This window comes from Tenacibaculum sp. Bg11-29 (assembly GCF_002836595.1).
Classification (GTDB): domain Bacteria; phylum Bacteroidota; class Bacteroidia; order Flavobacteriales; family Flavobacteriaceae; genus Polaribacter.
Genome location: NZ_PJBB01000003.1, coordinates 230685 through 1110000, shown reverse-complemented (window position 1 = coordinate 1110000; position 879316 = coordinate 230685). Strand labels below are relative to the sequence as shown.

At 30.0% G+C, this 879316-nt stretch carries 779 protein-coding genes, 10 tRNA genes and 5 pseudogenes (1 of these 794 running past the window's edge); 392 read left to right on the top strand and 402 right to left on the bottom strand.

Going from position 1 to position 879316, the window contains the following annotated elements:
* Positions 1–847: 847 nt before the first annotated feature.
* Both CXF68_RS04980 and CXF68_RS04975 read right to left on the bottom strand, forming a co-directional pair.
* Positions 848–919, bottom strand: a tRNA-Gln gene (locus CXF68_RS04980).
* A gap of 74 nt (positions 920–993) precedes the next feature.
* Positions 994–1065, bottom strand: a tRNA-Gln gene (locus CXF68_RS04975).
* Between the two features lie 180 nt (positions 1066–1245).
* On the opposite strand from CXF68_RS04975, the gene CXF68_RS04970 reads away from it, so the two are divergent.
* A complete protein-coding gene (locus tag CXF68_RS04970) occupies positions 1246–4365 on the top strand; it encodes a DUF2723 domain-containing protein (protein WP_101043256.1) in 3120 nt (1039 codons plus the stop codon).
* A 213-nt stretch (positions 4366–4578) separates the two neighbouring features.
* On the opposite strand, the gene CXF68_RS04965 is transcribed toward CXF68_RS04970, so the two are convergent.
* Positions 4579–4872, bottom strand: coding sequence for a co-chaperone YbbN (locus CXF68_RS04965; protein ID WP_101043255.1), 294 nt, complete (start codon positions 4870–4872; stop codon positions 4579–4581).
* A gap of 86 nt (positions 4873–4958) precedes the next feature.
* Positions 4959–6182, bottom strand: a complete 1224-nt coding sequence (locus CXF68_RS04960) for a metallophosphoesterase (RefSeq protein ID WP_101043254.1) — start codon at positions 6180–6182, stop codon at positions 4959–4961.
* 172 nt (positions 6183–6354) lie between these two features.
* Between CXF68_RS04960 and polA the strand changes: the two genes are divergently transcribed.
* Both polA and CXF68_RS04950 read left to right on the top strand, forming a co-directional pair.
* Positions 6355–9210 (top strand): DNA polymerase I, encoded by a 2856-nt coding sequence (gene polA, locus CXF68_RS04955; RefSeq protein ID WP_101043253.1) that lies wholly within the window; start codon positions 6355–6357, stop codon positions 9208–9210.
* A gap of 9 nt (positions 9211–9219) precedes the next feature.
* Positions 9220–9609 carry a hypothetical protein gene (locus tag CXF68_RS04950; RefSeq protein WP_101043252.1) on the top strand — a complete coding sequence of 130 codons (390 nt, stop codon included), beginning with the start codon at positions 9220–9222 and terminating at the stop codon, positions 9607–9609.
* 18 nt (positions 9610–9627) lie between these two features.
* On the opposite strand, the gene CXF68_RS04945 is transcribed toward CXF68_RS04950, so the two are convergent.
* Genes CXF68_RS04945 through CXF68_RS04935 form a run of 3 tightly spaced genes read right to left on the bottom strand, consistent with a single transcriptional unit; the run spans position 9628 to position 13432 of the window.
* Positions 9628–11040, bottom strand: a complete 1413-nt coding sequence (locus CXF68_RS04945) for a P-loop NTPase fold protein (RefSeq protein WP_101043251.1) — start codon at positions 11038–11040, stop codon at positions 9628–9630.
* 50 nt (positions 11041–11090) lie between these two features.
* Positions 11091–12686, bottom strand: coding sequence for an Ig-like domain-containing protein (locus CXF68_RS04940; RefSeq protein ID WP_232771610.1), 1596 nt, complete (start codon positions 12684–12686; stop codon positions 11091–11093).
* Positions 12687–12739: 53 nt separating this feature from the next.
* Positions 12740–13432 carry a ComF family protein gene (locus CXF68_RS04935; protein WP_101043249.1) on the bottom strand — a complete coding sequence of 231 codons (693 nt, stop codon included), beginning with the start codon at positions 13430–13432 and terminating at the stop codon, positions 12740–12742.
* Between the two features lie 53 nt (positions 13433–13485).
* Here CXF68_RS04935 and CXF68_RS04930 point away from each other — a divergent pair, with 53 nt between their 5' ends.
* The 5 genes from CXF68_RS04930 to CXF68_RS04910 all read left to right on the top strand — a co-directional run bounded on the left by CXF68_RS04930 (position 13486) and on the right by CXF68_RS04910 (position 17862).
* Entirely contained in the window at positions 13486–14082 is a 597-nt protein-coding gene (locus CXF68_RS04930; RefSeq protein ID WP_101043248.1) for a class I SAM-dependent methyltransferase, read from the top strand.
* Positions 14083–14089: 7 nt separating this feature from the next.
* The gene (locus tag CXF68_RS04925) at positions 14090–14950 is read left to right on the top strand and encodes a hypothetical protein (protein ID WP_101043247.1); all 861 of its coding nucleotides are present in this window, start codon (positions 14090–14092) and stop codon (positions 14948–14950) included.
* A 46-nt stretch (positions 14951–14996) separates the two neighbouring features.
* On the top strand, positions 14997–15896 hold the full coding sequence (locus CXF68_RS04920) for a hypothetical protein (RefSeq protein ID WP_101043246.1): 900 nt from the start codon (positions 14997–14999) through the stop codon (positions 15894–15896).
* A 103-nt stretch (positions 15897–15999) separates the two neighbouring features.
* The gene (locus CXF68_RS04915; RefSeq protein ID WP_101043245.1) at positions 16000–17541 is read left to right on the top strand and encodes a glycine--tRNA ligase; all 1542 of its coding nucleotides are present in this window, start codon (positions 16000–16002) and stop codon (positions 17539–17541) included.
* Positions 17542–17625: 84 nt separating this feature from the next.
* Positions 17626–17862 carry a hypothetical protein gene (locus CXF68_RS04910; RefSeq protein WP_101043244.1) on the top strand — a complete coding sequence of 79 codons (237 nt, stop codon included), beginning with the start codon at positions 17626–17628 and terminating at the stop codon, positions 17860–17862.
* Positions 17863–17911: 49 nt separating this feature from the next.
* Here CXF68_RS04910 and CXF68_RS04905 read toward each other — a convergent pair whose 3' ends face one another.
* Positions 17912–19555 (bottom strand): G-D-S-L family lipolytic protein, encoded by a 1644-nt coding sequence (locus CXF68_RS04905; protein WP_101047342.1) that lies wholly within the window; start codon positions 19553–19555, stop codon positions 17912–17914.
* A 10-nt stretch (positions 19556–19565) separates the two neighbouring features.
* Complete coding sequence (locus CXF68_RS04900) at positions 19566–22268, bottom strand: TonB-dependent receptor (RefSeq protein WP_369800461.1); 2703 nt, start codon at positions 22266–22268, stop codon at positions 19566–19568.
* A 190-nt stretch (positions 22269–22458) separates the two neighbouring features.
* Here CXF68_RS04900 and CXF68_RS04895 point away from each other — a divergent pair, with 190 nt between their 5' ends.
* The 3 genes from CXF68_RS04895 (at position 22459) to serS (ending at position 25236) form a co-directional block, all read left to right on the top strand.
* Positions 22459–23397, top strand: coding sequence for a bifunctional riboflavin kinase/FAD synthetase (locus tag CXF68_RS04895; protein WP_101043242.1), 939 nt, complete (start codon positions 22459–22461; stop codon positions 23395–23397).
* Positions 23398–23661: 264 nt separating this feature from the next.
* Positions 23662–23889 carry a helix-turn-helix domain-containing protein gene (locus CXF68_RS21175; RefSeq protein WP_101043241.1) on the top strand — a complete coding sequence of 76 codons (228 nt, stop codon included), beginning with the start codon at positions 23662–23664 and terminating at the stop codon, positions 23887–23889.
* A gap of 72 nt (positions 23890–23961) precedes the next feature.
* Positions 23962–25236, top strand: coding sequence for a serine--tRNA ligase (gene serS / locus CXF68_RS04885; RefSeq protein ID WP_101043240.1), 1275 nt, complete (start codon positions 23962–23964; stop codon positions 25234–25236).
* Positions 25237–25329: 93 nt separating this feature from the next.
* On the opposite strand, the gene CXF68_RS20785 is transcribed toward serS, so the two are convergent.
* Positions 25330–25473, bottom strand: coding sequence for a hypothetical protein (locus CXF68_RS20785; RefSeq protein WP_198553748.1), 144 nt, complete (start codon positions 25471–25473; stop codon positions 25330–25332).
* A gap of 122 nt (positions 25474–25595) precedes the next feature.
* Here CXF68_RS20785 and CXF68_RS04880 point away from each other — a divergent pair, with 122 nt between their 5' ends.
* The 4 genes from CXF68_RS04880 to mgtE all read left to right on the top strand — a co-directional run bounded on the left by CXF68_RS04880 (position 25596) and on the right by mgtE (position 30028).
* A complete protein-coding gene (locus CXF68_RS04880) occupies positions 25596–27371 on the top strand; it encodes a tetratricopeptide repeat protein (RefSeq protein ID WP_101043239.1) in 1776 nt (591 codons plus the stop codon).
* Between the two features lie 15 nt (positions 27372–27386).
* Positions 27387–27716, top strand: a complete 330-nt coding sequence (locus tag CXF68_RS04875; protein ID WP_101043238.1) for a DUF4286 family protein — start codon at positions 27387–27389, stop codon at positions 27714–27716.
* Between the two features lie 75 nt (positions 27717–27791).
* Entirely contained in the window at positions 27792–28595 is an 804-nt protein-coding gene (rsmA, locus tag CXF68_RS04870) for a 16S rRNA (adenine(1518)-N(6)/adenine(1519)-N(6))-dimethyltransferase RsmA (protein ID WP_101043237.1), read from the top strand.
* An 83-nt stretch (positions 28596–28678) separates the two neighbouring features.
* Positions 28679–30028 carry a magnesium transporter gene (mgtE, locus tag CXF68_RS04865; protein ID WP_101043236.1) on the top strand — a complete coding sequence of 450 codons (1350 nt, stop codon included), beginning with the start codon at positions 28679–28681 and terminating at the stop codon, positions 30026–30028.
* Here mgtE and CXF68_RS04860 read toward each other — a convergent pair.
* Together CXF68_RS04860 and CXF68_RS04855 are read right to left on the bottom strand one after the other, a co-directional pair.
* Positions 30025–30711, bottom strand: a complete 687-nt coding sequence (locus CXF68_RS04860; protein ID WP_101043235.1) for a LysE family translocator — start codon at positions 30709–30711, stop codon at positions 30025–30027. The genes mgtE and CXF68_RS04860 overlap by 4 nt on opposite strands.
* A 26-nt stretch (positions 30712–30737) precedes the next feature.
* Positions 30738–31787, bottom strand: coding sequence for a ferredoxin--NADP reductase (locus CXF68_RS04855; RefSeq protein WP_101043234.1), 1050 nt, complete (start codon positions 31785–31787; stop codon positions 30738–30740).
* A 150-nt stretch (positions 31788–31937) separates the two neighbouring features.
* Between CXF68_RS04855 and CXF68_RS04850 the strand changes: the two genes are divergently transcribed.
* Both CXF68_RS04850 and CXF68_RS04845 read left to right on the top strand, forming a co-directional pair.
* Positions 31938–32276 carry a PadR family transcriptional regulator gene (locus tag CXF68_RS04850; protein WP_101043233.1) on the top strand — a complete coding sequence of 113 codons (339 nt, stop codon included), beginning with the start codon at positions 31938–31940 and terminating at the stop codon, positions 32274–32276.
* A gap of 1 nt (position 32277) precedes the next feature.
* Positions 32278–32901 carry a hypothetical protein gene (locus tag CXF68_RS04845; protein ID WP_101043232.1) on the top strand — a complete coding sequence of 208 codons (624 nt, stop codon included), beginning with the start codon at positions 32278–32280 and terminating at the stop codon, positions 32899–32901.
* A gap of 21 nt (positions 32902–32922) precedes the next feature.
* Here the strand turns inward: CXF68_RS04845 and rsmI are convergent, their stop codons facing one another.
* Positions 32923–33594 (bottom strand): 16S rRNA (cytidine(1402)-2'-O)-methyltransferase, encoded by a 672-nt coding sequence (gene rsmI / locus CXF68_RS04840; RefSeq protein ID WP_101043231.1) that lies wholly within the window; start codon positions 33592–33594, stop codon positions 32923–32925.
* 38 nt (positions 33595–33632) lie between these two features.
* Between rsmI and dxs the strand changes: the two genes are divergently transcribed.
* Positions 33633–35411 carry a 1-deoxy-D-xylulose-5-phosphate synthase gene (gene dxs / locus CXF68_RS04835; protein WP_101043230.1) on the top strand — a complete coding sequence of 593 codons (1779 nt, stop codon included), beginning with the start codon at positions 33633–33635 and terminating at the stop codon, positions 35409–35411.
* A 40-nt stretch (positions 35412–35451) separates the two neighbouring features.
* Here dxs and CXF68_RS04830 read toward each other — a convergent pair whose 3' ends face one another.
* Positions 35452–38118: an Ig-like domain-containing protein gene (locus CXF68_RS04830; RefSeq protein ID WP_101043229.1), complete on the bottom strand. Its 2667-nt coding sequence runs from the start codon at positions 38116–38118 to the stop codon at positions 35452–35454.
* A 195-nt stretch (positions 38119–38313) separates the two neighbouring features.
* Between CXF68_RS04830 and CXF68_RS04825 the strand changes: the two genes are divergently transcribed.
* Positions 38314–39180, top strand: a complete 867-nt coding sequence (locus CXF68_RS04825) for a hypothetical protein (RefSeq protein ID WP_101043228.1) — start codon at positions 38314–38316, stop codon at positions 39178–39180.
* A gap of 87 nt (positions 39181–39267) precedes the next feature.
* Here the strand turns inward: CXF68_RS04825 and CXF68_RS04820 are convergent, their stop codons facing one another.
* From CXF68_RS04820 to CXF68_RS04680, 29 genes are all read right to left on the bottom strand, one after another.
* Positions 39268–39810, bottom strand: a complete 543-nt coding sequence (locus tag CXF68_RS04820) for an energy transducer TonB (protein ID WP_101043227.1) — start codon at positions 39808–39810, stop codon at positions 39268–39270.
* Positions 39811–39904: 94 nt separating this feature from the next.
* On the bottom strand, positions 39905–40765 hold the full coding sequence (atpG, locus tag CXF68_RS04815) for an ATP synthase F1 subunit gamma (protein ID WP_101043226.1): 861 nt from the start codon (positions 40763–40765) through the stop codon (positions 39905–39907).
* Between the two features lie 70 nt (positions 40766–40835).
* Positions 40836–42416: a F0F1 ATP synthase subunit alpha gene (atpA, locus tag CXF68_RS04810; protein WP_101043225.1), complete on the bottom strand. Its 1581-nt coding sequence runs from the start codon at positions 42414–42416 to the stop codon at positions 40836–40838.
* 21 nt (positions 42417–42437) lie between these two features.
* Positions 42438–42995 carry an ATP synthase F1 subunit delta gene (atpH, locus tag CXF68_RS04805; RefSeq protein ID WP_101043224.1) on the bottom strand — a complete coding sequence of 186 codons (558 nt, stop codon included), beginning with the start codon at positions 42993–42995 and terminating at the stop codon, positions 42438–42440.
* A gap of 8 nt (positions 42996–43003) precedes the next feature.
* Entirely contained in the window at positions 43004–43501 is a 498-nt protein-coding gene (locus CXF68_RS04800) for a F0F1 ATP synthase subunit B (protein WP_101043223.1), read from the bottom strand.
* A 91-nt stretch (positions 43502–43592) separates the two neighbouring features.
* Entirely contained in the window at positions 43593–43784 is a 192-nt protein-coding gene (locus CXF68_RS04795; RefSeq protein ID WP_064966800.1) for a hypothetical protein, read from the bottom strand.
* A 45-nt stretch (positions 43785–43829) separates the two neighbouring features.
* Positions 43830–44951 (bottom strand): F0F1 ATP synthase subunit A, encoded by a 1122-nt coding sequence (gene atpB, locus CXF68_RS04790; RefSeq protein WP_101043222.1) that lies wholly within the window; start codon positions 44949–44951, stop codon positions 43830–43832.
* 139 nt (positions 44952–45090) lie between these two features.
* Positions 45091–45471 carry a DUF6168 family protein gene (locus CXF68_RS04785; RefSeq protein ID WP_101043221.1) on the bottom strand — a complete coding sequence of 127 codons (381 nt, stop codon included), beginning with the start codon at positions 45469–45471 and terminating at the stop codon, positions 45091–45093.
* 2 nt (positions 45472–45473) lie between these two features.
* Positions 45474–45695, bottom strand: coding sequence for an AtpZ/AtpI family protein (locus tag CXF68_RS04780; RefSeq protein ID WP_101043220.1), 222 nt, complete (start codon positions 45693–45695; stop codon positions 45474–45476).
* Complete coding sequence (locus CXF68_RS04775; protein ID WP_101043219.1) at positions 45664–46071, bottom strand: polymer-forming cytoskeletal protein; 408 nt, start codon at positions 46069–46071, stop codon at positions 45664–45666. The genes CXF68_RS04780 and CXF68_RS04775 overlap by 32 nt, the downstream gene beginning before the upstream one ends.
* Before the next feature lie 19 nt (positions 46072–46090).
* Positions 46091–48319, bottom strand: a complete 2229-nt coding sequence (locus CXF68_RS04770; protein WP_101043218.1) for a tetratricopeptide repeat protein — start codon at positions 48317–48319, stop codon at positions 46091–46093.
* Between the two features lie 180 nt (positions 48320–48499).
* On the bottom strand, positions 48500–49195 hold the full coding sequence (locus tag CXF68_RS04765) for an ABC transporter ATP-binding protein (RefSeq protein WP_101043217.1): 696 nt from the start codon (positions 49193–49195) through the stop codon (positions 48500–48502).
* An 11-nt stretch (positions 49196–49206) separates the two neighbouring features.
* Positions 49207–50685: a DUF5687 family protein gene (locus CXF68_RS04760; protein ID WP_101043216.1), complete on the bottom strand. Its 1479-nt coding sequence runs from the start codon at positions 50683–50685 to the stop codon at positions 49207–49209.
* Positions 50686–50800: 115 nt separating this feature from the next.
* The gene (locus CXF68_RS04755; protein WP_101043215.1) at positions 50801–51301 is read right to left on the bottom strand and encodes a DUF1761 domain-containing protein; all 501 of its coding nucleotides are present in this window, start codon (positions 51299–51301) and stop codon (positions 50801–50803) included.
* A gap of 94 nt (positions 51302–51395) precedes the next feature.
* Positions 51396–52388 carry a DUF4837 family protein gene (locus tag CXF68_RS04750; RefSeq protein WP_101043214.1) on the bottom strand — a complete coding sequence of 331 codons (993 nt, stop codon included), beginning with the start codon at positions 52386–52388 and terminating at the stop codon, positions 51396–51398.
* A gap of 34 nt (positions 52389–52422) precedes the next feature.
* Positions 52423–53946, bottom strand: a complete 1524-nt coding sequence (locus tag CXF68_RS04745; protein ID WP_101043213.1) for a lytic transglycosylase domain-containing protein — start codon at positions 53944–53946, stop codon at positions 52423–52425.
* Positions 53947–53953: 7 nt separating this feature from the next.
* A complete protein-coding gene (locus CXF68_RS04740) occupies positions 53954–54715 on the bottom strand; it encodes an exodeoxyribonuclease III (protein WP_101043212.1) in 762 nt (253 codons plus the stop codon).
* Positions 54715–54945 carry a hypothetical protein gene (locus CXF68_RS04735; RefSeq protein ID WP_101043211.1) on the bottom strand — a complete coding sequence of 77 codons (231 nt, stop codon included), beginning with the start codon at positions 54943–54945 and terminating at the stop codon, positions 54715–54717. Before CXF68_RS04735 ends, CXF68_RS04740 begins: the two co-directional genes overlap by 1 nt.
* Positions 54946–55005: 60 nt before the next feature.
* Positions 55006–55662, bottom strand: a complete 657-nt coding sequence (locus tag CXF68_RS04730) for a CoA transferase subunit B (RefSeq protein ID WP_101043210.1) — start codon at positions 55660–55662, stop codon at positions 55006–55008.
* Between the two features lie 5 nt (positions 55663–55667).
* A complete protein-coding gene (locus CXF68_RS04725) occupies positions 55668–56369 on the bottom strand; it encodes a CoA transferase subunit A (protein WP_101043209.1) in 702 nt (233 codons plus the stop codon).
* Positions 56370–56395: 26 nt separating this feature from the next.
* Positions 56396–58672: a transglycosylase domain-containing protein gene (locus CXF68_RS04720; protein WP_101043208.1), complete on the bottom strand. Its 2277-nt coding sequence runs from the start codon at positions 58670–58672 to the stop codon at positions 56396–56398.
* The gene (locus CXF68_RS04715; RefSeq protein ID WP_101043207.1) at positions 58669–59160 is read right to left on the bottom strand and encodes a gliding motility lipoprotein GldH; all 492 of its coding nucleotides are present in this window, start codon (positions 59158–59160) and stop codon (positions 58669–58671) included. Before CXF68_RS04715 ends, CXF68_RS04720 begins: the two co-directional genes overlap by 4 nt.
* Positions 59147–60832, bottom strand: coding sequence for a regulatory iron-sulfur-containing complex subunit RicT (ricT, locus tag CXF68_RS04710; protein ID WP_101043206.1), 1686 nt, complete (start codon positions 60830–60832; stop codon positions 59147–59149). The genes CXF68_RS04715 and ricT overlap by 14 nt, the downstream gene beginning before the upstream one ends.
* 227 nt (positions 60833–61059) lie before the next feature.
* Complete coding sequence (locus tag CXF68_RS04705; protein WP_101043205.1) at positions 61060–62748, bottom strand: glutamine--tRNA ligase/YqeY domain fusion protein; 1689 nt, start codon at positions 62746–62748, stop codon at positions 61060–61062.
* A gap of 111 nt (positions 62749–62859) precedes the next feature.
* Complete coding sequence (locus CXF68_RS04700; protein WP_157821856.1) at positions 62860–63468, bottom strand: alpha/beta hydrolase; 609 nt, start codon at positions 63466–63468, stop codon at positions 62860–62862.
* A gap of 206 nt (positions 63469–63674) precedes the next feature.
* On the bottom strand, positions 63675–64532 hold the full coding sequence (locus CXF68_RS04695; RefSeq protein ID WP_101043203.1) for a hypothetical protein: 858 nt from the start codon (positions 64530–64532) through the stop codon (positions 63675–63677).
* A 25-nt stretch (positions 64533–64557) separates the two neighbouring features.
* On the bottom strand, positions 64558–65421 hold the full coding sequence (locus tag CXF68_RS04690) for a hypothetical protein (protein ID WP_101043202.1): 864 nt from the start codon (positions 65419–65421) through the stop codon (positions 64558–64560).
* 106 nt (positions 65422–65527) lie between these two features.
* Positions 65528–66577 (bottom strand): AraC family transcriptional regulator, encoded by a 1050-nt coding sequence (locus tag CXF68_RS04685; protein WP_101043201.1) that lies wholly within the window; start codon positions 66575–66577, stop codon positions 65528–65530.
* 106 nt (positions 66578–66683) lie between these two features.
* Positions 66684–67241 (bottom strand): YceI family protein, encoded by a 558-nt coding sequence (locus tag CXF68_RS04680; RefSeq protein WP_101043200.1) that lies wholly within the window; start codon positions 67239–67241, stop codon positions 66684–66686.
* 91 nt (positions 67242–67332) lie between these two features.
* Between CXF68_RS04680 and CXF68_RS04675 the strand changes: the two genes are divergently transcribed.
* Positions 67333–68151: a helix-turn-helix domain-containing protein gene (locus CXF68_RS04675; RefSeq protein WP_101043199.1), complete on the top strand. Its 819-nt coding sequence runs from the start codon at positions 67333–67335 to the stop codon at positions 68149–68151.
* 50 nt (positions 68152–68201) lie between these two features.
* On the opposite strand, the gene CXF68_RS04670 is transcribed toward CXF68_RS04675, so the two are convergent.
* The 4 genes from CXF68_RS04670 to CXF68_RS04655 all read right to left on the bottom strand — a co-directional run bounded on the left by CXF68_RS04670 (position 68202) and on the right by CXF68_RS04655 (position 73021).
* Complete coding sequence (locus CXF68_RS04670) at positions 68202–70052, bottom strand: M1 family metallopeptidase (protein ID WP_101043198.1); 1851 nt, start codon at positions 70050–70052, stop codon at positions 68202–68204.
* A 1-nt stretch (position 70053) separates the two neighbouring features.
* Positions 70054–70458 carry a hypothetical protein gene (locus CXF68_RS04665; protein WP_101043197.1) on the bottom strand — a complete coding sequence of 135 codons (405 nt, stop codon included), beginning with the start codon at positions 70456–70458 and terminating at the stop codon, positions 70054–70056.
* A gap of 66 nt (positions 70459–70524) precedes the next feature.
* Positions 70525–72165 carry a S8 family serine peptidase gene (locus tag CXF68_RS04660; RefSeq protein ID WP_101043196.1) on the bottom strand — a complete coding sequence of 547 codons (1641 nt, stop codon included), beginning with the start codon at positions 72163–72165 and terminating at the stop codon, positions 70525–70527.
* 10 nt (positions 72166–72175) lie between these two features.
* On the bottom strand, positions 72176–73021 hold the full coding sequence (locus CXF68_RS04655; RefSeq protein ID WP_101043195.1) for an MBL fold metallo-hydrolase: 846 nt from the start codon (positions 73019–73021) through the stop codon (positions 72176–72178).
* A 412-nt stretch (positions 73022–73433) separates the two neighbouring features.
* Here CXF68_RS04655 and CXF68_RS04650 point away from each other — a divergent pair, with 412 nt between their 5' ends.
* Both CXF68_RS04650 and CXF68_RS04645 read left to right on the top strand, forming a co-directional pair.
* Positions 73434–74723, top strand: a complete 1290-nt coding sequence (locus tag CXF68_RS04650; protein WP_157821855.1) for a hypothetical protein — start codon at positions 73434–73436, stop codon at positions 74721–74723.
* 274 nt (positions 74724–74997) lie between these two features.
* Positions 74998–75417 (top strand): type IV pilin protein, encoded by a 420-nt coding sequence (locus tag CXF68_RS04645; RefSeq protein ID WP_101043193.1) that lies wholly within the window; start codon positions 74998–75000, stop codon positions 75415–75417.
* A gap of 168 nt (positions 75418–75585) precedes the next feature.
* On the opposite strand, the gene CXF68_RS04640 is transcribed toward CXF68_RS04645, so the two are convergent.
* The 3 genes from CXF68_RS04640 to folB form a co-directional block, all read right to left on the bottom strand.
* On the bottom strand, positions 75586–76503 hold the full coding sequence (locus tag CXF68_RS04640; protein WP_101043192.1) for a hypothetical protein: 918 nt from the start codon (positions 76501–76503) through the stop codon (positions 75586–75588).
* A gap of 194 nt (positions 76504–76697) precedes the next feature.
* A tRNA-Cys gene (locus tag CXF68_RS04635) sits at positions 76698–76768 on the bottom strand.
* A 55-nt stretch (positions 76769–76823) separates the two neighbouring features.
* Positions 76824–77186 carry a dihydroneopterin aldolase gene (folB, locus tag CXF68_RS04630; protein WP_101043191.1) on the bottom strand — a complete coding sequence of 121 codons (363 nt, stop codon included), beginning with the start codon at positions 77184–77186 and terminating at the stop codon, positions 76824–76826.
* Positions 77187–77278: 92 nt separating this feature from the next.
* Here folB and ygiD point away from each other — a divergent pair, with 92 nt between their 5' ends.
* On the top strand, positions 77279–78097 hold the full coding sequence (ygiD, locus tag CXF68_RS04625; RefSeq protein ID WP_101047339.1) for a 4,5-DOPA dioxygenase extradiol: 819 nt from the start codon (positions 77279–77281) through the stop codon (positions 78095–78097).
* Positions 78098–78146: 49 nt separating this feature from the next.
* Here ygiD and CXF68_RS04620 read toward each other — a convergent pair whose 3' ends face one another.
* Complete coding sequence (locus CXF68_RS04620; RefSeq protein WP_101043190.1) at positions 78147–80960, bottom strand: sialidase family protein; 2814 nt, start codon at positions 80958–80960, stop codon at positions 78147–78149.
* A gap of 147 nt (positions 80961–81107) precedes the next feature.
* Between CXF68_RS04620 and CXF68_RS04615 the strand changes: the two genes are divergently transcribed.
* The 6 genes from CXF68_RS04615 (at position 81108) to CXF68_RS04590 (ending at position 86648) form a co-directional block, all read left to right on the top strand.
* On the top strand, positions 81108–81995 hold the full coding sequence (locus tag CXF68_RS04615) for a RimK family alpha-L-glutamate ligase (RefSeq protein WP_101043189.1): 888 nt from the start codon (positions 81108–81110) through the stop codon (positions 81993–81995).
* A complete protein-coding gene (locus tag CXF68_RS04610; RefSeq protein ID WP_101043188.1) occupies positions 81976–82941 on the top strand; it encodes a succinylglutamate desuccinylase/aspartoacylase family protein in 966 nt (321 codons plus the stop codon). Before CXF68_RS04615 ends, CXF68_RS04610 begins: the two co-directional genes overlap by 20 nt.
* A 74-nt stretch (positions 82942–83015) precedes the next feature.
* Positions 83016–83267, top strand: coding sequence for a hypothetical protein (locus CXF68_RS04605; RefSeq protein ID WP_101043187.1), 252 nt, complete (start codon positions 83016–83018; stop codon positions 83265–83267).
* 133 nt (positions 83268–83400) lie between these two features.
* On the top strand, positions 83401–84711 hold the full coding sequence (locus CXF68_RS04600) for a DEAD/DEAH box helicase (RefSeq protein WP_101043186.1): 1311 nt from the start codon (positions 83401–83403) through the stop codon (positions 84709–84711).
* 7 nt (positions 84712–84718) lie between these two features.
* Positions 84719–85288, top strand: a complete 570-nt coding sequence (locus CXF68_RS04595; RefSeq protein WP_101043185.1) for a Crp/Fnr family transcriptional regulator — start codon at positions 84719–84721, stop codon at positions 85286–85288.
* Between the two features lie 67 nt (positions 85289–85355).
* A complete protein-coding gene (locus CXF68_RS04590) occupies positions 85356–86648 on the top strand; it encodes an aminopeptidase P family protein (protein WP_101043184.1) in 1293 nt (430 codons plus the stop codon).
* A gap of 67 nt (positions 86649–86715) precedes the next feature.
* Here CXF68_RS04590 and CXF68_RS04585 read toward each other — a convergent pair whose 3' ends face one another.
* The 26 genes and pseudogenes from CXF68_RS04585 to CXF68_RS04465 all read right to left on the bottom strand — a co-directional run bounded on the left by CXF68_RS04585 (position 86716) and on the right by CXF68_RS04465 (position 110205).
* Complete coding sequence (locus tag CXF68_RS04585) at positions 86716–86925, bottom strand: helix-turn-helix transcriptional regulator (protein ID WP_101043183.1); 210 nt, start codon at positions 86923–86925, stop codon at positions 86716–86718.
* Between the two features lie 2 nt (positions 86926–86927).
* Entirely contained in the window at positions 86928–87470 is a 543-nt protein-coding gene (locus tag CXF68_RS04580) for a DUF2975 domain-containing protein (RefSeq protein WP_101043182.1), read from the bottom strand.
* Between the two features lie 62 nt (positions 87471–87532).
* A complete protein-coding gene (locus CXF68_RS04575; RefSeq protein WP_101043181.1) occupies positions 87533–88744 on the bottom strand; it encodes a retropepsin-like aspartic protease in 1212 nt (403 codons plus the stop codon).
* A 303-nt stretch (positions 88745–89047) separates the two neighbouring features.
* Positions 89048–89410: a cupredoxin domain-containing protein gene (locus tag CXF68_RS04570; RefSeq protein ID WP_028888311.1), complete on the bottom strand. Its 363-nt coding sequence runs from the start codon at positions 89408–89410 to the stop codon at positions 89048–89050.
* Between the two features lie 86 nt (positions 89411–89496).
* Positions 89497–90054, bottom strand: a complete 558-nt coding sequence (locus CXF68_RS04565) for a carboxymuconolactone decarboxylase family protein (protein WP_028888312.1) — start codon at positions 90052–90054, stop codon at positions 89497–89499.
* 476 nt (positions 90055–90530) lie between these two features.
* Entirely contained in the window at positions 90531–91379 is an 849-nt protein-coding gene (locus CXF68_RS04560) for a helix-turn-helix domain-containing protein (RefSeq protein ID WP_101043180.1), read from the bottom strand.
* Between the two features lie 210 nt (positions 91380–91589).
* Positions 91590–91805 (bottom strand): hypothetical protein, encoded by a 216-nt coding sequence (locus CXF68_RS04555; RefSeq protein WP_157821854.1) that lies wholly within the window; start codon positions 91803–91805, stop codon positions 91590–91592.
* Positions 91806–92100: 295 nt separating this feature from the next.
* On the bottom strand, positions 92101–92427 hold the full coding sequence (locus CXF68_RS04550) for a hypothetical protein (protein ID WP_101043178.1): 327 nt from the start codon (positions 92425–92427) through the stop codon (positions 92101–92103).
* Positions 92428–92537: 110 nt separating this feature from the next.
* Positions 92538–92777, bottom strand: a complete 240-nt coding sequence (locus CXF68_RS04545) for a hypothetical protein (protein WP_101043177.1) — start codon at positions 92775–92777, stop codon at positions 92538–92540.
* A gap of 118 nt (positions 92778–92895) precedes the next feature.
* A complete protein-coding gene (locus CXF68_RS04540) occupies positions 92896–93465 on the bottom strand; it encodes a hypothetical protein (RefSeq protein ID WP_157821853.1) in 570 nt (189 codons plus the stop codon).
* Between the two features lie 12 nt (positions 93466–93477).
* On the bottom strand, positions 93478–94611 hold the full coding sequence (locus tag CXF68_RS04535; protein ID WP_101043175.1) for a hypothetical protein: 1134 nt from the start codon (positions 94609–94611) through the stop codon (positions 93478–93480).
* 57 nt (positions 94612–94668) lie between these two features.
* Positions 94669–95220, bottom strand: coding sequence for a hypothetical protein (locus CXF68_RS04530; protein ID WP_101043174.1), 552 nt, complete (start codon positions 95218–95220; stop codon positions 94669–94671).
* Between the two features lie 120 nt (positions 95221–95340).
* Positions 95341–96114: a hypothetical protein gene (locus CXF68_RS04525; protein WP_101043173.1), complete on the bottom strand. Its 774-nt coding sequence runs from the start codon at positions 96112–96114 to the stop codon at positions 95341–95343.
* A gap of 14 nt (positions 96115–96128) precedes the next feature.
* On the bottom strand, positions 96129–96725 hold the full coding sequence (locus CXF68_RS04520; protein WP_101043172.1) for a hypothetical protein: 597 nt from the start codon (positions 96723–96725) through the stop codon (positions 96129–96131).
* A 156-nt stretch (positions 96726–96881) separates the two neighbouring features.
* Complete coding sequence (locus CXF68_RS04515; protein ID WP_101043171.1) at positions 96882–98417, bottom strand: hypothetical protein; 1536 nt, start codon at positions 98415–98417, stop codon at positions 96882–96884.
* An 87-nt stretch (positions 98418–98504) separates the two neighbouring features.
* Positions 98505–99167 carry a hypothetical protein gene (locus CXF68_RS04510; protein ID WP_101043170.1) on the bottom strand — a complete coding sequence of 221 codons (663 nt, stop codon included), beginning with the start codon at positions 99165–99167 and terminating at the stop codon, positions 98505–98507.
* Between the two features lie 106 nt (positions 99168–99273).
* Complete coding sequence (locus CXF68_RS04505; RefSeq protein ID WP_101043169.1) at positions 99274–100731, bottom strand: hypothetical protein; 1458 nt, start codon at positions 100729–100731, stop codon at positions 99274–99276.
* A gap of 71 nt (positions 100732–100802) precedes the next feature.
* Entirely contained in the window at positions 100803–101225 is a 423-nt protein-coding gene (locus CXF68_RS04500) for a phage holin family protein (RefSeq protein ID WP_101043168.1), read from the bottom strand.
* Positions 101218–101649, bottom strand: a complete 432-nt coding sequence (locus tag CXF68_RS04495; protein WP_101043167.1) for a TIGR02594 family protein — start codon at positions 101647–101649, stop codon at positions 101218–101220. The genes CXF68_RS04500 and CXF68_RS04495 overlap by 8 nt, the downstream gene beginning before the upstream one ends.
* 202 nt (positions 101650–101851) lie before the next feature.
* Complete coding sequence (locus CXF68_RS04490) at positions 101852–102262, bottom strand: hypothetical protein (RefSeq protein ID WP_101043166.1); 411 nt, start codon at positions 102260–102262, stop codon at positions 101852–101854.
* A 563-nt stretch (positions 102263–102825) separates the two neighbouring features.
* Positions 102826–103161, bottom strand: a pseudogene (locus tag CXF68_RS04485) (SMI1/KNR4 family protein); the annotation flags it as partial.
* A 46-nt stretch (positions 103162–103207) separates the two neighbouring features.
* A pseudogene (locus CXF68_RS21170) lies at positions 103208–103333 on the bottom strand (HNH endonuclease); the annotation flags it as partial.
* Positions 103334–103345: 12 nt separating this feature from the next.
* The gene (locus CXF68_RS20490) at positions 103346–103504 is read right to left on the bottom strand and encodes a hypothetical protein (protein ID WP_157821852.1); all 159 of its coding nucleotides are present in this window, start codon (positions 103502–103504) and stop codon (positions 103346–103348) included.
* A gap of 40 nt (positions 103505–103544) precedes the next feature.
* On the bottom strand, positions 103545–103871 hold the full coding sequence (locus CXF68_RS04475) for a hypothetical protein (RefSeq protein WP_101043163.1): 327 nt from the start codon (positions 103869–103871) through the stop codon (positions 103545–103547).
* Positions 103872–103875: 4 nt separating this feature from the next.
* Positions 103876–106410, bottom strand: coding sequence for a zincin-like metallopeptidase toxin domain-containing protein (locus CXF68_RS04470; RefSeq protein WP_101043162.1), 2535 nt, complete (start codon positions 106408–106410; stop codon positions 103876–103878).
* A 258-nt stretch (positions 106411–106668) separates the two neighbouring features.
* Positions 106669–110205 carry a hypothetical protein gene (locus CXF68_RS04465; protein ID WP_101043161.1) on the bottom strand — a complete coding sequence of 1179 codons (3537 nt, stop codon included), beginning with the start codon at positions 110203–110205 and terminating at the stop codon, positions 106669–106671.
* A 320-nt stretch (positions 110206–110525) separates the two neighbouring features.
* On the opposite strand from CXF68_RS04465, the gene CXF68_RS04460 reads away from it, so the two are divergent.
* The 12 genes from CXF68_RS04460 to CXF68_RS04405 all read left to right on the top strand — a co-directional run bounded on the left by CXF68_RS04460 (position 110526) and on the right by CXF68_RS04405 (position 124463).
* The gene (locus CXF68_RS04460; RefSeq protein WP_028888326.1) at positions 110526–111326 is read left to right on the top strand and encodes a LexA family transcriptional regulator; all 801 of its coding nucleotides are present in this window, start codon (positions 110526–110528) and stop codon (positions 111324–111326) included.
* Positions 111327–111333: 7 nt separating this feature from the next.
* Positions 111334–111954 (top strand): hypothetical protein, encoded by a 621-nt coding sequence (locus CXF68_RS04455; RefSeq protein WP_101043160.1) that lies wholly within the window; start codon positions 111334–111336, stop codon positions 111952–111954.
* A 377-nt stretch (positions 111955–112331) separates the two neighbouring features.
* Complete coding sequence (locus tag CXF68_RS04450; RefSeq protein WP_101043159.1) at positions 112332–112562, top strand: hypothetical protein; 231 nt, start codon at positions 112332–112334, stop codon at positions 112560–112562.
* 301 nt (positions 112563–112863) lie between these two features.
* Complete coding sequence (locus CXF68_RS04445) at positions 112864–113544, top strand: alpha/beta fold hydrolase (protein ID WP_101043158.1); 681 nt, start codon at positions 112864–112866, stop codon at positions 113542–113544.
* Positions 113545–113615: 71 nt separating this feature from the next.
* Positions 113616–114713: an AraC family transcriptional regulator gene (locus CXF68_RS04440; protein WP_232771609.1), complete on the top strand. Its 1098-nt coding sequence runs from the start codon at positions 113616–113618 to the stop codon at positions 114711–114713.
* 139 nt (positions 114714–114852) lie between these two features.
* Positions 114853–117189, top strand: a complete 2337-nt coding sequence (locus CXF68_RS04435) for a TonB-dependent receptor (RefSeq protein ID WP_101043156.1) — start codon at positions 114853–114855, stop codon at positions 117187–117189.
* 378 nt (positions 117190–117567) lie between these two features.
* The gene (locus CXF68_RS04430) at positions 117568–118260 is read left to right on the top strand and encodes a succinate dehydrogenase cytochrome b subunit (protein ID WP_101043155.1); all 693 of its coding nucleotides are present in this window, start codon (positions 117568–117570) and stop codon (positions 118258–118260) included.
* A 12-nt stretch (positions 118261–118272) separates the two neighbouring features.
* The gene (locus CXF68_RS04425) at positions 118273–120285 is read left to right on the top strand and encodes a fumarate reductase/succinate dehydrogenase flavoprotein subunit (protein ID WP_101043154.1); all 2013 of its coding nucleotides are present in this window, start codon (positions 118273–118275) and stop codon (positions 120283–120285) included.
* A gap of 9 nt (positions 120286–120294) precedes the next feature.
* Positions 120295–121041: a succinate dehydrogenase/fumarate reductase iron-sulfur subunit gene (locus tag CXF68_RS04420; RefSeq protein WP_028888333.1), complete on the top strand. Its 747-nt coding sequence runs from the start codon at positions 120295–120297 to the stop codon at positions 121039–121041.
* Between the two features lie 96 nt (positions 121042–121137).
* Positions 121138–122061 (top strand): M28 family peptidase, encoded by a 924-nt coding sequence (locus CXF68_RS04415; RefSeq protein WP_101043153.1) that lies wholly within the window; start codon positions 121138–121140, stop codon positions 122059–122061.
* A gap of 126 nt (positions 122062–122187) precedes the next feature.
* Positions 122188–123321, top strand: a complete 1134-nt coding sequence (locus CXF68_RS04410; RefSeq protein WP_101043152.1) for an SPFH domain-containing protein — start codon at positions 122188–122190, stop codon at positions 123319–123321.
* Positions 123322–123359: 38 nt separating this feature from the next.
* Positions 123360–124463, top strand: coding sequence for a DNA helicase PriA (locus tag CXF68_RS04405; protein WP_101043151.1), 1104 nt, complete (start codon positions 123360–123362; stop codon positions 124461–124463).
* Between the two features lie 57 nt (positions 124464–124520).
* On the opposite strand, the gene CXF68_RS04400 is transcribed toward CXF68_RS04405, so the two are convergent.
* The 3 genes from CXF68_RS04400 to CXF68_RS04390 form a co-directional block, all read right to left on the bottom strand.
* A complete protein-coding gene (locus CXF68_RS04400) occupies positions 124521–124883 on the bottom strand; it encodes a DUF1573 domain-containing protein (RefSeq protein WP_101043150.1) in 363 nt (120 codons plus the stop codon).
* Positions 124884–124990: 107 nt separating this feature from the next.
* Positions 124991–126475: a hypothetical protein gene (locus tag CXF68_RS04395; protein ID WP_101043149.1), complete on the bottom strand. Its 1485-nt coding sequence runs from the start codon at positions 126473–126475 to the stop codon at positions 124991–124993.
* Positions 126476–126623: 148 nt separating this feature from the next.
* Positions 126624–127511, bottom strand: a complete 888-nt coding sequence (locus CXF68_RS04390; protein ID WP_101043148.1) for a thioredoxin family protein — start codon at positions 127509–127511, stop codon at positions 126624–126626.
* 485 nt (positions 127512–127996) lie between these two features.
* Between CXF68_RS04390 and CXF68_RS04385 the strand changes: the two genes are divergently transcribed.
* Entirely contained in the window at positions 127997–128668 is a 672-nt protein-coding gene (locus CXF68_RS04385; RefSeq protein ID WP_232771608.1) for a sensor histidine kinase, read from the top strand.
* Between the two features lie 6 nt (positions 128669–128674).
* Complete coding sequence (locus CXF68_RS04380) at positions 128675–129361, top strand: LytTR family DNA-binding domain-containing protein (RefSeq protein ID WP_101047337.1); 687 nt, start codon at positions 128675–128677, stop codon at positions 129359–129361.
* 5 nt (positions 129362–129366) lie between these two features.
* Here the strand turns inward: CXF68_RS04380 and CXF68_RS04375 are convergent, their stop codons facing one another.
* Together CXF68_RS04375 and CXF68_RS04370 are read right to left on the bottom strand one after the other, a co-directional pair.
* Positions 129367–129984, bottom strand: coding sequence for an NAD(P)/FAD-dependent oxidoreductase (locus CXF68_RS04375; RefSeq protein ID WP_101043146.1), 618 nt, complete (start codon positions 129982–129984; stop codon positions 129367–129369).
* Complete coding sequence (locus CXF68_RS04370) at positions 129985–130569, bottom strand: MarC family protein (protein WP_101043145.1); 585 nt, start codon at positions 130567–130569, stop codon at positions 129985–129987.
* 109 nt (positions 130570–130678) lie between these two features.
* Between CXF68_RS04370 and CXF68_RS04365 the strand changes: the two genes are divergently transcribed.
* On the top strand, positions 130679–131248 hold the full coding sequence (locus CXF68_RS04365; protein ID WP_101043144.1) for a DUF3109 family protein: 570 nt from the start codon (positions 130679–130681) through the stop codon (positions 131246–131248).
* A 69-nt stretch (positions 131249–131317) separates the two neighbouring features.
* Here CXF68_RS04365 and CXF68_RS04360 read toward each other — a convergent pair whose 3' ends face one another.
* The 3 genes from CXF68_RS04360 to CXF68_RS04350 are packed head-to-tail and all read right to left on the bottom strand — an operon-like array spanning position 131318 to position 137091.
* A complete protein-coding gene (locus CXF68_RS04360) occupies positions 131318–132016 on the bottom strand; it encodes a hypothetical protein (protein ID WP_101043143.1) in 699 nt (232 codons plus the stop codon).
* On the bottom strand, positions 132016–135699 hold the full coding sequence (locus CXF68_RS20485) for a thrombospondin type 3 repeat-containing protein (protein WP_157821851.1): 3684 nt from the start codon (positions 135697–135699) through the stop codon (positions 132016–132018). Before CXF68_RS20485 ends, CXF68_RS04360 begins: the two co-directional genes overlap by 1 nt.
* Positions 135700–135753: 54 nt before the next feature.
* Positions 135754–137091 (bottom strand): deoxyguanosinetriphosphate triphosphohydrolase, encoded by a 1338-nt coding sequence (locus tag CXF68_RS04350; RefSeq protein ID WP_101043142.1) that lies wholly within the window; start codon positions 137089–137091, stop codon positions 135754–135756.
* Between the two features lie 234 nt (positions 137092–137325).
* On the opposite strand from CXF68_RS04350, the gene CXF68_RS04345 reads away from it, so the two are divergent.
* The gene (locus CXF68_RS04345) at positions 137326–137826 is read left to right on the top strand and encodes a Panacea domain-containing protein (RefSeq protein WP_101043141.1); all 501 of its coding nucleotides are present in this window, start codon (positions 137326–137328) and stop codon (positions 137824–137826) included.
* The gene (locus tag CXF68_RS04340) at positions 137819–138145 is read left to right on the top strand and encodes a hypothetical protein (protein WP_101043140.1); all 327 of its coding nucleotides are present in this window, start codon (positions 137819–137821) and stop codon (positions 138143–138145) included. The genes CXF68_RS04345 and CXF68_RS04340 overlap by 8 nt, the downstream gene beginning before the upstream one ends.
* 413 nt (positions 138146–138558) lie before the next feature.
* On the opposite strand, the gene CXF68_RS04335 is transcribed toward CXF68_RS04340, so the two are convergent.
* The 3 genes from CXF68_RS04335 to trxA (CXF68_RS04325) all read right to left on the bottom strand — a co-directional run bounded on the left by CXF68_RS04335 (position 138559) and on the right by trxA (CXF68_RS04325) (position 142762).
* Positions 138559–140961: a ribonucleoside-diphosphate reductase subunit alpha gene (locus CXF68_RS04335; RefSeq protein WP_101043139.1), complete on the bottom strand. Its 2403-nt coding sequence runs from the start codon at positions 140959–140961 to the stop codon at positions 138559–138561.
* A 176-nt stretch (positions 140962–141137) separates the two neighbouring features.
* Positions 141138–142109, bottom strand: coding sequence for a ribonucleotide-diphosphate reductase subunit beta (locus CXF68_RS04330; protein WP_101043138.1), 972 nt, complete (start codon positions 142107–142109; stop codon positions 141138–141140).
* Positions 142110–142402: 293 nt separating this feature from the next.
* Entirely contained in the window at positions 142403–142762 is a 360-nt protein-coding gene (trxA, locus tag CXF68_RS04325; RefSeq protein WP_101043137.1) for a thioredoxin, read from the bottom strand.
* A gap of 162 nt (positions 142763–142924) precedes the next feature.
* Here trxA (CXF68_RS04325) and CXF68_RS04320 point away from each other — a divergent pair, with 162 nt between their 5' ends.
* The 4 genes from CXF68_RS04320 (at position 142925) to CXF68_RS04305 (ending at position 149879) form a co-directional block, all read left to right on the top strand.
* Positions 142925–145081, top strand: coding sequence for a prolyl oligopeptidase family protein (locus tag CXF68_RS04320; protein ID WP_101043136.1), 2157 nt, complete (start codon positions 142925–142927; stop codon positions 145079–145081).
* A 65-nt stretch (positions 145082–145146) separates the two neighbouring features.
* Complete coding sequence (locus CXF68_RS04315; RefSeq protein WP_101043135.1) at positions 145147–147237, top strand: M13 family metallopeptidase; 2091 nt, start codon at positions 145147–145149, stop codon at positions 147235–147237.
* Positions 147238–147513: 276 nt separating this feature from the next.
* Entirely contained in the window at positions 147514–148596 is a 1083-nt protein-coding gene (locus tag CXF68_RS04310) for an aerolysin family beta-barrel pore-forming toxin (RefSeq protein WP_101043134.1), read from the top strand.
* A 350-nt stretch (positions 148597–148946) separates the two neighbouring features.
* Positions 148947–149879, top strand: coding sequence for an ABC transporter ATP-binding protein (locus CXF68_RS04305; protein ID WP_101043133.1), 933 nt, complete (start codon positions 148947–148949; stop codon positions 149877–149879).
* Between the two features lie 157 nt (positions 149880–150036).
* Here the strand turns inward: CXF68_RS04305 and CXF68_RS04300 are convergent, their stop codons facing one another.
* From CXF68_RS04300 to CXF68_RS04260, 9 genes are all read right to left on the bottom strand, one after another.
* On the bottom strand, positions 150037–150486 hold the full coding sequence (locus CXF68_RS04300) for a GreA/GreB family elongation factor (RefSeq protein ID WP_101043132.1): 450 nt from the start codon (positions 150484–150486) through the stop codon (positions 150037–150039).
* A complete protein-coding gene (locus tag CXF68_RS04295) occupies positions 150476–151042 on the bottom strand; it encodes a 4'-phosphopantetheinyl transferase superfamily protein (protein ID WP_101043131.1) in 567 nt (188 codons plus the stop codon). Before CXF68_RS04295 ends, CXF68_RS04300 begins: the two co-directional genes overlap by 11 nt.
* Entirely contained in the window at positions 151042–151293 is a 252-nt protein-coding gene (locus CXF68_RS04290; RefSeq protein WP_101047334.1) for an acyl carrier protein, read from the bottom strand. The genes CXF68_RS04295 and CXF68_RS04290 overlap by 1 nt, the downstream gene beginning before the upstream one ends.
* 1 nt (position 151294) lies before the next feature.
* A complete protein-coding gene (locus CXF68_RS04285) occupies positions 151295–152569 on the bottom strand; it encodes a beta-ketoacyl synthase (protein ID WP_101043130.1) in 1275 nt (424 codons plus the stop codon).
* A 1-nt stretch (position 152570) separates the two neighbouring features.
* Positions 152571–153011: a 3-hydroxyacyl-ACP dehydratase FabZ family protein gene (locus CXF68_RS04280; protein WP_101043129.1), complete on the bottom strand. Its 441-nt coding sequence runs from the start codon at positions 153009–153011 to the stop codon at positions 152571–152573.
* 9 nt (positions 153012–153020) lie between these two features.
* Positions 153021–154073, bottom strand: coding sequence for a type III polyketide synthase (locus CXF68_RS04275; RefSeq protein ID WP_101043128.1), 1053 nt, complete (start codon positions 154071–154073; stop codon positions 153021–153023).
* Positions 154074–154784, bottom strand: a complete 711-nt coding sequence (locus CXF68_RS04270; RefSeq protein WP_101043127.1) for a methyltransferase domain-containing protein — start codon at positions 154782–154784, stop codon at positions 154074–154076.
* Entirely contained in the window at positions 154784–155911 is a 1128-nt protein-coding gene (locus CXF68_RS04265) for an NAD(P)/FAD-dependent oxidoreductase (RefSeq protein WP_232771607.1), read from the bottom strand. Before CXF68_RS04265 ends, CXF68_RS04270 begins: the two co-directional genes overlap by 1 nt.
* A gap of 72 nt (positions 155912–155983) precedes the next feature.
* A complete protein-coding gene (locus CXF68_RS04260) occupies positions 155984–157093 on the bottom strand; it encodes an FAD-binding oxidoreductase (protein WP_101047332.1) in 1110 nt (369 codons plus the stop codon).
* Between the two features lie 77 nt (positions 157094–157170).
* Here CXF68_RS04260 and CXF68_RS04255 point away from each other — a divergent pair, with 77 nt between their 5' ends.
* The 5 genes from CXF68_RS04255 (at position 157171) to CXF68_RS04235 (ending at position 161224) form a co-directional block, all read left to right on the top strand.
* Positions 157171–157656, top strand: coding sequence for a hypothetical protein (locus CXF68_RS04255; protein WP_101043125.1), 486 nt, complete (start codon positions 157171–157173; stop codon positions 157654–157656).
* An 84-nt stretch (positions 157657–157740) separates the two neighbouring features.
* A complete protein-coding gene (locus tag CXF68_RS04250; RefSeq protein WP_101043124.1) occupies positions 157741–158655 on the top strand; it encodes a hypothetical protein in 915 nt (304 codons plus the stop codon).
* A gap of 130 nt (positions 158656–158785) precedes the next feature.
* The gene (locus tag CXF68_RS04245; protein ID WP_101043123.1) at positions 158786–159541 is read left to right on the top strand and encodes an SDR family NAD(P)-dependent oxidoreductase; all 756 of its coding nucleotides are present in this window, start codon (positions 158786–158788) and stop codon (positions 159539–159541) included.
* Positions 159542–159544: 3 nt separating this feature from the next.
* Positions 159545–160684, top strand: a complete 1140-nt coding sequence (locus tag CXF68_RS04240; RefSeq protein ID WP_101043122.1) for an ATP-binding protein — start codon at positions 159545–159547, stop codon at positions 160682–160684.
* A gap of 357 nt (positions 160685–161041) precedes the next feature.
* Positions 161042–161224 (top strand): hypothetical protein, encoded by a 183-nt coding sequence (locus CXF68_RS04235; RefSeq protein WP_101043121.1) that lies wholly within the window; start codon positions 161042–161044, stop codon positions 161222–161224.
* Positions 161225–161456: 232 nt separating this feature from the next.
* Here CXF68_RS04235 and CXF68_RS04230 read toward each other — a convergent pair whose 3' ends face one another.
* Positions 161457–163778, bottom strand: a complete 2322-nt coding sequence (locus tag CXF68_RS04230; RefSeq protein ID WP_101043120.1) for a GH92 family glycosyl hydrolase — start codon at positions 163776–163778, stop codon at positions 161457–161459.
* Between the two features lie 276 nt (positions 163779–164054).
* Between CXF68_RS04230 and CXF68_RS04225 the strand changes: the two genes are divergently transcribed.
* Entirely contained in the window at positions 164055–165914 is a 1860-nt protein-coding gene (locus tag CXF68_RS04225) for a radical SAM protein (RefSeq protein WP_101043119.1), read from the top strand.
* A gap of 15 nt (positions 165915–165929) precedes the next feature.
* On the opposite strand, the gene CXF68_RS04220 is transcribed toward CXF68_RS04225, so the two are convergent.
* From CXF68_RS04220 to CXF68_RS04200, 5 genes are all read right to left on the bottom strand, one after another.
* Positions 165930–166460 (bottom strand): hypothetical protein, encoded by a 531-nt coding sequence (locus tag CXF68_RS04220; RefSeq protein WP_101043118.1) that lies wholly within the window; start codon positions 166458–166460, stop codon positions 165930–165932.
* 55 nt (positions 166461–166515) lie between these two features.
* Positions 166516–167709, bottom strand: coding sequence for a DUF1501 domain-containing protein (locus CXF68_RS04215; protein ID WP_101043117.1), 1194 nt, complete (start codon positions 167707–167709; stop codon positions 166516–166518).
* 12 nt (positions 167710–167721) lie between these two features.
* Positions 167722–169095 carry a DUF1800 family protein gene (locus CXF68_RS04210; RefSeq protein WP_101043116.1) on the bottom strand — a complete coding sequence of 458 codons (1374 nt, stop codon included), beginning with the start codon at positions 169093–169095 and terminating at the stop codon, positions 167722–167724.
* 82 nt (positions 169096–169177) lie between these two features.
* Positions 169178–169900, bottom strand: a complete 723-nt coding sequence (locus tag CXF68_RS04205; RefSeq protein ID WP_101043115.1) for a hypothetical protein — start codon at positions 169898–169900, stop codon at positions 169178–169180.
* 4 nt (positions 169901–169904) lie between these two features.
* The gene (locus CXF68_RS04200; RefSeq protein WP_101043114.1) at positions 169905–170864 is read right to left on the bottom strand and encodes an OmpA family protein; all 960 of its coding nucleotides are present in this window, start codon (positions 170862–170864) and stop codon (positions 169905–169907) included.
* A gap of 184 nt (positions 170865–171048) precedes the next feature.
* Here CXF68_RS04200 and CXF68_RS04195 point away from each other — a divergent pair, with 184 nt between their 5' ends.
* The gene (locus CXF68_RS04195) at positions 171049–171429 is read left to right on the top strand and encodes an ankyrin repeat domain-containing protein (RefSeq protein ID WP_101043113.1); all 381 of its coding nucleotides are present in this window, start codon (positions 171049–171051) and stop codon (positions 171427–171429) included.
* 84 nt (positions 171430–171513) lie between these two features.
* Here the strand turns inward: CXF68_RS04195 and CXF68_RS04190 are convergent, their stop codons facing one another.
* On the bottom strand, positions 171514–173055 hold the full coding sequence (locus CXF68_RS04190; protein WP_101043112.1) for an aldehyde dehydrogenase family protein: 1542 nt from the start codon (positions 173053–173055) through the stop codon (positions 171514–171516).
* A 111-nt stretch (positions 173056–173166) separates the two neighbouring features.
* Between CXF68_RS04190 and CXF68_RS04185 the strand changes: the two genes are divergently transcribed.
* Complete coding sequence (locus tag CXF68_RS04185; protein WP_101043111.1) at positions 173167–174219, top strand: isoaspartyl peptidase/L-asparaginase family protein; 1053 nt, start codon at positions 173167–173169, stop codon at positions 174217–174219.
* Between the two features lie 37 nt (positions 174220–174256).
* Here CXF68_RS04185 and CXF68_RS04180 read toward each other — a convergent pair whose 3' ends face one another.
* From CXF68_RS04180 to CXF68_RS04165, 4 genes are read right to left on the bottom strand one after another with little or no spacing between them, the layout of a single operon-like run.
* Positions 174257–175615 carry an outer membrane beta-barrel protein gene (locus CXF68_RS04180; protein ID WP_101043110.1) on the bottom strand — a complete coding sequence of 453 codons (1359 nt, stop codon included), beginning with the start codon at positions 175613–175615 and terminating at the stop codon, positions 174257–174259.
* Positions 175616–175618: 3 nt separating this feature from the next.
* A complete protein-coding gene (locus CXF68_RS04175) occupies positions 175619–176119 on the bottom strand; it encodes an RNA polymerase sigma factor (RefSeq protein WP_369800458.1) in 501 nt (166 codons plus the stop codon).
* Between the two features lie 46 nt (positions 176120–176165).
* A complete protein-coding gene (locus tag CXF68_RS04170) occupies positions 176166–176570 on the bottom strand; it encodes a hypothetical protein (protein WP_232771606.1) in 405 nt (134 codons plus the stop codon).
* A 4-nt stretch (positions 176571–176574) separates the two neighbouring features.
* A complete protein-coding gene (locus CXF68_RS04165) occupies positions 176575–177258 on the bottom strand; it encodes a lipocalin family protein (RefSeq protein ID WP_101043108.1) in 684 nt (227 codons plus the stop codon).
* A gap of 129 nt (positions 177259–177387) precedes the next feature.
* Between CXF68_RS04165 and CXF68_RS04160 the strand changes: the two genes are divergently transcribed.
* From CXF68_RS04160 to CXF68_RS04125, 8 genes are all read left to right on the top strand, one after another.
* Complete coding sequence (locus CXF68_RS04160) at positions 177388–178362, top strand: acyl transferase (protein WP_101043107.1); 975 nt, start codon at positions 177388–177390, stop codon at positions 178360–178362.
* Between the two features lie 61 nt (positions 178363–178423).
* Entirely contained in the window at positions 178424–179047 is a 624-nt protein-coding gene (locus CXF68_RS04155) for a TetR/AcrR family transcriptional regulator (protein ID WP_101043106.1), read from the top strand.
* A 1-nt stretch (position 179048) separates the two neighbouring features.
* A complete protein-coding gene (locus CXF68_RS04150; RefSeq protein ID WP_101043105.1) occupies positions 179049–180335 on the top strand; it encodes a D-arabinono-1,4-lactone oxidase in 1287 nt (428 codons plus the stop codon).
* Positions 180336–180345: 10 nt separating this feature from the next.
* Positions 180346–181557 carry an alanine racemase gene (locus CXF68_RS04145; RefSeq protein WP_157821850.1) on the top strand — a complete coding sequence of 404 codons (1212 nt, stop codon included), beginning with the start codon at positions 180346–180348 and terminating at the stop codon, positions 181555–181557.
* A gap of 47 nt (positions 181558–181604) precedes the next feature.
* Positions 181605–182060 (top strand): YHS domain-containing (seleno)protein, encoded by a 456-nt coding sequence (locus CXF68_RS04140; protein WP_101047328.1) that lies wholly within the window; start codon positions 181605–181607, stop codon positions 182058–182060.
* Between the two features lie 3 nt (positions 182061–182063).
* Positions 182064–182498, top strand: a complete 435-nt coding sequence (locus tag CXF68_RS04135) for a YHS domain-containing (seleno)protein (RefSeq protein WP_101043103.1) — start codon at positions 182064–182066, stop codon at positions 182496–182498.
* Between the two features lie 103 nt (positions 182499–182601).
* Positions 182602–184248, top strand: coding sequence for a glycerol-3-phosphate dehydrogenase/oxidase (locus CXF68_RS04130; RefSeq protein ID WP_101043102.1), 1647 nt, complete (start codon positions 182602–182604; stop codon positions 184246–184248).
* A gap of 101 nt (positions 184249–184349) precedes the next feature.
* Positions 184350–184856, top strand: a complete 507-nt coding sequence (locus CXF68_RS04125; protein WP_157821849.1) for a hypothetical protein — start codon at positions 184350–184352, stop codon at positions 184854–184856.
* A gap of 604 nt (positions 184857–185460) precedes the next feature.
* On the opposite strand, the gene CXF68_RS04120 is transcribed toward CXF68_RS04125, so the two are convergent.
* The 4 genes from CXF68_RS04120 to CXF68_RS04105 all read right to left on the bottom strand — a co-directional run bounded on the left by CXF68_RS04120 (position 185461) and on the right by CXF68_RS04105 (position 191602).
* The gene (locus CXF68_RS04120; RefSeq protein WP_101043100.1) at positions 185461–188028 is read right to left on the bottom strand and encodes a T9SS type A sorting domain-containing protein; all 2568 of its coding nucleotides are present in this window, start codon (positions 188026–188028) and stop codon (positions 185461–185463) included.
* A 417-nt stretch (positions 188029–188445) separates the two neighbouring features.
* Entirely contained in the window at positions 188446–189714 is a 1269-nt protein-coding gene (locus tag CXF68_RS04115) for an MFS transporter (RefSeq protein ID WP_101043099.1), read from the bottom strand.
* Positions 189715–189721: 7 nt separating this feature from the next.
* Entirely contained in the window at positions 189722–190381 is a 660-nt protein-coding gene (locus CXF68_RS04110) for a hypothetical protein (protein WP_101043098.1), read from the bottom strand.
* Positions 190382–190606: 225 nt separating this feature from the next.
* Positions 190607–191602: an NAD(P)H-dependent glycerol-3-phosphate dehydrogenase gene (locus tag CXF68_RS04105; RefSeq protein WP_101043097.1), complete on the bottom strand. Its 996-nt coding sequence runs from the start codon at positions 191600–191602 to the stop codon at positions 190607–190609.
* 93 nt (positions 191603–191695) lie between these two features.
* Between CXF68_RS04105 and dut the strand changes: the two genes are divergently transcribed.
* Complete coding sequence (gene dut / locus CXF68_RS04100) at positions 191696–192127, top strand: dUTP diphosphatase (protein WP_028888123.1); 432 nt, start codon at positions 191696–191698, stop codon at positions 192125–192127.
* Here dut and CXF68_RS04095 read toward each other — a convergent pair.
* The 6 genes from CXF68_RS04095 to recA all read right to left on the bottom strand — a co-directional run bounded on the left by CXF68_RS04095 (position 192124) and on the right by recA (position 203133).
* Entirely contained in the window at positions 192124–192663 is a 540-nt protein-coding gene (locus tag CXF68_RS04095; protein ID WP_101043096.1) for a GNAT family N-acetyltransferase, read from the bottom strand. The genes dut and CXF68_RS04095 overlap by 4 nt on opposite strands.
* Positions 192664–192673: 10 nt before the next feature.
* Positions 192674–194353 (bottom strand): amidohydrolase, encoded by a 1680-nt coding sequence (locus CXF68_RS04090; RefSeq protein WP_198553747.1) that lies wholly within the window; start codon positions 194351–194353, stop codon positions 192674–192676.
* Positions 194354–194369: 16 nt separating this feature from the next.
* A complete protein-coding gene (locus tag CXF68_RS04085; protein ID WP_101043094.1) occupies positions 194370–195230 on the bottom strand; it encodes a GyrI-like domain-containing protein in 861 nt (286 codons plus the stop codon).
* Positions 195231–195323: 93 nt separating this feature from the next.
* On the bottom strand, positions 195324–196412 hold the full coding sequence (locus tag CXF68_RS04080) for an acyltransferase family protein (protein ID WP_101043093.1): 1089 nt from the start codon (positions 196410–196412) through the stop codon (positions 195324–195326).
* Positions 196413–196638: 226 nt separating this feature from the next.
* On the bottom strand, positions 196639–201915 hold the full coding sequence (locus CXF68_RS04075) for a GEVED domain-containing protein (protein ID WP_101043092.1): 5277 nt from the start codon (positions 201913–201915) through the stop codon (positions 196639–196641).
* 210 nt (positions 201916–202125) lie between these two features.
* The gene (gene recA, locus CXF68_RS04070; protein WP_101043091.1) at positions 202126–203133 is read right to left on the bottom strand and encodes a recombinase RecA; all 1008 of its coding nucleotides are present in this window, start codon (positions 203131–203133) and stop codon (positions 202126–202128) included.
* Between the two features lie 115 nt (positions 203134–203248).
* Here recA and CXF68_RS04065 point away from each other — a divergent pair, with 115 nt between their 5' ends.
* The 5 genes from CXF68_RS04065 (at position 203249) to CXF68_RS04045 (ending at position 208120) form a co-directional block, all read left to right on the top strand.
* Positions 203249–204040: an aldose 1-epimerase gene (locus CXF68_RS04065; RefSeq protein ID WP_101043090.1), complete on the top strand. Its 792-nt coding sequence runs from the start codon at positions 203249–203251 to the stop codon at positions 204038–204040.
* Positions 204041–204111: 71 nt separating this feature from the next.
* On the top strand, positions 204112–204510 hold the full coding sequence (locus CXF68_RS04060; protein ID WP_101043089.1) for a hypothetical protein: 399 nt from the start codon (positions 204112–204114) through the stop codon (positions 204508–204510).
* 111 nt (positions 204511–204621) lie between these two features.
* On the top strand, positions 204622–205464 hold the full coding sequence (locus CXF68_RS04055) for a hypothetical protein (RefSeq protein ID WP_101043088.1): 843 nt from the start codon (positions 204622–204624) through the stop codon (positions 205462–205464).
* 64 nt (positions 205465–205528) lie between these two features.
* Positions 205529–207547, top strand: a complete 2019-nt coding sequence (locus CXF68_RS04050; protein WP_101043087.1) for a TonB-dependent receptor — start codon at positions 205529–205531, stop codon at positions 207545–207547.
* Between the two features lie 3 nt (positions 207548–207550).
* Complete coding sequence (locus tag CXF68_RS04045) at positions 207551–208120, top strand: pseudouridine synthase (RefSeq protein WP_198553746.1); 570 nt, start codon at positions 207551–207553, stop codon at positions 208118–208120.
* 81 nt (positions 208121–208201) lie between these two features.
* Here the strand turns inward: CXF68_RS04045 and CXF68_RS20480 are convergent, their stop codons facing one another.
* Complete coding sequence (locus tag CXF68_RS20480; protein ID WP_157821848.1) at positions 208202–208348, bottom strand: hypothetical protein; 147 nt, start codon at positions 208346–208348, stop codon at positions 208202–208204.
* A 252-nt stretch (positions 208349–208600) separates the two neighbouring features.
* Here CXF68_RS20480 and CXF68_RS04040 point away from each other — a divergent pair, with 252 nt between their 5' ends.
* The gene (locus CXF68_RS04040) at positions 208601–209014 is read left to right on the top strand and encodes a transposase (RefSeq protein ID WP_101043086.1); all 414 of its coding nucleotides are present in this window, start codon (positions 208601–208603) and stop codon (positions 209012–209014) included.
* A gap of 281 nt (positions 209015–209295) precedes the next feature.
* On the opposite strand, the gene CXF68_RS04035 is transcribed toward CXF68_RS04040, so the two are convergent.
* The 6 genes from CXF68_RS04035 to CXF68_RS04015 all read right to left on the bottom strand — a co-directional run bounded on the left by CXF68_RS04035 (position 209296) and on the right by CXF68_RS04015 (position 213439).
* Positions 209296–209874, bottom strand: a complete 579-nt coding sequence (locus tag CXF68_RS04035; protein ID WP_101043085.1) for a TetR/AcrR family transcriptional regulator — start codon at positions 209872–209874, stop codon at positions 209296–209298.
* Between the two features lie 82 nt (positions 209875–209956).
* Positions 209957–210586, bottom strand: a complete 630-nt coding sequence (locus CXF68_RS04030; protein WP_369800550.1) for a flavodoxin family protein — start codon at positions 210584–210586, stop codon at positions 209957–209959.
* 121 nt (positions 210587–210707) lie between these two features.
* Entirely contained in the window at positions 210708–211154 is a 447-nt protein-coding gene (locus CXF68_RS04025; protein WP_101043083.1) for a GNAT family N-acetyltransferase, read from the bottom strand.
* Positions 211155–211192: 38 nt separating this feature from the next.
* Complete coding sequence (gene rpiB / locus CXF68_RS04020) at positions 211193–211627, bottom strand: ribose 5-phosphate isomerase B (protein ID WP_101043082.1); 435 nt, start codon at positions 211625–211627, stop codon at positions 211193–211195.
* A gap of 660 nt (positions 211628–212287) precedes the next feature.
* Complete coding sequence (locus CXF68_RS20780; RefSeq protein WP_169720514.1) at positions 212288–212455, bottom strand: hypothetical protein; 168 nt, start codon at positions 212453–212455, stop codon at positions 212288–212290.
* Between the two features lie 72 nt (positions 212456–212527).
* Complete coding sequence (locus CXF68_RS04015) at positions 212528–213439, bottom strand: diacylglycerol kinase family protein (protein WP_101043081.1); 912 nt, start codon at positions 213437–213439, stop codon at positions 212528–212530.
* 114 nt (positions 213440–213553) lie between these two features.
* On the opposite strand from CXF68_RS04015, the gene rnr reads away from it, so the two are divergent.
* The 3 genes from rnr to CXF68_RS04000 all read left to right on the top strand — a co-directional run bounded on the left by rnr (position 213554) and on the right by CXF68_RS04000 (position 216760).
* A complete protein-coding gene (rnr, locus tag CXF68_RS04010) occupies positions 213554–215770 on the top strand; it encodes a ribonuclease R (protein WP_101043080.1) in 2217 nt (738 codons plus the stop codon).
* A 90-nt stretch (positions 215771–215860) separates the two neighbouring features.
* Positions 215861–216538 (top strand): head GIN domain-containing protein, encoded by a 678-nt coding sequence (locus CXF68_RS04005; RefSeq protein ID WP_101043079.1) that lies wholly within the window; start codon positions 215861–215863, stop codon positions 216536–216538.
* Positions 216539–216571: 33 nt separating this feature from the next.
* Entirely contained in the window at positions 216572–216760 is a 189-nt protein-coding gene (locus CXF68_RS04000; RefSeq protein ID WP_101043078.1) for a twin-arginine translocase TatA/TatE family subunit, read from the top strand.
* Between the two features lie 60 nt (positions 216761–216820).
* On the opposite strand, the gene CXF68_RS03995 is transcribed toward CXF68_RS04000, so the two are convergent.
* Positions 216821–217138: a heavy metal-binding domain-containing protein gene (locus CXF68_RS03995; RefSeq protein WP_101043077.1), complete on the bottom strand. Its 318-nt coding sequence runs from the start codon at positions 217136–217138 to the stop codon at positions 216821–216823.
* A 3-nt stretch (positions 217139–217141) separates the two neighbouring features.
* Positions 217142–218068 carry an SPFH domain-containing protein gene (locus tag CXF68_RS03990; protein WP_101043076.1) on the bottom strand — a complete coding sequence of 309 codons (927 nt, stop codon included), beginning with the start codon at positions 218066–218068 and terminating at the stop codon, positions 217142–217144.
* A 128-nt stretch (positions 218069–218196) separates the two neighbouring features.
* Between CXF68_RS03990 and CXF68_RS03985 the strand changes: the two genes are divergently transcribed.
* Positions 218197–218595, top strand: a complete 399-nt coding sequence (locus CXF68_RS03985; RefSeq protein WP_101043075.1) for a DoxX family protein — start codon at positions 218197–218199, stop codon at positions 218593–218595.
* Positions 218596–218737: 142 nt separating this feature from the next.
* On the opposite strand, the gene CXF68_RS03980 is transcribed toward CXF68_RS03985, so the two are convergent.
* The 5 genes from CXF68_RS03980 to CXF68_RS03960 form a co-directional block, all read right to left on the bottom strand.
* The gene (locus tag CXF68_RS03980) at positions 218738–219622 is read right to left on the bottom strand and encodes a class I SAM-dependent methyltransferase (protein ID WP_101043074.1); all 885 of its coding nucleotides are present in this window, start codon (positions 219620–219622) and stop codon (positions 218738–218740) included.
* Positions 219623–219715: 93 nt separating this feature from the next.
* Entirely contained in the window at positions 219716–221593 is a 1878-nt protein-coding gene (gene mnmG, locus CXF68_RS03975) for a tRNA uridine-5-carboxymethylaminomethyl(34) synthesis enzyme MnmG (protein WP_101043073.1), read from the bottom strand.
* Positions 221594–221623: 30 nt separating this feature from the next.
* The gene (ybeY, locus tag CXF68_RS03970; protein ID WP_101043072.1) at positions 221624–222040 is read right to left on the bottom strand and encodes an rRNA maturation RNase YbeY; all 417 of its coding nucleotides are present in this window, start codon (positions 222038–222040) and stop codon (positions 221624–221626) included.
* Positions 222037–223491, bottom strand: a complete 1455-nt coding sequence (locus CXF68_RS03965) for a hypothetical protein (protein ID WP_101043071.1) — start codon at positions 223489–223491, stop codon at positions 222037–222039. Before CXF68_RS03965 ends, ybeY begins: the two co-directional genes overlap by 4 nt.
* A 32-nt stretch (positions 223492–223523) precedes the next feature.
* Positions 223524–226814: a DUF4175 family protein gene (locus CXF68_RS03960; protein WP_101043070.1), complete on the bottom strand. Its 3291-nt coding sequence runs from the start codon at positions 226812–226814 to the stop codon at positions 223524–223526.
* Positions 226815–226939: 125 nt separating this feature from the next.
* Between CXF68_RS03960 and CXF68_RS03955 the strand changes: the two genes are divergently transcribed.
* Positions 226940–227749: a hypothetical protein gene (locus CXF68_RS03955; RefSeq protein ID WP_101047324.1), complete on the top strand. Its 810-nt coding sequence runs from the start codon at positions 226940–226942 to the stop codon at positions 227747–227749.
* Positions 227750–228096: 347 nt separating this feature from the next.
* The gene (gene gltX / locus CXF68_RS03950) at positions 228097–229614 is read left to right on the top strand and encodes a glutamate--tRNA ligase (protein WP_101043069.1); all 1518 of its coding nucleotides are present in this window, start codon (positions 228097–228099) and stop codon (positions 229612–229614) included.
* A gap of 56 nt (positions 229615–229670) precedes the next feature.
* Here the strand turns inward: gltX and CXF68_RS03945 are convergent, their stop codons facing one another.
* Both CXF68_RS03945 and CXF68_RS03940 read right to left on the bottom strand, forming a co-directional pair.
* Entirely contained in the window at positions 229671–230261 is a 591-nt protein-coding gene (locus tag CXF68_RS03945) for an outer membrane beta-barrel protein (RefSeq protein ID WP_157821847.1), read from the bottom strand.
* 55 nt (positions 230262–230316) lie between these two features.
* On the bottom strand, positions 230317–230751 hold the full coding sequence (locus tag CXF68_RS03940; RefSeq protein ID WP_101043067.1) for a fructose 1,6-bisphosphatase: 435 nt from the start codon (positions 230749–230751) through the stop codon (positions 230317–230319).
* Between the two features lie 485 nt (positions 230752–231236).
* On the opposite strand from CXF68_RS03940, the gene CXF68_RS03935 reads away from it, so the two are divergent.
* On the top strand, positions 231237–232439 hold the full coding sequence (locus CXF68_RS03935) for an exonuclease SbcCD subunit D C-terminal domain-containing protein (RefSeq protein WP_101043066.1): 1203 nt from the start codon (positions 231237–231239) through the stop codon (positions 232437–232439).
* Between the two features lie 12 nt (positions 232440–232451).
* Positions 232452–236105: an AAA family ATPase gene (locus CXF68_RS03930; RefSeq protein ID WP_101043065.1), complete on the top strand. Its 3654-nt coding sequence runs from the start codon at positions 232452–232454 to the stop codon at positions 236103–236105.
* Between the two features lie 248 nt (positions 236106–236353).
* Here CXF68_RS03930 and CXF68_RS03925 read toward each other — a convergent pair whose 3' ends face one another.
* Positions 236354–237235, bottom strand: a complete 882-nt coding sequence (locus tag CXF68_RS03925; RefSeq protein WP_101043064.1) for a haloalkane dehalogenase — start codon at positions 237233–237235, stop codon at positions 236354–236356.
* Positions 237236–237394: 159 nt separating this feature from the next.
* Here CXF68_RS03925 and CXF68_RS03920 point away from each other — a divergent pair, with 159 nt between their 5' ends.
* A complete protein-coding gene (locus tag CXF68_RS03920) occupies positions 237395–238282 on the top strand; it encodes a LysR family transcriptional regulator (RefSeq protein WP_101043063.1) in 888 nt (295 codons plus the stop codon).
* Between the two features lie 176 nt (positions 238283–238458).
* Here CXF68_RS03920 and CXF68_RS03915 read toward each other — a convergent pair whose 3' ends face one another.
* Complete coding sequence (locus CXF68_RS03915; RefSeq protein WP_101043062.1) at positions 238459–240255, bottom strand: T9SS type A sorting domain-containing protein; 1797 nt, start codon at positions 240253–240255, stop codon at positions 238459–238461.
* Between the two features lie 582 nt (positions 240256–240837).
* Between CXF68_RS03915 and CXF68_RS03910 the strand changes: the two genes are divergently transcribed.
* From CXF68_RS03910 to CXF68_RS03860, 11 genes are all read left to right on the top strand, one after another.
* Complete coding sequence (locus CXF68_RS03910) at positions 240838–241482, top strand: hypothetical protein (protein ID WP_101043061.1); 645 nt, start codon at positions 240838–240840, stop codon at positions 241480–241482.
* Positions 241483–241495: 13 nt separating this feature from the next.
* On the top strand, positions 241496–241942 hold the full coding sequence (locus CXF68_RS03905; RefSeq protein ID WP_101043060.1) for a hypothetical protein: 447 nt from the start codon (positions 241496–241498) through the stop codon (positions 241940–241942).
* A gap of 167 nt (positions 241943–242109) precedes the next feature.
* On the top strand, positions 242110–242940 hold the full coding sequence (locus tag CXF68_RS03900; protein WP_101043059.1) for an AraC family transcriptional regulator: 831 nt from the start codon (positions 242110–242112) through the stop codon (positions 242938–242940).
* 219 nt (positions 242941–243159) lie between these two features.
* Positions 243160–243852 carry a DUF6624 domain-containing protein gene (locus tag CXF68_RS03895; protein ID WP_101043058.1) on the top strand — a complete coding sequence of 231 codons (693 nt, stop codon included), beginning with the start codon at positions 243160–243162 and terminating at the stop codon, positions 243850–243852.
* A gap of 121 nt (positions 243853–243973) precedes the next feature.
* Positions 243974–244459: an alpha/beta fold hydrolase gene (locus CXF68_RS03890; RefSeq protein ID WP_101043057.1), complete on the top strand. Its 486-nt coding sequence runs from the start codon at positions 243974–243976 to the stop codon at positions 244457–244459.
* Positions 244460–244871: 412 nt separating this feature from the next.
* Positions 244872–245447, top strand: a complete 576-nt coding sequence (locus CXF68_RS03885) for a hypothetical protein (protein WP_101043056.1) — start codon at positions 244872–244874, stop codon at positions 245445–245447.
* A 78-nt stretch (positions 245448–245525) separates the two neighbouring features.
* Positions 245526–246014 (top strand): DinB family protein, encoded by a 489-nt coding sequence (locus tag CXF68_RS03880; protein WP_101043055.1) that lies wholly within the window; start codon positions 245526–245528, stop codon positions 246012–246014.
* 154 nt (positions 246015–246168) lie between these two features.
* On the top strand, positions 246169–249504 hold the full coding sequence (gene mfd, locus CXF68_RS03875) for a transcription-repair coupling factor (RefSeq protein ID WP_101043054.1): 3336 nt from the start codon (positions 246169–246171) through the stop codon (positions 249502–249504).
* A 26-nt stretch (positions 249505–249530) separates the two neighbouring features.
* Positions 249531–250742, top strand: a complete 1212-nt coding sequence (locus CXF68_RS03870; protein ID WP_157821846.1) for a hypothetical protein — start codon at positions 249531–249533, stop codon at positions 250740–250742.
* Positions 250743–250809: 67 nt separating this feature from the next.
* Entirely contained in the window at positions 250810–251346 is a 537-nt protein-coding gene (locus CXF68_RS03865; RefSeq protein ID WP_101043052.1) for a metal-dependent hydrolase, read from the top strand.
* A gap of 2 nt (positions 251347–251348) precedes the next feature.
* Positions 251349–252209, top strand: a complete 861-nt coding sequence (locus tag CXF68_RS03860) for a DMT family transporter (RefSeq protein ID WP_101043051.1) — start codon at positions 251349–251351, stop codon at positions 252207–252209.
* Here CXF68_RS03860 and CXF68_RS03855 read toward each other — a convergent pair.
* Positions 252206–253294, bottom strand: coding sequence for a hypothetical protein (locus CXF68_RS03855; RefSeq protein WP_101043050.1), 1089 nt, complete (start codon positions 253292–253294; stop codon positions 252206–252208). The two genes, CXF68_RS03860 and CXF68_RS03855, sit on opposite strands and share 4 nt — an antisense overlap.
* A gap of 76 nt (positions 253295–253370) precedes the next feature.
* Between CXF68_RS03855 and CXF68_RS03850 the strand changes: the two genes are divergently transcribed.
* Positions 253371–254351: a hypothetical protein gene (locus tag CXF68_RS03850; RefSeq protein ID WP_101043049.1), complete on the top strand. Its 981-nt coding sequence runs from the start codon at positions 253371–253373 to the stop codon at positions 254349–254351.
* Here CXF68_RS03850 and dprA read toward each other — a convergent pair.
* Positions 254348–255451 (bottom strand): DNA-processing protein DprA, encoded by a 1104-nt coding sequence (dprA, locus tag CXF68_RS03845; protein WP_101043048.1) that lies wholly within the window; start codon positions 255449–255451, stop codon positions 254348–254350. The two genes, CXF68_RS03850 and dprA, sit on opposite strands and share 4 nt — an antisense overlap.
* Positions 255452–255507: 56 nt before the next feature.
* Here dprA and CXF68_RS03840 point away from each other — a divergent pair, with 56 nt between their 5' ends.
* Positions 255508–256446 (top strand): SPOR domain-containing protein, encoded by a 939-nt coding sequence (locus CXF68_RS03840; RefSeq protein WP_232771604.1) that lies wholly within the window; start codon positions 255508–255510, stop codon positions 256444–256446.
* A 61-nt stretch (positions 256447–256507) separates the two neighbouring features.
* Positions 256508–257020: an acyl-CoA thioesterase gene (locus CXF68_RS03835; protein WP_101043046.1), complete on the top strand. Its 513-nt coding sequence runs from the start codon at positions 256508–256510 to the stop codon at positions 257018–257020.
* Positions 257021–257027: 7 nt separating this feature from the next.
* On the opposite strand, the gene CXF68_RS03830 is transcribed toward CXF68_RS03835, so the two are convergent.
* From CXF68_RS03830 to CXF68_RS03805, 6 genes are read right to left on the bottom strand one after another with little or no spacing between them, the layout of a single operon-like run.
* Positions 257028–258062 (bottom strand): AI-2E family transporter, encoded by a 1035-nt coding sequence (locus CXF68_RS03830; RefSeq protein ID WP_101043045.1) that lies wholly within the window; start codon positions 258060–258062, stop codon positions 257028–257030.
* 9 nt (positions 258063–258071) lie between these two features.
* Complete coding sequence (locus CXF68_RS03825; protein WP_101043044.1) at positions 258072–259286, bottom strand: murein hydrolase activator EnvC; 1215 nt, start codon at positions 259284–259286, stop codon at positions 258072–258074.
* Positions 259286–260056, bottom strand: coding sequence for a DUF4292 domain-containing protein (locus CXF68_RS03820; RefSeq protein ID WP_101043043.1), 771 nt, complete (start codon positions 260054–260056; stop codon positions 259286–259288). Before CXF68_RS03820 ends, CXF68_RS03825 begins: the two co-directional genes overlap by 1 nt.
* A gap of 23 nt (positions 260057–260079) precedes the next feature.
* Positions 260080–260988, bottom strand: coding sequence for a lipopolysaccharide assembly protein LapB (locus tag CXF68_RS03815; protein WP_101043042.1), 909 nt, complete (start codon positions 260986–260988; stop codon positions 260080–260082).
* Between the two features lie 49 nt (positions 260989–261037).
* Positions 261038–262054 (bottom strand): sugar phosphate nucleotidyltransferase, encoded by a 1017-nt coding sequence (locus CXF68_RS03810; RefSeq protein WP_101043041.1) that lies wholly within the window; start codon positions 262052–262054, stop codon positions 261038–261040.
* Positions 262055–262110: 56 nt separating this feature from the next.
* Positions 262111–263772, bottom strand: coding sequence for an ABC transporter ATP-binding protein (locus tag CXF68_RS03805; RefSeq protein WP_101043040.1), 1662 nt, complete (start codon positions 263770–263772; stop codon positions 262111–262113).
* A gap of 294 nt (positions 263773–264066) precedes the next feature.
* On the opposite strand from CXF68_RS03805, the gene CXF68_RS03800 reads away from it, so the two are divergent.
* From CXF68_RS03800 to CXF68_RS03750, 11 genes are all read left to right on the top strand, one after another.
* Positions 264067–266763 carry a GEVED domain-containing protein gene (locus CXF68_RS03800; protein WP_101043039.1) on the top strand — a complete coding sequence of 899 codons (2697 nt, stop codon included), beginning with the start codon at positions 264067–264069 and terminating at the stop codon, positions 266761–266763.
* Between the two features lie 355 nt (positions 266764–267118).
* On the top strand, positions 267119–269116 hold the full coding sequence (locus CXF68_RS03795) for a GEVED domain-containing protein (RefSeq protein WP_101043038.1): 1998 nt from the start codon (positions 267119–267121) through the stop codon (positions 269114–269116).
* Positions 269117–269332: 216 nt separating this feature from the next.
* Complete coding sequence (locus CXF68_RS03790) at positions 269333–271999, top strand: S8 family serine peptidase (RefSeq protein ID WP_101043037.1); 2667 nt, start codon at positions 269333–269335, stop codon at positions 271997–271999.
* 208 nt (positions 272000–272207) lie between these two features.
* Positions 272208–275588: a GEVED domain-containing protein gene (locus CXF68_RS03785; RefSeq protein WP_101043036.1), complete on the top strand. Its 3381-nt coding sequence runs from the start codon at positions 272208–272210 to the stop codon at positions 275586–275588.
* A gap of 213 nt (positions 275589–275801) precedes the next feature.
* Positions 275802–279185, top strand: a complete 3384-nt coding sequence (locus CXF68_RS03780; protein WP_101043035.1) for a GEVED domain-containing protein — start codon at positions 275802–275804, stop codon at positions 279183–279185.
* A 213-nt stretch (positions 279186–279398) separates the two neighbouring features.
* Positions 279399–282860 (top strand): M4 family metallopeptidase, encoded by a 3462-nt coding sequence (locus tag CXF68_RS03775; RefSeq protein ID WP_101043034.1) that lies wholly within the window; start codon positions 279399–279401, stop codon positions 282858–282860.
* 208 nt (positions 282861–283068) lie between these two features.
* Positions 283069–283287: a hypothetical protein gene (locus tag CXF68_RS03770; protein WP_101043033.1), complete on the top strand. Its 219-nt coding sequence runs from the start codon at positions 283069–283071 to the stop codon at positions 283285–283287.
* A gap of 77 nt (positions 283288–283364) precedes the next feature.
* Entirely contained in the window at positions 283365–287615 is a 4251-nt protein-coding gene (locus tag CXF68_RS03765; RefSeq protein ID WP_101043032.1) for a GEVED domain-containing protein, read from the top strand.
* A gap of 237 nt (positions 287616–287852) precedes the next feature.
* On the top strand, positions 287853–288071 hold the full coding sequence (locus CXF68_RS03760) for a hypothetical protein (RefSeq protein ID WP_101043031.1): 219 nt from the start codon (positions 287853–287855) through the stop codon (positions 288069–288071).
* A 78-nt stretch (positions 288072–288149) separates the two neighbouring features.
* Positions 288150–291695, top strand: coding sequence for a GEVED domain-containing protein (locus tag CXF68_RS03755; RefSeq protein ID WP_101043030.1), 3546 nt, complete (start codon positions 288150–288152; stop codon positions 291693–291695).
* Positions 291696–291770: 75 nt separating this feature from the next.
* A complete protein-coding gene (locus tag CXF68_RS03750; RefSeq protein WP_101043029.1) occupies positions 291771–293633 on the top strand; it encodes an ABC-F family ATP-binding cassette domain-containing protein in 1863 nt (620 codons plus the stop codon).
* Positions 293634–293720: 87 nt separating this feature from the next.
* Here CXF68_RS03750 and CXF68_RS03745 read toward each other — a convergent pair whose 3' ends face one another.
* The 14 genes from CXF68_RS03745 to CXF68_RS03680 form a co-directional block, all read right to left on the bottom strand.
* Entirely contained in the window at positions 293721–294239 is a 519-nt protein-coding gene (locus tag CXF68_RS03745; protein WP_157821845.1) for a hypothetical protein, read from the bottom strand.
* A gap of 180 nt (positions 294240–294419) precedes the next feature.
* On the bottom strand, positions 294420–294950 hold the full coding sequence (locus CXF68_RS03740; RefSeq protein ID WP_101043027.1) for a hypothetical protein: 531 nt from the start codon (positions 294948–294950) through the stop codon (positions 294420–294422).
* Positions 294951–295103: 153 nt separating this feature from the next.
* Entirely contained in the window at positions 295104–295601 is a 498-nt protein-coding gene (locus tag CXF68_RS03735) for a hypothetical protein (protein ID WP_101043026.1), read from the bottom strand.
* Complete coding sequence (locus CXF68_RS03730) at positions 295580–296629, bottom strand: hypothetical protein (RefSeq protein WP_101043025.1); 1050 nt, start codon at positions 296627–296629, stop codon at positions 295580–295582. Before CXF68_RS03730 ends, CXF68_RS03735 begins: the two co-directional genes overlap by 22 nt.
* Before the next feature lie 44 nt (positions 296630–296673).
* Entirely contained in the window at positions 296674–297393 is a 720-nt protein-coding gene (locus CXF68_RS03725; protein ID WP_101043024.1) for a hypothetical protein, read from the bottom strand.
* Positions 297387–297914 carry a hypothetical protein gene (locus tag CXF68_RS03720; RefSeq protein ID WP_101043023.1) on the bottom strand — a complete coding sequence of 176 codons (528 nt, stop codon included), beginning with the start codon at positions 297912–297914 and terminating at the stop codon, positions 297387–297389. The genes CXF68_RS03725 and CXF68_RS03720 overlap by 7 nt, the downstream gene beginning before the upstream one ends.
* Entirely contained in the window at positions 297893–299008 is a 1116-nt protein-coding gene (locus CXF68_RS03715) for a hypothetical protein (protein WP_101043022.1), read from the bottom strand. The genes CXF68_RS03720 and CXF68_RS03715 overlap by 22 nt, the downstream gene beginning before the upstream one ends.
* A 110-nt stretch (positions 299009–299118) precedes the next feature.
* Positions 299119–299670 carry a hypothetical protein gene (locus CXF68_RS03710; RefSeq protein ID WP_101043021.1) on the bottom strand — a complete coding sequence of 184 codons (552 nt, stop codon included), beginning with the start codon at positions 299668–299670 and terminating at the stop codon, positions 299119–299121.
* Entirely contained in the window at positions 299649–300746 is a 1098-nt protein-coding gene (locus CXF68_RS03705) for a hypothetical protein (protein ID WP_101043020.1), read from the bottom strand. Before CXF68_RS03705 ends, CXF68_RS03710 begins: the two co-directional genes overlap by 22 nt.
* Before the next feature lie 44 nt (positions 300747–300790).
* The gene (locus CXF68_RS03700; RefSeq protein WP_101043019.1) at positions 300791–301342 is read right to left on the bottom strand and encodes a hypothetical protein; all 552 of its coding nucleotides are present in this window, start codon (positions 301340–301342) and stop codon (positions 300791–300793) included.
* A complete protein-coding gene (locus CXF68_RS03695) occupies positions 301321–302418 on the bottom strand; it encodes a hypothetical protein (RefSeq protein WP_101043018.1) in 1098 nt (365 codons plus the stop codon). The genes CXF68_RS03700 and CXF68_RS03695 overlap by 22 nt, the downstream gene beginning before the upstream one ends.
* 243 nt (positions 302419–302661) lie before the next feature.
* On the bottom strand, positions 302662–304392 hold the full coding sequence (locus tag CXF68_RS03690) for a hypothetical protein (protein ID WP_101043017.1): 1731 nt from the start codon (positions 304390–304392) through the stop codon (positions 302662–302664).
* On the bottom strand, positions 304389–305480 hold the full coding sequence (locus CXF68_RS03685; RefSeq protein WP_101043016.1) for a hypothetical protein: 1092 nt from the start codon (positions 305478–305480) through the stop codon (positions 304389–304391). The genes CXF68_RS03690 and CXF68_RS03685 overlap by 4 nt, the downstream gene beginning before the upstream one ends.
* 276 nt (positions 305481–305756) lie before the next feature.
* Entirely contained in the window at positions 305757–306473 is a 717-nt protein-coding gene (locus CXF68_RS03680; protein ID WP_101043015.1) for a 3'-5' exonuclease, read from the bottom strand.
* Between the two features lie 230 nt (positions 306474–306703).
* Between CXF68_RS03680 and CXF68_RS03675 the strand changes: the two genes are divergently transcribed.
* Positions 306704–307399 carry a response regulator transcription factor gene (locus tag CXF68_RS03675; RefSeq protein WP_101043014.1) on the top strand — a complete coding sequence of 232 codons (696 nt, stop codon included), beginning with the start codon at positions 306704–306706 and terminating at the stop codon, positions 307397–307399.
* 120 nt (positions 307400–307519) lie between these two features.
* Positions 307520–308563, top strand: coding sequence for a cell wall metabolism sensor histidine kinase WalK (locus tag CXF68_RS03670; protein ID WP_101043013.1), 1044 nt, complete (start codon positions 307520–307522; stop codon positions 308561–308563).
* A gap of 228 nt (positions 308564–308791) precedes the next feature.
* On the opposite strand, the gene purD is transcribed toward CXF68_RS03670, so the two are convergent.
* From purD to rnpA, 4 genes are all read right to left on the bottom strand, one after another.
* Positions 308792–310066 carry a phosphoribosylamine--glycine ligase gene (purD, locus tag CXF68_RS03665; RefSeq protein ID WP_101043012.1) on the bottom strand — a complete coding sequence of 425 codons (1275 nt, stop codon included), beginning with the start codon at positions 310064–310066 and terminating at the stop codon, positions 308792–308794.
* Positions 310067–310332: 266 nt separating this feature from the next.
* Positions 310333–312012: a hypothetical protein gene (locus CXF68_RS03660; RefSeq protein ID WP_101043011.1), complete on the bottom strand. Its 1680-nt coding sequence runs from the start codon at positions 312010–312012 to the stop codon at positions 310333–310335.
* A 45-nt stretch (positions 312013–312057) separates the two neighbouring features.
* Positions 312058–313683 (bottom strand): S41 family peptidase, encoded by a 1626-nt coding sequence (locus tag CXF68_RS03655; protein WP_101043010.1) that lies wholly within the window; start codon positions 313681–313683, stop codon positions 312058–312060.
* Positions 313673–314056, bottom strand: a complete 384-nt coding sequence (gene rnpA / locus CXF68_RS03650; protein WP_101043009.1) for a ribonuclease P protein component — start codon at positions 314054–314056, stop codon at positions 313673–313675. Before rnpA ends, CXF68_RS03655 begins: the two co-directional genes overlap by 11 nt.
* A gap of 140 nt (positions 314057–314196) precedes the next feature.
* Here rnpA and CXF68_RS03645 point away from each other — a divergent pair, with 140 nt between their 5' ends.
* Positions 314197–315375, top strand: a complete 1179-nt coding sequence (locus tag CXF68_RS03645; RefSeq protein ID WP_101043008.1) for an acyl-CoA dehydrogenase family protein — start codon at positions 314197–314199, stop codon at positions 315373–315375.
* Between the two features lie 772 nt (positions 315376–316147).
* Here the strand turns inward: CXF68_RS03645 and CXF68_RS21085 are convergent.
* The 14 genes and pseudogenes from CXF68_RS21085 to CXF68_RS03585 all read right to left on the bottom strand — a co-directional run bounded on the left by CXF68_RS21085 (position 316148) and on the right by CXF68_RS03585 (position 329381).
* On the bottom strand, positions 316148–316282 hold the full coding sequence (locus CXF68_RS21085) for a hypothetical protein (protein ID WP_255398707.1): 135 nt from the start codon (positions 316280–316282) through the stop codon (positions 316148–316150).
* 81 nt (positions 316283–316363) lie between these two features.
* Positions 316364–317797 carry an FAD-dependent oxidoreductase gene (locus tag CXF68_RS03640; RefSeq protein ID WP_101043007.1) on the bottom strand — a complete coding sequence of 478 codons (1434 nt, stop codon included), beginning with the start codon at positions 317795–317797 and terminating at the stop codon, positions 316364–316366.
* Position 317798: 1 nt separating this feature from the next.
* Entirely contained in the window at positions 317799–318470 is a 672-nt protein-coding gene (locus tag CXF68_RS03635) for a phosphoglycolate phosphatase (RefSeq protein ID WP_157821844.1), read from the bottom strand.
* A 235-nt stretch (positions 318471–318705) separates the two neighbouring features.
* Complete coding sequence (locus CXF68_RS03630) at positions 318706–319263, bottom strand: YbhB/YbcL family Raf kinase inhibitor-like protein (protein ID WP_101043005.1); 558 nt, start codon at positions 319261–319263, stop codon at positions 318706–318708.
* An 88-nt stretch (positions 319264–319351) separates the two neighbouring features.
* Positions 319352–320191 (bottom strand): AraC family transcriptional regulator, encoded by an 840-nt coding sequence (locus CXF68_RS03625; RefSeq protein WP_101043004.1) that lies wholly within the window; start codon positions 320189–320191, stop codon positions 319352–319354.
* Between the two features lie 81 nt (positions 320192–320272).
* Positions 320273–320815, bottom strand: a complete 543-nt coding sequence (locus CXF68_RS03620) for a pyridoxamine 5'-phosphate oxidase family protein (protein ID WP_101043003.1) — start codon at positions 320813–320815, stop codon at positions 320273–320275.
* Positions 320816–320821: 6 nt separating this feature from the next.
* A complete protein-coding gene (gene glpK, locus CXF68_RS03615; RefSeq protein WP_101043002.1) occupies positions 320822–322303 on the bottom strand; it encodes a glycerol kinase GlpK in 1482 nt (493 codons plus the stop codon).
* Positions 322304–324094: 1791 nt separating this feature from the next.
* The gene (locus CXF68_RS03610) at positions 324095–324772 is read right to left on the bottom strand and encodes a response regulator transcription factor (RefSeq protein ID WP_101043001.1); all 678 of its coding nucleotides are present in this window, start codon (positions 324770–324772) and stop codon (positions 324095–324097) included.
* Positions 324738–326708: a tetratricopeptide repeat-containing sensor histidine kinase gene (locus CXF68_RS03605; protein WP_101043000.1), complete on the bottom strand. Its 1971-nt coding sequence runs from the start codon at positions 326706–326708 to the stop codon at positions 324738–324740. The genes CXF68_RS03610 and CXF68_RS03605 overlap by 35 nt, the downstream gene beginning before the upstream one ends.
* 45 nt (positions 326709–326753) lie before the next feature.
* On the bottom strand, positions 326754–326912 hold the full coding sequence (locus tag CXF68_RS20475) for a hypothetical protein (protein ID WP_157821843.1): 159 nt from the start codon (positions 326910–326912) through the stop codon (positions 326754–326756).
* Positions 326913–327136: 224 nt separating this feature from the next.
* Positions 327137–327235, bottom strand: a pseudogene (locus tag CXF68_RS21165) (TrmH family RNA methyltransferase); the annotation flags it as partial.
* A gap of 165 nt (positions 327236–327400) precedes the next feature.
* Entirely contained in the window at positions 327401–327583 is a 183-nt protein-coding gene (locus CXF68_RS03595; RefSeq protein WP_101042999.1) for a hypothetical protein, read from the bottom strand.
* Positions 327584–328222: 639 nt separating this feature from the next.
* Positions 328223–328519 (bottom strand): GIY-YIG nuclease family protein, encoded by a 297-nt coding sequence (locus CXF68_RS03590; RefSeq protein ID WP_101042998.1) that lies wholly within the window; start codon positions 328517–328519, stop codon positions 328223–328225.
* Positions 328520–328850: 331 nt separating this feature from the next.
* Positions 328851–329381: an RNA methyltransferase gene (locus tag CXF68_RS03585; protein ID WP_101042997.1), complete on the bottom strand. Its 531-nt coding sequence runs from the start codon at positions 329379–329381 to the stop codon at positions 328851–328853.
* A gap of 234 nt (positions 329382–329615) precedes the next feature.
* Here CXF68_RS03585 and mutS point away from each other — a divergent pair, with 234 nt between their 5' ends.
* The 5 genes from mutS (at position 329616) to CXF68_RS03565 (ending at position 335139) form a co-directional block, all read left to right on the top strand.
* Positions 329616–332228 (top strand): DNA mismatch repair protein MutS, encoded by a 2613-nt coding sequence (gene mutS, locus CXF68_RS03580; RefSeq protein ID WP_101042996.1) that lies wholly within the window; start codon positions 329616–329618, stop codon positions 332226–332228.
* A 51-nt stretch (positions 332229–332279) separates the two neighbouring features.
* Positions 332280–333614, top strand: coding sequence for an MATE family efflux transporter (locus CXF68_RS03575; RefSeq protein ID WP_101042995.1), 1335 nt, complete (start codon positions 332280–332282; stop codon positions 333612–333614).
* 23 nt (positions 333615–333637) lie between these two features.
* Positions 333638–334405, top strand: a complete 768-nt coding sequence (locus tag CXF68_RS03570) for an enoyl-CoA hydratase/isomerase family protein (RefSeq protein ID WP_101042994.1) — start codon at positions 333638–333640, stop codon at positions 334403–334405.
* Between the two features lie 2 nt (positions 334406–334407).
* The gene (locus CXF68_RS20470) at positions 334408–334581 is read left to right on the top strand and encodes a hypothetical protein (protein WP_157821842.1); all 174 of its coding nucleotides are present in this window, start codon (positions 334408–334410) and stop codon (positions 334579–334581) included.
* Between the two features lie 108 nt (positions 334582–334689).
* Entirely contained in the window at positions 334690–335139 is a 450-nt protein-coding gene (locus tag CXF68_RS03565; protein ID WP_101042993.1) for a 6-carboxytetrahydropterin synthase, read from the top strand.
* A gap of 162 nt (positions 335140–335301) precedes the next feature.
* On the opposite strand, the gene pth is transcribed toward CXF68_RS03565, so the two are convergent.
* From pth to CXF68_RS03550, 3 genes are all read right to left on the bottom strand, one after another.
* Complete coding sequence (gene pth / locus CXF68_RS03560; RefSeq protein ID WP_101042992.1) at positions 335302–335868, bottom strand: aminoacyl-tRNA hydrolase; 567 nt, start codon at positions 335866–335868, stop codon at positions 335302–335304.
* 130 nt (positions 335869–335998) lie between these two features.
* Entirely contained in the window at positions 335999–336592 is a 594-nt protein-coding gene (locus tag CXF68_RS03555; RefSeq protein ID WP_101042991.1) for a 50S ribosomal protein L25/general stress protein Ctc, read from the bottom strand.
* A 26-nt stretch (positions 336593–336618) separates the two neighbouring features.
* Positions 336619–337560: a ribose-phosphate pyrophosphokinase gene (locus CXF68_RS03550; RefSeq protein WP_101042990.1), complete on the bottom strand. Its 942-nt coding sequence runs from the start codon at positions 337558–337560 to the stop codon at positions 336619–336621.
* Between the two features lie 123 nt (positions 337561–337683).
* On the opposite strand from CXF68_RS03550, the gene CXF68_RS03545 reads away from it, so the two are divergent.
* A tRNA-Leu gene (locus CXF68_RS03545) sits at positions 337684–337765 on the top strand.
* A gap of 337 nt (positions 337766–338102) precedes the next feature.
* On the top strand, positions 338103–340385 hold the full coding sequence (katG, locus tag CXF68_RS03540; RefSeq protein ID WP_101042989.1) for a catalase/peroxidase HPI: 2283 nt from the start codon (positions 338103–338105) through the stop codon (positions 340383–340385).
* 95 nt (positions 340386–340480) lie between these two features.
* Here the strand turns inward: katG and CXF68_RS03535 are convergent, their stop codons facing one another.
* The 5 genes from CXF68_RS03535 to CXF68_RS03515 form a co-directional block, all read right to left on the bottom strand.
* A complete protein-coding gene (locus tag CXF68_RS03535) occupies positions 340481–341593 on the bottom strand; it encodes an NTP transferase domain-containing protein (RefSeq protein ID WP_101042988.1) in 1113 nt (370 codons plus the stop codon).
* Positions 341594–341648: 55 nt separating this feature from the next.
* Entirely contained in the window at positions 341649–342122 is a 474-nt protein-coding gene (gene moaC / locus CXF68_RS03530) for a cyclic pyranopterin monophosphate synthase MoaC (RefSeq protein ID WP_101042987.1), read from the bottom strand.
* A 200-nt stretch (positions 342123–342322) separates the two neighbouring features.
* A complete protein-coding gene (locus CXF68_RS03525) occupies positions 342323–343561 on the bottom strand; it encodes a molybdopterin molybdotransferase MoeA (protein WP_101042986.1) in 1239 nt (412 codons plus the stop codon).
* A 278-nt stretch (positions 343562–343839) separates the two neighbouring features.
* Entirely contained in the window at positions 343840–344832 is a 993-nt protein-coding gene (gene moaA, locus CXF68_RS03520) for a GTP 3',8-cyclase MoaA (RefSeq protein ID WP_101042985.1), read from the bottom strand.
* A 69-nt stretch (positions 344833–344901) separates the two neighbouring features.
* Positions 344902–346671, bottom strand: a complete 1770-nt coding sequence (locus CXF68_RS03515; protein ID WP_101042984.1) for a hypothetical protein — start codon at positions 346669–346671, stop codon at positions 344902–344904.
* A 75-nt stretch (positions 346672–346746) separates the two neighbouring features.
* On the opposite strand from CXF68_RS03515, the gene uvrC reads away from it, so the two are divergent.
* The gene (gene uvrC, locus CXF68_RS03510) at positions 346747–348543 is read left to right on the top strand and encodes an excinuclease ABC subunit UvrC (protein WP_101042983.1); all 1797 of its coding nucleotides are present in this window, start codon (positions 346747–346749) and stop codon (positions 348541–348543) included.
* The gene (locus tag CXF68_RS03505; protein WP_101042982.1) at positions 348540–350729 is read left to right on the top strand and encodes a patatin-like phospholipase family protein; all 2190 of its coding nucleotides are present in this window, start codon (positions 348540–348542) and stop codon (positions 350727–350729) included. Before uvrC ends, CXF68_RS03505 begins: the two co-directional genes overlap by 4 nt.
* Before the next feature lie 57 nt (positions 350730–350786).
* On the opposite strand, the gene CXF68_RS03500 is transcribed toward CXF68_RS03505, so the two are convergent.
* The 6 genes from CXF68_RS03500 to CXF68_RS03475 all read right to left on the bottom strand — a co-directional run bounded on the left by CXF68_RS03500 (position 350787) and on the right by CXF68_RS03475 (position 359997).
* On the bottom strand, positions 350787–352325 hold the full coding sequence (locus CXF68_RS03500; protein ID WP_101042981.1) for an Rne/Rng family ribonuclease: 1539 nt from the start codon (positions 352323–352325) through the stop codon (positions 350787–350789).
* Between the two features lie 297 nt (positions 352326–352622).
* Positions 352623–352931 (bottom strand): HU family DNA-binding protein, encoded by a 309-nt coding sequence (locus CXF68_RS03495; RefSeq protein WP_304442567.1) that lies wholly within the window; start codon positions 352929–352931, stop codon positions 352623–352625.
* 118 nt (positions 352932–353049) lie between these two features.
* Positions 353050–354264: a DUF4302 domain-containing protein gene (locus CXF68_RS03490; RefSeq protein ID WP_101042980.1), complete on the bottom strand. Its 1215-nt coding sequence runs from the start codon at positions 354262–354264 to the stop codon at positions 353050–353052.
* A 10-nt stretch (positions 354265–354274) separates the two neighbouring features.
* A complete protein-coding gene (locus tag CXF68_RS03485; protein ID WP_101042979.1) occupies positions 354275–355126 on the bottom strand; it encodes a substrate import-associated zinc metallohydrolase lipoprotein in 852 nt (283 codons plus the stop codon).
* Between the two features lies 1 nt (position 355127).
* The gene (locus tag CXF68_RS03480) at positions 355128–356627 is read right to left on the bottom strand and encodes a RagB/SusD family nutrient uptake outer membrane protein (protein ID WP_101047322.1); all 1500 of its coding nucleotides are present in this window, start codon (positions 356625–356627) and stop codon (positions 355128–355130) included.
* A 19-nt stretch (positions 356628–356646) separates the two neighbouring features.
* A complete protein-coding gene (locus CXF68_RS03475; protein WP_101042978.1) occupies positions 356647–359997 on the bottom strand; it encodes a SusC/RagA family TonB-linked outer membrane protein in 3351 nt (1116 codons plus the stop codon).
* 230 nt (positions 359998–360227) lie between these two features.
* Between CXF68_RS03475 and mutY the strand changes: the two genes are divergently transcribed.
* The 5 genes from mutY to CXF68_RS03450 are packed head-to-tail and all read left to right on the top strand — an operon-like array spanning position 360228 to position 364166.
* The gene (gene mutY, locus CXF68_RS03470) at positions 360228–361265 is read left to right on the top strand and encodes an A/G-specific adenine glycosylase (RefSeq protein ID WP_101042977.1); all 1038 of its coding nucleotides are present in this window, start codon (positions 360228–360230) and stop codon (positions 361263–361265) included.
* A gap of 39 nt (positions 361266–361304) precedes the next feature.
* On the top strand, positions 361305–361736 hold the full coding sequence (locus CXF68_RS03465) for a single-stranded DNA-binding protein (RefSeq protein WP_101042976.1): 432 nt from the start codon (positions 361305–361307) through the stop codon (positions 361734–361736).
* A gap of 19 nt (positions 361737–361755) precedes the next feature.
* Positions 361756–363084: a gliding motility-associated protein GldE gene (gldE, locus tag CXF68_RS03460; protein ID WP_232771603.1), complete on the top strand. Its 1329-nt coding sequence runs from the start codon at positions 361756–361758 to the stop codon at positions 363082–363084.
* Positions 363077–363628, top strand: coding sequence for a gliding motility lipoprotein GldD (gldD, locus tag CXF68_RS03455; protein ID WP_101042974.1), 552 nt, complete (start codon positions 363077–363079; stop codon positions 363626–363628). The genes gldE and gldD overlap by 8 nt, the downstream gene beginning before the upstream one ends.
* A gap of 16 nt (positions 363629–363644) precedes the next feature.
* Positions 363645–364166 (top strand): hypothetical protein, encoded by a 522-nt coding sequence (locus tag CXF68_RS03450; protein WP_101042973.1) that lies wholly within the window; start codon positions 363645–363647, stop codon positions 364164–364166.
* Between the two features lie 8 nt (positions 364167–364174).
* Here CXF68_RS03450 and CXF68_RS03445 read toward each other — a convergent pair whose 3' ends face one another.
* Complete coding sequence (locus CXF68_RS03445; protein WP_101042972.1) at positions 364175–365191, bottom strand: heme A synthase; 1017 nt, start codon at positions 365189–365191, stop codon at positions 364175–364177.
* A gap of 85 nt (positions 365192–365276) precedes the next feature.
* Positions 365277–365765, bottom strand: a complete 489-nt coding sequence (locus tag CXF68_RS03440; RefSeq protein ID WP_101042971.1) for a cation transporter — start codon at positions 365763–365765, stop codon at positions 365277–365279.
* A 92-nt stretch (positions 365766–365857) separates the two neighbouring features.
* Here CXF68_RS03440 and CXF68_RS03435 point away from each other — a divergent pair, with 92 nt between their 5' ends.
* Positions 365858–366730, top strand: a complete 873-nt coding sequence (locus CXF68_RS03435; protein ID WP_101042970.1) for a DMT family transporter — start codon at positions 365858–365860, stop codon at positions 366728–366730.
* A 54-nt stretch (positions 366731–366784) separates the two neighbouring features.
* Here the strand turns inward: CXF68_RS03435 and CXF68_RS03430 are convergent, their stop codons facing one another.
* Complete coding sequence (locus CXF68_RS03430; protein ID WP_101042969.1) at positions 366785–368833, bottom strand: pitrilysin family protein; 2049 nt, start codon at positions 368831–368833, stop codon at positions 366785–366787.
* 22 nt (positions 368834–368855) lie between these two features.
* Positions 368856–370169: a pitrilysin family protein gene (locus tag CXF68_RS03425; RefSeq protein ID WP_101047321.1), complete on the bottom strand. Its 1314-nt coding sequence runs from the start codon at positions 370167–370169 to the stop codon at positions 368856–368858.
* Between the two features lie 194 nt (positions 370170–370363).
* Between CXF68_RS03425 and rplU the strand changes: the two genes are divergently transcribed.
* From rplU to CXF68_RS03405, 4 genes are all read left to right on the top strand, one after another.
* On the top strand, positions 370364–370849 hold the full coding sequence (gene rplU / locus CXF68_RS03420; protein ID WP_101042968.1) for a 50S ribosomal protein L21: 486 nt from the start codon (positions 370364–370366) through the stop codon (positions 370847–370849).
* 23 nt (positions 370850–370872) lie between these two features.
* Positions 370873–371133, top strand: coding sequence for a 50S ribosomal protein L27 (rpmA, locus tag CXF68_RS03415; protein WP_087521108.1), 261 nt, complete (start codon positions 370873–370875; stop codon positions 371131–371133).
* 484 nt (positions 371134–371617) lie between these two features.
* Positions 371618–372352 (top strand): LytTR family DNA-binding domain-containing protein, encoded by a 735-nt coding sequence (locus tag CXF68_RS03410; RefSeq protein WP_101042967.1) that lies wholly within the window; start codon positions 371618–371620, stop codon positions 372350–372352.
* A gap of 3 nt (positions 372353–372355) precedes the next feature.
* Positions 372356–374269, top strand: a complete 1914-nt coding sequence (locus CXF68_RS03405; RefSeq protein ID WP_101042966.1) for a tetratricopeptide repeat protein — start codon at positions 372356–372358, stop codon at positions 374267–374269.
* Here CXF68_RS03405 and dinB read toward each other — a convergent pair.
* From dinB to CXF68_RS03385, 4 genes are read right to left on the bottom strand one after another with little or no spacing between them, the layout of a single operon-like run.
* Complete coding sequence (gene dinB, locus CXF68_RS03400) at positions 374266–375348, bottom strand: DNA polymerase IV (RefSeq protein WP_101042965.1); 1083 nt, start codon at positions 375346–375348, stop codon at positions 374266–374268. The genes CXF68_RS03405 and dinB overlap by 4 nt on opposite strands.
* 52 nt (positions 375349–375400) lie before the next feature.
* The gene (locus CXF68_RS03395; protein ID WP_101042964.1) at positions 375401–375631 is read right to left on the bottom strand and encodes a ferredoxin; all 231 of its coding nucleotides are present in this window, start codon (positions 375629–375631) and stop codon (positions 375401–375403) included.
* Positions 375631–376878, bottom strand: coding sequence for a peptidase U32 family protein (locus CXF68_RS03390; RefSeq protein WP_101042963.1), 1248 nt, complete (start codon positions 376876–376878; stop codon positions 375631–375633). The genes CXF68_RS03395 and CXF68_RS03390 overlap by 1 nt, the downstream gene beginning before the upstream one ends.
* A 4-nt stretch (positions 376879–376882) precedes the next feature.
* A complete protein-coding gene (locus tag CXF68_RS03385) occupies positions 376883–377914 on the bottom strand; it encodes a rhodanese-related sulfurtransferase (protein ID WP_101042962.1) in 1032 nt (343 codons plus the stop codon).
* Positions 377915–378139: 225 nt separating this feature from the next.
* Here CXF68_RS03385 and CXF68_RS03380 point away from each other — a divergent pair, with 225 nt between their 5' ends.
* Positions 378140–379129, top strand: a complete 990-nt coding sequence (locus CXF68_RS03380; protein ID WP_101042961.1) for an aspartate-semialdehyde dehydrogenase — start codon at positions 378140–378142, stop codon at positions 379127–379129.
* Between the two features lie 76 nt (positions 379130–379205).
* A complete protein-coding gene (locus CXF68_RS03375) occupies positions 379206–379859 on the top strand; it encodes an HD domain-containing protein (RefSeq protein WP_101047319.1) in 654 nt (217 codons plus the stop codon).
* A 333-nt stretch (positions 379860–380192) separates the two neighbouring features.
* On the opposite strand, the gene CXF68_RS03370 is transcribed toward CXF68_RS03375, so the two are convergent.
* The 3 genes from CXF68_RS03370 to CXF68_RS03360 are packed head-to-tail and all read right to left on the bottom strand — an operon-like array spanning position 380193 to position 383603.
* Positions 380193–380975 carry an enoyl-CoA hydratase/isomerase family protein gene (locus tag CXF68_RS03370; RefSeq protein ID WP_101042960.1) on the bottom strand — a complete coding sequence of 261 codons (783 nt, stop codon included), beginning with the start codon at positions 380973–380975 and terminating at the stop codon, positions 380193–380195.
* A 4-nt stretch (positions 380976–380979) separates the two neighbouring features.
* Complete coding sequence (locus CXF68_RS03365) at positions 380980–382392, bottom strand: PAS domain-containing sensor histidine kinase (protein ID WP_101042959.1); 1413 nt, start codon at positions 382390–382392, stop codon at positions 380980–380982.
* A gap of 59 nt (positions 382393–382451) precedes the next feature.
* A complete protein-coding gene (locus CXF68_RS03360; protein ID WP_101042958.1) occupies positions 382452–383603 on the bottom strand; it encodes a DNA polymerase III subunit delta' in 1152 nt (383 codons plus the stop codon).
* Between the two features lie 122 nt (positions 383604–383725).
* Here CXF68_RS03360 and CXF68_RS03355 point away from each other — a divergent pair, with 122 nt between their 5' ends.
* The 3 genes from CXF68_RS03355 (at position 383726) to CXF68_RS03340 (ending at position 386777) form a co-directional block, all read left to right on the top strand.
* The gene (locus CXF68_RS03355) at positions 383726–383950 is read left to right on the top strand and encodes a FeoA family protein (protein WP_101042957.1); all 225 of its coding nucleotides are present in this window, start codon (positions 383726–383728) and stop codon (positions 383948–383950) included.
* Between the two features lie 3 nt (positions 383951–383953).
* Positions 383954–386059 (top strand): ferrous iron transport protein B, encoded by a 2106-nt coding sequence (gene feoB / locus CXF68_RS03350; protein ID WP_101042956.1) that lies wholly within the window; start codon positions 383954–383956, stop codon positions 386057–386059.
* Between the two features lie 214 nt (positions 386060–386273).
* On the top strand, positions 386274–386777 hold the full coding sequence (locus CXF68_RS03340) for a DUF3575 domain-containing protein (RefSeq protein WP_101042954.1): 504 nt from the start codon (positions 386274–386276) through the stop codon (positions 386775–386777).
* Positions 386778–386840: 63 nt separating this feature from the next.
* Here the strand turns inward: CXF68_RS03340 and brnQ are convergent, their stop codons facing one another.
* Entirely contained in the window at positions 386841–388133 is a 1293-nt protein-coding gene (brnQ, locus tag CXF68_RS03335; RefSeq protein WP_101042953.1) for a branched-chain amino acid transport system II carrier protein, read from the bottom strand.
* Between the two features lie 78 nt (positions 388134–388211).
* Between brnQ and CXF68_RS03330 the strand changes: the two genes are divergently transcribed.
* Complete coding sequence (locus CXF68_RS03330; protein ID WP_101042952.1) at positions 388212–388991, top strand: alpha/beta fold hydrolase; 780 nt, start codon at positions 388212–388214, stop codon at positions 388989–388991.
* Positions 388992–389027: 36 nt separating this feature from the next.
* Positions 389028–389681, top strand: coding sequence for a uracil phosphoribosyltransferase (gene upp / locus CXF68_RS03325; protein ID WP_101042951.1), 654 nt, complete (start codon positions 389028–389030; stop codon positions 389679–389681).
* 2 nt (positions 389682–389683) lie between these two features.
* Here the strand turns inward: upp and CXF68_RS03320 are convergent, their stop codons facing one another.
* Complete coding sequence (locus CXF68_RS03320; RefSeq protein ID WP_101042950.1) at positions 389684–390586, bottom strand: DUF6427 family protein; 903 nt, start codon at positions 390584–390586, stop codon at positions 389684–389686.
* A 42-nt stretch (positions 390587–390628) separates the two neighbouring features.
* On the opposite strand from CXF68_RS03320, the gene CXF68_RS03315 reads away from it, so the two are divergent.
* From CXF68_RS03315 to CXF68_RS03265, 11 genes are all read left to right on the top strand, one after another.
* Complete coding sequence (locus tag CXF68_RS03315) at positions 390629–390847, top strand: hypothetical protein (protein WP_101042949.1); 219 nt, start codon at positions 390629–390631, stop codon at positions 390845–390847.
* A gap of 12 nt (positions 390848–390859) precedes the next feature.
* Positions 390860–391531 carry a tRNA (guanosine(46)-N7)-methyltransferase TrmB gene (gene trmB / locus CXF68_RS03310; protein WP_101042948.1) on the top strand — a complete coding sequence of 224 codons (672 nt, stop codon included), beginning with the start codon at positions 390860–390862 and terminating at the stop codon, positions 391529–391531.
* A 680-nt stretch (positions 391532–392211) separates the two neighbouring features.
* Positions 392212–392904 carry a hypothetical protein gene (locus CXF68_RS03305; RefSeq protein WP_101042947.1) on the top strand — a complete coding sequence of 231 codons (693 nt, stop codon included), beginning with the start codon at positions 392212–392214 and terminating at the stop codon, positions 392902–392904.
* A 472-nt stretch (positions 392905–393376) separates the two neighbouring features.
* Positions 393377–393709, top strand: a complete 333-nt coding sequence (locus CXF68_RS03300; RefSeq protein ID WP_101042946.1) for an MGMT family protein — start codon at positions 393377–393379, stop codon at positions 393707–393709.
* 102 nt (positions 393710–393811) lie between these two features.
* Positions 393812–394942: an Mrp/NBP35 family ATP-binding protein gene (locus tag CXF68_RS03295; protein ID WP_101042945.1), complete on the top strand. Its 1131-nt coding sequence runs from the start codon at positions 393812–393814 to the stop codon at positions 394940–394942.
* A gap of 9 nt (positions 394943–394951) precedes the next feature.
* Positions 394952–395188 carry a NifU family protein gene (locus CXF68_RS03290; protein ID WP_101042944.1) on the top strand — a complete coding sequence of 79 codons (237 nt, stop codon included), beginning with the start codon at positions 394952–394954 and terminating at the stop codon, positions 395186–395188.
* 172 nt (positions 395189–395360) lie between these two features.
* On the top strand, positions 395361–396416 hold the full coding sequence (locus CXF68_RS03285) for an NAD(P)/FAD-dependent oxidoreductase (RefSeq protein ID WP_101042943.1): 1056 nt from the start codon (positions 395361–395363) through the stop codon (positions 396414–396416).
* Between the two features lie 27 nt (positions 396417–396443).
* A complete protein-coding gene (locus CXF68_RS03280) occupies positions 396444–396791 on the top strand; it encodes a hypothetical protein (RefSeq protein WP_101042942.1) in 348 nt (115 codons plus the stop codon).
* Positions 396792–396793: 2 nt separating this feature from the next.
* Positions 396794–397129, top strand: coding sequence for a 2Fe-2S iron-sulfur cluster-binding protein (locus tag CXF68_RS03275; RefSeq protein WP_101042941.1), 336 nt, complete (start codon positions 396794–396796; stop codon positions 397127–397129).
* A gap of 11 nt (positions 397130–397140) precedes the next feature.
* Complete coding sequence (locus CXF68_RS03270; protein ID WP_101042940.1) at positions 397141–397944, top strand: formate/nitrite transporter family protein; 804 nt, start codon at positions 397141–397143, stop codon at positions 397942–397944.
* 269 nt (positions 397945–398213) lie between these two features.
* Complete coding sequence (locus CXF68_RS03265; protein ID WP_369800454.1) at positions 398214–398378, top strand: hypothetical protein; 165 nt, start codon at positions 398214–398216, stop codon at positions 398376–398378.
* Here the strand turns inward: CXF68_RS03265 and CXF68_RS03260 are convergent.
* The 5 genes from CXF68_RS03260 to CXF68_RS03240 all read right to left on the bottom strand — a co-directional run bounded on the left by CXF68_RS03260 (position 398361) and on the right by CXF68_RS03240 (position 404793).
* On the bottom strand, positions 398361–398915 hold the full coding sequence (locus CXF68_RS03260; protein ID WP_101042939.1) for a flavodoxin: 555 nt from the start codon (positions 398913–398915) through the stop codon (positions 398361–398363). The genes CXF68_RS03265 and CXF68_RS03260 overlap by 18 nt on opposite strands.
* Before the next feature lie 2 nt (positions 398916–398917).
* Positions 398918–399583: a class I SAM-dependent methyltransferase gene (locus CXF68_RS03255; RefSeq protein WP_101042938.1), complete on the bottom strand. Its 666-nt coding sequence runs from the start codon at positions 399581–399583 to the stop codon at positions 398918–398920.
* Between the two features lie 15 nt (positions 399584–399598).
* A complete protein-coding gene (locus CXF68_RS03250) occupies positions 399599–401635 on the bottom strand; it encodes a PepSY domain-containing protein (protein ID WP_101042937.1) in 2037 nt (678 codons plus the stop codon).
* Positions 401635–401937 carry a hypothetical protein gene (locus tag CXF68_RS03245; RefSeq protein ID WP_101042936.1) on the bottom strand — a complete coding sequence of 101 codons (303 nt, stop codon included), beginning with the start codon at positions 401935–401937 and terminating at the stop codon, positions 401635–401637. The genes CXF68_RS03250 and CXF68_RS03245 overlap by 1 nt, the downstream gene beginning before the upstream one ends.
* Before the next feature lie 450 nt (positions 401938–402387).
* A complete protein-coding gene (locus CXF68_RS03240; protein WP_101042935.1) occupies positions 402388–404793 on the bottom strand; it encodes a TonB-dependent receptor in 2406 nt (801 codons plus the stop codon).
* 327 nt (positions 404794–405120) lie between these two features.
* Here CXF68_RS03240 and CXF68_RS03235 point away from each other — a divergent pair, with 327 nt between their 5' ends.
* The 12 genes from CXF68_RS03235 (at position 405121) to CXF68_RS03180 (ending at position 421931) form a co-directional block, all read left to right on the top strand.
* Positions 405121–407484 (top strand): TonB-dependent receptor plug domain-containing protein, encoded by a 2364-nt coding sequence (locus tag CXF68_RS03235; protein ID WP_101042934.1) that lies wholly within the window; start codon positions 405121–405123, stop codon positions 407482–407484.
* Positions 407485–407522: 38 nt separating this feature from the next.
* Entirely contained in the window at positions 407523–408740 is a 1218-nt protein-coding gene (locus tag CXF68_RS03230; RefSeq protein WP_101042933.1) for a DUF4374 domain-containing protein, read from the top strand.
* A 244-nt stretch (positions 408741–408984) separates the two neighbouring features.
* Positions 408985–410142 carry a homogentisate 1,2-dioxygenase gene (locus tag CXF68_RS03225; RefSeq protein WP_101042932.1) on the top strand — a complete coding sequence of 386 codons (1158 nt, stop codon included), beginning with the start codon at positions 408985–408987 and terminating at the stop codon, positions 410140–410142.
* Positions 410143–410197: 55 nt separating this feature from the next.
* Positions 410198–411358, top strand: coding sequence for a 4-hydroxyphenylpyruvate dioxygenase (gene hppD / locus CXF68_RS03220; protein WP_101042931.1), 1161 nt, complete (start codon positions 410198–410200; stop codon positions 411356–411358).
* 169 nt (positions 411359–411527) lie between these two features.
* A complete protein-coding gene (locus CXF68_RS03215; RefSeq protein ID WP_101042930.1) occupies positions 411528–412448 on the top strand; it encodes a tryptophan 2,3-dioxygenase family protein in 921 nt (306 codons plus the stop codon).
* 102 nt (positions 412449–412550) lie between these two features.
* The gene (locus CXF68_RS03210) at positions 412551–413324 is read left to right on the top strand and encodes a DUF3108 domain-containing protein (protein ID WP_101042929.1); all 774 of its coding nucleotides are present in this window, start codon (positions 412551–412553) and stop codon (positions 413322–413324) included.
* A 99-nt stretch (positions 413325–413423) separates the two neighbouring features.
* The gene (locus CXF68_RS03205; protein ID WP_101042928.1) at positions 413424–414689 is read left to right on the top strand and encodes a peptidoglycan DD-metalloendopeptidase family protein; all 1266 of its coding nucleotides are present in this window, start codon (positions 413424–413426) and stop codon (positions 414687–414689) included.
* Between the two features lie 20 nt (positions 414690–414709).
* Positions 414710–416278, top strand: a complete 1569-nt coding sequence (gene pgi / locus CXF68_RS03200; RefSeq protein ID WP_101042927.1) for a glucose-6-phosphate isomerase — start codon at positions 414710–414712, stop codon at positions 416276–416278.
* 137 nt (positions 416279–416415) lie between these two features.
* Positions 416416–419613 (top strand): TonB-dependent receptor domain-containing protein, encoded by a 3198-nt coding sequence (locus CXF68_RS03195; protein WP_101042926.1) that lies wholly within the window; start codon positions 416416–416418, stop codon positions 419611–419613.
* A 104-nt stretch (positions 419614–419717) separates the two neighbouring features.
* A complete protein-coding gene (locus CXF68_RS03190; RefSeq protein WP_101042925.1) occupies positions 419718–420125 on the top strand; it encodes a hypothetical protein in 408 nt (135 codons plus the stop codon).
* Positions 420126–420188: 63 nt separating this feature from the next.
* Entirely contained in the window at positions 420189–420917 is a 729-nt protein-coding gene (locus CXF68_RS03185) for a 1-acyl-sn-glycerol-3-phosphate acyltransferase (protein WP_101042924.1), read from the top strand.
* A 33-nt stretch (positions 420918–420950) separates the two neighbouring features.
* Positions 420951–421931 (top strand): acyl-ACP desaturase, encoded by a 981-nt coding sequence (locus CXF68_RS03180; protein WP_101042923.1) that lies wholly within the window; start codon positions 420951–420953, stop codon positions 421929–421931.
* Between the two features lie 88 nt (positions 421932–422019).
* Here CXF68_RS03180 and CXF68_RS03175 read toward each other — a convergent pair whose 3' ends face one another.
* Positions 422020–422805, bottom strand: coding sequence for an amidohydrolase (locus CXF68_RS03175; RefSeq protein ID WP_101042922.1), 786 nt, complete (start codon positions 422803–422805; stop codon positions 422020–422022).
* 74 nt (positions 422806–422879) lie between these two features.
* Between CXF68_RS03175 and CXF68_RS03170 the strand changes: the two genes are divergently transcribed.
* The gene (locus CXF68_RS03170; protein ID WP_101042921.1) at positions 422880–425636 is read left to right on the top strand and encodes a PD-(D/E)XK nuclease family protein; all 2757 of its coding nucleotides are present in this window, start codon (positions 422880–422882) and stop codon (positions 425634–425636) included.
* Between the two features lie 87 nt (positions 425637–425723).
* On the opposite strand, the gene CXF68_RS03165 is transcribed toward CXF68_RS03170, so the two are convergent.
* The 4 genes from CXF68_RS03165 to CXF68_RS03150 all read right to left on the bottom strand — a co-directional run bounded on the left by CXF68_RS03165 (position 425724) and on the right by CXF68_RS03150 (position 428508).
* Complete coding sequence (locus CXF68_RS03165; RefSeq protein ID WP_101042920.1) at positions 425724–426602, bottom strand: nuclear transport factor 2 family protein; 879 nt, start codon at positions 426600–426602, stop codon at positions 425724–425726.
* Between the two features lie 107 nt (positions 426603–426709).
* Positions 426710–427282, bottom strand: coding sequence for a Crp/Fnr family transcriptional regulator (locus tag CXF68_RS03160; protein WP_101042919.1), 573 nt, complete (start codon positions 427280–427282; stop codon positions 426710–426712).
* Between the two features lie 218 nt (positions 427283–427500).
* A complete protein-coding gene (locus tag CXF68_RS03155; RefSeq protein WP_101042918.1) occupies positions 427501–428034 on the bottom strand; it encodes a GNAT family N-acetyltransferase in 534 nt (177 codons plus the stop codon).
* A 51-nt stretch (positions 428035–428085) separates the two neighbouring features.
* The gene (locus CXF68_RS03150) at positions 428086–428508 is read right to left on the bottom strand and encodes a molybdenum cofactor biosynthesis protein MoaE (RefSeq protein ID WP_101042917.1); all 423 of its coding nucleotides are present in this window, start codon (positions 428506–428508) and stop codon (positions 428086–428088) included.
* 77 nt (positions 428509–428585) lie between these two features.
* On the opposite strand from CXF68_RS03150, the gene CXF68_RS03145 reads away from it, so the two are divergent.
* The 3 genes from CXF68_RS03145 to CXF68_RS03135 are packed head-to-tail and all read left to right on the top strand — an operon-like array spanning position 428586 to position 432415.
* The gene (locus CXF68_RS03145; protein ID WP_157821841.1) at positions 428586–430136 is read left to right on the top strand and encodes a hypothetical protein; all 1551 of its coding nucleotides are present in this window, start codon (positions 428586–428588) and stop codon (positions 430134–430136) included.
* Positions 430137–430145: 9 nt separating this feature from the next.
* A complete protein-coding gene (gene pgk, locus CXF68_RS03140) occupies positions 430146–431333 on the top strand; it encodes a phosphoglycerate kinase (protein WP_101042915.1) in 1188 nt (395 codons plus the stop codon).
* Between the two features lie 41 nt (positions 431334–431374).
* Positions 431375–432415 (top strand): NADP(H)-dependent aldo-keto reductase, encoded by a 1041-nt coding sequence (locus tag CXF68_RS03135; protein ID WP_101042914.1) that lies wholly within the window; start codon positions 431375–431377, stop codon positions 432413–432415.
* Between the two features lie 64 nt (positions 432416–432479).
* Here CXF68_RS03135 and CXF68_RS03130 read toward each other — a convergent pair whose 3' ends face one another.
* Positions 432480–432875, bottom strand: coding sequence for a hypothetical protein (locus CXF68_RS03130; protein WP_101042913.1), 396 nt, complete (start codon positions 432873–432875; stop codon positions 432480–432482).
* Between the two features lie 431 nt (positions 432876–433306).
* Here CXF68_RS03130 and CXF68_RS03125 point away from each other — a divergent pair, with 431 nt between their 5' ends.
* Entirely contained in the window at positions 433307–434200 is an 894-nt protein-coding gene (locus CXF68_RS03125) for an IS1595 family transposase (RefSeq protein ID WP_101042912.1), read from the top strand.
* 618 nt (positions 434201–434818) lie between these two features.
* Here the strand turns inward: CXF68_RS03125 and trpS are convergent.
* On the bottom strand, positions 434819–435787 hold the full coding sequence (gene trpS, locus CXF68_RS03120; protein ID WP_101042911.1) for a tryptophan--tRNA ligase: 969 nt from the start codon (positions 435785–435787) through the stop codon (positions 434819–434821).
* Between the two features lie 104 nt (positions 435788–435891).
* On the opposite strand from trpS, the gene CXF68_RS03115 reads away from it, so the two are divergent.
* Positions 435892–436683 carry a 1-acyl-sn-glycerol-3-phosphate acyltransferase gene (locus CXF68_RS03115; RefSeq protein ID WP_232771602.1) on the top strand — a complete coding sequence of 264 codons (792 nt, stop codon included), beginning with the start codon at positions 435892–435894 and terminating at the stop codon, positions 436681–436683.
* Positions 436655–437296: a hemolysin III family protein gene (locus CXF68_RS03110; RefSeq protein ID WP_101042910.1), complete on the top strand. Its 642-nt coding sequence runs from the start codon at positions 436655–436657 to the stop codon at positions 437294–437296. The genes CXF68_RS03115 and CXF68_RS03110 overlap by 29 nt, the downstream gene beginning before the upstream one ends.
* A gap of 2 nt (positions 437297–437298) precedes the next feature.
* On the opposite strand, the gene CXF68_RS03105 is transcribed toward CXF68_RS03110, so the two are convergent.
* Positions 437299–437769 carry a CYTH domain-containing protein gene (locus tag CXF68_RS03105; RefSeq protein WP_101042909.1) on the bottom strand — a complete coding sequence of 157 codons (471 nt, stop codon included), beginning with the start codon at positions 437767–437769 and terminating at the stop codon, positions 437299–437301.
* Positions 437770–437860: 91 nt separating this feature from the next.
* Between CXF68_RS03105 and recO the strand changes: the two genes are divergently transcribed.
* Genes recO through CXF68_RS03090 form a run of 3 tightly spaced genes read left to right on the top strand, consistent with a single transcriptional unit; the run spans position 437861 to position 441334 of the window.
* Positions 437861–438583 carry a DNA repair protein RecO gene (gene recO, locus CXF68_RS03100; protein ID WP_101042908.1) on the top strand — a complete coding sequence of 241 codons (723 nt, stop codon included), beginning with the start codon at positions 437861–437863 and terminating at the stop codon, positions 438581–438583.
* A gap of 3 nt (positions 438584–438586) precedes the next feature.
* Entirely contained in the window at positions 438587–441049 is a 2463-nt protein-coding gene (locus CXF68_RS03095; protein ID WP_101042907.1) for a TonB-dependent receptor domain-containing protein, read from the top strand.
* A gap of 12 nt (positions 441050–441061) precedes the next feature.
* A complete protein-coding gene (locus CXF68_RS03090; RefSeq protein ID WP_101042906.1) occupies positions 441062–441334 on the top strand; it encodes a DUF3817 domain-containing protein in 273 nt (90 codons plus the stop codon).
* A 109-nt stretch (positions 441335–441443) separates the two neighbouring features.
* Here CXF68_RS03090 and moaD read toward each other — a convergent pair whose 3' ends face one another.
* The 5 genes from moaD to CXF68_RS03065 all read right to left on the bottom strand — a co-directional run bounded on the left by moaD (position 441444) and on the right by CXF68_RS03065 (position 449002).
* Positions 441444–441686, bottom strand: a complete 243-nt coding sequence (gene moaD / locus CXF68_RS03085) for a molybdopterin converting factor subunit 1 (protein WP_101042905.1) — start codon at positions 441684–441686, stop codon at positions 441444–441446.
* Between the two features lie 9 nt (positions 441687–441695).
* Positions 441696–444161 carry a DUF5686 and carboxypeptidase regulatory-like domain-containing protein gene (locus tag CXF68_RS03080; RefSeq protein ID WP_101042904.1) on the bottom strand — a complete coding sequence of 822 codons (2466 nt, stop codon included), beginning with the start codon at positions 444159–444161 and terminating at the stop codon, positions 441696–441698.
* Positions 444162–444292: 131 nt separating this feature from the next.
* Entirely contained in the window at positions 444293–446887 is a 2595-nt protein-coding gene (locus CXF68_RS03075) for an AsmA-like C-terminal region-containing protein (RefSeq protein ID WP_101042902.1), read from the bottom strand.
* A gap of 333 nt (positions 446888–447220) precedes the next feature.
* The gene (locus CXF68_RS03070; RefSeq protein WP_101042900.1) at positions 447221–447844 is read right to left on the bottom strand and encodes a PAS domain-containing protein; all 624 of its coding nucleotides are present in this window, start codon (positions 447842–447844) and stop codon (positions 447221–447223) included.
* A 552-nt stretch (positions 447845–448396) separates the two neighbouring features.
* Complete coding sequence (locus CXF68_RS03065) at positions 448397–449002, bottom strand: PAS domain-containing protein (RefSeq protein WP_101042898.1); 606 nt, start codon at positions 449000–449002, stop codon at positions 448397–448399.
* Positions 449003–449139: 137 nt separating this feature from the next.
* Here CXF68_RS03065 and CXF68_RS03060 point away from each other — a divergent pair, with 137 nt between their 5' ends.
* From CXF68_RS03060 to CXF68_RS03025, 8 genes are all read left to right on the top strand, one after another.
* Positions 449140–451416 carry an NADP-dependent malic enzyme gene (locus CXF68_RS03060; protein WP_101042896.1) on the top strand — a complete coding sequence of 759 codons (2277 nt, stop codon included), beginning with the start codon at positions 449140–449142 and terminating at the stop codon, positions 451414–451416.
* 53 nt (positions 451417–451469) lie between these two features.
* Positions 451470–452051 carry a Holliday junction branch migration protein RuvA gene (gene ruvA, locus CXF68_RS03055; RefSeq protein WP_101042894.1) on the top strand — a complete coding sequence of 194 codons (582 nt, stop codon included), beginning with the start codon at positions 451470–451472 and terminating at the stop codon, positions 452049–452051.
* Positions 452052–452057: 6 nt separating this feature from the next.
* Positions 452058–459239 (top strand): cell surface protein SprA, encoded by a 7182-nt coding sequence (gene sprA, locus CXF68_RS03050; RefSeq protein WP_232771601.1) that lies wholly within the window; start codon positions 452058–452060, stop codon positions 459237–459239.
* A 33-nt stretch (positions 459240–459272) separates the two neighbouring features.
* The gene (gene gcvH, locus CXF68_RS03045) at positions 459273–459653 is read left to right on the top strand and encodes a glycine cleavage system protein GcvH (RefSeq protein ID WP_028889909.1); all 381 of its coding nucleotides are present in this window, start codon (positions 459273–459275) and stop codon (positions 459651–459653) included.
* Entirely contained in the window at positions 459625–459993 is a 369-nt protein-coding gene (locus CXF68_RS03040) for a VanZ family protein (protein ID WP_232771600.1), read from the top strand. Before gcvH ends, CXF68_RS03040 begins: the two co-directional genes overlap by 29 nt.
* A gap of 73 nt (positions 459994–460066) precedes the next feature.
* Positions 460067–460789 (top strand): energy transducer TonB, encoded by a 723-nt coding sequence (locus CXF68_RS03035; RefSeq protein WP_101042890.1) that lies wholly within the window; start codon positions 460067–460069, stop codon positions 460787–460789.
* 108 nt (positions 460790–460897) lie between these two features.
* Positions 460898–461638 carry an energy transducer TonB gene (locus CXF68_RS03030; protein WP_101042888.1) on the top strand — a complete coding sequence of 247 codons (741 nt, stop codon included), beginning with the start codon at positions 460898–460900 and terminating at the stop codon, positions 461636–461638.
* Between the two features lie 45 nt (positions 461639–461683).
* On the top strand, positions 461684–462265 hold the full coding sequence (locus CXF68_RS03025; RefSeq protein ID WP_101042887.1) for an acyltransferase: 582 nt from the start codon (positions 461684–461686) through the stop codon (positions 462263–462265).
* A gap of 75 nt (positions 462266–462340) precedes the next feature.
* Here CXF68_RS03025 and CXF68_RS03020 read toward each other — a convergent pair whose 3' ends face one another.
* From CXF68_RS03020 to CXF68_RS02995, 6 genes are read right to left on the bottom strand one after another with little or no spacing between them, the layout of a single operon-like run.
* Positions 462341–463732 (bottom strand): mannosyltransferase, encoded by a 1392-nt coding sequence (locus tag CXF68_RS03020; protein WP_101042885.1) that lies wholly within the window; start codon positions 463730–463732, stop codon positions 462341–462343.
* Complete coding sequence (locus CXF68_RS03015; protein ID WP_101042883.1) at positions 463732–465222, bottom strand: cellulose synthase family protein; 1491 nt, start codon at positions 465220–465222, stop codon at positions 463732–463734. The genes CXF68_RS03020 and CXF68_RS03015 overlap by 1 nt, the downstream gene beginning before the upstream one ends.
* Positions 465222–465914, bottom strand: a complete 693-nt coding sequence (locus CXF68_RS03010; protein WP_101042881.1) for a glycosyltransferase family 2 protein — start codon at positions 465912–465914, stop codon at positions 465222–465224. Before CXF68_RS03010 ends, CXF68_RS03015 begins: the two co-directional genes overlap by 1 nt.
* On the bottom strand, positions 465915–466391 hold the full coding sequence (locus CXF68_RS03005) for a toxin-antitoxin system YwqK family antitoxin (RefSeq protein ID WP_101042879.1): 477 nt from the start codon (positions 466389–466391) through the stop codon (positions 465915–465917).
* Positions 466381–467985: a 4Fe-4S dicluster domain-containing protein gene (locus tag CXF68_RS03000; RefSeq protein WP_101042877.1), complete on the bottom strand. Its 1605-nt coding sequence runs from the start codon at positions 467983–467985 to the stop codon at positions 466381–466383. The genes CXF68_RS03005 and CXF68_RS03000 overlap by 11 nt, the downstream gene beginning before the upstream one ends.
* A 4-nt stretch (positions 467986–467989) precedes the next feature.
* Entirely contained in the window at positions 467990–469333 is a 1344-nt protein-coding gene (locus CXF68_RS02995) for an NAD(P)/FAD-dependent oxidoreductase (RefSeq protein WP_101042875.1), read from the bottom strand.
* Between the two features lie 144 nt (positions 469334–469477).
* Between CXF68_RS02995 and CXF68_RS02990 the strand changes: the two genes are divergently transcribed.
* The 4 genes from CXF68_RS02990 to CXF68_RS02975 are packed head-to-tail and all read left to right on the top strand — an operon-like array spanning position 469478 to position 473376.
* Complete coding sequence (locus tag CXF68_RS02990) at positions 469478–470365, top strand: hypothetical protein (protein WP_101042873.1); 888 nt, start codon at positions 469478–469480, stop codon at positions 470363–470365.
* 20 nt (positions 470366–470385) lie between these two features.
* Positions 470386–471381: a glycoside hydrolase gene (locus CXF68_RS02985; RefSeq protein WP_101042871.1), complete on the top strand. Its 996-nt coding sequence runs from the start codon at positions 470386–470388 to the stop codon at positions 471379–471381.
* Positions 471371–472111, top strand: a complete 741-nt coding sequence (locus CXF68_RS02980; RefSeq protein ID WP_101042870.1) for a hypothetical protein — start codon at positions 471371–471373, stop codon at positions 472109–472111. Before CXF68_RS02985 ends, CXF68_RS02980 begins: the two co-directional genes overlap by 11 nt.
* On the top strand, positions 472111–473376 hold the full coding sequence (locus CXF68_RS02975) for an outer membrane protein assembly factor (protein ID WP_232771599.1): 1266 nt from the start codon (positions 472111–472113) through the stop codon (positions 473374–473376). Before CXF68_RS02980 ends, CXF68_RS02975 begins: the two co-directional genes overlap by 1 nt.
* 3 nt (positions 473377–473379) lie before the next feature.
* Here CXF68_RS02975 and CXF68_RS02970 read toward each other — a convergent pair whose 3' ends face one another.
* The 4 genes from CXF68_RS02970 to CXF68_RS21160 form a co-directional block, all read right to left on the bottom strand.
* On the bottom strand, positions 473380–474264 hold the full coding sequence (locus tag CXF68_RS02970; RefSeq protein ID WP_101042869.1) for a sterol desaturase family protein: 885 nt from the start codon (positions 474262–474264) through the stop codon (positions 473380–473382).
* 69 nt (positions 474265–474333) lie between these two features.
* Entirely contained in the window at positions 474334–475335 is a 1002-nt protein-coding gene (locus CXF68_RS02965) for an inorganic phosphate transporter (RefSeq protein ID WP_101042867.1), read from the bottom strand.
* A 123-nt stretch (positions 475336–475458) separates the two neighbouring features.
* A complete protein-coding gene (locus tag CXF68_RS02960; RefSeq protein ID WP_101042866.1) occupies positions 475459–476205 on the bottom strand; it encodes a uroporphyrinogen-III synthase in 747 nt (248 codons plus the stop codon).
* A 13-nt stretch (positions 476206–476218) separates the two neighbouring features.
* Positions 476219–476860: a DUF4271 domain-containing protein gene (locus CXF68_RS21160; protein ID WP_157821840.1), complete on the bottom strand. Its 642-nt coding sequence runs from the start codon at positions 476858–476860 to the stop codon at positions 476219–476221.
* 82 nt (positions 476861–476942) lie between these two features.
* Between CXF68_RS21160 and CXF68_RS02950 the strand changes: the two genes are divergently transcribed.
* From CXF68_RS02950 to CXF68_RS02940, 3 genes are read left to right on the top strand one after another with little or no spacing between them, the layout of a single operon-like run.
* Positions 476943–477665 carry a polyprenol monophosphomannose synthase gene (locus tag CXF68_RS02950; RefSeq protein WP_101042862.1) on the top strand — a complete coding sequence of 241 codons (723 nt, stop codon included), beginning with the start codon at positions 476943–476945 and terminating at the stop codon, positions 477663–477665.
* A gap of 2 nt (positions 477666–477667) precedes the next feature.
* Positions 477668–479005 carry a dihydroorotase gene (locus tag CXF68_RS02945; protein WP_101042861.1) on the top strand — a complete coding sequence of 446 codons (1338 nt, stop codon included), beginning with the start codon at positions 477668–477670 and terminating at the stop codon, positions 479003–479005.
* The gene (locus tag CXF68_RS02940; protein WP_101042859.1) at positions 479006–479494 is read left to right on the top strand and encodes a DUF4296 domain-containing protein; all 489 of its coding nucleotides are present in this window, start codon (positions 479006–479008) and stop codon (positions 479492–479494) included.
* On the opposite strand, the gene CXF68_RS02935 is transcribed toward CXF68_RS02940, so the two are convergent.
* Positions 479491–480492, bottom strand: coding sequence for an NAD-dependent epimerase/dehydratase family protein (locus CXF68_RS02935; protein WP_101042858.1), 1002 nt, complete (start codon positions 480490–480492; stop codon positions 479491–479493). The genes CXF68_RS02940 and CXF68_RS02935 overlap by 4 nt on opposite strands.
* A gap of 62 nt (positions 480493–480554) precedes the next feature.
* Here CXF68_RS02935 and tyrS point away from each other — a divergent pair, with 62 nt between their 5' ends.
* A complete protein-coding gene (gene tyrS / locus CXF68_RS02930; RefSeq protein ID WP_101042856.1) occupies positions 480555–481859 on the top strand; it encodes a tyrosine--tRNA ligase in 1305 nt (434 codons plus the stop codon).
* A 731-nt stretch (positions 481860–482590) separates the two neighbouring features.
* Here the strand turns inward: tyrS and CXF68_RS02925 are convergent.
* From CXF68_RS02925 to CXF68_RS02910, 3 genes are all read right to left on the bottom strand, one after another.
* The gene (locus CXF68_RS02925; RefSeq protein WP_101042854.1) at positions 482591–483055 is read right to left on the bottom strand and encodes a hypothetical protein; all 465 of its coding nucleotides are present in this window, start codon (positions 483053–483055) and stop codon (positions 482591–482593) included.
* 1 nt (position 483056) lies between these two features.
* Positions 483057–483341 carry a hypothetical protein gene (locus CXF68_RS02920; RefSeq protein ID WP_101042852.1) on the bottom strand — a complete coding sequence of 95 codons (285 nt, stop codon included), beginning with the start codon at positions 483339–483341 and terminating at the stop codon, positions 483057–483059.
* 738 nt (positions 483342–484079) lie between these two features.
* Positions 484080–485336 (bottom strand): hypothetical protein, encoded by a 1257-nt coding sequence (locus tag CXF68_RS02910; protein ID WP_101042850.1) that lies wholly within the window; start codon positions 485334–485336, stop codon positions 484080–484082.
* 270 nt (positions 485337–485606) lie between these two features.
* On the opposite strand from CXF68_RS02910, the gene CXF68_RS02905 reads away from it, so the two are divergent.
* The 9 genes from CXF68_RS02905 to CXF68_RS02865 all read left to right on the top strand — a co-directional run bounded on the left by CXF68_RS02905 (position 485607) and on the right by CXF68_RS02865 (position 497229).
* The gene (locus CXF68_RS02905; protein WP_101042849.1) at positions 485607–485924 is read left to right on the top strand and encodes a hypothetical protein; all 318 of its coding nucleotides are present in this window, start codon (positions 485607–485609) and stop codon (positions 485922–485924) included.
* A gap of 90 nt (positions 485925–486014) precedes the next feature.
* Positions 486015–488348 carry a TonB-dependent receptor gene (locus CXF68_RS02900; protein ID WP_101042848.1) on the top strand — a complete coding sequence of 778 codons (2334 nt, stop codon included), beginning with the start codon at positions 486015–486017 and terminating at the stop codon, positions 488346–488348.
* Positions 488349–488418: 70 nt separating this feature from the next.
* On the top strand, positions 488419–489657 hold the full coding sequence (locus CXF68_RS02895) for a PepSY domain-containing protein (RefSeq protein WP_101047310.1): 1239 nt from the start codon (positions 488419–488421) through the stop codon (positions 489655–489657).
* Between the two features lie 91 nt (positions 489658–489748).
* Complete coding sequence (locus CXF68_RS02890) at positions 489749–490291, top strand: DUF2911 domain-containing protein (RefSeq protein WP_101042847.1); 543 nt, start codon at positions 489749–489751, stop codon at positions 490289–490291.
* A 152-nt stretch (positions 490292–490443) separates the two neighbouring features.
* Positions 490444–493764 carry a class I tRNA ligase family protein gene (locus CXF68_RS02885; RefSeq protein ID WP_101042846.1) on the top strand — a complete coding sequence of 1107 codons (3321 nt, stop codon included), beginning with the start codon at positions 490444–490446 and terminating at the stop codon, positions 493762–493764.
* Between the two features lie 77 nt (positions 493765–493841).
* Complete coding sequence (locus tag CXF68_RS02880; protein ID WP_028889940.1) at positions 493842–494096, top strand: SemiSWEET family sugar transporter; 255 nt, start codon at positions 493842–493844, stop codon at positions 494094–494096.
* A 49-nt stretch (positions 494097–494145) separates the two neighbouring features.
* A complete protein-coding gene (locus CXF68_RS02875; protein WP_101042845.1) occupies positions 494146–495105 on the top strand; it encodes a hypothetical protein in 960 nt (319 codons plus the stop codon).
* A 57-nt stretch (positions 495106–495162) separates the two neighbouring features.
* Positions 495163–496341: a GNAT family N-acetyltransferase gene (locus tag CXF68_RS02870; protein WP_101042844.1), complete on the top strand. Its 1179-nt coding sequence runs from the start codon at positions 495163–495165 to the stop codon at positions 496339–496341.
* A gap of 21 nt (positions 496342–496362) precedes the next feature.
* Positions 496363–497229 carry an acyl-CoA thioesterase II gene (locus CXF68_RS02865; RefSeq protein WP_101042843.1) on the top strand — a complete coding sequence of 289 codons (867 nt, stop codon included), beginning with the start codon at positions 496363–496365 and terminating at the stop codon, positions 497227–497229.
* A gap of 232 nt (positions 497230–497461) precedes the next feature.
* On the opposite strand, the gene CXF68_RS02860 is transcribed toward CXF68_RS02865, so the two are convergent.
* The 3 genes from CXF68_RS02860 to CXF68_RS02850 all read right to left on the bottom strand — a co-directional run bounded on the left by CXF68_RS02860 (position 497462) and on the right by CXF68_RS02850 (position 502128).
* On the bottom strand, positions 497462–499711 hold the full coding sequence (locus tag CXF68_RS02860) for an inorganic phosphate transporter (RefSeq protein ID WP_101042842.1): 2250 nt from the start codon (positions 499709–499711) through the stop codon (positions 497462–497464).
* Between the two features lie 79 nt (positions 499712–499790).
* Positions 499791–500993 carry a porin gene (locus CXF68_RS02855; RefSeq protein WP_101042841.1) on the bottom strand — a complete coding sequence of 401 codons (1203 nt, stop codon included), beginning with the start codon at positions 500991–500993 and terminating at the stop codon, positions 499791–499793.
* A gap of 247 nt (positions 500994–501240) precedes the next feature.
* Positions 501241–502128 (bottom strand): metallophosphoesterase, encoded by an 888-nt coding sequence (locus tag CXF68_RS02850; RefSeq protein ID WP_101047308.1) that lies wholly within the window; start codon positions 502126–502128, stop codon positions 501241–501243.
* 305 nt (positions 502129–502433) lie between these two features.
* Between CXF68_RS02850 and CXF68_RS02845 the strand changes: the two genes are divergently transcribed.
* On the top strand, positions 502434–504506 hold the full coding sequence (locus CXF68_RS02845) for a M20/M25/M40 family metallo-hydrolase (protein WP_101042840.1): 2073 nt from the start codon (positions 502434–502436) through the stop codon (positions 504504–504506).
* 68 nt (positions 504507–504574) lie between these two features.
* Here the strand turns inward: CXF68_RS02845 and CXF68_RS02840 are convergent, their stop codons facing one another.
* Both CXF68_RS02840 and CXF68_RS02835 read right to left on the bottom strand, forming a co-directional pair.
* Positions 504575–506545, bottom strand: a complete 1971-nt coding sequence (locus CXF68_RS02840; RefSeq protein WP_101042839.1) for a DUF5689 domain-containing protein — start codon at positions 506543–506545, stop codon at positions 504575–504577.
* A 9-nt stretch (positions 506546–506554) separates the two neighbouring features.
* On the bottom strand, positions 506555–509338 hold the full coding sequence (locus CXF68_RS02835) for a carboxypeptidase-like regulatory domain-containing protein (RefSeq protein ID WP_101042838.1): 2784 nt from the start codon (positions 509336–509338) through the stop codon (positions 506555–506557).
* Between the two features lie 175 nt (positions 509339–509513).
* Here CXF68_RS02835 and CXF68_RS02830 point away from each other — a divergent pair, with 175 nt between their 5' ends.
* The 26 genes from CXF68_RS02830 to CXF68_RS02710 all read left to right on the top strand — a co-directional run bounded on the left by CXF68_RS02830 (position 509514) and on the right by CXF68_RS02710 (position 536278).
* Entirely contained in the window at positions 509514–510566 is a 1053-nt protein-coding gene (locus CXF68_RS02830; RefSeq protein WP_101042837.1) for an endonuclease, read from the top strand.
* A gap of 646 nt (positions 510567–511212) precedes the next feature.
* The gene (locus tag CXF68_RS02825) at positions 511213–511476 is read left to right on the top strand and encodes a hypothetical protein (protein ID WP_101042836.1); all 264 of its coding nucleotides are present in this window, start codon (positions 511213–511215) and stop codon (positions 511474–511476) included.
* Positions 511477–512146: 670 nt separating this feature from the next.
* Positions 512147–512545, top strand: a complete 399-nt coding sequence (gene tssD, locus CXF68_RS02820; protein WP_028889952.1) for a type VI secretion system tube protein TssD — start codon at positions 512147–512149, stop codon at positions 512543–512545.
* Between the two features lie 447 nt (positions 512546–512992).
* On the top strand, positions 512993–514804 hold the full coding sequence (locus CXF68_RS02815; protein ID WP_101042835.1) for a type VI secretion system Vgr family protein: 1812 nt from the start codon (positions 512993–512995) through the stop codon (positions 514802–514804).
* 2 nt (positions 514805–514806) lie between these two features.
* Positions 514807–514977, top strand: a complete 171-nt coding sequence (locus CXF68_RS20460; RefSeq protein WP_157821837.1) for a hypothetical protein — start codon at positions 514807–514809, stop codon at positions 514975–514977.
* Between the two features lie 2 nt (positions 514978–514979).
* Positions 514980–515897 carry a hypothetical protein gene (locus tag CXF68_RS02810; RefSeq protein ID WP_101042834.1) on the top strand — a complete coding sequence of 306 codons (918 nt, stop codon included), beginning with the start codon at positions 514980–514982 and terminating at the stop codon, positions 515895–515897.
* A 2-nt stretch (positions 515898–515899) separates the two neighbouring features.
* A complete protein-coding gene (locus tag CXF68_RS02805; protein ID WP_101042833.1) occupies positions 515900–516517 on the top strand; it encodes a hypothetical protein in 618 nt (205 codons plus the stop codon).
* A 2-nt stretch (positions 516518–516519) separates the two neighbouring features.
* A complete protein-coding gene (locus CXF68_RS02800; protein WP_101042832.1) occupies positions 516520–516807 on the top strand; it encodes a hypothetical protein in 288 nt (95 codons plus the stop codon).
* Positions 516785–517117, top strand: a complete 333-nt coding sequence (locus CXF68_RS02795; RefSeq protein WP_101042831.1) for a hypothetical protein — start codon at positions 516785–516787, stop codon at positions 517115–517117. Before CXF68_RS02800 ends, CXF68_RS02795 begins: the two co-directional genes overlap by 23 nt.
* Before the next feature lies 1 nt (position 517118).
* The gene (locus CXF68_RS02790) at positions 517119–517712 is read left to right on the top strand and encodes a hypothetical protein (protein ID WP_101042830.1); all 594 of its coding nucleotides are present in this window, start codon (positions 517119–517121) and stop codon (positions 517710–517712) included.
* A 1-nt stretch (position 517713) separates the two neighbouring features.
* On the top strand, positions 517714–518055 hold the full coding sequence (locus tag CXF68_RS02785) for a hypothetical protein (RefSeq protein ID WP_157821836.1): 342 nt from the start codon (positions 517714–517716) through the stop codon (positions 518053–518055).
* Positions 518046–518315 (top strand): hypothetical protein, encoded by a 270-nt coding sequence (locus CXF68_RS02780; RefSeq protein ID WP_198553744.1) that lies wholly within the window; start codon positions 518046–518048, stop codon positions 518313–518315. The genes CXF68_RS02785 and CXF68_RS02780 overlap by 10 nt, the downstream gene beginning before the upstream one ends.
* A 1-nt stretch (position 518316) precedes the next feature.
* Complete coding sequence (locus tag CXF68_RS02775) at positions 518317–518922, top strand: hypothetical protein (protein WP_101042827.1); 606 nt, start codon at positions 518317–518319, stop codon at positions 518920–518922.
* A gap of 2 nt (positions 518923–518924) precedes the next feature.
* Complete coding sequence (locus CXF68_RS02770) at positions 518925–519512, top strand: hypothetical protein (RefSeq protein ID WP_101042826.1); 588 nt, start codon at positions 518925–518927, stop codon at positions 519510–519512.
* Positions 519513–519575: 63 nt separating this feature from the next.
* Positions 519576–520655, top strand: coding sequence for a hypothetical protein (locus CXF68_RS02765; protein WP_101042825.1), 1080 nt, complete (start codon positions 519576–519578; stop codon positions 520653–520655).
* Positions 520656–520665: 10 nt separating this feature from the next.
* A complete protein-coding gene (locus tag CXF68_RS02760) occupies positions 520666–521148 on the top strand; it encodes a DUF4280 domain-containing protein (protein ID WP_101042824.1) in 483 nt (160 codons plus the stop codon).
* A 1-nt stretch (position 521149) separates the two neighbouring features.
* The gene (locus CXF68_RS02755) at positions 521150–523975 is read left to right on the top strand and encodes a hypothetical protein (RefSeq protein WP_101042823.1); all 2826 of its coding nucleotides are present in this window, start codon (positions 521150–521152) and stop codon (positions 523973–523975) included.
* Positions 523976–524061: 86 nt separating this feature from the next.
* On the top strand, positions 524062–525012 hold the full coding sequence (locus CXF68_RS02750) for a hypothetical protein (RefSeq protein ID WP_198553743.1): 951 nt from the start codon (positions 524062–524064) through the stop codon (positions 525010–525012).
* Positions 525013–525019: 7 nt separating this feature from the next.
* Positions 525020–526051, top strand: coding sequence for a hypothetical protein (locus CXF68_RS02745; protein ID WP_101042821.1), 1032 nt, complete (start codon positions 525020–525022; stop codon positions 526049–526051).
* A gap of 7 nt (positions 526052–526058) precedes the next feature.
* Positions 526059–527099, top strand: coding sequence for a hypothetical protein (locus CXF68_RS02740; RefSeq protein WP_101042820.1), 1041 nt, complete (start codon positions 526059–526061; stop codon positions 527097–527099).
* A gap of 7 nt (positions 527100–527106) precedes the next feature.
* Positions 527107–528129, top strand: coding sequence for a hypothetical protein (locus CXF68_RS02735; RefSeq protein WP_101042819.1), 1023 nt, complete (start codon positions 527107–527109; stop codon positions 528127–528129).
* Between the two features lie 146 nt (positions 528130–528275).
* On the top strand, positions 528276–528599 hold the full coding sequence (locus tag CXF68_RS02730) for a hypothetical protein (RefSeq protein WP_101042818.1): 324 nt from the start codon (positions 528276–528278) through the stop codon (positions 528597–528599).
* Positions 528600–528624: 25 nt separating this feature from the next.
* Positions 528625–528855 (top strand): hypothetical protein, encoded by a 231-nt coding sequence (locus tag CXF68_RS02725; RefSeq protein ID WP_101042817.1) that lies wholly within the window; start codon positions 528625–528627, stop codon positions 528853–528855.
* 27 nt (positions 528856–528882) lie between these two features.
* Positions 528883–529161 carry a hypothetical protein gene (locus CXF68_RS02720; protein ID WP_101042816.1) on the top strand — a complete coding sequence of 93 codons (279 nt, stop codon included), beginning with the start codon at positions 528883–528885 and terminating at the stop codon, positions 529159–529161.
* A gap of 80 nt (positions 529162–529241) precedes the next feature.
* Entirely contained in the window at positions 529242–530201 is a 960-nt protein-coding gene (locus CXF68_RS02715; RefSeq protein ID WP_157821835.1) for a hypothetical protein, read from the top strand.
* Between the two features lie 416 nt (positions 530202–530617).
* Positions 530618–536278, top strand: a complete 5661-nt coding sequence (locus CXF68_RS02710; RefSeq protein ID WP_101042814.1) for an endonuclease — start codon at positions 530618–530620, stop codon at positions 536276–536278.
* Between the two features lie 48 nt (positions 536279–536326).
* Here CXF68_RS02710 and CXF68_RS02705 read toward each other — a convergent pair whose 3' ends face one another.
* From CXF68_RS02705 to CXF68_RS02695, 3 genes are read right to left on the bottom strand one after another with little or no spacing between them, the layout of a single operon-like run.
* Entirely contained in the window at positions 536327–536671 is a 345-nt protein-coding gene (locus CXF68_RS02705) for a hypothetical protein (RefSeq protein ID WP_028889971.1), read from the bottom strand.
* A gap of 54 nt (positions 536672–536725) precedes the next feature.
* Complete coding sequence (gene recJ / locus CXF68_RS02700; RefSeq protein ID WP_101042813.1) at positions 536726–538414, bottom strand: single-stranded-DNA-specific exonuclease RecJ; 1689 nt, start codon at positions 538412–538414, stop codon at positions 536726–536728.
* A gap of 20 nt (positions 538415–538434) precedes the next feature.
* Positions 538435–538860: an OsmC family protein gene (locus tag CXF68_RS02695; protein WP_101042812.1), complete on the bottom strand. Its 426-nt coding sequence runs from the start codon at positions 538858–538860 to the stop codon at positions 538435–538437.
* 112 nt (positions 538861–538972) lie between these two features.
* On the opposite strand from CXF68_RS02695, the gene CXF68_RS02690 reads away from it, so the two are divergent.
* On the top strand, positions 538973–539563 hold the full coding sequence (locus CXF68_RS02690; protein ID WP_101042811.1) for a carboxymuconolactone decarboxylase family protein: 591 nt from the start codon (positions 538973–538975) through the stop codon (positions 539561–539563).
* A 194-nt stretch (positions 539564–539757) separates the two neighbouring features.
* Positions 539758–540756, top strand: coding sequence for a hypothetical protein (locus tag CXF68_RS02685; protein ID WP_101042810.1), 999 nt, complete (start codon positions 539758–539760; stop codon positions 540754–540756).
* Between the two features lie 38 nt (positions 540757–540794).
* Here the strand turns inward: CXF68_RS02685 and mscL are convergent, their stop codons facing one another.
* Genes mscL through CXF68_RS02670 form a run of 3 tightly spaced genes read right to left on the bottom strand, consistent with a single transcriptional unit; the run spans position 540795 to position 542953 of the window.
* Positions 540795–541196, bottom strand: a complete 402-nt coding sequence (gene mscL / locus CXF68_RS02680) for a large-conductance mechanosensitive channel protein MscL (protein ID WP_101047306.1) — start codon at positions 541194–541196, stop codon at positions 540795–540797.
* A 52-nt stretch (positions 541197–541248) separates the two neighbouring features.
* Positions 541249–542349 (bottom strand): alanine racemase, encoded by a 1101-nt coding sequence (alr, locus tag CXF68_RS02675; RefSeq protein ID WP_101042809.1) that lies wholly within the window; start codon positions 542347–542349, stop codon positions 541249–541251.
* Positions 542342–542953 (bottom strand): thymidine kinase, encoded by a 612-nt coding sequence (locus CXF68_RS02670; RefSeq protein WP_101042808.1) that lies wholly within the window; start codon positions 542951–542953, stop codon positions 542342–542344. The genes alr and CXF68_RS02670 overlap by 8 nt, the downstream gene beginning before the upstream one ends.
* Positions 542954–543055: 102 nt before the next feature.
* Between CXF68_RS02670 and CXF68_RS02665 the strand changes: the two genes are divergently transcribed.
* Positions 543056–543919 carry a hypothetical protein gene (locus CXF68_RS02665; protein WP_101042807.1) on the top strand — a complete coding sequence of 288 codons (864 nt, stop codon included), beginning with the start codon at positions 543056–543058 and terminating at the stop codon, positions 543917–543919.
* Positions 543920–544912, top strand: coding sequence for a glycosyltransferase family 4 protein (locus CXF68_RS02660; protein WP_101042806.1), 993 nt, complete (start codon positions 543920–543922; stop codon positions 544910–544912).
* A 122-nt stretch (positions 544913–545034) separates the two neighbouring features.
* Here the strand turns inward: CXF68_RS02660 and CXF68_RS02655 are convergent, their stop codons facing one another.
* Positions 545035–545862 (bottom strand): universal stress protein, encoded by an 828-nt coding sequence (locus CXF68_RS02655; protein ID WP_101042805.1) that lies wholly within the window; start codon positions 545860–545862, stop codon positions 545035–545037.
* A gap of 166 nt (positions 545863–546028) precedes the next feature.
* On the opposite strand from CXF68_RS02655, the gene rimP reads away from it, so the two are divergent.
* The 3 genes from rimP to infB all read left to right on the top strand — a co-directional run bounded on the left by rimP (position 546029) and on the right by infB (position 550749).
* Positions 546029–546490 carry a ribosome assembly cofactor RimP gene (rimP, locus tag CXF68_RS02650; RefSeq protein WP_101042804.1) on the top strand — a complete coding sequence of 154 codons (462 nt, stop codon included), beginning with the start codon at positions 546029–546031 and terminating at the stop codon, positions 546488–546490.
* A 12-nt stretch (positions 546491–546502) separates the two neighbouring features.
* Positions 546503–547759 (top strand): transcription termination factor NusA, encoded by a 1257-nt coding sequence (nusA, locus tag CXF68_RS02645; RefSeq protein WP_101042803.1) that lies wholly within the window; start codon positions 546503–546505, stop codon positions 547757–547759.
* A gap of 131 nt (positions 547760–547890) precedes the next feature.
* Entirely contained in the window at positions 547891–550749 is a 2859-nt protein-coding gene (infB, locus tag CXF68_RS02640) for a translation initiation factor IF-2 (RefSeq protein WP_101042802.1), read from the top strand.
* A gap of 376 nt (positions 550750–551125) precedes the next feature.
* Here the strand turns inward: infB and CXF68_RS02635 are convergent, their stop codons facing one another.
* The 4 genes from CXF68_RS02635 to CXF68_RS02620 form a co-directional block, all read right to left on the bottom strand.
* The gene (locus tag CXF68_RS02635; protein ID WP_101042801.1) at positions 551126–552202 is read right to left on the bottom strand and encodes a thrombospondin type 3 repeat-containing protein; all 1077 of its coding nucleotides are present in this window, start codon (positions 552200–552202) and stop codon (positions 551126–551128) included.
* A 139-nt stretch (positions 552203–552341) separates the two neighbouring features.
* On the bottom strand, positions 552342–554294 hold the full coding sequence (locus CXF68_RS02630) for a hypothetical protein (protein WP_101042800.1): 1953 nt from the start codon (positions 554292–554294) through the stop codon (positions 552342–552344).
* Positions 554295–554417: 123 nt separating this feature from the next.
* On the bottom strand, positions 554418–557165 hold the full coding sequence (locus CXF68_RS02625) for a TonB-dependent receptor (RefSeq protein ID WP_101042799.1): 2748 nt from the start codon (positions 557163–557165) through the stop codon (positions 554418–554420).
* Between the two features lie 207 nt (positions 557166–557372).
* Positions 557373–559706 carry a TonB-dependent receptor gene (locus tag CXF68_RS02620; protein ID WP_101042798.1) on the bottom strand — a complete coding sequence of 778 codons (2334 nt, stop codon included), beginning with the start codon at positions 559704–559706 and terminating at the stop codon, positions 557373–557375.
* A 102-nt stretch (positions 559707–559808) separates the two neighbouring features.
* On the opposite strand from CXF68_RS02620, the gene CXF68_RS02615 reads away from it, so the two are divergent.
* From CXF68_RS02615 to CXF68_RS02595, 5 genes are read left to right on the top strand one after another with little or no spacing between them, the layout of a single operon-like run.
* On the top strand, positions 559809–560465 hold the full coding sequence (locus tag CXF68_RS02615) for a metal-dependent transcriptional regulator (protein ID WP_101042797.1): 657 nt from the start codon (positions 559809–559811) through the stop codon (positions 560463–560465).
* Between the two features lies 1 nt (position 560466).
* Positions 560467–561378 (top strand): metal ABC transporter solute-binding protein, Zn/Mn family, encoded by a 912-nt coding sequence (locus tag CXF68_RS02610; protein WP_101042796.1) that lies wholly within the window; start codon positions 560467–560469, stop codon positions 561376–561378.
* A 1-nt stretch (position 561379) separates the two neighbouring features.
* A complete protein-coding gene (locus CXF68_RS02605; protein ID WP_101042795.1) occupies positions 561380–562117 on the top strand; it encodes a metal ABC transporter ATP-binding protein in 738 nt (245 codons plus the stop codon).
* A complete protein-coding gene (locus CXF68_RS02600) occupies positions 562117–563241 on the top strand; it encodes a metal ABC transporter permease (RefSeq protein WP_101042794.1) in 1125 nt (374 codons plus the stop codon). Before CXF68_RS02605 ends, CXF68_RS02600 begins: the two co-directional genes overlap by 1 nt.
* Positions 563234–564394 (top strand): metal ABC transporter permease, encoded by a 1161-nt coding sequence (locus tag CXF68_RS02595; protein WP_101042793.1) that lies wholly within the window; start codon positions 563234–563236, stop codon positions 564392–564394. Before CXF68_RS02600 ends, CXF68_RS02595 begins: the two co-directional genes overlap by 8 nt.
* Before the next feature lie 24 nt (positions 564395–564418).
* Here the strand turns inward: CXF68_RS02595 and CXF68_RS20945 are convergent.
* The 3 genes and pseudogenes from CXF68_RS20945 to CXF68_RS02580 form a co-directional block, all read right to left on the bottom strand.
* A pseudogene (locus tag CXF68_RS20945) lies at positions 564419–565169 on the bottom strand (IS1595 family transposase); the annotation flags it as partial.
* 113 nt (positions 565170–565282) lie between these two features.
* On the bottom strand, positions 565283–565582 hold the full coding sequence (locus tag CXF68_RS02585; RefSeq protein ID WP_101042791.1) for an isochorismatase family protein: 300 nt from the start codon (positions 565580–565582) through the stop codon (positions 565283–565285).
* 8 nt (positions 565583–565590) lie between these two features.
* Positions 565591–566547 carry a carbon-nitrogen hydrolase family protein gene (locus CXF68_RS02580; RefSeq protein ID WP_101042790.1) on the bottom strand — a complete coding sequence of 319 codons (957 nt, stop codon included), beginning with the start codon at positions 566545–566547 and terminating at the stop codon, positions 565591–565593.
* 228 nt (positions 566548–566775) lie between these two features.
* Here CXF68_RS02580 and CXF68_RS02575 point away from each other — a divergent pair, with 228 nt between their 5' ends.
* The 9 genes from CXF68_RS02575 to CXF68_RS02535 all read left to right on the top strand — a co-directional run bounded on the left by CXF68_RS02575 (position 566776) and on the right by CXF68_RS02535 (position 577825).
* Positions 566776–567465 carry a hypothetical protein gene (locus CXF68_RS02575; protein ID WP_101042789.1) on the top strand — a complete coding sequence of 230 codons (690 nt, stop codon included), beginning with the start codon at positions 566776–566778 and terminating at the stop codon, positions 567463–567465.
* Positions 567466–567488: 23 nt separating this feature from the next.
* Complete coding sequence (locus tag CXF68_RS02570; protein WP_101042788.1) at positions 567489–568595, top strand: helix-turn-helix domain-containing protein; 1107 nt, start codon at positions 567489–567491, stop codon at positions 568593–568595.
* A gap of 1 nt (position 568596) precedes the next feature.
* The gene (locus tag CXF68_RS02565; protein ID WP_101042787.1) at positions 568597–569436 is read left to right on the top strand and encodes a DUF2911 domain-containing protein; all 840 of its coding nucleotides are present in this window, start codon (positions 568597–568599) and stop codon (positions 569434–569436) included.
* 134 nt (positions 569437–569570) lie between these two features.
* Positions 569571–572693, top strand: a complete 3123-nt coding sequence (locus tag CXF68_RS02560) for an exodeoxyribonuclease V subunit beta (protein ID WP_101042786.1) — start codon at positions 569571–569573, stop codon at positions 572691–572693.
* A gap of 67 nt (positions 572694–572760) precedes the next feature.
* Positions 572761–573954: a glycine C-acetyltransferase gene (gene kbl, locus CXF68_RS02555; RefSeq protein ID WP_101042785.1), complete on the top strand. Its 1194-nt coding sequence runs from the start codon at positions 572761–572763 to the stop codon at positions 573952–573954.
* A 120-nt stretch (positions 573955–574074) separates the two neighbouring features.
* Positions 574075–575433 carry an OmpA family protein gene (locus CXF68_RS02550; RefSeq protein WP_101042784.1) on the top strand — a complete coding sequence of 453 codons (1359 nt, stop codon included), beginning with the start codon at positions 574075–574077 and terminating at the stop codon, positions 575431–575433.
* 175 nt (positions 575434–575608) lie between these two features.
* Entirely contained in the window at positions 575609–577120 is a 1512-nt protein-coding gene (atpD, locus tag CXF68_RS02545) for a F0F1 ATP synthase subunit beta (protein ID WP_101042783.1), read from the top strand.
* 39 nt (positions 577121–577159) lie between these two features.
* Positions 577160–577453 carry a F0F1 ATP synthase subunit epsilon gene (locus CXF68_RS02540; RefSeq protein WP_101042782.1) on the top strand — a complete coding sequence of 98 codons (294 nt, stop codon included), beginning with the start codon at positions 577160–577162 and terminating at the stop codon, positions 577451–577453.
* Positions 577454–577546: 93 nt separating this feature from the next.
* Complete coding sequence (locus tag CXF68_RS02535) at positions 577547–577825, top strand: twin-arginine translocase TatA/TatE family subunit (RefSeq protein ID WP_028890002.1); 279 nt, start codon at positions 577547–577549, stop codon at positions 577823–577825.
* Positions 577826–577828: 3 nt separating this feature from the next.
* Here CXF68_RS02535 and CXF68_RS02530 read toward each other — a convergent pair whose 3' ends face one another.
* From CXF68_RS02530 to CXF68_RS02510, 5 genes are all read right to left on the bottom strand, one after another.
* Positions 577829–578470 carry an O-methyltransferase gene (locus CXF68_RS02530; protein WP_101042781.1) on the bottom strand — a complete coding sequence of 214 codons (642 nt, stop codon included), beginning with the start codon at positions 578468–578470 and terminating at the stop codon, positions 577829–577831.
* Positions 578471–578560: 90 nt separating this feature from the next.
* Positions 578561–578821 carry a hypothetical protein gene (locus CXF68_RS02525; protein ID WP_101042780.1) on the bottom strand — a complete coding sequence of 87 codons (261 nt, stop codon included), beginning with the start codon at positions 578819–578821 and terminating at the stop codon, positions 578561–578563.
* Between the two features lie 6 nt (positions 578822–578827).
* A complete protein-coding gene (locus CXF68_RS02520) occupies positions 578828–579400 on the bottom strand; it encodes a sigma-70 family RNA polymerase sigma factor (RefSeq protein WP_101042779.1) in 573 nt (190 codons plus the stop codon).
* A 15-nt stretch (positions 579401–579415) separates the two neighbouring features.
* Positions 579416–580339 carry a PD40 domain-containing protein gene (locus CXF68_RS02515; protein ID WP_101042778.1) on the bottom strand — a complete coding sequence of 308 codons (924 nt, stop codon included), beginning with the start codon at positions 580337–580339 and terminating at the stop codon, positions 579416–579418.
* Positions 580340–580342: 3 nt separating this feature from the next.
* Positions 580343–580816, bottom strand: coding sequence for a nuclear transport factor 2 family protein (locus tag CXF68_RS02510; RefSeq protein WP_101042777.1), 474 nt, complete (start codon positions 580814–580816; stop codon positions 580343–580345).
* Positions 580817–580983: 167 nt separating this feature from the next.
* Between CXF68_RS02510 and panB the strand changes: the two genes are divergently transcribed.
* From panB to CXF68_RS02480, 6 genes are read left to right on the top strand one after another with little or no spacing between them, the layout of a single operon-like run.
* Positions 580984–581802 carry a 3-methyl-2-oxobutanoate hydroxymethyltransferase gene (gene panB / locus CXF68_RS02505; RefSeq protein WP_028890008.1) on the top strand — a complete coding sequence of 273 codons (819 nt, stop codon included), beginning with the start codon at positions 580984–580986 and terminating at the stop codon, positions 581800–581802.
* A 46-nt stretch (positions 581803–581848) separates the two neighbouring features.
* A complete protein-coding gene (locus CXF68_RS02500; RefSeq protein WP_101042776.1) occupies positions 581849–582826 on the top strand; it encodes a 2-hydroxyacid dehydrogenase in 978 nt (325 codons plus the stop codon).
* Positions 582827–582851: 25 nt separating this feature from the next.
* A complete protein-coding gene (locus tag CXF68_RS02495) occupies positions 582852–583310 on the top strand; it encodes a DUF1801 domain-containing protein (RefSeq protein WP_101042775.1) in 459 nt (152 codons plus the stop codon).
* Complete coding sequence (locus CXF68_RS02490; protein WP_101042774.1) at positions 583310–583702, top strand: VOC family protein; 393 nt, start codon at positions 583310–583312, stop codon at positions 583700–583702. Before CXF68_RS02495 ends, CXF68_RS02490 begins: the two co-directional genes overlap by 1 nt.
* A 33-nt stretch (positions 583703–583735) precedes the next feature.
* Complete coding sequence (locus tag CXF68_RS02485; RefSeq protein ID WP_101042773.1) at positions 583736–584017, top strand: TM2 domain-containing protein; 282 nt, start codon at positions 583736–583738, stop codon at positions 584015–584017.
* Between the two features lie 17 nt (positions 584018–584034).
* Positions 584035–584400 carry a hypothetical protein gene (locus tag CXF68_RS02480; protein ID WP_101042772.1) on the top strand — a complete coding sequence of 122 codons (366 nt, stop codon included), beginning with the start codon at positions 584035–584037 and terminating at the stop codon, positions 584398–584400.
* A gap of 54 nt (positions 584401–584454) precedes the next feature.
* On the opposite strand, the gene bioB is transcribed toward CXF68_RS02480, so the two are convergent.
* Positions 584455–585555 (bottom strand): biotin synthase BioB, encoded by a 1101-nt coding sequence (bioB, locus tag CXF68_RS02475; protein WP_101042771.1) that lies wholly within the window; start codon positions 585553–585555, stop codon positions 584455–584457.
* A gap of 226 nt (positions 585556–585781) precedes the next feature.
* Positions 585782–586924, bottom strand: coding sequence for a beta-ketoacyl synthase N-terminal-like domain-containing protein (locus CXF68_RS02470; RefSeq protein WP_101042770.1), 1143 nt, complete (start codon positions 586922–586924; stop codon positions 585782–585784).
* 85 nt (positions 586925–587009) lie between these two features.
* On the opposite strand from CXF68_RS02470, the gene CXF68_RS02465 reads away from it, so the two are divergent.
* Positions 587010–587459 (top strand): cytochrome c oxidase assembly factor Coa1 family protein, encoded by a 450-nt coding sequence (locus CXF68_RS02465; protein WP_101042769.1) that lies wholly within the window; start codon positions 587010–587012, stop codon positions 587457–587459.
* Here CXF68_RS02465 and bioA read toward each other — a convergent pair.
* From bioA to CXF68_RS02430, 7 genes are all read right to left on the bottom strand, one after another.
* Positions 587445–588710: an adenosylmethionine--8-amino-7-oxononanoate transaminase gene (gene bioA / locus CXF68_RS02460; protein WP_101047304.1), complete on the bottom strand. Its 1266-nt coding sequence runs from the start codon at positions 588708–588710 to the stop codon at positions 587445–587447. The two genes, CXF68_RS02465 and bioA, sit on opposite strands and share 15 nt — an antisense overlap.
* Before the next feature lie 45 nt (positions 588711–588755).
* On the bottom strand, positions 588756–589034 hold the full coding sequence (locus CXF68_RS02455; RefSeq protein WP_101042768.1) for a GIY-YIG nuclease family protein: 279 nt from the start codon (positions 589032–589034) through the stop codon (positions 588756–588758).
* Between the two features lie 137 nt (positions 589035–589171).
* Positions 589172–589780, bottom strand: coding sequence for a dethiobiotin synthase (gene bioD, locus CXF68_RS02450; RefSeq protein WP_101042767.1), 609 nt, complete (start codon positions 589778–589780; stop codon positions 589172–589174).
* Complete coding sequence (locus CXF68_RS02445) at positions 589777–590157, bottom strand: DUF2007 domain-containing protein (RefSeq protein WP_101042766.1); 381 nt, start codon at positions 590155–590157, stop codon at positions 589777–589779. Before CXF68_RS02445 ends, bioD begins: the two co-directional genes overlap by 4 nt.
* An 8-nt stretch (positions 590158–590165) precedes the next feature.
* Positions 590166–591290, bottom strand: coding sequence for a pyridoxal phosphate-dependent aminotransferase family protein (locus CXF68_RS02440; protein WP_101042765.1), 1125 nt, complete (start codon positions 591288–591290; stop codon positions 590166–590168).
* Between the two features lie 45 nt (positions 591291–591335).
* Positions 591336–591409: transfer RNA gene (locus tag CXF68_RS02435), tRNA-Asn, on the bottom strand.
* A 68-nt stretch (positions 591410–591477) separates the two neighbouring features.
* Positions 591478–591551: transfer RNA gene (locus CXF68_RS02430), tRNA-Asn, on the bottom strand.
* A gap of 270 nt (positions 591552–591821) precedes the next feature.
* On the opposite strand from CXF68_RS02430, the gene CXF68_RS02425 reads away from it, so the two are divergent.
* The 5 genes and pseudogenes from CXF68_RS02425 (at position 591822) to trxA (CXF68_RS02410) (ending at position 597444) form a co-directional block, all read left to right on the top strand.
* A complete protein-coding gene (locus CXF68_RS02425; RefSeq protein WP_101042764.1) occupies positions 591822–594548 on the top strand; it encodes a 2-oxoglutarate dehydrogenase E1 component in 2727 nt (908 codons plus the stop codon).
* A 162-nt stretch (positions 594549–594710) separates the two neighbouring features.
* Positions 594711–595925 carry a 2-oxoglutarate dehydrogenase complex dihydrolipoyllysine-residue succinyltransferase gene (gene odhB, locus CXF68_RS02420; RefSeq protein ID WP_101042763.1) on the top strand — a complete coding sequence of 405 codons (1215 nt, stop codon included), beginning with the start codon at positions 594711–594713 and terminating at the stop codon, positions 595923–595925.
* A 196-nt stretch (positions 595926–596121) separates the two neighbouring features.
* Positions 596122–596853 carry a hypothetical protein gene (locus CXF68_RS02415; RefSeq protein ID WP_232771598.1) on the top strand — a complete coding sequence of 244 codons (732 nt, stop codon included), beginning with the start codon at positions 596122–596124 and terminating at the stop codon, positions 596851–596853.
* 8 nt (positions 596854–596861) lie between these two features.
* Positions 596862–597119 (top strand): annotated as a pseudogene (locus CXF68_RS20940) (DUF3365 domain-containing protein); the annotation flags it as partial.
* Positions 597120–597147: 28 nt separating this feature from the next.
* Positions 597148–597444: a thioredoxin gene (trxA, locus tag CXF68_RS02410; protein WP_101042762.1), complete on the top strand. Its 297-nt coding sequence runs from the start codon at positions 597148–597150 to the stop codon at positions 597442–597444.
* A gap of 35 nt (positions 597445–597479) precedes the next feature.
* Here trxA (CXF68_RS02410) and nadB read toward each other — a convergent pair whose 3' ends face one another.
* Both nadB and nadA read right to left on the bottom strand, forming a co-directional pair.
* Entirely contained in the window at positions 597480–599063 is a 1584-nt protein-coding gene (nadB, locus tag CXF68_RS02405; protein WP_101042761.1) for an L-aspartate oxidase, read from the bottom strand.
* A 14-nt stretch (positions 599064–599077) separates the two neighbouring features.
* Positions 599078–600070, bottom strand: a complete 993-nt coding sequence (gene nadA, locus CXF68_RS02400) for a quinolinate synthase NadA (RefSeq protein ID WP_101042760.1) — start codon at positions 600068–600070, stop codon at positions 599078–599080.
* Positions 600071–600170: 100 nt separating this feature from the next.
* On the opposite strand from nadA, the gene CXF68_RS02395 reads away from it, so the two are divergent.
* Complete coding sequence (locus CXF68_RS02395; protein ID WP_101042759.1) at positions 600171–600758, top strand: methyltransferase domain-containing protein; 588 nt, start codon at positions 600171–600173, stop codon at positions 600756–600758.
* Between the two features lie 33 nt (positions 600759–600791).
* Here the strand turns inward: CXF68_RS02395 and CXF68_RS02390 are convergent, their stop codons facing one another.
* Positions 600792–601790: a metal-dependent hydrolase gene (locus tag CXF68_RS02390; protein ID WP_101042758.1), complete on the bottom strand. Its 999-nt coding sequence runs from the start codon at positions 601788–601790 to the stop codon at positions 600792–600794.
* Positions 601791–602002: 212 nt separating this feature from the next.
* Between CXF68_RS02390 and CXF68_RS02385 the strand changes: the two genes are divergently transcribed.
* The 8 genes from CXF68_RS02385 (at position 602003) to CXF68_RS02350 (ending at position 614091) form a co-directional block, all read left to right on the top strand.
* Positions 602003–603307, top strand: coding sequence for a TolC family protein (locus CXF68_RS02385; RefSeq protein WP_101042757.1), 1305 nt, complete (start codon positions 602003–602005; stop codon positions 603305–603307).
* A 101-nt stretch (positions 603308–603408) separates the two neighbouring features.
* Complete coding sequence (locus tag CXF68_RS02380; RefSeq protein WP_101042756.1) at positions 603409–604485, top strand: efflux RND transporter periplasmic adaptor subunit; 1077 nt, start codon at positions 603409–603411, stop codon at positions 604483–604485.
* Between the two features lie 141 nt (positions 604486–604626).
* A complete protein-coding gene (locus CXF68_RS02375; RefSeq protein ID WP_101042755.1) occupies positions 604627–607821 on the top strand; it encodes an efflux RND transporter permease subunit in 3195 nt (1064 codons plus the stop codon).
* 22 nt (positions 607822–607843) lie between these two features.
* On the top strand, positions 607844–608032 hold the full coding sequence (locus CXF68_RS02370) for a DUF2892 domain-containing protein (RefSeq protein WP_101042754.1): 189 nt from the start codon (positions 607844–607846) through the stop codon (positions 608030–608032).
* Between the two features lie 107 nt (positions 608033–608139).
* Positions 608140–609018 (top strand): AraC family transcriptional regulator, encoded by an 879-nt coding sequence (locus CXF68_RS02365; protein ID WP_101042753.1) that lies wholly within the window; start codon positions 608140–608142, stop codon positions 609016–609018.
* A 100-nt stretch (positions 609019–609118) separates the two neighbouring features.
* Positions 609119–610000, top strand: a complete 882-nt coding sequence (locus tag CXF68_RS02360; protein ID WP_101042752.1) for a nuclear transport factor 2 family protein — start codon at positions 609119–609121, stop codon at positions 609998–610000.
* Between the two features lie 151 nt (positions 610001–610151).
* Entirely contained in the window at positions 610152–611567 is a 1416-nt protein-coding gene (locus tag CXF68_RS02355) for a hypothetical protein (RefSeq protein WP_101042751.1), read from the top strand.
* Positions 611568–611682: 115 nt separating this feature from the next.
* The gene (locus CXF68_RS02350; protein ID WP_101042750.1) at positions 611683–614091 is read left to right on the top strand and encodes a helix-turn-helix domain-containing protein; all 2409 of its coding nucleotides are present in this window, start codon (positions 611683–611685) and stop codon (positions 614089–614091) included.
* An 85-nt stretch (positions 614092–614176) separates the two neighbouring features.
* Here CXF68_RS02350 and CXF68_RS02345 read toward each other — a convergent pair whose 3' ends face one another.
* Positions 614177–614887: a DUF547 domain-containing protein gene (locus CXF68_RS02345; RefSeq protein WP_101042749.1), complete on the bottom strand. Its 711-nt coding sequence runs from the start codon at positions 614885–614887 to the stop codon at positions 614177–614179.
* Between the two features lie 220 nt (positions 614888–615107).
* Between CXF68_RS02345 and CXF68_RS02340 the strand changes: the two genes are divergently transcribed.
* On the top strand, positions 615108–617624 hold the full coding sequence (locus CXF68_RS02340) for a trypsin-like peptidase domain-containing protein (protein ID WP_101042748.1): 2517 nt from the start codon (positions 615108–615110) through the stop codon (positions 617622–617624).
* A gap of 83 nt (positions 617625–617707) precedes the next feature.
* Here CXF68_RS02340 and sufD read toward each other — a convergent pair whose 3' ends face one another.
* The 9 genes from sufD to CXF68_RS02295 form a co-directional block, all read right to left on the bottom strand.
* Positions 617708–619021: a Fe-S cluster assembly protein SufD gene (gene sufD / locus CXF68_RS02335; protein WP_101042747.1), complete on the bottom strand. Its 1314-nt coding sequence runs from the start codon at positions 619019–619021 to the stop codon at positions 617708–617710.
* A gap of 6 nt (positions 619022–619027) precedes the next feature.
* On the bottom strand, positions 619028–619780 hold the full coding sequence (sufC, locus tag CXF68_RS02330; RefSeq protein ID WP_028890038.1) for a Fe-S cluster assembly ATPase SufC: 753 nt from the start codon (positions 619778–619780) through the stop codon (positions 619028–619030).
* 45 nt (positions 619781–619825) lie between these two features.
* On the bottom strand, positions 619826–620665 hold the full coding sequence (locus CXF68_RS02325) for an N-acyl homoserine lactonase family protein (RefSeq protein ID WP_101042746.1): 840 nt from the start codon (positions 620663–620665) through the stop codon (positions 619826–619828).
* Positions 620666–620682: 17 nt separating this feature from the next.
* On the bottom strand, positions 620683–622131 hold the full coding sequence (gene sufB, locus CXF68_RS02320) for a Fe-S cluster assembly protein SufB (RefSeq protein ID WP_101042745.1): 1449 nt from the start codon (positions 622129–622131) through the stop codon (positions 620683–620685).
* A 15-nt stretch (positions 622132–622146) separates the two neighbouring features.
* Positions 622147–622476 (bottom strand): iron-sulfur cluster assembly accessory protein, encoded by a 330-nt coding sequence (locus CXF68_RS02315; protein WP_101042744.1) that lies wholly within the window; start codon positions 622474–622476, stop codon positions 622147–622149.
* A 352-nt stretch (positions 622477–622828) separates the two neighbouring features.
* A complete protein-coding gene (locus CXF68_RS02310) occupies positions 622829–623839 on the bottom strand; it encodes a cytochrome-c peroxidase (protein WP_101047302.1) in 1011 nt (336 codons plus the stop codon).
* 48 nt (positions 623840–623887) lie between these two features.
* Entirely contained in the window at positions 623888–624661 is a 774-nt protein-coding gene (locus CXF68_RS02305) for an MbnP family protein (RefSeq protein ID WP_101042743.1), read from the bottom strand.
* A gap of 3 nt (positions 624662–624664) precedes the next feature.
* Positions 624665–625993, bottom strand: a complete 1329-nt coding sequence (locus CXF68_RS02300) for a hypothetical protein (protein ID WP_101042742.1) — start codon at positions 625991–625993, stop codon at positions 624665–624667.
* Positions 625994–627547 (bottom strand): choice-of-anchor B family protein, encoded by a 1554-nt coding sequence (locus tag CXF68_RS02295; protein ID WP_101042741.1) that lies wholly within the window; start codon positions 627545–627547, stop codon positions 625994–625996.
* A 242-nt stretch (positions 627548–627789) separates the two neighbouring features.
* On the opposite strand from CXF68_RS02295, the gene thiL reads away from it, so the two are divergent.
* The 15 genes from thiL (at position 627790) to CXF68_RS02220 (ending at position 641598) form a co-directional block, all read left to right on the top strand.
* Entirely contained in the window at positions 627790–628836 is a 1047-nt protein-coding gene (gene thiL / locus CXF68_RS02290) for a thiamine-phosphate kinase (RefSeq protein WP_101042740.1), read from the top strand.
* Positions 628837–628947: 111 nt separating this feature from the next.
* Entirely contained in the window at positions 628948–629760 is an 813-nt protein-coding gene (locus tag CXF68_RS02285; RefSeq protein WP_101042739.1) for a hypothetical protein, read from the top strand.
* 92 nt (positions 629761–629852) lie between these two features.
* A complete protein-coding gene (gene lysM / locus CXF68_RS02280) occupies positions 629853–630323 on the top strand; it encodes a peptidoglycan-binding protein LysM (RefSeq protein ID WP_101042738.1) in 471 nt (156 codons plus the stop codon).
* Between the two features lie 160 nt (positions 630324–630483).
* A complete protein-coding gene (locus CXF68_RS02275) occupies positions 630484–631380 on the top strand; it encodes a DMT family transporter (protein ID WP_101042737.1) in 897 nt (298 codons plus the stop codon).
* Between the two features lie 31 nt (positions 631381–631411).
* Positions 631412–632278 carry a YicC/YloC family endoribonuclease gene (locus CXF68_RS02270; RefSeq protein WP_232771597.1) on the top strand — a complete coding sequence of 289 codons (867 nt, stop codon included), beginning with the start codon at positions 631412–631414 and terminating at the stop codon, positions 632276–632278.
* Position 632279: 1 nt separating this feature from the next.
* Complete coding sequence (gene gmk, locus CXF68_RS02265) at positions 632280–632864, top strand: guanylate kinase (RefSeq protein WP_101042735.1); 585 nt, start codon at positions 632280–632282, stop codon at positions 632862–632864.
* 40 nt (positions 632865–632904) lie between these two features.
* Positions 632905–633489, top strand: a complete 585-nt coding sequence (gene nadD / locus CXF68_RS02260) for a nicotinate (nicotinamide) nucleotide adenylyltransferase (protein WP_101042734.1) — start codon at positions 632905–632907, stop codon at positions 633487–633489.
* 189 nt (positions 633490–633678) lie between these two features.
* On the top strand, positions 633679–634542 hold the full coding sequence (locus CXF68_RS02255) for a M23 family metallopeptidase (protein WP_101042733.1): 864 nt from the start codon (positions 633679–633681) through the stop codon (positions 634540–634542).
* A 76-nt stretch (positions 634543–634618) separates the two neighbouring features.
* The gene (locus tag CXF68_RS02250) at positions 634619–636112 is read left to right on the top strand and encodes a GH3 auxin-responsive promoter family protein (protein ID WP_101047300.1); all 1494 of its coding nucleotides are present in this window, start codon (positions 634619–634621) and stop codon (positions 636110–636112) included.
* Between the two features lie 369 nt (positions 636113–636481).
* Complete coding sequence (locus CXF68_RS02245; RefSeq protein WP_101042732.1) at positions 636482–636967, top strand: hypothetical protein; 486 nt, start codon at positions 636482–636484, stop codon at positions 636965–636967.
* On the top strand, positions 636960–638660 hold the full coding sequence (locus CXF68_RS02240) for a tetratricopeptide repeat-containing sensor histidine kinase (protein ID WP_101042731.1): 1701 nt from the start codon (positions 636960–636962) through the stop codon (positions 638658–638660). The genes CXF68_RS02245 and CXF68_RS02240 overlap by 8 nt, the downstream gene beginning before the upstream one ends.
* Positions 638661–638877: 217 nt before the next feature.
* Positions 638878–639117 (top strand): CopG family transcriptional regulator, encoded by a 240-nt coding sequence (locus tag CXF68_RS02235; RefSeq protein WP_101042730.1) that lies wholly within the window; start codon positions 638878–638880, stop codon positions 639115–639117.
* A complete protein-coding gene (locus CXF68_RS02230; protein ID WP_101042729.1) occupies positions 639110–639397 on the top strand; it encodes a type II toxin-antitoxin system RelE/ParE family toxin in 288 nt (95 codons plus the stop codon). Before CXF68_RS02235 ends, CXF68_RS02230 begins: the two co-directional genes overlap by 8 nt.
* A 362-nt stretch (positions 639398–639759) precedes the next feature.
* The gene (locus CXF68_RS02225) at positions 639760–640503 is read left to right on the top strand and encodes a LytTR family DNA-binding domain-containing protein (RefSeq protein ID WP_101042728.1); all 744 of its coding nucleotides are present in this window, start codon (positions 639760–639762) and stop codon (positions 640501–640503) included.
* 537 nt (positions 640504–641040) lie between these two features.
* Complete coding sequence (locus CXF68_RS02220) at positions 641041–641598, top strand: MOSC domain-containing protein (protein ID WP_101042727.1); 558 nt, start codon at positions 641041–641043, stop codon at positions 641596–641598.
* Between the two features lie 93 nt (positions 641599–641691).
* Here the strand turns inward: CXF68_RS02220 and CXF68_RS02215 are convergent, their stop codons facing one another.
* From CXF68_RS02215 to CXF68_RS02200, 4 genes are read right to left on the bottom strand one after another with little or no spacing between them, the layout of a single operon-like run.
* Positions 641692–643266, bottom strand: coding sequence for a S41 family peptidase (locus CXF68_RS02215; protein ID WP_101042726.1), 1575 nt, complete (start codon positions 643264–643266; stop codon positions 641692–641694).
* Positions 643253–643684, bottom strand: a complete 432-nt coding sequence (locus CXF68_RS02210) for a dCMP deaminase family protein (protein ID WP_101042725.1) — start codon at positions 643682–643684, stop codon at positions 643253–643255. The genes CXF68_RS02215 and CXF68_RS02210 overlap by 14 nt, the downstream gene beginning before the upstream one ends.
* Positions 643685–643741: 57 nt before the next feature.
* Positions 643742–644323, bottom strand: a complete 582-nt coding sequence (locus CXF68_RS02205; RefSeq protein ID WP_101042724.1) for a HupE/UreJ family protein — start codon at positions 644321–644323, stop codon at positions 643742–643744.
* 8 nt (positions 644324–644331) lie between these two features.
* Positions 644332–644793 carry an Lrp/AsnC ligand binding domain-containing protein gene (locus CXF68_RS02200; RefSeq protein ID WP_028890065.1) on the bottom strand — a complete coding sequence of 154 codons (462 nt, stop codon included), beginning with the start codon at positions 644791–644793 and terminating at the stop codon, positions 644332–644334.
* Between the two features lie 61 nt (positions 644794–644854).
* On the opposite strand from CXF68_RS02200, the gene CXF68_RS02195 reads away from it, so the two are divergent.
* Complete coding sequence (locus CXF68_RS02195; protein WP_101042723.1) at positions 644855–646111, top strand: Y-family DNA polymerase; 1257 nt, start codon at positions 644855–644857, stop codon at positions 646109–646111.
* A 3-nt stretch (positions 646112–646114) separates the two neighbouring features.
* On the top strand, positions 646115–646552 hold the full coding sequence (locus tag CXF68_RS02190) for a LexA family transcriptional regulator (protein WP_101042722.1): 438 nt from the start codon (positions 646115–646117) through the stop codon (positions 646550–646552).
* 50 nt (positions 646553–646602) lie between these two features.
* Here CXF68_RS02190 and CXF68_RS02185 read toward each other — a convergent pair whose 3' ends face one another.
* Positions 646603–647016: a BrxA/BrxB family bacilliredoxin gene (locus tag CXF68_RS02185; RefSeq protein ID WP_101042721.1), complete on the bottom strand. Its 414-nt coding sequence runs from the start codon at positions 647014–647016 to the stop codon at positions 646603–646605.
* Between the two features lie 120 nt (positions 647017–647136).
* Here CXF68_RS02185 and CXF68_RS02180 point away from each other — a divergent pair, with 120 nt between their 5' ends.
* The 7 genes from CXF68_RS02180 to CXF68_RS02150 all read left to right on the top strand — a co-directional run bounded on the left by CXF68_RS02180 (position 647137) and on the right by CXF68_RS02150 (position 655763).
* Positions 647137–647895: a TerB family tellurite resistance protein gene (locus CXF68_RS02180; protein ID WP_101042720.1), complete on the top strand. Its 759-nt coding sequence runs from the start codon at positions 647137–647139 to the stop codon at positions 647893–647895.
* A gap of 44 nt (positions 647896–647939) precedes the next feature.
* Positions 647940–649859, top strand: coding sequence for an OmpA family protein (locus CXF68_RS02175; RefSeq protein WP_101042719.1), 1920 nt, complete (start codon positions 647940–647942; stop codon positions 649857–649859).
* Positions 649860–649999: 140 nt separating this feature from the next.
* Positions 650000–653398 carry an isoleucine--tRNA ligase gene (gene ileS / locus CXF68_RS02170; protein WP_101042718.1) on the top strand — a complete coding sequence of 1133 codons (3399 nt, stop codon included), beginning with the start codon at positions 650000–650002 and terminating at the stop codon, positions 653396–653398.
* A 4-nt stretch (positions 653399–653402) separates the two neighbouring features.
* Positions 653403–653780, top strand: a complete 378-nt coding sequence (locus CXF68_RS02165) for a TraR/DksA C4-type zinc finger protein (protein WP_101042717.1) — start codon at positions 653403–653405, stop codon at positions 653778–653780.
* Positions 653758–654486: a hypothetical protein gene (locus CXF68_RS02160; protein WP_101042716.1), complete on the top strand. Its 729-nt coding sequence runs from the start codon at positions 653758–653760 to the stop codon at positions 654484–654486. Before CXF68_RS02165 ends, CXF68_RS02160 begins: the two co-directional genes overlap by 23 nt.
* Positions 654487–654528: 42 nt before the next feature.
* A complete protein-coding gene (locus CXF68_RS02155) occupies positions 654529–655107 on the top strand; it encodes a lipoprotein signal peptidase (protein WP_101042715.1) in 579 nt (192 codons plus the stop codon).
* A gap of 53 nt (positions 655108–655160) precedes the next feature.
* Positions 655161–655763, top strand: a complete 603-nt coding sequence (locus CXF68_RS02150) for a DUF4230 domain-containing protein (RefSeq protein ID WP_101042714.1) — start codon at positions 655161–655163, stop codon at positions 655761–655763.
* Here CXF68_RS02150 and CXF68_RS02145 read toward each other — a convergent pair.
* The 10 genes from CXF68_RS02145 to pdxA all read right to left on the bottom strand — a co-directional run bounded on the left by CXF68_RS02145 (position 655760) and on the right by pdxA (position 663929).
* Entirely contained in the window at positions 655760–656173 is a 414-nt protein-coding gene (locus CXF68_RS02145) for a DUF6691 family protein (protein ID WP_101042713.1), read from the bottom strand. The two genes, CXF68_RS02150 and CXF68_RS02145, sit on opposite strands and share 4 nt — an antisense overlap.
* 1 nt (position 656174) lies before the next feature.
* A complete protein-coding gene (locus CXF68_RS02140; RefSeq protein WP_101042712.1) occupies positions 656175–656735 on the bottom strand; it encodes a YeeE/YedE family protein in 561 nt (186 codons plus the stop codon).
* On the bottom strand, positions 656735–657973 hold the full coding sequence (locus tag CXF68_RS02135; RefSeq protein ID WP_101042711.1) for a 3-deoxy-D-manno-octulosonic acid transferase: 1239 nt from the start codon (positions 657971–657973) through the stop codon (positions 656735–656737). The genes CXF68_RS02140 and CXF68_RS02135 overlap by 1 nt, the downstream gene beginning before the upstream one ends.
* Before the next feature lie 91 nt (positions 657974–658064).
* Entirely contained in the window at positions 658065–658916 is an 852-nt protein-coding gene (locus CXF68_RS02130; protein ID WP_101042710.1) for a DUF2911 domain-containing protein, read from the bottom strand.
* Positions 658917–659020: 104 nt separating this feature from the next.
* Entirely contained in the window at positions 659021–660358 is a 1338-nt protein-coding gene (gene accC / locus CXF68_RS02125; RefSeq protein WP_101042709.1) for an acetyl-CoA carboxylase biotin carboxylase subunit, read from the bottom strand.
* A 70-nt stretch (positions 660359–660428) separates the two neighbouring features.
* On the bottom strand, positions 660429–660905 hold the full coding sequence (gene accB / locus CXF68_RS02120) for an acetyl-CoA carboxylase biotin carboxyl carrier protein (protein ID WP_101047298.1): 477 nt from the start codon (positions 660903–660905) through the stop codon (positions 660429–660431).
* A 26-nt stretch (positions 660906–660931) separates the two neighbouring features.
* Positions 660932–661927, bottom strand: a complete 996-nt coding sequence (locus tag CXF68_RS02115; RefSeq protein WP_101042708.1) for a beta-ketoacyl-ACP synthase III — start codon at positions 661925–661927, stop codon at positions 660932–660934.
* A gap of 151 nt (positions 661928–662078) precedes the next feature.
* Entirely contained in the window at positions 662079–662276 is a 198-nt protein-coding gene (gene rpmF, locus CXF68_RS02110; protein ID WP_101042707.1) for a 50S ribosomal protein L32, read from the bottom strand.
* Positions 662277–662284: 8 nt separating this feature from the next.
* The gene (locus tag CXF68_RS02105; protein ID WP_101042706.1) at positions 662285–662824 is read right to left on the bottom strand and encodes a DUF177 domain-containing protein; all 540 of its coding nucleotides are present in this window, start codon (positions 662822–662824) and stop codon (positions 662285–662287) included.
* Between the two features lie 70 nt (positions 662825–662894).
* Positions 662895–663929 carry a 4-hydroxythreonine-4-phosphate dehydrogenase PdxA gene (gene pdxA / locus CXF68_RS02100; protein WP_101042705.1) on the bottom strand — a complete coding sequence of 345 codons (1035 nt, stop codon included), beginning with the start codon at positions 663927–663929 and terminating at the stop codon, positions 662895–662897.
* A 61-nt stretch (positions 663930–663990) separates the two neighbouring features.
* Between pdxA and CXF68_RS02095 the strand changes: the two genes are divergently transcribed.
* The 13 genes from CXF68_RS02095 to CXF68_RS02035 all read left to right on the top strand — a co-directional run bounded on the left by CXF68_RS02095 (position 663991) and on the right by CXF68_RS02035 (position 679618).
* Complete coding sequence (locus CXF68_RS02095; RefSeq protein WP_101042704.1) at positions 663991–664578, top strand: riboflavin synthase; 588 nt, start codon at positions 663991–663993, stop codon at positions 664576–664578.
* Between the two features lie 219 nt (positions 664579–664797).
* Complete coding sequence (locus tag CXF68_RS02090; protein WP_157821834.1) at positions 664798–665442, top strand: hypothetical protein; 645 nt, start codon at positions 664798–664800, stop codon at positions 665440–665442.
* 859 nt (positions 665443–666301) lie between these two features.
* Positions 666302–667819, top strand: a complete 1518-nt coding sequence (locus CXF68_RS02085) for an aspartate aminotransferase family protein (RefSeq protein ID WP_101042702.1) — start codon at positions 666302–666304, stop codon at positions 667817–667819.
* On the top strand, positions 667819–669141 hold the full coding sequence (locus tag CXF68_RS02080) for a lysine N(6)-hydroxylase/L-ornithine N(5)-oxygenase family protein (RefSeq protein WP_198553742.1): 1323 nt from the start codon (positions 667819–667821) through the stop codon (positions 669139–669141). Before CXF68_RS02085 ends, CXF68_RS02080 begins: the two co-directional genes overlap by 1 nt.
* Positions 669142–669144: 3 nt before the next feature.
* Positions 669145–670320 carry an MFS transporter gene (locus CXF68_RS02075; RefSeq protein ID WP_232771596.1) on the top strand — a complete coding sequence of 392 codons (1176 nt, stop codon included), beginning with the start codon at positions 669145–669147 and terminating at the stop codon, positions 670318–670320.
* 6 nt (positions 670321–670326) lie between these two features.
* Complete coding sequence (locus CXF68_RS02070) at positions 670327–672744, top strand: GNAT family N-acetyltransferase (protein ID WP_101042699.1); 2418 nt, start codon at positions 670327–670329, stop codon at positions 672742–672744.
* 2 nt (positions 672745–672746) lie between these two features.
* Positions 672747–673337 (top strand): GNAT family N-acetyltransferase, encoded by a 591-nt coding sequence (locus CXF68_RS02065; RefSeq protein ID WP_101042698.1) that lies wholly within the window; start codon positions 672747–672749, stop codon positions 673335–673337.
* The gene (locus tag CXF68_RS02060; RefSeq protein WP_101042697.1) at positions 673327–675135 is read left to right on the top strand and encodes an IucA/IucC family siderophore biosynthesis protein; all 1809 of its coding nucleotides are present in this window, start codon (positions 673327–673329) and stop codon (positions 675133–675135) included. The genes CXF68_RS02065 and CXF68_RS02060 overlap by 11 nt, the downstream gene beginning before the upstream one ends.
* A gap of 10 nt (positions 675136–675145) precedes the next feature.
* Complete coding sequence (locus CXF68_RS02055; RefSeq protein WP_101042696.1) at positions 675146–675730, top strand: nitroreductase; 585 nt, start codon at positions 675146–675148, stop codon at positions 675728–675730.
* Positions 675731–675734: 4 nt separating this feature from the next.
* Complete coding sequence (locus CXF68_RS02050) at positions 675735–676841, top strand: heparan-alpha-glucosaminide N-acetyltransferase domain-containing protein (RefSeq protein ID WP_101042695.1); 1107 nt, start codon at positions 675735–675737, stop codon at positions 676839–676841.
* A 3-nt stretch (positions 676842–676844) separates the two neighbouring features.
* Positions 676845–677894, top strand: coding sequence for an alpha/beta hydrolase (locus CXF68_RS02045; RefSeq protein WP_101042694.1), 1050 nt, complete (start codon positions 676845–676847; stop codon positions 677892–677894).
* Positions 677878–678693 (top strand): crotonase/enoyl-CoA hydratase family protein, encoded by an 816-nt coding sequence (locus CXF68_RS02040; protein ID WP_101042693.1) that lies wholly within the window; start codon positions 677878–677880, stop codon positions 678691–678693. The genes CXF68_RS02045 and CXF68_RS02040 overlap by 17 nt, the downstream gene beginning before the upstream one ends.
* Before the next feature lie 19 nt (positions 678694–678712).
* On the top strand, positions 678713–679618 hold the full coding sequence (locus CXF68_RS02035) for a sterol desaturase family protein (protein ID WP_101042692.1): 906 nt from the start codon (positions 678713–678715) through the stop codon (positions 679616–679618).
* A 34-nt stretch (positions 679619–679652) separates the two neighbouring features.
* Here CXF68_RS02035 and CXF68_RS02030 read toward each other — a convergent pair whose 3' ends face one another.
* The 5 genes from CXF68_RS02030 to CXF68_RS02010 form a co-directional block, all read right to left on the bottom strand.
* The gene (locus tag CXF68_RS02030) at positions 679653–680618 is read right to left on the bottom strand and encodes an AraC family transcriptional regulator (RefSeq protein WP_101042691.1); all 966 of its coding nucleotides are present in this window, start codon (positions 680616–680618) and stop codon (positions 679653–679655) included.
* Positions 680619–681093: 475 nt separating this feature from the next.
* Complete coding sequence (locus CXF68_RS02025; RefSeq protein ID WP_198553741.1) at positions 681094–683697, bottom strand: M16 family metallopeptidase; 2604 nt, start codon at positions 683695–683697, stop codon at positions 681094–681096.
* Between the two features lie 169 nt (positions 683698–683866).
* The gene (locus CXF68_RS02020; protein WP_101042689.1) at positions 683867–685102 is read right to left on the bottom strand and encodes a DUF4929 family protein; all 1236 of its coding nucleotides are present in this window, start codon (positions 685100–685102) and stop codon (positions 683867–683869) included.
* A gap of 28 nt (positions 685103–685130) precedes the next feature.
* On the bottom strand, positions 685131–686489 hold the full coding sequence (locus CXF68_RS02015; RefSeq protein WP_101042688.1) for a RagB/SusD family nutrient uptake outer membrane protein: 1359 nt from the start codon (positions 686487–686489) through the stop codon (positions 685131–685133).
* Positions 686490–686507: 18 nt separating this feature from the next.
* On the bottom strand, positions 686508–689597 hold the full coding sequence (locus tag CXF68_RS02010) for a SusC/RagA family TonB-linked outer membrane protein (protein ID WP_101042687.1): 3090 nt from the start codon (positions 689595–689597) through the stop codon (positions 686508–686510).
* Positions 689598–690396: 799 nt separating this feature from the next.
* Between CXF68_RS02010 and CXF68_RS02005 the strand changes: the two genes are divergently transcribed.
* From CXF68_RS02005 to CXF68_RS20455, 10 genes are all read left to right on the top strand, one after another.
* Positions 690397–690478, top strand: a tRNA-Leu gene (locus CXF68_RS02005).
* A 56-nt stretch (positions 690479–690534) separates the two neighbouring features.
* Positions 690535–691815, top strand: a complete 1281-nt coding sequence (locus CXF68_RS02000) for a site-specific integrase (protein ID WP_101042686.1) — start codon at positions 690535–690537, stop codon at positions 691813–691815.
* A 254-nt stretch (positions 691816–692069) separates the two neighbouring features.
* Positions 692070–693137 carry a hypothetical protein gene (locus CXF68_RS01995; protein WP_101042685.1) on the top strand — a complete coding sequence of 356 codons (1068 nt, stop codon included), beginning with the start codon at positions 692070–692072 and terminating at the stop codon, positions 693135–693137.
* Between the two features lie 186 nt (positions 693138–693323).
* On the top strand, positions 693324–694637 hold the full coding sequence (locus CXF68_RS01990) for an ATP-binding protein (protein WP_101042684.1): 1314 nt from the start codon (positions 693324–693326) through the stop codon (positions 694635–694637).
* Between the two features lie 925 nt (positions 694638–695562).
* Positions 695563–695856: a hypothetical protein gene (locus tag CXF68_RS01985; RefSeq protein ID WP_101042683.1), complete on the top strand. Its 294-nt coding sequence runs from the start codon at positions 695563–695565 to the stop codon at positions 695854–695856.
* 102 nt (positions 695857–695958) lie between these two features.
* The gene (locus tag CXF68_RS01980) at positions 695959–697500 is read left to right on the top strand and encodes an N-6 DNA methylase (RefSeq protein ID WP_101042682.1); all 1542 of its coding nucleotides are present in this window, start codon (positions 695959–695961) and stop codon (positions 697498–697500) included.
* Positions 697501–697503: 3 nt separating this feature from the next.
* Positions 697504–698907 carry a restriction endonuclease subunit S gene (locus CXF68_RS01975; protein WP_101042681.1) on the top strand — a complete coding sequence of 468 codons (1404 nt, stop codon included), beginning with the start codon at positions 697504–697506 and terminating at the stop codon, positions 698905–698907.
* A complete protein-coding gene (locus tag CXF68_RS01970; protein WP_101042680.1) occupies positions 698888–700642 on the top strand; it encodes a restriction system-associated AAA family ATPase in 1755 nt (584 codons plus the stop codon). Before CXF68_RS01975 ends, CXF68_RS01970 begins: the two co-directional genes overlap by 20 nt.
* Positions 700626–701615 carry a hypothetical protein gene (locus CXF68_RS01965; RefSeq protein WP_101042679.1) on the top strand — a complete coding sequence of 330 codons (990 nt, stop codon included), beginning with the start codon at positions 700626–700628 and terminating at the stop codon, positions 701613–701615. The genes CXF68_RS01970 and CXF68_RS01965 overlap by 17 nt, the downstream gene beginning before the upstream one ends.
* Positions 701616–701961: 346 nt before the next feature.
* Complete coding sequence (locus CXF68_RS20455; protein ID WP_157821832.1) at positions 701962–702126, top strand: hypothetical protein; 165 nt, start codon at positions 701962–701964, stop codon at positions 702124–702126.
* Positions 702127–702400: 274 nt separating this feature from the next.
* Here the strand turns inward: CXF68_RS20455 and CXF68_RS01960 are convergent, their stop codons facing one another.
* From CXF68_RS01960 to CXF68_RS01940, 5 genes are all read right to left on the bottom strand, one after another.
* Positions 702401–702613: a hypothetical protein gene (locus tag CXF68_RS01960; RefSeq protein ID WP_101042678.1), complete on the bottom strand. Its 213-nt coding sequence runs from the start codon at positions 702611–702613 to the stop codon at positions 702401–702403.
* 5 nt (positions 702614–702618) lie between these two features.
* On the bottom strand, positions 702619–703341 hold the full coding sequence (locus CXF68_RS01955) for a hypothetical protein (protein ID WP_101042677.1): 723 nt from the start codon (positions 703339–703341) through the stop codon (positions 702619–702621).
* 1 nt (position 703342) lies between these two features.
* Positions 703343–704470 (bottom strand): hypothetical protein, encoded by a 1128-nt coding sequence (locus CXF68_RS01950; protein ID WP_101042676.1) that lies wholly within the window; start codon positions 704468–704470, stop codon positions 703343–703345.
* A 352-nt stretch (positions 704471–704822) separates the two neighbouring features.
* Complete coding sequence (locus CXF68_RS01945; protein ID WP_101042675.1) at positions 704823–705032, bottom strand: hypothetical protein; 210 nt, start codon at positions 705030–705032, stop codon at positions 704823–704825.
* 36 nt (positions 705033–705068) lie between these two features.
* Positions 705069–705497, bottom strand: a complete 429-nt coding sequence (locus CXF68_RS01940; RefSeq protein ID WP_101042674.1) for a hypothetical protein — start codon at positions 705495–705497, stop codon at positions 705069–705071.
* 164 nt (positions 705498–705661) lie between these two features.
* Here CXF68_RS01940 and CXF68_RS20450 point away from each other — a divergent pair, with 164 nt between their 5' ends.
* On the top strand, positions 705662–705826 hold the full coding sequence (locus tag CXF68_RS20450) for a hypothetical protein (protein ID WP_157821831.1): 165 nt from the start codon (positions 705662–705664) through the stop codon (positions 705824–705826).
* Between the two features lie 597 nt (positions 705827–706423).
* On the opposite strand, the gene CXF68_RS01935 is transcribed toward CXF68_RS20450, so the two are convergent.
* From CXF68_RS01935 to CXF68_RS01895, 9 genes are all read right to left on the bottom strand, one after another.
* On the bottom strand, positions 706424–706633 hold the full coding sequence (locus CXF68_RS01935) for a hypothetical protein (RefSeq protein WP_101042673.1): 210 nt from the start codon (positions 706631–706633) through the stop codon (positions 706424–706426).
* A 5-nt stretch (positions 706634–706638) separates the two neighbouring features.
* Positions 706639–706848 carry a hypothetical protein gene (locus tag CXF68_RS01930; protein WP_101042672.1) on the bottom strand — a complete coding sequence of 70 codons (210 nt, stop codon included), beginning with the start codon at positions 706846–706848 and terminating at the stop codon, positions 706639–706641.
* Between the two features lie 36 nt (positions 706849–706884).
* Positions 706885–708027 carry a hypothetical protein gene (locus CXF68_RS01925; protein WP_101042671.1) on the bottom strand — a complete coding sequence of 381 codons (1143 nt, stop codon included), beginning with the start codon at positions 708025–708027 and terminating at the stop codon, positions 706885–706887.
* A gap of 7 nt (positions 708028–708034) precedes the next feature.
* The gene (locus CXF68_RS01920) at positions 708035–708622 is read right to left on the bottom strand and encodes a hypothetical protein (RefSeq protein WP_101042670.1); all 588 of its coding nucleotides are present in this window, start codon (positions 708620–708622) and stop codon (positions 708035–708037) included.
* A gap of 27 nt (positions 708623–708649) precedes the next feature.
* The gene (locus CXF68_RS01915) at positions 708650–708988 is read right to left on the bottom strand and encodes a hypothetical protein (RefSeq protein WP_101042669.1); all 339 of its coding nucleotides are present in this window, start codon (positions 708986–708988) and stop codon (positions 708650–708652) included.
* 2 nt (positions 708989–708990) lie between these two features.
* Positions 708991–709302, bottom strand: a complete 312-nt coding sequence (locus tag CXF68_RS01910; protein ID WP_101042668.1) for a hypothetical protein — start codon at positions 709300–709302, stop codon at positions 708991–708993.
* 13 nt (positions 709303–709315) lie between these two features.
* The gene (locus CXF68_RS01905; RefSeq protein WP_198553740.1) at positions 709316–711208 is read right to left on the bottom strand and encodes a hypothetical protein; all 1893 of its coding nucleotides are present in this window, start codon (positions 711206–711208) and stop codon (positions 709316–709318) included.
* 108 nt (positions 711209–711316) lie between these two features.
* The gene (locus tag CXF68_RS01900; RefSeq protein ID WP_101042666.1) at positions 711317–711625 is read right to left on the bottom strand and encodes a hypothetical protein; all 309 of its coding nucleotides are present in this window, start codon (positions 711623–711625) and stop codon (positions 711317–711319) included.
* Between the two features lie 201 nt (positions 711626–711826).
* Entirely contained in the window at positions 711827–712222 is a 396-nt protein-coding gene (locus CXF68_RS01895; RefSeq protein ID WP_101042665.1) for a hypothetical protein, read from the bottom strand.
* A gap of 142 nt (positions 712223–712364) precedes the next feature.
* Between CXF68_RS01895 and CXF68_RS01890 the strand changes: the two genes are divergently transcribed.
* Positions 712365–712808, top strand: a complete 444-nt coding sequence (locus CXF68_RS01890; protein ID WP_101042664.1) for a hypothetical protein — start codon at positions 712365–712367, stop codon at positions 712806–712808.
* Here CXF68_RS01890 and CXF68_RS01885 read toward each other — a convergent pair.
* The 12 genes from CXF68_RS01885 to CXF68_RS01835 form a co-directional block, all read right to left on the bottom strand.
* Positions 712805–713029: a hypothetical protein gene (locus tag CXF68_RS01885; protein WP_101042663.1), complete on the bottom strand. Its 225-nt coding sequence runs from the start codon at positions 713027–713029 to the stop codon at positions 712805–712807. The two genes, CXF68_RS01890 and CXF68_RS01885, sit on opposite strands and share 4 nt — an antisense overlap.
* 17 nt (positions 713030–713046) lie before the next feature.
* Complete coding sequence (locus CXF68_RS01880) at positions 713047–713661, bottom strand: hypothetical protein (RefSeq protein WP_101042662.1); 615 nt, start codon at positions 713659–713661, stop codon at positions 713047–713049.
* Complete coding sequence (locus CXF68_RS21080) at positions 713642–713770, bottom strand: hypothetical protein (protein ID WP_255398596.1); 129 nt, start codon at positions 713768–713770, stop codon at positions 713642–713644. Before CXF68_RS21080 ends, CXF68_RS01880 begins: the two co-directional genes overlap by 20 nt.
* 481 nt (positions 713771–714251) lie before the next feature.
* Positions 714252–714905: a hypothetical protein gene (locus tag CXF68_RS01875; RefSeq protein WP_101042661.1), complete on the bottom strand. Its 654-nt coding sequence runs from the start codon at positions 714903–714905 to the stop codon at positions 714252–714254.
* A 196-nt stretch (positions 714906–715101) separates the two neighbouring features.
* A complete protein-coding gene (locus CXF68_RS01870) occupies positions 715102–715821 on the bottom strand; it encodes a DUF2071 domain-containing protein (RefSeq protein ID WP_101042660.1) in 720 nt (239 codons plus the stop codon).
* Positions 715808–716134 (bottom strand): hypothetical protein, encoded by a 327-nt coding sequence (locus CXF68_RS01865; RefSeq protein ID WP_101042659.1) that lies wholly within the window; start codon positions 716132–716134, stop codon positions 715808–715810. The genes CXF68_RS01870 and CXF68_RS01865 overlap by 14 nt, the downstream gene beginning before the upstream one ends.
* 149 nt (positions 716135–716283) lie before the next feature.
* Complete coding sequence (locus tag CXF68_RS01860) at positions 716284–716970, bottom strand: hypothetical protein (RefSeq protein ID WP_101042658.1); 687 nt, start codon at positions 716968–716970, stop codon at positions 716284–716286.
* Positions 716971–717018: 48 nt separating this feature from the next.
* Positions 717019–717417: a hypothetical protein gene (locus tag CXF68_RS01855; protein ID WP_101042657.1), complete on the bottom strand. Its 399-nt coding sequence runs from the start codon at positions 717415–717417 to the stop codon at positions 717019–717021.
* A gap of 274 nt (positions 717418–717691) precedes the next feature.
* Positions 717692–718459 carry a DUF2310 family Zn-ribbon-containing protein gene (locus tag CXF68_RS01850; protein ID WP_101042656.1) on the bottom strand — a complete coding sequence of 256 codons (768 nt, stop codon included), beginning with the start codon at positions 718457–718459 and terminating at the stop codon, positions 717692–717694.
* Between the two features lie 354 nt (positions 718460–718813).
* On the bottom strand, positions 718814–720274 hold the full coding sequence (locus CXF68_RS01845) for a phage integrase SAM-like domain-containing protein (RefSeq protein WP_101042655.1): 1461 nt from the start codon (positions 720272–720274) through the stop codon (positions 718814–718816).
* A gap of 241 nt (positions 720275–720515) precedes the next feature.
* Positions 720516–720589: transfer RNA gene (locus CXF68_RS01840), tRNA-Ile, on the bottom strand.
* A 51-nt stretch (positions 720590–720640) separates the two neighbouring features.
* A complete protein-coding gene (locus CXF68_RS01835) occupies positions 720641–721612 on the bottom strand; it encodes a polyprenyl synthetase family protein (protein ID WP_101042654.1) in 972 nt (323 codons plus the stop codon).
* A 125-nt stretch (positions 721613–721737) separates the two neighbouring features.
* Here CXF68_RS01835 and CXF68_RS01830 point away from each other — a divergent pair, with 125 nt between their 5' ends.
* The 4 genes from CXF68_RS01830 (at position 721738) to CXF68_RS01815 (ending at position 728491) form a co-directional block, all read left to right on the top strand.
* A complete protein-coding gene (locus CXF68_RS01830; RefSeq protein WP_101042653.1) occupies positions 721738–722349 on the top strand; it encodes a TetR/AcrR family transcriptional regulator in 612 nt (203 codons plus the stop codon).
* Positions 722350–722354: 5 nt separating this feature from the next.
* Complete coding sequence (locus CXF68_RS01825; RefSeq protein WP_101042652.1) at positions 722355–723704, top strand: TolC family protein; 1350 nt, start codon at positions 722355–722357, stop codon at positions 723702–723704.
* Between the two features lie 13 nt (positions 723705–723717).
* Positions 723718–724935, top strand: coding sequence for an efflux RND transporter periplasmic adaptor subunit (locus CXF68_RS01820; RefSeq protein WP_101042651.1), 1218 nt, complete (start codon positions 723718–723720; stop codon positions 724933–724935).
* Between the two features lie 85 nt (positions 724936–725020).
* Positions 725021–728491, top strand: a complete 3471-nt coding sequence (locus tag CXF68_RS01815; protein ID WP_101042650.1) for an efflux RND transporter permease subunit — start codon at positions 725021–725023, stop codon at positions 728489–728491.
* 139 nt (positions 728492–728630) lie between these two features.
* Here CXF68_RS01815 and CXF68_RS01810 read toward each other — a convergent pair whose 3' ends face one another.
* Positions 728631–730958 carry a TonB-dependent receptor domain-containing protein gene (locus CXF68_RS01810; RefSeq protein ID WP_101042649.1) on the bottom strand — a complete coding sequence of 776 codons (2328 nt, stop codon included), beginning with the start codon at positions 730956–730958 and terminating at the stop codon, positions 728631–728633.
* Positions 730959–731167: 209 nt separating this feature from the next.
* Between CXF68_RS01810 and CXF68_RS01805 the strand changes: the two genes are divergently transcribed.
* Genes CXF68_RS01805 through CXF68_RS01795 form a run of 3 tightly spaced genes read left to right on the top strand, consistent with a single transcriptional unit; the run spans position 731168 to position 733447 of the window.
* Entirely contained in the window at positions 731168–732241 is a 1074-nt protein-coding gene (locus tag CXF68_RS01805) for a sensor histidine kinase (RefSeq protein ID WP_232771595.1), read from the top strand.
* A 3-nt stretch (positions 732242–732244) separates the two neighbouring features.
* Positions 732245–732958 carry a LytTR family DNA-binding domain-containing protein gene (locus tag CXF68_RS01800; protein WP_101042648.1) on the top strand — a complete coding sequence of 238 codons (714 nt, stop codon included), beginning with the start codon at positions 732245–732247 and terminating at the stop codon, positions 732956–732958.
* Positions 732959–732976: 18 nt separating this feature from the next.
* Complete coding sequence (locus CXF68_RS01795; protein WP_101042647.1) at positions 732977–733447, top strand: regulatory protein RecX; 471 nt, start codon at positions 732977–732979, stop codon at positions 733445–733447.
* Here the strand turns inward: CXF68_RS01795 and CXF68_RS01790 are convergent.
* A complete protein-coding gene (locus CXF68_RS01790) occupies positions 733434–733958 on the bottom strand; it encodes a hypothetical protein (RefSeq protein ID WP_157821830.1) in 525 nt (174 codons plus the stop codon). The genes CXF68_RS01795 and CXF68_RS01790 overlap by 14 nt on opposite strands.
* Positions 733959–734139: 181 nt before the next feature.
* Between CXF68_RS01790 and CXF68_RS01785 the strand changes: the two genes are divergently transcribed.
* The 3 genes from CXF68_RS01785 (at position 734140) to CXF68_RS01775 (ending at position 736384) form a co-directional block, all read left to right on the top strand.
* Positions 734140–735087 (top strand): NAD-dependent epimerase/dehydratase family protein, encoded by a 948-nt coding sequence (locus CXF68_RS01785; RefSeq protein WP_101042645.1) that lies wholly within the window; start codon positions 734140–734142, stop codon positions 735085–735087.
* Between the two features lie 116 nt (positions 735088–735203).
* On the top strand, positions 735204–735794 hold the full coding sequence (locus CXF68_RS01780; protein ID WP_101042644.1) for a thioredoxin family protein: 591 nt from the start codon (positions 735204–735206) through the stop codon (positions 735792–735794).
* Between the two features lie 89 nt (positions 735795–735883).
* Complete coding sequence (locus tag CXF68_RS01775) at positions 735884–736384, top strand: ABC transporter ATPase (protein ID WP_101042643.1); 501 nt, start codon at positions 735884–735886, stop codon at positions 736382–736384.
* On the opposite strand, the gene CXF68_RS01770 is transcribed toward CXF68_RS01775, so the two are convergent.
* From CXF68_RS01770 to CXF68_RS01725, 10 genes are all read right to left on the bottom strand, one after another.
* Positions 736358–736891 carry a hypothetical protein gene (locus CXF68_RS01770; protein WP_101042642.1) on the bottom strand — a complete coding sequence of 178 codons (534 nt, stop codon included), beginning with the start codon at positions 736889–736891 and terminating at the stop codon, positions 736358–736360. The two genes, CXF68_RS01775 and CXF68_RS01770, sit on opposite strands and share 27 nt — an antisense overlap.
* A 31-nt stretch (positions 736892–736922) precedes the next feature.
* Positions 736923–737618, bottom strand: coding sequence for a tRNA pseudouridine(55) synthase TruB (gene truB / locus CXF68_RS01765; RefSeq protein ID WP_101042641.1), 696 nt, complete (start codon positions 737616–737618; stop codon positions 736923–736925).
* Position 737619: 1 nt separating this feature from the next.
* A complete protein-coding gene (locus tag CXF68_RS01760; protein WP_101042640.1) occupies positions 737620–738414 on the bottom strand; it encodes an undecaprenyl-diphosphate phosphatase in 795 nt (264 codons plus the stop codon).
* Positions 738415–738416: 2 nt separating this feature from the next.
* Positions 738417–738659, bottom strand: coding sequence for a DUF3098 domain-containing protein (locus CXF68_RS01755; protein ID WP_101042639.1), 243 nt, complete (start codon positions 738657–738659; stop codon positions 738417–738419).
* A gap of 7 nt (positions 738660–738666) precedes the next feature.
* Positions 738667–739545 (bottom strand): ABC transporter permease, encoded by an 879-nt coding sequence (locus tag CXF68_RS01750; protein ID WP_101042638.1) that lies wholly within the window; start codon positions 739543–739545, stop codon positions 738667–738669.
* Positions 739546–739608: 63 nt separating this feature from the next.
* Complete coding sequence (gene mce / locus CXF68_RS01745; RefSeq protein WP_101042637.1) at positions 739609–740010, bottom strand: methylmalonyl-CoA epimerase; 402 nt, start codon at positions 740008–740010, stop codon at positions 739609–739611.
* Positions 740011–740045: 35 nt separating this feature from the next.
* The gene (locus CXF68_RS01740; protein WP_101042636.1) at positions 740046–740591 is read right to left on the bottom strand and encodes a hypothetical protein; all 546 of its coding nucleotides are present in this window, start codon (positions 740589–740591) and stop codon (positions 740046–740048) included.
* Positions 740591–741295 (bottom strand): hypothetical protein, encoded by a 705-nt coding sequence (locus tag CXF68_RS01735; protein ID WP_101042635.1) that lies wholly within the window; start codon positions 741293–741295, stop codon positions 740591–740593. The genes CXF68_RS01740 and CXF68_RS01735 overlap by 1 nt, the downstream gene beginning before the upstream one ends.
* A 3-nt stretch (positions 741296–741298) precedes the next feature.
* Positions 741299–741856: a DUF2589 domain-containing protein gene (locus CXF68_RS01730; protein ID WP_101042634.1), complete on the bottom strand. Its 558-nt coding sequence runs from the start codon at positions 741854–741856 to the stop codon at positions 741299–741301.
* Positions 741857–741867: 11 nt separating this feature from the next.
* Entirely contained in the window at positions 741868–743049 is a 1182-nt protein-coding gene (locus CXF68_RS01725) for a DUF2589 domain-containing protein (protein ID WP_101042633.1), read from the bottom strand.
* Positions 743050–743742: 693 nt separating this feature from the next.
* Between CXF68_RS01725 and CXF68_RS01720 the strand changes: the two genes are divergently transcribed.
* From CXF68_RS01720 to CXF68_RS01690, 7 genes are all read left to right on the top strand, one after another.
* Positions 743743–744366, top strand: a complete 624-nt coding sequence (locus CXF68_RS01720) for a hypothetical protein (RefSeq protein WP_101042632.1) — start codon at positions 743743–743745, stop codon at positions 744364–744366.
* Positions 744367–744604: 238 nt separating this feature from the next.
* On the top strand, positions 744605–745279 hold the full coding sequence (locus tag CXF68_RS01715; protein ID WP_157821829.1) for a hypothetical protein: 675 nt from the start codon (positions 744605–744607) through the stop codon (positions 745277–745279).
* 6 nt (positions 745280–745285) lie between these two features.
* Positions 745286–745903 (top strand): hypothetical protein, encoded by a 618-nt coding sequence (locus CXF68_RS01710; protein ID WP_101042630.1) that lies wholly within the window; start codon positions 745286–745288, stop codon positions 745901–745903.
* Positions 745879–746631, top strand: coding sequence for a sensor histidine kinase (locus CXF68_RS01705; RefSeq protein ID WP_101042629.1), 753 nt, complete (start codon positions 745879–745881; stop codon positions 746629–746631). The genes CXF68_RS01710 and CXF68_RS01705 overlap by 25 nt, the downstream gene beginning before the upstream one ends.
* A 36-nt stretch (positions 746632–746667) precedes the next feature.
* Entirely contained in the window at positions 746668–747312 is a 645-nt protein-coding gene (locus CXF68_RS01700) for a response regulator transcription factor (protein ID WP_101042628.1), read from the top strand.
* Positions 747313–747332: 20 nt separating this feature from the next.
* Positions 747333–747728: a 30S ribosome-binding factor RbfA gene (rbfA, locus tag CXF68_RS01695; RefSeq protein ID WP_028888400.1), complete on the top strand. Its 396-nt coding sequence runs from the start codon at positions 747333–747335 to the stop codon at positions 747726–747728.
* A gap of 41 nt (positions 747729–747769) precedes the next feature.
* Positions 747770–748972: an ABC transporter permease gene (locus tag CXF68_RS01690; protein WP_101042627.1), complete on the top strand. Its 1203-nt coding sequence runs from the start codon at positions 747770–747772 to the stop codon at positions 748970–748972.
* Positions 748973–748974: 2 nt separating this feature from the next.
* Here CXF68_RS01690 and dusB read toward each other — a convergent pair whose 3' ends face one another.
* The 3 genes from dusB to CXF68_RS01675 all read right to left on the bottom strand — a co-directional run bounded on the left by dusB (position 748975) and on the right by CXF68_RS01675 (position 751657).
* Entirely contained in the window at positions 748975–749976 is a 1002-nt protein-coding gene (gene dusB, locus CXF68_RS01685; RefSeq protein WP_101042626.1) for a tRNA dihydrouridine synthase DusB, read from the bottom strand.
* A gap of 642 nt (positions 749977–750618) precedes the next feature.
* On the bottom strand, positions 750619–751179 hold the full coding sequence (locus CXF68_RS01680; RefSeq protein WP_101042625.1) for an NADPH-dependent FMN reductase: 561 nt from the start codon (positions 751177–751179) through the stop codon (positions 750619–750621).
* Complete coding sequence (locus CXF68_RS01675) at positions 751172–751657, bottom strand: tetratricopeptide repeat protein (RefSeq protein ID WP_101042624.1); 486 nt, start codon at positions 751655–751657, stop codon at positions 751172–751174. Before CXF68_RS01675 ends, CXF68_RS01680 begins: the two co-directional genes overlap by 8 nt.
* 182 nt (positions 751658–751839) lie before the next feature.
* Between CXF68_RS01675 and lepA the strand changes: the two genes are divergently transcribed.
* Positions 751840–753636 carry a translation elongation factor 4 gene (gene lepA / locus CXF68_RS01670; RefSeq protein WP_101042623.1) on the top strand — a complete coding sequence of 599 codons (1797 nt, stop codon included), beginning with the start codon at positions 751840–751842 and terminating at the stop codon, positions 753634–753636.
* Between the two features lie 62 nt (positions 753637–753698).
* Here the strand turns inward: lepA and CXF68_RS01665 are convergent, their stop codons facing one another.
* The 5 genes from CXF68_RS01665 to CXF68_RS01645 all read right to left on the bottom strand — a co-directional run bounded on the left by CXF68_RS01665 (position 753699) and on the right by CXF68_RS01645 (position 759671).
* A complete protein-coding gene (locus tag CXF68_RS01665) occupies positions 753699–754463 on the bottom strand; it encodes a LytTR family DNA-binding domain-containing protein (RefSeq protein ID WP_157821828.1) in 765 nt (254 codons plus the stop codon).
* Between the two features lie 4 nt (positions 754464–754467).
* Complete coding sequence (locus tag CXF68_RS01660; RefSeq protein WP_101042621.1) at positions 754468–755481, bottom strand: sensor histidine kinase; 1014 nt, start codon at positions 755479–755481, stop codon at positions 754468–754470.
* 114 nt (positions 755482–755595) lie between these two features.
* Positions 755596–756363 (bottom strand): CPBP family intramembrane glutamic endopeptidase, encoded by a 768-nt coding sequence (locus CXF68_RS01655; protein WP_101042620.1) that lies wholly within the window; start codon positions 756361–756363, stop codon positions 755596–755598.
* A gap of 8 nt (positions 756364–756371) precedes the next feature.
* The gene (locus CXF68_RS01650; protein WP_101042619.1) at positions 756372–758744 is read right to left on the bottom strand and encodes an outer membrane beta-barrel protein; all 2373 of its coding nucleotides are present in this window, start codon (positions 758742–758744) and stop codon (positions 756372–756374) included.
* 228 nt (positions 758745–758972) lie between these two features.
* Positions 758973–759671 (bottom strand): zinc metallopeptidase, encoded by a 699-nt coding sequence (locus CXF68_RS01645; protein ID WP_101042618.1) that lies wholly within the window; start codon positions 759669–759671, stop codon positions 758973–758975.
* Between the two features lie 96 nt (positions 759672–759767).
* Between CXF68_RS01645 and CXF68_RS01640 the strand changes: the two genes are divergently transcribed.
* The 6 genes from CXF68_RS01640 to CXF68_RS01615 all read left to right on the top strand — a co-directional run bounded on the left by CXF68_RS01640 (position 759768) and on the right by CXF68_RS01615 (position 764085).
* Positions 759768–760799, top strand: a complete 1032-nt coding sequence (locus tag CXF68_RS01640; protein ID WP_101042617.1) for an asparaginase — start codon at positions 759768–759770, stop codon at positions 760797–760799.
* 240 nt (positions 760800–761039) lie between these two features.
* Positions 761040–761759 carry a MotA/TolQ/ExbB proton channel family protein gene (locus CXF68_RS01635; RefSeq protein ID WP_101042616.1) on the top strand — a complete coding sequence of 240 codons (720 nt, stop codon included), beginning with the start codon at positions 761040–761042 and terminating at the stop codon, positions 761757–761759.
* Positions 761760–761767: 8 nt separating this feature from the next.
* Positions 761768–762205 carry a hypothetical protein gene (locus CXF68_RS01630; RefSeq protein WP_101042615.1) on the top strand — a complete coding sequence of 146 codons (438 nt, stop codon included), beginning with the start codon at positions 761768–761770 and terminating at the stop codon, positions 762203–762205.
* A 6-nt stretch (positions 762206–762211) separates the two neighbouring features.
* Positions 762212–762838, top strand: a complete 627-nt coding sequence (locus CXF68_RS01625; protein ID WP_101042614.1) for a biopolymer transporter ExbD — start codon at positions 762212–762214, stop codon at positions 762836–762838.
* Positions 762839–762856: 18 nt separating this feature from the next.
* Positions 762857–763327 (top strand): biopolymer transporter ExbD, encoded by a 471-nt coding sequence (locus CXF68_RS01620; RefSeq protein WP_101042613.1) that lies wholly within the window; start codon positions 762857–762859, stop codon positions 763325–763327.
* 89 nt (positions 763328–763416) lie between these two features.
* Positions 763417–764085: a porin family protein gene (locus CXF68_RS01615; protein ID WP_101042612.1), complete on the top strand. Its 669-nt coding sequence runs from the start codon at positions 763417–763419 to the stop codon at positions 764083–764085.
* Here the strand turns inward: CXF68_RS01615 and CXF68_RS01610 are convergent.
* The 11 genes from CXF68_RS01610 to CXF68_RS01560 all read right to left on the bottom strand — a co-directional run bounded on the left by CXF68_RS01610 (position 764080) and on the right by CXF68_RS01560 (position 775586).
* Complete coding sequence (locus CXF68_RS01610; RefSeq protein ID WP_101042611.1) at positions 764080–764679, bottom strand: hypothetical protein; 600 nt, start codon at positions 764677–764679, stop codon at positions 764080–764082. The genes CXF68_RS01615 and CXF68_RS01610 overlap by 6 nt on opposite strands.
* Positions 764679–766139: an RNA polymerase factor sigma-54 gene (gene rpoN / locus CXF68_RS01605; RefSeq protein WP_101042610.1), complete on the bottom strand. Its 1461-nt coding sequence runs from the start codon at positions 766137–766139 to the stop codon at positions 764679–764681. The genes CXF68_RS01610 and rpoN overlap by 1 nt, the downstream gene beginning before the upstream one ends.
* An 84-nt stretch (positions 766140–766223) precedes the next feature.
* On the bottom strand, positions 766224–767657 hold the full coding sequence (gene asnS, locus CXF68_RS01600) for an asparagine--tRNA ligase (protein WP_101042609.1): 1434 nt from the start codon (positions 767655–767657) through the stop codon (positions 766224–766226).
* A gap of 78 nt (positions 767658–767735) precedes the next feature.
* The gene (locus tag CXF68_RS01595; RefSeq protein WP_101042608.1) at positions 767736–770099 is read right to left on the bottom strand and encodes an RND family transporter; all 2364 of its coding nucleotides are present in this window, start codon (positions 770097–770099) and stop codon (positions 767736–767738) included.
* Positions 770100–770197: 98 nt separating this feature from the next.
* Positions 770198–770752 (bottom strand): ribosome recycling factor, encoded by a 555-nt coding sequence (frr, locus tag CXF68_RS01590; protein WP_101042607.1) that lies wholly within the window; start codon positions 770750–770752, stop codon positions 770198–770200.
* 48 nt (positions 770753–770800) lie between these two features.
* Entirely contained in the window at positions 770801–771511 is a 711-nt protein-coding gene (pyrH, locus tag CXF68_RS01585) for a UMP kinase (protein WP_101042606.1), read from the bottom strand.
* Positions 771512–771622: 111 nt separating this feature from the next.
* Complete coding sequence (gene tsf, locus CXF68_RS01580; protein WP_101042605.1) at positions 771623–772591, bottom strand: translation elongation factor Ts; 969 nt, start codon at positions 772589–772591, stop codon at positions 771623–771625.
* Positions 772592–772672: 81 nt separating this feature from the next.
* Positions 772673–773503 (bottom strand): 30S ribosomal protein S2, encoded by an 831-nt coding sequence (gene rpsB, locus CXF68_RS01575; protein ID WP_101042604.1) that lies wholly within the window; start codon positions 773501–773503, stop codon positions 772673–772675.
* Between the two features lie 154 nt (positions 773504–773657).
* Positions 773658–774044, bottom strand: coding sequence for a 30S ribosomal protein S9 (rpsI, locus tag CXF68_RS01570; protein ID WP_028888420.1), 387 nt, complete (start codon positions 774042–774044; stop codon positions 773658–773660).
* A complete protein-coding gene (gene rplM, locus CXF68_RS01565; protein ID WP_028888421.1) occupies positions 774044–774499 on the bottom strand; it encodes a 50S ribosomal protein L13 in 456 nt (151 codons plus the stop codon). Before rplM ends, rpsI begins: the two co-directional genes overlap by 1 nt.
* Positions 774500–774737: 238 nt before the next feature.
* Positions 774738–775586, bottom strand: coding sequence for a flagellar motor protein MotB (locus tag CXF68_RS01560; protein ID WP_101042603.1), 849 nt, complete (start codon positions 775584–775586; stop codon positions 774738–774740).
* A 120-nt stretch (positions 775587–775706) separates the two neighbouring features.
* On the opposite strand from CXF68_RS01560, the gene CXF68_RS01555 reads away from it, so the two are divergent.
* Positions 775707–776681: an FAD:protein FMN transferase gene (locus CXF68_RS01555; RefSeq protein WP_101042602.1), complete on the top strand. Its 975-nt coding sequence runs from the start codon at positions 775707–775709 to the stop codon at positions 776679–776681.
* Here CXF68_RS01555 and CXF68_RS01550 read toward each other — a convergent pair.
* The 6 genes from CXF68_RS01550 to CXF68_RS01525 all read right to left on the bottom strand — a co-directional run bounded on the left by CXF68_RS01550 (position 776678) and on the right by CXF68_RS01525 (position 782169).
* The gene (locus tag CXF68_RS01550) at positions 776678–777448 is read right to left on the bottom strand and encodes a class I SAM-dependent methyltransferase (RefSeq protein WP_101042601.1); all 771 of its coding nucleotides are present in this window, start codon (positions 777446–777448) and stop codon (positions 776678–776680) included. The genes CXF68_RS01555 and CXF68_RS01550 overlap by 4 nt on opposite strands.
* A gap of 13 nt (positions 777449–777461) precedes the next feature.
* On the bottom strand, positions 777462–777851 hold the full coding sequence (locus tag CXF68_RS01545) for a GxxExxY protein (RefSeq protein ID WP_101042600.1): 390 nt from the start codon (positions 777849–777851) through the stop codon (positions 777462–777464).
* An 11-nt stretch (positions 777852–777862) separates the two neighbouring features.
* The gene (map, locus tag CXF68_RS01540; protein ID WP_101042599.1) at positions 777863–778666 is read right to left on the bottom strand and encodes a type I methionyl aminopeptidase; all 804 of its coding nucleotides are present in this window, start codon (positions 778664–778666) and stop codon (positions 777863–777865) included.
* A gap of 29 nt (positions 778667–778695) precedes the next feature.
* Positions 778696–779229 (bottom strand): thioredoxin family protein, encoded by a 534-nt coding sequence (locus tag CXF68_RS01535; protein ID WP_101042598.1) that lies wholly within the window; start codon positions 779227–779229, stop codon positions 778696–778698.
* Positions 779230–779235: 6 nt separating this feature from the next.
* Entirely contained in the window at positions 779236–780753 is a 1518-nt protein-coding gene (gene gpmI / locus CXF68_RS01530) for a 2,3-bisphosphoglycerate-independent phosphoglycerate mutase (protein ID WP_101042597.1), read from the bottom strand.
* A gap of 642 nt (positions 780754–781395) precedes the next feature.
* Complete coding sequence (locus CXF68_RS01525; protein WP_101042596.1) at positions 781396–782169, bottom strand: M48 family metalloprotease; 774 nt, start codon at positions 782167–782169, stop codon at positions 781396–781398.
* A 116-nt stretch (positions 782170–782285) separates the two neighbouring features.
* Here CXF68_RS01525 and CXF68_RS01520 point away from each other — a divergent pair, with 116 nt between their 5' ends.
* Both CXF68_RS01520 and CXF68_RS01515 read left to right on the top strand, forming a co-directional pair.
* Positions 782286–784031: an aromatic amino acid hydroxylase gene (locus tag CXF68_RS01520; protein ID WP_101042595.1), complete on the top strand. Its 1746-nt coding sequence runs from the start codon at positions 782286–782288 to the stop codon at positions 784029–784031.
* Between the two features lie 44 nt (positions 784032–784075).
* Positions 784076–784357 (top strand): rhodanese-like domain-containing protein, encoded by a 282-nt coding sequence (locus CXF68_RS01515; protein WP_101047294.1) that lies wholly within the window; start codon positions 784076–784078, stop codon positions 784355–784357.
* Between the two features lie 9 nt (positions 784358–784366).
* On the opposite strand, the gene CXF68_RS01510 is transcribed toward CXF68_RS01515, so the two are convergent.
* Positions 784367–785317, bottom strand: coding sequence for a GSCFA domain-containing protein (locus CXF68_RS01510; protein ID WP_101042594.1), 951 nt, complete (start codon positions 785315–785317; stop codon positions 784367–784369).
* Between the two features lie 111 nt (positions 785318–785428).
* On the opposite strand from CXF68_RS01510, the gene CXF68_RS01505 reads away from it, so the two are divergent.
* The 17 genes from CXF68_RS01505 (at position 785429) to CXF68_RS01425 (ending at position 798802) form a co-directional block, all read left to right on the top strand.
* Positions 785429–786322: a MerR family transcriptional regulator gene (locus CXF68_RS01505; RefSeq protein ID WP_101042593.1), complete on the top strand. Its 894-nt coding sequence runs from the start codon at positions 785429–785431 to the stop codon at positions 786320–786322.
* Between the two features lie 139 nt (positions 786323–786461).
* Positions 786462–787928, top strand: coding sequence for an NAD(P)/FAD-dependent oxidoreductase (locus CXF68_RS01500; RefSeq protein WP_101042592.1), 1467 nt, complete (start codon positions 786462–786464; stop codon positions 787926–787928).
* Position 787929: 1 nt separating this feature from the next.
* On the top strand, positions 787930–788775 hold the full coding sequence (locus CXF68_RS01495; protein ID WP_101042591.1) for a squalene/phytoene synthase family protein: 846 nt from the start codon (positions 787930–787932) through the stop codon (positions 788773–788775).
* A 2-nt stretch (positions 788776–788777) separates the two neighbouring features.
* Positions 788778–789212, top strand: a complete 435-nt coding sequence (locus tag CXF68_RS01490; protein WP_101042590.1) for a hypothetical protein — start codon at positions 788778–788780, stop codon at positions 789210–789212.
* Complete coding sequence (locus tag CXF68_RS01485; protein WP_198553739.1) at positions 789209–789664, top strand: sterol desaturase family protein; 456 nt, start codon at positions 789209–789211, stop codon at positions 789662–789664. Before CXF68_RS01490 ends, CXF68_RS01485 begins: the two co-directional genes overlap by 4 nt.
* Positions 789661–790362, top strand: coding sequence for a lycopene cyclase domain-containing protein (locus tag CXF68_RS01480; protein WP_101042589.1), 702 nt, complete (start codon positions 789661–789663; stop codon positions 790360–790362). Before CXF68_RS01485 ends, CXF68_RS01480 begins: the two co-directional genes overlap by 4 nt.
* Complete coding sequence (locus tag CXF68_RS01475; protein ID WP_101042588.1) at positions 790349–790822, top strand: TspO/MBR family protein; 474 nt, start codon at positions 790349–790351, stop codon at positions 790820–790822. Before CXF68_RS01480 ends, CXF68_RS01475 begins: the two co-directional genes overlap by 14 nt.
* 4 nt (positions 790823–790826) lie before the next feature.
* A complete protein-coding gene (locus tag CXF68_RS01470; protein ID WP_101047292.1) occupies positions 790827–791480 on the top strand; it encodes a TetR family transcriptional regulator C-terminal domain-containing protein in 654 nt (217 codons plus the stop codon).
* Positions 791477–792787, top strand: a complete 1311-nt coding sequence (locus tag CXF68_RS01465; protein WP_101042587.1) for an AarF/ABC1/UbiB kinase family protein — start codon at positions 791477–791479, stop codon at positions 792785–792787. The genes CXF68_RS01470 and CXF68_RS01465 overlap by 4 nt, the downstream gene beginning before the upstream one ends.
* Positions 792787–793398, top strand: a complete 612-nt coding sequence (locus CXF68_RS01460) for a flavin reductase family protein (RefSeq protein WP_101042586.1) — start codon at positions 792787–792789, stop codon at positions 793396–793398. Before CXF68_RS01465 ends, CXF68_RS01460 begins: the two co-directional genes overlap by 1 nt.
* Positions 793399–794817: an SDR family oxidoreductase gene (locus CXF68_RS01455; RefSeq protein WP_101042585.1), complete on the top strand. Its 1419-nt coding sequence runs from the start codon at positions 793399–793401 to the stop codon at positions 794815–794817.
* A 35-nt stretch (positions 794818–794852) separates the two neighbouring features.
* On the top strand, positions 794853–795119 hold the full coding sequence (locus CXF68_RS01450) for a TIGR03643 family protein (RefSeq protein WP_101042584.1): 267 nt from the start codon (positions 794853–794855) through the stop codon (positions 795117–795119).
* A gap of 36 nt (positions 795120–795155) precedes the next feature.
* Positions 795156–795833: an SDR family NAD(P)-dependent oxidoreductase gene (locus CXF68_RS01445; RefSeq protein WP_101042583.1), complete on the top strand. Its 678-nt coding sequence runs from the start codon at positions 795156–795158 to the stop codon at positions 795831–795833.
* A gap of 10 nt (positions 795834–795843) precedes the next feature.
* Positions 795844–796368: a CIA30 family protein gene (locus tag CXF68_RS01440; protein WP_232771594.1), complete on the top strand. Its 525-nt coding sequence runs from the start codon at positions 795844–795846 to the stop codon at positions 796366–796368.
* Between the two features lie 156 nt (positions 796369–796524).
* The gene (locus CXF68_RS01435) at positions 796525–797040 is read left to right on the top strand and encodes a glutathione peroxidase (protein WP_232771694.1); all 516 of its coding nucleotides are present in this window, start codon (positions 796525–796527) and stop codon (positions 797038–797040) included.
* Positions 797041–797526 carry an SRPBCC family protein gene (locus tag CXF68_RS01430; protein WP_101042580.1) on the top strand — a complete coding sequence of 162 codons (486 nt, stop codon included), beginning with the start codon at positions 797041–797043 and terminating at the stop codon, positions 797524–797526.
* Positions 797516–798802, top strand: a complete 1287-nt coding sequence (locus CXF68_RS01425) for a deoxyribodipyrimidine photo-lyase (RefSeq protein WP_101042579.1) — start codon at positions 797516–797518, stop codon at positions 798800–798802. Before CXF68_RS01430 ends, CXF68_RS01425 begins: the two co-directional genes overlap by 11 nt.
* A 55-nt stretch (positions 798803–798857) precedes the next feature.
* On the opposite strand, the gene alaS is transcribed toward CXF68_RS01425, so the two are convergent.
* A complete protein-coding gene (gene alaS, locus CXF68_RS01420; protein WP_101042578.1) occupies positions 798858–801485 on the bottom strand; it encodes an alanine--tRNA ligase in 2628 nt (875 codons plus the stop codon).
* Between the two features lie 151 nt (positions 801486–801636).
* On the opposite strand from alaS, the gene CXF68_RS01415 reads away from it, so the two are divergent.
* Genes CXF68_RS01415 through CXF68_RS01395 form a run of 5 tightly spaced genes read left to right on the top strand, consistent with a single transcriptional unit; the run spans position 801637 to position 804817 of the window.
* Positions 801637–802605, top strand: coding sequence for a M23 family metallopeptidase (locus CXF68_RS01415; RefSeq protein WP_101042577.1), 969 nt, complete (start codon positions 801637–801639; stop codon positions 802603–802605).
* Positions 802606–802623: 18 nt separating this feature from the next.
* On the top strand, positions 802624–802953 hold the full coding sequence (locus tag CXF68_RS01410) for a MerR family transcriptional regulator (RefSeq protein WP_101042576.1): 330 nt from the start codon (positions 802624–802626) through the stop codon (positions 802951–802953).
* Between the two features lie 15 nt (positions 802954–802968).
* Positions 802969–803562 carry a LemA family protein gene (locus tag CXF68_RS01405; protein ID WP_101042575.1) on the top strand — a complete coding sequence of 198 codons (594 nt, stop codon included), beginning with the start codon at positions 802969–802971 and terminating at the stop codon, positions 803560–803562.
* 2 nt (positions 803563–803564) lie between these two features.
* Positions 803565–804002, top strand: coding sequence for a TPM domain-containing protein (locus CXF68_RS01400; protein WP_101042574.1), 438 nt, complete (start codon positions 803565–803567; stop codon positions 804000–804002).
* Positions 803999–804817, top strand: a complete 819-nt coding sequence (locus CXF68_RS01395) for a YgcG family protein (RefSeq protein WP_101042573.1) — start codon at positions 803999–804001, stop codon at positions 804815–804817. The genes CXF68_RS01400 and CXF68_RS01395 overlap by 4 nt, the downstream gene beginning before the upstream one ends.
* Positions 804818–804920: 103 nt before the next feature.
* Here the strand turns inward: CXF68_RS01395 and CXF68_RS01390 are convergent, their stop codons facing one another.
* A complete protein-coding gene (locus tag CXF68_RS01390) occupies positions 804921–806036 on the bottom strand; it encodes a serine hydrolase (protein ID WP_101042572.1) in 1116 nt (371 codons plus the stop codon).
* A gap of 188 nt (positions 806037–806224) precedes the next feature.
* On the opposite strand from CXF68_RS01390, the gene CXF68_RS01385 reads away from it, so the two are divergent.
* Positions 806225–807076 (top strand): hypothetical protein, encoded by an 852-nt coding sequence (locus CXF68_RS01385; RefSeq protein ID WP_232771593.1) that lies wholly within the window; start codon positions 806225–806227, stop codon positions 807074–807076.
* Here the strand turns inward: CXF68_RS01385 and CXF68_RS01380 are convergent.
* A complete protein-coding gene (locus CXF68_RS01380) occupies positions 807073–807885 on the bottom strand; it encodes a hypothetical protein (RefSeq protein ID WP_101042571.1) in 813 nt (270 codons plus the stop codon). The genes CXF68_RS01385 and CXF68_RS01380 overlap by 4 nt on opposite strands.
* Positions 807886–808119: 234 nt before the next feature.
* On the opposite strand from CXF68_RS01380, the gene CXF68_RS01375 reads away from it, so the two are divergent.
* The 7 genes from CXF68_RS01375 to CXF68_RS01345 all read left to right on the top strand — a co-directional run bounded on the left by CXF68_RS01375 (position 808120) and on the right by CXF68_RS01345 (position 815880).
* On the top strand, positions 808120–809970 hold the full coding sequence (locus CXF68_RS01375) for a tetratricopeptide repeat protein (RefSeq protein ID WP_101042570.1): 1851 nt from the start codon (positions 808120–808122) through the stop codon (positions 809968–809970).
* The gene (locus CXF68_RS01370) at positions 809971–810726 is read left to right on the top strand and encodes a LytTR family DNA-binding domain-containing protein (RefSeq protein WP_101042569.1); all 756 of its coding nucleotides are present in this window, start codon (positions 809971–809973) and stop codon (positions 810724–810726) included.
* Positions 810727–810808: 82 nt separating this feature from the next.
* Positions 810809–811219 (top strand): hypothetical protein, encoded by a 411-nt coding sequence (locus CXF68_RS01365; protein WP_101042568.1) that lies wholly within the window; start codon positions 810809–810811, stop codon positions 811217–811219.
* A 52-nt stretch (positions 811220–811271) separates the two neighbouring features.
* Positions 811272–811607: a hypothetical protein gene (locus CXF68_RS01360; protein WP_101042567.1), complete on the top strand. Its 336-nt coding sequence runs from the start codon at positions 811272–811274 to the stop codon at positions 811605–811607.
* 129 nt (positions 811608–811736) lie between these two features.
* A complete protein-coding gene (locus CXF68_RS01355; protein ID WP_101042566.1) occupies positions 811737–812381 on the top strand; it encodes a hypothetical protein in 645 nt (214 codons plus the stop codon).
* 117 nt (positions 812382–812498) lie between these two features.
* Positions 812499–814337, top strand: a complete 1839-nt coding sequence (locus CXF68_RS01350; RefSeq protein ID WP_101042565.1) for a leucine-rich repeat domain-containing protein — start codon at positions 812499–812501, stop codon at positions 814335–814337.
* Positions 814338–814383: 46 nt separating this feature from the next.
* On the top strand, positions 814384–815880 hold the full coding sequence (locus CXF68_RS01345; RefSeq protein WP_101042564.1) for a M48 family metallopeptidase: 1497 nt from the start codon (positions 814384–814386) through the stop codon (positions 815878–815880).
* Positions 815881–815929: 49 nt separating this feature from the next.
* Here CXF68_RS01345 and CXF68_RS01340 read toward each other — a convergent pair whose 3' ends face one another.
* The 12 genes from CXF68_RS01340 to msrB form a co-directional block, all read right to left on the bottom strand.
* The gene (locus CXF68_RS01340; RefSeq protein WP_101042563.1) at positions 815930–816316 is read right to left on the bottom strand and encodes a DUF423 domain-containing protein; all 387 of its coding nucleotides are present in this window, start codon (positions 816314–816316) and stop codon (positions 815930–815932) included.
* A gap of 4 nt (positions 816317–816320) precedes the next feature.
* On the bottom strand, positions 816321–819977 hold the full coding sequence (locus CXF68_RS01335; protein ID WP_101042562.1) for a metallophosphoesterase: 3657 nt from the start codon (positions 819975–819977) through the stop codon (positions 816321–816323).
* Positions 819978–820039: 62 nt separating this feature from the next.
* Positions 820040–820624: an NTP transferase domain-containing protein gene (locus tag CXF68_RS01330; protein WP_101042561.1), complete on the bottom strand. Its 585-nt coding sequence runs from the start codon at positions 820622–820624 to the stop codon at positions 820040–820042.
* Positions 820625–820719: 95 nt separating this feature from the next.
* Complete coding sequence (locus CXF68_RS01325; protein WP_101042560.1) at positions 820720–821739, bottom strand: XdhC family protein; 1020 nt, start codon at positions 821737–821739, stop codon at positions 820720–820722.
* Positions 821740–821777: 38 nt separating this feature from the next.
* Complete coding sequence (locus CXF68_RS01320) at positions 821778–823343, bottom strand: YdiU family protein (RefSeq protein WP_101042559.1); 1566 nt, start codon at positions 823341–823343, stop codon at positions 821778–821780.
* 24 nt (positions 823344–823367) lie between these two features.
* Positions 823368–823634: a hypothetical protein gene (locus CXF68_RS01315; protein WP_101042558.1), complete on the bottom strand. Its 267-nt coding sequence runs from the start codon at positions 823632–823634 to the stop codon at positions 823368–823370.
* Positions 823635–823645: 11 nt separating this feature from the next.
* Positions 823646–824866 carry a bifunctional alpha/beta hydrolase/OsmC family protein gene (locus CXF68_RS01310; protein ID WP_101042557.1) on the bottom strand — a complete coding sequence of 407 codons (1221 nt, stop codon included), beginning with the start codon at positions 824864–824866 and terminating at the stop codon, positions 823646–823648.
* Positions 824867–824868: 2 nt separating this feature from the next.
* Positions 824869–825384, bottom strand: a complete 516-nt coding sequence (locus CXF68_RS01305; protein ID WP_101042556.1) for a peptide-methionine (S)-S-oxide reductase — start codon at positions 825382–825384, stop codon at positions 824869–824871.
* Complete coding sequence (locus CXF68_RS01300; RefSeq protein WP_101042555.1) at positions 825363–825617, bottom strand: NrdH-redoxin; 255 nt, start codon at positions 825615–825617, stop codon at positions 825363–825365. Before CXF68_RS01300 ends, CXF68_RS01305 begins: the two co-directional genes overlap by 22 nt.
* Before the next feature lie 25 nt (positions 825618–825642).
* A complete protein-coding gene (locus CXF68_RS01295) occupies positions 825643–827049 on the bottom strand; it encodes an FAD-dependent oxidoreductase (protein ID WP_101042554.1) in 1407 nt (468 codons plus the stop codon).
* Between the two features lie 64 nt (positions 827050–827113).
* Positions 827114–827653 carry a peptide-methionine (S)-S-oxide reductase MsrA gene (gene msrA / locus CXF68_RS01290; RefSeq protein WP_198553738.1) on the bottom strand — a complete coding sequence of 180 codons (540 nt, stop codon included), beginning with the start codon at positions 827651–827653 and terminating at the stop codon, positions 827114–827116.
* Positions 827643–828104, bottom strand: a complete 462-nt coding sequence (gene msrB, locus CXF68_RS01285) for a peptide-methionine (R)-S-oxide reductase MsrB (protein ID WP_101042553.1) — start codon at positions 828102–828104, stop codon at positions 827643–827645. Before msrB ends, msrA begins: the two co-directional genes overlap by 11 nt.
* Before the next feature lie 191 nt (positions 828105–828295).
* Between msrB and CXF68_RS01280 the strand changes: the two genes are divergently transcribed.
* Positions 828296–829501 carry a Pycsar system effector family protein gene (locus CXF68_RS01280; RefSeq protein WP_101042552.1) on the top strand — a complete coding sequence of 402 codons (1206 nt, stop codon included), beginning with the start codon at positions 828296–828298 and terminating at the stop codon, positions 829499–829501.
* A 37-nt stretch (positions 829502–829538) separates the two neighbouring features.
* Here CXF68_RS01280 and CXF68_RS01275 read toward each other — a convergent pair whose 3' ends face one another.
* The 3 genes from CXF68_RS01275 to der form a co-directional block, all read right to left on the bottom strand.
* Positions 829539–831926, bottom strand: a complete 2388-nt coding sequence (locus CXF68_RS01275; protein ID WP_101042551.1) for a GAF domain-containing protein — start codon at positions 831924–831926, stop codon at positions 829539–829541.
* 137 nt (positions 831927–832063) lie between these two features.
* Positions 832064–834835: an outer membrane beta-barrel protein gene (locus CXF68_RS01270; protein WP_101047284.1), complete on the bottom strand. Its 2772-nt coding sequence runs from the start codon at positions 834833–834835 to the stop codon at positions 832064–832066.
* An 83-nt stretch (positions 834836–834918) separates the two neighbouring features.
* A complete protein-coding gene (der, locus tag CXF68_RS01265) occupies positions 834919–836223 on the bottom strand; it encodes a ribosome biogenesis GTPase Der (protein WP_101042550.1) in 1305 nt (434 codons plus the stop codon).
* Between the two features lie 105 nt (positions 836224–836328).
* On the opposite strand from der, the gene CXF68_RS01260 reads away from it, so the two are divergent.
* Positions 836329–836835 (top strand): GTP-binding protein, encoded by a 507-nt coding sequence (locus CXF68_RS01260; protein ID WP_101042549.1) that lies wholly within the window; start codon positions 836329–836331, stop codon positions 836833–836835.
* Here the strand turns inward: CXF68_RS01260 and era are convergent.
* On the bottom strand, positions 836832–837713 hold the full coding sequence (era, locus tag CXF68_RS01255; protein ID WP_101042548.1) for a GTPase Era: 882 nt from the start codon (positions 837711–837713) through the stop codon (positions 836832–836834). The genes CXF68_RS01260 and era overlap by 4 nt on opposite strands.
* A 138-nt stretch (positions 837714–837851) precedes the next feature.
* Between era and CXF68_RS01250 the strand changes: the two genes are divergently transcribed.
* The 9 genes from CXF68_RS01250 (at position 837852) to CXF68_RS01210 (ending at position 846188) form a co-directional block, all read left to right on the top strand.
* Positions 837852–837924, top strand: a tRNA-Met gene (locus CXF68_RS01250).
* A 272-nt stretch (positions 837925–838196) separates the two neighbouring features.
* On the top strand, positions 838197–839009 hold the full coding sequence (locus CXF68_RS01245) for a hypothetical protein (protein WP_101042547.1): 813 nt from the start codon (positions 838197–838199) through the stop codon (positions 839007–839009).
* Between the two features lie 82 nt (positions 839010–839091).
* The gene (locus CXF68_RS01240) at positions 839092–839628 is read left to right on the top strand and encodes a hypothetical protein (RefSeq protein WP_101042546.1); all 537 of its coding nucleotides are present in this window, start codon (positions 839092–839094) and stop codon (positions 839626–839628) included.
* Positions 839604–840350 carry a sensor histidine kinase gene (locus CXF68_RS01235; RefSeq protein WP_101042545.1) on the top strand — a complete coding sequence of 249 codons (747 nt, stop codon included), beginning with the start codon at positions 839604–839606 and terminating at the stop codon, positions 840348–840350. The genes CXF68_RS01240 and CXF68_RS01235 overlap by 25 nt, the downstream gene beginning before the upstream one ends.
* 9 nt (positions 840351–840359) lie before the next feature.
* On the top strand, positions 840360–841049 hold the full coding sequence (locus CXF68_RS01230; RefSeq protein WP_101042544.1) for a response regulator transcription factor: 690 nt from the start codon (positions 840360–840362) through the stop codon (positions 841047–841049).
* 253 nt (positions 841050–841302) lie between these two features.
* Positions 841303–842976: a hypothetical protein gene (locus CXF68_RS01225; protein WP_101042543.1), complete on the top strand. Its 1674-nt coding sequence runs from the start codon at positions 841303–841305 to the stop codon at positions 842974–842976.
* Between the two features lie 360 nt (positions 842977–843336).
* A complete protein-coding gene (locus tag CXF68_RS01220; RefSeq protein ID WP_101042542.1) occupies positions 843337–844056 on the top strand; it encodes a hypothetical protein in 720 nt (239 codons plus the stop codon).
* Between the two features lie 14 nt (positions 844057–844070).
* On the top strand, positions 844071–845039 hold the full coding sequence (locus CXF68_RS01215; RefSeq protein ID WP_101042541.1) for a hypothetical protein: 969 nt from the start codon (positions 844071–844073) through the stop codon (positions 845037–845039).
* Between the two features lie 12 nt (positions 845040–845051).
* Complete coding sequence (locus CXF68_RS01210; RefSeq protein WP_101042540.1) at positions 845052–846188, top strand: linear amide C-N hydrolase; 1137 nt, start codon at positions 845052–845054, stop codon at positions 846186–846188.
* Between the two features lie 97 nt (positions 846189–846285).
* On the opposite strand, the gene CXF68_RS01205 is transcribed toward CXF68_RS01210, so the two are convergent.
* On the bottom strand, positions 846286–847392 hold the full coding sequence (locus CXF68_RS01205; RefSeq protein ID WP_101042539.1) for a DNA alkylation repair protein: 1107 nt from the start codon (positions 847390–847392) through the stop codon (positions 846286–846288).
* 334 nt (positions 847393–847726) lie between these two features.
* Between CXF68_RS01205 and CXF68_RS01200 the strand changes: the two genes are divergently transcribed.
* The 9 genes from CXF68_RS01200 (at position 847727) to CXF68_RS01155 (ending at position 857518) form a co-directional block, all read left to right on the top strand.
* Positions 847727–848146: a helix-turn-helix domain-containing protein gene (locus CXF68_RS01200; protein ID WP_101042538.1), complete on the top strand. Its 420-nt coding sequence runs from the start codon at positions 847727–847729 to the stop codon at positions 848144–848146.
* 109 nt (positions 848147–848255) lie between these two features.
* On the top strand, positions 848256–849503 hold the full coding sequence (locus tag CXF68_RS01195; RefSeq protein ID WP_101042537.1) for a hypothetical protein: 1248 nt from the start codon (positions 848256–848258) through the stop codon (positions 849501–849503).
* Between the two features lie 11 nt (positions 849504–849514).
* Entirely contained in the window at positions 849515–849775 is a 261-nt protein-coding gene (locus CXF68_RS01190) for a DUF4212 domain-containing protein (RefSeq protein ID WP_101042536.1), read from the top strand.
* A 27-nt stretch (positions 849776–849802) separates the two neighbouring features.
* Entirely contained in the window at positions 849803–851509 is a 1707-nt protein-coding gene (locus CXF68_RS01185; protein ID WP_101042535.1) for a sodium:solute symporter family protein, read from the top strand.
* A 349-nt stretch (positions 851510–851858) separates the two neighbouring features.
* Complete coding sequence (locus tag CXF68_RS01175) at positions 851859–854549, top strand: sensor histidine kinase (protein WP_101042533.1); 2691 nt, start codon at positions 851859–851861, stop codon at positions 854547–854549.
* Positions 854550–854564: 15 nt separating this feature from the next.
* Positions 854565–854930, top strand: a complete 366-nt coding sequence (locus CXF68_RS01170) for a response regulator transcription factor (RefSeq protein WP_028890270.1) — start codon at positions 854565–854567, stop codon at positions 854928–854930.
* A gap of 74 nt (positions 854931–855004) precedes the next feature.
* On the top strand, positions 855005–855223 hold the full coding sequence (locus tag CXF68_RS20930; protein ID WP_101042532.1) for a hypothetical protein: 219 nt from the start codon (positions 855005–855007) through the stop codon (positions 855221–855223).
* A 173-nt stretch (positions 855224–855396) separates the two neighbouring features.
* Positions 855397–857304, top strand: a complete 1908-nt coding sequence (acs, locus tag CXF68_RS01160; RefSeq protein ID WP_101042531.1) for an acetate--CoA ligase — start codon at positions 855397–855399, stop codon at positions 857302–857304.
* Between the two features lie 141 nt (positions 857305–857445).
* Positions 857446–857518, top strand: a tRNA-Met gene (locus CXF68_RS01155).
* Positions 857519–858106: 588 nt separating this feature from the next.
* Here the strand turns inward: CXF68_RS01155 and CXF68_RS21155 are convergent.
* From CXF68_RS21155 to CXF68_RS01115, 8 genes are all read right to left on the bottom strand, one after another.
* Positions 858107–858334: a tetratricopeptide repeat-containing protein gene (locus CXF68_RS21155; protein ID WP_369800549.1), complete on the bottom strand. Its 228-nt coding sequence runs from the start codon at positions 858332–858334 to the stop codon at positions 858107–858109.
* Positions 858335–858581: 247 nt separating this feature from the next.
* Positions 858582–859382: a DNA/RNA non-specific endonuclease gene (locus CXF68_RS01145; RefSeq protein ID WP_101042529.1), complete on the bottom strand. Its 801-nt coding sequence runs from the start codon at positions 859380–859382 to the stop codon at positions 858582–858584.
* Positions 859382–859825 carry a thioesterase family protein gene (locus CXF68_RS01140; protein ID WP_028890266.1) on the bottom strand — a complete coding sequence of 148 codons (444 nt, stop codon included), beginning with the start codon at positions 859823–859825 and terminating at the stop codon, positions 859382–859384. Before CXF68_RS01140 ends, CXF68_RS01145 begins: the two co-directional genes overlap by 1 nt.
* An 87-nt stretch (positions 859826–859912) precedes the next feature.
* The gene (locus tag CXF68_RS01135) at positions 859913–860977 is read right to left on the bottom strand and encodes a PepSY domain-containing protein (protein ID WP_101042528.1); all 1065 of its coding nucleotides are present in this window, start codon (positions 860975–860977) and stop codon (positions 859913–859915) included.
* Between the two features lie 86 nt (positions 860978–861063).
* Positions 861064–863454 (bottom strand): TonB-dependent receptor, encoded by a 2391-nt coding sequence (locus CXF68_RS01130; protein WP_101042527.1) that lies wholly within the window; start codon positions 863452–863454, stop codon positions 861064–861066.
* Positions 863455–863635: 181 nt separating this feature from the next.
* Positions 863636–864715: an ABC transporter permease gene (locus CXF68_RS01125; protein ID WP_101047282.1), complete on the bottom strand. Its 1080-nt coding sequence runs from the start codon at positions 864713–864715 to the stop codon at positions 863636–863638.
* A 6-nt stretch (positions 864716–864721) separates the two neighbouring features.
* Positions 864722–865972 (bottom strand): mechanosensitive ion channel family protein, encoded by a 1251-nt coding sequence (locus tag CXF68_RS01120; RefSeq protein ID WP_101042526.1) that lies wholly within the window; start codon positions 865970–865972, stop codon positions 864722–864724.
* A gap of 8 nt (positions 865973–865980) precedes the next feature.
* Complete coding sequence (locus CXF68_RS01115; protein ID WP_101042525.1) at positions 865981–866676, bottom strand: queuosine precursor transporter; 696 nt, start codon at positions 866674–866676, stop codon at positions 865981–865983.
* A 156-nt stretch (positions 866677–866832) separates the two neighbouring features.
* On the opposite strand from CXF68_RS01115, the gene fabD reads away from it, so the two are divergent.
* Positions 866833–867720 (top strand): ACP S-malonyltransferase, encoded by an 888-nt coding sequence (gene fabD, locus CXF68_RS01110; RefSeq protein WP_101042524.1) that lies wholly within the window; start codon positions 866833–866835, stop codon positions 867718–867720.
* Positions 867721–867867: 147 nt separating this feature from the next.
* On the opposite strand, the gene lpdA is transcribed toward fabD, so the two are convergent.
* Entirely contained in the window at positions 867868–869268 is a 1401-nt protein-coding gene (lpdA, locus tag CXF68_RS01105) for a dihydrolipoyl dehydrogenase (RefSeq protein ID WP_101042523.1), read from the bottom strand.
* A 174-nt stretch (positions 869269–869442) separates the two neighbouring features.
* On the opposite strand from lpdA, the gene CXF68_RS01100 reads away from it, so the two are divergent.
* Positions 869443–870678 carry a glycosyltransferase gene (locus tag CXF68_RS01100; protein WP_101042522.1) on the top strand — a complete coding sequence of 412 codons (1236 nt, stop codon included), beginning with the start codon at positions 869443–869445 and terminating at the stop codon, positions 870676–870678.
* Between the two features lie 134 nt (positions 870679–870812).
* Here the strand turns inward: CXF68_RS01100 and CXF68_RS01095 are convergent, their stop codons facing one another.
* The 8 genes from CXF68_RS01095 to CXF68_RS01060 all read right to left on the bottom strand — a co-directional run.
* Complete coding sequence (locus CXF68_RS01095) at positions 870813–871832, bottom strand: M12 family metallopeptidase (RefSeq protein WP_232771592.1); 1020 nt, start codon at positions 871830–871832, stop codon at positions 870813–870815.
* 544 nt (positions 871833–872376) lie between these two features.
* A complete protein-coding gene (locus CXF68_RS01090; protein WP_101042521.1) occupies positions 872377–873132 on the bottom strand; it encodes a hypothetical protein in 756 nt (251 codons plus the stop codon).
* A 230-nt stretch (positions 873133–873362) separates the two neighbouring features.
* Positions 873363–874790: a DUF3526 domain-containing protein gene (locus tag CXF68_RS01085; protein WP_101042520.1), complete on the bottom strand. Its 1428-nt coding sequence runs from the start codon at positions 874788–874790 to the stop codon at positions 873363–873365.
* A 2-nt stretch (positions 874791–874792) separates the two neighbouring features.
* A complete protein-coding gene (locus tag CXF68_RS01080; RefSeq protein ID WP_101042519.1) occupies positions 874793–876196 on the bottom strand; it encodes a DUF3526 domain-containing protein in 1404 nt (467 codons plus the stop codon).
* Complete coding sequence (locus CXF68_RS01075; protein WP_101042518.1) at positions 876193–876909, bottom strand: ABC transporter ATP-binding protein; 717 nt, start codon at positions 876907–876909, stop codon at positions 876193–876195. The genes CXF68_RS01080 and CXF68_RS01075 overlap by 4 nt, the downstream gene beginning before the upstream one ends.
* Positions 876910–877019: 110 nt before the next feature.
* Positions 877020–877772, bottom strand: a complete 753-nt coding sequence (locus CXF68_RS01070) for a TonB-dependent receptor plug domain-containing protein (RefSeq protein ID WP_101042517.1) — start codon at positions 877770–877772, stop codon at positions 877020–877022.
* Positions 877773–877944: 172 nt separating this feature from the next.
* Positions 877945–878280, bottom strand: coding sequence for a hypothetical protein (locus tag CXF68_RS01065; RefSeq protein ID WP_101042516.1), 336 nt, complete (start codon positions 878278–878280; stop codon positions 877945–877947).
* 188 nt (positions 878281–878468) lie between these two features.
* On the bottom strand, positions 878469–879316 hold the 3' end of the coding sequence (locus CXF68_RS01060; RefSeq protein WP_101042515.1) for a M3 family metallopeptidase. 1171 nt of this gene lie beyond the right edge of the window; only the last 848 of its 2019 coding nucleotides appear in the window; its start codon lies beyond the right edge, outside the window; its stop codon occupies positions 878469–878471.

The following is an 879316-nucleotide window of genomic DNA, read 5'->3' as shown; positions in this document are numbered from 1 at the left end:
TATTACCCACCTTAAGGACACATAACAAAACCGCAATCGATGAACCCTCTTTATTTAAAGCAGAAAACAAACCCTTCCTACACTCATCAAATCCTGATCTTAGATTTTCACAACTGCAAAGCACACATCTTTACATTAACGGAATATTAATTTTTGGATGCTTTTTTGATACCACTTACACGAACACCTCACTCCTTATGCACCTACAATAAAGAAACTACTCAACAGTCATACTCAAAAAAATAAACTCGACTATCTTAAAACACCCTACTCCAAACATAATAAATTCAAAAAACTAAGACAATAACAAATACCGACTCTTAAAACAAAACACTACATGCTAAAATAACATAAAGCTAAACAGCTTATAACATAAAAAAACTAGCAGTTTAAAAACACCAATCCGATTAATTTAGATAGCAGGTCTTTATAAAAACAGTATTGTTTATATAATATGATTTTAAAAGGATATATAACTAACTTCTTCATTTTCGCAAATCATTGATACTTCATACAAATTAAACTAAATTCTCTACGAAGTTAAATTAACCAGTAGCAATGTGATCTTGACAGAAAAATTAATAAATTAAAAGTGAATGTCATCAAAATATACTGTAGTAAATATATTAATCACTACTTCTTAGCTAATAAAACAAAAAACTTTACATAGTGAAATACAAATACTTTAAATAAAATTTCAAACAAATGAAAATATCGCCTCCTTTTATCTAGAGACCTAGGTATTCTCACGGCATCTTAAAAACACAAACTCTTAGCTCACATCAAGTTTTTTTTAAAACTTAAACAATAAAAAAGCTTCAAAATCTAACGATTGAGAAGCTTTTTGTTGGCCTACAAGGACTCGAACCTTGAATGTCGGTACCAAAAACCGGTGTGTTACCAATTACACCATAGGCCAATAAGTTATTAAATTTACAAAAACATCTAATTATGCTTTTATAGAAATCCTTACATTGTTATGTAATGATTAAGTTGGCCTACAAGGACTCGAACCTTGAATGTCGGTACCAAAAACCGGTGTGTTACCAATTACACCATAGGCCAATAACTTATTGCGGGTGCAAATATAATATAAAGTTTTATTTTGACAAATTTTTTATGCCTTTTTTCATTTAACACAAATTTACATCGTCTATTGCTTAGTTAAATAACTCAAATTTATATTTTTGCTTTCTTAAAAACACACTAGTTATTAGTACATTCGCAACAACTTTATAAAAAACTATGAACGAATTTAACTACAAAAAATGGAATACAATTTTAGGATGGTTTTCATTTGCCGTGGCATTAATCACCTACACTCTAACACTAGAACCAACTGTTAGTTCTTGGGACTGTGGAGAATACATATCTACTGCTGTAAAATTAGAAGTTGGTCACCCACCTGGTGCCCCTCTTTTTCAAATGCTTGGTGCCTTCTTTGCAATGTTCAGTAATGATCCTAGTCAATGGGCAAAAATGGTAAACTTTATGTCTGGCTTAGCTAGTGCTTTTACTATTTTATTTATGTTTTGGACTATTACCAATTTAGCTAAAAAAATGGCTATTAAAAATGGTAAGTTCAGTAAAAATGAAGCTATTGCGGTTTTAGGTAGTGGTTTAGTTGGTTCACTAGCATACACATTTTCTGATAGTTTTTGGTTTAGTGCCGTAGAAGGTGAAGTATATGCAATGTCATCTTTTTTAATGGCATTACTATTTTGGCTAGGTTTAAGATGGGAAAGTGAAATCAACACGCCCAGAGGTAACAAATGGTTAGTGTTAATTAGTTTTGTAGTAGGACTTTCGTTTGGAGTACACATATTATCATTATTAGTTATTCCTTCAATCGTATTACTATATTTCTTCAAAACTTATAAAAACATAACTTTAAAAACAACAGCGGTAGCAACCTTAATTTCAATATTTGTTTTAGCATTTGTTTTTAAATTTTTATTTCCTTTTACACTTAAGTTTTTTAGTGTTTCTGAACTTTTTTTCATCAATCAAATAGGACTACCATATAATACAGGAACTATAATTTCTGGTTTGGTATTGATCGCTTTGTTCTATTTCGGATTAAACTACACTCGTAAAAAAAACTTAGTAATGACAAACACACTCGTTTTGTCAGTATTATTTATTATGATTGGTTTTTCTTCTTGGTTAATGCTACCTATTCGTGCAAATGCAGATACTGTTATAAACGAAAACAACCCATCAAGTGCACGTGAACTATTAGCATACTATAATCGTGAGCAGTATGGTGATGCTAATGTATTTTATGACAAATACTATTCAGTTTCTTATGACAGAGAACAAGATGCTAGCCAACCATTTAAAGATGATAAGCCAAAGTACGAGAAGAAAGATGGTAAATATATTATTGTAAATAAATACAAAAACATAATACCAAACTACTCTAGTAAACATAAAGGATTTATTCCTCGTATGGTGAATCCTGCTTCAGAAAAGCACTACAAAGCTATTGCAGGAATTCCTGCCCGTAGTAAAAGACGACCAACGTTTTTAGAAAATATGAAATTCATGATTGATTACCAATTTGGATATATGTATGGTCGTTATTTTATGTGGAATTTTGTTGGCCGTCAAAATGATGTTCAAGGACATTTAGATATTGAGAACGGTAACTGGTTAAGCGGAATTGATTTTATTGACGAAATGCGTTTAGGATCTCAACAAAGCTTACCTGATGATATTAAAAACAACAAAGGTCGTAATAAATATTTCTTTTTACCTTTAATACTAGGTCTGCTAGGTTTATTTTATCAATCTAAAAAAGATAAGAAGAATTTATATACCCTTGCATTGTTCTTTGCTTTTACAGGTTTTGCTATTATTTTTTACACAAACCCTAAACCTTTTGAACCTAGAGAGCGTGACTATGCGGTTGTTGGTTCTTTTTATGTATTTGCAATTTGGATAGGTTTTGGAGTATTCGCATTATATGATTACCTAAAAGACTATGCAAACAAAAGAACTGTAGCTATTGCCGTGTCAGTAGTTTCATTAATAACCGTACCCATATTAATGGGTGTTCAAAATTGGGATGACCACGATAGAGATGACCGTTACATTTCTCAATTAAACGCCCAAACCTATTTAGAAAGTTGTGACCCAAATGCCATAATTTTTACTATTGGAGATAATGACACTTTTCCGCTTTGGTACATGCAACAAGTAGAAGGTATACGAAGAGACATTAAGATTGTAAATACAAGCCTTTTTCAAACTGACTGGTATATTGACCAGATGAAAAAGAAAACATATGAAGCTGATCCTATTCCGTCACAACTAACACATGATCAATATAAATACGGAACCTTAGATTTAGCATATCACATTCCTCATCCAAGATTTAAAGATTCTATTATTTCTATTAAAAATTTTATGAGATGGATTGAGAGCAGCAACGATGCAACTTATTATATTGACGAAGAGAACGATGTTAGAGAAAAGTTTTACCCAACAAATAGAATTCGAATTCCTGTTAATAAAGAAAATGTTTTAAAAACAGGATTAGTAGCAGAGAAAGATACTGGTAAAATTTTAGATTATATAGACATTACTGTTGACCAACAAGGATTGGCTAAAAACAGAATTTTAATGCTCGATATTTTAAATAATTTCGAATGGAAACGCCCTATTTATTTTACTGGGGGTGCCAATGCTGATGAAGAATATATTTGGCTAAAAGACTATTTACAGCTAGATGGAATGTCTTATAAACTAGTACCGATTAAAACTTCAAACAAAGGAAAATCGATGTTTGACATGGGACGTATTGATACTAAGAAAATGTATGACAATGTTAAAAAATGGGATTGGAAAACCATAAATAATGGTAAAATTTATTTAGACGAACAAAGTAAGCGCAACGCTATATCTATTCGTAATAATTTAATGCGTTTATCTGAAGAGTTTTTAAAGGAAGGTGATTCTGTAAACGCTAAAGATGTTTTAGATTTATCTCTTTACAAAATGCCTATTAGAGATTTTGATCATTATAGTATTTCTTTAGGCTACCCAGAATTATATTATCGCATGGGTGATATCGATAAAGCACACGAAACTGTAGAAACACTAATCGATATTTTTCAACAAAAACTAAAATACTACAGCACTTTTAATGATTCTGATTTAATTCTTGATAATTTAGAAACAAGCTTATACATGTACCAAAACATAATTCAACAAGTTACAAAGTATGATAACGATACGGAGTATGGTAAAAAAGCCTTTGAGGAATATGTAAATCATGCTCGTTTATTTAAACACTTAATGTCTGATGAAGAACAACTCCCACAACAGCCTCATCAACAACTAGACACAATTAAGCCTTAGTTTTAATAGTTATAAATTAAAAACCCACATAAGTTCTAGTAATCTACTACTAAAACTTATGTGGGTTTTTCTATATCTTACATTCAAAAACGGAATAATCCTATGAAATAAAAAATAAGTGGACTGAAAAAAATTAATTCTATAACACTAATACTTAATTATCTTTAGCTATCAATTCTAAAACAAAAGAAAACTAATGATTAGGTGAATATTTTAAACATATTGCTGTACTAAACCAATTAAGGTATTAGCATCTTGCTCTCCAGTTTGACGCCATTTCATCTCACCTCCTTTATAAATGATAAATGTTGGATTTCCTTTAACACGCAAAGCACCAGCTAAAATTTCATTCTTTTTAATATCAATTTTAATTACTTTCGCTTTATCTCCTAAAGCAGCCGCAACATCACGTAGTGTATCTAAACTAGGCTCAAACTCGTTCCAGTCTGAATAAAAATCAATTAGAACAGGTTTATTAGTACTTATTATTTCACCAAACTTTGTCATATTTATGTGGTTTTCTATATATAAAACTTCCCAAAAATACTATTTTTTTTTCAAATAGATATTAACACTTACTTAACATTAAAAAATCAAACCTTTTTTAACTCAATTACAGTAATCTCTGGCCAAATACCTACCCTCCCTGGAAACGCATGATAACCGAACCCTCTGTTAACATTAATATACCTACCAAACTCCTCATACAAGCCTGCCCATTGTTTGTACACATATTGTGATGGACTCCACTTAAACCACCCTGGTATTTCAATTCCAAATTGCAATCCATGAGTATGACCACTTAATGTTAGTTGATAATTAAAATCATCTTCTTTAATCTTATATTCCCAATGACTTGGATCATGACTCATTAACACCTTAAAATCATCTTTATGAACTCCTTCTGAAGCTTTATTAAGGTCTCCTTTCTTATTAAATCCTTTTCCCCAATTTTCTACACCAACCAAAGCTATTTTTTGACCATCTTTTTCTATATATCTATTCTCATTTAACAATAAATCGAAACCTATTTTAGGATGCAATTCTTTTATTGCTTTAAAATTAGCTTCTTTATCTTGGTCGTTTTTCCATTTTGAATAATCTCCATAATCGTGGTTACCAAGAATAGAATATTTCCCAACTGGAGCGTCTAATTTTTTAAATACATCAATCCAATCATCCATTTCATGTGCAAAATTATTTACAAGATCACCTGTAAATAAAATCATATCTGATTTTTGTTTATTTATTAAATCAACACCATATTCTATTTCTTCTTTATCAGTAAAACTTCCTGAATGTATATCGGTAACTTGTGTAATTGTAAATCCATCAAAAGCTGCTGGTAAATCTTTAAAAGACAACTGATATTTTATTACTTTATAATTATACTTCCCTTTAAAAATACCATAAAGAATACTTGCAAAAGGTATTGCAGCAATACCCAAAGCTAATTTTGCAACGAAGCTTCTTCTACCTGGTAAAGGTTTTGTTTCTGTTGATGACAAATAAGAAAAGCCCTTTTGAAGCCATCTTACCACATCCTCTCCGAACATAATTAACAAAATAAATAACTTGGGAAGCAATACTATTAAAAGCATCCCGAAGGCCCATTGAAACTGCCTTGTTTGCCCTGAACTCCTATCTGAAGAAAGTACTACATAAAAAAAATTAACATACGGTATTACACCTGCAAGTAACCATCCGTAGCGAATAAATTTATTTTTTGTTACCGTTTTTATTGCCTGAAAAGCATACGCCTCAAATACAATAATAAGCAATGAAATAATTATAATTGTTACCAACCAACGAGACATATGTATTTTTTTAAAAGTCAGACAAAGATAGGTTGATTATTGAAAATCAATTTTTAACATCTTGTTAAAGTTTCGTAGCTTTACACACGAAGTTAACCTCGATATTTTAATGAGTTAATTTCATAAAAAAAATATTTATAATTAACTTATTTTAATAAGATTAACATATAGAATGGCAGACCAAAAAAGACTTTTTCTACTAGATGCTTTCGCTTTAATTTTTAGAGGATATTACGCTTTTATCAAAAATCCGAGAATTAATTCAAAAGGAATGGATGTTTCCGCAATTTTGGGTTTCACAAATTCATTATTAGATGTTATAAAACGTGAACGTCCTGATCATTTAGCCGTTTGTTTTGATCGAGGTGGATCTGTTGCTAGAAAAGATGCTTTTCCTGAATATAAAGCGAACAGACAAGAAACGCCAGAAGCAATTAAAATTGCGGTTCCGTATATCGAAGAAATTTTAAAAGCAATGAATATTCCTGCTATTATAAAAACAGGATATGAAGCTGATGATATTATTGGAACTTTAGCTAAAAAAGCAGAAAAGGAAGGTTATAAAACTTTTATGGTAACTCCTGATAAGGATTTTGCCCAGTTAGTTTCTGAAAACATTTTTATGTACCGACCACGTTTTGGTGGTGGTTATGAAACTTGGGGGATACCTGAAGTACAAGAGAAGTTTGGCGTAGAAAGGCCTGAACAGGTTATTGATTTTTTAGGAATGATGGGAGATGCTGTGGATAATATTCCTGGATTACCTGGTGTTGGAGAAAAAACTGCAAAGAAATTTTTAGCCCAATATGGTTCTATGGAGAATCTGCTAGCAAACACCGCGGATTTAAAAGGAAAAATGAAAGAAAAAGTAGAGGCAAATGCTGAACTTGGAATTTTATCAAAAGAATTAGCTACTATAATGCTTGATGTTCCTGTTGAGTTTAATCAAGAAGACTTTGAAATGTGCCAACCAAATGTTGAAGCTACCAAAGAGATTTTTGCTGAATTGGAGTTTCGTCGTTTAATTGACAATTTCTTAAAAACATTTGGAGCTACGACAGAAGTAAAAGTAGAAAAAAATGATACTTCGGGTGCCACAGAAAAACCTACAATTAAACCAAAACCAACTTCTGATTCTAGTACTGTAGGACAGTTTGATCTATTCGCCGCTCCAGGAACTGGAACAATTACAGAAAAAGAGATTATTTCAGGATTTAAAACTATAGAAAACACCAAACATTTTTATCAACATATAAATTCACCTTTATCTCGAAAGTTATTATTAAAAAAATTAATGCAACAGAAATCTGTTTGTTTTGATACGGAAACGACAGGTTTAAAAGCTTTAGAGGTTGAATTAATCGGGGTTTCTTTTTCTTGGGAAATAGGTAAAGGATATTATGTCTCTTTTCCAGAAGATCAAGAAGAGGCTAAAACTATTTTAGAAGAATTTCGTGAATTTTTTGAAACACCAACAATTGAAAAAATTGGTCATAATTTAAAATATGATATTAAAGTTTTATCAAATTATAATATGTCTGTAAAGGGTAAGTTATTTGATACCATGATTGCGCATTATTTGATAAACCCAGATATGCGTCACGGAATGGATGTTTTAGCTGAAACCTATTTAAATTACCAACCAGTTGCTATAACTGAATTGATTGGTAAAAAAGGTAAAAATCAACTTTCTATGAGGAGTGTTGATATTGCGAAACAAACGGAATATGCCGTTGAAGATGCAGATATCACATTGCAATTGAAAGAACATTTCACAAAAGAATTAGAGAGCGGAAATGTTACCAAATTATTTAATGAAATTGAAACTCCGTTAGTAGCTGTTTTAACTGCTATGGAAATTGAAGGTATTAACTTAAATGTACCTTTCTTAAAAGAACTTTCTGTTGATTTAGTTAGCGATATTGAACGTTTAGAAAAAAATATTTACGAACAAGCTGGTGAAGAATTTAATATTGCTTCTCCAAAACAATTAGGTATTGTTTTGTTTGAAAATATGAAATTGGTTGAAAAGCCTAAGAAAACGAAAACAGGTCAATATTCAACTGCCGAAGATGTACTTTCATTTTTAGCAAAAGATCATCAAATTATTAGAGATATTCAAGAGTATCGTCAATATAAAAAACTACAAAGCACTTATGTAGATGCTTTACCAAATGAAGTAAATACTAAAACAGGACGTGTTCACACTGCATACGCACAAGCAGTTGCTGCTACCGGAAGATTAAGTTCTAACAACCCGAATTTACAGAATATCCCTATTCGTACAAAACGAGGTCAGGAAGTTAGAAAAGCGTTTATTCCTCGTGATGAAAATCATGTATTGTTGGCTGCCGATTATTCTCAAATAGAATTGCGAATTATAGCAGCACTAAGTAATGAAGAAACAATGATTGAGGCTTTTAAAAACGGTGAAGACATTCACGCTTCTACCGCTGCAAAAGTTTTCGATGTTCCTTTAAATGAAGTTACTCGCGAACAACGTAGTAATGCAAAAACAGTGAATTTTGGTATTGTTTATGGGGTTTCTGCCTTTGGGTTAAGTAATCAAACAGATTTATCTCGTAAAGAAGCAAAAGCGTTGATTGACACGTATTATGAAACGTACCCCAAGTTACGTAGCTACATGGCAGCACAAGTAGATTTTGCTCGTGAAAATGGTTATGTAGAAACTGTTTTAAATAGACGTAGGTATTTAAAAAACATTAATTCACAAAATGCAATTGTTCGTGGCGCTGCCGAAAGAAATGCCGTAAATGCACCAATTCAAGGTAGTGCTGCTGATATTATAAAACTAGCAATGATTAATATTTATAATCGATTTGAAACAGAAGGCTTTAAATCAAAAATGTTATTGCAAGTACATGATGAATTGGTTTTTGACGCTCACAAAGACGAACTAGAAATTATTAAGCCTATTATTAAACAAGAAATGGAAAATGCTTTTAAAATGGCTGTTCCATTAGATGTAGAAATGGGAATTGGACAAAACTGGCTAGAAGCACATTAATAAGAAAAAATGGAATTAGATTATATAGAAAATGTAAATGGTTTTGATGAAAATGTAGTGAGATTATACAATTTTGATAAAACTGAAGCTGTTAAGTTTAGAAATTTAATTAAAGAAACAATTATTCAAAAAAAGCAAAAGTTAGATTTAGCTGAAATTGATTTTATTGAAGCCCGTAATTGTAATTTAATTTTTGGCTTATTTAAATCTGATGAAGGAATATTAACGAAAGATAATGAAACCTTTTTCTGTATTCTTACTTTAGATGGATTTACAAATATGTTGAAACTTATAGAACCATATTGTAATAAGGATACTAGAAGTTACCAGTATTTATATGATATTGATAATCCAACAGAATTGTTATTCTGCCCGAGCGCTACTAAGTATGATGAATAAAAAATGATTGCTAATTTATTAAATTAAGTTAGCAATCATTTTTTTGTAATCTAACAAAGTGTATTCTGACTTTGAATTATCGTTTAATAAGTTTTCATTCTTAAATACAAATAGTGTAAAATAATACTCGTAACTTTTGTTTAAGACATTAAAATCTTCTAAATAACTATCTATTCTATTAAAAGCAAGAGATTTCATATTGTCCACTTTAATCGGCGAAAAAGTGTAAATTACATCCTTAAGTTTATTAATAGTTAGACTACTAATTTTAAAATTAATTAATCTTTCATCTATATGGTTAAAAATACTAGCAGATGCGATTTTAAGCTCATTATCTGATGTGTAATTTTTCCTTAAAGATTCATTATAATTTACTCTTTTAGCACTAAAATTAAATAATAATTTATAATTCTCTGGCTCAAATTCGTTTAAAATCAATAAGTATAACGTCAAATAAGTTTCAAATAAAGTTCCTGAATTATTATGAATAATATTTGGTAGTTTCAAACTAGCTGAAGTATTACTTTCTTTTAATCTTTTTATAATTAAATATTTATTAAGAATCTTCTTTATTCTTCTTGGGTTTTGAAAGTGAATGTCCTTAAAGAAATTACTTATTGAATCACCTAATTCTTTATCGTTTACCTTTTCATTTTCATCAAAATACTGTTTAACAAGCTTTGAAACATCTAGACTTTGTGGCATTGAAAAAGAAATATCAAATACTTTTTCTAAATATTCATTAGCCTTAACAACTTCTCCGTATTTTGTTTTTACTGCCTCTGTAACTGCTTTTTTATCAACACCACAGAAGAAAATTGTTTTTTTACCAAAAGTAAAGAATAATTTAATTGCTGATAATAAATTCAATACGTTTTCGGGCTCGCACCTATCTAAATCATCAATAAAAATAATATTATACTTTGGAGCTTTTTCTCCTTTAGTAATTTGAGTCTCCCAATTAATAAAATCACGACTAAACTGTTCTTTTAACTCAAAAAAAGTTTGCTCATCAAGATGATTAAGCATCGTTGACATATTAAAATTAGCTACTGGTGTTTTAAAAGTTACTGACTTTGCAAAACCTTCTAATAACTTACTTCCATTTTTAAGAAAACTATCAACATCAGTATCTGATTTTTTAGCCAAGAACTCTAAAAGTGAATTCGCTAAATTAGCATCACTTTCAAACTGCCAAGCCTCAAAGAAAAAAGTATTAAAAGAACCTCTCAATTTTTTTTCAAGATATTTCATTAAAGTACTTTTACCACTTCCCCAATCTCCATATATCGAAAAAAACTTTATTTCAGAAAACTCGTGTTTATGTCCTAGAAAAAAAGACTTTATTAAATTTCCTTTTTCTATAATCCCTATATAATCATTTTCTTGAGTTAGGTCTTCAATAGGTAAATTTGATAAAATTTTTGACATGGCTTTTTTTATAAAACTATAAAAAATAAACCATTATCTGCCTTATAAATTTACTTAATAATAAAATCTTCATTCATCTCCCAATTAGCTCTTAGTTCAAAATTTTTCTCGAAATAAATTACTTGCTCTGGTTGTTTTCTTAATAGAAAATTTCCAGTATCCCAAGTATGATTATTATTTTCATCAATAATTGCCCTAACAGTGTATTCTTTTGGCTCCAATAAATTAAATGCTATTTTCTTAGACGATAAAACATATTTAGTTTCAATAACTTTATCTTTATCTAAAAGTTCAACTATTACAGGATGTTTTGTTGCTTTCTTTATATCTAAAATAATACTACCATAATCTTCAATTGTTAGTGTTTTAAATTGATACGCTAAAGTATCGTTTGTAGTTTCATATAAATCATTAATTCCTTTTGGAAGAACATCAAATTTATAATTCATCTTAGGCGTTTTCTTAAACAAAACAGCTAACTTGTTTATAGATTGTTTTTCTACCTTGAAATCAACCATTAACGTATCTTTATCAACTAAAGAGAATTTAGAAGTATCAATTGAAACAATTGGGTTATTACTTTCTAAAAATAAAGTATCATTTAAATGTAACGTTCTACTTACATTCGATGACATACTTAAAGAGTCTATCTTCTTTTTTCGTAAACGAACTGTAACTGTATCTATAAAATTAGTATTGGTTACAATAAAACGCAAAGAATCTTTTTCTACAGGAGAATGCCAATAATTAAGGGTGTCTTTTTCTTTTTCGAATTCGTAAAATGACTTAAAACTTTCAGGAACTTCAGATAATAGCTTAACCTTCATACTTTCTTTTTCTCCCTCAAAACCAAACTGAATCTTTCCTTTTACAACTTCTTTTCCTCTTTTAAATTTATAAGGCTGTAGTTCTTTAAAAAGACGAATTGGGTTTAATACTAATGTATCTTTTGGCAAGTAAATAGTATCCGTTATAAAACCCAAATTATCTGATTTGCTATTAAAAAGGTAATTCTTTGATTCTTCTTTTAAAGCCAACAACAAATATTTACCTTCCCGTAAATTCGTAAATTCAAAATTAGTAGAATCTAGAGTACTAGTAACATAATTAGGTTTTTGTTTGTAAATAATAGAATCATTATAAGTACTATCTAATCGATACAATAAAACTCCTATGCTTTTTAATTTTTTTTTATCAAATGCGTTTGCAACCGAACCTTTTATCTTTAAAGAATCGATAAAGTTTCCTGTTGAAAAAACGTATTTAAAACTCTCTAATTTATTATTCTCATTATTATCTTGTACTGCATTTCCAAAATTAAATGTATAAGTAGTATTTGTTTTTAAAGTATCTAGAATCTTTATATTAATATACTTACTAGGCGTACCTTGAGGTGTTATTATTGGTGGGTATTTTAACGGTGGAGAAACTACTAACTGTTTTGTTAAATCTTTTAAAACAATATACTCATCAAATTGAATTTTAATGTTTTTTTTATCAAAATGAATTGTTTCATGTGGTGGTTTTGCCACCATCATAATTGGTGCATCCTCATCTTTAGGACCTCCTTCAGGTCTTCCTTTTCGAGCACAACTTATAATAATTACAAACACTAAAACTACTGAAAATAATAACTTATTTCTCACAAATTGATTGTTTAAATCGAACACCAAAAGTAATAAAATAACACTAACAAAAATCATCCTTTTTTAGTATATGCAATCGTAGCAATACTTATGGTAATATTTTTTGTTTTTAATAATTCTGTACAACAAGCAACTAAAGTTGCTCCCGTGGTTATTACATCATCAATTAGCAAAATATGTTTATTCTCAAAGACCTCAAAATCCACTAAATTAAATGTTGTTTTATTATCTGAAAACCGATCAAAGCGATGCTTAAATGTTTGTGTTTTAACTGTAGTTGATTTTATTAAAACTTCAGGCTTGTATTCAATATTCAAAATAGCACTTAATGTATTTCCAAATTTCGTAAGCTGGTTATACCCTCTTTTTTTTAATTTGTTTTTATGCAGCGGCACCGGAACTATATAATCTATATCTTTAAAAACACCTGACTCTTTTAATTTCTCTCCAAACCAACTTCCTAAAAATTCACCTATTTTTTCTTGATCTTTGTATTTTAATTCATGAATTATTTTTTGGGTAATACTGTGTTTTTGATAATACAAAAAGGATCGTAGATTTTTTACCAAAATTTTTCCATAAAAAACTGACATTAATGTAACATTTGTATACTCATTGTCGTCTATAATAGGTAACTCATTACAACAAAATGTACATATATAATTTTCGCTTTGTAATAATGAAGCTTTACAATTTACACATAAATTTGGGTAAAATAAATAGAATATATCTTTTAAATATTGCATCTTTACACGCCTTTTTAATCATAAATATACAAAAAACATAAATAAACATTATTTTGAGTAAAAAATTTAATTTTTTTAAAGAAGCTATAAAAAACTACAAAACATCTGGTACTGTTGCTCCTAGCTCTAAATTCTTAGCTAATAAAATGCTTAGAGAAATTAATTTTTTAGACGCAAAAGTTATTGTGGAATTAGGCCCTGGAAATGGCGCAATAACTAATAGTATTTTAAATAATATTCAACCCAACACAATTCTTATTTGTTTTGAAATTAACGATGCTTTTTATAAAGAATTAAAAAAAATAAAACACCCTCAGTTAATTGTTCTAAAAGCATCTGCTGAAACCATGCTTAAGGAAATTAAAAAACTAGGATATAGTGAAGCTAGCTATATCGTTTCTAGCTTACCTTTAACCATTATTCCTAAAGAAATATCTCACAAGATCTTATCAGAAAGTTATAAAATTCTCAAAAATAAAGGCTTATTTATTCAATATCAATACAGTTTAACTTATTACAAAAAATTAAAAGGGGTTTTTGGAAAAGATATAAAGTTAAGTTTTGAACCTCTTAACTTCCCTCCAGCCTTTATTTACAACTGTATAAAAAATAGTATATTAGCCGCAAGTAAACCAAACTGTTCATCATAACCCCAATATGATTACAATCAGAGAATTAAAAAACAATAGTTTTATTGCCTTTTTACTTACATTAATAATAGTCGTTGGGATATTATCTTATCAGAATGCTTGTGATTACCATCAATTAAAAGGGGTATTTGAGCTTGAAAAAAAAGAATTAGAGTCTGAGCTAAATATTGTTATTAAGAATTATGAAGATGCTACTTATAATAATGATAATCTTTCATTAAAAATAAGAGATAAACTTCAAGAAATAATAAAACTTAGAGATACTATTAATGACTTAACTGATACTGATTACGGTTTGTTTCGTTTTTATAGAAAACGAATCTCATATTTATCTAAGCAAAACAAGGCCCTTTTTAACCATATTGATTCTTTAAAAGCGGTAAACAATCAACTACTAACAAAAAATGATAGTGTAAAAAAGGTTTTAGTTCAAAAAGAAACACAAAATATAAGGTTAAAAGAAAAAATTGCTATTGCTGAGATTATCGAAATCTCTGCGATAAAAGTAAAAGCAATGAAAAAAAGAAGAAGTGGTAAACATACCTCTACTTCAAGATCTAGTAAAACAGATGCCTTTAAAATAGAATTTGATTTATTAGAAAACAATATTGTTAGCTCAGGGTTTAAATCCATTTACATTCAAATTGTTAACAATAACAAAGTGCTTAAACCCGCGAAAAAAGTTAAATTAAAAAACAAAGAAAAAATACTTTGTAACGATATAATGAAAGCAAATTACAATAATAAAATTTTATCTGTAATCTCATTTATTAATGTAAATAGAGACATTATAAATAAAGGTTCTTATAAAATCAATATTTTTGTTGAAGGTCATTATATTAGCAATACTATTATAGAGCTTAAATAATGAATTAAAAGACTACATTATAAACTTCAATTAACCCCCCATTATTATGAATCCTAAAAAAAGAAAAAGTTTACTAATTATAATCCTCTTACTATTAACATTATTCTTATCATTATACTCGTTTCAAAAATCCAATCAATATGATGATCTTCAAAAAGTATTTCAAGAAGAAAAAGCTGATTTAGAACAAGAATTAGATGAAATCATTAAAGATTATACAGATGTTATTGTTAGAAAAAAACGTCTTTCTAAAAGGTTAAGAACCGAACTTGTTAAAATGAACAACCTTCGTGATTCAATTAAAAGTCTACCTGCTGGTAATTATAACTTAATTAGAAAATACAGGAAAAAAATTACCAGTTTAGAGCGTGAAAACAGAAAGTTGTTTATCAGAGTAGATTCACTTAATACTGCCAATCAAGTATTAGCGCAAGAAAATATAATAACAAACGAAATCTTACATCAAAAAGAAACAATTAATACTTCTTTAACTGAAAAAAATGAAAAGTTAGAAGAAATCAAAAAAACTCTTGAGACTAAAGTTGCTATTGGTGGCATTATTAAAACAAGTCCTGTTATAGTAGTCGCGATGAAAGAGCGTAGTAGTGGTAAATTAACTTCAACCTCTAGGTCAAACAGAACTGATGCTTTTAAGATAAACTTTGATTTATTACAAAACCTAGTTGCCAATGCAGGAGAGAAATCAGTTTACATTCAAATTATCGATGAAAACGAAAAAGTTATTGCTCCTAAAGGTGTTACAAAATTAAAAGATGGAGGTAAAATTCAATATACCGATTCGATAGAAGTCAACTATAATAATGATAAACTTAGTCTTGTTTCTCTTATTCTAGTAAATAGAGATGATATTAATAAAGGTAAATATACCATAAGTGCTTTTGTAGACGGTGTGTATTCTGGCGCTACTACTGTAAAATTAAAGTAATTAATATTTAATATTTTTTATAAAAAGTGAAAAATCAAACAAATTTTTCACTTTTTTTCTTTTAGAATAGTATTAGTTTAAATCCTTATTTTATTTTTGCAACATGGCAAAACAAGAAGATCACTTTAAAAAAGTATTATCACACGCAAAAGAATATGGTTATGTATTTCAATCATCTGAAATTTATGACGGCTTAAGTGCGGTATACGACTATGCTCAAAACGGAGTTGAGTTAAAGAAAAACATTAGAGATTATTGGTGGAAAGCAATGGTGCAAATGCACGAGAACATTGTTGGAATAGATGCATCTATTTTAATGCATCCTACAACTTGGAAAGCTTCTGGTCACGTAGATGCCTTTAACGACCCTTTAATTGACAATAAGGATTCTAAAAAACGATACAGAGCTGATGTTTTAGTAGAAGATTTTAGAGAGAAAATTTTAGATAAAATTAAAAAAGATATTACCAAAGCAAAAAAACGTTTTGGAGATTCTTTTAATGAAGATGAGTTTACTGCTACAAATCCTAATGTATTGCGTCGTCAAAAACAGATGGATGAAATTACTCTTGAACTAACAAGAGTTCAAGAAGAAAGTGATTTAGAAGGTTTCAGACAATTAATTATAGATTTAGGAATTGTTTGCCCAGTTTCTGGCTCTAAAAACTGGACAGAAGTAAAACAATTTAACTTAATGTTTGGTACACAAATTGGTGCATCAGCAGAAAACTCTACTCAAGTATATTTACGCCCAGAAACAGCACAAGGAATATTTGTAAATTTCTTAAACGTGCAGAAAACCGGTAGAATGAAAATTCCTTTCGGAATTGCACAAACTGGTAAAGCTTTTCGTAATGAAATTGTTGCACGTCAGTTTATTTTTAGAATGCGTGAATTTGAACAAATGGAAATGCAATTTTTTGTAAAACCTGGAACTCAAAAAGAATGGTACGATCAGTGGAAAGAAACTCGTATGAAATGGCATTTATCATTAGGTATGGGTGCTGATAATTATCGTTTTCATGATCATGATAAATTAGCCCATTATGCTGATGCTGCTGCTGATATTGAATTTAATTTTCCTTTCGGATTTAAAGAATTAGAAGGAATTCATTCACGTACTGATTTTGACTTAAAAGCACACGAGAAACATTCTGGTAAGAAATTACAATATTTCGATCACGAAGAAAATAAAAGTTACACACCTTACGTTGTCGAAACTTCTATTGGCTTAGATAGAATGTTCTTAGCTGTATTTTCAAACTCTTTACAAGAAGAAGAATTAGAAAACGGAACTACAAGAACAGTATTAAAATTACCAGCTGTATTAGCTCCTTTTAAAGCCGCTGTTTTACCATTAGTTAAAAAAGATGGATTACCAGAAGTAGCACGCAAAATTTTAGAAGAATTAAAATGGGATTTCAATGTTTTTTATGATGAAAAAGATGCTGTAGGTAAACGTTATAGAAGACAAGATGCTAATGGTACTCCTTTTTGTATTACTGTGGATCACGACACTTTAAAAGACAATACTGTTACAATTCGTCATAGAGATACAATGGAACAAAAACGTGTCTTAATTTCTGAATTAAGCAATATTATAAAACAAGAAGTAGAAGTAAAGAATTGGTTACAAAAAATGTAAACATATTATTTTATAGAAAATAAAAATCCTATCATTATTTTACATGATAGGATTTTTTACTTTTACATCATTAAACATAACAGAATGAAAACAGTGCTAAAAATATTATTTATCATCTTTATAGTATGGATGATTATTGGAGTATATTTTTTAAATATCGAACACCCTAATGCCCAAGTAATAATGGGACTAGGTGTTTTATTTATGGCATTTATATTAATGCCAATCTTTATTTATTATAGATATAAAGATAATAAGTATAAAAAATATATTATCAATGATAAAAAAATAAAAGACTGGATTGACAATAGTAAAGAATAAAAAAAGGCTTCATTAAATGAAGCCTTTTTTTATTGAAAATAGTTGTTTTTTACTGTAAAGTAGGTGAATAATTTGTTGGATAATCATTTGCTTTTGCTAAACCATCTTTAGCTTCTGCAAAATTAGATCCATACGTTTTATCAATAGCTTCTAGCATTTTGTTAGCCATTAAAGCATACCCTCTACCTGTTAAATGAATTCCATCTAAACCAACTAAACCTCCAGTAACTAAACTAGTTGTTAAATTATAAGTATCATAATTAAGACCAGTTGTTGACGCTTCTTGTAAAATAGCATTAAAATCTACAAAAGCTAAACCTTTAGCATCTGCAACATTTTTAATAGTAACATTGTAAGCATCTGTTGCTATTTTAACCTTGCTAGATTCATCTTCAGTTAACACCCATTTATCTTCTAATGGTAAAGAAACTCCTTCAGCAGAAAACATTCCTGCTAATTGCTGAGGCAATCCTTGTGCCATTAAAGACTGTACTGATGCTGTATTTACCTTACCAATAATACGGCTACTCGGTAAAACCAATAAATCTTTTGCTGTAGCTTGTCTCGCTTGTCCATAATATGAACCTAATAATCCTGCTACTTTTTGTAAAGTAGTAGCGTCAGTAGGTAAACCAAAATTTGCAACAAAAGGAGGGAAAGTAGGACTTGCCAACAATGCTCCAACTATTTGCGCAGTTTTATCATCTAAAGCTTCATCTTTAATAATTACTGGATTCGCTGCATCAGTAACAAAGACAATTGCACGTTCTGGTACTCCAATAGCTGTAAACACACCGTTAATTGCTCCAAACACACTATTTAAAGTAGGTATTTGCGCTCCGAAATCTGGATCAGACGGGTCTAATGGCGCATGAGGTACTGTTGTAAAATAAGGAAGTGATGTTATATATGGTAAATTAGCAACAACACCTTTAGCTCCACCTGCTGTTAAAGCATCTACTGTTCCTGAAAAAGCTGCGGCAAAAACATTAGGGTCGGTTATATCTGCAGGACCATAGGTAGTTGGATCAACATTTCCTTTTTGATCAGCTCCAACACCTCCAGCGGCAGAATAAGTTAAAACATCATTCCCTCCTATTTCTGATAAAGAAAAGAATGTTGGCGTTTGCGCCATTACATCTTCTAAAACACTAGCCATTGGTGACGAAGCCATTCTAATAAAGTAAGGATTAGCATTTGGAAGTCCAGCTAATGCTCCATAACCTTTCACTCCTAAATGGTAGCTTTTTAAACCAGGAATCCCCATGTTACTAAAAACACCTGTTTGAATACTACTTATTTCTGTAGTTGGCGTAGCTGATAATCTTGTAGGTCCTGAACCATTGAAGTAAAACCTAGGCTCTCCTTTCACATCGCCTCCGATAGTAAAACCACCAATATTATCATTCATTAAAGGTTGTGTGAAAGTACCTCCATTTACCATTGCAAATTTCTTAGCCAACGTATTTGGAAAAGAGTTCTCTTGAGCAGCCTTAAATAAAGCTCCGTCTGTAAAACCAGCTGTAAAAGAAGCTCCTACAGCAACATATTTAGAAAAGTCTGCACTCCCTACCTCTAAAGCAATAGTATTTTCCGCTTCTCCTGGTATTTCTGGTAAAGTATTATCTACATCACAGGCTACGAAACCTAAAAACACTGCAGATAAAAATGTATATTTTAATGTATTTTTCATTTTTGTTTTTTTAGTTGTTAATTGTCCAAGATAAATAATACATAGAACCAATTGCTCCTACACCTGGTGCACTTAAATACTCTTTTCCTGTTAAGTTAGACCCTCCTAATTTAAATACTGACTTTATAGAAGGTACACTATAATTTACTTGCGCATCTAAAACAGTTCTTTCATCAACATTTCCTTCTAAGAAGGTAGATTGCCAATAAAATTCTGTTTGCCAACGAGCACTTACATTAAAGCCAAAGTTTTTAAATAAGTTAGAATGACCAAACTGCATTTTCACTTTGTGTTCTGGAGTATTAAACCCAGCTTCAAAATCAAGATCAGAAGCTTGGTCAAATTCAAATTTAGACCATGTATAGTTTAACCCTACGTTATATCCTTTAAATATTTTTGTACTTAACCCTAAACCAACACCGTAAGAATCAACATCAACAGAAGAATTTGTTTTCACACTAAATGTTCTTACTAAATCTCTATTTGTTAAATTACCAACAGTTACAGGTGTATTAGAATCAACTAAAACAACAACATCTTTATTAGAAATAAAGTTAGAATACATATTGTAATATGTACTAAAATCAACCGTTAATTTATTTTCTCCTAAAGGCAACGCTCCACGATAACCTATTTCAACAGACATAACCTCCTCTGGTTTAACTAATGCAGTTTTAACCAATGTTGGTGTTCCTAAACCTATTGAACTCTTAGAATACCCTCTATTAAGCACATCAGTTCCTGTTAAAGTAAAAGTCCCTGTAGTTGTTACAGCTGGTGCAGAAAAACGATTGATATTATCAGGAGCAGTTCCCATAATAAATCCAGCTCCTGTAGCTAAACCAATATATTGATCTTGCGTAGTTGGATTTCTAAACCCTGTTTGAAAAGATGCTCTAAAGTTATGATTTTTAGTTTCTCCAGCTGCATATGCAAGAGATAATCTAGGTGTAAAATTACCTTTAAAGTTATCTGACTTATCATAACGTACAGAACCTGTAAATTTTAAACGGTCGTCTAACATTTTCTTTTGAAGCTGTGAATAAATTCCATACTCTCCATATTCAATTGGTCCACTAGCATCTGTATAAATTGTTCCAAAAGAGTTTAACTTATATTGTCTGTAAGAACCACCTACTTGTACTTCAGCCCAATCAATATAATCACGTAAGTTTAAATTAGCATCAGCATGGTAATAACTAGTTTGATCTTTAAATTTTGATCCTGTTAATAAATCTGGATCATTAGTTACTTCATTGAATAGTGAAGTAAAAGCTGCAGTTCCAGGTATAGCTCTACCAGTATCTGCTACAGCTCTAGCTGCTGCATGATTTGATGCTGGCACATTAGGAAATGCCCCTAAGTAAGCTGCGGCATATTGCCCAAACCAATCTGTATTAGATTTCCATTTACTATTAATCCCAATAGCAGCAAAACGAGTATCATAAGAATTACCTGCGTCTTCACCAGCATAATATCCTCTTACGAAGAAATTTTTACCTTTAACCTCTAATTTATGCTGCTCCATATAGAAGTTTGCTAAATTATAACGGTTTTGACCTTGATAAATCGTATTACCTGTACCATACTTAGAATTCCAGATGATTTCAACTCTATCGTTTCCTAATGGACGGTAATGAATTGACCCATTAAATTTAACACTTTTTGCTTCGTTAGTCATTAGTTCTTGATCTGTGTAACCAGTTCTACTAACATTACCAATCGCTCCACCTAAATTTACTGAAACTTCATCTCCATAAACATTAGCTCCATCATAATTTGGATCACTCTGTCTTGTTCCTGGAATATACCCTTCTCCAATACCTTTCGTATTTCTATAATCTGTTGCATGCCATTCTTCACCTTTTAAATAAGAAAAAGTTGCTTTTACAGCAAATTTATCATCAAAAACATGTGCCATTCTAATATTAGCGTCATAATAATTATTATTTCCCGCTGCTTCTTGGCTAGTAACACCTCCTTTTAAACCAACACTAATACCCTGGCTATCAAATGGATTTTTACTTGTCATTAACATAATACCATTAAATGCATTAGCTCCATATAAAGCTGATGCTGCACCAGGTAAAATTTCAACACTTTTTACATCTGCTTCAGATATTCCTAATAAATTACCAATCGCAAAGTTTAAAGCTGGTGATGCATTATCCATACCGTCTACTAACTGAACAAATCGTTCGTTACCAAAAGTTGCAAAACCACGAGTGTTTACTGTTTTAAAAGTTAATCCTCCTGAATTAACATCTACGCCTTTTAAATTCTCCAATCCATCATAATAAGATGCAGAAGCAGTATTTTTTATAGCTCTAGAGTCAAAACGTTCAATTGTAACAGGTGATTCCATTACTCGTTCTGGGGTTCTTGATGCTGAAATTACAACCTCATCTAAAGACGTTGCATTTTCTGTTAAAGCGACTTCAATAACTTGATTATTTTTAGTTATTTCAATGTTTTTTGATTGATACCCTAAAGAGGAAACCTCTATTGTGAAAGGCGGTGTATCTGTCACTTTCATTGTAAATTTTCCGTCAAAATTAGTAGATGTTCCTACTGCCTTTCTTAAAACCTTAATGTTTGCTCCCGGAAGCGGGCCTCCTAGAGATGCGTCGTTGACTGTACCCGATATGGTCGTCTGAGCAACCATAGTGAATGTACCAAACAGTACAAGCGCAATAAGTAATAGTTTTTTCATCATAATCTATAAATAAGTTGTTAACTGTATCGCAAAATACGATTTTTTTTTATTTGTAAAAATTTATATTTTATCATAATCTCACTATAGACAGGTTCTTTTTGTTAAATTAATCTTTTTGTAACTTTATTTAACAAACATTATCTATCATCTATTACAAATTGTATTTTTGTCAAAATTTTTTTTCATCTTGAAAATCTTTAATTCTATTTTCGATTTTAAACCCACTCAAAAAACAATAGTTACTATTGGTACTTTTGATGGCGTACATATTGGACATCAAAAAATTATTAAAGAATTAATTGATGAAGCTAGATCTTCTAATAAAAAATCTGTTTTATTAACTTTCTTTCCTCACCCAAGAATGGTGTTGCAAAAAGACACATCTATAAAACTAATAAATACAATAGATGAGCGTGCAAAACATCTTAACAACTTAGGGCTAGATTATTTAATTATCCACCCTTTTAGTAAAGAATTCTCAAGACTTACTGCTTTAGATTTTGTTCGAAATATTTTGGTTAATCAACTAAATACCTCAAAATTAATTATTGGATATGATCATCATTTCGGTAAAAATAGAGAAGGAAATATCGAGCAATTAACTGAATACTCTCATTTATATGATTTTACTGTAGAAGAAATTCCTGCACAAGATATTGACGATGTTTCTGTAAGTTCTACCAAAATAAGAAAAAAACTTGCTGACGGTAAATTAAAAACAGCTAATAATTATTTAGGTTATAATTTCTCACTAACAGGCAAAGTAGTTAAAGGAAAACAGCTTGGTAGTAAAATTGGGTTTCCTACAGCAAATATTAATATTAAAGAAGATTATAAATTAACGCCAAAAACTGGTGCTTATATCGTAAAATCTATCATCGATAATACAAACGTTTTTGGAATGATGAATATAGGAAATCGACCTACTGTTAACGGAATTAATGAAACAATAGAGGTTCATTTTTTTGACTTTAACGTCGATTTATATAATCAGAATATTACTATAGAATTACTTTACTTTTTAAGAGATGAGCAAAAATTTGATTCTATAAATGATTTAATTACACAACTAAAAAAGGATAAAGAAACTTCTATTAAATTCTTGAAAAGTTACACCAAAGCCTAATTAAAAATTTAGTTAACTCCCCCCAGATATTAGTAAATACCTTAAAACGGCTTTTGGTTGTAACTCATCTATTTATTGATAAATTACAGTTACTTAAAAGCATAATTAAAAGTTTAGTTAACTCCCCCCGGACATAAATAAATTTTTTAAAAACAACTTTCATCTGCAACTTATCGATGCCAAAGTTAATTTTTTTATTTTACTCATAATTACCTATTTGTCATTATGTTTTAATATGTTTTTTAGAATTTGTCGTGAAAAAAAATGATTCTATCTAAATATGAAATAACTCTAAAAAAAATAGCTCTTTGTCTAAAAATATTACGTGATGAATACAACATTACTTTGAATGATTTTTATATTGACACAGGAATTCATTTAGCGAGAATTGAGCAGGGAAAAACAAATGTGACCGTATTTACACTTCAAAAAATATGTGACTATTTTAATATAACTATGTTAGATTTTTTTATCAGGCTTGAACAAATTTAATACTAGTACTAACAATACATTGTTTAAGTCTATTGCTTCTTCTATCTTTGCTATTCTTAAAAAATTAAAAAGATGTTACAGGTTCAGTTTATTAGAGACAACAAACAAACTGTTTTAGATGGATTAGCAAAACGTAATTTTGCAAATGCTGAAACAATTATTAATGAAATATTAGCTTCTGATGAAGCTCGAAGAGCTACACAAGCTTCTTTAGATACTGTTAAAGCTGAATCTAATACAATATCCAAAGAAATTGGTAGTCTTTTTAAATCTGGTGAAGTTCAAAAAGCAAACTTACTGAAAGAAAAAACAGGTCAGTTAAAAATTCAAGATAAAGAATTAACAGAAAAATTAAACGAATTAGCGACTAAATTACAGAATTTATTATACCAAATTCCGAATGTACCTCACGCTTCTGTAAAAGCGGGGAAAAGTGAAGAAGATAATGAGAAAATTTTTAGTGAAGGAACAATTCCTGACTTAGGAGAAAATGCGTTACCTCATTGGGAATTAGCTAAGAAATACGATATTATTGATTTTGAATTAGGCACTAAAATTGCTGGGGCTGGTTTTCCTGTTTATAAAGGAAAGGGGGCTCGTTTACAACGTGCTTTGATCAATTATTTTTTAGATAAAAACACCGCTGCTGGTTATAAAGAAGTTCAGGTTCCTCATTTAGTAAATGAAGCTTCTGGAATTGCAACTGGTCAATTACCAGATAAAGAAGGGCAAATGTATCATTCAACAGTAGATGATTTATATTTAATTCCTACAGGAGAAGTCCCAATTACTAATATTCATAGAAATGATTTAGTAAAAGAAAATGATTTACCCATTAAATATACTGGTTACACTCCTTGTTTTAGGAGAGAAGCTGGTAGTTATGGTGCACACGTTCGTGGATTAAATCGTTTACATCAATTTGATAAAGTAGAAATTGTTCGTATCGAACATCCTGATAATTCTTACCATGCTTTAAGCGGAATGGTAGAGCATATTAAAGATATTTTACGTGATTTAAAATTACCTTATCGTATTTTACGTTTATGTGGTGGTGATACTGGGTTTACCTCTGCGCTAACTTTTGATTTCGAATTGTATTCTACAGCACAAGAACGTTGGTTAGAAATTAGTTCTGCTTCAAATTTTGAAACATACCAAGCCAATCGTTTAAAATTACGTTTTAAAAACAAAGAAGGTAAAAGTCAATTAGTACACACTTTAAATGGAAGTTCTTTAGCTTTACCAAGAGTTTTGGCTGGGATTTTAGAAAACTACCAAACTGCAGATGGAATTAAAATTCCTGATGCATTAGTTCCTTATTGTGGGTTCGATATGATAAAATAATTACTCTTTATAAAAATATAAAACCCCAAGTTTTAATTAAAAAACTTGGAGTTTTTATTTAATCCCCCTTCAAAAACGGACTAATTTTATATTTTAGTTGGCAACTACTGCAACCATTAATCTTTTATATTTATTCATTTCTAATAATGCTTCAAAATATTGAGTTATCTGTCCTCTCTTCATAAACTCATTTGCATTTATCTTTGCCACCTGGTATTGTTTGTTAAAGTTCTTCATCGTATAAATTGTTTAGTCTTGTTATTAGTTAAGACAAAATTCATGCCAAAATGTTACAGGGTTTTCAAAAAAAGAAGTCCTTTTAACACAGCTTTAACAATTTTGTTCTGTATTTTTGATTGATGAAAAAAACATTTCTTCTTTTTAATTTACTGATTTTTAGTTCATTTTGTTACTCTCAGCAAAATAAATTTCTAATAGCTGAAAGTTATTTTAAAAATAATCAATATGAAAAAGCAATACAACTTTATAAAAAACTACACGATAAAAGTCCGTATAACAACACTTATTTAAAAAAACTAATAACTTGTTATCAAGAAACCGAACAGTTTTTGACTGCTGATAATCTTTTGTCAAAAAAAATAAAAGAGAAACCTACCTTAACTTATCTAAACGTTATAAGAGGTTTTAATTTCGAACGTCAAGAAAACAATGTTGAAGCTAATAGATATTATAACATTGCACTAAAATCAATAGAAGAAAAAAATAGTTACGGTAATGTTATTGCACGTCTTTTTAAAAATTACAATAAATTAGATTTTGCAATTGATGCCTACACAAAAATAATGGTTAATAACCCGAAAGCTAATTACGGATTTCAACTCGCACAAATTCATGGTGAAAAAGGTGATTTTTCTAAAATGTTTGAATCGTATGTTAATTTGGTTGACAAAAATGTAAATTATCTTAACAACGTAAAACGCTACACCAGTAAATATATTAATGATAATGCAGAGAATGAAAATAATATTTTATTTAAAAAAGCATTACTACGAAAATCAATTAGTAATCCCAAAAACATTTGGAACAATTTACTTTCATGGTTATTTATTAAACAAAAACAATATTCAAAAGCACTCGTTCAACGCAAGGCATTATTAGCTAGAGACATTAATAAATTAGGTGAAATTAATGAATTGGGTAAAATTGCATTAGAAAATGAAAACTATATAATAGCTAAAGAGTGTTTTGATTTAGTCATCGAAAAAACAAATTACCCAAGTGATAAATTTAATGCTATAAACAGTAATTTAAAAATAGCTATTAAAACCAAACAAGATAATATAGATAATCAATTTAAGCAGATTTTTAATAAATACGGAATCAATAAAAATACTTTTCGTACTCAAATCGAATATGCTAATTATTTAACTTTTACAAAAAACACTCCTGAAAAAGCTGTCTTAATTTTAGAAAAAGCAATGACTTTTGCTAATTCTAGATATACAAAAGCAATGGTAAAACTTAAACTTGGCGAAGTTTTAGTATATACAGGTAATTTTAACAAAGCACTAATTTATTTTTCACAGGTACAAACCAAATTTAAAAATCACTTTTTAGGACAAGAAGCTCGCTTTAAAGTAGCGCAAACTTCTTATTTTAAAAATGATTTTAAATGGGCTAAAGCACAATTAAAAATACTAAAAGGCTCTGCAACACAGTTAATTGCTAACGATGCTGCAAACTTGTTTTTAACAATTTCAGACAATGAACCAAAAGACAGCATTTCATCTGGGTTAAAAGAATATGCTAAAGCAGATTTATTAGCTTTTCAAAATAAAAATAAAAAAGCGCTTGCTCTTTTAACAACTATCATTACAAAATACAAAGGACAGCCTATTGAAGACGAAGCGCTATTTAAACAAGCAAAACTTTTTGTAAAAGAAGAAAAATATGATAATGCTATTTCTGCTTATAATAAAATAATAGCTTTAGATAAAAAAGGAATATATGTTGATGATGTATATTATCAATTAGCCGAATTATATAATACAAAATTAAATAACCCAGAAAATGCAAAAGAATACTATCAAAAGATTATTTTTGACCACGCTTCTAGCATCTACTTAGTTGATGCTCGCAAGAAGTATAGAAAACTAAGAGGGGATACAATATAATTAAGAAAATTAGCAATGTATATTTACAATATAACAATAAATATTGATGAAAGCGTGCATGAAGAGTGGTTAACTTGGATAAAAAATCACATTCCTGATGTTTTAGCTACTGGACGTTTTTTAAGTGCAAAATTAACACAAGTTTTAGTTGAAGAAGAAATGGGAGGAGCAACCTACTCTATTCAATATACAGCTAAGACACGTGAAGATTTAGATGATTATTATAAATACGATGCAGATAAGCTACGTACTGATGGTTTAAAAAAATTTGGCGATAAAATGTTAGCTTTTCGTACCGAGTTACAAATTGTAAATGAATTTTTTCCTACTGTAGCTAGTAACTAGAATAAAGAACCTAATTTATTAAGCACAAGACACTTTTTTAGCTCTTGCTCTTAATAAATTCTATCTGAAGAAAACATGACCGTAAGAGCAAAAAAACATTTAGGACAACATTTTTTAAACGATGAAGACATTGCTAAAAAAATAGCCGATTCATTAACAGGAAATGGTTATGATAATGTATTAGAAATTGGTCCTGGAATGGGAGTTTTAACTAAATATTTGTTAGAGAAAAAGCCTAAAGTTACGGTAATGGAGATCGATTATGATTCAGTTGCCTATTTAAAAGATACTTTTCCATTAGAACATATTAAGTTAGATACTACCTCTAAAAATTTTGAAATCATTGAGGGTGATTTTTTAAAGAAAGATTTAACGGATGTTTTCAAAGAAAAACAAGTAGCTATTATTGGTAATTTCCCCTATAACATTTCTACTCAAATTGTGTTTAAAGCAATTGAAAACAGAGAGTTTGTTCCTGAATTTGCAGGAATGTTTCAGAAAGAAGTAGCTAAAAGGATTGCAGAAAAAGAAGGAAGTAAAGTGTACGGAATTATGTCTGTATTAACCCAAGCTTTTTACGATGTAGAATATTTATTTACGGTACCTCCTACTGTTTTTAATCCACCCCCAAAAGTCGATTCTGGAGTTATTAGATTAATCAGAAAAGAAAATCATACATTACCTGTTGATGAAAAATTATTCTTTAGAGTCGTAAAAACTTCATTTAATCAACGAAGAAAAATGTTACGTTCTAGTTTAAAATCCTTCAATCTTTCTGATTCTCTAAGAGAAGATCCTATATTTACAATGCGCCCCGAACAATTATCGGTTCAGAAATTTATTGAATTGACAAAAAAAATAGCCAAAGACATTACCTAAAGGCTATTTAAAGTAAAGTGTAGTATTTTTAAATTAAACATTAAAAATATTTAAATCTCGATTATCGAGTAAAATTACAAAAGATGGCATTTGAAATCACCCAAGAACTTCTTGATAAAGTAACCAAGTACATCGGTGCTAAAAAAGACAAAGCTCTTAATGAGTTCTTTAACGAAATGCACCATGCCGATATTGCTGAAATTTTAGACGAATTGCCGTTTGAAGAAGCTGTATATATTATTCGCTTATTAGATAGTGAAACTACAGCAGAAGTGCTGATGGATGTTGATGATGATGTTCTTGAAAAAATATTAAAACAATTAACAGCAAAAGAAATTGCTGAAGAAATTGATGAACTTGATACCGATGATGCTGCCGATGTAATTTCTGGGCTTCCTGAGAAAAGGAAGAAAGCAGTAATGCAAGAAATTGTAGATGAAGAGCATGCCAAAGAAATTGTAGAATTATTACGTTATGATGACGATTCTGCTGGTGGGCTAATGGCAAAGGAACTGGTAAAAGTTAATGAAAATTGGTCAATTCCACGTTGTGTAAAAGAAATGCGAACTCAAGCAGAAGAAGTTACACGAGTACACTCTATATATGTAATTGATGATAGCGGAAAGCTAAAAGGTCGTTTGTCTTTAAAAGATCTATTAATGGCATCTACAAAGGCAACAATTGCCGAAGTATATATACCCAAAGTAGATTTTGTAAACGTAACAGATGAGGCTGAAGACGTTGCTAATATTATGCGTAAATACGATTTAGAAGCAATTCCGGTTGTTAATGAATTAGGTGTTTTAGTAGGTAGAATTACTATTGATGATATTGTTGACGTAATTAAAGAAGAAGCTGATAAAGATTACCAATTAGCTGCTGGTATTACACAAGATGTTGAAGCAGATGATACTATTTGGGAATTAACACGCGCACGATTACCTTGGTTATTCCTAGGGTTAATTGGTGGAGTTGGTGCCGCTAGAATTATGGGTTTTTTTGACGATGCTATTGCTGAGAACGCAATTCTTTTTATGTTTACTCCTTTAATTGCTGCAATGGCTGGTAATGTAGGAGTACAGTCATCTGCTATTATTGTACAAGGTTTAGCTAATGATGATGTAAAAGGTAGTATAACTGATAGATTATTAAAAGAAGTGTCCTTAGCAATGATTAATGGACTTGCTTTATCTATATTACTTTTCTTCTATGTTTTTATAGCTGAACAAGATATACATGTAGCTAGTGCTATTTCAATATCGCTTTTTGTAGTAATTATTGTTGCAGGTTTAATAGGTACTTTTATTCCATTATTTTTAAACAAACGAGGTATAGATCCTGCAATTGCAACAGGTCCCTTTATAACTACAAGTAATGATATTTTTGGTATACTAATTTATTTTTGGATTGCTAAAGTTATTATTGGATTTTAATCAATTTGCTCAATTTTAACCTTATCTAATAAGTTATCAATATCTTCTTTAGGTATAAAGCTTTTTAGCATTATTAACGCTCCAAAAACAATTAATAAAACCCCCATTCCTCGTTTTATCCTATAAATAACTAAAGGTGTCAATTTACTTTTTAGTTGCTTCGCTAATAATATCTTACCTAAATCAGTAAGCGCATACCCAAAAAGAATTGTTGCAAAATACCAAAATATAGAAGTAGGGTTCATATCTAATGTTGGACCAACAACTAAAATTACTCCCAACCAAGTTGCTAAAACACCAACATTAATAAAGTTTAACGCAAACCCCTTAAATAATAGCTTCAAATAATTATTACTCTCCATTATTTTAACATCAGGAACTGCCTCTCCCTCTTTCTTATTATTCTTATCTAAAAAGGTTATCAAGCCATATACAATAAGAATAAGCCCTCCTACCAAAAACAACCGAGGATCATCTTTAATTTTCTCTAATAAACTTCTACTTCCGTAATAAGCTATTAACATAAAAGAAATATCTCCTAAAATTACACCAACATCAAAAGCAATTGCTGCACGTGCCCCTTTTAAAATACTTGTTTTAATAAGCATAAAAAACACAGGCCCTATCATAAAAGACATAACAAAGCCTATAAAAAAAGCATTCTTTAAATCGTAAAAATCCATTATTTAATAAGGTATATTTTTAACTACTAAACATCGTCGAAATCGAGTACTACTTTTGGTGTTGTTGGATGTGCCATACAAGTTAAAATAAAGCCTTCTTCTATTTCTTCATCTGATAAAATAGAATTCTTAGACATTACAGCTTTACCTTCGGTAACTTTTGCAATACAACTACTACAAACTCCTCCTTGACAAGAATATGGTGCATCTAATTTATTACGTAAAGAAGCAGACAAAAGTGTATCTGTTTTTTCCATTGAAAAAGTCGTTTCTTCATCATCTAATAAAACAGTAATTTCCGATTTTCCATCAGGATAATTTATTGGAATTTCTTTTTCTGTAGAACTTGCAGTAAACAACTCAAAATGAACATTCTCTTTAGCTATTCCGTTTTCTTGTAAAGTTTCAGACACCAAGTTAATCATTTGTTCTGGTCCACATAAATATGCTTGATCAAAAGAAATATCTTTATGAATTTTTTTCATAAAATAATTAACGTGATTTTCATCTATTCTTCCTAGTTTACTATCGCTCCTAACCTCTTTACTAAAAATATAATGTAAATTAAATTGGGTAGGGTATTTCTCTGCTAAAGTGTTTAATTCAGTATAAAAAATAGTGCTCTCTGCTTTTTTATTACCAAAAACTAACGTAAAAGTTGATGATGGCTCGTTTTCTAGCACAGCTTTTATCATTGATAAAACAGGTGTAATTCCACTACCTGCAGCAAATGCTATATAATTTTTATCTTCTAACGGTTCAAGTATAAACTTCCCCTCTGGTTCAGAAACTTCTAAAACCGTATTTTCTTCTAGTTTAGTTGTTGCGTATGTTGAAAACACTCCTTTTTCAACAGCTTTAACGGCAACTTTAATTTGATTACTGTTTGGTGAAGCACATATAGAATATGCTCTTCTAACCTCTTTATTATTTAAAGTTGTTTTAATAGTAATGTATTGTCCTGCTATAAAAGTATATACTTTTTTTAATTCTGCAGGAACCGTAAATAATATAGATACAGCATCAGTTGTTTCTTTTATTATTTTTTCAATATTTAATTTATGAAATGTAGACATTTATTCGGTTTAGAACCACAAAAATAAGAAATCATAAGGGAACCATTTGTTACAGTAAGCATAAAATAATACATAAGATTATTATACATAAGAAAATTATGTATATTTGTATACCTAAGTTTTTTAGGTATAAAGCAAAAGTTTGTTCTTATGGGAAATCAAAAATTATATAAAGGTTCTTTACAAACTATCATTTTAAAGCTATTAGCACAAAATGATAAAATGTATGGTTATGAAATTACTCTAAAAGTAAAAGAATTAACCAAAGGGGAATTAAAAATTACCGAAGGGGCTTTGTATCCTGCCTTACATAAATTGGAAGCTGAAGGTTTGTTAGATGTAGAGGTTGCTAAAGTTGGTAATCGTTTGCGTAAATATTACAAGTTAACCGAAATCGGCACGAAAGAAACCGCTAACAGGTTAGCCGAAATGCAAGAGTTTTTAAAAACAATGCAGCAATTAGTGAATCCTAAATTTAGTTTAGAATAAGATGGAATTAACGAAAGAACAAATACAAAGAGTGGATAAATATTTAGATGTAAAAGGTGTAAAATTTATCGATTTTAGAATTGAGATATTTGATCATATTATCTCTCAAATAGAACAACAATTAGTAATAGGAAATGCTGATTTTAAAACTGCTTTTGATCAAGTAACCAGTGAATGGAATAAACAACTGGATGAAACAAGTAGTTGGATTTTTGGGTTCGTATATCCTGCCCCTAAGGTTGTAATTAATCGAGCCAAGAAAATTTTTATTCCTTATTTTATTATTTCTTTTTTAATAATATTCCTATCCATTCTTTTTAAGAAAATAATAATTAATGATATAATGGGATATTTTACTTTTTTCTTAACAATAATATTTCTACTCATTTCCATATTTTACACTCTTAAAATATGGAAATCGAAAGAAAAAACGGTCTATAATTTCATTATAAAAACACAAATTTTAAATTTTTCTATAGTGCCTATAATTATAATTGACTTTTCTATTAATGATTTTTTTAACGTAAGTATTTTACTTTATATGGGTGTATTTACTTATTATTCTAGGCGATTCTACAAAAAGCATCAACAAGAAAAAAAGAAATATTCTTTATTAATGAATTAATTTACTCTAAAACTTATTTCACTATTTTTTACCATCAACAATAATAACAATTTCGCCTTTAGCGGGTTTCTCTGTATAATATGATAACACTTCTGTTACTGTTCCTCGTTTGGTTTCTTCAAACAATTTTGTCAATTCTCTAGAAACTGATATTTGTCTGTCTTCTCCAAAATACTCACCAAAATGAGTTAAGGTTTTTAATAATTTATGGGGGCTTTCATAAAAAATCATGGTGCGCGTTTCTTCTGCTAAAAAAGTTAAACGCGTTTGCCTTCCCTTTTTCACAGGTAAAAATCCTTCGAAAACAAACTTATCATTTGGTAAACCAGAATTTACTAAGGCAGGTACAAAGGCAGTTGCTCCAGGCAAACAATCAACCTCAATATTATGTTGCACACAAGCTCTTGTTAATAAAAAACCAGGGTCGGAAATTGCAGGTGTTCCAGCATCAGAAATTAATGCACAAGTTTCCCCATTTTTCAACCTATTTAAAACACCATCTACAGATTTATGCTCATTATGCATATGATGACTGTACATTTGTGTACTAATTTCAAAATGTTTTAATAATTTTCCGCTTGTACGCGTATCTTCTGCTAAAATAAAATCAACTTCTTTTAAGATTCTAAGTGCTCTTAAGGTAATATCTTCTAAATTTCCAATAGGTGTAGGCACCAAATACAATTTACTCATACAGCAAAGCTACAACAAAGTTTTAGTACATTTGCGCTATGCCAAAAAAGCTGTTAAATAATATTAACCTACCTTCTGATCTCAGAAAATTATCTACTAATAATTTACCATTAGTTGCTAAAGAGTTACGCGAGTTTATTATTGATATAATAGCTACAAAAGAAGGTCATTTAGGTGCTAGTTTAGGGGTTATAGAACTTACTATTGCTTTGCATTATCTATTTGATACTCCAAATGATCAATTAGTTTGGGATGTAGGCCACCAGGCTTATGGACATAAAATCTTAACAGGAAGAAAAGATCTTTTTCATACCAATCGCCAATTAGATGGTATTTCGGGTTTCCCTAAACGAAGCGAAAGTGAATACGATACTTTTGGTGTTGGACATTCGTCAACTTCAATTTCTGCTGCCTTAGGAATGGCTATTGCTTCGAAATTACAAGGGAGTAATAAACATCATATTGCAATTATTGGTGATGCTTCTATTGCAAGCGGAATGGCTTTTGAAGCTTTAAATCATGCTGGTGATACCAACGCAAACTTATTAGTAATTTTAAATGATAATGCAATAGGTATTGATCCTTCAGTTGGAGCATTAAAAGATTACTTAACAAGAATTAAATCAATACGATCAGATATTGAACAGCATAATATTTTTGAAGGTTTAAACTTTGATTATTCTGGTCCAATAGATGGGCACAATTTCGAAGAACTTTTATCAGAGTTAGAACGTTTAAAACAAGTTAAAGGCCCTAAATTTTTACATATAATTACGACTAAAGGTAAAGGATTAAGGCAAGCGGAACAAGATCAAGTAAAATACCATGCCCCAGGTAAATTTGATAAAATATCTGGAGATGTATTACCAAAAGCAGTAAGTAAATTTACCAAATTTCAAGATGTCTTTGGCAAAACCATTGTTGAACTAGCTCAAAAAAACAATAAAATAGTAGGTATTACACCTGCAATGCTAACCGGTAGTTCTTTAAAGTTAATGTTAGATGAATTTCCTGAGCGTACTTTTGATGTAGGTATTGCCGAGCAACACGCTGTTACATTAGCTGCTGGTATGGCTACACAAGGGATTATTCCTTTTTGTAATATTTACTCTACATTTTTACAGCGTTCTTTCGATCAAATAATACACGATGTTGCCTTACAAAATTTACCCGTTATCTTTTGTTTAGACAGAGCTGGTTTGGTTGGTGAAGATGGTGCTACACATCATGGAGTATTCGATTTAGCATACTTACGTTGCATACCCAATTTAATTGTTTTTGCTCCGCGTAACGAAATAGAATTACGTAATAGTATGTACACTGCTCAGTTAGGTTTAAAAAAACCGATAGCTATTCGTTACCCTAGAGGAAAAGGTAAATTAGAAGATTGGCAACTTCCTTTTGAAAAAATAGAAATTGGTAAAGGAACGTGTTTAAAGAAAGGTACTCAAATTGCAATATTATCTATTGGAACAATTGCTAATAATGTAATAGATGCTATAAACAACCTTAAAAATAATACCGATGTTGCTCATTATGATATGCGCTTTGTAAAACCTTTAGACAAGGAGCTATTAAATGTAATTTTCAATTCTTTTGATAAAATAATCACAATAGAAGACGGAACAATAGTAGGTGGTTTTGGAACTGCTATTTTAGAATATGCTGCTGAAGATAATTATAAAGGAACTATTAATATTTTAGGGGTTCCTGATAACTTTATTCATCACGGAACTGTTAAAGAACTTCAATTTCAATGTGGAATTGACATGCAAAGTATTTTAGAAAAAATTATTAAAATAAAAACGGATTACTAATTAAGTAACCCGTTTTTTTAATCTTTCTCTTTTATTAAAATTATTCCTTAATTATCTTTTTAGATAATTTCATTTCTCCCAAATTATTATATATTCTAATAATATGAATTGAATTTTCTGGTAATTTAGAAATATTTATTGATTTATTAAAAATAGGCGCTTCAAGTATAATATTACCTGACAGATCTAATATTTTTGCTGTCCATAAAGCAGTATTATCTTTTATTCCATTAACAAATAAAATATCAGATGCAGGGTTTGGATAAATACTTATATCAGATGCTAAAGACATTTCTTTTTCTCTAGCAGGAGTATTATTCAAGCAAATTTGTTTTGTTTCTGAGCTAGTAAAAGTTCCTCCTGATGCCATTATTATACTATTGTTTTTTGTTATTTTATAAGAACCACTTCCATAACTACAGCAAATTCCATCTCCATAAGCATCATTAATAGTAAAATCATAACATCCCACAGGTAAACATTTTGATACTGAAACAGATTCCCCATTAGCTTGGGTATAATTATTTCCACTTAATACAATATCTCCAGTACTATTTTTTAACGACCATGAAGTTTCTTTTGAATATTTATCAAATACAATAGTTACAGTTACATCTTCACAAGTTCCTCCACCTCCTCCTGAGTCAGCTGTTGTATAAGAAATAACTAATTTAGGAGCTTTTGTACTACTTCCTTCGTATGATTCTGCTGTACGTTCTCCTGTTCCTGAGATATAAAACATCATTGAATTATTAGTATTCCAACTCGATTTATTAACAATATGTTGTACTAATGTTTTTAAATCTGGTGTTCTTTCCCCTGTTCCTGAAGCACCTATTGTATTCCATGAACTAGGCCCCCAATTAACTGATTGATTATAATAACTTCTTGAAGTAATGCTAGAATTTTGAGTTGTTATATTTTGGGCATTTGATGAATCTTCAACTTTAATTGCAAGTGAGGTACTACCTGAGTTCTTTTCGTCTACCGTAAATTGAATATAAGCATTAGTTATAGTAGCACTTTTAGGTATGTTTAAATTTCTAAACAATAAACCAACATGTTGGTTTCCCTTGCTAGAACCATCATATACTAATTCTAAATCTGTACTATTCAAATACATTTTACCTGATGATTGATATTGTTCAGCATCATCATTACCACTACTAATTATTGATGTTATTGTTTTTGAAATTGCTCCTACAAAAACTGATACTTCTTCTGAAGCTTTTTCATTTCCTTCATTATCTATCGCTATTGCTTTTAAGGTATATGACTGATTATTATTACTAGGCGTCCAATTTGTAGAATAAGGCAAACTTGTATCCGTGTTAACTAAAGCATTATTTACATAAAATTTCACATTAGTTATAGTTCCATCACTATCAGTTGCAGCAGCTGTTATTGTCATTGGTATATTAACTGTATGACTAGATCCATTTGCTGGAGCAGTAATTGCAACCTCTGGATAACTTACATTCGTACTTGTAATAGTTACCACACTACCGTTAGATGGATTCCAGATATCTAAGCTAGAAGGAATAGTAAAAGGATTATCATTAGAAACAGATCCTACGCTATTAGCATTATCAACTTTAATTGTTCTAATTTCAATTTTAGACTCTTCAACAAAAACCCATTTAAACTGATTAAAAGTACTATTATTCCTTGTCCAATTTTTACCATCATTTGAAGAACGTAAAGGAGCACCCCAGCAGCCTTCTCCTACATAAATGGTTCCGTTTGCATCATCTCTTGTAAAGCCTTCATCACAGCCACTACCACTTGAGCAAGGTTTTACTGGCCATGTTGTTTTTACCGTATGCGAATCTGATTCAAAAACTAAATTCACCCCTTTATTATAAAATAATTGAGACCAATTTGAGTATTCATCATTTCCTTCAGATTTTGAAGATACATGAGGTCGCATAGGTTTATGATATTGAGCAGACTTCCATATTGATGTATTTGAATTTAAACTTTGATTTAACCAAGAGTATTGATTACCTCCTGCAGAAATCTCAGAGTTTAACGTGTAAATAGTATATAGGTTATTCCCAAATGTAACATCATAATAAACATTAGTTGATGGCACATTAAATAAATTATAAATACTATTATTTGATCTTTCGTGATTTCCCCTTGCAGGAACTATTGGAAACATTCTTCCGTCGGTAGCAATTGTATTTTGCCAATCGTTAAACCAATTTATCCATTCTGAATTTGAATCTCCATTTGTCATATCACCTCCAAAAAAAACAGCTGTAGGTTTTAATTTAGCAACTAATGAATTGGCATTATTTCTTGTTGATCTATTGTTTCTAGAATCTCCACCTGCAATAAACGACATCTTTTCATTAACACTTGGAGCCGTCTTAAACCAATAACGATTACTGGTACCTTCGCTATCTTTAATAACAAAGTAATAATTTGTGTTTGGTGTTAAACCAGTAAGTTTAGTAAATCTATTATTCATTCCTTTATAAGAAACTGAACGATCTACAATTTTTGAACTTGGATAACTTGACCAAGTCGTTCCAAAATCTGTTGTTCCATAGTATACTATTGGGTTTGATCCAGAAATTTGATTCCAACCAATCGTTATAGTTGTAGCTGGGTTATCTGTAATTATTAGTCGATACTTATCATTAGACGCATAACTAGTAAGAGCTACAAAAAGTAGCAGTTTTAAAAAGTAAATTTTCATTTTTGAGGGACTTTAATTGTTTGTTAAAATTTTAAATACAAATGTATTTTCTTTTATAAATATAATATAACTAAAAAAAAACATTATTATTATAATAAACTAAAATACAATATGTTAACTGTAAATGTGTTATTATTTAACCTATATTTAATAACAATAAAAGTCTCTTTTTTATATTTGTTAAAAATCTTTTTTATGAATCGAATTACCCTTCTCAATTTTTTAAAAATTAGTTCTTTTTTTATCTTCTTTGGTAGAGCATACCAACATTTATTCTGGGATGCTCCTTATAGGAGTTTATTTTGGGATCAACAGCTCTTAGAACCCATAGTTAATTTTTTTTTTAATACTTCTTGGCATGAATACGCAACCAATTTAAATACTGACCATGCTATTCAATTTTTAACCAGGAGTATTGGTGTATTGTATACATTTTGTGCCATAATTTCACTTACAATTAATAAACATTCAAAAAAATGGGAATATATTGTATTAAAGATTGGAGCAGTAAGTATGATATTATTAGCTTTAATTATTACTAAAGAAAAGTTCTATCACTTAATTATGTTTTTTGAGCATACAATTCAGTTTGGAGTACCGATTGTATTACTATATTATTTAAAAAATGAAAATACTGCTCTTCTAATTTTTAATGTAAAAATTTTTATTGCTTTGGCTTTTATTTGTCATGGAATGTATGCTGTTGCTATTTTTTACCCCTTACCTGGCAATTTTGTAACGATGACATTAAATATACTTCCAGTAACAGAAACAACTGCTAAGAATCTTTTATTTATAGCAGGTATTTTAGATTTCATTATTGCAATAACTCTTTTTGTTCCTAAAATTTCCAAAATTGCTTTAATATATGCAAGTTTTTGGGGGTTTATAACTGCTTTTGCTAGGATTGTAAGTGGATTAAGTTATGATGTATCATTTAGTATTTTACATCAATACATGTATTTAGTAATTTTTAGATTACCACACGGACTTATTCCTTTATTAGTTTACATGTATATATCAAAAAGAAATGCAGGAAAATCTATAACAGTTATAGTTTAAAATATACTTTAGTATTAAATATTAATAAAAAAGCGAACTATAAACAGTTCGCTTTTTTTAAAATAATCTTTATTCAATAATTTATAGTTACTCTACATTAAATGTTATAGGTAAAGTATAACCAACCTTAACGGGTATCCCCCTATGTTTACCTGGTTTCATTTTAGGGAGCAACTTAACAATTCTAATAGCTTCCTCTTTTAATTTTGGATGGGGCGCTCTAGTATTAATACTCTCGACAATACCATCTCTTCCAATTTTGAATACTACATAAAGTCTTTTTCTTCCAGAAGAAAGGTCACCTGAAGTACATTGTTCTTCTTTCTTACCTGTCTTTTTATTTATAACAATTTCTTTTTCTAAACATTTAACCAAATCAATATCAAAATGCTTCTGAACATGTTTAGTTATCATTGAGTTAAAACATTTTTTTCTTTCATTATTTGTACTTAAACCATCGCAATTAGGGTGAATAGGAGCTTCTTCTATAAGAGCAAAAGGTACATCAGATATTACTTCTTCACTCTCAATTTCAACTTCTTCAATCTCAATTTCAACTTCTTCAATTTCTTCTTGAGAGTAAGCAAAAAAGCTAGATAATAATAATAATACTAGTAATAAATTTTTCATAGTTTTTTAATTTTATGCCGTAAATATAAGTTTTTATATCAAAAAAAAAGCGAATCATTACTGATTCGCTTTTTTTATAACATAAATTATTTTCTTAGTTTTTCAATGCCTCTGCACCACCAACAATTTCTAGAATTTCATTTGTAATTGCTGCCTGACGTGCTTTGTTATATGTTAATAATAACTCATCACGTAGTTCAGTTGCATTATCAGTTGCCTTATGCATTGCAGTCATACGAGCACCATGTTCTGAGGCATAAGAATCGCGAATTGCTTTGTATAATTGTGTTTTTAATGATTTAGGGATTAACGCTAAAACAATTTCCTCTTTTGAAGGTTCAAAAACATAATCTGAACTAATACTTTCGTTACTTTCAATTGGCTCAATTGGTAAAAATTGCTCTAATTGAGGTAATTGCGTTGCAGCGTTTTTAAATTGATTGTAAACAAGTTCTATCTTATCGTAGGCACCAGTTACATATAAATTCATTAAATTATCTGCAATTTCTGCTACATTATCAAAAGTTAAATCATCAAAAATATCATTTCTATTTTCGATAACATTGTGTTCTTTTGATAAAACATCATCTCCTTTTTTACCTATCGTAAACAAATCAACAGTAACTCCATTGTATTTCTCATCGATAGCTTTTATTGTTCTTTTAACAATAGAAGAGTTAAAGCCACCACATAAACCTCTGTTAGAAGTAATTGTAACCAATAATACCTTTTTTACTTCTCTTTGTGTTGAATATTCTCCACTAGCATCACTATCTAAAGTGGCGCTTAAGCTTTGTAATAATTCAGTAAGCTTAGATGAATACGGACGCATTGCTGTAATTGCATCTTGAGCTTTCTTCAACTTTGCAGCCGATACCATTTTCATGGCAGAGGTAATCTGCATTGTTGATTTTATAGAAGTAATTCTGTTACGTATTTCTTTTAAGTTCGCCATACGAATTGGATTGATTATTAAATATTAAGTATTGAAAATAATTTTCAATACTTAATATTAAAGTCTATTGTTAAGCTGAAAATTTAGCTGAAATTTCTTTTGCAGCTGCTGTTAAAGTATCTGTTACTTCTTCAGTTAATTTACCTGCTTTTAAAGTATCTAGAGTATCTCTATGCTTAGCATTTAAATAATCTATATAATCTCTTTCAAATTCTTTTACCTTGTTAACTGGTACTTCTTTTAACAAGTTTTTAGAACCTGCATAAATGATTGAAATTTGATCTTCTACTGTATAAGGATCGTTCTGTGCTTGCTTTAAAATTTCAACATTACGTTGACCTTTAGAAATCACATTCATTGTAGCAGCATCTAAATCTGAACCAAACTTAGCAAACGCTTCTAATTCACGATATTGTGCTTGATCTAATTTTAAAGTACCTGATACTTTTTTCATTGCTTTAATCTGAGCGTTACCACCAACACGAGATACAGAAATACCTACGTTAATTGCTGGACGAACACCAGAGTTAAATAAATCTCCATCTAAGAAAATTTGTCCATCTGTAATCGAAATTACGTTTGTTGGAATATATGCTGAAACGTCTCCTGCTTGTGTTTCAATAATTGGCAATGCAGTTAAAGAACCTCCACCCTTTACAATTCCTCTTAAAGAATCTGGTAAATCATTCATTTCACTAGCAATTTTATCATCATTGATTAATTTTGCAGCACGTTCTAATAATCTTGAGTGTAAATAAAATACATCTCCAGGATATGCCTCACGTCCCGGTGGTCTTCTTAATAATAAAGAAATCTCACGGTAAGCAACAGCTTGTTTTGATAAATCATCAAATACAATTAAAGCTGGTCTACCAGTGTCTCTGAAAAATTCTCCAATTGCTGCTCCAGCAAACGGTGCATATACTTGCATTGCTGCAGGATCAGATGCATTAGCTGCTACAATTGTAGTATAAGCCATTGCTCCTTTATCTTCTAACATGTTAGCAATAGCAGCTACTGTAGAAGCTTTCTGACCAATTGCAACATATATACAATAAACTGGTTTCCCAGCATCATAAAATTCTTTTTGATTTAAAATGGTATCAATAGCAACTGTTGATTTACCAGTTTGACGGTCACCAATAATCAACTCACGTTGACCACGACCTACAGGAATCATTGCATCAATAGATTTAATACCAGTTTGCATTGGCTCAGTTACAGGCTCACGATAAATAACACCTGGAGCTCTACGCTCTAAAGGCATTTCGTAAGTTGTTCCTTCAATAGGACCTTTACCATCAATAGGTTGACCTAATGTGTTAACAACACGTCCAACAATACCTTCTCCAGCTCTTAAAGAAGCAATTCTTTCTGTACGTTTTACAGTAGATCCTTCTCTTACACTTGTTGAAGCTCCTAATAATACAACACCTGCATTATCATCTTCTAAGTTTAATACGATACCTTCTAATCCGTTGTCGAATTCTACTAATTCACCGTATTCTACATTAGACAAACCATAAACACGAGCAATACCATCACCTACTTGTAATACAGTACCTACTTCGTTTAACGTTGCTTTCGCTTCGAAATTTGTTAATTGTTCCTTTAAAATTGCTGAAACTTCAGCTGGTTTAATTGCTGCCATCTTATTTCTTTTGATGTATAATTAAATTTGAGGAATATAATGACTATTGTCAAATTCTCTTCTTAGTTGACTCAGTTGATTAGAGATACTTGCATCATATTGCACATCTCCAACACGTAAAATAAATCCTCCTAAAATAGTTGGATTTACTATATTTTCTATACCTGCGCTATTTCCTGTAATTTCTACAATCTTAGCCTGTATTTTATCTTCTAGTTCTTTTGTTAAAGCTACTGCTGTAGTAACTTTAGCAACCTGTATATTTTTATCGTAATCGTAAATTATAGAGTATTGCCTAGCAATAACTTCTAATATCATCATACGTTTATTTTCTTCTAATAAGTTAAATAAACCTTTTATGATAGTATCTACTTTTTCTCCAAAAAGTGCATTTAAAACCTTACGTTTATCTGCTGCTTTAACTACAGGACTTTTAAGCATTCTTTTTAAGTCACTACTTCCTGCAATAGTACCTGCAATAAACTTCATGTTATCGTTTACTAAAGAATCGTTATTTGTTTCTTTAGCTAGGTTTAATATTGCTTTTGCGTAACGTAATGCTGGTCTTGCTCCTTTCATCTACTTAATTAGTTTAAAGTAACTTCTTTTAACATTCCTTCAACAAGCTTTAATTGCTCATCGCTAGATGTTAATTCTTTTCTTACTAATTGTTGTGCTATATCTATTGATAAATCAGCTACGCTTTTCTTTAACTCAGCAATTGCAGATTGTTGCTCTTGCTTTATTGTTGCTTTAGCATTTTCTATCATAAGAGAAGTTTGCTTTTGTGCTTCTTCTTTAGCTTCAGCAAGAATATTTTCTTTAATATCACGAGCATCTTTCATCATTGCATCTCTTTCTTCTCGTGCTTCTTTTAATAATCTATCATTATCAGCTTGTAAATTTTGCATTTCTTTACGAGCATTCTCAGCTTGATCTAATGCATTTTGAATACCTTCTTCTCTCTCATTTAAAGCAGATAGAATAGGCTTCCAAGCAAATTTCATCATTAAAAAAATCAAGATTAATAAGATAAAAGCTTGCATTGCAAACAACCCTATTGAAAAATCATTAAAAATTTCCATATTACTTAATTTTGTGTTTTTTTTTATTGTTTAATAAAACACTTCTGCAACCAACCGTTGCAGAAAGTGTTTCTTTTAACTTCCTGGATTATTATCCTAAAAGTAAAGCACCGAATGCTAAACCTTCTAATAATGCTCCAATAATAATCATTGCAGTTTGGATTTTCCCAGCTGCTTCAGGTTGACGAGCAATAGCTTCCATTGCGCTACCACCAATTTTTCCTAATCCTAATCCTCCTCCGATTACGATTAAACCTGCTCCTATTAAATTAAGACCTGTCATAATAATTGATTTATATTAAATTAAACAAAATTTTATTCTACTTTTCTAATGATGCTCATGCTCTTCAACAGCCATACCAATAAACAATGACGATAACATTGTAAATATATAAGCTTGTAAGAACGCTACTAAAACTTCAATCAATGTCAAAAACAATGTTAAGAAAACAGAAATACCTGTAGCACCTGCTGTTCCAAATTTTGCTTTTAATGTTATCATTAAAGCTGCAATACCCATTACTACGGCATGCCCAGCTGTAATGTTCGCAAATAAACGAACAAATAATGAAAATGGTTTTGTTAGCATACCTAATACTTCAATAGGTGCTAAAACAAACTTCATTAACACTGGTACACCTGGCATCCAAAAAATGTGCTTCCAATAATCTTTATTCCCTGAAAACTGAACTATAATAAAGGTAAACAATGCTAAACATACTGTTACGGCTAATTGACCTGTAACATTAAATCCTAACGGAGTTAACCCTAGTAAATTAGACACCCAGATAAAAAAGAAAACGGTTAACAAGAACCCCATAAATTTACGGTAATGTTTCTCTCCTATATTTGGTCTTGCAATTTCATCTCTAACATATAAAACTAAAGGCTCCAATACTCTTGCAAAACCTGTTGGAATTGCACCTTTCTTATACCCTTTAGCTAATGATCTAAAGCCAAAAATCATTAACAAACCTACTAACAACATTCCAAACACACTCTTTGTAATAGAAAAATCTAATAACTTATGTGCCTTTATCGGATGATGCTCTTCATCAAAAGAAACTGAAGTAGTTCCTTCTTCTAATTCGTAAATTTTACTATGTACTTTAGCTAATTTAACACCTCCTGCGTCTACAACAACATGGCCATCATCATTGTGATGAAATGCTGAAGACATAAAGGTCTTTAACCCTTTACTTGTCCAAACAATCACTGGCAAGGGAAAACCAATATGCTTTCTCTCATTTGCATCATTTGTATATGAAAACAAAGAGAAATCATGCGAATCTGCTAAGTGATGCTTTTTATAAGCTTCTATTTCTTCTTTTGTGTTTATACGACCTCCATCTTGTGAAATCGGATCTCCTCCATCAGCAAAAACTGAAAAAGAAGTAAAAACTATTGTAAGTAATGTTAAAAACTTGATAGATTTTTTTGCTATCATCATATCTTTAATTTGAATATACGATTAAGGTCTGTAAATTTCCGTGCAAAGGTACATATTGTAATTAAAACTACAAACCGTTTTTGACCTTAGTTTTTTGATAATTTATCATCAAGCTAAAATAGTCAATAAAAAAAGTGAACTACTTGCTATTCAACAACTTTGAAACAGCTATTGCTTCTGTTATTAAAAAAATAAATAATGGAATTACCAAGGATACTCTTTGAGATTTTGCAAGTTCATCACCTGCAAATACAGAGTCTTGAAAAATTAAGACAAAAAAACCAATTTTTAAAAGCATCAAAGCTAAATAACCATAGCCCGCTTCATTGGGTAATTTGCTAGCAATAAGTTCTAGTATTACATATACTAAAGCTGTTGCGATTACATGAAATAGATATACAAAAAACAAAGAAAAAGGTAGTATAACATCTCTTATACTTAAAAAAAAATTGTGTGAAGTATAACTCACTGCGAATAGTAAAACTAAAGCTGTGATAAAATACAAAATGCGTTTAATCATTATTACTTGGATATTTTTGAAACTTGACGAATTACAGAAAACATTGCTAAAAAAACTGCTGTAAGTGTACATATTTTAGAATACAACTCTACATCATTTGGAAACTTATAATCTAACCATTCGCCTAGTAAATTACCAAGATAAATGGTTAAGCCCATTTGAAAAGCAATACTAGTAAACCGAAAGTATTTATTAAGCGGTTTTTTCTTTGCCTTTTTGCTCATTATTTTTCATTTCTTTTACGGCTCCTTTCATTGAACAAGTTGCATTAAATGAAGCACCTGGCTCTACTGAAAGCTTACCTATAATAACATCTCCATTAATATTTGCTGAAGTTTTTACAGTTAATGTATTTGAAACTATTAATTCTCCAGAGAATTTACCTTCAATATCGGCATTTGTACACTCTACCTTACCTTTAATAAATCCTGTTTCTCCAATAATAACCCTACCATTGGTTTTAATGGTTCCTTCTAAAGTTCCGTCAATTCTAAAATCACCTTCTGAAATAATCTCTCCAGAGATCTGTGTGTTTTTACCTACTATATTTCTTTCTGAAACTTTATTCTCATTTGTTTTCTTACTTTCTTTACTAAACATATTTAGGGGAATTTGGGTTTTACTTCTTTAACTGTGCTAATATTTCTTTCGCCTTTACACCTTCTTCTTTATTTGCATAACCAATTGCAACGAATTCTAATGCTTTTTTATAGAGATCTCTACTTTTGTACTTCCCTATAGACAGAGCCTTTAAAAGTGCAAATTTAGGGATTAATTTCGAATTACTTGAAGCGATTGAAAAACTGTCTATCTCACGTACAGTTTCTTCAAACTTATTTTTTTTATATAAATAATAAACTTCTTTATATTTATTCAAAACGACATCTTCTTTTTTCGCTGTTGTTAATTTTTTAGTAGGGTTTACTATTACTTGAGCAAAAGTAGTTTCCGGGTACTTATTTAAAATAAGATTCTTATATTTTTTTGACTTCTCAACATTATTCACATCAGTATATATTTGATATAAATGATAGCTTATTGACAGCTCTAAATCTGTATTTAATTGCTCTTTTTGAAAACGCTCTAAATTTTTAATTGCAAGACTCGTATTTTTGAACTGCTCTTTATAAATTAAGCCTAATTGATATAAAGCGTCATTACGTGTTTTAGTTAATTTAGTTATTACATTTTTATCTGTTGGTATTTCATCTAAATACGTACTTAACTCATATCGTTTGTTTACAACAGGCTCTGTAGATTCTTCTACAATATCGTTGCTTATACTTGTCGATTTATCTGATAATCTCCAATTATCTTCTAAAGGACGCGTACCCCATGTTTTTTGAAAATCAGCTTTACCAAAACCTAAGGCTTGGGTATTATAAAAATACCATTTCCCTTTGTTACTTTTATTGTTTATTGATGTTCCACCACCAAAAGAACTTCCAAAATTTTGAGCATTTAATAACAACTGTTGTTTTTCTTCATCTTCTTTCTTTATCTTCTCTATGTAATTTTCAAAGAACAATGTTCGTTCATCGACATTCATAGCAACTAATTTAAGAATGCTATCATTATCTTTAACAAGATCTTCATACTTTCTTAGAGTAGTTAACCCTCTGTTTTTTCTTCTAACCCTTCTAATTCTTTTCTCTTGATCAAACTCTTTTGAAGTCGCTTGTAAAACACTATCGTAATATGAACCTGCCAATAAATATGCTTCTTTATCAAATGCAATATTACCTAACCGTTCATAAGCATATGTTTTTTGATAATTATTATTATTTTTCGCTTGTAATGATTTCTTAAAATACCCAATAGCTTTGTCTGTATTGTTTCTTCCTACTTCTAAAACTCCTGCTTGATAATATAAAGCGTTTAAAAACTTACGATTATCCGAATTTCTAATTAGCTTTTTTAGTTTAGCTAATACGACTATAGATGCTGAATCGTTTTCAGTATTTTTAGCCATTTCAATATTTGCTCGAATACGGTATTTATAAGGCGCTTTTTTAGTACTTGCTAATTTATTAAATACTACTCTTGCAGAATCTCTGTAATTTAACTCGCTATAGATTTGCCCTAAGACAAACATATTACGTGCAGACTGTTCTTTATTCTTAAATATTTTTGACGCTGCTGTTAAATGTGCTATTACTTTTTGAATCGTATCTGTTTTTTGATACGCCATTGCCATTGCAGTGTGAGCTTGTTCTCTTATTACGTCAGGTAGTTCTTCTTCGTTTTCTTCAACTTCCAACAAAAACTTTAAAGATTCTATTGCTAGTTTTTCATTATCTAAACGAATATTCGTTTTTGCTCTCCAAATTTTTGTCTCATTAATTAAACTTGCATTGGGATAATTTGCTATGATATAGTTAAAAGATTCTATTGCAGGAATAAAACGTTGTGTATAATATCTCGATTTTCCTAGTAATAAATAAGCATCGTCAATTTGGCGATTTTTCTCATATCCATTCACATTCATTGAATGTTTTTGAATTGCTTTTACCGCTTTTTCTTCCGCTTTATCAAATAATGTTAAAACTTCAACCTCCTCTTCTTCTTCATCGTTAAAACCAGTACCAGGTTGTATTGCAGATAATACTATCTCTTTTTCATCAAAAGTAATTGGTTCTAATTGTAAGCGCTTCCAAAAGTTATCTTTATGTTTGTTTTCAACCTCTTCTAAACCCTTTAAATATGCTTGCTCTCCATTAAAAAGTATGTTATACTTTGTAGTTAGTGCATGAAAATTTCGATTTAAAAAAGCATCTTTTTTTACGCTACATGAATACACAATAGCTAAAAGAAGATTGAAAACTAAGAATTTAGATAGTTTTTTCATATAGTTATGCTTTTACTGTACAACAGTAATATTAATAAGTTTATTGTACGTAAAAGCGTAAAAATAGCAATAAAAAGATAATTTTTAGGCACCTTATAAGATTTAAAATATGTCTAGGCTATTAAAAAACACATTTACTCTTGCCTTTAACTTTTTTTTAGCCTGTATAATTTATTATATTTAAACAGAAAAATAGCTTTCTAATTCTTTTAAAGTTTCTGGTGAAGTATTAATATCTTTTACCAAATTACCTTTATCTAAGACAACTATTCGTTCACAAACATCAGTTACATGGCTTAAATCATGACTAGAGATTAATATTGTAACTTCTTTATTATCTGTTAAAGATTTCAACATATTTTTTAATCTAATTTGAGTTGTTGGATCTAAATTAGCAAAGGGTTCGTCTAAAATTATTACTTGTGGGTTTCCCATCATTGCAGCTACAATTCCTGCTTTTTTTTGATTTCCTTTACTTAGATCTCGTAAGTACTTTTTCTTTCCTAAAATCTCATCATTAAAAAATTCTTTAAACTTACTTACAAACGCTTTTACATCGGCTTTATTCATCCCTCGTAAATCACCAATAAATTCAAAATATTCTTGAGGTGTTAAATATCCTATTAAAAAAGATTCATCAATAAAAGAGCCCGTAAAGGTTTTCCAATCTTCACTTTTATTTACTACAATTTTGTTATTTACTATTTCACCAGTAGTCGGACGGATTAAGTCTAATAAAATATTAAAATATGTTGTTTTACCTGCTCCATTATTCCCTACCAAACCAAAACTTTGTCCTTTTGGAATTTCTAGACTTTCAATATTTAAAACTTGAGAGGCTCCGTATTTTTTTGTAAGATTTATTGTTTGTATCATAATTTCTTGTATTAATTTTCTTGATCAAATGCGTTAATCATAGCATATTTTTTGGCTACATAAGTTTTTGTAATTGCTTTCATTAATTTTTCATGAAGTACAATACCTGTTAATCCTAAAACGATTAAAACTGTAATTGCTACTTCAAAATTTACCAACCAATTTACGAATGCAAATAATGCCATAGGAACTACCATTAGCGGGATACCTATTAACCACTGAACTGCTCCTGTTCCTTGATAATTAAAAGCTGCTTTTTGATCTAAATTTATTTTTTTTCGATTAAACGAACCTCCATACATAATTACATGTGAGTTTACACCAATATTGTAAATAGCAGCTGCAAAATGTGCTACTAAAATTTTCCACCCGAAATACACATAAGGTATTCCTAAAACAAACAAGATTATTACACTAATGGCCATTAAGGTGAACTTAGATTTTAAATAACGTTCATATTTAAAATTCTGACTCATTAGCATTTTGTAATAACCACTATCCCAAGCAGGAATAAATTGACCAAAATTAATTAAGAATGCTCCTGTTGAAAATATACCTATAAACGCAAAAAAGAATTCTTTATCGGCATATTCTGGCTGAGGGTAAAAGAATAAACCATATAGAAGACCTATCACTAAAATTGGCAAGGTTGATTTTGATCGTTTATTTCTCATTAATAACTTTAAATCTAACTGCATAAATGGTGCAATATCACCAAACCTATTTGTCCAAGCCAAATCTGTAGGCTTTGCTTCTTCTATTTTTGTATCTACAGCACTATCAACATATAATTTATTTTTTAAAATAATGTAATTGTAATAATATAGAATTATTAGAATTGCTATTAGTACAAGTATTAATACTGGGTTTTTAGTAATTGCTAAAATTCCATTAGATACTAACTCTGAAAAAGAAACCAGTTGAAAATAATCTAATGCAAAAATACTTCCTGAAATAGCTATTAAGGGTAAAAACGACAGATCAGTTTTTGCTGTCAAATTTTCAATAATAAAATTTAAAAAATTTACTATTAATACAATTATCATTAATGAAACTACCCAAACAACTGTTTCTGTAATATCATAGCCTTCTAATACTAAATTGACACCAAAAGGGATAATAGCAAAAAGCGGTAAAAAATTAAAAAAAGATATTGCTGATTTACCTAAAACATAATTTACAATTTTACTTCTTTTAATAGGTAATGTTAATAATGGTTTTACTGTTATAATTGGTAATTTCTGAAGGAAAAAACGCATTATTAAATCTCCTAAAACCCAAAAGAATAAAAAACTATTTACTATTAAAAAAGGGTCTTGGTCTGGAAATATCTTCTGAACTCCTTTAAATAAAAAGAACCCGATGAGTAACATGTATGCTAACATAATTAATCCAAAAAAACCTAAAAGAATTTTAATTCCAATGCTTTTTTGCCAATAAGAAGATCGAAAATATTGTTTCCATTCTAAATTAAAAAAATGTGTAATCATTTGGTTAGTTATTAATTGATTGTTTATAAGTATGTTTCGTTAACTATTTGTTACATAAAAAAAGCATCAATTTTAAAAATTGATGCTTTTTACATATTGTATATACATTTGTTACTTACACCCATTGACAAATTACACCTCCCATTAAAGCTAGTGTTACAACCCAATATCCTACATTGATTGCAACATATTTAAAGCTTTTTCTTTCAAATAAAGATTTTGTTCCTATAATTGGCAATACAAAAAACAAACCCGTTATAACTCCATGTAATGCTCCGTGTTTAAAAGTTCTAAAACGGTCACCAAAATTACTCATAAACTCTTGAAAATACGTAAATCCTTTTCCAGATCCATTCATAAATTCTGGTTCGCCTGCTAAAGTTTGATAAACTCCAAATTGATGTATCACTAAAAACTGCATAAAAAAAGCAATTAATAAACTAAATACAAAACTAAGCCCAAAGATTAGTAACATATTGCCACCTTCTAGATCTTTCTTAGTAAAATTCATTTCTTTCATCCATTTGTCTTGAAATAACATAGGGCCATACCAAAGAAATCCCATAATCATAGGAATAAAAGCTGCACCTAAAAGTGCTAAATAGTTTGTTTCCATTATAAAAAGTTTATAGTTAATCTACTCAAATATAACGAAAAAGCATCAACTAAAAAGTTGATGCTTATAAGTAAACTCATAATTAAGGTTACAATTAATTTATTTTCATTGATTTTGCAATGGCCTCTAATTCAAAAAGAAAATCACGTTTATTAACAGATGGTGCGTATGTAAATCCTTCAAAAATTACTAATCGATTATTCTTTTTATCGATTATAGTATAATTGATAAAAGGACCTGCCATAAAATCGTTTTTAACTTCCCATTTACCTCTTGTTTCGTAAGCTTTTTTACCATCAATTTCAGCATCAAAAGTAAATGGTGTATATGCCTGTTCTGTAATCATATACATTCCTTCTTTACTACCAGGTATATACTTTTTACCTATTGTATCACGTACAGCTGTAATATTATCCGCAATTTTATTTTCATCTTCTAATGGGATACTATATATTAAAATATTGTTAGTACCATCTCCTCTAGCGATACCACTTTTTAAATGCTGACGAAACCAAATAAATTCACCTGTATCTTCAACTAATCTATATCTTTTTGGAATATCTAATGTTAATCCTATGCTTTTAATTGTTTTAAATTTAGTTTCATCTATACGGTCTTTTTTAAAGAGACGTTGTGTAAACCTAATATCCTCATCCTTAAACAATTTAATAATTTCTTTTCCTCTTTTGTTTAAAATTTTTAATAAGCCCGCTTCATCTTTAGCTGTAGCATGAACTATAATTTGAGGTGTCGCATATCTATTTTTCTGTACAGTAATTCCTTCTTTTACACCTCTTTTAAGAATTAAAACAGCTTTTCCATGTCGCATAAAACTACTAAAACCAACTGGGTCTACCTGACTTACTGACAATAAGGTTTCTGGTTGTGGTAAACCAACTTGATGCTCACCAAATACAGTACGTATTGCATCTCCTATTTTACCATCCCAATCTGCTCCTTTGGTTACCACCATTATTCTATTGGTATTCCCATTAGACGTAGGTAAAGTATAACTGTCTTTATCATCACCAGTTTTACATGATATTACAAAGAATACCAAAACAAGTATGGTTGCTATTTTCCTCATGTTTTTTATTTTTTTATAATGTTTAGTAGTATTTTTAGCCTTTAAAAATTTTAAGCTTCATTCCTGGCTTTAGACTTTTTACACTCCAAATATTGTTCCATTTTTTTATTTGCTCTATAGAAACTGACGGGTATTTCTTAGAGATTGTCCATAACGAATCTCCATTTTGCACAACATAAACCTCATGCTTTCCTGTTGGAAGTTTATATTTCTTTTTAGGCGCTTTCTTTGTCTTAACCATTCTTTTAGGATAAATACTTAAACGTTGTCCTATTTTTAAACGGTGACTTCTCATACCGTTCCAACGTTTTATATCGCTAACTCTTACCCCAAACTTATTAGCTATTTTACCTAAATAATCACCACTACGCACTTTATAGCGTGTACGCCTATCCATCTCAAAATACTTTGGTAATGGTTTCTCTCTTTTGTTATCATCTTCATTAGCTAAAAAATAGATATCCTTCTCTTTATCAAGAAACTCTATCATGCTTCTTCGAGGCAATCTAACTGCGTAATTTTTATCTTTTACATACGGAATAACATCTAGCTTATACGATGGATTTAAGAATGAAATTAACTCAGCGTCAATCTTCGTTTTTTCTGATATTTGATCGAAGCTAATTGTTCTTTTTATTTGAACAGTATCAGTTTCAAAATGAAAAATATTTGGTGCTTTAGGATAAATTCCATGTTCTTCTGCATGCTCAAAAATATACATTGTTGCATAAAACGCTGGTACGTATCCTGCAGTTTCACGAGGTAAATACGGACGAATATTCCAGTAATTTCGGTAACCTCCTGATCGTTTTATTGCTTTTGAAACATTCCCTGGTCCTGAGTTATAAGCAGCTAAGGCTAAGTCCCAATCCCCAAAAATTTTATATAATCTACTCAAATATTTACAAGCAGCTATTGTTGCTTTTACAGGATCTTGACGCTCATCAACATACGAATTAACTTTTAAGTTAAATTGAATTCCTGTACCATACATAAACTGCCATAATCCAGTTGCTCCTACTCTCGATTTAGCAGCTGGTCGTAAAGCCGACTCTACAATCGCTAAATATTTCATTTCTAACGGAACATCAAATTGATCTAAATACTGCTCAAACATCGGAAAATAATACTGTGCTCTTGCCATTAAAGCAGGGTAGTATTTTTTACGATATTTTAAATAACTATTTATTACTTTTTCTAATGCAGGGTTATATGCTAAATGAAATGGTGTTTTTAAGTTTAATTCATTTAATCGTTTTTTTAATAAATCGGTAGAGAGTATTGTTGTTGTATTACCAATAATATCTTTATCACTAATTACATATTGAATACTATCAAAAAGCGATGAATTAAATTTTTCTTCAATTAATAAACTATCAATAATTTTTAAATCAGTATCAGAAAACAATTCCGCTACTTTTTTTGGTTTAATAGCGTCTTTTACTATTAAACTTGAATCGATAGCTATTGTTCTATTTTCTTTCTTTACAGAAATACTATCTGTTGTTTGCTGAGCGAAAAAAGAGGTCGTAAAAAGTAGTAATAGTAAGTATCTCATTTTTTATTTATAAGTCTAATTCAACAACAATTGGGCAATGATCTGAATGTTTTGCTTCGGTTAAAATATATGCTCTCGCAATTTTACGCTGTAATGGTTCAGAAACCATTGCGTAATCTAAACGCCATCCTTTATTATTTGCTCTAGAGTTTGCTCGATAACTCCACCAAGAATATTCTTGTCTTTCTGGATTTAAGAATCGAAAACTATCAGTAAATCCACTTTCAATAAACTTAGTAAGCCATTCTCGTTCTTCTGGCAAAAAACCAGATACTCCTTTCATTTTTGGATTATGAATATCTATTGCTTCATGACAAATATTATAATCTCCACAAATAACTAAATTCGGAATCGTTTTTTTTAACTCAGCTGCATATGCTAAGATCTCATCCATATAATTAAACTTATAATCTAACCTAGTAGCGTTTGTACCTGATGGTAAATACATACTCATTACAGAGACTTCATCAAAATCTACACGAAGGTTTCTACCTTCAAAATCCATCGATTCAATTCCTGTTCCATATTCAATATGTTTAGGCTCTTCTTTACAAAAAATAGCTACTGATGAGTATCCCTTTTTTTGTGCTGAAAACCAATAATGGTAAGGATAACCTGCATTTTCAAACTCCGTTACATCTAACTGTTCTTTATGTGCTTTGGTTTCTTGAATACAAATCACATCTGGATTAGCAGATTTTAACCAATCTATAAATCCTTTTTTTAAAGCGGCTCTTATTCCGTTTACGTTGTATGAGATTATTTTCATTAATCTAGAAATATTGGTTTTTTAAAAAAAATCCACGTTAATTGCTTCTTTTCTCCTGATTCTGTTTGAATTATTTTTTTTCTTGGTGATAAAAAATATCCTAAAGCAATTGCTACTGCTATTCGAACCCAATCTGGCTCTACATGGAATACTCTATCTAGAACTAACAAGAAAAATACTGTTAAAATAGGGTAAATAATTCTATGAATTTTCTTTATTATTTGTAACATTTAATATAAAAAATGATATTAGAAATACTAACGCGTGATATATTTTTTAAAAAAAATATCTTAAATGTTCATTTCAGGAATCTCTCCATTTACAATTAAAGTTCCTTCGGTTGCTGATTGAATCTCTTCAACAGAAACTCCTGGAGCTCTTTCTAATAAATGAAAAGCACTATCTTTTACTTCTAACACAGCTAAATTAGTAACTACTTTAGTTACACAACCAACACCTGTTAATGGCAAAGAACATTTTTTTAGTATTTTAGATTCACCACGTTTATTCGTATGCATCATTGCAACAATAATATTGTCGGCAGATGCCACTAAATCCATTGCTCCTCCCATTCCTTTTACCATTTTCCCTGGAATCTTCCAATTGGCAATATCACCGTTTTGTGCAACTTCCATTGCTCCTAAAACTGTTAATTGAACGTGTTTACCACGTATCATAGAAAAACTTGTAGCAGAATCAAAAATAGATCCTCCATCTAAAACAGTAACTGTTTGTTTTCCTGCGTTTATTAAATCAGCATCTTCAGTTCCTTCTACAGGAAATGGCCCCATACCTAACAACCCGTTTTCTGATTGAAATTCAACTTCAATTCCTTCAGGTATATAATTTGCTACTAACGTAGGAATTCCAATTCCCAAGTTAACGTACCATCTATCTTGTAATTCTTTAGCAATTCTCTGTGCTATTTGTTGTTTTGTTAATGCCATTTTGATTACGATTTAGCTGTTACAGTTCGTTGCTCTATTCTCTTCTCATATTTATCTCCTTGAAAAATACGTTGAACAAAAATACCTGGAATATGTATTTGATTCGGATCTAATGTTCCTGCTGGAACTAATTCTTCAACTTCTGCAACTGTAATCGTTGCTGCACCACACATATTTGGATTAAAATTACGTGCAGTTCCTTTAAATATTAAATTTCCTGCAGTATCTCCTTTCCATGCTTTTACAAATGAATAGTCTGCTTTAAAAGCTGATTCTAACACATACATTTTCCCATCAAACTCACGTGTTTCTTTTCCTTCTGCAACTTCTGTCCCGTAACCGGCTGGTGTATAAAATGCTGGAAAACCCGCTTGTGCTGCTCTACACTTTTCAGCTAAGGTACCTTGTGGTGTTAATTCTACCTCTAATTCTCCAGAAAGCATTTGACGCTCAAATTCATCATTCTCTCCAACATAAGAAGAAATCATTTTTTTAATTTGACGATTTTGTAATAATAAACCTAAACCAAAATCATCTACTCCAGCATTATTAGAAATACAAGTAACTTCCTTTACTTCTATTTTTACTAATTCTGCAATAGCATTTTCTGGTATTCCACACAAACCGAAACCACCTAACATCAAAGTCATGCCGTCTTTTACACCAGCAACTGCTTCCTGTACGTTATTTACTTTTTTATTTATCATTATCGTTGTTTGTTTAAAAAAATTACTTAAAAATCTGTATCTCCTTCTCCACCATCTTCAGTTTTTTCAACTTCGTTACAGTTAATTTTTATAGAAAGTTTTCCTGAAGGTTTTTCAAAATCTTTCTTACTTATATTTAAGCTTTCATCAGCATAACATTTTTGCATAAACAATGCCCATGTTGGTAATGACATTGATGCTCCTTGCCCTTTACCAATTCCTGCAAAGTGTGTTGCTCTGTCTTCACCACCTGTCCAAACTCCTGTTGCTAAATTAGGTACAATTCCCATAAACCAACCGTCTGATTGATTTTGTGTTGTTCCTGTTTTTCCTGCAATAGGGTTTGTAAATTTATAGGGGTGACCTGTAATATAATCTGCTTTTTTCCATTGTGTACGTAAACGCACACCAGAACCACCAGTTGTTACTCCTTTTAACAAATCTAATACTACATAAGCAGATTCCTCACTTAAAACCTCTTTAGTTTCAGGTACAAATTCTTCTAAAACAGTTCCGTTTTTATCTTCTATTCGAGTAATCATCATCGGACTAACGCGTAAACCTTTATTTGCAAAAGTTGAATAGGCACTTACCATTTCTATTAATGATAAATCGACTGCACCTAAGGCAATAGATGGGTTTGCTTCAATTGTTGATTTTATTCCCGCAGATCTAGCTAAACGTGCCACATTTATTGGTGATACTTTATCTATTAATTGTGCAGTTATTACATTAACAGAGTTTGCTAATGCTGCTTTTAAGGTTAACTCTTTACCGTATTTATTATCTGCATTTTTAGGAGTCCAATCTTTTGGCATTCCATATTTTTCTTTCGGAATTGTATACAAAACATTCGGCAATTTATCACAAGGTGACATTTTTAACTGGTTAATTGCCGTTGCATATACAAAAGGTTTAAATGTAGATCCTACTTGACGTTTTTGCTGTTCTACCGCATCGTATTTAAAATATTTATGACTAATACCTCCTACCCAAGCTTTAATATGACCTGTTTGAGGCTCTATAGAAACTAATCCTGATCGTAAAAAGTGTTTATAATAACGTATAGAATCATAAGGTGTCATAACGGTATCTATTTCTCCTTTCCAAGAAAAAACACGCATATCTATATCTGTATTAAACGATTTTTCAATTTCTTCTTCACTTTTCCCTGCCGATTTTAAACGTTTGTAACGATCCGAATTTCGTTTTCCACGTTTCATAATTCCAGTAATTGATCTTTTATTTATGTTATAAAAAGGAGCATTTTTATTTCTCTTTTGTTCTTTAAAGAAAAAAGATTGAAGATTTGCCATATGTTCTCTACTTGCTTCTTCTGCATACCTTTGCATACGAGAATCAATAGTAACATGTATTTTTAATCCATCTTTATAAATATTATAAAATTCTCCGTTATCCTTTGGGTTTTCTTTTGCCCATTTTTTTAACCGTTGTTTTAAATTTTCTCTAAAGTATGTTGCTAATCCATCACTATGACTCTCTGGTGTAAAGCTAATTTTTAAAGGTAGTTTTTGTAACGAATCTTTTTCTTTTTGTGTTATAATATCGTTTTTTGCCATTTGAGCAAACACCACATTTCTACGCTGTAATGATTTCTTTTTAGATCGCTCTCTATAAGGGTTATATTGTCTCGGATTTTTTAACATCGCTACTAAAATAGCCGATTCTTGCATATCTAAATCTTTAGGCTCTTTACCAAAGTAAATACGTGCGGCAGAACGAATACCTGTTGCATTAAAAAGAAAACCTTGTGTATTTAAATACATCGTTGCTATTTCTTCTTTAGTATATTGACGCTCTAATTTCACTGCAACTACCCATTCTTTTAATTTTTGAGTAAGTCTTTTAATTTTATTACTTGCACCTCCTTTATTAAATAAATTTTTTGCTAATTGTTGTGTAATTGTACTCGCACCTCCTTCTGTTCCTAATTTTGAAACTGCTCTCGCCAAACCTCTAAAATCGATACCTGAATGCTCATAAAAACGTTCATCTTCTGTAGCAACTAAGGCTTTTATTAAGTTTTTAGGTAAATCTTTATATTGAATTGGTGTTCTATTGGATTTTACGTAATACTTACCTAATGTTTTTCCGTCAGATGAAATAACTTCCGTAGCCAAATCACTTTTAGGGTTTTCCAATTCTTCAAAAGAAGGTAATTCTCCAAATATTCCCCAAGAGGCTAATAAAAACAATAAGCAGATAAGAGAAAAACCTCCTAAAATAATGCTCCAAAACCATTTGATATATTTACTAAAATCGTTTATCTTTTTCTTTGTCATTTTTGTATTTTTTCAATTCTAAATCCTACATGAGAAATACCTTCAAGTTCTTCAATTCCGTCCACACTACCATTTTTCCTCATGGCCTGTCGAATTTTTAAGGTATAATTTCCTTTTTTCGGAAATGTTATATTTTCTTTATAAAAAAGCTTATTTTCTTTAACATCAGTAATTCCTTTCCCCAAAAACTTACCTGTAACATCAGTCATGTTATACTCTAAGGTATCAACAATAGTTTGACCGTCTGGAAAATTCATTTGAGTTATTAAAAACAAATTACTATAATTATAATTTTTATTATTTCTAAGATTTATAAAAAGGTTTTTCTTTTTTATAGAATCTTTTATTGGAAAAGTAAATGTAACTGTATTGTTCTTATTCCATGAGCTTTTAGGTAACGCAATATATTCATCATATATTCTACCAGAATCGCATGAAGTAATCACAAAAACAGTTAAAAAAAACATAAATATACTATTCCTTCTCATTTTTTGTATCCTTGGAGTTATCTGTATTCGGTTTTTTTCTTCGTTGATTGTTATTCTTTTTTTTGGGGCTACTTGTTTGTTTATCTTGAGACTGTGCATTGTTCTCTTTTACTTCTTTTTGAGGTTTAGCCTTATTTACTCTAGGGTTCGGTCTAGGTTTTAGCTTCCTATTCTCAACGGTTTTAGTCTCAGGGGTTTTATTTATCTCTTTATTCTGAGGCTTTCTAACTGGTTTCGCTTCTGAAGGTTGATTTCCTTCTTTTTTATTTACTGGCTTTCTTTGAGGCTTTCTAACTGGTTTCGCTTCTGAAGACAGACCTCCTTCTTTTTTATTTACTGGCTTTCTTTGAGGCTTTCTAATTGGTTTCGCTTCTGAAGATTGACTTCCTTCTTTTTCATTTACCGGTTTTCTTTGAGGCTTTCTAACAACAGTTTTAGAGCCCTCTTTTTTATCAACTGGCTTTCTTTGAGGTTTTCTATTTGGTTTTGCTTCTGAAGATTTATTTTCTTCTTTTTTATTTACTGGTTTTCTAGATTTTCTTCTATCATTATTGCGTGATTTTTTTGGTGCATCAAAACGAGTTAAACTATCTTGACCTACAACGTTTTCAAAGTCAACTACTGGTTCTAGTGTTACTTCTAATTCTAGTTCATATTCATCTAACGGTAAAGCTAATTCGTTGTTTTTATTCAATTCAATAATTTCTTGAACTTGCTCTAATGATATACGAAACCACTTAAAACTTTCTTCTTTATAAGTATACCAAAGTATCTTTTTAAAGATGTCCATTTTCACAAAAACAGCATCTCCTTTTTCTGTTTTAAGTATTTTATCTTGTTTAGGAAAACTTTGTAGTGCATCTAAATAAGTATCTAGTTCAAAATTTAAACAACATTTTAATTTACCACATTGTCCTGCTAGTTTTAGAGGATTTAATGATAACTGCTGATAACGTGCCGCTGCAGTATTTACTTTTCTAAAATCTGTTAACCAAGTAGAACAACACAGTTCTCTACCGCATGAACCAACACCTCCTAAACGAGCTGCTTCTTGTCGCATACCTACTTGTTTCATCTCTACACGAATAGAAAAAGTTCCAGCTAAATCTCTAATTAACTGACGAAAATCTACGCGTTCATCGGCTGTATAATAAAAAGTAGCTTTTGTACCATCTCCTTGATACTCGACATCAGAAAGTTTCATTTTTAGTTCTAATCGACTAATAATTTCTCTTCCTTTTCGTTGAGTTTCTTGTTCTTTATCTCTGGCTGCATGCCAAATATCAATATCTTTTTGAGTGGCTTTTCTGTAAATTTTATTTACATCTTCACTGTCTGCTGTTACTTTTCGTTTCTTCATTTGAACTTTTACAAGTTCTCCTGCTAATGCAACAATACCTATATCATGCCCCGAAGAACCTTCGACAGCAACTACGTCTCCCATAGAAATGGTTAACTTTTCGGTGTTTCTATAAAAATGTTTTCGTCCGTTTTTAAATCGAACTTCAAAAATATTAAATGGTGCTTCACCCGTAGGTAAAGTCATATTCGATAACCAATCAAAAACGGCAAGTTTATTTCCACTTCCACAGGTACCTGATGCACAATTCCCATTGCTTTTGCATCCTCCAGGAACCCCGTCTTTGCTAGTTGAACAACTGTTACAACTCATAAAATAGTATATTTTTTAAAATATTTTTTAAATCTGAATTATCCCAGTATCAAAAAATATTTTTTATTATTGATTTTCAGCTAGATAAACTTTTTCATCATAGCTTTCCTTAATCAGTAAAGATACATATTCTATCGAAAATGAAAAATGGATTTTTGTTATAAAAAAACACCTCATAATTTGTAAAATTATGAGGTGTTAAAATTAAAGTTTTAATTCTTTTTTAGTTAGCTCTTTTTTGCCCAGTTATCTCTTAATCCAACTGTTTTATTGAATACAAGATTTTCTGACGTAGAGTCATCATCAACATTAAAATACCCTAAACGTTGAAACTGAAATTGCTCGCCAATTTTTGCTGTTTGTAAACTTGGTTCAACAAAAGCAGTAATTTTTTCTAAAGAATTTGGATTTACAAATTCCATATAATCTTTGTCTTTATGAGAATCTGGTGCTTCATCTAAAAACAATCTGTCATATGCTCTTACTTCAGCTTTTACAGCATGCTTTACAGAAACCCAATGCAACGTTCCTTTTACTTTACGCTTACTCTCTTCTGTATCGCTTCCCGATTTTGTTAACGGATCGTATGTACAATGAATTACAGTTATTTCTCCGTTTTCGTCTTTTTCACAACTCGTTGCTGTAATAAAGTAAGCATTTTTTAAACGAACTTCTTTTCCTAATTTTAAACGGAAGAATTTTTTATTTGCTTCTTCTCTAAAATCTTCACGTTCGATATAAATTTCTCTTGAAAACGGAACTATTCTTGTGCCAGAATTTTCGTCTTCAGGATTATTTTCAGCAATAAGAATTTCTTCTCTATCTTCAGGATAATTATCAATAATTACTTTAACAGGATCTAAAACTCCCATTACTCTATTCGCAGTTTTATTTAAATCTTCACGAATCTTAAATTCCAATAAAGAAACATCAATAATGTTTTCTCTTTTAGAAACTCCTACTGTTTCAATAAAATTACGGATTGAAGCTGGTGTATAACCACGTCTTCTTAATCCTGATATTGTTGGCATTCTCGGATCATCCCATCCATTTACAATTCCTTCTTCAACCAAGGTTAACAACTTACGCTTACTCATAATAGTATAGCTTAAGTTTAAACGAGAAAACTCGCGTTGTTTTGGTGGATTCGGATATGTTGCTCTACTGTATTCGAATACATTATCACGAAACCAGTTATATAATTCTCTGTGAGGTTTAAATTCTAATGAACATAAAGAGTGTGAAATTTGTTCTAAATAATCACTTTCACCATGCGTCCAGTCATACATCGGATAAATAACCCAGTCGTTTCCTGTTCTGTGATGTGTCTTCTTTAAGATACGATACATTAATGGATCACGCAATAACATGTTTGGTGATTCCATATCTATTTTAGCACGTAAAACATGAGTTCCTTCCTCAAATTCATCAGCTTTCATTTGGCTAAACAAATCTAAGTTTTCTTCAACAGATCTATTTCTAAAAGGGCTATTTATACCTACTTGCGTTGGTGTTCCTTTTTGAGCACGCATTTCTTCAGAAGATTGACTATCTACATACGCTTTACCATCTTTTATTAATAAAACAGCCCAGTCATATAATTGTTGAAAATAATCAGACGAATACAATTCTTTTTCCCATTTATAACCCAACCAAGTAACATCTTTTTTTATCGCATCTACATATTCTTGCTCTTCTTTAGCAGGATTTGTATCATCAAAACGCAAGTTTACTGGAGCGTTGTATTTTTGCCCTAAACCAAAGCTAATTCCAATAGCTTTTGTATGACCGATATGTAAATATCCGTTAGGCTCTGGAGGAAAACGAAAACGTAAATTTTCTTGTGGCATTCCGTTTGCCAAATCTTCTTCAATTATTTGTTCTAAAAAATTAAGCGATTTTGTTTCTTCTGACATCTTCTGTTGAAATTGAAATGCAAAATTACGCAAAAATGTTGAAGTGATTTCTATATAAAAAGAAACCCTTTCAAAATAAGTGAAAGGGTTTTATAAGCTTTTCAATTCCTTTTACGATTTCAACATTTTATAAGTTGCGATTTCTTTTTCAGTCATCCAATGTATATCGCTTGCTGCTGCCGCATTTATTGTAAAGTAATAAAAAGCTTTCGCATCTACATCTGTAAATCCAATAGATTTATAGTAATTTATGTATGGTAAATGATTCGCGTGCCCTACAGGAAAATCTGTCGCAGTTGATCCATCTCCAGCCCAAGAATGCACTCCTATTTTTGTACTGCTATCTCTAGTTCGTTTTTTTCCTGCCAAGAAAAAATCAACTCCTCCAGAAGCTATTGAAGCGTTATCTAATAAGTGAATCTCAATATTTAAATCGTACACTCTTTTAGATACTAATAAGTTAATGGTATCGTCAGTTGAACCATCACATTGTTTGATGTTTATTTTAGTAACCGCTGGGTACGCAACATATAATTTATTGAAATCTATTAATGACGAACTACCAATAGTTCCATTCATTTCGACAACAGTTTTATCATTTGTAATCTTAAAAATTCCAAAAGCAGTTTTTTGGCTTTTAGCTATAGGTGTATCATTATTACCACAATTGGTAAAGACCATAATAAAAGATAATGCGATTAATTTTACTATTGTGTTCATCTTTGTTTTCATTTTAAATTCGTTTAAATTATAATAAATGAAAAAGCACATACTCATGTAATAACTTTTTCAAGAAATTACCGAAGTATGTGCTTCTAGCACAATGTTAAAAACTATATTTCCAATTTCTTCTCCAGTGATGAAATATAGTTCGTTGTTTAGTTAAAACAAGTAATTTTATAATTGCCCTACCAAAAGTATGAGAATTATCTTTTATAAGTTCCATCTGGTAAAATTGTTGGAAACTTATATTTAGAATCTGTTAGCAAACTATAAATAGCTTTATCTGTAGCTTCTATCTTAGCTTTAGTATTTAATTTCCATTCTTGCTGAATTTCATTTAATCTATTTGTTTGCGCACCTAATATCGAGCTCATTGTCCAATATATATACTCGGTTGCTTGACAATCGTATGTACAAGTAGTATCGTTATAACTGTACCAAGCACTTGTCGGGTACGAACTAGGAATTGTTGTAAAGTTACCTCCCCGAGCAATATCCATAGCATTGCTTAATGAAGTACCTGCATTTTCTCCAAAAATTGTTGGGTACGCTTTTGCATAACCGGCATGTGTAATAATATGCCATACTTCTTCAATGGCTGCGTCGTACCTTCCTGTATGTCCGTTTGTATGCCAAACAGGAACTGTTTCATCATTTCCTAAATCCTGCCCTAATCTTCCAGAAGGTGGATTAGAGGGCATGTCAGATTGCGATTTCCACAGAAATAAGAATGCTTTATTTTCAATCATCTTATCGACAACCAATTTATTATCTATTATGCCGTCTTCATTATTATCTAAATATTGCGCCATTAAATTAGCTGCATGTAATAATTTTGCGTCTTCTACTTTTTTCGCGGCATAAATATCTATTCCAAAAACTATTACTTTCCTATTAAAATTGGTTAACCCTGTATCAGTATTGGCAACGATTTTAAAATTAGGGTCGTTTCCTTGTGTTACATTATTTGTTAATATAACATCGTCGTTTTTTGAACATGAAGCACATCCAAAAGTGACGATTAAAGTAATTAACGCACTTAAATTTACTAATTTTTTCATGATTTTAGTTTTTAATATTAAGGAATTATTTAATTTTAGTTCCTATTACGTGAGCATATGAAGGGATAATTTTCATAGGAACCCCCTTATTCTTCATAAATTTTAATGCTTTCTCCTGATGCATATTTAATTTATTAGCATGTCCAGCAAAGTTGATAGCCCAAATTTGATGTATGTATTCATTTACAGCGGTTACTTTATCGTAATTACCATTTTCTTCTGCGTTTTGCACAGAAATATCATATGTTTTTTCAGTAATATCATCGTCCATATATTTTCTTAAAGCTCCCCCTGTTGAAAAGGCAAACTCTTTATCTACTCTGCTAAAGGCTTCTGTAACGGTATGAAATACTTCTTCCCAAAGGGCATTAAAATCGAGAGGTCTCCAAGTAGAAGAATACAGTTTATTAACACTCCAACCTTTACCATTGTATTTTTTTATGTATGGCCAATTATCAGTTTGCATACTCATACCATAAAGACCTTTACCAGTAACCTCGCTTGCGGCCGATATTTTATCCACCATAATTAAAGGCCCTGAAACAAAAAGCATTGTTTTTGACAATCGCTTATTTAATTCTTTTTTATCATCATCGATAATTCCATTATTATCTTGATCTAAAAAGTTACTAAACAAACGAACACTGTCCTCAAAAACATCTTTACCTGTGGTACCAGAAGTAGTTTCGTTTGAGGAAGGTTTTTTTGCGCTTCCTACAATATAAAAACCATTAATTGAATGTACATAATCGGCGTTTGCTTTTAAGTACGCTTCTAAAGTGCTTGATGAGGTGTTATCTCCGTTTGTAATAATTTCATCATTGCTAGAACAGTTAACTAAAGAAACCATTAGCAAGATTGCAGGTAATAATTTAAGGGTGGTATTCATGATAATCTATAAATTTTAAATTCGTTTTATTTTTACTGTACAAATAGATAACAGCAAATAAACGACCAACCTTATTAAATATTAAGCTATAAGAGTCCGACTTCGCTTATTCGGACTTCTTTAATTGATTTTGATACTGTTTAGGAGTGATGCCTTCTACATTTTTAAAGGCTGTGTAAAATGTAGACTTTGAAGAGAAACCTGCCTCTTCAGCCAAACCTAACAGAGATAACTGTTTTGCTTTTGGAGAGAGTAATAGGTTTTTAAATTCATCAACACGAAATTGATTGATAAAATGATAAAAATTGTTATTGGTATGTTTATTTATCAACCTTGAAAGTTCTTTTTCTTTTAACTCTAATTGACTTGCTAAAAATTTTAGGTTAACACCAGTAATTGAAAAGAGTTTTTCTTGTTGAATTTTCAACATAATTTTATTGAATTCACCTTCCGTTTCTGACACATTCTCAACAGTTTCAACTATTGTTTCTTCATCTAAAAACAAGGACAACTTAAACATTTCTGATTGCGAGAACCCGTTATAACCAATCCAATAAATCATGAAAAAAGTAAGGATATTTGAAGCCATCGCAAAAAACTGTGGAAGTTCTTCATTTTGAACCCCAACAATATCTTCAAGAATCCAAAGGGTATGAAAAAACAAAAAGATATAGACGATCATTTTAATCCAAGACAGTGTTTTATTTTCTATATCTGAATAAAAATCGCCTATTTTCTCTTGATGTCGTTTTACCATCTTCAAGATAAAAATTAGCAAAGAAATATTAAAAACATATTCAATATATTCTAAATACACTGTTTCTGAAACTCCTAGGTTTAAAAAAGTTCCAGGAAGAAATAACAAGCAATAAAACCATGAGAATTTTCTATTTAATGTTTTATTGATATATAGCACCAAAAAAGGAATCGTAAATAAACTTGATTGGAAAACACTAAATATCCCTCCTTCAACAGACTGTATAAAAGATTCAAAAACCTCAACGGATAATGACCATAGAAAAAGCCCTAAAAAAATATTTGCTTTTTTGTTATCAGATTTTGATGTTATAAAAAGTAATCCCAACATAAAGGCAGTAGCTATTGACAATACATCTAGTATCGTTAATAAATTAAAATCTACTACTACTTGTTCCATTTTTTAAAAATACAATCATTAAATAAAAAAAAGGCAAAAAACCATATAAGTTTTCTGCCTTTATAAAAGTGTATTAATATTTTTTTAACTACAAAATTAAAAGAATCTATTGTTGATTCATTTCAACGTTAATTGTAACATTTACTTCTTTTCCTACGGGATTCATTCCTTTTCCTACATTAAAATCTTCTCTCTTTATTACCGAAGTTAATTTTAAACCTGCTTTCTTTTTTCCACTTTTTGTATCAATTACCCCATTCAATTTACCTTTAAAGACTACTTCTTTAGTAATTCCTTTAATAGTAATATTTCCAGTAGTTTCAAACTCTTTTCCTTCTAAACTTTTAAAAGACGCACTCTTAAATACAATATTTGCATGTTTTGCAACATCAAAAAAGTCTGCAGATTTTAAATGATTATCTCTTCCTGATTGATTTGTATTTATTGTTGCAGCATCTATTACAACTTCAAAACTAGGTGTTTCAAATTTTTCGTTTGTAGTAGCCGTAATATCAAATTTCCCGAAATTTCCTGTTACCTCAGAAATCATAAAATGAGATACTGAAAATGTAATTGAAGAATGCGCATTGTCTACTTTCCAAGTATTTTGAGCAGTTACATTTAATGTTATTGATATAATAAGTCCTAGAATTAATTTTTTCATTATTTTTAAATTTTAATTATGGTGCAAAAATATAATTCATTGCATCTTTAAGGCTTATTAAAAACAGCAAAAAACTTATGAATTTACGCCAATGAACATTCCTATTCATAATTTAGAAGCTTCTTATAATATTAACATTGAACCTATTTCTTATAATAATGGATATGATTTTAATACTATTCATAAACATAATTATTTTGAGATTTTGTTTTTTGAAAAAGGAGGTGGTTATCAGCTAATAGATTTTGATAATATACCTATAAAAAATAATAGCTGTTATATTGTAAAACCTAAACAAGTGCATTTAATAAAAAGATTTACTGAAGCTGATGGTTTATTAATTCAGTTTACTAATGAAATGCTTTTTACTAATACTTTTTCTTTGTTAAAAAACTATTCAAAATCTTCTATTATTTATGAAAATGACTTAAATTTAACTAAAGAATTTTTTATTTTATTAAATCGTATTCTTAATATTCAAAGAAGTAAATCGGAATATTTTAAGGAAAAATCAATTCACTTACTTTCTACTCTTTTATATTCATTAGAAGAAAACATTAAAGACCAAGACAAAGAAAAAAATATTGTTACTAAAAAGGCAGCCAAGTTTATTGATTTAGCAGATGAGTTTATTACTCATAAAAGTATTAATGAATACGCTAAACTATTAAACATATCAAGTAAAAAATTAACACAAATTATAAAAAAAGAGTTGAACACAACCCCCTTAAAACATATACATGATGTTTTAATTCTTAATATTAAACGTGATTTAGCGTTTAAAGAATTGAGTTATAAAGAAATTGCTTATAATTATAATTTCGATAGCCCTTCTAACTTTAGTCTTTTTGTAAAAAAACAAACAGGACTAACCCCGTCAGAACTTCAAAAAAAGTTATTAACTCAATAAAAAAAGGTTGAGAAAAATTCTCAACCTTTTTTTAATACTGTTTAGTTTATTTATTCCTGAATAAAACTATTGTTCTTTTGGTTAATATCTGCCATTAACTTAGACGGATCTATTTCTACTGATCTTACAGTTTTTGATGATGTAAATGTATATGTAGGGTGTGCAAATGTCCAATCTTCAATAATTGTTGCTTTTGTTGGTTTTTCTCCACGCATCATACGTAAAGGAATATTAAATGCTTCTTTTGAACCATCTGTATAAACCACTGCAATATCTATAGGCATTGGCATTTGCCCTATTCTTTCTAATGTAATTTCTTTTCCATTTACAGATTTTACTCCGTAATCAATTGTATGTGTAGTTTGAGTCCACTCGTTTAAATACCAGTCTAAATGAATACCTGAAACTTTCTCAGCCGTACGTTTTATATCATTCGGAGCTGGATGCTTAAATGAAAAGTCTGTAAAGTACTTTTTTAACGTTTTTGCTACATTTTCTTTTCCTATAATATATTCTAATTGCGATAAGAATATATTTCCTTTTGAGTAACTCGCAATACTATAAGCCGTATTAGTATGAAACCTATCTGCATGTGTAGACAAAGGCTCTTCTAACTTACTTGTTACAACATAATTATAACCTCTGTAAGAACCTGAATGCGGATTTTCTTTATTTCTACCTGAAATTTCATTTTCTGCTTTGTTAGAAATATAAGTTGTAAATCCTTCATCCATCCAAGAGTGCTTACTTTCATTGGTTGCTAATAAAAACTGAAACCATGTATGTGCCATTTCATGTGCTGTAACACCAAATAAGCTTCCAAATTTACGTTTACCCGTAATTAAAGTACACATTGCATACTCCATACCACCATCTCCTCCTTGTATAACAGAATATTGTTTATAAGGATATTGCCCAATATACTTGCTAAAATAAGTCATTAACTCAGCTGTTTTAGGTTGTACTTTCTTCCAATTTTCTTTATAAAAATCACTTAATGTATTCTTGTATAAAAAGTGTAAATCGATACCATTATCCATCTTAAATGTATCATGAATATATTCAGGATCTGCTGCCCATGTAAAATCATGTACGTTTGGTGCTTTAAATTTCCATGTTAGTTTTTTTCCTGATGGAATATTTAATGCTGCTGTTTTATCTTCATATCCATGACCCACTTCTTGTGGGTTTTGAACATAACCACTACCACCAACAACATAGTTTTTATCAATATGAAGTGTTACGTTAAAATCACCCCAAACTCCGTGAAATTCACGCCCTAAATATGGTGGTGTATGCCATCCTTCAAAATCATATTCAGCCATTTTAGGATACCATTGTGCCATAGACAATGCAACTCCTTCTTTATTGTTTCTTCCTGAACGACGAATTTGTGTTGGTACTTGCGCATCGAAAATCATATCGAAAGTTACGCTTTCTCCCGGCTGGATTGCCTCATTTAAAGTAACTTCTAAAATCGTACCTACTGTTTCATATTTAACAGCTGATCCGTTTTGTTTTAATGAGCCTACTTTAATAAATCCTATTTCAGATGGTGATAACTTACTAATTCTATCTCCAACTCTTTTATCTGGGTCTTTTATATTTCTCGAACGGATATCCATTTGAGAGTTTGGCTGAAACGCATTGAAGTATAAATGATAAAACACCTTGTTTAATACATCTGGTGAATTATTTGTGTATACTAACTTTTGTATTCCTTTATATTGATATGTTTTTACGTTCATATCAATATCCATTGTATAATCAACGTGTTGTTGCCAATAATTTTGACTTGCTGATTTTTTTACTGGTACTTTAACTCCATGGTTGTTTGTTGCGTTTGTAGATGCACAAGAAATAACCGACAATAATGAAAGTCCTAAAATTATTTTTTTCATTTTAAATTGTTTTAATTCCTATTGAGGTTAGTGTATTTTTTAAGTTGTTTAATTCGTTTTCGTTTTTCAATATAGAAAAACTTCGCTTTTTTCCGTTAACTAATTTTAAAAAAGTACGATCTCTACCAAATACCTTCTCTGTTTCTACTCCTTTTATTTTAGATAGTTGATAGGTCGTTTTCCAAGATCTTTTTAACAAGTAAAAAAACATTACAGCTATTGATATTATAGCTAGTAATATCATAAATACAAAAAGGATTTCATTTTTATAATAACTCATAGAAAACAACTGAACACTCATATTAAGTATATTAACTACCATTAACACCATAATTAACCAAGAATGTGTTGGCACATCGTCTTTTATGGTTATTTGTTGTTTTTCCTTATTAAACTCTAACTGCATAGGTTCTATTTACAACAAAAAAAGAGCATCAAATAATGCTCTTTTTTTGTTTTCTATATTACTTTTTTATTTTTTACCGTTTACCATTCTGTCAGCCATTCTAACTGCATTGTAAGCGTTTACAACACGACCCGATACTGATAAGTCTGCAAAAGGAACTAATTCCGCTGGCTTTCCATATCTTTCTCCTGTACCTGGTTTGTTTACTTGTAAATTTATCTTAGTTCCAGAATTCATTAAAATATGCTTTACTTGACTTGCTGATAATTCTGGGTAATAAGAGCGAACTAAAGCTGCTACACCTGCCGCAGAAGGTGCTGCCATTGAAGTACCACTAAATTTTTTATACTCACCATCTGGTGTTGTTGAATGTACTTTAACTCCAGGAGCAAACACATCTACATTTATTTTACCATAATTAGAAAAAGCAGCTGGTAATTCTTCAGTATACTTTGCGCTCATGGCTCCTAATGTTAATACATTATCAGAAACTTCATTTACTAAGTCTGGTGCATCATTAGGGAATGTTTTTTCTACATCAATATTCTTTCCATCATTACCTGCCGCATTTACAATTAACACATCTTTAGAAGCTGCATATTTTAAAGCTGCATAAACCCATTCTTTATTTGGTGAAAAAGCTTTACCAAAACTAGTATTAATTACTTTAGCTCCGTTATCAACAGCGTAACGAATACCTAAAGCTACATCTTTATCATATTCATCTCCGTCAGATACTGAACGTACTGCCATCATTTTTACATTATTGGCAACACCATTCATTCCTTTGTCATTATTACGCGTTGCACCAATAATACCAGAAACGTGAGAACCGTGTGCTTCTCCTTTTTTAGAGTGTCCTATGTTTCCATCTCCCGAACCTGGTTTATCATTAATATCATAAGCATTATCACCTACAACTGTACGATAATCAGTTTTTAAATTGTCACCAGAAATAGTCGCATCAGCTTTCTTAACTTCTCCTTTTAAAGCTTTTGAGACAGCAGATAAAGTAAGTCCATTTCTCTTTGCAAACTCTGCTGTATTAATTGCTTTTTTTAATTTTTCATCTGTAGTATTAATAGCATCAATTTCTTTAACTGTATAATCTGCTTTTCCAAAATACTTATTAAAAACTGCATCTGCCTTCGTTACTCCACCTAACATTTGTTCGTAGCGTTCTTTCGTCTTTTTTGCTGCTGCTACTTTTTTAGCTTGATATGCTTTTACTTCTGCTAAAGTTTTAGCATCAGCAACTGATGGATTCATTAAAATACGTTCGTATTCTAAGTGTTCTTTATATGATTTCCCTAAAAAGTTCCATCCATTAATATCATCAACATACCCATTTTTATCATCGTCAATTCCGTTACCTGCAATTTCTTTTGTGTTTACCCAAGCAACATCAACTAAATCTTCGTGCTTTAAATCAGAACCAGAATCTACAACTCCAACAATAACTGTTGTGCTTTTCTTTCCTTTTAAGAAATCATATGCTTTATTAACACTCATTCCAGGAATTGTGTCAGTCGCCAAATCTAAATGTTGCCAGTTATCTTTTTCGTAATCTGTTAACTCAGCTTTCTTTGCTGAAATACTTACCACAGTATTACTACCTGTTGGCACTGCTATTCTACCTACTGATGAACAACCTACTAATGTAGAAATTGCAATTGCTGAGTAAAATAATGGTTTCAAAACTCTCATAATGTTTATCTTAATTAAATATATCTGTAAATTTATAACTCTCTTTTAAACGCACTCCTTTTTCTGTGTGCTTTACAGTAATTAACTCGTTATAAGCATCGTGCTCTAAAAACAAGTAAAAATCATTATCTGCTGCTTCGTTTAAAAAAATTCTTTTTTCTTCTAAGGTAAGTAATGGTCTTGTATCATAGCCCATTACATAAGGTAAAGGTATGTGACCTGCTGTTGGTAATAAGTCGGCCATAAAAACAATTGTTTTCCCTTGGTAATTAATTTTAGGTAACATTTGTTTTTCTGTATGCCCATCCATAAGCAACACATCAAAACCTACTTGATTTTGGATGTTTTTATCAATAAAATTTAACTGTCCGTTTTCTTTTATTGGTTGTATATTTTCTTTTAAAAATGAAGCTTTTTCTCGAGCATTAGGGGCTACAGCCCAATTCCAATGATTTTCATTACTCCAAACTTTTGCATTTTTAAAAGCAGGCATATACCCTGTTTTATCCTTGTTCCATTTAATTACACCTCCACAATGATCAAAGTGCAAATGTGTTAAAAAAACATCGGTAATATCATCTCTATGAAAACCATATTTAGCTAGCGAAGTATCTAATGAAAAATCACCAAACATATAATAATATCCAAAGAATTTATCTGATTGCTTATTCCCGACTCCTGTATCTATTAACGTAAGTTTATCTCCTTCTTCAATAAGCATACAGCGCATGCCCATTGAAATCATATTTTTATCGTCTGCTGGGTTTGTTTTTTGCCAAATACTTTTTGGAACTACGCCAAACATAGCACCACCATCTAATTTAAAATTTCCTGTTTCTATTGGATAAATTTGCATACCTACAAAGATGCAGATTTTTAACGAAACTTTTTGTTAATAAAAACAAAAAAGCAGCTCAAAAAACAGATACGTTTTTGTATAAATTCATGCATGTTACTCTAATCGCACTCTTAATCTGTGAAATCTAAAATAAACTTATTTTAGTATTATTATTTTATTACTGTCTCTGTTTCTGTTTCAATTAAAAGAAAGGACACTCACAGAGTTAGATTAAATTCATACATCAAATTATAAACATATTTCCTTCTATATTCTTCTTTTTTATAATTATACTACCTCTACAGTATTATGTACTTATCCAGAAGATACTTTTGAATTTGTTACTAGAAAATAATTAAATATTCTAAACACTATTTTTTTGATTGTTTCTAAAAAGAATATTTTCGCACGTTAAAAAAGCTATGAAAAAATGTATAAACGAAGTTATCATCCACTCGTAATTGTGATGTATACAAGTGGAATGCTAGACGATAAACAACTCGCTCAAATACCCAAAACTACCCGATACAATTGGAATCAATTTGCACATGATAATTATTACGGAAATGATTGGGCTACCGATTACATAGAACAATTCGATACTATTAAAGATGTATTTGCTTCTAAGTTTTTGTTTAAATCTTTACGATTTTTAACAGAGACGAGAAAAGGTTATTTACATATGTTAGGTAAGCTTGCACACAATAAAAAGCTACTAAAATTACATGCTTCCAAAATTATTAGTTCTGTTGAACATCTAGCTTCTCTATCTAAAATTTCTGTAGTTACTGCTTGCAAATATTACGGTGTTTCTAAAGATTGGTATTACACCGAGAAAAGAAAATTGACTTGCGCTATTAGTCCTTTCCAAAAATGCTATAAACAACATCCAAATCAATTAACAGTTAATGAAGTAGTGGCTATTGAAAACTTAGTCAGCGATACTAGTCACTTCGGAAAGTCTAAAACTACCTTGTATTATCATGCGCTTATTAATAATCTAGTTACTTGTGGTAAATCTACCTTTTTTAAATATGCCTCGGCTTTAGGATATAAAAAGCCAAAACGTTTTAAACGGCCGATTAAAAAAGGGTTTAGGGCTACTAGAATTTTTGAATGGTTGCATGTGGATATTACCAATGTGTCTACGATAGAGAGTGGAATTCAAAAAGTAGCCTTCGTAAAAGATAACTTTTCGAAAGCTATTTTACATTATAGCGCTACCGATGGAAAAGCGGGAAGTAATTTTATTAAAAATCTGTTCTTAGAAACGTTCGACAAGCATCAATTACTTAACAAAGAGAATCCTATTAATATTTTGTCAGATGGTGGAAGTGAGAATAAAGGAGAACTTTTAACTTGGGTTCAAAATATACAAGCACCTCCATTAGTTACCAAAATTACTGCCCAAACAAAAGACTTTCCTTTTTCTAATTCGATGTCAGAAAGTACGCATAGTATTTATAAAACGGAATTCATGCGAGGAAAATATTCTTTGAACACAGAAACACACTTACAAGATTTAGAACGTTTTGTCGCCTATTATAATTACGAAAGATACCCCACTGAATTGTATGGCTATACAACTATGGAAATTATAGAAGGAAAAATTCCTGATAAAGATAGATTCAAAGAACAAATTTTAGTAGCAAGAAAAAGTAGAGTGGAAGTGAACCAGCAGTTTAACGATTGTAGCACTACCATATCTTGTAAATCATAAAGAAAAAGCTGTCATTACGAATGTAACGCAGTGAAATGAAGTAATCTTCTTGTTTAAAAAACTGTATTTTTTTAGTTCGATCGTTTTCAATAAAAAAAAGGAATATTCGCATATTGAATATTCCTTTCTTTATTTTTTTGATTTCTTAAAGCCTTACTATTATTGAAAAACTCTAATATTGGAACCCTTTTGTCGTGGTTTTAAATAGAGAGTGCGAGGTGGTAAAAGTAGCATTTTTTTTTACTTTTGAAATCTAAATAGGTTATGAAAACAAATGATTAAAACAGATAAAATTTTATTTAAAAAGATAAACGCCTTTAACCTTCAAGAACTTTTAGTTGTTCTTATGATTATTGGTATCTTAATATTACTTGCTTTACCTAATTTAATGCCCCTTATTTCTAAAGCAAAAAGTATTGAAGCTCAAACAAATCTTACGCAACTATACAATATGCAAAGAAGCTATTTTTTTATGCATTCTAAATATTCTAATGACTTAAGCACAATTGATTTTGTAGTTCCAAAGAAAGTTAACGAAGGCGGTCGTTCTAATTACTCTTATCAAGTAATAGAAGCTACTAATAGTTCATTTAAAGCTAAAGCAACTGCTATTACTGATTTTGATGGTGATGGGATTTTAAATACTTGGCAAATTGACCAAGATCAAAACTTAAAAGAATTGGTTAAGGATTAACTATTTTCAGGCTCCTTCCGTTTATAAATCTCAAAAAAAAATCTAAAGCTTCATCATGCGAAAAATCTAGTTCTATCTCGGTCACTATATTTTATTTCCTCAAAAAAGTCGTCAAATAAAAACGTGATAAAGAATAGGCGATTGCACTAATTTTATATTAATAAAGCCTTAACGATAAATTTGCCATTTTCCATCTTTGCGCCCGATCATTCTGCTAAAGTTTATACGACCCTGTTTATCTTTTAGATTGGTGCGAAACAGACTAGAGCCGTCTTCACGTAGTAGCTCGTAAAGCCTACCATTAGCAACAGGTTTAGCGTGGAAAACAATATCCTTAATATCATCCCATTTCCATTTTTCATCAATTGTAATGCCGGTGAAGTCATCCCTAATCTCCTTACTTCTCACCTCCAAGGTAACCTCAGTATCTAATTTTGACTCATCCATATGCAATGGTAGTAGTGCTTCGACCATTACTTTGGTATCTCCTTCCTTTAAGGATTTATAATAAGATTTAGCAAATTTAAGAGCTTCTTCATGGCTGGTATTATCAGTCACTATATCTGCGGTCAACCACTCCCATTCAGGCCGATTAGCTGATAGTTCGACTGTTCCTGTTACTGTTTTTCCTTTTTTAGCTCTCAATACCAAAAGCGTTTCACCTCCCCTGCCATCTACCCAATCACCAACTTTATAAGCGACTATGCGTGTTATAACAGCCCCCTCTTTCCCTGTTGGGATAATAGAAAGCGTATTGGTTCCTGATAATAAATTTATTTCAATAAGAACACTTTTTACGTCAGAACCCGCTTTTAAGTATATGATTGGAATATCATTAACTCGTATTTCCGCATCTGTTCCTTCCGCTTCACCTTCAACATAAATTTTCTTAATTATTGACATAGGGTTTTCCTCTGCAATTGAAATGTTTGTGTAACTTTCGGTATCTATCCCTTCAGGTTCTACATGAATTTTCTGAACTTTTGATATGCTTTTTCCCTTTGCATTTGAAATATTTGTACAACTAGTAATAGTTAACAATACCAAACATAGCCAGAAAGTAGTCATGGTGATGTTTTTTTTCATTGGATTACATTTTTACTATTTAACAACAAGGGCTTAGGACATTTTCATAACCATATTTTAATAGCTCTTGCAAAAAACAATTTACTTCTAAAAATGGTATAATGCTATTTATTTTTCTTAAATAATTTATTTGCAGATAGCTATTTTCTAAAAAATAAAAACCGTTATAAATCAATTGACTTATAACGGTTTTGAGGTGTCTAGCGGATTCGAACCGCTGTACATGGTTTTGCAAACCATTGCCTAGCCACTCGGCCAAGACACCCTTTGGTAATAAAGACTGCAAATTTACATCTTTTATCCTTTAATGCAAGTTTTTTTTAACTTTTACGCACTTCTTTTAAAACAATTACCACTTCAGCCACATTACCTCCTATCGGTGGATTAATTTTTGAAACGCTAACTTCCACCTCTTCAATTAATTGTATTTCTTTAAATACTCTATCTAAAATACGTTGCGCAACATGCTCTAATAATTTAGATCGAATTGCCATTTCTTCTTTAATAATATGATTTAAATGAACATAGTCAACAGTATCAACTAGTTCATCTGTTTTTGCTGATTTTTGTAAATCTGCTTTCACTTCTATATCAATTCGATATTCTGAGCCAATTTTAGCTTCTTCTTCTAAACATCCGTGATTTGTATATAACCGGATGTTGTTTACACGTATAATTCCCATATTTGCAAAGATATATTGTATTTTAATAAAAAAATATTTTGGATAGAAAAAAATTCTTACAATTAGCAGGTTTATCATCAGTATCAATGGCAATGGCACCGCTTTCAAATATTGAAAATATGATGAATGTTTTTGAAAACACACCCAAAATGCCCGTTCTATTCTTAGGCCATGGTACACCTATGAATGCTATTGAAGAAAATGAATATACTTTAGGATTTAAAAAAATAGCTAAAACATTACCAAAACCAAATGCTATAATTTGTGTTTCGGCTCACTGGTTAACAAAAGGAACAAAAATTACAGCTATGGAAAACCCAAGGACAATACATGATTTTGGTGGTTTTCCTCAGGAATTACACGATGTAAATTATCCTGCAAAAGGGAATAATGAATTAGCAAAAGAAACACAGAAATTATTTTTACCTAATAATAAAATAGAATTAGATCATGAATGGGGATTAGACCACGGAACTTGGTCGGTAATAAAGCATTTGTACCCTAAAGCAGATATTCCGGTTTTACAATTAAGTATTGATTATTATAAATCTCCCGAATACCATTTTGAACTAAGTAAAAAACTAGCTAAACTACGTTATAAAGGAGTTTTAATTATTGGTAGTGGAAATATTGTTCATAACATTGGTAAAATGGATACCAACACAGCCAAACATGATTTTGGCAATGAAGCTAGAGAAATTGTTAATAAATTGATTTTAGATGAAAACTTTAAACCTTTATTAAATTATAAAAAATTAGGAAAAGCAGTACAGCTAGCAATTCCTACTCCAGATCATTATTTTCCTTTAATTTATTCTCTAGGCTTAAAAGATAAAACTGACAAAATTGAGTTGTTTAACGACTCTTTACAAAACCCAAGAATTAGTATGACATCTTTAAAAATAGATTAATCAACAAAAACTCCATTTAAATTAAATGGAGTCTTTATTAAAAGCCTGCTTATTTTATTTCAAATACTTGTTTTTTATTATTTATTTCAACGGTATACTTCCCTTTAGGTAAATAATACGTATCATTTTTAGCTTTTTTAATTGTTGTATTTTCATTTTTCTTACGAAACTCTTTTAATCCTTTATTGGAAAAAGAAGCGTCAAAAACAGCTTCATTAAAACCTTTTTCAGCTTTCGTTTTTATAGCATTTACCAAAATTTCATCTGAATAAATATGTATTGTAACTTCTTCATTTTTGTTTACATAAAACGGAATAACAACTTTAGGTGTATTCGCTTTTAACCATTTACTCCAAGAACTTCCCCAAAAATCACTTTTGCTAATATTTTTGATAGAAAATAACGCTTCTTCATTATTAAATTCTTGTAACGGAGCTACATTTGCCTTATACAAACTACGCCCATGAGTCGCTACTATTAAGTGTTTTGCTGTAGGTTGAATTACTAAATCATGAACCGCTACATTAGGTAGTTCTTTTTTAAACGGTTGCCAGTTTTTTCCTTTATCTAAAGAAGTATACAATCCGTTATCGGTTCCTACATATAATATAGTTTCTTTTTTAGGGTCTTCTTTAATTACATTTACTGGAGATGCAGGAATGTTATTGCTAATATTTTGCCATGTTTTACCATAATCATCAGATTTGTATATATAAGTAGTAAAATCATCAAATCTATATCCGTTTAAAGTAACATATACCGTCTCTTTTTTATGTTTTGAAGCAATTACACGAGTTACCCATAGATTTTGCGGTAATGTACTAGAAATATTCTCCCAGCTACCACCTCCGTTTTTAGAAACATGTATCAAACCATCATCAGATCCCACATAAAGTAATCCAAATTGAAACGGGCTTTCAGAAATTGTTGTTAGCGTACCGTAAGCAACATTCCCTTTTTTTCCTCCTTTGGTTAAATCATTAGAAATAGCTTCCCAAGTATCACCTCTATCTAAAGATCTATGTAATTTATTTCCTCCTAAGTATAAAATATCTTGATTATGTTTTGATAACTGAATTGGTGTTTGCCAGTTAAAACGATATGGTGTTTCTCCTAATGTATGTTTTGGTTGAATGTATTTTTGGCTTCCTGTTTCTCTATCAATTCGGTAATAATTACCAAACTGATAACCTGTATACACAATGTTCGGATTTCTATCATCAACAGCAACTTGCATTCCGTCTCCTCCCATTAAACTTTCATACGGATTTTTACCTGTTTGTTTCCAACGTTTATTAATTTTCGCATTGTTATTTGCTACCCAAACCCCATTATCTTGTAAACCTCCATACACTTTATAATTCTTCTGATTATCAGCATACACTGTGTAAAACTGACCAACAGCCGGTTGATTTGCTTTTACCCAACTTTCTCCATCATCGTAAGAAATATTTAATCCTCCATCATTTCCTTCTATTAAATGTCCTTTCTTTTTAGGGTTTACCCATAATGCTTGATGATCGGCATGCACATTTTCTTTACTAATAGATGTAAAAGTTTTCCCACCATCTTTCGATTTTAAAACAGGAACACCCAATACATAAATTCCGTTTTCATCTTGCGGATCAACTCTAATTTCACCAAAATAATAACCATAAGAATAATACAAATCATCTAAGTAATCTTCATGTGTTTTTTTCCAACTTCCCCCACCATTCGTTGTTTTAAAAACCTCAGCTCCAACAACAGGTGTATCAAATAATAAAGTGTTTGCGTTTTCTAAATACTTAGCTAAATCAGCTGGTTTAACAGAACCTGCACGCACCATTTGTTTTACATTTTCAGCACGATACTTTTCTTGAAAACCATTCATTTTTAAATAGGTATTCAGCTTTTTATCTTTTAATTTCAAAAAATCTGAAATCTGCATTGTTTTAAAATCACCTTTAGTCAATGCATTAGAAGTTACTTTTTTCTTTTCATCTTTTCTTCTAAATTGACTATCATGAAAAGCATATACTGTATTTTCATTAAAAACGGCTAAACCAATTCTACCAACGCTTTTGCCGTTAGGAAATCCATTATTCTCTGAAATTTTAATCCAAGAATTACCTGCATCTGTAGATTTATAAATTGCAGAATTCTCTCCATCTCCTTTAAAATTCCACGCTGTACGATCTCGTTGCCATGCTGCTGCATACAACACATTAAAATTATCAGGTGCTGGTTGCACATCTATAATACCTGTATTATCATTAACAAACAAGGTTTTATTCCATGTTTTGCCACCATCGGCTGTCTTAAAAATTCCTCTTTCTGTATTTGAAGAATATAAGTGACCAATAACTCCAATAACAACCTCATCTGGGTTTTTAGGGTTGATTAAAATTCTACCAATATGATGAGAATCGGTTAACCCAACATTCACCCAAGTTTTACCTTTATCTGTCGATTTTAAAATTCCAATACCTGCATACGACGAACGAGAAGAATTGTTTTCTCCTGTACCCACCCATATTGTTCCACTCTTCCAATCTACAGCAATATCACCTACATTCTGTGTCGGAGAATTATCTAAAACTGGTATAAATGTTGTTCCATTGTTATTCGTATACCACAACCCTCCAGAAGCATATCCTACATAAAATTCGGTAGTATTTTCTGGATTTACATCTATATCAACTACACGACCACTCATTACAGTCGGCCCTATATTCTCAAAAGAAATATTTTTAACTAACGATGTTTTTATTAATGCTTCTTTTTGTAATAATGCTTCTTCAATTTTCTTAGGCGAAGTAGCTTGTTGTGCTATTAAAGCATATGGTAAAAATGCTATAAAAACTTTAGTAATCGTTTTCATTTTGTTTGGTTTAGAACCGATGAAATTACTTGATGTATATTTAATATCAAAAAAATTAACAAAACATTAGTTTTATTAACCTTTAAAAAATGGCTTTTTTGCTGCAAAAAAAATGTTAGCTTTGTGTAATCTGAACAACTAAATTTTATGAATATTTTTATTCTTTCTGTTAGCGACCAAATATATTCTACTCAAAGAATATACAAAGAAGCCAATCGCCGTGGGCATAAAATTAGAATTATTAATCATTTAAAATGTGCTATAAAACTAACAAACGGGAAATCAAAAATAATTTATAATGGCGATAATATTATTGACATTCCTGATGTTATTATTCCAAGAATTGGAGCTTCTGCCACTCGCCATGGGGCTGCTGTTGTTAAAGAATTTGAAATGAACGGAGTATATACAACAGCTAGTTCTTCGGGAATTTTACAATCACAGAATAAAGCTTGTACTTTACAAATAATGAATCGAAAAAACATTCCAATTCCTGACACTCTTTTTTCGGTAAACCCAGAAAATATTAGTGAACAGATAGATTTGCTAGGAGGTGCTCCCATTATAATAAAACTACAAGAAGGTACTCACGGTTCGGGAGTTATTTTAGCTGAAAGTAAAAAGTCAGCAAAATCAATTATCGATACTATGTACAATACAAATACTAGTGTTTTATTACAAGAATTTATCAAGGAAAGTAATAGTGAAGATGTTCGAGCTTTTGTGGTCGGTAATAAAGTCGTTTCATCTATGAAACGAAAGGGCTCAGATGATGATTTTCGTTCGAATATACACCAAGGTGGTAGTGGATTTAAAATTGATTTATCTCCTGAAGAAATAAAAATAGCGATAAATGCTGCACAATACTTAAACTTACCAATAACAGGAGTTGACTTAGTTCGCTCTAAAAGAGGCTCTTTGTTAATTGAAGTTAATTCAACCCCTGGTTTGCAAGGAATAGAAGCATACACAAAAGATAATATTGCTAAATCTATTATTAAATTTTTAGAAGAAAATGTTCGAACAAGAGTTTAAAAACAAAATCGTAGAAATACGCGGGCAAAAAATTGGTTTGGGCGAATCTAAATTAATTAAAATCCCTGTAGATAGATTACCCACTGGTACGCTTATTGAAATTCCAGTATATATTTTTAATGGAGATGAACTTGGTCCTACAGTTTTACTACAAGGAGGTCTACATGGTGATGAAGTAAACAGTGTTGAACTTGTTCGCAGGCTTTTGATAGATAAAACGTATAAAATTCATAGAGGCTGTGTTATTGTAGTTCCTTTATTAAATGTTTTTGGGTTTTTAAGTTTATCTCGTAACATGCACGGTAAAGATGTAAACCGAAGCTTCCCAGGTTCTAAAAATGGTTCATTAGCAAGTCGAATGGCATATTATTTAATGAAAGAACTTGTAAAAAATGTTGATTTTGCTATTGATTTTCATACTGGCGGTGCGCAACGAAATAATTTCCCTCAAATAAGATATACCCCTGAAGATAATCGAGGGTTTGAACTCGCTAAATTATTTAATGCACCATTATTTTTTGGATCTAAGCTTATTCCGAAATCTTTTAGAAACCAATGTTATAAAAACAATATCCCTGTGATTGTATATGAGGGAGGAGAATCATTACGATTAGATGAAAATGCTATTCAACAGGGAATAGATGGAACTTTACGTATTTTAAGGTATTTTAAGATGATTCATAAAGATGTTAAAATTCATCAAAACTCAACATCCATTCAACTTTATAAACGAAAATGGATTCGTGCTAAAGTTGCTGGTTTATTTAACCCTAAAGTTAAAAACGGAGCAAACGTTAAAAAAGGAGAGATCTTAGGTCACATTATGGATACTTACGGTGAAACAAATTTTGCTGTAAAAGCTCCTACTGATGGTTATATTATCTCAAAAAACAATTTCCCTGTCGTAAATATGGGAGACGCTTTATTTCACTTCGGAAAAACATAACCACTTGATTTAATTTGCTTTATAAATTAATTTTACCTTTCTTTAGAATCAATTAACCTATTAAAAACAAAATTATGGAATTAATTATTAGTTTATTAAGTGGTGCCGTTGGTGGTAATATTGCTGGTGCCTTACTAAAGAAGTTTTCAATGGGCACGCTTTGGAATTCTGTTATAGGAATTTTAGGTGGTGGTCTTGGGGCTCAATTACTAGGCATGTTAGGTATTGATATTAGTGGTATTATTGGTAACATTGCTGGTAGTGGTGTTGGAGGTGGTGTTTTAATGGTTATTATTGGGCTTATTAAAAGCGCAATAAAAAAATAAAAATTAAATATTAAATTAATAAGACGTCTGATAATAGACGTCTTATTTCATTTAAGGTGCTTCCTAATAAAATAGCAGTACCTTTGCAGGTTCAAAGAGATACTTATTTTAGAGTGTTTCTAAAATAATATATATGACATTTAAATCTTTAGGATTATCTGATGCTTTATTAAAAGCGATCAAAGAAAAAGGATACGATACTCCATCTCCAATACAAGCAAAAGCAATTCCACATATTTTAGCAGGAAAAGATGTATTAGCTTCAGCACAAACTGGTACCGGGAAAACTGCAGGTTTTACATTACCTGTTTTACAACGATTAGCAGAATCGAAACACCCAAAATATCGCCCTGTAAGAGCATTGGTTTTAACGCCAACAAGAGAATTAGCTGCTCAGGTTTACGATAACGTAAGAGAATACAGTACTTATTTAGATATAAGATCTACCGTAGTTTTTGGTGGTGTAAAAGCAGCCAGTCAAATAAAAACTTTAAGACAAGGAGTAGATATATTAGTTGCCACTCCTGGTAGATTATTAGATTTACACGATCAAAAAGCAGTTTCTTTTAATCGAATAGAAGTACTTATTTTAGATGAAGCTGATAGAATGCTAGACATGGGTTTTGTGAGAGATATTAACAAAATCATTAGTTTTATGCCTGCAAAGCGTCAGAATTTAATGTTTTCTGCTACGTTTTCACAAGAAATAAAAAGATTAGCTGGAGGAATTTTAAGAGACCCTGTTTCTGTAGAAGCCGAACCTGAAAACTCAACAGCAGAGAAAGTTTCTCAAAAAGCATACGCTGTAGATAAAGGTAAAAAAACTGAGGTTGTCATCAATTTAATTAAAGACGGTAACTGGAGTCAGGTTTTAATCTTTACAAGAACAAAACATGGCGCCAATAAGTTAACTGAAAAATTGGTAAAAGCAGGTATTTCTGCTGCTGCAATTCATGGAAATAAAAGTCAAGGTGCTCGAACAAAAGCATTGGCTAATTTTAAAAGCAATACGAATAGAGTTTTAGTAGCTACTGATATTGCTGCTCGTGGTATTGACATTCCATTATTACCGCACGTTATAAATTTTGAGTTACCAAATGTACCAGAAGATTATGTACATAGAATTGGTAGAACTGGTAGAGCTGGTGCAAAGGGAGAAGCTATTTCTTTAGTTTGTAGCGAAGAAACGGAATACCAAAAAGAAATAGAAAAAATACTAAAGCAAAAATTAAAGACCGAAGTTATTGAAGGGTACGAACCTAAAGATACTGCTGGTCCTAAAAGAGCTGCAACCCAAAAGAAAAAATCTGGAGGAGGAAAGAAAAAAGGAGTAGGTGCTTCACATAGAGGGGCATCTGAGGGAAATAAAAAACCAAAGAGAGAACGTCCTAGCGATCCTTCAAGAAGAAGTGACGGGGCTCCAAAAAAAAATAGAAGAAGATAAATTATAAGTGAATTTTTCTAATTACATAGAAAACATAATAGAATCTCAGGAGTTTGATAGTCAAATTTCTGAGATTTTTAGTTTCTTTAAACCATTACAATTAACAAAAAACAATTTTCTGGTTGAAAAAGGAAAAATTTGTGAATACTTCTGTTTTATCGAAAACGGTGTTTTACAACATTCCATTGAAGTATCCGAAGAAGAAAGAACAACCTATTTAGCCTTAAAAAACTCTTGTACAGCTGCTTTAAAAAGCTACCTACAAAAAACACCATCACGTAAAAGCATTAAAGCTTTAAGCAACTGCAATTTACAAGTAATTTTGGTAGCAGATTTTAAACATCTATTAAAAACCAATAAAGTATTTCAACAATTTTATTATACTTTAATTGAAAAGCAAATATTTTTAATTGATGATTACAGAATAGATCTACTAACACTAACGCCAGAAGATCGTTACAAAAAATTACTACTTAACGAACCTAACTTATTAGGAGAGGTTCCACTACGTTACCTAGCTTCTTTTTTAGGGATTTCTACCAGACATATGAGTAGAATTCGTAAAAACATAAAATAGTGCCAAATGGCTACACAATTAAAGAGATGTTTTTTTTATTTTTGAGAACATTTTAATTGTTAGCTTTATGAAATACAACCCAATAAATCGAGACTTATTTATAAAAAATCGTAAAAACTTTATGGCGAAGATGAAGCCAAACAGTTTAGCTATTTTTAACTCTAATGACGTATATCCAGTAAGTGCAGATAGCGCACTACCTTTTGAACAACATCGTGATATATTTTTCTTAAGCGGTGCAGACCAAGAAGAAAGCATTTTAATATTATTTCCTAATTGCCCAAAAGAAAATTTACGTGAAGTATTATTTTTACGTGAAACAAACGAACATATTGCTGTTTGGGAAGGTGAAAAACTAACCAAAGAAAAAGCATTAGCAACTAGCGGAATAAAAACTGTTTTCTGGTTACAAGATTTAGAAAAAGTATTAGCCGAAATGATGGCACTTGCCGAAACTGTTTACATAAATACCAATGAACATTATCGTGCTTCTGTTGAAACAGAAACTCGTGAAGCTCGTTTTACAAAGTGGTTATTAAACAAATATCCTGCACATTCAGTTGCTAAAAGTAATCCTATTTTACAGCGCTTACGTTCACTAAAAAATCCAATAGAATTAGATTTATTACAACAAGCCTGTGATATTACTGAAAAAGGATTTAGACGTGTATTAGATTTTGTAAAACCTGGTGTTTGGGAATATGAAATTGAAGCTGAATTTATTCATGAATTTATTAGAAATCGTTCTAAAAAATTCGCTTATACACCTATTATTGCTTCAGGTAACAACGCAAATGTTTTACATTATATTGAAAACAACCAACAATGTAAAGCTGGTGAATTAATATTAATGGATGTTGGTGCTGAGTACGCTAATTATTCTTCAGACATGACACGTACAATACCTGTTTCTGGTCGTTTTTCTGACAGACAAAAAGCAGTGTACAACGCGGTAAATCGTGTAAAAAACGATGCCACAAAATTATTAGTTCCGGGAACTATCTGGGCTGATTATCATCTTGAAGTTGGTAAATTAATGACCTCTGAATTATTAGGCCTAGGTTTATTAGACAAAGCAGACGTACAGAATGAAGATAAAGACTGGCCAGCATATAAAAAATACTTTATGCACGGTACTTCGCACCATATGGGCTTAGACACGCATGATTACGGATTGTTACACCAACCTATGGAAGCGAATATGGTATTTACTGTAGAGCCGGGTATTTATATCCCTAACGAAGGTTTTGGTATTCGTTTAGAAGATGATGTGGTTATTCAAGAAAAAGGAGATCCTTTTAACTTAATGCGTAACATACCTATTGATGCAGATGAAATTGAAGATATTATGAATCCTTAGATTTTTAATATAAACAACAAAACATTAGATTTTTAAAAACCAATAGAAAACTATTGGTTTTTAAAAATCAATTATTCTTTTTATATTCTAAAATATCTGCAGGTTGACATTCTAAAACCGCACAAATAGCTTCTAACGTAGAAAAACGAATGGCTTTAGCTTTACCTGATTTTAAAATAGATAAATTAGCTGCCGTAATACCAATCTCTTCAGCCAAATCTTTACTTCTCATCTTTCGCTTAGCAAGTATTACATCTAAATTTACAATTATAGGCATAACTAAATGGTTAAATTATTTTCTTCTTGTAATCTTCTTCCTTTCTTAAAAAGATCAATATATAAATAAATTAAAAGCGCTACACAAGAATGAATAAAAATGAAAAAGTATTCTTCTTCAAAACTAACTTTCTCTTTTTTTGTCCAACCAATTACAATAATACCAATATTTAAAATTATTGGAATAAAATTTAGTTTAAAGAATATTTTAAGTTTATTTAATGACTTTGCATTAAACAACTCATTATCGATGAAAATTCTAAAAAAATCTTTTAGAACATAAAAATATATTGAATAAAACAACAGCCAGAGCCACATAAAAACAATCGTATATGAAAACTGGTACTTAATTATCCCGTTTACAATCGGAATTTTAATTTTAGCATTAAAATCATCTACATCATTCTCTATGATATCAACATAAGGAACGTCAAGAATTCCATGCTTTTCAACTAAAGATAAAATCGAAAATAAAAGTACAAATACAAAAAAAAAGGTAAATAAGTAAAAAAAGGTTTTAGCACAGATGTAAATAATTTTTTTCATGATACTTTATGTTTTCTAGACCGCATAAACATATTAAATAAACTTAGTAAATCAATATACATTTACAATAATTTTACTTTTTCTAAATCAAACTCTAACTCTTCTCCATCTCTCAATACTTTTATCTTTATTTTATTAATTTTTAAATTTTTTAAAAGCCCCATTTGAAAAATTTCACACCATTGACTATCACTTACGTAGGAATAATCTTTATTATTTATACTTAATATTTGATCTCTATATTTTAAAATCTTTGAAGCCTTAATATTATCGTACAAATAATCAATATATAGTTTGTTCTTTTCAAATGTAGATTTAAATCCAAAAGTTATTATGTTACCTTTATCTTTATTACGTTGTTTAATCATTTTAAACTTTTTTGTTTTCCAGTTGAAAATAACCCTATAGTTCTTAAGAAAACCCAATCCAATATTAGTATTTTCATCCTCTACACTCACAATAGCGTTATTTATAAAATAGTCTCCTATTCTAAATTTATTAATTCTAGCTAAATATGAATTTCTCTTTTCTATACTTCTTCCAAAAGCTCCAAAACCTGAACCTCCTGAACCTTTAATATATTTTTTAATTCTTTTTGATTCTTTTTGTTCTTTGAAAACCTTGTATCTCAATTTAGTACAACCTGGATTACCTAAGTCTATTACATTGTTTAAGACTCTTTCTTCATTTACTTTTGTAATAATTGATACTTGATACGCATCGCCAACAAATATTTTTGATTCAGAATAATTAGAGGGTATATTTAAAGTTTTTTCGTTATCAGTAATGGTTATCATTTTATTTTGAAAATCAAAATCCCAAACAGCATGCCTCATTAAATTAGAACCTATTAGCCCATCTACTTCTAAACAAGCTAAATCTCCTTTTTTAAGATCCAATATAGAACCTATTGTTCCTTTAAAGTTTATTCCTCCAATGGCTATGTCATCTAATTTCACATATGCTAAGCTTGTTGATTTTTCATTAATATCAGATATCTTAGAAGAACCAATAGTAACAACCTTTAATTTTTCCGCTAATTCATTAGAAATAATATTAGTAGCGCCTGTATCTAAAATAAAATCATATATTTCTCCTTTAATTGTTGCTTTTATAAGAATATGTCCTGTTTTAGTATATTCAAATGGAAAAGTTACCTTATAATTTTTCTGAGCAACTTCACCTACTTTAAGAATCTTTCTTATTTTTGCTCCAGCACAACTGCTTAATACTATTAATAAAAATACTAAGTACAATACTTTTTTAAATTTCATGTTTTTATTTTAAATATTTCTACAAATGTATTTTAATATTATTGAAAAACGATAATTAATTGTTTTTTTAAGATAATTTTATGATTTAATATAACATTACAATTCAGTAAGTTCTGTGTAAAATAAAAAAGAAATATTAGGTTTACACATAAGAAATACGGGTATATTAAAGAACATGAGGAAACGTATTTGAAGTATTATTCAATAATAAAATATCATTTAGATTCAGGTGCAAAGCACATTATAACAATAAAAATCCCGCAAAATTGCGGGATTTTCTTTTACTATAAGTTAAATAAAAAATTATTCAACAGTTAAAGTATATTGAGGAGTTGGATTTAAAGGGCAAAAATATACATATTCACCTTTCTTTAAAGTTACTTTTTTAGAAGTAGACTTCGAATTATTTTTAACTACAGAAGTTACATATGCATTTTTAATGTGGTTTTCTGCTTCTACTTTTCCTTTAGGAGCTAATACAAAACCTACATCATGACCTACTTCTTTATTAGAAATTTCAAAGATATATGTTCCTTCACTTAAAGTTAATCCTTTTTGAGTAAACTCACCTTTTGTTTGTTCTAAAGATACTGTTTTTGCTTCTTGTGCGTTTGCTTGAAAACTAACACTTAATACTAATACTAAAATTGCGATAATACGTTTCATTTTATTGGATATTATAATTAAAAAATTTATTTAAAGAATGAACTTTTACTGTAGCTTTCTGCTATAAATAATTGTTCAAATTTTTATTAAGAATTTACAGTAAACTTCCCTGCTTCTACTTTTGGAAAGTCAACCTCAGTTTTTGCAATATGATTTACATAGTTTGTTAATGTGTTAGAAACTACATTTAAAACAATTTCTAAGATGTCACTATCATTATATCCTGCTACTTTTGCTGCTGCAATTTCATCAGAACTTATATTACCTCTATTTTTAGTAATGCTTTGTGCTAAGTTTAAACCTGCTTGTACCTTTTCATCAGCTGCCAAACCTTGTCTGTTTTGTTCTGTTTCAGCATCTGTTAAGCCATTCATTTTACCTATTGCTGTATGTGCAGATAAGCAGTAATCACATTCGTTCTCTTCAGCAATTGCTAATGCTAGTTGTTCTCTAAACTTATTAGAAAAATTTCCGCTTGCAGTTAAATCACCTAAACTTAAGTAGGTTTGTAATGTAGCTGGTGAATTACCAAATACTTTTATTAGGTTAGGTATAAAACCTAATTTGTTTTGTACAGCATCAAATAATTCTTTTGATTTCCCTGTAGTCGTTTCTGGATTTAATGTTTTAATTCTAGTACTCATATTTTTATGTTTTAATATTATTATTTAGATTCTTCACAATTACACATTTCTCTATCAGGAAATTGTTCGTCATACTCTTGATAACCCCAACAGTTAGGACATTGATTATTTTGTGTTGCTTTCATCTTTTTTGCATTTTATTTAACCGAAAAACTAATGGTTAAAAATTCTAGTACAAAGATGCGATGAGAATAGGGTTTTAAAATTGGACAAAAGTTCCTTAAGCTTGGACTTAAACCATTTCTAACTTAAAACAACTGTAATAAAGTGATTATTTTACAGTAATTTCAAACAAAAACTGGTATTAATAATAAAATGATTTCTTAACCTATGTAAACAAATTAGTTAAAGAGTAGTTTTATCTTTGCAGTATTATTACACATAACATATCCCCATATGTTATTCCCCCTTAATAATATACCCCCTTATACTCGTAGCCCTTTGTGTGTTACGAGTTTTTTTTGCTCTTAAAAGAATTAGAGCTCTCTTTGTTCTTTTTGAAATTGTTTTGGTGAATGCCCTGTTGCTTTCGTAAAAAAGCGAGAAAAGTAAGCAGGATCATTAAACCCTAAATCAAACGCAATATATTTTATAGTTTTTGTAGAATACAGTAGCCTACGTTTGGCTTCAATTATAATTCTATTTTTAATAAAATCACTCGGACTTTTAACGCCTATTTTATTAAAGTGCTTTGTTAATGACTTGGGTGAAATTCCTAAACGACCTGCATAATCAGTAACACTGTGTAGTTTTTTAAAGTTTAACTCTACTAACAAACTAAAATCTTTAAATAGCTTCGTTTCAACAGCTTCTTTTACAACGTGGTGTTCTTTTTTTATACGAACTGCATGTATAATAAACTGTTTTAAATAGGCTTGTAACATATCATATTGCGCAGTTTCTGTATTTTCGAATTCATCTACTAAGCTTTCAATTATAAAACTTAGTTTCTGAATATCTTTTTCACATGGTTTTACAAATGGAGTTTCATAGATATTATTGAACAAAATTCCGTTACAAGCAACCTCAGCATCATGCGCTTGTATGCAATAAAAATCTTGTACAAAGCTTAATTGATATGCTTCTTTAATTTTTTCTGAGTCTACAGAAAAAATTTGCCCTGGTGATAAAAAAAACAAGACTCCGCCATTAAATGAATAGCTTTCAAAATCGATATGATAAGTTCCCTTACCTTCTTTTATCCAAAAAATTTTATAAGTATCTATTTGTTCTGGCTTATTTACTACGCATGCTTTTTCGAACTGTACGGTTTGCAATGAAAAAACATCTTGGTATTTATAGGTTTTTATATCTTGAATAGCCATTTCTTACATAGTTTTATTCTTAGTCGAAAAAATTAAAATTACTGACATAAAAAACATTAGACATTTTAATAATAAGTTAATCAGTTTGATGCAAATAAAGCATCTAACTTAAAAAGAGTTATCAATAATTGACAACTCTTCTTAAAATATTTTATCAAGTTATTTTAACTTACCTTCTTCTTATAATTTTAGGTTCTATCTAATAAATATTTACTCAAAATCTTCTAATTTAATAATAAATTCTTTTTTGTTGTACTTATCTAAAGTGAATAAGAGATCATCGTAATATACCTTGAAATATTCATAGAACTCCTCATTGGTATAACCATATCGTTCATGTTCTAAATCATAATTATCGAATAATGCATTGAAATCATAATTTGGATGTGCTAAAATCCATTCAAATACTTCTTTTTGTTCGTTCACAATATCCAACTTTGCATTAGAAACGTCAACAGAATCAATTTCTTTATAAAAATCTTTTACTTATCTATATTTTCTAATCTCTATTATTGTATTACCTCCAAGACCTTTCAAGGGAATTCGACTACTTAAATTTGGGGTATCTTTTAGTTGTTTGATATATTTTAATCCCATCGTTATTTCTTTTTTGTAGCAATTTAAATGTTTTAAGCAAATATACTCCCATAGATAATTCTAATGACTAAAAATGGCACTTACTATTAGCAAGCTCCTTTTACAGTTTTATAAAATATTTTAATTATTTATAATCATATCTATCTTCAGCAGGGTACCAATACAGGTCTAAGCTTGGTTCCAATGACCCATTTTTATACTTTTTTAAGGTGTTTTCAAGGTTTAAGGTTCCAAGAGAAACAACTCTTCCTGTTGTGTTTTCAACTAAAAAAGGACCTCCTCCAGCTAATGATTTATTTGGGTTACCCAAAAAACATTCTTTGGTATTATAATAATAAATATTACCATATTCCTTTTTTATATAATCATCATATAATTTAAGTTCCAATTCGCTTTTTAATTTAGTTAAATAACGTTCTGCTATTTCTAGCATTTCTTTATCTGTTAACATTCTATTATTTTTATTTAATCCGATGGCGCGGATTTGCAATCCGTGAAATAAACACACCTTTTTTTTAAATATAATTTTTTAAGAACCATATTTTTAGCACTATTTCCCTTCTAATAATTTTCTATATCTTCAGGTTCTATAATGCTATCATCAACATATATATAAGTATCTTCTTCATATTGCTGTATATATTCTTTTGTAGAATGAGCTGTACCAAACTGAATAATTCTACCTGTTTCTTTTTCTACCAAAAAAGGAGCATTCCCTAGGATAGCATAATCATCATTTTTTGTTTCGTAATGTTTTTTACTACCATATATATATTTCCATAAGGCTTTTTTATAGTCCATTCTTCAAGGGAAATCACAGGGATATTCGATGATTTCTCTTTCTTTTTTAATAATCTGTCAGCGATATTTCGCATTTGTTTATCAGTTAACATGCTTTAAATTATCATTTTAGAATGTTTTAATAATACGCTTTCCATTTATCTGGATTAGTTCTTAAAATAAATTTTTTAGAAGTAATTTCTATTTCAGAGATAGGAGAATCTTCTACAGTAAAAATTATAGATTCAGATGATTCTTTTTTTGAAAATACTTTACCTTTTAAAGTTTTTTCTATTGTATCATTTAAATCTTGTGATTCAGTAAATACTAATTCTAATTCTTGTAAATACCTTGTGTTCGTTTTTTCATAATCATCCTTAAAAATACGTAGTATCAAATGCTCAATATCTTTACGCTTCATCTCTTCTTTGGGCATATAAAAATCATTCATACCTAAATAATCTGGATATTCAGTATCTATAATAGGAGTTTTTATTTCATAAAAACACCCTCCATAAAACTTATATTGAGCATATTTTTCCTTGTAGCCGAGTATAATTAATTGAACTGCCTTGTTCAATTCACACTCTTTCATTTTTTTGTTAAATGAACTTACAATTTGCTTGTACTGCTCCTCTTTAGGATCTACTCCGTCTAAAACCAACTTTCGTTGATAGTACAAAAAGTCTAAATTTATATATGTATTCATTGCTGTTATTTTTTAATTAATATAATTAGTATATGTTATTTTGTCTTTTATTAAATCAAATATTTCATTAAACACTTTGGCATCTATTCTACTTGTATTTCCTACAGAAATACTATAAGCAAATTTATATTTTTCCTCTATAGATTTTATTTGTAAATCTAACTTAACTAGTTCTCTTTCATAATTTATAAACTTAATATTATTTCCATCAGTTATATTACCGTTTTTAATACTAAAAACACCTCCGCTTGGACCAACAGCTCTTAGTTCTACTAGCCTATTACTCATAAAAAACTTAAGATCTTCAATACTTAAGCCCGTTCCTAAAGGGTGATTATGTGTAACAATACAATTTTCAATATTATTTAAAATATAATCTGGCCATATAATTTCCCCTTCTAAATTAGAAGTATGCTGTGCTTCAAACTTAGTTCTTTTATTATAGACACCACCCCATTCATTCTCTTCTAATTTAAATTGATTCTCAAATTTTTTAATTTTATATGGGGCTTTATCTAAAGTTTTTGAAACTTGTTTAGACAATCTTGAACTGTAATCTCCAACATTCTCTGCTAATTCATTTATTTCTTTGAGAGATCTTCTCTTAACAGCCACGTCAATCTCTCCTTTTTTAACTAAATCATCTAAGTTTTTCTCAAATTTAGGATTTCCTAAAAGCTCTCTTGCAGTAGTTTTGAGTTTTCCTTTTAAAAACACCGAAACTTCACCAGTCAACGCTATCATTTCTAGATAAAAAAGGTATTTAGAAATACTTTTCCCTAGCTCGGTATCATCAATACTAGTGAGTTTTAACAAAGTATTTACGGCTCCTGAACTTACTTCAATTACACCAGCTACTGCCTTTGTTGCTGCAATTGCTGTAGTTACTTGTTTGGTTTTATAAAGTAAGGTTTTTCCGTTTTTAAGGAGTTTTACTAAACGCCCTACTTTTATCAGATTACCAACACCTGATACAGTAGTTAGTATATCAACTCCATATTCTACACCTGTCAATACATTTTCCCAAAAAGCTTTTTGTTCATTTGCATATAACAAGAATGCAGGTAGCTTTGTAAAACGAACGCCTTCTTTTTGGTCTTTGTCTTTTAATAGAAATGCAGGGTTTTTACCATTCTGTAATATCAATGGCGAAAACGGATGGTAGCTATATTGGTGTTTTTCTTGCTTTTCTACTATTATTTTTTAATCGCCATCTTCTCTTTCTATCGTTTTTTCTTCAAATTCACCTGTTTTTATATTAACAGAAATATCTATTAGAGGTTGGTCGCCCTTCCAGTTTATGGTTGCATTATCAGAATGAAACCCTAAAATTTTCTTAGATTGATATGCTAAAATTACAGGGGATTTATCAGTAATAGCTATTAATTTATTGGTTTTGGGATCAATATTCGCATACGAGCTCTTTTTCCAGATACTCCAAATAAAATAGACATAGGTTTGAAAATGTTCTCCATCTAAACCATCAATTAGCTTGTATAAAAGTATTTTTTTATCTGCTCTTCTAATTAATAAGTTTTTAATAAAAAGATCGTTTATTTCTTTACTTCCAATGTCTTTCTCTTCTAGTACTTTTAAGCCATCTATGGTTTTTGTTTTTTGCTTATATGTGTACCTAAAATAAAGTATTCGTAATGTTTTTATAATTAAATCTTCATCATTAATACTTAAATAATTACGTACATATCCTTTAGATAAATCTTCCAGTAAACTCCAAAGAGAATCAATATTAAACACATAATATAACGGTTGCGCTAAATGATATACAATAGCTGCTTTATTATGTAACTTACTATTATTATAGGCAGGTGCTATTTTTTCAATTAGTTTAATTAAAAATAAATTACGCCATTTAGATTAGTAATCTGTATATTCATTGTAATAGTTAAAGATTGTTTCGTTTAAAAACTGCAATACTGTAGTAATGTTTTTACAATAAATACGCAGCCCTATAAATGGGTAATCTTCTTCCGTTGGGGCTATACCTCTTATTTCATTACTATCTTTTTTATAATAATACGATAAGCAATAGCTAAAGCCACTTCCAAATGATTTTGAAATAACAGGAAATCTATGAATCAAGTTACTTTTAGTGTTCGCAACTACTTTAATCGTATCTGCTATTGAATTTCCGTATACACTTGTATACTTATAAGGAACAACAGGGTAGCTTTTTAAATAGGAAAAAGTACTTGCTTGGAAAGCGGCATAGTTACTCAAACTATTTAAGGTTGCCATTTGAATAGAAGCAACTAAAGTATCCTCTTGATTTACATAAAATTCATAACCATCACTATATAACTTATCTGGAATAATTATTTCTGTAATGTAATTTTCTATCTCTTGCTCAGCATATAAATCTAGGTTTTTATCATAAGTAATCGGCCTGTAAAAAACACCTGTGGAATACTCTCGTTTTACAAAAGCTCTATTATCCTTATCTAAATATAGTTTTTGTGGAACATCAACTCTTTTATATTGCAATCCAAAATCTTGAAAACTTATTGTTTCTTCTTTAAAAGTAGGTTCTTGTGTTATTTTTTTAATCAGTATTTCTTGATTAGTTTTACTATTTGAATCACCAACTTTTAAATAACTAATTAAATCTTCTATTGTTGTTAATGTTATCATTTCTTTTTCTTTTTTTAATCAAACAATCGCCATCCTATTCCTATATTATGTGTAAGTTGTTTATTTGCAAGGTTTACTCCATAACTCGCAAACCACTTTCCTTTTCGGTTGTATTGTACCCCAAAGGTTAGGTTATCGAATGTTTGAGTATTGCCACCAACCTCAGAGAACAGATATAGTCCGCTACGATACGTTTTAGGATGTTCAATTGTTTTAGTAATGGTAATTTCTCTAGGTACTTTCAATTTATAGGCTAATTGGCTACCTAGTAATTTCCCTTTTACCAAATTGTAACTATAAATTTCTACATCGGTATTATTTAGAGTATCTCGGTATATTTTGGCTGCTATAAAATTTGTGGTATCTTTTATAAAAAGGGTGTCTTTTACTATCTTAGTTACATCGTTTTTATGAACATATACTTTTTTATATTTTACTGTTTGTATTTTTAATGTATCTATTTTAGTTTGCCAGATAGTATCTTTTATGATCGTGATTTTAGGTTTTTCAATCGCTGTTTTATTTGTTCTTTTTGAAAATAGATTGATACATAAAAGCACTATAATGACACCCAATAGAAATCTATCGGTTTTATTATTTAAAAAATTCATGTTGTTTTCTAGGTTTAAAAAGTGTTTGTCATTCCAAAAATGTGGTAAACAAGTATAGAACCTCATCAGAATGACAAAAAAAACACTAAGTATTAAAGGGGAAAATAGGGACTAAAAACTATTGTTAAGGGTTAGATTTTGACTTTAGTTTTAAGTTTATGGTGTATAAACATTTGTTATATATGACACTGAAACCCTTATAGTTCCATTGGTAAACGAAATGTTTTGTATCTGAATATCTCTATCTAAATAAGCGAAAATCAATCCTCCAGCTCCAACACTTTGACAACATATAAGTTTCTCTAACTCTTCTAAAGTCAAACTAGAATTTGAAAATGCCCCAATACTTCCACTAGCATTTACCAATGTTGAAAAAGGTAAAGAACTTATTTTAAAAGCACTAGAAATCAAACCATTAACCCCAGATAAAGTAATATCTAGTTTAACTAAGTTACCTATTCTTACATACCTCGAGTAAGAATTAGAAAAAGTATAACCAGAAACGACAGGTGTAAAAACCCCTTCTTCATAGAAGTTTGCTTTAATTAAACCCGCATTTTCTGCATTTGCTATTGGTAATATCGCATCTTCTCCTGTACTAGAAACAATGGTTCTTGTATTTGCATTGTAAGACAAATCTGTATTTAACTCTTTCGAATTAGGTAATAATTCATCACCTTTTATAGTTTTTTGCACACTAAACGTTCCTTTTACAAGAGGTGCATAACTAATATTATTATATAGCTCATTTCCAAAATTATCTACAACAGAGTTACTTAAAGGAGTTAGTATTACTTTATTTACAATAATTTTAACCTTACTATTGAAATCATCAATTGATTTTTCATTTGAAACATAATTAACAGCTAAATGCGTACGGCCTTCTATTGTAAATTTACCTACATTAACTGTTAAATCTTTTATCGTATTCGATAACATAGTTGATTTTAGAAAATTCGTAGTAAGAGTATTGTTATCTGCATTACCTGACACTCTAAATTTAGTTATAATGTTAATAGGACTATTATTTTGGGTATGAATAATCACATCTAAAATAATCTCAACCTGTCCATAATTCACTCTAGGAAACAATATGACTGGTTCATTTTTAACTGCTAAATTATAATTAGAAAAAATACTATTTTTTGGTATTATTGAAATCGTTTTAGTAGAATTTTTACTGCCATCGTTTCCAAAATAAGCCTCATACCTTATATCTTCTTTTAATTCAGAGTTTATTATAGGTCTATTAGGGTTCGCGTTGTCAATAGAAATATTTATTCCTGCTTCATATTGAATCGCTGCCCCCTTTAAACTATTTAAATCTAAAGTAAACGTTGAATTATCATCGCGTGTAAAAATTGCCAATCCATTTTCATCTACCCTACCACTAACCAATCTTGATAAATTAGTATCATCAACATATGATGTTAAATCAATTTCTTTAACTACTTCCCCGTCTTTTAATAATGACAGTTTATTCGCAACAATATCTGATAAGCTATATACTGGCTCTTTTTTTTCTGAAGCCACACTCACTTCCCCTGTTTCATCAATTACAAACCTTCTGTTTGCTTCTCCTTCGGGTTGTTTACTGTCTACATAACTATCAATTAAATCAGCATATTGTTGTTGTGTTGGCTTATCACCAGTTTCGAAATGTTTTTTTAATGTTTCTTTATTTTGTTTCATATTTGTTCTCTTTTATCTGTTTTTAAATTATTTTTTTTGATAAAAAAGAGGCGCTAAAAACTATTGCTAGCGACTAAACTTTTTGTCTTATTTAACTTTAATTACGGAGTAAAAAACAGTTATTTTAGCTGTTAAATTCCCTCCTGTTCCTGTTACCTTTGATTTTATAGTTAAAGGTTTATTGAAGGTATTAATTGAAAGATCACTACTTGTTGGTTTTCTTATTGCTATTTTCCTATCTACTTTACTTATATCCATAAACGCACTTTGCCCTGTATAATGCTCAGCGTTAATATCAGTTTCAAAAATTGGTTCTGTAGAAACCCCTAAATATGAAGAAGTTATACTTACATCAAAAACGATTTTATGTATTGATAGTAAAGTATTTTCTCCCTGTGCAGGTATTAATTCGTAAATACTTGCTGTATTTAAATCAGCTATTGTAAGTGTTTTAGTTATTTTTAAAATAGGTTTATCAATAAAACTTGTTAAATCAATTTCTTCTTTAATAACTCCGTTTTTTAATAATGCTAATTTTTTTTCTAATGTTCCAGACAAAGTGTATTCTGATATTTCTTGTCCTGAAGCTACATTCACTTCACCTGTTTCATCAATTACAAACCTTCGGTTAGGTTCTCCTTCTGGTTGCTTATTATCAATGTAGCTGTCAATTAAATCAGTATACTGCTCTTGTGTTGGTTTATCGCCTGTTTCGAAGTGTTTTTTTAATGTTTCTTTGTTTTGTTTCATGTTTGTTCTTTTTTATCTGTTTTTAATTATTTTTTTGATAAAAAAGAGACGCTAAAAACTAGATGCTAGCGTCTAAACTTTTTGTTTTATTAATAAGGCTGTATTTTTATATAATTTGGGTCGTTACAATGTTTCCTGAGTTATCAATACTAACTCTATAATCTTTTGCTCCATCTGGTGTTTTAAGTATTACACCCTTACCTGCATTTGTACTAATATAATCACCTGTTGTGGTCACCTCTATTATGTTATCATCTCCTAAAACTACTTGATTAGATTTAGTAGGTTTTGAATTAGCCCCTAAAGAAGTTGAGTTATTATACACAAATTGCGATACTATTTTATACACTCCTGCTCCATTTTGAAATCCTCCACCTATTAAACTATCTAAAGTGTTTTCATCTATGACCTTAAACTTGAATACTTTTTCTCCTTTAGGAATAATAGGAGGAGGAGTGTTTCCTACTAGTACTTTCAATTTAAGATTAACATGTTCCCCAACAGCTCCATAACCATGTGCAGTACAAATAATTCTATTTGACACATTAAAAACAGCACTCGCACTTTTTTCCTTAGAAACATCCTCATCAAAATTAGCATAAGAGTTAAAACCTAATGAAGAGTTATTTTCACCTTCATTATTTATCATACCTCCACTACCAACTGAACTTGCTTTATCACCTCCATTAAGAATTAAATTCTCAAATCCATGTCCAGAAGAATCATTCGAAGTATTTACCCTTAAAGAAGTATGGCCATTGGCTGTATTATTATTTCCTTTATTTAACTCTAAAGAATTAGAACCATAACCATTGTTTCTATCACCTTCATTACCACTCATTACATACCTACCAAATCCATTATTATTAGAGCCTTTAGAGTTTCTTAAAGAACCTGTACCCATTCCATTACTGTTAGACCCGTCGTTATTTAATAGGCTATCATAACCAATTCCATTATTATCTCCTCCCTTATTATTCCTAAGAGAATTATTACCAACTCCATTAGATCTTATAGCTTCATTATTTTGTAAAGAGTTTCTCCCAAAAGCGGTGTCATCATTACCTATATTATTTTGTAACGCATCTTCTCCAAAACCATACGATTTAGGATTAAAAACCAAAATAGGGGCGCTTGAATGAGGACTTTGCTCTTGAGTTCTGAATAATGGTTTTCCATCATTACCTTTTAAGTATAACCTGTGAACCGCTTTATTTGGTATCGTTTCTGTTTTACCTAACTGAATTAAATTATTACCTAAGTTAACATCACTTATGGCTCCTATATATGGTACAAATGAGCCACCACCACCTGTAGAATTGATAATAGGTTGTAAGGGATCTGAATTATCAATAGTAATGTTAATTCCTTCTTTATATTCTGGAATCTGCAATCCTTTAACCACTATTACTTCACCCATTTCATCAATTACAAACCTACGATTCGCTTCTCCTTCTGGTTGTTTACTATCTACATAGCTATCAATTAAATCTGAGTACTGCTCTTGTGTTGGTTTATCACCTGTTTCAAAGTATTTTTTTAATGTTTCTTTGTTTTGTTTCATGTTTGTTCTTTTTATCTGTTTTAATTATTAATTTTTGATAAAAAGAGGCGCTAAAAACTAGATGCTAGCGACTAAACTTTTTCTTTCTTTTTTTGTTTTTTGGATAATGGTTCTAAAGTACTTTGCAAACCTGTTTGTTTCAACAAATTATGCAATGCTTTAAAAGGGTTTACTCCATAAATTTTATTATAATTCTCTAAAATTGATTTAATTTCAGTAACAGCAATAAAGCCTGCTATTATTTTTAAAAACGGCACTTCGTTTACAATGTGTTTTTCTAAAAAGTAAGCAGATATAATTACTAGGTTATATATAAAAAACTTAGAAACCGTATGTCCAAATCGTATGCTACGAATAGGAAAATTATTTTTAATTGCTGCATACGACCCTGTAATAAAATCAACTATTATTAGTAATACCATGGTAGTTAACACTCCATTTAAAGGCGACAATAAAGCTAAAAGCCAAAAAATGAGATGTGAAAATTTATCCATTCTTTTTTAATTTTCTAAAATCTAACACTCTTTTTTTAGGGTATGCTTTTATACTTACACTATCTCCTTGATTACCTCCTAGCAAATACACATATCGATTGGTTTCTTTAACTAAAAAACCTACATGCCCTTTCCAACTATTTGGATGATCTCTCCATAACACGACTAAATCTCCTTGTTCTGGAGCCATAGTAGAGGTACCTACTGTTAACCAGCTACGTGCTGTTAACTTGTTTGAATTTTCATAACCTGCTTGTTTTGCTACCCAATTTACAAAGGCGCTACACCAAGCGGTTTCGTCTTTAAATTTTGATCGATCATACCCTAACGATACAAAGTAATTTATAATTTGTGGATGATCTTTAGCTCCTTTTACTTCTTTTACTCCGTATTGCGATAACGCTGTTGACATTAAACTATTCATACATTTTTTTGTTTTTTTATGTTAATGCTAGCAGATAAAAACTATTAAATTTTAGATTCTTTTTCTTTCTCTCCTTAACTGGATATAGCTTAATCTCATTTTTTAGTCTCTGCGTAACATTAAAGGTTAATAAATAATAAACTATTAGAAAAGCAAGACAAATATACAACATATTACAAGTCAAAACAAAACAAATTACATTTTATTTTGTAAAATGTTTATAATAGTTGTTTTCACCAAACAATACCAGTCCGTTTTTAACCGAATGGGTATTTAAAAAAGTGCTCTTTAAGGTATCGAACTGCATTTTAAAAGCTTGCTTGTAAGCACATATCTTAAAACACATTCCGTCACCTTCTATTGCAATGCCCAACTTTCTTTGTAAACCCTCCTTTTCCCCTTTATCAATACACTCATTAGCAACAACAAGCAAGTTAAACTCCTTTAACACACCTTGTATGTGAGTGAAAAATGTTATCTGAAACACCTCATTTTCGAAATTTTCTTCTGAGAATTCTCCATTTACAAAGGACATAGATCCAGACAGGCTAATCGTATTTTGTATTCTTGTTATTTTAAACAATCGTTCATAGTCTATCTTTGTAATTTCCATAGTTTTTCCATACAAAATACAAACATATGTTTTAAATACTTATATGATTTTGTTAAAATAAGAATTCGTTGATTTTTCACTAGAATCTGTAAGTAAAAACATAGTTTTAGATAGTTAAAACCTTCTTTAACAAAGAAAAATCGCCTAGAAAATTAATTCTAGACGGTTTTTCCCATAAATATTTAATTATAAAGTTACAATTCCTTAAAATCAGTTACCATAATAAGCTTCTCTTGCTTCTTGAACTTCATTTTTAAAACCATTAATATCTGGCGAGAATTTTTCTAATAACTCTTCTAAACAATTAATAAAATCTTTACTTTATAATTCATAAGACACTTTTTAAAATGTTGAACTTATCCATTATACAGATAAAAGGTATAACTCTTTAAGAACAGTAATGGTTGTTTCTGAATTTTTGAATAATAATTTCTCAATCTCATCAAAAAAAAAACCATCTTCATAGGGTCATTTACATGGGTTTTTTTCCATGTATTTCACATCTTTTTTAATTGTTTTTGTTAACTCATTCATTTTCTTTAATTTTTAGAAGATTTAAATCACTAATAATCGTTATTTAAAGAAAGTCCATCTAAAAATTCTTCAAAAGAATTTGCAAGAAACTCAGGTCCTATACCCCCCATATCCATAGGTAAATAATAAACCTTACCATAACTAACTCCTTCATTTAAATCCATACATATTTGATTTCCTCCTGGATCATACGCAAAAGGAAGGTAGCCAACAGGTAGAAAATCCTTTAAAGATTTAATCTGATTTCCTAATGTTATTCTTCCATTTTTAATTGGATTAAAATGAGCTATAGTTACCCCTTTAAAATATTCTTTTTCAGGAGCACCTCCATTAAACATCAACATATGTTTTTTATATGTTTCAGGTAAACTTAACTTTTGATTTTCTCTTTGGTCAAATAAAAATTATTCATTATAAATATTTTGTTAATGGAATTGAAAATACTGATTGTCCTGCCGAGCCAAAATGCTTGTAGGTTGCCTCATGAGCCTCCCTACGAACCAATTGCATTGTACACATTAAACCTTCATCTAAATCATCTAGGTGATGTCAAGTATACTCTTCCAATATAGCTTTTCTTTTTTTACTATCTGTTATACCCCTTTTTTGAAAAGGCTTCTCTGAAAAAGCTCTGGCTACCTTAACAGACTCATCAATCCATCCTTTTAAAACACCTAGGTGCTTTGGAGATATTTTTTCTAAAAACAAAAGGTAGTAATTTTGAAAACTATCATTAACCTGTTTTAAATCACCTGCTTAGTTCTGAATGATAATATTCATCCTTACTTTCATTATAAGAAAGTAAAAAATTACTTTTTTTCCAAGAAACAAACGTTACCAATTGATCTTCGTCATTTACAACCACCATAGGAGTAACCTCTCCATTTCTCCAATCGTCTTTAGTAAAATTGAAACTTACTAACCAATGATTATAATCATAAGGTGGTGTTTTTTCAAAAACACGTCCTTTTTCAATTTTAAATTCTTCCCAATGACCAATATCTTTCAACGCTTTTCTTGCTAATGCAACAGCCTCTTCTTCTGTTAAATAAACTTCTTCTAAACTTAGTTCCATAATATTATTTTTTATATCTTATATTTTTATAATAAGGTTTTTCAAGTAATTCTTCCATTTCTTGTATTCTATTCCATGTTCCTATTTCACCCCTAGCTGTTTTTTTATAATAAAAATAAGAGTCAACTAACTCTTCCTCAGTCCATTTATTTTTAGTTTTCCAAATTTTATTCCAAACACTTTCTTCATGTTTCCAGTTAGAAGTTTGGTAAAACTTTTTAGTTCCTAAACGCTTCAAATCTTCTAAATGCCAGAGTTCATGTTGCCAAGTAAGCTCAGTAACCTCCTTTCTAAAGAAAAGTGTCGGGGGAGGTCCTTGCTTAAAACTACCTAAAACTTTACGAGCATTCCAATCTTTGAGTTTTTTTACATTAGTAGTCTCATCAACAAAACGAACTTCTAAATTGAAGTTTTTATATTTTTGTAAAAGTTTTTTAATTCTCTTTTTTAAAACTCTTTCAGAAAGCAAAATTCCCCCGTCAAAATCATTAAATTTCCTTCTTTCTAAAACCTCATCCAAATGTTGTTGAACTTTCTTTTTAGCATTTCCACCACTTTTACTAATATCATCAATTTTATTTAGAAAGCCTTCAATGGCAGTTTTACTTCCTTCAAAAATAGTTTTATCAGCTTGTTTTATAGCATATATTACTCCATCCGCTCCTTGTACTAAAACTTTTCCTGTTTCAGGATCTAACTTCTGTACAATCACAACTCCTAAATCAAATAATAATTCTAAAACAGCCTCAAAACCTTTAAATAATTGATTAGCTACCTTAATCAATTTATCAACAAACTCATCAATCCATCCTTTTAAAGTATTTAAATGTTTTGGCAGGTTTTTAATAAGCTCTTTTAGTTTTTGAATTATCGTTAAAAACGTATTAACCGTTACCGTAGCTGTTTTAGCTACTGTTCTGGCAGCCATATTCAGCAATTCTTTATACGATTTAAATACTGCTTTTACCCCTTTTGCGATAGTACCTGTACCACCCGTAGCAAAAAACATTACCACTTCAGAAGCTATAAAACCAACTAAAAACCCTAGATAATATCCTATAGCACCCGGATCTATTGTTATTTTTGCATTTGACGCTTTTGTAAACAACCCTAGCAATAACTTTGCTGTTGCTATTGGCATACTTATTAAAAATTGCCCTAATGCTTTTAAGTTTTCTACCGTAAAAACGCTCGCTACTAAATCTAATAAATTTTCAAAACCTTCTGCTAATAAGCGTAGGTAATGCCCTGGTTTTTCAAAGAACTTTCCTGCTTGAACGACACCATTTAAAACATCGATTAAGATAGCTAAAATATCAAAAAAAGATTTAAAAAAATCGATAATACTATTAATAAGCCCCACAAGTAAACCGTTAATAAAATCGTAGTTGTTTTGCAAATGTTCTTTCACTCCATCTAAAAAATCTTTAACCACACTAGGAATGTATTGAAGCAACTTGGTAATATAATCAACCTTAAAAGGCATCAACTCTTTAAACAACCAATGCTTATTAAAACGCTCTGCAAACGAAGCAACAACTCCTTCTAACGGAGTTACATAGGTTTTGTATATTGAATTTGCTATTTTTTCGGATGAAAAACTTTCGTTAATTTTAAGCTTTGGTAATAACGGATCGTACTTTGGGTTTTCTTTCCCTTCTATTTCAGTTTTCCAATAATTATCACCCAGCTTTAATTTTCCAATTTCTTCTCCTGTACTTTTTAAGAATTTTGATGAATTACTAAAAGTCACATCAGCTCCCCAACGTACCATTCTTCCCCCAGTAGCCAACACCAAATAAAAATTACTTTCCTTGGTTTTTTTTAGCTCCTGCTCTATCATTTTACTTAACTTATTCGCAATAATATCCACACCATACGCTCTGGCAATTTCCGCAATGTGAATTCTATTCGTTTCTAAAAGTGTATTTACATTTTTTCCTTTTTTTATTCTAAATACGGTACCAAATAAATTACTTCCCGAGCTACGCTCTATAAAAATAACTACCTCGTGTGCACCTACTTTTTTAACAGCTTCATAAGCTTGCAAAAGCTGTGCTCCGTCTTCAGAAATAAACACCGTTACAAAAGCATCATATTCGACACTCTTTACATCTCTAGGTAATGGTGATGGATTTGCATTTACAATTACCTCTTCTAAATCAATACTATTATCAAGCTGTATATAAAACTTCTCGTTAATTTTGTAATACGGTAATGTTCCGTTTTGAAAATCAGCTATATTCTCTTGAATAAAAGCGAAGTTATCATCATTTTCCTCGTATTGAAGCTTACTTACTTCTCCATAAGGCGGATTGTTTTCTAGAAAAAAATCACCGTATTCACCAGATAATCTACTATTAAAATGAAGCAACCACTTATCTGGACTCTTCACTCCTTTTTCTATTTCAACATATACACTAGAACTTGGTACTGTTGTTTCTTTTATTTTATTTTGCTGAACATCTGAAAACACCACCAAATCTTTAAAATTGGTTTTATGTTTAAAATGCTTGGATCCATATTCATGAGCATGCATATTTTTTGTTTTTATTAATTATTAAAAAACAAACCACACCCAACCCTCCTCGCTACAAAGAGAAGAAGGAATTAATAACTACTATAAGTTTTGCTATTTTTTTACAGGTGGGCTTGCGATTGCTTGTACAGAAAAGGCTATCTAAAAGATTCTCATTTTTAATGAAATAAAGCAGTTTTTAAAATCTTAAAATTACTTAAATCACACCTCTTTCTTAATGACGTTTACTGATTCTATTTTAGACAACCTCTTATACACTTATGTTACATTGTTGTTTTTACCAACAATATCAAAATCAACACCGTCGGGTGATGTTTTTACAGAATCAAACATACCTCCTTCTCCACAATCTGGATTACATGGTAAACCTCCTTCATTCAAAGCAACAGAATCTGCTTGCAAAACAGTTAAAGAAGTAGGCACACGAGTTTCCCAAACACCTTCTACCTCACCTTCAATCGTTTGCATTTCCTCAGCAACAGAAACATATAAATCATCATCGGTATCGGTAACCATACCTTGTCCGTTCCAAATTTCACCAGTTTTCATATACCAATTTACTGACTCTTCAAAGCCAGGACGTACTGGTACCACACTACGAGCCATACCACTTTGTAAAAAGGCTTGAAAAATAGGGTCATTACCTTCGTTATATTCAAAATTTGCATCCCAATTATCATCAGCTCCATAAAAATACGGATAGAATGTATAGGCCATAATTTCCCAATCAAACGCTTGCTCAAAGAATTTTACAGCTTTAGCATGCTCATCAAACTCTGAAGACCTAGCCACATACCTATGATCAATATTACCACCATCTTCTTGATAATTATTCCGAGAAACCTCAACGCTATGTGCTTTAGCTATTAAATCAATCGCAATACGTTTTAATTCACGTTTTTCAATACCACGATTAATTTGAGAGCTTAATTCCTTTTTCTTTTCACTAGGTTCTTTTCCTATGTTTTGATTTACAATAAACTCATTATATTCCTGTAAACGCTCATTATAAGCATCCATAATCGCTTTATAGGTTTCGTTTTGCCATTGTTCGTATACCTCTTCAGTTCTTTCACAATGAATTGTCACATTAAAATTACCCGAATGTATCTCCCAAGTATGATATGAAAACGGCACTGAATCTATATATCTATCTGAAAAATCATAATGACCCCCACTAACAGAGTTATTCCCTACAACTCTCCTTAGCTCATCTCCTAACCCTATAGATAAATTGGTATTCCTATTCGTTTTTTGAGTTATAGACCAATATACTGTCCCTCTTGTCGCCGAATAACCTTTAGGTACTTTTATCTCATCTGAAGAATAACCTGAAGCATTATACTTCCCATCATCTTTCTTAAATGCCTTACCTATTTTTACACTACTCTCAATTGGTGCTTTAACACCCGCACTATATATAGATCCAATTCTTTGGTAATTATTTTCATTTAAATCTCTCGCATTTTTCACCCCAATCACTAACTTACTAGGATGAATTGGCTCTTTAGGAATAATCAACCCAACATTTGTCTTTTTATCTTCATCATCATTTTTCAAATATGATTCGATAAAAAACTTAGCTGGCTCTGGCAAAGAAAATTCATACATTAAACGCTTACCGTAATTAATTAACTTATTTTTATAAATCTTATCAACCCAACGATATACCCCCGTAACATGCTTATCACCTTTTCTATTATCAAAACCATGGGTATTATTTTCTTCAAATTCTTTTAAAACCCTAGAAGTTCGCTTTGTACTTACTTTTTGCACCACACGCTCTAAAGCTCGCTCTGTAACCTCTTGCGCATAGGTTTGCGCTTCTAAATTAGAATTTGAAGCTGAATTAGATGATGATGAATTAAAATTTGCACCAGCACTAAACTTAACACCAATACCTCCACTAACACTTGCATTCGCTCCAAAACTAGTTGCATTATCACTACTTACAATAGACGATGTTTCGCTTTGCAACTCATTACGCTCAGTAGAACTAGTATCAGTTAAATTTTCAACCTCCTTTTCTGAACTTTTCTCTGTTGTTTGTTCAGCAGATGTTAAATTTCTTGTAGAACGTTCTTTATACTCACGCGCCATAATATTTTCGATATGCGACACTTCACCTGGCACATAACAACACACCTCTTGCTCTACACGTCTAAAATCTGCAATTCCTAATTGCGATATACCATATAAAACACCATCTCCCGCATCTTCTAAAATATCACCTGTAAGAATATCACCACCTGTACTCGCAGCACCTTCACTAGCCACAACTTTTGTAGCAACACCAGAATAATTACTCATAAACCCACGACCTTCAATAGACCTTGAATTATCTAATACATCTACAAATAATGCTGTATTAAATTCTAACTTTACACCATTACTTAATGTTAACTTCCCTGAAAAAACACGCATTCCCGAAGTCAAGTTTTCTCCATCGGAAAAAAAACTTAGGTTTACTAAATTACTTGAACCTGTAAACACCCTAACCTCAGTACCAGAAGCGACTAACGTTCCATCTGTTTTTTTCAACTCATAAGTGACATCTGTAACAGACGCATTAGCATACCCAGCATTTAAACTCATAGACATAGCACTCTTGTTCCCTATTCTAAAAGGCATTACCATACCTGTAAAAGAATACAATTGCCCCCCTTTCATCGGGTCTACAATTATTTTTGCTCCCGCTATAGCTACTTTTTTAACATCTTGTGGAGTTTTTTGATACACTAACTGATATTCCTTCTTTACCCTACTATTCAAAGCCGTTTTTACCTCTGAAAAAGTATCATACACCTTCAGCTCATCAGAATTTAACAATTCTAATGTTTTTACTGAAAAAGCAGCTCCATCGCTCTTAACAAGCTCTGCCTCTTTTTCAAATTCAAATTTTGGTAATTGTAATTCTGGATACGTTTTTGACTGCTTCTGAAAACCTGTTTTTGAATCTACTATTGTCTGTATTTCTGGCACCGCGTCTTGCTGAATTTGATCTATAGTCGTTTCATAAATCTTTAACGCTGCATCGTATCGTAATTTTTCTGCTTTTTTGTAAGCAACTTCTACCTGCGCTAATTCTTTTAACGATGCTTCTTTCTGCCTAATTCTGTCTTTAGCCAACGCTACTTCTAAATTGGCCTGCATATAATTTGATGCTTCTAAAGAAGGCTTTGCAACAGTTGTTTTTGACTGTTGTTGCGTAGAAATAATTATCTCTTTAGGAATAATAACACTCGCATTAGCTCTACGCACAAATTCTTTTTCATTTTCATCTGTAAACACAATTTCCCCACCCTGTTCCGAAGAAAAACTACCTCTAAAAGCAATAAAAACTTTTAAAAATTGATTCGTGATTAATAATTGAATTAATCGCTCTCGAACTGATATTGATTCTTTATGTATTGTTTGGTAAAATAAATTATTCCAAATAACAAGCTCTTCTTCTAAACTAAGTACGTTAGCACCAAATAAATTAGCTTCTATACTGGCATAAGATAAATACGATTTATTACGCATTAACCAACCAGTAAACTCATACAAATGTTTATGCTCGTTTCTAATTCCTTTCCTACCTGCTACTGGAGTAAAGTCTACATTATAAGCACCTTTTAAAGCTGCTTTTCTTGCCGAGACCGTTGTCATCCCCTTAACAGACGCAAGCGCCTTGTTGTTTAAATTTTGCCCTTCCGGAAAAGAAACAAACCCTATTTCCTTGTCTTCAATTAATTGCGGACTACGTAATGTTACAAACCTAAATAGGTTTGACTTGATTGGTTTTTTACTCATTTTTTTAAAATTTTAATTAATTTTTAATCAAGCTCAAAAAGAGCCCTGTTTAGTTGCTTTTCTAACAGTTCTTTTTTCTTGATGTGGATTTTATTCAAAAGAATGTTTGAATAAACGAGTATAGATTTCAAAAAAGTGAAGAAAATCAAGTTGAAATCTTAAAAAACAATCGCTAAAACTACACAAATGTTTGATTTTTAAAGTTTTTACGTATATTTGCGATTAATTACATTGCAAATATAACACATTTTACAAAAACAACAAAACAAAAGTTTGATTTATTTTGTAAATTGTTTAACTTATTTTGAAATATAGCAGATATGGAGATCTCAGAAAAAATAACAACAATTAGAGACACTTTTAATTTAAATAATTTTTCTTTTTCAAAACGAATTGGCGTTACAGGAACCACTGTAGACAGCATAATTAATGGGAGACCACAGGCAGACGGAAGTAGAAAAAAGACCAAACCAGGGTATGATGTACTTACGGCTATTATCAATGAATTTAATATTAATCCTGATTATTTATTCGGAAAAAGTGAAGTAATGCTAACTTCTGACGTAAAAAATAATCCAACATATTCTGGAGTCCCACAAGTTGTTGCAGTAAATAACACAGGGAATGAAAATATAATATACGTACCTATACAAGCTAGAGCTGGTTATTTAACTGGCTATGGAGATTCAAATTACATAGAACAGCTACCATCTTTTAACATGCCCCACTTAAACAATGGTACTTTTCGCTGTTTTGAAGTACAAGGAAACTCTATGGTACGCACTTTTTTTGATGGTGATCTTGTTTTTGGTAAATACGTAGAAAGCCTTAGCGACATAAAAGATGGTCGTGTATACATTATTGTTACTAAAAATGATGGGATAGTACTAAAACGTGTGATTAATAGAATTAAAGAAAGAGGCAAACTTATTTTAAAAAGTGACAACAAAGATGGTAATTACCCTATGTACACTATAAATGCTGAGGAAATTATGGAAGTTTGGTATGTTACCATGTTCGCTTCTAAACAAATGCCTGAACCTGTTGACGTTTATGATAGATTACATGATTTAGAGAGTAAACTAGTAGAATTACAAGAACAAGTTAATAATAAAAACTAGTGCTTACATGTTAAAAAAACTTGTGCTCTTATTTATCCTCATAAGTACTTCGTCCTTTTCTCAATCTAATTGGCAAAAATTTAAAAAACTATCTCCTTCTAAAAGAATGTGGGTATTGTTCCATCCTTTTAAAGCGGAAAAAGCACAAATTATTTCGAAAGAAGCTTATAGAGTTGCCGACTCTATTAAAAACTCACCTTTATTAGATGGTGATGCTTCTGGCGGTCAAGTAGATGCTTTTCGTCATGCTTTTTGGATAGCTAGTCTAAGACAAGAAATAGGTAAAAATGCTGCACGTTCTTTAGGTAAAGCACACGAGAAGGAAAACTACAGAACCTACAAAAAAAACAAATTGGAAGATGGCACTATTCCTGATAAAATAGCCACAACTATGGATTTATTTAACAATGAAATTGGTCTTTCTTTAAGTAAAAATAACACTAAATCGTCTAAAATCGGCTTAATTTACAAGGTTATAAATGCTATTCATTCAGGAAAATTAAAAGTAATTAAAAAAGACAATAACGGTAATTTCTTAACCTGCAAGAATACATCTATCTCACAAGAGTCTTTAAAAGGAAAATGGAAAAATAATAAATGTTTAGTGAATTCTAATTATAAAAAATAGCTGCAAAAAGTATATTTTATTTCTTGCATTACGTGAACAGTTGATCTATGATAACCTGTGTTTTCAAAGTTAAAAAAACACATTTCCTATTTATATTAAACGGGTTACTCCTTATTAATAAAATCAAATAGTTATTACATTTTAAATCATTATCAATATAAAGAGGCTAGTTAGGAGTATTTAATCTGCTTTTTTCTTAATTTTTAGTTTATGCACTCCTCATCTAGTAATAGGTAAGTTTTAAAACAAAGAATACATCTAAGTTGTTCAGTTATAAGTAATATATTTCGAGAGTACTTTAACGAATAGACTCTACTACTTGACTGTAAAACATAATATTTTCACTATATTTAGTAGAATATTAAAATTTAAAATTTATGACAACTGCACTTGAAACCGATAAAACCACCACCAGATTAGAGATACGATATAAAAAACTTATTGAAAAATCTTCTAATTTTAAACCAATAAATAGAGACATCAGTAATTTAGCTTTATCTAAAGCAACACGCTTACTAGGGCGTATAAATAAAATAAAGCTAGGTATTAGTACTACGCTCAGAATTTCTGGTTCTTCGCTGAAATTATTAGCTAGTAATTTCAACTAATTGAGGCATTCTTAGTCATTAAATCAATAATAATTCGTCCACAATAAATTAAATTTAAATTATAATCTACTACCGAATTAAAAAGTTCTAAATAGGTTATTTACCATAATTATTTTTAATTATATATACCGTGGTGGTTGGCTGCTTGAATGAATTTCCTAAACTAATGAAATAACAAATATGTTACGTTATTTTTGTCTTCATAGTCGAAACTCCATAAAAACTAGTTGTTTTAATTAGTTTAATCTGTTGTTTTTTGTTTAATTGTAAATTTTAAAGATAATAAGAATTCAAATTTATAATGAGAAAGGTCTATTTTATTTCAGGAACCATGTGTACAATTGATTTATGGCAATTTGTTTTCCCTAACTTAAAAAACATCGCACCTATTCATATTGATATTACTTCGGCAACCTCTTTTGATGAAATAAATAACATTATCCATGCTAAAATTAAAGAACCCGCTATAATTGTCGGATTTTCTTTAGGAGGATTTTCTGCATTAAACTTTGCGGTTCATTATCCTGAAAGAATAAAAAAACTAGTAATTATTGCTGCAAATGTTAACGGATTAAATGAAAAGGAGATTCAATTACGAAAAAGTACTATTGATTTTTTAGAAACACACACGTATAAAGGAATCTCAAAACAAAGAATTCAAAAATTTTTACATCCCAGAAATTATAAAAATGAAGCAATTATATCTGTTATAAAAAAAATGGATACCGATTTAGGAAAACCTGTTTTAATTCGTCAATTAAAAGCCACCTCTTCTAGACTAAACATAGCTAAACAAGTTTCTGAATTACATATACCTATAGTATTTATTGCCGCTGAAAATGATCTATTCGCTTCAGCTACAATTTTAAAAGAATTCACCAACAAAACACATAAAGGAAAGTATCTTTTTGTTAAAAACTGTGGTCATATGATTCCTTTAGAAAAACCAAAAGAGCTTGCCACTTTGCTAAGTTTAATTTGATTTTCAATTTTTTTCTAATAACTTCGTTATTGCTTACATAAACCACAGAACATAGCTAACAAAAGATATTAATGAGCGGAATAAATTCATTCATACTAATTATTATATACGGCGCTCTAATTTTGCTTTCATTTCTATTAATCATAAACCCATTAAAAGTTAATAAAAAAGCAAATTTATGGTTTGGTGTATTTCTTTTTTTATGGTCTACTTTTTGGCTTGAGGAAATATTTATTCTAACAAACTTTAACATACTTAACGACACCCCATTAATACCGCTTCGACTCTTTCAGTTTTTAACACCTTTGGTCTTTTATTTTAGTATCGAATATTATTCAAATCCTGATTTTAAATTCAAAAAAAAAGAACTCATATACACAATCTTACCTTTAACATTCCTTATTGGTTTAATTATTCAAGATTATGACAAACACAACACCTTAATACCTTCTTTATTAAGTGCACTTATTATTATTCAAGCACTATATTTTACCATATACTCTTACATAAAGATTCAACATCACAAAAAAAGTATTCGCTTATTCTCCTCTAACACAAACGAAGTTGATCTTAAATGGATAGAGTATATTATTATTGCTATATTTTTACTTAGTATTTTTATTGGGATTTACAATTTAGTATTTGATGGCGAATATTTGAATTTAATGGCAAATATTGTATCGATACTAATTATATTTTTTGTTGCTTCAAACACACTTAAACAAAAAGAAATTTTTCTTTTAAATGAAAAAGAAAGAAATCTTATTATTAAAACAGAACAACAACCCACACCTAAAAAGAGGAAAATTATTTCAGATGAAAATTTAGCACTTACCAAATCTAAACTTATTGATGTTATGGAAAATAAAAAACCTTATCTCGATACAGAATTAACGCTGGTAAGCTTAGCTAAATTAATAGAAATTACCCCTCATCAACTTTCATATGTAATTAACGTAGGCTTCAACGAAAATTTCTTTTGGTTCGTTAATAGATACAGAGTACAAAGAGTAAAAGAATTGCTTTTAAACAAAGACTACAACCATATATCTATTCTTGGTATTGCATATGAATCTGGTTTCAACTCTAAAACTTCATTCAATACTACCTTTAAAAAAATTAGCACTCAAACACCTTCTGAATTCAAAAAAACTAGTTCTTCTTTATAAACACACACCATAAACAAACAACAAACACTTTAAAAACAAACGCTTGAGCCTTATTTAAAATTGGTTCGATTAGATAACTCAGAACATAAAAAACTAACAGTCGTACTAATTTTGTAACTCACATAAATTACGACTCAGAATGCATAAGTATATTCCAGTGCCCTTCTTTTTGTTTTTATCGTTTATTTTAAACGCCCAAAGTTTAACACAAAAGATTAAAGGAAAAGTAGTAGACACCTCCTCTCAACAACCAATTCCAGGTGTGTCAATAATAATTCTTAATACAAATCCATCCATAGGAGTTGTTTCTGATTTTGACGGAGCCTTTACGATTAAAAACGTACCTATTGGTCGATATGATTTAGAAATATCTCACATAGGTTATGAAGCAATCATAAAACCTGAAGTTGTTGTTACATCATCTAAAGAGGTTATATTGTCAATTGGGCTTACTGAAAACGCATACTCATTAGATGAGGTAGTTCTAAAACCTAGAGTTGCTAAAGAAAAACCAATTAACAAAATGGCAACGGTTAGTGCTCGAATGCTAAGTGTTGAAGAAGCAAATAGATACGCAGGAGGCTTTGATGACCCTGCTCGTTTAGCTTCCTCTTTTCCTGGTGTTTCTAGTAGTGTTGGTAATAACGCTATTGTGATAAGAGGTAATGCTCCAAAATTTTTACAATGGAAAATTGAAGGAGTAGAAATACCAAACCCTAATCATTTTGCAAACCTAGGTGTTTTTGGTGGTGGTGGACTAACAGCTTTAAGTAGTAATTTATTAGCCAATTCAGATTTTTACACAGGTGCTTTTCCTGCAGAATACAATAATGCACTGTCTGGTGTTTTTGATATTAGAATGCGAAAAGGTAATAATTCAAAACATGAACACAGTATAGAGGTTGGTGCTATTGGAATCGATTTTGCATCAGAAGGTCCTTTATCAAAAAAAAACAATTCTTCTTACTTAGTAAATTACAGATATTCTACATTAGCATTAATGTCATCGTTACTACCAGAAGATGCTAAGGGAACAAACTACCAAGATTTGTCTTTTAAATTAAATTTTCACACCAAAAAATCTGGTAAATTTTCTATTTGGGGAATTGGTCTACTAGATAAATCGGGAAGTTCACCAAAAACTAAAGTAAATGAACGTAACTATTATACAGATATTGAAAAACAAAAAGCAAAACAATACATGGGTGCGTTTGGAATAAATCATAAAATGATATTCAAAAATTTAGCCTATCTAAGTACTACTTTAGCAGTCTCTACAAATGGGTTAGACTTAAAAACGGATAGACTTGGAGACTCCTCAATATTACAACCAAAAAACAAAATAGATAATAGTAATTATAATATTACTTTTAAATCTTTCCTTAATAAAAAATTTAGCTCTAAACACACAAACAAAACAGGTGTCACCATAAGAGGTTTAGGTTATAATATCGATTTAAAAGAAGCTGAAGGTGGCACGAATAATCTAAAAACCATAGTTTCAGAAAATGGGTTTACCTCTTTAGTCTCTGCATACACAAACTCTTCTTTTTCCTTAAAAAATTGGAAAATAAACATAGGTGTAAATACTCAATTATTTACATTAAATAATAATTTTACAGTAGAACCTCGCCTTGGTTTAAGTTATCAATTAAACGAAAACAACAAATTAAGTTTTGGTTATGGCTTGCATAGTAGAATTGAAGCCTTGAATATTTATTTTGCCAATACAACAAACTCAACATCATTACAAGCTAACAGAGGTTTAGATTTTTCAAAAGCACATCATTTTGTGTTAGCATATGATTGGAACATTACAGAAAAGTTACATTTAAAAATCGAACCATATTATCAACACCTCTATAACATTCCTATTATTAAGAATAGTACTACTTCACTTTTAAACTTACAAAGCGATTGGTTTATTAATGATGCTTACATTAATTCAGGAAAAGGGAAGAATTACGGACTAGATTTAACATTAGAACAATATATTAATAATGGTTTTTATTATTTAATTTCTGGTTCTGTTTTTAATTCTAAATATAAAACAGATTCTGAAAAATGGTACAATACTCGTTACAATAAAAACTACTTATTTAATGTTTTGGTTGGTAAAGAGTTTAGAATTGGAAAGCATAAACAAAATTTACTTGGTGTAAATTTTAAATTAAGTTATCAAGGTGGTGATAGACATTCTATTATTGATCATGCTGCTTCTTTAGATAAAAAAGATGCTATTTACAATGAAACTACACCATTTACTGAACAAACTAGAGCTGGATTCATATCACACTTTACAGTTAATTATGAATGGTACAAAAAGAAAACAACACAAAAACTGTCGCTAAAGATTCTTAACGCAACAAACTTTAAAGAATACCAAGGACATCGTTATCATCTAAAAAACAATAAAGTAGAAGAACATAGAGAAGCTTTATTGATTCCAAACATTAGTTATAAAATATCATTCTAAAGTCTTTTTAAAAAATAACTTTTGTTGTAATTTAACATCTCCACTATTAAACATCAACAAAAGTTACTTTATCGTAGATTACAAAAAACAGTATTGATTTACTCTTTCCTTTCAAAATATTACTATTAAAGAAAGATAAAATTATAACTATAATTAATGCAAAAATCAGATTCAACTCAAAATTTGAGCTCGGTAGTGATTCTAATTTTTATTAATTTTGCGTCTCATGCGACACATCATTAAGTAACAAAAAAGCACTTAAAGCCACACCTCCCTATTTAAACCCATTCTAAATATTTAATAAAAAAATTCCTAAAGTTTGTGCAACTACCTCGTACCGCTTAAATTTGTATTATTATACTTTAATAAACAAAAAAAATAATGGGATTATTAAAATCTTCTATTGGAAGAAAATTTGCCATGGCACTTTCGGCGTTCTTCTTGATGTTCTTCTTATTACAACATTTTGCAATAAACATCACCTCAATTTTTCCAGACAATGGAGCAACGTTTAACAAGTTATCTCATTTTATGGGAACCAATCCGTTAATACAATACGTTATGCAACCTGTCTTAATTTTTGGTGTAGTTTTTCACTTTGTAATGGGATTCGTCTTAGAATTAAAAAACAAAAGTGCGCAAAAAATAAGCTATGCTAAAAACAACGGAGCAGCAAATTCTACTTGGATGAGTAGAAATATGATTTGGTCTGGTGCAGCAATTTTAGCTTTCGTAGTATTACACTTTATCGATTTTTGGTTTCCAGAAATCAACACCAAATTTATTCAGGGTGATATGTCTGGTCTTATTGACCCTAATGTAGCTGATAGCGGACTTAGATATTACGAAGAATTACAACACAAGTTTGTTAACCCTATTAGAGTAATTGCTTATATAATAGCATTTGTATTTTTAGCATTACACTTATTACACGGGTTTACTTCGGCTTTCCAATCAGTTGGAGCAAACAATAAATACACTAAAGGATTGAAAACATTCTGTAAGATTTATGCAATTGGGTTACCAGTTGGATTTATCATTATTGCATTATTTCACCATTTCAATCATTAATACGAAACAAGTATGGCTTTAGATTCAAAAGTACCAAAAGGTCCAATTAAAGATAAATGGACAGATTATAAAAATCATATTGATTTAGTAAATCCTGCCAACAAACGTAACATTGATGTTATTGTAGTTGGTACAGGTTTAGCGGGTGGTTCTGCTTCAGCAACTTTAGCTGAATTAGGCTATAACGTTAAAGCATTTGCTTATCAAGATTCTCCTCGTAGAGCACACTCAATTGCAGCACAAGGAGGAATTAATGCAGCAAAAAACTATCAAGGTGATGGTGATTCTTTTTACCGATTATTTTATGATACTGTAAAAGGTGGAGATTACCGTTCACGTGAAGCAAACGTACATCGTTTAGCTGAGGTTTCTGCAAATATTATTGATCAATGTGTAGCACAAGGAGTTCCTTTTGCACGTGATTATGGTGGTTTATTAGACAATCGTTCATTTGGTGGAGTTTTAGTTTCTAGAACTTTTTATGCGAAAGGACAAACAGGTCAACAATTATTATTAGGTGCATATTCTGCTATGAACCGTCAAATTGCTCGTGGTAAGATTGAAATGTTCAATCGTCATGAAATGTTAGATGTTGTAAAAGTAGATGGGAAAGCTCGTGGAATTATTGCTCGTAATTTAATTACTGGTGAAATTGAACGTCACTCTGCACACGCCGTTGTAATTGCTTCTGGTGGATACGGAAATGTATATTTCTTATCAACCAACGCAATGGGTTCAAACGCAACTGCAGCTTGGAAAATTCATAAAAAAGGAGCATATTTCGCAAACCCTTGTTATACACAAATTCACCCAACTTGTATTCCTCGTTCAGGAGATTACCAGTCTAAGTTAACGTTAATGTCAGAATCATTACGTAACGATGGTCGTATTTGGGTACCAAAAAATATGGAGGATGTGATGGCAATTCGTGAAGGTCGTAAAAAACCAACTGAATTAACTGAAGATCAAAGAGATTATTACTTAGAAAGAAGATATCCTGCATTTGGTAACTTAGTACCTCGTGATGTTGCCTCTCGTGCAGCAAAAGAGCGTTGTGATGCTGGTTATGGAGTAAATGCAACTGGAGAAGCTGTTTACTTAGATTTTAAATCTGCGATTAGTCGTTACGGTACAGAACAAGCAAAAATTCAGAACATATCAAACCCTTCTGAAACAAAGGTGTATGACTTAGGACAAGCTATCGTTGAAGAAAAATACGGTAACTTATTCCAAATGTATGAGAAAATTGTGGATGACAATCCATATGAAACTCCAATGATGATTTATCCTGCAACACACTACACAATGGGTGGTGTTTGGGTTGATTATAACTTAATGACAACAGTTGATGGGTTGTACTGTATTGGTGAAGCAAACTTCTCTGATCATGGTGCCAACCGTTTAGGAGCTTCTGCTTTAATGCAAGGTTTAGCTGATGGATATTTTGTATTACCTTATACTATTGGAGATTATTTATCTAACGATATTCGTACAGGAAAAATACCTACTGATACTAAAGAATTTGATGAAGCAGAAAAAGAAGTTACAGAACGCATTAATTTCTTCATTAATAACAAAGGAGAACATTCTGTAGATTTTTACCATAAGAAATTAGGTAAGATCATGTGGGAAAAATGTGGAATGGCTCGTAACGAACAAGGTTTAAAAGAAGCAATGGCTGAAATTAAGGCCTTACGTGAGGATTTCTGGAAAAACGTAACTGTACCTGGTGATGCAAACGAAATGAATCCTGAATTAGAAAAAGCTGGAAGAGTAGCAGATTTCTTAGAGTTAGGAGAATTATTTGCAAAGGACGCATTAGATAGAAACGAATCTTGTGGAGGTCACTTTAGAGAAGAATCTGTTGAGTTAGATGGATTACAAAAAGGAGAAGCAAAACGTAATGATAAAGATTATGCATATGTTTCGGCTTGGGAGTATAAAGGAGAACCTGCAGATGCAGTTTTACATAAAGAAGAATTAGAGTTTAACGATATTGAATTGAAACAACGTTCATATAAATAAGAAAGTATTATGAATCTTACTTTAAAAGTTTGGCGTCAAAAAAACGCAAGTGATAAAGGAAAAATGGTCGATTACCAAGTAGCCGACATTTCTGAGCATATGTCTTTCTTAGAAATGATGGATGTGCTTAACGAGCAAATAATTAATTTAGGTGATGAGCCTGTTGCTTTTGATCATGACTGTCGTGAAGGAATTTGCGGTATGTGTTCAATGTATATTAATGGTGAAGCTCACGGACCTGATAGAGGTGTAACAACATGTCAATTGCACATGCGTTCATTTAAAGATGGTGATACAATTACAATTGAGCCATTTAGAGCAGCTGCATTTCCTGTGATTAAAGATTTAGTTGTTGATAGAACTTCTTTTGAAAGAATTCAACAATCTGGTGGATATATTTCTGTAAATACTTCAGGAAATACGCAAGACGCGAACTCAATTCCTATTTCTAAAGAAGCAGCAGATAAAGCAATGGATGCTGCAACTTGTATTGGTTGTGGTGCTTGTGTAGCTACTTGTAAAAATTCATCGGCAATGTTATTTGTAGGAGCTAAAGTGAGTCAATACGCTTTATTACCTCAAGGACAAGTTGAAGCTACAGATCGTGTATTAAACATGGTAGCTCAAATGGATGCTGAAGGTTTTGGTAACTGTACAAATACAGGAGCTTGTGAAGTTGAATGCCCGAAAGGAATTTCATTAGAAAACATTGCTCGTATGAATACTGAGTTTATGAAAGCTAGTTTAAAAGGATAAAAATTGATTTAATAAATCAATTTCTTAAATAAAAAAACCTAGGCAAAATGCTTAGGTTTTTTTATTTAATTTAGCCTTAAATTTATTTAGTTACATATGAAGACATTACCTTTTTTAATTATAGTTATTTTAAGTGCATTTGTAATTTCTTGTAAATCAGAAACAGAAAAGACTGCACCTCTTGTATATGAGTTTACAACAAATTTAATATTAGATGATATTAAAAAATTATCATCTGATGAGTTTGAAGGTAGAAAGACATCAACTTTAGGAGCAACAAAAGCTAGAGATTATATAAAAGAACGCTTTAAGAAATTGAATGTAACACCACTTCTTGAAAACTTCGAACAACCTTTCTCTTTTATTGAAGGCACAAAAACCTATAGTGCTGTTAACATTTTAGGTCTAATTAAAGGTACAGAACATACAGATAAATACGTTGTGTTATCTGCTCATTACGATCATTTAGGAATCATAGATGGAAAAACTTTTAATGGTGCTGATGATAATGCTTCTGGTGTTGCTGCCTTATTTGCATTTGCTGAATATTTTAAAAGTCACCCTCCAAAACACAATGTTATATTGGCATCTTTTGATGCTGAAGAGTTAGGTTTAAAAGGAGCTTACCATTTTGCAGATAATTCGATAATTGATTTAAATAAAATTGTCTTGAATTTAAATTTTGATATGATCTCGAGAAGTGATAATAAAGAACTATATGCTGTAGGAACTCGATATTCTCAACCCCTTAAAGAAACGATATCTTCTTTTAATAATGTAGGTGAGGTTAATTTAGTTATAGGTCATGAAGGTTTGGATAACTTAGATGATTGGACAAGTTCTAGCGACCATGCTGCATTTTACAAAAAAAATATTCCATTTGTATATTTTGGTGTACCAGATCACAAGGATTATCATAAATCTACTGATGTTTATGAAAGTATAGATCAACAATTTACAATAGATGCTATTCAAACATTATTAACCGTTTTTACACAACTAGATGCTAAGAAATTGTAATATTAAAATCTATTAATCATTATTAAAAAACTCAAGCGATGGCTTGAGTTTTTTGTTTGTTAAACTTGTAACAAAAAGTAGATTAAGATTACTTATATTGTATGAGTAATCAGTAAAAAAAATAAAATGGGAATTTTCGATGAAATAAAAAAGAAACTAAGTCACGAATTTATTGATATAATAGAGTGGTTAGATAATTCGAATGATACAATAGTTCATCGTTTTGAGCGCTATCAAAATGAAATTAAAAATGATGCGAAATTAATTGTTAGAGAAGGGCAAGTTGGCGTTTTTATAAATGAAGGACAACTAGCCGATGTTTTTATGCCAGGAACTTACACATTAAACACACAAAACCTTCCTGTTTTATCTACTTTAAAAGGTTGGAAATATGGCTTTAACAGCCCGTTTAAAGCTGAGGTTTATTTTGTTAGTTCTCGTATGTTTACTGATGAAAAATGGGGAACTAAAAATCCAATTACATTAAACGATGATCGTTTTGGATTTGTTGAAATAAGAGCCTTTGGTACGTACGCTTTCAAAATAAAAGATGCAGGTAAATTTATCACTGATATTGTAGGTACTGATAGTCATTTCACAAATTTTGAAATTAATGAACATTTAAAGAGTTTAATATCTACACGTTTTACTGATACTATTGGAGAAGCTAATTTACCTATTGAATTATATGCTGCGAATACAACTGAATTATCTGAAACTTGCTTAGAGGTAATGATGCCTGAATTTAGTTCGGTAGGAATTTCATTAGAAAAATTCTATATCGAAAATGTTTCAATGCCAGAGGAACTTAAAAAAGAGATTTTTGAATATAGTAGACTTAATAAAATAGATTTAGATAAGTTAACTAAATTTAAAGCAGCTAAGGCCATGGAAGTAGCTGCGGCTAATGAATCTGGTGCTGCTGGTGCTGGTATAGGAATGGGAATGGGGTTTGCGATGGCACAACAAATGGGAACATTATTCAACCAACAAACACAATCAACTACAACTAGCCAACCAGTATCTACAGGATCAGCACCTCCTCCTTTACCAAATCAAGTACCGTATTTTTACGCAGTCAATGGGCAACAAACTGGACCTGTTAATCAACAAGCTTTAAAAAACTTATTTACAAATGGCACTATTAACACAGATACCTTAGTTTGGAAACAAGGAATGGTTAATTGGGCTAGTTTAAAAAGTGTACCTGAATTACAAAATTTATTAGGTTCTGTACCTCCACCATTACCAAATAATTAAAGTCTTACCTGTTTATTATAAGGTAGGTGTTAACATCAATGAATCAAGAAACAATACAACATTCTGAACAAAAAAAAGCATGTGTTAATTGCGGTGCTGAACTATTATATAAGCCAGGTTCTTCTGAAATTAAATGTAATTATTGCGGTTACGAAGAAGCGATACAAGAAACATATTCTGTATTTGAAGAACTAGAATTGTACCCATATTTAAAAAAAATGGGAGCACAATCTCATACTGAAAAAATAAGTATGCTGCATTGTAAATCTTGTGGAGCAAATCAGCATGTTGAAGAAAATTACAAATCTTTACACTGTGTGTACTGTAGCGAAACATTAGTTGTAGAAGATGCTTATGAAGAAGAATGGATTTTACCAGGTGCTGTACTTCCTTTTCAATTAACACATAAACAATCTCATGAAATTTTTAGAAAATGGGTGAAAAGTTTATGGTTTGCTCCTAATAAACTTCAGAAAGCTTCTTTAGATCCTCAGAAAACAAAAGGTTTATATATACCTTTTTGGACTTTTGATGCTGATATTTTTGCAAATTATACAGGCAAACGAGGAGATTATTATTACGTTACCGAAAATTATAATACTATTGAAAATGGGGAGAATGTTAGAAAAAATAAGCAAGTGAGAAAAACTAAATGGACTTCTACTTCTGGTTCAATAACTGGTTTTATTGACGATACACTCATTAATGCTTCTAAAAAAAGAAATAAAACATTACCTTCTAAAATTACCAATTGGAATTTAAACTCTTTGCAAACTTTTAACTCTAAGTATTTAGCTGGTTTTGTAACTGAAAAGTATACTTTACCTTTAAAAGATGGTCATTTAAAATCAAAAGAAAAAGCTCATAAAATTGCAACTGATTGGGCTTGCAAAGATATTGGCGGCGATACTCAATCTGTGAGTAGTTTAGACTTAAATATTTCTAAGGAAACTTTTAAACATATATTATTACCTGTTTATATTTCTCATTATGTTTATAATAATAAGAAATACCATTTTTACATAAATGGTCAAACAGCTACAATATCAGGTAAAAGACCTTATTCTTTTTGGAAAATATTCTTTTTAGTATTATTTATACTACTAACTATTACAATAATTGTAATAGTAATTAAGGAGTAAAAAAATACTTAAATCAGAAAACCGAATAGCTAACAACTCGGTTTTCTGATTTATTATTTACTCATTCACAAACCCTTTTATTTTTAATGCTTTTCTTTTTGCTTTAGCATTTGAAATTACAGTAAACATTTTTGAAAATCCTCCTACGATATTCGTATTATAAGAAACTTCTATCTTCCCTTTATTACCAGGCATAATTGGTTTTTCTGGTTTCTTTGGAACAGCACAACCGCAAGTAGATACAACTTGTTTAATTATTAAAGGTGCATCACCAACATTTGTGAATTCAAATACTCGTTTCTTTTCTGATCCTTTATCTATTTTTCCGTAATCTATAGATGCTGTTTCGAATTTGAATTCTTGAGCATTTACCGCAACTGCCATAAAAAATATAGTAGCTAATGTTAAAATTATTTTCATGTATTCTGGTTTTAATTAGTAAATCATTTTTATTTTGGAAAAACTTTAAAATATTTTATACGTAGGTTTTAAATCGAAAAATTCTAATATTACAATCAATTTAAAGCTTACTTTATTGATTTTTCTAAATCTTGAAAAGGTATAATTGTTTTTACTTTATGACTTTCTACTGGCCAAGATTGAATTATAGTTTTTACATTCAGTTTTAATTCTTTAATACTATTGTATAGTCCTCTTTGTCTAGCGTTTGCTTTACCTATACTCCCTTCTTTTGGAATCCAACAAAGGTCATCTTGAAACAATAGTTTTTCTTTTGGAAAATAGTAAATCAAATAGTCTTTTGTATGTTCAGACTTTGCTCCTATAAAGTAAATATTCAGTTGGTTTTCCTTCCCAATTATAAAACTATCTTGTATCGTTTTTGTTTTTAATTTTTTGGGTTCAAATTGTAAACTATCTGGTTGAATAGTATGTGGTGCTTTGGCTATATACTCAACATATTCTTTACTAATATTAGTACATAAAACTGTTGCTTCTTTGTGTACAAAAGCTCGTATTCCACCTAAATAATGAGGATGATGATGCCCAAAAACAAAATATTTTATTGGTTTTAAAGGAGCTATTTTTTTTACTTCTGAAATAATAAGTTCTCCATTTTTACTGTTTAGGGGTGCTTCAGCAACTAACATAAAATCTTCAAACTCAACAACCATAATCTTGTCTTCAGTATGCACTAAGTTTATGAAATAAATGAAATCATTGAATTTTTCTGTTTTTACTTTAATTTTGCCATTTTTCTTTGAAGCAATAAGTTTATAGTTATCAGGTTTATCTAGCAATTGTATTTTATCAGCTGTTGTATTTAATCGAAAAATTTCTACTTTATCAACTACTTTCCCATTAATTTTTTTAATCTCAATTTTACTTGGATAGCTTAATGTTTTACTTTTTTTATAAGATAAATATAAATAAGACGTAATCACATCTCCATACAATTCATCGTAAGTTAAGTATGTAATTTTATCAATTAAATTTGTTGATTTATTGATAAATAATTTAACAGGAATCTTACCTATGTTTATTGAATAAACATTGTTTATAACACCTGTATTTATATCTAATTTATTGCTGTTTTCAACAAAATGATTAAGTAAATAAACTGGAGTGTATCGTGCTGATTTAATTAATTGTTTTAAATATATATCATTAGTAATTGAACTTAATTCTTTGTTTCCATAATCTAAATGTAATAGCGTATTCTTAGAATATTCAATTTTAGAATAATATTTTGCTTTGCTGTTTATTGTTAATGTATCTAGTTTTAAAAAACGATTTTGATTAACCCATATATTTCCAATTATTGAATATTTTGTTTTTTCCCATGGCTCAAAATTATGTCCAAGCTTATTTAACTCTTCCTTGAAAAAAAAGGTAATAAGATTTTTATCTGTGGTATCTGCTTGCTTATTCCAACAACTTTGAAGTTGAGTCGTTTTTGAGCAAGATTGAATTACTACTAACAAAACAGCAATAACTAAGAGGTGTTTTGTTTGCTTTATTAACAACACACAATAATTGTTCTTGTTTTTCATATATTCTATTTAATAATTTTCATGAAAGGATTACAGCTTCCTTTAGATTAAAAAGGAAAATGCCTAACAACCTAAACAGTACTACTTCTTTTACTAGTTAACTACTCTTATAAATTTACGTTTTACTAAAAAACATAGAATACATATATTAAATCATCTCTTTTTTTATTTTTCCTATCATCTCTAAAGCGTTTTTATCATTCGGCTTTAATTGTAAAACTTTATCATAATTAATTAATGATTGATTGTAATTTTTTATTGTGTAATACGCTTCTCCTAAACTATCAAAAACATTGTATTTATATGGGTACATTTTAGTATTCAATTCAAAAACAAAAAAAGCTTTACTAATATTCTTAGATCTAAGTAATTTATACCCAAAAGTATTAAGCTCTCTACTTCCTTTTGTAAATTCAACTAACGAGGCAATAAGTTCTTTTTCATTTTTCTTTAATTCATCTAGCGTCTTATCAATCATTAATTTATTTAAATGTTCTGCAACGACATATTGTGGAGTATATTTTTTACCATTAGTGATTGTAAGTAAATCACGTTCAAAATCTTGCTTTGGGTACTCAACAATTCTACCAACTTCTTTATTGTTTTTATAAAAAATAAAAGTCGGAACTCTGTGAATATTTAATCCTTTTTCTTCACCGTTTGGTGATGCTTTATATGCTTCCGGTTTTCTATCTACAGCAATCATTTCTAATTGATCTTTATCAAAATTGGCTTGATCAATTACTTTATAAAATTTGGGAAGTTCTCTTTTGCTATCTCCACACCAACTACCATAAAAAGCTTTAATTGAATAGTTTTTAAGTGAGGTTTTTAATTTATTAACTATTTTATCATTTGTAATATACGCTTCATAATTTTTATGGAACCAAGTAAAACCCTGTATATCAAAAGCTTTTTTATCAGTTTTACCTAATAACATCAATTTACCTTTACTACTTTTAGTTGTTTTATTAATATCTTGTCCTACAACTAAATTGCTGATTAAAAAAAGTAGAATTGTTATTGTTATCTTCATGTGTTTTTATGTTTTTTACTCAAATCTATATCCTTTATGTTCTATAAAAAAAACAAACGGATATACATCAAAGAAAGCTATATTAACTACAATTAATTATTAAAAACAGTAGTACATACTTGCCAAATAACCTTTGGTACTTATTATTTTGTTAAACCATCAAATTTTAGTTACTTTCAATAACCATGATTAAACTAAATAGAAAACATAGCGCTCAGGTGTTAATTCACGTCCTCTTTTGGATCTTATTTGTATTTGTATCGCTATTTGTTTTTACACGCTATTATTGGGCTGAAAATCCATTTTTACAGTATTTTTTCATTCTTGTTCTTATCGTTTATACAAACAATCAGATTCTACTGCCTTTTTTTGTAAAAAAGAGATGGTATGTGCTTTATAGTTTCGTTTTTTTATTGATGTCATTTTTAGCAACACAATTATATTGCAATGTTTTTGCGCGCTGCGGATGTTCAATTATGAAATGTTTGAGTGATTATCTTTGGCAAACATTAACTCCGCTATTGTTTTTTTCTTTTATATGGATGCTTTTTAGATATATTGATACAGCAGAAGAGGTAGAAAAAATACAACAAGAAAGAACAGAAATGGAATTGAAATTTTTGAAATCACAGATAAACCCACATGTTTTATTTAACAACTTAAACACTATTTATTCATATTCAATTGAAAAACCAGGTAAAGCGCCTGATTTAATTTTAAGATTATCAGATAATCTAAAACATGTTTTATATGAAAGCAATTCTGAAAAGGTAAGTTTGTCTAAAGAAATTCAGTTTATAGATAATTATATTGCTTTTCATAAAATTAGAACTGAAGGGCTTAAGCAAATTAACTATCAAACCTCAACAGATAAAGAACATTATAAAATAGCTCCTTTATTACTGATTACTATTATAGAAAATGCTTTTAAGCACAGTACTATTAACAGTGTTATTGATATAAATATTAGCGTGAAAGAAAATATATTGACCTGTATTTGTAAAAATAATTATAATGAAAAAACAGTAAAAAGCCCGAATGCTATTGGTTTAAAAAACCTTAAAAAACGATTGGATTTATTATATAAGAACAAATATGAATTAGTTACTGATAAAACTACTGTTTTTAAAGTATCACTATCTTTAAATTTACTATAAATGCTTATGACTTGTATTATTATAGAAGATGAACTTCCTGCACAAAACATTATAAAAAACTACATTCGAAAGATTCCTGATCTTAACTTGGTAAATACTTTTCAAACTGCAATTAGTGCAAATACTTTTTTAAAAGACAATACAATAGATACCATTTTTTTAGACATTAATTTACCTGATATTTCTGGGTTAGATTTTATAAAAACAATAAAAAACCCACCTAAAATAGTTATTACAACTGCCTACCCTGATTATGCTGTTACTAGTTTTGAATTAGACACTATTGTTGATTATCTTGTAAAACCTTTTTCTTTTGATCGTTTTTTAAAAGCCATCGCTAAAGTTGAAAAGCAATTAAACACTAAACCTTCGATAGAAAAAGAAGTTCTTTTTATAAATGTAGATAAGACTATACACAAACTGTATGTAGAAGATCTTTTATATTTAGAATCTGATAGAAATTATGTTACGTTTTATACTATTGATAAAAAACTAACAATTATTGATTCTTTAAAAAACTGGAAAGATACTTTAGACGAAAGTAAATTCATACAAATACACAAATCATATATTATAAATAAAAAAAAAATAGTAAAGTTCACAGGTACAAACTTGTTTATTAACAATGAGAAATTACCTATCGGAAGAACTTTTAAAAAAGTGCTATTGGCTAATTTAAAAACTAACCAATAGTATTATTATTTATTCACTGTAATTTTATCATGTACTTTCGTTGAAATATTAGCATTCCATTCTGTTAATATATCGGTAGCTACACTTGCTCCGCTACCTGCAGCTATTGCAAATTGGCTACGCCAACCGGCTAAAGTTCCGCAAACATATAAGCCTTTTTTAATTAAGTGATTAAAGTTACGCAGCTGAATTCTATCTTTCATAGCATTTGCTCTCATATGTGGCTCTATATATTGTTCTAATCCTGCTATTTCAAATGGCTTCGCATAATTTAATGCTATAACAACTGATTTACTATAATACTCTTCCTTGTTTGTAATTATTTTATACCCATTCTCATTATCAAAAACAGCTACAACCTTTTCATTTTCTATTTGAGATACACTAGGATATTGACTTTTTAATTGTTCTTTTCCTTCAATTAAAATATCCTTACCTAATGTTCCTTCAGGTAATCCTAAAACATTATTAAACAAAGCACTTTCTAGATGAGAAGCTCGTTGGTGAATTAAAATGCCTATTTTTTTATTTTTAGCGTATTCTTTCTTATGTGCAGAACCTAAGACTAATGCGCATTGCATGCCCGAAACACCACCACCGATAATTAAAACGTCAAAAATCATTTATGCTAATAATACTTTTATATTCTCTGCAAATAATCTTACAGCAATAGCTAATAATATAACACCAAATATTTTTCTAATTATTTTAATACCATTATTACCAATAAATTTTTCAATTTTGGGAGATGTTTTTAACACAATGTAGATAACTAGTACGTTTAACAAAACTGCAACAATTATATTTGATATATGAAATTCTGCACGCAAAGATAAAAGTGTTGTTAAACTCCCCGGCCCTGCAATTAATGGAAAAGCAAGCGGAAAAACTGTTGCCGTTAACGTTTCTTCATCATCGTCATCTTTATATAAAGTAATTCCTAAAATCATTTCTAAGGCAATAAAAAATAAAATAAATGCACCTGCAACTGCAAAAGAATGTACATCAACACCAATTAAACCCAATAACTGTTTACCAACAAATAAAAATAAAATCATTATAAAACCCGCAATAACCGATGCTTTTTCTGATTGTATGTGCCCAACTTTTTTACGCAGGTCAATAATAATAGGGATGTTTCCAATAATATCAATTACCGCAAACAATACCATAAAGGCAGTTAAAATTTCTTTGAAGTTAAAATCCATAATATTTTGTTTTTCGTGTGCAAAATTATATAAGTAATGTCACAATCTAGTATTTTTGCATTTAAATTTTATGTGAAGTTATCGTAAACTTCCAACTTAAACTATTTTTATGTTTCAATTAGGAAAAACTATTGTATCTGAAGACCTTATAGATAAAGATTTTGTTTGTAACCTATCTGCCTGTAAAGGTGCTTGTTGTATTGATGGAGATGCTGGTGCGCCATTAGACAAAGAAGAAACTAAGATATTAGAAGACATATATCCTAAAATAAAGCCATTTCTTCGCAAAGAGGGTATTGCTGCTATTGAAAAACAGGGTACGTGGGTTACAAGTGACTTTGGAGAACTAGAAACTCCTTTAATTGACGGTGCTGATTGTGCTTATGTTATTTTTGATGAAAAACAAACTGCTTTATGCGCTATTGAAGAAGCATACAACCAAGGAGTAGTTGATTGGAAAAAACCTGTTTCTTGCCATTTATACCCTGTTAGGGTTAAAGAATACAGTGAGTTTTCTGCTGTTAATTATGATAAATGGGAAATTTGTGATGATGCTTGTTCTTTAGGGAAAGAACTGCAAGTACCTGTTTACAAATTTGTAAAACAAGCACTGGTTAGAAAGTTTGGACAAAATTGGTATGATGAATTAGAGATACTCGTTGAAAAACGAAAAAAATAATTTATATATTAAAAACAAAAACGACGCTAAATAGCGTCGTTTTTGTTTACTTTACAAGTACATAGTATTTTAATTAACACTAAAACTCCAAACTTGCCCTATCGATTTTGCTCCTGAATTATCAATAGTATTAATTTTCCAGTAATATGTTTTTCCACTTTCTACAGTAACATTTTTTTCTAAAACAGCTACATCGTCTTCTAATAAAGTCAAATCTGTTGTTTCTCCAAAGTATACTTCATAGTTTAATACATCATTTGTATTAGAATCTGCTCCTTTCCATTTTAAATCTACAGATACAGTTCCTGCGACTAATGAAACTTCATTTTCTGGACTTACTATTTCTGCTGTAAATGGAGCTGTATTTGTTTCTCCTGTTCCTTTTGTATAAAAAGCATTTACTAAAGATGCCTCGCCTAATTCATCTTTACTGTCAATAGCTGTTACCCTCCAATAATAGGCAACTCCTTTACTTAAAGTAATAGCTTTTTTTGAGGTGCTAGCCGTTTCCGTATTTGTGATATTAGCCATTTCTCTGGTATCAGAAAATTCTATTTTATAACTAACTTTATCATTATTAGCATCTGTAGCATCACTCCAATCAAAAGAAATTGTATTATCAATACATAATAAATTTTGAGTAGGATATACTAGATCTACTTTTGTTGGTGCTTCATTAACAATTTTAAGGTTTTTAATACTTCCACCACCACAAGAAAGAAAGAAAAAAAGTGAAAATAATGCTATTGATTTTATAATTTTTCTCATTATTTTAATATTTTAAAAGTATTCCTATTATCAGTTCCTATTTTTAATATGTAAATCCCGGAATTAAAGCCTCTAAACGGAATAGATAACTCATTTCCTTGCTTTTGAATTGTTTTTTGTAAAACAAGTTTCCCGCTAACATCAAAAACTTTTATACCTACATTAGAATTGATGTCTGAAGGCACTAGTAAATCAATAGTATTACCTACTGGATTTCTTTTTAAGAAGATATTACCTATCATTTTCTTAAATACTCCTTCACAACTTTTGGCTGTTTTAACTTCTAAAACTCCACTTTTAGCTATCTTAACGTTAAACGTAGATTCATTGAATGTATTTATTAAACTTCCATTTAAATAAACATTATATGGTGCTGTTCCTGAATTTACATTAATTGTATAATCTTTAGATTGTTGATTCTTGGCAACTTTTAATGATACAGTACTCGCTTTTTTAATATTTATTTCAAAACATTGCGTATAATTCTTATCATTAACCTTAATACAAATCTCGTAAGAAGCTGGTTTTAAATTTTCAAAAGTTAATGATGCTGTCGTTAATTGTTTTACTTCATCTTTTTCATCACCTTTTAAGGTTACGATATAACTTACAAACGTTTCTTTTATGTTTACTGTTATTTTCCCATCATTCTCACCTACACAGGTTTCTGATATAGTTTGAATAGAAATATTATCTACTGTTAAATAACTAGAATCACAAATATCTCCTATTCCGTTTCCATTAGTATCTTTCTGATCTGGATTTTTAACATCAATACAATTATCTACATTATCCATAATACCATCGCCGTCAGTATCCTGACAAGCATCGCCTACACCATTACCATCACTATCTTTCTGATCTGCATTTGATGTTGTTAAACAGTTGTCAATAGAATCTATAACGCCATCATTATCGCCATCTTGACAAACATCACCAACGCCATCGCCATCAGTATCTTTTTGATCTGCGTTTGATACTCTAGGACAATTATCTTTATCATCCATAATACCATCTCCATCAGTATCTTGACAAACATCACCAACTCCATTATCATCTCTATCTTTCTGATCTGGATTTATTTTATTTACACAATTGTCATTAATATCTAAAACACCATCGCCATCAGTATCTTGGCAAACATCTCCTATTCCATTACCATCAACATCTGCTTGATCTGCATTAACTGTCGTTGGACAGTTATCTGTATCATTATTAACTCCATCTCCATCTGCGTCTTCTGATAAATTTAAAAAACTACCTGAAAAGATTCCTCTACCATAAGTTGCGGCAAATACGACATTATCATCTCTTAAATCTAAATCTAAAACAGGTACATTACTCATACCATTGTCTGATCGTTTCCATGTTGGTGAACTAGTATTAAAGTTACTTGTTTTCCAAACACCTAAATCAGTACCAATGATTATTTCATTTTCATCATAAGGGTTTTGTATAATTGATTTAACAGGAATATCTGGTAAATCTCCTTCTTTATTTACCCAAGTAACCCCTTCATCACTAGAGTACCAAACACTTACGACTCCATAATTATGCATCGTAACGAAAATTTGATTTTCATTTTTTCCAAATTCTATATCAGAAATAGAACCAATAAAACTAGGTCCTGTAATTTCAGACCAAGATTCTGCATTAGTATTCGCATTTTCTACTTTTAATAACTTCCCATTTTTTAATCCTAAATAAAGCTTACTAGATGTTGTCGTATATGGTGAAATTTTTAAGGTAGATGGCGCACTATTCATTAACGCATTTGTTAAATTTTTTTTTGCTATTGTACCTAACAGACTTGAATATCTTTTTACTATATAATTGCCTCCACTAGAGTAATTTGAATATAAAATATTTAAATTAGAGTCAAGCTCTTCTTGATTAATAAAATCTCCATTAGAAGTTCCTTCCTCATTAACCTCTATTGCACTGTTAGTAGCATAATTATAAATACTTACCGATTGATTATATACGTAATTAGTTATGTAGTACTTATCTGTTCCATCAGTATCAAAAAAACTTGCAGCACCATCACCACCACTAGCTCTTATCGAACTATTAATACCAGTTGTAGCTTCTCGTATTAATTGAGTACCGTTATCTTGTGCACCTGCTATAAAGTATTCAGCGCCATTAAATGCTGTTGTTGGCGCAACACCTACAGTATAAAATTGTAATGTATTATAGTTTTTATTTCTTGCTGAAATATTTGTTCCTGAATTATTTGTAAAATAAACACCTCCGTCATTACTAAAAACCATTCTGTTTGATGATGCAAATGCCAATCCGTGTTGATCTGCATGTACATTTTGAAAACCAAACCCTCCGTACCAATGTGATAATTGATTCCAATTAGCACCTCCATCAGTAGTTTTAAATAAATCAATTCCACCAACATATAAGGTATTCTCATTATTCGGATCTATTCTTAGTAATAAATCATAAAATGCTTGCCCTCTTGTAAAATCGGAAGCCGCAATATTAGCATCAGCATCATTTGGTAATGATAAGGTAGTAACATTTGTAAAATCATCTTCTGTTTTAAACATTTTTACTGGTGCTCCTGATGTACGTGTCTGCGCTAAAACATATACCATATTTGGACTTGTTGGCGACACTGCTATTTCAGTTCTTACTCCATCTGTTATTGTATAAACTTTATTAAATGTAGTACCATTTGTAGATTTAAAGATAACTCCACCTCCATCATAAAATGTAGCACTTCTTGTTGTACTCAAATAAATAGAATTATCAGAAGCTATTTCTAAATCATTAGGTTCATGTTCATTACCTGCAGCTGTTTTAGGTATATTTAGTTGAGAAAAATTAATTCCGTCAACTGATCTATAAACACCAAAACTATCACCTCCTAAAGAAACACCTCCTATATATCCTGATTCTCCTGCCGCGATATATACTTCTGATTTCCCCGAATTATTTCTAACTATTAAATCATTAATATGCTGTATTCCTGACACAATAGTACTATTTGTTGTGCCATTTTCAGTGGCACCTCCAAAAATTTTTGCCCATGTATTTCCTCCATCAACAGTTTTCCAAAGCCCATCTCCATTTGCATCTCCGTTTACATACGACTCACCAGTACCAACATAAAATATTTTAGAATTATTTGGGTCAACAGCAATACAAGAAACTGCTAAGTTTTCTGGAATACCTACACGAACCCATTTATTTGAAGGGTCAGATATTTTTGTATTTTTCCATAAACCACCACTTACACCTCCTGCAAATACAGTTTCGTTAGTAGTATCATTAGGGTCAAAAATTAATGCTCTTGTTCTTCCTCCTACATTATCAGGTCCTCTTTCTACCCAATTATTGTCTACTTCTCCTGGTGCTCTTTTACTTCCTTTACTTCTATTTAACTTTTTTTGAAGTTTTAAAATATTTTCTTGGTGAGTTCTTCCTGTAGTTGGATTTATTTCACTTAAATATTTTTGTTCAAAAAATGCATTTGGTGGTAAACCTTGTGCTTTTCTTTCTTTTTTAGGAAGTTTTCCTATCTTTTGAAATGGATGATTTTTTAAGAATTCAATATGTTGACTTCTTAATTTATTAACATCAGTATTTTTAGTATCTATCACTTTAAAGATACCTCCAACTATAACTAATGGTATAAGTAAGCCAAAAAAAAATGTTTTTTTATTCATAGTAAAATTATATATACTGCTAAACAGTTAAAAACATAAATTATTATATTTCAATTAAGTAATATTCCCTGTCAATTTTTTATGAAATCTTATTGCGAAACCATCTGATAAACCTGATACATAACTACAAATTTGCATCACCCTATCATACAATTCTTCTTTTTCTTGTTGATATTCTTTAGGTAGTAAGTTTAATACTAAGCTATCATAATTAGATTGTGTTCCTGTAAACTTATTATTTAGCGCAGTAACAAAAACATCTAATAGATCGGCAATAATCTTATAGCCCGCTACTTCTTTTTCAACAACATCTTTACTACGATATATTTTTTCTACACTAATTTTAATTATATCGTTTATTTGCGCTTCATATTTACATTTGTCTAATAATGATTTTTCGAAACTCCCGTTTAAAATACTTTCTTCATTTTCTAAAAAAATAGCAACTGCCTCATTAATTAATACACCTATTGCCAAGGCTCTTAAGTAACTTATACGGTCTTTTTTATATTTAAGTGAGTGGTATTTTTTACTATCAATGGTGTTTTTCACTAACTTAATCATATATTCTAAAGCATAATCTTCGTCAATTAAACCAAGATTAATTCCATCTTCAAAATCGATAATTGTGTAACAAATATCATCAGCAGCTTCTACCAAATATGCTAATGGATGACGGTAATATGAAATTCCATCACCTTCTTTTTTTTGCAAGCCTAAATCATTTGCGACATCTAAAAAAGATGCTTTCTCCGATTGAAAAAAACCATACTTTTTATCAACAATATGCTTTGTTGGTTTCTTTGGTAATGATTCTTTAGGGTACTTCATAAACGCACCTAAAGTTGCATATGATAAACGCAAACCTCCATCTGCCCCTTGATTACTCTCTGTTAAAATTTTAAAACCGTTTGCATTTCCTTCAAAATCTATTAAATCTTGGTATTCTATTTCGGAAAGCTGTTCTTTATACTTAAGTCCGTTACCTGTTTTAAAATATTCCCCTATTGCTTTTTCTCCTGAATGCCCAAAAGGAGGATTTCCAATATCATGTGTTACCGCTGCTGTTGCCACAATAGCTCCGAAATCATTAAAGGTATACCCTAATTCTTTAAGGTTTGGATGTCGTTCTAACAACTCTTTACCAACTCTTCTACCCAACGTTCTACCTACAACCGACACTTCTAAACTATGTGTTAATCTGGTATGTACAAAATCAGTTTTAGAAAGTGGAATTACCTGTGTTTTATCTTGAAGGCTACGAAAAGCCGATGAAAATATAATTCTATCAAAATCTACCTCAAACCCTAAACGAGTTTCATCTTGTTTTATACGTTCTCGTTTTTGTGTATCTCCAAATCGTTTTAACGATAATAATTGCTCCCAGTTCATTCTATTACTATAAGTTTCGTCGAAAATACTAAAAAAGAAAAGTTTATAACCAATCTTGTTTTATTAATTCGTCGTTCCGAGGCGAAAATTCATAAATTACTGAATTTTAAATAGTTGTTTTTTACACAATATTGTGTAAAAGAACCGTTTAATCATTGTATTATTATGTATTTTTGTGTATATTAATTCTTTCTAGAAGAATAAGTATTTATTTTTATTACAAATTAAGTAATTATGGGAACAACCAGTTCAGTTGTTAATGAGTTTATAAAACTTGCAAAAAAAACGGATTACAAACTTACCAACATGAAGTTGATAAAGTTAATGTATATATCGCAAGGGCTTTCTTTGTCTTTATTAGAGCGCCCATTATTTGAAAATGATACTATTGAGGCATGGAAATTTGGCCCAGTAATACCGAGTGTGTATCATGAATTTAAACATTTTAAATCGAGTCCTATTACAACGAATTCGGTAATGTTAGATGATGACAATTGGCAACATCTTTCTGAACCTACCTTAAGTAATGAGGAGGATAAGAAAATTGTATTATTAACATGGCAACTATACCGAGATATTTCGGCAAAAGATTTAGTAGATTTAACGCACATGGCAGGAACTCCGTGGAGTTTAACTTATAGACCAGGTCATAATAGAGTTATTAACAACAACCTTATAAAAAGGTATTATGATAGATTTATTATGAACTTAGATAAACAACTAAAGAGTGCGTAATAAATTAGACGAATTATTAGAAGAATCTAAGAATCTTCATGTTGATACCACTAAAAAGATAGATAAAAACACTGCTTTAACCGAACAAGAGGTTTATGACAGAGTACAAGATCGATATGAACGAAAAAAGTATGCTTTTAGAACTTACCTTTTTTTATGTGGATTTACGAGTATAATATTATTAATAATTATATTATCTGGCTTTTCTAAAGTAACTAGTTTTAATTTAAACGATAGTGTTTTAATAGCTTTAATTACCTCTTCATTAGCAACTATTGTTGGTATTTTCATACTAGTTATGCGCTATTTATTTAAATAAAATTACCTCACTCTGAATTTATTTTAGAATCACAGGTTTTTATTTTTTTACTAAAACTCTTTAAAAGAAAAGTAATAAGATTCGTAATCACTCACCGTATGCACACGAGCATCTCTTTTTAATAAAAGTGATGAGTAGTGTTTTCTGAATTTTTATAACCTTTCCTTTAATAAAGAGTCCACACTAAAGGGAATAGTATTCTAAATTTTTATTTTTAACGTATAGTAGTCACCACAATATTAACACGAAAAACAGATTCTCACAATACCCAATACCCCTAAATATTTCATAGGAGTATCCCTAATAAAATAGGTGTAACCCTATTTTCATTAACATTCCTTTAACAAAAAAGAGAAGCTTTTCAGCTTCTCTTTTTATATTTTAATTCTTTTTATTCGTAATAACGATTTGATTTAAGAACCACACATTAAGCAATCATCATCTGGTGCTCCGTTTTTAGAAGCATCAACCATTGCCTTAAATTCTTCAGCATTCATTGGTTTTTCTTCTTCGATCACCACTTCTGCTTTCTTTTCTATATTTAATGTAAACTGTTTCGCGTTTACAGCAGATTTTGTACGTAAATAATACATTCCTGTTTTTAAACCTGATTTCCACCCATAGAAATGCATAGATGTTAACTTTGCATAATCAGGGTCTTTCATAAATAAGTTTAAAGACTGAGATTGATCGATAAAGTATCCTCTATGGCGTGCCATATCGATAATATCTTTCATACTCATTTCCCAAACTGTTTTATATAAGTCTTTTAATTCTTGTGGAATAATATCAATATGTTGAATAGATCCGTTTGCACGCATAATATCTTCTTTCATACTGTTATCCCATAAATTCAACTCTACTAAGTCTTCTAATAAGTGTTTGTTTACAACAATAAACTCACCAGATAATACTCTACGTGTATAAATGTTAGAGGTATATGGCTCAAAAGCTTCATTGTTTCCTAAAATTTGAGACGTTGATGCGGTTGGCATTGGTGCAACCAATAAAGAATTACGAACTCCATGTTCCATTACTTGTGTACGTAAAGAATTCCAGTCCCAACGACCACTTAATTCTTCTTCTTTAACACCCCACATGTTGTGTTGAAACTCTCCTTGAGACATTGGTGAACCTTTAAATGTTGAATATGGCTCTTTTGCTTTTGCCATTTCCATTGATGAGGTTACAGATGCAAAGTATAAGGTTTCAAAAATTTCTTGATTTAACTTCTTAGCAGCATCAGATGTAAAAGGCATACGTAACATAATAAATGCATCTGCCAATCCTTGAATACCTAACCCTACTGGGCGATGACGAACATTAGAGTTTTCTGCTTCTACAACTGGATAGTAATTTCTATCAATTACAGTATCTAAGTTTCTAATTACTTTTTTGGTTACTTTAAATAATTCATTGTGGTCAAAAAACTTACTTCCGTTTTCATCTTCACCAACAAACATTGGTATTGCTATTGATGCTAAATTACATACAGCTACTTCATCTTTAGCAGTATACTCCATAATTTCAGTACATAAATTTGAAGAACGAATAGTTCCTAAATTCTTCTGATTTGATTTACGGTTAGCAGCATCTTTATATAACATGTACGGTGTACCTGTTTCAATTTGAGATTCTAAGATTTTCTCCCATAACTCACGCGCTTTAATCGTTTTTCTACCTTTTCCTGCAGCTTCATAACTGGTGTATAAACGCTCAAAATCTTCACCATAAGTGTCAAATAAATTCGGGCACTCATGTGGGCACATCAACGTCCATTCAGCATCTTGTTGTACACGCTCCATAAATAAATCAGAAATCCACATTGCGTAAAACAAATCACGCGCTCTCATTTCTTCTTTACCATGATTTTTCTTTAATTCAAGAAAATCAAAAATATCGGCATGCCATGGTTCTAAATACATTGCGAAAGAACCTTTACGTTTTCCTCCTCCTTGATCTACATAACGTGCAGTATCATTAAATACCTTTAACATTGGCACAATACCATTTGATGTTCCGTTTGTACCAGCAATATAACTTCCTGTTGCACGAATATTATGTAAAGACAAACCAATACCTCCTGCAGATTGTGAAATCTTAGCCGTTTGTTTTAATGTATCGTAAATACCTTCAATACTATCATCTTGCATTTGCAATAAGAAACAAGACGACATTTGTGGTTTCGGTGTACCTGCATTAAATAATGTTGGCGTTGCATGTGTAAAATATTTTTTACTCATTAGCTCGTATGTAGCGATTGCCTCGTCAATATCTTCTTTGTGAATACCTATAGATACACGCATTAACATGTGTTGCGGACGCTCTACAATATTACCGTTTAACTTTAATAAATAAGAACGTTCTAATGTTTTAAAACCAAAATAATCATAATTAAAATCACGATTATAGATAATAGTAGAATCTAATTTATCAGCATTTTTCATGATAATATCATATACATCATCTGCTAATAAAGGTGATTCTTTTTCTGTACGTGGATTTACATATTTATATAAATCAACCATTGTTTCAGAAAATGACTTTTTGGTGTTTTTATGTAAGTTAGATACGGCTATTCTTGCTGCTAATTTAGCATAATCAGGGTGTGCTGTAGTCATTGTTGCTGCTACCTCTGCTGCTAAATTATCTAATTCAGAAGTAGTTACTCCATCATATAAACCTTCAATAACACGCATTGCAACTTTTACAGGATCAACAATTTTATTTAATCCATAACACATCTTTTTAACCCTTGCTGTGATCTTATCGAACATCACAGGCTCTTTTCTACCATCTCTTTTTGCTACATACATATTATTACTATTGGTTTTTAATTTGGTTAACAGAGTCACTAAAGCATTACACTTATTGTGATTCACATATGTTAAAATAATTTTGTTTCTTTTTGAAACGATTATTGACACTAAAGCACAAATATGCTTTAGCTAATTTTACCGCATGTAGGGGAAAGCAGTACTTTTTTTATTTTTTAAAAATCAGCATCAAAGCTAATATCTCCTGTACCTCCTGATGATACTCCCGCCTTTTGATACTCAGAAACTCTTTTTTCAAAGAAATTTGTTTTTCCTTCAAGTGAAATCATTTCCATAAAATCAAACGGGTTCGTAGATTTATATTCTTTATCACAACCAAATTCTAATAATAATCTATCGGTTACGTATTCTAAATATTGTGTCATTAACTTGGCATTCATACCAATTAAACTTACAGGTAAAGATTCTGTAATAAATTCTCTTTCAATGGTAAGTGCATCAATAATAATTTCACGAATACGATCTTTAGGCACTTTATTTATAATGTGATGGTTATGTAAATGAACTGCAAAGTCACAGTGCATTCCTTCATCACGAGAAATTAACTCATTAGAAAAAGCTAACCCAGGCAATAATCCTCTTTTCTTTAACCAGAAAATAGAACAAAACGAACCTGAGAAGAAAATACCTTCTACTGCTGCAAAGGCTATTAATCGTTCTGCAAACGAATCTGAATCGATCCACTTTAAGGCCCAATCTGCTTTCTTTTTAATTGCAGGAAAAACCTCAATAGCTTTAAACAACCTATCTTTTTCTACATCATCTTTTACATAGGTATCTATTAATAAAGAATAGGTTTCTGAATGAATGTTTTCCATCATTATTTGAAAACCATAAAAGAATTTCGCTTCAGAATATTGAACTTCATTTACAAAATTTTCAGCTAAATTTTCATTAACAATACCATCAGATGCAGCAAAAAAAGCTAAAATATGCTTAATAAAATAACGCTCATCATCAGTTAACTTAGTATTCCAATCTATTATATCTACCGATAAATCAATTTCTTCGGCAGTCCAAATACATGCTTGTTGTTTTTTATACCATTCCCATAAATCATCATGTTGAATTGGAAAAATTACAAATCTATCTTTGTTTTCTTGTAAAATCGGTTCGATGGCAGCCATTATTATTTTGTGCTAAATTTTGTTTATTATTTTGTTTTCTTAGGGGTTAACAAAGATTCAAAAATTTGCTAAAAACTGAAAGCCTTACTTATTCACAAATCCCTTGAAGTTTTCAACAAATTGAAAAAAAAATAAAAAAAGCGTCATTTTCGAAAAATAATAAACCCCTAATAAACAACATCTTAAAAACTAAAAATAAGCTTGAGTAGTGATAATCACAGAGTTTCTTATTTTAGTTTTTTTGCGTAAAAAAAGTGACACTTTTGTATCACTTGTAAAAATTGGTTTAAATGTTATTTTTCAACTTTTAAAACATCTTTAATAATTTGTTCAATTTGTTTTTGTGGTAATGCACCATTTGCCATTTGAGGTTGCTCACCTACTTTACAAAATAACATTGAAGGAATACTACGAACTCCGAAGGCAGCTGATAATTCTTGCTCTGCCTCAGTATCTACTTTATAGATATCTATTTTCCCTTCATACTCCTCACTTAATTTTTCTAAAACCGGAGCTAATGCTTTACACGGCCCACACCAATCTGCATAGAAATCAATCAACGCAGGTTTATCTCCTTCGAACTTCCATTCTTTATTTACTTCAAAATTAAATACTTTTTCTAAAAAAGTTGCTTTAGTTAAATTTTCTGTCATTTTATTTTTTATTATTTACTTGAAAATTTTTCAAGTATAAAAGTAGTCGTTTTTCTTTATTAAAGATTACACTAACGACTACTTAGTGTTAAATTCATCTTAAAAAAAGGATTCTCATTCATTTTTCTTATAACTTTGAAAGAATTAACTAATTCTTACATTATGAAAAAAATCCTTTTTTCAATTCTTTTTACAAGTACCATTTTAGTCTCTTGTAAAAAAGAAGCGCAAATTAAAAAAAATATAACTGTGAATTACCCTGAAACTTCTAAAACCCCTGTTGTAGAGGACTATTTTGGAACAAAAATAACCGATAATTACCGTTGGTTAGAAGATGATAAAAGTCCAGAAACTGAAAACTGGGTGAAAGCTGAAAATGAAGTTACTTTTGACTATTTAAGTAAAATTCCATATCGTGAACAATTAAAAAGCCGCTTATCAGAATTATGGAACTATGAAAAAATAGGTACTCCATTTAAAGAAGGTGACTATACTTATTTTAATAAAAATAACGGGTTGCAAAATCAATATGTTTTGTATCGAAAAGATAAAGAAGGTAAAGAAGAAGTTTTTTTAGATCCTAATACTTTTTCTGAAGATGCAACTACATCTCTTGGCGGTATTAATTTTACAAAAGATGGTAAAATTGTAGCATACTCTATCTCTGAAGGTGGAAGTGATTGGAGAAAGATTATTGTTATGAATACACAAGATAAAGAAATTATTGGCGATACTTTAATTGATGTAAAATTTTCTGGAATTTCTTGGAAAGGAAACGAGGGCTTTTACTATTCTAGTTATGATAAACCTGAAGGAAGTGAACTTTCTGCAAAAACAGATCAACACAAATTGTATTATCATAAATTAGGAACAAAGCAAAGTGATGATGCTATTATTTTCGGTGCAACTCCTGAAGAAAAAAACAGATACGTTGGTGGTTCTTTAACTGAAGATGACAAATATTTAATTATATCAGCTTCTACTTCAACATCAGGAAATAAGTTATTTTTAAAAGACTTAACAAAACCTAACAGTAAATTAGTTACTGTTATAGATAACTACGATAGTGATACTTACGTAATTGATAATCGTAATGATAAATTATACTTAGTTACTAACCTAAACGCTCCTAACAAAAAAATTGTTACTGTAGATGCTAAAAATCCAACTTCAGAAAACTGGAAGGATTTTATTGCTGAAACTGAAAATGTATTATCACCATCAACTGGTGCTGGATATTTCTTTACAGAATACATGGTAGATGCTGTTTCTAAAGTTTTACAATATGATTTTGATGGAAAATTAATTCGTGAAGTAAAATTACCTGGAGTAGGTTCTTCTGGTGGTTTTGGAGGAAAAACAACAGCTAAAGAACTTTACTTTTCTTTTACCAATTACAACACACCTAGTTCGTCTTATAAATTCAATCCAAGAGACGGAACATATGCTATTTATTGGAAACCTGCTATTTCTTTTAATTCTGACGATTACGAAAGTAAACAAGTGTTTTACGCTTCTAAAGACGGCACAAAAGTTCCGATGATTATCACCTATAAAAAGGGATTAGAATTAAATGGTAAAAACCCAACAATTTTATATGGTTACGGAGGATTTAATGTTTCACTAACTCCATCATTTAGCATTGCAAATGCTGTTTGGATGGAACAAGGTGGTGTATACGCTGTACCTAATTTACGTGGTGGTGGTGAATACGGTAAAAAATGGCATGATGCAGGAACTCAATTAAAAAAACAAAATGTATTTGATGATTTTATTGCAGCTGCTGAATATTTAATCAAAGAAAACTATACTACATCTAATTATTTAGCTGTTCGTGGTGGCTCTAACGGTGGTTTATTAGTAGGTGCAACAATGACACAACGACCAGATTTAATGAAGGTAGCTTTACCTGCTGTTGGAGTATTAGATATGTTACGTTATCATACTTTTACTGCTGGTGCTGGTTGGGCATATGATTATGGAACCGCAGAACAAAGCAAAGAAATGTTCAATTATTTAAAAGGATATTCTCCTGTACATAACGTTAAAAATGTAGCATACCCAGCAACAATGGTTACTACTGGTGATCATGATGATCGTGTAGTACCTGCACATAGTTTTAAATTTGCGGCTGAACTACAAGAAAAACAACAAGGAGAAAATCCTGTATTAATTCGTATCGAAACAAATGCGGGGCATGGAGCTGGAACACCTGTCGCTAAAACCATAGAGCAATATGCTGATATATTTGGGTTTACATTATATAATATGGGTTTCGATCAATTACCAAATCCACCAAAATCGAAAATTAAGAGTTAAAGTGTAACATTTTACTTAAAAAACACTCTTATTATATTACTAGTCATTAAATAAAACCATAAACAATGAAAACCTTTCATAAAATGTTGTTTACCACTGCTGTTGCATCTTTAGCAATTGCTTCGTGTAAAACAGAGAAAAAAGCAACACCAAAACCTGAAGAAAAAGTTCAGGGAATTATTTTAGAAAACATGGATACTTCTGTAAAACCTACAGATGATTTTTTTAGGCATGTAAACGGAACTTGGATGGATAAAACCGAGATTCCTGCAGACAGAACTTCTTGGGGTGGTTTTGGTGAACTTCGTAAAAAAACTGATGATGACGTTTTAATAATCTTAAATAAAGCTATTGAAGAAGGTAACTTTCCTAAAGTAAAAGACGCTAAAGGAAATGAAATAGATTCAGATCAAGAAAAAGCAGTAAACTATTACGAAAGTATTATGGATACTGTTTCGCGTAATAAGCAAGGTACTGCTCCAATTAAACCTTACTTAGCCAAGGTTAATGATATAAAAACAAAAGAAGATATTGAAACATATTTAACGAATATGGCACCTTATGGTGGTGGTGGTTTTTATGGCTTTGGTGTTTACAATGACTTAAAAAACAGTAGTATGAATGCTGGTTATTTAGGTGGTGGTAGTCTTGGTTTATCTAGAGATTATTATGTTGACGAGAAAGTAAAAGATAAACTTGAAAAGTACCAAGAGTTTATTGCTAAAATGTTAATGAAGTTTGGTGATGATGAGGTTAATGCTAAGAAAAATGCTGCAACTATTGTAGCTTTTGAAGCAAGTTTAGCAAAACCAATGATGACCAAAGAAGAGCGAAGAGATACTCGTAAAATGTATAACCCAATGACAGTTGCTGAACTTCAAAAATTAGCACCAGCAATTAACTGGGACGCACATTTAAAAGGTATTGGTGTTAACAATGTTGAAAAAATAATTGTTACCGACCCTGGTTATTTTGAAGCAATGAGTAAAATTTTTAAAGCTAGTTCTGTTGATGATATCAAACTAGTATTACGTTGGAATACGATTAATAACTCATTAGGTTATTTAAGTACCGATTTAGAAACTGCAAATTGGGAATTTTACAGCAAAACTATGCGTGGTGCTAAACAGCAACGAGCAAGAGATGAGCGCGCTTTAGGAAACTTAAACGGTGCCATTGGTGAAGCTTTAGGTAAATTATATGTAGATGCTAAGTTTCCGCCAGAAGCGAAAGCAAAAGCTGAAGAAATGATCGACAACGTAATGTTAGGTTTCGAAAAGCGTATTGCACAATTACCTTGGATGAGTGAAGAAACTAAAGAAAAAGCGTTAACTAAACTACACAAGTTAACAGTTAAAATCGCGTATCCAGATAAATGGAAAGATTATTCTGAACTACAAGTAAAAGGCTTAAAAAATGGGGGAACTTATTTTGAAAACGCAATAAACGTTACCAAATGGAACTATAATAAAAACATGGCTAAATTAGGTAAGAAAGTTGACAGAACTGAATGGGGAATGTCTCCACAAACTGTAAACGCATATTTTAACCCAGTAAATAACGAAATCGTTTTTCCAGCAGCAATCTTACAACCTCCTTTTTATAATTACAAAGCTGATGAGGCTGTAAATTATGGTGGTATTGGTGCTGTTATTGGTCATGAGATTTCTCATAGTTTTGATGATTCAGGTGCTCGTTTTGATGGTGATGGAAATTTAAAAAACTGGTGGACTGAAGATGATTCTAAAAAGTTTAAAACTATTGGTGATAAATTAGTAAAACAATACAGTGATATTATTGCGATTGATAGTATGCATTTAAACGGTGAATATACTTTAGGTGAAAACATTGGAGATTTAGGTGGTGTACAAGCTGCTTACGAAGGTTTACAGATTTACTTAAACAAAAATGGAAACCCTGGTGAAATAGATGGCTATACTGCTAACCAACGTTTTTTCCTTTCTTGGGGAACTATTTGGAGAACTAAAATGCGTGATGAGGCTTTAAAAAACTTAATCATGACAAACACCCATGCTCCTGGTCAATACAGAGCCTATATGCCTCTTAAAAATGTAGATGCATTTTATGATGCATTTAAGGTTAAAGAAGGTGATAAAATGTACTTAAAACCAGAAGAAAGAGTACGAATCTGGTAAAATTAAAATAGTTTTTAGCATGATTCTCTTTTCAGGAAATTATTCTTAAAAAATTAAAAACCGACACAAATGTGTCGGTTTTTTTATGTTGTAGGAATAAACTTATGATTGAAAAATAATTTTTAATTTTTAAATTAAATTAAAACATACTATAATGTATTAAAAAACAGTAACTTACACACGATAAAAATAATTTATTAATGTGTTAACTATTATCTACAAACTAAATTATTGTACAAAAAACGTAATTAATAATTAATTTAACCCCCCTTCAAAATGAAACTAAAAACTAACAAAAATTTAAGAATTAAAAAGAAAATAATAAGAATAAAGATTACGGCATTAACACTGCTAGTTTTTATAGGGTATTCATGTGAAAATGATGAAAGAATATTAGAATCGAGTGAAAATATTGAGTTTCATCAAACCAAACTAACAGAAAAAGAAGCCAAAAAAGCTCTTGAAGAAATGGCACTTAGTAATGATTGGACCATTATTAAAGAAGGTAAAAATAATGAAGAAATATTTGAAAGAAATATTAATAATCAATTAGAACTTCCAGGATCTAAAGCAATGAATCTTGCAGAATTAAGAGGTTTAGGTCTAACAAACAATGAATTAATTCAAGAAACAAGAAGGTGGTCTCAGTCTAGTTGGGGTGTTCATTCTGTATGGTACGAACCTTATGCTATTTTCTTTGATGGAGAAGACGCTTTAAATAATACACATGGGTACTCTCCAATATATGCAACTAGTGGTTCTAATCGACTTTTCTTACATCTTGAGGAACCAGTAGTAACCCTAAGAAACCATGTACCAAAACAAAAAGATGTACATGAATTTGTTGTGACAAATTTAGGAAATACTTCAGACACTGCTACGTACACCTATTCTTATGAAGAGGGAATGCAACAAGAAGTAAGTGTTTCTGTAGGTGTTTCTGTAGGTTTTGAAGGAACTGTAAAAGTTCCATTATTAGCAGAAGCTAAATTTTCCGTTGGTGTTGAGATTAACTCCGGGTATACAAATACAAAAAATACTCTTGAAACAATTTCAGCTCAATATACTGCACAATTACCTCCAAGGTCTAAAAGAATTATTAGAATCATTACAGATATGACTTCTATAGATGCGACCTATCATATTCCTTACAGAGTTAAAGGTGACTATGAGGCTTATTATTATTATAATTTATCGGAAACAAATGCTCCTTTCGGAGAATTAAATAGAAACCTTCTTAATGTTAGAGATCTTAATAAATACTTAGAAAATAAAGGAAGTATTGGGAGCATAAGCTATTTAAGAAAATCAAACATACAAGTCATAGCTAGTGACCCAATCAAACTAGAATCAAATTAAAATATAAAGCAACAAGCTTTATTAAGCCCTAAATAGGCTTATGTTAACTCTAAAAGTGTTTAGTGTCTCAATAAATTATAGTTTATTGAGACACTACCTTTTTATAAAATGTTATATTTATCAACATATAAATCACGCTGTTTAAAACCCTATTAAACAAAGATTCACAATCATTATAAAATAAGTTAGCAATGAAATATCTCATAAAAATTAACCTTTTACCTACAAGATATCTCCATCATCTATTTCGAAGTTACATCAATTAAAATATTCAACTATAACTATTTCTTATTATAAAAATTTAAAGTTCTTATTGTATTTAATCATTTTTCTCAACTACTTTTGCAAGAATGTTAAAAGTAAATAATATATCATTCTCATACCTTTCGAAAGAAAAAACACTACAAAATATAAATTTCACCTTACAAAAAGGAGAGCATTTATGTATTATGGGAGAAAGTGGTTGCGGAAAATCTACGCTATTAAAAGCCATTTATGGGCTATTAGATTTAAATGAAGGAACGTTATTTTGGAATGACTTTCAAATTTTAGGCCCTGCTCATTACTTAGTGCCTGGAATGGATTTTTTTAAATATGTTGCTCAAGATTTCGATTTAATGCCTTTTACTTCAGTAAGTGAAAATATTAAAAAATTCTTATCTCGGTTTTACCCCGAAGAAGCACAAAAAAGAACAACAGAATTACTAGAGGTGATTGAAATGACCACTTTCGCGAATGAAAAGGTTAAAAATTTAAGTGGAGGACAAAAACAACGTGTTGCCATTGCTCGTGCTTTAGCAAAAGAGCCTGAATTGTTATTACTAGACGAACCTTTTAGCCAGATAGATAATTTTAAAAAAAATTCATTACGTAGAAACTTATTCACTTATTTAAAAAAGAAAAAAATTGCTTGTATCGTAGCGACTCATGATGGTGGTGATGCGCTTTCATTTGCCGATAAAATGATTGTTATTAAAAATAACCAGGTAATTGCGGAGGATACTCCCGAGAATTTATATAAAAACCTGAAAGAAAAATACATTGCTGCTTTATTTGATGATGTAAATGAAATTATAATAAACAGAGTGCCAGTATTACTATATCCACATCAAATAAAAATTGTTCAAAATTCTAATGAAAAAGCACTTGTTAAAAATAGTTATTTTAAAGGTTATTATTGGCTGATTGAAGTTAAGTATAATAATCAATTAATTTTTTTAAAACACGCATTTACTCTTAAGTCAGAAGAAATAGTTTCATTAAAATTTAATAAAACTATTTAAATACTCATCTCTTTTTCACTCACAAACTACTTTTCTCTAAAAAAAAAGCACTTCTATCTAAAATGATAAAAGTGCTTTATATGTCTTCCTCTTCATGAAGGGCATAACAATCTTCTAGTTATTAAACAGTTATTCGGTATTACACCCTACTTTTTAATTAAAAAATTTCTTTTATTGTTTGTTTTGTCGTGTTAAAAACAAAAGTATCTCCTTCTTTTTTACCTAATAATATCCTTCCTATTGGCGAAGAAACTGAAATCGCAAAGTAGTTTTCATTATTAACAATTAATTGTCCTGCACTGATACTTAAAAAAAATGACGCTTTTGTTGTTTTTATAACACATCCTAAATGCGCAACTTCAGAACTTCCTTTTAAATTAATTTTAGAAAGAGTTTCTTTCATCTTTACAACTCCATTAATTTGTTGCCCCGCTTTTTCCATTTCCAATTGTAACATTGCACGTCCTGTTTCATGTTTATCTCCTGCTGAACTTTTGGTTTCAGACTGTAACGCTTTTTGATTTGATGAAATTATTTCTTCAATCGTTTGTAAACGATTGTTTACATAAGTAATACATTGTTTATATAACTCTTCTTTAATATTCATTTTCTAAAATAAATGCAAACGCTCCGTAATTTCCATGATGAGAAATTGAACAAGAACTTGTTAATAATTTTTCTTTATAATAAAAAGATGGAGCACCAATAGATGATTTCCTTTTTTCTATTTTTTTAATTGAAATTCCTGATTCATCTGCAAGTCTTCTTTTAAGGTCACTATCTAATGAAATAGGTGAAACAATTGCTGAAAAAAAATTTACTTCTTTTGGGGTTTCTTTTGCTATTGAGTGCACATAAAATCTATTAAAAAAGGTAGTTGTATAAAACGTTTTATCTTGATAAAACACAGTTCCTAAACAATCTTCTGTTAATATACATTCAAATTTCTGTGGAGCAAAAAATCTTTTTTTTTCTTGTTGCGTATACGCTTTGTAAGCCGCTTCTTTCATGCTCCAAAACAACCACACTTTTAAAAATGGGTCTTCCGATTTTAAAACTTCTTCTTGCTCCTTACATGTAAACTGTTTTTCTAAAAAGCCTTTCCTTTGCCAATTGCTTTCTATTCTTGCTAACTGTAAATCAATAATATCATTACCAATCATTATGCTGATTCCTTTTCTTTTATAATAGCTACAACTGCTTTTACAGATAACATTTTCTCCATAGAATCATTATCAATTTCTATATTAAATTCATCTTCTACATCTAATACGATGTCTACCAAATTTGCAGAATTTATTTCTAAGTCATTAATAAAATCTGTGTCTTCAGTTATATTTTTATAAGCCTCTTCATTTTGTACATATGGCTTTACAATACTTGTTAACTTTAAAATAATTTCTTCTTCGTTCATTTTATTTTGAATATTTTTTGAATATAACACATGCGTTCACATCACCAAAACCAAAACTTGCTTTTGCTAAAATGTTTATGTCTTTATGAATCAATTTCGTTGGAATTTTATCTACAGAAATTAATTTAGAAATATCAGGATGTATGTCTTCACAATTAATATTTGGAAATATAAACTGTTCTTTAATCTGTAAAATCGAAGCAACAGATTCAATAGCACCTGAGGCAGCCAAACAATGTCCAACCATAGATTTTAATGAATTTATTTGAGGAAAATCATCTCCTTTTCTATTCAATGCTTTCGTCCAATTTTCTATTTCTAAACCATCTTTGGATGTTGCTGTTAAATGCCCGTTTAAAACATCTATTTCTTCTGATGAAATTTTTGAATCTAATAAAGCATCGGTAATACATTTTTGAACAGCCTCTGCATTTGGAGCTGTTAAAGTACCACCGTTTCTTTGCCCTCCAGAATTAATATTTCCGCCTAAAACTTCAGCATAAATAGTAGTTTTTCTTTCTAAAGCACTTTCTAAAGACTCTAAAACGATGGCTCCTGCTCCACTTCCTGGCACAAAACCAGATGCAGTTTCACTCATTGGTCTCGAACCTTTTTCTGGAGTTTCATTATGTTTATAAGACATTACTCGCATTGCATCAAAACCTCCCCAAGTATACAGACTACTATCACTAGAACTACCCACTAGCATCCGTTTTGCTTTTCCTGATTTTATTCGCTCAAAACCTAACAACAAAGCTTCCGTACCTGTTGTACAAGCAGACGAATTTGTGGTTACTTGATTCCCCAAACCCAAAATCCCGCCTAAATACGCCGAAACTCCACTTGCCATTGTTTGTACTACAGATGTACTTCCTAATCGTTTTACTTTTTGATCATCAATTTTATAAATTGCTTCTCTAAATTTTTCTATCCCAGAGGTTCCTGTTCCAAAGATTAGCCCAGAATTATAATCTAAACTTGAATTTTCATCTACAGAAAAACCTGCATCTTTCCAGGCATCAATCCCTGCCATACAACCATATAAAATAGAAGTACTATTAAACCCTCGAAGTTGTAAAGGTGTTAGATATTCTAATTTTTTTTCTTCAGAAACTGCTGGAATTCCACCAATGCAACACGAAAAACCTTTGTCTTTTAAATTCTGATGAAATGTAATTCCTGAAGTTCCTAACTTTATCGCGTCAGTAAACTCTTGCAAACCTACTCCGTTTGGTGCAACAATTCCTAAACCTGTAATTACAACTCTATTCTTCATTTTATTTTACTATTACCATTCCAGAGATTGTTCCTCTACAAACCAATTCATTTTTCTCATTCATCATTTTTACAGCACATTTTAATTTATTAAACCTAAAATATAATGTCTCTGAAATTACCATAACTTTTTCGTTTGGTAAAACAGGTAAATAAAAATCAATTTTATTTGACGTTAATGCTATTTGTGGTTTTTTTTCTGATGAAATTTCATTTTTCAGTAAATAAATCCCCAAGCAAACAACACCAATTTGTGCCATTGCTTCTGTTAAAATAACTCCTGGCGTAATCGGGTTTTCTTTAAAATGGCCTTCATAAAAAAATTCCTTTTCTTTGAATTTATAACTTCCTTTAACTCCTTTTTCTGAAATTTCGGTAAGCTCATCAACAAACAAGAAAGGTGTTTTATATGGAAGATGTTTTATGATTTCTGTATAATTCATATTTACTTTTTACCACTCTAATAAAATACGTTGTGCAGAAAAACCTGGCCCAAAGCTTAACATTAAACCTCTTTCTCCTTTTGCGGGGTTTCTATCCATAAATCGCTCTAAAACATATAGAACTGTTGCGCTAGACATATTACCATACAAGCGTAAAACTTCTTTTGTATCATCTATGTTTTTCCCTAAATCCCCAAACAAATTCTCAACTGTTTGTACGATTTTTTTACCTCCGGGATGAAATATTAAGTGGTTTACATCTTCAATTGTTAAGTTATTTCTTTCTAAAAAAGGATGGACTATTCCAGGAAAATGATCTGAAATTTTTTGAGGAACCTCCTTGTCTAGAATCATTTGTAAACCAGTATTGACTAATTTAAACCCCATCATACTTGTAGCATCGTAAAAATGATACATTGCTTCGTCTATAATTTTTGGTCCTTTATCTTCTTCGTAAGAAGATAAAATAACTGTAGATGCTCCATCTCCAAAAATAGCAGCGCTTACAATATTCGTCATCGAATAATCGTTTAATTGAAATGTTGCTGTTGGTGCTTCAACAGCAACTACAGCCGCTCTTTTATTTGGGTTCGCTTTTAAGAAGTTTTTTGCATAAATAATTCCAGAGACTCCTGCTGCACATCCCATTTCTGTAACAGGTAAACGAACAATATCTTGCTTCATTTGCAACGAATTAATTAAATAAGCATCTATTGAAGGAATCATAATCCCTGTACAACTTACCGTAATTATATAATCAATATCTGTTGCTTTTAAATTTGCTTTTTCTAAAGATTTTTTAAGTGATTTTTCTGCTAACTGTACAACTTCTCTTGTATAAATATCATTCTTTTCTTCAAAAGAAGTTGCTATAAAAACTTCTTCAGGATCCATAATTGAATAACGTTTATCTACTGCAGCTCCTTCAAAAAGTTTAATTACTTTTCTCTGAAAACGAGTATCTTGATCTTTCATCCATAATTTTACAAACGGAATAATATCTTTTGTTTCTCTATAATATTTTGGAAGTTGTTTTGCAACTGCTGTTATTTTTACTGCCATTTATTTCTGAATTATCCATTGAAAACGAAATGCCCATTTCCATGAAATTTGTGGTGTTACATTTAATTTTTGAGAGATTTTAATTAAATCTATTCTTTTAAATCCTCTTAAAACAGAAATTAATCCATCATTAATAATCATTTTGTTTTTGATAAAAATAGATAATAACATAAATAAGTAGTAGGCTAATTTGTGCCTATGTAAATCATTTACAACAATACCTATTTTCACCTGTTTTAAGGTATCTTTTAAAAAAGAAACTAATTGATCTTCTTTAAAATGGTGGAAGAATAAGGTTGCCATAACCACATCAATTTTTCTATTTTTAAAATCATCAGAGAATATATCCTCGGTTTTGAATGTTAATTCTGGGTAATTTTTAGATAATTCATTTGCATATTCAATAGCCGTTGTATTTGCATCTACGCCAATCAACTTCATTTTATATCCGTTTTTTCTTCCGTATTTGGCAACATCTCGTAAAATATCTCCATGACCACAACCAATATCTACAATGCTTATTTCTTGTTCTTTGGGGTGGTTTCTTAATATCTTTTTTAATGAATTTACGGTTACCAAATTACCACCTAACCACCGGTTTATATATTCTAACTTATCTAAAGTATCACGTAACAAATCGCCACCAATAGAGAAATCATCCATCATTTCTTCTTTATCTGTTCTATTTTTTGTGCTGATAAAAAAATCCATTATATTTTCATTGGTTTACCATGGGTTAGTTTGATGATTATTGGCAATAAAAAAGGTAGTTTCTTTAAAAATTGAAGTAAAACTGCTGCAATTTTATCATTCCGAAATAGCATTGCAATGAAATGCCCAATTTTTAAACGAAAGCTAAATCTTTTATTCCACTCTATAATATATTCCTTTTCGAGTTCTTTTCTCGTTTCAATTGTACCATTTAAGTAGTTTAAAATCAATTTAGACGCTATTTGTGCAGACTGAATTGCCATACTCATTCCGTTTCCACAAAGTGGATGAATCATTCCCGCAGAATCACCACACATAATTATATGGTTTTCTACAGGTTTTTTAGTTTCAAATGAAACTTGGCTAATAGTTAAAGGTTTATCGAAAAGAGTCTCAGAGTTATTAAATATCTCTTTCAAATATTCATTTTTAAAAACTACCTGTTCTTGAAAATCATCAATATTTTTATACTTTTTAAAGGATGAAAAATTCGTGATATAACACAAATTAATTACATTATTTTCAACTTTAGAAACACCACAATAACCACCTTTAAAATTATGCAGCGCAACTAAATCTTCTTGGAAATTTCCTTTCACATGAATTTTAACTCCTAAATAAGGTGCTTTTTTTTGAATAAAATCACGTTTCATTTTTATATCTAATAAAGAACGTTTTCCGAAAGCACCTATTGTAATTTCAGAACTATACCTTTTATTTTCTTTCGTTTTTATATGAAAAACACCTTCAATAAAATTTATATCTACAACTGAATCTTGTAAAATTACAACACCATTTTCTTTCGCTTTTTCTGATAAAATAAAATCTAAATTATATCGTGAAATTCCAAATCCACCTAAAGGTAGTCTTGCTGAAATTAGCTTATTTTTAATTGTTGATAGTTTAAAATTTTTAATTTTTACAGCACCAAAATCAAACGGATTTATTTCTAAAAACTTTAAATAAGGTAATACTTCATTCGAAATATATTCTCCACAAACTTTATGTTTTGGGTATTCATTTTTTTCAATCAATAAAACTTTCTTATCAAATTTAGATAAATGAATTCCGTTACACAAACCTGCTAAACCTCCGCCAATAATAATTGCATCAAATTCTTTATTCATCTTTATTATTGTCATCTTACCAAGAATCTTTCTTCTTCGCTTAAGGTAAACTAAAATTAAGAAATAATTTTACTAAATTATTAATTCTGCTAATTCTTTACCTACCAAACTACCTATTGCAACCCCCATACCGCCTAAACGAACACCACAAAACACATTATTTGATAATTGTTTTACAATTGCTTTTTTCTGGCTTCCAACTCCCATAATACCACTCCATCTATGATCAATTTCAAAATCAGTATTAGGTAAAATTGTGTTTTTTAAAATTTCTTCTAATTTATTTTGAACTAAGGCTGTTTCCCCAAACTCTGATGTCTCCTCGGTTTTAAAATCTAAATTTCTACCACCTCCAAATAAAATTCTATTATCAATATTTCTAAAATAATAATATCCTTTATCTAAATGGAAAGTACCTTTTATCTGTAAGTTTTTAATCGGCTTTGTAATCAATACTTGAGCTCTTGCTGGCTGTACATTTTCATTAAGTAATTCGTTTGCAAATCCATTTGTTGCAATGCATAATTTTTTGGTTGAAAATTCTATTTTATTTGTTTTAATTACAACCTTTTCATTGCTTTCTAAATAACTATCTACTAAGATATTATTAATGATTTTTATTCCTAAAGATTGCGTTAATTCCAGTAAATTTGCTGCCATTTTACCTGTATCAATCTGACCTTCAAACTGATTTGTAATATAACTTTGGTGTATCTTTTTAAATTTAAAAAAATTAGCATCAACTTTAAAAACATCTTCTTTAAATAAAGGTTTTAAAAGTTTATTAACATCTTCTTTTTGAGACAAACACTCTTCATAAAAAACTGAATCTTGAAATAATTCATATCCTTTATTTTGTTGATAATTAATATTTTTATCTCCTACTATTTTTCTTAGTAATTGTAAACCTTTCCATCGCTTTTCTACTAAGTTATAAACTTCCTCTTCGGTGTGTGTTTTTAAATCATCAATCAATTCAGATAGACTACCAAAACATGCAAATCCAGCATTTTTAGTACTCGCACCTTGTGGTAACACTCCTTTTTCTAAAATTACTATTTTAGCCTTTGGATGTGCTTTTTTTAATGCTAAAGCACAATTTAAACCTACAATTCCGCTACCAACAATTGTAAAATCAACATCAGTAAACCATTCTTTTAACTCCCAATAACTGTAATTCAACATCATAAAAAACTAACTATATTTGTAAACTGGCACATTGCTTGAATATCTAAAATTAAACAATTTAAAGTAAACTTATGAAACTATTCGGAATCTTAATTTTTGCCCTTAGCTTTACCCAGTGTGCAAGCATTAAACTAGAAACGACTCCTCCTTTTACTATAAAGTCTGCTTCTTACACACATATTACAGGTGGTTTACCTGGTAATAGTAGCCTTAATTTAATGATTGAATTTTCTACAAATGAAATAGTTGACTTTCAAAATGTTTACTTTCAAAACAGAATAGTTACGGCTGTAGTTGAAGAAAAACAAAATAAAAAGTACATTGCTGCTCGTTATAAAACCTCAACGGATAACAATAAAGCTGATTTAGTTTTAAATGCAGATCCCAAAAAAGAATACGGGAATGAAGCCAAGAAACAAGAAAAATTCCCTTTTGACTTAAAAGAAAATGAAGCTATCGTTTCTTATAAACTAGATACTAAAACTCTTTACTATAAAGTAGAAGGTATAAAAAAAGAAAGAAAAATTTTTATGCCCTCTTCAAAACCTCAAAACTAACAAAAAACACCTTTTTATAAGGTGTTTTTTGTTTTTGGCACGTATTTTGAAAACTATATATGTATAACCATAAAATAACAGCTTATGAAACGTCTAAAATTACTATTCTTATTTATTACCGCAAGTATAACGTTAACATCGTGTGTGGTTCAGAATGAAAATGATTTTTCATTAAACGAATATGTATCGAGTTATGATTTATGGTATATTGATTATCATAGAACTGAAGGTTCAGGTGAAGTTCCTTTTTTATCTAAAGCGTTTACCGTTTCTTTTTTAAACGGAACCATGTATGCTAATAACAATATTACTGATATAGGAAAAACAGGAAATGGTTTAGGAATTGCTGTTGGTAATTATGGCACAAACCAAACAGTTTTAGAAACTGATCATGATCTTAATGGTAATTATAATTTTGAAGTGATTCAATTAAGTAATAATGAAATTAGAATAGATGATTTATCTCAAAATGTAAGCTATTATTTAATCGGATATCAAACAAATAGTTTTGATTATGATAAATTATTTTATGAAAACATAGAATACTTTTTACAAGAATATGTTGCTTGGGAAAAAACCAATGAAATAGATGGTACTCCAAATCCTTTTGATGAAGAACATTTTTTACAGTTTACACCTGAGAATGATGTAACATTTCGTTCATCTCATGACGCTTTTGGCACGAATATTGACTACCTGAATTGGGAATATATAGGTGGTTATGAAATAGCAAATATTTCAGGTTATAACGATTTAAAATTTTTAACACTTAATTATGATGGTGGAGATACTGAAGAGTTTGAATTAAGCGTTATAAATGATGGAAAGATTAAACTCTTTCATATAAGCTCTGAAACAATGTACACTTTTTCTGGTAGAGGATTTGTACAATATTTAAAAGCTAAAAATAAAAAAATTACAAAAACTACTGTAAGGAATAACGGTAGAAAACGTACTAAAATACAACGTAAAACCGTTGATAGAAAATATTTAAAATAAAGTTTGGTTAGTTGATTTTTGGTTGGAGTAGTTACCAACTAAAAGATACCGCTCTAGAAGTAGAGCGGTTTTTCTTTTTTATAATATTTGCTTAACGTAAAATATTTTACCTTTATAGAAAAAAATAAAAATGCAACAAACCGCTTTAATTACTGGAGCAACTTCGGGTATTGGTAAAGAAACCGCTCGTATTTTTGCTAAAAACAACATTAACCTTATTATTTGTGGAAGGCGCACCGAAAAACTACAAGCTCTTCAACAAGAGCTATCAGCCTTAACAAAAGTACATACATTACAATTTGATGTTCGTTATAAAGAACAAGTACAAGAGGCTATTGACAGCTTACCTGATGCGTTTAAACATATTGATATTCTTATTAATAATGCTGGTAATGCACATGGCTTAAGTAGTATTCAAGAAGGAAGTATTGATGATTGGGATGCAATGATTGATGGAAACGTAAAAGGTTTATTGTATGTTTCGAAAGCAATCATACCTCAAATGGTTGATAGAAACAACGGATTTATTCTTAATATTGGATCTATTGCAGGTAAAGACGTGTATCCTAATGGAAATGTGTATTGCGCCTCAAAGTTTGCTGTAAACGCTTTAAATAAAGGAATGCGTATTGATTTAAACAAACACAATATTAGAGTTTCTGCTATTCATCCAGGATTGGTAGAAACCGAATTTTCAGATGTTCGTTTTAAAGGAGATACAGATAAAGCAAAAACCGTATACCAAGGTTATAAAGCATTACAACCTGAGGATATTGCTGATATTATTTACTTTGTTATTAGCAGACCATATCATGTAAATATTGAAGATTTAGTTGTTTATCCTACTGCACAAGCCACAGCAACGATATTAAATAAAAATATATAACCTGTGATTAACAAACGGCTTTTAATTAAAAACCTACTTTCTCATAATAATGAAAATAGTTTTTATGATAAAAAACAAAAGCTATCCTTAAATTCAAAAGAAGGAAAGGCTAAGTTTATAAAACACGTTTGTGCCTTATCTAACTCAAACCCTAATAATAATTCATATATTATTATTGGGGTTGAAGATGAAGAAAATAAAATCCTAGGAGTTGATTTTTACGATGATAGTAAAATTCAGAATTTAATAAACGCTTACTTAAATAATCCTCCAAAAATTGAATATGAAAATGTTCCTTTCCCCCGTTTACCTCGTCATAAAGTAATAGGTTTGGTTACTATTTATCCGAATAATCAAATTACATCACTTTTAAAAAACACTTGGAAATACTGTAAAAACACTATTTTTTTTCGCAGAGGAAGTAATTCAATGCCCTCTGAAGGTAATTTTACCTTAAATGATGTAAATACTACTATTGTAGCTGCAATTGAAAAAAATGCTAGCAATAATATAAAACTAACCCTCGATGGAGTTTTTGATTTTATCAATAATCACAAACCTGAGTACAATCCAAAATACAAAGTATTTAACGAACAATTTGTATTGTGTTGGGCTGGAAAAAAGAAACTAATTAACAAGGAAATATTTTATACTAGAGTAGATATTGAATTGATAAATGAACAGGTTCGTTTATTTTTTTCTGCTTTAGATGATGTGCAAATTACCTATAACGAACAATCGTTTATAATTACCGAATACATTGTTTTAGGTATTGACGAAAGCAAAAAACATTATCCGTTAGAAAAAACAATTATTCATTTTAAAGGTAATGGAAAACACGATATTGTTACCGAATTTTTGTTTGAAGCACCTATATACAACTCTACTATTTTAAATCATATTTACGATAATAACAATCGTATTATTACCAAAATATTGAATAATAAAACACTTTCAACAACTGAGAGTGAAAATGTTTACAAGCTACCTACCTTCTATTTAATATGTTATTTAAACGGATTTTTAGAAGCTCCTCAACAACTAAAAAAAGCAAAAAATTATATTAAAGGTTTAGAAGACAAAACTACTTATATAAAATACAAGGAAGCAATGCGTGTATTACGCAAAGTTAGATATAGTTAAAAGTATAAGGATAATCTAGAGGAAATCGTATTTAAACTAACTTCGATAGTTTTTATTGAATCTTTGGAAATCTTATATGCACATCAAACTTAGTTCCCTCATAATTAATAATTAAATAACTCTTTTTTTAGTTTCAATTCATTTGAGAACAATACCTATGTCACCATTACATTACGTAAAATACTGCTAGGTTCAATTTATAGTTATTAGCAGTATAAATTTTTACTTAAAAAAACCATAACAACTTGATTAATAACATATTATTAATTATATTTGAAAGAATTCTTTCGCGAGGGAATAGACAAAAACCTTGAGTGTCTTTAAAATATTCAGGGATTAATCAATTGAATTATTATTATGAAAAAACAAATTTTAAACCTTGGAAAAAGGTTAAACAAAAAAGATCAACAAGAAATTAAAGGAGGAAGAATATTTTTTAATTGTGCCGACTTTTGCAGAAGTAGTTGGAGGGATAGAAATTATTACATACAACATCAATTAGAGCAATATGGTATAGATTGGTCTCATTGTTCTTGTTAATATTGAGAACATAATACAGTAACATACATTGATGATAGTCAGTATTTTTAAAATATTGACTATCATTTTTATTTATCACAATCATATAAATAAACCTCTCGGTTTTTAGTAGCCAGATAACTACACTTATTTTAATAAACGTATACTAATTACCCATTCTAAAACCTTAACATAAAAAACAACACCTTGTGAGTGTTGTTTTTTTAACCATTTGTAAAAATAATTTCATTTATTACTCTTTACTCATTTCAAAAACGATTTCTCCACCATTTACAATAGCATCATGAGAAAGTACATTGTTGATTATTTTCTTACCATTTACTTTTATACTTTTTACAAATACATTTTCTTTACTTTGGTTTTTAGCTGTAATTTTTAAAGTTTTACCGTTTTCTAAATAAATTGTAGCCTCTTTAATATTGGGGCTTCCTATTGCATAATATGGCGACCCTGGCGTTACAGGATAAAATCCTAAACTACTAAATATGTACCAAGCACTCATTTGACCTGCATCATCATTACCACACAAACCATCAACAGTATCTCCATACATAGTATCCATTATCATACGTACTCTTTGCTGCGTTTTTTTAGGATGCCCTGTCCAATTATATAAATACGGAATGTGATGACCTGGCTCGTTACCATGAACATAATTTCCTATAATTCCATCACGAGTAATATCTTCATGATTTGCTATGTATTTATCAGCTATTTCAGTCGTAAATAATTCATCTAGTTGATTACTAAATTTTTCTTTACCACCCATCATTTCAATCATTTTATCAATGTTTTGAGGAACATATAATCCATAATTCCATGCATTTCCTTCAATAAAACCTTGCCCATGAGTATCCATTGGGTCAAAGTTTTTTCTAAAAGTACCATCAGATAATTTAGGACGCATAAATCCAATTGTTGGGTCATAAACATTTTTATAATATTCAGCTCTTGTTAAATACTCTTTTTCTACGTCAGTCTTTCCAACCTTTTTTGCAATTTGAGCAATACACCAATCATTGTATGCATATTCTAGTGTTTTTGATACGGAAGAGTGGCTTTTATCTTCCGGAACATATTTATAATCTATATAATCTCCAATACCATCAAAATATCGAACAGTAGCTGTATTTGTTGATGCTTTAAGTGCATGATTTACATCAAAATCTCCCACGTTTTTTACTAATGCATCTGCAATAACTGAAGTTGCATGATACCCAATCATACACCAGTTTTCATTAGAATAATGACTCCATATTGGTAACATGTTATGCACACTTTGATCATGATGTGCTAACATCGATTTTATCATGTCATTGTTTCGCTTTGGTTGCGTTATATTATATAATGGGTGAAGCGCTCTGTAAGTATCCCAAAGAGAAAATATGGTATAATTAGTAAAACCTTTTGAAGTGTATATATTTTGATCTAGTCCTCGGTATTTCCCATCAACATCTTCATACAAAATAGGTGATAAATTAGTGTGGTATAAAGCCGTATAAAAAGTAGTCTTCTCTTTTTCAGTAATCGTTTCTACATCAATTTTTCCTAACTCCTTATTCCATTTATCTTTTGTTTCTTCTTTTGTTTTGTCAAAATTCCAATGCGGAATTTCTTCTTTTAAATTGTTTAAAGCACCATTGGTACTTACTGGAGATAATGCAAATTTTATGTTCACTTTTTCACCTTCTTCAGTATCAAAATTAAAATAGGCTCTTATATCTTTTCCTGCCATTTCAGGAAAATTTTCATTTTGTTTAAAACGTCTATAAAAACCATCATACGTTTCTTTATTGTATTTTTTATGACCATAACTTTTAAATGGTTTAGAAAACTGCATTGCGAAAAACACTTTTTTTGTTCTTGCCCACCCTTTTGTTTGTCTATAACCAGTTATTAAACTATCATTTTCAACACGAATAAATGTCCATACATTTTTATTATCATGATGGTATATATTATAAACTAAATCTAAAATAATATGAGAGTCGTTAGATTTAGGAAATGTATATTGATGAAAACCTACACGTTCACTAGCTGTTAATTCAGCCTTTATATTGTAACTATCTAAATTAACATTGTAATAACCAGGAGACGCTTTTTCTGTATCGTGTGAAAATGTTGAATAAAACCCTTTGGTATTCTCTTTCGTTTTTAAAGGTTCTAAAATTAATTTCCCCGTAGTTGGCATTACTAAAAAATCACCTAAATCGGCATGTCCTGTTCCACTAAAATTAGTGTGAGCAAAACCTATAATTGTTGAATCTTTGTATTGGTAACCCGCACAATATTCATACGTTTTACTATTATAACTACCGTCTTTATTAAACATAACTTCAAAATTAGTTTGCGGACTTAATTGTACCATTCCAAAAGGAGCTGTTGCTCCAGGAAATACATGTCCCATTTTACTAGTTCCAATTAAAGGATTTACATGTTTTGTAAAATCTTTTTTATGTTCTTGTTCTACTACACTTTCTTTTAACTTTTGTTTACAGCTTACCATAAATAAACACAAACTAAAGATCACTAAAAACGATAAATATTTTTTCATATTATTAACTAAAACAGGTTTAAAGTGCTAATAAAGCAAAATAAAAACAAAAAACCACCTTAAAAATGCTATAAAATCAATAAAACACAAAAAACAACATTTTATTTATAATTGTTATATTTTAAACAAAACAGTAAAAAAACTAATGATAAGAGAAGTATTAAATATGTTTAAACCATCATAAGACACACTATTCTATTAACACTTCAATAGTTTTAGTAAATCAACTAGAAGGTACTGTCTTAAAAAGTATCTTTGTACCTTATTTATATTTTTATGGCTATAAACACGCTTTTAATAACACCTCCTTTTACTCAATTAAATACAGCATATCCTGCAACTGCATATATTAAAGGTTTTTTAGATTCTAAAAATGTAAAAGCAACGCAGATGGATTTAAGTATCGAGTTGTTTACCGCAGTGTTTACCAAAGAATTTATAAATGCTATTTTTAAACAAGCTGAAATGCTTGGTAATAGTGATTTTCCATTGGTTTATAAACAAAAGGAAGAATATATAAATAAAGTAGATTCTGTAATGAACTATTTACGTGTGCAAGAAGTTACTGCTGCGTATCAGATGGTACATAAAGATTATTTACCGCACGGTCATAGGCGTATTAAACTAAATAAAGATTTAACTACCGAATTCGGAAAATTAGGAATTTTAGACAAAGCCAAACATATTGCTACACTGTTTGTAGAAGAATTAGGTGATTTTATAAATGCCAATGTTGATGAGTTTTTTTCTTTTACACGCTATGCAGAACAATTAGGAAGATCAGCTTCTAGTTTCGATACTATTGATGAGTTTTTGCAATATGAAACTACCTTAATAGAAGATGAAATGTTGTATTTGTTAGATGAAAAATTACAACAAGACACGTACGATTTAATTTGTTTTACAGTTCCTTTTCCTGGTAATTTATTTTCAGCCTTACGATGTGCTCAGTTTATAAAAAAACAATATCCTGGTATAAAAACAGCTATGGGTGGTGGTTATTGTAATACGGAGTTAAGACGTTTATCTGATCCTCGAATTTTCGAATTTGTAGATTTTATTACCTTAGATGATGGTGAAGGACCTTTATTAAAAATTACTGAATTTTTAAGCGGTAAAGTAAACGAAGATTCTTTAGAAAGAACTTTCATTTGTAAAAATAACAAGGTCGTTTATGCTGATAAAATACCAAACACCATATTTCATCATAAAAACTTGCCTGCTCCTAGTTATCTAGGACTTCCAACAAATAAATATTTATCTTTTTTAGATGTAATGAACCCGATGCACAGAATGTGGTCTGATGGTAAATGGAATAAACTAACCATTTCTCATGGATGCTATTGGAAACAGTGTTCTTTTTGTGATGTTACTTTAGATTATATAGGAAACTATCAAAATACAACAGCAGATGATTTAGTTAATAAAATTGAAAAAATAATATCAGAAACTGGTATTACGGGTTTTCATTTTGTTGATGAAGCTGCACCACCTAAAATGCTAAGAGCTTTAGCTAATAAGTTACTAGAAAGAAAGGTTTATATTACTTGGTGGACTAACATTCGATTCGAAAAAACATTTACGCCTGAACTTTGTTCTTTGTTATCAAAATCGGGTTGTATTGCTGTTACTGGTGGTTTAGAAGTTGCTTCAGATAGGTTATTAGTTAAAATGAAAAAAGGTGTAGATATTGGTCAAGTTGCTAGAGTTACGAAAGCTTTTTCTGATGAAAACATTATGGTACATGCCTATTTAATGTTTGGTTTTCCTACTGAAACAGCGCAAGAAACAATTGATTCTTTAGAAGTTGTTCGTCAGTTATTTCAAAACAATTGTATTCAATCTGCTTTTTGGCATATGTTTGCCTGTACTAGTCATAGCCCCGTTGGTAAAAACCCTGATGAATTTGAAATTAACATTACAGGGCCAGAATTTAAAGGTTTTGCTGAAAATGATTTGTATCACGAAGATCCCACAGGAGCTGAACATCATTTATATAGCGAAGGGTTAAATACCGCTTTAAACAATTACTTAAATTATAAAGGTTTTGAAATACCTTTACATAAATACTTCGATTTTAAAATACCAAAAACTACCCAACAAATTAATTTAATAGAACAGTTTTTAACCGTATAAATTATTGCTGAATTTTTATTTACCAAAAGTTCCACGAGCTTTTAATACTCCGTTTTTCTTTTCAGTGAAAAGGTTTTCTATACTTTCTCCTTTCAAACCTTTCCATGTCTTCTTTTTTGTCCTTTTTACTGGGTCGAATTGATATTTTTGATGATAGTAATTATATTTTTCTTTATTTAAAGATATATACAGAAGTACATTTTCATAATTTTCAAACCCAGGTCTACCATAATGATCATAAACTAGAAATTCAATTGTATCTGTTTTTAAATCATTAAATACATTTTGCACTACTTTGTATTTAGCTAAAAATCCATGATCCATAACATATGTTTTCCTAATTATAGTATCACCAGTTATTGAATCAATTACTTTTTTTTTATTGTTTTTGTTTGGGTCAAATTCTTTCACTGATATTTTTTCTCCTATAAATACCTTTAGGTTTATAGATTCATCAGTTAATTTAAACTCCGAAGCCTTTTTTATATCAATAGATTTACATCCAATAATAATAAAAAACCCTATAATAAAATACTTAAAACTCATCTTCAAATTGCTTTACAACAATAGCGAAGTTATCAAAAAAAGGTAAGAACAAGTTTTACACAAAATTAAGCTTAGAAAATTGCTTGTTTAATATTTGAGCATCATCAACTTTAAGCCATTTATCTAATAGTGTTGCATAAATTTCTCTAAAATCAATTTCGTGCTTTAAATCACCATTAGTATCTAAATTTTGTAAGTCTGGTAAATCATTATACACTCCTTGTTTTTTTAGGTTTTTACCTATTACAAAAACATTGTTTGCTGTACCATGATCGGTACCATTTGCTGCGTTTTGTTGTACTCTACGACCAAATTCAGAAAAAGTGATAATCAATGTATCTTCAAGAGTATTGTTTTTCTCTAAATCATTAACAAAAACCTCCATACTATCAGCATACAGTTCTAATAAGCGTGCTTGTTTATTCTTTTGATTTACATGAGTATCAAATCCGCTTAATGCAGCATAATACACTTGAGTTTCTAATCCCGAATTTATAAACTCTCCAATCGTTTTTAATTGTTTTCCAAATACATTTTTAGGGTACTTTGCTTTAGAGGTAGTTGTTTTTCTTTTCTCGTAAATATGTTTTGCAGATGATTTTGCATCAATCATTGTATTATATAAATAACCTAAGTTGTGTTCACTTAAATGAGCATCGTTGTAATGATTTAAAACATCATTAAAAAATGGTTGTTTTAACGACTCATAAAATAATTTAGGGTTCGTTACTGCTAATCCATTTTGAAGCTCTCCTTTTAGCATTAAAGACAAACTCTCGTCTACTTCTATTGCTTTATAAGGCTTCGATTTTGTTTGATCTAAAAAACGACCGACCCAACCACTTTGTAGATATTCATTACTATCACTTGCTGTTTGCCAAATATCTGTTGATCTAAAATGTGAGCGATTCGGATTTGGATATCCTACATTGTTAATAATGCTTACATAGCCTTTATCATACAATTTTTGTAGCGGAGCCAAACTTGCATGTAAACCAACCTCATCATTTAATTGTAATAACTTATTCTTCGGAATTGCAATTCCGTTTCTTTTTTGATAATAAATATCATTTCTAAAAGGAACAACCGTATTTAAACCATCATTACCACCTTTTAATTGAATAATTACAATTTTTTTATTGCTAAATAATTGCTGAGTATTTTGTTCAAAGGCTTTTACAAACTGCGGAACAAAAAATAATCCTCCAGATGCCAATGATGTTCTTTTTATAAAATTTCTTCTATCCATTTATTTTACTTTTTAACATAATTGATATTCTGGTAACGATAATAATTGCACACAAAAATCTCTTTTTGAAACAAACTCGCTATTCTCTAGTAATTCTAAAGTTCCTTTATTTATAGGACTCGTAATAACCTGATCAATTAATTCTTTATTAGTTCTTGTTGGATAATTATTTTCAAAAACATTCCAATCTGCTGCTACTTTTATAAATATTTTTCTTCTTAATTTTTTCTCACTAAAATCTTTTACATCTTCTTCTAATCCTCCTTTGTCGGAATAGGTAATTTCTGCATTATTTAACAATACAGATGCTAGTCGTAATCGAGTAACAATAGTATTACTATCAATCCATGTCCTCCCTCCTTTCCACCCAGCAACATTTGGTGGATTTAATAATACTTGCCCTAATAATTTTTGAATAAATAAACTTTGTTTATTTTTTTCTATTGAAAACGGAACTACAGTATTCATTCCTACTAGGAATTCGATTGGTGATTTTATTTTCACACCTATATTTTCTTCAGCATAAAACCAATCTGAACTCAATACAAAATACATTAATTCTTCAATATTATAGTTTGAATAAAACTTCGAAACCATTTCATTTACATGATTAGAATTAATTGTGTTATTCACAAAATAACGATATACTTTTTCACATATAAAACGAGCACATTGCTTTTGTTTTAAAATTATATCAATAATATCATCACCTTCAAAATATCCTGTCTGATCTAAAAAAGTTTTCTCTCCATTATCATGTTGTTTCTTTCTAAATTTAAACTCCCCATAAAAATTATGATTGTATCCTGTAAATGCTCTCGCACTTTCTTTAATATCTTTTTCTGTATAATTTCCTTGTCCAAGAGTAAACAGCTCCATCAATTCACGTGCAAAATTTTCATTCGGACTTTTCTTTCTATTTTGCTTATTATTTAAATACTTTAACATTGCTGGTTCTTTAGCAATAGCTTTTGTGAATGTTTTAAAACTTCCTAATGAATGTGATCGCAATAAGTTATTATATCGTTGAAAAAAACGAATATCTTTATCTTTACAAACAAAAACGTTTGCCCAAAAAAGGGTCATTTTTTCACGCAATAATTCCGAAGGGTTATACAGTCTTTCTAACCAAGCTTTGTTTAAAGCTAATATTTTTTCTTTACTTATTTTCGTTAGCTCTCTTCGTCTCTTTTTATTTTTAAAATCTTCTTTTGTTAGATTTAAAGCAAAAGAGATATCAATAGTAACAGGTGTCACTTTTTTTGACTCTTGAAAAAGAGAATCAATAATTTGTTTTTGAGACTTACCTATCAGTTTTTTAAGTTGAAAAGGAGTAATTCCAAAACCAATACGGTTATATAAATGTTGAATCTGTTTTGTATTCATACTAATTGGACTTAGAAAATATTAAAAGGTTTAAAAAAAGAACCCTCGCAATTGCGAGGGTTTATATTAAAAAAATAAATTACTATTTTCCTCCGTCTAATTCATCTTGCCATTTTAATAATTCTTCCCATTTACCTTCGTAAGCTAATTTAGCTTGTTTTGGCCATGTATTTGGTTTATGAATTCGATAACGATCTCCTCCGCTATTTAATACTTCTTGGCATTTTTCTATTGAAGCCTCACCTAAATCTTTCCATGTTTTAATATCAAAAGTGTGAAATAAGCCTTCAATTTTTGGCCCGATTCCTTCCACAATCTTCAAGTCATTCTCTTTAATTTTTTTACCAAATACCGCTTTTGCTAATGTAGCTTCAAAAGGAATTAGCATTGGTGATTCTGTAAAAGATGATGCTACATTTGTGATACTTGAAACATCAGCCGCCTTACTTGTAAAACTTGATTTTGCTAATAATAAATCAGACTCTAAGTTTAATTTACTCTTGTTACATGTATTTAAATCAGCTTCTAAAGCTAATTTTGTCTTATGACAAGCTCCTAAATCTGCTTCTAAGTTTAATTTATTCTTATTACATGTATTTAGGTCGGTCTCTAAAGCAGACCTTTTCTTACCACATTCTTCTAAAGATTCTTCTAAGCTCGTTACTTTGTTGCTCCATATATCTAACTCTTCTTTATTTTTCTCTCTTCCGAAAAGTCTTCCTAATAAATATCCTAATATTGCACAAATAACTCCAACTAATAATGGAATTAACCAACATGGTATATGCATTGCTAATAAATTCATAATTTTATTTTTTTGATTTAGTTATTGTTACTACAATTCTTCTGTTTTTTACTCTTCCTTCTTTGGTTGCATTATTAGCAATTGGTTGGTTTTGACCTTTTGAAGAAGTTTCTATATTCTCTTTTAAAATACCATTTTGTACCAAATAGTCTTTCACAAAATCTGCTCGTTTTTGACCAAGATTCATATTGTTTTCAGAATTACCAGTATTATCTGTATGTCCTATTACTTGAACAATCATTCCTAGTTTATCAATACAACTAGAAATACTTGTAAATTTTTCACGTTGTTCTTTTGATAAATTAATATGAGCTTTACCAGAATCAAAATAAAGTTTTAAAGGATTCTCTTTAATTGTTTCACAAATTTCTTTAAACTCTTTATCTTTTAAAGTAGCCTCATCTGTTCTTGTAAAAATATCGAACGATAAAGGCCCTAAGAAGTCCTTATTTTTATCAGAAACAATATCATCTTTTAATCCACCAAAGGTGTTAATTACTTTAGATGATATTCCTTTAGTTGTCATGTAGTTTTTTACAGAATTAGCTCTTGCTAAACCTAAATTTGGAAATGCTGAATTATTTGTTTCATTACTGGTATAATACCCTGTAATATTAAAACGTTTGTTTCCATTTGCATCTAAATACTCTTTAATATTTAAAATACCATTGTTTAAATTTTCTGAAACAGTATTATTAATAACAAAGTTAGATTCGTTAAAATTAAAGCTCTCATCAATTGAAAATTTAAAATCTCCATTAGCATCGTTAATGCTGAATGGAATAAAAGTTGGTTTTTTTACTTTAGGTTTTGCAACATTATCTTGGGATGCTTCTTTACTTGTTTTATTTACATCACAGCTTTGTTTTTCACAACAAACACTACAACATAAATACCAATACAAAAGGCTACCAACAACAATCGTTAACAAGATACCTAATAAATAAGTTGATTTTTTACTCATTTTATAGTTATTTAAGTTACTGATTGTGAATTTATTAAAAATTTATTAAATATTATAATTTAATACGTTAAGAACATTTTAAGAAAAATTCTTAAATATATGTTAACTCTTTAATTTTATTGAAACATTTTTTTTTTATAAGCGTCTCTTAAGTATAAACCTAATCTTTTAAAAAACATATACCATGAAAACAATTGTATTTACCATATTAGCGATCACATTATCTTTCGGAACGATTACTGCTTCAGAATTGAACAAATCAAATATTAAAACTTCTATTGAATACCCAAATATTAATACCTTTTGTAAGTTAATTGTTGCAGGTAATTATGACGCTGTAAAAATGTTGATTGAAAACGGGACAAATATTAATAAAAAATCTACAGGCTTAACTCCCTTAATGTTTGCTGCAAGGTATAATAAAGTAGAAATTGTTAAATTATTAATTAAAAAAGGTGCTAAATTAAAAGTAAAATCTACAAGAGGTTATACTGCTCTTAATTATGCAAAAATGTCTAAAGCAAATGAAGCTTATAAGCTTTTATTAAATGCTCTAGATAAATAATTTCAGAAAATATAGTTATTTGAATTAAAAAAGGCTTCACAAATTGTGAAGCCTTTTCAATATAATTAAATGTTAATTATCAACTTATAAATCGAATTTTATTCCTTGTGCTAAAGGCAATTCATCAGAATAATTTACCGTATTTGTTTGTCTTCTCATGTAAACTTTCCAAGCATCAGACCCAGACTCACGTCCACCACCTGTTTCTTTTTCACCTCCAAAAGCACCACCAATTTCAGCACCAGAAGTTCCGATGTTTACATTTGCAATACCACAATCAGAACCAGCGTATGATAAGAACTTTTCAGCTTCTTTCAGTTCATTGGTCATAATTGCAGAAGATAAACCTTGAGCAACACCATTTTGTTTCTCAATAGCATTTTCTACTTCTCCTGAATATTTCATTAAATATAAAATCGGAGCAAAAGTTTCATGTTGAACAATTTCAAAATGATTTTCAGCTTCAATAATAGCTGGTTTAACGTAACATCCACTTTCGTATCCTTTACCTGTTAAAACACCACCTTCAACTAATACGTTTCCTCCTTCAGCTTTTGCTTTTTCAATAGCAGCTAAATACGTGTTTACAGAATCGTGATCAATTAACGGCCCAATATGATTTGTTTCATCTAAAGGATTACCTATTGTTAATTGCCCATAAGCACCAACAATTGCATCTCTTACTTTATCATAAACAGATTCGTGAATAATTAATCTTCTTGTAGAGGTACAACGTTGTCCACAAGTTCCTACAGCTCCAAATACAGCTCCAGGAACAACCACTTTTAAATCAGCAGTTGGTGTAATAATAATTGCATTATTTCCTCCTAATTCTAATAAAGATTTTCCGAAACGTCCTGCAACAGTTGCACCAACAATTCTTCCCATTCTTGTAGAACCTGTAGCAGATACTAAAGGGACACGAGTATCAGTCGTCATCATTTCTCCTACTTTGTAATCTCCATTAATAATACTAGAAATTCCTTCTGGTAAATTATTTTGTTTTAAAACATCTGCTATGATATTCTGACAAGCAATAGAACATAAAGGTGCTTTTTCAGAACCTTTCCAAACACATACATCACCACAAATCCAAGCTAGAGCTGTATTCCAAGCCCAAACAGCAACAGGAAAGTTAAATGCAGATATAATACCAACAACACCAATTGGGTGCCATTGCTCTCTCATTACGTGTCCTGGACGCTCAGATGGAATTGTTTGACCATTTAATTGTCTTGATAATCCAACAGCAAAATCACAGATATCAATCATTTCTTGAACTTCTCCGTAACCTTCTTGTAAAGATTTACCCATTTCATAAGAAACTAACTTTCCTAATGGCTCTTTTAAATCTCTTAACTTATTACCAAACTGACGAACAATTTCTCCTCTTTGTGGAGCTGGCATATCTCTAAAACTTAAAAAAGCTTTAGTTGCCGTATCCATTACCTTATCATAATCTTCTCTTGTAGTTGCTTTTACTTTTCCTATTAACTTTCCATCAACAGGAGAGTAACTTTCGATAAGTTCTCCATTAGAAAAATTGTTAGAACCTGTAGAAGTTCCATCATTTATATCTTTTACTCCTAATTGAGCTAAAGCTTCTTTAATTCCAAAATCTGCCATTTTGTTGTTCCGTTTAAGTTGTTTAAATTCGAGGAACGAATTTACAAATAAATTTACATATATTTAAATTTAACAAAAACAATACTTATTGTTTAATTTCAAACACTTGTTATGAGGGGAATACTATTTATTACTTCTATTTTATTAATTTCTTTAGGATGCAAAACAGAAGAGATATCAATAAAAAAAGAAGGTACTAAGAAGGTAAACGATTTTGCTATTATAATTCATGGTGGTGCGGGAACTATTTTAAAGAAAAACATGTCTGATGAAAAAGAAACTGCATACAAGACCAAACTAAAAGAGGCTATAAAAACAGGTTATGTTATTCTTAAAGATGGAGGAACAAGTCAGGAAGCAGTAATGAGAACTATTCAAATTATGGAAGAGTCTCCACTATTTAACGCTGGTAAAGGAGCTGTTTTTACACATGAAGAAACGAACGAATTAGATGCTTCTTTTATGGATGGAAAAACTTTAAATGCTGGTGCTGTTGCAGGAGTGAAGAGCGTAAAAAGCCCAATAGAATTAGCAATAAAAATTATGACCGATTCAGATCATGTTATGCTTTCTGGAAAAGGTGCTGCAAGTTTTGCAGAAGAAAAAGGGTTAGAAATTGTTGATCCCAGTTACTTTTATACAGAAAAACGTTTTAAATCTCTTCAGAGAATAAAAGATAAAAATAAAACAGCATTAGATCACGACGATAAAAAGGCAGCTTTTTATGATACTGATATTAAAAATGCAAAATTCGGAACAGTGGGTTGTGTAGCTTTAGATAAAAACGGAAACATTTCTGCTGGAACTTCTACTGGTGGAATGACAAATAAACGTTGGGGCAGAATTGGTGATTCACCTGTTATTGGTTCTGGTACTTATGCAAACAATAAAACTTGTGGTGTTTCTTCTACTGGTTGGGGTGAGTATTTTATTAGGGGACAAGTAGCTTATGATATTTCTGCACAAATGGAATATCAACAAAAAACATTAAAAAACGCAACAAAAGATGTTATTCAAAACAAACTTACTGCGCTTGGTGGTACTGGTGGTGTTGTGGCTTTAGATAAAAACGGAAACATGTCTTTTGAGTTTAATACCGCAGGAATGTACAGAGCATCAATGAATGACAAAGGAGACTTGGTTGTAAAGATTTATAAAGAGTAAGTTTTTTACAAACCTATTAAAAAGATTCATTACTCATTTAAAACTTATAGTTAATACCTGTATAAATACCTACAAAATATGGTTTAAATCCATTTTGGTTTTTATTAAATGTATTTAATTGACTTTTAAACATTGGGTTTAAATTTAAAGACCACTTCTTATCAAATTGATAATTAAAATTAACCCCTACATTTCCACTAAAATTAATATTATTTAAATTATTTGCTTTTCCAATTTTAGTAAAGTTATTCGCTTTTAAATTTATTGAGTTTTTATTTAAAAAAAGTGAACTAAAACCTGCAACTAATTCTGTTTTAAAGTTTCTGTTTTCTAATACATTATATTTTATTTCTACCGGAATTTCTATGTAGCCATATACTTGAGATAAATTGGCATTTTGTCTTACTGTATTTAATGACAAATTCTCTAAAGAAGAATCTTCTAGAGAGTAAGTGTCTCCTGAATTAAGTGCAATAGTAGAACTACTAGAACTTGTTGTATTTATAGTAATTTGACTATTAGAAAACTGCATTTCTTGTAAATGAATACCAGATTGAATTGTCCATTTATTATCTAACTGATAACCAACTTGTATACCATAAGAATAAGAATTATTTCCTCTTGTAGAGTTTCCTAAATTTTTATTAATTGGAGAAGCATTAGAAAAAGAATTAGAATTTAAAACAGCTACAACTGGTGAAATTTTCCATAGTTTTTTATTGCTCTTTTTTTCTTCTTTCTTACTATTATTCATAACAACTAAAATATCTTTCTTAAGATATTTCTTTTTAGCTTTATTCTTATCAATTAAAACTGGATTTTCAGCTAAATCAGAAGGCTTTTTTGTTTTTATTAAAACATCCTTTTGAGCAATTTCAATTTTAGAATTAATAATTTCTATATTCTCTTTTGTATTATTATTTGTTACATATTTTTTTTCTCGGATACCTTTTACTATTTTATTTTTAGTTTTATTTGATCCATTCTGTTGGGGTTTATCTGCTATTAAAAATAAGGTTTCTTTTGTCTTTTCTTTTCGTACGTTTTTCTTTTCTTTAGAAACCTTTGTTGCTTTTGTTACTATTATTTCTGGTTGCTTTTTATTAAAAGGATCTTTAGTTTTTGTGGGGCTTAAATCTGGAATATTTATTTCTGGGTTTGCAATAATAATTGGTGTATTATTATTCTTATTTACAGAGTTATTAGGAAAAGAAAATAATAAAATTCCTAAAACTAAAACAGCAGATATTCCTCCAGAAAACCACCACATTGGTAATACTCTTCGTTTTCTTTTTTTTAAGTCAGACTCAATATTATTCCAAACTCTTTTTGGTGGAATTACCTCTAAATTTTTTAATTTTTCAGTAAATAATCTATCTATATCTCTATTTTCCATCAGTTATGCTTTTTGTTCTTTTTGTTGATGAATTTCTAATTTGTTTTTTAAAATTTTTCTACCTCTAGATAAATTAGATTTAGATGTGTTCTCTGAAATTTTTAAAAGATTTGAAATTTCTTTATGAGAATAATTATCTAATACATATAGATTAAAAATTAAACGATACCTGTCTGGTAATTGTTGAATAAAAGATAATAGAACATCAATACTAAATATTTCATTTTCTAAATAAACTTCTTCAATTTCGTCGTTTTCAGGTACTTCTTTTACAATTTCTAAAGGTGCTTTTTCTCTATATTTTTGAAGTGCTGTATTAATAGCAATACGTTTTAACCAACCTTCAAAAGAGCCTTTATTTTTATATTGTTTTATTTTACTAAAAATCGTTAAAAAACTATCTTGTAAAGTATCTTCCGCGTCTTGATAATTTCTAGAATACTTAAGACAAAGCGGAAAAAGTTTATCAGCAAATAGCTGATAAACTTCAGATTGTGCTGCCAACTTTTGCTGGCAGCATCCTTTTATGAGTTTTTCTAATTTGATAGTATTAATTTACTGGAATTACAATTTCTTCAAAAATATTTTTCCCATCAGTATCTTTTCCTTTATAAAATTTAAAAAGATAATCTTCTTTCTGTAATGCATTAACAATTAATTTGTATTCTTTTTGGGTTATAACTTCTGAACAAGCATTATCTAAATTTACAATTGCTCTAACCGCAACAGTTCTTGTTGTGTCTTTATAATCGTATAAAACGTCATTAAAACGATAACAACTATTAGGTAATGTATATTTTATAAAAATAGTGTCTTTTACACCGTATGTAAAATTATTAGGCGCTGATACTTCATCTATTTTAATAAATTCATACTTGTAATTTGGTAAATCATCATTATTTAAACATGATGATAATAAAATTATACTAATTAATAATACTGTTATTTTTTTCATAATTTTAATATTTAAGAGTTGGATAATTATTTTCACATACTACTGAAATTGGTTTTTTAATAATGCTACAATCTGAAACAATACCAAATTCTTTGTTAAACTCATTTTCTGCTTTTGTATAAGCTGTTATTTTTTTTAAAAATAATACAGTATCTATGTTTTTTGAATAAGTTATGTAACCTTTAAAACCACCACATGCTTTTGCGCCATATCCAGCAAAACTCCAATCAAGTGAATTCGAACAAGTTTCTTTATTAGACATCTCTTCAATTTCATTAAAAAGATTCATTAGTTTTTTATGTGCAATTTCTTGCGTTGTTAATTCTCTCTTAATAACTAAAGTTGTTTCTGTTATAGAAATAACCCTCCATTTATAACTATTATTCCCTTTAGTAATAGTAATAAAGTTATTTTCTAATTGATAACTCCCTTCTATATTAAAATATGATAATGGAGGTGTGCCACACCAACCAGAAGTTTTTTCTTTATAATCTCCATTTGTTTTAAATGAAACCCCGTAATCGTTCTCAGGTAAAGAGCTGCTTCTAGAAAATGATGTTTTACCATCTTTATAACTTACATCAGTCCAGCTACCAATTAATAAGTTATCTGGATTTTCAATGATTTCATTGTTTTTTTCGCAAGAAACTAATGCTATTATAAAAATTAAAATGATTATTTTTCTCATAGTTCAGTTATTTATTTTAGGTTTTCAATAATTTAACTTTAAATCAAACTCAAAAATTTGAGTTCTTTTATTACAAGATGTAAAAAGATATAAAAGGTTGCGTCTATTAATCTTATTTTTGTAAAATATATGGAAGACACTATTTTTAATATTCAAAATACAGAAGAATTTACCCAAGCAGCTTTACATGTTTTTAAACATCAGTTTACAAACAATAAAGTGTACCGTTCTTTTTGTGATTTGTTATATATTCATCCATCAGATGTAAAAACAATTGAGCAAATTCCTTTTTTACCAATTCAGTTTTTTAAAACAAAAGAGATACTTTCATCTACTGATAAAATTAAAGAAACGTTTTCTAGTTCTGGGACTACCGGAAGTACAACCAGTAAACATCATGTTACCGATTTATCGTGGTATGAGACTAGTTATTTAAAAGGTTTTGATTATTTCTACGGAAACATACAAGAATATGTAGTTTTAGCTTTGTTACCAAATTATTTAGACCGTAAAGGATCTTCATTGGTATATATGGTTGATGATTTAATTAAAAAATCTAAACAATCTGAAAGTGGTTTTTACCTCAATAATTTAGATGAATTAGCCAAAAAACTCATCGAATTAGATAAAAAAGGTCAAAAAATATTACTTATTGGCGTTTCTTTTGCTTTATTAGATTTAATTGAACAGCAAAAATTTAACCTTAAAAACACCATTATTATGGAAACAGGTGGAATGAAAGGGAGAAGAAAAGAGCTTATAAGAAACGAATTACATCAAATTTTAGGAGAAGGATTTGGTGTTCAAAAAATTCACTCAGAATATGGAATGACCGAATTGCTAAGTCAAGGTTATTCTAAAGGAAACGGCGTTTTTAATTGTCCGCCTTGGATGAAAATTTTAACCCGAGATACTGAAGATGCACTAACAATTTTACCAAAAGAAAAATCAGGTGGAATTAATGTTATCGACTTAGCTAATTATAATTCTTGTAGTTTTATTGCAACCCAAGATTTAGGAAAAGTATACACAAATAATAGCTTTGAAGTTATTGGTCGCTTTGATAATTCTGATATTCGTGGATGTAATTTAATGGTTTTATAAAAAACAAACCAAACAGTCTGTTTTATTTTTTTTCTTATCTTTAAAGAAATTACAAAACGAAATGGCTAAACAGGGTAAAGAAAAAATTATTACAACTGCTTTTACTTTATTTTTAAATAAAGGGTATCAAAAAACCAGTTTAAATGATATTATCTTAGCTACCAACTCATCAAAAGGTGCTATTTACCACCATTTTAAAAATAAACATGCTATTTATTTAGCTGCTTTAGATGAGTACTTTTTTAAACTTTACGACAATATTCTTATTGATGATTCAACATTATCATTGCAAAAAAGAATAAAAAATAGGTATACATTTTTTGTTGATTTAATTGATTTTGTTGAAAAATCTGGAGGAGATCTTTTATTCCCTATTCGACGTTATTTTTTATTTCAATTAGAAAGTGAAAGTGATGATATTATTAGAACAAAGATTCTTGAAACGCTACATGAATACCATATAGAAATAGAAAATATTATTCATACTTCTATAAAAAGCAAAGAAATTAAAATATCGCTTTCTGCATCTGTAATTGCACAACAATTAATTAGTATGATTGAGGGTATTGCTATTCATCACTCTACTTTAGAAAAAAATAGTAAACTTTTTTTACTTCAAAAATACGATGAAATTATTCTCCCGTATATAAGCTTATTAACAAACCAAAATCATACGAATTTATAATATGAAAAACTGGGCAGAAAATGTACAATGGAATCCTTCAGAAATTGCGTATCCATCTACAGAAATAGAAATTCAACAACTGATTTTAAAAGCTGTGAATTCTAATAAGAAAATACGAACAATCGGTACTGGTCATTCTTTTACTCCATTAAGCCAAACAAGTCATATTTTAGTTAGTTTAGATAAGTATCAAGGACTATTATCAACAAATAAAGAGAAATGTCAAGCAACAGTTAAAGGAGGTACAAAATTAAAATTATTGGGAGAATTGCTATTCATTGAAGGCTTAGCTATGGAGAATTTAGGAGATATTGATTCTCAATCTATCGCTGGAGCCATTAGTACAGGTACACATGGTACAGGTACTAGCTTTGGTTCGATAAGTACACAAGTTATTGAATTAAAATTTATTAATGGTAAAGGTGAAATTGTAAAATGTTCAACTACTAAAAATGAACAACTATTTAAAGCTGCTAGCCTTTCTTTAGGATGTTTAGGTATTATTACTGAAATAACCATACAATGTGTGCCTTCATATAAGTTAACTTTACAAAATGGCAGAGAAAACATACATGATGTATTAGCTACTTTAGATCAACGTAATAAAGAAAACAGAAATTTTGAATTTTTTTGGATACCTTATACAGACACAGCCTGGACAAAAACAACAAATATTATAGAGAATACAGCACCAGATAAAGATAATTTTTTTAATTATTGGACTGAATTCTTCTTAGAAAACCACATATTTAAACTCGCCTGTGAATTTGCCCGATATTTTCCTTCACAAAATGAAACCGTTGCTAAAATAACAGCTGCAAACATTAGTACAATTAAAAAAGTATACTATAGTCATAAAATATTTGCGACACCTCGCATTGTAAAATTTCGTGAAATGGAATACAACGTACCATCTGAAACATATAAAGATGTATTTAAAGATGTTAAGAATTTAGTAAACAAAAAAAAGTTTGATATTCATTTTCCTATTGAAAATAGATGGGTAAAAGGGGATGATCTTTTATTAAGTCCTGCATATAAAAGAGATTCAACCTACATTGCCTGCCATGTATATAATAAAAAAGAATACAAGTCTTATTTTACTGCCTTAGAAGAAATTTTTAGAGCCTATGATGGAAGACCACATTGGGGGAAAATGAATACTCTTAAAACGAATGATATATCTACAATGTATCCTGAGTTTACTACATTTATAAAATTAAGAAAAGAAAATGACCCTAATGGAGTTTTTATCAACCCATATCTTAAAAAGTTATTTAATATTTAAAAGATTGGTAATGAAAAAAATAACAGATGAAACATATTTTAAAGCACTCAACTTAAGTTTAAAAAACTATAAGAGAGCCATACCATGCTTATTAATAGATTTAAATCGATTAGATACTAATATTAATACTTTAAAAGCAACACTGCCTACTGCTATTAATTTTAGATTAGTTGTAAAATCACTGCCTTCATATAACTTGATAGATTATATTTTAAAAAAGACAAATACACATAAATTAATGGTGTTTCATCAGCCTTTTTTAACAGATTTAACATCAAAACTAAATGAAAAACATGATGTTTTAATAGGAAAGCCCATGCCAATTAAAACTGCTGAATATTACTATAATAATTTACCAAAAAATAGCACCGGTTTTAATCCTTATCAACAAATACAATGGTTAGTAGATTCTGAACAACGGATACAAGAATATGTTGATTTAGCCAAAAAACTAAATCAAAAATTGCATTTAAATATTGAAATTGACGTTGGTTTACACCGTGGAGGATTTATGACTCTTAACGCACTAAGAAACGCGTTATCAATTATGACATTAGATAGTCAATACATTGAATTTAGTGGATTAATGGGCTATGATCCACATGTGGTAAAATTACCTTATATTATTCGTTCAAAAGAGAAAGCTTTACAATTGGCAAATACTTTTTATCAAGAATGTAAAGATCTTATTAAAAAAGAATTTTCTTCATTGTGGTCAAGTACATTAACTTTTAACGGAGCAGGAAGTCCTACATTAAACTTACATACATCCAATAATTCTCCTTTAAATGATATTTCTGTTGGATCATGTTTAGTAAAACCAACTTCTTTTAATATCCCTTCATTAAAAAAATATCAACCAGCATGTTATATAGCAACACCTGTTTTAAAAAAGTTTAAAGGAACAACACTTCCTGCTTTAGAAAAATTTAAAAACTTATTAAGTCTTATAAACTCTAAAAATAAAATTTCTTTTTTTATTTATGGAGGGTATTGGAAAGCTGATTATTGCTACCCCTTTAACATAAAAGAGAATGGTTTATTTGGCGCATCAACCAATCAAACAATGATTAATACTACTAAAAAAAGCATATTAGAAATAGATGATTTTGTATTTTTACAACCTCAACAAAGTGAATTTGTTTTTCTTCAATTCGGTGAATTATTACCTATTAGAAAAAATAGTATTCAACAGCCTTGGCAATTATTAAAAAACAACTAATTGTAATTATTTTATATTTTCATCGACTATCTTTAAAATTAAAAACAATGAAACAAATACTAACCTATATTTTATTACTATTTTCTACTATTCTCCTTGCTCAAAAAACAGATTATAATACCAAAAATGGATACGTTGCCGAAGGTTTTGATGTTGTTTCATATTTTGTAGATAAAAAACCTTTAGAAGGAAAAAAGAAATTACAAATTATACATGATGGTGCAAAATTTAAATTTTCTTCTGAAAAAAACTTACAACTATTTAAAGCAAACCCAGTAAAATATATTCCTCAATATGGTGGATATTGTGCCTATGCAATTGCCGCTAAAAAAACTAAAATGTATATAGATGCTGAAGCTTATGAAATAAGAGATGGTAAACTATATTTATTTTATAACTCTTGGTTTTCAAGTGCTTTAGAAGTTTGGAAAGAAGGAGATACTAAAAAATTACAAACTCAAGGAGATAATAATTGGGAAGTATTAAAACATAAAAAACAGTAATTTATGAAAAAACTTTTAATATTATTATTGTTGTTTTCAATAAACATTTTTTCTCAAGAATATAATGTTAAAAAAGGAGCAATAGCTAACGGTTACGATGTAGTTGCATATTTTTCTAACAAAGCTGTAAAAGGGAATAAGAAAATTAAAGCAACCTATGATGGAGTCTCTTTTCTATTCTTTTCACAAGAGAATTTAGGTTTATTTAAAAAAGATCCTAAAAAATACATTCCTAAATATGGTGGGTTTTGTGCATACGCTATTGGTAAAACTAGTGAAAGAGTATCTATTAACCCAAAAACTTTTCAAATAAATAATGGTGAATTATACTTGTTTTACAATTCTTGGGGAAACAATACATTACAACTTTGGCAGCAAGAAGGTGCTAAAGAGCTACAAAATAAAGCTAACAAAAATTGGAAAGAAATAAATCAATAATTGGTTTTATTTCTTTCGGAGGTAATTAAAAAAAAGAGCTGAATAACTTCAGCTCTTTTTTTATGCTTTATTTACTTATTTTTGTTAGATAAAAAAGTAAACTATGAACAACTTTTCATTTTTCAATAGAAAAAACATTCAAAAAGAATTACAACAAACAGAATTTGATATTCTAATTATTGGAGGTGGAATTACCGGAGCAGGTATTGCATTAGATGCAGCTTCTAGAGGAATGAAAGTTGCTTTAATTGAAAAGAATGATTTTGCCTCTGGTACTTCAAGTAAATCAACAAAATTAATTCATGGTGGTTTACGTTATTTAAAGCAATTTGATTTTTGGTTGGTTAAAGAGGTAGGTACCGAACGTGCTATTGTTCATAAAATAGCTCCGCATTTAGTAATTCCTGAAAAAATGATTTTACCATTAATTGATGGCGGAACTTATGGCTCTTGGTTAACTTCTATTGGATTAAAAATATACGATGTTTTAGCTTCTGTTGAAGGTGATGATAAACGTAAAATGCTAGATAAAGAGGAAGCACTTGAAAAAGAACCTCTTTTACCAGAAAACATTTTAAGAGGTGCTGGTTATTATGCTGAATATCGTACCGATGATGCTCGTTTAACTATTGAAGTATTAAAAACAGCAAGTCAATACAATGCACAAATACTTAATTATACAAAAGCTAACGAGTTTATTTATAAAAATAAGCGAGTCGTAGGAGCAAAAGTTACTGATAGCTTTACTAATGAAAACTATAATATTAAAGCAAAATATGTAGTAAACGCTGCAGGGCCTTGGGTAGATGAATTGCGCCAAATAAATAATTCAAAAATTGGTAAAAGACTTCATTTAACCAAAGGTGTACATTTAGTAGTACCTCATGAAAAATTACCTGTAAAACAATCTGTATATTTTGATGTTCCTGATGGACGTATGATGTTTGCTATTCCTCGTGGAAAAGTAACTTATTTTGGTACCACCGATACTAATTTTCAGAAAGATAAAAATACCGTAGAAACTAGTATTGTAGATGTTGCTTACTTGGTTGAAGCAGTTAATAATATGTTTCCAGATATTAATTTAACAATAGCTGATATTCAATCTTCTTGGGCTGGTTTACGTCCGTTAATTCATGAAGAAGGAAAATCTGCTTCAGAGTTATCACGTAAAGATGAAATTTTTGTTTCTGACAGTAAATTAATTTCTATTGCTGGTGGTAAATTAACTGGCTATCGTAAAATGGCTGAACGTATTGTTGACTTGGTTGCTAAGAAGATGATTCGTCGATTTGAAGTTGAATTTGACCCTATACAAACTGAAGATATTATATTGGCTGGTGGCCCGTTTCAAAATTATAAATCTGTAGACTTATATATAAATCAAGTTTATAAAAACTTAAAGAATCAAGGGTTCACAAAAACAGATGCTGCTTATTTAGTACATAACTACGGAAAACAAACTGATATTGTATTAGACAAATTTGATGAGATTAAAGAAAAAAACATAGAATTACGTTTATTAAAAGCTGAAATTTGGTTTACTATTCAATATGAAATGACATGCACACCAACAGATTTTTTTATGAGGCGTACAGGTCGTTTATTTTTTGATAAACCAAGTGTAGACACTTATAAAAATGAAGTTTTAAAAGAATTTATAAACTACTTTGATTGGAGCAAAGAAATTGCTCAAAAACATGAAGAAGAATTAAATGTTAAAATGAATTTAGCAACTACTTTTATGTAGCTGTTTTTGGCATAGTAATTGAATATGAAAAAAGAATTATATCTTTGATCTTAAGTTAAAAATCCCCTTAACCAATAATATTGGTTTTAAAAAGTACTGAAATGAAACAAAAAATTATCATTGTATTCCTTATATTATCTAGCTTTATAGCTAAAAGTCAAACAAGTAACATTCTAACTTCGTCAGATTTTGATGCTATTAAAATAAACACTACTTCGTTAAAAGACCTTAAAAAAACGAAGGGAAAACAACCTGCTGTTGAAGCTTTATTAGGTGCTGTTACTTCATATACTGTTGATGAAAATGAGAGCTATTATTATTTTACTTTTAAAGGTCTTAAAATAGATTTTTCTACGCTAGGTAAAAGCAAACCATATGTAGAATCTTTTGAAGTAAATACTAATGAATCTACTTTTTCTATAAAAAATACTACTGTTACTATTGGTGATGATATTAGTAAATTAGGAACTGTTGTTTTTAGTGTTGGAAGAAATGGTTCTAAAAGTATTTTATTTACCGTTTGTGAAGATTGTGATAGCTTTGTAAATATTGAATTTGATCAAACAACAAACATTATTACTAAGATTAGCTATATGGATATGTCTTAAAAACAAACCTTAGTAAAATAAAAAACCCAATAAGATTATAATCTTATTGGGTTTTTTTAGTGCAAAATTTAATAAAATTCTTATTTAAAGAAACAAGTACATTCTTTTTAACCTTTGATGTTTTATACTTTATTTAAAATTTTGGAGCAAGTAAGATGTTTTAATTGATAAAATGATTCCTATAAAAAGGAATCGCTAATTTTATAAAAAAAGTAAAATAGTGTGTATACATATCTTACTGAACTAAACATTATAAAAGTAAAAACTTAGCCGTTTGCTAGATGTTATCGCTATATATGATAAGAATATTGTTAGAACTACTATAATGGAAATTCTAAGCGTTCTAATACATTAAAAATAAGATAATATCCCTAAAAAAATTAACCAAAAACTCCGTATAAAATTGTTGTAAAAGACTTTTCCTTTTATTGGCTGTATAGTTTATTTCCAATTTAACAGGTTATAATAATATCTCTATAAAAAGCTTAAGAATATTTAAAAAAGACATTTCTCATAATTCCTTTTTTATAAACATTATAATAAAAAATCCAGTAAAGATAGCTTCACTGGATTAATTTAATTGCTAATATTAAATAGCTCTATTTTAAAGTTTTATAAACTGAGTTACCTGTTCTCCTTTGTTTGTGATAATTTTCATAAAATAATTATTTGGATACAAATAACTTACATCCATAGTTCTAGTAGTTCCTAAATAATAACCTACTAAATTTCCACCAATATCATATATTGTAATGTAACTAATTTGAATACTTTCATCTAACACTGTTAGATTTAATATTCCCGTTGTTGGGTTAGGTGATAAAGTGAAATAGTCAGAGAATTTAGGTTCTTCTATTACTTCTTTTTTTACCGTTACAATTTCATCTTCTGTAATTACCGGGGCATTAAAATCAAAATAAATAGCAGCACTATTTACAATTTTATCACCTTCTACTAAAGTAGTTTTACTTTTTATTTTAAATACTACATAACCATCATTATTTGCATCATCAAAAGGAAGATTTATATTATTAAATGTAAATTCTACTTCATTACCATTAGTGATTGTTGTTGAATATGAATGGCTAGACTTTAATGGTATTAAAGATTCAATATCTAATTTAATTGTATCAATAACATCTTTAACACGAATGTTTACTGCCTCTGCGGTTCCTTTGTTTTCAAAACGGATTAAATAGTGTAAATAACTACCTACATTATCAGGTTTTAAAATATTTCCTTCTAAACACGTTTTATCATTAGGGTCATAAGATCCTACTAGTGTTTGTGCTAACTCCATTACATTATTATCAGGTGTTTCATCTGTTGCTCCTGTTGCAGTTGCCGTGTAATTTAAAATATCTCCATTATTTAATGCTGGTGAATCTGTAGGCGTATTTAGTATAAAAGTCATAGGAATTTCTACCGTTTGTAATGGTAATAAATTAGTAAAGTTCCAAGTCAATTTACCATCTGTGTTACTATTTGCAGTAGGTGTTGAACTGACATAGTTTAATACATCTTTTTGATAATCTACAGTAATATTACCAGACTGTGTAATGTTACCTATATTTTTATATACGAGTACATAAGTAGCATTAAAACCAGGTCTCGCTCTACTTACTGGTACGATACTTATTTCTAAGTCATTAAAATTACCTAAAGGTTGTATACAATAATCTGTAATTACCGTATTCAACTGCGCTGGAAGATTTATTGGAGATGGAATAATTGGTGTTGAAAAGGTATAATAATTAGGGTTTTGTAAAGCAGGTCCTATAAAATATGTATCATCAGCTAAAAGTAAGTTATATTCCCCTTGTTCATTTGGGTATACAAAAATAGGTGGTGCACCTGTTAGCGAAATTGCAGAGAGTTTTAATCCTCCTGTAAAAGGAAGGTCTTGACTATCACATCCATCTTTGTTTTCATCATAAGTTACAGTACCTTGAATAAGACTACCACAATCAGTCGAAAGAGTAACGTCTGTTTGATTAGCTTTTACTAATAACTCATTAATAGAGCTTAAATATATTTGATCAACGCAAATAAATTCTAATTGAGAGCAATATGATAAATTCACTTTTAAAATTTCCTCACCTGAAACTGTTTTATATTCTAAAGGTTGTCCTGTCATAAAAACAGTTTTTAAATTAGAGCAACCTCGAAATTCTAAATTAGTTAACGAACAAGACCTTACATCCAGTGTAGTAATCTTACTAGAATTTATGGAAAGATCAGTTAAATTAATATTATTAGATAAATCTACCTTAGTTAGAGCAATGCTACCAGATAGTTTTAAATTTGTTAAATTAATATTTTTAGATAAATCAAAATCTGTTAAAAGATTATTTACCAGTGATAAGTTTATTAAATTAATATTTTTAGATATATTGAGTTCAGTAAAATTATTACTTCCCAACTTCAAATCTGTTAAATTAATATTATTGGATAAATCAAGATCTGTTAAAGCATTAACATTCAGTTCTAATTTTATTAAATTAATATTATTGGATATATCAAGATTTTTCAAGTTATTAAATCTCAACTGCAGATTCGTTAAATTAATATTATTTGATAAATCAATACCTGTTAAAGCATTATAATTCAAGTGTAAAAGTCCTAAATTAGGGCTCTCAGGTAAATTTATTTGAGTTAAATTATTGTTATCCAAGAATAAAGACCCTATTTTAATATTTTTAGATAAATTAATATTTGTTAGACTATTAGAATTCAAGTACAAATATGTTAAATTAACATTATTTAATAAATTAAGTTCAGTTAGAGTATTAACACCTACATGTAAATATGTTAAATCAATATTATTTGATACATCAAGCTCTGTTAGATTATTAGAATTAAGTTTTAAATATGTTAAATTAGAATTATTAGAAACATCTACTGATGTTAATTGATTGTAATCCGCATTTAATACTTGTAAATTCACAAACTTTTCTATTTCTATCAAATTGCTTATGTTTTGACGGGACAACTTTAAATATGTTACAACTTCTGCCTCTTCAATACTTATTTCACCATTCTCATCAGTATCAATTACAGGGTTATGAGTTAAAAGTGCATTTTTGAAATTGGAATCTATAAAGTTGATATTTTGTGCATTTCCAATAGTAAAGTAACCTATTAGTAAGGTTACTAATAATAGTTTTTTCATATATTTTTTATTTTTTAGTTAATGCCATTAATGTTATTTTGATTACATTTTAACATTGTTGACTCAACAAAATTATATGATAATATTCAGTAGTACAATACCCAATACCCCTAAACAGAAATAGGGTTAACCCTATTTCTGTTAACTTTTTTTTAACTTTTTAAATTTTTAAATTATAAATTGTTGCGTTTATTACTTGAGCCCAACTTTATTAAAAGAAGAATAAAATTTATAAAAAAGATACTGCCTTTATAATATCTTTTTTTATTTAAAATTTTAACCCTATAAAAACATAAAAAAGCCAATTAAGGCTTTTAAAATAATATTTCTAGAATATTCTTTGTCGTATAAAAATGGCAGGATATATAAATTAGTTCTAATACATACTAGTCTATCAAATATATTTTATTTAAATCATTATTCCATATTTTCCTGTTCTTCTAAATCCTTTGTTAAATCTAATTTTCTTAACGTAGGATTTATAATTCCTGTCGTTACTACTGTTATTAAGGTCATCGTTCCTCCAAAAACAACAGCTACTACTGGCCCCATTAATTTAGCTGCTAAACCACTTTCAAAAGCTCCTAATTCGTTAGAAGAACCTACAAACATAGAATTTACTGACCCTACTCTACCACGCATATGATCAGGAGTTTCTAATTGTAAAATTGTTTGACGAATAACCATCGAAATTCCATCAGCTGCACCACTTATAAATAAAGCTAAGATACTTACCCAAAAGATTGAAGAAAGGCCAAAACCAATAATACTTAATCCAAACACAAAGACAGAAACTAACATTTTTATTCCTGTTTTTTTATTAATAGGAATATATGTTGTTATAAACATTGTAACTATACTTCCCATAGAAATTGATGCATTTAAAATTCCAAAGCCTTCTGAACCTACTTTTAAAACATCTTGTGCAAATACTGATAAAATTGCAACTGTACCTCCAAATAAAACAGCAATCATATCTAAAGTTAAAACACCTAAAATAACCTTGTTTTTAAAAACAAATTCAAGACCTGCTTTTAAACTCTGTATCATTGGTTCCCCAAGTTTTTTATTTAGAATAGGTTTTTTACTTATTAAAAAAGTGAAAGCTAAAGAAAGCATAACTAAAACAAAAACTAAACAAAGAGTCACATCAACTCCAATCAAACTTATTAAAAAACCTCCTGAAAGAGCCCCAGATACAGATGCTGTTTTCCACGTACTTGTACTCCATGTTGCTGCATTCTGATAAATATTTTTAGGTACTAATAAAGCTACTAAAGAAAATATTGTTGGTCCAAAAAAAGAGCGTAAAAATCCACCAAAAAATACTAATGCATAAATTGCATATAATATTGAATTTGTGGACCAATTTACGAGTACATTTTCTGTTGTTAATAAAAAAAGTCCTAAGCTAATTAATGAAAAAGCAGCTGTACAAATAGCTAATAAATTCCTTTTTTCTTTCTGGTCTACAATATGACCAGCAAATAATGCCATAGTAAAAGCTGGAATAATTTCCATCAAACCTATAATACCAATTGATAAAGGATCTTTTGTAATTGAATATACTTGCCATTCAATTACAATAAATTGCATAGACCATCCAAAAACCAATAAAAATCGCACTAAAAGGAATATATTAAACTCTTTAATTCTTAATGAAGCATACGGATCTTTCTTTTCCATTTTTCTGCTAATTCAGTTTTAAATCCATTAAAATGGCAAAGGTTTCGTTTACATCTTCTTCTTTAACGACAATTGTCATTTCATGTGTGGTAGATATTACTTCTTGTACAGCAATATTTGCCCAAGCAAACTGCTTTAAAATAAAATAATATACACCTGATTGTTCTAAGTTATCTTTAGGAAGCTTAATTGTTATTGATGCTAAGTCATTTACATTATTTATTAATGTTTCTTTCTTAAAAATTTCTTCAACAAATGGCTGTAAGTTTTTACTAGTAACAATGTTTGTTTCAAAAATCCCTTGAGAAACTGTTAAAAAATAATCATTACTATCTGCCGATTTACTTAAAATTTTGGCAATCTCTTTTAATAAAGAAGAGGTATTTTTAAAAGTAAAATCACATAAATCTGAACGTACAATTACATCTCCTAAATCAAGCGCTAATTTTTTAATATTCTTACGTATTCTTAACTCATTTGCAGGAGATAATCTGTTAATTGCCATCATAACTGCACCTACTTTTACTTCTTTTTTAAGTAATTTAGATACTTCTGGTAATACAATTCTTGCTAAAGATGATACGTTTATTAATTTTTCATTTAAAGCTTCTTCAATGAAAGGTGTTTTTCTAATGGTGATTTCAACAGCTTCTTGAATTGTTTTCATTTTGTTTGATTTTAAACAAATTTAATAAAAATATAACTAACAGTAAAATTATTCTACTTTTATAAATAAGTATATATTTCACAAAAACTATTGTTAATCAAAAAATTAAATTAAATTTGCTACTATTGTATTACAAATACAAAACCTACACAACACAATTTTTAGAAGCAATTGGTGAGCGGACTTCTTTTTATTAAGAAGGGTTATTTGTACAAATGCAGACAACTAATCTAATCTATTTGTTAACTTTAAAAACTCATCTTTTGCTTCTTTTTTGCCGTATAATACGTTGTATACAGCTTCAATAATAGGAGTTTTCGCTCCGTTTTTTTGATTAATTTCATAAGCACTCTTAGTCGCATAATATCCTTCGGCAACCATACTCATTTCCATTTGCGCAGATTTTACAGTATATCCTTTACCTATCATGTTTCCAAACATTCTATTTCTACTAAAAGTTGAATATCCGGTTACTAATAAATCTCCTAAATAAGCTGAATTATTAATATTACGCTTCATTTTATGCACCTTTTTAATAAAACGTTTCATTTCACGAATACCATTACTCATTAATACTGCTTGAAAATTATCTCCATATCCTAAACCATGAGCTATACCTGCAGCGATCGCATAAATATTTTTTAACATAGCTGCATATTCAGTACCAATAATATCATCAGAAATTTTGGTTTTAATATAGCGCCCCGCAATATATTCGCTTAATATTTTTGCTTTTTCTTCATCCTGGCAAGCTAATGTTAAATATGATAAGCGTTCCATTGCTACTTCCTCAGCATGACATGGACCTGTAATTACACCAATATTTTCATACGGAATGTTAAATTTTTCATGAAAATGCTCTCCAACGATTAGCCCTGTTTCAGGTACAATTCCTTTAATCGCTGAAAAAATAATTTTATCTTTTAACGAGGCTGTTAATTTTTTTAATTCGGTATTTACAAAAGCAGAAGGAATTGCAAAAATAAGTACATCATAATTTTTAACAATATAATTCATATCGTCAGACAGATTTAATTGATCTGGGTGTAATTCTGCTGAACTTAAATAACTAGGGTTATGCTTATTACGTTTTATATGTTCTATAGCATATACACTTCGCATATACCAACCAATGTTTTCAAGATTTTCAGATAACATCTTTACAATGGCTGTAGCCCAACTTCCTCCTCCTAAAACAGCTATTTTAATTTGCTTGCTCATATTGTTGTTTATTTAATATGCTAAATTAATAAATCTATATCCTTCTTCTAAAAGTTAAGCGTATTATATTTGAATTTTGAAAAACTGAATAATATGAACGTACAAATAATAAACAAATCAAAACATCAAACTCCTGCATATGAAACACAAGGTTCTGCAGGAATGGATTTACGTGCTAATATTGAAGAAGCAATTACTTTAAAACCTTTAGAAAGAGCTATTATAAAAACTGGTTTATTCATAGCCTTACCTATTGGTTTTGAAGCACAAGTAAGACCAAGAAGTGGGTTGGCTGCTAAAAAAGGAGTTACCGTATTAAATGCTCCTGGTACTGTAGATGCTGATTATCGTGGTGAAATTGGTGTTATTTTGGTGAATTTATCAAATGAAAATTTTGTAGTTAATGATGGTGAACGTATTGCACAATTAGTAATTGCAAAACACGAACGTGTAAACTGGCAAGAAGTAACTATTCTTGATGAGACTGAACGTGGTGCAGGTGGTTTTGGTAGTACTGGGGTTTAAATTAATTTTTTATAAAGTTGACTCATTTTTCTGACTTTATCATGTAATAATTCAAAGTCTAAAAAACAATGTGAATGATATTTAAAACCTAATTTTTTATAAAATTCGAAAGCTTGTGGTTGCTCATCCATTGCATCTAACCAAATAAGTTCATATTGTTTTTTTAGGGCTTCTTTTTCTAGCCAACTTATTAATTCTTTACCTATTCCGTTTCCTTGTGTTTTTGAATGCAAGTAAACTCTATGTAGTTTTACACACTTTTTATCACTAAAACCACTTAATTTTTTATCCCAAAGAATTCTAAAATTACCTATTATTTCATTTTTAAACACTACAAAATAATATTTTGCATTTTCTTCTAAAAGCTCTTTAATTATATTTTCTTTTGAATATTGAGTGTTTACATACCAATTTCCAGCATCTTTCCAAAAATGACTGTAAGCAGCCGGATAAACGTCTTCCATTATTTTAAAAAGAACTTTCGAATCAGTACTAAGAATTTCTTTTAATTGTATATTTTCTGATATATTTATCAATGTTATTTTTTTAAATTTCTTTCCCGTTAAAAATAGTCAAAATAACTTTAGTCTTATTAATTTGACTTGATGGAATTGTAAAAATATCATTGTCTAGCACTATAAAATCTGCTAATTTACCAACTTCTAATGAACCTACTTTATCTTCTTGCCTCATAACATATGCACCATTAATTGTGTATGCTTTAATTGCTTCTTCTAATGAAATATTTTGAGGTATTCTTGTTATTGAATTTTGAATTCCTACAAACGGATTTAGTGTGCTAACATTCCAATCACTACTTAAAGTTAGTCTTGCACCTGCATCTTTTAATGATTTTATTGGAACTTGATTATCTGCTAAAGCACTACCTAATAAATGGTCGTTATCATGCCAATATTGAGGTTGTGTAAATTCACCTGTTACTTGAGCGTCTGCAGTTACATTTAATTGTTTAAAACGATTAATATCTGCTGATGTAACCATTTCAACATGCGTTAAACGGTGTCTTCCTTTTGATGTTCCGCTTTGTTCAATTGCATTTAAAGATTCTGTAACACCTCTATTACCAATTGCATGAATATGAAAATCAAATCCAACTGATTCTAATTCTTTTATATAAGTTGCTATTCTGGTTTCAGTAAAATAGTTCAATCCATTATTCGTTGGCTCATTAAAATAATTTTCATGATAATTAGAATGTAATGCCGCTGTTGTGTTATGTGTAATTCCGTCTGAATACAATTTAATTTGATTAATCTTTAATAAGCTATTTTCATCGTTAGAAAACAATGCTTTTAAAGCTGAAATTTGTGATACATCATCTGCTGTAGGATACGCCCATAAACCTAGATTAAAACGCGCTGTTAATTTATTATTATCTGCTAAATTTTTCCAAGTTTTATGTTGATCTCTTTTCCAATAAGTTCTTGCATCAGAAACCGATGTAATTCCATGTTTTGCTAACTCTGGTAATACATATTCAACCATTCCATTATATTCTCCATTACTATCATTTAAAGCATCTACTGCTTGTTGAAAAACTACATCGCCCGCATTATCAATTAAAATACCATTTAATTTACCGTTATCTTTCATGATAATTCCTCCTTGAGGATTTGGTGTGGTTATACTAATCCCTGCTAATTCTAATGCTTTAGAATTTAACCACATAGAGTGTGATGTTTGCTCCATAATAATTACAGGACGATTTGAAACAGCTTCATCAATAATTTCTAAAGGATTTTTTTGTGCTTCTAAAAGTGTGTTTATTGAATGACCAAAACCTATAATCCATGCTACATTTGGATTATCATTTGCTGCTTTTTTTATCGTTGATATATAATTTTCTGCATTTGTTTCATTTTCATTTAATACAAATCTTGTTGTTGTAGAACCTACTTCCATTGGATGCATATGAACATCATGAAAACCAGGTAATACCACTTTTCCTTTTAAATCTATTTTATCTGCAGCAGCTTCTACTCTTTTATCAGCTTCAATATTTGAACCAACAAAAACAATTTTATTTTTATCAACAATTATTGCTTCAGCCCAAGGCTGTTTATCATTAACTGTAAAAATTTTACCATTGAAGTACATTTTTTGAGTACTCTTTGTTACTGTAGGAACAATAGAGTTAATATCTTCTTTATTTGTACAAGATTTTGTGGTTAAAATCAAGCTAAATATTAGTGCTAATATTTTCATTTTCTTCATTTTAATGTCAATTTTTTAAAGGTACATAAATTTCTGTTTCATACTCATTTTCGTCATTCGTATGGCTTTCATGTTTTATATAGAACTCTAAAAAAGGTTTTTCAGAAACCTCTTTTCCAGAAGTAAAAATCCAATTACTAAATATTTTATCATAGGTTTTACTAATAGATCTATAATCACCTATATGTATAAAAACAGCATATTTTTGACTTGGGATTATTTTCGTTTTAAACTTTTTACTTGGTATTTTAATAACTTCATCTATTATAATACAAGCATCGTAATTATAGCTTATTTTTTCAGAAATAATAGGTTCATCCCAAATTATACCAAAAGAAATTGCTTCATCTATATTGATATTTACAGCCGCAGATTCAGTTAATAAACGATTCCATATTTCATTAATTTGATTATTATAATAATCTCCTTTATAAGTTTTATATAATACTTTTTTAGATTTTAATTCTATAATTCTATTTTCAAAAAAAGGCATAATTGTATGTTGTTTACTATTCTTTTTTTGTAGTATCTCTTCTTTTTTATTTCTGTAAATAGCAGGTGAAATACCATAATGTTTTTTAAATGCTTTACTAAAAGATTGTACATCAGAATAGCCTACTTTATCGGCAATCTGCTTAATTTCGTCTTTAGTAAATAATAACATTTTTGCACTATTTTCTACTTTTACTCTTATTACATAAGCACCTATAGTTTCTGCATAATTAGCTTTAAAAATACGTTGTAAATTTCTATATGAAAAATTAGATAACTCTTCTAAATCTTCTATTAAAATTTTTTGATAGTATTTGGTTCTTAGATAGGAAACTACTTGTTGTAAACGGTTTATATAATGTTCTTTTGTTTCCATGCAACAAATATAAAATGAAGTTTAAAGGTAGTATTTGTCTCAAATTGACAAAATAGATTAAAAAATCTATCGTTTTTCAACAGGTTTTAATTTTTAAACTTTAATAAAAATTTTCTTTTTAAACATTAAATATCCTAAACTTACATAAAATAGAACTACTGTTAAACCATATAATAAAGAAGATAAATTATCAGGTAAAAAGGAATATACAAAAATATTTTTGTACACATAATTATGTAAATTAGTGTCTCCTATTTTTGTTAAATACATTATTATTGATGTAAGACTGGATAAAAAATAAATAGTAATTGCATTCATACCAACGTATTTAAAAATATTTCCAAATTGTAATTTTTTAATATCCTTTAAATAATAGATTATTGCCAATATTAAAGTTGCCCAACCACTTGTTGCTAATACAAAACTACTACTCCAAATAGCTTTATTTATAGGAAACCAAACATTTAAAGTATAACCTAAAGCTAATAATATAATTGCTGCTAAAAAAAGTTGCTTAATTGTTTTAAGTTCATCTAATAATTTACCAATTAATATACCAGACAAACAAGTAACTAAAGATGGTAATGTGCTAAATAAACCTTCAGGATCATAATCTGGTTTCCACATATGTTTTCCTAAAATATTTAAATCTATATAATTAGCCCAGTTGTTTGGTGCTCTATTAAAAGTTGGCAATGTACCGTCTGAGAATGGAAGAAAACCTAAAATTAATGCATAACTAATTAATATTGTAGCACTAATTGCTAGAATAGTTTTCCAATTATAATTAAGATATAAAATTGATGATATAAAAAATACAATTCCTATTCTTTGTAAGACTCCTGTAATTCTAAGAGTTTCAAATTCTCTTATAAAAGGAAAATATGGTAAGAAAGTATTTAAAAATAAACCTAATCCTATTAACTTTAAACTTCGTACTGCTATTTTTTTATAAATAATTATTCCTTTTTTTTTATTTTTATATGAAAAATAAATTGAGATACCTACTATAAATAAAAAGAAAGGAAATACTAAATCTGTAGGTGTTAATCCATGCCATTCTGCATGCAATAAAGGTGTATAAACAGAGTTCCATGTACCAGGAGTATTTACCAAAATCATAGCAACAATGGTAAACCCTCTTAATAAATCTACAGATTCAATTCTTTTTTTTTTAATCATAATTAACTTTAATTAAACCTTTCTATTTGTTAAGCATATATAATTTAGAAGGTTTAGTAAAAGTATCAAAAAAATTATTATTCTATATAACTGAAATTCAGTAATTAAAACAAAAAACATCTTATTACAACCAATTTTAATAAAATTGTTTTGTCGTAAATTTATTAAAAAAAAAAGCGATTGAAATTTCAACCGCTTTTTATAATATATATTTTACATGTATACTTTATTTTTTTATAAACATTTTATATTCTATTTTCTTTCCATTTAATATCTGTAAAATATAAGTTCCACTTTGTAAATCTTCTAAATTAAATCTAATTTTTTGATTATTAATATTTGTTTTTTCTTTAATCTTCTTACCTGTAATATCTACTATTTGAATGATAATATTCGAATTTTTAATTACAGTATTTTTACTGAAAGTAACCATCAATTCACTACTAACCGGGTTAGGATATATTGTAGTTTCATCTAACTTTACATTAAAAGTATTAAATTTTGCCTGAGTACTAGAGTTTATACTTACAGTATAATCTTCTACTTCACCATCTCCAACACTACCACATGAATTTGGAGCTGTATCATATTTCATAGATACTCGCATTCTTGTATTTCCTGATTTTGCAGTTGTTGGTACTACTATTGATCCTGTTACTACTGTTGTTGAAGAGGATCCAGCATCAAAAGCTACCTCATCAGTTCCAAAAGTACCATCTTGATTATAATCTATCCAAACTTTAAAATACTCTTTATAAACAGTACCTGAATGTCCAGATGTTAAGGTTATATCAGTTGTTGACCCACCTGTTAACGTCATTGTTTTTGAAGTAAAATCTGAATACTTTTTAGCATCTGAATTATTTATAAAACTACCCACTTTTACTCCTGAAATCCATTCGTATTGTACGCGTGTTCCTGCTGATTCACAATAGGTAATAGGATTTGGATTTGTTGACTCTGAAATATTTACAGTATAATCTTCTACTTCTCCATCTCCAACACTACCACACGGATTCGGAGCAGTATTATATTTCATAGATACTCGCATTCTTGTATTTCCTGCTTTTGCGGTTGTTGGTACTTCTATTGTTCCTGTCACTGCTGTTGTTGAAGAGGATCCAGCATCAAAAGCTACCTCATCAGTTCCAAAAGTACCATCTTGATTATAATCTATCCAAACTTTAAAATACTCTTTATAAACAGTACCTGAATGTCCAGATGTTAAGGTTATATCAGTTGTTGACCCACCTGCTAACGTTATTGTTTTTGAAGTAAAATCTGAATACTTTTTAGCATCTGAATTATTTATAAAACTACCCACTTTTACTCCTGAAATCCATTCGTATTGTACACGTGTTCCTGCTGATTCACAATACATAATATTAGAGCCTTTATTTACTGTAATATATCCTTCTTTTATCTCAGTATTATTACCACCTAAATTACTAGCTGTTAATGTTACTTTAAATATACCTTCTGAATTATATTTAATTGAAGGATTTTGTTCTGTTGATGTAGCTGGTATACCTCCTTCAAAAGACCATGACCATCCTGTAGGACTATTCGTAGAACTATCAGTAAAAACAATCATTGTTCCTGCTGTAATTATAGTTGAATTTGCTTCAAAACTGGCTACTGGAGCTTGTACAGTTGTTCCTGTAAGGTTAACTGTATAATCTTCAATATCTGCTTCAACTATTTCACCACATCTTGGTCTATCATTATTATCGTATGAATAATAACGGATAACTCTCATTAAAGATGTTCCGTTTGAATAAATTTTAGGAACTGTTATATTTCCATTTAATACCATATCAGGAGTATCTGAAGCTACTGCTCTTCTTTCATAAGCAATTTCATTATCAGAAAATTCATTGTTTCTATTCCAATCAATCCAAACAACTAAATTAGTTCCTGCTTCACTTGTTGCATTTGTAATTTGTTGATATGTTGTTAATTCTATAGGATATGTTTGTCCTTGCACAAGACTTGTAGACAGACTAGTGAAATCACCATATCCGGTTCCTCCTTTTTCAGTTATATTATTAATATCACCAAAAACAACTTTAGTTACATCGTTTCTTCTTGGATAAGTACCTCTTCTTGAAACTTCACAATATGCTGTTGGATGTGGATTAACTTTTAATAATTTTTCTATACTCTGTGAAACAGTTCCTTTTTTAACTGTTAATTTCACTTTAAAATTTCCTACATTTTCGTAATAGATACTTGGCGGTGTTTTGCCATTAAATGTAGCTGGAATTCCTCCTTCAAATTCCCAGTTCCATGAATCTGGTTCTCTAGTAGAAGCATCTGTTACTACCAATAATTCTTTTGCAGAAATACTTGTTGGCATTTCAAATTTAGCTACTGGATATATTGGATTTAAATTTGAAATATTAATTGTATAATCTTCAACTTCACCATGTAAAAAGAAATCACAAGGAGATGGTTTAGGGTTATCTGATTCTGTTTCATTTTTCATTGTTATTCGTAACGTATATGTTCCATTTACATTTGGTAACGTTACTTCACCTCCATAGTCAGTACCAGCAGGGTAAGGGTTTGACATATGAATTTGTTCTCCATTATCTTCAAAATCTTTATCTCCATTTAAATCAATCCAAATTCCAAGAATGTTAGTACCAGATGTTTTTATTCCATCATCTTTTATAGAAAAACTATTTGCTCCAGGACGAACTTTTATCATTTTACTTCTGAAATTAGTATAGTTTAGAGGAAAATCAGACTTTTGAGAAAACTGTTCAAAATTAAAAGTTCCTATAGCACTAGAAGAATCATCATACTTCTCATTAATATTTGCAGCTGCATAACAATAATCGTTAGGTATTTGACCTACTGTAATAGCTTCATTAGGTTTTTTATTATAAGCTATAGCTAGTAACCTAGCTTCAAATCCGTTTGGTTTAGATTCAAATTTCATCCAACCATAATGTAATCTTCCAGCTCTATCTCTAAAACGTAACCCTGTATATGTTACTTTTCCGTTATGAGGAACATTCGTTCCTGATAATTTTGGAGCATTATTAACTCCATATCCGGTAGATACAAAACTACTTGATGCATTTACTTGTGTTCCAACACTTAGTGAAATAGGATGTAGCGTAGTAGCATCCATTGTAAATCCTTTTCCTCTACCATTTAATACTACAAATTCTCCACTGCCAGAATTATCAGTATAATGACTTATAGAATACCTTGAATTATCACCAAAATCAAAATCTGTATCAATATATATCCATCTATTATTATTACTACTATTTATCCACGGAGTTAAATTTTCAGTACTTATATAAGTGATATCATAAGGATCAAAAAATCGAACTTGTAAATCAAAGTTTGTTTTATTACTAGGTACAACACTAAATGCAGCATCTTTAAATTTTAATTTTGCTAATGTACCATCACCGGTAACATGGCTACTAGCAGTACCTTGTAATTTTAATTTACCTAATTTATTATTTATTTTCTGAATAGTTGCCGTTAAACCAAGTGGTAAATTATCTACCGTAAAATGTATTCCACTTGCTAAATTTTGAGATGTAAAGCTTGCTGTTCCTTCTAAAATAATATCTATTTCTTCAGAAAATGTACCGTTATTAATTTCATCTTCAAAAAATACTGGTTTAGATAATGCTACAAATGGTTTATCTGTTATACCTGCTTTTACTGATGCTTCAGGATTTTTATGTGAATAAAAATCTATAAATCGAGCTATTTTACCGTCTGAAGACACTTCAATTCTTGCCCATCCATAAAAATATTTACCGGGAAAAGATTCTCTTTCAATTCTCATACCTACAAAACCTCTTTTACCTCTCCAAGCTTGATAAGTATTATCTGACAAAAGTCTATCTCTATCATCATGATTCCAATTTAAATTAGGTCCAATTGTAGTACCTTCTTCAATTAGCAAAACTTGTTTACTAGCATTTACAGCTACATGTTTTGCACCAGCATCGAACCCAATCATTAATTTATTATCATCAACAGAAAGTTCATATCTAGGTCTTTGTTGACCTTTGGTTATTCCAAAACCAACAAAATTATTTCCATCTATAGCAACTTGTCTTAATTCGTTAAAAGTTAAATATGTACTTTCATAAGCATTATTATATTCTACACGTAAATTTGGTCGGCTATATCCTTTAATATTTGTAGCGTTAAAACCTGAAAAAGCTGCGTTATTAAATGTTATTTTTAAGTTTCTTATATTATTAACCTTTGTATGATTAGTTGCATTTCCTGATAAACGTATAACCGCCTCAGTATTGCTACTACTTACTACTTGCACACTTAAACCTAAAGGTAGATTTTCAACAGTATAGCTATTACTAGGTAATGTACCAATGTTTGAAAATTTTGGTCCATTAACTAATCTAATTTTTACGTCTCTTCCTCCACCTATAGCTCCGTTATTTTCAAAACTTTCTGTAAATGTGGTAAAATCATAATATAACTCTGGCCCATTAGGGTTTTGAGAAAATACTTGAGCATGATTATTTGTTTGCCATAAAGGTTTTCTTGAAGAAAATTCTAAAGCAGCTTGCATACGCTGTACTTGTCCCCTTGTAAACATTCTATAACAATCAGAATAATCCATAAAATTCTCTGAATTTGGAATACCTGCTCCAGCACATTTTTCTTGTGTAACTACACAATCTAAACTAACTGTAGTAGCAGGAGTATCATCTACATTATCGCCTGTACCTGAGCATCCTCCTTCAAAAGTATGAGCTAAATTTAAATAGTGTCCAAATTCATGAGTTAGTATTCTTCTAAAGTTTTCATCACTATTAGTTCCTAAATATCTTCCATTAAAAACTGCTCTTGCTACATTTCTATCAGACTGATCTTTATTTGGATACCAAGCTACTCCTGATCTATTAAGTTTACCATCCTTTTTTAAATCTAAAAGAATGTAAACATTAAAATATTTATAATTATCCCAAGCAAACTTAGCTATTTCATCATCATAAATATTGTCTGCTCCAAAACCAGCTCTATTAGTATAATAGTTTATTCCTGTTGTTGGGTTTCCGTTTGGATCTACTTGAGCTAAACGAAACTCAACATCTAATGTAGTTCTAAGGTTTTTAAACCTGTTAGATACATCATTAAAATCATTATTAAGTCCGTTAAAATCTTCATTCGTTTTCTTTAATGCTTCTTTAACCAAAGCATCATCAACTTTTTTACCAACAAAGTCAGTTCCAAAAACATGAAATACTATAGGTATTACATATTTTGATGCTTTACTTGCTGTTCCATTTTTAAATTGTTCTTTTCTTTTTTTTATAATTTTTTTAGTTAATTCCTCAAGTTTATCAGCTTCTATTTTTGCTTTATTATTTTGTGAAAAATAATTTTGTCTTGATGGTGTTTCACAACGAATGGGTATATCACTGTTTTCTTGGCAATACATAGGAAGTGATAATAATCCTATAAACAATAAGATAATTTTTGTTAGTTTTTTCATCTTTGAAGGGTTTTATTAATAGTTAATTTCCAACAATTTAACATTAACTTTACATAAATAATAAGTATAGGTAATATAATACCACTATATGATAATAAATCAATAAAAAAAGTATAAAATCATTAAAAAAACCAACAAAAAAAAGCTGTAGAAATTATTCTACAGCTTTAATAATAATATATTTAGAACTTTTAATATGTATATATTTACTTACTCTTGCTCTTCAATAGCAGCTTTAATTTTACCTTCTAATTCTTCTGCTAATTCTGGATTATCTTTAATTAAGCTTTTAACAGCATCTCTACCCTGACCTAATTTAGTATCTCCATAACTAAACCATGAACCACTTTTCTTTATAATTCCGTATTCAACACCAATATCTAAAATTTCACCAACTTTAGAGATTCCTTTTCCATACATAATATCAAATTCTGCAATTTGAAAAGGAGGTGCGACTTTATTTTTTACTACTTTAACTTTAGTACTGTTACCAATAACTCTATCACCATCTTTAATTTGTGTTCTACGACGAATATCTAAACGAACAGATGCATAAAATTTTAATGCATTACCACCAGTTGTAGTTTCTGGGTTACCAAACATAACTCCAATTTTTTCACGTAACTGGTTAATAAAAATAACTGTACATTTTGTTTTACTAATAGTACCTGTTAATTTACGTAATGCTTGAGACATTAAACGGGCATGTAATCCCATTTTAGAATCTCCCATTTCTCCTTCAATCTCAGATTTTGGTGTTAACGCTGCAACTGAATCAATTACAACAATATCTACCGCGCCTGAACGGATTAAATTATCAGCAATTTCTAATGCTTGCTCACCATGATCTGGTTGAGAAATAATTAAATTATCTGTATCTATTCCTAAGTTTTCTGCATAAAAACGGTCAAAAGCGTGTTCTGCATCAATAAAAGCTGCAATACCACCTGCTTTTTGAGCTTCGGCAATAGCGTGTAATGTTAAAGTTGTTTTACCTGATGATTCTGGTCCATAAATTTCAATAACTCTTCCACGAGGATATCCACCTACTCCTAAAGCTAAATCTAACCCTAAAGATCCTGATGAAATAGCTTCAATATCTTCAACTTTACTATCTCCTAACTTCATTACTGCTCCTTTTCCGTAAGTTTTATCTAACTTATCTAGAGTAAGTTGAAGCGCTTTTAATTTCGCTTCTTTTTCTTTATCTGCTGCCATAAATCGTGCTAATTATATTAAAAATAAGAGTCGCTAAGTTATAAAAAACTATGCTTATTTTACTATCTTTTTAAGCTACATTTTGTATTATTGTTTGGTTTAAAATTTTAAATATATGAGTGCTACTATTCTTTTAAAAACGATACATAGTTCGGCAACTATTAATAAGGGAGAAGTTATTAGTTTTATTGCTAATAATGAAGAGGTTATACATTCTAAAAATGCACCTGGTTGGAACGCTTCAGATATAGAAATGTTTCCTGTTATTGGACCTACTAAGTTTAATAATTATAGTATTGATACCAAAAATGGTATTGGCAAACAAGACCAACACGGTTTATTACGAGAACTTACTTACAAACTTATTTCTAGTGATACCACCACTGTTATTTTTGAAAAAAAATATGTAAAAAATACCCTTGTAAAAAACACTAAGTTCCCTGAAAAATCTACTCAAGAAAATTTATATTGGCCTTATGATTTTGTTTTTAGAAAAATTATTTCTCTTAAAAATTCATCTTTAAAAATTGATTTTGAAATTAATAGTGAAAAAGGAATGCCTTATATGTTAGGATATCATCCTAGTTTTAAACTTTCAGGTTCAGGAACCGAAATTGTAAAAACTAAAGAAAAAGAAATTACTTTAAATGATATTCTAAATGTAGGTTCAGCTGCATATAAAGTTTTAAATTCCGATGAAATTCTTCTGATTAAAAATGATTCATCAAATATAAAAATTACAACTAAAAATTTTAATAATTTTATGTTGTGGACAGAAGTTAATAATATGGTTTGTTTAGAACCTATAACTCAATATCCTTTGTTAGAAACTCAAAATTATTCAGAGAAAAACATGAGAATAAGTTCAGGTAAAGAATTATTTTCTTGTAAGATTGAACTACTTTAATTTTTATTTTTTCTTGTAGAATATGACTAAAATCATCTTTTTAACAATGATTTGTGTTGTATTTTTGCTAAGTGAAGTTTCGACTTACATATAAGGTATCTGCTTTTATTTTAGCAATGGTATTAGTATCCTATACTATTTACCAAATATCTGTTGTAGCATATTATATTTCATATCAAGATTATATAATAAAAGAATTATGTGTTCAAAAAGAAAATCAACAGGGTTGTAATGGAAAATGTTATTTAATGAAAAAGCTTACTAATGAAGCTTCAGATAATAATGCTAACACTCCTCCTAAAAATGATAAAAAATTAATAGAAAATTTTGTTTTCTTATTAGCTAAAAATACGCTTGTTAGTTTTAAATGCGTTTCTGATTTAGACATTAAAAAAATAGGCTATAAACAAAAATTTAAAGACTCTTTCTTTTTAGAAAAAGAAACACCACCCCCAAAATACTTCATTTAATTATATCGAATATTTAAGTAATAAATAAATTTATTACAGCTTTTTTATACGTTTTATTGGTTAAAATTACACCAATACTTCGTGATGTACCTAATATTTAATAAAATAAAAATGAAAACTTTAATATATATATTACCAATAATAATTGCCTTATTCATTTCATCTTGTTCTAGTAATGATGATAATTTAATTTTAGATGAAACAACGGCATTAAACCAAATACAAACACTTTCTAATACCGATCATGATGTAGAAATTTTTTCTACTAAAAATAAATTAGAACAAGGATATAACAATATATACTTAAGAATAAAAGACAAAACAACTGGTGATTATATAAAAAATGCAAATTTAACATGGAAACCAATGATGCATATGACAAATAAAATGCATTCTTGTCCTAAATCTACAATACAAAAAACAGAAGGAAAAGAAACTTTATATAATGGATATATTATTTTTCAAATGGCAGAAAATGCAACCGAAAAATGGGATTTAACAATTGATTATACGGTTAATACTATTTCATATACTGTAAATGATAAAATTACTGTTCCTGCTTCTTCAAAGAAAAAAGTTACTGTTTTTATGGATAGTGATAATACAAAGTATGTATTAGCTTTAATAAATCCTGATACACCAAAAGTCGGTTTAAATGATTTTAAAATTGGAGTATATAAAATGGAAACTATGATGTCTTTTCCTATTGTAGAAAATTATATGATTAAACAAGATCCAAGAATGCCGAGCATGGGAAATCATAGTTCACCAAACAACACTAATTTAGAATACAATACTACATCTAAAATGTATGAGGGTGACTTATCTTTTACAATGACAGGTTATTGGAAATTAAATTTAATGTTATATAACAATACAAACACCTTAATTAAAGGGGAAGAAGTTACAGATACTAATGATAGTAGTAGCTTATTTTTAGAGATTGAATTTTAAATATAATTAAAGCCTAGAATAAATATTTATTCTAGGCTTTATATTTTTTATAAACTATTTAGTTATGAAAAAAATTAAATTCCTTATAGCTTTCTTAACTGTATTTCAAACGATTTATTCTCAAGAAGAAAGCATTAAACAAGATACTTTAGAAACTCATAATTTTTTAAAAGAAATTATTATTATAAGTAAAAAAAGAAAAGATGTTGATAATAAAAAGTACATAAAACCATTATCTTCCTTAGATCAATTTTTAGAAGAATCTTCTAAAATTAATATGATTAAAAGAGGTAATTATGCATGGGAACCAACAATTAATAACATGATTTCTGATAGAATTAGTGTTACTATAGATGGAATGCAAATTTTTGGCGCTTGTACTGATAAAATGGATCCTATTACTTCTTATGTAGATATTTCAAATTTAGAAAAAGTTGCCATTTTTTCTGGACAACATGGAAATGAAAACGGGCAAACCATTGGTGGTGCTATTGATTTAAAATTAGATAAAAATAATTTTACATCTGTTGGTAGTAAATTAGTTACCGGATTTGATCTTGGTTATGAAAGTAATTCGAACACAAAAATTATTGGTATAGAAGCAAATTACAACGATAAAAAATTATTTTTAAATACCGATTTTATAAAAAGAACTGCTGGAAATTATTTTGATGGAAATAATAATGAAGTACTATTTTCTCAATACAATAAATATAATTTTTCAGCAATAACTGGTTATAAATTATCATCCACTAAAAAAATTGGAGCAACACTTATTTATGATGAGGCTACTGATGTTGGATATCCTGCTTTACCAATGGATGTTTCTTTAGCCAAGGCTATTATTGGTTCTATAAATTATGAGTATTCTAATGAAAAAAAGTTTATTAATGATTTAGAAACTAAAATTTATGCAAATGCTATTACTCATATAATGGATGATACTAAAAGACCAAATGTTGCTATTCATATGGATATGCCTGGTTGGAGTGATACTTATGGGTTTTACACTAAAATTAAAGCTAAAAAAAATAACCATTCTTTTTTAGCTAACTTTAATGGTTATTATAATAAATCGTTGGCAGAAATGACAATGTATCCTCCTAACAGTACAGAAAAATTAATGTTTATGCTTACTTGGCCAGACGTAAGAACTTTGTATTCTGGAATCTATTTAGAAGACAAAATTTTTATAAATAAAACTACTTCAGCTCAATTTAGTGCAAGAATAGGTTTTCAGAATAATAATATAGCAAGTGATTTTGGTTTAGGAAGTTTACAAATTTTTTATCCAAATTTAAAAGCTTCAAAAAATAGGTTTTTACCAAGTATTTCTGCTCAAATAACACATAAAAAGGAGTCATTTACTTATACTTCTTCTATTGGTTATGGCGAAAGAGCACCTTCAGTAAGTGAAGGTTATGGTAATTTTTTATTTAATAGTTTCGATAATTTTGATTACATCGGAAACCCAAATTTAAAAAATGAGAAGTCATTAGAATTCAATGCTAAAATAGCCTATAATAAAAATAAATTTAAATTTATTTTTGATAACTCTCTATTTTATATTTCAGATTATATTATTGGTAAAATAAATACTAATTATACACCAATGGTTATTGGTGCAGATGGTGTTAAAGTTTACAGTTCATTAGATAATATACTACAATTTAATACTTCTTTAAATACTACTTATAAGTTTAATTCAAACTTTACTTTAAACGGATCTGTTGGTTATAATTATGGTAAAGAAATTAATGGTGAAAATTTACCATTAATTTCTCCTATTTCGTACAAAGCAAACCTCGTTTACACAAAAGGGTTCTTTAATTCTAAAATTGAAGTAGTTGGAGCAGGAACGCAAAATAATTTTTCTAAAATTTATGGTGAAGATAAAACGAAGGAATACACAATTATGAACCTAGATGCTGGATATAAGTTTTATATAAACAACGATAATATTATTTTAAAAACTGGAGTAGAAAATGTTTTTAATACCTATTATTCAACCTATTCTGATTGGAAAAATATCCCTAGAATGGGACGAAATATTTTTGTTAATTTGTCGTACATTTTAAAATAGTACATGGAAAATCACAAACACTTTATAATTCATAAGCCTTATGGTTTTTTATCTCAGTTTATTAACAATCAAACTAAGAGAAAGAAAAAATTATTAGGTGAATTATATAGTTTTCCTGAGGGAACAATGGCTATAGGTCGTTTAGATGTTACTTCTGAAGGATTATTGTTATTAACAACTGATGGTAAGGTAAGCGCGCAAGTGCGTAGTAAAAAAGTAGAAAAAGAATACTACGTACAAGTAGATGGTGTTATTACTCAAGAAGCTGTAGAAAAACTAAAAGAAGGTGTAGAAATTGGGTTTGATGGTAAAAAATATATGACTTTACCAGGGAAATCTTTTTTAATAGAAGATCCTAAATTTCCGTTACAAAACCAAAAAATTCGTGATGATCGTCATGGACCAACAAGTTGGGTTTCAATAATTATTAGAGAAGGAAAATTTAGACAGGTTCGCAAAATGACTGCTGCTGTTGGTTTTCCTACACTTCGCTTAGTTAGAGTTCGTATTGGTGATATTCTTTTAAATAATATGAAACCTGGAGAAGTTATTGAGGTTGGAGAATTGGTCTAATTTTTAATATTAATTGATAATGAAAACATAATAAATACAAATTTAACACCACTTAAAAATAGTATTTATTTATTGGATATATTAGAGTCGTCTACTCGATTGAGCAATGCTTAATTTAACTTTTTTTAAATGTAATTCATCATTCATAATAATATAAGAACCTCCTCTAATATTTATAGCTGAATATTTTTCAATATACATATGTACTTTTTCATCTACAAAGTTCATATCTATTTTTCCGTTTTTACTTTCAAAATTCCAAGTTTAAAAGAACTTCTATTGGTTTATACATTTGTGTCCATTTTGAGGCTTTTCTTTTAAAATTATTTTTTTGTGCTAGTTCAAAATTCGTAGTATATCCAATATAAAATTTTCCTTCTTCTAAACTTAAAGCAAAAATAATATAGTTTTATTTCATCTACTTTTACTCTTAAGAAGTGATTGTGAGATTGTAAATTCTTTATAGTTTCATATTCTCCAATGTTACACCAATATCCACCTCTAACTTATTTCCAACCTTTCTCTTTTATCTCAGCAGCAACGATTGTTGACGAGACTTTGGGTTTTGAATCAATGGTTAATGCAAAACAGTTGTCGAGTTATGCAGGCTATGATATTATATTAAGGGAGTCTGGTAATTTTAAAGGAAAAACAAGAATCAGTAAAAGGGGAAATAGTCATATCAGAGCTACTTTACATATGCCTTCAATGACCTGTGTTCGCTGTAATCCTACTTTAAAAAAATTTTACAATAGATTAAAACCAAGGAAAGCGAAACCATTGGTAGCTTTAGTAGCTGTACAGCGAAAACTTTTAATATTAATATTTACCTTATGGAAGAATGAAGAAAATTATGATACTGAATTTGAAAATAAAAAGCAGCAAAAAGCATAAAACTCTTGCTGCACAGGGTAATAATTTGATGAATCAACTTATTTCCTAAAATTTTAAATAAAAAATTTATTTTTTAACACAGTACCTATGGTTAGTATGGGAATTTAAAGTAGTAAACTTTCGATTAAGCACTTATCCAAAACTTTTTATTTTGTTTTATCTTTTTATTTTTAAAGCCAAATCAAAAGATTTGAAGGACTTTATAAAAATACACTAAACTTTGGGTTAAGCACCTAAACCTGTATTAACTATAACCATTGTTATGTGTTGGCACTATATCTTCAATATGATTTTAAAATTAAAGAAACAATATCTTGTAATTCATCTTTGTTTGCTCCAGATCTCAACATTACTCTAAAACCTAAAATATTGTTATAAACAAAACTAGACATTTTTTGAGCTTCTATCTCTATCGATAAACGTCCATTATCTTGAGATCTTTTAATTAGTTCTGTAATAGCTTCTTTAATTTTATCATTATTTTCATTGATAATATTTGAAATTTCAGAACTATTACAAGAAAATTCAATAGAAGAATTTACAATAAAGCAGCCTTTTTTTTTTGAATCTTCTAAACTTTGTTTTATTATTTTATTAAACACTAAATTTATTACGAATTTAAAATCATTTCCAGAATTCAAAAAATCGATTAAATCCGTGCTTTGTGTTTGTGTATATCGTTTTAGAGATTTGATGTAGAGTGTTTTTTTGTCATCAAAGGTATCATATAAACTAGATCTACTTATTCCTAGTTCTTTAACTAAATCTTGAGCAGAAGTAGCTACATAACCTTTATGCCAAAAAAGATTCATTGCTTTATCTAAGATCTCTATTTCATCAAATTCTTTTAACCTAGCCATATCTAAAAGGTGCTTTATAAAATAATTAATTTATAAAGTTAATCCAAATACGGAACAATTGTTCCGTATTTGGATAGTTTTTTTACTCTTTCCCGTATTTAAATTGCAAAGCAGCAGTAGTAACACGAGCCCCCAAGTGTTCTCCTGTTTTAAGGTCAGAATTTGAAGGAGCCAATTCAGGCCCTAGATCAGCATCTGATTGAGCAGCAGCTCCAAGCCAATAACCATTTCTATTCAAATCATTTTCAGAGCCTGTTGTTGAATTATTTGCTGGAGGTAAACCTAAATTTATCCAATGCATACCATGTTGAGCTGCAAATACAGTAAATTGTAATAGTACATTTAATTTATCTCCAGCTCTTGATGCTGAATTTGTAAATCCCGCAGCAAGTTTATCTTTCCAAACAAAACCTTTGTAAAAAACGTTTTTAGAAGTAGCATCCATAAACTCTTTAAATTGTGCAGATGCAGAGCCCATATATGTTGGAGAACCAAAAATAATGGCATCAGCTAATGCCAACTCATTCCATTTTGTTTGAGCTTCTTTTACGTCATAAAATAAATAGCTTGAAAATTTATTTTGATTTACTCCTCTTAAAACTGCTTCAGCTAATTTTTTTGTATGCCCATAACCACTGTGAAAAATAATAGCAATTGTTACTTGTTTGTTACTCATAAGTCTTTTTGTATATGTTAATAATACAAATGTAATATAATTACGGAATGATTGTTCCGTAATTATATGTAAAAATATTTATTTTAAATCAGGGTAGATAATGTCATTTTTAAATAGGATTTATTTATGGTTTTAATCAACCTATTTTAGAAGTATATTATTCGCTTACACATAACATCTTAATATGTTTAATACCATCCTCTAAATACTCTTCTCCAACTTTTACAAACCCATGAGATTCATAAAATTTTTGTAAATAAGTTTGTGCAGAAATCGTTATTTTATTTTCGTTATAGTTATTAACAATTGCTTGTATAGAAGCTTTTATTAAATCATGACCATAACCATACTTACGCTCTGTATCTTTAACTACAACCCTACCAATACTAGGTGTATTAAAATATTGTCCACTATTAAATAAACGTGTATAAGCTATAATTTTATCTTCCTTAATACCTATAACGTGTAATGCTTTGTTATCTTTTCCATCAAGATCTTGATATACACAATCTTGTTCCACAACAAAAACTTCAGAACGTAATTGAAGAATCTCATACAATTCTGAAGTTGTTAATTCTTTAAAATTTTTTATTAAAAATTTCATTTAAATAATTTTATTAAAAATACTTTATAAAAAACTTATTAGCAATTACATGCTATTTTATTTACTCTATCAGCATGTCTTCCACCTTCGAACTCTGTAGTTAAAAATAATTTTACAAAACCTAAAGCTTGTTGTAATGATACAAATCTTGCAGGGATCGTTAAAATATTAGCATTATTGTGTTGACGTGTTAATGCTACTAACTCATTATTCCAACATAAAGCTGCACGTACACCTTGGTGTTTATTTGCAGTCATTTGTGCACCATTACCACTACCACATAAAATAATACCCATTTCTGCTTGTTCAGTTTCTACTGCTTCTGCTGTTGGATGAATAGCATCAGGATAATCCATACTATTTGAATCATTAGTTCCAAAATTAATTACTTTATGACCTAATTCTTCTAATAACTTTATAATTTCAAATTTATATTCGGTACCTGCATGGTCGTTTCCGATGGAAATTGTCATAATTTGTTGATTTTAATTTAGTTGTCTACTACAAAAATACAGTTATTCACGGTTATCAACAGTAATTAACAATGCTTTTTTTAGTATTCTTAATAAACTACTAAATATAAAGTACTTAAGTAGTATTAGTTAATTGTTAAGAAGTAATAGTATATTTTAAAAAGTTTATTTGATTATTTCATTTTTTTTAACAATACAGCGAGTAGTATGACATACGCAACTTTTTTTATGAGTTTCTAACAAACATTTATCAACATAAAATTAACCTCTTCTTTACAATGAAAATAAAATTAACTATTAATATTTTTTAGTTTACATCTGTTTATAACTATTGTTAATAACTCTATTTTATAGTTGATTTTAAACATGTTATTTATATAATAAGATGTTTATTTTATTTAATAAGTGATATGACCAAAATTTAAATCATTTATTTATACTACATATTAACACACTATAATAACAATCATTTCTTTTTTTAAATTTTAAAAATCTTTTATATATATATTATATATGTTAATAACATCTAATTTTAAAAAATAGAAAATTTTAGAAATTAAGAATCTATAGTAGAAACAACTTAAAAGAATAAAATTCTTAATTTTAAGTATATAAAACTAATGATGTTGATAAATAAGAATAAAACGTAATAAGGTGCTGTTATACTGTCTTATTACTTGTTTTAATAAGATTTAAGGTGTCTTTAGCTTTTACAAGCTCTGTAGGTGCTTTTTTATTTAAAGTAGTATTAATACTTACTACAGTTACAATAATACCTGTAATAAATATGAATATAAATAAAGCAATTATTTTACGTAAGTTTTTCATAAGCTACGACTTCTTATATAAAGACGATACCTATTTATAAATGTTACAGTTTTGTTAAAATTATTTTATTTTTTATGAAATTACAAATTGTAGTGCCTTATGAATGATTGAGGCTGTTACCTTTCCTTTTCCTATTAATTCACCGTCGGCCTGTATAAATGGTTCATTTTTAGTGCACATAGGAGTTACTAACAAAGTAGTTGTAGTAAAGGTTTCTACTTTGTTATGTTTTGTTATTAAACCATTATATAATTTTTTAATATTTACAATTAAATTTAAAAGAGTTAAATTTTTAGCAACTGTAATATCAAAAAAACCATCATTAGAATGTTTGTAATCAGTTAATTGCATACCACCTGCCGAGTATTTACAAATACCAAACAAAGTCATTAAACATTTTGTTTTTATTGATTTATTATCAACTTCAATAGTAAATTTTGTTTTTTTATATAAAAATAAACCAGCAATTCCACTTAAAAGGTAGGCTATTGCGCCAAATCGTTTTAGTTTATTTAACTTATTAACAACATATCCATCATAACCTATACCAGCTACATTATTAAAAAAAGTAGCGGTATTACTTAATTGTAAATGCCCTATATCTTGAAAAATAGTCTTCTTTTTTTTAATTAAATTTACTGCATTATTTATGTTATTTGGTATGTCATAAGTCTTAATCCAATCGTTTCCTGTACCTAAAGGAATCACTCCAACTGTAATATTAGAAGATTTTACATATCTTTGCGTCATAATTCCGTTAACTACATGATGTAGTGTACCGTCTCCACCAACGGAAATTATATTTCTATAACCTTGTTGAATAGCAGTGTGTACCAATTCAATCTCGTGTTTAGAATACGCTGTAAAAGCATAAGAAAAATCGATATTTTTTTCGTTTAATAACTGCTCAATTTCTTTCCATTTTTTAGAAAGTTTTTTATTTCCTGAAACAGGATTAGCAATTATAAACCAAGAATGTATCATAAATATTAAAGTAAAGTATTGCCAAAATACAAAATAGATTGATAACATTTATTTAATAAAGATTAGCATGTATTTATTTGTAAATTGGTAACATTAAAATAAGAAGAAAGATTAATGACAAGAAAGAAAAAAATCTACAAAAAAAAAGGAAAAGTAATTAGAGACTTAACTTTAAAGATTTTCAAAATATTAAAAGAAGATAGTTCAAAGACCTATAATCATAAACAAATTTCAGCTAAAATGGGAATTTCTGATACAGACGGAAAAACTCAAGTACTTAAAAAATTAGTTGAATTACATGAAACAAAAAAAATTAAAGAAGTAGATAGAGGTAAGTACCAAATTAACGAAGACCGTAAATATCATATTGGAACGTTAGATTTAACATCTAACGGAAATGGATATTTTATGTCTGATGACTTTGAGAAAGATATTTTTATTCCATCAATAAATTTAGGAAAAGGTTTACATCAAGATACTGTTAAGGCATTTGTTTATAAAAAACGAAGATCTAGTAAATTAGAAGCTGAAGTAGTAGAAATTATTGAGCGTAAAAAAACTGAGTTTGTTGGTGTTTTACAAATGAATAAAACTTTTGGTTTTGTAATTCCAGATAGTCAAAAAATGTCTGCTGATTTATTTGTTTCTCAAAACAAATTAAACGGAGCAGAAGATGGAGACAAAGTGGTTGTACAAATGACCGACTGGCCAGAAAATTCTAAAAACCCGTTTGGAAAAATTACACAAGTTTTAGGTAAACCAGGAGACCATGAAACGGAGATTCATTCTATTTTATTAGAATATGGATTGCCATATGAATTTGCAGAAGAGATTGAAAAAGAAGCTGAAAATTTACCTATTGAAATTACTGAAACAGAAATAGGAAAACGTCGTGATATGCGTAAAGATTTAACTTTTACGATAGATCCTAAAGACGCAAAAGATTTTGATGATGCTTTGTCATTTACTAAATTAGAAAATGGTAATTATGAAATAGGAATTCATATTGCAGATGTATCACATTATTTACAACCAAAAACTATTTTAGATGATGAAGCTTATGATAGAGCAACATCAGTTTATTTAGTTGATAGAGTTGTACCAATGTTACCTGAAATGTTAAGTAACGGAGTTTGTTCTTTACGACCACATGAAGAAAAACTAACCTTTTCTGCAGTTTTTGAGATGAATGAAAAAACACAGATTGTAAATCAATGGTTTGGTAGAACAGTAACGTATTCAGATCAGCGTTTTGCATATGAAGAAGCACAAGCAATCATTGAAAACTGTAAATTATCTGATAGCATCGAACCGTACACTATGCCGCTTGATATATCAATAATTGATAAAGAATATGAAGTAACACCAGAAATTGTAGAAGCTACCTTAAAACTAGATGAATTAGCTAAAAAACTACGTAAAAAACGTATGAAAGCTGGTGCAATATCATTTGATAGAGTTGAAGTGAAGTTTGATTTAGATGAAAAGGCAAATCCTGTAGGAGTTTTCTTTAAAGAATCTAAAGATGCTAATAAACTAATAGAAGAGTTTATGTTGTTAGCAAACAGAAAAGTAGCTGAATTTATTGGCTTTTCTAAAGGAAAAGAAACAAAAAATACATTTATATACCGTACTCATGATGAACCAAATATAGATAAATTGGCTTCATTACAAAATATTATAAATAAATTCGGATATAAAATTAATACTGAAACAAAAGAAAAAACATCACAATCTTTAAATAAATTATTAGCTGATGTTCAAGGTAAAGGTGAAGCTAATATGGTGGAAACTTTAGCTATACGTTCTATGAGTAAAGCCGCTTATACTACTCAAAATATTGGGCATTATGGTTTAGCTTTCGATTATTATTCTCATTTTACATCACCAATACGTAGATATCCTGATGTAATGACGCATCGTTTATTACAACATTATTTAGATGGAGGAACTTCTCCTAAATCAGATGAATATGAGGTAAAATGTAAGCATTCTTCTCAAATGGAAGAAATGGCTGCAAAAGCGGAGCGATCTAGCATAAAGTATATGCAAATTAAATACATGAAAGATCATCAAGATGAGGAATTTGAGGGTGTAATTTCTGGTGTAACTGAATGGGGTATTTATGTTGAAATTTCTTCAAACAAATGTGAAGGAATGGTTAGAATTAGAGATATAAAAGATGATTATTATATTTTTGATGAGAAACAATATGCTATCGTAGGACAATCATCAAATAATATAATACAGTTAGGTGATAAAGTTGTTGTAAAGGTAAAAAATACCGATTTAGAGCGTAAACATTTAGATTTTCATTTAATATCTCACTAATTTATTTTAATTGTAACAATAAATTTTAATATTTGTCTTTATAGTACTGGTATAATTATTGGTTATATTAAGTAACTAACAAATTTTATTATGAAAAAAATAGTATTTTTAAGTTTGTTTCTGATGACAATGTTAGCATCAGCACAAACAATAATTACAAAGAAATTAGGAGAATTTACCACCATTAAAGTATTTAATGGTATTAATTTAGAATTAGTTAAATCGACTGAGAATAAAATTATTATTACTGGACAAAAAGCAGAAAAAGTAACTGTAAAAAATAAAAATAACACCTTAAAAGTAGCTTTAAAATTTCCTGAAACAACAGCAGATGGTAAAGTAAGAGTAACGGTTTATTATGAATCAATACTACAAGTAATTGATGCTAATGAAGGAGCTACTGTAACAGGTAAAGGAATAGTACAGCCTCAAGTTGAAATAAAAGCCCAAGAAGGCGCTTTTATTAATATGGTGGTTAATGTTAAGCATTTAAAAGTTAAAAGTACTTCAGGGGCTGTTATTAAGCTTTCAGGTTCTACTAAAAACCAAACTGTTGAAGCTAATTTAGGAGGAATGTATCATGGGTACAAATTAAAGGTTAGTGATTTAAATTATGTACGTGCTGGTTCAGGATCTAAAGTAGAAGTGCAATCAGGTGAAACATTAGATGCTAAAGTTTCTTTTGGAGGATCTATTTTTTATAAAGGAACTCCTGAAGTTTTTAAAGACAAAAAAGTAATCGGAGGTGTAATAGAACAAAGAAGTTAATTTTGTATATTTGCTTTGTAAAATTTAATTAAAATGATTTCACTTACTATATTTTTAGGAATGATTGGACCTTGGCAAATAGCCATCGTAGTTGCATTAGTATTATTAATGTTTGGAGGTAAAAAAATTCCAGAATTAATGAAAGGTTTAGGTACAGGTATCAAAGAATTTAAAGATGCTACCAAAATCGAAGATGAAGAAAATACTGAAGATAAAAAGTAATTATATATCTTCTTACCATATAAAAAAAGCCGAAACTAATTAGTTTCGGCTTTTTTATGTTTAAAATTTAATTGCTGTACCGGAGGCGGTTACCATTAGCATCCCTCCACTTGGTCCAACAGTTTCATAATCTAAATCAACACCAACAATAGCATCAGCACCTAAAGAAGCTGCTCTTTCTTGCATTTCTCTTAAAGATGTCTCTTTAGCCTCACGTAAAACCTTTTCATAAGAAGCAGAACGACCACCAACAATATCTCTAATTCCTGCAAAGAAATCTTTAATAAAATTTGCTCCAATAATTGTTTCACCAGTAACAATACCTAAATACGCTGTTGCTGGTTTATTCTCTATTGTTGGGGTTGTTGATATTATCATAGTTTATGATTCTTTTTTATTTGCATTAACTTCTTTCATACTCTCCCCTATTTGATTTGTTGCAGCGAAGCTAGCAACCATATCATTTAGCATAGAACTTGCCGCATTTGGGTTATTAGGTAGTAAAATTAAGTTACTATTTGTATCTGCTCCAATAGATTGTAATGTATCGTAATGTTGTGTAATTACTATTAAGGCAGAAGCTTCTTGTGAGTTAATTCCTGCTTTATTTAATACTTCTACTGATTCTTCTAAACCACGAGCAATTTCACGACGCTGATCTGCAATACCTTTACCTTGTAAACGCTTACTCTCTGCTTCTGCTTTTGCTCTCTCAACGATTAAAATACGTTGTGCATCTCCTTCATATTGCGCAGCAGTTTTTTCTCTATCTGCAGCGTTAATTCTATTCATTGCTTCTTTTACTTGCGCATCAGGATCAATATCTGTTACCAATGTCTTTATGATGTCATAACCATAAGTCATCATTGCTTCATTCAATTCAGATTTTACTGCAATAGCAATATCATCCTTTTTTAAGAAAACATCATCCAATATCATTTTAGGTACTTCAGCACGTACAACATCAAATACATAAGATGTAATTTGATCATGAGGATAATCTAATTTGTAAAAAGAATCATACACTTTTTCTCTTATTACTTTGTATTGTACAGATACTTTTAGTTTAACAAATACATTATCTAGGGTTTTAGTTTCAATAATTACATCTAACTGTTGAATTTTTAAACTTAATTTTCCAGAAATCTTATCAACTACAGGAATTTTAAAATGTAACCCTGATTGACGAATACTGTGAAATTTTCCAAATCGCTCTATAATAGCTGCAGTTTGTTGTTTAACTGTAAAAAATGATGTTAACAAAATGATTAATCCAATAAATATAATCGGATAATAATAAATAGGCATAGTTTTATTTTTTTTTAATTAGTATGATTGTAAAGATACATATTTTTACGATCTATTTATTTGACGCATATTTTATAAAATGTTACATTTTTTTACTATAAAAGTTATATTTGCTAAAAATCAACTATATGGAACTTATTCAAAAACATGCAACAGAACTTTTAATTCTACTTTTTTTAATTATAACCTTTTTACAATCGGGTATTGATAAAGTTACAGATTGGAATGGTAATGTATCTTTTATAAAAGAACATTTTAAAAATTCACCTTTTAAAAATATGGCACCTCTTTTGCTAGTTGTTATTTTAGTGATGGAATTACTTTCAGGTGCTTTTATGTTTATAGGTATTTTTAATTTAGTTACTTTAGGAAATGGAGCATTAGCTTTATTAGGAATTCAAATTGCAGCTTTATCTTTAATATTTCTTTTAATAGGACAACGCTTAGCTAAAGATTATGCAGGTGCAATGACCTTAGCAGTTTACTTTTTAATTACAATTTTTGGTATGTTTTTATTAAATAAATAAATTTTATTATTTTTATGTTTAATATAAAAATAAACTATATAAAAACCTCTTAAATATTACATTTAAGAGGTTTTTATATTTTTTTAGATATAGTTTACCTTTATATGTGTTATATATGTTTAAAAGTGTCTTAAAATCGTTTTTAATCGTTTTTAATAATATATATTAACGATGAATACTCACCATCTCTTTTTGCTTTTATATTAGATCTTAAACCAGTTATAAAAGCATGTAATGGTCTTGATTTATTTGTTTTATATTTTTCTGATAATAATGATACATAAAAAGAATCAAACTTCATTGGTAATGTTTTTTCAACTTTCATTTCAATAGAAGAGAACAATTTTTTTATTGAATTTTTTGAAAAATGCCATAGATGTCTTGGTACATCATAAGCAGCCCAAAACTCTTTATAATGTTTTGCATCATAACTTTTAAAGTTAGGAACCGCTATAATTAAAACACCATTTGGTTTTAATAATTTTTTTAATTGATTTATATATTCAATTAAATTTGGAATATGTTCTAGTACGTGCCAAAGAGATATTATATCAAACTGCTTACCTTCGTATTCCTTAATATCACTTTTTAAATCAATATTTTTTTCAATTGAAAAATTTCTAGCTTTTTCTGAAGGCTCTACCCCGTTAATTACCCAATTATTTTTTTTGCAAATTTTTAAAAAATCACCAGTACCAGCACCAACATCTAAAATTGTTTTTTCTTCTGTGTTAAAAGAATTAATTAATTTTAATTTTTGGTTAAGTGTGTAATTTTTTACTAATTGATATATTCTGTCAAAAATTGTTTTTTTACTATCTGTATGAGAAATGTAAGCTTCACTTAAATAGTAGTTTTCTAAATTTACGGGTACTGGTGAAGTTACAAGCATATCATACTCTTTGTTATACATTGTTTCATAACTTTCATTAGAAACTGTATGATCAATACAATTTAAATGCGGAGTAAGATTTACATAAAGCTCTTTTTCTCTATCCAATTTATTTCCTTTTTTATAATGTTCCATGTGGAACATTATTTATGTTCAATGCAATATTACGTAAAAAGAAAAAAACGTTCGGCATAGAACGTTTTTTCTTTTTATAAACTTAGTTATTTATTACCTTCCCATATAAACTAAAAGTATAGAAATATCACTTGGTGATACTCCACTTATTCTGCTTGCTTGTGATATTGAAGAAGGTTGAATTTTATGTAACTTTTCTCTTGCTTCAATAGATAAAGAATGTACTTTATCATAATCGAAGTTTGATGGAATAACTACATTTTCTAACCTATTTAATTTATCTGCATTGTTTTTTTCTTTATCAATATACCCAGAATACTTTAAATGAATTTCTGCTTGTTCTATAACATCATCTTTCATTTCGTTTTCTTTAATATAATTATGAAGCTTTTCAATACTATTAAAATCACTTAAATTTAATTGTGGTCGTGTTGCTATCTTTATTAATTTCATTGTTTGATTAACAAGAGATAATCCTTTTGATTCTAATATTTTATTTATTTCTTCTTTCTTTACACTTAGGTTTGTAATAAAATGAATCAATTTATCAGTCTTCTCTTTCTTCTCTATTACTCTTTCTAATCTATCATCAGATGCTAAACCCAATTTATGTCCTAATGGAGTTAATCTTAAATCTGCATTATCTTGTCTTAGTAGTGTTCTGTATTCAGCACGAGAAGTAAACATTCTATATGGTTCTTCTGTTCCCTTAGTAATTAAGTCATCAATTAAAACACCAATATAAGCTTCACTTCTTTTTAAAATAAATGGTTCTTTGTTTTGAGTTTTTAATGCTGCATTTACACCTGCCATTAAACCTTGTGCAGCTGCTTCTTCATAACCAGTAGTCCCGTTAATTTGTCCTGCAAAGAATAAATTTTCAACTAATTTAGTTTCTAAATTGTGTTTTAATTGTGTCGGTTGAAAAAAGTCATATTCTATAGCGTAACCAAATCGTAAAAATTTTACATTCTCAAAACCTGGAATCAATCGTATTGCTTTGTCTTGTATATCTTCAGGCATTGAAGTAGAAAAACCATTTACATATATTTCTACGGTAGTCCATCCTTCAGGTTCTACAAAAACTTGGTGACGGTCTTTATCTGCAAAGCGATCTATTTTATCTTCTACTGAAGGACAATAACGAGGACCTGTTGATTTAATTCTACCATTAAACATTGGTGAACGATCAAAGCCTTCGCGAAGTATATCATGCACCTGAGGATTGGTATGAGTTAAATAACAAGAACGCTGTTTTGTTAATTTTTTTGTAGTTGGTAAATAAGAAAATTTCTCAGGATTTTCATCTCCAGGTTGCTCAGTCATTTTAGAAAAATCTAATGATCTTGCATCTACTCTTGGAGGAGTTCCTGTCTTCATTCTTCCTGACTCAAAACCTTTAGCAACCAAATCTTCTGTTATTCCTGTAGAAGCTCCTTCTCCTGCTCTACCACCTCCAAATGTTTTTTCACCAATATGAATCAATCCATTTAAAAAAGTACCGGCAGTAATAATTACTGTTTTAGCTTTTATTTCTAAACCTAATGCTGTCTTTACTCCAGCAATTCTATCGCCATCAAAAATTAATCCGTTAACAGAGTCTTGATAAAAATCTAGATTATCTGTTTGTTCTAACATTGTTCTCCAACACTCTGCAAATTGCATTCTATCAGATTGCGCTCTTGGGCTCCACATAGCAGGTCCTTTCGATTTGTTTAGCATTTTAAACTGAATAGCTGTCTTGTCAGTTACGATAGCACTATAACCACCTAATGCATCAATTTCACGAACTATTTGACCTTTAGCAATACCACCCATTGCAGGATTACAGCTCATTTGAGCAATGTTCTGAAGATTCATTGTTATAAGTAAAGTGTGTGCGCCCATGTTTGCACTTGCTGCTGCTGCCTCACTACCAGCGTGCCCACCTCCTACTACAATTACATCGTATGTTGTGTTAAATAAACTCATAATTTTTATTCTGTTCCACGTGGAACTGTTTTAGTTCTTGTTTAAAAGTTTTAAAGAATCATTTTCTTTAGAACGCATAATTTCTTTTTCTTCATCGGTTTTATCTTTGTATTTCATGTAATGTAAAACACCATGAATAATAACACGATGCAATTCATCTTCAAATAAAACATTAAATTTTTTTGCGTTTTCTTTTACTCTTTCTATTGAAATAAAAATGTCTCCTCCAATAAGTTTACCTAAAGTGTAATCAAAACTAATGATATCTGTTAGTGTATCATGTTGTAAAAATTCAACATTCATTTTATGTAAATAAGTATCATCACAAAATATATAGTTGATCTCCCCTAGTTCAAAACCATCTCTTTCAATACAGTTTTGAATCCATTTATTTGTACCTTCTTCATCTTCTAATTTAAACTCGGTTTCGTAATTAAATATAATCATTTTAACTTATTTGTCATTATTGTAAAAGCATTTAAGTTACGAGAGTAACCTATATATCTAAAGCTATCTTTTAAAAAGCAGCTTGATTCTTTTTTAAGATCTGTGATCTTTTCTAATTGATCAATATATTTTTGTTTATCTACTTCTTTATAAATAGTATCTTCATTAGTGTCTAATAAATCATAATTTTTATTTAAAACTACTTCGAAATATCTCTTTCCTTTTTTAATTAAATAGTTTTCAAAATGAAAATCATTTGGTTGAACAGGACCAAAACCTCTAGGTGTACTAAAGTTAACTTGATTCATCATTGTTTGGTGGTGTATCATAAAATGATGATGATGCCACCACCAATTATAGTTATAAGAGTAAGTTTTATTTACATAATCAACTCTAATTTTTAGATTATTATTCTTTGTTTTATTTACTGTTATAGTAGCATTGTGTTTTACTTTATTTGCTTTCTTTAAGAAATTTTCTATTCCATCAAAATTTTCATTTCCTTTAATAAAAGGATCTAAATTATTATCTATGGAGATTTCTTTAAGTACTTTTTTAGTGTTAATATCTGATATTTTTATAGATCCATTTTTCTTAGTCATGGCAAGTTGAAAAAGCTTTCTGTCAGAAAAATATGAAGTAGCTTTGTTAAATTTTATATCAGAAGAACTTTTGAAAGAAAAAAATTCTGGCTCAGTGTTAGTTTTTAAATCAAATTTTAAAAACTGAGTAACACTTTTCTTTTTATTATTTAGTGAAAAACCTGCAATATTTACATTCAAAGGCTCATATCCTTCTTTAGTAAAATAAAGAATATTGTCTTTGTAGTATAATTTAACTTGTTGTGTAGATCCATTAGCTACAAACTCATCAGTTTTAATAGTACTTATATTTTGATTTTTAAAGAAGTCTTTATAAGAACTATCGTTTTTTAATTCAAAAGAAAAATATTTTTCTTTATCATTTCCATCATATTTGTTAATTGAAATTTTGTTATCTGTTTTATAAAGCAAAAGAGAACTACTTTTGTTTCTTATAACTGCTGAGAAATCTTCGTGATTTACAGGAGTACTTTCAGTTACTTTTTTGGTAATAAGATTAATGTTTACTTTCTTTAAAAGATGTTTTTTTTTTTCTTTATATGAAAGAAGAAGTGTTAATATATTGTTCTTTTCATGAAAAGAAATAGTGCTTAATTCTTTATTATTTTCAAACGGATTAATTTCAGTAATTTCCTTTCCGTTGAACAAAAAAGGATGAATCGTATACATCTTGTTTTGTTTGTTTTTAGAGAAGATTAAATGAAACGATTCGTTATCATTTAAATCGCCAGAAAAAGTTTTTTCTGTTTTAAAGTGCTTAGGAAGTTTAATTATGTTGTTAGTAATAGTATTAGCAAAACTAGTTGCAATAAATAGTAATACGAATGAAAAATTAATAAATAACTTCATTTAGGTAGTTTAAAGTATTTAAATAAATAAGATTAATCTTTATTAGGAAGGCTAAAATACTCTTGAACCTTCTTTTTAAAATTTTGGCGCAAAGGTAATGATTGCCTGTTTAATATCTCAGTTTGATTATAAAACAACTTTTTAAATTTTAATGCTTTTGCAGATTCGCTATTATATTCTTGTAGGTTGGTGTTAGATTTTCGTTGTTTATCACGATTTTGTTCTAAGGCAGCTTTATCTAATTTTAGTAATTCATAGTTTAATTGTTGCATTTTATTAATGTTTTTTTGATTAAAACCATTTTCTAAAATTTCATTTTCTAGCTGTTCCATTTTCTTTAAAGCTTGCTTAGCTTTACCGTTTTTAGTACCACCTGCTTTAATAGCATCTTCTAATTGTTGCCTTAATTCTGATTGTTGTTTGTATATTTCATATAATTCACCATTAATATCACCGCCTTGTTTTCCAGTTTTACCTTCTTTCTCTCCTTTCTTTTTTCCGTCCTTTCCTTCTTTAGGTTTACCTTTATTATTCTTTTGCATACCTTCCTTCATTTTTTTCGTAAGCTCGTTTTGCTTTTTTATAATATCTGGTAAGCTAAATGATTTTCCTTTACCCTTTCCTTTTCCGTTACCAGGTTTCGGGTTTTGCATAGCATCTAATGTGTTACTAAGCATGTCTGCTAATGTATTTGCAGCGGTCATTATGTAACGCTGATTAGAAACACCACTTTGAAATTTATTATCTGCAAAGTTTTCTAAAGATTGATCTAAATTATAATGAGCTAATGATAGTTGATCTTGTATTTTAGATGATATTTTAGGAACTTTAATAGATAATACAAATAAGCTATCATCAATATGTTCGAAGTAAGTTTTAAGTTGATGTTGTTTTTGTAAAACCTTTCCGAAATTTGGGTGTGATGAATTACTAGCTGAAAATTTATGCATTAGGGCTTCTTGATCAAAAGAAAAAACAAGTAAGTTATCTAATATTTGACGCATACCTTCTATGTTTTCTTCTTCCATGTTAGCGCTCATTTCTTGCATAGATTTTTTCATTTTCTGGCTCATCTCTTGCATTTTCTTAGCAGCCTTCTTTTGGTTCTCTTTAGCGGGTGATTGTTTTTTGTTGTTTAAGTTCTCTTCAGCTTTGTTAAGTTGTTTCTCAGCTTCTTTAGCTAAATCATCTAAAGAAGGTAAATCCATTGGGTTTTTTAATTCTTTGTTATCTTTTTTAACTTCATTCAGCTCTTCTCTAGCTTTATTAAACTCTTCTTTTATTTTCTCCTGCTCTCCTTTCTTTGTTTCTTTTTTACTTAACTCTTCCTGTTTTTTACTTAACTCATTTAAATTGTCAGCCAATTTTTGTACTTTTTGTTCAATATAAAAACGCTTAGTCATTTCTAATATGCGTTCTAAACTCTTTTCTTGTTGTTTATTTTGTTCAGCTAATTCTTTAGTTTTCTTAATTAAATCTTCTCTGTTTAATTTTTCTGTAAGTTTTTTAAGTTCATTTAATAGTTTTTGCTGTTTTTCTAGTTTTTTAAGCTCTTTAATTCGCTCTTTTAAATGTTCTTTTTTTTCTTGTAAACTTTGGTTCTCTTCTTTTTTCTCAGAAAAATTCTTCTGTAAATTTTCTGTTTGACGTTGCATCATTTGTTTATATTGATCCTGACGCTTTATTAAGTTTTTAATTTTTTTCTGATCATTCCAGTTAACCTTCTTTTTATTCTGAAGTTCAAACTGAATTTTTTCTAATTCTTTTTTACTTTGTTGTTGTTTACTTAATGAGTTTTCTAAATTTTGAATATGATTACGTTGTTCTTGTAAAAGCTCTTTATCTATTTCATTTGTTGTTTTTTGTCGGTAAGAAAACTTTTGACTCAATGCTCTCTTATTACCATTTACGGCATCGTTATCGAACACTTGAAAATACATTTCATAGTCAATTCCTTTCTCTAAGTTTAAGCCTTTTGGAAATTCATAAAAGAAATTCTGAATTGTATTTTTATTAATCTTGATATTTTTAAAAGAAGTTTTTTGAGTATTTTTTTTATCGTAATAAACTAATTCCATTTTTTTGAAACCATAATCATCAGAAATTTGACCTACGAATTGTGCATTACCTCGTGAAATACTGTCAATATTAGATTTTACTGTTATTATAGGATGCTCATCTTTAATAACAGTAATGGTAAACTGTAATTGTTCGTAATCTTTAAGGTTTTCATTAGTTGTGGTAATTTTATAATTGACAGCTTGTTTAATTTGTTTCTTAAATATAAAAACGCCTGTTTCTTCTTGTGTAAAATTTGTTCTTTTTTTGTTTTCTATGTAACTAACAGTATCAGTTTCAGAAGTTTTTACAAGCCATTGTACAATTGTTCCTTGTGGAACATTTAGGTTTCCTGTGTTTTCAATTATTTCATTTTTCTTTTTAATATACCATGGGTATTTTAATTTTAATGAAATATTTTGAATTGTAGGTGTGTTAATAGTAGTAATTTTAAATACTTGAGATTCTATAGTGTTTGCACTTACATAAAAACTAAGAGCTTCCTGTATGTCAATAAAAGTATAAGAAAATAAGCCGTTTCCTTCGTTTGTTAAAAAATACTGTTGGCTATTAAAATGAACTTTTGCTTCGTTAGGAATAACCTCACCTGTTGTTTGAATATAAACAGTAATATCCTTTCCTTTAATTACCTTTAAATCGTTTGAAGTTAAATTAAAATAAAAAGGAGCAGGTGCTTTATAAGCGATAGAATGATTTACAACACGATTAAAGCTATCAGATAATTTATTACTTGTACCCGTTAAAAAAGTTAACCCCAAAATAAAAAGGGGTATTATAGTATATTTAAGATATTTTGTATTGCTGGTAAAATCAATAGCCTTGGTAAAAGAAATGGGTTGAATTTCTTTTGATTTTTGCTTGATACTAGCTAATAGTAATTCAGATTGCTCGCTGTTTTTCTTTAATTGAAGTATATTTAAAAGTTTGTCTTGTACTTCAGGAAAATGATTTCCTATAATTTTAGAAGCTTCTTCAAAAGAAATACCTTTTTGTAATCCTATAATTTTAAAAATGGGAAAACAAATAAAGCGTAAAAATAAAAATGCTTCAACAATAATAAATAACCAAAATAATAAGGTTCTAGCTGTGGGTTTAAGCCATAAAAAATGCTCTATAAATAAGGTAAAGAATAGGTATATTAAACCTAAGGAAATAAATAAAATACTTCCTTTTATTAACTCACTTGTATAGTATTTTCTACTAAACTGCTGTAATTTTTGTTCTATAGTGTTCAAAATCGTCATATCAATCTATAAAAGTACTATTTTTATAATGAAGTTTTTGTTAAAGATTTTTGTAAGTATTTATTATTTTAGACTACTAAATGTATGAACTTTCATACAAACCTCAATTATTCAATATTATTCAAATGAAAAAAATATCTATTTTATTACTCTTGTTTTCTTTTAATCTTTTAGCACAAAGCCCTTGGGTAAAAGAAAAAGGAAAATCATACCTTCAATTATCATACACAAGTATTGCTAATTATGATAAATTATTTGCTAAAACAGAAAAAGAATTACCAAACAAAGTATCCGATAATACGATACAATTTTATGGAGAATATGGTTTAACAGATAAAACTACTTTATTAGTAAACCTTCCATTTAAAATGACAACTTTAAATACGGCTATTAGTGGCTCGGTAAATAATAATTCATTAGGAAACATTCAGATAGGTGTAAAACATAATTTTTCTAATAATAAATGGTTACTAACAGGTCAATTAAATATAGAAGCTAATACTAGTAGCTATAAAGCTAATTCAGGTTTAAGAACTGGTTACGATGCTTGGAGTTTTACTCCTTTATTTATTGCAGGTAGAGGTTTTGATAGATGGTACATACAAGCATTTACAGGTTTTGATATTCGTACAAATAAGTACAGTAGTAATTATAAGTTAGGAGGTGAAGTAGGTTATAAAACATTAGATTGGTTATGGATTGCTGGTTTCTTAGATGGTGTAGCATCTTTAAATAATGGAGATATTGCATTACCTAGCGAAAACTTAGCTACAGGATTGTATGTAAATAACCAAGGTTATGCAGGTTTCGGATTAAAATTTATAGGAGAAATTAATAATAATTTTGGAGCAAATATAGCTTTAGGAGGTGCTTTTACAGGGAATAATGTAGCAAAAGCGCCAGCAATTAGTTTTGGAGTGTATCATAAGTTTTAAATGAATGTGAAATTTTATGGTTTAAACGTAATTATTTTATGGGAAAATAATAACTAAGATGTTTTATATTAAATAAATTAGTGCATTATTAATTTATAAAAATTTAATTATGTTAAAGAATGTTTTAAATTTAGGTTCTGTATTAAAAAAATCACAACAAAAAAAAATTAACGGAAATGGAGGGTGTGAACCTCTTATACCTTGTCATTTAGATTCTGAATACGATAGATCTTTGTGCAAGTGCGTACGAACTTTTCCTTCTTAATGGAATTTATTTAAAGCGAGCTACGGCTCGCTTTTTTTATGGGTAGATTAAAACTATCTTTGCGTCTTCAAATTAACAAAAAATGACTGAGAACGTAAGAGTACGCTTTGCTCCTAGCCCAACAGGACCTTTACATATTGGAGGTGTAAGAACTGCTTTATTCAACTATTTATTCGCTAAAAAACATAACGGAACTTTTGTGTTACGTATCGAAGATACCGACCAAACACGTTATGTTGCCAATGCAGAGCAATATATAATTGATGCTTTAAAATGGTGTAACATTCCTTTTGATGAAGGACCAGGGAATAATGAAAAATTCGGACCTTACCGTCAGTCAGAACGAAAAGAATTATATAAAACATATGCTACTGAATTAATTGATAAAGATTGGGCATATTATGCATTTGATACTACTGAAGAGTTAGATGCACATCGAAAAAATCACGAAGAAAATGGTAAAACATTTACTTATAACTGGCATAATCGCGAAAAATTAAATAGTTCATTAGCACTTTCAGCTGATGAAGTTAAAGCTAAATTGGCAGCAGGTGATAAATATGTTGTTCGTTTTAAAACACCACAAGACGAAACTTTAATACTTGAAGATGAAATTCGTGGTAAAATTAAAATTGACACCAATGTATTAGATGATAAAGTATTGTTTAAGTCAGACGGAATGCCAACATATCACTTAGCTAATATTGTTGATGATCATTTAATGGAGATTTCACATGTTATTCGTGGTGAAGAATGGTTGCCTTCTCTCCCACTTCATGTATTACTTTATCGCGCCTTTGATTGGGAATCTCCAAAATTTGCACACTTACCTTTAATTCTAAAGCCAGTTGGAAAAGGAAAATTAAGTAAACGTGATGGTGATAAATTAGGATTTCCTGTATTTCCTTTAGAATATACAAACGAGAAATCTGGAGATGTATCAAGAGGTTATAAAGAAGATGGTTACTTTAACGATGCATTTATAAATATGTTAGCCTTATTAGGTTGGAATCCTGGTACAGAACAAGAAATATTTTCATTAGAAGAATTGGTTGATGCTTTCGATTTAAGTAGAGTTAGTAAGTCGGGCGCTAAATTTAGCCCAGACAAAACAAACTGGTTTAATCAACAATATTTACAGCAAAAAACAAATGAAGAGTTAACAACATTGTATACTCCTATTCTTTCAGAAAAAGGAATTACTACTGATGTAGAGTATACAACAAAAGTAGTTTCATTAATAAAGGAGCGTGCTACATTTGTTGCTGATTTTTGGGAATTATCTAGTTTTTTCTTTGTAAATCCAACAGAATATGATGAAAAAGCAGCTAAAAAGCAATGGAAAGACACTACTGGTGCGTTAATGGAAGAATTAACAACGGTAATTTCTAAAATTGAAGATTTCACAATAGAAAATACTCAAATTGATATTAAAGGTTGGATTACGGCTAAAGAAATAGGTTTTGGTAAAGTTATGCAACCACTACGTTTAAGTTTAGTAGGTAAATTAGCAGGGCCAGATTTGTTTGATATTATGACAATGATTGGTAAAGAAAATACAATAGCGCGTATTAAAAACGCAATAAAAAAACTATCATAAAAACTAAAAACGCCGCTTTATAAAAGCGGCGTTTTTTATTATTTAGAATGCTCTTCTTAAAATTGATTATAGTAACAAGAAGAAGAAGTTTTTCCTTTAATACCTCCATTAGAATTATTCCAATCTAATTTAAATACAACACTTAAAGTTCCTTGAATATGAGAGCGCATACTTTCATAATTTTCAAGAGAATGTTTGTAGTATACCTGAGGGTTAATACCTATTTTATCATTTAACCAATAAATACCACCAGCACCAATGTTTATAGTAGGTGTCATTTTTAGTTCAGAATCTACAATACTACCTCCAGCAAATACGTATGGAGCAAATTTTTCAAATACTGCGTTAAAATTATAACGTAATGATCCATCCATAGAAAAATAATTAGCAGAATTACTAATAACACCAATATCATTAATTGTATTAAATGACATCGCTCCGTTTATAGATAAACGCTCACCAATAGGCATCGTTAAATTAACTACTGGGGTTTGAAAAAGATATGCATCACCAATAAAGGCAGCATCACTTTTACTAAATTTTGTAACTCCCATACCAATACCTATTTGCCATGAGTCGTTTAAATTTTGTGAAAACAAGTTCATAGAAAAGCAAAGTACAGTAATAAGTAAGATTCTATTTTTCATAAATTTCGAGGGATTTATTATAATATAACTTGTTAAATGCTAATTTAGTGTAAATTTAAATGGCATTTACTTTTTTAATAGCAGCTGTAAAATCATCTAAATCGTTATTATTCATAACTAAGTGAATTGCTTCGTCACAAACTTTTTCAACATTATCTGTTGGAAATTGTAATGCAACTGCTGTTTTTTGCATAAGTGTTATTTGCTCTTTATCTACATGGTCATCAGCAAAAACCATTTTTGTTAAAAGGTATAAACGTTCAATACGTTCATCATAACTTACAGGAGGATTTACAGGATATTTTTCAGGATTCTTTAAAATCGCTACATATTCAGTTTCATCAATATTTAATCTTTTTGCGGCTCTATCTAATAATTTTTGTTCACCTGCTTCAATAACATTATCAGTTTTTGCAATTTTTACAACACTAGCAAAGTGTCCTATTTCTTGTTTGTGTTTTCCGGTAGAATATAAATCTGATATCGACATTTTTTATGTTTTTATAATTAAAATTACGTATTCAATATTAAGAGACAAAGATTAAAAAAAAGTCACGATAAACCTTTTACTAAAGTTAAGAAATTTATTGAAAAACTAAACATAATTTTTTCTTATAGTTTTGTCTTTAATAATAATAATTTCTAATTGAAAAGCGAGCTAAAAAAGCTGATTTAAGACGTTTTAAAAAAACGGATTACACAATAGTTGCTGTACTATATTTATAGTGTAAAATAGTGTTTAAAATTAGTATTTACTCTAAATAATGAAAGGAATATGAAATTTATATTGCTACAAAAAATAAAAAGTATTTTTAATTGTTTTTCTTTTAATAATACTTTATGTTAACAACATAAAAACTAACATTCGCCTATTTTTTTGAATGCCTAAATAATTCTTTTATAGCTACATCTTAAAAGATCGTAGTTTTACTTCCTTAAATTTGTAAGCTTCTACAAAGTAAAAACAAATATTAAATGAGAATACTTCATACTGCCGATTGGCATTTAGGTCATAGATTACATGAACAATCACAATTAGAAGAACAAATGTTGTTTTTAGGTTGGATTGAAAATTATATTATTGATCAAAAAATTGATGTGTTGTTAATTTCAGGAGACGTATTTGATTCTGGTTCTCCATCGAATCAAAGTTTAGAAATGTATTATAGCTTTTTAGTAAAGTTACAAACAACTACCTGTAAATCTATTATTATTACAGGAGGAAATCACGATTCGCCAGGTACTTTAAATGCACCTAAATATTTATTAGACGCATTGGCAATAAAAGTTGTTGGAAAAGCAACAGAAAATATTGAAGACGAAGTTTTTGAAATTGAGATAAACGGAGAAAAAGTAATTATAGGAGCAGTCCCCTATTTGCGTGATGGAGATATTAGGCGTGCCGTAGCCGGAGAATCTTTTGAAGAACTTACTGATAAATACAAAACAGCGTTGATAAACCATTATAAATTGGTTGAAACGCAAAGTAAATTAATAAATACAAGCAATGCACCAGTTATTGCAATGGGACATTTATTTGCTACAGGGGGTTCTATTTCAGACAGTGAACAAAATATTTATGTAGGTACTTTAGGGCATATAGGAGCGGGAGATTTTCCTGCTTATTTTAATTATATAGCTTTGGGTCATTTACATAGGCCGCAAATAATTGGTGGAAATGAAAAGGTAAGATATTCAGGATCTCCAAATATTTTAAGTTTTAGCGAAATTAGTTACGAAAAAAAAGTACTTGTTTTAACTATAGAAAATAATAAAATAAGTGATGTTAAAGACGTTATAATTCCTCGTTTTAGAGAGTTTTATAGTATTTCAGGAACTATGACAGCATGTATTCAAGAATTTTCAAATATTGTTTCGAATTCGCATGAATTAACCCCTTGGGTAGAAATTATTTTAAATGAAGAGAATACGATAAATACTGAAGATTTAAAAAAGGAAGCCGAAGAACAAGTGTTCGAAATATTAAAAATATCCTTAAAAAATCAACGAAAAACAGTAGGAATTGAGGAGTTATTAAAAAACACAAAATCAATTAAAGAGTTATTACCTACTGAAGTTTTTACGCTAAAATGTAAAGAAATGGGGTTCGATTTAGAGAATAGCCCCGAAGTTTGGGATGCTTTTAATGAAGTATTACAGTCTGTTAAAAATCAATAATTAACTATTGATATGAAAATATTAAAAATAGAATTACAAAATATAAACTCCTTAAAATCTGATACACCCATTGTAATCGATTTTGAAAATGAGCAATTTATAGATGTTGGTTTATATGCGATTACAGGGTCTACCGGAGCAGGGAAAACAACTATTTTAGATGCCATTACCATTGCATTATATCATAATGTACCTCGTTTTAATGGTACAAAAGGTGCGTTGATTGATGTGGTAAGTCACAATGCAACCGATGCGTTTAGTAGGGTTACTTTCGAAAATAATAATTTTATTTATGAAGTTTTCTGGGGAATTAGAATTGCTGATAAATCTGGAAAAAAATATAAAAATGCTAAGGAAGAAGTAAGTTTAAAAAACTTAACTACTGACTCTATTTTAGCGACTCAAAAACGAAATTTAATTACTGAAGTTAGTAAGGTTACTCAATTAGATTACAATCAGTTTTTACGATCTGTACTATTAGCTCAGGGTGATTTTGCATCATTTTTATCAGCAAAAGGGCCAGATAAAGGAAAGCTACTAGAGCAAATTACTGGTGAACAGATTTATAAAAAAATTGGTCAAGGAATTTTAGAAAGAAAATCTAAAGAAGATACTAAGTTAAAAGAAATTCAAGCTAAAATTAATGCTGATGATATTTTAACAGAAGAAAATAAAACAGAATTAACACAAAAAGATGAAGCGCTTAATGCAAACATCATTAACATAGAAAAAGAAATTACAACTCATACGACTATTGTTAATTGGTATGTTAAGTATCAGAAAATAATAGAAGAATCAGAAAAATTAGACCTAGATTCAAAAGGAATTGATGCCTTTATAGAAAAACATAAAACGGAACTAGCCTTGCTTGCTTTAAATGATGAAGCAGCACCTTTTGAAGAACTAATGCTAAGTTTTAATAGAAATGAGAAAAATACCCTAGAAAAAGAAGCTCAGTTAACAATAATAACTGCACAATTAGCAGCACTCACGCCTAAAATTGAAAATTCAAAGAAATTATTTAAAAAGCAAACAATAGCATTAGAAAATACAGATAAAGAGTTTACTGATTGGTTGCCTAAATTCGATTTAATAACAAGATTAGATGGTCAGTTAAAAAATGAAGCTGAAAATAATCAAAAGTCAATTGAAAAATTAAATACAGCAACACTTCAATTAGATACGTTGCAAAAAGATAAGAACATTATAGTTACAAATTTAAAAACAACTGTAGCAACGATTAAAACTGACGAAGCATTCATATTAAAAAATAAATTTTTAACGAATGTTGAAGCTGAATTTTCCAATTGGACCACTAGCTTAATTATTTTAAAAGGAAATAAAGAAACACTAGATAAAAATAGCGTACTGGTTAATCAGAAGAACAAAGAAGTAGCAGAAACTACCTTGTTTTTAAAAGATAAGAAAGTGTTATTAGCTAAAAAAAATGCTGAAATTGAAAAAATTGATAAAGAAATTTCACTTGTAACGGCACAGTTATCTAAAAACAATATCGCTGATTTATTAGCAATTCAAAAGAAGCTTTCTTTATTAGAATTAGATTGGAAACAGTTTAAAAACTACGGGGAAGAAATTGCAAAATTACAGAAGGAACTTACCGAGAAAGAGATTCAGAAAAAATTTGAATTAACGGAATTAGAAGTTTTTAAGAAACAGCTAATAACTATTAAAAAACAAATTGTTGCTCAAGAAATTTCAGTTATAGATGCTGAAAAAATATTGAATTTAGAAAAAAGCATTGCTAAATACGAAGCCGATCGTAAAAACCTAAAAAAAGGAGAACCTTGTGGTTTATGTGGCTCAGAAGAACATCCATTTACAGAAAATCTTGTGTCAGGAGGTATTTCAGAGTCAGAAAAAACGGTTATCGACAGAAAAGAGCACTTAAAAAAACTTGAGGATTCTAAATCAGTATTAGAAAAAAATGAGGTAAAGCTAAGTACTACGATTACTAGTTTAACTCCTCAAATAAATACAATTACTGATGTTTTAAAAACACTTAGATTAAAAGCGACAACGTTAAATATTAATTGTGAATTAACAAATGCTGCTAAGGTTGAAATTGAATTAACTACTGTGTCTGAGAAAATAAAAGCAGTAGAAAAAAGTTTAAAAATAGCACAAGAATTACAAAATACTAAAGATATATTATCGAAGAGCATCGATTTACAAAACGAAGCTATAAACACTTTAAAAACTTCGATTGCTACGCTTACAGAGAAAATTAAAAATACGAATTCGGAAATTGATACTACTCAAAAATCGATTGACAGTTTAACAGCTATTTGCACAACTTTAGAAGAAAATTTACAAATAAGCTTAGGTAAATTTAAGTACCAACTACCAACTGCTAGGAATACAAATCAGTTTTTAACAGCTATTGAACAAGCTATAAACCAATACAATACTGCACAGAAAAATTTAGATGCATTAAAAACCGAACATAAAGTTTTAAATACAACTTTAGTTAATATTGAAAAGCAACTAGAAGCACAGGTTAACACTAAAAATGAGTATTTAAAAATTATAGAAACAAGTAAAATAACCACTACCCTATTAAAAACGGAACGTATTGGTGTTTTACCACTTGATAAAACAGTAGAAAGTAAAAGAGATAGTTTACAGTTATTTCGTAAACAATTGCTCGAAAAAGTAGAAGCAAGTAAAACAGCCCTACAAAAATTATTAGATGCTAAAACTGAAAAAGAAACGCTAAAACTGAAAAACAATGAAGAACAAAAGGCTTTATTGGCTGAAACTAGCAACCTAAACATTACTTTTAAGGCTGAGGTAGATAATACTGGTTTTAACACGAAAGAAGCTGTTAAAAATGCGCTATTGGCAAAGGAGCTTAAAGTAAAGTACACAAAAAATAAAGAACGAATAACAGAGAATCAACTAAAATTAAAAACTTTAAAAGAAGCTAATCTAAAATCCAAAGAAGTTTTACAAGAGGCTAAAAATTTTGACAGTACAGAAACCGAAAATAAGATTTCGTTAGAAAAGGTAACAATAGAGCACAAAACTTGTTTAACAGAAAAGGGAAAAATTGTTGAGGCTTTTAGAAAAGACCAAGAAATAAGAGACCGTAATAAAGAAGTTTATAAAAAAATTGATGCGCAAGCAAAAGTTTGTAGTGTTTGGAAAGAGTTATTCAAAATTATTGGGAATTCAAAAGATGCCTTTAACGTATACGTACAGCGTTTAACTTTAAAACACTTGTTAGACCTTGCAAATGTGCATTTATACAAGTTAAACAAGCGCTATTCACTAAAAATGGAAGAGTCTTACAAACCTAAAGAAGAGCTTAATTTTAATTTGATAGATCATTACCAAACCGACCAAGCACGACTGGTAGATACCTCAAGTGGTGGCGAAAAGTTTATTATTAGTTTAGCCTTGGCACTAGGATTGTCTGACTTAGCAAGTAAAAATGTAAAAATAGATTCTTTATTTATTGATGAAGGTTTCGGAACTTTAGATAGTAATACGTTAGAAACAGTTATTACTACGCTAGAAACCCTACAAACGCAAGGAAAAATGATTGGAATTATATCGCATGTAGAAAATTTAAAAGAGCGTATTCCTACTCAAATACAAATTACTAAAAAAAGCAACGGAGTAAGTGTCGTTAATGTTGTTTAAATATTAGCATTGATGTTTGGCAGGGAAAATAGTTATAATAATTTTATAGAGTCTTTAAATAATGAAAGAGCATAAGTTTCTTTGTTATTGATATTTATTAAACTATTAAAAACACTTAAATGTATTATTATCAATAAAATAAGAGTTAAAACCTGTCATAGAGAACTTATGTAGGCATGAAATTATGATATAAATCCCGTAAAAAGCTAATTACGGGATATTTCAATAATTAAGGAATTAATGAAAACTTAATCTTCGAGTTTTAATATAAATTCTTTTATTTTTTTACCAATTAATTCTGGGTTGTCTTCTTGAATAAAGTGAACCCCCTTACCAATATTAATAGGTTCTAAATTTGGTATATTTTCAATAATCCAATTTCTAACTGGTTCTGGCATAAAAGCGCCAGGTTCAGCATAGAAAAATAATTTAGGTAATTTCGAGTTCTGTAAAACTTCTCTATAGTTCTTTACTATTGAAGCTGTTAATTCAGGTTTCCCATTTAAAGGTACTTGTGAAATAAATTTCCATATTGGCTTTCTACTTTCTACTGATTGAAACGGAATTCTATACCCTTCTAACTCTTCTTCTGTTAAATCTCTTGACACCCAAGTTGGTAAAACATCATTTAAAAATATGTTATCTTCTACTACAATTTTATAACCTTCGGGACCACGTAATTTATTAAAAAAATCAATATTTTCTTTAGGAAAGAATGTACCAATATCTTGAATTATACCTTCCATAAATACAATTGCTTTGACATTATCTTGATGGTTTGCAAAATAATTAAAGCCTATTCCAGAGCCCCAATCGTGCAAAATTAAAGTAATATTTTTAAGACCCATTTTTTCAATTAATTTTTCTACATAAGTATATTGTTCCATATAGGTATAATCAATAGCAGGCTTATCTGATTTTCCCATTCCTATTAAATCAGGAACAATTATATGATGTCCAATTCCCTGAACATAAGGTGTAATGTTTCGCCATAAAAAACTGTTTGCTGGATTTCCGTGTAGAAAAAGTATTGGATCACCTTTTTCTTCTTTACCATACTCAAGTACATGCATTTTACTGTCATATACTTCATAATAGTTTGAGACTGTGTTTTGATTATTCTGTACCATAGTTTCTGCGTTAAAGATTATTATTAAAAATAATACAGGTAATTAAATCGTTAATATATTTCATATTAGTTCTTGCATTATTTTAAGGTTCAAAGATAAAATTCTTGTATGCATGAGAAAAATGAATTAATTTTATCATTTACATAAATTTATTTAATAATGGATGTTTCTTTGCGTAACTTAAAACTTGTGAATGTCATTGTAAAAGAAGGCTCGGTAACGAAAGCCTCTGAAAAATTGTATCTTTCTCAACCAGCATTAAGTCATCAGTTAAAAAAGCTAGAAGAAGAAATTGGTTTAAAAGTATTTAATCGATTAAACAAAAAACTAGTACTTACTGATGTTGGTCAAATACTATATTCTAATTCAGAAAAAATTTTGGCCTCCATAAGTCTTCTTAATTCTGAATTGGAAGAAATAAAAAAAGGAAAGAAAAAGAGAATTAGATTGACAACCGAGTGTTATACATGTTATCATTGGTTGCCAAGAGTAGTTCAAGAGTTTAGAAAAGACAACCCAGCTATAAATGTTCAGATTAATATCGAGGCTACAAAAGAACCATTACAATCTCTTTTAGAGGGTAAAATTGATTTAGCGATTGTAAGTAATACATCAAATCATCCTTCAATAAATTTTGAACCTTTAATAACAGATGAAATGGTAGTCATTTTATCTAAAGACAATGCACTGAATGGTGAAAAAAAAATTAATTTAAACGACTTAATCAATCAAAATTTAATTTTATATGATATTCCCGAAAGTAAAAATTATGTTCTTACTAATATTTTACATAATAATATTGGACTTGTAGATTCTATTCAGAAAGTACAATTAACCGAAGCTATTATAGAATTGGTAAGTGCAAATTTGGGAATTTCGATAATGGCAAAATGGGCTGCTGAATCTTTCTTGAAAAACAAAAATTTAAAGATGATTTCATTAGATTCAAGTTTAGGAAAAAGAAATTGGTATGTTGCTAGTTTAAATAAAATTTCTAAAACTGAAAATTCATTTATTAACGAAATAAAAAAAGATTTTAAGAAATAAGAAATAGAACGAAGCCTGATCCTTTGATGGGGCTATTTTTTTAGTGCAATTTATAGGCAAACTTTCTCAGTAAAAAGAATAGTGTTCTTTATTACTGAGAAAATTTAAGAGAGCGCCTATACTGAGACTGTTGTAAAAGAAGAGTCTAAGTTTTATATATTCAGATTAAAAATCAATTATTTTTTTATAATTTTAAAACTTTTAGAATGGTTTTTATAGGCTATAGTAGCTATATACAAACCAGAAGAGAGATTGTTAGTGTTAGTGCTATATATTCCATTATTTCCAATCATAATAGCATCTGTTATTAATTGTCCGTTTATGGTATAAATTTTAATTGAAAGCTTATGAGTAGGGTTAATTCCTTTAGTTTTGATATTTATTGAGTTCGTAATTATAGTATTGTTTAACTTTATGTCAAAAAGAAATTCTTTAGGAGTATTTAATTCTTTAATTTTATTATTTGTGATAGTACCAACCGTAAACCCTGAAATTATATTTCTAGTGAAATCAAGATGTTTACTGTTGATGTATATAGTATAAACACCTTCTTTAAAGAGGGATGTGTCAAGTGTAAAATTTTTTGTTTTTTGATGGTGCCTAAACGATTCTGAGTAAATTTCTTCTTCAGCAGTATTACCTAGTAAATCAGAAGTTTTGGTAATAGTAGCTGTTACTTCAATATCATCAGTATTTGCATTAGAATCTAGAAAAGATACTTTTAAGATGTTTTCATCTTTTTTAACCTCATAAACCATTTTTGGTCCATTGGATTGATGAGCATAGGCAACAAATTTTGAATTACTCTTTAAAACACTTGAATTTGATGTTTTAAGAGTGTAATTACTCACATAATCAGCTACAGAATTCATTTTGCTATGCTTTCTTCTTTGTGGAAGTAACCTACCTTTTGTAGACTTTAAATGGAAGTCGGAATATGAGTTTTCATGAAATATTTGTAAATCAATATTTGTATTGCCTTTATCTGCTATAACCTTGTCATAATCATTTTCGGAATTAATAATTTGATAATCACTTGTAGTTTTAGTGTAATTAATTAATTCAAAAGTCTTTTTTGTCGTAGTCTTTTTTAATGCACTTTCATCTAAGTAAGGTTTTATATGTTTCCATACATATTGCCCTAATGCAATGTCAACATGATCTAAATAAGCTTCGTTTTTTTTAAATGCATAAATTCCATTGGGTCTAAGCGTACTTTTATATGAAGATACCCCGTCATTTACACCCTGATGTAAATATAAAACGCTACCACTAGCAAACATTAATGGAGCTAAAAGTGTATGACCTCTAGCAAAACCAGACCCACCAAGAATAATAAATTTTGAAGGTTCATTATTTACATGGTTGTCAAAATATGGACGTACAACATCTCTGCAATAGTATGTTGTTGAAGTAGCACCTCCTTCGTTTAAACCTGTTTTTTTCCACAACCAATTTAGCCACCATTGTTGTGATATATCAGCTAAATACGTACCCCAATATGGTGTTCCTAAAGCAAAAACCTTTTTAACTTTATTATATTTTTTATGTGTGTACATTGCAACCTCAGAGGCTTTTCCTCCGTTACTATGCGCAATAATGTATACATCATTTACATTATATTTATTCGTTACAGTATCAATAGATTCGGCTAATAATTTTCCGTTAGCCCACATACCTTCTCCTCTTGTTGTAGCAACAAAAACAACTTGATAGCCTTCATTATAAGCTTCTTGATAAAATGTGTTATTTGTAAAAAAAAGCTGATTAAGGTCAATATACCCATGGTTAAATAAAATAACTTTGCCATTAAAATTATCAGGCTTAGCTCCATAATGAATAGTTGATTTTAGGAGTGGTCCAATAAATAAGGAACTAAGATTATCTGGTTTTGGGAGTTGTTTTTCAACAAAACCTTGTGAAAAAAGGGTTAAAGATGTAAAAAGAATGCATAAAGTTTTAATTAATTTCATTTTAGAAGGGTTTGATTAATTAAATATATGTAAAAAATTAACAAAAAAAAGGTGTTATTGCTAAATAAAATCTTTTTAATTTGTGATTTTTTTATTTTAAGTGTTTACTAGCTTACCATCGAAGCAGCCTATTTAATTACTTCATAATATATAATCTGACCATAAAAAACACGAGCTAAATCTTAAACGAATGCGCTATATTCCCTCTAATGGCGGTCGTTTACAGTATAATGGCTAGTGCTATTATTTACGAGTATCGTAAACGATTTTTTATACACTAAAAAGGAGATTGTTTTACACATATTTCCATCCAAACATAAAATTCTTAGATTATTCTATTAAATTTGAAATGTAAAAAACTAAGGTTATTAGTAACAAGATAAAATTGTTGGAAAAGAAAAGCTAAAAATTAAAATGAATAAAAAGAAGAAAGTAAATTATTGGGCAATATTAATTGTATTAGTACTAGTTATGTTGGCTTTTGGCTATTTTTTTGAATTAGGAGAATTGTTAGGAAAAGCGATTGCAAATTAACTAGAAAGAAGCTGAATAAGTTATTGTCTATAAAAAAATTAGCAACCTATGAAGAATTTAATAAGCTATTTACTATTTGCGGTACTTTTAGTTTCATGCGGCAAGCCAAGTAGTAAAAAGGAATCAGTTATAACAAAAGTTGTAAAAGAAAACGTTTTAATTGATAAATTGAAGCATAAAAAAAATACAACTACTGTTATTTCAACCAAAGTAACAATATTATCGGTAAGAGAAGAACTTATTATGCCAAGTGATTATTTAACAACGGCTATGACGGTTAAAACTATTAAAAATGACACTCTAGTCTTTTTAGATATGAATGGATTTGAAAAGTTTGTAGGTAAGGATATCTCTATAAAATACAAGCTAAAACTAGGAGAGAAATTATTAGTCTGCTTCAATTGTAATTCATTTTCTGAAAAGGTAGCAAATTATGATATTACAACATTTACCTCCGAAGTAAAATTTAAAAAATTACGACTTAAAAAATACATACAAGATGCGTATATTGACATTGCTTCAACCTTTGTAATGAATACAGAAAACGGAAGTACAGTAAAGTTTTTGAGTAACAATAATGAGTTAGCTTCTGACAGTATTAAAATGGCAAGTTCATTTTTTAACTACGGAATTGTAACTACGTATTATCCAGAATTACAAAACCGAAAAGAATTAGAAGAATTATTAAAATAAAAAACACAAGAATATGAAAAATAGAATTTATTTAAAAGAATACGCTTATGTAAGTTTAATATTCATATTACTAATTTGTGTTTCATGTAACTCTAAAAAAAGTAAACTAAAATCAATGGAAGGTGTATGGGAACTAAGCGAGTTTTATCATCTTGCAAATGATGATACCCTAAGAGTTGATACTACTAAGGTGCAGCATAAATTTTATTTAGACGGTCGTGTAATTTGGAATACCGACCCTGCAAAAGATGGTTCTGAGTGGCATGGATATGGCACCTATACTTATAAAAATGATACGATTACAGAAATACTCACCTCTATGTCGAAAACAATGAAGAGTACTGTTAATAAATATATTATTCCTATAGAGCGAGGTAATAAATGGTATAAGCAAGTAAATACTTACAAGAAAAATGATACTATTTATAAAAATATAGAAGTCTATAAAAAATTAAATTAAAGAGTATCAAATTGTTTTAATACAAACTAAGCATTGAAATATATGATGACGGATATAAAGAAACTAAGAAATTAAAATAGGCATAAAAAGGTTTTGTATTTAACCGAAAAGCATTTTTTTTACCCATGTAGAAGATCATTGCTATTGATATAAATCACACCGATGAAATGGAAATTAAAACATATAACCCAAAGCATCCTGTTCTTAAAAAGTATATTGAGTATTATTATAAAACAGTATTAGAGGACCATTCTTTTTTTGCATACCCACATTATAATTTACCAGTGTCTATAATTAGTAAAGCAGAATCTAAGGTTATTAATAATAAAGTGGTAGTAAGTCAAAAGAGTAAGAGTAATCTACAATCTTTTACTTATAATAAGTTTGCGAAGCCTATTCACATTGAGTTAAATGGAAAATGTAACGTTTTTTGTTTGGTTTTTAAACCTTATGGTTTAGTTCAGTTTTTACCTAATAGTATAAATTTAAATAGTCAGAAAAATATTCTTATTATAAATTTATTTGATAACTTATTAGAATATTCACCAAATTTTTCGGAGCTAAATATTAATGATAAAATAAATAAAATAGAGAGCTATTTACTGTCTATATTTCAAGAAAAAGAAGACTCAGAAATTGTAATTAAAGCAATATCGATCATTAAAAAACAAGATAAATTATCTATAAAAGAAATTGCAGAGTTGTGCAACTGTCATCAAAAGAAACTATACCGTTTGTTTAATAAGTTATGTGGTGATAGCCCTATGGTTTTTAAAAAAATAATTCAATTCAGAAAAGCCTTAGAGAAAATTAAAGTTACAAATTCAAGTTTTAAACTAACAAATGTTGCTTTAGATTCTAATTACTATGATCAATCTGCATTTAATAATGCATTTAAAAAACTTACAGGAGAAAAACCAAGTCAGTTTTTTAAAGAAACAGAAATCTATACACCAGAAAACATATATTTTAAAGAGGTTAAAAAAGTTAATGTCTGAAAATTACAATTTTTAATGCTTTTTGTTTTTCACTTTTGTAAGATAAAAAAACAAAAGTAATTTACTTCTTATTGTTAATATGTATCCTTAAAACTCTCAATTAAAGAAGTGTAACCTTTATTTAAAAATTTAGAAAAAGGAAACGTAATATAATGAGAATTCTAGCGGAGAAAATATGAACATTGAAAATGACTCTACAGAAGTAAAAAACAAAAAAATATGAATAAAATAGTTAGAATATTATTGACTGTAACAATTTTGGTTTCATGCAAATCAAAATATAAGAAAAATGAAGCTATGGCACTTGAAAATATAGAAACAAATAAAGAAATTTCTATATTAATAGATAGCCTATATAAGGTTGATCAAAGAATTCAATTACAAATGATGGATGCTTCTAAAAATGGTGAGAGAGAAAAAGTGAAAAAACTGGAGTTAGAAGAAACGGAAATTTTTAAGAGGCATATACCAATCTTGAAAAAGATATATAATAAAGTTGGGTACCCAACAATAGTAGTAGTTGGAGAAGAAATATCTAATAAATTTTTTATGTTGGTACAACACTCCGATTTTGATGTAAACTTTCAAGAAAAAATGTTAAAGAAGATCTTCGAAGAAGTTAAAAAAGGAAATGTTAGTATAAAAAATTTCGCATATTTAACTGATAGAGTACAGCTTGCACAAGAGAAGTCACAAATTTATGGGACACAGGTAAAGTTTAATACTGAACTTGGACAAATATTTCCTAAAAACCTTATAGATAGTTTAAATGTAAACATAAGAAGAAAGGAGGTTGGATTAGAACCGATTGAAGAATATTTGAACTTACTTTTAAAAATGCACTTTCAAGTGAATAAAGCACACTATGATAAAATAGGAATAAAAGAGCCCAAATTATATGAAATGGAGTAAATTTATAACGAATAAGTACAGTTCCGAAAGAAAATAGTAAGCATAATTTTTTGCCAGATTATTATTCCGCTTTTAGGCTTTAAAATTTACCAATAGTATTTATAATAGTAAAATTGAGAGAATGAAAGAAAATAGTGAATTAACTACTCTTATTGAAAGTTCAATAGAACACAAGACCTTACCAATGGGAGGTTATAAAATTCATTATTATGTATCAGGTAAACAAGATGCTGATTTAATTATTTTTCTGCATCCTGCATTTTCCGATCATAGAGCATTTGACCAACAAATTGATTTTTTCTCAAAAAAACATAAAGTAATTACGATTGGTTTATTGGAGCATGGTTTGTCAAAATCCAAAAAATCCAAAGATAAAATAGATGTTTCTTCAAATCATATTAAAAAAATTCTAGAAATTGAAACAGTAAATAAAGCTCATTTTGTAGGAGTCTCAATGGGATCTTTGATTGCTCAATACTTTGCACTTAACCATGCTGAAAAAATAAAATCCTTAACGGTATTAGGTGGGTATGATATAATTAAGGAGAATAAAGAGGTGGTAAAAGCCCAAAGAGCTGTTAATATTGCTTTGTGTTCCGAGCTTTAACATCAATAAACCCTTTAGAAAAAAGGTAGCAGAAATGACTTGTATATCTGAAAGAGGACAAGCGTTATGTTTTATGAAACCGAAAGTTATTATGAAAGAAAATCATTTATGGTAATGCAAGGGCTTCAGAACGTAATGAAACAGAGAGAGAGAACATTACTCTGCGGTATCGAACTTTAATCCTAACAGGAGAATACTGTATTGAATTAGCGAAGAAAATAGCAAAAGAATGGCATGCTTGTTTAAAAAACAGCGAGTATTATACGATTGATAATTTAGGGCATTGTGCTAACATTGATAAATCATTAGTATTTAATAAGTTGGTAACTGAATTTATAAACAAAAATAACTAAGTTTAACACCTCGTAAAAGTGCATTTTCACTAAACGGTAGTAGTATTGAAATAAAAAACATGAATTTTCTTACAAATTTTTTCATAGCGATAGATCAACTAGGGAATGTAATTGCTGGGGGTAATCCTGATAATACAATATCATCACGAGTTGGGTATTATACAGAAAGATATTATGAATCAGCAAAGATTCCTTTAAGATGGCGAACATTCAGAAATATTATAAACTTTAGTTTTTATCCAATAGATGGTAAAAATCATTGTAAAGAAGCCTATTTTAATGATGCAGGTGAAGAATTTGATGAAGGTACTAGTGATATAGCAGTATCAATTTTAGCCGTATTCATAATAGTTAGTTGTATTTTTATAATAATTTTATTTTATGGTTTATACGTATTAGGCATTGTATCTCCGAAAGATATTGATAGAACAGCAAACATAAAGCAACGACTACAGATTGCTGAAGCTAAATTAAAAGGAGTGTATTCAGAATTAAATGAACACCATATACAAGTTGATGAAGAATTAGATGAAATAATTGAAGAAACAGAAGTCACATTAAAAGAAATTTCTAAAAAAATTGAAGGAATATTAAAGTTAAAATATCGTTTAGACCACTATAAAGAAAAAAAATAATATCAATTGCTATGCGTTTTGATATATAACTTAAAAACGTTTACTTTAATACCTCAGTATCATTAAACAAAAAAAAGAATGAAAACGATAAAAAATCAAATTCTTCTAGCAAAAGAAAAAACATTAAAATTAATTACTGATATTCCTGTTGAAAAATGGTTCGTAACACCTAATGTTATAGAATCAAATTTAAATTGGCAAATAGGTCATATTATTTTAGCGAATTACTTGCATGGAATTGCATCAATATCAGGAGCAAATGAAGAGTTTAAAAACAAAGTAAATGTAGTTGATTATATTAAATTTTACGGTCCAAAATCAAACCCAAATAACTTTAAAAGTGAAAAACCATCAAGCGAAGAGTTATTAGAAATTTATGATTTAACATTCGTTTTAATTTTAAAAGGGCTTAAAAATTTAAGAGCAAAAGACTTGCAAAAAGAAACAGCAGTGCCAAATCCTGCAGTAAAAATAAAGTATGACGCGTTATTATGGTTATCGCAACACCAAAGTTGGCATAACGGACAAATAGCAATGCTAAAAAGAGTACTTACAACTTATCAATAAAATAGCGTCTAGAGAAAATTTAAAACCTTTTTTAATATTCAGTTTTTTGAATAAAAAGAACAAAAAAATTAGAGAAGCTAATATTAAATTAGCTTTATAATAAAGGTTAAAAACCAAAAAATAATACTCGTATATTTGCGTAAATTTTTTTAGGTTGAGTAAGCAAACTATTGTAAATCATTACCAACAATCGGGTAACGTAAACCAGATTGTAAGTGAACTTCAACAAGAACAACACCATTTTCAAATAACGAATTTGGTTGGTTCTTCGTTGTCTTTTGTTATTTCTGAAAGTTTTAAAAAAGCTGACAAACCCTTTTTGTTAATTTTTAATGATAAGGAAGAAGCTGCGTATTATTTAAACGATTTAGAACAGTTATTAAGTGATAAAAATGTATTGTTTTATCCAGGTTCTTACCGAAGACCTTACCAGATAGATGAAACTGATAACGCCAATGTATTGTTACGATCTGAAGTTTTAAATCGTATTAATTCAAGAAAGAAACCAGCTATAATTGTTACCTACCCTACTGCCCTATTTGAAAAAGTAGTTACCAAAAAAGAATTAGAAAAGAACACGCTAAAAATTACGGTTGGTGAAAATGTATCTCCAGATTTTATAAACGAAGTATTATTTGAATATAATTTTAATCGTGTAGACTTTGTTACCGAACCAGGTGAGTTTTCTGTTCGTGGTGGAATTATAGATGTATTTTCATTTTCAAACGATGAACCATATCGTATGGAATTTTTTGGTGATGAGGTAGATAGTATTCGAACCTTTGATGTAGAGACACAGCTTTCTCGAGAAAAACAGCAAAAAGTAAGCATCATGCCTAATGTAGAAAACAAAACGCTACAAGAAAATAGAGAAAGCTTTTTAAAATATATTTCATCAAAAACAACAATTTTCGTAAAAAATACGCAGATTCTTACTGAGAATTTAGATAAGTTTTTTAGAAAGGCTGAACTTTCGTTTAACGAATTATCTACTGAAGTTAAGCATTCCAAACCAACAGAATTATTTTGTGATGGTACTTTAATTAAAAAAGAATTACAAGAGTTTACCTTAGTAAAAATGTCTGCACGAGCGGAGTCGAGTGGTCTTTCGGAAATAGTTTTTAATACCCATCCACAGCCTTCTTTTAATAAAAAATTTGAATTATTAATTCAGAATTTTAACGAATTTTCAGCAAAAGGATTTATTAATTATATTTTCTGTTCTAACGATAAACAAGCACAACGTTTTCATGATATTTTTGATGATAACGAGCAAGACGTTTCCTATGAAACAATTGTATTTCCATTATATCAAGGGTTTGTAGATTTAGAAAATAAGATTGTTTGTTATACCGATCATCAAATATTTGAACGTTATTATAAATTTCGCTTAAAAAACGGATATGAGAAAAAGCAGTCCATTACATTACAAGAACTAACAAAGTTAGAAATTGGTGATTATGTAACACATATCGATCACGGAATTGGAAAGTTTGCAGGATTGCAAAAGATTGATGTAGAAGGAAAGAAACAAGAAGCTATTAAACTTATTTATGGCGATCGTGACATTTTATATGTTAGCATTCACTCATTACATAAAATATCTAAGTTTAATGGTAAAGATGGTAAACCACCTAAAATATATAAATTAGGCTCAGATGCTTGGAAGAAAGTAAAACAGAAAACCAAAGCAAGAGTTAAGCATATTGCTTTTAATTTAATTCAACTTTACGCAAAACGAAAATTACAAAAAGGATATGCCTTCGGACCCGATACGCACATGCAGCACGAGTTAGAAGCAAGTTTTATATATGAAGATACACCAGATCAGTTTTCATCAACCCAAGATGTAAAAGTTGATATGGAAAAACCACAACCGATGGATCGTTTGGTGTGTGGAGACGTTGGTTTCGGTAAAACAGAAGTTGCTATTCGTGCAGCTTTTAAAGCAGTTGATAATGGAAAACAAGTAGCTGTTTTAGTACCAACAACTATTTTAGCATTTCAGCACTTTAAAACCTTCACAGAGCGCTTAAAAGACTTTCCGGTTACAATAGATTACCTAAACCGTTTTAGAACTACAAAACAGCGTAATGCCGTTTTAGAAGGTGTTTCTGATGGAAGTGTTGATATTGTAATAGGAACACATCAATTAACTAATAAAAAATTACAGTTTAAAGATTTAGGATTGTTAGTTATTGATGAAGAGCAAAAATTTGGAGTTGCTGTAAAAGACAAACTAAAAACCATTAAAGAAAATGTTGATACACTAACGTTAACGGCAACGCCTATACCAAGAACGTTACAGTTTAGTTTAATGGCAGCACGTGATTTATCGGTTATAAAAACAGCGCCACCAAATCGTCATCCTATTGAGACCAATGTAATTCGTTTTGGTGAAGAAATTATTCGGGATGCTATTTCGTATGAAATTTCCCGTGGAGGTCAAGTGTTTTTTATTCATAATAGAATAGAAAATATTAAAGAAGTAGCAGGTTTATTACAGCGTTTAGTACCAAGTGCTAAAGTGGGCATAGGTCATGGGCAAATGGAGGGTAAAAAGCTAGAGGATTTAATGCTCGCTTTTATGAATGGTGAATTTGATGTATTGGTATCAACAACCATTATTGAAAGCGGATTAGATGTACCTAATGCCAATACTATTTTTATAAACAATGCTAATAACTTCGGATTATCTGACTTGCACCAAATGCGTGGTCGTGTAGGACGTTCTAATAAAAAAGCTTTTTGTTATTTTATTACGCCAGCATTTCATATGATGACTGATGATGCTCGTAAACGTATTGAAGCGTTAGTATTATTTTCTGAATTAGGAAGCGGATTAAATATAGCCATGAAAGATTTGGAAATTCGTGGTGCTGGAGATTTATTAGGAGGTGAACAAAGCGGATTTATTAACGATATTGGGTTTGATGCTTATCAAAAAATACTTGAAGAAGCGATTGAAGAACTAAAAGAAAACGAGTTTAAAGACCTGTATCCAGTTGATGAAAACATACCGAAGGAATATGTAAAAGAGGTACAAATTGATACTGATTTTGAAATTCTATTTCCTGATGATTATGTAAATTCGGTAACAGAGCGATTGAGTTTGTATAATAAATTAGGTAGTTTAACCAAAGAAGAAGAGTTGGTTGAATTTGAGAACCAAATTACCGATCGCTTTGGAGAATACCCAACACAAGTTCAAGATTTATTAGATAGTGTTCGTATTAAATGGTTTGCAAAAGAATTAGGTTTAGAAAAAATTATTTTAAAACAAAAGCGTATGATTGGATACTTTGTATCTGATCAACAAAGTGGTTTTTATCAAACAGAAGGATTTACAAAAATGTTAAAGTACGTGCAGCATAATTCAAAAAGCTGTGTAATGAAAGAGAAGAAAACCAAAAATGGATTACGTCTATTAATTACTTTTATTAGAATTGATAGTGTAAATACAGCTTTAAAAGTATTGCAAAAAATATAGATTGTAATTCATACCTTAAAATAATTATGAAAAAGATAAAGAAAAAAGAATATAATTGCCCTAATTGTGCCCATCGAATGAGGATTCCTAAGTACAAAAAAATACACTTTCACTGTACAAGATGTGGCAAAACTATTGAGTATAATGGTAAATTTTCACACCCAAAGTATTATTTATTAATAGCTGCTTCCGTCCTTTTAGTTGTTTATTTGTTTTTTGTTAGAGATTATTTAACTTATCAAAATGTTAAAGAGTTAAAAACTTCAGAATCTTGTATTAGTTATTATGAAAATTATCCTAATGGTTTTTACACCGAAGATGTTAAATTTATAGAGCTCGATATTACAAGAGATATAAATTTAATCAGAGCATTTTTAAACAAATATAGAATTAGTTCATATACTGAAGAGGTAAGGTTTATAGAACTTGATGTTGCTAAAGATATAGAATTAGTAAGAGTGTTTTTAAAAGAATATCCAAAAAGTAATAAGAAAGAAGAGGTTCTAAAAATTAATAACGATTTGTGGGATTTTGAAATAAAAAACTATGATGAAAAGATTAAAACTAAAAAAGGCCTAGATCCAAAAGCAGTTGTTTTTTTTAAGAAACTTTTAATACACATGAAAAAGTTAAACTTATCAACTATATCATTAAGTTTATCAGGAGATGTAGATGTAAAAAATTATAGAGAATATAAACCAGGTATTATAAAAATATTAGACGAGATAACCTTTAGTCATGCTGGTAGAAATGTTTCTGATAATATTGTAGACATTAAAAAAAATTATTCACAAGGTAATATAAGAGGTTATGAAAGTATTGTAAGTGGAGCTATAGAAAATGGTTTTGAAAACATATTAAGCCATAATTTTATAAAAATAAATACTAGATATGACTATAAACACCCAATACGAATAAACATAGATTACGAAATTAAAAATCAAGAAAAACCTTTTTATAAAGGAGATGAACATGTTCCTGTTATTTGGACATACAATACTACAGAACCTAAAAACAAATTCATTTCTTTTTTAATAGGTGTTGCTATTAATTATAAATTTAATATAACATTACCCGATGATGAGAGTTTAAGTTTTGAGCACAAAACGAACGCTCTTGATAATATTAGTAATATTAGATCTATTGAAGAGGGTTATATGCGAATGACTGCACAAAATTTTAACAATTATGGTGCACAATTATTAACCAAATTCGGTTTATTAGATAGTGAAAAATAAATATTAGGGAAGTAACTTGAAAATGGAATACAAATTATTTTATTTCCTCAATAATTAGAAATAAAAAATGGCATCAATATTTGGACATGCATTAGCTGCTTTTGCATTAGGAAAAGGTTTTTCTAAAACAATTGTAAATTGGAAATTTATTTTACTAGGTATTATTTGTGCGATATTACCAGATGCAGATGTAATTGGTTTCAGTTTCGGAATTAAATATGAAAGTTTTTGGGGACATCGTGGTTTTTCTCATTCATTACTTTTTGCTTTAATTTTAGGTGTTTTAATTACAGTAATTTTTTACAGGAAGATCTTAGCTACAAAAAAAGGCTTGTTGCTCATATGCTATTTTACATTATGCACAGCATCTCATGCAATTTTAGATGCATTAACAACAGGAGGTTTAGGGGTTGCTTTTTTCTCACCTTTCGATACCACACGTTATTTTTTTCCATGGAGACCTATTAAAGTTTCTCCTATTGGAGTTGAACGTTTTTTTAGCGAAAGAGGGATCAACGTATTGTTAAGTGAGTTAATTTGGATAGGAATTCCGAGTATATTTTACATATTTGTTACAATGTATTTTAAAAGAAAGAAAAAATAACAATGCAAAGCAATCATATTAAAAATTTATCAGGCTTATTATTAGCTACTTTTTTTATTAGTACTTCGGGAGTTTTAGGTAAATATATAGCCATGCCATCAGAGGTTATTATTTGGTTTCGATCTGTATTCGCAATGGTGTTTTTATATGTTTTTTGTAGATTAAAAAAAGTTGATTTAAAAATAAAATCGAATAAACATATTGTTCCGTTTATTATTAGCGGAATTTTTATGGCAATTCATTGGGTTACCTATTTTTATGCACTTAAGCGCTCTAATGTTGCTATAGGAATGTTATCGTTATATACATTTCCGGTAATGATTGCTTTTTTAGAACCTTTATTTTTAAAAATAAAATTCAATCCTATGTATATTGTTTTAGGATGTATGGTTTTGTTAGGAGTTTATATTTTAGCTCCTGAGTTTAATTTAGAAAGCGCTAATGTTCAAGGAATTTTATTTGGCTTATTCTCTGCTTTATGTTATTCGATTAGAATTTTAATTTTAAAACAATATGTAGCGCAATATGATGGTGGAATGCTTATGTTTTATCAAACATTAATTATTACAATTTGTTTGCTTCCTGTATTGTTTATTATGGATGTTTCTGGCTTTGAAAGTCAATACCCGTATGTATTGTTGTTGGCGTTGTTAACAACAGCAATAGGCCATAGTTTAATGGTTCATTCATTACAGTTTTTCTCAGTATCTACAGCAAGTATTATAAGTAGTGTTCAACCAATATTTGGTATTGTTCTAGCGTTTATTTTTTTAAATGAAATACCTACATGGAATACTTTTGTAGGTGGAAGTTTAATTTTAGCAACGGTAATTATTGAGAGCATTAGAAGTAAGAAAAATTAATATATTTTTTGCTGTTGTTGTATAATGCTTTTCATACTTACATCTTCGTAATTTCTCAAAACAAAAGATAATGCACTATGTAGTATCTCTCCCATCCCATCACTATCTCTAAAGTTAATATCTCCTGTAAATTCAAAAATTTCAGCTTTTAATTGTTTAATTTTTTCGGGAGTTGAAATATTATCAGATTTCATTGCGGTAAGTAAACGATTTAATCGTGAACGTGACCCTAAAATTCGTTTAGAGACTATTGATCGTTCTTCTAACTTATATTGTTCTATCGATTCTGAAGTAAGTTTACTGCTAACAAGCTGTACCATTTTTAAATTTTCTTTAAAAAATTGCGGATAATAAACTTTAAACTTTCCTTCAAAACATTGTTGGTCAAAATCTATAGGTCTAATCTTATACACTACATTTTCAAAATCATGTGTAGGTATAATCACATAATTATACGAACGCATATCACCTAGTAAACGAATCATACAACGTTCATTAAACTTTACGAACTCTTTAGCTATTTGTGCTTTTTCAACATCTAAGCAATCATCTAAATAATCTTTAATGAATATATCGCCAGGAATACCTGAAATATGTTCTTCTATCAAGGTGTTTTTATATACAAGAAAATTTAAGTTATAAGGTGATAAAATGTCTTCTAACTCTAAACCATATATACGAGAAGAATCAGTTTTCTTAACATAAAAATAGGTGTAATTGTCATTTAAAATATTACGAACCTTTATTCTAAAAGGCTGAGAGTTTCCGAAGGTACAAAAGTCAATAGCATCAATATTTAAATGTTTAATACTAGCATCTGAACCATTTGAATATAAAATGTTATATACTTTCTTTAAGCTTAAATCTATTTCTTCTTGTTCAAATTCATTATAATAAACACGTACCCATAAGGTATCATTATCATGTTTATCAAAAACCGATACAGCTCCTTGAAAACGTAATAAGTCGTCATAAAAAATAGGTATTTGAATAGTTCTACTGTGCCTTTTTAAATAAAAAGAAAGCTTTTTATTTACAGGAAAAGCAGGTTTTTTTTGAGACATTAATTTTTCTTCTGAAGACATCTATAAACTTTTTGTATGAAAGCTAATTTAATTTATTTGGAATAATTTTTGTTAATTATTTAAGAAAATTACTGCTATGAATAATTTTAAGTTGACAATTCCAAAACCATGTAATGAAAGTTGGGATAAAATGACACCTAATGAAAAGGGTAAATTTTGTAAGCTATGCGCAAAAACCGTAGTAGATTTTACAACAAAATCTACTAGTCAAATTAAAGATTATCTTATTGAAAATAAAGGCAAACGCGTTTGTGGGCATTTCTATAAAAAACAGTTAGATAGTATTGTAATTCAATTACCAGAAACTACTTTTAATCAATCTTTATCATTTCAAAAAATATTTTTATTAGCTTTAATTTTTGCTATGGGAACTACATTGTTTAGTTGTACAACAAATACTGGTAAAGTTCAAAAAATTGATAAAGTTGAAATTATTGATTCTATTATAATAATAGAAGATATTACAGATATTGAATTAGATGGGTTTGTTATACCAGTTTTAAAGAAAGATTCTGTGAAAAAAGAACTTAAAATTCCACCACTACCTTCTGTAGAAGGTATTACGGTAATAGAAACAGTATTAGAAGAGCCTTTTAATATTGATACAATTATTGAAGTTCCTGAAATGGAAGTTATTGAACCTGAAGATGTCATTAGAGGAGGCATTCGTGATAATTCTGATCTTGAATACGAAAGTATAAAGACTTTTTTTTATTCAAGAGAAGTTAATTACCCTCCAATCTTCTTACAAGATGAAAATTTGCCAAAAGAAAACTTAATAAATGTTTTTGATAAGAGAATAAAACAATTTTTAAAAGATAATTATGATAGCAAGATTCATGAAAGTTTAAGTTTATTAAAAGGAGCTAAAAAGTTATATGTTCGTATATCTATAAATGCTAGAGGAATGATTTCAAAAGTAGAAGTAAGAGCACCTCATGAAAAAATAAAAACACATGTAAAAGATGTTTTAAAAAAATTACCACAATTATTACCCGCCACAAAAGATGGAAAAAAGGTAAGTGTAATGCATGTGTTTTCTATAGTTTTAGATTAAACCTCAAATAATTTTCCAGGTAAAGGTTTTATAACACCTTTAAGTTCCATTTTAAGTAATAAAGAAGACAGTTTATACACTGGGATGTCGCATTTAAACGCGATAATATCTAACAACTGTTTTCCATTTTTGACTAAATAATCATAAACCTTTTGTTCAGTATTGGTTAGGGTAACAAACAATTCCTTTTGTATTACGGTAGGTTTTTTAGAAGCTTGTAAGTCCCAATTAAGCATTTTTACAATGTCGTCAGATGAGGTTAATAAATGTGCCTGATTATTTTTAATAATAGTATTACAGCCTTTGCTATAAGTATCATTGGTTCTTCCTGGCACAGCAAAAACATCACGATTATAAGAATTCGCAATATCGGCAGTTACCAATGAACCTCCTTTTTCTGCAGATTCAATAATAATTGTAGCTTTAGATAAACCAGCAACAATACGATTCCGTTTTAAAAAATTTTCACGAAGTGGTTGTTCTTCATGCCAAAATTCAGTGATAAATCCACCATTTTTTGTTATCTCAGTACAATACTTTTTATGTGTTTTTGGGTACATTTGTTCTAATCCGTGCGCTAATACGGCAATGGTTTGTAAATTATTTTTAATAGCTGTTTTATGAGCACAAATATCTACTCCGTATGCAAAACCGCTTACAATTATTGGATTGTATTTAGATAAGTCTTCAATAAGCTGATTACAAAAATCACGACCATAAGAAGTTATTTTTCTAGTACCAACTATTGATATAATTTTTTGATTGTTGAGGTTTATATTTCCGTCATTAAAAAATAAGATAGGAGCATCAATACAATGCTTTAAATTATACGGATAATCAGCATCTAAAAAATAAGAAAATTCTATATTATTTTTGTCTATATAATTTAGCTCCTCCTCTGCTCTATTTATATTTTTTGTATCAAATAAATGTTTTAGCGTATGAGTACCAATTCCATTTATTTTTTGCAGCGCACTAGCTTTTTCTCTAAATACTTGTTCTACGCTACCAGTGGCATTAATTAACTTTTTTGCTAAAAAATCACCGATGTTTTTAGTAGCTTGTAATCGTAGAATAGCTAGTTTTTTTTCATTTTTCATGTGGCAATAATTTGATTATCAATATACAAAAAAACTGTTGATAAGATTTCAAAGTAATGAGCATATTAATTCATAAAAAAACTATATTTGTTACTATGACATTAGCCAATTATATAAACGATTTATTGTACAGATACGAATGCGTAATTGTTCCTGGTTTTGGAGGTTTTGTAACCAATAAAATAGGTGCTAAAATGAATAGTGACACACATACATTTTACCCACCAAAAAAACAAATTACTTTTAATTCGTATTTACATCACAACGATGGTTTATTGGCTAATTATATTGCATCGAGTAAAAACATTTCTTTTGAAAAAGCAACTGCTTTTATTGCAAATGAAGTTATAGAATGGAAGAGTGATTTAGAAACTATATCAATTAAAGTCGCGTCTTTGGGAAGCCTATCTTTAAATGAAGCAAAACAAGTTGTTTTTCAGCCAAATAGTACAAGTAATTTCTTAACAACATCTTTTGGGTTAGCAGAAGTTGAAAGCCCAACTGTAAAAAGGATTACACAAGAAGTTAAAGTATTACCTATAGGAGTTCAAGAAAAAGAAAATAATATACCTGTATTTTTTAAATACGCAGCTACAGCAGCCGTGTTGGTAGGAATAGCTTACGCTGGATGGAATGGTTTTCAAAACCAATCTCAAAAACAATTTTTAGCAGATCAAGAAAATACTGTAGCTAAAAAAATACAATCTGCAACTTTTGTTATTGATAACCCATTACCAACAATTAATTTAAATATTACTAAAACTGAAGGTCAAAAGTTTCATATTATAGCAGGTGCTTTTCAGGAAGTTATAAATGCTGAGAAAAAATTGACAGAGTTACAAGACTTAGGTTATGATGCTGAAATTTTAGGGGAAAACGATTTTGGTTTAACTCAAGTAACGTTTACAAGTTTCACTTCTAAAGAAGAAGCGCGTAAAGAACTAGCAGATATTCAGGAAAATGTTAACAAAGATGCTTGGTTATTGATTAAATAATCACATTTTACAAGACTTATTTTTTAGCTTTATGTATATATTTGCATCAAAGATATAATTGATGAGAGCTAAGACACCTAAAGAATCATTAACAGTACTTACTGACCTTGTTTTACCAGGAGAAACAAATTATTTAGACAATCTTTTCGGAGGAGAATTACTAGCTCGTATGGATAGAGCTTGTAGTATTGCGGCACGTCGCCATTCTAGACGAATTGTTGTTACTGCATCTGTTAATCATGTTGCTTTTACAAAATCAGTTCCAGTTGGAAGTGTTGTTACCTTAGAAGCAAAGGTTTCAAGAGCGTTTAAATCATCAATGGAGGTGTATGTTGATGTTTGGATAGAAGACCGTCAATCAGGTGAAAAAACAATGGTAAATGAAGGTATTTATACATTCGTAGCTGTTGATGAAACAGGTAAACCAGTTCCTATAGCACAGATTACTCCAGAAACAGAATTAGAGAAGAAACGTTATGATGCAGCTTTGCGTAGAAAACAATTAAGTTTAGTTTTAGCAGGTAAATTAGACCCTAAAGAAGCTAAAGAGTTAAAAGCATTGTTCTTAAGTTAAAAGGATCTTAAACCTTGTCTATATCACCATTTTCAGATAAAAAGATGGCAACTGATTTTGTTTTTTCAAATTGAGAAAAGATAATAATCATAATTACAGTAATAGGTACACTTAAAATCATGCCTGTAACACCCCATATTTTACCCCAAACAGCTAGGGACAATATGGTTACTAGCGGACTTAGATTTAGAGATTTACCAAATAATTTAGGTTCAATAATGTTACCAACAATTACTTGAACAGAACCTACAGCTGTTAAAACTATTAAAAACGGCGTGAATTCACCAAACTGTATTAAGCTAAAAATAGCAGGAAAAACGGTTGCGATTAATGAACCAATTGTTGGTATGTAGTTTAATAAAAAAATTAAAAAAGCCCAAAAGGGAGCACTATCTACACCAACTATAAGTAAAACAATATAACTTAAAATACCAGTAAGTAAGCTTACATAAGTCTTTAAACGAAGATAATTAGAGATAGAAAACTCTATTTTTGATAACATAGATTGCATGCTAGCATAGCTATTTTCTTTGCCTTCAAATATTTTAATAAGTTTATTTTTAAAGCTACTTTCTTCTAAAAATATAAATAAAGCATAAATAATAATCATAAAAGTGTCACCTAATAAACTACTAATTCCGTTAGCAATATCTCCCAAAACAGAACCATAGTCAAAATCTCCTATAACCGATTTTATCGATTTAATAATATCAATATGAAAATAGGAATCTAAACTTTTAATAATAGCGCCAATATTAGGTTCATATTTTGAATATGAAGTAGATAAATCAGTAATACTATTAGTAATAATTTCAGAAATAAATCCAAAACCCAAAACAATTAAAGTAAAAACAAAAAGATTACTCAACCAATAAGGAATGATTTTTTTAGCAAAGGGCATTTTGTAGATGGTTTTACGTATTTCACGTGTTAAAAACCAAAAAATTAATGCAAAAATAAAAGGAATTAAAATCCCTTTACCAATAACCAATGCGGTTATTATTGCGACAATAGTTATAATGAAATTTGCAGCGTTTTTCATTCACTTAAATTAATTAGTACGTATCCATTTTGCAGGGTTTAATTTTGCGGTATTTTTAAATAAAACAAAAAGCAATTTTGTTTTACCAGAAACTTTATCAGTGAACACCTTCCCTACTTTATCACCAGTTTTTAGAATAGCACCTTTTTTTACATATACATTTTCGAGATTATTATATGCCGAAATATAATTACCGTGTTGTATTAATACCGATTTTTTACCTCCAGACTGTGATTGTAAAGCTAGTACTTTTCCATTAAAAATACATTTAGCATCAGTATTCGATTTAGTAACAATATGCAAGCCAGGGCTATTAATTTTAATTCCTGAAAATGTTGGATGAGGTTGTACACCGTACCTTCTAGTAATAATTCCCTTTACAGGCCAAGGTAAACGACCTTTGTTTTGTTCGAAACTAGCTAATAATTTTTTTTCAGCAGCATTTAAAACAAAGCCAGAAGATGCTTTCTTAGTTGTTTTTTTACCTTTATTAGCCTTTGCAATAACAGCCCTAATAAGTTTATCAATACGTGCAGTTATTCGTTTATCTTCTTTTATCTTTTTTTGTAAATCTCGTTTATATTTTTTTTCTTGTTTTTTTATTTTAGAAACTAAACTTTCTTGATTTTTCTTATCAGATTCTATTTCTTTTTTTTGAGACTTCTCATCAGAAATTAAACTTTCTTTAGATTTTCTCTTTTGAATTAATGAATCATTAAATTTTTTAATTTCAGTAGATTTTACAATGATATTCTCTCCTTGTTTTTTTCTGTAATCATTGTATTGCTGCATGTATTTTAAACGCTTATACGCTTGGTAAAAGCTTTCAGAAGAGAGTAAAAACAATGTTTTACTTTGTTGAGATCTATTCTTATTGGTTTTTACAACCATATCAGAATAGTCTTTTTTTAGTTTTTTTAATTCACTATTGTTCTTTTCAAGCTGTTGCTCATTTGCTTGTATTTCTTTTGATAATTGCTTCGTTTCTAATCTAATCGTTTCAATTAAACGCTCTCTTGCACTAATTTTTTGACTTAGATCTTTTAAGTCATCTAAAGCATTCCCTTTTTCTTTTTTTGCCTTAAATAATAAGTTATTAATCTGCTTAATTTCATTTTTAATTTTTTTATGTTTTTTTTCTAATTTTTTTCTTTCTTGACCAAATGAAGAAAAACCAACTAGAACCAGCAATAAAAACGAGATATAAAAAACAATTTTTTTCATTATAATTTAATTTCTTTATAACCGTTAGGCATTTTAAAATCAACGTTCAATTTTGTGTTAAATTCAACAGAACGTGTGGTTATATCAATATTTGTAAATTTTTTATTTTGTTTAGCATTTATATTAATTCTTTGAGGAAATAAAACTCCTTTTTTACTTGAATATTTTCCGTATGATATATCTAAACGTTGATTTTTTATTGAATTTACAATAGATTGTTTATTAAGTTTATAATGAAGAGGATTTACGTAAAAAAAGATATTAAATAAATCTGATTGTTTTTTAGGAGAAAGTTGATATGACTTATTAGAAATAGCTACTTCTTGTCGTTGAGATCTTACATTAAGTAAAGATTGACCTAATAACATATTTTGTAATTGTTGAAAATTAATATCGGTTCCTAATAATTTCTTCAACATAGTAAAATCTCCATCAAAATAATTTTTATAAAGAGACGAATAAAATTGAACTTTTGTTGGTGTAATTTTAGCTTTAAAAAGTGTAATAAATTTGGTTCCTTTTAACCAAATAACTTCATCTTTTTTAATTTTCATTCGTACTGAAAACCCTACTTTTTCTTTAGTATCCTTGTAGTTTACTTTTAAACGAGCATCAATATTTTTTTCATTAAAATTAGAAGAAATATGTTTTTTAGCTACCCTTCTGGCAGACATTTCTTTAATTACTGTTGTGTTATTAGATGCAATTTTTCTTGATTTACATGAAGAAAAACTAAGAGACAATATAATAAGTAATGTAAAGTATTTCATAAAGTATGTATAGGGTAAGGAAATTATTTTAGAATTTTGGAAGCTTTATCTTTAAAGAGTTTTGCTCTTCGAGCATCGTGTAAACCTTTGTAAGAGACTGCTATTTCTAAATAAAATTTTGCTTCGATTTTGTTATTATCTATTACAAAATCAATGCCATTTTGCAAAGTCTGTAAAGCTTTACTGTATTGCCCATTTTTGTTAAGTGCTTTACCATTCATTAAATAAACAAAAGGTTGCGCAGGAAACAAAGTTAAGCCTTCTTCACTGTATTTTAATAACGTTCTATAGCTTCTTCTTATTGTCAGTTCTTTTAACAAGCGTTGTAAATTTTTATAACTTTTTTCTTTTTCAAAGATTGCTCTAAAATCGGTACTTACTGCTTTTACGGCAAAACTTGTAACTTTAGGCTGCGGTTTGTTTATTCTTTCTTGAAGTAAACGTAATCTAGAATTTAATAATTTAGCTTCTTCTAATTCAGATAGAACTCTTTTAGCTCCATCAACATCCCTATTCTGTAAATGTAAAAAAACCAAAGCTTGTTTTTTCTTTGGGTATTTTTTTGCAATTTTTTCTTGAACGATTATAGCTTTACTAAAATCGGCTGTGCGTTTTAAAACAGCAACTTTGTGTTCTAATAGCCATAAGTTGTTTGTATCTTGTTTTAACGCTAAATCAATGTATTCTAGAGATTCTACTCTCCTATTTAGTTTTAAATAATTTTTAGCAAGTTCAAAGAATACTGATATATCATTTGGCTTTATTTCATTACAGTCTTCTAAGTATTCAATTGCTTTTTTATAATTTAAAATTGCTTTTTGTGAGAGTGCATTAAAAAAAAATTCTTGAAACTTTATGTTGCTCTCTTCACTAAGGTCTAAAGAGGTAGATACCCTGTCTTGTGAGTAGATTAAAAGAGAATTAAGAATCAAAAAAAAAGATACTAATATCTTAATTTTTGATTCCTGCCTCTTTTTTTTATTATGTAAGATCTGTATAATCACCTATACTTACTGATGTATGATTAGCATTGTATTTTGCATGATTACCAATCATTGCGTTATCTAACTTTGCGTTAGATATATGAACATTTGTTTGTATTAAAGAGTTTACAATTGTTGAGTTTTCAACAATACTATTTTTCCCAATTGAAACATAAGGTCCTATTTTAGTGTTTTTTAAAACTACGTTTTTTCCAACATAACAAGGTTGAATAATTTCTGAGTTTTCTAATGTAACGTCACTAGCAACTAAATTGTTACCATCAGCTTGCTCAAAACCCAAAACTTGTTTGTTAGTATCAACAGTTGGATCTTTTTTACCACAATCCATCCAAGCATCAACTTTACCAGGAATAAATTTAGCACCTTGTTGCTTTAAAGATTCTAAAACCTCAGTTAATTGAAATTCACCAGAAGGTCTTATATCATAATCTATTAAATGCTTTATTTCTTCACGAAGTTTATCACCATCTTTAAAGTAATAAATACCGATAATTGCTAAATCTGAAATAAACTCTTTTGGCTTTTCAATGAAATCAGTAATAATTCCATCATTTAACTTTACAACACCAAAAGCACTAGGGTCCTCAACTTGTTTTACCCAAATAGCACCATCAGCATTTGTATCTAAAGTAAAATCAGCTTTAAATAAAGTATCTGCAAAAGCAACTACGCATGATCCTGTTAATGATTCTTTAGCACAGTAAATAGCATGTGCGGTTCCTAAAGCTTCTTCTTGAACAAATACAGATCCTTTCGCACCTAAACTTTTAGCGATTTTCATTAATTTATCTTTAGTATCTGCAGGAAAACCTTTAGCAGCAGTACCAATTATAAATGCAATTTCTTCTATAGGCTGGTTTACAACAGAAGTAATATCTTCAACTAAACGTTGTACGATTGGCTTACCAGCTATTACTGTTAATGGTTTTGGGGTAGTTAAAGTATGAGGCCTTAAACGAGACCCAATTCCTGCCATTGGAACTATAATTTTCATATTTTTCTTTTCGTTTTTAACGCTGCAATATACCATTAATAAAGCATTGAAAAAAGTTACAAGCCTTTAGGTATTGCCGCTATTAATGTTTTGGTATAATTTGTCTTCGGGTTATTGTAAATTTCATCGGCATCAGCAATTTCTTCTATTTTACCTTTATTCATTACAACTAATTGATCGGCCATGTATTTTACGACAGATAAATCATGAGAAATAAAAATGTAGGTAAAGTTAAATTCTGTTTTTAATTGGTTTAATAAATTTAATACTTGTGCTTGTATAGATACATCTAAAGCAGAAACAGATTCATCACAAATAATCAATTTTGGTTGCAAGGCAACAGTACGGGCAATACCAATTCTTTGTCTCTGTCCACCAGAAAACTCATGAGGATACCTATAAAAATGTTCTTTTTCTAAACCTACTTTTTCTAATAGGTTAAAAACATATTCTTTTCGGTCTTTTAAAGAGTTCAATATATTGTGAACTTTCATTGGTTCGAGAATAGCGTTACCAACGGTAATTCTTGGATTTAGTGAAGAAAAAGGATCTTGAAATATAATTTGAATCTCTTTTCGTAATTTTTTAAATGAATATTTTTTAAGTTTTAGAATGTCAACTCCTTTATAAATTATTTGCCCTGAAGTTGCTTTTTCTAACTGTAAAATAGTTCTACTTAAGGTTGTTTTTCCACAGCCACTCTCTCCTACCAAACCTAAAGTTTCTCCTTCATAAATTTTAAAAGAGACATTATTTACTGCTTTTACAATCGTAGATTTAGAAAACCAAGAAGCATTAGAAATAAAATTTTTATGTAAATTCTTAATTTCTAATAATGGTGTTTTATTATAAATTTTCTGATGAAATTGTTTACGTTCTTCATTTGTATATAAACAAGTATTTACAGAATCGTTAATGAAATTAGTTACAGTTGGTAATACTTTAAAACGTTTTTCGGTGTTGGGTCTCGAATTAATTAGAGCTTTTGTATAGTTTTCTTTTGGATTAAGAAATAGCTCATTTGTTTCACCTTGTTCAATAACTTTACCTTTATGCATAACTATTACTTTGTCTGCAATTTCAGATACTAGAGCTAAATCATGAGATATAAAAATTATTCCCATTTTATACTCGTCTTGTAATTCCTTTAATAGAGATATAATTTCTTTCTGAACAGTTACATCTAATGCTGTTGTAGGTTCATCAGCAATTAAAAGCTGTGGCTTACAAGCAATAGCCATTGCAATCATAACCCGTTGTTTTTGGCCACCACTTATTTGATGAGGATACGAATTGTAAATATCAGTTGGTCTAGGAAGTTTTACTTTATTAAATAGAGAAAGTACTTCTTCTTTTATTTCGTTTTTAGATAATAGAGTATGCTGTTGTAAAATTTCAGCAACTTGAATTCCGCAAGTTAAAGTAGGGTTTAATGAACTCATGGGTTCCTGAAAAATCATAGCGATTTTACTTCCTCTGATTTTTTGAAACTCATTTTCATTATAATTTAACAAATTTTGTTGTTTAAACAAAATTTCACCTTTTATCGTGGCAAATTTTGGAAGTAGTCCCAAAATGGCTAATGAAGTTATTGATTTTCCGCTTCCACTTTCCCCTACGATACCTAATATTTCTGTTTGTTCTATACTAAAAGAAACATTTTGTATAACAGAGGGTGATTTTTTAAAACTTATTTCTAAATTTTTAATTTGAAGCATTTGCGTAAAATTTCAATAAAAATACGATTAATATTTTTTAATCCTTTTTATAAAACAGTTCTAATTGTAATTAATTGATTAATAACTTAGTAGAGTTTAGTTCGTTTTGTTAGGTTTATAACGGGTTTGTTAAATATTGAATTATCAAAAATGTATGCTTATTGTGTTTTTAGGTATTGTTATTTATATTTTTTTGTATATTTGATGCTTATTTAATAATAAATTAAGAGTTTTTAACTTAATACGTCAATTGTATTTTTTATTAAATAGTTAACCTTTATAAACCCTTCAAAAATGAAACACAAAATTACATTAGCATTTCTATGCTTAATTTTTATTGGCGCAACTTTTGCGCAAGAAAGAAATTGTCATTCGATGAATAATCTCGAATACAGGGAATCAAAAGATCCTTCTTTAAAACAAAGAATGGAACAAATAGAAAGTTTTACTCAAAGAAAAATTCAAGAAAGAAAAAACTATCAAGGTAAAGTAAATGGACAAATTATTACTATTCCTGTAGTAGTACATGTTATTTATAAAAATTCACAAGAAAACATTAGTCTAGCACAAATTCAGTCACAGATTGATGTTTTAAATGAAGATTATAGAAGAACAAATGCAGATGCAGATAATACATGGTCTCAGGCAACTGATAGTCAAATTGAGTTTAAATTAGCAACTATAGATGCTAATGGAAACCCGACAACAGGTATTACAAGAAAATCTTCAAATAAAACTTCTTGGGGTACGAATGATGCAATGAAAAAATCTTCTCAAGGAGGAGTTAATCCATGGGATGCATCTCAATATTTAAACATGTGGGTTTGTAATATTGGAGGAGGTATTTTAGGATACGCTCAGTTTCCGGGAGGTAGTGCATCAACTGATGGTGTTGTAATGAGTCCTCAATATTTTGGAAGTGCAGATAAAGGGTCCGGATTTTACTTGTCAGCTCCTTTTGATAAAGGAAGAACAGCAACTCATGAAGTTGGTCATTTTTTAAATTTACGCCACATTTGGGGTGATGGAGGTTGTGGTGTAGATGACTTTGTATCAGATACTCCAGAATCAGACGCATCTAATGGAGGTTGTAAAACAACTCATGTGTCTTGTGGTACAGTAGATATGGTACAAAATTATATGGATTATTCAGATGATGCATGTATGAACTTATTTACAGTAGGTCAAAAAAGTAGAATGCGTACTGTTTTAGAATCTGGAGGTTCTCGTAGAGCTTTAGCATTGTCTGATAAATTTGGTACACCAGTAGTTTGTAATGCAACTGTACCAACAGGAGTTTCAACAACAGGAGTAACAGCAACAGGAGCTTCGGTAAAATGGTCAGCAGTTTCAGGAGCAACTTACGATGTAAGATATAAAGCAGTTTCAACTTCATCTTGGTCAACAAGTGCAGTTTCAACAACAACAAAAGCTTTAAGTGGGTTATCAGCATCAACAGCATACGAAGTACAAGTACGAAGTAAATGTTCATCAGGAAATTCTTCTTATAGTGCATCTGTAAACTTTACTACGCCAGCGGTAACTATAAGCTACTGTACTTCAAAAGGAGCAAGTGTAAATGATGAGTACATTCAAAAAGTAGTTTTAGGAACAATAAGTAATACGTCAACAGGAGCAAGTGGATATTCAGATTACACTTCAATTTCTACTGATTTAACAAAAGGGGATTCAAACACAATAACAATTACGCCAAAATGGACAGGAACAGTTTATAGTGAAGGGTATGGAGTTTGGATTGATTATAACCAAGATGGAGATTTTTCAGATGCAGGCGAAACAGTTTGGACAAAAGCAAAATCAAAAACAACGCCAGTAAGTGGAACATTCACAGTACCATCTTCAGCAGTAAGTGGAGCAACAAGAATGCGTGTGGTATTAAAATATAATGCAACACCAACAGCCTGTGAAGCATCTATTCAGTACGGAGAGGTAGAAGATTATACAGTTGTAATAGGGTCATCACAAGCAGATACTACTGCGCCAAGTGCGCCAAGTAGTGCTTCAGCATCAAGCGTAACACAAATTAGCTTAACATTAAGCTGGTCAGCTTCTACAGATAATGTAGCAGTAACAGAATATGATGTTTACCAAGGAGCAACAAAAATTGGGTCTACGGCTAATACTACAATGAATGTTACAGGATTAACAGCTGCAACAGGTTATGCTTTTTCAGTAAAAGCAAAAGATGCTGTTGGAAATGTATCATTGTCAAGTAATACAGTAAATGTAACAACTTTATCAAACGCAGTTTCTTATTGTGCATCAAAAGGAAGTAGAGTTACTTATGAATGGATTGATTATGTAGCATTCGGAGGAATGACCAATACAACAGTAGCTAATGGAGGATATGGAGATTTCACTTCAAAAGTAGCTACGGTAGCATTAGGAAGTACCAATCAATTAGTTTTAAGTGCAGGGTTTTCAGGAACAGCATATAACGAGCACTTTACAGTTTGGATTGATTACAACCAAGATGGAGATTTTACAGATGCAGGAGAGCAAGTTACTACAGGTAACTCATCAAGTGCAACAAATAGAATAACAGATATTGTAATTCCATCAACAGCAACTTTAGGACAAACAAGAATGCGTGTTTCAATGAAATACAATGCAGCAGCAACTTCTTGTGAAGCTAATTTAGGAGATGGAGAAGTAGAAGATTATACTGTTAATATTGCAGCAACAGCTGTAAATACAAGAACAACAATTGTATCGGGAGAAACTATTAAAAATCAAAACAGTATAGCTTTAATGGCATATCCTAACCCATCAGTAGATTTTGTACAAGTTAAGTTGGCATCTAAATCAACTAAGATGACGTATAAGATTGTAAATGTAACTGGAAGTGTTGTGCAGTCTGGTCATTTAGGTTCTTCAAGTATAAATGTATCTAAATTAAATACAGGAATGTATATTTTAGAAGTTAACGATGGTCAAAAAGTATTGACAACTAAGCTTTTAAAGAAGTAGGTTTATTAAATAGATCTGTTTTTTTAAGAAGCCCTAGAGACTAATCTCTAGGGCTTCTTTATGTATATGAGTAAGTCATAAATTTTTAATCATTTAAAAGGTGAAAGTTTGAGATCTTTAATTAAATATATTCTAGAATTATATTAGGTAAAAATTAATATAAAATATCGGTTTAGAGAGTGTAGGGTCAAGTAATTGATTCAAGATAAGTTTTATGAAAAAAGAGATAAAAAAAAGCTGTTTAAAAAAATTAATATAAAACAGTTTTAAGTGTATTTATTGAACTAGTTCAATTTTTTTAAGGTAAAACAATTGTTTTTTTGCATTAAATTTTTAACTTAAAACCCTTCTAATAATGAAACAAAAGATTACTTTGTTATTAATGTGCTTCTTTTTTGCAGGAGCTATTTATGCCCAACAAAAAAGAACTTGCCACACAATGGAAGATCTGGGAAATAGAAAAAGACAAGATCCTACATTACAAAAACGAATGGATGAAATTGAAAGATTCACCCAAAGAAAAATAAAAGAGAATAGAAATACTAAAAGAAAAATTTCTGGATCAATTATAACAATTCCAGTAGTAGTACATGTATTGTACACTAACTCTACAAATAATATTAGAGATGCTCAAATTCTTTCTCAAATTGATGTTTTAAATAAAGATTTTAGAAGAAAAAACACTGATAAAACTAATAAATGGTCACAAGGAGCTGATATTCAAATTGAGTTTGCAATGGCGAAAATTGATCCTAATGGGAATTCAACTACAGCAATTACTAGAAAATTAGTTAGTAGTTCAGATTGGGGAACTAAGTTTAAAGTAAATAATGCTATGAAAAGTTCTGCTACTGGAGGAGTAAACCCATGGAATACTTCTGAATATTTAAATATGTGGATTGTTCCTAAGATGACTTCTACTGGTCCTAAAGGAGATGGAAGTACTTTAGGATTTGCTCAGTTTCCAGGTGGAGCAGCAGCAACTGATGGTTTAGTGATGATTCATGATGCTTTTGGTTCTACAGGTACACTTAATCCTTCTTTTAATTTAGGAAGAACGACTACACACGAAATAGGACATTATTTAAATTTACGTCACATATGGGGAGATGGACCATGTGGTTATGATGATTTTGTATCAGATACACCAGAATCTGATGAAGCTAATTATGGATGTAGTACAGGGCATGTCTCTTGTGGTTCTGAAGATATGGTTCAAAATTATATGGATTATTCAGATGATGCATGTATGAACTTATTTACATTAGGACAAAAAAATAGAATGCGTGCTGTGTTAGAAGCAGGTGGTTCTAGACGTAGCTTAGCTTTATCTGATAAGTTTAGTAATGGGAGTGTTTTTAATGCAGCAGTACCAACAGGAATTTCAATAAGTGGAGTTTCTGCAACAGAAGCAATAGTAAGCTGGACAGCAGTTTCAGAAGCAACTTACGATGTTAGATACCGTAAAGTAGGAGCTAGTTCGTGGGTAACTAATTCGTCATCAGCTACATCTGTAACATTAAGTGGGTTATCTGCTTCTACACAATACCAAGTTCAAGTTCGTAATAAGTATTCATCAGGGAATTCAAACTATAGCTCTTCGGTAAACGTAACAACCTTATCAAACGCAGTTTCTTATTGTGCATCAAAAGGAAGTAGAGTTACTTACGAGTGGATTGATTATGTAGCATTCGGAGGAATGACTAATACAACAGCAGCAAATGGAGGATATGGAGATTTCACTTCAAAAGTAGCTACGGTAGCATTAGGAAGTGCTAATCAACTAGTTTTAAGTGCAGGATTTTCAGGAACGGCATATAACGAGCACTTTACAGTTTGGATTGATTATAACCAAGATGGAGATTTTACAGATGCAGGAGAGCAAATTGCTACAGGTAACTCATCAAGTGCAACAAATAGAATAACAGATATTGTAATTCCATCAACAGCAACTTTAGGACAAACAAGAATGCGTGTTTCAATGAAATACAACGCAGCATCAACTTCTTGTGAAGCTAATTTAGGAGATGGAGAAGTAGAAGATTATACTGTTAATATTGCAGCAACAGCTGTAAATACAAGAACAACAATTGTATCGGGAGAAACTATTAAAAATCAAAACAGTATAGCTTTAATGGCATATCCTAACCCATCAGTAGATTTTGTACAAGTTAAGTTGGCATCTAAATCAACTAAGATGACGTATAAGATTGTAAATGTAACTGGAAGTGTTGTGCAGTCTGGTCATTTAGGTTCTTCAAGTATAAATGTATCTAAATTAAATACAGGAATGTATATTTTAGAAGTTAACGATGGTCAAAAAGTATTGACAACTAAGCTTTTAAAGAAGTAGTAAGTTAAGAAATAAATTATTTTTTTAAAACCCAATAATCCCAGTATCTGACTGGGTTTGTTGGGTGTTTTTTTTATTGTAAAGTTACTAATTAGGTTATTTAATTAAGAATTTCTTGTTTTTTGTATGTATTTGCATAATAATTGATAAAACATTGCGTTATTTTCAATTAAATATTAGTTAATCAATAAATTAACTAATTTATACTCTTCAAAAATGAAAAACAAGTATTTAAAAAGTCTTGTATTGGCAAGTATTGTCTTAGGATTAAATATCCAAACACAAGCTCAAGACAAAAGAGAAGTAGCGCAAATTCGTAGTAAATACAATTTAACTAAACTTCAAGAAATTAAAGGAAATTTTCAAAAAATTACCAAAACAGAAAAAGAGCAAGCTATACGAATAGCTAAACAGAAAGGATGGAAAACGAAGTTTACTACCAAAGATGGGCGTATGCTTGAATTACAAAGAGTGGTAAATGGAAAACCAATTTATTACACAACATTTAATGTAGCCGCAGCAAAATCTACTAGAACAAATCATTTAAATTCTGGAGGTTCTTTAGGTTTAAATTTAATGGGACAAGGTATGACTGCTCACGTTTGGGATGGTGGTTTGGCAAGAACTACGCACCAGGAATATGATGGTGCAGGAGGAAATAACCGTTTTTCTATTGGTGATGGTACTACAGATAAACATTTCCATGCAGCTCACGTTGCTGGAACTATAATATCTTCAGGTGTAAAAGCAAATGCGAAAGGTATGGCACCTCACTCTAAAGCCGTTGGTTATGATTGGAATAACGATAAAGCTGAAGCTACAACAGCAGCTTCTAATGGTATGTTGATTTCTAATCATTCGTATGGTTATGCAATTAGAGATAAACAAGGTAAGGTGCTAGTGTCTCAACATTATTTCGGTGGGTATATAGATGATTCTCGTGGATGGGATGAGATAATGTTTAATGCGCCAAATTATTTAATGGTGGTTGCTGCAGGTAACGATGGTAACGATAATACAGCAAATAACAACCCAACAGGGGGTTCAGGTTTCGACAAGTTAACAGGGCATTCTGTTTCAAAAAACAATTTAGTAGTTGCAAATGCGCAAGATGCTAATGTTGATGCGAGTGGAAACTTAGTTTCTGTATCTATTAATAGTTCAAGTAGTCAAGGGCCAACTGATGATTTTAGAATAAAACCAGATATTACAGGTAATGGTACTGGAGTATATTCTACTTATGAAAGTAGTGATACGGCTTATAAATCAATTTCGGGTACCTCAATGGCATCACCAAATGTTGCAGGATCTTTAATTTTATTACAACAACATCATAAAAATTTAAATAGTGGTAGTTTTATGAAAGCAGCTACCTTAAAAGGATTGGCGCTACATACGGCAGACGACGCGGGAGCATCTGGACCAGATGCTGTTTTTGGTTGGGGATTAATGCATACTAAAAGAGCTGCAGAAGCAATTACAAATAAAGGAAATCAATCTAAAATTGAAGAGTTAACATTAACATCAGGTCAAACATATACAATTACTGTTGATTCTGACGAAACAAGTCCGTTATTAGCTTCTATTTCTTGGACGGATAGACCAGGGGTATCGGTTACAACAGTAAATTCTACAACACCAGTATTGGTAAATGATTTAGATATAAGAGTATCTAAATCAGGAACAACATTTTTACCATATGAATTAACAGGAGTAACAACAAGTACAAAAAGAGATAATAATGTGGATCCTTTTGAAAGAGTTGATATAGCCAATGCTTCAGGAACATATACTATTACAGTAACACACAAAGGAAGTTTAACGGGAGGAAGTCAAAATTACAGTTTAATTGTAACGGGTTTAACAGGTTTAACAGGTACACCAGTAGTTTGTAATGCAACTGTACCAACAGGAGTTTCAACAACAAGTGTAACAGCAACAGGAGCTTCGGTAAATTGGTCAGCAGTTTCAGGAGCAACCTATGATGTAAGATATAAAGCAGTTTCAGCTTCATCTTGGTCAACAAGTGCAGTTTCAACAACAACAAAAGCTTTAAGCGGATTATCAGGATCAACAGCATACGAAGTACAAGTACGAAGTAAATGTTCATCAGGAAATTCTTCTTATAGTGCATCTGTAAACTTTACTACGCCAGCCCTAACTATTAGCTACTGTACTTCAAAAGGAAGTAAAGTTACTTATGAATGGATTGATTATGTAGCATTCGGAGGAATGACCAATACAACAGCAGCAAATGGAGGATATGGAGATTTCACTTCAAAAGTAGCAACGGTATCATTAGGAAGTACCAATCAATTAGTTTTAAGTGCAGGGTTTTCAAATACAGCATATAACGAGCACTTTTCAGTTTGGATTGATTATAACAGAGATGGAGATTTTACAGATGCAGGTGAACAAGTTGCTATAGGTAATTCATCAAGTGCAGCAAATAGAATTGCAGATGTTGTTATTCCATCAAATGCAACTTTAGGACAAACAAGAATGCGTGTTTCAATGAAGTACAATGCAGCAGCAACTTCTTGTGAAAGCTTTGAAGAAGGAGAAGTAGAAGACTATACTGTTAACATAACAGCAGCAGCGGTAAATGCAATAACAACAGCAGTATCAGGAGAAACTATTAAAAGTCAAGAAAGCATAGACTTAGTGGCGTATCCAAATCCATCAGTAGATTTTATACAAGTTAAGTTGGCATCTCAGTCAACTAAGATGACTTATAAGATTGTAAATGTAATTGGAAGTATTGTACAGTCAGGTTATTTAGATTCTTATAGTATAAATGTATCTAATTTAAATATAGGAATGTATGTTTTAGAAGTTAATGACGGTCAAAAAGTATTGAAAACCAAGTTGTTAAAAAATTAATACAGATAAATAAATTGTTTTTAAACTCGTTAATCTCAGTGTGCTACTGGGTTTAACGAGTTTTTTTATGATAAATACATTAATTTGAATTATTTGTTGCTAATTTATTGATTTTTAGCTATATTAGAGAGGTATATAATAAGGTAAGTGTGTTTTTTTTACGAAAAACATATTATTGTTATGATTAACTAACTTAACTCCCTCCAGAATGAAATACAAGTATTTAAAAAGTCTTGTACTAGCAAGTGTTATTTGGGGATCAAACTTTCAAACACAAGCTCAAGACAAAAGAGAAGTAGCGCAAATTCGTAGTAACTACAACTTAACTAAACTTCAACAAATTAAAGGAAACTTTGAAAGAGTTACCAAAACAGAAAAAGAACAAGCTGTAAAAATAGCTAAAAAGAAAGGTTGGAAAACTAAATTTACAACGAAAGAAGGTAGTTTAGTAGAATTACAAAGAGTTGTAAATGGAAAACCTATTTATTACACTACTTTTAATGTTGCAGCGGCAAAATCTACAAGAACAAATCATTTAAATTTAGGAGGATCATTAGGATTAAACTTAATGGGGCAAGGTATGACGGCTCACGTTTGGGATGGAGGTTTGGCAAGAACTACGCATCAGGAATATGATGGAACGGGAGGGAATAATCGTTTTTCTATTGGAGACGGTACAACAGTTAAACATTATCATTCAGCTCACGTAACGGGTACTATCATGTCTTCAGGTGTTGATGCTAATGCAAAAGGGATGGCTCCACACGGAAAAGCCGTTGGTTATGATTGGAATAATGATAAAACTGAGGCTACAACAGCAGCAGCAAACGGAATGTTAATCTCAAATCATTCGTATGGTTATGCAACTAGAAATCAACAAGGTCAGGTACAATTGCCTCAACATTATTTTGGAGGGTATATAGATCAGTCTAGAGCATGGGATGAGATTTTATTTAATGCACCAAATTTTTTAATGGTAGTTGCCGCAGGAAATGATGGAAATGATAATACGGCAAATACAAATCCAACAGGAGGTTTAGGTTTCGATAAGTTAACGGGGCATTCTGTTTCAAAAAACAATTTAGTAGTTGCAAACGCTCAAGATGCCAATATAGATGCAAGTGGAAACTTAGTATCTGTTTCTATTGCAGGAAGTAGTAGTGAAGGGCCAACAGATGATTTTCGTATCAAGCCAGATATTACAGGTAATGGTTCGGGAGTATATTCTACCTATGCAAGTAGTGATACGGCTTATAATTCAATTACGGGTACCTCAATGGCATCACCAAATGTTGCAGGATCTTTAATTTTATTACAACAACATCATAAAAACTTAAATAATGGTAGTTTTATGAAGGCAGCTACCCTAAAAGGACTGGCGTTACATACTGCTGATGATGCAGGAGTATCTGGACCAGATGCTGTTTTTGGTTGGGGATTAATGCATACAAAAAGAGCTGCGGAAGCAATTACAAGTAAAGGAAATCAATCTAAAATTGAAGAGTTAACATTAATATCAGGTCAAACATATACAATTACAGTTGATTCTGACGGAACAAGCCCTTTATTAGCTTCTATTTCTTGGACGGATAGGCCAGGGATATCGGTTACAACAGTAAATTCTACGACACCAGTATTAGTAAATGATTTAGATGTAAGAGTATCTAAATCAGGGACAACATTTTTACCATATGAATTAACAGGAGCAACAACAAATACAAAAAGAGATAATAATGTAGATCCTTTTGAAAGAGTTGATGTAGCCAATGCTTCAGGAACGTATACTATTACAGTAACACACAAAGGAAGTTTAACGGGAGGAAGTCAAAATTACAGTTTAATTGTAACAGGTTTAACAAGTACACCAGTAGTTTGTAATGCAACTGTACCAACAGATGTTTTAACAGCAGGTGTAACAGCAACAGCAGCTTTGGTAAATTGGTCAGTAGTTTCAGGAGCAACCTATGATGTAAGATATAAAGCAGTTTCAGCTTCATCTTGGTCAACGAGTACAGTTTCAGCAACAACAAAAACTTTAAGTGGGTTATCAGCATCAACAGTATACGAAATACAAGTACGAAGTAAATGTTCATCAGAAAATTCTTCTTATAGTGCATCTGTAAACTTTACTACCCCAGCCGTATCTATAAGCTACTGTACTTCAAAAGGAGCAAGCGTAAATGATGAGTACATTCAAAAAGTAGTTTTAGGAACAATAAGTAATACATCATCAGGAGGAAGTGGATATTCAGATTACACTTCAATTTCTACTGATTTAACAAAAGGGAATTCAAACACGATTACAATTACCCCAAAATGGACAGGAACAGTTTATAGTGAAGGGTATGGAGTTTGGATAGATTATAACCAAGATGGGGATTTTTCAGATGCGGGCGAAACAATTTGGACGAAGTCAAAATCAAAAACAACGCCAGTAAGTGGAGCATTTACAGTACCATCTTCAGCATTGAGTGGAGCAACAAGAATGCGTGTGGTATTAAAATATAATGCAACACCAACAGCATGTGAAGCACTTTTTTCTTATGGAGAGGTAGAAGATTATACAGTTGTAATAGGATCATCACAGGCAGATACTACTGTACCAAGTGCACCAAGTAATGCCTCAGCATCAAGTGTAACAGAAACTACCTTAACATTAAATTGGTCAGCTTCTACAGATAATGTAGCAGTAACAGAATATGATGTTTACCAAGGAGCAACAAAAATAGGATCTACAGCTAATACTACAACGAATATTACGGGATTAACAGCAGCAACAGGGTATACTTTTTCAGTAAAAGCAAAAGATGCAGCAGGAAATGTATCATCGTCAAGTAATGCGGTAAATGTAACAACCTTATCAAACGCAGTTTCTTATTGTACATCAAGAGGAACAAGAGTTACTTATGAATGGATTGATTATGTAGCATTCGGAGGAATGACCAGTACAACAGTAGCAAATGATGGGTATGGAGATTTTACCTCAAAAGTTGCAGTAGTAGTATTGGGAAGTACCAATCAATTAGTTTTAAGTGCAGGATTTTCAGGGGGGGCTTACAACGAGTACTTTACAGTTTGGATTGATTATAACCAAGACGGAGATTTTACAGATGCAGGTGAACAAGTTACTACAGGTAACTCATTAAGTGCAACAAATAGAATAACAGATATTGTGATTCCGTCAGATGCGACCATAGGGCAAACAAGAATGCGTGTTTCAATGAAGTACAATGCGGCAGCAACTTCTTGTGAAAGCTTTGGAGATGGAGAGGTAGAAGATTATACGGTTATTATAGCAGCAGCAGCAGTAAATGCAATGCCAACGGTTGTACCGGGAGAAAATATTGATAGTCAAGAAAATTTTGACTTAATAGTATATCCTAACCCATCAGTAGATTTTATACAAGTTAAATTTGCATCTCAGTCAGCTAATATGACTTATAAGATTGTAAATGTAGTCGGAAGTATTGTGCAATCTGGTCATTTAGGTTCTTCTAGTATAAATGTATCTAATTTAAATACAGGAATATATATATTAGAAGTTAATGACGGTCAAAAGGTATTGACAACTAGGCTTTTAAAGAAGTGAAAAGTTAAAAAATAAATTATTTTTTTAAAATCCAATAAACTCAGTATCTAACTGGGTTTATTGGGTGTTTTTTTTTATTGTAAAATCACTGATTAGGTAGTTTAATTATGAATTTCTTATTTTTTATCTATATTTGAGCGGTAAATGATAAAATATTAATATTTTATTTAATGAAAATCGTTTATTTAAATTAACTAATTATAGCCTTCAAAAATGAAAAACAAGTATTTTAAAAGTCTTGTACTGGCAAGTGTTGTCTTAGGATTAAACTTTCAAACACAAGCTCAAGACAAAAGAGAAGTAGCGCAAATTCGTAGTAAATACAATTTGACTAAACTTCAAGAAATTAAAGGAAACTTTCAAAAAATTACCAAAACAGAAAAAGAACAAGCTATGCGAATAGCTAAACAGAAAGGTTGGGAAACGAAGTTTACTACCAAAGATGGGCGTATGCTTGAATTACAAAGAGTGGTAAATGGAAAACCAATTTATTACACAACCTTTAATGTAGCTGCTGCAAAATCAACTAGAACAAATCACTTGAATTCTGGAGGTTCTTTAGGCTTAAATTTAATGGGACAAGGTATGACTGCTCACGTTTGGGATGGAGGTTTAGCAAGAACTACACACCAAGAGTATGATGGAGCGGGGGGAAATAACCGTTTTTCTATTGGTGATGGTACTACAGCTAAACATTTCCATGCAGCTCACGTTGCAGGAACGATAATCTCTTCAGGTGTAAAAGCAAATGCGAAAGGGATGGCACCTCATTCTAAAGCAGTTGGCTATGATTGGAATAACGATAAAACTGAAGCTACAACAGCAGCCTCTAATGGTATGTTAATTTCTAATCATTCGTATGGTTATGCAGCTAGAAATCAACAAGGTCAGGTACAATTGCCTCAACATTATTTTGGAGGATATATAACAGAGTCTCGTGCATGGGATGAGATAATGTTTAATGCGCCAAATTATTTAATGGTGGTTGCTGCAGGTAACGATGGTAACGATAATACAGCAAATAACAACCCAACAGGAGGTTCAGGTTTCGACAAGTTAACAGGGCATTCTGTTTCAAAAAACAATTTAGTAGTTGCAAATGCGCAAGATGCTAATGTTGATGCTAGTGGGAATTTAGTTTCTGTATCTATTAATAGTTCAAGTAGTGAAGGGCCAACAGATGATTTTAGAATAAAACCAGATATTACAGGTAATGGTACTGGAGTATATTCTACTTATGAAAGTAGTGATACGGCTTATAATTCAATTACGGGTACCTCAATGGCATCACCAAATGTTGCAGGATCTTTAATTTTATTACAACAACATCATAAAAATTTAAATAGTGGTAGTTTTATGAAAGCAGCTACCTTAAAAGGATTAGCGTTACATACGGCAGATGATGCAGGAGTATCTGGACCAGACGCTGTTTTTGGTTGGGGATTATTGCATACAAAAAGAGCTGCAGAAGCAATTACAAATAAAGGAAATCAATCTAAAATTGAAGAGTTAACATTAACATCAGGTCAAACATATACAATTACTGTTGATTCTGACGGAACAAATCCGTTATTAGCTTCTATTTCTTGGACAGACAGACCTGGTGCAGCAAACACAACAGTAAATTCTACGACACCAGTATTGGTAAATGATTTAGATATAAGAGTATCTAAATCAGGAACAACATTTTTACCATATGAATTAACAGGAGCAACAACCAATACAAAAAGAGATAATAATGTAGATCCTTTTGAAAGAGTTGATGTAGCCAATGCTTCAGGAACGTATACTATTACAGTAACACACAAAGGAAGTTTAACAGGCGGAAGTCAAAATTACAGCTTAATTGTAACAGGTTTAACAGGTACAGCAGTAGTTTGTAATGCAACTGTACCAACAGGAGTTTCAACAACAAGTGTAACAGCAACAGGAGCTTCGGTAAACTGGTCAGCAGTTTCAGGAGCAACCTATGATGTAAGATATAAAGCGGTTTCAGCTTCATCTTGGTTAACAAGTGCAGTTTCAACAACAACAAAAGCTTTAAGTGGTTTATCAGCAGCAACACAATACGAAGTACAAGTACGAAGTAAATGTTCATCAGGAAATTCTTCTTATAGTGCATCTGTAAATTTTACTACGCCAGCCGTATCTATAAGCTACTGTACTTCAAAAGGAGCCAGCGTAAATGATGAATACATTCAAAAAGTAGTTTTAGGAACAATAAGTAATACATCAACAGGTGGAAATGGATATTCAGATTACACTTCAATTTCTACTGATTTAACAAAAGGGGATTCAAACACAATAACAATTACGCCAAAATGGACAGGAACAGTTTATAGTGAAGGGTATGGAGTTTGGATTGATTATAACCAAGATGGAGATTTTTCAGATGCAGGCGAAACAGTTTGGACAAAAGCAAAATCAAAAACAACGCCAGTAAGTGGAACATTCACAGTACCATCTTCAGCAGTAAGTGGAGCAACAAGAATGCGTGTGGTATTAAAGTATGATGCAACACCAACAGCCTGTGAAGCATCTATTCAGTACGGAGAGGTAGAAGATTATACAGTTGTAATAGGGTCATCACAAGCAGATACTACTGCGCCAAGTGCGCCAAGTAGTGCTTCAGCATCAAGCGTAACACAAACTAGCTTAACATTAAGCTGGTCAGCTTCTACAGATAATGTAGCAGTAACAGAATATGATGTTTATCAAGGGGCAACAAAAATAGGATCTACGGCTAATACTACAATGAATGTTACAGGATTAACAGCTGCAACAGGCTATACTTTTTCAGTAAAAGCAAAAGATGCAGCAGGAAATGTATCATCGTCAAGTAATACAGTAAATGTAACAACCTTATCAAACGCAGTTTCTTATTGTGCATCAAAAGGGAGTAGAGTTACTTACGAGTGGATTGATTATGTAGCATTCGGAGGAATGACCAATACAACAGCAGCAAACGGAGGATATGGAGATTTCACCTCAAAAGTAGCTACGGTAGCATTAGGAAGTACCAATCAATTAGTTTTAAGTGCAGGGTTTTCAGGAACAGCATATAACGAGCACTTTACAGTTTGGATTGATTACAACCAAGATGGAGATTTTACAGATGCAGGTGAGCAAATTGCTACAGGTAACTCATCAAGTGCAACAAATAGAATAACAGATATTGTGATTCCATCAAATGGAACTTTAGGACAAACAAGAATGCGTGTTTCAATGAAATACAATGCAGCAGCAACTTCTTGTGAAGCTAATTTAGGAGATGGAGAAGTAGAAGATTATACGGTTAACATAACAGCGGCAACTGTAAATACAATAACAACAGCAATATCAGGAGAAACCATTAAAAGTCAAAAAAGCATAGACTTAGTGGCGTATCCAAATCCATCAGTAGATTTTATACAAGTTAAGTTGGCATCTCAGTCAACAAAAATGACTTATAAGATTGTAAATGTAATCGGAAGTATTGTGCAATCTGGTCATTTAGGTTCTTCTAGTATAAATGTATCTAATTTAAACACAGGAATGTATGTTTTAGAAGTTAATGATGGTCAAAAAGTATTGACAACTAAGCTTTTAAAGAAGTAGTAAGTTAAAAAATAAATTATTTTTTTAAAACTCGCTAACCCCAGTAATTTACTGAGTTTAGCGAGTATTTTTTTTGCGGAAAATATACTGATTGCGTATATTGATTATGAATTCCTTATTTTTTTATTATATTTGCGTTGTAAATGATAAAATATTAATATTTTTTTAATAAAAATATCATTTATCATAATTAACTAATTAAACCCTTCAAAAATGAAACACAAGTACTTTAAAAAAGTCGTGTTGTCATCTATTTTACTTGCAGGAGCTCTTACAGTGAGCGCACAAGAAAGTAGAGGACTGAAACACATTGAATTTAACAAAACTTCAAGAACCTCTTTACAAAGAGCACCAGAATTAATTCGAGAAAAGTTGAAATTATCAGTAAATGATAATCTACAAAAAATCAAAACTCAAACTGATGATTTAGGTTTCACTCACGAAAAATTCCAACAAAAATTTAAAGGAGTAAAAGTTGAATTTGGAACTTATACAGCGCATGCAAAAAATAGTATATTAAAAACTATGGACGGTGAGTTGTATGATGTTGGTAAAGTAAATGTTATACCAAGGTTATCTAAACAAGCAGCTTTTAGAAAAGCAATAGCTCACACAGGAGCTCAAAAGTACCTTTGGGAGCTTCCGAAAGAAGCAAAAAATTTAGGAAACTATAAAAAACCAGAAGGAGAGCTATTAATTCTTCCGAGAGAAGTTATAGGAACAAAAACAGCAAGATTAGCATATAAATTTGATATTTATACTGTAAAACCTCTAAGTAGAGGAGATTTGTATATAGATGCTCATACTGGTGAGGCTTTGTTTTTTAATGCTATAATTAAGCATTTAGATGAGCATGCACATTCTTCTAAAAATTTGGGAGCAGTTAGTGATTTAACAGCAAAATTTACAGAAGCTCTTGCTGTTGGTAATGCAGCTACGAGATATAGTGGTAACAGATCTATAACAACTAGAATTGTAGGTAGTAATTATGTATTAAGAGATAACACTAGAGGTGGTGGAGTTAATACTTATAATAGTGGAGGTCAATCGAGTTACCCAACGACAAATTTTACAGATTCAGATAACAATTGGACTGCAGCTGAATTTCACAATTCAGCAAAAGATGATGCAGCTTTAGATGCACATTGGGGTGCTGAAATGACTTATGATTATTTTCAAACGAAACACAATCGAAATAGTTATGATGGATCAGGAGCAGCAATAAACAGTTATGTTCATTATGGTGCTAGTTATGATAATGCATTCTGGAATGGATCTGTAATGACTTATGGTGATGGATCATCAAACGGAAGTGAAGGAAACGGGTCTTTCGATGCTTTAACTTCTATTGATGTTGCAGCTCATGAAATAGGTCATGCTATTTGTTCTAATACAGCAAACTTAGCATACCAAAGAGAGTCAGGAGGATTGAATGAAGGATTTTCTGATGTTTGGGCAGCTGTTGTTGAGCACTTCGCTAAAGGAAACGGAAATGATTTAGCCCCAGATGCATCTGTATGGTTAATTGGAGATGAAATAGATAGACGTAGTGGTTCTTCAGCTTTACGTTCTATGAGTAATCCTAAGGATAGAAACCAACCAGATACGTATGGGGGTACAAATTGGAAAGAACCTAATTGTGGTACTCCAACGAGAGCTAATGATTATTGTGGGGTACATACAAACTCAGGAGTCTTAAATCATTGGTTTTATTTATTAACAGTAGGTGGTTCTGGAACTAATGATATGAATAATGCATTTAATGTTGCTGCAATCGGAATGATAAAATCAGCTAAAATTACTTACCGTTTAGAGGCTAACTATTTATCAGCTAATTCTACTTATGCAAATGCAAGAACAGGAGCTATTACAGCAGCTGAAGATTTATATGGAGCAAACAGTAATGAGGTAAAATCTGTTACAAATGCATGGCATGCAGTAGGAGTTGGAGCAGCGTATGTAGAAACTTGTGCTTTAGCAGCACCAGCTAACTTTTCTGGGTCTAGTATAAATGATAATGGATTTACTTTAACATGGTCAGCAGTTTCTGGAGCAACTTCTTATGAAGTAACAGCAAATGGAGTAACAAGTACAGTAAACGGAACATCTAAGGTGATTGCCGGTTTAACAGCGGGTACAGCTTATGCTTGTACAGTCAGTGCTACTTGTACATCAGGTGGTAACGGAAATGTTTCTAATGTATCAGTTACAACAACAGGTACAACTCCTATAAGCTACTGTACTTCAAAAGGAGCCAGCGTAAATGATGAATACATTCAAAAAGTAGTTTTAGGAACAATAAGTAATACATCAACAGGTGGAAATGGATATTCAGATTACACTTCAATTTCTACTGATTTAACAAAAGGGGATTCAAACACAATAACAATTACGCCAAAATGGACAGGAACAGTTTATAGTGAAGGGTATGGAGTTTGGATTGATTATAACCAAGATGGAGATTTTTCAGATGCAGGCGAAACAGTTTGGACAAAAGCAAAATCAAAAACAACGCCAGTAAGTGGAACATTCACAGTACCATCTTCAGCAGTAAGTGGAGCAACAAGAATGCGTGTGGTATTAAAGTATGATGCAACACCAACAGCCTGTGAAGCATCTATTCAGTACGGAGAGGTAGAAGATTATACAGTTGTAATAGGGTCATCACAAGCAGATACTACTGCGCCAAGTGCGCCAAGTAGTGCTTCAGCATCAAGCGTAACACAAATTAGCTTAACATTAAGCTGGTCAGCTTCTACAGATAATGTAGCAGTAACAGAATATGATGTTTACCAAGGAGCAACAAAAATTGGGTCTACGGCTAATACTACAATGAATGTTACAGGATTAACAGCTGCAACAGGTTATGCTTTTTCAGTAAAAGCAAAAGATGCTGTTGGAAATGTATCATTGTCAAGTAATACAGTAAATGTAACAACTTTATCAAACGCAGTTTCTTATTGTGCATCAAAAGGAAGTAGAGTTACTTATGAATGGATTGATTATGTAGCATTCGGAGGAATGACCAATACAACAGTAGCTAATGGAGGATATGGAGATTTCACTTCAAAAGTAGCTACGGTAGCATTAGGAAGTACCAATCAATTAGTTTTAAGTGCAGGGTTTTCAGGAACAGCATATAACGAGCACTTTACAGTTTGGATTGATTACAACCAAGATGGAGATTTTACAGATGCAGGTGAGCAGATTACTACAGGTAACTCATCAAGTGCAACAAATAGAATAACAGATGTTGTTATTCCATCAACAGCAACTTTAGGACAAACAAGAATGCGCGTTTCAATGAAATACAATGCAGCAGCAACTTCTTGTGAAGCTAATTTAGGAGATGGAGAAGTAGAAGATTATACGGTTAACATAACAGCAGCAACTGTAAATACAATAACAACAGCAATATCAGGAGAAACCATTAAAAGTCAAAAAAGCATAGATTTAATGGCATATCCAAATCCATCAGTAGATTTTATACAAGTTAAGTTGGCGTCTCAGTCAACAAAAATGACTTATAAGATTGTAAATGTAATCGGAAGCATTGTGCAATCTGGTCATTTAGATTCTTCTAGTATAAACGTATCTAATTTAAATACAGGAATGTATATTTTAGAAGTTAACGATGGTCAAAAAGTATTGACAACTAAGCTTTTAAAGAAGTGAAAATAAAAAAATAAATTATTTTTTTAAAACTCGCTAACCCCAGTAATTTACTGGGTTTAACGAGTTTTTTTTATGGAAAAAATCAATGGTCTTGTTTTTTTTAATTATGAATTTCTTGTTTTTTGCATATATTCGCATCATAAATGATAAAATATTGGCATTATTTTTAATGAAATATCATTTAATTAACTAACTTATACCCTTCGAAATGAAAAAAAAGTACTTAAAAAATTTTGTATTGGCAAGTGTTGTCTTAGGATTAAATATCCAAACACAAGCTCAAGACAAAAATGAAGTAGCGCAAATTTGTAGTCGATACAATTTTACGAAACTTCAGGAAACTAAAGGAAACTTAAATATAGGAGTGTATATCTTAGAAGTTAACGACGGTGAAAAAGTATTTACTATTAAGTTGTTAAAAAAATAAGAATCTATTTACTAATTAATAAATAGTAGGATGAGAAAAAGTTTCTCATCCTATGTTTATTTTAATACACCCTTTACATGAATAAAAGAATAAAATTATTAGCAGGTGGTTTATCCATTGCTTTAATCTCAGTTGTTGGATCTGGTTATTTATCAGATTATACAGGTTCTAAAAAAATAGAAGAACAACGAAAAAAGCATGCTGAATTTTTAAAAAACAGCCCTTACAAAGAATCTCTTACTTGGGATAAGAAAACAAGAAAACTAAAAGGTTTACCACCAAATAGATATTTTGAACAAATGTGGGAATTGTCAATTGACCCTGCAACAGGAAGGTTAGATGACGGAAAAATAACAAAAGTTCGTGAAGATTTAATAAATAAAAGAATCAGTAGAAGAAGTCCTGGAGAAGAAGGTAATTCTTGGGTAGAAAGAGGGCCGAATAATATTGGTGGTCGTACAAGAGTAATTTTATTTGACCCTAATGATGCAACAAATAACATTGTATATGCAGGTGGTGTAAGTGGTGGATTATGGAGAAACACAAATATAAGTAATGCCAATTCAGAATGGGCACGAGTAGAAGGTGTACCAGGAAACTTATCAGTAACATCTATTTCTGTAGACCCAAGAAATTCGAATACTTGGTATATTGGAACAGGTGAACAATACACTGCAGGAGATGTAGTTGGTAGTGGTGTTTATGTAAGTACTAATGGAGGTACAACATGGAATTCTTTAACAATTGCACCAGCAGGAGGAGGAGATATAACTCATAATGCAAGTAATATATTTCTTTCAGGAATTCATTTTGTAAATGATATTGTTGCTTGGGATAACGGAGCATCAACTGAACTATATGTTGCTGTTGGAGCTCATGTTTATGGAGATGCAGCAAGTCCTAAAAATTGGTTAGGATTACAGTCAGCAGGATTGTATCGTTCTACAGATGCTGGACTAACTTGGAGTAGAATTGAAACTGCAAGTATGAGACATACTTTTAGCGGAAACAATTATTATTACATACCTAATGATTTAGAAGTAAGTGCTAATAATACTCTTTGGATGGGAACAATTAAGTCTTCTTTACCTTCTGACAACGGAGGAGGTAGGCTATTTAGTTCTACTAATGGGGCTACTTGGACAGAAGCAGCAGCTTCTCCATTAACAGAATCTAATAGAGTTGAAATTGAACCATCTGCTACAAACGGTAATAAATTATACGTTTTAGCACAAGGAACAACTGAAGCAACACCTGTACGTATTTTTAAAACTACAAACGGATTTACTTCTGTAACAACATCTAGTCTTCCTAATGATGCAGATACTGGAATTGCTGCTAACGATTTTTGTCGTGGACAAGCATTTTATGATTTAGTAATTGAAGCAGATCCATCAAATGATGATGTATTATATGTTGGAGGTATTGATTTATTTAAATCTACTAACGGAGCCTCTTCTTGGTCGCAATTATCACACTGGTATGGAGGATTTGGACAAGCAAATAATGTACATGCAGATCAGCACTCTATTGCTTTTGGTAATAACTCATCTTCAAAAATTTTATTTGGAAATGATGGAGGTGTATATTATTCAGGTAATTCAGGGACAGCTATTTCTTCAAGAAATAGAGGGTATAATGTAACTCAGTTTGTAAAAGCAGCTATTGGCCCTGATGGAGCAGGAGATGTCTCAGGTATTTTTACTGCAGGAGCTCAAGATAATGGTACGCAAGGATTTAGAAATGCAGTTGCAGGAATTAACAGTTCTACAGAAGTATCTGGAGGTGATGGTTTTTATACTTTTATAGATAAAGATGGTGAGTATATGATTGCAACTTATGTAAACAATGTAATACATCGTTTTAACTTGCCTTGGAATGGAGTAAGTAAAATGCAAGGAGGATCAACTAGTTTATTAAATGATCAAGCTTCGGGAGATTTTGTAAACCCAATGGATTATGATAGTGATGCAAATCGTTTATTAACTAATGCATCTACTAGTACTGCTAAATCTATAAAAAGTATTAATGTTGCTGCTAATACAAAAGGAAACATAACAAATGCTTTATTAACGGCAAAACCAACAGCTTTTAGAGCCTCTCCTTTTGCAAATAACACATGGTATGTTGGTTTAGCTAATGGAAATTTAGTGAAGTTAACAGGTGTTACAAATTCAAGTGCTACTTGGACAGATGTTGTAACTCCATTTGTAGGATCTATTTCTTCAGTACGATATGGAGCAACAGCAAATGATATTTTTGTAACCATTCATAATTATGGTGTAACAAGTGTTTGGGCAACTTCAGATGCAGGTGCTAACTGGGTAAATAAAGAAGGAAATTTACCAAATATACCTGTAAGAGACTTTTTACAGAACCCATTAAGTAGAAACGAAGCAATTGTTGCAACTCAATTAGGTGTTTGGTCTACATCAAACTTTAATGCAGCAACCCCAACTTGGTCACAAGCATATAATGGTATGAGTGATGTTAGTGTTACTTCTTTTGATTATTGGAATGTTAACGGAGATCATACTCAGAATAAAATTATAGCTTCTACATATGGTCGTGGAGTTTTTACAGGTGAATTTACAGCAAATGTAGTTGCAGATACTGAGGCACCAACAGCAGCCGCTAGCTTAGCGGCTTCAAGTATTACAGCTTCATCTTTAACTTTAAATTGGACAGCAGCTTCAGATAATGTAGCAGTTACTGGGTATGATGTGTATCAAGGAACTACTAAATTAGGAACTGCTACAGGAACTTCATATAATGTTACAGGTTTAACAGCAAGTACAGCATATACTTTTTCAGTAAAAGCAAAAGATGCTGCAGGTAATGTATCATCAGCAAGTAATATAGCAAATGTAACTACACCAGTAGTAACTATTAGCTATTGTACTTCAAAAGGAGCAAGTGTAAATGACGAATATATTCAAAAAGTAGTTTTAGGAACTATAAGTAATACATCAACAGGTGGAAATGGATATTCAGATTACACTTCGGTTTCTACTGATTTAACAAAAGGAGCATCAAATACGATTACAATTACCCCAAAATGGACAGGAACAGTTTATAGTGAAGGGTATGGAGTTTGGATTGATTATAACCAAGATGGAGATTTTTCAGATGCAGGTGAAACTGTTTGGACAAAAGCAAAATCAAAAACAACGCCAGTAAATGGAGCATTCACAGTACCATCTTCAGCAGTAAGTGGAGCAACAAGAATGCGTGTGGTATTAAAGTATGATGCAACACCAACAGCCTGTGAAGCATCTATTCAGTACGGAGAGGTAGAAGATTATACAGTTGTAATAGGGTCATCACAAGCAGATACTACTGCGCCAAGTGCGCCAAGTAGTGCTTCAGCAACAAGTGTAGCTCAAACTACATTAACATTAAACTGGTCAACATCTACAGATAATGTAGCTGTAACAGAGTATGATGTTTATCAAGGGGCAACAAAATTAGGTTCTACAGCAAATACTACAATGAATGTTACAGGGTTAACTGCTGCAACAGGTTATACTTTTTCAGTAAAAGCAAAAGATGCTGCAGGAAATGTATCATCGTCAAGTAATACTATAAACGCAACAACTTTAGCTGTTCCAGTTTCTTATTGTGCATCAAAAGGAAGTAGAGTTACTTATGAATGGATTGATTATGTAGCATTCGGAGGAATGACCAATACAACAGCAGCAAATGGAGGATATGGAGATTTCACTTCAAAAGTAGCAACGGTAGCATTAGGAAGTACCAATCAATTAGTTTTAAGTGCAGGGTTTTCAAATACAGCTTATAACGAGCACTTTACAGTTTGGATTGATTATAACAAAGATGGAGATTTTACAGATGCAGGTGAGCAGGTTACTACAGGTAACTCATCAAGTGCAACAAATAGAATAACAGATGTTGTTATTCCATCAAATGCAACTTTAGGACAAACAAGAATGCGTGTTTCAATGAAGTACAATGCAGCAGCAACTTCTTGTGAAAGCTTTGGAGATGGTGAAGTAGAAGACTATACTGTTAACATAATAGCAACACCAGTAGTTGCTGTAGCAGCTGTGTCAGGAGAAACTATTAAAAGTCAAGAAAGTTTAGACTTAAAAGCATATCCTAACCCATCTGTAGATTTTGTACAAGTTAAGTTAGCATCTAAGTCAGCTAATATGTCTTATAAAATCGTAAATGTAATTGGAAGTGTTGTACAATCTGGTCATTTAGATTCTTCTAGTATAAGCGTATCTAGTTTAAAAACAGGAGTATACATTTTAGAAGTTAACGATGGTCAAAAAGTATTGACAATGAAACTTTTAAAGAAGTAAAAATAAAAAAATAAATTATTTTTTTAAAACTCGCTAACCCCAGTAATTTACTGGGTTTAACGAGTTTTTTTTTATGGAAAAATCATTGGTCTTGTTTTTTTTAATTATGAATTTCTTGTTTTTTGTGTGTATTCGTATAATAAGTGATAAAATATTGCGTTATTTTCAATGAAATATTGCATTATTTTCAATGAAATATCAATAAATCAATTAATTAACTAATTTATACCCTTCGAAATGAAAAACAAGTATTTGAAAAGTTTTGTATTGGCAAGTGTTGTCTTAGGATTAAATATCCAAACACAAGCTCAAGACAAAAATGAAGTAGCGCAAATTTGTAGTCGATACAATTTTACGAAACTTCAGGAGACTAAAGGAAACTTAAATATAGGAGTGTATATCTTAGAAGTTAACGACGGTGAAAAAGTATTTACTATTAAGTTGTTAAAAAAATAAGAATCTAATTACTAATTAATGAATAGTAGGATAAGAAAAAGTTTCTCATCCTATTGTTTATTTTAATACACCCTTTATATGAATAAAAGAATAAAATTATTAGCAGGAGGTTTGTCCATTGCTTTAATCTCAGTTGTTGGATCTGGTTATTTATCAGATTATACAGGTTCTAAAAAAATAGAAGAACAACGAAAAAAGCACGCTGAATTTTTAAAAAACAGCCCTTACAAAGAATCTCTTACTTGGGATAAGAAAACAAGAAAACTAAAAGGTTTACCACCAAATAGATATTTTGAACAAATGTGGGAATTGTCAATTGACCCTGCAACAGGAAGGTTAGATGACGGAAAAATAACAAAAGTTCGTGAAGATTTAATAAATAAAAGAATCAGTAGAAGAAGTCCTGGAGAAGAAGGTAATTCTTGGGTAGAAAGAGGGCCGAATAATATTGGTGGTCGTACAAGAGTAATTTTATTTGACCCTAATGATGCAACAAATAACATTGTATATGCAGGTGGTGTAAGTGGTGGATTATGGAGAAACACAAATATAAGTAATGCCAATTCAGAATGGGCACGAGTAGAAGGTGTACCAGGAAACTTATCAGTAACATCTATTTCTGTAGACCCAAGAAATTCGAATACTTGGTATATTGGAACAGGTGAACAATACACTGCAGGAGATGTAGTTGGTAGTGGTGTTTATGTAAGTACTAATGCGGGTACAACATGGAATTCTTTAATAATTCCACCAGCAGGAGGAGGAGATATAACTTATAATGAAAGTAATATATTTCTTTCAGGAATTCATTTTGTAAATGATATTGTTGCTTGGGATAACGGAGCATCAACTGAACTATATGTTGCTGTTGGAGCTCATCAGTATGGAGATGCAGCAAGTCCTAAAAATTGGTTAGGATTACAGTCAGCAGGATTGTATCGTTCTACAGATGCTGGACTAACTTGGAGTAGAATTGAAACTGCAAGTATGAGACATACTTCAGGTGAAAAAAATTATTATTACATACCTAATGATTTAGAAGTAAGTGCTAATAATACTCTTTGGATGGGAACAATTAAGTCTTCCTTACCTTCTGATAACGGAGGAGGTAGGCTATTTAGTTCTACTAATGGGGCTACTTGGACAGAAGCAGCAGCTTCTCCATTAGTAGATTCAAATAGAGTTGAATTAGAAGTTTCTGGAACTGATGGTAATAAAATTTATGCACTAACACAAGGTGTAGCAAGAAATGCTGCTAATGTAGTAATTAACCCTGTTCATATTTATAAGACAACGAATGCATTTGCGACTGTAAATGAAAAAGCATTACCAAATGATGCAGATACTGGAATTGCTGCGAATGATTTTTGTCGTGGACAAGCGTTTTATGATTTAGTAATTGAAGCAGATCCATCAAATGACGATGTATTATATGTTGGGGGTATTGATTTATTTAAATCTACTAACGGAGCTTCTTCTTGGTCGCAATTATCACACTGGTATGGAGGATTTGGACAAGCAAATAATGTACATGCAGATCAGCACTCTATTGCTTTTGGTAATAACTCATCTTCAAAAATTTTATTTGGAAATGATGGAGGTGTATATTATTCAGGTAATTCAGGGACAGCTATTTCTTCAAGAAATAGAGGGTATAATGTAACTCAGTTTGTAAAAGCAGCTATTGGCCCTGATGGAGCAGGAGATGTCTCAGGTATTTTTACTGCAGGAGCTCAAGATAATGGTACGCAAGGATTTAGAAATGCAGTTGCAGGAATTAACAGTTCTACAGAAGTATCTGGAGGTGATGGTTTTTATACTTTTATAGATAAAGATGGTGAGTATATGATTGCAACTTATGTAAACAATGTAATACATCGTTTTAACTTGCCTTGGAATGGAGTAAGTAAAATGCAAGGAGGATCAACTAGTTTATTAAATGATCAAGCTTCGGGAGATTTTGTAAACCCAATGGATTATGATAGTGATGCAAATCGTTTATTAACTAATGCATCTACTAGTACTGCTAAATCTATAAAAAGTATTAATGTTGCTGCTAATACAAAAGGAAACATAACAAATGCTTTATTAACGGCAAAACCAACAGCTTTTAGAGCCTCTCCTTTTGCAAATAACACATGGTATGTTGGTTTAGCTAATGGAAATTTAGTGAAGTTAACAGGTGTTACAAATTCAAGTGCTACTTGGACAGATGTTGTAACTCCATTTGTAGGATCTATTTCTTCAGTACGATATGGAGCAACAGCAAATGATATTTTTGTAACCATTCATAATTATGGTGTAACAAGTGTTTGGGCAACTTCAGATGCAGGTGCTAACTGGGTAAATAAAGAAGGAAATTTACCAAATATACCTGTAAGAGACTTTTTACAGAACCCATTAAGTAGAAACGAAGCAATTGTTGCAACTCAATTAGGTGTTTGGTCTACATCAAACTTTAATGCAGCAACCCCAACTTGGTCACAAGCATATAATGGTATGAGTGATGTTAGTGTTACTTCTTTTGATTATTGGAATGTTAACGGAGATCATACTCAGAATAAAATTATAGCTTCTACATATGGTCGTGGAGTTTTTACAGGTGAATTTACAGCAAATGTAGTTGCAGATACTGAGGCACCAACAGCAGCCGCTAGCTTAGCGGCTTCAAGTATTACAGCTTCATCTTTAACTTTAAATTGGACAGCAGCTTCAGATAATGTAGCAGTTACTGGGTATGATGTGTATCAAGGAACTACTAAATTAGGAACTGCTACAGGAACTTCATATAATGTTACAGGATTAACAGCTGCAACAGCATATACTTTTTCAGTAAAAACAAAAGGTGCTGTAGGAAATGTATCACCGTCAAGTAATACTATAAATGTAACAACTTTAGCTGTTCCAGTTTCTTATTGTGCATCAAAAGGAAGTAGAGTTACTTATGAATGGATTGATTATGTATCATTCGGAGGAATGACCAATACAACAGCAGCTAATGGAGGATATGGAGATTTCACTTCAAAAGTAGCTACGGTAGCATTAGGAAGTACCAATCAATTAGTTTTAAGTGCAGGGTTTTCAGGAACAGCTTATAACGAGCACTTTACCGTTTGGATTGATTATAACAAAGATGGAGATTTTACAGATGCAGGTGAGCAGATTACTACAGGTAACTCATCAAGTGCAACAAATAGAATAACAGATGTTGTTATTCCATCAAATGCAACTTTAGGACAAACAAGAATGCGTGTTTCAATGAAGTACAATGCAGCAGCAACTTCTTGTGAAAGCTTTGAAGAAGGAGAAGTAGAAGACTATACTGTTAACATAATAGCAACACCAGTAGTTGCTGTAGCAGCTGTGTCAGGAGAAACTATTAAAAGTCAAGAAAGTTTAGACTTAAAAGCATATCCAAATCCATCAGTAGATTTTATACAAGTTAAGTTGGCATCTCAGTCAACAAAAATGACGTATAAGATTGTAAATGTAATCGGAAGCATTGTGCAATCTGGTCATTTAGATTCTTCTAGTATAAACGTATCTAGTTTAAAAACAGGAGTGTACATTTTAGAAGTTAACGATGGTCAAAAGCGATTAACAACTAAATTGATGAAAAAATAATAAGACTTTCTTATTAAATAAATAAAACCCGAGCATTTGCTCGGGTTTTTTGTTTCTTTGCATAAAATTTAGAATATGAACTACCTATCGGTTGAAGGCATAGCAAAAGCATACGGAGAAAAAGTATTGTTTGATGATATTTCTTTCGGAATTAATAAAGATCAAAAAATAGCTTTTGTTGCTAAAAATGGTAGTGGTAAAACTTCTATTTTAAATATTGTAGCAGGTTTAGATGAAGCAGATTCTGGGCAAGTTGTTAGCCGAAAGGATATTGATATCGCTTACTTATCTCAAGCAGATAATTTAAACCCTGATTTAACGATTGAAGAAACTATTTTTTCTACCGACAATAAGATTTTATCAGTAATAAAACAATATGATAAAGCAGTAGAAAACCCTGACAATGCAGATGCGTTTCAAGAAGCTTTTGAGCAAATGGAACAGTACAATGCGTGGGATTTTGAAACGCAATACAAGCAAATTTTATCGAAGTTAAAGTTAGATAACCTAAAATTAAAAGTAGGAAAGCTTTCTGGTGGGCAAAAGAAACGTTTAGCATTGGCTATCGTATTGATTAAAAAGCCAGATTTATTAATTTTAGATGAGCCTACCAATCATTTAGATTTAGAAATGATTGAATGGTTAGAAGCATTTTTTGCCAAAGAAAAAATAACCTTATTTATGGTTACGCACGACCGTTATTTCTTAGAACGCGTGTGTAATGAAATTATAGAGTTAGACGAAGGAAAACTATATAAATACAAAGGTAATTACTCATATTACCTACAAAATAAAGAAGAACGTTTAGCACTTGAAGCTACCAATTTAGGGAAGGCTAAAAGTTTGTTTAAAAAAGAATTAGATTGGATGCGTCGCCAACCAAAGGCACGTACTACAAAATCTAAATCTCGTATTGAAGATTTTAATCAAATTAAAGATAAAGCGCACCAGCGACGTAACGAGCATGAAGTGCAGTTAGAAATTAACATGGAGCGTTTAGGAAGCAAAATTTTGGAGCTTCATAAAATGAAAAAATCGTTTGATGACAAAGTAATTTTAGATGGCTTTGATTATGTTTTTAAACGCGGAGAACGTATTGGTATTATTGGTAAAAACGGTACAGGTAAATCGTCTTTCTTAAATATGTTAACTGGAGGTATCGAATTAGATGGCGGAAAAGTAACAGTTGGTGAAACAGTAAAATTTGGATATTACACCCAAAACGGAATTGAAATAAAACCTGGGCAAAAAGTAATTGAAGTAGTTAAAGAATTCGGAGAATACATTCCGTTATCAAAAGGGCGAAAAATATCTGCAAGTCAATTATTAGAACGCTTTCTTTTTGATAAAAAAAAGCAATACGATTTTGTAGAAAAATTAAGTGGAGGAGAACAAAAGCGACTGTATTTATGTGCGGTGTTAATTCAGAATCCTAACTTTTTAATATTAGATGAGCCTACCAACGATTTAGATGTTGTAACGCTAAATGTATTAGAAAACTTCTTATTAGATTATCCTGGTAACTTAATGGTGGTTTCTCACGACCGTTACTTTATGGATAAAATTGTAGATAACTTATTTGTGTTTAGAGGTGAAGGGCAAATTGATAATTTTCCTGGTAATTACTCTGATTTTAGAGCGTATGAAGATTCTAAGGTAAAAGAAGCAAGAGAAGTAAAGAAAGAGGTTGTAAAGCCTGTTAAAAAAGCGAAGAAGGTAGCGTTAAACTTTGATGAAAAACGTGAATGGGGCTTATTAGAAAAAGATATTGAAAGACTTCAAAAAAAGAAACAATTAATTGAAGGGAAATTTAATAAAGGTGAATTTTCTCCTGAAGAAATTAATAATAAATCAATAGAACTACAAGAAACAATTGATAGTTTAGAAACCAAAGAAGAACGTTGGTTAGAACTTTCTATGAAAATAGAAGGAGAGTAACATTGTTTTCCTAGTTGTGTAAAGTAAATAAACTAAGTTGTTGATTATGAGTTTTTAGTTTGTGTATTTTTGTAAAGCTGGCTATAATTATTCTTTAATTTCAATTAAAGGATCTGGGTTCTTAAATTCAGGTAAGCCAGTATTTTGAACATAGCTAGACTCTATAGATCCCATACACTCTTTACCACTTATTTTGTCTATAAAATAGCGCCCAAAGGCTACTTCGTTATCTACATATATGCTATACATGTCGGCTGCTTCAATAATGCTATTATTAAAGCCAAATCGAGGTAGACCAAACGCTTCTATTACAAAATTAATTTTTTCTTGGTCTTTGGGTGTAGGAACGTAAAATTTATCAAAACCCCAAATATCAAAAGGAGAGATATTTTTGTTGGTGAGATTAATTTCCATGTCATAATTTAAATTTTCACCTTTTTTACTAAGAGGCGTAAACCTAATAATTCGTCTGTACTTAACAATTGTTTTTTTAGTGTTTGCCCAAGCTGTGATTTCGTATATTTTAGGGTTAAAAATAAATTCTGGATATTTTAAAGCTATCAATTTATTAGCTTCATTTATCAATTTATTTTTCTTTAAAATCATTATTTTTTTAGATTTAATACCTCTGTTTTTTGTATGATAGTAAGTTGAACAGCTTGTAAAAGAGCAGAAAATTAAACTAATTATTAAAATATTTATCCATCTCATTCTTCTATACATTTATATTCAAAATCTAAAAGCTTCTTTTTTCAGTCTCAAATGTAGTACTTCTTTATAAAATGTTTACCAATCAGTTATTTGTTTTAATCCCTTTATTTTTTCAGGAATGTAAGCTCTTAAAACTTCTTGTTCTTGTTTGTTGGTTCCTTTAATAAACAAAGTATCATTTCTAATAAAGCCTTCATCTTTAGAGTACCATCCGCCCTCTTTGTGTTTTACATGAAAGAATTCCATTTCTATTTTGTTGTTATTTGATATAAGATAATATCCAACATAGCCAGGGTTGTTTAATTTATTAATATCTGTTTTATTTTTAATATCAATACTACTTCGATAACAACGACCATTTTTAAAAAACTTTATATACGAAAGGCTATTATATTCTTCGTTGGTTCCAAAAGTTAATGTGTCATTAGAAAAATAGAGGTTTTCAGAATTAATTAAATCATTTTTTTTAAGTTGTTTAACGTGTTTACTTAATGTAAATTTTTTATTTTTAGGACGATAACCTCCGTTCGAATGATGATAATAATTTAGGCAACTTGTAAAACAGTATGAGATTAAACCCATTACTAAAATTTTATTCCACCCCATCCTTCTATGCTTTTATGTTCATATTCAAATCTAAAATCTTTTATTGTTCTATAAATAAAATTTTGCAACCAAGCATCACCAATAACATCTATAACCATTTTGTTGATTAACAACGAATTTATGAAGAGGCTTTGTTAAGTTTCTTCAAGAGGTTTACCAGTCAGGCGTTCCTGTTAAACCTTCTACTTTAATTTTTTTATAACCAACAATACTATCTCCTATAACTTTTAATTCACCTTTATGATAGCTTCCGCAATCGTGAGGAGTTACCATAAATTGTTCTAAAATTATTTGGTTATTTTTTATTTGATAATAACCAACATTAGCTCGTTTGAGGTTATTATAATCTTTTAATCTATTACTGTTATTTTTAGTCGGCCCATCCATAAATTGCCCATTTTCAAAAAAACGAAGAAAAGAATAAATAATTTGAAGTTTTTCTTTCTTTGTTTTTACACTTTTAATATAGATAGAATCAATTTTTGTAAAAATTGTATTCTTAGATAATCGTTTATTTAAGATTAAGTTGGGTTTGACTTTAGCTAGTTTAAACTTGTTTTTTTTAGGTCTGTTACTACCGTATTTAGGTGTACAGCAACTTGTTAAAATAAAAAAAGTACAACTATAGATTAAAATTTTATTCCACCCCATCCTTGTATGTCTTTATGTTCATATTCAAATTTAAAGTCTTTTATGTTTTTATGTATGAAATTTTGTAACCAAGCATCACCAACTACATCAATCGTTGCATTATAACCATTTTGTTGGTTAAAACGAATATAAGTAGAGGCTTTATTTAGCCATTTCTGAGAATCTGTTTGTCGGTGATAATCTAATGAAGAGTCAATATCATTTTTTCTATTATATGCTCGTAAGAAATCATCATCATTCTTTCTGTTTTTTACAGTTTTTTTATTTTTAACTCTACGATAATCCCCTGAAAAATCTTGAAACCCAACTTCAATTAAAGGAGTAACAATTGTTAAACCGCCAGTCCAACCCATATCGGTTCCTCCACCAAAATAAGCACGTTTTGTATCGTTATTTGAACTCACATTTACATTTCCTAAGCGAAAACCAATCATTCCCTCTCGTTGTAATTTATCTAAAGAAAACTGATTGTCGTGTAAGGCAGAATTCCAAGTAAATAATTGACCATATCTAAATGAATTCTCAAAATTATTTAACATAGGAATCGGTGAGTTGTAATTTAAGCTGTACGATTGTAAAGGCGTACCATGTCCGCCACCAACAATAACATTTGCCGCAGCAGTTACATCTACTACCATATTACTTTTATCTACGCCAACGCCTAATCCGCTATTATATGCCGATACATGAAAAGATGTATTTGCCGCAAAATTACCATATCGTTGTCCATAACCAATGTTTAAATTGGCTTTGAACCGTACTTTATAGGCTAATTGAATTTGAAGTCCGAAAGTAACTTTAAACCCACTTCCTGGCGGATCTATATTACCGCAACAGCCGTTTTTATCTTTTGTTATAAAACTTTGACTGTAGCCTCGCATACTTTGCTCTACTCTTTGTTTTAAATCTGTTTCAGCCCATAACTTGGCATCTCCCACAGTATCTTTAAAGTCGAATATACTTGATGTTATAGCGGCTTCTAAATCTGTTTCTATTCCTTGAAAATTAAAAAGTGAATGGTTTGTCATATTTTGCAATTTTTTTAACAAACTAGCATAGTGTTAAACGGAATTTACCAATCAGGCGTTCCTATTAAACCGTCTACTTTTTTTCGAATATATATTCTACAGTTTTTTTTATTTGGTTTAGGAAACTCTTTGTTTTTAAATGAATCATAAAATAAAAATAAGCTATCATTTCTTATGTAGCCTTCTCTTTTATGATAAGAACCTCCTTCTGCTTTTTTTACACTATAATAGTCAATTATTATATTTTTTTTATTTTCAATCTTGTAGTAGCCAATTAATAATGAATTGTTTACATTGTTTAGCTTTTTTAGGTTGATGTTATCAGTATAAGGTTCCAAGTTTTCTAAATAATGTCCGTTAGAAAAGAAACGAATAATACTATTATCTATATCTGTTTTTGTTCCATAACTTACCTTTGTAATATTTACATATATAGAATTAACATCTATTAAATCATCTTTTATTAGTTTATATGGAGGTTTAGATAACTTAAATTTTGAATTTTTAGGTCTGTATCCTCCTTTTTCGTTTATATAATAATTTTTACAACTGCTAAATAAAATTATTGAAATAACTAAAATTTTATTCCACCCCATCCTTCTATGTTCATATTCAAATCTAAAATCCTTTATTGTTCGATGGATAAAATTTTGCAACCAAGCATCACCAATAACATCAATCGTTGCATTATAACCATTTTGTTGATTAAAACGAATGTAAGTAGATGCTTTATTTAGTTTTTTTGATATAAAAACGTTTACCAATCAGTGATTTTTTTCAATCCTTTTATTTTTTTTGATGAATAAAACTTAATTTCCTTCTTATTTAATTTATGGTTGGGATTTATTGGATACAACGTATCATTTTTGATATAAAGAGTATCTTTTATATATTCTCCTTTTTCTCTATACTTTACAAAAAAATATTCAAACTCAATTAATTTATTTTTTATTGTATAATAGCCAATAAATACAGGTTTGTTAAGTTTATTCAGGTTCGTAATATCTTTAACGTCAATAGCACTTTTATAGAATCTTCCATTGCTAAAAAAACGATAATAAAATAAATCATTGTAATTACCATTTCCATATTTTAGGGTGTCATTTGAAAAGTATAGGACATCTGTTTTTAATCCATTATTTGGAGTTATTTTATAAGGTTTAGCTTGTAAATAGAATTTTGATTTTTTAGGTCGATAACCACCATCTGGATGGTGATAATAATTTAAGCAACTTGAAAAACAGCAAGAAATTAGACTAATAATTAAAATTTTTTTCCAAACCATCCTTCTATTTTTTTATGCTCGTATTCAAATCTAAAATCTTTTATTGTTCTATGAATAAAATTTTGCAACCAAGCATCACCAATAATATCAATAGTTGCATTATAACCATTTTGTTGATTAAAACGAATATAAGTAGAGGCTTTGTTTAGTTTTTTTTGTGAAGATGTTTGATTATGATATTTATTAAAGGTTAATTCTTTCAATCGCTTTTCTAGTTCAAATATTTTTTCTCTTTTTCTATCTTTGGATAAATGGTTATTTTTTTTTGTCACTCTAATTTCGTCTAAAATAATTTCTCTTCTTTGTTCTTCTATTATATTTTCTCCTTTTTTAGCTTTTTTTAAAAAATTCCCTGAAAAATCTTGAAAACCAACTTCAATTAAAGGAGTAACAATTGTTAAACCGCCAGTCCAGCCCATATCGGTTCCTCCACCAAAATAAGCACGTTTTGTATCGTTATTTGAACTCACATTTACATTTCCTAGACGAAAACCAATCATCCCTTCTCGTTGTAATTTATCTAAAGAAAACTGATTGTCGTGTAAGGCAGAATTCCAAGTAAATAATTGACCATATCTAAATGAATTCTCAAAATTATTTAACATAGGAATCGGTGAGTTGTAATTTAAGCTGTACGATTGTAAAGGCGTACCATGTCCGCCACCAACAATAACATTTGCCGCAGCAGTTACATCTACTACCATATTACTTTTATCTACGTCAACGCCTAATCCGCTATTATATGCCGATACATGAAAAGATGTATTTGCCGCAAAATTACCATATCGTTGCCCATAACCTATGTTTAAATTGGCTTTAAACCGTACTTTATAGGCTAATTGAATTTGGAGACCAAAAGTAACTTTAAACCCACTTCCTGGCGGATCTATATTACCGCAACAGCCGTTTTTATCTTTTGTTATAAAACTTTGACTGTAGCCTCGCATACTTTGCTCTACTCTTTGTTTTAAATCTGTTTCAGCCCATAACTTGGCATCTCCCACAGTATCTTTAAAGTCGAATATACTCGATGTTATGGCAGTTTCTAAATCTGTTTCTATTCCTTGAAAATTAAAAATTGAATGGTTTGTCATATTTTGCAATTTTTTTAACAAACTAGCATAATATTAGTTATGCACTGAATTTAGTAAATTATTAAAATATTTTCTATCCAATCCATCTATGTTTTTGAGTTAAAAAACGTTTACCAATTTGGTGTTCCTGCTAAACCTTTTATTTTTTTTATTTTATAAACAATTTTATTTTTTTTATTTTGGGAAATAAAATCTAAATTCTTTTTTTCATCAGTTATATAAAGGCTGTCGTTTCTTATGATACCATAAGTTTTTTTATAATAACCTCCTTCATGTTTTTTTACAGAATAGGTTTCTATAGTTACTTCATTGAAGTTTTCAACTTTATAATATCCAACTAAAACTCCTGAATTATAAAAATCATTCATTCTATCTAGGTTAAGTTTACCTGAATATAACTCAGAAGTACCTTCAATACATCTTCCGTTTGAAAAAAATCGAATAAAATACTTCCCTTTGGTTATGGATGTTGATTCATGATTGTATATATAAATTGAGTTTGTGTCTATTAAATCTTCTTTTTTTAATTTATAAGGAAATCTACCAAACTCAAATTTATTTTTTTTAGGCCTAACACTTCCATTTTTTGTATGATAATAATTTAAACAACTTATAAAACAGCAAGATATTAAGCTGATAATTAAAATTTTATTCCACCCCATCCTTCTATATTGTTATGTTCGTATTCAAATCTGAAATCTTTTATTGTTCGGTGAATTGCGTTTTGTAGCCACGCAGCACCAATTACATCAATCGTTGCATTATAACCGTTTTGTTGATTAAAACGAATATAAGTAGAGGCTTTGTTTAAGTTTTTTTGGTAAGTTGTTTGATTATGGTATTTATCATAGGTTAGTTTTTTTAAATCTTCTTCCAGTTTTTTTATCTTTTCTTTTTTTATTTCTTTCTCTAAATTAGGGTTTCTTTTTATTGTTTTAATCTCATTGTCTATTTCCTCTTTTTTTCGCTCTTCTATCGCTTTTTGTTGATAATCCCCTGAGAAATCTTGAAAGCCAACTTCTATCAGAGGAGTAACAATTGAAATACCCCCCGTCCAACCTCTATCTCCTTTATCTCCAAAATAAGCTCGTTTTGTATCGTTATTTGAACTCACATTTACATTTCCTAGGCGAAAACCAATCATTCCCTCTCGTTGTAATTTATCTAAAGAAAACTGATTGTCGTGCAAGGCAGAATTCCAAGTAAATAATTGACCATATCTAAATGAATTCTCAAAATTATTTAACATAGGAATCGGTGAGTTGTAATTTAAGCTGTACGATTGTAAAGGCGTACCATGTCCGCCACCAACAATAACATTTGCCGCAGCAGTTACATCTACTACCATATTACTTTTATCTACGTCAACGCCTAATCCGCTATTATATGCCGATACATGAAAAGATGTATTTGCCGCAAAATTACCATATCGTTGCCCATAACCTATGTTTAAATTGGCTTTAAACCGTACTTTATAGGCTAATTGAATTTGGAGACCAAAAGTAACTTTAAACCCACTTCCTGGCGGATCTATATTACCGCAACAGCCGTTTTTATCTTTTGTTATAAAACTTTGACTGTAGCCTCGCATACTTTGCTCTACTCTTTGTTTTAAATCTGTTTCAGCCCATAACTTGGCATCTCCCATACTGTCTTTAAAGTCGAATATACTCGATGTTATAGCAGCTTCTAAATCTGTTTCTATTCCTTGAAAATTAAAAAGTGAATGGTTTGTCATATTTTGCAATTTTTTTAACAAACTAGCATAATGTCAGACGGCATTTACCAATCAGTCGTTTGTTTTAAACCTTCTATTTTCTCACCAATATAAATTATACAATTCTCTTTATTTGGTTTTGGAAATCCATTTTTTTCAAATGAACTTTCAATAGAATTAAAGAAAAGAAAAACACTATCTTTTTTTATATACCCATAACTTTTAGAATAATACCCAACATTACCTCTTGCACCTCCTAGGTTAACATTAAAGGTTTCAATTTCAATTTTGTTGTCATTTAATTTAAAATAGCCAATTTCTCCATATTTATTAAAATTATTAATAGTTGTTAGTTTTAATTTTTCATTATCTAACTCATTTCTTCCTTCAAAGAAACGTCCATTAGAGAAAAAACGGAGATATGATATTCTATTTTTACCTTTATTTATATATACATAACTTGTATTAACTAAGTCCTTTTTTTTAAGTTGATAAGGAGTACTTGCTAACTTAAATTTTGATTTTTTAGGTCTATACTCTCCGTTATCATTCACATAATAATTTTTACAACTACATAGTAAAATAGTTGATATAACTAAAATTTTTTTCCACCCCATCCTTCTATGTTTTTATACTCATATTCAAATTTAAAATCTTTTATAGTTTTATGTATAAAGTTTTGTAACCAAGCATCACCAATAACATCAATAGTAGCGTTATAACCATTTTGTTGATTAAAACGAATATAAGTAGAGGCTTTATTAAGTCTTTTTTGATAGTCTGTTTGTTTATGAAATTTACCTCTTGTTAACTTTATTAAATCATCTTCTAATTTATCTAATTCTATTTTTTTTATAGGTTTAGTTTTGTTGGAGTTTTTAATGCTTTTTATTTTTTTAAGAATATCTATTCTTTTATTTTCTTGTTCAATACCTTTTTTTAAAAAATCCCCCGAAAAATCTTGAAACCCAACTTCAATTAAAGGAGTAACAATTGTTAAACCACCAGTCCAACCCATATCGGTTCCTCCACCAAGATAAGCACGTTTTGTATCGTTATTTGAACTCACATTTACATTTCCTAGACGAAAACCAATCATTCCCTCTCGTTGTAATTTATTTAAAGAAAATTGATTGTCGTGTAAGGCAGAATTCCACGTAAATAATTGACCATATCTAAATGAATTCTCAAAATTATTTAACATAGGAATCGGTGAGTTGTAATTTAAGCTGTACGATTGTAAAGGCGTACCATGTCCGCCACCAACAATAACATTTGCCGCAGCAGTTACATCTACTACCATATTACTTTTATCTACGCCAACGCCTAATCCGCTATTATATGCCGATACATGAAAAGATGTATTTGCAGCAAAATTACCATACCGTTGTCCATAACCAATGTTTAAATTGGCTTTAAACCGTACTTTATAGGCTAATTGAATTTGAAGCCCGAAAGTAACTTTAAACCCACTTCCTGGCGGATCTATATTACCACAACAGCCGTTTTTATCTTTTGTTATAAAACTTTGACTGTAGCCTCGCATGCTTTGCTCTACTCTTTCTTTTAAATCTGTTTCAGCCCATAACTTGGCATCTCCCACAGTATCTTTAAAGTCGAATATACTCGATGTTATAGCAGCTTCTAAATCCGCTTCTATTCCTTGAAAATTAAAAAGTGAATGGTTTGTCATATTTTGCAATTTTTTTAACAAACTAGCATAGTGTTAGTTACATTGTTTATGCATTAAATTTAATAAATTATTCTATCCGTTTTACATTTTTTTAATAATTGTTTTTGGTAATGAATTAATAGATAAATGTTGGTTTGTATTTTCTTTAAAATTAGAAGGGAACAGGGGGTGTTTTTCGTTTGTCAAAGGCTTGTCATTCAGTCTTTAAATCCGGGCTATGCTATAAGGTGTAGCTGTAGTATTTTATATTGTTTCCATAATTTCGTATGTTTCAGAGATTAATTTGGACTGAGAATTGTCATTTTCAGCTAGTAGTGCTTTTTCTTCTGTTCCATCTCCTATGCAAATCATATGAGCATTATCTTTAAAAATTTCATTCTTATATTGTTCTATGTGTGAATCAATATTTTTATCATCTGCGATTGATAAAATTGTTTGTGTGTCTTTAGGAAAATTGGAGTTTATAAAATTCAATATCTTTTCTTTATTACCACCTTCAATATCTTCTTTAAATATACTGTCTAAAATAAAAGGTAATCTATGTATTCCTTTAGTTTTCGTTAAGAGTTCATTAAAAGCAAAATGATAACTTAATATTGCTAAATGTAATTGAACACCTTGAAAAGGAAAGCTTGAAATTTCATATAATTTATTAAATCTATCTTCTTCTAAATTTGGTATTCCTAAATTAATATTATTTTTAAAGTAAGCCGATTTAAAAATGTGATTCTTTTTTTCCCTTGCAAAATAAATATCTTTTTCAGTTTTGTATTCTTTTAATTTTAATTTTAACTTGTCGATTTCTAATTTTAATGTTCCAATTTGTTTAATCAAATTATCATAAAGTTGAATATTTGCTTTGTTTTCAATCCAGTTTTCTAGAGTTATTTTGTTTTCTGAATATTTATTAAATGTACTATATTCTTTGTTTATTTCTTTTTGAGATTTCTCTATTTTCTTATTTATTGAATTTACTTTAGATTGAGAATTTTTTATTTTTTCTTTCAGTTCACTTTGTAATGAAATAGTATCATTCTCTTCTTGGAAAAATTCATAAATTTCTTCAATGTTTTCTGGTAATATTTGTGAGCAAGTAGGGCAAGAATCTTCTCCAGGAAATTGATTTTTATGATTTCTCTTTACTTTAGAAACAACTGAAAGTCTTTGATTATAAAAAGTTAATTTATTAGATTCATTAACATAATCTTTTTCTAAAGTAATTAAATCACTTTTATTATTTGATAAAGATATTATTAATTCATTTGCTTTACCAGCAAGAGAATCGTTTATTATTTGAGAAACTTCTAATTCTTGATTTTCCTGTTCTACATCAGAAAAGAATTTCATTTGTTGTTGTAAGCTTCTTAATTCATTTTCAATTTTTCTTTTTTCTTCTCTATCAATTACATTTTCTATACCTAAGTAATAATCTAAAAAATCTTCTTTGAAGTTTTTGTAAAAAGTTAAATTACTAAATGACTTCCTCAAATATACCCAGCCTACATCTTGAGAAACATAATAAGGTAAAAACAATGTTTCCATTGGTGCTTCAGAAATTCCACTATTTGATTCTAAAAGTAGGTTGAAGTCAAATAAGCTATTAAAATATTTTTTTAATTTTATATGCTCAGCAGATTGGTCGCTACCAATACCATTAAAACGTATTACTTTAGAATTGGGATCTTTTACAATTAGGGTTTCGTCTTGACGAATGAAAGTAAATTTTAATTTTTCATTGTTTTTTGTGATTACACAATCTAATCTAACAAAAATTTCCTCTGTTAATATTTCAGAAAGTTTGATTTTATTATCATTTATGCCAAACGCATAAAGAATGAGTTGAATTAATGTGCTTTTACCAGCTGTATTTTTCCCATATATAACATTTAATTTATTATCAAATGTTGTGTAGAAATATCTATCATTCAATTCACTGTATACTAAAATATTTTGTATTTCTAATTTTACGCTCATATTGTGCTTTTAATTTCTATAAAACCAGCAGACACAACTGCTTTTAATTGTAAATCTCTCAAAGTTGTAGTTTTTGTTTTATTAAATTCGATATAAAACTCTAAAATACAATCTCCTTCATCATAATGTTTTCCGAAAATTGATTTGTTATTTTCTATGAAATCGAAAATCTTTTTATGTTCGCTTTCATTTAAGTCTTTAAATTTATCAAAACTGTTTAGGTAATGTAATTCAAATTGAGTTCTATCAAGAAAAGTTATTTTTAAAGCTTTACAAATCTCTTTTTCTTTTTCTCTCCAAAAATCATAAGCAAGTTTTCTTTTAGTAAGTAAATTAAATACTTTATTAATTTCCTTAGATTCTATTCTTTTTGTTTTATCACTTAAAAGAGCAATACCCCCTTGATTAAATTTAGATTCAATACTTTTTAGATAAAAAAGTAAAGTATCAATAGCAGCTTTGTGGTCTTCTATATCATTTCCGAAAATAACTTTTGACTTACCATATAATTGCTCAATTTGATTTCTTGAAGTTCTTGTTAAATCGACAAATTTTAAAGAAAGTGTTTTTATATTAATTTTGTCAATTTTTGAGAAAGTAACATTTTTATTGCCTTTTAAGATTTTATTTTTAATATTAACATCTATGTCTGAATATTTAACATCAGATTTTGTTTCATTAATAGTTTCTGTATATGTTACTTTTTTTATTTTATCACTTTTTAATTCAATAGTATTATTTGTTGCAAAATAATTGGTCTGTGAAAACGAAGTAGATTTAGGTATTGGGTCATCTAAAATAGTTTGACTTACTTCTGTTATTTTTTTTAATATTTCAAGTAATTTATTTAACGACCATTTGTTTGTAGCTTTTTTAGCTTGAAATGTTTCAATTTCTTCGAGTAAATTATTTTTATCAATGTATCCAAATACAATGTCTTCTAAATGCTCTAAGATAATAAAGTACTTTTTATCTTTTATTGTTTGATAGTTATCTAAAAGTAAATATAAAGTGCAGTGTTTCTGGAACTCCATTCCTACATTGTTATGAACACCTGAGTTGACTGATATATCTGTGTTTTTTGTCATCTAGTTTGAATGTTTCTTTTATTACAGATAGCTTGTTTATATCAGTAAATAAGGAGTAGTTATACTCCTGATTATAGGGGCAATAAAGCCCCTTTTTAACCCCGTTCTCTAACACACCAAATCTAACCAACCCCAATCACACTCCTTTACGGGTATCCGTTAAGAAAGTATATATCATTAATATTTTAAAAATAAAAGAATAGGGGACTATTACTTTAGTGATTTTTCGAAATAAATGTAATAAATATATCTAATTGTACCAAAGGGAATTACAAATTATATCGTAACAATGTTTTTTGGATCTAATATCGGTTTGTTTAAAAAACGGAGCACCAATTGCGCTACAGCTACAGTATCTCGCTCGCAATATTCAACAATGCGCGGTAAGTTTTTTTCTTTATAATATACGTTGGCTACTTCGCTACCATCAATATCTTGTTTGGGTGAAGGAATATTTAAGATAGAGGTTAACAAACGTAAAGAAGTATAGTGTTTGTAATCGCCAAACTTCCATAACTCTAAAGTATCTAAATGTGGAACTTCCCAAGGCTTTTTCCCAAATAAATCTAACTTTTTAGGTAAGTTTATTCGGTTAATAATCATTCTACGGGCTATGTACGGAAAATCGAATTCCTTACCGTTATGCGCGCACAATAAATGTTTGTTTTGGTTAAAATGAGTATCGAGTAATTTTTTAAAGTCTGTTAAGATACTAGCTTCATCATCACCAAAAAAAGAAGTAATTCGTAATTGCTTTTCTCCTTTTATATCAATAAAATAACCAACCGAAATACAAATTATTTTTCCGAACTCTGCCCAAATACCAGCACGATGATAAAACGCTTCGGCAGTAGCTTCCTCCTTTCGTTGGTATTCTGTTTTTAAAGCGTATAATTCTTGTTTTTCTTCCGATAAATCGGCAAACAATTCCACCTCAGGAACAGTTTCAATGTCTAAAAATAAAATGTTTTGGATGTTTATTTTATGCAGCATTTTTTCTTTTTGTAGCGATAAACAGTACTTTTATAGGTAACTATTTTTATCGCAATTTTTTTTTATAAAGGTACAAAACCTTACTTAAAAAAATAATTACCTTTTATATTTACCTACTTTCGAATTTAAGCGAAGGTTTATGAATGATTAAATGAATGTTAAGTTAAAAGGTAGCGTGCAGGGTTTGTAATATTATAGTTACTTTTGGGTAACACAATATAAAATGACCTATGAACACGAATGATGTTAAAATTTTACTAGTTGATGATGAGCCTGATATTTTAGAAATAGTAGGATATAATTTAAAATCAGAAGGCTATCAAGTTTTTACAGCTAATAACGGTGCTGAAGCAGTAGCAAAGGCAAAAAAAGTAAGTCCGCATTTAATATTGTTAGATATTATGATGCCTGAAATGGATGGTATTGAAGCATGTGAAAAAATTAGAAACATTAAATCTTTAGAAGATGTAATTATTTCTTTTTTAACTGCAAGAGGTGAAGATTATTCGCAAGTTGCAGGTTTTGATGCAGGTGCAGACGATTATATTACCAAGCCAGTAAAGCCAAAAGTATTGGTAAGCAAGGTAAAATCTTTATTAAGACGTTTAAAAACGGATGAAAGTGTTGATGGTACTACCAAGGTTGGCGACATTGTTATAAATAGAGATGAGTATGTGGTATTTAAAGGAACAAAAAAAATAGCATTGCCAAGAAAAGAATTCGAATTACTATCATTATTAACTTCTAAGCCAGGAAAGGTATTTAAAAGAGAGGTAATTTTAGATAGTGTTTGGGGCAATGAAGTAGTAGTTGGCGGCCGTACAATTGATGTGCATATTCGTAAGCTTCGCGAAAAAATTGGAGACGACTTTTTTAAAACCGTTAAAGGTGTTGGATATAAGTTTGTTTTAGAATCTGAAAAATAATAGTTTAAAAATAGTTACGTACTGTTTTAGATAACTTTATGCATAAAAACCATAATTATCTAAAACAGTATTTTAAATTTAGGTTGCCTAGTACTTCACTTTTAAAATCTTATTTTTATAATGAAAAAAATAAAAAAAACATACCGATACGCATTGTGGTCGGCATTATATTCTACCTCAATATCTGTGGTAATTGCCTTATTATCGTACTTTCTTTTAATTAACTTATTAGGTATAGGAGCTGTTATTGTTTTTGGTATTGTAATGTTTGTTATTTCGTTTTTAATTATTCAATATAGAGCGGAGCATTTTATTTATCAAAGAGTAAAAAAACTATATGAAGACATTTCTATTTTAGATGTTAATGATTTAGAAAGAAAAGATGTAACAACTGATGCTAAAGCATTAACGGAAAGTGTACAAAAATACGTAGAAGAAAGAAGTAAGGAGATAGCAGTATTAACACAACGAGATTCTTTTAGAAGAGATTTTTTAGGAAATGTAGCACACGAATTAAAAACACCGTTGTTTACAGTACAAGGTTATATTTTAACTTTAATAGAAGGAGCTGCAGAAGATAAAGAGATACGTACAAAGTATTTAGGAAGAGCCAATAAAGGTGTAGAGCGATTAACTTCAATTATTAAAGACTTAGATATGATTGCTAAGTTAGAAACTGAGGGGATGAAAATGAATATTGAAACCTTTAATATTCTAGAAGTTGTTCAAAACGTTTTTGATTTATTTGAAATGAAAGCTAAAAAACGAAACATAACATTAATGTTTGATAGTCTTTACGAATTTCCTCGCTTTGTAAAAGGTGATGTAGAGCGTATAGAGCAGGTTTTAATCAATTTAATTGTAAATTCTATAAAGTATGGTAAGGTAGATGGTGTAACTACGGTAAGCATCGAAAACTACAACTCAAATAAGTTTCTTATTAAGATAAGCGATAATGGTGAAGGAATTAAAGAAGAGCATACTTCTCGTTTATTCGAACGATTTTATAGGGTAGACCAAAGTCGATCTCGCGAACAAGGAGGTTCTGGTTTAGGATTATCTATTGTAAAGCATATTATAGAGGCGCATAACGAAACTATTTTACTAAAAAGTGAGTTTGGTAAGGGTTCTGAATTTTCATTTACTTTAGACAAAGCAATGTAGCAGAAAGGAACGTTTTTTAATTAGAAGTAATCATTTGTTTATTAATTAAAGATTCTTTCACTTCGTTAGGAATGATGAGGTTTTTAAGAATAACGTTATTACGAGAATTTTTCATTCGAAGTAATCTTTTGTTTCTTCGTTAAGAACACTTTTATATTGTTTTGAATGACGCAGCCAAATTTATAGCAAAAAAAAGGAGTTGATAAAATCAACTCCTTTTTTTTTAATTTATACCAAATCGAATCCGATATCTTTTCGATAATTCATTCCTTCAAAAGAAATCTTATCAATACTATTATATGATTTTTTAAGTGCCTCTTCAATAGAATCACCAAAAGAAGTAACCGCCATTACTCTACCTCCGTTAGAAACTACTTTACCATCTTTTTCTGTTGTTCCTGCATGAAAAACAATAGAATCTGTAACAGTATTAAAACCAGTAATCTCTTTTCCTTTTTCGTATGCTTCAGGATATCCGCCAGCAACTAACATTACCGTTGTAGCAGTTTGAGAAGTAACTTCGTATGATTTTTCACCTAAAGTTTGATTAGCAACACCTTCAAATAAATCTACTAAATCAGATTGTATTCTTGGTAAAACAACCTCAGTTTCTGGATCTCCCATACGAACATTGTATTCTACAACAGATGGGTTTCCGTTATCGTTCATTAATCCAATAAAAATAAAACCACGATAATCAATACCGTCTTTTTGTAAACCATCAATAGTTGGTTTTACCACAAGTTCTTCTACTTTTTGTAAGTAATCATCAGTAGCAAAAGGAACAGGAGAAATAGCACCCATTCCACCAGTATTTAAACCAGCATCACCTTCACCAATACGTTTGTAATCTTTAGCAGAAGGTAAAATTTTATAATTTTTTCCGTCGGTTAAAACGAACACAGAAAGTTCAATACCCTTTAAAAACTCTTCAATAACTACAGTAGATGAAGCGTCTCCAAATTTTTGATTAGCAAGCATTTCTTCTAACTCAGCCTTAGCTTCTTCTAACTCAGTTAAAATTAAAACACCTTTTCCGCCTGCTAAACCATCAGCTTTTAAAACGTATGGAGGTGCTAAAGTTTCTAAGAAAGTTTTTCCTTCAGCTAAAGTATCCGATGTAAATGATTGATATTTTGCAGTTGGTATGTTATGCTTTATCATAAACTGCTTCGAAAAATCTTTACTTCCCTCTAATAAAGCGCCGTCTTTTTTAGGGCCTATTACAGGAATGTTTTTTAATTCGCTATCAGCTAAAAAGAAATCATGAATACCACCTACTAAAGGTGCTTCAGGGCCTACAACGACCATGTTAATTTCTTGTTGTAAAACAACCTCTTTTACTTGCGCAAAATTTGTTGGGTTAATAGCAATGTTTGTAGCTACAGAACTAGTACCTGCATTACCAGGAGCAACAAATAACTTATTTATTTTGTTACTTTCAGAAAGTTTTTTTGCAAAAGCGTGCTCTCTACCGCCAGATCCTAAAATTAGAATATTCATTGTTGTTGTATTGTTGTGTTGTGAGTGCAAATATAAAGTAAGAAAAAAGGCTATTTGCATAAAATATGATTGAAAATTGCATAATTTTCACAAATTAGGTGCTCCGTTATACTATTTGTTAATGATTGTTTGTGTGCAGCTTATACAAGTATTCTTTACTGAAAAAAATACCTCGACGCAGAATGCGTCGAGGTATTATGTACTTTTTTTCATAAATTTATAACGCAAATGCAGGTGATTAAGCCTGTTAGGTTGCCGCCCTGCGACTAAAATATTTGCTCTAGTATTTTTTGTGTAATTGCATAGGTGGGGGTTACACCACTCATTCCTAATCCACCTGATGCTAAAGTAGCTCCTGTTTCTAAAGGGTTATCAGAGGCATAATAAGCATATCGTACTTTAATATCTTCTCGTACATTTCCTCTAATTTTAGAATTCGCTTGAATTGCTTTTTGGTAATGCGCTCCCTCCATTTCTAAACCAATAACATTCCAAGTAGAATCATGGAAGAATTTTAGTAAATCTTTATTTTGTAAAGAAGTTCCTAGTACACTAACCATAGCTCCATCAAAAGATTGAACACCAAAGCCTTCTAAATCTTCTTTTGCTAATTCATTTTTAAACGGATAATTATCTGCAGTACCTTCAAAAATATGTGAAGAAGGAATCATAATGTCTCCTTTTCCACCCTCTAAAATACCAGCTTTTCCCATTATAGAAACAGAAACAACATCTAAATGAGTTGTTTTCTTAGCTGTTTTGTATGGTTTTAGTAATTCGTCCATAGTTTCATATGCTTGCTCTCCAAAAGCATAATCCATTACTATAATTACAGGCTTCTCTCCTACTGAATTCACTTTTTTAAATGAAGTAGTATCAAAATCTATTTTTTCAGTATCAATAATCTGAACATTAATATTTGTACCAGAAGTATCTTTTAGGTAAATCAACCCGTTTTCTGAAGCATGGTTTTTAACTGCTTTTTGTAAAGGTTGGCTGTTGGCATTACTTAATACTTCAAAAAGTTCAAAGCCTTTGTGCTTTTTAACTTCTTTCGGTAATGCATTTTGCCCGTAAATACTATTCATAACACTGTGCATATTCGCACTAATAATATGAATAGGACGTTCTATTAAACCATTATCTATAAGGTTTTTCTTAATGTTGTTAGCCCAAATTTCACCGTAAAAATGATGCCCAATTTCTTCTATTAAAACAGAACTAAATTTTATTGAACGTTTTTCTTCATTTACAGTTTCGTTTATAGCAAGTTTACCTAACCAATATATTAAATGAAAAAACCTGTTTGGTTTTTCTTCAGAAGCAAACGTATTATATGCATCATATACCTCGTCGTAAGTTCTTCCTAAAATATTACCAAGATGTACAACTACCACATCTTTTTCTTCGTCGGTAAGTGTTTTGTTGTATATAACAATATCTTCTAAATGAAGCCACTCTCTAATAAAACCCTCTCCGTTTTCAATAAGAACACGATCTTTAATTTTATGAGACTCTATAAATAAAAAAGTAAGGTGCGTAAGAATATCATAAATTTCAGAACGACCACGTGTAATTTCAATATTCATTTGATCCTTGTCAATACGGTAACAATTTCTTCTTCTTTTTGGAGGAACAATTGTTTTGAATTTTGAATTTCGGTAACCTTCATCAGCAGTTAAGTTAATGAATTGACATTCTTCAATACCTTCAGGAAGTCGTTCAATAATATAAACTAAACCGTTTAATTCGGTTTTGTTCTCTGCGATTGACCCATAAATTTCTGGTCTTAATTGTAATAATGATTTACGTAATGTTTCTCCAGAAATACCCATTGGTTTATAAAAACCACGACTAAATAAGTGTCGCATAGAAATATATAATTTTTCTATAGCATTGGTAGATTCTTGGGCTCTGGTACGTTCTTTATGATTGGGTTTTGACATATCTATTTTTTATAAACTTAAAATATACAAATTTTGTTATTGATGTTACTTAGTTAAAATAGCGGTATACTTTTTTTGATTATTAAGTAAATTTACAGCTTTATTAATGGTTTCATCGTTTTGAAGTTGATGTTTAAACATCCCTTCTTTGTACACGTATCTTTTTACAATTTCGTTTTGTATTTTTTTAGATAAAAGATCTTCGTTGCTAGCTATTTTCTGAACTTTAGACTTTTTTAATTTTTGAAGAATTACATTGTATTCTTTTGAAATATTTGTGTTGTTATTTACTGATTTATATGCTTTTTTAAATAACTTTTCTTCTTTAGTTACAAAAGCAGTGTCTTTATTTAATAAGTAGTTTTCAAATTTTTTAAAATCAGCAGATTTAAAAAGATAACCATCAGTGACTAGTTCTTTATTTTTATTCGTAAAATCTGTTACGAAATTAAAGATAGTTCTCGATTTTAATAACTTTTTTGTTTCGATTGTTTTTTTAGAAAAATTCATTTTTACATCAGGAGTTACTCCACCGCCATCATAAACTGTTCGTCCGTTTTTCGTAGTAAATAAATTCACTGTTCCGTCAGAAAACTTTGGAACTTCCCCTGTTTTAGGATCTCTATTATCATAATCTAATTCCTGAATACATCGACCACTTGGAGTATAGTATTTAGAAATAGTTATTTTCATTTGAGTACCATAGTTTAGATTAAAATAACGTTGTACCAAACCTTTACCAAAAGAACGTTCACCCATAACAACTGCACGATCATAATCTTGTAAAGCACCAGAGACAATTTCAGAAGCTGATGCCGAGCGACCATTTATTAAAACAACTACTGGTATTTCAGCATCTAAAGGGTCATTCTTTGTATTGTAAGTTCTGGTATTTTTTTTAATTTTCCCTCGTGTATCAACAACTTTTAATCCTTTCGGAATAAATAGGTTGGTAATATTTACTGCGTCATATAACGAGCCACCAGGATTGCTACGTAAATCGAAAACTAGTTTTTTCATTCCTTTACCTTTTAATTCCTTAAAAGCTTTAGAAACTTGTTGTGTTGCTTTTTGACTTGTAAATTTTGTTAAAATAATATAACCAGTGTCAGCATTAATCATGTCATAAAAAGGCACCGGATTCACAATTATCTTATCTAGTTTTAGATCGGCTTTTTGAGAAACCCCATTTCTGTTAAGGGTTAAAGAAATTTTCTTATTAGGTGTTCCTTTAACCATTTGTGAATATTGACTTTTCTCAAAATCTAATAATTTTTGATCATTTACATGTGTAATAATATCGCCAGCTTTTAAACCAGCCTTATCAGCTGGAAAACCTTTGTAAACTTCAGAAATAACAATACCTTGTTTTGTGTATAAGGTTGAAATACCAATGCCTCCATACTCTCCTTCACGACGAATACGCGCATCTTCTACATCTTGTTCGTTAAAAAAATTAGTATAAGGGTCTAAGTTTTTAAGCGTGTTTTTAATAGCTTTGTCTGTTAAATCTCCAGGATTAATTTCATCAATATAATTAATGTTTAACTCCTTAAATAAGTTGTTGTAAATTTCTATTTGTTTAGCAATTTCAAAAAAACGAGATTGAAAAGAAAATAAAATTGAAATAACAATTAAGGAACCAAAAAAAAGTGCTTTTTTATTTTTCATTTTCGGTGGTTTCTGCTATAAAAAGTGTTAATAATTGCTTCATTTTACGCGCTAAATCGGCGTAGTTCCATTCATCTCTTGCAATATATGAAATCATAAAGACATGAGGGGTGTTTACCGCATCGTAAACAATATGCTTTTCTTTCCGGTAAGTTTCTCGCATTAAGCGTTTTATTCTGTTTCGATCAACAGCACTTTTAAAATTTCTTTTTGGAACTGAAACTCCAACTTGAACAGGGAATCTAGAAGTGTGTTCTGTTTGAATATATACCATTCGAAATGGAAAAACTTTTATAGATTTTCCTTCTTCATACAGTTTGCCTATTAACTTTTTGCTTTTTAAGCGCTCTTGTTGTCCTAACGTAAATCTCATGTATTACAAACATACATAAATGGATACTAAAAACCATTTTTTTGAGTATTTTTGAAGGAATACTTTTAAATATAACCACGATAAGTAATTTATCAATCATCAACACATATAAAGTCAGTAATTAATTTTAAAATAAACTTATGAAACCCGATTTATTTCAAGCTCCTGATTATTACCAAACTGATGATTTGTTAACAGATGAACATAAACTTGTGCGCGATACGGCTCGTGAATGGGTTAAGAAAAATATATCTCCAATTATTGAAGATGCAGCACAAGAGGCTAAATTTCCAATGCAATTAATACCTGGTTTAGCTGAGGTTGGTGCTTTTGGTTCTTATATTCCGCAAAATTATGGTGGTGCAGGGTTAGATCAAATTTCTTATGGACTAATTATGCAAGAGTTAGAGCGTGGCGATAGCGGAATTAGATCTACAGCTTCGGTACAATCTTCGTTAGTAATGGGGCCTATTTATAATTATGGTAACGAAGCGCAACGGAAAAAATATTTACCAAAATTAGCTTCTGGTGAATGGATGGGAAGTTTTGGCTTAACTGAGCCAAATCATGGAAGTAATCCATCAGGTATGGAAACCAAGTTTAAAGATATGGGTGACCATTATGTATTAAATGGTGCAAAAATGTGGATTTCTAATGCTCCGATTTGTGATGTTGCTGTGGTGTGGGCGAAAAATGAAGAAGGTCGTATTCATGGATTAATTGTAGAAAGAGGTATGGAGGGTTTTTCTACTCCAGAAACACATAATAAATGGTCATTAAGAGCATCAATTACAGGTGAGCTTATTTTTGATAATGTAAAAGTGCCTAAAGAAAATTTATTACCTAACAAATCAGGATTAGGAGCACCTTTATTGTGTTTAGATGCTGCTCGTTATGGTATTGCTTGGGGCGTTATTGGTGCTGCGATGGATTGTTACGATACAGCTTTACGTTATGCTAAAGAACGTATGCAATTTGGTAAACCGATTGGTCAATTTCAGTTGCAACAAAAAAAGTTAGCAGAAATGATCACAGAAATTACAAAAGCACAATTATTAACATGGAGGTTAGGTGTTTTGAAAAATGAAGAACGTGCAACTTCTGCACAGATATCAATGGCAAAACGTAATAATGTTGATATGGCGATAAAAATAGCTAGAGAAGCAAGGCAAATTTTAGGCGCTATGGGTATTTCAGGGGAATATTCTATAATGAGGCATTCCATGAATTTAGAAAGTGTAATTACTTATGAAGGAACGCACGATGTTCATTTATTAATTACAGGATTAGATATTACGGGTTTAAACGCTTTTAAATAAGAAAAGGACTCAAAATGTCAACCCCCCAGTATCTAAGATGAGCCTTTTCAAAAATAATCTTAGTACTTTTATTAAGTAACGGTGATGTTTAAGGTTTTGGTATATAGGTCTATTTATTTTACCTAAATAGTAATAAATAAAGAAGAAGGACTCAAAATGTCAACCCCCAGTATCTAAGATGAGCCTTTTCAAAAATAATCTTAGTACTTTTATTAAGTAACGGTGATGTTTAAGGTTTTGGTATATAGGTCTATTTATTTTACCTAAATAGTAATAAATAAAGAAGAAGTACTCAAAATGTCAACCCCCCAGTATCTAAGATGAGCTCCTTCAAAAATTACTTTTAGTCAAAATTTTTTAAATAAAAAAAACTACTTAAGTTATTATTTTACAAATATATAATTTGTTTTAATATTATGAATTAGTTGGTTAAATGGTTTTAATTTGACTAATACTTCAAATATAACTTAATGTGTCTGTTAATAATATGATTTTTATCATTTCATTGAGGCTAATGTGTAATGTTTTTTTGTCAAAAATTTCATTAAGTACAGCGTAATATATACTGAATTATAAAGAAGGTAGAGGTGAAGTGTAAAGGATATTCAATGAATATCGAAACTTAATTATCTATACAAATATTTTGTATTAGTTACTAATTTCGGTTTACAGAATAAATATAAATAAGAAGAAGTGCTCTAGAGTTAAACCACCAACACATAAAAAGAGCACTTCTTCTAAATCAACTATTAAAAACTATATATGTAAATTACTACTGTTTTTTCTTACCACTATTTATAAGAATTAAAAGTGTAGCAACTAATCCTAAGCAAACAAATCCAAAAATGGCTATCATAATAGTTCCATTTGTCCAAGAAACTAGAGGTAAATTAACCAGTTGTATCATATTATCTAATTTTATTTCAAAAGTAGTAGTATGTATTTATTTAAAATATGATTTTTATCAGTGTTTTTAAAAATAGTATAATTATTTTCTCTCAATAACCAATCGAGATAGTGCTTCTGGATAACCACGTTGAATAGCTAGTTCACTCGCCAATTTATCAATTTCATGCTTTGAAACACTATCTAATAATGAATTTCGATTTAAGCTTTTAGGAATTAAAGGAATAATTTTTTCTTCCTGAATTTTATGTGTTATTTTATTTGCAACAGTTAAGGCAGATGAAGCCTTAATAATTTCGCTTCTTGCATATGTTTTATAAGGAAAACTAACTTCACCAACTCTTAAATTTGGATTATCGCCATGAATTTGCTGTGCTCCGTAAAATGGAATTCCACCAGTCGTTGCAGATTTAAATGTGGGAACAAATTTAGTAACCAGTTTAATAGCATTTTCAGTTCTTGTTTCTATTTCATCTTTTTTCCAACCATGATCTAATTTTTGATTAATAGCATCATTAAATTCAGGTTGTGGTTCATTACTTTTAGATTGTATCAATCCATTTTTGAATAAGGTAATATGCTCTGTCATTCCATGAATTTGATAATAGTCTTCACAATAAGGAGTAAGCTGTACCATTCCATTTGGTGTTCCACGTTCACCATGAAAAATAAGTTCTGGAATTAAACCTGAAATGGGCTGCCATTTAGAAACATAAGCAGCTTTAAATTCAATTAAGCGTTTTGCATTTAAATGTAAAAAATTATCAAGTTTTCCTGTTTTAAACCCACAGGAATTTACTAAATATTTTACTTTATATACTGTGTCTTTAGTCGTTATTTCCCAGTTATAATCTAAGTTTTTATTTCGAACATCTTTAATATTCGTAACATTGGTATTTGTTTTTAGATTACATTTCTCAGTTTTATTTAGAGCTAATTGAGCTTGAGCTCCTAGCCTAAAAAGATTCCATCCATATTCTTGAACTAAGTATACAGGCGTTTTTAATTTTTTGTGATCAATTAACTTAACAGTATTAGACATCCACTCATCAGGTGAATTAGGATGTTTAACAGTTGGTTGTTCCGCTAAAACAATTAAATCGTCTTTAGTGTATTTTTTATAATAATCTTTTGGAGCACCAAGAATTTCATTAGAAGAGTCTTCTTTTATTAATTTGGTGTAATACTCAACTAACATTTTAAGGCGCTTCTCAATTTTATTTACTTCGTATTTTTCTGATGTAGGAACGCTAATAAAAGTAGGTCTTTCGTCAATAGATTGCGGAAATAATCGCGCCATATCTATTGATTGTTTCATGAGTGTTTTACATTCCTCATCAGAGATATCAGGATATAAATTTCCACCCGCATGTAAATGGCAGAAAGGAGGACCATTTACAACACTTTTTTCTTGTTCGAATAGAATATTGTCAACCCCATATTTGGCTAATTCTAATGCTATAACAACGCCAGAAACTCCACCTCCTATAATACCGACATTGTAAATTTTACTCATATTAAAAAAGCGCTTGTAAATCACTGAAACTATCGACGACTATGGTAGGATTATAGTTAGAAATGTTTTCGTTGTAGTTGTATCCGTAACTCACACCGATACTCTCCATACTAGCATTTTGTGCTGCAAGAATATCATTTTTAGAATCACCAACCATAATACTTTTTTCAATAGTCGTATTCATTTCGTTGGCTAAGTGAAAAAGTGGCATAGCATTAGGTTTTTTCTCTGAAAGAGAATCTTCTCCAACCCAACATTTAAAAAAATGTTTAATTGACAATTTATCTAAAATGGGTTCAACAAAATCAAAAGGTTTATTAGTACAAATCACCATTTTATATCCTTTTTCATTTAGATAGTTTAATGTTTCTAAAACACCAGCATACATATATGTTTCATCACAAGTAACTTCTTTGTAAGCTGAAAAATAAATTTCGAAAGCTTCATCTAAAAGTTCTTTCGAGATTTCTTCATCTTTTATTGAATATTCTAGTGCCCTTTTTACCAAAGGTTTTGCACCATTGCCAATAAAGGGAGTAACTTGTTTTACAGTTAATGATGATAAATTGTAATGAGATAACATTTTATTTATAGCCAATGTTAAATCTGGAATGCTATTAATAAGCGTTCCATCAAAGTCGAATATGATAAGTTCTTTGTCTTTAAAATCCACAATACCTAATTTGGGGCAAAGATGCGGAAGTTTTAATAAAATTGCACCTATTTATAATAATGTTGAAAAACAATATGTTCTAAATAAATAGTTTTTTTGAGTTTCGCTTACGGTTTGTATAGGAGCATTAGGAGATTAAAACGCACTTGCTTTTTAGTGGGCAACACACTTAATTAAATATAAAGCGGTTTGAGTGTACGCTCAAACCGTTTTATATTTAGATGTCTTAAGTTAACTATTTCTTATCTCTCTGATAATATGTTACGATACTAGCCTTAGCTAATGTGTTATTCCATAAGTAATATCCAACTACAGCAGGATTAGTACTTTTATTTAATCCAAGTTTGCCTGTTTTTAATGCGTAAACTGTAATTATATATTGATGTAAACCGTGCCCTTTTGGAGGGCAAGGTCCACCATAACCATTCACTCCATAGTCTGTAACGCTTTGAATAATTCCTTCAGGTGTTAGATTTAGCTTTGTGTTTCCAGCGCCAGATATTAATTCATTAGTGCTTACTGGAATATCAAAGACTACCCAGTGCCACCATCCACTTCCAGTTGGTGCGTCAGGGTCATACATAGTTACTGCAAAGCTTTTAGTTCCTTCAGGTGCATTTTTCCAAGATAATTGTGGAGATTGATTTTCTCCAGTACAACCAAACCCGTTAAATTCTGCGTTAATAGTAGCTTCTCCACCCAAATCATTGCTAGACAAGGTAAACGTATTTTGGCCAAAGACTGTGCTTGATAAGGTGATTAGTAACCCTATTATAAAATTTGATTTTCTCATAATGTTTGTTTTTTCGTTAGAGAACAAAATTATAAGAGATACTAGTAAATTTTGTGTTTGATACAGCTCAAAAAGTGTTGATAAAAGTTCAATTTGATTGATGCTGTTTTGGGGTAACCCCGAATTTCAGCTTAAAAGCCTGAATGAAACTTGATAAATTTTCATATCCAATTTCCTCATAGATATCAGATGGTCTTTTTGATTTGTTTTTTAGTAAGAAGGCAGAATGTTCAAGTCTTTTCTTTCGAAACCATTTACTTGGTGAGTTTTGAAAGTGTTTTTCGAATTCTCTTTTGAATGTTGATACACTCATATTTGATAGAAAAGAAAGTTCTTTTATTGTTAGTTTATTTAATTGATTACTCTCTATTGTTTGAATAAACCTTTGACTTTGGTTGTCACTATTGTTAATTATGGAATATAAAAAACTGACTCCTTTAAATTCAATGAGATATAACATTATTTCCTCAAACTTAGCGTCTAAAATGTTTTTTTGAATAGGTGATGAAAGTTTAGAAATTCCTAAAAGACTATCCACAAATGTTTTTATAAATGAATCATAAGTAAATAAATACGTAGAATACAGTTTCCTTGAGTCAGTTGGGCTAAGTTCAAACTTCCTTATGAATTTTAAAACGTCTTCATTAGAAAAAAAGAATAGAATACTTCTGTAATAACCTGCAACGTTAGAGAGCTTTTCAGTCATTAAACAATGTCCAGATTTCATCAATAGGAATTGAGAATTATCTATTGCAAAGGAAGAGTTATCAAAAAAAACTTCTTTTGTTCCTTCTTGAAGAAAACTAAAAGTGTTTTTGTTTAGTAAGATTTGTTGCTTAGAGATTTCTTTAGCGCTTTCATAATCATAAACAGAGATAGAGAGAGATGAATTGAAATTTAGTTCATCCGGTAATGTAATTACTTTCATTGAGTTTTAATTTTATCTAACTTTAATAATATAATTATGTTTCAATGATTTATATAAAGGTTTAGTAAAATCAAACCAAACTTATTCTTTAAGTTTAGTATCTAACCCATCAATACTAGTTCTGTTTTTATCTTCCCAGTATTGTTTAACACCACTCTCACCTATTTCGTCAATCCAATCTAATAATTGATTGCGTTCTTCTTTGTACTCGTAAAAAGGTATCGACATTCCACAAGAATTTTGTGTGCTTTCAATGGTTACATCAAATATTTGTCGTGTTCCTGCTAATTTTGGAAATTGTGATATTAAGTCGTCCCATTCAGGGTCGTTTGGTAAAATCTCTTTTGCTTTTCCGTATAAGCGTAAAATGTTAGGAGCTCCTTCAAAAGCACAAAACATAATTGTTATTCTGTTATCATCTAATAAATGAGCTGAGGTTTCATTACCACTGCCAGTAAGGCTTAACCAAGCAATACGATTTTGGTTTAATACACGAAAAGTATCCATTCCTTTAGGAGATAAACTTATACGTCCGTTTTTAGGTGCTGTTGCTACAAAAAACATTTTTTGAGCTTCTATAAATTTTTGAATCCTTGATGTAATTTTATTGTTAAACTTTCCCATAATTTTTTAATCTATCCAATTTTTAGTTCGTTCAACAGCTTTTTGCCATTTTTTATATAATTTATCTCTTTTTTCTTCAGGAAATGAAGGAGAAAATGTATTGTTAATTTTTCGTTTATTTAAGATGTCTTCTTGTTTCCACAACCCTACGTTTATACCTGCTAAATAAGCAACGCCCATAATGGTGGTTTCAATAACCTCAGGCCTTTCTACTTTTGTATTTAAAATATCTGATTGAAATTGCATTAAATAATCATTAGCACAAGCGCCTCCATCTACTTTTAATGAAGTTAGTTCAACTTCGCTATCTTTTTGCATTACATCTAATATGTCTTTAGTTTGATAGGCGAGTGAATCTAAAGTGGCTTTTATTAAATGATTTTTACCAGTATCACGAGTTAATCCGAAAACAGCACCACGAGCATACATGTCCCAATAAGGAGCACCCAAACCTGCAAAAGCAGGAACAACATATACCGGATTTTCATCTTTTATGCTTTTTGCTAAAGTTTCACTTTCTTCAGCGTTGTTTATAATTTGTAACCCGTCTCGTAACCACTGAATTGCCGATCCTGCAATAAATACACTTCCTTCTAAGGCATAATATATTTTGTTATCAATTCCCCAAGCGATTGTTGTTAATAATCCATTTTTAGAATATTCAAGGTTCTCACCAGTGTTCATTAACATAAAACAACCTGTGCCGTAGGTGTTTTTTGCATCTCCTTTATTAAAACAGGCTTGCCCAAAAAGTGCTGCTTGTTGATCTCCAGCGATTCCTGTTATCGGAATTTGATGCCCTTCTAGTTCATAATCTCCAAAGTAATGAGACGAAGGTTTTACTTCTGGTAACATTGAAATAGGGATGTTTAATTCTTTTAATAGTTTTTTATCCCAACAAAGTTTTTTAATATCATATAACATGGTACGAGAAGCATTACTGTAATCAGTTGCATGAACTTTACCGTTGGTTAAATGCCATAGCAACCAGGTATCTATAGTACCGAATAATAAATTTCCTTTGTCAGCTTCTAATCTTGCTCCTTCAATATTATTTAAAATCCAATTTATTTTAGTTGCTGAAAAATAACTATCTATTACTAAACCTGTAGTTTTACGAACATGGTTTTCTAGCCCTTTTTCTTTTAATTGTTCACAAATATTAGCTGTTCGTTTGTCTTGCCAAACAATAGCATTGTATATAGGCTCTCCTGTTTTTTTATGCCAGATAACAGTCGTTTCTCTTTGATTTGTTATACCAATACCAGCAATTTCTGAAGGGTGAATATTTGCCTGGTTTATTGTTTTTTTAAGTGTAGAAAGTTGCGTAGTTAAAATATCGTTAGCATTGTGTTCAACCCAACCAGATTGAGGGAAAATTTGGGTAAACTCTTGCTGATTCATCGCAATTATTTCTTGTGATTCGTTAATAATTACCGAGCGAGAACTTGTAGTACCTTGATCTAATGCAACAATATATTTTGCCATTTAATATAGAATGTAAAAATTAAACAGCAATTTACAATTTAAAGTTAGGGTAATAAAAAACCTTCTTGATAATTTTATCAAGAAGGTTTTAAACCTTTTGTTAAGTAACTACTATTAGTGTTTTAAAGCGTAACCAGCTCCCTTACCTAATTCTGATAATGCTGATAAAACTCCGTTTAAAATACTTGCAGTTTTTTTTAGTAAAAAAATCCCCATTTTTTTAAATATTTAATTAATCCCCTTATTTTTTGTTCAAAAGAACACTGTAAAGGTATTGTAAAAGAATAGTTTTAAAAAGGGGATTACCGCAAAAAAACATGTGGATTTACGCATAACTTGCTGTTTTTTAGTTTTTTAAATAAAAAAAACCTTCTAGAAATGTCTAGAAGGTTAATTTTCCCCTTAAATATCATTTTCGTTATACCCTTCATATCTTCGAAACTTGATGTTACAAATGTATAATAGATTTTTTGTTCTAAAAAGGGGATAACCGCAAAAAAACATGTGGATTTATGCAAAACTTGATATTATTTAGGTTTTTAAATAAAAAAACCTTCTAGAAATGTCTAGAAGGTTAATTTTCCCTTTAAATATCATTTTCGTTATATCCCCATACCTTCGAAAACTTGATGCTACAAATGTATAATAGACTTTTTGTTTTAAAAAGGGGATAACCGCAAAAAAGAGTGTGGATTACCGTATAATATATTGTTTGTTAGTTTTTAAATAAAAAACCTTCTAGAAGTATCTAGAAGGTTGATTTTCCCTTAAATATCATTTTCGTTATATCCCCATATTTTCGAAACTTGATGTTACAAATGTATAATAGACTTTTTGTTTTAAAAAGGGGATAACCGCAAAAAAGAGTGTGGATTACCGTATAATATATTGGTTGTTAGTTTTTAAATAAAAAAACCTTCTAGAAGTATCTAGAAGGTTGATTTTCCCTTAAATATCATTTTCGTTATATCCCCATATTTTCGAAACTTGATGTTACAAATGTATAATAGACCTTTTGTTTTAAAAAGGGGATAACCGCAAAAAAAAAGTGTGGATTACCGTATAATATATTGTTTGTTAGTTTTTAAATAAAAAAACCTTCTAGAAGTATCTAGAAGGTTGATTTTCCCTTAAATATCATTTTCGTTATATCCCCATATTTTCGAAACTTGATGTTACAAATATATAATAGACCTTTTGTTTTAAAAAGGGGATAACCGCAAAAAAAAGTGTGGATTACCGTATAATATATTGTTTGTTAGTTTTTAAATAAAAAAACCTTCTAGAAGTATCTAGAAGGTTGATTTTCCCTTAAATATCATTTTCGTTATATCCCCATATCTTCGAAACTTGATGTTGCAAATATATAATAGACCTTTTGTTTTAAAAAGGGGATAACCGCAAAAAAAAGTGTGGATTACCGCATAATGTATTGTTTATTAGTTTTTAAATAAAAAAAACCTTCTAGAAATATCTAGAAGGTTAATTTTTCCCTTAAATATCATTTTTCGTTATATCCCCATATCTTCGAAAACTTGATGCTGCAAATCTATAATAGAGTTTTTGTTTAAAAAAAGGGATTACCGCAAAAAAAACGTGTGGTTTTCTGTATCTTAATAAAAGGTTCATAAAGTAAATAAACCTTCCAGAATTAACTGAAAGGTTTATTTTAATTTTTCTTTTTTTTTAGAATTTCCCCAGAATGGTTTAACATTCTTAGGCAAAGATATAGCTAGGTTTTCGGTTGGGAAAAGGGATAACCGCAAAAAAACGTGTGGTTTTCCGCAAAAATTAATCTAAAATACCTAACTCCTTGGCCTTTAGAACTAAATCGGTATTGTTATGTGCTTGTAAATCGGTACGAAGTTTTGCAAGTTTACCTTCTATAGATCGTACCTTAACTAAAGTGCCATCTGCTTTTTTAATAAAACCTTCTAAGTTGTTTATTTTAGCATGTTTAGGTAGTTCCTTTAATATCTGAATAGCAATATCATCCATTTGAATTTCTACCAAAGCTCTTTTTAAAAGCTTTTGATGTATTTTATGAGTGTAATATACTTCACCCTTTAGCATCTTTTGTATTGCAAACGTTAATTCGTCTGTATTACAATTTCCTTTTAAAATATAAGCAGAAGGGTTTAAATTGTGTATAACATTAAACACACGGTTGGTTTCTGAATGACCAGTAATTACGCCTGTTTTAATATTAATTCCCTCTTGTTGAATTGCTTTTATTAAAGCTTCACCACCGTCTAAAATTACATTACCATCATTATTATCGAAACTTAAATCAGTAAAAAGAATATGAAATGGCGTGTCGGCAAGGTTTGATTTTATTTTTGAGAGTGCTTCATCACAAGAATTTACTGTTTCTATGTGTAAATTATCAATATCTTTCAAATACGAAAGAATACCTTCAAGAATTAACTGATGGTCATCGACTAATAGTATTTTTGTTTGTCCAGGCATTTAAGGGGATTTGAATACTGGTTTTGGTTCCGTTACCTACCTCACTTTTAATATCTAAAGAGCCGCTTAGCTCCTCAACACGTTCTTGCAGGTTCTGTAAACCAATTCCTTTTTTACTAATATTAGCGTCGAAACCGATGCCATTATCTGTAATGCTCAAAAGTACATAATTTTTCTGTATAGCAAAATCGATGACTATTTTACTAGCTTTAGCGTGTTTTTTACAGTTTTGTATACTCTCACGAGTGCTTAAATATAATAATCGTTTAATTGAATCATTTATAGTAATCCAATTATATTCTTGTAAACCACTTACTTTTATTCTAAAATCGAGTTCAAAATAATCACTCACTAAATTAATTATTTGATCTCTAAAAGAAACTTTATCAAAACTAATACTACTTAATTGATGTGATAGGTTACGAACATTCTCTTTAACAGCATCCAATTTTTTGGCTTCTTCTAATAAATTCGATTTCTCTAATTTTTGATGTAATAAGCGTAGGTCTCCGGCTACTTCATCATGTAGTGATTTAGCAATCTGTTGGCGTTCATGCTCTCTAGCCGCTATTCTTTCTAACTGCGCTCGGTATAATAATTTTTTTCTTCTAAAAAAGAAAAAAAGAACACTTACCCCAAATAATAATAAACCACTTGCAGCTGCCAGCCATCCAATAGTTTGTTGTTGTTTATGGTAAACTATTTCTACTTGTTTCTTTTCATTTTCAGATTTTAAAACAACGTTCTCTTTTTCTTTTTTATCAGTTTCGTATCTAATTTTAGCAAACTGATTTTTTAATTGCCGTTCTTTATCAAACAGGCTATCATTAAGTTTAATGTATTGTTGTAAATATTTTTTTGATTGCTCTCCTGTTGTTAATTCTGAAAGGTTTTCTAAAGCTTCTAGCCAGCGTTTATTATTATTTGTTTGCTTGGCATATTTTAGTGCCTGGCTAGAATGGTGTTTCGCTTTTTGTATTTGATTTAAATCTTTGTAGTAATTTGAAATGTTAATATGGGTAGTACTAATACTATTGAGACTATTTAATTGCTTTCTTATATTTAATACTTCATTATACTGTTTTAAAACATCTGCTTTTTTACCTAATTTATAATCACTATAGGCTAAACTCTCTAATAATAGGGTATATTGAAAAGGATGTTTTTCTTTAATATTATTAAAAGCCAATCCTTTTTTAAAATATGAAATAGCTTTTTTATATTTGTTTTCATTCTGGTGTAAAAGTCCTAGGTTATTAATTATATATAAATACTCTATATCATTATTATTTATTCTATTGTTTTTAAGAGCTTTTGTGTAATACTTAAGAGCTTCTTTTTTTTGATTTAATTCTTCAGAAACTAAACCTAAAACATTGTAAGCCCTTTCTAAATAAATATTTGATTGAATAGGCTCCAAATACTGTAATGCTTCTATAGAGCTAATTTCTGCTCCTAAATAATCTTTTGATTTTTTTTGTAAAAGAGCAATACTTAATAAACGGCGACCAACGGCTAAGGAGTCTTTTAGTTGTTTAGAAATGTTTTTAGATTGATGATAATAAAAAAAAGTACTATCAATGTTTAATAATTTTTTTTGCTCTAATGCTTTAAAATGCAAGTGTTTTGCTAATAAAGTAGAATCCTTGGTTTTTAAAAAGAGTTTGTTGAGGTTTTTATTGGCAAAAACAAGATCTTTTGTTAAGTTATTATAAAAAGAATGAAGACCTAATTCAATATTTGTTTTTCTTATTAAAGAATCAATATTAGATTGACTAGCAAAAAAAACAGCTTTTTTAAGAAAAGGAATTTTTTTTGCCCCGTAAAGATTATCCGCTTTTTTTAAAAAAAAGGAAACAGAGTCTATTTTTTCAGTTTGTGAAAAAGAAAATTGAATAAAAAAGAGAGAATAAAAAAAGAGAAAATATTTAAGCATAAAATAAAAAACACCCTGTATTTAAACAAGGTGTTATAAATAAATTTATTTACCATCGCCTCCTTGGCTACCACCATCACCTCCACCAGTAGTAGGGTCATCATTACCAGTATCTGGCGTAATTGGATCTAGGTTAATTGGTTCAGGATTGTTTGGTTCAGGAGTTGATGACATTTCCACTTTTTGTAATTTTTTGTATTCCATAGTTAATAGATTTTTAATTAAAATTTTTAGTGGGGGAGTTAATTTAGATCCCTAAATTAAAGGGTTTATTGGAGAACAACAAAAAAAATGCTAATTTTTACATTAATTTATTATTAGTTTAAAGTAGTAGTTTTTTATTTTCATTAGTAAATCGTAAAAAAAATATTTTCTTTATAGTTCTAAATGAATAAGTTGCTTGGTTCATTTTCACCTCAAATAGTTACTTACGAAGTAATTTTATTAAATAAATCCCAAAGCACGATTCCACAACTTACGGATATATTTAGAGAGTGTTTGGTGCCTAGTAGAGGTATTTTAATACAGTAATGGGAGTGTTATAATGTTTGCATTTTTATTTTTGCTATAAAATAAGAGTAAGATGCTATATTTATAATATAACTTAGGGTATGTAATTTAAAGTTTTTTTATAAATTTAAAGGCATCATACTATGATGCCTTTAAATTTATAAATAATAGATAACTCATTTCTAATGACCGCCAGTTATTAAGCCATCGCCACCATTATTACCATCACCACCACCACCAGTAGTAGGAGTGGTAGTAAAACCATCACCTCCTTGACCACCTCCTTGACCACCTCCAGTAGTACCACCAGTAATTGTTACTTGTTTTTCTTTTTTAATTTCGAATTGCTTTAAATTTTCTAACATAATAATTTGGGTTTTAAATGAAGTATAAATTAATACTAAAATAATCGAAAAAACAAATGTTATTGTGTTTTTTATTTGTCATTGCGAAGAATGGAGCAATCTGTTGGTTATGTGTTCTAAATGTTGGAGATTACTTCGTCGTTCCTTCTTGTAATGACGTGCAGTGTTAATTTTGTTGTTATAGTTTTAATCTTTTCGTCATTGCGAGGCACGAAGCAATCTGTTTGTTATTGAGTTCTGAAGATAGAGATTACTTCGTTCGTGCCTCTCTCGTAATGACGAGCAGTGTTATTTTTGTTATTTTAATCGTTCCGTCATTGCGAGGCACGAAGCAATCTATTGGTTATGTGTTCTAAATGTTGGAGATTACTTCGTTCGTACCTCTCTTGTAATGACGTGCAGTGTTATTTTTGTTGTTACGATTTTAATCTTTCCGTCATTGCGAGGCACGAAGCAATCTGTTTATTATGAGTTCTAAATGTTAGAGATTACTTCGTCGTTCCTTCTTGTAATGACGTGCAGTGTTAATTTTGTTGTTATAGTTTTAATCTTTTCGTCATTGCGAGGCACGAAGCAATCTGTTTGTTATTGAGTTCTGAAGATAGAGATTACTTCGTTCGTACCTCTCTCGTAATGACGTTAGAAATTAAATAGCCAATCTTTGGATAAATCTAGCCAATCAGAATTTTCTTTATTAATTAAATTTTCTTTCTTTTTCCTATTACCTGATTTTAATTTTTTTTCTCTGGTAATAGCATCGGTGATAGAAGTAAACGCTTCATAATATACCAATTTATTACAGTTGTATTTGTACGTGAAACCTTTATGTTTATCAGTTTTATGTTCGTAAATTCTTTTTATTAAGTTTGATGTTACCCCAATATAAATAACAGTATTGTTTTTATTCGTTAAGAAGTATATGCAAGGGTTTTTCATGCTTTACAATTTACGTTATTATAAAATGTAAAACAATTTTTTAAAAGTTGTAAGTTCCGATTGTAGAGATTACTTCGTTCCTCCTCGTAATGACGTGCAGTGTTATTTTTTTTACAATTTTAACTTTTCCGTCATTGCGAAGAATAAAGCAATCTGTTTGTTATTGAGTTCTAAATGTTAGAGATTACTTCGTCGTCCCTTCTCGTAATGACGAGCAGTGTTAGTTTTGTTATTTTAATCGTTCCGTCATTGCGACTAGCAGGAAGCAATCTTTGTGTTTTGAGTTCCTAATTAGTAGATTACTTTATTCATTCTTTCTCGTAATGATGCGCTATGAAGTAATTTTATTAAATAAATCCCAAAGCACGATTCCACAACTTACTGATATATTTAAAGAGTGTTTGGTACCTAGCTGAGGTATTTCAATACAAAAGTCGGCAGCAGAAACCACTTCTTGTTGTACTCCCTTTACTTCATTACCCATTACAACTGCATATTTCTGGTCAGGTTCTGGAGTGAAATTATTTAGCATAGTGCTATTCTCAGCTTGTTCGATAGCCAAAATTTTAACGTTATCTTTTTTTAGTTTTTCAACCAAATCAATTGTGTTTTCAACATGTTCCCAAGCAACAGATTCGGTAGCGCCTAAAGCTGTTTTATGAATTTCTTTGTTAGGCGGAGTTGCTGTAATTCCGCAGAGATATATTTTTTCAATTAAAAAAGCATCAGAAGTTCTAAAAACAGACCCCACATTATTTAAACTACGAATGTTATCTAGGACTACAATAATGGGCGTTTTTTTGGTTTGCTTAAACTTGTTAACTGTAATTCTACCTAACTCATTATTTTTTAGTTTTCTCATGTAACCTATATTATAATTTTATTTCGTCATTGCGACCAAAGGAAAGCAATCTTTTGCTACTGAGTCCGAATCGAGAGATTACTTCGTCATTCTTTCTCGTAATTACCTACGTTTTTTAATAACTATTCAAATTCTGAATTAAAGTAATCATGATGTCAAATAATTAAATAGAATTATATAACAACAATAACGCTTTTCATATCTTCGCAAAACTAATTGAAAAAATCTTAAAAATTGGCAAAAACAAAGGCAAAAAAGGTAACGCCACTAATGCAACAATACAACGGAATTAAAGTTAAATATCCGGATGCAATGTTGCTCTTTAGGGTAGGTGATTTTTATGAAACCTTTGGTGAAGATGCTGTAAAAGCATCTAAGATTTTAGGAATTGTTTTAACAAAAAGAGGTGCTGGTAGCGAAAGCGAAACTGCTCTGGCAGGTTTTCCGCACCATTCGTTAAACACGTATTTACCTAAGTTAGTAAAGTCTGGTTTACGAGTTGCTATTTGCGATCAGTTAGAAGATCCTAAAATGACAAAAACCATTGTAAAACGTGGTGTTACCGAATTGGTTACTCCTGGTGTTGCTTTAAATGATGAAGTTTTACAATCGAAGTCGAACAATTTTTTAGCAGCAGTACATTTTGGTAAAAAAATAGTTGGAGTTTCGTTTTTAGATGTTTCTACAGGAGAGTTTTTAATTGCCCAAGGAAACGAAGAATATATAGATAAACTTTTGCAAAACTTTTCGCCAAGTGAAGTTTTAGTAGAAAAGCAGCATAAACAACGTTTTTTAGAATTATTCACGAATCGTTTTCATACATTTTATTTAGAAGATTGGGTTTTTCAAAAAGAATATGGTAGTGAATTACTAAGTAATCATTTTAAGGTTAAGAACTTAAAAGGGTTTGGAGTTGAAGAACTTGAACAAGGTATTGTTGCGGGTGGAGCAGCGATGTATTATTTATCAGAAACACAGCATAATAAAATAGAGCACATACAATCAATAAGCAGAATTGCTGAAGATAATTATGTATGGATGGATCGCTTTACGGTTAAAAACTTAGAATTATATGGCGGGAATTCTGTAAACTCTGTGTCTTTATTAAATGTTATTGATAAAACAATTTCTCCTATGGGAGGACGATTATTAAAACGTTGGTTAGCTTTACCTTTAAAAGATTTAGAGCAAATACAACAACGTCATGAATTGGTGAAATTTTTAATAGATAATGATGCTTTTTTCGAAACAGTTATTTATCAGTTAAAACAAATTTCTGATATTGAGCGATTAATTTCGAAAGTAGCAACTAGCAAGGTTTCTCCGCGAGAAGTAGTGTTGTTAAAGAACTCATTAAAAGCAATTCTTCCAATAAAAGAAGCTGCTGAAAAAAGTGAAAATAAAACAGTAAAAGAAATAGGAAAACAATTACACGATTGTAAACTATTAATTGATAAAATTATCGAAACTGTTTTAGAAGAAGCTCCTGTAAATATTAATAAAGGAAATGCTATTGCAGCTGGAGTTTCTACTGAGTTAGATGAACTAAGAAATATTTCTAATTCAGGAAAAGAATATTTAGATAACATGTTGGCTCGTGAAATTGAGCTAACAGGAATATCAAGTTTAAAAATTGCCTTTAACAATGTATTTGGTTATTATATTGAGGTTAGAAATAGATATAAAGACAGCGTTCCTGAAGAGTGGATTCGTAAACAAACATTAGTAAATGCGGAGCGTTATATTACGGAAGAACTTAAAGAATATGAGGCCAAAATTTTAGGAGCCGAAGAGAAAATTCAGCAGTTAGAAACGGAAATTTTCGCAAAATTAGTGCAGTTTATTATCGGTTTTGTAAAACCAGTGCAACAGAATGCTCAAAATGTTGCCAAGATAGATGTATTATTATCGTTTGCACAATTAGCAATGGATAACAATTATGTGCGTCCGATAATGGATGATAGTACAGATATAGAAATTAAAAATGGACGTCATCCAGTAATAGAAAAGCAATTACCAATTGGCGAAGAATATATAGCAAACGATGTTGTTTTAAATCGTAATCAGCAACAAATCATTATGATTACAGGCCCCAATATGTCGGGTAAATCAGCAATTTTGCGTCAAACAGCTTTAATTGTTCTATTAGCACAAATGGGAAGTTACATCCCTGCGCAGAATGCAAGAATTGGTATTGTAGATAAAATTTTTACAAGAGTAGGTGCGAGTGATAATATTTCGATGGGAGAATCTACTTTTATGGTAGAAATGAATGAAACAGCTTCTATTTTAAATAACATTTCAGAACGTAGTTTGGTGTTATTAGATGAAATTGGTCGTGGTACTTCTACTTATGATGGTATTTCTATTGCTTGGGCTATTGCTGAATATTTACACGAGCATCCATCAAAAGGAAAAACATTATTTGCAACGCATTATCATGAGTTAAATGAAATGACAACTACATTTAAGCGAATTAAAAATTTTAATGTATCTGTAAAAGAATTAAAAGACAGTATTATTTTCTTGCGTAAGTTGGTTGCCGGTGGAAGTAATCATAGTTTTGGTATTCATGTAGCAAAATTAGCAGGAATGCCGAATATGGTAATTCATAGAGCACAGAAAATTTTAAAACAATTAGAAAAGAATAATACTCATAAAGAGGTTAAGGAAGTTTTAAAAGAAACACAGCATGAAGAAATGCAAATGAGCTTTTTTCAATTAGATGATCCTTTGTTAGAAGATATTAAAGAAGAAATTTTAGCCACAAATATTGATACACTTACACCTATTGAAGCTTTAATGAAGTTGAATGAAATTAAGCGAATGTTGGTGAAGAAGAAATGATTATTGTTAATAATTTTCGATACCTAATCGAGTTATTATAAAGCTTGTTATATGTTACAAGATATAAGTTTTAAAAGAATTAATAAATTAGCTTTCCCTGCTTTAATCGCAGGAGTTGCAGAGCCTTTATTGTCTACTACAGATTTAGCGATTGTAGGTAATGTAAATGTAAATGCCACTGAAAGTATTGCTGCAATTGGTATTGTTGGCGCTTTTTTGTCGATGCTTATTTGGGTATTCGGGCAAACACGTAGTGGAATTTCATCTATTGTTTCTCAATATATAGGTGCTAATAAATTAGATGAGGTTAAAAATTTACCGGCTCAAGCTATTGTAATCGTATTAATAACGAGTTTGTTTATTTTAGGAATTAGTTATCCGTTTACAAAAGAAATATTTCAATTTTATAATGCTTCTGGTACTATTTTAGAATATTCGATTGAGTATTATAAAATACGTGTTTTTGGTTTTCCGTTTACACTATTTGTAATCGCAGTTTTTGGTACGTTTAGAGGGTTGCAAAACACTATGTATCCAATGTTAATCGCCATTATCGGTACTGTTATAAATATCTTATTAGATATTGTTTTAGTATATGGTGTTGAAGGGTATATACCAGCAATGAATATTAAAGGAGCTGCTTATGCCAGTGTAATTGCACAAATTATTATGGCTATTGTAGCAGGGTATTTATTATTAACTAAAACACAAATATCATTAAAATTTACTTTGCCTTTTAATAAAGAGATTCCAAGGTTTATAACTATGATTTTAAACTTATTTGTTCGTACCATCGCTTTAAATACAGCATTATATTTTGCAACTTCTTATGCGGCCTCTTACGGTAAAGAATACATAGCCGCCTATATAATAGGGTTTAATTTATGGTTGATGGGGGCTTTTATGATTGACGGGTATTCATCTGCAGGAAATATATTGTCTGGTAAGTTATTAGGAGCAAAATCATATACAACTTTAGTAAAACTAGCAAACAACTTAATTATTTATGGACTCGCTTTTGGAGCGGTTCTAGCGCTTTTCGGATTTTTGTTTTATGATTATATAGGAAGCGTATTTATAAAGGAACAACAAGTTTTGGAAGAGTTTTATGCTACTTTTTGGATTATTCTTGTAATGCAGCCTATTTGTTCCATTGTCTTTATTTATGATGGAATGTTTAAAGGAATGGGAGAAATGAAATATTTACGAAATGTATTATTGTTATCTACAGCATTCGTATTTATTCCAGTTCTATTAATCTTGGATTCTTTGGGTTATAAGTTATATGCGATTTGGATTGCTTTTTTTGCATGGATAATAGCTAGGGGGGTTCCTTTAATTCTTAAATTTAGAAATACGTTTTTATCTCGTTCTCAAAAAGAGTAATTTTGAAAATAAAATAAGTAACAATGACTACAACCAGAGAAAACGGAAGTTTATATACTCACATTGATAATAATATTGCGATAGTTGAATTTGGGCATCCAGCAAGTAATTCATTTCCGAGTGAATTGCTAAGACGTTTAGCGAATGAATTTGATACGCTATCAAATAATGATGATGTAGCTATTGTTGTGTTAAAATCGGAAGGTGATCGTGCTTTTTGTGCGGGAGCTTCTTTTGATGAGTTAGTAGCAATTGATACTTTAGAGGAGGGGAAACAATTTTTTGCTGGTTTTGCAAATGTAATTAATGCAATGCGTTGTTGTTCTAAATTGATTGTTGGTCGCGTGCAAGGTAAAACTGTTGGCGGAGGCGTTGGTTTAGCGGCTGCTTGTGATTATGTTTTAGCAACAGAGCATGCTTCTATTAAGCTTTCTGAGTTTACTATAGGTATCGGTCCATTTGTAATTGCACCTGCGGTAGAACGTAAAATAGGTGTTAGTGGTTTAGCAGAATTAACACTAGATGCTACTAGTTGGAAAAATGCGTATTGGGCAAAAGAGAAAGGTTTATATGCACGTGTTTTTGAGTCTATTGGCGATTTAGATAAAGAATTAGCTATTTTTACAGAGAAATTAGCATCGTATAATACAGAAGCATTATCTGAAATGAAAAAAGTGTTGTGGAAAGATACTGAGCACTGGCAAGAGTTATTGGCAGAGAGAGCAGAAATATCAGGTAAATTAGTATTGTCTGACGCTACTAAAAAGGCACTAGCAAGGTTTAAAAAATAAATATGTTTTTAATTCAAGATATAAAAGATACTCAAAGTTATAAGGCAGGGTATGAAGTAGGGAAATGGATATATCATAATCCGACACTATCTGTTCTTATAGGAGTTGTTCTTTCTGTAGGTTTCGTTTGGTTATTAACAAAAATTGTAAAACAAATTCGTACTTTCGGCGAATAATAAGATATAAATTATGGGAGGAGATTATTTATTTGCCATTTTAGCAGCAGGAGTAGCAATAGTGTATTTTTATAATAAATATAGAAGTAATAAAAAATTTAAAAGATAGTGAGCAATATTAGAATTACAAAGCAATTTTCTTTTGAAACAGGTCATGCCTTATATGGATATGACGGAAAATGTAAAAATGTTCATGGTCATAGTTACAAGCTTTCTGTAACTGTTATAGGACAACCGATTGCAGATGCATCAAATGTGAAATTTGGGATGGTTATTGATTTTACAGACCTCAAAAAGGTTGTAAAAGAGGAAATTGTTGATGTTTTTGATCATGCAACAGTTTTTAACAAAAACACGCCACATGTTGAGTTAGCTAAGGAACTAAAAGATAGAGGACATCATGTTATTTTAGTAGATTATCAGCCAACTAGTGAGATGATGGTAATTGATTTTGTAGAAAAAATTAAGAATAGACTTCCTAAAAACATTAAGCTTCAGGCAATTAAATTACAAGAAACAGATTCTAGTTTTGCAGAATGGTTTGCTTCTGATAATTAAATAATATTGAATATTTTTAAATTAATTTGTAACATATAGTCAAGCTTATGTACTTATTAGTATAAATTATATAATTATGAAAGATCTATTTAAAATATTTGTAAATTTTTATAAATGTGAAATAAGAACGTTTAATAAAATATTGGGAATTAAATAAATCGATTACTTCCCATTAAAATCGTTCATTGTATTGGCCATTCCAGCTGTAATAAAAGAAGTAATTACTTTAACTGATGTTGGAATGCGCTCAATCATTTCACTTTCTTCATTTTTACTCCATTCTCCTAATACATAATCTACTTGGCGACCTCTACCATAATCGGCACCAACACCAAAACGAAAACGCGGGTATGCACCTGTATTAAATTTATCCTGAATATCTTTCAATCCGTTATGTCCACCTGAACTTCCCTTAGGTTTTATGCGTAGTTTACCAAAATCAATATTTAAATCATCTGTAATTACTAACAAGTTTTCTACTTGAATATTTTCTTGTTGCATCCAATACATAACAGCCTTTCCGCTTAAATTCATATAGGTGCTAGGTTTTAAAACAATTACAGTTTTTCCTTTAATTTTTAATTTGGCAACATCTCCTAGTTTTTCAGTTGTAAAACTAGCATCATGCTCTTTTACAAAAGCATCTACTAGTTTAAACCCTATATTATGGCGTGTGTTATCATATTTTTCGCCAATATTACCTAGTCCTACAATTAAAAATTTTTTCATAAATTCTTCTTTTATGTTGTTTTAAAACCAAATCTTAAAAAAATAAGATGCAAATTCTTAATTTTTTAAAAATAGTAAAATAAAAAAGCGTTACAAAATGTAACGCTTTTATAAATTATGTGTGCAAATATTATTCTGCAACAGCTTCAGTAGCTTCTTCAGTTTCCTCTTCTTCAGTAGCATTACGAGAAGTTCTTACTTGAACAACAACAGTATTGTCTGGGTGTAAAAATGTATAGTCATCATTAAATAAAGATGATATAGATAATTTACCTCCAATTTTTAAATCTGAAATATCTGCAGTTAAAAAATCTGGTAAATTAGCTGGTAATGCTTTTACTTTTAATTTACGATTAGTAAAACGTAAAGCACCTCCATTTAAAACACCAGGAGAAGTTCCTGTTAATTTTACTGGAATATTCATTGTCACTGCTTTGTTATCAAATATCTGATAAAAATCTACGTGTATAACTCTATCTGTTACTGGGTGAAATTGTATGTCTTGTAAAACAGCGCTATATTTTTTACCATCGATTTCAATCGAAGCAGTAAATACGTTAGGAGTAAATACTAAAGGCTTGAACGATTTTTCTTCTGCTGAAAAGTGAACAGGCTTGTCTCCTCCGTATAATACGCAAGGAACCTTTCCAGCATTACGTAAGGCTTTAGTTGCTTTTTTACCTACGCTTTCTCTTTGTGATCCGTTGATTGTAATTGATTTCATTACTTCTTTTATTTATTAAAATTTATTTACATTAAAAATTGTCCGCTAATAGATGTATTATCATGCACTTTATGCATTACATCAGCGAATAAAGTGGCGCAAGTTACTACTTTTATTTTAGAAACACTCTTTTTCAAAGGAATTGTATCTGAAACAATTAGTTCCGTTAATTGCGAATTTTGAATTCTTTCATATGCATTACCAGAAAGTATTGGGTGTGTACAAATTGCACGTACACTTAAGGCACCTCTCTCTATCATTAAATCGGCAGCTTTGGTAAGAGTTCCTCCTGTGTCAATCATATCATCAACAAGAATTACATTTTTACCTTTTACATCACCAATTAATTCCATATGAGAAATGATATTGGCTTTTTCACGTTGTTTATAACAAATTACAACATCACTTTCTAAATATTTAGAATAAGCATATGCTCTTTTTGATCCTCCCATATCAGGAGAAGCAATAGTAAGGTTGTTTAACTGTAGATTTTTTACATATGGTAGAAAAACAGTAGAGGCAAATAAATGATCTACCGGCTTTTCAAAGAAACCTTGAATTTGGTCAGCATGTAAATCCATGGTCATAATTCTAGTTGCTCCTGCTTCTTCTAGTAATTTAGCCACTAATTTAGCACCAATAGCTACACGTGGTTTATCTTTTCTGTCTTGACGTGCCCATCCGAAATAAGGCATTACAGCTGTAATATGTCTAGCAGATGCACGTTTTGCAGCGTCACACATTAATAACATTTCCATTAAATTATCTGCTGATGGAAATGTTGAGCCAACAAGAAATATTCTTCTTCCTCGTATAGATTCTTCAAACGCTGGTTGAAATTCACCATCGCTAAAATGCGTTGTTTTTACATTACCAAGTTCTACACCGTATTCTTTAGCAATTTTTTCTGCTAATTCGATACTTTGGGAACAAGTAAAAATCTTTGGGCTTAATTGATCTGTAGCCATTTGTAAAAAAGGTATTTATAGTTAGTGTTGTTGAAAGGGCAAAAGTAAAACTATTTTAAGAGTTTAAAACTTATTTTAATCGAATTAATTAAAATATTTTATATTTTTGCAAACCTAAATAATGCTCGAGTGGTGGAATTGGTAGACACGTTGGATTCAAAATCCAATGTCGCAAGACGTGCGGGTTCGATTCCCGCCTCGAGTACAAGAAAAGCTTCAACAACTGGTTGAAGCTTTTTTATTATAGTTTAATCTTAATACATACCAATAAATTTATTGGAGAATATTCCAGACTTATAAAGAGTATCATTTTTGAACTATCTTGTAGCAACTCTAAATTTGGAATGCAATTTTTTACTTTACAATTGCAAAGAATAAAAAGTCTTTCTAAGATGTAGTTTGTTAATTTTTGTAATTCATGCTTTTTCTTTGATATCAAAAGAATATTCAAAACATACAACTATAAGTTATTTCTATCAAAAATTATTAAATCATTTATTTATCTTATTTAAGTTTGTAGCATAACTTAATCTATTTAAAAAATGAAGAAATTATATTTAGCAGTAGCAGCAGTAAGCTCTTTGCTTTTTTCTTGTAATAGTGAAAAAAATCACATTGAAGGAAAAGAAAAAGGAAAGTGTCCGTTTGGTTTTGACAAGGGGCATAAAAAAGAACAAATTTCACAAACTAAATCTAATAAAGATTGGTGGCCAAACAAACTTGACCTAGATGTTCTAGCGCAAAATTCAGCATTGTCAAATCCAATGAAAAAAGACTTTAATTATGCTGATGAGTTCAATAAGTTAGATTATGCAGAATTAAAGAAAGATCTTATAAAGTTAATGACTGAATCTCAGGATTGGTGGCCAGCTGATTATGGTCATTATGGGCCGTTATTTATTCGAATGGCTTGGCACAGTTCAGGAACCTATCGTACGGGAGATGGTAGAGGAGGAACACGTATGGGGTTACAGCGTTTCGCGCCACAGAATAGTTGGCCAGACAATGGAAATTTAGATAAGGCAAGAAGGTTATTATGGCCTATAAAACAAAAATATGGTAAAAAGATTTCTTGGGCTGATTTAATTATTTTAACTGGAAATGTTGCCATTGAATCAATGGGGTTAAAAACCATTGGTTTTGCAGGAGGAAGAGAAGATGTGTGGGAGCCTCAAAAAGATATTTACTGGGGGTCTGAAGCAGGATGGTTAGAGAGTAGACGATTAGATAAAGAGGGTAAATTAGATTTAGAAGTTGAAAATCCTTTAGCTGCTGTACAAATGGGGTTAATTTATGTAAATCCTGAAGGGCCAAACGGGAAACCAGATCCAGTAGCTTCTGCAAAAAATATACGTATATCTTTTGCTAGAATGGGTATGAATGACGAAGAAACTGTAGCTTTAATAGCAGGTGGACATACTTTTGGGAAAACTCATGGGGCAGGTCCAGCAGAAAATGTAGGGGCATCTCCGGAAGCAGCAGGTATTGAAGAACAGGGATTAGGTTGGAAAAGCAGTTACAAATCTGGTAAAGGAAAAGATGCTATTACATCAGGTTTAGAGGTGGTTTGGACACCTACACCAACAAGATGGAGTCATGCTTTTTTAAATACATTATTTGATAATGAATGGGAATTAACTAAAAGTCCTGCTGGTGCTCATCAATGGGCAGCAAAGGGTGTAGGGGAAGTTTTTCCTGATGCTTTTGATAAAAATAAAAGGCATAGACCAACGATGTTAACTTCTGATTTAGCATTAAAATTTGATCCTGATTATAAAAAGGCATGCCAAAAATTCTTAGACAATCCATTGTCTTTTGATGAAGCATTTGCAAAAGCTTGGTTTAAGCTTACGCATAGAGATATGGGACCAAAATCAACATATTTAGGTTCAGCATTTCCACAAGAAAACTTTATTTGGCAAGATCCAATTCCAACACAAAAGGATAAGTCAATTACTAAAACGAATATTCAAACACTAAAAAAAGAAATTCTTAATTCTGGAGTTCCTCATAATCAGTTGGTAGAAACAGCATGGGCATCAGCATCATCTTATAGAGGTTCTGACAGAAGAGGAGGAGCCAATGGAGCACGTATTCGTTTAGAACCACAAATTAATTGGGAAAGTAATAACCCAACTCAATTAAAAAAAGTATTAGCTATTTATGAAGCAATTCAATTTAAATTCAATAATACTTCTAAAGATGTAAAGGTTTCTATTGCAGATTTAATTGTTTTAGGAGGTTCAGCAGTAGTTGAAGAGGCAGCTAAAAAAGCAGGTTTTTCAATAGAAGTACCTTTTACCCCAGGAAGAATGGATGCAACACAAGCGCAAACAGATGTTGCTTCGTTTGCTGTTTTGGAGCCAATGGCAGATGGATTTAGAAATTATCAAAAGAAAAAATATACACTTACAACTGAAGAGTTATTAGTAGATAAAGCGCAATTATTAACTCTAACTGCTCCAGAAATGACAGTTTTGGTTGGAGGGATGCGTGCATTAAATGTAAGTTATAATGCTTCAAACAAAGGTGTTCTTACTTTAAATTCAGGTGTTTTAACAAACGATTTCTTTGTGAACCTTTTAGATATGAATACTTATTGGACTCCCATTTCTGAAGATAAAATGGAGTTAGAAGGTAAAGATAGAAAAACGAATGCAGTTAAGTGGGTAGCTACAAGAGCTGATTTAATTTTTGGTTCTAATTCTGAATTAAGAGGTTTAGCTGAGGTGTATGCAAGTGATGATGCAAAAGAAAAGTTTGTAACTGACTTCGTTAGTGCTTGGGTTAAGGTTATGAATTTAGATAGATTTGATTTAAAATAGAAGATTAGTTAGTGTTTAATACCTATATCACATTAAAAATTTTATTGTGATATAGGTTAATTATTTATATTAGTTAGAAGTACATCTTAGTAGTCTTATGTATTCTTTTGAATCTCTTTTGAGGCAATTTCAAATTCTTCTGGAGTGTTAATGTTTCTGATAAAATCATCATCAATTTCTACAATTTTAACATCAGAATTAATTAACATTTTACGAGGGCAAGAATAGCCTTGTGCTAAATATTGTAATAATTTTCCGTAAGCCTTAGGTTCGTATATGGTAATTAGTGGCTCTGGAAACTCTTTTTCTTTTCCTTTAATAGTCGTTGCTATTTTACTAGGGTCTCTATTTTCTAATAAAAGTTTAATAATTTCTTCATTAACAAAAGGAATATCTGTAGCCATGACTAACCATGCAGTATTAGGGTTTTGTTGAAAAGCAGAACAAATTCCGCCAAATGGCCCTAAGTTTAAAAAAACATCATGAATTTCATTATCTTTTTCTGAGGGCTGCTGAATAGAAAAAAAAGTAGGTAATGAACATTTTTCTAATAGCTCTTTTACATGCTCTTTTTGAGTTTTACCAAAATAATTTAATTCGGCTTTGTCAGTTCCCATTCGGGTGCTTTTACCACCAATTAACACTAAACCATTTATAGGCGCAATATGTTCTTGAATTAAACTTTTTATGTGATTTGTAATTTTTTCAATTTGATCGATAGTATAAGAAGTTATGTTTTTAATGTTAGGGAATTTTTCTATTAAGCAATCAAAATATGGAGTGTCTTTATTTAATTTTATGATGAACTGAATATTGGTTAATTGCTCTAAACGTTTTTTTACTGAAGCTTCTTTTTCATCATCTAAAATTAAAATTTGTTTATCACCTTGGTAATGATTTCCATTAATAAAAACGAAATCGTGATTGTAAAATTGTAATCGCTGTTCGTATTTATTTATAGATGAATTTGTGTTTATTTGAAGATTTCCTTTATGATGAAAGGTGTACGTAGAGAAAGTGTTTTTCGGAACATCTTTAGCGTGTGAAGCATCAAAATATCCAAGGTTATAATTCGATAATTTATTAGAAACGGTAGTGACTAAATCAGCTATAATACCACATTTTGTTCCTAAAATAGCCACTTCGTTAGGTGCAAAATTATCGCTGTGTTTTTTTGAAATATTTGTATGTTTTTGATGTTTTTTCATTTTGCCTTTTTTTAGTAGTTGTAGTATCTGAAATTACCTTGTTTGGGTAGGGAGGTTAGATTTTAATATCTGACTTACCTCCAGTTTTCTCTACTAATTTAACGTCTTTAATTATCATTTTTTGACTGATAGCTTTGCACATATCATAAATTGTTAAACATGTTGCAGATGCACCTGTTAAAGCTTCCATTTCAACACCAGTTTTCCCTTCGATAGTAACTTCACAAAAAACTTCTATATGTTCGTTGTTAATGATGTTTATATCAATGTCTACCCCGTTAATTAATAAAGGGTGACACATTGGAATAATATCTGATGTCTTTTTTACAGCTTGAATACCAGCAATAATAGCAGTTTGAAAAACGGGGCCTTTTTTAGTAATTAAATCTTCATTCTTAAAGTGAGAAATAATTTCTGAACCTAAAAACATGGTTGCTTTTGCAATAGCAGTTCGTTTCGTGATTTTTTTATCAGAAACATTAACCATTTTAGGTTGATTTTTTTCGTTTATGTGTGTGAAATTGTTCATTTAATTTTTATATCAAGTGAGTTAAAAATAAATTTTGATAGAATACGAGTTCTCAATACACTTTTATTTCCATTTCAATAAAACCACTCGAACTGACAAGTTGTATTATGATACTGAATTGTTATTTCAATTTAATATGATATTGTCACATCGAGTGAATTTGATGCCCGATATGAAAATCAAATTAATATCGAAATATGTTATTTATATCTAATTACAGGAAAAACAGCTCCTGATTTAAATTCAATTTGTTCGGTTTTGGGAATTTCTATAAATCCATCTGCTTCTACTAAGCTAGCCAAGTCTCCTGAGCCATTTCCTTTTATTGGAGTTGCTGTTAAATGTCCAAAACGATAACTTAATTTCACTTGTAAAAAGTATGTTAAATTGGGCTTAAATACAATGTCACTAGCTAAAATAGCAGTTTCTTCATGTTGTTTTATATTTACAGATTTATAATACCAAGCATAGAAATAAACTAAGCAGTTTACAAAAGTAGAAACTGGGTTACCGGGGAAAGCAAAGACAATTGCCTTATTATTTCCTTTATCCTGATAAACATCCTGTCCACTCATATTTAAAGCATCTGAGATGCCGAACCAGAATGGTTTGCCTGGACGTTGTGCTACTTTATGAAACAGTTTCTCTACATCCAGTTCAGCTAATACTTCGGGCAAAAAATCAAATTTTCCTTTACTTACAGCTCCGCTAAATAACAGTACATCATATTCTTGTAAATAGCTTGCTATCTTTTCTTTTAGAACAGTTTTATTATCAGTTATGTGGGCAGTTTCTGAAGGAATGTTTAATTTACCTAATAATGAAACTAGCGTGTATACATTAGATCTTCTAATCTGAAAATCTAAAGGAATTTCGTTTACATCTACGAGTTCATCACCAGTAGATACAATCATTACCTTAGGTTGTTTTGCTACTTTTATTGTTGATTTTCCTACAGTAGCAATCACTCCTATTTCTGCAGGAGAAATAACGATATTCTCTTTAATTAAAAGATCACCTTGTTGTTTGTCTTTTCCTTTTGTATGAATATTCTGCTTGTCATTAATGCTATTAACAGTAATAGTTGCAATTCCATTTTTTATAGTAACGTCTTCATATCTAATTACGGTATCACAATTATTTGGTAATACAGCACCTGTCATTACTTCAATGCAATTTTCTGAACTTTGCATAGATAATTGCTTGCTTCCTGCAGGTTGAATTCCTTCAATATTAAAACTTTGTTGCCCGTTTTTAAAACGGATGTAGTTAATTGCAATTCCGTCCATTGCAACACGATTGAAAGGGGGAAAATCTCTATCGGCAACAATAGTTTCTTTTAAAACGCGTCCGACAGATTCCATAAACGGAATTTGCTCAATTCCGAAATCTAAAGTGTTTTGTAGTATTATATTTTTTGCTTCTTGTACTATTGTCATTTTATATAATATAAAAGGTAATTTACCCCATAGAAAAGAATGTATGTTATCCCTAGAAAAGAAATAACCCAAGAGTATTTTTTTGTTTGCTTAATATTGTATGATATTAGATATAACCCTATGGTTATAAGAGCTAATAGAAACATAAATAGTATGTAGTAAAAGATTCTAAAATGTGGGAAAAACAAAAATATAAAAGATGATATTATTGATGCTAAGATGATAGCACTTATATTAAACCTTTTGTTTTGTAGTTGTTTCATTATAAATTATAATATTTACCCGCCAATAGTACTCATACTTTCAGAAACACTTCCTTTTTTACGATTTGCTTCTGCTATAAAACCGTTTTCAGGTTTTTCTTTTGTGAGCGATAAAAAAAGCTCTTTTAAATCATCATTACTTGCTCCGTTACGAATAAAGTCGCGCAAGTTAAAAACGCCATCATCAAACAAACAGTTTTTAAAAGTACCTGTTGAGGTAACTCTAATTCGATTACAATCGTTACAAATAGTACGTGTAAATGCAGGGATAATACCTACAGTTCCTTGATGGTTTTCTATTGAAAAATTACGTGAAGTAGATGATTTTTCTGAGATTATATTTTCTACGGTGTATTTAGATTTTATTTCTTCTATAATCTTGTTGTAATTCCAGTTTTCTTTAATTTCTCGTTGTCCTTTTCCGTTAAAAGGCATTTCTTCAATAAAACGAACAGCAATATTTTTATCTTTTGTTAAACCAACAAAATTATTAATTTCATTGGTGTTAAAACCAGATTGCACGACAACATTTAGCTTTAAATTCAATGAGCTTTGTTCTAGTAATTCAAAAGTTTTATATACTTCGGTAAATACATCTCGACGTGTAATCTCAGCAAATTTATCAGCATGTAAACTATCAATACTTAAATTGATGTTTTTAACTTTTTCTAGCTTTTCGAGCGTTTGTATATGTTTAGAAACTAATGCTCCGTTTGTGGTAATATTAATCTCCTCTAACAAATCGTTATAAGACAACATTTCTAAAAACGACATAAAATCTTTACGAGCAAAAGGCTCACCACCTGTTAAGCGAACTTTGTTAACCCCCAACTCGGTAAGTACACGAATAAGACGGTACATTTCTTTGTAGGTGAGCAATTCTTTTCTAGGAACAATATCAATACCATGAGCAGGCATACAATACTGGCAACGAAGGTTACAGCGATCTGTTACAGCTAGTCGAACATAGCTGATTTGTCTACCAAAATTATCAATAAGTTTACTCATATAACAAAGATACGGTTTAATGATTCAACTATTTCCTGCCATTTATCATAGTTTACTAGAAATAAACACCTAAATAATTTCCATTTTTTGTAGTAAAAAGGAAGCATTCATGTTTTTACAAACTCCATTTTTCATTTTATAATCAAAATGCAATTCATCATCTATAATTTCGGCATCAAAATAATAATTTTTAATAGTCGAATATTCTTTCGCTAAATCACATAAACTTACATCGTGCGTAGCAATAATTCCTGTAGATTTTGATTTATTGAGCTTTTCAACGAATTTTTTTGAACCAATTGCTTTATCCTTGCTATTTGTTCCTTTTAAAATTTCATCTAAAATGATAAAATAATTCTCTGTTTTAATTTCGTTTACTATAAATTTTAAACGTTTTAATTCAGCATAAAAATACGATTCATCATCACTTAACGAATCAGAAGTTCGCATACTAGTAATTAGTTTTGTAGGATTGTATATTGCTTTTTCAGCACAAATTGGCAAGCCAGTATTAGACATTACAATCGCTAATGAAACAGCTCTTAAAAAAGTACTCTTCCCAGCCATATTTGCTCCTGTAACGATAAAAAAATGTTCATTATCTATTATAAAATCATTATCTATTCTTTTTGTAGCATCTAATAAAGGGTGTCCTAGGTTTACAGCATTTAAAACTGCTTTTTCTTTAGTTATAGTAGGGAAAATATATGCTGGTTTATTGAAAACGAAATTTGCTAAGGAATTTTGTGCATCGAAATAAGAAACAACACTAAACCATTCTTCTACAGTGTTTTTGTAAGTTGAAATCCATTTTTCTATTTTAATAGCACTGCGAATATCCCAAAGAAAAAGTCCGTTACCAAATATCATAATAATCATATTATTTCGTTGGTCGAAAGCATCTAGGTTTTTAGAAAATTCTTGAAATATGGTAGATGCTTTTTTGTTTTCTTGTTCAATTTTTTTCTGTTTGTTTTTTAATGTTGAATTTGTGAATTCTTCATTTTCTATTTGGGCTAATAATTGATAATATTGATTAAATGTTTCTTTAGCTCTAGTTGTTTCTGTAGCTAATTCTTGTGTGTTTTTAATATAAAATGCGGTAATAGATAAGCCGATAAAAAAACAGATTAATACAACTGAGAAAGGAATAATACTAAAACTAAGTAAACCAATTAAAGCAAGTGATGTTACTGAAAAAACATACGAAAATAGTATTAAAAAAGGAGGTAGTTTTTGTTGATAAGAATGCACCCAATTTACAATAACCGGTATTGATGTTTTTGTTTGTATTAAACTAGCAACAGCAGTAAAATGTTGACGCCATTTTGCTTTTAAAGCCAGTTCTTTTACAACTTCTTGTCTTTCTTCTATAGCATGAATATCGTTGCTTGTTAAAGTACTAGCTAATAATTTTTTTCCTTCGCTTGTAGCAGTTCTGTTTGTATATTGAAAGAATGAACCGATACCAAACAAATCTATATCATTACTAAAATAATGTTCTGGGTTTATAAACTCTTTTCCATCATCTAAATGTGTGTATCTTCCCTCTAAAACATCAACTTCAGTTTTATTAATAGTCAGTTTAGCATCCGTAAGTCTTTTTTGTTGTTGTAATTGGGTGTGTTTTATTATTAAATAAACAAAAAAGATTATTAAAATAAAACTAATACCAAAAAATAAATTAGCTTTTGTAATAGCCAGGTAAATTGAAAATGAAATACCTAAAAATGTTAAAAGACGTAAAATACTCGTTGTTCTTAATTGTTTTTTAAGACTAAATAATTCACTATTTAAGTTGTTTATTTCTTCTTTATAAAAAGGAAAAGGTTGTTGCATTGTGTAGTAAATAAATATTCTTGTAAATGTACATATAGCAATTGAACTATCTGTATAAAATTGTATTTTCGTTGTATGCCAACATCATTAGAACTTCAAATAAAAACCTTACCTAATTTACCCGGAGTTTATCAATATTTTGATAAGGAAGATGTAATTATTTATGTAGGTAAAGCTAAAAATTTAAAGAAGCGAGTTTCGTCCTATTTTACAAAAACTCATGAGAATGGAAAAACGAGAATTTTAGTAAAAAAAATTGTTCGTATTGAGCATGTAGTTGTTGATACAGAAACGGATGCTTTGTTACTTGAAAACAACTTAATTAAGAAATACAAACCGCGTTATAATGTTTTATTAAAAGATGATAAATCATACCCGTGGATATGCATAAAAAAAGAACGTTTTCCACGTGTGTTTTCTACCCGAAGAGTTATTAAAGATGGCTCGGAATATTTTGGTCCCTACACCAATATGAAAACGGTACATGCGCTTTTGGGTTTAATAAAAGAACTGTATCCGCTACGAACATGTACATACGATTTAAGTCAGCAAAAAATTGATGCTGATAAATATAAAGTCTGTTTAGAATACCATTTAGGTAATTGTAAAGGGCCTTGTGAAGGATACCAGCACGAAGATAATTATCAAGATGAGATTCGAGCGATTAGAAGTATTATTAAGGGAAACTTTAAAGAAAGTTTAGAGAAATTACAAAATATAATGCTCGATTTTGCTTCTCAAATGAAATTTGAAGAAGCACAAAAAATTAAAGATAAATTAGCGTCGTTACAAAATTATCAAGCAAAATCAACAATTGTAAACCCGTCAATAAACAATGTAGATGTGTTTTCTATTATTTCTGATGATACTCATGGTTACGCTAATTTTTTTAAAGTAATGAATGGATCAATAGTACAATCATATACGACAGAAATAAAAAAGAAATTAGAAGAGACAGATAAGCAATTATTAGAGTTGTTTATTGTAGAAACACGTAATCGATTTAATTCATTATCAAGAGAAGTATATGTTCCTTTTAAAGTGAATTTAGGAGAAAGCATTAAAGTTACAATTCCTAAATTGGGTGATAAAAAAAGGATTGTTGATTTATCAGAACGTAATGCGAAGTATTACCGTATGGAGCAATTTAAACAAATTAAAATTGTTGATCCAGAGCGTCATGTAAAACGAATTATGAGCCAAATGCAAAAAGATTTGCGTTTGCATGAAGAGCCTCGCCATATTGAATGTTTTGATAATTCAAATATTCAAGGAACGCATCCTGTGGCAGCTTGTGTAGTTTTTAAAGACGGTAAACCTAGTAAAAAAGAGTATCGTCATTACAATATTAAAACGGTAGAAGGACCAGATGATTTTGCCTCTATGGAAGAGGTTGTTTTTCGTCGCTACAAACGATTGTTAGAAGAAAAAGAACCATTGCCTCAGTTAATTGTAATTGATGGAGGAAAAGGGCAATTGTCGTCGGCGTTAAAAAGTTTGGATGTTTTAGGTTTGCGAGGAAAGATTGCGATTATTGGTATTGCTAAACGTTTAGAAGAAATTTATTACCCAGGAGACTCAATTCCTTTATACTTAGATAAAAAATCAGAGAGTTTAAAAATAATTCAATTTTTACGTAACGAAGCACACCGATTTGGAATTACCTTTCATAGAAATAAGCGAAGTAAAAGTGCTATTCAGTCAGAATTAGAACAGATTCCTGATATTGGAAATCAGACAATAACTAATCTATTGCGTAAGTTTAAATCTGCTAAACGAGTTAAAGAGGCTACCTTTGATGAGTTAAAAGAAATAGTGGGGCTCTCAAGAGCTCAAAAGATACACAAATTTTATCAAAAAGAAAAAGAATGAAAAAGTTGTTAATTATATTGTTTTTTCCAGTGATTATATTAGCACAAAGTCAACCAAAAGTTGGACTTGTTCTAAGCGGGGGGGGCGCTAAAGGTTTTGCACACATAGGTATATTAAAAGAATTAGAAAAAGCTGGAGTTCAGGTTGATTATGTAGGCGGTACTAGTATGGGGGCTATTGTTGGTGGATTGTATGCATCAGGGTATTCTGCGGGTCAAATTGAAAATATAATTAGAAAAGTTGATTTTAAAAATCTGATGATCGATAAAGTATCTAGAAATCAACGACCTTTTTTTAGTAAGGAACATGGTGAAAAATATGCATTTACTTTACCTATAAAAAAGGGAGAATTGGGATTGCCTTTAGGTTTATCAAAGGGGCAAAATGTATTGAATTTTTTAACAGAATTATTAGCTCCTGTTGATGAGGTTCGAGACTTCACGAAGCTTCCAATCCCTTTTTATTGTGTTGCTACAGATATTGAAACCGGTAAGGAAGTTGTCTTGGAAAAAGGATCATTACCTTTGGCATTAAGAGCTAGTGCAGCTTTTCCTTCATTATTAAATCCTGTTGAAATTGATGGAAAACTATTGGTCGACGGAGGTGTTGTCAATAATTTTCCGGTAGACATCATGAGGGAAAAAAAGATGGACTTAATAATTGGTGTAAGTGTTCAGGGTCAGTTATTAAAAAGAGAAGAATTGTCTTCTATAGCTTCTTTATTATTGCAAATCGTTAATTTTCAGATGTATAAAAAATCAGATGAACAAATTCGTTTGTTAAATTTTTATATTCGCCCTGATATAATTGAGTATAGTGTAATATCTTTTGATAAAAAAGATGAAATTATACAAGAGGGAATAAAAGCAGCTAAGCCTTTTAGAATAGTATTTGATAGTATTGCTAAGCTTCAAATAAACAAAAAGAAACCTCAAGTGTTAAACTTAAGAAAGGGGAGGTTTTTAGTCGATAGAATCATTATTAAAGGAAATAAAAATTATACAGATAATTATATCTTAGGTAAGTTACAATTACGTGAAGGAGATAGTGTGTCTTATAAAGACATTTCTAAAAAAATAAATACACTAACAGCTACAAAAAACTTTAGAAGGATAGATTATCATTTTATGAAGTCATTTGAAGGAAAAAAACTTGAGTTAATTGTAAAAGAAGAATCAATAAAATCTTATGTAAGGTTCGGTTTGCATTATGACCTATTATACAAGTCAGGTGTATTATTAAATTATAATCATAAAAAAATAATAACTCAAAATGATGAATTATCTTTTGATGTTGCGATAGGTGATAGAATTCGATATGACTTTCAGTATTTTATAGATCACGGAATAAAGCCTAGTTACGGTTTTAGGTCTCGATATAATTCTTTTAAAAGCGAATTTTTATTCGATAGTAATCTTATTAATATAAAATATAATGATTTTACGAATTCTTTATATTTAAAAACAACATTTGATAAAAAATTTGCATTAGGGATAGGTGTGGAGCATAAAACGTTACATGCGTCTTCAGAAAATATTCTAACGAATGGAGTTGAGACCTTTTTTGATAAGAGTAATTATTTAAATATTTATTCTTTTTTAAAATTAGATACTTATGATAAAAAAATGTTTCCTACAAAAGGATTTTATGCAAATTTGGATTTTAAATGGTTCATGTGGTCAGATAGAAATAATAAATTATCTAAATTAGCTCAAATGAGTGAGCCTTTTCAGCAATTTTCCCAAGTAAAAGGTACCATAGGATTTGCAAGTACTTTTTATAAAAAATTAACTCTTCAGTATACTGGAGAAGCGGGTTATACCTTAGGTAAAAAATTATCAGAAATGTTTGATTATCGTTTGGGGGGATATAATAAAAATTACATTAATAATTTTACTTCTTTTTATGGCTACGATACAGGTAGCTTAAATAATCAATCTTATTTAAAGTTAGAAATTAATTTAAGATATCAATTTTTAGAGAAGCAATATGCAACATTTATTGCTAATTATGCTAGGGTAGAAGAGAACGTTTTTACGGTAGATAATTTATTTGATAATATTAAATCTGGGTATGCCTTAGGTTATGGAATGGAAAGTTTTTTAGGACCGATAGAGCTAAAATATTCCTGGTCTCCAAATCATAATAAAAAATATTGGCTATTTAATTTAGGTTTTTGGTTTTAGAACATAAAAAAAACCCGTTTCTATTGAAACGGGTTTTTATTTCATAATAAGATTGCCTTACTTACTATTCTTTTTTAAAAAGAATTTATACTGTAGGTATTGATAAGCATCTCTAGGTAATATTTTAATCCACTTTTTGTGTTGTACAAACCATTTAAAACGAATAGAATTTACACCTTTTGTTAAATAAGCAGCTATAAAAGGATGTACATTTAATGTAATTTCTTTATAATTTTTACCGCTATTAATTAGGCGTTCGAGTTCAACTTCTATTTTGTCGATTAAAACAATAGGAGCTTCAACTTCTCCATTCTTATTCGGATTTGGTTCACGTGTTTTTATTTCTAACTCAGGTCGTACACGTTGTCTTGTAATCTGTACTAAACCAAACTTACTCGGAGGTAATATTTTATGTTTTGTACGATCTAAAGACATTGCATCTTTTAAATGTTGATATAATTTCTGTCTGTTTTCAGTTGTTTTCATATCAATAAAATCAACAACAATAATCCCACCCATATCACGCAGTTGTAACTGACGCGCTACTTCAGTAGCAGAAATTAAGTTAACTTCTAAAGCAGTTTCTTCTTGGCTTAAAGCCTTATTAGAGCGATTACCACTGTTAACATCAATAACATGTAAAGCTTCGGTGTGTTCAATAACTAAATACGCACCTTTGCTCATAGAAACTGTTTTACCAAACGATGTTTTTATCTGACGTTCGATACCAAATTTCTCGAAAATTGGAGTATCAGAGTTATGTAGTTTTACAATACTTTCCTTTTCAGGGTATATTTCTTGTAAATACTCTTTAATTTCAATCATTAAAGTTTCATCATTGGTTACAATACTTGTAAAAGAATCGTTCATTACATCTCTTAAAATAGAAGATGCTCTGTTTAACTCACTTAATATTTTTGTTGGAGTATTTTGATTTGCAATACTATTGCACATTTTCTCCCAACGTTCAAGTGAATTTTGTAAATCTTTATCTAGTTCTGCTACCTTCTTGTTTTGGGCAACAGTACGTAAAATAAGTCCAAACCCTTTTGGTTTGATACTTTTTGCTAATTTTTTTAAACGTTCTTTTTCTTTTGGATCTGCTATTTTTTGAGATACAGATACTCTGTTAGAAAAAGGAACTAAAACTAAAAACCTACCAGCTATTGATAGTTCCGAACTGATTCTCGGTCCTTTGGTAGAAATTGGTTCTTTTACAATTTGTACTAATAAATTTTGACCTGATTTTAGTACGTTGTTAATACTTCCGTCTTTATTGATGTCGTTTTCAGAGCGAAAGTTTTTTAAAGTGAATTCTTTATAATTACCTGTGCTTACCTTCTTAATGAATTTATTTAAAGACTGTACTTGTGGCCCTAAGTCGTGGTAATGTAAAAAACCATCTTTAGGATATCCAACATTTACAAAAGCGGCATTTAAACCAGTCATTACTTTTCCTATTTTGGCTAGAAAAATATCTCCGACTGAGAACTTGTTGTCGCTTGTTTCTTTGTTTAATTCAATAAGTCTACCATCTCTTAGTAGGGCGAAATCAATATCAGAAGAATTTGAACGAATTATTAATTCTGTTTTCATTCTGAATATAGTTTTGTGCCTACGTAAAATTTTACGAAGACGGATTAAAATTTGTAAACAGGTATTTTGTATACCGGTTTTAAGGTGTTAAAACCTTAATGTCAATGAACTTAATTGGCTATAGAAGCAATGAAAAAGTAAGCGTTAGCTTACTTTTTCTTATGACGATTTGCTCTTGCTCTTTTCTTTCTTTTGTGTGTAGAGATTTTAGCTCTCTTTCTTTTTTTACCGCTTGGCATAATTTGAAATGTTTTGTAAAACCTTTATTATAAAGGTTTCTGATTAATACTTTTTTAATTACTTTACAGCTACTTTGGTCTTAACACCTTCAGTAAATACTTTTGATGGTTTAAAAGCAGGTATGTTGTGAGCAGGTATTTTAATAGTCGTATTTTTTGAAATATTTCTACCTGTTTTTTCTGCTCTTGTTTTAATAATAAAACTACCGAAACCTCTTAAATATACATTGTCTCCACTCTCTAACGCATCTTTTACCTCGTCCATAAAGGCTTCAACAGTCGCTAATACATCCATTTTTTCAATTCCGCTCTTATCTGAAATTTTAGATACAATATCTGCTTTTGTCATTCTATATGTATTTTGAATTTAATTTTTGAAATGAGGCTGCAAATATAAGATAATTATATATAACCCAAAAGGTTAAAATATAAAAAACCGAGATTTATTAAATCTCGGTTTTTTTATTTTTATTTTTATAATAATATTAAGGAACTAGTATAAACCAAAAATTAGGATCACTATCACTTGTAAGCCTTGTAACTGTTGGTGTTAATAACTCTACTTTATAAGGTGCTTTAGTAACAATAAGATCAACCATAGGGTTTAAATGGCCTACAAATTGCCAATTAAGACCTGGTGACAATTTAGATACACCTAACAAATCAGGGCTTCCTAAAATTCCAGAGAAAAAGATTCCATGTCTTGCTACGAATGGACCTAAACCATACTGAATGTTAGAGTCTCCTAAAGAAATAATAGTAGATAATGGAAATTGAGGAAATATTGTTTGATGTACTGCATTTACTTGGTTATAAGAATCAATAAAAGATTGAGAAGCAAAAACAGGGTCAACTAGAGTTCTTAAAGCTACAGTAAGATCAAAAGGTAACTTTATGAATTCAATTTCAAAATTACCATCCAATGATACTAGTTTACTTTTATCATCACTTAAAATGAACTCTCTATATAAGGTTCCTTCTACATCAATAGCAGGTGAAATAGTTACACCAAGAGGTGTAAATCCTACTCCAAATCCACTTGTTGAGGTATTGGTATCAGTATTTGATGCGAATCTTCTAATATTCGAATATGAAAAATTACTTACTTCATTACCTATTTTATAAGCTAAATGAGAGCTAGGAAAGCTTTCCCATATGTCTTTATGGGTAGGTATATTAGACCAATCATTTGCATCCGCTTTGGTAAATCTTAATTCTATGAAATCTCTATTCGTTCTAAAAATTATATCATCACCTTCTGTACCGTAATATAAGAATTCAAAACTTCCTTTATATCCTTGACCTCTTAGGTCAGTATCAGGAGAGTTATTTGAATCTGACAATTCGTGAATTTTATTTTTAGTTGTAAAAGATAATTTTAGTGTAGCACCTATTTGAAGTGCCCATTGACTAGATGTAACATTATCATTGCCTCCAAAATCAGAAGCCATTTCGACGATTTGATTATCTGTAAATTTAAATAAATAGGAGTACCCTCCTAGTTGAGTATCATCAGTAAAATAGGTGGCTTTCCATCCATCAGTAGATGATTTTAATAAATCTTGAAGTTCTTTTGCTTGTTTTTCTAAACGAACAGCAGGTACATCATTAAAGAGAAGTTCAGTTTCGTTGTCATCACATGACTGTAGTGTTAGCAATAATATTATTGCTAAAAAACTATTTTTAATTAATTGTTTCATTTTTAATTTTTTAATTTAAAACTTTTAAAACATTTTCAGCAGCAACTCTTTGCAATTCGTAGATATCAAGATTAAATTCTGATTTAAAATAGTTAGCTACGATTACTTCTTTTGCTCTAATATCAGCTTTTCCTTGAGGGCTAGATATAGCATCAATAATGTTGTTGTAAGCAACACTGTCATTTGATAACATTGCTGTTACCATTTCAGCAAAGTCTTCTACTTCATTAGACCTTGCATAAGCACTTATAAAACCTAATTCTCTAGAATCAGCAATAGATTCATTAAACCATTGAGCTGTGTAGCCAGAAGGAGTGATTGTTTTGTAAGCTTGCTCATCAAAAGGGACTGTTTGATTTATTATATGACAGTATTCGTGTTGTATTGTTGCAACAAAACGGGTTAAACTAGCTCTGTCTTTTAGATCTACCAAATCAGTGTTAAAAAAAGTAATTCTTTTTCCACCTTCGGCTAAACCTAATGTTATAGTACCTGACTGGTTTAAATTAATACCACCTACCATTAAAATTTCTCTAGGAGCTATTTTTTTAACGAAATCACTACCAGCTACTTCATTATAAGTATCAAGCCATATTGTTTTTATGGCTTCCATAGCTGGTAAAATATTTTCTAAAGTAGGAGGGTATAAATATCTATTATAATCTACTCTACTATTATTCCAATTATATAATACCTCTATATTGTATGGAGTAGTGTAATTATCTCTCAACCATATATCTGTTGAGTTAAGAAAAGGTGTTGAGGTGTCTATATCACTACCTTCTATTAGCGCTTCTTTTGTATTACAAGACTGTAGTACAATTAATAAAACTAAAGTTATAAATATCTGTGTTTTTCTCATTTTATCTAGGGTTAGGTGAAACTCCAAAATTTTGTGCTGTTTGAGGAATTTGTAATTCTTTTCTATTATCTTTTTTAGCTAAAACAATAGGAGAATCATTAAATATGTGGGTTACTTCTAATTGATACCTTTTTACATCAAACCATCTTAATCCTTCATGATAATACTCTCTTCTTCTATATTCAGCTATTCCTTTTATAAATGAAGATTGCTTATCTGTAAGTGTATAAAAAGGAGTGTATTCATCAGCAATTACAGGATAAATAGTAGTTAGTATATCTTCAGTTAGAAGATCTGTTAAAGGATCATGACCTGACGTTTTTTTACTTAAAAAAGTATTTAAATCGTTTAAAGAGCTAGCGTAATTTCCCATCATAGCATAAGCTTCTGCTCTGTTTAATAAAACTTCATCTTTATCAAATAAAACGATACCAAGAAAAGGTTGTCCAATACCAGCGCTTTGATTCGTTATTTTAAAGTACTCTTCATATTTAGGTAAGTTAAACACTTGGTCGTTTCCAAAAACACCGTATGCCCAACCTTTTCCAAAAGGGTTACCTGAACCACCGAAGAACAATTGATTTGCTTTAGAGTTACTAAGTCCAAAACGTGAACCAGCAAATTTTCTTGCCCATAAAGAAGATGTTGATCCAATTAATAAATTAGTCGCTTCAAGAGCACTTGCGTAATTTCTTTGATTTTGACTATAGGTTAAGTTACCGTTAGCAATCATATCCCTAATCTCAGAAGATGGGTTTGAAATTACTTTGTTAGCATGTTCAATAGCCTTTGCCCAATCACCTTTGTATAGAAAAAATCTAGCAGCAAAAGCATTTGCAGCATCTTTTGTGAAATGAAATTTTGGCTCCTCATAAGTATTTTCTAAAGATACTAGACCTAGTAATAAATCATTTTCTATTAAGTTATATACTTCTTCAATAGAGTTTCTCTTGTATTCTTTAATTAAATTAGTTTCAGGCTCTAAAACGTAAGGAATACCTAAATCTGATGACGCTGTAGCTGGATCATAAGGTTTAGCCCAAAAGTTTACTAGCATAAAATGTGCATAAGCTCTAGCTATTCTAGCTTCAGCCATTTGTGCTCTTAAATCTAAACTACCATTAAGAATTGCTTCTGGATTTGATGCTAAAAGCTCATTACTTGAAGCTAATGCCTGATTTGCTTGCGATATAGCTTTGTAGCAGTTATTCCAGTAGGCAGCAGGTGTATCTCTATTATCTGAGTTTGTGTCTAGCCATTGATACATTTCAAGATCAATTTGATCACCTCCAGTGATCACTTTTTCACTTACATTATCAGACATTAGTTCTGCCATTAACTGGTAATTTCCTGCTGGATATGCACCAATTAATAAAGATGATATTTTTTCTTTAGAATCAATCAATGTCCTATTGTCGGGTTGTTCTGATAAATAATCACTACAACTTAAAAAAGAAAAAGTTAGTGATAAAAAAAGAAATTTTATTTTATTTTTTAACATAATTACTTGTTTTTTATTATTATATACCAATATTTAAAGAAAAAGTATACTGTCTTCTTATAGGAAGAGCTACACCACCAGTATTATAAAATTCAGGATCCTGTCCGTTTAATCTAGAGTCAGAATACAATAAAAATAAGTTTGTTCCTTGAAATTTAACGTTAAAACTTGATAAACCTAATTTATCTGTTACATCTTTACCAAATGTATATCCTAAAGAGATGTTTTTCATTCTAACAAAATCTCCATCAGCTACTCTTACCGTAGAGTAGTTATAAGCATTGTAAAGTCTGCTTAATGAGCTTCTAAATGGGTCTCCTTCATTTGAATCAAATCCTGTAATTACAGGGATGTTTGTAAAGTTTTCATCTCCAGGTAGTACCCATCTGTTTTTTATGTCTTTAGAAAAAACGTTTGTATCAGAGTAGTTATTCGAATATAAAGGGTTTAATCTTATTTTATTACCTCCGGCACCAGTTATTAAAACGTTTAAGTTCCAATTCTTATAAGAGAAGTTGTTTGAAATTCCAGCAGAAATATTAGGGTCAACCGATCCTTCATAAACTAAGAAATCAGTAATGTTTTCTGTTTCTTGAAAATCAGGACCTCCGCTAGTATTGTTATTAGTTGGTAATTTAAAAGTAGGATATCCTTGGCTGTCTAACCCATTAAAATCAAATGAGAACATTGCGTTTATTGGATATCCTTCTATGTTACCACCAGTACCGTCAATTAAATCGAAAACAATTGGACGATTTTGTAATTTCGTAATTTCTTGATCGTAATAAGAGAAATTGAAAGAACTTGACCATGTAAAGTTATCTGTAACAATGTTTTTTGTGTTTAAACTAAGTTCCAAACCTTTTACTTTTACATCAGCATTATTTCCTTGTTTTATAAATTCTCCACCAATTCCTGAAGTTCTTACAAAGTCAATGTTGTCAAAAATATCTCTTGAATATACATCAGCAGATAAAGTAACTCTATTATTCATAAAACCTACATCTAGTCCTAGGTTAAGTTCATATTGCTTTTCCCATGTTAATTCTGAATTTTGTAATTCAGTTATATTCAAATAACTTTCTCTGTCTCCAGGTAATAATCTATCAGTTATTTGACTACGAAATATTGCAGCAGCATTAGTTGCAGAACCAGGTGTTGCAACAAGACCATATGATGATCTTAAACTTAAATTACTGATAGTATTTGAGTTTGCTAAGAAATCCTCTTCGCTAACATTCCATTTTGCACTAACAGACCCTGTAGGTAGCCATCTAGAACTTGAGCTTTTACCTTGTCTATTTGATCCATCATATCTTCCTGTTAAAGAAAATATATATTTACTATCATAACCATATGATGCTTTTCCAAAAAAAGCTACAGTTCTTTCTCTTTCTTGAGAGATATTAAAGTAATTCCCTCCTTCAGATATTAGTTTATCTAAGATTCTAGAATCAGTAAAAGGAACATATCCGTTGTCAAATTGTAAACCATAACCTGTAAAGCTATTTCTTTCCCTGTCTACATATCTCATTTCTTGACCTAATAAAACATTTAAGTTGTGTTTGTCATTAAATGTATCATTATAAGAAAAACTATTTCTTAAATAAAATGTTGTTAAGTAATTATCATTTTTGGTGTAAATACCTCCTTCTGGAAGTACAGGTACAGGGATTGCATCAGGATTGTTAGGGTCTTGATATAAAAAAATGTTAGCATCTCTTACAATAGTAGTCTCATTAGAGTTGTAAGCCTTTACAACATTAGATCTTTCTTTAACGTTATGTTCTCTAGTACTGTTTACATATCTAGCAGCAGCATTAAAATCATATGTTATTTTATCAGAAAACTTATAAGAAGCATCTATTTGAAACTTTATATCTCTTAAATTAAGGTCTATAGAGTTGTTTTTAGTTTCTTCTAAAATATTAAAATCAGCCCAGTTGTTTCTGTAATACTCTAAATTACCATTATTATCTCTAGGTCTTAAAGTTCTTGAAGTGTTTAAGGCGTAGCTAAAAGGGTTGATGTCAAAATTTCTAGAAGAACTTCCTGTAAAATTATCTGTTTGTCTTTCGAAAGTACCAGGTGCTTTTTGTTTTCTTATAGAAGCATTAGATGATAGTGTAACGTTAAGTTTATCAGAAAGGTAAAATGTATTCTTTACATTAAATGTTAATCTACTTACTTTTTCAGCAATAGACCATCCTGGATCTGAAAAGAAACTTAATGAAGAATAGAAAGCGTTATTCTTTCCACCACCACTTAAACTTAAAGAATGATTTTGAGTTAACGATTGTCTAAATAGTTGTTTAAACCAATTCGTGTTTGCCGATTCATATTGTTGTAAAAAACGATTTTTAGCTTCAGGAGTATTCTCTAATAAAAATTTCCCTGTAGCTTCGTCATAAGTATTTATCCTGTCAGCCATTATATAGTAGATTCCACCATATCTAGCTTGAGCAATACTTGGTAATTCTAAAGCACCTTTAGCTTCTAGTTCTTTTAAAACACTTAAGTTTTCTTTAGAGTCTAATATGTCGTATTGCGAGTAACTAGGTATGTCTCTAACAGTTTGTTCTAAAGAATAAGATATTTTCATAGGACTTTCTTTTCGTCCTGATTTAGTTGTAATTACAACTACTCCATTTCTAGCTCTTGCTCCATAAAGAGAAGTTGCTGAAGCATCTTTTAAAATATCAATTTTTTTAATATCATTAGCATTAATTCCAGCAATAGATGAGCTGATTAATGTTTCTGCATTACCTGATGCTAATTGATCTAGATTTGTTTCAACGATATCTTCTTGTACAACACCATCAATTACATAGAGTGGGCTGTTATTACCAAAGATAGAAGAAGACCCTCTAATCGTAATTTTTGGAGCGGCACCAAATGTTCCAGAAATATTTTGAATATTTACCCCTGCTGCTTTACCTTCTAGCATACGAGAAATATCCGTGATTCCATCAATCTTCAAATCAGCAAAACCAACAGAAACAGCGGAACCTGTAAAAGCTTTTTTATTAATTTTATCGTAACCTGTAGCTACGACTTCTACTTCATTAAGGATGTTCATATCCTCAATCATTGTGATGTTAATAGAAGTATTAGAGGTGATCACTTTTTCGGTAGTTGCCATTCCTACAAAGCTAAAAGATAGTACGTCGTTTAGTTTTGCTTTAATGGAGAACTTTCCATCAAAATCAGTTTCGGTACCTCTAGTACTACCTTTAATTAAAACTGTAACTCCAGGTAAAGGTCCTGCTTTATCTGAGACTACACCTGTGATAGTCAGATTTTCCTGCCCATAAGTGAGTTGGAAAGCTAAAATAAAAAACAGTATAAGTGTTTTTGTAATTTTGTGCATAAAATTAAATATTTGAATTAGTATTTGTAAATTCCCGCTTTTATCTAGCAGCAATAGGGTTTTTACTGAAATTCTTGCTGATTATGATATCATATTAACAGTTTTAAGCTTGTTTACCCTACCTTAAATCTTAATTTTTATTAAAATTTAATTTATTTGCTAATAAAATGGGGTGGTTGATGAGTAATTAATGATAGGAAATATAGAAACATAAAATTTTTATAATATTTATGAACGAGCAGCTTTTAACATGGTATTTTAACAATAAAAGGGATTTGCCTTGGCGTAAAACTAAGGATCCGTATTTTGTTTGGTTGAGCGAAATTATGCTTCAGCAAACGAGAGTTGCACAAGGTTTACCTTATTTTTTAACGTTTACAAGAACGTTTGAAACTGTATTCGATTTGGCAAAAGCTGAAGAGAGTAAAGTGCTTAAACTATGGCAAGGATTAGGATATTATTCAAGAGCCAGGAATTTACATTTTACAGCAAAGTATATTGCGAATGAGCTTAATGGAGTTTTTCCAAAGAATTATAAAGAATTATTGAAGTTAAAAGGAGTAGGAGATTATACAGCTTCTGCGATAGCATCAATTTGTTATGATGAGCCAGTTGCTGTTGTTGATGGTAATGTATATAGGGTTTTGTCTCGTTATTTTGGAATTAGCACTCCAATTAATTCAGCAAAAGGAATAAAAGAATTTAAAGAGTTGGCGCAAACATTAATTGATGAATCTCAACCAGGCACCTATAATCAGGCTATTATGGATTTTGGTGCATTACAATGTAAGCCTCAGAATCCGTTATGCGATTGTTGTCCATTATCTAATAGTTGTATTGCTTTAGAAAAAAAACAAGTTAAAGAGCTTCCTGTAAAAGAGAAAAAAATTAAAATTAAAAAAAGATATTTTAATTTTTTAGTTACAGTTACAGCGAATAATAAAACAATTATTGAAGAAAGAGAAGGAAAAGGAATTTGGCAAGGCTTATATCAATTTCCACTTATAGAAACTCAAGAGTCAATTTCTGAAATAGATTTGGTTTCTAATGAGCAGTTTTCTTTACTTTTCCCTGAAGAAACATTAGTGTCGTTATTTAATGCAAAAGAGATAGTTCATAAGCTTTCACATCAACATTTGTTTACAAAATTTTGGGTTGTAAAAATTGAAAATGTACAAAAGAAAACTGTTTCTTGGGATGTAATTAAGGAGTTTCCAGTACCAGTATTAATAGATAATTTTTTAAACGATTTTTTAAACAAGAGATAGTAAAATTTGTATATTTGATTTTACACAAATATGTAAACTATGGCGGGAACAATAAATAAAGTTATTTTAATAGGTCATTTAGGTGATGAATTAAAAATGCATTATTTTGAAGGAGGTAACTCAGTTGGTCGTTTTCCTTTAGCTACTAACGAAACATATACCAATCGCCAAACAGGAGAAAAAATAACGAATGTAGAGTGGCATAATATTGTGGTGCGTAATAAATTAGCTGAAATTTGTGAAAAATATTTAACAAAAGGAGATAAAGTTTATTGTGAGGGCCGTATAAAAACACGTCAATATGAGGTAGATGGGCAAAAACGATATGCAACAGAAATTCAGGTGCAAGAGATGACTTTTTTATCAACAAAAAAGGATCCTAATAATACACCATCTAATATTAATCCTATTGAAAAAAATACCGAAACATTTAATATTACTCCTCAAAAAGAAGATGATTTACCATTTTAGTTTATTTAAAATTTAACAATTGGATACAGACCCCAACTCCTTGTTTTTAGCGTTACCAAACATTGATTTATTGACTATGGTCAATAGTTTAGTGTTACTTTTTTTATTAGTTTTATCTGCTTTAGTTTCTGGAGCTGAAGTAGCTTTTTTTTCTATTTCAAAAACCCAGCTAGATGCTCTTTCATCTTCATCAAAAGAAGAAAATACGGTTGTAAAACTCCTTAAAAACCCTAAAAAACTACTAGGTACAATTTTAATAACAAATAACTTTATTAATATTCTTATTGTATTGCTTTTTTCTAGTATTGGAAAAGTGTTATTTTCTGGACTAGATTATCAGTTAGATTTATACCTGTTTAAGGTATCTGTACTTTTTTTAATTGAAATTGTATTAATCACTTTTTTAATTTTATTATTCGGAGAGGTATTACCAAAAGTATATGCAACAAGAAAATCGATGCTGTTTGCTAGCTTTATGGCAAAGCCTATAAAAGCTTTAAGTTTTTTTTTAACACCTTTAAGTACACCGCTTATAAGATTAACTAGTGTAGTTGAAAATAAGCTAGGAAATAAAAACAATAATCTTTCAGTAGAACGCTTATCGCAAGCCTTAGAATTAACTTCTAGTGGAGCAACTACAAAAGAAGAACAAAAAATTTTAGAAGGAATTGTAAGTTTTGGAAATACAGAAACTGTACAAATTATGAAGCCAAGAACGGATGTTTGTGCTATTGCAGATGATACATCATACGAGGAGGTTTTAAAAATAATTTTAAAAAACGGATATTCAAGAATTCCTGTGTATCACGAAAATGTAGACAATATTAGAGGTGTTTTATATGCAAAAGATTTATTGGCTTATTTAAACGAAAAGAATTTTAAATGGCAAAAATTGCTACGAGAAGCCTTTTTTGTTCCTGAAAATAAAAAATTAGACGACTTGTTAAGTGAATTTCAAGAAATGAAAAAACACCTAGCAATTGTTGTTGACGAATATGGTGGGACTAGTGGAATTGTAACTTTAGAAGATGTTATAGAGGAGATTGTGGGTGATATAAATGATGAATTTGATGATGATGATTTAACGTATTCTAAGATTGATGAGAATAACTATATTTTTGAAGGAAAGATTACTATTAGAGACTTTTGTCGAGTATTAGATGATGATGAGGAAGAGAAATTTGAAGAAGCAAAAGGAGAGAGTGAAACCTTAGCAGGTTTTATTTTAGAAGTATTTGGTAAGTTTCCTAAAAAAGGAGAGAAAATAAACTTTAGTATTTATACGTTTACTATTGAAGCGTTAGATAAAAAGCGTATAAAACAAGTAAAAACAACAAGGAATGCGTAAATTTTTATTATTGATATCGGTAGTGTTATTAATAAGTTGTGGTGAGGATGTTTTACCAAAGCCTAGAGGGTATTTAAGTTTAGAATATCCTGAGTTGGGTTATAATAAATTAAATAAAAGTAGACCTTATCGTTTTGATGTATCAAAAAATGCTGCGATTAAAAGTTTACCAAAAAATTGGTTAAAAATTCAATATCCAGAGCTAAAAGCATCTGTTCATATTACATATCGACCAATCAATAACAACTTACGAGAGTTGTTAATTGAAGCAGAAAAACTAGTATTGGAACACACCGTTAAAGCAGATAATATTTCTTGGAGGGATTATGCTGATACTGATAAAAAGGTGTACGGGAAAATGTGTGAAATTTCGGGTAATGCCGCTTCACAAATACAGTTTCATGTTACTGATAGTACAAAACACTTTTTAAAAGGTTCACTGTTTTTTTATACCAAACCTAATTACGACTCTATTTTACCAGCTGTTGAATATATTAAGAAAGATATGATTCAAATGCTAGAAACCTTGGAATGGGAACGGTAAATTTAAATAAAGAGAGGTGAAAAAATATTTAGTAATATTATTATTTATTACATCAATTTGTCTTTCACAAGAAGGTGAGAGATTTAAAATAGGTGTAAAAGTTGCCAACTTAGATAAGGCAGAGAACTATAAAGTTCCTAAATCAATTTTATTTGAGTTTAATGGGAGCGCTCATTTAATAAATTATTATTTAGATTTAACAAAAAAAATAAAAAAGCAATTTAAAAAAGAAAGAATTAAAACGAAGTTTAATTACAATCTTTCAGATTTCAATCCTTTAAAAGCAGATATGAATTCCATTCCAAAAAAGAAATTTAATTTTAAAGATTTTGATGTTGTTTGTCAATACAATATCAATAATTTTAAAGGATGGGATGATCATTTATTCAGATATAGAAAACAAAATTATAAAGCGGATCTTATTCTTCAAAAAGAAAATGAAGTGCTTTTAAAAATGACAATTGATATAAATACTTATTATACAATATCTACACAAAATAAAAATATATCTAAAATTATTTTAGATAATATTAAATAGAGCAGATTTTAAACCTTTCTACTTTGCAACCATAAATAAAATTGCAATCCAAATAAAATTGCTCCAGAGAGTAAATGTATTGCTTGAGTTCCTAAAGGGAATTCGGCATAATACATTAAAATACCTGTAACGGTTTCTAGTGAAATCAAGAAAACAATCCAATTTATTAATTTGTAACCTAAACCTTTAATCTGATTTAAGTAAAATATGCCTAAGTTTACAAGTACAATTGCAATAGTAAATGAACGGTGAAAGTAGAATTTAAAATTAGGATTCATTAAACTGTAGTGTTTGTTATCGAAACCAAAAAGTTTTACCTGTTCATCAATAAACTGTCGAACTTGAGTTCCTAAAGCAATTTGAATGAGTGAAAAAACTGCAGAAATAATTACTAATTTGCTAAGTAAAGAGTTATGCTTATAAGTTGTTTTTTTACGATCAGAAACAATAAATAGTAACCACAATAACAAGGCAACAATTACCAAGCCAGCTACCATATGAATAGTGATAATGGTTGGTTTTAAATTCGTATCAACAACTGTTTTTCCTAACCAAGCTTCAAAAAGCATTAAAAAGAAAGCTCCGAATGATAATAATGTGATTAGCTTTTTCTCTCTCCAAAATTTAGTAGAAACAAAAACTAGAAACAAAAACGGAATTCCAGCTAAAGCAGATGATAACCTATTGATATATTCTGTCCAGGTATGCAATTTATTGAATTTTGCATAACTGTGCTTCGTGTATGTTGTCCAGTTATTATTATTAAATTCATTTGTGGTTTTTATATCGTTTTCAGCAACAAATAATTTCTCATTTTTAACAATAATCATTCCTTCTTCATAATCCGTATTCGGTAGCCAAGTAATTTGCTCTTCAGAGGTTGGGGGAATATAATACCCAAAACACTTTGGCCAATCAGGACATCCCATTCCAGAACCTGTCATACGAACTACTGAGCCTGCTAAAAAAATAAGATACACAGAAATTAAACTGATTTTTACTATGAGCGGAAAGTGTTTTTTCATCAGAAGAAAAGTTTTTACAAAGATAAGATAAACACATAAAAAAAGCTCCTCAAATGAGGAGCTTGATTTTTATTTTAAAAATAAATTATGCTTTAGTTGTTTCAGCACAACACTCTTTTTTACAATCTGTAGCACAAGCTTTTTCGTCAGTTTTTCCTTTTTTACAAGCTGCTTTCTTTTTGCAAGCTTCTTTTTCGGCATCAGTTTTTGCTGTACATGCCTTTTTACTTGTTTCAGAAGCTTTATACATGTCACCACTACCAATTCCTTCAACAAAAGCAATTAAATCAGTTTTATTCGTAATGTTACTGTCATATTTTACGGTAGCAATACTATCATTAAATACAACTTTAGCATCTAGAACTCCTTCTTTTTTTGATAAATCAGAAGCTATCTTCTTAGCACAACCTATTTCACAAGTCATTCCTGAAATGTTTAAAGAAAGTTCTTTTGTGTTAGCAGCAACTTCAGTTTTTTGTTCTTTATTAACATCTTCTTTCTTTGCTTCATTTTTACATCCAACTGCTAAAAAACTAACAAGGGCTAAGGCTAATACTATTTTTTGAATTTTCATCATTTTAGATTATTGGGTTATCAGGCAAATTTATCAATAAAATTGAGTTTATAGATATAAATACACGAATTTTGTGCTTAATTGAATTGAAAATGAGTAGTCAACAGCGTAAATGGTTGTATTTAATAATACTTTCACTAGTTTGGGGAAGTTCTTTTATTTTAATAAAAAAAGCATTAGTTGGGTTAACACCTATTCAATTAGGAGCTTTGAGAATATTAATTACAGCGGTCTTTTTATTATTGATAGGTTTTAAGAGTCTTAAAAAAATTCAAAAAAAACATTGGCTTTATATCTTATATACTGCCTTATTAGGAACTTTTTTTCCAGCTTTTATGTTTGCTTTTGCAATTAACGGAATAGATAGTTCTATCTCAGCTATTTTAAGTTCGTTAACTCCTTTTAATACTTTTATTTTGGGAGCTTTAATTTTTGGTTTTACTTTCAAAAAGAAACAATTTATTGGGATTTTAGTTGGGTTGATTGGAACGCTAATTTTAATTTTAAAAGGAGCAGAATTAAACCCTAACCAAAATTATTGGTATGCTCTTTTAGTTGTTTTTTCATCAATAGGTTATGCTTTTAATGTAAATATTATTAAAAAGTATCTATATGACTTAGATGCGTTAGCAATAACAACAGGTAACTTTTTATTGTTAATTATCCCTGCCTCATTAGTTTTGTTGTATTCAGGATTTTTCTCAACGTTTGAGGTAAACGATCAAACCACTACAGCTTTGGGTTATATTACTGTTTTATCTGTTGTTGGTACAGGAATAGCAAAAGTATTGTTTAATAAAATGGTGCACTTATCGTCTCCTATTTTTGCTTCATCTGTAACTTATTTAATTCCTATTGTAGCTGTTATGTGGGGGCTGATTGATGGAGAGAGATTAAGTATTATTCAACTGTTTGCTGGTGGTATTATTCTATTAGGAGTTTGGTTGGTAAATAAAGTAAAATAAAAAAGAGCCAAAACTTTAGTTTTGACTCTCGTAATTATTCTAAAGTTTTTCTATTTACTGGAAATCAGTAGCAGAAACACCTTCGTTAATTTTTATTTCTTTTACCTCAAAGTTCATTTTCATAGGTCCCATAGACCTAACCATTAAATAAGGAAACTTAACTCCGTTTATTTCTTTGTAATCAGAGAATTCTACAGGGTCTTTAACTTCTCCTTGTGGTCCTTTTACTGTTGAAACTTCTTTAAGTTTTAAGCCCGATTTCATATCATAAAAAATTTCTTTTTTATCAAGCTTAATTACGTATGCTTTTTTACCATTAATTGGCTCTATTCTATCTAAAGTTCCTTTACGATAAGCTTCATCAGAAAAAAGAGAAATGTTTTTCTTTGCCGCTTCTAATTCTTTTCCGGCTAATTCTTTCTTTTGTCCACGAGCTTCTTGATACCCCTTCGTTCCATCAAAAATAATTTTTTGCATAACATTACCCCCCATAGAAATAATTATTGAAGATTTATTAGGAGTAGCACTTTTTTGAACTAAGTTTAACTGCATTCCTTGAACTTTAGCTTCTGAACTTATCTTTATAGATTTTACAGCAGCAATTTTATCTTTACCTCCAATTGCATTAAAATAGTTGTCAACTACAGTTGAGGCTGTTACCCCTTCAGGAATAGGTAGTGACATTGCAGGTTTAGAAGTAGCATTTCCTTCCTTATCAAAATAATTAATTACGTAGTCAGCATTTTTTTCTAAATTCTTTAATACATCAATTCCTTTACCAGTAATTATGATACGAGCTTTATCAGCTTTAAAATATTTAATTGCTGCGTTTTGAACATCGTCTAGAGTTACAGCATTAATGTTTTTTAAATAGTTTTCATAAAAATTTGTAGGCAAATTATAACGTGCAATATTTAAAGCGTAACGTGCAGCTGTTGCAGGTTTTTGAACCTCCATTACAAAGCTTCCAACATATTTTGCTTTTGCGTTTTTTAATTCTTCAGCAGTTGCTTTTTTGTAACGAATTTTATTGATTTCTTTTTGTATTTCTACTACAGAACTATCAGTAACTACATTACGAACACTTGCAGTTGCTCTAAAAGTTGCTGCATGTTTATTTTGTCTAACACTAGAGTATGAGCCATAGGTGTACCCTTTGTCTTCACGTAAATTCATAAATAAACGAGCAGTACCACCGCCACCTAAAATGCTGTTTGCTAATATGGCTGCGTAATAATCTTTATCGCCTAATTTTAAATCAATGTTGTTTGCAACTACAATTTCTGATTGAACTGCATTTGACATGTTAATAAAGTTAATCTCTGTAGTACTTACGTTTTCTGGTTTTGCAAAAGCAAGTGCAGGAACATTTCCTTTTTTCCAGTCACCAAATAACTTAGTCACCATTTTTTTAGTTTCTGACGGATTAATATCTCCAACAATTACTAAATAGGCATTATTTGGTTTGTAATAAGTGTTAAAGTTATTTTGCACATCTGTTAATGTAATGTTACCAACAGTTGCTTTGGTTGTAAATTCTCCAAAAGGATGATCTTTACCATAAATTAAAGCACTTTCTACTCTTCTAGCGATAGCTGTTACACTTTTCTCGTTAGATTTTAATCCATCTAATGTAACTTTTACTTCTTTATCGAATTCTTCTTGAGTGAATTGAGAATTTTTAACCCCATCAGCCATTAAGCCTAATACTTCTGGAAAGTATTTTTTTAATGATCTTGCAGAAGCGCCAGAGCTATAAAAATTAACATTTGCTCCAAGATAATCTACTTTTTCATTAAATTCATCTTTTGTAATATTAGCTGTTCCTCTTCCCAGTAAGCTTCCCATCATATCAGAAAGACCTGTTTTGTTACCTTCAATAACTGGTATATTTTCAATTGATAAACTTGCAGATGCTCTAGGTAATTTATGGTTTTCAACCATAATTACCTGTAAACCGTTCGGTAAAGTAAATTTCTCTACTTTTCCTAACTGTACTTTTGGCGCTGGTCCTGGTTTGGGTTGTACGCTTCTATCTATTTGTGCAGTTGTAGCAAAAGACATTGCTAAAATTGCGATAAGTGATACTATTTTTGTTTTCATAATATATTATATGTCTTTTAACTTATTTCTTTTTTGGTAAATATTCTAAAACTAATCGTTGATTAGGATTTAAGAATTTTTTTGCAGCAGTTTTAATCTCTTCACGAGTAATAGAGCGGTAAATATTAATTTCAGTATTTATTAAATTAGTATCTCCATACAATACATTGTAGCGAGCTAAAGAGTTTGCAATTCCTTCTACACTCGAATTAGAGTTTACAAAATTGTTTTCGAACTTGTTTTGTAATTTCTGATATGCTTTTTCTGAAATTAAATTAGTTTGAAGTTTTACTATTTCTTCATCAATTTCTTTTGTTAAGTCAGCTAAAGATGTTTTTCCTAAGGGAAGACCATAAACAATATATGTTCCGTAATCTTCTTGGCTTAAGTTAATAGCGCCAGCTTGTAAGGCCATTTTCTTTTGATCTACTAATTTTTTGTATAAAACAGAACTTTTTCCATCACTTAAATAAGTTGAAATCATATCTAAAACTCTTGCTTCTCTTGTTTTCATAGAAGGAGTTCTGTATGCATTAATTACAGCAGGAATTTGGATGTTAGCATCATATGCTTTTGCATTTATTTGCTGAGTAATAGGATCCTCTTTTATTACTGTTCTTTTAATATCTGCACCTCTTGGAATTGATCCAAAATAATCTTGCACCATTTTTTTTGTGGTAGCTATATCAATATCACCAGCAACAACTAAAGTTGCGTTATTAGGTACATAGAATTTTTTATTGAAAGCTAAAAATTCTGCTAAGGTAGCATCGTCTAAATGTTTCATTTTTCCGATAGTCGTTCCTTTATAAGGGTGTTTCTTGAAAATATTCTTTTTAACATTTTCTAAAAAACTACCATAAGGTTGATTATCTACACGTAATCTTTTCTCCTCTTTAACTACTTCGTTTTGCGTATCAACACCTCCTTGGTTAATTACAGGATGTAATAAACGTTCAGATTCCATCCATAAACCTAATTCTAAGTTGTTTGAGGGGAATACTTCGTAATAATACGTTCTGTCATCAGTAGTATTGGCATTGTTTTTTCCTCCGTTAGAAGAAACAATTTTAAACCACTCTCCTTTTTTAATGTTTTTTGTACCCTCAAATAATAAATGCTCAAAAAAGTGAGCCATACCTGTTCTGTCTGGTTGCTCGTCTTTCGCGCCAACATGGTACATTACTGCTGTTGTTACTACAGGTGCAGATTTGTCTTGATGTAAAATTACATGCATTCCGTTGTTTAAATCGTACTCTTCAAACTCAACTTTTTGTGCATTCGCTGAAAAGCCAATAAACAAAGCAGTAGCAAGAGTTGTAATACTTTTTTTCATTGATAAATTTTTAATTTTAACTGATAATTGGTGTATAGGACGTGAAGTTAAGTAGTTTGTTACATTTTTTATTTTTTTTCTTGAATAGTAGTAATTTTCTGAGTTATAGGTTGTTTGTTGGTTTAAACAAACGTATATTTGCACCCGCATTTTCATGAAGAAGGTGTGTTTAAGTATAACGCAAAACAAAAAGTATGTACGCAATCGTAGAGATAGCAGGGCAGCAATTTAAAGTAGCAAAAGACCAAAAGGTATACGTACACCGTTTACAAGAGGCAGAAGGATCAGAAGTAATTTTTGATAACGTAATGCTAATTGAAGACAAAGGAAACGTATCTATTGGCGCCCCAGCTATAACAGGTGCAGGAGTAACTGCAAAGGTATTACGTCACTTAAAAGGTGATAAAGTAATCGTTTTCAAGAAGAAAAGAAGAAAAGGTTACAAAAAGAAAAATGGACACAGACAGTATTTAACTGAGATTCAAATCGAAGGTATTTCTGCATCAGGTGTTAAAAAAACAGCAGCTAAAAAAGTAGCTCCTAAGACTGAGGTAAAATCAGAAGCTAAGGATTTAAGTTCTATGACTGTTGCTGAATTAAAAGCTTTAGCTAAAGAATCTGGTGTTACTGGGTATACTTCTTTAAAGAAAGCTGAATTAATTGAAGCGTTAAGCAAATAATTTAACTTTAAAAACTTACAGAGATGGCTCATAAAAAAGGTGTCGGTAGTTCGAAGAATGGTAGAGAATCAGAATCGAAACGACTAGGAGTAAAGATTTTTGGAGGACAAGCTGCAATTGCAGGTAATATAATTGTTCGTCAAAGAGGAACAACTCACAACCCAGGTGAAAATGTTTACATGGGTAAAGATCATACTTTACATGCTAAAGTTGATGGTGTAGTTGAGTTTAGAAAGAAAAGAAATAATAGATCATATGTTTCTATTACTCCTTTCGAAGCTTAATAAAATTTTTTATTAAAGTAAAAGCTTAAACAATTTATTGTTTAAGCTTTTTTTTATGCCTTTAAATTAATAAACATTAAAGGGTAGTAAGTGGTTTTTAAGTATTGTGTATTGGTGTTTGTAGGGGGAGCAATTTGTAGTGTTTAAGCACCTAACGTTAAGTCTTTTTTTGTAAAGAACTAGAGTTTGTATTCTGAATTTATTATAAAATAAAAAAGCATTACTAAAAGTAATGCTTTTTTTAATATCATTATTGAATAATTCCCCAATTTATCAATATGATTCCCCTTGTGTATTATACTGCAAATATGCATCTAAAATATATTTTATTGAGCTACTTATGTGTAAACAGTATGGAATTATGTATAAATGGTTCTTGTTTTCTTCTTTTAGGTTAATTTAAGGTTACTATAGTGTTTGAAATGGGTTTTTTAGATTTTAATTTTAAATTAATATCAGTTATATTTGATATAAATCGAACTTTATGTTAAAAGCTGTAATCGTAGATGATGAACCAAAAGCCATACAGGGTCTGTCTTGGGAATTATCTAATTTTAATAATGATTTAGAAATCATAAAAACATTTACAGTAGCTGAAGAGGCTATTAAGTACATTAATGAGAATTCTATTGATTGTCTTTTTTTAGATATTGAGATGCCAACAATGGATGGTTTTCAGTTGCTTGAAAAGTTAGAAAAAAAAGATTTTGCTGTGGTTATTACTACAGCTTATAATGAATACGCTATAAAGGCGTTAAAAAGCGAAGCGATTGACTACCTTTTAAAACCTATTGATTCTGACGATTTAGAAGAAACGCTTGATAGAGTTAAAAATCATTATATTAAAAATAATAATAATGAGAAGTTTGAAAAAATACTATCAAATTTTAACGAGAAGTTTAATAGGAAGAAAATAACTATAAATACAGATGGTAAACTTGTTTTTTTAGAACAATCGGAAATTTTATTTGTAGAGTCTGATGGTAATTATTGTTCAATACACATTGTTAATAACAAAAAAATTGTTGTAACAAAAAAACTTAAGGAGATAAATCAATTACTGCCCGAAGATCATTTTTTTAGAATTCACAATTCATTTATTATTAACTTAAATAAAATTAAAGAGTTTTTAAAATCAGATGGTTATGTTGTTTTAGAAGATAATCATAAAATACCTGTTTCGCGCCAACGGAAATCAGATTTCTTAGAAAAATTTTAAAAAATGAAAACTTTCTTAATAGCAATTGTTTTTTGTATAATTACAAGCACCTGTTTTTCACAAAAGAGTGTTGATAGTTTAATTATAAATGTAGTAGAAAATAAAGAACTTGATTATTATAAACTTCAAAAGTATTTTAAAAAAATTGAATTTACAGATAAACAAATAAATTTACTATTAGTTAATAGTAAAAAGAATGAGTATTATTTAGGGGAAGTTTTTGCTAAAAATTTACAAGGGAGATTATTAAGGAAATCTAAAGAATATGACACCGCTGTAGATCTTTACAGAGCTGCATTAGCGCTTTCAATTAAGACAAAGAGTAAAGAAGCAGAAGTTGTAACATTAAACCAATTAGGGATTGTTTATCAGCGACAAGATAAAATTAGAACAGCATTAAACTATCACCAGTCAGCTTTAAGTGTTATATCTAAAATAGAAAACCCTAGTGATTCTTTTAAAATCAGTAAAATCATTTCGATTAATAGTTTAGGTAATATTTATTTAAGCTTAAAACAATATGAAAGAGCTTTAAATAAGTTTAATGAAGCAATTGCAATACAATTAGAGTTAAATCATGTTAAAGGATTGGCTATAAATAATCAAAATATTGGGTTTGCTTATAAAAATATTGGGTATTTGGATTTAGCCTTAGGTAGTTACCATAAAGCGTTAAGGTATAATACCGTAAATAAAGATGAATTAGGAAAAGTAATTTGCCATAACAATATTTCTGATATTTTAATAAAAAAAGGGAGTTATAATGAGGCTTATAAATCCATTATAAAAGCAGTTAACATTGCAGAAAAAATAAAAGGTAATTATTATTTATCTGAGTCATATAACACTTTAGGACTGGTTTTTTTAAAATTGAATAAGTTAGAGGAGTCTCAAAATTATTTGGAAAAATCACTCGAAATAGGGCTAGAAAAGAATATTTCATTAAGCTTGGGTAAGTCGTATAGTTATATGTCTGAATTATATATAAAAACGAAAGATTATAATAAAGCTTTAACATTTTATAAAAAATCTATTGAAATAGAAAAAAAAGCATTTACAAATAAGAATATTCGTTATGTAAATAGCCTTATTAGTATATATGATACTGAAGTTATTAGTAATAAAATAAAAAATTTAGCAAGAGAAAATGAAATAGCTAAATTAAAGTTAACAAGAAATCGTAATATTTTAATCATTGCGTTGATTTCAATTGCTTTATTTGGAGTGTTATTATATTCAGTTTATAGGCAACGTTTATTAAAAAATGAGAAACAAATCTTGCTTTTAGAACAGGAAGCTTTAAGAATTCAGATGAACCCACATTTTGTGTTTAATGCGTTGAATTCTATTAAATTATATATTATTAATAATGAACAAAAAAATGCCGTCCATTATTTGAATAAATTTTCTAAGCTAATCCGAAACATATTAGAGTCTACTACTGTAAAGGAGGTGACTCTAGCAGAGGAACTTAAAACAATGAACTTGTACATGAGTATTGAAAATATTCGTTTTTCAAATGAAATAAGTTATAAAGAAATTTTAGATGAAAATTTGAGTTCAGAGACAATAAAAGTGCCTCCGTTAATTTTACAACCTTTTTTAGAGAATTCTATTTGGCATGGATTGTCTTCAAAGAAAGGAGAAAAAAGAGTTCAATTATCTGTTAATAAAGTTTCAGATGAATTTATTCAGATTAATATAGAAGATAACGGTATAGGACGTAAACAAGCTTTTATAATTAAAAGCAATAAGTCGTTAAATAGAAAGTCTATAGGTATTGATTTAACTAAAGAAAGATTAAAGAATTTTTCTACGCAGTATCAAAATAATTATTCATTAGTTTATACCGATTTAGTTGGTGAAAGCGGTAATGTAGAAGGAACAAGAGTATCTTTAAAAATACCAATAATTTAAAATTTAAATTTTAATTGTACCCAAATTGGCTCTTTTTTTTCGGTATCTAAATTGCTAAAAGATATACCTAGAAGTCTAACGGAGTTTTTTAATGACTCCTGAAATAAGAGGTCTTTTATAATTGGATAAAACGCCTCTTTTTCTTGAATATAATGGTTGATCGTTTTGCTTCTGGTTTGTTGTGTAAAATCACTATACTTTATTTTTAAAGTAATCGTTTTTCCTTTTGTATTAGATTTTTTCATTCTTTGCTCAAGTTCATTGGCAATCCCATCAAGACGTTCTAACATGAAAATTTCAGATGATAAATTTTCATTAAAAGTAGTTTCAGCTGCAATTGATTTTCTAACACGATTTGGTTTTACTTTGCTGTTATGAACCCCTCTTACAATATTGTAATAATGCAAACCCGATTTACCGAATAAAAGAGAGAGTTCATTTAGTGTTTTTTTCTTTAAGTCTAATCCTATAAAAATACCTAAATTGTGCATTTTAGCAGCAGTAACTTTTCCGACACCATAAAATTTATTTACAGATAATTGTTCTAAAAAAGGTATTACTTCGTCAGGGTTTATCGTTTTCTGACCATTAGGCTTATTAATGTCAGAAGCAATTTTAGCAACAAATTTATTTATTGATATTCCTGCGGACGCTCTTAATTCTAATTCATCCCATATACGTTGGCGAATTTCTTGTGCAATTATACTAGCAGATAAATTACTTTTTTTGTTTTCGGTAACATCTAAGTATGCTTCATCTAAAGAAAGTGGTTCAACTAAATCGGTATAATCATAAAATATAGCTCTGATTTTAGAGGATATTTCTTTGTAACGGTGAAATCTAGGGGGAACAAAAATTAAATGTGGACATTTTTGTTTTGCCAATGCTCCACTCATTGCCGATTTGACACCAAATTTACGAGCTTCGTAGCTAGCAGCAGAAACTACACCACGTATTTCATTACCACCAACAGCAAGAGGTCTGTTTCTTAACTTAGGATTATCTAATTGCTCTACCGAGGCATAAAAGGCGTCCATATCAACATGAATAATTTTTCGATAAGGCGGTTTTAGTTCCATTGGTTAAAAATAAAAAAAAGCGCTCTAAGAGAGTGCTTTTTAAAGTAGTAAATTATAATTTTTTTACTTCAATTATTTTAACAGGACAAGCCTTTTTTGCTTCGAATGAAGTTTCAAAAATAGTATCATCGTGTGTTTTTATGGTAAAAAAACCTTTTTTTTCAGTAGCATGTAGTAAAACTGATTTTCCGTCTTTTTTAGACATTTGAAATTGAGCAGGTGCTACTTCAACACAGTAATTACAACCAATACATTTGTTTCTTTGTAGGGTAATTACAATCATTAATTTTTAGAAAATTCTGTTTTTACAATTTTATATAATTTATCTGAAGGACGAATTTTGAAATCCAATTTCATGGTAACTTCATCTCCTTTCGATGCTATTTGGGTTTCTTTGTCGTTTACAAACATACTTTTTAGCTCCATTTCTTTAGCTCCTGTTGTTGGGCCTGTAATTAAAATAGTATCACCAATAGTTAAGTCGTACGCTTCAATTTTAAACTCGCCAATTTCTGCCTTAGAAAAATAATGAATACCTTTACCTAAGTACACTTTTTTCTGTGTAGCATGTGAGCCTGGTTCTTTACTCCATTCACCTAGTTTTTGCCCTAAGTAATATCCGTTCCAAAAACCACGATTATAAACCTTTTCGAGTTCTAGCATCCAAGAAATTACTTTTTCTTTATCGTAGGTTCCGTTAGCTAAACTGTCAATGGCATCTCTATAACATTTAATTACTTTAGCGACATATTCTGGAGCACGACCTCTTCCTTCAATTTTTAAAACTTTAATACCTGCATTAGCAAGTTGATCTAAAAAATTAATAGTACATAAATCTTTAGGAGACATTATATACTCATTGTCTAATTCCATTTCAAAACCAGATTCTTGATCGATTACCGTATATTTTTTACGACAATTTTGTTTACAAGCACCACGATTTGCAGATGAATTATGTGAATGTAAACTCATGTAACATTTACCTGAAACAGCCATACATAAAGCACCGTGACCAAAAATTTCGACTTCTAATAACCGTCCAGAAGGTCCTTTTATTTCTTCTTTTTCGATTTGCTCAGTAATCTTTTTTACTTGACGCAAGCTTAATTCTCTACTTAATACAATTGTATCAGCAAACATTGCATAAAACTTTGCTGTTTCAATATTCGTAATGTTAATTTGAGTAGAAATATGAACTTCTACTCCCTCTGCTCGAGCTATAGAAATAACAGCTTGATCCATTGCTATTACTGCAGTAATATTAGCTTGCTTTGCTTTTTTTATTAAGGTTTTTACAATTGATAAGTCATGATCGTATACAATTGTATTTAAGGTTAAGTAAGTACGAACGTTTTTTTCTTTACATCTATGATAAATTTCGTCTAAATCATCCAAAGTAAAGTTAACAGTTGCTCTCGCTCGCATGTTTAATTGTTCGACGCCAAAATATATAGAATCACAACCATTATCTAAAGCCGCCTGTAATGATTCAAAATTGCCAGCTGGCGCCATTAGTTCAATCTTCTGCATGTGCTTATTTTTTAAACTTTAATGCTTCAGATCTTCCTTTTTTAAAAATCTTGTTGCTATTCCCTTTGCCTCTACGTAGCTCTTTTTGCTCTTCAAAAGGCAATGCAGCTATTTCCTTGCATTCATTAGAACAACAGGTATTCATTTTTTCAGAACAAGAGTTACATTGAATAAATAAAAGGTGACAAGCTTGATTATCACAATTTACGTGATCATCACAAGGCCCGCCACATTGATGGCAGTTAGAGACTACATCGTCGGTAATTCGTTCTGCTCTTCGGTGATCGAAAACAAAATTTTTACCAATAAATTTATTTTCAACATCTTCAGATTTTACTTGGCGAGTATATTCTATAATCCCTCCTTCTAACTGAAAGACATTTTTAAAGCCTTTATGTTTATAGTAAGCAGAGGCCTTTTCGCAACGAATTCCGCCAGTGCAATACATTAATAAGTTTTTATCTTCTTTATTATCCTTTAAGTCTTCCTCAATAATGTCTAAAGAATCACGAAATGTGTCTACATCAGGTGTTACAGCTCCATCAAAATGACCAATTTCGCTTTCATAATGATTACGCATATCTACACAGATTGTATTTGGATCTGCTAACATATCGTTGAATTCCTTTGCATTTAAATGAATTCCTTTATTGGTAACATCAAATGTGTCATCATTTAAGCCATCAGCAACAATTTTGTTACGAACTTTTACTTTTAATTTTAAAAATGATTTGTTGTCTTGCTCAATAGCAACATTTAAACGAATGTCTTTTAAAAAAGAAATTGCATCTAGTTGTTCTTTTAGTTTTAAAAAAATTTCTGCGGGTACAGATATTTGAGCATTGATTCCTTCATGTGAAACATAGGTGCGCCCTAAGACTTCTAAAGCGTCCCATTCTAGGAATAATTTATTTCTAAATAAAGTTGGGTTTTCTATCTTGAAATATTGATAGAATGAAATTGTTAAACGATCCTTTCCGGCTTCGTCAATTAGTGCAGCGCGTTCTTTTGCGCTTAACTTGTTGTACAGTTGCATGCTATACTTTTTTTAAGTTATACAAAATGTTACGATTTTATCTGAAAATCGATGCAAATGTACTGATTTTTTGAGGTTTAATGTTTAAAACAATACTTTTTGCTTTAATTTGATGATTTTTTAAATTTTAGTTAAATTTTTAAAAAAAAGGGATGCAACCAATTCTTTTTTTTAAATCTTTGTGATAGTTAAATAAATATTTTCACATTATAAAATAAATAAAAAATGAGAGTAGCAATCGTTGGAGCTACCGGAATGGTAGGTAATGTAATGTTACAAGTATTAGCGGAACGTAATTTTTCTATAACAGAGTTGATTCCTGTTGCATCAGAGCGTTCAGTTGGAAAACAAATTGAATTTAAAGGAGCAAATTATACTATTGTAGGTTTAGAAACAGCAGTTTCTATGAAGCCAGATATTGCTTTGTTTTCTGCAGGTGGTGAAACTTCATTAGAATGGGCGCCAAAATTTGCTGAAGTTGGTACTACGGTAATAGATAATTCATCTGCATGGAGAATGGATTCAACTAAGAAATTAGTGGTTCCAGAAATTAATGGAAATGTTTTAACTAAAGAAGATAAAATTATAGCGAACCCAAATTGTTCTACAATTCAATTAGTAATGGCATTAGGTCCGTTACATGATGAATATAAAATGAAACGGGTCGTAATTTCAACTTATCAGTCGGTTTCAGGAACAGGTATTAAAGCTGTTCAGCAATTAGATAACGAAGAAGCTGGAGTTGAGGGGGAAATGGTATATCCTCATCCAATAGGAAGAAACGCTTTGCCACATTGTGATGTCTTTTTAGAAAATGGATATACAAAAGAAGAAATGAAATTGGTAAAAGAGCCAAAGAAAATCTTAGGTGATGATTCTTTTTCTGTAACAGCTACAGCTGTTAGAATACCTACAGCAGGTGGGCATTCAGAAGCTGTAAATGTTCAATTTGAAAACGATTTTGATTTAAATAAAGTACGCGAGTTATTAGGTAAAACAGATGGCGTTATTGTACAAGATAATGTACAAGAGAATGTATATCCTATGCCAATTTTAGCACATAATAAAGATGAAGTTTTTGTAGGTAGAATTAGAAGGGATGAATCTCAACCAAATACTTTAAATATGTGGATTGTTGCTGATAATTTACGTAAAGGAGCAGCAACAAATACAATACAAATTGCTGAGTATTTAGTTGCTAACAATTTGATTTAAAGATTTATTAGAATTACTAAACTATAGTAATTAAATCCTGTGTTAATTGGCACAGGATTTTTATTTTTGAAGAATGATGAATAAAGAGCAGATAGTAAATAATACGAAGGTGTTTGTAAAAGAAACATTAAAAGGAGCAGAAGGAGGTCATGATTACTTTCATATAGAAAGAGTATATAAAAATGCGATGTTAATTGCTAAGAATGAAAAAGTAGATGATTTTGTTGTAGCTTTAGGAGCGTTGTTACATGACATAGCAGATAGTAAGTTTTATGAAGGAGACGAAACTATTGGTCCAAAAAAAGCACGTTTCTTTTTAGAAGAAGAAGGTGTTAGTGAGGTTGTTATTGTTCATGTTGAAAATGTTATTAAAAATATATCTTTTAAAGGTGGGAATTTTAAACAAAATTTTAAATCACTTGAGTTAGATGTAATTCAGGATGCAGATAGATTAGATGCTATTGGAGCAATTGGAATTGCACGTTGTTTTAATTACGGAGGGTTTAAAAATAGAGAATTATACAATCCTGATATTCCTCCAAAATTGAATATGACCAAGGAGGAATATAAAAATTCTACAGCTCCTACTTTAAATCATTTTTATGAAAAACTGTTATTATTAAAAGATAAATTTAATACTAATACAGGAAAAGAGCTCGCAAAACAACGACATGAATTTATGGAAGATTTTGTAAGTAAATTCCTTGATGAGTACAATGGGGTTAATTAATTGTTTTTCTGATGATTATGTAATTTTATCTTTTTTTTTAAAAATATTCTCAATAAAACTTAGTATTTGTTGAGTTTTAATGATATATTGTACTTGTTAATAATCCCCTTATTAATTAAATTCCCCTAAATCTTTTAAAAATAGCACTATATGTAAATATGGTGCTGTTTTTGTTTATAAGGTTGGTTTTTATTAAGCTTTTTCTTGGTGTATTGAAGCGTTGTTAACCAAGGTATTTTATTTTGAGCAAATAGAAAAAGCAAACCCAAAACTTATAAGTTTTGGGTTTGCTTTTTTCTAAATAGGAATTTACTTTATAAGATGAACTTAGTATTAAGCTCCTGGGAAATTTGGCTTTCTTTTTTCTAAAAAAGCAGTTGTCCCTTCTTTAAAGTCTTCAGTACCAAAACAATCGCCAAATTCAACTATTTCAGTTTCATAACCATTTATACCATCTTTAAAGTTATCGTTTATTGCTCTTATTGCTGCGCTAATTGCAACAGAAGAGTTACGCATTATTTTACTAGTTAGTTTTTCAGCTAATGGTAACAATTCTTCTTGAGTTACTACGTGATTTACTAAGCCACATTGTTTGGCATCATCTGCAGAAATCATACCTGCTGTCATAATCAACTCCATCGCTTTACCTTTACCTACAAGTTGTGGTAAACGTTGTGTACCACCATAACCAGGAATTACACCTAAAGAAACTTCTGGTAGTCCCATTTTAGCATTTTCTGAAGCAATTCTAAAATGGCAAGCCATTGCTAGTTCTAATCCACCACCTAAAGCAAAACCATTTATTGCGGCAACAACTGGAGTTGATAAATTTTCTATTAGATCAAATAAAGATTCTTGACCTAATTTGGCTAATTTCCCGCCTTCTTCTATAGTGAAATTTGCAAATTCAGAGATGTCTGCCCCAGCAACAAAGGCTTTTTCTCCGCTTCCAGTGATAATGATTGCATTTACGTTTTCATCATCTTCTAGTGTTTCAAAAGCTGTACCTAATTCTTTAATTGTAGCGCTATTTAATGCGTTAAGTTTTTTTGGTCTGTTAATTGTAATTATTGATAACCCGTTAGTAGTATCAACTAAAATGTTTTCGAAATTCATCTGATTAAGTTTTTGGTAAAATTACAGTAAAGACAGTTCCAATCCCTTCAGTTGAAGTAAAGTTGATAGAACCATCATAAGCCTCAATTATGTTTTTTATCATTGGTAAACCTAATCCCATACCACTTGTTTTAGTAGTGAATTTAGGTTCAAAAATTAATTCTTTATTTTCATTTTGAATACCCTTTCCATTATCAGAAACGATAATTTTTACATTATTCCCTCCAGAAGTTACTTTTACTTCAATTCTTGGATTTTGTTCGTTTTCTTTAATTGCTTGAGTTGCATTTTTAACGAGATTAGTTACAATTCTAATTAATTGAGTTTTATCTAAATTAGCAAATAACTCAGTTTCTTTAGGAATGTAATGTATGTATTCTTCAGTAAAAATATCTAGTGAATGTTTTACAATATCAACAACATCTAACTTTTCTCGACGTTGATTTGGCATTTTTGCAAAATTTGAAAAAGCAGAAGCAATAGAATCCATTACATCGATTTGCTGAATAAGAGTTTCGCTGTATTCCGACATCTTTTCTCTAATGTTTGGGTCTTCAGGATTAAATCTTCTATGAAAACTTTGTACCGAAAGACGCATTGGTGTTAGTGGGTTTTTAATTTCATGAGCAACTTGTTTTGCCATTTCCCTCCAAGCTTGTTCACGTTCACTCTGAGCTAGCTTTACAGCACTTTCTTCTAGTTGATCAATCATATTATTATAAGAGCTAACCAAAGAGTTTATTTCTGAACTAGCAGAATTTAATGTTATTTTTTCATTTCGTTTGTTTAAATGGGTCTCTTTAATTTTTTCAGAAATTGTTTGAATAGATCGAGTAATGTAGCTAGATAAAAAGTAAGCTAATGAAATAGCAATTATAAACATAAGTAAGTAAACAAGAAGTAAGCTTGATATAAACTCACGTAATTCTTGTTTTTGTTCTTCGTTATCTTGTGCTATTTGTAATTCTAAAACTCCAATTCTTTTAAAACGAGTATCGTTTATATAGGTATATGATGATTGGTATGTGATTCCTTTGTCAGTTCTAGTTTTTAGAATTTTATGATTTGAATTATTTGCAAGTTCTGTTACGGTGGCAGCGGTTAAATTAATACCTTCTTTTTTGTCAAAATTGTATGGAATAGATGATTTTAAAAGTTGCCCGTCCATACCATACATAGATACGGTAAGTTTATGAACATAAGCAATGTCATATATACGGTCCTGAAAAATCTTAGATAGATTATCTGTAGTAACCGGATAGGTAGTTTTACGTTTTAATTCTATTTCTATATCATGTTTTGTGGCGCTTTCTTTTCTGTTGAAACGTTGTATATTGTATTCATCAGTTTGTTCACCATATTGAAGAATGGTAACACTCACGATTAAAATAGATGCCAATAATACAAGTAGTATCATTGATAAGAAAATTCTAATTCGTAACGATATGTTGTTAATGTTTAGCAATATTTTAGGTTTTATGATTTAACTTTTTCTTCTTTACTGTGTAAAAGGCGCGTTAATTTAATTGATAAATCTAATAAAATTATTTTAGCATTTCCGTTTCGTTCAATATGATACTGAGCATCACTTACTTCTTTTTCAATAGTTAAGATATTTGTGCTATGTATAAAAGGGGCAAATTTTGATAGTTGAAAACTAGCTGACTTTGTTTCCAAAAAAACTAAATCAGGAGCACCATAATTTAATAATAGCGCTTGTCTAAAAAACTGTAAACAATATTGTAAAAATTGCTTTTGTGTTTCACGACCAGATTTAGCAATAGCTTCAGACCAATTAATTAAATCTTGAATAACAGCTGCATTTCCTTTAGCTTTAAAAGCCGCACGAATCCATGTAATAAACCACTCTTCAAAAATTAAATCGTTTGAATTGTTATTTAAGATATGAAGTGCTTTATTGTAATTTCCTTCAGATTGGTGTGCTATTTTAGCAGCCTCATTTTCTGATATTTTTTCGTTTTTAACTAAAGCATTGGTAATATCAGTATCTCCTAAAGAAGGTAGGTATAATGCTTGACAACGAGATTTTATGGTGTTTATAATCTGTTCTTCATCTTCCGTAATTAATAAAAAAATAGTTTTACTTGGCGGTTCTTCAATTAATTTTAATAATTTATTAGAAGCAGCAATGTTCATTTTTTCAGCCATCCAAATAATCATAACCTTAAAACCTCCTTCGTAAGATTTTAATTGTAGTTTTTTAACAATGTCTTGAGCTTCATCTACTCCAATTTGACCTTGTTTATTTTCTACACCAATATGTTGAGACCAGTTAAATAAACTACCATAAGGTTGTTCTTCTATAAAGCGTCTCCAGTCGTTTAAAAACAAATTACTAACAGGGTGTTTTTTTACGGAATCATTGGTCGTAACAGGAAAAGCAAAATGCAAATCTGGGTGCTGTAATTTAGCACACTTTATGTTACACGCTTCGCTGTTGTTTGATGTACTACATAATAAATGTTGGGCATAAGCAATAGCCATAGGTAATGTACCACTACCTTCTTTGCCAACAAAAAGTTGTGCATGTGGTATTCGGTTATTTTCCGCCGATTGAAGTAAATGTTTTTTTATATGGTCTTGTCCTATGATTTGATCGAAAGTCATGCAACAAATATAAGATTTCAAATACAGAGAACAACAAATATAAGAAACTAGAGATTATTAGGGTTCTATTGTTTAGAATGGTTCTATTTTAGTATCTTTGCAAGCCAATTTATACATGTCATTTGAACTCAATAGCAACTTTACATATCGGAGAGCGAGGTATTATATCAGAAGAAAGTTTAGATATAATACCATTAAAATTATTAGAAATGGGGTGTTTGCCAGGAACAGAAGTCGAGTTGTTACAGCTTGCTCCTTTTAAAGATCCTATGTATATATGTGTAAATGGAAGTCATTTAGCAATAAGAAAAGAAACTGCCTGTCAAATTGTAATTACCAAAATATAACTGATGAATAAGCGTATTAAAGTAGCTTTAATTGGTAACCCAAATACTGGAAAAACATCATTATTTAATCAATTAACAGGTTTAAGTCAAAAGGTTGGTAATTACCCAGGAGTAACCGTCGATAAAAAAGAAGGAGTTTGTAAGTTGCCAAATAATAAATCAGCCATTATAACTGATTTACCTGGTACGTATAGTATAAACCCAACTTCAATAGATGAAAGTATTGTTTTAAAAACGTTATTAAATTCTAAAAAGGATGAGCAACCTGATGTAATTGTTATAGTTGCTGATGTAGAGAATTTGAAACGGAATTTATTACTATTTTCTCAAATTCAAGATTTAGAAATACCTATGATTTTAGCCATAAATATGGCAGATCAATTGAGGCGTAAAGGAATTTCTATTGATATTGAGAGTTTAGAAACAGAGTTACAAACAAAAGTAGTTTTAATTTCTGCTAGAAATAATGAAGGGATTGCAAATTTAAAAGAAGAAATTACTCATTATAAGGCATTAAAAAAGTATTCTAATTTTAAAGAAATTTCGAATAAAATTGATGCTGAGTATTTTAATGAATTATCAAAAAAGAACGCTAATTTTTCGTCATACGAATTATGGATGATGCTTACCAAGAAAGATACATCAATGCTTTCTGAATATGAGAAAAATAAATTTCAAGTATTTGAAGAAGATGATTCTAAGCAAAAAAAATATCAACATAAAGAAACAATTTATCGGTACCAAAAAATCAATTCAATTTTAAAAAAAACATATAAAATTGATGCTTCTAAAGGAACAGGTTTACGATCTAACTTAGATAAAGTTTTTACACATAAAATATTTGGCTACGTTATTTTCTTTGGACTATTATTGTTGATTTTTCAATCAGTTTTTGATTGGGCATCTACCCCAATGGATTTGATAGATGGTTTATTTGTCGACATTGCAGAATTTACAAAAGCGAATTTGCCAAAAGGAATGTTTACCGATTTATTAACTGAAGGAATTATTCCCGGAATTGGAGGCGTTATTATTTTTATTCCGCAGATAGCAATTTTGTTTTTCTTCATTGCCGTTCTTGAAGAAACGGGTTATATGAGTAGAGTTGTGTTTTTGATGGATAAAATTATGCGACGTTTTGGTATGAGTGGGAAAAGTGTAATTCCGTTAATTTCAGGAACTGCATGTTCTATTCCTGCAATAATGGCAACACGAACCATTTCTAGTTGGAAAGAACGTTTAATAACAATTTTGGTTGTGCCCTTTACAACCTGTTCTGCACGTTTACCAGTATATGCTATTTTAATAGCCTTAATAATTCCAGACACAAAAATATTCGGACTTTTAAGCTTGCAAGGATTTACTTTACTAGGATTATACGTTCTTGGTTTTGGAGCGGCAATTATAGGAGCCTATATCTTACATAAAACACTAAAAATTAAAAATACTTCATTTTTTGTGATGGAAATGCCTAATTACAAGCTTCCGTCAGCTAAAAATGTATTTTTAGATGTATTAGAGAAAACAAAAGCTTTTGTTTTTGGGGCAGGAAAAATAATCTTATCAATATCAATTGTATTGTGGTTTTTAGCATCAAACGGACCTTCATCATTTGAAAATGCAGAAAAAAACGTAATTGAGAATATTGTAAATCAACAATTACCAAAAGCAGAGTTATCACAAAAAATAGCATCAGCAAAATTAGAAAACTCTTATATAGGAATCGCAGGAAAAGCAATAGAACCAGTAGTGAAACCATTAGGGTATGATTGGAAAATTGGAATAGGATTGATAGCATCATTTGCAGCAAGAGAAGTGTTTATAGGTACTTTAGCTACAATTTATAGTGTTGAGAATGATGATGAAGATATCTCAACGATTAAAGAAAAAATGGCTTCAGAGATAAACTTAGAAACTGGAGAAAAACGGTTTAATTTTGCTACTGGAATGTCTTTACTCTTGTTTTATGCTTTTGCTATGCAATGTATGGCTACTTTGGCCATCGTAAAAAGAGAAACCAAAAGCTGGAAATGGCCAATTGCACAATTAGTAGGTATGGGAGCATTAGCATATTTATCTGCTTTTATAGCATATCAAATTTTACGTTAATGCAAGAAGTAATTACATATATAGCAGTCGGTTTAGCGGTGCTTTTTTTAATAAAGAAATTTTTTATTAAAAGCAGCAAAAGTAAAGGCTGTGATACTGACTGCAATTGTTCTTAATAAAATAGTTAGAATTATAAAATGTTTTACAATTAATGTATTTTTGTGGTATTATAATTGATAATTAATTCAAATTATAATTGATTTAAAATTTAAATATGAAAAAAATATTTTTGATAGCTGTGCTTTTTATCAGCTCATTTACACAAGCCCAACAAGAGGTAAAAGTTGATATTTTAGATGCACTAGCATTTAAAACATTAGAACTTTCTTATGAATATTATACAAGTAGTCGTTCATCAGTAGGTGTATCAGCATTATTTAATTTTGAAAAAAGATCAGCAGATTTTAAATACAATGAAAAACGAATGATTACTCCATATTTCCGTCATTATTTTACAGATAGTAGTAATTGGAATTATTTTGGAGAAGTATTCTTAGGTATTAATACAGGAGAAAATGAAGTTGAGGTTGCAGGAAGTATGGTTAAGCAATATAAAGAGTATACAGATGGTGCTTTAGGTATAGCTATAGGTTCTAAATATATATCTTCAGGAGGTTTTGTTGTTGATGTTTATGCTGGTTTAGGAAGAAATATGTTTACTTCTGAATCTCGTTCAGTTGTGCCAAGAGTTGGTATTAACTTAGGATATAGGTTTTAATCACAGAAGTATATTTAAGGGAGTAATTTTTAGAAGTTCTCATTAAAAACGAAAAAGCTTGCTTTATGCAAGTTTTTTCGTTTTTATAACATTAGCTATGATGAAACTTAAGATTGCAGGTAGTACCCAACCTAAATTTTGGTTTGCTAACGGAATAATGTTTTTAATAGGAATTAAGTGTTCTTTGTTGATAATAAAGCCTAGGAAATCAGGAACACTAAAAATAAAGGTAACCAAAACAACAACTTTAAAAACAATTGAAGAGGCTAAGTTTTTAGGCGCTATGTTTAGCAAAATTAAGGCTATTGTTATAGGGTAAATAAACATTAATATCGGTAATGCAATTATAATGATAGAATGAAAATTTAATTGCCCAACTAAAACACCTACCAAGCACCCAATAAGAGCTGTAATTATATATGCTTTTTGAGAATTTTTAAACAATCCTTTAAAATAATCAGCAGTTCCTGTAATTATTCCAATAGCAGTTGTAAAACATGCTAAAGCAATAAGTGTACTTAGAAAAACATTACCAATATTCCCTAATGTTGCTATACTAATTCCTTGTAGTAAATTTGCTCTTTGCATGTCACTACTTAAAGTACCGTCAACTAATATTTCTGAACCATAAAAAGCACCTACAGAAATTAAACCTGCATAAATTACGAAAAGACCAGAACCAGCAATAAATCCAGCTTTTTTAATTAATTCTTTTTTATCAGTGAATGAAGTATAGCCTTTTAAATTTAAAGAAATAATAATTACACCACCAACAACTACAGCTCCAATGGCGTCAAAAGTTTGGTAACCTTCTAGTATACCACTAACAATAGGTGTTTTAAAAATGCTAGGGTTCATAACCATTTCACTAGAAAATAAACCTATACCAATAACTAATACTAAAATTATAACCATTAAAGGTGTTAGATATTTACCAAGAAGGTTTAAAACTTTAGATCTGTTTAAAACAAAAATTAAAACCAATGTAAAGTATACACAACTTGTTATTAAGGGACTTGTACCAAAAAATGGATGAATCGCAATTTCATGTGTTGCAGATGCTGTTCTTGGTGAGGGAATTGTGATCGATATTATATAAATAATTATACAGTATAATAAACTAAACGTTGGTGATACTTTTTTTCCAAGATCATACAACGTTCCCTGTAGTTTTGCATGTGCTAAAATTCCTAGAATAGGAATTATAACTGCGGTAATCATAAAACCAAGCGTTACCCAAATCCAATTGTCTCCTGCATTATAGCCTAAAAGAGGAGGTAAGAGTAAATTACCCGCACCAAAGAAGAGTGAAAACAATGCGAAACTGGTAACAAGTATTTCTTTTGTTTTATTCATGTTTTCGATATTAATAAAAGGTTGGTTAATCTTATTTTTTTTAGAAAAATACTAGCGAAAGATACATATTTTTGCAATATGAAAGACTTCATCATTTATAAAAATAGTAAAGTAGCTTATTCAGATATTGGAAAGGGCAACGCTATTGTTTTACTTCATGGTTTTCTTGAGAATTCTAGCATGTGGAATGAAATTTCAGAAGAGTTATCAAAAAAAAATCGTGTAATTTGTGTAGATCTATTAGGTCATGGAAAGACCAATTGTATTGGTTACTTACATACAATGAATGATATGGCTGAAGCTGTTAAAGAGGTTTTAAAATCATTACGGCTTAGAAAGTTTTTTGTTGTAGGGCATTCAATGGGAGGATATGTATCTTTGGCATTAGCGGAGAAATATTCAATAAATATAAAAGGGTTATGTTTATTGAATTCAACTACTCAAGCAGATACAACTGAGCGTAAAGAGTTACGACTAAGAGCATGTAAAATGGCACAAACGAATTATGATAATTTAGTGAAATTATCTATTTCTAATTTGTTTACTATTAAAACCAGGGAGCAATTTAGCTTTGAATTAGCGGAGATTAAAAAAGAAGCTTTAAAAACATCTATTCAAGGGTATATCGGAGCAACAAAAGGGATGATGTTAAGAGAAAATAAGGAAGCTGTTTTAGAATCTATAGATAAAAGGTTGATAATTACAGGTAAAAATGATCCTTTGTTAAAATATCAATCAATTTTAGAAGAATCTGAAAGAACAAATACTCCTTTAATTAAACTTCCAAATGGGCATATGAGTCATATTGAAAATAGAGATGAATTAATAGACTGTTTAAAGAAATTTATTAAACGCTAAATATTTTTGTTTCTTTGTAATACCAAAAATTTAAATATGAAAATTAATCACTTAGCAAAAGAGAAATCTATTTTAAATAAATTTTTAGCTGAAATAAGAAATGTACATGTTCAAAAAGATTCTATGCGTTTTCGTAGGAATATTGAGAGAATAGGTGAGATTTTAGGATATGAATTAAGTAAAAATTTATCTTTTGAAAATAAAGTGATTGAAACTCCTTTAGGGATTAAAGATACAGAACTTCCTGTTAACGATGTTATTTTGTGCTCAATTCTTAGAGCTGGGTTACCTTTACATAACGGATTGTTAAATTATTTTGATGATGCAGAAAATGCATTTATATCTGCCTATCGTCATCATCCAAATAACGATGAAGAGTTTGAAATAGTTGTTGAGTATTTCGCTTCCCCTTCAATAGATGGCAAAACATTATTGCTAGTAGATCCAATGTTAGCTACAGGTCGTTCATTAGTAGCTGTTTATGATGCTATTAAAAAATATGGAACTCCTAAAGAAATTAAAATAGTATCGGTTATCGGTTCTACTGAAGGTGTTGAGTATATAACAAAATTTTTTCCTGAAAATACAGATTTGTGGATTGCTGATATAGATAATAAGCTTAGTGATAAAGGCTATATAGTTCCTGGTTTAGGAGATGCAGGAGATTTAGCTTTTGGTACGAAAATGTAACATTACATAAAGTTTGTTGCTATAGAGCAAATTAAGAATACTATTAAAATTATATCTGCAAACCATTTTTTTTGAAAAAATTCTAAACCATTTGCTAATACAATTGCGGTAGGAAAAAAGAGGAATAATAATTCACTTCCTGTTTTGTCATTGATTAAAAGTATAACTGATGAAGAAATTATTAGTTGTATAACAATTAAGATCCAATTTTTTCTAAAGGTATTAAGTATTGCTAATACTTTCGGGGTTTTTAAAAAGATGGTGAATAGTACAAAGACACCTATAAATACTATTGGAAATAAATAATTAGTATTTAAGTATAAGTATATATCATAAGAAAAATTCCAGTTAAAAAGAGTATAAAATAATGCTGTGTTTTCATACCAAAAACAATATGTAAAAAACAAAAAAACTACACTCCCAAATCCAATTATTGGAATTAATATGGTTTGGTATGTAAGGTGTTGGTGTAAATATATTGAAATGTATAATAATACAGCAAATAGTGCTGTATAAGGCTCTATTAAAAAAGAAACTCCTAGCCATAGTCCTCCATCAAACAACTTATGAAAGGTTTTCTTTTGAGATTGTAAGCTGTATACTTTGCGTAAAAAAAGCAATACTGTTAAAGATGCATAAAAATTGTTGTTGATATTTATAGTATCTGGAAAAAACCCAAGTAATATTATAAAAAATAAAAAAGCAAAAGAGTTATCAAAGGTTAATTTGTTTTTTGCAATAATAAAATTAAAAACAGCAAAAAGCACAATAAACCAAAGTAATTCTTTGAGAGTATTAAGAGATAATTCTTTAAAAAATAGCCCTAAAGAAAAGTAAATTAAAAACAGTGCAAAGAGCACTATGAAATTAACAGGTTTAGATTTACCGAAAAAATTGGCTAACATGGTTTCTTTTTATACTTTTGCAAACGTAAAGATAATCAAGTTATGTTAGGATTAAATATTTTTAGATTAATTGGAGATTTTTTTGAATTTATATTACAACCATTTAAATGGTTGCGATTAGAAGTTGCAAAAGGAGACTTAGGATGGTGGACTTCAAACGCTGTAAACTGGTTATTTGTATTAGTCTTAATAGTATTATTTGCTTACTGGATGTGGCAATCAGCTACTTTCTTAAAAAAAGGAACTGAAGATAAAGCTTAATTTACAGAAACATTGGGAAGCAAAAACAAATTAAAACGTTTCAAAGAAAATGAAACGTTTGCTAATGTACTACAACCAACAAGGGAGGAAGTAGTCGGAGAGTTTTCTTTAAAAGGAAAATGGAATACTTTTTTTAAAAACGACAATCCTATTGTTTTAGAACTGGGCTGTGGTAAAGGTGAGTATACAATCGCGTTAGCTGAAAAAAATCCAAACAAAAATTTTATTGGTATAGATATTAAAGGTGCCCGCTTTTGGCGAGGTGCAAAAACTGCTATTGAAAACAATATGCAAAATGTTGCCTTTATAAGAACACAAATAGAACTGGTGGATTATATTTTTGCAGAAAATGAAGTAGATGAAATTTGGATTACCTTTCCAGACCCACAAATAAAATATCAACGTACAAAGCATAGAATGACAAATACCGCATTCTTAAAGCGATATCATCATGTTTTGAAAGAAGAAGGTATAATGAATCTAAAAACCGATAGTGAGTTTATGCACGGTTATACGTTAGGTTTAATACATGGTGAAGGTCACGAAATTATACACGCGAATCATAATGTGTATAAGAATGAAGGAGCACCAGAAGAAGTAACTTCAACCCAGACTTTTTACGAAAAACAGTATTTAGAAGTAGGAAAACCAATTACTTATATCCGTTTTAAATTGAATTACTAACTTTATTTTGTTAACAGGAGCTAATTATTTCAAATTAGCTATGTTAATTAGAGTCTCGTTTTACAGTTTTTTTGCATTCTAAAAATATGTTAGATGTATTTATAAGTTGTAAATCGAGTTTATTTCTTTAAAAGAGAATTGGACTTTGTTATAATAGCCTACGAAGTTCTTATTAAATATTACATTATAGTAAAAATTTCTATTAACTTATCTTCATGTAGTTCTTCTTTTAAGCTTTGATGTTTTTGATAATAATATGTTTTGTTAAATACATATTATATCGATTTAGTAATACAAGTGTCTTTTTATCAAAGTGGTAGTGTTTTTTATGTTGTAGTAAAGTGTCTATAATAGTAAGAAGGTCAAAAATAGATTTTATGTTAAATTTCTTAAGTTACTTTGGTAGTTTGCATTTATAGTGAATAACATTTTTACTTTCTTTGTTAAAAATGAATGATACAGTTGATAAATAAAATATTGATTAAATGTTTTAAAGTGTTGTTTTTTAATGTTTTATTTTTTGTAAAGCTACTACTTTATAATAAAATAATTGGACTATGATTTTATTAAATTAAATCACCCTATATTTGTTTAGATTAAATAAAAATAATAAATAGTTTTAACTATTCATTATATGATAATCTTAGTTTAATGTAAATAATTATAAATACCCCCGAAAAATGAAAATTAGTTTAAAATTTAGTAAAAAAACAATCGCAGTATTGTCTTGTATGACTTTATTCTTAGCATCTTGTAGTGAAGATGAAATTCAAATTAAAGATGTAGAGTCACAAATTGAGCAATCTGGAGCCAAAATAAATTGTTTTGGTAATTCAGATTTACATATGCGAGGACCCCGCTTTGTTGGTTTTGCAACGCCGGCTAACACAATGGATATTAAATATTTTATTGATCCGAAGATGCCTCAAGAATGGGTTAAAGCGATTAGAGAGGCTAGTTCAATTTGGACAAACGCAACAGGATCGATAAATATGTCACAAACTTTATCTAGGAGAAATGCAACTGTTAATTATAATTATAAAGCAGAACCTGCTAGGTATGAAAAATCTCCTGCCGGAGCTGATTTTCCTGATGCAAATGGTAATTTTGGTGTTAAAATTGATATAAACTCAAATTATGTCCCAGACGCAGTGCAAAATTCAAGTGCTGCTCCTGTACTTACAGCAAAACTTAGAACATATGTCACTGTTCATGAGCTTGGCCATAATTTCGGATACTCACATGGTAATCACTTAAGCTTTATGCCTGCTCGTTTTACAACTGATGAAGAAAAATGGGCTGGTATGACCAGGTCGGATATTGATTTAATTAGATCTCGTTTTCCTAATAGGGATATTATAGATCCTAGATAACCTACTTAATTAAAAAAAGCTACTCTAGAGTAGCTTTTTTTAATTACTTATGATTTTGTTCAGTTCATTTCTTTTATCTTTATATATAGATTGTATCTATAAAATAACTAAAAATTACTTAACAATTTATTGTTAGAGCTTGTTTGAGAGCTTTATTTCATTTTTTTTACCAGTAAAACTTTCTGAAGTTGTAGAGTGATTTCCAATATTTAACTAATAGAGAGAAATAAATAAAATATATTAGGGCTTTCTTTATCATCTACAAACATGTTTCTAATTCCATTTTTTACAGTTGCACAGTTATCTTCTATAGTGTATAATTATACAATTTTGAGGTTTATGTATACTTTTTTGTGTTTTTGAGTAGCTATGTTCTTTTAATCCAAAAGATAGACATGGAATTTAATTTATTGATTGGAATAATTAAGGAGTATTCTCAGTTTATTTGGTTATAAAATTATATTTTTAGTCGATGGAAAAAAAATCTGATAATTTTTTCGAAAAAGTTTACGAAATAGCAAGACTAATCCCGTACGGAAGAGTAACTAGTTACGGTGCAATTGCAACATATTTAGGAGCTGCTCGGTCTGCACGAATGGTAGGTTGGGCAATGAATAATTCTAGTGCAAAAGAAGTTCCAGCACATAGAGTTGTTAATAGAATAGGTTTACTTACTGGAAAGCAACATTTTGACGGAACAAATTTAATGCAACAACTATTAGAAAGTGAAGGCATAGTTGTTGTAAATAACCAAATTCAAAATTTCGAAACAATTTTTTGGAACCCAACTAAAGAATTACAATAACTTACTCTTATTGTTTTATAAATTTTCACAATCTAAACACTTTATTTTCTGCGCCCTAAAACGTATCTTTGTATCTTACAATTAATTTAATTAAACACTCTAATGAGTTTTAAAAAACAAGATATATACAAGGCGTTAGAAACTATTACTGCACCTGGAGAAGGTAAAAGTTTAGTTGAAAACGAAAACATAAAAAATGTTGTTGCTTTCGGAGAAGAAGTAATCGTTGATATAACTATTTCAAATCCTACTTTACAAGCTAAAAAGAAAGTAGAAGTTGAAATAGCAAAAGCGATTCACCAACACGTTGATGAAAAAATTGATGTAAAAGTGAATGTGAAGGTAGAGGTTAAGGAGAAAGAAAATTCAAATGAAATAAAAGGTAAAAAAATCCCTAATATTCAAAATATTATAGCAATAGCTTCAGGAAAAGGAGGGGTAGGGAAATCTACAATTACCTCTAATATGGCAGTTTCTTTAGCTAAAATGGGTTTTAAAGTAGGTGTTTTAGATGCCGATGTTTACGGGCCATCTCAACATTTAATGTTTGACGTAGAAAAAGAAAAACCGTTAGCTGTAAAAGTAGATGGGCGTTCTAAAATGAAACCTGTTGAAAGTTATGGAGTGAAATTATTGTCTTTAGGTTTTTTTACAGATCCAAACCAAGCAGTAATTTGGCGTGGACCAATGGCTTCGAAAGCATTAAACCAGTTAATTTTTGATGCAGATTGGGGTGAATTAGATTTCTTGTTAATTGATTTGCCACCAGGAACAGGAGATATACATTTATCGATAGTACAAGCAGTTCCTATTAGTGGAGCAGTCGTTGTAAGTACACCACAAAATATTGCACTAGCAGATGCTAAAAAAGGAGTAGCAATGTTTAAACAAGAAAGTATTAATGTACCTGTATTAGGTATCGTAGAAAACATGGCGTACTTTACTCCTGAAGAATTACCAGAGAATAAATATTATATTTTTGGTAAAGGAGGGGCTAAGGATTTAGCAAAAGATATTGACACAAGTTTTTTAGGTGAAATACCATTAGTACAAAGTATTCGTGAAGCAGGAGATGTAGGACATCCAGTAGCTTTACAAGAAAATACACCTTTAGAAGAAGCTTTTAAAGATGTAACTAAAAAAATGGTTTCACAGTTATTAAAAAGAAATGCAAATTTACCTGCAACCGAAGTAGTTCGTATTACTACAATGAGTGGTTGTAGTACTAAATAACCAAAGATTATGACAACAACAGAAGTAAAGAATAAAGTAGAAGAGGCATTAGAAGAAATTCGCCCTTTTTTAATTAGTGACGGAGGCAATATTAAACTATTATCTATTGAAAAGAATACGGTAAAAGTTCAGTTAGAAGGTGCTTGTAGTGGTTGTTCAGTAAATCAAATGACATTAAAAAACGGTGTTGAAGCAACTATAAAAAAATATGTTCCGCATATAGAAGAAGTAATTAATATTGGGTAACTGATAAAAATCAGTTTTTAAACAATAGGAACTTATTATTTTTGGGCGTTAGAGTACTTTTTTAAAACGATTATAAAAAGAATTTATATAAGTCGCTCAGTTATTAATTCATAATTTTTCAAAAAAAGACCTCACAATTTTAAAAAAATTGTGAGGTCTAAAAACATAAAAAATGATACAAACTGATATATTAATTATAGGAGCAGGTCCAACAGGTTTGTTTACTGTATTTGAAGCTGGATTATTAAAGTTACGTTGCCATTTAATTGATGCTTTGCCACAACAAGGAGGGCAATGTTCAGAAATATATCCTAAAAAACCTATTTACGACATACCAGCTTATCCTGAAATATTAGCAGGAGATTTAACTGATAAATTAATGGAACAAATTAAACAATTTGAACCAGGATTTACCTTAGGTGAACGAGCTGAAACAATTGAAAAACAAGAAAACGGTAGTTTTATTGTAACTACCAATAAAGGAACAAAACACCAAGCGCCTATTGTTGCAATAGCAGGAGGTTTAGGTAGTTTTGAGCCACGTAAACCACCAATTCCTAGTATTGCAAATTATGAAGATAAGGGGGTTGAGTACATGATAAAAGAACCAGAGTTATACAGAGATAAAGACGTAGTAATTGCTGGAGGTGGAGATTCTGCTTTAGATTGGTCTATTTTCTTAACGGATATTGCAAAGTCTGTAACTTTAGTGCATCGTAGAAATGAATTTAGAGGTGCATTAGATTCTGTGGATAAAGTTCAAGAATTAAAAGACGCAGGGAAAATTAATTTAATTACACCAGCTGAGGTTAAAGGAATTGTTGGAGACACTAAAGTTGAAGGTGTTTTAATAGCACAAAAAGATAAAGAAATATTCACTTTAAAATGCGATCATCTTATTCCTCTTTTTGGTTTATCACCAAAATTAGGTCCTATAGGTAATTGGGGATTAGAGATTGAAAAAAATGCTATTAAAGTAAATAATGCTTTAGATTATCAAACGAATATTCCAGGGATTTATGCTATCGGAGATGTAAATACATATCCAGGGAAGTTAAAGTTAATTTTATGCGGATTTCACGAAGCTACATTAATGTGTCAAAGTGCATTTCAACGAATTTATCCGGATAAAAAATACGTAATGAAATACACAACTGTTGGAGGTGTAGATGGTTTTGACGGAACTAGAAAAGAAGCTCCGAAAGCTGTTGTTAAGAAGATTGAGTAATTATTTTTTTAGATATAAAATAAAACTATGATACGTTTATTGCAATTCAATTGTCTTGGAGGATTACCTATAACAGAAAGAGGCTTAAATGATTCAGAATTTTTAACTTTCGTCATAGTTTCTATTTTAATGCTTTACTCTTTATCTTTTTTTTGGAAAATAATTCCTAAGAGAAGCATAAAAAATTTACATAAGGATAATTCTATTTACCAATCAAAAGATATTCTTTTACAAGAGTATAAGGTTCAAGCAGAATATATACCTGTAGGGAAGACTACTTCAGTTTGGGTAAAAACCATTGTTTATATTTTAGTTTTACTAGTAGCTACTACTCCTTTATTTGAGTTTTTTGGAATGCAATCGATATACCTATAATGATGGATAATCAAGATATAACTATAAAAATAACAGATAGAGAAGGCGTAACGCATGAAGTTATTGCACCTACAGATATGGCTATGAACTTAATGGAAGTTGTTCGTTCGTACGAATTAGCACCAGAAGGAACTATTGGTATTTGTGGAGGAATGGCAATGTGTGCTTCTTGCCAATGTTACGTGAAATCTGACCATGAGTTACCCGAAATGACTGATGATGAAGACGCTATGCTAGCAGAGGCATTTGATGTACAAGAGAATAGTCGATTGGGCTGTCAGTTACAAATAAAACCAGAAATGGATGGTTTAGAAGTTGAATTAGCTCCTGAAAGTTAAAAAAATAAATTATGTCTGTAGCTTATGCTCCTGAAGAAATAGTAAAAGAAGCACTAAATTCAAGTGTAAAAAAAGTTAAAAAATCGTTTTTAACTAGTTTCTTATTAGGTGTTTTGGCAGGCGCGTTTATTGGTTTAGGAGCTTTGTTTTATACAATCGTAAAATCAGACCCTACTTATAGTTTTGCTACAAAACAAATTTTTGGTGGTTTTGTGTTTTCACTTGGACTTATACTGGTTGTTGTAGCAGGAGCTGAACTTTTTACTGGTAATAATCTAATTGCTATTGCTTGGGCAGAAGGAAAAGTTTCCTATAAACAAATGATTAGAAACTGGGGTATTGTTTTTATTAGTAATATGCTAGGCGCTGTTAGTTTAGCAGTTATGGTTTATTTTTCTGGACATTTAGATATGAATAATGGAGAAATAGCTAAAATGTATATAAAAATGGCTGATGCTAAATGTGCATTACCTTTCTTTACTGCTTTTTTTAAAGGGCTTTTATGTAATATTTTGGTTTGTTTAGGGGTTTGGATGGCTATGGGAGGAAAAACACTAACAGATAAAGTTTTAGTAATTGTTTTTCCAATTACACTTTTTGTTGCAGCAGGTTTTGAACATAGTATAGCAAATTTATTTATAATACCACTTGGGTTAATGCTTCAAGAATTTTCAACGGTTGAAGTTAGTACAAATGCTTTAAGTTTATCAGGAATGGTTTCTAATATAATTCCAGTTTTACTTGGTAATATTATTGGAGGTAGTGTTTTAGTAGGTCTAATGTATCATTTTATTTTTTTAAGAAATAAAAGATAATAATAGTTCTTTCTTAATTCATTTAAACCAATTCATTGACCCTGAGTTTAATTACGGCTGGTAATCTCCATCTAAATCTAAGCCATAAAAGAATTTTTTATACTCTATTTTAGCTTTTGAAGCTGTATAATGATAATCACTAGTAGGCCATCATGATGTATAACCAGAAAAGAAGCTCCGAGAACTATTGTTAAGAAGATAGACTATAACCATTAAAATAACAGGCCGAGAAGACGTAACACATGAGGTTGTTGCTTCCCGATAGAACTATGAACCTAATGGAGGTTGTTCGTTGCTACGAATTAGCGCCAGAAGGAACTATTGGTATTTATAACGGAATTGTAATGTGTACTTCTTGTCAATATTACGTGAAATCTGATCATGAGTTACCAGAAATGGATGGCTTAGAAATTGAATTAGCTCTCGAGAGCTAATTCAACTAATTCAAATGAAATGTTTTTATATTCTTCTTGTAAAATGGCTAACCAGTTCTTAAGACGATCAGTAGTTAACTCAGGTTCATTGTCTTCATCAATGGCTAAACCATAAAATAGCTTTTGATCTATTATTTCAGCTTTAGATTCTGTATAATCATAACCACTAGTAGGCCATTTTCCTACAATTTTTCCACCATTTTCTAATACTACTTCAGCAAGCATACCTACACCATCTATAAAATATTCACCATAACCATATTGATCGCCTAAACCAAAAATAGCCACTGTTTTGTTTGTGAAATCTATAGTTTTAAATTCATCAAAATAACTTTCCCAATCACTTTGTAAATCACCATCATACCAAGTTGATAACCCTAAAATTAAAAAATCAAACCTTTGAAAATCTGAAGAATCTACATTTGTAACTTCAATAACTTCAACTTCACTTGTATTCCACTCATCAACAATAGTATGAGTAACCTCTTCTGTCATGCCGGTATCTGAACCGTAAATCAAACCTATTTTATTGTTCATATTTATTGTTTTAATATAATTAAAGTGTATTTTCTATTTACATAATCCCCTATTTTACTTTCTATACTTTCAGATTTATGTATTGTATTAACTATTTTAAGTGTATTTTTTTTCAATAATGAGTTTATATCATCATTAGTATACAAGTTAAATTTTGTGTTTACAAAAGGAAGCGTTTGCATAAATTCTTTTTCAGCAAAAGTAATAATACAGATTCCTTCTTTTTTTAATACTCTTGATATTTCAGCTAAGAATGCTGTTGGTTTTTTCCAAAAATATAGTGTATTTACAGTGAAAATTTTATCTATAGAATTGTTTTCAAAAGGGAGTTTTTCTCCATCGTATAATTCAAAAGATATGTTCTTTGAATCTTGTTGTTTGTTGAGCTGTAATAGTGCCTCTTGCTGCATCGTTTTAGAAACTTCTAAGCCAATGTAGTAAATGTTACTTGCTTTGTTTAATACATACTCTAAGTGCCCACAATTTCCATGACCAATTTCTAAAATAACATCATTATTAGAAATATTTAAAGCATCAATAGAAGCCTTAGTCATAGTAATATTAGTTAAATTCATAGAAGTTGCTATTTCTATTCCTTTAGTACCAGTAGGGCAACTTAATTGATCTTCAATTTCCTTTAAATGTGCTGTTGTAAGTTCTTTTTTCATGAGATTAAAGGAGTATTAAGCAGTTTCTTTTCTCCAAATATTAATGTTTTTAATCAAGAAGACATTTGCTATTACAAGTAATAATAATATTAATATTTCAGAAATATTTGATGCTTCATATATTACAGCAGTAATAATATGATACACATTAAATAATCCTAAAATTATTGCCCAAACAAATGATGTTAGTATGAACCATTTTTTAGAAACCTCAAGGGTTAATAAACCAAAAGTTAGCGCTAGACCTTCCATTAAAATACGCCATTGATGTGCCCAGAAAGGTGTTTCTCCTGTTGAGCCTTCTATAAGAACAGATTCGTTAAAAAATACTGTTGCTAGGCCATATATGTGATGAAAAATAAATCCGATGGCGATAAATATCCATAAAAGTGAAATTTTTGTTCTCATTGGTATCGTGTTTTTTATTAGTGAAATGTTATTGTTTAAATTTTCTTTTAAAGCAGTTAAGTTTTTGTAATCTATTGGTGCTTTACTAAAAGCACTTTGGTTTTTAATGGTAGGTTTTGTTTTAATGTAAAATAGTAATGAAAATGATGCAATACCAATCCATAGTAAATCAATAAAAAGAATTTCATATTGTTGATTAAAGTAGGTAGTCCAAATCCAATTACCAGAAACTACACCATTACTAACAGGAATAAGAAAACCGAAAATAGCACCAAGTAGCAATGATGCTTTATTGGTATAATAATTATCTCTTTTAAACCTGAAGTATAAAATAAATAGTAACCATGTAATAAAGTAAAAATAATAGATGGAGGTTTGTTTATCTATAAAGTAACCGTTGGCAAATTTTACAAATAAAAATGCGAGAGCGGTTACTGGTAGCATAGATAAACAAATAGAAAGGTAAATATGTCCAACTTTAGCAGTATATAAACGTTGACGCAAAGTCATGCTTTTTTTATTACGTGATTCAATCCATATGAGAACACCTGTAATTATTACAAAACATGTAATTAGTGATAAAATTAGGTATATAATTTTCATAAAAGTACCACCATAATCTCCAAAATGTAAACGGGTTAAAAGCCGTTGTGTATCTTCATTATAATTTAAAGTATATGGATCTTTTATAACCGCTACTTTATTAGAATAAACGTCATAAGCTATTCGTCCTAAACCAACAAAACGTTTATGATCTTCTAACTCTCCAGTAATTACGTATTTCATGTTAACACCTCCGTAATTTTTTATATTTGCTTTGGTGACATGAAAGTTGTCCCACTCGTTTTGGGTTTTTTTTACAAAAGAATTAAAACTAGGGATTTTTTCATTTGATGTAGCCACCCATTCATAACTCTTGCGGGCAGGACGTAAATTTTCTAATAATTTAGTTTGATTACCGTTGTATAAAAAATTTGCGGGAAGCAATACTAATACACTAAGAGCAAAATAAGCCCCAGTGACTGCAAAAATAAATTGAAAAGGTAGCCCTATAATACCAAGTGCAGTATGAGCATTTGTCCATACTTTTTGTAAAATTGTTTTCGGATTAAAAGTATAAAATTTTGGAATAATTTTTTTCCAATGAACAATAACACCTGTAACTATTGCAAATAGGAAAAAGAAAGAGACGAGCCCTGCTAAATAAACACCTATGACAGGGAATTGTTGAAAAAAGTGCAGGCGAAATAAAAACTCTCCTAAACTATATTGTTCTATATAAGATTTTGTTTTTGTAGACTTTATATCGGCATAGAAGTAATTTGCAGTTTTTCCCTTTTCTGTGGCTAAGGTATCTTTACTAGCGGTCATATTTATAAATATATGATCGCTTTTTTCCTCAAAAGTTATTCGTAAATCTCTACCAGTTAATTCATGTTTTTCATCTAAAGAAGATAAAATGTTGTCGTAATTTATATCTTTTCTTTCGGTATGACTAATTGATTTACCTTCTTCCCAAAATTGAATTTCTTGCTTAAATAATGCGAAAGCACCGGCGAAGAAGATTATATATAAGGCTACGCTAATAACAATTCCACTAACAGTATGTGTATTAAAAAATACATTGTAATTTCTCTTACTCATTATATAAATGGATTGTTTTGGTTTCCGAAATAATATGCTGTGTACAATAGCAAAGAAATAAGTAAATATAGTGCCCAAACTTTCCATCCATTTTTAAACAGATATGGTATGATTAAGAGTACACACCAAAGTATAAAAAGAGTAAAAATAGATGAGATTATAACTTCCTTATGCATAGGAATCCATAGCGCCAATACCATGTGAAATAAAGCACTTATGATGTAGCCACCAAGAATTCCAGCAGAAATTTTAGCAAATTGTTGCCAAGGAGATTTTGTTAGATATTTAGTATTTGCAGGCATATTTATGGTATTAACAATTCTAATAGAATACTTATTGTAAAAAAGAGTATTACAATTTTATAATTAATTACTTTTAAAGGGTTAAAAAGAATAATTAAGCTTAGTGTTATTGATAAAAAGAATAGATTTATAAGTATACCTGTAGTTATACCGTGTAATAGCGTACTTGAAAAAAAAGAGAGTGCAATTATTAAAATCCCAACGATTTTAATTTTTTTGATGTTTTTTTGCATCAATTTTTCTACGATACCGTTATTTAATATCGCCTCTCTAGAGGTGTTTAATAACAGGAGAACGCTTATAAAATTTAGGAGTATTATAATTGTATTCATCTTTATTTATTAATCTAGTTTTTTTAAAATAGCATAACTCAAGGCTTTACAACATTGAGTTATGCGGGTATTCAACAAACTAACAATTCAAATTACAATAGGAACAAAATTTATAAGATTAGAACTTATAAGTAAGCGTTCCTAAGAATGCTCTCGGAGCTTGTATGTTTACAGTACTCCATCCTTTATAATATTCTTTATCTGTTAAATTGTTTCCTTTTACACTAATTCTAAATTTATCAACTTCATAATAAACTGAAGCATTAAAAATTGAGTATGCTGGTAAGATAAAGTCACCAGCTGATGGGTAACCAACCATAGTGTTATAATCACTAGCACCGTTAACACCAAAACCTAAACCGAAGTTTTTAGCAATTCCATCTTGAAATTTATAATCTGCCCAAAAGTTATAAGATGTTTCTGGTCCTGCTTCAGCCAAACGAACACCTATTAAATCAGGTCTAGATACAGTTTTTGTTACTTTTGAATCATTGTAACTAAAACCACCTCTTAAGTTTAATCCATTAATTGGATTTGCATTAATTTCCAACTCAAAACCTTTACTTTTTACAGTTCCGTCTTGTATTTTACTAGCACCAAACCCCATTACTTTATCTTTTACAGTAATATCGTAGTAACTTAAAGAAGCTTCAAGTTTATTATTAAATAAATTTGTTTTTACACCAAATTCTATTTGGTTTGCTTGTTCCAAATCGTATGATTGTATCTTCGTTTGCCCTGTTGGGTTTGCAATGTCAACTGGTACTCTCTCTGGATTTACATAAGAAAATCCGTTTTGATAATTTGCAAAAACTGACAATTGATTTAATATTGGTTGATAAACAACCCCAAATTTAGGCGATAATGTTGATTTTGTATATGCTTTATCATCATCAGAAACGTCGTTTGCATCACCTTTATATTGAAATCTATCATAACGAACACCAGCCATAACAGATAATTCAGGTAAAATATTTATTACATCAGAAACATATCCGCTAAAAATATTTTGATTAAGATCAGAATTTGTTCTTGGTGAATTTGCTAAAACTGTTTCTAAATTTGCACGATTGGTAGGTAAATTTGCAAAACCAAAATTTGCAGGTACAGGTATAAGTTGACCTTGTGGATTTGTAACGTTAATTCTGCTAAAGCCAGAACCATTGTCTTGGATTTGTAATTTTAAATAATCTACACCAACAACAATTCTGTTTCTCATAGTACCTAATTTAAAATCTCCTGTGAAGTTCTGTTGTATATCTAAAGTATTGGTTTCTGCATCTGTTTTTTGAGCAAATAAACCAAATAAATTATCTTGAAGATTGTATAAATAAGTATAATGACCTTTTGATTTTGTATTACCTCCAGCAATTATTGTTTGAGATGACCAATTATCAGAAATTTTATAAGCAATTTCACCTCTATAATTTTGAGTAGGATTTTTAATTGAAATATCGTTATTTGTTAACGATTTACTTGTGTCATAATTTAATTCATCTAAATTATTAAAAGTTAATGGAGCTCTATTTAAAAACAAGAAAGGTTGATTTGTTTGATCAGTAGATGATAACTCGTAATTAAAGTTTAATGTTAACCTGTTGTTTATTTTATAAGAAATAGATGGAGCTAAGAATAAAGATTTTCTAAAACCAGCATCTTGAAAGCTATCTTGTGTTTGATATCCTGCATTAAAACGTAAAGATATATCTTCATTATCTTCAAGATTGGTGTTAACATCTACAGTTAATTTTTTAAAACCAAAAGAACCACCAGCAACAGTAATGTTTCCACCAGTACCTTTGTAAGGTTTTTTAGTAACAATATTAATTAAACCACCATAAGAAGTTACTGTACTACCAAATAAAGTTGCTGAAGGGCCTTTAATAACTTCAATTCTTTCTACATTATCAGGATTAACAAAACCGTTTGTAATTCCAGGAACTCCATTTACTAATTGAGGTTGAATAGAGAATCCACGAATTGAATAATAACCAGCACCATCACCACTTCTTCCTGTTGATGACCATAACTGTTCGACACCTGTTGTATTTTTTAAAGCCTCTTCAAAACTAACTACAGATTGTGATATTAATAATTGATTTGTAACTGTACTATATACCTGAGCATTTTCAATATTCTTTAAAGGTAATTTTGCTACATAAGCAGATTTTTTTCTCGAAAATTTGTTCTTTCTGTTCGTATCAACTATTATTTCATTTAATAACTCATTTCCCTCATAAAGTGTAATGGAAAGGTTTTTTTCATTAGGATTTATATTGATGTTTTTTGTCTTAAATCCAATGTAAGAAATAATTAATGTTTGTTGGTTTTTAGTGCCATTCTGAATAGTGAATTGACCATTAATATCTGTTTGTGTACCGTTATCTGTGCCTTTAATAAGTACATTAACACCAATTAATGGATTGTTGTTGTTGTCAGTTACAACACCATTAATGGATTTTTTTTGAGCTATTGAATTTGCCGCTATCAAGGACAATAAAATAGCTATTATTACTTTTTTCATTTATTTTATTTAGATTTAATAATATTTAAAAGGCAAAAGTATTTAGTTGTTGTTGATTTTCAAAATTTATTTAGATTAATTTTAAATAAAATTTATAATATTTGAATTATAGGATAGTTAGCCTTTTGTGGATTATGTTTTTATATGAGCTTATCTGTGTATAATGTTTAATTAATGGTGATTTATTTTGATTTTAATTCATTTGTGTGCTTTTTTTGTTGATTTTTTTTAATTATTTTAAAAAAAATGGAAACGCAACTGACTAAGGATAATATTATTATATTTTTGTAATTATATTTATTGAATCTAAATAAGTAAAATTAAAAAATGAAATATATAATAATTTTCTTGATGTATTTTTTGCAAATAGCAACGTTAAATGCTCAAAATGATAGAATATCAGGTTGTGTTTATAATGAATTTAATGAACAGTTAGAAAATGCACATGTAACTATTCTATATCAAAATATAACTATTGCTGCTGGAAATAAAGGTTGTTTTGAATTATCATTTCCTAATTTAAATAGTTTTACGTTAAAAATACAATATATAGGGTATAAGCCTTTTTATAAAAAATTTACAAAAGCTTCTAAAAAGATAAACCTCTCTTTTTATTTAAAAGAGAACGATAGTACTTTAGATGAAATTATAATTCAAGGAAAATCTAAAGCCGAAAAAATAAGAGATCAAGCATATGCGGTAAATGTTATAGAAACGGAAGTGTTTAAAAATACGGCAACAAATATAAGTCAGGTTTTAAATAAAGTACCTGGTATTATTATTAGAGAAGAAGGAGGTTTGGGATCTGATTTTAATCTTTCTTTAAACGGGCTTTCTGGAAAGCAGATAAAAACATTTATTGATGGTATTCCTATGAGTTATTTTGGACGATCATTAACCTTAAATAATTTTCCGTCTAATATTATAGAATCTATAGAGGTTTATAAAGGAGTAGTGCCTATTTATTTGTCTTCAGATGCCTTAGGAGGAGCAATTAATATTCAAACAAAAAAGCAAACAAATAATTATTTAGATGCTTCATATTCAATAGGGTCATTTAATACACATAAAGCTTCGTTAAATACTCAATACTATGATAAGAATAGTGGGTTTACAGCGCGATTAAAATCATTTTATAATTATTCCGATAACGATTATGTAATAGATATAATTATACCAGGTGAAGGGGGTAAAATAACCGATGAAACCACTAAAGTAAAAAGATTTCATAATGCATATACCTCAAAAATGGGACAACTAGAGGTTGGTATTACAAATAAAAAGTATGCTGATGAATTACTGGTAGGTATTTTGTTTTCTGATAATTATAAAGAAATACAGCATACAAGACTACCTGGGAAAATAATAAACCCCTTTGGAGAAGTATTTGAAAAAAATAAAAGTAGAATTAGTACTTTAAAATATGCTAAGAAAGGGGTTTTTAAAAACCTTGATGTTCGTTCTTTTTTAGCTCTTGTAGATAACGAACGCAGATATGAAGATAAAAGTAATCATAGGTATTTTTGGAATGGAGAAATTAAATATGATGATCATATGGCTACGGGGGAGCAAAATAGAAAAACAGAATTAACACTAAATCAAGAAAATATATTAGTAAATTTTAATGTACAATACCAACTTCCAAAAGACCAAATTGTAGCTGTAAATTTTTCTACAGACTATTTTAAAATGGAAGGTAATGATCCTTTGCATCCTAGAAATAATACGCAATTTGGAACGCCAAGTAGGGTTGACAAAAAAGTAACGGGATTATCATATTCATTTAATCTTTTTGATGAAAAATTAAAAGGAATTTTATTCGGAAAAAGATATAATTACAATATCAATTCTCTAGTAACTGATTTTTCAGGAAGCTTAAAAGAATATAAAAATATAGCTTCTAATTTTACAGGTTACGGAGGTGCGCTAACGTATTTGTTTACAAAAAACACACAAATAAAAACTTCTTTTGAAAACGCGATTCGCTTTCCAGAAAACTTGGAAATTTTAGGAAACGGAATGGCTATTTTAACCAATATTAATTTAAAACCAGAAACGAGTACTAATATTAACCTTGGTTTTAGAACAAATCAATATTTAGGCGATAAACATAAAATTCATTTTGAAACCAATACCTTTTTAAGAAGCTCTAAAAACTTTATTTATTTACGTCCAGAATTAATTTTTCAAGTAAATGATAATTTAGAAAAAGTGTTAACAAAAGGTATAGAGGGAGAGCTTCAGTATACTTTTAATGATGCGTATAGTATTGGTGTAAGCGCAACATACTTAGATATTAGGGATAAAAATAAATTTGCAGGAAATTCAACACGACTTAATCCGTTCTTGGACGCCCGAATACCTAACACCCCTTATTTATTCGGTAATTTAAAGCTAAACTACAATACTACAAATGTATTTAGGAAAGATGATAGGCTTTCTGTAACATCATTTCAAAATTACATCCACGGCTATTCTTTGTTTTTTGCGGAAATAGGAAATGAAGATCAAAAATTAATAAAAAATCAATTAGCACAAAATATTGAAGCTGTTTATTCTTTTAAAAATGGAACCTATAATCTTTCCATAGCAGCAAATAACATTTTTAATGCAAATATTACAGATAATTATAACCTTCAAAAACCAGGAAGAAATTTCAGTTTAAAATTAAGGTACTACTTATCAAAATAAATAAATTAATAAAACCAGTAAATAAATAAAAGGGAATTATGAGACAATCAATTTTAGCAATAGGGTTACTATTTACGATGAGCTTTTTTAGCTCTTGTAGTGATGATACTCCAGTAAATACAACAGTAAAAAAAACAAAATTAGCAGTTGCTGTTCAAGTAGGTGAAAAAACGGAAACTACCAATGTAGTTTTAGGAGTAGAAAACTTTATGGAGTCAGTAATATCACCAATTAATAATGGTATTCAGCAAGATGGCAAGAGAAACTATTACTTTGTAAATAATACTATTATTAGTTCAGGGTATAAAACCACCAATTGTGTAGGGTACGATTTTCAAGATGGAAAACTTACAAAGAAGGGTGAATTCGCCTTTCCAGCTTCTTTCGATTTATTAGGAAAAGGAGATGATAAAACAATGATTGCTGTTGAAAGTCCTAGGGCTGGTTTTGAAAATAGAACTATTTTTTTAGTAGATACAGACGATTTAGTAATTACTAAAACAGTAGCAACAAAAATAGATGAAAGACAAGATGAAAATTTAATGTCTTGGCCTACTGGTATTGCGGTAAAAGGAGGTAAATTATTTTTGTCTTACTATTTAACGAGTGCTGAGGGAGATAAGTGGAAAACGCCAAATTCTAATGAAGCAAGAATAGCTGTATATAGTTACCCTGAATTAGTTTTTGAGAAGCTAATAAAAGATACCCGTGGATCTGATATTGGTTTTTATGGAAATTATAACGGATTAGTAAAAGATGAAAATAATAATATTTATACAGCATCTACCTCTTCTTCTGCTTGTGGTTTTGATCCTGCACCAGTAAATAAATCATCAATTCTAAGAATTAAAAGTGGTGATACAGATTTTGATACAGACTATTATTTCGATTTTGAAACTGCTTCAGGAGGAAACAAAATTAACTTTTTGCATTATGTAGGAAAGAACAAGGCAGTTGTAAGAATGATCACCGATGATTCGAAAAAATGGGATGCATTTGCTCCAATGGGTGAAACACCTATCTGTAAAATTGCTATTGTAGATTTAGAGACTAAAACCGTAACAGAAGTTGTTGGTATTCCATTACACGGTGGTCAGTGGGCTACACCTGCTTTAAATCATAACGGAAAAGTGTATATGAATATAAGTGATAAAAATGGCGCTTATATTTATGAAATTGATGTGAATACAGCAACAGCTAAAAAAAGTATACAAGTTAATGCAGCTGTAGTAAAGGGGATTTTTGCGATCAACTAATTAGCTTATTTTATTTTTTTTGAAGAGACATCTTAAGGTATAATACTTTAAGATGTCTTTTCGTGTTTAAATTGTTTTTAAAATTTGGTATATTTGTAAGGAGACAATAAAAAAACAGATAAATATGCATTGGCAAGATCTTTTAGCTCATTTAAAATATATGATAAAACGTAAACCAGAATAGCTGTTTTGTGTAATAATCGAAGAGTTTAAAAAGATTTTAGTTTAATTAAATCATTTAAATATGCCATTTTATCATAAATTAGGAGAAATTCCACCAAAACGTCATACGCAGTTTCGTAAAAAAGACGGAAGCTTATACTACGAACAACTTTTTGGAACCGTTGGATTTGACGGAATGTCGACAAACAGTTATCACGAGCAAAGACCAACACAGGTTAAAGAAATAAGAAATCAGTACAGTGTTGCACCGAAAGTAGCAAAAGAAAATAATATTCAATCATATAGATTAAGAGGGTTTCAAGTAGTTCCAGAGGATGACTATTTAGAAAGTCGAAAAATTGTATTAACAAATTCAGATTGCCATATTGCTTTAGCGGCTCCAAGAAAATCTACAACAGAATATTTTTATAAGAATACAGATTCTGATGAAATGATTTTTGTTCATAAAGGAACAGGAAAACTTAGAACAATTTATGGGAATTTAGATTTTAAATATGGAGATTATCTAATTATTCCAAGAGGGATTATTTATAAAATAGATTTCGATACGGAAGATAATCGTTTATTTATTGTAGAATCTCATTCGCCAATTTATACACCAAAACAATATAGAAATTGGTTTGGACAATTGTTAGAACATTCACCATATTGTGAGCGAGATATCCGTCGTCCTTATGAATTAGAAACTAATAATAAAAAAGGAGAATTCATTATAAAAGTAAAAAAGAAAGATGAAATTTTTGATATGGTATATGCAACACATCCTTTTGATGTAGTTGGGTATGATGGGTTTAATTATCCGTATGCTTTGTCAATTCATGATTTCGAACCTATTACAGGTAGAATTCATTTACCACCTCCAATTCATCAAACTTTTGAAACAAATGCTTTTGTAATTTGCTCATTTGTACCTAGGCTGTATGATTATCACCCAGATTCAATACCAGCTCCTTATAACCATAGTAATATAGATGCCGATGAGGTTTTGTATTATGTAGATGGGGATTTTATGAGTAGAAATGATGTTGAAGCAGGCCATATCTCCTTGCATCCAGCCGGAATACCACATGGTCCCCACCCAGGAGCAGCTGAAAGAAGTATTGGTAAAACAAAAACAGAAGAATTGGCTGTAATGGTTGATACTTTTAAACCTTTAATGGTTACAGAAGAAGCAATGAAAATTGCAGACGAAGATTATTTTAAATCTTGGTTAGGGTAATTAAATAGAAATAATATACCTGTTAACGCAGGGAAAAAATATAAACATCACAAAGATGGCAAAAGAAGTAAAGTCAGTAGATTACGGTTTAGAGAAAATATTTGAAGGAGCACAAGATTTTCTTCCGTTATTAGGAACAGATTATGTAGAGTTTTATGTGGGTAATGCAAAACAAGCGGCTCATTTTTATAAAACTGCTTTTGGTTTTCAATCATTAGCTTATAAAGGATTAGAAACAGGATCTAGAGATTCTGTAAGTTATGTTTTAAAACAAGATAAAATCCGTTTAGTATTAACAACACCATTAAATAGTAAATCGCCAATTAACGATCATATTGTAAAACATGGTGATGGTGTAAAAGTAGTTGCTCTTTGGGTTGATGATGCAAGAAGTGCTTACGAAGAAACAACAAAACGTGGGGCTAAATCATATTTAGAACCAACTGTTGAAACAGATGAGCATGGTGAAATTGTAAAAGCAGGAATTTACACTTATGGTGAAACAGTACATATGTTTATTGAACGTAAAAACTATAAAGGAACATTTATGCCTGGTTTTCAAAAATGGGAATCTGACTATAATCCAACTTCAGTTGGTTTAAAGTACATAGACCACATGGTTGGTAACGTTGGTTGGAATCAAATGGATGTTTGGGTAAAATGGTATGAAGACGTAATGGGGTTCGAAAATTTTTTATCATTTGATGATAAGCAAATTCATACAGAGTATTCTGCATTAATGAGTAAGGTTATGTCTAACGGAAATGGTCGTATTAAATTTCCAATTAACGAACCTGCAAAAGCTGCAAAAAAATCACAAATTGAAGAATATTTAGACTTCTATGAAGGTTCTGGAGTACAACATATTGCTGTTGCAACTGATGATATTATTAAAACAGTAAGTGAGTTAAAAGCACGTGGAGTAGAATTTTTACCACCACCACCACAGTCGTATTACGATATGATTCCTGAAAGATTAGGTGAGCATAGAGATATGATGAAAGAAGATATAAATGAGCTTCAGAAATTATCAATTATGATTGATGCAGATGAAGAAGGGTATTTATTGCAAATTTTCACAAAGCCTGTTGAAGATAGACCCACTTTATTCTTTGAAATTATTCAAAGAATGGGCGCTCGTGGGTTTGGAGCTGGGAATTTTAAGGCATTATTCGAGTCAATCGAAAGAGAGCAGGCGAATAGAGGAACACTATAACCTAATATATTAGATAAAAGAACCAAGAGAGAAGATGTGAAATCTGTAATCTTGGTTCTCTTTTTATTTTAAAAAATGAATCAGAATTTTAAGAATATAAAATCCCCTTTCTCATAAAATTTATTTTACATCAAAATAAAGGTGAATTTTAAATTTAAAAAGTATAAAAATGAGTAAGGAAGATATTTTAAAAGCATTAGAAGAAAAATACGATAAATTAGGAGTCCCTTTGAATACAATGTTAGAGGGGTTGCTTCATAGTACGCCAATAACTTATTGGGATTATATTCAAACAGATGCGTTATTGGGATTGCAAATTCCTAGAACAACAGAAAAAGATGAAATGGTGTTTATCATGTATCATCAAGTAAATGAACTATTATTTAAAATGGTTTTATGGGAAATAGATCAAATTTCTCTTTCTAAAGAAGCAATAACTGCAGAGAAATTTTCTAAACACTTAATGAGAATTAGTCGATATTTTGATATGTTATGTAGTTCCTTTGATGTGATGGGGGAAGGTATGGATGTAGAGCAATATCTAAAATTTAGAAATACACTAGCTCCTGCAAGTGGTTTTCAAAGTGCTCAATATCGAAAAATAGAATTTGCATCAACAGAGTTAATTAATTTAATAGATGTTAGATATAGAGATACTATAGATAGAGATTCGTCTTTAAAAAATGCATTTAACCATTTGTATTGGCAAGCTGCTGGTAAAGATCATAAAACTGGTAAGAAATCTACTTTAATCAATCTATTTGAAGAAAAGTATATGGGTGATTTTATTGATTTTATGGAGGATTATAATGAGTGTAATCTTTCTAAGAAATTTCAAGAATTACCTAAAGAATTTCAAGAAAACGAAGAGCTAATAGCTGCAATGCGTCATTATGATTATACAGTAAATGTAAAATGGGTACTAGCACATTATGATGCTGCTGGAAAATATTTAGGTGGTGGTGATAAAGATTTAGAAGCTACTGGTGGAAGTAATTGGCGTAAATATATGCATCCAAAGTATCAAAGAAGAATCTTCTTTCCGTATTTATGGAACGAAGAAGAACTTAAAAATTGGGGTACATTTTAATTTTAGCTAATAAAAAATATAAAGCTGTTTGATTTTAATATCAAGCAGCTTTTTTTAGTTTGGAACAATAATTGTTTAATTTTTTTCATAAGTTTGAACATCATGAAGAAAAAGATACTATTTATTACACTATTATTTATTACCATAATTGCTTTTGGTCAAAAAAAAACAACTGTATTTAAAGGAGGTGAATGGCTTAAGTTTAAAATGAGTTATAGCGGGTTTTTAAAAGCAGGGAATGCTACTTTATCGTTAAAAGAAGAAAATTTAAAAGGAAAAAAAGTATTGCACGCTACAGGAAAGGGCTGGACTACAGGAATGATTAAATGGTTTTTTAAGGTAAAAGATGATTATCAATCTTATTTTGATATAGAAACAGGAAAGCCATATTTATTTAAAAGAAAAATAAATGAAGGAGGTTATAAAAAAAATAGACATATAACTTTTGATCAAGAGAATAATACAGCATATGTTCAAGATTTTATAAAAAAGAAAGAGAATACTATTTCAGTAACTGGCCCACAAGATATGATTTCTACATTCTATTTTTTAAGAAGTTATAATACAAAGGGAATGAAAAAGGGGGAGGAAATAAAGGTAAATATGTTTTTTGATAATAAAAGTTATCCTTTTAGATTGCGTTTTTTAGGTAACGAAATATTAAAAACAAAATTCGGAAAAATAAAAACTCAAAAATTTAGACCATTAGTTCAGTCCGGTAGAGTTTTTAAAGCAAAAGAAAGTGTAACTGTATGGATTACTGCTGATGATAATAAAATACCAATAAAAATGAAAGCATCTTTAGCTGTCGGTTCTCTTCGGGCAGATTTAGAAGCATATAAGGGGTTGGCAAATCCATTTGAAGTAATTTTTTAATATAATAATTTAATAAGTTGTTTACTTATTGTTAAAGTGTAATAAGGAATAGTTTTTATTTGTACTTTTGCAAGTAAACTCAATTTTAAATAATTTTTTTTGAAAAAATATATTCTCTTACTTTTTATTTTTTGTGCTTTTTTATCATGTAAAAAAGAAAAAAAAGAAGAAATAAAGACTCCTGTAAAGATAGAAAAACCAAAGCCTATTTATGCTTTTGGATTTAATCTAGATAATTATAACGTAATAAATGATACTATTAAAAATGGTGAAAGTTTTGGCGTTATTTTAGATAGATACCATGTGGGATATCCAAAAATAAATAAAATAGCAACAGTAATTAAAGATACTTTTGATGTAAGACGAATTAGATCGGGAAAGGCATTTACTATTTTAACATCAAGAGATTCTCTTGAAAAACCTCAAGTTTTTATTTATAAACATAACAAGGTAAATGCGACAATAATTAATTTCAAAGATTCTGTTATATTATCATATAAGTTTAAGAAAAAAATTAAAATAATAGAAAAAGAAATTACAGGACAAATTTTTTCAAACTTATCAGTTACAATGGATAGTTTAAATCTTAGTGCTTCATTAACAAATACTGTAGCTGATATTTATGCATGGACACTTGATTTTTATCGATTACAAAAAGGAGATAAATTTAAATTAATTTATGAAGAGAAATTTATTAATGATACTGTTTTTGTTGGCTATGGAGAAGTGAAAGCGGCGGTTTTTAATCATAAAGGAGAAGACTTATATGCTTATAAATTTGTAGGTGATTCTATTAAGAATATTCCAGAATTTTATAATGAAAAAGGAGATATGCTGAGAAGGGCATTTTTAAAATCGCCAATTAAATTTCAATACCGTATATCATCACGTTATAATTTAAGAAGGAAAATTGCATTATATGGAAGAGTTCGACCTCATAGAGGAACAGATTTTGCTGCAAAGTATGGAACTCCAATAATGACGACAGCTAGTGGTACAGTTGTCGAAGCTGCAAGAAAAGGAGGTAATGGAAATTATGTAAAAGTAATGCATAATGGTACATACACTACTCAGTATTTACATATGAAACGAAGAAATGTTAGAGTAGGAGATTATGTAAAACAAGGAGATATTATAGGTTGGGTAGGTATGACAGGAAATACAAGCGGACCACATGTGTGTTATCGTTTTTGGAAATATGGGAAACAAGTAGATCCTTTTAGAGAAAAACTGCCATCAGCAGAACCGTTAGATTCTTTGGTTAAACCAGCGTATTTTAAATTTATAAAACCATTAAAAGTACGATTAGACAGTATAAAATTAGCTATAAAGGATACTGTTTCTGCTCCTTTAAATAAAAAATAAATATTAGCAATACATTAACTATGCCGTTACAAAACATTAATCCAACCCAAACGAAGGCCTGGGAAGAATTAACTGATCATTTTAGTAAAGCAAAAGAATATAATTTAAAAGATCTTTTCCGTAAAGATAAAAACAGAAAAGAACAATTCTCTATTAAGATAGATGAACTAAGTGTTGATTTTTCAAAAAACCTTATTACACAAGAAACAATTGATTTATTGATTTCTTTGGCTAATCAAACGGAGTTAAAAGATGCTATTGATAAGTATTTTTCAGGAGATAAAATTAATGAAACAGAAGACAGAGCTGTTTTACATACGGCTTTGAGAAGTAATTCGGAAACTCCTGTTTTAATTGAAGGTAAAGATGTGAAGCCTCAAGTGCAAACAGCTTTAAGGAAGATGAAAAGCTTTAGTAATAAGGTTATTTCAGGGAAATGGAAAGGGTTTACAGGTAAGGTAATTACAGATGTTGTTAATATAGGAGTAGGAGGGTCTGATCTAGGACCAAGTATGGTTGTTGAATCTTTACAGTTTTATAGAAATAAGTTAAAATCACACTTTGTCTCTAATATAGATGGAGATCATGTAGTAGAAATATTAAATAAGCTAAATCCAGAAACTACATTATTTGTAATTGTTTCTAAGTCATTCACTACAGACGAAACATTAACGAATGCTAATACTATTAGAGATTGGTTCTTAAATTCAGCAACAATTTTTGATGTTGCTAAACATTTTGTCGCTGTGTCTTCTAATATGGAAGAAGCGACAAGTTTTGGAATAGATAAAAAAAATATCTTTCCAATGTGGAATTGGGTTGGTGGTAGATTTTCTTTATGGTCATCTGTAGGGCTGTCTATTTGTTTATCTATAGGTTATGATAATTTTAAGCAGTTATTAAATGGAGCTGAAAAAATGGATAATCATTTTCGAGAGACCCCTTTTGATAAAAATATACCAGTAATACAAGGATTACTAAGTATTTGGTATAATAACTTTTTTAAAAGTGAAACAGAAGCCGTTTTACCGTATAGTGAATACCTAGCAAAAATACCTGCCTATTTACAGCAATCAGTTATGGAAAGTAATGGTAAAGGAGTTGATAGAAATGGAAACGAAGTAGATTACCAAACAGGAGGGATTATTTGGGGAGCGACTGGCGCAAATATGCAGCATGCTTTTATGCAGTTAATACATCAAGGAACAAAATTAATTCCAACAGATTTTATTGGGTTTAAAGAATCATTACATGGTTTAACAGAACATCATAAAAAATTAATGGCTAATTATTATGCTCAAATGGAAGCTTTAGCTTGTGGTAAAACAAAAGAAGAAATTCATTTAGAGTTAAAGCTTGAAAACAGATTAGACGAAATAAATCAATTATTACCGTACAAAATATTTAAAGGAAACCGTCCTAGTACTTCATTTCTATTTAATAAATTGACTCCAAAAACTTTTGGAATGTTAATATCTACTTACGAACATAAAATTTTTACACAAGGAGTTATATGGAATATATTTTCCTTTGACCAGTTTGGTGTTGAGTTAGGTAAGGAAATCGCAAGGAAAATGTTAAATAACTAGTCTTTTTGTTTTTTTTACTCCCGTTATGAAGGGTTTGTTTGTTAAATAGGTGTTAAAAACCTTAACATTAACTTAATATTAGCAGCATAGAAAAGTAAGACCTTTGCTACTGCATTTAATAACAAATAGATTTAATAATGAGAAATTTTAAAAATGTTTTACTGGCAGCATTGTTCTTTGTAACGGCTACAGTTTTAGGACAAGGGGTTACAACTTCGTCAATGCGAGGTAAGATTACAGATAATCTTAATGAGCCTTTACCAGGAGCTAATGTATTAGTAGTTCACGTACCTTCAGGTACAAAATATGGTGCATCAACAAACTTTGATGGTCTTTATAGGATATCTAACATGAGAATTGGTGGGCCTTATAAAGTTACAATTTCGTTTGTAGGATATGCAAATTCTGTAAAAGAAGGATTGTATTTAAACTTAGGTGTTACTGAAACAGTAAGCGTTAAGTTACAAGAAAATGCTAATGTTTTAGAAGAGGTTATAATTAGTACTTCGTCTAATACTAAAGACGGTTCTGAAACAAAAGTATCTAGAAAACAAATAGCTTCATTGCCAACACTTTCTAGATCTATAGCTGATTTTGCAAGGTTAACACCTCAAGCTCAAATTAGCGGAGATAATCAAATTTCAATAGCAGGTCAAAATAATAGGTATAACGCTATTTATTTAGATGGTGCTGTAAGTAACGATGTTTTTGGTCTATCTAGCTCAGGAACTAATGGAGGTCAAACGGGTGTAAGCCCAATTTCATTAGATGCTATCGATCAATTTCAAATTAATATAGCTCCTTTTGATGTAAAACAATCAGGTTTTGCAGGAGGTTCAATTAATGCAATTACAAAATCAGGAACGAATAAAACACAAGCATCAGCTTATTCTTTTTTTAGAAATGAAAAATTAGCAGGAAAAACACCTGTGGATGTTGCTGGTAGTAATGAAAGAATAAAATTACCAGAATTTACAGCTTTAACTTATGGAGCTAGGATAGGTGGAGCAATAAAAGAAGATAAATTATTTTATTTTGTTAATTATGAAAAACAAGATAACGAAACTCCAAGAACTTTTTTTGTTGATAATTACACTGGTGATTCAGACGCTACAGCTTTAAGTAACTTATCACAATTCATAGCAAATGAATATGGTTATAATGTAGGAGGATATGAAAATGCTATTTCATCTTTAAAAAGTGATAAATTAATTGCTAAGTTAGATTGGAATATTAATGATAATCATAAGTTGTCATTAAAGCACTCTTATGTAAAAGGTGTGAGTAATAGAGCGAATTCATCATCTACAAGAAGTATTAATTTTTCTAACGGAAATCAAGTATTTGAATCTACAACAAATACTTCTACACTGGAATTAAATTCTACGTTCGGAAGTAAATATTCTAATAATTTAGTTGTTGGATATACAAAGGTTAAAGATGATAGAGGTTTTAACGGTAACCCTTTTCCTAATGTAAGAATTAGAGATGGTAGAGGACGTGTTTCTTTTGGTTCTGAGGCCTTTTCTACAGCTAACTTATTAGAATCTGAAGTGTTAACTCTTACAGATAATTTTGATATTTTTGCAGGAGCTCATAAAGTAACAATTGGTACTCACAATGAGTTTTCATCAATGAATAATGTTTTCTTTGGAAGAAATTTTGGTTACTATGAGTTTGCTAATGTAAATGATTTCTTAACAAAACAAAATGCCATTAGATATCGTTTAGGTTACTCTTTAATTGGAGGGAATGGTGATACGTCAGAAGGATCTGCTAAATTTAATGCATATCAGTTTGGTATTTACTTTCAAGATGAGGTAACGGTTTCTGACAAGTTTAAAGTAACTGCAGGTTTGCGTTTTGATGTTCCTTTTTGGGAAAATGGAAGAAATAATCCAGATTTTAATACAAGAACTATTGGCTTATTAAAAGCGGCAGGAAAAGATTTAAAAGGAGCTAGAGTAGGTAAGGGGATAGACTCTAAAATGCATATTTCACCTAGAGTAGGTTTTGCATGGGATGTTAAAGGAGATAGAAGTACTAAGATTAGAGGTGGATTCGGTATATTCACATCTAGAGTTCCTTTAGTTTGGCCAGGAGGAGCATATAATAATAACGGGGTAACTTCTGGTAATATTGATATAAGAGGAGCAGGTAATACGCCAGTATTTAACCCAGATGTTAATAGTCAATTTCAAGACCCAGTAGCAGGTTCTGGAGCAATTGCTGGTTCAGTTGATTTATTTGCAGCTAATTTTATGTTACCTCAAGTTTTTAAAGTGAACTTAGCGATTGATCAAAAATTACCAGCCAACTTTAATATTTCTGCAGATTTTATTTGGAATGATAATATTAAAGCAATAAAATATGAAAATCTTAATTTAGAAGGTCCACAGTTTTCTACCACTGAAGCAGGAAGTAGACCAAATTATGAATATAAGAGAGTTGATAATAATTATCAAGGAATATATTTAGCTTCAAATACAGGTGAAGGTAGTTCTTGGAATTTTGCAACAACATTAAGTAAAAATTATTATTCAAATTTTCTAGACATAAGAGCACAAGCATCTTATTCTTACGGTGATTCAGATGTAGTTAATGATCCAACATCTTCTCAAAATAGTTCTCAATGGTCTAGAGTTGAAAATATTAACGGAGCAAATAATTTAGGTTTGTCTAGGTCTGATTTTGCACAAGGACATAGAGTGTTGTCTAATGCTTCTATTGATTTAAAATGGAATGCTTCAAATAAAACAACTTTAGGATTGTTTTATGATGCAGGTCAAGGTAATGTGTTTAGTTATGTTTATAACGATAGAGGAGCTTTAGCGGGTGATTCAGGGGATTCTAATTCTCTAGTTTTTGTACCAGCCAATGCTAGTCAAATTAATTTAGTTGACGAAGGATCTTTTACAGCTGCTCAACAATGGACAGCTTTAAATAGTTTTATTGAAAGTAATGATTATTTAAGAAGTAGAAGAGGTAAGTTTACGGAAAGAAATGGCGATAGGTCTAAATGGAGCCATGTGGTAGATTTAAAATTTGCTCATGAATTTAAATTAAAAGGAAAGAAGAATTCTCATGCTATAGAATTAACTGCTGATATTTTTAACTTTACTAATTTATTAAACAAAAATTGGGGTAAGAGATATTATTCGGGAAGTTTTAATGCTGTACAATTGGTTAAATTTGAAGGGTTTGAGTCTGATGGTACTACACCAGAATACTCTTATGACCCATCAGCAGAAGGGTCTTTAAATAGGTCTGATGATAGCGGGTCAAATTCTTCTAGATGGCAAATGCAAATAGGTATTAGATATAAATTTAACTAATAAATTTATAAGAGTAGTATTTCAAAACCACCTCAAACGAGGTGGTTTTTTTATGCATAAAATTTAGTAAGTTTGTAACAAACAAAACTAACAGACAAATAATAATGAAAACATTACACTCTTATTGGGCATATATAGTTTTAGTAGTATTAATTTTTACTGTTGTAAATGCAATTATTGGTTTACTACAGAAAAAAGAATTCACTCATAAAGAATTTCGTTTAGGCTTATTTACGTTAATAACAACTCACATTCAATTATTAATAGGTTTCTTAGTTTATTTCGTTGGAGGATTTCAAAGTGGATTAGGTGATATGAAAGATTCAGGAGTTAGATTACTTGCTTTAGAACACCCTTTAATGATGATAATAGCAATCGTTTTAATAACAATTGGATGGTCTAAGCATAAAAAACAAGTAAAAAGTGAAACGAAGTTTAAAACCTTTGCAATTTTTTATGGACTAGCATTAGTGCTAATATTATCAAGAATTCCTTGGAGTAATTGGTTTTAATTTAAAAATATAGTCCCGCTTTCGCGGGATTTTTTATTTTTGCTTACTATTAAAAATATAATAATGAAATTTTTAAGTTATATAGTATCATCAGTATTTGCATTAGTATTTTTTTTACTGCTAATAATATTTCATCCTCTACAATGGTTGGGGTTGAAATTATTTGGTCAAAATGGGCATCAAAATGTTGTAAATATTATGAATTGGTTTTTAATTAAATCATTATTAATTTTAGGGATTCGTGTTCAAGTAGAAAATGAACAAGATTTACCTGAAGACACTACGTTAATATTTGTGTCAAATCATCAGAGTACTTTCGATATCTCACCAATTATTTGGCATTTTAGAAAGCATCACCCTAAGTTTGTATCTAAGAAAGAACTAGCAAAAGGAATACCAAGTATTTCTTTTAATTTAAGGCATGGTGGGGCTGCTTTAATAGATAGAAAAGATGCAAGGCAGGCATTAACAGAATTGGCAAGTTTTTCTAAAAAAATAAAAAAGAATAAATGGTCTGCAGCTATTTTTCCAGAAGGAACAAGAAGTAGAACCGGTAAACCGAAATCATTTTCGGTAAATGGCTTAAAAATGATAGCTAAATACAATCCAGAGGCATATGTTGTTCCGTTAACAATTAATAATTCTTGGAAAGTGTTTAAATATGGTAAATTTCCATTAGGCCTTGGTAGTCCAATAAAAATAAAAACACACGCACCAATAAAAGTAGATAGTTTACCGTTTAATGAGTTGATAGCTAGTGTAGAAAAGACAGTTAAAGAATCAATTTTATAATTAGAACAAAAGATAATTAATATACTAAATATTATGTCAATACAAAATATCCGAAAGGAAGTTATGAAAACTCTCGAAAAGAATATCGATAGTTTCGTAGATAAGTTTTTAATACCAGCAGAGAAAATTTGGCAGCCAACCGATTTTTTACCAAACTCACAAAAAGATACTTTTATTACAGAAGTTGAAGAGATTAGAGAGTTGTCTAAAGAATTAGATGATGATTTTTGGGTGGTATTAGTTGGGGATACAATTACTGAAGAAGCATTACCAACGTATGAATCGTGGTTGTTAGATTTAGATGGAATTACACAACATCCAGATAATGGTTGGGCAAAATGGATACGTGCTTGGACAGCAGAAGAAAACCGTCATGGAGATGTATTAAATAAGTATTTATATCTTTCAGGAAGAGTAAACATGCGTGAAGTAGAAATTACAACACAACATTTAATTACTGATGGGTTTGATATTGGTACAGCTAGTGATCCGTATAAAAACTTTGTGTATACGAGTTTTCAAGAATTAGCAACGTATGTTTCACATTTAAATGTTGCAAAAATTGCAAAGAAAAAAGGACACAAAGCATTAGCAAAAATGTCTAGAATTATCGCAGGAGATGAAATGCGTCATCACCAAGCATATACCGAATTTGTTAAGCAAATATTTAAGATTGATCCTAGCGAAATGATGTTAGCTTTTCAATATATGATGAAACATAAAATAGTAATGCCTGCAATGCACTTAAGAGAGTCTTTTGGAGCGAAAGGTAGTTTGTTTGATGATTTCTCTACAGTAGCTCAAAGAGTTGGTGTATACACAGGTTTTGATTACGTTGATATCATAAAAAAGCTAAATATTGCTTGGGAAATTGATAAAATTACAAATTTAAGCCCAGAAGCCGAGAAAGCTCGTGATTATTTAATGAAATTACCAGATAGAATGTATCGAATTACAGAACGTATCACAGTTCCTGATACTAAATTCGAATTTAAATGGATGATTCCATCATAAAATATAATTAAGTAACGTCATTGCGAATAAAATGAAGCAATCTGTGTATAGACTATTTCATCATATATTTATCGTAATGACGTTATCTTTATTGAAAAGTAAAAAGATCTCTATCTTCTAAAAAACCAAATTTGGTACGCACCTTATTTTGGTTTTCTTTATCTAATTCAATAATTAAAGAAATTTCTTGCCCATTATCATTTTTTTCTAAACAATTTCCTAATACATCATATGCAACAGAATTTCCGTTGTATTCATATCCGTTAGCATCAGTTCCTACCCTATTTACCCCAATAGTGTAACTCATGTTTTCTATAGCACGCGATTTTAACAATGAATTCCACGCTTCAACTCTTGGTGTAGGCCAGCTAGCTACATATAAAAGTAAATCGTAATTGTCTGTATTTCTAGCCCACGTAGGGAAGCGTAAATCATAACAAATTAAAGGAGAAATTTTCCAGCCTTTATAATTAATTAAAATGCGTTTATTACCAGGTGAGAATGTTTTATGTTCATTAGCGAGCGTAAATAAATGCTTTTTATCATAAAAATCAATTTTACCACATGGGTGTACAAAGAGTAACCGATTAAAGTAGTTACCATTTTCTGTAATAATGATACTTCCTGTAATTGCACTCTTTTTTTTTGCGGCTAACTGTTGTATCCAAGCTATAGTCTTACCACCCATTGTTTCTGCTAAATTACTTACTTGCATGGTAAAACCTGTAGTAAACATTTCAGGTAAAATTATCAAATCAATGTCAGAACCAAGCTTATTTATTTTAACTTCAAAATTCTTTCTGTTTTCTGTAGGGTTTTCCCAAACTAAATCAGATTGAATAAGTGCTACTTTAAGTTTATTATTAGTTTTCATAATTAAGAAATGAAATTGTTATTCATATCAAAAATAAGATAAAATTTGTATTTTGGGTTAATTAAAACATAGCTATGAACTCGTTTATCTCTGAGACTTTAGATACTATTTTACAAACAACTAAAACATTTGAAAATGTTGTATTTATCCTACCATCTCAAAGAGCAGGAGTGTTTGTGAAACAAGAATTTAAAAATAAAATTTTAGCAGGTTTTTTACCTCAGGTTCTTAATATTGGAGATTTTGTTGAAGAAATTTCTGAAATTAATAAAGCAGATGCAGTACAATTACTATTCCATTTTTATACTATATATAAAGAAGTAGAAGAGAGACCAGATACGTTTGATGTTTTTTCTTCATGGGCTTTTACTGTTTTACAAGATTTTAATGAAATAGATCAACATTTAATTAATCCAAGAGATATTTTTGTGTACTTACGAGATATTCATCGTTTACAAAAATGGTCGGTAAAAGGAACGTTTAAAGAAACGGAATTAATGAAAGATCATTTTTATTTTATGGAGAAATTAGAGCAGTTTTATACAGTTTTTTATCAATTTTTGATTAAAAATAAAATTGGATATCAAGGTGTTTTATATCGGGAAGCAACTAAAAAAGTTGAAGATTTTATCAGTAGAAATAAAGCAAAAAAATATTACTTTATAGGATTCAATGCTTTAAATACAGCGGAAGAATTGCTGTTTCAAGAATTTTTGTCAGCAGGAAATGCTGAAGTTTTTTGGGATATCGATAAAACGTTTTATGAAGGAAATCATCAAGCTGGTAGTTTTCTTAGGAAGTATAAAAAGCAATGGAAATATTATGAAAAAAACTCAATTGAAACGATAAAAGATTATTTTTCTGAATTTAAGAATATTCAGGTAATAGGAGCATCAAAAAACATTACGCAAATAAAACATGCAGGAGAGATTTTATCAAAATTATCGAATCAGAATAATACAGCATTGGTGTTGGCAGATGAAACATTGTTACCTATAACGTTGAATTCACTACCAAAGAATGTAGAAGCAATAAATATTACCATGGGATATCCTTTAAAAGATATTCCTACAACGAGTTTAGTCTTGGCGATTTTTCAATTATTCAATAATCAAGAAAAATTAAAAAAACAAGAAGCAAATCAGTTTTACCATAAAGATGTTGTTCGGTTTTTAAAAGATGCATCGATATATAAATTATTACAAATAGATGATGCTAATAATGTCGCAGAGACTATTTCAAAAGTTATTGTTAAAGAGAATAATACATTTGTTAGTCAAGAATACATTAATGTGTTTATTTCTCCTTTAGAAGTAGGATTAAAAGATATTATTAGCGCTGTTTTTAACCCATTTTCTACGATATCTGAATTTTTATCGAGAATATTACAGTTAATTGATGTTTTAAAAGACAATGCAAACGATTTAGAAAAGGAGTATTTGTTTCGTTTTTATACTGCGTTTACACAATTACAAAACTTACATATTGAGTTTAATTATGTACAGGATTTAAAAACATTATATCAGTTTTTTAGACAGTTAATACAATCTGAAAGTTTATCGTTTCAAGGAGAACCGTTACAAGGTTTACAGTTAATGGGAGTATTAGAAACACGTATGTTAGATTTTGAAAACGTGATTATAACATCGGTAAATGAAGGAGTATTACCCGCAAGTAGTCAACAAAATACTTTTATTCCGTTTGATGTAAAAATAGCCTTTGGTTTACCGACTTATAAAGAAAAAGATGCACTTTTTTCATATCACTTTTTTAGATTGTTACAAAGAGCTAAGAATATTTTTATATTATATAATACTGAGCACGATGTTTTTGGAAGCGGAGAAAAAAGTCGTTTTGTTACGCAGTTAGAAATGATGCGAAATGATATTGCAGAAAAGATAATTGGCCCTAAAGTAGTAACATCATCAACTAAGTTAAAAGAGATTCAGAAAGACGAGAAGGTTTTAGAACGCTTACAAAAATTAGCTAAAAAAGGAATTTCACCATCGGCATTAACTAATTACCTATATAACCCAATTGCATTTTATAAACAAAAAGTTTTAAAAATAAATGAATTTGAAAATGTAGAAGAAACGGTAGCAGCAAATACAATGGGTACTGTTGTTCATGATACTTTAGAAGCATTGTATAAACCATTTATAGGTAGGTTTTTATTGGTAGATGATGTTATGAAAATGCAGCAAAAAACAAAAGAATTAATAATTTTTTATTTTTCAGAACATTTTAAAAACGGAGATATTTCTACAGGAAAAAACAGATTGGTTTTTGAAGTGGCAAACCGTTTTGTAGAAAATTTTTTAGCGAACGAAAAACAATTGTTAAAAGATGAGAATAATAAATTAAAAATTATTGGAACAGAACAAAATTTAGCTACTGAAATTACTGTTGATGGAATTGATTTTCCTATAAAAATACACGGACAAGTAGATAGAATAGATGAATTAAATGGGGTAACTAGAATTATAGATTATAAAACAGGAATGGTTGATGCTAATAAATTGAAGGTGGTTGATTTTACAAGCATTCGAGATTTAAAACATCACAAAGCTATTCAAGTAATGTTATATGCTTTTTTATATACTCAAAACAATAAATTTGATTTTTCTAATAATTTAGAAGCTGGAATTATTTCATTTAAAAACTTGAAAAATGGGTTTTTAAAAATGAATTTTTCTTCTAATTACCGAACTCCAGATAATGAAGTAACTGAAGAGAAGTTAACTGAGTTTATGGATGAAATAAAAGAGTTTTTAAAAGAGTTATATAATCCAGAAATCGATTTTATTGAACCTGCAAATTTGCCTTATTAGTTATGATAGTATTGATAAAGTATGGCTTCTGAAGATAGATAATAAGTGTAAACCTACCCGAAATACCTCAGGGTAGGTTTGGAAGGGTTATTTATTTGGGTATTCAAATGGATTATTGTTATTTAATGATTGTCCTGTCATTGTTTGAATAACATCCCAATGCTCTATAATCATTCCGTTATCATCAAATCTAAATATATCAACCACACCTGAAATAGCGTTTTCTTTTGCATCTAAATCTTCTACTTTGGAGTGTATTACCACCATATCACCTTGAGCTATCACTTTGGCAATTATGGTCTTTGATTGATAGTTAATACTTTTTAAAAATTTTAATAAATCGATTAAGCCTGATTTTTTATCAGTCGCAGTTGGATTATGCTGTATGTAGTCATCGACAACAAAGTTTTCAACTGCAGATAAATCATCCAAATTATCGAAGGTTTTTAAAACTGCAATAGCTCTTTCTTTGTTCTGGGTTAAGTTCTTCTTAGTATTAATATTAGTATCTGGACCAGCATGCATTGTGTTATTATTTTTCACTTCACTTGGTGGAGACTGGTCTTGATCCCAATGCTCTACTAACTTACCATTTTCAATACGCCAGATGTCAACATAAATATACTGTTCTGAGCCTACTGTCCATAAAGAATGTAATGCAGCATAGTCGTTTTCACCAACTACTCTTAAGATTTCTATTTTATTCTTACTATCAGCATTAGCTTGTAGCTCTTCTTTTAAGGGCGTAACTCCGTCAGCGTAAGCAGGGGCATGTTGTATATATGTATTACCAATATATTTGTTGAATTTAGTCATGTTTTTTTCAACAATAACTTCCTGATAAAAGCCTCTGGCAATTTCTGCAGAAGTTAATTCGTTAGAGACATCATCATCATCATTTTGATTACAACTAGCAAAAAATATAATAGTTGCTACTACAAGTAAGGTGTTTAAAAAATACTTCATTCTTAAATTTTTATAAATTAGAGAGCAAAGGTAAAATCTGTAAAATCGATAAACATTGAACTAGTACAATAAATTGAATAGATGTACTTTTTTAATACTTACGTAAATTATTTTACTATTTTTCTTCGGATTTTACTTAAAAATTCGTGAGATATACCTAGATAAGATGCTATTTGAATATTCGTAAGTCGCTCGGAAATTTGAGGATATTTGGTTATAAATTCAAGATATCGCTGATCTGCAGTAGTACTAATATTTCTTATCATTCGTTGTTCTAATGCGACATTAGATTTTTGGGTCATGATCCGGAACATTTTTTCAATTTCAGGTATTTCTTGGTAAGCTTTATTCTTGTTTTCTGTATTTATGATTAAAACTTCGCTGTCTTCAAGAGCTTGAATCGTAAGTTTGGCTGGAGTTTTGTCCAAAAAACTGTTCAAGTCTGTTACCCACCAATTTCTTATGGCGAAGTATGAAGTATGTTCATTACCTTTTTCATCAACTGTATATAGCCTGAAACAACCTTTGGTAACAAAGCCTTCAAATTCACATACATTACCCTGCTTTAGTAAAAAGTTTTTTTTCTTTATTGAAGTCAAATTAAAAAGGCAAAGGAATTTGTTTAAGTCTTCATCTGAGATGTTTACTAGTTTTTTTACGTACTGAGCTAATAAATCCATATGTTTACGGGGGCTATATGATAATTATTGAAAAAAATAATATATTTAATAATAATTGAATCGTCATACTAAAGCATGATGAGAATGAATTGATACTGGTATTTTTTTTAATGATACTAACCATTTTAGCAAAAACTATACTAGGAAAACTATCTTTCATGTGATAAAGAGGTAAACTTTATCAAAAGGACTTATGAAATGTGTTGATATTTGTTTTTTTATATATCCATATAAACAACAACCCAAGTTTGATTGTTAAAATTATAACGAACTAATTCTTTAAAACCAATAGCTTTATGAGCTTTTATTGAACGAGTATTTAAGGTATCTATTTTAGTAATTATACAATCATGTTTAGATTTAAAAGTATCTTTCATTTTTGTATACAAACCTCTAAAAATGCCTTTACCTCTATAATTTTTATCAATGCAAACCTGTCCCATAATAATATAATTACTATTAGATTTAATAGATATATCTATTTCAGTAAACATAGGAGTTAGCACAGGAATTTCTCCTCTAAATTTTTTAGACATAGATAAAGCATATCCAATAACATTATCGTTATGTGTAGCAATACTATGTGAATGTAATTCATGCATATTTCTTAACATAGCTAAATCGTGTTGAACCGTAACAAAACCCTGTTCCTTTTTATCAATTTCAGTTAAATTAATAGGAGTGTTTTTAGCTTGTAAGGCCAATATTTGTTTTAACTCTAAAAGGGTTTCAGTCGTTTTAAATTCAATCATAATTTCACATTTTTGTTAAAAGATAACGAATAGCGTAGTATTATAGTATTTTTATGGATGTGCATTTACCCAAACCTCACCATCTTCAAAATATTCTTTTTTCCAAATAGGAACAGTTTCCTTTAAGGTGTCGATAGCATATTGACAAGCATCAAAAGCTGCTTTTCTGTGAGGTGAAGAAACAGTAATAATTACAGGAATATCTTTTATTTGTAATAACCCTTCAGCATGATGAATCGCAATTTTTTTAATGCTAAATTTATCTAAAGCTAGGTTTGCTATTTTTTGCATTTCTTTAATAGCCATTGGTTTGTAGGTAGAGAAATCTAATTGTGTAACGTTTTTATTTTGAGTTGCATCTCTAACTGTACCAACAAAAATAGAAATTCCTCCACAAGCAGCATCCACTACAAAATCATAACATTCTTGTAAGTCTAGTTTTTCAGATGTTACTTTTATAGATGTATTATCCATTATTTAATAGAATAAAATTAATTGTATTGCTAAAATATAGTATTTTCGGCAACAAAATTTATTACGATACTATTTCTATGAAAAAAGCTATTTTATTCCTTTTTATTATCTTTTGTAGTAAACAAATTCAATCTCAAGAAGCTTTAATCAATTTTAAATTACATAAAAGTGAAGTTTTTAAAGAGAAAAAAGAAAGTGTTTTAAAAACGATATTTAAAGATAATTCTAATCAATTATTTATTTTAAGAACTTTCAATAATGAGAAAAGTCTATCAATAGATATTTTTGATAAGGATTTAAAACAGATAAACTCATTTGAGCATAAAATTGAAAAAAGACATAGAGTTGCTGGAGGTTTTTTAAATGACAATATTATAGGGTTTATTGAATATTATAGAAACAAAAAAGAAAAGAAAATAGAAGCGTATTTATATACTTCAATTAAAGATGTACTTGAGTTTTCTAAAAAAAAAATATTTGAGGTTACAACAGATAGGTATCCTTCTTTTTTTGAATCATTATTTTCGGGAGCAAGATTAGATAGAGATTTTGAAGGAAATATTTCATTTTCTAAATCAGGAAAATATAATGTTTTTAATATCGATTCTTCTGATAAAAAAACTGAACATCACAGTATTTTAGTTTTTGATGAAAATTTTAATAAACTTTGGGATGAAGAATTTGAATTACCATATGAAGATAAAAGGTTTAAACTTCAGGATGTAATAGTTTCTGATAGTGGAGAAGTATTCGTTTTAGGGAAGTTTTACCCGAAGAAAAGGAAGAAAAAGAAAAAAGGAGGTAATTATCACTATGAGCTGTTTAAGATTACTGAGAACAATGTTTCATCAACAAAAATGTTAGTTGAAAATCATTTTGTAGCAACCTTAGAATTAGATTTTACCCCAGAAGATAAATTAAGTTGTATCGGTTTTTATTCAAACAGGAATGAAAACAGGTATAAAGGAGTTTGTTCTTTTGTTATAGATCCAGAAAGTATAAAAGTGGAAAGCTCTAATTTTTCTCCATTTACAGAACAGTTTTTAACTGATAAATACGGTAAATCAAAAGATAAAGAGTTGCGAAATATTAAGTTTAAAAATATTTCGTTTCCAGATGATGGAGGTATTATTATAACAGCCGAAGAGTTTTTTATTACAACTACTTATGTACATAATAACTACGGAGGTTACACTAAAATATCTTATAATTTTGATGATATAATTACTTTGAAATTAAATGATGAAGGAAAATTATTATGGGCAAGAAATATAAATAAAGCTCAAACATCAGGTTATTTTTCAGACCCTTTAATGTCATTTGGTACAGCTCAATATAAAAACAGTGAGTATTTAATCTTAAATGCCCACAAAAAAATGGGGGAACTATCAGGTGGAAGAATAAAGTTTAGAGAGAGTTTTTTATGGAAAGCAACTAAGAAAAATACAAACTTATATATTGTTAAATTTGATGAGGACGGAAACTATCTATATAAAACGATTTTGTCTAATAAAGAGGAAGAAACACCATTTAATTGTAGATATATTGAACAAGTTTCTGAGAATGAATTAATTTTATATGGTCAAAGAAAAAAGAAGAGACAATTTTTAAAAATAACAATCAACTAAATTTAAGTAATGAAAACACTTAACGATTTTAATTTCGAAAACAAAAAAGCATTAATTCGTGTAGACTTTAATGTGCCTTTAAATGATAAATTTGAAGTAACAGACACAACAAGGATTCAAGCAGCAAAATCAACTATTATAAAAATTTTAGAAGATGGAGGTAGTTGTGTGTTAATGTCACATTTAGGACGACCTAAAGGGAAAGAAGATCAGTTTTCATTGCGCCATATCATTGCAAAAGTATCTGATGTAATAGGAGTGCAAGTTAAGTTTGTTGATGATTGTATTGGAAATGAAGCAACAGAAGCGGTGGCTAATTTAAAAAGTGGAGAAATTTTATTGCTAGAAAATTTACGTTTTCATTCAGAAGAGAAATCCGGAGATATTGCTTTTGCTGAACAATTATCTAAATTAGGTGATATATATGTAAACGATGCTTTTGGTACTGCACACAGAGCGCATGCATCTACGGCTGTTATTGCACAGTTTTTTACAGAAAATAAATGCTTTGGAAATTTATTAGCTACTGAAATAGAAAGTATTAATAAGGTTTTAAATGATTCTGAAAAACCAGTAACTGCAATTTTAGGAGGCGCAAAAGTATCATCTAAAATTGGAGTGATAGAAAATATTATAGAAAAAGTAGATCATATTATCGTTGGTGGAGGGATGACCTTTACTTTTATTAAGGCTTTAGGCGGGACCATCGGAAACTCGTTAGTAGAAGATGATAAGCTAGAATTAGCATTATCAATTTTAAAACTAGCAAAAGAGAAAAACACAGAAATTCATTTACCAGTTGACGCTATTATTGCTGATGCTTTTTCGAATGATGCAAATACACAAACGATAGATACTGCTAAAATTCCTAATGGATGGATGGGGCTTGATTGTGGACCAGAAACTTCTATGAAATTTGCAGAAGTAATTGCAAAATCTAAAACTATTTTATGGAACGGACCTTTAGGTGTTTTTGAACTAGAAAACTTTGCAACAGGTACTATTGAGCTTGGAAATGCAATCTCTAAAGCAACCGAAAATGGTGCATTCTCTTTAGTTGGAGGAGGAGACTCTGTAGCAGCAGTAAAGCAATTTGGTTTTGGAGATAAAGTAAGTTACGTTTCTACAGGTGGTGGAGCGATGTTAGAAATGTTAGAAGGAAAAACATTACCAGGAATTGAAGCTATTTTAAAGTAATCTGCCATTTCGAGCGCAGTCGAGAAATATTTATTAATAAAATGAAATACACAAAATTACCAAATACAGACATAAAGGTTTCTAAAATTTGTTTAGGAACAATGACATGGGGAAATCAGAACACAGAAGCTGATGGACACGAACAAATGGATTATGCTTTAGAACAAGGGGTAAATTTTTGGGATACGGCTGAATTGTATTCAGTTCCTGCAACTCCTGAAACATACGGAGCAACAGAGAAAATTATAGGTTCTTGGTTTAAAAAAACCGGAAATCGTGATAAAGTTGTATTAGCAAGTAAAATTGCTGGTGGTGGCGATTATACAAAACACATCCGCACAGGCGGGTTTACAAAGCAAAATATTATAGATGCGGTTGAAGGAAGTTTAAGTCGCTTACAAACTGATTATATTGATTTGTATCAATTACATTGGCCATCTCGAGGAGTGAATTGTTTTGGGGTACGTGATTATCCGTATCAAACAGCAACTAAAGAAGCTGAAAACCATTTAGAGATTTTAGAAACAATGAATCAATTAGTAAAACAAGGAAAGATAAAACACGTTGGTTTATCTAACGAAACTCCTTGGGGAACTATGAAATATTTACAAACGGCTAAACAGCATAACTTGCCAATAATGAGCACTATTCAAAATTCATATTCATTAATTCATAGAGGTTATGAAGTTGGTATGAGTGAAGTTTCTATGAGAGAGAATATTGGCTTGCTAGCATACTCTCCATTAGCACAAGGTGTTTTGTCTGGAAAGTATTTAGATGGAAAAACTCCTGAAGGAGCACGAGGAACGTTGTTTCCAAGGTTTATAGCTCGCTATATGTCAGAAAGTTCTTTAAAAGCGGTTTCTGAATATTTGAAAATAGCAGAGAAACATGGTTTAACGCTATCTGAGTTATCATTGGCCTATATTAATCAGTTACCATTTGTAACTAGTAATATTATTGGTGCAACAAAAATGAGTCAGTTAAAAGAGAATATTAACTCTATTAATATTGAGTTATCAGATGAAGTTTTAAAGAAAATAGAAGCTGTACATAACTTAATTCCAAATCCTGCGCCTTAAATAAGTCTTTAGTTTTCAGTTGACAGTATAAAAAACCGAAGTAAATTTCACTTCGGTTTTTTTATTAGAATAAGGTATATCCAAATACCAAGTTGTAGGAGTTGTATGTTGAAGTTAAAGAGGTGGTGGCTAATACCTGTTTGGACTGATATTTAATCTCTAAACTATAGCTTTTGTATTTGTAGCCTAAGCTAAAAAAATAGTTAATAGATGAGCTCGCATCTAAATTTTCTAATTTAGATCCATTAATAACATTTGATTTAATAGATGTATTTAGAAAAAGATCATAAACAAAGGAACCTGTTACAAATATTTTTGTTTTATTACTTAGAAAAAAGTTATGTCTTAGTCCAATAGGTATTTCAATAGAGTTGTAATTCAGATTATGATTGATGATTTTTTCTCCACCAATTAAACTTTTGTATTTTGTAGATTGGTTACTATTGTATTTTTGATACATAGCTCCAAAAACTAATCCCCATTTATTATTATTAAATGGTAAAGTGTATTCGCTTTCTATACCAAACCTTATTCCTGAGTTATTAAATTCAACATTCCTTATATTAGTCTTACCTGGAGTGTTTCCTTCAAGTTTAAAGTTACTGTGATGTGATCCAAATTTTAAAGTTATATTAATAGGTTTTTTATTTTGAATTAATCTATTGGTTTTTTTTAAACTATTACCATTATAATTTATAAAAAAACGAATTAATGAGTTTTTATTATACTTTAATTTTTGAATGTTTTTTAAGTTTGTTTTTTTAGAAGGTAAAGTTTGTAATAACTGTTGTTTATATCTTTTATTTACACCAATTTGATGATTGTTTAATTTAAATTATAGAGGTCAGTATATAAGTTCATATCTTTAAAGTCAACGAATATAATGTTATTATGAATATTTTTAAAGGCCAAAACCTTCTAGAGTTTGCTGATCGGTTCAAAACTAATGAAGATTGCAAGGAATATTTGGCAGATATTAAATGGAAAAATTGTTTTCAATGTGTTAAATGTGGTCATAAAAAGGCTCAAATAAGAAAGGATTTCTCACGTACTTGCAATATTTGTTCTCATCAGGAATCTGCAACGTCAAACACACTTTTCCACAAAGTTAAATTTGGAGTTAGAAAAGCTTTTTTCATTGTTTTTGAAATGAGTACAAGTACAAAAAGTCTTTCTGCAAGCTATGTTTCAGTTCGTTTTAGTGTCACAGAAAAGACAGCACGTTTATTTATGCTTAAAATTAGAGAGGCTATGAAAAGTAGTGGAAATAATCCTATGACTGGGATTGTTCATGTTGATGAGTTTGTTCTAGGTGGTCGTGAAAAAGATAAAGTGGGCAGAAGTTATAAAGCAAAGAAAAAGAAGGCTATAACTGCTGTTGAGCTAACTGAAGATGGAAAAGTAAAAAGAATGTATGCAATGAGAATCGAAGATTTTTCAGCTACTTCTTTACAATATATTTTCGTGAATCATATCAGTCGAGAAGCTAAAGTGATAACTGATAAATGGAGAGGCTACAGACCTATTGCTAAAGCCTATGATATTACCCAAATTGAAAGTAATGGAGGTATGAACTTTAAAGCTCTTCATACAATGATTCATCAAGTGAAATCTTGGATAAGAACAACTTACTCTTGGGTAAGTGACTTTAACATAAACAGATATTTTAATGAATTTTGTTTCAGAATTAATCGCTCACAAAGCAAAGAAACAATATTCAATAACTTAATAAGAAAAATGGTTGAAAAGGGTAAAGTACATCACGAACAAATTATATGTAGATAACTACTGACCTCTATTAAATTTTTTATAAATTAATTGAGTAGTTTGAATCTTATCAGTAGAGTAGAAAAATCTAATAATATTGTTGTTTTTAAAAATGTATAAGTTAGCATTTCCTTGAACAAGTAATTTAAGAAATAAAGTTTCAGTTTTAAAAACAGGGTATCTATTAATAGAGAGGCTATTTAAATTTTTACTTGATCGATCAATTTCTATATTACTTCTTATATATTTTGAATTATTATTTACGCCAAATTCTTTAACGAATTTGATGAAGTTTGTATTCTCTTTAGCAGTATTATTTAGTTTGTAAACAAAATTTGTAGGATTATTTTTCCAATCAATATTTTTTATTAAGCATTCTGTCCGTTTTCCTGAATTATCAATAAAATATCCTTTTTCAAAAGTAATTTGAGCATAGGAGTTTAAGGTTGTAATAAAGATTGCAATGTAAAGTAGTTTCTTTTTTATTAGTCTTCAAATTTTGAACAAATATATATAACAAAACCCAAAGTAAATCTACTTTGGGTTTTGTTATATATATTTGTTGAATTACTTTAAGGAGGAAGTAGTTTTAAATTGATCATTCTCAATTTATCATGATTATTTAAAGAACTGAAATTAATATCCAATTTTAGTTCTCACTCTTTTTAATACATCTTTAGCTACAACGCGTGCTTTTCCTGCTCCGATAGCTAAAGCTTCATCAATCTCATTATGGTTTTCCATATAATGATTGTACTTAGCGCGAACATCAGTGAATTTTTCAAGAATAAGTTCATATAAAGCTTGTTTTGCATGACCATATCCGTAATTTCCGCCTTCATAATTAGCTCTCATTTCTAAAATTTGCTCATCTGAAGCTAATAATTTGTAGAGAGCAAATACATTATCAGTATCAGGATTTTTAGGATCTTCAAGACCTAAGCTATCCGTTTGAATACCCATAATTTGTTTTCTTAATTTCTTTTCAGGTAAAAAAATATCAATAAAATTATTTCTTGATTTACTCATTTTTTCTCCATCAGTACCTGGAACTAACTTTGTGTTTTCGTTAATTTTTGCTTGAGGTAAAATTAAAGTATCTCCAATAATATTGTTCATTCTACTAGCAACATCACGCGTCATTTCAAGATGTTGTAATTGATCTTTCCCTACGGGAACAATTTCGGCGTCATATAATAAAATATCAGCTGCCATTAACATTGGGTATGTAAATAACCCAGAGTTCACATCAGCTAAACGATCAGACTTATCTTTAAACCCATGTGCAAGTGTTAAACGTTGATATGGAAAGTAACAGCTTAAATACCAGCTTAATTCTGCTACTTGAGGAATATCACTTTGACGATAAAAAACAGTTTTATTAATGTCAATTCCACATGCAAGCCAAGTAGCAGCAACACTATAGGTATTTTCTCTTAATTTATTACCCTCTTTAATTTGTGTTAAAGAATGCATATCGGCAATAAAAATAAAAGCTTCATTTTTAGAGTCATTAGCCATCTCAATAGCAGGTAAAATAGCTCCTAATAAATTACCTAAGTGTGGAGTTCCTGTACTTTGTACTCCTGTCAATATTCTAGACATATATCTGTTTTGAAAAATTATGTAAGCAATGCTTACTACTACTTAATTGTAGCAAAAATAAGCTTAAAATTGTTCAAACAAAAGAAATTACTACATTCGCATTTATGAAATATTTACTTTTCCCTTTTCGATTAATTTGGAGAATTTGGTTCTACTTGCTCATGATTATTTCGATAATTGTAATGTCTCCTTTTATATTGGTGCTTTTATCTGATGAAAAATATTACGGTGCTTTCTGGAAATTAATGAGAGTCTGGGCGTTTTTCTTAATCTATGCAATGGGTTTTAGATTAAAATTTGAAAGAGAGCAAGAGCTTGATCCTGAAAAAAGTTATGTGTTTATAGCAAATCATGCTTCTTTATTAGATCCTTGGATGATGATTGCATCAAGTAAAAACCCTATTTTATTTGTAGGAAAAAAAGAATTAGTAAAATTACCACTGTTTGGCTTTTTTTATAAGAAAGCTGTTATTATGGTTGATAGGAAAGACCCTAAGAGTAGAAGAAGAGTATATACTCGTATAAAAAAACGATTAGATGAAGGTTTAAGTATTGCTATTTTCCCTGAAGGCTTAGTGCCTAATGAAAATGTAGTTTTAGCACCTTTTAATAATGGAGCTTTTAGCTTATCTATACAGTACCAAATGCCAATTGTACCACAATTATACTTTGATGGAAAACGATTGTTTTCTTGGGACTTTTTTAAAGGAAATCCAGGAGTATTTAGGATTAAACAATGTAAATTTATTGAAACAGACAATTTAACAAAAGATAGCAAAAATGCGTTAAAAAAACAAGCTTTTGATTTGCTATACAATGAATTATCTAATGATAAGTTGTATATTAAAGATACAAATAGACCAAATAATGAGCGAGAATTTAAATCACCGTTATAGTAATACAGAAGAAAAGTTAAATATTCTAACTCATGGGTTTGGATTACTGTTAGCTATAATCGCGCTACCTTTTTTAATTTTAAAATCATTAACGTATCCAGAATTTTGGCAATCGATTAGTTTCGTTATATATTTATTAAGTTTAATTGTTTTGTATGCAGCATCAACTTTTTATCATGCGGCTAAAAGACCAAAACTTAGAAGAAGGCTTAATATTTTTGATCATGCTGCTATTTATATTTTAATAGCAGGGAGCTATACTCCCTTTTGTTTAGTTGTGTTACCAGAGCAAACAGGATGGTATATGTTTGTTTTTGTCTGGTTATTCGCGTTAACAGGAGTTATATTAAAATTGTTTTTTACAGGAAGATTTGATAAATTATCAACAGCATTGTATTTAATAATGGGATGGCAAGTTGTTTTTTTAATAAAACCATTAATGAATAACCTATCATATGATGGCCTATTTTATTTGATAGCTGGAGGCGTTTTTTATACTGTAGGAGCTATTTTATACTCGATAAAAAAAATACCTTATAATCATGCTATTTTTCATGTTTTTGTGCTATTAGGAAGTTTTAGCCACTTTTGGGCAATATATAAATATGTGTAATTTTACCATTTAGAAAAAGGAAGCTTACTTAAATTAGAATTATAGTATTCAACAATTCCAGTTACTTCCTTACCTAACCAATTAGGTGTCGTAAAATTTTCATTCTCATCTTCCAGTTCTATCTCAGCTACAATTAAGCCTGTATTTTCTCCTATAAATTCATCTACTTCAAAAGTGTGATTGTTTTCTTTTACTAAGTATCTGTATTTTTCAATAATCCCCTCTTCACATAAATTAAATAAATCTTGTGCTTCTTTTAGGTCAATTTCCTTTTCCCACTCAAACCTAGTAGTTCCGCTTTTATTTGAAGCACCTTTAATTGTTAAAAAGCCAGCATTGTCTTTTATTCGAACTCTTACAACACGTTCTTTTTTAGAATTTAAGAAACCTTGTTTTATGTAACTTTTTTTATAAGCTAGTTGTTTGTAATCGGTAGAAGTTACTAGAAATTTTCGTTCTATTTCAAAAGTCATAAGAAGTTGTATCAAATTTTTACGAATGTATCATTTTTGTTGTTATTATTAAATACCTTTGAAGCTAATAATTATTTAAAAACTTAATTTAATGGCATTAATTACAACAAAAGCAATTGTTATTAGTGTTCTTAAATATGGTGATACAAGTTTAATTGTAAAATGTTTTACTTTAGAAGATGGTATTCGTTCTTATATGATAAGGGGGGTGTTAAAATCAAGAAAAGGAAAATTAAAAACGGCCTATTTTCAACCACTAACACAGTTGGTTATTGAGGCAAAGCATAACAATAAAAACACACTAAACTCTATAAGAGAAGCACATGTTATTCACCCATATGAAAATGTTTATACCTCAGTTGTAAAACAATCAATTGTTTTGTTTTTGTCGGAAATACTTTCAAGTATTATTAAAGAAGAAGAAAAAAACGAGGTATTATATGAATATATTGAAACAGGTTTAATCTGGTTAGATACTCATGATAATATTGCTAATTTTCATTTACTTTTTTTATTGAATTTATCTAAGTTTTTAGGTTTTTATCCAGATGTATCTGAATCTTATAAAACAGCCTTTAATTTGCTAGAAGGAAGATTTATGGATGCTGAATATGAGAAATTGTCGGTAACAGGAAATAAATTAATTTTATTTAAGAAGTTGTTAGGCATAAATTTTGATGTGTTAGATTCAGTTTCGTACAATAAAAACGAAAGACAAGTGATTCTTAGAGTTATAATTCGATATTTTGAATTACATTTGGAGGGCTTTAGAAAGCCAAAATCATTAGATATTTTAGAAACCGTGTTTAGTTGATATATGAAGCAAATTGTAACTGCATTTTTTTTACTGATAATTACTACTGTTTTTTCACAAAATCTTACCATAATTGATGCTGAAACAGGCAAGTCAATTGAAGGGGTTGCTGTGTATAATAAAAATAAAACAGTATCAGCAATAAGTAATATTGATGGACTAGTAAGTGCTTCAAATTTTAAGAGTCACGAAATTCTTGTTTTTTCACATGTTGCTTACGCTGAATTTCAAGAAAAAAAAATAAACTTAAAGCAAAATAACTATAAAATTTTCTTATCTAAACATTCTGAACAATTAGATGAGGTTGTTGTTTCTGTTTTTAAAAATAAAGAGAAAACAAATAGAATTGCAGAACAAATAGCTGTAGTTTCATTAAGAGATATTCAAAAAATATCACCACAAACCTCTGCTGATTTATTAGCAAGTATTCCTGGAATAAAAGTGCAAAAATCACAGTTTGGAGGAGGGAGTCCTGTACTTAGAGGTATGGAAAGTAACCGTGTTTTATTAGTGGTTGATGGTGTTAGAATGAATAATGCAATTTATAGAAAAGGCCATTTACAAAGTTCAATAACAGTTAGTCCCAATTTATTAGAAAGAACAGAGGTTATTTTTGGACCGTCATCTGTTATTTATGGTTCTGATGCTCTTGGAGGAGTGATTCATTATTATACAAAAACACCAAAGTTATCAGATAAGAATAAAATTAAAGGAAGTAGTTTTTTACGTTACAGTTCTGTAAACAATGAAATAACCAATACTGTTTCTGCTGAGCTTCAATTTAAAAAATGGGCATCGTTTACAAGTGTATCTCATAGTAATTTTGGAGATTTAAAAATGGGAGAAAATCGATCTCACGGTTTTAAAGATTGGGGTAAAGTATTTTCTTATTCGGATAATTTAAATGGAAATTATAGTGAAACCCCATTAGTAAATAATGACGTTGATTTACAAAGAAATACTGGGTTTAGTCAAACAGATGTTCTTCAAAAATTATTTATTCCATTATCAAAAAGAACAGATTTAAAACTTAATATTCAATACTCAACATCATCTGATGTGCCTCGTTTTGATAAGTTAATGGAATTGAAGTCAGGAAATTTAAAGTTTGCTGAATGGTATTATGGTCCACAAAATCGATTTTTAATTTCATCTCAACTAGAAATAAACCCAAATAAAAAGTGGTTAAAGGAAGGGGTTTTTACAGTGGCATATCAAAATGTTTCAGAAAGCCGTATTCAAAGAAAATTTGGAAGTTTAGAAAGGTCTCATAGAGAGGAAACAGTTGATGTATATAGTATAAATGGTGATTTTACAGTACCCTTAGCTAGAAAGCGTAATTTAGGATACGGTTTTGAAGTTGCTTATAATGATGTGAAATCAAATTCTTATGGTAAAACATTAAGAGTGAAAAATAATGAAGTTGTTGGATTTGATGATGATTTCACAGTTCAATCTCGATATCCTGATGGAGGAAGTAGCTATTTTAGTTCTGCAATGTATTTAGATTATAGACAAGATATATCTTCTAATTCAACCTTAAATACAGGAATTCGATTAACTAATACGCAATTAGAAGCTAAATGGATTGATGAAACTTTTATAGAGTTACCTAGTAACGATATAAATTTAAACAATATTGCTGTAACAGCAACTATTGGTTATGTGTACAAACCAGTTAAGAATTTGCAACTAAATGCAGTGTTATCATCAGGGTTTCGATCACCAAATATTGATGATGTTGGTAAAGTAAGAGAGAAAAATGGTAAGGTAACTGTACCAAATATTACTTTAAAACCAGAACATGCATATAATGCAGAAATAGGAGTGCAAAAGTATTTTAACAATCGGAAATTTAGAATAGGTGCCAATGTATATTACACGCTGTTAAATAATTATATTTATCGTGAAGCTTTTCAGTTAAGCGGAGATAATACTGTCATGTATGATGGTGAAGAGGGTGATATTGTTGCTAATGTAAACAAAGGGACAGCATATATTACTGGAGTAACAATAAACTACCAAGGTAAATTATTAAAAAACTGGAGTACTTCAGGTTTTTTAACCTATACAAAAGGAAAAGCACACGATACAAATTTACCAATGTCTTCTATTCCTCCTTTATTTGGACGTTTTGAGTTAAATTATTCTAACAAAAAATTTGAGGGCGGAGCTAATTTAGTATTTAATGCTAAAAAAAATATTACAGATTATAATTTAGACGAAGGTATAGATAATCATACTCAAACTCCAATTGTAAACGAGAATGCAACAGAAGACGTTGATAAGTATTTTGGTACACCAAGTTGGATAACTGTTGGTTTGTTTGCTAAATATACTGTAAACTCTAATGTTTCAATACACACACAGTTTGCTAATTTATTTGATAAGCATTATAAAGAATTTGCCTCTGGTGTTTCTGCTCCAGGACGTAATATTTCAGTATCATTGGTAACTAATTTTTAGAAAAAAACAGATATGATTAATATATTTAAAATAGTAAGTTTATTAGAAGGAGTTTCTTATTTGTTATTACTTTTTATAGCAACACCTATTAAGTATTTACAAGGTAATCCAGAATATGTAAAAATGTTAGGAATGCCTCACGGATTGTTATTTGTAGCCTATATAATTATTGCAATTATGTTAAAGTTTGAATTGAATTGGGGTGGTAAAACCTTCGGGATTGTTTGCTTGTTATCTATTCTTCCTTTCGGAACTTTCTTTGTTGGAAAGTATTTAAAAGAATAATATCATCCCAACAAAAAAACGTAGAGTAATCTTTTATTTACAGTAAATATTATTTGAAAGTTCTGTCTTAGAGATTATTCTATGCTTCGTTATTAAGTAAATTAAAATACTATCCACCACTAACAGGCGGAATAATAGCAATTACATCATTATTTTGAATAACAGTTTCATCAGTAGCATAGCTTTCATTAATAGCGATAGCATATGCGCTCATTTTTTCTAATTTTGGATGTTGTTCTTTAAGTAGTTCTTTAAAAGAAGTAACAGTACAATTAATAGGAAGCGCAATCTCTAAAGAAGAACTTCCAATCAAATCTGTAGCAATACCAAAAAGTAATACGTTTATATTCATAAATCAAAATTACAATTTAATTCCAAATAGTACGCGGTTTTCATTTTTTCCATTAAAATTAGAACGAGCAAAATCAACACGTAAAAAACGCCATTTTCCAAAGCCAATATTATCTAAACCAACCGCAAATTCAGAATATGGTTTGCTATCTGCTGTAAATAAACCTTTAGCACTGGTAATTAAATGAAAGTTTAGTTTATTAAGTAATGGTATTTTGCTTAATAGTGCTCCTTTAAAGTTGTATTCTCCGTGTAATTCACCATACTTATCATTAGTACTTAATTGATAATAGGGTAACATGTAGAAATTGTTTAAGTAATTGTCTTTAGGAGCTATTAGTAAGCGATTCCCATTAAAATGAGCATGATCTATGAACGGAATGTCTTTCTTCTCTAAAAACAGTCCTCCTTTGGCTTTGTATTTAAATTCTCCCCAATTATTTAAGGATACCTTTTGAGTTAATTGTGAAAATATAACATCTGAATTCCATTGCGAATTACTTGAACCGAAGTTCTTTTTATAACCAACAAATAAAGATGGGTATTTGTTGGTCGTTACATTAAATTTTCGATTAGGATATGATATATATTTTTGTCCGAAATTAATATTTGCACCCATAGTAAGCGACCACATTTTGTGTGCTGTAAATGAAGAAGTGAAATTGGTAGGCTCTTTAGGATTGTTTGAAGTATAATTAATATCGTTTTTAGGAAACATTACATAATCTGTTGTATTAAATAATGGTTTTCTGTAAGCATATTCTAATCCAGAGAACATACGAACACCGTTTGTTACCTCTTTTGAAAAATCAATTTTAGCAAATGTTTTCTCATAAATTTTCATGTAATTTCTTTCAAATAAAACAGAACTTATAGTGTTCCAAAATCTAGAAATAGGTTGTTTTGCGTTAAATTGAGAAGTGGTAATACCTCCAGAAATATTTAAAATTGGTTTTGTGGTATTGTTCCATTTATAAGAGAAAGACCCTGTTGACCTTAATTTTTTATCAGAAAGACCATAATTAAATTTTGTACCAAAACTAAAACGCTTTCCTTTTTTATTTAATAATTTGTAATAATTTAATCCTATAGAAGAGTTCCAACCCTGTACAGTATTGAAGTTTAAACCAATAACGGGAGAAGAAAAACTAACACCCCATTTATTATAAGTGTCATTATAAGAATACCCAGAAAGAACGTCTAAAAGTTTAAACTTATTTTGTTTTGTGTCGATAGAATCTAAATATTTTTTAGATTTTCTTATTGTTTTAATACTATCTTTTAATTTATAATCAGAAGCTTCTTCAGAAGTTAAAGAAACAGAACGAATTTTATTCCAGTATAAACTATCTTTTTCAGTAGCGTTTTCTGCAAAAGATAATATTTCACTTCCAAAATATTTATCAGTAAAGTTTGGTGTGAAATTGTAATTTGAATAAGACGCAGAAAAACGACCATTAAAATTAAAACCAAACATACCTGCTTTAAAATCGATAGTTTGAGTAACAGGAACCCATGCTTTATTTAAAGGTGAATAATTATAATTTTGTTTAATATGTAAAGAATCTACCATTGGCATACTTACTTGTGCTCCTGTTACAACAACATCGGTGCCGTAAATTGCCCAATCATCTTCAACGATATAGATAAACCCATTAAAAACACGATCGTTTTTTCTTTTAGGAAGTAATTTTATTTTACTAATTAACCTTCCGTTTTTATCATAAAAAGTTCCTGCTAGTTTGTATTTGTAATAACTAAATGCGCCATTAGAAATAGGAGAAATCATCTGTGCATCAGCAAGTTTAAAAGAATTTTCGTAAAAATTGAAATTTACTTTATCAGCTTGATTAAAACTGATTCCGTTATCACGACCAGAAACTTTTGAAGCAACAATATGTTCTTTAAAGTTCTTTGGTTTTTTTTGAAATGAAATTTTAGAGATGGTTTCAGAAAGATATACAATTCCACTTCTTGTAGAGTCTAAACCACCACCCATATCATTAATTTCTTTCCCTAAGAATTTCTTAGGGAAATCCTTAACTTTATATAATCCACGAGAATAAAAATCAGCTTTATATCGAGCAAATCTATCTGTATTCTTGCCTTTATTAGCAATTACATTTCTAATAATTTTGTTTGCTGGGTTTTCTTTGGATGAAATTAGAACTTCATCTAAAGCAACCTCTTCTTCGTAAAGGTTAATGTTTAATACGAAAGGAAAAGAATTAATATCAACAGTTTTCTTTACGGTTTTATAGCCTAATATTTGATATACTAACGTATGCTCCCCCTTTTTTTTAACAACTAATTCATAATCTCCGTTATTATTTGTTGTGGTACCAGTAATAGATCCTTCTAAATAAACACTAACAAAAGATAAGGGCTTGTTAGCAATGTTATTTACTTTTCCTTTAATTTGGGAAAAAGAAATAGCATTAAATATTAAAAATAGCAGCGTAATTTTTTTTTTCATAATTAGTTTTATTTTTCAAGGACAAACATAAATGAACAAGCTTAATGTGTTTGTTTATAAGTTGTTAAATATATTATAATGAAAGCTTAAATTATAAGACTATAAAAAAGACTAATACGTTGCCTGTGAATTTAATTGCCTCCTTTTTTATTCTTCTTTTTACCAAATAGACCACCTAAAACATCTGTTACTTTTTTTACTGTTTTGTCAGTTTTATTTGCCGAGGTTTTGGTTGTGTCTTTCTTTTTATTACCTAACAAACTTCCTAGCGTGTTATTAATAAGGTTGTTTTTTTGTTGTTGAATTAATTTTTGACTTAGTTTTGAAACAGACGAAGATAAATCAGTTTTTACTGAAGGGTTTTTCATGTTTCCTGTAATATTTGCCGTGATTGGCACTGTAATATCTTGGTCTTTAGAACTTAGTTTAGAAAGTAAACCCTTAGCTTCATTACCTAAGTATTTAGCAGGTACATCTAAGGTTACGTTGTAATTCATGTTTTGATCAAAACTATGATTTCCGCCAATGTTAATACCGATGTCTTTATATTTAAAATTAAAAGGTTTTACAGCTACTTGCCCTTTGTCAAAAGAAAGATGTGTTTTAATGTCAGATAAGTCTAATTCACTTAGATTAATAAACGATAGCTTGTCGTCTAATAAACTTAAAGCTTTCGTGTTTTTTGGATTTATTTTAGTACTTAAAAGCTCCGCCAATGCTTTACCTGAAAGTGAAGTTAAATTAGGTGTGAAATCTTTATTTAAATAACCAGATAAATTAATGTTAGAATTTAATTTTCCATTCATTGCTGCTGCAATTGGACTTATTGATTTTAGTAAGTCTAAGCCATTAAAAGATTGAGAAATGTCAAATGATTTTATACCCAAATCCATATTAAAAGATGGTGTTTTTTGTTGCGTGTTTACTTCACCATTTAAAGAGATTTCTCCTTTAAACATATTTGCATTTACATTTTTTAATATAGCTTTTTCATCTTTTAAATATAAAACACCTTTTACATTTTTTAAAGTTAAGTTGTCGTAATAAACAGTTTTTACATCAGCTAAAACCTTACAGTCTAAAAAAGCGGGAATTTTTAATGACTCGGTAGGTTTTTCTGTTTTAATTGTTTCATTGTTATCTTTTTCAGAAACAATATTCTCTTGCATAAAATCACTTACATAAAAATTATTCGAATTTACTTTAAAGTTTCCTTGTAGTTTTTTGTTAGAAAGTAAAAAACCTAGTAAATTTTGAATTTTACCGCTAGCATTTAAATCACTTTTTCCTGTATTTGCATCAAATTTTGTTAATGTAACCGTTGTTGGAGTGAAATCTACTTTAGTGTGTTTTATATTAATAGGATTAACAATATCTTTAGAAGAAAAAATAAAATCATTTACTTCAATATTACCTTTGTTTTTAATGCGACTTATGGTATTGTTCTGTATGGCTTTAATATCAAATTTAGTATGTAAATTAGCTTTTAAAATTCCTTGTAACTCATTCTCTAAATCAACAGGATATGCTTTGTTTATATTAGCTAAATTTAAGGTTCCGTTTATCTTTGCGTTAATGCTAGGATTGGTTGTTATATTGTAAACGCTTCCGTTTCCAGAAAAAACATCTTCATCAATCTTAAAAGATAATCCATTAATGTTTACGAAAGTTTGATTAACATATCCAGAAGTGTTTTTTAATTGTGCATCAATATTAATAGCACGAACACTTTTTGGTAAATCAGGATATTTAAAAGAGGCGTTAGTTGATTTAAGTCTGATATCTAAAAGTGGAATAGTGTTATTGGTAACTAACCCTTTAATAGTTCCTGAAACGCTAAAATCACCAGAAGTTTTTACATTTTTTATACTCTTGGTATATGTTTCAGGTATTAAACCTAAAAAGTTTTTAAAATCTGATGAAGGAGTTTTAAAGCTAATATCTATATCTTGATTAGTGTCATTAATTTTAACGTATCCATTAAATATTAGAGGTAACTTATTAAGTTTTGCTTCGTTTTTTAAAAAAGAAAACTTTTTATTTACCAAATCCATTCCTAAAATAGCATCTAATTCTATTTTTTGATTTCTTGCATACGAAGTACTATCCATTTCTAGAGAAACCAACGTAGAAGTTTTTGTGTTTAACTCAGAGTTTGATTGAGAAAAATCTCCGCTACCACTATGATTAAATTCAGATAATAGGAGATTTATTTTTGCTTTTTTATCATAATATTTTATACGAGCATTATTTATCTCATAAGAATTTATGGAAAGGCCAAAGTTAGACGGGGTGTCATTTATATTCTCAGTTTTTATATCAGAGGGTTTAGCTATGTCGTAATTGGCAATTCCAACTTCATTTACTAAAATAGTAAGATCAGCATTGTCAATTGAAAAAGATTGAATATTTAGCTGCTCGGTTGAGTTTTTAAATAATTCGGTAAGCCTTAATTCTAAGTTAATTTCTTTAGTATATAATAATGTATCACCTTTAAAAGGTTTACCATTAATAATAGAAACATTAGAAAGTTGTAATGAAGCATTTGGGAAATCTCTTAGTAAGCTAAGATTTGCGTCTGTAAAATCTAATTGAGCAGTAATGTTATTATTAACTGTTTTCTTTACAAGTGTAATAAGTTTATCTTGAAATAAAAATGGAGTTAAAATTAGTAGAACCAATAATGTAATAAATATGGTTAATATTATTTTATATATTTTCTTCATAGATAAGGGATTAAAGTTTACTTTATTAAAGTGCAAAGTTCAGAAATTATTTGTTAAGTAAATTATAAATTATACTATTTGATGGTTTTTATCTCTTAAAAAGTTTTCTTAAGAATAAAAAGAAGATTTTTTTTAAGTAAATACTTTAAAGTTAACTTGTTATTTACTAATTAACAATGGCATTGATGTTTAAGGTATGTGTTTGAATTTGCAGTCTCATTCAACTAATGAGCTATTTGTGAGGAGTGAATTTTTTATGTGTAATACCAGTTTGGATAAAAATAATTTATTAAAAATAAAAAGGAGACTATTAATAGCCTCCTTTTTATTTTTTTATAAAAAATCACCAAAGAAAAACCAATTCAAGCTTTTTTTGATTTTCCCTTTTTCATTGTGCGATTTTATTTGTTCTTCTTTTTCGCTTTTTATAGATTCTTCTGTAAATAAATCAACAACAAAATCATCGTAATTTTTACCTATTTCCTCTTTTAAATATGCACCGAAATATAATTCACTTGCTGTTTCTCCTTTTATGTTTTCAATATCTAAAAGTGTTTTGTATAGTGGTGCTATTTTTTTAATAACACTATCTGGTACTGCTTTTCTCCGACCGGTAAACCCGATAGTTTTACCTTTTTCATCTTTGTCGATGGTGAAATCGGTAATAACCCAATAATACCTACCACTACGAGTAAGGTTTTTGACTATCGCATGAAAATTATTTCCTTTTTTTAAATTTTGCCATAAAGTTTTAAAAATTATTTTTGGCATATCGGGATGCCTAATGATGTTGTGAGCTTCACCAATCAATTCAATTTTATTATACTCAGAGACTTTTTCGAAAGCATCATTCATGTATAATATAGTTCCATTAGCATCGGTTTTACTTATGATTATTTGGGTTTTGTCCCAGTTAATTTCTTCATCAATAACTTTGGTTGGCCTGAGGGTATTCATAATTATAATAATTTGTATTTAGTCTAAACAAAAATAATAAAATAAAATAAGTAATCTCTAATTAATAAAGGATTACTGGTTATAAGAGCATCATATTTATATGATTAAACAAATAATTTAATATTTCTTTAAATTTTGATGCTCTTTTTTCAAAATAGGTATTAAAATAGAATAAACTTACTTTCCTTTTTAATGAGATGAAATGTAATATTTTTTTAGATTATACTATTTTGTATTGCCTTTTACACTTGCTGTATTTAGCCCTGTTTTCACTTTCATTTTTGTGAATAGTGAAATAAGCTACTATTTAGTAATACAAACTCTTAGGTAAAAGACTTTAACAACTGCATGTAGTTTTGCTGTTTTTAAAACTTTTTCTTTATATGCGTTTTACTAATGATGGTTTGAATTTTATTTCTTCATTAATAAATCTAGCAAAGGGTAAGCTATTCATATATTATTACTGTTTTATTTAAGTAATAATAAAAGTGAAGAACTAAACCTTTGGTTTGTTAAAGAATAATTTTTAATTTATAGCGTGTTTTTTATGGGTTATAGAAAGTCACCAAAGAAAAACCAGTTTAGTCCTTTTTTAATTTTACTTTCTTCTTCAGGTTTTTGTTCATTTTTTAAAGATTCTTCTTTAAATAAATCAACAACAAAATCATTATAGTTTTTACCTACTTCTTCTTTTAGATAACCTTCAAAATATAGTTCACTTACCTTTTCCCCTTTTAATTTTTCAATTTCTAGAAGTGTTTTATATAAAGGCTCAATTTTATCAATTACGCTTTTTGGGACAGATTTTCTACGAGCAGTATACCCTGTGATTTTCCCATCTTTATTTTTATCAATTGTAAAATCTGTAATAACCCAATAGTATTTACCTGTTTTAGTTAAGTTTTTTACAATAGCATGATAGTTTTCTCCTTTTTTTAAAGAATCCCACAAAGATTTAAAAGCAACTTTAGGCATATCTGGGTGCCTAATAATATTGTGTGGTTCACCGATTAAATCAATGGCGTTGTATTCGCAAGCTTCTACAAAGGTGTTGTTTGCGTAGAGTATGGTTCCGTAAGTGTCTGTTTTACTAACAATTGTTTGGGTTTTGTCCCATTTAGACTCTTCGTTAACTACTTGTTTGTTTTGGGGGGTCATAGTTTTGTTTTTTGGTTATAATAAATACAAAAGTATAAGAAAATAAAAAAAGCAAACATGACTTTAGTCATGTTTTAGACTTTTAACTAAATAACAAAAACGTATATTTGTGAGTTCAAACAAACAACAACGAACCTATGAGTGATTCTAGAAAAAGGCGTGAAGCTTTACTATATCATGCAAAACCGAAACCAGGAAAAATAGCAGTAGTACCTACTAAAAAATATACAACACAGCACGATTTGTCGTTAGCTTACTCTCCTGGAGTAGCAGCACCTTGTTTAGAGATAGCAAAAGATAAAAATAATGTTTATAAATATACTGCAAAAGGAAATTTAGTCGCAGTTATTTCTAACGGAACGGCTGTTTTAGGTTTAGGAGATATTGGGCCAGAGGCCTCTAAACCTGTTATGGAAGGGAAGGGGTTGTTGTTTAAAATCTTTGCAGATATTGATGTTTTCGATATTGAAGTAGATGCTACTGATGTAGATAAGTTTGTAGAAACAGTTAAAGCAATTGCACCAACTTTTGGAGGTATTAATTTAGAAGATATTAAAGCACCAGAAGCTTTTGAAATAGAAAGAAGATTAAAAGAGGAGTTAGATATTCCAGTAATGCATGACGATCAGCATGGTACTGCTATAATTTCTGCGGCTGCTTTAAAAAACGCCATTGAGATCATTGAAAAAGATATTTCTACTGTTAATATTGTAGTGAATGGAGCAGGAGCTGCTGCAATTTCTTGTACGCGTTTGTATTTAAAGCTAGGCGTTAAGAGAGAGAATGTAGTGATGTGTGATAGCAAAGGCGTTATTAGAAAAGATAGAGGTAATTTAACGTCACAAAAAGCCGAATTTGCAACCGATAAAGATGTAAATACTCTAGAAGAAGCAATGCATAATGCAGATGTTTTTATAGGTTTATCTAAAGGGAATGTAGTAACACCAGAGATGTTATTATCTATGTCTAAAGATCCTATTGTTTTTGCAATGGCTAATCCAGACCCTGAGATAGAATATCAATTAGCAGTTGATACTCGTGATGATATTATCATGGCAACAGGTAGATCAGATCATCCTAATCAAGTAAATAATGTACTTGGATTTCCATTTATTTTTAGAGGTGCTTTAGATGTTAGAGCAACAAAGATTAATGAAGAAATGAAAATGGCTGCTGTACATGCTTTAGCCGATTTAGCAAAAAAATCGGTTCCAGAGCAAGTAAATATAGTATACGATGAGGTAAGTCTTTCATTCGGTAGAGAGTATATTATACCGAAACCATTTGATCCAAGATTAATATATGAAATTCCTCCAGCGATTGCGAAAGCAGCAATGGATTCTGGTATAGCGAAAGAACCAATTACTGATTGGGATAAATATCGTGAAGAATTAATGGATCGATCAGGAACAGGAAGTAAGGAAATACGTTTGTTACATAATAGAGCAAAGAAAGATCCAAAACGTGTAGTTTTTGCTGAAGCAGATCATTTAGATGTGTTAAAAGCAGCACAACGTGTTCATGATGAAAAAATTGGAATTCCAATTTTATTAGGAAGGAAAGATGTTATTCTAGAGTTAAAAGAAGAATTAGGTTTTGATGCAGAGGTTGTTATCATCGATCCTAAAACTGATGAAGAAACAGATAGGAGAAACAGATACGCAGAAACTTTTTGGAAAACAAGACAACGTAAAGGTATTTCTTTTTTAGAAGCTCAAAAATGGATGCGTGAGCGTAATTACTTTGCAGCAATGATGGTAAATACTGGTGAGGCTGATGCTTTAATTACGGGGTATTCTAGATCATACCCTTCTGTAGTAAAACCAATGTTAGAATTAATTGAGAAAGACAAAGGAGTTACTAGAGTGGCAGCAACAAATATGATGCTTACTAAGCAAGGGCCTATGTTTTTGGCTGATACTACTATTAATATAAATCCTACAGCTAAAGATTTAGCAAAGATTAGTCAATTAACATCATCACTTGCAAAAATGTTTGGTATGAAACCACATATTGCAATGTTAGGTTTTTCAAATTTTGGTTCATCAAAAGCCGAAAGTTCAGTGAAAATAAGAGAAGCAGTATCTTATATACATCGTTATCACCCAAATGTAATTGTTGATGGTGAGTTACAAGCAGATTTTGCTTTAAACCCAGAGTTATTAGCAAAAGAATTCCCTTTTTCTAAACTAAATGGTAAAAGAGCAAATATCTTGATCTTTCCAAATTTAGAATCAGCAAACATAACTTATAAGTTAATGAAACAAGTTGATGGAGTAGAATCTATAGGGCCTATCTTGTTGGGGATGAGCAAGCCAGTTCATATTTTACAATTAGGTGCAAGTGTAGATGAAATGGTTAATATGGCCGCTGTAGCGGTTGTAGATGCTCAAAATAAGTTAAGAAAAAAATAAGATTTTTAATAGATAATAAATTGTTTACTTTAGTCAACTTGAAAATCAATTGAATGATAACACAGCTTAAAGGAAAACTTGTAGAGAAAAATCCTACATATGCAGTAATTGATTGTAATGGAGTAGGGTACTTATTACATATTTCATTAAATACATATTCGGCATTACCAGACAATGAAAATGTATTGGTTTATACGCATTTATCTATTCGTGAAGATGCGCATACTTTATTTGGCTTTTCTAGTAAAGTTGAAAGAGAAATATTTAGATTACTTACTTCCGTTTCTGGTGTAGGTCCAAGTATTGCAAGAACAATGTTATCATCAATGACATCAGAAGAAGTACAGCAAGCTATTGCTTCAGAAAATGTTAAAGAAATACAATCTGTTAAAGGAATCGGAGCAAAAACAGCACAACGTGTTATTGTTGATTTGAAAGATAAGGTTTTAAAAATCTTTGATTTAGATGAAGTTTCTGTGACACAAAACAATACAAATAAAGAAGAAGCGTTATCTGCATTAGAGGTTCTAGGCTTTGCGCGAAAACAAGTAGATAAGGTTGTAGGAAATATTTTAAAAGAAACACCTAAAGCTAGTGTCGAACAGCTAATAAAACAGGCGTTAAAAAATTTATAAAAAAGTTTGAAAAAGACAATTATTAATAGATTACTTACAACACTTGCTTTATTGTTAAGTGTTGTTTCGTTTTCACAAAGCACTTCGGGAAATAGTAAAGGAGCAGTAAAAAAAGATACTGTTATACCTCTTAAATATAATTTTAGTAATACTCAGAAAGGAAGTCTTTTTTTAAGTAATCCGTCTGAAAAAATTATAACGTACGATAAAGCAATAAATAAATTTGTTTTGGTAGAGAAAATAGGTAATTACCACATTGGTACTCCTATTTATTTTACTCCGGAAGAATATAAGACGTATCGATTAAAGAATGATGTAAAAACTTATTTTAAAGAAAAAATTGATGCAACAAATTCTAAGAAAAAAGGAACTAAAAAAGCAAGAAAAAATTTACTGCCAAAATATTATGTAAACTCTAAGTTTTTTGAATCTATTTTTGGTGGAAACACCGTTGATGTAAATCCTACTGGACAAGTAAATATAAAATTAGGAGGAATTTATCAGAAAAATGAAAATCCTCAAATTTCTATTGAAAATCAAAGTAGTTTTACGTTTGATTTCGACCAACAAATAAGTGCCAGTTTACAAGCAAAAGTAGGGAAAAGGTTAAAAGTAACAACAAATTACGATACCCAATCTACATTCGATTTTCAGAACATCATTAAACTAGAATATACACCAACAGATGATGATATTATAAGAAACATTGAGGCAGGTAACATTAGTATGCCAATTAAAAACTCATTAATTAATGGAGCGCAGGCATTGTTTGGTGTAAAAACAGAATTGCAATTTGGTAAAACATATATAACAGCAGCATTTTCACAACAAAACTCACAGTCTAAAACAGTTGTTTCTGAAGGAGGAGCTACAATTGAACCTTTTGAGTTAAGAGCTTCTGATTACGATAATGATAGACACTTTTTTTTAGGACAATATTTTAGAGAGAATTATAAAAAAGCGCTTGCAAACTACCCATTAGTAAGTAGTTCTATAAATATTACAAGAGTAGAAGTTTGGATTACAAATAGAAATCAAAATGTAACAGATTATCGTAGTATTGTTGGTCTTGCCGATTTAGGAGAATCTAGTGATGCTAATGAGGTGAATTCTGCAGAAATTAATGCAATTCCTGGAGCAATTTCAGTAGGATCTAAAATATTACCCTATAACGGAGTTAATAATTTAAACCCATTATTAAGTACTATATCAGGAGGTATTAGAGATGTTGCTACAATAGATAATGCTATTACATCTTTAGGAATTACTCCAAAACAAGGGTTTAATTATTCGTATTTACAAAATGCGCGTAAGTTGCAGCCTAATGAATTTAGAATGCACCCTCAATTAGGTTTTGTTTCTTTGAACAGACGATTGAATGATGGTGAGGTTTTGGCAGTTGCCTATGAATATACGGTTGTTGGTACTTCAAACGGAGAGACAGTATTTAAAGTAGGAGAATTTTCTAATGATATTGTTGCGCCAGGTAATTTAGTAGTAAAATTATTACGTAGTGAAATTTTAAATACGGTACGACCAGGTACATCTACAACTACAAGTCTTGGAGAAGCATTTCCTACTTGGCGGTTAATGATGAAAAATGTATATGCATTAGGTGCTTTTCCTCTACAACGAGAAGGTTTTCGATTTGAATTATTATACCGTGATGATGAAACAGGAACTTTACAAAATACTTTACAAAAAGCTTTAACTTCAGGGATTAGAGATAAGCCATTATTACGTATTTTAAATTTAGATAAACTAGATCAAAGTCAGTACACAGTTCCTAACGGAGATGGTTTTTTTGATTATGTAGATGGAATAACAGTTAACTCAGAGAGGGGATATGTACTGTTTCCTGAACCAGAGCCATTTGGAGATGATTTAAAAGGAGAACTTACTGATGCTGTAGATCAAGAAAAATATTTATTCGAAGAATTATATTTAACAACGAAAATTCAAGCAAAAAATGAATATCAGAATAAAGATAAATTCTTTTTAAAAGGATATTTTAAATCAGAATCAAGTAGAGGTATATCGTTAGGAGGCTTTAATATACCTAGAGGTTCTGTTAAAGTTACAGCTGGAGGACGACAATTGGTTGAAGGAGTTGATTATGTAGTAGATTATCAGTTAGGAAGAGTACAAATTTTAGACCCAGGATTAGAAGCTTCTGGAATTCCAATAAATGCAACAACAGAAAGTAATACTTTATTTAGCCAACAAAGAAAAACATTTATTGGTATTGATGTAGAACATCGTTTTTCAGATAAATTTATTTTAGGAGGAACCTATTTAAATGTAAGTGAAAAACCGATTACACCAAAAGTTAATTTTGGAGGAGAGCCTATAGATAATACGATGTTAGGTTTAAATTTAGATTATTCAGCAGAAGTACCATATTTAACAAAATTGGCAAATAGATTACCATTTGTAGAAACAGATGCACCTTCAAATGTATCCGTTAGAGCAGATATGGCATATTTATTACCAGGATCGCCTAGTGGAATTAATGTAGATGGAACTGCAACATCATATTTAGATGATTTTGAAGCATCCCAAATACCAATTAACTTAAATTCACCACAACAATGGTTTTTAGCAAGTACGCCCGAATCACAAGGTTTCGATGGTGGTACAGGTGATTTATCATATAATTATAAAAGAGGTAAAATTGCATGGTATAATGTAGACCAGTTGTTTTATGGTAGTGGTAATAGACCTAGTAATATTGATGAAACGGAATTATCAAGAGATGAGGTTCGTCAAATTCGATATAATGAGTTATTTCCAAATACCGATTTAGATATTACACAACAGAATTTAGTACGGACGCTAGATTTAGCATACTATCCAGCTGAAAAAGGCCCGTATAATTATAATGCGAATGCTAGTTCTGTAACTCCTGAAGAGCGTTGGGGAGGAATTATGCGACCATTAACAACGAATAATTTTGAGCAAGCCAATGTAGAATATATTCAATTTTGGTTAATGGATCCTTACGAAAATCATTCTATTAATCAAGCAGAAGGAATGCCTGTTGGAGTGAATGCTAAAGACCCAAGTAATCAAGTAGGGAAGTTATTTATTAATTTAGGTAATGTTTCTGAAGATATTTTAAAAGATGGAAGAAAGCAGTATGAAAATGGATTACCTATTGATGGAAATAAAATTGACGGAACAAATGTAAATGCCACAGCTTGGGGTAATATACCAATTAACCCATCAATATTATATGCTTTCGATTCAAGTAATGAAGCTAGAGAAAACCAAGATATTGGTTTAGATGGTTTATCAGATGAAGAAGAAAAAATTAAATACCCAGCATTTGCTTCATCAGAAGATCCTGCAGGAGATAATTTTCAATATTTTAGAGGAGGTGCAATAGAAGCATCAAGTCCATCAGTTTTATCGCGTTATAAAAATTTTAATGGTACACAAGGGAACTCGCCAACAGCAAGTCAATCAGGTGAATCATATCCAACCTCTTCAACTGCATATCCAGATACTGAAGATATTAATAAGGATCAAACAATGAATCCTGTTAATAGTTATTTCGAATACGAAGTTTCATTAAATAAGAGTGATTTACAACTTGGGCAAAATCATATTATCGATATAAAAACAGAACAAGTTACATTAGTAGACGGAACCTCAAGAAATGCTACTTGGTATCAGTTTAGAATTCCTGTTAGAAATGGAGCTAACGCAATTAATGGAATTACAGATTTTAATAGTATCCGTTTTATACGAATGTTTCTTTCACAATTTAAAATGCCAGTAGTTTTACGATTTGGTGAGTTAGAGTTAGTGAGAGGAGATTGGCGTAGATATACAAAGACATTTCCAAATGTAGGGGTTCCTGTTAGTTTGGATAATGCAGAACTTAATAAGTTTGAAGTTGGGGTTGTTAGTATCGAGCAAAATTCAGATAAATATCAGCTTCCTCCAGGAATTGAAAGAGAACAGTTACAAGGTACAAACAGAATTCAGCGACAGAATGAGCAATCAGTAACTTTAAAAGTAACTGATTTACCAGCAGATGAACAAAGAACTATTTATAAAAATATAAGTATAGATATGCGTAGGTATAAGAATTTACGTATGTTTTTACATGCCGAAGCACCTACGAGTTCTACTACACAAAATGATGAAACAGTAGCGGTTGTTCGTTTAGGTACTGATTTAAATGATAATTACTACGAAATTCATAAACCATTAAAATTATCTCCTTCTAATGGATCTACTACACCAACAGGTGTTTGGCCAACGGAAAATAATTTGGTAGTCCCTTTACAAGAGCTAGCAAATTTAAAAATTGAAAGACCAACAGGAGCAGGAACAAGCATTACAGATATATTTTCAGGAACAAGTTCCAACGGGTTGAAAATTTATGTAAAAGGAAATCCAACATTGGCACAAATAAGAACAGTAATGTTAGGTGTTAAAAATACATCAACTGGATCAAAAAATATTGAAGTTTGGTTTAATGAATTGCGTGCCGTAGGTTTTGATAATAAAGGGGGGTGGGCTGCCGTTTTAAATGCGGATGCAAACCTTGCAGATGTAATGGATGTTTCTTTAGCAGGTAGAATGTCTACCATTGGTTTTGGTAATGTAGAAGATCGAGTACAACAAAGAAGTATTGAAGAAATAAAACAATATAGTGTTGCTACGAATATTCAATTAGGTAAAATGATGCCTAAAAAATGGGGTATGCAAGTGCCTATGAGTTATAGTTATGGAGAAGAATTTAGAGATCCTAAATATGACCCACAGTTTCAGGATATAGCATTAGAAGATGCTTTAGATAAAAACCCAAACAGTAAAAATGCACAAGATTATACACGTAGAAAAAGTATAAGTTTTATAAACGTAAAAAAGAATAAAAACCCAGAAAGTAAGAAGAAACCTAAATTTTACGATGTAGAAAATCTATCAGTTTCTTATGCACATAATGAAGAGTTTCATAAAGATTATAATATTGAAAAGTTTGAGAATAAAAATGTAATGGCAGGAGCTAGTTATAGTTTTAGCTTTAAGCCTTTTGTTATCGAACCCTTTAAAAAGTCGAAAAAACTTAAGGGTAAATTTTATAAATTTATAAAAGATTTAAACTTTAATCCTGTACCTAAAACAATAGCACTTAATTCTAAGATTAATAGAAATTATAACTCGCAACAATCAAGAAATTTAATTGTTGATCCTGTTAATCCGTTACCAGCACAACCAGAGCTAATTCAACGTAGATTTATGTTTAATTGGGATTATACTATTGGTTTTGATTTAACAAAATCGTTACAATTAAACTTTAATGCTACGAATAATTATATTTATGATGGTTTTGGAGCTGACGAAGATTTAGAAATTTATGATCAGTTTTTTAATATCGGTAGACCAGATAACTATAACCAAAAATTAAATGCAACTTATAAATTGCCAATTAATAAGTTACCTTATTTAAGCTTTATAAATGCTGATTATGGGTATACTGCAGATTTTAATTGGAAATCAGGATCACAAAGTGTCATTGAAAATACAGATGCAAGTACAGGAGAAGTTACCGTTATTGATTTTCAGGAAGTTGTTGGTAACATGGTTCAGAATGCAAATACACATAATTTAAATACAAACATTGACTTTGGACGTTTTTATAAGACTTTACGACTTGATAAATTATTATTAAAAGGAGCTAGAAAAAAACCAACGAAAAAAGGAGCGGCAACATTAGGAGCACAAGTAGCTGCAAAAAAGCCAAAATTAAAAAAGAATGCTTCTTTTGCACACAAAGTAATGAAAGGGATGTATGATGTGCTAACCTCAGTAAAAAGAGCAAAAATTAGTTACTCTCAAAACAATGGAACTTTATTAGAAGGATATAAACCATCGGTAGGCTTCTTGGGAAGAAATAATTATGGAGGAGGCTCTGCACCTACGCTAGGGTTTGTATTTGGAAGTCAAACAGATATTTTAAATACAGCTATTGAAAATGGATGGTTGGTAACAAGAACAAGTCAAACAGACGATAAACAACCTTATTATAATAAGAATTATGGAAAAACAAGATATAAAAAGCTAGATTATAATATTGCTGTTAAACCATTTAAGAGCTTAACAATTAATTTAAGAGGTAATAGAATTCAAACAAGTAATCTAAACCAACAACTAGATGTAATTTCTGATGGAAGTGGAGGTTTTCATCAAGACCCAAATATAAAAGCATTTGAAACAGGTAATTATAGTATTAGTCACTTTATGTTAGGTACTATTTTTACAGATAGTGAAGTTTTATACCAAAACTTTTTACAAAACAGAAGTATAGTAGCTGATAGGTTGGCGACTTCATTAGGAGTAGCTAATACCCCAACATCAGGATATCAAACTTCAGGACAACAAGCTATGTTACCTGCATTTATAGCTGCATATTCAGGAAAGAATGCAAATTCGGTAAGCACAGGTATTTTTAAAAACATTCCAATCCCAAATTGGACATTACGTTATAATGGTTTTATGAAATTTAAGTGGTTTAAAAAGAATTTTTCAGCATTTACACTGTCCCATGGCTATAAGTCATCTTATACAATAGGTAATTATACTAATAATTTGCAATATGGCGGAGTTGACTCAAATTCACCAATATCTGTAGGAAATCCACCAAAGACAAATAATTCTGGGAATTATCAATCAGAACTATTACTTTCGTCGGCAACTTTAATTGATGAGTTTTCTCCATTGGTAAAAGTTGATTTTAGAATGAAAAGTTCATTTTCTTTTAAAGGTGAAATAAGGCGAGATAGAAGTTTAACATTAAACTTTAATAATAATACCTTAACAGATATAAAAGGAACAGAATATGTTGTAGGATTTGGATATAAAATTAAAGATGTTAAATTTGTAACCCGATTTACAGGAAAAAAAGAAACCTTAAAAGGAGACATTAATCTAAGAGCAGATATTTCTTTAAGAGATAATCTAACTTTAATAAGAAGTGTTGATGAACAAAATAGTCAAATAACAGGAGGAGAGAAATTATTCGGGTTTAAATTGATCGCCGATTATAATTTAAGTAGTAATTTAACAGCATCGTTTTATTATAATCATCAAACGTTTCAATATGCTGTTTCAACAACTTTTCCAAGACAATCAATTAATGCAGGTATTAATTTAATATATAACCTAGGAAATTAAAACAAACAAATTAAAATTAAATAAAATAGTACAATGAACATTCCATCAGAATTAAAATATACAAAAGACCACGAGTGGGTAAAGATCGAAGAAGGTGTTGCTACAATTGGTATTACTGATTTTGCACAAGGTGAGTTAGGTGACATCGTGTATGTAGATGTTGATACTTTAGATGATACTTTAGATATTGAAGAGGTTTTCGGATCAGTAGAAGCGGTTAAAACTGTTTCAGATCTTTTTATGCCTTTATCAGGAGAAGTAGTTGAATTTAATGAAGCATTAGAAGATGAACCAGAATTAGTAAATTCTGATCCTTATGGTAATGGTTGGATGATAAAAATTAAATTATCTGATGATTCACAAACTGCAGATTTATTAAGTGCTGATGCGTATCAAGAACTTATTAAAGGATAATATAAAAATTAAAGCAATTGCAATACTAATTACCATCAGTATTGCAATTCTTAGTTTAATAAAGATAGGTTCTCAACCAATTCAAATAAAAAATTTAGATAAATATGAGCATGCTCTTGCTTATTTTGTTTTAAGTTTTTTTTGGTTATTAGTCTTTAGAACAACAAAAATCAATAAACTTATTGTTGTGTTTTGTTGTTTTTTTTACGGCATAATTATTGAGACTCTTCAAGTTACAGCAACATCATATCGATCTGGAGATATTTTAGATATTGCAGCAAATACGACGGGTATTTTAATAGCTTATATCATTTACTTTCTTTTTTTAAGAAAAATGTAGTTATTTAAAGGATTAGCTTGTAAAAGTTAAAATAATTTAATTAAATTAGCGAACTATTATAAAAACATTTAGGATGGAAATTAAGAAAAATCCAAAATCAAACTTAGAGAATTATAGTAAACTGTTTATGCAGTTAGGTTTGGTTTTAGCTTTATTTGTAACATATATTGCAATAGAAAATAAAACATATGATAAAACATATGGAGATTTAGGTTCTGCTAACATGGCTTCAGAAATTGAAGAAGAAACAATTGAACTTCAAATTGAACCACCAAAGCCGAAACCAAATACACCACCACCACCAGCTCCTGAAAAGATTGAGATTGTTGAGGATGAAAAAGAAGTTGAAGAGACAGTTATAGAAACTACTGAAACTGATGAATCTGAAGCTGTAGAAGTTGAAGAAATTGTTGAGGTTGAGGAAGAAGAAGAAATGGTTGAAGATGTACCTTTTTCAATTATTGAAGAAGTACCTATTTTCCCTGGATGTAAAGGAACAAAAGCACAAAAGAAAGCTTGTTTAAATAAAAAGTTACAAAAGCACGTACAACGTTATTTTGATGCTGAACTGGCAAATGAATTAGGTTTAGCTCCAGGTAAGAAAAGAATCTATGTTCAATTTAAAATTGACAAAGATGGATCTATTACGAATGTAAATGCAAGAGCACCTCACCCGAGATTAAAAAAAGAGGCAATGCGTGTAGCTAGAAAGATACCAAAAATGAAACCAGGTAGACAAAGAGGTAGAGCTGTAAGAGTTGGTTATACTTTACCTATTACTTTTAATGTTGAGTAATAAATAACTACAATATAAAATATAAAAAAAGCAATCCTATTTAGGGTTGCTTTTTTTATTGGCACACTTCTTGTCTTTAACATAGTATTAACATTAAAATTAATAACTATGAAATCACAAAAAAAGAATCCTAGAAAACAATTAGAAAAATTTTCATCAATTTTTACCCAATTAGGTTTAGTACTTGTATTATTTATTGTTTTTGTTTCGCTTGAACATGAAACTGAAAAAACAGCACAATTTTATGATGATTCAGGTAGAGAAATAGAAACTGTTTTTGACTTTTCACCAGATATTATCATTGAAAAAGTTAAAACAGACGTAAAGAAACCAATAAAAAGGGAACCAGTTAAAATTTTTGTTCTTCCAGTAATTGAAAAAAAACCAGAAACGACTCCAGCGCCTGTAATTGATTTACGAATTAATGAAGCACCAACAATTACAACTGGGGAGAAGAAAGAAACACCAAAATCTATTAAACCAATAGAAGGACCAGTATCTATAAATAACGTTCAAAATAGACCCGTTTTTAAAGGATGTGAAGGATTATCAGAAGAAGATAATAGAAAATGTTTTGAGAAAAAAATTAAAAAACATGTACAAAGGTATTTCGATGCTGAAATTGCGCAAGATTTAGGGTTAAGATCGGGTAAGTATAAAATTTTCACACAATTTATAATAAATAAATCAGGAGTAATATCTGATGTGAAAATAAGAGCACCTCATAAAAGGTTAACAAAAGAAACCAATAAAGTGGTAAGCAAAATACCCAAATTTATACCAGGTAAGCAGAATAACAAACCTGTAAAAGTTAAATATACTTTGCCAATTACTTTTAAAGTAGAATAAATTTAAAAACTCAACTATTTAAGTTGAGTTTTTTATTTTTGTTTTATGGATACACAAAAACTTTTTTTTGCACACGAAACAACAGTAATTGATGATGATTGTACTATTGGTTTAGGTACTAAGATTTGGCACTTTAGCCATGTAATGCCTAATTGTACTATAGGAAATAATTGTACTATAGGTCAAAATGTAGTTATTTCACCTAAAGTGGTTTTGGGTAATAATGTTAAAGTTCAGAATAATGTATCTATTTACACTGGTGTTATTTGTGATGATGATGTTTTTTTAGGGCCATCAATGGTCTTTACGAACGTTATAAATCCAAGAAGTGCCATAAAAAGACAAGATCAATATTTAAAAACAATTGTTAAAAAAGGAGCAAGTATAGGTGCTAATGCAACAATTGTGTGTGGTAATGAGATTGGAGAATACGCATTTGTTGGTGCGGGAGCAGTAGTTACTAAAGAAGTGCTACCGTATGCATTAGTAGTTGGTAACCCTTCGAAACAAATAGGTTGGGTTAGTGAATATGGTCACCGTTTAAATTTTGATAAAAATGGAGAGGCAATTTGTATTGAAAGTAACGATAAATATATGATTACAAATAATAAGGTTTCTAAAGTCTAAGTTTACAATCTTTTTATTTTGAAAGAAAGAAAAGATTCTCTATATTTGGAATGTGGTTGCAAAACCACTTCTTTTTCATAGCAATTTTTCCCATTCAATTTTTTGAATGGGTTTTTTTATGAATAATTCCCATATTAGAAAGCTATACACGATACTATATTCTAATATGATAAACCATAAGTTCTCTTTCCAGGGTTGGTTTGAATACGCTTGATAACTTAAAATCACAACCAAACTCCAAATTATAGGAAATCGATATTTAGTAAAAACAGATAAAATTAGTAGTGTAGCAATATACCATGGATGCATTGTTGAACTTGTAAAGTAGTAAAAAGATAAGCCAAACAACATGGCTGTTATTAGTTGTATTGAAGACCTGTTCTTTCTGAAAAAAGTAATAACTATTAAAAAAACAATGGTTATGAGAGGTGTTATTTTACCGATTATAGCTATCTCATTATAACCTCTAAATAAATAGCCAATTTCTCTAGCTACATAATAAAAGCTAGCATTAAATTCGAAATTTTTAAACCAAAGACCAACAGAATTAATATAATTTGAGACTAATCGTGTAGAGTAAAAAGGTGAAAATAAAAAGATAATAGTTATAAAGATAATTATATAAAAACTTACAAGTTTTGTTGTTCTTAATTTTAATGAATAACTATTAGCTGAATCTTTTAAATCATTTTTTATAAACCATTGAAAAAATAAAGGCAAAAAAAGTAAAGGAATTAATTTTACAGAAATAGAACAAGCTAATAAAATCGCTGACCAAATCCATTTTTTTTGTTGTAATTTATACAAACACCAAACAAAGAAGAATAGCATTACAGGTTCGAAATGCAAATTACCAGTCATTTCTATAATAATAAAAGGATTTAAGGCGTAAAAAAATATATTATAAACAGGTAACCTCAATTTTTCTAAAAGTTTCTTACCGAAGTAAAGAATACCAACATCGGCCAAGATGATAATAACTCTCATTGTTATTACATTCCCAATAATACTTTTGTTCGAAAAAATGGCTGCTATTAAGAAGCACAACTGATTTAAAGGAGGGTAATTGGTGAAATGACTTCCATTCATTTGCCCCATTCCTTCATATAATTCCCTAGCTTGTGGTATAGGTAAGTTGTTTTGCTCTATAAAGGTTTCAGGTAAAGATAAATATGGATTAAGACCTTCTAAAATCATTCTTCCGTCCCAAATAAAACGATAAAAATCTTGTGATAAATTTGGAATAGAAAAAAGAAAAACCAGTCTAAACAATACACTAATACTTGCTAAAAAATAAAAATCATCTTTTTTGTATTGATATAAAAAATAAGACGTGGTAAATAATCCAATCCACAAAAAAAGCAATTTATAAAATGCTGTACGTTCCAAAAAATAGGCGAAAACAAAATAAAGTAATATACTAACTAAGGCTAGTGTAATAGAACTGTGTTTTCTTGAAAAAGACATTAGGCTTTTGAAAAAATAGATTTAAAAAATACATACCCAAATCCAATAAAAAGCATTAAATGAAATGGAAATAAACCAAAATCACCTCCTTGATCACCTACAATAAATGCGCTATACATACCAAAAGCAAAATATATAGCTAAAAGTCCTTCAATGATAACATGTAAAGAAATGTTTTTGCTAATATATTTATTGTTTTTCCAACCATCTTTAATTGTTGTAATATTAAACTTAGGAGTGCGAACAAATTCACTTTTTTTACCAAAATGACCTTCTAAAACAGCAATTGAATTATGTAAAGAAAATCCCATTGCGATAGAAAAGAAAGTGAAAAATACGCCTATATAACTAAAGAAGTTTTTAATTCCACCACCATAAGTCTTTTTATACATATGCCAGTAACAAATAAAGAAAATTAAAGAGCTAATTACAAAAAAGCTCATCATATAAAAATAAGGCTTTAAATGTGCATATTCATTTTTGATATACAACATAGGGATACTTAATACGCCAACTAAAAAGACATTTAAAAACATTGAGCTATTTAATAAATGTAATAAACCGTGAATTTTAGATTTAAAAGATAAGTTTTTACTAGAAACTACTCTTTTTGCCATTTTTTGAAAATTTTCAGCACCACCTTTATTCCATCGAAATTGCTGAGAACGCGCAGCGCTAATAACTACTGGTAACTCTGCAGGGGTTTCAACGTCTTCTAAATACTTGAATTTCCAATTTTTTAACTGAGCTCTATAACTTAAATCTAAATCTTCGGTAAGTGTGTCTCCTTCCCAATTTCCTGCATCATAAATACATTCCTTACGCCATAAACCAGCTGTTCCATTAAAGTTAATAAAATGACCTTTACTGTTTCGACCAACTTGTTCTAATGTAAAATGAGCGTCTAATGCAAATGCTTGAATTTTAGTTAAAGTTGAATAATTTCTGTTGATATGTCCCCAACGAGTTTGTACAACTCCAATTTCTGGATCTTTAAAATATGGAACGGTTTTTAATAACCAATCTTCTTGAGGTAAAAAATCAGCATCAAAAATAGCAATAAATTCTCCTTTGGCTATTTTTAAACCTTCTTTTAAAGCACCAGCTTTAAAACCTTGACGATTTTCTCTACAAATATGCGTGATATCCAATCCTGTTTTTTGAAGTTCCTTTATGTGTTTATTTGTAGATATTACTGATTCATCTGTAGAGTCATCTAAAACCTGAATTTGAAGTTTTTCTCTAGGGTATTCAAGCTTTACAATATTATTTAATAAACGATCCATTACATAAAGTTCATTAAATACAGGAAGTTGAATGGTTATATATGGAACTTCTTTAGGGTTAGATAAGTCAAATTTAATTGAATTGTCTTTTTGTTTTCGAGCTTTTAAATAATTAAAGAGTAAATTTAATTGTGCTAAAGCGTACATGAAAATAAGCACTAAAGATATAGTGTAAATCGTAATTATAATATATTGTAAAGCCATTATTTAAAGCTGTATTTAAATATCCAAGTTAATATTTTAATGCCGGCAAATATACTACCTTTTACGGTTCCTGAAACTTTTGATACACCAATTCTGTTTCGGTATTTCATAGGGATCTCTATATATGAAAACTTCTGTTTCAAAGCTTTTAATTGCATTTCCACAGTCCAACCGTACGTTTTATCTTCCATATTAAGGGCTAATAATTTGTCATATTTTATAGCTCTAAAAGGACCTAAATCAGTGAATTTAGCGCCAAAAAAGAGGGTCATTAAGAAAGTTGCGAGCCAGTTTCCGAATATTTGTTGCGGAGTCATAGCGCCTTGTTCTCTTAATTCTTTTACACGGCTACCAATTACAAAGTCGATGTTATCATTTATAATAGGGGTAACCAATTCGGTTAACTGTTCTGGATAATCAGAATAATCACCATCTAAAAATACCACAATATTTGGTTTTTCTTTAAGAGAAGCAATATATTCCATTCCTTTTAAACAAGCATAGCCGTATCCTTTTCTAGGTTCTTTTAATACAGTTGCTCCTGCATTTTTTGCGTTTTTTTCTGTGGCATCAGTAGAATTGTTACTAATAACAATTATTTCATTAACAATTAATGGAATATCGTTAATTACATTAGCTATTGAATCTTGCTCATTATAAGCAGGAATTATTACTTTAATTGATTGATTCATTTATCTTAAATCGGACAGGCTATTTTCTTTTTTAAAAGAAGCTAAATCTGTCCATTCTTTTATTTTTTTTCCTTGTTGATATTTTTCAGCTTTAACCAATTTTTGTTGATTGTAACGTAAACAATACCCGTTTTTCTTATTGTTCTTTAACTGGCACTTATGATATACATATCCTTCGTTATTATAAAACAACCACCATTTATTTTTTTTCCCATCAACGAAATGGCCTTCTTTTTCTAGAGTTCCGTTTTTGCGGTAAAAATACCAATATTTTATTGAGAGATTCTTTTTATAGTTGCCTTCTTTTTTTAATTGACCATTTCTGTAATAAAATTTCCAATAATCAGTTTTTAGCTCACCTTCTAGCCAACCTTCTGTTTTTAAACTATTGTTTTCATAATATTCTTTTTGATATCTTTTTTGTGAGGAAACCACAAAGGATATAAAAAACAGAAATAAAAGTAGCCTATTTCTCATTTACTAGCTCCATTAAATTAACATCATTTCCTAATAATACATCTGTAGGGTTTATTCTTCCTTTTTCAGGCCCGTTTTCTAATTTTAAAACCCCCCTTGGACACACTGCTGAACAAATACCACAACCAACACAACTAGAACGTACAATATTTTCTCCTTTTTGTGCATATGAACGTACATCGATACCTTGTTCACAATACGTAGAACAATTTCCACAAGAAATACATTGACCTCCATTAGTTGTTATTCTAAATCGAGATTTAAAACGTTGTACAAATCCCATGTATGCAGCTAACGGACATCCAAAACGACACCAAACTCTATTTCCTAAGATTGGATAAAAACCTGTACCAATAACACCAGAAAAAATTGAACCAATGAAGAAACCATAAGACGTTTGTATATCATAAGCAGAAATACCGAAGGCAATTTCTTTCCAACTTTCTATTTCTGCAAAATAGGTATATAATGTTAAAGCTGTCATTCCTAGTGCGAAAACTAATACTCCATGAATTAACCAACGTTCAACTTTCCAAGAAAATAAAGACTTACTTGATAATTGTCTGTATGGATCTCCTAATGTTTCAGCTAATCCACCACAACCACAAACCCAAGAACAATACCATCTTTTTCCGTAGAAATATACCATTACAGGTACAATAACCAAGGTTAATAAAATACCCCAAACTAACATGAATATTCCCATGTTTCCACTAGCTAATAGATTGTTAATATTCCAATCGAAAAAGAAAGAATAGTTTAATGGAAATGCATTTTTAAAATCGAACCAAGGTTGATTAAAGGCTACTAATATTTCTGGAATTACAAAGGCGAATGCTATTTGAAAAAATAAAACAACCGCTGTTCTAAGAATTTGATAATTGTTATGACGGTATTTAATAAACATTCTTATTGCAAAAACACTCATTACCGAACAATACATGAATCCATATAAAAACCATTGACTAGATTCATTACCGCTCATTCCTTTGCTAATTGGATTTACCGATAAAATTGGATTTACTAAATAGTTTGGAAAGAAGTATAAGAACATATAAAATCCAACAAAAAAGATAAATGCAAAAATCCCTAAATAACCTCTATTAGTAGCAGAATGTTGAAAGATCCCATTGTTTTTTATACCTGCGGGACCTAATAATTTATAATCAGAAGCAAATGCGATTGATCCTCCTAAAATAGCCAATCCGAAAGTTAATAAGAAAAATAACCATTGATTTTGTTGAGGCCAACCAGTTACAGAAGCTCTTGTTAACGGGTAAATAAAATCTTTAGAAGTTTTATTCCATTTTAAGTAAATAATTTTATCCCAAGCAATTTCTTTTTGACTTTTATGAAACTCATTTGAAGCTTTTACTATTTCAACAATTTTACTTGATAATTCAAAAGCGCTTAATTCTTTATTTACAATTTCTGATTGTGCTTTCTCTATGAAAAATTCACTTTTTACTTTTTGTTTAGTCCAAGTATTAAAAGTTTCTTGAGAAACATTATTTGTACCTATAAATATGCTTGCTGTAAAAATAGCAAATCCAATAAAGCATATTGTTAAACCTATGTTTTTAATTGTTTTCATTTTATTATGCTTTATTAAAAATTCGTTTCCAACTTTTCTTTTTTAACTGAATCGTTGTGTTGTTTTCTTTGTTGAATTTCGATACAATTTCTTTCTCGTGAAGTTTAAAAAATTCAGGATCAAAATTAGCATCAGCCAAATGTTCTAAAACGTATTCTACAGAACGTTTCTCTGTTAGAATTTTATCAAAAAACTCATGACGCATTCTAATTCCGAAGTTATTTATACCGATAAACTCATGAGTGTTTTTGTCATAATTAATGTGAATACACTTTTTACCACTTTCGTGTTCCCAATAAAAACGAGCTTCGTTTTCTTTAGGTTGTGCCCATACCCAACCGTAGGTTTGATATTCTATATCCATAAATTTAGCAGAGTTAAACCAATGCCCAGGTTTATATGCTGTTTTATTGCCGCAAATAGTTTGCGCTAATGTTTCGCCCATCATTCTACCTGTGTACCAAACTGCCTCTATCGGACGGCGTTGATCAATAGGTTCGTGCTGTTCTGCACAATCACCAATTGCATAAATATCTTTAATATTAGTCTCCAGGAAATGATTAACTTTTACACCTCTTCCTAACTCGATACCAGACTCTTTTACAAAATTAACATTAGGAGAAACTCCAGCGGTTAATCCAACAACATTACACTTAATTTCTTCACCAGTTTCAGCAATAATAATTGATTTTACTTGTCCGTTTTCATCAGATTTAATTTCTTTTAAATTAGCTCCTAATCGTAAATCAATATGATTATTTAAAATTTCTTTATTAATCATTGCTGATTCTTGAGCAGGCAGAACACCATTCCAAAAACTCTTTTCACGTACTAAAAAAGTAACAGGAATATTTCTGCTATGTAACATTTCAGCAAGTTCAATTCCTATTAAACCACCACCAATAATTACAGCTCGTTTACATACTTTATTGTTAGGAGCGTATTTTTCAAGGTTTTCTAAATCTTGTTTATGATACATGCCCATAACTCCGTTTAAATCTTGCCCTGGCCAACCAAATTTATTAGGTTTAGACCCTGTAGCAATTATTAATTTATCAAAAGAAAATTTTTCACCGTTGCTAAATTCAAGCTCTTTACTAGAAGTGTTTATGTTGATAACAAAACCTTTTTTAAGTTCAATGTTGTTTTTTTTCCAAAACCAAGGTTCATAAGGTTGCGTATGTTCAAATTTCATGTGTCCCATATACACATACATTAAAGCAGTTCTAGAAAAGAAGTAATCAGTTTCTGTAGATATTATCGTTATTCTTTTGTCAGAGAGTTTACGAATATGTCTTGCGGCTGTAACACCAGAAATTCCATTACCAATAATAACAACGTGTTCCATAATAATTGATTTGCAAGTTAGGTCGTTGTTAAAGTTAAGAACTTAATAGTGTAAATAAATTTAGAATGAATTTAAATAAGAAAAAGGCTTGTAAGCTACTGAAAAACAAAACGTCTTAATTTATTCAATTATAAAAAAGTAATAATGAAAACTAGAATTATATATATTATAACCACAGTGGCTTTATTTAGTTTTTCTCAAGGATTTGCTCAAGAAGAGAAAAAAGAAGAAAAAAGTAATATTCAAACATATACACCATCTAAACTATTAAATAAAGGGCAGTGGGATATTAAATTTTTTAATGGTTTGTATACGCAGACAAAATCTACTGGAGAAAATAATAGCAAATCGAGTAAAATTGCTAGACAAAACTTTTTTACATCTACTGTAGAAGTTTTTACAGGAGTTTCTGATAATGCTAGATTTAATGTAGGTGCTATTGTTGAATTTCGTTCTAATACGTTTGGTGGTAGACAAGTGCTTTCAGTATTTAGTTTAGATGATACAAATACGGATAGAAAAGGAATTAGCTCTATAGCCCCATCGGTTAAAATTCAACCTTTTGAAAGCATAGGAAACTTTTCTTTTCAAACATCACTACATATACCTTTATTAAAAAAAGGTGATGAAAATAACAATCCAAATGGTTTTTTAGATCAAACAGCTTGGTCTTTACAAAATAGATTTTTCTATGATTATACTTTTGAAAGTGGAGATTGGCAACTATTTACAGAGTTAAATACAGAATATGGTTTTGGAGACGATAAAAGTTTTGCAAATAATACTTTTTTAGTAGCTCCAGGAGTATTTATGAGTTACTTTCCTTCTGATAAATCTACTGTTTTAGGGTTCGTACAACATTCACAACGTTTTGGGGATTTTGAACAGAATAATACATCTCTTGGTTTTGGAGGTAAATATCAACTTACAAGTGTTTTAAACTTAGAAGTTTTATATAGTAATATTGTGAGAGGATATAATTTTCAGGGTTTAGGTAGTACTTATAGTATAGGGGTACGTGCATTATTTTAAAAAACAGTAATTTAGGAGTTATGAAAATAGTAAGACTCCTTTTAATGTGCCTTATATGTTTGTCTTGTAAAAGCCAAACAAAAAAGATGAACGGAATTAGTTTTGTGGCTTCTCCAGAAAAAATAAACCATAAACATATTTCTCCTATTTTAAAGGTGTCAGCCAACTATGTTGCGTTGATGCCTTTTGGCTTTATCAAAGATTTATCTTCTCCTAAAATAATTCATAATACCAACAGGCAATGGTTTGGTGAAACTGAAAAGGGAATTGTTCAATATGGCAAAGAGTTTACTAAAAGTAATATTAAACTGATGATTAAGCCTCAAATATGGGTTTGGAAAGGAGAATTTACTGGAGATATTAAAATGGAGTCTGAAAAAGACTGGAAAATATTAGAAGATTCGTATTCAGAATTCATTTTAACTTATGCTAAAACAGCACAAGAATTAAAAGCTGCTGTTTTTTGTATTGGTACAGAGCTAGAGAATTTTGTAATTAATAGACCTCTTTTTTGGCAAGCCTTAGTTAAGAAAATAAGAGCTATTTATAAGGGTAAACTAACGTACGCTGCGAACTGGGATGAATACAAAAGAGTTCCTTTTTGGGGGCAATTAGATTATATTGGTATTGATGCTTATTTTCCTTTAAGTACTAAAAAATCACCATCGAAAGAAGAGTTTGAAGAAGGATGGTTGGTTCATAAAAAAGAAATTCAAAGAGTTCGAAAAAAAGTAAATAAACCAGTTTTGTTTACAGAGTATGGTTACAGAAGTGTTGATTTTACGGGTAAAGAACCTTGGGATTCAAATAAGGTAATTGAGCAGGTGAATTTAGAAGCTCAAAAAAATGCAACAGAGGCTATTTATAATCAATTTTGGAAAGAAGATTGGTTCGCTGGAGGTTTTTTATGGAAATGGTTTCATAAACACAATGAAGTAGGAGGGGAAAATAATAATAGGTTTACACCTCAGAATAAGCCTGCTGAAAGATTACTAAAACAATTGTATGGGAAATAAAATAGGTTACATCATAATTTCTTGCTTTTTTTTATGGAGTTGTACAGAAACATCACCTGTTAACATATTTACAAACTTACAAGAGTTAATAAATAGTAAAATAGGATTAGATAAAGGTGAGGTTATTGCTTGCGCAGCAAGTGATAAATTAAACGATAATAAAACATATATTTTTTATTACCCAATACCATCAGCAAAAAATATTCAATATTTTGAAACAGAAAGTGTAAATGTTAATAAAGATGATTACTCGCTTTATAAATTAGTTGAATTAGAAAAAGAAGGTGTTTTTAATGGTTATTTAGAAAGATTTGTAAGAGAAAGTACAAAAGAAGTTTGGTGTATTGTTACTTACGAAGTAAGTGGGGAGTTTTATAAATCGAACTCTATTCGATTAAAACATCAATCTATTCCAACGGAATGGACAAACAATGTAATTGTTGATAAATCAGTAAGTTTAAAACCTAAATTTACTTGGGCTGATGGTCTTGTTAAAGAGAATGTTATTTATTTTCAGGTAATTACTGATTTCGAAAATAATCTGCTGTCAGGAACTTACACTTATGATGAATGGTTTCAATATTACAATCTTTCAAATGTTGTTTTAAACATAACTAGAGAATCACCACCAGATTTAATAAGAGGGAATGATTATGGTTTTACAATGATGGGAGTAAGTGAAGATAATTGGGTTAATTTAGTTTTACAGAAAACAATTAAAGTGGAATAATGAAAAAGAAATTTGCATTTTTAGTATTAACTACTTGTTTCAGTTTTTATATGTTTTCTCAAGAGAACATAATTCTTGATTTGAAGATAAAAGGAATTAAAAAAACTAAAACATCACTTATTAAAAAAATAATAGAGACTAAAAAAAATACATCTTTAGATTCTATTTTATTATTTGAAGATATTGTTCGTTTAAAGCGATTGCCAGCAATATCTCACGCTTATTTTCAAGTGTTTCATGTTTATGAAAATAAATACAATGTATATATTAATATTGAAGAGAATTTTACGTTAATTCCAGAGTTTAATATTTGGACTACTACAAATAAAAAAACAGCTTATAAGGTAGGGGTTTCGGATTATAACTTTCTAGGAGAGAATATTACTTTTGGAGGTTTTTATCAGAACAACGGGTTTAATTCTTATGGTATAAATTTCAGAGCTCCAACACTGTTCTCTAGTAGGTGGGGGTTAGCTTTACATCATCAAAAATGGGTAAGTGAAGAACCTTTATATTTCGATGAAAGAACAGCAAATTATAAATATCAAAACATTTCTTATGAAGCTCTTGCCTTATATCAAGTGAGTTTTAAAAATAACCTTCAATTTGGAATTAATTATTTTAAAGAAAAATATGATTATTTAACTGGAAGTACAGATCCAAGTATTCCTGTGAAACTAGATGTAAAAAAATGGTTACTTAAAACAGTTTATACTTACGATAATTTAAATTACTATTACCAATATATAAGTGGCTTTAAAAATCAGTTTTATGGCCAATATGTAATTTCTGAAAATGAGTATCAAGAAGATTTTTTAATCGCTTGGAATGATTTTTTTTATTATAAGAGAGTTGGAGAAAAAGGAAATTGGGCTAATAGATTACGTATTGGATTATCATCAAATATAAAAAGTCCTTTTGCTCCTTTCGCACTAGATAATAATGTGAACTTAAGGGGGGTTGGTATTTTAGTGGATAGAGGTACTGGTAGTATTGTTTGGAATACTGAATATAGATATACACTGTATGAGAATAATTGGTTTGTTATGCAAGGAAACTCATTTGTTGATGCGGGTTCTTGGAGAAACCCAGGGGGAAGCCTTAGTGATTTTATTAAAGGTGAAAATATTCAAGTATACTCAGGAATTGGATTACGGTTTATCAATAAAAAAATATTCAATGCCGTATTTAGAATTGATTATGGACATGGTTTAACCAAAAATTCATCTAAAGGATTGGTTTTTGGAATAGGGCAATACTTTTAAATGTTACTTCGAGTTTAAAGGGTATATTTCTTGATTAAGAAAACCTTTAGGAAACTGTTCATCTCCAGTAAAGCCAATTTCAATATTGCGTCCACTATGGGGAATGTAATTTGTTTTAAATATATAATCCCAAATACTTAAAGTAATCCCGAAATTAACACCTTTTCTTCGTTCTATAGGTAATTCTTTTGCATGATGCCAAATATGCATTTTAGGATTGTTTAAAATGTATTTTAAAAAACCATAATCCCAATTAATATTCGCGTGATTTAAATGACCAATAGTAATATTAAAAAAGTGAACTAAAGCAATGTCTTTTGCTGTAAATCCGCCTATAATAGCTAATGGAATATACTTCATAGAATTATATAATACTGGTTCCATCCAATGATAACGTAAATGTGCAGCAAATCCCATTTCTTTTACTGAATGATGTACTTTGTGAAAGTTCCATAAAAAATCATATCTGTGTAAAAGGGTGTGTGTAAACCATTGTACAAAATCAATAATAACAAGAAATACAAGAAGACGTACCCAAAGAGGAAATTCGTTAATGTTGAATAATTGAAAACTTTCAATAGAAAGTCCAATAAAACCTAAAAGATCATTAAATATTTGAGCTGCAGAATTAGATAAAGCAATAAGAATAATGAGGTTTAATAAAAAGAAATTAAAAAACATATAAAAACCATCTAACCAAAAATCCTTTCTAAATATGGATTGGTTTTTACGCCAAGGAAAAACTATCTCTAAGCCCCAAACAAACAAAGAAATAATAATTAAACCATAAAAATAATTCTCCCAATTTAATTCCATTAAAACAGATTGTTTTATGTAATTCCAATAGTTGGAATAAGAGCTTTTTATGATATCTAAGTATTTGTTCATTAGATTAAAGAATGTTTGCTTGGGTATAAAAATAACAAAATAAAGATAGTTAAGATTTTTTTATTTAAGTTAAACAGATACAATTATAGATAAGATTTTAAAAATAATAGCACTCATAATTGCTGCTATAGGTAGTGTAAGTACCCAAGATAAAATAATTTTACCTATTACCTTATAATTCGCTTTTTTAGTAACAGTTCCAATTCCAAAAAGAGAACCAACAGAAACATGAGTTGTAGAAACAGGTAAGCCATGTATGCTTGCTGTGGTTACTAATAAACCTGTAATCATGTTTGCGGTAAATCCTTGTCCAGAATTCATTTGGGTGATTTTTTTACTCATCGTTTCACCTACTTTTTTTGCATTTAATAATCCTCCTAAAGCCATGATAATAGCAACAGAAATCATACTCCATTTAACATCAATTGTATTAATTATGATTAATAAACCTACAATTTTAGGGGTGTCGTTTAATCCTCTAGCAAAACTTACAACTCCAGAGCTGATATAATGTAAAAAATCTAGAATTTTGGTGGTGCTAATTCCGAATAAGGTAGGCTTGTCTTTATTTAAAGAAGGTATTTTTTTTCGTGAAAACTTGAAAAATAAATAGGTGATTAAGCTTAAAATAGCGGCCATAAGTGGGCTAACAATTAAAGGAATTAAAAAAGTATTACCAAGTTTGTGAAAATTAAAACTTGAACCAACTGCCATAATACCTGCTCCAAATAAGGCTCCAACTAAACTATGAGTAGTAGAAATAGGCATTCCTATTTTAGTTGCAGAAAAAACGGTTATAGCAGCACCTAGAGCGATTGCAATTGCAAAAATTGGAGTTTGTATTAATTCATCAGGAACTAAACCTTTTCCTGAAAAATTTTTAACTAATTCTTCCGCTAAAAAAATAGCAGCAATAGATCCTGAAAGAGTTGTGATTGTAGCCCAGTTAATTGCTTTTTTATAATTGGTAGTTCCAGAGCCGAATAAAGTAGCAACACCTTTAAAATTATCATTAGCACCATTACTATAAGCTAAAAAACAAGCGGCAATAAAAAGAAGTATTAATATCATTTAATTAGAATTTTTAATATTACAGTTTTGACGAATAGCTTTGCTTATACTTACTAATTTTAACAAAAAAAACCGTCAAAATATTTTTTGACGGTTTTGTGTATGTGTTAAAAAGTAAATGAATTATTTCTTGTTGAGGTCTTTTATATATTTGTCTAAAGCCATTGTCATTGATGGTGTTTCAGGTGTTGGAGCAGCAATGTCTACACGTAAACCTCTGTCTTTTACCGCTTTTATAGTTGAGTTTCCGAAAACAGCTATTTTTGTTTCATTCTGTTTAAAATTAGGGAAATTTTTAAATAAACTATCAATTCCTGAAGGGCTAAAAAAGACTAGAACATCGTAAAAAACATTTTCTAAATCAGATAAATCACTTACTACTGTTTTGTATAAATTCGCACGTTTCCAGTCTACGCCTAATTTGTCTAATTCGCTAGGTATTAATGCTTTTAATTTGTCAGACGATGGTAGTAAAAATTTTTCGTCTTTGTGTTTTTTAATTAATTTAATTAAATCAGGAAAAGTTCTGCTTCCAACATAAATCTTTCGTTTTCTATATACTACATATTTCTGTAAATAGTAAGCTACAGCTTCCGATTGACAAAAGTATTTCATAGAATCAGGAACTGTAAAACGCATTTCTTCAGCAATTCTGAAAAAATGATCTACAGCATTTCTGCTTGTTAAGATAATTGCAGTATAGTTGTTTAAGTCAATTTTTTGAGTTCTAACTTCCTTTCCGTCGATACCTTCGACATGAATAAAAGAACGGAAATCAATTTTTACTTTTTGTTTTTCGGCTAAATCAAAATAAGGTGAAGTTTCCGTCTTAGGAGCAGGTTGAGAGACTAAAATAGTTTTTACTTTCATGTATTTATTCCCTTTACGTAGTAGTTATTATTTTATAAGCAATTAATAGCGGGGCTATTTCGAGGGTGCAAAAGTACAAAATAAAATAAAACAACTTGAGTATAACTATTTTTTTGTTATTAATTAAAATTAAAAACAGTCTGAAAATAAATAAGATAAAGAAAATAATAATTAAAAATAAACTGTTATTAAATGCGTATTGATATATAATAATAAAAGGGAATAGCCATAAACTAAGGCTGTTTAGATATCCCGATTTTGTAACTAAAAAATATTTTGTAGCTAAAGAAAGTCCTAAAATATTAGATAAAAAATAATCTAATAGATGTCTAACAATAAAATATGTGGTTAGTATTGATAATAACACAAGAAAATTAAAAAAATTGTGTTCCTGTTTTTCTGAATAAATAATTAAAAACAAAAACAGCGATATTGTTATGGATGAAAAAGTGAATAATAGTAAATTAAAAAAAGAATAAAAGGGTGTATTGTCTTGTGTTTTTTTCTGGAAAAAACCAGAGATAAAAAAAGCAATTGTATATCCTAGTAATTGATTTGGTTTAATTAACTTCATTATAACAAGTAAAACGATAGCAAATAAAATTACTAAAGTAATCCAGTTATTATGAGTTATAATGCGTTCAGTAGCTTGCAATCGTATTTGTTTTATGCTTTTTATTTAACACAAAATTAGTGATAATTTAGTGTATATTTGCCTAGATTTAGATGAAAATTAGATGAAGTCAGATGCTTTAGTTATAATCCCTACATATAACGAAAAAGAAAATATAGAAGCGATAATACGTGCAACTTTCAGTCAAGAAAAAGAGTTTGATATTTTAGTTGTAGATGATAATTCTCCTGATGGAACGGCTAATATTGTTAATAAACTTCAAAAAGAATACCCTAATAAACTTTATATTGAAAAAAGAATAGGTAAAAACGGATTAGGAAGTGCTTATATTCATGGGTTTAAATGGGCGATAAATAAAGGTTACGACTTTATTATTGAAATGGATGCTGATTTTTCGCATAACCCAACTGATTTAATCAAATTATATAACGCTTGTGCCAGTAATGAAGCCGATGTTTCAATTGGTTCACGTTATTCTGTTGGAGTAAATGTCGTAAATTGGCCAATGTATAGAGTATTATTATCTTATTTTGCATCTAAATATGTGCGATTTATTACGCGTTTACCAATAAGCGATACAACAGCTGGTTTTGTATGTTGGAAAAGAGAGGTTTTAGAAACAATAAAACTTGATAAAATAAAATTTATAGGATATGCTTTTCAAATAGAAATGAAGTATAAAGCATGGAAACATAAATTTAAAATTAAAGAAATATCAGTTATTTTTACAGATAGAACTTTAGGGGAGTCAAAAATGAGTGGAGGTATTATATCCGAAGCTTTATTTGGTGTTATAAAAATGAGATTAAAAGGTTTACCAAAATAATTATGAAGTCATATTTAATTAAAAATGCGAACGTCGTTAATGAAAATAAAGTTTTTAAAAGCGATGTTTTAATTGAAGGGAATTATATTAAGAAAATTTCAAGTGAAATTAATACAGTTTCAGATGTAGAGATTATTGATGCAAAAGGAAAGTATTTAATTCCAGGGATGATTGACGATCAGGTGCACTTTCGTGAGCCAGGATTAACTCATAAAGCAAACATCGCAACTGAAAGTAAAGCCGCTATTGCAGGAGGAATTACATCATTCATTGAAATGCCTAATACGGTTCCTCAAGCTACTACACAAAAATTACTGGAAGATAAATTTGAAGTTGCTTCAAAAACATCATACGCTAACTATTCATTTATGTTTGGTGGTACGAATGATAATTTAGAAGAATTACTTAAAACAAACCCTGAAAATGTAGCAGGAATTAAATTGTTTTTAGGTTCATCTACAGGAAACATGTTGGTAGATAATGAAGAGGTTTTAGAAAAAATATTCTCATCAACAGATATGTTAATCTCTGTACATTGTGAAGATGAGGTAACTATTAGAAAAAATACAGAAGAGTATAAAGAAAAATACGGAGATGATATTCCATTAAAATATCACCCAATTATTAGAAGTGAAGAGGCTTGTTATTTATCGTCATCTAAAGCAATTGAATTAGCAAAGAAAACAGGAGCAAGATTACACGTATTTCATTTATCAACTGAAAAAGAAACACATCTGTTTAGAAATGATATTCCTTTAGAGGAAAAGAAAATTACAGCAGAAGTGTGTATACATCATTTATGGTTTACAGATAAAGATTACGATAAAAAAGGAACACACATTAAGTGGAACCCAGCTGTAAAATCTCAAAAAGATAAAGATGGTTTGTGGAAAGCTTTATTAGATGACAGAATTGATGTGATAGCTACTGATCATGCACCTCATACTTTAGAGGAAAAAGACAATGTGTATACCAAAGCGCCAAGTGGAGGTCCATTGGTACAACATGCTGTAACTGCTCTTTTTGAAAAAGTAAAAGAAGGTGTTTTACCAATTGAAAAAGCGGTAGAAAAAATGTGTCATAACCCTGCAAAACTATTTAGAGTAGAAAAAAGAGGGTTTATTAAAGAAGGTTTTTATGCTGATGTAGTGTTAATAGATACTAATAAAAATTGGACTGTTACCAAAGAAAATATTTTATACAAATGTGGATGGTCTCCTTTTGAAGGGGTAGAGTTTTCAAGTAAAATTACACATACTTTTGTTAATGGAAACTTAATGTATGCGAACGGTATTTTTGATGAAGAAACAAAAGGGAAAAGATTAGAATTTAAAAGATAAATGAAATATTTTTATTACATATTTTTTTGTTTATTTCTGTTTTCTTGCACGAGCAATACTATATATAAACAACCTAAGAATCTAATTCCAAAAGATTCTATGGTTGCTTTATTAACAGATATGTACATTGCTTCATCAGCAAATGGAAAAAAGGACAAGCTTTTAAAAAGGGAGAAGAATTATACCATTTTGGTCTATGAAAAGTATAAAATAGATACCACACGATTCGATATAAGTAATAAGTATTACACCTCTAAAATAGAAGAGTATACTGAAATACTTGAAAAAGTAAGCTCAAATATTGATTCTCTTAGCAATATTATTAAAAAAGAACGATCAATATATGATTCAATACATGGTGGTAAGAAAAGAATTATGAATGATTCTACTATCGATCCAAGAGAAATGGAATATGATGATATGCCTCAAATGTTGATGGAAAAAAATTCAAAATTATTAAAAGGAAGAAAACTAAATATTAAAAACTAGGATTTAAAATCTCTACAGATTGTAGCACACAATTTAGCTATTGATTCAAACTCAAAACCTAATTGGTTTTTAATTTTTATTGAAGAATAATGAGATATATTATGAGAAGACCTTGCTGAGTTTTTAGTTAACAGCGGCTCTTTGTTTGTAATTATTGTAAATAACCAATCAACCCTCCAAGTAATAGCCGTAATTATTTTACCTACTTTTATGGAGGGTCTTTTTTTATTAAAAGTATCTGCAATTGAAAATAAAACATCTTTGAAAGATTTATTTTCAGAAACTAAAACAAAACGTTCGTTTTTAATGTTAGATTTCATTAATAAAATTATTGCTTTAACGACATCATGTACTCCTACAAAACCAGTAATCCCCTCAGTATAAAACTTTAAACCACTATTTATTTGTGTAAATAATTTTCCTGAGTTTTCGTTCCAAAAACCACTACCTAAAATTACTCCAGGATTAACAATAATAACGTTTAATCCTTCTTGACTACCTCTCCAGACTTCCATTTCAGCACCATATTTTGTAATAGAATATCCGTTATGATTATCATTTTCAGACCATTCATTTCCTTCATCAACTGGTTTTCCATTTATAGAGTTTCCAATGGCGGCAATAGAACTTACAAAACAAAATTTATTAATTTTATTTTCAATAGAAAAATTAATAATGTTTGCGGTACCATCAATATTTACCTGACGCATTTTCCTGTAATCCTTTGGAGCAAAAGAAACCAATGCTGCACAATGATAAACTTCTGTTACTTTTTTAAATACAGGTTCTAATGAAGGAATATCAGTGATATCTGCTTGTACCCATTCAATTTTAGAAAAATGTTCTTGAACATTTTCAGTATAATATGAAAATATTTTTCTTACATTTTCTCTTTTTTTATCAGTTCTGTAAATAGCACGAATCATATCATTTTTTTGAGTTAAATGATATAATAAATGTGCCCCTACTAATCCTGTTCCGCCTGTAACTAAAATCATATAACGAAAATAGAATTTTTTCAACGATAAATGTATCTTTGTTTCTTTTAAAACTCATAAAAATGACCAAAAATTTAGTAGAAGAATTACGTTGGCGTGGAATGATTCACGACATGATGCCAGGAACTGAAGAACAATTACAAAAAGAAATGACTGCGGCATATATTGGTTTTGATCCAACCTCTGATTCATTACATATTGGAAGTTTGGTGCCGATTATATTACTTGTACATCTTGAAAGAGCAGGCCATAAACCTTTAGCTTTAGTAGGTGGAGCAACAGGAATGATTGGTGATCCTTCAGGGAAATCTGATGAACGTAATTTATTAAATGAAGAAGCATTAGCTAAAAATGTAGATGGAATTAAACGAACTTTAGCTCGTTTTTTAAATTTTGATAGCGATAAAGCCAATGCACCTTTATTAGTTAATAACTATGACTGGATGAAAGATTTTTCATTCATAGAGTTTGCAAGAGATGTAGGTAAACGTATAACAGTTAATTACATGATGGCTAAAGATTCTGTGAAAAAACGTATTACAGGAGATTCTAATAGCGGAATGAGTTTTACTGAGTTTACTTATCAATTAATTCAAGGATATGATTTTTACCATTTATATAAAAACCACAATTGTCTATTACAGATGGGAGGTTCTGATCAGTGGGGAAATATAACTACAGGTACAGAATTGGTTCGTAGAATGAATGTAGGATTAGAGGCAAAAGCGTATGCAATGACTTGTCCTTTGATTACAAAAGCAGATGGGTCAAAGTTTGGGAAATCTGAAGGAGGAAATATTTGGTTAGATGCAGATAAAACATCAGTATACAAATTTTACCAATTTTGGTTAAATACATCAGATGAAGATGCTGAAAAGTATATTAAGATTTTTACTTTTTTAGATAAAAATGAAATAAACTTGTTAATAGAAGCGCATAAAGAAGCTCCTCACCAAAGAGTACTTCAAAGAAAGTTAGCTGAAGAGGTAACAACACTTGTTCACTCTAAAGAAGAACTAGAAAAAGCAGTAGCAGCTTCTAATATTTTATTTGGAAAATCTACATCAGAAGATTTAAAAAGTTTAGACGAACAAACGTTTTTAGATGTTTTTGATGGAGTACCGCAAGCAGAAGTTTCTAAAGCTGATATTTCAGAAGGATTATCAATGATAGATGCCTTATCAGGAAAAACAAGCTTTTTAAAATCTAATGGAGATGCTAAGCGAGCTTTAAAAGAAAACGCTGTTTCTGTAAATAAAGTAAAAGTAAAAGAAGATTTTGCAATTACAGCAGAAGATTTAATTGCAGATAAATATGTGTTATTACAACGTGGAAAAAAGAGTTATTTCTTATTAAAAGTAGCTTAGTTAAGAAGCTATTTTAATATCAAAAGTTAAAGGGCATCGCTTACAGTTGATGCCTTTTTTTTGGTATTTATTACAACACTTATTTTTTGGTTTTATACAGTTTGAAGAGCAGATAGAAGAACATGCTATCTCTCGCTGTAATGTAACAAGTGGTGTAATTTTTTTATTTTCAGTGTAGAATACAATCATAACCTATATAAATTCGATGCAAATATACGTCTTTATTTAGAATAAATTAAAATAATATTTATTCGATTTTTTTTGTATATGATTGCTATGTTGCGACCTGTTGCTCCGTTTGTAGAGTATGTAATAAATTACGACTATATATCAAAAGTATTATGTATCAGTAAAGACAAACCAAAGCTTCGATGTAACGGTAAATATTACTTTATGTAAAAGACAATAAATTTATATAAGTTTAACTAGCAATTATTGGAAAGTAATTAATAAAAAACAAATATTACAACCTTTTTTATTTAGAGGTTATCCTTTTGAAAAAAGAAGTTAAATAATCAAAATTAAGTTTTTATTGGATAATACTTATTTAAAATTTCTTTATACCTAAAAAAAGGATGATATTTTAATTCATCAGTTACATACAATTCATAACTTTTATTAAACTTAAAAAAAGAACCTTCCACCTCTAATTTCTCGATATCATTAAACTCTACCATGTAACATTTATACCCATTAAATTCCCTTAATACTATCTTTAGATTCCTTAATTTCTAAATTAAATATATCTCCTTTGTAAAATATTTACATCCTAAATCAAACCAATTTTGTTCTTTCATTACAAATATTGGCAAAACATCTATAACCTCTCCTTTATATCCTATTCCTATAAAATCAGCAGGAGCTTCCTCATTATTATTTTTTTTTTGATAAACTAGGCTCATATCTATGACATATCCTTCTTTTACATTAAATATAGATGATAATACATGACCTCTAATATCTCCATCAGGCTCTAAATAATTTAATAAAGCTAATGTTTCATAAACTGAAGATAAAAACTTACCGTTTTCATTATCTTCAGGATATAAAGGCAGATTGTGCATTTTTGAAATACGTTGAAAGGCTAATTTAGCTTGCTTTCGATCATTTTCTTCTATGTTTTGAATTTCAACTAAAGTATCAAACAACATTTTATCTGTGTCAATCCAATTTTGCACTAAATTTTCTTCTTCCATTTTAATAAATAATATTGACTCGATCTAATTCACTAACCTCTGTAAATTCCATTCCTGTAAAACCATTTTCTTCTATGTCATTTTTTAATCTCTCTGACACAAAACATCCTCCTGGAGGAGCATTAAAAAACCTAAACATATCTTCGTTTGTTTTACTTAAATCTAAAATAACATTTTTATGAAGTAACATATATTCATCTCCTAATGATTCTTTTTGAAAAATAGACTCCTTATAGTCTTTCACAAAAACAGGTTTTTGAACACTTGAATTATCCCAATCACCCATTTTTTTAGAATAGAATTCACTTTTATAGAAATCTATATACTTATCTTGTTTTGTATCATTTAAAAGAAATAAATTATATTTTTCTATTAATTCCTTTTTATTATACCAGGTATTTATTTTCCAATTTTGATGATTTCCAATATTGTAGTTTTTTAAAAAAAGTTAATAAAATATCATCAATAACTAAAAAAAGGTATGAATGTATAAAGGCAACATCTAAAAAAGAAACTTGTTTTGTTTTTTTTACAAGATTAGGTTCTGGAAGTTTAAAATCAAAATCTATTTTACCTTCCCAAGGTATAAAATCTTGTTGTATATCTCCATGATAACCTTCTTCACTTTGAGGTTTTTTCCCGATTTATTTTCTATTTCGACTTGATATTAAATTATAATATTTCATTAATTAGGAAATGTTATTAGATTAGCTATTTGTCCAGAATTTAAGTTTGGATTGTTTTTAATTACGGTTCTTATGTGATTTTCCAAACCAGAAATGAAGCTATATGCTTCATCAACATAGGGATTTGAGTCAAGGCTATTAAGAATTTGTTTTATTATTATAAGTTTATTTTTAATGTAATATTCACTCTTTTTTTTGCGAAAAATAATACAAAACCTTAAAAGGGATACCCGAAATAAAAAATGTGATTTACCGCAAAAAAAGTTAAAACACCTGTAGTAAAAATGACTATTCCTAAAAAAAATAATAAATAGCTTGATTCTCTTTTTATATTTTAATTAAAATTTATCTAAAGCTATATAAGCTGTTTTTATACTCGGTATTTCATTTTTAAGAGAAGTCCACGCAAAATATACTTTATTTCCAATACATTCCATTTGAGGAAAACCGGATTTTCGAGAAGTGCTTATTTCGCTAATAATTACAGGATTTGATTTATTACCTGATTTGGTAACCTTTACAGCTTTTAAAAAAGTTTTATCTTCTGATATTGCTATCCAAGAAACTATGGCAGTTTCAGAATTTATTAACTCAATATCTACTCGCCCTAAATTTTCTCCGCTATTAATTATAATTGGGCTTAAGAAATTAGCACCTCCATCTTCAGAGAAAATTACCTTTACTTCAGGTTTATCATTTACAGCAGTATACCATGCAACAGCTACATTATTTTCTTTAGCATCAACTTTAGGGCCATTAACTGGGCAGCCTTTTATTAACCATTGATCATTGTAAATAGGTTGAGGTGCAATCCATTTACCATTAACATATCTTGTAATAGCAATATCTCTAATTTCATTATCAGTTCTGTCGCGATACAAAATAATAGGTCCGTTTTTTGTGATAGCGGCAGTAGTTTGGCAACAGCTACATGTTTTTGTATCTAAAAGAGTGCTGTTTGTTACTATTCCTTCTAGTGAAACTTCTGCCGACCTTAAGGTCATTGCACCAGAATGACCAGTATGATTACTGTTTATTTTTGGAGCGTTTGAACCCGTATTTCTACCATCTAACCAGGTTAAGAAAAAACCAGTATTGTAAGGTAGCGTACTAACAAAACCATGCTCTGTTTTAGTATTGTCATTATGTAAAGTTAAATTTGTTGTCCATTTTTCCTTTCCTTTAGTAAGTAGATTTAACCTAATGTCGTACGAAAAAGTTTCTTTCGATGATTTTTTTAAAAAATGAGTAAGAAAATTACCGTTGTTACTAGTTATTGAAGGGAAATCAGCCCAGTTTACAAACCAGTCTTTACCTTTTATTATTTCTTTAGACGCTTCCCATTTTCCGTCGTTAAGTTGTGTGTAATTAAGTTGAGTTATTGAATCATTTACTTTTTTTACCCACGATAAAGTTAAAACGCCTTCTTTGGTAGTATGCAAAATAGGTAAAGAAGTTTCTTGGTTATTTGTAAAAGGTATCAAATTAGTAACCTTTCTCTCTTTTATTAAAAGAGTCTCTTTCTTTTTTTTAGAATTGCATCCAGTTAAAAAATAAATTAATAGTAGTACGATGTAGTATTTATTACTTTTCATTTATTGATGTTGTTTGAAGCGAGTTTTTAGAATGTTTCTAGTGTCAAAAATAATAAATTTAACAGCGGTTGCTATTAAAAATAACATGGATTATTCGATTAACAGCCTCTCAATTTTTAAGCTTTTAAACTTGTCTATTTCTAAAGAAAAAGAGAGTTGTAATTGATTAAAAAAAATACTTAAACTACCTTTGCGCTTTCAATGATTTAAAAATCAGTTTTGTTACAGAAGTTAAGCATATATACATTTGTTTTATTATACACGATTGCTATGCTGCGTCCTGTTGCTCCGTTTGTTGAATATGCAATAAATTACGATTATATATCAAAAGTATTATGTATTAATAAAGACAAGCCAGCACTTCAATGTAATGGTAAATGTCAATTAATGCAAAAGCTAGAAAAACAACAAGATGATGATTTTAAATCATTACGAATTGTTGGAGAAGACTATCCAATAGGTTTTGTAGAATTAGTATCTGTAAAAAGAAAAAACATACTATTAAAAACAATTTTAAAGTTATATTCTTACAAACAAAACTATTTTTTTCTATTTTCTAAAAGAGTATTTCACCCTCCCATCATTTAAGTTTTACATACAGTTTATTAAAAAAAGCATACACATTCGTTAATTTATTAATGTGTGTTTTAACAATGCACGTATTTAAAATTTAAAAAAATGTTCAAATTACATTATATACTATTGATAACATTTTTAATGTTATCAATAAAAGGCTACTCACAAACTATATTTAAAGGGAAAGTAGTAGGCATTAAAAACAAACCAGTTGTTGGAGCTGCAATTATCTCAACAGCAAATAAAAAGAAAGGAGTTGGTACTGATTTTGAAGGTAACTTTATAATTAAATTAAAAAATTCAAGAGTACAGATAACAAGTGTTGGTTATAAAACGAAAACGATTAAACTTATTAATGATTTTAATGAAATCGTATTAGAAGAAGATGAGTATAGCTTAGATGAAATTATTGTTTCAGCAAGTAGGGAGTCGCAGAAACGAACAGAGGTTCCTGGAGCTATTGGTATTGTTACTTCAAAAGATATTGAAGAAACAAAAGCCTTTGGAGTTGATCAATTAGTAAATCAAGTTCCGGGAGTATATATGAGTTCATCAATGGCAGTAAGTAACGAGCAGCATATGATGGCTATTCGTACACCAATAGCAACTAAAGCATTATTTCTATATTTAGAAGATGGTTTGCCAATTAGACCTGTAGCAGTATTTAATCATAATGCGCTTTTAGAAATGAATAGTACCTCATTTGGTAGAGTTGAAGTTTTAAAAGGACCAGCGTCGAGTATTTATGGTAGCGAAGCAATTGGTGGTAGTATAAATTTTATTACCCAAAAGCCAAGAAAAGAATTTGGAGGATCATTTGGTATAGAAGGAAACTCCTTAGGATTACAAAAAATTGAAGCAGAGGTTTCAATAACTGCATTAGATAAATACGGATTTTATGTAGGGGTACATAAAGTACGTCGTGTAAACGGATTAATTGAACATTCAGATTATGAGAAATTTGCAATTACTTTTAAGAATGTAAATGATTTTAGTGAATCTTTACAATGGACAAATACGGTGTCGTTTATAGATTTTCGATCTGATATGGGGTCAAGTTCTTTATCAGAAGAAAATTACTTAGCAGGTAAATATGAAAGTAACCATACATTCGCAGAAAGAGAAGCAAGATCACTACGCTTTCGATCTACATTAGATAAAGTTTGGAATGATAATAATAAAACCTCATTCAATTTCATTTATCGTAATAATGAAATGAATCAAATTCCATCATATCGAATATCTACAAGAAGTGAATTTGGTGAAATTAATTCCAATAAATTTAAAAGTGTTGTAGGTTTAATTCAACATAAAATAGATTTCAATTTAGCTGATGCATCATTAATTGTAGGGGGGACTATAGATTATTCTCCACAAGAATATTATGCAAAACAAATTAGCGTTACGTACGATGCTACCACCAAAAAGTTTATTGATTATGACCTAACTAACAATTATAAAATGTTTTATGATGCTGATATATTAAACTATGCAAGTTATGCACAATTTGAAATATCACCTGTTAATAATGTAAAGTTTACTGCTGCTATTCGCTATGATGGTTTTAGTTATGATTATGATAACAAAGATGAAGGAGCTTCTGGAGTTGAAGACCAAAAAGTTACTTACAATAATTTTGCTCCAAAAATTGGGTTAAATTATAATCTTAACAAGAGGTCAGGTATATATGCTAATTATTCAAAAGGATTTACACCACCTCAAATAGGTTCATTATTTAGAAATAGTGGTTTAAATGGTGATTTGTATGAATTAAAACCAGCAAAATTTAATAACTTTGAGATTGGAGCCTATGCAACTTTAAATTCAAACATTAAGTTAGATCTTGCTATTTATCGTTTAGATGGTAAAAATCGTTTTGTTACAACTTCTGACGATGCAGGGAATTATTTATCTCAAAATGCAGGGGAAACACGCTCACAAGGTGTTGAGTTAGGGTTTAACTGGAAAATAACTGATAATTTAGAATTTGATTACAATGGTAGTTATGCAAGTCATAAATACATAACTTTTACTGAAGCTGCTAAAGATAGAAAGACAGGAACTTATTTTACCATAGATCGTTCTAATACCGCAATGCCAATTGCACCAAAATATATTGCTTCAACATCTTTAAAATACAAACCCATAACTAATTTATTAGTAACCTTACAGCACGAACAATTAGGTGAATATAATTCAAGTTTTGAAGGAGCTGCTAAAGTAAATGGTCAATCAGGGCAAACTACGGTATATGATGGTCATCATCTTATTAATTTAAAAGCAAGTTATACTTATGGGAATTTTGAAATTTGGGCACAAGGCTTAAATTTATTTGATAAATTATATTCAACAAGGGCTTCATATCGCTATGGTTCTGTTAAATATAGTGTAGGAGCTCCTGTTTCTTTTTATGGAGGAATTAAATACAATTTTTAATAATTAATTTATTCTAGAAATTCTCAATGATACAAAATGTTAAGTGTTATTGGGAATTCAATCTCAAACAATGAAAAAAGATAAAAAATTAAATCAATGGTTTTGGAAATGGCATTTTATTGCAGGAATCATTTCATTACCTTTTGTATTAGTACTTTCTATAACGGGAGCAATTTATTTATTTAAACCAGATGTAGAAAAAGAAGCAATAGCTAATATCCAGAATATAGAAAGTACTCAGGCTATAACGGTTTCTTATGAAAAGCAATATGCAAATGCAAAGGAGTATTTAAAAAAGAAGCCGAATACATTAATTCTAAATAATGAGGTTGCAAAAAGTAATGAATTTATTTCAGGAAGGTTTGGTGGTAAAAAAAGTGTTTTTGTAAACAAATATACAGGTAAAGTTTCTGGAAGTTTCAGTGCTAAAAATACTTGGATGTATACTGTTCGAAAACTCCATGGAGAATTATTAGGAGGTAAAGTAGGTACAAAAATCGTAGAACTAATTGCTAGTTGGATGGTTGTTTTAATTTTAACAGGACTGTATATTTGGTGGCCTTTTTCTAAAGGAATAAGGGGAGTTTTTATTATTCGATTTAAAGAAGGAAGAAGAACTTTGTATAGAGATTTGCATGCTGTAACAGGTTTTTGGATATCTATTTTATTGTTAATTATTTTGGCTGGGGGGTTTCCTTGGACAGATGTTTTTGGAAGTAATTTTAAATGGGTACAAAAAGTAACCAATACAGGATACCCTAAAACATGGAATGGACGCGATTTAACTTCTGTGTTAAAAGAAAAAAGAATTACGATTGAAGAGATGGTTTTGATTGCTAAGCAACAAAACTTACCAGGAGTAATCAGTTTAGGTTTTCCAAAGTCAGCAAAAAGTACTTTTAGTATTTCTAACCAAACATTTCCTTTAGATGCCCAAAAAATGTTGCATTTTGATCAGTATTCAGGTAAACTAGTTAAAGAACACACTTGGAATGATGTTGGTTTCTTAATGAGAGGACGTATGTGGGTTATGGCATTTCATCAAGGAGAATTTGGAGCTTGGAATTGGTGGCTAATGTTTGGCATAGCAATTGCTTTAACTGCCATGAGTTTAGCAGCTATAATATCTTTTTTTCATAGAAAACAAAAAGGAAGTTGGGGAGTACCAAAGGTTTCAACTAAATTTAAATTAACAAAAAATAATATAATACTAATTATAGGGCTTTCAATCTTGTTTCCTATGTTTGGCTTTAGTGTAATTTTGATCTTTTTATATGAGAAGTTCCGTGTTTTAAAATGGAATAATTAAGATAAATTTCACATAATTTTAAGAGAAAAGATTGTAAGTTTACTGCTTCAAAAAGACTAACGATAAGTATAAATAAACTAAAATACATAGTATGAAAAAATCAATAGTATCAATTTTTATATTTACAATTGCACTTGTGTTTACAAATAAAGCAGTTGCACAAAAATTTGAAGGATTAGATAAAAGTCCAATGGATGCAGCAGCATACCCAAGTAGCTATAGAGTTTCAGATAAATTGGTAAAAGTGGTTTATAGTCGTCCACAACTAAAAGGAAGAAAAATTTCTAAATTAGCACCAAATGAAAAAGTTTGGAGAACAGGAGCTAATGAGGCAGCTGAAATTACTTTTTACAAAGATGTTAATTTTGGAGGGAAAGATGTAAAGGCGGGAACATATACGTTATTTACAATACCAGGAGATAAAGAATGGACAGTGATTTTAAGTACCGCTAAAAATGTTTGGGGATCTTATTTTTATAATGAAACTGAAGATGTTGCTAGAGTAGCAGGTAAAGTTTCTAAATCGGAAAAATTAGTTGAAGCTTTTTCAATTGCTTTTGATGGAGAAGATAACAATGCAAATATGTACTTTGGTTGGGGTAAAACGATAGTGTCAATACCTGTAAAAGGATAAAAAATAAATTCTTTTAAAGAATAAAAATATATATTTTCATTAAAAATCGCAAACATTTGTTTGCGATTTTTTTATGCTTTTATTTTAAAAAGAGATCTGTTTTATTGTTCCATACAATAACCGTAAATTTGCAGCTTCTTAAAAGAAATACAATGCAATACAATCATCAAGAGATAGAAAAGAAATGGCAACAGTTTTGGGCAGATAACCAAACATTTAAAGCCAGTAATGAATCGGAGAAACCTAAATATTATGTGTTAGATATGTTTCCTTATCCATCAGGAGCAGGACTACATGTAGGGCATCCATTAGGTTATATTGCATCTGATATTTATGCACGTTACAAGCGTCATAAAGGCTTTAATGTATTGCATCCGCAAGGATATGATTCTTTTGGATTACCAGCAGAACAATATGCAATTCAAACAGGGCAACACCCAGCTATAACAACTGAAACAAACATAAAAACATACCGTCGTCAATTAGATACTATCGGATTTTCTTTCGACTGGTCTCGTGAGGTTCGTACTTCTAGTCCAGAATATTATAAATGGACGCAATGGATTTTTATTCAATTATTTAACTCTTGGTATAATAAAGATACTGATAAGGCAGAAGATGTTTCTACGTTAATTTCAGTTTTTGAAACAGCAGGAAATACAACGATAAATGCAGTTTCAGACGAAGATATTACTGTTTTTACGGCAGATGAATGGAAAGGATTCTCTTCAGAAAAACAACAAGAAATATTATTGCAATATCGTTTAACCTATTTATCTGATACCGAAGTTAACTGGTGTCCTGAACTAGGAACTGTATTAGCAAATGATGAAATAATAAACGGTGTTTCAGAACGTGGAGGACATCCAGTAGTACGAAAAAAAATGACCCAATGGTCTATGCGAATTTCAGCATATTCACAGCGCTTGTTAGACGGTTTACAAAATATCGATTGGCCGCAGCCTTTAAAAGATAGTCAAACAAATTGGATTGGTCGCTCACAAGGAGCAATGGTAACTTTTAAAGTTGATGCTTTAGAGGCACCAGAAAGTGGTGTGAAATTATCGTACAAAGAATTAGAAGCATTAAAAGAAATGCGTTTAAATCTTTCTAAAGCTGAAGAAGTTCTTTGGAATGAATTAAAAAATAAAAAAGGAGCAGCAAAATTTAGAAAAAAATATACCATTGGTACATTTTTAGTAGATTATGTATGTTTAGCAAAAAATATAATTGTTGAGTTTTCTGGTAAAGAAGACGAAGCAGCAAGAACTTCTTATTTTACAAGTGAAGGATTTAATATCGTTCGTTTTACTAATGAAGAAGTTATTGAAAACGTTTTAGGAGTTGTCTCAAAAATAAATAATACGATACAATTTGCAAAACCTGTTGAAAAAACAACAGTTGAGGTAATTGAAACAGCCATTCAAAACGATTATAAAATAGACGTTTTTACAACAAGACCAGATACTATTTATGGTGTATCGTTTATGACGTTGGCACCAGAGCATGAATTGGTGTCACGAATCGTGACTGATAAACAAAAGAAAGCTGTTTATGCTTATATTAAAGCAACGGCAAAACGTTCTGAAAGAGAAAGAATGGCAGATGTAAAAACGATCTCAGGGGTTTTTACAGGAGCGTATGCTTTACACCCATTTACAGGTAAACAAGTGCCAATTTGGATTGGTGATTATGTTTTAGCAAATTATGGAACAGGAGCAGTTATGGCAGTTCCTTGTGGAGATCAACGTGATTATGATTTTGCAAAGAACTTCGAATTAGCTATTCCAAATATTTTTGAAAATGTAGATATTTCTGAAGCTGCACATGCAGATAAAGAAGGAACAAAAATTGCAAACTCTGATTTCTTAGATGGTTTATCGTATAAAAAAGCGATGAAATTGGCTATTTATGAAATGGAAAAACAAGGCTTTGGTTTTGGGAAAATAAACTATCGTTTACGTGATGCCGTATTTAGTCGTCAACGTTATTGGGGAGAACCTTTTCCTGTTTATTATAAAGACGGAATGCCTCAAATGATTGATGCAAAATATTTGCCAATTGTACTACCAGAAGTAGAAAAGTATTTACCTACTGAAGACGGGAAACCACCGTTAGGAAACGCAATTGAGTGGGCTTGGGATATTGAGAAAAATGAAGTAGTAAATAATAGTTTAATTAACAATAAAACTGTTTTTAATTTAGAACTAAATACAATGCCAGGTTGGGCAGGAAGTTCTTGGTATTTTAACCGTTATATGGATGCTACGAATACTGGTGAATTTGTAAGCAAAGAAGCTGCTGATTACTGGAAAGAAGTAGATTTATATATTGGAGGTTCAGAACATGCAACAGGACATTTATTATATGCTCGTTTTTGGCAAAAATTCTTATTTGATAAAGGAATTGTTCCTGTTGATGAATTTGCAAAAAAACTGATTAACCAAGGAATGATTTTAGGAACTTCTGCACTTGTGTATGAAGCAATGTTTGAAGGTAAAAAGAATAACCTGTATATTTCTGCTGATTATTTTCAAGGAGAAAATCAAATAACAGAAACTGAGAAAGACGATAAATTATGGTCTCGATTAGATAAGAAATTACAAGAGGCAGGTCTTACTGAAGAAAATGAAGAGACTTTATCTTATAGACCTATTCATATTGATGTAAGTACACTTGAAGGTGATACTGTAATTAATATAGATAAGTTAAAAGATTGGAGAGACGAATTTAAAAAGGCAGAGTTTGTTTTTGGAAGAAATAATGAGTTTTCTTGCTACCGTGAAGTTGAAAAAATGTCTAAACGTTGGTTTAATGTTGTTAATCCAGATGATATTTGTGAAGAATTTGGTGCAGATGCATTGCGTTTATTTGAAATGTTTTTAGGGCCTTTAGAACAAACGAAGCCTTGGAAAACTTCTGGTATTTCAGGAGTATATTCATTCTTGAAAAAACTTTGGAAATTATATATTGGTGAAGAAGGTGTTATTGTAACGGAAGAAGAACCAACTAAAGAAGAATTAAAAGTTTTACATAAAACAATTAAAAAAGTAGAAGAAGATATTGAGAATTTCTCATTCAATACTTCAGTTTCTACTTTTATGATTGCTGTAAACGAATTAAATGCTTTAAAATGTAATAAGCGTGCTATTTTAGAACCATTATTAGCTTTAATTTCACCTTATGCTCCTCATATAGCAGAAGAGTTATGGAGTAGATTGGGACATACAGAATCAATTTCAACAATTGAATTTCCTAAATTCGAAGCATCTCATTTAGTAGAAAGCTCTAAAAATTACCCTGTTTCATTTAACGGTAAAATGCGTTTTACTTTAGAGTTATCATTAGATTTATCGAAAGAAGAAATCGAAAAAATTGTAATGGCAGACGAAAGAACGCAGGCTCAATTAGGAGATATAACACCTAAAAAAATAATTATCGTTCCTGGAAAAATTATTAATATTGTAGGATAAAAGATAAAGTTAATTATAAAAAAGAAGACTTTTTAAAATTTTAAAAAGTCTTCTTTTTTTGTTTAAAATAATTCATTATGGATTTTTATGAAACATTAGGTTTGTTAGCAGCTACATTAACAACGGCTTCATTTTTACCACAAGTTTACAAAACATGGAAAACAAAGTCTACTGAAGGATTATCTTTAGTAATGTACTCCGTATTTTTTGTAGGTATTGTATTGTGGTTAATTTATGGAATTCATTTAAAGAGTTTACCAATGATTTTAGCAAATGGTATAACGGCTGTATCCTCACTATTTTTAGTGATAATGAAACTTAAATATAAGTAAGTAATTTTAAGATGTTTTCAATATAATTATAAATTATTAAAGATAAAGAATGAGTAAGATATCATTAAAAAGCTCTTGGCTTTTTTTATTAATACCTATCGGAATTATATATTTTGTAGTTGTACCAGAACTTGAAGCAAAATATAAAGGGTATAACAATAATCAAGTTACACTTCAAAAAGATATTCAAACATTAGATTCTTTAAAGCAATTAAATACGTTAACACGTAGTGGTGAACATTTGATTAAAAAATTAGGAATTACGGTGCCTATTCATAAAAAGGTTTATGGAAAAGAGAAGTTTTTGTTTTATAAAACAGGAGGTATGTTACTTGTTTTAGTGTTTATGGGAATAGGTATGGTTACAACAAGTTACCTTTCTAATAAGAAAAAAACAGTTCCTAAAAATAAACAAGTAGATTTTACTTTTGAAGATCCTGATAATGACTTAATTGGTAAACAAACATCCTGGGATGCCTTAGAAAGTTCTGGTAGTAATTTTGCTAGTGAAGTATACAAAAAAACAGTACAAGGTTATAAAATAACAGCGAGTTCATTTACAAAAGTATTTGCATGGAGTTTTTTCTTAATAGGATTAAACTATGTAGCAATTTCGTTTTATGAATATTATCAAACTTATGATATTCCACTTACTTTTATGAAAGGAGGGAAATTGTTTTTTACTTCAGGAGGCCCATTTTTATTAGTTGGAATCTTATTACTTTTTATGTTTTCTCCAAAAGTGTTTATAAACACTTTAAAAAGAAAAATTATTGTTGATGGTAAAATCATACCTTTTAATGAAGTTTATTCATTACAAGTATTAGAAAAGTTTACTGAAGGAGGAAGTTCATCTGGAAGTTATTTTTCGTACGAGTTAAATTTAATTACGAGTAAAGGAACTAGACATAATTTATTAAATCACGGAGATAAAACATATATATTAAGTGATATGATGAAAATTAGTAAGTTATTAAAAGTACCTGTTTGGAACAAAGGAGTGGCTTAATAGTGATTAAATAAACTTTTAGTAATTTACACTTCAAATAGAAGAGAGTCTGTGAATATGTTATTGTGTAGTAAACATTCTTTAAATGTTCGGTATTTTTATAATATTAATGAAATTTCAAATGATATTTGGAAGGAATTAGATTGTGAAAGTAACAGGTATTTTCATAGAAAATATTTAGAAGCATTACAACTAAATAATTCGAGCATAAAATTTGCTTACATAGTTTTATTGAATGAAAATAATTCACCCGTAGCTTTGGCAACTATTCAAATAGTAGATTTTTATTTAGATAGTGTTCAGAACGATATGCAATCTGTTGTAGAATGGGTGAAATGTATGGGGAGAAAATTAGGTCTTATACCGCCAGAAAACGTTTTTAAGATACTTACCTGTGGAAATACTTTTGTAAGTGGTGAGCACGGAGTTTTTATAAAAGACAATCAAGATAAAAATACAATTATTAGAAGTATAGCTAAAGCTGTTGTTGATTTTGAGAATTTAAGTGCTAAAAATTCTGCTGATGTTTTTATGTTTAAAGATTTCGAAAATATATCAGAGTTTACAACATCATTACATGATGAAGGTTATAATTCGTTTAATGTAGATCCTAATATGGTTTTACATTTAGAACCTAATTGGAGCAGCTTAGATGATTATTTAACAGCATTAAAAACAAAATTTAGAGTAAAGGCAAGAAAAGCATTTAAACTAAGTGAGTTGTTAAAAACAGAAGATGTTACAGCTGGAAGGCTTTCTGAGTTGTTTCCAGAAATGACTTCACTTTATAAAACCGTATCGACTAAAGCTAGTTTTAATTTAGGTGACTTTAATTTAAAAACCTACAAAACGTTAAAGGAAAACTTAGGAGATAATTATATTTTAAAAGTCTATTGGTTAGAAGATAAATTAGTAGGTTTTTTATCAGGAGTTTTTAATCAAGAATCATTAGATGCCCATTTTGTAGGGATAGATTATGTAAATAATAGACAGTACGCTATATATCAGCGTATATTATATGACTATATATCTTTAGGTATAGCAAAGAAAGTAAAGACAATAAATTTTGGAAGAACAGCTAGTGAAATTAAAAGCTCGGTAGGTGCAGTTCCACAAGATTTAACTATTTATTTACGTCATAAAAAAACGATTCCAAACCGTATCTTAAGTTTATTTTTAAATAGAATTCAGCCTTCAGAATTTACGCAAAGGCATCCATTTAAATTAAAGGACTAAGAGAAAAAGTTAATTATAAAAATGAAAAACACACAAGAATTATTAAATATTCTAACATTAGAAGATATTGGAGATAATAACTATAACGGAATTAGTAAAGATATTGGAAGCCCAAGTGTTTTTGGAGGGCAAGTTTTAGCACAATCGTTAAATGCAGCTTATAGAACTGTTTCAGAGAAGCGAACATTACACTCATTACATTCTTACTTTTTAGAAGCTGGAGATTTAGATTTACCAATAACATACAATGTGCAAATTATTCGTGACGGTGGTAGTTTTTCTACTCGTCGAGTAACAGCATTTCAAAAAGATAAAACAATTTTTATATTGGCTTGTTCTTTTCATAAGAAAGAGAAAGGATACGAGCATCAAATGCCTATAAAAAAAGATATAAAACAACCTGAAGAATTATTTAGTTGGACAGATATGTTAAATCAGTTTGGCGACTTTTTACCTAAAAAACTAAAATATTTTTTAAGTATCGAACGTCCAATAGATTTTAAACCTGTTCAGGTTGTAAACCCTATGGATGCAAAAGATTTACCACCAGTTGTTGATGTATGGTTTAAGATAAAAGGAGATGTTGTTAATTTAACATTGGCTCAGAAGCAACAAATCTTAACTTATATTTCAGACTACAATATTTTAACAGCCTGTTTAAACCCAAATGCAAGTGTTGCTAATTTTGGAAATACACAAATGGCAAGTTTAGATCACTCAATGTGGTTTTATCGTGATTTTGATTTTAGTGATTGGCTGTTGTTTTCAATAGAAAGTCCTAGTGCTTTTGGAGCGCGTGGATTTGCTTGTGGTAATATTTATACTAGAGAAGGTGTATTAGTAGCGTCAGTGGCTCAAGAAGGTTTAATGAGAGCAATTAAAAAGTAATTTAGATTATTATACCAGTTCTAATTTAAAATAACCGTAATAAATCGCCCTTTTTTCCTTTCTATTTCAGAATAAAAAGAAACCATAGTCAAGGCTATTCTTTAGTTTTGTTATTCATATAAAGAAAAAAATCATCATTTTATTTAACAGTGATTTCAAACAAGAACTGGTATTAGTAACAAAAAAAACCGAGTGAATTTCACTCGGTTTTTTGTTTTTATAAAAATAATCTTTATACGTTTTTACTACTTATATGAAATTCTTCATAAGTTTCTAATAAGCTCATAAGAGCAGAAACTAAATCTTGAGTTTCGAGTAAAACACTAAAGTATAATGTCGTGTTTTTAGGACTTGTTTCGTCTGTTCTAATACGAGCTACTTGCTTTTCTATAGAATCAGAAACATCTTTTAATAACTCTTTCTTTTCATTAATAATGTGTGTTAAGTTATTGAAACTTCTGTTCTCGAAAGTAACACTAATATCATCTAATAGCTTAGAAAGTGTATTGTCAATATGTTTTAAATCTTTTAACTGACCTTTCTTTAAATTCTTATGATTGTTATTTACATGTTTAAAACTTGCTCTAGAAATATAACTAATAGATTGTGCAACATCTTGTAAGTAACCTAAAACTAAAATGTAAAATCTACTAGCTTGTACTGAGGTATCATCTAATGATTTAATAAAGTAGAATACTCCGTCTTTTAAACCATCAATTTCATCATTTAACTTACCTACGTGTTTATCTGTTTTACGTAGTTTATTTAAATCGTGATTTGCTAAGTCATTTACAACGCTTGTATATAATTTATTTACACGTGTTGCAACTTCAGCAATATGATCAGCACTTTCTTCAATTACTCCATTTATGGTAATTAATTCAGCTCTTTCAAAGTGCATTTGTTTTTTAACTTCTTTCGATTTTTTTCTATGTATTAATGTGTTTCTTCCTATTAAAAGAGCTACTACTAATAATAAAACAGGAATCATAACCGTACTAAAGCTAATTAAATAAGCTACTATTGCTGCTGCTAAAAATGCAGTTAAAGCGGTTAAAAACCATCCACCAATAACATTAATTACACCAGCAACTCTATAAACTGCACTTTCACGTCCCCAAGCTCTATCAGCTAAAGAAGTACCCATAGCAACCATAAAAGTTACATAAGTTGTAGACAATGGTAGTTTCATAGATGTTGCAATTGATATTAAAATACCAGCAACAATTAAGTTTACAGCTGCTCTTACTAAATCAAAAGCAGGCATTTCATACGTTTTGTCTTTAGGTAATTCAATTACTGGTTTTTGAAACTTAGAATCTACAAAAGCTAATGTTTTTGCAGGGAAAACTTTACGAATACCAATATTAACTGCCATTGCTGCTCTTACAACAATTCTAGATAACGGATTTGGTTGAAATTTTTCATGCCCTTCACCTTGTCTAGATAAATCAATACCAGTTTTAATTACGTTTTGAGCTTTACTAGAAGTCCATAATGTAATAACCATAATAGCACCTGCTAATAAAAGTAAATAAACATTAGAAGGTACTTTCTTAGCTAAGATTCCCATAGAAAAAGCATCAGCTGAAACACCAGAAACACTCCAAGCTTCATACGAATTCCACGCTGCAATTGGTACACCAACAAAGTTTACCAAATCGTTACCCGAAAATGCCATTGCTAAAGAGAATGTTCCTACTCCAATAATTAATTTTAAAACATTTACTTTAAAGAAGCTAATTAATGCTTGAGAAATTAAACTCCAAACAACAAAACTTCCAGCAATAATTAATAATGTATTCCCTTCAATTAAGTGCTTAATATCTTTATAAAAAGGAGTTCCTTTCATTCCTTTTATAATAATAAAATAAGTAATTGCAGTAATTGCAAAACCACCAAATAAAGCATTGATATATGTGGCTCTTTTTTCGAAATTGAAAGAGTATATTAATCTAGATATAAACTGAACAATAGCACCTACAGAAAAGGCAACTACAACAGAGAGTAGTATTCCGTTTATAATTTCAATTGCTTTTTTATGATTGATATAATTCCAAATATCTGAAATTGATTGCGTATCACTAGAAGAAATTTTAATTAAAGAAATACATACTGCAGCTCCTAATAATTCGAATACAATAGATACCGTAGTTGAAGTAGGCATACCTAATGAATTAAAGATATCTAATAATAAAATATCAGTAATCATCACCGCCATAAATATGAACATAATGTCTTGAAACATAAACATATTCGGGTTGAAAATACCTTTTCGAGCTACTTCCATCATACCACTAGATGTAATGGCACCGAAGAACACACCTACACTAGCAATTATCATAATGTTTCTAACCTTAATAGCTTTAGAACCAATTGCTGAATTTAAGAAATTAACAGCATCGTTACTAACACCTACAACTAAGTCAACAACAGCTAAAATAGCTAAAGCGACAAGCATTAAAATATATGGATCTCCCATTTTTACTTTTTTTGTTTTTTTACAAATCTACAAACACTACCATTGTGTGTATGTTAGGTTTATGTTATGTTATTGTTTCTTAAAAATGAATATCTACCTGTAAGCGGCACATTAACTGGTTTGTTTTATCAGCTAAATCTAAATAACTCACATCGGTTTGTACTTTTAATTTGTGTCCTGCAATGTATTTTGATACCCCTAATGTATATTGGTTTTCTGCTCCTTTTCCTGTTATAATTTTATCTAAGTTAATATTAGTATAACGACCAGAAAGTTCCCAGTTTTTTGAAAACAAGTAGCCAGTTTGTAGGTTTAATCCGCTACCTACTTGTACGATGTCTCCAGTAACAGTACCATCTGAATTTTTTGCAATAGGGTCTTTAGCATCTCTGTATGCATATTCTCCCATAAAAGAGAACCCTTTATATTTAAACATTGCATCAATAAAAAGCGTAGAAATATTTGTTCGATAGAAACCAACATCATTTTTCATGTAAGAACCTTGGTTACTTCTGTTTTTAACAGCGTTGTTATTAAAATCATAACTAGTACCAATAGCTAATTTTGGAGATGCTTCTCTTTTTAAATCACTCCCTTTATAATCTCCTTTACTTTTAAAGTTACCAAAAGGTAAAAAATCTAAACGAGCTGTGTATTGGTGTCCTCCAAGGTTTCCTGTAGTAACATTTCGCCCTTCTCCTTGCGCAATTGATAAAGCTTCACGCACAATAAAATTATCAGATATATTAAAATGATGTCTTAATTGAATTCCCATATCTCTATCAATATTAAACCTTTTGTTTAATAAAGAACGATCTACCATTTGAAGATTAGCAGAAGAAACTACACGTTCTCTATTTCCTGGTAATTTTGTTTGTCCCATCCATAATTCGAAGTTTTTATGAAAATTCCATTTTAAAACGGCATCTAAAATATATCTAGGTGCATTATTAGTAAATTCTGAAGCACCACCAATATCTCTATTAGTTAGTCCTAATTCCATTTTATATTTTAATTTTGGAGAAAAAGCAAAACCATTAAATTTTAATCTCGCTCTTCTTACTAAGAAAGAAGAAGAAGGGTTTGATAATCCGTCAGCATTAGAGTCCCATTGTGCGATTGTTAAAAATTGCATTCTTGCTCCAATTTTCATAGACCAAGTACTATCTTTTCCTATTAGATTAAATAACCCTTTTCCAAATTTAGGCGCATTTGTTTGTTGTGCATGTGCATACGATAACACAAACATACTTACACAAGTAAGTGCTGTTTTAAAATTCATTAGTGTTGTTTATTAGTTTTTGTCGCTGCAAATAACTAATACTAATGTTAATTTATTGTTAATAGGGTATTAAATAAAAAAACTGCCTTGGCCAAAGGCAGTTAGCCTGATAAAAAAGTCGACAAAAACTAATATTTACCTAATGACTTTATTTCTTAAATAAGAAGTTTCAAAAGTAGTGCTTCATTCTTATCTTAATATTAAGTGTGATTTAACAAACCGTTATCTATTGGGGTTAGGTGAAAAATTAATCGATATATTCTGAAATGTTTTTAGAAGTTTCTAAAACAGTTCTTTTTATTTGCATAGTACCATTCTCATTGGTAATCACATGCCATTTAATAAGAGTAATTTGGTTGTTTTCTATTTCAAGACCTGTTATGCAACGTGGATGCACACAACTACCATCATTAAAATGTGGAAGCTCGTTTGGGGCAGGAAAACGTGGGCGGTGCGTGTGACCAGTAATAATCATTTGATTATTGTTTTTTTTTATCCACTCTTCAAGACGGCTTTCAACTTTTATATGTCCTTTAAAATTTTGAGCAGGACTTGTAGGGTCTTTTATACCTACTAATTGTAATGGTCTCCATAAAATTTGTACTAAAAACCTACTTAATTTCCAAAAGGTGTAGTTAAACCAATCAGCTTGATGACCATGTAATAAAAAAATAGATCTTCCGTTTTTTTGTTCCAATTTAATAGCTTCAGAAAAAGAAATATTTATCATTAATTCTTTTTCTTTACCATCAGTAACATCATAGTAATAATTTAAGTTTTTCTTTACTTTTTTAGGATTTTTATAATCCATATCATGATTTCCCCAAATTAAATGTAGTCGGTTTTTTTCGTGAAACTTTTTTAAAAGTAAAAAAACATCCTTGTTTGCATTAAATATGTTTACAAATTTATTTTCCCAGAGTTCATCACCATCACCTAATTCAATATAAGTAAAGTCTTTTTGTAAATATTGAGATAAGGCATGATGAAATATTTTTCTATTATGAGAAAAATCATCAGCAAAACTATTATCACCTCTATGGCAATCTGAAAATAGAATGTATTTAGATTCCTTAGATAATTCTAATTTTTTGGCATTTAAAAAGGCGTTTGTTATTCGATTATTAGATGACATTTGCTTTTGTAAATATTTAGAATATAAATATGCATATTTTTTTCTAAACACTTTAATAACGTGTAAAATAAATATATGATATTTTGAAAAATTTATTTTAAGGAGCAATTGATAATTTTTTATCCTAAAAAGTCTTGACCTCACTAAGCTTAATGGTAAAGAGCAACGTTTCTATTTATAATTAGTTGCCGGTTTTTAATTTATTTATTTTTAATCATTCATTTTAAGTAACTTACGCTCTGTAATATGGATAGTCCAATGTTGCAAATTATTTTAATAAAAATTAATTTTAGAACCCTTCAAAAATGAAAAAAAAGTATTTATTAGTCCCGTTATTGTTTTTGTGTGCTATTGCACCAAATGTTTTTAGTCAAGAAAAAATGTTTTATGCTACACTAGAAACTGCGGATGCTTTAAGTTTAAAAGCAAAAGCATCAAAAGAAATCAAGATTATTTCTTCCCAAAATGGTTTTAGTGCAGTAAAGTTAAGTAATAAAGCTGCTGAAAAGCTACATCATATGGTCTTAACACATGGTCCTGGTTTTATTTATGAAGCATCAGAAAAAGATGCTCTTAAAACAATTAAACAATTACAAAACCGAAATAGCAATCAAAAAAGAGCTAGTTACAGTATTTCAGAAGATCAACTAGTAAATCAAGGTATTAATTTGGTTAATAACACGAATATAGCAAACCATATTAAGGAGCTCGAAAATTATGGAACTAGGTATCATACTACCCAAAAGGCAAGACAGTCAGTTCTTGATTTAAAACAAAAATGGGAAAGTATGAAAGGAAGTAGAACAGATGTTTCTGTTAGAATAGTTGAGCATAATAGTACTTCAATGCCATCTGTTATAATGACTATTCAAGGAAGTGAAACACCTAATGAATATGTTATAATTGGTGGACATATAGATTCTATAAGTCCTGAAAATGAAACAAATGCACCAGGTGCAGATGATAATGCATCAGGAATAGCGACTATTACTGAAGTTGCAAGAGTGCTTTTTGAAATGAATTATAAACCTCAAAAAACGATTGAATTTATGGCTTACGCTGCAGAAGAAGTTGGGTTAAGAGGATCTAAGGAAATTGCTCAAGATTATAAAAATAGAAATATAAATGTTTTATCTTATTTACAGTTTGATATGACTAATTATAAAGGTTCACCTAAAGATGTTTACATTTCTGATGACAGTTATAATAGTAGTGCATTGAATGGTTTTTTAGCTCAGTTAATGGATCATTATAATTCATCAGGAACAAATAAATTCACCTATGATTATACGCGATGTAATTACGGATGTTCAGATCACTATAGTTGGGCGCAACAGGGATATGACGCAGCTTTTCCTTTCGAAGCTTCTTTTAATGATTCTAATCCATATATTCATACCGTAAATGATACTTTTAGCCGTTCTGTTACAGCTAATGCAACACATGCAGCTAAGTTTGCTAAATTAGGAATTGAATATTTAATTGAGATAGCAAAAAAAGAGGGAGCTGTTACTCCTGTTGTTTATTGTGATTTAAAGGGAGGAAATGTTAATGATGAATATATTCAAAATGTTACACTAGGTACAATTAATAATAATTCAGGAACAGTGAATGGGTATCAAGATTTTACTAATTTATCTACCAGTTTAAATAAAGGAACTTCTTATGCATTAACGATAACACCAAAATGGACAGGTAGTAAATATAATGAGGGATATGCTGTTTGGATAGATTATAATCAAGATTCTGATTTTAATGATCCAGGAGAACAAGTTTGGACCAAAACACCTTCGAAAACGAGTCCTGTAAGTGCTTCTTTTGTTATTCCTGCAACTTCAAAATTAGGGAAAACAAGAATGAGAATTGCTATGAGTTATAATGCAGTTCCTACTTCTTGTGGTACTTTTGAATATGGTGAAGTAGAGGATTATTCTGTGATTATATCAGAAGGAAGTGCTGATGGTATTTGTGACGGTGTAGCAGCATATGATGCTTCTAAGAATTATCAGGTAGGTGAAAAAGTCGTGTATTCTAATACTTTATATGAAAGAGAAAATGCTGGTTGGAATAAAATAGGAAGTTGTACTAGTGCTAATTTGTCTAGGAATAATTTTATTAAAAAATTGGTAAATGATAAAAACGTACTATTTTCTAGTCCTAATCCTGTAGTAGGAGATAAATTTACAGTTAAAGTTTATAATGAATTGTGGCAGCATAGAGATATTTATATTTATAATGTGAACGGAAGTTTAGTAAAAGAAGTAAAAATGTCTTCTGATACGAACAATATTGATGTTTCTAATATAAAAACAGGTGTTTATTTTATTACGTTAGAAAAAACAGGAAAAAAGTATACTCAGCAGTTTATTAAAGAATAATGCCAGTTATTCTAAATTAGAAAAAAACCCCAAGCTTTTAAAGTTTGGGGTTTGTTTTGTTAAATAAATTATTTTTTACCAACAGAAGAGAAATCATCTTTGTCTTTTACTTCCCATTCAGAATTCGAAGCATTTGTACCAGCACTTTTGTACCAATCTTTAGTGCCTTTAGTGATTATTGTTTTTCTAATTAAAGTATGGTCTTTAGTAGCGTTATCGGTATCTGCAACTTTCCAACCAAACCCTGGATCTTCACCAATTGTTCCAATAACATCTATTATTACGTCGTTTTTTATAAGCGAAATAGCATCATCACCATTAAAAATAGCTAGAGATGATGAAAGATCACCTTCATTTTTAATATGACTATTGGCACTAGAATTATAGATAACAATTACTTCTCCGTTTGTTAAATATGTATTGGTTAGGGTGTTTAACTCTAGCTCTTTGGTGGCTACTGAAGAGCCGTTACGGTATAGTTGTAATTTATAGTTGGCTAAATTTATAGTAGTACCAGTGCCGTTATAAATTTCAATATATTTATTATTACTAGATCCTTCTGCGTATTCTGAGAAGTATAAATCGGTACTAGATTCCGAACCATCTCCAACAGAGGTACAAGTATAAGTTTCGGTAAAGTTTATATCTGTTTTATTTCTAATGTGTATTTGAACTCCGTTAAAATTAGTCATGACTCCTGTAATAACCCCTTTTTTATCACTCACTAGATTATTAGCAAACGAGGCATCTGTTTTTGCAGGAATAATTTTTAATTCGTTAGTGCAATTTGAGGTTAATGTGTTTTCTGATGCGTAATTTTTTGTTAAGTCTTTAAATTGAACGTTTTCAATTTTAACTAATTTACTTTCATAGTTTCCTGATAATGCTTGTTCAATTGTTATTAATTCGGGAACAGGTAAGGAGCCAGTTGTTTTATTTATAATATTTGAAGAAGTTAGGTTCAATTGTAGTACTCCATTATTTTCAGTTAAATTTAATCCACCTACAGCAATTTCTATTTCATCACCTAAGTTTAAATTATGAATGTCACTGAAAAACAAGGAAATTCCAGCTGTTTTATCTTGAGCAAAAGCTTCTTTATTGGTTATGTTTTTTTCGCTTAAATCAGAGGTAACAACTACTTTTATTTTTGAGTTTTGATTGATTTTTGTTTCGACTCCCGTAAATAAGGATTTTATATCAGCTAGCGAAGCTTCAGTAGGATTATTAAAACAACCATATTCTTCATTAAAATCAATATCATTCGTATTTCTAATAGTTAAATATTTTTTATCATCGAGCATATTAAAAACACCAGTAATACTTCCTTTTTTATCTGGAATAAACAATGATTTAAAAGATGTAAAAACACTATTTGTAAGAATTAATTTTTCGGAAGTATTACATGAGATAATCGACCTGTTAATCACATATTCTGAGCTACTGTTTGGAGTTGCATATTGTAATCCTTTTATTTCAGATTGAACATTGTTTACTTTAATAAGTGTATTTGTGTGCTTTTCATTTAATTCTGAAATATCCAATAGTGTCGGTGTTACGTCACTAATTTCAGAAGACCTATCTATAAAATAAACATAATCATTTACACTTATTCTCTCTATTCCGTTCCCAAAAGTATTTTTACTTCCTATTTGATAATTACCATGAGTTTTATTTAAAAATAACCCTTTTAAGTTGATGAAAATTTTTCTACCTATAGCATATCTTGCACTTAAATTTGTGTCGTTTATTTTTATTTCAACACCAATCGTTGGGTCTGTGGGGGTATCTTGAATGAAAATTGATTTATAAAAATTACCATCTTTATCACTCGAAATTACATACCCAGAAGTTGTAGTTTCTTCCTCAAATGTTACAAGATTACCTTGGTGTAAGTTAGCGATATCACTCAATGATTTAAAATTTACATACTCTTTGTCTTCTCCTAAAGTAGGAATTGAGAAGTCTTCATTGTTTATGCAAGAGCAAAGAATAATAAAAAATAGTCCAATAGGTTTAAAAATGTTTTTTGTTTTCATGCTGTTTTTTTAAAATCTATAATTTATATTTAAGAAGTAGGTTGCGCCTCTACCGTACCAGTATTTAGTTCCGAAATTGGGAGTTCCATTTACTTTATCTTTACTTTCTAATTTGTAGTTCGCAGTTCTTCCTTGTTCGTAGCCTCCTGTTTTATATTTTTCATTAAGTATGTTATTTAAACTCGCAAAGAATCCGATGTATTTGCCTTTACCAATGTTCCAAGTTTTCCCTCCAATAGCATTTAAGGTAAAATAGGCGTCAAATTTTTCTTGTGAAAGTAGTTTTCTTGCTAATGCAGGATTAAAATTTGGAAAAAATTGACTGTCATCAGAAACAAAAGAAGTAGTTCTTTTTATTATTGAAGGAGATACGTAGATGTTATCTAAATAATTAAGTGTCATTCCTATAAACCAATAGTTAGGATCTCTGTACTCGAAACCGAAAGAATAAGCTGTTTGAGGACCTGAAGCAATCCTGTAATTTTTTAGGTTAGCCCTTCCGTAATCTTTAATTCCGCTATCATTAAAGCCAGCATTACTAGATTTTGTGCTAATCTCAGAAGCTAATGTTACTGTAGGATTATTGCTATAGGTGTATTGCCCGATATTGGCAGCTGCTTTTAATTTAAAGCTAGATAATACTTGTGCTTCAATACCTATTTCTGTTCCAAAATGTTTTTTATTTATTCCTGTTGTTATTTCCTGAACAAAAAGATTATCAGCCCCAGTAAAGTAAAAAGCAATATTAGTTGCATCTTTAATTGTTGTGTAGTATCCTGATAATTTTGCGGTAATAAAGGGTGTTCTTACAATATAGCTAGCATCTAAAGATGTAATTTTTTCATTATTTAAACTACTCACCTCCGCAACAGTTAAGTTATTGAATCTTGAATTTACAAATGAGTTTCGTATAGATGGAACTTTACTAATGTATCCCCCGTTAAAATCTAGTAAATGACGACCCGAAATTTTATAAGTGAAACCTGTTTTGACTCCGTAACCAAAGTGATTTATTTTTTTAGATTTACCAAAAGAGTTTGGTATTGTGGCGTTTGTTGAGCTTCCTGGGTAGATACCATTTTTATATAAACCTTCTCTTTGGTGTGAGGTGTTATTAATAGCACTAGCAATATAAAAATCTATTTTATTGTATTTAAATTGTAATTGAGTAAAGCCACCATAAACTTGCGACATTAGTTTGTAATTGTACTTAAATTTATCGCCTTTTTTTACCACTCGATTAGGGTTTAGTAAGTCGTTTTGAAGATTATCATTACCAATATCTCCAAATTTATTAATGTCTAAATACCCGCTTGCACCAAATAAATCTAATACATTGGCAAAGTTTTCAGAATTTATTTTTTTATATTTTAAGTTACCACTTAACGTAATGTTGTCGGTTAATTCAGCATTTAAATTCGTAGTTACTGTTATGAGTTTAGCATCGTTACGATCTTCATAAAGAGCAAACAAAGCATTGTTATTCGTGTTTTTATTTCCAATATATAAATCAAGCCAATTCAACTGTCCATCATTTTTAAAATTTACGAACGATTTATAGGCATTTGCATGATCTGAGCCATAAGAGTTATTTAAAAAATAATTAGGTAGTTTTCTGTAATAAGTAGGGCTTGGATCGTTACCTCCATTAAAATCAATTCGACTATTACCTGTTTCTCCAAATTGATATGCAATTCCTGTATTTAAAGATGTTTTGTTATTTAATTTCCAATAGTGGTTTAGCATAAAAATCGGCTCATTAATTCTTTTAATTCGAGCATTTCTAATTTTTCCGTTTTGATAGCCCCAATAAGGATTGTATGCTGTTCCTTTTAAATTAAAAACTTCTTGTGTGTTCGCAGCAGATTTACCTCTGCTATTTTTAGCTTGAATGGCTGTGAAGTTTAAACTATGTTTTTTGTTAATTTGTTTTTCTAAAGAAGCAAAAATTGAATAAGCATTGTATGAAGTTCCTTCAGTAAAACCTTCGTTAGCGTGTCTTTTACTTGCCGATACGGTAAATGCCCAGCTATTTTTTAGTAAGCCCGAGCTGTATTTAGCCATTAAACGATGTGAATAGCTTCTATTTGAAGAAGCGTAAGAAATACTAGCACTTTTTTTATAATAAGAAGCACGAGTATTAATGTTTGTAACTCCTAAAACACCACCGAAAGAATAACTAGATGGAGATAATCCGCTGCTAAAATCTTGATTTCTTAATACACTATTTAAGCCACCCCAATTGCTCCACTGCGGGCGACCGTTATAGTGTTTATTCATTTCAATACCATTAATAAGAACCTTTGCGTTTTCAGAACCTAAGCCTTTTATACTGTAAAAAGAAGCACTCCATTCATAAGTAGCAGCACGTAAATAGGTATCTTTTGATGATTGTAGCAAACCGGTAATATTATCAGCAATGCTAGAGTCATCATTTAGTTCATCATCTGTAAGGGTTATTGTACTTAAATCTATATCATTAGAAGCATCTTTATATATTGAGATAATTCCTAAATCTACAAGACCTTCCGTTATTTGAATAGGAATGTTTTGAGTTTTAAACCCTTTTAAGGAGATTATAATAACCAATTCTCTCTTAGGTAAATTGTTTAGCGTAAAAGCACCATTAAAATTAGTTAAGCTAGTAAAATTTATTTCTTTTACACTTATTAAAACACCTTGTAAAGGTTTATCAGAATCGCTATTTATTACAATTCCTTTTATAGCATTTTGTGCGCTTAAATTTAAAAAACTTAAACACGTTAATAGTATTGTTACGGTAAAGATCCTCATAAACACTTATTTATAGTTTGTTTATTGGTCTTAATTCACCGTGAAAAGAAAATAAAAGGAGGGAAGTAAAAATAATAAATATTAATTTAAATAATAACTTTTTTTTATATTAAATTCTAGGTAAATTGTTGGTTGTTATGTATATGGTGTTTTTTTGTCATGTAAAATTTATGAAATGAGAAAGATATTAGGAATGTTTGTTATACTTATAGTGCTATTTTTAGGAAAGGTAACAGCACAAAAACAATATAAAATAAGAACGATAGGTTTTTATAATCTAGAGAACCTTTTTGATACTATAAATGATTTAGAAAAAAACGATGAAGCAAGCCCTATAATGGAAATTAAAGGCGATCGAGAAAAAATTTATTGGGATAAAATAGATAAACTAGGGCAGGTTATTTTACAGCTAGGAGCAGATAAAACAAATACGAGTCCTGCAATTCTTGGGGTTGCTGAGGTAGAAAATGAAAAAGTACTTGAAGATTTAGTAAACTCTAAAAACCTTAAGGATAAAAATTACGGAATTATTCATTTTGATTCCCCTGATAAACGTGGTATTGACGTTGCTTTATTGTATCAGAAAAAATATTTTAAACCAATACATTTTGAGGTTTTTAACCCTAATATATACAAGGAAAATAGAAAAGTATATACGCGTGATATTTTATGGGTTTCAGGATATTTAGATGAAGAATTAATTCATGTACTTGTAAATCATTGGCCTTCTAGAAGAGGTGGAGAAGCAAAAAGTAGTGTGTTGCGAGAAAAAGCAGCTTACAAAGTAACCCAAATAATAGCAAAAATTAAGAAGAACGATATAGCTCCGAAAGTGTTTGTTATTGGCGATTTTAATGATGATCCTATTAATGCAAGTTTTAAAAAGGTATTAAAAACAAAAGAAAAGAAGCGAGATGTTAAAGAAGGAGATCTTTATAACCCATATGAAAACATGTTTCGTCGTGGTTTTAGTACCTTAGGATATAGAGATAATATTAATTTGTTTGATCAGATTGTAATAACATCTGCATTATTAGATAAAGGAGAAAAAGATTTTTCTTCTTATAAAATGTTTAAATCGGGTGTTTTTAATAAAAGATTTTTAACTGAAAAGAAAGGGCGTTTTAAAGGGTACCCTTTTCGAAGTTTTTCTTACGGAAAATATACTGGTGGTTATAGCGACCATTACCCTGTGTATATGTATATAATTAGGGAGAATAAAAACTAAAAAAGGTATAAAACTGACTCTCTTTTTTAACGTGAGTTCGATAGTAAATTGTATCGATACGTATACTTAAAAAGTGAAAAATGTGAGGTCGATCGTAGTCGAGACTTCCTCATTATAATCTAAATGCTCTTGAAGCTTTGTTTGCTACTTTTAATAAAAAAAAGCCATTATGTTTTAATTAGTACTGTTTATGAAAAAGGTTTTTCTATAATTTTTGTACACCGAAAATTATAGTAAAAAAAGTGAGTGTACAGGGCTGTACACTGAGAAAAAATAAAAAGTAAATGGGTGTACATGTTTGTGCACTTGTTTAATTTAAAAAATATAGCAGTGTACATTAATAGACTTTAAAAAAATAAAAACAAAAAAAAATTGAATTATGCTAACAGCTATAAGAACATGTTTTAAGATTACTAATATTTCATTAGCAAATTATACAGGAGCCTCGTAGGATACGTTAAAATCGCTATCTTCAAATCGAAGATCGTACAACAATGCCCTATTTAATAAACTGCTAACAATATACAAAGCACTTGCCTTACAAACACCTATAGCAGCATTAGCACATGCGTTAAACTTTATAAAGAACGAAGAAGAAGTAGCGTTACCTAAATTAATACAATTATTAAAAAAAGCAGAAAAAAAATTGCATAGAAAACATGCCTCGCTACAATTATTACAAGAAAAAAGAGCCAATTGGTTGCGTGGTATACATGCGTGTTTAGAACTATTACAAAAAGAGGATTTAACAAGTAATGATACAAAATGGATTAATTTGCGTAAAAAACATTTAGAACTACAATTAGCCGATAGTTCACTTTTTAAAATAGCAGCACTACAAACGGCGATATCCGCTTTAAATACAGAAATTACTAGTTTACATAATTTTATTAAAGAGTTTCAGAGATGAGTAGATAGATATGTGTTTTTAAAATGAATTTTAGACGAACTATGTTAGGTCGAGCATTACTGAAATCAAATGGTACTTTGATTGAAAGTAGCAAACGAAGTTTACGATACCTATTCACCATAGTTTAAAAGTTCTCGACTGCGCTCGAACAGACAAGTAATTTACTTATTATATACTAGAGATTAACACATCAGGCATAGTATACAATACGTAATTACCTACGAACCTCTAAAGAGTTTAATAATAGTACTTCATAATTTTAGTTATTACAAAGAAGTATTATTAAACATAATATGTATTGTGTTATCTTTTGGTTGTTAGAATTTTAATTTTTTAAAGAGCAGCTATTTAATGTCATTTTCACACGAATTTGTTTTTTATTTTAAAAATAAGTATATACATTTACATCTCAAATTTGACAATTTGTAATTTTATAATTGCTATGTAAAATAAACTGTCATACTTGTATTTATATAGGCAACTACAGCCTGTATTATACTATAAAAGTATCGTTATTGGGGATCTCCTGGTAGCGCATGTTTCTTTTTTTAGCTTATTATATAATTGCCTATTGTTATAGGAGAGTTCGTTTTATGTTTGCATAATACTAGTTACGCTATGCATAAAGCAAAAGAAAATTTTAAAAAATAATAATTTAAAAAACAAAATTATGGGATCGTTTAGAGCATCGCTAGAATTAGGAGGAAAAGAATTTGACGTATTAGCAACAGAATACTCTTTTAGTAGAGATACTGATAAGAAAGGTAAAATTGCATCTAATGTTTACGGAGGTAGAATTAATATTACAATAGAATCTACCGCAGATTCATCAGTAATCGAAGCGATGTTAAATAGCCAATTTAAAGCTATTGAAGGAAAAATTGTATTTAAGAAATCTGAAGAAGATTCGAAAATGAAAGAAGTTGAATTTAAGAATGCGTACATCGTATACTATAAAGAAAACTTACATGTAAACGGAGACGTACCAATGACTATTAATTTTACTGTTTCGGCAGAACAAATGACTATTGGTAATGCAGCTATCGATAATCGTTGGCCAGTAGCATAAGTACAAATTAATAAAGAGCAAACCTATAAGGTTTGCTCTTTTACTACTTATACATTATTATTTATAAAGGTGCTTTTGCTATAAGCACCAGTTTTAAAAAAGAAAAAAAAGTAATAGTATACGAATACAATAGTGGTAACAATTGTGAGGCATAATTTATTTCAGTATCGAATGCATATTAAGACTATTTTGATGTGTAAATTAAAATAGTATATAATATTTGTAAACAAATGATACTGTTTGGTGAGTTGATTGTTATATTGAATTTTTTCATTTTTAAGCTACAAATTAAAGCTTTTTTAGTATGTGAATTCGAATGTTATACAATATATGTAAACAAATGATGTTATTTAGTAAAGTAACTGTTATGTTAAAATTATTTTCAGCAGCACACACAGTTTAATAGCTGTTTAGGATGCTACTATTTCGTAAAAAAAAAAGAGCAATATGAAACCAATAACGATTATAAATATAGACGGAGAAACGCTCTATAATTTTGAAAAAGTAACCCTTAACCAAGCCATAAACAACCACCATACTTTTAGTTTGGTAGTAGATTATGATACCGTTGAAACCGTTGGTTCTTATACCCTCGACGACTCAAAAGAATGGTTAGGAAAATCAATTGTAATAAACTTTAACGACACCGATTTTTTAGGCGTAATAACCAATGTAAAACTACAACACAGCAATGGTTTTGAAGGTAAATTACTTGTTAGCGGATATTCTAAAACCATTTTATTAGAAAACGGTGCACACATGCATTCTTGGCTGCATAAAAGTTTAGATACCATTGTAAACGATACCGTTAGAGCAGCAGGCTTAACCGCCAAAATAAACCCTGTATTTAAAACTCCAATTACCTACCAAGCACAATACAAAGAAAATCACTTTCAATTTATACAGCGATTGGCAAAACAATACAACGAATGGTTGTATTACGATGGTATACAATTGGTTTTTGGTAAGCCAACCTTAGCAGCGGCAATAACCGTAGAATATGGTGCAGATATGGATACCCTTAATATTGCTATAGAAGCAATAGCAAGTACTGCTGCTAATTTTTCATACAATGCATTACATAATGTTAGAGATGAATCAAAATCAAGAGGACGTGTAGAAGGCTTAAACGAATTGGGTAGTTATGCTTTTGATGTATCTAAAGAATTATATTCAATCAATACTCAAGAAGATTTACAAACCAAAGCAGCAAATAAAAGTGAGATAGATACCTTTGTACATAACCAGCAAGGAAGTAAAATGGCAACTGCCAATGTGCTAAGTGCTACCAGTACCAAACAAGGTTTAACCGTAGGTACTATTATAAAAGTAACAGGCGCCCAACGAGGGCTTGATGCTTTTGAAGTTAAAAACTATGGTGAATATATTATCACCAAAATAACCCATACCGCTACAGGATCAAGTGAATATCGTAATAGTTTTGAAGCAATATCATCGGGTACAGCTATTTTACCAGTGCCAGAAGTTGCTTTACCAGAAGCTACTACACAATTAGCTACCGTATTATCAAACGAAGACCCAAAACAAAAAGGGCGTGTAGAAGTACAGTTTCAATGGCAAAAACACGAACTAAAAACAAGTTGGATACGTGTAATGACACCAGATGCAGGTAGTAGTGATCACCATGCACAAAACCGAGGGCATGTTTTTATACCCGAAAAAGGTGATCAAGTAATGGTAGGGTTTCGTTTTAACAACCCAAACCAACCTTTTGTAATGGGAAGTTTATTTCATGGTAATAATGGGGCTGGTGGTAAAGATCAGAATAATTACAAGAGTATTATTACTAAAAGCGGGCATATTTTAGAGTTTAATGATACCAATAAAGCAGAGAGTATAAAAATTACAGATAAAAAAGGAAATCAAATTTTTATAGATACTGCTGGAGAAACAATAACTATTAACGCCTTAAAAGATATTAATATTAATGCAGGTGAAAACCTAAATATTACTGCAGGAAAAAATATTAATGTAAATGCAGGAGACAATATAACAGAAAATGTAGGTAAAAATATTACAACAAATGCAGGAGGAAATATTGCTGTTTCTGCAACAGGTAATATAGAAGAAACTTCTGATAATAGAACTGAGTTGGTTGATAAAAATTTTAAAAGAAATGCCACGGCTTCAAACGAAATAGCAGGTAAAGTGAGCATGTTTAGCCAAAAAGAAAACATGACTTTACAAAGTGGTAAAACCGTAGAATTTAACAGTGTAGAAAAATCTAATATGTTTTAAATATGGCAATTACAAAGCAAGCAAAAAATATAACTATTACGGTTAATAACCACTACGAATTAGTGGTGGGTGAAATATTAGAAAAAGTAGCAGATGTAATAAATATTGAAGCGACTAATGAAAATATAACATTGGCATCAAACAAAAAAATACTAACAAAAGGAAATAAATAACAATGAGCAGTATAAAATTTGGTACCTATACACCACCAAAAAAAGAAGACCTTTTAAGTGGTAATGAAGTTATACAGCCAGTTAAAGCACAACATAAGTTTACGAGCTGTTATGTAACAGATATGAACTTGCACGATGGTAAATGTGCGGTTACTGTGGTAGTTTTGTACGATTTAAAACGCTATTACAAAAAACAAAATGGTAGGGTTTCAGAAGAAGAGAAATCGTATCGTGTGTTAGATGTTGTAGCAGTAGCTTTAGATGGTAATGGCGTGCCACGTGCTGGTTGGCACGAAAAACAACTTTTTGAAGAAGCACTTGTAAAACATTATAAAGAAGGCGAAAAAATGAGTGTGGTAGATTCGCTATTAGGCACCAGTATAACATTAGAAGCTAAAAAAGTAAGCATGTTGCCTGCAATTATTACAAAGCAAGATAAACCCATACTAGCTAGTAAGCAAAAAGCCAACCATGAAAATTTAGTAGATAATTTTTTAAACCAGCATACATTATTTTTTGGTGCTAATAAAAAAATTGAGTTAGACGATGCCTTTGTTACTACTGTAAAAGAAATAGGTAAATTTACAAGAGAAAGCGATATTACGGTACCTTATGCTATTATGAATAAAAAAATGCAAGATTTTGATACTATTCGAAGCGCATTTGGGTTAATATCATTTGTACTGCCGCTTGGTGCTGCTTATAAAATGTCGCAAGGGTTAATAGCTCTTTTAGGAGATGTTATTAGTGCCTCTTCTTTAGCCTTACCCGCCTCAGATTTATATGATTTACGAGGCCCCGTAAAAGTTTCTAACGAAACAACGCAAATTTATTTTGATAAGGATACGGAAAGTGGAAATAAAGTTTATAAGCCAAAAGGAAATTTAGATATAAAAGATGTAATTGAAAAATACCATTAAAAATGAAAAAAATACTGTTTTTACTATTGGCTATATGCATACTTGGTTGTGTTAGCTACCCAAAAGAGCCACCTTATTTAGTAGGCAAAGAAGGTTTTACAATGAAGCATATTAAAAAGGTAGCTCCTTATAGGCATTCTAGTAATGTACCTAGAAAAAATGGATATTCGCTGTACAATATACCTTCTAAAATAAATAATCTAATAGAAAGAGAAAAGTGGGATATCATTGAAGAAAAATATAAAGCAGAACTATTTTATGTTATGAATAAGAAAGGGAATGATATATATATATATAGGAATATTATAAAGTGGCATGCGAATAAAGAAAAAAAAATATTGCCCTTAGCTTATTTATTTAAGTTGTTAAAAGCAGAAGGTATTGCCAAAGAAGATTATACGGTATTGGCAAATGTAGCATCAAAAAAATTAAATACAAGGCATGTATTATTGCTCTATAAAGGGGTAAAGCACGATATAATATTAATGCCTGATGCAACTGTTATAACTTCTTACCCAAAAGAACAACAACCTTATTGGGAAAGCCAAGGGCAATTTATGACGGATACTTCTAAAGAAATTATAGATAAATGGATTGAGGAAAATCGTCATAACTATTAAAAATGAAAAAAACACTGTTTTTACTACTCACAACAAGTATACTTAGTTGTACTGGCTACCCAGAAGAACCACCATATTTGATAGGGGAAGAAGGATTTACAATGGAGTATGTTAAAAAGGCGACTCCTTATAGGCATTCTAGTAACGTACCAAGAGAAAATGGGTATTCGCTGTACAATATGCCTTCTAAAATATATAGAAAACAATGGGATATTATTGAAAAAAAATATAAAGCGGACTTATTTTATTTCATAAATAAAGAAGGAGGTGATATATATATATATATATAGGCGTATTGAAAAATGGCATGGAAATAAAGAAAAAAAAGTATTGCCCATAGCTTATTTATTTAAGTTGTTAAAAGCAGAAGGTGTTGCCAAAGAAGATTGCACCATAATTAGGCAGAATGTGTGGAAAGAAATGCAGATAAGATATGTGTTATTGCTTTACAAAGGTGTAAAGCACCTAGTAAGCTTAGGAGATACTTATATAAGGGTTTTTTCATACCCAAAAGTACAGCAACCTTATTGGGAAAGCCAAGGGCAATTTATGATGGATACTCCTAAAGAATTTGTAGATAAATGGCATGAAGCGCATTAAAATGAAAAAAATACTGTTTTTACTATTAGCAATAAGCATGCTTAGGTGTGCTAGTTACCCAGAAGAGCCACCTTATTTAGTTGGTGAAGAAGATTTTACAATAGAAAAAGTTGAAAAAGAAGCTCCTTATAAAAATCCTAATGATTCATCAGTAGAAAATGATTATGCTATGTATAATTTACCTTCTGAAATATACAGAAAACAATGGGATATTATTCAAGAAAAATATAAAGCACAACTATTTTACATTATAAATAAAAAAGGCAACGATATATATATATATAGGCGTATTACAAAATGGCACACAAATAAAGAAAAAAAAATATTGCCCATAGCTTATTTATTTAAGTTGTTAAAAGCAGAGGGTGTTGCCAAAGAAGATTATACGGTATTGGCAAATGTAGCATCAAAAAAATTAAATATAAGGCATGTATTATTGCTCTATAAAGGGGTAAAACATAATATACGGTTAATGCCTAATACCGTTGATATTAAATCTTACCCCAAAGCGCAGCAAACTTATTGGGAAAGCCAAGGAAAATTTATGATGGATACTCCTCAAGAAATTAGAGATAAATGGCATGAAGCGCATTAAAATGAAAAAAATACTGTTTTTACTACTCACAACAAGTATACTTAGTTGTGTTAGCTACCCAGAAGAACCACCTTATTTAATAGGCGAAGAAGGTTTTACAATGAAGCATATTAAAAAGGTAGCTCCTTATAGGCATTCTAGTAATGTACCTAGAAAAAATGGATATTCGCTGTACAATATACCTTCTAAAGTAAGTAATCTAATAGAAAGTGAAAAGTGGGATATTATTGAAGAAAAATATAAAGCGGACTTATTTTATTTTATAAATAAAGAAGGAGGTGATATATATATAGGCGTATTGAAAAATGGCATGGAAATAAAGAAAAAAAAGTATTGCCCATAGCTTATTTATTTAAGTTGTTAAAAGCAGAAGGTGTTGCCAAAGAAGATTGCACCATAATTAGGCAGAATGTGTGGAAAGAAATGCAGATAAGATATGTGTTATTGCTTTACAAAGGTGTAAAGCACCTAGTAAGCTTAGGAGATACTTATATAAGGGTTTTTTCATACCCAAAAGTACAGCAACCTTATTGGGAAAGCCAAGGGCAATTTATGATGGATACTCCTAAAGAATTTGTAGATAAATGGCATGAAGCGCATTAAAATGAAAAAAATACTGTTTTTACTATTGGCAATAAGCATGCTTGGGTGTGCTAGCTACCCAGAAGAGCCACCTTATTTAGTAGGCGAAGAAGGTTTTACAATGAAGCATATTAAAAAGGTAGCTCCTTATAAAAACCCTAATGATTTATCAGTAGAAAATAATTATGCAGTGTATAATTTACCTTCTGAAATTTTTAGAAAAGAATGGGACATTATTGAAAAAAAATATAAAGCACAATTATTTTATATTATAAATAAAAAAGGAAGCGATATATATGTATATAGGAGTATTACAAAATGGCACACAAATAAAGAAAAAAAAATATTGCCCATAGCTTATTTATTTAAGTTGCTAAAAGCAGAGGGTGTTGCCAAAGAAGATTATACGGTATTGGCAAATGTAGCATCAAAAAAATTAAATATAAGGCATGTATTATTGCTCTATAAAGGGGTAAAACACGGTATACGGTTAATGCCTAATACCGTTGATATTACTTCTTACCCGAAAGTGCAGCAGCCTTATTGGGAAACTCAAGGGCAATTTATGATGGATACCCCTAAAGAAATTAGAGATAAATGGATTGAGGAAAATCGTCATAACTATTAAAAATGAAAAAAATACTGTTTTTACTATTCACAACAAGCATACTTAGTTGTGCTAGCTACCCCGAAGAACCACCATATTTGATAGGGGAAGAAGATTTTACAATGGAAAAAGTAAAAAAAGAGGCTCCTTATAGACATTCTAATGATGTACCTAGAAAAAATGGATATTCCTTATATAATTTACCTTCTAAAATATATAGAAAAGAATGGGATATTATAGAAAAAAAATATAAAGCAGATTTGTTTTATATGATTAATAAAAAAGATAGTGATATATATAGAAATATTACAAAATGGCATGCGAATAAAGAAAAAAAAGTGTTGCCCATAACCTATTTATTTAAGTTGTTAAAAGCAGAAGGTGTTAATCAAAAAGATTGCACGGTAGTTAGGCAGAATGTGTGGAAAGAAATGCAGATAAGATATGTGTTATTACTTTATAAAGGCGTAAAACACCAAGTAACTTTAGGAGATACTTATATGAAGGTTAAATCTTACCCTGAGATACAGCAACCTTATTGGGAAAGCCAAGGGAAATTTATGATGGATACTCCTCTAGAAATTGAAGATAAATGGCATGAAGCGCATTAAAAACTATATGAATTAAAAAAAGAAGAGCTTTAAATAAAATAAATATGAAAAGAATAATAACAAATGAATCTTTCAGATACTAAATTAGTATATAAAATTTATATTTTAAAGGAAAATGAAACCTTAGAAATAGTAGCAGCAAAATTTGGTTTGCAAATAAATGCTATCCGTACATTTCATAACAAACACGCAAGTTTAACCAACCGTATACCATATGCAGGAGCTATACCTAGTTATGTTTTAGAGCTTTTTTTACCTTACGCAGTAACTAATAAAGGCAATGAAAATTTACATATTACAAAAGAAAAACCAATACAATTAGCTAGTCAGAATCATTTGTTGTGTGATTTTACAGTACTTAACCATAGGTATGGTGTTGTAATTAATTTAGTTACAAAAAAAGAAAAGAAAAGATTTCACTACACTACTGGCATAGAATGCACCGATGAGTTTGAATATGTATATGACCTTGTACTATCTAAAAGCAACGTATATTTAGATTATAAAGAGCCTAATATGCTTGCCGAAAATTTAGCAGAAGCCTTAGGAAAACCATTATACCCTATAGCTGTAAAAGCTTATAGAAGCGGTCAGTTTTCTGGAGTATTTAACCAGCCTGAAGTTTTTAAACGTTGGCAAAAAGTAAAAGCAAAAACACAACGTTATTTTAAATCACCCATTGCGGCGCAGCAAATTAAAAATGTAGATAGTGCTTATAAAAACCGTATTGCCATAGAGAAGGCCATAAAAAGAGACTTCTTTTTTAAACTTTATTTTTCGGGACTTTATAATGTTTATTTCTCTAAATTAGAAATAAAAAACACAATTAAAGTGCCCTTATATCCTTTTATAGATGGTATACAATACCAAATAAAACAATCAATAAACCCTTATTTAAATGCAAATAATAACATTGTTGTGTATCAAAAAGGTACGGTAAGCGATCTTCGATCTAGTAAAGATATTGAAGAAAACAAAGATACTCCTTATTACAAATCTACGCCATTAGAAGGCGAATTAGATATTACCTATGAACTTTGTAATACCACACATGTTATTAAAAGTATTGTAGGAAGTATTACGTTACTTGTAAATAAAAAACTAGATAAAAAAATAACGATAGAAGCCTATCATTTAACCTAATCATATTGCTATGAGTGAAAAACATTTAGTATGCCATGAAGCAGCTTGCAAATGCATGCAAGGAACTGCGCCCGATAAGTTATTAGTAAGCACACAAAGTAAGCACTATATAAACGATAGTAGCATGAGTAATAAATTACTAGCTACGAATAAAGAAATTGGGCAACCGTTTGAAAAAAATACTTTTGGTAGTTGTAAACTACAACCCACTCCATCGGGCTATAAACCATGCCAGCCCATTATTACAGAATGGACAGGTTTTTACGAAGACGTTGCATTAGATGAAAATGGAGGAAACCCGTTATTAGAAGATAGTATGGCAACTTGCGCTATTGCAGGATCTCCATGTGTAGAGATTACAGATCACGGGCAAATAGCCGAAGTAACACAACAAAATATAGAGAATACTGATGAAGATACATTGGCACAATTAAATCCGTTAACGCCTATGACTAATAAAGTTGAAACTAAAATAGAATTTAAAGCCAACTAATATGTATCTAGAAGCCAAGATAAATAATACTATAATAGAAGATAATGATGTTATAAATGCACATATTCATAAAACAACAACTTTAGAGTTTGAGGTAAAGAATATTAGTGTAAGTTTTTTCTTACGAAAAGAAAAAATAAAAGATTTTTATTGGGAAATTTCACACAATAGTAAGCGTGTAGATGTTAACGATTATACCGGAGGTAAAAAAGCACAACTAAAAGTGTTAAAATCACATGCGGGTACGAAAGAAAAACCTTCAATAATACATATTAATGTTTTTAAAAATATAAATGGAAAAAGTATCGGTAACAGCGTTATAAACCTAAGTTCCGACCCTAAAATAATAGCGAGTGAATGGAAGTTTACTAGGTGTCGTAATTTGCAACCTGTACCAATTTTTATAGACCAAGAAGGATTATATGATATTGAAGTTGTTGTAAAAATATTTGATAAAGAAAATACCGAAACTGCCATAAAAGTATTTCCTTCAATTTTACTAAATAGAGAGACAGAAATGGTAGAATGGTTCGCTGAAAATTTAACAGAAATAACTAAAAAATATTTTTACACCGTAAGTTATAAAGATAGTAGCGAACAAGAAGTAGTAGTTTTCGATGGCGAAAAAGAAGGTATGTTACTTACTGTATCTCCACTTAAAAAAAATGATGCAAATATAATATACCCTGTAAACCTTACGCCTATAACAGTATATAACGAAGAATATTTTACCCAAGCATACGAACCTTGTAAGTATACTAAGATTGAGGTAACAATTGGAAATGAATCACCAGTTACAATATTCGATGAAGAACAAACGGTAAGTAAGCTGTCTGATAAATTAAAGAAATTGGTTTTATGCGGAGGCATTTCAAGAACAATTAAAATAGAATTAGCAAACTTAAAAACAGATGAATGTAGATTAAGCTTAGAAGGAAAAGAAGAAACACATCAATCTACTATTTTTGACATTACAGAATTAGATAAATTTAAGATAGAATATAGCCCAAAAGAACAAATTAAAGAGCAATTAGAAATTAACTTAGTATATCCTTACCAAGATATTGATGATCTTTGGAAGTTTTTATTACAGTACAATCATATTACATTACCACTACGTACTATTCCTATAAATTTACCAATAGAAACATGTAGGTATTCTAAATATATAAAATTTGGGTTACTTCCAGATGTATCTTGGGCGTTTCATTTTCAATGGGGTAATCCAAGAGAACACCTTTCAGAAGAAGCAAAATGTAGTCTTGAACAACAATACGGAGCAACCGTAGTTGAAAACCTGCAAGGAAATAAATTGTTTTATGAAGAGAATAAAGTTGCTCTTTATGATAAAGGGCTTGCCGCTGAAATAGATGCTATTATTAATTGGATAAATGAGTTAAACCCTTATGTGAAAAGTGTAATAGATATACTATTTGGTAGTGAGTTTGTTAGAAATATTATGTTTGGTTATATAAAAGGGGCATCATTAGATTTTAAAGTGGGGTTGCATGCTTTTTACAACTATGATGATGAAGGAAAGAATCCACTAAGTTTAAGTTATACCGACGAATATCCTTCGGTTGCTAAAAGCGTAGTAGGTGCTGCTGTTGCTGTAAACCTACTAGTAGATATCGCATTATTGTTTTTAACACGAGGTAAAAACTTACCCGTATTATTAGCAAAAGCTCAAAAAGTATATAAATTTACTCGACGCTTAACAGGTAAAGTTTTAAATGTAAATACCTATAAACAGGAAGATAAAGGGCTAAAAATAATACCACCACAGTTAGCTTATGCAAATGGTGTAGGGTATAAAAAACAAGAAGACGGCTCTATAAGCGTTATACAAGAATACATACTTACAGCAGCCCCATTGTTTGCAATTAGTGATATAAAAAAATGGGATATAGGTATATATATATCAGAAGTTGTAGGTATAAAAGGTTTTTTTGATAAATTTCATAAAACAGTTGGTACACTGCAAGATATAAAACATTATGGAGGTAAAATAAAAGGGAAATTAAAACCTAATAAAGCTCTAAAAGGGAAAACGACAATAGGTTTAGATTCTTTAAGAGATATTAGAGAGGGGGCTTATAAAATTGAAAATGAAATTGAAGATACTATTAGTGGTTTTGTAGAAAAACATTTTGGAGCAAAAGCAGAAATGCTTGTTGCTTTTGAAGGCTTTTATGATGCCCATATCGCACTAAAAACCAATATAAGTACACAAAAATTTAACCTCTTTGATGGTGTAAGTCATTATTTAGATAAAAGTGAAGTAACCTTTGGAAAAAAACAAGGGATAGATGGTATTATAAAAATTGATGCCACTTTAAAAAAGGAGATGAAGTTTAGTAAGATGAACAAATATATTCCTGATTTTTTACAAGATTGGACAGGGCAAGAGTTTGCCGATGTAAGTGTAGATGCTAAATTAGATGGTTCTATAAAAGGCTCTCTTTATTTTGAGCGAACCTTTACCTATAGCCCCGTAACAGCTAGTGTAGCCGCGCTAGAAGCGCTGGTAGATACCAGCGGTGTTGCTCATTTATTAGAAAAAGAAAAACAATCAATTACCAAAAATTTAAGTAATAAAGGCATTATTAAAATGCCACATTATCGTGATAATTATATATTTACAGGCTTAATTGGAGAATTAACTGTAATTATTGAAACTAAGGTTGATAAAAGAAAAGGTTGGGGGAAGAAAATCTCAAATGGAAAGGATGCTAAAGGTAAAGACAAGCCTGTAGTGATGACATTTATACCTCCTTATGTTATTCCAGGAGAGTTAACCCCTGTATTTGAAGAACCAAAAAAATAATAGATAATAAAATGAGTTTTAAAAACATTTTTTCATTATTAGTATATGCAACTGTTATAACAAGTTGTGCCCAAAATAAAAAAACTATGCAAATTAAAGAAATAACAGCAAATAATATTATAGAAAAAATACAAGAGCAAGTAAAAGGTTATCCTCAAGAGCCGATGTACTTGCTTCGCATCAACCAAGAATATTGTACTTACGAAGTACTCGTGAATGATTTTCCTGTATATGAAAATTATGATTTAGGGGTAAGTGCAACGGGAACAAAGATAAATAGAGCCATTTTAAAAAGTGGAGAACAAACGGTTACATTACGTATGTACCCAATAGGCAATTTAGAACAAGAAGCTTACGGTGATGAGATGCCATACTATAAAACGCTTAAAGGGGGTAGTTCTATGCGTATAGAAGTTATAAAAGTACCCGATTGGAAAAATTACGACATAGCAGCAGAAGAAATTATAAAAGTAGTAACAACCGAAGGGTTTGATACCAACAAGTTTCCTGGAGCAGGCTTGCCTTATTATGAGTTTACATTCCCCTTTATAGCAGAGGTGCCTTACGAAAATGAAGGTTGGAGCAATGGCGTAGATTTGCGCAAAGTAGATACCACTATTTTAAGAAAAAAAATATGGAGTTATTTTAAATCGGAGCAAAAAATACTTGAAAATAAAGATGTAGATTCTGATGCTAAAGCTTATTTTAATCTATTTGCTAGGGAAGCTAAATCTGAATATTGGGATAAAGAAAAGACAGAAAGAGTATGTAATGAACGATTAGATATTACTAAAATAAAAGATAAAGAATTTCAACCCTTTAAAAATTATGAATTAGTTTTTTATGGAGAGGGTAAAATAGCGACTTTTAAGCATAGTAGTGGTTTAGATATAGATTCACGGTTAAGAGGAACGTCTGCATTATATTTTCTATACGATGATCAAAGTATGGCTTACTTCCCTGGATTATATCTTTATATGGATAAAGACAAGTATAATGATAAAGAAGAAGAGCTACAATTAGAAATGATAAAGTAGAGAGATAATGTTAAAAGAAATTTTTATATATGGTTGTTTTTTTGTTGTTAGTTTAGGTTGTGCTCAAAATAATAAAAATACCACTCAAGAATCTATAACAATAAACAATGTAGCAGATAAAATGTGGGAAGATATGCCCAAATACGCTGTACAACCTATGTATTTACTTCGTATTAATCAAGAATATTGTACTTACGAAGTACTTGTAAATGATTATCCTGTATATAAAAACTACGATTTAGGCGTGAATGCAACGGGAACAAAGATAAATAGAGCCATTTTAAAAAGTGGTGAACAAACCGTAACATTACGTATGTACCCAATAGGCAATTTAGAACAAGAAGCTTACGGTGATGAGATGCCGTATTATAAAACGCTTAAAGGGGGCAGTTCTATGCGTATAGAAGTTATAAAAATACCCGATTGGAAAAATTACGACATAGCGGGGGAAGAAATTATAAAAGTAGTAACTACGGATGGTTTTGATACCAATAAATTTCCTGGCGCAGGCTTGCCCTATTATGAGTTTACATTTTCCTTTACAGCAGAAGTGCCTTACGAAAATGAAGGGTGGAATAATGGTATCGATTTACGTAAAATAGATAGTACTATTTTAAAGAAAAAAATATGGAATTATTTTAAAATGTACCAAAAGATACATGAAGAAAAAAATAAGGATAATAAATCTCAAAAGCATTTTGAACAGTTATCAAGAGAAGCAAAATCTGAATATTGGAAAAAAGAAAAAATAGAGAGTGTATGTAGTGAAATGTTATATTCTGTATCATTAGAAAATAAAAATTTTCAGCCTTTAAAAGATTATAAGTTAGTGTTTTATGGAGGAGGTAAAATAGCGACCTTTAAACATAGTAGCTTATTAGGTACTGACTCTAGGTTAAGAGGAGAATCTGCTTTGTATTTTTTATATAAAAATGAAAGTGATAGGCTAAAAGGACGCTTTTTAAGTCTCTATTTATATATGGATAAAGACAAATACAATGGCAAAGAAGAAGAGCTACAATTAGAAATGATAAAGTAGAGAGATAATGTTAAAAGAAATTTTTATATATGGTTGTTTTTTTGTGGTTAGTTTAGGTTGTGCTCAAAATAAAAAATCTATGCAAACTAAGGAAATAACTACTGATAATTTCATTCAACGAATGAAAGAAGAAGTTAAATTGTACGACAACCAACCTATGTACTTACTTCGTATCAATCAAGAATATTGTACTTATGAAGTACTAATAAATGATTTTCCCGTATATAAAAATTACGATTTAGGGGTAAATGCCACGGGAATAAAGATAAATAAAGCCATCTTAAAAAGTGGTGAGCAAACCGTAACATTACGCATGTACCCTATAGGTAATTTAGAACAAGAAGCTTACGGTGATGAGATGCCGTATTATAAAACGCTTAAAGGGGGCAGTTCTATGCGTATAGAAGTTATAAAAATACCCGATTGGAAAAATTACGACATAGCAGCAGAAGAAATTATAAAAGTAGTAACAACAGAAGGGTTTGATACCAATAAATTTCCTGGCGCAGGCTTGCCCTATTATGAGTTTACATTCTCCTTTACAGCAGAGGTGCCTTACGAAAATGAAGGTTGGAGCAATGGTGTCGATTTACGTAAAGTAGATACTACCATTTTAAGAAAAAAAATATGGAATTATTTTAAAATGTATCAAAAGGTATATGAAGATAAAGATAGTGATAAATTCTTTCAAATAAACTTTAATAATACCGTTAGAGAGGTAACAGCTAATTATTTTGCGCATCGTTCTCATGACGGAGATAAAATTTTTGATGAACTTAAAGAGCAATATTTAAAAAAATTAATGATAAAAGAGAAAGAATTTCAGCCCTTAAAAGATTATGAATTAGCCTTTTATGGAGGGGGGAGAATAGTGACTTTTAAACACAGTAGTCATTTAAATATAGACTCACGACTAAGAGGAAGGTCAGCATTGTACTTTTTATATGATGACCAAAGTAGAGTGTATTTCCCAGGGATATATCTTTATACGGATAAAGACACCTACAATGGCAAAGAAGAAGACCTACAATTAGAAATAATAAAGTAGAGAGATAATGTTAAAAGAAATTTTTATATATGGTTGTTTTTTTGTGGTTAGTTTAGGTTGTGCTCAAAATAATAAAAACACCACTCAAGAATCAATAACGATAAACAATGTAGCAGATAAAATGTGGGAAGATATGCCCAAATACGCTGTACAACCTATGTATTTACTTCGTATAAACCAAGAATATTGTACTTACGAAGTACTTGTGAATGATTTTCCTGTATATAAAAATTACGATTTAGGGGTAAATGCCACGGGAACAAAGATAAATAGAGCTATTTTAAATAGTGGAGAGCAAACAGTTACATTACGTATGTACCCTATAGGTAATTTAGAACAAGAAGCTTATGGTGATGAGATGCCGTATTATAAAACGCTTAAAGGGGGGAGTTCTATGCGTATAGAAGTTATAAAAATACCCGATTGGAAAAATTACGACATAGCGGGGGAAGAAATTATAAAAGTAGTAACAACCGAAGGGTTTGATACCAACAAATTCCCTGGAGCAGGTTTACCTTATTACGAGTTTACATTCTCCTTTACAGCAGAAGTACCTTACGAAAATGAAGGTTGGAGTAATGGTGTCGATTTACGTAAAGTGGATACTACTATTTTAATAAAAAAAATATGGAACTATTTTAAATCGGAGCAAAAAGTACTTGAAAATAAAGATGTAGATTCTGATGCTAAAGCTTATTTTAATTTATTTGCTAGGGAAGCTAAATCTGAATATTGGGATAAAATAAAGGTAGAAAGAGTCTGTAATGAATTATTTAAATTTAATAAAATAGCAGGTAAAGAATTTCAGCCTTTAAAAAATTATGAATTAGTCTTTTATGGAGGAGGGAAAATAGCAACTTTTAAGCATAGTAGTGGTTTAGATATAGATTCACGATTAAGAGGAAGGTCAGCATTGTACTTTTTATATGATGACCAAAGTAGAGTGTATTTCCCAGGGATATATCTTTATATGGATAAAGACAAGTATAATGATAAAGAAGAAGAGCTACAATTAGAAATGATAAAGTAGAGAGATAATGTTAAAAGAAATTTTTATATATGGTTGTTTTTTTGTGGTTAGTTTAGGTTGTGCTCAAAATAAAAAAACTATGCAAATACAACAGGATTTTAATTTAGAGCATTGCAAAGCAAGTAAAACAGTATCCAAGAGAACCGATGTATTATGTACGTATTAACCAACTAAATTGTATTTATGAAGTTTTGGTAAATGATAAGTTAGTAGACAAAAACTACAGTTTGGCACAATATGCTTCGGCTACTAAAATTAACAGCGCTATTTTAAAATCTGGTACACAAACGGTAACCTACAGACTATACCCCATAGGCGATTTAATAAAAGAAGAATATGGTGAAGGTAACACAATTACTACCTTATTAGATAATACAGAAATTAGTATTGACGTAATACATGTAAACGATATTAACACCTACGAAAGTATTACCGAAGATGAAAAATCAGTGCTAAAACACTATAAGTAAAAAAAATCCTGATACAGGAAAGTTTGTGGGTACAGGTTTACCTTATTATGAATACACCTTTACTTTTAATGCTACAATACCTTACGAAATAGAGGGTTGGACAAATGCCATAGATTTACGTAAACTAGACCAGAAAAAGTTAGAAAGCGCTGTAATTTATGAGTATAAAAAAATTCAAAAATTATATAAAAATAATGAAGTAGATAAAATAATGAATATGGAGTACCATTCTTTAGTAAGATTGGCTGTTACATAATATAGAGACAAACAGTATATTACAGAAATGTATGAAGAGTTAGAAAAATTTAAAGAAGATGAAGATAAAGAATTTTATCCCATAAAAGATTATAAAATACAATTTTATGGAAATGGTAAAACAGTAGGTTTGCTTCATCCTACAGCTTTTAGCCATCCTAATTTAGAGAATTGGATGCGAGGTAAATCAGCTTCTAAATATAAAGTAGATGGTGAATGGTATGGAGCAAATTTTGCACCTATTTATTTATCCATTACTAAAGACAAACATAAAAAAGGGGAGTTTAATTTTGAGTATGCACGATAATATGAGAGCTTGGGTAGGTATTTTGTATTTGTGTTTTGTTTTTGAGTAGCTGTGCTCAAAACAAAATACAAAAAATAGATATGAAACTTTTAACCAAAGAAGAACTAATAGACAGCATTGCTAAGCAAGTAAAACACTACCCAAAAGACCCCATGTATTATCTACGTATTAACCAACTAAATTGTATTTATGAGGTTTTGGTAAATGATGAAGTTGTTGATGAGAATTATAGTTTGGCACAATATGCTTCGGCTACTGAAATTAACAAGGCTATTTTAAAACCTGGTACACAAACCGTCACCTACATGCTATACCCCATAGGCGATTTAATAAAAGAAGAATATGGTGAAGGTAAAACAATTACCACCTTATTAGATAATACAGAAATTAGTATTGACGTAATACGTGTAAACGATGTTAATACCTACGAAAGTATTACAGAAGATGAAAAACTAGTACTAAAACACCATAGTAAAAAAAATACTGATACAGGAAAATTTGCGGGTACAGGTTTACCTTATTATGAATACAGCTTTACTTTTGAAGCTAAAGTACCTTATGAAATTGAAGGTTCAGTAAATGCCATAGATTTACGTAAACTAGACCAGGAAAAATTAGAAAGCGCTGTAGTCTATCAGTATAAAAAAGTTCAAAAACTATATAAAGCAAAAGATGTTGCTTCCCTTTTAGATATGGAGTATTACAATTTTGTAAGGTTAGCAGTTACTGAGTACAGAGATAAACAATATATTAAAGAGATGGTGGATCAAATATATGTACCTATACTTATAGAGGATAAAAATTTTCAACCACTTAAGAATTATAAAGTATCTTATCAAGGAAATGGACGTATTATTAATTTAGAGCATCCTATTTTTACATTAGATGATTCTATAGATAAGCGTTTATATGGGAAACCTGCTTTTTGGTTTTTATTTAAAAAGAATAATAAGACAAGGGTAATGTTTAGAAGTATTCTTTTATCCATTCCCGAAGACAAGCATAAAAAAGGGGAGTTTAATTTTGGGTATGCACGATAATATGAGATACAATTTTTTTTTTTCAAGTGGTACTGTTTTTTCATCCGAATTATGTTCCGTTAACCAATGCTGAAAACTCTAACATAATAATTGTTATTATTATGATGCCACGCTGTTTGGTAAATTGGCTTTTTATTGTTGCTTTTTTTATGGGGACGATAGAAAGAATTGAATGAAGATGGCTCTAAGAGTGTATACTTAATTATTTATTTCCTTGAAAAAAAAGATGCTTTAAAAATTACTCTCCCGAAGTTTTTCTTACGGAAAATATAGCGATCATTACCCTGTGTATATGTATTTAATTAGGGAGGATAAATAAACTCTTGCAGAAATTATGCATGCATAACAATTAATTAACAAACCAATTTAGATAAGTACTTATCTTTGTGAGATTAACCTTCTAACTTAATTTTACAATGGATTATCATTATTTAAAAAAACAACTACTTTTTATTGTTTTTTTCTCATTTGCGTTAGTAAATGTATCAGCTCAGGTTCCGACTTATTATAATGGAACAAATATTACAAACACAGGGCAACAATTAAAAACAAATTTAGCTTTACTCATTCAGCAAGGAACAACAGGGTCATATACTCCTGGTGTATGGAATGCATTAAAACAAACAGATTTAGATCCTAATAACGCAAATAATGTGTTATTAATTTATGGGTATAACGACACTGATGGAGATTCTAAAACTGATAGAACAAGGAGTAAAAACAACAACGGAGGTAACTCCGGAACGGATTGGAACAGAGAACATACGTATCCAAAATCTTTAGGTAGCCCTAATTTAGGAACTTCAGGGCCGGGATCAGATATTCATCACTTAAGATCTTCAGATGTTAGTATGAACTCAAACAGAGGAAGCAGGCCTTTTATAGATGTACTTGGCGGAGGTAACGCTAGAGCATTTAATAATGGATGGTATCCTGGAGATGAATGGAAAGGAGATGTTGCACGTATGATGATGTATATGTATTTGCGTTATGAAAATCGATGTAAATTAACAACAGTAGGTGCTGGGGCAACTACTTTTAATGCGGAAATTCCAGATATTTTCTTAGAGTGGAATGTGCAAGATCCTGTTTCTCAATATGAAATTAATAGAAATGTGATTGTTGAGGGAATTCAAGGAAATAGAAATCCTTTTATAGATAATCCTGCTTTTGCTACTGCTATTTGGGGAGGGCCTCAAGCTGAAGATAGATTTAATAATACTAATCCAGACAACGAAGCTCCTTCTGTACCAACTAATTTGGTTGCCTCAGTAGTTGATAGTACGAGTATAACACTTTCTTGGGATGCTTCGACAGATAATATAGGAGTAATAGCGTATCAAATATTTCAGGATGGAATTCAAATTGCAGCAGTTGCCACTACGAATTATAATGTTAGTGGATTAGCAGCAAATACTACCTATAGTTTTAGTGTAAAAGCTATTGATGCTTCTAGTAATACCTCATTAAGTAGTAATACTGTTACAGCAACAACTTTACCAGGTGTTATAACACCACCTAATACAGGAGATTATATAGTTTTTCAAGGTTTCGAAGCGAATGATTCGTGGGGTTACACAGCTTCACCAGTAACATGTAATGATAACGGAAATGATGTTTGGGATGTGGTAACTAGTGTAGGATCTATAACTACTCCAAAAACAGCTACAAGTTTTTTTGGAGTTAGAGATTTAGATGGGAATTGTGGAACATCAACAGGAGGTTCTCTTTCTTTTGATGCAATAGATGTTTCTAATTTCGAAGATGTACAATTATCATTTTCTGTAAATGTAGTAGGTTATGATGTTGCTAATGGAGATACGATTGGATATCAAGTTGTGTTAGATGGGCAAACGCAGGCTGAAGAAGTGATTACTGTAGGAAGTTCGTACACAACAACAGGTTGGGAAACGATTAATGTAGCGATACCAAATACGGTAAATTCTGTAAGTTTTGTTGTTAATGTGAAACAAAATGGAGGTAGTGATTATGCTGGTTTTGATGATGTAAGTTTATCAGGTACTGCAATTTCGACAACTCCTACTATTATAATAAATGAATTAGATGCAGATACTTCAGGTGCAGATACACAAGAATTCGTAGAGTTATATGATGGAGGACAAGGAAATACATCGTTAGACGGATTGGTATTAGTTTTTTATAACGGATCAAATAATTTAAGTTATAGAACAATTGATTTATCAGGTCAAACAACCAAGGCAACAGGTTACTTTGTGATAGGTAATCAAGATGTACCAAATGTAAATTTAGTAATACCAAACAATGGCTTACAAAACGGAGCAGATGCTGTGGCGTTATATTCAGGAATTTTATCAGATTTTCCTAATGGAAGTTCAGTAACAATAGATAATTTAATTGATGCTGTTGTTTATGATACAAATGATGGTGATGATGCAGAATTACTGATTTTATTAAATTCAGGAGAACCACAATTGAATGAAGATGAATTAGGAGAAAAAGATACACATTCATTACAACGTGGTCCAAATGGAGCAGGAGAAGCAAGAAATACAAGCTCATATACACAATCATTACCAACACCAGGAGCAGAAAATGGAGTAGTAATTGTTGTACCTCCACCAGTTGATACAGGAGATTTTATTGCTTTTCAAGGTTTTGAAGGTGATGATTCATGGAATTATACAGTTTCACCAGTAGTTTGTAATGATGGAGGGAACGATGTTTGGGATGTAGTAACAAGTGTAGGATCTATAAGTGCCGCTAAAACAGATACAAACTTTTTTGGAGTTAGAGATTTAGATGGGAATTGTGGAACATCAGCAGGAGGTTCTCTTTCTTTTGAAACTATAGATGTTACTGGTTTTGAAAATGTACAATTGTCATTTTCGTTAAATGTGGTAGGATACGATGTTGCTAATGGAGACACTATTGGTTATCAAATGATTTTTGATGGACAAACTCAAAGTGAAGAAATTATTACGGTTGGTAGCCCATTTTCAACAACAGGTTGGGAGGCTATTAATATAGCAGTTCCGGATACAGTAAGCACTGTTGGCTTTCTTGTTAATGTAAAACAAAATGGAGGAAGTGATTATGCAGGTTTCGATGATGTAAGTTTATCAGGTACTGCTATTTCAAGTAGTTCGACTATAGTAATAAATGAATTAGATGCAGATACTTCAGGAACAGATACGCAAGAATTCGTAGAGTTATTTGATGGAGGAACAGGAAATACTTCGTTAGATGGATTGGTATTAGTTTTTTATAATGGGTCAAATAATTCAAGCTATAATACAATTGATTTATCAGGTCAAACAACCAATGCGGCAGGATATTTTGTAATTGGTAATCAAGATGTACCAAATGTAAATTTAGTAGTACCAAACAATGCATTACAAAACGGAGCAGATGCTGTAGCATTATATCAAGGGAGCGTTACTGATTTTCCTAATAGTACTTCGGTAACAACAACGAATTTAGTAGACGCCGTTGTTTATGGAACAAATGATGCTGATGATGCAGAATTATTAGTTTTACTAAATACAGGAGAGCCTCAATTAAATGAAGATGCACAAGGGACTAAAAATATTCATTCATTACAGCGTTCACCAAATGGAGCAGGAGGAGCAAGAAATACAAGCTCATTTACACAGTTATTACCAACTCCTGGAGCCAAAAATGCAGATGTAGTTACTGCGCCTACTTCACCAACAACAATAGCAGAGGCTAGAAATAAAGTAGACGGTGAAAAAGTATTTATAACAGGAGTTTTAACAGTTGCAGATGAGTTTAGAGGATCTGCTTATATTCAAGATACTACTGGAGCAATTGCTATTTTTGATGAACAAGTTTATGGTGAGAATATTTTTAAAATAGGAGATTCAATCACAGTAAAAGGAACTAGAAGTTCGTTTAAAGATCAAATTCAAATAAGTCAAGTAACTGAGGTTATTAACAATGGAGTTCCAAATAATCCGATAGAAGCTAAGGTTGTTACATTAAATGAACTGGTTAATTATCCAAGTCAATTAGTTAAGGTTCTAAATCCAATTTTTCCAAAAGCAGGAGATATTTTATTTGGTAATTCAAATTACAATTTAACTGATACAAGCGGTAGTGGACAAGTACGTATAGATTTAGATGTAACGGATATTGTTGGTTTGGGTCAGCCAGAAACGTGTAACGAAATTGTAGGGGTAGTAAGTAGATTTTTAAATTTCTATTCATTATTACCAAGACAAAGAAGCGACATGTCTTGTGCTACTACTTATGTGCCACCAACTTTTCCAGTGAATGATATTCCTAAAGAAAATACATTAGATATTGTTACTTGGAATATAGAATGGTTTGGAGATGAAGAAAATTCACCTGCTGCAGGGAATCCAAACTCAGATCAAATTCAAAAAGAAAGCGTAAAAGCAGCGTTAAATAAATTAGATGCAGATGTAATTGCGGTTCAAGAAATTGTAGATGTACAATTGTTTGATGAATTATTAAAGGAATTACCAGCATACGATTATGTACTTTCTGATGCGATTTCTCGACCAAATTCAACAGATGGTATAAGCCAAAAAGTAGGTTTTATTTATAGAAAGGCTACAGTAAATGTTAAGAAAACAGAAGCATTGTTAAGATCTATTCACCCATTATATAATGGAGGAGATGATTCCGCTTTGGCAGATTATCCTAATAGCGATAAAACAAGATTTTATGCAAGTGGAAGACTACCTTTTTTAATGACTGCTGATGTTACTATTAATGGTGAAACAGAAGCGTATAGTTTTGTAGCATTACATGCGAGAGCAAATAATAGTGGAGATGCGCAGAACAGGTATAACATGCGTAAATACGATGTTGAGGTTTTAAAAGATTCTTTAGATACTAGATTTTCAAATACAAACTTAGTATTGTTAGGAGATTATAATGATGATGTAGATGAAACAGTAGTGGCTGATCTAGTTACAGATGCTACTTCTACATACGATGTTTATATAAAAGATACAGTAAACTATTCTATTGTTACAGAATCTTTAACAAATAACGGATTTAGATCTTTTGTGTTTAGAGAAAATATGATAGACCATATTGCGATTTCTAATGAATTAGATGACAATTATTTGACAAATTCTGAAAGAGTACATTATGAGTTTTATAATAATACGTATTCTCGTACAACATCAGATCATTTTCCAGTATCTATACGTTTGCAATTAAAAGAGTTAACATTAGATGTTGCAGTTACTAATGTGAATTGTAATGGAGCTAATGATGGTTCAGCTATAGTTTCTGCAGTTAATGGAGTATTACCTTATATGTATGTTTGGAGTAATGGATCTGAAACAACAACAGCAACAGGTTTAGCCGCGGGTACTTATACAGTAACGGTAACGGATGCAGTAGGTACATCAATAACTCAAGATTTTATTATTGAAGAGCCAGTAGAAATGGAAGTTTCTGTATCAGAAGATGCAATCGTATATAAAGGGTACAGAAAGCAAGCTTGTGCTAAATTAGAAGTACTTTCAATATCAGGTGGCGCTGCTCCTTATTCTTATGAATGGGATAATGGAGAAATAACAGATCGTATTACTGTGTGTCCAAAAGAAAACACAACTTATAGTGTTACAATTACAGATGTAAATGGTTGTAGTGTTTCTAAGGAAATTACAGTAGAAGTAATAAATGTTTCATGCGGTAGTTACTTCGGGTTTAAGAAAGTTAAAATATGTTTTAGAGGAAGAGTAAAATGTATTCCAGAATTTTTAGTAAAACATTTCTTAAGAAAAGGAGCAGTGTTAGGTACTTGTGATGGTGGAGCTATAAATACGCCAGCTATTACTAGAATGAGATTATATCCTAATCCTTTATTTAGAAATGCATTAACAATAAGTGTTGATGCTAACGATGATTCAGTAGTAGAAATTTCAATATATAGTATATATGGAGGCCGTAAAGTGTTTTCAACTAACGAAAGAGTTGTTAAAGGCAATAATACCTTTAAATATAGTTTAGGTAATTTAAGAAGAGGTGTTTATTATGTTAAGACATTTATTGACGGAAAACGACAACGTGTAAAAGTTCTTGTTAAACATTAATATACTTACATAAAGGTTATAAAAAACGCTCTGGAAACAGGGCGTTTTTTAATTTCTACATAAATCATCTAAATAGCTATTCATTCGAATTTGAAATAAAGTTCCTTTAAGTAAATCATCTATTTGACCGAGTTCAATTTTAGAAACAGCCATACTTACTTTCTCAGATGGAGTTTGTAATAAGATAGATTTACAATTATCTCCTTTTATACAAGTAGCACAATTTTTTTGATTCTTAGAATCCAATACTTTTTCAGAAAATTCTTCTATTTCATTTATAGTTAAATGAAAACCAGTATCACGAAATATTAATTGAATTAAATGAGTGTTAGCGTCTCTCCAGTGAAAGGAAATGCCAATTTGATTGTCGTATATTTTAATTATATTTTCCATAATATGTTTTTACGGAAACAAATATATAATTTATTTAGACTAATTCTAAATAAATTATTTTAAATCTTTTAGAAGTAACTGAATGGAAGTGTTTCCGTTCCATGTATTTTCATCTAGTGCATATACAATATCAAAATCATTTTGAACAGCAGGTAGCTTGTTGCCTAAATTAAACCCAATAGCATTATAAGTTCGCTTATCCGACCCGTAAATAATATTTAGTTTTAAATGTGTTTTATCTGCACCAACTTGTTTTCCATAACCATTATCTCTTACAGAAGTGGTTGAAAAAGCAGGTTTCATATTCTGAGGACCAAAAGGAGCCATTTGTTGTAGAATTCTATAAAACTTTGGCGTAATTTCAGATAAATCTAACTCCGCATCAATATTAATTTCAGGAATTAATAAATCCTTGTTTATAGTGGAAGCAACAACTTCTTCAAATTTATTTTTAAACCCCTCATATTGCTCTGGTAATAATGTTAAACCAGCTGCATATTTATGACCACCAAACTGCTCAATAAAATCAGTACATTGTTCTAGGGCGTTATACACATCAAAACCTTTTACTGAACGAGCAGAAGCAGCAAGTTTATCGCCACTTTTAGTAAAAACTAATGTAGGTCTGTAATACGTTTCAATTAATCTAGAAGCTACAATTCCGATAACGCCTTTATGCCAACTCTCATCAAAAACAACTGAGGTGAATTTTTCAGTTTCCTCGTTATTTTCAATTTGAAGTAATGCCTCTTGTGTAATTTTTTTATCGAGTTCCTTTCTGTCAGAGTTAAATTTTTCTATGGATGAAGCAAACTCAACAGCCGAATCAAAATCCATTTCAGTTAATAACTCAACAGCATAATTACCATGTTTCATTCTACCGGCAGCGTTTATCCGCGGAGCGATAATAAAAACAACATCAGTAATTGTTAATACTTTTTTATCTAGTTGATGAATTATTGCTTTAATACCATTTCTGGGTTGCGAGTTAATTATTTGCAATCCCCAATAAGCTAAAGTTCTGTTTTCGCCTGTCATTGGTACAATATCTGCAGCAATTGCGGTAGCTACTAAATCTAAATAACCTACTAAATCATCTATAGTCTGATTTCTTTTAGATGCTAGTGCCTGAATTAATTTAAAACCAACACCACAACCACACAATTCATCGTACGGATAATTACAATCTATCTGTTTCGGATTTAAAACGGCTACAGCTTTCGGAATTTCAGCACCAGGTTTGTGGTGATCACAAATAATAAAGTTAATATTTTTTTCTGAAGCATAAGCAACCTTATCAATTGCCTTAATTCCGCAATCTAAAGCTATAATTAAAGAAAATCCATTGTCTTGCGCAAAATCAATTCCCATATACGAAACACCGTAACCTTCGGCGTACCTATCAGGAATATATGTCGCTATGCTATTCGGATGAATTGTTTTTAAATAAGACGACATTAAAGAAACAGCGGTTGTTCCGTCAACATCATAATCACCAAAAACTAAAATATTTTCGTTGTTGGCAATTGCACTTTCAATTCGCTGAACAGCAATATCCATATCCTTCATTAAAAACGGATCATGTAGGTCTTCTAAAGACGGACGAAAAAACTGCTTTGCTTTATCAAAACTATCTATATTACGTTGTACAAGAATTTTAGCCAATGTTTTTTCAATAGCTAATTCTTTAGCTAATTGATTTACTTTTATAGAATCTGGTTCTTGCTTTAAAGTCCAACGCATGTAGTTAGTTTCTGTATATTTTATTTATTATGAAAATGATTGGTTGTCTTTACTTCAGCAAATTTTCTAAACATCTCCATAACACCACAATATTTATCTACTGATAATTGTACAGCCTTGTTAATTTTATCTTCATTTAGAGCTGTTCCATAAAAATGATAATCAACAAATACTTTATCGTAATACTTAGGATGTTCTTCTGTTAATTCACCCGTAATTTCTATTTTAAAATCATCAATAGAAACGCGCATTTTTTCTAATAAAGGAATAACATCTACTCCAGAGCAACCAGCTAAGGCAGATAACATCATGGCTTTCGGTCTTAAACCATTACCATTCCCTCCATTTTCTTCACCTACATCTATAAATGTTTTGTGACCGCTTGGGTTATCGGTTTCGAATTGCATATTTTCTTTCCAAACGGTTGTAACTGTATGTGATGCCATAATTTAATTATTTTTTTGTTTCTTGCGTAAGCGAATTTAATAAAGAGTCAACATAATTTGTTGAAACTTTACACAAACTTACTGTAAAAATTTATTAATAAAAATAGAATATATGCCATTAGTAACACCATTATCAGCAGAGCATGATAAAGAAACCAAAGAATTAGCAGAGTTTTTTAATGAAACACTTGGGTTCTGCCCAAATTCTGTTTTAACAATGCAGCGTCGTCCTGCCATTTCAAAAGCTTTTATAAATTTAAATAAAGCAGTGATGGCAAATGAAGGAAAGGTAACTTCTGCTTTAAAAAGAATGATTGCTTGGGTTTCGAGTAATGCTACTGGTTGTAGATATTGCCAAGCACATGCTATTAGAGCTGCTGAACGTTACGGTGCAGAACAAGAGCAGCTAGACAATATTTGGGAGTATAAGACACATGTTGCTTTTTCGGATGCTGAGCGTGCTGCGTTAGACTTTTCATTAGCAGCTTCTATGGTACCGAACATGGTTGATGATAAAATAAAGACTGAATTGTACAAGTATTGGGATGAAGGAGAAATTGTAGAGATGTTGGGGGTTATCTCTCTGTTTGGCTATTTAAATAGATGGAATGATTCTATGGGAACTTCTATTGAAGATGGAGCCGTAGAAAGTGGAGATCAATATTTAGGGAAGCATGGTTGGGAAAAAGGAAAACATGTTTAATAAAAAAATCATAATTAACAGTAAAATAAAAGCCTTCTCTTTGAGAAGGCTTTTTTATTTAAATAGATAATCCCCCAATTATCTATAAAAAAATAGATTCTAGCGTAAATTAAATAAAATTATGTTAAATTTAAGTTGTGAAAAACGCAAAAAAATAAATTTCTTATTGCAATTTTTAATTAATAAAAATAATTATGAAGTTAAAAGGAAGCGTACTTTTTAGCAAGATAAAGAAGAGTCTCCCTAAGAATGTTCTTTTTGTAGAGGAAATTTCTGATGTATTAGATATTAGTTCTGATGCCGCATATAGGAGAATAAAAGGGAAAACATTACTTACATTTGAAGAAGGAATCGAATTAGCTAAATTTTATAATATTTCACTTAACGAATTATATGAGTTGAAATCTGATAATTTTTTAATGGTTAGAAACAATTCTTATGAAAGTACTGTAAATAGCCTTGTTCAGTTTTATAAAGATTTTTCTTCTTATACTAAAACTTTTTTTAAATATAAAGACGTAACTGTTATATATTCAGCAAAAGATATTCCTCTTTATCATTTTAGCACAGATAGTTTGTATTGGAAATTTAGAATTTATGTGTTGTTTAATTTTTTATATAAAGATGATAAAGATCGAGTGAGTTTTAAAGACTTTAAACTTAAAACGTCGTTAGTAGAAGTTGTTGATGAATTTAAAAGTAATTTTAAAAAAACTAATATTATTGATCTTTGGGAGGATACAACAATTAACAGTTCTTTGTATCAAGTTTTTTATTTTTTTAAAACTAAATTAATTCAAAAAGAAGAGGCAATTCAATTGTGTGAAGATATTCTTAATGTGGTTAATGAAATTGAAAAATCTACAGCGAATAGTTATTTTAATACTGAAAATAAAGGAGGGTTTGAATTGTATTACAGTAAGCTTTTAAATTTAAATCACACTATTTTTTATAAAACAAAAGGAAGGAAAGCATTGTTAGTTCCATATGGTTCACTTTCCCATATGAAAATTGAAGATGAAACTGTTTGTAATGACGTAGATTTGTTTTTGAAAAGACAGCTTAAGTTTTCGGAAAAAATATCAGGAGATACAAATGAAGTAAATAGAAAACTTTTTTTCACAAGTATGTATGAGAAAATAAAAGAATTAAAAGTAGAGATAAAATCTAGAACAATGATGTCTTTTAAATAAAGGCCCCAAGATTTTTTAAATCGAGGGGCTTTTTGATGTTATTTTTTAAGTAAATCTCTAATCTCAGCTAATAATTCTTCTTGACTTGGTCCTTTTGGAGCTTCAGGAGCAGGTTCTTCTTTTTTCTTTAAAGCATTAACACCCTTTACAACCATAAACATTACAAAGGCAACGATAATGAAATCGATAATGTTAGTTAAAAATTCACCATATAAAATAGCTACTTCACCTGTTATCTTTCCAGCCTTATCAGCGATCCCCTGTTTTGCTATGTATTTTAAATCTTTGAAGTTTGCATTAAATAACAAACCTATTAAAGGTGATATAATTCCAGCTGTAAAAGAAGTTACTACTTGTTTAAAAGCAGCTCCCATAACGAAACCTACAGCAATGTCGACTAAATTACCTTTCATTGCAAACTCTTTAAATTCTTTAAGCATTCCCATGATTTTTGTTTTTAATAGTTAATTGAGTTGAAAATATATAAAAAAATTAGCGCTTTACCAATCTTTTTACGCGTTGTGATATTGCTGTAAGTATTTCATACGGAATTGTTTCGCATTTATGAGCAATGTAATCTATGTGTTGTTGGTGGTTAAAAACAATAACTTCATCTCCTTCTTTACAATCAATTTTTGTAACATCAACCATAATCATATCCATACAAACATTACCAATAATAGGAACAGCTTGTTTATTTATAACTACAAACCCTTGTTCGTTTCCTAGTTTTCGTGAAATTCCATCAGCATGACCAATAGGAATAGTGGCGCTACGAGTAACCTTATTTGCAACAAATTCTCTGTTGTAGCCAACGGTTTCACCGGGTTGAATTATATGTATTTGTGAAATAATAGATTTTAAAGTATGTGTGTTTTTTAATTGAGCTGTTTCTTCTGGATTATTTCCAAAACCATACAAGCCAATACCTATACGAACCATATCGAACTGAGCTTGCGGATAATTTATAACACCAGAAGTGTTTAAAATATGAAGCATTGGTTCGTAGCCTAAATATTCATAAAATTGTTTTACGATATAAGCAAAATTATTTATTTGCCCAATTGTAAATTCTTGTTCATTAGGATCTTCACTGGCAGCTAAATGAGAAAAAATAGATTCAACTTTTATGTTATTAGATTTTTTAACAGCAGTAATAATGTTAGGAACATCGGTATGCCAAAAACCTAATCTGTTTAAACCTGTATTAAATTTAATATGAACTGGGTAATTCATTAAAGGTTTTTCATCGGCTAACTGAATAAAAGCATCAAAAATTTTAAAATTATAGAGGTTCGGTTCTAACCTATGCTTTACAATTTCTTTTAAGTTTTGAATTTGAGGGTGTAAAACTAAAATAGGAGTTTTAATACCTGCTTCACGTAAAATTACGCCTTCATTTGAATAAGCTACCGCAAAATAATCAACTTTATCTTGAAGTAATTTAGCAATTTCTACAGATTCACTACCATAACCAAAAGCTTTAACAACCGCTAGTATCTTAGTGTTCGGATTTAGCTTTTGCTTAAAGTAAGTAAGGTTGTGTTCTACTGCTTTTGCATCAATTTCTAAAATAGTGACATGATTATTCATCAGGTAAATTTTCTTTTTGTTTGTTCTGTTCTTTCATTGCTTTATAATACGCAGCTCTACTTAAAGGCTCGTACTCTTGGGTTTCACCGAGTAAAACCAAATCCTCATTTAATGCTTTTCTATAGCTAAAATGTGCCAAGTTTCCAGTATGTGTACAAACAGCGTGCACTTTTGTTACGTATTCAGCAGTTGCCATTAATGCTGGCATAGGACCAAAAGGATTTCCTTTAAAATCCATGTCTAAGCCTGCTACAATAACACGAATACCTCTGTTTGCTAAGTCATTACAAACAGCAACAATACCTTCATCAAAAAATTGTGCTTCATCAATACCTATAACGTCAACATTGTTGGCTAGTAGGCGAATGTTTGAAGAAGAAGGAACTGGTGTTGATCTAATTCTATTTGCATTATGAGATACAACTTCATCATCATCATAACGAGTATCTACTGCTGGTTTAAAAATTTCAACGCGTTGTTTTGCAAATTGTGCACGTTTAAGTCTGCGAATTAACTCTTCGGTTTTACCCGAGAACATTGAGCCGCATATTACTTCGATCCAACCAAATTGTTCTGTGTGGTTTACTGTATTTTCAAGAAACATTTTGTAATTTTAAGCACTAGATTATTGATTTTTATATTACTTTCGAGTAAGCAACAAAATTATTAAAATTTAACAGAAAAAAATAAAATCAAAGAACAACTTATGCACAAAAAACTAGCATCAGATTTAACCAGTTTAGCACACAGTATTTTAAAAATGAAAAAGAAAGATGATGTGTTTGAGTTAAAGCAAAAAGCCTATGAAGTTTATGAGAAACTTTCAGTTTTAGCATATGTAGAAGAGTACATTAATAATACGCCAAATCCTTCGAAAACAAAAACAGCATTATTAGAAGATGTTTTGTTGGCAGAAGAAAATAGAATAGAGAAAGCTACGGTTGAGGTGGCTTTAGCAAAAGAAAACAAAGTTGTTCATTATTTAAAAGAAGAAGAGTTTGTAGAAGAAGAACTTGTGGACGAAAAGGTTGTAGAAGCTGAAGAAATTATAGCGATTAAAGAAATTGTAGAGGTAGAGGAAGTTGTAAGCGTACAAGACATTACGGAAAAAAAGGAAGAAGGAAGTATAGTAACAAAAAATGTAGATGAGATTTTAGAACAGCCTTTTGATGAACTTGAAGATATATTATTTAAAGAGGCTAGCAATGTAAAGAATGATGTAGGAGATGTAGGAGAGAGAAAAACACAAACCCTAGAAGAGGAATTACAGGATACGATTTCTGTAGATGTAATGGCGGATTTATTTAAGAAAGTAGATTCAAAATCATTAAATGATCGTTTACAGAATACTATACAAATTGGCTTAAATGATAGAATAGCTTTTGTTAAGCACTTGTTTGATAATAATCAGAATGATTTTAATAGAGTGATTTCTCAATTAAATACGTTTAAAACAGAAAAAGAAGCAAGAAGTTTTATTAATAAAATGGTAAAACCAGATTATGATTGGTCTGATACGGAAGCGTACGAAACTAGGTTGTTTGAAATTATAGAAAGAAGATTTACTTAAATGAATACTGACCTAATAGTTATACATACTCATTTTCATAAAAGAAGAACAGGAGTTACAAGGAGTATTGAAAATGTGATTCCAGACTTGAAGAAATTATGTAACACATATATTTATGGTTACGGTATAGAAGGTGATAAGTTAAAGAAATCAGGATTAAAAGAAATACTCTTTTCAAACAAGAAAGTCGTAGTTCATTGTCACCGAAACAATGAAATTATGAAAATATTGTGGTATCGTTTTTTAGGAGCAAAATTTAAGTTAGTGTCAACGAGACATGCAGAGAGTGATCCTTCAGGTTTAACAAGGTTTTTGTTGAGGTATTCAGATGAGGTTGTTACATTAACAAAGTCGATGCATGAAAAACTTGGTATTAAAAACACAAAAGTATCTCATGGGGTTAATACCGAAGTGTTTGCTCCATGTGAAGATGTTCAGTTAAAAGATGTATCACAAAAAAATATAATTCTTTGTGCAGGAAGAGTTCGAAAAGCAAAAGGGCAAAAGATTATGCTTGAGTCGCTATGCGAAGAGTTAAGGGTGTGTAAGAATTGGGCTATAGTTATTGTAGGTAAAGTAGATAAGCCTGTTTTTTTAGATGAATTAAAGGAAATTGTTAAAAAAAATAAAGTAGAAAGTCAGGTTTATTTTATTGATGAAACACTGAATATAATTTCTTATTATCAAGCAGCAAAAATTTCAATTGTACCTTCTTATACAGAAGGCTTTTCTTTAGTGTGTGCAGAAGCAATGTCTTGCGGTAACACGGTAATTGCAACAAAAAACGTAGGTGTTCATTCTGAAATGATATCTCATGGGAAAAACGGATACTTGTTTGAAGCAGGAAATACCGAAAATTTAAAAAGTTTGGTTTTAGGAATGATTAAAGAAGAATCACCCAAATTTGAAATAGAGGCAAGAGAAGAAATTATTCAAAATTGGAGTGTTAAAAAAGAAGCGAAGGAGTTATTGGCCGTTTATAGAGGGGGGTAATAAGGAAATGTTTTTGGTGTTTAGGGGAAGGTTAAGTTTTTTGTTCTATAAATAAAAAATGGGGGGACTTTTCATTTTTTGGATAAAACATATAATGTTGTGGTTTTATTTATAGTTAAAATTTATACTTTAAAAGTAAGTACAGGTTTCAAAACATTTTTTGATAAATCTAAAGAGACACTCCCATTAAAAAAACGAGATAAACCACTTCTACCGTGGGTTGCCAATGAAACAATATCAATATCGTTATCGTTAGAAAAATTTAATATTCCATTTTGTATTGATTTATCGTTGTATACTTTTATAGTGTAATTAGTTAAATTGTATTTTTCAACGAAAGCATTTATTTTGTTTTTAGAATCATTGGTGTTTTCAAATTTATCAGGTGTGTTTATTTTTAATAAGTAAATTTTACTTTTAAATTTAGATGCGAAATCTATAAATCCTTCAAGTGCTTTTGCTTCATCATTTTCAAAAGTAGACGCAAAAACTAGTTTTTTTAATTTAAAATTATCACTATCTCTTTTAGAAATAATTACAGGTATTTCAGAGTTTCTAACAATTTTTTCGGTGTTAGACCCAATTATAATTTCATCTAAAGCGGTTTGTCCTTTAGATCCCATAATAATTAAATCAGCACCAATTTTTTTAGAATAATCTCTGATGCCTTCGTAAGGATTTTGAAAGCGTATAGCGTGATATACGTTGTCTATTTTAGGAAAATAGGTATTTTTATATTCGATAATTTGGTCTTTAATTTTTCTAATATATAACATGCTTTCAGGTATGCTAATGTTTGCGCCAGATGCCATGTCAGAAAATCCACTAGGTAGTTCAATCATGTGAATTAGGTGTATTTCACTATCAGTTTTCCGCGCTATTTTAGAAGCAATCTTTGATGCGTATTTAGAATACTTTGAGAAGTCAATAGGGAGTAATATTTTTTTCATAATATTAAGATTTAAAGGTTAATACTTGCTTCAAGTTACGATTTTTTTTCTGAATTAGAAAACTGAAAGACACTTGTGTGTTAATGAATAACTTACTATATTTGCAGCAAATTTATTAATCAGAATAGATACAGGGGACGGAAGTCCCCTCTTTTTATACATTAGGATGAATCAAGAAACCGTAAAAGAATTATTAGAAGAAGCCTTACAAGAGAATCAATCATTGTATTTAATTGATTTGCAGTTTTTGGCTAATAGTAAGATAAAAGTAATTGTTGATGGTGATCAAGGGGTTCCGTTAAATGAATGTATTCGTATTAGTAGAAAAATAGAGAATAATTTAGATAGAGAAGAAGATGATTTTTCTTTAGAAGTAACGACACCAGATATTGCACATCCGCTTACGGTTAAGCGTCAGTATAAAAAGAATGTTAAAAGAATTCTAAAAGTTAAAACAGCGACTGAAGAATTTGAAGGGACATTAATCGAAGCTGCAGAGGAGAATATTACTCTGTATTGGAAAGCAAGAGAACCTAAGCCAATAGGTAAAGGAAAGCATACGGTAGAAAAAACAATAGTTTTACCATATGAAGATATTAAGGAAGCAAAAGTGAAGATCATATTTTAATAAGAGAATGAAATGGAAAATATTGCGTTAATTGAGTCATTTTCAGAGTTTAAAGATAATAAAAGTATAGATAGAGTAACTCTAATGGCTATATTAGAAGAAGTATTTCGTGCAGCATTAAAACGTAGGTTTGGATCTGATGAAAACTTTGATATAATTATTAACCCAGATAAGGGAGATTTAGAGATTTGGAGAAACCGTATTGTAGTTGCAGATGGTTTTTCTGAAGATGATAACGAAGAAATAGAACTTGCTGAAGCAAAAAGAATTGAGCCAGATTTTGAAATCGGTGAAGATGTATCAGAAGAAGTAAAGTTAATAGATTTAGGGAGACGTGCAATTTTAGCATTGCGCCAAAATTTAATAGCTAAGATTCATGAACATGATAGTACAAATATCTTTAAACAATTTAAAGAATTAGAAGGTAGTATTTATAGTGCAGAAGTACATCATATTCGTCATAATGCAGTAATTTTGTTAGATGATGAAGGAAATGAAATTGTTTTACCTAAAAGTGAGCAAATTCGTTCAGATTTTTTTAGAAAAGGAGATTCAGTTCGTGGGGTTATAAAATCAGTAGAATTAAGAGGTAATAAACCTGCTATTATTTTGTCAAGAACGTCACCAGATTTCTTAGTGAAATTATTCGAACAAGAAATTCCTGAAGTATTTGATGGCTTAATAACGATTGAGCGCGTTGCAAGAATACCAGGAGATAAGGCAAAAGTAGCGGTAGATTCTTATGATGATAGGATTGATCCAGTAGGAGCTTGTGTTGGTGTAAAAGGATCTCGTATTCACGGTATTGTTCGTGAATTAGGAAACGAAAATATTGATGTAATCAATTTTACAAAAAACGAACCGTTATTTGTAGCAAGAGCATTAAGTCCAGCAAAAGTTACTTCGGTAGATATTAAGCTTTACGATGAAGAAAAAAATGGAAAGAAAGGACGTGTAAGCGTTTTATTAAAACCAGAAGAGGTATCAAAGGCAATTGGACGTTCAGGAGTTAATATTAGATTAGCAAGTGAATTAACAGGATATGAAATTGATGTTCAACGTGAAGGTCTTGAAGAAGAGGATGTTGAGTTAACAGAGTTTTCTGATGAAATTGAAGCTTGGGTAATTGCTGAGTTCAAAAAAATAGGTTTAGAAACAGCAAAGAGTGTTCTTGAAAAAGATGTTTCGATGTTAGTGCAAAGAACCGATTTAGAAGAAGAGACAATTTTAGATGTTCAACGAGTTTTAAGAGAAGAATTCGAAGAGTAATAAAAGAATAAGGAAGTCAGTCTCCTGCAAAATTGATGATAATCAATACAAAATCTGATACACAAAGAAAAAAAACATAACTATACTAAACTATAAAGTGTGTTTTTTGAATATAAAGTATAAAATAATTTATGGCTGAAGGCAACAAATTAAGACTCAATAAAGTATTAAGAGAATTAAACATTTCTTTAGATAGAGCTGTAGAACACTTGGCTAAAAACGGTCATGAAATAGAAGCTCGTCCTACTACTAAAATTTCTGATAAAGAATATCAAATATTATTTGATGGGTTTCAAACAGATAAATCTAAGAAGATAGCCTCTAAGGAAGTAAGCGAAGAAAAGCGTAAGGAAAAAGAGACTAATCGTCAACGTGTTGAAGAAGAGCAGGAAAAGAAGAGATTAGAAGACGACGCTAAGAAGCAAGAAGTTTTAAAAGCTAAAGCTAAAAAGTTAGCCTTTAAAACTGTAGGTAAAATTGATGTGAAAACTGGTAAAGCAGTTGAAGAGAAAAAAGAGCCTGCGAAAGAACCTATAAAAGAAGAGGTAAAAGTGGTGGTAGAAGCCCCTAAAAAAGAAGTAACTGTTCAAGAAACCAAAAAAGTTGAAGAACCAACTGTTAAGGTAGAAAAGAAAGAGGTTAAGAAAGAACCTGTTAAAGTTGAAAAACCTACAATAGTGAAAACTGAAGCCCCTAAAAAGGTGGAGTTAAAAGAAACTAAAAAGGTTGTAGATACAAAAGTTGAGGAGGTAAAAGCTGAAAAACCAGTTGAAATTACTCCAGAAAATGCAGAGAAACTTAAAACTCAGTATAAAAAACTTGATGGTCCAAAAATTACAGGTCAAAAAATTGACTTAAAGCAATTTGAAAGACCTAAGAAGAAGAAACCTGACTCGAAGAATGACGCCGATAAAAAGAAGCGTAAAAGAATAAGTAAGCCAGGAACAGCTAAACCTGGATCTACTGCTAGACCACCGGCAAGAGGTGGAGCAAGAAGTGGTCCAAACAGAGGTGGCGGAGTAGGTCGTCCAGGAGGAAGAGGAAGACCAGGTCAAAGATCAGCAACACCTGTTAAAAAGGAGGAACCAACAGAAGCAGAAGTACAAAAACAAGTACGTGAAACTTTAGAGAGACTTCAAGGTAAATCTAAAAGAGGTAAAGGAGCAAAATATCGTAGAAATAAAAGAGATGCTCACAGAGAACATACAGAAGCTGAATTAGAAGCTCAAGCATTAGATAACAAAATCTTAAAAGTAACTGAGTTTGTTACTGTAAGTGAAGTTGCTACAATGATGGATGTTCCTGTAACAAATATTATTTCTTCATGTATGATGCTTGGAATGATGGTAACAATGAATCAGCGTTTAGATGCAGAAACATTAGTTATTGTTGCAGAAGAATTTAATCATAAAGTTGAATTCGTTGGAGCTGAAGTTGAAGAATCTATTGAAGAAGTAGTTGATAAACCAGAAGATTTAATAACACGTGCACCAATTATTACGGTAATGGGTCACGTAGATCATGGTAAAACATCATTATTAGATTATATTAGAAAAGCAAATGTAATTGATGGAGAAAGCGGAGGAATTACACAACATATTGGTGCATATTCTGTAAACGTTGGAGATCAACAAATAGCATTTTTAGATACACCAGGTCACGAAGCCTTTACAGCAATGCGTGCACGTGGAGCTCAAGTAACAGATTTAGTAATTATTGTAGCAGCAGCAGATGATGATGTAATGCCACAAACAAAAGAGGCTATTTCTCATGCTCAGGCAGCAGGAGTACCAATTATTTTTGCTATCAACAAGATTGATAAACCAAATGCAAATCCAGATAATGTAAAAACGCAATTATCTCAGATGAATTTGTTAATTGAAGAATGGGGTGGAAACATTCAATCTCAAGATATCTCAGCAAAAATAGGAACAGGAGTTCCTGAATTATTAGAAAAAGTTTTATTAGAAGCTGAAATTTTAGAATTAAAAGCAAATCCTAATAAAAATGCTACTGGTGCAGTTGTTGAAGCATCATTAGATAAAGGTAGAGGATATGTATCTACAATCTTGGTTCAAGCAGGAACTTTAAAAATTGGAGATTACTTGTTAGCAGGTAAGCACAGTGGTAAGGTAAGAGCAATGTTTGATGATCAAGGAAATAATTTAAAAGAAGCTGGACCATCAACGCCAGTATCAATCTTAGGATTAGATGGAGCGCCACAAGCAGGTGATAAGTTTAATGTATTTGAAGATGAGCGTGAAGCGAAACAAATTGCAGCTAAACGTTCTCAATTACAACGTGAGCAATCTGTAAGAACTCAAAAAACATTAACATTAGCAGAAATTGGACGTCGTATTGCGTTAGGAGATTTCAAAGAACTAAACATTATCTTAAAAGGAGATGTAGATGGTTCTGTAGAAGCCTTAACAGATTCATTCCAGAAATTATCTACTGAAGAAATTCAAGTAAATATTTTACATAAAGGAGTTGGAGCAATTACAGAATCTGATGTGTTATTAGCAACTGCTTCTGATGCCATTATTGTTGGGTTTAACGTACGACCGCAAGGTAATGCTCGTGTAGTAGCAGATAGAGAAGAAGTTGATATTAGAACTTACTCAATTATCTACGACGCTATTAACGACCTTAAAGATGCAATGGAAGGGATGTTGTCTCCAGACATGAAAGAAGAAATTCTTGGTAATGTTGAAATTAGAGAAGTTTATAAAATCTCTAAAGTTGGTAACATTGCAGGATGTATGGTAATGAGTGGTAAGATTACAAGAGATTCTAAAATCCGTATTATTAGAGATGGAATAGTTGTTCATGATGGCGTATTAACTGCATTAAAACGTTTCAAAGATGATGTTAAAGAAGTAACAAAAGGATATGATTGTGGTGTTCAAATAAAAGGATACAATGATATTGCCGAAGGAGATGTAATTGAAGCTTATACTGAAATAGCAGTTAAGAAAAAGCTTAAATAAAGAGTAAAAACTATATAATTCATAAAAAGACACCTTATTTAAGGTGTCTTTTTTTATGGATTTTAATGTTATTTAAAGAGTATAATTTATATCCACGAAAAATATATATGTTTTTTAAATTATGTTGTATTTAAAGTCTCTTATTTTTATAGAATGTTTTGTTAAGTATAATAAGAATGCTAGTCTAATTCACAAATTAAACAACGGTAAGTTTACTAATTATTTAAAGGTAGTAGAAGAGTAGCGTCCATATTGTAAGTGATGTATTCTAAGTTTTGGGGTGTAAAATTACCTAAACATCTATAAGTAATAAAATTTATTATTGAACTTAATATTTTTAGTCATAAAAAGCCAATTTTAATTCAACTTTTTTTATTTAATTTAGTTTATAAATTTGAGATTTTTTACCATCTTTATTTATAAAATATAGTCCTTTATTTAGCCCTTTTATTAATAAAAATTCTTCTTCTTTATTGTTAATTATTGTTTTATTAACCAAATTACCATTGGTGTCATTTATGATTAGAGTAATGGGGTTTCTAGAAGATGAATAGCTAACACTTGCATGTGCTTTGTTGTTGGTTTCATTAGATTCGTCAGTGTTATTGTAATAATCAACATCAGTATGAATGTAATTAAAGGAAGGTAAACTATAACCAAGATAATTATCCCAAATATACAATTCTACACAATACTCTTTTGTTTCATTAGGGGCTATGGTAACTGTTCCCGCAGATGGAGCTGGAAGGTTCGCAATTATACTTGAAGCTAAAAGACTTACTCCATTTGATAAAACAAAGGAAACATTGTTTAAATTACCAGTATTATTACCTATATTTTTAACTGTAACGCAGAATTTATGGTTTTGATTACTTCTTAGATTTAAATAACTAGATGTATTTGTACTTGTCGTAACACCTCCTGCGTTTATAGAAATAGCAGTAACTTTAAAATCTGGTTTACCTTGTGGTATGGGACATCCATTATTAGATGATGGGCCTGCTTGATTGGGGCAATTATCGCAAACATTCCCTATAGAGTCGTTATCCGAATTTAATTGATTTGAATTGGATGTGCTTGGGCAATTGTCTTGGTCATCAGATACTCCATCATTATCTCTATCACAAACTACAGTATTTAGTAAAGTAAATCTATTATCAAAATAAGAATCTCTATCTCTAAAACTAGAGTTTTTCTTTATAATATAATAATAGCGAAATTCACCATCTTCATCCAATTTATAAAGTTTATTGACTTGTAAAGGACTTTTGGATTCTGACAATACATTAAAACGTCCTCTTCTTCCACTATTAATTACATTACCAGAACATAATAATGCTTGAGCTTCTGTCAAACTCTGACCTAAATTCCTTGTTTCATAACCTGTTTCTAGTAATTGACTATTAACACTAAGTGAATAAAAAACAATAAAGAATAGTAATATTTTTTTCATAATTTAATTTTAAAGATTACTATAACAATTTAGTATAAATGATATGAGATGAAGTAATTTAAAAGTAATGAAAATGTAAAAGTAAAGAGCACAAAAAAACCGAGCATATAGCTCGGTTTTTATATAAAGTTTTATTTAATTATAAACCTGCAGTTTTCCATGACCAAGTTGAAACATCAACTTTAGTACCTGTCTTATAATCTGCAGTATTTGAAGCATCAGCTCCGTCTATTTGAACATTAACTAATGGGCCATCATCTTTCATGTCGATATTTTTACTATATCCTTCTAACCATATGTTCGTAATAGTAGCACCAGATTGTTTCTTAAATTGTAATCCAGTACCTCCTACGGTAGAAATAGCTGTTAAGTTTTCAAATTTTGGATTACCGTTTGCTTTATCTCCTTCGAAAGCAGTAGAAAACCCATCTTTAGTATGAGAAATGTACGTGTTTTTTATTGTACCATTCCAACCTTCAGTCCAATCCACTGAATCATCTTCGTTGTTTTCTAAGTATAAGTTCATCGCAGAAACAGTTCCACCGAAAAACTCAACTCCGTCATCTGCACCATCAATAACGGCAATATTTTCAACTGTTGTTCCAGAACCTACAGAGTAAAAAGAAACTCCGTTATATTGAGATTCAGTATTAATTTGAGCACCAGTTCCTTTAATAACTAAATACTTAATAGTACCAGAGTTGTCATCATCTTTAGTACCACCATATTTAAATCCACCAACTTCAGCAGTTACGTCAACTCCTGCAGAAGTAGTTGCTTTACCACAAATAGTTAAACCTCCCCAGTCACCAGCTTTAGCATTAGCAGAGCTCATTACTACAGGAGCATCAGCAGTACCATTAATGTTAATTTTACCACCTTGTAAAACAGCTATATATACGTCAGTCCCTTTTGCATCAACAATAATTTTAGTTCCAGCTTCTATATTTAAAGTAGCTCCGTTTTGAACGATATATGATCCAGTTAAATTATAGATGTTATTTGCAGTTAATGTTACATTTCCAGTTACGTTCCCTTCTAAAGGTGTAATGTTTATTACTTCACCGTTGATAAAAGACCAAGAAGATATATCAACTTTAGTACCAGACATGTATTGTTTACTAGCTTCTCCTACAGCACCATCAATGATTACGTTAGCTAAAGGACCTGCATCTTTCATATCGATATTCTTGTCATACCCTTCTATGAATAAATTTGTAATAGTCGCACCAGATTGCTTTTTAAATTGTAATGCAGTACCACCAACAATTGACTTAGCAGTTAAATTAATTAATTTTGGGTTACCATTTAATTTATCTCCTTCTACAACAGTAGAAAAACCAGCTTTAGTATTAATAACATAAGAGTTTTCAACTGTTCCATTCCATCCTTCTGTCCAATCGATAGCATCATCTTCTAAGTTTTCTAAGTAGATGTTTTTAGCAGATACTGTACCTCCAAAAAATTCTAATCCGTCGTCAGCACCATCAAAAACAGCAATGTTTTCAACAATAGTTCCAGATCCTACAGCGTAGAATGAAACTCCGTTGTATTGAGATTCAGTATTGATTTGAGCACCAGTACCTTTAATTACTAAGTTCTTAATAACACCTGAGTTATCGGTATCATCAGTACCTCCATAGATAAATCCACCAACTTCAGCAGTAACATTAGTACCTGCAGTTGTAGTTGCTTTACCACAAATAGTTAATCCACCCCAATCTCCAGGTTCACCTTCGCTAGAACTCATAACAACTGGGTTTGTATTGGTACCATTAATATTAATTTTACCACCTTGTAAAACCGCGATATAAACATCAGTACCTTTTGCATCAGCAACGATACTTGTACCAGCAGGAATTGTTAAAGTAGCTCCTTCTTTAATTATAAAAGAACTAGTTAATGAGTAAGATTTATTTGATAAAGTGAAATTCTCAGTAAGTTCACCACTCATAATACCATTTTGTAATTTTTCTACCACATTTGAAACATCAGGAGGCAAAATACTTGGGTCATCACTACTACAACCTGTAAAAGTTAAAGCTGCAACAGATAAAGCTGCTATACTTAATAATTTAAATGATTTTTTCATCTTTGAATTCTTTATTTATTTTTTGTTTAACAAATTAACGATCCTTATTTCTCTTTTCTTTTAATTAAAGATTAACTGATCGTTACTTAAAATGACTAATGTTAATTTAAAGTTTTGTGTGTTTTAAAAGGTGTAGTTTAAGCTTAATGTAACCTGTCTTCCTTTTTTATAAGATGATACTGTTTCGTTAGTTTGAATTAAAGTATTTAAATCACGAACCAATTGTGTTTGATTTATAGCAGGGTTTAATAAGTTTTTTCCAACAAGTTTAACGGTAAAGCCTTTAAATAATTGTTTACTTGCTACAAAATCAAGTGTTATAAATCCTTTTTCAATAATTTCATCATTATAAAGAGTTGTACTGTTTGTAAAATCTTCTGGAGACCCTAAAGCATAAATTTTATCTGAAGCGTAATTACCAGTTAAGGTTGCAGAAAATTCATGCTCTTTATTATTAGCATAACTTAAAGAACCATTAGCTATAAAATCAGAAGCTCCTTGTAATTCAGATTCTTTTTTTCCTTTGTATTGATACTTGGCATCTAAATCTTGATTAAACCACATTTTTGTTAAGTTGGCAGTAGCGCTTAACATAGTTTGATCATCTTCATTTTTTAATAAGTTTAATCTGCTTTCAAGTTCAAAACCTAAAATATCAGCTTGCTCACCGGTATTGAAAAATTTAAAGTAACCTGATGAACCTTGATCTTGAGTTAAATTTATAGGATTGTTAATTTGTTTGTAAAAAGCAGTTGCAGAGAATAGCTCGTTTCTGCTAGGAAAAAATTCCCATTTTAAATCAATATTATAAATATCTGATTTTTCTAAATCTTCATTACCTCCAATAACACGACCCGTTGGTGAAACATATTCGAAAGGTGATAATTCTTTAAATTCAGGTAATGTTTGTGTTACACTTGAAGCAAAACGAATAAAATTATTCTCGTTAAGTTCATATTTCAAGTTAACACTAGGGTATAAACTTTCGTATACTTTATTAGTAGCTCCATATCTACCAGGGCGATTTGCTACATTCCATGACATATCTATTTCATCTCTTTCAAAACGTAAACCAATATTACCAGATAGTTTGTTGTCAAATTTAAAGTCGAAATTAGTATATGCAGCTAATACCGATAATTCTCCTTGGTATAAATCAGCTTGTGGGTTTCTTAGCGTTAAACCACCATTTGTACCTTGTTGTAAAGTTTGTGATATTTCATCAATAGAAGGTGCTGTAAAACCTTTTGCACGAAACCCAATGAATAATGAACTGAAAGTTCTTTCTTTTTTACGATAATTTAAACCGTAATTTAATTTATAAGGTTTTACCTCATAATCATCGACTGAAGACCCTAAAGCCCATTGGTTTTCTATAAAAGCATTGTATTCAATATCTTCTATTTTTTGAGAAGATTTTCTTTGCTGAAAGTCACCAACATGTGAAAACTGGATTAATGGACTTGAATTAATATTTAAAATATTTACCTCATTTCTAATACGATTAGGTTCCTCTGCTAAAACAAAATTGTAAGCAGCTGCCCAATTTAATTTGTTGTTTTCTTTCCAGTTATGCTCTCCCATTAACTGATTTACAACCATTGTTGTTTGTCTAAAGTTTTGGTCTCTAACAAAAGCTCCTGTTTCTTGTGGATCTTGATCAAATACATACCCTTCACCATTTCTACCTTGTTCATATAAACCATCTTCACCTGTGTTAACAAATAAAGTATTGTACTTTAATTTATTGTTTTGATTTAATTTCAGATCAATTCTAATGTAACCAGTACTGTTTGTTCTTGTTATGAAGTTTTCAACATCAGAAAATGAATTATTTAAGACATTTGATCTGTATGCTTTAAAGAAACCGTTTCTATATTCTGATGATTTAGAGTGAGAAATTGACGTTAAAATTTTCCAATCTTTGTTAAGGAAATTAAATTTTTTAGCTCCTGATAATGATATTCCATAGTTTATAGGCCTATCTGCATTTTTAGTATCCCATCCTTGTAGCGTCATTAAATTTTGAAGAGCATATTTTTTTTTATGAAACCCAAAAGTTACATCATTACTTACTATTGATTGTTTAAAATTATCGACTTTTAGAGCATTTGTATTTGCTCCTCCATTAATACTTATAGAAACCAGATCTTTTGTGTATTCTTTTGAAGCAATATCAACATTACCAGATCCTTGATCGACATAACTTGAAGTTGAATATGTTTTGCTGATACCTACGTTTTGAATAATATTGGTATTGAACAAACTTAAATTAACGTTCTTATTACTTACATCATCAGAAGGAATAGGTAAGCCATTCATTGTTGTAGATAAATATCGATCACCTAAACCACGAATATAAATATCGCCAGAACCTTCACTTTTAGCGACTCCAGATATTTTTGTAGTTGCAGAACCTGCATCACTAACACCTTTTTTAGAAAGTTCTTGAGCTCCTATACTTTCAACAATTACAGATGCTTTTTTTTGTTGTAATAATAATGCAGATTCTTTTTCTCTACTAACAGTTACTTTAATTTCAATTTCATCTAGTGAAACACCTTCGTTAGCACCTAGCTCTTGATTGATAATTAAAGGTTGATTTAATTTAACATCAATTTGTTTTTCTATAGTTTGATATCCTATAAAGCTAAAAACAATAGTTTGTTTGCCTATAGGTACGTTGATAGTGTATTTACCATCCATATCTGTCGTTCCTCCAATTGACGTTCCTTTTATAAAAACATTAGCAAAAGGTAATGCTTCTCCATTCATCTCTTTATCTGTAAGTGTACCTGATACAGTTCCTTTGTTTTGCGAAAAAGCAAAATGACAAAGACTTAAAAGAGTAATAATTATTAATTTTTTCATTCTAGATAACTTGATTTCTTAATTACACTGCAAATCTGATGCTAGATTGTAAATCTAATGTTACATGTAAATTATGGTTGTTTTATTAGAATGTTTCTAGAATGTTAATTGATGTACGTAATGTTATGAGAGTATTAATTTTGCATTACGCAAAAAAGGAGCGTCTATTTAGACGCTCCTTTTGAAATTATTTATGTTAAAAAAAAATTAAAAACTTGTAAATTTAATTCCTAAAACAAAGGTTCTAGGATTAGCAGGGCCGTAAATAAAATTACTGTCACGCTCTTTACCAATATCAAATTTAGTTTGATAATTGTCAAAAACATTTTTAACGCCAGCAGAAAGTTCAATATTAGTATGTAAGTTTTCTACTTCGAAAGTATAAGTACTATTAATTCCGAAGTTAAAAAAAGAAGGAGATTTGAAATACTCATCTTTAAGTAAGTTTTTATTAGAAGCTAAGTGTAATACATCCATTTTACCAGTATACACTAAATTTAAAGCAGTTTTAAATTTTTGATTTGGTGTATAGGTAGCTGTAGCATATCCATAGGTACTAGGAGTACGTAAGAATTCTTTTTTAGGGTCAAGTGCATCAGAATTGTTCACAGCGGTATTAAATTTACTTGATTGATGCGTTAAACCTGCATCTAATTGAATAATACCGTCATAATTTAAGCGAGTTTCTAGCGTAATTCCTTTTACAATAGCTCCGTCACCATTTCTTTTTTCAAAAACTTCACCAAACTGATCTTCACCTATTGATTCTAAATAAAAAGCATCTTTTAGATTAGTGTGAAAGCTCTCAATTGTAAATCCATAAATGTAATGTTCTGTAGGCATGTCATAGTTAAATGAAACTGTATAGCTGTTAGAACGTTCTCTTTTTAAATCATCAGCTAGTTGAACTCTAGAAACTCCACCACCAGCAAAAGCAATATGTAAATCAGCATCAAAGGCTTGAGGAGCTCTAAAACCAGTACCCCAAGTTGCTCTTAATTGTGCTTTTTCAAAGGGTTTAAATAAAAGTGAAGCACGTGGACTTGCAACATTGTTGGTAATTAATTTTCGAGTTCCATCTTTTTTTAAGGCATCTAACTTGTGGTGGTCATAACGAACACCAGCAAGTAAATTCCATTTTTCATTAATTTCCCAATCACTTTGAAAAAAGAATCCATAGTTTTTTGTTGTTTGATCTACGAAATACTCATATGCTTTAATTTCATCATAAACATCATCTTGAACAAATTCTCCACCAAGAGTTAATACATTATTTCCTTTAAAGAAATTATTTAGCTTATGGTTAAACTGAAGTCCACCTTGAAAAGTGGTCGTTTCAGAATTTCCATAAGGTGGTTTTGCTAAATGCGCTGTGTCTTCAGGACTTCCTATATCAGGCCTAATTCCTGTATAGTGTTCTCTTCCTGTGTATTGTGATGATAAATAAGTGATTAATGAACTTTTATCTTCATTAAAGTTAATTTGATAATCAATATTACCAACATACACATCGTGCGTACGTTCTTCAGATTGTAAAGCGAAGTGTGGAGCGTTTTTAATCATTTCTCCACCATAACGATATTCATTCATTTTACTAAAATTAATTTCTAGCTTTTGATTTTCAGTAGGCAAGAAAAACATATTTGTTCCAAAAGAATTGTTCTTTAATTTTGGAAGTTCAGAAAAATTGTCTCCGTTATGATCATAAATAGTACGAGCTCTATTGTTAATAAAAAATGAAATTCCAGCATTTTTTTCTTCGTTAACAACGGTTGCGTTACCTGCAATAATTTGATCGGCAGCTCCTTTAAGGTTTTGGTAGGTGTACCCAATACTATAGTTGCTTTTTTTAGGGATATTGGTAATTACATTAACAGTACCACCAATAGCGCTAGAACCATAAAGAGCAGATCCACCACCACGAACAACTTCAATACGGTCTATCATATTCGTAGGTATTTGTTCTAAACCATATAGGCCTGTTAATGGGCTAAAAATAGGGCGACCATTAATTAATATTTGAGAATAACCACCAGCTAAGCCATTCATACGTAATTGTGTGTAATTACAGGTTTGACAATCGGTTTCTACACGTAAACCTGTTTGAAATTTTAAACCTTCTGATAAATTACAAGCTTGCACGTTAGCCAAAGTTTGACTGTTAATTACATTTACAATTACGGGGTTTTGGGTTCTGCGTCTATCAGTTCTTGTTCCTGTTACGGTAATCTGATCAAGAAGCTCTGCGTGTTCTGTTAAAGAGAAAATAAGTATGTTTTCTTCAGATTCAGAAATTTTTATGTGTTTTTTTTCTGAAATATAACCAGTAAAAGAAGCAGTGATAGTTGCTTTTTTCAGTTTAAGACCTTCAATTATGAATTTTCCGTTTTCATTAGCTGTAGTTCCTTTTTTACTATTTTTAATGCTAATGTTTGCAAAAGGTAGTACTTCTCCTTTCGAATCGGTTATTTTTCCTGTAATAGTTTGACTATGTAATGTTGTCGATATACATAAAATTGCTATCGCAATAAATACTCTCATCTTATTTTATTTTTTCGCAAATATAAAATAATATTTAGACAAGGCTAAAAATATGTTTATGTAAAACAATATTTATATATTTGTGTATCTAAAAAAAATAAAGTGTTTAGTCAGTCAGAAGAAAATTACATAAAAGCTATTTATCATTTAGATGCTGTTTCTGAAAAAGGAATCAGTACAAACGCTATTGCAAAAAAAATAGTAACAAAGGCATCATCTGTTACAGATATGATTAAAAAACTGTCTGATAAAAAAGTAGTAATTTATAAAAAATACCAAGGAGTTACTTTAACAGAGTTTGGTAGAAAAACAGCAGCTAACATTATTCGTAAACATCGTTTATGGGAAGTTTTTTTAGTAGAGAACTTAAATTTTTCTTGGGATGAAGTTCATGAAGTTGCTGAGCAATTAGAACATATTAAATCTCCAAAACTAATAGATGAGTTAGATGCTTTTTTAGGGTACCCTAAAAGAGATCCACATGGAGATCCTATTCCTGATAAGGATGGGAATTTACAACAAATAGAAAAAAGTTTATTATCTACCTTAAGTAAAGGTGAACAAGGTGTTTGTGTTGGTGTAGATGATAGTTCTTCAGAATTTTTGCGCTTTTTAGATAAGCAAGGTGTTAAATTGGGACAAAATATTGAAGTGATAGATATAGAATCTTTTGATGGATCTTTTCAAGTAAATATTAATGAGAAAGAGATTACAATATCTAACAAAGTAGCAAATAATATATACATACAAAAAAATTAAAATGAAAAAACTAATAGTACTATTTGTAATTTTATTAGTAACAAGCTGTGGTAAAAAAGCAAAAAAGTTAAACGGAAAATTAAATGTAGTTACCACAACTACTATGATTACCGATTTGGTAAAGAATATTGGAGGAGATAAATTAGAGGTAAAAGGTTTAATGGGGGCTGGTGTTGATCCGCATTTATATAAAGCAAGCGAAGGTGATGTTTCAAAATTATTTAATGCAGACGTAGTTATATACAATGGATTACATTTAGAAGGTAAGCTTGAAAATGTATTCGAAAAAATGGAGTATCAAAATAAAAAAACAATTGTAGCCTCTAATGCAATTGATAAAAATTATTTAATAAGCTCAGAATTATTTGCTTCAAATTACGATCCTCATATTTGGTTTGATCTTAATAATTGGACAAAAATAACATCGTATGTTGCTGGTGAACTAGCAAAAATTGATGCTAAAAATGCTGATTTTTACAAAAACAATGCTAAAACATACTTAGATAAGTTAAGTGTATTGAATACACAAGTTGGAGATAAAATAAATGAATTATCAGTAGAAAAAAGAATTTTGGTAACAGCACATGATGCATTTAATTACTTCGGAAGACAACATAAATTTAACGTAGTTGGTTTACAGGGATTATCTACAGCAACTGAAGCGGGTGTTCAAGATGTTCAAAAATTAGCGAAGTTTATTATTGAAAATGAAGTGAAAGCAATTTTTGTAGAAAGTTCAGTTCCAAAACGAACTATTGAAGCTTTACAGGAAGCAGTAAAGTCGAAAGGACAAGAAGTTGTAATTGGCGGAACATTATATTCTGATGCATTAGGAAGTGCAGGAACCGAAGAAGGAACTTATATAGGAATGTATAAAGCAAATGTTAGTACAATTGTTAACGCATTAAAATAATATGGAAACAAAATACGCAGTAACAATTGATGATTTAACGGTAGCATATAATTACAAACCGGTACTTTGGGATATTGATTTAGCAATTCCAGAAGGAGTTTTAATGGCTATTGTTGGTCCTAATGGAGCAGGGAAATCTACCTTAATAAAATCTATTTTAGGAATCATAAAGCCAATTGCGGGAAGCATTTCGATATATGGAAAACCATATGATAAGCAACGGAAGTTAGTAGCTTATGTTCCTCAGAAAGGAAGTGTAGATTGGGATTTCCCTACTACAGCTTTAGATGTAGTTATGATGGGAACTTACGGAAGTTTGGGTTGGATAAAACGACCAGGAAGCTCGCAGAGAAAAACAGCATTAGAAGCACTTGAAAAAGTTGGAATGTTAGCATTTAAGAGTAGGCAAATTTCTCAACTTTCAGGCGGGCAACAACAACGAGTATTTTTGGCAAGAGCCTTGGCACAAAATGCATCTATCTATTTTATGGATGAACCTTTTCAAGGAGTTGATGCTACTACAGAAATAACAATTATTAATATTTTAAAAGAATTACGCAAAGCAGGTAAAACGGTAATTGTTGTACATCATGATTTACAAACGGTTCCTGAATACTTCGATTGGGTAACTTTTTTAAATGTGAAAAAGATAGCAACAGGACCTGTTAAAGAAATTTTTAACGATGATAATTTAACGAAAACTTACGGAATTAATTATAAAGTAAGCGTACAGCAATAATGGATTTACAAGAATACTTTAAACTCGTTTTTTCAGATTATACACTTCGAACGATTACAATCGGAACCGCTATTTTGGGTGCTATTTGTGGTATGTTAGGTAGTTTTGCTGTATTAAGGAAACAAAGTTTATTAGGTGATGCAATTTCACACGCATCGCTACCGGGAATTGCAATCGCATTTTTAATTACAGGAACAAAAGATACCAATGTTTTATTGTTAGGAGCATTGATAAGTGGACTAATCGGAGCTTTTTGGATACGAGGAATTGTAAAAAACACACATTTAAAAACAGATACAGCTTTAGGGCTTATTCTTTCTGTTTTCTTCGGATTCGGAATGTTACTTTTAACGTTTATTCAGAAAATGCCAAATGCAAATCAATCAGGATTAGATAAGTTTTTATTTGGTCAAGCAGCTACATTATTAATTAAAGATGTATGGTTTATGGCTATAGTAACAGCTATTTGTTTAGCCGTATTGTTACTTTTTTGGAAAGAATTTAAACTTTTGTTATTTGATGCAGATTATGCAAAAACGTTAGGGTTTAATATAAAATTTATAGATGCTTTAATTACAAGTTTTATTGTGCTAGCAATTGTATTGGGTTTACAAACAGTGGGCGTTGTTTTAATGAGTGCAATGTTATTGGCACCAGCGGCTGCGGCAAGACAATGGACAAATAGTTTGAGTACTATGGTAGTTTTGGCTGCGGTATTCGGATCACTTTCTGGTGTTATTGGTACGGGTATTAGTGCAAGTCAATCTAATTTATCTACAGGGCCCGTAATTGTTTTAGTAGCAGCTGTGTTTGTGTTGTTCTCATTTATTTTTTCACCTTCAAGAGGATTACTTTTTCGTCAAATACGTTTTTTAAAAAATCGAAGAGACTTACAACTACACAAAACATTGTCTTTTATGTTCGATCTTGTTAAGACACACCAAGATAAATCACATCCGCATGCGGTAAAAATATTGAATAATTTTCAAGGATATACAAGAGGTACCTTAAAAAAATTAGAAGAGAAAGAGTATATAAAAGTACAAGGTAGAATGTGGTCGATGACAGAAGAAGGATATCTGTTTGCAGGTAATTTATACAATCAACATATAGAAAATGAGTAGTGCTCAAATAGAAATACAATTAATAGCGAGTTTGGTAGCTATAGCTTGTGCAATACCAGGAGTGTTTTTGGTGTTGCGAAAAATGGCGTTAATTAGTGATGCAATTAGTCATTCGATTTTACCAGGTTTGGTAATAGGTTTTTTTATTACGCATGATTTAAATTCACCATTATTAATTTTAATGGGAGCATTATCCGGAATTTTAACCGTTATATTAGTTGAGTATATTCAAAAAACCAAATTAGTAAAAGAAGATACCGCAATTGGTTTAGTATTTCCTGCGTTGTTTAGTATAGGAGTGCTTTTAATAGCTAAAAACGCAAATGATGTTCATTTAGATGTTGATGCTGTTTTGTTAGGTGAGTTAGCATTTGCTCCGTTTGATAGACTGTTGATTAATGGAATAGATATTGGACCAAAATCATTATGGATTATCGGAACAATTTTACTTATTACTTTAAGTCTCTTAGTTGCTTTCTTTAAAGAGTTAAAAGTAAGTACATTCGATGCTGGTTTAGCAACTGCATTAGGCTTTTCTCCAGTAGTAATTCATTACGGATTAATGAGTGTTGCATCAATAACAACAGTAGGAGCGTTTGATGCTGTTGGAGCAATTTTAGTAGTTGCGTTAATGATAGCACCTGCTGCTACGGCTTATTTATTAACTAATGATTTAAATAAAATGCTAATTTTTTCAGTTGCTTTTGGTGTGTTTTCAGCTATTTCAGGCTATTGGGTAGCACATTGGTTAGATGCTTCTATTTCAGGTTCAATGATTTCAGTGCTTGGATTTGTATTCTTTTTAGTGTATTTGTTCGCACCTAATAGAGGTTTATTTTCTGTTCTTTATCGTAATAAGCAACAACAAAAAGAAGTACAATTGCTTACTTTTTTATTACACTTAAATAATCATCAAGAAGAAAACGAAAGACACATTAATCATTTAAACGAACATATTAACTGGCATAAAGTTAAAGCAAAATCTATTGTAGAATTAGCAGAGAAAAATAATATGATTATTGTTGAAAATGAAATCATATCGCTCACTCAAAAAGGAAAAACTTTTACAGAAAAGGCAATAGATTACATTATTACAAATGACGATTCGGAGATAGAATCAATGAAAAAAGACTTCTTTTTGTTTAGAGGTTAGAGTTCTTTGTTAAGTTTAGAGGTGGTTGAAAGATTTATTGATATTAAAATCACTCACCCAAGAATATGTAGTTTTTATACCAGATTTCACTTAATTAATCATGGTATGTAGGGCTTTAAAATTCATTCCTCCATTACTGTCGATTTGTTTGATATCAAAAGCCTTAGCAATAGGCCTGTATCTTCTCCATTTATCCGTTATTACTTTTGCCTCACGACTGACATAGTTAATAAATATATGTTATAAGGGTCTAGCAGAAAAGTCTTTAATTCTTCTAACTTTGCCATCACCTGTTAACTCAATAGCCATTATCGCTTTCTTAGTATTATCGCTTCTTCCAATCTTATCTTTCTCTCGTCCTGCTAAAACAAATTCATCAACATGAACAATCTCATCCATAGGATTATTACCACTATTTTCCATTGCTTCTCGAACTTTGTGCATAAATAATCTGGCTGTTTTTTCAGTAACACCAAAACGAAGACCAGCATAACTCGCTGATAAGCTTTCTGTATTAGTACTCATCTCAAAAAAAAACTTTACGAACTCCAAGCTTAACCTTCTGAAAAAGGGTATTGGCTGTTGCCGACTCTTGATGAGAGCAAATATTAAAAGTCCTAGAGAAATCTTTCCTAATCTGTGATTTTTTATAAACACATTTCAGACATTCAAAACTTTTATCTCATTTTATTTCTACCAAATATTTTTTACAGTCTAGATCCGTTTTGAAACGATCAGTGAACTCTAGAAGGTTTTGTCCTTTAAAAATACCCATAATATACCCGTATTTATTATGCTTTAAGATATGAATTTAAATACTGACCTCTAAAATTAAATTATATTCAACACTTCTTCATTTAAACTAGCTAAGGTAGTTTGGTGAATAATTTATGCAGGAAATACTTTTTTATTAATTTCAATTCTATCAAAAGTAGCTGTGGCATCTGCAAAAATAATAGTATCGAGGCCTAAACTTCCAGCCATTCTTGTAGTGGTAGATATACAATGATTGGTGGTAAGACCAACAATAACTAATTTGTGAATATTATTTAATTGCTGTTCTAAGTCGGTACCAATAAAACTACTATTTACTTCTTTTATAAGTAGAGGCTCGTTATTTGTAGGCTTCGTAAAACCTTCTTGTAGGTCGATTAATAGTAGCGCTGTATTTTGGTTTCTTAGTTTCATTATAATTTTTAATTACCGTTAATAATTTCAATAACAGATTGGCGTTCTTTATTTAAAGTAAGTTTAGTTATATCGGGTCTAGAATAATGACCAGAGGGATCAAAATTATGACGTTCTTCTAATATTTTCTGAAAATCTATCGTAGTAATAATTAAATCTTCTTTCCCTGTAACAGGCGGAATAATCCATTCACCATCAGGTCCTGCAATACAAGAACCCCCATTGGCTAATACTTGTGGAGCATTTTTAATAATTTCTTCATAATTAGGAGTGTCTTTAGGGAAATCATCAATAGTCATATAGCCACTTACAGAAACAACAAACGATCTTGCCTCTTTAGCTATAAATTTAGTAATATCTATAGTATTTCTTTCAGCTCCAGGCCAAACAGCAATGTGTAGGTTTTCACCTTGAGCATATAAAGCAGTTCTAGGTAAAGGCATCCAGTTTTCCCAACAATTTAATCCGCCAACAGTAAATTGTTTTAATGAATGTACTTCTAATCCGTTACCATCACCAGGAGACCAACTTAATCGTTCTTCATAAGTAGGTTGTAATTTTCTGTGAACAGATTTTATTTCACCATTTAGATCAATGTATACTAAAGAACAATACAAACTATGTCCACCACGGTTTTTAGCTCTTTCTATAATGCCTATGTAAATGGCAATTTTATGTTCTTTAGCTAGTGCACATATTTCATCTAATTCTCCAGCTTCAATTTGAATGGCATTTTTAATATAATGTGCGTGAATTTCTTTTTGTACTTGAGATTCAAATTCGGCTGCATTAGTTATAGATAACCAAAACGGATAACCAGGTAAAAAACTTTCACCAAAAATGACTAATTCACATCCTTCTTTGGCTGCTTTTATAATATAAGATTTTGTTTTTTCAATAGTAAGTGCTTTGTTTAACCAAACTGGTGAAATTTGAGCCATTCCTATTTTTAAAGTGTTTTCCATCTTAATTATGTTTTAGTATTTAAGTCTTTAACGAAGATATATAAAATCAATGAACAGAATTTGTTAATTCATAAAAGAGGAGTTTAATATCTCAGGTTGATAATTATTGTGAAATAATACAACAAAAGTAAGAATGTCTATGTACAAGTACGGTATGTGTACTTCAATACCCTTTGTTTTACGAGTAATATAGTATTGTTTTGTATTTGTATTTAAAAACAATATTTTATGAGAAAATTATTTATTAAGTCATTATTATTATTTCTTAGTGTAAGTGCCTTAGGACAAAGTAAAACAAAGTCGTTTGATTTTAAAAAAGGAGAAGTATTAGATGTTCTATTAATTTCTACATTTCCTAATGTTGGAACATTATTTGAGAAATATAAAAAAACAGCTTTTCCTGTAGCTTTTAAATATACATATCAACCACAACCTGGATTTGCAATAAAAAAACTGGTATTAGGAAATCATTTACCAGTTAGTTTGGTTATTGGAAAATGGAAAAGTAAAAAAAAGAGAGAAGGTTTTTTAGATAATATAGTGAGTGAAGTACCCGATTTTCATGAACAAAGAAAAGCTCTTTTTAGTTATTTTGAACTTACATATTATGAAATGCCCAAAGATATTAGTTTCTCTGTAAATAGTGATCGTTACAATGTGGCGAGTGCATTATGGGGAAAGGACAAAACAAGCCTTACAAAGTTTTATAACCAATGGGAAAATAAAATAAAAAAGCACGGAGGGAAATTAATTATTAAACTTACCAATGGAAAATCACCAATGGGGTATTATTATAATGCAGATGTTTTTTGTATCATTGAATGGAACAGTAAAGAAGCCTTTGATGTTTTTATTAAAAAACACCCTTTATCAAGTTATAAAGCTTTAAAGAATGTACATCAATTTGTAATAAAGTAACTTGTTTCCGTAAAATATAATACATGCAAGAAATTCTAAATCAATTAGTTTATTTTGGTTTTTTACAAAGCCTTTTTTTAATATCAATATATATGTTTTCTCTAAAAAAAAGAGCAAGTGTTAATGGGTTTATGATTGCTTTTGTATGTGTTATTACAATAGGTTTACTAGGTAAAACTTTATATAATGCGAATATTTGGGGTAAGAATTTTAGATTGATAGCATTATCTGAATTTTCAGCGTTACTTTTTGGACCTACAATATATCTTTTTATACGTTCAGTATTAAATAGAACAAAGTTCTCAAAATCAGATTTGATACATTATATTCCGGGAGTATCTTATTCTGTATTTATTCTAGTGTATTTTATGATTCCAGAAGATTCAGTTATTATCGATAGAGTTAAAACGGGAGAATTACAGAGAGTAATTTATGCTTGTCATGCAGTAGGTTTAGTTGTGAATATACTATACTGGTGGTTAGGTTACAAGGTTTATAAAGATTTTTGTGATATGATAAAGAATGAGGTTTCTTACGTGCCACATACCCGTTTTTTAGTCACTTTCTTGTACGTAACAGGTTTTTGTTTGCTAATATGGGTAATCCTTTTTCTAACAAGTTTTTTTGGTTTCTCTATGTTAGAAAGAAATGCACGTCCTTATATCTGGATTATTTTAAGTTTTATAATTCTATTTATAAACTATTATGTGATTGTTTCTCCAAAGGTTTTAAGTTTTATTCCAGAGATGTCTTTAAAGAAATACACGCAATCTAAGCTAAGTTTAGATGATTTAGAAAGGTTAAAACAAGAACTAGATAAATTGATGTTAGATAAAAAGCCATATTTAAATAATAAATTATTAAAAACAGAATTAGCGCAAATGTTAGGAGTTAATAATCCAGAATTAGCTAGACTACTTAATGAAAACATAGGAATGAACTTTTTTGAATATGTGAATTACTATCGCATTAAAGAGTTTGTAAATTTAGCAAGTACAAAAAAAGCAAAACAACTTACTTTTTTTGGCTTAGCTCAAGAAGCAGGTTTTAATTCTAAAACAACATTTAATAAATCATTTAAAAAATTAATGGGAGTTTCTCCTACGACTTATTTTAATCAAAATACATAAAATGAAAACACTATATATAACCATTGTTTTACTATTTTCTTATATAATAGTATATCCTCAACTAAAAATACCAAGTCTTAGTTCTTCTTCGGAAGTAAAACAAAAGGTAGGGCTTACAGAAATTACAATTGAATATTCAAGACCAAGTAGAAGAGGACGTATTATTTTTGGAGAATCAGGCTTGTTACCAAATAAAGAAGTATGGAGAACAGGAGCTAATTCAGCAACAAAAATCATTTTTTCAAAAGCTGTATTTATTAAAGGCAATGTGCTGGGAAAAGGGATATATACTATTTTGAGTTTTCCAAATGATAAAATATGGAAAATGAAATGGTATAGATATACCGATTCAGATTGGAATTTTTATAAAGATAAAAAACCTGTTTTTGAAATTGAACTTCCGGTAATAAAAATGAACTCTAAAGTAGAAACATTTGAAATACATTTTCAAGATGTAACTTTAAATAGTACTGATATTGTTTTAGAATGGGAACAAACCAAAATTAAAGTACCTGTAAGAGTAAAAGAAAATGAGGAGATCTTGAAATCGATAGATAGAGTTTTATATGGACCAAGTAGTTTTGATTTCTATCAAGCGGCATTGTATCTTCATGAAACGAAAACAAATTTGAATAAGGCACTAATGTATATTCAAAAAGTAACTAAATCTAAAGAAGCATTGTTTTTTCAAGTAACAAGAGAAGCAATGATTCTTAAAGATTTAGGAAAAAACAAAGAAGCTGTAAAGGTAGCTAAAAGAGCATTGTTGTTGTCTGAAAAAGCAAAAAACAATGATTTTGTTCGGTTGAATGAGAATGTCATTAGTGCGTTAGAAAAGTAATTTTAATATTTAGGAATATCAGATAGTTAATGGTTTTCTGTATTTATCTATGTAAGGTTAAGTTTTTACCTTAATTTTAAATAAATCACCTTTAGTTTTTTGTTTAAAAGAATTACTTTGCATAAAATATCTAAGTGGGAAATCAATCTAAATTTCAAGTATATAATGCATCTGCAGGTAGTGGGAAAACTTTCACACTTGTAAAAGAGTATTTAAAAGTATTATTGAATTCTGATGATATTTTTACTTTCCAGAAGATATTAGCAATTACTTTTACGAATAAGGCTGCTGGAGAAATGAAAGAGCGTGTGTTAGAGAACTTGCAAGGGTTTTCTGAAGGAAAAGAAAATGATTTATTTCAAATTATTAGTAATGAAATTCAAGTAGATAAAGCTACTATTAAGCACAGAAGTAAGCAAATCATAGATGCTGTTTTGCAAAATTACTCAGCTTTTTCTATTACAACTATTGATAGTTTTACGCATAAAATTATTAAAAGTTTTGCGTATGACTTGGGATTGTCGCTTAATTTTGAAGTAGAAATGGATGCAGTTTCTCTCTTAAATGAAGCTGTTGATGTATTAATTTCTAAAATTGGTACAGATAAAGATCTAACAAAATTATTAATAGACTTTTCTTTAGATAAAGCTGATGATGATAAATCATGGGATATTTCTCGTGAGTTAAATGAATTTTCTAGAATTTTATTAAATGAAGATGATACAAAACATTTTAGAGGACTAGCTGATAAAAGATTAGTCGAGTTTACTGATTTAAAAAGTAAGTTATCTAAACATCAAAAAGAAATTAAAATCCGATTTATAGAAATTGGTAATGATGGTTTACAGATTATAGAGGTAGCGCAGATTGGTCATAAAGATTTTTATAGATCTATGTTTCCAAATCATTTTTTAGCATTAGCTAACAACCCTGAAAAAGCAAAGTTTTTTGAAGATTCGAAACTACGTGAGCGTGTTGAAGAGAATAATTTTTATGCAAAATCAAAATCGGACGCTATAAAAAACGCTATTGAAGCTGTTTTACCTGATTTATTGAACTTATATAGAGAATCTGAAAGGCTGTATCAGCAATTCTTAATGAATAAGTTGGCATTAAAAAGTATTATTCCTTTAGCTGTTTTAAATCACATAAATTTAGAATTAACACGTATAAAAGAAGATAATAACATTCGGTTAAACGCTGAATTCAATCAATTAATTTCTGATAATATAAAAGATCAGCCAGCGCCGTTTATTTATGAACGAATAGGGCAACGATTTATGCATTACTTTATTGATGAAATGCAAGACACATCAGTATTACAATGGAAAAACATAATTCCGTTAATAGATAATGCACTAGCGCAAGAAAATAGTAATTTATTGTTAGTAGGAGATGGAAAGCAAGCTATTTATCGTTGGCGTGGTGGAAAAGCAGAACAGTTTATTTCATTAGGATCAGCTGTAGATAACCCGTTTCATGTTCCGAAAGAAATAAAAACATTAGAAACCAACTACAGAAGTTATACGGAGGTTATAGATTTTAATAATCAGTTTTTTCAACACATTTCCAATTTTCTTCAAAATGAAAATTATAGACAATTGTTTATAGAAGGGAACAAGCAGTTAAAAACAGTTAAAGAGGGTGGATTTGTTTCGCTGTCTTTTTTAGATAAGGAAGATGAAAAAGAAAATGAGGCTTTAAAATACCCGAAAAAAATTTTAGAAACGATTAGGAGTTTAGAAAAAGATTTTTCTTTAAACGAAATATGCATTTTGGTGCGTAAGAAAAAAGACGGAATTTCGGTTGCCAATTATTTATCTGAAAACGGAATAAATATTATTTCATCAGAAACATTATTATTACAAAATAGCGCTAAGGTTAATTTTATTGTTGATGTTTTACAAGTTATTCAACATAGTAATGATAAAGAAACTTTATTAGAGGTACTGTATTTTTTGCATGAGCATTTGAAGTTAAAAACTGATAAGCATTTATTTATATCGGAAATTATTCATCAGCCTAACGAGATTGTTTTTAAAGAATTAATAAAATATAAATTATTTTTTGACTTGTCTACTTTTCATCAATTACCATTTTATGAGAAAGCAGAAGAAATTATTAGAAGCTTTAAATTAATTGACTCTTCTGACGCTTATGTGCAGTTTTTTTTAGATGTTGTTTTAGAACAACAACGAAAAGGAACAAGTATTCAAGAATTTTTAGATTTTTGGGAAGTTAAAAAAGCAAATTTAAGTATTGTAGCCCCCGAAAGTGGTAATGCAGTTCAAGTAATGACAATTCATAAGTCTAAAGGGTTAGAATTTCCTGTGGTTATTTTTCCGTATGATTTAGAGATTTATCGACAAGTAAATCCAAAAATTTGGCTAAATCAGCTGCCTGAGAGTTTCGAAGGTTTTAAAGAACTATTGGTTCCGTTTAATAAAGATTTGAAATCGATAAGTAATCGAAGTTCAGAAATATATGATCATCAGCGTGAAGAATTGGAATTAGATAATTTTAACCTTCTATATGTGGCATTAACGCGTTCGGTTGAACAATTACATGTTATTACTGAATATAAAATTTCGGCAAAGGGAGAGGAGAATACTAATTTTTATTCAGGAATTTTTATCAACTATTTAAAGGAAAAAGGCCTTTGGAGTAATGATGAATTGGAATATTCTTTTGGTAATCGATCTAGAGTTAGTAAACAAAAAATAAATACTTCTATCGCAGAGACCCAGGAAGAGTTTATAACAACACCTTGGCAAGAACATAATATTCATATGTTAGCAAGTGCATCTAAACTTTGGAACAATGAACAAGGTAAGGCTATTGAGTTTGGAAATTTGATTCATGAAATGATGGCTAAAATCATTACAAAGAATGATGTAGAAACAATAGTAAATAAATATGAACAAGAAGGAGTTATTAATAAAGAGCAAGCAAAGACTATTTATATAGATATTAATAAAATAGTAAATCATATAGAATTACAAAATTATTATTCAAAAAATGTAACGATATATAATGAACGTGAAATTGTAGATGTTGATAATCAGATTATGATTCCTGATAGGTTAGTTTTTGATAATGAAGAGGTTACTATTATTGACTATAAGACAGGGAAACCATCAAATAGTTATCACCAGCAATTATTGCGATATGAAAGAGTTTTAAAATCGATGAATTTTAAAGTTGTTAAAAAACTACTTATATATATTAATGAAGAAATTTTGGTTGAAGAAGTTTAACAACTAACTTTGACTTTTTAAATATAAATGTTAGACCAAGCGTAGTCGAGGTATAAAAGATAATAATATGTACGGAAAAATAAAAGAACAATTACAAAAAGAAATTCAGGAAATAAAAGATGCTGGATTGTATAAATCTGAAAGAATTATTACATCATCACAAGATGCAGCAATAAAAATATCAACAGGTGAAGAGGTAATTAACTTTTGTGCTAATAATTATTTAGGATTGTCAAACCATCCAGAAGTAATTCAAGCAGCAAAAGATGTTATGGATACACATGGTTTCGGAATGTCGTCTGTACGTTTTATTTGCGGTACGCAAGATATTCACAAACAATTAGAAGAAAAGATAGCTGAGTTTTATACAACTGAAGATACTATTTTGTACGCAGCAGCTTTTGATGCAAATGGTGGTGTTTTCGAACCATTATTAACAAAAGAAGATGCAATTATTTCTGATAGTTTAAATCACGCCTCTATCATTGACGGGGTTCGTTTGTGTAAAGCAGCTCGTTATCGTTATAATAATAATGACATGAGTTCTTTAGAAGAACAATTAATAGAAGCGAGTAAACAAGGTCATCGTTTTAAAATTATTGTTACTGATGGGGTTTTCTCTATGGATGGTATTGTAGCAAAACTAGATGAAATTTGTGATTTAGCAGATAAATACGATGCTTTAGTAATGGTTGATGAATGTCATGCAGCCGGATTCATTGGTAAAACAGGTCGTGGTACTGTTGAGTTAAAAAACGTAATGGATCGTGTTGATATTGTAACAGGTACTTTAGGAAAAGCACTTGGAGGTGCAATGGGAGGCTATACAACGGGGAAAAAAGAAATTATTGAAATTTTACGTCAACGTTCTCGCCCGTATTTATTTTCAAACTCATTAGCACCAGCAATTGTAGGGGCATCGTTAAAAGTATTTGACTTATTATCAAATGATACCTCATTACGAGATAAATTAGAATGGAATACGAATTACTTCCGTACAGAGATGGAAAAAGCTGGTTTTGACTTGGTAGGTGCAGACGCAGCTATTGTTCCAGTTATGTTATATGATGCAAAACTATCTCAAAACATGGCTAATAAGTTATTAGAAGAGGGAATCTATGTAATAGGTTTTTTCTTTCCAGTGGTGCCAAAAGATAAAGCAAGAATTCGTGTGCAACTGTCAGCAGCACATGAAAAAGAACATTTAGATAAAGCGATTGCAGCCTTTACAAAAGTAGGTAAAGAGTTAAATGTGATTTAAATATATTAATCGAAAACTTGCATTTATTGTAAGTTTTTGTAGATTTGCTTTTGTAAATAAGTTTTTACAACTTACATTTGCGGTATATATAAACGAACTTTTTAATTTAAAATTTTTATAATGAAACAAATCAAAATAGCTGTGATAGCTTTGTTTACGTTCGCTACTTTAGGGACAGTAAACGCACAGGATTCAGATAACCCATGGGCGGTTGGATTTGGAGTTAACGCTGTTGACGTTAGAATTCCTTCTGAATTTGGAGATTATGCAAAGGATTATATCGGTACTAGTGACTGGAATGTTTTACCTTCTATTTCAAGAATAACTGTAGATAGATATTTAAACGATGGTTTTTCTTTACAATTAGCTGGTTCTTTAAATAAAATTGAAACTTTTAGAACAGAAAATGATAGCGATGAGCTTTACTGGGCAATTGATGCTAACGTAAAGTACGACTTAAATAACTTATTCGGAGAAACTTCATGGTTTGATCCTTATGTATATTTAGGGGGTGGTTACACTTCTTTAGCTGATCAAGGTGAAGGAATGTTAAACGCAGGTTTTGGATTCAACACTTGGTTTAATGATAACTTAGGATTAAACTTCCAATCAGGAGGGAAAAAAGAATTTGGTGATAAAGTACAAGATCACTTTCAGCACTCAATTGGTTTAGTATTTCAATTTGGAGGTACTGATACTGATGGTGATGGTATTTTTGATAAAGATGATGCTTGTCCAGAAGTTGCTGGTTTAAAAGAATTCAACGGTTGTCCTGATACTGATAATGATGGTATTAAAGATGCTGATGATGCTTGTCCTGAGGTTGCTGGTTTAGCTGCTTTAAACGGATGTCCTGATACTGATGGAGATGCTATTGCTGATAAAGATGATGCTTGTCCTACTGTAAAAGGAACAAAAGCTAACAACGGATGTCCTGATACTGATGGAGACGGTGTAGTTGATAGTAAAGATAAGTGTCCTGCTGTTGCTGGTCCTTCTGAAAATGGAGGTTGCCCTTGGCCAGATACTGATGGAGATAGTGTTTTAGATAAAGACGATAAATGTCCTAAAGTTGCAGGTGTTGCTTCTAACAACGGATGTCCAGAAGTAGTAATTACTAAAGCTGCTGAGAAAAAATTAAATGACTTCGCAAGAGCTATTTATTTTAACTCAGGAAGAACAACTTTTAAAGCTGGTGTTACTGATAACTTAAACAGAATTGCTGCTATTATGAAAGAATATCCTAAAGCTAACTTTAGTGTTCAAGGACATACAGATAGCCAAGGTAGAGCTGCTAACAATAAAAAATTATCTGAAAGAAGAGCTAAGGCTGTTTTAGATTATTTAGCTACTAAAGCTAGTGTTGCAGGATCAAGATTAACTTCTGCTGGATTTGGTGAAGACTATCCAATTGCAAATAACAAAACTAGAGCGGGTAGAGCTCAAAACAGACGTGTTGAGATTAAATTAGTAAAATAATTTATTCAAACATAATATTTAAAGCCTCGCATTTGCGAGGCTTTTTTTTGTGCAATATTTTTAATAAAAATAGTATGAAAGACTTTTTAAATTCCGTTAAAAAAATTACCTTTGCGCCTTTCAAAAGGAGCTAACGCTCACATAGCAAATTAAATAACTTTAATTACATATAGTAATGTCTACAATAACAGGTAAAGTTTCTCAAATTATTGGTCCAGTTATCGATGTTGAGTTCAATATAGAAAATGCTGAATTACCAAGAATTTACGATTCATTAGAAATTAAAAAAGCTGATGGTTCTATTCTAGTTTTAGAAGTTCAACAACATATAGGTGAAGATACGGTTCGTACTATTTCTATGGATGCAACTGATGGTTTAAGTAGAGGTACAGAAGTTATCGCTACTGGTAATCCAATTCAAATGCCAATAGGGAATGATATTTATGGTCGTTTATTCAACGTTACAGGTGATGCTATTGATGGATTAGGAAATTTACCAAAAACTGGAGATTCAGGTTTGTCAATTCACCGTCAAGCACCAAAATTTGAAGATTTATCAGTTTCGACTGAAGTTTTATTTACTGGGATTAAAGTAATTGATTTAATTGAACCTTATGCAAAAGGAGGTAAAATTGGATTGTTTGGTGGAGCCGGAGTTGGTAAAACTGTATTAATTCAAGAGTTAATTAACAACATTGCAAAAGGACATGGTGGTTTATCTGTCTTTGCAGGTGTAGGTGAAAGAACTCGTGAAGGAAACGATTTATTAAGAGAGATGTTAGAGTCAGGAATTATCAAGTATGGTGATGACTTTATGCACTCTATGGAAGAAGGAGGATGGGATTTATCTAAAGTAGATAAGCCAGGTATGAGAGGATCAAAAGCTACTTTCGTATTCGGACAAATGAATGAGCCACCTGGAGCACGTGCACGTGTTGCATTATCTGGTTTAACAATTGCTGAGTATTTCCGTGATGGGGCAGGAGAAGCGCAAGGAAAAGATGTGCTGTTTTTCGTAGATAATATCTTCCGTTTTACACAAGCAGGTTCTGAAGTATCGGCGTTATTAGGTCGTATGCCATCGGCAGTAGGATATCAGCCAACATTAGCTACAGAAATGGGAGCAATGCAAGAACGTATTACTTCTACTAAAAAAGGATCTATTACCTCTGTACAAGCAGTTTATGTGCCTGCAGATGATTTAACAGATCCAGCACCAGCTACTACATTTGCGCATTTAGATGCAACTACGGTATTATCTCGTAAAATTGCCGAATTAGGTATTTATCCTGCTGTAGATCCATTAGATTCTACTTCAAGAATTTTATCTGCTGAAGTATTAGGAGATGAACATTATAATACAGCAACAAGAGTAAAAGAAATTTTACAAAGATATAAAGAGTTACAAGATATTATTGCCATTTTAGGTATGGAAGAATTATCTGAAGAAGATAAATTAGTAGTACACAGAGCACGTCGTGTACAACGTTTCTTATCTCAACCTTTCCACGTTGCTGAGCAATTTACAGGTATTCCAGGATGTTTAGTAGACATTAAAGATACTATTAAAGGGTTTAACATGATTATGGATGGGGAATTAGATAAATATCCTGAAGCTGCATTTAACTTAAAAGGATCAATTCAAGAAGCAATTGATGCTGGAGAAAAAATGTTAACTGAAGCATAGTTAAAATAATAATTAACAATAATTAATTCTGTTTAAATTATGTTTTTAGAAATTGTAACTCCAGAAGCTATTTTATTTTCATCGGAAGTAGATTCTGTAACTGTACCAGGTATTAACGGAGAGTTTCAAATGTTAAATAATCACGTGTCAATCGTGTCTATTTTAACTAAGGGAGCTGTAAAAATACATGTACATACACAAAATCATTTAGTTTTTGATGATTTACACGGTAGTATTGGAAGTTTACCAGAAGATGATAAAGTCTTAACTTTACCTATAAAATCTGGAACTTTAGAAATGAAAGGTAATAAAGTAATAATCTTAGCAGATTAATTATTTTAGAATTTATATAAAAGCCAAACTTTAAGTTTGGCTTTTTTTGTTTTATAAAGAGTTTAACTATTGATTTTAATTATATTTGCATTGATGAATGGAATATTTTTATTTATAGGTGGTCCTGAGATTTTTATAATCTTACTAATAGTTGTTATGTTATTTGGTGCGGATAAAATTCCTGAAATAGCTAGAGGGCTAGGAAAAGGTATGCGTCAAATTAAAGATGCCACTAACGATATTAAAAAAGAAATTAACGATAGTGCTAAAAATCAAGGCATTGATGCTGATTTTGTAAGGGATATAAAAAAAGAAGTTACAAAAGTTAAAGATAATATTGACGATTTTACAGGGCCTATAAAAAGAAAATAGTTATTACTTCACTCTACTAATTGTTAAGCCGTCTCTTATTGGTAATAAAACTGTTTCTAAGCGATTATCTTCATTTAGCTTTCTATTATACTCTAAAAGAATTTTAGTGTCAATATCCTTTGGATTTAATTCCTCTACCACTTTTCCACTCCAAAGCACATTGTCTGATAAAATAACTCCACCAGTATTCATTTTTCCAATAATCAAGTCAAAATAATTTAAGTAATTAGATTTGTCTGCATCAATAAAAACTAAATCAAATTTTTGATTAATCTTCGGAATGATTTCTATAGCATTTCCAATATATTGTTTAATTTGATTCATGTAATCAGATTTCTTAAAATACTTAGACTGTAGCTCTTCTAACTCTTCATTTTTATCAATAGTATATAGTATACCATCTTTAGATAATCCTTCAGCTAAAGATAAAGCAGAATAGCCAGTATAAGTACCAATCTCTAAAATTGATTTAGGTTGAATTAATTTTGAAATCATTGATAAGACTCTACCTTGAAAAGCACCGCTTAACATTCTAGGGTTTAAAACTTTTTGCCAAGTTTCTTTGGTTAATTCTTGTAATATTTTAGGCTCTTGTTGAGAATGATTAACAACATAGGTGTCAATTTTTTCAGGAAGAAAATGCATAGTTTTAAATTTAATTCAAAGATATATAAAAACGGAATCTATTATAAAATAAATTCCGCTTCAATTTAATCTAACAAAAAATAGAACTTATTAATTAAGTTGATTTAATTGCTCTTTTAGAATATCTTTATCATTTTGAGATAAGCACTTTGTTTCACTTTTACAATTAGAAGCTTTCATTTTAAAAATAGTTGACATTTTGCGGTTTTGTTTTGTATACAAAGCACAAATTTTGCAAGTTAATAAATGCAAGTTAAGTTGTATTTTCTCATAAAATGAGGCCTCATTATATTGTGCTTTATCACAAATAGTAGTTGCTTCATCACAAGTTATTTTAAATTTCTTAAACATTATTTCTTACTTATTAAACCAGTTTTTTTCCATACAATTTCTTAGCTGAGTTCTAGCCCTATGAATGATAACCCATAGGTTTGACGGAGTGATATTTAATTCCTTACAAATTTCTTCAGTTTCAAACTCTTGAATAGTCTTCATTCTAAAAACCATAGCATATTTTTCAGGTAAATGATCAATACATTCATCTAGTTGAGATTTTAATTCATTGTTCTCAATGCTTTTTTCAGCTGTATTGTCCCAAGATTGCGGAACTCGCTCTTCAATCCAATTACCTTTATCTTCACCGTTGTCATAAAAATTCATTCTAACTTCGGCTTGTCCTTTTTTAGAATTTATTTTTCGATAATGATCAATTACTTTTCTTTTTAAAATTGATACTAACCAAGTTCTTTCGGTTGATTTTCCCTGAAAGTTTTTTGCAGATTTAAGCCCTGCAAAAAATGTTTCTTGAACTAAGTCCTTAGCTATATTAGAATCATTTACACGTGATACCGCATAATTAAATAAATAATCAGCGTAATCATCTACCCATTTATTTGGAGATAATGTGTTGGATTTGTCAGTCTGGTTCATTACCCCAAATATAAGTTATTTTTTATTTAATGAGACTTTATATATTCTACTTAATCCATTAGGATTAGTATTAATGTAATTAATAATTTCTTTTAGTTTTTTTCTTTTTTTTAAACTTTTTGGAATAGCACTTTTACTACTAGTGAAGTAAAGATTATTACTTGAAATGTCAACAAACGGACAATAATCTAATTTTTTAGTATTAATACTTTTTGCTAAATGTTCAGCAGGTAACCATTTATCCTCTTTACTCTTTTTACTAATATATAAATCCCCACGACCTAAATCATCTTTTCTTCCGTAAGAGGTAAATACTATAAAGCTTTCATCAGGAGCAACAAAGGCATTAAATTCATATTTTTCTGAATTTATACTCTTACTTAAAGAAGTTGGTTTTGTGTATGAATTGTTAACAAGTCGACTAACATATATATCTTCTTTGCCTTTCGTATTCTCATAAGAAGCTGTAAAATATAAATCACCTTTACTTGTTACTGAAGGGTAAAATTCATCAGCAGATGTATTAATTACCGAGCCAATGTTCTTTGGTTCTGACCAATCATCAATTAATGATTTTCTTGTTACATACCATATATCCATGTCTTTTTTTATTTCAGAAGAATTATTATTTAGCCTGTTAGAAGCAAAAAATAATTTTAAACCATCAGGAGATAAAAATGGTTCTAAATCTTTGTATTCCCCAGAAAAAGATGCAGCTTTTGGTGCCGTCCATTTGCCTTTTATTTTTTTTGAAAACGCAATAAAAGAATATTCTTTTACATAACTTTCTACTGTAAAATAAAATTCATCATTATTTTTGTTTAAAGAAAAGTCTCTAACATTAGGTAGCCCATTAAATAAGTCAGGTAGAAACATTTTAGGTTCTTGAGCAAAAATTAATTGAGTTAATAAAAAGATAAAAAGAAAATATTTTTTCATGTTTTAGTTTTTTTGAATATTGCAATTTTCTTTACGTCTCATATCTATCAAATAAATTATTTCCCACTTTCCGTTATTATTAAATAACTGAAATGAGTTTGCACCGCAATGACTTAACTTGCCATTAAGATAGAATTCATAAGGTGTCCAAACAGAAGCTAAATTACCGTTAATCTTAATGTCCCACGAGACTAATTTTTCTAAATAAGTGTTTTCAGGTTTTTTATTAGCAATTCCTATTAATATTTTTTTTTTAGAATCAGTAATCAATTTTTTTTTTCCGCCCTTATTAGTAAAAGTTGTCTGTATTTTAATCGTAGTATGTAAAGTTGAACTAACAATTGTACTATCACCTTTATGAAGTCCGTCAAAAAAAGTTTCAATAGTTTTTTTTACAGCAATTTGTTCATTATTTGTCTGTGCATTTACAACTGTTGTAAGGATAAAAAGGATTAGTAACGTAATTATTTTAGGCATAGAATTTGGTTTTAAACTGTGAAGCTATTAAAAAATAAAGCGATCAGTATATAATTAACAGAAGATTAACGGCTTTTACGAATGGAGATAATAAGACTGGAAGTTTAAGTTAAGGTAAAATTCAATCGATTAATTATGTATTTTTACAAAATAGAAAACATTAAATAATGTCAGTAGCAAAAAAACAATATAAAAGAATAACAACGAAGTCATTAGTAGAAATGAAAGCAAATGGAGAGAAAATTTCTATGCTTACTGCTTATGATTATACGATGGCAAAGATTGTAGATGGAGCAGGTATTGATGTAATTTTAGTAGGAGATTCAGCATCAAATGTAATGGCAGGTCACGAAACTACGTTACCTATTACACTTGATCAAATGATATACCATGCAAGTTCTGTAATAAGAGCTATTGAACGTTGTTTAGTAGTGGTAGATTTACCTTTCGGTACCTATCAAGGAAATTCTAAAAATGCATTAGATTCTGCAATTAGAATAATGAAAGAATCTGGTGGACATGCGGTAAAGTTAGAAGGAGGTAGTGAAATAGGAGAGTCTGTATCTAGAATACTAACAGCAGGTATTCCTGTAATGGGACATTTAGGGTTAACACCACAATCTATTTACAAATTCGGAACATATACTGTTAGAGCAAAAGAGGAAGAAGAAGCTGAAAAGTTATTAGAAGATGCATTGCTTTTACAAGAACTTGGATGTTTTGCTTTGGTACTCGAAAAAGTACCAGCAGCATTAGCAAAGAGAGTAGCAGAAAGTTTAACAATACCCGTTATTGGAATTGGAGCAGGTGCAGGAGTAGACGGACAAGTGTTGGTTACACACGATATGATAGGAATGACGCATGAATTTAACCCTCGTTTTTTACGTAGGTATTTAGATTTATATTCTGAAATGACTGGAGCTTTTGAAAATTATATAGCTGATGTAAAATCGAAAGACTTTCCTAACGAAAAAGAACAATATTAATTACACAAGTCTTCTGAAAAGAAGGCTTTTTTTATTAAAAAAAATAATGAAAATACTTCATCTAGATTCAAACCATTCGTTACTTTTAAAACAACTAAATGATTTAGGTTTTACAAATGAAGAAGATTATAACTCTTCGAAAATAGAAATAGAAGCTAAAATTCATCAATACGATGGAATAATTATTCGTAGTAGATTTTCTGTAAATAAACAATTTTTAGACAAAGCAACCAATCTTAAATTTATTGGTAGAGTTGGCGCTGGTTTAGAAAATATTGATTGTGAATATGCTAAAGAAAAAGGAATATATTTAATCTCGGCTCCAGAAGGAAATAGAAATGCAGTTGGAGAGCATACATTAGGTATGATTTTATCTCTTTTTAACAAACTAAATAAAGCAGATGAAGAGGTTAGAAACGGTAAATGGTTACGTGAAGAAAATCGAGGAATTGAATTAGAAGGCAAAACTGTGGGGTTAATTGGCTACGGTAATATGGGGAAGTCTTTTGCCAAAAAGCTTCGTGGTTTTGATGTAGAAGTTCTATGTTATGATATTAAGCCAAATGTTGGTGATGAAAATTGTAAACAAGTTTCATTAGAAGAGTTACAGAAAAAAGCGACTGTTTTGAGCTTGCATACACCACAAACAGCATTAACTATAAAAATGGTAAATGCTGATTTTATTAATGCTTTTTCTAATCCTTTTTGGTTTATTAATACAGCACGAGGAAAATCCGTTATTACCTCTGACTTAGTAAATGCTTTAACATCTGGTAAAATATTAGGAGCTGGTTTAGATGTATTGGAATACGAAAAAAAATCTTTTGAAAACTTATTTCAGAAGAATACAATATCTAATTTTTCATCTCAAGCGGAGTCGAGAGACGAGATGTCAGGAGCTTTTAAATATTTAATAGAATCTGAAAATGTATTATTATCACCTCATGTTGCCGGTTGGACAATTGAGAGTAAAGAAAAACTAGCACAAACAATTGTGAATAAAATTAAAGAAAATTTTTGTTAACTTGTAAGTCTCTAAATCGTTTGAAATGCAATACGAGGCTAACACACCTGATGATTATATTGCTAAAGTTCCAAAAGTACGACAAGCAATTATGCAAAAACTACGTAAAACAATAAAAAATAATCTTCCTAAAGAGTTTGAAGAAGGAATGAATTATAAAATGATTGGGTATTATGTACCACACTCAATATACCCTATGGGATATCACTGTGATGCAAGCTTACCTCTACCATTTATGAATATTGCTTCACAGAAAAATTCAATCAATTTGTATCATAGCGGAATTTACGCTAAAAAAGAACTTTTTGATTGGTTTGTAGCTCAATATCCAAAATATTCTAAACGTAAATTAGATATGGGAAAAAGTTGCATTCGATTTAAGAAAATTGAAGAAATTCCGTTAGATTTAATAGCTGAATTATGTAAAAAAATGACAGTAAAACAATGGATCGATATTTACGAAGCTAGTATTAAAAGAAAGTAATGAAAAAAAAAGGTAAAGTACTAGGTATTGGAGGTGTTTTCTTTAAAACTAACGACCCGTCAGAAACAAAAGATTGGTATAAAAACAATTTAGGTTTTAATACTGATGATTGGGGGTGTACCTTTTGGTGGAAAGACAATGAAGATAAAAAAGCATCAACACAATGGAGTCCTTTTGCAAAAGACACGAAACATTTTGAACCTTCTAAAAAAGACTTTATGTTTAATTATCGTGTAGAAAATTTAGCAGAGCTATTAGAAGAACTTAAAGAGAAGGGAATTACTGTGTTAGACAAGTTAGAAGAGTATGATTATGGGAAATTTGGATGGATTATTGATTTAGATGGAAATAAAATTGAATTGTGGGAGCCAAAAGACGAAGCTTTTTTATAAATTTAGCACAAACTAATTATTAAAAACAAAAGAATGGATGTAATTGATGAAAATGGAACAGCAGTTCCAAATCAAGAAAGTAAAAAAGTATTAGCAGGTGTTTTAGCTATTGTTTTAGGGGCGCTAGGTATTCATAAATTTATACTAGGGTATACTAAAGAAGGGGTTATTATGTTATTAGTGACAGTTTTAACTTGTGGTTTTGGAGGTATGGTTACGAGTATTATTGGTTTAGTTGAAGGTATTATTTACTTAACAAAATCAGATGAAGAATTTATAGAGACCTATCAAGTGAACCAAAAAGGTTGGTTCTAGTCTAAAAGCATGTTATAATGGAAGAAGGTAAGAAAGATTTAAATGAAAGTTTAGATAAAGCTAAAGAAGTTATGGATAACATAACAGAAAAGGTTTCAGAATTAGCTGGTAGAGCTAGTGAGCATATTGTTGATGCTGTTGAAGATGTCAAAACTACAGTTAGTGAAATCGTATCAGACGAGTCTATTCAGAATGTAAAGGAAAATGCGAATGAATTTGCAGGTGAAGCTAAAGAAGTTTTAGAAGATATAGCAGAGAAAACTTCAGAATTAGTAGGTGAAGCGAGTGAGCATATTGTCGATTTTGCTGAAGACGCTCAAGAAGAAATGAAAGAGACAACAACAAAAACAAAAAACTTCTTCCAACGTTTATTTAGAAAATAAAAAAAACCGTTTAAGAATTAATTCTTAAACGGTTTTTTAAAAAACGTATATTTTTTATTGTTTTCGTAAAACTAAAGCTTCTTGCTTTTTTTCTTCATTACGATCAATTTTGTGTTCAGGTCTAGTCCATTTAGGTTTCTCACCTAAGTTTTCAAAAGCAGAATCTTCCGCTTCTACAGTTTGGGGTTGTACCTTTTTCGTAAATGGTTTTTGTGGATTTAAACCTAATAATTTAAACATTTTCATGTCTTCATTAACATCAGGATTTGGAGTTGTTAATAATTTATCTCCAGCAAAAATAGAGTTAGCACCAGCAAAGAAACACATCGCTTGTCCTTCTCTACTCATTTGAGTTCTACCAGCCGATAAACGAACTTGCGTTTCAGGTAAAACAATACGTGTAGTAGCTACCATACGAACCATATCCCAAATTTCAACAGGCTTTTCATCTTCTAAAGGAGTTCCTTCAACAGCAACTAAAGCGTTAATTGGTGTAGATTCTGGTTGAGGGTTTAAAGTTGATAAAGCAACTAACATACCAGCTCTATCCTCTGAATTTTCTCCCATTCCAATAATACCACCAGAACAAACAGTTACGTTTGTTTTTCTCACATTATCAATAGTATCTAATCGATCTTGATAACCACGTGTAGAAATTACTTTTTTATAATACTCTTCAGATGAATCTAAGTTGTGATTGTAAGCATACAAACCAGCTTCAGCTAAACGTTGCGCTTGATTTTCAGTAACCATACCTAAAGTACAGCAAACCTCCATATCAAGCTTATTAATAGTTCTCACCATATCTAAAACTTGGTCAAACTCTGGCCCATCTTTAACATTTCTCCAAGCAGCACCCATACATACACGAGAACTTCCACTAGATTTAGCTCTTAAAGCTTGCGCTTTTACTTGACGTACAGACATCAAATCGTTTCCTTCAACATCAGTATGATAACGAGCAGCCTGTGGGCAATACCCGCAATCTTCAGAACATCCACCAGTTTTTATAGATAATAAAGTAGAGACCTGTACTACATTAGGATCATGGCTTTTTCGATGAATAGTTGCAGCCTCATATAAAAGCTCCATTAAAGGTTTATTATATATCTCAAGAACTTCTTCTTTCGTCCAGTTATGTCTTACTTCACTCATAAATTCAAAGTTGTTTGTGGTGTCAAAAATAAAAAAACTAATTGGCTTTCTATTTGTTTTTAGAAGCTATTTCCTGCTTTTACTACTCGCTTTTTTTAAGAAAAATAAAAAAGAGCTCAAACAAACCGCTCAATCAGGGCTAAACACTTTTGCAAATTAACTATTAATTCTAAATATATATTTTGCTTAAAATAAAAAACCTGATTTAATTTTTTCTTACTATATGTTATTTCGTTACTAAAACAGAAACAGCATTTCCTCCAAAACCAACGGCATTTACTAATACTTTAGTTATTCTTTTAGGATGTATTTGTTTCTCTGCAAACGGAACTTCTATTGCTTTTTGATGTTGTAACATTAATACAGCCAATTCTAAACTAAGTAGTCCAGAAGTACCAAAAGTATGTCCTACCTTCCATTTATTAGTTGTTAAAAAAGGAATTTTATCATTAAATACTTTATGAATAGCGTTAATTTCCGATGAATCTCCTTTTATAGTTCCTGGAGCGTGCATAACAATAGCATCAATATCATCTATAGAAATACCATTTAAAGCCATTTTCATAGATTTCTGAAAACACTCTGCATTTGCAGTAACCGATGTATTGTGTTTTAGTACTTCAGTAGCATATCCAACACCATTAATAAATGCAACGGCATTTTTTTGGATCCCTTTTTCTAAACAAAAAACAGCAGCAGCCTCTCCTAAAACCATGGTGTTTTTCTTCTTTTCTAAATCGAAAGCTTTACAAGGATACTCGTCAGTTTCTTTTGAGTACACTTTTAAAGCCTGCATTTGAGCAATCGTAAAATCGGTTAAAGAAGCTTCACTAGCACCAATCATAAACTTTTCTGACATACCAGATTGTAACCAAGCAACACCGTTTAACAATGAGTGTAAACCAGTAGAGCAAGTAATAGAATGAGAAATTTCAGGGCCGTTTGATTGTAAATCATGTGCAATCCACGAAGAAATGTTCCCCAAAGTTGTTGTTGGAGAACTTAATGTTGATGATTTACCAGTTTCTAAAAACTCTTTATGATACTTTTCAAATAAAGAAGTAGCACCACGAGAAGAACCAATATTAATTCCAAAATTATCTTCTGATTTCCAATCAGTACTGTCAATTGCTTTTCTAGCAACTAGTATTGTATATAAAACAGAATCATCTAAGTTTTTATATTTAGGGTCTGAATTTTTTATTTTTTCAATACTAAGTTTGTCATCACTTGTCAATTGCCCTGTCCAAACATTTTCTTTTAAAGTTAAGAAATGTTCAGTACTTAAGTAATTTTTCCAAATTTGTTCAGAACTACTTCCTAAAGCAGAAACTGAAGCAAAAGATGTAATAGAAATAGGTTCTTTCAACACTTTAAAGTTTTTACAAAAATAAAGGTAAAATCAAGTATTACGAAATAAATAAATATTTATATTGTAAGAAAATTGAAAAGTAATGAGTGAGCAAGAACAAAAAAGTTGGTTTAGTAGAAATTGGGGTTGGGTTGTACCTGTGGGAGGCTGCGGATGTGGTTGTCTCGGACTTATTTTATTATTTGTTTTTGGCATTGGAGCCACAATTTTTGGAGTTTCAGAAATGATGACGAACTCTGTACCTGTAGGATATGCTATAGAACAAGCTTCTAAAAATGAAAAAGTAATTCAATTTTTAGGTGAACCAATAGAAAGTTATGGTATTCCTTCAGGTAATATATCATTAGATAATGATGATGGAAATGTTGATTTCTCAATTTCAATAAAAGGTCCGAAAGGTAAAGGGACTTTAATTGTTAGCGGAATTAGAGTAGATGGAGAATGGGCTTATGAAGATTTATATGTTCGTATTAAAGAAACCCAAGAAGAAATAAACTTATTAGTTAATGAAAAGGTTTTAGAAAATATCTAAAACCTTTTCAATAGTTGCATAAACTTTTTTTAACTGCTCTTTTGTGATTACATACGGAGGTTGAATGTAAATAGTATTTCCTAACGGACGTAAAAATACTCCGTCATTCATAAAGTGTTTTAGTAATTGGTCACGTAAAGTACCATAACGACCAGCATTAGTTTTTAAATCTATGGCTAAAATTACTCCTTTAGAACGTGTACTAGCTACTTTAGGATGGTTTTTAATACGCTCCTCAAATGTTTTATGAGAAGTCGTAATAAACTGTATACTGTTCTGAATTTCTTTAGTTTGCAATAACTCTATACTAGCTAAAGCAGCACTACAAGCTATAGGGTTTGCTGAGTAAGTATGACAATGAAAAAAACCTTTAGCAATATCAGTACTTAAAAAAGTACTGTAAATTTCTTCAGTACAAGAAGTGATAGCCATTGGTACTAATCCACCAGTTAAAGCCTTACTTAGGCAAATAATATCAGGTTTTGTAGTAATTTCATCAGAAGCAAAATTGTTTCCTGTCTTACCAAAACCGGTCATTACTTCATCAGCAATTGTTAAAATAGCGTTCTCTTTACAGAATTTTAAAACCTCATTTAAATCTGTAGCCTCATGAATCTTCATTCCAGCAGCCCCTTGCACTAGAGGTTCGTAAATAAACCCTGCAATTTTGTTTTCAGTAACTATTTCTTTTAGTTGGTTTAAGATAGCTTCATTATTTGTTCCATTGGGGATAGGAATACGCTTAATATCCATTAGGAAATCTTCAAACGGGCCATTATATGCTGATAATCCAGAAACAGACATAGCCCCAAAAGTATCTCCATGAAAACCATCTTCAAAAGCAATAAACGTTTTTCGTTTTTCGCCTTTATTAAAATAATATTGTAATGCCATTTTAATGGCTGCTTCTACCGCTGTTGAACCATTATCATTAAAGAAAATTCTGTTTTGATTTTTAGGAAGAATTTTAATTAATTCTTCAGATAATTTTACGGCAGGTTCATGTGTAAAATCACTAAACATTATTTGATCTAATGTTTGCATTTGTTTGTAAACACGGCTGGTAATAAAATCGTTGCAATGCCCAAACATACAAGTGTACCATGACGAAATAGCATCGATATATTCATTGCCACTTTCATCTGTTAAAATGCATCCTTTTGCTTTTACAATACCTAAGCTATCTGGGTGTGTTTGATGTTGTTTTAAAGGATGCCAAAGGTGTTTTTTATCTCTTTCTTGTAATGTCATAAATTCTGTCATGCTGAATTTATTTCAGCATCGCATTAAAAATAGTTAATAATCTAAAGTCTTTAAAGTTGGATTTAATTTTTTGATTAAATTAATTTTCCATTCTTTGTGCCAATTTTTTAATTGTTTTTCCCGAGAAATAGCTTGATTTATATCTGTGAATTCTTCAAAATAAATTAAATCAGTAACATTATATTTTTTTGTAAATTTAGATGCTTTACCTTCCTTATGTTCAATTAATCTTTTTGATAGGTTAGCTGTCACTCCAATATAAAATGTAGTTCTGTATTTATTCGTCAAGATATAAGTATAGCTATGCTTCATAAGATTATGCGACCCTGAAACAAGTTCAGGGTGACGTTATAATTTATCTATAAAGATAGTTGAAATTCATGTTTCCGTCATGCTGAATTTATTTCAGTATCACATTATGAGATTTCGAAAACAAACTCAAAATAACGTTATAATTTCTCTTTAAAAAGTTCAGCATATTCTCTAATTACATTTTTATCAAAATAAGGTTCTTCGTCAATTCTACCTATAACAGAAACATTTGTCATTTTTGTGATAATTTCTTCAGTGGTTTTGTGTTCTTCTCCAGAGAAAATGATAGCAACGTCGAAGCCTTTTTCTTTTAATAAATTTACGGTTAATAAAGTGTGGTTTATACTACCTAAATAATGTCGAGAGACTACAATTACTTTGTAATCTGGTTTGATAATATCTAAAATTGTTTCAGAATTATTTAAAGGGACTAATAACCCACCAGCACCTTCAATTACTAAATTATTTTTGGTTTTTGGCTCGGTGATTTTAGATAAGTCAATAATTACTTTATCAATTTCTGCAGCTGCATGAGGACTCATAGGTGTTTTTAATGCATATGAATTCGGGTGAATTACAGTATTTGAATTAGAAATTAATTGTTTTATTTTATGAGAATCAGAATTTTCTAGTTCTCCGGCTTGTATTGGTTTCCAGTAATCAGCCTCTAAAGATTCGGTTATAATTGCCGATGCTATAGTTTTTCCTACTTCTGTAGAAATTCCTGTGATAAAATATTTTTTCATTTAAAGATTGTTTTACAATCGTTACAAACTAATTTTCTGCTTTCAAAAAAAGGAAATAACATGTAGAAAATACTTTTGCGTTGAGGTGGAGCAACTAATATTCTTGTAGAATTACATTTTTTACAATGTATAGATTCTCCACTATCATCTTTTTCATATGCTCTTACTTCATTGTATATCTCTAATGCTTTTTCTAAATCATCATTATGTACTAGCAATTTTACACCGCCTATTGCTTGACTTATCAAAGGATCAGAGTCAATAGTCTTTTCATCCATTAATAAAGTTCTAATAGCATCTGATTCTAACCTAGATTTTATTACGTGAGCTTCAGTAGAATATTCGAAAACTGTTAGAATAGTATAATTATGGCGCATTATGTTTTTTAAACAAATGTAGCAAGGTTCTCTAAAACACTCGTAATTTCTTTAAAAGAATTATAAGAATGTAAACAAAAACGTAATCTTTCTTCTTCTTTCCTTACTGTAGGAGATAAAATAGGTTTTACATCGAATCCTTTTTTCTTCAATTGATTCGCAATTTTTTTTACTTTTTCGTTACCAGGAATTACACAGCAATGAATAGCTGAATTACTTTTTATAAAATTAAGTTGTAGTCTATTAATTTCTTGTTTAAAAAATGAGATATTCTTTTTAAGTAGCTTTTCAGATTTGCTTTCTGAAAGCTCCAAATACGCAAATTTAATAGTAGCTAAAGAATGAGGTGAAAGACCTGTAGTGTAAATAAAACTTCTAGAGAAATTAATTAGATACTGCTTTAGTTCGTCAGTTCCTAAAATGGTAGCTCCATGGCAGCCAAGTGCTTTTCCAAATGTGATAATTTGAGCAAAAACAGCTTTTTCTAAATTAAATTCCTGAACCAATCCTTTATTAAAAACACCAATGGCATGTGCTTCATCTACGATTAAGAAAGCTTTGTGTTTTTTTGCGATTAATGATATTGCTATTAAATCAGGAGAATCACCATCCATAGAAAAAACAGATTCTGTAACTATATATATATCAGAATTGCTATTTTTAATTTGTTTTAGAATTTTATTCTCTAGGTCTTCTGTGTTATTGTGCTGAAATTTAAAAGATTTAGCATTTGATAGTTGAATGCCATCACGAATAGAAGCATGAATAAATTCATCATATAAAATAACATCACCTCGTTGGGGTACTGAAGAGAAAAAGCCAATATTAGCATCGTAGCCAGAATTGAATATTAAAGCAGCTTCAGAATTATGAAACTGACATAATTCTTTTTCTATATTATTGTATAGGTTATGGTTTCCAGATAAAAGTCTTGAACCTGTTGCTCCGTTTTGTTTAAAATTGTTTTCTGTTAGATATTGGTGGCTTCTATTAAAAATTATTTCAGATTTAGCGAAGCCTAGATAATCGTTGGAAGAAAAATCTATTAAAGCGGTTTTTTGTCCAAGTGCTCTTAAAGATTGGTTTTCTTTACGATGTTGTAGTTTTTTTTTGAGTTTTCTTGAAAGTTGCATTGTGTAAAAATAAAAAAGACTTACGAATATGTAAGTCTTTTTTTGCTCCTCCTTTAGGACTCGAACCTAAGACCCTCTGATTAACAGTCAGATGCTCTAACCAACTGAGCTAAGGAGGAATGTTCATATAGAACAAATATGTATGTTGTAGAAATTATCGGCTTCTACGTTGCCTTTGTCTATTTTGCTCCTCCTTTAGGACTCGAACCTAAGACCCTCTGATTAACAGTCAGATGCTCTAACCAACTGAGCTAAGGAGGAATTTAAAGCGGACTTGCTTTAAAAGCGAGTGCAAATTTAAGGGCTTTTTTTGTATCTACAAATTTTTTTTGATAAAAAAATGAATATTTTTTTTTATTGATTGATTTTTAGGTGTTTATGGTTATTGAGTGAATGTTTGTAAAAGCGTTACGTTGGTCTTGTTCTAGTAATTTAAAGAAGCAAATTAAGCGTGAAAAAAAGTTTTATTTTTAGTAAAAGTTGTATTTTTGTCACCATTATTCTTATTGATAGAAAAGCATAGTAAAATATATGGACAAATTTTCGTTCTTAAACGCAGCACATACCGGATTTATAAGTGATTTGTACGAACAATATCAAAAAAATCCAGATGCAATAGAACCAAGTTGGAGAAGTTTTTTTCAAGGATACGATTTAGCAAATGAAAATTATTCGTTGACAGATGAAGAAGTTTCTGTTGAAATTCCTGAAGAAGTACGCAAAGAATTTTTAGTAATAGATTTAATAAACGGGTATCGAACAAGAGGACATCTTTTTACAAAGACGAATCCTGTGCGTGAGCGTAGAAAATATAAACCAACGCTAGATATAGATAACTTCGGTTTATCTAATAAAGATTTATCTACAGTATTTAATGCGGGTGAAATTTTAGGGATGGGTGCTAGCTCATTATCTGAAATAATAATACACCTTGAGTTAATTTATTGTGATAGTATTGGTATTGAGTACATGTATGTACGAAATCCTGAGGAGTTAAAATGGTGGCAAAGCCGTTTGAATATAAAAGCTAAACAATTGAATTTCGATGTTGAAGCAAAAAAATATATTCTTACAAAATTAAATCAAGCAGCTACCTTCGAAAGTTTTTTACAAACGAAATACGTTGGTCAAAAACGTTTTTCTATTGAAGGAGGAGAAACATTAATTCCAGGAATAAGTGTTGCACTTCGCGATGCCGCTGAGAAATATGGAGTTGAAGAATGTGTTTTAGGAATGGCACACCGTGGTCGTTTAAATACCTTGGTAAATATCTTTAAAAAACCTGTTCGCGACTTATTTAGTGAGTTTGAAGGAAAAGATTTTGAAGATCAAGATATTGATGGAGATGTAAAGTATCACTTAGGATTAACATTAAGTAAAGCATACAAGGGCGGACAAAAAATGAAGATGAACTTGGTTCCAAACCCATCTCATTTAGAAACTGTTGATGCAGTTGCTGAAGGAATTGTTCGTGCCAAAGTAGATTTAGATTATAATGGTGATAATGGTAAAATTTTACCAATATTAGTACATGGTGATGCTGCAATTGCAGGGCAAGGTATTGTATATGAAATTGCTCAGATGATGACCTTAAGTGGTTATAAAACTGGTGGAACTATTCATGTAGTAGTGAATAATCAAGTAGGTTTTACAACGAACTATTTTGATGCACGTTCAAGTACTTATTGTACAGATGTAGCTAAAGTAACATTGTCTCCAGTTTTACATGTTAATGCAGATGATGCAGAGGCAGTTTGCTATGCAATGGAAATGGCCGTTGAATATCGAATGAAATTCAAAAAAGACATTTATATTGATTTATTAGGATATCGTAAATATGGGCATAACGAAGGTGATGAACCTCGTTTTACACAACCAAAATTATATAAAGCAATTTCTAAGCACAAAAATGCAAAAGAAATTTATACTGAAAAATTAATAAAAGAAGGAAGTATTTCTGCTGATTTTGTAAAAGAAATTACAGATGAGTTTAAAGCTCATTTAGAAGCTGAGTTTTTAGAATCTAAAAAGAAAACAACTTCTAAGATTCAAGAATTCATGCCAGAAGTTTGGAATGGGTTTGTACGTAAGCAATTACAAGATATGTTGCAGCCAATAGATACTACATATTCGGTTGAAGCATTAAAAAATATAGCAAAAGTAATTTCTAATACTCCAGAAGGACATAAGTTCGTTCGTAAAGCAGAACGTATTTTAAAAGGCCGTGAAAAAATGGTCTTTGAAGAAAATGCTTTAGATTGGGGAACAGCAGAAAATTTAGCATACGGAACATTACTAGAAGAAGGATTTAATATTCGTATTTCTGGAGAAGATGTAGAAAGAGGAACGTTTTCTCACCGTCATGCTATTATGCGAGATGAAGAAACTTTAGAGCGTGTTAATTTATTAAACACAAATGCTAAGAATAAAGGAGAAATGACAATTTTTAATTCTCATTTGTCTGAATACGGTGTTTTAGGCTTTGATTATGGATATGCTATGGCAGCTCCAAACACATTAACAATTTGGGAAGCACAGTTTGGTGATTTTGCTAATGGTGCACAAATTGTATTTGATCAATATATTTCTTCAGCAGAATCTAAATGGAAATTACAGAACGGGTTAGTAATGTTATTACCTCATGGATATGAAGGTCAAGGACCAGAACATTCATCAGGGAGAATAGAGCGTTTTTTACAATCATCAGCAATTGATAACTGGACAATAGCAAACTGTTCTACTCCATCAAATATATATCACATTTTACGTCGTCAGATGAAACGTGATTTTAGAAAACCTTTAGTTATTTTTACTCCAAAGAGTTTATTGCGTTTACCAAAAGCAGTAAATACTATTGAAGAGTTAGCTAATGGAAGCTTCCAAGAAGTAATTGATGATACTATTGATACTTCTAAAGTAAAGAAAATGGTATTCTGTACAGGTAAATTTTATTATGATTTATTAGCAGAACGTGAGCAGTTAGAAAGAGAAGATGTAGCTTTAGTTAGAATAGAACAATTATTCCCGCTACATAATGATCAGATAAAAGAAATAATGGATAAGTATCCGAATGTAGAACGTTATGTTTGGGCACAAGAAGAGCCTAAGAATATGGGGTCTTGGAGTTATATGTTAGAACGCTTTGAATTAGCGAAGTTAGAATGTGCATCGAGAGATTATCATTCGGCACCAGCAGCAGGTTCAAGTGCTAGATATAAACGTCGTCACCAAAAAGTATTAGATAAGGTTTTCGATTAATAAAAAGTAAGAGTATGCGTTAGGTGTTATAGTTAAATCATTTTATTATTTGTTCGAGTAAGTTTTATAGAATAAAAATAAGTTAAAGATTTAGTCTAAAATTCAACCCGATAGGGAAACGTGAATTAAGAAAGAAAGTATTTCAGAATAAAAATAAAAAACATGAGTGTTTTAGAAATGAAAGTTCCTTCTCCGGGGGAATCAATTACAGAAGTAGAAATAGCAAGTTGGTTAGTTGAAGATGGTGATTATGTTGAAAAAGATCAGCCAATTGCCGAAGTAGATTCTGACAAAGCAACGCTAGAGTTACCTGCGGAAGAAAGTGGAATTATTACTTTAAAAGCAGAAGAAGGTGATGCTGTTGAGGTTGGTGCAGTAGTTTGTCTTATTGACATGAGTGCTGAAAAACCAGCTGGTGGATCTTCTACTGAAACAAAAACAACAGAAGCTCCGAAAGTAGAAGCTCCTAAAAAAGAAGAAGCAAAAGCTGCAACCTATGCAACTGGTACTGCTTCTCCTGCTGCTAAGAAAGTTTTAGCAGAAAAAGGAATGGATGCTGCATCTGTAAAAGGAACTGGTAAAGATGGACGTGTAACTAAAGAAGATGCTGTTAAAGCTGTTCCTTCTATGGGTACACAACCAGCAAATGGCTCTCGTAGTACTGTGCGTAAGAAAATGTCTATGTTACGTAGAAAAGTAGCACAACGTTTAGTTGCAGTAAAAAGCGAAACAGCAATGTTAACTACATTTAATGAAGTTAATATGCAGCCAATTTTCGATTTACGTAAAGAGTATAAAGAAGATTTTAAAGCAAAGCATGGTGTTGGATTAGGATTTATGTCTTTTTTCACTTTAGCAGTTGTTAGAGCTTTAGAATTATACCCTGATGTAAACTCTATGATTGATGGAGATTACCAAATTAAAAATGAATTTCAAGATATTTCTATTGCAGTTTCTGGTCCTAAAGGATTAATGGTTCCTGTAATTAGAAATGCTGAAGATTTATCTTTTAGAGGAGTTGAAAGCGAAGTAAAGCGTTTAGCTTTACGTGCAAGAGATGGACAAATTACTGTTGATGAAATGACTGGAGGAACATTTACTATTACAAATGGTGGTGTATTTGGTTCTATGTTATCAACTCCAATTTTAAACCCTCCACAAAGTGGAATTTTAGGAATGCATAATATCGTAAACAGACCAATGGCTGTTAATGGTGAAGTTGTAATTCAACCAATTATGTATGTAGCATTATCTTATGATCACAGAGTTATTGATGGTCGTGAATCAGTTGGATTCTTAGTTGCTGTTAAAGAAGCATTAGAAAACCCTGTTGAGTTATTAATGAACAATGATATTAAGAAAACATTAGAAATGTAATTTTAATTACTTTTTCTATAAAATATAAATCCTGTACATTTTGTGCAGGATTTTTTGTTTAGAAGAATTTTTTGGTTTGTTAATTCTTAACTATACTTTAAAGTGTCTGCTAGTACTTATGAATATTAAAGTTTGTGTATTGTAACATAGGTTACTTTTTATGAGCTAAACAGGCTTTATTTTTGTAATAAAAAAGATGAAGCCATTCGCATTACTATTAATGATTGTTTTTATATTTAGTTGTAAAAACTCTAAAAATAAATTATTGTCTAAAGATAAAACGGTTTTAGATAGAAAAGAAAAAGAACATCCTGGTAAAAAGTTAATGGAAACAAATTGCTATGTATGTCATAATCCTACAGCTACAAGCGAAGATAGAATTGCACCTCCTATGGTTGCTATAAAAAAACACTATATAAAAAATAATACAACTAAAGAAGAGTTTATAAACTCAATGCAAAATTGGATTGAAAACCCTACTAAAGAGAATGTTAAAATGTTTGAAGCAGTAAAACGTTTTGGATTAATGCCAAAACAAACTTTTCCTGATGAAACTATAAAGGTGATTTCTGATTATATGTTTGATAATGAGATTAAACAGCCATCATGGTTTGAAAATCATTATAATAAAGAAAAAGGTAAAAGAAGTGGAGTCGTAAATAAAGAAGGCAAACAAAAGGAAAGAGAGCGTAATAGCTTTAATAACCTACCATATAATGAAAGAGGACTAAAGTATGCACTAACGACCAAATCTGTTTTAGGAAAAAATTTAATGAGTACAATTCAAAAAGAAGGAACTTTAGCTGCTTTAAATTTTTGTAATGAAAGAGCATATCCGTTAACAGACAGTATGTCTATTATTCATAAGGCAACAATAAAAGAGTTTCTGATAAACCTAGAAACTATAGTAATACAGCTAATGAAGTAGAAAAAGGGTATATCGCTGTTTTTAAAAACGATATTAAAAATAGGAGCGAATCTAAAGCAATTGTTGTAGAATCTGGTGAGAGTGTAGAATTTTACTACCCGATTAAAACGAACTCTATGTGTTTACAATGTCATGGTAAACCAGTTTCAGATATAAAAACCAATACTTTAACTCAAATTAAAAACTTGTATCCGAAAGATAAAGCTATAGGTTATAAAGAGAATGAAGTGAGAGGAATATGGAGTATAAAATTTAATAAAAAATAAAAAATAAAAAATAAAAATTTTCTTAGGCATGAGCAATTTTTCAAAAATAATTAATCAAGATAAACCAGTTTTAGTAGATTTTTTTGCAGAATGGTGTGGGCCATGTAAAATGATGAATCCAATTTTAAAAGAAGTAAAAGAGTCTTTAGAAGATAAAGTTTCAATTATTAAAATTGATGTTGATAAAAACCAATCTTTAGCTGCAAAATATCAAGTTAGAGGGGTACCAACATTAGTTTTATACAAATCAGGTAAACAAGTTTGGAGACAATCAGGAGTAGTACAAAAAAAAGAGTTGGTTTCTATTATAAATAGTTTTTCTTAATTATTTATAGCCATAAAAGAGGTGCGTCATTAATTTTAACTACAATCTAAACTATAAAAACCACCACAATTTTTTGTTCTTTTTTTAGAAAATTGGGTAATTAAATAAGCGGTAGTAATTAGATTTCTTAATTCACATAAATCAACAGAAAGTTCAGAATAATCGTACAAACGTTTATTATCTTCATAGAGAGCACGTAACCTTTTTTCAGCACGTTCTAAACGTTCGTTAGAACGAACAATACCAACATAATTAGTCATTATTGTTTTTACTTCGTTTCTATCATGTGTAATTAAAATTTTTTCCATGTTTTTAATTACGCCATTATCATTCCATTCAGGTATGTTTTTAGGTGTCTTGGTACTGTTATATTTTTTAGAGATGTTTAAAAAAGCCTTATGAGCGTATACAATACCTTCTAGTAAAGAATTAGATGCTAATCTATTTCCACCATGCAAACCTGTTTTTGTAACCTCACCAATAGCATATAGCTTCTTTATAGATGTCTTGGCTTTTTTATTAACATTAACACCACCACAAATATAATGAGAAGCAGGAACAACAGGAATAAAGTCTTTTTCAACATTTATATTTAAAGAAGCACACTTATCTGTAATATTAGGGAAGTGTTCTTTAAATTTCTCTATGTCAAGATTAGTGCAATCTAAATATACATGGGGACTACCGCTCTTTTTTAATTCGTTATCTATGGCTCTGGCAACAATATCTCTAGAAGCTAGTTCTTCTCGTTCATCATATTTATGCATAAAATAATTTCCATTGAAATCTCTTAGCTTAGCACCAAAACCTCTAACAGCTTCAGAGATTAAAAAGGCTGGATATTCACCGGGGTTGTATAAAGCTGTTGGGTGAAACTGAATAAATTCCATATCCGAAATTTCAGCTTTTGCTCTATAGGCAATACCAATACCATCACCAGTGGCAACAGTTGGGTTTGTCGTTGTTTCGTAAACTTGACCATTACCTCCAGAGGCTAAAATCGTAAATTTACTTACAAAGGTTTTAACTTTAGATTCTTTAATATTTAAAACATAAGCGCCAAAACATGAGATTTTTCCATTTCGTTTTGTTTTTTTATTTTTTACTTGATGCTCAGTAATTAAGTCAATTGCGTAATGATGTGTTAAAAAATCTATATTTGGTAAAGCATTAACCTGTGCTAATAGCGCTCTTTCTATTTCTGCACCAGTAATATCTGTATGATGTAAAACTCTATTTTGTGAATGACCTCCTTCACGACCTAAATCATACTCTTTGTTTTCGTTTCTGTCAAATTTTGTACCCCAATCAATTAATTCCTGTAACCTACCAGGAGCATCTTCAATAACCATTTTTACAACCTCCTTGTCACATAAACCATCTCCAGCAATTAGAGTATCATTTATATGTTGCTCAAAACTATCTACCGTTTTGTCATAAACAGTTGCAATTCCACCTTGTGCATATTTAGTGTTAGATTCGCTCTGTTCATCTTTTGTAACAATGGTAATTTTTGCATCTTTAAACTTCGTAGCCGTTTTTAGAGCAAAGGTTAATCCTGATATTCCAGAACCAATAACGAGGAAATCAGTTGTAATTACTTTTTTATCTGACAGCATCTTTTAAATTCTTATTAAGAAAGCGCTAGCATTCTTTCAATTGGTAAAATTGCTTTTTTAGCTAATTCTTTATCAACTTCAATGTTCGGTAATTCGTGTTTTAAACATAAATACAGTTTTTTCATTGTATTCAATTTCATATAAGCACACTCACTACAAGCACATGTATTATCATCTTTTGCTGGAGCAGGGATAATTATTTTATCTGGATTTTCTTGCATCATTTGAAAGAGAATACCAGCTTCAGTAGCAACAATAAATTTTTCTTTTTTGCTATTTCTAACATGATTTAACAAGCCAGAAGTAGATCCAATATATTTGGCAACTTTAAGCATGTGAGCTTCCGACTCTGGATGTGCAATTAATTCTGCATCTGGATGATCTTTGTAAAGGTCAATCAATTTCTCCATAGAAAAAGCTTCATGAACCATACAGGCTCCATCCCAAAGAAGCATATCTCTACCTGTTTCCTTATTTAAATAATCTCCTAAATTTCTATCAGGAGCAAAAATTAACGGCTGATCTTCAGGAAAAGAATCTATTATTTTTCTAGCATTAGATGAAGTACAAACAATATCACTCAATGCTTTGATGTCTGCAGAACAGTTAATGTATGTAACTACCTTATGATTTGGGTGTTTCTTTTTGAAATCAGCGAATTTTTCTGGCGGACATGAATCTGCCAAAGAGCAACCTGCTAAGAGGTCGGGTAATAATACTTTTTTATTTGGGTTTAATATTTTTGCAGTTTCTGCCATAAAATGAACTCCAGCAAAAACAATCATATCAGCTTTTGTTTCAGCAGCTTTTTGAGCCAAAGCTAAACTATCGCCTACGAAATCTGCAATTTCTTGAATTTCATCTATTTGGTAGTAATGTGCAAGTATAACTGCATTCTTTTCTTTTTTCAATTTTAAAATCTCCTCAACATAATTAATGTTTGGTGTATCGATATCTAAAAAACCTCTTTTATCAAGATTTTTTTTTGCAGCAACTAAAGTTTCCATAAAAAATGTTTAATTTTAAACTATGGTACAAATATAGGTTCTATTTTGTTCCTAGGGAAATGATTAATGTCATGCTATTTTCGATTATAACTAAGAAAAAATGAATTTGTCTAAAGATTTTTGGGAGAATAAATATAAAGCTAATAAAACAGGTTGGGATTTAGGAGAAATTTCACCGCCTTTAAAAGGTTATTTTGATCAGTTAGAAAATAAAGAATTGAAAATATTAATCCCTGGAGGAGGTAATTCCTATGAAGCAGAGTATCTTTTTAATAAGGGATTTAAGAATGTTTCTGTTGTCGATTTATCTAAATCAGCATTAGAGAATATAAAAAAAAGAGTTCCAAGTTTTCCCCAAAAGCAATTAATTCTAGGCGATTTTTTTGATTTAGAGATGACATTTGACTTGGTAATTGAACAAACTTTTTTCTGTGCATTAAGCCCCAGTTTGAGAAATAAATATGCCGAAAAAATGTATGATATACTAAACGAAAACGGAAAATTAGTGGGACTTCTTTTTAATGCTAAATTAAATGAAGATCATCCACCTTTTGGAGGGGATAAAGAAGAGTATAGAGGGTGTTTTGAACCGTATTTTACTTTTAATATTTTTGAAAACTGTTATAATTCATACCATAACAGGCAAGAAATGGAACTGTTTATCAAATTTATAAAACGTAAACATTAAGTTGTTTAACTAGATTTTAGATTAAAAGGTAATTTAATTACCTTTTAAACGAACCCATAAATCAGACACTAATTTTTTAGCATCACGTTTATCTTTTGGTTCTTCGGTGAATGTTACATTTCCAACATCGTCTACCGTTATTTTATATTTAAAAACAAAATTTTCAGCTTTTGGCTTAACACTTAAAAGGCCAAATCTTAAATCGTTAAAATAAAGCAACCCATCTTTTTTATTGATGGTAAACCAACCTTCGGAAATTGAAATCATACGCTTAACACTTTTGTTTTCAGTAAGATTCCCTAATAAATTATGATTCTTTGGGTATTTTGTGAAAGAGATGGGTTGCGTATCAAAAAATGAATAATTACCCAATAAAAAAGAATCTTCAGTTTGTACGTTGGCACTCCAAAGGATGGTGTTTAAAGGTGAAGGTCTCGTGTCTATTTCTGAGTAAGTAATATTTTGAGTTTTTAAAGCTGTTTCAAATTGATTAAAGGCTATCCATTTTAAGAGAAGTGTAAGTACTAAGTATGATGAACTTACTATTAGTCCCATTTTATTATAAAAACGACGTTTCTCAGAAGTACGTTTTTGTGTCATTGCAAAAATTAAAAACACTAAAAAAGGCAATGTATAAAGAGGGTCAATTACAAATATGTTTTTAAAAGCTAATCGGATGTCAAAAGGCCAAAACAATTGAGTTCCCCAAGTAGTATGCGCGTCTAAAATAGGATGTGTTACAAATGACAAGAAAAATAGTAATGTCCAATTTTTAAAATCTTTATACTTTTCGTAACGTGAAACAATCCAGGCGAGAATGGGTGCGAAAAGTACTGAAAACACAATAGAATGAGTAAATCCTCTATGTATATAAAGTGCCGTTACTTTGTCTGTGAAAAATGAAGCAAGAACATCTAAATCGGGAATAGTACCAGCAATTGCTCCATACAGCATTGCTTTATTTCCAATTTTTTTACCTAAAATGGCTTCGCCAACGGCGGCGCCTAATACAATTTGAGTTAATGAATCCATATGTTTCACAAAAATAAACGAAGCAGGTTAAATAAAGTATAGAAGTTCAGCTAAGTTTTTTATTAAACTTTATGGCAATGGGGTTCCTTTATTTTTGAATTATAAGATTTTATTCAAAGAGTCTTTATAGAAAGCAAATCAGATGGTAACAAATGTTACTAACAATTATTTATTATGCAGCTAAGTTTGCAGTAACTTAATGAAACTGTAGCATGAATAATAAAGTATTAATACTGTTTTTTATATTATTTACTCTTTTTGCAAAAGCACAAGAGGTAATAGTTATTACTAAAGAAGATGTTATATCTAAAGTAAAAGAGAATAACGACGCTATTAAAATGTCTCAACAAGATTTTTTAGTAGCAAAAGCAGATTTTAACCAAACAAATGCGGTGTTTTTACCAAATATTACAGCAAGTCATACAGGTATTTCAACTACAAACCCGTTAATGACATTTGGTTCTAAATTGAATCAAGAAATTTTAACACAAAATGATTTTAATCCAACTTTGTTAAATAATCCTGAAAGAACTCAAAATTTTGCAACAAAATTAGAAATTCAACAACCATTAATAAATTTAGATGGCCTTTATCAAAGAAAAGCTGCCAAATCTAAAATGGAAGCAATGTCTTTAAAAACTCAGCGCACGAAAGATTATTTGTTATTAGAGGTAGAGAAATCATACATGCAGTTACAACTCGCATATAAAGCAGTTAGTGTGTTAGAGAAAGCTTTAGAAACTACAATGATTAATAAAGAAATGGCTGATAATCGTTATGAACAAGGTTTTTTACAACGTACAGATGTTTTAAATATTGAAGTACGAGTAACAGAGGTTAAAAATCAGTTACAGGTGGCAAAAAGTAATGTGCAAAATGCATCGAATTATATTTCTTTTTTAATGAACGATAAGAGTTATGTGGTGTATGAACCTACTGAGCGTTTATTAGTGGCTAGTTTTAATATTGATGAAAGAGTTATTTCAGAAAATAGAGCAGATATAAAGGCAATGCAATTAGCTTTAAAAGGATATGAGGCAATGAATAAGGCTGATAAAATGGCTTTTTTACCACGTTTAAACGCATTTGGAAGTTATGAAATGTATGATAATAAAATATTTCAAGGAAGTGCAAATGGTTATTTAATTGGTGCACAATTAAGTTGGGATATTTTTAAAGGGGCAAAACGTTTTGGAAAAATACAAAAGAGTAAAGCTGAATTAGAGAAATCTAAGTTAGCATACAATCAATATGTGTCTAAAAGTAATTTGGAGCTAAATAAAGTAAAACGCCAATTAGTAGATGCTAAAAATAAATTAACATTAACAGCTTTAGCGGTTGAGCAGTCTAAAGAGTCTTTAAGAATTAGAAAAAACAGGTTTAAAGAAGGTTTAGAAAAAACAGCTGATTTGTTACTCGCAGAAACACAGTTTTTGCAAAAAGAGTTAGCGTATAACCAAACTATTTTCGAATACAATTTTACACAAGTGTATTTAGATTTTTTAGCTAAAGAATGAAAATAATTGCCAGTAAGCAGTTGCAGTTCTTAGTAAAATAACCTTAAAAAAAATGTCTGGTTGAGCGCAGTCGAAACCTAAAATTATAAATAAACTATAAAATGAAAAATATATATACAATTCTAATTTTATCTGTTGCATTAACATTTGCAAATTGTGGTAAAGAGCATAAAAAAGAAGCTGTAGATAATTCTCCACCGATTAAAGTTCAAGTGAGTAAGATTACTGAAAGTAATAATGGTCAATTTTTATCAGTAAGTGGAAAAATACAAGCTGTTAATAGTGCTAATTTAAGTACTAGAATGATGGGATACGTTAAAAAAGTACACGTAAATGTTGGTGATAAGGTTAAAAAGGGGCAGTTGTTAGTTTCTATTAATAATACTGATTTACAGGCTAAAAAAGGACAGGTAAATGCAGGGATTTCACAAGCTAAAACTGCTTTTAATAATGCTGAAAAGAATTACAATCGTTTTAAAAATTTATTTGAAAGTACAAGTGTTACTCAGAAAGAAATGGATGATATGACGGCTAACTACGAAATGGCAAAAGCGAGTTTAGAAGCTGCAAATCAACAAAAAAACGAAATTAACGCACAGTTTGCCTATTCGAATATTAAAGCTCCTTTTACTGGTGTAATTACAAGTAAGAATATCGAATCTGGAGACATGGCAAGCCCAGGAATACCTTTAATTAGTTTAGAAAAACCGAAAGATTTTGAAGTAATAGCAATGGTTCCTGAAACAGAAATTTCACAAATTAAAAATGGAGTAGCAGTTACTGTTTTAGTAAAATCGATTGCTAAAACAGTTAAAGGTAAAGTTAGTGAGGTAAGTACTTCAGCTAAAAATACTGGTGGTCAATATTTAGTGAAAATAGCACTAGAAAAAACGAATGTAAATATTTTATCAGGTATGTTTTCTACAGTTCAGTTTCCTGTAGAAAGAAAAGTAAAATCAGCATTGGTGTTAATTCCTAAAGAAGCAATTGTGAAAAAAGGTCAATTATCAGGTATTTATACGGTAAGTCAAAGTAATACCGCTTTGTTACGTTGGTTACGTTTAGGGAGAACTTATGGTCATCAAGTTGAGGTTTTATCAGGTTTAAATTCTGATGAATCATATATCGTTTCAGCAGAAGGAAAATTATTTAATGGAGTAAAAGTTACAGTTCAATAACTAAAAATTCGCGTTAGGGATAGTAGTGAAAATCCTTTTTATGTCAGTTCGAGTGAATTTGCCTAAGCAAATTTGTATTGAGAACAGCTTAAAAAGATTGAAACGGATAGCCTGTTAAAGCGCCCAAAAAAATATAAAAAAATGAAAGAAGGTTTAGCTGGAAAAATCGCAAAAGTCTTTATTGGTTCTAAGCTTACAGTGCTTTTAATGATCGTTTTTATGGTTATTGGAGTGTACAGTTCGTTTTTAATACCAAGAGAAGAAGAACCACAGATTGATGTGCCAATGGCAGATATTTTTGTTGGATATCCAGGTGCGAGTCCTACAGAAGTAGAGTCTAGAGTTGTAAAGCCTTTAGAGAAATTAATTTCGAACATTAAAGGTGTAGAATATGTGTATTCTACTTCGATGAACGAAAAAGCAATGGTTATTGTACAGTTTTATGTGGGCGAAGACATTGAGCGTTCGTTTGTAAAATTGTATAATGAAATTAATAAACATATGGATCAAATGCCAAAAGGTGTTACGTTTCCATTAGTGAAAACACGTGCAATTGATGATGTGCCAATGTTGGGGTTAACCTTGTGGAGTGAAAGTTATGACGATTTTCAGTTGAATCAAATGGCGCAAGAATTAGAAACTGAAATTAAGAAGATAAATGACGTTTCTATTACACATAAAATTGGAGGAAGAAATCGTCAGTTAAGAGTAGTTTTAGACAAGGATAAATTGGCTGCAAGCGGATTAGATTTCTTATCAGTTTCAGAAATGATAAAAGCCAATAACACCCAGTTAAGATCGGGAAGTTTTGATAAAAACGATACGGAGTTTTTAATAAACGCAGGTAAGTTTTTAGCATCAGTTGCTGATGTTGAGAATTTGGTAGTTGGAGTACAACAAGAGCAACCAATTTATTTAAAACAAATTGCTACAATTGTTGATGGACCAGAAATACCACAAAATTATGTGTCTTTAGGTTTTGGGAAAGGAAGTGTAAAATCATCAGATTACAAATCGGAATATCCAGCAGTAACTGTTTCTGTAGCTAAAAGAAAAGGGGCAGATGCAATGAAAATAGCAGAGTTGATTTTAGCGAAAGTAACGCATTTACGTGCTACTTTAATTCCTGATGATGTACATGTAGAAGTTACCCGAAATTACGGAGAAACGGCGGCACATAAAGTATCTGAATTATTATTACACCTTATTGGTTCTATCATTGCGGTTACTCTAGTAGTAATGTTGGCAATGGGTTGGCGTGGTGGCTTAGTAGTGTTTTTATCGGTGCCAATTACGTTTGCTTTAACATTGTTAAGTTACTACATGTTAGATTATACGTTAAACCGAATTACACTTTTTGCCTTGGTTTTTGTAACAGGTATTGTGGTGGATGATTCAATTATTATTGCCGAAAATATGCATCGACATTTTAAAATGAAACGTTTGCCCTTTAAACAAGCTGCTTTATATGCGATTAATGAGGTTGGTAATCCAACAATTTTAGCAACATTTACGGTAATAGCATCTGTTTTACCAATGGCTTTTGTATCGGGTTTAATGGGACCTTATATGGCACCAATGCCAATTGGAGCATCAATTGCAATGATTTTATCATTATTTGTAGCTTTAACAATTACACCTTATTTAGGATATATTTTCTTGCGCGAAAAAGATAAAAAAGGAGGTGTAGAAAAAGTTGAAAAACCATTAGAAGAAACATTTATTTACAGGGTTTATAATAAGTTTGAAAGACCTTTATTAGAAAATAAAACAAAAAGATGGGTGTTTTTAGGAGGAACATTTGTTGTTTTAATGGCAACGATGGTGTTGTTTTTTACAAAATCGGTAGCGGTAAAAATGTTGCCTTTTGATAATAAAAACGAGTTTCAAGTAGTAATTGATATGCCAGAAGGCACAACTTTAGAACGTACAGCGGTTGTAACGCAGGAAATTGCTCAGTATTTAGCAACAAGACAAGAAGTGGTGAATTACCAAAATTATATTGGTACTTCTGCTCCGATAACTTTTAACGGATTGGTTCGTCATTACGATTTACGTGGTGGATCTAATATGGCAGATATTCAAGTGAATTTGGTAGATAAAGGGAAACGTGAAATTCAAAGCCATGGGATTGCAAAATTACTACGCCCTGAAATGCAAAAAATTGCAGCAAAATACAATGCAAATGTAAAATTGGTTGAGGTACCACCAGGACCACCGGTTTTATCAACAATTGTTGCAGAGGTTTATGGGCCTGATTATAACGAGCAAATTAAAATAGCGAATAGCGTTCAAAATATTTTAAAAAACACAGCAGATGTTGTGGATATTGATTGGATGGTTGAAGATGATCAAACTGAATATCAATTTGAAATAAACAAAGAGAAGGCAATGTTGTATGGAGTTGCGCCACAACAAATTGCATATACCATGAATATGGCATTATCTAACAGCCCGATTACGAGTTTGTATGATGAAAATGCTGTAGATCAAGTCGGATTGGTACTGAGTTTAGATGAAAAAGAAAAATCTACCATTTCTGATATTTCACAATTAAAAATAAAATCGAAACATGGTAACATGGTTTCTATTGGTGATTTAGTTGATATTACTGAAACTGTAAGCGCAAAAAGTATTTTCCGTAAAAATCAGAAACGTGTGGTGTATGTAATGGCTGATATGGCAGGTGAATTAGAGAGTCCAGCCTACGCAATTTTAGGAATGGAAGAGAAATTAAAAGAAATTAAACTTCCTGAAGGTTATAAATTGAACGAAATGTATTTAGGTCAACCTGATTTTGAAGATGATTATACCGTTAAATGGGATGGTGAATGGCAAATTACACTAGAAGTTTTTAGAGATTTAGGAATCGCTTTTTTAGGAGCAATTATCTTAATTTATATCTTAATTGTTGGTTGGTTTCAAAATTTTAAAGCACCAATTGTAATGATGGTTGCAATACCATTATCGTTAATAGGTATCATTTTAGGGCACTGGATTATGGGCGCATTTTTTACAGCAACTTCATTTATAGGTATGATTGCCTTAGCAGGAATTATGGTGCGGAACTCTGTTTTATTAATAGATTTTATCAATTTACGATTAGCCGAAGGAATTCCGTTAAAACAAGCGGCAATTGAAGCAGGGGCAGTACGTACAACGCCTATTTTATTAACTGCTGGAACTGTTGTAATTGGAGCGTTTGTAATATTATTTGATCCGATTTTTCAAGGATTGGCAATTTCGTTAATGGGCGGAACTATTGTGTCAACTGTATTAACATTATTGGTTGTGCCATTAGTGTATTATATGATTGAAAAGAAGAATTATAAATAGTGTTGATTAAAAACTAAATAAGATGTTAAATAAATATTTTAGAATTATCGTTGGTTCTTTTGTTTTAATAAGTGTAGTATTAACGGTTTATGTAAATCCTAATTGGATATGGTTTACCGTGTTTATTGGCTTGAATTTAATTCAGTCAGCATTTACAAAATGGTGTTTGTTAGAGACCATTTTGATGAAAGTGTTTAAGATTCAGAAATAGATTCCCTTTGAAAAATCAAGTTGTTTTAACAAAGAACTTGATTTTTCCTTTATTATCTACTATCTTTCACTTAGCTATAAATAACATTGCTTACTGTCGTTTACCATATGAGTAAAGAAATACCTCACTTACTATTTGAATCTAAATCTTCTGAAATAAAAGGAATAGAAATAATTACTTTAGAGAATTTAGAAAGTAAAAAAGATATTTTTGATCATTTACCAGAAAGAGCGCATCAATTAGAATTTTATCAACTAGCTTTTTATACAAATGGAAAAACTGAACATTTAGTCGATTTTGTATGGCATACAGTAGAAAGTAATGCTATTATCTATGTCTCCAAAGGACAAGTGAATGCTTTTAAATTTAATAAAGGTGTAAAAGGGTATCTACTTCTTTTTACTGAAGAGTACTTTAAGAACCAGCTTGCTAATATTCCTCAAAATACAGCCATTAGATTATTAACTCCTCAACTTTTTTCTCCAAAAGTTCAAGTTCCTGAAGCTTCTAATATCCTAACGTATATTCAACTTTTTTTTAATGAGTTTTACAAGGTATCTGAAAACTTTAATAAAAAGCACATTATAGATTCTTTATTTAATATCATCTTTTCTAAGCTTGAAGAAATTAAAAAAAATCAAACAGACTATATTAAGGAGTCCGAAAAATTTAAACTCTTTTTAAGTTTTCAAACCTTTTTAAAAAATGATTTTGTATTCAATAAAAATGCGGATTATTACGCTGAGAAATTAAATATTACCTACAAGCATTTAAATGTAGTTTGTAAAGAAATAATTAATAAAACCGCAAAACAATATATAGATGAGTTTGTAATTTTAGAAGCTAAAAGAAATTTAATAAATTCTAGCATTAAAAGTACAGAGTTAGCTTATTTAATGGGTTTTGAAGAATCAACTAATTTTGTGAAATATTTCAAAAAACATACAGGATTTACCCCAAATACTTTTAAAAATAATAATATTTAGGTTTTTAGGTTCGATATTTACCATTTTATTCGTCAGATTTACCTATCGTACGTTTTCCTTTCCTCTTAATTTTGTCCTATCATTTAAAATTAAATATAGGATGAAAAAAGCAATCATTATTGTGTTGAGCATCGCAGCTTTTACAAGCTGTAATTCAATTCAAAAAAAAGCAACAATAAAAGGAAATAAATTAAAGAAAGAATCTAAAATGGAAAATTTAAAAACAATTGCACAAGAAGCACAAGAGGCTTTTTTTAAAGAGTATAGCTCAGAAGGAATTAAAAAATATTTTACAACTGATTATATTCAACATAATCCTCATGTGCCAACAGGAATAGCACCAGTATTGGGGTTTCTTCCTGTCTTAAAAAAAGCAAATACAACTTATACTACGCATAGAATTTTACAAGATGGTGAATTTATTATTTTACATAATTCATATCATAATGCTGAAGCTTTAGGAGGTAAAGAGGTAGTGGCGTTTGATGTTTGGAGAATGCAAGATGGTAAAGCTGCTGAACATTGGGATAATATAACGACTAAAGTTGAGCAAACAGCTAGTGGACGTTCTCAAGTTGATGGTGTTACTGATATTACTGATGTAAATAAAACAGCTGCAAATAAAGAAATTGTAAAAAACTTTGTAAACGATGTGTTGTTTGGTAAAGCACCTGAAAAAATTACAAACTATGTAAGTACTGAAGAGTATCATCAGCATAACCCTATGGTTAAAGACGGTTTGGATGGTTTAGGGGAAGCAATTGCGTATTTAACATCACAAAATAATATGTTTAATTATCAAAAACTGCATAAAGTATTAGGTGAGGGTAATTTCGTTTTAACTATGAGTGAAGGTGAATGGAACGGAAAACCACAAGCATTTTATGACTTATTTAGATTAAAAGACAATAAAATAGTCGAACACTGGGATGTAATTCAAGAAATTCCTGCTGAAATGGCGCATACAAATGGAAAGTTTTAATTTTAGATTTTCAATTTAATTAAAGTATAAATCCTACACATTTTGTGTAGGATTTTTTGTGAAATATTTTAGATTGTTTGGCTAGTATTATATTTAATTATAATAGGAGATAATCTTATCTTGGCTACAAGTTGAAATAAAGATAGTCTAAATGGAAGAAATAAATGAAATACGATTTTTAGAATTACTTACTTCTGCAGAAAGTACTGAATATACAAATTTTTTAATAAATTTCGAAAATTATACAATCATAAACTTGAATGAGATTACTACTTCTAATAAATTTATAAACTGTAATTTTATAGGAGAAAGAGTTGCTTTTATGAACTCGGATTCTTTAAAAATAAATGAATTGACTCAAGTTTTTTATTTTGATGATTGTGAATTTGAAAATGAAATTTGTTTTGTTAATTGTTATTTGAAAGATATTAAATTTTTAAATATTTCAAAACCAATTAAAGAAGTATACTTATCACCAAAAAAACTAGGCAGTTTTACTTTTGAATGTGCTCAGAATTTGAAACAAAAAATATTAATCGATATTAAAATACATAATATTGAAAGTATTAATCATTTAAAATTATCACATTTAAAATCGACAGGAGATTTAATGATTGATGGATGTAATATAAATATATTAGAAATTAATGATTGCGCATTTAATCAAATAGATATTATCCATAGCAAATTTTCAAAAGAATTTCTCTTCACTTCAAATATTATTGAAACCAGTTACATTCAATATAATGAATTTGAAAAATCCAACTTTTCTTCAACTAATTTTGGAATATATGCAAAATTTAGATTTAATGAATTTAAAGGAGTTACATTATTTAAACAATTAAAAAATGAGAGCCAGACAAAATTAAAGCTTGTAAATTGTAATTTTTATAAATATACAAATTTTAATAATTCTAACCTTTATGAATTACATATTGGCGATTCAAATTTTCAAGAATTAACTTCTTTTCAAGAGTTAGAACTTAATTCAATTTTTTTAGATAGAACAATATTTGAGAAAATTGTTTTCTTTGATGATATTGTGATTCATAAATTTAATGAATGCAATAAAAGAACCTTAAGAAATATTAAACAGCAATTGTTACGGGCAGATAATAAAATAGATTACGATAATTTTCGTGCTCATGAACTAAACTCTTTCAAAGAAGAATTAAAAAATAAACTAAAATCAAAATCTAATATTAATCGTCAGAAACTTTGTAGAGACTTAACAATTTTAAGGATTAATTCTTTCTTTTCCAATAACGGCACAGATTGGGTTAAAGCTACTCAAAGAACTATGTTTGTGGCTGTGTTATTTTATTCTATATTTTATGGGATACACAATCACTCTAGAGAAATAGAGTTGTTTAGTATGTCTAGTTTTAATGAATATATGATTGGTTTATTTCGGTATTTTCTATTGACAGACTTTCATAACCCTTTAATAAGTAACCGAGAATATTTAATTAGTTTTTGGGAATGGATTCCTTTTGTTTTTGGAAAAATATTGATTGGAATTGGTATTTACCATGTTTTAGTTTCATTTAGAAAGTTTAGGAAATAAAATTATTAATATCAGTTATAAAAAATCATATCGATCACTCTCAATTTTAGCAACATATTATGCTAAAAAAACTACTTTTACATTTATTAGTGAAAAATTGTAGTAGCCTTTTGTGATGATAGAAAATAAAGAATTAGACCTTGCCATTCAGTTTATAGAAAAAACAGATAGAAACCTTTTTATTACGGGGAAAGCAGGTACCGGAAAAACTACTTTCTTACATAAAATAAAAAATGAATCGCTGAAAAGATTGGTTATTGTAGCACCAACAGGTGTTGCTGCAATTAATGCAAAAGGAGTTACGATTCATTCTTTTTTTCAAATGCCATTTGGACCTATTTTACCAAATCAAATTGCAAATACATCTAACCAACAACGAAAATTTGGTAAAGCAAAAATTGACATTATTAGGTCTTTAGATCTTGTAATTATTGATGAAATTAGTATGGTTAGAGCTGATTTATTAGATGGTATAGATCAGGTTTTAAGAAGGTATAAAGATAAAAGCAAAGTTTTTGGTGGAGCGCAAGTTTTAATGATTGGAGATTTGCAACAATTATCACCAGTTGTGAGACCTAATGAATGGAGCTTGTTACAAGAACATTATAAATCGGTATATTTTTTTAGTAGTAGAGCATTTCAAGAATCGAATACGGTAAGTATCGAGTTAAAGAAAATTTACAGACAGGATAATGAAGAGTTTATCGAAATTTTAAATGAAATTAGAAACGATTCTTTATCTGAAAAGTCCGCTGCAATTTTAAATAAAAGATATAATCCAGATTTTGAGCCACAAAAAAACGATGGGTACATTACACTAACAACTCACAATAAAAGAGCGGATGCAATTAATACGCTAGAATTAGAAAAACTAAAAAGAAAGAGTAGCTTTTTTAAAGCGGAAGTATCTGGTAAATTTAATGAAAACGCCTATCCCAATAGTGATAAGTTAGAGTTAAAAGTTGGTGCTCAGGTAATGTTTATTAAAAACGATAGCTCACCTGAAAAAAGATATTTTAACGGAAAAATTGGTAAAATAACATTGATTGATGATGATGTTATTTATGTGAAATGTCCGAATGATGATGATGAGATTGAAACCAAAAAAGAGATTTGGGAGAATATTAATTATTCGATTGATGAAGAATCGAAAGACATTAAAGAAGAGGTTACAGGTTCTTTTACCCAAATTCCATTACGATTAGCATGGGCAATTACGATTCATAAAAGTCAGGGTTTAACCTTCGAAAAAGCTATTATTGATGCGGAAGCTTCTTTTGCGCACGGGCAAACGTACGTTGCTTTAAGTAGATGTACTTCTTTAGAAGGTATTGTTTTAAAAACTCAGATTAGAAACAGTTCAATTATAAATGATAGAACGGTTGATTCTTTTAATAAGAATGTACATGAAAATGTTCCTGATGAAACAGTTTTAAGTGAATCAGAAAAAAAATATCAGCTTAATTTAATATCAGAATTATTTGATTTTAGAGCTTTTTTATACCCAACAACAAGAGCTATTGATATATATTATAAGAACCAAACGAGTTTAAATGGTGTTATGATAAACCATTTAGAAACGATTAAAGATAACGGGATTATTCCTTTATTAAAAATTGCTAATGGGTTTAAAATTCAATTGCAACAACTCTCTGAAGATGATATTCTAGCTGAAAATAGTGATGCTATCAATGAACGGTTTATAAAAGCTATTGATTATTTTATTAAACAAACTGAAGAATTTATTAAAAAACCTCTAAATGGAATTTCATTTTCTACAGATAATAAAGCAGTTCAAAAAGATTTAGAGAAACAAATTTACACGCTGCAAGATTTATTATCTATAAAACTATTTTGTTTTCTTAAATTAAAGGATGGTTTTCAAGTTGAAGACTATTTACAGGTTAGAGCAAATGCTGTTTTACAAAATGTAGAAAAGCCTAAGAAAAAGAAAATTACATCTTCTAGAGATCCTATTTTGGCACTAAGTTTACGTGAATTACGAGACGAAATTTCGAAAAAGGAGGGGATTCCACATTTTCAAATATTTACCCAAAAAACGTTATATGCTATTTGTGATACGTTACCGAAAACAGCTAAAGAGTTATTGAAAGTTGATGGAATGGGGAAAATTAGGGTTCAGAAATATGGAGGTGTAATTTTAGACGCAGTAACTAGCTATTGTAAAAAACAAGGGATTAAACAGCAGCAAAAAGAAAAACCAAAAGAAGATAAAATACCAACAAGACAAGTAAGTTTTAAGCTTTTTAAAGAAGGTTTGTCTGCTAAAGAAATTGCAAGCAAAAGAGGATTAACGGTAAATACCATCGAAAGTCACTTGGCTAGTTTTATCACTGAAGGAGATATTGATGTACTTGAAATTATTCCTTTAAAAAAGTATACTAAAATGGTTAAATCTATTGAAAGTGTAGAGTTTAAAAGCCTAACAGATTTAAAAGAAAAGGTTTCTAAAAGTTATAGTTATATGGAATTAAAGATGGTTTTAATGTCTTTAGAGTTGTAAAACATATATAATCCTTAAAAAAAGAACGAAGAACCTTTAAAGGTTCTTCGTTCTTTTTTAGGGAATTAGGGGAGGAGATAACGTGTTATTTTCCGTTTAAATCCCAGTTATATTGCATGTAAACAACTTCAGCACCATCATTAACTTGAATATCAGAATATTTGTTTACATAATCGACTAATGAGTGTTTTATTGTAAAGTCTTCTTGATACCACTCAAACATTTTAGAAACTTCAATTTTACCAGAAGATATTTTATTTTTAGTAGTGTCGTTGATGAATTCTTTCATTAAAGCTTCTAATTTCAACTCAATGTTTTTAGATGTAAAAGCATAGTTCGCAAAACGAGGCCCTGATTTAGAAGCTGCATTTATTGCTACATGAATTCTAGGGTCATCATGCCAACGACGTAATATTTTATGCTCAATATAATCAAGAGAGTATGTTTTTTTCCCAATAACAGCAAAAGGAATTTTCCATGCATTTCTACCTTTTCTTTTAATATCTGTTATCTTTTTTAATGGATAGCTATCTAAAATTAGTTTAATTGTATACGCATTGTATGCATTAATCCAAAAAGATTTTGCTTTTGTAGCTGACCATTTTTTTCCAGGTACGGTTTTTTCTAAATGCTTCAAATATAGGTCTAATAAAGCACGGTTTTTTCGCAAGCCTTTATAGTCTACATTACCTTCTTTACTAACATAAGTTTTAAGAAGCGCATTAAATACATCTGTTTGTGCTTCTGATTGAATACTAATAAATAGTAAGCAGAAGAGTATAATAGTTTTTCGCATTTTTTCTAGTTTTACATTTTAATCATTTCATTAGCTTGGACGAAATACTTTTTAAAACATTACAGTAATAATAAGTAAAAATTATTATTCGCTATTTTATTTATTTACAAATATGCTAAAATTTATTCGATGTAAAATAATAATTTTAATTTTTTAGTTTAATTGTGTGTTGATTTTTAGTAACTTAGCTAAAATTTATTAATTAAATACACCCTTCAAAATGAAAAATTATTTTCTAAATGCAGTGTTTATCACTGCTATTTCCCTCTGTGCAATAAATTTAAGTGCTCAGAAAAAAATTAAAATTGGTGATGAGTTTGACTCTGATATCAAAGTAACGAAAACTTATCAAAAGTTTAAGAGAAGTCTCTCTCGAAAACAGCAACAAAAAGCTGAATTAGTTTACCAGAAAGAATTTTATTCCAAAAATGCGTCCTACATCAAATTATATTTTGAAAGCTTTGACCTTGCTCCAGGTGATTACATTGAAATTACAGGTAGCAATAAAGATGAGGTTCTAATTTATGGTGAACAAGGAAAAATCATTGATAGTGAAAATACAATGATCAGCAATTTTTGGTCAAAAGTATTATTTGAGGAGAAAATAGACCTTAAGTTATATTCTTTTGGTAAATCAGGTAAGCACCATGGTTTCGAAATCTCAAAAGTAGCTTATGGATATAGTGAAAAGAAAATGATGAGAATAGTTATGGATAATACGGATCTTAATAGGTCTATCTGTTCAGTTGATAATAAGGAACGAATTGCTTGTTACAAAGGAACAGAAATGTATGAAAAAGCCAAGGCTGTTTGTAGATTGTTAATAGGAGGAAGCTCATTATGTACTGGATGGTTACTTGGTAGCGAGGGAAATCTAATGACAAATAATCATTGTATAGGATCGGCTTCTGATGCTCAGAATACCGATTTTATCTTCAATTATCAATATGAAAATTGTACAGGTAGTACTAACGCAACGAGTGACGTTGTTGCTTCATCATCTACATTTATAAAAACTAGTTCTAGCTTAGATTATACATTGGTAAAGTTACCTGTTAACCCTACCAATACATATGGATATCTTAGTTTAAGTTCTGTAGCTACTTCTGTAGGAGATAGAATTTACATTCCACAACACCCTGGTGGAAGAAGAAAAGAAATTTCTGTTAAGACAGATACAGACCCAAGTGCTGGTGGATTTTCAAGAGTTTCATCAAGTTCTAGTGGTTCAGGAAGGCAAGTGACTTATTTTGCTGATACAGAGGGAGGAAGTTCAGGTTCACCTGTTTTAGATTATAATTCTAATTTAGTAATAGGAATACATAATACTGGTGGTTGTCCTAATGGGTCTAATGGTAGATCTGATAATATAATAAGTTCTATTGGAAGCGCTATGCCAAATGATGGTGTTGATAATGGAGGCGGTAATCCAGATCCAGACCCTACTTGTAGTTCAACAGTTAGTTCTTTTCCTTACTCTGAAAGCTTTGAATCAAGTGATGCTTGGACTCAAGTAACAGGTGATGATGGTAACTGGACAAGGGATGCATCTGGAACTCCATCTTCAGGAACAGGACCAAGTTCAGGTTCTAATGGTTCTTATTACATGTTTTTAGAAGCTTCATCAAATAGTAGTACAGGTCAAATAGGATCAAACGCAACGGCAATTTTACAAAGTCCTTGTTTTAATCTTTCAGCATTATCTTCGGCTACTTTTTCCTTTAATAATCATATGTTTGGTACTAATGTTGGAACGTTAAAATTAGAGGTATCTACTAATGGAACAGCCTGGACTAATGTATGGAATGATTCAGGTAATAAAGGTAATCAATGGAATGATGCATCTGTTAATTTGAATTCATATATAGGAGAATCTAAAGTTATATTAAGGTTTGTAGGAACTACAGGTTCTGGCTGGTCTAGTGATATTGCTATTGATAACGTATCATTGTCTTCAGGAGGAACTGTTCCTGATCCTATATGTGCAGCATTAAATTTAAATGATTTCACTATTACTGGATTTTCAAATCAAGATTCATCAGGTAATTCTTCAGTAAGCTCTGATGGAAAAACATTAGTATTAACCAATAATACATGGAAATATATTCCACTTAACTATACTGTTACATCATCTACAGTAATTGAATTTGAATTCAGTAGTACTTCAGAAGGTGAAATTCATGGAATTGGTTTTGAAGATGATAATAACTTAACATCAAGTAGATACTTTAAAGTTCATGGTACACAAAACTATGGTGTTACTAATTTTGATAATTATGCGAGTGGTAACAAAACGTATATAATTCCTATAGGAAGTTCATATACAGGGAGTATGGATAGGTTAGTATTTGTTAATGATAATGATAGTGGATCAGGAAATAATTCTACTTTTTCAAATATTAAAATATATGAAGGGTCTTGTGGTAATACTATCGCTTTAACTGAATCACTTACTTCAAGAATAGATGTTTTAGGAGATGAAGATGAAAGTTTATTTACTTCTATTAAAATAGCTCCAAGTCCACTTAAAAAAGGAACTCTATTAAGAGTTTTAGGCCCTAAGAGAAATCTGTCAGGAGCTTCATACACTATTATAAATATGTTAGGTCAAGTTGTTAAAAATGGTAGTATTACTGAGAATACTGCTATTAATGTTGATAACGTTAATTCTGGTATATACATACTAAGAATTAAAAATGAATTTACTACATCAAGTAAACGATTTATTATAGAGTAGGTTTAACTTAAAATTTATATAAATAAAAACCCCTTCTTGAATTATTTTCAAGAAGGGGTTTTATTTATTTATAGAAATTAATATTATAGGTCAAAACCAATATTAACACCAAGTTTATTAGCTATTAATTTATTAATACGTTTCTTTACTTCTGGTATTTTTACGCTTTCTAAGACCGTATTTGCAAATGCATACATTAATAGTGCTTTTGCTTCTTTCTTTGGAATTCCACGTTGTTGCATGTAAAATAAAGCATCTTCATCTAGTTGTCCGATAGTACAACCGTGAGAACATTTTACATCATCAGCAAAAATTTCTAATTGAGGTTTTGCATTAATGGTAGCTTTGTCACTTATTAAAACATTATTGTTTTGTTGATAAGCATTTGTTTTCTGAGCTTCTTTTTCAACAACAACTTTACCGTTAAAAACAGCTGTAGAGCGATCATCATAAATTCCTTTATAATCTTGATGAGATTCACAGTTTGGCTCAATATGATGTACCAACGTATGATGATCTACATGTTGTTTTCCTTCGGTAATTGTAATCCCTTTTAAAATTGAATCGATATGCTCTCCTCTTTGATAAAAGTTTAAGTTATTACGTGTAATGTTTCCTCCGAAAGAAAAAGTGTGAACAGAAACGATGCTACTTGATTTTTGCTCTATGTAACAATTATCTACCAAAGAAGCATTTTCATGATCATTTTGAATCTTATAAATATCTACCGTTGCATCTTTTGCTGCAAAAACTTCGGTTACTGAATTTGTTAAAACAGGGTTAGAAGTTAAACTCTGATGACGTTCAATAATTTGAACATGTGAGTTTTGTTCGGCAACAATTAAATTACGAGGTTGCGTCATAATAGCATCCTCAGAACCAGTAGTAAAACTAATAATTTGTATAGGTTTTTCAACCTCTACATTTTTAGGAATGTATATGTATGCTCCTTCGTTTGCAAATGCAGTATTTAGCGAAGTTAAATTGTCTTGTTTAGCAATTTTATTGAAATAATTTTCAATAATAGCTTTGTATTTTGGCTTTGCTAATGCCGAAGACATTAAACAAACATCTACAGTGTCATGTGTTGTATCAGACAAGAAAGAACTATATTTTCCGTCGATAAATACAATCTTATAAGTATCAATATCGTGGATAAAATACTTCTTTACATCAGCTAAGTCTATAGCAGCTTCCGAATTTGGAAAAATACTATAATCTTGTTTTAGTACAGATTTTAAAGAAGTGTATTTCCATGCTTCTAATTTCTTAGTAGGAAAACCTAGTTCTTCAAAATTTTGTAACGCTTTAGTTCTAATATCGTGCACATCAGAATTAACGTCTACGCCATTTTCAAAGGCGACGTATGATGCGGTTAGTTTTTCTTTTAATTCCATTGCTTCTTAAGAATTAACTTCTTCTTTAATCCAATCATATCCTTTAGCTTCTAACTCTAAAGCTAAAGAAGCATCTCCTGACTTTACAATTTTACCATCGTATAATACGTGTACAAAATCAGGAACTATATAATCTAACAAACGTTGGTAGTGTGTAATTACAATTACCGCATTGTCTTTAGATTTTAATTTGTTTACACCATTAGCTACAATACGTAAAGCATCAATATCTAAACCAGAATCTGTTTCATCTAAAATTGCTAATTTAGGCTCTAACATTGCCATCTGAAAAATCTCATTACGTTTCTTTTCACCACCAGAAAAACCTTGGTTTAAAGAACGAGATAAAAACTTACGGTCTATTTCTAATAATTCAGATTTCTCACGAATCATTTTTAACATGTCTTTTGCAGGCATGTCTTCTAAACCTTTTGCTTTACGATTTTCGTTAATTGCAGTTTTAATAAAGTTGGTTACAGAAACTCCAGGGATTTCTACAGGGTATTGAAATGATAAAAACACACCATTATGTGCTCTCTCTTCAGGAGCTAGTTCGCTAATATCCTCTCCATTTAACTCTATTAAACCATCAGTAACTTCGTATTCTTCTTTCCCTGCGATAACATTGGCTAAAGTACTTTTTCCAGCACCATTCGGTCCCATTATTGCGTGAATTTCACCGGCTTTAACTTCTAAATTCAATCCTTTTAAGATTGATTTATCTTCTATATTAGCGTGTAAGTTTTCTATTTTTAACATTCTTGATATGCTATTTGCTTTTAGCTTTTGGCTATAAGCGTGGTTTTAATTTTTTAATATTTCTTCTAGTCTTTGAAAGCTCTTTGGAGAGTGTTGAATAATTACCTCTGCATTTTTTTCTTTTGCAAAAGTTTCAAATTTATCCATGCTTTCTAATGTTTGTTTTACATCATAATTAAATGAAGGAACTCCTTTATTTTTTCTGTTCTCTTCAAAATGATATAAATCACCAGTTAATAAAATTGGTTTTTCTAAACCTAAATCTAGATATAATACTTGATGACCAACTGTATGTCCTGGCATGTATTTTATAACAACTGTTCCGTCTCCAAAAACATCATAATCACCATTTAGTTTTTTTACATTTTTAAGTGCGCTAACAGCAGGGTTTTTAGTTTTTAACGTGTCAGAAGCCACAGCATTGTATTCATTTTCTTGCACTAACCATGTAGCCTCTTTCATATAATTAGCATGCCCTGTGTGATCGAAATGAGAATGAGACATTGCAAAATATTTAAAATCTTCAATTTTAAATCCAATAGTTTTTAATTGGTTTGCTAATGAATCAGGTCTTTGCACTACAAAAACACCACTTGGTTCATGAAAAGGTTCAGAAACTACTAAGTTTTCAGGTAAACCAGCATCCCACATTAAATTCCCTTTTGGGTGAGAAATTACATAATAAGCATCCGTAAATTGCTTTGTTTGCCCTGTGTAAGTTGTATCTTGAGAAAAAACTTCTAATTTTTTAACCAGAATAGATCCACCTACTAATTGATGTAAAGCTACTTTTGCTTTTTTCTCAACCTTTTTCTCTTCTTTTTTTTCTGTGTTTTTACAACCTATAATTGCTAAACCTAAAAATAATAAAAATACATTTTTCATTTGTTAACTTTTATTGATTATCCTACAGAACCTTCTAAAGATATTTCTAATAACTTTTGAGCTTCTACAGCAAACTCCATTGGTAATTTGTTTAGTACCTCTTTACTAAACCCGTTAACAATTAAAGCAATTGCTTTTTCAGTATCAATTCCACGTTGATTACAATAAAATAATTGATCCTCACCAATTTTACTTGTTGTTGCTTCGTGCTCTATTTGTGCCGATTTATTTTTAGTTTCAATGTATGGAAACGTGTGTGCTCCACATTCATTACCCATCAATAAAGAATCACATTGAGAGAAATTACGAGCATTTTCTGCACGTGGTCCAATTTGAACTAGGCCTCTATAACTGTTTTGTGATTTTCCTGCTGATATTCCTTTAGAGATAATGGTTGACTTAGTGTTTTTTCCTAAGTGAATCATTTTAGTTCCTGTATCTGCTTGCTGATAGTTGTTCGTTACAGCAATTGAATAAAATTCACCAACTGAATTGTTTCCTTTTAAGATACAACTTGGATATTTCCAAGTTACAGCAGATCCTGTTTCAACCTGTGTCCAAGATACTTTTGCATTGGTTTCACAGATAGCTCTTTTAGTTACAAAATTGTAAACACCACCTTTCCCTTCTTTGTTTCCAGGGTACCAGTTTTGAACTGTAGAATATTTGATTTCTGAATCATCTAAAGCGATTAATTCAACCACAGCTGCGTGTAATTGATTCTCATCTCTACTTGGTGCTGTACAACCTTCTAAATACGAAACGTAACTTCCTTTGTCAGCAACAACTAAAGTTCTTTCGAATTGACCAGTTCCACCTTCATTAATTCTAAAGTATGTTGATAACTCCATCGGGCAACGAACACCTTTAGGAATGTAACAGAATGATCCGTCAGAAAATACTGCAGAATTTAATGCTGCATAAAAATTATCGGTAGTTGGTACAACAGTACCTAAATATTTTCTTACTAATTCAGGATGTTCTTGAATTGCTTCAGAAATAGGCATAAAAATAATACCTTTTTTACCTAATGTTTCTTTGAATGTTGTTGCAACAGAAACAGAGTCCATTACAATATCAACAGCTACATTGGCTAATTTCTTTTGCTCATCTAAAGAAATACCTAATCTTTTAAAAGTGTCCAACAATTCTGGATCAACTTCATCTAAACTATTTAATTTTGGTTTTTCTTTTGGCGCAGAATAGTATGCAATGTCTTGAAATTTTGGTTTTTCATAATGAACATTAGCCCATTCTGGCTCTTCCATTTTTTCCCAAACTCTAAATGCCTCTATACGCCATTCAGTCATCCATTCTGGTTCGTTTTTCTTTTTAGAAATAGCACGAACCACATCTTCATTTAACCCTTTTGCAAAGGTTTCACTTTCTATGTCTGTATAAAAACCATATTCATATTCTTTGGTTTTTAACTCTTCTCTTAAATCGTCTTCGGTATATTTGCTCATAATAGAGTTATAATATTATAAAGAAAAACTTTCTCCGCAACCACATGTGCGGTTTGCATTAGGGTTATTAAATACAAATCCTTTTCCATTTAATCCTCCAGAATACTCTAAGGTCGTTCCTACTAGATATAAAAAACTTTTTTTGTCTACAACAATTTTTATATTATTCTCTTCGAAAACCTTGTCGTTCTCTTGAGTGCTTTTATCAAAGGTTAAGTCGTATGATAAGCCTGAACAACCACCGCTTTTAACACCTACTCGAACAAAATCGTTTGTAGCATCAAATCCGTCGTCTGTCATTAATTCAACGACCTTCTTTTTTGCTGTGTCTGAAACTTTTATCATAATTTTAAATAGATTAAATCTAAATGATTTGCAAAGATAATTACAATATATGATTTTTATCAGTTTTTTTACCAATAAACTTTTTCGCATTTATGGTTTTTATTTAATTATTATGAAAAATAACAACGACCATCATTAAATTTTACAATGACAAAATAATTATTCGTAACTTTTATTTTAACAAATTTATTTTCTTTATCCGCTCAAAAAAAATATAAAAGAGTAAACAAATGCAGCTTATTTTAAGTTAAAAGTAAAATATGATACTAAAGAAGATGTAGATAAATTAAGATGTGAAATACGGAATGAAATTTCTAAGAAAAGTATTATTTGCTCTTCAAAATAATTTGAATTAATTAAAGCTATTAACAAAGTCGTTGTCAGAAAGAGAAAGTAAAAAAGCTTTTAAGTCTGCTTTGTCTTTATTAGAAATGTTTACACCTCCTTGTTTTACTTTTTTCATTAAAGGGTCTATTGTAGGGGAAGATTTTAAACCTGTTGAATAATGATCAATTACTTCATCTAGCGTATTAAAACGACCGTCGTGCATGTAAGGTGCTGTAAACTTTAAATTACGAATTGATGGAGTTTTAAATTTTCCATTGTCATTTGGGTCTCCAGTAACTTTACCTAAACCTAAGTCTGTTAATATAGCGTCTAAACCATTGTTATGAAATTTGTTATCTGTCCATAATGGGTTGTTGTTACTTCCGTGGCAATGAAAACAATCTCCGCGAGTTTCATCCATAAAAACATCAAAACCATTCTGTTCTTCAGGGCTTAATTGTGTTGTTCCTAATAGGTGCCTATCAAATTTTGAATTCCCTGATATTAATGTTCTCTCGAACTGAGCGAGCGCTTTAGTAATTAAAGTAGAATCGATTTTTACACTGCCAAAAGCCTCTTTAAAAAGAGTAGGATATTCAGGGTGTTCTTTAATTTTTTGAGCAACATTAACCCATTTACTATGCATCTCAATAAGGTTTCTAACAGGCTCTAAAGCTTGTCTTTCTAGACTTAGTTCTTTGCCATCCCAAGTAAATCGCTCATCGAAATTCCAAGCTAAATTAAATAAAGGCATTGAGTTACGAGTACCAAGTTTACCATCAACACCATCACTAAATCGATCGTTATCGGTAAATGCTTTTTTGGGGTCGTGACAAGTGGCACATGATTGTGTATTGTCTTTAGATAATATTTTATCAAAAAACAATCTTTTACCAAGTGTAATTCCTTCTTCAGTTAAAGTATTGTTTGTGGGAATAACAGGGGCAATTAATTTCTGTTGAAAAAGGATAGGTATTTTTAAAGAAGCAGGTATTGGCACGTATATATCTTCTGCATCTTTTGATGAGCAGTTCATTAAAAGAAGTAAAAATAATATATATGTGCTTTTTTTTATCATGTAAATTTATTGAGTAACTGGACCTAAGCTAAAAACACCACTTTTACCGTTTGCAGACATTAATTTTTGAGCTTCAAAATTTGGCATTAGCATAGAATTTAACTCATTTAAATCCCATTCATTTGGATTTTTAAACCATTCAGCAACATTCATTTTAATCTCAATAGTTGCATTGTTTTTAATAGAAATCACCCCTAAATCTACTGTAAAAAAAGTGTCTTCAAACTTTAGGCTTGCAGGATCAGTTTTATCTACGGCTCTAATAGCATGGTAAGCAAAACCTTGTTGTTCGATAATTTTATTAAGAAACTTACCTTCCATTTGCATGTAATGGTAGCCTCCACCCAACATGTCTGGTACATTCCAAGATGCTGAATTTAAATCTTGATAACCTCCTACTTTATAATTATCATCATTATTAAAACCAAAAGTCATTGATAAATTATAGGTTCCTTCAGATATTTTTAATGTTGAATTGTGTATTAAGCTTTCACTATCACTTAAGTCAATTAATTTGTAACCATCAAAAACAGTTGCCTCATTAGAGCCATTAGTCAATGTTATTTTAGATACTAAATAACGTAATTTTTCAATTGTAAGTTTCGTTCCTAGTTTATTAGTGAATTTGGTATTGCTTAAATCTGATTTTTCAATTGTGGTACTATCCCAATTTTGAGAGAATTTTATTTTTGCAGAAACTTCTTTAATTAGTTCGTCGTTATCAGAACTACATGAAAAGAAAGTAAGGCTTATTAAGAAAAGAATTAAATATTGTTTCATTTTTTATTTTAATTTGATAATTAATAGGTCTGAAAAACCTTTGTTTACTGTTATTTCTTGATTGTTACTGCTGCTTTCTCCAACCGCAATAATCGTTCCGTTTGCCAATTCAATAGCATCATAACAAAAATCGATTTCTGTACCTCCAACTGTTTGTTGCCACTGTTGATTTCCGTTGTTGTCTATTTTAAGAATCCAAGCATCGTTTTGACCTTTATTGGTTAATCCATTATCAGAACTTCTTGAACTCCCTGAAATAAGAAAGCCACCATCTAATGTTTTATGAACTGATCGTCCTACATCAAAACTAGAGCCACCATAATTTTTTTCCCAAATTAAATCTCCGTTAGTATTTATTTTTATAATCCAAAGGTCTGCGCCACCATTGTTTTTTAAAACATCTTTGTCTTCACTACGGGTATCTCCAATAATAATGAAGTTTCCATCATTGGTGGGTGTAATTGCTCTGGCTTCGTCAATCTCACTTCCTCCAAAAGATTTTTCCCAAAGAAGTGTTCCTGATTTATCAATTTTAACAATCCAAAAATCATAAGAACCTTTGTTGTTTTTTATGTCAACATCAACACTATCTGATGCGCCAATCATTAAATAGCCATCAGAAGTTTCGGTAACCCCGTAACAAGTTTCTGTATTTGTGCCTCCAAAATATTTTCGCCATTCAATATTTCCTGATGAGTTTAGTTTAATTCCCCAATAATCACCTCCAGCGTGTCGTCTAGCAGCAGAACGGGCATTTCCTAATCCACCAGAGGCGGTTACATCTAAAAGACTTCCAACAAAAAAACCATTATCATTTGTTTGAATAATACTAAAACCTTTATCTGTGCCAGAAAAACCAGTATTTGTTTTCCAAAGAATATCACCATTACTATTTAGTTTTAGTATCCAAATATCTTCAAAGCCTTTGTTAGCGCTTAAATCGCCATCGTTACTTTTGTTGTAGCCAATAATAGCAAAGCCATTATCGTTAGTTTTAATTATTTGATATGCCTTTTCGTCTTTAGAACCACCATATGTTTTTTGCCATAGTAATTTATCGTTTTTATCAAACTTTAAAACCCAATAATCATATTGTACATTCGTTTTTGTTGTTGAAACATCACCATCAATACTTTGGGTAAATCCTAAAACTACATATCCGTTATCAGAAGTTTGAACAACACTTCTAGCTACTTCATTTTTTGTTCCTCCTAAAGTTTTTACAAAATCTAGTGTTGGATTTTTAACAACGTTTGGTAATTGATCAACATCATTATTACAGCTAATTATTGTGAATATTATGACTAAAAGAGTTGAGATTTTTTTAAACATTTATTGCTTTTGTAAAATAAATAAACCACTATTAATATCACTTACTACAATTTTACCGCTATTAAAATAAGGGTATACATTCCAAACGCCATTAAAGTTTGCGGCATCATTATTTATATAAGTGTCAAAATAGCCCGTTTCTGTTATTGTTTTACTTTCAATAGCACTAATGTCGATAAAACGAACACCTGCTGTGTAGTTCGCTAAATAAAAAGTATTATCTTTTATATATCCGTTATGATCTATAGCTGCTGTTGGGCCAGTGTAAGAAAAATGCTCAACAGGGTTGTCTAAATCTGTAAAATCAAAAATTATATTTCTTGTCTTGTTTCCAAAATTTTGTTCATCTAATTCATCACCTAAAATAAAATATTTTTTATCATTTGTAAACCAACCTTGGTGCGTGTAACCAACGTTTGCGTACGATATTTTAGAGATGTTTTTTGGATTCGATTTATCGCTAATGTCTACAATAACAACTTCATTTTCATTACTACCTATTAAAATTTCTTTACCTGTGTAATCAGAATCAGGGCCATTATAAATAACAACTTGTGCATCGTGGCTATAATTGTCGGTTGCCCATTCCCCTTCTTTTATTGGGTTTTTAGGGTCTTGTATATTAATAAATAAAGGGCCTCCATTGTTTAAAGGTGTTCCGTTTAATTTAGTTCCTACTGGGTATGCATAACCAGAATCTTCATTAATTACGATATTATGAGCACGTCCAAACTCTGTAAAATGTGCATCAGCAGTAAAAGTTTCTGGAGGGTTCGCTACATTTCTCAATTTTGTTAAATCAAAAACTTGCATTCCGTGGTTACTCGCTTCGCTTACAATAAAAGCATGATCTTTATAAACTTTTACATCGTGCCAAGAACTGTTTACCGTTGCTGTAGGTAATTTACCAAGATATGTAGGGTTATTAGTGTCGCTTATATCAACAAAAACAGTTCCGTTTTCTACCCCCATTATTGCGTATTCTTTATTGGTTGTAGCGTCTGTCCATCCCCAAGAATCATTTCCTTCAGTAGCACCAAAAGTACTTAGAGGTATGTGTAAAAGTAAGTCGTAATTATTACAAGGATATATTCCTGCTTTACCAGAAATACAAGGAACTTTATTCCCTATAGGAGTATCGTCACATGCATCACCTTTTCCGTCATTATCACTGTCTTTCTGATCAGGGTTTGCAAAGTCAGGACAGTTGTCTATAGCGTTTGTTATTCCATCTGAATCGTTATCTGGGTCATTATTGTCACATACATTACCTTTTCCATCATTATCAGTGTCTAATTGATCGGGGTTCGCAATTAACGGGCAATTATCATCAATATCTTTTATACCATCATTATCATCATCATCATCACAAGCATTACCTATTCCGTCATTGTCGGTATCTAATTGGTCTTCATTAGCGACGTCTGGACAGTTATCAGTAGTATTAATTATTTTATCATCATCTTTATCGTCGTCTATTTTTATAGTAGAAGTACAAGAAAATATCGATAAAATTAAAGTAAGATAAATGATTGATTTAATGTGATTACTCATAATGATTAGTTTTGAAAAAGCTAAAGTTAAAAATTAATTAAGGAACTAGTTGTTCATTTTGATAAAATCTGTTAATTCGATTAGTTTTATGGTTAAAATAATTGCGAGTACAATTTTATTAGAATTACTTGTTCGCTTAAAATAAAGAACAACTTTAATGGTGAAATATTTTAAATCTTAGATTTATTTTAAAAGGAGTTGAAGATTTATCTTATTTAAGTACTTGTTATTATCTTTGCAAGATGTTAGAAGATAAAAACCAAGAAAGAACATCATTAGCTGAACTGGGAGAGTTTGGATTAATTAACCACTTAACAAAGCATTTTAAAATATATAATTCGTCAACGAGTAAAGGTGTTGGAGATGATGCTGCAGTTATTAGTCCGTCAGATAAAGAGTTATTAGTAACTACTGATTTATTAGTAGAAGGTGTGCATTTCGATTTAAGTTATATGCCTTTAAAGCATTTAGGTTATAAAGCTGTAATGGTAAATTTATCAGATGTGTATGCAATGAATGGAGTTGCTGAGCAAATTACAGTGTCAATAGCTGTTTCAAATAGATTTTCTTTAGAGGCTTTAGAAGAGTTGTATGCTGGTATTCAGTTGGCGTGTGATACTTACAATGTAGATTTAATTGGAGGGGATACAACATCGTCTACCAAAGGGATGTTAATTTCTGTTACAGCAATAGGAACTGCAAAAAAAGAAGATATTGTATATAGAGATGGAGCAAAGGCTACTGATTTAATAGTTGTTTCAGGAGATTTAGGTGGTGCTTACCTTGGTTTACAAGTTTTAGAAAGAGAGAAGCAAGTATTTCAGGTGAATCCTAAAAATCAACCAGACTTAGACAATTATACCTATTTAATTGAGCGTCAATTAAAACCCGAAGCTAGAAAAGATATTTATGAATTATTAAAAGAAATAGCGGTAAAACCTACATCGATGATTGATATTTCTGATGGATTATCATCTGAAATTATGCACATTTGTACGCAAAGTAAAGTAGGGTGTAAGATTTATGAAGATAAATTACCGTTAGATCCGCAAGTAATTTCTGCTTCTGAAGAGTTTAAAATGGATAGTACAATGATTGCTTTAAGTGGTGGTGAAGATTATGAATTGCTATTTACTGTGCCTATTGCAGAGTTTGACAAGATAAAGGCCAATCCTAATTTTTCAATTATTGGTCATATAGTAGAAGAAAATCAGGGATTTAACTTAGTTACTCGAGCAAATCAAGAAATTGAATTAAAAGCGCAAGGATGGAATTCTCTTAAAGAATAAGTTTATAATACTATAATGCATAAAAAAAATCACACTTTTTAAAGTGTGATTTTTTTTATGCCTAAAATTTTAGGCATAAAGCTTGATGTTTGTAGCTAAACTAAAATTACGATGAAAAAAGTATTATTACTATTGTTGTTAATTCCATTTGTTTCCTTTTCTCAAGGGAAATTAAAGAAGGCGAAGCAAAATATAAATCAAAATTCAACCAAAACAACCGCTTCGGGTAAACGAGTTGTAAAAAGTTCATCTTCCTCAAACTCAAAATCAACGAGTCATTCCAGCCTACCTGATGATTTAGGCTTTTATTCTTTTATAGCGAAAACATTGTTTTGGGGTACTGCTGGTATTGCAATAGGTGAGGCTGAAGAGCGAGACTTAAATCCGTATCCTTATTTTTATGATAATGAAGGTGAGTATGCCGCTGAGTTATCAGATACAGGAAGGAAGCAAGGTGTAAAATTAGGCGCAAACTATTTATTTAATACAATTAGAGGAATTGAACTTAATGCAACTTATAAGCCAATACCTATTATTGGAATAGATGCTTCTTATATTCATTTTTCAGAGAAGAATAGAACAAATAATGATGCTTTAGATATTACTTCTATAATGGTAAATTACCATAGAGTACGAGAAAAAAACATTTCGCTTTGGTGGGGTTTAGGTATCACGCATGTAGGTAACGAGGTTAATAAATCAGGATTTACTTATGGTTTGGGTGCAGAGATATATCCCTTTAAACCAATTAGTATTCATATATCATGGAAAGAAAGTTTTGTTAATAAGAGTGATATAGGTGTTTTTAAATCGCAATTAAAATATCATTTTAAAAATAAATCTTTTTTTATGGGGTACCATCATCATCAAATAGCAGGAGAAAATATTTCTGCACCAATTGTTGGGTTTGAAATAACGTTTTAAAAAAATCATTTTATAGAATAATAAAAAATGGTATAAAAATTGTATCTTGGTCTAATAGAGCGTAAATTATTAATTAAAAAAATCAAAAAAGAATGGGAATTTTTTCATTTATTAAAAATGCTGGAGCCAAAGTATTTGGTATCGGAAAAACAACTGAAGAAGAAGCTACAGCAAAATCTGCAAAATTAGTGGATGCTGTAAATAGTTTAGAATTAACTGTTGAAAATTTATCAGTATCAATTGATGATGATAAAGCAACTGTTGCAGGTGAAGCTTCAGATTTAGCAACGAAAGAAAAAGTTGTTTTAGTTGTGGGTAATACAGAAGGTATTGCATCTGTAGAAGATAATATGACTGTTGCTGAGGTAGAAGTAATTGAAGTTGCAGCAATGGCTCAATTTCATTCGGTAGTAAGCGGTGATACTTTAGGTAAAATTGCTAAAGAATTTTATGGTGATGCAATGAAGTATACTATAATTTTTGAAGCAAACAAGCCAATGTTATCACATCCTGATAAAATTTATCCTGGTCAATTATTAAGAGTACCACCTTTAATGGATTAATCATAACCGATTGTTACAATAAAAGTATATAGCACTGCATTAGCAGTGCTTTTTTTATGAGTAAAATTTAACAGTATTTATTCATGTGTTTTAAACGCTTATTTAGTTAAAAAAGGAGCATAATATTTTTCATCTTTGCATTTTTAAATATAAAAGTAAAATGAATCAAAGAACGCTGGCATTAATAGCAGTATCTATTGCGACACTTATTTACGGAGTTACCTTTACGGTAGCAAAAGAGGTAATGCCAATGTATATTAAACCATTTGCTTTTATAGTGCTTCGTGTAGGCGGAGCTGCGATTATTTTTTGGTTATTAGGACTTTTTGTAAATGCAAAACGAATAGAAAAATCAGATTATAAAAAAATTATAATGGCTGCATTCTTTGGGGTAGGATTAAATATGCTTACTTTTTTTAAAGGATTGAGTTATACTACGCCAATTAGTGCTTCAGTAATGATGGTTACAGCACCAATATTGGTTTTAATATTTGCAAGCGTACTTTTAAAAGAACGATTAGTATTACGAAAAATAATAGGAATCATTATCGGTTTAATAGGTGCAATTATTTTAATAGTTTACGGTAGTTCATCTGATGCAGATGCTAAAAATATGATGTTAGGGAATTTTTTAGTTTTTATTAATGCAGCATCATACGCAATGTATTTAGTTCAAGTAAAAAAACTAATAGCAAAATACAACCCAATAGTATTTGTAAAATGGTTGTATTTATTTGGGTTGTTATTTGTACTTCCTTTTGGTTTTTTAGAGCTTACTGAAGTTCAATGGTATTTAATGCCAACCTCAATATATTTAAAAGTAGGGTTTGTTGTTTTGTTTACAACCTGTTTAACTTATTTATTTAACCTGTTTGCATTGTCAAAATTAAAACCAACGACAGTTAGTGTTTTTATTTATTTACAGCCGGTTATCGCATCAATTTATGCTTTAATTGTAGGAAGCGATACTTTAAATACAGTAAAAATAATAGCAACACTTTTAATCTTTTTAGGTGTCTTTTTGGTTACAAAACAAGTGGTTAGTAAAAATAAATAAATGTATCTTTGCGCTTCATTAAATTGACGATATGATACAGTCTATGACGGGTTATGGAAAATCCGTATTACATTTGCCTTCTAAGAAAGTAACCATTGAAATTAAGTCGCTTAACAGTAAAAATTTAGATTTAAATACAAGAGTTCCATCTTATTATAAAGAAAAAGAATTAGCCGTTAGAAAAAAACTAGCTAGTAATTTGGTAAGAGGAAAGATTGACTTTTCTATTTGGATAGAAATGACAGCAGAAGAAACTTCAACAAAAGTTAATAAAAATGTTGTACTAGAATACATTCAGCAATTAAAAAACACATTGTTTACGGGGTCTGATAATGATGTAGAATTGTTGAAAATGGCAATAAAAATGCCAGATGCATTAAAAACTGAACGTGAAGAATTAGATGAAACTGAATGGGCTCAGATTGATACTCATATCGACGAAGCTTTAAAAGAAATTATTACATATAGAATTGACGAAGCTAAATCATTAGAAGATGATTTTAAATTAAGAATAGCAAATATTCAGTCAGCATTAGAAGAAGTTAAGAAGTTAGACGGAGATCGAATAGATAATGTAAAAGTTCGTTTACAAAAAGCTTTAACAGACTTAAAAATTGAAATTGATGAAAATCGTTTCGAACAAGAATTAATTTACTATTTAGAAAAGTTAGATATAAACGAAGAAAAAGTTCGTTTAGAAAATCACTTAATATACTTTTTAGAACAATTAGCAACTGAAGATTCTAATGGAAAAAAATTAGGATTTATAGTTCAAGAAATAGGTAGAGAGGTAAATACCACTGGATCTAAAGCTAATTTTGCGCCAATGCAAAAGATAGTAATTCAGATGAAAGACGAGTTAGAAAAAATTAAAGAACAAATTTTAAACGTTTTATAAGATGGCTAAAGATTTTAAAGGAAAATTGTTTGTGTTTTCAGCACCATCAGGATCAGGAAAAACAACAATTGTTCGTCACTTATTAAAACAAGAAAGATTTAATTTAGAGTTTTCAATATCTGCGGCCTCAAGAGAAGCTAGAAATGTTGAAGTTAATGGAGAAGACTATTATTTTATTTCTACAAAAGATTTTAAAAGTAAAATTAAAGCTGATGAGTTTTTAGAATGGGAAGAAGTATATCGAGATAATTTTTACGGAACTTTAAAAACCGAAGTTGAACGTATTTGGGCTTTAGGGAAACATGTTATTTTTGATATCGATGTAGCTGGAGGTTTACGTATAAAAAAGAAATTTCCTACAGAAACATTAGCTGTTTTTGTAAAGCCACCAAGTATCGATGAACTTAAAATTCGTTTAAAGAAAAGAAGTACAGAGAGCGAAGATAAAATAAACATGCGTATTGCTAAAGCATCAGTAGAATTAGCTACGGCACCTCAGTTTGATAAAATTATAAAAAATTATGATTTAGCCGTTGCTTTACAAGAAGCAGAAGATTTGGTCGCTAATTATTTAGGTTTAAATTAAACGATAACTCAAGAATAAAAACAGTTATTTTAAAAGGTTTATGAAAAATATTGGATTGTATTTCGGAACTTTTAACCCTATTCATATTGGGCATTTAATTATAGCCAACCACATGGTTGAAAATTCTGATTTAGATGAAATTTGGATGGTTGTTACCCCACACAATCCATTTAAAAAGAAAAGCTCTTTGTTAGATAACCATCATCGTTTAGAAATGGTGTATTTAGCAACCAAAGAATACGAAAAAATAAAACCATCTGATATAGAATTTAATTTACCACAGCCTAATTATACCATAAATACATTAGCACACATATCAGAAAAATACCCAGATTATAGTTTTAACTTAATTATGGGAGAAGACAATTTAAAGAGCTTCCATAAATGGCGTAATTATGAGGCTATTTTAGACGATTATAATGTGTATGTGTACCCGAGAATTTCAGAAGGAATTGTAGAAAATCAATTTAAAGAACATGCTAAAATTCACACGGTAGCTGCACCAGTAGTACAAATATCATCAACTATGATTCGTAGTGGTATTAAGGCTCAGAAGAATATTAAGCCTTTATTGCCTACTAAAGTTTGGGAGTATATAGATACTATGAATTTCTATAAAAAATAAAAACACTTATTAGTAGGTGTTTTTTTGTTTAAAATATATTTAGTTGATATAAAAGTAGATAGTGCTTTTTATGGCTGAAAAATAATTTTCTAAACTAGAAAGCTAGTTATTTAACACAAAGTGTAATTTGTATAAAAAATAGTTTCGAAGTTTTTTCGTTGTATATTTGAATCCCAAACCTGTATTAACGTGGCTAAAACTCATAAAAAGCGAAAGCTTAAGCAAAAACTTATTGATAAATATCGATTGGTAATTTTAAATGAAGATACTTTTCAAGAAAAGTTTTCTTTAAAGTTATCGCGTTTAAATGTATTTGTTTTTGGAGGCGTATTTTCGGTAGTGTTAATTGCATTAACATCATTATTAATTGCATTTACAGGGTTAAGAGAATACATACCAGGGTATGCTTCTACATCATTAAAAAAGAAAGCTACTCGATTAGTGTATGAAGCTGATTCGTTAAAAACTCGATTAGCGGTTATAGAGCGTTATACAAAAGCATTAAGGCCAGTTTTAACAGGAGAGATAAGATCTGAAAAAATAGACTCGATAAAAATAGAAGCTCAAAACCTTACTTTTAATGAAGGTAAATTACAAGCATCTAAACAAGATTCATTATTTAGAGCTAAAATTGAAGGTAAAGATCGTTTTCCTTTATCTGAAGGAGCAGCAGGTAGAGCCAAAATTGTGTTTTTTTCGCCATTAACCGGTACTGTATCGCAAGCGTTTAATATGAATGATAAACACTACGCGCTCGATATTGTTGCAAAAACAGGAACTCCTGTAAAAGCGATTGCTGACGGAACAGTAATTTTGGCAGAGTGGACAGCCGAAACAGGTTATGTAATAACAATACAGCACCCCAATGAGTTTATTTCGGTATATAAACATAACGGAAGCTTATTAAAACAACAAGGTGATGTTGTAAAATCGGGTGAAGCCATTGCAAGTGTGGGCTCAACAGGAGAACTAACTACAGGCGCACATTTACATTTCGAATTATGGAATAACGGATTTCCAGTAAATCCGACAGATTATATAGATTTTCAGTAATTAAAAGAGAATAAAGTATAGCACATTATTTGCTTTTTGCAAAGTGATGTCGTTTCTTACATCTAAATATTTTAAAATGAGTATCAAATCTAAATTGGCAATTCCCTTTGCTAAACAAGTACGAAAAAGAGTTTATAAATGGGCAAATAAGCCTCATGAAACACAAAAAAAAGTATTTCAGTATTTGGTAACTGAAGGCTGTAAAACAGCTTTCGGAAAAGATCACGATTTTATATCTATAAATAATTACGAAGACTTTAAAAAACGCGTACCTGTAAACGATTACGAAGGATTGCGTACCTATGTAGATAGAATGGTTGCAGGTGAAGAGAATGTGTTATGGAAAGGGAAACCTTTGTATTTTGCGAAAACTTCAGGAACTACTTCAGGAGCAAAATATATTCCGATAACCAAAGAATCTATGCCAACGCATATAAAAGCAGCACGTAACGCGTTGTTATTTTATGTGGCAGAAACAAATGATGCTAGTTTTGTAAACGGAAAAATGATTTTTTTACAAGGAAGCCCTGTTTTAGAAGAGGTGAACGGCGTAAAATTAGGACGATTAAGTGGTATTGCTGCACATTATGTACCAAACTACTTATTAAAAAACCGTTTGCCAAGTTGGGAAACGAATTGTATTGAAGATTGGGATACCAAGGTGAATAAGGTAGTTGAAGAAACTATTAATGAAGATATGTCTGTAATTAGCGGAATTCCGTCTTGGGTGCAAATGTATTTTGAAAAGTTGATAGACAAAACAGGAAAAACAATTTCAGAGATTTTTCCGAATTTTAACTTCTTTGTATACGGAGGTGTGAATTTCGAACCGTATAAAAATAAGTTTGAAACTTTAATAGGTAAGAAAATTGATTATGTTGAGTTGTATCCCGCTTCTGAAGGGTTTATCGCCTATCAAGATTCGCAAACCGAAAAAGGAATGCTATTGCAATTAAACTCAGGTATTTTTTATGAGTTTATTCCTGCAACAGAATTCTTTGATGAAAACCCAACACGTATTTCTTTAAAAGATGTAGAATTAGGTGTTAATTATGCAATTATTTTAAATACTTCTGCAGGTCTTTGGGGCTATAATATTGGCGATACGGTAGAGTTTACCTCATTAAAACCCTACAGGATAAAAGTAACAGGGCGTATAAAACATTTTATTTCAGCCTTTGGCGAACATGTTATTGGTAAGGAAGTGGAAAAAGCATTAAATGATGCTATTGTAGGAACAGCTATAAATGTAAGTGAATTTACAGTAGCTCCACAGGTAAACCCAGCAAGTGGATTGCCCTACCATGAATGGTTTATAGAGTTTGAAAACGAACCAGATAACTTAGAGGAATTAGCAGCTAAAATAGATGCGTCTATGCAAAGCCAAAATGTATACTATTTCGATTTAATTGCAGGTAAAATATTACAACCGTTAATAATTAGAAGCGTTAAAAAAGGAGGCTTTCATGAGTATATGAAATCGATAGGCAAGTTTGGTGGACAAAATAAAATTCCACAGTTATCAGACAATCGTAAGATTGCTGATGTATTGCAAAGTTTTTTAGTGTAAGTATCACCACAAGGTAGAGTAATGATTTATAACAAAGTCATTGCGAGGCACGAAGCAATCTCTTTAATGTTTGTTTTAATGCTGCAAAGAGCTTACTTCGTCATTCTTCCTTGTAATGACGAGTATGTTTGTTATTACTGGGTATAAAGGAGTCACATTTAAGAACTCGTCATTGCGAGGCACGAAGCAATCTGTTTAATGTTAGTTTCAAGTTGTAAATATATTAATCAACTGTAGTATAGTGAACTGACATTTATGTATGTAGTAAATTGAATAATAAAATGCTTTTTTTATTATTTTTCTAACATAAGAGTTTAGTTAGATTCATTTTTTATTGTAGATTTAAACCCTAACCAATAAATAAACAACATGAGTACAACGATTAATGGAGTAACAATTACTGTAAATTTTTGTAATAAAATAAATGGACCTAAAGTTCCTTTAAGTGAAGTTTCTAAAGGAGCTCCATTAGCAAATATTTATAAAACAACGCCTACTGGAAATACTTATACGGTAAATATAGTAAGTCATGTACCAATTAGTTTAAATGCTGATAATCCTTCTGATCCAAATGAAGTAGTGTCTTTAGATAATGGAGCAGGATATTTATATTTAGCTTATAAAGGATTACAAGAAGTAAATACAGCTATTAATCAAGGTAAAGTGAATTGTAGAACTTTTTGGTTTGAATTTGACGCTCAGGAAGATGCTACTGAATTTAATATATACCACACACAATTTGTGTATTCAGTAGATGGTAGTGCGGGAAATGCTGAAGCTATTTTAGTGCAAGAACGTAATGATGATCCTGATACAGATAGAGGAACTGTAGTTACGACAAGAGATAATGAATAAAAAAATATTTATTTTCTTTATTTTCTTTAATGGAATAATGTTTTCTCAAATAAAAGGAAATATTATAGAGTTCAAAGCAGATAGTGTTTTTAACAAAAATAAAAATTTAGAGTTTAAAAAAGCCTATGGTTTTTATTTAAAGAAAGCTTATGATTCGTGTTATTTATATTCAAGTAATGTTTCCATTAAAAAAAATAGTAGAGTAGAAAAAGACCTATTAAATTATATTCAAGGGAGTTCTGCTATAAAGAAAAAAATATATAGAAAAGCATTAGATAATTTTAATTCAATTTCTAAGAAAAGTGGATTTAATCATTTAAAAAACTTCAAGCTTGGGAAAATTTATATAGAATTAAAAAAGTATCACTTAGCAATAGAATATTATAAAAAATGGGAGTTAGAAATAGATAAATCTAATTTAATAACGAAAAAAGCAGGGTATCATAACTTTGCTTTATGTTATGTTTTGCTAAAAAAGTATCATAATTCTGAAAATTATTTTAATAAGGAATTATCTCTTATAGATAAAAAAGATACATTAGAATTAATTAGTTATAAAACTGATTTAGCTAGTGTTTATTATAATCAATATATAGACGATAAAGCTATTCTTTTATTTAAAGAAGCGTATGATTTGGCTAAAATCTATTCTAATATAGAATTAAAGCATAATACCTCAAAAAACATGGCAATTGTTGAGCGTAATAGGAAGCGTTACAAAGAGAGTGTAGGGTATTTTGATGAGTACGTAAAATGGAAAGACTCTATTTGGAGTAGGGATCGTATTTGGCAGCTGACGGAGAAAGATAAAAAAATAGCAGTTGCGCAAAAACAACAAGAAATAGCTGTGCAAGATGAGCAAATAAAGCGTCAAAAAGTAGTTCAAAAAGGGTTGCTTTTAGGTGCTTCTGGTTTGTTAATATTCTTGGGAGGATTGGCTTTTTTTTATAGGAAATTACAAAGTAAAAATAGGCTTATTACCGAGCAAAAAGAGGCTTTAAATGTAGCTAATAACACTAAAAATTATTTATTTTCGGTGGTGTCTCACGATTTACGCTCGCCTATAAATAGTATAAAAAGGCAGCATCAAAAACTGGCAAAACATATTGCTAATAATGATTTGCCTGCAATTAAAGAAGCTACGAAATCGGCTATTGCAGTTACCGAAAGTACGAGCCATTTATTAAATAATGTATTGCACTGGTCGTTAGAGCAAAGTAATATGTTAAATTTCTCTGAAGAAGAACATGCACTGCAACCTGTTATAGAACAGGTGTTGTTCGATTATGAAAATTTAGCGGAGGCAAAAGCTATTTCAATTACTAGTGAGTTAGATAGTGAGATTATTGTTTTGACTGACAAAGAATCATTGAAAATCGTGATTCGGAATTTAATTGATAATTCGATAAAGTACATGGATGGTTCTGGAAGTATCTCTGTGAAAACAGAAAAGCATTCAGAAACTCAAGCGCGTATTGAAATTAAAGATTCAGGTATTGGAATATCTGAAGAAAAACTTCAAAAAATTAATGCTTTAAAAGATTTATCTATCGAGAAGATAGATCGTTCTAAAGGAATCGGATTAGGTTTATTATTATGTCAAACACTAATTAAGAAAAACAACGGAACGTTATTCTTTAAAAGCGAAGAAGGAACAAGTACCACTGCGGTTATATTGTTGCCTTTAGCTTAACTTTATTATAATACGAGTGGTATAAAAATCACTCGTATTTTTTTTACACGTTTTTTTAATTACCTCGTCATTGCGAGGCACGAAGCAATCTGTTGCTTTTTAGATCTAAACGTAGAGATTACTTCGTCGTTCCTTTTCCCTCCTTGTAATGACGTAATTGAGAAAATTTGTATTTGATTCGTATTTGGTGTATATTTACATCAATAAATATAATTTTATGTCAAGACAAAGTATATCATTTACAAAACCAAACGATGAATGGTTAAAAACTCAAGTAGATACTAAAGAGTATTCAAGCAAGAGCGAGCTTGTTAACGATTTGATTAGACAAGCTAGAAAACAACAGGTTCAAGTTGATTGGATTCGTACGAAACTTGAAAAAGCTGAAAGTAGTGGTTTTTCTAAAGATACTAAAGAACAAATTTTAGCAGAATCGAAGTCTTTACTAAATGCTTAAATATCGATTAAGTAATGAAGCTAAAAACGATTTGATTCGAATTCACCAATACGGAGTTAAAAAGTTTGGAATGATTCAGGCAGACAAATACTTCGATTCATTTTTTGAATATTTCGAAGCTATTGTTCAAAGACCTTTTTCATTTGAATCTGTTGATTATATAAAAAAAGGATATAGACGTTGTGTTTGTGGTACTGATAGTGTTTTCTTTAAAATAAATGACAGTGTTGTGGAAATAATGGCAATTGTAGGAAAACAAGATTTAAATGAAAAATTGTAGCGTAAATTTTTAAAAAAACTATATAAATATATTGATGCCTTATACCTTTTTGAATAGATAGATAAACTGTAATTTCACTATCCCATAATTACTGTTTTTTGTGAGTATTTTATCATTACGTGACACGAAGTAATCTGTTGCTTTTTAGTTCTAAATGTTGAGATTACTTCGTTATTCTTTCTCGCAATGACTTGTGTATTTGTTTTTTTGATAAACAAAAGAATACTTTTTATTATAAATTGCTGAATAGTAGAGTTACTTCATTCATTTAGCACTGTAAAGACAAACTATAATGTTTTTGCTAAAAATTATGACCAAATAAGTATCTTCGTAAAAACGAACATTATAAATATTTAGCTCCAATGAATAACTTACGATTGTTACTTTTAGAAGATTTAGATGAAGAAGCTAAAGAAATCATTGAGTTTTTAGAAGATAATAATTATGAAGTTATTCGTGTTAAAAACGCTTCAGAGGCTGAAAAAGAAATAAAAAATCGATTTTTTGATATCATTCTTTTAGATATTATGATTAACGGAAGCCCTGAAGGTATTTCGTTGGCACACCGCTTGAATAAAGAAAATATTGAAGCTCCTTTTCTATTTTTAACAAGTATGCAAAGTAAAGCGATGTTTAATGAAGCTAAACTTACGAAACCATATACTTATTTATTAAAACCATTTAATAAACTAGAGCTATTATATTCTTTAGAGTTAGCTTTAGAAAAATTTCACGAACAATCGAGTAGTATTAGCTTAAGTGATAAAAACGGAATTGTAAGTCCGTCGTTTTTATTCATAAAAAAGAAACGAAGCATCATGAAGGTAGATACAGCATCTATTATTTATGTTGAAGTAAAAGAGAAGTATTGTAGGCTTGTGTGTAATGAAGGTGATTATTTAATAAAACTATCGTTAACAAAAGTTAAAGAGCTGCTAGGAGATACAGATTTTACACAAACTCACCGAAATTATTTAGTAAATTTAAAAAAGATTAAAGAAATTTATTTTGAAGATAATTTATTGATTTTAGAAAATAATCATAAAATATCGTTCAGTGAGCGTTTTAAAAATCAGTTTATAAAAAACAATACTATTTTTAGATAAAAAACGATAAAAAAACATAGTAAATCCCCCCGAATCTAGTTCTGCTAATTACCGCTTTTTTTAACTTATCTTTTAGTCGAAAAAAAATAGTAAACCTTAATTCTTTTTAAACATCTCAAAAATATGCCTACACATGGGTTTTTGATATAGTATTTCCTTTAAGTAAGCGAATTCAGGTATAAGTGTATTAAAAAAAGATACAAGCGTATTGTTTTTTAAATACACAAAATTATGAGTTTGTTTTAAATAAAAAAAGGTAGGATATAAAATAGAATCTCCCCTTAATGGATTATATCTTACAACTACCTTTTTTTGAGTATTCTGATTAAGTACATATTCCCCAATAGTAATACTTAATACTTTTTAGCTGAAAATATACCCTTTATTATACCTTAGCTAATGTAAATATAATATGTAAAGGTTTTTCTTTAGGTGCAAACTCCATGAGGTATTGTAAATTAGTAAAAAACGTATTTGAAATAGGTATAAGTGCTTTAAGTATATAAAAAACGTATTTTTAAATAAAAATAAGATTAGATGAAAATTATAGCAACATGTGTAGGAGAACGTAAGGAGGTTGATTGGAAAGGAGAGAAGATAATTACCGGTATTTTTAAATATCCGGTTAATGAACCTATTTTTTTAAATACCGAAAAGGTAGAGGGTGATGCTGTTTGTAATAATGATTCTCATGGAGGAATTGATCAAGCGGTATACGGATATTCATTAAAACATTATGAATATTGGAAGGAGTTGTACCCTAACCTAAATTGGCATTTAGGTATGTTTGGTGAAAATTTAACAATTGATGAATTAGAGGAAACGGAAATTCATGTAGGAGATACTTATAAAGTAGGTGAAGTTATTTTAGAAGTAACGAAGCCTAGAGAACCTTGCCATAAATTAGCGATGAAATTTAACTCTAGAAAAGTTGTACGTCAGTTTTTAAGAGTATCAAAAAGTGGTATTTATTTTAAGGTTTTACAAATAGGTTTCGTTAAAACAGGAGATGTACTAGAAAAAATAAAATCATGCCCAGGAAATTTAACTATTGCTGAAATGTATAAAGAAAAAAACCTTGAAAACGGAATGTAGTTTCTGGTCTTAAACTTTATCGTATTTATATGAAAAACCATTTGCAATAAGCTTAAATAAAGACACTGTTAGAACTATAAATATTAAAAAAAGCTATTGTTTTTTTTCTAACTCAAATACCTTTTGAAGCATTTTATCATCAAACTGATTTACTTTGTATAAACCTTCATCATTAAAAAGTTCTCTTGCAATTAGTGTTTTTAAATTTCGTTTAAGTTGTTTTTTAATTTTTGATGAAAGTTTGTATTTTTTTAATTTTGATAAAAACTTAGTAGTGATTTCATTGTTTTTATCAAAACTCTTAATAAACTCATCAACAGTTGTATGTGTGAGTTTTTTACGGTTCGTATCAACGTAATTAAAAGCAAAATTATTTAAAGGCCTAAAAAATATTGTTGGTACATAAGAAGAGGTGTCAACACCAACAAAGTAATCAGGAATTATTCCTCCACCACCATAAACAATCTTTCCTTTTGGAGTTGTAAATTTTAAACTATCAATTGTTTTTATACTGTCTTTACTATGTAATTCACCACTAAGTAACCTGCGTTGTATATCTTGAGTGTAATTACTATTTTCGGTGTCAGAAGCTCCTTTTTTGTATGATTTTTGTATCGACCTACCAGTAGGAGTGTAGTAGCGTGCAGTTGTTAAACGAACTGCAGATCCATCACCTAAATCCATTTCTTGTTGTACTAAGCCTTTACCAAAAGAACGACGACCAATAATAGTTCCTTTATCATTATCTTGTAAGGCACCCGCTACAATTTCTGAAGCAGAAGCAGAGTTTTCGTCGATTAAAACATATAAACCACCTTTTTCAAAATCACCTTTATCAGTCGCAAATGATTTATTAATATCACCTTTATTGTTTTTTGTAAATACAATTAGCTTATCATCCTCTAAAAATTCATCAACAATACTATTAGCAATGTCAATAAAGCCACCACCATTTCCACGAAGGTCAAGTACTAAATCAGTCATTTGGTTTTCTTTAAGAGCATCTAAAGATGTTTTAAACTCTCGGTAAGAATTACGAGCAAAACGATTTAGTTTTATATAACCAACACTGTCATTTAACATGTAGGCTACATCAACACTTTTAATATTTACTTTGTCTCTGTTTATAGTTACATTAAAAAGACTGTCATTCGTTTTTCTGTAAATTTGAACATCAACTTTTGTGTTAGGCTTTCCTTTTAAGGCTGCCATTATTTTTGGGGTTTGTAACTTCTTACCGTATAATGTATCTTTATTTGCCAACAAAATTCTATCACCAGCTTTAATACCTACTTTAATACTTGGGCCTCCTTTAATTGGAGAAATAACAGTAATGGTATCACCTATCATACGAAACTGTACGCCAATACCTACAAAATTACCTTGCATGTTTTCGGTAATTAATTGAAGATTTTCTTTAGGTATATATACAGAGTGAGGATCTAATTTACCAAGCATTTCAGTAATAGCTCCATCTAGCAACTCATCAGTATTTACGTTGTCAACATAATCACTTTGTATATAGTCGATTAAACGTTTTATTTTTTTTTCATTAGATGAGTTTTTTCCAATGAAATTAGTTGTGTTCCCATTACTAAAAAAAGTTCCGATAAGAATACCGAAAACAACAGCAATTGATAAATATATAGGTAAGTTATTTTTGTTCATATGGTAAATGAGTCAGTTCAACACCAGCTTTTTCTAAAAAATCGACTCCAGAAGAATCTTTATATGCTTCGGCATACACAATACGTTTTATTCCTGCTTGATGTATCAGTTTGCTACATTGTTGGCAAGGAGAAAGAGAAATATATAAAGTAGCTCCTTTGCAAGATTGCGTAGAGGCAGCTACTTTTAAAATAGCATTCGCTTCAGCATGTAAAACATACCATTTTGTATATCCTTCGTCATCTTCACAATAGTTTTCAAATCCAGATGGAGTTCCATTATAACCGTCAGAAATAATCATACGATCTTTAACGATTATGGCGCCAACTTGTTTACGTTTACAATGAGATAATTTACCCCATTCTTGCGCCATTTTTAAATAGGCTTTGTCGTATTTTAATTGTTTTTTACTCAAAATTAAAAATTATGTGATATGCTAAGATACTTAGATTTAAAAAGGTGTGCCGTTAATTTTTTACCAAAAAACGCGGTTTATCATCATTTGAAAAGCAAAACCGATTATAATAGAAGATACTATTAAAATCCAATCGCGACGATTTACACCAAATATTGATTGAACTAAGGTTCCTATTAATAAAATTATTAAAACAATAATTATTTGAGCAGCTTCTACACCTACAGCAAATTCTATTAAAGGGATTAGTTTATCAGAAGTTTTTCCAATCATTATTTTAAAATAATTTGAAAAACCAAGTCCGTGAATTAATCCGAAAAACAAAGCCAAAAACAAATTTTGATTTTCTTTTCCAACAGATGCTTTTTTGGCAGTTAATACATTCATTAACGCTGTAATAAAAATTGTTAACGGAATTAAAAATTCAATTAAATTACTCTTAATATTTAAAATTCCGTAAGCCGATAACGCTAAGGTTATGGAATGCCCGATGGTAAATAAAGTAATAAGCCATAATACCTTTGTCCATTGTTTAAATAAATACACAACGGTAAGTACTATCAAAAATAAAATGTGGTCATAAGCTCTAATATCAAGTACATGATATAAGCCCATTTTAAAGTAAAAAATAAATTCGTTCATTCGGGATTTTAAATTTTTATTTGTCGATCTATTTGCTGGTCTAAAGATATAAAAGTTTCGGTTCTTGAAACTCCTTTTATGTTTTGAATATCTTTGTTTAACAAATGCATTAAATCTTCATTGTTTTTACATAGTATCTTAATGAAAATGGCGTAGTTACCCGTTGTATAATGACTTTCAACAATTTCAGGAATTTCTTTTAAGCGTTTTATAGCTGATGAATATAAACTAGAAGAGTCTAAAAAAACACCTACAAAAGCAGTAGTGTTATAACCTAAAGCTTTTGGATTCAATGTCATTTTATAACCATCAATTAAATCAGAAGCGTCTAACTTTCGTAAGCGCTGATGTATTGCAGCTCCTGAGATACCTACTTCACGAGCAATACTTAAAATAGGAGTACGTGCATCTTTTACCAGTCGTTTGATAATGATTTTGTCAATTCCGTCAATCTTTAGTTTCTTAATCATACAGCAAAAATAAGGAAAGTTGATTACATTTTTTTTTTGAATATTAGTTACCTTTACCAGCATGTATGCTCTTGTTGATTGTAATAATTTTTATGCCTCTTGTGAACGCGTTTTTAACCCTGGTTTACAAGGGAAGCCAGTTGCTATTTTAAGTAACAATGATGGTTGTGTTATTGCTATGAGTGATGAAGCTAAATATATTGAGCTTCCGTTTGGTGCACCAATTTTTAAATGGGAACAGTTTTGTAAAAACAATAATATTACAGTATTGTCTTCTAATTATCCGTTATATGGAGATATGAGTGCACGCGTAATGAAAATACTCGAACAGTTTTCGCCGGATATTGAAGTGTATTCTATTGATGAAGCTTTTTTAGAATTAAAAGGGTTTGAGAAATATAATTTAGAAGAATATAGTACTCAGATAAGAAGTAGGGTTTTACAATGGACAGGTATTCCTACCTGTGTTGGTGTTGCGCCAACTAAGGCATTAAGCAAGGTAGCAAATAAAATTGCACGTAAATTTCCGAAAGAAACAAAAGGTGTTTATGTTATTGATTCTGATGAAAAAAGAATAAAAGCATTAAAATGGACTTCTATTGAAAATGTTTGGGGTATTGGTAGTAGGTTACAAAAAACCTTAAAAGGAAAAGGTTGTGTAAAAGCGTATGATTTTACACAACTAAATGATGAATGGGTTCGAAAAAAGTTATCAATTACTATTTGGAAATTGAAGAAAGATTTAGAAGGTGAATCTAAAATATTACTAGATGAGCCAACAACCAAAAAAGCAATTGCAACTACACGAAGTTTTGAATATACTTTTTCAGATATTGATAATATAAAAGAAAGAGTGGCTACGTTTGCAGTGAGTTGTGCAGAGAAATTACGAAAGCAAAATTCAAGCTGTCATATGATTATTGTTATGTTGCATAGTGATCGCCATAAAAAAGACAGTGAGCAACACAGCGCTAGTAAAACAGTTGTGTTTTCATATCCAACAAATTCAACATTAACAATAAGTAAAAGTGCCGTAGAAGCGGTGCGTACTATTTTTAAAAAAGGAATAAAATATAAAAGAGCAGGTGTTATTGTTACAGGTTTGGTGCCATCGGATAATTATCAAATTAATATGTTTGAAAAAGAAAACCCAAAGCATAAGCCATTAATGCAGGCAATTGATAAATTAAATAAGACTTTTAAATCAGATAAGGTTAAATTAGCAAATCAAGATTTGCAACGTACCTGGAAAATGCGTCAAGAACGATTGTCGCCTAAGTATACCACAAATATTAATGACATTATAAGCGTAAAATAAAAAATGAATACATTAAAAGGATTAACTTTTTTTTCGCCTAAAGAAATGAGTAAAACTGAAGGTACAATTTTTAAAGATATTGGTATTTCTGCAGGGTTTCCGTCACCAGCCGATGATTTTAGAGAAACACGTATATCGTTAGATGAAGAATTGATACGAAATAAAGAAGCTACTTTTTTTGCAAAAGTTAGTGGGCAATCTATGATAGGTGCAGGACTGGATGATAATGATTTATTAGTAATTGATAGAAGTATTTCGCCTGAGAATAATAAGATTGCTGTTTGTTTTTTAGATGGAGAATTTACTGTAAAAAGATTAAAAGTAGAAAAGGATGAAGTTTGGTTACAACCTGAAAACCCAGACTACCCGATAATTAAAATTACAGAAGAAAATAATTTTATTATTTGGGGTATTGTTACTAGCGTTATTAAAAAGGTATAAATAAAAAATCCAGCAAATTTGCTGGATTTTTTATTTATGCTAATGAATTTCTATGAACAAAATTCATCATAAGCTCCTGCTAAATTCTGAGCAATAGCTTGAGCTGAATGCCCTTCAATATGATGACGTTCTAACATATGAACTAAATTACCATCTTTAAATAAAGCAATTGCAGGAGATGACGGAGGAAAAGGAACCATAAGTTCTCTTGCTCTTGATGTAGATTCTTTTTCGACACCAGCAAAAACAGTAGTTAAATTTGTAGGAGTTTTATCTGCTCCTAAAGAAGCAATAGCTCCTGGTCTAGCAGTACCAGCGGCACAACCACAAACAGAATTTACCATTACTAAAGTTGTTCCTTCTTTTGCTAAAGCGTTATCAACATCTTCAGCAGTATATAAAGCATCAAAACCAGCATCGATTAATTGATCACGCATCGGTTTTACTAATTCTTCTGGGTACATATTTTTATTGTTAAAATTGTTTATACAAATATACTTCATTTAAAAGCAAGAATCAAACCAAAATAAATGAGGTTTTTTTATAAAGAGTTAATACTATCTTTGCACCTTTAAAATTAAAAAATGGGAAAATTTGCAAAATGGCTTGGAGCCGGAGCTGGATTTACAATGGGAGGTCCAATAGGGGCTATTATAGGTTTTGCTGTAGGTAGTTTTATTGATGGCGTATCAGTAGAAGATTTTACACAAGAACAGCAAGATTATCAAAGACAATCGCAGCCTCAACAAAGAGGAAGAGCTACTTCTGGTGATTTTGAAATAACCTTATTAATCTTAGCATCAGTTGTTATTAAAGCTGATGGAAGAGTTGATCAGCGAGAATTAGATTATGTGCGTATGCATTTTGTTAAAATGTATGGTAAAGAGCGTGCTAATAATGCTTTTAAGTTGTTTAGCGGAATTATAAAAAAACAAGTATCAACACGTGAGGTTTGTTTACAAATTCGTCAACATATGTCACACTCTTCACGTTTGCAATTGTTGCATTTTTTATTCGGAATAGCAAAAGCAGATGACGAAGTAACAGCAGAAGAAGAAGAAGAAATAAGAAAAATTGCTAATTATTTATATATAAACAATCATGATTATTCATCAATAAAAGCAATGTTTTATGATGAGTCTGATAGTGCTTATAAAATTTTAGAGATAACCAAATCAGCTTCTAATGATCAGTTAAAAAAAGGGTATAGAAAAATGGCTAAAAAATATCACCCAGACAAATTAGAAGGGCTAGGTGAAGAGCATAAAAAAGGAGCCAAAGAAAAGTTTCAGAAAATTCAAGCAGCTTACGAGCAAATAAAAAAAGAAAGAGGACTTAATTAATTTTTAAAGAAAAATATTTTTAGTTTAAACGTTTTGTATAAAGAATGAATAAAAAAATAACATTATTATTTCTGTTTGTAATTGCTGTTTCTTTTGGGCAAAGAAAAGCTATAGCTGATAAGTACTATAATGAATACTCATATAAAAAATCTGCGGAGTTATATGAGAAAATTTTTAATAAGGGAGATGATTCTTATGAGGTTTTAAGTCGTTTAGGAGATTCATATTATTATAATTCTGATTTTACTGCATCTGAAAAATGGTATAAGGAATTGTTTAAAAGGCATGAGGCTATTACAAATTCTGAATATATTTTTAAATATGCGCAGTCATTAAAAAGTAACGGAAAAATTGAGGAGTCAGATAAATGGCTTTTAAAATTAAAAGCAAAAAACAAATATAATAGTAGCGTAAGATCATTACAGGATAACCTAAATTATTTTGTAGAATACACACAGAAGAAGAAAGTATTTGTAAGTATAAATAACTTGTCAATAAATACTAAATATTCTGATTTTGGAGGTTTTGTGTTTAATGATGATTTTTACTTCGCATCAACTAAGCCAGATGGGGTTAATGATAAAAGATTATATAAGTGGAATAATCAACCTCATTTAAATATTTATAAGGCAAAAGAGATTTTTAAAATTAAAGAAAAAGTTTTAGATGTCGAAGAGCAAGTTAAAGTAGCATCGGTTAGTTCTAAATATCACGAGTCAAACGCAATAATTACATCTAACGGTAACATCATGTATTTTACTAGAACTAATTTTGATGGTAAAAAATTAAAAGGAGGAGATGATGAAGTAGCACATCTTAAAATATATAAAACCGATAAAATTGATGGAGAATGGGGTAATGCTATAGAGCTCCCTTTTAATAATGATAATTATTCAGTAGGACATCCAGCTTTAAGTGTTGATGAAAAAGTATTGTATTTTGTATCTGATATGCCAAATGGTTTTGGTTTAACAGATGTTTATAAAGTAAATATACTAGATAATAATACCTTTAGTACTCCAGAAAATTTAGGAAAAAATATAAATACAGAAGGAAGAGAAATGTTTCCTTTTATAGATAGTGAAGGGACTTTATATTTTGCATCAGACGGGCATCTAGGACTTGGTGCTCTAGATATTTTTGAAGCAAAAAAAGAAAGAGATATTTATACTAAACCTGTAAACTTAGGAGCTCCTATAAATGGAGCTTATGACGATTTTTCATTTATTATAAATAATAAAAGGAATAATGGATTCTTTTCCTCAAATAGAAAAAAGGGAAAAGGAGACGACGATATATATAGTTTTATAGTATACAAGTGTAAAGAAGATGTTTCTGGGGTAGTTTATGAAGCTAAAACAAATAAGCCATTAAATAATGTAACTGTAAAACTAATAAGTGAAGAAGGGGTGATAGTTGCTGAAAAAACAACAAATAAAGATGGTAGTTATTCTTTTGAGTTGGTAGAGTGTGAGAAGAATTTTACTGTTACAGCATCAAAAAATGACTATAAGAAAGATGAAAAAACAGCGAAAACACTTGATGTAAATAAGCAGTTAATAACTCAAAACTTACAATTAGTACCTTTAATTATAGAAAATCAAATAGTAATTAATCCTATTTACTTCGATTTTGATAAACATAATATTCGTAATGATGCAGCAAAAGAGCTAGCGCATATTGTTTCTGTAATGGAAAATCACCCAAAGATGATTATTAAAATAGAATCACATACTGATAGTAGAGGTAAAAAAGAATATAATCGATCATTGTCAGATAGAAGGGCAAAATCAACTAAAGAATATATTGTTTCAAAAGGGATTCTTTCAAGTAGAATACAAAGTGCTATTGGTTATGGAGAGGGGCAGTTGTTGAATGATTGTTATGATGATAAATTAAATAAATGTTCAAAAGAAGAACATCAGAAAAACAGAAGATCATATTTTTATATTCTAAAGAAATAAGACCAAACAGTAAAATAAAAAACATTTTATACAAAAAAAATGAAAACACCCCATTTAATGGGGTGTTTTTTTATATAAGGCAAACCTTACAATTACAAGAAAATACGTAATTTCGCGAATTCAATTAATACAATTACAAAATGAGTACGAAGTTTACTGAATACAAAGGGCTTAACTTGCCAAATGTTGCAGATGAAATCCTAAATTACTGGAAAGAAAACAACATTTTTGAAAAAAGTATAACTACCCGTGATGAAAACAAACCGTTTATCTTTTTTGAAGGACCACCTTCAGCAAATGGTTTACCGGGTATTCACCACGCAATGGGACGTACCATTAAAGATATTTTTTGCCGTTATAAAACCTTAAAAGGTTTTCAAGTAAAACGTAAAGCAGGATGGGATACTCATGGTTTACCAGTTGAACTTGGTGTTGAAAAAGAATTAGGAATTACTAAAGAAGATATTGGTACCAAAATTACGGTAGAAGAATACAATATTGCTTGTAAAAAAGCAGTAATGAAATATACTGATATTTGGAACACACTTACCGAAAAAATGGGGTATTGGGTAGATATGGAAGATCCGTATGTTACTTATAAGCCAAAATATATGGAAACTGTTTGGTGGTTGTTAAAACAAATCTATAATAAAGATTTGATGTATAAAGGATATACAATACAACCATACTCACCAAAAGCAGGTACGGGTTTAAGTTCTCATGAAGTAAATCAACCAGGAGCATATCAAGATGTTACTGATACAACTGTCGTTGCTCAATTTAAAGCAATTACTGAAACTTTACCAAGTGTTTTTCAAAATGGAAATGATATTCATATTTTAGCTTGGACAACAACTCCTTGGACTTTACCAAGTAATACAGCATTAACTGTTGGCGCTAAGATAGATTATGTATTAGTAAAAACATTTAATCAATATACGTTTGAAGCTACACAAGTAATCTTAGGAAAGCCTTTAGTAGGAAAACAATTTGCAGGAAAGAAGTTTAAAGAAGTCGAAAACGAAGCAGATTTAGCAAATTATAAAGCTGAAGATAAACAGATACCTTATTGTATAGTTGCAGAATGTAAAGGAGCAGATTTAGTTGGTACTAAATACGAACAATTATTACCATATGTTTTACCATACGAAAATCCAGAAGAAGCTTTTAGAGTAATTTCAGGAGATTTTGTTACTACTGAAGATGGAACAGGTATTGTACATACTGCACCAACCTTTGGAGCTGATGATGCTATCGTTTGTAAAGACGCAGGTGTGCCACCAATGTTAGTTAAAGACGCAAATGATAATTTAGTTCCTTTAGTTGATTTGCAAGGTAAGTTTACTAAAGAAATGGGTGAGTTTGCAGGTAAATATGTGAAGAATGAATATTATGCAGATGGTGAAGCTCCAGAAAGATCGGTAGATGTAGAAATCGCGATTAAATTAAAAGAAGAAAATAAAGCCTTTAAGGTTGAGAAATATGTACACAGTTATCCACATTGTTGGAGAACTGACAAGCCTATCTTATATTACCCATTAGATTCTTGGTTTATTAAAGTAACAGACGTTAAAGAACGTATGCACTCTTTAAACGAAGAAATCAATTGGAAACCAGAAGCAACGGGTACAGGTCGTTTTGGTAACTGGTTAAAGAACGCAAATGATTGGAATTTATCACGTTCTCGTTTTTGGGGAATTCCGTTACCAGTATGGAGAACAGAAGATGGTAAGGAAACTAAAATAGTAGGTTCTGTAGCTGAATTAAAAGAAGAAATGGCATTGGCTGTTAAAGCTGGTGTAATGGCAGAAGATATTTTTGCTGATTTCGTATCAGGAGACATGTCTGATGAAAATTATGATACCGTAGATTTACATAAAAATGTAGTTGATAAAATTACCTTAGTGTCGGATTCTGGTGAGCCAATGCAACGTGAATCTGATTTAATTGATGTTTGGTTCGATTCAGGCTCTATGCCGTATGCACAATGGCATTATCCGTTTGAAAATAAAGAATTGGTAGAAGAAGGTTGGAAAACAGCCGATTTCATTGCAGAGGGAGTAGATCAAACACGTGGATGGTTTTATACATTACACGCTATTGCAACAATGGTTTTTGATGATAAAGCCTATAAAAATGTTGTGTCTAACGGATTGGTGTTAGATAAAAATGGTCAAAAAATGTCGAAACGTTTAGGTAACGGAGTTGATCCGTTTACAACGTTAGATAAATATGGTCCTGATGCTACACGTTGGTATATGATATCAAACGCAAACCCTTGGGATAATTTAAAGTTTGATTTAGATGGAATTACTGAAGTAAGTAGAAAATTCTTTGGTACACTTTATAATACCTATTCATTCTTTACTTTATATGCTAATTTAGATAAATTCACTTATAGTGAAGCTGAGGTGCCGTTAAACGAAAGACCAGAAATTGATCGTTGGGTTTTATCAGAATTAAATACATTGGTTCAAAAAGTAGATACATTCTATGCTGAATATGAACCAACAAAAGCAACGAGAGCAATATCTGATTTTGTACAAGATCATTTAAGTAACTGGTATGTTCGTTTATGTAGAAGACGTTTTTGGAAAGGAGAATATGAGCAAGATAAAATATCAGCATATCAAACATTATACACTTGTATGCTTACTGTAGCTAAATTAGCTTCACCAGTAGCACCTTTCTTTATGGATAGGTTGTATAAAGATTTAGTAAGTACCACTAATATTGAAAAATTTGAAAGTGTACACTTGGCTGAATTTCCAAAATACAATGTTGATTTAATAGATAAATCATTAGAACGTAAAATGGAGAATGCGCAGACAATATCTTCATTAGTTTTGTCGTTAAGAGCTAAAGAAAAGATTAAAGTACGTCAACCATTACAAAAGATAATGATTCCTGTATTAGATGCTACTCAAAAAGCAGCCATTTTAGCAGTTGCTGATTTGATAAAATCTGAGGTAAATGTTAAAGAAATAGAGTTGTTAGATGATGCATCTGGTATTTTAGTAAAACAAATCAAACCAAATTTTAAAGCTCTTGGGCCAAAGTTTGGTAAAGATATGAAGTTGATAGCGAATGAGATACAGAAATTCACTCAAGACGATATTATAAAAATTGAAAAAGAAGGTAGTATTTCTGTTGAGATTAATGATAAAATGATTAATTTAGAAACCACAGATGTAGAAATTTATTCTAAAGATATTGAAGGTTGGTTAGTTGCAAATGCAGCTGGTTTAACAGTCGCTTTAGATGTTACTATAAATGAAGAGTTACGTAAAGAAGGTGTTGCTAGAGAATTGATAAATAGAATTCAGAATGCACGTAAAGACACCGGTTTAGAAGTAACAGATAAAATAAAATTAACGGTTTTAAAAGTTGCAGACTTAGAAGAATCGGTAATTGCTAATGAAGATTATATAAAAGCAGAAACATTAACAAACGAGTTGGTTTTTGTTGATGATTTAAAAGATGGTACAGAAATCGAGTTTGATACCATAAAAAGTAGAATGTTAATTCAAAAAATGTAGCATTATGGATGATGTTAAAATAAGATACTCTGATAACGATTTACAAGAGTTTAAAGGAATTATTTTAAGTAAAATAGAACATTGCGAAGAAGATTTAAAACTATTACAAGACTCTTATAAGAATGGAGCTGGTAACGGTACTGAAGATACTTCTCCGACTTTTAAATCGTTTGATGGCGGTTCCGATGCGATGGCAAAAGAAGCAAATATGCAATTAGCTATACGTCAAGAAAAATTTATTCGTGATTTAAAAAATGCATTAATTCGTATTCAGAATAAAACTTACGGAGTATGTAGAGTTACAGGAAAATTAATTCAAAAGGAACGCTTAAAGTTAGTACCTCATGCAACATTAAGTATTGAAGCAAAACGTAAACAATAATATTTTGTATTACTATAATAATAGAAAAAAGCCTCTTTTAAGAGGCTTTTTTTGTTTTAAATTACAATTAATTACATTATTATTTACAAGTTTATTTCTTTTTTCTCAAGAAAAATTAATTAAAACGAGAGAAATTAAATTTAATGATATCGAAATAAATTCTGATGGATTGGATGATCTAGTTATAGAGAATTCTACAGATAATCAGATAACAATAATGTTGTTAGATGAACAACCTAATACCCATACTATTTTTTTTGATGATGAAATTAATGGGGTTTTAAAAGTAGGTTTTAAACTTAATTTTGATGTTTATAAAGAACAAATTTTTAGAAAATATATAACTAAAAGATTACAAAGAGCAAAGGCTATTATTAAAATACCAAAAAATAAGAATGTAATCATTTATGGAAAAACAATAGGAATAAACTCTAATAGTTATAAAGGAAATCTAAAAATTTATATTGACAAAGGTAACGTTAGATTAAATAAAGTAAACGGAAATACTTTAGTTACACTATTTTTAGGGAATGTTTACGGACAATTAAGAAAAAATAGTACTATAAATATTAAAACCAATAAAGGTGAAATAAGTATAAATAAAACTAAACATAAAGAGCATTTATATAAAATTCTTACTAAGAATGCGGTATCTAATTTTAATGTACGCTCTATAAATGCTAATGTTTTTTTAATTACAGAATAAAACCAATACTTTTCTTATTTTTGCTATCATTAAAATATAAAAATGTCTAAGAAAAATATAGCAATACTTACCGTAATTTTGGCAATTTTGATTGATCAAATTAGTAAAATATACGTTAAAACTCATTTTCAATTAGGAGAAGAAGTTATTGTTTTTAGTGATTGGTTTAAAATTCATTTCACAGAAAACAACGGTATGGCTTGGGGGTTTGAATTTGGAGGTAGAGCTGGTAAATTATTCTTAACATTATTTAGAGTTGTAGCAGTATCAGGTATTGTATACTGGCTATGGCAAACAATAAAAAGAGCAGCACATACAGCTGTTGTTATAGCAATAGGGTTAATTTTAGCAGGAGCAATAGGAAATATAATTGATTCTGTTTTCTATGGAGTTATTTTTGATAGTTCTTATCACAATGTAGCAACCTTGTTTTCTGATAAGCCTTATGGTGAGTTTTTTCATGGTAAAGTAGTAGATATGCTATATTTTCCAATGTATGAAGGAGAAAGTTTTACTTTTTTTAATGCAATTTTTAACGGAGCAGACTCTTGGATTAGTATAGGAGTTGTTTTATTGTTCTTGTTTAACAAGCAAGCATTTCCGAAGGAAGAAGAAGTGTAAATCTAATATTTTTCATTCAATATACTTTTTCTATATTTATAGAAAATAACACTATGCGATTCCTTAAGTATTTATCTATTTTTTTATTGGGCTTTTTAATTGCTAAGTTTTGGTATGATAAAACAGCGAAAAAACACCAACAAGAAGAAATTAAAGTAGTTTTAAACGGAGTTCAAAACTTAAGTAAATTAGTAGTTTCAGAAGGTAGTTTTTCTGAAATGTATAGTTTCTCTGACAGTAAAAAATATTTGTATGACTATATTTCTTTTGAAAAAAAAGCAATATTATCTGTTAATGCAAAAGTTGAAGTTGGTTATGATTTATCGAAGCTTGAAATTGAGGTAGATAGTATCGGTAGGCAAATAATTATCAATAAAATTCCGAAAGAAGAAGTTTTAATCTCTCCAGATATTAAATATTTCGATTTACAACAAAGTCAATTTAATACTTTTTCTAAATCAGAATTGAATAAGCTTAGTGATAAAGCTATAGAAAAGATAAAATCAACAATAACTGTATCAAACCTTCAAAAAGATGCTAAAATACGTTTATTCGAAGAGTTGTCTAAAATATATCAACTATCTAAAATATATAATTGGAAAGTTGTTGATAATACAAACTCAAACTTATTCGAGAATACTTTTATAAAAGATTAATTAGGTAATTTCTTACTTAATAATCCATAAATAAAAGCACCTAACATTGCACCGAATAGAACAACAATAATTGGAAATACGCTATGTCCAATCAAAACGAAAATAGGAGCAGGACATGCACCTGCTAAAGCCCAACCTAATCCAAAGATAGTTCCGCCAACAAGTGTTCTTATAAAACCTTTTTTCTTGTCTTTAACATTAATTTTATTACCTAGATAGTCTTTAATTGCGCCATTTTTAAATAAATACATAAATACCGTAGATATAGCTACTGCCGAACCTATAATTCCGTACATATGAAATGATTGAAATTTAAACATTTCATAAATTCTATACCATGAAATAGCTTCAGATTTTGTCATTATAATTCCGAACAAAACACCTATTATTAAAAATTTTATATTTTTCATCTTATCCGAAAATTAAAGGGAATACAACCCAAGTCATTACTAAACCACCTATAAAAAAACCAATTACTGCAATTAAAGATGGTAATTGTAAACTACTCAAGCCAGTAATAGCATGACCAGAAGTACATCCGCCAGCATATCGGGTTCCGAAACCAATTAAAATTCCTGCAATCAATAAAATAGAAAATCCTTTTAGAGTAAGCATACTTTCAATGCTAAAAATTTCATTAGGAACAAAAGAACTTCCTGCATTAGTAAAACCTAAATCTGCTAATTCTTGTACTGTTTTAGGATTTAAATCGATGTTAGTTGTTGCTGATAAATAATTAATAGCGATAAATCCACCAACGATTAATCCAAGTAAAAAAACTAGTGACCAGCTTCGTTCCTTCCAATCTTTTTTAAAGTAATCAGAAACTTTACCCGCGCCAGCAATAGTACACATAGTTTCTAAATTAGTTGATACTCCAAAACTTTTTCCGAAGTAAAAAAATAAGAAAAGTACGCCAGCTATTAGTGGGCCAGATATGTACCAGGGCCAAGGTTGTAATATGATATCCATTATAATGTGGTTTTAAGATATTGCATGATAGTTTTAGTTGCTCCAGTATTATCTGAAATATATTTTTGATTAGTACTTCCTAATTTTACTCTTAAATCACTACTGTTTTTTAAAGTGGTAAAGGTACTAGAAAAGTCTTCAATGTTTGCAACAGTTATAACACCCCTTAATGCAAGTAAATCTGTAGCTTCTTGAAATTTTTTGTACTTATTACCTCCAAAAACTATTGGAACACCAAAGGTTGCAGGTTCTAGTATGTTATGAAGTCCAGTTGCTAAACCACCCCCTACATAAGCAACATCAGCATAAGAGTAAATTTTGGTAAGTAACCCTATTGTGTCAATAATAAACACTTGGTGTTCTGATAAGTCTCCTAACTCTTTTTCAGAATATAGTATTGTTTTTTTATTGATAGATTTTTGTAATTCTTTTACTTGCTTTTCATTAATGTTATGAGGAGCTATGATAAATTTCTCATTTACTGATGCATGGTTATTAATGTAATTTACAAGTAATTTTTCATCTTCTTTCCAAGTACTTCCTGCAATAACTGTATAAGTGTTGTCCTTAAATTCAGATATAAAACTTAAATTATTATCTTGTTTTAAAATATCATAAACTCTGTCAAATCTTGTGTCGCCAGCAATAGTAGTATTTTCAAATCCAATAGATGAGAGTAGTTTTTTTGAAGCTTCATTTTGAACATAAAAATGATTAAAAGCATTTAACTTATTACGCATAAAAGCACCATACCATTTAAAAAAAGATTGTTTCTTTCTAAATATACCCGAAATAAGAATGGTATTAATTTGTTGTTTTTTTAGCTCTGATAAAAGATTAGGCCAAAATTCATATTTTATAATAATTGCTATATCAGGGTGTATTATGTTAACGAAATTTTTAACATTAGATTTAGTATCTAGTGGTAAATAGCAAATAACATCAGCTAAAGCATAATTTTTTCTTATCTCATAGCCTGAGGGAGAGAAGAAAGTTATTACAATTTTATGATTTTTATACTGCTCTTTTAGTTTTTCAATAATAGGTCTTCCTTGCTCAAATTCACCTAAAGAGGCAGCGTGAAACCATATAACTTTATCTGTTTTATGAATGTTATTTAGTTTCGTAAAAGTTTCTTTTCTTCCATTAACGAATAGCTTTATTTTTTTATTGAATAAGGCTAAAATAGGCAGAAGTATTGATGCCTTAAAAAGTAATAGATTGTAAAGGAAATTCATAATGCAAATTTAAGAAATAAAAAATGAGACTGTCTAGTAAATACTCACTAGATAATCTCATTATTTTCTATAGGTAAAAAATCAATAATTTTTAGTCAAGTGATTTAAGTAGTAAAGAACATTTAGAAATATATCCGTAATCAGATGATTTACTATTTTTAGCAGCCTTTAAACATTTTGTAGCACCTTGTTTAGCTATGTTTTTTTTTCCTAATTTTTGTGCTAGTTCAGCTTTGTAATAAGTGTACCAAAAAGCAGTTGGTCTTAAATTTTCAGCCTTATTAAACCATTTAAAAGCAGTATTTAGTTCTTTGTTTTTTAGATAATAATACTGTGCCGCATCAAAATATGTTTGTGCAGTTACGACTTCTTTAGAATTGATTATTTTTGTATTTATCTGCTCCTGAATTATTACATCTGAATTTACAATAACGGGCATAACTATTTTAGTGTTTTCCCAAGTAAGTATTAAATCAGCTCCATCAATAGTAAAGTTTTCAAAACTAATATTTAAAGTTTCTTTAGTGTCTTTAATTTTTTTTACTGGAATTGTAAATCTGATAAAGTCATTTTTTTTAGTATACCCTGCACTACCCCACAAATTGTTTTTTTTATGGATAATAATAGTCCATTTTTTCTTATTAGGTATTGAATACAACGCATAAGTTCCTGCCGGAATAATGTGATTTGCTATTACGATTTCTTTGTCTGTAGTTATTTTTGTTGAAGCGTTGGCTCCTGTGCGCCAAACTTTATTGTAAGGTATTAGAGAACCAAATATTTTTCTTCCTTGTTTATTTGGTTGCCCAAACTTTAAAGTAACATTAGCTAAACCTACTTTTTGTTTACTTATTTTGGTAGGACTTAAACTAGGTTTTTCTATCTGAGCTGTTAAGCTAATTGAAGATAGTATTATTAATAATAGAATAAAATGAATTCTCATGGATTATAATTTTTAATTATAATCTTTAGACGTTGTTTAAATTATAAATTACACAAAAAGATAATAAAAAAGAGTTAATGAAAATTCATTAACTCTTTTTGTTTTTATTTCATTTCAAAATCTTCCATGAATTTTGTGGTATAATTACCAGCAATATAATCAGGATGATCCATTAATTGTCTATGAAAAGGAATTGTTGTTTTAACACCTTCAATAACATACTCATCTAATGCACGTTTCATTTTATTAATTGCTTCTTCACGAGTTTGTGCAGTAACAATTAGTTTAGAAATCATTGAATCATAATTAGAAGGAATCATATAACCAGCATATACATGCGTATCTATACGAACTCCATGACCTCCAGGTGCGTGATATGATGTAATTCTACCTGGTGCAGGTCTAAATCCATTAAAAGGATCTTCAGCATTAATTCTACATTCAATAGAATGTAATTGCGGAAAATAATTTTTACCAGAAATAGGTACGCCAGCGGCAACTAAAACTTGTTCACGAATTAAGTCGTAATCAACTACTTCTTCGGTAATAGGGTGTTCTACTTGAATACGAGTATTCATCTCCATAAAGAAGAAGTTACGATGTTTGTCTACTAAAAATTCAACAGTACCAGCGCCTTCATATTTTATATATTCAGCAGCTTTTACAGCTGCATCTCCCATTCTATTACGTAAGTCATCTGTCATAAAAGGAGAAGGAGTTTCTTCTGTTAATTTTTGATGACGACGTTGAACAGAACAATCTCTTTCTGAAAGATGGCAAGCTTTTCCGTAAGAATCTCCAATAATTTGTATTTCGATATGACGAGGCTCTTCAATTAGCTTCTCCATATACATATCATCATTACCAAAGGCAGCTTTAGATTCTTGACGAGCAGAATCCCACGCATCTTTTAAATCTTCCGCTTTCCAAACAGCACGCATTCCTTTTCCACCACCACCAGCTGATGCTTTTAGCATTACAGGATAACCAGTTTCAATAGCTGTTTTCTCACAATCTGCGAAGTTCTCTATAACACCTTCGCTTCCAGGTACACAAGGTACACCGGCTTCTATCATAGTAGACTTAGCATTTGCTTTATCTCCCATACGATCAATCATCTTAGGGGAAGCTCCAATAAATTTGATATCATGCTCTTCACATAATTTAGAAAATTTAGCATTCTCTGATAAGAAACCATAACCAGGATGAATAGCATCTGCATTTGTAATCTCTGCAGCAGCAATAATACGATCCATTTTTAAGTAAGATTCACTACTTGGAGCGGGCCCAATGCAAACAGCTTCATCTGCAAACCTTACATGTAAACTTTCTGCATCTGCTTTAGAATATACAGCTACAGTTTTTATCCCCATCTCTTTACAGGTTCTAATTACGCGTAGCGCAATTTCACCTCTATTGGCAATTAATATCTTTTTAAACATACGTTCTAAAATTTAAAAACTCCAAATAAATTAAGCGGATGCTTTTGTTTTATTTGGAGTTATATGTTAATTAAGATGGATCTACTAAAAATAGTGGTTGATCAAATTCTACCGGAGAAGAATCATCTACTAATACTTTAACTATTTTACCTGAAATTTCAGATTCAATTTCGTTAAATAATTTCATTGCTTCAATAACACAAACAGTATCACCAATTTTTACTTCAGTACCAACTTCTGCGAAGTTTGGTTTTTCTGGAGCAGGCTTTCTATAAAAAGTTCCAATAATTGGAGAGTTTATTGTAATGTATTTAGAGTCTTCTTCAGTATTTGAAGTTTCTGTTGCGGGAGCAGCCTGAGTTATAGGTGCATGTGCAGCCATTTGGGGGGCTACAGCCATAGGGGCAGCAGTTTGAAAAATTGTAGTCTCAGGAGTTTCGCTTCCAGTTTTAATGGTGATTTTAATATCTTCCATTTCTAGCTTTACTTCACTTGCACCTGACTTTGCTACAAATTTTATAAGACTTTGAATTTCTTTAATATCCATATTCCTAATTTTAATTGTTTGGTTTTTTATGAATTGTATGCCCATTTTAAATAGATAGCTCCCCATGTGAAGCCTCCACCAAATGCAGCAAAAATTAAATTATCTCCTTTTTTCAATTGATTTTCGTAATCAGCAAGTAATAAAGGTAAAGTAGCAGATGTTGTGTTTCCGTACCTATGTATGTTCATCATTACTTTTTCACTTTCTACACCAACTCTATTTGCTGTAGCTTCAATGATTCTTTTATTTGCTTGATGAGGCACTAACCATTGAACATCGTCTTTAGTTAGGTTGTTTCTCGTTAACATTTTTTCAGAAACATCAGCCATATTAGAAACAGCGTATTTAAATACACTTTTTCCTTCTTGGTGAACAAAATGTTGTTTATTTTTTAATGTATCTTCCGATGCAGGTAGGATAGATCCACCAGCTTCAATTTTTAAGAATTCACGACCAATACCATCACTTCTTAAGTATTCATCTTGTAAACCAAGCCCTTCGTTATTTGGTTCAAATAAAGCTGCACCAGCTCCATCTCCAAAAATAATACAAGTAGCTCTGTCTGAATAATTAATAACTGAAGACATTTTATCTGCTCCAATTAATAATATTTTTTTATAACGACCGCTTTCTATATAACTAGCTGCAGTTGACATACCAAATAAGAAACTTGAACAAGCCGCTTGTAAATCGTAAGAAAAAGCATTTGTTGCACCTATTTGAGATGCTGTGTACGTTGCTGTTGAGGCAACAAGCATATCTGGTGTTGCTGTCGCAACAATTACCAAATCTATTTCTTTTGGATCGATATTTGATTTTTGGATTAAATCTTCAGCAGCTTTTATAGCCATAAAAGATGTACCAAGGCCTTTTCCTTTAAGAATCCTTCTTTCTTTTATTCCTGTTCTGCTGGTAATCCATTCGTCATTAGTATCTACTAGAGTTTCTAATTCTTTATTTGTTAAAATATAGTCTGGGACATATTTTCCCACTGCTGTTATTGCTGCAGTTGTTTTAGTCATAGTTGTTTGTTTTGTGATAAAACCAGTTGTCAAAAGTAATGAAAATTATTTCACCTTTTTAAAGAAAAAACATCAAAAAACTTAAATTTTACTATAAAAACACAAAAAAACCCTCAAAAAGAGGGTTTTTTTATTTTGTAAAAACTTAGTTTTAAGCTTCAACAGCTGCTGCACTTTCTAATACTACTTGACCTCTGTAGTATAATTTACCTTCATGCCAATGAGCTCTGTGGTATAAATGAGCTTCTCCAGTTGTAGGATCAACAGCTATTTGAGGTACAGAAGCCTTATAGTGAGTTCTTCTTTTATCTCTTCTAGTTTTCGATATTTTTCTCTTTGGATGTGCCATTTTATGTTTTATTTATCTGTTAGTAAATCCTTTAATTTATCCCATCTAGGGTCTGCTGACGTTTTTTCTTCAACAGTTTTTTCTTCGTTTATTCTTAATTCTTCTAATCTCTTTAAAGCTTCAGATTCCATAGTGCCATTTAAAACAGCAGGGTGGATTCTTTTACTAGGAACTGATAATACAATTAACTCATATATATATTGAGCTACATTCATTTGATATAATTCGTGTGGAAGTATCAAAATTTCATCATGTTCATCATTATATTCAGGTCCGAACTTAACAACTAAATCTAAAATACCATCAATTTCTAAATCGAATAGTTCGCCAGTACTATCACAAGGTACATTTACGGTACCCTTTGCAGAGAAAGAAAGTTCAAATAATGTACTTTTCTTTACAAAGTTAATACTAGCTTTTAGATTTGCATTATTAAATTCATCGAATTTAAATGCTTCAAAGAACGTGTTGTCAATTTGATATTCAAATAAATGACTGCCTTCTTTTAAACCTACAAAAGGTATATTGAATTCTTTTATGTCTTTCATCTAAGATCAATTTGAGCGTGCAAAGATATAAAAAATGTTTATAATTTTATATTTTACCTAAAAAAAAATACTATTTAACTTTTAAAGTGTTTTTTATAAGTTCTGTATTTTGTTTTCGGTTCTTAAATATTTGTAATGAGGCAAATAAAGCTTCTTTGAATGACGAAGGGTTGGCTTCGTTTTTACCTGCAATATTAAAACCAGTTCCGTGATCAGGAGAGGTTCTTATTTTACTTAAACCTGCAGTGAAATTTACACCATTACCAAATGATAATGCTTTAAAAGGAGCTAAACCTTGATCATGATACATCGCTAAAACACCATCAAACTGTTTGTAAGTTTCTGAACCAAAAAAACCATCAGCAGCATAAGGACCAAAAACTAATTTGCCTGATTCTTTAATTTCTGTTATTGTCGGACGAACAATTTCATCATCTTCTTTACCTATAATTCCGTTATCTCCACAATGGGGGTTTAATCCTAGTATTGCTATTTTAGGTTTATTAATGCTAAAATCTTGTTTTAAAGAAGTATGCATCGTTTCAACTTTTTCCTTTATAAGTTCAGGAGTAATGGTTTCTGCTATTTTCGAAACAGGTATGTGTCCTGTAATTAAGCCAATACGTAATTTATCAGCCATTAATATCATTAAACTTTTACCGCCTAATTTTTCTTCTAAATATTCAGTATGCCCAGGGAAATTAAATTTTTCTGACTGAATATTTTCTTTACTTATAGGAGCGGTAAGTAAAATATCAATATGATTGCTTTTTAAAGCATTTGTTGCTGCTTCAAGTGATTTGTGTGCGAATTCACCACCTATATCTGTAACTTTACCTATTGTTATCTTAACTTCTTCTTTCCAAGAGTTCATTAAGTTAATTTTTTCGTGTGCAATTTTATCAATTAAATTAATACCATGAATGTTATTGTTTAATTTCAAGATTTTCTTGTGATAAGAAATTAATCTATTTGAAGCAAATATTACAGGAGTGCAAAACTCTAGCATACGCTTGTCTTCAAAAGTTTTTAGAATAATTTCAATACCAATTCCATTTATATCTCCAACTGAAATTCCAACAATAATTTTGTTTGTATGCTCCATAGTTACTTTCGTAGGTAAAGTTGTATTTTTGATGTAAACAAAAGTAACTAAAATTTAGAGAATGTTTACTGGAATAATTGAAACTGTTGGAATTGTACAAAGAGTAACAAAAGAACAGGAGAACTTACATATAACTGTTCAGAGTAATATAACTAATGAGTTGAAGATAGATCAGAGTGTAGCGCATAATGGTGTATGTTTAACTGTTGTTAATATTGTTAATGATGAATATACAGTTACAGCGATAAAAGAAACGCTTGATAAAACTAATATTGGTGATTTAAATTTAGGACACGAAGTAAATCTTGAAAGAGCAATGAAATTAGGTGCTCGCTTAGATGGTCATATTGTGCAAGGACACGTTGATAGAGTAGGTATTTGTAAGAGTATTAAAGATGAAGGCGGAAGTACTGTTTTTACTTTTTCTTATGATTTCGAAGATGGTAGTATAACAATTGAAAAGGGATCGATTACTGTTAACGGTGTAAGTTTAACTGTTGTAAATTCAAAAAAAGATGAATTTAGTGTTGCGATAATTCCATATACGTTAGCACATACTACTTTTAAAAACTTTAAAGTAGGAAGTAGAATTAATCTTGAATTTGACGTGATTGGTAAATATGTTGCGCGATTAACTCAGTTAAAATAAACAGATTATTTTAAATATTTGAATAAGAAGAAACGCTAATTTTAGCGCTTTTTTTGTTCTATAGCTGCTTATTACTATTGTTGTTTTAATATAGAGGGGTTTACTGTTAATAGGTAATGATAAATGTCATAAAAATATACAAGGTATAATTATACCTTTAAAGTCATAGCTCTAAGAATAAGTTTTTAGAGGTAAAAGACTAATTTTAAATATATTATTATGAGCGTGTTTCTAAGGTATACATTACTACTAATCTTAGTAGTAATTCTTAATAGTTGTACAACAACTCAGTTGGTCCAGCAATGGAAAAACCCAGAAATAGATACTTTAACAATGTCAAAGGTATTAATTATTGGGATGACTCCTAATATTGAAGTTAGAGATCAATTTGAAAAATTATTAAAAAAGGAATTTGAGTTACGAGGTGTTGATGCTGTAGTTAGTTTGGATATTTTTGAGCCGGATCTTACAACAGAGAAAAAAACGAAGAAAGAATTAAAGGTGATAGAAAATATTCTGACAGCTAATTTTTTTGATGCTGTACTTTTTACGAAAGTGATAGGAGTAGAGGATAGAGAAGTTTTTTTAGAGAAATATAAAGAGAAAAAATACCTGGACGTTAAATTTAAAGAAGATTATTATAATCATCAAGATATTTTAGAAGATTCAAGGTATTATAAAAAATATAAAATTTATAATGCAGAGTCATCTTTGTATTGTATTTGTCCTACAAAAGATAGAGAGTTAATTTGGAAAGGGTATATTGATGTTGTAAACCCTACTTCCTTGGAAGAAACGGTAAATGATTATGTGAATTTATTAATATTAGTGTTAGAAAAACAAAGCTTGCTAGAAAAAAAATAATGTTTTTTGAACTGAATGTATTTCGTGAAACTTGATGCTTAAATGTGATTTTTTTTTTGAATATGTACTAAAACAGAAATAGCTGTTTCAAAAATTAAATTAAGGTTAGGATTAATCTTCTAATAAATCTAATGCGGTAGTAATTTTACTTTTAAAGATATGAACAAGAGCTTTGTTTCCTTCGATTGCTTGAGATAAGTCTAGTCCGTTTTTTTTATTAAAAACTTAATTAAGATGAAAGTTAATTACAATACCTTTATCAATTTCAGAAATAATAATATCGAAAAGTAGGATTTTGAAAATAAATTTCTACTTTTTTAGTGAACTTGTAAAAATAAATAAAAGGAGTATATCTATCGTTCCTTCAATTAAAATTGATTTACCAAATAATTCACCTTACTAATGAGTACATGGTCTCAATTTAAATTCTAATTCCTCATATTTCCAACAGGAATTGCTACGTCTAAAAAAGAAACCTGACCAGAGATAGTAAATCAATTTGAAAAGGACCTTCTAATTCTATTTCATCTTCAAAATCTAATTTGCCATCATCATCCCAGTTTTCATTCTTTTCTATTTGTTCTTCTATATCAAGTTCTAGTTCATACTCCTTTGAATTTAAGAGAAATTTGTTAATTGCATTATCTTGTTTATTATGAGATTCTTAATTTTAATGGTTGTCTGGTTGAATATTTTTTTGTTGTAGGATGTTAGTGTTTTAAGAGGTTTTAACACTAAGCTACATTTTAGTCTTATTTGTATGCTGTTTAGCGTCTTTTTAAATTCCAATTACGTCATTTTTTTTATGAAGCACAATATATTTTTGCAACATATAAATTATTAAGACTAAATAAAAATAATGATCATTAAAGAAAGTCCCTCACTAAAAGAATTGTCATTAAATAACCATTTGTTTAATGATGAGTCAGTTAAAACGTATGAAGAGTACACATTAAAAACACTCACTTATATTCAAAAATTTTTATCCAATAGAAAGTTTTATAAAGGTGATGAGTTAGTAGAAATACAAAATGATAAACTCAATGCAAAGCTAGATAATATTGAAGAAGTACATTCTTTAGATGATGCTTTAGAGCAGTTAAATGATTTGTATATAAAGAAATCAATTGCTTTTCATAACCCAAATTATGTAGCTCATTTAAATTGCCCAATAACATTACCATCAATTGTTGCAGAAATGATAGCTACTACTATTAATACAGCGGTAGAAACATGGGATCAAAGTACTTCGGCAACTTTTATAGAGGAAGAAGTTATTCGTTGGATTTGTAATGCTTTTGAATTCCCTGAAAATTCAGATGGCGTGTTTACGAGTGGAGGAACACAATCTAATTTTATGGCATTGTTAATGGCGCGTGACGATTATGCATTTGAAAATTTTGGAATCAATATTAAACAGAATGGCTGGTCTGATGAGATAAGTAAATTTCGAATATTTTGTTCGGAAAAAGCTCATTTTAGTATCCAAAAAAATGCTGCTTTGTTAGGGATGGGGTATGATGCTGTAATTCCTGTAAAAGCAGATGCTAAAATGCGAATGGATGTTAATGAATTAGTCTTAGCTATTGAAAAAACAAAGCAAGAAGGTAATATTCCTATTGCTGTTGTAGCTACGATGGGTACAACAGATTTTGGTAGTTTCGATCCATTAGAAATTATAGGAGATATCGCTAAAGAACATAAAATGTGGTTACACATTGATGGAGCATACGGTGGATGTTATGTACTTACAGATACTCATAAACACTATTTTAAAGGATCGGAAAAAGCGGATTCAATTACCATAGATTTTCATAAAACATTATTTCAACCGGTAAGTTGTAGTGCTTTTTTGGCTAAGAATAAAGAGCATTTTAAATATGTGTCTTATTATGCCGATTATTTAAATCCTCTTGAAAATAAAGATCAACAACGTCCTAATTTAATAGAAAAATCAATTCAAACTACCCGAAGGTTTGATGCCCTAAAAGTTTGGTTAACTCTTAAAACATTAGGAACGAAAACAATAGCGTCTTACTTAGAAGAAGTACATAATTTAACTAAGCGTGTGTATGAGAAAATGAGTATTAACCCAAATTTTGAATTGGCACACGTACCAGAATTAAGTACCGTTGTTTTTAGATATAAAAACTCACAGGCAGCACACGAACCTACTCATGATATGGTAAACTTACATATTAAAAACACCTTATTTGCAGCAGGAAAAGCGTCGATAGCTAGCACAAAGTTAAATGGTAGTATTTATTTAAAATTCACATTATTAAATCCAAAGAATACCATAAATAATCTTCAGAATATTATTGAAATGATAGAAGAAACAGGGAAGAAATTTCAACCTAAAACCGAATTATTATAATGCAAAACGCAATCGCAGATTTTATAGCAATAGGAGTTGGACCTTTTAATTTAGGTTTAGCATGTTTAACAGAGCCAATTGAAGGTGTAAATGGTATTTTTTTAGATAGAAAAGAAAAGTTTGACTGGCACCCAGGTATGTTGTTAGAAGATACAACATTACAGGTTCCTTTTATGGCAGATTTGGTAACGCTTGCAGATCCAACCAATCCTTTTAGTTTTTTAAATTATATAAAAGGGCAAGGAAGAATATATTCATTTTATATACGCGAAAACTTTTTGCTATTACGTAATGAATACAATAAATATTGTCAATGGGCAATTAGTAAATTACCTAATATTCATTTTAATACAAATGTTACAAATATTAATTATGATGAAAACAAAGGAGTTTACATTGTAACAAGTATTTGTACTAAAACAGATGAGCTTAAAATATATAAAGCAAAAAAGTTGGTCTTAGGAACAGGTACGCAGCCTTATATTCCTGAGTGTAGTAAAAAGTTAAAAGGAAAAGCAATACACTCATCAAAGTACTTAAGTTATAAGGAGAGTTTACAAGAAAAAAAGAAAATTACCATTTTAGGAAGTGGGCAAAGTGCTGCTGAAATATTTTTTGATTTATTACAAGAAATTGACACTAAAGGATATGAATTAAATTGGATTACACGTTCTCCACGTTTTTTTCCTTTAGAATATTCTAAGTTAACTTTAGAAATGACCTCACCAGAATACGTAGATTACTTTTACAATTTACCATCTCAAAAAAGAGACGACCTTATTAAAAATCAAAAGCATTTATACAAAGGTGTAAATCAAGATTTAATAGGGGCAATTCATGATACATTGTATGCTAAAAGAGTAGTGGCAACCGAACCTTTAAAAGTTTCGTTACGTACAAATACTGAGTTAAAAGAAACTGAGTTAAAAGAAGATTCAATTAGTTTAGAGTTACATCAGGTAGAGCAAGATAAATACTTTAAACATGAAACAGAAGGTTTGGTATTGGCTACAGGTTATGGTTATTATTTACCAGAATTTATTGAAGGTATTTCAAAAAGAATTCAATGGGATGATAAAAGCCGTTTTGATGTAAATAGAAACTACAGTATTGATAAAAATAAGAATGAAATTTTTGTGCAAAATGCAGAGTTGCATACACATGGTTTTGTAACTCCAGATTTAGGAATGGTTGCTTATAGAAATTCTTATATAATTAAAGAAATAACAGGAGTAGAGCATTATCCTATCGAGCAAAAAATAGCATTTCAACAGTTTGATGTTTCACAAGATGAGGAAATTAAATTAAATGTTTTAGTATAAGAGATGAAGCTAAAAACATTTTTAATAGTAATGACATTGGTTGCAGTAGTAAGTGATTATTTACTGCATCCATTTTACCCACAGTTTTTTGAGCTTCGTTTTGGTATGACCAATCCAAAAAATGTAGGATATTATTTTGCTGCTATTTGTTTTATGGTAATGATTGCATTTCCATTCTGGGCATACATCTCTAAAAAAGTATCTGAACTAAATATTTTAATTTATACCCAAGCAATAGCAGGGGTTTTGGCATTGTATTGTTATTATACAACATCTTATATTAATTTTTGGATTGTGTCACTTATTATGGTGCTATTTAAAGGGAGTTATTTATTAGTTTATCCTTACATTTTAAAAATCATAACAAAAGAAGAGCATCCAAGTACCATTGGATTACTTTCGGTTGTGGTACATTTAGGAGGGATATTAGGTGCTGTGCTAGGAGGAATAACGGTAGATTATATTGCACCAAGTAGTATTTTTTTAATTATGGCAGCTGGAGATTTTATTCAAATGGCTATGAGTACTTATTTATTGAAAAGTAAAAAGTATGCTACCGATTTAATTATTTCAGAAGAACCAGAGAATACAGATAAGAAATTTATACCTAAAGGATTTATTTTAAAATTGGGATTAATAACCTTGATACTTTATTTCAGTGATTTTTTGATTAGACCTTTTTTTTCCCTGTATTGGGAAAGTATCTCAGTTTACAAAAGCAAGTTAGCGTCAGGAACTATATACGCAATACCAGGTTTTGTAGCGTTACTAGCCTTGTGGATTAATAATAAACGAAAATCGAAAGGGCATGAAGGAATTATAAATGCTTTATTTATTGGGTTAATAGGTCTTTTATTGCAGGGAATCCCAAATGAAGCAGTAGTTATTTTAGGACGATTTATTTATGGATGGGCAATTTTTCAAGGAGTCGTAAAATTTGACATTTTATTATTCGAATTAAGTAGTCCAGAATCATATTCGATCGATTATAGTAAAATACATTTCTTTCAAAATTTTGGCGTTTTATTAGCTTCTTTGAATATTGGAATTATAGTAGATAGTTTTGGTTTACGTATGCCTTTTGCAATTGCTTTAGGAGGATTTTCGTTAACCTTAGTTTTATACTTTTTTGTGTTTAAGTCGGTAAGGAAAGTTCAGAAACAACTAGCAAAAGCTTAAAAAAACATGTCGATAACACAAACCACTTTTTTTTCAAAAGAATATAAAGATTTTGGAGGAATAACCATTCGCCCTTTTCAAGTAAAAGAAGATAGTGTTTTTTTGCAAAAATGGGTAACTAAAGAATATGCAGTTTTTTGGGGAATGCCAAATGCTACATTAGAAGATGTAGAACAAGAATATACTGAATTAACTGTGCCAGAGCATTACGATGTTTTTGTAGGGATGTTTAATAACGAACCAGTATTTGTTTTAGAACGTTACAACCCTAAATTAGATATTATAAATAATTTTTATAAAACAAAAGAGTCAGATTGCGGAATACATATAATTGTAGCACCACCTAAAGCTCCAAGAGTACCGAATTTTACTTGGTTTATGTTTCGTTCAATAATGGATTTTGTTTATACAAATTCAAGCATAAATAGAATTGTAGTAGAGCCAGATATTCGAAACAAAAAAATGTTTGCATTGTGTCAGCGGATTGGCTTTCAATTAGCAAACATAATAGAACTACCTAATAAAACGGCCCAACTAGCATTTTTAACAAGAGCTAACTATCAACAACAAATTCAAACTTTTTCACCATTAAAAAGAAGTGCCATGAACACCTTAGATAATGTGGTATCACCACAACAATCAACGCAACATATACAACCGAAAGTTTGGGAACAAGCGAATATATTATTAGTAAAAAAAGCATTATGTGAATTTTCGCATGAGCTATTAATAAAGCCTGAAATAGTTAGGGAATTAGGTAATGGCTACAAACAATATAAAGTTTATACAGATTCATTAGATATACGTTATGAGTTTAATGCAAAACCAATGGCGTTAAATCACTTTATGATTGATGAAAATTCAATTAAAAAATATGTGAAAGATATTATTAGTGAAATAGATGCCGTTTTTTTTATAAAAGAGTTTAGAAAAGTATTAGGTATTGCTGATGAAAAAATGCCTGTATATTTAGAAGAAATTATTAGTACACTATATGGGAGTGCATTTAAAATAACGAAAGGAAACCCTACAGCAAAAGAACTGGCAACGGCCGATTTTCAAACTATTGAGCAATCAATGACCGAAGGACATCCTGGTTTTGTTGCAAACAATGGAAGAATAGGTTTTGATAGTAGCGATTATCGTTCATATTCACCAGAAGCAGGGAACTCATTTTCTTTATTGTGGATGGCAGGACATAAGTCAAAAGCCGTATTTTCAGCTATAGAATCGCTTCCTTATGAAAAATTAATACATCAAGAGTTAGATACTGATACGATAGCACAATTTAATAAAGTAATAGAAGGAAAAGGATATAAAGCAGAAGATTACTTATTCTTACCTATTCACCCTTGGCAATGGTTTAACAAGTTAGCAAATATATTTTCTCCAGAAATAGCAAAAGGAGATTTAATTTGTTTAGGATACGGACCAGATCAATATTTAGCACAGCAATCTATAAGAACATTATTTAACATTACAAATCCACAAAAATTCTATACAAAATCGGCTTTGTCTATTTTAAATATGGGATTCATGAGGGGGCTGCCTTTGTATTATTTAGGTACTGCACCTAAAATGGCAGTTTGGTTAGAAGATTTGTTATATAGCGATAGCTATATTCAAGAGAACGGATTTAGAATGTTAAGCGAGATAGGATCTGTAAGTTATGTAAACCCATATTTTGATGAATTTGGGCCACATAATGATTATAATAAAATGTTAGCATCATTATGGAGAGAAAGCCCGTATTCAATAGTAAAAGAGAATCAAAAACCTTTAACTATGGCAGCTTTACTTCATATAGATCACCATGGAAAAGCATTAGTACCAGAAATAATAAAAGATTCAGGAATTTCAATTGATAATTGGTTGCGTAAGTACTTAAAAGCATATTTAAGTCCGATGTTGCATTGTTTTTACTACTATGATTTAGTGTTCATGCCGCATGGAGAAAACATTATTATGGTTTTTGAAGATAACATTCCTGTATATGCTTTACTAAAAGATATTACAGAAGAAGCATGTATTTTAAGTCCAGAAGTGGAATTACCAGTGCATTTAAAGAGAATGTATGCTCCAGTACCAGAAGATGTAAAGTTATTATCAATATTTACTGATATGTTCGATGGTTTTTTCCGTTTTTTAGCTCCGATTTTAGAGGAACATGCTGATTATAGTGAACAAAATTTCTGGGAATTAGTAGCCGAAAATATTCAAGAATATCAAGATAAGTTTCCGCAATTAGCTCAAAAATTTGAAAAGTATGATTTGTTTGCAGGAAATTTTAAACTATCATGTTTAAACAGATTACAATTAAATAATCATAAGCAAATGATTGATTTAGATGATCCAGTAGCATTATTACAATTCGCAGGGAAATTAGAAAATCCAATAGCGGCTTTTAGAACCCAAGAATTTTAGTAATGGTAGAAATTAATCAAGAAGTATTTAGTAAAAAAATTGATGGATTAGGTAGAATAAGTATTCGTCCTTTTCAAATAGATACAGACATATCAATGTTGCATAGTTGGGTTACGCAACCTTATGCAAAATATTGGGGAATGTTAGATAAATCTTTAGAAGAAGTGCAGACTGAATATAAAGAGATTGAAGATAGTTTAAATCATCATAGCTATATCGGAATGTTAAATAACGTACCTGTATTTTTAATGGAACGTTACAAAGCTTCTAAAGATGTGATTTCTGAACACTACGATACTCAAGAAAGTGATTATGGAATGCACATTTTAATGGCTCCAGTAGAAAAAAGAATTTCCCAATTTACTTGGCATGTATTTTCAACTATCATAGATTATTTTTTCAGCTTACCGCAAGTAGAAAGAGTTGTAGTAGAGCCAGATGTAAATAACGAAAAAATTCACATCTTAAATAAAAAGGCAGGTTTTGTTTATCAAAAAGAAATTGTGTTGGCTAATAAAATAGCAGCATTGGCTTTTTGTACAAAAAACTCGTACAGATTAGCCTTAAATCAATTAGAGAAAAATGGTAAATAATATAGCGCACTTACAACCAGAGGTATGGGAGTTTGCAAACCGTCAATTAGTAAAAAAAGGAATAAGTGAATTTGCCCATGAACTTATTTTAAAACCTGAATTTATAGCAGAAGAAAACGATTGGAATAGGTATCAAATTATTTCAGATAATAAAGAGTTTATTTATCGTTTTAAAGCAAAGAAAAATTTTTTAGACCATTGGCAAGTAGATGCGAATAGTATTATAAAAAGAAGTAATTCTGGAAAAAAAGGATATTTAGATGCATTGCATTTTATAACAGAATTTAGGGGAGCTTTAGGTATTCCTGATGGTTTTTTAGGAACATATTTAGAAGAGATTACGAGTACAATGTCGGGAATCGCTTATAAATATATAAATGAAGCATTCTCAGCAAAAGAATTAGCTGAACAAAATTTTCAAACGATAGAGCATGCTATGACAGAAGGACATCCTTGTTTTGTAGCAAATAATGGTAGAATTGGTTTTAATATAAATGATTATCATGAATATTCACCTGAAACAAATAAACCGTTTAAGGTATTATGGATTGCAGGACATAAAACACATACGACCTATACTGCCTTAGATGATTATAAATATGATAAATTATTGTCGGCAGAATTAGGTGAAAAGAAGATAGCTGAATTTAATAATGTGCTAATTGAAAATAAGGTTTCTCCTGAAGATTATGTTTTTATGCCTGTACATCCTTGGCAATGGAAGAATAAAATAATAGGGGTTTTTGGTGCTGATATAGCTCAAAAAAATATTTTGTTACTAGGAGAAAGTGATGATTATTTTTCGGCACAACAATCTATTAGAACTTTATTTAATGCTTCACATCCAGAAAAATTATATACTAAAACAGCCTTATCTATTTTAAATATGGGCTTTATGCGTGGGTTGTCTCCATATTACATGCAAAGTACACCCTATATAACTAAATGGATAACTGAATTATTAGCAGAAGACTCATATTTACTAGATAATGGGTTTACTATGTTAGGTGAAATCGCTACTGTAGGATATAATAATCATTATTATGAAGTATTAGGAAAAACAAATCCACATAATAAAATGTTATCTGCATTGTGGAGAGAAAGCCCATTTACCAAAATATCGTCAAATCAACGAGTGTTTACAATGGCAGCTTTATTACATGTAGATTATAAAGATAACTCGTTATTAGCTTCATTAATAGAAGCTTCACCTTATGGAGCAGCAACTTGGGTACAACGTTATTTGAAAGCATATTTAGCTCCGTTATTGCATTGTTTCTATAAATATGAATTTGTATTCATGCCACATGGAGAAAATCTAATTATGGTATTAGAAGAAAATACTCCAGTATATGTGTTAATGAAAGATATAACAGAAGAGGTAATTGTCTTTAACGAAACAATGTATTTACCTGAACATGCTGACAGGTTGTTTACGAAAACATCTGATAACATGAAGATACTATCAATTTTTACAGATGTTTTCGATTGTTTCTTCCGTTTTATGGGGCAGCAGTTAGATAGTTATGCAAGTTTTTGTGAATATGATTTTTGGAAACTAGTTGCAGAATGTGTGTATGAATATCAAGAACAACATCCAGAATTCTCAGAAAAGTATGAGCGCTATGATTTATTTGCAAATGAGTTTGATCGTTGTTGTTTAAATAGATTGCAATTAGAAAACACGAAGCAAATGTTAAGTTTGGCTGATCCTATTGAAAGTTTAAAATTAGAAGGAACTTTAGAGAATCCATTGGCACAATTCAAAAAAATAACAATAGAAAACGTAACTGTATAAGTTTTTTAACATGAATTTTGAAGAAATAACACAAGTTATACAGGGGCGTAAAAGTACTTATGCATATGATTATATCAATAAGAAAATTGATAAAAAAACAATAGAAAACATCGTAACTAACGCATTGTGGGCCCCAACACACATGGTTACACAACCATGGCGATTTGAAGTATTAGATGGAAAACATCAGGAAGATTTAAGTGAGTTTATGGCAGCATATTATCGAAAAATGTATACTGAAAAACAATTTTCTAAAGAACGCTATGAAAAAACTAAAACGTATGCTAATAATGCCACATTAATAGCCATTGTTTTTGCACCAAATAAGAAAGCTAAACTACCAGAATGGGAAGAGTTAGCTGCAGTTTCTTGTGCAGTACAAAATATGTGGTTAAGCTGCACATCATTAAATTTAGGAAGCTACTGGGATTCTTCTTTAGCAACGATAGCATATGGAAAACAACATATTAGTTTAAGCAAGGAAGAACAATTTTTAGGGTTTTTCTTTATGGGGCATATAAAAGAAGATGTACTACAAGTTAAAAGGAAGAGAAAAGCGTTGTCTAAAAAATTAAGTTGGAACTTTAAAGAGTAAAAAAATGAAAGTAAATAAAAGAGTAGACGCTATAGATTTTGTTAGGGGAATTAGTGTATTGTTAATGATTCCTGTACACTCTATGATTGTGTATTCGACTATGGACACATGGAACAATACTTTATTAGGTAAAATAGCGCAAGTATTAGAAAAAGGAACCCCAATGTTTTTGGTTGTGATGGGACTTTCATTTGTGTTTTCTAGTCGATTGAGTATGAAAAACATTATTAAACGAGGATTAAGTGTATTAGCTAAAGGTTATGGTTTAAATATTCTTCGGTTTGTAGTTCCTATGATTTTCTTTGGAGGTTTTCCAAGAGCATTTATTGAAGGAAATGGGTTAACTCCAGGTGATTCATATAATTTACTATTTTTCACCTTGTTAGGAGATATACTTCAGTTAGCAGGGTTCTCGTTAATTATAATGGGAATTATTATCAAGTTTATTAAAAATAAATATGCAGCATTAATTTCAGCAATGTTAATTGTTTTCTTCTCAAGAGAGTTGAGCGGGTTTAGACCTGGTATTGTTGGCTTAGATTATGCATGTGATTTATTGTGGGGGAAAACCTACAATGTGTACTTTCCAATATTTCCATGGATGTCGTTTATTCTAATAGGATTGTTTTTTGGAATGTGGTACCAAGAACGTGGCAATGATATTCGATTTATGTTTGGTAAAATGTTACCTTTTGGTATCGCGTTTTTATTTATAGGGGCAGGATTATGTTACTATAATTATGAATATAATTTTGGAGATTATTACCATTTAGGTCCTGGAGGTACTATTATTTTAATGGGTATTAATTTATTAATTGTTTGGTTAGGGCATATCACTGTCAAACACTTTCCAAAATATAAATTGTTTTCTGTTTTTTATTACTCAAGTAAAAATGTAACCTCTTTTTATTTAATTCAATGGGTATTAGTATACTGGGGAGTGTTGCTTTTTGGATTTGGATCTCAAACGAGTCAAGTAAAATTACTCTTAATTATTATTGGAATTACATTATTAACTTTTGGTATTCTTTGGTTAAAAGAAAAGGGGGTTCTCTTATTTAATAAAAACAAGAAAGTTTCACCAAAAATTATTAAAGAAGCAACAACGTAATTTATGAAACATATACTTATTGTATTATGCTTGTTTTTAGGAATAAATAACTACGCACAAGTAAAGCTTGCAGGTAGTTATGGATTAGATCCAGCAGTTCAAGAATTTTTAGAAGTTATACATTCATATAATGGGCCACCATTACAAGAGTTACCACTTGATGTAGGAAGGGCTGCAATGGAAAATCTTCAGAAAGACTCTACATTAACTTATGATAAAGTAAACTTTACGAAAATAAAATTTAAAGAGAAAAGTAAAGAAGTAAGTGTTGTAGTTGTGAAGCCTAAAGGAGCAAAGAAAATAATACCTACGTTTATTTATTTTCACGGTGGAGGATGGGTATTTAATGGCTTTGAAACGCACAAACGATTAATGAGAGATATTGCGTTAAAAGCTGAGGTAGCGGTAGTTTTTGTTGAGTTTTCAAGAGCGCCAGAAGCTAGTTATCCAGTAGCAAATGAAGAAGGGTACTTAGTCGCATCATTTATATCGAAATACGGAAAAAAATATGGATTAGATTCAACTAATATTGTGGTTGGTGGTGATAGTGCTGGTGGAAATATGGCAACAGCAGTTGCTATGATGGCCAAACAAAATGGTTTTCCCAAATTAAAAGCCCAAATACTATTATATCCGGTTACAGATACGAATTTGAATACCCCATCGTATGAACGATTTTCTAAAGGGCATTACCTTACCCGAAGTACTATGAAGTGGTTTTGGGAAGTATATGCACCTAATAAAGATATACATTCATTAGCAACCGTGGCTCCGTTAAAAGCGAGTTTAAATGATCTTAAAAACCTACCCAAAACACTTTTAATTACTGCTGAGTATGATGTGTTAAGGGATGAAGGTGAAGCATATGCTAAAAAATTAAGAATGGCAAAAGTACCAGTGGTTTCAACTAGATATGGAGGTACGATACATGATTTTTTAATGTTAAACCCATTACGAGAAACTTTTGCATCGAAAGCTGCTTTAGAGCAAATATGTAACTTTTTAAAAGAAAGTTATAAAAAAGAAAAAAAATCAGATGAAAAAGAATTATAAAAACTTTGAAGTAGCTTATTATCCAGAACATGAAATGGTTTTATGGAGAATAAAAACGACTGGAATTCCTAATTTCTCATTAGAAGGATTAAAAGAATTTAAACTGTTTTATGAAGATTTGTATATGATGTTTTCAGATAAGAAATACCCATTAAAGTACATTGTATCAGCTTCGTCACATGATGATGTCTATAATATGGGGGGAGATTTACCCTATTTTTATAAAAATATTCAAACGAAAAATAAAAAAAGACTTTTAGAATATGCTAATTTATGTTTTGAAGCTATATATAATATTCATAATTCATTTAGTTTACCTGTATTAAGTATTGCTTTGGTAGAAGGAAACGCTTATGGTGGAGGGTTTGAGTGCGCGATGGCTCATGATATTATTTTAGCAAAAGATTCAGCTAAGTTTTGTTTGCCTGAAAATAAATTCAATCTTTTTCCTGGTATGGGAGCTTATAGTTTTTTATGTAGAAAGATAAACTTAACATCTGCTATAGAAATTCTGTATAGCGGAAATGTTTACGATGCAAAAAACCTAGAGCAAAAAGGGTTGATCAATACTACTTTTAATAAGAAATCTGGATTTAAAGCGCTAACGGATTACATAGAAAAGAATAGTTTCAATTTTATGTATAACCATTATAAGTGTTTGAAAAGAGTGTTTCCGTTACAGAAAAAGGAATTATTTGATATAACAAATATGTGGGTAGATGCGTGTATGGATATGGAAAAGGATAGTTTGAGAAGAATGGAACTAATTATTAATGCGCAGTTAAGAAAAGCATTATAAATAGTATAAAAATAGCATTATGAATATAGCATCAATTGAAGAAATAATGGGACAATTGCAACACATGAGTGTAATTGTACTAGCATTAATGATTGTTGAATGGGGAATATTGATTGTAACAAATTATGTAGAACGGAAAAAAGAAGGGGTTGTTAGTATTGTGTCTTATTTACTACAAAGTATTCCTTATTTTTTATTATCAAAAGTGTTGATTGTAGGAACGATGTTTCTGTTATATGAAAATAGATTTTTTGACATAGGTTTTCAATGGTATATGTGGATTTTGGGATACATATTATATGATTTTACCGTGTTCTTCGTACATTATTTGGGGCATAGTGTTAGATTTTTGTGGTGTATTCATGGAGTGCATCATACAGCTGAAGACATGAATTTAACAGTAGTTGCCAGAGGATCTATTTTCGATATTTTTCTTACTCCTTTTAATTTTATTTGGTTGCCTATTTTAGGGTTTCATCCTTTTATGATTTTTGTAATTGAACCAATTGCAAGATTATATGCCACTTTAACCCATATAAATGAAAAAGTAATCGGGAAAGAAAAATGGTTAGATAAAATATTAATAACACCTTCTATTCATAGAGTGCATCATGCAAAAAATCATATTTATTTAGATAGAAACTATGGAGAAACTTTTAGTATTTGGGATCGCATTTTTAAAACCTTTCAAAAAGAGTTAGATAATGAGAAAATAATGTATGGAATAATGCATGATAAATTGAATAGTGAGAGTTTCTCAGATGTACAGTTTTTGATGTGGAAAGAGTTATGGGTCGATGTTAAAAACGCACCTACTTTTTCAGATAAGATAAAATATGTTTTTATGCCGCCCGGATGGAACCATATGGATGGAGGTATAATGGCAAAAGAATATAGAGATAAGGCTCGATTAGAGCGGAGTTAGTTAGCACATAAAAAAGCCTCGTTTATGAGGGTTTTTATAATCCAATTTGTGTTTTTCTATATTTTTTTGGTGTTTTTTGTTCTGTTTTCTTAAAAGCAGCCGTAAAATGTGTTGGGTTTTTATATCCAACTATATCTGCTATTTCGTAAATAGGTTTCTGAGTGTGAGTAAGCAGTTTTTTAGCTTTATTCATCCTTAATTTTTTGGTGTAATTAAAAATAGTATCACCAAATAATTTTTTAAACTCGTTTTTTAAAATATTCTGATTTAACAATACCCTACGAGCTAATTGCTCTATTGATATTTGTTCGTGTAAATTGGTTTGAATTATGTTTTCTACTTTGTATGCTTTTTTTAAAATATTATCAGAATTGTATTTTTTTTTAGTTTGAAAATCTAATTCTAGATGTAATAATTCCAAGGTTTTAGATTCAAGGAAAATACGTTTTAGCAAGCCTTTTTGAGAATTAATGAGTATTTCGGTTACTATTTCTTCCATTTTAGTAGTTAACTGTCGTGTAAAGTTTCTGTTTGTTTTTTTTAAGCAAAGTATTTTGTCTTTAGATAAAAGAGTTTGCATTTTGTGCTTTCTTATAAAATCATCATACATTCTAATTTTAACCTCTTTGATAGGCTTCTCTTTATGAAAAATTATTTGCTTAGTCTGATTATCATCGTATATGAAGTAGCTTTCATTTTTTTCAAGAACTAGGTCGCTTTTAAAACTGGATACTCTAATTATTTTTTCACCTTCTATTAAAATTGAGAGTTCTAGCGCATTTAAATTTTGTTTTGAGGTGAAAATTACATCTTCTTTAAATCTGCCATTATTTATATTAATTAGTAAACCATCAAAGTAATAGTTCGTTATAGAACCTTTACCATAACTAGAGTTAATTGCATATACAGAGGTTTTAATACCGCAGTCTACACTTTTATTTTGTAGCTGAAGTATTTTTTGTAACGGTGTTTCTTTGTTGTTTACTATAACAATTTCCATAAGCTTGGGGGACTGTGGAAACAGGTATTAAACCATGAGTTTTAACCTTTATTCCACTTGTTAGTATTAATAATTAATAATGATTTACTGTGTCTTTTTTGTAAAACGTTTTGCATTTTTGGTTGCGGTTTAATTTTAAATCATATTATCGTTGCCTTAAAAAATAATTAAATTTATTTAGATTAAATAGAAATTAATAAGAAGCAAATATATCTAGAGATAAGTTAATTAAAAAACTTATTTAGATTAATTTTAAATAAAGAATTGTTGATGTTCTCAAAAAAAACAGAGGGTTTTTTAAATTTGCAACAATATAATATGTTGATACAGTGCTATTTTAAAATTAGATTCTATTTAAAAAATATGTTATTCTCAGTTTTGCAGCTAGTGAAAATAATTATACTGTACCGGAAGAGGTAAAAAAAAGTCTTATATTCTTTTTATATAGTAAATACAGAAAAATAATTCTTTATGTTTATTGACTGATAACTTGGACTGTGTTTTTCTTAGATTCTTTAAAATAAGACTTTAAAAAATTTTGAAGATTTTTTATAGTTAAAGTATGTAAAGTTTTTTTATAGTTATTTAATTCATGTATAGAAATGTTGTTAGATAAGCTTTTGTGTAGACTAAATCCCCATGTATGAGTACTGGTACTATTAATAATAGTATTGTATTTTAGGATTAATTGTTGTTTGTAGCTATTAAAATCGTGCTCAGATAATGTTGTGTTAGCAATAGAAGATAACATCTGTTTTAGTTTGTCTTTAGAACGTTTAAGAACAGAAGGGTTGCATTGCCAGCTTATCTTTAAAATAGCTTGTTGATTTAAAATATCTTTTTCAATACTTACAAGAGGTGTGTATACAAAACCTAAATTTTCTCTTAATAAAGTAGTTGTTTTATCACGTAACATACGTTCACTTAGAGAGAGTAGTAAACTATTTTTTAAATTAGCTTTATAAGGTGAATAATAAATCTGAGTAATATCAGTATTGGTAATAGTACTTTTTTTATTGTAAGTATAAGTACTATCAGTAGTTTTAAGTTTAAATAAAGACTTGTTTACTATTGATTTTGGGTTTCTTTTAAGGTTCCCAAAATAAGTATTGATTAAAGGTAGTATTTCTTCATTTTTAAAATTACCTGTTACAATAAATTGCCAATTGTTAGCAAAAGCGAAACATGAGTTATACCATTTTTTCATTTGACTTATGTCTAGCTTTTTGAATTCTTTTTCAGTAGCAGCACTTTTTCTATTTGGGTAATGCATTCCTGAAAGTTCAGCAATTTTAAAATCAGATTTTATAGAAAAAGGGCTTTCGTATGTTGAGGATAAACTTTTAATCTCATCTGAAACAACTGATTTAAATTCTTTCTTATTAGAACGTGCAGCTGTCATTTTTAAATATAGAAATTTAAAAAAATGATTTATGTCTTCTGGAGCAGAGAAGCCATAAATAGCGCTGTTTTTTTCAGTGATAATTTGAGAAATTCCTATTTTTTTATGTTCCATGAATGCTTCTAATTTTTCATAGTTTAGGTTGCCAATACCGCCTAAATCCATATATGAAACTGTAGATTCTAGCTGATAATAAAGATCATCGGGAATATTTGATGTTCCTTTATTGGCAAAGCCAAGTATGCGAGTTTCATCGGTAGTTGTATTTATAGGTTTTAAGAATACTTTTATTCCATTTTTATATTCAACTTCTAAAATCCCTAAGTTTTTGTGTTCTTTTTTTCTAATAGGGCTTTTGGGAAATAGTTTACCTGTTTTTAAAATAGGTGTCTTTTTTTGTTTTTTACTTTTTTTTATAGGTGTTTTATAGCTATAATCTTTTAATAATAGTTGGTTTATTTTTATTATAGTGTTTTTTAAATCCTTTGTAGTAATACTCTTTTTACTTTTTAAAGAATCGGTTATATAAACTCTTTTAATAGATGTTTCCCATAACTTTTTAGCAACTTCTTTTATAGCAATAGGTGTAATTTCTTTGGTTGAAATTAGAGATTTCCTTTTTATACCTAATTGAATTTCGAACCATTCGTTGGCGTAAAAATTATTGGTTTTTGAAACTCTTCTAGTAATATTTTTTTTAAGGTAATTTTTTAATTCTTCATTGGTAATGCCATAAAGAGCTAATCGTTTTAATTCGGTAAATATTTTAGCTAAATTAATTAAAGGAGTTGAAGTTAAATTGCATTCAATAGAGGTATAGTGTACGTCTCCAAGAAAGTAATTACTACGAACAATCGGGTTTGTTTTTGAAGAAAGTGTAGTGTCTAAGCGTTTAGAAATAACCTTAGTTAGAATATTTTTTATCTGTACTTCTTTTTTAGATTTAGGAGTGTGTTTTTCAGCTAAATTTATAATAAGTTGAGGTTTTTTAATTTTTTCGGATATATTTAAAGTTACAGTAGTATTTAAGTCTTTAAAAAGGTTTTTTGAGACAGAATTTCTGTGAGTGTTTTTAATATTAGAGAATGTAGTTTCTATTGCTTTTTTTGATTTATTGATAGAGATATCACCGATAATAAATAAGCTAGAAGCATGAGGTTGGTACCATTTTTTATAGAATTTTTTTAGCTTTTTTGTGGTAATTTCATTTATGCTTTTAGAAGTACCAATGGCTAATCTTTTAAGATATCTAGATTGCCCAAGTTTAAATAAAAATAAAGAATCAGCTTTGATGGCAGCTTCTTTTTCTGCCAAAACAATTTTTTGCTGTGTATAAATATCTTTTTTATTTAAAGATAAATCGTTTAAAATATCAGCAAAAAAATGAAGTGTTTTTTTAATAGTGGTTATTGAAACAACTTTAGGGAAGTTAATTTCGTATAAGGTGTAGTTGTAATTTGTTGTAGCATTAAAATTTATCCCTATTTGTAATCCTTCAGATTTTAAAAACTGAACAAAAGAATCGTTTATAAAGCGTTTGCCTCCATTAAAAGCCATATGTTCTAAAAAATGGGCATAGCCTAATTGTTTATCAGTTTCATTAATTGAACCTGTTTTTACTAAAAAGTAGAAAAGTGTTTCATTAACATTTTTGTTTTTTTGAATGGTGTACTCCATTCCATTTTTTAACTTATTGGAAAGTAAAATGCTCTCTTTTTTTTGGAAAGCGTATGTTTTTATACTTGTAAAGCATAAGAAGATGAACACTTCTATGAATATTAGTAGTAGTTTGGCTGATTGGCTAGAAGTGCTCATCTTAAAAAATAATTTTTTGTTATTAGATGTTTTAGTTAGGTTGTGTAAACTTAACAGTTACGATATCATAAGAGCCCGAGTTTTCATGATCCGTGTTAAACTTAAAGTTCATTTCTGTTTCGTTATATGAGCTAGTAGGAGTAATCCAATTACCTTCATACCAATCATCTGTTATAATTGTACTATAACCAATATAGAAATTAGGGTGTATAGAACCTCCAGTTATAATATGCTCTTTTAAAGAATCATTTCCATTAGCTAATATCGCTAGTTCATCCCATAAAGGAAATTCATATTGGAAATCTACCGCTGCTAAAGTTTTAGTCGAATTAGGGTCTAAAAAGTCAGAACCAATTTCATAAGTATTGTTTTCACGAACATAATCTATTGTTCCTCCAGTTTTAAATTCTAAATCGTCTACTTTTACATTAAAAGCATATTCTTTATTTTTCCATTTTATAATTCTCTCATCTCCTAATGCTTTTAAAACTCCTTGCATAGCTGCTTGAGACGGTTCGTTCCAGTCAGTAGTATTTAAAATAGTTTCATTCCTAAATACATATTGTAAATATTCAGACATTCCTAAAGCATTTTTAGACATTACTAATAAAGGTTTGTCTTTTGTTGCATTTTTACTTAGAGTAATATAAGTAACACCAGTATAATTTAATGTTTGTGATGTTTCAAAAGGTGCAAATAAACCGTTTGGAGCAGTAACTACTTCAACTTGTACTGGGATTTTACCAATCCACATAGAAATATCAATTCCTTGTGATTGATAATGTTTAATTAAATCTTGTTGATCAGCAGTTAGAGGAGTGATTCCTTCTTCAGCTTTTACTTTTATTACATAATTATCTGCTAAATATAATTTATTAGTTACTCCTTTATAATCTTTTATAGCAAACGTTAAGTTTAAATTATCAGCTAATACATTTTCAGCATCTGGCTTTTTTACAGCAGTTACAGTTAAGGTTCCTTTAGTTTGATTTTTAGTAATAATAACTGGGTCAATACTTAATAAATTAGGGTAATTTACCAGTTCCTCTAGGTCAAAATTAATAGTAATATCTTGTTTAAAAGTGCTACTTAGCACTATGTCGTATATAAAAGTAGCCGCTTCTCCTTCTATTACTTCAGTAGATCCTTTATTTATTAAAGTTACACTTACGTCCCCCGAAAAAGTAGGTATAACATCGTCTTCACTACAAGATGTTAATATGGTACTTACTATAAGTACAAAAAATAGTGATTTAAAAATTCTCATGTTTATTTAATTTTACTTTGTTTATTAATTACCAATTCAGGTTTTGTTGATTTTGAATGGCTTTGTTATTCGATATTTCACTTTGAGGGACTGGTAATAACCATCTGTAATCGTCAGGTTGTATCGTAAATAAATAGTTATTGTTGGTGTCATTTACTCTCGGGAGTTTTAACGATTGTTGTTTTAAATCGAAATAACGATTACCCTCACCTACAAATTCTTTTTGTTTGTCTTTTAATAATTCGTTCAGAAAAACAGCTCCGGTGCTTATTATAGAGTTTGCTTTTCGGATTGTTAAAAGATTATTTATAGTTTCTTTTGCTTCAATTTCTTTATTTAGGGCTACTAAACTTTGAGCTTTTACATAATATAACTCAGCTGTTCTAAGCATAATAATTGGTGCATTAGTTTTTTCAACCGTTTTGTTTCTATATTTCTTTAAAAAATTAGCCTTGATAATTGAGTTATCAATCATTATAAAGTCTTTATTGATAAAACTATTAGCTAAACGAGTATCGTTAGTATTGTAGGTAATTGAGGGTTTTACGTAAAATTCATCGTTGTGTTTAGTGTCATCATAAATAGCATTGTAATAAAAAGATTCTCCATCAAAAGTTAATAAAGCTTCGTTATTGTTATTTGGAGTTAGCCAAACGGTATCTAAATCATCAGTTTTTAAAGGTAAGTTGGTAATTACTTGAGAACTTAAATCAATAGCTTTTTGATACGCTCCCCAGTTAAAATAAAGTTTGGCTAATAAGGCTTTCGCACTGTTTTTTGAAAAACGTAAATTTGTATTATTCTCTTCTGGAAATAAATTAATTGCTTTCAGTAGTAATTCTTCAATAGCCAAATAACTAGTTTGCTGTGTCCTTCTTGGAAGTTCGGCAGAAGCTAGTTTGTCTTTTAATACAATTCCTAAACCATTTGAATTGTAGTTTGAGCAGTATAATTGTATAAGTTCAAAATAAGCATAGGCTTTTAAGCATAAAGCTTGTGCTTCAATGTATTTTAGCTGATTAGAATCTTCAGTATTGGTCGTTTCTACAAAAGGAATTTGACTAAGTAATACGTTCGATTTTGTATTTACATCATAATAAGCAGTCCATAATGAATTTGATAAAAGAACCAATTCTTTTGCGCTCCATTTATATAAATTGTAGCTATATAAGTTGTCGTCTATGGTGTGGTTTGGATATAAATCGTCTGCTAATTTTGAGAAAATCACTCTTTCTTTAGGGAAAGCATTGTAAATACCAGATAAACTTTCGTTAGCTGTTGCTACATTGTCTATAGCATCTAAGCCAGTAATTTGATCTTCTACAGGCAAATCTAAACTACACGATATGTTTACTATAAATAGTAATAAATAAATTATTTTTTTCATTGTTATCTTATTTAGATCTTAAAAGGTAATGTTGGTACCAAAAGTTAGAATAGGCTGTGAAGAGCCCTGTAGGTTTCCTGATTCTGGATCACCTCCACCAAAATTAGTCCATGTATAAACATTGCTTACCTGAGTATAGATTCCCCAGTTTTTGATGAAACCTTTGCTTATTTTTTGAAGCATTTTATTGTCAAAATTGTATCGTAGCATTATGTTGTTAAGTCTAATGAAATCTGTACTACTAATATTTTGAGTATTGGCTAAGTTGTTTAACCCGCCAAATTGATTGGTGTGTAAATTTAATGTTGGGTATGTTTTATTTACATCTCCAATGGTAAACCAAGTTTGATTTAATTGCCCTGCATTAAGATTTTTATGTACATCTTCTTCACTATAGACTTTACTTCTATTAGTGTGTACTGCTTTACCACCAAAACTGTAATAAATATCAAGGCCTAATTGCCAATTTTTATAACTTAAATTATGAAACCATCCACCCGTAAATGGAGGTGTAGCTCTACCTAAAACAATAAAATCTTCTTTGTTTGGTTTTTCTGTGTTTCCATCAAAGCTATTCCCATTTTTTCTTTGGAATAAAGGGTGCCCATCTGCTGGATTGATTCCTAAAGAAACTAAGCCGTAAATAATATCTGTTGGTTGTCCTTCTTGATAATCTGGATATGAATAACCATCTTCTTTATTTGTTACATTAAGTGTTGGCCCGTCATATAGATCCACCACTTTATTTCTATTGTAAGAAAAGGTAGCCGAAGTGTTCCAGTGAAAAGCATTGTTTTTTATAAGCGAAGTATTTAATGATATCTCTAATCCTTGGTTATCCATAACTCCTACATTTTTTAATTGCTGTGTAAAACCATTAGAAGGAGGAATAGATACAGTTAGTAACATATCTTTTGTTCTTCTGTGATATACTTCTGCGGTTAAATTAAAAGCATTAAATAATTGTAAGTCGACTCCAAAATTTATAGAGGTGTTTTCCTCTGGGCGTAAATATTTATTAAACAAATTTAGTAATGAGAAATCACGAATCCCTAGGTAACTACTGGTTGTATAACTGAAGGTCGGAATAGCTAAGGAAGGAGAAATACCCGCCAAACTAGCTGTAATACCATAACTAGTGCGAAATTTTAATCTATTTAACCACGAATTATTTTTTAAGAATGATTCATTACTTAAAGTATAACCAATACCTGTTGCCCAAAAGGTGTTCCAACGTTTATCGCTAGGTAACAGGGAAGAAGCGTCTCTTTTGTAACTACCATAAACATCTATTTTATCATTCCAGTCATATAAAGTAGAAAAACCAAAACCTAATGTAGCTTCTTGTATTTTAGAAGAAGAAGTTTTTGCTCTAGTAGCTCCAGTTAAGCTATTGTTAATCCCAGCACCAGAAAGTAATTTACTTGGTAAACCATGCCCACTAATTCCAATAAAATCATTGGTAGATTTATAGTAATCCATATTAGTACTAAAAGAAAGATTATGTTTACCAAAATTTAAATTGTAATTTAAACGTGTATTAGTGTTTAAATTAGTATTTACTACTTTTGTTTTAGAAGCTTGTCCTCGTTCATTTATAGTGGTTCCTTTTATTATTTCTGAATAAGCAGTAGGAGGTATTATAGATAAACTTTCATTCACTAAATAATCGATACCAATTACAGTAGCGATGTTTAAATTTTTGGCTAGTTTGGCAGTTATATTAGCTGAAAAATTAAAACGATTATCGTTTGAAGTTTTATTGTATTGGTTAATTAATTCTTTAAAGGTGTAACCATTGTAAGAAATTAACTTTCCAGCATTTTTTTGTTCATAAGGGTTTAATTCGTAAATCAAATTAGTAGGTGAGTGGTTGGAACCATGAGGCGTTTTGCTTTCAGAAAAACCAAAACCAGCATTAAACATGGAGTATATGTTTTTTGAAACGTTGTATTCGTAATTTAACCTACCCGTAAATCGGTTAATTTCATTACCGTCAAATTTACCTCCGTGATTAGAAAAATTACCAGAGACATAAAACTTACTATTGTCATTACCTCCACGTGTACTAATATTGTAAGATTGATAGGTGCTAATACGAGCCAGTTCATTAAACCAATTTGTGTTAATATTTTTTATTGAATCAAGCTTTTGTTTTCCATTAACAACTAGCTCTTCAATATTAGGATCGCCGCTAAATGTTTTTCTTATAAATTCTTCAGATAAATAATATCCAGGGGTTGCTTTATTTTTAGACAAACGCTCAAAAGCTAATTTTTCTTCGGTTGCCATCATAGATCTATTTGGTTTCCCTTTAAATGTTATTCCTTGTTGAAAAGAAAAAGCATATTGAGTTTCGCCATTAATACCACGTTTACTAGTAATTTCTATAACTCCATTAGATGCCTTTACTCCGTATAGCGCATTAGCACTAGCGTCTTTTAATACTTTTATTTCATCAATATCATTCACATTTAAAGTAGCAAAAGCATCAGCAGATATTATTTGACCGTCCAATACAAATAAAGGTTGATTGGCTTTATTGTCTAACAATTCACGCTGTTCATCGGTTAATTTGCTATTTGTTGGTGTTTTTATTGGGAGTGTAGAAGTACCTCTAATTCTAATTTTTAAAGGTTTGCCTAATTCACCACTAGCTCTTATTGTTAAACCTGCTACTTGGCCTTGTAAAGGTTGTAATGCATTAATAGTAGGTTTATTTATTAATTTTTGCGATTTAATTGTAGTAATAGCACCTGTAGCTTTACGTAAATCGATATCGTTAATGTTTTTCTTAGCAATTATTTCAACTTCATTTAATAATTCAGCTAATGGTTCTAAGGTTACGGTTAAAGTTTTGTTGCTATTAGGAAGGTTAAGTATTTTTGTTTTGTAACCTATATAACTAAAAGTTAATTTAGATGTAGCTATTAGTTTAAAATTACCATTTAAGTCTGTATATGCACCCGTTTTTTTTTGTCCGTTAACAATGGTTACGCCAATTAAAGGTTCTTTATTGTAAGCGTCAATTACCTTACCTGTAATCAATTTTTGCGCTGTAATATTAATTGTAATAAACAATAATATAAAAGAAAATACTTTGTTCATTTATTTAGATTTAATAAAAATAGATCGCGAAAGTATTATTTATTCAGTTAATAAAGAATATATATATTTAAAAAATGAGTCTTTAAAATGTTAAAGTTTACTGAGTGTTATTAATTATTTAGTCTAGAGTGTTGATACGCAGTTGATTCGTCTGGTTTTAATGTTGGCTCAATAATGATAGGTGTTATGGAGGTATTCTGAAGAATACATGCAATAATATATGTTTTACATACATTATTGCATTTTATAAATAAGTTTCTCAATTTTTTTAGATACTAATAAGGTAATTTTGAATGAAATATTTTTGTCTGTTTTAAAGTTTACAGATAAGTTTTGGGTTATCAAAAATCATCTTTTTTAGAGGTTGTTTAAGGAGGAGTGTGTTGTGTGTAAGGTTGTGAAAACAAAAAAGCATCAACAAAAGTTGATGCTTTAATGGTGGTCCCACCAGGACTCGAACCTGGGACCACCTGATTATGAGTAGTTTTTATTAGTCGGCTTAAGTATCTTATATTTAATTGTTTGATGTTTTATGGCTCGTGGTAATTTGTGAAAAATTTGTAACAATTATTGAGTTTTTCCATTAGCGAAGAATACACACATGTAATAATATTAGGATCTAGTGGCACAAGATATGTGAGTCCCTTTCCCTGTACTTCGTAAATTACTAAAACTTTAATTTGTGAAGAGTCAAGTTTTTTTGTTTTAAAGAATTGCACACTAAGATTGAAAACAGTAAAATATCTTGATTTAAGAAGTTTGTGTATTTAAATATTTGCAGCCACAATTAAATTTGTATGCGGATGTGGTGGAATTGATAGACACGCTAGACTTAGGATCTAGTGCCGCAAGGTGTGAGAGTTCGAGTCTCTTTGCCCGTACAAATTCAATGATATTAGTGCTTTAAAAGGTTTATTCTTTTTAAAGCATTTTTTTTATGCCAAAAATATACATTAGTGAACCTGTAAATGAACCTGTATCTTTGTCTCTTAATTCAAGATTTAATATACTAAAAAAATTGTATTCGGAACCAAAAATATACAGACCAAAGGAAGAAATAGACGGAAAAAGAGTTATTACCTTAAATAAATTTTGGCACGTTTACTACTATTATAGAAATCCGTTCACTGGATTGATGGAAAAATTTACAGAAAGAAAAGGTATAAATAGATTAAAAACTTTAGCGAGTAGAGAGGAAGCTGCCAAGAATTTACAGAAAGCATTAAAAAGATATTTACAAGATGGATATAGTCCATTTAAAGAAAGAGGAAAAGAGGTTGATGTAAATACTGAGGCATATACCACTACTGAAGCTCTTAATATAGCTTTTAACCATAGGGAGAATAGCTGGAAAGAATCATCAACAGATGTAAACACGGTTTATTTAAATTCTTTCATTAAATGGTTAGAAGAAAAAAAACTAGATAAAAAACCCATCGAATATTTAACAAAAAAACACATTTCTTTTTATCTAGGAGATTTGACAAAAAGGATGGGTAATACTAGTCGAAATAATCATAAAAGATTATTATCTGGATTATTCACTGAGTTAGAAGAGAAAGAAATTATTAAATATAATTTTATTTCTAAAATTGCAGCTCTAAAAAGTAAAGCAAAAAAAAATAAACCTTTTAATCACCAACAACTTGATAATATTTTAAAATATACCGAAGAACATGACCCGTATTTATATAGATACATTAAGGTTATGTGGTATTCTTTTTTACGGCCAATTGAGATTATTAGATTAAAAGTTGAAAATATTGATTTAGTAGATAATACTATTGAAATTGAAAGCAAAACTGAAGATAGAGTTTATATTAGGTTAGTAAAACCTCTACATTTCTATTTTTCTAGTTTAGAGTTGAATACTTTTGATAGTGATATGTTGATTTTTACTAAAGAAAAAAAAATTACTTATTGGGAAACAAAAAAAGAAAAATCAAGAGAGGATTGGTTTGGTCGGAGATTTAAAAAAATTAAAGATCATTTTAATTTGTCAGAAGACTATGGTATTTACTCCTTTCGACATACCAGCGCATTAAGCTTATATTATCAGTTTATAAAAAAAGAGAAGTTAAGCGAGTATCAAGCAGTATTAAAAATACAAGAGATTATGCGACATGTTGACGAAAGTACAACTAGAAAATATTTAAGAGAAATAGGAGGGCAGCTACCTGAAGATTGGTCAGGTAATTACGATTATAAAATGTTATAAATTACTATTCTTTTTTTTATATTAAAAACCTCTTTCATGCTGATATATCTTTCGCTTATGCTCAAATAATAAGCTTTCATAACTCTTTTTTATAGATCACTTTATTATTAGATCAAATTTGTACAATAAGTAAGGTAAAACCTTACTTATTGTACGGTTTTTTAGTGTCTTTTTTATTGTTGATACGCTACTTTTAATTTTTGATAAACGAGAACTTTATTCCTTATGTAACTAGTTGTGCTTAACACGAAAAAATGAACAAATTTCTAAATATATTACTAATTTTCATCTCAATTAATCTTTATAGTCAAGATTCAATAGGACTCAAAGTTGATTCTTTAACAAATGAGAAAAAACTAATCCAATCAGATACAATAATCAAGAGAAGTTCTCAAAAAGTTGACACGATAACACTCAACTTTAAAAATGAGTTGACAATCCCTATATCTAAAGACAACTTAACTAAAGTCGTAATGGTAAAGGAAAAGACTAAAGTTGATTGGCTGAAATATTTGTTACCAATATTGACATTGCTTTTAGGTATTTGGGTAAAGGGAATAATTGAAAAGCGTTCGGATAAAAAGAAAATCATAAAATCTGGAGAACGTTGGATTGCGGAGTTGCGTAGCTTGGAAGAACCCATTAAAAAGCAAATTCAGTCGCTTGATGAATATTCCGAAGAACTCAAAAAAGAAGACTTTAAAATTCGAAACTTGGAATTGTATTCTTCACTAAGCGGAGAAGTTTTCAAATCTCTTGACAAGAATGAGTTAATTATATACATCGAACTTAACAATAAAAAAAAGGTATTTGAAGAAATTGTGAAAATTTCGAATAGCACAAACGGCTATGTTAGTATTTTGGAACATCTTTATGAAACCTTGAGAGAAAAATTTAATAGATACTTATCAGGAACTTCAAAACACACCACTTCGTTAAGTTTAAGTCTACAAGAGTTTAGTAGTGCATTTAAAGATTACGGTGTTGAACTTGAAAAGGAATCGAACTCCGACCCTTTGAATGATCCAAGATATATACCAATTGCTGATTTACATTCTGCTCAAATAATGCCTTATCTGAGAGCGGGGAACTTTAATCCATTTGTTTTGAGAAGAGAATTTTTTCTACCGTTAGTAGAAATTATGGCTCATCTTAGACTCGACCCAAGAACTAAAGGGATTGCTAGTGCAATGACTAAAGGATTAAATGCAATAAAAGGCATAGAATTGGAAAAAGACTATATGTCAAAAAATTTAGAAAGTATTATCAAACAATACAAAGGGCAATTGACTGAGTTAGAGAAATTAATAAATAAAATTTAAAAGCACTAAGCACAACACCTTATAAAATTAATTGCTAGTTCTAGCATATTTACGAAAGTCCTCGCGGCTTTCTATCTGTGATTTATTTGCTAAATTTAGTACTTAAAACACGTTATAGTTCTCTTCTTTTTCTATCTAAAGATATTTAATACAAACTAAAGAAACACGTTGGGCTTAATTAAAAAAATGAAAACAAAAAAAACCAATCAAGTATTTACACCATCCAAACCTTCAACATTAATTTTCGTTGAAAGAGATTGGAAAATAAACAACCAACTTGTTGATGCACTAAATACACCAGGAAAACAAATTGTCGTTTTTGGACATTCAGGTTGTGGAAAAACTACTTTAGTTCTTAATAAATTGAATCAAACTTATGAAAACTATATCATAACTCGATGTATGAAAGGAATGACATTTGAAAATGTAATTTTAGATGGCTTTGATCAATTAGATAATTTTTATGAGGAATCTTCTTCTTCAAAAGGTTTAAAAATAAATCCTAAAATTACTCTCCAATATAACGAGATCAAATCTTCAATTTCCTTATTTGAAATAAATAAAACTAAAACAAAAAACAACATATCAGTATTACCACCTCAATTAACACCACAAAGATTAGGTCATTTTTTTGGAGAATCTAATTCTTGTTGGGTTTTAGAAGATTTTCATAAAATAACCGGAGAAAATAAAACAAAAATCGCTCAATTAATGAAAGTATTTATGGATATGTCCATAAATTATGATGAGTTAAAAATAATAGCAATTGGTGCAGTTTCAACAGCAAGACAAGTTGTAGAATATGACAATGAACTATCTGGAAGAGTAAGCGAGATAAAGGTACCCATTATGGATAATGATGAAATTGAGAAAATAATAAATAAAGGAGAAAAACTTTTAAATATTCATTTTTCAAAAGAAACAAAAGACAAAATAATTAAATATTCATGCGGTTCTCCTACAATTTGTCATCAAATATGTCTTAACATTTGCTTTAATGAATTAGTTTATCAAACATCAAAAAAGAAAATTTTCTTTGATACTACTCATTTAGATTTAGCCTTAGAAAAGTATTTAGAAGAAAAGACAGATACATTAACTTCAACATTTGATAAAGCAGTAAAAATTTCAAATGGCTCAATTTTAAATTTACCCAAAGAAATAATTAAACAAGCTTTAAACTTAAAGAAAGAATTTTTTAGCTTCGATGATTTAATAAATTCTAAATTAATTAGAGAAAATTCAGTTAAATCAGAAAAAATCATTAATGAATTGTGTACTCTAAAAAGAGGAGAGTTTTTTACCTATGATATTAATTCTAATAAGTATAGGTTTAATAACCTATTTCTAAAAAACTTTGCTTTTCTAACTTTTAAAGATGAAAAAGATGAATTAGATGTTGCACCAAAAAGAAAAGATTTAAAAGTAATAGAAAGACTATTGAATATTATTGAAAATGACATTAATGAAGATTATGAATTTTATATTGAGAATTTATAAAACTAAGCCCAACAAAAAACTGAGATAGAAAATAAACAGTTTAGTCATTCACTAAAAACATATACTATTATTTTTCTAATCTAAACTATACAATAGTTTATAGACTGTTGTGTGGTTGTTTTTTAAAAAAAACTACAATACCTTTATATTCTGATTTAATTTATCTGAATGGTTCTAAATAATTGTTGCAACAAGAATCCACGATGTTGCAACAAAAAAACAGGAAGTTTTCTAAAAGATAATTGATAAATCTAAATACTGTATCTCTTTAAAGGATTTACACACTTTTAAAAATAAATATCAATAAATTCGGGTTTCTTTATTATTAGCATTTTAATTCAAATTACTTGAATAAATAGTGTAAAACGACTTAAACACCATCGACTTCAGCTACAAATAATTTAAACTCTTTTGGGGTGGTCGTTTTTCGTTTCTTAGATTCTTTTAATTCGATATTCCTTGATTCTGAAATTATCCTGTTGATAGTACTTCTGAAAAACCGAGTTGATAACCTCCAATAATGATTTGCTAATTCTTTTTCTATCCAGCAGAGATGCCATGCTAACTCGCTTTTTTTCTAAATTTTATCCTCAGTCATGAAAATAATTATTCACAAAATATTATTCTCCAGGTTTTTTATCTATAGCATCCTTTTGAACTGTGAATTCTGATTCAAAATAAAGACCAATAATGTTTGTTTTTTCAGGGCTCAATTAATAAAAGACAAAAAACTTTATAATTATGCAGTTTTGACGATGCTTTGGAAAGTGTTGTTAATTTTTAGGTGCTGAAATCGTTACCTATTAAAAAAGAGTGATTTATAATCTCTTATTTTAGAGTAGATTAAGTATGGTATTTAGAAGGTCGAATTGAACTTCTAAAATATAAAAAGCATTGATTATATTAGTAGTCAAAAATGACTAACATGATAGATGAAGAATTAAAAAATGAGTTCGAAAGGAACTTGAGCTACAAGGTTCAACTATGTATAAAAGATGTATATCGCCCTCAATATTTAATTAATCTTGCCGCAGAGGAAGGATATTATATTGCTGCTAAAAAACTAATTACTAAACCTGAGAACACAGAAGGATTTACTAAATTACTTTTGGAAGGACGAGTAGATTTATCCATAGAGAATTTAGTCGTACAACCTGAATATACCCTCTTGTTTTCTAAAGAAGAAATTAGAATGTGTAAGCAACGGTTAGGTAGGTAACTTTACCTTTTGAGAAAGTTAAAATACTTCTTTAGTACTTCAGTTATTATTTATAGTTTTATAATTAATAATTACTCATTGTTTTTTAATAAAAAAATATAAATGCTAACGTCAAAAATCAGAACTAAAGTACATTCACTCTGGACATTATTATGGTCAGGAGGGCATTCTAATCCTATAACAGCTATAGAACAAATCTCATATCTGTTATTCATGAAAAGATTAGAAGTCTTTAAACCAGATGTTATTGACGAGTATAAGTGGAGCGTATATCACAAAAGAGATAGTAAGAAACTGGTTTCACATCTAGATTTAGTGTTTTTTTATATTAAAAATGATTTAACGGAAGAAGAATCTCCTTTTTTTAAGGCAATGAGACAGGCTAATTTTAGTATAAAGAAACCAACATTGATAGAAGAGTCTATAGAAATAATAGATGAAATTTATATTGAAATAGAAAAGCAAGAAAAAGAAGATGAGCAATACTTTCAAGATATTCAAGGTGATCTTTATGAACATTTACTAAAACAAACTAGTGAAGGTGGTAAGAATGGGCAATTTAGAACTCCACGTCATATCATTCAAATGATGGTTGAAATGTTAGATCCAGATATTGATGGAAAGATTAGCGATTTAGCCTGTGGATCTGGAGGGTTTTTAGTTGCAGCTCATCAATATATTATAACTAAGTATTCTAAAAAAACAACTATTGATATTAACGGTTTAAGTAAGGGGTTAGATGGACAGAAGTTGAATGAAAAAAATAAAAGCATATTAAAGAATAATACTTTTTACGGTTTTGATATTGATCAAACAATGGTTAGAATAGGTATGATGAATCTAATGATGCATGGTATAGATAGTCCTAAAATTATACACTTAGATACTCTTTCTCCTGAATACGAAAATTTTGAAACTGAAAATAATACGTTAAAGTATAAATATATACTAGCTAACCCACCCTTTACTGGGAAAATTAATAGCAAGACTATAAGTGAAAATTTAGATAGAGTTTATCATCCTAAAAATGATAAAAAAGGAAATAGAATATCCCAACCTGTGCAGTCAGAGTTATTGTTTTTAGAACGAATAATTTACATGCTAGAAGAAGGAGGTCGTGCAGCAGTCATTGTGCCAGAAGGTGTAGTTTTTAATGGAGGGAAGGCATATAAAGAAACTAGGAAAATGCTAATGAATTGTTGTGATTTACAAGGTGTAATTTCTTTGCCCGAAGGAGTATTTCAACCTTACACAGGGGTTAAAACGTCTATTTTGTTTTTCGAAAAGCGTAAAAGTAATACTGAATCTCCTCAAGAAATGGATATTTGGTTTTATGGTATGAATTCGGATGGTTACTCCTTAGATGCTAACAGAAATAAACTTAAAATCAATCCTTTACCAATAGTTATTGAAGAGTGGGAATCAAGAAATAAAAAAAATCAAAAGAATAAGAAGTTACAACATTTTGCTATCCCTTATAATGAAATAGAAGATAATGGATTTGAGTTAAATTTTAATTTATATCAAGACTTTATTTATAAGCCCGAAAATTATAGAACTCCTAATATTATTCTTAAGCAACTTAGAGAGTTAGAGAGTGAAATATTTAGAGGTTTGGAAGAGCTTAGTGATGATAATTTTTAGAATATGGAGGTAGATAAAATTTTATTTAAAAATATTTTTGATTTTCAAGCTAAATCCAAATTAAAAGCCAGTGAAGGCTTTGACGAAGGAAGTTTTTCATTTTATACATCAAGCCCAAAACAAAGAAAGTATACTGAGTCTCCAGAGTATTTTGAAGAATCTATAATAATTGGAAACGGTGGAGTTCCTAATATTCATTATGAGGGTAGAGCTTTTTCTACTACTTCTCATTGCTTTGTTGTAAGGCTAAAAGATGATATGATAAATGAATTTGAAACTAAATTTGTTTACTATTATCTATTTGGGAATATTCATATACTTGCAAATGGATTTAAAGGTGTAGGATTAAAAAATATATCTAAGACTTACATCAACAAAATTGAAATTCCAAAATATGCTATTGAAGATCAAAAGAGATACATAAATAGATTTGACAAAATCCAAAATTTAATAAATCGAAAATCCGAATTTCTTTCATTATTAGATGAATTTCTTCTTAGTACATTTATTAAAACATGTGGAGATCCAATTTTGAATAATAAAAATCACGCTATAGCAAAAATTGATAATCTAAAACTTGAAAAGAATAATTCCATTAAATCTGGACCTTTTGGTTCTACATTGAAAAAAGAATTTTATACACCAAAAGGTTATAAAGTTTATGGTCAGGAACAAGTAGTGAATGGTCTTGATTATGGAAACTACTTTATCAGTTTAGATAAATACAATGAATTAATAAATTATAAAGTAGAGTCAAAAGATGTTCTTATAACTTTAATGGGGGTTGTTGGTAAGGTAGCAGTTATTCCAAGTAATTTTGAGGAAGGTATTATTAATCCAAGGTTAATGAAAATTTCCTTTAATCAAAAGAAGATTAAGTCAGAGTATTTTCAATTTTTATTTCAACATTCTCCTTATAGGAAGAAAGTTGTGAACTCTGCTAGAGGAATCGCAATGAAAGGCTTAAACCTGAAGATTGTTAAGAATCTAGAAATACCATTACCTGAAATAAGTATTCAAAATAAGTTTTTATGGATTAAAAAAAATATTGAGCTACAGAAAATTAGAAGCAATCAGTCATTAGATTTGTTGGAAGAACTATTTCAGACTTTAATATATAAAACCTTTAATGAAATCGCTGATAAAACTAAAAAAGATGAAATAAACCTTTTAATAGAAGACGATATACTTATAGAGAATTTGATAAACTCTCTTAATAGCCACGAATATTCAAGCTCTGAAACTTATGACGATGAAGTGAAAAAACTTTTTCAGGTTTTAAATAGAACTAAAAAAGAACACAAAAACTCCCGAAAAGGAATTTTGCAAACCTTTGTTGGCAAGAAAATAGTATTGCAGACTCAAAAAAAATATATAGACAATAACGATGAAATTATCCCGACTTAAACTAAATAGTGATTTTAATAGTTTAAGTTCAGGATTTGAACTTGAATTTAGAGCTCCTTATAAAAAAGAAAGCCCAGAAAACGATTGGTCTCAGTTTCATCCTTATTGCTTTGCTGGATTAAATGGAAGTGGAAAGTCTAATATATTAGAAGCGCTTTCTCATATATTCTATCATTTAGAAAATTGTGTAAATGTAAATCACCCTAAAAATTTCCATCCTAATAATGGAGCTAATAAACCAAATGCATACGAATTAGAATATTATATTGTTCCTAAGTTTCAAAATGAATATATCACTAACAAAGAATACATAATAGAAAGTTTATTTAAAGTAGTAATTACAAAAAAAGAAAATGAACTGCCTAAGTTAGAAGCTTTTTCTTACCCTTTTGAGAACATAGCAGATGAGGACTCATTCAGAATGCTTCCAACTGAAACAGAAAGAAAAGAAGGATATTCTGCTCCAGCTAAAGCATATTTACCTAATCTAATAATAGGTTATTCTTCTGGGGAGAATGAAATTTTAAGTATTCCTTTTTTAAAGTCACAGTTATTAAGTTTTGATGAGTATCAAGAGTTTTTAATTCATAATAGATTTTACAAGGAACCTGAGAACAGTTTGGTTTATATAGATTATGAAATGAGTCAAGCTGTGTTACTGTCTAATTTAATTTTTCATGACGAGGAAGCTCTAAAAGAGAAAAATATTTTAAAATCTCTAAAAGAAGAGCTAGGGGTTTTAGATATTAAAAGATTTAGGATGAACCTAAATATAAAACAAGTAGAAGGGACTTCAAATAGAATTTTAGATCAACTTATAAAGGAAAAAAACACTCAGGATAATGAAGATAAAATAATAGATAAGTTTAAGAATTGTGCTACTTGCTATTATGATAAAGAGGATCATTTAATCCTTGATTTTTGGGTTGATGAAAACACTAAAATAGCTTTTAAAGATAATTTTAAAACCATATATGAACTTTTCCAAGCTTTTCAATTATTGTATACCTTAAATTACATTTCAATACCTCAGTACATTAAAAGCGATGTGTACAATTCGAAGGGATACTACACGGATGGTAAAATTCCAACTCCTGCTCCTGAGGATAAAGTTTTCTACTTTCTTGATTATTATATAGAGAAGAAAATTAAAGGAAAGGATGAAACGGTGGAATTATTACTTAAAAATCTTTCTGATGGAGAACAACAGTTTTTGCATACATTAGGGATTTGTTTGATGTTAAGAAATCGAAATGCATTATTGTTATTGGATGAGCCAGAAACTCATTTTAATCCAGATTGGCGTTCTAAGTTTATTAGTGTCTTAAAAAAGTCTTTGGATGCTAGTGGAAGTAATAATTTAATGCGTGATGTTTTGATTACCTCTCACTCTCCATTTATTATTTCGGATTGCTATCCTGATAAGGTTATTGTATTTGAAAGAGATAAAAAGACTAAAGATGTGATTGCAATAAATGCTAAAAAGAAAAAATTTAAAACTTTTGGAACAGATATTGATATTATTATGGAGAATATTTTTGATAAAGGAGACTTCATTGGAGAGTATTCAAAAGAGAGGTTTGATAAAATTGATTATAGTAGTATAAGAAAAACAGACGATATTGATAGAATTAAATGGGAATTACGTGATATGGGTGATTCTTTAACAAAAGATATAGTATTTGCTAAATTGAATAGAATTAAAAGGGAATTGACGAGTGCTAAGAACATATAAATCAATATCACATACCATACTAACCATAGATGAATTAGTCAATTATATTGTTTGTGATTACTGGTGCAATGCTAGGAAAGGTAGTTCCCTTTTATTTGATGATCGATTTACAGACTTCTTTTATAAACTTCCTGTATTTAGAGGAAGGCTTCTTGATATTTACGATTTGTGTCGTGAATTGAGTGATGTTGAGCGCAACGATATTGTAAATGCGTTTAAAAATCATAATGACATAGAAAACTTATGTAATGGAAATGTTACTCTTTTTGTAAAACCACTATCATATGTTGTTGAGGTGAAAATGAAACCTTTTTTCGTTGACCTTTATGAAGAATATTCTGAAAGGAAAACTTTAAAATTAGTTTATGGTTCAAAAGCAGATTATTATAACAAGTTATATGAAGAAAATAGATTTGTCGATTGCCCTTGTTGCTGTTTAGATGTTTTTGAGCCTGAGGAAAGTGGAAAAAGAGAAGATTTTGATCATTATTTGCCAAAGAGTGTAATTCCTTTTGCTAGTGTTAATTATAATAATCTAGTACCTCTCTGTCATAAGTGTAATAGAACTTATAAATCGGATACAAATCCAATTAAAGATAAAAAAATTTGTTTTTACCCTTTTGAAGGGAAGAATAATAATGTAAATGTAACAATAGAATTGGATGATGATATTGAAAATCCGATTAGGGAGTTAAGATTATCAGGAGATGATATTGAAAAAATAAAAACATGGGATAAGGTTTTTTCGATGACAACAAGATACAGGAATGTTAGTAATCAAATTAAGCCGTCTTTTCTGAGAAGATTAAAAAGACGTAACAGGGCAAGAAATGAAACTATTGAAGAAACTTGTAAATATTTTATTAACGAATATCAAGAGGACAATGATATCTATTTAGATAAAAAATTCCTTAAGGTTCCAATTATGGAAGCTATTCTTAAAGACGAGGATTTTATAGAGCAATTTAAATAATTGAAATGAATAAATTAGGTAAGCTTAATAAAGCACAAGAACCAATCTTAAATTTATATGTATTACAAGGAATGCTAAATTTTATATTTAGTAGATTTTGTTAATATGTACAGAACATTTGACTTAGCACAAATGCCCTATGTTTTTTATATTGTTATGTGCTTTATAATATATAAAAAAGCATACAAAGTGCCAAGACATAAGAGGTAAGGACAAAATAGAGTGAAGTATTAGTCGTTTGTAGCCGTTATAAACGGTTAGCATTTTTTTAATTAAAAAGAAAATAATTATTGAAATATAAAAAATTAAATCTCGGTTTTTAGACAAACTGACGTTAGCCATTATTATGAAGTACTCAAACATCATATTGTATTTTGGACTATTAACTACTCTTTTTTCATGTGGTTTTGAAGAAACAGAGGAAGAGGCATTAATTAACGGTTACTATATTGGATGGAATGATTCAGAAGCTAATAGAAATATTTATACAAAGCTTTATGCTCTGATTTAACTTATCTGAATGGTTCTAAATATTTGTTGCAACAGTATGTTGCAACAAGAATCAATCATGTTGCAACAAAAATCAACAAACGTTACAACAAAAAAACATGAAGCTTTCTAAAAATCAATATCAATAAATTTGGGTAACAGTTTTATTAATAGTGATTTGTAATAATCTATTAAAACAAGATTGATATATGATGATAGCTATAGAAGTGTTTCAGTCAAAAATTAAATGATTTTTACTTTTTTTTTACCACAGTACTTTTTTATGGGCTGTTTTTCTAATCACAAACCATTTTACATATTACTTTTCTTTCGCCTGTCTTTGGGTTTGTCCAAAGTTTACATACTCTTCTGCAGTTTTGAAATGCACCTTTTTTAAGTCTAATTGATTCTATATGAACATTTCCTAAATCATATTTTTTCAAAACTTGATTAAGTTCATTCATAAGGTCATTTGAAACCTTGATTGTTTTTTGTTTTACGTCTTTCATATATTTTATTTTACAATTAGACTTATTGTGTCACGAATGACAGAATTTTCTGAATTATTTGTTTCAGATATAATGAAAATATTTGGGCAATTACAATTTGTTGTACCGAGTGAAAATTGATTTTTCAAAATTCCATCTTTATCTGCAGATTCAGAATAATTGAGGAACTGTCCAACTAGATTTCCTTTAGAATCAATGGCAAATACTTTTGCAGTAGTTAGTAAAGAAGGCTTTCCTATATTTCGGGTTAATTTTGTTGTGAGAGTTATTGTTTGATTACCATTACTAATTTCTAATGACGGTAAATCAGTTATAATTTTTTCTGGATATGCTCTATCAAAAATAACTCCGATACTTTTCGTTATGTCGCTAATTCGTGCTTCTATTGTAATTTCTCCAACGGTTTGAGATGTTATTAATTTAGCTTTTGCTATCTTTTTATCTTTTCCATCAATCACAACTTTTGAAATGTTTGCTTCAATCTCTTGTTTGTCATTTTTAAATTTACCGCTCGATGTTTTTAAAGTTATTTTAGTAAACTCTTTTTTAGTATTATATGGAATTTCAACGATTACTTCTGTTGATGAAACTCCGTCAGCATAAATTTTATTGTTTTTAACAGATATTAAAACAAAACTATCATCAATTTTACTTAACAAGTAGTCATCTTCTTTATAACAAGAAAATATTGTTATTATAATTAAAAATATAAATATTTTTTTTTTCATATTAATTTCTATTTAATGGAATTAAACCAGACATATCATTGAAGAATTGTTTTAAACTCAAGTCGATTGATAAGCCAATGAAAGGAGTTGCTCCAAGTCGTTTATTATCAATGAGTAGATTTGGGTCTTCTCTATTGAAAAGAATTACACCTCCTGTTAATCTTAAAGCATTAGATAGACGAAAACCAAACCCCATTAGTAGAGATTTGTTATCGAACAGATCCTCTCTTTGTTCATCTTTTTTAAGGGAGGCAAGAGTTATACCTGTATTGAATGAAAGGCGATGCCATATAGTTTTATTTGGTATTAATTTAAATGGTATGCTTTTATCAAAATAACGAAACTCTATTTGAAAACCTATATACGGTGTGAATCCGTTAAAATCTTTTTGAAAACCATAACTGACATATCCAAAATCAGGTGTAATTCTAAACTTTGCTCTTGTTTCAAAACTGAAAATTTCAGAAGTTGAACTCACCCAATAACCCCTGGAAAATAAATCGTTATCAACTATTTTGGAAATTAAAAGACTTCTTTTTTCTTTTTCACTTATGCCTTTGTCTTTGTATATAATCTCGAGATTTGATTTATAGAAAGATGATAGTTCTGAAATATTATTTATTCCTGTATCCAAATCTATATGTTCTAAAGGGTCTAGTGTTTTCTTTTTACTTTTATTAATTTCATCAAGAATATTAGTTTGTAATGTAGGATTATTTTCAGTAATCGCTTTAAATAAAGCAAGGTATTTGGTGATTAGTGGGTCATCTCTTTTAATTAAGTGAACGATTAAAAAATCGTAAAATCTTTGAGGCTTTAATGGTGGAACAAAAATATGTAGGTCATATTTATTCTCTTTATTCTGTTCAAACTTAAACAATAGATTCAATTCCGTAGTTCTTGCCGAACTAAAATATTCTTTTCTTTCAGATTGCTTTATTTCATAATACCCAATACCAAGAATTCGTATTTTGTTTGAGTAAGTTTTTTTTAAAACAAAACCTTGATCGAATGGTAAACTTTCTTTAGCCATATCTGTAATAGGATCTATTTCAATTGTCTTATGGTTTTGACTATAAACAATAAAATTTAACAATAATAGAAGTGTTGTCAAAATGTTTGCTTTCATATTCGAATGTTTATTTAAAATTGCAGCTAACTTGTTTATATAAGTACTTTTACTCCATATATACAGATCTAATGAGAGGGGACTGCGGAATAAAGGTGTTTAAAAGTACAGCTTTTTTTCTTACCACAATTATGTCAATGAATTTTTCAGTTTTTAGGGGCTGAAAACCTACAATTATTTTAATGATTAACTGAATGGTTTTAAATAATTGTTGCAACAATAACCAACAGTTGTTGCAACAAAAAAACAGGAAGTCTTTTAAAAATCAATACCAATAAATTCGAAATCATCTTGAATAACAATTTCATATGTACTTTAATTCAAACTTCCTGAATAAATAGCGTAAAACGATTTAATCACCATCGACTTCAGCAACAAATAATTTAAACTCTTTTGGGGTGATCGTTTTTAGATTCTTGGCTTCTTTTAATTCGATATTCCTAGATTCTGAAATTATCCTGTTAATAGTACTCCTGAAAAACCGAGTTGATAACCTCCAATAATGATTTGATAATTCTTTTTTTGTACTCATCATAGGTGGGTACGCTATTTGATGCTCCATATTATTTATTTTTATAATAGTATTATTCTTTGTTGATTAGAAGTACACATCGTTGTAATTAGCCTGGGTAAAATCAGGTAAAATAGCAATCTCTTTGGCATACTCGTTATGATTAAATTCCCTGGTATTTAGATACTGATAAGAGGCCTTTAAAAAGGAATTTTGGACAAACTTTTCAAAAGAAATAAACTCTTTTTCACTTAGGTTTGATTTAAACTCTCCAGCCTGTAATTTGTCTATTATCAGTAAGCAGAAAGACATGAAATCATTATATCTTAGGTAATCAGTCTTATTAGCATAATCTAAATAAGCAATCAATTTTTTATACCGCTCTACGAGCGCAAAAATATCTTTCGCATCGTTCGTTACTAAAAAATCCCGAACGATTAAACTCTCTTCGGATAAGCTGTTTACCGGTAACTTTCCTAAATATTCAAGATCAATAGCACCTATATAAAAAAGCATACAAAGTGCGAATATATATATGGGGTAAGAACAAAATAGAGTGAAGTATTAATTGTTTATAACCGTTACAAACGATTAGCGTTTTTTTAATTAAAAAGAAAATAATTATTGAAATATAAAAAAATAAATCTCGGTTTTTAGAGAAGCTGACGTTAGCCATTATTATGAAGCACTCAAATATCATATTGTATTTTGGACTATTAACTACTCTTTTTTCACGTGGTTTTGGAGAAACAGAGGAAGAAGTATTAATTAACGGTTACTATATTGGATGGAATGATTCAGAAGCTAATAGAAATATTTATACAAAGTTTTATGTTCTGATTTAACTTATCTGAATGGTTCTAAATAGTTGTTGCAACAGATCTGCAACAATTGTTGCAACAAGAAAAAAGCATTAAAAAACCCCATTTTACTGAGGTTGTCGTTTGTTTTAATCTTAAAGAAACAACTATTGCAACAGAACAACAACATTGTTGCAACAGAAAAGCAATTTTGTTGCAACAAGAATCTACACTGTTGCAACAGATCTGCAACAATTGTTGCAACAAGAAAAAAGCATTAAAAAACCCCATTTTACTGAGGTTGTCGTTTGTTTTAATCTTAAATAAAACAGCTGTTGCAACAGAAAAGCAATTTTGTTGCAACAAGAATCTACACTGTTGCAACAGATCTGCAACAATTGTTGCAACAAGAAAAAAGCATTAAAAAACCCCATTTTACTGAGGTTGTAGTTTATTTTAGTCTTAAATAAACAACTGTTGCAACAGAACTGCAACAGATTTGCAACAATTGTTGCAACAGTTGTTGCAACAAAAAAACAGGAAGTTTTTTAAAAATCAATACCAATAAATTCGAAATCATATTGAATAACAATTTCTTTTGTACCTTAATTTAGACTTCCTGAATAAATAGCGTAAAACGATTTAATCACCTTCGACTTCAGCAACAAATAATTTAAACTCTTTTGGGGTGATCGTTTTTAAATTCTTGGCTTCTTTTAATTCGATATTCCTTGATTCTGAAATTATCCTGTTAATAGTACTCCTGAAAAACCGAGTTGACAACCTCCAATAATGATTTGATAATTCTTTTTTTGTTCCCATCATAGGAGGATATTGCATTTGAGACTCCATATTTTTTAGATACCGTCAACCTCTTCTACAAACAGGCGAAATTCTTTAGGTGTAATAGATCTTTTGTATTTCGCTATTTCTATATCAATACTTCTAGATTCAGAAATTATTCGATTAATTGTTTCTTTAAGAAATCGGGTAGATAATTTCCAATAATGATTTGATAATTCTTTTTTTGTACTCATCATAGGTGGGTACGCTATTTGATGCTCCATATTATTTATTTTTATAATAGTATTATTCTTTGTTGATTAGAAGTACACATCGTTGTAATTAGCCTGGATAAATTCAGGTAAAACAACCACCTCTTTGACATACTCGTTATGATTAAATTCCCTGGTATTTAGATACTGATAAGAGACCTTTAAAAAGGAATTTTGGACAAACTTTTCAAAAGAAATAAACTCTTTTTCACTTAGGTTTGGTTTAAACTCTCCAGCCTGTAGTTTGTCTATTATCAGTAAGCAGAAAGACATGAAATCATTATATCTTAGGTAATCAGTCTTATTCGCATAATCTAAATAAGTAATCAATTTTTTATACCGCTCTACGAGCGCAAAAATATCTTTCGCATCGTTCGTTATTAAAAAATCTCGAACGATTAAACTCTCTTCGGATAAGCTGTTTACCGGTAACTTCCCTAAATATTCAAGATCAATAGCACCAATGAAACCTTTTCTCCAACGGATGTTTTTTAAAGTGCAATTGTGCGGGTTCTTATCAATATAAACATAGACTCTATTATCACACGTTTGGCTATCCGTAAAATATTTTAGAATTAATTTACCGACTCTATAAGATTGTTTATGAAAATAAACAGACATATGCCCTTTCACAATGCTATTGGTAATTTCTTTTAAAATCCCTTGATTATTAAACCGCAATACCCTGCCTAAATCAGAAACGTAATAAGAACCATCTGCGAGATCTTTCATCTGTTTCCATCTTTCACACGGATTGAACACAATGAAATTTACATGACGTTGCGTTTTTAATCTTTTATGTATTCGCTCAAAATCAAAATCACTGCCTTTATTCCATTTTAAATTTAATAAGCTATTATCACTTGTATTTCCATTAAGATGCGTGTATCGCCTTCTTCCGGTAGCACCACCCACAAAATATTTTAAAACCAATTTACCAACACGTTTCCTTGAGAATGTTTTTCGAAGTCCGGTTGTATATTCTATAGTTACGTAATACGAATTACAGAAATAAGCTTGTTTTATTTCATGGAAAATTCCCTGGTTATTAAACCTCATTATCTTACCACAACTAGAGACAAAATAAGAACCATCCGCCAAGTCTTTCATTTGAATCCAACGATGTTTTGAGTTGAACACGATAGGAATACATGCAATCATTCTTTTTAGGTACTTCTTTTCTTCTATCATCTTGAATCTAGTTTACTGAAGTTGGTTTATTTTTACATCTCCCTTTATGTGCATTCAAAGCATTGACAGATTTGTATTCCTTTTCACAATATTCGCAAGTGATTTGCTCAATTTCGCTAAGCACTTGCTTTAGGTTGTCAAGTACTAGCTGCTTTTGGGTACACTCCAAATTAATTTCGCTAATCGTTCGCTTCATTTCGCTTTTACTCTGCTCAAACTTCGCTGCAAAAACGGTGATCAATTGGTAGCCAATAAAAGCCATAAAAAAACTAATGAAACCTGATTTTATAGCATCGTTTAAAGATGGAGCATTGAACACATCGAACACCATTAAAAGCATAAAGCCATCCATAAGCGCAATAGCATAAGGAGTCAATTTATTAGAATCATTCAATGAAATAATAAGCAGCCCTGTTGATAAAGCAGTACCTGAAACACCCGCAGCAATCAGTCTAAATATATCGCTGGTAATTATTGGCGTTAGTATTTCAAATAGCAAAACAGAAAGCTTTAAAGCATAACCTACTATGTAGAGTATAACAGCAATCGAAACCGCTCTTAAACTGGTCATTTTATCCTCTAGTGTATAATTCATTTAAACCTGTTTTTAAAAATAAGTTGTTTAGCATCCTTCATGATCCAGTTTATTTAGTACGTTTTGAATACCGAATTTTTCAAAATGATTCTCTCCAATACCATATAGTTCAAAACACAATTTTTTTAAAGCCCAAGCCTCATGAAAATCTAACGTGAATGAGATTGGTTTTTTAGCTTCAAACAGATCAAGTTTCTTTTGAATCGTCTTGTATCTCTTATCAAACTTATCGGCTAAAATCAAACCGATTGATACCGCAATCTTTTCCTCTTTCTCAAGCAATGAAAAGTTTAAATCATACAACTTGCTTGTGATTTTGTGAAGAGAGATCAGCTCGTTAATTTTTATACTTAATTTGACTTTCATAATTAAACAGGTACACTTGTTACTAATTGACCACTTGTATTGCTGTAAAAATTTATTTTATTAGCAAAGCCCGCATATTTTGACTCTTGGAACCGTCTATACATTGCGTTTACCAATACATTTGGATCCTTTTTGTTTTTGCTTAAATGGTTGTACCAAACAGGATTTATTTTTCTACCACCGGAACCTGAAATTTTCAAATCATTATTCCCATTTTTTAAAAGAATGACCATTTTTAATTCACTACAATTAGGACAGGTAATTTTATTATTAGCACCACAGGTACATTTTTTAGATTGGTTTTCTTGGCTCATGTTTTTGTTGTTTTTATGCTAGGTTTGTATTTTGGTTTTTAATTAAATTGGGTAATAAGAGCAAATACTCATGCGGTAAATTATCCTGTACATAATTGAATAATTGTTCCTGGTTGTATGTGCCTAATTCATATTTACTAATTGCCCTGGTAAGTTTCTTTTGAGCTGATAATCGGCGTTTTCTTATGTTCGAATCTTGAATTTCCTTTTTACCGTTTATTTCTTTTTTCTCCAGGTACTTCAAATGACTTTTCCAAATAGAATGCAATCCGTAAAACCCGAGTTCATTTGACTTTGTTCTTGTTTTATCGAAGTATGCAAAAGGAAACAAGGCATTCACCTCTTCCTTTTTTAGAAACCAGTTTCTTGCAAACTCTAATTTCCAACGATACTCTTTTAGTTTTGCGATCACGGTTTCTTTATTCACCATATTGACAAACATCTGCCCCTTTAATCGGTTAATGGTGTTCTTCCAGTCCCCGACGTATACGTTGTGTTTCTTCCAAATTTTAGCAGACGACTTTATAAAATCTTGGAGTATGACATGCTTAAAATCTTCTGTAGAAAGCAACCCATACTGTACAATTTTCAATAAATAATCATACCGTTCGCCTTTGTAATGGTCATATTCACCAGCAGCTAGTTTTTTAGCCAATGTTTGATCATCCTCCAGTTTATTTAAAAAATTCTGGGTTAATTGATTGGTGGTTTTCATTGGTTTTGAAGTAGTATTCAAAAAATCGGACAGATTTATTTTATTTGCGCCGCCGAAAGAATTTTGTTTTTCATTTCTTATCCCCTTGGTGTTCCTGTAGCCGCCTGCAAGGCGTTCGGAGTAACTTTCGTTGTCCTGTTCCGGCATCGAACCAGATTTCATCAAGGCTGTGCTATTTGCACAGTCTTTTATTTCTTTTTCTTTTAATATTTTAGTTCTAGTAGTCTCATTACTATCGTGCAAGTTCTTCTCGATTAGGAGGGTAAACGATTTGTTTTGAGCAGGTTGGGGTTTTGGAGGATTCCCCTCTAAAACTTCAATAATCAGAGGATTAAAATTTACAGAAACAGGCTTGTTTTGATTAATACGGAGGTAGTTGGTTAGAATATCAGCCTCTCGAAGTCTTTTAATATGGTTTTGTGCAGTCTTCTTACAAATAGAAAGCCTTGGGATGTCCGCTATTTTATGAGTGGCTAATTTCCTGTGATCTATTTTTAGCTTAGGCAATGAATTTTTTAAAGTACGGGGACTTTTTTTCATTTCTAATAGGTAGGCATTACGTGTTCTTAATTGCGACACGTAAAAACCTACCAAAACATGAAAAACCAACTCACTAGAATATTTTATTTTTTGGATAGCTCTCTTTGGAATAATTGCGTTTCCTTTATTCTCTTGAATAACTAATTCGTTGTAGTCTCTTGCAAACTCCTTTTTGTTTTGCGTATGAAATGCAGCTTTGCGCTTTTTTTGCGTTTCTGAAAGCTGAAAATGTTGCGCAACAACCGTATTGTTGTATTTTCTAATATCGTCGTTCTCTACATCCGTTTTCTCGTTGTAATTGAATACGTACTGTCTGTACTTGTCCATGGTGCCTTTAACAGCTTGACGATCTAAATAAGGATAGTTTATATAAGCATATTGCTTTTGTTCGTTCTCTCGTTCATTTCCTCTTTTAAGGAGTAATAAACCATGTGCAGTATTAAATACCGCTACCGCTTTATTGTATTGCGTGTTTGTAAGTTTATTTCGATACGCAGTATCAATAAAATTTTTGATGGTATGCTGAAGTATCGGGTCAGGTTTTCGCGTATTTAAACCATCTTTAACAGCTTGGTTGTAAAGACCAATAGCGCTAAATATTATATTACTTTTTTGCGCTTTATTTGTGTTATTATCTGTATTTTTGTTCATAGGAAAACAAGGTGTTTTTACCAATCTTTTTAAGATTGATTTGATCATACTTATTTCTTTGGTAGAGAGTGGTAGAGGCTTCGAAATTTCTAACCACTTTCTTTAGTTTTAGGCTACTTTGTCTATTAGTACTTTACAATTCCCAGCCCTCTTTATTAAGAACTCATTTAATTTATTTTCTAGGTCGCTACTTTTGTAGAAGGTTAAAGATTCGGAAGGTTTAAACTTTTCTAAGAATTTTAAAAACTCGTTAAAAACCGTATTATTACAGGTAATTAATGATTTAAATTGATTGTTGGGTGCGTGGCTATCTTTCTCTTTTACATAAAAAAGTTGTAGTTTTTCTGAGAAAAATACTTGAATGCTGTTTTGTGATTTGATAGTGCAATTCTGCTGAGTGATCTGACCTTTTTTCATTGCTTACGTATTTATTAATTTAAAGAAAGTAACTCACAACTTATTTTAAATAGGTCAGTATCTAAAGTTGTTATCTGGTAACATTCGTTGTGAGTTACTGAGTAGATAAGCTTTCCTTATCCCCTTGGCATTGTTTACTAGCTATAAAACTGACCTTTTTAGCACTTTTTAATTTATTTTTTGTCTTTTTATTATGGTTCTTTAAACAGCTAATCTGTCTAATTCATGCTGAATAGATTCAATCTTATATTTCCATGAAGTATTGTTATGCTCTCCAGGAATGCAAATGATTTTAGAATTAGGATCTTCTCTTTGATTTTTAAGCCAATAATCAGTAATGTTGTACATTATTATTGCTTCTTTATGAGAAACATATTTTTTCCTATTATCTATTCTGTTACTAATACTTACGTTGGTTAACATCTCTTCTAAATCTGATTTCTTTAAAATAATTAACCCTTTTTCGTCGTTATTTATTAGTAATTCTTGTTTGTTAATTAGGGTAGGAGCAACAACTTGTAAAAACAGATTTCTATCTTCGGTCGTTAAATTACCAAAGTGCTGCATTACTGTTTTTATGTTCGTTTGTTGTATCACTTGTATTTATATTAGCCCTGTTATAACAAGTTATTTGTTATATTTGTTTTGTTGAGTACAAATGTAGATAGAAATAAATACATATGAAAACATTTAAACACTTTTATGTGTAAATGTTTTTTTTGTGTTTAAAAATAAAGAAATGAATATTAAAACTGATAAAGAAAGAATTGAGTTTTTATTAAACTATCTTAAACTTTCTAGAAATGCTTTAGGCGTTGCTATTGGTGAAGCTAATGGAAGTAAATTTAACCACATAATTGGTGGAAGAAATGGTATCTCAGAAAATTTAGCAAAAAAAATTACTGAAACATTTACCGAAATTAGTTATGAATGGCTAGTTAATGGTTTAGGTGAGGCAATTGTTAATGTTGAAAAAGAAACAAATGAAGATTTAAATTATATATCTTACTCTAAAGGAAATAAGATAGATGTTGATGTTATTGTAGATACAATTTTATTAAATGAGGAGAAATTTAATAGAAACCCTAGATATAAAAAGTACTTAGAGTCTATAGAAGATAAGGCTATAATAAAATATCAAGAAAAATTAATATTAGAATATAAAAAAACAAAAGAAAACTAATTAAAAGCTAATCCTGATTTATGGCAATTATAATTATCAATTGATATTGTTTCAATTATTAATTTTGTGCTTTTTTCGATTTTTATTTTATTTTTTTCAAGCTCTTCATCACTCAATATATCTAAGTCAGCTCTAATCTCTTTGATTGTTTCTTCATCAAAGTAATTAGCATTTTTAAGCTTTCTTAGCTCTTCAGCTCTTATGTCATTATTATAGATCATAACATTTTTTATTTTCTTTAATCGACTAACTTCTCAAATGTTTTTAAATAATCTTTAACGTATTCTTTCTTGTTTTCATTTGGAACATGGTTTTTCCCTTTTAAAACAATATGATTTGTTAATAATTTGATTTTATTTAAAATTTGGTTTCTAGACTTTATCATATTATAACTTACTACTGTAGATAATATAGAGACAATCCCAATTACTAGATAATATAATTCTTCTGGAAAATCAGCTCGATACCAAAATGCCCAGATTATAAAATAGAAAGAAATCAATATAGCTAAGGTGCTTGCGATTCTTAATGCATTTTTTATTTCTTTAACGTTAATATAAAAAGAAGAATAAAGAATTAATATAGAAAAATACAGCATACTAATAGGTTTTCCTGTTGAATACCAGAATTTCCTTAAGTTTGTATAGCCAAAATAAGTTACTTCTCTTTTTCTGGTTATATATTCCTTTCTTTCTAGTTTACCCAGTTTGTAATCTTTTTTAACCTGTTCTAATTGAGTGTTTTTTGTGTTAGGGAACATTATGTGAACAAATGGAGCTGAACAAGCAAGCACAGCTCCTATTACTAGAATTGCAGCAGAAATCTTTACTTTATTAATCGTTATCCCTGTCATTAGGTTCTTCAATATCATCTTTATCTATAAGTTGAATTTCATCTTTTTCTTCTACTAAATTTTCGTCAGTGTTATCTGTACAGCTTGATAAAAATACTACACTAAACATTACTAATACTATAAATACTTTTTTCATTTTTACTTTTATTTAAAATTAATATTTTAAAGCAAAAATAAAGTTATTATCCTTAAGTGTTATGTATTAGGCGTTTGCAATTTTACAACAAATAAACGCACTTTTTTTTTAATGTACAATACCTAGTACCCCTAGTTGTAAATAGGGGCAACCCTTAAAGCGTTAACATTTATTTAACGTTTTAAGTTTTAGATAAAAAAACAATACTTGCTGAGTGTTGTTTTGTGGTAAGTAATTTTTTATTGGCTAACGTTTGGCTATTGTTAGTAAGGGGTTTAAAAGTAGTAAACTTTGGGTTAATTACTTAGCTAATTTTTTTATTTTGTTTTACCTTTTTCAATATTAAAGTCAAATCAAAAGATTTGACGGACATTATTAAAAAGCACCAACCCCGTTTTAATTATAGCTTTTGTTGTAAAACGTTTTTTTGTCTTTTTAGAGTAAGAATACACGGTTATTTTTTTATTTTTATTCCGTATTTAATTACATTCTTTTCATCCGTTGTCATTTTGCGTTCATGAATTTCTTCCCAAAGTTTAATTATTTTTTTTCGTCTAGTAATCCCTAATTCCTTAACATGAGATGTCCAGATCCAAATAGAATAAAGGTATGCCTTATATTGAGCATTATGAGCTCCATATCCGATCAATATTTTACCATAATCAAGTTTCCCCCCAATGCTTTCCTTTTTTATATAACCAATCGGGTCTGAGATAGAATCTTTCTCTTTTGTATTAGAAACTGCTAAATTACTTTCACTACTATTTTTATCTAGTTCTTTGGCTTCATTTTTAGTATGTTCAATGAAGTTAAAACCATGTTTTTCATTCAGTAACTCTATAATTTTATAATCATAACAATTATTAATGTAAATTCTTGAAGCTTCAATTTGAATGCCATAGTTTTCAATTATTTTTTTATGCGTTTTAGTGTAATCATATGATTTTTGAAATTTTAAAACAAAAGTTTTATTACTAAAGTCTTCCTTAGCTTTTTCAAATTGGCTGATGCAATGTAAGTTCGTTGTATCAGGTTTATATTCAAATTGAGCTTGGATATTTATAATAAAGGCAAGAAAAATAATTATCAATAATACTATTTTTTTCATAAATGTTTTAGAACGTTTAGTATAGGAACGTAGGGCAGGTGATAAGCACTATTGTTTCGGTTTATTACTTAGCTAAATATAAATATTTTGCTTTTATCTTTACTACTATAAATGCCAAATTTTATATTTAGCAGACTTTGTTAATACTCACAAACCTTTCGGTTTAGCACAAACGCCCTATGTTTTTTATACCTTGTTAGGTGCAGTTTTTTATTTTCTTCAACCCTATCCATTCGTGTTCAATGTCTTTCATTAAAAGTGCATTGTCAAATTTAATAGAACCTTTTGGGAAAATATCTTCATTTTCAAAAAAGCTCGATTTTACAAAGTCAACATTTAAAAGCGATACTTTCCAATTATAAGCTTTCAATTCAAGTCCATCATAATCATTTTTGTCAGGCGAATATCCAATAGAACCATCTTCAAAGAAATCAGACAGACATTGAAGGTTTTTAAATACACTTTCGTCATTCCAAGTATTAGTTTCTTTTGCTCTAATTGACAGAGAAGTTTTGTCAGCGCTTACAAATCCAACCTCATAATTACCATTACTCTCATTTACTGTAAAGTCTGCTAAATGATGAATTCCAGGGAATATAGTTCCACCAGCTAATGAATTTAATTTTGAAGAAGTATCTCTTCTTGGAATATAAACTCCTTCTTTTTGCACTCCATTTTCAGTCCATTCAACCGCGATTCTATGTGCTCCGTTTTCAGATGAGATTCCAATTTGTTTTGGTAACCCTTTCGGTCTAATTTCTTTTAATCTGATTAGGCAAATTCCAGCAATCCCTTTTCCGTTTACTAATTTAGGTTTAAAAGGTTTTGGTAAATAGTTTTCCAATACTTCTTTATCAACTTGATAGTTGATTAAAATTCTTCGGTCTATTACTCCTTTTATTCTAGGTATTTTCATTATTGGGAGTTTTAATTTTCAAGCTTTTAAATGTTGGAAAAGAGATTAACGGACTAAAGTCAACTTTCCAAAAGTCTAATTCAAAAAGCTTATCATTATTGTCGCAAGTTAATTCGATATCAATTAAAACGCCATCTTTATCAATGTATTCTGCTGATACTATTTGTCTTTTACGTGATTGTGAACCTTCTAAGTCAAATGATATTGAACCCATTCCTTCATCATTTATTTCCCTCACCATTTGAGGAATATCAAATTGACTATTGGTAAGTCTTTGTAATAATTTAAGTTCTATTTGTTTTAGCGGTCTCATTTTTTATTGCGGCTAACGAGTTTGTATAAGGTTAGTTGCGTTGTTTAAGTATCTAATTTAGTAAATACAAACGTAATAGAAAATCTGCGAGGATTTTCGTAAGTAAGCTTGTCCTAGCAATTAATTTTATACGATGTTGTAAAATGTTTTTATTTATTTGTTGTTATATTTTCCGTTTCTGACAATATTTTATTTTCAATATTGTAAAGTCCGTATTTAGGTTTAGAACTTTCGGTTTTAAAGTTTAATAAAAGTTCTTTATTTTTATTTACCCATTCATATTGTTTTATTTTTCGGTCAGAAACTTTGATTAGGTTTTCTCCGTTTAAATCTGATACATAAACATAATGTTGGTCTCTTCTGTCAATTTTTCCGTCACCGTTTGAATCTTCTACAGCAATATAAAAAGACAAATGAGTTATTTTTCTAATCATATCCTTGTTATGAGAATAAGCGTTTGAAATAAACATACTTTTGATTGAAGCATTTTCCTTTAATAATCTTCTTTTTTGATTGAAGTTTTTGTCAAGAAAAATAAGGTTCACTGTGTTTTTTGGAACTTCATATGGTAAATTTATTTCTTCAATTTCCTCAACTACAAATTCTGAATCATCTATTATTTTAGCATATTCTGCAACCAAATAATTTTCTGAATTAGGGATTCCGATTAGAGAACTTTGTTTTATTTCATATTCAGTTTCTACAACTTTAAGCTCATTAAATTCATCATTCGAATTAAATTTATTTTTAAAATGATTTCCTAATACAAAAAGAATGAAAATAGGTATTAGTATTCCATTAATAATCAAAAGAAATCGTACAAATTTATTTTTCATAGTTTTTTGGTAAATGTTTTATATACCGTGTTATGTGCTTTTTACTCTCTAATTATAAACTTTCTCAGGGAGTAATGTTTTAATCTCTATGTCATGCTTATTAGATAAATTGTGATTTAGGACACTGTCTCCTTGAAGTTCGTCTAATCTCTTGAGTTTTTTCATAGGCGAGTCATCTATAATTCTCATTAGTTGGTGTCCGTATTTTTCAATTCGATCACTAGGAAAAACTAAATGGCCATAAATATAATTCTTCGATATCTTTTTGAAAATAGATTTCAGACCTGTGTTTTTTGTGTATAAATCAACTGATAAATCATACATGAAATTTTCAACCCAGCTAATCTCTAGGACAAGAGTTCCATCTGTTACGTCTCTTTCAGCCTTTAAATAATATGCTGTATCAGCATATTCTCTTTTATGTTCTTTAATTATTTTCCATTTCATAATGGATTTTTTTAATAGTATGAATTGAACTTAATTTCTATATCAACAGACATTATTTTTTGTTATTTCACATTACGTCTCAGTATAAGAAGCGCAGGGCAGTTAAAAAGCACTTCGTTTCGGTTTTTTACTTAGCTAAATATAAATATTTTGCTTTTATATTTCGGTTAAATGCTAAATTTTATATTTAGCGTACTTTGTAAATATTCACAGATCTATCGGTTTAGCACAAACGGCCTATATTTTTTAGACATTGTTACCTGCTGGCATTATTTCAGGTGTTTGGTGATATTGTCGATATTATATTACAGTTATCACATTTAAAGTCATAACAATCATGTATTTGTTTTTTTAAATCCCACTTCTCATTACAATTTGGACAATGTCTTTCTGATTGGTCTTCTTTAACTTTTTTATAATTATGTAAATAGTAAAAGGTCGGAACTAAAGTTAATTCTGCAATTTTTCTGCATATTTCAAGTCCTTGTTTAGAGAGTTGTGAATTTATTTTTTGCATTTGATTTAAAGCCCATCGTTCGCCGACTTCACAATTCATCTGTAAGCTATCGCAAGAGACATAATTGGTTTCCCAACTTAGTATTGGCAAATAACCATAATCATGATAAATAGGAAATCTATAAAGTGGTACAGACTTGTTACAAGTTCCACAAGTTACTGGAGACTCAATCGTAATATAATTAGTAATTAAAATATAAAAATCAGATTTTTCGCATTCACAAGGTGTTTTGTAACTATCATAAGATTTTCCTACTGTTTTAAATGTTAGTTTAGAATTACAAAGGTTTTCAATTTTTTCAGTTTGCTTGTTTACATAATAGTTATTATTTTTTTTCTCTAAAGAATGTTTTTCAAGAGTAAAAGGTAAACAAACTATTTTATCGTTTTCAATATATTGAGATTCAATTCGACCTTGTGTCTGTCCATTACTACGGTAGAAAGACATAAGTAAACCAAACTCATCAATAAGTTCGTCTTTGTTAACTTTTGTATTTATTTCTATTGATATTCTTTGAGTGTACATTGTTTTTTACGCTTGCAGGTAACAAAGATATATAGTTAATATTAACTACATATCTATTTCTTTTTCCAAACTTACTAATTAATTTTAAGTTGCGAAATATTTTATATATCAACAGATTTTCTTAGTTTTAATAGCTTTCTAACATGGTAAATACAAATTAAAAAGTCATACCTATTTATTGGCTAACCGAATATTCGGTTAACTATATTTACCTTAATTATGTCAAAGTAACTTTTTATCGTTTTATTTACCTAGCGGAATAGTTAATGTTTAATTAATAGAGTAAACGAAGGATTAATAATATTTTGAGTATAAAAAAACAACACCTTGTGAGTGTTGTTTTGTAGTATGTTTTTACTGTTTTTTTAAAAGATAGATCTTTTTAAAATACCGAGGTTGAGAATATTTTTTTAAAGTTGTTTGGTCTGTGATTTCTTTTAAACTCGGTTGTTTATCAAAATATTTATATTTCCAGCTTCTTGTATTTTTTTCGTTAAAGTACTCTAATTGATACACAAGCTTTGTCTCGAGTTTTATATTTGATGTAGCTATAATTTCACTATGAAATTTATCTCTTTCTTCTTCTGGGTACACATCTTTGTATATGGTATCAACATCATCTCTTTCATGCCCCATTAAGGCACGTAGTAAATCAGGTTCAATATATTTTCTGTTTGCAATAGTAGAAAAAGTGTGTCTAGCAACTTTGGTTGTAATTTTACCGCCCAGGGGTAAGAGTTCTAATTTATGATATTCCTTTCCTGTAAGAGATTCAATTAATTGTATATGCTCGTTGTATCTTTTTTGTGTTTTATCTAAATTGTTATTAACTCTACTTCTATAATTTTTATAACCGGTATAATCTTTTCTCCCAGGAATAAGAAAGTTGTCTCTGCTAATGAATTTGTTTAATAGGATATTGGTTTTGTTGAAGATTTTTAAATCAAATTCATAGCCACCTTCATCTAATTTACCACGAGTAAAATATACTCTCCCGTTTTTTGAAAGTTGTTTTTTTTCTAAGTGATAAATGTCTGTTAAATCTTGACCTCCAAAATAAAATTGAAGTAAAAATAAATCGATTGCTAATTGTTGTCCTTTAACTAAGTTGCCTTCAAAACTTTCTAATAGCTTAATTGATTCTGCCGAAAGGTTTCTTTTTTTTGTTCTATTTTTTTTTACAGATATTCCCGAAAATACGCCTTCAAAAGGATTGTGTTCGGGCTTTATTTTATGTCGCCTGGTACATTCGTTATAAATTGCTCTTAATGCCCTCATGTAGGCAGCTACCGTATTTTTTTTATTACCTAGTTTAAGTTTCTGGTTCTTAAACTCTGTAAGTAAATTATAATCAACTTCTGAAATATCTATTTGGCTTTTGAATTTTTTTAACTGATTTAGTGCTGTTATATAAGATTCAGCATTTCCTTCTTTTTTAATTCCTTTAGACGAAACTATTTCTTTCTTTTCTTTAGATAATTCAAAACCAAAATTTATAAAATCAACTTTTCCAGTTTCGTTGAGTTCTAGTTTACCGTTTAAGGCACTTTTTATGTAATTTATTGTTATGCTATTGTCATCTAATGCTTTTAGCAATAAGCTATCTAAAAGGCTTTTTTTCTTACGGATTAAAAATTGTCTTGTTTTATCTTTCTTAGGTTCTTGTTTATTAAAATCCCAATCTTCAATATGGAACTTCATTTTTAAAGAAAATGGTTTTTGTTGTCCGTTAGCTGTCAATTCACATATTAAAGGATAAGCCCCATTTTTTAACTGTTGCCCACTTCTGGTATTTAAAAATATCTTGCCTTGCATAAAAGTAGCTTAAAAAATTCGTAAAAATTTTGTAAAATATAGCTTTATAACTCTTTATTTCACCTTATTTCGCTTTACACAAAGTTAGAAATATCTTTCGTTTAATGTTAAAAAACCTATTTAAAAATTGTTTTCAATGGTGTTGAGAAGTGTGTTCGGTGTATGTAACTAATTGATTACTAGTACTGTGTTTTGGTTTTTAACAACAAAAAAGCCTTACTATTTCTAGTAAAGCTTTTCGTGGTCCCACCAGGACTCGAACCTGGGACCACCTGATTATGAGTCAGGTGCTCTAACCAACTGAGCTATAGGACCGTTAAATTAGGACTGCAAAAATAGTACTTTTTTTAGAATAAAAAAGTTTTTTTACACTTTTCTACTCATTAAGTTTTCACCGAATAAACGAAGCCCTTTTTTAGCTGTTTCATTAATGTTTAAAGGAGTTAAGCTTTCAAAAGCCTTATTTGTGTAGTACTCAATAAGTTCGTGTGTATGGCTAGGTATTTTATTCGCAGAAAAAATAGTAGAAACAGTATTTATTTTTTCTGAAATATTTTTTTGATCTTCATTGTAAAGCGTATGTAATTTTTCTTTATCAGCATCATTTGCTACCTCTAAAGCTTTTAAATAAAGAAAAGTTTTCTTGTTTTCGATAATATCTCCTCCAATTTGCTTCCCAAAAGTTTCAGGATTACCGAAAGTATCTAAATAATCATCTTGTAATTGAAAAGCAATACCAAGATTTAAACCATAATTATATAAATGTTGTGCCTGATCTTCTGTCGCTTCTGCTACAATTGCACCCATTTTTAAGGCAGCTGCCACTAAAACAGATGTTTTTAGCGTGATCATTTTAATATACTCATCAATAGTAACATCATTTCTAGTTTCAAAATCAACATCTAATTGCTGACCATCGCAAACCTGAAGAGCCGTTTTACTAAATAATTGTGCTAGTTTTTGAAAAACAGTAGGACTGTAATTTTCAAAATACTGATACGCTAAAATTAACATAGCATCACCAGATAAAATTCCTCTATTAAGATCCCATTTTTCATGAACTGTTTGGTTACCTCTTCGTAAAGGAGCATCGTCCATTATATCATCATGAACCAGTGTGAAATTATGAAAAACTTCTACTGCTAACGCAGCAGGCATTGCTTTGGTGTAGCTTCCAGAAAAAATATCAGAAGCAATAAGTGTTAAAACAGGTCTAATTCTTTTTCCACCTATTTGAAGAATGTAATCAATAGGTTCATAAAGGTTTTTAGGTTCCTTTATAATTTTATTAGAATCTAAGTAAGATAAAAAGTCTGACTGATATTTTAGTATGTCCAAATCTTAAAATTTTTGTAAAAATACGTTAAACAAAAATTTTAGAAAGAAGAGAATGTTAAAAAAACATTAAAACTTAGGAAACTTTTTTTGTTTCTAAAGTTTCCTACCGTACATTTGCCCGAATTATGAGAGACAGAATTATAGATAAGGCAGGTGAAATGTTTTTAAACTTAGGGTTTAAAAGTATTACAATGGATGATATAGCAAGAGAGCTTGGAATATCAAAAAAAACCTTATACAAGCATTTTTCAAAGAAAACTGAATTAGTAGATGCAAGTACAGAGGCAGTTCATAATACCATAAATGAAACAATTATTAACATTAAAGAACAAAAATACAATGCTATTGAGGAAGAGTTTACTGTAAAAGCCATTTTTAAAGAGATGTTTAAAAATGCGAAAACATCACCAATGTATCAACTAAAAAAATACTACCCAGAAACGTATACCAAGTTAATGGAGCGCGAAGTCTGTATGTTTAGAGATTGTAATATAGATAATCTTAAAAGTGGGATAGCACAAGGGCTTTATCGAAAAGATTTAGAAATAGATTTAATCGTTAATTTTTATTTTACATTACTTTTTGGTGTTTTTGAAAGTGAAATGTATGGTAGTGAAATGCAAGAATTAATAAAGGTTGAATATAAGATTTTAGAATATCATATAAGAGCTATTGCAACTGAAAAAGGACTGCAAGAATTAGAAAAACAATTAAAAATAATAAATAAAAATAATTAAAATAAATGAAAAGGCACCTGCATATTTTATATATATTCTTTGTTGTGGGAACTATGAGTTCTCAAGAAAAACAAATAGAATTTTCAATGAATGAAGCCATTGATTATGCTTTGAAAAATAGTTACGAAAATAGAGTTGCAGTCAAAAATATTGATGCTGCAAAGCAAAAAAAATGGGAAACGACTACAATAGGTTTACCACAAATAGATGCGAAAGTAGATTATCAAAATTGGTTAAAGCAACAGGTTTCTTTGTTGCCTGCAAAATTGTTTGATCCAACTGCACCAGCAGACGCTTTTGCTCCAGTTACTTTTGGTACGAAACAAAATTTAAACGCAACAATTACATTAAAGCAATTACTTTTTGATGGTTCATATCTTGTAGGGTTACAATCTGCAAAGACATATTTACAAATTTCTAAACAAGCTAAACAAAAAACAGAGTTAGGTACAAGAGAGGCTGTTATTAATGCTTACGGAAATGTTTTAGTTACAGAGAAAAGTATTGAAATATTATTGAGAAATAAAAAAGTAAACGATGGCCTTTTAAGAGAAGCAAAAATTGCTTTTGATAATGGTTTGGCAGAAGAGGAACAGGTTGAGCAGTTTGAGATTACTAAAGGGAATATTGATAACAATATTAGATCTGCAAATCGATTAAAAATTATTGCTTATAAAATGTTAAATATTACTTTAGGTAACGATATAAGTACAAAATTAACTTTAACTGATGATTTAGATAGTTTAGTGCTTTCGAATACCGATTTAAGTTTGGTTTCTCAAGATTTCAATTTAAATAGCCATATCGATTTTAAGATTGCCCAAAACGATAGAGAAAGTAAGCGTTTATTAATGCGACTTGAACAAAGTAAAGCTTTGCCAAGCTTAAGCGCTTTTGTAAACTATGGTCAGGTAGGAAATTCAAATACATTTACTTTTTTAGATAGTGAGCAACAGTGGTTTGATTCTTCACTTTTAGGAGTGAGTTTAAATATTCCGATTTTTAGTAGTTTTAAAAGAAGGTCTAAAACTAAACAAGCAAAAATTGCCTTAGAAACGGCCGATATTCGTTTAGAGGAAATAAAATTAAAATTAAAATTACAGGCTGAGAATGCTAAAAGTGATTATCAATTAAGTATTGATACATATCAAACAGCAAAAAGAAACCTTAATTTATCTGAAAGAATTGAAAAGAAACAACAAATAAAATTTAATGAAGGAATTACTACAAGTTTCGATTTGTTACAAGCACAAAATCAACTGTATACGCAGCAAAATAATTACATACAATCTATGTTAAATATTATTGCAAGTAAGGCTACATTAGAAAACGCATTAAACATACCAATTAAATAAAAATCAACTAGAAATGAAAAAAATATATACACTATTAACCGTAAGTTTAATTCTTCTTTCCTGTGGAAAAAAAGAAGCAGTTTCTGTAGAGGAATTAGTTTCAGAAGGAACTATTAAAGAATTAAGAACAAGAAAAACTGAAATTACAACTAATTTAGAAGCTATAAATATTGATTTAAAAGCTGTAAATGATGCAATTTCGAGATTAGATACTGTTAAAAAGTTACCATTAATAACAACTATAGTTACTAAAGAAGAGGTTTTTAACCATTACTTAGAGCTTCAAGGAAACGTAAAAACAAAACAAAATGTTTTAGTATATCCAGAAATGCCTGGTATATTAAGAAGAGTATATGTAAAAGAAGGACAACGTGTTGTTAAAGGACAGTTGTTAGCAACGATTGATGATGGTGGATTAAGTCAACAAATAGCGCAATTAAAAATACAAGAACAATTAGCTAAAACAACCTACGAGCGTCAAAAACGATTATGGGACCAGAAAATAGGTTCTGAAATTCAATTTTTACAAGCAAAAGCATCGTATGAAGCGCAAACAAATACTGTAAAACAATTAAGACGTCAGCAAGGAAAATCGGTAGTTAGAGCACCATTTTCAGGAGTTATTGATGATGTTATGAAAGAACCAGGTACGGTTTTAGCGCCAGGGCAAGGTTCTGAAATATTTAGAGTTGTAAACTTAAACAACATGTATATTGAAGCAGAAGTTCCAGAAAGTTATATTAAAAATGTAACAAAAGGAAAAAAGGTAGAAGTATTCTTTCCTGTACTAGGAAAAACAGTTGAAGCAAAAATTCGTCAAGTAGGTAATTTTATCAATCCAAGTAATAGGGCTTTTAAAATTGAAATTTATGTACCAAATAAATCAGGTGATATAAAACCAAACTTAACAGCTCGATTAAAAATTAACGATTATACGAGTGAAAAAGCAATTTTAATACCACAAAGTATTGTTTCTGAAAATGCTGAAGGTGAACAGTATGTGTATTTGATAGGAGATAAAAAAGAAAATAAATATGCAACTGCAAATAAAACGATTATCGAAACAGGTAAAACTCAAGGTGATGTTATTGAGGTTTTAAATACAAAGACAATTGCTAAAAATAATGGTGTATCTGAAGTGTTATTAAAGCCGATGAGTGCAGGTTTTGAAGTTGTTAGTGAAGGGGCACGTAGTGTGAATGATGGGCAGAAAGTAGAAATTAAAAATTAAAAAACACTGCTATTCTTATAACAAAGAAATTTCACTCAATAAAAATATCGTCTTCTGTTTTATGAAAACGAAAAAATAAATAAAAATGACTGACAAACAAAAAAAGCAAGTCGATAAAGAATTTGGAATGTCATCGTGGGCAATTAATAATAAAACTACCATTTATGTAATAATGGTAATGATATTCTTTTTAGGTATTTCAGCCTATTTTAACATGCCTCGAGAAAATTTTCCAGAAATTAAAGAGACGAAGATTTATATTAGTTCGGTATACCCAGGAAACACTGCCGAAGATATAGAGAAGTTAATTACCGACCCGTTAGAAGATAAGTTAAAAACGGTAAGTAATTTGGTAAAGATTACATCAACATCTCAAGAAGATTACTCTATGGTAATTATAGAGTTTGATGAAAGTATTACCGTAGAACAAGCAAAGCAAAAAGTAAAAGACGAAGTAGATTCTAAAACATCTGGTGAAGATTGGCCAACATTTAATGGGGCGAAAGTTGAGCCAAATATTTTTGAATTGAGTATGTCAGAAGAAGTGCCAATTCTTAATATTAATATTTCTGGAGATTACCCTGTTTATAAGTTAAAAGAGTTTGGAGAGTATTTGCAAGATGAAATTGAAGATTTAAATGAAATTAAGAAAGTAGACATTCGTGGTGCGCAAGATAAAGAAGTTGAGGTTGCTGTAGATATTTATAAAATGATGGCTGCTCAGGTAAGTTTTAATGACATTACTCAGGCAATCCAGAATGGAAATATGACCATGTCTGCAGGTAATTTAATATCAAGCGGACAAAGACGTACCATTAGAATTATTGGTGAAATAAAAACACCTTCAGAACTAGGTGATTTTGTTGTAAAAGCAGAGAAAGGGAACTCTATTTATTTGAGGGATGTTGCAAAAATTTCGTTTAAAGACAAAGATAAAACAACTTATGCCAGAGAGTTCGGACATGAAGTAGTGATGCTTGATGTTAAGAAACGTGCTGGTAAAAACATGGTAGATGCCGCAAACCAAGCAATTGAAATTGTTAAGAAAGCTAAAGCAGATGTTTTTCCGTCAGATTTAAAAGTAACGATAGCCAATGATCAATCTTCAAAGACTATTGGGCAGGTAGATGATTTAGTAAATAATATCATTTTTGGAGTTATTTTAGTAGTGGTTGTCCTAATGTTTTTCCTTGGTTTTAAGAATGCTATTTTTGTAGGGTTTGCAATTCCAATGTCTATGTTTATGTCTTTAATGATTTTAAACTTATTAGGTTATACATTAAATACGATGATTCTTTTTGGTCTTATTATGGGGCTCGGAATGTTGGTTGATAACGGAATTGTAGTTGTTGAAAACGTTTATCGTTTGATGGATGAAGAAGGTATGACTAGGGTTGAAGCTGCTAAAAAAGGGATTGGTGAAATTGCATTTCCTATTATAATTTCTACTGCAACAACAGTTGCTGCGTTTATTCCTTTAGGATTGTGGCCAGGAGTTATGGGGCAGTTTATGATTATTTTACCTATAACATTATCAACAGTATTAGGGTCGTCATTATTCGTCGCTATTTTCTTTAATTCGGTTTTAGTATCTCAATACATGAATACTGAAGATAAAAACATGCCAATGAAGCAAATTGTTATAATGACAAGTGTTATGGTTGTTTTAGGATTATTGGTTGTTCTTTTTGGTGGAGCTTATAGCGCTTTAGGAACCTTAATGATTTTTACAGCAATTATGTTGTGGGCATATAGATTGTTTTTAAGAAACTGGGCAAACTCTTTTCAAAATAAGACATTACCACGTTTAGAAGCTTGGTACGAAAGAATGTTAACAAAAGCATTGTCAGGTTGGAAGCCATTGATTTTAACTTTTGGTACAGTGATTTTGCTTTTTCTTGCTATTGGAGTTTTTGTAGCATCGTTAGCTACTCAAAGAACAAAAGTTGAGTTTTTTCCAGCAAATAAGCCAAATCAGATTATTGTATATATCGAATATCCACAAGGAACAGATATCGAAAAAACAAATGCAATTACAAAACAGATAGAAGAAAAAGTGTTTACTGTTTTAAATGAAGATACCTACATGGATGGTGACCATAATTTCTTAGTGGAAAGCACCGTTTCTCAAGTAGGAGCAGGAGCAGGAAACCCACAAACAGATGGTGGATCTTCAGCAGAAATGCCACACAAAGGGAAAATTACCGCTTCTATGCGTGAGTTTAAATATAGAAGAGGAGAGGATAGTGAAGAACTTCGTCAGAAAGTTCAAAGAGCTTTAGTTGGTATTTATCCAGGTGTTTTAATTTCAGTAGAAAAAGATGCAAATGGGCCACCAGCGGGTTCTCCAATTAATATTGAAATTCAAGGAGATGACTATAGAGAGTTAATTGCGACTTCTGAAAGAATGCGAGATTTTATTAATACAAGAAGTATTGCAGGTATTGATGAGTTAAAAATTGATGTAAATCGTGATAAGCCAGGAATGCAAGTGGTCGTTGATCGTAAAAAAGCAGGAGAGTTAATGGTAAGCGCTGGGCAAGTAGGGCAGCAGTTGCGTAACTCAATCTTTGGAGCAAAAGCAGGGGTTTATAAAGAAAATGGTGAAGATTATGATATTTATGTTCGTTTTAATAAAGAAGATAGGTATAATACAAGTGCTATTTTTAATCAGCGAATTACGTTTAAAGATCAGTCAACTGGTAAAACGAAAGAAGTACCTGTATCTGCAATAGCAAAACAAACTAATAGTTCTGGGTTTAGTGCTATTAAACATAAAGCTGTTAAGCGAGTTGTTACTATATATTCTGCATTAGCACCAGGTTATACTGATGCAGGTGCAATTGTAAATCAGATTAGAAATGAAATGAAAAATTTCAAGAATTTACCTAAAGGAATTAATATTGATTATACGGGGCAAATTGAAGAGCAAAATAAGCAAATGAAATTCTTAGTTGGTGCTTTTTTTACAGGGCTTGGGTTAATATTCTTTATTTTAATTTTTCAGTTTAATTCAATTTCAAAACCAGGAATTATTATGTTGGCAATATTCTTAAGTTTTATTGGAGTATTTGGTGGATTGGTAATTTCAGGAGCTTCATTTGTAATTATGATGACCATGATGGGGATTATATCTCTCGCAGGTATTGTGGTAAATAACGGAGTTGTATTATTGGATTATGCAGAGTTGTTAATAGATAGAAAAAAGATAGCAGAAGGTGTTGCTGAAAATGATTATTTAAGTAAAGAGCATTTATTTGAAAGTATTGTTAAAGCGGGTAGAGCACGTTTACGTCCTGTTTTATTAACGGCAATAACTACTATTTTAGGATTAATACCACTAGCAATAGGTTTAAATATTAACTTTTTCACATTGTTTAGTGAGTTGAATCCTCATATTTATTTTGGAGGAGATAACGTAGTGTTCTGGGGGCCATTAGCATGGACTGTAATTTACGGATTGTTAATCGCAACGTTCTTAACTTTAATAGTAGTGCCAATATTATTTTACTTAATCACAAGGTTTAAAATGTGGTTGCGAGCTAAAATGGCTTAATGCATTGGAAATACTTTTTTTAAAAATATTTTGTTAACTGAAAAGAGGATTGAAAGTTTTATACTTTCAATCCTCTTTTCAGTTAAATTTACCTCGTCATTTCGAATCACGAAGTAATCTTTTTATTTATTCAAATTAATTAATCAGGTAAACGATCTCTGTCTTTTTTAGTTCTGTTAAATCGGTAGGTAAAAGTTACTGATGTAAATCTACCAATAGGTCTATTATAACTATTTATAGTATAATCATTACCCGTAATTAGTTGTTTACGAACCCTTGAATCTAAGATGTTGTTCATGTTTAAGGTAACGGTTGCTTTATCATTCAAAATATCTTTACTAATACCTAAGTTCACTCTATATTGAGCTTCTGTGAATATTTGACCGCTTTGTCTTTCTCCATTATAATTAAAGCTTGATTGAAGTGTTAGTTTAGAAAATTTCATTCTAGAGTTTAAACGAGTAGACCATGTGCTATCATCAATAGTATAAATACCTCTTTGGTTAAAAGAATAATAGTTGAATTCACTTGATAAACGCCACCATTTATAAGGAGAATATCGGATAGCTAATTCAGTACCAAATCTATTTTCAGTTCCAGAATTAATAGGTTTTGAAATTAATGCGCCATCTGCGTTTGGAGTTACTAATGTTTCGAATACATTTGTTGTTTTCTGGTAATAAACAGATGGATTAAAGGTGAATTTACTCCAACGTTTTAAGAAACCTAACTCGAAAGAGTTTGTGTACATTGGGTTTAAATTAGGATTACCAACACGAATATTACGTCGATCAGAAATACCTCCAAAAGGGTTTAAATGCCAAAAGCTAGGTCGTCTAATTCTTCTACTGTAGCTTAACTGGATATTTGTTGCGCCGTTAAAATTATAGGTAAAATGTGCTGTAGGAAATAAATCAGTATAACTCTTTGCTGTTTTAAATTTATTCTTTCTGTCAGTGCTTCCTGTATTGGCATATTCAGCACGCAGGCCTAATAAATATTGTAATTTGTGTTCTCTGTTTCCATATTGAATATAGGCACCGTAAATGCGCTCATTGTATTTTAATAAGTTATCTAAGCTATCTATTAAAACAGTATTGTCCCAAACCTTATAATCACTATCAATATTTCTAATTTCACCTTTTATACCCATTTCAATATGCGACTTTTTGGTGATAGGTAATTTAAAGTCAGATTGAAATAAAAAATCTTTACTGCTTTCTACATCTCTACTTTTTAATAAGTTTATTGCTGAGGTTGTAGGGAGGAGTTCTTGTTCTTCTACAGATTCATTTTCGTCATCATTCCAAAAGTCATACTGAAAATTAGCTGTAAATTTTCGCCCTTTTTTAGCAAATGTTTTCACATAGTTTAACTCAATTTGATTGGCAACTTGTGGTTCTCTGTAAGATTCTTTTGAAGTAAGAACATTATCTATCTGTTTTAAATTATCTAAGAAATTAAAAGTGTAATTAACAGTGTTTTTACTTGTGTTATTTCTAAGGTAGTAACTTAATGTTAGTGTGTTTTTATCGTTTATATAGTAATCACTTCCAAAGTACAAGTTAAAAGTACGACGGCTTCTAGTTATGTTTGTTGTTCTGTTTGAAAAAGAAGTAATCGCATTATTAACGTAGTTAGTTCTGTTTAAATAACCATTCCCATCAAAAGATCTATAGCGATATGAAACATTAGAAAATAAATTAAACTTCTCTTTTTTGTAATTTATATTGTAGTTTATACTATGGTTATCAGGGATTCCTGTTGTTAATTGTAAAGAGCTTCCAAAACCACCGTTTTTATTTCGTTTTAAAATAATATTGATGATTCCTCCAGTACCTTCAGCATCATATTTCGCAGACGGATTAGTAATTACTTCTACCTTTTCTATACTTTCTGAAGGGATTGATTGTAATCCGTTGTTAGCTGCTAAAACAGAAGGCTTACCGTTAATTAATATACGAACATTGGTGTTTCCTCGTAAGCTTACAGCTCCTTCTATGTCTACGTTAACAGACGGTACACTATTTAATATGTCATTAACAGAACCTCCTTTTGAAATTAAATCTTTTCCTACGTTAAAAACACGTTTGTCTAATTTGTATTCGGTAGTAGATTTTTCTGCAATAATTTCTATTTCATCTAATGCTTGAGCGTTTTCTTTTAAAAAGATAGTTTGAAATGAATGATTTTTTGTTATTGAAATGTTATTTATTAAATGATTTTTGAACCCAATAAATTCAATTTTAATATTATAATTCCCTTTTTTAGTGTTGATAGAAAACTCACCTTTATTATTTGTAGTTTCTCCAATAATAAGCTTACCTGTAGTTGGGTTTGTTAAAATTATAGTAGCAAACTCTAGAGGTTGTTTTGTGTTCCCTTCAACAACTTTACCTGTAATATTGATTTGGGCGGATAAAAGAATAGCGTTAAAGAGTAAAAGAATGAATAATATGTTTTTCATTTTGTTTGTTTTTTGAATTATCAAGCAAATATGAGTTGGATTGTAAAGCAATATTTAGATAATAGACGAATGTGAGGATAAAATCGACGTTTGAAGTTTTTGGATTAAAAAGCTAGTTCTATGGGGTGAAAAGTTATAAATAAGGGTAAAGAAAGTCGATTTGTCGATTAAGGATTGATTTTAAGAGAGCTATTTATATATTTACAATCATGATTAAAATAACAACCCTTATTGCGTTTTTTCAAAAAAATAGAGCATTGGAGCATATTTTGTTTTGGTGTGTGTTTTTTGCATTAGATTTTCCGAAAGACTCTCTTAGGTATCAAAATGAATTTGCTTTTTCCGAAACTTTTGTAATGTCTTTGTGCCATATAATTCCGCAAATTATTACATCCTATTTTTTAGCTTATTATGTGATACCAGAGTTTTTATTGCAGAAAAGATATGTAAAAGCTGCTGGTTTGTTTATAGTGGGAACTTATTTATTGGCAGTATTTAATAGAATATTAGTTGTTCATGTTGGTGAAACTTTAGTTAGAAAAGGGGTGTTTATACAAGAGCCTATTTTAGAGATTTTTAGTGATTGGAAAAAAATATTTTTTTATTATATACCAAACCTTTATTCGATGTCGTTAATTTTTTTATCTGTAAAGTATCTTATGGGGTATAAAAGAATGAAGGAGGAAGGTTTGGTTTTGGGAAAAGAAAAGATGGAAAATGAATTAAAAACATTAAAAGCACAGTTAAATCCACATTTTTTATTCAATACACTAAATAATATTTATTCATTATCGGTTGGTAATTCTCCTAAAACATCTGCTTCTATAGAGAAGTTATCTGAAATTTTAGATCATGTATTATACCGATGTAATAGTAAATTTGTAATACTTTCAAGTGAAATTGAATTGCTTAGAAATTATATTGAATTAGAGAAGTTGCGTTATGATGATAGGTTGCAAGTTTCATTTATAACTGAGATTGAAAATGATACTGAAATACCACCGTTAGTTTTATTATCATTAGTAGAAAATGCTTTTAAACATGGTGCTGGTGAAGACAGTGGTTCTCCTAAAATTGATATTCATATAGTAAATAATCAAAAAGAGTTTATATTTAATATATCAAATACTATTTCGAAAGAATATAAAGTTGGTAATCAGGAAAACATAGGGCTTACTAATATCAGAAAACAGCTTAACTTAATTTACCAAGAAGGTTATAGTTTAGGTATAAATTGTTCAAAAGGGGTATTTAGAGTAGTGCTGATAATAAAACAAATTTAATTTATGAAGATAAAATGTTTGTTAGTAGATGATGAGCCTTTGGCTATTAAATTAATTGAAAACCATATCTCTAAAATAGATGCTTTAGAGGTGGTAGCTACCTGTAATAATGCATTAAAAGCATTTGAAATAATTAACACACAACAGATTGATTTGATGTTTTTAGATATAAAAATGCCGAATATTACAGGGATAGATTTTTTAAAAACATTAAAAAACCCACCAAAAACTATTTTTACAACAGCGTATAGAGATTATGCGATAGAAAGTTATGATTTAGAGGTGGTAGATTATTTATTAAAACCAATAACTTTTGAGCGCTTTTTTAAGTCTATAGATCGTTTTTTAAGGGAAAAGAAAGAAGCGTCTGCTAATGTTAGTACAGAGAAAAAAAGTACAGAAGATTTTTTACTTGTTAAATCTGGAAATAAACATCATAAAATAAGAATAGAAGAGATAATTTTTATAGAGTCTTTAAAGGACTATATAAAGATACATACAACAAGTGATAAACGAATTGTAGCTAAATACAAGATAGGGGAAATAGAGAGGGAGCTAATAGATAAAAAATTCTTAAGAATTCATCGGTCTTATATTGTTAATACAAGTAAAATATCAGCATTTACAATGAGTGATATTGAGGTGAATTCAGTTGAAATACCAATAGGGGCGAGTTATAAAGAAAAGGTAAATTCTTTTTTAAACAAATGGAAGTAGTATTTGTATTTTTGCAGAATGGCAAAAAAGGTTTTTACTGTATCTGAAATTAAAAGAAAAATAGAGCATTATTGTGCGTATCAAGATCGTTGCCATAAAGAAGTTGAAAATAAAATAAAGGAATATAATTTAATTCCACAAGCTAGAGAAATGATTCTTCTAAGTCTTATGAAAGATAATTTTTTAAATGAAGAGCGGTTTTCTAAAAGTTTTGCAAGAGGGAAATTTCGTATAAAAAAATGGGGGAAACAACGAATTGTAAGAGAATTAAAATTTAGAAATATATCAACATACAATATAAATACAGCTTTAAAAGAAATAAACGAGCAAGAATATATTACTACGCTATATGAGTTAGTTGCGAAAAAAGATAAATTAGTAAAAGAAGAAAATATATTTAAACGAAAAAAGAAAATAGCTGATTACCTTTTGTATAGAGGCTTTGAAAGTAACTTAATATATGAGGCAATTAATGCTATTCAAATTTAAAAATACTATCTAGTTTTATCTCCTTGTCAAATCTTTTTTTAATATAAACAGTATTTATCTTATCATTCATACCTCCATAAAGATCAAGTACCTTATTTACTTGATTATTTATTTCTTTTGAAGTAATTGAAGGGATGTATGTCATATCTGTTAACCTTAATACTTCGTTCTCAAAAACATTCATACGAGCTTTAAAAGCAGGTGTTTTAAGTGTTTCTATATTTAAACTATCTTTAAGGTGTTTAGTTAATTTTTTTAGTTCTAGTGCATTGTTTAGCGCTTCAGTAGGAGAGGTGTTTTTAAGTAGTTGTATAAAATCTTTTAATATAAAATACTCTTTCCAATTTTTTATTTCTTTAGTTGGAGTTTCATTTAAAGGTGTATTTTTAGAATGTTTAATAGCAGTGTTCATTCCTGTTTTTTTAACAGGAGCGTCTCTTTTTACATTTTTGTTCTTACAAGAAGAAGCTATTAATACAAAGGAAAAGAAAATGAATAAAATGTGTCTCATTAGTAAAAAATTGAAGGTATAAAAATACATATTTTACTTGGTTTACAGATAAGAACAAAAGTATTAGTTTGTAATCAGTCATTTATCTATCTGTTTTGTTGATAATTAAAAAAGTAGAAATGTTTTTTACGAATTATGAAATTTTATAACTTTGCAACACTATATTTTTGAACTTTTAAGAATGAATGATACTGTATTAATTTTAGGTGCTTGCGGGCAAATAGGAATAGAACTAACTCAAAAACTACGTATTCTATATGGGAGTAATAATGTAATAGCTTCCGATATTAGAGAAGGAGGAGAGGAAATGCTGAGTTCTGGCCCTTTTGAGATTATTGATGCTACTAGCAAAGAAAGAATTTTAGAGGTCGTGAAAAAATATGAAGTAACTCAAGTGTATTTAATGGCAGCAATGTTATCTGCTACAGCTGAAAAATATCCGTTAAAAGGATGGGATTTGAATATGACCTCTTTATTAGCTGTTTTAGAAATAGCGAGAGAAAAACATATTAAAAAAGTGTATTGGCCAAGTTCTATGGCTTCATTCGGTCCTACATCTCCAAAAATTAATACGCCACAGCAAACAATAATGGAGCCTTCAACAGTTTATGGAATTAGTAAAGTTGCTGGTGAGCATTGGTGTAATTATTATCATGAAAAATATGGGGTAGATGTACGTAGTATTCGTTATCCTGGTATTATTAGTTGGAAAACGTTACCTGGTGGAGGAACAACAGATTATGCAGTTGACATTTATTTTGATGCCTTAAAAAAAGGAACTTTTGAATGTTTTTTGTCTGAAAATACACGTTTACCTATGATGTATATGGATGATGCAATTAATGCTACAATTCAAATTATGCAAGCGGATGCAGATAAGATAAAAACAAGAACTTCTTATAATTTAGCAGCTATGAGTTTTACGCCTAAAGAAATTGCTAATGAGATTAAAAAGTATATTCCTGATTTTACAATTGCCTACAATCCAGACTTTAGACAAGATATTGCTGATAGTTGGCCTCAAATTATTGACGATTCTCATGCAAGACAAGATTGGGGATGGCAGCACGAATTTGATTTAACTTCTATGACAAAAGACATTATTACTAATCTAAAAAGTAAGTTGTAAATAGTATTGTAAGTTTTTAAATTTTACGACGTCTATACTATCTCTTTAGATATTGTAACTTAGGTTACTTTAAATGTAAAAGAGAAGAAATACATTTGTATAATAAGATTATTAAGATGAAAGAAATTATTGAAAACAGTTTACAAAAAGCAATTTCATATTCAGAATATAGAATTCTTGTAAAAGAGTTGTTAGATGAAGGTAAATCAACAGGTTTAAGTCAATCTGATGACTTATTAAATTATAGTTTATTAAATGATAAGCGAATGAAACGTTTAGATAAAACTATAAAAGTTTCAGAAGAAACTATAGCAAAACTTAAAGATGTAAAAGAACCTCAAACTTGGTTAGTATTAACTGAAGGTTGGTGTGGTGATGCAGCTCAAAACCTACCTGTAATTAATAAAATTGCAGAAGAAAATTCTAATATAAAGTTAAAACTAGTACTTAGAGATGAGAATTTAGAGCTTATGGATGGATTTTTAACGAACGGAGGAAGATCAATTCCTAAATTAATAGCATTAGATAAAGACAATAAAGTAATTAATACTTGGGGGCCAAGACCTGTAGTGGCTACAAAAATGGTTGCAGATTATAAGGCAGAACATGGCAGTTTAGATGCTGAATTTAAAAAAGACTTACAAGTTTGGTATAATAAAAATAAAGGAGAAAATGTTCAAGAAAATATTACCTCGTTATTAAAATAATTACTTACTTTTTTATAAAAAAAAACCCTTTTTTATTCTTAAAAAAGGGTTTTTGTTTTCTGTATCTTTGCCAGATAGAAAGAATAATTATGTTAGTAGATTTCAATACATTATCAGAAGAGGCTAAGGTTTGGATTTATCCATCTAATAGAAAATTTTATCCGCAAGAAATTGAAGGTTTAAAAGAGAAGTTAAAAGCATTTGTTGAGGTATGGAAACAAGATGATGACGATTTTAAAGCTTCAGTAGAATTACGATACAATCGTTTTATTATTTTTTCTGGTGAGGGAAATTCAGCATTATTAAATGCAGATATAGATAAATTGGTAGGTTTTGTTTTACAATTACAAGAAGTATATGAAGTTGAATTGTTAGATAGAATGAATGTTTGTTTTAAACAAGGTGAATACACCCAGTATAAAGAGTTAAAAGATTTTAAAAAGTTGATTAAAAACAAAGCGGTAACAGAAAAAACTATTGTTTTTGATAACTTAGTTGAAACGAAGTTAGAATTAGAAAATCATTGGGAAGTACCAATTTCTGAAAGCTGGTATAGTCGTTTTTTAAAGAAAAGTAAAACCAATTCCTAACGAGATGCTGTTTAGGTTTCCACTTTCAAACTGTGCTATTTTCTTTTGATGAAAGTCTAAACGTATCATGCCATTCCATCTATTACTACTTAATGAAAGAATACCTACTCCTATTTTATAATAATTACCGTTAGAAAATTTATTAGATAAACGAAACATTTGGCCATAACTACTTTCTATAAAATAAGCACTGCTACTTTTTTTAATAAAGTTATATCGTAAACTAGCGTATGTTGGTATCGAATTGATTGAGTAAGAAAAATGATGGTCATACCCAATATTAATACTTGAAGCCCAGCGTTTATTAAATTGATATCCAAATCCAGTTCTTAGTAATATTGACTTAGGTGTTATAAGAGGGCCATTTCCTTCTTCATCTAGTTTATAGTTTTGGTTAATACCAAAAGTAGTGTTTATAGATCCTGTAAAATAAGGATGGCTATCACTCTGTGCATTAACAGTTATACTTATAATAATGAATAAAGTAAAAAGGAATAAATTTTTCAAAGTAGTGATTTTTGAGGTTTTTAATCAAAAACTATTCCACTTCTAAAGAGTTTATAAATTCATCTACACTTTGTGCGTTGTCAACATGAAAGTCACCAATTTTAGTTCTTCTTAAAGCTGATAAATGAGCTCCTGAATTTAAAGCAACACCAAAATCGTATGCTAATGAACGAATATAAGTTCCTTTACTGCAAACCACTCTAAAATCAATATCATTAGCGTTTATTTTTGTGATTTCAAAAATAGGAATGGTAACTTCTCTCGATTTTATTTCGGTAGTTTCACCTTTTCTAGCTAATTCGTATAGTCGCTTCCCTTCTTTTTTAATAGCAGAAAAAATAGGTGGTTTTTGTTGAATTACACCTGTAAATTGTTTAGTCGTTTCATGAATTAATTCTTCGGTAATATGTTCTGTAGAAAAAGTTTCGTTTACCGCTGTTTCTAAATCGTAACTAGGTGTTGTTCCTCCTAAAGTAATAGTACCTGTGTATTCTTTTATTTGACCTTGATATGTGTCAATAATCTTAGTTTTTTTACCAGTACAAATAATTAATAAACCAGTTGCTAAAGGATCTAAAGTTCCTGCATGACCTACTTTTATTTTTTTAATATCAAAACGTTTACGAATGTGCCAACGTAGTTTGTTAACTACTTGAAAAGAAGTCCATTCTAGTGGTTTATCAATCAATAAAACTTGTCCGTTTTTGTAATCTTCTTCAGTTTTCATATTAGTTTAATAAAGAGTATCCGATAGCAATTAAACCTACAATTGCACAGTAAATAGAAAAGTATGATAATTTGCTTTTTTTAACCAAAGCAATCATCCAGTTACAAGCAACTAAGCCTGCAAGAAAAGCAGCTATAAACCCTGCTGATATTGGAACGATTTCAGAAGGCTGAAAGTTAATATCTCCTCCTAGAAAATCTTTTGCTATTTTTCCAAAAATAAGAGGTACTACCATTAAAAAAGAAAAACGAGCAGCTTTACTACGATCAATACCCAGTAAAACAGAGGTAGAAATAGTTGCTCCAGAACGAGAAATACCAGGGAGCATTGCAATAGCTTGTGAAATACCTATAATTAATGAGTTATTAAAAGACACCTCTTTGTTCGTGTTTTTAGATTTATCAGCAAGTAATAATAATACAGCAGTAATTAATAACATAATACCTACGAATAATATTTTTCCTCCAAAAAAAGACTCTAGTTGTTCTTCAAACAATAAGCCTATAATTACTGCAGGAATCATAGATGTGATAATTTTTAGTGAAAATTTCATTTCTTCATTCCATTTAAATTGAAACAGTCCTCTGAAAATCTCAGCAACTTCCTTTCTAAAAACAACTAAGGTACTTAATGCTGTTGCAAAGTGTAAAACTACCGTAAAAGTTAAGCTTTCTTCAGGTACAGAAGTATCTCCTAAGATAACTTTTGCTAATTCTAAATGACCACTTGATGATACCGGTAAGAATTCGGTAAGGCCTTGAATAATTCCAAGGATAATAGCTTCTAATAAATTCATGCTTACTTTTTAGGGTTCGCAAAAATAGCATAAATTTCAATACCTAAACCAATAATTACTAAGGTTGGTGCTAAACGAATTCTACGCCAGCTATAAATTTCAGGATTAAATACATTTGGGTCTTCGCTTCCGCCACCTGCCATTAAAATAAAGCCTAAAGCGATAACCGCTAAACCTATTAGCATGATGATGTAATTTCGTTTACCAAATAAAAATTCTTGTTTAGGTATAGTGTCTTTTTTCATATAAATTTTAGTAATACAAGTCGTTAGTTTGTAAGTTTAAAAAACGTTGTGTAGCAAAAAATGTACTTATCCATGTAATAAAAAAAGCAATAAAAAAAACTCCTCCTGTTACATATGCTAAAGAAATATAATCGGTTAATAATTCTAAGGCAGGAATGTATTCATTAATGTAATAAATTACAAATGCTAACCCACATAAAGAAATAAAAGCACCTAAAAGTCCTAGTTTAATACTTTGCCAAATAAAAGGCTTTCGAATAAAACTTTTAGTAGCTCCAACCATTTGCATGGTTTTAATATTAAATCTTTTGGAGTAAATAGACAATCGAATTGAACTATTTATTAAAATAATGGCAACTAAACCAAAAAAACCGCTTAGTATTAATAACCAAAAACTCATTTTCTGAATGTTTTTTGTTAACAATTCAACCAATGGTTTGTCGTAATTTACTTCTGCTACAAAGGCATTTTTTTTAAAAGATTTTTCAATTACTACCATTTCTTCAGGAGTAACAAAATCTGCTTTTAAATAAATATCAATTCCATTTTTAAGAGGATTGTCTCCTAAAAATTTTAAAAAATCTTCACCTAAATCTTTCTTATAAGCTATTGCAGCTTCACCTTTAGTAATATAAACAACTTTGTTGGTGTATTTTTCCTTTTTTAAAGTAGCTTTAAACGTTTTTATTTGTTTATCGGTTACATCATCTTTTAAAAAGAGGGTCATTACCACTTTTTCTTTAAAGTGATTTGCAACTTTAGTAGATTTTAGTAAAACTAAACCCAAAACTCCCATCATAAAAAGTACCAATGCAATACTTACAACTACAGAGATGTAAGACGATTGTAAGCGTCGCTTTTGAAAAGAATCATAAGAGTTTGTCATTGTTTAATACACGTTTGTTAGACTTTGCAAGATACAAAATATTAGGAGTTATATATAAGTGATTTACTTGATTTCTTCACAGAGTTCAATTAAAACACCATTTGTAGTTTTAGGATGTAAGAAAGCTACTAATTTGTTGTCAGCACCTTTTTTAGGAGTCTCATTTAAAACAGTAAAACCTTCTTTTTGTAAGCGTTTTATTGCTGCTTTTATATCATTAACAGCAAAAGCGATATGGTGTATTCCTTCTCCCTTTTTTTCTATAAATTTAGCAATCGGACTATCTGCTTTTGTAGCTTCTAGTAGTTCTATTTTATTAGGACCCGATTTAAAAAAGGAAGTTTTTACGCCTTCGCTTGCTACTTCTTCAACTTTATAATGAGGTTCTCCAAAAAGAGCCGCAAACAATTTATTTGATTTTTCTAAATCTTTAACCGCAATACCAATGTGTTCTATTTTATCCATATTCATAGGGTAAAAATAAACAAAAGATTTATAATTTACCCTTTACTTACCTCCTCAGCAAAAAAACGTAATGCATCAGTATTACCTATAAGACTTGTAATTCTAAGAGCATATTTACTTAATTGCTCATGAGTTTTAAGATGGTTCCACAAACTGTGTATGTAATTTGTGTAATCTTCATTAGGGTTTATTTGTATAATATTATTCTTGTAAGCAATTGAGACTAACTCGTTCGCTAATTCCTTGGCTTCTTTTACTTTATCTTCAATAGGCTGAATTAGGTTATACACTAGGTTTTGAGCAGAGTAGACCATTTCCCCTCCAATTTCCATTTGTTTCTTTTTTTTGTTTACAGTTCTAATATCTTCGAAGTTTACTAAGTAGAGCCTACTTCTTAACCCTGCCATTTCAGAGCATTCAGAGAAGTTGTTTTTTTTTAAGAAATTTTCTGTATTAGTTAACCAAAGTTCAAAGTCAGTAATAAATTTTTTATTTTTATCTCTTAAAAGGTTTACTAAATCTGGAATTTGATTAATCGATTTTTTTAAGCCTTCATAGGTGTTTATATATGATTTTATCATTATTCTACAGTTAGTTTAGAAACCATTTCTCCATTGCTGTCTTCCATTTTATGCCATTCCATACCTTGCTCAATAATTTTCATTTTTATTTGAATAATACTGTTAGGGTTTAGTTCTCTTAATTTATCAGATTCTGTAATAACCTCAGTATCTTCTATGTGTTTTTTAGGGAGTGTTATTTCATTTTGCAGTTGATCTACGAGGTATGTTGATATATACGACGGTTCAGGAATTTGTTTAATGTAGCTTTTAGATTCTTTAATAGGAGTGTTTATAATTTTTGTAGCGATTTCTGCAACCCGATTACAGAATTCTTTTAAGGAAGATTTTTGATCTGCTCGTAGTTTTAATACCTTTTCTAGTGACTGAATTTCATGTTTTATTGCACTTGACAGTTGTTTAGAGTGGTAAGTGTCAAAAGATGTTGTTTTATAAACATTCTTTAGAGATGAATAGGTCTTACTATAAAAGGAATTGTTATCAATAGGTTCGTAATCAATTGTTGTTTTTTCTTTGCTTTTTGATATCCCTACAGGGATTGTTAACTCTACATCTTGCATTTTCATTCTTGGTATAGAATAGTATTGTAGAATATCATCTGCTGCGTATTGTTTTGCCATTCTTGCAGATTCAATATCAGCAATACTTCTTGCGTGATTAATGTCTGCAACAATGGTTCCTAAGTATTCTTTTAAAGTTGCCATGGTTTATGGTGTTATTGGGTTCGTAGGGTTTGTGTTTCCTGTACTTATTACTGGAGTAACTAATGTTTCTAAAAAGTTTACTAACGTGTCAATACCTGGTGGTGGATCATCTTGACCAGCTTTTACAACAATATGCATGTTATATTCCTTTTTTCTTTCGCCACTTCTACTAGATTTTTGTTGTCTAGAATAACTAGCGTTTAATTTGGCACTAAATCCACCATAAGCAGCACCAATTTCTAGTCCGAAACCTAATTTTGAAGCTAAAGAACTTTCCTGCTTTTCTACAGAAGAAATTTTAGCATTAAAATCAATAGTAATATCCTTTATGGTAATATTAGGGATAGGTATAATAGTTAGTAATGGTACATTAAATGCTTTTGTTTCATTACCATCACCATAATTAAAGGTAACAGTGGTTGGTTTACCGTCTTTATCTTTTCCTACCGAATTAATAAAACTAACGGTTGCTAGTGCAGCATCACTTTGAGCCTCGATAGAGGCGGTCAAAGGACCGCCTATCAAAGACCTGAAATCTAAATTTAAAACTTGATTTGGCATAATTTAATTTTTTAAGCAGATGGTTGTGAAATAATAGCATTTTCTAAAATACCTAATACTTTTTCCATACCTGCTGGTATTTCATCCTGTACAGCTTTTACACTAATCCCCATAGTGTAGGTTTTGTCAATTTCTGTACCTCTGCTATCCTTTCTTTTGTAAGAAGCAGAAACATTGAATTTTGTTTTACTTGTTCCGCTACTCTTATAGCTTTTTTTGACACCTTTCTTTTTACTATTTCTACTTCTAGAATATTTGTTCTCATTTTCATACTCTAAACCAATTTTAAAATCAATTTCTCGTTCAGAGTTTATTTTTTCTACAGAGTTTATTTTTGCGTTAAATTCTATTGTAGTTTCTTCAACTCTTATGTATGGAATTGGAACCATCGTTAATAAAGGTACTTCCAGTTTCATATCTAAAAACTGAGCAGCAGTAGATGGGGTTCCAGAAGTAAATAGAACAGATGTACTTGCATTAGTAATAAAGGTTGGGTTAATAACTTCTATTTCATAATCAGATGAATTATATTCTGAACCTTCTTGAAGTACATTAACGCCTATTACCACTCCAGCTTTGTTAATTACCGCTTCAAGTATAGCGCCAGAACCATTTCCTGTTTTGCTAGGTTTTAATTTAACGTTTAAAATAGGAGGATGCGTATAGTTTGCTCCTGAGTTTGCTCCGTTAATAGTAACACTACTAATATTTCCTGTATTTATATTTGCAACATTAAAATTAAATTTTGCGCCAGTACCACCTACAGGTAATATTTTAATTTCACTAACATTAGTATAGTTAAAGCCTTGTTTAGTTATAACAACCCTTTCAACTTTTAAACCACTAGTATTTGTACCATCAGAAACCATAACAGCTTCTGCTACGGCGCCATAACCGTCTCCAATGATTTCAATTTTAGGAGTTACATTATATCCCTTACCTTGGTTGTCTACTTTTGCATTTATGCTATGTGGAGTACCTGATTGATACGGAGAAATTTCTTTCGGATATGTAAAGGTTACATACTCAGGATCTCCATTTTCATCAAAACCAACATCTTTAATGTATTTTACGGTAGATTCAGCAGCTAAAATTTGTGCTTCTACAACAGCACTTAATGGGCCTCCAATTAAATTACCGAAGTTTAAACTAGAAAGTTCTTGGCCTGGGTTATATCTCGATATATTTGACATAGTTATTTTATTTTTTACCTACTCTGTTTATTTTTAGGCTTTTCGGTTTTCGCCTTTTAGCATTTCGAAATAACTAGGTGTAAAATTCTATCAATTACTTAATTTTTAGGTAGTGTGATTAACTATAAAACATAAGTGATAAGCTGTAATTTTTTAAAGTGGTTTTCCTGCAGTGAAATGCAGCTATTAATTATGTGAAAAATATTTTTAGAGTTTTGTTTTTATTTAGATGTAAATGAGGGGTTGGGTATGTAAAAAGAAGTAGGTGTTTTTTTGTAGTTTTAACTTAAATACACAGCGCTAAGTAGTTAAATACTCATGAGTAGATATATGATCTTAAGAATATTGATGTGATTTATATTGCTTGTTATAATATTATTAGTCTGTTAAAATAGGTTTCGATTGTGCTTAATCAAACATTTTAAAGATGTTTTAATTAGAATATAGGTAACTACTCACTAACCGTTATAAATCTTTTATTTTAGCGTAATATCGTATTATTACGTCATTAAAATAATACTTATATTTGGTGTTTAGGATTTGCTATGAAAATTTCCTACAGACTTTTTATCTAAGCATACATTACAATTATATCTTGTAAATATATAAGGTGTATATGTTTTGTGTATGTAGTATTCTGTTAGAAAGAATAGTGAGTCAAAAAAATAATTGTAAACTTTTAAAATAATTTTTATGAAAAACAAATTTTTAGTAGTAGCAACATTGGCTACCATGATTTTTACATCTTGTAGTCAAGATAGTTTAGATGAAGCATCAAAAGAGGTGGGTGCAAAAGTATCTCGCCCTTACAATGCCCTAAATTACAAAGAACTGGTACCTATGTTAGAACATTATGATGAAACAAGAAAACCTATATTAGAAAAAGCATTAGGGCATGAAGATACTCGTATGAATTACTTTAGTATAGAAACTATTGAAAACTATTTGGCGTATGTAAAAACATTATCAAAAGAAAAAGGAATTAGAATAACAGGAATTAACTTTGTATCGGCATCATATCCTGAAAATACAACACATGGAGTACCTAATTATCAAACGATGGTATTTATGCCAACTACAGAAATTAATGGTAAGAACATAAACTTTGACCCGGTGCAATCTTCAGAAGGTAACGTAGTTACAGTAAAAGAAATGTTAGGGGATTATGGTTACAATTGGGTGTATGATAGTAAAGAAGATTATGAAAACAGAAACAAGCTTTCTAAAAAAGTACAACAAAATTTTCTAAAAAGAGAAAGTATGAAAGATTTAGAGAGTAGTACTGGAAATAGGGGAACTATTTCTCCTCCTCTTTAATGTTTGAGAATAATTGTCAAAGCAAAAAAAGCTAACAAACTAATTTGTTAGCTTTTTTTTTACAAAGAAAACAAGAGTAAAAGCGATGTAAACCTTCTAGGTTATTAGCTTTTAAATCTAGGGTGTTTTTCCTGATTTTTTTATGTAAACGCTTGATTTACTTAGCTTGTTAAAAAAAGGATTTGTTATTAAGGGAAACAAGAGTGTATATTTGGGTAGAATTAAAACCAAACTTATTATGAGTAAAAAAAATATATTTCAAAAATTAATTGAAATATTCAGAAGCATTTTTTGCAAGGAATGTACAACTGAAGAGTGTTTAGAAAATGCAAATGAAAAAGGAATTTTTTGTTACAAAGATGAAGGAAGAACAAAAGAAATGTTAAGCTATTCGGAGGTTATTGATATGCTAAAACGCTATGACACTACAAGAATACAGCCTTTAGAAGGTGCTTTAGGATATGAAGATTCTCGTGTTACAACCTTTGATTTTATTCAGTTTAAAAAATATTTAGGACATGTTGAAAACTTGAGTAAAAAAGCAAATGTAAAAATGACAGGAATTTCATTTATTGCTAGTGCAAAGAAGCATGAGAAAAATGGAAAAGAATATAGTGGTTTAATTTATGTGCCATCTACAACTATTAAAGGGGCGGATGTTTTATATGATCCTTTGCAGAGTGCCAAGCAAGGAAAGTTAGTAACGTTTAAAGAAATGTTAGAGAAGCATGGTTATAATTGGATTTACGATACCGAAGGAGATTATAAAGAAGGAAAAAGAAAAGATTATAATTATAGTTTAAAGACTGTAAAAAAACAAGAAGCTAATTTGAGAGGTGGAGATGATGATGTAATAATTGTGAGTGATGATAGCGGATTCGGTAATAGAGGTCAAATTTCACCTCCATATTAATATTTAATGAATTTACTTACAGATTTTAGTTATTTATTTGAGATTACAACTGGTGTAGTTGCATTTTTTAGTAGAAAAAAATTTAAGATCCCTTTTTATAATTTTTTCTTTTATTACATTGTACTGGTTGTGTTAGTCGAAACTTTAGGGCAGGTTTTGAGGGGGTATCAAATAAATGCAATTCAATTATATAATTTTTATACTTTTTTTGAATTTAATTTGTTAGGTATAATTTATTGGAAATTAACTTATGAAAATCAATCTCATAAGTCAATAAGTTTTTTTCTTGTAATGTTTAATATTATTTATTTTTTAAGTTTTGTTTTTGTTGATTTGCAGAACTACACAGTAATAATAGGGGCAGTTATAGTAAGTTCTTTTATGATTCTTTATTTAAAAGAATTGTTGAATTCTAGTAAGATTATATTTTATGAAGGGAAAGTGTCCTTTTGGATAACGGTAGGTTTTTTATTATACTACTTAACATCAATACCTTTTCAAGCGGTTTTTTATATAATTGGATTAGAGAGTAGAGAGTTGTTTTATATTCAGCACTTTATAATTATATTAACACACCTTTGTTTTATATACGGATTATTATGGAGCAAGAAAGAAGTGAGCTAATTGTATTGATATCAACTTTTATAATAGTTTTTATTACTATTTCTTTGATAGTGCTTTTTGTTGTTTTTCAGAGACGTAAAAATAAATTGTTACAAGAAAGGAGCCTTATAAAAAAACGTTTTGAAAGAGAAATCGCAGAAACACAGATAGAAATAAGAGAAGAAACACTACGGAATATTAGCTGGGAGTTGCACGATAATATTGGGCAACTCTTAACTTTAGCTAAAATACAGTTACAACATGCAACGCCAGATAATATGCATGGAATAACCGAAATAATTACAAAAAGTTTAACGGAAATAAGAGCCTTGTCGAAGTCTATAAACCCAGATTTTATTAATAATATAAAATTAAAGGAAGCTTTAAGATTAGAGATTGAGCGTTTTAATCGTTTAAATTATATTGAGTCGAGTTTAACTATTACAGGAGAAGAAATAGAAATAGACCAAAAACACGGCATTATAATTTTTAGAATGTTGCAAGAGTTTTTTTCTAATACGATAAAACATTCAAAAGCATCCAAACTCGATGTTTTTTTACATTATAATGAAAATTATATCGATATTATAGCAAAAGATAATGGAGTTGGTTTTAAAGTGAAAGAAAATTGTATTAATGGTATTGGTTTGCAGAATATTAAAGCCAGAGCAGAGTTGATAAACGCAAAAGCTACATTGAAATCAGAACCAGAAAAAGGAACAAGATTAATAATAAATTATTATATTTAAAAAGTATAGGGTATTCCCTATAAAACCTATGTAACTATGAAGTATTCAGTTGTTGTTGTAGATGATCATACACTATTATCACAAGCTATTGAAGGAATGGTAAATACTTTTAGTAAATTTAAAGTATTGTACACGTGTAAAAACGGTAAAGAAGTTGTCGATAAATTTTCTGAATCACCAAAAAACATTCCAGATATTGTTTTAATGGATGTAAACATGCCTATAATGAATGGTATTGATGCTACCGAATGGGTTGTAACGCATCATCCAGAAGTGCATGTAATGGCGTTGTCGATTGAAGATGCTAATAATACAATTTTACAAATGTTAAAGGCAGGTGCAGTCGGTTATTTACTTAAAGACACTCGAAAAGAAGTGCTAGAAAGAGCATTACTAGAAATGATGGACAATGGTTTTTATCATACAAGAAATGTTACCACATTATTATTAGATTCTGTATCAGGAAAAAACAGTAAAAATAGCATTTCATTTAAAGAAAATGAATTGGTTTTTATGAAGTTAGCTTGTTCGGAATTAACCTATAAAGAGATAGCAGAGAAGATGTTTTTAAGTCCAAAAACGATTGATGGTTATCGAGATAGTTTGTTTACCAAACTAAATGTTAGAAACAGAGTAGGGTTAGTAATGTACGCAATAAAAAATAAAATTTACACTCCGTAATTTTTCCTTAAATTTGCAGCATGGAAGAAACGAATAGGCAACGAAAAATTGCAGGAGTATTACAAGAAGATCTAGTAGATGTTTTACAGCGTGCTGCACAAGATGGAATGAAGGGAGTGATTATATCGGTATCTAAAGTTTCGGTAACTGCCGATTTAGGAGTAGCTAAAGTTTATTTAAGCGTTTTTCCTTCTGATAAAAGAGATGAAATTATAAAAGGTGTGGTATCTAATACATCATCAATTCGTTATGAAATGGCGAAAAGAACAAGACATCAATTAAGAAGAATGCCAGAGTTGTTATTTTTTGGAGATGATAGTTTAGATTATATTGAAGATATTGATAACTCTTTAAAAGGAGGTGATGTAGATCCAATTAAAAATCCTGATGTTTTACCACGTCGTCAAAAACGTTAATGAATTTTGTTTACATTGCTAACTAAGATTTATTAATAATTTTGAAATTTTCTTTATACATAGCTAAAAGATACCTGTTTTCTAAAACAAGCACAAACGCAATAAATATAATTACATTTATTGCTGTTTTTGGTGTTGTTATAGGAGCGTTAGCGTTGTTCGTTATTTTATCTGGATATTCAGGATTAAGAACATTTAGCGAGGCTATGCTTAGCGTATCTGATCCTGATATAAAAATAACAACGGTTAAAGGGAAGTCTTTTAAATATTCAGAGGAAGTTCATCAAAAATTAATTCAGGATACTGAAATAAGTGCAGTTTCAAAAATTATAGAAGAGCGTGTTTTTTTAAAATATAAAAATAAAAGCCAAGTAGCATACATAAAAGGAGTTGATGAAAATTATAAAAACGTTATTCCTACTGATTCTCTATTAACGATGGGGACTTGGATTGATCCTGAGTTTAAAAATACAGCTGTTATAGGTTACGGAATTTCATATAAATTGTCGTTAAGTATTTTAAATTTTGGTGAGCCTTTACAGATTTTAGTGCCAAAACCAGGAAAGGGTTTTGTAAATGCAAATAATGCTTATAAATCTGTGTCTACTCAAATAATTGGCGCCTATTCTGGGGCAGAAGAATTTGAAAATAAATATGTTTTTACAGAGTTGTCTTTAGCGCAAGAATTATTGAACTATGATGAAAATCAAATTTCAGGAATAGCGCTTAAGCTAAAATCAGGGATCGATTTAGATGATTTTCAAGAACAATTACAAAATCATTTAGGAGCTGCTTTTAACGTGCAAACAAGGGCTCAGTTAAATTCGCTACACTACAAAGTTATTAATACCGAAAGATTTATTACCTACTTAATTTTTACGTTAATACTAGCGATTGCTTTGTTTAACGTAATTGGGTCAATAATTATGATGATTATTGACAAGCGTAAAAATCTTAAGACTTTATATAGCTTAGGAACTAGTATTGATCAGATAAAAAAAATATTTGTACTACAAGGTTTTTTATTAACAATTGTAGGTATGATTGTAGGATTGGTTTTAGGTATTATTTTGGTTTTAATTCAACAGCGTTACGAATTGTTCATGATTACCGAAAATTTTGCATATCCTGTTGAATTTAGATGGATGAATTTATTAACTATTATTATTACAATCTTAACGCTAGGTTATATAGCAGCTAGAATAGCAAGTTCAAGAATATCTAAGAAATTTATTGAGAAATAGATTTACCTAATTTCTGGAATAATCATATTCCCAAACTTAGCTTCCACTTCATCAAAAGCAGCAAAAACATCTTTTGCATCATCAGACGTTACCATTTTCATTCGGTATTCTTTAAAATGAGGAATTCCTTTAAAATAATTTGTATAATGTCTTCTAGTTTCAAAAACTCCTAAAACAGGGCCTTTCCAATCAATAGCCATTTGTAAATGTCTACGAGCCGTTTCTACTCGTTGTGAAATTGTAGGCTTTGCTAAATATTCACCTGTTTTAAAATAATGCTTTACTTCGTTAAAAAACCAAGGGTATCCAATAGCCGCTCTACCAATCATACAGCCATCTAATCCGTATTTATCACGCATTTCCATTGCTTTCTCTGGTGAAGTAACATCACCATTACCAAACACAGGAATATGCATTCTTTGATTATTTTTAACTTCAGAGATTAACGACCAATCTGCATCACCTTTATACATTTGTGCACGAGTACGTCCATGAATAGAAATTGCAGCACAACCAACATCTTGTAAGCGTTCAGCTACTTCTACAATTTTAATAGAATCATGATCCCAACCTAAACGAGTTTTTACGGTAACCGGTAAATTGGTGTGTTTTACCATGGCTTCAGTAAGTGATACCATTAAATCGATATCTTTTAAAATTCCTGCACCAGCACCTTTAGAGACTACTTTCTTAACAGGGCACCCAAAGTTAATATCAATAATATCAGGGTTCGATTTTTCTACAATCTCAACAGTTTTTAGCATCGATTCTAAATTGGCACCAAAAATCTGTATTCCAACAGGGCGTTCTTTTTCGTAAATATCTAATTTCATTACGCTTTTTGCAGCGTCACGAATCAGTCCTTCCGAAGAAATAAATTCAGTATAAACCACATCAGCACCGTTCTCTTTACACAAAGCTCTAAACGGTGGGTCACTCACATCTTCCATCGGTGCTAATAATAGCGGGAAATCAGGAAGTTCTATATCTCCAATTTTTACCATGTGGCAAAGTTAGTTTTTATTTTTAAGAATGAAAAAAGGAATCAAAATTTGATTTATTTAGTTTTCTATTTTATTTTTTTCGTTTAAACTAAACTGGGGTTGCATTAATCTTTCGTTATTGTAGGTGTTTTCTTTCGAGTCAAGTGGGGTGTTTCTAGAAAACTTTTTATTAACGACCTACATACAAATTAAATGATGTAAAGCTGATTAATTGTTGTTTTCATATCACTGAAAGTTGCCTTTTTCTATCTTGAAACGAACTTTGAATTCGTAATTGGAATTAAATAATTTTGTAGAATAAATGGGATTGTTGAATAACGACTTTTAGATTGGTAAGGTTGCGTTTTCGTAGAAGAAATAGCTTTGGTTATGTAAATTTACATAACCATTATTTCCTAAGAAAATAGTCCAAGGATATATTTTTTGGGATAAACTTCGTTCGTATTCATCTTTGGTTTGTCTTTATGAACAGAAATATAGTTTTATTTTCTGATATTTATTTTGGGTAAAGGGATAACAGCTAATTATTTAGGTTCTAAAGCTACTAGGGTTTAATTTTATTGATTCCGTTGTAACAATTTATAGAAATTAAATTCGCCACAACAAGTTTGACGTTGTTATGGAGAATTGTTTTACTGATTCTTATTTTTTAACTAATTGGCTAAATCTATTGATATAATCTTGTAAAAACTTTTTGGTTCGAACCGCGCTAAGAGTTCCGTTTTTATCAAAATAAGTCGGGGAGTTACCTAAAAAGACTTCAGGTTGTTGAACAGTTGGCATATCAAAGTAAGATAGTGCTAAGCGAAGATTTTTTTGTGAGCTGTAGCCGCCCATTTTTCCAACCGAATGACTTATAATTGCATTTGGTTTGTTTTTCCAGGCTACATCATGATTGGGTTTCGAGCAAATATCAACAACATTTTTTAAGCAAGCTGGGATTGTGCGATTATTTTCTGGGGTTACAAATAGAATTCCATCAGAGGATTTTATGGTGTTTCGAAACTCTGTATATTCTTTAGGTATTGGGAAATCGGTTTCTAATGGGTCGTCATAATCGAAATTATATAATGGTAAGTTCCTGATCTCAATAATTTTTACTTCGAAATCTTCAGGAAACATATCGAGTACATTTAGTGCTATTTTGCGTGCGTAAGAACCTCTACGTAAACTACCAATGATTATGGTTATTTTTTTATGCATTTTTAGTGTTTTTGTGACGAGTATTACGAGTAGGGGTTGGGTTTTTATAATTTTCTTTTAAAACAAACATTAAATACTCTTCGTTATCTGTGTATTTAATAGTCTTTGTAAGATTAAAATAATTGATGGTTGCTTTTCGTAACTCTGATTGAATTTCTTGCATATTACTCTGATTATTTTTTGTTAAATACAATAAATAATAAACCGTTTTTTTTATCATTTTAATAGCTTTTTCCGGTTCATTTAGTTTTTTATAGGTGTTGGCAAGGTTATTACATGAAATTATATAAACTTGAATAAAAGGAATGCCAACACCTTTACAAAATTTTGTATTTTTTGTTAGTACCTCTGCTCGGTAAAGGGCATCATTATAGTTGGTTAATGCTTCGTGGTAGTTTCCTTGATTAAATAAATTTGTAGCATTTTTAGTTTTTATTTTCCAATAATTTTCTATTTGAGTTATACAGGTGTCGCTCATTTTAACATGGTATTTAATTATTTTTAGGCAAATGTAATTAATTTTTAGTCTAATCTAAAAATTAATTTAGATTAGACTAAATTTGTCTTTTTTGGAATAGAGTTTTATTGAATAAATTTTTAATTGTACAACGTTTTACAATAAAGTATCTTTGCAGTCATAAGAGGTTAGAAATACGACGAATGAAGAAAATTAGAAATTTTTGCATTATAGCACATATTGATCACGGTAAAAGTACACTTGCCGATAGGTTATTAGATTATACTGGAGCTGTAACTGAGAGAGAAAAAAAATCTCAACTACTAGATAGTATGGATTTGGAGCGTGAACGTGGTATTACCATTAAATCGCATGCAATTCAAATGAATTATACTCACGAAGGTGAAGATTATATTTTAAATTTAATAGATACACCTGGTCACGTAGATTTTTCTTACGAAGTTTCTCGTTCTATTGCAGCTTGTGAAGGAGCATTGCTAATTGTTGATGCTGCACAAAGTATTCAAGCACAAACAATTTCTAATTTATATTTAGCTTTAGATAATGATTTGGAAATTATTCCTGTATTAAATAAAGTTGATTTACCATCGGCAAACCCAGAAGAGGTAACTGATGATATTGTAGATTTATTAGGTTGTGAACCAGAAGATGTAATTCATGCAAGTGGAAAAACAGGTTTTGGTGTTGGTAATATTTTAGCTGCTATTATAGCTAAAGTACCGCCACCACAAGGAAACCCTGATGCACCTTTAAAAGCATTAATTTTTGATTCAGTTTACAATTCTTATAGAGGAATTGAAACTTACTTTAGAGTAATTGATGGTTCTATTAAAAAGAATCAGCGTATTAAGTTTATGTCAACGGGTACCGAATATAAAGCAGATGAAGTTGGTACTTTAAAGCTAGAGCAAGAGGCAAAGCAAGAAGTGAAAACAGGAGATGTAGGGTATTTAATTACAGGTATTAAAGTTGCAAAAGAAGTAAAGGTAGGAGATACTATTACTGATTTTGAAAACCCAACTGAAAGCCTTATTGATGGTTTTGAAGATGTAAAGCCAATGGTTTTTGCGGGTATTTACCCTGTAGATACTGAAGATTACGAAGAACTTCGTAATTCGATGGAAAAATTACAATTAAATGATGCTTCTTTGGTATTTCAACCAGAAAGTTCAGTAGCTTTAGGTTTTGGTTTTCGATGTGGATTCTTAGGAATGTTACATATGGAAATTATTCAAGAACGTTTAGAACGTGAATTTAATATGACTGTGATTACCACGGTTCCTAACGTTTCTTATCACGCATATACGAAGAAAAATCCTGAGGAAATTGTATTGCTAAATAATCCAACAGATTTACCAGACCCATCGAGATTAGAGAAAGTAGAAGAGCCTTTTATTAAAGCCTCTATTATTACAAAATCTGATTTTGTAGGACAAGTAATGTCGCTTTGTATTGAGAAAAGAGGAGAGATAGTAAATCAAACATATTTAACAACAGAAAGAGTAGAGCTGACTTTTGATATGCCTTTAGCAGAAATAGTATTCGATTTTTACGATCGATTAAAAACCGTTTCTAAAGGATATGCGTCTTTTGATTACGCACCGATAGGTATGAGAGAATCGAAATTAGTTCGTGTAGATATTTTATTAAATGGTGACCCTGTTGATGCACTTTCTGCATTATTACATGCAGACAATGCTTATGTGATAGGTAAAAAAATTGTAGAAAAATTAAAGGAACTAATACCAAGACAACAGTTTGATATTCCTATTCAAGCTGCAATTGGAGCAAAAATTATTGCCAGAGAAACAACGAAAGCATTACGTAAAGATGTAACAGCAAAATGTTATGGAGGTGATATTTCTAGAAAACGTAAATTATTAGAGAAGCAGAAAAAAGGTAAGAAAAGAATGCGTCAGGTAGGTAATGTAGAAATTCCACAAGAAGCATTTATGGCAGTTTTAAAGCTAAATGATTAATCTTTTTGCAAGTAATATATTAAAACTCCTTTTTGAGAAATCAAAAAGGAGTTTTTTATTGGTTAATTTTCTAGCCATTTTCTAAAATCAGAAGTAATAGAAGAACTTGTCATTGGTTTTTCTTTTACACCTTTCATTGTGATTAAGAGCCGGTTTTTAAAATGACTTTCTATTTTTTCGATAAAATCAATATTTACAATTTCACTTCGATTAATTTTAAAAAATTTGGTTGGGTTTAATTGCTGAAAAATACCTCCTAAAGATTGAGAAATAGTATATCTTTTTCCTGAATTATCTATAGCAATACAAAAATCTCCAGACGCTTCAATTAAGCTAATATCTACAATATTTAATAATTGAATTCCAGATGTTTTTTTGATAACAAAACGTTTTTTATAAGAAGTGTTTTCTTCTTGTAAAGCAGATTTTAAGTTAGATAATGTATCTGTGTTTAAAGCATTGTATTTACCTTGATTAAACAAAGATTGGTACTTTTCTATGGCTTTATTAAAATCAGATTTAGAATATGGTTTTAAAATGTATGCAATTCCGTTTGTATTGAATGCTTTAAATAAATATTCATCGTGAGCAGAGCAAAAAATTATAGGACAGTCAATAGAAACATCATCAAATAAGTCGAAAGATATTCCATCTAATAATTGAATATCAGATAAAATAAAATCATATTTATTTTTAGAAATTAATTCTTTCCCTTCTTTATTTGAGCGTGCTAAATCGTGAGATATTTCTTCGTCAAAAAAAAGGGTTAAATAATTTACTAATTTTTGATAAGCTGGTATTTCGTCTTCTAAAATTAAAATTTTCATAAGGTTAATTTTCTTCACTTAAATTAATAATAGGAATTGATACGTTAAATTCTTTGTTAGTATTTATAATAACTACTTTTTTATCAGAAAGTAGTTGATAGCGAGTTTTTAAATTGTTTAAACCAGTACTAAGAGAATCGTTTTTTGGTATAATATTAGATTTTTTATTTACTATTTTTAAAACATTTTCTTCAATGGTGATAAATGTTCTGATGGCAACATTTTTTTCTGGTTTGTTATGCTTTACTACGTTTTCTAATAGAGTTTGAATTGCGCCAGTTGGAATAAATCTATCTTTTGTTAAGGTTTCTTTATCAATAGAAAAACTATAATCATTACCAAAGCGTGTTTTTATTAGGAAAACATAGTTTTCAGCAAACTTTAATTCTTCTGATAGTTCCATAACTTCAGCATCTTTAGTTTGTATTAAATAGCGATAAATTAATGATAAACGATTAATGTATTCTTTAGCCTTTTCTGGGTTAGAATCAATTAAAGAATCTAAGGTGTTTAAATTATTAAACAAAAAATGAGGATCTATTTGAGATCGTAAAAGTTTTAGTTCGTTCTCTTTTTGTTGTTTTTCAAATTTAGAAATTTGTGTTTGCCCTTCATAGAATTTTTTTATTAGAATTAATCCTAATGGAAAACCTACCATATCTGTAGCGTTGTATAAACCATTTTGTAGATATAAATAAATATTTGGTATACTTTTAAGTGTTTTTCCAGCACTAAGTCTTCCTATTAAATTATCTAAAGTGCCAAAAAATGTTAATAGGAATAAAGCAAAGAAAAAAAATAGAAAGTATTTTTTTTCTTTTATTAAAAACTGTGGTACTAGTATTTGAATAAAAATAAGAATTATAGAAATTGATATTATTGTAGAACTTGGTAAATCGATAAAATATTCAATTAATTTATTTCCAATTCTATAATAATCTACACAATTTAATACAATGGTAACACCATATATTATGGATAGTATTATCCAATCTGATTTATTAGGTTTGATATTCATTTAATTTCTTTTTCATGTAAAATATAAAACAAAATTTCATAATAGCTATGAATTAATCTAGAATGAATAATTTTTTATTATTATTGAATAACTATAGCGCATTAATAAATGATTTTAATTTAGACGTTTTTTTAGAACATATATACCATAAATTAAACAAGGGAAAGTTAATAATATACTTAGTACAGCGCTTCCTAAATCCATAGGATTGGTAATAACTTCTTTTATAGGTTTCCCAATTGAATCTAATTTTGCAACAAAATCTATAACAGCGTGTATGATAATTAATGGGTAAATTCTTTTTATCACTAATAAAATTGCACCAAACATTACTCCAATAAATGATGCGAAAAATACTTGAGAAATTTCTCCATAAATTCCTTTGTCAAATTTAATTAGATGTAATAAACCAAATAATAAAGCTGCTATAAAAACAGCTTTTATCTGTGCTTTTTTATTGTCTCCGAAATATTTAGAAAATAAAGGAAGTAATACACTTCTTAAACTTAACTCTTCTGAAATGCCAATACTTATACAGTAAATAGCTAACATTAGCAGGTTTGAAATACTATAACTTGGAATCGAATCTAAAAACAAACCGTTTAATAAAACTAAAAAGACTAGAGGGAAAATGATTAACCATGGTTTTTTAGGTTCTATTTTAGTTAATCCACCAAGTTTAAATAAGTTTAGTTTTTTTGCTACTATAAAGGATACCGTAGCTAGTAGTAAATTACTAATTATTCTTGTAAATAAGTAAGTGTTATATGAGGTAATATTATTACTTAGTAAATAATCTTTTACAAAATTATTAGTTATTAAAAGAATGGTAATAAAAAATGTAAAGAGAATAATTTGTTTTAATATATATATGTTTTTCATAATGATAATTAGTTATTGTCTTGAATTCTATTTTCCTCTTCTCTAGATGAATTACGTTTCGATTTTTTCTTACCAAATTTAGATCCGAAACTATATACTAAACGTAATTGAATGTTTTGACGTGAACCATTGCTTTCTACTTTAGCAGAACCGTTTCCATAATCAATTGTTCCATTAAAACCTCTATTCAGTATTTTATTGAATCCAAGATTTACTTTTAGTTTATCATTAATAAATTTTTTACCAAAAGAGAAATCTAAGCCTGCTAGCCAACCTACTTGTATTTGATCTTCTAAAGCACCAGTTCCGTAATTCCCACTCATTTCAAAGTTTACATCTAAAGGGAGTTTGTAGCTTGCTTGAATAAACCAAAATAAATTCCATTTAGATAAATCTACACCATGAGTAGCTGATTCATAAATGTTATTATTTACAATAAAGCCCGTATAACCTTCAACTTCTTTTATAAAACTTAATGGAGCAAATAATCTAAAGTTCCAATTAGTATAGTTTTCTACATTAACAGCTTGCTGTCTTATTTGTTTTGTTGCATTGTCTTGTTTTATTAAATCAAAAATTACATCATCAGTTTCGCTATAGCCAATTGTAAAAAAGGGCTGCCCATCATAAGTTAAATTAAATTGATAATTATTAGTGAAAGCAGGTTTTAAATTAGGGTTTCCTTCTTCTGCAGAAAACGGATCTAAATACTCTTCAAACGAATTTAAACTCCCATATGATGGTCTTCGAACCCTATAGCTATAAGATAAACTTGTACCTAACTTCTCTGTTACTTTTTTACTTATAGAGGCACTTGGGAATAGTTTTTGAATTGGTCTTCTTTTAATTTCATATGTAGGAACTCCGTTTTTTATAAAGTTCGATATTCCGTCAGTCTTACTGTCTTCATAACGTAATCCACCAGAAAAAGACCATTTACCTGAGGTTGCATTTACTTTAGAGTATATTGCGAAAATAGTTTCATCAACTAAAAACTGACTACTACTTTCTTGATCTAAATCGAATCCGTTTGAGTTGTTTTCAAATAATGATTGTAAGTCACTATCAGTATTTACGATTGCGTATTTACTACCTATACTTACCTTTAAATTATCAGAAAAGGTTTTAGAATAATCTATTTTAGACGTTTTTATAGTGTATTTTCCATCTTGTATATATCTTCTATCTTGAAAAGGAAGTGTGCTACCAGTAATGTCGTATAACGTATTAGTATTGTCGTTTTTGTAATTTATATAGTTAAAATCAATAACTAGTTTATCCGTGTCAGACTTGTATTCATAATAAGGACTTATGTTAAAATCAATACGATCTCTATCATAACTATTTTCTGAAAACAATGTGTTTGTAGAATTTACATTAGAAATTATAGTCTTACTACTTGTAATTCTATTAGATTTTCTAGTATTCCATCGCCCTCCAATTCCTATTGAATTATTATCATTAATATAGTAATCTACATTTACACTTACATTAAAACGATTCGGATTATAAGGTGATTTTGTAGTTTGATCATAGGTTTCATTACCAACAGTTCTAACTAAAAATAAATCATCTCTCCAAGTTGGTTTAGAATGCCCGAAACTTGTTTGCCAATTTAGTTTGTTTTTGTAGCTAGCTATCGAAACTTTTGTTCCGTATTCAAAACCTTCATCTTCACCAACCCAACCTGTAACGCTTCCGTGAGTTCCTAAACGTACATTTTTCTTTAAAATAATATTAATAATTGCACCAGAACCAGCAGCATCATATTCCGCTCCGGGTTGTTCTATAACTTCAATTTTGGCAATATTATCGGCAGGAAAATCTCTTAATAAAGTTTCCACATCCATGTATTCTGTAGTTTTTCCGTTGATAAGAATTCTAACCCCACCTTTTCCTGCAATTGAAATTCCGTTATTTGTAACCAAAACACCAGGGACTTTTCGCATTACATCTTGTAGGCTAGAATTTAGCATTTCAGATTTCTCTAAATCAACTACTAATTTTTCCGCAGTTTGCTTAATAACTGGTCTTTTAGATTTGATAACTACTTCGTTTAATGTTTGATTATCTTCTTTTAATATAAAGTTGAATATTTTATTTGTTGATAATTCAAACTCTTTGCCTATTTCTGTTTTAAAGCCTAAGGTAGAAATGGTTATTTTATATTTACCATTAGCTATATCTTTAAAAGAGTAATTTCCGTTATCGTCAGAGACTGATCCTTTTGGATTTGCTTCGTTGCCAATTTTATAAAGTATAATATTTGTGTAGGGTAAAACTTGTTTTTTTTGATCAGTAATTTTTCCTGAAATGCTGTGTTGTGCAAATACAGTAGTAACTCCAAAAAATAATAATAAAGTAGTGATTATAAATCTCATATCGCTTTTTATGGTTTAACACTTCAAAAGTGCTTCATTAATGTAAGTTTAGAAATCAAAATCTGACGAATTGGGTTAATTTTCCGACGAACAAATATCTGTATCTATATTATTAAATAATTTTGTAATTACGGTATGGTTTCCAGTAAAAAAAAAGACTCTTAATTTCTATTAAGAGTCTTTTCATAATTGTTGTTTCTATAAAAATATTTTTAAAGAATTATAGTATTAATCTCTACCACCTAAAACTTGTAGAGCCCAATATAAAAGCATTGCTAAAGAACCTAATGCAGCAACTAAATATGTTCTTGCAGCCCATTTTAAAGCATCTTTAGACCCAGCAAGTTCTTCACGAGTTACAATGTGTTTGTTTTCTAGCCAAGCCAAAGCTCTATTACTAGCGTCATATTCTACGGGTAGAGTAATAAAACTAAATAAAGTTCCCATTCCCATAAAAGCTAAACCACCAATGGCAACCATTTGCCCGATTCCTGGTTGTCCAGCTCCAGCACCTAAAATTATTCCTCCAATAACCATCCATTGAGAAAAACGAGAAGAAATACTAACAATAGGAACTAATTTAGATCGCATCGTTAACCATTTATATGCTTTAGCATGTTGTACAGCGTGTCCAACCTCATGAGCAGCAACAGCAGCTGCCGAAGCGTTTCGCTGATTGTAAACACCTTCACTTAAATTAACAGTTTTATTTTGTGGGTTGTAATGGTCGGTTAACATTCCTGGAGTAGAAATAACTTTTACATCATAAATACCATGATCATCTAACATTTTTTGAGCTATTTCAGCACCATTCATGCCGTTTCGTAAGTGAACTTTCGAATATTTTTTAAATTTTCTTTTAAGTGTATTGCTAACTACCCAGCTTAATAAAGAGATAATCCCAATTAGAATATAAAAACCTATCATAATTTATTTAGTTTTAAAATTTTGTATCATTTTTGTACGATAAATTTACAACATAAATTATTCCATAATTAAATTACTTATAATAAAAGTGTCATAATGTCAAATAAACCTAAAATTTTAATAGTATATACAGGAGGAACCATTGGTATGATTAAGGATTATAAAACAGGAGCATTAAAGGCTTTTGATTTTAGCCAGATATCTAGTAAAATCCCTGAGTTGCAACAATTACATTGTGATATTTCTACAATTTCATTTGATGAGCCAATAGATTCATCAAATATGAATGTTAATTATTATATTGATATAGCTGAAATTATTTCTAACAATTACGATAAGTTTGATGGTTTTGTGGTTCTTACAGGTTCAGATACGATGTCTTACACTTCATCTGCAATTAGCTTTATGTTTGAAAACTTACAGAAGCCTGTGATTTTCACAGGATCTCAATTACCGATAGGTGATTTGCGTACAGATGCTAAAGAAAATTTAATAACCTCGATACAGGTTGCATCAACTTATGAAAACGGAAAGCCAGTAATTCAAGAAGTAGGTTTGTATTTTGAGTATAAATTATATAGAGCGAATCGAACAACAAAGATAAATGCAGAGCAATTTGAAGCTTTTGCTTCAATGAATTATCCGCCTTTAGCTGAAAGTGGTGTTCATTTAAATTTTAATTACCCAGTATTATTTAAGCCAGTTAAAGAAGAAAATAAGCTTGTTTTTAGAAAAAAATTAGATAATAATGTTGCTATTTTAAAACTTTTTCCAGGAATAACAGCTTCTGTTGTGGCTAGTTTTATAAATATTCCCAATTTAAAAGGTATAATACTAGAAACTTATGGCTCAGGAAATGCACCAACAAAAAAATGGTTTATAGAATTGTTAGAGCAAGCTATTGATAAGGGTATATATATCGTTAATGTGACTCAGTGTGCAGGAGGAAGTGTTATTCTCGGACACTATGAAACAAGCTCTGATTTAAAACGCATCGGAATTGTTGATGGAAAAAACATTACAACAGAAACAGCTATAGCAAAAATGATGTATTTATTGGGAGAAAAATTTTCTAGAGAAGAATTTAAGCATTATTTTGAAACATCGTTAAGAGGAGAAATCAATTAAATTGATTTTTTAAGACTAAATTAACAACTATAACTACTTGAAATTGTATGGAAAACGAAAAAAATGTTATAAATATCATCGTTTTTTTTAATGTCCCAACATTTTTTTGTTACTTGGCACTCTGAAAATAAAAAGTGCATTAACTACAAGCAAAGAATGACTTATTTGTAAAAAATTAAGTTTTTTGTAGTAAAATTTGTATTTTTAACCCGTTAACTATTTAAAATTAATTATAACAAAATGAAAAAAGTAGTAAATTTCCTAACTGTTGCAGGATTTATGTTTTTAGGAGCTGTTCAGTCAACATTTGCACAAGATGCTGTAATTGAGAAAACTTTTCACCAAGAGTTAAAACAACGTTTTATTGAAGGGGACCCTCAGTTTATGGGAATCGTATTGGTAGCTTTAATTTTAGGTTTAGCAATTGCAATTGAAAGAATTATTTATTTAAACATGGCAACAACTAACACTAAGAAATTAGTAGCTAGTGTAGATGAGGCTTTAAGTTCAGGTGGTGTAGAAGCTGCTAAAGAAGTTTGTAGAAATACAAAAGGACCTGTTGCTTCTATCTTTTATCAAGGATTAGAAAGAGCAGACGAAGGTTTAGAGGCTGCTGAAAAAGCTGTCGTAGGTTATGGTGGAGTACAAATGGGACTATTAGAGAAAAATGTTTCTTGGTTATCTTTATTTATTGCTTTAGCACCGATGTTAGGGTTCATGGGTACTGTAATTGGTATGATTGAAGCTTTTGATAAAATTGCAGTAGCAAATGATATTTCTCCAGCAGTAGTAGCAGGTGGTATTAAAATTGCACTTTTAACAACTGTATTTGGTCTTGTTGCAGCAATTATTTTACAGATTTTTTATAATTATATCGTTTCTAAAATTGATAGTATTGTAAATAACATGGAAAATGCTTCAATATCTTTAATCGACTTATTAGCTAAGTATAAAAAATAATTAATCGTATGAATAATAAAATATTAACATTACTTGTAGCAGCAATATCATTAATTGGTATCGCGCTATTCGTAAACGTTGTAAGAATAGATCCAGAAGAAACTCAAGCGCTTTCTGACGCTGTTTCTCCTTTAGTAAGTTATTCATATTATTTGCTAATTGTAATAGTAATTGTAGCTGTGGTAATTTCATTATTAAGTATGTTCAAGAACCCAGCAGCATTAAAGAAAACTTTACTAGGTATATTAGCCTTAGGTGTTGTTTTTGTGGTGTCTTATTTTATGGCTTCAGATAGTGAAGTAATAGGAGCAGACGGAGGTCAGTTAGTAGCTGCAGGAAGTATTTCTAAATGGGTAGGGTCTGGAATTAGATTTACCATAGTTTTAGGTGCTATTGCAGGAGCTTTCTTCGTAGTAGATTTATTAAAAGGAATCGTTAAATCGTAAGTTATTATGGCAAGAAGAGAAAACCCAGAAATTAATGCAGGTTCGATGGCAGATATTGCATTCTTGCTACTTATCTTTTTCCTTGTAACAACTACAATGGATGTTGATTCAGGTATCCCTAAAAAGTTAGCTGAAAGAACAGATGCTATACCTCCTATTGTAAAAGAGAAAAACATCTTTCAGATAAGTATTAACAGAAATAACCAGTTATTCGTTGAGAATGAGGGTATGGAGTTAAAAGATTTAAAAGATGCTGCTATAAAGTTTATAGACAATGGAGGTGGAGTAGGTAATCCTATGCCAGGAAAAGATGCAGGAGCAGCTTGTAACTATTGTAAAGGTGCCAAAGATCCTAGCTCATCAGATCACCCTAACAAAGCAATTATTGCCGTTGAAAGTGATAGAGGTACTGAGTTTGGTACATATGTCTCAGTTCAAAACGAATTGTTAAAAGCATATGCCGAATTGCGTAATAAATTATGCCAAGATAAATATGGTATTAGTTTTACTGAATTAGACAAGGCTTTTAAAGCAGGTGCAAGAAAAGATAAAGCGTTAAGGAAAAAAGTTGAAGACATTAAGAGTAGTTATCCTCAAATTATATCTGATTCTGAACCAACGAATGTTCAATAGTATTAAAACAATTTAAGTATGTCTAAATTTAATAAGAAGAAAAAAGAGATGCCAGCAGTGAATACATCTTCACTACCTGATATTGTTTTTATGTTATTGTTTTTCTTCATGGTTACAACGGTAATGAGAGAGAGTGATTTAGCAATAGAGGCTCCTCGTTTACCTAGTGCAAGTGAAGTGAAAAAACTTGAACGTAAAAGTTTAGTAAGTACAATTTACGTAGGTAAAGCAAAAGATGCTAAATATGGTACAAGTTTTAATAGAATTCAGTTAAATGATAAGATTGCTACACCAGATGATGTACCTTCTTTTATTTTCTTAGAAAGAGATAAATTAGCAGAGTCTGATGTTCCTTTCATGACAACTTCTATTAAAGCAGATAAAGAATCGAGTGTTGGTACTTTAGCTGATATACGTGAGAAACTAAGAGACGTAAATGCTCTTAAGTTAAGTTTATCTACTCACAAAGCAAGTGATATTAAAAAGTAATTACTTTTTAAAAATAAATAAAAAAGAGCAATCATTTGATTGCTCTTTTTTTATACAATATAAACTTCTTTTAACGTTAGTTAATTAATATGAAAAACATAATAACTTTATCTTTAGTTCTTTTGTCTATATGTAGCTATGCACAAAAAGATTCTTTAAAACTTGGAGATACTTATTGGGAAGATCAATTGTATATAAATGTTTCTTATAATATTTTAAAAAATCAACCAAAAGGAATAGAAAAGAGTGGTTTCTCCTATGGTTTTTCAGGGGGTTACATAAAAGATATTCCTCTTGTCAGAAATGGTAGAAAAGCCATTGGTATTGGTGTTGGTTATGGTTTTGATTCATTTAATCATAGTTTAAAAGTAGTAAAAGGAGCTCCTAATGTTTTTCAAATAGATGATGCGATTACGGCAAATAAACTAAAAATTCATAACATTGAAGTCCCTATTGAGTTCAGATGGAGGTCTTCAACTGTTAATAGTTATTCTTTTTGGAGATTCTATACAGGAATTAAATTAAGTTATAATTTCAATAATACTTTTAGTTATACTGATTCTGGAGTAAACTTTACCTTTTCAAACTTAAAAGAGTTCAATAAATTTCAGACAGGCTTAATACTATCAGCTGGATATGGAACATTCAATTTTCATGTATATTATGGGCTCTCTCCTCTATTAAAAAACACTTCTTTAAATGGATATAATATTAATTCAAGTATTATAAGATTTGGATTAAGCTTTTATTTGTTATAATATATATAAAGCTAAAAAAGGGCTAAATAAACCAATAAAAAAACCAATATACACTTCTTTAGTAGTGTGTGCTTTTAAATGAAGCCTTGAGCTTGCTAGTAGCCCAGAAAGTAATAAAAAGATTATAACTATTGGTAAAGTGTATACGTTATGTATTTGTTGAAAGATTAAAAAGTAGCCAGTAGTAGCTCCCATAGACAACAAATGTAAACTAGCTTTAGTTTTCGTCATAAAAAGTATATAAACAAATCCTAGGCCAAATACAACTCCAAAAAACAAATAACTAAGGTCTTTAATAGCACTAGTTTCTAAAAAGAACTTACCTAGCATATAAAACAAAGTCATCATGAAAAACATTGGAATTTTACGTTCTCTAATACCATGTACTTGATATGATTTTATAGATCCAATATTTTTTAATAAAATTAAGAGAAATATTGGAATAATATAGGTGGTTATAAAAACTACAGCCAATACTGTATATTGTTGATGACGACTTAAATTAATAGGGGTTAAAATAAAATAAAGAATAATACCAATTGTAGGAATTACAATTGGGTGTAAAAGAGTAGATATAAATTTTTGCCAACGCATTATATTTCTTTTCTTAATCTTGCTACTGGTATATCTAATTGTTCACGATATTTTGCAACTGTTCTTCTAGCAATAGGATACCCTTTTTCTTTTAATATTTTAGATAATTTTTCATCAGTGAGTGGTTTTCTTTTTTCTTCTTCTTGAATAACAGTTTCTAATATTTTTTTTATTTCTCGTGTTGAAACATCTTCTCCTTGATCATTTTTCATCGATTCAGAGAAAAATACTTTAATTAATTTTGTACCGTATGGAGTAGATACATATTTACTATTAGCAACTCTAGAAACGGTAGATACATCCATTTGTATTTCATCTGCAATGTCTTTTAAAATCATCGGTTTTAACTTGCGCTCATCACCAGTTAAAAAATATGCTTCTTGACGTTGCATAATTGCGTTCATTGTAACTAGTAGGGTTTGTTGACGTTGCTTAATTGCATCAATAAACCATTTAGCAGCATCTAGTTTTTGCTTAATGAACATTACGGCATCTTTTTGAGTTTTGCTTTTCTTTTTAGAATCACTATACCCTTTTAACATGTTGTTATATTCACGAGAAACATGTAGTTCAGGAGCATTACGAGAGTTAAGCGTAAGTTCTAAAATACCATCAATAATTAGTATTGAAAAGTCAGGAACAATTTGTTCTGCTATTTTATTATTACCAGCATAAGAACTACCAGGTTTAGGGTTTAATTTACTAATCTCAGCAATAATTTCTTTTAGTTGCTCTTCGTTTATATTAAACTTTTCAAGAAGTTTTTTGTAGTGTTTTTTAACAAAATGATCGAATGCGTTTTCAAGAATGTCAATAGCTAATACTCTTGTTTCTTTTTCAGGTTTTGACTTTAATTGAATGATTAAACATTCTTTTAAGTCTTGTGCACCTATTCCTATTGGGTCTAATCTTTGAACAACGTTAATTAAAACACTTCTTACTTTTTCTTCAGTTGTAAAAACGTTTTGAGTAAAGGCTAAATCATCAACTAAATCAATAATAGCTCTACGAATATAACCGCTATCATCAATACTTCCGACTAGAAATTCTGCTATAGAACGTTCTTCTTCGTTAATTCTAAAAGTATTTAATTGGTTTTTTAAAGATTGATGAAAGGTTGTACCTGAAGCGTATGGTATTTGTTTGTCTTCATCATCAGCCGAATAATTATTCGCCTGTGTTTTATAACTAGGATATTCATCATCACTTAAATACTCATCAATATTTATATCATCAGTTTCAATTTTGTCGCTCCCCTCATCATAATCATCTGCATTTGTTAGGGTATCTTCAAAGTTCTCAGGTTCTTCTTTACCTGTATCTAAAGCAGGGTTTTCTTCAATTTCTTGTTTCAAACGTTCTTCAAAAGCTTGTGTAGGCAATTGAATTAACTTCATCAACTGAATTTGTTGAGGAGATAATTTTTGAAGTAACTTATAATGTAAACTTTGTTTTAGCATATTTACAAATATATGAAATAGGATAAAAAGAAATCGTCATTCTGTGAGGAATGACGATTGTTATATGTAAGTTTTATTATTTTTTTAAAACTCTGCGTTTTGTGGTGTTCTTGGAAAAGGAATTACATCACGAATATTACCCATTCCTGTTGTAAATAAAACTAAACGTTCAAAACCTAAACCAAATCCAGAATGTACTGCTGTACCAAATTTACGAGTATCTAGGTACCACCATAATTCTTCTTCATCAATATTTAATTCAGCCATTTTAGACTTTAAAACATCTAAACGCTCTTCTCTTTGTGATCCACCAACCATTTCACCAATACCAGGGAATAAAACATCCATAGCTCTAACAGTCTTTCCATCATCATTTAAACGCATATAAAACGCTTTAATTGTTGCTGGGTAATCAAATAAGATTACTGGACATTTAAAGTGTTTTTCAACTAAATAACGTTCGTGTTCTGATTGTAAATCAACACCCCATTCGTTAATAGGAAATTGAAATTTCTTTTTCTTATTTGGTTTACAGTTGCGTAAAATATCAAAAGCTTCAGTATAACTAACTCGTTTAAAGTTGTTATCTACAACAAAGTTTAATTTATTAATTAAACTCATTTCACTACGTTCTGCTTGAGGTTTTGTTTTTTCTTCTTGAATTAAACGATTTTCTAAAAAGGTTAAATCGTCTTTACAATTTTCTAATACATAACCTAAAACAGATTTAATAAAGTCTTCAGATAAATCCATATTAGCATCTAAATCATTAAATGCTACCTCAGGTTCAATCATCCAAAACTCTGCTAAGTGACGTGTTGTATTAGAATTTTCAGCTCTAAAAGTAGGTCCAAAAGTATATACCTTTCCTAAAGCCATTGCATAGGTTTCAGCTTCTAATTGACCAGAAACAGTTAAGTTTGTTTCTTTACCAAAGAAATCTTGAGAATAATCAATATTTCCTTCTTCGTTTAATGGAGCTTTGTTTGCTTCAAAATTTGTTACGTGAAACATTTCTCCAGCACCTTCAGCGTCTGATCCAGTAATAATTGGCGTATTCACATAGTTAAATCCGTTTTCTTGAAAATACTTATGCACAGCAAAAGATAATGTAGAACGAACTCTCATTACAGCACTAAATGTATTTGTTCTAATACGTAAATGTGCATTTTCACGTAAAAACTCTAAACTGTGTTTTTTTGGTTGAATAGGGTATTCATCAGGATTTGAATCTCCTAATATCTCTAGTTTTGTAACTTTAACTTCAACACTTTGCCCTTTACCTTCGCTTTCAACTAAAGTACCTGTAATACTAACAGCAGCACTTGTTGTAATTCTTTTTAAAAGTTCTTCATCCGTATTTTCGAAGTCGACAACACATTGAATATTATTAATGGTAGAACCATCATTTAAAGCAATAAAACGATTGCTTCTAAAGGTTCTAACCCATCCTTTTACATGTACTTCCTGTAAAAATTTATCAGAATGTAATAATTCTTTAACGCTACTTCTTTTCATCTTTTAAAAATTGAGAAGCAAATATACTTTATTACTAAGAATTGAGCAATCTAGATATTTAAAATGCCAATAAACTTTTTAGTTATCTTCTTTTGGAGGTAGTATTTTAAAATTAGTTTCTTTTAAAACTTTTTCATTAGCTATTTTCTTTTCAAAAGAAAGTAGGAGAGAGGGTAATAATAGTAAGTTAGATACCATAGCAAGTAAGAGAGTTACAGATACAAGTCCTCCTAAAGCGATTGTTCCTCCAAAACTAGAAAGGGTAAATACTAGAAATCCAAAAAATAATACAATTGATGTATAAAACATACTTACTCCTGTCTCTTGTAATGCAGAATATACAGCAGGTTTCACTTTCCAGTTGTTAGCCAGTAGTTCTTGTCGGTATTTCGCTAAAAAGTGAATTGTGTCATCTACAGATATACCAAAAGCAATACTAAATACTAAAATAGTAGATGGTTTTATTGGAATGCCAAAGAATCCCATTAATCCCGCAGTAATTAATAGCGGAAGCATGTTTGGTATTAATGAGATGAAAATCATTTTATACGAACGGAACATCCATGCCATAAATATTGAGATTAATAAAATGGCAAGTGATAGCGAAATAACTAGGTTTTTAATCAGGTAATTCGTTCCTTTTAAGAAAACTAACGCTTTACCCGTCATAGAAACCGTGAATTTATTTTCAGGAAATTGCTTCTTTATAACTGCATCTAGGCGTTCTTGAATAATGTCCATCTTATCGGTACCAATATCTTTCATGAAAGTTGTGATACGTGCGTAACGACCAGTGCTATCCACAAAGTTTTTTAACATACCTGAATTACTGTCAGAATTCTTAGTAAAAGCAAAAATATGAGCTTTTTCTTGGCTCGTAGGTAGTTGGTAATATTTTGGATTTCCTTTATAATATGCTTGTTTTGAGTATTTAACTAAGTTGGTAACTGAAATTGGCTTAGATAATTCAGGAAAACTTTCAATAGTTTCATTCAACTTTTCCATTTTTTTTAGGGTAGAAAGTCTCATGACACCTTTATCTCTTTTTGTGTCAATCAAAATTTCTAAAGGCATAATTCCTCCAAATTCAGTTTCAAAGAATTTAATATCTTTATAGAATTGCATTCCTTTAGGCATGTCTTCAATTAAACTACCAGAAACACGAATTTGAAATAAACCAATCATACTTAATATAATAACAACAACGGTTGTTATATATATAGTTATACGTCGTTGTTTTACCATTCGTTCCATCCAAGAAACTACATTCCCCATCCACTTCTTTTCTAAGTGATTTAAGTGTTTTTTTTCAGGACGTGGCATGAAACTGTATATAATTGGAACAATTAATAAAGCTAGAATAAAAATACTTATAATGTTTACTGAGGCTAAGATTCCGAATTCTCTTAATAATTGACTTTTCACAAAAACAAAAGTTGCAAAACCTGATGCTGTTGTAATGTTTGTCATTAAAGTGGCATTCCCAATTTTAGAAATTACACGTTGTAAAGACTTTGCTTGATTACCGTGTTTTTTTATTTCTTGTTGATATTTATTTATAAGAAATACAGCATTTGGTACACCAATTACAATAATTAATGGTGGTATTAAGGCAGATAAAACAGTGATTTCATATCTAAATAAACCAATAAAGCCAAAGGCCCAAATTACACCAATACCAACAACTAATAGTGTAATAAAAGTAGCTCTGAAAGAGCGGAAAAAGAAAAAGAATATTAAGGCAGTAATACCTAATGCACCTAATACGAAAAGTTGCATTTCATCAATAATATTCTGTGAATTTATTGTTCTTATGTAAGGCATCCCAGACATTCTAACATCTATATTGTGTTCCTTTTCAAAACTTTCAACAGTAGGGATTAATATATCAGCAATAAAATTACGACGTGCAGGTGTATTTACAATATCTTTGTTTATATATATAGCTGTTTGTAAAGTACCTTGACCGTTATATAATAGATTATCATAAAAAGGAAGGTTTTCAAATAATTGTTTTTTAATTTTATTAACTTCTTCATTTGTGGTTGGTGCTTTGTTAAATAGCGGTTCTAAAATAAACTTTCTATTTACTCTATCTGCCTTTAATTGTTTAACATCAGCAATTGAAATTGAAAAGTCTACTTGTTTTACACTGTCTAAATCTTTTACAAGTTTATTCCATGCGTTAAACTTAGCAGGCGTAAAAATAGTTGAGTCTTTTACACCTAGTATAACCAAGTTACCTTCCTCACCAAAAATTTCTAAAAATTTGTCGTATTGAATATTTGCTTCATGATCTTTAGGCAGTAAGTTTGCTTCTGTATATGAGAAGCGCATATATTTCATTTGAGTAACCAAAAGCCCTGTTATAATAGCTACAGCTAATAATACAAGATATCTGTTACGTAATATAAACCCTGCTATTTTAGTCCAAAAAGTCATTCAATAATTTTTAACAATGTTATGGTAAATGATGTAATCTAAATAAAAAAAAGAGTGTCTTAAAAAGCACTCTTTCTTTTTATGTTTTTTAAAAAGGACTAAACAGTCATTATTTCTTTTTCTTTTATAGAAAGCTTATCATCAATTTCTTTTGTGTAACTATCAGTAAGTTTTTGAATACTTTCTTCTGCACCCTTCTTTAAATCATCAGAAATGTCAGTTTTTTTAATATCGTTATTGGCATCTTTACGAGCATTACGAATTCCTACTTTAGCATGTTCAGCTTCAGCTTTAGCTTGTTTAGCTAATTCTTTACGTCTTTCTTCTGTTAATGCAGGTACATTAATGATAATAATGTCACCATTATTCATAGGGTTAAAACCTAAATTAGCAACCATAATTGCTTTTTCAACTTCTTGTAACATGTTTTTTTCCCAAGGCTGAATAGTAATTGTTCTTGCATCAGATGTACTTACATTTGCTATTTGACTTAAAGGAGTTGCAGCTCCGTAATAATTAACCTGTACATTAGCTAACATTGAAGGAGAAGCCTTACCTGCTCTAATAGCACGTAGTTCTTTTACTAAATGTTCTATAGCATTATTCATTGCCTCTTTGGCTGAATCTAAAATAAAATCAATTTCTTCGTTCATCTTACTAGTATTTTTTGACCTCTAAAATATGCAAGAGGTTATTTAAATTTATTTGTTGTCAACTATTGTTCCAATTTGCTCTCCAGAAACTAATTTCAGTAAATTTCCTTTAGTATCCATGTCAAAAACAATAATTGGAAGTCCGTTTTCTTCACTTAAAGTAAAGGCAGTCATATCCATTACTTTCAATCCTTTTTTTATTACTTCTTTAAAAGTGATAGTATCGTATTTTACAGCGTTTTTATCCTTTTCTGGATCAGCATTATAAATACCATCTACTCTCGTTCCTTTTAATATAGCATCAGCATTAACTTCAATAGCTCTTAATACGGCAGCTGTATCTGTAGTGAAATAAGGATTTCCTGTTCCTCCTCCAAAAATTACAACACGTCCTTTTTCTAAATGACGGTTTGCACGACGTTTAATGTATGGTTCAGCTATTTCTTTAATCTCTATTGCTGTTTGCAATCGAGTATGAATTCCTTCGTCTTCTAAAGCACTTTGTAGAGCTAAGCCATTAATACATGTAGCTAACATACCCATATGGTCACCTTGTACGCGATCCATACCATTACTGGCTCCAGCTACACCTCTAAAAATATTACCACCACCAATAACAATGGCAATTTCAATATTTTTATCTACTACCTGCTTTATTTCTTGGGCGTACTCTTTAAGTCTTTTAGGATCAATACCGTATTGTCGGTCGCCCATTAATGATTCACCACTTAATTTTAAAAGGATTCTCTTGTATTGCATAGTCTTTTTGAAAGTTATGCAAAACTACGTATTTTTTTTGAGTTTGAATTTTTATAAAATAAAAAACCACCCAAAAAATGGGTGGTTTTTATTATAAAATGTAGTTGAGAATTATCCTAAAGTAACTCTTACGAAGTTTTTAACCTCTACGTTACCAAAAGAAGATACATATTCTTCAACAGTTTTCTTTTCATCTTTAATAAACTTTTGATCTAATAAACATTGTTCTTGATCTAAAGTTGTATTGTCAGAAATAAACCTTTCCATTTTTCCAGGTAAGATTTTATCCCAAATTTTTTCTGGTTTACCTTCTGATTTTAATTGCTCTTTAGCAGCTTCTTCTGCTTTAGCTAATGCATCATCAGTTAATTGTAATCTAGATACATATTGAGGAACGTTCTTTAAAGTTTTACCTAAACGAACTAATTCTTCATTGTCTTTTACGATAGCAGCAATTCTTGCTTCAGTTTCAGACTCTACATAAGCAGGGTCAAAACCTTTATAAGATAAAGAAATTGCTCCCATTGATGCAGCTTGCATTGCTAAGTCCTTAGTTAAAGTATCAGCATTATCTACAGAAGTAGATAAGCCAACCATAGCAGCAATTTTACCAACGTGAGTATAAGAACCTACGAATGGCGCTTCCAATCTTTCGAAAGAAGTAATATCGATTTTTTCACCAATAACACCTGTTTGTTCGATTAACTTTTCAGAAACAGTTAGACCGCCAAAATCAGCAGCTAAAAATTCCTCTTTAGTTTTAGTTTTAAAAGCAACATTAACAAATTCAGCAGCTAAATCTTTGAATGAATCATTCTTAGATACGAAATCTGTTTCACATGCTAATACAATAGCAACACCATAAGTATTGTCATCACTAATTTTAGTAATAGCAACACCTTCAGTAGACTCTCTATCTGCTCTTTTAGCAGCTATTTTTTGTCCTTTTTTACGTAAAATATCAATTGACTTTTCAAAATTACCTTCAGCTTCTACTAATGCATTTTTACAATCCATCATACCGGCTCCGGTAGTTTCTCTTAATTTTTTTACGTCTGCAGCGCTAATTTTTACTGACATTTCTATTGGTATTTTTTAGTTGTAAATATTTTGTTGTAAAAAATTTAAAGGTTTCAAATAAATGAAACCTTTAAATTAAAATTATTTAGCCTCTTCTTCTTTAGCTGGTGCATCAGTAGCAGCAGTTTCAGTAGTAGCTTTTTCTTCTTTAACTGGAGCTTCAGTAACAGCTTCTGCTTTAGTTTCTTCTTTAGCAGGTGCTTTTTCTACTTTTACTTTTTCTTTGTCAGCTTTTCTTTCAGATAAGCCTTCATTGATAGCATCAGTAATGTAAGATAATACTTTGTCAATAGATTTTGAAGCATCATCATTTGCAGGAATTACAAAATCAACTGGTCTTGGATCAGAGTTTGTATCAACTAAAGCAAAAATTGGAATGTTTAATTTTTGAGCTTCAGCAACTGCAATGTGTTCTTTCTTTACATCAATTACAAATATAGCAGCAGGTAAACGAGTCATATCAGAAATAGAACCTAAATTCTTTTCTAATTTAGCTCTCTGACGATTAATTTGTAATTTTTCTCTTTTTGATAAAGCATCAAAAGAACCATCTAACTTCATTCTATCAATAGTAGCCATTTTTTTAACAGCTTTACGAATAGTAACAAAGTTTGTTAACATACCACCTGGCCAACGCTCAGTAATGAAAGGCATGTTTATGTTCTTCGCTCTTTCAGCAACGATATCTTTAGCTTGCTTTTTAGTTGCAACGAATAAGATTTTACGTCCAGAGTTTGCTATCTTTTGTAAAGCTAATGCAGCTTCATCAATTTTAGCAGATGTTTTATACAAATCGATGATGTGAACACCATTACGTTCTGTATAAATATACGGAGCCATATTTGGGTTCCATTTTCTAGTTAAGTGACCGAAGTGCACTCCACTTTCTAATAATTCTTGAATGTTTGCCATTTTAATAAAATGTGTTTACGTTCTGTTTTCACAATATTTCAGTAGTTATAGTAAGTCTGAAATATTTAGATACTAAACTGTTAAAAATTAATTTATAAATAACAGTCTCTTTTGAAAATAAATAAGCAATGCTTTATCTAAAGCATTAATACTATTAACGTTTAGAGAACTGGAATTTCTTACGTGCTTTCTTCTGACCGAATTTCTTACGTTCAACCATTCTAGGATCACGAGTTAATAAACCTTCTGGTTTCAACACAGCTCTGTGCTCTTCGTTAATAGCTACTAATGCTCTAGTAATTGCTAAACGAATTGCTTCAGCTTGACCTGTAATACCACCACCATATACATTTACTTTAATGTCATAAGACTCTAAGTTCTCAGTTAACATTAAAGGTTGTTGGATTTTGTATTGTAAAGTACCTGTTGTAAAGTAGTTTTTATACTCTTTTTTATTTACAGTAATGTTTCCTTTACCTTCTGAAAGATAAATACGAGCAACTGCTGTTTTTCTTCTACCTATTTTGTGTACAGTTTCCATTATTTAAGATCGTTAAGGTTAATTGCTTTTGGGTTTTGAGCAGTTTGTTGGTGCTCAGTACCTGCATAAGCATACAAGTTTTTGTATAAAGCGCTTCCTAATTTATTTTTAGGTAACATTCCTTTTACTGCTTTTTCGATTAATCTTGTAGGATCTTTTTCGAACATTTCTGTAGCAGTTAATGATCTTTGACCTCCTGGATATCCTGTGTGACGGATGTAAGACTTATCAGTCCATTTTTTTCCAGTTAGAACAATTTTTTCTGCGTTGATAACAACCACGTTATCTCCACAATCTACGTGAGGAGTATAATTTGGTTTGTACTTACCTCTAATTAGCATTGCTATTTTAGAAGCTAGACGACCCAACGTTTGCCCGTCCGCATCAACTAAAACCCACTCTTTGTTAACAGTGTTTTTGTTTGCTGATACTGTTTTGTAACTTAATGTGTTCATAATTACACGATTAGTTTTTGTTTATTAATATATGATTTTACCCTTAAAAAAGGTTTGCAAATGTACGACTAATTATTTGGTTAACAAATAGCGAGTTAGTTTAATTTAATACTATTGTTTTTCTGTTTTAAATTATTAAAAAGTAAATGAGTAATATGTTCTTTTTAAAATTAGTGCAAAACAAAAAAAAGACCATTCATATGAATGGTCTTTTTTTTGTTTTGCTTACTATAGTAAGTTATTCAGCTTTTTGCTCTAATAATTCAAAGAATTGATTTAAACGAGGAAGAATGATGATTTTTGTTCTTCTGTTTTTTGCTTTATTTTCAGTTGTGTCGTTTGTAGTTAAAGGTACATAGCTACCTCTACCAGCTGCAATTAATCTGCTTGGTGCTACCTTGTATTTGTTTTGTAATTCACGAACAATTGATGTTGCACGTAAAACACTTAGCCCCCAATTGTCTTTTATACTAGAACCTTTAGAAACAGGAGTGTCATCAGTGTGACCTTCAATCATAACATCCATTTCTGGTTGACCGTTAACAACAGTGGCAACTTTTTCTAAGACCTTAGATGCCTTATCAGAGATTGTGTAACTTCCACTTTTAAATAATAGTTTATCTGAGATAGAAATAAATACAACAGTTTTTTCAACGTTTACTTGTATATCTTCATCATCAATACCTTGTTGTAGTTCTTTTTTTAAGTGAAAGGCGACAACTAAATTTAATGAATCTTTTTTAGACGCAGCAGCTCTAATTCTATTTATATACCTGTCTTTTTTACTTAATTGAGTTAATGTTTCTTTAATGTTGTCATTAGCACCTTTAGTTAAAACAGTTAAGTTTTCTACTTGTTGAAGCGTGTTTTGTTTGTCTTTCTTTAAATCACCAACAGAACTCTTTAAAGAAGAAACTTTGTCTTGACAGCTTTCTTTTTCGATCAAGCACTTCGTTAAATTAGTTTTTACAGTTAATAATTCATCCTTTGTTTTTTCATGCTTTGCTTTCAAAGCTTCCATTTCTTTAGTAGAAGCACATGAGGCTAGTATAAGAGAAGCAGCAATAAATAAAAATATTTTCTTCATTTTGTATTGTTTTATAATTATGTGATAACAACGCAAATTTATGAAAATGCGTACATAAAAAATATAATTAACAATCTTTTATGAAGTGAGAATGAATTATTTTTGTGATAAATTAAAAAGATGATTAGAAATATATTTTATTTAGCGAATGTTGTTATATTTTTATTTGTGTCTTGTGCGCAAGAAAATAAAATAAAAGAAACAAAGCTTGAAGGTTTAGTTTTTGGTACAACTTACCATATTACTTATTTGAATGAAGTTGATTATCAGGGGTCTATTGATAGTTTGTTTGCTTTGGTGAATAAATCGTTGTCGACTTATATAGCTACTTCTGATATTTCTAGAATTAATAAAGGTGATTCAACAGTGGTTGTAGATGGTATGTTTATAGATGTATTTGAGAAAGCAAAACGAATTTATAACGAAACTGATGGGTATTTTGATCCTACTATAGGGCGTTTAATTAATGCATACGGATTTGGATCGGGGAAAGAAAAGAAAAATTTAAGTTCAGAAGAAGTCGCTGAGCTTATGGATGGGGTAGGGTTTGATAAGGTGAAGCTTGAAAATAGTAAGGTATACAGAGAGAGTTCTAACATCGAATTTAATGTAAATGCATTTGCAAAAGGATATGGTATTGATGTTATTGGGTGGTTTTTGGAAAGCAAGAATGTTAAAAATTATTTGATTGAAATAGGTGGGGAAATAAGAGCTCGAGGAAGAAAGGAAGGGGGATTATGGAAGGTAGCTATTGAAAAACCAAATGTTGATGGTACACGATCACTTCAAAAAGTAATTGAATTAGATGGTGAGTCTATGGCTACTTCAGGAAATTACAGGAAATATAAAATGAATAAAAATGGAGAGAAAATTGTACATACAGTAAACCCAAAAACTGGATTAGCCTTTGAAAGTAATCTTTTAAGTGTATCTGTGCGTTTAAAAGGAGATTGTGCTGATGTAGATGCTTATGCGACTGCCTTTTTAGCTATGGGGTTAGATAAAACAAAAGATTTTTTAGTAAAGCATCCTGAACTAAAAGTGGTTTTATTGTATAACGACAATGATAATAATTTACAAGAGTTTGTAAACTAACCTTTAAAACATACAGGCAAAATTTCGCCTTTCATTAAAGCAAATCGTTCTAGTTTTTCTGGAGCGATTTTTTTTGTAAAATCAACCTCATCAACTTTAAAACCGATTGAACGGAGTTTGTTGAAATAATCACGACCGTACACGCGTACATGATCGTATTGACCGAATATTTCGGCACGTTCTTTACGATCGGTAATAGAGTCATCCTCAAAAGTAATTTCTCTATTTAAGTCTTGCGGAATTTGAAAGATTCCAAAGCCACCAGTGTTTAAAACGCGATACAGCTCTTGCATTGCTTTGGTATCATCAGGAATATGTTCTAGTACATGATTGCAAAAAACAACATCAAACTCATTGTCTTTAAAAGGTAAGTCACAAATATCAGCCTTTACATCAGCAATTGGTGATTCTAAATCTGAAGTAATATACTCTAAGTTTTTTTGTTTTCTGAAAATGTCTAGAAAGCATTGTTCAGGAGCAATATGTAATACTTTTAATTTTTTATCCGAAGAAAAAAAATCGGTTTCATTTTGTAAGTATAACCAAAGTAAACGATGTCTTTCCAAAGATAGTGTAGAAGGTGAAAGTGCATTTTCTCGTTGCTTACCATAACCATAAGGTAAAAACTTACGAAACGATTTACCATCAATTGGGTCGGTAAAATTATCACCTTTTAACCACCATGCAATTACTGGACGAACCAAATAGCTAGCTTTAATTAAAAATGGCCTAGGAATAGTATTTAATATGGTTTTAAAAAAAGACACAGATTTCTCGAATTTACACTAACTTATTTAAAATTACTCTTTTATATTTTAGACTGTCTTCACCAAAATTTATAAGTAGCCCAAGATTTAATTTAGAGGTAGCTAAATAATTTAAAGTTTGTTTTACATGGCTTGAATTAAGTTCTTTAATGGCTTTAATTTTAAGTATTATTTTGTTGTCAATTACAAAATCAGCAAAGTAATAATGAGGAATAATTTTGCCTTTATAATTAATGTTGAATTTAACTTCTCTTTGATATGATATATTTTGAGATTGAAATTCTATTTCTAAAGCATCTCCATATACAATTTCATTAAAACCTTTGCCTAAGAACTTGTGAACTTCCATACAGGCTCCAATAATTTTATAGGCTTCTTCCTTGTATAAAAGATCTTCGTTCATAATGATTCTAATTAGAGTCTGAATTCCTCCTCCTCATTAGTTTCAATACCTAAAGCTTCGTGTACGTATTTAAAAGTTGAAAGTAACTCAGGTTTACCATTAACAATGGCAACATCGTGTTCAAAATGAGCCGAAGGTTTATTATCTAAAGTAGTAATTGTCCAACCGTCGTTATGTTGTAATATTTTATGAGTTCCCATATTTGTCATAGGTTCGATAGCTACAACCATACCTTCAATAAATTTTTTACCACGACCTCTACGTCCATAATTTGGCATTTCAGGATCTTCATGCATAACACGTCCTAAACCATGACCAACCAATTCACGAACCACTCCGTAACCATGTTTTTCGGTGAAATCTTGAATAGCAAAACCAACATCACCAACACGGTTACCAACCTTTAATTCACGAATACCAACGTATAAGCTTTCTCTAGTAACATCTAAAAGTTTTTTTGTTTCGGCAGCAATTTCACCTACAGCAAAAGTGTAAGCATGGTCTCCATAAAAATCATTTTTAATAGCACCACAGTCAATAGAAATGATATCACCTTCTTTTAAAGGAGTATTATTAGGAATTCCGTGAACAATTTGTGAGTTAGGACTCATGCAAAGTGTGTTTGGAAAATCATATAATCCTAAAAAACCAGGAATAGCTCCTTGCTCACGAATAAAATCTTCTGCAAGTTTATCAAGGTATAAGGTAGTAACTCCAGGTTTTACTTCTTTAGCAAGCATACCTAATGTTCTTGATACTACTAATGCACTTTCGCGCATAATTTCTATTTCTTCTCTAGTTTTAGCTTTAATCATCTTAAAAATATTGAGGCGCAAATTTACGGTTATTTTTGATACGGATGTGTGTATGGTTTACCAGAAATTATTTTAAAAATGTCCTCTTCAATTGTACTACCATCAATAGGGTGTTCTACAAAACGTCCAATCTCTTTTCCGTTTTTATAAAATATAAAAGTAGGAACACGAATTATATCGTATCCTTTCTCTAAACCGTTCGCTGTTTTTTTGCGATTTACAGTTACTAATTCTAAGTTTTTGTAGTTGAATTCAGCTTGATCTAGGGTTTTGTAAAAATTAGGAATTTCACGCTGGCTATCACCACACCAAGTTCCCATAAAACCTTTAATAGTTATATTTTTTAAATGAGGCTTTAATTTGTCTGTGGCACTTTTGTCTATTTCATAATAGCTATAAAAGTCATTAAACCATTCTGATGCGTATGGCTCTTGTTGAAAATCTTTTTTTGTAGCAATACCAATCAAGTCTCCGTCTTTGTCTTTTTTTGCGGGGTTTTTAGGTACAGTCGCACAAGAGACGATCAATAAAATAATCAGTGTGTATATTGTTTTTTTTATCATAATGTTTTAAATAAGTGAATGTTGTGTCATTTCTTTAGGTTGCGCTACATTCATTAGTCGTAAAATAGTTGGAGCAATATCACCTAAAACACCATTTTTTATCGATTTTAACTCTTTGTCAATTAAAATCATTGGTACTGGGTTTGTAGTATGTGCTGTGTGAGGAGTCCCGTCAGGATTCATCATTGTTTCACAATTACCATGATCGGCAATTAAAATAGTTGTGTAATCATTTTCTAAAGCAGTTGTAATAACGCTTTCTACACAATTATCTACGGTTTCACAGGCTTTTACAGCTGCCTCAAAAACACCAGTATGACCAACCATATCACCATTAGCAAAGTTTAAGCATACAAAATCTACTGTTCCTTCCTTTAGTTCAGGAACAATAGCATCACAAATTTCATGAGCACTCATTTCTGGTTTTAAATCGTAAGTAGCTACTTTTGGGGATGGACATAATAAACGTTTTTCACCCTTAAACGGCTGTTCTCTTCCGCCAGAAAAGAAAAACGTTACATGTGGGTATTTTTCAGTTTCAGCAATTCTAATTTGAGTTTTACCAGTAGTTTCTAAAACTTCCCCTAAAGTATTTTCAATATTATTACTGTTGTAAATTACTTTAATATCTTTAAAAGCTTCATTATAATTTGTCATGGTAACAAAATACAGAGACCTTTTTTTCATGTTAAACTCAGGAAAATCTTTTTGATTTAAAGCTTCTGTTAATTCACGACCTCTATCTGTTCTAAAATTAAAGAAAATAACTACATCATCTTCTTTGATAGTTGTTTTAGGTTGCTTGTCTTCGTTCACCATAATAATAGGTTTCACGAATTCATCAGTAATATTTTCAGTGTAGTTTTTTTTAATGCTTTCAATAGCATTTGTCGAAAAATCACCTTTTCCGTCAATTAAAGCATCATATGCTAGTTTAATTCTTTCCCAGCGATTGTCTCTGTCCATTGCATAATAACGACCTGTAATTGTTGCCAATTCACCAGTAGTTTTTTGCATATGCTCCTCAATGTCGTTAATAAAGTATTTTCCAGATTTAGGATCACAATCACGACCATCAGTAAAAGCATGAAGAAATACGTTCTTTAAATTATGCTCGTTTGCAGTTGTTAATAATCCTTTTAGATGATCTATATGAGAGTGAATTCCTCCGTTAGAAACGAGTCCTAAAAAATGAACATTTTTATTATTCTTTTTAGCATACTCAAAAGCATTTAATAATTCAGTCTCTTTCGCTAAAGTACCGTGCTTAACAGCTTTGTTAATTTTAGCAAGATTTTGATATACAATTCTACCTGCACCTAAATTCATGTGTCCAACTTCAGAATTTCCCATTTGTCCTTCGGGCAAACCTACGTGTTCACCGTCGGTACGTAATTCAGCATGTGGAAATTTATCGTATAACGAATTTATAAAAGGTGTTTTTGCATTATATATGGCAGATACTTTAGGATCTTGGGTAATTCCCCAGCCATCTAATATCATTAAAATTACTTTCTTGTTCATTTGTTGTGTGTTAAAAAACAAAAGTAAGAAAGATTTTCACCTCTTTTTTAAAAAATAACGAAACCGATTGTTTGCTATAAATAAGGTGAAGCTATTTCCCGCTTTCCGCACTCGCTTTTTTTAAGAAAAATAAAAAAGAGCTCAAACAAACGCTTCAATCAGGGCTAGGCTTATTTACATTTTTGTAGATGTTACACAAAATAGCTTGTGTACTATAGTGTTTTAAAAAATAACGAAACCAACAAGAAAGTATAGAAATAGAAAGGCGAAAATTAAGAGCACGATGTTTTTAATTAAGGAATTTCTTTTTTGTTTTCTTATTCGAAGTCTAATTTTTTTCAGTTCCTTGTCTGTAATGAGTTTATTAAGATGTAGTTAACCTTTATGGTCTTTTTGGTAGCGTTCTAAATTTTTAAAAAGCATTCTTTCGATTTCTTTTATTATTCTTTAAACTTGTAATCATATATGATGCACCTCCAAAACTCATAGCTATTAATTTAAAGTTATATTTATAAGTAGCTTTTTTATTAGAAATGTTACAGAATTATTCTCTAATCTGTCATTGCGAGGTATGAAGCAATCTGTAAATATCAATTAAACAAGTTTAAGATTACTTCACTTTGTTCGTAATGACGTTTGCAGTTATTTACGATACTTACGAATAGCTTCTTTAATTTTTTCAATTCTATTTTCAGGATCTGGGTGTGTGCTTTGAAATTCAGGTGTTCTATTTGGACCTGCTGCTTGTTTTAAAATTTTCATGACGCCAATTAAACTTTCAGGGTTATAGCCTGCATCTACCATTAATTTAACACCTAAATCATCACTCTCTAATTCATCACCTCTACCATATTTCATGTTAATTACATTAGCTATAGAAGCCATTCCTTGGGCGGTACTAGGGTCAAACCCAACAGAGGCTCCTGAGAGTAAACCCTGTGTTAAATCTTGTTTGGCCATACGGGCGGCAGAGTGACGACCGATAACATGACCAATTTCATGACCTAAAACGCCCGCTAATTGATCTTCATTTTTTAATTTCGAAAACAACGCAAAGGTGATAAATACTTGTCCGCCAGGTAAAGCAAATGCATTAATTGATCTTTCGTCTTTCAGTAAATGAAAATCAAAAGGATAGCCAGATTCTTTAGCAATACTATTTCTTAATAATTTTGCGCCAATTTTATCTACCAAATCCTGGTACTTCTGACTAGGGTGTAATCCACCATGCTGTTGTGCCATTTGTGGAGCACTACTTAAACCAATTGCAATTTCTTGTTTTGGTGAAATAGAAATATGTTGCTTTTTACCTGTGTAAGGGTTTGTTTCTGCGTTAGAACAATACTTTACCAAAGCGAACAATGCAATTGCTGCACCAATTAAAAACCTAATTTTTAAATTTCCGCGATTTCTCATATTTCTATTCTTAGTTTTTGTGATAAAGGTAAAAGTACAAAATATATAATTTAACGAATATGGATTTTTTGTGAACTATAAAAAACTTAAATTTACCCAGCAAAACAAACAACTATATGGAATCTCATTTTGAATTAAATGAAATCACGAAGAAACTACCTAAGCATTTACATAAATTCGTAGTAAAGCAGCCTTATAACGAGTATACAGCACAAAACCAAGCGGTTTGGCGTTATGTAATGCGTATGAATGTTGATTATTTAGGTAAAGTAGCACACGCTTCTTACTTAAAAGGATTAGAGAAAACAGGTGTTTCTGTTGAGGATATCCCATATATGGCAGGTATGAACCGTATTTTAAAAGATATTGGTTGGGCTGCGGTTTCGGTAGATGGTTTTATTCCGCCAAATGCATTTATGGAGTTCCAAGCCTATAATGTATTGGTAATTGCTTCAGATATGCGTACCATAAATCATATAGAATATACACCAGCACCAGATATTATTCATGAAGCTGCAGGTCATGCCCCAATTATAGCAAACCCTGAGTATTCTGAGTATTTACGTCGATTTGGTGAAATAGGATCTAAAGCAATTTCATCATCGAAAGATTATGAAATGTATGAAGCTATTCGGTTATTATCTATTTTAAAAGAGAATCCAAATTCAACTCAAAAAGAAATTGATGATGCACAAGAAAAAGTAGAATGGTTGCAAGATAATATGGGAGAATTGTCAGAAATGGCACAAATAAGAAACTTGCATTGGTGGACTGTTGAATATGGTTTGATAGGAGCTGTTGATGAACCTAAGATATATGGAGCTGGGTTACTTTCATCTATAGGAGAGAGTATGGGGTGTATGAAAGAGGAGGTTAAAAAGGTGCCTTATTGTATTGAAGCAGCAACGGTTAGTTTTGATATTACAAAACCACAACCTCAATTATTTGTAACACCAAACTTTGCGTATTTAAGCTTGGTTTTAAATGAATTTGCAAATACGATGGCGCTTAGAACAGGAGGACTAAAAGGTGTTCATAAATTAATAGATTCTAAAAATTTAGGAACTGTAGAATTAAGTACTGGAGTGCAAATTTCGGGTGCTTTTACTAATGTAATAGAAGATAAAAAAGGAAAAGTAGCTTATATACAAACTACAGGGCCAACAGCTTTATCTAATAGAGATAAAGAGTTAATAGGTCATGGTATTAGGTATCATGCAGAAGGTTTTGGTAGTCCAGTAGGAAAGTTAAAAGGGATTAATCTGCATATTGAAGATATGAGTCCACGAGATTTAAAAGCCTACGGAATTTATGAAGGCGAAGAAATGATGTTGGAGTTTGAGAGTGGAGTAATTGTTAACGGAAAGGTAATAACGGGTACTCGTGATTTAAGGGGGAAAATTTTAATAGTCTCTTTAAAAGATTGTACAGTTACCTATAAAGAGCAAGTATTGTTTAGACCAGAGTGGGGTATTTATGATATGGCAATAGGTAAAGAATTGGTGTCGGCTTATTCTGGACCTGCGGATGTAGATTCATTTGGTGATTTAGGAAAAGTTTCAGAAACAAAAACAGATAAAATTCAGTATACAGAATCAGATAACAAGTTGTATGTAATGTATGATGATGTTAGAAGAAGTAGAGTAGAGAAAGCGGTTACTGAAGAGAAGGTCGTAATTATTTTTAAAACTTTAAAAAGTGAATATGCTACTGATTGGTTGTTGCCCTTAGAATTATTTGAATTAGCTTTGGCTAATAACTATTCAATTAAAAACGAACTGAAAAATTATTTAGAAGAGTTAAAAAGTAACAAGAGTTACAAAGCTTTAATTGAAAACGGTTTAAATTTGCTGACTCAATAATAGTAAAACGAATGGGGTTATTTAATTTATTTAGAAAGAAAAATATGACAAACGAAATACAAGAATATTTAAGTAAAGGAGCTGTAGTTTTAGATGTGCGTACTTTACCAGAGTGGAATGAAGGGCATTCTGAAGGTGCAAAACATATTGTTTTAACGGTTATACCTTCAAGTGTAGAAGAAGTTAAATCTTGGGATAAACCAGTAATTGCTGTTTGTAAAAGTGGAGGAAGAAGTGGTCAGGCAGCAGAGTTTTTATCAAGTCATGGAATTGATGTGATTAACGGTGGACCTTGGCAAAATGTAGATCAATACTTGGCAAAATAAAATTCAGAATTAAAATTTCATAAAAGGAAATGCTTTAACAAGTGTTTCCTTTTTTTGTTGAAGATTGTTTAGAAACTTTAAATGAGCTTCGGATGTAGGGTTAAAAGAACGATGTGTTAATCCTTTTTGAATTATTGCTACTTTGCTCATTGTTTGTTGAGTTTCTTCAGATGTCCAAGAAGTAAAGAATTTATCCCAAATATAATTAATAGCAGTTTTATTTGGGTGAATCATATCTTCAGCGTAAAAACGGTAATCTCGTAATTCATCCATCATAATTTCATAAGAAGGAAAGTAGTAGGTGTTTTCTCTAGGCTCTATTATATTGTGAATAGCTGAAAGTAAATGAGATTTACTTCGTTGATTTTCAATGAAACCATCTTTTAGATGTCTAACGGGAGAGACGGTGAAAAGTATATTTACATTTTTATTTACTGATTTTATGAGCGAAATAATGATTTCTATAGATGCAGTAATTTCGTTTATGGATAAAATTTCTTTTAAGAATTTTTTCTGAGGAATTTTATGGCAGTTAGCAACTAGGCTATCAGTTTCGATAAATCTATAAACCCAAGAAGTACCTAGTGTTATTATAATGTGTGTTGCGTTTTTTAATTGCTTGTAAGTGTTATTGTTGGCGTTATTTAAACTGTTTGTGATTTTATTTTTATCAGTAGAACTTAGCTTAGAATGTACGTTAAAACAATGCCAGCGTTCGTTGTGAAAAAAAAGATCATCATCTGTGTATACTTTTTCATTTATTGCATCTAATACTAAGTTTTCAATAGCTTTTGGGTGAAATAAAATACCAAATGGATTTACCGCTGATTGAAATTTATAATAAGATAATTTTTCCCCTATATTTTCTGAAAAACAAGAACCTAGTAATAGTAACTTAGAATCATAGTTAATTTGATTTAGTTGTTGTTTTTTTAAAGAGATTTTAGTTTGAAAATTCATTGAATGCAAGTAAAATTCAAGTCAAAAATAAAGATTAAATAGTTAGAAACAAGTGATAGTTTTTTTTGGTGATATAAAACTGTACATTTGTTTAATTAAAATCAATTTATATTGAACAGTATTAAGAATACCTTTACTATTAAAGATCTTGAAAATGTTTCAGGAGTAAAAGCGCATACTATTCGTATTTGGGAGAAAAGATATGGTTTGTTGTCGCCAGAAAGAACAGATACTAATATTCGATATTATTCTTCAGAAAATTTACAGAAATTGTTAAATGTTGTTTTGTTAAATACAAATAATCATAAGATTTCTAAAATAGCTGAAATGTCTAATGAAACTATTATTGTTAAAGCAAGAGAGTTGGCATTTAAAGTTGCAGTTAACGATGAGGCTATTAATTCATTTAAGCTCTCTATGTTTCAGTTTGATAAAGTTTTGTTTAATAATACATATAATAAGTTGTTAAATAAAAAAACGTTTAGAGAGATTTTTAAAGATGTTTTTATCCCTTTTTTAGGTCATATAGGTTTGTTATGGCAAACAGATACGTTGTTGCCAGCTCACGAACATTTTATATCTAATTTAATAGCTCAGAAAATTCAAATTAGCACAGAAAGATTAGAGTATTCTGTAATTAATTCAGAAACTACTTATGTTTTGTTTTTACCTGAAAACGAGATACATGAACTTGGGTTGATGTATTTGAATTATGAACTTGTTTTAAGAGGTAATTCAACAATCTATCTAGGGCAAAGTTTACCTTTAAGTAACCTCGATTATTTTTTTGAAAGTGATACTAAAATTTGTTTCATAACATCATTAACGGTTCAGCCTTATGATGATAAAATTGTAAGTTATTTTCAAGAGATTAATAATATTATTAAAGGAACAGAGCATAAGTTAATCGCTGTTGGTGGTAAAACTTTAAAAGTAAAAGAAATTGATTTTGAAGCAGATATTTCTTTACATCCATCAGTAGTATCATTGCTGAAAACGTTGTAATTTTTTTTGGTTAATTTAATTTTGTTTATTCTTTTTTTGTTTTTGTTAAACAAAAAATGTAAATTTGATTGACTCAATATATTTCTTATCTTAATAGAATATTAATTGAGCAATTAATATTAATTAATAAAATAGCGCATTGAAAAAAAAAATATCAATAATAGGTTCAGGTTTTTCTTCTCTTGCAGCAGCGTGTTATTTGGCGAAAGCGGGTAATAAAGTTGTTGTTTTAGAGAAAAATGAAACCGTAGGAGGTAGGGCAAGACAGTTAATAAAAGATGGTTTTACTTTTGATATTGGACCTACTTGGTATTGGATGCCAGATGTGTTTGAGAAATTTTTTGCAGATTTCGGAAAAAAACCTTCAGACTATTATGAGTTAGAAAAATTAACACCAGCATATCAGGTGTATTTTGATGTTAAAGATTCAATTACAATACCTGGAAGTTTAGAGGAGATATATGAAGTTTTTGAAAAGGAGGAAAAAGGAAGTGCAGCTCACTTAAAAGCTTTTTTAAAATCAGCAGCATATAATTATGATGTTTCTATAAATGATTTGGTTTATAAACCTGGGATTTCTCCATTAGAACTAGTAACACCAGTAACTATTGGTAAAATAACACAGTTTTTCTCTACTATAAGAAAGCAGGTTCGAAAAAACATAAAAAGTAAAAAATTAATTCAAATTTTAGAATTTCCAGTTTTGTTTTTAGGAGCCAAACCAAGTAATACTCCTGCGTTTTATAATTTTATGAATTATGCTGATTTTGGTTTAGGTACATGGCACCCAAAAGGAGGAATGTATAAGGTGATTGAAGCAATGGTAACTTTAGCTACTGATTTAGGAGTTGAATTTAAGGTAAATTCAAATGTAGAGGAGGTTGTTGTAAATGAAATTGGAGAAGCAACAGGAATGGTTGTAAATAAAGAGTTTGTTTCTTCAGATATTGTTTTAAGTGGAGCAGATTATCATCATACAGAAACGTTATTGCCAAAGAAATATAGGCAGTATTCTGAGAAATATTGGGATAAAAAAGTATTCGCACCATCATCGTTATTATTCTATGTTGGTTTTGATAAAAAATTAGAAAATGTTTGTCATCATACGTTGTTTTTCGATACTGATTTTGATGTACACGCAAAAACGATTTATGATTCTCCTAGCTGGCCTAAAGAACCGTTATTTTATGCTAGCTTCCCTTCTATAACAGATGATTCTTTTTCTCCATCTAGTAAAGAAGCTGCAACTTTCTTAATACCATTAGCTCCGGGTATAAATGACACTCCAGAGATTAGGGAAAAATATTTTAATATTATTATAAACCGACTAGAGAAACTAACAGGTCAGTCTGTTAAAGATCATATCTTATTTAAAGAAAGTTTTTGTGTTAATGATTTTAAGAAAGATTATAACTCATATAAAGGTAATGCATATGGGTTAGCCAATATCTTAACACAAACTGCTTTTTTAAGACCAAAGATAAAAAGTAAAAAAGTGAAAAAATTATTTTTTACAGGGCAGTTAACAGTGCCAGGGCCAGGGGTTCCGCCAGCGTTAATTTCTGGTAAAATTGCTTCTGATTTAATTATAAAAAACCACCGTTAATATGAAAAAAAAACTGTTTGATGAAGTTTCTTACGCAAGTAGTAAGCTTGTAACAAAAAAATATAGTACGTCTTTTTCGTTGGCTACAAGAATGTTGGCACCAAGTATTAGAGGAGCAATTTATAATATTTATGGCTTTGTTCGATTTGCAGATGAAATTGTAGATTCTTTTCACGATTATGATAAAGAAACTCTTCTGATTAGTTTTGAAAAAGAATATTTTTCAGCAAAAAAGGAAGGTATTAGTTTAAACCCTATTATAAATTCATTCGTACATACTGTTTTGAAATATGATATTTCAGATACGATGGTTAAAGCTTTTTTAAAAAGCATGAAAGCTGATTTATATAAAACTACTTATGAAACAGAAGAGGAGTATAAAGAATATATTTATGGTTCTGCAGATGTTGTTGGTTTAATGTGTTTAAAGGTTTTTGTTAATGGAGATCAAGAGAAATATGATGGTCTTAAAGCTGCAGCTCAACGATTAGGATCCGCGTTTCAAAAAGTGAATTTTTTACGCGACTTGAAAGATGATTTTGAAGATTTAAATAGATCGTATTTTCCTAATGTAAATTTTAAAAATTTTGATAAGGAATCAAAATTAGCAATCATTAAAGATATTGAGTCAGATTTTGAGTATGCTTTTCAAAATGGAGTTTTAAAATTGCCAGTTGAAGCTAAGTTTGGTGTTTATATTGCGTACAGGTATTATAAGCGATTGTTAAAGAAATTAAAAGCAGTTCATTATACAAAAATAATGGAAACAAGGGTGCGTATTTCAAATCCGATGAAAATAAACTTATTGGCAAGAAGCTATGTTAAGTATAAATTAAATATGATATAATAATGCTTAACCTTTTAATTTGTTTTTCTTTTATAAGTATAGTATTAGGTGTGCCTGAATTTATCACAGAGTATCATGAGGTATCAAATAAAAAGCAAGAATTATTATATATTAAGAAGTTTCAAAACACTACTAAAGTAGCTATTCAGGGGTATGTAATTTCATTAAAAATGAAACAAGCTAAATATAAGTTTTTACCTTGGAGCAAGTTAATAGTGTTTAAAAAAGAGAAAAAAAAATTGGAAAATTTAATTAGCAAATTTCCGAAGAATGTTCATTTGAGATACGTGCGTTTGGTTATTCAGGAGAACTTACCAGGAATACTTAATTACTCATCTCAAATAAATAGCGATAAAGAATTTTTGAAAAAGTATTTAAACAAAAAAGATTCTACTGACTATTTAGATAAATATATTATAAAAAATACATCATTATGATTGTAGCATTTTTTTTATTAACTACACTTATAACTTTTTTGGTTATGGAAGGTGTAACATGGCTTACACATAAATATATAATGCATGGTTTTGGTTGGTATTTACATGAAGACCATCATCAACCAGGTTATCCACATGTATTTGAGAAAAACGATGCGTTTTTTGTGGTTTTTGCTATCCCTAGTATTTTATTATTCTACTTTGGGATTAGACCCGAATTAAATTATTTATTTTTTATAGGATTAGGAATTTTATTTTATGGCTTAGCTTATTTCCTAGTACATGATGTATTAATTCATAGACGATTTAAATGGTTTAAAAATACAAATAATCAATATTTAAAAGGGTTAAGAAAAGCACATAAAATTCATCATAAGCATATGGGGAAACCAGATGGAGAGTGTTTCGGAATGTTATTTGTGCCTTTTAAATATTTTAAGAAAAGACAATGAGTCACTACCTGTACCTTATATTAACCTTAGGAAGTTTAACTGTTCCTTTATTATATAGCATTTTTGAGAGAAAATTTCATTTTATTCAGTATTTCAAAATAGCTTTTATAAGTATACTATTGGTTGCTATTCCTTTTTTAATTTGGGATGGATTGTTTACCAAATATGGAGTTTGGGGCTTCAATTCAACATATCATTTATCTATAGAGATTTTTCAAATGCCTCTAGAAGAGTGGCTATTTTTCTTTTGTATACCATATGCTTGTTTGTTTACTCATGAAGTTTTAAAGTATTTAAAACCTCAATTTAAACTATCAAAATCAGTAACAATTTTTATTAGTTTTTTATTAGTTTTTATAACATTAATATTAGTAGTTTTTAATTTTGGTAAGTTGTACACTACTATAAATTTTATATTCTTTTTACTGTTGATTTTTTACGGATTAAAAAATCATTTAGAAACATTACAAGAATATTTCCCTAGTTTTTTAGTAGTTTTAATTCCGTTTTTAATAGTAAACGGAATCTTAACAGGTAGTTTTATAGAAGAGCCTGTGGTTTGGTATAATGATAATGAAAATTTAGGATTTAGAATATTTACAATACCATTTGAAGATGTATTTTATGCATTTAATTTGTTGTTTACGATACAGTTAATGTTCAATTATTTGAAAAATAAAAGATTTGAAAGAAAATAAATATATACGTTTTTTAGTTTTTATAGTGGTAAATTTCTTAGCGCTAGGAATTGGAGTTTTATTAATGGAAAATGGCCCTCAAAAAGATTGGTACCTTTCTTTAAATAAAGCACCTTGGACACCACCAGGTTGGGTTTTCGGAGCTGCTTGGACTACAATTATGTTGTTGTTTTCTTTTTATATGACAAGATTGAGTTTTGAATATTCTTTTTTGGATAAAAAAATAACAACACTTTTTATTGGTCAATGGGTTTTAAATGTAAGTTGGAATTACTTTTTTTTCAATCAAGAATTAACAGTAGTAGGATTAATTTCAATTACTTTATTATGGTTGCTAATCGGTTATTTTACGTTTGAACACCTAAAAAGATTAAAACTGTTTACATTACTAATACTCCCGTATTTAATATGGATGACGATTGCAACAAGTTTAAATGCATACATCGTATTTTATAACTAAAATTATGGCAAAAAAAAAGAATATTACACAAGAGAAAATAGTAGAATGGTATATGGATTCGGTTTTAATATCAGGCAAGCCTAATTCTATTTATTCATTTGCTTTAGATAATAATTTTGAAGAATCAGAATTTTACGAGCACTACTCAAGTTTTGAAAGTTTAGAAAAATCAATTTTTGCAATTTTTGCAAAAGAAACAATTCATTTATTACATAAAACGGAAGCCTATAAAGAATATGCATCAAAAGATAAGTTACTAAGTTTTTATTTTACTTTTTTCGAGTTATTAACAGCAAACAGATCGTACGTTTTATTGCAGTTTAAAGATGTGAAATCAAATTTCTCGAAATTATCAGTTTTAAAACAATTACGAACAGAGTTTATAAATTTTGTAAGCGGAATTAATTTAGAGAAAATTGATTTTAAGAATGAAAAAGTAAATGAACTTCAAGATAAAACGATTGTAGAAAGTTATTGGATACAATTATTAATGGTTATGAAATTTTGGATTGATGATGAATCTTCAAATTTTGAAAAAACAGATGTTTTTATAGAGAAATCAATCAAAGCGAGTTTCGATATTCAGCAAATTACACCTTTAAAAAGTGTGATAGATTTAGCGAAGTTTTTGTGGAAAGAAAAAGGAGCATCTATATGAAAAGACTAGATAAAATACCAACATCTAAAATAGAAAGAGCAACCAAATTAGTTACGACAGGAATTAAAATTGGAGTAAATTATGCTAAATATTACGGAAACAAAATAACAAAAACCGAAGAAGAAGCAAGAGATCAGTTAAACGAAGACAATGCAACCGATATTTATGACGGATTAAAAGAGTTAAAAGGATCGGCATTAAAAGTTGCGCAAATGTTAAGCATGGAAAAAAGTTTACTTCCAAATGCTTATGTAGAGAAGTTTTCGCTATCACAGTTTTCAGTTCCCCCTCTTTCCGGCCCTTTAGTTGTAAAAACTTTTCAAAAATATTTTAAGAAAACACCTAACGAGGTTTTCGATACGTTTACTGTAGAGTCTGTAAATGCTGCAAGTATTGGTCAAGTACATAAAGCTACTGCAAACTCTAAAACATTAGCAGTAAAGATTCAATACCCTGGTGTTGCAAACAGTATTTCTAGCGATTTAGCGATGGTAAAGCCTATTGCTATGAAAATGTTTAATATAAAAGGTGAGCGTTCTGATGAGTACTTTAAAGAAGTTGAAAGTAAGTTATTAGAAGAAACTAACTATGTTTTAGAATTAGAACAAAGTAATGAGATTGCAAATGCTTGTAAACATATTCCTAATTTAAAATTCCCAAAATATTATGAAGAATTCTCTTCTGATAGAATTTTAACGATGGATTGGATGGATGGAGTTCATCTTTCTGAGTTTACTAAGAAACAATTTAACCAAGAGGTATCAAATAAATTAGGGCAAGCTTTATGGGATTTTTACATGTATCAATTACATGTTTTGAAAAAAGTACATGCAGATCCGCATCCAGGTAATTTTTTAGTTTCACCTGAAAATGAACTAATTGTTATTGATTTTGGATGTATGAAAGAAGTTCCGGAAAGCTTTTACGTACCATATTTTGAATTAGCGGTACGTGAAAACATTGATAATCCAGCTTTTTTCGAAAGTAAATTATATGAGTTAGAAATTTTAAGAGAAGATGATACCGAAGAAGAAATAACCTTCTTTAAAGGATTGTTTTACGAAATGTTATCGTTGTTTACACAACCATTTCAGCAAGAAGAGTTTGATTTTTCTGATGAAAATTTCTTTGGTAAAATAGCAGCGTTAGGTCAGAAATATTCTAAGAGTACAGAGTTAAAGAAAATGAATGGAAATAGAGGTTCAAAGCACTTTATTTATATTAATAGAACGTTTTTCGGTTTGTATAATTTAATGCATGATTTAAAAGCTACAGACATAAAAAATAATAATTATAAAAATATTTAATGCATTTATCTAGAGCAGCAATAGATGAGATGGAGCATCTATATAAAATAAATTTAATGAATAGTGTTTCTGGTTATAAATCAGCAAATCTTGTTGCTACTAAATCAGAAGATGGAGTAACCAATTTGGCTATTTTTAGTTCAGTAGTTCATTATGGTTCTAGCCCTGCAATTTTAGGCTTTGTATTGCGTCCTACCACAGTAGCACGTAATACATATAACAACATAAAGAAAACTGGTTTTTACACTATAAATGCAGTTTGTGAAGATATAATTGAAGATGCGCATCATACGTCTGCAAAATATGCTTCTGGAATATCAGAATTTGATAAAACGGATTTATCTCCAGAATATAAAGATGGTTTTCATGCGCCTTACGTAACAGAGTCACCTTTGCAAATAGGAATAAAATTTTTGGAAGAATATCATATTAAAGCAAACGGAACTATTTTGGTTTTAGGAGAAGTGACAGATTTGTATTTTAAAGATTCAATGCTTTCAGAAGATGGTTTTTTAAATTTATCTAAAGAAAAAATTGCAGCAATAAATGGTTTAGATACTTATATGGTATCTGAAAAATATAAACGATTATCATATCAAAGACCGAAATAAATGAAAATTCTAATCACAGGAACCACAGGGTATATTGCAAAACGATTGGTGTTGAAATTACTAGACGCAGGGCATGAATTAGTCTGTTGTGTTCGTGATTTACAACGAATTCCTGATGAAATAGAATTTAAAGAAAATATTGAGTTTATAAAAGTAGATTTTTTAAATACAGAAAATGTTGCTTTTACTTCAGATATAGATGTAGCCTATTATTTAATACATTCAATGGCTACAGATGCTGTTAATTTTGAAGATTTAGAACAGCGTTGTGCTAAAAATTTTAAAAGTTTAGTAGAAAAAATAAATTGTAAGCAAGTTGTATATTTAAGTGGTATTGTAAATGATAGTTCTTTGTCTAAGCACTTAGCATCTCGTTTTCAAGTTGAGCAGAATCTGCAATCAAAAAAATACGCACTTACAACATTTAGGGCAGGTATAATTGTAGGTAGTGGTAGTGCCTCTTTTGAAATTATTAGAGATATTGTAGAAAAATTACCTCTAATGGTTACTCCAAAATGGTTAAATACCAAATCACAACCTATTGCTATTAGAGATGTTTTAGCCTTTTTAGAGCGGGCAGTTGGAAATGAAGAATTGTATAATAAATCTTTTGATATCTGTGGTACGGAAGTACTTACATACAAAGAAATGCTTTTACAATTTGCTGAAGTAAGAGGTTTTAAAAGATACATTTTTACATTACCGTTGTTAACTCCAAAATTATCATCGTATTGGTTGTATTTCGTTACATCTACATCATTTAATTTGGCGCAAGCGCTGGTGGATAGTATGAAAGTTGAGGTGATAGCTAAAGCTAGTAATATTAATCAGCTTTTAGATATACAACCTATTTGTTATAAAGATGCGGTAAATTTAGCTTTTCAAAGAATAGAACAAAATGCTGTTGTATCAAGCTGGAAAGACGCAATTAGTAGCGGTACTTTTAAAGATCAATTGTCTGATCATATTCAAATGCCACAATATGGTTGTTTTAAAGATGTACGTTCTATAAAAATTACCGATGAAGATTTTACAATTAATAAAATTTGGTCTATCGGTGGTAAAAACGGATGGTATAGTTTTAATGGCTTATGGAAATTAAGAGGATATGTCGACAAGATTTTTGGAGGTGTTGGCTTACGTAGAGGAAGAACACATGATACGTATTTAGAAGCAGGAGACCCTTTAGATTTTTGGCGTGTATTATTAGCAGATAAAAAAGAAAAAAGATTGTTGTTGTTTGCCGAAATGAAGTTGCCAGGAGAAGCATGGTTAGAATTTAAAATAGTAAAAGATAAGTTATACCAAAGAGCTGTGTTTAGACCCAAAGGAGTTTTAGGGCGTTTGTATTGGTATTCAGTTTTACCATTTCATGCCTTTGTTTTTAAAGGAATGATTAACGCTTTGGTTAATAAATAAAAGCGAGTTTATTAATTTTTTAAGTTTTGAATATTATGACATATAGAGATTTAGATAGAATAATAGAAATGGCTTGGGAAGACCGTACTACGTTTGATGCTATAAAGTTTCAGTTTGGTTTAAAAGAGCAACAAGTAATTGAATTAATGCGTAAAGAATTAAAACTTTCTAGCTTTAAATTATGGCGTGCAAGAGTTCAAGGTCGAGGTACAAAACATCAAGCAAAACGAGCGTTTGAAAAAGGAAGATTTAAGTGTGCAAGACAGCAAAGTATAAGTAATAATAAAATATCTAAAAGATAAAAGATTTAATAGACTACTAATAAAAATAGATATAAAATGAAAACAATTATAGTAGTAGGTGGTAGTTCGGGTATTGGAAAAGCGATAGTAACAAAGTTAAAGGAAAGCCATAATATTATAAATATTAGTAGAATAGCACCTGAAGAGCATATAAATGTAAAACATTATTCATGTGATGTTCTTAAAGATGAATTACCTCCGTTAGATGAGGTTCATGGTCTTGTCTATTGTCCAGGAAGTATAAATTTAAAGTCGTTTACACGATTAAAAGTCACTGATTTTAAAGACGATTTTGAAATTAATGTTGTTGGGGCAATTAAAGCATTGAAAGCATACGAAAGTACCTTAGCAAAGAATAATGGTAGTGTAGTCTTATTTAGTACGGTAGCATCCTTTTTAGGCATGCCATTTCATGCAAGTATAGCTACAAGTAAATCAGCAGTAGAAGGATTAACAAAATCGTTAGCTGCAGAATATGCTACAAAAATTCGTTTTAACGCAATTGCACCAACAGTAACAGATACTCCATTAGCAGCACGTTTGTTAAGAAATGAAAAACAGCAAGAAAGTATGCAAGATAGACATCCATTAAAAAAATATTTGAAACCAGAAGAAGTCGCAAGTTTAGCTTGTTATTTACTATCAGATGATGCAAGTTCTATAACAGGGCAAATTATTCCTTTAGATGCTGGAATTGTAAGTGTAAAAATATAAATCTAGGCAAATGAAATGGTTAGTGCTATTCAGTATTTTTTTATGTATGAATGATGAAATTATAATTTTTGATAAAAATAATACTAACCAGCGTTGGTACATAACAAACGATGATGTTATGGGAGGAATATCTAACTCTTCGATGAAACTTGATGAAGAAAATAAAATGATTTTTTCAGGGAATGTTTCTTTAGATAATAATGGTGGGTTTGCTATGACTCGCTTACCAGTAAGTATTAATTTAGATGATGAAAAAACTAAATTAGTACTTAAATTAAAAGGAGACGGTAAAAAATATCAGTTAAGAATTAAAGCTAAAAATAATCAGCGTTTTTGGTATATCCAATCTTTCCAAACATCAAAAAGTACAGAAGAAATAGAATTACCGGTACATAAATTTTATGCTTCTTTTAGGGGGTATAAATTAAATGTTGATAATTTTTCAGGAGCAAAAATAACTGAAATTGCTATACTTATAGGAAATAAAAAGAAGGAAGCTTTTAAATTATCAATAGAAAAAATAACACTTAAATAAATGAAAACATTAAAAATATTCGTCAACCTGAACTTGTTTCAGGTTCACATTTTAAATGTTTGATTTTACCAGCGATGCGATTCTGAAATAAATTCAGAATGACGACCCGTTACATAATTATTACACAAAATGAAAACATTAAAAATAACTTTACTTATGGCATTATTCAGCTTTTTAGGAAACGCACAAACGATAGCATCTAAAGAATCTTTATACGATATAAAAATAGAAGGAATTGACGGAGAACAGTTAAACCTTAGTCAATATAAAGGAAAGAAAATTTTATTTGTTAACGTTGCCTCTAAATGCGGATTTACAAATCAATATGAAGGGTTACAAGAATTATATGCTAAGCACAAAGATAAGCTAGTAATTATAGGTTTGCCATGTAATCAGTTTGGAGGTCAAGAACCAGGTCAAGAATCAGAAATACAATCATTTTGTAGTTTAACTTACGGGGTAGATTTTCCTATGACCGAAAAAATAGATGTAAAAGGAGATAACCAACATTCAATATATCAATGGTTAACACAAAAAGGAAAGAATGGTAAAATGAATTCTTCAGTAAAATGGAATTTTCAAAAGTATTTGGTAGATGAAGAAGGGCGTTTGGTAGATGTTTTCTATTCTATAACAAAACCTATGAGTTCTAAAATAACCAAGCTTTTATAAATGTTGAATTTTAAAAAACATTCGGGAATCTATACTTTAGAAACTGAGCAAGAATTAAATATATCACTAGTGAAAGCTTGGGGTTACTTTTCTTCCCCAGAAAATTTAGCCAAGATTACACCACCTAAAATGGGGTTTAATATTACATCTAAAGTTGATAAAAAAGCATATCAAGGGCAAATAATTACCTATAAAGTATCTCCAGTAGCTTTTGTTAAAACAAATTGGGTAACAGAAATAACTCAGGTCAAAGAGCAAGAATTTTTTATTGATGAACAACGTTTTGGACCATATAAAATGTGGCATCATGAGCATTGGTTTGAAGAATTGGAAAACGGAAATACTTTAATGAAAGATAAAATATCGTATAAAATTCCGTTTGGTTTTTTAGGACACATAGCACAAGCAGTATTTATAAAAAAGCAGTTAAAAACAATTTTTGAATACAGGTTTGTAACTTTAGAAAAAATGTTTAATGGAAAATAAAGTTGCGGTTTTTTGGTTTCGTAGGGACTTGCGTTTAGAGGATAATGTAGCATTATTCAATGCTTTAAAATGTAGTAATAAAGTAATTCCTATATTTATTTTTGATGAAGAAATATTAGATAGGTTACCAAAAGATGATGCAAGAGTCTCTTTTATTTATCAAACATTATCAGGATTAGATAAAATATTAAAAATTGAAGGGTCTTCATTATTAGTTAAAAAAGGAAACCCTATTGAAGTATGGAAAGGCTTACTATCAGAATTTGATATTACAGCAGTTTATACAAATAAAGATTACGAACCATACGCGATAAAAAGAGATAATGAAGTTAAAGAATTTCTAGGGTCAAATAATATTGAGTTTTACAGTTACAAAGATCAGGTTGTATTTGAAGAAAATGAAGTTGTGAAAAACGACGGACTACCTTATACGATCTATACGCCTTATAAAAACAAGTGGCTACAAAAGTTTAATACTGAGGTAGATTTAAAAGAATTTACTATTGATTTCTCGGCTTTCCACCATTTTAAAACAAGTTTTCCTACATTAGAGTCATTAGGTTTTAATGAAAGTCATATAAAAGTGAAGCCTTATAATTTATCAAGTTTAAATAATTATGATGAAATAAGAGATTTTCCTTTTATCGATAAAACATCTTATCTGTCTCCATATTTTCGGTTCGGTTTAGTAAGTGTTCGTAAAATGGTTCAATTTGCCTTAAAAACGAATGCTACTTTTTTAAATGAATTAATTTGGCGCGAATTTTTTATGCAAGTGTTGTTTCATTTTCCTAAAGTGATTACGAATAACTTTAAGAAAAAATACGATGCAGTACCTTGGAGAAATAATGAAGTCGAATTTGAGAAATGGTGTAAAGGAGAAACAGGGTATCCGATGGTTGATGCAGGGATGCGACAATTAAACAAAACAGGTTATATGCATAATCGTGTAAGAATGATTACAGCAGGTTTTTTGTGTAAACATTTATTAATTGATTGGCGCTGGGGTGAAGCTTATTTTGCAGAGAAATTATTAGATTACGAACTCTCGGCAAATAACGGAAATTGGCAATGGGCAGCAGGTACAGGTTGCGATTCTGCTCCGTATTTTAGAGTTTTTAACCCAGAAGCTCAATTAAAGAAGTTTGATAAAGATTTACAATATATAAGAAAATGGGTTGATGATTTTGATGAGTTAACCTATCCGCAACCTATGGTTGAACATAAGTTTGCAAGAGAAAGAGCTATTGCAACATATAAAAAAGCATTAAACTAAAAAAGGTTCAAAGAATATATTCTTTGAACCTTTTTTTAATATTGTAACTTATATTCTAAGCGATATAATCTTTCGCTTTTTCTAAAGCTTTCGGAATACCGCCTGGGTTTTTACCACCAGCAGTAGCAAAGAAATTTTGTCCACCACCACCACCGTGAATTAGCTTTCCTAGTTCCCTAACTACTTTTCCTGCATCATAACCACGTTCTGCGGCTAATTCTTTAGAAATATAACATGTTAGCATTGCCTTGTCTGCTTTTTCAGATGAAGCAAAGAATAAGAATAAATTTTGAAACTCTTTACCTAAAGCAAAAGCTAAATTTTTAATTCCGTTAGCATCTAAATCTACTTTAGTTGCTAAAAACTGTACCCCATTTACTTCTTGTAGTTGATTTCTTAATTCACCAGATAAGTTTTGAGCTTTTTCTTTTAACAGTTGCTCTACTTGCTTTTTTAAAGCAGTATTTTCATCTTGTAAACTATTTACAGATTTGGCTACATCTTTCGGGTTTTTTAATAATTGCTTTACCGCAGAAAAATTACGCTCAACTTCTTCAAAATAATTTCCAACAGCAACATTTGTAATTGCTTCAATTCTTCTGATTCCTGACGCAACTGCTCCTTCAGATTTTATTTTAAAATGCCAAATATCACCAGTTTGTGGTACGTGAGTTCCACCACATAATTCCATAGATTGCCCAAACTTAATGGCTCTTACAGAATCTCCATATTTCTCTCCAAATAACGCAATCGCGCCTTCGTCAATAGCTTGTTGCATTGGTATATTTCTTCTTTCAATTAAAGAAAGGTTTTCACGAATACGAGCATTTACAAAGTTTTCTATTTCTTGTAATTGATCAGCATCTACTTTAGAAAAATGAGAAAAATCGAAACGTAAATGTTTTGGACTCACCAACGAACCTTTTTGCTCTACATGTGTTCCTAAAATAGTACGTAATGCTTGGTGTAATAAGTGTGTTGCCGTATGATTACTAGCAGATAAATTTCTAGCCTCTTCGTTTACTACTGCTTTAAATTTCTCTGATAAATTATCAGGTAAATTTTTAGTATAGTGAATAATTAAATTATTTTCTTTCTTTGTATTAACTACATAAATTACATCTCCGTTAGACGTTTCTATATAACCTACATCACCAACTTGCCCTCCACCTTCAGGATAAAAAGGAGTCATATTAAATACTAGTTGATACTGTTCACCGTCTTTTTTTGTAGTTATTTTTCTGTAACGTGTTAATTTAACATCAGCAGTTAAAGTGTCATAACCTATAAATTCTTCCTCATCATCTTCTATTAAAACATTCCAATCATCAGTTTCAATAGCAGTTGCTGCCCTTCCTCTATCTTGTTGTTGTTTTAAAGCCGTTTTATATTCTTTTTCATTGTAGCTAAATCCTTTTTCAGATAAAACTAAAGCTGTTAAATCTTCTGGAAAACCATAAGTATCTTTTAGTTCAAATACTTTTTTTCCAGAAATTATTTTCTCTCCAGCATTAGCGGTTATTGTGTCTAATAAAAGTAAACCTTGTTCTAAGGTTTTTAAGAAAGAATGCTCTTCTTCTTTAATTACATTATGCGCTAATTGTTCTTGTGCTTTTATCTCAGGGAAAGCATCTCCCATTTGCTCACTTAATGTTTCTACTAATTTGTAGATAAAAGGTTCTTTTTGATTCAGGAAAGTAAATCCGTAACGGATAGCTCTTCTTAATATTCTTCTAATAACATAACCAGCACCAGTATTACTTGGTAACTGACCATCAGCAATAGAAAATGCTACAGCACGAACATGATCAGCAATAACACGAATAGCAATATCTGTTTCGTTTCCAGAAACAGTAGCATCTTCATATTTTACACCAGTAATTGTTTCGATTTCTCTAATAATTGGTGTAAAAACATCAGTGTCATAATTAGATTGAACACCTTGCAATGCCATACATAAACGCTCAAACCCCATACCAGTGTCGATATGTGTTGAAGGTAAGTTTTCTAAACTTCCGTTAGCTTTACGGTTATACTGCATAAAAACTAAGTTCCATACTTCAACAACATGTGGATGATCTAAATTTACCAATGTAGCTCCCGATACTTTTGTTTTTTCTTCCGCAGAGCGGATGTCTATATGAATTTCAGAACAAGGTCCACAAGGTCCTTGAGCACCCATTTCCCAGAAATTATCTTTTTTATTACCTAATAAAATACGGTCTTCAGCAATGTATTGTTTCCAAATATCATAAGCTTCAGTATCTTTTTCTAAACCTTCCTTTTTATCACCTTCAAAAATAGTAACATATAAAATGTCTTTATCTATTTTATATACTTCAGTAAGTAATTCCCAAGCCCAAGCAATTGCTTCTTTCTTAAAATAATCACCAAAAGACCAATTTCCAAGCATTTCAAATAATGTGTGATGATAGGTGTCTTTTCCTACCTCTTCTAAATCATTATGTTTACCAGAAACACGTAAGCATTTTTGAGAATCAGCAACTCTTGAATTCACTACTTTTTTTTGCCCTAAAAAATACTCTTTAAAAGGAACCATACCTGCGTTTACAAACATTAATGTAGGATCATTCTTTAACACCATTGGTGCAGATGGAACTATATTATGGTTTTTAGATTTATAAAATTCTAAAAATTTTGATCTTATTTCTTGAGATTTCATACGGTTGAGCTCGAAATTTTGTTAAATAATAATTAAAAAACAACTAAAGAAAAGTAGTTTTAAAACATTTTGTAAATTTGTGTGTTACCAAAAACGTCCCCTTAAAAGAAGTTGCTTGTTTAACAAGCACAAAAATAGTATATTTAGTATTATGGCGAAAGTAAAATATTATTACGACCCCGAGACATTATCGTACCGAAAAATAGAGTCTAATAAAAGTGAAAAATATAAAAAATCTTTTTTAGGAGTCGTCGGAGCTTTATTAATTGCTTTCTTCGGTTTTATTGGGTTTAGTCAGTTTTTAATGTCTCCAAATGAGAGGTCTCAGAAGAGAGAACTTGAAAATTTTAAACTTCATACAGAGTTAATGTCTAAAGAATTAGGCGTATTATCTGAACGATTATCTGAATTGCAAGAAAGAGATGATAATATTTATAGAACTTATTTTGAAGCAAGTCCTATACCTGAAGAACAACGTAAAGCTGGTTTTGGAGGTGTAAATAGGTACAAGCATTTAGAAGGTTTTAAGAATAGTGCGATGATTGTAAATGTGACCAAAGAAATAGAAATATTATCTAAGCAAATGGTTGTACAATCAAAATCATTGGATGAAATTGTTAGTCTCGCAAAAGAAAAAGAAAAAATGCTAGCATCGATACCTGCAATCCAACCAGTGAAAAATGAAAATTTAAAAAGAATGGCTTCTGGTTTTGGTATGCGTTTGCATCCAATTTTAAAATCGTGGAGAATGCATAATGGAATGGATTTTACAGCTCCAAAAGGGACACCTATATTTGCTTCAGGAAATGGAAGGGTAAGTAAAGCGCATCGTAGTTCGTCTTTTGGTAATGTTGTGTATATAAGTCATGGGTATGGTTACGAAACTATTTATGCACATATGAGTAAAATACTAGCTAAGAAAGGTCAAAAAGTAAAACGTGGAGATATTATAGGATATGTTGGTAATACAGGACGTTCGGCAGCACCTCATTTACATTATGAAGTACATAAAAATGGTAGACCTGTAAATCCTATTTATTATTATTACGGAGATTTAACTCCAGAAGAGTTTGTAGCAATGCAAAAAGCATCACAGCAAAAAGGGCAATCGTACGATTAATTAGAATATTGAAGACCAATGTATGTAGAGTTACCTGAAAAAAGATATTATAAAATAGGCGAAGTATCTAAGGCTTTCGACGTTAATGTTTCACTAATTCGCTTTTGGGAACAAGAGTTTGATGTAATTAAACCCAAAAAAAATGCGAAAGGAAATAGATTGTTTACTAAAGAAGATATTGAGAATTTTAAATTAATATATAACTTAGTAAAAGAAAGAGGTTTTACTTTAGAAGGTGCAAAGAAAAAATTAAAGAGGAACCCTGATGGGGTAATAAGTAATCACGAAATTATTAGTAGATTAGAAGCTGTAAAAGCGGAATTACAAAAAATTAAAAATCAATTATAAATCAATTTTAAAAATATGAAAAAATTTCTTCCTATAATTCTTATAGCTATTATTGCCTATGGATTTTATAACTGGGCTGTAGGTTTTCAAAACAATGCTGTAGAATTTCAAGAAAATGCAAAAACTAGTTGGTCTAATGTAGAAAGTGCTTACCAACGTAGAAATGATTTAATTGGTAATTTAGTTAAAACGGTACAAGGAGCTGCTGATTTTGAAAAAGAAACGTTAACACAAGTTATTGAAGCGAGAGCAAAAGCAACTTCTGTTAACATAAACGCAGGAGATTTAACCCCTGAGAATATGGCTCAATTTCAAAAAGCACAATCAGGTTTATCAGGAGCTTTATCTAAATTATTAGTTTCTGTAGAGCGTTATCCAGATCTTAAAGCAAATAGAAATTTCTTAGAATTACAAAGTCAATTAGAAGGTACAGAAAATCGTATTAATGTTGCGCGTGATCGCTTTAATGAAAAGGTTAACATTTACAATAAATTAATTAAGAAGTTTCCTGGTTCTTTCTTAGCAGGGATTTTCAATTTTACTGAAATGAATCGTTATAAAGCAGATGCAGGTTCAGAAAAAGCACCTGATGTAAACTTTAAATTCTAAATATGTCTAAAGTAGAAGATTTTCTTTCATTAAAACAAGAAGAGGAAATCGTTAATGCAATTAGGCAAGCTGAACGAAATACTTCTGGTGAAATACGTGTGCATATTGAGAAAACAACAACAATTTCTCATTACGACCGTGCGTTAGAAGTATTTCAGAAGCTTAAGATGTTTAATACCAAAGAACAAAACGCAGTATTAATTTACCTTGCTGTAGAAGATCATAAGTTTGTTATTTATGGTGATAAAGGTATTGATGCGGTTATTGCGGATGATTTTTGGGATACGACAAGAAATATCATGCAAGAAGAATTTAAACAAGGTAATTTTACACAAGGAATTGTTAAAGGTATTTTAAAAGCCGGAAATGAATTAAAAACTCATTTTCCGTGGCAGATTGATGATGAAAATGAATTGTCTAATGAAATTTCTAAAGGATGATTCAAAGATTATTAGTCATTAATAAAAAAGTTTTACTCTTTATAATAGCTTTCGCTTTTATACAAACATTGTTTTCACAAGGATTTGAAATACCTAAAAAGCCTAATGAAGAAACAAGTGTTTATGATTATGTAGGATTGCTGTCTAAAGGGCAGAAGGTTAACTTAGAAAATAAGTTGATTAAATATTCTGATACCACTTCTACACAAATTGTAATTGCTATAATTGATTCTACTAAAGGAGAAAATATTAACTATTTAGCAGCAAATTGGGGTGAGAAATGGGGAATAGGACAAGCTGAAGAAGATAATGGTGTTTTAGTTTTATTAGCAAAAAGTGATCGTAAAATATCTATTCAAGCAGGTAAAGGAACAGAGCATTTACTAACTGATTTTCTTTCAAAAAGAATTATTGAAAGAGAGATAATTCCTCAATTTAAACGTGGAGATTATTATGCTGGTTTAAATAGTGGAGCAGATGCTATCTTTAAAGCTTTAAATGGCGAATACAAAGGAAGTAGAAAAAAATCAGAAGACTTCGATCCAAGTTTTATCATTTTTATAATTATCCTTATTATCTTTTTTGTTTTAATATTTAGAGGTAATAAAGGTAACCGAGGTGGTGGTAAAAGAAATTATAGAAGATCAGATTCGAGAAGTATTTTAGAAACTATAATTTTAAGCAATGCCGGACGAGGAGGTTTCGGTGGTAGTGGCGGTTTCGGAGGTTCATCAGGAGGTTTTGATGGTGGCGGTTTCGGCGGAGGCTTCGGTGGCGGAAGTTTTGGCGGAGGTGGTGCATCTGGAGGTTGGTAATTTATATAAAAGCATAGATTTCGTTTAAACAAATTATATAAAAAAGTACTTGTTATTATTGATGATGATTCAATAATAGCAAGTACTTTTTTTAGTAGTAGTTTTATTTAGTAGAAATGTATTTTAATAATGAAGTACACATTGTATTAATTTGTTCAAAGTTTGGATTTTTAGAAGTTACGTTAGAAAGTACAACAACTGCTTTTTTATTCTTTTTATCAATAGCAAAAGCTGATGAGTACCCGCCAGTATTTCCACTATGGAATAAAAATGTATAGTTAGCATTTCCTGTAATAAACCATCCTAAACCTAAACCTTGATATTCATCATGCTTATAGGTCATAGTTTGCGGTAAGTTATATACAACATCATCCTCAAAGTTTTTACGAATAAATTTTTCTAAATCAGTAACAGATGATTTCATGCCTCCTGCTGCAACAGAAGTGTTTGAGAAGTTCCAATTTGGAGATATGTTACCGTTTTCATCAAGTCCTGATACTAACAAATTTGGATTAATATTTGATAATTCTGTTGTAGAATTATTCATTTGTAATGGAGCAAGAATTGTTTCTTGTAAAATATTTTCATAAGTTTTACTAGCCTTTTTAGCTAAAATATACCCTAATAAACCTACTCCTGAGTTTGAGTATTCGAATTTAGAACCTATTTCGTTATTTAAAACAATTTCATTTTTTAAATAATCTTCTAGTAAAATTGGAGTATAACTTGCAAAAGGATCCATAAGGTTAAAATCAGGTGCTGCGGCATAGTTAGTAGGTGTGGTTGGAAGCCCAGAAGTGTGGTTTGCCAATTGTGATAATTGTATGCTACCACCATTTTTTAATGGAAAATTAAATTGCTCTTGTAATGTTTCGTTTAAAGAAGCTTTGCCTTTATTTATAGCATCAGAAAGTAGTATGCTTGTAAATACTTTTGTTATTGAGCCTATTTCAAATACACTGTTTTTATTGTTTGCAATTTGAAATAGATCATCTTTTTTAAGAATTCCAATATATGCTGTTTCATTATTATCAATAACAGCAATTGAAATCTCTGTAGAATTAGGGAAATTTGTAAGATTCTCTTTTATAAGAGCAGCTTTATTTTTATCTGTTATTTCAGTAGTAAAATTTGTAGGTTCTATTTTAGGTTCTTCATCATTACAACTTATCAAGAAAAAGATAAAAAGAAATGCAATTTTGTAAATGTAGTGTTTCATAATTTTTTTGTTTTATAATTTAATAACGCAAATCTATCTTATTGATTTTCAGTATTTGTTAAAGAAGATTTAATTAAAATACAATTGAATACTAATAAAAACTAAATGAAATGCTAAATAGTAAAACGAAATAAAAGAGAAGCTCTTCAATACTTTTTTTATATTTACTTTTAGTAATAAATAAGAAAATGAAAAATCCGTATTTATTTTTATGTAGTTTACTAGTGTTGATTAGCTGTCAGGATTTCGGACAGTTACAGATACTTGCTGATTTACCGAACTCTTTAGAAGAAGTTTCTGGAATAGAAAAAGTAAAAGGCTCTAATTTATTATGGATGCTTAATGACAGTGGAAATAAACCAATTATTTACGGGGTTGATACCAAAGGTAAAATTATACGAGAGGTTGCTGTTAAAGCAAAAAACAATGATTGGGAAGATATAACTTCTGATGAGGAAGGAAATTTATATATAGCAGACTTTGGGAATAACAATAACAAGCGAAGAGATTTGAGAATACTTAAAATAAGTTATCAAGATTTGTTGGTGAAAGACGAGGTTACAGTCCAAAAAATTAAGTTTTATTATCCATTACAAAAAAAGTTTCCACCTAAGAAGAAAAGACGTTTTTTTGATGCAGAGAGTTTATTGTATAAAGATGGGTTTTTATACATTTTCACTAAAAGTAGGGTTGCTAATAATTTTGGAAAAACAACTTTATATAAAATTCCAGCTATAGAGGGGAATCATGAAGCAAAATTCATTTCAACCTTTGAAACATGCACTGACTTTCATTGTTGGGTAACAGCAGCAGCAATTTCTCCTGATAAAAAAAAGGTTGCATTACTAAATCACCAATCGGTTTTTGTATTTACAAATTTTCTTGAAGATGATTTTTTATCAGGAGATGTAAAAGAGTTCTCTTTGGGGTATATGTCTCAAAAAGAAGGGGTTGTTTTTAAAGACAATAAAACACTTTATATTACTGATGAAAGAGCACATTTAAAAGGTGGTAAATTGTACGAATTCTATTTAAATTAATAGTAATTCGTTTTTTGATACTCATCTATCCACCCTTTCGGAAACTTGTCATACAAATCAATTAAAACAGGTTTATTTATCTCTTCAGATTGAAAATCTTTGTAAAAACTCCCTAATAACCAAACTTGCGTGTTTTTTAGTTCTTTTTTATGTAAATTTAGTAATGCTTTTTTAGAGGTTTCATTAGCGTCTAATAACAAAAGAACAAGTGAAGCCGCAGTTTCAAAATTGCTATCTAAATAAAAATATAAACCATTTTTAATACGAGTTAAAAGTAGTTTGTTTGATAAAAAAGGAGCAAAACGAATTCTTTTTTTACGTAGATTCGGGTAGCATGAATAACTATTACTTAAATTTAAGAATTTAATTGATGCTATATAATCCTCATAAGAGAGAGTTGCTATTTTAAGTAAATCACTATTATTTTTAAAGTCGAAAAGTAAATACATTTTAGATACGCTAACATAGGTTTTATCAATGTCATTGTCTAATATGTTTTTTTCTACAGCAGCCAAAAATAAAGGAAAATTTAGTTTGCTAGGTACATCCCAAATACCTAATTTTATTCTGTAATAATAGGCGAGGTAAATATTTTTTTGCGATATTTTTATCATCTTCGTTTTCATTACTCTGTTAATTTCATAATGAAACGAAGGGTAAAATTGTCCCTGAAAAACATGTAAACGAGCTTCTTCTTCGCTATCAATAAAATTTTGAATGATGCCGTTGTTATCTTTCTTTATAGCTACTGCAAAATTTAAGTTGTTGTAACGTTTTTCTTGCTGTTTTATTAAATGTTCTTTATCCATTGTTAATAAGATATGTTAAAGTAAGATATGTTTTCTTTTTGTACTTCTGATGCTAATAAAGTGTTGTTTTTTTTTACTTCATAGTGTGAAGTTATCGTGTTTTTAGATTACTAAGAGAATGATTTTATAAGTGCTATTGCCTATTTTATATTTGAATAAAAGTAAGTGGTGTTTTTTTTAACCTGCCATTATTATAGTTATTTTAGCTGTTATAAAAAATTAGAATAACCTTTTATGTATTCCACTTTTAAGCATTTTTTACAAGTTATTTTTGTGTTGGTTTTTTGTGTGTTTGGAGTAAGATGTTCTACGCCTAATAGTGTTAGACCAGCATTAGAAAAGCAATTATTAACATTACAAGAAGACTCTCAGAAGCAACCTGAAAAAGCAATAAAAAAAATTGATAGTTTACTATTAAATGTAGCTAATTTAAACACTGCGGAAGAAGCGCTACTTTTATTTGAAAAAGGGGAAGTATATTATTTGAATGATGAGTTTATAGAAGCAAAAAATATTCATTTAAAAACATACACGCTATTTTCTAAATTTAACGATAACTATAATAAAGGGAGAAGTTTAATAACGTTAAGTAACACCTGTATTAAATTAAGAGAATTTGAAAAAGCACAAGAATACGCTATCGAGGCTTTGCATATTGGTGAACTTATAAATAATAATAGATTACAAGCAAAAGCAAACAATCAATTATTTCAATTACATTTTAGGTTAAAAGACTACAAAAAGGCATTAGCATATATAAATCAATCAGAAAAACTATTTTTAAATTCTGAAGACATTACATCTATTATTGCTGTAAAAGGAAACATAGCAACGATATACTTACAATTAAAAGAATACAATAAAGCATTGCGAAAATTTTCAGAAGCTTTAAAATTAAGTGAGAAAATTAAGGATCCTAAAACTATTGTACGGGTTTTAAATAATATAGGATTTACTTATTTAGAAGCTAGGGAGTTTAAACAATCAGAAAAATTTCTAAGAGGAGCCATAACTTTAAATAGAAATATTAAAGCTATAAATGCAGCACCTTATAAAGGTTTAGGAGCTTTGTTTTTAATAAATAATAAGTTAGATTCTGCCAAAGTAAATTATAAGAAAGCGTTAAATATTTATAGAGATAAGGGAAATATAAATGCTGAGATCAACGTTAGAGACAGGTTAATAGCTGTTGCTCTTTTAGAAAAAAACTTTGAAGAAGCTTTATTTCATCAAACGATACGTGATAGTGTTAAAATTCAATTGAATAAAAGTGAGAAAGAAAAACTACTTCATTTTGCGAATGTAAATTATAAAGTAAAAGAAAATGAGATCGCTTTAAAACATCAAAAAGAAACAAGTAAGCAAAATATGTTTTTAGGTGTAAGTGTTATTGTTTCATTGGTATTACTACTTATTATAGCTATTTTTTTTAATTACAATAATAAACTAAGAGCTTTAAATAAAGCATCGAAGTTAGAGCAACGTTTGTTAAGAGTGCAAATGAATCCTCACTTTATATTTAATACTCTGGCAGCAATTCAAAACATCATTTTAGAAGGAAATCCTTTAAAATCTTCGAATTATATAGCTAAGTTCTCTAAATTAATTCGTCAGAATTTCGATTATGTTAGAAAAGAAGAAATATCATTAGAAGAAGAAATTAAAATGATTTCTAATTATATTGAAACGCAGCAACTACGTTTTAATAATGCATTTAAGTATACAATAGATATATCAGAGAATTGTAATATAAAAGAACTTAAAATGCCTCCAATGCTTTTGCAACCTTTTGTAGAGAATGCAATTGAGTATGGTCTTAAAGGAAAAAAAACAGACGGAGTTTTAGCTTTAAAAATTGATAAACAAAAAGAGGGTTTATATTTTGAAATTCTGGATAATGGGGTTGGAAGAACTCTAAAACAAAAAGATGTTAAAGTCTCAGAAAAATTACATGCAACAGCTGTTTTTATAGAACGATTAAAAACAAGAGGCAAGGGAGAGGAAAAGTCTTTTACGATTGAAGATTTATATAATGATGAAAAAAAATCAATAGGAACTAAAGTGTTTTTTAAACTTACCGTATAAATGATAAAGACAGTATTAATAGAAGATGAGTTTAATGCCTTAAATACTTTAACTAAACTAATTCAATATACCCAAAAAGATATTGAAATTATAGCAACAATAGATAATGTAAATGATGCTATTGTATTCTTAAAAAACAATACACCAGATTTGGTTTTTATGGATATAGAATTAATAGGGGGTACTGCTTTTCAAATATTAGAAACCCTAGAAACTATTAATTTTAAAATAATATTTACAACTGCTTTTGATGAGTTTGCTATCAAAGCTATAAAGTTTGATACTGTTGATTATTTATTAAAACCAATAGATTCAGATGAGTTAAGTAAGTGCATAGAACGTTTTAGAATTGGTTATGAAAAAGAACAACATTATTTAAAGGTTGTAGATAAGGTTGTTGAATTAGATAAAAAAGAAGCACAGAAAACACTGCTAATAAAAACAACAGAAGAACAACATTTTTTGCAAGTAGATGAAATTATACGCTGTCAATCAGATGGGAGTTATACTACCTTTCATACTAAAAGAAAAAAAATAATGAGTGCAAGAAACTTAAAATATTACGAAAATATTTTAAGCGAACATACTTTTGTTAGAATACATCAATCTCATTTAATAAATATAAAATACATAGCTTCGGTAACAACAAATACAGTTGTGTTAACAGGAGGAGAGAAAATACCATTAGCATCTAGAAAAAAGAGTTATTTAAAGCAGTTTCTAAATCAATTTCAGCAAATACAAAACAAGAAGTAACGATTATAAAACTGTTTTTTAAAAACTATTTTTTCGATATAGTTTTGAGGTATAAATTAAAAATAACCTTAAAACAATTAAAATGGGACTTAAAGAAAAGAGATTTACAAAAACGTTTCAAGAGGAGCAATACCCAGCTTTAAAAGAGAAAATTAATGTAGCAGCTGGTTTTGATATTACTTTAGAAACAGCGTGGGAAACTTTATTTGAAGATCGTTTTTTACATTTATATAGCGATAGCTATCCTAAAATTTACTTTCAGCCATTAATTGAAAGTTTTTCAGCTATAACTGCCGATGACATGGGTAAAGAAGCCTTGAAAGAAAGCTTAAAAAAAGTAATAATTGTTAATAACGACAATCATCACAACCCAACAAATGCATATACTTTTTCAGAAGGGGTTTTACAAATAAACCATAGTCCGATTTTAAATGCAGATGATGTAAGTTCAAGAACTAAGGTACTTACTAGCTTATTAGAGAATAATTTATAAAAATAAAGCCTCCTTTTTTAATTTAAAAAAGGAGGCTTTAAAAAATTAAGATATGTTAAAAGGGCTATACCTAGCAGTATTTTTACTAGTTATCAGTACGTTTTATTCATGCGGTATAGCAACTAAAGTTGCTAAAAAAAGTTTAATGGAGTATTTAGAGCTACATCATAAAGGAAAATACGAAATTGTTGTGTTCAAACGTAATTTTAATACAACTAGTGTAAATTTTAACCTGTTTTTAGTAGCGTTAAGATTGGTAGAAATAAAAACTGTTTCAATAGTATTTGAATGGGATGCTAAATTAAAAAAATTGCATAGGCCTTATTATAAAGAAGAAAACTCTAGAGCTTATTTAACTTCAAAAACATTAAAGAGGTTTGTTAATTAATCGTTTTATGGCTATTTCATTTTAACACTTTCTTCCACCTTATTTTTTTCTAATTAAGAGCAATACCTGTCTCTTTAAATTATAAAACTAGTCAAGTTTTATTTACGCTCAATAATTAAATAAAAAAGAATGGATATGTCATATATAAATAAGTTTAAGGCAAAATCACCTGCTGTAATAATAGATCTTATTTTTAAAGAGAAAGAAGAAGTAGCAATTACTTTAACGCTTAAAAACGGAACATATTTAGAAGGTTTTATTGTTGATGTATTAAAAGAAGAATATCAAATAGCGGTATGTTTAAGAACTCAAAACAATGAAGTTTTCTTTTTTAATGCTCAAGAGGTTTGTTTATTAAGTATTAAATATCCGAAACAATTAGCTGTAGCATTGTCTGACGGTAGCGTGAGCAGACCCATTAATTCTAATGAAACAATAAGTGGTTTAGAGTTAAAAAGATGGGTTAATAAACAACAAGAAATATTAAATGTACCAATTAATTTAAGTGTAGATAAAGTTGCATTACAAGAGTTAAACGTTCGTTTGAATTGTAAAGATATAGTAAACTCTCTTTTACAAGCAGTAACATTGGTGTGTAATGACTCAATGGCATTAGATATTTGGAAAACCATAACAAGTATAACTATTGTTCAAGCAGCAAATTTTAAAGTAAAGAAGGTAGATAATGTTTTAGAGATTTCTATTGACACTAAAAAAGCATTACCTAAAAACTTAGAAAACATTTTAGTAGAGAAAATTGAATCAGTTTTGTGAAATACGCTTATAAAATGAATTACTGCGTATATAAAAGCAATAAAAGGAAGCTAATCATTAGACTTTATATTTGAATAAGGATTAAGGAAATTATAAAAAAACATACATAATATTACTATGGGACTAAGAGAAAAAAGAATTATTAAAGCATTTCAAAATGAGTTATACCCAAAAATTGAAGAGCAAATTTTTAAAGCAGCAAATTTTGATGTACTAATTTCTATCGCATGGGATACTTTACAAGAAGATCGTTTTTCACATTTATACAACGATACTTTTGTTAAAGTTTACTTTCAGCCATTAATAGACGGGCTAAAAGCTATTAATATAGACGAACTAGGGGGAGAATTATTAAGAAAAGGATTGAGAAAAATTGTTATTGAAAACAGTAAAAATGAAAGTAACCCAGAGAATGCGATTAGTTTCGAAGAAGGGGTTTTAAAAATAGATCATAGCCCAGTTATTAATGCTGATGCGATAGAAAGTAGAACTAAACGTATTATTGCGTTATTGGAGGATAATTTAGAGCGTTTTTCAGAAGCAGATGAAAACCTAAATGGCACTTCTGTTGATTTTAGTAAAAATAAAAATGCTTTTTCATTCGAAGAATTTAATGAAGCAATAACAATTACTAAGTACAATGATGACCAAACAACAATTGTAATTCCTGAACTGATTAACAATAAGAAGGTAACAAAATTAGCTCCGTATTCATTTCAAGAAATGAATTTAGAGAAAGTAATACTTCCTAAAACATTGTTAAGTATAGGAAAGCAAGCATTAGATGGTAATAAACTTACTCATATTAATTTACCAGAAGGTTTAGTTGAAGTTGGTGAAGATGCTTTTTATGGTAATCAATTAAAAACACTTACGTTACCAAATAGCCTTGTTGTAATTGGAGATGGGGCTTTTTCTAGAAACACAATTTCGATATTGACTCTTTCAGAAAATATGATAGAAATACCAAACTATTGTTTTTCTAATAGTGGCATTACAGAAGTAAAATTACCATTAAACCTTAAAAAAATAGGAGAGTCTGCTTTTACAGGTAATAACTTAGCGTTTTTAAATATTCCAAGAGGTGTAGATTCTATTGGCCCACAAGCATTTTCTGAAAGTAATAAATTAAAGAAAGTATCAATGCCGATAATATTTAAAGAAAGGATTGAAAACATTTTTTTTAGATCTGAAATTAATAATATCTCATTTGAATATCCAGGTACAGGTTTAGTCAATAGAAGGGAAGAAGATCAAATAAAAGACGGTTCGAAAAATGAACAGCCTAAAATAAATTTATCACAATTACATAATCAATCGGTAGCGTTAACTTTTGAGCGTCAAGATCACTTTCAAGAAATTGTTGAAGATTTAGACTGGTCTTGTGATATGTTAGAAGGAACGGTAACATATGGTGAGCATGTCTTTAGAATGCAGGTGCTAGGAACATATTCTGAAAAAGAACAGTCATGGCTTTGGGCATGGGCAAATAAACAAAGCGGAATTCCAGAACAATTTTTAGAAGCTTCTTTGGCTTTAAAAGAAATGGGAGTAAAGTATAGTATTGAAGATTTAACAAAGCCAAAGATTGAAACAGAAAATGATCCGGGGCATTATTTTTCTTCAGTAGCTAATGGTGTTGTTGTATCAAGTTGTTATGCTCCTTTAAATTTTAAAGGAATAAAAGTGTACGTATTACTAACATCTGAGTTAGTAGATGCGAAAGAAATTACAGAACCAGCTCTTATTTGTTCGCATTTTGCAAAGACTACTACTCGAATGAAATTTGGTCATAAACATGCTTTGTTCTCTTATTTAAATCAAAAAGGATATAAAGTACAATTGTCTGGTAATAATATTTTAGCGACTAAAGAAAACGATCAAATTCTAGGAATTTTCGACTTGAAAAATCGCTTATTAAAAGCATCTAATTCTAAAATAGCCACAAACGTATAGTAAGGTTACGTGTAAATAGGTAAGTATAATATTTTAAATAAAAAAAATGAACGAATATAAATCTAAAAGTTTAGCTGAATTAGAAAAAGAACATCAAGAAGCACTTACTATTGCTCAGAATAAGATGCTAGAAGATTTAGCTGTAGCACAAGCAAATGGTGACACAGAAAAATTACAAGCTGTAAGTACTGCTTTTCAGGATACAGCACAACAATTAATAGAACAATATACAAAGGGTATTGAAACAATAAACGCCTTAAACTTAAAAAATATTACTGAAAATATCGTTGAGGTTTATGATAATTCTAGAGCAGATATTGATTTAAATGCGTTGGTTTATGACGGGGATAGAGATTATGTTTTAACTTTTCAAGAAGATGAATTAATTCAAAAAATATTAACCAAAATAAAAGATAATAATCCTGTTTTTAAATCACGTCGTCATTTATTAAAATCAAGTTTACGATTAACAAAAACCTTGGCACCTGTTTTACATGAAATAGGTTTGCATTGTAAAGGTATTTTAAAGTTAAAAGCTGATATAGAATTTTTTGTATATCAAAGTGATACTTTTAACGCAGCTTGTTATCCGCCAGATGAAGATAAATTATATATTATTTTATCTTCAGGTCTTTTAGAGCGTTTTAAAAAGGATGAATTGGCCTTTGTAGTAGGTCATGAAATTGGTCATGTTCTTTTTGAACATTTTAATTATCCTGTGAAGCATATTTTAGATGAAGGAGAAAATGAATTAGCGCCTATTTATGCAATGAAATTATATGCATGGAATAGAAATGCCGAAATTAGTGCAGATAGGGCTGGGTTATTATGTTGTCAGAGTTTTGAAGCAGCAGGGCGTACATTTTTTAAACTATCATCAGGAGTAACTACAGATTCATTAGATTTTAAATTAAATGCATACATAGAGCAGTTTTCAGATTTAGAAGCAGTTTTAAAAGACGATACGCACGACCCGTCAGATTGGTATAGTAGTCATCCGTTTAGCCCACTTAGAATAAAAGCATTAGAGCTATTTAATAAAAGTGAAACCTATGGTTTATTTAATCCATCTATAAAAGGAGAGATTACAGAAGAAGCTATGGAGTTAGAAATTAAACGAATTTTATCTTTAATGGAACCAGAAGATTTAGAAAACGAAACTGAGCATTCTGATAAAATACAACGTTTTATGTTTTTAGGTGGATATATGATTTCTAAAGCTGATGGAACCGTAGACGATTCTGAAATACAAGCCTTAAGCAGTATTGTTTCTCCAACCATCTTTGCCGAATGTATGTTAACTGTTAAAGGGTTAACAGAAGATGATATTATTACAGAGATAGTTGATTTAGTAAAAGAATTAGATGTTGTACTATCTGTAATGCAAAAATTAAATATGCTTAGGGATTTATCTATAATCTCGTATGCAGATGGTCAAATAGATGCAGAAGAAGTAAGTGTACTACATAATTTAGCAAAACAACTATATATAAAAACAGAGTTTATAGATAGAGTGATTAGTGATGCTCAAAATGTAGATTAAAAATACTCTTATCCCCATGAGGCTTATTTTGCAGTCAAACTGTAAGCTGTTAAAAGTTTACAGTTTGACTTATTTGGTATATTAATGTAGCCCATCCAATAACCAATAATAAACCTCCTAAAGGTGTTATTGGTCCAAGAAATTTCATTTTTTTGCCTTTCGCGTCAGATAAGACCAATCCGTAAATACTAAAAGAAAAAAGAATGATACCAAAAATAAAACAGTAACTTATTAATTGGTTTGGGGTTTTAAAAGAGCTTCCTACAAACAACAAAACAATTGCGTGATACATTTGATATTTCACCCCTGTTTCAAACGATTTTAATTGGTCTTCAGATAAAATTTTCTTCAAAGCGTGCGCTCCAAATGCCCCAAAAATTACAGCGAGCATTCCAAATAAAGCTCCAGATATTAATACTACTTGTTGTGTTATCATAAAATTAAAAATTAAATCCCATAGCAAAAGCTACTCGTAAACCATCATTACTGTTAAAGGCAGAAATATTTGCAGTCATCATATTAGCCGCGTTAAAGAAAACTCCTCCACCAATAGAAGTATTCCATTTTTTAGAATCTATATTTTCTAACCATACTTTACCATAATCAAAACCACCATAAATTCCAATATGCAGTGGTAATAAGCCAGTTTTTAACTTTCTTAAATTTAAACGAATATCTGAACTATGGTAAAACGAATTTTTACCTATAAAGCGTTCATTTCTGTAACCACGTAAACCATTGTTTGCTCCTAAATTGGCTCCTTGATAGAATTCAAAATTATCACCAAAAGTAAAATGACCTTTAAATTTTGTAGCTAAAACTACCTGACCGCTAGGAACTAATTTGTAGTCAAATGAGATAGAAGGAATAACATAGCCAAATTTATTATTTCTTTTTAAATTAGCAGTATAACCAACTTGTAATGCTGTTTTCATTCCCATTGTTGTAAAAGCAGGATTGTCAGTATTTTCAAAGCTGTAACTAGCTTCTGCATTTAAGAAATTTTGAGTATTAAAATTAACAGCTTGTGCTGCAATAAACCGATTAAGAGTTTTATCAATTTTAAAAGATTGGTAGTTTAAGCCTAATTTTATTTTTGCTCCCAAATCACCTTTCCAATGTATCGATAAACCAGCTATAGCCTTTCTTATTTTTACACGATTGTAATCTTTATTTACAATATCATCAGCTTGTAAGTTTGTTGTGTTATTACCTAACCCAAAGAAGTTCATAGCATAATTAGGACTTGTGTACATTGCGTTTAAACCGAGGTTCCAGTTTCCTATAACATTCGCAAATTCACTAGAATAATTTAATTCAAACCCATTAGTAGCAAAATAATAAGCACCAGATAAAATGTGTTGTGATGTAAACGGATTTCTTTCAAAACCATTAGCTGTATAAATGTTAGAGAAACCTATTTTAAATCCATCATCTGGATTCGCTCCAATAAGCGGACTTAAAACATTTGAGTTGTTTTTTAATTTTTTATAATTGTAAACATTCGTTTCGTAATCATCCGTTAGCTTTTTGTTTCCGTTCTTGGTAAGAAATGTATTTTTCTTTGTTTTATGGTCGTAAATAGTTACTCTTTTGCCATTAATAATATTGTAATTGTCATTATTTTGACCACCAATAATTCGAAGTTTAATTAAATTATCTCCATTGCCTTTTACAACAAACATATCATCATCATCTAAGCCATATACCCAAATCTCTTTAGTTTTAATATGATCGTAAGTTCTATTATGAAAAAGAGTACCTTTTTTTCCTTTTTTAATTCTGTATGCAATAACTTTTGTTTGCCCGTTTGGTAAGCGGTTAATTTCAAACCAATCGTCTTTGTTAGTACCTTTAACTATTTGAAATTTATTAATATGTTTAAAATAAGTATCAGATATTTTCTGTAAATTTCTTCTTCTTCCTTGTAATTTCTTTTTAATTATTTTTATGGTTTCACCTTGAACTTCATTAGGGAAGTTCGCAAAAGAAGCATCAATAATTTCATCGGTTATATTAGTAATGATATGTTTTACCTGTGCATCCCAAATACTTTTATCAGATTGATTAATTAAAGACATATCTAATGGATAAGGCTCTAAATTAAACCACTTCGGGCTTTTTAAATCTTCCTGGTAAGCTTGCATTAAACGTAAAGCAGGAACCATTTTTGTAGCAAAATTTAATAAAGCACCATCTCCCATAATAGAAAAGGCTTGATCTCTGTCTCTAGGAATAGGACGATAAATAGTGTACCCATTTTCTTTAAAGGTAGCCCAACGCCATTGATCTTCGTGTCTGTCCCAATCTCCAATTAACATATCAAATAAACGAGCTTTAATATAAGCAGCTTCATCTATTTTATATTTCTCATTTTTAGATAAATTCTTTAATAAATCATCAGTACTAATTACCTTATTAGAAAAACCAAAACTAGCCTTATCACCATGCCCAGAAGCTGCACGCTCTTCAATCATATACAATTCATCACCAAAACCTGAATTAAAAGATCCCAGCGCATTTTGTTTAGGTACATAATATAAAACGGGATTTGTATGATAAATACCTACAGCGTCTGATAAAGCTCCAATAGTAAATGGTGCATACGGATGCGAACCTGTAAAAGCATCTAGCAATAAGCCTTCGGTATACGTTTCATCAAGTTGACCATTTAAATATTGATCTTTAAAAGCAACAGCTTGTAAGTATTGAACAGCATTTTTACGTAATGCTCGCATTACATATTCACTCCCTTTTTTATCTCGTAATCGTAAGGATTTAGATTGATTTCCACCACCTTTTCTTACAGGTCTTAATCCTCCAAAAAGGGTGTCTAAATTTACTGTTGGTGCTGTAACTTTCGTTCCAAAATATTTTCGATATCGTTTTCCCCAAAAATATTCGTAGATACCTCCTTTTGTAACTTCTTTATCTGTGTAAATTGATGCAGCTTTTTCTGTGATTTTACGATCAGGATACGTTGTAAATGTTTTCTTTTTATTAGGTGCTAAAACATTGGTTTGGTACACCACTTTATCTTCATTAACAGCATAAAAACTTACATTAGAAGAGCCGTCTTTATAAATATCTAATTTAGCATAACCTTGCCCACCATAAGTGAATTTTGCGCCGCCTGCTAATTTGGTAGCGGTAGTTTTCGAACCAGAACCACTAATTATTTGCGGAATATTGTCTTCAACAATATATTGTAAACTATGCTCATGACCAGAAACAAAAATTGTTTTATCGTTCTCTTTAGCTAAGGTTACAATACGTTTTTTAAGCTCGTTGTATTTTTTATTTTGTAAATCAGTATTTGTGATTCCCGTTGTTTTTCTTAAAATATTTTTTAGAGTTCCTAAAACAGGAAGCGGTTTCATATGACTTTTAAAAGAATAATAACCACCATGAGGACCATTTGTAAACATTGGATGATGTAATGCGATAACAGTTGTTTTGCCCCTTGCTTTTTTAATTAAACCTTTAAATTCTTCAAAAAATTTTATTCTTGTTTTTATTTCACAGTTGTCATTTATTTTTGGGTGGTTATCCCAATTAGTAACATACCAATGTGTATCAACAATAATTAAAACAACATCTTTAGAAATATTTACTTTTTTTAAAGGACATCCATTTTCTGGTAAAAAAGAATTTTTTCCCAATGCTTTTTCTACTAATTTTTCTTCCCTTTTCAATCCATCTAAACCATTATACCAATCATGATTCCCTGGAATAAAGATAGACCTACCAGCAAACTTTTTTGCAATAGAAGTTTGTGCTTTAATTCTGTGCTTTGCTAAAGGATATTGTTCAGATGTTTTAAAAGGAACTCCTGTTTCATATACATTATCACCTAAAAAAAGTAATGTAGCGTTTTTATCAGCTTTACTAATATGTTTATTTAAATAGGCTAGTGCTGGTGATACAGAACCTAAATTAGAATTTCCTGCATCTCCAATTAAATAAAAAGAGTGTGTAATTTTTTTATTAGAATTTATTTTTTCAGTTTTTTCTTTCGTTGCATATTGAGCTTTATAGGTAGCGCAACCAGTTAATAAAACGACTGTCGTAAAATATAGAAAAGATCTAAAATTCATAAGTTAATCAATTGGATTGTAAAAGTAATTTATATTCTTGAAACCAATGGGCTTAAATATATTTAACCTTGCTTACTAAGGTTTTGATAATCTTCACTAGTATCGATATCAATTAAACAAAAGGGTTTCATTTTTATGATTTCTGATGATTGTTCATTTAATAGCTCTTTTGCTCCTTTATCGCCCTTTAAACTTAGTAATTTATTAAAATTAGATTTCGGGAAAATAGCAGGAACCCCAGTTTTGTTTTTATAATTAGATGCTATTGTTTTAGTAGGATTCTCTTTATAAATAGCTAGCATCTCGTTTAAGTAATTAGTATTTACATTTGGTTGGTCTGCCAGCATAATTAATATTGAATCTATTTTTTTATCCATTAAATAATTTATACCAAAAACAATACTAGTACTTAAACCATCATTGTAATTAGGGTTGATTATGATTTTAATAGAAGTATTATCAATTTGTTTCTTTATAGTTTCAGCATTTGCACCTAAAACACAATAAACATCACAAGCTTTCGATTTTTGTGCTTGTTTAATAGACCAGCCTAATAATGTTGTTTGTTTATAAGGTAGTAATTGTTTTGTAGTTCCCATTCGAGAAGAATTACCTGCAGCGAGTATTAAAATTGCAGTTTTTTTCATTTATTTTTATAATTAATCATCACGAGAAAGAATGACGAAGTAGATCTGTTTATTTTATTTAAAGATTGCCTCATTTCATTCGAAATGACGTTTAATTAAGTATGTATTTTACCAGTTATTTTCTTTAATGAAAAAACTTCTTTTTTACGAATTACCGATAAAATTTCAGCTAAAATAGATAGCGCAATTTCTTCAGGAGTTTCAGCACCAATATTTAGTCCAGCTGGTGTATGGATTTTTTCTAAAAAAACATCACGTATTTCTGGAGTAAAATCAAATAACTCATTTAATAATTTTTCTCTACGTTTTGCAGCACCTAAAATACCAATATAAACAGGATTCTCTTCTTGTAGTTTTATCAGCCACCGAAGATCATATGTGAAATTATGATTCATAATTACAATCGCTGTATTTTCATTTATACCGTTTAAGTGAATAGTTTCTGGAGTTTGAGCTGTTACCGATTTTGCGCTAGGAAAATCGGGTAACTGTTTAGGGTCTTTTATAGAAGTAATTACATCGACTTCCCAGCCTAATAGAGATGCTTGCTGGCATAATTTTACAGCATCATGTTCTCCTCCGAGAATTAATAAACGAAATAAAGGTTGTAAAACTTGCTCGAAAACTAATGTTTTGTTTTTTACTGTTGGATTAAAAGCATCAGAAAAAGTGAATTTTCGAGTGTCATGAAACTGAATTAAAGAACCAAATTCTCCAAATACTTCATCTTTCTTGTCATAAAAAGATTGAATTTCAAATGGTTTCCTATTTGTTAAAGTATCATGAAAAGCATTAATAAAAGGAGTTGCTATTTTAAAAGGTTCTAATAAAATATATAAAACCCCTTCACAACCTAATCTGTACCGACCATCATAAGCAATTATTTTTGCTTTTCCATTTTTAAAAACAGAATGAGCTCTTCGTTGCACTTCTTTTTCTACACAACCACCACTAACAGCGCCAGTTATTTTTCCGTTAGAAGACAATAACATTCTAACTCCAGGTTTTCTGTACGAAGAACCATCTAAATCAACAACTGTTGCTAATACATTTTGTACCTCATTCTGTTGGTTAATAAAAGCTTGCTGTACAATTTCCTTAAATTCGTGCGTCATTTAGTAATGTGAGTTTCTATATCTAAATGTACAAATTTTTAAGAACTACAACTTAGTACAGAGCAACCAACTTTATGGCGTGCCCATTCAGGTCTTTTAGCAAACCATTTTTCATATACTATCTGTTCTGAATATGGTTTTTTTAATAATTTATATAACTCATCAATTAAAGTATAATCACCTTTATCAGCAGCATCAATTGCTAATTGAGCCATGTAATTTCGTAATACATATTTTGGATTCGTTAAATCCATTTTTTCTTTTCTTTCAGAATCTGTAATATTCTCTTGCTTTAACCTTCTTAAATAACGAGTAAACCAATCTTTCCAGTGATTTTTTAATTCATTAGTAAGTTCTTCAATTTTATAAAAAGCAACTTCAACCTTTTTAAAAGCATCGTTAAAAGTATCTTCTGTTGAAATATTTGACAAATTTCTAAAAAATAACGTCATATCGGTTTCAGTTAACTGCAAAGTATCTTCTAGTCTGCCAATTAATTCCTTATCGTTTGCATCATCAGAAAATAAACCAAGTTTCGATTTCATCATCTGATGTTGTTTTTTGTTATAAATCTCAGAGTATTCATCTAAAATTTCTTGTATAGGCGCTACTTCTTCAATAATAGGGTACAAAGCATTTGCTAATTGAAACAAGTTCCATAAGCCTATTTGAGATTGATTTCCGTAACGGTATCGCTTATGTTGATTATCTGTTGTATTTGGTGTCCAACCAGCATCATAGCCTTCTAACCAACCATAAGGCCCATAATCGATTGTTAATCCTAATATTGACATATTATCGGTATTCATAACACCGTGTACAAAACCAACACGCTGCCAATGCACAATCATATCAATTGTACGATTTCTTATTGCTGTTAAAAAGTCGAGGTATTTTTGTTTTCCTTCGGATGTAATTTCAGGATAAAAATATTTAATAGTATAGTCAACCAATATTTTTAATGCTAGAGTGTTTTTTCTTGATGATAAAATTTCAAAACTTCCAAAACGAATAAAACTTGGCGCTAAACGAGAAACAATTGCTCCTTTTTCGTAGGCCGGATTACCGTTATATAATACATCTCGTAAAACTTCATCGCCAGATAAACTTAAAGATAAAGCACGCGTTGTAGGAACACCTAGATGAAACATAGCTTCACTACATAAGTATTCTCTAATTGATGAACGTAAAACAGCTAAACCATCTGCCGTTCTAGAATATGGTGTTTCACCTGCACCTTTTAATTGAATTGCCCAGCGTTTATTATTGTGTACAACTTCGGTTAAGTTAATGGCACGACCATCACCTAACTGACCAGCCCAATTACCAAATTGATGTCCGCCATAGCACATTGCAAACGGATGCGTGTTTTCTAGAATTTTATTACCAGAGAAAACAGCTAAGAACTCATCAGATTTAGCATCTTCTGTACTAAGTCCTATTGCTTCTAGCATTTCATTAGATGCATGTAGTAATTTAGGGGCTGCTGTTTTTTTAGGTTCAACAAATGAAAAGCAAGCATCTAAAACTTGTCTTCTAGAGTTGTCTAAAATTTTATCGGCAGGTAATTGTTTATTAAAAGTATCTTGAATGTTAAGCTTCATTTTACAAAGATAATTGTATCAAAATTATTTAAACGATGTTTTACAAGTTTCACAAACTAAAATATCTTCTTTTAAGGTTATTTTGTCTAGTTTTTTAGCCACTTTATTTATAAAGCTATCATATGTGTTATGATTTGGTGTAATATTGTTAGCTTTAATTTTAGAATAAAATTCTCCTTCCCATTCAGCTTTACCCCAACAGTTAGGACAAACTCCTTCAGGTGCTTTTAAAGAATCATTTTCTTTATATTTTGTTTCGAAATAATTTTTAAGGTTTGTTATTATGTTCATAGTTGTATTTATTATTCAATAATAGTTGTGTCAAAAATAACTTCACTAGCCAATGTTTTATGAACTGGACATTTAGAAGCTATTTCTTTTAAGCGTTTTTTCTGCTTCTCGTCTAAATTACCAACAAATTTTAATTTTTTACTGATATGATCTAAAAAAGTTGGCTTTTCAACTTCAATTCCTAAATCATCACTGTGTTTTCGTGAATGTGTCACATACACAAAAACTTCTTGTAAATCCCATTTTTTACGTTCTGCATACATTTTAAGTGTCATAGCTGTACAAGCAATTAACCCAGCATTTAAATATTCGTAAGGAGAAGGGCCAAAATTATCTCCGCCAATCGAAGTCGGTTCATCTGCAATAATCGTATGGTTTTTAGATTGAATGGTTGTCGTAAAATTATCTTCAATCAAATTTAAATGTCCAACTAATTGTTCTCCATAAGTTTCTAACATTTTATTTTCTTGTTTCGGGAAATAACGTTCAGCCCAAGTACCAATTAAGTTACCTGCATAAATACTGTCTTTTGGGTTTGATAATAAATGATCAGCATCATCTAAACTAATAAAACTTTTAGGATGATGTGCACTTAAATAAAGTTCTTGTGCATTGTTAATTCCTACAACAGTATCAATAGGGGAATGTAAGATTAAGATCGGTTTTCTTAAAGATTTTGTGATTTCTGGTAAATTAGTTTTATCAAAGTCGGAAATAAATTCTTGATTGATTTTAAAAGGTCTTCCGCCTATATTTACTTCAACATTACCAGCCGTTTTTATATTTTCAATTCCATGAGAAAACAAATGTTTAACATGACTCACATTAGATGGAGCCCCAACAGTTGCAACTGCTTTGATGTTTTCTAATTTTGAGGCAGCTACAATTACAGCAGCTCCGCCCAATGAATGACCAACCAATAAACATGGAGCATCATAATGTTCGGTTATATAATCGTTTACAGAAATAAGATCATCAATATTTGCAGAAAAATAACTTTCAGAAAACTCACCTTCACTACGACCTAAACCCGTAAAATCGAAACGTAAAACACCAAAACCATGTTGCGTTAATGAACGACTAATGTTTTTAACAGCTCCCAAAGTACTGCTACACGTAAAACAATGCGCAAAAATGGCATAATAATTTGGTTTTTGATTTGCAGGTAGTTCTAAGTAAGCTTGTAATTTATGTCCTTTTTTATTTATGATATTTAGTTTTGTGTTTTTCATAATTAGGTAGTTGTAATGTTTAGTTTCTCTGTGTTTACTTGTTTAGAAAAATGAGTTAGCAAAAATTTTAATTTAGGATTGATAAATGTTTTACAAAACGGTTTTTCTGGGCTAGAATAGTAATAGTCTTTAAATTGATTTTCAGACGATTTAAATTCCTTAAAATCTAATATTTGTGTAATGATTTCTTGTTCAAAATCATCTTGTAAATCATCAATTATTTGCTGAATTTCTATTTTTTTATTTTCAGGATACACATAAACAGCAGAACGATATTTTTTACGCATAGAGTGTTGCGAAGTGCTTTTATGAGTATGTAAATGAATTTCTACTAATGTTTTTAATGGGATTTCATCAGAATTAAAAGTAACGATAACAGCTTCTGAAAAGGTGTTGTTTTCATTAATGGAAGCAAGAAAACCTTGTGCCACTTTTTCAACGCCAATTAACGATTGAAAAACCGCTTCTGTACACCAATGACAACCACCTCCGAATGCTATTTTAGTTTTTCTATCCATTTATTTAACTCTTTATCTGTCGGGTTTCGAAGTCTTTTCTTACCAATTGTAATTGTTGGAAAGTTAAGTTTTCTGTTTTCGTATAGATTTTTTAATTCTTCTGCAAAACTTTCATTTAGGGCAACATCTAAAAATGCGTAATCTAGATTACGCGTTTTAAAAAATATTTTATAGTATTGAGTTTTATGACACCTTTCGGCTCCGTATAATTTAATAGTAGGAATTACTTCCATAATTATATTGATTTTACGCTACTCGTTATTTTAAATAACTTCTAATTCCGTAACTCGCTAAAACACCTTCGCCAGTTGCTGCGGCAACTTGTGCAATTGCTCCTTCTCTACAATCTCCTGCTGCAAATATTCCGTCTACAGAAGTTTGTGCTAAGCCTGTTGTTTGAATAAAACCTCTTTTATCTAAGTTTACAACACCTTTAAAAGATAGTGTATTCGGAATTAAACCAATAAAAATAAAAGTACCATCTGCTTCTAAAACTGATTCCTTATTTGTTTGATTATCTTTTAATTTTAATCCTTTGAATAATCCCTTTTCATTGGCAATAAATTCTAAAGATGTTTTATTCATATAAGTTGAAATATTCTCTATCGATTTTAATTTTTCAACATATGTTTCTGATGCTGAAAATTTTTCAGAGCGGTGTACAATCTTTACACTTTTACAAAACCCTGCAAGAAATATTCCTTCTTCTAAAGCAGAATTTCCGCCACCTACAACAATAATATCTTTATCTCTGTAAAAAGCACCATCGCAAGTAGCACAAAAATGAATTCCAGAACCAATTAATTCTTCTTCATTTGGAATTCCTATTTTTCTGTAAGTAGAACCTGTAGATAAAACTACTGTTTTTCCTAAATACGTTGTGCTTTTTGTTTGTATGGTAAACATTCCATCTTTCTTCTCGATAGTAATAACTTCTTCACCAGTTTTAATAACAGCTCCATAAGTTGTGGCTTGTTCTTCCATCTTTTCCATTAATTTCGGACCAGAAATAGAAGTAAAACCAGGATAGTTTTCAATTTTTTCTGTTAAGAAAGCATTTCCTCCAATTGTAGATTTCTCTAAAATTAAAGTATCAAAACGATCTCTTTGTGCGTAAATAGAAGTTGTTAATCCTGCTGCTCCACCACCAATAATAATGGTGTCATAAATTTTATGTTCTTTCTCTATATTTATTGAAAGAAGCGCTGTTAATTTTACATTATCAGGATTTGTGTATGGCACATCATCAATTAAAACAGTAGGAATAATTCGTTTTCCGTTATTAATCTCTTCTACTTTAGCCGTTGCCCAATCATGTTGGTCAACATCAATAAAATCAAAATTAATACCATTATCTCTTAAGAAGCTTTTTGCTCTTCTACAATCAGGACACCAATCAGCTCCAAATAATTGGACTCTTCCTGCTTCATTTATTCCTAAAACAGCAGCTAAATCAACATTATCTGGATTGGTATATGATTTTCCTTTTATCATTAACGTTGGAATGATTCGTTTTCCGTTATTAATAGCTTCCACTTTAGCAGTAGCTTCTTTATCTAAATCAACATCTACAAAAGTAAATTCGATATTGTTTTCTTTTAAATATGCTTTCGCTCGTCTACAATCTGGACACCAATCTGCTCCGTATAATAAAATATTATCCATAGTTTTTATTTTTAAGTATGTTTAAAAAGAGGCTTCCATATATAATATAGAAACCTCTTCTGCTTTAATTTAGTTTATCTGAATGTAATGCTCTCAATTGAGATAATTTCGGATTGATCACATAACTACAATAGCTATTACCTTGATTGTTTTTATAATAATCTTGATGATCCTTCCCCGCTTTATAAAAAACAGGAATTTCACTAATTTCGGTAACAATTACATCTTCATAATAAGGAGTTACTCCTTTTGTTACTATTTCAGCTATCTTTTTTTGTTGCTCATTATGATAAAATATCACTGAACGATATTGAGTTCCTCTATCAGCTCCTTGTTGATTTAACGTAGTTGGGTTATGAGTTGTCATAAAAATAACTAAAATATCATTGTAAGAAATTATATCAGCATCAAAAGTTATCTGAATAACTTCTGCGTGTCCTGTTAAACCAGAACAAATTTCACGATATGTTGGTTCTCCAGGAACGTTTCCTCCAGCATAACCAGAAACAACTTCTTTAACTCCTTTTACTGCTAGGAAAACTGCTTCTGTACACCAGAAACATCCACCACCAACAGTAGCTATTTGAATATTATTATTGATCATTTTCTGCTCCTTTCTCTAATTGCATTGATTCTGAATTGATACAATATCTTAATCCGCTTGGTTCTGGTCCATCAGGGAAAACATGTCCTAAATGAGCGTCGCAAGTATTACATAAAACCTCTACACGAACCATTCCTAGAGTTATATCTCTATTGTATTGAATTGCATTTTCGGTAATTGGCTGTGTAAAACTTGGCCAACCAGAACTTGAATTAAATTTAATTGTTGAATCAAATAAAGGAGTATTACAACATGTGCAATTATATTTGCCTTCGTCATAACTAGAACATAATTCACCCGAAAAAGGACGTTCAGTTCCTTTTAAACGCGTAATTCTAAATTGTTCAGGAGTTAGTAACTCTTTCCATTCAGCTTCTGTTTTTTCAACTCTTTTAGCAGGAGTTGGGTTTCCGTCTACTGCGTAATGAATAATGTTTTTCCAAGTTAGCATAATAAAATCCTTTTTTAATTATTATTAAAAATACGAAAAATTTGGGCAAAAAATATAGCACATAATCAATTTGAGGATTGATTTTGTACTATATCTTAAGGCATTTAACAGTAAGATAGTCGTAAAATATTCGTCTAACTTACACTTAGTAAGAATTAAATATTATTTTTACTCTAGTTAAAACCTTTTTGATGAAAAATTTATTGACAGAAGTAGAGCAATTCGTAATTAATCTTTTAAATGAAAATTTAAAACCATCATTTGTTTATCATTCAATTTCTCATACGCAACGTGTGGTTGAGAAAACAAAAGAGCTAATTGAAGGAATGAAGGTTGAAGAAGAAGAAGCTAATAAATTAATGATTGCTGCATGGTTTCATGATGTAGGTTATACAAAGTCAATTGAAAAACATGAAGAAGAAAGTGTTAAAATAGCTGAAGATTTTTTAAAGAAGAAGGAAATTTCTGAGGATGTCGTTGCTGAAGTGTCTAGTTTAATTATGGCGACTAAAATGGGAGTAAAGCCTATATTAAAATTAGAAAAGATAATTAAAGATGCAGATTGTGCTCATTTAGGGAGTAAGAATTTTAGTGATTATACTTCTTTATTAAGAAAAGAATGGGAGTTAACAAAAAAGTATGTTGTTTCTGATGTAAAATGGAACGAAGAAAATATTCAGTTTTTAACAAATCATCGATTTTATACTGATTTTGCTGCTAAAAATTGGAGTAAGGGAGAAAGTAAAAATTTAGCCCAGTTGTTAAAAGATCAAAAAAAAATAGCACAAGAGAGTATAAAGTTAAAACAGAAAAAAGAAGAGTTAGCGTTTAAGAAAAATAAAGTTGAGTTACCAGAGCGTGGTATTGAAACAATGTTTCGAGTTGCTTTAAGAAATCATATAACCTTAAGTGATATTGCTGATACGAAAGCAAATATTCTATTATCAGTAAATGCAATTATTATTTCTATGGCACTGTCTACTTTAATACCTAAGTTAGACAATCCGTCAAATCATTATTTAATTATACCATCATTAATTTTTATATTATTTACAGTGGCTTCTATTGTTTTATCTGTTATGGCAACTCGCCCGAATGTAACAGAAGGTAAATTTACCAAAGAAGATGTAGCAAACAAGAAAGTAAATTTATTGTTCTTCGGGAATTTTCATCAAATGAATTTACCTGATTTTGAATGGGGGATGAATGAAATGATGAAAGATCGTGACTATTTATATGGTTCGCTTACTAAAGATTTATATTTTTTAGGGTTAGTTTTAAATAGAAAATATAAATTATTAAGAACAACTTATACGGTTTTTATGATTGGTATAATTGTAAGTGTAGTTGCCTTTGCAGTTGCATTTCAAATACAAGAAACTGTAAGCGCAGTGTAAAACAGAGTATCTTATCACTATTTAGTGATAAGATACTTTATTGTTTAAAATCACCTATTAATTCATCAATAGTTATTGTTTTTTTACTATTGAAATCAGTTTGATAAATTACTTCTACACGAAAAGCTTTTAAGCCAGAGACACCTTGTAAATTTTCTAGTTCTAGTTTTTCTATTTTACCTAGCTTATTTTTAGATTGTAAGTATTTAATATATTTTAGATATTCTTTAGCGTCTTTATCTTGAGAGTAAACAATCGCAATTTTTCCAGGAGCAGTAAGACGTTCTTTAGTTCCATTTATATGTGCTTTGTCTATTCTCTTTTTTATGATTTCATAACGAATATTATAAGCTCCATCAACATCAAATTGTTTTTCATCCATTCTAAATTTTATAGACAAAGGATTGCTGTGTACAAGAATTAAAGAAGCAACACGTAAATCATGATTCATAGATTCACGAGCAGTGTTTGCAACATTTTCCATTTCGCACATTATTTGTAATTGCCATAACCTAAGGTTGTATAAAAAAAGTTTATCAAACTTTTTTTCTTTTGTTAAAGATTTACCGATATACATATTATACTCTATACCGTCAGTTTTATATCGTTCAAAGTAGTGAGGAAACATTACTTGTGCATCTTCTTGTCTGCAATCAATAAAATTAGATAGCTCATCATTTAATAATGTGACACTTTGTTCATATGCTTTTCGTTTTTCGTAAACAACATGTAATTTAGGGTCTAAACGACTCATATAGGTGTTTACAAGATCGGTTAAAGGAGCGTTTATTTCTTTAATATGTGTAAAAACGGGATAAATATCTCTCTTTAAAAAATCGAGTATACCAATTTCATCTCCTGCTTTTAAACCATTAAAAACTTCTTTTAGATATTCGTTTACACGAAACATCAACTCATCATATATAGGTAGTTTTTCTGATTCACAGGCTTTTTTTAGTACAGAAATAGCTAAGTTAAGTTGTGTAATTAAATCTTCTTTAATGGCTTCATTTCTAGCAATTGAAGACCCCTTTATATCTGATTGTCCGTATAAAGGGTATACATTTTCAAACACAATTTGCTCAATTTTTATGTTTTCTTTTTTTGAGTTTAAATCAGCTTGGTATTGCTCTGCAGCTTCGTTAAATCGCCATTTTACAGTTGGATGTAAAGAGGTATAATGTTCTTGTATTGTTGCTTCTATAATGTTTAAATATTCTTCAGAAGAACGGTCTAGAGCAGCTTTAAAAACGGGAATAATGTCTTTTAGTTTTTGTTGATTTACAGAATTTAATTCATAAGCTCTTGGTGAAGCTATTTCTAATAAGGCTAAATCGTTGTTTTTACTTGCCTTAATTGGTATTAACAAAATACTACCAATATTTTTGTCTTTTAATATTTTAGAAAACTCATTTGATGATTTTCCATATTTTTCAGAATCAGAGATTGCAACTATTTCTTGCTTTTCAAAAACCTTATTAATTATGTTACTACAAAAAAAGGTGTTGCATGATATTTTTTTTTCATGGTCTGATAATATAATACTTTCAGATTTTTTAATACGTGTTGATTGTAAAGAAAAATCAGAGGTATCAAATACAGAAAAACCTACTTGCAAATCTTTTATACTATAAAATTCACTTAAATCTTTACGAAGTTTTTCAACAATACGACCATCATCTTTTTGTAATAAACTGGTCCTTATAGATGAAATGTTTTCATCAGCAGTAACATCAAACAAGGTCATTAGCCCAAAACCTTTGAATATATAGCTGTTTAGCGGGAATTTTTCTTTCCAAATATCAATATTGTCATAATTATCTAAAAGAATTTTAATGTCGTCTTCTGTGATTTTTGGGGCATTTTCTGTAGGAGTAATGTCCATGAAATCTCCATTAAAAGCAACTCGGTAATGTTTTATTAATTCAGTATTTTTATCAGGGATATCAAAAAAGAAAGGACGTTTTAAGTCTATCGGATGTTGATAAACTGTATTTAAAATAAAAGTACATGCCATGATGTACATTTTATCATCTTCAAAATTTCTAACTTTTAATTCATATCCATCACCAGCGTTTTTAAGAATGTTTTCTAATCGTTTTGTAAACTTAAAAGAAGTAAAAGAAAAAGGGACTGTAGCAGCCTTAATTTCGTTTAATGTTAATATTTCAGGAAATAAAGCTTCTAATAAAACATCTATAATGGTTTCATGTTTTTTTAACAACGAAAGATCTGAAAAACCATTAATGAGTTCAGGGTGTTTTTCAACCTCTTTTATAATAACATTAGCAGATGCATTAAAAGGATGGTCTTTAGATTTACCGCTAGCATACTCTTTAAGCATAATATATATCTTTTCGAAACTAATATTAAGCTGTAATGGTAATTCAATGTCTTTAAATTCTTCTAATTTTCTAACTTCCATGAAATTATTGTCTTAATCTATTGCAAATTTACAAAACTGTATGCAGTTTGTCGTTTTTGCTTTGTTTGACTTTCATTAATTAATATAAAAAAAGCCATTATTTTAAATAATGGCTTTTTTATTTCCTAATTAATAGGCTAAAAGTGCCTATTAAAATCACGTATTTTACCTTTTTTCCCTAGGCTATTAAACTTCCAGCTAAAACCTAGCAAAAAATATTGTTGTAATACAGTACTTTGAGAGTCTTCAATATAGTTTGAAGTTGCTCTACGTTGTGCGTTTGTGTTTTGGTTTAATAAATCATAAGCTTTTAAACTTATAGTACCTTGATCTTTTAATACAGAATATGCTAACGTCGCGTTCCAGAACCAAGCAGATTTATTAAAACCAATAAGGTTTGGGTTATAAGTGTATTTTACATCGTTTCTCCATTCTAATTTCTTAGGAAAGGTAGTTTTTGTCCTAAAGCGTAAAGAGTGTCTTGTAAAGTTCTGATTCTGATTTGTATTTATGTCATATTTGGTTTTAGAAAAAGAGATGTCATAACGAGTTTCTATAGATATAATTTTATTCCAATCTAACGTTAAACCAATGTTTGGTCTTAAACCAAGAGTTCTTGCGCCTTCTTTAACTCCGTTATTTATATTAAAATTTTTGTAGGCACTTATATTACTTCCAAGCTTTAACCTAAGACTTGTAATTGAATCTAATTTAACTTTTTTACTATAGCTACCGCCTCCCCATACATCATAACCACCATTATTATTTTCGTAAGTAGAATTTCTAATAAATTTATCAGAAATACTAGTGTTTGAAATAATTTGGTTGTTGTAAAGAGTACCGCTTACATAAAAAAACATTCCTGTACGAGCTTGCCAGTTGTATTTATTAAAATTAACATACATTCTGTGGTTTTGACTAGGCTTTAGGTTAGGGTTACCTTTAATAATGTTAGATGGGTTTGTAACATCTTCAAAAGGTTGAATTTGACGAAGCTGAGGGGCGTTGTTGTTTAACCTGTAGCTAAAATAAACAGAGGCTTTTGAATTAAATCGATATCTAAAGCCAGCATCTAAATCTAAATTGTTAAATTTTTTACTTAAACTTAAGTTAGGACGTAGTTTATCGTCATTTTCAAGTGTTCTGTTAACAAAGCCAGTTTCGAAGTTAAAACGCCATTTTTTTGTTTTATAAATTAATTCTAATGCAGGTGTTTTAGTAATATCGTTATATGTGAAATCTGAACTTTGCGCTATGTTAAAATCGGTATACTGTAAAGATGTATTGTTAAGGTCGTATGTGTTTTCTTTGTTTTCTCTTTCATTTCTTTGAAAACTATATTTAGTATCTAAAAATAATTTTTTAGATACTAAAGGCAAACGATAGCTTATTCGTGTATTAAAGCCATTTAAATTATCTGATATAGTACTTTTTTGATCTCGATTTTCGATTGTAGCATCGCTACCAAAAGTTTCAATAGTAGATTTATTAACTTCTTCCGTACTAGATTTATCAACTTTATTTGTAATCGAGGCTTTAATAAATGAACCCTTAGCTCCTATTTTTTTTGTAATGTCAATAGTGTTGCTAAAATTATTTGCTTCAGATTCTGCATATGAATTACTGTTATAACTGTTGGTTAAAATATTAGTATCATCTAATGATTCTTCTTGTCTATTATTACTACCGTTTCTTTTATTAAATACAAAAGATGGTTGTATGTTAATTAAGAAAGTAGAATCTATTTCAATATCAAACTCTGTACTTACACTGTGGTTATGATTTTCGTTGTTAGTGTTAGATGTTGAGTTTGTAAAGTATTTTCTGTCTGGCAAGGTGTATTCTCTATTGTTTTTTGATGCATCTTTTGATGTGCTTCCTGAATAAAAATAATTAGCATTTACATCTAAACCTTTACCATATTTATCAGCATATGTTGCACCAGTAGTTTTTGATTTTATAATTCCGCTTCCGCCACCAAAACTTCTACCGTTAATATTAAAGCTACCATTGCTACTAATCCAATTATTTCCACCACCAAACATTTTTTGAATTTCACCAAAGCTAAACCCTGGTGAGTTAATGTTATTTGTGCTTGCTAAAACACTAAAACGTTGGTCGTTGTCAAACCTGTTTACCATAGTTGCACCTTCATAGCGCTTATCTGTTCCTGTTGCTGCAGATATTCTACCAAACCAACCTTTATTATTTTCTTTTTTAATAGTAAGGTTAATTGTTTTATTGTCTTCATCTCCTTTTTCTCCAGAAAAAGCTTCAGATTTGGATTTGGTGTCCATAACTTGAACCTTTTCAATGATATCTTTTGTTAAGTTTTTTGTTGTAATAGAGGGATCATTCCCAAAAAAAGGTTTTCCGTTTACTAAAATTTTATTTACAGGTTTTCCGTTTACAGTAATTTTACCTTCTTCATCGACTTCTACCCCAGGTAATTTTTTTAATAAATCTTCAACGTTTGCATCTTTTTTTGTTTTAAAAGATTTTACATTAAACTCTAAAGTATCTTTTTTTATGGTAATCGGAGCTCTAGATTTTATAATAACTTCATTTAGTATATTACTCTCTTCGCTTAAGTTAATTGTACCTAAATTAAAGCTTGTCTTTTTTTCTAATGAAATAGGCTTAGAGTAGGTGTCCATTCCTACATAAGAAACAAATAGTTTTAAATTTTTATGAAAAGATTTTCCTTCTAATGAAAAATGTCCTTTATCATTAGATATTGTGTAAGAAATAACGGAGCTGTCTTTAACCTTCTCTAAGTGAATAGTAGCAGCGTTAATTGGGGTTTTCTCTTTTTCAGAATTAATCTTACCAGTTATTTTAAAAGGGTAAGATTGAGAAAAAGCATTAGTAGCAATTAATAATATAAAAGTAAAAAATAGTTTTTTCATAATCTTTTTCATGAATTATTTAATAATCCACAAAGAAAATGAAAAAACTATTTTTAAAGTTGTTAATTTATGTTAAACCTATTTTATTTTTGTCTGAAATAGATAATAATAGGTACCCCGTTAAAATTATAGTGCTGACGAAGTTGGTTTTCTAAATAACGCTTGTACGGATCTCTAATATACTGCGGTAAGTTTGCGAAAAAGGCAAACTGAGGAGTATATGTTGGTAACTGCATACAGTATTTTATTTTTACATATTTTCCTTTAATTGCTGGAGGAGGGTTTTGAGCTAAGATCTCTAACATCGTTTCATTCAATTTACTTGTTTGAATACGACGTTTTCTATTTTCAAAAACCTCAACAGCAGTTTCAATTGCTTTAAAAATACGTTGCTTTGTTAATACAGAAGTAAATATAATAGGAACATCACTAAAAGGAGAGATTTTCTGTCTTATTTGAGCTTCAAAATCACGCATAGTATTGGTCTCTTTTTCAACCAAATCCCATTTATTAACAAGTATAACAACACCTTTTTTGTTTTTTTCTGCTAGCCAGAATATTTTTTCATCTTGCCCTTCGAAATCACGAGTTGCATCAACGACTAAAATGGCAACATCACAATGCTCAATAGCACGAACTGCACGCATTACAGAATAGAATTCTAAATCTTCTTTTACTTTTGATTTTTTACGAATTCCAGCAGTATCTACTAAGTTAAATTCAAAACCAAAACGATTGTATTTTGTGTCAATAGAATCTCTAGTTGTACCCGCAATATTGGTAACAATATTTCTATCTTCTCCAATTAAAGCATTAATAAAAGAAGATTTACCAGCATTAGGACGTCCTACAATGGCAAAGCGAGGAAGTTCATTTTCTTCAACTTCTTCTTCTTTAGGAATTTCTTTAGCTACAGCGTCTAGTAATTCACCAGTTCCACTACCGTTTATTGACGAAATAGTATGGTAATCTCCTAAACCAAGGTTGTAGAACTCAACAGCATCTGCGTCACGCATTGCGTTATCTACTTTGTTAACGGCCATAATAAGAGGCTTTTTAACTTGACGTAAAATTTTTGCAACCTCAGCATCCATAGGAGTAATTCCTTGTTCAACATCAACTACAAAAATAATAATATCAGCTTCTTCAATAGCTAGCTGAACTTGTTTGCGTATTTCTCCTTCAAAAATATCGTCAGATCCGACAACATATCCACCAGTATCAATTACCGAAAACTCCTTTCCGTTCCATTCAGATTTTCCGTAGTGCCTATCTCTTGTAACTCCACTAACAGAATCTACAATAGCTTCACGACGTTGTACTAAACGATTAAATAAGGTTGATTTACCTACATTAGGTCTTCCAACAATGGCTACAATACTACTCATTTTGCAAAAAAATTTGTGCAAAGATACAACTTACGTTATGATTTTAAGCCGAATTTTAAATAGTATACTATATTTTAGTACATTGTGGGCTAATAACTTTAAAATATGGAGGATCAACTGTATAATCAGATTTTTTTAAAACCAAGGTTTCAAATTGATTTTGAAATGAATTCTGAGGTTTTAATGAGCGAAATTAAAAATTACTTATCTGATGAAACTAGATATAAAATGAAGGTTGTAGATACTCATGTGATTATTGATATACCCGATAAGGAAACTCATTTTTGGTCTCCTCAATTATCGTTAGAGATAGAAAGTATAACCGAAGAAACTTCAAAAATAAAAGGGTTATTTGGCCCAAAACCACAGGTATGGACCTTTTTTATGTTCTTGCATTTTGTTGTAGCTACTGCTTTTTTAATCTTTGGAGTTATTGCGTATACCAATTGGTCTTTACAAAAAGGGTCAATATTTCCTATAGTAATGCTAGTAGTTTTACCAATAGTATGGGTAATACTTTATTTTGCAGGGACTATAGGTAGGTCTACAGGTGAAAAGCAAATGAAAAGTTTAAAGAATTTTACTAAGTTGTTATTAAAAAAGATAAATTAATCTTTGTAACCAAAGCGTTTTAATTGTCGGTCATTTGAACGCCAGTTCTTATTCACTTTTACATATAATTCTAAAAATACTTTTTTGTCAAAAAATAATTCTAAATCTTTACGAGACTCTGTACCTACACGTTTAAGAGCTGCTCCTTTATGACCTATAATTATACCTTTTTGAGTATCGCGTTCAACCATTATTACTGAACGGATTTTTATAATAGTTTCTTCTTCAAAAAACTCTTCAGTCTCTACTTCTATAGAATACGGAATTTCTTTTTTATAGTGCGTTAGAATTTTTTCACGTATTTTTTCGTTCACAAAAAATCGTTCAGGTTTATCAGTTAACTGATCTTTAGGATAAAAAGCAGGTGCATCTGGTAGTAATTCTTTAATTTTTGTAAAAACTGAATCGACATTAAACTTTTCTAGGGCAGAAATTACATAAACAAAAGCATTAGGCACTTTATTTTTCCAATATTCAATTTTTTCTTCAACCTCTTCTTGTGAAGATTTATCTATTTTGTTTAATAATAAAATTACAGGAATTTCACTGTGAATTATTCTATTAAAAAACGCTTCATTCTTTAATTCTTTTTCTCCAACTTCAACCATGTAAATTAAAATATCAGCATCATCAAAAGCCGATTTTACAAAATCCATCATTGATTGTTGTAGTTCATAAGCAGGTTTAATAATTCCTGGAGTGTCAGAAAATATAACTTGATGGTCGTCATCATTCACAATTCCTAAAATACGATGTCTGGTAGTTTGTGCTTTAGAAGTAATGATAGATAATTTCTCACCAACTAATGCATTCATTAAGGTTGATTTCCCAACATTTGGGTTTCCGATGATGTTTACAAATCCTGCTTTATGTGTCATAGTGCAAAGATAAGTTGTTTAAATTAAAAATAGTTTTTTTTATGGTGTTGTTAATGTGGTGGTTAAGAAATATGTTGTTTTAAAAGTGCATTTTGTTTGGTTAGATGAAATAAAAGAATGTATATTTGCACTCGAAATCGCGGGATAGAGCAGTAGGTAGCTCGTCGGGCTCATAACCCGAAGGTCACTGGTTCGAGTCCAGTTCCCGCTACTAATAGTAGCAAAGCTTCACAGAAATGTGAAGCTTTTTTTATGCTCTAAAAACTGAAAATTTAGCACTTGAATTTTGATTTTTAGATTGTTAAAACCATATTTGATCTACTTAGGTTACTCCAATTTTATTTAAATAATATTTATGAGCGATTAGCATAAAACAATAAAACATGTTTTTGTGTCGCTTATGACAAGAACTATATCGCTTAAGGCGTTTTTATGTTTTGCTTTTTATTTTAAAAGTATATTGCTTAAATAAAATAAATAGTTATGAATATAGATATTGTTAAGAAGAGTATTAGAAAGTGGGATCAAATTCGTAACACGGAATTGGGTTTAACCTTTTTAACTTCTGGTGCTGGTTTTGAAGTTAAGAGAAAGGAGTACAACTCGTGGAAAAATGTAATTGAAGAGGAAGGATATAAAAGTAAGAGAGGAAATAAGCCTTTACCATGTGTTCATTTATATATTGGAGTACTTGAGTTTGAAACAGTGTTTTATTTAATAGACTCTATTTCTGACGCTAAATTGATAGGTTCTAATTCATGTAAAAATATATTAGGCAAGACTTTATTTTACAAGAATTTTACAAAAGAGTTTTTAGAGGGGGGAGATGAAGAGGATTTGAGCATGGAGTTAGGGTCGATAGGGTTAAGGGATGAGGATGGAATTAGTGATCATTGCGCAGCGAAAAGAGCTTTTAAGTGGTTTTTGTTTTCTAATAAATGGGCTTATAAAAAAATAAATGCAATGAATAAGCCGGAAAATAAACATAAAAAGTCAGAAGTTGTTAGAGTGTTTACCATTCCATGGGGAGATTTTGAAACACTTTTTAATGAGAGTGAAAAGAATAAAGTTTTTTTGTTTTTTGGGTTGAATGATATAAAGCTTAAAGATGAAGTAAATTCAAATAAAGAAATTACGTTTAAAGATGAAATAGAAGTGATTTTATGTAGTGAAAAAGGGTTTTTAAAGAAGGGTAAATTGCCTAGTACGGGTAATGTATCCGATTCTGAAGATGTTACCATTCCGAGACCTCCATTTGGTTTTACAGAGAATCATGCTTTTAATTTATTAAGTTAAATTGGATAGTTTAATTGGTTATATTTTTAGTTCCGTATCAATTTCTATTTTGTTTTTATGGGGTGTTATATCGTGTTGTTTAATGCAAAAAAAGCATAATTGGATTTACATTGCACTATTATTTATAATAGAAATTGTTTCTGTATTTCCTTTTGTTGTTAATAATAATGTGAGGTTATTAATGTTAGTTTCCTTTTTTGTGCATTTTGTTTTTTTTACAATTTTTTATTTTTCAAAAGTTAGTTTATTTAAAAATGAATTTAAAGTATGGGTAATTAGTATTGGTGTATTAGTATTGTTAACGAGTGTTGTAGTACCTGAAAACTATTTGCAATTTGATGGTCGTTTTGTTTATTCACTAACGATTACTTTTTATAGTTTGATGTATTTCTATAGCTTTTTAAAAGAAGATATTAAGCCTTGTAAGTATGAAATCATTTTAAATAGCAGCATTCTTTTTTTCTTTTGTATTGATGCTTTTTTGGCAATAGCTACAAGCTATTTAATAAATAATAACCTTACACTAGTTAGTTGGTTTTGGTTTTTTAGAGCTGTGTTTTTACAGTTGTTTTATATCTCATTTGTGTATTATTTATGGAAAATTTTGAAGGTTCAATAATACCTGTTATATGGTTAGTACTAGGTCTTTTTATAATTGTTGTTTTGTTGTTCTTTTTAATTTTGTTTTTAAAAATTCATGTTAAAAAAATTAAAACGGAAGAAAAGAAAAAACACGATTTAATAATCTCGTATCAAAAAGAATTATTAAAAACGACCATTCTTACACAAGAAAAAGAACGGAACCGAATTGCGCAAGATATTCATGACGGAATAGTTTCGCAATTAAATGTTATTCGATTATCAAAAAAAGAGGATGAAAAAGCTGTAAACGAAAAGCTTAAAGAGTGTATTAAAACAGTGCGATTGATTTCATATGATTTAATGCCTCCGCTTATTGAAGAAACACCGGTAGAAGAGTTGTTAGCCAAATTAATTCTAGATTTAGAGGCAAGTACAGAAGTTCAAATACATAGTGTTATACATGATAATAGTAAAGTTGAAGCAAGTGTTAAATTACAATTGGTAAGAATTGTACAAGAAGTAACCACAAATATTATAAAACATGCGAATGCGACTAAAATTGTATTTTTATTAAGAGTTACTAAAAGCAATGTTGCATTAAAAATAGAAGATAATGGTGTTGGCTTTAAAGATTCTAATATTGCTGGATTGGGGTTGAAAAATATAACAGCAAGAACACAATTGTTAAACGGAATTCATAAATTTAAAAGTATCCCAGATATTAAAACAAGCTTTTTATTAAAAGTAAACTTACCTTAAATTATAGAGATGAAAAGACAAACTCCCATAATTCAAATTGCAATTGTAGATGATGATATAATGGTGTCTACACTATTGCGAGATTTTTTTGAACGAAATAGTACTATTAAAACACTTTATATTGCTAATAGCGGAAATCAGTTTTTAGAAGAATTCGGAAACAATGTAACAATTCCTGATGTTGTACTCTTGGATTTACGTATGAAAAATGGTAGTGGATTAGAAGTATTAGAGAAGTTATCTATAATGGAAGAAAGTCCTAAGGTTATTGTGATGTCTAGTCATTATGATGCTTCTTATATGGGGCAAATGTTAAAGCTAGGATGTGATGCTTTTCTGCCAAAAGAAATTGATCCAGAAGAATTGATAGAAATTATATATAGAGTATATGAATATGGACATTATTTTTTAGAGGAACAAATTGTTAGTTTACGAAAGCAAGTGGCTACAAAAAGTCCGAAGTTACATCTTAATTCTAAAGACAGTCTTTCGGAAAGAGAACTAGAGGTTTTAGAACTCTTGTGTCAACAATTAACCACAAAAGAAATTGCGGACAGGCTGTTTATTTCACCAAAAACAGTTGAAATGCATAAAAGTAATTTACTCGTTAAAACAGGAGTAAGAAACTCTGTAGGACTTATTATGTATGCAGTCCAAAATAAATTAATAGATCCGAATAACTTAATACTATTGGATTAATCAAATCCATAAATAGCATACGTTTATTTTGAAACGTAAACAGTATAAAAAAAAGGAATCAATCTAGACTAGATTGATTCCTTTTTTATGCTTAAAACATTGAAAAAGGTAAGATAGTAAATTCCCTATTTTTTTTAATATAGAGAAAGCCCTATACATATATTTTTCAGTTCTGTTGACATTTGTATTTGACAAAAGGCGATATCCGAAAAGCCTGTATTGAATAGAGTAGGGGTTATTAAATAGTTAAAAGATGAAAGAAGATTTATCATCAGTGCCATTTCAGTTTAGTTTAACATATGCTGATTATCCAGAAAGACCAAATACCCTTTTCTCAGAAGAAAAAGGACCTATAGCAGCAATTAACATTCAATTAAAGGCTGAAAGAAAAATTACTTTTAATCAATCAAATAATAAAACAGTAAGTAATGATCATTTTCATTTCTATTTAAAGCTTGGGAAAAATCAGCAAATAGCTCCATTAAAAGAAAATTGTGAACAAAAATTAAAAACGAAAGATTGGACTTATAAAATAAAAACTGAAGATGAAAGTTATGATTACATTTTCTTTTTATATCAAGGGAATAAAGCTTTGAGTTATTCTTTTGAAAATCCTTTTTCATTAGAAATATTTAACTTAATAATTAAAAATGATTTAAAATATAAAGGAACCTTTCTACAAATCCATTTTAATTATATTAAACATTCTGGTCTTGAGGTTCCTTCTTTGTGTGTTAGTGAAGAGGGAAAACAAGATGTTAATTGGAACAATTCAAGTGAAACTACTATTGATTTAGCTATTGAAAAATTGGATAAAAAAGCAATATTTCCTTTTGTTGCTCAATGGATAAATGTTCCAAATGTTTTAAATGATGGAAGAACAGAGAATACACTTTCATTACGATTATTTAATAGTAGTGAATATAATTCATTGAATTTTAATCAAAATGCTACAATTGCTATTCAGGTAAATAATGATGATGAAACAGGACTTTCTTCTGATGAAAATATAAAAAATATAAAAATAGACTTTAAAAGAGGTAAGGAAAATACAAGAAATGACTGGACATTATCTCCTCTAGCTTCTTTTGTAAATAGAACTTGTATTTTATCTAGTAGTCAAACTGATATTATCTTGCAACCTTCTGATTATATTGATATCGAATTTTCAGAAATTGTAACCGATTATTTAAGTGGTACAGCAATGTTCGTTTTGAATTATAGTGGCTTTGTAGGTTTTCCTGATGGGCAAATAACAGTACCTGTGCAAAAAGCATCTTTATATTGTTCTAACAATATTGGTGTTGGTACAACAACACCTACAGCAAAATTGGATGTAAATGGAACTTTGAACGTAACTGAAAAAGCTTCTTTTGATGATGATGTAGAAATTCAAGGAAGTTTATCAGGAAAAGAAGGGAAATTAAATATAAATGATCAGGTTAATTTTCAAAAAGAGATAAAATCTTTAGGTTGTATTGATACATCGGAGAAAATTAAGGAGGAAGGAAATGAACTAATTCCCAAAGGAACAATAGTAATGTGGAATGGATCAACAGCTCCAAAAGGATGGAGTTTATGTGATAAAACAAATGGAACTCCAGATTTAAGAGGTAGATTTATTGTAGGGTACAACCCTAATGATTCTGATTATAATTTAATCGAAAAGAGTGGAGGGGAAAAAGAGGTGACATTAACTAAAGAGCAGATGCCTAAACATAGCCATTCTTCTAGGTTAGAATCTATAGGTATTCGTTATTGGAAAAGATCTTTTGAGGGATCCAATGGATCGCCAAATACAATGGTCAATGGAAATGAAGATGGTTGTAGTCCTTTTTCTGATTTGCATAGTTTTGAAACGGGAGGTGATAAGCCTCACGAAAACCGTCCTCCATATTTTGTTTTAGCTTATATCATGAAGTTATAAAGCAACGAACATTAATAAATATTTATCCTTGATAGATGATCAATAGTTAGCTATCAAGGATAATAAGTAAAAAAGTTATTATTCTCAAAAGTACATAATTCTGATATTTTATATAACAATATTTACCACCAAAAAGAAAATCTTTTTGTAAAAGGGTTTATGTAAATACAAAGTGAAAATTACAGACACCGTTTATCTGATTTAATCAGGAGCGGAGTGTTTGCTATAAATGCTTTAATACAATAGAAGATTAGTATCACTTTGTGTACCAATCAATAGATAATTAACTAATAAATAAAGGCGGAACCTGAAAAGCCTATGTTGAATAGAGTAAGGAAAACTAACTAAATATTAAAATTCATGAATTTCAAAGAAATTTTAAATATTATTTTAAAAAACAATTTAGAAACTATTAATGAGGTTGTTAAAAAGACAATTACTAATAAAGGTTTTGACCCTACAGGAGGAAGTTCTGAATATGGACCTAAAAATATTGGGTCTATCAGTATTGGAATAGAAGGTTTCTCTGTAAATGCTACTGCATATTTTAAATATAGTTTAGATGGTTTAAGAGGATTATCATCTAGTACTTTTAAGGAGATAAATGTTAATTCAGTAGAGATACCTGTTGAAGCAAACACTTTTTCAGCTAGAGCAACTTTTAACTTTGGCACTAATGGTGATTTAGAAGCTCATGCTGGATGTGAAATAAAAGCGAAAGGATGTGTTGATGTTCCAGTTTTTGGGGAAAAATGTATGACTATCAAAGAAGGACCAGATGCTCGAATAAAAATGCATGGTTATAATGTAAATGGAGAGCTTTCTGTTTCAGGCACAATTGTAAATAACACGATTACTATAGATCGTTTTGATATTGATTCGTCTAAAATAACTTCTGGGCATACCTCTGTAAATATTTCAGGACTTGGACCTTTTAATTCTTTGGCAAGCAACGCTGTGTCGTTTATAGCAGAAGGAGCAGTATCAAATTTATCGTCTAATATATCTAGTCTTTTACCTTTAATAGTTTTAGGTGTAGGTAAAATGGTTTTACCTATCTCTAAAAATGTATCAATTTAATTAAAAAATAAAATATGAAAAATTATTCAAATTGGATGACCGATAATTTGGAAATCCTAGGAGGAAAAAAAATAAAAGAACTTACATTACCTGCTTCACATGATTCAGGAATGAGTGTAATTACCCAATCTACAAGCTTTTCAAATAATTGTAATACTCAAACTCAAAAATATAGTTTTACAGAGCAATTAACTGCAGGAGTGCGTTATTTTGATTTACGACCAATCATTGGTGGAGGTGAATTTTACACAGGGCATTATACTCAGGGTAAGATTGAAGGTGAGAAATTTATTGTAGGTTCTAGAGGTTTATTGATAGATGATTTTATTAGTCAGGTAAATTGTTTTACTGAAAAGCATAAAGAAATGATAATAATTAATGTTTCGCATGCCTATAATACTGATAATGCAAGTAGAGCTGAAGAATGGGAATTCAATTCTTCTGAATGGAATCGTTTGTTGAATAAGTTTAAATTATTAAATAATAGGTCTAAAGAAAAAGTTAATCGGTTATCTGATAAAAAATTGAATCAATTTACTGGTACGAAAGGGGTGGTTTTATTGTTTTTAACAGGCTTAAATGTTCCTGTTTCAGATCTAAGTGATGGGATGTATCCAGTGAGTAAATTAGGCTTGGTAAGAAAAGATAAAGAAGATGAAAAGGATAAACGAAAAAGTACTATTGATGTAAATGATATGGTTGAATATCAATTAGATCAAATGAAAAAATATTACAAAAACGGTTTATTCAAACTTAGTTGGACGTTAACAATGCAATTTCAACAAGCTCTTGCAGCTTCAGTACATCCAAAAGAAGCAAAATCAATACAATCTTATGCAGAAGAAGCCTGGAGAGAGATTGATAAAGGAGTTTTACAAATGACTAAGAATATATATCCTAATTTGATATCAATTGATTTTTCAGATGATATACTTACTGAGAAATGTATAGCTCTAAATTTAAATAGATTTAAAAATAATTAATTTACAAAGCCGATGTGCACAAACATATTATTAAAATCAAAAAATGGAGATGCAGTAATATCTGCGAGAACGATGGATTTTGGAGGTGATTTTATCACTAAACTCCATAAAATACCAAGAAGTGAAAAATATTATGATATTTTGTTTAATAATGAAACAGAGTTTACAAAATTTAAGAAAGAATTTGAAATAACAGAATGGGAAAATGCCTATGGTTATCTTAGTACACACGCATATTTTAAGGTAGAGAAATGGGAATTTGAAATTCCAACCTGCATGGACGGAATGAATGAGAAAGGATTATCTGGAGCAACACTATGGATGCCATGTGCAGATTACCCTAAGCCAAATATTACTAAAAAGAATATTTTATCTATTCATTTGGTCGCTTATATATTGGCAACATGTGCTACCGTAAATGATGTCGTTGATAAACTGGAAGGTGTTAATGTTATTAATTTTTCAACTTCATTAAATAAGTTTATACCCCAGCATTTTGTATTTTCAGATTCAAAAGGAAAAAGCCTTATAGTAGAGTTTAAAGGTGGTAAGATGATAACTCATCAACCTACAAACGGAGTACTTACAAATTATCCTTTTTATGACAAACAACTTATTAATTTAAAAAAGTATGATGATTTAACTTTTGAAAATAAAGAGTACACTTATTGTGAAAATGATTCATCTAAATGTTCTCAAGATACTAATGGGAGTGGGATGTCTGGTAAAATTGAACATAATGGTTTACCAGGTGATGCTACACCTAAATCACGATTTGTTAGAGCCTCTAAATTTTCAGAAGTAAATTTTGAAGCTACTAACTCGCAAGATGCTGTAACACATATACAGCAACTTATACAAACATTACAAGTTCCTGTAGGAACTATTGTTCCCAATAAGAATAATTGTGGGAATAAGAATGAAAATAAGAATAAATGGGATATGAAAAATGGTTATGATCACACAAAATGGTGTGTAATAAGGGAGCATAATAGTTTTGGTAAAATTAATTATTACTATTATACAAATGATAATCCTACATTACAAAAGATTAGTTTAGATAAGATAGATTGGGAAAAAGATTCTAACCCAATTGATTTTGAAGCAAATAATAAAACTTGGTATGCTGAGACTAATTTTAGTTCATAGATGTAGAACTATAGGGTATTCATAACTCGAACGAAGGTTATGGGTTTGGTATCTGTTTAAATTACTAAAAAAAGCTTCACAGAAATGTGAAGCTTTTTTATGCAGTCAACTCAAAATCTATTTTCTCAAATTCTACTCCATTTATAATAATAGATAACTGATGCTTACCAATGTGAAATTTTCGAGTAGTAATTACTTTAAAAGATTGTTTTCGCCGAACAATTGTTGTTGAATTTCCTGAATATTCTTTTTCGCTTATTTTAAATACTTTTTTTGAAAGAGAGCTATTAGCCTTTTGATAATAAAGACCATATTCTAATCTTATTTTTGATGCTGTATTATTGATGTTTTCAATATTGAATAAAAATTCTAAAGCACCACCAATGGAAACTATTGGCGTAGTAATTTTAAAATCGGTTATTTTTATTTTATCAATATCTCCAAAACCAAATAATTCCATTACTTCTAAATTACCTTGTTTTAAAAGAGTTCTACAGGCGTGTTTAGTCAAAGAAACTGATTCTTTTGTTGTGTTTTTCCATTTTTTAACAAGGTAAATTACTATTGTAGGATTGTCTTTTGAAATATCATTTAGGTTATTTGCAACACTTCTTCTAACATTTTCTGAAACATCATTCTTTAAGTTTTCAAGAATAGGAATTATCGGTTCTGGATTTTCTTTTAAAAACGGAATTGCCATTGCCCATGGAAGTCTTGGTCTACAGCCTTCTGTGGCAAGTCGCCTAACCATAGATTGTTTGTGGTTAGACCAATCAAGCATCTGTTGTAGCATTGTTTTAGGGTAGTGAATAATAAAAGGTCTAACCGCAAATTCACAACTTACAAACTGAGTAATAACTTCAAAAGCATTAACGGAAGTATCAAAATCATCTATTCCATAAATCTCTATGAAATCAGGAAAGAATATGAATTCTAAGTTATTTGGTTTAAAACCATTTTTTTCTAATGCAGGAATAAGTTTTAGTATGATTTCAACATTATCTTTAAAATCGTTTGTTAAATTATTTTTGAGCACATGCGTAATATGTCTCATTCGTTGCTTTAGCTCTTTGCTTTCCCATTCATTATTGTAAACCTCTTTCAAAAAATATTTGGAATCAAAATCAGGAATAACCGCTGTAATAGAGGTGGTAAATCGACTAAAGAATGTTTCATTGTAAATGTTCTTAAATAATTCTGACATAAATATTTTTTTCTAAATCTCGTTTATTTCAATACCTAAAATCAAATATATACATTGTATAGTGTTTTGTTTGTAGGATTATTTAAAGCAAAAGTAAATAAGGTAAGTGACAGCCTTATGTCAGTAGTGGGGTGTTATTTAAATTTAGAATTGTCTAAAGTACCTATGTGATATCTACTTGTTTTTTTAGTAATGTTGAAATGTTTAATGAAATGGTTGGTTTTTTATGAAATTTAGTTTTTTAACGTATTTTTCATGATGATTATGTTGTTTTATTCGTTTTTTAATAAAAAAAACATTGCTAAATTGATATATTTATGCTAATTTAGTATATATGAAAATAGATGTTTGTCCAAATTGTAATTCTGATCATAAAATTAAAAGCGGAATTGTTAATGATAGACAGCGTTATAAGTGTAAAAAATGCAATTATTTCTTTACTGTAAATAAGATAGGTAAGAAGATTGACGACTATTATGTAAACAAATCACTTCAATTGTATTTAGAGGGTTTAACTTACCGTGAAATCGAACGTATTTTAGGAATTTCTCATGTAAGCGTTATGAACTGGGTAAAGAAATATAATATCAAACGTCCCAATAGTGCTAATTATCACCCAACGTATAAAATTTTAAATGCTGCTGAGCTTGGTTATTATTTTAAAAATTCCGAAAATATTAAGGGCGCAGGTGTAATTGTTACTGAGTTAGGAGATAAATTTATGCTTATTAAATGGGAGCGTTTTAAAGATTAAGTATACTTATTTAACAGATAAGTATATTGGTTTTTTATTAACAGATTGTTTTTAAGAGTTTAGTGGTGCACACAAAACTAATATTGATTAACCAAACTCTTAAAAACTAATGAAAAATCAAACCCTTTTAGTGATGGGACTATTTCTTTTGTCCTTTCAGTTTATTAATGCCCAAGGGTCTCCTGATTATACAGGAGGTCTTAAAGTCAAATTCAATGAGGACGGCTCAAAATATCTTCGAGTCATTTCCTGGGCACAAGTACAAGCGAACTATAATACAGATGATACTTTTGATGCAAACGGAAATGAAAATAGCTCGTTAAGTTTTAATTTGCGACGTGCTCGTATTTTAATGTTTGCACAGATTAATAAAGACTTTTTAATTTTAACGCATTTTGGACTTAACAGTTTAACAAGTTCTTCGCTAAGTCCAACAGGAAAAGGAGATGGATCACAATTGTTTTTTCATGATGTATGGGGACAATATAATCTAGGAGATAATCATGCTGTAGGAGCTGGTTTGCATTATTTTAATGGTATCTCTCGTTTGAATAATCAGAGTACACTAAATATGATGACCTTAGATAACCACCGTCAAGCTTGGGCTACTATAGGATTGTCTGATCAGTTCGCACGACACTTAGGTATTTTTGTGAAAGGAAAATTTAAACGCCTTCAATACCGTGTTGCAATAAATGATGCTTCAGTCTCATCTTTAGATAATAGAGCTGCAGAAGCGGGTGGAAATGCTGTTTATAATGGTCGTGCTACTTTAGGATCTAAAGAAGCTGGTAGGTCTTATGCAGGTTATTTCGATTATCAATTCTTTGATCAAGAATCAAATTTTTTGCCATATAAAGTAGGAACCTACTTAGGAGGGAAAAAAGTTTTTAATATTGGAGCAGGTTTCTTTCTGCATCCAAAAGGATCCGTTATAGACAACGGAACAATTGTCGCTCCTAACATCGTAGGAGAAGATGTTACAATTTTTGCGGTAGATGCATTTTACGATACACCAATTGGTGAAAATGGTAGTGCTTTAACAGCATATGCGATGTTTCAATCAAGTAATTACGGGAAAGATTATTTATTTAGTGCTTACGGAACAGGAAGTATGGTATATGGTCACGTAGGATATGTTTTTAAAGGAGATAAAAGTAAAACTAGATATCAGCCTTATTTAAGTTATGGAACACATAGTTATGATGCTATAAGCGATAATAGAAGTACGCTAGGTATTGGTGTAAATGCTTATATGAGTGGTCATAATTCAAAATTAACATTAGAATATAAAAAACAAAAATTTGGAGTAGCAGATTCTAATATCATATCGCTTCAAGCGATGATTTATTTATAAAATATAAAACTATGTCTGAAAAACAAAATAACGCAACAGCGTACTGGAAGGAAAACTTAAAATACTTAGCCATTTTATTAGCTATCTGGTTTGTGGTTTCCTTCGGATTTGGAATATTGCTAGTTGATCAGTTAAACACTATTAAAATAGGAGGGTTTAAATTAGGATTCTGGTTTGCGCAACAAGGGTCTATTTATGTATTTGTTGTGCTCATATTCGTCTATATAAGATTGATGAATAAGTTGGATAAAAAATATGGAGTTGACGAATAAACTAACAATAAACTAAACAAATATATTATGGGACTATTAACTTGGACCTGGATACTCGTAGGAATCACTTTTGCACTTTATATTGGAATTGCAATTTGGGCCAGAGCAGGATCATCAAAAGAATTTTATGTAGCAGGTGGTGGCGTACACCCCATTGTTAACGGTATGGCAACTGCTGCCGATTGGATGTCTGCAGCATCATTTATATCACTAGCAGGTATTGTATCCTTTGGAGGCTACGATGGCTCTGTGTACTTAATGGGATGGACAGGAGGATATGTGCTTTTGGCATTGTTACTCGCACCGTATTTAAGGAAATTTGGAAAATTTACAGTGCCCGATTTTATTGGAGATAGGTACTATTCTAATGTAGCACGTATTGTTGCTGTAATTGCTGCCCTAATTGTATCATTTACATATGTAGCTGGTCAAATGAGAGGGGTAGGAATTGTATTCTCTCGTTATTTAGAAGTAGATATTGAAACAGGTGTTTATATTGGTATGACAATCGTACTTTTTTATGCTGTATTGGGAGGTATGAAAGGAATTACCTACACACAAGTAGCACAATACTGTGTACTTATTTTTGCTTTTATGGTACCTGCTATTTATATTTCGTTTGAAATGACAGGAAGTCTTATACCTCAAATAGGATTTGGAGGGGCAGGAGAAGATGGAGTTTATTTATTAGATAAGTTGGATAGTTTACATGCCGAACTTGGGTTTAGTGAATATACTACAGGAAGCAAATCGATGATAGACGTCTTTGCGATAACATTAGCTTTAATGGCAGGTACAGCTGGGTTACCTCACGTTATTGTTCGTTTTTTTACGGTACCTAAAGTTAAAGATGCACGAAAATCTGCTGGTTGGGCTTTACTTTTTATTGCAATAATGTATACAACGGTTCCGGCGGTAGCAGTATTTGCAAGAGTAAATCTTATAGAAACGGTAAGTAATGAAAAATATGAAGAATTACCAGAATGGTTTGGTAATTGGGAAAAGACAGGATTATTAGGTTTTGAAGATAAAAATAATGATGGTGTAGTTCAATATGTTGCTGATAAAGTAACGAATGAATTAACAATAGATCGAGACATTATGGTGCTCGCAAATCCAGAAATAGCAAAACTACCTAATTGGGTAATCGCGCTGGTAGGTGCTGGTGGTTTAGCAGCTGCATTATCTACAGCAGCAGGATTGCTATTAGTAATTGCATCTTCAATTTCTCATGATTTATTTAAGAAAATATTAATGCCAAAAATTAGTGAAAAAGGGGAGCTTGTTGCTGCACGTTTAGCAGCAGCTGTAGCAGTTGTAATTGCTGGGTACTTCGGTATAAATCCACCAGGATTTGTCGCCGCCGTCGTCGCCTTGGCCTTTGGTCTCGCGGCTGCCTCCTTTTTTCCTGCCATTGTACTGGGTATATTTGATAAACGTATGAATAAAGAAGGTGCTATTGCTGGTATGGTTATAGGGTTAAGTTTAATGTTACTTTATATGTTAAAGTTCAAGTTCGGAATTTTTGATGGAGGTAAATCTGCTGTAGCTGGTTTAAAATCTAGCTGGTGGTTTGGGATTTCTCCCGAAGGATTTGGTACCGTTGCCATGTTTGTAAACTTTGTAATATCTGTAGTTATCTCAAGAATGACACCTGCACCACCAGAAAGTGTTCAAGAAATTGTAGAAAACATTAGAATACCTTCCGGAGCAGGAGAAGCTTCTGATCATTAAAAGAAAAGCGCTACTATTCTGAAATAGTAAAATAAAAGAATAAGAGCATTATTTTTAAACTAGTTAGTTAAAGAGTAATCAGCATTACAATTTTTGTAATGCTGATTTTTTTCACTACTTTTTACCATCCAAATAAACGTATATACAACTAGTATAATTTTAATGAAGAAACGTCACGAACAAAAACTAATCGTCCTTTCGATTGTACTGTTTTTACTATTCAATGTTCCCTTTGTCTTAATTTTTAATTTCGAAGGAGCAATATTTGGAATTCCTACATTTTATTTTTTTATATTTTCTATTTGGTTACTTTCTATTATCATATCAGCAATAGTATTAAAACGACACTATGAATAATTTTACACTTATAATTATCATTGTAGTGTATTTGGCAGTGTTATTTTATATTGCTTTTCTTGCAGAAAAAAAGAAGAAAAGTAAATGGGTAAACAACCCGTATGTTTATACATTATCACTAGCAGTCTATTGCTCTGCTTGGACATATTATGGAAGCATAGGTATTGCAGCTAATTCTGGAATTGATTTCTTACCTATTTATTTGGGGCCTGTAATTGCTGCACCTTTATGGATTTTAGTTTTACGTAAAGTAATACGAATTTCTAAACAGAATAAAATTTCATCAATAGCAGATTTTATTTCATTGCGTTACGGAAATAATAGATTTTTAGGCGCTTTGGTTACTATTGTTTGTCTTCTAGGAACATTGCCATATATCTCTTTACAGCTTAAGGCTGTATCTGAAACGTTTGAAATTATGGCAGGGAGAACAAGTGATGTTTCAATAAATATATTAGATGATTCTACATTTTATGTAGCATTGATTTTAGCGATATTCGCTACTTTTTTTGGAACACAAAAAACAGATGCTTCTGAAAAACACACAGGAATAATAGCAGCGGTAGCTTTTGAATCTGTATTAAAATTAATATTCTTTTTAGTTATTGGGTTTTATGTAACCTTTTATTTATTCGATGGCACAACAGCTATTTATGATAAAATAGTGAACGTAGCTAATTTTAAAGATCTTACAACTCTTTCAGGCTTAGAAGATGGTTTTAATTGGTTTTTTATGATTTCATTATCTTTTATGTCAATATTTTTATTGCCAAGGCAGTTTCAAGTTTCTGTGTTAGAAAACAATCGAGAAAAATATTTAAAAAAGGCTATTTGGTTGTTTCCATTGTATCTGTTACTATTTAATGTGTTTGTTATTTTTATTGCTTGGGCAGGGAAAATAACCTTTGGAGAGGCTGCAAATGCAGAATATTATACTTTATTACTTCCTTTGGAAAAAGGCAATTCTTTTCTTGCAACGCTAGTTTTTCTTGGCGGATTTTCTGCAGTAATCTCTATGGTTGTGGTTTCGACATTAGCATTGTCGACAATGGTGAGTAATAACCTTATTATTCCTTATGGGTTTTTAGATAAATTCATTAAAAATCAAACAGAACGAAATGAGAAGTATATTAAGAACATTAGGCGTATTTCTATTTTTACAATTATTATAATAGCGTATTTTTTCTATGTTTCTTTTTCAAGAGAATTATCCTTGTATTCTATAGGTTTAATTTCTTTTGTGATTATAGCCCAACTAGCACCTTCTTTTTTTATAGGACTTTTCTGGAATCGAGGCTCATCAAAAGGAGCAATAATTGGTGTAATTATTGGCTTTTGCATTACCGTGTATACATTAATACTCCCATTTACATTAGCTGTTTATACAGGAACAGATGACTTTATAGTGTATGGATTAAATAATATTGCTGCACTTAAGCCTTATGCATTGTTTGGTATCGATTTTTTAAGTCCGCCAGCACACGCTTTTTTTTGGAGTATTTTATTTAATTTATTAGCGTATTTGGTGTTTTCTATTATTTCGAAGGGAAATTATAGGGAGCGTAATTATGCTGAAATGTTTGTAGACAGTAAGAACTTTTCCGCATTACAAGATAATGCGCTAGTTTGGAAAGGAGAAGCTTATGTGGCAGATATTAAAAATGTACTTGTTCGGTTTTTGGGAGAAAAAAAAGCAACAAGAGCTTTAAAACTTTTTTTCACTAAGTATAAATTATCACAAGATATACAGCTGGCAGACGCAAGGTTGATTAATTTTTCGGAAAAGCTTTTGACAGGAAGTATAGGTAGTGCTTCTGCAAAAATATTAATAGCGAGTGTTGTAAAAGAAGAAGAGATAAGTCTTGTTGAGGTGCTTAGAATATTAGAAGAATCGAAAGAGCATATTGTAAGTAATAAAATTCTTATTGAAAAATCAGGAGAATTATCTGAATTGTCTTCGCAATTAAAAGATGCAAACGAAGAATTGGTACTTAAAGATAAGCAAAAAGATGAATTTTTAGATACTGTAGCTCATGAGCTTAAAACACCGATTACTGGAATTAGGGCAGCTACAGAGCTTTTAATGGATGAGGAAGATGATATGCCCCAAGAGATAAAGAAACAATTTCTTACAAACATACTTCAAGATTCAGATAGGCTAGGGCGACTAATTAATAACATCCTCGATTTTGAAAAATTAGAAACAGGAAGGTTGAGTTTGGATATGAGTTTCCTAGATATTCAAGAAACTATTAAAAAAGCAGTGGAACGAATACAGCCTATTGCAGCAAAAAAAGAAATCCAAATAATGGTAAAAAATGTAAATAGTTATAAGATACATTATGATGAAGATAGAATTCTTCAGGTTTTATACAATTTAATTTCTAATGCTATTAAATTTTCTGGTTCAGAATCAGGGTATATTGAACTTGAGACTAAGTTAGGTGATGAGCTATTAGAGATCTCTGTAAGTGATAATGGAAAAGGGGTTCCAGAAGAGGATATTGATTATATTTTTGATAAATTTTATCAATCACAACATCAAAATACAATAAAACCAGAAGGTAGCGGATTAGGATTAGCCATTACAAAACAAATCGTTGAAAAACACAATGGAAAAATATGGGCATCAAAGGAAATAAAATCAGGAGCAAAATTTGTTTTTACACTGCCAATTAGTTAAATTGTAAGCTGATTTATGAAGAACAAAATTTTAATAGTTGATGATGAGCCTAATATCGTAATGACTCTAGAGTATGCCTTTAAAAAGAAGGGGTTTGAAGTGTTCATTGCACGAGATGGTAGTGAAGCATTAGAGATATTAAAAAATAATATTCCAAAAATAGTATTGTTAGATATTATGATGCCAAATGTTGATGGATATCAAACATTAAAATATATTAAGGAAACAAAAAGTTTAGAGGCTATGAAGGTAGTTTTTTTAACCGCAAAAAATAAAGCTTCAGACATTGAAAAAGGGTTAAGTCTTGGAGCAGATAAATATTTAATAAAACCTTTTTCAGTAAAGAAAATAGTTTCAGAAATTATGGAACTTGTGACTTAAAAGTAGTCTTATAAGTCTTTCTTAAATATTGGTTTTGTGTGCAAACAAACAATGTTTAATTAAAATTTTAAGACGTGAATTACCAAATAAAACCACGTACATCAGATATCGTTATTACTATCTATGTTGTACTTACTTTATTTTATAGAATAAAGTTTGAAAATGAAACAGGCGTAACTGTATTACAATCTCTTGTAATTGGTTTATGCCTTGTTGTTATGCCTTGGTCTCTTATAAAACTAAAGGTTCTTAATCCTAATTGGTTCGGTTTATTTAATTCTAAAAAGATCTGAATAATGAGTTATTCAACCTTCTATAAGGAGAATATTACTTGTCTAAAATAGAGTCTTTATTAAAAATAAAAAACATGTTATTGTAAGTAAAAAAATATTACAGTAATAGGTAGTATAAGGTAAGTATATCAATACTAAAGTACCTGAATTTATAATTAAAAAATTAACGAATAATGAGTAATTATCACATAAAACATTTTGAAGAGTATTATCAAATATATAGAAAATCAGTCCGAAGTCCTGAAGCATTTTGGGAAGAAATAGCAGAAGAGCATTTTGTTTGGCGAAAAAAATGGGATAATGTTTTAAGTTGGGATTTTAAGAAACCTGAAGTAAAATGGTTTGAAGGAGGGAAATTAAATATTACAGAGAATTGTATAGATAGGCATTTAGCAACAAGAGGAGATAAAACAGCCATTTTGTTTGAGCCAAATGATCCAAAAGAAGCGGCTGAGCACATTTCTTATAGGCAATTATATCATCGTGTGAATAAATTTGCAAATGTTCTGAAAGCTAAAGGAATTAAAAAAGGAGACAGAGTTTGTATTTATCTGCCAATGATTCCAGAATTAGCCATTTCTTTATTAGCCTGTGCTCGGATAGGAGCAATACATTCTGTTGTGTTTGCAGGTTTTTCGTCTAATGCACTAGCAACAAGAATAAATGATTCAGACTGTAAAATGGTTATTACATCTGACGGATCATATAGAGGTGCTAAAACTATTGATTTAAAAGGAATTGTAGACGAAGCTTTAGAAGATTGTAAATGTGTGGAAACCGTTTTAGTGGTAAAACGTATTAATACTGATATTGATATGAAAGAAGGACGTGATGAATGGTTACAGCCTTTATTAGACGAAGCTTCAGATGAAATAGAGGTTGAAGTTATGAATGCTGAAGACCCCTTATTTATATTATATACTTCTGGCTCTACAGGAACACCTAAAGGAATGGTGCATACTACAGCAGGGTATATGATTTACAGTGCTTATACTTTTAAAAATGTTTTTCAATATAAAGAAAATGATGTTTACTGGTGTACTGCAGATATTGGTTGGATAACAGGACATAGCTATATTGTGTATGGTCCATTAGCAAATGGAGCAACAACTGTTATGTTTGAGGGTGTGCCAAGTTATCCAGATTATGGGCGCTTTTGGGAAATTGTGCAAAAACATAAAGTTACTCAATTTTATACAGCACCAACAGCTATTAGAGCATTGGCTAAAGAAGGAGTAATGAATGTTGAAAAGTATGATTTATCAAGTTTAAAGGTGCTAGGGACTGTTGGTGAACCTATTAATGAGGAAGCTTGGCACTGGTATGATGATAATATAGGTAAGAAAAAATCACCTATTGTTGATACCTGGTGGCAAACGGAAACAGGAGGTATTATGATAACACCGATTCCTTTTTGTACGCCAACAAAACCAACTTATGCAACATTACCATTCATTGGTATTCAGCCAACATTAATGGATGAGAAAGGTGAAGAAATAAAAGGAAATCAAGTTGACGGTCGTTTATGTATAAAATTCCCTTGGCCTAGTATAGCTAGAACTATTTGGGGAAATCATCAACGTTATAAAGATACTTACTTTTCTGCTTACGAGAATATGTACTTTACGGGTGATGGGGCGCTTAGAGATGAAGTAGGATATTATAGAATAACAGGGCGAGTTGATGATGTTATTATTGTTTCAGGACATAATTTAGGAACAGCACCTATAGAAGATGCTATTAATGAGCATCCAGCAGTTTCAGAAAGTGCAATTGTTGGGTTTCCACATGACATAAAAGGAAATGCGTTATATGGTTATGTTACTTTAAAAGAAACAGGAGAAGGTAGAGATCATAATAATTTGCGCAAAGAAATTAACCAGATTATAACCGAACAAATAGGGCCAATTGCAAAATTAGACAAGGTTCAATTTACAAAAGGATTGCCAAAAACACGTAGCGGAAAAATTATGAGACGTATTTTACGTAAAATAGCAAGTAAAGATACGAGTAACCTTGGAGATACAAGTACACTTTTAAATCCAGAATGTGTTCAGGATATAATGGATAATGTCTTGTAAAATAGTACTTAATAATATGAAATATCGAAAACTGAATTTTCGATATTTCATATTATAATTTTACTCTTAGCATGTTTGAAAAAAATAATTATGTTTTATTTGCGTAGAACAGATAAATAGTAGTATATTTGCACTCGAAATCGCGGGATAGAGCAGTAGGTAGCTCGTCGGGCTCATAACCCGAAGGTCACTGGTTCGAGTCCAGTTCCCGCTACTATTAGCAAAAGCCTTTCAGGAAACTGAAAGGCTTTTTTTTTATGCTTTGCGTAAAGTATATGTAAAACAAATTTATTTTTCTTAGATGTTTTTTTAAAATAATGCCTCCTTTTTCTTAGATGGTTATAGAGGATCAAGAATAACTATTGTGTTAAGTAAAAAATATTAGTTAGTTTAAAAAGGACGAATCCTGCATTTTGAATTGCACTCTGAAAGCCTTTGTTTTGGTATTATATCTTTTGATTGTTTTAAATTTGTGAAAAGAGTATAAAAAACGTTCAATATTTTTAGGTAGTTTATAATCTGGATCTGTAGAATAACTTATAAAAAAAAGTATATTTTTTTGTTCCATAATTTTTATATTTTTAATTCCTTTTAATTTTTCAAACATAAAATATAATTTATTCTTTTATTTACTATAAGTACTCATCGCAAAATCTGAATCTGGAAAATAGGAAACTAGTTCTAAATATTCTTGCTCTTTTTTGTTATTATAAATTCCTAAATAAGCTTCTGCTAAAGTTATATAAATCCAAATTTTACCTCCTCTTTTTTCAAAATATTCAGTATTTGAAATAGATTCACATTAGCCAATAATCTCTTTCCAAATTTTAATAGCCTGACCATAACTTGCACAGATGATTAATTTATCCGCTTGTTTTTCTTTATGATTTACTGCCTTAGTTATATGTAGATATGCTGTATTAATTCCGTTATAATAATCTTGTTTTACGTAGTAACCTCTTTCGTAAAAGTGCAGAGATTGGTCTAAGTATTCTACATTTTTTAACGTTTCAAATAAATGTTTACATATCCTCGTATTTTGTGAATTGAGGGGGAGTAACGTTTTTAAAACCTTTATTTTTATCTATGTGCTAAAACAAAAAATATTCATTACATAGTTAGAAGTTAACTATGTTTAAAATTTGTAGCAATTTTAAAACACGGTAGAATAAAAATCATATAGACTGATATAACAGTATTTTAAATGTTGTTAATTAGATAGTTAAAAATAAAATAGAATAAAGAGATTATGTTGAAAAAGAGGTGTTTTTTTATAATTATCTAAAATTCCAGTTTTTGTAACTACTAGAAGCTTCTAACTTGGTTTCAATAGCATTTGGTAAGTTAGGGAAGAAATCAATTCCTGTTTTTTGCTCTAATTCATCAATAGAAACAACAAAATCATATAAAGGTTTTTTACTTTCCTTATGAGGAAATAAAAAAGCGATAGCTTTTATTTCGGGCTTAGTGTAATCTAATATTATTTTATAAAACTCATTAGGTACACTTACTTTGTCTTTTCCTATTGTTTTTAAATTAGGATTTAAAATTCCACCAGTAACTATATACAGTTGATTATATTTCTTAGCCCAATAACGAGTTTTTTGTTCTAATTTATTCCAAATACCAGCATTAAAATTATGCTTTTGAGGTGTAATGTTAGAGGTGTAAAAAGTTTCATCATGTGCTTCTTTAGAATACTTCTTATCTCCAGCAGGGCATAAATGACCTCTATCATAACCAGACTTTTTATAACTTCTCCAATTAGCAGATTTTGTTTTTACTTTGGGGTCGTTAATAAAATATGGTCGTTTAAAGTTGTTGTAAATAATATCACTTTTACTTAGTGAGTAAGCAACCCACTCAGCTTGTTCGTGCTGCTCGTTGTAAGATAATTGGTATCCGTTATGTTTTATAACGACACCTGTTGTAGTACTAGGTAAATAATTAAATCCTTTTATGTTTTCAACAGGTGTTTCAGAAGTTGAATTACTAGGCGTTTCCTTTTTATTTAACCAATAACTAACAACTAAAACAATGATGGCAACAACTAATTTTATTTTTTTTGAAGTACTCATTAACTTTTAAGTAAAATTTCTTTAAAGTTTTCTGTTTTTTCAACTTGATTGAATATTGTTTGAAATTTAGTAGGAGGCACAGATAGTTTTCTTTTAACTAAATCTAACCAAGCTCCGTAAACAGTAATTACTGCCGATAATTTTCCTGCTTCATTAAATACTTCGTGTTGAATTTTCCAACGTTCACCTTTACTAGATAGCCCAAGCACCTTTAAATTAATAGAAATATCTGTTCCCATATGAATTTCACGTAAAAATTTGGTATTTTCTTCAAATAGAATTGGGCCTGTATTTTCTTTTGTAAAGTCTTGAATTGTAATGTTATGTTCTTTAAAAAAACGTAATCTTACTTCAGCTGCATAGTCATTATAAGCGGTATGGCGCATATGTATATTAGCATCAAAATCTGACCATCGTGTTTTAAACTGTATACTAAAACTCATTTGTTATTTTTTTAGCTAAAATACATTATAATTTATAATGTTTTAATTCTAACAAATGCGTTTTAAAAAAAATATTTGTGTTAATTTTTAGCGTTTTTTAAATAAGTAAAACCGTATTCCTGTTATGTAAAGAGCTAACGGAATTAGTCCACAAATGAAAACTAAAAAACGATGAACAAAGCCAAATGATTCCCCAATATGAATTGGATACATTTGTGCTGTGGCTCTTAAAGATAATGGGTCGGTATTAAAAGAGTTTATCTTTGTTGTAATTAAATCCTTATCGGTAAAAATATCTGCGGTTTTTCTAAGTCCACTTTCAATTTCAAGAGTATTTATGAATCTAAACCTATAGTCTCTATCTTTTTTTGAAGGAAAATGAATTGACCAAAGTTTATACTTTGGAAGTAGTTTTTTGGTGTGTTTTTCAATAGAAAAATAGGTGCCTATCTTAATTTTTGTTAATGAAGAAGTATCTTCTATTTTAAAGTCTGGTAATACCGAAAATAGTGTTCTATACTCTTTGTAAAAAGTGAAATATGCTCCTGAAAAAGACATGATTATTAATGGAATTATAAAGTAGATTCCAGCTACTTTATGTAAGTTGTAATTAAATTTTTTCTTAGAAGAAGACCAGGTTATTGTAAAGCCTTTTTTCCATCTTTTCTTATAGCTTCTACGCCATAATAAAAAACCTGAAATTAGTATAGAAAAACAAAATAAAAGAGAAGAAATTCCCATTATATAGCTACCGTAAGGTTTTATACATAAGTTTCGATGAAGTTGTAAAAGAGTTTTAAAAAAAGAATCTGTTTTTAAATTAGATCCTAAATAAGCGCCATTTTTAGGATGGTAATAATATGTGGTTCCATTTAAAAAAGTTAACAGAATGTAATTGCTTTTTCGATAAGGAAGCTGAAGTTTTTTTATAGAATCACCATGTACTTCTTTTAACTTTATAGTAGTATGAACACTTTTTGCATAGGAGGTTTTACTAGAGTTATGTATGTTTAATTCTCTATTTGTTAAGTAAGCAGAAATTTCAGGTTGCCAAACATATAAAGAACCTGTAATCCCTGAGAAAGAAACAATGGCTCCAACTGTTAAACCAAGCCATAAATGAAGTGTTTTAATTATTTTATAAGGTTTCATTTGCTACGTTACTCGTTAAAAAAAGCGAATGATTGTCATTCGCTTTTTTTTGTGATAAATTTATTATTTATTTGAATAGATAGGTTTTAAAATTCATAAACCACTCCTAATTTAGCATTTATTCCTTCACCTGCGGTAGTTTGACTTCTTAATGGGGCTGCCCATTGAGCTCTTGCAGGTAAAAAGAATTCATTTAATAAGTTGTTTACCGCAACTGATAATTTTACATTAGGTTTTATAGCATATGTACTTGAAAAATTAAGCATTGTGTATCCTTTTACAGGTACTTCTCTATAGCTATAAGAATATACTCCAGCTTTTTCTTTTGGGTTAAATCGATTACGATTACCTGTATAGATTAAGCGTAGTGATGATGTTAAGTTTTTTATTGGTTGAATATTAATATAGGCTGTCGTTTTAGGGGGAGAAACAACATCTCCACCAATGTAGCTTAAGTCATTTGGATTTCCAGGAGTATGTTTTAATCCTTCAACAAAAGAATACGAACCACCAAACTGTAATTTATCTTCTAAAAAAGTGAAATCAGTAGATACTTCAGCTCCATATATTTTTTGTGGATTTTTAGATTGTTCAAACCTATTAATATCATCGTTAAAAACAAGTCCTAAGCCGAAGTTTGAAGTACTGTAAAAACCAACAGCTTCGAAACGTACATGTTTAAATTTTGATAAAAATCCAAATTCGTAATTGTTTGTTTTAATAGCGTTAATATCTAAATGATTTACATTATCAGCTTTTGCTGTTCTTAGTGTTCTACCTAAGTCAGGTAAAGAAAACCCTTGAGAATAACTTACATAAGGTATAAATTCATCATTTTTAATATATCTAAGTCCTAAGTTTATTGATGTATTTTTAAAATCTAAACTACCACCAATAACATTTATAGGGTCTGTAAAATTATTGTCAGACTTAGATGAGTAAGGTAATGTAGTAAAATCTTCAATTTTAAGGTTCATAGCATCGTAACGTACGCCTGCTTTAAAAACCCAATCTTGGTTGTATTTAAATTTAGCTTGTAAATATGGCGCATAGCTAAATAAATCTAAATTAGGAACCCATAAACGTCCATCTAATAACCCTTGGTTAGTTTTATCTTTTAAAATATCAATACCATAAGTAAAAGACATGTTTACTGGAGAATTGATGTTTAAAACAGTATGGAAATTTGGTCTAAGTCCCATTTTTTCTGAATTTACGACAGATTGTCCACCTTCAACAAATTTATCAGAATAGAAAAATATATTTTTACTTTTCTGATAAAATAAATCAGTATCTAAACTTGTTGTACCATTAAAAATATCAGATAATTCGTATTTTAATTGAGCATTTGTAGTAGTTACTCCAGTAGCACTTCCTAATAAAGGGTTTGCTGCAGTTGGTGATATACCTGTTCCTGGTGTGATTTCGTAATCTCCTGCTTCATTTGTTACAGATATTGAACCTAATGTAGGAACAAAAGGAGAACTTTGACGAGTTTGATAACGATTCACCATTAAACTTAATTTTTGATCGACATTAAGTTGGTATCCTAACTTTAATAAACCACTAAATATTTTTGTGTTATCTAAGCCATATGTTGGAAGTAGTACTTCGCCATTTGCATCATATTTATTACCGGTTTGTTCAAAACTTCCAGAAGCATAGTATGAAAAATCATTAAGAACACCTGAGAAAGATTGGTATACTCCCCAGCCTAAAGCATCTTTAACTCTTTTTAAGTTTGCTGTTTGCCATAAGTTAGTTCTACCACTTATTTTTTTATATTTATTTGGTTTTTTAGTAATGTAGTTTACAATACCACCATCTCCACCATTACCATAAATAGCAGTAGCTCCTTTTATAACTTCAATTCTAGAAATATCATTTGGATTTAAAGATTTTAAACCCACTTTAGCATTTCGTAGAGGAGTAGATTGCGGTATACCGTCTACCATTACTAATAATTGTCTACCACGAAGTGTTTGTCCCCAGTTAGAATAAGTTCCTGTGCTAGAAGCCAAACCAGGAACAGAAAATTCTAAAATATCATTAATATTCGTAGTTGTTGTTCCTAGTTTTTCTAATTCTCTTGTTCCTACAATTGTTATAGAAGCAGGTATTTCTGAAATTTTTTCTGAAGTTCTTCCTGCTGAAACAACGATTTCATCTAAGATACTTTTATCTTCTTCTAAAACTATGTTTAAAGTAGTAATATTAGTAGTGATATTTAGTTCTTTAACTTGTGTTTTATACCCTAGAGATTGGAAAGTAATTAAATAGCTGTCTTTTTTTAAATTTTTAAGTTCGTATTTTCCATCAAGACCTGTAGTTGTTCCTTTAGCGTCTTTTTTTATAAAGATAGAGCTACCTACAATTGCGTCTCCATGTGTATCTTTAATTGTTCCTGTTAAGACATTTTGTGAATAAGCACTGAATACTGTGAAAAGTGCCAAAAATATAATTTTATATAGTTTCATTTAGATTATTTTGGGCGCAAAAGTATGTATTATTTTTATTTAGAGTTAATAAAAATAACTTATATTTAAAAGTTTTCAAAGTGTCTTTTGAAATAGCTAAGAAATGGAGAAAAGCAGTTGATAATATTTTAAATTTCTCAAGAATTATCTGTGTTTTTTAATTAATTAAAAATATTGTTCTCTAGGATTTTACATCTAGAGCATCTCTAAGTGTATTTCCAATAAGCATAAAGGCCATTACTAAACTCATAATTGCTAGCCCAGGAATTAATGCTAAAAAGGGTTTGCCTAAAATGATGTAGTTATAATGGTTTTTAATCATTGCGCCCCATGACGGAGTGGGAGGTTGTGCACCAATACCTAAAAAGCTTAAACCACTTTCAATTAAAATTGCTGCGGCAAAATTTGCTGCTGATATTACAATTATTGGTGCTAAAATGTTTGGTAGTATATGTTTAAAAATTATTCTAAAATCAGAAAAACCTAAAGCTTTTGCAGCTTCAACATATTGTTGTTGTTTGGTTGTAATTACTTGCCCGCGTACTACACGCGCAACTTCAACCCACATCGTTAATCCAACGGCAATAAATACTTGCCAAAAACCTTTTCCTAAAGCTAAAGTGATGGCGATTACTAATAATAGAGTAGGAATAGACCATGTGATATTGATAATCCACATAATAAAATTATCAATTTTTCCGCCAAAATAACCTGCAATTGCTCCGATAGGAATTCCGACTAGAAGAGAAATGAAAACAGCAATAAACCCGATAAAAAATGAAATTCTTGCACCTATTAATAGTCTACTTAATAAATCACGTCCATATTTATCGGTTCCAAACCAAAATGTTTTTTGTTGAATATATTCTTTAGGTTGATTTTTAAATAATGACAGCGGATAGGTTTTAGCTAATCCGTCTGAATACTTTAAAACTTCTAATTGACTATCAGTTAACTTATAAGATTTTATTGGAATTTCGGTTGGTGAATTTTGTTTCCCATCCATAAAAACTGAAAACCAAGATTGTTCTTTTTTAGATATAGAAGGAATACTGAGCATCATTACAGAAAAACCTGGAGATTTAGAGTGTATTTCTAAATGCATTTGATTGGCAGAATTACTATTGTCAGGAGCAATTGTATAACAAAAAACAGCAATTAATCCACAAGAAACGATAAACAAAAAACTAAGCATTCCTGTTTTACTTTGCTTAAATTTCTGAATAGCTAATTGCCATAACGAAGTAGATCTTTTAGTTATCAACGCTTACTTTTTAATAGTTAAAATATCAGTTCCCGATGGATTTTCGAATACCTCTAAGTTAAAGTATTTTATACTAGCTAAAATATGGTCAAAAATATCAGCCATGTCTCTCTCGTATACAGCCCAAGATTTGTTTTTGCAAAAAGCATACACTTCTAATGGAATTCCGTTTGCTGTTGGTTGTAGTTGACGAGACATAAAAAGTAACTCCTGATTTATTTTTGGATGTTGTTTTAAATATTCATCTAAATATTTTCTAAACATACCAAAATTGGTTAGGTTTCTACCATTTATTAATAAAGATTTGTCAATATTGTGTGCTGTATTATATTTTGTAACATCGTTGTATGCATTCGTAACATAGTCCGTTAGTAATGCTATTTTTTTGTAATGCTCAACATCTTTATCCGTTAAAAAATCAATACTATTTATTTTAATTAAGATAGATCGTTTTATTCTACGACCACCAGAATTATCCATAGCTCTCCAATTTTTAAAAGAATCAGAAATTAATGAATATGTAGGTATGCTAGTTACTGTATTGTCAAAGTTTTTTACGATTACTGATGCTAAATTAATTGCAGTTACATTTCCGTCAGCATTGTATTTATCCATCGTAATCCAATCATTCAAACGTACTGTATCGTTTACAGAGATTTGTATACTGGCTACAAAACCCAAAATTGTGTCTTTAAAAATAAGTAGTAATACGGCAGAAAAAGCACCTAAAGCTGTTAAAAAACGAATAAGTGGTTTTCCTGTAATAATAGAAAAAGATATTATGAAGCTAATAATCCATAAGATCATCATAAAAGTTTGAACGTAGCTTTCAAGAGGTTTGTCTTTAAAAGCAGTTAAGTTTCTTAAAGAATCTTTTACTGTTAATAAAATACTTCTAATAAACCAGATTATAGAATATACAATAGCAACATTAATAACACGTTCAGCATATTTTAATAGTTCAGGGAAATCTGTTAAAAGAAATGATAAAAGCCCGTAAAGAATAACAAAAAGAAGAATTCTTGAAATATTTAAAAACACACGATTTTTAATTAATAAGTCATCAAAATTTGTTTTTGTTTTTGCAGCTACTTTTTTTACAAACTGACTTCCAAAATAACGAAATATTTTAAAAAATACATACCCTAAAATAGCAAGGATAAATAAGTTTACAATTAAATTAAAATAAATTGCGACTTGCTCTGAAGCAGAAAATTGATTTTTGAATATATGATAGAAAAACTTACTTGACATAATTTTATTTAAGAATTAAAAGTTGGTATTTCTTCACCAACTTTTAAGTTGAATTTTTTTCTAAACAAAAATACAATAAGATATAGAATAGGGGTATCAAAAGCGGCTACTATTATTTTGAATAAAAAACCACTAATTAATAAACCCGTAAAAATATTCCAAGGAAGTATTTTAAAAGAACACAATAAAAATAAGACAGTAAAAGTATCTATAAATTGAGAGAAAAAAGTAGAAAAATTATTACGTAGCCATAAGTGTTTCCCTTTAGTTAAGTGTTTCCAAAAATGGAAAATACGAATATCAATAAATTGTGCAAATAAATAAGCTAGCATAGATGCTAAAACTGCCAACGGAGATAACCCAAATACTTTAGAAAAAGTAGTGTTATCTATTGGTGAATTGTTTAAAGCAGGAGCATAGTCAGCAACAATAATAATTAACATCGAAAAAAAAGATGCAAAAATTCCTGCAATAACGACTTGATTTGCTTTCTTTTTTCCGTAAACCTCAGATAAAATATCCGTAATTAAAAAAGTAATAGGATATGGTAAAATACCAACTGAAATTTCAAAACGATATAAGTTAAAAGGTTCCCAGTAAAAAAACTTCTGAAATATTAAATTAGAAGTTACCAAAGAGGCAATAAATAAAGCAGCTAAAATTAAATAAATAAGTTGTGCTTGTGAATTTTGTTGTGCTGTCATGAAACGAAAATAGTGTTTTTTTTTTCTTAATAAAATAGTTTTTCACTAATAAAAATGACACTAAAAAACACCTAAATAATTTATAATTAAAAGAAAGAAATGGCTACAAATAAAAATGATTATTTTTGCACTATAATAAACAAACAACGAAACAAAATGAAAGCATATATTTTTCCAGGTCAAGGAGCGCAATTTACAGGTATGGGATTAGATTTATATGAAAACTCTCCATTAGCTCAAGAACTTTTTGAAAAAGCTAACGATATATTAGGTTTTAGTATTACTGATGTTATGTTCGAGGGTACTCCTGAAGAGTTAAAACAAACAAAAGTAACACAGCCAGCAATATTTTTACATTCAGTAATTTTAGCAAAAGTGTTAGGAGATGATTTTAAACCAGAAATGGTTGCGGGGCACTCGTTAGGAGAATTATCAGCTTTGGTTGTAAACGGAGTATTATCTTTTGAAGACGGATTAACCTTGGTTTCGAAAAGAGCGTTGGCTATGCAAAAAGCATGTGAAATTAAGCCTTCAACAATGGCGGCTGTTTTAGGTTTAGATGATAAGGTAGTTGAAGATGTTTGTGCTGAAATTGATGGGGTTGTAGTTGCTGCAAATTATAATTGTCCTGGTCAGTTAGTAATTTCAGGAGAAGTTGAAGCGATAGAAAAGGCTTGTGAAGTTTTAACTGAAAAAGGAGCAAGAAGAGCCTTAGTTTTACCTGTTGGTGGAGCATTTCATTCACCAATGATGGAACCTGCTCGTGAAGAATTAGCAAAAGCTATTGAAGAAACTACATTTAATGAGCCAACTTGTCCTGTGTATCAAAATGTAGTAGCAAAAGCTGTAACGAATCCTGCCGAGATTAAAGAAAATTTAATGCTACAATTAACAGCACCAGTAAAATGGACGCAATGTGTTCAGGCGATGATTGCTGATGGGGGTACTGAATTTATTGAAGTTGGTCCTGGTAAAGTATTACAAGGATTAATGCGTAAAATTGATAGAAGCGTTACTGCAAGCGGAGCAACGTTAACTGAATAGTATATTTAATTATATAAAAAAAGCCTTGAGTTTCTTCAAGGCTTTTTTGTTTTTATACTTAACGAGATTTTCTAAAGAAAATTAGGGGTAACAAAAAAAAGCAATCTCAGACGAGATTGCTTTTTAAAGTATATTTAATATTTTGTATTAAGCATTTAAAGGTTTACCATCCCAAGCAGCTTTAGCAGCTTCTTTAATAGCTTCAGAATATGTTGGGTGACCATGACAAATTCTTGCTAAATCTTCTGCAGAAGCTCTAAACTCCATTGCTACGGCAGCTTCCATAATTAAATCTGCAACACGTGCACCAACCATATGAACACCTAATACTTCATCAGTATTTTTATCAGCTAATACTTTAACAAACCCGTCAGTATCTCCACTTGCTCTAGAACGACCTAAAGCACGCATTGAAAATTTACCAGCTTTATATTCAATTCCAGCATCTTTTAACTCTTGTTCTGTTTTACCAACAGCTGCAACTTCTGGCCATGTGTAAACAATACCAGGAATTAAGTTATAATCAATATGAGGTTTTTGTCCTGCTAAAAATTCAGCAACAACAACACCTTCTTCTTCTGCTTTATGTGCTAACATTGCTCCGCGAACAACATCACCAATTGCATAAATATTAGAAATGCTTGTTTGTAAATGATCATTTACATCAACCATACCTCTATCGGTAAGTTTTACACCTGCTTTTTCTAAACCTAAACCTTGTGTGAAAGCTTTACGACCAACAGCAACTAAACAATAATCTCCTTTAAACTCAACTTCAACACCTTTTTTGTTGGTTGCTTTTACGATTACTTCGTCTCCATTTCTTTCTACAGAAGTTACACCATGACTAGTGTTAAACTTCATACCTTGTTTCTTTAAAACTTTTTGAAGTTCTTTAGAAATATCAGCATCCATGGTAGGAGTGATTTTCGGAGCATATTCAATAACTGTTACATCTGCACCTAAACGCTTGTAAACAGAACCTAATTCTAATCCGATAACTCCACCACCAATTACTAGTAGGTGTTTAGGAACTTCTTTTAGTTTTAATGCTTCAGTAGAAGTAATAACGCGTTCTTTATCTAAAGAAATAAAAGGTAAAGTAGATGGTTTAGAACCTGTAGCTATAATGATATTTGTTCCTTCAATTATTTCTGAAGTTCCATCATTTTTAGCAACCTTTACATGTGTAGCATCTTCAAAAGAACCTAAACCCTCATGAACAGTAATTGCGTTTTTGTCCATTAAATATTTAATTCCACCAGTTGTAGTTTCTACAACTTTAGCTTTACGAGCTACCATTTTTTCAAAATCGAAAGATGGTTTTTCTACAGAAATTCCATGCTCTTCAAAATGATGCACAGCGTCGTAATAGTGATGAGAAGAGTCTAGTAATGCTTTTGAAGGAATACATCCTACATTTAAACAAGTACCACCTAAAGTTGAATATTTTTCGATGATTGCTACTTTAGATCCTAATTGAGCGGCTCTAATGGCAGCAATATATCCACCTGGACCAGAACCAATAACGATTAAATCGTATTTCATAAGTCGTGTTTTTATTATTTATGTATATCTGATAAAATTTATGTTTCTATCAGTTTATATTTTGTTTTTCAGAATAATAAGTGCAAAATTACACATAAAAGTTGATTTGCTGAAGTATGTTTTCGATTACTTTATATGAATAAATAGCATTAATTATTTTAACTTTGAAACCATATGAAACAACTATTAATTATCGGGTATGTTTGGGTAGAGCCAAATTCTTCTGCTGCAGGAAGTAGAATGTTACAATTAATTGAATTGTTTTTAAAGAATAATTATAAAGTAACGTTTGCTTCACCAGCACAAAAGAGTGAAAAAGCAGTAGATTTAACAGAAATAGAAGTGAATGAGGCTTCAATTCAATTAAACTCGGCTTCTTTTGATGATTTTATTACAGAATTAAATCCGTCAATTGTAGTATTCGATCGTTTTATGATGGAAGAGCAATTTGGATGGAGAGTTGCTGAGAATTGTCCAGAAGCATTACGTATTTTAGATACTGAAGATTTACATTTTTTAAGAAAAACACGTCATCAGCAACTAAAAAAAGGAGAAAATTTTTCTGATGAGGTATTATTAGACTCAAGTGATGCTAAACGAGAAATAGCTTCAATTTTGCGTTGTGATATAAGTCTAATTATTTCATTTTATGAGATAAAATTATTGAAAGAAGTTTTTAAAATAGATGCGAACCTATTGTGTCATCTTCCTTTTTTACTAGATAAGGTTAATGATGAGGTAATTAATGAGTGGAAGTCTTTTAATGAAAGAAAGCATTTTGTATTTATAGGAAACTTTTTTCATGCACCAAATGTAGATGCTGTTTTGCAACTTAAAAATTATTTGTGGAAAGAAATAAGAAAGCTACTACCAAAAGCAGAAATTCATATTTACGGAGCTTATGCAACCCAGCAAATAAATCAACTACATAATAAAAAAGAAGGTTTTATTGTAAAGGGGTTTGCAGAAGATGCAATGGAGGTTGTGAGAAACGCAAAAGTAGTGTTAGCTCCTATTCGTTTTGGAGCAGGAATTAAAGGGAAACTTACGGAAGCAATGATTTGTGGAACACCAAGTGTTACAACAACTATTGGGGCAGAGGGAATGTGTGGTGATTTATCTTGGAATGGTTTTATTGAAGATAATTTTAAAGAGTTTTCAGAACGTAGTGTTGAATTATATTCTAATGAAGAATTCTGGAAGCAATCTCAATTTAATGGAATAGAAATTATCAATACTATTTATGATAAAAATAAAATAGAACAGCCTTTTATGAATCAGATAAAAAAACTCAAAGAAAACTTAGCTAAACATCGTCAGCAGAATTTTTTTGGAAGTTTATTACAACATCAAACACTACAAGCGACAAAATATATGAGTAAGTGGATTGAGGCTAAGAATAGTATTTAATTTGTATAAATTAGGGAGATAATATTTTCATGTTTAAGAAAGTTGAAAAGATACCTGTAATGAAAAATAGATATTACCTTTTATGGTAATATCTATTTTTTATATTAATTTGGTTTAACTATGATCAATGTTTGTTAGTTACATTGCCCAATTTTATCCCACGAGCTTGTTTTTCTTTCGTACAAAGAACCTTGGTATGTTACGCGTGAGCCAACTGAATAACTTCTTCCTCTTACATATGCTTGAACACCATCGCAAATATTACCTCCTGTCGAAGCAGGGTACATTTGGTTTATTCCAGTTATATCTTGAGCAGAAAGACCATCTCTTTGAACATTAAACGTAGTACCATTATTTCTTACAATAGTCGGTTGATCGTTTTTAGAAAAGAAAAATGATCCGTACATCATTATTGAACCAAGGTCTAATGTAGAGGTATATTCATCACCATCCCTCCCTTGTTGCGCGTAAGTTAAAAAATTACCTTTTTTACCTGTTTTAATATTTTGAGTGTTAATTGTTATATAGTCGTCTCTATCTCTTCTGCTTTGTTCATGCCAAAGTCCAACAGCGTGCCCTATTTCATGTATTGTATTACCTGTAGAACATCCAGGTGCTAGATTAATAGATTGACGTCCGCCAACTCTACCAACAGAAGAAGAACATCCTGTACTAGTTTTAAAATAAATATAATCAGATTGATTTGTTCTTTGTACAAATCGTAGGGCAGTATTTCTTTCCCAGTGAGCAATAGCAGTAGTTACACGATTTTTATTTGCTAAAGATGATTCTACAGAATAATAAACTGTATTGTTAGGCCATCTTCCTCCAGTTCTACCAACAGATCTGTTAGATAGTTTGGAAATAGAAGGTTCACCAATGGCACTTGGAGTTTCTTTTAATTCGTCAATAGAAAAAAGAATGTCTCCATCTAAAACATAAGTATTTTCGATTTTCTGTACTTTAACATTTTGACTTCCATAATATAAAGAATGTAAATCACCAGTTAATCCTGGGTAAGCTTCTTCAGGGTTATTTTTTTTAGAATTTGTAAGGACAGTGTCATCTATATTAGCCGTTGTTTCTTCTTGACATGAATAAAAGAACATTAGCGAAGTAATAAATGCGATTAAATAAATTTGAAGGGTTTTCATAATAGAATGATTAAATTTTTGTTATTAATTATTTTTTTTTTAAAACAGTTAAATTTATTGATTGAAAAAGAATAGTGTTTTTTTGATGAAAATTTAACTAAAAATTTACAAATAATTCATTTAATGTGTTTAGAGTATTGAACGCTTTCTTTGAATAAAGATTGTTTATTTAAAAAAAAAATAATTTTGAAATATATAGTTAAAGTGATTAACGTGTTTCTGAAAACCTTTCTAGGAAGTTGAGAATACCAATTTATATTACAAGTGTTGTTGCAGAATAATATGTGTAATTATTTATTTCGTACTGTTTTAATAGAGAATAAATATGTAGGATAATGTTCAGAAAAATGAGTCCAAGTAATTGAAGTTGTCTATGATAAAGATAAAATAGAACAGCCTTTTATGATTCAAGTAAAAAAAAACCAAGAAAACCTAGCTAAACATCGTTAGCAAAATTTTCTTGGATGTTTATTAAAGCGTCAAACGCTACAAGCTACAAAGTATATGAGCAAGTAGATTGAGGCAAAGAGTAAAAAATTAATATTTATTTAGAGAATAGAAGAAATTCATCAGCATAATCATGAAAATGAATAAATTTCAATTCTGGGTCATAGCCTATACTTAATCCATTAGGGTTTTTTAATCCTCCAGAACTAGCACTAGCACCCGAGTAAGGATACTGATCGTCAGAAGGTGTTGTAGATATGTATTTTACGCTATTTCCTTGGTATTCGTACTTTACAGTATAATTTATAGTTTTGTAATTTTCAGAAGTACTCATTGAAAAATCTTTATTAATAATAAGTTTAGTTTTTTCTGTTCTATCATGATCAGCGTGATTATGCCCATCATAGCCAGTAAAATTCCATTCTCCAATTAAAATTCTAGATTCTTTTTGTAATAAAATAGTACCAGAATAATCACCATTACCAGCAGTAATTAAAATATTACCATCGCTACCGTTTTTTAGATTTAAATCAGTGTATGTCCAGTTACTTAAATGGTTGTCATTTGTATAAATATCAACGAAGTAAACTTGGGTATATTCTAAGTTTTCAGAAATAGTAATTTTTCCTTCAGAATTAAAATTCCCTGAATATATTTTATTTACTTCATCTAGGTAATCTTGTTTATTTAAGTAAACATCAATGTTTAAATCTGTAAAGTTGTAGTTGTTTTCATATTCGCTTGGAATTTTGTCAATCTCAAGTTTTAAAAAACCTTTTAAAGGAGTTAGAGGTTCATTTGAAGAACATCCAACTAAACAAATTGTAAGAAGAATAAGTAATAGTTTTTTCATATTTAAAAAATAAAGAGTTAATAAATTAACGCCAAAAATAATAAATTAACACTACTTTTTAATAATATGCTTTTTTTGTGATTTTTAGTATAAAATATTACAAATTATACAGGCAAGAAAATTAAGTAAAAACTATTCGTTTTTTTAGAAAATAGACTTTTTAAAGTTCTGAATTATTTCATTAAAAAAAAGCCCCAATCATTAGCTTAATAATTGGGGCTTTTTTTTAGTTAAATTAGAACTCCTTTTTTTATTTTTCTTTTAAAAAACCACCACCCTGTGATTAATAAAAAGAATGAAAAAGTTAGTAGTATGATTAATTTTTTAACAATAGAAAAAGGTTTTGGTTGTTGGTACTTAAACGTAGGTAACTTGTTGTATAAACTAGTACTAAATAACTCGTTTTTATATAAAAGAGGTGTGAAAAAATTTCGCCATTCTTTAGAAAAACTACTTACTTGCTCTTTATAGTTTTGATAATGTTGCGTAGAAGTACCAGCTATAGCGTTAAATGTTTGTTGCAAAACAATAGCAGGTGAAATGTATTGCCATTTTTGAATCCATTTTTGCTGGTTTTTTAATTGTAGTTCATATGTATCTATTAGAGGTTTAAGTTCATCTTCTACCAAATCTTGCGACGCCATGTATTTATGCCAAAAAGAATAATTTGTAGCTGTGTTTGTTGCATACTCTGGATGGTCTCTTAAATAATTATCTAAAATTTTATCTTGCTTTTTAGATACTTCATCTTTCAATTCTCTCACTTCACTAATTAATTTTGTTCTAGAAGGAATTGGGTAAAAGGTATTTCCTAATTGCCCTATTAAGGCAGGGATTATTAAAATGATAAATACCCAAATAGCTAATAAACTTACGGCATTTTTTGCAGAATTATTTAAGAGTATGTTTACTAAAAAAACAATAGAAAACCAAAAAAGTAGATAGGCTATAACTAGTAAAATAGTATTTATATATATAGAAAAGTTTGTGCTAAAATCGAAATTATTAATTACAAATGATATCGTTAAAACAGTTAAAGTAATTATAGTTAACCAAAAAAAACGGAAACTAATTTTTTGAAAAAACCATATGAATACAGATACAGGTTGTGAAGCTAATAACTTTAATGAGCCGTACTCTTTTTCTGCAGAAAATATATTATAACTAAAAGCAATAACGATAAGTGGTAGTATATATATAATTACAAAAGCAAGATCAAAACTTCCAAAAAGTAATTGAACTGGATTAGATAATTCGGTGTAGCTTAATAAAAAACTATCTCCATAAGCTTTAGGCTGTATGTAGTTTGTGTACAAATCGCTTTGACCTGTAGAAAGAAACGACAGTGCTTGCGGTGGCATTGAAGCTACCCTTGGGTGTGATTGCCCAATTGTCATAGGTCGTGTAGGTGCTCTCCATGGGTTACCGTCATTTTTTTTAAAGCCTTTTTCTATAGAATCTAATGCCTGTAGCATTTTTGTATCCTTCTTTTTAACAATACTATTTATTTTTTCAATATTAGAAATTCGTTTATTGGTCTTTTGCTTTCCATTATAACCAGCATATAAAAATGTAACTAAAATGGTGAAAAATAATATTAAGAGCCATTTACTACGTAACAGAATTTTTAGTTCGTGTTTAAAATTATGTGTAAACATGTTTAATAAGTTTTGTTAGTGAATATTAATATAGCAGCTGTAATTGCAAACCAAAGTGATAGTATTAAGAGTAAAGGTAAATTCTCCTTAAAAGTTTCTGAAAAGGAAGGTGCTTCGTATTTAAATTTTGGTAGTTTGGCCCAAGTATCAGCAGGAGCGATATAGCGTTCTCTATATTTAGAGTTTTTTTCGGTAGTTCCATTTAAAAATCGTTGTGTTTCAATTCTATACTTTTCTGCAGCTTCTGAAAAATTCCAATGGTATTGATAATCGGTTTTTGCTATTGACATTGATAAAAATCGTGTAGGCAAGAAAGGAGAAATTATGGCTAATGTTTTATAAACATTATTTTGTTTTATAGCTATTTTTTTTAATAAACCATAATGTTTAGCGTATATTTCTGCTTGTTGTTCTTCTCCTTTTTGCATTCTATAGGCACTAAAATTAAAGGGAAGCTTGTGTACGCTATCTACATTATATTTTTTAAGAATTTCTTTTTCTAATTTTTTTGCTTGTTTACTCGATGGGCTATGTCCATCTAATCCTTTTTTGTATTCTTGATGTACTTTTTCAGAAAATTCTTGAAGGGTTGGGTATGGGTATTTAGTATCGGCTATATTACTAGCTAGTTTAGGGGCAATAAAACAGGCTAAAATCCAAAAGAATAAGCTAGTAACTAAAGCTACTCCTGATTTTTTAACTAAAGAAGATATTAGTAAAACTATATTAGTAAAAACTAAATAGTAAACAAGGTAAATAAGGTAAAGCATGCCAAATGCTTTCCAATTAAGAACTCCATAATCTTTAATATTAGAAAATATAATACCTCCAAAAATAAATAATAATGTTGTAATAACTATTGCGGGGATTAATGTAGCAACCCATTTACCTAATAGTAATTTCCATCCAGTTATTCCTTGACTTTTTAAAATGTAGAACGTATTTCCTTCTATTTCTTTAGTAAAAGTATTATACCCTATTAAAATAATAATTAGAGGGAGTATATATAGTAAAATAAAGTTGGGGGTTAGTTCTCCAAAACGAGATAAGGTAGTTTGATCTGTGGCATCACTAAACAATGCTTCGTTTCTGCTATGGGCTTCTAAAAATATTGAAACTCCAGTATATTTATCTACACCTTGGTCTATTAGGGATAATGGCGATTTGGGTTTAAACACATAATTTCCATAATGAGCGGCAGAATGTGGATTTTTTTTTCCTTGAGATTCCCAAACGGTTCGTTCACTATTTTTTGCTTTGTTATATTGATTGATGGTAGTTTTATATTGATTAGTAGTAACCAAAATAGCAGTAACCAATAAAGCTAAAACAATACCTATTGATATTTTAAAACGTCCGTCTCTAGATATTTCTCTAAATTCTTTTTTTATTATATATAAAATCATTTTACTTCTTCATTTAAATTCATGGTTTCTAGATATAAATTTTCTAACTCATGAAGCGATACAGCGCTGTTAGAAAAAGAATGTTTTAAGGCTCCTTGTTTCATGATGCCAATATGTGTACCTATATCTTTTGCTCTAAAAATATCGTGTGTTGCCATTAGTATAGCTACTCCGTCTGCTCTCATTTTTTTTAGGAGTTTTCCAAATTCATTACTTGATTTTGGATCTAAACCAGATGTAGGTTCGTCTAATAATAATACTTTAGCATCTTTTGCAATAGCCAAGGCAATACCTACTTTTTGTCTCATTCCTTTAGAGAAATATTGGATTCGCTTATGAAAAGCTTCTTGCTGTAAACCTGCTTCTTCTAAAAAGAATTCTAATTCTATTTTAGAAAATTTGTTACCTCCAATTCCTAAAAAATAATCTAAATTTTCTAATGCTGTTAGTGTAGGGTAGAGCATTAGATTTTCTGGTATATAGGTTAAAAAAGATTTTGTTTTTTTTGCATTATTAGCAACATTTAATCCATTAATAGAAGCTTCTCCAGAAGAAGGTGTAATAAAATTTAATAATAAATTTATAGTTGTTGATTTTCCGGCTCCATTTGCTCCGAGTAAGCAAAAAATTTCACCTTCTTTTATTTCTATATTTAAATTATGTAATGCCGTAAAATCGCCATATTTTTTGGTTAGATTGTTCGTTTTTATCATTGGGTCATGTTTTGAGTTTCAATTATTAAATTTTAAGATCAACAGAAGTTCTGCTTTGCCATCCAGTAATATCTATTACTGAAATTTGACAATGGTAATCACCATAATCTTCATGTGTTATTCTTGCTTCTATTGGTAAGATTAAGTTCTCTAGAAAAAGAGTTTACATTAGGTAATAAGTTGTTTTTTAAACTAATTACTCTAGCTATAGCATCAGATCCATACATTAAAGATGTTGCTCTTTTGGTAATTTCAATGTTATCTATATTGTATTGGTCTATTTCTAAACCATGATCAGCTCCCCATTGTTGAGCCTCATGTTTTATTCCGTTTTCAACTACAACAATTCTATTAAAACCTAATCCTCTTATTGTTGGTTTAGATTGCCCAGAACCAATTGTTATAGCACTAGCTCCAGGTATGTTTTTTAGCGTTTGCATTAAGCTGTTATCTCTGTTTTTTGCTAAAAATAATTTACTTACCTTTTGTTTGTTTTTAGAGAGTTTTACAGAAGTTTGTTTATGCTTTTGTGCAATAATCACTTCATTTAAGACCGAGTTCTCTTGTTTCAGAACGATTGATATAACAGGTGTGTTTGAAGCGAAATTAAATAGCTTCTTATAAGAGATGTATCCTACATGAGTAATGCTTAGCTGTTTATTTTTAGTCGATATTTTGTAAAAAGTAGTAGTACCTTTTAAGTTTGTATATGCATATTTTAAGCCAATATTTACGTGGGCATTGGGTAGCTCTTTCTGTGTTGTTTCATCAATTACCTTTATGGTAACACTATGTGTGTGTTGACTAAAAAGTAGTGTATGAAACAATACACAAAATAAAGCACTTAGGCTTAGTCTTGTCATTGTTGTAATAAATAAATGGATGGTTCAGGTTTGTAATGAAATAACTTAGTATTTAATTACAGGTTTATTGAATGAGGTAAGTTTTAAAATATATCTATTAAATGCTCTTATAAAATTAATTATAAGACATATGTGTTCTATATGGTTTGTATAGAAATAAAGAAAAAAATACTTAAGAAATTACTGGAGGTGCTCTTAGTCTTTTAATTGAAGAATAACAAAAAGATAAAGAAATCGATTTGTAATTATCAATAATCGTTTTGTTAGTGGTAAGAACGAGTACTTGTATAAAAGTTTTAGGCGATAAGTTAAATGAAGCAAAAGAAAAGTAACAAACATCACAATGTTCATTTTCATACTCGTGTAAATGAGTTAATTTTTCTTTACAATTTTGATGGCCTTCATCTTTATGCTCATGACTAGCTTTAACAATAATAGGAAGCATAAGTAAAAACACCAAAAAGAGTGATGTTATTTTACTTAGTATATTATTGTTTTTTGAAATCATTTATCTTTTATGTAAACGAAAAGCAAAAGTAATTTATAATTGCTTTTTTAAGTTGTGAATGTTTGTTAAATTTTTCCAAAAAAAAATATAGAACCTTAGTACGTTAAAAAATAAAGTTTTATTTTTTATGCTTGCTAGATTAGTTATAAAAGAAAAGCCTTTCGAATTTCGAAAGGCTTTTGTAATTATTATAATAATCCAGCACGTTTTAATAACGCATCTGGTTTAGGTTCTTTTCCTCTAAAACGTTTGTATAATTCCATTGGCTTTTCTGTACCACCTTTAGATAAAACGTTGTCTTTAAATTTATCGGCAACTTCTTTGTTAAAGATTCCTTCTTCTAAGAAATACTCAAAAGCATCGGCATCTAAAACTTCAGCCCATTTATATGAATAGTATCCTGCAGAATATCCTCCTTGAAAAATATGAGAGAAAGCTGTGCTCATACAGTTTTCGGCAACATCAGGATATAATTGAGTATCAGCAAAAGCTTTTGATTCAAATTCTTTAACTGAAGTGATTTTTTCAGGTGATTCACCACCATGCCATTGCATATCTAGTAAACCAAAACTTAACTGACGTAAAGTTTGCATTCCTTCATGAAAACTAGCAGATTCTTTTATTTTTTTTACATATTCCATCGGAATGGTTTCACCTGTTTCGTAATGTTTAGCAAACAACTCTAATGCTTCTTTTTCGTAACACCAGTTTTCTAAAACCTGACTTGGTAATTCAACAAAATCCCAAGAAACTGAAGTTCCTGATAAACTATTGTAAGTTGTGTTAGCTAGCATTCCGTGAAGTGCATGTCCAAACTCATGAAATAACGTAGTAACCTCGTTAAATGTTAATAAAGATGGTTTAGTTTCTGTCGGTTTTGTGAAGTTACAAACGATTGAAACTTGTGGTCGCTCATTAATTTCGTTTTTAATTTGTTGTGATTTGTAAGAGGTCATCCAGGCACCGTTTCTTTTTCCTGGTCTTGGATGAAAATCTGCATAAAAATGAGAAATGAAATTTCCTTTCACATCAGTAA

Excerpts from the sequence above, each read along its gene's own strand:
- CXF68_RS03005 (WP_101042879.1), bottom strand. The coding sequence starts at position 466,391 with ATGAGAAATAGGCTACTTTTATTTCTGTTTTTTATATCCTTTGTGGTT.
- nadB (WP_101042761.1), bottom strand. The coding sequence starts at position 599,063 with ATGCTGTCAGATAAAAAAGTAATTACAACTGATTTCCTCGTTATTGGT.
- CXF68_RS04920 (WP_101043246.1), top strand. The coding sequence starts at position 14,997 with ATGAATCCTAAAAAAAGAAAAAGTTTACTAATTATAATCCTCTTACTA.
- CXF68_RS02735 (WP_101042819.1), top strand. The coding sequence starts at position 527,107 with ATGTTAAAAGAAATTTTTATATATGGTTGTTTTTTTGTGGTTAGTTTA.
- CXF68_RS02885 (WP_101042846.1), top strand. The coding sequence starts at position 490,444 with ATGCAATACAATCATCAAGAGATAGAAAAGAAATGGCAACAGTTTTGG.
- CXF68_RS04075 (WP_101043092.1), bottom strand. The coding sequence starts at position 201,915 with ATGAAAAAACTAACAAAAATTATCTTATTGTTTATAGGATTATTATCA.
- CXF68_RS04685 (WP_101043201.1), bottom strand. The coding sequence starts at position 66,577 with ATGGAACAAGTAGTAGTAGATTTTAATTTATTAACGATACTAGATGTA.
- CXF68_RS04050 (WP_101043087.1), top strand. The coding sequence starts at position 205,529 with ATGAAAAAAATTAAATTCCTTATAGCTTTCTTAACTGTATTTCAAACG.
- CXF68_RS02785 (WP_157821836.1), top strand. The coding sequence starts at position 517,714 with ATGAAAAAAATACTGTTTTTACTACTCACAACAAGTATACTTAGTTGT.
- CXF68_RS02800 (WP_101042832.1), top strand. The coding sequence starts at position 516,520 with ATGAAAAAAACACTGTTTTTACTACTCACAACAAGTATACTTAGTTGT.
- gltX (WP_101043069.1), top strand. The coding sequence starts at position 228,097 with ATGACTGAGAACGTAAGAGTACGCTTTGCTCCTAGCCCAACAGGACCT.
- rpmF (WP_101042707.1), bottom strand. The coding sequence starts at position 662,276 with ATGGCACATCCAAAGAGAAAAATATCGAAAACTAGAAGAGATAAAAGA.
- CXF68_RS04745 (WP_101043213.1), bottom strand. The coding sequence starts at position 53,946 with ATGAGATACTTACTATTACTACTTTTTACGACCTCTTTTTTCGCTCAG.
- CXF68_RS01945 (WP_101042675.1), bottom strand. The coding sequence starts at position 705,032 with ATGGAGCATCAAATAGCGTACCCACCTATGATGAGTACAAAAAAAGAA.
- CXF68_RS02140 (WP_101042712.1), bottom strand. The coding sequence starts at position 656,735 with ATGGATATCATATTACAACCTTGGCCCTGGTACATATCTGGCCCACTA.
- rsmI (WP_101043231.1), bottom strand. The coding sequence starts at position 33,594 with ATGAGTAAATTGTATTTGGTGCCTACACCTATTGGAAATTTAGAAGAT.
- CXF68_RS03750 (WP_101043029.1), top strand. The coding sequence starts at position 291,771 with ATGAACTACCTATCGGTTGAAGGCATAGCAAAAGCATACGGAGAAAAA.
- CXF68_RS01820 (WP_101042651.1), top strand. The coding sequence starts at position 723,718 with ATGAAAAAAATATATACACTATTAACCGTAAGTTTAATTCTTCTTTCC.
- CXF68_RS02220 (WP_101042727.1), top strand. The coding sequence starts at position 641,041 with ATGAAAATTATAGCAACATGTGTAGGAGAACGTAAGGAGGTTGATTGG.
- CXF68_RS04400 (WP_101043150.1), bottom strand. The coding sequence starts at position 124,883 with ATGAAAATAATTTTAACATTAGCTACTATATTTTTTATGGCAGTTGCG.
- CXF68_RS01225 (WP_101042543.1), top strand. The coding sequence starts at position 841,303 with ATGAAAGAAGATTTATCATCAGTGCCATTTCAGTTTAGTTTAACATAT.
- CXF68_RS04290 (WP_101047334.1), bottom strand. The coding sequence starts at position 151,293 with ATGAACGAAGAAGAAATTATTTTAAAGTTAACAAGTATTGTAAAGCCA.
- CXF68_RS03290 (WP_101042944.1), top strand. The coding sequence starts at position 394,952 with ATGACAACAACAGAAGTAAAGAATAAAGTAGAAGAGGCATTAGAAGAA.
- CXF68_RS01490 (WP_101042590.1), top strand. The coding sequence starts at position 788,778 with ATGCTTAACCTTTTAATTTGTTTTTCTTTTATAAGTATAGTATTAGGT.
- CXF68_RS01985 (WP_101042683.1), top strand. The coding sequence starts at position 695,563 with ATGATAGATGAAGAATTAAAAAATGAGTTCGAAAGGAACTTGAGCTAC.
- CXF68_RS04600 (WP_101043186.1), top strand. The coding sequence starts at position 83,401 with ATGACATTTAAATCTTTAGGATTATCTGATGCTTTATTAAAAGCGATC.
- CXF68_RS01830 (WP_101042653.1), top strand. The coding sequence starts at position 721,738 with ATGAGAGACAGAATTATAGATAAGGCAGGTGAAATGTTTTTAAACTTA.
- CXF68_RS04345 (WP_101043141.1), top strand. The coding sequence starts at position 137,326 with ATGGGAACAACCAGTTCAGTTGTTAATGAGTTTATAAAACTTGCAAAA.
- CXF68_RS02180 (WP_101042720.1), top strand. The coding sequence starts at position 647,137 with ATGGGAAAATTTGCAAAATGGCTTGGAGCCGGAGCTGGATTTACAATG.
- CXF68_RS03025 (WP_101042887.1), top strand. The coding sequence starts at position 461,684 with ATGGATACACAAAAACTTTTTTTTGCACACGAAACAACAGTAATTGAT.
- CXF68_RS04510 (WP_101043170.1), bottom strand. The coding sequence starts at position 99,167 with ATGAAACAAAACAAAGAAACATTAAAAAAACACTTCGAAACAGGCGAT.
- CXF68_RS04300 (WP_101043132.1), bottom strand. The coding sequence starts at position 150,486 with ATGAATATTAAAGAAGAGTTATATAAACAATGTATTACTTATGTAAAC.
- CXF68_RS04390 (WP_101043148.1), bottom strand. The coding sequence starts at position 127,511 with ATGAAGATAACAATAACAATTCTACTTTTTTTAATCAGCAATTTAGTT.
- CXF68_RS02900 (WP_101042848.1), top strand. The coding sequence starts at position 486,015 with ATGTTCAAATTACATTATATACTATTGATAACATTTTTAATGTTATCA.
- CXF68_RS03130 (WP_101042913.1), bottom strand. The coding sequence starts at position 432,875 with ATGTATCAAAAATACAATAGTAACCAATCTACAAAATACAAAAGTTTA.
- trxA (WP_101042762.1), top strand. The coding sequence starts at position 597,148 with ATGAGCAATTTTTCAAAAATAATTAATCAAGATAAACCAGTTTTAGTA.
- CXF68_RS03370 (WP_101042960.1), bottom strand. The coding sequence starts at position 380,975 with ATGAATTTCGAAAACATTTTAGTTGATACTACTAACGGGTTATCAATA.
- CXF68_RS01800 (WP_101042648.1), top strand. The coding sequence starts at position 732,245 with ATGAAGATAAAATGTTTGTTAGTAGATGATGAGCCTTTGGCTATTAAA.
- CXF68_RS01645 (WP_101042618.1), bottom strand. The coding sequence starts at position 759,671 with ATGATAGGTTTTTATATTCTAATTGGGATTATCTCTTTATTAAGCTGG.
- CXF68_RS01090 (WP_101042521.1), bottom strand. The coding sequence starts at position 873,132 with ATGAAAAAACTATTACTTATTCTTCTTACAATTTGTTTAGTTGGATGT.
- CXF68_RS04035 (WP_101043085.1), bottom strand. The coding sequence starts at position 209,874 with ATGGCTAGGTTAAAAGAATTTGATGAAATAGAGATCTTAGATAAAGCA.
- CXF68_RS01200 (WP_101042538.1), top strand. The coding sequence starts at position 847,727 with ATGAAAATAGATGTTTGTCCAAATTGTAATTCTGATCATAAAATTAAA.
- CXF68_RS03340 (WP_101042954.1), top strand. The coding sequence starts at position 386,274 with ATGAAAAAAATATTTTTGATAGCTGTGCTTTTTATCAGCTCATTTACA.
- CXF68_RS04545 (WP_101043177.1), bottom strand. The coding sequence starts at position 92,777 with ATGGACTATAAAAAAGCCTTATGGAAATATATATATGGTAGTAAAAAA.
- CXF68_RS03180 (WP_101042923.1), top strand. The coding sequence starts at position 420,951 with ATGTCAATACAAAATATCCGAAAGGAAGTTATGAAAACTCTCGAAAAG.
- CXF68_RS02385 (WP_101042757.1), top strand. The coding sequence starts at position 602,003 with ATGAATAATAAAGTATTAATACTGTTTTTTATATTATTTACTCTTTTT.
- CXF68_RS03760 (WP_101043031.1), top strand. The coding sequence starts at position 287,853 with ATGAAAAACAAGTATTTGAAAAGTTTTGTATTGGCAAGTGTTGTCTTA.
- CXF68_RS04735 (WP_101043211.1), bottom strand. The coding sequence starts at position 54,945 with ATGTTACAAATAATAAAGAAAATTCATAGAATTATTTACCCTATTTTA.
- tssD (WP_028889952.1), top strand. The coding sequence starts at position 512,147 with ATGGGATCGTTTAGAGCATCGCTAGAATTAGGAGGAAAAGAATTTGAC.
- CXF68_RS01465 (WP_101042587.1), top strand. The coding sequence starts at position 791,477 with ATGAAAAGACTAGATAAAATACCAACATCTAAAATAGAAAGAGCAACC.
- alr (WP_101042809.1), bottom strand. The coding sequence starts at position 542,349 with ATGAATAATCATGTCACTATTTTAGAAATTGATGCAAAAGCAGTAGAA.
- CXF68_RS02705 (WP_028889971.1), bottom strand. The coding sequence starts at position 536,671 with ATGGAAAATATAATTAAAATATACGACAATCAAATTGGCATTTCCTTT.
- CXF68_RS01625 (WP_101042614.1), top strand. The coding sequence starts at position 762,212 with ATGGCAAGAAGAGAAAACCCAGAAATTAATGCAGGTTCGATGGCAGAT.
- CXF68_RS02365 (WP_101042753.1), top strand. The coding sequence starts at position 608,140 with ATGAGTAAAGAAATACCTCACTTACTATTTGAATCTAAATCTTCTGAA.
- CXF68_RS02920 (WP_101042852.1), bottom strand. The coding sequence starts at position 483,341 with ATGGGTGATTGGGATAATTCAAGTGTTCAAAAACCTGTTTTTGTGAAA.
- CXF68_RS01485 (WP_198553739.1), top strand. The coding sequence starts at position 789,209 with ATGATTGTAGCATTTTTTTTATTAACTACACTTATAACTTTTTTGGTT.
- CXF68_RS04650 (WP_157821855.1), top strand. The coding sequence starts at position 73,434 with ATGTATAAACGAAGTTATCATCCACTCGTAATTGTGATGTATACAAGT.
- recA (WP_101043091.1), bottom strand. The coding sequence starts at position 203,133 with ATGGCAGCAGATAAAGAAAAAGAAGCGAAATTAAAAGCGCTTCAACTT.
- CXF68_RS02230 (WP_101042729.1), top strand. The coding sequence starts at position 639,110 with ATGCTTAAATATCGATTAAGTAATGAAGCTAAAAACGATTTGATTCGA.
- CXF68_RS02690 (WP_101042811.1), top strand. The coding sequence starts at position 538,973 with ATGCCATTAGTAACACCATTATCAGCAGAGCATGATAAAGAAACCAAA.
- CXF68_RS04435 (WP_101043156.1), top strand. The coding sequence starts at position 114,853 with ATGCATAAGTATATTCCAGTGCCCTTCTTTTTGTTTTTATCGTTTATT.
- CXF68_RS01215 (WP_101042541.1), top strand. The coding sequence starts at position 844,071 with ATGAAAAATTATTCAAATTGGATGACCGATAATTTGGAAATCCTAGGA.
- gmk (WP_101042735.1), top strand. The coding sequence starts at position 632,280 with ATGGCTAAAGATTTTAAAGGAAAATTGTTTGTGTTTTCAGCACCATCA.
- CXF68_RS20475 (WP_157821843.1), bottom strand. The coding sequence starts at position 326,912 with ATGGAATACAAAAAATTACAAAAAGTGGAAATGTCATCAACTCCTGAA.
- CXF68_RS02610 (WP_101042796.1), top strand. The coding sequence starts at position 560,467 with ATGAAAAAACTAATAGTACTATTTGTAATTTTATTAGTAACAAGCTGT.
- asnS (WP_101042609.1), bottom strand. The coding sequence starts at position 767,657 with ATGAAAAGAAGTAGCGTTAAAGAATTATTACATTCTGATAAATTTTTA.
- CXF68_RS02855 (WP_101042841.1), bottom strand. The coding sequence starts at position 500,993 with ATGAATTTTAAAACAGCACTTACTTGTGTAAGTATGTTTGTGTTATCG.
- sufD (WP_101042747.1), bottom strand. The coding sequence starts at position 619,021 with ATGGAATTAAAAGAAAAACTAACCGCATCATACGTCGCCTTTGAAAAT.
- CXF68_RS04015 (WP_101043081.1), bottom strand. The coding sequence starts at position 213,439 with ATGATACATTCTTGGTTTATAATTGCTAATCCTGTTTCAGGAAATAAA.
- sufB (WP_101042745.1), bottom strand. The coding sequence starts at position 622,131 with ATGAGCAAATATACCGAAGACGATTTAAGAGAAGAGTTAAAAACCAAA.
- CXF68_RS02050 (WP_101042695.1), top strand. The coding sequence starts at position 675,735 with ATGAAAGTAAATAAAAGAGTAGACGCTATAGATTTTGTTAGGGGAATT.
- CXF68_RS04220 (WP_101043118.1), bottom strand. The coding sequence starts at position 166,460 with ATGAGTTTTAAGTATTTTATTATAGGGTTTTTTATTATTATTGGATGT.
- CXF68_RS03910 (WP_101043061.1), top strand. The coding sequence starts at position 240,838 with ATGAAGAATTTAATAAGCTATTTACTATTTGCGGTACTTTTAGTTTCA.
- CXF68_RS03680 (WP_101043015.1), bottom strand. The coding sequence starts at position 306,473 with ATGCTGCATAAAATAAACATCCAAAACATTTTATTTTTAGACATTGAA.
- CXF68_RS01735 (WP_101042635.1), bottom strand. The coding sequence starts at position 741,295 with ATGGCAACTTTAAAAGAATACTTAGGAACCATTGTTGCAGACATTAAT.
- CXF68_RS02135 (WP_101042711.1), bottom strand. The coding sequence starts at position 657,973 with ATGAATTTCCTTTACAATCTATTACTTTTTAAGGCATCAATACTTCTG.
- CXF68_RS03935 (WP_101043066.1), top strand. The coding sequence starts at position 231,237 with ATGAGAATACTTCATACTGCCGATTGGCATTTAGGTCATAGATTACAT.
- CXF68_RS21175 (WP_101043241.1), top strand. The coding sequence starts at position 23,662 with ATGATTCTATCTAAATATGAAATAACTCTAAAAAAAATAGCTCTTTGT.
- CXF68_RS02130 (WP_101042710.1), bottom strand. The coding sequence starts at position 658,916 with ATGAGAATTCATTTTATTCTATTATTAATAATACTATCTTCAATTAGC.
- CXF68_RS04560 (WP_101043180.1), bottom strand. The coding sequence starts at position 91,379 with ATGGCTATTCAAGATATAAAAACCTATAAATACCAAGATGTTTTTTCA.
- lpdA (WP_101042523.1), bottom strand. The coding sequence starts at position 869,268 with ATGAAATACGATTTAATCGTTATTGGTTCTGGTCCAGGTGGATATATT.
- CXF68_RS02075 (WP_232771596.1), top strand. The coding sequence starts at position 669,145 with ATGAAGCTAAAAACATTTTTAATAGTAATGACATTGGTTGCAGTAGTA.
- CXF68_RS01935 (WP_101042673.1), bottom strand. The coding sequence starts at position 706,633 with ATGGAGTCTCAAATGCAATATCCTCCTATGATGGGAACAAAAAAAGAA.
- mutY (WP_101042977.1), top strand. The coding sequence starts at position 360,228 with ATGAACGAGCAGCTTTTAACATGGTATTTTAACAATAAAAGGGATTTG.
- CXF68_RS02380 (WP_101042756.1), top strand. The coding sequence starts at position 603,409 with ATGAAAAATATATATACAATTCTAATTTTATCTGTTGCATTAACATTT.
- CXF68_RS01205 (WP_101042539.1), bottom strand. The coding sequence starts at position 847,392 with ATGTCAGAATTATTTAAGAACATTTACAATGAAACATTCTTTAGTCGA.
- trpS (WP_101042911.1), bottom strand. The coding sequence starts at position 435,787 with ATGTCTAGAATATTGACAGGAGTACAAAGTACAGGAACTCCACACTTA.
- CXF68_RS02060 (WP_101042697.1), top strand. The coding sequence starts at position 673,327 with ATGGTAAATAATATAGCGCACTTACAACCAGAGGTATGGGAGTTTGCA.
- CXF68_RS04395 (WP_101043149.1), bottom strand. The coding sequence starts at position 126,475 with ATGAAAAACAAGAACAATTATTGTGTGTTGTTAATAAAGCAAACAAAA.
- CXF68_RS01880 (WP_101042662.1), bottom strand. The coding sequence starts at position 713,661 with ATGACAGGGATAACGATTAATAAAGTAAAGATTTCTGCTGCAATTCTA.
- CXF68_RS03595 (WP_101042999.1), bottom strand. The coding sequence starts at position 327,583 with ATGTTAGAAAATTTAAAGCAATTCGAAATTAAAAAAGAAAAACAAGTA.
- katG (WP_101042989.1), top strand. The coding sequence starts at position 338,103 with ATGAAGAAATTATATTTAGCAGTAGCAGCAGTAAGCTCTTTGCTTTTT.
- CXF68_RS03895 (WP_101043058.1), top strand. The coding sequence starts at position 243,160 with ATGAATAAAATAGTTAGAATATTATTGACTGTAACAATTTTGGTTTCA.
- CXF68_RS04950 (WP_101043252.1), top strand. The coding sequence starts at position 9,220 with ATGGAATTAGATTATATAGAAAATGTAAATGGTTTTGATGAAAATGTA.
- CXF68_RS04520 (WP_101043172.1), bottom strand. The coding sequence starts at position 96,725 with ATGAATTTTTTAAATAATAAAACCGATAGATTTCTATTGGGTGTCATT.
- CXF68_RS01210 (WP_101042540.1), top strand. The coding sequence starts at position 845,052 with ATGTGCACAAACATATTATTAAAATCAAAAAATGGAGATGCAGTAATA.
- CXF68_RS03885 (WP_101043056.1), top strand. The coding sequence starts at position 244,872 with ATGAATTTTCTTACAAATTTTTTCATAGCGATAGATCAACTAGGGAAT.
- CXF68_RS04515 (WP_101043171.1), bottom strand. The coding sequence starts at position 98,417 with ATGAAACAAAATAAAGAAACATTAAAAAAACATTTCGAAACTGGTGAT.
- CXF68_RS04215 (WP_101043117.1), bottom strand. The coding sequence starts at position 167,709 with ATGGATAGAAGAAATTTTATAAAAAGAACATCATTGGCATCTGGAGGA.
- CXF68_RS01680 (WP_101042625.1), bottom strand. The coding sequence starts at position 751,179 with ATGCATAAAAAAATAACCATAATCATTGGTAGTTTACGTAGAGGTTCT.
- CXF68_RS01340 (WP_101042563.1), bottom strand. The coding sequence starts at position 816,316 with ATGATAACACAACAAGTAGTATTAATATCTGGAGCTTTATTTGGAATG.
- CXF68_RS03440 (WP_101042971.1), bottom strand. The coding sequence starts at position 365,765 with ATGAAAATTCAAAAAATAGTATTAGCCTTAGCCCTTGTTAGTTTTTTA.
- CXF68_RS04125 (WP_157821849.1), top strand. The coding sequence starts at position 184,350 with ATGAAACAAAAAATTATCATTGTATTCCTTATATTATCTAGCTTTATA.
- bioB (WP_101042771.1), bottom strand. The coding sequence starts at position 585,555 with ATGAGTGAAGTAAGACATAACTGGACGAAAGAAGAAGTTCTTGAGATA.
- CXF68_RS03430 (WP_101042969.1), bottom strand. The coding sequence starts at position 368,833 with ATGAAAACAAAAATAGTATCACTTATCGCAATTTTAGCAATGTCTTTT.
- CXF68_RS04965 (WP_101043255.1), bottom strand. The coding sequence starts at position 4,872 with ATGACAAAGTTTGGTGAAATAATAAGTACTAATAAACCTGTTCTAATT.
- CXF68_RS04270 (WP_101043127.1), bottom strand. The coding sequence starts at position 154,784 with ATGGATTTTTTTATCAGCACAAAAAATAGAACAGATAAAGAAGAAATG.
- CXF68_RS02065 (WP_101042698.1), top strand. The coding sequence starts at position 672,747 with ATGGTAGAAATTAATCAAGAAGTATTTAGTAAAAAAATTGATGGATTA.
- CXF68_RS03175 (WP_101042922.1), bottom strand. The coding sequence starts at position 422,805 with ATGAAAACTAATAATAAACTTAAAGTAGCACTTATTCAATCTGATTTA.
- CXF68_RS02340 (WP_101042748.1), top strand. The coding sequence starts at position 615,108 with ATGAAAAATTATTTTCTAAATGCAGTGTTTATCACTGCTATTTCCCTC.
- CXF68_RS02990 (WP_101042873.1), top strand. The coding sequence starts at position 469,478 with ATGAAAACTAGAATTATATATATTATAACCACAGTGGCTTTATTTAGT.
- CXF68_RS02940 (WP_101042859.1), top strand. The coding sequence starts at position 479,006 with ATGAAATATTTTTATTACATATTTTTTTGTTTATTTCTGTTTTCTTGC.
- CXF68_RS03605 (WP_101043000.1), bottom strand. The coding sequence starts at position 326,708 with ATGCTTAAATATTTTCTCTTTTTTTATTCTCTCTTTTTTATTCAATTT.
- msrB (WP_101042553.1), bottom strand. The coding sequence starts at position 828,104 with ATGCTAACTTGGAAAAACATTATTCATTACGCAGTAGACGGAAACCCA.
- CXF68_RS03555 (WP_101042991.1), bottom strand. The coding sequence starts at position 336,592 with ATGAAATCAATTACAATCAACGGATCACAAAGAGAAAGCGTAGGTAAA.
- CXF68_RS04275 (WP_101043128.1), bottom strand. The coding sequence starts at position 154,073 with ATGGCAGTAAAAATAACAGCAGTTGCAAAACAACTTCCAAAATATTAT.
- ricT (WP_101043206.1), bottom strand. The coding sequence starts at position 60,832 with ATGAGTTGTAACAGTTGTTCAACTAGCAAAGACGGGGTTCCTGGAGGA.
- CXF68_RS01440 (WP_232771594.1), top strand. The coding sequence starts at position 795,844 with ATGAAATGGTTAGTGCTATTCAGTATTTTTTTATGTATGAATGATGAA.
- CXF68_RS01620 (WP_101042613.1), top strand. The coding sequence starts at position 762,857 with ATGTCTAAATTTAATAAGAAGAAAAAAGAGATGCCAGCAGTGAATACA.
- CXF68_RS02415 (WP_232771598.1), top strand. The coding sequence starts at position 596,122 with ATGAAGCCATTCGCATTACTATTAATGATTGTTTTTATATTTAGTTGT.
- CXF68_RS20780 (WP_169720514.1), bottom strand. The coding sequence starts at position 212,455 with ATGAAAAACTTACGTAAAATAATTGCTTTATTTATATTCATATTTATT.
- CXF68_RS01545 (WP_101042600.1), bottom strand. The coding sequence starts at position 777,851 with ATGAACGAAGATCTTTTATACAAGGAAGAAGCCTATAAAATTATTGGA.
- CXF68_RS02010 (WP_101042687.1), bottom strand. The coding sequence starts at position 689,597 with ATGAACAAAGTATTTTCTTTTATATTATTGTTTATTACAATTAATATT.
- CXF68_RS02975 (WP_232771599.1), top strand. The coding sequence starts at position 472,111 with ATGAAAAAGAAATTTGCATTTTTAGTATTAACTACTTGTTTCAGTTTT.
- CXF68_RS01825 (WP_101042652.1), top strand. The coding sequence starts at position 722,355 with ATGAAAAGGCACCTGCATATTTTATATATATTCTTTGTTGTGGGAACT.
- CXF68_RS03700 (WP_101043019.1), bottom strand. The coding sequence starts at position 301,342 with ATGGGGTGGAAAAAAATTTTAGTTATATCAACTATTTTACTATGTAGT.
- CXF68_RS03590 (WP_101042998.1), bottom strand. The coding sequence starts at position 328,519 with ATGAAAAACCCTTGCATATACTTCTTAACGAATAAAAACAATACTGTT.
- CXF68_RS01095 (WP_232771592.1), bottom strand. The coding sequence starts at position 871,832 with ATGAAAACCCTTCAAATTTATTTAATCGCATTTATTACTTCGCTAATG.
- CXF68_RS02175 (WP_101042719.1), top strand. The coding sequence starts at position 647,940 with ATGAATAAAAAAATAACATTATTATTTCTGTTTGTAATTGCTGTTTCT.
- CXF68_RS04540 (WP_157821853.1), bottom strand. The coding sequence starts at position 93,465 with ATGAATACATATATAAATTTAGACTTTTTGTACTATCAACGAAAGTTG.
- CXF68_RS02240 (WP_101042731.1), top strand. The coding sequence starts at position 636,960 with ATGAATAAAAAAATATTTATTTTCTTTATTTTCTTTAATGGAATAATG.
- lepA (WP_101042623.1), top strand. The coding sequence starts at position 751,840 with ATGAAGAAAATTAGAAATTTTTGCATTATAGCACATATTGATCACGGT.
- CXF68_RS04315 (WP_101043135.1), top strand. The coding sequence starts at position 145,147 with ATGAAAACCTTTCATAAAATGTTGTTTACCACTGCTGTTGCATCTTTA.
- CXF68_RS04250 (WP_101043124.1), top strand. The coding sequence starts at position 157,741 with ATGAAACGTCTAAAATTACTATTCTTATTTATTACCGCAAGTATAACG.
- rplU (WP_101042968.1), top strand. The coding sequence starts at position 370,364 with ATGTACGCAATCGTAGAGATAGCAGGGCAGCAATTTAAAGTAGCAAAA.
- CXF68_RS03320 (WP_101042950.1), bottom strand. The coding sequence starts at position 390,586 with ATGTTAGCCAATTTTTTCGGTAAATCTAAACCTGTTAATTTCATAGTG.
- CXF68_RS01495 (WP_101042591.1), top strand. The coding sequence starts at position 787,930 with ATGAAAAAAAAACTGTTTGATGAAGTTTCTTACGCAAGTAGTAAGCTT.
- accB (WP_101047298.1), bottom strand. The coding sequence starts at position 660,905 with ATGGATATTAAAGAAATTCAAAGTCTTATAAAATTTGTAGCAAAGTCA.
- CXF68_RS03010 (WP_101042881.1), bottom strand. The coding sequence starts at position 465,914 with ATGAATCAATCAATTAAAGTAATAATTCCTGCTTATAATGAGCAAGAT.
- CXF68_RS04665 (WP_101043197.1), bottom strand. The coding sequence starts at position 70,458 with ATGCAGTTAGAGTTTAATAAGGAAAAACAACAAATAACCATAAAAGAC.
- CXF68_RS03825 (WP_101043044.1), bottom strand. The coding sequence starts at position 259,286 with ATGAAAAAAATTGTTTTTTATATCTCGTTTTTATTGCTGGTTCTAGTT.
- CXF68_RS04130 (WP_101043102.1), top strand. The coding sequence starts at position 182,602 with ATGAACAACTTTTCATTTTTCAATAGAAAAAACATTCAAAAAGAATTA.
- CXF68_RS03445 (WP_101042972.1), bottom strand. The coding sequence starts at position 365,191 with ATGAAAAAACACTTTCCGCTCATAGTAAAAATCAGTTTAATTTCTGTG.
- CXF68_RS02905 (WP_101042849.1), top strand. The coding sequence starts at position 485,607 with ATGCTGCGTCCTGTTGCTCCGTTTGTTGAATATGCAATAAATTACGAT.
- CXF68_RS03395 (WP_101042964.1), bottom strand. The coding sequence starts at position 375,631 with ATGATTGTAATTACCCTACAAAGAAACAAATGTATTGGTTGTAATTAC.
- CXF68_RS02315 (WP_101042744.1), bottom strand. The coding sequence starts at position 622,476 with ATGATAAAAGTTTCAGACACAGCAAAAAAGAAGGTCGTTGAATTAATG.
- rplM (WP_028888421.1), bottom strand. The coding sequence starts at position 774,499 with ATGAACACATTAAGTTACAAAACAGTATCAGCAAACAAAAACACTGTT.
- CXF68_RS01070 (WP_101042517.1), bottom strand. The coding sequence starts at position 877,772 with ATGACAAGACTAAGCCTAAGTGCTTTATTTTGTGTATTGTTTCATACA.
- CXF68_RS01815 (WP_101042650.1), top strand. The coding sequence starts at position 725,021 with ATGACTGACAAACAAAAAAAGCAAGTCGATAAAGAATTTGGAATGTCA.
- infB (WP_101042802.1), top strand. The coding sequence starts at position 547,891 with ATGGCTGAAGGCAACAAATTAAGACTCAATAAAGTATTAAGAGAATTA.
- CXF68_RS01220 (WP_101042542.1), top strand. The coding sequence starts at position 843,337 with ATGAATTTCAAAGAAATTTTAAATATTATTTTAAAAAACAATTTAGAA.
- CXF68_RS01400 (WP_101042574.1), top strand. The coding sequence starts at position 803,565 with ATGTCTAAAGTAGAAGATTTTCTTTCATTAAAACAAGAAGAGGAAATC.
- CXF68_RS01410 (WP_101042576.1), top strand. The coding sequence starts at position 802,624 with ATGTATGTAGAGTTACCTGAAAAAAGATATTATAAAATAGGCGAAGTA.
- CXF68_RS02275 (WP_101042737.1), top strand. The coding sequence starts at position 630,484 with ATGAATCAAAGAACGCTGGCATTAATAGCAGTATCTATTGCGACACTT.
- CXF68_RS02360 (WP_101042752.1), top strand. The coding sequence starts at position 609,119 with ATGAAAAAAGCAATCATTATTGTGTTGAGCATCGCAGCTTTTACAAGC.
- CXF68_RS01630 (WP_101042615.1), top strand. The coding sequence starts at position 761,768 with ATGAATAATAAAATATTAACATTACTTGTAGCAGCAATATCATTAATT.
- CXF68_RS02055 (WP_101042696.1), top strand. The coding sequence starts at position 675,146 with ATGAATTTTGAAGAAATAACACAAGTTATACAGGGGCGTAAAAGTACT.
- CXF68_RS04195 (WP_101043113.1), top strand. The coding sequence starts at position 171,049 with ATGAAAACAATTGTATTTACCATATTAGCGATCACATTATCTTTCGGA.
- CXF68_RS03125 (WP_101042912.1), top strand. The coding sequence starts at position 433,307 with ATGAATATTTTTAAAGGCCAAAACCTTCTAGAGTTTGCTGATCGGTTC.
- CXF68_RS04295 (WP_101043131.1), bottom strand. The coding sequence starts at position 151,042 with ATGATTGGTAATGATATTATTGATTTACAGTTAGCAAGAATAGAAAGC.
- CXF68_RS02040 (WP_101042693.1), top strand. The coding sequence starts at position 677,878 with ATGAAAAAGAATTATAAAAACTTTGAAGTAGCTTATTATCCAGAACAT.
- CXF68_RS03570 (WP_101042994.1), top strand. The coding sequence starts at position 333,638 with ATGACTACAACCAGAGAAAACGGAAGTTTATATACTCACATTGATAAT.
- CXF68_RS04055 (WP_101043088.1), top strand. The coding sequence starts at position 204,622 with ATGAAAACTTTAATATATATATTACCAATAATAATTGCCTTATTCATT.
- CXF68_RS01295 (WP_101042554.1), bottom strand. The coding sequence starts at position 827,049 with ATGGATAATATTTTATTATACGGAGCAGATTGGTGTCCAGATTGTAGA.
- CXF68_RS01615 (WP_101042612.1), top strand. The coding sequence starts at position 763,417 with ATGAAAAACATAATAACTTTATCTTTAGTTCTTTTGTCTATATGTAGC.
- CXF68_RS04105 (WP_101043097.1), bottom strand. The coding sequence starts at position 191,602 with ATGAGCAAGCAAATTAAAATAGCTGTTTTAGGAGGAGGAAGTTGGGCT.
- pgi (WP_101042927.1), top strand. The coding sequence starts at position 414,710 with ATGCCGTTACAAAACATTAATCCAACCCAAACGAAGGCCTGGGAAGAA.
- CXF68_RS01705 (WP_101042629.1), top strand. The coding sequence starts at position 745,879 with ATGGAGCAAGAAAGAAGTGAGCTAATTGTATTGATATCAACTTTTATA.
- atpB (WP_101043222.1), bottom strand. The coding sequence starts at position 44,951 with ATGATGATAGCAAAAAAATCTATCAAGTTTTTAACATTACTTACAATA.
- CXF68_RS04960 (WP_101043254.1), bottom strand. The coding sequence starts at position 6,182 with ATGTCTCGTTGGTTGGTAACAATTATAATTATTTCATTGCTTATTATT.
- CXF68_RS01515 (WP_101047294.1), top strand. The coding sequence starts at position 784,076 with ATGACAAACGAAATACAAGAATATTTAAGTAAAGGAGCTGTAGTTTTA.
- CXF68_RS03000 (WP_101042877.1), bottom strand. The coding sequence starts at position 467,985 with ATGAAAACAATTAAAAACATAGGTTTAACAATATGCTTTATTGGATTT.
- CXF68_RS02490 (WP_101042774.1), top strand. The coding sequence starts at position 583,310 with ATGAAAAAAAAAGGTAAAGTACTAGGTATTGGAGGTGTTTTCTTTAAA.
- CXF68_RS03375 (WP_101047319.1), top strand. The coding sequence starts at position 379,206 with ATGAATAAAGAGCAGATAGTAAATAATACGAAGGTGTTTGTAAAAGAA.
- CXF68_RS02455 (WP_101042768.1), bottom strand. The coding sequence starts at position 589,034 with ATGAAGCATAGCTATACTTATATCTTGACGAATAAATACAGAACTACA.
- CXF68_RS01280 (WP_101042552.1), top strand. The coding sequence starts at position 828,296 with ATGAAAAATTTATTGACAGAAGTAGAGCAATTCGTAATTAATCTTTTA.
- CXF68_RS04785 (WP_101043221.1), bottom strand. The coding sequence starts at position 45,471 with ATGATTAAACGCATTTTGTATTTTATCACAGCTTTAGTTTTACTATTC.
- CXF68_RS02355 (WP_101042751.1), top strand. The coding sequence starts at position 610,152 with ATGGAAGAAATAAATGAAATACGATTTTTAGAATTACTTACTTCTGCA.
- ygiD (WP_101047339.1), top strand. The coding sequence starts at position 77,279 with ATGGCACCGCTTTCAAATATTGAAAATATGATGAATGTTTTTGAAAAC.
- CXF68_RS04090 (WP_198553747.1), bottom strand. The coding sequence starts at position 194,353 with ATGAAAATATTAGCACTAATATTTAGCTTGATTTTAACCACAAAATCT.
- CXF68_RS02665 (WP_101042807.1), top strand. The coding sequence starts at position 543,056 with ATGCACAAAAAACTAGCATCAGATTTAACCAGTTTAGCACACAGTATT.
- CXF68_RS01805 (WP_232771595.1), top strand. The coding sequence starts at position 731,168 with ATGATTAAAATAACAACCCTTATTGCGTTTTTTCAAAAAAATAGAGCA.
- CXF68_RS02045 (WP_101042694.1), top strand. The coding sequence starts at position 676,845 with ATGAAACATATACTTATTGTATTATGCTTGTTTTTAGGAATAAATAAC.
- CXF68_RS03850 (WP_101043049.1), top strand. The coding sequence starts at position 253,371 with ATGAATAATTTTAAGTTGACAATTCCAAAACCATGTAATGAAAGTTGG.
- CXF68_RS02960 (WP_101042866.1), bottom strand. The coding sequence starts at position 476,205 with ATGAAAGTAAAAACTATTTTAGTCTCTCAACCTGCTCCTAAGACGGAA.
- thiL (WP_101042740.1), top strand. The coding sequence starts at position 627,790 with ATGTTAGAAGATAAAAACCAAGAAAGAACATCATTAGCTGAACTGGGA.
- CXF68_RS01350 (WP_101042565.1), top strand. The coding sequence starts at position 812,499 with ATGGGACTAAGAGAAAAAAGAATTATTAAAGCATTTCAAAATGAGTTA.
- CXF68_RS02310 (WP_101047302.1), bottom strand. The coding sequence starts at position 623,839 with ATGAACTGCTCATCAAAAGATGCAGAAGATATATACGTGCCAATACCT.
- CXF68_RS02830 (WP_101042837.1), top strand. The coding sequence starts at position 509,514 with ATGAGAAAGATATTAGGAATGTTTGTTATACTTATAGTGCTATTTTTA.
- CXF68_RS03490 (WP_101042980.1), bottom strand. The coding sequence starts at position 354,264 with ATGAAACAATTAATTAAAAATAGTTTTTTAGCAATAATATTATTGCTA.
- CXF68_RS20485 (WP_157821851.1), bottom strand. The coding sequence starts at position 135,699 with ATGAATAAAAAAACATTTTTTTTTGGCTTACTTATACCATTAGTTATA.
- CXF68_RS01525 (WP_101042596.1), bottom strand. The coding sequence starts at position 782,169 with ATGAGAAATCGCGGAAATTTAAAAATTAGGTTTTTAATTGGTGCAGCA.
- CXF68_RS03775 (WP_101043034.1), top strand. The coding sequence starts at position 279,399 with ATGAAACACAAGTACTTTAAAAAAGTCGTGTTGTCATCTATTTTACTT.
- CXF68_RS01655 (WP_101042620.1), bottom strand. The coding sequence starts at position 756,363 with ATGAAAAACATATATATATTAAAACAAATTATTCTCTTTACATTTTTT.
- CXF68_RS02295 (WP_101042741.1), bottom strand. The coding sequence starts at position 627,547 with ATGAGTAATCACATTAAATCAATCATTTATCTTACTTTAATTTTATCG.
- CXF68_RS02565 (WP_101042787.1), top strand. The coding sequence starts at position 568,597 with ATGAAAACACTATATATAACCATTGTTTTACTATTTTCTTATATAATA.
- CXF68_RS04310 (WP_101043134.1), top strand. The coding sequence starts at position 147,514 with ATGAAACTAAAAACTAACAAAAATTTAAGAATTAAAAAGAAAATAATA.
- CXF68_RS04170 (WP_232771606.1), bottom strand. The coding sequence starts at position 176,570 with ATGAAAAAAATAACAGTATTATTAATTAGTATAATTTTATTATCATCA.
- CXF68_RS04235 (WP_101043121.1), top strand. The coding sequence starts at position 161,042 with ATGAAAAAACAAATTTTAAACCTTGGAAAAAGGTTAAACAAAAAAGAT.
- bioA (WP_101047304.1), bottom strand. The coding sequence starts at position 588,710 with ATGACATTACAAGAAAGAGATAAAAAACACCTTTGGCATCCTTTAAAA.
- CXF68_RS01760 (WP_101042640.1), bottom strand. The coding sequence starts at position 738,414 with ATGAATTTATTAGAAGCTATTATCCTTGGAATTATTCAAGGCCTTACC.
- CXF68_RS02630 (WP_101042800.1), bottom strand. The coding sequence starts at position 554,294 with ATGAAAAAATCATTTAAATTATTAAGTATAGCAGCTTTATCTGTTGCA.
- CXF68_RS04110 (WP_101043098.1), bottom strand. The coding sequence starts at position 190,381 with ATGAAAACAATTCAAGAAGCTGTTGAAATCACCATTAGAAAAACACCT.
- CXF68_RS02370 (WP_101042754.1), top strand. The coding sequence starts at position 607,844 with ATGTTAAATAAATATTTTAGAATTATCGTTGGTTCTTTTGTTTTAATA.
- dusB (WP_101042626.1), bottom strand. The coding sequence starts at position 749,976 with ATGGTAAAAATTGGAGATATAGAACTTCCTGATTTCCCGCTATTATTA.
- CXF68_RS01130 (WP_101042527.1), bottom strand. The coding sequence starts at position 863,454 with ATGAAACTATATAAAATTATATTTTTGGCACTTTTCACAGTATTCAGT.
- CXF68_RS03960 (WP_101043070.1), bottom strand. The coding sequence starts at position 226,814 with ATGACGATTTTGAACACTATAGAACAAAAATTACAGCAGTTTAGTAGA.
- gcvH (WP_028889909.1), top strand. The coding sequence starts at position 459,273 with ATGAACATTCCATCAGAATTAAAATATACAAAAGACCACGAGTGGGTA.
- CXF68_RS03880 (WP_101043055.1), top strand. The coding sequence starts at position 245,526 with ATGAAAACGATAAAAAATCAAATTCTTCTAGCAAAAGAAAAAACATTA.
- CXF68_RS03995 (WP_101043077.1), bottom strand. The coding sequence starts at position 217,138 with ATGATAATATCAACAACCCCAACAATAGAGAATAAACCAGCAACAGCG.
- CXF68_RS04190 (WP_101043112.1), bottom strand. The coding sequence starts at position 173,055 with ATGGCAGATTTTGGAATTAAAGAAGCTTTAGCTCAATTAGGAGTAAAA.
- CXF68_RS01390 (WP_101042572.1), bottom strand. The coding sequence starts at position 806,036 with ATGAAACACTACATTTACAAAATTGCATTTCTTTTTATCTTTTTCTTG.
- CXF68_RS01365 (WP_101042568.1), top strand. The coding sequence starts at position 810,809 with ATGGGACTTAAAGAAAAGAGATTTACAAAAACGTTTCAAGAGGAGCAA.
- CXF68_RS02525 (WP_101042780.1), bottom strand. The coding sequence starts at position 578,821 with ATGTTTAAGAAATTTAAAATAACTTGTGATGAAGCAACTACTATTTGT.
- CXF68_RS01395 (WP_101042573.1), top strand. The coding sequence starts at position 803,999 with ATGATTCAAAGATTATTAGTCATTAATAAAAAAGTTTTACTCTTTATA.
- CXF68_RS03820 (WP_101043043.1), bottom strand. The coding sequence starts at position 260,056 with ATGAAATACTTTACATTACTTATTATATTGTCTCTTAGTTTTTCTTCA.
- rpoN (WP_101042610.1), bottom strand. The coding sequence starts at position 766,139 with ATGCTAAAACAAAGTTTACATTATAAGTTACTTCAAAAATTATCTCCT.
- CXF68_RS01810 (WP_101042649.1), bottom strand. The coding sequence starts at position 730,958 with ATGAAAAACATATTATTCATTCTTTTACTCTTTAACGCTATTCTTTTA.
- CXF68_RS04935 (WP_101043249.1), bottom strand. The coding sequence starts at position 13,432 with ATGCAATATTTAAAAGATATATTCTATTTATTTTACCCAAATTTATGT.
- CXF68_RS01450 (WP_101042584.1), top strand. The coding sequence starts at position 794,853 with ATGACATATAGAGATTTAGATAGAATAATAGAAATGGCTTGGGAAGAC.
- CXF68_RS04470 (WP_101043162.1), bottom strand. The coding sequence starts at position 106,410 with ATGCATGCTCATGAATATGGATCCAAGCATTTTAAACATAAAACCAAT.
- CXF68_RS02945 (WP_101042861.1), top strand. The coding sequence starts at position 477,668 with ATGAAGTCATATTTAATTAAAAATGCGAACGTCGTTAATGAAAATAAA.
- CXF68_RS01750 (WP_101042638.1), bottom strand. The coding sequence starts at position 739,545 with ATGACAAACTCTTATGATTCTTTTCAAAAGCGACGCTTACAATCGTCT.
- CXF68_RS02965 (WP_101042867.1), bottom strand. The coding sequence starts at position 475,335 with ATGATATTAATACTTCTTTTTATTGCCGCTTGTTTTTTAGCTTATAGT.
- CXF68_RS04455 (WP_101043160.1), top strand. The coding sequence starts at position 111,334 with ATGTTAAAAAAACTTGTGCTCTTATTTATCCTCATAAGTACTTCGTCC.
- CXF68_RS02235 (WP_101042730.1), top strand. The coding sequence starts at position 638,878 with ATGTCAAGACAAAGTATATCATTTACAAAACCAAACGATGAATGGTTA.
- CXF68_RS03020 (WP_101042885.1), bottom strand. The coding sequence starts at position 463,732 with ATGTCTTTTTCAAGAAAACACAGTTCTATTACACTAGCCTTAGTTAGT.
- CXF68_RS04365 (WP_101043144.1), top strand. The coding sequence starts at position 130,679 with ATGTTTCAATTAGGAAAAACTATTGTATCTGAAGACCTTATAGATAAA.
- CXF68_RS02000 (WP_101042686.1), top strand. The coding sequence starts at position 690,535 with ATGCCAAAAATATACATTAGTGAACCTGTAAATGAACCTGTATCTTTG.
- CXF68_RS01065 (WP_101042516.1), bottom strand. The coding sequence starts at position 878,280 with ATGATTTCAAAAAACAATAATATACTAAGTAAAATAACATCACTCTTT.
- CXF68_RS02375 (WP_101042755.1), top strand. The coding sequence starts at position 604,627 with ATGAAAGAAGGTTTAGCTGGAAAAATCGCAAAAGTCTTTATTGGTTCT.
- CXF68_RS04405 (WP_101043151.1), top strand. The coding sequence starts at position 123,360 with ATGAATCAAGAAACAATACAACATTCTGAACAAAAAAAAGCATGTGTT.
- CXF68_RS04000 (WP_101043078.1), top strand. The coding sequence starts at position 216,572 with ATGATTTCACTTACTATATTTTTAGGAATGATTGGACCTTGGCAAATA.
- CXF68_RS01275 (WP_101042551.1), bottom strand. The coding sequence starts at position 831,926 with ATGGAAGTTAGAAAATTAGAAGAATTTAAAGACATTGAATTACCATTA.
- CXF68_RS01230 (WP_101042544.1), top strand. The coding sequence starts at position 840,360 with ATGAAAAGACAAACTCCCATAATTCAAATTGCAATTGTAGATGATGAT.
- CXF68_RS03250 (WP_101042937.1), bottom strand. The coding sequence starts at position 401,635 with ATGAGTAAGAGAAATTACAATGTATTTTTTAATACACATACTGTTAGT.
- CXF68_RS02760 (WP_101042824.1), top strand. The coding sequence starts at position 520,666 with ATGAGTGAAAAACATTTAGTATGCCATGAAGCAGCTTGCAAATGCATG.
- CXF68_RS01115 (WP_101042525.1), bottom strand. The coding sequence starts at position 866,676 with ATGACAGCACAACAAAATTCACAAGCACAACTTATTTATTTAATTTTA.
- CXF68_RS04135 (WP_101043103.1), top strand. The coding sequence starts at position 182,064 with ATGAAAAAACTTTTAATATTATTATTGTTGTTTTCAATAAACATTTTT.
- CXF68_RS02600 (WP_101042794.1), top strand. The coding sequence starts at position 562,117 with ATGGATTTACAAGAATACTTTAAACTCGTTTTTTCAGATTATACACTT.
- CXF68_RS04525 (WP_101043173.1), bottom strand. The coding sequence starts at position 96,114 with ATGATAACATTAACAACAATAGAAGATTTAATTAGTTATTTAAAAGTT.
- CXF68_RS02740 (WP_101042820.1), top strand. The coding sequence starts at position 526,059 with ATGTTAAAAGAAATTTTTATATATGGTTGTTTTTTTGTGGTTAGTTTA.
- atpA (WP_101043225.1), bottom strand. The coding sequence starts at position 42,416 with ATGGCAGCAATTAAACCAGCTGAAGTTTCAGCAATTTTAAAGGAACAA.
- CXF68_RS02285 (WP_101042739.1), top strand. The coding sequence starts at position 628,948 with ATGAAAAAAGTATTATTACTATTGTTGTTAATTCCATTTGTTTCCTTT.
- CXF68_RS01980 (WP_101042682.1), top strand. The coding sequence starts at position 695,959 with ATGCTAACGTCAAAAATCAGAACTAAAGTACATTCACTCTGGACATTA.
- CXF68_RS01185 (WP_101042535.1), top strand. The coding sequence starts at position 849,803 with ATGGGACTATTAACTTGGACCTGGATACTCGTAGGAATCACTTTTGCA.
- CXF68_RS01075 (WP_101042518.1), bottom strand. The coding sequence starts at position 876,909 with ATGATAAAAACGAACAATCTAACCAAAAAATATGGCGATTTTACGGCA.
- moaC (WP_101042987.1), bottom strand. The coding sequence starts at position 342,122 with ATGAACAATTTCACACACATAAACGAAAAAAATCAACCTAAAATGGTT.
- CXF68_RS03300 (WP_101042946.1), top strand. The coding sequence starts at position 393,377 with ATGGAAAAAAAATCTGATAATTTTTTCGAAAAAGTTTACGAAATAGCA.
- CXF68_RS03940 (WP_101043067.1), bottom strand. The coding sequence starts at position 230,751 with ATGTCGATATCAGATTTATATTCTACCGGAAAACACAAACAAGAAATA.
- CXF68_RS02480 (WP_101042772.1), top strand. The coding sequence starts at position 584,035 with ATGGAAGAAGGTAAGAAAGATTTAAATGAAAGTTTAGATAAAGCTAAA.
- CXF68_RS03240 (WP_101042935.1), bottom strand. The coding sequence starts at position 404,793 with ATGAAAAAAGTAATAATAGCTATTTTATTGTCCTTGATAGCGGCAAAT.
- CXF68_RS02115 (WP_101042708.1), bottom strand. The coding sequence starts at position 661,927 with ATGACTAAAACAACTGCAGCAATAACAGCAGTGGGAAAATATGTCCCA.
- CXF68_RS01535 (WP_101042598.1), bottom strand. The coding sequence starts at position 779,229 with ATGATAAAAAAAACAATATACACACTGATTATTTTATTGATCGTCTCT.
- CXF68_RS02250 (WP_101047300.1), top strand. The coding sequence starts at position 634,619 with ATGAGTATCAAATCTAAATTGGCAATTCCCTTTGCTAAACAAGTACGA.
- CXF68_RS03235 (WP_101042934.1), top strand. The coding sequence starts at position 405,121 with ATGAAATATATAATAATTTTCTTGATGTATTTTTTGCAAATAGCAACG.
- CXF68_RS03075 (WP_101042902.1), bottom strand. The coding sequence starts at position 446,887 with ATGAAGAAAATATATAAAATAATATTAACCATATTTATTACATTATTG.
- CXF68_RS04740 (WP_101043212.1), bottom strand. The coding sequence starts at position 54,715 with ATGAAAATAATCTCATACAACGTAAACGGAATAAGAGCCGCTTTAAAA.
- CXF68_RS04205 (WP_101043115.1), bottom strand. The coding sequence starts at position 169,900 with ATGAATTTATTAGCAATGCATATACCATGTTGGTTAATTCCATTATTA.
- CXF68_RS03245 (WP_101042936.1), bottom strand. The coding sequence starts at position 401,937 with ATGCCTGCAAATACTAAATATCTAACAAAATCTCCTTGGCAACAATTT.
- CXF68_RS03535 (WP_101042988.1), bottom strand. The coding sequence starts at position 341,593 with ATGAAAAAACATCAAAAACATACAAATATTTCAAAAAAACACAGCGAT.
- CXF68_RS01325 (WP_101042560.1), bottom strand. The coding sequence starts at position 821,739 with ATGACGCACGAATTTAAGGAAATTGTACAGCAAGCTTTTATTAACCAA.
- CXF68_RS01470 (WP_101047292.1), top strand. The coding sequence starts at position 790,827 with ATGGCAAAAAAAAAGAATATTACACAAGAGAAAATAGTAGAATGGTAT.
- CXF68_RS04915 (WP_101043245.1), top strand. The coding sequence starts at position 16,000 with ATGGCAAAACAAGAAGATCACTTTAAAAAAGTATTATCACACGCAAAA.
- CXF68_RS03690 (WP_101043017.1), bottom strand. The coding sequence starts at position 304,392 with ATGAGCGTAAAATTAGAAATACAAAATATTTTAGTATACAGTGAATTG.
- CXF68_RS03865 (WP_101043052.1), top strand. The coding sequence starts at position 250,810 with ATGGCATCAATATTTGGACATGCATTAGCTGCTTTTGCATTAGGAAAA.
- CXF68_RS04705 (WP_101043205.1), bottom strand. The coding sequence starts at position 62,748 with ATGTCAGAAGAAACAAAATCGCTTAATTTTTTAGAACAAATAATTGAA.
- CXF68_RS04465 (WP_101043161.1), bottom strand. The coding sequence starts at position 110,205 with ATGAGTAAAAAACCAATCAAGTCAAACCTATTTAGGTTTGTAACATTA.
- CXF68_RS01170 (WP_028890270.1), top strand. The coding sequence starts at position 854,565 with ATGAAGAACAAAATTTTAATAGTTGATGATGAGCCTAATATCGTAATG.
- dut (WP_028888123.1), top strand. The coding sequence starts at position 191,696 with ATGAACGTACAAATAATAAACAAATCAAAACATCAAACTCCTGCATAT.
- mnmG (WP_101043073.1), bottom strand. The coding sequence starts at position 221,593 with ATGAGTTTATTTAACACAACATACGATGTAATTGTAGTAGGAGGTGGG.
- CXF68_RS04570 (WP_028888311.1), bottom strand. The coding sequence starts at position 89,410 with ATGAAACGTATTATCGCAATTTTAGTATTAGTATTAAGTGTTAGTTTT.
- CXF68_RS03270 (WP_101042940.1), top strand. The coding sequence starts at position 397,141 with ATGTCTGTAGCTTATGCTCCTGAAGAAATAGTAAAAGAAGCACTAAAT.
- CXF68_RS04120 (WP_101043100.1), bottom strand. The coding sequence starts at position 188,028 with ATGAAAAAACTATTATTAGTAACCTTACTAATAGGTTACTTTACTATT.
- CXF68_RS02655 (WP_101042805.1), bottom strand. The coding sequence starts at position 545,862 with ATGAAAAAAATATTACTCCCTATTGACTTCTCAAAGTATTCTAAATAC.
- CXF68_RS01715 (WP_157821829.1), top strand. The coding sequence starts at position 744,605 with ATGAGTAAAAAAAATATATTTCAAAAATTAATTGAAATATTCAGAAGC.
- CXF68_RS04140 (WP_101047328.1), top strand. The coding sequence starts at position 181,605 with ATGAAACAAATACTAACCTATATTTTATTACTATTTTCTACTATTCTC.
- CXF68_RS04115 (WP_101043099.1), bottom strand. The coding sequence starts at position 189,714 with ATGGAAAAGAAAGATCCGTATGCTTCATTAAGAATTAAAGAGTTTAAT.
- CXF68_RS03210 (WP_101042929.1), top strand. The coding sequence starts at position 412,551 with ATGAAGAAAAAGATACTATTTATTACACTATTATTTATTACCATAATT.
- CXF68_RS02165 (WP_101042717.1), top strand. The coding sequence starts at position 653,403 with ATGGATGATGTTAAAATAAGATACTCTGATAACGATTTACAAGAGTTT.
- CXF68_RS03905 (WP_101043060.1), top strand. The coding sequence starts at position 241,496 with ATGAAAAATAGAATTTATTTAAAAGAATACGCTTATGTAAGTTTAATA.
- rnr (WP_101043080.1), top strand. The coding sequence starts at position 213,554 with ATGACAAGAAAGAAAAAAATCTACAAAAAAAAAGGAAAAGTAATTAGA.
- CXF68_RS01175 (WP_101042533.1), top strand. The coding sequence starts at position 851,859 with ATGAATAATTTTACACTTATAATTATCATTGTAGTGTATTTGGCAGTG.
- gpmI (WP_101042597.1), bottom strand. The coding sequence starts at position 780,753 with ATGAACAAGAAAGTAATTTTAATGATATTAGATGGCTGGGGAATTACC.
- CXF68_RS03840 (WP_232771604.1), top strand. The coding sequence starts at position 255,508 with ATGAGCATATTAATTCATAAAAAAACTATATTTGTTACTATGACATTA.
- CXF68_RS04605 (WP_101043187.1), top strand. The coding sequence starts at position 83,016 with ATGGAATTAATTATTAGTTTATTAAGTGGTGCCGTTGGTGGTAATATT.
- CXF68_RS04875 (WP_101043238.1), top strand. The coding sequence starts at position 27,387 with ATGTATATTTACAATATAACAATAAATATTGATGAAAGCGTGCATGAA.
- CXF68_RS04720 (WP_101043208.1), bottom strand. The coding sequence starts at position 58,672 with ATGACAAAGAAAAAGATAAACGATTTTAGTAAATATATCAAATGGTTT.
- CXF68_RS02085 (WP_101042702.1), top strand. The coding sequence starts at position 666,302 with ATGATCATTAAAGAAAGTCCCTCACTAAAAGAATTGTCATTAAATAAC.
- CXF68_RS02195 (WP_101042723.1), top strand. The coding sequence starts at position 644,855 with ATGTATGCTCTTGTTGATTGTAATAATTTTTATGCCTCTTGTGAACGC.
- CXF68_RS01435 (WP_232771694.1), top strand. The coding sequence starts at position 796,525 with ATGGCATTATTCAGCTTTTTAGGAAACGCACAAACGATAGCATCTAAA.
- CXF68_RS02300 (WP_101042742.1), bottom strand. The coding sequence starts at position 625,993 with ATGTTTAAAAAAATCTCAACTCTTTTAGTCATAATATTCACAATAATT.
- CXF68_RS02815 (WP_101042835.1), top strand. The coding sequence starts at position 512,993 with ATGAAACCAATAACGATTATAAATATAGACGGAGAAACGCTCTATAAT.
- CXF68_RS01995 (WP_101042685.1), top strand. The coding sequence starts at position 692,070 with ATGAACAAATTTCTAAATATATTACTAATTTTCATCTCAATTAATCTT.
- tsf (WP_101042605.1), bottom strand. The coding sequence starts at position 772,591 with ATGTCAGTAAAAATTAGCGCTGCAGACGTAAAAAAATTAAGAGAAACT.
- CXF68_RS03015 (WP_101042883.1), bottom strand. The coding sequence starts at position 465,222 with ATGGCTTTACAATATATTATAATTACGATTTACACTATATCTTTAGTG.
- CXF68_RS04715 (WP_101043207.1), bottom strand. The coding sequence starts at position 59,160 with ATGAGAAGGAATAGTATATTTATGTTTTTTTTAACTGTTTTTGTGATT.
- CXF68_RS20460 (WP_157821837.1), top strand. The coding sequence starts at position 514,807 with ATGGCAATTACAAAGCAAGCAAAAAATATAACTATTACGGTTAATAAC.
- CXF68_RS01870 (WP_101042660.1), bottom strand. The coding sequence starts at position 715,821 with ATGAAAATACCTAGAATAAAAGGAGTAATAGACCGAAGAATTTTAATC.
- CXF68_RS03745 (WP_157821845.1), bottom strand. The coding sequence starts at position 294,239 with ATGATTTTAAAGAAAAATAAATTGATAAATGAAGCTAATAAATTGATA.
- CXF68_RS02445 (WP_101042766.1), bottom strand. The coding sequence starts at position 590,157 with ATGCGCCATAATTATACTATTCTAACAGTTTTCGAATATTCTACTGAA.
- CXF68_RS03360 (WP_101042958.1), bottom strand. The coding sequence starts at position 383,603 with ATGACTTTCGATCAAATCATAGGACAAGACCATATAAAAAAACATTTA.
- CXF68_RS04575 (WP_101043181.1), bottom strand. The coding sequence starts at position 88,744 with ATGAAATTTAAAAAAGTATTGTACTTAGTATTTTTATTAATAGTATTA.
- CXF68_RS02910 (WP_101042850.1), bottom strand. The coding sequence starts at position 485,336 with ATGAAAAGTAATAAATACTACATCGTACTACTATTAATTTATTTTTTA.
- mce (WP_101042637.1), bottom strand. The coding sequence starts at position 740,010 with ATGGATAAAATAGAACACATTGGTATTGCGGTTAAAGATTTAGAAAAA.
- CXF68_RS04820 (WP_101043227.1), bottom strand. The coding sequence starts at position 39,810 with ATGAAAAATTTATTACTAGTATTATTATTATTATCTAGCTTTTTTGCT.
- CXF68_RS02925 (WP_101042854.1), bottom strand. The coding sequence starts at position 483,055 with ATGGAAGAAGAAAATTTAGTGCAAAATTGGATTGACACAGATAAAATG.
- CXF68_RS04005 (WP_101043079.1), top strand. The coding sequence starts at position 215,861 with ATGAAAAAAATAGTATTTTTAAGTTTGTTTCTGATGACAATGTTAGCA.
- CXF68_RS04725 (WP_101043209.1), bottom strand. The coding sequence starts at position 56,369 with ATGATAAATAAAAAAGTAAATAACGTACAGGAAGCAGTTGCTGGTGTA.
- CXF68_RS04795 (WP_064966800.1), bottom strand. The coding sequence starts at position 43,784 with ATGACAGGTCTTAATTTAATAGGAGCAGGTTTAATCGTAATCGGAGGA.
- CXF68_RS02685 (WP_101042810.1), top strand. The coding sequence starts at position 539,758 with ATGAAGTTAAAAGGAAGCGTACTTTTTAGCAAGATAAAGAAGAGTCTC.
- mgtE (WP_101043236.1), top strand. The coding sequence starts at position 28,679 with ATGGCATTTGAAATCACCCAAGAACTTCTTGATAAAGTAACCAAGTAC.
- CXF68_RS04375 (WP_101043146.1), bottom strand. The coding sequence starts at position 129,984 with ATGATTTTTGACGTTTTAATTATCGGTGGTGGTGTTTCGGGCATGCAA.
- CXF68_RS04660 (WP_101043196.1), bottom strand. The coding sequence starts at position 72,165 with ATGAGAGTTTTGAAACCATTATTTTACTCAGCAATTGCAATTTCTACA.
- CXF68_RS01370 (WP_101042569.1), top strand. The coding sequence starts at position 809,971 with ATGATAAAGACAGTATTAATAGAAGATGAGTTTAATGCCTTAAATACT.
- CXF68_RS01405 (WP_101042575.1), top strand. The coding sequence starts at position 802,969 with ATGAAAAAATTTCTTCCTATAATTCTTATAGCTATTATTGCCTATGGA.
- CXF68_RS04640 (WP_101043192.1), bottom strand. The coding sequence starts at position 76,503 with ATGAAAAAAAACATCACCATGACTACTTTCTGGCTATGTTTGGTATTG.
- CXF68_RS04910 (WP_101043244.1), top strand. The coding sequence starts at position 17,626 with ATGAAAACAGTGCTAAAAATATTATTTATCATCTTTATAGTATGGATG.
- ybeY (WP_101043072.1), bottom strand. The coding sequence starts at position 222,040 with ATGATTATATTTAATTACGAAACCGAGTTTAAATTAGAAGATGAAGAA.
- CXF68_RS01660 (WP_101042621.1), bottom strand. The coding sequence starts at position 755,481 with ATGAATATCAAACCTAATAAATCAGATTGGATAATACTATCCATAATA.
- CXF68_RS04855 (WP_101043234.1), bottom strand. The coding sequence starts at position 31,787 with ATGTCTACATTTCATAAATTAAATATTGAAAAAATAATAAAAGAAACA.
- CXF68_RS01425 (WP_101042579.1), top strand. The coding sequence starts at position 797,516 with ATGGAAAATAAAGTTGCGGTTTTTTGGTTTCGTAGGGACTTGCGTTTA.
- CXF68_RS01555 (WP_101042602.1), top strand. The coding sequence starts at position 775,707 with ATGATTAGAAATATATTTTATTTAGCGAATGTTGTTATATTTTTATTT.
- CXF68_RS02515 (WP_101042778.1), bottom strand. The coding sequence starts at position 580,339 with ATGAAAAAATATTTTCTTTTTATCTTTTTATTAACTCAATTAATTTTT.
- CXF68_RS03505 (WP_101042982.1), top strand. The coding sequence starts at position 348,540 with ATGAAAAAGTTGTTAATTATATTGTTTTTTCCAGTGATTATATTAGCA.
- CXF68_RS03685 (WP_101043016.1), bottom strand. The coding sequence starts at position 305,480 with ATGACAAAAAACACAGATATATCAGTCAACTCAGGTGTTCATAACAAT.
- CXF68_RS01920 (WP_101042670.1), bottom strand. The coding sequence starts at position 708,622 with ATGAATTATACACTAGAGGATAAAATGACCAGTTTAAGAGCGGTTTCG.
- CXF68_RS02025 (WP_198553741.1), bottom strand. The coding sequence starts at position 683,697 with ATGGAGTACACCATTCAAAAAAACAAAAATGTTAATGAAACACTTTTC.
- CXF68_RS01925 (WP_101042671.1), bottom strand. The coding sequence starts at position 708,027 with ATGATAGAAGAAAAGAAGTACCTAAAAAGAATGATTGCATGTATTCCT.
- CXF68_RS03770 (WP_101043033.1), top strand. The coding sequence starts at position 283,069 with ATGAAAAAAAAGTACTTAAAAAATTTTGTATTGGCAAGTGTTGTCTTA.
- CXF68_RS02670 (WP_101042808.1), bottom strand. The coding sequence starts at position 542,953 with ATGTTTCTTGAAAATACAGTAAACCACACAGAACAATTTGGTTGGATC.
- CXF68_RS03795 (WP_101043038.1), top strand. The coding sequence starts at position 267,119 with ATGAAACAAAAGATTACTTTGTTATTAATGTGCTTCTTTTTTGCAGGA.
- CXF68_RS02980 (WP_101042870.1), top strand. The coding sequence starts at position 471,371 with ATGGGAAATAAAATAGGTTACATCATAATTTCTTGCTTTTTTTTATGG.
- CXF68_RS03365 (WP_101042959.1), bottom strand. The coding sequence starts at position 382,392 with ATGATACTACTTGTATTATTGGCATCTATTTTAATCGTGAGTGTTACC.
- recO (WP_101042908.1), top strand. The coding sequence starts at position 437,861 with ATGGCATTAATTACAACAAAAGCAATTGTTATTAGTGTTCTTAAATAT.
- CXF68_RS03150 (WP_101042917.1), bottom strand. The coding sequence starts at position 428,508 with ATGGATAATACATCTATAAAAGTAACATCTGAAAAACTAGACTTACAA.
- CXF68_RS03060 (WP_101042896.1), top strand. The coding sequence starts at position 449,140 with ATGAGTGATTCTAGAAAAAGGCGTGAAGCTTTACTATATCATGCAAAA.
- CXF68_RS02200 (WP_028890065.1), bottom strand. The coding sequence starts at position 644,793 with ATGATTAAGAAACTAAAGATTGACGGAATTGACAAAATCATTATCAAA.
- CXF68_RS04145 (WP_157821850.1), top strand. The coding sequence starts at position 180,346 with ATGAAAAAAATAACAGATGAAACATATTTTAAAGCACTCAACTTAAGT.
- CXF68_RS03710 (WP_101043021.1), bottom strand. The coding sequence starts at position 299,670 with ATGGGGTGGAATAAAATTTTAATTATCAGCTTAATATCTTGCTGTTTT.
- CXF68_RS01240 (WP_101042546.1), top strand. The coding sequence starts at position 839,092 with ATGCAAAAAAAGCATAATTGGATTTACATTGCACTATTATTTATAATA.
- CXF68_RS03675 (WP_101043014.1), top strand. The coding sequence starts at position 306,704 with ATGAACACGAATGATGTTAAAATTTTACTAGTTGATGATGAGCCTGAT.
- CXF68_RS04245 (WP_101043123.1), top strand. The coding sequence starts at position 158,786 with ATGCAACAAACCGCTTTAATTACTGGAGCAACTTCGGGTATTGGTAAA.
- CXF68_RS03160 (WP_101042919.1), bottom strand. The coding sequence starts at position 427,282 with ATGGATTTATTAGCTCAGTACGTAAAAAAACTAGTAAACATCTCAGAT.
- CXF68_RS04490 (WP_101043166.1), bottom strand. The coding sequence starts at position 102,262 with ATGGAAATTACAAAGATAGACTATGAACGATTGTTTAAAATAACAAGA.
- CXF68_RS04845 (WP_101043232.1), top strand. The coding sequence starts at position 32,278 with ATGGAATTAACGAAAGAACAAATACAAAGAGTGGATAAATATTTAGAT.
- CXF68_RS03255 (WP_101042938.1), bottom strand. The coding sequence starts at position 399,583 with ATGAAAAAAGAACTTACAACAGCACATTTAAAGGAAATTGAAGATCAA.
- CXF68_RS01560 (WP_101042603.1), bottom strand. The coding sequence starts at position 775,586 with ATGAAGAAAATATTTTTATTTATTGCTGCTTCTCTTATACTAGCCTCA.
- atpD (WP_101042783.1), top strand. The coding sequence starts at position 575,609 with ATGTCTACAATAACAGGTAAAGTTTCTCAAATTATTGGTCCAGTTATC.
- CXF68_RS01335 (WP_101042562.1), bottom strand. The coding sequence starts at position 819,977 with ATGAATTTTAGATCTTTTCTATATTTTACGACAGTCGTTTTATTAACT.
- CXF68_RS02510 (WP_101042777.1), bottom strand. The coding sequence starts at position 580,816 with ATGCCTAAAATAATTACGTTACTAATCCTTTTTATCCTTACAACAGTT.
- CXF68_RS02710 (WP_101042814.1), top strand. The coding sequence starts at position 530,618 with ATGGATTATCATTATTTAAAAAAACAACTACTTTTTATTGTTTTTTTC.
- CXF68_RS01910 (WP_101042668.1), bottom strand. The coding sequence starts at position 709,302 with ATGAGCCAAGAAAACCAATCTAAAAAATGTACCTGTGGTGCTAATAAT.
- CXF68_RS02935 (WP_101042858.1), bottom strand. The coding sequence starts at position 480,492 with ATGATTTTAGTTACAGGCGGAACAGGATTAGTAGGGGCACATTTATTA.
- CXF68_RS03670 (WP_101043013.1), top strand. The coding sequence starts at position 307,520 with ATGAAAAAAATAAAAAAAACATACCGATACGCATTGTGGTCGGCATTA.
- CXF68_RS03625 (WP_101043004.1), bottom strand. The coding sequence starts at position 320,191 with ATGAAAGTAATTACATTACCGGATGAACTAAATTTCAATTCATCTCTC.
- CXF68_RS03585 (WP_101042997.1), bottom strand. The coding sequence starts at position 329,381 with ATGAGAAAACTAAAAAATAATGAGTTAGGTAGAATTACAGTTAACAAG.
- CXF68_RS04780 (WP_101043220.1), bottom strand. The coding sequence starts at position 45,695 with ATGAGCAAAAAGGCAAAGAAAAAACCGCTTAATAAATACTTTCGGTTT.
- mscL (WP_101047306.1), bottom strand. The coding sequence starts at position 541,196 with ATGCTTAAAGAATTTAAAGAGTTTGCAATGAAAGGTAATTTAGTCGAC.
- CXF68_RS01740 (WP_101042636.1), bottom strand. The coding sequence starts at position 740,591 with ATGATAAAATCATATATAAACACCTATGAAGGCTTAAAAAAATCGATT.
- CXF68_RS01975 (WP_101042681.1), top strand. The coding sequence starts at position 697,504 with ATGGAGGTAGATAAAATTTTATTTAAAAATATTTTTGATTTTCAAGCT.
- CXF68_RS01510 (WP_101042594.1), bottom strand. The coding sequence starts at position 785,317 with ATGAATTTTCAAACTAAAATCTCTTTAAAAAAACAACAACTAAATCAA.
- CXF68_RS02500 (WP_101042776.1), top strand. The coding sequence starts at position 581,849 with ATGAAAATACTTCATCTAGATTCAAACCATTCGTTACTTTTAAAACAA.
- CXF68_RS04945 (WP_101043251.1), bottom strand. The coding sequence starts at position 11,040 with ATGTCAAAAATTTTATCAAATTTACCTATTGAAGACCTAACTCAAGAA.
- nadD (WP_101042734.1), top strand. The coding sequence starts at position 632,905 with ATGAAAAATATTGGATTGTATTTCGGAACTTTTAACCCTATTCATATT.
- CXF68_RS04680 (WP_101043200.1), bottom strand. The coding sequence starts at position 67,241 with ATGAAAAAATTAATTCTAGGACTTATTATATCAATAACATTAAATGTA.
- purD (WP_101043012.1), bottom strand. The coding sequence starts at position 310,066 with ATGAATATTCTAATTTTAGGATCTGGCGGTAGAGAGCACGCTTTTGCA.
- CXF68_RS01665 (WP_157821828.1), bottom strand. The coding sequence starts at position 754,463 with ATGAAAATTTTAATTTTAGAAGACGAAATACCAGCTTATCAAAAATTA.
- CXF68_RS04320 (WP_101043136.1), top strand. The coding sequence starts at position 142,925 with ATGAAAAAAATCCTTTTTTCAATTCTTTTTACAAGTACCATTTTAGTC.
- CXF68_RS01950 (WP_101042676.1), bottom strand. The coding sequence starts at position 704,470 with ATGAAAGCAAACATTTTGACAACACTTCTATTATTGTTAAATTTTATT.
- sufC (WP_028890038.1), bottom strand. The coding sequence starts at position 619,780 with ATGTTAAAAATAGAAAACTTACACGCTAATATAGAAGATAAATCAATC.
- CXF68_RS04460 (WP_028888326.1), top strand. The coding sequence starts at position 110,526 with ATGGAGATCTCAGAAAAAATAACAACAATTAGAGACACTTTTAATTTA.
- CXF68_RS03485 (WP_101042979.1), bottom strand. The coding sequence starts at position 355,126 with ATGAGAAAAACACAGATATTTATAACTTTAGTTTTATTAATTGTACTA.
- CXF68_RS01865 (WP_101042659.1), bottom strand. The coding sequence starts at position 716,134 with ATGAGACCGCTAAAACAAATAGAACTTAAATTATTACAAAGACTTACC.
- CXF68_RS03475 (WP_101042978.1), bottom strand. The coding sequence starts at position 359,997 with ATGCACAAAATTACAAAAACACTTATACTGTTTTTTATTTTAGCTTTC.
- CXF68_RS04925 (WP_101043247.1), top strand. The coding sequence starts at position 14,090 with ATGATTACAATCAGAGAATTAAAAAACAATAGTTTTATTGCCTTTTTA.
- CXF68_RS02070 (WP_101042699.1), top strand. The coding sequence starts at position 670,327 with ATGTCGATAACACAAACCACTTTTTTTTCAAAAGAATATAAAGATTTT.
- CXF68_RS02860 (WP_101042842.1), bottom strand. The coding sequence starts at position 499,711 with ATGGGAGATCCATATATTTTAATGCTTGTCGCTTTAGCTATTTTAGCT.
- CXF68_RS01190 (WP_101042536.1), top strand. The coding sequence starts at position 849,515 with ATGTCTGAAAAACAAAATAACGCAACAGCGTACTGGAAGGAAAACTTA.
- CXF68_RS02090 (WP_157821834.1), top strand. The coding sequence starts at position 664,798 with ATGAGCGTGTTTCTAAGGTATACATTACTACTAATCTTAGTAGTAATT.
- CXF68_RS02570 (WP_101042788.1), top strand. The coding sequence starts at position 567,489 with ATGCAAGAAATTCTAAATCAATTAGTTTATTTTGGTTTTTTACAAAGC.
- CXF68_RS04155 (WP_101043106.1), top strand. The coding sequence starts at position 178,424 with ATGGCTAAACAGGGTAAAGAAAAAATTATTACAACTGCTTTTACTTTA.
- CXF68_RS03915 (WP_101043062.1), bottom strand. The coding sequence starts at position 240,255 with ATGAAATTAATTAAAACTTTATGCATTCTTTTTACATCTTTAACCCTT.
- CXF68_RS04085 (WP_101043094.1), bottom strand. The coding sequence starts at position 195,230 with ATGGAAACAAAAGAACATTATATAAACCGTTTACAACAAGTAGTTTCC.
- CXF68_RS04770 (WP_101043218.1), bottom strand. The coding sequence starts at position 48,319 with ATGAAAAAACTATCTAAATTCTTAGTTTTCAATCTTCTTTTAGCTATT.
- pgk (WP_101042915.1), top strand. The coding sequence starts at position 430,146 with ATGAAAACACTTAACGATTTTAATTTCGAAAACAAAAAAGCATTAATT.
- CXF68_RS02870 (WP_101042844.1), top strand. The coding sequence starts at position 495,163 with ATGTTATTGTGTAGTAAACATTCTTTAAATGTTCGGTATTTTTATAAT.
- CXF68_RS01640 (WP_101042617.1), top strand. The coding sequence starts at position 759,768 with ATGTCAAATAAACCTAAAATTTTAATAGTATATACAGGAGGAACCATT.
- CXF68_RS02595 (WP_101042793.1), top strand. The coding sequence starts at position 563,234 with ATGAGTAGTGCTCAAATAGAAATACAATTAATAGCGAGTTTGGTAGCT.
- moaA (WP_101042985.1), bottom strand. The coding sequence starts at position 344,832 with ATGAGTAAACTTATTGATAATTTTGGTAGACAAATCAGCTATGTTCGA.
- odhB (WP_101042763.1), top strand. The coding sequence starts at position 594,711 with ATGAGTGTTTTAGAAATGAAAGTTCCTTCTCCGGGGGAATCAATTACA.
- brnQ (WP_101042953.1), bottom strand. The coding sequence starts at position 388,133 with ATGAATAAAACAAAAGAAATACTTGTTACCAGTTTCGCATTGTTTTCA.
- CXF68_RS04025 (WP_101043083.1), bottom strand. The coding sequence starts at position 211,154 with ATGAAATTTTTAATAAAAAATTTTAAAGAATTAACAACTTCAGAATTG.
- CXF68_RS02215 (WP_101042726.1), bottom strand. The coding sequence starts at position 643,266 with ATGAACAAAAATAACTTACCTATATATTTATCAATTGCTGTTGTTTTC.
- CXF68_RS02620 (WP_101042798.1), bottom strand. The coding sequence starts at position 559,706 with ATGAGAGTATTTATTGCGATAGCAATTTTATGTATATCGACAACATTA.
- CXF68_RS03185 (WP_101042924.1), top strand. The coding sequence starts at position 420,189 with ATGAAATTTTTAAGTTATATAGTATCATCAGTATTTGCATTAGTATTT.
- CXF68_RS04330 (WP_101043138.1), bottom strand. The coding sequence starts at position 142,109 with ATGGCTGCCATCGAACCGATTTTACAAGAAAACAAAGATAGATTTGTA.
- CXF68_RS04255 (WP_101043125.1), top strand. The coding sequence starts at position 157,171 with ATGAAACTATTCGGAATCTTAATTTTTGCCCTTAGCTTTACCCAGTGT.
- CXF68_RS01875 (WP_101042661.1), bottom strand. The coding sequence starts at position 714,905 with ATGAAAAAAATAGTATTATTGATAATTATTTTTCTTGCCTTTATTATA.
- dinB (WP_101042965.1), bottom strand. The coding sequence starts at position 375,348 with ATGGAACTAAAACCGCCTTATCGAAAAATTATTCATGTTGATATGGAC.
- CXF68_RS04180 (WP_101043110.1), bottom strand. The coding sequence starts at position 175,615 with ATGGAAAATAGAGATATAGATAGATTATTTACTGAAAAATTAAAAAAT.
- pdxA (WP_101042705.1), bottom strand. The coding sequence starts at position 663,929 with ATGGAGCATACAAACAAAATTATTGTTGGAATTTCAGTTGGAGATATA.
- CXF68_RS04335 (WP_101043139.1), bottom strand. The coding sequence starts at position 140,961 with ATGTATGTAGCAAAAAGAGATGGTAGAAAAGAGCCTGTGATGTTCGAT.
- CXF68_RS03930 (WP_101043065.1), top strand. The coding sequence starts at position 232,452 with ATGAAAATATTAAAAATAGAATTACAAAATATAAACTCCTTAAAATCT.
- CXF68_RS03655 (WP_101043010.1), bottom strand. The coding sequence starts at position 313,683 with ATGAAAAATAAAAAAGCACTTTTTTTTGGTTCCTTAATTGTTATTTCA.
- CXF68_RS03425 (WP_101047321.1), bottom strand. The coding sequence starts at position 370,169 with ATGAAAAAAAGTATTACAACTCTTGCTACTGCTTTGTTTATTGGCTTT.
- CXF68_RS01455 (WP_101042585.1), top strand. The coding sequence starts at position 793,399 with ATGAAAATTCTAATCACAGGAACCACAGGGTATATTGCAAAACGATTG.
- acs (WP_101042531.1), top strand. The coding sequence starts at position 855,397 with ATGAGTAATTATCACATAAAACATTTTGAAGAGTATTATCAAATATAT.
- CXF68_RS01120 (WP_101042526.1), bottom strand. The coding sequence starts at position 865,972 with ATGTCAAGTAAGTTTTTCTATCATATATTCAAAAATCAATTTTCTGCT.
- CXF68_RS02880 (WP_028889940.1), top strand. The coding sequence starts at position 493,842 with ATGGATTTTTATGAAACATTAGGTTTGTTAGCAGCTACATTAACAACG.
- CXF68_RS04065 (WP_101043090.1), top strand. The coding sequence starts at position 203,249 with ATGAGTGCTACTATTCTTTTAAAAACGATACATAGTTCGGCAACTATT.
- CXF68_RS03620 (WP_101043003.1), bottom strand. The coding sequence starts at position 320,815 with ATGGGAAAGTTTAACAATAAAATTACATCAAGGATTCAAAAATTTATA.
- CXF68_RS04230 (WP_101043120.1), bottom strand. The coding sequence starts at position 163,778 with ATGAAAAAATATTTATCGTTTTTAGTGATCTTTAGTTTGTGTTTATTT.
- uvrC (WP_101042983.1), top strand. The coding sequence starts at position 346,747 with ATGCCAACATCATTAGAACTTCAAATAAAAACCTTACCTAATTTACCC.
- CXF68_RS03330 (WP_101042952.1), top strand. The coding sequence starts at position 388,212 with ATGAAAGACTTCATCATTTATAAAAATAGTAAAGTAGCTTATTCAGAT.
- gldD (WP_101042974.1), top strand. The coding sequence starts at position 363,077 with ATGCGTAAATTTTTATTATTGATATCGGTAGTGTTATTAATAAGTTGT.
- CXF68_RS01195 (WP_101042537.1), top strand. The coding sequence starts at position 848,256 with ATGAAAAATCAAACCCTTTTAGTGATGGGACTATTTCTTTTGTCCTTT.
- CXF68_RS03030 (WP_101042888.1), top strand. The coding sequence starts at position 460,898 with ATGAAATCACAAAAAAAGAATCCTAGAAAACAATTAGAAAAATTTTCA.
- CXF68_RS02150 (WP_101042714.1), top strand. The coding sequence starts at position 655,161 with ATGCGATTCCTTAAGTATTTATCTATTTTTTTATTGGGCTTTTTAATT.
- CXF68_RS20470 (WP_157821842.1), top strand. The coding sequence starts at position 334,408 with ATGTTTTTAATTCAAGATATAAAAGATACTCAAAGTTATAAGGCAGGG.
- CXF68_RS04445 (WP_101043158.1), top strand. The coding sequence starts at position 112,864 with ATGAGAAAGGTCTATTTTATTTCAGGAACCATGTGTACAATTGATTTA.
- CXF68_RS03955 (WP_101047324.1), top strand. The coding sequence starts at position 226,940 with ATGAAAAAAATATCTATTTTATTACTCTTGTTTTCTTTTAATCTTTTA.
- CXF68_RS02080 (WP_198553742.1), top strand. The coding sequence starts at position 667,819 with ATGCAAAACGCAATCGCAGATTTTATAGCAATAGGAGTTGGACCTTTT.
- CXF68_RS02145 (WP_101042713.1), bottom strand. The coding sequence starts at position 656,173 with ATGAAAAATATAAAATTTTTAATAATAGGTGTTTTGTTCGGAATTATA.
- CXF68_RS01780 (WP_101042644.1), top strand. The coding sequence starts at position 735,204 with ATGAAAGAAATTATTGAAAACAGTTTACAAAAAGCAATTTCATATTCA.
- atpH (WP_101043224.1), bottom strand. The coding sequence starts at position 42,995 with ATGAAAGGAGCAAGACCAGCATTACGTTACGCAAAAGCAATATTAAAC.
- CXF68_RS04150 (WP_101043105.1), top strand. The coding sequence starts at position 179,049 with ATGAAAAACTGGGCAGAAAATGTACAATGGAATCCTTCAGAAATTGCG.
- CXF68_RS01700 (WP_101042628.1), top strand. The coding sequence starts at position 746,668 with ATGAAGTATTCAGTTGTTGTTGTAGATGATCATACACTATTATCACAA.
- CXF68_RS04760 (WP_101043216.1), bottom strand. The coding sequence starts at position 50,685 with ATGATTACACATTTTTTTAATTTAGAATGGAAACAATATTTTCGATCT.
- CXF68_RS21085 (WP_255398707.1), bottom strand. The coding sequence starts at position 316,282 with ATGATACAACTGGTTAATTTACCTCTAGTTTCTTGGACAAATGGAACT.
- rpiB (WP_101043082.1), bottom strand. The coding sequence starts at position 211,627 with ATGACAATTTCCATCGGAAACGACCATGCAGGTACCGAATATAAATTT.
- CXF68_RS02020 (WP_101042689.1), bottom strand. The coding sequence starts at position 685,102 with ATGAGAATTTTTAAATCACTATTTTTTGTACTTATAGTAAGTACCATA.
- CXF68_RS04425 (WP_101043154.1), top strand. The coding sequence starts at position 118,273 with ATGGCTTTAGATTCAAAAGTACCAAAAGGTCCAATTAAAGATAAATGG.
- CXF68_RS03715 (WP_101043022.1), bottom strand. The coding sequence starts at position 299,008 with ATGACAAACCATTCAATTTTTAATTTTCAAGGAATAGAAACAGATTTA.
- CXF68_RS01785 (WP_101042645.1), top strand. The coding sequence starts at position 734,140 with ATGAATGATACTGTATTAATTTTAGGTGCTTGCGGGCAAATAGGAATA.
- fabD (WP_101042524.1), top strand. The coding sequence starts at position 866,833 with ATGAAAGCATATATTTTTCCAGGTCAAGGAGCGCAATTTACAGGTATG.
- CXF68_RS03515 (WP_101042984.1), bottom strand. The coding sequence starts at position 346,671 with ATGCAACAACCTTTTCCTTTTTATAAAGAAGAAATAAACAACTTAAAT.
- CXF68_RS02465 (WP_101042769.1), top strand. The coding sequence starts at position 587,010 with ATGAGTGAGCAAGAACAAAAAAGTTGGTTTAGTAGAAATTGGGGTTGG.
- CXF68_RS02585 (WP_101042791.1), bottom strand. The coding sequence starts at position 565,582 with ATGAAACTAAGAAACCAAAATACAGCGCTACTATTAATCGACCTACAA.
- lysM (WP_101042738.1), top strand. The coding sequence starts at position 629,853 with ATGGGAATTTTTTCATTTATTAAAAATGCTGGAGCCAAAGTATTTGGT.
- CXF68_RS03480 (WP_101047322.1), bottom strand. The coding sequence starts at position 356,627 with ATGTTAAAAAATAAAATAAAATTTCTTTTTTTATCACTAACTTTTTCT.
- CXF68_RS04620 (WP_101043190.1), bottom strand. The coding sequence starts at position 80,960 with ATGAAAACGATTACTAAAGTTTTTATAGCATTTTTACCATATGCTTTA.
- CXF68_RS02035 (WP_101042692.1), top strand. The coding sequence starts at position 678,713 with ATGAATATAGCATCAATTGAAGAAATAATGGGACAATTGCAACACATG.
- CXF68_RS03170 (WP_101042921.1), top strand. The coding sequence starts at position 422,880 with ATGAACTCGTTTATCTCTGAGACTTTAGATACTATTTTACAAACAACT.
- era (WP_101042548.1), bottom strand. The coding sequence starts at position 837,713 with ATGACACATAAAGCAGGATTTGTAAACATCATCGGAAACCCAAATGTT.
- CXF68_RS02575 (WP_101042789.1), top strand. The coding sequence starts at position 566,776 with ATGAGAAAATTATTTATTAAGTCATTATTATTATTTCTTAGTGTAAGT.
- CXF68_RS02325 (WP_101042746.1), bottom strand. The coding sequence starts at position 620,665 with ATGAAAAATGTATTTTTATTATTTTTAGGTTTAGCAATTATAGGTTGT.
- CXF68_RS02720 (WP_101042816.1), top strand. The coding sequence starts at position 528,883 with ATGTATGAAGAGTTAGAAAAATTTAAAGAAGATGAAGATAAAGAATTT.
- msrA (WP_198553738.1), bottom strand. The coding sequence starts at position 827,653 with ATGATCAATAATAATATTCAAATAGCTACTGTTGGTGGTGGATGTTTC.
- CXF68_RS04695 (WP_101043203.1), bottom strand. The coding sequence starts at position 64,532 with ATGAAAAAATTAGTAAATTTAAGTGCGTTAATTACTTTAATCGTCACT.
- CXF68_RS03765 (WP_101043032.1), top strand. The coding sequence starts at position 283,365 with ATGAATAAAAGAATAAAATTATTAGCAGGTGGTTTATCCATTGCTTTA.
- CXF68_RS04160 (WP_101043107.1), top strand. The coding sequence starts at position 177,388 with ATGGAAGACACTATTTTTAATATTCAAAATACAGAAGAATTTACCCAA.
- CXF68_RS01890 (WP_101042664.1), top strand. The coding sequence starts at position 712,365 with ATGAATATTAAAACTGATAAAGAAAGAATTGAGTTTTTATTAAACTAT.
- CXF68_RS02865 (WP_101042843.1), top strand. The coding sequence starts at position 496,363 with ATGAAAAACACACAAGAATTATTAAATATTCTAACATTAGAAGATATT.
- CXF68_RS03040 (WP_232771600.1), top strand. The coding sequence starts at position 459,625 with ATGCGTATCAAGAACTTATTAAAGGATAATATAAAAATTAAAGCAATT.
- CXF68_RS03145 (WP_157821841.1), top strand. The coding sequence starts at position 428,586 with ATGAAAAAAGCTATTTTATTCCTTTTTATTATCTTTTGTAGTAAACAA.
- CXF68_RS03105 (WP_101042909.1), bottom strand. The coding sequence starts at position 437,769 with ATGACTTTTGAAATAGAACGAAAATTTCTAGTAACTTCTACCGATTAC.
- CXF68_RS01320 (WP_101042559.1), bottom strand. The coding sequence starts at position 823,343 with ATGAAGCTTAACATTCAAGATACTTTTAATAAACAATTACCTGCCGAT.
- CXF68_RS04360 (WP_101043143.1), bottom strand. The coding sequence starts at position 132,016 with ATGAGAAAAATTATAAAATCAATAGCATTATTTTCACTTTTTTTCTTT.
- CXF68_RS03870 (WP_157821846.1), top strand. The coding sequence starts at position 249,531 with ATGAAAAAGATAAAGAAAAAAGAATATAATTGCCCTAATTGTGCCCAT.
- CXF68_RS01140 (WP_028890266.1), bottom strand. The coding sequence starts at position 859,825 with ATGAGTTTTAGTATACAGTTTAAAACACGATGGTCAGATTTTGATGCT.
- CXF68_RS02840 (WP_101042839.1), bottom strand. The coding sequence starts at position 506,545 with ATGAAAACAAAAAACATTTTTAAACCTATTGGACTATTTTTTATTATT.
- CXF68_RS01955 (WP_101042677.1), bottom strand. The coding sequence starts at position 703,341 with ATGAAAAAAAAAATATTTATATTTTTAATTATAATAACAATATTTTCT.
- CXF68_RS20455 (WP_157821832.1), top strand. The coding sequence starts at position 701,962 with ATGAAGTACTCAAACATCATATTGTATTTTGGACTATTAACTACTCTT.
- nusA (WP_101042803.1), top strand. The coding sequence starts at position 546,503 with ATGGAAAATATTGCGTTAATTGAGTCATTTTCAGAGTTTAAAGATAAT.
- CXF68_RS03695 (WP_101043018.1), bottom strand. The coding sequence starts at position 302,418 with ATGACAAACCATTCACTTTTTAATTTTCAAGGAATAGAAGCGGATTTA.
- CXF68_RS03080 (WP_101042904.1), bottom strand. The coding sequence starts at position 444,161 with ATGAAAAAAAAAATTACGCTGCTATTTTTAATATTTAATGCTATTTCT.
- CXF68_RS03280 (WP_101042942.1), top strand. The coding sequence starts at position 396,444 with ATGATACGTTTATTGCAATTCAATTGTCTTGGAGGATTACCTATAACA.
- CXF68_RS02095 (WP_101042704.1), top strand. The coding sequence starts at position 663,991 with ATGTTTACTGGAATAATTGAAACTGTTGGAATTGTACAAAGAGTAACA.
- CXF68_RS02580 (WP_101042790.1), bottom strand. The coding sequence starts at position 566,547 with ATGGAAAACACTTTAAAAATAGGAATGGCTCAAATTTCACCAGTTTGG.
- CXF68_RS04880 (WP_101043239.1), top strand. The coding sequence starts at position 25,596 with ATGAAAAAAACATTTCTTCTTTTTAATTTACTGATTTTTAGTTCATTT.
- CXF68_RS04655 (WP_101043195.1), bottom strand. The coding sequence starts at position 73,021 with ATGCAAATTTATCCAATAGAAACAGGAAATTTTAAATTAGATGGTGGT.
- CXF68_RS01315 (WP_101042558.1), bottom strand. The coding sequence starts at position 823,634 with ATGAACATAATAACAAACCTTAAAAATTATTTCGAAACAAAATATAAA.
- CXF68_RS03575 (WP_101042995.1), top strand. The coding sequence starts at position 332,280 with ATGTTACAAGATATAAGTTTTAAAAGAATTAATAAATTAGCTTTCCCT.
- CXF68_RS02995 (WP_101042875.1), bottom strand. The coding sequence starts at position 469,333 with ATGGAACACGTTGTTATTATTGGTAATGGAATTTCTGGTGTTACAGCC.
- CXF68_RS02765 (WP_101042825.1), top strand. The coding sequence starts at position 519,576 with ATGAATCTTTCAGATACTAAATTAGTATATAAAATTTATATTTTAAAG.
- CXF68_RS02550 (WP_101042784.1), top strand. The coding sequence starts at position 574,075 with ATGAAACAAATCAAAATAGCTGTGATAGCTTTGTTTACGTTCGCTACT.
- CXF68_RS03305 (WP_101042947.1), top strand. The coding sequence starts at position 392,212 with ATGAAAATTAGTTTAAAATTTAGTAAAAAAACAATCGCAGTATTGTCT.
- CXF68_RS04475 (WP_101043163.1), bottom strand. The coding sequence starts at position 103,871 with ATGGAACTAAGTTTAGAAGAAGTTTATTTAACAGAAGAAGAGGCTGTT.
- CXF68_RS03190 (WP_101042925.1), top strand. The coding sequence starts at position 419,718 with ATGAAAACATTACACTCTTATTGGGCATATATAGTTTTAGTAGTATTA.
- CXF68_RS04045 (WP_198553746.1), top strand. The coding sequence starts at position 207,551 with ATGGAAAATCACAAACACTTTATAATTCATAAGCCTTATGGTTTTTTA.
- CXF68_RS01850 (WP_101042656.1), bottom strand. The coding sequence starts at position 718,459 with ATGTACACTCAAAGAATATCAATAGAAATAAATACAAAAGTTAACAAA.
- CXF68_RS01300 (WP_101042555.1), bottom strand. The coding sequence starts at position 825,617 with ATGGAAGTAATTCCTACTATTAAATTATACGGAGCCGAAAGGTGTCAT.
- CXF68_RS01345 (WP_101042564.1), top strand. The coding sequence starts at position 814,384 with ATGAACGAATATAAATCTAAAAGTTTAGCTGAATTAGAAAAAGAACAT.
- CXF68_RS03095 (WP_101042907.1), top strand. The coding sequence starts at position 438,587 with ATGAAGCAAATTGTAACTGCATTTTTTTTACTGATAATTACTACTGTT.
- CXF68_RS04775 (WP_101043219.1), bottom strand. The coding sequence starts at position 46,071 with ATGTTTAGTAAAGAAAGTAAGAAAACAAATGAGAATAAAGTTTCAGAA.
- CXF68_RS02950 (WP_101042862.1), top strand. The coding sequence starts at position 476,943 with ATGAAGTCAGATGCTTTAGTTATAATCCCTACATATAACGAAAAAGAA.
- CXF68_RS03965 (WP_101043071.1), bottom strand. The coding sequence starts at position 223,491 with ATGAAGTTATTTATTAATTTTTCATTCGTATTACTATTTATTGCAACT.
- CXF68_RS02520 (WP_101042779.1), bottom strand. The coding sequence starts at position 579,400 with ATGAACCAGACTGACAAATCCAACACATTATCTCCAAATAAATGGGTA.
- bioD (WP_101042767.1), bottom strand. The coding sequence starts at position 589,780 with ATGAAAAAATATTTTATCACAGGAATTTCTACAGAAGTAGGAAAAACT.
- CXF68_RS01990 (WP_101042684.1), top strand. The coding sequence starts at position 693,324 with ATGAAAACAAAAAAAACCAATCAAGTATTTACACCATCCAAACCTTCA.
- CXF68_RS04825 (WP_101043228.1), top strand. The coding sequence starts at position 38,314 with ATGAATCGAATTACCCTTCTCAATTTTTTAAAAATTAGTTCTTTTTTT.
- CXF68_RS01940 (WP_101042674.1), bottom strand. The coding sequence starts at position 705,497 with ATGCTTTTTTATATAGGTGCTATTGATCTTGAATATTTAGGAAAGTTA.
- CXF68_RS03785 (WP_101043036.1), top strand. The coding sequence starts at position 272,208 with ATGAAATACAAGTATTTAAAAAGTCTTGTACTAGCAAGTGTTATTTGG.
- CXF68_RS01905 (WP_198553740.1), bottom strand. The coding sequence starts at position 711,208 with ATGAACAAAAATACAGATAATAACACAAATAAAGCGCAAAAAAGTAAT.
- CXF68_RS02745 (WP_101042821.1), top strand. The coding sequence starts at position 525,020 with ATGTTAAAAGAAATTTTTATATATGGTTGTTTTTTTGTTGTTAGTTTA.
- CXF68_RS02605 (WP_101042795.1), top strand. The coding sequence starts at position 561,380 with ATGGAAACAAAATACGCAGTAACAATTGATGATTTAACGGTAGCATAT.
- CXF68_RS04860 (WP_101043235.1), bottom strand. The coding sequence starts at position 30,711 with ATGGATTTTTACGATTTAAAGAATGCTTTTTTTATAGGCTTTGTTATG.
- rpsB (WP_101042604.1), bottom strand. The coding sequence starts at position 773,503 with ATGGCAAACATTCAAGAATTATTAGAAAGTGGAGTGCACTTCGGTCAC.
- CXF68_RS04370 (WP_101043145.1), bottom strand. The coding sequence starts at position 130,569 with ATGGATTTTAACTTCAAAGAAATTTTAACTGCCTTTATGGTATTGTTT.
- CXF68_RS01245 (WP_101042547.1), top strand. The coding sequence starts at position 838,197 with ATGAATATAGATATTGTTAAGAAGAGTATTAGAAAGTGGGATCAAATT.
- CXF68_RS03640 (WP_101043007.1), bottom strand. The coding sequence starts at position 317,797 with ATGAGTAAAATTTACAATGTCGGTATTATAGGAGGTGGAGTTTCTGGC.
- accC (WP_101042709.1), bottom strand. The coding sequence starts at position 660,358 with ATGTTTAAAAAGATATTAATTGCCAATAGAGGTGAAATTGCGCTACGC.
- CXF68_RS03405 (WP_101042966.1), top strand. The coding sequence starts at position 372,356 with ATGAAAACTTTCTTAATAGCAATTGTTTTTTGTATAATTACAAGCACC.
- CXF68_RS04225 (WP_101043119.1), top strand. The coding sequence starts at position 164,055 with ATGGCTATAAACACGCTTTTAATAACACCTCCTTTTACTCAATTAAAT.
- CXF68_RS01360 (WP_101042567.1), top strand. The coding sequence starts at position 811,272 with ATGTTAAAAGGGCTATACCTAGCAGTATTTTTACTAGTTATCAGTACG.
- CXF68_RS03855 (WP_101043050.1), bottom strand. The coding sequence starts at position 253,294 with ATGTCTTCAGAAGAAAAATTAATGTCTCAAAAAAAACCTGCTTTTCCT.
- CXF68_RS03165 (WP_101042920.1), bottom strand. The coding sequence starts at position 426,602 with ATGAAGTATTTTTTAAACACCTTACTTGTAGTAGCAACTATTATATTT.
- CXF68_RS03525 (WP_101042986.1), bottom strand. The coding sequence starts at position 343,561 with ATGACAATAGTACAAGAAGCAAAAAATATAATACTACAAAACACTTTA.
- feoB (WP_101042956.1), top strand. The coding sequence starts at position 383,954 with ATGAATAAGCGTATTAAAGTAGCTTTAATTGGTAACCCAAATACTGGA.
- CXF68_RS01915 (WP_101042669.1), bottom strand. The coding sequence starts at position 708,988 with ATGAAAGTCAAATTAAGTATAAAAATTAACGAGCTGATCTCTCTTCAC.
- CXF68_RS03110 (WP_101042910.1), top strand. The coding sequence starts at position 436,655 with ATGAGCGAGAATTTAAATCACCGTTATAGTAATACAGAAGAAAAGTTA.
- CXF68_RS03115 (WP_232771602.1), top strand. The coding sequence starts at position 435,892 with ATGAAATATTTACTTTTCCCTTTTCGATTAATTTGGAGAATTTGGTTC.
- CXF68_RS02970 (WP_101042869.1), bottom strand. The coding sequence starts at position 474,264 with ATGAACAAATACTTAGATATCATAAAAAGCTCTTATTCCAACTATTGG.
- CXF68_RS04285 (WP_101043130.1), bottom strand. The coding sequence starts at position 152,569 with ATGAAGAATAGAGTTGTAATTACAGGTTTAGGAATTGTTGCACCAAAC.
- CXF68_RS01355 (WP_101042566.1), top strand. The coding sequence starts at position 811,737 with ATGGATATGTCATATATAAATAAGTTTAAGGCAAAATCACCTGCTGTA.
- CXF68_RS02030 (WP_101042691.1), bottom strand. The coding sequence starts at position 680,618 with ATGGAAATTGTTATAGTAAACAACAAAGAAACACCGTTACAAAAAATA.
- CXF68_RS03890 (WP_101043057.1), top strand. The coding sequence starts at position 243,974 with ATGAAAGAAAATAGTGAATTAACTACTCTTATTGAAAGTTCAATAGAA.
- CXF68_RS03275 (WP_101042941.1), top strand. The coding sequence starts at position 396,794 with ATGGATAATCAAGATATAACTATAAAAATAACAGATAGAGAAGGCGTA.
- CXF68_RS01970 (WP_101042680.1), top strand. The coding sequence starts at position 698,888 with ATGAAATTATCCCGACTTAAACTAAATAGTGATTTTAATAGTTTAAGT.
- CXF68_RS02535 (WP_028890002.1), top strand. The coding sequence starts at position 577,547 with ATGAATGGAATATTTTTATTTATAGGTGGTCCTGAGATTTTTATAATC.
- CXF68_RS03925 (WP_101043064.1), bottom strand. The coding sequence starts at position 237,235 with ATGGTACAGAATAATCAAAACACAGTCTCAAACTATTATGAAGTATAT.
- CXF68_RS02850 (WP_101047308.1), bottom strand. The coding sequence starts at position 502,128 with ATGTCATCTAATAATCGAATAACAAACGCCTTTTTAAATGCCAAAAAA.
- CXF68_RS04850 (WP_101043233.1), top strand. The coding sequence starts at position 31,938 with ATGGGAAATCAAAAATTATATAAAGGTTCTTTACAAACTATCATTTTA.
- CXF68_RS20450 (WP_157821831.1), top strand. The coding sequence starts at position 705,662 with ATGAAGCACTCAAATATCATATTGTATTTTGGACTATTAACTACTCTT.
- CXF68_RS01520 (WP_101042595.1), top strand. The coding sequence starts at position 782,286 with ATGGAATCTCATTTTGAATTAAATGAAATCACGAAGAAACTACCTAAG.
- CXF68_RS02790 (WP_101042830.1), top strand. The coding sequence starts at position 517,119 with ATGAAAAAAATACTGTTTTTACTATTAGCAATAAGCATGCTTAGGTGT.
- CXF68_RS02395 (WP_101042759.1), top strand. The coding sequence starts at position 600,171 with ATGAATTTGTCTAAAGATTTTTGGGAGAATAAATATAAAGCTAATAAA.
- trxA (WP_101043137.1), bottom strand. The coding sequence starts at position 142,762 with ATGACAGAAAATTTAACTAAAGCAACTTTTTTAGAAAAAGTATTTAAT.
- CXF68_RS04970 (WP_101043256.1), top strand. The coding sequence starts at position 1,246 with ATGAACGAATTTAACTACAAAAAATGGAATACAATTTTAGGATGGTTT.
- CXF68_RS03465 (WP_101042976.1), top strand. The coding sequence starts at position 361,305 with ATGGCGGGAACAATAAATAAAGTTATTTTAATAGGTCATTTAGGTGAT.
- CXF68_RS01235 (WP_101042545.1), top strand. The coding sequence starts at position 839,604 with ATGGAAAATTTTGAAGGTTCAATAATACCTGTTATATGGTTAGTACTA.
- CXF68_RS01430 (WP_101042580.1), top strand. The coding sequence starts at position 797,041 with ATGTTGAATTTTAAAAAACATTCGGGAATCTATACTTTAGAAACTGAG.
- CXF68_RS01085 (WP_101042520.1), bottom strand. The coding sequence starts at position 874,790 with ATGTTTACACATAATTTTAAACACGAACTAAAAATTCTGTTACGTAGT.
- CXF68_RS03735 (WP_101043026.1), bottom strand. The coding sequence starts at position 295,601 with ATGGGGTGGAATAAAATTTTAATCTATAGTTGTACTTTTTTTATTTTA.
- CXF68_RS01385 (WP_232771593.1), top strand. The coding sequence starts at position 806,225 with ATGAAAAATCCGTATTTATTTTTATGTAGTTTACTAGTGTTGATTAGC.
- CXF68_RS02390 (WP_101042758.1), bottom strand. The coding sequence starts at position 601,790 with ATGGATTCATTAACTCAAATTGTATTAGGCGCCGCCGTTGGCGAAGCC.
- serS (WP_101043240.1), top strand. The coding sequence starts at position 23,962 with ATGTTACAGGTTCAGTTTATTAGAGACAACAAACAAACTGTTTTAGAT.
- CXF68_RS04265 (WP_232771607.1), bottom strand. The coding sequence starts at position 155,911 with ATGAATAAAGAATTTGATGCAATTATTATTGGCGGAGGTTTAGCAGGT.
- CXF68_RS03410 (WP_101042967.1), top strand. The coding sequence starts at position 371,618 with ATGTTAAAAGCTGTAATCGTAGATGATGAACCAAAAGCCATACAGGGT.
- CXF68_RS20480 (WP_157821848.1), bottom strand. The coding sequence starts at position 208,348 with ATGAACTTTGTAGATGAAAAAGTACATATGTATATTGAAAAATATTCA.
- CXF68_RS01415 (WP_101042577.1), top strand. The coding sequence starts at position 801,637 with ATGGCGAAAGTAAAATATTATTACGACCCCGAGACATTATCGTACCGA.
- dxs (WP_101043230.1), top strand. The coding sequence starts at position 33,633 with ATGCCAAAAAAGCTGTTAAATAATATTAACCTACCTTCTGATCTCAGA.
- CXF68_RS03265 (WP_369800454.1), top strand. The coding sequence starts at position 398,214 with ATGAACCTAATGGAGGTTGTTCGTTGCTACGAATTAGCGCCAGAAGGA.
- CXF68_RS01375 (WP_101042570.1), top strand. The coding sequence starts at position 808,120 with ATGTATTCCACTTTTAAGCATTTTTTACAAGTTATTTTTGTGTTGGTT.
- CXF68_RS04550 (WP_101043178.1), bottom strand. The coding sequence starts at position 92,427 with ATGTTAACAGATAAAGAAATGCTAGAAATAGCAGAACGTTATTTAACT.
- dprA (WP_101043048.1), bottom strand. The coding sequence starts at position 255,451 with ATGAAAAATGAAAAAAAACTAGCTATTCTACGATTACAAGCTACTAAA.
- CXF68_RS03835 (WP_101043046.1), top strand. The coding sequence starts at position 256,508 with ATGAGAGCTAAGACACCTAAAGAATCATTAACAGTACTTACTGACCTT.
- CXF68_RS04420 (WP_028888333.1), top strand. The coding sequence starts at position 120,295 with ATGAATCTTACTTTAAAAGTTTGGCGTCAAAAAAACGCAAGTGATAAA.
- CXF68_RS02715 (WP_157821835.1), top strand. The coding sequence starts at position 529,242 with ATGAAACTTTTAACCAAAGAAGAACTAATAGACAGCATTGCTAAGCAA.
- CXF68_RS01480 (WP_101042589.1), top strand. The coding sequence starts at position 789,661 with ATGAGTCACTACCTGTACCTTATATTAACCTTAGGAAGTTTAACTGTT.
- panB (WP_028890008.1), top strand. The coding sequence starts at position 580,984 with ATGTCAGTAGCAAAAAAACAATATAAAAGAATAACAACGAAGTCATTA.
- CXF68_RS03295 (WP_101042945.1), top strand. The coding sequence starts at position 393,812 with ATGAGTTTTAAAAAACAAGATATATACAAGGCGTTAGAAACTATTACT.
- CXF68_RS02540 (WP_101042782.1), top strand. The coding sequence starts at position 577,160 with ATGTTTTTAGAAATTGTAACTCCAGAAGCTATTTTATTTTCATCGGAA.
- CXF68_RS03090 (WP_101042906.1), top strand. The coding sequence starts at position 441,062 with ATGATTAATATATTTAAAATAGTAAGTTTATTAGAAGGAGTTTCTTAT.
- CXF68_RS02440 (WP_101042765.1), bottom strand. The coding sequence starts at position 591,290 with ATGCAACTTTCAAGAAAACTCAAAAAAAAACTACAACATCGTAAAGAA.
- CXF68_RS03920 (WP_101043063.1), top strand. The coding sequence starts at position 237,395 with ATGGATGTTTCTTTGCGTAACTTAAAACTTGTGAATGTCATTGTAAAA.
- CXF68_RS02345 (WP_101042749.1), bottom strand. The coding sequence starts at position 614,887 with ATGCGAAAAACTATTATACTCTTCTGCTTACTATTTATTAGTATTCAA.
- kbl (WP_101042785.1), top strand. The coding sequence starts at position 572,761 with ATGTACGGAAAAATAAAAGAACAATTACAAAAAGAAATTCAGGAAATA.
- CXF68_RS04900 (WP_369800461.1), bottom strand. The coding sequence starts at position 22,268 with ATGAAAAAACTATTACTTATTGCGCTTGTACTGTTTGGTACATTCACT.
- CXF68_RS02530 (WP_101042781.1), bottom strand. The coding sequence starts at position 578,470 with ATGCATTTTCTTCCTGAAAAAATTGACACCTATGTTGTTAATCATTCT.
- CXF68_RS04495 (WP_101043167.1), bottom strand. The coding sequence starts at position 101,649 with ATGAATAGTTTAATGTCAACAGCGTTATCGCAATACGGAGTAAAAGAA.
- CXF68_RS01310 (WP_101042557.1), bottom strand. The coding sequence starts at position 824,866 with ATGAAAAACACAAAACTAAATATCATAAATAAAAAAGGACATAAATTA.
- CXF68_RS02015 (WP_101042688.1), bottom strand. The coding sequence starts at position 686,489 with ATGAAAAAAATAATTTATTTATTACTATTTATAGTAAACATATCGTGT.
- CXF68_RS04350 (WP_101043142.1), bottom strand. The coding sequence starts at position 137,091 with ATGAACTGGGAGCAATTATTATCGTTAAAACGATTTGGAGATACACAA.
- CXF68_RS04280 (WP_101043129.1), bottom strand. The coding sequence starts at position 153,011 with ATGAATTATACAGAAATCATAAAACATCTTCCATATAAAACACCTTTC.
- CXF68_RS03215 (WP_101042930.1), top strand. The coding sequence starts at position 411,528 with ATGAGTAAGGAAGATATTTTAAAAGCATTAGAAGAAAAATACGATAAA.
- upp (WP_101042951.1), top strand. The coding sequence starts at position 389,028 with ATGAAAATTAATCACTTAGCAAAAGAGAAATCTATTTTAAATAAATTT.
- CXF68_RS04670 (WP_101043198.1), bottom strand. The coding sequence starts at position 70,052 with ATGAAAAAAATAATTTTAGGACTTTCATTATTGTCGGTTATTTCTTGT.
- CXF68_RS02270 (WP_232771597.1), top strand. The coding sequence starts at position 631,412 with ATGATACAGTCTATGACGGGTTATGGAAAATCCGTATTACATTTGCCT.
- CXF68_RS01330 (WP_101042561.1), bottom strand. The coding sequence starts at position 820,624 with ATGAAAAAAACTGCAATTTTAATACTCGCTGCAGGTAATTCTTCTCGA.
- CXF68_RS01595 (WP_101042608.1), bottom strand. The coding sequence starts at position 770,099 with ATGACTTTTTGGACTAAAATAGCAGGGTTTATATTACGTAACAGATAT.
- CXF68_RS02695 (WP_101042812.1), bottom strand. The coding sequence starts at position 538,860 with ATGGCATCACATACAGTTACAACCGTTTGGAAAGAAAATATGCAATTC.
- CXF68_RS04165 (WP_101043108.1), bottom strand. The coding sequence starts at position 177,258 with ATGAGAAAAATAATCATTTTAATTTTTATAATAGCATTAGTTTCTTGC.
- CXF68_RS04565 (WP_028888312.1), bottom strand. The coding sequence starts at position 90,054 with ATGAGTACTAGAATTAAAACATTAAATCCAGAAACGACTACAGGGAAA.
- CXF68_RS04750 (WP_101043214.1), bottom strand. The coding sequence starts at position 52,388 with ATGAGGAAAATAGCAACCATACTTGTTTTGGTATTCTTTGTAATATCA.
- CXF68_RS20785 (WP_198553748.1), bottom strand. The coding sequence starts at position 25,473 with ATGAAGAACTTTAACAAACAATACCAGGTGGCAAAGATAAATGCAAAT.
- CXF68_RS01635 (WP_101042616.1), top strand. The coding sequence starts at position 761,040 with ATGAAAAAAGTAGTAAATTTCCTAACTGTTGCAGGATTTATGTTTTTA.
- CXF68_RS04590 (WP_101043184.1), top strand. The coding sequence starts at position 85,356 with ATGAAATACAACCCAATAAATCGAGACTTATTTATAAAAAATCGTAAA.
- CXF68_RS02495 (WP_101042775.1), top strand. The coding sequence starts at position 582,852 with ATGCAATACGAGGCTAACACACCTGATGATTATATTGCTAAAGTTCCA.
- CXF68_RS03740 (WP_101043027.1), bottom strand. The coding sequence starts at position 294,950 with ATGGGGTGGAATAAAATTTTAGTAATGGGTTTAATCTCATACTGTTTT.
- rsmA (WP_101043237.1), top strand. The coding sequence starts at position 27,792 with ATGACCGTAAGAGCAAAAAAACATTTAGGACAACATTTTTTAAACGAT.
- tyrS (WP_101042856.1), top strand. The coding sequence starts at position 480,555 with ATGACCAAAAATTTAGTAGAAGAATTACGTTGGCGTGGAATGATTCAC.
- CXF68_RS03260 (WP_101042939.1), bottom strand. The coding sequence starts at position 398,915 with ATGAACAATAAAATAGGTTTGATTTACGGTTCAGATACCGGCATGACA.
- CXF68_RS02245 (WP_101042732.1), top strand. The coding sequence starts at position 636,482 with ATGAGTACAACGATTAATGGAGTAACAATTACTGTAAATTTTTGTAAT.
- CXF68_RS02805 (WP_101042833.1), top strand. The coding sequence starts at position 515,900 with ATGAAAAAAATACTGTTTTTACTATTGGCTATATGCATACTTGGTTGT.
- CXF68_RS02105 (WP_101042706.1), bottom strand. The coding sequence starts at position 662,824 with ATGAAAGACATAAAAGAATTCAATATACCTTTTGTAGGTTTAAAAGAA.
- CXF68_RS02890 (WP_101042847.1), top strand. The coding sequence starts at position 489,749 with ATGAAAAAATCAATAGTATCAATTTTTATATTTACAATTGCACTTGTG.
- CXF68_RS01135 (WP_101042528.1), bottom strand. The coding sequence starts at position 860,977 with ATGAAACCTTATAAAATAATTAAAACACTTCATTTATGGCTTGGTTTA.
- CXF68_RS03945 (WP_157821847.1), bottom strand. The coding sequence starts at position 230,261 with ATGAAAAATAGAATCTTACTTATTACTGTACTTTGCTTTTCTATGAAC.
- CXF68_RS01845 (WP_101042655.1), bottom strand. The coding sequence starts at position 720,274 with ATGCAAGGCAAGATATTTTTAAATACCAGAAGTGGGCAACAGTTAAAA.
- rbfA (WP_028888400.1), top strand. The coding sequence starts at position 747,333 with ATGGAAGAAACGAATAGGCAACGAAAAATTGCAGGAGTATTACAAGAA.
- rpsI (WP_028888420.1), bottom strand. The coding sequence starts at position 774,044 with ATGGAAACTGTACACAAAATAGGTAGAAGAAAAACAGCAGTTGCTCGT.
- CXF68_RS03730 (WP_101043025.1), bottom strand. The coding sequence starts at position 296,629 with ATGACAAACCATTCACTTTTTAATTTTCAAGGAATAGAAACAGATTTA.
- CXF68_RS01755 (WP_101042639.1), bottom strand. The coding sequence starts at position 738,659 with ATGAAAAAAGACACTATACCTAAACAAGAATTTTTATTTGGTAAACGA.
- CXF68_RS04905 (WP_101047342.1), bottom strand. The coding sequence starts at position 19,555 with ATGAAAAATACATTAAAATATACATTTTTATCTGCAGTGTTTTTAGGT.
- CXF68_RS03435 (WP_101042970.1), top strand. The coding sequence starts at position 365,858 with ATGAGTAGTCAACAGCGTAAATGGTTGTATTTAATAATACTTTCACTA.
- der (WP_101042550.1), bottom strand. The coding sequence starts at position 836,223 with ATGAGTAGTATTGTAGCCATTGTTGGAAGACCTAATGTAGGTAAATCA.
- CXF68_RS01445 (WP_101042583.1), top strand. The coding sequence starts at position 795,156 with ATGAAAACAATTATAGTAGTAGGTGGTAGTTCGGGTATTGGAAAAGCG.
- CXF68_RS04210 (WP_101043116.1), bottom strand. The coding sequence starts at position 169,095 with ATGAATACAAAACAGATTCAACATTTATATAACCGTATTGGTTTTGGA.
- CXF68_RS03550 (WP_101042990.1), bottom strand. The coding sequence starts at position 337,560 with ATGGCTACAGATCAATTAAGCCCAAAGATTTTTACTTGTTCCCAAAGT.
- CXF68_RS02875 (WP_101042845.1), top strand. The coding sequence starts at position 494,146 with ATGAGTAAGATATCATTAAAAAGCTCTTGGCTTTTTTTATTAATACCT.
- CXF68_RS03610 (WP_101043001.1), bottom strand. The coding sequence starts at position 324,772 with ATGCCTGGACAAACAAAAATACTATTAGTCGATGACCATCAGTTAATT.
- pyrH (WP_101042606.1), bottom strand. The coding sequence starts at position 771,511 with ATGCAATACAAGAGAATCCTTTTAAAATTAAGTGGTGAATCATTAATG.
- CXF68_RS02225 (WP_101042728.1), top strand. The coding sequence starts at position 639,760 with ATGAATAACTTACGATTGTTACTTTTAGAAGATTTAGATGAAGAAGCT.
- CXF68_RS03500 (WP_101042981.1), bottom strand. The coding sequence starts at position 352,325 with ATGAAAACAGAATTAATAATTCGTTCAAATTCTTCTGATATTGATTTC.
- CXF68_RS03790 (WP_101043037.1), top strand. The coding sequence starts at position 269,333 with ATGAAAAACAAGTATTTAAAAAGTCTTGTATTGGCAAGTATTGTCTTA.
- CXF68_RS04450 (WP_101043159.1), top strand. The coding sequence starts at position 112,332 with ATGACAACTGCACTTGAAACCGATAAAACCACCACCAGATTAGAGATA.
- CXF68_RS01960 (WP_101042678.1), bottom strand. The coding sequence starts at position 702,613 with ATGAAAGACGTAAAACAAAAAACAATCAAGGTTTCAAATGACCTTATG.
- CXF68_RS01305 (WP_101042556.1), bottom strand. The coding sequence starts at position 825,384 with ATGGATAGAAAAACTAAAATAGCATTCGGAGGTGGTTGTCATTGGTGT.
- CXF68_RS03315 (WP_101042949.1), top strand. The coding sequence starts at position 390,629 with ATGTTAGGATTAAATATTTTTAGATTAATTGGAGATTTTTTTGAATTT.
- CXF68_RS03225 (WP_101042932.1), top strand. The coding sequence starts at position 408,985 with ATGCCATTTTATCATAAATTAGGAGAAATTCCACCAAAACGTCATACG.
- CXF68_RS03380 (WP_101042961.1), top strand. The coding sequence starts at position 378,140 with ATGAGAGTAGCAATCGTTGGAGCTACCGGAATGGTAGGTAATGTAATG.
- CXF68_RS01885 (WP_101042663.1), bottom strand. The coding sequence starts at position 713,029 with ATGATCTATAATAATGACATAAGAGCTGAAGAGCTAAGAAAGCTTAAA.
- CXF68_RS04730 (WP_101043210.1), bottom strand. The coding sequence starts at position 55,662 with ATGGCATTAACAAAACAACAAATAGCACAGAGAATTGCTAAAGAATTA.
- CXF68_RS04410 (WP_101043152.1), top strand. The coding sequence starts at position 122,188 with ATGGGAATTTTCGATGAAATAAAAAAGAAACTAAGTCACGAATTTATT.
- CXF68_RS01460 (WP_101042586.1), top strand. The coding sequence starts at position 792,787 with ATGCATTTATCTAGAGCAGCAATAGATGAGATGGAGCATCTATATAAA.
- CXF68_RS03980 (WP_101043074.1), bottom strand. The coding sequence starts at position 219,622 with ATGGAACATTATAAAAAAGGAAATAAATTGGATAGAGAAAAAGAGCTT.
- pth (WP_101042992.1), bottom strand. The coding sequence starts at position 335,868 with ATGAAAAAATTTTTAATTGTAGGACTAGGTAATATTGGCGAAAAATAT.
- hppD (WP_101042931.1), top strand. The coding sequence starts at position 410,198 with ATGGCAAAAGAAGTAAAGTCAGTAGATTACGGTTTAGAGAAAATATTT.
- CXF68_RS04800 (WP_101043223.1), bottom strand. The coding sequence starts at position 43,501 with ATGGAAATTTTTAATGATTTTTCAATAGGGTTGTTTGCAATGCAAGCT.
- CXF68_RS02305 (WP_101042743.1), bottom strand. The coding sequence starts at position 624,661 with ATGAAACAATATTTAATTCTTTTCTTAATAAGCCTTACTTTCTTTTCA.
- CXF68_RS01930 (WP_101042672.1), bottom strand. The coding sequence starts at position 706,848 with ATGGAGCATCAAATAGCGTACCCACCTATGATGAGTACAAAAAAAGAA.
- CXF68_RS04690 (WP_101043202.1), bottom strand. The coding sequence starts at position 65,421 with ATGAATACCACCCTTAAATTATTACCTGCAATCTTGCTAATGGTTTCT.
- CXF68_RS02895 (WP_101047310.1), top strand. The coding sequence starts at position 488,419 with ATGAAAAAAGATAAAAAATTAAATCAATGGTTTTGGAAATGGCATTTT.
- CXF68_RS03390 (WP_101042963.1), bottom strand. The coding sequence starts at position 376,878 with ATGCAGAAGATTGAACTAATGGCGCCAGCTGGCAATTTTGAATCATTA.
- map (WP_101042599.1), bottom strand. The coding sequence starts at position 778,666 with ATGATTAAAGCTAAAACTAGAGAAGAAATAGAAATTATGCGCGAAAGT.
- CXF68_RS04830 (WP_101043229.1), bottom strand. The coding sequence starts at position 38,118 with ATGAAAATTTACTTTTTAAAACTGCTACTTTTTGTAGCTCTTACTAGT.
- ileS (WP_101042718.1), top strand. The coding sequence starts at position 650,000 with ATGAGTACGAAGTTTACTGAATACAAAGGGCTTAACTTGCCAAATGTT.
- CXF68_RS03990 (WP_101043076.1), bottom strand. The coding sequence starts at position 218,068 with ATGCCTATTTATTATTATCCGATTATATTTATTGGATTAATCATTTTG.
- CXF68_RS04500 (WP_101043168.1), bottom strand. The coding sequence starts at position 101,225 with ATGGATAAATTTTCACATCTCATTTTTTGGCTTTTAGCTTTATTGTCG.
- CXF68_RS02730 (WP_101042818.1), top strand. The coding sequence starts at position 528,276 with ATGTATTATGTACGTATTAACCAACTAAATTGTATTTATGAAGTTTTG.
- CXF68_RS04755 (WP_101043215.1), bottom strand. The coding sequence starts at position 51,301 with ATGGAAACAAACTATTTAGCACTTTTAGGTGCAGCTTTTATTCCTATG.
- CXF68_RS01675 (WP_101042624.1), bottom strand. The coding sequence starts at position 751,657 with ATGAGCGACACCTGTATAACTCAAATAGAAAATTATTGGAAAATAAAA.
- CXF68_RS01100 (WP_101042522.1), top strand. The coding sequence starts at position 869,443 with ATGAAACAACTATTAATTATCGGGTATGTTTGGGTAGAGCCAAATTCT.
- CXF68_RS02985 (WP_101042871.1), top strand. The coding sequence starts at position 470,386 with ATGAAAATAGTAAGACTCCTTTTAATGTGCCTTATATGTTTGTCTTGT.
- CXF68_RS02810 (WP_101042834.1), top strand. The coding sequence starts at position 514,980 with ATGAGCAGTATAAAATTTGGTACCTATACACCACCAAAAAAAGAAGAC.
- CXF68_RS03035 (WP_101042890.1), top strand. The coding sequence starts at position 460,067 with ATGGAAATTAAGAAAAATCCAAAATCAAACTTAGAGAATTATAGTAAA.
- CXF68_RS04200 (WP_101043114.1), bottom strand. The coding sequence starts at position 170,864 with ATGAGTAAAAAATCAACTTATTTATTAGGTATCTTGTTAACGATTGTT.
- CXF68_RS02775 (WP_101042827.1), top strand. The coding sequence starts at position 518,317 with ATGAAAAAAATACTGTTTTTACTATTGGCAATAAGCATGCTTGGGTGT.
- CXF68_RS01860 (WP_101042658.1), bottom strand. The coding sequence starts at position 716,970 with ATGAAAAATAAATTTGTACGATTTCTTTTGATTATTAATGGAATACTA.
- CXF68_RS01080 (WP_101042519.1), bottom strand. The coding sequence starts at position 876,196 with ATGATTTTATATATAATAAAAAAAGAATTTAGAGAAATATCTAGAGAC.
- CXF68_RS01725 (WP_101042633.1), bottom strand. The coding sequence starts at position 743,049 with ATGTCAAATATATCGAGATATAACCCAGGCCAAGAACTTTCTAGTTTA.
- frr (WP_101042607.1), bottom strand. The coding sequence starts at position 770,752 with ATGAACGAAGAAATTGATTTTATTTTAGATTCAGCCAAAGAGGCAATG.
- CXF68_RS03135 (WP_101042914.1), top strand. The coding sequence starts at position 431,375 with ATGAAATACACAAAATTACCAAATACAGACATAAAGGTTTCTAAAATT.
- CXF68_RS04080 (WP_101043093.1), bottom strand. The coding sequence starts at position 196,412 with ATGATTAAAAAAAAAAGAATTGAATCTGTAGATTTATTAAGAGGGTTT.
- CXF68_RS04380 (WP_101047337.1), top strand. The coding sequence starts at position 128,675 with ATGACTTGTATTATTATAGAAGATGAACTTCCTGCACAAAACATTATA.
- CXF68_RS01790 (WP_157821830.1), bottom strand. The coding sequence starts at position 733,958 with ATGAGACACATTTTATTCATTTTCTTTTCCTTTGTATTAATAGCTTCT.
- CXF68_RS04185 (WP_101043111.1), top strand. The coding sequence starts at position 173,167 with ATGAGGGGAATACTATTTATTACTTCTATTTTATTAATTTCTTTAGGA.
- polA (WP_101043253.1), top strand. The coding sequence starts at position 6,355 with ATGGCAGACCAAAAAAGACTTTTTCTACTAGATGCTTTCGCTTTAATT.
- rimP (WP_101042804.1), top strand. The coding sequence starts at position 546,029 with ATGAATCAAGAAACCGTAAAAGAATTATTAGAAGAAGCCTTACAAGAG.
- rpmA (WP_087521108.1), top strand. The coding sequence starts at position 370,873 with ATGGCTCATAAAAAAGGTGTCGGTAGTTCGAAGAATGGTAGAGAATCA.
- CXF68_RS01610 (WP_101042611.1), bottom strand. The coding sequence starts at position 764,679 with ATGCGTTGGCAAAAATTTATATCTACTCTTTTACACCCAATTGTAATT.
- CXF68_RS02190 (WP_101042722.1), top strand. The coding sequence starts at position 646,115 with ATGAATACATTAAAAGGATTAACTTTTTTTTCGCCTAAAGAAATGAGT.
- CXF68_RS02770 (WP_101042826.1), top strand. The coding sequence starts at position 518,925 with ATGAAAAAAATACTGTTTTTACTATTCACAACAAGCATACTTAGTTGT.
- CXF68_RS04440 (WP_232771609.1), top strand. The coding sequence starts at position 113,616 with ATGAGCGGAATAAATTCATTCATACTAATTATTATATACGGCGCTCTA.
- alaS (WP_101042578.1), bottom strand. The coding sequence starts at position 801,485 with ATGAAATCTCAAGAAATAAGATCAAAATTTTTAGAATTTTATAAATCT.
- CXF68_RS03195 (WP_101042926.1), top strand. The coding sequence starts at position 416,416 with ATGAGAAATTTTAAAAATGTTTTACTGGCAGCATTGTTCTTTGTAACG.
- CXF68_RS02205 (WP_101042724.1), bottom strand. The coding sequence starts at position 644,323 with ATGAACGAATTTATTTTTTACTTTAAAATGGGCTTATATCATGTACTT.
- CXF68_RS02425 (WP_101042764.1), top strand. The coding sequence starts at position 591,822 with ATGGACAAATTTTCGTTCTTAAACGCAGCACATACCGGATTTATAAGT.
- CXF68_RS02185 (WP_101042721.1), bottom strand. The coding sequence starts at position 647,016 with ATGTACCCAGAAGAATTAGTAAAACCGATGCGTGATCAATTAATCGAT.
- CXF68_RS03385 (WP_101042962.1), bottom strand. The coding sequence starts at position 377,914 with ATGCAACTGTACAACAAGTTAAGCGCAAAAGAACGCGCTGCACTAATT.
- CXF68_RS03285 (WP_101042943.1), top strand. The coding sequence starts at position 395,361 with ATGATACAAACTGATATATTAATTATAGGAGCAGGTCCAACAGGTTTG.
- CXF68_RS03810 (WP_101043041.1), bottom strand. The coding sequence starts at position 262,054 with ATGAAAATTATAGTTCCAATGGCAGGAATTGGGTCTCGTTTAAGGCCT.
- CXF68_RS02755 (WP_101042823.1), top strand. The coding sequence starts at position 521,150 with ATGTATCTAGAAGCCAAGATAAATAATACTATAATAGAAGATAATGAT.
- CXF68_RS01900 (WP_101042666.1), bottom strand. The coding sequence starts at position 711,625 with ATGAAAAAAGGTCAGATCACTCAGCAGAATTGCACTATCAAATCACAA.
- CXF68_RS04700 (WP_157821856.1), bottom strand. The coding sequence starts at position 63,468 with ATGAACACAATAGTAAAATTAATCGCATTATCTTTTATTATGGTCTTT.
- CXF68_RS01260 (WP_101042549.1), top strand. The coding sequence starts at position 836,329 with ATGGAGGATCAACTGTATAATCAGATTTTTTTAAAACCAAGGTTTCAA.
- CXF68_RS01730 (WP_101042634.1), bottom strand. The coding sequence starts at position 741,856 with ATGCCAAATCAAGTTTTAAATTTAGATTTCAGGTCTTTGATAGGCGGT.
- CXF68_RS04615 (WP_101043189.1), top strand. The coding sequence starts at position 81,108 with ATGAATATTTTTATTCTTTCTGTTAGCGACCAAATATATTCTACTCAA.
- CXF68_RS03070 (WP_101042900.1), bottom strand. The coding sequence starts at position 447,844 with ATGAATACCCTCAGGCCAACCAAAGTTATTGATGAAGAAATTAACTGG.
- CXF68_RS03755 (WP_101043030.1), top strand. The coding sequence starts at position 288,150 with ATGAATAAAAGAATAAAATTATTAGCAGGAGGTTTGTCCATTGCTTTA.
- CXF68_RS01380 (WP_101042571.1), bottom strand. The coding sequence starts at position 807,885 with ATGGATAAAGAACATTTAATAAAACAGCAAGAAAAACGTTACAACAAC.
- CXF68_RS03805 (WP_101043040.1), bottom strand. The coding sequence starts at position 263,772 with ATGCTTCAAATTAAAAATTTAGAAATAAGTTTTAAAAAATCACCCTCT.
- CXF68_RS01145 (WP_101042529.1), bottom strand. The coding sequence starts at position 859,382 with ATGAGTACTTCAAAAAAAATAAAATTAGTTGTTGCCATCATTGTTTTA.
- CXF68_RS02485 (WP_101042773.1), top strand. The coding sequence starts at position 583,736 with ATGGATGTAATTGATGAAAATGGAACAGCAGTTCCAAATCAAGAAAGT.
- truB (WP_101042641.1), bottom strand. The coding sequence starts at position 737,618 with ATGAAAACTGAAGAAGATTACAAAAACGGACAAGTTTTATTGATTGAT.
- CXF68_RS01270 (WP_101047284.1), bottom strand. The coding sequence starts at position 834,835 with ATGAAAAAACTATTTTTTACTTTTATATTATTAATTGCTACTAATGCT.
- CXF68_RS04505 (WP_101043169.1), bottom strand. The coding sequence starts at position 100,731 with ATGAAACAAAACAAAGAAACATTAAAAAAATACTTTGAAACAGGTGAT.
- CXF68_RS04305 (WP_101043133.1), top strand. The coding sequence starts at position 148,947 with ATGTTAAAAGTAAATAATATATCATTCTCATACCTTTCGAAAGAAAAA.
- CXF68_RS03065 (WP_101042898.1), bottom strand. The coding sequence starts at position 449,002 with ATGACCCCCCAAAACAAACAAGTAGTTAACGAAGAGTCTAAATGGGAC.
- CXF68_RS04415 (WP_101043153.1), top strand. The coding sequence starts at position 121,138 with ATGAAGACATTACCTTTTTTAATTATAGTTATTTTAAGTGCATTTGTA.
- moaD (WP_101042905.1), bottom strand. The coding sequence starts at position 441,686 with ATGAATATAAACGTATTACTTTTTGGTATTGCTACAGATTTGATTGGA.
- CXF68_RS01795 (WP_101042647.1), top strand. The coding sequence starts at position 732,977 with ATGGCAAAAAAGGTTTTTACTGTATCTGAAATTAAAAGAAAAATAGAG.
- CXF68_RS03985 (WP_101043075.1), top strand. The coding sequence starts at position 218,197 with ATGGAACTTATTCAAAAACATGCAACAGAACTTTTAATTCTACTTTTT.
- CXF68_RS02155 (WP_101042715.1), top strand. The coding sequence starts at position 654,529 with ATGTCTAAGAAAAATATAGCAATACTTACCGTAATTTTGGCAATTTTG.
- CXF68_RS04040 (WP_101043086.1), top strand. The coding sequence starts at position 208,601 with ATGTTACACCAATATCCACCTCTAACTTATTTCCAACCTTTCTCTTTT.
- CXF68_RS03830 (WP_101043045.1), bottom strand. The coding sequence starts at position 258,062 with ATGAAAAACGCTGCAAATTTCATTATAACTATTGTCGCAATAATAACC.
- CXF68_RS02350 (WP_101042750.1), top strand. The coding sequence starts at position 611,683 with ATGATAGAAAATAAAGAATTAGACCTTGCCATTCAGTTTATAGAAAAA.
- CXF68_RS03860 (WP_101043051.1), top strand. The coding sequence starts at position 251,349 with ATGCAAAGCAATCATATTAAAAATTTATCAGGCTTATTATTAGCTACT.
- CXF68_RS04610 (WP_101043188.1), top strand. The coding sequence starts at position 81,976 with ATGTTCGAACAAGAGTTTAAAAACAAAATCGTAGAAATACGCGGGCAA.
- CXF68_RS03645 (WP_101043008.1), top strand. The coding sequence starts at position 314,197 with ATGAAACCCGATTTATTTCAAGCTCCTGATTATTACCAAACTGATGAT.
- nadA (WP_101042760.1), bottom strand. The coding sequence starts at position 600,070 with ATGGAAACTTTAGTTGCTGCAAAAAAAAATCTTGATAAAAGAGGTTTT.
- CXF68_RS03230 (WP_101042933.1), top strand. The coding sequence starts at position 407,523 with ATGAGACAATCAATTTTAGCAATAGGGTTACTATTTACGATGAGCTTT.
- CXF68_RS04675 (WP_101043199.1), top strand. The coding sequence starts at position 67,333 with ATGAACATTCCTATTCATAATTTAGAAGCTTCTTATAATATTAACATT.
- recJ (WP_101042813.1), bottom strand. The coding sequence starts at position 538,414 with ATGCGTTGGACTTTAAAGCAAGAACCAGATTCTATAAAAGTAAATCAA.
- atpG (WP_101043226.1), bottom strand. The coding sequence starts at position 40,765 with ATGGCGAACTTAAAAGAAATACGTAACAGAATTACTTCTATAAAATCA.
- CXF68_RS02845 (WP_101042840.1), top strand. The coding sequence starts at position 502,434 with ATGAAAAAAAAGTATTTATTAGTCCCGTTATTGTTTTTGTGTGCTATT.
- CXF68_RS03780 (WP_101043035.1), top strand. The coding sequence starts at position 275,802 with ATGAAAAACAAGTATTTTAAAAGTCTTGTACTGGCAAGTGTTGTCTTA.
- CXF68_RS02750 (WP_198553743.1), top strand. The coding sequence starts at position 524,062 with ATGCAAATTAAAGAAATAACAGCAAATAATATTATAGAAAAAATACAA.
- CXF68_RS02660 (WP_101042806.1), top strand. The coding sequence starts at position 543,920 with ATGAATACTGACCTAATAGTTATACATACTCATTTTCATAAAAGAAGA.
- ruvA (WP_101042894.1), top strand. The coding sequence starts at position 451,470 with ATGATAACACAGCTTAAAGGAAAACTTGTAGAGAAAAATCCTACATAT.
- CXF68_RS21080 (WP_255398596.1), bottom strand. The coding sequence starts at position 713,770 with ATGTTTAGTGTAGTATTTTTATCAAGCTGTACAGATAACACTGACGAA.
- glpK (WP_101043002.1), bottom strand. The coding sequence starts at position 322,303 with ATGGCAAAATATATTGTTGCATTAGATCAAGGTACTACAAGTTCTCGC.
- CXF68_RS03900 (WP_101043059.1), top strand. The coding sequence starts at position 242,110 with ATGGAAATTAAAACATATAACCCAAAGCATCCTGTTCTTAAAAAGTAT.
- CXF68_RS01775 (WP_101042643.1), top strand. The coding sequence starts at position 735,884 with ATGTTAGTAGATTTCAATACATTATCAGAAGAGGCTAAGGTTTGGATT.
- CXF68_RS04765 (WP_101043217.1), bottom strand. The coding sequence starts at position 49,195 with ATGATACAAACAATAAATCTTACAAAAAAATACGGAGCCTCTCAAGTT.
- CXF68_RS01855 (WP_101042657.1), bottom strand. The coding sequence starts at position 717,417 with ATGAAATGGAAAATAATTAAAGAACATAAAAGAGAATATGCTGATACA.
- CXF68_RS03720 (WP_101043023.1), bottom strand. The coding sequence starts at position 297,914 with ATGGTTTGGAAAAAAATTTTAATTATTAGTCTAATTTCTTGCTGTTTT.
- CXF68_RS01650 (WP_101042619.1), bottom strand. The coding sequence starts at position 758,744 with ATGAGATTTATAATCACTACTTTATTATTATTTTTTGGAGTTACTACT.
- CXF68_RS03800 (WP_101043039.1), top strand. The coding sequence starts at position 264,067 with ATGAAACACAAAATTACATTAGCATTTCTATGCTTAATTTTTATTGGC.
- CXF68_RS02625 (WP_101042799.1), bottom strand. The coding sequence starts at position 557,165 with ATGAAAAAATTAATAATTATTACTCTTTTAAGTCTTTGTCATTTTGCT.
- CXF68_RS03630 (WP_101043005.1), bottom strand. The coding sequence starts at position 319,263 with ATGAGAAAATCAAATTTTATAATAGGGTTACTAATCACCTTATCAAGC.
- CXF68_RS04645 (WP_101043193.1), top strand. The coding sequence starts at position 74,998 with ATGATTAAAACAGATAAAATTTTATTTAAAAAGATAAACGCCTTTAAC.
- CXF68_RS01710 (WP_101042630.1), top strand. The coding sequence starts at position 745,286 with ATGAATTTACTTACAGATTTTAGTTATTTATTTGAGATTACAACTGGT.
- CXF68_RS03660 (WP_101043011.1), bottom strand. The coding sequence starts at position 312,012 with ATGTCAAAACCCAATCATAAAGAACGTACCAGAGCCCAAGAATCTACC.
- CXF68_RS03155 (WP_101042918.1), bottom strand. The coding sequence starts at position 428,034 with ATGATTGAATTTAAAACGACTGAAACCCTTTTAGAGTTAAAACAAATA.
- folB (WP_101043191.1), bottom strand. The coding sequence starts at position 77,186 with ATGGGAATTATACGTGTAAACAACATCCGGTTATATACAAATCACGGA.
- CXF68_RS01720 (WP_101042632.1), top strand. The coding sequence starts at position 743,743 with ATGAAAAACAAATTTTTAGTAGTAGCAACATTGGCTACCATGATTTTT.
- CXF68_RS04585 (WP_101043183.1), bottom strand. The coding sequence starts at position 86,925 with ATGCCTATAATTGTAAATTTAGATGTAATACTTGCTAAGCGAAAGATG.
- CXF68_RS04580 (WP_101043182.1), bottom strand. The coding sequence starts at position 87,470 with ATGAAAAAAATTATTTACATCTGTGCTAAAACCTTTTTTTACTTATTT.
- CXF68_RS03705 (WP_101043020.1), bottom strand. The coding sequence starts at position 300,746 with ATGACAAACCATTCACTTTTTAATTTTCAAGGAATAGAAACAGATTTA.
- rnpA (WP_101043009.1), bottom strand. The coding sequence starts at position 314,056 with ATGAGATTTACGTTAGGACAACAAGAGCGCTTAAAAAGCAAAAAGTTA.
- CXF68_RS02835 (WP_101042838.1), bottom strand. The coding sequence starts at position 509,338 with ATGAGGATCTTTACCGTAACAATACTATTAACGTGTTTAAGTTTTTTA.
- CXF68_RS02635 (WP_101042801.1), bottom strand. The coding sequence starts at position 552,202 with ATGAAAAAAATATTACTATTCTTTATTGTTTTTTATTCACTTAGTGTT.